The organism is Roseomonas aeriglobus (assembly GCA_016937575.1).
Lineage (GTDB): Bacteria > Pseudomonadota > Alphaproteobacteria > Sphingomonadales > Sphingomonadaceae > Sphingomonas > Sphingomonas aerigloba.
Map to the genome: position 1 here is coordinate 1 of JAFHKN010000002.1, position 905,603 is coordinate 905,603.

Below are 905,603 nucleotides of genomic sequence, written 5' to 3' on the forward strand. Positions count from 1 at the left end.
ACTTCGACCACCACCGTATTGCTACGGCCGTGGCTGAAGCTCTGCTTCACCTTGCCGGTCTCGACCGTGCGCTTCAGCCCCAAGGGTGCGCGCATTCCGAGTTTCGGCTTGTCGTTGTCGGTGTCGCTCATGCGCTCGCTCAAATTCCTGTGCTCGCCGAACCCGCGGTCGGGTCGGCCGTAATGTCGGGTGCCGATGGCCCTCGCGCGTCATCGGCGCAAGGTTCAGCGGCACGTTCGGGTCCGATAAAATGCAGCCAGCGGGTCAGCGCGTCGCGCACCCGCTTGGCCGCCTGGGCGTCCGTCAGGCCAGCATGTACCACGCGGCCCAATGCCACGGACAATGTGGTGCGTGTCACCGGCAAAACCAAGCCCTTGAGGGTCGAGCCTTCGCGATCCGACCCTACGCGCCACGCCTGTGCCAGCTTGGCCGCCCCATCGGGGCGCGCGTCGTGCGCGTGGAGCAGGAGGTGCAGCTGGCCGCTGTGCTGCGGTTTCGATGCGTTCGGCACCGATCAGCAGATGTCCTGCCTTTGCCTCCAGCCCCAGCCGGTCCAGCGCCGCGCGTTCGAGCTGGGTCGCGATTCGCGCCGGAAGATCGGTCGGGATCGACAGGGGCGCGCCCTTGAAGGCCCGCGCGCGCGAAAGCTTGCCATTGGCGATGGCCGTTTCCAGTTCGGCGCGCGTCACCCCGATCCACGCGCCACGGCCGGGGGCCTTGGCACGCACGTCGGGGGACGTCACCGTCGGGGGAAAGGGCATCAGCCCCTCGCGCGGCCCGGAGTCGCGCGAGAGGATGCAGGTGCGGTCGTTCATGCCGCACCTCCCAATCGTAATTCGTCGTTCCCGCGAAGGGGCGCTCCGCAAAGTAGCACTTGCGGAGACCGCGAGGGCGGGCATCAATTCTGGCAGACGTTGCGGCTCCTCGCCATTCAGCCAGAATTTACCCCCGCCTGCGCGGGGGCGACGACCTTTTGTGCTGGTCAGCCGACCCGTATCATTGCTCGGATTCCCGCATCAGCGTCCTCCTGAGCCGGCTCTTCGTCCGCGAACCAGTGGGCGCGGGCGGCCATGATGATCTCGTTACCCTGCTCTTCCGACAGACCGTACTGGCCAGAACGCCGCCCTTGTCGCCTTCGCGCTGCGGTGCCGGCTTGTCGGCATCGTTGCGGCGGCGCGGTTCCTGGCGCTTCTTCGCGATCAGTTCGTCGGTCGCCAGGTCGGCAAGGTCGTCGAGCGTCTTGATCCCCGCCTTGCCGAGCGTGACCAGCATCGCTTCGGTCAGATACGGCATCTCGGCCAGCGCGTCCTCGACGCCCAGGGCGCGGCGCTCTTCGCGCTGCGCGGTCTCGCGCCGCTCGAGCGCTTCGGCGGCGCGGCTCTGGAGCTCCTGCGCCAGATCCTCGTCGAAGCCCTCGATGCTCGCCAGTTCGTCGAGCTCGACATAAGCGACCTCTTCCAGCGCGCCGAAGCCTTCGGCGACGAGCAGCTGCGCCAGCGTCTCGTCGACGTCGAGCTCGTTCTGGAACATCTCGCTGTTGGCCACGAATTCCTGCTGCCGCTTCTCGCTCGAATCGGTCTCGGTCAGGATGTCGATCGCCTTGCCGGTCAGCTGGCTGGCCAGACGCACGTTCTGGCCGCGACGGCCGATGGCGAGGCTGAGCTGATCGTCGGGAACGACGACCTCGATGCGGTCCTCTTCCTCGTCGATGACGACGCGGGCGACGTTCGCCGGCTGCAGCGCGTTGACGACGAAGGTCGCGGTGTCGGGCGACCAGGGGATGATGTCGATCTTCTCACCCTGCATTTCCTGGACGACCGCCTGCACGCGGCTGCCCTTCATGCCGACGCAGGCGCCGACCGGATCGATGCCCGAATCATGGCTGATGACGCCGATCTTGGCGCGGCTGCCCGGGTCGCGCGCGGCGGCCTTGATCTCGATGATGCCGTCGTAGATTTCGGGCACTTCCTGCGCGAACAGCTTCTTCATGAAGTCCGGATGCGCGCGGCTGAGGAAGATCTGCGGCCCGCGGTTCTCACGGCGGACGTTCAGGATGATCGAACGGACGCGGTCGCCGACGCGGACCAGTTCGCGCGGGATCTGCTGGTCGCGGCGGATGACGCCTTCGGCGCGGCCCAGATCAACGACGATGTGACCGAATTCGACGCGCTTGGCGACGCCGATGATGATCTCGCCCTGGCGATCCTTGAATTCTTCATACTGGCGCTCGCGCTCGGCATCGCGGACCTTCTGGAAGATGATCTGCTTCGATGCCTGCGCCTGGATGCGGCCGAATTCGATCGGGGGCAGCGGATCGACGATGAAGTCGCCGACCTGGGCGTCCTTCTGCAACTTCTGCGCGCCCTTCAGGTCGACCTGCTTGAAATAGTCGTCGACCTGCTCGACCACCTCGACGACGCGCCACAGACGCAGATCGCCGGTGTTCGGATCGAGCTTTGCGCGGATGTCGTTTTCCGAGCCATAGCGGTTCTTGGCCGCGCGCTGGATCGCGTCCTCCATCGCCTCGATGACGATGGCCTTGTCGATCAGCTTTTCCTTCGCAACCGAATCGGCGATCGCGATCAGTTCGGCGCGGTTTGCGGTGATGCCGCCGGACGGGGACGAGGCCATTGCGCTTATTCCTCAGTTTCGATGATCTTGTCGGCGCCCTGCGTCGACAATGGTGCGGTTGCGGCGATCAGCTTGTCGGTGATGACGAGCTTCGCGTCGGAAATTTGGGCAAAGGGGACGGTCATCGGCTGATGGCCGCGGACGTCGACGGTGACGGTGTCGCCTTCGATGCCGGCGAGCGTGCCGTTCAGTTGCTTGCGCCCGTCGATCTTCTCCGCAAGCGTCACGCGCGCTTCATGCCCCGCCCAGTCGGCATAGTCCTTCAGGCGGGTCAGCGGACGGTCGATGCCGGGCGACGACACTTCCAGGCGATAGGCGTAATCGATCGGATCCTTGCCCGCTTCCTCCAGCGCGTCGAACACGTCGGAGATACGGCGCGACAGGTCGGCACAGTCGTCGATCGTCAGCTGACGCGTGTCGGGCCGTTCGGCCATGACCTGCAGCGTCGGGTCGGACTGGCCGCCGAACATCTTCACGCGCACGAGGTCCAGCCCCAAAGCCTTCGCTTCGGGTTCGATGAGCGCGGTCAGATGCGCGATGTCGGCCAAACGCCAGTCTCCAGATACGAACATGCAACCTCGCTGCCGGCCCCGGTGGGACCAGCCTCGGCATGTATGACGATGTCGAGAAGGCATGCGGGATATAGAGCGAAGCGGGCGTGCGCGCAAGCGGCGTGGACGATTAGCGCGGCTTTAACCCACTTTGTGCCAGGATCAGTCCATCCGTTGGAGAAGCGCATCATGTACGAAGGCAAGATCGTCGCCGAAGCCGCCGTTGCGATGCCGCGGGACGTACGCCGTACCCTGGGCCGGCCCGACCGCGACCAAGGCAGCGCGGCGCTCGGTCTGGCGGTGCTGGTGATCGGGCTCCCGTTGCTCGCGGTGCGCATGTTTGTCTGGGCGGTGATAACCGACCTGCGCAAGCTCGGCCGCCTGGCCGGCGTCATCGGTGCGGCCGTGCGCGACGCGCGGCGATAGCGTAACACGCGAAACCTCGATCCGACTTGGGCGTTGCCGTGGAACATTTTCCCGGGAACATCTTCATGCGTCTCACCGCCATCCTGCTTGCCACGACTCTCATCGCCTGCACCGAAACGACCCCCGGCAATGCGCAGAATGCCGCTGCGCCGACCCCGGCAGGGCAGGGTACCGCGACCGCGGGGCTTCCGTTCGCCGTTACCGAGGTCGCCGATCTGACCTCCCCCTGGGCGATGGCCTTTCTTCCCGACGGGCGATTGCTGGTGACCGAAAAGGCCGGCGAGATGCTGCTGCTGTCGGGCGACGGCAGGCAGAAGCGCACCATCGCGACGATCCCGGTCGACAGTGCCGGCCAGGGCGGATTGATGGACGTCGTTCTTGCGCCGGGCTTCGCGCGGAACCGGCAGGTCTATTTCAGCTATTCGACCGCCGGCGCCGGCGGCAAGGGCGTGGTACTGGCGCGCGGCGTGCTGTCGGGCGCAGCCGGAGCGGAACAGTTGACCGGTATCACCGAGTTGTTCCGCGCGACGCCGTTCGTCGAGGGTAATGGCCATTATTCCGGCCGCATCGCCTTTGCCCCCGATGGCCGGCACCTGTTCTTCACCAATGGCGAGCGGCAGAAGTTCACCCCTGCGCAAGACCCGAAGGCGACACTGGGCAAAGTGCTGCGGCTGACACTTGACGGAAAGCCCGCGGGCGATCCGGGCCTGACCGCCAAGGGCTTCCATCCGGCCGTCTGGTCCTATGGCCACCGCAATCTGCTGGGCATCGCGTTCGACCGCGCGGGCAATCTGTGGGAGCAGGAGATGGGGCCGGAGGGCGGCGACGAGGTCAATCTGATCCTGCCCGGCCGCAACTATGGCTATCCCAAGGTGTCGAACGGCCGCAACTATGGTGCTGCGACCGACGACATCCCCGATCACGCGCCCGGCGACGGGTTCGAAGCGCCCAAGGTCTGGTGGACACCCGTCATCTCGCCGGCCGGACTGCTCGTCTATACCGGTGCGATGTTCCCCGAGTGGCAGGGCGATCTCTTCATCGGCGGTCTGTCGTCGAAGGCGCTGATCCGGGTCGATGTGAACGGGACCTCCGCGACCAAGGGTGACCAGTGGCCAATGGGCACCCGCATCCGCGATGTCGATCAGGGGCCGGACGGTGCGATCTGGCTGTTGGAGGACGGGCAGCGTGGCAGCAACGGTCGCGTCATCAAGCTTACGAAGCGATGAAAAGCGGCAGGGCGTTCGGGCCCATCGGCCCTCCCGCGAAGGTGGGAGCACGCAGCCACGAGCAGCCGGCCCGACACACCTAGGCTCCCGCCTTGCGGGAACACGGCGGAGTGGAGACCAATTCAATCCGTTCGTGCTGAGCTTGTCGAACCACCGTTCTTCGTGCCGCCGGCGATGCGCGGGCGTAATGTGGAACAGGGACAGTGGTTCGACTTCGCTCGGCACCCAACGACGGAAGCGTAACGGTCATGGCCCCGCCGCGGCGAAGCCGCGTCGTCGGTCGTCGCTTAGGCGACGCCGGCCGTGGGTCGGGCCGTGACGCGGAATAGCTGCGCTATTCCGCTGCCCTCCCCTTGAATCCCTGTGCCACGACATACCATTCGCTCGACCCCTTCCGGCTGGCCGGGGGCTTGGCATGTTTCACGCTCGTAAAATTGCGCTTCATCTCGGCCACCAGCGCCGAATCCGCGCCGCCTGCGAACACCTTCGCAACGAAGGTGCCGCCCTTCTCCAGCACGTCGATCGCGAAGGCGACCGCGGTTTCGACCAGGGCCATGGTGCGCAATGCATCGGTCTGGGGATGGCCGACGGTGTTCGCCGCCATGTCGGAGATGACCAGGTCCGGCGCGCCGCCCAATGCCTCGATCAGCACGTCGGGCGCCTTGTCGTCCATGAAGTCCATCTGGAAGATGGTGACGCCGTCGATCGGGTCGACCGGCAACAGATCGATGCCGACGATCGCGGCCTTGGGGCAGTATTTGCGTACGACCTGCGCCCATCCACCCGGCGCGATGCCCAGGTCGACGACCCGCTTCGCCCCGCGCAGGATCGTGAATCGCTCGTCGAGTTCGGTCAGCTTGTACGCCGCGCGGCTGCGATAGCCTTCCGCCTTCGCGCGCTTCACGTACGGGTCGTTCAGCTGCCGCTCGAGCCAGCGGGTCGATTGGGCTGTCCGTCCGCGCGCGGTCTTGACGCGGGTCCGCCCGCCGCTGCCGCCCCGGCTCACTGGCGGGTCCCCATCAGGCGGCGCAGGATGCCTTCGCGAATGCCGCGGTCGGCGATGCCGAGTTGTTCGGCGGGCCAGATGTCCAGAATTTCCTCCAGGATGGCGCAGCCCGCGACGACCAGGTCGGCGCGTTCGGGGCCGATGCACGGCACCTTGGCGCGGCCGGCGACGTCCAGGCTGGCGATGTGTCGGCTGACGTCGCGCATCGCGCCCGCCGGCATGATGAGTCCGTCGACCGCCGAGCGGTCATAGCTGTCGAGGCCGAGGTGTACGCTGGCCAGCGTCGTCACCGTGCCCGATGTGCCCAGCAACCGCCGCCGCTCGACGTCGCGTGGCAGGCGCCCGGCGAACGGCGCGAAGCTGGCCCGCACCAGTGCGCGCATCGCGGCATAGCCGTCCTTCGCCGCGCTTTCGGTCAGCGACACCACCCCCCAGGGCGCGCTGTGCCAGTCGAGCACGGTCGGCACCGCGCTGCGCGTGTCGACCAGGACCAGCTCGGTCGACCCGCCGCCGATGTCGAAGACCAGCGCCGCCCCCTCGCCCGGCTCGATCAACGCGTGGCAGCCGAGCACCGCCAGCCGTGCCTCTTCCTCTGCCGAGATGATGTCCAGCATGATGCCCGTCTCGCGGTACGCACGCTGGATGAACTCCGGGCCGTTGGTAGCTCGGCGACACGCTTCGGTCGCGACCGAGCGGGCGAGCGCCACGTCGCGGCGCTTCAGCTTGTCGGCGCACACCCGCAAGGCAGCGATGGTCCGCTCGATCGCCTCGTCGCTCAGGCGACCGGTCGCAGCGAGGCCTTCGCCCAGCCGAACGATCCGGCTGAAGGCGTCGACGACCGCGAAGCCCTGGCCCTGCGGCCGGGCAATGAGCAGGCGACAATTGTTGGTGCCAAGATCCAGCGCGGCGTAATGCCGCGCCTGCGGCCAGCGGCCATGCGCTGGCGATCGTGGGGCCGGACGGGGCGCGTGGGCACGCGGTCCGTACGGCCCTCGGGCGGAAACATCCCCCACGGCCGTAACTTTCTTCTTATCGTTCTCGTCCGTCACGACCGCGAACCGGTCGTTCGGTGCTTGGATGCGAAGGTAACGGTTCATCGCACGATCGACAAGAGACGTCCGCATAAGTGGTTGACAGCCTCGACGACTTGCGACTAGAGGCCCGCCTCCCAATGGATCGTTGCCCGATCCTCTAATGGTAAGAGAGCGGACTCTGACTCCGTCAATCAAGGTTCGAATCCTTGTCGGGCATCCATCTTCGATTGCGGTATCAGGTAGCGATCGCGCCTAGATCCGGATGGCGCTTTTGACGCCCTTTCCTGATATCAGCGAGCATCCGAACCCTCGCCATTTCCTGAAGTGGCGGCATCCCGCGCTGGCCGGACAGCATGAAGCTGCGGCGCTTCCTTCGAGCTGGAAGCGTTCGGGATTGTTCGAATGTCCCTCGAGGAACCGACGGCTTGGCGCGGCGGCTCGGGCCGGCATTCCGGTCCGGTGACGTCATCTTGCCGCGGAGGCCGGGGGCGTCGAGCCCGCTAACCACCCACCATAGCTTCCGATACACGCGGCGAGGCCCAAATTGCACGCGATTAGGGCGGCTGCATACCGCCAGGAAATCGCGATCGGCCAGTCCCAGACAGAACTCGCCACGAGGGCCAGTAAATAGCCGCAGGCCACACCGAGAAACGAGCCCGCGATCGTGAGAATAAGGTTCTCGATGATGATCTGTCGCGCGACGTTATGGCGGAGCGCACCCATTGCCATCCGGATCGCGAATTCGCGCCGGCGAAGTTGGCAAGCGGCGATCGTCACGGCGCAATAGCAAATGACGCTGACGAGGATGACTATGGCCGTGATACTTGCAAGCAATCGCGCCACCATGTTCCGTTGACGTTCCTGATCACGGACGCTCGCCTCGGGATCGTCGAAGAGATAGGGCGAAAGCCGGGTCTGCGGCACACCGTGACGCTTTCGCAGAAGCGTGTCTGCGCTCGTTCGCGCGGCCGCCATGTCTTCGCCTTCCGGAAAGAAGAGCGTAAGCCAACTCACCGCTCGCCGCGGCTCCTCCTCCTGGCCAAAATATCGTTTGACGATCTGGAAGGGCAGGATCGCCGCGTCGACGAAACGACGCGCCGGACGTGTATCCGGATATCGCAACACGCCGATGATTTCGCAGCTCACGCCTGAAAGATGCAGCGTTCGACCCACGGTCGCGCCATCGCCGAGCTGATCTGCCGCGCCACTACCGAGCAGGCAGACGCGCGCATTCTCCTCCAGTTCGGTTTCGGTAAACCACCGGCCTGATGCAAGCGGCGTATCCAGTTCGGACCGATACTGACCGAGCACGCCATAGACCGGAATATTGGCGGCGCCGTTTTCGAAGCGGACTGCAGCTCGGCCCGTCGTCCAAGTCGCCGCTTCCGTCGCTCGCGGCATGGCTTGGCGAAGGAATGTCAGATCATCCAGACTCGGCGGGCCTACTCGTTCGTTCGTGATCTCGTTCGCACGAATCGTTAGCGTAAAGGCAGAGCGTCCGAAGCTCATCCGACGCAGGATGTCATCGAAGCCTCCGATGATCGCGGTGCAGAAGAAGACCGAGCTCACAGCACACATGACCGTGATCAATATCGTCCCACTCCGCCAGCGGGCGGAGCCGATGCCCCAAAGCGCCGACTGCAGCGTGATGTTCATTCATCCGCCTCGAGACGTCCCCGATGCATAGCGAGGCGACGCGACAACCGGCCCATGACAAGCGGGTCATGGGTGGAACACACGACCAAGGTTCCGCGGCTTGCGGATGCGGCCAGCGCGTCGATGACTGCGAGGCTGTTCGCCTCGTCTAGCGACGCCGTCGGCTCATCGCAGATGAGGATCGCTGGCTCCTTCAGAAGCGCACGCAGCAGTGCGATCCGCTGTCGCTCGCCACCCGACAGATTGTCGACCGGCCTGTCTGCGAAGCCATGCAGATGATACTCCGCGAGCTTCATGAAGGCCTTCTCCCGGGCTCGTTTGCCGGACCAGCCCATGTAGCGCAGCGGCAGCGTCAGATTGCCGATGACCGACATATTCGCCAGCAACCCTGCATCCTGGAAGAGAAAGCCGATCCGGTCCCGCCGTAGACGCGCGATGCGACGATCCAGCTTGCCGGGTGTCACGATTTCTTCGCCGATCCGCAGCGTACCGGCACTCGGCGCGTCGAGCAGACCGATCAGGTTGAGCAGGGTAGATTTCCCGCAGCCCGACGGCCCGATCACGCCGACGAACGAGCCTGCATGCAGATCGAAGTCGACACTATCCACCGCGGTCGTTTGGGTAGCGCCGGATCCGAACCGGCGACTGACGCCGCGCGCTTCGATAAGCGGGCTCATGTTTCTTTCGGAGGGACCCGGCGTGCCTCGCCCAGCACGACCGTCTCGCCGGGCCGCAGGCCGCTGATCGCGGCAAAGACATCCTCTCCCTGTTCACCTACCCGGATCAGCCGTCGAACGGGCTTTCCGCCCTCCAGCACGAAGATTCGCCGCAGCCCCTTCGAAAACAGAAAGCCGAATTCATATCCTTCCCCCATAGCGATCGCCAGTCGCCGTTCCTCGGCATCTTTCGCACTCTGCAGCGCCTTCGTCATCGAGGGCGTCATCAGCGGAATATAGTCAGGGGGGCGGAAATACAGTGCCTTCACCGGCACCTTCAGTACGTTGCGTGCATCGGCATTCACGAACTCGACATTGGCTGTCATACCGGGGCGAATGGTCGGGTTCGAACGCGTAAACGACAGCGAGATCGTATAGTAAATGAACCGACCCTCTTTGATCGGGCGGTTGCTGATGTAGGCGATGGTCGCAGGAAAAGTCTCGTTTGGAGCCGTATCGACGCTGAACCGTATGTTTTCCGCCTGCTGTGCCCGCGCAAGATCCTGTTCGGGGACCTTTACCTTGACCTGAAGCGCGTCGCCGCCGCCCGCCAGGTAGAACGCATCGGCGAGCGAGGGACCGACGATCTGACCCGGTACGATCGAAACATCCTCCACCGTGCAGGAACAGGGTGATCGAAGGATTTCCTGCTCAGCGACCCGGGTCCGCAGGCGGGATGTTCTCGACGTCAACGCCGCCAGCTTGCGCTCCGCACTGCGAACATTGAGTTGCTCGGACTCGAGATCCTTTGCTTCCGCAGCCAATCGCGCATTCGGAACGAACCCTTTTTCATGAAGCTGCTTGACGCCGGCAAAGGTCGCCGCAGCCTTCGCCTGCCGATTGTGGGCGATCTCAAGCGCAATGCGCGCCTGTTCGAGATCAATCGAAGCGTCGTTCGCAGCGTCGGATGGTTCACGCAGCGAAAGGCGCGCAAGCGGCTGTCCCTTTACGACGTGATCACCCAGTCGGGCGGAAACGGACACGACCTGCGCGTCGGCAAGAACCGGCACCATCATCTCGATGGGCTGGCGGACATCGCCGACGGCCTGGACGATGTCTCGTAAGTCGCCGCGCTGAACGTCGATCGTTTCATAGCGCTGCTGATCTTCACGGTCCGAACAGGACAGCAAGGTAAGAAGGATCAGCGGAAGCAACGGCCGGACGGGATTTCCAAACATCACGCCTCGTCTTTGTCCGTTCACCGTAGGATCTGATCGATAATCGTGGCGCCACCCACTCCATCTTGACGCAGCATGAGACCATGACGGATCGAGATGTAATATCGCAGATCCTGTATCGTGATGCTTTCCACCGCCGGTACTGATCTGACATCCCGGACCCTGACGGGACGGACCACCCGGAACACCTTCGCAGCTTCGGTAAGCTGGCCAGTCCTTATGTCAGCGCAACCCAGGAGCTTCACCCGCATCTGGCCATTGATGGTCCGCGGCGATCCGTTGATGTTCGAGTATTCATCAAAAGGTATGGACGTGATCTGCCCGACGGGGGCGTGCCATATACCATCCGCCGCCGCACCGTACCGCCATCGGCGATAGATAAAGTCCCCGGGTACCCCATCCTGCAATGACAGTATGCCGAATAAAGATCGCGAATAGTCGCCCTTTTGACCGAGCATAGCGCTGCCCGGTCGGATGAAATACTCCGACCTTGATACGGTAGTGGCGGAGGCGTTCTTCAGCTGTGTGGCAAATTTGCTCGATGATCCGTCCGAGAAGCGATAAATTACCGTCGCTCCGATGAAGGCTTTGGGGATGGCCCATTTTGCCACCGACTCCGAAGCATTGCACTGGCGGATTCGGGCAGACGACGATGCGGCCGTTGCTCCCCCTGCGGAAAGCGTAAAGGCAGTTGCTACGAGGGATAGTTTCAGCCGTATCAACGCATGTCGCCGGTTGTGCTGCGCTCGGTTGTCCAAATATGGTTGCAAGTTGGGGCAATCTCTTACGCGTTTAGTGGGCTATGCAGCAGCCACGAGCCTTACGATTGCCGGTGCGGCGCTTGAAGATAGGAGTATAACTTCCTTATGTTTTACCTTTTTTAGCCTGATCGTCGGGCGTCAATTATTTGAAATTGTCTGCTGAAAATATTACGCCGATTCTCTATTGATTATTTTGACGTAATGCAAATTAAATTTGTATCCAATTTTGCTCTTATGCAAATGTCATTAGTAGCATGCGATGAAGCCGATCACTCTGAAATATTAGAGCTAAATTCCTGATTAAAATGGTGCTTTGGGTACTGTTCGGCGTGTATGCCTTGTTCTCAAAGTCGGGAAGGACACCGTCCCCGACCGTAACGACGATCCGTCCCTTAGGCCGGGCGCGTCGATCTTTTTGTCGCGCCCGATCCCACGCCTGCGTCGAACACCGACACCGCCTGCTGGCGGAAGTTCCGATTGGCGATATGGGCGGGCCGGACTAAAGACGGCGCCATCGACGGCTTGAACGCGAAGCTGTCGCTTCGACCTGTCCTGGTTCGAACCGGATTGCAGTTCCGAGAGTCCGAAAAATTTTGCATTCGATGTGGCGGTCGACGTCACTTCGGTTGAGATCGGCGCCGGCTTGTGCGCAAAGTGCGGACGATGTCCGCTGACGATCCCCTGCGACTGACCGACCGGCAAATCGATTGCCTGCGCCTGGTCGGCCAGGGGCTGTCGTCGAAGGAGATCGCTGCCGAGCTCGGCATTTCCCACCACACCGTCGACCTGCATCTCAAGCGGGCGATCCGCACCCTTGGGGTCGCCACCCGGCGCGATGCGGCGCGCCGGTGGGATGCGATCGCGGCGCAGGAAGGGGGCGCCGGGTCGGTCGAGACGCGCGCGCTTGCACTGGAACCGGCGACCCTGCCCGAGGAGGCGGCGGAGGCGCCGGCTGCCGGGGATACCCAGCCATTGGATACCCAGCCGGCCGGGCTTGCCGAACCGGCCCCGATTGCAGCCATAATGACCCCAGCCGGACACGACCGCCGCCCCAGGCTGCGGCTCCCGTTCCTCCGGCAAGGGAGGCAGTATAATGATCTGGAACCTGCCGCCCGTCTGGGCTGGATCGCGGCGTTGTCGCTGGCGATGCTCCTGGCGGCGGCGAATTTCCTGAACGGGCTCCGGGCTCTTCACGACCTGGTCTTCTGACCTTTCCGAACAGTGCAAACCATCGACGCGGTCGCCAAGGGGTGGCCGCGAAGGAGATCCGTCATGCCTTCTCCCAAGACGATTGCGGCCGTCCGCATCGCCCGGTCGCTCCAGCCGGCCGAGCTCGCCGCCAACCAGGCCGCGCTCAAGGTCCTCGCCATGGGCACCGCCGTGCTGACCGCGCGCGCCGACGGCACCTTCCTTCCGCTCGAGGCGCAGCGCGCGGTCGACTATATCGGCGATGCGACCAGCAAGGTCTTCGCTGCGATGAAGGACATCAAGAGCGCGCATGGCGAACTGAAAGCCGCGGCGATCCGTCACGACGTGCTGGGCCAGGGCGACATCTTCGAGACGCCCGACGGCAAGGAAACCCACGGCGCCCTGCCGACGCTCGCCGCGGTCGCCTGATGACCGCATTGACAGTCGCTGCAGACAAAGGCTCGATCGTGCACGATGAACGTCCTCTTCTATCTGGCCCTGCTCGTCTCGTGTTCCCTCTACGCGGCGATACGGGGCGGGGTGCCGGAAAGGATCGGGGTGGCCGTGCTGCTCGGCGCGGTCGTCGCCTCGCAGCTGGTCCCGACCGCCGGGGCGCAGCGGTTCAAGGTGATCGAGACCGGCATCCTGGCGGTCGATGCCGCGATGCTGGCCTGCGTCCTGATCCTGTCGGTCTATGCGCAGCGATACTGGCCGATGTGGATGGCCGCTGTCCTGGTCAACACGGTCGTCACGCACCTCCTGATGTTGTCGCCGACGCTGCGGCCCTGGTCCTATTCGGTGGCGCTTGCCGCCTGGAGCTATCCCAATCCGATCATTCTGGCGGTGGGGGCCTGGCGGCACCGCGCACGGGTGCGGCGGTATGGCGAGGATCCGCCGTGGAACCGGGCGCTGTCGCCGGGAGGCTGACATGAACGCGGGGCGCCACCCCAATGTGTCGAGTGCGCAGGAAGCCCTCGGCACGATCGGCGAGATCGAGGAGATGCTGGCGAGCGCTCGGCAACGCCTGTTGCGATCCAGCTGTGCCCGCCACCCGGACCTGGCCGGCAAGCTCTATCGCCTGCGCCGCGCCCGCGACCAGATGTTCGGCGACGACGCCGATCTCTTCGGCGAACCCGCCTGGGACATATTGCTCGACCTGTACCAGGCCGAGCGCGAGGGGCGCATCCTGGCGGTGTCGAGCGTGTGCATCGGCGCCAATGCCGCGACCTCGACGGCGCTCCGACGCATGCGCGAGCTGGAGCAGCGCGGGCTGATCGAGCGGCGGCGCGACCCGCAGGACGGCCGCCGGTCGTTCGTGCGCGCCAGCGACAAGGCGATCGTGCTGCTCGACGCCTGGCTGGACCGCGCATCGGTCTTGCTCGACGCACGGTAGCGGGCGCAGAACGGGCGGCATGACCCCGACCGAGGCCGTGCTGACCCTGCTCGCCGCCCGCGCCGACGACGCGACGATCTGCCCCAGCGAAGCCGCCCGCGTGCTGGCGACGGCGAAGGGGCAGGCGGCGGATTGGCGGGCCGAGATGCCCGCGGTCCACGCCGCCGTCGATGCGCTGGTCGAGGGCGGCCGCGTCGCGCTGCGCTGGAAGGGGGCCGCGTCGCGGTTGCGCAGCGGGCCGTATCGGATCGGGCATCCGCACTGACGCGCACCCCGGCCGCAGCCGAAGTTGACGAAGTTGCCGCCAATGCGCGTTTTCTCGGACGATGCGCCGCCGGCGGGACGCCCGGGCGACACCGGCGCAACACCGGCGCGACACTGACGCGACACCGGTGCGAGACCGACGCGACACCCCTGCGCCAGCCCGGCGCCGGTCGGGCGACGATGCCGCGCCGGTGCCGCGCCCGTTCGTTCTCACCCGCGGGGCCCCGGCGCGCCGCCGGCGGTCGGGCGCTGCGGCGCAGGCGGACGCGCGAAGGGATCGGCCAGCCGCCGCGCATGCTCGGTGAGCACCGCGTCCCAGTGGCGGACGAAGGGCGTGCCGGCCAGCCGCGCGCGCAGGCGATGCGCACTCGACCGCGACATCCCCGCCGCCCGCGCGGCCTGCGACACGCAGCCGCTGTCGAGCAACGCGGTCAGAAAAATCCGCTGCCGCGCCGGCGTCCAGCGGGCGCGTTCGGGGCGGGGTGGGGCGGGCGGTGGCGCTACGGGCGCGGGCGGTGTCTGGTCCATCGACCAGCGTAGATCAGACAAATTCCAACATTTGAAGGGGGCAAACCGCCCGTGCCCCGGCGCCGTTGCGAGCCCTGGGGTTTCGTGGGGGTGGGGGCTTGCGCCGGCAACCCCTCCGACCAGCGCCGGAGAGCGATATGAGGCGGGTCGTCGGCTCGCGTGGGTTCAGCCTTCGGACAATCGCATCGCGACGTCGCACCGCGCATAGGTCGCGCCGTAGCGCGCGCGGATCTCGGCATCATGGACGAAGCCGGCGCGCTCATAGAGGTGGATCGCCGCCGCGCAGGCGCTGTTGGTGAGCAGATAGAGCATGGTGAGATCGGGCAGCGCCCGGGCCCGCGCGATCAACGCGTCGAGCAGGACCGCCCCGGCGCCCGAGCCGCGGACGTCGGCGCGCACGCCCATCTTGGTCAGCTCATACGCACCCCCGCCGGTCGGCATCAGTGCACCCGCGCCAATGACGCCGTGATCCGGATGCGCGACGAACAGGATGACCCCGCCCCGGTCGATGATCGCCTCGCGCGGGTGCGACAGCACATGCTCGTCATGCGGTTCGAGCGTGAACATGTCGGCGATCCACGCCGTGTTGATGTCGCGGAACGCGGGCGCGAGGGCGTCGGTATAGGGCAGGATGGTGAGCATGGGCGACGTCGTAGCGCGCTCGGCCTCGCCTGTCCCGCGCCGGCGTCAGCCCGCCGAAGCGCCGCCCGGCGCGGGGCCGATCAGGTCCCACAGATTGCCGTAGAGGTCCGCAAACACCGCGACGCGGCCATAGGGCTGGTCGACCGGCGGCCGGACCCACGTCACGCCCGCGGCGGTGAAACGGGCATGGTCGCGGTCGAAATCGTCGGTGGCAAGGAAGACGGCGACCCGCCCCTGTCTGATCCCCGACCCGCGCCGCCTGCTCGGGCGTCGCGGCACGGGCAAGCAGGATGGTGGTTGCGTGCGGGCCGGCGCCGGGCGGGCGGATGACGACCCAGCGTTTGTCCTGCTCGGGCTGTGCGCTGTCTTCGACGAGGTTGAAGCCGAGCTTGCCGACGTAGAAGGCGAGGGCTTCATCATAGTCGCGGACGACCAGGTTGATGTGGGCGAGGTGGGGCACGGCGCCCACATTGACGTTGGACAAGGAATTGTCCATATAAAGTGCATGCACGCCGTCAGCTATTCCGAAGCCCGCGAGAATCTGAAGTCGATGATCGACAAGGTCGTCGCCGACCGCGCCCCCCTCGCCATCACCCGCCAGCGCGGACAGGAGGGGGCAGTGCTGATTTCGGCGAGCGAATGGGCTTCGATTGAAGAGACGCTTTATCTGCTGCGCTCGCCAAAGAATGCAGAGCGATTGCTGGAGAGCATCCGCGAGCTTGAGGCGGGCGGCGGCGAGGAGCATGAGCTGATCCGCCCGTGAACGTCCGGTTCTCGTCGCGATCCTGGGCCGAATATCTCGACATGCAGTCTGACGCGAAGCTGTTCGCGAAGATCAATGCGTTGATCGAAGAATGCCGCAGGCATCCGTTCAAGGGCACGGGCAAGCCCGAACCGCTCGGCGGCAACCTGTCAGGCTGGTGGTCGCGCCGGATCAGCCACGAGCATCGGTTGGTGTACCGGGTGGCTGGCAGCGGAGTCGAGCAGGTGCTGCAGGTGGCGCAGTGCCGGTATCATTATTGATTCGAGCCTAGCCACGCATCATTGATGGTTAAGCGAATATCTGTATGGGCCCGTCACGAAGTTTGGAGTGACGACATGCTGGCAACCATAGGCTACGAGCGATCCACGCTTCCAGATTTTATCGCGACCTTGCGGTTGGCAGGTACAACCGTACTCGTCGACATTCGGGATCGTGCGCAGTCGCGCCGGCCAGGATTTTCCAAGACTAGCTTAAGCGAAGCCCTCTCGGAAGCAGGCATCTTGTATGTGCATCTTCGCCAGCTAGGTGATCCGGCAGAAGGACGGGCTGCCGCCCGCAGTGGCCAGAGGCAGTTGTTTCAGGAAATTTTTGGCGAGGTCATGAAGACGGACGCCGCAGCCGATGCGCTAGACAAAATTGAACAGTTGACACAGTCAAGTAGCGTATGTCTGATGTGTTTTGAGCGAGACCACCACGATTGTCATCGAAAGATCGTAGCGGAAGCTCTCGAAAATCGCCTTGGGATCAAAGCTAGGCACCTCGGCGTCAGTCTCGGAGCGGCTAATGGCGGCAGCAAACGACGAATGCTTCATTCTGATCAAGGCGCAGCCTCATCGCTCTAGCAAATATTTTGAGACTGTTTGTTGCGCCGGCGTGGGCCGGGATAGAAAATGGCGCAGACAGTATCCGGTGCCATTCCGAATTTTAGCTGAGGGGCAGAAATTTAAGCGATGGGATTGGATACAATATCAATTTACAAAATCCAAAGAAGATATCCGCCAAGAAAGTCAAAAGGTTATTCCCGAATCGCTCAAAGTTTCAGGTTCAGTGAAAAATACCGAGCGTGCAAGTTTTCTTCAGCCATTGATACGTGCATCGTTCGCAGATGCAGATGCCCATCGAGAGTCATTGACTCTGATCCGGCCCAGAAGCCTATTACTTGAAGCTCACCCAAAATCCTCATCCGAAATTGCAGATGAGGCAGTCAAACATGGAGAGTTGGCTAATCAGCTTTCCATGTTTGATGCGACAGCAAAGCCGCTTACTCCCTGCCCAATGCGCTTTGTTGCGAAGTGGCGCGATGAGGACGGAAAAGACCGTAAGCATGACTGCGACGATTGGGAAACCTCTGCCGCATTCATGCGGTTTGAGCGGGCCTATGGCCGGCAAGCAGCCATAGCCGCCCTCAAACGGAAGTACGAGGACGAATACATGGCTGCTGGCCTTGTTTTAGGTTTTAGCACCCACAAAAGAAGAAACGCCGAGTTTGGCACGCAGAATCAATGGCTGCTTGTAGGCATGATCCGTCTCGATGAAACGACGCAAACCTCAATGATCTTTTAATTTTGAGGTAGGTAGAGGTTTGATCCTCGGGCGGCATAGGACTCTGCCATTCCCCTCATCCCCGCCTCAGCCTCTTCCGCCGCAACGAAGGTCTCGACCGGCGCATTCTGCTTCGCCGCGAAGTCGCGGACCTCTTGGGTAATCTTCATCGAACAGAACTTCGGCCCGCACATCGAGCAGAAGTGCGCGGTCTTGGCGCCTTCTGCGGGCAACGTCTGGTCGTGGTATTGCTCGGCCGTCTCGGGATCGAGCGACAGGTTGAACTGGTCGCGCCAGCGGAATTCGAAGCGGGCGCAGCTCAGCGCGTCGTCGCGCAGCTTGGCGGCGGGGTGGCCCTTTGCCAGGTCGGCGGCGTGGGCGGCGAGCTTGTAGGTCACCACGCCGACCTTCACGTCGTCGCGGTCGGGCAGGCCCAGATGCTCCTTGGGCGTGACGTAGCAGAGCATCGCGGTGCCGTACCAACCGATCATCGCGGCGCCGATGCCGCTGGTGATATGGTCGTAGCCCGGCGCGATGTCGGTGGTGAGCGGCCCGAGCGTGTAGAAGGGCGCCTCGCCGCACGCTTCCAGCTGCTTGTCCATATTCTCCTTGATCTTGTGCATCGGCACGTGGCCGGGGCCCTCGATCATCACCTGGACGTCCTGCTCCCAGGCGCGCTTGGTCAGCTCGCCCAGCGTGTAGAGCTCGGCGAACTGCGCCTCATCGTTGGCGTCGGCGATGCTGCCGGGGCGCAGGCCGTCACCGAGCGAATAGGCGATGTCATACGCCTTCATGATCTCGGTGATCTCGTCGAAGCGCTCGTAAAGGAAGCTCTCCTTGTGGTGCGCGAGGCACCATTTCGCCATGATCGAGCCGCCGCGCGACACGATTCCGGTCACGCGCTTGGCGGTGAGCGGCACGTAGGGCAGGCGGACGCCGGCGTGGATGGTGAAATAATCGACGCCCTGTTCGGCCTGTTCGATCAGCGTGTCGCGGAATATCTCCCAGGTCAGTTCCTCGGCGATGCCGCCGACCTTTTCGAGCGCCTGATAGATGGGGACGGTGCCGATCGGCACCGGCGCGTTGCGGATGATCCATTCGCGCGTGTCGTGGATGTTGCGGCCGGTCGACAGGTCCATGACCGTGTCCGCGCCCCAGCGGATCGCCCAGACGAGCTTGTCGACTTCGGTCGCGACGTTGCTGGCGACCGCGCTGTTGCCGATGTTGGCGTTGATCTTGACCAGGAAGTTGCGGCCGATCGCCATCGGCTCGGTTTCGGGGTGGTTGATGTTGTTGGGGATGATCGCGCGGCCGCGGGCGACCTCGTCGCGGACGAATTCGGGCGTGACGTAGTCGGGGATGGCGGCGCCGAAGCTGTTGCCGTCGCGGACGTAGTCGCGGAGCATCTCGCGGCCGAGGTTCTCGCGGGTCGCGACATATTCCATCTCGGGCGTGATGATGCCGCGGCGGGCATAGTGCATCTGGCTGACGTTGGCGCCGGCCTTGGCGCGCAAGGGGCGGCGGACGGTATTGGGGAATTGCGGCACACCGCCCGAACGGTCGGGGCCGAGCTGGCCGTTGTCCTCGGGGCGGACCTCGCGGCCGTCATAGGCCTCGACATCGCCGCGGGCCATGATCCAGTCGCGGCGCAGTTGCGGGAGCCCTGCCATGATGTCGATGCGGGCATTCGGGTCGGAGTAGGGGCCCGAGGTGTCGTAGACGTTGAGCGGGGGCTCGCCGGACGAGGGCTCGAGGTCGATCGCGCGCATCGCGACGTTCAGCGGTCCGACGTGGATCTTGCGGCTGCCGCGGATCGGGCCGGTGGTCACCTTCAGTTCGGTGCGGGCGGGGACGTCTGCCATTGTCACTCTCCATCTTTCGGGAGAGGGGGCGGGGTCCGGTGGCGGGCGCCGCTTCCACTCCCTACGCCGGTATCAACCGGATCAGGTTCGGCGGGTCGATGGCTGCGGCCATCCTCTCAAGCGCAGGCGTAGCGCTCCCCCGGGGATGGCGAGGATTGTAGGCGGTTGTGGGGGGAGGTCTAGCGCCACGTCGTCAGACGGAGCCGGCGGTGCCGGCTCCGCTGGCCGACGTGGCGACTCCTGCGATTGCTTTGGCAATCGCAGGGCGCCCGCGACTAGAACGTATACGCCAATCCCAGCGCCGCCAGCCACTGGTTCCGGCTGCCCGCGATGCGCGTCACGGGCGAATCGCCGAAGTCGTTGAGCATCCGGCGATAGTTGATCCCGCCGACCGCCTTGAAACCCTTCAGCAGGTCGCCGGTCAGCGCGTAGGTGCCCAGCGCCCCCAGGCTGTAGTTCTTCCACCCGCCGCGCGCGTTGTAGGTCGGCAGGCCGCTCGCCAGCGTCTGCGCGGGGCTGACCGAGAAATAATAGCGGGCGTAGCCGGCCTCCGCCCGCTCGGCGCTCGCGAACACGCCGACCGCGGCCTTCAGGCTGAGCGGGGTGAGGTAGTTGATCGTCGGCTGGAGGATGCCCGCCTTGTGCGCACCCGCCACGTCCTTGCGGTAGCTGATCGACAGGCTAAGGCGGTCGTAGGGGCTGGTGACGACGCCGGTCTTGCCGATGCCGACATAGCCGCCGAGCTCAATTGCCGTGTCGAGTTCGCCCAGCGCGCGGACGCGGGGGTCTTCGATCGCCTTCAAGGAATTGCGGTTGAAGTTGACGACGCCCAGCGGCCCGGCCTGCACATCCCACGTCGGGCCGGGCCGGTTCGGAATCAGGTCGACCGACAGGCGATTGCCGGCGAGCAGGAAGGCAAAGCCCTTGTATTGGCCGATCGCGCCGGGGGCGGGGACGATGCGATAGTCGTCGGAGCCTTCGTAGTCGGGCAGCCAGGCCGCGCCCGCGCCGATCGTGATCGAATCGCCGCCGGTATCGATCGTCGGCGGGGCGGGGGGTTGCGACGCGTCCTGCGCCAGCGCGGGGGAGGCGACGGTAAGGCCGAGGAGAGCGAGCGGGGACAGGAACTTCACGGGCGGCAGCTTTCGAATTTGTTGCACGCGCGAAACGTCAGCCCCGCCGCCCGGTTCCTCGATCTAGAGCAAGTAGCGCATTCGGATGGCTTGCTGTGTCCCGTCTGCATCAAGCGTGAAGCGCGCCGCGCCGAACTTGGGCGGGCCAAAACCGATCGCGGGGTTGCGCGAAAAGCCGAAGCCCTCGCGCGGGATGCCCATCATCGTGTCGAGCTTCGCGTTCGAATTCTCATCATGGATGACCGCGACGGCATAGCCGCCGACCGGCAGCGCGTCGAAGCGGATCGCTTTCGCCGTCGCCGGCACCGACCGCCGCAGCGCGCGGGCATCGTCGATGCAATTCGGGAAGTTCGCCGGGTCCGACGTCAGGCAGAGCTGGATCAGCCCCTTGGCCGATCGCAGGTTGGCGACATCGACCTCAAGCGGGGCGACGGGCGTCGCCCCCGCCAGCAGCGTCCATGCCGCGGCGGCGACCGCCAGCCGGCCGGAAATCACCCACGCCTTGGTCCGTGCCACAGAGCCGGTCCCAGAAGCGGAAATAGAGTCCATAGTTACACCTGTACGCGTCGTGGTGCCGCTGATGATGGCTCGCGGTGATCAGCCACGCCCCCACACGCCCCCCCCACAGGAACCGCGGGAACATCTCCCAACCCATATGATTGGTCACCCCCATAACCGTCATGACGGCCAGGACCAATCCCAGCATCGCGATGTGGATGGGAATGACGAAGACCAGTAGCGGAATTACCACAGCCAGCGTCACCGCTTCGAAGGGGTGAAACGCCATCGCCGCCCATGCCGTCGGGGGGCGGCTGGCGTGATGGACGGCGTGGACGCGCCTGAACACGGCCGGCCGGTGCATCCAGCGATGCGTCCAGTAGAACCATGTGTCCTGCACGAAGAGATAGGCGAGCACCGATACCGGCAGCCACCATAAGGGGTAGGCGTGCCAATCGTCATAGATCCGCGTCCACCCGCGGTTCTGCCAGCCCCAGGCGACGATGCCGGCCGGCGCGCCATAGATGATGGCCGACGCCAGGCTCCAGCCGATCTCGCGCCGGATCTGCGCATCGAGCCCACGATAGTGGCCGGGATGCTTCACCCGCGTCGCCAGCGCAAAGCCGCCGCTGGCGATCAGGTAGCGAACGGCGACGATGACCGACATCGCAAGCGCGGACAGGATGATGGCGAGGGCGGCGGACATGTGCGCACGGCCATACAGGGTACGGGCGGGTTTGCGAAGGCGGGCCGGCGCGCGGGCAGGGCGCCTGGTCCTCGACAGCGTGTCGGGGGCATGTCACATTGCCTTGGATCAAAGGGGGCGGTGATGCGATATCTGATCGGTATCGTGGGAGCGGTGTGTCTGGCAGCGACCGCCGTCGCGGAGGGCGTGGATGACGCCAAGCTTTTCGACGCCTCCCGCAAGGCGGTCCTGGACGGGCGCTATCTCGATGCGACCACCATGCTGGAGCCGGCGGCGTTCGGACCGGGCGCATCGGACAGCGCGCCGCCGCGCCAGTTGTGGACGCAGTTCACGCCCTTCATGACCAACGAGCTCGATCCGACCGTGTTCGGATCGAAGACACCGCCGGCCGATCCGAAAGCGATGGCTGCGTTGGCACAAGCGACGCCGCACGACGCCATCGCCGAAATCGTTCGTCGGGCGAAGGACCGACAGATCGTCATCCTGAACGAGGCGCACTACAGTCCGCGCGATCGGGCGTTCGCTCTGCAGGTCGCCCGGGCGCTGCGCCCACTCGGCTTCTCCGTCCTTGCGGCGGAGACGCTACGGAATTTTGCTGCACCGGGTCTTGCCAGGACCGGTGCCGAACAGTTCGACGCCGACGGCATCGTGCGGCGATCCACCGGATTCTATTCCGCCGATCCGGTCTTCGCCAATTTCCTGCGGAGCGCCTACGCGCTAGGGTACCGAACCCTGTCGTACGAACAGCGCGCCGATCAGAGCACGCCCGAGGGCGGAGTGCCGGAACGCGAGGAGGCACAGGCGCAGAATCTGATGGCGTTCCTGCGCAGCGACCCCAAGGCGAAGATGCTGATCTACGTCGGGCACGGCCATCTGTCGAAGGCATCCGAAGACGCCGACAGCGCCATGATGGGCGAACGGCTGAAGCGCCTGTCCGGCATCGATCCACTGACGATCGACCAGGTGGCGCTTGCCGGATTGCGTCCGTCGCTCCGCGCCGAGCAGCTCGCGGCAAGCGCGCGGGCGGGCGATCGGCCAGTGATCTTCCTGACAGGCGCCGTCCCACTCCTGATTGGCGACCGGTACCCCGGATCGATCGACTTGCAGGTCGTTCATCCGCTGCGAAGCTATCGTCACGGGCGGCCGAGCTGGCTGGCGAGTCTGGGCGGCCGTCCGATCACAATCCCCGTCGATTTGCTACCGAAAGCGGGCAAGCGGCTGATCCAGGCGTTCGACGCGGCCGAGCCTGTCGATGCGGTGCCGCTGGACCAGGTGCTGGCGGAGGCGGGAAAGCCTGCGCCGATGCTGATGCTGCCCCCGGCACGCCGCGTCCGCTATACGGTACAAGATCCGGCGGTCGTGCCGTTGACGCCGTAGCAGCGGGCGCCGAGCCGGACGTCCGCTGCCACACGCCTGGTCAATTCCGCAGGCTGTCCGGTACGATCCCGCCGTTTTCGGCGAGCTTCGCCATCACCGCCTTGTGCAGCGCGATATTCTGTTCGGCGGTGCCGTCGTCGCCGGCGTGGACGCCCAGTTCCTGTGCCAGTTCCTTGCGCGCCGACAGGCTGGAATCGAGGTCGAGCAGCTTCAGCAGGTCGACGATCGACGTGCTGTAATTGCCGCCGCCGCCCTTCATTTCGGCCATTTCGCTCAGCACCGCGCCGACATCGACTTGCGCGGCGGGTGCGGGGGCGGGGGTCGGAGACGGGGCCGGCGCGGCGTTGGGTGCCGCGGTCGGCGCGGCGGGGGGCGGCGTTGGTGTCGTTGCGGCCGGTGCGGCTGGCTTGTGGCCGAAGATCTTGTCCCGGATGCTGCTGAAGATGCCCATTCCCGTCTCCGATGGTCGTGTGTTGATCCCAGGCAATGCGAAACGGCGGTCGTGGGTAAAGGGTCCGTGCGCCTGCGTGGCACAAAGGCCGCGGTGAGCGGTTTATGCGTTCGATTGCCGATGGTTACGGCGATGCACGGAGAGACGGCGATGACCAAGATGTTCCTGACCACCGCAGCGGCTGTCGCTGCGCTTTCACTCGGGGCCTGCGGGCGCAGCGACGATACGACGACGACCACGAACACGACGATGTCGGGCGACATGGCGACGTCGAATGCCACAACCGACATGGGCGCAGCGACCCCGGCCGCGAGCGCAGGCCAGACCTTTGCCAACACCGCCGCCGCCAGCGACGCCTTCGAGATCGAAAGTTCGCGCCTGGCCGAAAAGAACGCCGGATCGGCGGCAGTGAAGGCGTTCGCCGCCAAAATGATCGACGCCCATACCGAATCGACCGCCAAGCTGAAGGCGGCGGCGGCTTCGGCATCGCCGGCGATCACGCCCGATCCGACGCTGACCGCCGACCAGCAGGCGCAGCTTGCGGCGATGCGTAACGCGACCGGCGCGGCGTTCGATCGCCTGTATATCGACGCGCAAAAGGCGGCGCACACCGCGACGCTCGACACGCTGAAGAGCTATGCCGCATCGGGCGACGTGCCGAGCCTGAAGGCGTTCGCGGCCGAGCTGTCGCCGAAGGTCGCCGCGCATCTGAACATGGCGAATGGCCTGAAGGCCTGACGCGCGGCCCTGGCTGCTGGTCCCCACGGCGACCAGCAGCCAGCCGTCCCGGATTTATAATATATATTGTATTCCGTTCTTGAATTTGCTTAGAGCCACAGCATTCGCAAGGACCCGGTGAAATTCCGGGTGGCTATTCCGGCCGCTGAACCGCCGGACAATGACACGCACAGATCCTCCCTCGTGCCGTGACCCGGCGCGCTGTGCGCAGCTGTGGAACGCAATGCCCGTCGGTATCTCCCTCTATCGCGCTCGGGGCGGTGCCGACGGTGTCTCCGGTCTTTGGGGGGCGCTCGCCGACATCGGGCGGCGGTGGCGCGCGGCCGACTGGGTCGCCGTTCTGGCCCTAGCCTGGCTCATCCGCTCCACCACCTTGAACGGCGTGCCGTTTCAAGCGCCACCGCTGTGGATGACATGGTTCGACCAGAGCCGGTATTTCGCCTCTGCCACGGCGTTCGCCCACGGCAATCTGTCCGCTGAAGCCCATTGGTATCCCCTCGCCTATCCGTTGCTCGCGGCGCCGATCGCCTGGCTGTCGTCGACCAACCCGTTCATGCCGCTCGACCTGGTGCTGTATGTCGTGACCGGCGGTGCGGTTCGGCGTGTCGCCGCGCGTCTGGGAATCGGGACATGGCCGGCGGTGCTGTGTTTCGTGCTGACAACGCTGATCGACGCGTCGGTGGCGCGCGGCTGGGTCGATCCGTGGACGACGACGCTGTCCGCCGCCCTCATCTGGACGCTTGCCGACCGCGCGCTGCAGATCATCGACGCCTCCCCCGGGGGCGTGCCGCCAGGGCAGGCGGCGGTCTTCGGGACGGTGGCGGCGGCAATCCCGCTCGTGCGACCGGTTGATGCCATCGTCAGCCTGGCCTGCGTCGCGGTGGTGCTCATTGCCGTGATCCGGCAGCGGCGCCTGACCGCCGGCCTCGCCTGGGCCGTGATCGCGAGTGGTGCCGCGGTCGTCGCCAGCTATGCCCTGTTGCATCTTGCCATCTACGGCGCGCGGCCGACGCCCTATATGGTCGCGGCGGCGCGGACCGGGTTCATCTGGTCGGATATCGGCTGGAAGGCCTATGTCCTGCTGATCCACGCCCGACCGTGGTTCCCCGACACCCAGGCGCTGTTCGAACGGATGCCCTGGATCCTGGTCGGCGGCGCCGGGCTGATCGTCGCCGCGATCGACGGGACTGCAGCCGAGCGCCGCGCGATCGGTCTGCTCCTGCTTATGACGCTACCGGTCGGGGGCGTGATGCTGACCTATGCCGATCTTCAGCCACCGGGCCTCTGGCGGTTCGGCAACATCCATTATTTCAAATGGAGCCTCCCGCTGTTCGGCCTGGGCGTCGTGCTGGCGCTGCGGCAGGCTTGGGCGCCGGGGCGGCCGCGGTGGCGGGTGGTCGCGATGACCCTTGCCTGCCTGCTGCCGATGGGGCTTCGCGTCGTACCGCAGCCGGTGAGCGCGGCGACGCCGGCCCGGATGCTGACGTTCGCGGGCGACACCGGACGCGCCTGGGACGAAGCATATTTCGCGCCGGTCGTCCTCGACGACGCCGGCGGGGCGATGGCGAACATCAACGATTTTCATCAGGTCCCCGACGCGACCGGGCAGCGGATGATCGCCGTCAGTCGCCTGTTCCGAGGGGCGGCGCGCCGAAACGATCCCGGGGAGGCGATGTATCGCCAGCCGCAGGCGCCCGATGGACGCTTTGCCGGACGGTGGACGTTCGTGGGCCGATAGAGGAACGGCCACCGCCGTCGTCACACTTTCCTGCCTCAGATCAATCCGGCGCCACTTGGTACGGTCGCGTAAAGATCGCTATGCAACGCAGCCATGGAATGCGCGTTACCGATCTGCATCAGTCCGCCGGAGATGACATGCTTGAGCACGACCAATCCTTTTGCGTGTCGAGACGCGGCCTGATGGCCGGGACCGCCGCTACCGCTGCGCTGACCGCGGTGCCCACGGGCGACGCCGATGCCGCGGCACCTGCCGCCGAGCAGCCGGCGATGATGCCGTTGACGCTGGACGTGAACGGCAAGCGCCGGTCGCTGGACGTCGATACGCGCACGACCCTGCTCGACCTGCTGCGCGAGAGTCTGAAGCTGACCGGCACCAAGAAAGGCTGCGACCACGGCCAGTGCGGAGCGTGCACGGTGCTGGTCAATGGCGAACGGATCAACAGCTGCCTGTCGCTGGCCGTCCAGCATGCCGGCGACAAGGTCACGACGATCGAGGGGCTGGGGTCGCCCGACAAGCTCCACCCGATGCAGGCGGCCTTCATCAAGCATGACGGGTACCAGTGCGGCTATTGCACGCCGGGACAGATCTGTTCGGCGGTCGGCGTGCTCGACGAAATCAAGCGCGGCATCCCCAGCCATGTCGCCGGCGACATCGCGGCCAGGCCAGGTGTTACCGCCGACGAGATGCGCGAGCGGATGAGCGGCAATATCTGCCGTTGCGGGGCGTATTCGAACATCGCCGACGCGATGGCCGAGGTTGCGGGGAGCACGCGGGCATGAAGGCCTTTACCTATGAGCGCGCCCGAACCCCGGCGGAGGCGGCGGCAGCCGTCGCCGGCAAGCCGGGTGCGAAGTTCATCGCGGGCGGGACCAACCTGCTCGACCTGATGAAGTTGCAGATCGAGACGCCGACGCATCTGGTCGACGTGCAGGATCTGAAGCTGGACAGGATCGAGCGGGCCGGTGACGGCGTGCGGATCGGCGCGCTGGTGAGCAATACCGCGCTCGCCGCCGATGCGCGCATCCGCAAGGACTATGGTGTCCTCAGCCGCGCGATCGTTGCGGGTGCGAGCGGGCAGTTGCGCAACAAGGCGACGACGGCAGGCAATCTTCTCCAGCGGACGCGGTGCCCCTATTTCTACGACACCAACCAGGCGTGCAACAAGCGCAAGCCGGGGTCGGGCTGTGCGGCGATCGGCGGCTATTCGCGGCAGCTGGGCGTCATCGGCACGTCGGACCACTGCATCGCGACCTATCCGGGCGACATGGCGGTGGCGCTGCGCGTGCTCGACGCGAGCGTCGAGACGGTGAAGCCCGATGGCGCGACCCGCGCGATCCCCTTCGCCGACTTCCACCGGCTGTGGGGCGACACCCCGCATATCGAGACGGTGCTGGAGCCGGGCGAGCTGATCACCGCGGTGACCTTGCCCAAGCCGCTCGGTGGGACGCACATCTATCGCAAGGTCCGCGACCGGGCGTCCTATGCCTTTGCCCTCGTCAGCGTGGCGGCGGTGATTGGCAAGGACGGCAGCGGCCGCGCGGCGTTCGGCGGCGTCGCGCCCAAGCCGTGGCGGGTCGAGGCGGCGGAAGGCTCTATGCGCAGCGGCGCGAAGGCGGTCGCGGCACAGGTCTTCGCCGACGCGCGCCCGACCAAGGACAATGAATTCAAGGTGCCGCTCGCCGAACGGACATTGGCGGCAGCGATCGCGGAGGCGCGGGCATGAAGTTCAACGAGCCTGCGGGCCAGAACCCGATCGACAACGGCAAGGTCGTCGGGCGGCCGACGAACCGGATCGACGGGCCGCTCAAGACCACCGGCCGCGCGCCCTATGCCTATGAACGCCACGATGTCGTGCCGAACCAGGCGTATGGCTACATCATCGGCGCGGGCATCGCGAAGGGCAGGATCACCGCAATGGACGCGGCCGACGCACGCCGCGCGCCGGGCGTGCTGAAGGTCGTGCTCGCGACCGAACATCCCCCGCTCAAGACCGGCGCGATGAACACCGCGCGCCTGTTCGGCGGGCCGGAGATCGAGCATTACCATCAGGCGATCGGCATCGTCGTTGCCGAGACGTTCGAACAGGCCCGCGCCGCGGCGGCGCTGGTGCGGACAACGTACGACCGGGCGCCCGGCAAGTACGATCTGGCCGCCGAGGCCGAGGGCGCCGACTTCGTTCCCGGCGACGGGCCCGACAAGGCGCCGGTCAAGCGGGTCGGCGACTTTGCCAAGGCCTATGCCGACGCGCCGGTGAAGGTCGACGTCGCCTTCACCACCGCGGACGAAAGCCACGCGATGATGGAGCCGCATGCGACGATCGCGGCGTGGAACGGCGACAAGCTGACCGTGTGGACCGCCAACCAGATGATCGCCTGGGCGAAGCGCGAGCTGGCCAAGACGCTGGAGATCCCCGCCGCCAACGTCCGCGTCGATTCGCCCTATGTCGGTGGCGGTTTCGGCGGCAAGCTGTTCCCGCGCGCGGACCTGGTCCTCGCGGCGATCGGGGCGAAGGCGGCGGGGCGGCCGGTGAAGGTCGCGCTCACCCGGCCGATGATCGCCAACAACACCACGCACCGCCCGGCGACGATCCAGCGGCTGCGGCTGGCCGCGACGCGCGACGGCAAGCTGACCGCGATCGCGCACAACAGCACCAGTGGCAATCTGAAGGGCGGCGACCCCGAGACCGCGATCGCGCAGACCAAATTATTCTACGCCGCGCCCAACCGCGAGACGTTCATGAAGCTCGCGGTGCTCGACCTGCCCGAGGGCAATGCGATGCGCGCGCCGGGCGAGGCGCCGGGGCTGATGGCGCTGGAAGTCGCGATGGACGAGATGGCGGAAAAGCTGGGCATGGACCCGGTCGAGTTCCGTATCCTGAACGACACCCAGGTCGATCCGGAGAATCCGGACAGGAAATATTCTGACCGCAATTTCGTCCAGTGCCTGCGCACCGGTGCCGAGACGTTCGGCTGGTCGCGCCGCAACGCGCAGCCGGGGCAGGTGCGCGACGGCAAGTGGCTGGTCGGGATGGGCATGGCCGGCGGCTTCCGCAACAATTTGCTGATGAAGTCGGCGGCGCGGGTGAAGCTGGATGGCGGACGCGTCACGGTCGAAACCGACATGACCGACATCGGCACCGGCACCTATACGATCATCGCCCAGACGGCGGCCGAGATGATGGGCGTTCCGCTGGAGCAGGTGCGCGTCGTGCTGGGCGATTCGGACTTTCCCGCCTCGGCCGGCTCGGGCGGGCAATGGGGCGCGGCGAATTCGACCGCGGGCGTCTATGCCGCCTGCGTGAAGCTGCGCGAGGCGGTCGCGACCAAGCTGGGGCTCGATCCGGCGACCGCGACGTTCAGCGACGGCCGCGTCATCGCCGGCAACCGCAGCGTCGCGCTGTCGGACGCGGGCGCGCTGAGTGCCGAGGACGGCATCGAATATGGCGACATCGGCAAGCGCGTCGTTCAGTCGACCTTCGCCGGACATTTCGTCGAGGTCGGGGTGGACGCCTATACCGGCGAGATCCGCGTGCGGCGGATGCTGGCGGCGTGCGACGCCGGCCGCATCCTGAACCCCAAGTCGGCGCGCAGCCAGGTGATCGGGGGCATGACGATGGCGGTCGGCGCCGCGCTGATGGAGGAACTGGCGGTCGACAAACGCTTCGGCTTTTTCGTCAACCACGACCTCGCCGGTTACGAAGTGCCGGTCCATGCCGACATCCCGCACCAGGAAGTCATCTTCCTCGACACGCTCGACCCCTATTCGCCGATGAAGGCGAAGGGCGTCGGCGAGCTCGGCATCTGCGGCGTCGGCGCGGCGGTGGCGAATGCGGTGTACAATGCGACCGGCGTCCGCGTGCGGGACTATCCGATCACGCTCGACAAGCTGATCGACAAGCTGCCGGCGGTGGCGTGAACGCTGCGGACAGGAAGCACTCAATGTCGTCATCCCCGCGGAGGGGGCCCCACAAAGTATTACTTTGTGGGGTTCCCCGAAGGCGGGGATCAATAGTCGCTGAAAGCGGTGAGTCTCACTGCGTTCAGCCAGAATTGATCCCCGCCTTCGCGGGGATGACGGTTGAGAGCGCGGGGATGACGGCTGAGAGCGCGGGGATGACGGTGGAGGGGGCGGCGCCCATGAATCCTCCGCTTCCCCACCCCCACCGCATCGTCTAGGCCTTTCCCCGTGTCGGATATCATCACATGCGACGTCGCGATCGTCGGCGGCGGGCTTTCGGGCGGGTTGGTCGCCCTGGCGCTGGCGCGGAGCCATCCGGACGCGCGTGTCGTTCTGGTCGAGCGCGGCATGTCGCTGGGCGGCAATCACATCTGGTCGTTCTTCGGCCCCGATGTCGCGCATGGCGACCGCGATCTGGTGATACCCCTGATCGCCCATGTCTGGCAGGGCTATGACGTCGCCTTCCCCGCGCGGCGGCGCACGTTGCCGGTGAATTATTATTCGACGACCTCCGAGAAGCTCGACGCCGCCGTCCGTGCGGCGCTGCCGGCCGATCGCATCCTGACCGACCGCAAGGTGCTGGCGGTCAGCCCGAATGCGGTGGTGCTGGCCGACGGGACGCGGATCGAGGCGGGGGGCGTCATCGATTGCCGGGGGGCGGGCGACCTGTCGACGCTCGACGTCGGCTGGCAGAAGTTCATCGGTCGCGAATTCATTCTGAAGCGCCCGCACGGCTCGGTCCGTCCGGTGGTGATGGATTCGACCGTCGAGCAGATCGACGGCTATCGCTTCGTCTATACGCTGCCGTTCGCCGAAGACCGGATGTTCATCGAGGACACCTATTACAGCGACACGCCGAAGATCGATCGCGCCGCGCTGGCCGTCCGGATCGAAACCTATGCCCAGGCCAAGGGGTGGAAGCCGAAATCGGTGGTGCGTGAAGAGGGCGGGTCGCTGCCCGTCATCATCGGCGGCGACTTCGAACGCTATTGGGCGAGCAGCGGCAAGGGGATGGCCAAGGCGGGCATCCGCGCTGGCCTGTGCCACCCGACCACCGGCTATTCGCTGCCGGACGCGGTGCGCCTGGCGAGCAGGATCGCCGCGAGCCGCGACCTGTCGAGCGCCGCGCTCGCCACGTTGACCCATGACTATGCCCGCACCGCCTGGAAGCGGCGCGGCTTTTACCGGATGCTGGATGCCATGTTGTTTCGTGCTGCCGAACCGGGGGAGCGCTACCGCGTGCTCGAACGCTTCTATGGGCTGGATGGGAAATTGATCGCGCGTTTCTATTCCGCGCGCTCGACGCTCGCCGACAAGGCGCGGGTGCTCACCGGCAAGCCGCCGGTGCCGATCGGCCGCGCGGTTCGCGCGATCATGGGGAAGAGCGCATGAAGACTGCCGTCGTCATCGGCGCAGGCTTCGGTGGCCTGGCGCTGGCCATCCGTTTGCAGTCGGCGGGTGTTGCGACCACCATCGTCGAGGCGCGCGACCGGCCCGGCGGGCGGGCGTACGTCTGGGAAAAGGACGGCTTCACCTTCGACGCCGGCCCCACCGTCATCACCGCGCCCGACGTGCTGAAGGAGCTGTGGGCACTCAGCGGCCGCGACATGGCCGAGGACGTGACGCTGCTGCCTGTCAATCCCTTCTACCGGCTCAACTGGCCGGACGGGACGAATTTCGACTATACCAACGACGACAGCGTCCTGCGGGCCGAGATCGCCAAGCTCGATCCGGGCGATATCGAGGGCTATGCGAAGTTCCTCGAATATTCGGCCGGGGTGTACCGGGAGGGGTATGAGAAGCTCGGCCATGTCGCCTTCCTCGACTTCAAGTCGATGCTGACGGCGGCGCCGGCGCTTGCGAAATACCAGGCGTGGCGGTCGGTCTATTCGATGGTGTCGAGCTTCGTGAAGAACGAGAAGCTGCGCGAGGCGCTGAGCTTCCACACGTTGCTCGTCGGCGGCAATCCGATGACGACCAGCGCCATCTATGCGCTGATTCACAAGCTGGAGCGCGACGGCGGCGTGTGGTTCGCGCAAGGGGGGACCAACCGGCTGGTCGCAGGGATGGTGCGCCATTTCGAGCGGCTGGGCGGCACGGTACGCCTCAACGCACCGGTCGATACGATCGACACCTTGGGCGACCGCGCGACGGGCGTGACGCTGAAGAGCGGCGAGACGCTTCCCGCGGACATGGTCGCGTCGAACGGCGACCTGATGCACACCTACCGCGACCTGCTGCGCACCTCGCGCTCGGCCAAGCGGACCGCGGCGCGGCTGGAGCGCAAGCGCTTCTCGCCGTCGCTGTTCCTCGTCCATTTCGGCATCAAGGGGACGTGGCCGGGCATCCCGCACCACATGATCCTGTTCGGGCCGCGCTATAAGGGGCTGCTGACCGACATCTACGACACGGGCATGCTGAGCGAGGACTTCTCGCTGTACCTGCATCACCCGACCGTCACCGATCCGACGATGGCGCCCGAGGGCCATTCGACCTTCTACGCGCTGGCGCCGGTGCCGCACATGGGCAAGTTCGTCGGCGATTGGGACGCGCTGAAACCGGTCATGGAAAAACGCATCCTGGACGAGGTCGGCAAGCGGCTGATCCCCGATATCCACGACCGGATCGTGACCAAGTTCAGCTATGCGCCGACCGACTTCGGCCGCGATCTGTCGGCCCATCTGGGCAGCGCGTTCAGCCTGGAGCCGGTGCTGACGCAGAGTGCGTATTTCCGGGCGCATAATCGCGACGATGCGATCCCGAACCTGTACTTCGTCGGGGCGGGGACGCATCCGGGGGCGGGAATTCCCGGCGTCGTCGGGAGTGCTAAGGCTACCGCCAAGCTTATGCTGGAGGGGTAGGAAGAAGGGTTTTCTCAGAGAAGGCGCGACGGCGCGAAGATAAAAGGTTTTTTGCACGCAGAGGCGCGGAGGCGCAGAGATGTCGTGCTTGCCGCGATAGCGGCCCACATTGCCTTGGGGCTCAGGTTTCGTTGACGCGAAACGGTGGATGCGAGCGGAATTCCTCCGCGCCTCTGCGCCTCTGCGTGCAAACCTTCTTCTTCGCGCCTTCGCGCCTTCTCTGAACCACCCCTTCTTCTTCCCCGAAAACCAAGATACGAGCCCGCCCATGAAACGTCTCGCCATCTATTGCGGCTCGGCCACGCCGAGCGATTCCGTCTATGTCGACTCCGCCCGCGCCGTCGGCCGTGCGCTTGCCGAGCGGGGCATCGGCGTCGTCTATGGCGGCGGCAGGCTCGGGTTGATGGGGGCGGTCGCCGACGCGGCGCTCGACGCCGGGGGCGAAGTGATCGGCGTCATCCCGCAGGCGCTGGTCGATGCCGAGGTCGCGCATCGGGGCTGCACCGAACTCCACGTCGTCGACACCATGCACCAGCGCAAACAGGCGTTCACCGACCTGAGCGACGGCTTCGTCACGCTGCCCGGCGGGACGGGCACGATGGACGAACTGTGGGAAGCGATGAGCTGGGCGCAGATCGGCTATCACGCCAAACCGGTCGGACTGCTGAACGTCGCGGGTTTCTACGATGGCCTCATCACCTTCGTGAAGACGATGGGCGACGTCGGTTTCCTGCGTCCGCAGCATCAGGGGCTGCTGATCGTCGACGACACGCTCGGCGGGCTGCTCGAAAAGATGGCGGCCTTCACGCCGGCGACGACGGTCGGCCAGATCGGCGCGAAGGACCTGTGACGCCCGCATCCCGCGCGGAGCTCGTCGCCGCTGCGGGGGCGACGATCGCCCGGGGCTCGAAGAGCTTCGCGGCGGCGAGCAAGCTGTTCGATGCGCAGACCCGCGAACGCGCGTGGCTGCTCTATGCCTGGTGCCGCGCGTGCGACGACATCGCCGACGCGCAGGAGATGGGGCACGATCAGCAGAAGGTCACCGACCCGCACGCGCGGATCGCGCGGATCCGCAACTGCACCGCGATGGCGCTGGCGGGCAAGCCGACCGGCGACCCGGCGTTCGACGGGCTGGCGATCGTGGTCGCGGAAACCGGCATGCCGCGGCGGTTCATCGACGACCATATCGCAGGCTTTGCGCTCGATGCCGACGAATGGCGGCCGCGGTCGGAGAACGACTTGCTGCGCTACTGCTACCACGTTGCCGGCGTCGTCGGCTGTATGATGGCGGTGGTGATGGGGGTGTCGCCGGACGACGACGCGACGCTCGACCGCGCGTGCGACCTGGGCCTCGCCTTCCAGCTCGCCAATATTGCGCGCGATATCGAGGAGGATGACCGGTCGGGGCGGTGCTACCTGCCCGAGGAATGGCTGGTCGAAATGGACTTCCCGCCGGGGCAGCACATGAAGCCGCCGTTCCGCAAGCGACTGACCGTCCTCGCGCGGCGGCTGGCGGACATGGCGCAAGAGTTCGAGGACAGTGCGCGGTTCGGGACGCCGGCGCTCAGCTATCGCTCGGCATGGGCGGTGCTGGCCGCAGCCGACATCTACGGCGGCATCGCGCGCAAGGTCGCCGCGGCCGGGGACCATGCGTGGGACCACCGCGTGACGACGACGAAGGCGGAAAAGCTCGCCGCGATCGCGCGGGCGGGCGCGCAGGCAGCGGGCCGCGCGCGGCTCTATCCGCCGACGGCGCGCGACGCAGGGTTGTGGACGCGGCCTAAATCTTAAGTCCTCCCCTTCAGGGGAGGGGCTGTTATGAGGTCCGCCGCCCCAGTGCGTGCGCCACCAACCCGCCCAGGGCCGGCGCCAGGACCGTCGCGATCTGCATCCACAGCGGTGCCGGAATCTGCGTCGCGTTGTACACGCCGCCCAGCGCGATCAGCGCAGCGATGATCCACGCCGCGGCCGGCCAGCGCCCGATTCGCGCCGCGGTCCAGCCGCCGAGCGCCGCGCCGGCGAACCAGGCGAGCACGACCGCGAGAAGCGCGCCGGTCGGTGCCGCGGCAATATAGCTGGCCACGCCGTCCGGACTGCGCATGTCGAGCCCGACCTGTGGCGGATAGAGGCGGTGGCCGAGCATCTCGACGATCGCGACGGTGAGCATCGCGACGACCGCACCAACAAGGATTCCGATCAGCTTGCGCATTGTCCCCTCCTGTCAGGCGGGGACGCTACACCGGTTTGCGCCCGAAATCAGCCCCGGCGGCGATTGCCCGAATCCGCCATCATCAGACCGCGGCGCTCGCAGGCGGCCTGCACGACCGGGAAGGACAGGTCGGTACTGCGTTGAAGGGCATTCGCCATCGCCGCCTGGCACGCCGCCGCGGATTGATAGCGGACCGGCTCCAGCCGGACCTGCTGACAGGCTGCGCCGTCATCACCGCAGCCAAGGATCGCCATGACATAATAGAGCGGTTGCATCGCGCTATCCCCTTCATTGCAATCAACAAAATCAGTGCGAATCGGTTCCCGGCTAGCTGTTCGCGGACGCGTGCTTGGCGATCGGCCGTGCCGCGCCTATCTGAGCGGCCATGCCCCCCGTGACCTCCACTCCGGGCGCCGACCGCCCGCTGGTCGCGACGCTGCGCCGGTTCCTGCCCTATCTCTGGCCGCATGACGCACCGGCGCTGAAGGTGCGGATCGTCGGCGCGATGCTGCTCGTCGTCGCCTCCAAGCTGGTGCAGGTTTATGGCGCCCCGTTTGCCCTGCAGGGCGCGGTCGACCGGATGGCCAGCGGGGACCGGAGTCTGGCGACGCTCGTGGTGCTGCTGGTCGTCGGCTATGCGGCGGCACGGCTGGGAACGGTCGTCTTCGACAATCTGCGCAATACCGTGTTCGAACGCGTCGGACAGGACGCGACGCAACGGCTGGCCGCCGCGGTCTTTCGCCATCTTCACGATCTGTCGCTGAGCTTCCACCTCGAACGCCGCACGGGCGCCGTCACCAAGGTGGTCGAACGGGGGACGAAGAGCATCGACACGATGCTCTACTTCCTGCTGTTCAACATCGCGCCGACCGTGCTGGAACTGGGGCTGGTGCTCGGCATCTTCTGGACGCGGTTCGGGGTCGGGCTGGTCGCGGGCACCGTGGTGATGGTGGTGCTCTACATCGTCTTCACGCGGATCGTGACCGATTGGCGCGCGGCGCTCCGGCAACGGATGAACGACCTCGACACCGGCGCGGTCGCGCATGCGGTCGATTCGCTCCTGAATTTCGAGACGGTCAAATATTTCAACGCCGAGGAGCGCGAGGCGAAACGCTATTCGGCCGCGGTCGCGAGCTACGCCGACGCCGCGGTGAAATCGGAGAATTCGCTGGCGTGGCTGAACATCGGCCAGGCGGTCATCACCAATGCGATGCTGGCCGGCGGCATGGCGCTGGTCGCGGTCGGCTGGTCGCGCGGGCAGTTCACGCCGGGCGACGTGGTGCTGGTGTCGACGCTCCTGTCGCAGCTGTTCCGCCCGCTCGACCTGCTCGGCATGGTGTACCGCACGGTGCGCCAGGGCGTGATCGACATGGGCGCGATGTTCGACCTGATCGATACCGAGGCGACCGTGAAGGACGTCGCCGACGCACCGAAGCTGGCGATCGGCCGGGGCGCGGTGCGGTTCGAGGACGTGCGCTTCGGCTATGGCGACGGGCGCGAGATCCTGAAGGGTCTCGACCTCGATATCCCCGCCGGCGCCACGGTCGCGGTGGTGGGCCCATCGGGGGCGGGCAAGTCGACGCTGGCGCGGCTGCTCTATCGGTTCTGGGACGTGACCGGCGGGCGGATCACCATCGACGGGCAGGACATCGCCCGCGTGACGCAGACGAGCTTGCGCGCCGCGATCGGCATCGTGCCGCAGGACACGGTGCTGTTCAACGACACGATCGGCTACAACATCGGTTACGGCCGCGAAGGCGCGAGCGCGGACGATATTGAGCGCGCGGCGCGCGGGGCGGCGATCATGCCGTTCATCGACCGGCTGCCGGACGGGTTCGACACGCGGGTCGGCGAGCGCGGGCTGAAGCTGTCGGGCGGCGAGAAGCAGCGTGTCGCCATCGCCCGGACGCTGGTGAAGGATCCGCCGATCCTGATCCTCGACGAGGCGACCAGCGCGCTCGACAGCCGCACCGAAGCCGAGATCCTCGGCACGCTGGAGGCGATCGAGCAGGGCCGGACGACCATCGTCATCGCGCACCGCCTGTCGACGATCGTCCACGCCGACCGCATCGTCGTGCTGGACGGCGGGCGGGTCGCCGAACAGGGCACGCATGGCGAGTTGCTGGAGCTGGGCGGGCTGTACGCCGAGATGTGGGCCCGGCAACAGGCCGAGCGGCGGTCGGCGGAACAGGTCGTTTCCGACGCATAGTCGCGCCCCGTTCATATCCGTTTCGGAGTGAATATCAGCGACGCCACGAGGACGACGATCGACGCAGAGCGGCATTGCCGCCGAATCCGACCCGTTGCGTTTTGACGGACACACTCCCCTTCCGAACGAGAGTCTTCCGTTTTGGGAGGACCGTCGATGAAGGTGAATGTCAAACCACTGCAAGGACCGTGGACGAGCGGTTACGCTCTCGACAAGCATACGGTTTCCAGCCGATATCTGGGCGACGACGACAACGGCCGCCCGCAGTTCGAGACCGACCGCACCGAGGTCGGCGAAGCTGTCTTCAAGTTGAAATATCGCAGCGACTGGTCGCAGATCGATCCCTTGGCCGACGCGGCCCTCCAGCACGGCATTCCGAATGCGCGGCAGATCACGGCGGTCGTCGCGATGCCCGCCTCCACCGTCCGGGCGCGCCAACCGGTGACCGAACTGGCCGCCGCCATAGCACAGCGATTGAACGTGCCGGTGCTCGACGTTCTGAGCAAGGCCGCGACCGCGCAACTCAAGAACCTGTCGACGCGCGATGAAAAGGATGCTGTCCTGTCGGACGCATTCCGCGTCGGTGACGTTCCCGGCGGACCGCATCATGTGCTATTGGTCGATGACCTGTTCCATACCGGTGCGTCGATGGTCGCCGGCTGTCGCGCCCTGCTGACCAGTCCGGCCATCGACAAGGTCAGCATCGCGGCGATGACCTGGAGATAGAGGTGGAAACCGTATTCGTTGCCGGATCGATTGCGATCACACGTTTGGCGCCAGAGGTCGAACAGCGGATCGCCAATCTGCCGGGGCGAGGGCTTGCCGTTGTCGTGGGCGATGCGGACGGTGCGGACTCCGCAATCCAGGCCGTCCTGCACGCCAGCAACGCGCAGGAGGTGACGGTGTACTGCAGTGGCGATACCCCGCGAAACAATATCGGCAACTGGCCGGTGCATCCGGTCTATCCGTCTGCGGCACGGGGCACGCGCGCGTTCTTTACGGCGAAGGACGTGGAAATGGCGCAGATCGCCGACTATGGCCTCATGATCTGGGACGCGCGCAGTACGGGCACGCTGTCGAACGTGATCGAGCTTCTCGCACGCGGTCGGACAAGCAAGGTGTTCGTCAACAAGCTGAAGGCATTCGTGACGGTCAAGGACGTCGCATCACTGGATGCGCTCGTTGCAAACATGTCACCGACTGCGCGGAAAACAGCCGAAACCAAGATGCGGCTGAGCCAGCGGATCGATGCGCTTCGCCACGACCAGCTTGCCATGCCGATGTGACGGCGCCGGCGGCTCAGCCGCAGGTCAGGCGGATGACTTTCGCCGGCTTGTCGAAGACGATCGACGAACAGCCGCTGAGCGCCGCGCGGCCGAGGATGACCCGGTCGCGCCGGTGGTCGCGCTTGCCCTTGGCGGTCACGACGACCTCGTCCGGGTCGGGCACCGCGCCCGTCGCGGCGATGCCTTCGGCATTGCCGAAGTCCCCCGTCCGCGCGAGCAGGGCGTTCAGCGTGACCGGACCGACCGCGAAGGGCCGGGCGAGGCGGAGCGTGCGCACCGGGCGCTTCACGCCGAACGCGATCTCGGCTTCCGCCCGGTCGTCGTCGAGCGTACCGCCATAGCCCTTGGCCAGCGTCAGCGCGGCGCCTGCGGTGGCGATGGTCTTGTCCTGATGCAGGTTGAACCGGATCTGGAGCGGCTGGCCGTCGATCATCAGCACCGCGTTGCTCGCGCCCCAATTGCCGAACAGCCCGCCTTCGGCGTCCATCGGGATGGCCACCATACGCTCGCCGGGCTGCGCATCACGAAGCTGGAAGCGGACGACCGGGTCGGGCAGCCCGCCCGGGCCGACGACGCCGTCATAGCCGGTCACATAAGGCTTGGCGGTCCAGCCGATCCGGCGCTTCGACGGCGCGTCGCCCAGACCGATCCGCCCGACCGCGCTGCGCCCGGCGACCAGAACCGGCCCGACACGGTAGCCGATGCCGAACGGCCCTGCCTTCAGCCCGGCGCGTGCTGCGGCGTCTTCCGTCAGGATCGGCATCGCCGGGGCGCCGGGGTCGATCAATAACCGCACCTCCGCATCGTTCGCCGTGGTGACCAGCGCGGTGTCGGTGATGACGCGTTCCGCCGGGGCGGACGCCGCGATCGTCAGCGGCAGGGCGGTTGCGAACAGCAGAGTCATGTTCATCGGCGTACCTCGGTTGCGGGAGTTCAGGCGCAGCGCAGGCGAATCTGATGCGCCGGCTTGTCGAAGACGATACTGCTGCAGCGACCAAGCAGATCGGCACCGATCGACAGCGTATCGCGACGAACGTCGCGCTTCTTACCCTTTGCTGTCACGACGACCTCGTCGGGGTCGACGCGCGACGGCGGTGCCCCCGCCTCACGGATCGTCATGCCGTTGCCGTCATCGGAAACGCGCGCGCCCAGCGTACCGATCGCCAGGGACCCGAGCATCAGCGGGCGCGCAAGCGTCAGCGTGCGGACGGGGCGGGCGACGCCGAACGCGATGTCGGTCGATGCCGGATCGCCGGACAGAATACCGTCATAGGCCTTGGCCAGACGGGCGGCGGCGCCGGCGGTCGCCAGCGTGCGCGGGGCGTTGGGGGCAAAGCGGATATTCAGCGGTTGGCCGTCCAGATCGATCTCACCGGTCGCATAGCTCCAGCCGATGCCGAATATGGTCATCGGAAAACCCGGCTGGTCGTATCGGAGCGTGACCGTCCGGTCGTTGGCGTTCGGCGCGCGCAGGGCGACCGTTACGACCGTGTCGGGCAGTGCGGCGGGCCCGATCGTCCCGTCGGCGACCGCGCTGAACGGGCGCGATGCCCAGGCGACGCGGGTCTTTACCTCGCCCTGTCCGAAGTCGGCCCTGGCGACTGCCGTCGAACTTATGACCGTCACGGGACCGACGCCATAGCCGAAGCCGATCCCCAGGCGGCGCCCGATCCGCAGATGCGCGCGTTCGGCGGCCTCCGGCGTCACCAGTGCAATGCTGGGGGCGGCGGGATCCACGCGCAACCGCATCGCCACCCCATTGATCCGCAGCGAGACGATGTGGTCGCCGTCAACGACTCGCTCGACCGGCGGCGCAGCCCCGATCAGGACAGGAACGAGGAGCGTTGCGATGGCGTAACGGACCATGCCACGCGCGTTGCAGCAGGATCGTGGCGCGATTGCGGCCGGTTGCTCCCGTCCGCTTCGGACTTTCGAGGATCAGCGGCTATTCGGCGCAGGTCAGGCGAATTTCGCGGGCGCGCAGATCGACGACGATCGACGAGCAGCGCTTGAGTGCGTCGGTCCCGACCATCAGCCGCTCGAACGTATCGTCATGCTCGGCGCGCGCGACCACGTTGACCTCGTTCGGGTCGGCGGGCGCGTCAACCTCCTCGACCCGCTTGATCTGCCGGGCCGACCCCCAATCGGTAACGCGGACCTGCATCTCGTTGATCGTCACGGGTCCGATCGCCATCGGTGTGGCAAGGACCATGCGGCGAAGCAGCCGTTCACGACCGGACGCCGCTTCGGTCCGGACCGCTTCCCCGGCGTAGCGGCCCCCATAGGCCCCCGATATGCGCAACGCCGTGCGCGCGGTGACGGTGTTGCCCGGCTGCAGGAGGGTGAAGCCGACGCTGACATCACGGTCGCCGATTCGCACGGCGGTGGCGGCGGCACCGTTCCAGTCGGGCGACGATTCCCCACCGGGGTTGAGCGGCATCGCCACCGTCCGCTCGCCGCGCACCGACGACCGCAGCACGAACCGCGCCACATCGACGCCGATCAGGCCGGGCGCGATCACGCAGTCCGCGTCCTCGACATAGTGGTTGCCCAGCCAGTACACGGGCAACTGCTGCGTGCGTCCGGCGAGACGAAGCGTCACCGTGCCGTACGATCCATAGGCATCAGCCGGGTCGGTCAGGATCACAGTGCGGCCCTTGGCGATGATGCCGGCACGCACCGCGAAGTCCGGATTGCAGATCATGCGGGGGAGCCCCGACGGATCGACGCGGATGCGTCCCTCGACGCCGTTCACCCGCATGGCGAGCGTGCCGTCTGCGGGTATCGTCAGGGTGGTGCGATCATCGGCCGCGCCGGGCAACGTCGCCAGTACGGCGAGCAGTGGAACGATCCGCGATCCGAACTTCGTCATAGCTTGGTTCCTTACGATCCGTGTCGGCATTGTCCCGCCCCGGTGATCCCGACGTGCCGCGGCGAGGGGGGCAGCACGGCAAGGTCCGCGAATGCCACGCTGCCGCAGGATCGTGGCGCGATTGCGGCCGGTTGCCGCGCCGGTCGACGGTCCCTAAGTGCCCCTCGGTGACTGCCGCGCTCGACACACTCCATCGTATCTTCGGCTTCAACGACTTCCGCGGGGTGCAGGGGCGCGTCGTCGATCGCGTGCTGGCGGGCCAGTCGACCTTGGCGGTCATGCCGACCGGCGCGGGCAAGTCGCTGACATATCAGCTGCCGGCCGTCATGCTGGAGGGGACGTGCGTCGTCGTGTCACCGCTGATCGCGTTGATGCACGACCAGCTGCGCGCGGCGGAAGCCGTGGGCATCCGCGCGGCGACGCTGACATCCGTCGACCAGAACCGGGCGGAGACGCGCGGGCGGTTCCTGGATGGCGAGCTCGACCTGCTCTACATCGCCCCCGAACGAGCCTCGACCGGCGATTTCCGCGAACTGCTGGAGCGCGGGCGGGTGGCGCTGTTCGCGATCGACGAGGCGCATTGCGTCAGCGAATGGGGACACGACTTCCGCCCCGACTATCGGCTGCTGCGGCCGCTTCTCGACTGCCATCCGGATGTGCCGCGTCTTGCGCTCACCGCGACCGCCGACGCGCATACGCGCGCCGACATCCTCGACCAGCTCGGCATCCCGCAGGAGGGGCTGATCGTTGCCGGTTTCGACCGGCCGAACATCCGCTATGCCATTTCGCCGCGCGACAACACGACACGGCAGATCGCCGACCTGATCGCCGAGACGCCGGGGCCGGGCATCGTCTATGCCCAGACCCGCGCTGGGACCGAGAAGCTCGCCGAGGCGCTGAGCAAGACCGGGCGGCCGACCCGCGCCTATCACGCCGGACTCGACCCCGAGGTGCGCGCGCGCAACCAGGCCGATTTCGTCGCGTCCGAGGACATGGTGATCTGCGCAACGGTCGCGTTCGGTATGGGGATCGACAAGCCCGACGTGCGCTTCGTGGCGCATGCGGGCCTGCCGAAATCGATCGAGGCCTATTATCAGGAAACCGGCCGTGCCGGCCGCGACGGCGACCCGTCGGTCGCGCATCTGTTCTGGGGGGCGGAGGATTTCGCCAAGGCGCGGCAGCGGGTGGGCGAGGTCGAGCCGCAGCGCCAGGCGGGCGAGCGCCAGCGGCTGACGGCGCTTGCAGGACTCGTCGAGACGACCGGGTGCCGGCGCGCGGTGCTGCTCCGCCACTTCGGCGAACAGCCGGGCGATGCGTGCGGCAACTGCGACAATTGCCTGAACCCGCCGGTCGGCACCGAGGCGACCGAGATCGCGCGCAAGTTCCTCTCCGCGGTGTTCCGTACGGGGCAGATGTTCGGCGTCGGCTATGTCGAGGACATATTGCTTGGGCGCTCGAGCGAGCGGAGCCTGATGAACGGGCACGAAAATTTGAGCGTGTTCGGGATTGTCGCGGGGGAAGAGGCGGCGCTCATCCGTCCGGTCGCGCGCGCGCTGCAGGCCCGTGACGCGCTGCGCGCCAATCCGCATGGCGGCCTGGAGTTCGGTCCCGCGGCGCGCGCGATCCTGAAGGGCGAGGTCGACGTGACGCTCGTCCTGCCGCCCAAGCGCGAGCGGCGGCGCAAGGGCAAGGGCGGCGCGGCCGAGGCCAATCCGGTCGGCGATCCGCTGTTCGAGGCCCTGCGCGAACGCCGCCGCGCGCTCGCCAAGGAAGGCGGGGTGCCGCCCTATGTCATCTTCCATGATTCGGTGCTGCGCGAGATGGCGAGCGTGCGGCCGGGGACGCGCGATGCATTGTCGCGAATCTCGGGCGTTGGCGCGCGCAAGCTCGATGCGTATGGAGAAGCGTTCCTGTCGACTATCCGAGAGTTCGAATGATCCGCCAAATCGACGATCACATCAGCGTTGCCCCCCAGATCACCCCGGCCGAAGTCGATGCGATCGCCGCGGCGGGCTTTACCGAGATCGTCAACAATCGCCCCGATGACGAAGAGGGCGGCCAGCCCTCGGGCGCCGAGATCGCGGCGGCGGCACGCGAGGCGGGTATCGCCTATCGTGAGATCCCGGTCGGCCACGCCGGCTTCTCGAGCAACCAGGTCGAGGCGATGGCGCAGGCACTGACCGCGGCGGCCGGGCCGGTGCTCGCCTATTGCCGCTCGGGCACGCGATCGACGCATCTGTGGGCGCTGGCGCGCGCGCGGATGGGCGACGATCCGGGCACCTTGGTCGCGAAGGCGGCGGCGGCCGGCTATGATATCTCCGGCATCCGCGCGATGCTCGACACCCTCGTCGCAGAGGCGCGCTAGAGCCTGTCTATGCCTTCACCCAGCATAGACAGGCTCTAAGGTCATGACGCTGACGCAGCTCGGCGGATCGCTGGTCGCCGTGCTGCTGCTCGCGTGGATCGCGCGGTGGCTTCGGCTGGGCGAGAGCAAGATCACCGACGCGACGACCGCGGCCAAGTTTGCGCAGAACGCGCTGGCGGGGTTCCATGCCGGGCGGGCGGTGGTCGGCACCGATGGCGCCGCGGCGCTGGTCGCGGGTGATACGGGAATCGCGGTGGTGAAACGCCACGGCGCGAAGGTCGCGGTGCGGCGCCTGATTCCGCCGCTGCACCTGCGGGTGTCGGTCGAGGGCGTCACGGTCGAGACGGGCGAGCGATTGTTCGGGGCGGTGACGCTGTTCGGGGTGACCGAAATCGAGGTGCGCGCGCTGGAGGCCGAGGCCGGGCGGACTACGGTGGTGACGCTGCACTGAGGCTATTCCTCCCCTTGCAGGGGAGGATGTTCGTTGACTGACATTCGTGTTAATAAGCGGCCGTGCCCAACCTGCCCAACCCCGTGACGCTCGCGATTCCCGCCTTCGTTCTGCTGGTGCTGGCGGAGATGCTTGTCGCGCGGGTCCGCGATCGCACGCGCTACTGCCCCGACGACACCCGCACCTCGATGCTGCTGGGCCTGGGCAGCACGGTCGCGGGCGTGCTCTCCGCCGGCTTCGTCTTCGCGCTGGCGACGTGGGTGTGGCAGTTCCGACTGTTCGATATCGGCTATGCCTGGTGGGCGTTCGTCATCGCGTTCGTGCTCGATGACCTGGCCTATTACTGGTTCCACCGCACCGCGCACCGCGTCCGCTGGTTCTGGGCGAGCCATGTCGTCCATCATTCGAGCCAGCACTACAACCTGTCGACCGCGCTGCGGCAGACATGGACGGGGTTTGTCAGCCTGGCGTTCCTGTTCCGCCTGCCGCTATTCCTGATCGGCTTTCCGCCGGCGATGGTGTTCTTCGTCGCCGGGCTGAACCTCGTCTATCAGTTCTGGATCCACACCGAGGCGATCCAGCGGATGCCGAAATGGTTCGAGGCGGTGATGAATACCCCCAGCCATCACCGCGTCCATCACGCGACCAACCCGCGCTATCTCGACCGCAACTATGCCGGCGTGTTCATCGTGTGGGACAAGCTGTTCGGCACCTATACGCCGGAGGTCGACGCCGATCGCCCGCGCTATGGCATCGTGCGTGATCTCGGCAGCTTCAACCTGCTGTGGGCGGCGTTTCACGAATGGGTCGGGATCGCGAAGGACGTCTGGCATGCGCCGTGGGGGGCGAAGCTCGGTTATCTGCTGCGCGCGCCCGGGTGGAGCCATGACGGGAGTCGCGAGACGTCGGACACCATTCGCGCGAGGTGGGAGGCGTCTCAAACCCCCGACGCTCCCGCGCAGGCGGGAGCCCAGAGCCCGGAGCGACGTCCTTTATAACCCTGGGCTCCCGCCTTCGGGTCCCCACAAAGTATGACTTTGGGGGTGCCCCTTCGCGGGAGCACGGTAGTTTACTTGAGAAGCTTCGGCCCCTCGCGCCCCAGCACGTCGCGGATCTTGTTCGCGAACATCGCCAGAAACGGGGGCAGCTCGACCTTCAGATGGACCTTGTCCTCAAGCACGTCGACCGTCGCGGCGGCGCGCTGACCCATGGCGGCGACGTTGAACGTCAGTCGGTCGCCGTCCCAATGATGCTCGGTCACCTTGCCGCCGGGGATATACCCCTCCAGCTTGGCGATGCCGCCGGCGATGCGCGCCTTGGCAGCGTCACGGCCCAGGCTGTGGGCGATGTCGAGTTCGACGGGGTCGCTCATGGTCGGAGTCCTCGGGTCAGGCGGTGGCGAAGAGCATGGAGTCGTCGGCGAACGCCTTGAACTCCAGCGCGTTCCCGGAGGGATCGCGGAAGAACATCGTCGCCTGTTCGCCCGGCTGGCCCTGAAAACGGATGTGCGGTTCGATCCCGAACACCGTGCCGGCAGCGCGAAGGCGATCGGCGAGCGCCTGCCAGTCGGACATGGTCAGGACGATGCCGAAATGGGGGACGGGCACGTGGTGGCCGTCGACTTCGTTGGCGACCGCGACCGGTTTCGCCGCAGGGTCGAGGTGGGCGACAATCTGGTGACCGTAGAAGTCGAAATCGATCCACTGGTCGGACGACCGCCCCTCGGTGCAGCCCATCGTGTCGCCGTAAAAGGCACGCGCGGCGGCGAGGTCGTGGACGGGAAAAGCGAGGTGGAAGGGGCGTAGGGTCATGTCGGCGGTTTAGAAGAAGAAGGGGGTTCAGAGAAGGCGCGAAGGTGCGAAGAAGGGCTGATTCACGCGGAGGCGCGAAGGTGCGGCGTTACGTGGCCTGGGGCAACCGTCTCGCGTCCGCGAGACCTTCGTTCTTGAGGACGAGATAGAAACCCGCTGTCGCGGCAGGCGGGACACCTCCGTGTCTCCGCGTGCACATCAAACTTCTCGTCTTTGCGCCTTCTCTGAACCAATTCCTTCTTCCTCCCGACCCCGCTAGAGCCGACCGCAATGCGTTTCCTGATCCCGATCCTGCTCGGAGCCATTGCCGCCACCGGGTTCGCGCCGCTCGAGCTGGTGCCGCTCACCGTCGTCGCCATCGCGCTCTGGCTACGCGTCGTCCATGATGCGCCGACGCTGAAGCGCGCGATGCTGAGCGGGTGGCTGTTCGGCGTCGGCCATTTCACGGTCAACAACAACTGGATCCAGCACGCGTTCGATTACCAGGACAAGATGCCGCCGGTGCTGGGCTATGGCGCCGCGGTCGGCCTTGCGCTCTACCTCGCGGTCTATCCGATGATCACCGCAGGGCTGTTGTGGCGGCTGGCGTCGCCGCGCAGCCGGGGTGATACCGGCACGCCGCCGGGCGTCGCCTTTGCACTCGTCGCGGGCGCGGCGTGGATTGCCGGCGAGTGGCTTCGCTCGACCCTGTTCACCGGCTATGCCTGGGATCCGCTGGCGGTCGCCTGGGTCCCGGTCCAGCCGGTCGCCTGGGTAACGACGCTGATCGGCACCTATGCGCTGTCGGGGCTGACCGTCACCGCCGCTGCGCTGCTGCTGATGGTGCCGCGCAAGCCTTTGGCGCTGGTCCTCGCGAGCCTGGTCGTCCTCCTGCCCGTGCCGCTCGCCGCGCTCAGCTACCGCGATGCCCCCACGCCGCAGCCGCCGACCGCACCGCGGCTGCGCGTCGTCCAACCGAACATCGACCAGCAGATCCACATCTCCCGCGACGACTGGCGCGACGCCTCGGCGCGGCTGTCCGCGCTGTCGGGCAAGCCCGGCCCCGCGCCGCGACTGGTGCTGTGGCCCGAAGGGATCGTCCAGCCCTATCTGGAGGACGGCTATCCGTACGAATGGTATCTGAAGTTCGGATCGCCCTGGGTCGCGCGGCGCGGGATCGCGCGGCTGCTGGGGCCGAACGACCGCGCGCTGGTCGGCGGCACCGCGCTGTTCTTCGACGCGAACGGCGAGATTACCGAGGCGGGCAATTCGGTGTTCGCCGTGACGCCGACCGCGCGCCTCGCCGGACGATACGACAAGGCGCACCTCGTCCCCTATGGCGAGTATTTGCCGATGCGCCCGTTGCTCGAGCCGCTCGGCGCTGCCCGGCTGGTGGCAGGAGACATAGACTTCGCCGACGGACCGGGACCGCGGTCGATCGACGTGGGTGTGTTCGGCCCGATCGGGCTGCAGGTCTGTTACGAGATCATCTTTTCCGGCGAAGTGGTCGATCCGGCGAAGCGCCCGCGATTGATCTTCAACCCATCCAATGATTCCTGGTTTGGTAGCTGGGGGTCGCCGCAGTTCCTGGCTCAAGCCCGTATGCGGGCGATTGAGGAGGGCCTGCCCGTCGTGCGGTCGACGCCCAACGGCATCTCTGCGGTGATCGGCGCGGATGGCGCGGTCATCGGCACCGTGCCCCGGTTCGTGGCAGGGGCGATCGACGTGGCCGTCCCGCCCGCCCATGCACCCACGCTCTTCTCGCGCATCGGCAACTGGGCCGCGCTGGCGGTCGCGCTTCTGCTGCTGGCCGCGGCGCGCGTCCTGCGCCGCCGTTGACGCTCGGCCGGCGGCAGTCTAGGGCACATATAAGGAAAGCTTTATATCCCGGGCATGGCAACGGCCCTATGGCTTTCCCTCGGTTTCATTTCGAGGATTCCCATGCGTTCCAGCTATCTCTTCACGTCCGAATCGGTTTCGGAAGGCCATCCCGATAAGGTCGCCGACCAGATTTCCGACGCCATCGTCGACCTGTTCCTGTCCAAGGACCCCGAAGCCCGCATCGCCTGCGAGACGCTGACCACGACCCAGCTGGTCGTGCTGGCCGGCGAAATCCGCGGCAAGGGCATCATGGACGAAGCCGGCAATTGGGCCGAAGGCGTGCGCGAAGAGGTCGAAAAGACCGTCCGCGATACGGTAAAGCGCATCGGTTACGAGCAGGACGGCTTCCACTGGGAGACGCTGCGGTTCGAGAACAACCTGCACCCGCAGTCGGCGCACATCGCGCAGGGCGTGGACGCCAGCGGCAACAAGGACGAAGGCGCGGGCGATCAGGGCATCATGTTCGGCTATGCCGCCGACGACACGCCCGAACTGATGCCGGCGACGCTGCAATACAGCCACCAGATCCTCGAGCGCATGGCGGCCGACCGCCATTCGAAGACGGCCCCGTTCCTGGAGCCCGACGCCAAGAGCCAGGTGACGCTGCGCTACGAAGGCAGCCGCCCGGTCGCCTGCACCGCAATCGTCGTGTCGACCCAGCATGCCAAGGGCTATGACCAGGGCGAGCAGGAAGCCGAGCTCCACGCGTACGTGAAGTCGGTCGTCGCCGACATCATCCCGGCCGAGCTGCTGTCGGACGAAACCGTCTATCACATCAACCCGACCGGCAGCTTCGAAATCGGCGGGCCCGACGGCGACGCCGGGCTGACCGGCCGCAAGATCATCGTCGACACCTACGGCGGTGCCGCACCCCACGGCGGCGGTGCCTTCTCGGGCAAGGACCCGACGAAGGTCGACCGGTCGGCGGCGTACATCACCCGCTATCTCGCCAAGAACATCGTCGCCGCCGGGCTTGCCCAGCGCTGCACGATCCAGCTGGCCTATGCGATCGGCGTGTCGAAGCCGCTGTCGCTGTATGTCGACACCCACGGTACCGGCACGGTCGCCGACGACGCGATCGAAGCCGCGATCGGCAGAATCGAAAAGCTCGGCAACCTGACCCCGCGCGGCATCCGCACGCACCTGGGTCTCAACAAGCCGATCTATTCGAAGACCGCGGCTTATGGCCACTTCGGCCGCAAGGCGGAGGGCGATCTGTTCCCGTGGGAGCGGACCGACCTGGTCGACGATCTGAAGGCGGCGCTGGCGTAAGTAATCGCTCGACAGGTTAAGCTTTCTGCGGGAGGTTCGTCGCCATGACGAGCCTCCCGTTTCGTATCGGCGCCGCGGCGCTCCTCTGCACCGCTACCGCTGCGACGGCACAGGCGCCCGATCCGTCGGCCCGCCTGGCGGAGACATCCGCGCGCGGCGCGCTGATCGCTGCCTATGATCGCGCGGCGTGGATCGGCACCGACGACATGCTGAAGCGCCTGCCGGACGCCAAGGCGCGCGTCGGTGGGTGGATCGTCGATGGTCCGATCAGCGACGCGACGATCGTCTTCTACGACCGCAGCTCGACACCGCGTGCCCTATATGTCGCGCATATGGCCGGCGGAAAGCTCGTCGATCCGGTTGTGCCCGAGAGCGATGCGGCGGCGCTGTCACCCGAACGACGCGCGATGATCGCCGCGCGCACCGCCGCCAGTGCTGCACTGACGGCGGCGAAGATCGCGCCGTGCACGACCAGCTTCAATACCGTCGTCCTGCCGCCCGACACGCCGGGGGCGCCGATCCGCGTCTATTTCCTGTCGGCCCAGCCCGCCGCGGACAAGGTCGTGATCGGCGGCCATTACCGCGTCGACGTCGACGCGACGGGGCGTGCCGGTACGCCCTTTGCGTTCAGCAAGGGCTGCATGACGCAGGATCGCCCACCGAAAGACGCCAAGTCGGCGATGCTGTTCACGACGACGCTGACCGACACGATCCCGAACGAAGCCCATGTCTTCACCGCCTGGTCGTCCGGCCTGCCGCTGATCATCGGCGTGCCGGGGCCGGACAAGGCGATGACGATGTATGCCGCGACGCCCGGCCGGCCGCTGCGCCGGATCGAGCTGCCGGCGACCAAGGGAGATGCGAAGTGATCCGAACGATCTGCCTCGGCCTGCTCGCGGCGGCCGTCACCGTTCCGGCGACCGCGCAGGTCAAGCCGCGCGTGCTGCCGGTGTCGGCGGATGCGCCGTTCGTCCATGCGAACAGCGGCGCGACGCTGCCGGTGCGCCTGATCGATCTGCCGCGCACGCAGGTGCGCGAATTCGAAGGCCCCGAACTCGATGTCGTCGCGACCTACACCGACGATCGCAGCGAACTGACGGTCTATGTCTATCGCACTCTGTCGGGCGCGGTGCCGGTGTGGTTCGATCGCGCGACATCGGCGATCGAATCGCGCGACGGCTGGGGCACGCTGACGCCGGTCGCCGTCGCCCCGATCGCGGTCGCCCCGCCCGGGCGCAGCATCGCGAGCGGGCTGGCGCAGGGCTGGGGGATTACCGATGGCCCGTATCGCGGCACCGCGATCGCCATGGTGCCGCTGGGCGAATGGCTGGTGAAGCTGCGCTATTCGAGCAAGACCGCCGACGGGCCACAGGCGTTCGCGGCGGTTCGCGCGGCACTGGCGGCTCTCGCCTGGCCCGCGAGCGCGAAGGACGCCGCGCCGGCGGCACCCGTCGCGGCATGCCCGAAGGCGCTGCAATTCCAGGGGCAGGCGAAGGCGCTGGCCCCCGACCTGAACGCGACGATGATGGGGGCTTTGCTGGCCATGCCGGTCGAGACCGCGAAACGCGAGGGGCCAGCGCCGGTCTGGTGTCGGGACGCAGCACGGGTGCAGATGGGCGCTCTTTATCGACCCGATGCGCAGGACAATGGCTATCTGCTCGCCCTGTCCGATGCCGGTCGGGGGATCTGGGTCGGCCCGTCTCTCGATGGACTGTTCGACAATCGCAAGAAAACGGCTTGGAGCGTCGATTTCATCACGCCCGGCCGGACGATCATCTTTCCGCAGCAGGACCGCCTGCCGTCGCCGGAGCGGGTGATCGGCGTCGCGAGCGGCACGCCCGCCAGTGTCGTCACGACCTGGGGCCAGAAGCGCGACATCAGCATTACCCCGGACGCACTCAAATCGAAAAAATGATGCGCCGCGTCGCCGGATCGGCGGCGGTCAGGGTGACGGTCAGCGGATCGCCGGGTGCGATGCCGGTCGCATCGACGCGGGCGAGGATCGGCAGGTCGCAGAGCTGGATGCGCACGCCGCGGTCATCGACGTCGGTGGCGACGGCGGCGAAGGTTGCGCCCTCGCGGCCCTGGAGCATCACCGCTTCGGCCAGGTCGACGACGGCGCGGTCGATGCGACCGGCGCGGGCGTCGGCGATGGCCATGACCTTGGGCAGGCGGGCGAAGGCGTTTGTCGTCGCCGCGGGAACCGGCCGACCGTTGGCAATGGCCAGCGCTGCCGACAGGACATAGCGGTCGGCAAGCCGCCTAAGCGGGGCGGTGGCATGGGCGTAGCGGGCGGCGACCGCGGCGTGCCAGGGCGCGACGTCGGCACGATAGGCTTCGTAGCGCGCGCCGCCCCCGGCGCGGCGGATGGCGAGCATCATCGTCGCCTGCGCAGCATCGCGCGCGACCAGCGTTCGCTCGAAATCAGCCAGCGACATCGCCGCGGGCCAACCCAGCCCCAGCGCCGCCGCTTCGCGCCGCAGCCGGGCGACCGCGCCGTCGTCGGGGGCGTCCATCACCCGGAACAGCCCGGTCGCGTGGGCGTGGAGCAGGTCGGCGACGGCCATGTTGGTCGCCAGCGACAGCGCGGCATTGTCGCGCTCGCTCTCGAGCAGCGGACGAAACGCGAGCGTCAGCCGGCCATCGGCGCCGCGGGTGACTTCCTGATCGGGCGGATCGACCCGCGTCGCGCCGCGCGCGGCCTCGGCAGCGCGGATGCGACGCGCAATCTCGGCAAAGCCCGGCGGCAGGTCGGCAGGCGACACCGCGTCATAGGCGAGCTTCGCGCGGCTACGAATCAGCGCACGCTCGACACTCTCGATCTGCCCGCTGCCATCGGGCGCGATCCGCGTCGTCAGCACGATCGCCGGGCGCGGGCCGTCGGGCAGCAGGCTGGCGGCGCCCTCCGCCAGCACCGGCGGATAGAGCCCCGCCTTGCCATCGGGGAGGTAGAGCGTCTCGCCACGCTTCCACGCTTCGTGGTCGACCGCGTCGCCGTCGGCCACGAACCAGCCGATGTCGGCGATGGCATAATGGAGCAGCAGATCGCCGCCCGCCGCCTCGATCGCGAAGGCCTGGTCGAGATCGGTCGCGGTTGCGGGATCCAGCGTCACGAAGGGGATGGCGGTGCGATCGCGGTGGGCGTCGGGCGGGCGCCGCGCCGCCGTCTCGGCCGCTGCACGGACCTCGGGCGGGAAGCCTGCCGGGACGCTGAACTCCACTCGGATCGCGGCCAGTCCTTCGGCCAGGGCGGCATCGCGGTCGAGCAGTGCGCGGGTCATGCGGTGTCCGGCGTGGCCGCGCGCACGACCGCGTCGACCACCCATTCGCTCGCCAGCCCGATCGCCGCCCCCGCCAGCACATCCCCGGCATAATGTTTCGCGATCGGCAACTGGATACCGCCTGCCGCCGCCGCGGCGAGCGATAGCGAAGGCGTCCGTTCGGGCCAGACCCGCGCCGCCGCCCGCGCGACGGCCACGGCGCCCGCGGTATGGCCGGAGGGAAAGCTGCTGTAATGGTGCGAGCGGTCACCGCCGGGCTCCAGCTTGTACGCATGCCCCTTCTTGACCGAATGCGGACGCGTCCGGTCGATGCTGCGCTTGACCACTTCCTTCGCCGCGGTTGCGAGCAGGTGGCTGGCGAGCATCCGCGCGCCAGCCTCCACCACCGGCCGGCGGCGCAGGATCAGCCCGATCGCCAGCGTCGCGGCGCTGAGGGCGATCAGCGGCGGCTGGTCGGCGAGCTCGCCCACCTTTGCCGCCACCCGCATCGCCGGCGTGTCGTGCTTCGCCGCCGCCGTGTGCGTCACCTTGCGATCGGCCTTTTCCAGCCGCTTGGCCGCTTTCGTCACCTTGGTCATGACTGTCCAATCGCTCGAGGACGCCCGCGGTTGCGGTTCGCGCGTGCGGCCCCTATCGGCACGACCATGGTCGATCCCGCCACTCACCGCCAGCTTTATGGACGCCGCGCCGGGCACAAGCTACGCAGCGGCCAGGCCGCGCTCGTCGAGGAACTGCTGCCGCAGGTCGCGGTGCCCGAAAGCGGGCCGCTCGATGCCGCGGCGCTGTTCGGCGACGACCGCCCGCTCGAATTCGAGATCGGCTTCGGCGCGGGCGAGCATCTGGCAGGCCAGGCGGCGATGCGGCCCGGTCACGGATTCATCGGGTGCGAGCCGTTCCTGAACGGCGTCGTCGGCGCGCTCAATCACATCCGCGACGACCATCTCGACAACGTCCGCCTGCACATGGGCAATGCGATCGAAGTGCTCGACCGGCTGCCCGACGCGAGCCTGGAGCGGCTGTATCTGCTCCACCCCGATCCCTGGCCCAAGCCGCGCCACGCCAAGCGCCGGATGGTCAACGACGGCCCGCTCGACCTGATCGCGGCGAAGCTGAAACCCGGATGCGAGTTTCGCCTCGGCACCGACGACCCGACCTATTGCCGTCACGCGATGATGGTGATGAACCGCCGCCGCGACTTCGTCTGGCAGGCGAAGAACGCAGCCGACTTCCTGACCCGCCCCGCCGACTGGCCCGAGACGCGCTACGAACGCAAGGCGCGGCGGCAGGGGCATGAGGTGTGGTATTTCCGCTACGTCCGCGTCTGACCGCGCACGGTAACGGTCGGTGGCGAAGCGCAAGCGCCTGCTGATCGCGACGATGGCCGATGGCTATGTGAAGACCATCGGGCCGACGTCGGCGCCGTTCACGCATTACTGGCGGATCGTCGCGCATCTGGGTGGCGGGCGGACCGAGGTGTTCTGGGGTCATGCCAAGTCGCTACGCGAGGCGAATGCGAAGCGGGTGCCGCTGGCGGATGCCGCAAAGACGCGCGGGTGGGAGCGGTACGACTTCGAAGTGGTGGAAGTGGTGGAGGGGTAGCAAATCCTCCCCCAAGCCTGTCTGGGCGCGGTGGTGGACGGTTTGGAGCGGAGGTCGGGAGCCCTTTCCCGATCCGAAACACTGGCGCCCGCTGCGCCGCCGGTCGCGCCGAAGCCGCGCCCTCTGGCCCGCGCCTCCCGCGCCGATCGCTGGCCACGCGATGCGAAATAGCGCGGCTATTTCGTCTTCGCTGCGGCCATGGTGGGCGCTGACGGGCTCGAACCGCCGACCCTCTCGGTGTAAACGAGATGCTCTACCAACTGAGCTAAGCGCCCGCGCAGGCGCCTTGGCGCCGAGCACGGCCGGCGGGGAACGCCCCTCCGACGACGCGGCTTTGCCGTGTCGTGGCCGCGACTGCAAGCCCCTACGTCCTAAGCCGGCATCACTCCGGCCCGACGGATCGCGTCGAAATACGCCTCCATCCCGGCACGCGCCGTGTCCGACAGCGAGATGAACGCCCTGCGCCGATCCGCCGGATCGTCGTAGCGTTCGAACAGTCCGGCATCGACCATCGACCCGATCCAGCGCAGGGCCGTCGTCCCCGGCACCGCCGCGGCGATGCACAGGCTGGAGACGGACACGCGACGCCCCTCCAGCTCGGCAGCGAACAGGTCGAGCAGCATGTCCCAGGCGGGGTCGGCGAACAGCTCGGCGGCAAAGTGCGCCGCGCGCATCCGCCGGCCGCGGATGGTATCGCGGACCAGCCCGGCGTCGACCGCGGAACCGGCGGCGAAGCGCTCGCTGCGGAAACCGGGCGACGGATCGCGGACCTGACCGGCGAAACGCGGGCGGTCGCTTTCGCCGGCGAGGCGCGCGAGCGTGTCGGCAAAGCGCGCCACCTCGGCATTCAACTGACGCAGCCGGTCATCGGCGTCACGGCTGTTGTCATGCAGCCGCAGTGCCCGCACGCCGCGCACGGTGCCGAGCGCACCGGTACGGTCCGCCGCGGTCGGGTCGCACAGGTGGCGCACGTGGGGGCCGAACAGGACCGCGGTGACGGCGTCCATGTCGTCGCCGCAGCCGGTGCTGACCACCGCGTCGATCCCGCGTTCGCGCACCAGCGTGTCGATGGGGGCCAGCCAGTGTGCGGCGGCGGCCGGATCGATGCCGGTCGCCTCGATCATGACGACGTCGGGGCCGCTGCGGATCGCGAGTGCCGAGGCAGCCTGGGCGAGGGAAACGGTTCCGACCGTGCGATAGCCGACATGCGCGATCGCCTGCTGTGCCGACGCCAGATCGCCGGCGCGGTCACCGACGAGCAGGACGGTTGCCGCGGCGTCGTAGAGCAGGTCGGCAGTCGCGTCGGCGGTCATCAAGGCGTTTCCTCGTCCGTTCGCACCCGTTGATGGGGAAGCGAGACGGCCGGTTCGAGCCATGACGGCACCGGAACGGACTGATTCGGATCAGGTGGAAGCGAATGCCGGCGAAATGACTCCATTTCGGAGACATCGCGCGATTTTCGTGCGATTGCAGGCAGATACCATTCAGAATGGTTCCATTTGCCTGCCGCCGGACGACCGCCGCGTCGCTAATCGAGGCTTTTTACAATCTCTTCGACCATCTTCTTCGCATCGGCCAACAGCATCATCGTATTGTCCATGTAGAAGACGTCATTATCGACGCCAGCATAGCCGACCCCGCCCATGCTGCGCTTCACGAACAGCACCGTCTTGGCCTTTTCGACGTCGAGGACGGGCATGCCGTAGATGGGGGAGGTCTTGTCGGTCTTCGCCGCCGGATTGGTCACGTCGTTCGCGCCGATAACGAAGGCGACGTCGGTCTGCGCGAACTCGCTGTTGATGTCCTCCAGCTCGAACACTTCGTCATAGGGGACGTTCGCTTCGGCCAGCAGCACGTTCATATGCCCGGGCATGCGGCCGGCGACCGGGTGGATCGCATATTTCACGCGGACGCCGTGTTCCTTCAGCTTGTCGGCCATTTCGCGCAGCACATGCTGCGCCTGCGCGACGGCCATGCCGTAGCCGGGGACGATGATGACCTGTTCGGCCTGGCTCATCAGGAACGCGGCGTCCTCGGCCGACCCGCGCTTCCACGGGCGATCGGTCTTGGCAGCACCCGCGCCGCCACCGCCGCTCTCCGCGCCGAAGCCGCCGGCGATGACGCTGATGAAGCTGCGGTTCATCGCGCGGCACATGATGTAGCTGAGGATCGCGCCCGAGCTGCCGACCAGCGCGCCGGTGATGATCATCGCCGAATTGTGCAGTGTGAAGCCCATCGCGGCGGCCGCCCAGCCAGAATAGCTGTTCAGCATGCTGACCACGACCGGCATGTCCGCGCCACCGATCGGAATGATCAGCAGGAAGCCGATGACGAAGCTTAAGGCCGTGATCGTCCAGAACACCCACGGGCTCTGATCCTGCGTGAAATAGACGACCAGCAGCAGGATGGCGGCGAGCGTGCCGAGGTTGATCAGGTGGCGGCCCGGCAGCAGGATCGGCGCGCCGCCCATGTTGCCGTTCAGTTTGAGGAAGGCGATGACCGAGCCCGAAAAGGTGATCGCGCCGATTGCGACGCCCAGGCCCATCTCGATCCGGCTGACCGGCGCGATGTAGGCGAAGGGTTCGCCGATCATCGGAATGACCAGCTTGGCGATGCCGAACGCCATCGGATTGAGGAAGGCGGCGGCGGCGACGAGCACGGCGGCCAGCCCGACAAGGCTGTGGAAGGCGGCGACCAGCTGCGGCATGGCCGTCATCGCGATGCGGCGGGCGGTGACCAGGCCGATGACCGCACCGATGCCGATCGCGGCAAGGATTTGCGCGATGGTCAGCCAGTCCGGTCCGATGACATTGCTGCAAAAGCTTAGAGCAGGCGCGTCGGCACAGGAGTCGCTAATCGGTATGTGCGTAACGAGCGTCGTCACCACCGCGATCGTCATGCCGATCATGCCGAAGCGATTGCCGCGCTGGCTCGACGTCGGCGACGACAGGCCGCGCAGCGCGAGGATGAAGCACACCCCGGCGACAAGGTACGCGAGTGCGGCGAACGAACTGCCTGCGGTTACGTGTTCCATCATGTCCTCCCCGGCACGGGGAGGGGGACCGCGTGCCGCAGGCGCGTGTTGGAGGGGACTCGCCCCTCGCACTGCACGCGCCGGCGGCGCCCCATGCGGCACGCCCCCTCCACCATGCGTCGCATGGTCCCCCTCCCCGTACCGGGGAGGAACGTCACTTCGCGACCGGCGCCGGCCGGTCCTTTTTCTTGTACATCGCCAGCATGCGGCTGGTGACCGCGAAGCCGCCGAAGATGTTGATGCTGGCCAGCACGACGCCCAGCAGCCCCAGCCATTTCGACGACGCACTCCCCGCCGCTGCCGCTGCGATCAGCGCGCCGACGATGATGACCGAGGAAATCGCGTTGGTGACCGCCATCAGCGGCGTGTGCAGCGCCGGCGTCACCGACCAGACGACGTAATAGCCGACGAAACAGGCGAGGACGAAGATCGAGAGGATCGCGATGAAGTCCATGGTTATTCCCAATCCTGAAGGCGGGCGGTCGCTGTAGCTGTGATTCCGGTTACCGCAGCGTCGCAGTCGCGCAAGACGTCAGACGCGGCGATGCGCATTACGGCTAGTCCGCGCGCCCTGAACCAGTCATCTCGCGCGGAGTCGCGGTAGGGGCGATCCCCGAAGTCGTGAGCGACACCGTCGATCTCCACAACCAAGCGCGCGGCGTGACAGTAGAAGTCTGCGGTATAGGGGCCCGCGGGATGTTGCTTCCGGAACTTGAGGCCTGCAGGTCGCCCCTTGAGTGCCATCCAAAGCTTGATCTCCGGCGGCGACATCTGCTGACGTAGGACCTTCGATCGCGCCTGCGTATCGCCGCTTCCTTGGAGCATCTCACATCCTCCCCTGCAAGGGGAGGTGGCGGGCCGAAGGCCCGACGGAGGGGTGTCGCGCTATCGAGAGGGGTGACACCCCTCCGTCAGTGCTACGCACTGCCACCTCCCCTTGCAGGGGAGGATTGGTCATGACAGCAACCGTGGGTTCACGACCTGGCCGCCCTGGGTCAGCCGCACCGCGTCGCCGATCTCCGCGTCGAGTACCGGACGCCCCGCGTCCTTGTCCCAGAAGGCCGACAGGAAATTGAACAGGTTGCGGCTGAACAGCGCGCTGGCGTCTGCTGCCAGGCGGGAGGGGACATTGCGATGGCCGACGATCTTCACGCCGTGGCGCTCGACAACCTCTCCGGCGACCGCACCCTCGACATTGCCGCCGGCTTCGACCGCGAGGTCGACGATCACGCTGCCGGGGCGCATCGTCGCGATCTGCGCGTCGCTGATCAGGCGCGGGGCGGGGCGGCCGGGGATCAGCGCGGTCGTGATGACGATGTCCTGCTTGGCGATGTGCGACGACACCAGGTCCGCCTGCGCGGCCTTGTATTCGTCGGACATTTCGGTCGCGTAGCCGCCCGAGCCTTCGCCTTCGATACCGGCGACATTCTCGACGAAGATCGGCTTGGCGCCCAGGGACAGGATCTGTTCCTTCGTCGCCGACCGCACGTCGGTCGCCGACACCTGTGCGCCCAACCGCCGCGCGGTCGCGATCGCCTGCAAGCCGGCGACGCCGACCCCCATCACGAACACCTTGGCGGCGCTGACCGTGCCGGCGGCGGTCATCATCATCGGAAAGGCGCGGCCATATTCCGCGGCGGCGTCGAGCACCGCCTTGTAGCCGCTGAGGTTCGATTGCGAGGATAGGATATCCATCGACTGCGCACGCGTGATGCGCGGCATGAATTCCATCGCCAGCGCCTCGATCCCGAGCGCGGCATAGGCATCGACGCGCGGACGGTCACCAAACGGGTTCAACCCCGCTGCGAGCCAGGCGCCGGGTTTGATGCCGGCCAGGCTGGCGGGGTCGGGGCCGGCGACGCCGAGCACGATGTCGGCGTCGGCCAGCACCTCGGCGCGCGATCCGACGGTCGCACCGGCGGCGGCATAGGCATCGTCGGCGATCGACGCGTTCGCACCAGCACCGCTTTCGACCGCCATCGTGGCCCCCAGGCCGATGAATTTCTTCACCGTTTCCGGGGTCGCCGCGACGCGACGTTCACCCGATGCCGTTTCCGCCAAGACCGCGATCTTCATGCCCCCGCCCCCTGAATCGTCAGCCCGCGATCAACCAGACCACTCCTGCCGCGATGACGAAGCAGACGACCGTGCCCCACTTCAGGAAATTCATGACCCCGTTGTAGGTCGACACATGCGCCTTCATGTCGCTCTGTTCGGCCATATTCAGTCCCTCTTGATTGCGAATTTGAAACAACCTTAGCCACCCCCCGCCTGTCCCTCAAGTCCCGAGCGGGGACGAGACTTAAGCCCGTCTTTACCGGTCCACGGCTAAGGCCTTGCCCCGAACAGGGACGACGGGGACACGTTGCATGAACCGAAACGGCCAGCGCCTGCTGATGCTGATCGACGACGAACCCGCGCAGCGCCGGCTGATTGCGGCGATCGCGGGGCGCCGGGGCTGGCGCACGATCTTCGCCGGGGATGCCGAGGTCGCGGTGGCGCAGCTGGGTACGCCCGACGGCATGGCGCTCGACGCGATCCTCCTCGACAGCTGGTCGCCGCAGGCCGACACTGCGGCGTTGATCGGTGAGCTGCGGGCGCGACGCCCGGCGCTCCCCATCCTGATGCTGACCGCGAACAACTCGGTGGCCGCCGCCGTCGATGCGATGCGCGCGGGGGCGACCGATTTCCTGGTGAAGCCGCTGGGGCCCGAGCGGCTGCTCGCCGCGCTCGATGCCGCGATCGGTGGGGCGGCAGCGGGCGAGCTGCGACCGCTGACCGAGAAGCTGCCGGCGAGCCTCGCGTTCGAAGACATCGTCGGCGCCGCCCCGCAGTTCCGCGCCGCGCTCGCCATCGCCGCCAAGTCGGCGCGGGCGCGGGTGCCGGTGCTGATCGAGGGCGAAAGCGGCGTCGGCAAGGAAGTGGTCGCCGATGCGATCCACGCCGCCTCCCCACGGTCCAAAAAGCCGATGATCCGCGTCAATTGCGGCGCGATCCCCGCCAACCTCGTCGAAAGCGAACTGTTCGGGCACGAGAAGGGCGCCTTCACCGGCGCGTTCGAGCGCAAGATCGGGCGGTTCCAGGATGCCGATGGCGGCACCATCTTCCTCGACGAAATCGGCGAAATGCCGCTGGAGGCGCAGGTCAAGCTGCTGCGCGTGCTGCAATCGGGCGAGGTGCAGGCGATCGGCGCGCGTCACCCGCGTGAGGTCGACGTCCGCGTGGTCGCCGCGACCAACAAGACGCTGGCCGACGAAGTCGCCGCGGGCCGCTTCCGCGAAGACCTCTATTACCGCCTGAACGTGGTTCAGGTGACGATCCCGCCGTTGCGCGACCGCCCGGATGACATCGCCCCGCTCGCGCGCCATCTGCTGACCCGTATCGCGACCCAGCCGGGCTTGCGCCCGCTCGGTATCACCGACGACGCCTTGTCGCTGCTGATCCAGTACGACTGGCCGGGCAACGTCCGCCAGCTACAGAACGCGCTCTTCCGCGCCGCCGTGCTGTGCGACGGCGATGCGCTGACCAAGGCCGACTTCCCGCAGATCGCAACGCTGGCGGGGGCGCGGTCGATGCCGGGGACGGGCAATCTGACCGGCGCGAGCGGGGTCACGCTGTTCCGCGCCGACGGCAATCTGCGCGCGCTCGAGGAGATCGAAGCGGACGTGATCCGTCTGGCGATCGGGCATTATCGCGGGCGGATGACCGAGGTCGCGCGACGGTTGGGGATTGGGCGGTCGACCTTGTATCGTAAGCTGGGCGAGCTCGGGATTGACCAGTCGGCAGCGTGATCGTGCCTCAATTCGCGTGAGCAAATTGAAGACTCGGCACGCTCGGCCAGCGGAGCGGCGAAGCCGTTCCGTCTGACGAGTGTGGCGGCCCGCACTCGCCGCATCGCTCCCGGACCGAAGTGCGGTGCTTCGACAAGCTCGGCACGAACGGGGTAGGGTGTTCGGCATGACCGACTTCACCAACCGCACCTACCTCGTCACCGGCGCCGCTTCGGGGATCGGACTTGCCGCCGCGCAGCACCTCGCGGCGAACGGCGCCCAGCGCCTGATCCTCACCGATATCGCCGCGGATGCCCTGAATGTGGTCGACCTGCCCTGTACCGTCGATCGCCTGACCGGCGACGTCGCCGACGAATCCTTCTGGACCGCCGCCGCGCCGACCCTCGAGGGCCTCGACGGCGCGGTCATCAACGCCGGGGTTGCCGGCGCCGGCCCGATCGCGACGCTCGACTTCGCCGAGTGGCGGCGCATCCTGTCGGTCAATCTCGACGGCGCGTTCCTGACGCTGCGCGCCGCGATGCGCGCGATAGGCAAGCGCGGTGGGGCGATCGTCGCGGTGTCTTCCGCAGCCGGCATCAAGGCCGAACCGGGCATCGCCGCCTATGCCGCGTCGAAGGCCGCGCTGATCCACCTCGTCCGCGTGGCGGCGAAGGAAGGCGCCGGGTGCCGCATCCGCGTCAACGCCATCGCGCCCGCGGGCGTCGAGACACCGGTGTGGGATGCCGTGCCGATGTTCGCGGACCGTGCCGCCGAGATCGGCCGCGACGCTGCCTTTGCCGAAATGGCGGCGATGGCGACGCCGCTCGGCCGCTATGCGAAGCCGGCGGAAATCGCGGCGCAGATCGCGTTCCTGCTGTCCGACGCGGCAGCGCTCGTCACCGGCACGACGCTGGTCAGCGACGGCGGTTACACCCTATAGTCGGCGACACACAGGAGACGCCTGCCATGCTGCCCATGCTTACCCTGCTGCTCGCAATCGGTTTCGTCGGAATCGCGCTCTACCGCTTTTCCCCGTCCGCTCCGCCGCGACTGAAGAATGCGCAACTCGCCGCAGCCCTGGCAAGCGGCCTGCTCGGCATCGCGACGTTCAAGATGCTGGGGGATTCGCGCTGGCTGGTCGGCGGCATCCTGCTGTTCGGCGCCGGGGTGCCGGGGTTCCTGGCGGGCAATCGCAAGACACTCAGGACGGTCGCGCTGATTTGCGGGCTGTTGGGTCTGGCGCTCTACGGCATCGCGACGTCGCGGCCGATGATGCCGGTGGTGGTGGCGAACTAACCTATCCATCGCCATTCCCGCGAATGCGGGGATCGATAGTCACCGAAGACCGTGAGTCTCCGGACGTTCAGCGCCAGTTGATCCTCGCCTACGCGGGGCGACGATAGTCTTCTAATCGCGCCGGCTGGTCAGCCCGGCGTCCTTCAGTCCGCGCCAGACGCGGAGTGCCTGCACCGTTTCCGGCACGTCATGGACCCGCAGGATCTGCGCACCGCGATCGGCACCATGAAGCGCCAGCGTCACGCTGCCGCCCAGCCGTTCGGCGACCGGCGCCTCGTTCGACAGCGCCCCGATCAACCGCTTGCGGCTGGCGCCCAGCACGATGCCGCAACCGAGTCCGTGAAACATGGCGAGGCCGTTGAGCAGCGCAAGATTGTCGGCCAGAGACTTGGCGAAACCGATGCCCGGATCGATCAGGATGTTCGCGCGGTCCACGCCGCCCGCGACGACCGCCGCGATCCGCGCCTCCAGCCAGTCGTATACCTCGATCAGCACATCGTCGTAGGTCGGGCGGGCATGCGGCCCCGCGGACGGATCGGGCGTGTGCATCAGCACTACCGGGCAACCGGCCGCCGCGACGACGCCGAGTGCGCGGTCGTCCCAGGCGAGCGCGGCGACGTCGTTGACGATGCCGGCGCCCGCGGCCAGCGCGGCTTCCATGACGCCCGCCTTGCGCGTGTCGATCGACACCGCAGTGCCCGACGCAGCAAGCCGTTCGATGACGGGCCGGACGCGCGCGGTCTCGTCGCCCTCCCACACGGTCGCCGCGCCCGGCCGGGTCGATTCGCCGCCGACGTCGATGATCGCCGCCCCGGCCGCCGCCATGTCGAACCCGGCCCGCGCCGCGGCGTCGTCATCGGCGTTCGCGCCGCCATCGGAAAAGCTGTCGGGCGTGCGGTTGAGGATCCCCATCACCTGCGGCTGGTCGAGCCGGATCGTGCGGCCGGGCAGCATGATTGGTGCGCGCGGGGCGGAGATGGCGACCGCGAGGGTGCGGAGCCGCTCGGCCTGCGGGGGCGACACGTTGGCGATGACCGCGGGCAGGGCGGCGACGGGGACGCTTGCCTGCGCCACACGGGTCGTGCCGACGACGGCGATCAGTTCGTAGGCGGCGAACCACAGCAGCCCGCCGGCCAGCCGCGCGACCGTGCCGTCACGGCCGACGGGGGTGTCGACGAAGGCTTCGGGGCGGAGGTACAGCCGGGCGTCGGCGGGAATCGTTTGCGGATCAATCACTACACCCACCGTCCTTCAAGCCAAGGCATCGCGCCGCGGCAAAGCCGCGACGTCGGTCGGCACGCAGTGCCGCCGGCCGCAGCGCCGGCCGAGACGGCAAATCGGCTCAGCAATTCGCCTGCCGGCGCTACGGCTGTGTCGCCAACAAATACGTCTGCCGGATCGTATCGATCGGCTTGAGCGCACCGTCGTCCTCATGATGCCAGAAGGTCCAGCCGTTACACGCCGGCGCGCCCTGCAGCGTCGAGCCGAGCTTGTGGATCGACCCCGCCTGCCCGCAATCGCTCAGCAGCGAGCCATCGGCGCGGACGGTCGCGCGCCAGCGACGCTTGGTGTCGGTCAGCACCGCGCCGGGCACCAGATAGCCGGTTTCGATCAAAGTCCCGAACGCGACCTTCGGTGCGGCCTTGGGGCTCTGCATCGTGGTCAGCGCCGATTCGTCGAGCGGCAGCGCGGCGGCGATGCGTTCTTCGGCCGCCGCGATGTAGGAATCCTCGCGCTCGATGCCGATCCAGTGGCGTCCCAGCCGTTTGGCGACCGCGCCGGTCGTGCCGGTGCCGAAGAACGGGTCGAGAATGACGTCGCCCGGTTTCGAGCAAGCCAGCAGGATGCGATACAGCAGTGCTTCGGGCTTCTGGGTCGGGTGGACCTTCACCCCGTCCTTCTTCAACCGCTCCTGACCGCCGCAGATCGGAAATTCCCAATCCGAGCGCATCTGCAGCTCGTCGTTCAGCGTCTTCATGCTGCGATAGTTGAAGGTGTAGCGCGACTTCTCGCCCATCGACGCCCAGATCAGCGTTTCATGCGCGTTGGTGAAGCGGGTGCCCTTGAAGTTCGGCATCGGGTTGGCCTTGCGCCACACGATGTCGTTCAGAATCCAATAGCCGAGATCCTGGATCGCGGCCCCGACCTTGAAGATGTTGTGATAGCTGCCGATCACCCAGATCGCGCCATTGGGCTTCAGCACGCGGCGCGCCTCGGTCAGCCAGGCGCGGGTGAAGCGGTCGTAATGCCCCAGCGTCTCGAACTTGTCCCAGTCGTCGGTCACCGCATCGACATGGCTGCCGTCGGGGCGATTGAGGTCGCCGCCCAACTGCAGGTTGTACGGCGGATCGGCGAAGATCAGGTCGACCGATGCGGCCGGCAGGCGGCGCATCATCTCGATGCAGTCGCCCTTCAGGATCTGGTCGAGCGCGAGGTCGAGGGGGGCTTCATCCGCCAGCGCAGGCGCGCCAGACAGCTTTTCGATAACACCCATTTGAATCGGCCCCCCGGCGTTGTTGGACGCGCAATTCGTCGGAGCCGATGGACTCCGTCAAGCGAACATTGGTTAACGAAAAACGTCACCAACTCGTTAACGGAGCGGAACAAATTTGGACCCTGCCCGCATTTTGAGTCCTGTGGGCAAGTTATCCACAACCCCTAGTGGTGTAGCCCGAAAGACTCACCGGATATGGATAACGGCTGTTTTGCGACGAACCGTTGGCGGTGCGGACTCAGAGCGGCAATTCTGCCTGCGCGACGGGCGCGAACGACCGGCGGTGGAGCGGGCTGGGGCCGTGTTCGCGCAAGGCGGCGAGGTGGTGGCGGCAGCCATAGCCCTTGTTCGAATGCCAGTTGTACGCCGGGTAGGTTTCGGCCGCGGCGATCATGATCGCGTCGCGGGTCGTCTTGGCCAGGATCGACGCCGCGGCGATCGACAGGCTGATCGCATCACCGCCGACGATCGGAGTGCAGGGATAGCCCCAGCGCGGGGATCGGTTGCCGTCGACCAGCACATGGCCCGGCGCGACGCCGAGTGCTTCGACCGCCAGCGTCATCGCCTTCATCGTCGCCCAATAGATGTTGAGCGTGTCGATCTCCGCCGGCTCGACGATGCCGATGCCGACGTGTGCGCAATCGCGCAGGCGCAGCGCCAGGCGGTCGCGTTCCTTGGCCGACAGCTTCTTCGAATCGTCGATCCCGCGCGGCACGCCCTTGGCCGGCAGGATGACGGCAGCCGCCACGACCGGCCCGGCCAGCGGCCCGCGTCCGGCCTCGTCCACCCCGACGACGGGGGCAAGGCAGAGCTTTTCGTGTTTCAGGCCGGGCATCAGAACCCCTTGGCCGCCTGCTGCCCCATCGGGCCGTGACCTTGCCCCAGTCCGGGTGCGGCCTCCAGACTGGCGCGGACGAAGCGGATCGCGCGTTCGGTCGCCGTCGGGAGGGACAGACCGCCGCCAAGGCCGGTCGCGATGGCGCTGGCGAGTGTGCAGCCGGTGCCGTGCGTGTGCGGCGTGTGAATGCGCGGGTTGGACCAGCGCGCCACCTCGCCTTGCGCAGTGACGATGCGATCAACGACGTCCTCGCCATCGGCATGGCCGCCCTTGATGAGCAGGCTCGGACCATGCCCCAGCACGGCCGCCTCGCCACCCAGCGCGGCAAGCTCGGGCAGGTTCGGCGTAACCACGGTCGCGCGGCGCATCAGCCGTTCGAACGCGGCGATCGTCGCGTCGTCCGCCAGTACCGCACCCGAAGTTGCGATCATCACCGGATCGAACACGACCGGCGCGTCCAGCCCCTCTAGCACGTCAGCGACGACATGCGCGACGTCGGCCGACCCGATCATACCGATCTTCACCGCGTCCACGCCGATATCGTCGATGCACGACCGCATCTGCTGCACCACGAAGTCGGCCCGCACCGGCATCACGCCCTGGACGCCCAGCGTATTCTGCGCGGTGAGTGCGGTGATCGCGGTCATCGCGTGGCCGCCGAGCATCGTCACCGTCTTGATATCGGCCTGGATGCCGGCGCCGCCGCCCGAATCGGATCCGGCGACAATCAGGACGCGCGGCGTGGCGGTCATGCTTGGTAGCGCCGCTCGACCGACGCCGGATGGTCCTTCAGCGCCTTGCCGACCCGCGCGGGGCGATCGAGCAATTCGCCGCCGCAATTCGGGCAACGCTCGTCGAGCGCATCGGCGCATTCGGCACAGAAGGTACATTCGAACGAGCAGATGAAGGCACCCGCCTCGTCGGCGGGCAGATCGACGCCGCAGCGTTCGCAGTCGGGGCGCATGTCGAGCATGGCGGTCGCTCTATGCATTCTGCACGGCTGTGGAAAGCGGGCTTGCGTCGATAAGCGGTAGTAAACCAATCTCGATTAGGCTGCGCGGTTAAGGGGGCAAAGCATGATCAAGGTCGTCGTCGATCGATCGCACGCGATGGTAAGCCTGACCGCGGCCGGGTTCATTTCCGAAGCCGATGTCGCGGCGGCCGCCGTCGAATTGCATGCCGGAATTCGCTCGCTCGGCGACCGCGCGGGTCAGCATGTCACGCTATACGACCTGACCGGCGTCAATGTCGCGACGGGCGCGGTGCTCGAGGCGTTCAGCGTATTCTTCACCGATACCCGATACCGCTCGATCTGGGCGAAGCGGGTGGCGTTCGTGACGCGATCGTCGCTCGTCGCGCGCCAGATGAACCGGATGCGCGCCGAGCGACCCGACATGCAGGTGTTCGAGGATCGCGGGCGGGCGGTTGCCTGGTTGCTCGCGGCGGCGGATCGCGCGGCTTAACGGCGGGGCGCCACGCCCGTCGGACGGGGGCGCTTCGCGACCCCGCCGGCCCCGGCGAGTCCTGACTTTGCGATCGCAACGTCAGGCGTCAGGCCGCGGCTTTCACCGCCGCCACGATGCGATCGACCACCGTTTCGACCTGCCGGTGATCCTCACCCTCCGCCATCACGCGGATGAGGGGTTCGGTGCCCGACTTGCGGATCAGCAGGCGGCCCTTGCCGTCCAGTTCGGCTTCGGCGTCGGCGATGACCGCCTTGACCGTCTCGTTCTCCAGCGGCTGGGTGCCGGAGAAGCGGACGTTCTTCAGCAGTTGCGGGAGTGGTTCGAAGCGGCGGAGGACTTCGCTGGCCGGCGCGCCCGCACGAACGACTTCGGCCAGCACCTGCAGTGCGGCGACCAGGCCGTCGCCGGTCGTCGCATAGTCGCTGAGAATGATGTGGCCCGACTGTTCGCCGCCGACGTTGTAGCCCGACGCGCGCATCTTTTCGAGGACATAGCGGTCGCCCACCGCGGTCCGAACCAGCCCCAGACCCTGCGCGGCGAGATGGCGTTCGAGGCCGAGATTCGACATCACGGTGGCGACCAGGCCACCGCCCCGCAGCCGGCCCTGACGTGCCCAGCCGCCCGCGATCGTCGCCATCAGCTGGTCGCCGTCGACGATCTGGCCGGTTTCATCGACCACGATCAGCCGGTCGGCATCGCCGTCCAGCGCGATGCCGATATGCGCGCCCGAGGCGGCGACCGTTTCGCACAGCGTCAGCGGCGCGGTCGATCCGACCTGGTCGTTGATGTTGCGGCCGTTCGGCGTCACGCCGATCGCGATGACTTCGGCACCCAGTTCCCACAAGGCCGACGGGGCGACCTGATAGGCGGCGCCGTTCGCGCAATCGACGACGATCTTCAGCCCGTCGAGTGTCAGGTCGTGGGGAAAGGTCGTCTTGGCGAAGTGGATGTAGCGGCCCTTGGCATCGTCGACGCGGCGCGCGCGGCCGATGTCGGCGGCCGGGGCCAGGTCGACGCGACCGTCGATCCCGTCCTCGATCGCCGCTTCGTCGGCGTCCGACAGCTTGTACCCGTCCGGGCCGAACAGCTTGATGCCATTGTCGAAGAACGGGTTGTGGCTGGCCGACAGCATCACGCCCATGTCGGCGCGCATCGACGCGGTCAGCATCGCAACCGCCGGCGTCGGCATCGGCCCGAGCAGGACCACGTCCATGCCCACGCTGGTGAAGCCCGCGACCAGCGCGGATTCGAGCATATAGCCCGACAGACGGGTGTCCTTGCCGATGACGACGCGGTGGCGGTGGTCGCCGCGCAGGAAGTGTTTGCCCGCGGCCATGCCGACCTTCATCGCCATCTCGGCGGTCATCTTGTCGGCGTTGGTCAGGCCGCGGATGCCGTCGGTGCCGAAATATTTCCTTGCCATCGTGCCGTTTTCCGCAACCTTGTCGCCCGGTGAAGGGCCCGCCATAGCGCGAGGTCTTCGGAGAATCGAGCATGTCGCAAGCCACCCGTATCCTGATCTCGCTCGTCGGCGGCCTCGTGCTCGGCATCCTGCTGGCGCGCGTCGCGCCCTCGGTCGATGCGGTCGGGGTCGCCATCGCCGAACCGGTCGGAACGATCTGGCTCCACGGGTTGCAGATGACGATCGTGCCGCTGGTCGTCGGGTTGCTGGTGACCGGGATCGCAGCGACGGCGGAGGCCGCGAAGGCGAGCCGGCTGGCAACGCGCGCGCTGATCGTCTTCATCGCGCTGCTGTGGACGTCGTCGGCGCTGTCGGCGGCCATTTTCTTTGCACTGACCGGTCTGTTTCCGCTGGGGCCCGAGGCCGCGGCGGCGCTGAAGGGCGCGGTCGCCAGCGCAAGCGAAGTGGGTCAGGTGCCGCCCTTCAGCGAATTCCTGGTCGCGATGGTGCCGACCAACCCGCTGGCCGCGGCGGCCAATGATGCCTTCCTGCCGTTGATCGTGTTCACGGTCGCCTTCGCCTTTGCCGTCACGCGGCTGCCCGATGAACCGCGCAAGCTGCTGACCGGCGTGTTCCAGGCGGTGGCCGATGCGATGCTGATCGTCATCGGCTGGGTGCTGTGGCTGGCGCCGCTGGGTGTGTTCGCACTGGCGTTCGCGGTGGGGGCGAAGGCGGGGACGGCGGCGTTCGGGGCGCTGATCCATTATGTGCTGACGGTCACCGCCTGCGGGGCGGGCGTGACGCTGCTCGCCTTTCCGGTCGCGATCATCGGCGGGCGGCTGGGGCTGGGCAGCTATCTGCGCGCGATGACCCAGCCGGCGGCGGTTGCGGTGTCGACCCAGTCGTCGCTCGCCTCGCTGCCGGCGATGCTGCGTGCCAGCGAGAAGCTGGGGCTGCCCGTCGCGACCTCGGGTGTTGTCCTGCCGCTGGCGGTGGCGATCTTCCGCTTCACCGGACCCGCGATGAACCTGGCGGTCGCGCTGTACGTCGCGCACATCTTCGACGTGGAGCTGACCGCGGGGCAGATCGCGATCGGTATCGCCGCGGCGGCGGTCACGACGATGGGCGCCGTCAGCCTGCCCGGCACGATCAGCTTCGTCTCGTCGATCGCGCCGATCGCACTTGCGATGGGCCTGCCGATCGGGCCGCTGGCGCTGCTCGTCGCGGTCGAGACGTTCCCCGATATCATGCGGACGCTCGGCAATGTGATGATGGACGTCGCGGCGACCTCCGCGATCGGGCGGCGATCGGGCATGCCGAAGACCGAAGCCGACGCAATCCTGGCCGAGGCGCCGGAGTAATGCGGGTTCGCGCGGTTCGGGCGGATATAACCACCCTGGCGGTCGACGCGATCGTCAATGCGGCCAATTCCTCGCTGCTGGGCGGGGGCGGGGTGGATGGCGCGATCCATCGCAAGGCCGGACCGGAGTTGGTGGCCGAGACGCGGACGCTGGGCGGGTGCCAGCCGGGACAGGCGAAGCTGTCGCGCGGCTATCGGTTGCCCGCGGGGCATGTGATTCATACGGTCGGACCGGTGTGGAACGGCGGCGGTCGCGGCGAGGCGGAGGTGCTGGCGAACTGCTACCGAAGCTGCTTCGCCATCGCCGCGCGCGAAGGGTTCGCGACGCTCGCGTTTCCGGCGATCAGTACGGGCATCTACGGCTACCCGGCCGAACCGGCAGCGCAGATCGCGGTGCGCGAGACGCGGGCGGCGCTGGCGGCGAATGCGGGGCTGGACTGCGTGACGTTCGCGCTATTCTCAGACGACCAACTGGCGATCTACGCGGCGTTGCTGGGTTAGAGCCAATAAGCCGCTCCTCTTCAGGGGGGGGGGTGAGTGGGGCGGTGCCGCGTACGGATCGCTCGTGGAGAGGCCCCACCCCCGGCCCCTCCCCTGAAGGGGAGGGGAGACATGGGCGGGCGTCTTAAAAATTCAGCACGAACGGTTGGGGGAGGGCGCGAAGTCCCTACCGCGGTGCCACGGCCTCTTCATCCTCGTCCGGCGCACGTCGGTCCTCACGCCGCGGCGGGGGCGCATCCCGTCGCCGGTCGCTCGGCGCCACTGCGAAGCTGCCGTCGCGGCCTAACCGGACGTTGAGGCCCAGTCCTTCAATCTCCGCTGCCGGGGGCGCATCGTCGGTCGTGTACATCGGCTCGGTCGGATCCTCGAACCCCTCGATCAGGTTGCCCAGCGGATCCTCCACCTCCTCGACCACCGGTGGTGGCGGTGCGGAGACGCCCAACGCCTCGATCATGAAGTCGCGCCAGATGCGCGCGGGGATGCCACCGCCGTGCAGGCCGGCATTGGGCGTATTGTCGTCGTTGCCGACCCACACGCCCGCGACCAGCCCCTGGGCATAGCCGACGAACAGCGCGTCGCGGCTGTCCTGCGTCGTGCCGGTCTTGCCGAAGCCGGTGATGCTGAGCGCGGCCTGCGTGCCGGTGCCACTGGCGATCGATCGCGACAGCAGCTCGCGCATCCCCTCCAGCGTCTTCTCGTCGATCTGCGTGCGGCGTCCACGCCAGCGGTCGATGAAGCCGGGCTCTTCCTCCGCCGACAGACCACGCGCGCGCACCGGATATTCGCCCGCGGCGATCGCGGCATAGGCGCTCGTGAGCTCCAACAGCGACATCGACGAGGTGCCGAGCGCGATCGAGGCTTCGTTGGCGATCGGGCTGGTCACGCCCAGGTCGCGCGCAGCGCGGATCACGTTCGACACACCGACGTCCTTGGTCAGCCGCGCGGCAGCGACGTTCGACGACTTGGCGAAGGCACGCGCCAGGCTGATCTCGCCGGCATAGCGGCCGTCCGAATTCTTCGGGCTCCATTCGCCGATCGTGACCGGCTTGTCCTCGACGGTGCTCTCGGGCGTCATGCCGGAGCGGAGCGCTGCGAGATAGACGAACAGCTTGAAGGTGGACCCCGGCTGGCGCTTGGCCTGAACGGCGCGGTTGAACGGCGACTTCGCATAATCCTTGCCGCCGACCATCGCGACGACCGTGCCGTCGGGCCGCATCGCGACCAGCGCGGCCTGTGCCTCGCGCAGGCCTGCGCGCCGGATCGCGCGTTCGGCGGCGCGCTGCATCCGCTGGTCGAGCGTGGTGGTGACGGTCAGTTCGCTCGCGATCTCGCCCGCCCGGTCGCGCGCCTGCGGCAGCACCCAGTCGGCGAAATAGGTGCCGGAGGGCAGTTCCCTGGTCTTTTCGACGTTCAGCCGCGCCGGGCCGACGTCGGCAGCCTCGGCCTTGGTCAGGAATCCGCTTTCGACCATCGCCCCGACGACCAGCTTCTGCCGCGCGCGCGCGCCGCTGAGGTTGATGGTCGGCGCCAGCCGCGAGGGCGCCTTGACCAGGCCGGCAAGCAGCGCGGCCTGCGCCACGCTCAGTTGTTCGGGGCGTTTGCTGAAATAATGTTTCGCAGCCGCCGACAGGCCGTAGACGTTGTCGCCGAAATAGGCGTTCGACAGATAGCGGCTGAGGATCTCGTCCTTGGTCAGCCACGCCTCCAGCCAGAAACTGATCATCAGCTCGCGCGCCTTGCGGCCGAACGTGCGGTCGGACGACAGGAAGGCGTTCTTTGCCAACTGCTGCGTGATCGTCGATCCGCCTTCGCGCATGCCGCCGGCGCGCGCGTTGTTCCACATCGCCCGCGCAATGCCGCGGGGGGAGACGCCCCAATGCGAGTAGAAGCGCCTGTCCTCGATCGCCAGGAACGCCTGGGGAATGTGTTCGGGCAGCGTGCGGACGTCGACCGGGGCGCCGATCACCGCGCCGCGCCGCGCGATCGGCGTCTTGCCGTCATTGGCGAGCAAGGTGATGCTGGGCGGCGTCGGCGGCTTGAGCGACCGCGACAACGGCGCGGTTACCGCCAGCCAGATGATCGCGATGACCAGCAGTACGATGAACACGCCCGTCCCGCGGACGAACCAGCGGCCCCAGCGGATACGGCGCCTGGGTGGGGCGGGTGGCGGATCGAACCGCATGCCCTCGCCGGGGGGCGGCGTGGGCGGCGTGCTGCCCGTGGAAAGCTTCCCGGTGCGCGCGAAATTGGCGAAGGGGTCGTCGTCCGACGGCCCCATGCGACGGTCGGACGGATCGAACGGCGGACCCAGATTCATGGCGACTGTATTAACAACCTAACACGCGACTCGCAAGTCGCCGAATGCGTGGGGACGACCTCAGGCCTCCAGCTCGATGTCCCAATACAGCCAATCGCGCCATGTGTCGTGCAGGTAATTGGGTGGGAAGCTGCGGCCATGTTCCTGCAGCTGCCAGCTGGTCGGGCGGATCGGCTGGACGTGGAGCGGCATCTTCGCTTCGCTTGGCGTCCGGCCGCCCTTGCGCAGGTTGCACGGCGCACAGGCGGTCGCGACATTCTCCCAGGTCGTGCGGCCGCCTTGCGCGCGGGGGATGACGTGGTCGAAGGTCAGGTCATGGCCGGTGCCGCAATATTGGCAGGCGAAACGGTCGCGCAGGAACAGGTTGAAGCGGGTGAAGGCGGGAAACTGCGACGGCTTCACATATTGCTTGAGCGCGATGACCGACGGCAGCTTCAGCGCCGCGGTCGGGCTGCGCACCTCGCGTTCGTAATGCGACACGATGTCGACGCGGTCGAGGAAGACCGCCTTCACCGCGGTCTGCCATGGCCAGATCGACAGCGGATAATAGCTGAGCGGGGTATAGTCGGCGTTGAGCACCAGCGCCGGGCAACTGTCCGGGTGTCTGAGCAAATCGGGATGAAACATGCGTTCCCCTCGCGCGTCACTGACGGCGTCATCGGTGCCAGCGATGACAGGGGCATGACAGCATGGGCGGCAGTGTCGGGTCAAGCGCTGGCGTCGCGCGCGCGCTGCGCTATGACGACCGCCAAAGGAGAGATTTCCATGAAGACGATCGGAGTCATCGGGGCCGGACAAATGGGGGCGGGCATCGCGCAGGTGTCGGCGGCGGCAGGATACCGCGTGCTTTTGTCCGATGTCGATCTCGCGCGGGCCGACGGCGGCAAGGCGGGAATCGCCAAGCAGCTCGACCGGCTGGTGACGAAGGAAAAGATCACGCCGCAGGTCCGCGACACGACCCTCGGCAATATCGAACCGGTCGGCGACGTGGCCGCGATGGGCGACTGCGACCTGGTGATCGAGGCAGCGACCGAACGCGAGGAGATCAAGCGCAAGATCTTTGAGACCGTCGGCAAGGGCATGCGCGCCGACGCGATTCTCGCCAGCAATACCTCGTCGATCCCGATCACGCGTCTTGCGCAGGCCTCGCCCGATCCGGCGCGGTTCATGGGGGTGCATTTCTTCAACCCGGTGCCCGTCATGGGGCTGATCGAACTGATCCGGGGCCTGGCGACCAGCGACGCGACGGTGCAGGCGGTCGAGGCGTTCGGGCGCACCTTGGGCAAGGAGATCGTCCACGCCAACGACGCGCCGGGCTTCATCGTCAACCGCGTGCTGATGCCGATGCTGAACGAGGCGTGCTTTGCGCTCGGCGAAGGCGTGGCGACGATCCGCGACATCGATACCGCGATCACATTGGGGCTCAATCACCCGATGGGGCCGTTCACGCTTGCCGACTTCATCGGGCTCGACACCTGCCTCGAGATCACCCGCGTGCTGTTCGAAGGCACCGGCGACCCCAAGTTCCGCCCCGCACCGCTGTTGGTGAAATATGTCGAGGCGGGCTGGTATGGCCGCAAGACCGGTCGCGGCTTCTACGACTATGCGGGACCCGAGCCCGTGCCGACGCGTTGAGGGGCGCATGTCCCTCGACGACACCATCATCCAGACGCCCGATGGTCCGATGACCTATGGCGAATGGAAGAAGAAGAATCCGGTGCAGGTCCCGTCGCGCCGGACGAAGGGCAAGGACCTGCCGAACAAGGTGAAGATCCGGACGGACGAGTGACGCCCGTGGGCTTCGGCGAAGGCCGGAGCCTTGGCCGGTCGAAGGGCTCGCGCTCGCCAGCGCTCCGCCCTCCGCCGGCGCACGATCGATCGGGAGGTAAACGCTCCGTTACCCTGTCCCACCGCGGAACAGCCGGAAATCCGGCCTTTTCTTGACGCCTTCGAAAGACGATCTGTCGCATGACGATCGATCTGGCGACAAGGGATTCGAAAGGGATGGCGAGCACCGCGACATGGGTCAAGCGAGTCGGGCTGACGCTCGGCTGTTGCGCGAGTTTCCTTGGCGCGGCGCATGTCGCCGACCGGTTGTCGGCCGGCGAAGGTGCGCCGCAGCCGGTCGCGACTTCGGCGGCGCCCGCGCCGGTCGTCGCCGCAGCAGCGACCGCTCCCAAGCCCGCGATCCAGCCTGCCGCTGCGCCGGCACCGGTCGACCCGTCGGCCTATGTCGTGAAGAGCGTGCTGAGCGTGAACAAGCCGTTCGTTCACGGCGACTGGTACTGGGACGAAAGTGCAGCCCCGGCCGAGAAGGGTGGCAAGATCGTCGTCACCGTAGACCTGAAGGCGCAGGTGCTGTCGGTGTTCCGTGACGGTCACGAAATCGGCACCGCGGTGATGATCTATGGCGCCGATACCAAGCCGACGCCGCTCGGTGTGTTCCAGGTCAGCTTCCGCAAGGCGCAGCATGTGTCGAGCCTCTACGGCGCGCCGATGCCCTATACGCTGCGCCTGACCAACGACGGCGTCGCGATTCACGGCAGCGAAGCGATGCGCCCGGATGCCGCGACCCACGGCTGCGTCGGCGTGCCCATCGCGTTTGCCAGGAAGCTGTTCGGCGCGGTGGCACTGGGGGATACGGTGATCGTGACCAATGGCGAGATGCTGAGCCAGGGGCAGGCGATCAAGGCAGCGTAACTCCTGCGATGCTCCCGCGCAGGCGGGAGCCCAGGGTTGCGAAGGTCGCCGCTTATGGCTCTGGGCTCCCGCCTGCGCGGGAGCACGGGTGGTCAGTGGCTAGGCTCGAACGCCAGTTCCAGAGTCCCTCCGACCGGCACCGCGTCCCACGCCGCCGTCAGTTCCGCCATCCGCGCCCGGATCGCGTCGATCGTCGCGGCATCCACCGCCAGCGCCGGGCACTCGCGCGCGTCACACGTCACTGCATAGAGCGCGAGCATCTCCTCCGCCGGGGTCGCTCCGCCGGACCAGCCGTCGCCCTGGATCACCTCGACCAGTCGTTCGACGCCGTCACTCTCCGCCTCGGCGCCCATCGTGAAGTCCGCCGCCTCGCCGGCGGCGACCCGGCCCAGGAAACCGCGCGCGTCGAGGATGGTCTCGACCGCATAATGCACCATGTCGTGGGGCAGAATCCGCTGTTTGGGACAGTCGATCGTCTCGTCCGGACGGTCCGCCCGGAGAACCGTCAGCGTATCGTACTTGCCCGCACCCTTGGCGAAAACCAGCCTCACCCGATCAGCAGGCCCGCCAGCGCCGCCGACATCAGGTTGGAGAGGCTGCCGGCGACCAGCGCCTTGATTCCCAGTTGCGCGATCACCGGGCGCTGGTTGGGCGCCAGATTGCCGGTCACCGCCATCTGGATCGCGATCGACGAGAAATTGGCGAAGCCGCACAGCGAGAAGGTGACGATCGCCACGCTCGCCGGCGACAGCGTGCCCTGAATCTTGCTGAGTTCGATGAACGACACGAATTCGTTGAGGACGATCTTGGTACCGAACAGCCCGCCGGCGACACCGGCTTCGTTCCACGGTACGCCCAGGATGAACATCACCGGCTGGAAGACATAGCCAAGCAGCATCTGGAAGCTGAGCTCGGGATGCCCGAACCAGCTGCCGATGCCCGCCAGCAGGCCGTTGGCGAGCGCCACCAGCGCCACGAAGGCGAGCACCATCGCCCCGACGGCGACGGCCAGCTTCACGCCGGTCTGCGCGCCCTGTGCGGCGGCCATGATGATGTTGGCGGGCTTTTCCTCGTCATGGCTGGCTTCCGCAATCGGCTCGCTGCCCTCGATCTCGGGGGTGACGGCGCGGGTGTGCGGTTCGGTCAGCGCGACGGCTTCGTCCGCCGTGTCGCCCAGCGGCAACTCGCCCTGACGCGGCTCGACGTCCGGCATGATGATCTTCGACATCAGGATGCCGCCCGGCGCCGACATGAAGCTGGCGGCGAGCAGATAGGGCAGCAACTGTTCGCCGATCATGCTGGCGTACGCGCCCAGGATCGTGCCCGCGACGCCCGCCATGCCGACGGTCATCACGGTGAACAGCTGCGACGGCGTCAGGCTGGCGAGATAGGGCCGGATGACGAGCGGACTTTCCGACTGGCCGACGAAGATGTTCGCCGCCGACCCCAGCGATTCGACCTTGGTGATCCCCGTCACCAGCTGGATCGCGCCGCCCACCCATTTTATGATGAGCTGCATGACGCCGAGATAATAGAGGATCGAGATCAGCGAGGCGAAGAAGATGATGACCGGCAGCGCGGCGATCGCGAAGCTGTTCGCGCCCATCGTGGGCCCGGCAAGCGGCCCGAAGATGAAGTCGGTGCCCGCCTTCGCATAGCCCAGCAGATTGGCGACGCCGTGCGACATGCCGGCGATGACCGACTTGCCCCAGCTGGTCGCCAGCACCAGGACCGCAAAGCCCGCCTGAAGCGCGAACGCCGGCCCGACGACCCGCAGCCGAATCGCCCGGCGGTTGTTGGACAGCGCGAACGCGACCAACAGAATGACGAAAATACCGGCCAGGCCGATCAGATTATGCTGCACGTAAACGCCCACCCCTGGGAACACATAAGTGTCCAGCATGGCAGAGGTTTGCGCGGTGGGACAGGGGTTTGTGTGGGCGTGTCTCAATCCTCCCCGGCAAGGGGAGGTGGCCGGCGTAGCCGGTCGGAGGCGTGTCCCGCTATCCGGATGGGGTGACACCCCTCCGTCAGGCCTGGCGGCCTGCCACCTCCCCTTGCAGGGGAGGATTGGATTTTGGTCTGGGGCTTCCCTCACGAAAAATTTCGGCTAGCGTCCGCGCGATGGAAACGACCCCATCGCGCACCCTTCCGCTCTCGCTCTTCGTCTTCGCGCTGTTCTACGGCGGCATGGTCTGCATCGCGGGGGTGCTCGGCAACAAGCAGGTCGGCCTCGGGCCGCTGGCGGTCGAGGCGGGCATCTTCGCCTTCCTGCTGCTCGTCGTGACCTCCAGCGCGGTCGCCGAACTGCACGGTGCGACCTGGGCCAATCGTCTGGTGCGGATCGGCTTTCTGCCGCTGATCGTGTCGCTGCTCCTCTCGCTCCTCGTCTATGCACTTCCCGCGTCGGCCGAAATGCGCGCCGACCGGCCCGAGGCGCTGGCGGCGATCGAGGGTATCCTGTTTTCGACCTGGCGGATCTGGATCGGCGGGATCATCGCCTATGGCATCTCGCAGACGCTGAACGTGACGATCTTCGCTGCGCTGAAGGGGCGGGAAGGGTCGAAGCTGCTGTGGTTCCGCTCCGCCGTCGCCGGCGTGCTCAGCCAGATCGTCGATACGGTCGTGTTCGTCGCGATCGCCTTCTATGGCGAATTTCCGATCGGCGGGCTGCTGGTCGGCCAGATGCTGGCGAAGGTCGTGCTGTCGGCGCTGCTCGTCCCGCCGCTGATCTATGTCGCGGTGGCGCTCGGCCGGCGGCTCGACGGACAGGCGTGAAATCCGGGGTTGGGGAACCGCGGACGCGGCCCTAAAGGGCCACCATGACCGATCACGCCCCATCGCCCGCGATGCTCGCCAAGGCGGAAACGCTGACCGAGGCGTTGCCGTATCTGCAACGCTACACCGGCAAGACCTTCGTCGTGAAATACGGCGGCCATGCGATGGGCGACCCCGAACTCGCGCGCGATTTCGCCGAGGACGTGACGCTGCTGAAGATGGTCGGGATCAACGTCGTCGTCATCCATGGCGGCGGCCCGCAGATCGGCGCGATGCTGAAGCGCCTGGGCGTCGAATCGCGCTTCCACGATGGCCTGCGCATCACCGACAAGCCGACCGCCGAGATCGCGGAAATGGTGCTTGCGGGCTCGATCAACAAGGAAATCGTCGCCTGGATCGCGCAGGCCGGCGGCCGCGCGGTCGGCATCTCGGGCAAGGACGCGAACCTGGTCGTCGCCGAAAAGGTGACCGGGCGCGAAGCCGATCCGCTTCAGGGGATCGAGCGCCACGTCGATCTGGGTTTCGTCGGCGAGCCGGCTCGCGTCGACCCGACCATTCTGACCAGCCTGTCGGCGCAGGGGTTCATCCCCGTCGTCGCGCCCGTGGCGCTGGGGGCCGATGGCCATACCTATAATGTCAACGCCGATACGATGGCGGGCGCCATCGCCGCCGAACTGCGCGCCGCACGCTTCTTCCTGCTGACCGACGTTCCCGGCGTGCTCGACAAGAACAAGGAACTGCTGACCGACCTCGACCCCGCTGCTATCGCCGGGCTGCGCGCGGACGGTACGATCACCGGCGGCATGATCCCCAAGCTCGAGACCTGCGTCGCGGCGGTCGAGGGCGGGGTCGACGCCGCGGTCATCCTCGACGGGCGCATCCCGCATGGCATGTTGCTGGAGATCTTCACCGAACGTGGCGCGGGCACCTTGGTCCGGCGCTGATCGGTGCTATATTGACGTAAGACAGACTATTGGGAACGCCTACGTGACGACGATCCTCGAAATCCTGCAGATCCTGCTCAACCTGGTGTGGTGGGTCATCATCGTCCAGGCGATCCTGTCGTGGCTGATCGCGTTCAACGTCATCAACACGTCGAACGACCTGGTCCGCAACGTGTGGCAGGCGCTGGGCGTGATGACCGAGCCGCTGTACCGCCCGATCCGCCGCGTGCTGCCCGATTTCGGCGCGCTCGACCTGTCGCCCGTGGTGGTGCTGATCATCCTGGCGATCCTGGACGTCATCATCCGCAACCAGCTGATCGCCGCCTACACCGGCGCTTGAGCGACTTCGTCCTGGCCGTGCGGGTCACCCCGCGGTCCTCGCGCGCGAGCCTGGGGCCGGGGCGTGATGGCGCGCTTGCCGCACGCGTGACCGCGCCGCCGGTCGATGGCGAAGCGAACGACGCGGTGGTCGCGCTGGTGGCCAGGGCGTTCGGCGTGCCGAAGCGCGACGTGCGGATCGTCGGCGGCGAGACGTCCCGGGAAAAGCGCGTGGCGATCGCGGGGGATGCCAATGCGCTGGCGGCGATCGCGGCGCGGATTGCGAATCCCTAACGCGCGCCCTTCCAACGTCATCCCCGCGGAGGCGGGAATAAATTCTGGCTGACCGGCGTGAGTCTCATCCCGTTCAGTGACGATTGATCCCCGCCTTCGCGGGGATGACGATCGATAGGTCGGCCTCTGCGTGCGACGACTGGCGGATGCAGCAACGCCCCTCTATGAACGCCCGCATGACGGCACAGATCATCAATGGAAAGGCGGCCGCGGCCGCACTTAGGGCTCGCGTGGGCGAGGCGGCGGCGGCGTTCGAGGCGGCGAGCGGCCGCAAGGCGGGCCTGGCGGTAGTGCTGGTCGGCGAGGATCCGGCGTCGGCGGTCTACGTCCGCTCGAAAGGCAAGGCGACCGTCGCGGCCGGCATGGCGAGTTTCGAGCACAAGCTCGATGCCGACATTGCGGAGGCCGACCTGCTCGCGCTGGTCGATCGGCTGAATGCTGACCCGGCGGTCGATGGGATCCTGGTCCAGCTGCCGCTCCCCAAGCATATTCGCGAGAGCGTCGTCATCGAACGCATCGTGCCGGAAAAGGACGTCGACGGTTTCCACCCGGTCAACGCCGGCCGGCTCGCGACCGGTTTGGAGGGCTTCGTCCCCTGCACGCCGCTCGGCTGCCTGATGCTGCTGACGGACGAACTGGGCGATCTGACCGGCAAGGATGCGGTCGTGATCGGCCGGTCGAATATCGTCGGCAAGCCGATGGCGGCGCTGCTGACTCGTGCCAGCGCGACGGTGACGATCGCGCATTCGCGCACCCGGGACCTCGCCGGCCACGTCGGTCGCGCCGACATCGTCGTCGCGGCGGTCGGCATTCCCCATTTCGTGAAGGGCGAATGGCTGAAGCCCGGCGCGACCGTCATCGACGTCGGCATCAACCGCACCGAAAGCGGCCTGGTCGGCGACGTCGATTTCGCTTCGGCTGCCGAGGTGGCCTCTGCCATCACGCCGGTGCCGGGCGGGGTCGGGCCGATGACCATCGCCGTCCTGCTGCGCAACACTTTGGTCGCCGCCTATCGCAACGCGGGACATGCCTTCGACGAGACCAGCCTGTGATCCTGACGCTCTTGGCGATGCAGGTGAGCGCGATCGACGCCGAGCGTGCGTTCGCCGCCCGCGCCGCGAAGGGCGAGCAATGGGCCGCGTTCCGTGATACCGCGGCCGAGGATGCGATGATGTTCGCGCCGCACCCGATGGTCGCGCGCCGCTTCCTGGCCGATCGCCCCGAGCCCAAGCATCCGATCCAGTGGTTCGCGCGCGCCAGCTTCGTTTCGTGCGACGGCAAGACGGCGGTGAACACCGGGCCGTGGGCGGTACCGGCCGAGAAGGCCGCGGGCTATTTTACCACGATCTGGCGCCGCCAGGCCGACGGCGGCTGGAAATGGATCTATGACGGCGGCGAGGCGACGGGTCGGATCGAGCCGGCCGGCGATGCGCCGAAACAGCGCAAGGCGTCGTGCCGCGGTCGGGCGCGCGACGTGATGGGTGCCCCGCAGGAAGGTGCCGAGCAGCAATCCTCCGGCCGCTCCGCCGATTCGACGCTGCAATGGCGCTGGACCTACACGCCCCAGGGCGCGCGGGCGCTGGACGTATATCTGTGGAACGGTCGGCGGATGGAACGGGTGATCGCCAACCGTATCGCCCCCGCTGCCAAGGGGGCGAAGCGATGATCGAACTCTATATCTCCGCCCTGATCACCTTCTTCGTCGTCATCGATCCTCCGGGCTGCGCACCGATCTATGCTGGCCTCACCAGCGGCGCATCGCCGGCGCACGTCCGCGCGATGGCGGTGCGTGCGGTGGTGGTCGCGACGATCATCCTGCTCGTCTTCGCACTGTTCGGCGAAGCGCTGCTCCGGGCGCTTGGCATCGGGCTCGACGCGTTCCGCATCGCCGGCGGCATCATGCTGTTCGTGATCGCGATGGACATGGTCTTCGAACGCCGCACCCAGCGTCGCGAGGAACGCGCGGAAAAGCTGAAGGAGACGCCGGAAGTCGAAGACGTATCGATCTTCCCCATGGCGATGCCGATGATCGCCGGACCCGGCTCGATCGCGTCGGTCATGCTGATGATGTCGCGCACGGAGGGCCTCAGCGCCTCGCTCGTCGTGCTCGCTGCGATGCTGACCATCCTGGTTCTGACGCTGGCCGCCTTGCTCGCGGCGGGCCCGATCATGCGGGTGCTCGGCGCAAAGATCGAAGCGGTCATCACCCGCCTGCTCGGCGTGCTGCTGGCGGCACTCGCCGCACAATTCGTCATCAACGGGGTAAAGGCGAGCTTCTTCGCCGCCTGATCAAATACGCAGGCGCAGAAAAATGGCCGCACCGCCCGCGGGGGCGATGCGGCCTTGATCGAGAACACATGCGGGCGCCGCGCAACGCCCGCATGCTGACTGATCAGAAGTTGATGCCGGCCTGGAAACGGATCGACCGTCCGCCCTGGTAGCCGGTGACGTCGCGGTACAGCGGCGACGCCGTGCCCTCGTCATCGGTGCCATATTCGTTGAAGTTCAGGCGTGCCTTGAGGTTGAGCAGGTTGAACGCGCTGACGCGGAGGTAACCGGTCGCCTTGCCGATTTCCTGCGTGAGCTGGATGTCCAGATCGTTGCGGACCAGCCAGTCGCTCTGGAAGACCGAACCGCGCGGGATCAGCTTCGTCGGACGGGTGACCTTGGGGTTGGTGTTGATCGTTCCATCCGGATTGACCTGGCAGAACGAGCCCGCCGCGCCATAGCCGCCCGCCAGTTCGTCCACTGAGTCGGGCACGCGCCCGATGCAGCCGAACCGCCGCGGCGAGGTCAGCGATGTGTTGAGACCGACCGTGACATTCTTCAGCAGCTGATAGCTGCCATACAGTTTGAAGACGTGACGACGGTCGTTCGGCGAATAGCCGAACTGGCCCGCGGTCAGGCCGGGCTGGTCAAAGTCGGTGGTCAGGCCGGTGTCGGTCTGGCCGTTGTCGGTCTTCACGCCGCCTTCATAGTTGCCGATGACCTTGCCGTAGACCCAGGACGCATCCAGGCTCCACACACCGTCGAATTCGCGACGAACCTCGAGCGTTACCGACCGCGCCGTGCGGACCGCCTTCGGATAGCCAAGTTCGGCGGCAGAGAAGGTCACCGTGCGCCGGGTCGCTTCGCCGCCGATCGGGTCGGACAGCTGGACGGTTGCACCGCTGCCAGGATTGACCAGCACATATTGGTGGAAGCCACCCCAGATGCCGGCGCAGCCCGATATCCGCTGTGCAACGCAATAGTTACGGACGGCTGCGTCGATCGCAACGTCCTCCAGCACTTCGTTCAGCCGTGCCTCGGTATAGAAGGTGCGAAGGCGCCACAGGCCGATCTGCTTTTCGAAGCCGAGGATGTATTCGTCCACCGACTGGGGCTTCAGCGTGGTCGACACCTGCGACTCGGCCGGACGCGGAGACCCGTCGGAGAAGATGGTGCAGGCGCGCACGCCGCTTTCGCCCGGGCAGTTCGCCGCTGCTGCATAGACGATCGGCGTACCGATGATCGGCACGTTGTTCGCCTGCAGCCCGTTGAACGTCGTGTAACGGTCAAAGTAGAGTTCGCCACCCGTCAGGCGGACGTTCGTGTTCGAGGCAACCGGCATGAACAGGCGCCCGAAGCTGCCGAAGACCTTGTCGGTCTGATTGCCGAAAGGATCGAAGGTGACGCCGAGGCGCGGACCCCATTGGTTGCCCGACTTGTAGAAGGTGACATTGGCCGAATTGTTGTTGCTGAACCGATCGTTGCGAACGCCGATATTGACGTTCAACCGGCCCTCCATCAGCGACCAGCTATCCTGCAGATAATAGGCCTCGTTGAGCGATTCGAACCCGCCGACGATGCGATAGGTTCGTGTCCGCAGATAGTCCGTACCGATTGCGAGCCCGCGCGGATCGTTCGCCGCGGCGCGGATGATGCGATAGCCGACGCCACCGCCCGTCCCGATCGACGTCTGCGAAGAGAAGAGTTCTTCGCGGTCATAGCCGAAGCGGATGTGGTGCGAGCCGAGCAGGTTGAAGCGGATATCGACGTCGGCACGATATTGCGTACGCTTGTCGAGCGACTCACCGACGCCACCGCCCGGCGTGGTCAGCGAGATCGGCGAGTTGGCGATACGCGCATCGACGACCGACGGCAGGTTCGAGTTCTGCGGGTTGACCGAGAAGCTCGTGTTGCGGAACTCGACGCGGCCGTAAAGCGCCGAGACCGAGAGCCAGTCGGTGAAGGTGCCCGTGTACTTGCCCGCATAGATCTTGTTGCCGAACAGGAAGTCGGTGCCACCTGAATATGGACCGTCGATGTTACGGATATAGTCGTAGCGGGTGGCAAGCGAGTTGGTGTTGCCATAGGTGCGCGAATAGCTGCTGCCTTCGCTGCTGATGTACGTGCCCTCGAGCCGCTGGCCGTCGAACGGCAGCACGTCGATCTTGATGCCGTAGAACGGCGACGACCCCGAGCTGAACGTACGCGACGTGCCGAGATAGGTGTCGCTCTCGACCAGATACTGGCGCCCTGCACCGACGCTGTCCGTCCGGCGCGCATTGTACATGCCGTAGAAGAAGACGCGATCCTTGATGATCGGACCGCCGAGTTCGAACACCGCATCGGTCCGGCTGCTGCCGCTGAAGCGGTTGACCGAACCGCGGGTATCCGGGGCGTCCCACTTCAGTTCATCCGGCTCCCAGTTGAAGCGCACGGCACCGTGGAACTCGTTCGAGCCCGACTTGCTGGTCGCGTTGGTAAAGCCGCCGGTGCTGCGCCCGAATTCTGCGGCATAGCCACCCGTCTTGACTTCGATCGTCTGGTAGAAGTCGAACGGAATCGTTGCGGGCGCCAGATTGTTGCGGAAGTTGGTGATGTTGATGCCGTTCAGGAAATAGGCATTTTCCGACACCGAGCTGCCGCGGATGCTGCTGAGGCCACCGAAAGCGCCCGAACCTGCGCCGGCGCCCGGCGTCAGCTGGATGACCGCCTGCAGATCGCGAGCGACGGGAACGCGCTGCGCGACGTCCGCGACGTCGATGACCGCGCCGGTGGTCGTGCGATCGAAGTCGGCGCTGGCGATACGGCGGCCGCTGACGACGATCTCACCCGACCCGTCCGCACGTGCCAGCTGGTAACGGTTGGTCGACGAACCGGTCGCCAGACGGACGCCCTGCTCGGTGTATGTTTCAAAGCCCGGCGCCTCGACGGTGACGGTGTACAGTCCCGGCTGCAGCTGGACGATCGTGTATGTACCGTCGCGATTGGTCGTTGTCTCGCGCGTGAAGCCCTGCGCCTCCGACCGGACGGCGACCTTCGCCCCCGTGATGGGCTGTCCCTCGGCATCGACAACCGTACCGCTGGCGTCGATCGTGGTGAAGCTCTGCGCCGCCGCCGGCGTGGCCACCGCAGTCAGGCCAGCCAGTGAAATCGCGGTTCCGGCAAGCAAAAGTGTTGCAGACAGCCGAAAGGGTTTGCGGGCAAGCCGCACCGATGCATCAATCATGTAAGTCCCCTGTGTACCTTACAACCGCGCGCCGCATGCGCGCGGCTTTATCGCTCGACCACCATCCCCGCGGTGACCGAGAGATCTGATTTAAGTTAGCGATTAAAGAAAGGGTATACGATTTTGTCAACTGCCAGCCGTGACAAAAGGGCAACAGACGACAAAATTCCACGAAGACGTGCCCGGCGCGACGTCGCTTGACGCAGACGTCGAGTGCTCCTCACACTCGCGCGTACACGTGAAGTCACCTAGCTAAGGCCCCCATGCAGCTCGTCATCGTCGAATCCCCGGCCAAGGCCAAAACCATCGAGAAATATCTGGGCAAGGACTATCACGTCCTCGCGTCCTACGGGCACGTCCGCGATCTGCCGGCGAAGGACGGGTCGGTGAACCCGGACGAAGACTTCGCGATGGAGTGGGAAACCTACGCCGACAAATCGCGACAGCTCAAAGCGATCACCGACGAGGCGAAGAAGGCGGATCGTCTGATCCTGGCGACCGACCCTGATCGTGAGGGGGAGGCGATCAGCTGGCACGTGCGCGAGGTGCTGAAGAACCGCAAGGCGCTGCCCAAGGAGGTCGAGCGCGTCACGTTCAACGCAATTACCAAGCCCGCGATCCTGAAGGCGATGGAGCAGCCACGCGAGCTGGATACCGATCTGATAGACGCGTACCGCGCGCGCCGGGCGCTCGACTATCTGGTCGGCTTCACCCTGTCGCCGGTGCTGTGGCGCAAGCTGCCGGGCGCCAAGTCGGCGGGCCGCGTCCAATCGGTCGCACTGCGGCTGGTGGTCGAGCGCGAGCGGGAGATCGAAAGCTTCAAACCGCAGGAATATTGGTCGGTCGAGGCGACGTTCGAACAGGACGGCACGCCGTTCGTCGCGCGGCTGACGGGGTGGGAAGGCAAGAAGCTCGATCGCCTGTCGATCGGGGACGAGGGCACCGCCAATCGCGCCAAAGCGGCGGTCGAGGCGGGACGTTTCTCGGTCGCCCGCGTCGAGACCAAGCCCGCGACGCGCAACCCGCCGCCGCCCTTCACCACCTCGACGCTGCAGCAGGAGGCTGCGCGCAAGCTCGGCTTTTCGGCCAGCCACACGATGCGGATCGCGCAGGCGCTGTATGAGGACGGCGCGATCACTTATATGCGGACCGATGGCGTCCAGATGGACGGGTCGGCGATCGATGCGGCGCGCAAAGCCGTGATCGAGCGCTACGACGGCGGCTATGTCCCGGAAAAGCCGCGGCAATATCAGACGAAGGCGAAGAACGCGCAGGAAGCGCACGAGGCGATCCGACCGACCGATTTCTCGAAAGATCGCGCAGGCTCGGGCGACCATGGCCGGCTGTACGAACTGATCTGGAAGCGTGCGCTCGCCAGCCAGATGGCGGCGGCGCGGATGGAGCGGACCTCGATCGAGCTGGAGGACGGGACTGGCCAGTGCGTGCTGCGGGCGACCGGCCAGGTCGTGCTCTTCCCCGGCTATCTCGCACTGTACGAGGAAGGCCGCGACGATGATGGTGATGAAGACAGCCGCCGCCTGCCGCATCTGAAGTCGGGCGATGCGCCCGCGAAGACGGGCGTCAAAGCTGAGCAGCATTTCACCCAGCCCCCGCCGCGCTTCTCCGACGCATCGCTGATCAAGCGGCTGGAGGAACTCGGCATCGGGCGTCCGTCGACCTATGCGTCGATCATCGATGTGTTGAAGGACCGCGGCTACGTCCGGCTCGAGAAGAACCGCTTCTACGCCGAGGAATCGGGCCGGCTGCTGACCGCGTTCCTGGAGCGGTTCTTCGAGAAATACGTCAGCTATGATTTTACCGCGGGGCTCGAGGAAGAGCTGGACGACGTGTCGGGCGGCCGCGCCGAATGGCAGGCGGTGCTGGAAGCGTTCTGGCGCGACTTCAAGCCGCGCACGGATGAGGTCAAGGAACGCCAGCCGAGCGAAGTCACCGCCGCACTCGACGAGTTCCTGAGCGACTATCTGTTCCCGCCCAAGGACGACGGCAGCGACCCGCGTGCCTGCCCGAACTGCGGCGATGGGCGGTTGTCCTTGCGCGGTGGCCGGTTCGGGGCTTTCGTCGCCTGCTCCAACTATCCGGAGTGTAAATATACCCGGCGCTTCGCCCAGCCTGGCGGCGGTGCGGGCGAGGATACGGGCCCCGAGACGCTCGGCACCGATCCCGAGACTAACCTGCCGGTTGAGCGCAAGTCGGGACGGTTCGGCCCGTACATCCAGCTCGGCGAGGGCAAGGAGGCCAAGCGCGCGTCGATTCCGAAGGATATCGGGGAACTCGATCTCGATTGGGCCCTGAAGCTGCTGAGCCTGCCGCGGACGATCGGCGATCATCCGGAAACGGGTGCGCCGATCACGGCGTCGATCGGGCGCTATGGGCCGTACCTGGCGCACAATGGCAAATATGCGCGGTTGCAGTCGACCGCGGACGTGTTCGAGACGGGCATGAACGCCGCGGTCGTCAAGCTCGCCGAGGCGGCGGCAGGCGGCGGGCGTCCCGCACGCGGCGCGGCGCGCGAGCCCTTGAAGGTGCTGGGCAAGCATCCGCGCACCGAGGCCGAGATCAAGCTGATGGAGGGGCGTTATGGACCCTATGTCACGGACGGCGAGACGAATGCGACGCTGCCCAAGACGATCCAGCCCGACGAGCTGACGCTCGAGGAAGCCGCCCAGCTGATCGACGCGCGTGCGGCGGCGGCGCCGGCGAAGAAGGGCAGGAAGAAGGCGGCGCCGAAGAAGGCAGCGGCGGCCAAGAAGCCCGCAGCGAAGAAGGCGCCGGCGAAGAAGGCTGCGGCGAAGAAGACTGACTGATCTCTATTCGTCATCCCCGCGAAGGCGGGGATCAATTCTGGCTGGCCTTTCGAAAAACGCCGTGACGTCAGCCAGAATTCATTCCCGCCTTCGCGGGAATGACGGGGGTTAGGGTGGTGGGCTTTAAGGTCGCGCCGCGGCAGAGCCCGCGTCGTCGGTCGGGCTGGCGCCCGCCGGCCGGTCGGTATTGTCCGCGTTGCGGACCGGAGCCGCCGCTACGCCGCGTTCCTCAATCCCGACTGCAACCAAGCCCGCGCCGCCTTCTGCGCGACGATGATGTCGCGCGCGCTCATTTCGTCGGCGATTTCGGCGCGGCATTCCTGGGCGCGGGTGTTGCCGGCGATGGCGGCGAGGTTGAACCATTTATGCGCTTCGATAAGGTCGATATCGACACCCTGCGCGCCGGTCGAATAGGCGATGCCCAGGTCGAAATAGGCCTTCACATTGCCGCGTGCAGCGTCGCGCATCCGGCTTTCGATCAGGAAGGCGGCAGTCTTTTCACTGATAGCCATTGTCCAAACCCCTTTTTCATTAGGGGCAGGTTTGACGATCAAATGTAAGAGAATGGTTAACGCGATTAACCGTGTTCGTTCACCGCGATATTGTCGATCAGGCGGGTGCCGGCGATCTTCGCCGCGGCAAGCAGCCGGCGGGGGCGGCCGGGGACCGGCTCGGCAAGGGTTTCGGCATCGACCAACTCGACGTAATCGACGGTGAAGCCCGCCGCGCCCAGCGTATCGCGCGCGGTCGCCAGCGCCTCTGCCGGATCGATGCCATTGCCGATCGCGGTGGCTGCAACGCCCAGCGCGCGTGGCAGCGCCACCGCCTTCGCGCGATCCTCGGCGATGAGGTAGGCGTTGCGCGAGGATAGCGCCAGACCGTCGTCGTCGCGCTGTGTGGGCACGCCGCGGATGTCGATGTCGAAGTCGAGGTCGGCGACCATCCGGCGGATGACGGCGAGTTGCTGGAAGTCCTTTTCGCCAAACAGCGCGACGTCGGGGCGGACTTGGTTGAACAGCTTGGCGACGACGGTCGCGACGCCGTCGAAATGGCCGGGCCGCGCGGCGCCGTCCAGCCCATCGCTGACGCCGGAGACCGACACGTTGGTCGCAAAGCCGTCCGGATAGACCTCCTCGACCCCGGGCATCCAAAGCACGTCGACGCCTGCTTCGCTCACCATCCGCGCGTCGGCCAGTTCCTTGCGCGGATAGCGCGACAGATCCTCGTTCGCGCCGAACTGCTTGGGGTTGACGAAGATCGACACGACCACGCGGCGTGCCGCCAGTTTCGCTTCGGCGACCAGGGCCATATGCCCGGCATGGAGCGCGCCCATCGTGGGGACGAGCGCGATGTCCTCGCCGGCCTCGCGGAAGGCGGACAGCGCCGAACGGAGCTCGGCGAGGCGACGGATGGTTTGCACGGCGGTATGCCCTTCGGTAAAGCGGACCCGGGCTCTTACGGATCGCATCGCGACCGATCAACATGGGGATTGTCGCCGCCTTGGCAGACGCAACGAACAACCTGCACGTCATCGTTTTCGCTAACGAAAAGGGCGGGACGGGCAAGTCGACGACCGCGGTTCACGTCGCCATTGCGCTGGCGGCGCGGGGTGCGCGCGTCGCCGCGTTCGACCTCGACCACCGCCAGCGGACGATGGGACGCTATCTCGACAATCGTGCCGCGACGCAGAAGCGGACCGGGCGCGAACTGATCACGCCGGTCCATGCGACGCATGACGGGGTGAGCGACGACCTGTTCGGCGAAACGCTCGACCGGCTGAGCGTCGACGCCGATTTCCTCGTCATCGACACCCCCGGCCGCGACGACAAGTTCGCCCGGATCGCGGCGACCAACGCCGATACGCTCGTCACGCCGATGAACGACAGCTTCGTCGATTTCGACCTGATCGGCCATGTCGATCCCGACACGTTCAAGGTGACGCGCCCCAGCTTCTATTCCGAACTGATCTGGGAAGCGCGCAAGACCCGCGCGCGCGCCGATGGCGCGACGATCGACTGGGTCGTGCTGCGCAATCGCCTGCAGCATATCGAGGCGCGCAACATGCGCCGCGTGTCGGAAGCGATCGACCAGCTGTCGAAGCGCGTCGGGTTTCGCGTCATTCCGGGCCTATCGGAGCGCGTGATCTACCGCGAGCTGTTTCCATCGGGCCTGACGATGCTCGATTCGAAGGAATTCGGTGCGATGGGCCTAAGCCACGTCGCCGCGCGGCAGGAACTGCGCGAGATGATGTCGGGTCTGGCGCTGCCCGAACCGGCAATGCCCCTGTTCGAAGGGGCGGCCGCCTGATGGCGAAGATCCTGCTGGCGCTGGCGCTGATGGCGGCGGTGTGGTGGGTGCTGAAGCCCAAGGCGAAGACGCGACTGCCCGAGATCGATCGCGCGCGCGACATCCTGGGCCTGAGCGCCGATGCGAGCGCAGAGGACGTCCGTGCAGCGCATCGCCGGCTGCTGGCGGGCGTCCACCCCGATCGCGGAGGCTCGGCCGAACTCACCCGCCAGATCAACGATGCGCGCGACGTGCTGCTGCGGCGGCTGGGCGCATAACATTTCGCACGTGCAACCAAAACGTCACTCAAGCTTTGCATAGAACGACTTTCGCCCCCACCCCGTTCGTGCTGAGCTTGTCGAAGCACCGTTCTTCGTGCCTCGAGCGATCAGCGGGCGTATCGAAGAACGGCCCTTCGACAGGCTCAGGGCGAACGGGGTGGGGTCAATGCGTTTGATTGGAGGACCAATGACCCATCGTTTCGACCCCACGTCCCTTCGCGAATATGACATCCGTGGCATCGTCGGGAAGACACTGGGGGCCGACGACGCGCGCGCGATCGGGCGGGGTTTCGCGACCTTGGTGCGCCGCGCCGGTGGCACGCGCGTGGCGGTCGGCCGTGACGGCCGCGTCTCGTCGGAAATGCTGGAGGCGGCGCTGGTCGACGGGCTGACCGCGTCGGGCGTCGATGTCGTGCGTGTCGGCCTGGGCCCGACGCCGATGCTCTATTATGCCGAAGCGACGCTGGAGGTGGACGGCGGCATCCAGATTACCGGCAGCCATAACCCGGCCGATTACAACGGTTTCAAGATGGTGCTGCAGCACAAGCCGTTCTTCGGCGAACAGATCCAGCAACTCGGCACGATGGCGGCCGCGGGGGACTGGGACGAGGGCGAAGGTACGGTCTCAGACGCCGATATCGAGGACACCTATGTCGGCCGCCTTCTCGCGGGCTATTCCGGCGGCACATTCCGCATCGGTTGGGACGCGGGTAATGGCGCCGCCGGCCGCGTCATCGAGAAGCTCGTCCAGCAGCTTCCGGGTGAGCACCACACGCTGTTCACCGATATAGACGGCAATTTCCCGAACCATCATCCCGATCCTACCGAAGAAAAGAACCTTGCCGATCTGAAACGCCTTGTCGCCGAAAAGAACCTCGATTTCGGATTGGCTTTCGACGGCGACGGCGACCGGGTGGGCGCGATCGACGGTCAGGGCCGTGTCGTGTGGGGCGATCAGCTGCTGTCTATCCTGGCTGTGCCGGTGCTGCGCAAGGAGCCGGGTGCGACGATCATCGCCGACGTGAAGGCATCGCAGATGCTGTATGACCGCATCGCCGAACTGGGCGGCAAGCCGCTGATGTGGAAGACCGGCCACAGCCTGGTTAAGACCAAGATGAAGGAAACGAACGCGCCGCTGGCCGGTGAGATGTCGGGCCACATCTTCTTTGCGCAGGACTATTACGGCTTCGACGACGCGCAATATGCCGCGGTGCAGATCATCAATGCGGTGCATGTGACCGGCAAGTCGATGACCGAGTTGCGGAGCGACATGCCGGCGCTCGTCAACACGCCCGAAATGCGGTTCCAGGTCGATGAAGCCCGAAAGTTCGCGGTCGTCGAGGAAGTGCTCGACCGACTGGAGGCCGAAGGCGCTGACGTCAATCGCACCGACGGCGCGCGCGTCAACACCGCCGACGGCTGGTGGCTGCTGCGTGCATCGAACACGCAGGACGTGCTGGTCGCCCGCGCCGAGGCGAAGGACCAGGCCGGGCTCGACCGGCTGATGGCGATGATCGATGCGCAACTGGCGGCAAGCGGTCTCGAACGGGGCCCGCAGGCGGGGCATTGAAAAAGGAAGATTGATTCAGAGAAGGCGCGAAGGCGCTAAGAAGGCTTTTGTACGCAGCGGCGCGGAGGCGCAGAGATTATCGGCCTGCCGCGGCAGCGGCCCTTTATCGTCGAGCGCCGCGGGCCGAGAGTTTCGCTAACGCGAAACGGTGTGCCAGGCGAACATCCTCTGCGCTTCCCGCCTCCGCGTGCAAACCTATCTTCTTACTCTTCGCGCCTTTGCGCCGTCTCTGAACAGCCCTTCTTCCTTCTTGCCGCCAAAGCCCCCAAATAGGCCCGATGCGTCCAACCCCCAGCATCGTCCGCGTCATCGATCTCGAAACCACCGGCAACGCGCCGCCCGCCCACGCCGTGGTCGAGATCGGCTGGCAGGACGTGGCGCTCCAGCCTGACGGGCGGTGGGAGCTGGAGGGCGAGGGCGGCAGCGTGCTGGTCAATCCTGGCCGGCCGATCCCGCCCGTGACGATGGCGGTCCACCATATCCGGGACGAGGACGTTGCCGACGCACGCTACTGGCATGACGTCGCGCGGCCGATCCTCGACCCCTGGCCACGTCGCGTCGCGCTTGCGGCGCATCGGGCCAGCTTCGAGCAGCAGTTCTGCACCGCGGCGCTGACCCACGGCAATCAATGGATCTGCACCTGGAAATGCGCGCTCCGGCTGTGGCCTGACAGCCCCGGCTTCTCGAACCAGATGCTACGCTATTGGCGCAAGCCTGCGGGGCTGGAGCATGAGCGCGGCCTTCCCGCCCACCGGGCATTTCCCGATGCCTATGTCACCGCCTTCCACGTCCGCGACCAGCTCAATGAAGCGTCGGTCGCGCAGCTGGTCGAATGGACCGAAGCGCCGGGGCTGCTGCCGCGCGTCCGCTACGGCCCCGACCGTGGCAAGGAATGGCGCGAGATCGACAACGAAAGCCTGGCCGGCTTTCTTACCGATCGCGACGTTGATATCCGCTTCACCGCAGAGACCGAGCTCGCCCGCCGGCGGGGCGGGGGTGAGATCGGCCGGGCGTCGGCGCAGGAACTCCTGCTCTAATTTATTGCAACGTCGAGCGAATTCCGTAAGGCCGAATCGTGGCCTGGGGGGTATCCGCACAGATCCGCGACGATGATCGCGCGCTTCGCCGGCTGCTGCTGTGGGCGATGGGGCTGGGGTTCGCCGCGCTACTGGGCGCGGGCATCGCCGCCTGGTCGAGCACCGAACGCACGCAACGCTACGCCGCGCTGGTCGATCACAGCTATCAGGTGCGCGACGCCATAGGGCGGTTCCAGGTCACGCTCGAACAGTCGGAGACGGCGCGGCGCGGCTACCTGCTGACCGGCGCGGAGATATTCCGCGTGACCTACCGCGAAAACGCCGACCGGCTGGAGCGCGAACTGAGCGAGATCGAATCGCTGACGCTCGACAATTCCACCCAGACCGAAGCCGTCGCGCGTATCCGCCGCCTGCTCGAGCGGGTGCAGGAAAGCCGGGATCGGTCGATGCAGCTGGTCGGCACGGGCAGCCGGGCCTTTGCGGTCGAGTTGTTCGACAGCGACGGATCGGTCATCGGCGTGCGGGCGATCCGGGCGCGCCTGCGCGTGATGCTGGCCGCGGAAGAGTCGCTGCTCGACGTGCGCGGTGCGGACCAGCGGGCCAGCACGGCCGCGTTCCTGACCGCGCTGGGCGCGGCGGGGCTGCTGGTGATGCTGGTCGCCGGCGTTTCGTTCATCACCATTTTCCGCTTCACGCGCGACCTGGGGGCGTCTCGCGCGCGGTTGCAGGAACTGAACGACACGCTGGAGGATCAGGTGGCCGAACGCACGACCGATCTCGCCCGTGCCAATGAGGAGATCCAGCGCTTCGCCTATATCGTCAGTCACGACCTGCGCTCGCCGCTCGTCAACGTCATGGGCTTCACCGCCGAGCTGGAGGCGGGGCAGAAGGCGTTGGCGGAGATGGTCGATCGCGCCGACCGCGACGCGCCCGATGTCGTCACCGACGAAGCGCGGTTCGCCGCGCGAGAGGATCTGCCCGAGGCGATCGGCTTCATCCGCACCTCGACGCAGAAGATGGACCGGCTGATCAACGCCATCCTGAAACTGTCGCGCGAAGGCCGCCGCACGATCGCGCCCGAGCCGATCGACATGGCGGCACTCGTCTCCGGTATCCGTGACACGCTGCAGCACAGGCTCGACGAGGTGGGGGGAACGGTGGATGTCGCCGGCACCCTCCCGTCGATCGTCACCGACCGGCTGGCGATCGAGCAGGTGTTCGCCAACGTCATCGAGAATGCGGTAAAATACCGCCATCCGACCCGCCCGGTGCGCGTCACGGTGCGCGGGCGCCAGGTCGCCGGACGCGCGATGTTCGAGATTGCCGACAATGGGCGCGGGATCGACCCGCGCGATCATCAGCGCGTGTTCGACCTGTTTCGCCGCTCGGGCGCGCAGGATCAGCCGGGCGAAGGCATCGGCCTGGCCCATGTCCGCGCCTTGACCTACCGGCTGGGCGGGACCATCGATGTCGCGTCCGAGCTGGGAGAGGGCGCGACCTTCCGCATCAATCTTCCGCTCACCATCGAAACGTCAGGGCCGCTTGCATGAACGCGCATCAATCCGTCACCATCGTCATGATCGAGGACGATGAAGGCCATGCCCGGCTGATCGAGAAGAACATCCGCCGCGCCGGCATCAACAACGACATCCGCCATTTCACCGATGGCACCTCGGCGCTCGATTACATGTTCAACGACGCGGCCGGGCCTGCGCTGAATGGTCCGGCGCTGATCCTGCTCGATCTCAACCTGCCTGACATGAGCGGCACCGACATCCTGGCCAAGGTGAAGGCCGAAGGATCGGCGGTGAAGCGCACGCCGGTCGTGGTGCTGACGACCACCGACGACAAGGTCGAAATCCAGCGCTGCTACGATCTCGGCTGCAACGTCTACATCACCAAGCCGGTGAACTACGAGAATTTCGCAACGGCGATCCGCCAGCTGGGGCTGTTCCTGTCGGTGATCCAGGTTCCGGACCAGGCCGAATAGTGCCTCACGCTGGCGCCCGCATTCTCTATATCGACGACGACGCCGGCTTGTGCCGGCTCGCCGAACGCGCGCTGACGCGCCGCGGGATGCACGTCACCACCGCGAGCGGGGGCGAGGCGGGGCTGGCTCTGGCGTCGGAGCAGCGGTTCGATCTGGTCGCGGTCGACCATTACATGCCGGGGCTCGACGGGCTGGAGACGCTGAAGCGGCTGCGCCAGCTGGCCGAGCCTCCTGCGGTCGTCTACGTCTCGGGTTCCGAGGACGCGCGTGTCGCGGTCGCAGCGATGAAGGCGGGTGCGGCCGACTATGTCGTGAAGACGGTGGGCGAGGATTTCTTCGATCTGCTGACCTCGACCATCGCCAATGTCATGATCAAGCAGGCGCTCCAGCGCGGCAAGGATCTGGCAGAGGCGGAGCTGCGCGCATCGAACGCGCGGCTCGAGGCGCTGCTGAAGGAGGTCAATCACCGCGTCGCCAATTCGCTGCAGCTGGTGTCGGCGTTCGTCCACCTCCAGTCGAGCCAGATTCAGGACGAGGCCGCCCGCGCCGCGCTGCAGGACACACAGGCGCGCATAGCCGCGATCGGTGCGGTCCATCGCCGGCTCTACACCTCGAACGACGTCGAGGGTGTGGAGATGGACGAATATCTGCGCGCGCTGGTCGATGAACTTGGCCAGGCGTGGTCCGGCAGCCCGGATCACCGCATCCTGCTGACCAGCGACCCCATCCGTCTGCCGACCGACCGCGCGGTGTCGGTGGGGGTGATCGTCAACGAACTCGTCAGCAATGCGTGCAAATATGCGTATGGCGAAAGCTGCGGCGGGGAAATTCGCGTCGCGCTGCGGCGACAGGGCGACGACCGGTTCGAGTTGGCTGTCGAAGACGACGGGGTCGGCTTCGACGAAGGCGCGGCGCCGAAGGGCACGGGGCTGGGCACCAAGCTGGTGCGGACCATGGCGCAGAGCCTGCAATCCTCGGTCGTCTATACCCCGAATGACCCGCGCGGCCTGCGCGCAACATTGGTCGCTTCGCTCAACTGACGCTTGCCGCGGGCGAAGGCACGGCTAATCTCCTGTTCGAACAAGCGTCTGGGCACCCGCAGGTGCCATCATCTCCGTTCGCCCCGAGCCTGTCGAAGGGCCGTACTTCGTGTCGCGAGGTGTTCGCGGGCGTATCGCGGTACGGTGCTTCGACAAGCGCGGCGCGAACGGTGTGTGGTGAGGGCGCAAGCGATCAAGGGGAGAGCTATGATGGATCGGCGGGAATTTCTGGCCTCGACGGCAGCGGCGGGGGCGATCGGGCTGGCGCCGGCGAAGGCGTTGGCGGCCGAGGCCGCACCTGCGGCGGGATCGGGCGATGCGGCGCTCAATGCGCAGTTCACCCGTATCTTCATAGAAGCGGGACTGCGCTCGCCTGAACTCGCGACCTCGCTCGGTTTCGACAAGGGGTCGGGCGCGGCGTTGAAGCGCAAGCTGAACGATCGCAGCCCGGCGGCCAAAGCGGAGAATCTCGCGCGGACAAAGGCCGCGATCGCGACGGTCGAGGGGTTCGACCCGGCGACCCTGTCGAAGGGCGCGAAGCTCAACCGCGAGGTCGTGCTCTACCAGCTGCGCTCGCAGATCGTCGGACAGGAGCGATTCGGCGTCGATTCGCCGCAGCGCCCGTTCATCATCACCCAGCAGGGTGGCGCCTATTTCTCGATCCCCGATTTCCTGAATTCGTCGCATACCATTCAGACCGCGGACGATGCCGAAGCCTATCTCGATCGCACCCGCGCGTTCGCGACGGCGCTCGATCAGGACAGCGCCAACCAGGAGGCGCAGGCGGCGCGGGGCTATCTGGCGCCGGCTTTCTCGCTCGATCTCGCGCTCGGGCAGATGGCGGCGCTGCGCAAGCCGGCCCCGGCCGACAACACGCTGACCCAGTCGATCGTGCGCCGCACCAACGGCAAGATCCCGGGCGACTGGAGTGCGCGCTGTGCCGCGATCGTCGAGAAGGAGGTCTATCCTGCGCTGGACCGCCAGATCGCGCTAGTGACGAACCTCCGCAAGACTGCACGGACGTCGGCGGGCCTGTGGGACGTGCCGCAGGGCGCCGCCCTCTATGCCGCGGCACTCGAACAAGCGACGACGACCAAATTCACACCGGACGAGGTGCACACGCTCGGCCTGCAGCAGGTCGCCGAGATCAGCGCGCAGCTCGACACGATCCTGAAGAGCCAGGGCCTGACCCGCGGCACCGTCGGCGAGCGGCTGACCGCGCTCAACGCGCGCGGCGACCAACTTTATCTCGACACGCCGGCGAGCAAGAAGGAGCTGATCGACGGCCTGAACGCCGGCAACGCCGCGATGCAGGCGAAGCTGGCGCGGGCGTTCAATAATCCGCCCAACGCGCCGCTGATGATCCAGGCGGTGCCGGCCGAGATCCAGGACGGCGCGTCGAACGGCTATTACAGCCGTGCCGCGCTCGATGGCTCGCGTCCGGCGATCTACTGGATCAACCTCAAATCGGTCGGCGACTGGCCGAAGTATACGCTGCCGTCGCTGACCTATCACGAGGGCGTGCCCGGTCATCACCTGCAGATCACGATCGCGCAAGGGTCCGACCAGCCGCTGATCCGCAAGGTCGGCGGGTTCAGCGCGTATAGCGAGGGTTGGGCGCTCTATGCCGAACAGGTCGCCGACGAACTGGGCGGCTATGCGACGCCGCTGGAGAAGGCGGGCTACCTCCAGTCCTTCCTGTTCCGTGCCGCGCGGCTGGTGGTCGATACCGGCATCCACGCCAAGCGCTGGACCCGCGAACAGGCGACCGATTATCTGGTCAAGACGACCGGCTTCGCGCGGCCCCGGTCGCAGCGCGAGGTGGAGCGTTATTGCACGCAAGCCGGCCAGGCGTGCAGTTACAAGGTCGGCCACATCGCCTGGCTGCGCGCGCGAGACAATGCCCGCAAGATCCTGGGCGCAAAGTACGACGTGAAGACGTTCCACGAGGTGCTGCGCGATGGCGCCGTACCGCTGACGATTCTGGAGCGGCTGGTCGAGGAACGGGCGCGGGCGCTGGTGTGAAGGCAAAGCTCCCTCTCCCCTTCAGGGGAGAGGGCCGGGGAGAGGGGAAGGTGTTCCACTGGGTCCGAAGCTCGCGGCATTGCCCCTCTCGCAACCCTCTCCCCTGAAGGGGAGAGGGCTATCGCGCGTGGAACCCCAGACGCGAAACTGCTTTCTCCCGAGCAAAAGGGAGACCAACTCATGTTACGCCGCCTGACCCTCGCCACCGCCACTGCGGCGCTGGCCCTGTCCCCCATCGCCGCCAGTGCCCAGACGGCGCGCGCGATCACCCAGTCCGACCGGGCGCAGGGCGCGCAGGCGAACCCGGAACTCGTCGCGCAGTTCGGCGGGCGCTACGACGGCCCGCAGGCGGCCTTCGTCGAGCGGGTCGGCAAGCGTGTCGCGCTGCAGTCCGGCCTGTCGAATTCGCAGAACGACTTTACCGTCCAGCTGCTCAACTCGCCGGTCGAGAACGCCTTCGCGATCCCTGGCGGCTATGTCTACGTCACCCGCCAGCTGCTTGCCTTGATGAACAGCGAAGACGAGCTGGCGTTCGTCATGGGGCATGAGGTCGGCCACGTCGCCGCGCGGCATTCGGCGGGCCGGCAGAAGACCTCGACGATCGGCGGCGTCCTGGCGGGCATCGTCGGTGCTGTCGCCGGCAATTCGGGCGTCGGCCAGCTGATCGGTGCCGGCGCGCAGCAGGCAGCGGGGCTCTACACCCTGAAATATGGCCGCGACCAGGAATATCAGGCCGATACGCTCGGCATCCGCTACGTGGCGGGGGCCGGCTACGATCCCAATGCGGCGCCGTTGATCTTGGGTTCGCTGGGGGCGGAGACGGCGCTGGAAGCACGCGCGGCCGGGCGGAACGCCGCGGCGGTGCCGACATGGCTCAGCACCCACCCGTCGAATGCGGCGCGCGTCCAGCGCGCGCGGCAACTGGCGCAGCAGACAGCATCGACAAACATGCGCGCCGGTCAGGACACTGGCTTTCTGCGTATGCTCGACGGGATGGTCTATGACGACGACCCCGCGCAGGGCGTGATCGATGGCCAGACCTTCCGCCATCCGCAGCTGCGGTTCCGCTTCACCGCGCCGACCGGCTACACCATCGCCAATGCCGCCGACGCGGTGACCGTTGCCGGCCAGCGCGGACAGGCGCAGCTGTCCGCCGCCGGCCGCACGTCGCCTGCCGCCGCGGTCGTTCAGCGCTTCCAGGCGATCGGCGGACGGATCGACGCGTCGCAGGTGCGCGAGACCATGATCGGTGGCCGCGCGTCCGCCGTCGCGACGACCACGGCCGCCGCCAACAACCAGCGTGTCGATGCGACCGTCATCGCCACCACGCTGCCGTCGGGCACCTACACCTGGACGATCGTGACGCCGCAAGGCTCGGGGATCGGCCCGTTCGAGCCGCTGCTTGACAGTTTCGCGCCGCTCAGCGCGACGGAGGCCGGGCAGATCCGCGGCAAGCGCATCCGCATTCACACGGTACGCGCCGGCGACACGATCGACAGCCTGGCGCGGCAGATGGCCTATCCGACCCTGCAGCGGGACCGTTTCCTGACATTGAACGGCATCGCGGATGGGACGACGCTTCGCCCCGGCACGCTCGTGAAGCTGGTGGTGGCTGGATAGCGGCGCGCGAGCGCGCTAAGCGGGCCGGATGACTCGTCCGGCCCTTTCCGTCGTGATCCCCTGCTATAACGAGGAAGCCTGCCTCGAGCAGTTGCACGCCCGCGTGTCCGCGGCTGCGCGCGCGGCGGTGGGCGACGATCATGAGATCGTCCTCGTCAACGACGGCTCGCGCGATACCAGCTGGAGCGTGATGCAGCGCCTGTCCACGCTCGACCCGCGGCTGGTCGCGATCAACCTGTCGCGTAATCACGGCCACCAACTGGCGCTGACTGCGGGGCTCGACCTGTGCGCCGGCGAGCAGATCCTGGTGATTGATGCCGACTTGCAGGATCCGCCCGAACTGCTGACCGACATGCGGGCGGCAATGGTCGAGCAGCAGGCCGATGTCGTCTACGCCGTGCGGCGCAAGCGCGATGGCGAGACGTTCTTCAAGAAAGCGACCGCATCTGCCTTCTACCGGGTGCTCGATCGGGTGACCGACGTGCCGATCCCCCTCGACACCGGCGACTTCCGCCTGATGAGCCGGCGCGCGCTCGACGCATTTCTGTCGTTACCCGAACAGGCGCGCTTCATCCGTGGCATGGTCGCCTGGGTGGGGTTCCGCCAGGTCCCGTTCCTTTATGACCGGCACGAGCGACTGGCGGGCGAAAGCAAATATCCGCTCGGCAAGATGATCCGTTTCGCGCTCGACGCGGTGACGGGTTTCTCGACCGCGCCGCTGCGGTTTGCCAGCCACGTCGGCCTTGCGCTGACGGGGGCGACGGTGCTCCTGTTTCTGTACGTCATGGGCAGCTTCGTGCTCGGCCGCACGGTTCAGGGATGGACCTCGACAATGCTCGTCGTGCTGTTCCTAGGCTCGGTGCAGATGTTCGTGCTGGGGATGATCGGCGAATATCTCGGGCGGCTGTACGTCGAATCCAAGAAGCGACCGCTGTATCTGGTCGCGGACGTGGCGGGCCCGGTACAGGGCCGCGCGAGCCTGGGCTATCGCGCCGGCGAAGGCCCACGTCCGGTGCGACCGGAGCCGACCGAGGGTCTGATCGCCGCGACACCGCAGGACGAGGGCTGATCCCCTGGAGTCCCTGCCATCCGGGGAGGGGGCCGGGGGCGGGGATGTCTTACCTAGAATATCGTTCGCGGACAGGCCCCACCCCAACCCCTCCCCTGAAGGGGAGGGGCTTGTTACTTCGTCACCAACGTAATCAGCGACAGTCCCGGCGTCAGCGGTACGCGCCCGAGCAGGTGGCGCTCGACGCGGAAGATCGTTTCGAACAGCGCGTTCAGCGGCTTGGGCGGCGGGGAATCGTCGCTGTCGTCCTTGCCCGTCAGCTTGCCGGCGACGCGCGCCGCGACTGCGGCGGGAAACAGCAGCGAGTTGAACCAGCGTAGGCCGTTGTGCGTCAGGCCCGCGTCGCGGATCGCCTTGTCGAGCGTCGCCTTCGAATAGCGGCGCTTGTGATGGTTCACGACGTCGTGCGCGCTCCACATCCACTGGTGCGCAGGCACCGCGACCAGGATCTTGCCGCCGGGCTTCAGCGCTTCGGCCATCGCTTTGAGTGCCGCGACATCGTCGTCGATATGTTCGATGACGTCGAGCACTGCGACCATGTCGTAGCTGCCCCGCTCGACGCCCGAGAGTTCGGGGAGCGGCGCGGTGCCGACCGGCTTGCCCAGTCGCTGGCTGGCGATCTCGCGCGCCGCCTCGTCGATCTCGATCGCATCGACCTCACCGAAGCTAGCCAGCATCGGTAGGTTGTGGCCGGTGCCGCAACCGATCTCCAGGATGCGGGCGTCCTTGGGCAAGCCTGCGAAGCGCTCGACATAGTCCGACAGGATGTCGCGGCGGGCGCGATACCACCAATGGGTGGAATCGTGCGCGGCCATGCGGTCATAGACGATACGGTCCATTAGGGTCCAAACTCACTCAGGACGGGGATCGTGATCGCCCGCAGGAAGACGCTGACAAGGAGTGCAGCGCAGTCGTGTAGCGGCGCTACACGCAAGCAAGCGACGCCGTCCAGCGCCTTCCTGCGGGCGACCGCTTCGCGGCGGGCCGATTTTGACCCAGGGCGGCGTCGCGAGCCAAAGTCCCCTGGGGTCACGATGCATGAGCATCGCTCCGCTCCTCGCTTCTTGCCCTGAACCAAAATCGGCTCGGTCACGACCCCGTCCTGAGTGAGTTTGGACCCTTATCCGAAAACCCAATTGCGGTTGATCGCGAACATCGCGAGAGGCGTGACGAAGAGCAAAGGCAGGACCGGCGTCCAGTCGGGCAGACCGAAGGCGTTGACGCACAACCACGTCCAGAAGGCATTCATCGCATAGCTGATGAGGCTGGCGACGAAAAAGCGGAACGTCGTCTTGCCCGGATTGTCGCGGGTGCCGTGGCCGCGGAAGCTCCAGCGGCTGTGGAGCACATAGCCGACAGCGACGCACACCACATAGGCCGCCGCCATCGCCGCCTGCGGGTGGATAGGCGTCGTCAGCACGAGCCCGGTGTAGAGCCCCGCCCCGAGCAGCGTCACGCCGCCGCCGGTGATGGCGTAGCGGATCAACTGGCCGAGCATCCCGCTCGAATTCAGATGTTGGAGTGCGCGCGATACCAAAGAAATGCTCCTCAACCGTTCGGGCTGAGCTTGTCGAAGCCCTGCCCTTTCTTCTAACCGGCGTAAAGAAGAACGGCCCTTCGACGGGCTCAGGGCGAACGGATGTGGGTGGGCGTTTATCTCCCTCTCCGGCACGGGGGAAGCGAATTGATCGATAGCCGGCCGTCGCGCCTCGAAAGCCTGTTAGCCAGGCACTGGCGCGAGATCACGATCATCGCCTGGTTCGCGATCGCCGCCTATTGGCTGTGGGATCGCTGGGGCGCAGTCTATTGGCTGGCGCTCGGCGATACCGACGACAACATGCGACTGATGCAGGTGCGCGGGCTGCTGTCGGGGCAGGGCTGGTACGACCTGACCCAATATCGCCTGAACCCGCCCCGGGGGTTCAACATCCACTGGAGCCGTATCGTCGACCTGCCGATCGCGGCGCTGATCCTGATCTTCAAGCCGTTCGTCGGCACCGCCTGGGCGGAGCGGCTGGCGTGCGGCATCGCGCCGATCCTGCCCTTGAGCATCACGATGGTCGCGCTCGCCTTCACCGTCCGCCGGCTGATCGCGCCCACCGCCTATGCGCTGGCCTTCATCATCATGCTCGGCGGCATGTCGGCGATGCTGATGTTCATGCCGATGCGGATCGACCATCATAACTGGCAATTGACGATGCTGGCGCTGACCGTTGCGGGGCTGGCCGACGAGCGGCAGGCACGCGGCGGGGCGGTCGTCGGCCTGGCGACCGCGGTGTCGCTGTCGATCGGGCTGGAGATGTTGCCGTACGGCGCGATGGCCGGCGCCATTCTGACGTTGCGTTGGGTGTGGGACCGGGCCGAGGCACGGCGGCTGGCGACCTATGCGGTGACGCTGGGGGGCGGCAGTGCCCTGGGGTTCGCGCTGTTCGCGTCGCAGGCGAACCAGGCGATGCGCTGTGATGCGCTGACCCCAGTGTGGCTGTCGGTGCTGGTCGCCGCGGGGGCGCTGCTCTTCGCAGTGGCGCGGGTCAATCCGGTGCGGCGCGAGGTTCGCCTAGGTCTCGCTGTGCTGGCGGGCGCAATCATCGCGGTCGGCTTCGTCCATTTCTTCCCGCAATGCCTCGGCCGGCCCGAAGGCGTGTCGCCCGAGCTGCAGAAGACATGGCTGAACAACGTCAAGGAAGCCAAGCCGATCTACGGCCACCCCTTGCGCATCGCACTGCCGATCGCGGCGCTGCCGATAGCGGGTCTCATCGGTGCGCTGGTCGCGCTGTGGCGTGCACGAGGAACGGCGGCGTTCGCCCGGTGGCTGCCGGTCGCGCTGTTTACGACCTTCGCGGTGCTGATGCTGTTGTGGCAGGTCCGGGCGGGGCCGGCGGCGCAACTGCTGGCGGTGCCGGGCGCGACGGCACTTGCCTGGATCATCGTGCCCTGGTGCCTCGGTCACCGGCTGGTGGCGGTGCGCGTGCTCGGGTCGGTTGCGGCGTTCCTGATCATTTCGGGCCTTGCCGCAGGGCTCGCCCTGCGGTTCCTGCCGGCGGGGCAGGCGAGCAAGACCACGCAGATCGTCCAGCGCGCCAACGCCCGCTGCGCCTCGGTGCCCGCGCTTCAGGCACTCGACCGTTTCCCGACGACGGTCATGTTCACGCACGTCGACCTCGGGCCGCGCCTGATTGTGCTGACGCATCATTATGGCATCGCCGGGCCATATCACCGCAATGGCGACGCGATTCTCGACGTCCACCATGCCTTCACCGGTTCGCCGGAGAATTTCCGCGCGATCGCTCGGGCGCACGGCGCGCGGATGCTGCTGACCTGCCCGAACATGGCAGAAACGACGGTGTACCGCGCCAAGGCGAAGGACGGGTTCTACGGCCAGCTGGCAAAGGGCAATGTGCCGTCGTGGCTGGTGCCGGTGCCGTTGCCCAAGGGGTCGCCACTGCGGCTGTGGCGGATCGATTACGGGCGCTAGGGCCGACGGGAGGCGTTTAGCGATAGCTCACGCGGCCAGCTGCGTGGCGATCCAGCCGGCCGGCGAGTTCCAGTTCGAGCAGCACGGTCTGAACGCTTGCCGGTGCCAGGCCTGACAGGCGGATGAGTTCGTCCACCGCGACCGGCACCGGGCCGAGAAGGTCGCCGACACGCCGGCGATCGCTATCGGTCGCATCGTCGGGCGGCGGGCCGGCGAAGTCGCGGCGGGCGGTGCGGACGGCGCGGGGGTCGATCGGTCGGATCGCCTCCAATATGTCGTCAGCGGTCTGGATCAGCGTCGCGCCTTCGCGGATCAGCGCGTTGCACCCCTGCGCGCGCGGGTCGAGCGGGCTGCCGGGCACGGCCATGACCTCGCGTCCCGCCTCTGCCGCCAGCCGCGCAGTGATCAGGGAACCGGACTTGGGCGCGGCTTCCACCACTACCGTACCGAGCGCCAGGCCGGCGATGATCCGGTTGCGGCTGGGAAAGTTGCGGGCGCGCGGCTCCTCGCCCAGCGGCTGTTCGGCGACGAGCAGGCCACGGCTTGCCACCGCTTCCTGCAGCTCGCGGTTCTCCGGCGGGAAGGCGATGTCGATGCCGCTCGCGATGACGCCCACCGTGCCGCTGGCGAGGCTGGCGACATGGGCCTGGGTGTCGATCCCACGGGCGAGGCCCGAGACGACCGTCACTCCGCCCTCGCCCAGTGCCTGGGCAAGCATCCGGGCAAAGCGGCAGGCGGCGGCCGATGCGTTGCGCGCGCCGACCATCGCGACCGTCGTCCGCTGGGCCAGCGCAATGTCGCCACGCACGGTCAGGACGGGCGGTGCCGTCTCGATTTCAGCCAGCAGCGCGGGATAGTCGGCGTCGTCGACGAACAGATGTCGAGCGCCGAGGCGCGCAACCTCGGAAATCTCGCGTTCGACCAGGCGGATGTCGGCGACGGGGGGCGGGGTGCCGCCGCCGCGTCGGGCCAATGTCGGCAGCGCCTCCAGTGCAGCGGCGGCGGTGCCGAAGCGCGCAAGGAGTTGGGCATAGGTGACCGGGCCGATCCCGCGCGTGCGGATCAGCCGCAGGCGCGCGAGCGTCGCCGCGTCAGCCAATCGTCTTGCTGCCGCCGATGCGGGGTTCGGTGCCGGCGACCAGTCGTTCGATATTCTCGCGGTGCTTCCACACCACGATCAGCGCGAGTGCGAGCAGCAGCGGAACGAGGTCGAATCGGCCGAGTGCCGCGGCAGCGATCGGCGCACTGATCGCCGCGCTCATTCCCGCCACCGACGAGATGCGCAGACCGCCAAGCAGGCCGAGCCAGACGATCGCATAGACCAATCCCAGCGGCCAGTGCAGCGCTAACACGATCCCCATCAGCGTCGCGACGCCCTTGCCCCCCTTGAACCGCAGCCAGACCGGGTAGCAGTGGCCGATGAACGCCCCCGCCGCGGCAAGCTGGGTTTCGCCGGGGAACGCCCAGGCGACGATCGCAACCGCCAGCCAGCCCTTGAACCCGTCAAGCAACAAGGTGGCCGCCGCCAGACCTTTGCGGCCGGTCCGCAGCACATTGGTCGCGCCGATATTGCCCGATCCGATCTGGCGCAGGTCACCGGCACCGCCCAGGCGGGTCAGGATGACGCCGAACGGGATCGACCCAAGACAATAGCCGATCAGCAACGCCGCCGCCGGCGCGATCCACAGAATTTCTACGTCAGGCACTGTCATGACGATATCGGACGCTAGGGTCTGTGCTCGATCAGGATGGGGATCGTGATCGTCCGCGGGAAGGCGCTGGCGGAGAGTGCAGCGCAGCAGGTAGCGGCGCTACCTGCAAGCAAACGACGCCGACCAGCGCCTTCCTGAGGGCGACCGCGAAGCGGCGGGCCGATCTTGGCCCAGGGCTGCGGCCCTCGTCGGTCACGACGCATTAGCATCGCTCCGCTCCTCGCTTCTTGCGCTGAACCAAAATCGGCTCCGTCACGACCCGTCCCGATGGAGTACAGACCCTAGGCGGCCGTTGCAGGATGCGCAACGATGTTAACGTCATATTTTGCGCGAATTTTCTGTCAGAACAACTCGCTAGGATTTTCTGGGCACTCACCTTGCGATCACAGTTTCAAAAGATGCGTTAATCAAAAAACCGATGCGAGTAATAGAGAAATTGACGGACACCTTGTCTTCTGTACTTGACTTGTCCCCGAATTTCGCTTGCTACACGTTTCAAGCCAATATGGAGGTTTTTTCGCGATGGCGGACGAGAATGACATGTCGAACACGGTCGAGCTGGCTACCGAACTGACGATCGCCTGGTTGTCCAATCCCAACACCCGCGCGTCTGCCGAGGAAGTTCCCAGTTTCCTGCGCGCCATGCATGACGCCGTCGGTTCGCTGTCGGGCGGTGTCGAGGCCGAGCCGATGCCTGATACCGGCGCCACGCAGGCACCCGCGGTGTCGGTGCGCAAGTCGCTGGCATCGAAGGACTTCATCATTTCGATGATCGACGGCAAGCCATACAAGACGCTGCGTCGCCACCTGGCGCGCCATGGTCTGACCCCGGAACAGTATCGCGAACGTTTCGGCCTGAAGTCGGATTACCCGATGGTCAGCGAAAGCTATTCGAACGCTCGCCGCGAAATGGCGAAGAAGATCGGTCTTGGCCGCAAGCCCGGCATTACCCGCCCGGCCGGCGCGAAGAAGCCCGGCCGCAAGCCCGCCGAGGCCTGAGTTCGGCCGACCCGTTTGGGGTATCGAAAGGCCCTTCCCGGCGACGGGGAGGGCTTTTTTGTTTCCTTTCTGCCGGAACCCTTGATCTTCCCCTTGCAGGGAGGCGGCCAGCGAAGCTGGTCGGAGAGGTGTCAGGCTATGGGGAAAGGGTGATACCCTCCATCAGGCCTTCGGCCTGACACCTCCCCTTGCAGGGGAAGATCGACCTACAAATCGAACGTCACGCCCTGTGCCAGGGGCAGGGTTCGCCCGTAATTGATGGTGTTGGTCGCGCGCCGCATATACGCCCGCCAGGCGTCCGAACCGCTTTCCCGTCCGCCGCCGGTTTCCTTCTCGCCCCCGAATGCCCCGCCGATTTCCGCGCCCGATGTGCCGATGTTGACGTTGGCGATGCCGCAATCGGATGCTGCCAGAAATGCCTCCGCCTCGCGCAGGTCGTTGGTGAAGATCGCCGAAGACAGGCCCTGGGTCGCGGCATTGTTGAGCGTGATCGCTTCGCCCAGGTCGGAGACCTTCAGAACATACAGGATCGGCGCGAAGGTTTCGGAGAGGACGGGCCCCTCCTGCACCGGCATCTCGACCAGTGCGGGCGTGACATAGGTGCCGGCGCGTGCGATCCGCTCCCCGCCGGTCACGATGCCGCCCATGTCGTGCGCCGCCTGCAGGGCGGCCGCCATTGCGTACCAGGCTTCCTCGTCGATCAGCGGGCCGACCAGCACGCCGTCCTCGCGCGGGTCGCCGACGCGAACGCTGGCGTACGCCGCCTTCAACCGCGGCACGAACTGGTCGTAGACGCTCGCATCGACGAACAGGCGGCGCAGCGTCGTGCAGCGCTGGCCCGCCGTCCCCATCGCGGCGAAGGCGATGCCACGCAGTGCGAGGTCAAGGTCGGCGGAAGGGCGCAGGATCGCGGCATTGTTGCCGCCGAGTTCGAGGAGCGACCGCCCGAACCGCGCCGCGACGCGCTGCCCGACCGCGCGGCCCATCGCGGTCGATCCGGTCGCGGAAACCAGCGCCACGCGGGTGTCGTCGACCAGCGCTTGGCCCGTATCGCGGCCACCGATCGCCAAGCCCGAAAGGCCGGCGGGCGCGTCGTCGCCGAACCGCCGGCACGCCTCGACGAACAGCGCCTGCACGGCGAGCGCGCACAGCGGCGCCTTTTCGGACGGCTTCCACACCAGGCTGTTGCCGCACACCAGCGCGAGCGCCGCGTTCCAGGCCCAGACTGCCACAGGGAAGTTGAACGCCGTAACGATGCCGACCACGCCCAGCGGGTGCCACGTCTCCATCATCCGATGGTCGGGGCGTTCGGTGGCGATCGTCAGGCCGTGGAGCTGGCGGGAAAGACCGACCGCGAAATCGCAGATGTCGATCATCTCCTGGACTTCGCCCAAGCCTTCGGACGTGACCTTGCCGACTTCGATGGCGACGAGGGTGCCGAGATCGTCCTTATGCTCGCGCAATACTTCGCCCAGGCGCCGGACGAGTTCGCCGCGGCGCGGGGCGGGCACGCGCCGCCAGCGCTCGAACGCCGCCGCGGCATCGCCGATCACCGCGCCGACATCCGCACATTCGGCGACATGGCCAAGGCTCGCCCCGTCGATCGGCGACGTCGCCTCCAGCCCGCTACTCGATCGCCGTACCCCCAGCCGGTCGAGAAGGGGCGTTACGTCCTGGGCAGTCGTCATCGCGTCACAAGCTTTCGTTGATCGGGGCGGGCCATGGAAAGGAGGAAGGGCGTTTCGCGCTGGCGGGCGACGAAATCCCGCTTGGTGGTCATGCCGAGCCAGCGGACGCCGAGCAGCGCCTGCGCGATCGCGCCGCCCAGCGTGTCGCCGGGACCGAGCAGGATGATGTGGTCGGGTGCGAATTCCTTCACCGCGACCTGGATTGCGCGGGCGAAGTCGTACGCTTCGCGGATCTGGGCGGCAAAGGTGTAGCGCCACAGCGCCTCGGCCGGGCTCGCCCAGCGCTGCCAGATGCGCCCGGTACCGTCGATCAGCGGGACGTCCGGGTTGCCGAACCAGGCGGCAGGCAACTCGGCCATCGCGGCCGCGCTGCTGTCGGCCATCAATGCGGTGTGGAACGGGCCGTGGCCGGCAAGACGCGTGGCGGGGGCGGGACTGTCCGCGGCGAAGGCCTTAACCGCGCTCTCGTCGCCCGCCAGCACGATGGTACCGCCGAGGTCGATCGACATCTGCATGCCGGTCCGCTCGGCAAGCGCCATCACGGCGTCGCGTAGGCCGGGGATCGGCTGCCAGTCGTCATCGAGCGTCTGGAGAACGAGCTGCCCACCGGGCCCGTGACGGCCCGAATTGACACCCATCGCGTCGGCGATGCGGAAGCCCTGCTCCGGCGTGACCGCGCCGGCCGCGGCGAGTGCGGTGTACCAGCCCATCGAATTGCCGGTGACCGCGACGACCTCGACCTTGGCCGGGTCGATCGCGGCCATGTCGGCCATCGACGCGGCATAGATCAGCGGCGCGGCGTTCGGGCCGGCGAGGTGGGTGCCGGGGGAGAAGCGGTCGGCCTGGTCGAGCTCGGTCAGCGTCGGCTTGCCCGCGGCGCGGCGGATTGCGTCGTAGGGGAAGAGGTCTACGCCCGCGCGGGCGAGCGAGCCGAGTTCGGTCTTGCCGTAACTCCCGCGGCCCGGGGCGACGACGAGGGCGGTCGGGCGGGTCATAGCCCTCTCCCCGCCCGGGGAGAGGGTGGGAAGAGGGGCAGTGCGGCAGGTTCAGGTCTCGGTGAGACACCTTCCCCTCTCCCAACCCTCTCCCCAAACGGGGAGAGGGCTTTTATTGCCGCTTCCACGATTCCATCCCGGCTCGGCAACGTCAGCGTCGCGCCCTTGCCGAGCGGGATGAAGCTGTCCTCCGCCGCAATCCGGCTGACCTGCCGTCCGGGCGTGCGCTCCACGAAGAACGCCATCAGCGCCTCGCTCTGCGATCCGGTCACGCGACACTCGTCGACGATCAGCACCGGACGATCCCCGACCGTTGCCAGCAATGCCTCGTCCGCCAATGGCGCAAGCCAGCGCAGGTCGATCACCCGCGCGTCGACGCCCTCAGCGGCAAGGATCGGCTGCGCCTGCCGCGACAGGAACACGCCGTTCCCGTACGTGACGATGGCCAGGTCGGCGCCGTCGCCATACACCCCAACCTCGCCCAGCCGCACCGGCGGGACGTCGGCGTATGTGGCCGTCATCAGCCCGTCGCCCTCGGCGTGCAGATCGCGGGTCATGTAGAGTGCGATAGGCTCGACGAAGACGACCACGCGGCCCTCTTCGCGCGCCAGCCGCACGCATTCGCGAAGCATGGCAACCGCGTCCGCTCCATTCGACGGCACCGCCAGCACCACGCCCGGCACGTCGCGGAAGACGGCGAGCGAATTGTCGTTGTGGAAATGCCCGCCGAACCCTTTCTGATACGGCAGTCCGGCGATCCGCACGACCATCGGGTTGGTGTACTGGCCGTTGGAGAAGAAGCTGAGCGTCGCCGCCTCGCCGCGGATCTGGTCCTCGGCGTTGTGGACGTAGGCCAGGAACTGGATTTCCGGAATCGGGATCAACCCGTTGTGCGCCGCACCGATCGCCAGGCCCAGGATCGCCTGTTCATCGAGCAAAGTGTTGATGACCCGCGCCGACCCGAAGCGTTCGTGCAGCCGGGCGGTGCAATTATACACGCCGCCTTTCGGCCCGACGTCCTCGCCCGCGACGATAATCTCGGGATGCGCGAGCATGAGTTCGGCGAGCGTCCAGCTGATGAGGCGGGCCATATGCTGCGGCTTGTCGATCTGCCCGGCGTCGCGGGCGAACAGCGCGGTGCGGTCGTCCGCGGTTATCGCGCGCGCGGGGCGGGGCGCGACCCTGGGCGGTACGATGCTTGCCATCACGTCCCGCGACGTCGACAGTTTCGGCCGCGCGATCGCCAGTTCGGCGGCGCGAGCCAGGCGCGCTTCGGTCGCGTCGTATTGCGCGAGCAGTTCGGCGGCCGGCACCCCCATCTGCACCAGCAGAGCCGCGGTCTTCAGGAGCGGGTCGCGCGCTTCCTCTGCCTCGATCGCCGCCTTGGCGCGGTAGACCGACTGGATGTCGCTGCCGGCGTGTCCGTACAGGCGAACGGTCGCCATGTGCAGGAACACCGGGCGCCGCGTCCGGCGGGCATAGTCGATCGCCTTGCGTGCTGCTGCCCAAGCGTCACCCAGATCGGTGCCGTCGCACTGGATGTAGTGCAACCCGGCGCGATGCCGGAACTGCGTCTCGATCCATCCCGTCGGTGTGGCGGTCGAGATACCGATGCCATTGTCCTCGCACACGAAGACGATCGGCATCGGCGTGCCTTGATGCGCCGCCCAGCCGGCGGTGTTGAACGCGCCTTGTGCGGTCGAATGGTTGGCCGAGGCGTCGCCGAAGCTGGCGATGATGACCGCGTCGCTAGGCAGCGGGGTGTCGGTCAGGCCGATACGCCGCGCGATGCCAAGGCTGAACGCCGCGCCGACCGCCTTGGGCAGATGCGAGGCGATCGTACTGGTCTGCGGCGGGATGAAGAGCGGTTTGGAGCCAATGACCTTGTGTCGCCCGCCGGCGATCGGATCCTCGGCGCTCGCCGCGAAGCTCAGTAGCATGTCCCATTCAGGGGTCTGCCCTGCCAGCTGCTTCGACCGTTCGATATGGAAGGCTGCCGATCGATAGTGGAGGAACGCCATGTCGGTCAGCCGGCTGGCGCGCGCGACCGCGGCGTTGCCTTCGTGGCCCGAACTGCCGATCGTGTAGAAGCCTTCGCCGCGCGCCTGCAGCTTGCGCGACAGCCGGTCGAGCTGGCGGCTCGACACCTGGCTCTGGAAGATCTGCGCGACATCCTCGCGAGTCAGGCCCTCGGCCGGTGTCGCCTGCGGCAGATCGCCCGAGGTCAGGCGTGCGACGAACTTTGCATGAACGGCTTCGGCGGCATCGATCACGACGTCAGGCTCCCGCCATCTCCATGAGGACTGCCCATTCCTCCGGCTCGACCTTCGAGCAGGACAGGCGCGACTGTTTCAGCATCATCATGTTTTCCAGCCGCGGCTCAGCCTTGATCTCGGCAAGCGTAACGGGGCGGGGGAGCTGGCGGACGGGTTTCACCGCCACGCTCGCCCATTTGCCGTCGGGACCATCTTCGCGCCAGGCATGGGTGATCTCCATGACCCCGACCGCGGCCTTTTGCAGGTTGGAATGATAGAAGATCGCCTGGTCGCCCGGCTGCATCGCTTTCAGGTGGATGCGGGCCGTCGCGTTCCGCACGCCGTCCCATTCGGTGCTGCCGTCGCGCTCCAGATCCTGCCAGCTGTACGCGTCAGGCTCCGACCGCAGCAACCAATACGCCATCGAAACGAACCCTCTCTTAACCGCCGCTAAACGCCCCATTCGCGGGCCATTCAGTCGCTTAGCCGTAACAAACGCAACAAGCACGGTCGACTCGGCGTTTTACGAACAACGACCTTGCGAGTTTGAGGAGGTTGACCATGCGTACTCTGTTGAAGAAGGCGACCCTCGGCGCGGTTCTGGGCGCCACGGCGTTGACCGCGGCGGCCCCGGCCGACGCTCAGTGGCGCGGACGTTACTATCGCGACCGCGACAACACCGGCACCGCGATCGTCGCCGGCATCGCCGGTCTGGCGATCGGCGCAGCGCTGACGTCGCGCGACCGTTATGATCCGCGCTATCGCTACGATTATGATTTCTACGATCGCCGCGGGTTCTTCCCGAATAACGGTTATTACGCGCGCAATTACTACAACCGCTATCGCGGCTGGAACGATTGCTACACGCGCCGGGTGTTCGATCCGTATATCGGACGCACCGTTCGCGTCCGCTACTGCGACGGCTGGTAAGCCATAGGGCGGCGTCGGGACCGACCCGGCGCCGCTTTTCTTTTGCGCGGCTTTGAGGCAGGGGCTTCGCCCATGAGCGATACTCCTCCCGACACGCTGTCGAACAATCCGCGCAGCCCCCATTTCAACGAAGACGCGCTGCGCCGCGGCATCGGCATCCGCTTCAAGGGTGTCGAGCGCCGGGACGTCGAAGAATATTCGATTTCGGAGGGCTGGATCCGCGTCCAGCTTCAGAAGAAGGTCGATCGCTACGGCCAGCCGCTGACGATCAAGCTGACCGGCCCGGTCGAGGCCTGGTATGAGTCGCCGGCTGAGGGTGCCGAGGGCGAAGACGAGGCGTAAGCTGGTCCTTCCCGGAACGGGGAGGTGGCGCGCGTAGCGCGACGGAGGGGGGCTTTAGCATGGGCTGACCTTGCGGCCCGCCCCCTCCACCAAGCTGCGCTTGGTCCCCCTCCCCGTGCCGGGGAGGAGTTTACGCGGCCTCGCGGTCCAGTACCTCGCTGGCTTCCATCCACCGCGCTTCGGCCGCGTCGATCTTGTCGGTCAGCTCCGACCGCAACTTCATCAGGTCGGACATCGACAGCTTGGCGAGCTTGGGCTCTGCGGTCGAGGGATCGAACATCGCGCGATCGACCGCCGTGCGCTCCTTCTCCAGCTTCGCCATCTCGGCTTCCGCGTCCTTCGCCGCAGCGCGCGCCGCCTTTTCGGCTTCCTTCGCGGCGGCGATGGCGGCCTTGTCCTTCTTCTTCGGCTTGTCGGCCTTGGGCGTGTCGTCGCCCGCCAGGATCATCGCGATATAGTCGTCGAGACTCCCGTCGAATTCCTTCGCCGCGCCGTCGGCCACCAACACCAGCCGGTCGGCGGTCAGTTCGACCATATGGCGATCGTGGCTGACGAGGATGACTGCGCCCTTGTACCCGTTCAGCGCCTGAACCAGCGCTTCGCGCGCATCGACGTCCAGGTGGTTGGTCGGTTCGTCGAGGATGAGCAGGTGCGGCGCGTCGCGGGTGATGATCGCCAGCGCCAGACGCGCGCGTTCGCCGCCCGACAGCTTACCGACCTTCGTCGTCGCCTTGTCACCCGAAAAGCCGAACCGCCCCAGCTGCGCGCGCACCGCAGCCGGCGTCGCGCCCCTCATCGTGCGGGTCATATGTTCGAGCGGGGTATCGTCGGTGTCGAGTTCTTCGACCTGGTACTGGGTGAAATAGCCGACGTTCATCTTGCCCGACGCATTCATCGTGCCCGCCATGGGGCTGAGTTGCGCGGCGAGCAGGCGCGCAAGCGTGGTCTTGCCGTTGCCGTTGCGGCCCAGCAGCGCGATGCGATCGTCAGGGTCGATCCGCAGGTTGAGCCGCTTCAGGATGGGCGTGTCGTTGTACCCGACGTCGGCCAGATCGAGCGTGATGAGCGGCGGGCGCAGTTCGCTGGGGTCGGGAAAGTCGAAGGTCAGCGACGGATCGTTTGCCAGCTCGGCGATCGGCTGCATCTTGGCCAGCAGTTTGATGCGGCTCTGCGCCTGTTTCGCGGTCGACGCACGGGCGGAGTTGCGGGCGATATAGTCCTGCAGCTTGGCGCGCTGCGTCTCCTGGTTCGCCTTGGCTGCTGCCAGCTGCGCCATGCGTTCGGCACGCTGCTTCTCGAACGAGTCGTATCCGCCGGCGTACAGCGTCACCTTGCCGCCTTGCAGATGCAGGATATGGTCGACGACGTTGTTCAGGAAATCGCGCTCGTGGCTGACGACGACGATCGTCGCGCGATAGTCGCGCAGGAAATCCTCCAGCCACATCACCGCCTCGAGGTCGAGGTGGTTCGACGGTTCGTCGAGCAGCAGCAGGTCGGGCTGCGAGAACAGCAGGGCGGCGAGCGCCACGCGCATCTTCCACCCGCCAGAGAAGCTGTCGAGCGACCGGTTCTGCATCTCCTCGTCGAAGCCGAGGCCCAGCAGGATGCGGCTGGCCCGCGCCGGGGCGGTATAGGCGTCGATCGCGATCAGGCGTTCGTAGGCGTCGCCCAACGTATCGGGATCGACGTCGGTTTCGACCAGCGCCATCAGATGCGCGCGCTCGACGTCGGCTTCCAGCACCGTCTCGAACGGCGTCTTTTCGCCCGACGGCGCTTCCTGCGCGATATAGCCGATCTTGGCGCCCTTCGGCATGTCGGCCGAGCCTTCATCGGGCTCGAGCATCCCGGCGATCACGCGGACCATGGTCGACTTGCCCGCGCCGTTGCGACCGATCAACCCCACGCGGCTGCCCGGCGGCAAGGCGGCCGAGGCGCGATCGAGGATCGTGCGCCCGCCGAGGCGGACGGTGATGCCGTTCAGATTTAGCATGGCGCGCGGATACAGGGTGTCGCCTTGGGGGGCAACTGGCCAATCCCCCCCGGTAAGGGGAGGTAGCGCGCGGCACGCGCGTCGCGGGGGTGTCACCCTCTCGGTAGCGAGCGGCAGGTGGGATTGCCCCCAGCAATCCAAGAACGCGCGGGGCACGTTCGACCTGCCGCTCCCCTCCGTCAGGCCTGCGGCCTGCCACCTCCCCTTGCAGGCGAGGACTTCATTCCTTCAGCTTCCGCGGCCGCAGCTGCGTGCCCGCCCCGCCCGAGGTCATCGTCACCCCGACGAAGCCGCAGCCGTAGGTCATCAGCTGGCGCCCGCAGTGGTCGATCTTGTCTTCCAGCAACCGGCTGCGTTCGAGAAGGACCTGATCGCGCACCGGAATACTGACCAGAGGCACGCGATAGCGGCGATCCGCCTCACGGCGCCCGCAGACGGTGACCTCCTCGGTCGCCGCCGTCTTGCTGCACGGCACTTCCGCGCGCGTGGCGGCGCGATAGGCGCTGAGGTCATAGGGCTCGTCTGCGAGCAGGAGCAAGGCGATCAAGGGAATCGGCATCGGGCGCGCTCCGGCAGTGGTGCGCCATGATATCGCAGGGCGCTTTGCCTCGACAAGCCATCTGGCGCCGGGTAACGCGCCGCCAATTCCACGGCCCGGAACCGGCCGACCACGAGAGGGGATATGATGACCGACACCGCCAGCAAGGTCCTGGACCGCGTCCTGGTGCTCGAGATGGTGCGCGTGACCGAGGCTGCGGCGATCGCGGCGTCGAAGCTCATCGGGCGGGGGAACGAAAAGGAGGCCGACGCCGCCGCGGTCGAAGCGATGCGCGAGTCGCTGAACGGCCTCTACATGGACGGCACCGTCGTGATCGGTGAGGGCGAGCGCGACGAAGCGCCAATGCTCTATATCGGCGAGAAGGTGGGCTCGGCGATCGGCACGGGGCCGAAGATCGACATCGCGCTCGACCCGCTCGAAGGCACGACGATCACCGCCAAGGCCGGACCGAACGCGCTGGCGGTGCTGGCGATCGCCGAGGAAGGCGATCTGCTGAACGCTCCCGACGTCTATATGGAAAAGCTGGCGATCGGGCCGGGCTATCCCGAAGGCACGATCGACCTCAACAAGTCGCCGACCGAGAACGTGCACGCGATCGCGGCGGCCAAGGGCGTCGAGCCGCACGAGATCATCGCCTGCGTGCTCGATCGCCCGCGTCACGAAAAGCTGATCGCGGAATTGCGCGAGGTCGGTTGTGGGATCATGCTGATCCCCGACGGCGACGTCGCCGGCGTCATTGCGACGACCGATCCGGATACGACGATCGACGTCTACATGGGTTCGGGCGGCGCGCCGGAGGGCGTGCTGGCCTGCGCGGCGCTGCGCTGCGTCGGCGGACAGTTCAAGGGCCGCCTGCTGTTCCGCAACGATGCCGAACGCGCGCGCGCGGCCAAGTGGGGCGTGACCGACCTCGACAAGATCTACGACCTGACCGAGCTGGCCAAGGGCGACTGCATCTTCGCGGCGACCGGCGTGACGGATGGATCGTTGCTTGCGGGCGTGAAGCGCAAGGGCGCGAAGATGACGACCGAGAGCGTGGTGATGCGCGCATCCAGCGGCACGGTGCGCTGGGTGAAGGGCGAGCATCGGATTTGACGATCGTTCCTCCCCTGCAAGGGGAGGGGGACCGCCGCCGAAGGCGGTGGTGGAGGGGTGTCCCGCTCTACGGGTAGGGTGACACCCCTCCGTCAGGCCTTCGGCCTGCCACCTCCCCTTACAGGGGAGGATTAGTTTTTAAGTCGATACCCCGTCTTAAAGATCCAAGCGATCACGCCCAGGCACACGCCCAGGAACCCGGCCGTAAAGGCCAGACTCCACACGACATCGACATCGCCCTTGCCGAAGAAGCTCCAGCGGAACCCGCTGACGAGGTACACGACCGGATTGAACAGGCTGACCGTGCGCCACGGCTGCGGCAGCATGTCGATCGAGTAGAACGCGCCCCCGAGGAACGTCAGCGGCGTGATGAGCAGCGCGGGCACGAAGTTCAGCTGCTCGAACCCCTTCGCCCACACGCCGATGATGAAGCCGAACAGGCTGAACGCTACGCTGGTGAGCACCAGGAACGCGACCATCGCCAGCGGATGTTCGATGCGCAGGTCGACAAAGAACGACGCCGTCACCAGGATGATGAGGCCGAGCACGACCGACTTGGTCGCCGCGGCGCCGACATAACCGATCACCATCTCCATCGCCGAGATGGGCGCCGACAGCAGCTCGTAGATCGTGCCGGTGAATTTGGGGAAATAGATGCCGATCGACGCATTGCCGATGCTCTGCGTCAGCAGCGACAGCATGATGAGGCCGGGGACGATGAAGCTGCCATAACTGACCCCGCCGACCTCCTGCATCCGGCTGCCGATCGCACCGCCGAAGACGATGAAATACAGGCTGGTCGTGATGACCGGGGTGACCAGGCTTTGCCACAGCGTGCGCAGCGCGCGGGCCATTTCGAAGCGATAGATCGCCCAGATACCGTGCGTGTTCATGCGCATCCTCACGCCGCCTTCCTTGCGGTCAGGTCGACGAAGATATCCTCCAGGCTCGACTTCGACGTCTCGAGATCCTTGAACCCGATCTCCAGCTCGTTGAGCTTGCGCAGCAGCGACGGAATGCCTGTCCGCTCGGCCTGCGCATCGAACACATAGCGCAGCGTGTGGCCGTCGTTCTCCAGGCTCAGGTGCCATTCGGCCAGTTCGGGCGGGATCGCGTCCATCGGGTCCTGCAGTGCCAGGTCCATCTCGCGCTTGCCGAGCTTTTTCATCAACTCGGTCTTTTCCTCGACCAGCAACAGCTTGCCGCCGGTGATGACGCCGACGCGGTCGGCCATTTCCTCGGCTTCCTCGATGTAATGGGTCGTCAGGATGATGGTGACGCCGCGTTCGCGAAGCGAGCCGATCAGCTTCCACATGTCGCGGCGCAACGACACGTCGACACCCGCGGTAGGCTCGTCGAGGAACAGGATGTCGGGTTCGTGGCTGAGCGCCTTGGCGATCAGCACGCGGCGCTTCATGCCGCCGGACAGCTCCATGATCTTGGCATGGCGCTTCTCCCATAGCGACAGGTCGCGCAGCAGCTGTTCGAGATAGGCGTCGTGCGCGGATCGGCCGAACAGGCGCCGGCTGAACTTGACCGTCGCCAGCACCGTTTCGAACATGTCGACCGACAGCTCCTGCGGCACCAGCCCGATCATCATCCGCGCCGGCTTATAGTCGCGGATCGCGTCATGGCCGCCGACGGTGATCGTCCCCGCGGTCGGCGTGACGACACCGCAGATGGTGTTGATCAGCGTCGACTTGCCCGCGCCGTTCGGGCCGAGCAGCGCGAAGATCTCGCCCTTGCGAATGTCGAGCGTCACATCGTCGAGCGCATGATGGCCCGAGCCATAGGTCTTGCAGACGCCGCGAACGGCGAGGATGGTTTCCGGCATGGCTGGCCCCTTTGGCTGCTAAGCTAGGTTGGCCAAGGGCGTGCGACAAGGAAGAGAGTTGTTCAGAGAAGGCGCGAAGGCGCGAAGAAGACGACGATTGTTCACGCCGGGACGCGGAGGCGGGGAGATACGGTGCGCGCGGCGACGGGCTTTCATCGTCCTTAGCAGGCAGCGTGTGGCGCAGAGTGTGATGAAGGCTGCCGGCGCAGCTGGCGAGACACCTCTGCGTCTCCGCGTCTCCGCGTCTCCGCGTGAAAATATCTTCTTCTCTAGGCGTCCCTCCGACAAGCTCGGGACGGGCTTAGCGCCTTTTCTGAATCAACTCTTCTCGCGCGCCGCCTTCACCGCCGCGGCCAGCTGATCCTGCGGAACCGCGCCGGATACGATGCGGTCGCCGATCACCCAGGCGGGTGTACCGGTCATGCCCAACGCGCCGGCCGTGCGCAGATTCTTGTCCAGCTCGGCCGCCGTCTGCGGCGACGCGACCACGCGACGTGCCCGCGCGACATCCAGTCCGGCCTTCGCCGCTGCTGCCAGTACCGCCGCTTCGGTTGGGCGGCCCGCGGCGAACAGGGCGGTGTGGAAGGGCAGGTACTTGCCCTGTTCCGCCGCCGCCACGCCCCAGGCAGCGGCGGTGCGGCTGTCGGCGCTGAGGATCGGCAGTTCGCGATAGACGATGCGGACGCCCTTGTCGGCGGTCACCAACTGGTCGATCTCGGGCAGGCTCGCACGGCAGTAACCGCACGCATAGTCCATGTACGTCACGACGGTGACGTCGCCGTTCGGGTTGCCGCCGACCATGCCGGGGACGGGCGTGAAGATGGCGTCGCGGTTGGCGGCGACCAGCTTGCCCGTTTCGCGCTCCTGCAGCTTGGCCATCGCTTCAGGCAGGACTTCGGGATGCGCCAAGAGATACGCGCGAACGTCGCCGGGCGCCGGTTGCAGCCGTTGCAGGCCAAAGGCCGCGGCCCCCCCGAGCACGCCGGCGAGCAGCAGAAGGACGCCAAGCATCCAGGGGCGAATCGTCACCGGCGGCGGTTCCTCTTCTCGTCGTCCCACGCCGTCTGCGAGACGAGCAGGATGTCCTGCGCGCGGATCCAGTCGCTGCTGCCCTTGGGCAGCCCCGCCATCGCCGCACGCGCGGAGACGAGGGCGGTGCGCGTGTCGCCGGTCAGATTGGCGCGTTCGGCCGTGGCGAGCGCGGTGCGCGGCGTGTCCCCCTTGCGCTCGTACACGGTGCCGAGTTGGGTCCATGCCCAGGGGTTCTGCCCGTCGCGCTGAACGGCGGTGCGGAGCACCTTCTCCGCCTCGTCGAGATTCTTCGGATCCTCGGTCGCGATCAGCGCATGGCCGAAGGTCGTCGCGATCAGCGGCGAATGGCGCGACGCGGCGGTCGCCTCGCGCAGCGGACCGACCGCCCCCTTGGGATCGCCGCCCTCCATGATGATCTGACCCTGGAGCTCGAGAATATAGGGGTCGTGCGGCAGCGCCTTGACCAGCGCCGCGGTCTCGGTCGCGGCCTGCTCGGGATAGCCCGACAGGTGATAGGCATAGGCGCGCGCGTAATGCGCGGGCACCGACTGGTCGCTGACCGGATATTTGAGCAGGGTTTCCTTGGGATCGTTGACGTAGCCGCGCAGCTTCGCCTGCACGCGCTTGAACCGCGCCTCGATCCCCGCGTCGGACGGCGTGTTCCAGGTCGGCACGCCGCGGGTCACGGCGTCCAATGCCGCCATGCGTTCGCCCGACAGCGGGTGGGTGCGGTCGTAGCTGCCTTCGCTCTGCGTGATGCCGTAGCGAAATTCGAGGTTCTGAAGCTTCTTGAAGAAGCTCAGCATACCCTTGCCGGTGATGCCGGCGGTCGACAGGTACCGCGCGCCCGCGGCATCGGCGCTGGTTTCCTGGACGCGGGTGAAGGCGAGCAGCTTGCCGAGCGCGGCGCGCTGGCCCGCCGCGAGGATACCCGCACCCGCGTCGCCCGCACCTGCCGCCATGGCGGCGACGCCCAGCACCAGGCTGATGATCGAGATGCCCATCGCGCCGTTGTATCCACGGTCCTGGAGCGGAATGTGGCCGTTGGCGATGTGGCCGACTTCATGGGCGATGACGCCCTGGACCTCATTCGCGTTCGACGCCGCGTCGATCAGCCCGGAGTGGATGTAGACGATCTGCCCGCCCGCGACGAAGGCGTTGATCGAGCGATCGTTGATCACGACGACCTGGACGTTCTTCGGATCGAGCCCGGCCGCGGTGATGATGCCGTTCGACATGTCGGCGAACAGCGCCTCGGTCTCCGCGTCGCGCAGGATCGACTGGGCGGATGCGGGTTGCGCGAAGAGCAGCGCCGACGCGGCCAGCGCGGCGACGACGCGGCGGAGGGACTGGGTCAGAGGTCGCGCCATGATGCGGGCTCTTGCGCTCACGTGGCTGAATGGAGGGTGAAGCCAGGAACATCCTCCCCGGTACGGGCAGGTGGACCACCGCCCACGGCGGTGGTGGAGGGGGCGGGCCGCAAGCGATATGCTCGCGGCGCCCCCCTCCACCGGCGACGCCGGTCCCCCTCCCCGCGAGCGGGGAGGATCGGGTACGTGTCAGGCGCCAAACGTCCGCTGCCACCAACCGCGGCGGGGGGCTTCCTCGCTGCCGTTGCCGGTCGCGTCGGCGGGGCCGGCGGCGGCGTCGTCCAGCGGGACGGCGGCGTCGGCTTCGATCGTCGGCGCGGCGGTCACGGCGGGCAGGTCGCTCGTCGCCGTCTCGGCGCTGGCAGCCGGCGTAGCCTCGGCCTTCTTGCGCGAGGTGCGACGGCGCGGCTTCGGTGCGGCGTCAGCCTCGGCGTCGGACGCAGCCTCGACTGGGACCGCAGCAGCGGGCGCTTCGGCCTGCGGCTCGACAGTCTCGGTCTTCTTGCGACGCGCGCGCTTCGGCTTGGCCGGAGCCTCCTCGGCAGCGGGCGCTTCGACCGGAGTCTCGATCACAGCTGTCTCGACCGCTTCGGCCTCGACGGTCTCGATCTTCTTGCGACGCGAGCGCTTCGGCTTGGCCGGAGCTTCCTCGGCGACCGGCTCGGGGGCCGTCTCGACGACCGCTTCGGCCTCGGCTTCCGGCGCCGCGTCGACCGCGGGCTGTTCGCCGACGAACTCGGCGGCCTCGGCCCGATCACCATTCTCGCGGCGGCCGCCACGACGGCCGCGGCGGCGACGACGGCGTGGCTCGCCTTCGTCGGCGGTCGCGGCTTCGGTCGGCGTCTCGATCGCCTCGGCGCCAGCCTCGGCTTCGCCGTCGTCGGTGGCGTCGACCGTGACTTCGGTCTCGGCCTCGCCGTCCTCCCGGCCTTCCCCTTCCGTGTCGCGACCCCGACCGCGACGCCCTCGGCGGCGGCGGCGGCGACCGCGACCGCGGCCTTCACCCTCGTCGTCGCTGCGCTCAGGCCGCTCGCCACGCTCGCGGCGGGCGGGGCGTTCCTCGGCGTCCTCGGCGTCGGCCTCTTCGGCTTCCTCCTCGATCTCGTCCTCGTCGTCCTCTTCCGGCAGATCCTCGTCGAGGTCCTGCATCGGTGCGTCGAAGCGCGGGGCGTGGGCAGGCGGCGGCCCGCTCGCCTCGACCGACATGCGCGCGCCTTCGACTTCGCCATCCGACAGCACTTCGACGCGGACGCCATAGCGGTCCTCGATCTCGGCGAGTTCGGCGCGCTTGTTGTTGAGCAGGTAGAAGGCGGCTTCCTGGCTGGCGCGCAGCGTGATGTTGGCGCCGCGCCCGCGGGCAGCCTCGTCCTCGATCAGACGGAGTGCCGACAGGCCCGCCGACGATGCGGTACGGACCAGACCCGTGCCCTCGCAATGCGGACACTGGCGGGTCGAGGCCTCCAGCACGCCGGTGCGCAGGCGCTGGCGGCTCATTTCCATCAGGCCGAACGACGAAATGCGACCGACCTGGATGCGCGCGCGATCGTTCTTCAGCGCCTCCTTCATCGCCTTCTCGACCTTACGGACGTTCGATCCGTGGTCCATGTCGATGAAGTCGATGACGACCAGGCCCGCCATGTCGCGCAGGCGCAGCTGGCGCGCGATTTCCTGCGCGGCTTCCAGATTGGTCGCGGTCGCGGTCTGTTCGATGTTGTGCTCGCGGGTCGAGCGCCCGGAGTTGATGTCGATGCTGACCAGCGCCTCGGTCGGGTTGATGACCAGATAGCCGCCCGACTTCAGCTGGACGACCGGATGGTACATCGCGGCCAGCTGATCCTCGACATGCGCGCGCTGGAACAGCGGCACGGGGTCGCTGTAATGCTTCACCCGCCGTGCGTGGCTGGGCATCAGCAGCTTCATGAAGTCCTTCGCCTGGCGGTATCCGTCCTCGCCCTCGACGATCACTTCCTCGATGTCGCGGTTGTAGATGTCGCGGATCGCACGCTTGATCAGGTCGCTGTCGCCATAGACGAGCGCGGGCGCCGCCGACTGGAGCGTCGTTTCGCGGATGCCGTCCCACAGGCGGGCGAGATAGTCGAAGTCGCGCTTGATCTCGACTTTGGTGCGCTGGAGCCCGGCGGTGCGGACGATGCAGCCCATCGACGGCGGCAGCGCCAGGTCGGCCATGATCGACTTCAGCCGCTTGCGGTCGCTGGCATTGTTGATCTTGCGGGAAATGCCACCGCCGTGCGCGGTGTTCGGCATCAGCACGCAGTAGCGCCCGGCGAGGCTGAGGTAGGTGGTCAGCGCCGCGCCCTTGTTGCCGCGCTCTTCCTTCACGACCTGGACCAGCAGCACCTGGCGCCGGCGGATGACGTCCTGAATCTTGTAGCGGCGGCGCAGGTTCATGCGGCGCTCGCGCAGCTGGTCTACCGCGCTGTCGTCACCGCCGCGGCGCCCGCGACGACGCCGGCGCGACGAGGATTCGCCGCCGTTCTCGCCTTCGGACACTTCCTCCGAATCATCGTCGTGGTCCGAATCATGATCATGGTCGTGATCGGCGTCGTCGTCGGCATGCTCGACCTCGCCGCCCTCATCGCCGTGGAACTCATCCTCGGCTTCGGCGCGCAGCGCGGCTTCCTCGGCGGCGTGTTCCGCCTCCTCGCGTAGCAGCGCCTCGCGATCCTCCTTGGGGATCTGATAGTAATCGGGGTGGATTTCGCTGAACGCCAGGAAGCCGTGGCGATTGCCGCCGTAATCGACGAACGCCGCCTGTAGCGACGGTTCGACCCGAGTTACCTTGGCGAGATAGATATTACCCTTGAGCTGCTTGCGCTCGGCACTCTCGAAATCAAATTCCTCGATTCGATTCCCTTTGACGACGGCCACGCGGGTTTCCTCCCGGTGGCGTGCGTCGATCAGCATACGCATGGTCATTGTGAAGTCTCCGGGCGCGCGCTGCTCCGCAGCTGGGGCGCGGCGCGCGCATGTCTATGGTTCGCGGCCCGGGCGGAGCGCCCGGCTGCGGGGTGAAAGCGAAAATACGAAGTGCGTCTGCTGACATGGCCCACGCACCGGAGACTTGGTCCGGCGCGACCGCTGCGCCCACGCGAACCGCCGGGGCGGTGCAGTGGAGGCGGAGCGGGTTATGCCTCATTGTTCAGCGTCAACCTGGTTTCGCGCGCACGACCGGGCGGTCGCGGCGATCTGTTCTTATCGTCGGCAAGGACGATCGGGCGTTCCCAAATGGATGCCCTGCCTCCCGACATAGGTTGCGTAGCATCCATGGGCCACCCCGGCAACCGTCGCGCCGCCGCTAATCGTTGCGGGTACGACAGATTTGTGACGCGCCAGGTCGTTTCGCACCCGAAACCGGCAGGCCCTTGCCGTATTGCCGGCAAAAACATGCCGAACGGCAAATTTACCAGTTCGCTCAACCGCACCTTGTCATGCGCGGGACTAGGCAGAGACCACAGGGATCAAAGGGAAAACCCCCATGTCTTTTGGCTGGACCGCCGCCGTCGGTGCACGGCATAGGTCGTGTGTGCTTGCTTTCCTCGCCCTCCTGGCTGGGCTGTTCACCGGCGTGCCGAGCTGGGCGGGAACCGTGCGCGACATCCGTGTCGAGCGCGGCCGGATCGTCCTGACCTTCGACGAACGGGTCGCGGAGGCGTCGAGCTTCGTCCTGAACGAACCGCGGCGGATTGCGATCGACCTGAGCGGCGCGAGCCCGGGTGGCCGCGCGAGCGTTGGCGGACCGATCGCCGGTGTGCGCCAGGCCGCGCGGGAGGGCGGCGCTCGCGTAGTGCTCGACCTCGAGACGCCCGCGATCGTCACCGATGGAAGTTTCGGCGAGGACGGCCGCACCCTGACTCTCCAGCTGAAATCGGTCGATGACAGCCGCTTCGCCCGGGCCTCGGCCGAAGGGCGCAAGACCTTCCTCCCCGACGTCGCCCTGACGACGCCGGTCAAGGCGAATGGCTATAGCGTGACCATGCGGGTGCCGGCCGCGGGCAAGGCGTTGCCGCTGCCGCGCGTGATGGGGGCGGCCAACCGTCCGCTGGTCGTCGTCGATGCCGGACACGGCGGGCACGACCCGGGCGCGATCTCGCCCGACGGACGCCTGCAGGAAAAGGACCTGACGCTGAAGGTCGCCAAGGCGATCCGCGACGAATTGGTATCGTCGGGCCGCGCCCGCGTCGCGCTGACCCGCGACGACGACCGTTTCCTGGTCCTGCGCGAACGCTATGAAATCGCGCGGCGGATGGGCGCGGCGCTGTTCATCTCGATCCACTGCGACAGCGCCGGCAACCCCGAAGCGACCGGGGCGACCGTCTATACGTTGTCCGAAATCGCCTCCGACAAGGAAGCGGCGCGCCTCGCCGCCCGTGAAAACAAGGCCGACGTCCTGGCGGGCGTCGATCTGGGCGATGCCGGCGCCGACATTTCGCAGATCCTGATCGACCTGACCCAGCGCGAGACGATGAACACATCGGCAAGCTTCGCCCGTGTGCTCGGCCGCGAAGCGCGCCCGCTGATCCCGACCAAGGCGACATTCCACCGCATGGCGTCGCTGATGGTACTGAAGGCACCCGACGTGCCGTCGATCCTGTTCGAAACGGGCTATCTGTCCAACCAGAACGACGCCGACTTCCTCAATTCGCGCGAAGGCCGCGAAAAGGTCGCGCAGAGCGTGCGCCGCGCGGTCGAAGTCCATTTCGCCACGCGTATGGCGAGCCGGGGTGGCACGGACGTGGTCGCCGAGCAGTAGAAGAGATTTTTCAGAGAAGGCGCAAAGGCGCGAAGGATGGCTCGCTGGCGGCATCTGCGTGCCGCGTCAGCGGCCATCGCAATCCGTAAGGTCTCGCTGACGCGAGACGTTGGCCACGAGCGATACCTCTTCGCAGCTTCGTGCCTTTGCGCCTTCTCTGAACCCGTTCCTTTTCTTCGACTTCCCCCGCGCCGCGCGTGCGGCTAGAACCCCGCCCACAATGCCCGACACCAGTACGACCGACCCGCGCGCGGCGCGTCCGATCCGCGAGCCCGGCCGATTTCGGCAGCTGTGGGCGCGGCGCTGGGTCCGGATCCTCAGCTATCTTGGTGCGATCGGTCTGGCGGCGCTTGCCGGCCTGTGGTTCGCGGTGTCGCGCGACCTGCCGTCGGTCGAGAAATTGCGCGCGTACGAACCATCGCTGCCGACGAACGTGCGCGACCGGGACGGCCAGCCGCTGCAGAGCTATGCCCGCCTGCGCCGGGTCGAGCTGAGCTACGACGAATATCCGCCGCTGCTCGTCAAGGCCTTCCTGGCCGCCGAGGACCGCACCTTCTTCGAACATTCCGGTGTCGACTATCCCGGCATCGCGGCGGCCATCATCACCAATCTGAAGAGCGACAAACGCCCGATCGGCGCGTCGACCATCACCCAGCAGGTCGCCAAGAATCTGCTCGTCGGCAACGAGGTCAGCTATGTCCGCAAGGCGCGCGAGGCGCTGCTCGCCTATAAGATCGAAGCTGCGCTGACCAAGCAGCAGATCCTGGAGTTGTACCTCAACCAGATCGAACTCGGCCGCAACGCCGCAGGTGTGGCCGCGGCCGGCCATGCCTATTTCGACAAGGACCTGAACCAGCTGAGCCTGGCGCAGCTGGCCTATCTGGCGATCCTGCCGAAGGGGCCGTCGAACTATGGCCCCGAACGCCATTACGACCGCGCGATCGGCCGACGGAACTGGGTGCTCGGCGAAATGCTGCGCAACAATTTCATCACCCAGGCCCAGCATGACGCGGCGGTCGCGCAGCCGCTCGGCACCGTCCCTCGGCAAAACGCGCGGGTCGATCATAACGGCGGCTATTTCGTCGAAGCGGTGCGGCGCGAACTGCTCGATCGCTTCGGCGAGACGGACCAGGCCGGGCCATATAGCGTCTACGACGGCGGCCTGTGGGTGCGTACCTCCTTCGATCCGCGGTTGCAGGGCTATGCTCAGGACGCACTGCGCGCCGGGCTGTTGCGCTATGACGGCGGCCGCGGGTGGGCCGGGCCGCTCGAGCACAAGGACGTGACCGACGACAATTGGCGCGGCCAGCTGGTCGCGACCAACATCGGTCTCGACTATCTCGACTGGCAGGCGGCGATCGTCGTGACGAAGGGCGCGGAGAGTGCCGACATCGGCTTTGCCGACGGCAAGACCGGCATTCTGCCGCGCGGCAACGCACAGATGCCGGTGCGCGGGGTGGGCGGGACCGCGTTTGCCGCGCTGAAGGCGGGCGACATCATCGCCGTGGCACCGGCGGGCGGCGGCTGGGCGCTGCGCAGCGTACCCAAAGTGTCGGGTGCCTTCGTGGTCGAGGAACCGTCGTCGGGCCGCATCTTCGCGATGCAGGGCGGGTTCGACAGCCGCCTTGGCAGCTTCAACCGCGCGACGCAGGCGATGCGCCAGCCGGGATCGACCATCAAGCCGATCGTCTATTCGGCAGCCCTCGCCAGCGGCATGACCCCGGCGTCGATCATCGTCGATGGACCCTTCTGCGTCTATCAGGGCGCCCGGCTGGGCCAGAAATGCTTCCGCAACTTCGGCAACATGCGCGCGGCCGGCCCCAAGACGATGCGCTGGGGCATCGAACAGTCGCGCAACCTGATGACGGTACGCACCGCCGCGACCGTCGGCATGCCGCGCGTCGTCGATTATATCCAGCGGCTGGGCGTCTCTACAGCCAAGCTGCCGCCCTACCTGTCCTACGCGCTGGGCGCGGGCGAGACGACCGTCACGCGGATGACCAATGCCTATGCCATGCTGGTCAATCACGGCCGGCAGATGGAACCGACGCTGATTGATTATGTCCAGAACCGCCGCGGCGGGGTGATCTGGCCGTCGAACTGGCGTCCGTGCGATGGCTGCAACGCGCCCGACTGGGACGGCGGCGCCATGCCGCGCCCGCAGCGTCGCTGGCGCCAGGCGATCGATGCGATGACCGCCTATCAGATGGTTCACATCACCGAAGGCGTCATCCAGCGCGGCACCGCGACCGTGCTGCGCGACCTAGGGCGCCCGATCATGGGCAAAACCGGCACGACGACGGGGCCGACCGACGTCTGGTTCGTCGGCGGCACCCCGCAGATGGTCGGCGGGCTCTACATCGGATATGACACGCCGCGGAATTTGGGCGGCGCCGTGCAGGGCGGCACCTTCGCGGCGCCGATCTTCCGGGCGTTCGCGGAGAAAGCCTATGCCGGCCTGCCGGTCGTTCCCTTCCGCGCGCCGCCGGGCATTCGCATGGTCCGTATCGACCGGATGAGCGGCCGCCCGGTCTACGGTACTTTCCCGACCTCCGACGACCCGAAGGCGGGCGTCATCTGGGAAGCGTTCAAGCCGCAAAGCGAAGGGCGTCGCGCCCGTCGCACGACCGAGGACGAGGCCGAGGCCCCCAAGGCCCAGGCGTCTCGCGCGGCGGGACCGGCGGAGAAAGCGCGCGACAGCGATTTCTTGCAGCGTGAGGGCGGTATCTACTAGGGCGGGTGCCTATATCGGGCATTCCCCCGCGATTTTCTTTCGGAGTTTCTCGTTATGCGCGCCGAAGCGCAGGTTCACGTCGACACGATCAAGGACGCGCTGTCGCTGCTGCGCCGGTTTCTCAACTGGGACGTCGCGTTGCGCCGGCTCGACGAACTCAATGCGCGGGTCGAGGACCAGGCGCTGTGGAACGACCCCAAGGCCGCGCAGGAAGTCATGCGCGAACGCCGCCGGCTGGACGAGGCGATCACCGCGACCCGCGATATCGAGCAGGAGCTGAACGATACCGCCGAGCTGATCGAGATGGCCGAAGCCGAGGGCGACGAGGCGATGGCGGCCGAAGGGACCGAGGCGCTGGCGGCGCTGGCCAAGCGGGCGGAGGCCGACAAGGTCAAGGCGCTGCTGGCGGGCGAAGCCGACGCCAACGACACCTATATCGAAATCAACTCGGGCGCCGGCGGCACCGAGAGCCAGGACTGGGCCGAAATGCTCCAGCGCATGTACACGCGCTGGGCCGAGCGTCACGGCATGAAGGTCGAGCTGATCGACTATCATGCGGGCGAACAGGCGGGCATCAAGTCAGCGACGCTCCTGGTGAAGGGCGAGAACGCCTACGGCTATGCCAAGACCGAAAGCGGCGTGCACCGGCTGGTCCGGATCAGCCCGTATGATTCTTCGGCACGGCGTCACACCAGCTTCTCGTCGGTGTGGGTCTATCCGGTGATCGACGACAATATCGAAGTCGAGGTCAACGAAAGCGACTTGCGCATCGACACCTATCGCGCGTCCGGCGCCGGCGGGCAGCATATCAACACGACCGATTCGGCCGTTCGTATCACCCACTTGCCGACCGGCATCGTCGTCCAGTGTCAGAACCAGCGATCGCAGCACAAGAACAAGGCAGAGGCCTTCAACCAGCTGCGTGCGCGCTTGTACGAGCGCGAATTGGCCGAGCGTGAAGCCGCCGCCAACGCCCAGAACGCGACGAAGACCGACATCGGCTGGGGCCACCAGATCCGCTCCTACGTCCTCCAGCCCTATCAGCTGGTCAAAGACCTCCGCACCGGCGTGACCTCCACGGCGCCGAGCGACGTGCTCGACGGCGGACTCGACCCGTTCATGGCCGCCGCGCTGTCGCAGCGCGTGACCGGCGAGGCGGTCGAGGTGGAGGACGTCGATTGATCTCGCTCACCCGTGTTGGACGGACGGTGGGGGCAGCCCTGCTTCTCACCGCCTGCTCCGGCGCGCCGGTGACGCTCAACAAGACCGACGAACCGCGTTTCCCCGCCGCCGAGCGCCCGATCGCCAAGATCGTCAGCCCGCGCTGGTCGACCGAGGAGGCGCGCGATCGACTGCGCGAGGCGGACAAGGTCATGGACCTGGCTGGCATCGCGCCGGGCATGACGGTTGCCGACATCGGCGCGGGCGAGGGGTATTACACGATCCGCCTGGCGAGCCGCGTCGGTGCCAAGGGCCGGGTGCTTGCCGAGGATATCGTGCCGGCCGTTCGCGATGCGCTGGCCCAGCGTGTGACGCGCGAGCGGCTGGACAATGTCAGCGTCCGCCTGGGTGAGCCCGACGATCCCGAACTGCCCGAGAACAGCTTCGACCGCGTGCTGATGGTCCACATGTATCACGAGATCGAGGAGCCCTATAAGTTCCTGTGGCACCTGCGCCCGTCGCTCAAGAAGGACGGGGCCGTGGTCGTGGTCGACGCCAACCGATCGACCCAGAACCACGGCACGCCGCCGGCGCTCCTCGAATGCGAATTCGCGGCGGTGGGGTACAAGCGGATCGAGTTGCGCACGATGCCGTCAGCCGGCGGCTACATCGCGCTGTTCCGCCCCGAAGGTCCGCGACCCGCGCCCGAAGCGATCAAGCCGTGTCGGATCGCGGCGGGGGCCTCCACGCAATAACGATGTCGTCATCTCCGCCTTGGCGGGAACGACGGTGGAAGGGACTGTGTTAGACCACCCCCATCGCCCGCAAGCTCGTCATCGTGCTGTCGGTCACGATCAGATGATCGACCAGCCGCACGTCCACCAGCGCCAGGGCCTGTGCGAGCGATCGCGTGTGGTCCAGGTCGTGCCGGCTGGGCGCTGCGTCGCCGCCCGGGTGGTTGTGCGCGACGATCACCCCTGCCGCGCCGAACGCCAGCGCGTCCAGCGTCAGCGTGCGCGGTGGGACGGTGACCTGGTCGGCGTCCCCGGCGATGACCCGCAGCCCCAGCACGCGCCCGTCCGGGTCCAGATAGGCGACACCCGCGACTTCTCCAGGCGCACGCGCCAGCCCGGCGAACAGCGCGCGCGCCCGAGACAGGCGGTCGATGCGGAGCGGGCTGGCGTCCATCCGCCAGCCTGTGGCGCGCCCGCGACGGCGCGATCCAGCCGAACCCGCTCGACTTCGGCGCCGAAACGGGGGGAAATCTTTGCGGGCTTGGCGAGCGCGGGCGGCGGCAGTAACGGGCGACTATGACCGTCACGATCCGCACCGCCGACCTGATCGAGAGCGTCGCCGACGCCCTGCAGTTCATCAGCTACTATCACCCGATGGATTACATCCGCGCGCTAGGCGAAGCCTATACCGCGGAGCAATCGGCGGCGGCCAAGGACGCGATCGCGCAGATCCTGACCAACAGCCGCATGTGCGCGGAGGGGCATCGCCCGATCTGCCAGGACACCGGCATCGTCAACGTGTTCGTCGAATGGGGCATGGACTGCGTGCTCGACGACACCTCGCGCTCGCTGCAGGAGGTCGTCGACGAAGGCGTCCGCCGCGCCTACCTCCACCCGGAGAACAAGCTGCGCGCGTCGGTCCTCGCCGACCCGGCTTTCACGCGGCGCAATACGAAGGACAACACGCCTTGCGTCCTCCACGTCACGATGGTGCCGGGGTCGAAGGTGTCCGTCGACGTCGCGGCCAAGGGCGGCGGATCGGAAAACAAGTCCAAGTTCAAGATGATGAACCCCAGCGACTCGATCGTCGACTGGGTGCTGGAGATGCTGCCGCAGATGGGCGCCGGCTGGTGCCCGCCGGGGATGCTCGGCATCGGCATCGGCGGCACGGCGGAGCATTGCGTGCTGCTCGCCAAGCAGGCGCTGATGGAGCCGATCGACATGGGCCAGCTCAAAGCACGCGGGCCCCAGAACGATATCGAGGCGTTGCGCATCGAGATCTTCGACAAGGTCAATGCGCTGGGCATCGGTGCGCAGGGCTTGGGCGGCCTGTCGACCATCCTCGACGTCAAGATCAAGGACGCGCCGTGCCACGCCGCGGGCAAGCCGGTCGCGATGATCCCCAACTGCGCCGCGACCCGCCACGCGCACTTTACGCTCGATGGATCGGGGCCATCGTATCTCGAGGCGCCGAAGCTCGACGAATGGCCCGACGTCAACTGGACGCCCGACAAGGCCGCCAAGCGCGTCGATCTCGACACGCTGACGTCTGAAGACGTGCAGGGTTGGAAGCACGGCGACCGCCTGTTGCTGAACGGCAAGATGCTGACCGGCCGCGACGCCGCGCACAAGCGGATCGCCGACATGCTGGCGAAGGGCGAAGAGCTGCCCGTCAGCTTCAAGGGCCGCGTGATCTATTATGTCGGCCCGGTCGATCCGGTCGGCGAGGAAGTCGTCGGCCCGGCCGGTCCCACGACGGCGACCCGCATGGACAAGTTCATGCGCATGATGCTCGACCAGGGCCTGCTCGCCTGCGTCGGCAAGGCCGAACGCGGGCCTGCCGCTACGGAAGCGATCAAGGATCACAAGTCTGCCTATCTGATGGCGGTCGGCGGTGCGGCCTACCTCGTCGCCCGCGCGATCAAGGGCAGCAAGGTCGTCGGCTTCGAAGACCTGGGCATGGAGGCGATCTACGAATTCGAGGTCGCCGACTTCCCCGTGACGGTCGCGGTCGACAGCGATGGTGCCAATGTTCACACGCTGGCGCCGCTGGTGTGGCGGGAGAAGATCGCCAAGGAAGGGTTGCTGCAGCCGGCGTGAGTATATACGTCGTCAGTACCGCGGAGGAGATCCTATGTCCAAGGCCGCCGTATTTACGATGAAGCTGGAACCCGAGCTGCGAGACGAATTTATGGCGGCGGCGGAGGAATGTCATCGTCCCGCGTCTCAGGTCGTGCGCGAGTTGATGCGTGAGTTCGTGCAGCGTCAGCATGAGCGACGCGAGCACAGCGACCTGCTTCACCGCAAGGTTGCCGCGGCTCGAACGTCAGTCGCTGCCGGATCGGGCAGGTCGAACGATAGCGTCGAGGCTGATTTCGCCGCACGTCGTAGCGAGATTGATCAGTCCGCGTGAAGATCGTCTGGACGCCGCAGGCGGTCGCCGACCGCGATCCAGTGGCGGCGGTCAGGATGGACCAGCGATTTAGCGATGCGGTTGCCGGGCTGGCCGAGTTTCCCTTGCGCGGACACCCTGGTGAAGTGGCAGGGACGCGCGAACTCACGCCGCACCGCAGCTATCGGCTGGTGTACGAGGTCGTCGATGACACGGTGTGGATTCTGGTTCTGATCCACAGCGCCCGTCTCTGGCCGCCGCTGTCGGATATCGGCGCCGAATAGAGAAAGCGGGCCGCCCTTTCGGACGACCCGCCTCCCATTTACGCAAGATTACCGGGCCCGGCTGTTACGCCGCCGGGCCAAAGCGTCGTCCGCTTAGAAGTGGGTGACCACACCCAGCGTCGGACGGAAGCTGTGAGCGTTGCCGAAGGTCGACACTTCACCACGCAGACGGAAGCCCGAGTTGCCGGTGATGCCGCCGAGGCCAATGCTCTTCGGGCCGACTTCGAAACCGATGCCGTAGGTGATGTCGTCATAGTCGCGGTTGGTCGGGACGCGCTTGGCGAAGTTGACCCACTGATAGCCGACCTTGCCGTAGATGAGGCCCGAGTCACCCGCGCGCAGACCGAAGCGGCCGGCCGCACCATACTGCCAGTCGATATCGCCCGACACGCCCTTGGCGACGTTACCTTCGGCACCGACGAACACCGGGCCCAGCGGCACGTTGACGCCGACCAGACCTTCGACCAGGCTGCCGTTCAGCTTGTCGCGACGGGTGACGGGCGGGATACCCGCGCGGTTGCCTTCGCTGTCGAACTGTTCCCAGCCACCACGGATGCCGAAGTACGGCTCGATGCCGAAGGCGCGGGTGCCATCGGGGGCGGTGACCGTGTCGGTCGGGGCGGTGGACGCGTCCTGCGCGAACGCAGGCACAGCAAGGGTCGTGGCCGCAAGCGCGGCAGCGGTCAGGATCTTACGCATAGTAAACCTTCTTCGTTACAGTGTCGGACGAGGCGGGCCGATTGAGGCGTGCCGTGTCCGTCCAGGGACCTGCTGAATGCCGACACGCGCCGATTGTTGCGCCGCACCCTCAAAAAAGCGGCGGAAAACTAACATTGTTGCACTTCTGCCACGGTTTCTTGCTGGTCCATGAACGAAATCAGGCGGTCGTGTGGCGCCAACCTGTCCTGTTGATGCCGATTAAGGCAGGCCGTCTGGAACCGTCGGGCGACAGCAGCGATAAGCGGACATGATCCGATTCCTTCGCTTGTCCGGCGCAGTCCTGGTGTGGCTTGCGATCCTTGCGCTGCTGGCGGTGGTCATCGTTCCCCGGTTTCTCGACCGGCGCTATTACGAGGGGCCGGTGTCGGGGCATTTCGACGGACAACGGTTCTTCAACCCGGATGGTGAGGACACCGTCCGCCTGCCATCGGGCGGGGGACGCGGTGGTTTCCTCTGGCGGCAGGCGACCGGCAGCGACGGCCGGCCGGACTGGCCGACGCAGGTCGCCGTGACGCCCGCCACACCGGCGGCGCGCGTTGCGGGCGACGCGATGGTCGCGACCTGGGTCGGCCATGCGACGGTGCTGGTCCAGACCGCCGGGCTCAATATCCTGACCGATCCGGTGTGGAGCGAGCGCGCCGGTCCGTTCGGCTTCGGCCCAAAGCGCGTGGCGCCGCCGGGCATCGCTCTGGCTCACCTGCCGAAGATCGATCTGATCGTCGTCAGCCACAATCACTATGACCACCTCGATCTCGCGACGCTCAAGCGCCTCTGGGATCGTGACCGGCCGCTGATCGTCACCGGGCTGGGTAACGGAGCGCTGATGCGCTCGGCCGGCATCGGCGCGGTCGAACTCGACTGGCGCAACGCCGCCGTGCTGACCGACACCGGCGTCGAGATCGAGGGCAACGGGGTACCGCGCTGCGATCCGTTCGGCGCATGCCCGCGCGACCGGGCAACCGTGTTCGTCACGCGCAACCATCACTGGTCGAGCCGCTGGTTCACCGACCGCAACCGCGCGCTGTGGTCCAGCTTCGTCATCCGGACGGGCAGCGGCACCATCTTCTTCGCGGGCGACACCGGCTTCGGCGACGGGCGCTGGCCCGCGGAGGCGGCGAAATTCGGCACCCCGCGCCTCGCGATCCTCCCCATCGGCGCCTTCCGGTTCGAACCCGGCCAGATGGGCACGGGCAGCCATATCGGCCCGGTCGATGCGGTCGAGGTATACCGCCGGCTGGGCGCGCAGACCGCGATCCCCATCCACTGGGGCACGTTTCGCCTGAGCTACGAGGCGTATGACACGCCGCCGAAGCTGCTGGCCGCGGCGACGCGGTGCACCGGGCAACAGGGTTTTGCGCCGGTCGCGATCGGGGTGCCGTTCGTCGTTCCACCGCTGACCGATCGACGCGCCGCTCCGCCGCCGATGGACCGCGACGCTCTGCTCCGGTGCCTCGACACGCCTGCGGTACGTGCGCTGCGATGAGCGCCTATTACGTCACCGCGATCGACCGCATCGGCTGGGCGCTCGCCGTCGGGGGTGCGGCCGGCGGGGTGGTCGCCGGGGCCCTGGCAGGTCGAAGCGGCCCTAACGGGATCATGGGCGCTGCTGCGCTCGGCACGCTCGCCACTTGGGTCGTGCTGATCCTGGTCGCGGTGCCGATCTGGACGTGGTTCCACCACCGCAGCCGCCGGGACCCGGCGACGGCCGCATTGCTGGGCAGCGGACTGGGGCTGGTGCTCGGCCTCTTCACCGGGGCGCTGCTGGCGGCATTGGCTGCGACGATGTGTGGCGCGGTAATCGGTTGGCTGATGCAGCGCGTGGGCTATCGTCGGCTGTTCTGACGCGTTGCGCGTCCGCGCGTGATCCCCATATGTACCACCATGGTCATCCAGATCCGCAAGAGCCTCGACGAACCTGAAACCGATCAGAGCTTCGTGCCGCACCGCCCGGCGCGCCCGCTTAAGGCGGAGGGGGGCCGGCGGTTCGAGATCGTCAGCGAATATCAGCCCTCGGGCGACCAGCCGACCGCGATTGCAGAACTGGTGACGCAGGTCGAGGCTGGCGAGCGCGACCAGGTGCTGCTGGGTGTCACCGGCTCGGGCAAGACCTTCACCATGGCGCAGGTGATCGAACGCGTGCAGCGCCCCGCGCTGATCCTCGCGCCCAACAAGATCCTGGCCGCGCAGCTCTATGGCGAGATGAAGTCGTTCTTCCCGAACAACGCGGTCGAATATTTCGTCAGCTACTACGACTATTATCAGCCCGAGGCCTATGTGCCGCGGTCGGATACCTATATCGAAAAGGAAAGCTCGACCAACGAGGCGATCGACCGGATGCGCCACTCGGCGACGCGGTCGCTGCTGGAGCGTGACGACGTCATCATCGTCGCCTCGGTCAGCTGTCTCTACGGCATCGGTTCGGTCGAGACCTATTCGGCGATGATCTTCGACCTGAAGAAGGGCCAGAGCGTCGACCAGCGCGAAATCGTCCGCAAGCTGGTCGCGCTTCAGTACAAGCGCAACGACGCCGCGTTCCAGCGCGGCAACTTCCGCGTGCGGGGCGACAATCTCGAAATCTTCCCCTCGCACTATGAAGACAGTGCCTGGCGGATATCGTTCTTCGGCGACGACATCGAGGAGATCGTCGAGTTCGATCCGCTTACGGGCAAGAAGGTGGCGAGCCTCGACTATGTCCGCGTCTATGCGAACAGTCACTATGTGACGCCGGGACCGACGCTGAAGCAGGCGACCGAAGCGATCAAGTTCGAGCTGGCCGACCGGCTGCAGGAATTGATCGGCGAGGGCAAGCTGCTGGAGGCGCAGCGGCTGGAGCAGCGTACGAACTTCGATCTCGAGATGATCGCGGCGACCGGCAGTTGTGCGGGGATCGAGAACTACAGCCGTTTCCTGACCGGGCGTCTGCCCGGTGAGCCGCCGCCTACCCTGTTCGAGTATCTGCCCGAAAACGCGCTGCTGTTCGTCGACGAAAGCCATCAGACGATCGGGCAGATCAACGGCATGTCGCGTGGCGACCACCGGCGCAAGATCACGCTGGCCGAATATGGCTTTCGCCTGCCCTCGGCGATCGACAATCGCCCTCTACGCTTCAACGAATGGGACGCGATGCGTCCCCAGACCACCTATGTCTCGGCGACGCCGGGCGAGTGGGAGATGGAGCAGACCGGCGGCGTCTTTGCCGAACAGGTCATCCGCCCGACCGGCCTGATCGACCCGCCGGTCGAGATTCGCCCGGTCGAGGAACAGGTCCAGGACCTGATCCAGGAATGCAAGAAGACGACGCAGCTCGGGTACCGCACGCTCGTCACCACGCTGACCAAGCGGATGGCGGAGGATCTGACCGAATATATGCACGAAGCGGGACTGAAGGTCCGCTACATGCATTCGGACGTCGAGACGCTGGAGCGTATCGAGCTGATCCGCGACCTGCGCCTCGGCGTCTATGACGTCCTTATCGGCATCAACCTGCTGCGCGAGGGCCTCGACATTCCCGAATGCGGGCTGGTCGCGATCCTCGATGCGGACAAGGAGGGTTTCCTGCGCTCCGAAACGTCGCTGATCCAGACCATCGGCCGTGCCGCGCGTAACGTCGAGGGGCGGGTGATCCTCTATGCCGATCGCATGACCGGCAGCATGGAACGCGCGATCAACGAGACGAACCGCCGCCGCGAAAAGCAGATGGCGTATAATGCCGAACACGGCATCACGCCGGCGACCGTCAAGAAGAACATCGGCGACATCATCGCCCATGTCGCATCCAAGGATCAGGTCACCGTCGAGATCGACGAGGACCGCCCGCACATGGTCGGCCACAATCTGCGCGCGTACATCGAGGAACTCGAAAAGAAGATGCGCGATGCAGCGGCGAATCTGGAGTTCGAGGAGGCCGGTCGTCTTCGCGACGAAATTCGCAGCCTGGAACAGGAAGAGCTCGGCCTGCCGGTCTCCGAACACAAGGCGCCGGTGATGGGCCGGTCGAACGAAGGAAAGCCGGGGACACGCAAGACCCGGTATGGCAAACAGCAGAAGATGCGGATGGCTGGCGGCTCGCGGCGGGGGCGGTAGTTAAGCTCTGTGGTGGCCCGTGGTTGCCGAAATAATGGTTGAAGCGCGAGTCGGCGTGCTCTCAATAGGCGGCTCACATTTGGAGTGGGCACCGTGATCCTGACTTTCGCTGATCCGGAACGGAGCGGGTTTGGCTTCGGCAATGAAGCCGGAAGCTTCCATCCGACATTCAGCACACTGCTCGTCGTAAACTTCGGCAACTCGACGGTGCCGATCGCCTCGACGACATGCGCGTGCCGCCCGGCAACCGCTTGGAGGAGTTGAAGGGCGACCGCAAAGGGACATATAGTATCCGCATCAACGATCAGTGGCGGATCACCTTCCGCTGGTCAAACGGAGGCGCGGACGATGTCCGGATCGAGGATTATCATCGCTGAGGAGGATCGGTTGGACAATGTCCATCCGGGCGACATCTTGCGCGAGGATTTCCTGATTGGGAGAGAAATTCCTATCGCGGAAGTCGCCGAGAGTGCGCAGATCGATCCGGTCGTTCTGGCGGAGATCATCGCGAGCCGGCGTGACATCGATGCGTCGATCGATGCGCGGCTTACCCGATATTTCGGCATGTCGGACGGCTTTTTTCTGCGGCTGCAGAATAGCTATGACATGGAGGAGGTCGCTTACCGCGAGGCGGACGACCTTGCTAAGATCGTCCGCCGCGCCGCCTGACGCTCATCCCTCGCGAAGATCCTCCGTCCGCGTGCCGTAATAGCCCGCGACACGGTCCGCATAGGCCTGATCGAAGGTCGGGGCGTTGTTCGCCCAGCTCGGGCCGCCTTCCAGCAGGCGTTTGTCGACGGTGATCGTGTAGAGGTCATTGGCGACGTCGTAGATCAGCAGTTCGAACGGCACGGCGTAGAAGCTCTTGCCCATGCCGAGGAAACCGCCGAGGCTGAGGACCGCATGAGTCGTGCGGCCGGTGCCTTTGTGGATCATCAGCGCGTGAACGGTGCCGACGGTGTTGCCGTCGCGGCTCTGAACCTTCAGCGTGTGGGCGACGTTCGCCTGGACCAGCAGGATCGTTCCGGCGTCGAGTTCGGTGCTCATGTCTTTTAATCCTGATTCAGATTGCAAGCTGTCGGCATTGGGAACCGGCGGGGCGGGGCTCGGTTCCCCGAAGGCGGCGACCGGCCCGGCCGATCGGTGGTTGAGGCGGGCGGCACGCTGGTTCATGAGGCCCGATGTGATGCGTTCTATCTTCCTTGCCGGCCTGGCCGGGCTCGTCGTCCTGTCCGCCTGCGTGCCGAAAGCCGAAGCGCCGGCGCCAGCGCCGATACGGCCCGTGCCGATCCCCGTCCGCACTCCGACGCCGCCGCCTGCGCCCCCGCCGTCGAGCGACTGGCGGGACTGGGCGTTGAGCCCGGGCACATGGCGATACGCGGCGGACCCACGCGGCAGCCGGGCGACCTTCGGCAGCGGCGCGGGACCCGCGCTGATGCTGACCTGCGACCGCGGCGCCAATTCCGTGCGCCTGACACGCACCGGCGTGTCGGCGGGCACGGTGACCGTGCGGACCAGCACAACGGCGCGCACGCTGGCGGTCCAGCCGGTGGCGGGTGGGGTCGAGGCGGTACTGCCCGCGGCTGACTCGTTGCTCGACGCGATGGGCTTCAGTCGCGGTCGTTTCGTGGTGGAGGGCGGCGGTGCGCCTCTGGTCGTTCCGGCGTGGCCGGAGGTCCTGCGCGTCGTCGAGGATTGCCGCGGCTGAGGCCCTTTGCCGGGAAGCGCGAGATACTGACGCGCTTTCTTCGCATTACAAGTCTTGAAACCGGGGCCGACACGATTCACATTCCATCTGTGCCGAGCAACCGGCACGTTCGTGTTCAACAAGCGAAAGGAGGTGATCCGATGTCTCATGGTTCAGCAGTGGGGTCGGTTCAGTTCGTTCGGGAGACGCGCTTCTGACCTGACGCGCGGATCAGGCGCTTGTCGCCGATCCGTGAGGGCGCGCGGGGGGTATCCTCCCCCAATCAACGCCGTCCGCATCAGGCATCAGAGGCCCGCATGGTCTCCCGGGCTGGAGCTCTCCGGCCGCTGACCATGTCGGAGGTCGTCGGGGTGGTAGAAGCCACCTCGGCGGCCTCTTTCATTTTTGCGGGCGGCCGGCGATTTGCGAAAGCAAGTCGCGGACCCGCGGCGGCGGGCGGCGGTGCCGCGCAGCGGCTCCGGCCGACGGCATGGCGTAACGGTTGTCGCTCGATCCACGACGCCTCAGTCATCCCGGATCAGGCCGGAATGACGGTGATTTGGCTATGGCGGGCGCCGCAAAAAGCTGATGCGCGGGCTGCACTTTCCGCAGCAACGCCGAACCGCAAAACGCGGCGCTTCGACAAACGCAGCACGAACGGGTCAGGTCAGGCCGCTGCCCCCGACCTTACGCCGCTTGCGCCACCTCGGGCGCCAGCACCCACGCCAGTGCCGCGTCGCGCGTTTCGAAGAAGCGGACTTCCGGCCGTTCGACCAGCAGGCGCTTCGCCTGGATGCGGGGCAGCATGCTGCCGGTGACGATACCGATGCGGCGCGAGCGGACCGCAGGGGTGCGCATCATTGCTTCCAGCGCCTCGGCGACGTCCTGAGACTGCGTGCCGGCTTGGGTATAGTCGCAGACCGAAACCGGCGGCTTGCCGGTCTCATCGAGCACGCGCTTGGCCGCGGCGGCGATCGCCTGGGCAAAGGCGCTGACGTCGGCGAGCGTCCAGAAGCCGATGATCGCGGACTCGAACAATCCCACGTCCACCCGGACGTCGACCTTGAAACGTGCTGTGTCCATGCACAGGCGGTCTGCGCCGGAATGATTTACAGTCAGTTGCTTGCTACTAAATTTTGCGACGAACCGCGCGGTTTCGGGTCAAACCGCGACCGGAGCCGCGATGTGCGCATGCGGTTCATACCCCGTGACGAGGAAGTCGCCGATGGCATAGTCGAAGATCGTCTCCGGCCGGCGGGCGATCGTCAGACGCGGCTCGCCGCGGGGTTTGCGCGCCAGCTGTTCCTCGACCAGATGCGCGTGGTTCAGATACACATGCGCGTCGCCGCAGCTCCACACCAGCTCGCCCGGCTCCAGCGCGCATTGCTGTGCCAGCATGCGGATCAGAAGCGCGGCGGAAAAGGCGTTGAAGGCAAAGCCCAGCCCCAGGTCGCATGACCGCTGCCAGAGCATCCCCGACAATTTCCCGTCCGATACATGATATTGATAGGTCATGTGACACGGCGGCAGCGCCATGTCGTCGAGTTCGGCGACGTTCCAGCCGGTAAAGATATGCCGGCGCGACGTCGGGTTGGTCCTGAGCGACGTCACCAGGGCTGAGATCTGGTCGATCCCGCGCTCCGCTTTGCGGTACAGCCCGTCGCCGATCGCGTCGTAGACCGGCCAGTCCACCCACTGCTTGCCATAGACGGGCCCGAGTTCGCCCCAGCGTGCGGCGAAGTCGGCATCGGCCAGGATGCGCGCCTCGAACGCATCGCGATCCAGTCCTTCGCCGGTGGCGCGGTTGTAGGCGTCGAGCGGCCAGTCGGTCCAGATATGCACGCCCTGTTCGACCAAGGGGCGGATGTTGGTGCTTCCGCTCAGGAACCACAGCATCTCGCGCGTCGCCGTCTTCCACGCGACCCGCTTCGTCGTCAGCAGTGGCACCCGGTCGTCCGACAGGTCGAACCGCATCGTCGGTCCGAACAGCGATCGCGTGCCCACGCCGGTACGGTCGCGCCGCTCGTCGCCGCGCTCCCAGACGTCGCGCAGAAGGTCGAGATATTGCTGCTCGTAATGCATCCCGGTCATGCCGCGCCTTCTAAGGCGGCAGGGCAGTGACGACAATGCATCGGGAATTGGGAAGAAAACACTGAAAATGCGCAGAATGTATGTCGCGGAAAGGAAAACTTTAATGATCGCTTCGCTAAATCCGCGGCGTGCCGAACGTCATCCGATCCCTGCGAAATCTTGGCGGCACCCGACTGAGCGGCGCGCCTGCCGACCGAGCGGTCGACGAAGCGCTGGCACAGGGTGAGCAGGCGCAGTTGCTGGTCCGCGAGTTCGAGGAACAGGGCTCCGGCTGGTTCTGGCGAACCGACCGCGACGGCTTCGTCACCTATCTTTCGCGCAAGGTCGCCGATCAGCTTCAAGCGGCCGACGGCGGAATCGGCGCAACGCTGACCACGCTGTTCCAGATGGACAGCGACAGCCCGGAAACCGAACGCACCCTGGGTTTTCATCTGTCGTCGCGCACGTCCTTTGCGGAATATTCGGTGCGCGGGGTTGCCGGCAACACCGACCGCTGATGGTCGATTTCGGGCCGCCCGATCGTCGATGCCAACGGCAATTTCCAAGGGTTCGTCGGCTGGGGCAGCGACCTGACCGCCAAGCGCCGGTCGGAGGCGGAGATCACGCGCCTGGCGCTGTTCGACGGCCTGACCGGCCTGGCCAATCGCCAACGGATACGCCTGTCGCTCGACCAGACGCTGGCACAGCTTGCGACGACCTATCGCACCGCGGCGCTGATGCTGCTCGATCTCGACCGGTTCAAGGCGGTCAACGATACGCTCGGGCATCAGACCGGCGACGCGCTGCTGAAACAGGTCGCCCAACGACTGACGCGGGCGGTCGGCGACGCCGGGCTGGTCGGGCGTGTCGGCGGGGACGAATTCAAGGTGCTGGTGCCGACCGATGCCGATCGCGATCGGCTGGCGACGCTGGCCGACACGATCATCGCGTCGCTGTCGCAACCCTATTTTATCGGCGGGTCGTCGATTTCCATCGGCTGCTCGATCGGCATCGCGGTCGCCCCCGACGACGGCACGGATGGCGATTCGCTCGTCCGCAATGCCGACCTGGCGCTCTATTCGGCCAAGGGCGACGGACGCGGCATGCACCGCTTCTTCCGTGAGGAGATGCTGGACGAGGCGCGCAACCGCAAGCAGCTGGAAGACGACCTGCGCCAGGCGCTGGTCGGGGATCAGCTCCACCTTGTCTACCAGCCGATCGTCGCCACCGCCGACGAACGGATCACCGGCTATGAAACGCTGCTGCGGTGGAACCATCCGGTGCGCGGGGCCATCAGCCCGGCCGAGTTCGTGCCGATCGCCGAAGAATGCGGAATGATCGAGACGATCGGCACCTGGGTGCTGCGCCAGGCGTGCGCCGACGCGGCGCAATGGCCGGGTGACACGCGGGTTGCGGTCAACATTTCGCCCATTCAGTTCGCCAACCCGGCACTGCCGTCGATCGTCACGAGCGCGCTGGCCACCTCCGGCATCGCCGCTGCCCGGCTGGAGTTGGAGATCACCGAGAGCGTGTTCGTCAATGAAGGTGCGTCGACCGAGGCGATGTTCGCCAGCCTGAAACGGCTGGGGGTGCGGCTGGCGCTCGACGATTTCGGCACGGGCTATTCGTCGCTTGGCTATCTCCGCAAGGCGCCGTTCGACAAGATCAAGATCGACCGCAGCTTCGTCTACGGCGTCTCGGATACGACCAACCGCAACGCGGCGATCGTCCGTGCGATCGTGACGCTGGCCGACACGCTGGGGATGGAAACGACCGCCGAAGGGGTCGAGACGCAGGACGAAATCGGCCTGATCCGCGATCTGGGCTGCACGCACATCCAGGGATGGGTCTACGGCAAGGCCGTGCCTCAGGCCGATGTGCTGGCGCGCGCCGCGACCGGCGAAACGCGGATCGCACCCGTCGGACACCGCGTCAGCCGCGCGACCAGGACGAAGGTGCTGCGCTGGGCTAAGCTCGAGGTGGGCGGCAGCTGTGGCGACGTCCGCATCCGCAACTGGTCGTCGGGTGGCGCGCTGATCGACGGTATCGCCTTTCCCGCCGGGTCGGAGGGGTGTCCTGTCCGGCTGGATCTGGGCGACGGCCGCGTGGTCGCCGCGATCGTACGCTGGGCGCAGGAGGACCGCGCCGGGCTGGCGTTCGATCGGCCGATGCCGCTGGAGGCGCTCGCGCCGCGTTCGCAGCAGCGCGCGCCCGATCGATCCCGCACCGGCTGAACGACCGTCGTATCGCCATTGCCGTTTGGCGGCGTGCCGATTACCCCGACAGCCATCATGACCAGCGCGCTGCCGACCACCGAAACCGCTGCGGCGGAAGAGCTCGAACGCCTCGCCCGCGAGATCGCGCACCACAACCGCCTGTATCATACGCACGATGCGCCCGAGATCAGCGATGCGGCCTATGACGCGCTGATGCGCCGCAATGCCGCGATCGAGGCGGCCTTTCCGGCGCTGGTGCGCGACGACAGCCCCAGCCGGCTGGTGGGAGCCGCGCCTGCCGGGCATCTCGCAAAGGTCGCACATGCGCGACCGATGATGAGCCTCGACAATGGCTTCTCCGAGGACGACGTCCGCGACTTCGTCGGCCGCGTCCGCCGCTTTCTGAAACTTGCCGACGATGCCGCGGTCGCGCTGACCGCGGAGCCCAAGATTGACGGCCTGTCCTGTTCGCTGCGCTATGAGGGGCGCCGCCTGGTCCGCGCGCTGACCCGCGGCGACGGCGCGGTCGGGGAGGATGTGACGGCCAACGTCCTGACCATCCCCGAGAGCGACATTCCCCGTAGCTTGCCCAGCGACGCACCCGACGTTTTCGAGGTGCGCGGCGAAATCTATATGGAAAAGGGCGCCTTTGCCGCGCTCAATGCCCGGCTGGCGGCGGAAGCGGCGGAGACCGGCAAGGTCGCGCGCCAATTCGCCAACCCGCGCAATGCGGCGGCCGGATCGCTGCGGCAGAAGGACGCTGCCGTCACCGCCGGCCGGCCGCTGCGTTTCCTGATGCACGGCTGGGGCGAGGTTGGCGCCGTGCCGGGTGTGACCCAGGCCGAGGTGGTCGCGGTGCTGGCACGCTGGGGTTTCCCCGTTGCCGAGGATTTTCAGCGCTGCGACGACGTCGAGGCGGCCCTTGCCGTCTATCGCGCGATCGAAGCGCAGCGTGCGGACCTGCCGTTCGATATCGATGGCGTGGTCTACAAGGTCGATCGGCTCGATTGGCAGGAGCGGCTGGGCAGCATCGGTCGCGCCCCGCGCTGGGCGCTGGCGCATAAATTCCCCGCCGAACGTGCGCAGACGACGCTGGAACGGATCGACATTCAGGTCGGTCGCACCGGTAAGCTGACCCCGGTTGCGCGGCTGGAGCCGGTGACGGTCGGCGGCGTCGTCGTATCGAATGCGACGCTTCACAACGCAGACGAGATTGCGCGTTTGGGCGTGCGCGAGGGCGACCGCGTGGTCTTGCAGCGCGCAGGCGACGTCATCCCGCAGATCGTCGAGAATCTGAGCGCCGGCGAAGCGCGCGCAGCCTATGTCTTCCCGACCGAATGCCCGGCCTGCGGTTCGGCCGCGGTGCGCGAAGAGGGCGAGGTCGATGTGCGCTGCACGGGAGGGCTGGTGTGCCCCGCGCAGCGCGTCGAGCGGCTGCGCCACTTCGCCTCGCGCCATGCGCTCGATATCGAGGGGTTGGGCGCCACCCATATCGAGGCGTTCGTCGCCGATGGCCTGCTGACGCGGCCGGCCGACATCTTCCGCCTGACCCGCGACGACCTGCTGGCGCGCGAACGCTGGGCGGCCGTGTCGGCCGACAATCTGATCGCCGCGATCGACGCGAAGCGTCAACCGCCGCTCGACCGCTTCCTGTTCGCGCTGGGCATCCGGCACGTCGGCGAAATCACGGCGCGCGACCTCGCCCGGCGCTATCGCAGTTGGGACGCCCTGTCCGCCGCGATCGCCGCGGCCCGTACGCTGCGTGCCGAGACAGTGCCGACTCCAGCCGAACCGGAGCGCAAGTTTCATCAGCGTCGCGACAAGGCGGTGGTCGACGCGATCGGCGTCGCCGGCATCGGCCCCGAAGTCGCCAATGCGCTGCTCGATTTCTTTGACGAGCCGCATAATCGCGAAGCGCTCGACGATCTGTTCGCTGCCGGGGTCGCGCCGGCCGACGTCGTCCATGAAACCCGCGCATCGCAGGTCAGCGGTAAGACGGTCGTCTTTACCGGCACGCTGGAGACGATGAGCCGCGACGAGGCCAAGGCGCAGGCCGAATCGCTCGGCGCGCGGGTTGCGGGATCGGTGTCGGCCAAGACCGACCTCGTCGTCGCCGGCCCCGGTGCGGGATCGAAACTGAAGAAGGCCGCCGATCTCGGGGTCGCGGTGGTTAACGAGGACGGCTGGGCCGCGATCGTCGCCGATGCGCTAGCTGCTTCAAAGTGATGCCTTTTTGCAACGCAGCAAAGGTGAATCAAGGTCCGACTCGACGACTCGGGTAATCGTCATTTATTAGTCACAAATCGAAGGCAGGGCGCACCGCGAACGGCGCGGGTGCCGTGTCCGAGCGATGACGCTCAAAGGGGAATTTAATGCGCAATGTGTTGATCTGTGGCGTGGCTGCTGCCGCGCTGGTGGCGCCGCTGGCGGCGGCAGCTCAGGAAACCACGTCGTCGATCCGCGGCACGGTGACCGCGAACGGTGCGCCGGTCGCTGGTGCCCAGGTGACGATCACGAACGTGCCGTCGGGCACCACGTCGACCACGACGACTGGCAACGACGGGAGCTTTAACGCGACCGGCCTGCGCGTTGGCGGACCCTTCACCGTGTCGATCGCCAGCCCACAGGGCAACACGCAGGTCACCGAGATCTTCACTGTCGTCGGTCAGCCCTACAACCTGCCGATCGAGCTGGAGACGTCGGACGCCGGTACGGAGATCGTCGTTACCGCATCGTCGATCGCTGGCGCCGGCACCGTCGCTTCGGGGCCGCGCACGGTTCTGACGCAGGCCGACATCAGCAAGGTCGCCTCAGTCAATCGCGACGTCCGCGACCTCGCTCGCCGCGATCCGTTGGCGCAACTCGACCTGTCGAACAGCCGCGCGGTCAGCTTCGCCGGCGTTAACCCCCGCTTCAACCGCTTCACGATCAACGGCGTCCAGATCGGTGATAATTTCGGCCTGAACGCTGACGCCAATCCGACGGCGCGTGGCCCGATCCCGTTCGACGCAATTGGTCAGTTCTCGGTCTCGATCGCACCGTCGGACATCCGTCAGGGCAACTTCCAGGGCGGCGCGATCGACACGGTCGTTCTGTCGGGTACCAATGAGTTCCACGGCACCGGCTTCTACTCGCAGTCGACCGACGGCCTGCAGGGCAGCGTCATCGGTTCGAACCGGCAGGTAGTCCCCAAGTATAAGTCGGAAACCTATGGCGCGACGCTGCGTGGTCCGATCATCCGCGACAAGCTGTTCTTCATGGTTTCGGGCGAGCGGAACACCGATCCGCGTCCGGCCGCGGTGTCGCAGATCTCGCAGATCCCGGGGCTGACGCAGGGAGCGATCGATCAGGTCAAGTCGATTGCACAGAGCGTTTATAACTACGCCGCAGGCGACATCGTTCAGATCAATCAGAACAAGGACGAAAAGATCGTCGGTCGCGTCGATTGGAATATCGTCGATGGCCAGCGCCTGTCGCTCACCTATCTCAATGCTTATGAATCGGCGACCGTCCCACAGAATGTTTCGACCAGCCTGACGACGCCCGGCCTGGGCCTGTCTTCGAACGCTTATCAGCGCTCGGTGCTAGTCCGTTCGGGTATCGCGCAGCTGAATTCTGACTGGACGGATCGTCTTTCGACCGAGGCACGCTTCCTCTATCAGTCGAACGAGGTCACGCAGCGTTCGCTTGGTGTGCAGCCCTTCGCGCAGTTCCGCGTCTGCACCGATGCGACCAGCATCAATTCGGGCGACAATCGCATCAACAGCTGCGGCGTCGGCGTGCCGGTTATCGCCTTTGGCCCGGACGTCAGCCGTCAGGCGAACGAATTGTTCTTTGATACCTGGGGCGGCTCGATCCTGACGCGCTACACCGCCGGTGGTCACCAGGTCAGTTTGCTCGCCGAGTATAACCGTCGCCGCACCACGAACCTGTTCCTGCAGAATGCGACCGGTGCCTATTATTTCGATTCGATCGCGGATTTCCAGAATCGCAATGCGTCGCAGTTCTCTTATCAGAACGCGCTGTCGCTGAACGTCGCCGACTCGGCTGCCAACTTCGTCTATGATCAGTGGACGTTCGGCCTGCAGGACACTTGGAACGTCACGAGCAACTTCGATATCAACATTGGTGTTCGTTACGACCTGTTTGGCATGCGCTCGGAAGTGCCGCTGAATAATGCGTATCTGGCCCGTTACGGCTTTACCAACACGCAGACGTTCAAAGGTCTGGACAACTTCCAGCCGCGCTTCAGTTTCAACTGGCGCCCGGTCAAGGGCCTGCGCATCCGCGGTGGCGCGTCGATCTTCGGTGGCGGTGCTCCCGATATCTACCTGTCGAACAGCTTCTCGAACACGGGTGTCGTCACCAGTGCGATCACCAATCTGACCCGCGCGACGCCGATCGGCGGGGCGACGGCGACGTGCAGTTCGCCGTTCACCGGTGTCAATGCCGGCGTTTGCACGGCCGCCCTGAACAGCGTCAACGGCGCGACGATCCCGGCAGCCGTCAATGCCTACATCGCGACCAACACTGCCGGTCAGGCGCTCGCGCCGACGTCGTCGCTGGCGCAGAATTTCCGGCCGCCGTCGGTTGCGAAGTTCAATCTGACTGCCGAATACGACCTGTTCGGCGTCACCTTCGGCGCGGACTATCTGTACACCGACACGGTCCGTGGCACGAGCTTCACCGATCTGCGCTCGCGCGTCATCGGCACGCTGCCGGATGGTCGTCCGCGCTATAGCTTCGTGCCCACCCCGGGTTCGACGGCGACCGCCGACAACAACGGCGACTATCTGCTGTTCAACGACAACCGTGGTCGCAGCCACATCGCGGTCGCGCGCTTCAACAAGGACTTCGACTTCGGCCTGTCGCTCGCCGGCAGCTACGCTTGGCAGAACGTCAAGGACGTGAGCCCGGCAACGTCGTCGACGCCAGGTTCGCTGTACAACAACGCTGCCAAGGCGGATCCGAACTTCCAGGCCTATGGCCGCGCGAACGACGAGACGACGTGGCGCTACACCTATAGCGTCGGCTTCGATCGTGCCTTCTTCGGCGACTATCGCACGGTCGTGCAGCTGTTCGGCGAAACCCGCGCGGGCCGTCGCTACAGCTTCACCATGGCGGATACGGTGCAGAATCAGCGCCTGCCGGTGTTCGGCACGATCGGCAACAACAACGCCTTCCTGCTGTACGTCCCGACCGGGCCGAACGATGCAAAGGTCAGCTATGACAGCGCGGAAACCCAGGCGTCGCTTGAAACGCTGATCAACAACACCGCCCTGAAGAACTATCGCGGTCAGATCGCTGCGCGTAACATCGCTCGCAACCGTGCGTTTACCCGCATTGACCTGCACTTGGAGCAGGAAATTCCAACGTTCATCGGCAAGTCGCGGTTTACGATCTTCGGCGACATCGAAAACCTGCCGAACCTGCTAAACAGCAAGTGGGGCGGCCTGCGCCAGTTCGGCTTCCCGTACACCGCGGACGTCGTCCGAGTGTCGTGCTTGAGCGCCGCCACGCCGACGGGAACGACCCCGGGGACAGGTGTGGTCAACACGAACTCGACGCAGACCTGCGCGCAGTATCGCTACTCGTCGTTCCGTGACGCGAACGAGGTCGTACAGTTCAACAACTCGCTGTACCTGATCCGCCTGGGCGCACGCTTCACCTTCTAAGCGTCAACCCATCGCACGCCTTACAGGGCCGCCGCCCCCACACCGGGGACGGCGGCCCTTTTCTTTGCCTGATCTGCGACGAACCGTTACAGCGCTCGCCGTGCAGCAGCCGACGATCCTGTCCCGCCCCTTCTTCGAACAGAAAAGCCGCGCCTTCTGGATGCTCCAGGCCGCAGGCTGGTCGGGCTATCTGCTGCTGCGCGTGGTTGTGGCCGCATCGAACGGCGTGTCGGTGGAGGGTTATCCGCCGATCTTCATCGAGGCGATTGTCGGCTATTGCCTGACGCTGCTGCTCTCCACGCTCTACGGCTATTACCGCCGCCAGCCGCGCTGGCGTGCGATCGTCCTGACGGTCGCCACGCTGCTCATCGCGACGCTGGTCTATTCCGTCATCCAGGCATTCAACGTCAGCTTTCTGCGCCCGGGCCTCGCGCGCGGGGCAGATGCGGGGATCAGCTGGGCGCTGGTCATCGGGTCGAGCTTCATACCGTTCACTGTGCTGACGGGATGGACCTCGCTCTATTTCGGCATCAACTGGTATCTGATCGTCGAGGAGCAGGTCGACCGCATGCGCCTGCTGGAGACCGAGGCGTCGTCCGCCCAGCTCGCGATGCTGCGATATCAGCTCAATCCGCATTTCCTGTTCAACACACTCAATTCGATCTCCACACTGGTCCTGCTGAAGGAAACGCAGCGCGCCAATGCCATGCTCAGCCGCCTGTCGGCGTTCCTGCGCTACACGCTTGCCAACGAACCGACCGCGCACGTCACCGTGGTGCAGGAGGTCGAGACGCTGAAGCTCTATCTCGAGATCGAGAAGATGCGGTTCGAGAAGCGGCTGCGGACGAATTTCGAGATCGACCCGGCGGTCGAGCGCGCGCGCTTGCCGTCGCTGCTCCTGCAACCGCTGGTCGAAAATGCGATCAAATATGCCGTGACGCCGCAGGAGGAGGGGGCCGATATCTCGGTCCTCGCTCAACTCGCCGCTGAACGCGTTCGCATCACCGTGTCGGACACCGGCCCCGGGTTGAACGGCGGCAACAAGCGGCCGAGCCTGTCCACCGGGGTCGGGTTGGCGAACATCCGCGAGCGACTGGCGCAGGCCTATGGGCCCGACCACCGTTTCGAAATCCGCGCTCTTCCCGAGGGCGGCTTTTCTGTCGTGATCGAGATACCATATCAGCTGGAGGAACCGGCACGCGAGGCAGGCTGAGGACGACAACGGGGAACCGATCAGGGGGCACTGACGATTTTTCCGCATGACGAAAGACCACGACGCATGACCATCCGCACCATTCTCGTCGACGACGAGCCGCTGGCGATCCAGGGCCTGGAACTCCGCTTGCAGGAATTCGACGACGTCGAGATCATCGACAAATGCCAGAACGGGCGCGAGGCGATCAGCGCGATCAAGACGCACAAGCCCGACCTGGTCTTTCTCGACATCCAGATGCCGGGCTTCGATGGATTTTCGGTCATCCAGGGCTTGATGGAAGTCGAGCCGCCGCTGTTCGTCTTCGTGACCGCCTATAGCGACCATGCGCTGAAGGCGTTCGAGGCGCAGGCGGTCGATTACCTGATGAAGCCGGTCGACGAAGCGCGTCTGGCCGACACGCTCGACCGGGTCCGCCAGCGTCTCAGCGAAAAGCGCGGCGTCGAGGAGGTCGAGAAGCTGAAGGAAGTGCTGGCCGAAGTCGCCCCGGATTCGGTCGAGGCGATCGGCGACGGCGGCGGCGACCAGCCCGCGGCGAGCCGGTTCGAAAAGCTCATCAACATCAAGGATCGTGGCAAGATCTTCCGCGTCGACGTCGACACGATCGAGGTCGTCGAGGCCGCGGGCGATTACATGTGCATAAAGACCGGCGACAATACGCTGATCCTGCGCCAGACGATGAAGGACCTGGAAAAGCGCCTGGACCCGCGCCGCTTCCAGCGCGTCCACCGCTCGACGATCGTCAACCTGGACCTGGTGCGCCAGGTGAAGCCGCACACCAATGGCGAATGTTTCCTGGTGCTCGAATCGGGCGGTCAGGTGAAGGTGTCGCGCAGCTACCGCGACGTGGTGGCGCGCTTCGTTCACTAAAGCTCAAACGGCGGATCGGCAGGGGGGTATGGCATGATCGGATCGGTGATGGCGATGCTCCTGCTGATGCCCGCCCAGCAAACCGCCGCGGCGCCGCCTTCGGGCGACAGCTGGTCGATCCTCGTCGACCCTTGCTCCAGCACCTCCACCGAAGTCGTCGTCTGCGCGCCCGGCGCCCAATACCGCTTGCCCAATCCGGAAGACCGCGAGCGGACGCCGCGTCCGCGGCAGGCAACGGGCGATCCGCGTGCGGGTCTGGAAAATGCCGCCGAACCCTGTGCGATCCGTGGATGTCAGGTCGGCATCGACCTGCTGACCCCGGCGATCGCAGTCGCCTCTGCGGTCGTGCGCGAAGCTACGTTCGCCGCGCGCAAGACGCATCCGGGGAAGCGCGAAGCGATCAAGCTGGATTGAACGACGTCTACTTCAGGATGACCCGTCCGCCATGTTTTCCTAGCCGTGTCGCAGGGGGCACCGTCGGATTACCGGGATAGGACCGACCGTCGAACCTGAGCCGCGTGTCATAGCCTCGCGCAATTCCTCCACCTGCCACTCGAACTGACAAGTCGCGCCAACCGTGCGACACGCTGTTCAGGACCGAAATCGGCGTTCGCGCCACGGATAGGCGTGTGACGACGCGGTAGCTTCGCTTGCTCGGCGTCAGCACGTACAGATCGCATCCGCCGCTGCCGCACGTCGCCGGCGTTTCGGCGTAGACCAGGACTTCAGCCTGCCCGTCGCGATTGAGGTCGATCAGCGCTGCGCGATACTGCGCCAGATCCAGTCGGCGCGCGATGAAGGTCTTAGCTGTGGTGGGGATCGGCGTGGCAGCAGCGCTGGCGATGAGGATCAGTGGTGCGAGCATATCGTCTTTTCCTCACGCCGCTGCGATTACCCCAATATATGCATCCACATCGGCTCGCCGGCCAGGCTCTGCGAGCCGCGCAGCTTCTCCAGCGCCTGGGCGACGCAACGCTCCGGGCCCTCGTGCGTGACGATCGCGACCAGGACGTGGCCATCGGGGTTGGCGCCGCGCTGGATCAGGCTTTCGATCGAAACGCCGGCGTCGCGCATCGCGGCGGCGATTTCGGCGAGTACGCCGACCTTGTCGACCACGGCGAAGCGCAGATACGCGCGGCCGCGGCGTTCGCCGGTGTCGGCGGGGGCGGGCTTGGTGAGCGCCGAGGCGGGCATCGCGAAGGCGGAGCCGAACTCACCGCGGGCGATGTCGATCAGGTCGGCGACGACGGCCGATGCGGTCGGGCCGTCGCCTGCACCGCGGCCCTGGAAGAACAGGCGGCCGACGAAATTGCCGTCCGCGACGACCGCGTTGAGCGACCCTATGGTGTGCGCTAGCGGGTGATCGACCGGCACCAGATGCGGGTGGACCCGCTGGAACAGACCGTTCGCGTCGGCCTCCGCCACGCCGACCAGTCGGACGCGGTAGCCCAGTGCGGCGGCCTCGGCGATGTCGGCGGCGAGCACATGGCGGATGCCGGTCACGCTCACGTCGCCGAACGCCGGCTGGGTGCCGAAGGCGAGCGCGGCGAGGAGCGAGAGTTTATGTGCGGCGTCGACGCCGTCGATGTCGAAGCTGGGGTCGGCCTCGGCATAGCCGAGCGCCTGTGCTTCGCTCAGCACCTCGGCGAAGTCGCGGCCTTCCGCCTCCATTTTGCTCAGGATGAAGTTGCAGGTGCCGTTGAGGATGCCGGTTACACGCTCGATCGCATTGGCGGCGGCGCCCTCGCGCAGTCCCTTGATGACCGGGATGCCGCCGGCGACCGCGGCTTCGAACTTCAGCGCGGTGCCCTTGGCTTCGGCAGCGTCGGCGAGTTCGAGCCCGTGATGCGCCAGCATCGCCTTGTTGGCGGTCACGAAGGCCTTGCCCGCGGCCAAGGTCTTGCGGGCAAGGGTCAGGGCGGGTCCGTCCGATCCGCCGATCAGTTCGACGACGACGTCGGCGCCTTCGTAATCGGCCAGCGCAGTCGTGTCGTCGATCCAGTCGAAGCGCGAAAGATCGACGCCGCGGTCCTTCGTACGGTCGCGGGCCGAGACGGCGACGACCTGGATGGCGCGACCGGCGCGGCGTTCGATCAGGTCGCGGTTGGCGTCGAGCAGGCGAATGACGCCGCCGCCCACGGTTCCCAGCCCCGCCAGTGCGACTTTCAACGACTCCGCCATAAAATCCCCCATCAATCGACGGGGATCGCCTAGCGGTTGCGGAGACCCCGGCACAAGGCCGGGGTGCCATAGATTTACTTCTTGATGAGTCCGATCTCGACCAACCGCTCCATCAGATAGTCGTGGCTGCTGATCGGGGTCTCGTAGCGGTTGGGACGATCGGCGGTGATCGTGCCCGGCAGCGTCTCGATCATGAAATCAGGCGCGGGATGAAGGAAATAGGGCATCGAATAGCGCGAGAAGCCGCGGCGTTCGGGCGCCGGGTTGACGACGCGGTGGGTGGTCGACGGCAGGACGTGGTTGGTCAGCCGCTGGAGCATGTCGCCGACGTTCACGACCATCGCGCCCGCCGGCGGCTTGACCGGCAGCCAGGTGCCGTTCTTTTCGAGCAGTTCGAGACCCGCTTCCTCGGCGCCGAGCAGCAGGGTGATGAGGTTGATGTCCTCATGCGCACCGGCGCGGACTTCGGGCGCGTCGGCCGGGACGGGCGGATAGTGGAGCAGACGCAGGACCGAGTTGCCGTCCTCCACCGCATGTTCGAACCAGTCCTTGTCGAGGTTCAGGTGCAGTGCGATCGCCGACAGCAGGCGGAGACCCGCGTCGTCCAGCGCCTTGAACAGATCGAGGAACGTCTCGCGGAACCCTTCCGGCTTCTCCGGCCACAGGTTCGCCGGCATGTGGCTTTCGAACCGGTGCCCCTTCGCCAGTTCGCGACCGACGTGCCAGAATTCCTTGAGGTCGACATGGGTCGCGCCCTTGGCGATCTCGGTCTTGAACGGGGTATACCCGCGCGCACCGCCGCCGCCCTCGACGAAATAGCGGCGCTTTTCCTCTTCCGGCAGGTCGAAGAACGCCTTGGTCATCGCCCAGGCGCGTTCGACGACGTCGTCCGGCACGCCGTGGTTCGACACCATCGCAAAGCCGAACCGTTCGAACGATTCGCCAAGTGCGGTGGCGAAACCTTGGGGATCGGCGGCCTGTTCGCCCATGTCGAGCAGCGGAACCTGGGCCATCGGGGTGTCGAGCATTTCTTCGTGTCCTGAGAGATTTATGGCGGCGATATAGGGGATTGTGGCAGCCCTCACCACCACCAGCGTCATTCCCGCGGAGGCGGGAATAAATTGTGGCTGAACGAAGTGAGTCTCATCCCAGTCTGCCAAAATTTATCCCCGCCTTCGCGGGGATGACGATGTGGGCAATTTAGATCGCGTCCAGCGCCGCTGCGAAGTCCGCGATCAAATCGTCGGCATCCTCGACGCCGATCGAAATCCGGACCAGCGAATCGGTGATGCCCAGCGCGTCCTTGCGCTCCTGCGGCACCGACAGATGGGTCATGCCCGCCGGATGCGACGCCAGCGTCTCGGTGCCGCCGAGGCTGACCGCCAGCTTGGCGATCTTGAGGTTGTCGAGGAACGCGAACGCCTCCGCCTCGCCGCCCTTCAGGTACAGCGAGAAGGTCGAGCCTGCGCCGGTACAGTTGCGGCGGTAGATGTCGGCCTGTCGGGCGTCGCCGCCATCCTCCAGGAAGCCGAGATAGCCGACGCGGTCGACCTTCGGGTGATCGCGCAGGAAGGCGCAGACCTTCGCCGCATTCTCGCCCGCGCGGCTCATGCGCAGCTCCAGCGTCTCGAGGCTGCGCAACAGCATCCAGGCGGTATTGGGGTCGCAGATCGTGCCGATGGTGTTGCGCATCAGGCGGATGGTGTTGATGTGATCCTTCGACCCCAGCACGCCGCCGGCGACCAGATCGCTGTGACCACCGGCGTATTTCGTCAGCGAATAGACGACCAGGTCGGCGCCCTGCTTCATCGGCTGCGCCCAGAGCGGACCCAGGAAGGTGTTGTCGATCGCGATCGGCGGGCGGTTGTCGCCGGTGAAGATCGCGTCGCGCGCGGCGGCGACCGCCTCGACATCGACCAGCGCATTGGTCGGGTTGGCTGGGCTCTCGAGATAGATCAGCGCCACGTCGCCGCTCGCCTTGGCCTGTCCGAGGACCGCGTCGATCTCCTCACGGGTCGCCCCTGCCGGGAAGTCGAGCCACTTCACCCCGAACTTGCCGAGGATGCGGCCGATCAGCGTCTCGGTCGCGGCATAGAGCGGCCCGGAATGGACGATCGTGTCGCCGGGCTTCACCATCGCCAGGAACAGCGTGGCGATGGCCGACATGCCGCTCGAGAACGCCAGCGCGTCCTCCGCCTCTTCCCAGATCGCCAGGCGATCCTCGAGGATTTCCTGGTTCGGCCCGTTGAAGCGCGAATAGACAAGCCCCTCGGCGCCGCCGGGACGCTTGCCGGTCACGCCCTCGAAATGACGCTTGCCCGCCGCGGCGTTCGGGAAGACGAAGGTGGAAGTCAGGAAGATCGGGGGTTTCAGCGACCCTTCGCTGAGCATCGGGTCATAGCCATGGCCCATCATCATCGTGGCCGGTTTCAGCTTGCGGCCGCCGATGGTCTTGGGGCCGGGGTCGCCCTTGCCCTGCAGAGCGGGGACGCCGGTCACGTCGGCTTCGGTCTTGTCGGCCATATATACTCTCCACCGTCGTTCCCGCGAAGGCGGGAATCAATTCTGGCTGAACGCAATGAGACTCATGTCATCCAGCGACTATATATCCCCGCCTTCGCGAGGATGACGAAGGAAGCGATAGCTGATCGTATCAATCGTTACCAGTTAGCCCGATGATGCTGATCTGGCGGCCATAATCAGGCTCCGCCCGATGCGTGCTGCGACGATAGCTGAAGAAACGCGTCTCATCGGAATAGGTGTCGAGCCCCAGGCACTCGATCCGTCCGATGCCCGCCCGTGCCAGTCGATCTGCGACATAGGATTCAAGGTCGAAGTGACAGCGATCACCCGCACCGTCGCGGAAGAAGCGCTCGTTCTGCGCGTCTTCCGTCTCGAACCGGGCGCGGAAGGCCGCGTCGACCTCGTAGCTCGCCTGCGCGATGCACGGGCCGATAGCGGCGACGATCCGGTCGCGGTCGGCGCCAAGCGTTTCCATCGCCACGATCGTCGCGTCGGTCACCCCGCCAATCGCGCCCTTCCACCCGGCATGCGCTGCGCCGACGACGCCTGCGGTCCTATCGGCGAGCAGGACAGGCGCACAATCGGCGGTGAGGATGCCGAGCGCCAAGCCGGGGCGGTTGGTCGCCAGCGCATCGGCTCGCGGCCGGAGGGCATCGTCGTAGGGCTCGACAACCGCCACGCATTCGGCCGAGTGAATCTGGTACAGCGTCAGCAAGCGCGCGCCCGGCACCGTCGCCGCAATCGCGCGGCGCCGGTTCTCTTCCAGTTCGGGCGTCGTTTCCTGTCCGCGACGGCCCATGTCGAGTCCGGCCATGATGCCGGTCGACACGCCACCGCGGCGCCCGAGGAAGCCGTGTGCGACGCCTTCGAGGGCCGCCGCGCGGATGACCTCGACGGTCACAGCGCCAGCACCATCAGCCGGTCCTCGTCGATCTGGTCGCCGACCGGGAAGTCGTACCGGCCCACATCGACGAAGCCATACCGTGCGTAGAAGCGCTTGGCGCGGTGGTTGTCGACATAGACCGACAGCGCCAGCGTATCGGCGCCTTGCCCCCGCGCGGTCGTGATCGCCCAGTCGAGCAGCGCGGGGCCGACGCCGTCACCATGGTGGGTGCTCGCGACATAGAGCTGATAGAGCTCGACTGCATTGGCGTCATCGGCTTGCGGGAAGGGCAGGGCGTTGGGGCCGAGCTTCGCGAACCCGACGATCCGCCCGGTATCGGTCGCCAGGCGGATGGTGAAGGCCGGATCGTCGATCTGGCTCGGCAGGCCGTTCGGGCCGAACACCTGCTCCAGGAACGCCGCCAAGTTCTCGGGCGAATAGAGCGTGCCGAACGTCTCGGTGAAGCAAGTCCGCGCCATCGCGGCGAGTTCGGGTCCATCGCCCGGCACGGCGTTGCGATAGTCGATCATGGGAACCCTGCCGGTTTGGGCCAGCCGGGCGCCGTGACGGCGATCACGCCGAACAGGTCGCCCATCTCGCCTTCGTTGACCAGCCGATTGCGCGCGACGATGACGTCGGCGCCGCCCTTCACCGACAGCGTCGCGGCGCGGCCGTCGATCCCGAGTGCGCGCAGGAAGTCGCCCTGGCTGACCGGGCCGTGGACCTCGGCGCCCTCGGCGCGCGCGGCTTCGGCCAGCGTCGCGAAATCGACATGCGCGGTCAGGTCCGCTTCGCCCGGCGTGTCGAACGGGTTGGCAGGGGCGTGGCCCTTGACCGCCTGCAACGTCTCGCCGATCGCCGGGCCTTCATAGCCATAGTCGATGATCAGCGCTGCGCCGCCCTGTTGCACGACCCGCTGGGCGAGCGCGCGCATCGTCGCGACGCCGGCGGGCGAGGTTTCCAGGATCGATCCGCCGGCGGCATCGCGCAGGTGCTCGGGGATGATCGGATCGAACACGGTGTTGCCGACGACCGGCAGGAACAGCGTGTCCTGACAGGCGACCAGCCGCTCGCGCCAGCCATCGACGGTTTTTACCAGCTGGCGGATGGGCAGCGCGTCGAAGAATTCGTTGGCGACGGCGATCAGCGGGCGGTCGTCGGGCAGGCCGACGATATCCATGCACCATTCGGCTGCCGGCACGCGCTTGGCCTGTTCGGCACGCAGCACGGGGGATGTTTCGACGAACTGGACACCCGGTACGAACCCCGCCTTGTCCATCACCCGCAGCGCATCGGCGGCCAGCGTGCCCCGGCCGGGCCCGAACTCGACATAGTCCGCTGCAGGCCGCCCGGCGCGATCCCACAGGTCCGCGATCCAGGCGCCGATTAACTCGCCGAACATCTGGCTGATCTCGGGCGCGGTCGTGAAGTCGCCCCGCGTCCCCAGCGGGTCGCGCGTCGCGTAATAATGCGCATTCGCCGCGCCCATGAACTGCGACAGCGAAATGGCACCACCCAGCGTGATCGCGCGGGCGAGCCGTTCGGGCAGCAGCTCCTCTGCCGCATTCTCCGCGCGTGCGGCGGGATCGGGCGTCAGCGCGCTCACGCGATGCTCGGCCCGCCCGCGATCGGCTCGACGCGGGTGCGGCGCCCCTTGGCGGTCCACATCAGATAGAGGCCGATGGCGATCATCGGCAGGCACAGGATCTGGCCCATGTGGAGCACATTGGCGAAGAAGGTGCCTTCGAACTGGCGGTCGGGTTCGCGGAAGAATTCGATGAACAGCCGCGCGGTGCCGAAGAAGGCGAGGCCGAAGCCGGTCAGGAAGCCCGGCTTATACCGCGCATCCGTCCGCCAGAAGAGATACGCCATGATGAGGAAGGGGATCAGCCCTTCGCCGAACGCCTCGTACAGCTGGCTCGGGTGACGCGCCGGGTCGGCGCCGAATTCGACGGTGCGCGGAAAGATGATCGCCCAGGGCACGTCGCTCGGCTTGCCCCACAATTCGCCGTTCACGAAATTGGCGAGCCGCCCGAAGAACTGGCCGATCGACGCAACGCAGGCGACGTAATCGAGCACGCGCAGCACCTGCAATTTCTCGCGCCGACACACCCACCAGATCGCGGTCATCAGCCCGACGAGCCCGCCATGAAACGACATGCCGCCGTCCCACAGGCGCAGCACGCTGACCGGCTCCAGGATCATCTGCGGGGCATAGAACAGCACATAGCCGATGCGTCCCCCCAGGATGATGCCGAGCGTCGCATAGAAGGCGAGGTCGTCGACATGCCGCCGCCCCATCGGCGCGCCGGGCTGATCCACCAGCTTCAGCAGATACCACCAGCCGAGCAGGATGCCCGAGATATAGGCGAGCGAATACCATTTCAGCGTAAAGACACCGAGATCGAGCGCGACGGGGCTGAGCCCCAGGTCCTCGAACCGGAGATGGCCGGCGGCATTGGCGAGCATGGGCAGCAGCAAGGGCGCGGATTCCCGGAGAATTGTTGTTGATCGTCCTCTAGCGAGCGCGGGCGGCGGGCGATAGAGCGCGGTGGATGCCGGCACGCTCACCTTACTTACGCCGTGCTCCCGCGCAGGCGGGAGCCCAGGGTTACGAAGGTCATCGCGCGAGACTCTGGGCTCCCGCCTGCGCGGGAGCACGGTGGCATGCAGCTTAGCCGCCGCGCTCTCCTTGCCGGCGGGGTCGTCGTCGGCGTTGCGGTCGCGTGGCAGGTGTGGCCGCGCGCCGAACAGGCCGCCCTCCCCACCGCAGAGGGTGAAACCGCATTCGGCGGGTGGATCAAGATCGGCAAGGACGGCCATATCGTCGTCGCGGTACCGCAATGCGAGCACGGCCAGGGCGTCTATACCGCGCTCGCCCAGGTCGCCGCTGACGAGCTCGGCGCCGATTGGCGTACGGTCGGTGTCGAGGCGTCGCCGGAAAGCCCGCTATACGCCAATCCGCTGGGCGCGGCGGCAGTGCTGGGCACCGACGACGGCTGGTTCGCCGATGCCGCACCGATGCTGACCGGCGGCTCGACCTCGATCCGTCAGTTCGAACGCCCGGTGCGCGAGGCGGCCGCCGCAACGCGGACCTTGCTCTGCAAGGCAGCGGCGCGCGAATGGGGAATCGACTGGGAGGCGTGCCTGACCCGCGACGGCTTCGTCGTCGCAGGCGAGCGGCGCGCGCGATTCGGCGATCTCGCGATGGCGGCGGTGCAAGAGAGCCTGCCGAAGACGCCGCAACTGCGCGTCGGCGACGAAGGGCGGCTGACCGGCACGCCCGCACCGCGGCTCGATGCGCCGTCGAAGGTCGATGGCAGCGCGAACTTCGCCGGCGATATCCGCCTCCCGAACATGCTCTTCGCCAGCATCCGGCAGGGGCCGTTCGGCGACAGCCGGCTGGTCCGCTACGACACCGCGGCCGCGGATAAAGTTTCCGGCGTATCGCGGATCGTCGCGACCGATCGCTGGATCGCCGCGGTTGGAGACAATTGGTGGGCCGCGAACCAGGCGCTCGGCGCGCTTGCCCCGCGGTTCGAGACACCGGGTCCGCTCGCCGACGATCGCGGCATCACCGCTGCACTCGATGCAGCGCTGGCGGCCGAGGGGACGCAACTGGCGGGGACGGGCGATGTCGCCGCGGCCTTTGCCGGCGGAGGCTTGATCCGCGCCGACTACCGCGTCGCGGCCGGCGTCCCCGCGGCGATCGAGCCGGTGACGGCAACCGCCAGCTTCGAACATGGCAAGCTGGTCGTGTGGATGGCGAGCCAGGCCCCCGGCCTCGCCCGCGCTGCGGCTGCCCGCGCGCTGGGGATCGGGGAGGGGGGCGTCGTGCTTCACCCGATGATGGCCGGCGGATCGTTCGGTGCGGCGCTGGAAGTGACGGTCGCCGAACAGGTTGCGCATCTGGCGCGGGAACTGGGACGCCCCGTCCAGCTGACCTGGTCGCGCGCGGAGAGCCTGATGCACACGCCTGTCCGTGCGCCCGCGGTCGGACGGCTGACCGCACGGCTCGACGGGCGCGGGATGGTCGCGGGGTGGCAGGCGCAGATCGCGACACCGCCGGTCGGCCCGGCGCTCCGCGCGCGGCTTGCCGGGCGGACGGCACCCGGCGCGGTGGCCGATCCGCAAGCGGTCGACGGCGCATCGCCTGTGTATCGGCTGCCGGCCTGGGCGGTGTCGCACCACCCGGCTGCCATCGGCGTGCCGGTCGGCTACACCCGCGGTGGCGCGCATATCGCGTCGTGCTTCTTCACCGAAAGCTTCGTCGACGAACTCGCACGGCGGGCGGAAGCCGAGCCCCTGTCCTATCGGATCTCGATGCTGGGCGGGGCGCCCCGGCTGGCCCGGTGCCTGTCGACGGTCGCCACGCTCGGCGGGTGGCAGGGCGGCACGCCGGGCAGCGGGCAGGGGATCGCGTGCCACGCCGTGGCCGGGTCGTACATCGCGCTAATGGTCGAAGGTGGCCTGGGCGACGGCGGCGTGCCCCGGGTCGAACGCATGGTCGCTGCGGTCGATGTCGGGCGTGCGGTCAATCCCGACCTCGTCCGCCAGCAGATCGAAGGCGGGCTGATCTACGGCCTCGCCGCCGCGGTCGGCGCCTCGACCGGCTATTCGGGGGGACTGGCCGACGTCCGATCCTTCCGTGACCTCCAGCTGCCGCGGTTGACGTCGAGCCCCGACATTACCGTCGAACTGATCGACAGCCGTGCCGATCCGGGTGGCGCCAGTGAGCTTGCCGTACCCGTGGTTGCACCTGCGCTCGCCAACGCCATCTTCGCGGCCACCGGACGCCGTATCAGGACATTGCCGCTATGATGCCCACAGGCCACCCGCCGATCCCCGCGCCGAAGGTCGGCGTGCTGCTCATCAACCTCGGCACGCCCGACAGCGCCGATGCGCGCGCGGTGAAACGCTATCTGGGCGAATTCCTGTCCGACCGCCGCGTCGTGGAAATCCCGCAACTGCTGTGGCAGCCGATCCTGCGCGGCATCATCCTCAACACGCGCCCGAAGAAGTCGGCGCATGCCTATCAACAGGTCTGGACCGAGGCCGGGTCACCGCTCGCCGCGATCACCGCGCAGCAATCGGCGGCGTTGCAGGGGGCGTTCGGACCGGGCGTGATCGTCGATTGGGCGATGCGCTATGGCAACCCGTCGATCGCCGATCGGATTGCGGCGCTCAAGGCGCAGGGCTGCGAACGCATCCTGCTGGCACCCCTCTATCCGCAATATTGCGCGGCGACGACGGCGACCGCCAATGACAAGGCCTTTGCCGCGCTGGCTGCGATGCGCTGGCAGCCGGCGGTTCGGACGCTGCCGCCCTATTACGACGACCCGCTCTACATCGATACGCTGAAGCGATCGGTCGAGGATGGGTTGCTAGCGATCGATTTCGAACCCGATATAATCCTTGCCAGCTTTCACGGCATGCCGCAGCGGACGCTGGAGCTGGGCGACCCCTATCACTGCCACTGCCGCAAGACCGCGCGATTGCTAGGGGATGCGCTTGGGAGAGACCTTCGTGTGACGTTCCAGTCCCGCTTCGGCCGGGCGAAGTGGCTGGAGCCGGCGACCGATACGGTGCTGGAAGCGTTGCCGGGCGAGGGGAAGCGCAAGGTCGCGATCGTCGCACCGGGCTTTTCCGCGGACTGTCTGGAGACGCTGGAGGAACTGGCGATCCGTGGGCGCGAGAGCTTCGAAAGCGCCGGTGGCACGCACTTCGCCTATCTGCCCTGCCTGAATGCCAGCCAGATCGGCACCGAAATGTTGCGCAGCATTTTGTCGCGGGAGCTTGCCGGCTGGGTGCAGCTTCCCTAGCGTAAAGTCGAACTTGGATCAGGAGAGGACTGCATGGCACGCGTAGCGATCGTCACCGGGGGAACGCGCGGGATCGGTGAGGCCATCAGCCTTGCCTTGAAGGACATGGGCATGACCGTCGCGGCGAACTATGCCGGCAACGACGAACGCGCCCGCGAATTCACCGAGCGCACGGGCATCAAGGCGTACAAGTGGGACGTCGCCGACTATGACGCCTGCCAGGCCGGGTGCGCACAGGTCGCTGAGGAACTGGGCCCGGTCGACGTCGTCGTCAACAACGCCGGCATCACCCGCGACGGCACGATCCTGAAGCTGACCTATCAGGCGTGGAAGGAAGTGATCGACACCAACCTGGGCGGCTGCTTCAACATGGCGAAGGCAACCTTCCCCGGGATGCGCGAGCGTAAATGGGGTCGGATCGTCAACATCGGCTCGATCAACGGCCAGGCCGGCCAGTATGGCCAGGTCAACTATGCCGCGGCCAAGAGCGGCATCCACGGCTTCACCAAGGCCCTGGCCCAGGAAGGCGCGAAGGCCGGCGTGACGGTCAACGCGATCGCCCCGGGCTATATCGACACCGACATGGTCGCCGCGGTGCCGGCCGAAGTGCTGGAGAAGATCGTCGCCAAGATCCCGGTCGGGCGCCTTGGCCAAGCCAACGAGATCGCACGCGGCGTGGCGTTCCTTTGCTCGGAAGAGGGGGATTCGTGACCGGCTCGACGCTGTCGATTAATGGTGGGCAGCATATGTACTGACGGGCGCAGGCGCGACGCGTTCGCGCCGCTGCGCGGCGGCCAGAGCCGCCATGCAGCGCCCGGCACGGCCGGCGGGAGCGCCCCGCGCTCCCGTTCGACGACGCGGGATTCGCGCCCGCGTCGGGGCCGGTGAGTCGGAAGCCCGGCCACACAATCAGCGTTCCGGCGCAGTCCGGAGCCCCGCCAACCGCGGCGCTCCGCCCGCCAACGCTCCGGCCTTCGCCGGAGCGCATGCGCGGGTCCTTAGACCTCGGCCTTCAGCGGCCGCGCCAGCAGGCGCCCCACGATGTCCTTCACATCCGCCCCCGCCAGCAGATCGCATACCGCGGCAACCACCGGCATATCGACCCCGATCTCGAGTGCCGCCTCGTGCAACACCGGCGCGGTATGCGCGCCTTCCGCAACCGTCTGTCGGTTGGCGAGCAGCCCTTCCGCCGCGACTCCTTGTCCGAGCCCGACACCCAGCGAAAAATTCCGCGAGTTCGTCGACGAGCAGGTCAGCACCAGATCGCCCAACCCCGACAATCCGGCCAACGTCTCCGCCCGTGCGCCCTTGGCGAGCCCGAAGCGCGTCATCTCGGCGAACCCCCGCGCGATCAACGCCGCGCGGGCGTTGAGGCCAAGCCCCGCGCCCTCGACGACCCCGCAGGCGATGGCGAGCACATTCTTGACCGCGCCGCCGATCTCCGCGCCGGTCACGTCGCTGCTGGCGTAAGGTCGGAACGCGGGGCTTGCGAGACGGGCTGCGAGCGCGTCGCGCAGGCGCGCGTCCTCGCAGGCGAGCGTCACCGCGGTCGGCTGACCCGCGGCGACCTCGTGCGCGAAGGTCGGGCCGGACAGGACGGCGATCGGCGCGTCGGGGGCGGCTTCGCGCGCAACTTCACCGACCAGCATTCGCGTGCCCGCCTCGATCCCCTTCGCGCAGAGCACCAGTGGTGTCGCGCCGGTGCCGGCCGCCGACAGGACGGCGCGGACGTGCTGGGCGGGTGCGACGACCAGGATCGCATCGCTATCGCCCAGTTCGGCAAGGTTGCCGGTCGCATGGATCGATGCGCTTAGCGCCACGCCACGCAGGAAGCTGGTATTCTCATGCGTGTCGTTGATCGCCGTCACGACCGCCGCCTCGCGCGCCCAGAGCGTGACCGGCTCCCCGCCACGTGCCGCGACCTGCGCGAGCGCAGTGCCCCAGGCGCCGCCGCCGATGACGCCGATCTTCATGCCTTCACTCCTGCGCCGCGGACGGGCTCTGCGGTCGGGTCGAGCGGCCAGCGCGGCCGGGCCAGCGTATCGAGCGGGTCGGTCATCCCGGCGGCGAAGCGCTCGGCCCCCGCCCACGCGATCATCGCCGCATTGTCGGTGCACAGCCACAGAGGCGGCGCGACGAAGCGCAGGTCATGCGCATGCGCCAGCTGCTCCAGCGCCGCGCGCACCGCGCCATTGGCCGCGACCCCGCCGGCAACGACCAGCGCGGTTGCGCCCGACGCGCGCCCGATTGCGCGCCGTGTCCGGTCGACCAAGCAATCGACGACCGCCTGCTGGAACGACGCGGCGAGATCTTCGGACGAGGCCGTGCCGACCGCGCGCGCGACCGCAGCCTTCAGACCGGCGAAGGAGAAATGCGGCTCCTTCGTGCCGGTCAGCGGGCGGGGCAGGGCTACGGCGTGCGGGTCGCCATTCCTTGCCGCGTGTTCGACCGCCGGTCCGCCGGGAAAACCGAGACCGAGCAACTTCGCGGTCTTGTCGAACGCTTCGCCCGCGGCGTCGTCGATCGTCGTCGCCAGCCGGCGGTATGCACCGACGCCCTCGACCAGCAACAGCTGACAATGCCCGCCGGAGACGAGCAGGAGCAGATAGGGAAATTCGAGGGCGGGATCGGCCAGCCGCGGCGACAGCGCATGCCCCTCCAGGTGATTGATCGCGACCAGCGGCTTGCCTGCCGCATGCGCCAGCGCCTTGCCGGTGACCAGACCGACCATGACCCCACCGATCAATCCCGGCCCGGCGGTCGCGGCGACGGCGTCGATGTCGGACAGCGACACGTTCGCCTGTTGCAGGGCGCGGGTCACCAGCGGCCCGATCGTCTCGACGTGCGCGCGCGCAGCGATCTCCGGAACGACGCCGCCGTAAGGACGATGCGCCTCTTCCTGGCCCGCGAGCGCATGCGACAGCACCTGCCGGTCACCGGTGACGATAGCGGCTGCCGTCTCGTCGCAGCTCGATTCCAGGCCCAAAATCAACATCGTTACGGCCATACCCGTTCGCACCGAGCTTGTCGAAGTGCTGCCCTTTCTTCTAATCGGCAACGGAGAAGAAGGGCAGGCCTTCGACAAGCTCAGGCCGAACGGAGGTTTTGTGTCCAGCGTCATCCGTCTCGGTACCCGAGGATCGCCCCTAGCCCTCACCCAGGCGGGCCTCGTCCAGCGCGCGTTGGAGGCGGCCCATCCCGGGCTGCACGTCGAGATCGTCACCATCAAGACGACCGGCGACCGCGTTCAGGACCGTGCGTTGGCGGAGATCGGCGGCAAGGCGTTGTGGACCAAGGAACTCGACCGCGCGCTGCTGGCGGGTGAGATCGACTGCGCGGTGCATTCGATGAAGGATGTCGAGACCGTCCGTCCGATCGAGATCGTCATCGCCGCGATGCTGCCGCGCGCCGATGTGCGCGATCGGCTGGTCGGCGCCGATTCGTTCGAAGCCCTGCCGCCCGGCGCGCGGATCGGCACCAGCAGCCCGCGCCGCGCCGCACAGGTCCGCAGCCTGCGCGCCGACCTGCAACCGGTGCTCTTCCGCGGTAACGTCGATACCCGGCTGGCCAAGCTGGCCGCGGGGGAGGCGGATGCGACCTTGCTCGCCGCGGCGGGGCTCGAGCGGCTCGGACGAATGGACGTCGGGGTGCCGATCGCGATCGCCGAGATGCTTCCCGCGCCGGCCCAGGGTGCGGTCGGGATCGAATGCCGGGCCGACGACGAACGGACACAGTCGCGTCTCGCCAAGATCGATCATCCGAAGACCCGCGCCTGCGTGCTTGCCGAACGCACGCTGCTCGCGGCGCTGGTCGCCGATTGCCACTCGCCGGTCGCGGCGCTGGCGCAGATCGAGGGCGCCGTGCTGACGCTGTCGGCCACGCTCTACTCGCAGGACGGCGCGCATCACGTGTCCGCGCAGGAGAGCGGCGCGCCCGCCGACCCGGCGGTGTCGCGCGTGCTGGCCGAAAAGCTGCTGGACCTGGCACCCGAGCCCATTCGGGTCCTGTTCGCCGGATGACGCGGGCGCTGGCCGTGCTGCGGCCGGAGCCGGGCAACGGCGCGACCGCTGCGCGAATCGAAGCGCTCGGCCATGTCGCGCTCCGCCTGCCGCTGTTCGCGATCCGCCCGCTCGACTGGAACGCGCCAGACCCCGCCGATTTCGACAGCCTGGTATTGTCGAGCGCGAACGCGGTGCGCGCAGGCGGACCCGATCTGGCCCGCCTGTTGCCGCTTCCGGTCCACGCTGTCGGGCGGGCCACCGCACTGGCGGCGGAAGCGGCGGGCTTTACCGTAGCTGCGGTCGGGGAGGGCGGAGTCGACGCGCTCGATCCGCCGGGACGGGTTCTGCGTCTGGTCGGACGAGACCATCGCGCGTCTTCGGCTGCCCGGACCATCGTGGTCTACGCGAGCGAAGGCCTGACGCCCGATCTGTCCGCGCTGGTTGATGCGACCGCGCTGCTTCACTCGCCGCGGGCAGCCGCGCGGCTCGCCGATCGGGTCGCGGACAGAAGCCGTGTCGCCATCGCCGCCATCAGTGCCGCCGCCCTGGCCGCCGCCGGCCCCGGTTGGCGGATGACCGCCGTCGCCGATCGGCCGACCGATGCGGCGCTGATCGCCGCCGCGTTGACGCTCGCCGATTGACGCACCGCCGCCGGCGGCAGATAACGCGGGCAATGACCGGCGACCCCCTGTCCACCGCGCCCGAGCCGGCGCCGTTCGCCCCCACCGCCCCGCGTCGTCGTGGCCGCGGCACGCTGATCGTCGCGCTGTTTGCGTTCCTGATCGGGCTGGTGGCGATGTATTATCTGCTGCCCGCGCTCCAGCGCTGGACCGGCACCGGCACGTCGGTCGCGCCCGTCGCGGGTCAGCCGGCCGCGCAGCCCGTTGCCAACCAGGCGCCGGCGCGGCCGATCCCGGCCGATCCTGCAACGGTCGACGCGCTGACCGTGCGCACCGCGGCGCTCGACGCGCAACTGCGCGGGATCGAAGGACGGATGGCGGCTGCCGACACCGCCTCGCGCACGGCGGCCGAGCAGGCACGTCGCGCCGAGGGGCTCCTGATTGCCTTTGCCTCCCGCCGCGCGATCGATCGCGGTCTGCCGCTCGATTATCTCGAAGCCCAATTGCGCGCCCGCTTCGGCGCCGAACAGCCGCAGGCGGTGGCCACCGTCATCGGCGCGGTCGGCAGCCCGACGCTGGCCGACCTGCGCGAGGGCCTGACCAAGATTGCGCCGACACTGACGACGGGATCGCGTCACGACGGCTTCTTCACGACCGTCTGGCGGGAACTGTCGACACTCGTCATCCTGCGCCGTGAAAACACGCCGAGTTCGCGGCCCGACGATCGCTTGCAGCGGGCACGGCTGGTGCTCGACGGCGGTAATGTCGAAGCCGCCCTGGCCGAAGTCTCGCGGATGCCCGGCGCCACCAACGCATCGAACTGGATCGATGCGGCCAAGCGGTACATCGAGACGCGCCGCGCGCTCAACACGCTGGAGCGTGCCGCGATCGGTACGCCGGTGCCTGCACAGGCGGCGCCCGTCGCGGTTCCGGTGACCGCGCCTGAACCGGCGCCGACCGCGCCGGCGACCAATCCGGCCGGGACCCTACCCGGCGCCTGACATTTGAGAGGATACCGACATGGCTGAAATGGGCCGGTTCGACTGGAGCGATCCGTTCGCGCTTGACGCACAGCTGACCGACGAGGAGCGGATGGTGCGCGACGCGGCACGGGGGTACGCCCGCGAACAGCTGTTGCCGCGCGTGACGAAGGCCTTCCTCGACGAGAATTTCGACCGCGAGATCATGCGGGAGATGGGCGCGGCCGGGCTGCTCGGCCCGACGATCCCCGAAGAATATGGCGGCGCTGGCCTGGGCTATGTCGCCTACGGCTTGGTCGCGCGCGAGGTGGAGGCGATCGATTCGGGCTATCGCTCGGCGATGAGTGTGCAGTCGAGCCTCGTGATGCACCCGATCAACGCCTATGGCACCGAAGAGCAGAAGCGGAAATATCTGCCCGGTCTCGCCAGTGGCGAGCTGGTCGGCTGCTTCGGGCTGACCGAGCCGGATGCCGGCTCCGACCCCGGCGGCATGCGCACCCGCGCGGAAAAGACCGCGACCGGATACCGGCTGACCGGCTCGAAGATGTGGATCACCAACTCGCCGATCGCCGATGTGATGGTGGTCTGGGCGAAGAGCGATGCGCATGGCGGCGGGATCAAGGGCTTCGTGCTCGAACGCGGCATGGCCGGGCTGTCGACGCCGAAGATCGAAGGCAAGCTGTCCTTGCGCGCCTCGGTAACGGGTGAAATCGTGATGGACGGGGTCGAGGTCGGCGAGGATGCGCTGCTGCCCGAAGTGCAGGGGCTTAAGGGGCCGTTCGGCTGTCTCAACCGCGCGCGCTACGGCATCGCCTGGGGCACGATGGGCGCGGCGGAATTCTGTTTCGAGGCCGCACGGCAGTATACGCTCGACCGGCAGCAGTTCGGCCGGCCGCTAGCGGCGACACAGCTCGTGCAGCTGAAGCTTGCGAACATGGAAACCGAAATCGCGCTGGGCCTGCAGGCGGCGCTGCGTGCCGGGCGGATGTTCGACGAAGGTACGCTGGCGCCCGAAGCGATCAGCATCATCAAGCGCAACAATTGCGGCAAGGCACTCGATATCGCTCGCGTTGCGCGCGACATGCACGGCGGCAACGGAATTTCGGCCGAATTCCATGTCATTCGTCACGCGATCAATCTGGAAACGGTCAATACCTACGAAGGGACGCACGACGTCCATGGGCTGATCCTGGGCCGCGCGATCACGGGGATCGCGGCGTTCTGACACCCCGGGCTGCGGCGAAGGCCGGAGCTTCGGCCGCGTCAGGCCGCGGTCATCATTGCTCCGGCCTTCGCTTGGGTGCGAGGGGGATCAGGCCGCCAGCAACCGCGTGATATGGTCGAATACTGCCTGGTGCAGCGGCTGGTGGAATGCCGCGCCGATGAATTCGCCGCGCTGCCAGGCGACCTCCGCCTCCAGGCTCTGCAGGCCGGGCAGCGACAGCCAGATCATCGTGCCGGCACGCAAGGTGTGGACGCATTCGGCCTTGAAGCCGGTTTGCGACAGGTCGACGACATGCACCTTGTAGCGCGATCCGTTACGATCGCGGACCTTGGCCTCGACGCCGACGACCCGCCGCGCCGTGGCGCGCGTGTCGTCGTGGCTGGGCGGCAGGAACCCGTATTGGCACATCGTGCGACTATCGCATGCAGCGGTTGACGCTTCGCTAACGTCAGACCAGCGCATCCCACACCAATTTGACCCCGACCGCGATCATCAGCGCGTAGATCACGCGGTAGAAGCGTTCGGCTGGAACCCGCCGCACGAGCCACACGCCCGCGGCGGTCGACAGGATCGCGACCGGGAGCAGCAGGGCCGACGTCGTCAGGTTCGCGCGTGTGAACTGGCCCAGCGCGATATAGGCCGGAACCTTCACCCAATTGACCACCGCGAAGAAGATCGCGGTCGTGCCGACGAAGACGTCGCGGGGCAGGCGGCGGGGAACGACCCAAAGCTGGTAGGGCGGCTGACCCGCGTGCGCGATCTGGCTGGTGAAGCCCGACAGGACGCCGAAGATCGTGCCCACCCAGCCGGGCGAACCGGCGCCGGCGTCGGGCGGGCCGTGGCGTTCGATCCATAGCCGGTATGCGCCGAATACGATCGACACCGCGCCGACCAGACCCAGGACGGCGTCCGGCGATACGGAGGCTGCGAACAGATAGCCGAGCGCAATGCCGATGGCCGCCCCGGGGAGCATCCAGCCGAGGATATACCCGTCCCAATCGCGGCGGAAGGCCCAGACGCCGACGACATCCTGGACGATCAGGATCGGCAGCAGAATCGCGGCAGCGCGCACCGGCGACGTCGTCATCGCCACGATCGGGAGCGACAGCGCGCCCATGCCCGCGAACCCACCCTTGGCGAGACCGAGCATGGTCACCGCCAGCACCGCGACGACCCAGAAGGCGGCGCTTTCGATCAGCGCTCAGCGATCCGCGCAAGATGGCCGCCGATTCGCGCCAGCGCGACGACGGCTGCCGCGGCAATGGCCGCGAGCGCGATGACGGCATAGGTCAGTGCCTTCAGCCAGCGCGCGATCTCGGCATCGCGACTCGCGGCGGTGCGTTCGACGGTGGCGGTCACTGTCGCGGCGACGGACTCGAGCGACTCGGCGGTGGCGGAGGCGTCACGCGCCTCTGCGGGTGCCGGTGTGCGCTCGATCGACGGCACATCCTGCCCCGCCAGCTGCCCTGGAAAGGCCGCGCCGATCGGAGAATTGGACACGCTCGCCAGCGATCCGATCAACGCCAGCGTCGCGAGCGCCGCCAACACCAGCATCGCGGTCCGCGCAATCCAGTCGATGACCTTCATTCCGCAGCTTCTCGAACGCCGCGTGGTGCGCGGACGCCGGCGTTGGCACGGCGCTTGAGTTCCGCCTTCAGATCCTCGGGCTTGGGCGCCCATAGGAAGCCGAAGCTGACGGTGCCCCGCTTCGTCTCGACCGCATGATGCAGCCGGTGCGCCTGTACGATTCGTTTCATGTAGTTGGATTTCGGCAGATAGCGTGTCGGCAGGCGGCGGTGGACGATGATGTCGTGGAAGCCGAAGTAGATCGCACCGTAAGCGGCGATCCCTGCGCCGATCCATGCAAAGCCCGGCCACCAGCCGAGCTGGACTCCGCCCAGCAACAGCACGAACGACGGCACCGCGAAAATGACGGCGTACAGGTCGTTCAACTCCCAATTGCCTTCACGAGGTTCGTGGTGGCTCTTGTGCAGGAACCAGCCGGGGCCGTGCATCACCCAACGGTGCATGACATAGGCGAAGCCCTCCATGAACAGCACGGTGGTAAGAAACAGCAGGATGCCAAGCGGCAGGGACATTGGTCAAACTCGATATTGCGATGCGTTTTCAATAACGCGAAACCCTTCGTCAAATGCAGGGGTGGATTCACCCGCGCGCCTGTGCGAAAGGGCCGTGAATTTCACGTCCCTAGCATAAGGCGAGGCCGATCATGAACATCCATGAGTATCAGGCGAAGGAATTGCTGGCGAAGTTCGGCGTTCCCGTCCCCGCAGGCTTCGCCGCGCTGTCCGTCGAGGAAGCCGTCGAAGCGTCGAAGAAGCTGCCCGGACCGCTCTACGTCGTAAAGGCGCAGATCCATGCCGGCGGCCGCGGCAAGGGCAAGTTCAAGGAACTGCCGGCCGAGGCCAAGGGCGGCGTCCGCCTGGCCAAGACCGAGGACGAGGTTCGTCACGCCGCGACCGAAATGCTCGGCAACACGCTGGTCACGATCCAGACGGGTGAGGCGGGCAAGCAGGTCAACCGCCTGTACGTGACCGACGGCGTCGACATCGCGAAGGAATTCTACCTCGCGCTGCTCGTCAACCGCGCGACCGGCCGGGTTTCGATGGTCGCCTCGACCGAAGGTGGCATGGACATCGAAACCGTCGCGCATGATACGCCCGAGAAGATCCACTCGATCGATATCGACACCGCGACCGGCTTCATGCCGCACCACGGCCGTGCCGTCGCCGCCGCGCTCGACCTGACCGGCGACCTTGCCAAGCAGGCCGCCAACGTCGCATCGAAGCTGTACGACGCGTTCCTGGGCACCGACGCCGAGCAGATCGAAATCAACCCGCTGGCCGTCACCGACGATGGCAAGCTGATGGTGCTCGATGCCAAGGTCGGCTTCGACGGGAACGCCATGTTCCGGCACAAGGAGCTGATGGAGCTGCGTGACGAGACCGAGGAAGATCCGGCCGAGCTCGAAGCGTCGAAGTACGACCTCGCCTACATCAAGCTCGATGGCGACATCGGCTGCATGGTCAATGGCGCCGGTCTCGCCATGGCGACGATGGACATCATCAAGCTCAACGGCATGTTCCCGGCCAACTTCCTCGACGTCGGCGGCGGCGCGAACAAGGAAAAGGTCACCGCGGCGTTCAAGATCATCCTTCAGGATCCGAACGTTAAGGGCATTCTGGTCAACATCTTCGGCGGCATCATGCGCTGCGACATCATCGCCGACGGCATCGTCGCCGCGGCGAAGGAAGTGAACCTGTCGGTTCCGCTGGTCGTCCGCCTGGAGGGCACCAACGTCGAGAAGGGCAAGGAAATCCTGTCCAACTCGGGCCTCGCCATCGTTCCCGCCAACGACCTGGGCGATGCGGCGAAGAAGATCGTCGCCGAAGTGCAGAAGGTCGCCTGATCACGTCGCCCCGCACGGTAGCGGGGCAGTCGAGAAAAACGCGAAGGGCGGGGATGGCTGTGGCCGTTCCCGCCCTTCGTCGTTTCAGCGAGTCGTTGCAGCCGGAATCAGTTCCGCGAGCATATGACCATGGACATCTGAGGCGCCTGGCGCTTTATCCCCTGTGTTCGGCGGACGTCGGCCATTTGGCTGCCCGCTGGGGGTTGATACCGGCGACTTGATGTTTACGTAAACGTCAGGTAGCCGCGACGCGAAACGAGGAGAGTGGCGCAAATGAAGGTGCTGGTGCCGGTCAAGCGCGTGCTTGATTACAATGTGAAGCCCCGGGTGAAGGCCGACGGCAGCGGGGTCGACCTCGCCAACGTCAAGATGAGCATGAACCCGTTCGACGAAATCGCCGTCGAAGAGGCGATCCGCCTGAAGGAAAAGGGCGTGGCGACCGAAGTCGTCGCCGTCTCGATCGGCGAACCGAAGGCGCAGGAAACGCTGCGCACGGCGCTCGCGATGGGCGCCGACCGCGCGATCCTGATCACCTCGGACGAGAAGGTCGAGCCGCTGGGCGTGGCCAAATTGCTGAAGGCGATCTGCGACGAGGAACAGCCCAGTCTCGTGATCATGGGCAAGCAGGCGATCGACGACGACAATAACCAGACTGGCCAGATGCTCGCAGCATTGACCGGATGGGGCCAGGGCACCTTTGCCTCGAAGGTCGAAGTCGAGGGCGACAAGGTCGCGGTGACGCGTGAAGTCGATGGCGGTGCCGAAACGGACACGCTGACGCTGCCGGCGGTGGTCACCACCGACCTGCGCCTCAACGAGCCGCGCTATGCTTCGCTGCCGAACATCATGAAGGCCAAGTCGAAGCCTTTGGCGCAGAAGACGGCCGCCGATTATGGCGTCGATGTCGCGCCCCGGCTGACCACATTGAAGGTTGAGGAACCGGCCAAGCGTCAGGCGGGCGTGAAGGTCGCCGACGTCGATGAACTCGTGTCGAAGCTCAAGACGCTGGGAGTTGCCAAGTGAAGACGCTCGTTTGGGTCGAACATGACGGCCAGGCCGTCAAGGACGCCACGCTCGCCGCCGTCACCGCAGCCGCCAAGCTCGGTGAAGTCCACCTGCTGGTCGCCGGGCAAGGCATCGACGGGGTCGCTGCCGAAGCGGCCAAGATCGCCGGTGTCGGCAAGGTCCATGTCGCCGACGACGCGGCCTATGCACATGCGCTGGCCGAAAACGTCGCGCCGCTGGTCAAGTCGCTGATGGACAGCCACGACGCGTTCGTTGCTCCGGCCACCAGCAACGGCAAGAACATCGCGCCGCGCGTCGCCGCGCTGCTCGACGTCATGCAGGTCAGCGACATCCTGTCGGTCGAGGGGCCGGACACGTTCACGCGTCCGATCTACGCCGGCAACGCGATCGCGACCGTGCAGACCAAGGACGCCAAGCTGGTCCTGACCGTGCGCGGCACCGCGTTCGAAAAGGCCGCGGCCGAGGGCGGCTCGGCCGAGATCGAGGCGGTCGCCTCGACGGGTGACGCCGGTGTGTCGACCTTCTCGGGCAGCGAGATCGCGAAGCTGGAGCGCCCCGAGCTGACGAGCGCCAAGGTGATCGTGTCGGGTGGTCGCGCGCTGGGGTCGGGCGAGAAGTTCGTCGAGCTGATCGAGCCGCTGGCCGACAAGCTGGGCGCCGCGGTCGGTGCGAGCCGTGCGGCCGTGGACGCGGGCTATGTCCCGAACGACTATCAGGTCGGCCAGACCGGCAAGATCGTCGCGCCGGAGGTCTATATCGCAGTCGGCATCTCGGGCGCGATCCAGCATCTGGCGGGCATGAAGGATTCGAAGGTCATCGTCGCGATCAACAAGGACGAGGATGCGCCGATCTTCCAGGTGGCCGACGTCGGTTTGGTGGGCGACCTGTTCAAGGTCGTGCCGGAGCTGACCGAGAAACTCTGATCCCTTTCCTTACGTGACCGACGACGCGGGGGCTGCCCGGCGTCGTCGGTCTACGGACGCGCGATCAGTCCGGGATTACGACAATCACCGACAGCGCACCCGTGTTTCCCTTGAACGAAATGTCGTTGAAACCGAGGGCAAGGCCGGCCGTATTTTCGGGGATCGGGACGCGGATACCCTTGCCTACGATGAAGGGGCGCCCGACGACCACACCCTTGTCGTCGACGAATGCTGCGACCAGGGCGTGGCGGTACGACGGGTAGAGCAGCTTCGGCGCGTAGAAGCTCGGATAGCGCTTTTTCTTCACTTCCTTGTCATCGACCGCGTCATTTTCCAGCCCGATCGGGGGGACGTCGGCACGTCCCGGAATCGCGGTCGTTCCCGATGGAATGATGGCGATCACGCCGCCGCCGATATCGAAGGGGACGACGACCGGGGGTTTTGCGTCGCCGATGCCGTACGGCATCAGGTCGCTGTTCAGGTCGACCCGCCACGGCCCCGATGCGGCATCGACCTGAACCGTCACGTCACGGGCCGCTGCAGGCGTCGCGGCGATTAACGCCGCAGCAAGCATCAGCACATAATTATTCTTTCGCATCGCTCGACTCCACGGTCACTTTCGGATCGGCCATGCTGATCGTGACGGTCAGCGCGCCATCATTGTCGGAGAATTTGTCGTCGTTGATGCCGAGCGACAGCGCCGATGCCCCCTCCGGGATTTCGACGACCGCATTCGATCCGATCGCGAAGGGCTGTCCGACGATGACGCCGTCGGCATTGACGAAGCATCCGACCAATTGGTTGAGGTGGATCGGCCCATCTCTCTTGCTCATGTAATAGCTGGGGAACAGCGCCATCCCACGGTCTGTGATCCAGTCGGGGATGCCGTTCGGGCCGATGGCGTCACCGCCGCCGAAGGTGGTCGTCCGCCCCGTCGCCGAAATCGTCAGCTTCAATCCCGACAGCAGGCCGATCTGCCACACGACCGTCGGGGCGCGCGCATCCCCCAGGCCGAAGCCGAATTTCTTATTGACGCCCGTTTGCCAGGGGGCCGAGTGCGCGTCGACGACGACGGTGACTTCCTTTGCGGCAGCGGGCGCGGTGCTCGCCATCGCTGCGATGCCCAGGGCGATCAGGGCCCCCTTCATGCGCATCGTCCCTCTCCCCATCGCCCGCCCAGCAACTTCCGCGATCTTTTTTCAGATATCGTATACTTTCTTATCGGGATATGGGTTGTCAACAGGCGTAACGCACTCCGTTGTGCGACCCAGTCAGGGACGGCGGACGGTCACCAAAGAACGTCCCGGTCCGGCTGCATCGGCTCGGGCGCGGCGTCGCCGATCGCCTGGAGCAGGTCGATCTCGATCGTTCGGCACATCGCATCGAGTGGCAGGTCGTGGATCGAGTTTGCGAACGGATCGGCCAGGTCGTCGCCGATCTGCAGCACGGCCAGGAACATTAGCCCCGCCAGCGTCGATCCGATCGGCGTCGCCCAGCCGAGCGTCTCGACCAGACCCACCGGCAGGACGATGCAGAACAGACGCGTGAACAGATTGGGGAAGAAGCGATATTGATTGGGCAGCGGCGTGTTCTTGATCCGCTCCATCCCGCCTTGCGCGTTGGTGATGTCGGTCAGCGTCCGTTCCAAGGCGGAATGGAGGATGGTGTCGAGATGCCCTTCGCGCCGCGCCTTGGCGATGCGGCCGGCGGTGCCGTCGATGATGCCGTTGGCGATGTTCACGCGCCTGAACGGACCCGCTGCCTCTTCCGGCGACAGGAACCGCAGGACATCGGGCTTGGGGTCGATTCGGCGAAGCTGGCAGCGCAGCGCGTGAACATAAGCGATGTGCCGCAGCACGATCGTCCGCTTCAGATCCCATAACTTGCCTTCTGCGGCATAGGGCATGAAGGTCACCACTTCACGCGCCAGGCTGCGCGAGCAGTTGATCATCGATCCCCACAGGATCCGCCCCTCCCACCAGCGTTGGTAGGCGGAATTGTCGCGGAAACCGAGGAACAGCGCGAGCGCGGTGCCGAACAGCGTCAGAGGCAACGACGGCGCCTTCAGCGACGTCAGCATATAGGCGGCCGTCACCACCACGTCCCATACGAACAGGACAAGCAGCGGCTTCCACACTTCGGCGAGGATGCGGGTGTAGCGGGGCGTGGCAGTAACAATCATCGGGCACCGCGACGCATGACGTGAATCAAGGTTGCATCGCAGCGTGGAATTTTTGTCGCGCCGGCTGTAGGGCGCGTGTCGACATGACAGACGAACTCCGCACCGCCGCTTACGAATCCAAGGCCTGGCCCTATGAGGAGGCGCGCAAGCTGTTGAAGCGCTATACCGACGGCAAGCCCGGCGGCGCGCCGATCCTGTTCGAAACCGGCTATGGCCCCTCAGGGCTGCCGCATATCGGCACGTTCAACGAAGTGCTGCGCACGACGATGGTGCGCAACGCCTTTCACGCGCTCAGCGACCAGCCGACGCGGCTCGTCGCCTTCAGCGACGACATGGACGGGCTGCGCAAGGTGCCGGACAATGTGCCGAACAAGACGATGCTGGCGGAGCATATCGGCAAGCCGTTGAGCCGCATACCCGACCCGTTCGAGAAGTTCGACAGCTTTGCTGCGCACAATAACGCGATGCTGCGCCAGTTCCTCGACCGGTTCGGCTTCGAATATGAATTTGCCTCGTCGACCGACTATTACACGTCGGGCCGCTTCGACGATGCGTTGCGCGGGGTGTTGCGGCATTTCGACGCGATCCAGGGCGTGATGCTGCCGACCCTGCGCGAGGAACGTCGCGCTACCTACTCGCCGATCCTGCCGGTCAGCCCGACGACAGGAGTCGTGCTGCAAGTGCCGGTCGAGGTCGTCGACGTGGACGCCGGTACCATCGCCTTCACCGACGAGAGCGGCGAGCGGATCGTTCAGTCGGCTCTGGGCGGGCGCAGCAAGCTGCAGTGGAAGGTCGACTGGGCGATGCGCTGGGTCGCGCTAGGCGTCGATTTCGAGATGTACGGCAAGGACCTGATCGATTCGGGAATCCAGTCGTCGAAGATTGCGCGCATCCTGGGCGGCCGCCCGCCCGAAGGTTTCGTCTACGAGATGTTCCTCGACGAGAAGGGCGAAAAAATCTCGAAGTCGAAGGGCAACGGCCTCAGCCTCGAACAATGGCTGACCTATGGCCCAGACGAGAGCCTCGCCTTCTTCGCCTATCGCGAGCCGAAGAAGGCCAAGCAGTTGCACATGGGCGTCATCCCGCGGGCGGTTGACGAATATTGGCAGTTCCGCGCGAACTATCCGACCCAGGAACTGAAGCAGCAGCTGGGCAATCCGGTCCATCACATCCATGATGGCAAGTTGCCGGAGGGCGAACTGCCGGTGACGTTCGGCCTGCTCCTCAACCTGGTCGGGGTGATGGGCGATGCCTCGAAAGAACAGGTGTGGGGATATCTGGGGAATTACGTCCCCGATGCGACCCCGCAGAGCCACCCCGACCTCGACCGGCTGATCGGCTATGCGCTGGCCTATGCCCGCGATTTCGTCGCGCCGACCCTGGTCCGCCGAGCGCCCGAAGGCGTCGAGGTGGACGCACTGAAGCGGCTCGATGCCGAGCTGGCGGCTCTTCCCGACGATGCGCCGGCCGAGGATATCCAGAACATCGTCTACGAGATCGGTAAGACCGGTGGCTTCGTCGAGCTGCGCGACTGGTTCAAGGCGCTGTACGAGACTTTGCTCGGATCCAGCCAGGGGCCGCGGATGGGCAGTTTCATCAAGCTGTACGGCATCGCCAATTCGCGAAAGCTGATCGCGGACGCGTTGGCGAAGGCATAGAAGCGGCGGCGCGCTTGGCCTGCGCACGCCGCTAGGGCGTGCTGACGGGGGCCGCCCAGGCCAGCCGCGTCGGCCCGCTCGCCGCGCCTTGGGTCGCAACGACGCCGCCAGCGCTCAGCGCCGTGACGATGGCGGCCGACTGCGCGCCGGACACCTCGACCGCATCGCCCCGCCGACGCGCGGCCCACAGGATATCCGCGACGTCGGGGGTCGCATCGGCGAACTCCGGTGTCGGAAGCGGCAAGGCGGGCGGGATCAGGTGGACCTGCCAGTTCGGCGCTGCCGCTGCGGCGCGCGCCTCCAGTGCACGATAGGTGGCGATCGTCGCGCCCGACAGGGCGGCGGCGCGCGCGGAGGCGATCTGGCGGTCGGCGTCGATCAGGATGCTGTTGCGATCCACGCCGCCAGCGACCGACAGCGCATCGACGATCTTGCCGACCGCGGGATCTGTGGCCGGTTGCGGCACGCTGCGATTGGCCTTTTGCAGCTCTGCCGCCGCGGCATCGCCGACGCTGACGTGATATTGGATGATCGCGATCCGGGCCGGGCGGCCGATCAGCCGGCTGAGCTGCGCCGAGGCTTGGGCATCGGCGCGGGCGCGATAGGCGGGCGTCAGGACGGTCGCGTTGACCCGCACCGGCGTCTGGGCGAAGTCGATGTCGAGCTGGCTGATCCGTGCGGTGTCGGGGAAGGCATCACCGACCGCCGCCCGCGCCTGCCGCGTCGCGAGATTTTCCCACGCAATGCCGCGTAGCGAGAGCCCGAGGGGGATCGACAGACCCACGAACGTCGCGATGATCGCGACCGATTGCAGCAGGTTCTGGCGCGGCGACAGCGCGCTCGCGAACCCGTAGAGGCGCGCCATCACCGCGGCGGTCAGCGCGATCGCGACGAAGTTCGTGACGAACAGCAGCAATGCGCCGCCCAGGACGACCAGATTGCCGGTGGCCAGCCCGAAGCCGACCGTGGCCAGCGGCGGCATCAGCGCCGTCGCGATCGCAACGCCGACGATCGTTCCGGCCCGTCCCCGGATCGTCGCATAGGTGCCCGCCAGGGCCGAAAAGATCGCGACGAGCAGGTCGAACAGGTTCGGTCGCGTCCGTGCGGCGATTTCGGACGTGATGTTCTGCAGCGGCGACGCCAGCGCGATCAGGGCGCAGAACAGGACCGCGACGACCGATCCGGCGACGAGTGCGACGGCAGATCGCCGGATGTAGCGCGAATCGACCGTGGCCAGCGCGAAGCCCAGCCCGATGATCGGCCCCATCAGCGGCGATATCAGCATCGCCCCGATGACCACGGCCGGCGACGACAGCAACAGACCCAGTACCGCAATGCCGGCCGACATGGCGACCATGAACAGGTAGCGCCCGGTCCAGCCGGCATCGTCATGCACGCGGTCGAGGACCTCGACCCGGTCGACGGTGCCGATCACCCGGCTGTTCCACCAGCGCGTCACAACCCTGGCTTTCGAGAAATACGCCATGCGACCTCAATTCATCGGGTGTGCGCAATGCGCGCAAACCTCGTGATCCCGCGCGTTGAAGGCCCTGACGGCACTCTGGGTTCCGATCGTCGGGATATCGAATCTAGGCGGCGGCGCTTTTCGATGCGAGGACAGCGACATGCGACTGTTCTTCGATCCCCGCCAACGTGCCCATGCTCCCGCGCGTGAGTTTCACAATGGCGGCTGGACGCCCTATGCCGAGGTGCCGGGGCGCGTCGATGCGATCCTGTCCGCGATCGGACCGGCCGAGCGGCCGGCGGACGTGGGAGAGGCCCCGATCCTGCGCGTGCATGACGCAGGCTATGTCGCATTCCTGAAGACCGCGCACGATCGATGGGCAGCAGCGGGGCGGGACGGCGATGTCATCGCCTATGCCTGGCCCGTCGCGCGGCGTCGCGACGTGCGGCTCGACCGGATCGATGCACTGGCCGGGCGCTATACGATGGACGCGGTAACGCCGTTGACGGCGGAAACCTGGACCTCGGCTTATTGGAATGCGCAGACCGCTCTCGCCGCGACGCGGTCCGTGCTGGACGGCGGCAGGGCTTTCGCGCTGTGCCGCCCGCCGGGGCACCATGCGGGGGCGGATTATGCCGGCGGATATTGCCATCTGAATACAGCGGCGATCGCCGCCGAGGCCGCACGCGATGCCGGGTGCGCGCGGGTCGCGATCCTCGATATCGATTACCATCACGGCAATGGGACGCAGGATATCTTCTGGGACCGCGGCGATGTGTTCTACGCCTCGCTCCACGCCGATCCGGCGACGGATTTCCCGTTCTTCTGGGGCCATGCCGATGAAGCGGGCGAGGGGGCCGGTGCGGGCGCGACGCTGAACCTGCCGCTGCCGCAGAGGACGCGGCTGGAGGGCTTTCGTGCGGCACAGGCACAGGCGCTGGAAGCGATCGCGCGGTTCGCACCCGATTTGCTGGTGGTGAGCTTCGGCGCGGATACGTGGGAGGGCGATCCGATCAGCCGCTTCGCGCTGACGACCGCCGATTATGCGGTACTGGCGCGGGACATCGCGGCGTGCGGGTGGCCGACGGTGACGCTGATGGAGGGCGGATACGCGGTCGATGCGCTGGGCGCGAATGTGGCGAGTTTTCTAAGCGGATTTTGAAGAAGAGCAGACGTGATCTTGGTGCGCCCGCGGGCGCAAGGCGCGAAGCTGTTATGCCCGCGGCGCTCGATCGGGAGACCCAGAAGATATGTTCATGGGCTGCTTCGCAGCCACGAAGCTCATACCTCTTAGCGCCTTCGCGCCTTGTGCCCACAGGGCACCCAAATCCCTTCTTCTGCACCTTCTTGTTTGGCCGCCGCGGCAAAACCGTTGTCGGACGGACGTTGCCCGCCGGCCGGCCTTGCCCGAGTCCGCGGCCGGCATGGCCGTGGCCGCGCTGCGGCTTAATCCGGCTCCGTCGCGTCGATCGGCTTCATGTCCTTCATCGACGCCGCCACCGCGTCGGCCCGCTCGATCACCCGAAGGATGTTCCCCGACGTCAGGCCGGCGAGATCCGCATCGCTCCACCCGCGCCGCGCGAGTTCGGCCAGCACCAGAGGATAGCCGTCGACGCCCGTCATCCCCTCCGGACCCGTCCCGCCGATGCCGTCGTAGTCGCCCCCGAACCCGACGCTGCCCTTTCCCGCCACCTTGGCAACATGCTCGATATGGTCGGCGACGGTCGACGCATCGACGCGCGGCATCGGGTGGCTGCGGTCCCATTCGATCAGCGGCGCGGGCGATTTGGCGCCATAGGCGTCGGCGGGGACGCCGACCGACTTCGCATAGGCGCTGCGTTCGCGATCCCAGTCGGCCCAGGCCTTCGACAGGAAGGCCGGGTAGAAGTTGACCATCACCACGCCGCCGTTCGCGCCGATCCGCTGCAAGAGATCATCGGGAATGTTCCGCGGCCGGTCGGCCAGCGCCCGGGCGGAAGAGTGCGAGGCGATCACCGGCGCTTTCGTCACGTCGAGTGCCGCCGCCATCGTCGCGTCGGACACATGGCTGACGTCGACCAGCATGCCGATGCGGTTCATCTCCATCACGACCTTGCGCCCGAAGTCGCTGAGGCCATTGGCGCGCGGCGCATCGGTCGCACTGTCCGCCCAGTCCAGGCTCTTCCCATGGGTCAGCGTCATGTATCCCACGCCCAACTCGCGCATCTGGCGCAGCACCGACAGCCGCCCGTCGATCTGGTGCCCGCCCTCGATCCCGATCAGCGAAGCGACACGGCCCGCCCGCATCGCGGCGCGCACTTCGTCCGCGGTCTTCGCCATGCGGAAGGCCTGCGGGTTGGCGGCGACGAATCGGCGGGCGATGTCGATCTGCTCGATCGTCATCTCGACCGCACGTGGGCCGGTGGTGGCGGCCGGGATGTAGACCGACCAGAACTGGCCGCCGACGCCGCCCTTCTTCAGGCGCGGGATGTCGGTCTGGAGCGGAAAGGGCAGGGTGGCGGTGCTTCGCGTCAGATCGACCGATTCGACCTTCGCCTCGTGCCGCTCGCGGATCTCCCAGGGCAGGTCATTATGTCCGTCCAGCACCGGCGCCCGCTGGAGCACGCGCTGGACGCGGGCTTGGATGGCGGGATCTGTCGCTTGCGGCGCGGTGAGGAGGAGGGCGAGGAGGATCATGGGCGGCTCCGGCTGGTTTGACTTGGTGATAGCTCAGGCCCGAAGAAAAGAAGAAGGCTGTTTTGGGCGCCCGTGCCGGGCGCAGGGCGCGACGGCGCGAAGATGTCTCGCCTGATGCTCGCGATCGGGAGACAGTTCATGCACCGGTTCCAAGGGCTGCTACGCAGCCAATTACCCTGACCCCTTCGCGCCTTCGCGCCTTGTGCCCGCAGGGCACACCGAAAATTTCCCCTGTCTTCTCTTTCGGAACGTTTCCATTTCGTTCCGACCGCCGTAGACCGTCAAAATGCTCCCCCACCCCGCTCTCCACGCCAGCCACAGCGGCATCTGGGTTGCCGACGGCGACGGGTGCCGTGCGGTCGGGCGGGGGGAGGCGATCCGGATCGCGGCGGATACGCCGGTCATCCTGCTGGGTGCCTCGATCGCCGGTCAGCGGCTGGGCTATGCCGATTTGTCGGGACTGGACCTGCTGGAGTTGTTCGCCTTCGTCTACCCCGCGCGCTTCGCGGTGCCGACGCCAAAGGGGCTCGCTGCCGCGCTCGGGATGACCCCGCCGGCCAGCGACGATGGGGTCGCACCGTTTCTGCGCGACGCTGCCGCAACGATGCTCGCGACGCTGGCCGGCGACTGGCCCGAGCGCGAGGGAGCCTGGACCGCGGCGCAGTCCCTATTTCGCCTGCGCTGGCCCTGGGCGCCACACGTCACCGCGCGCCTTAGCAAGCCGCAGGGGGGCGAGCGCTGGCTGTTCTCGCGCCTGCCCGAATGGGAGGAGGGCCCGCCAAGGGCTGCGCCGCGCACGGTAACGCTCGACGACGGCGCGGTCGCCGATCGCCTGGCGCGGCTGACCGGCAATGCCGCCGAGCGTCGCGAGGGGCAGCGCCATTTCGCCGCGACCGCCGCCCAGGCCTTTGCCCCCCGCCGGATGCGCGACACGCCGAATCTGGTCCTGGCGGAGGCGGGGACGGGCATCGGCAAGACGCTCGGCTATCTCGCGCCTGCGTCGCTGTGGACCGAAGCGGCCGATGGCGCGGTGTGGGTGTCGACCTTCACCAAGGCGCTGCAGCGTCAGTTGGGGCACGAGACCACGCGCCTCTACCCCGACGCCGCCGAACGCCGTGCTCGCGTCGTGACGCGCAAGGGGCGCGAGAACTACCTGTGCTTGCTGAACCTGGAGGATGCGCTGCAGGGCGGGTTCCAGGGGCGGGCGGCGATCCTGGCGCAGCTCGTCGCGCGCTGGGCGGCGTATAGTGCGGATGGCGACATGGTCGGCGGAGACCTGCCCGGCTGGCTGCCGACCCTGTTCCGGCGCAACGGATCGACCGCCCTGACCGACCGGCGCGGCGAGTGCATCTACGCGGGCTGCCCGCATTATCGGAAATGCTTCATCGAACGCGCCGCGCGCGCGTCGGCCAATGCGAACATCGTCATCGCCAATCACGCACTGGTCATGGTCAACGCCGCGCGTGGACGCGAAACGGCGACGCGGCCGACGCGCTACGTGTTCGACGAAGGCCATCACCTGTTCGAAGCCGCCGATTCGATGTTCGCCGCGGCGCTCACCGGGGCCGAAGCGATCGAGATCCGCCGCTGGGTCACCGGCCCCGAAGGAACGTCTCGCGGTCGCCGCCGCGGGCTCGCCGCCCGGCTGAGCGACGTCGCCAGCTATGACGACGAAGGCGGCCGCGCCATCGCCGCTGCGGTCGAGGCGGCACGCGCGCTACCCTCCGACGGCTGGCTCGCGCGCCTGCAGGAGAATGCACCCTTCGGCCCGGTCGAGACGCTGCTGGGCGCGGTGCGCGGTCTGGTCTACGCGCGCGCCGCCAAGGACGACGATGCCGGCTATGCGCTGGAGACCGAACTGGCCGAACCCGACGCCGCGCTCGTCGATGCCGCCGGGCCCGCCGCTGCGGCGCTCGATGCGCTTGTCCGACCGCTGGTGACGCTCGGCCGGCGGCTGGAAGCGGTGCTGGCCGAAGCGCCCGACTGGATGGACGGCCCGGCCCGCGCGCGGATCGAAGGCGCGATCGCCTCGCTCGGCTGGCGGGCGGAAACGGTCGGTGCGTGGCTGGCACTCATCGCGCGGATCGGCGGGCCGGCGGACCCGGACTTCGTCGACTGGCTGGCGGTCGATCGGGCCGAGGGGCGCGAGTGGGACGTCGGGCTCCACCGTCATTGGCTCGACCCGTCGCGGCCCTTCGCGCAGACAGTGCTCAAACAGGCGCACGGTGCAGTCATCACGTCGGCGACGCTGCGCGCGGGCGGGGATTGGGACGTGGCCGATGCGCGCAGCGGCGCAGTGCATCTGGAAGGGGCGCCGATCCATTTCGAAGCGCAGAGCCCGTTCGACTATGCATCGCGCGCAGAAGTGCTGATCGTGACCGATGTGAAGCGCGGCGACCAGGCGGGCCTCGCCAATGCCTATGCGCGGCTGATCCTGGCGGCGGGCGGGGGCACGCTCGGCCTGTTCACCGCCATCCGACGCTTACGCGGCGTCCATACCCGCATCGCCGACCGGCTGGCACGCGAAGGGCTGCCGCTCGCGGCGCAGCATGTCGATCCCATCGACACGGGCACGTTGGTCGATATCTTCCGCGACGATCCGCGGGCGTCGTTGCTCGGCACCGACGCGTTGCGCGACGGCGTCGACGTGCCGGGTCAGTCGCTGCGCCTGGTCGTGATGGAAGGCGTCCCGTGGCCCAAGCCGACCGTACTCCACGCCGCGCGGAGGATGGCGGGCGGGGGCAGCGCCTATGACGACCGCATCGTTCGTGCACGGCTGGCGCAGGCCTTCGGTCGCCTCATTCGTCGGGCGGACGATTCGGGTGCGTTCGTCCTGCTGAGCGCTGCGATGCCGTCGCGCCTGCTGTCGGCCTTTCCGCCGGGAACGCCGGTACGACGGATCACGCTCGACGAAGCGATCGAACGGATCCGCGCCCTTCCTTCCGCCGCGCCGATCCGGCAGAAGGAGGGCGCATGAAGACGCTGACGCTGCTCCGCCACGCCAAGTCGGGATGGGACGATCCCGCCCTGCGCGATTTCGACCGGCCGCTGAACGCCAAGGGGCAGCGCGCCGCGCAAGTCGTCGGGCGGAATCTGAAGGCGCTGGACTTGTCGTTCGACCGGATCGTCGCCTCGCCCGCCGTCCGCGTCGTCGAAACGCTGGATCATGTCGGCCGCGGTTACGGCCGCGCGCTGACCCCGGATTGGGACAAGCGCCTGTACCTCGCGTCGGTCGCATCGCTGATCGACGTCATCCAGGAACAGGCCGACTCCGTCGACCGGTTGCTGCTCGTCGGGCATAACCCGGGTTTGGAGGAATTGGTGCTGACGCTGGTGCCGCTTGCCGGCGGCAATCCCGCGCGCGCCGATGTGGAAGAGAAATTTCCGACCGCGAGCATCGCGGAAATGACCTTCGCGATCGATCGCTGGGCGGATGCCGGGCCCGATGCCGCGACGCTGACCCGGTTCGTACGACCGCGCGATCTCGACCCCGCCCTCGGCCCCAGCGCCGACTGACGGCGCTTCAGGCCCGGTAGGCGCGGATGTCCGGTGTTCGGACGTCCCCGTCGCTCGGGACGGTCGGGAGGGAGGGGCATCGCTGCACGGATAGGCGGTGGCGTCTACCGGTGCCGCGCGCCCCTCAGCCGCGATCCTGCTTGTCGTCGTCCGCCAGCGCTGCGGCCAGCCCGTCGCGGATGTCGGTCAGCGCGGCCTTGCGCGACCCGCCGCGCTTGATGGGGGCTTCCTCCGCGAGGAGCTTCTGAACGCCGCGGATCGTGTACCCCTCGGTTTCCAGCAAAGTCTGGATGCGACGCACGAGCGCCACATCCTCGGGGCGATAATATCGGCGGTTTCCTGCGCGCTGCAGCGGACGGAGCTGTGGGAAACGCGTTTCCCAATAGCGCAGGATGTGTTGGGCGACGCCCGTCTCCCGCGACAGTTCACCAATCGTCCGAAATGCGGTCGCCGCCTTGTCCGGCGCGGCCATCGTGCGTCTCAGCAGGCGGCTACGATGCGGTCGCGCATCATCTGGCTCGCCCGGAACGTCAGCACGCGCCGCGGAGCGATCGGCACCTCGACGCCGGTCTTGGGGTTACGGCCGATCCGTTCGCCCTTGTCACGCAGCACGAAGCTGCCAAAACCGGAGATCTTGACGTTCTCGCCGTTGGCGAGAGCATCGCACATGTGGCCGAGGATCTGTTCCACGAATTGCGACGAGTCCGCGCGCGACAGGCCCACTTCATGGTGCAGCGCTTCCGCCAGGTCGGCCCGCGTGAGCGTCCGTACGTCCTGCATGACGTTCTCCTAGTTTTCCCACAGACTTAGCGGGCACCGTACCGTACCATGCCGGTCGTGGCCGCGCAAAAGCCCGAACACTGTCTACCCTAAAATTCTACAGTATACGATATGAAATCCAGCCATTTTGAGTAGTATCTTCTGGCGTCAATATCGTACGACCGCAGCCCCCCAGGTGAAACCTCCGCCCATCGCTTCCAACACGATCAGATCGCCCCGTTTGATGCGGCCGTCACGGACGGCGGTATCGAGTGCCAGCGGCACCGAGGCGGCCGAGGTATTGGCGTGCTGATCGACGGTGACCACGACTTTCTCGGGCGCCAGACCCAGCTTTTTCGCCGTCGCGTCGAGAATGCGCGCATTGGCCTGGTGGGGCACCACCCAATCGACATCCTGTGCCGTCAGGCCGGCGGTCGCGAGTGATTCGCCCATCACCGACGCCAGATTGACGACGGCATGGCGAAAGACTTCGCGCCCCTTCATGCGCAGCTTGCCGACCGTACCCGTGGTCGAGGGGCCACCATCGACATAGAGCAGCTGGTTGTGGCGCCCATCGGCATGCAATTTGGTCGACAGGATGCCGCGATCGGAACCCTCTTCTGCGCCGAGCACCATCGCGCCCGCGCCGTCGCCGAACAATACGCAGGTCGTGCGATCTTCCCAGTCGAGGATGCGGCTGAACGTCTCGGCCCCGATCACCAGCGCGTGGCGGTGCACGCCGGCGCGGATCATGCTGTCGGCGACCTGGACCGCGTAGAGGAACCCCGAGCAGACCGCCGCGACGTCGAACGCGACGCAGTCGTCGATCCCCAGCGCCGCCTGGACCTTCGTCGCGGTGGCGGGGAAGGTCTGGTCGGGCGTCGCGGTCGCCAGGACGATCAGGTCGATGTCCTGCGCAGTCAGCCCGGATGCGGCGATCGCCGCCTTGGCGGCATCGGTGCCCAGCGTCGCGGTCGTCTCGTCCGGCCCGGCGAGGTGACGAAACCGGATGCCGGTCCGCTCGACGATCCATTCGTCGCTGGTATCGACCTCTTGCGCGAGTTCGGCGTTGGAGACGCGTCGGGTGGGCAGTGCCGACCCGGTGCCGAGAATGACCGAGCGAAGGGTCATGCCGCCGCCTGCTCCTCGAAATGCGCCAGATCGTCCTTGATGCGGTTCAGCAGATCGTCGCGCACCATCTTCGCGGCGACGCCGATTGCATGCGCCACGCCCAGCTCGGTCGCGCCGCCATGGCTCTTCACCACCAGGCCGTTGAGCCCCAGGAAGACCGCCCCGTTGTGGTTGTTGGGGTCGAGGTGGTCGCGCAGCAGTTGCGTCGCCGGCTTCGAGATCAGGAAGCCGATCTTCGACCGCACCGAACTGCGGAAGGCGCGCTTCAGCAGATCGCCGACGAAGCGGGCGGTGCCTTCTGCGGTCTTGAGCGCGATGTTGCCCGAAAAGCCGTCACAGACGACGACATCGACATGTCCGCGCGAAATCCGGTCGCCTTCGATGAAGCCGGCGAAGGTCATCGGCAGATGCGTCGCCGCCTTCAACGCGGCGGCCGCCTCGCGGACCTCATCGGTGCCCTTCAACGCTTCGGTACCGATGTTCAGCAGGGCAACGCGCGGCGATTCGAGATCGAGCGTGGTGCGCGCCCAGGCCGCACCCATGACGGCGAACTGGACGAGGTTGCGCGCATCGCATTCGGTATTCGCGCCCAGGTCGAGCATCACCGTGTCGGTGTCGCCAAGGCTGGGGAGCATCGCCGCCAGCGCCGGGCGGTCGATGCCCGGCAGCATGCGCAGCGACAGCTTGGCCATCGCCATCAGCGCGCCGGTGTTGCCCGACGATACGGCAGCCGCGGCCCGACCCTGCTTCACCAGGTCGATTGCGACGCCCATCGATGTCGTTTTCGCCCGGCGAATCGCCTGGCTCGGCTTGTCGTCGCCCGAAATGACGTCGGGGGCGTGGACGATCTCCGACGCCGCGGTCAGGTTCGGATGCGCGGCGAGACCCTCGCGGATCTTCGCCTCGTCACCGACCAGCAGGAAGCGCATGCCGTCGAACCGGCGACGCGCGCGCGCGACGCCGGCGAGCATGACCGCAAGCCCCTCGTCGCCGCCCATCGCATCGACGGCGATCCGCGCATCGGGGGACATTACGGTGTTACCCTTTTGGTCAGGTGAAAGGGGCTCAGCCCTCGACCGAGACGACTTCGCGACCGTTATAGTGGCCGCAGGCGTTGCACAGGTTGTGCGGACGCTTCAGTTCGCCGCAGTTCGGGCATTCCTGGAACGCTTCGACCGACAGCGCATCGTGCGAGCGGCGCATGCCACGCCGCGACGGCGAGGTCTTTCTCTTGGGGACGGCCATGTCGGCAACCTTCTAAAATACGAATCTATGATCGGTCTCGGGACAAGCGCTACAGCGCCTGACCCGAAACGGGCAAGCGCAGGTTCTGCCCACGAAGCGAAGGCGCGCCTATAGCGATTTTGTGCGCTGTTGCAACCCGAAGCGCTTGTCGTCACGCTGGCCACTACACGACTGAGGGGACACATCATGCCGATCATCCTGCCTGCGACGCTCGCCGCCGCCGCTGCCTGTGCCGTACTTAGCGTCTGGATGGCGGTGCGAATCACCCAAATTCGCCGTGGGCGTAAGATTTTCGTCGGCGATGGCGGCGATCCCGCCCTGGTGGCGCGGATGCGGGCGCAGGCCAACTTCGTCGAATATGCGCCGTTCGTTCTGATCTTGCTTGGCCTGCTTGAGCTCGCCAGGGGGCCGAGCGTCTGGGCATGGGGCTATGGTCTCGTCTTCGTCGTCGGGCGCGTGTGCCATGTGTTCGGAATGGACGGCTGGAAGCTCGGCAGACAAATCGGCGCGCTGACGACACTCGCGATCCTGCTTCTGCTGGCCGGTGAATGCGTCTGGGTCGCCTTCTCGACGCCCTATGTGACCGCGCCCGCGATCGTCGACTTACCCCTGAAGGGGTGATCGGACCGAGGCGCGGCCTTACCGCCCCAGTACCGCATCCCCGACGAACGGATTGCTCGCCCGCTCGCGACCGAAGCTGCTGACCCCACCGTGGCCGGGCAGGAAGACAGTGTCGTCGCCCAGCGGCCACAGCTTCGTCACGATCGACGTGATCAGTGCCTGCGGGTCGCTCATCGGGAAGTCGGTGCGCCCGACCGATCCCTGGAAGATCACGTCGCCGACGATCGCCAGCTTCGACGCCGGATGGTGGAACACCACATGGCCCGGCGTGTGGCCGGGGCACAGATAGACGTCGAGCGTCAGGTCGCCGACCGTGACCTGGTTGCCGTCATCGAGCCAGCGGTTCGGCTCGAACACTTCCGCCGGCACGCCCCATTGCCGCGAATCGTCGTCCAGCCGCGCGATCCAGAACCGATCCGCCTCGTGCGGCCCTTCGATCGGCACGTCCAGGTCCCGCGCTAGTGCTGCGGCGCCGCCGCAATGGTCGAGGTGGCCGTGGGTGATCAGGATTTTTTCGACCGTCACGCCCGCCTGGGCGATCGCATCCTTGATTCGCGGCAGGTCGCCGCCCGGGTCGACCACCGCCGCGCGCTTGGTCGCGGTGCACCAGAACAACGTGCAATTCTGCTGCAGCGGCGTGACCGGGATGATCGTCGCTTTCAGGGGCGGACTGCTCACTTCGCCGGGCTCCCCAGCAGGTTGGTCTGCCAGAACTGCAACGTCGCATAGTTCTGATAGTCGCGGTTTTCCTTCTTGGCGTACCCATGGCCTTCGTCGGCGGCCAGGATGTGCCAGGCGGTGCCGCCGTTCGCGCGCACCGCCTTGACGATCTGGTCGGCTTCGCTCGCCGGCACGCGCGGGTCGTTGGCGCCCGTCACCACCATCAGCGGGATCTTGAGTTCGGCGACGCGCGTCATCGGCGAGATTTCGATCAGCTTGGCCTTCTGTTCCGGCACACGCTCGTCACCATATTCGACGCGGCGCAGGTCGCGGCGATAGCCTTGCGTGTTCTCCAGGAACGTCACGAAGTTCGAGATGGCGACGATGCAGTTCGCGCCCTTCAGCCGCGCGCCGTAGCGGATGGCGCTGGCATAGCACATGTACCCGCCATAGCTGCCGCCCTGCACCCCGACCTTGCTCGCGTCGATTGCACCGTCCTTCGCGAAATGATCGAGGAAGGCGCCGATGTCCTTCACCGAATCCTCGCGCTTGAACGGCCCGTTGTCGAGGCTGACGAAGCGCTTGCCGTAACCCGTCGACCCGCGGACGTTCGGATAGAACAGCGCGATGCCCAGCGTGTTGAGATAATAATTCGCCGCCCCGCGATAGCCCGGCGTCGACTGGCCTTCCGGACCGCCATGGATGTCGATGATCAGCGGTCGCTTGCCCGGAAATTTCGTCGGGTCGGGGCGGAAGAGGAAGCCCGATACGGATTCTCCATCGAAGCTCTTCACCGTCACCAGTTCGGCATCGACGTTCTGTTTCGGATCGAGCCCGCCGGTTTCGCTCGCGGTCCACTGCGTCACCTTCAGCGTCGCCGGGTCGACGACCATCGCGTCGCCCGACACCTTCGGCCCGCTGAAGCCGAAGGCGACCGCGCCCCAGGGCGCGATCTCCAGTCCGCCGGCGACGCCGGCGGGAAGCGGTACCGCACGGACCCGCCGCGTCTTGGTGTCGAGCAGTTTCAGCCGGCTGATGCCGGCTTCGTTGACGATATAGGCGATGAAGCTGCCATCCTTCGACAGCTTGAATTCCTCGACGTCCCACCTGGGCTCGGGCGCGACGGCGGTGAACACGCCGCCCTTCAGGATGCCCAGTCGCTGGAAGTCCGAACCCTCGTCGCTCAGCACCCACAAGGTACCGTCTGGCGCGACCTGCGCGCCGCCATAGGCGACCGGCTTGGCGAGGTCGCTGAGCGGGGTCAGTTTCCCGCTTGCGAGGTCCAAGTCGTACAGGTCGCTCTTCTGCACCGAGGTATAATTGCCGACGATCGCGTGGGTGTTGCCGGGCAGGAAGTCGACGAAACCCCAGCCGCCGCCCTTGACCGCAGCCACCATCCGCGCCGATCCGGGATTGCGCGGGTCCATGACGTACAAGTCGTTGTCCGCCCCGGTCCGCTTGGTCGAGGTATAGCCGATCAGTGTGCCATCGCTCGAAAAGGCGCCGAAGCCGTTGCGGCTCTTGCCGTCGGTCAGCAGCGACAGGCGCCCGTCCTTCAGCGTGTAGAGCTGGAAGAACTCACCGCCGCCGACGTCCTTCTGCACCACCATCACGTCGCCCGACGGCGAGAAGACCGCGCTGCTCGTCCGGTCCGTCTCGAACGTGATCTGTCGGCGGTCCATCATCGGGCCGGCGACGCGGTGCAGCTGGTTCACGTTGGCGAAGCGTGTCGTGATGATCAGCGACCGGTCGACCGGATCCCACGCGACCGGCGAGGCACCGCGGCTTTCGGCGTATGGGCGCAGCGCCTCGGCAAGGCTGACGGGCAGGGGGGGCACGCCGTCGGCGGTGATCGCTGCCGGCTTGGCGATCTGCGCCATGGCGGGGGACGCCAGCAGCGTGGCGGTCAGGGCGGTGGCGGCGAGCAGGCGCATCGGGTGGCGTCTCCGGTAAATTTGCAGGTCGCGAGCGTAGATGCGGATCGCGCGGGCGGCAACGGGCTTGCCCGACGCCGCCGCGCAGGCCATGCGTCCTGCGATGAGCGACACGCCCCCCGACCTGACCGCCGTCATGGCGTTCGACCCGATGATCGGGCTCGACGCGCTGGAGGAGCATCTGTCCGCGATGAAGGATCAGGCGACGGCGCTCGGCTATCCCTTCGACCGGCACGGCGTGCGCAACGAACTGCAGGCGGCGACCTTTCGCCTGCGGGAGGCCGCTCAGGTGCAGCTGCTGCTGTCACCAAGCGGCGCGATCGCCATCCTGGCGACGCCAAGGGCCTGATCCCGTTCAGGCCCTAACCGGTAACAAATGTTGCGATTGCGAAAAGAGCGTCCGCAGGAGTAAGGGGCGCGCACCGCCAATCACAATCGGACACGTTCCATGCAGCCCTCCGCCGCGCTCGGTCGCATCCAGCCTTCCGCCACGCTCGCCATGACGAGCCGTGTGTTCGAGCTGAAGCGCGCAGGGATCGACGTGATCGGCCTCGGCGCAGGCGAGCCCGATTTCGACACGCCGGACTTCGTGAAAGAGGCGGCGATCCAGGCGATCCGCGACGGCAAGACCAAATATACCAATGTCGACGGCACGCCCGAGCTGAAGGCGGCGATCGTCGCCAAGTTCGCGCGCGACAACAACCTGACCTACACGCCCGATCAGATCAGCGTGAACGTCGGCGGCAAGCACACGCTGTTCAACGCCTTCGTCGCGACGATCGATGCGGGCGACGAAGTGATCGTGCCGGCACCCTATTGGGTCAGTTACCCGGACGTCATCCAGTTCGCGGGCGGTACGCCGGTGTTCGTCGCGGCGGGCGCCGATCAAGGCTACAAGCTGCGCCCCGAACAGCTCGAAGCGGCGATCACGCCCAAGACCAAGTGGGTCGTGCTCAATTCGCCGTCGAACCCGACCGGCGCCGCATACAGCGAAGCCGAGCTGAAGGCGCTGGGCGAGGTGCTGGAACGCCATCCGCACGTGTGGGTGTTCGCCGACGATATGTACGAACACATCGTCTATGACGGCTTCCGCTTCCGCACGATCGCGGAGGTCTGCCCGAACCTGTACGAGCGAACGCTGACCGTGAACGGCTGCTCCAAGGCCTATGCGATGACCGGGTGGCGGATCGGCTTCGCCGCCGGTGCGCCGTGGCTGATCAAGGCGATGGCGAAGCTCCAGTCGCAGTCGACCAGCAACCCCTGTTCGATCGCCCAGGCCGCCGCGATGGCCGCACTGACCGGTCCGCAGGATTTCCTGAAGGAGCGGGCCGCCGCCTTCCAGACGCGCCGCGATCTGGTCGTCGACATGCTGAACCAGGCCGAGGGGATCGTCTGCCCGAAGCCCGAAGGCGCCTTCTACGTCTATCCCGACGTGTCGGGGACGATTGGCAAGACCACGCCCAAGGGCAAGAAGATCGAGACCGACGAGGATCTGATCGGCTATTTCCTCGACGACGCGCGTGTTGCCGCGGTCCATGGCGCGGCGTTCGGGCTCAGCCCGGCGATGCGCATCAGCTACGCCACCTCGGAGGCTGCGTTGACCGAGGCCTGCCGCCGTATCCAGGAGGCGTGCGCGGCGCTTCGCTGACACGCTCCATCGTTAACCTAACGCAAAGCTGAACGACCCTATCAGGGGCCGTTCAGGGCGTCTGGCGCAAGGGTCCTTGCGTCGGGGCGTGTCGCTACCGATCTGACGGTCCTCGTCAGCGGAAAAATTTCACTCGGCGCCATGAGGGACGGGCGTCGCCCAAGGATGTTCGTCATGTCGACCAAGACCAAGCCCAGTTTCCTCCGCCTGTTCCTTGGCGGCTTCGCGTTCGGCGCGGTGGCGATGGTGTCGGTCGCGGCGGTTCACGCCGACGAACAGGTTATCCCTTCGGCGCATGCGGCTACCGTGTCGCACCGATAAGGCATATTTTTCCGCTGCCAGGGGTCAAGACCCCCAGACGGATATGGTGGCATGAAAGCTTTTCTCCTTCCCATCATTGCGATCGCGGCCGGTGCCGCCGTTCTGGCAACCCCCGGCCAGGCCGAAAAGGCGGTGCGCATCCCCGCGCCGGCTCAGGATGTCACGGCCAAATCCGGGCTGCAGACGGCCGTCCTTGCCGGCGGATGCTTCTGGGGCATGGAAGCCGTATTCCAAGACGTGAAGGGGGTGCGCGACGTGACGTCGGGCTATGCCGGGGGCACGCGAGCGACGGCGAATTACGCCGATGTCTCGACCGAGCGCACCCGTCATGCCGAGGCGGTGAAGATCACCTACGACCCGCGCGTCGTCAGCTATGGTACGCTGCTGCGCGTCTATTTCTCGGTCGCGCACGATCCGACGCAGGTCGATGGTCAGTACCCCGATTCGGGCCCGAGCTATCGCTCCGCCATCTTCCCGCAGACGCCCGAGCAGCGCGCGGTTGCGGCGGCATATATCCGTCAGCTCGGCGGCATCAAGGCGTTCGGCAAGCCGATCGCGACCAAGATCGAGAGCGGGCAATTCTTCCCGGCCGAGGCCTATCATCAGGATTTCGCGCGAAAGAACCCGACGCATGGCTATATCGTGCGGTGGGACAAGCCCAAGGTCGCGGCGTTCAGAGCGGCGTTTCCGACGCTAGCGCGATAAGGTGTATGTCGGGGCGAACGGCGGGGGGAGCCGATAGGGCGTCCCCGCGTTGACCGGACACATTCCTGTTCGGAGGTCCGTTATGCTTGCACCTTTCCTCATGGGCCTTGTCGGCGGCCAGCGCGCGATGACGCCGCTTGCCGCGGTGTCGATTGCGGCGGCCCGCGGGGAACTTGCCGAGAATAATGGCGCGCCAAAGCTGCTCGCCAATCCGGTGGTCGCTGCGGGCACGCTGGCGTTGGCGATCGGCGAGATGGCCGGGGACAAGCAACCCACCGCGCCCGACCGGATCGTGCCCGTCGGGCTGATCGGCCGCTTCACCACGGCCGCCATCGCGGGGGCGGCGCTGTCGTCGCGAAAGGATCGCTGGCGGGGTGCCGCGGTGGGCGGCCTGACCGCGCTCGTGGCGTCCTTTCCCGGTTGGTACGCGCGGGCGATCGCGATCAATTACAAGGGCCAGACCAAGACCGGCTTCATCGAGGATGCGGCGGTCCTGGCCGGGGCGGCGGCGATCGTCCGAACCCGCCCCTGAGCGTCGATTATCGGCGCACGTCCTTCGCCACCGCGTCGAGCAGGCCGTTCACGAACCCCTTTTCCCGCCTGTCGTAGAAGGCATCGGCGACGTCGAGATATTCGCTGATCACCGCCGCGGTCGGCACGTCGTGGCGGGCGAGCAGTTCATAGGTGCCGGCGCGAAGGATGCCGCGCATCGGCTTGTCGAGCCGCTCCAGGCTCCAGCCGGTCGACAGCTTGCCCGCGATCAGCCGGTCGATCTCCTCGCGGCGCGCATCGACTCCGCTCACGATGTCGTCGAAGAAATCGGGATCGGCGTCGGCATATTCGACGTCCTCGATCACCGCGCCCAGCCGATGCTGGTGGAACTCGGTGAGCAACTGACGAAGTGGCGTGCCTTCCATGTCCTGCTGGTACAGCGCCTGCACCGCGCCGAGGCGGGCGGCCGCCCGCGCGGTCGATCGCGCGCGGGTCCGGGAGTTCGAATGATTGGTCATGACGGGCGGCTCCCTACGCGTCCTGCGTGCAAAGGTCCACGTCGCGTGCCGGACGCTCGCGAAACGGGGATAGGTTAGGCCTGCAAGCGCAACGCGACCGACTTCGCATGCGCCGGCAGCCCTTCGGCCTGCGCCAGCGCCACCGCCGCCGAGCCGATCGCCGCAAGCGACGTCGCATCGCATGCCAGGAAGCTGGTGCGCTTCATGAAATCGAGCACTGATAGTCCCGATGAGAACCGCGCCCGTCGCCCGGTCGGGAGCACATGATTCGGCCCCGCGACATAATCGCCGACCGCCTCGGGCGTGTGCCGGCCGAGGAAGACCGATCCGGCATGCCGCACGCGATCGAACAGGCTTTCGGCCACATCGGCGTCGCAGGCGATCTCGAGATGTTCGGGCGCCAACCGGTCGACCAGCGGCAGCGCCTCGTCGAGCGTGCCGACGACGATGATCGCCCCGTTCGCATCCCACGCCTGACGCGCGACGTCGCGGGTCGACAGCTCGCCGATCTGGCGATCGACCGCATCCGCCACCGCATCGGCGAACAGCGCGTCGTCGGTGAACAGGATCGACTGGCTGGTCGGGTCGTGCTCGCTCTGGCTGAGCAGGTCGGCCGCGATCCATTCGGGATCGTTCGCACCATCGGCGATCACGACGATTTCGCTTGGCCCCGCGACCATGTCGATGCCAACGACGCCGTACAGCTGGCGCTTGGCTTCCGCGACCCAGGCGTTGCCGGGGCCGGTGACGACATCGACCGGCTTGATGCGCTGTGTGCCATAGGCGAGCGCGGCGATCGCCTGCGCGCCACCGATCCGCCAGACCTCGTCCACCCCGGCCAGATGCGCGGCGGCCAGCACCAGCGGGTTGACCTGGCCCTTGGGCGTCGGCGTGACCATTACCAGCCGCTCGACGCCCGCCGCCTTGGCCGGCAGCGCGTTCATCAGCACCGAACTGGGATAGGCCGCGCGCCCTCCCGGAACATAGACCCCCGCCGCATCGACCGGACGCCACCGCGCACCCAGCCGCACGCCCGCGCCGTCGGTCTCGTCGCGGTCTGCCGGCACCTGCTTCGAATGATAGGTGGCGATCCGTTCGGCCGCGAGTTCGAGCGCCGCCCGCAACTCGGGTGCCAGCCCCTCGAACGCAGCGAGCAATTCAGCGCGTTCGATCCGCCAGCCCGTCTCGGCCAGGTCATGCCCGTCGAGGCGCTTGGTATAGGCGGCGACCGCAGCATCGCCTTCGTCGCGGACGGCGCGGACGATCGTCTGCACGTCGCGCGCGACATCGGCGTCGGCTTCGCGCCGGGCGTTGACCAGTGCGGCGAAATCGGCGTCGAAACGCGGGTCGGTGGTGGAGAGCCTCAGCATGTCAGAACGCGTCCACATCGGGGGCGGGCAGGGGCGCCGGTTGGGTTGGCGCGGTAACCTCCGCCGTGGTCTTGGGCTGCACCGCCCGGCGGAACGCATCGACCAGCGGCACGACTTCGGCACGGGTTTTGAACGCCGCGCGGTTGACGATCAGGCGGCTGGTGACCTCGGCGATCACTTCGACCTCGACCAGGCCGTTCTCCTTCAGCGTGCGCCCCGACGAGACCAGGTCGACGATCCGCGGCGCGAGGCCCAGCACCGGCGCCAGCTCCATCGCGCCATTGAGCTTCACGCATTCCGCGCCCACGTCGCGCCGCGCGAAATGGGTCTTGGTGACGTTGGGATATTTGGTCGCGATGCGCACATGGCTCCACCCGCGCGGATCGTCGCGCTCGGCCATCGCGGCGGGTTCGGCGACCGACAGACGGCAATGGCCGATGCCCAGGTCCACGGGGGCGTACAGCTCCGAATAGTCGAACTCCATCAGCACGTCCGATCCGACGATGCCCAGCTGCGCGGCGCCATGCGCGACGAAGGTCGCGACGTCGAACGCGCGGACGCGGATCAGGTCGATGTCGCTCCGGTTGGTCGAGAAGCGCAGCGCGCGGCTGTTCTCGTCGCGGAACGCAGGCTCGGGCTCGATCCCGGCGCGCGCGAGCAGCGGCAGCGCTTCTTCGAGAATGCGTCCCTTGGGGACGGCGATGACGATCGGATCGGCCATGATGGGCGGGCTTTACTCAGGGCGGGGAAGGGGCGCAATTGGCCCATGAGCAACGACGAACGCGTGAGGACGGCGTTTCGACGCCAGGCGGATTTCTGCGAGGTGATGGCCGCGCCGCTGACGGCGGCGGTCGCACGTGGGCTGGCCGACGCGCTGGACCGCACGACGGCGATAGGCCGTGCGGTGCTCGACTGGCCGGGTGACCCGATCGCCGACGCACTGCCGTTGCGGCTGGTGGGTGGTCTGCATGCACTGCACCGGGCGGGAATCGCCGTGGGGTTCGACGGCGATGCGGAACGCTTGCGCGCGGCGCTGGTCGAGCATGATGCGGCACTCCTGCCCTGGCTGAGCGGCCCGCCGCAGACCAATGAGCCCGGTCGTTCGGCGGCGCTGATGACGGGGCTGATCCATTTTGCCCAGCGCTTCGGCCCCCGCATTGAGCTGCTGGAACTCGGGTCGAGCGCCGGGCTCAACCTGCTGATCGACCGCTACCGTTTCAATCTGGGCGGCGTGCGGGTCGGACCCGAATCACCGATATCGTTGCAACCGGCATGGCGCGGTCCGCCGCCACCTAATGTGCCGGTCGAGATCGTTTCGGTGCGCGGTGTCGATGTCGCGCCGATCGACCTGACCGACCCGGCTGCGGCGACGCGTCTGGCCGCCTATGTCTGGATCGACGCGACCGAGCGTCAGGCGCGGCTGGACCGTGCCATCGCGATGGTGCGCGACCGCGGCGTGCGGCTCGATCGCTGCGACGCCGCCGATTGGCTGGAAGAGCGGCTGGCGGAGCCGCAGGCGGACGGCGTCGCCCGCGTCGTGCTGCATTCGGTCGTCTGGCAATATCTCGGGCCTGAGCGCCAGAGACGCATTCGCGATGCGATGCATGCGGCCGGCGCCCGTGCGACGGCAAAGCGCCCGTTCGGCTGGGTCATGCTCGAACCCAACCGCGACCTTGCCGCGCACGAAGTCCGCGTCCGCGGCTGGCCGGGCGATCGGGGGATGGAGATCGTCGCACATGCCCATGCGCACGGCGCCTGGATCGAAGGGTTCGCGGCTCCGCAGCCCGCGGGGGACTATGTGCTGAGTGGTGTCGCACCGGTTTGAGCGAGTGACAGCTATCGATCGTCATTCCCGCGAAGGCGGGAATTCATAGTCGCTGAACGATGAGGGTCCCTCCGCGTTCAGCCAGAATGGATTCCCGCCTTCGCGGGAATGACGGTGGTGGGGGCGGAGCCTAGATACCCCACGCCCGCATCGCCGCGATCACGGCTGGCGCATTTTCCCACGGCACGAAATGCCCGGCGTCGACCTTCGTGATCGTCAGGTCAGGAACCAGCGCGTCGAGGCCCTCAAGCTGCACCGGCCGCAGCGCCGTGTCGCGCAGGCCCCAGATGACGAGGGTCGGCTGCGTTACCGGCGGGAAGGGGGCGTCGAGAAAGGCGGGGCGCTCCGGCGTGTCGCCTGGCGCCGGCACGACGATCGCGCTGGCGCGATACCAGTTGAGCATCGCGGTCAGCGCGCCCGGCCCCGACCAGTCGTCGATGTAGCGTTGCCGCTCGGCATCCGACACCTTGGTCATATCGACGTGGGGCGCGAAGCTCTTGTCGAAGAAACCGTCGATACCGATGCTCTCGACATAGGCCTCGATACCGGGCGAGCGGAACGCGGTGATGTACTGGCTCGCCGCGCGCTGTTCGGCATCGTCGAACAGGCTGCGCTGGAAGACGAGCGGGTGCGGCGCGTTGACGATCACCAGCCGGGCGACGCGATCAGGCCGCCCGAGCGCCGCCATCCACGCGATAGCGCCGCCCCAATCGTGCCCGACCAGGGTAAAGCGGTCGATCGCAAAGTGATCGGCGAGCGCGATCAGGTCGCCAAGAATTTTATCGGCGCTGTAGTTGGCGACATCCTCGGGCTTGGAAGACCCGGCAAAGCCGCGCTGATCGGGCGCGATGACGAAATGGTCGCGGGCGAGGTCGGGGATGATCTCCCGCCAGGTTCGATGAGATTCGGGAAAGCCGTGGAGCAGGATAACGGGCGGGTTTGCCGGATCGCCTGCAACCGCCACCGCCAGCGTGACGCCGGTGGGGAGGGGGATGGAATGAAGATCGTCAGGCACGCGAACCTCTCCTTTCGTCATTGCCGCGAGCGGGAACCCCACAAAGCATCACCTTGCGAGGACCCCGACGGCGGGAAGCCATTCTGGCCGGATCCCGTGAGTCTCACATTCCTGAGCGACGCTCGATGCCTGCCGTCGCGGGCCCCGCCGATGGTTGATCAGGGGTAGCTCACCGTTTTCGGCACTTCCGGGATCGGAATGAATTCCTCCGCATCCCCCGGCACGATCGGAAACTCGCCCGCTTTCCATGCGCGCTTCGCTTCGTTGATCCGTTCGCGGCTGGACGACACGAAATTCCACCAGACATGCCGCGGCGTCATCGCCTCACCACCGCACAGCATGACACGCGCGCCACGCTCGCTGGTCAGCGTCGCTGCGACGCCGGGGCGCAGGACATAGAGGTTCGTCCGGTCGAGCGGCATGCCTTCGACGCGCGCATCGCCATCGCACAGATAGAGCGCGCGTTCGTCGGCATCCGCGTCGATCGGGATGGACCCGCCTGGCGCGAGCAGGATGTCGGCGTAGATCGTCCCGGCATAGGTCGTGGTCGGTGCGCGGTGGCCCCACAGCGACCCCATGATGACGCGGGCGGTCGCGCAGCCGTCCTCGACGACCGGCAGTTGCGCCTTGGTGATATGTTCGAACGCCGGGTCCATCTCCTCGACCGATTCGGGCAGCGCGATCCAGGTCTGGATACCCGATAGCTCGGGGCCCTTCGCGCGCTCGTCACCCGGCGAGCGTTCGGAATGGACGATGCCATGCCCCGCGGTCATCAGATTGACCGCACCCGGCTCGATTCGCGCCTTCGTCCCCAGTGAGTCGCGATGGTCGATCGCTCCGCCGAACAGATAGGTGACGGTCGCCAGATTGATGTGCGGGTGCGGCCGCACGTCGATGCCCGTCCCGGCATCGAGGATCGCCGGCCCCATCTGGTCGAAGAACAGGAACGGCCCCACCATCGTCCGCGACTTGGCCGGCAGCGTGCGGTGCACCTTGAAGCCCCCCAGGTCGTGGGTGACCGGCGTCAGGACGATGTCGAACAGATCTTCGTTGGTCATGCGGCATCTAGCTCCGGATAATGGCGGAAAATGCCGTTTTCGTTGAACGGCAGCCGGCGGTCGCTTTTCAGATAGGCGCGAATCCCCGGCAGGTCCCTAACCTGGCCATGAATGCGGACCAGGTTCGGATAATCGCTCTCGATCGTCGCCATCCGGCGCGGGAACATGTACCGCAGTCCCTCGATCAGCTGGAACAGCGACGTATCGAGATAGGTCCAGCGTCCGTCGATAACCCATTCGCCGCCATCCGCTGCGGCGGCATCGAAATGCGCCAGGAATTTCGGCATCCGCTCGTCGCGGAACTGCGCGGCCGCGCGGGCGGCCTCGGGCTTCTGGTCTTCGTAATAGGCCGACATCGCGACCGGATGATGGACGTTATGCACCTCGGCGACCATGTCGGCGATCGTCAGCTGCAACTGGTGTGTCCAATAGCGGTCGGCCAGACTCGTCGGCGCCAGCCCGTCGTGAGTCCCCAGCCACGCCAGGATCGTCGCGACCTGTGCGATCACATGGCCGCCGATCTCCAGATAGGGCGGCGCGAACGGTCCACGCGGCCCGCGTGACGCCATGTCCTGCATCAGCGCCTCTGCGCCCAGTTCCCGCGCGCAGTCGCGATAGTCGATACCGGCCGCTTCCAGCGCCAGCCGCACGAATTCGCCGCGTCCCTGGATGCCGGGCCAATACCACAGATTATACGCCATTCATGCGTCTCCCGGTGCTCGCGCACGGATGGCCAGCGCGTGGATGCGTTGGGCGAGCAGGTCGGCGAGAGCGTGATTGACCAACCGCTGGCGCGCGACGCGGTTCAATCCGGCGAAAGCCGCGCTTTCGATCTCGACCGAGAAATGGCTTTCGCCCGTCCCATCATCCCCCAAATGGCCGGCGTGGAGGTGGCTGTCGTTGGTCACGACGAGATGCGACGGGCTGAGCGATTGCGTCAGGCGGTCGGCGATGATGTCAGCGAGCGGGGCGGTAGCGGTGGTCGTCATGGTGCCTATATAGACCGTTTTTCGGAAGGGTTGGGAGTGGCCGACGACGAACCGCGGCGGGAACGGCCGAAAGCGCGGTTTCACGGACGAGTCGAAGCGAACGGCCGCCTGTGCGCCGAGCCCGGCTGCGACCAGCCCGGAGAGTTCCGCGCGCCGATCGGCATCGGCGCGAGCGCCGACGGGCCGGGCGCTTATCGCTGGCTGTGCCTCGACCATGTCCGCGCCTTCAATGCCGGGTATAATTTCTTCACCGGCATGAGCGCGGACGAAATCCACGCGGCGCAACGCCCCTATGCCGGCTGGGAGCGGGAAACGCGCGCCTTCGCCAGTTCGGGCGCCGACCGGCCACCGAAATGGTCCGACTTCCACGATCCGCTCGATGCGATCGGCGCGCGGTTCAAGGAAAAGATGGCGGAAGCGCGCGGCCGGGCCGACGGCAAGCCCTTGTCGGGCGACGATCGCCGCGCGTTGAAGGTGCTGGGTCTCGCCCCGGACGCCGACCGCCACGCGCTGCGAACCCGTTATTCCGAACTCGTCCGCAAGTTCCACCCTGACCGCAACGGCGGCGACCGCGCCCATGAAAGCGCGTTGCAAGCCGTGGTGGAGGCGTATCAGCACCTGCGCAGGGCGCCGGCGTTCGTGTAAGGTCGGCGCGGCGGCGTACCGGAAACGAAACGCCGCGATGCGAGTTGGCGGGGGATGACCACCGCCGCACGCCCGCTCGCCGCATCGTCCGCAGGGTCTGGAAACTGGATTGCGCCGATCGTTTTCGCGATCCTCCAGATCCTCACGCCCATCTTGCCGCTGTTCGGCATCGGGGCGCCGATCGGGTCGCAGTCGGATGCGGTGCGCACCCTGATCACGCCGGCCGGCTGGGCATTCTCGATTTGGGGAGCGCTCTACACCGGCTCGCTCGTCTTCGCCGTGTTCCAGGCTTTGCCGGCGCAGCGTCGCAATCACCTGCTCGACCAGGTTCGGCTGCCCGCGGCCGGCGCCTTTGCCGGCAACGCCGTATGGGCGCTTTACACGCAGCTGTTCGGGCTCAGTGCGATCTCGGTCGTGATCATCGCTTTCACGCTCGTCTGCCTGCTGACCGCCTATCGCCGCTTCGTCGCGTGGTCGCAGCCGTTCACCGCCGGCGAGCGCTGGTGCGCGGTGCTTCCGCTGACGGCGTTGGCAAGCTGGCTGACCGTCGCGACCACGGTCAACATCGCCGCATCCTTGCGCTTCCACGGCGTGGAGGGGGGCGCGGCGACGCCGGTCATCTCCGCGGCGGTACTGGTTATTGCCGGACTGATCGGCGCAGCGGCACTTTTCAGGGGGCGCGGCTGTCCGCCCTATGCGATCGTCTTTCTATGGGCGGTGTCGGCGATCTACGCAGCCGGCGGTCAGCAGGCGTCGGTGGTCGCGCTTGCCGCGCTGCTCGCGGCCGCGGTGATCGCCGCGGCCGCCACCATCGGCCTGCGACGCGGCGGTGCGCGCCACTGGTTCGGCTAGAGCGCGATGACATGGTTTTGCCCATCGTAACGAAGCCCACCGCAGGGCAATCACGACGGGTCAAACCGTGTCATCACGCTCTAGGCCATCAGAACGGCAGCCAGCGCGATTTCTCGCTGAAGCGCATGTAGCCAACGTTGGCGCCCAGTCGCCAACCGACGCCGAGCCGGATCGGGATCACGACCGTGTTACCGCGCCGCAGATAGGTCGCGGCGAAACCACCGACGAAGAACACGCGACCCTCGCCCGCCGGAAAACGGTGGAACAGGTCCTGCGTATCGTAGAGGTTGTAGACGAGCACGAACACCTTGCTCGCATCGCCGCCGACGTCGAAGCCGAGCGACGGTCCGGTCCAATACACCTGACGATTGCCCTCCACGCGGTGGGTCATCACCCCCGATCCGTAGCGCACGCCCACGACGAACGCGCCGCTCGCTTCGCGTCCGGCGATATATGCGTTGGGCTCGCCCTGATCCTTCAGTACCTTCTCGACCATACCGGCCAGCCCCTGCGCGCCCTTGCCGAATACGCCCTCGGCTGCGCTCAGCACGTCCTCGCGCTTGTAGGTACCGCTCGCCTCCGCGGCGCTGGTGCGATCGGCCATCGGGTCGGTCCCGTTGCTGCGCGTCGTGTCGCCGGCGGGGGCGGGGTCGGTCGATGGCGAGGGGACGTACGTGTCGACGGGGGGCGTGTAGGGCGGCGTCGTCGGTGCCGGCGTCGTGCGCGTCTGATTCGCGCGCGGGGCCAGATCGGCGTCGATTGCGCTGTTGGGATCGATCGTGCGCACCTGCGCCTGCGTCGTCATCGGGCCTGCCGCCAGCGCGACAAGCGCCACAAGATGCGCAAATTTCTGGACCCCGGTCATCGACAGCTACTCCCCCCTTGCCGGCGCCCTCTATCCGCCCGCCCGGATTGCCCGGCAATGAACGCTGCGACGAAGCGAATCGATTTCGCCGACGAAGCGAGTCGACAAGAGACGCGAAACCCCGGTTGATCCCCCCGCCGACCCTCGCTATAGCCCCGCATCCGCCGCATCCGGAGACGTGGGTGAGTGGCTGAAACCAACGCTTTGCTAAAGCGTCGTACGGGAAACTGTACCGAGGGTTCGAATCCCTCCGTCTCCGCCAGCGGTGTTTATAAGCCCCTCGAAAGAGGGGCTTTTTTTGTGACTTGCGCCCCGTAGACCAACATTCCGCCCAACTTCGTTGAACTAGGTGGACTTCGAGATTGCCAAGCGGCATCGTGTCAAACAACAGTGGGAACCAGCGACTTACCGCCGAGCAGTCTACTTTCGGGTGCCATGACAACCTTACGAATTGAGTCTCCGAAGCGTGACGCCTCCGCCAAGCGCGGTTGGAGCGGCTTCTTCCCGTATTATGCTGGTTTTCCAGATCGCTTCGCGAGTGAACTGATAGCCAGCGCAACTCTCGATCGTGAGGCGGTGGTATGGGACCCTTGGAATGGAAGTGGCACAACCACGTATGCCGCGTCATCGTTAGGTTTGAATGCAGTTGGCGGCGATATTAACGCTGTCATGCTGATCGTCGCGCGCGCCCGATTGCTACCCGTCAGCGAAGCGGACAGCCTCGTCCCTGTAGCAAGCCGGGTGATTGAGGCTGCGGCACGATCGAGGGTTAAGGCCAGACAGGACGATCCATTAGCCCTGTGGTTCGATGCGCCGACAACGGCGAGGTTGCGCGCACTTGATCACGCTATTCGGAGCCATTTGGTCAGTTCCGACACCGTGAGGCTCGCTCCCTCGAGTCTGCTGCAAAAAATGAGCGGCCTGGCTGCAAGCCTGTATGTCAGTCTTTTTCATCTATGCCGGTCGAAACTCTCCGAACTGCAATCCTCGAATCCGACTTGGTATAGACGCGAACTTGCCGGAAACTCCCGGATTTCGATTACTCGCGATGATCTAAATCGAACATTCCTTGCTCTTGTTACTTCTATGAAGGACGCTCTCGTAAGCGTACCTACGATGCAGTTTCAAGAGCGCGGACACGTTTCGTTGTATATGGGCGATACCGCAAATAGCCATCATACGGATCGGCTATTCGACTTTGTTTTAACTTCGCCGCCATATTGCACGCGGATCGACTATGCCGCCTCCACTAGAATAGAGTTGGCGATCGTTGGCCCCTGGCTTGCAATTGACGTAAACGATCTGAGCCGAGCGATGATCGGTACAACAAAAGTTCCGCGTGATGAGCCTTCTCCACGAAAAGCTTGGGGTTCAGAATGTATCGGCTTTCTCAAAAAGGTGAGAGACCATACATCTAAAGCATCCCGATCGTATTACTACAAAAATCATTTAGACTATTTCGATAAAATGGCCAAATCCATGGGATCGATTTCATCTCGACTAAAGAAAGATGCTGTTGCGGTTTTGATTGTACAAGATTCTTATTACAAGGATGTTCATAATCCTCTGCCGTTGATTATTACAGAAATGGCAGCCCAAGTAGGGCTTTCGCAGATTGATCAAAAAGACTTCAATTCTGTGCGCTCCATGAGTGGAATCAACTCAAGTTCCACGATTTATCGAGAGCACAAGAGGCCGGTCGAGTCTGTTATTGTCTTCAGAAAGGGCGATTAATATGGCCAGTGCCGTAGATATTATTGCTGCTATCGGCGCAAGCTTAAAGCAGGCTTCAACGCGGGCGTTAGATGTTTCGCTTAATGAAATTCTCGATATGGCAAGAGATGGAGAATTAGAAGTCTCTCCTGACTACCAGCGGCTTTTTCGCTGGACAGAGGGTCAACAATCTCGGTTTATCGAGTCATTATTGCTTGAAATGCCAGTTCCGCCAATATTCGTTATCGAGGAGGATGACGGCAGATACCAGTTGATTGACGGATTGCAACGAATCTCTTCTTATCTGCATCTTCGTGGTCAGCTTGAAGCCGCCCATCTTGATCCTCCAGTGCGTCTTGGCCAAAAGCTTGTGCTGAGTGATTGCGATATGGTGTTGGAACTAAACGGCCTTAGTTATGAGGATCTTCCAACATCGTTGCAGATTAGATTAAAGCGAGCCTTCATCAGGATGGAGGTAATACGGAAGGAAACCGATCCGCGTTTTAAGTATCATATGTTTAAGAGGCTTAACACGGGCGGTGAAATTTTGTCTGATCAACAAGTTCGTAATGCCTCGATCAGAATGCTAGATAATCACTTTCCCAACTTTTTGATCGATTTAAGCCAGATTGACTCGTTCAAAACATGCACTACGGCGTTAACACAAGAACGGAAGCTTACCGCCTTTGACCAAGAGTTAGTTCTTCGCTTCTTTGCTTTAAAAAATGTTCGAGAAAAATTTAAGCATGAGGTCTCGGAGTTTCTGACGGATTACATGGAAAGGGTCGCCGATCCGACGATCCTCGAGCCATTTGATTTCGCTGTCGAGAAGGCGCAGTTTGAAAAGACATTTGAGGTTCTCGCAGCCTCGCTTGGTGAATTTTCATTCTCCTTTGCGAATAAGCGAAAAGATGATCTTAGTTCTGGATTTAGTATATATCATTTTGAAGCTATTACGATTGGTCTGCAAGGCGTTATCGATAAACTTGATGCAAGTGATAAGAGCCAAATGGACCTTCTTAGGGACACACTCCGATCGATAAAGCTGGATGCGGAGTTCATGCGTATTACATCCGGTGGAGGCCGCAACTCCCCTGGCCCTCTGCGTGATCGTATTAGCTTTGCACAAGAGCGGCTCGAACATGCGTTCGGTTGACGATGTCTCGCGAGATATCGAACTTGATCGGCAATCGCGTGAAAGCGAAATACGATTACTAGAGCGATACCTTGCATCGGCGGAGCCGGAGGAGGAGCGCAAGGCATTGAGGCGCTGCATTATCGTCGTCAGCTATTCGCATTTCGAAGGGTTCTGTAAATTTGCTTTAACAGCTTATTTGGCCGCGATTAACTCATACAACATCGCATCAAGTGATGCTTCTATACCGTTGGTAGCGGCTTCAATGACGGATATATTTGAAGCGCTACGCAATGAATCGAAAAAACATACGATATTTAGGAAAGAACTCGCTAATGACGTTGATGTTCATCGTTTAGCCAGGCAACAGGCCTTCGTATCTTCTTACGAGAGCACGCTTGCCTCCAAAGTCGTGTCGATCTCGGAAAAGGTAGTCGATGCAAAGTCGAATTTGAATGCAATAGTTCTCAAGCGTAATCTGTATGCTGTTGGCCTTTCTTTAGATTTTGTCGAAGAGCATAGAGCCGTCATAGATAGTTTATTACATGTGAGAAACTCGATAGCGCATGGCGACACCTTAATGGATCCGAAACCAGAGCAAATGCTGAAATACCAAGAGTCTATGTCAACCATTATGTCTCGCGTGCAGCAGGAGGTTCTTCAGGCCCTGATCGGACGGCGTTACCTTCGTGCGGGATAGATCAAATGTCGGTATCGGATGCGGTTGATTTAGACGCGGCGCACCGCGCCAAGGCAGAACCAAGGCCGAGAGATTAAGATACAGAGACGGTAATGTGGTAGTTTCAGGATGCAGCGCAGTACCGCTTCACCGTAGCGGTCGACAACGCGAACCGCTGCGCCGTTACCGCTATGCTGGCTCCATTTTCGTTACGCCACCTACGAACTTCGGCAGCGTCAGCAGCAAACGGGCGCCCAAGGCTAACCTTGCCTCGATGCGTGCGCCCTGTAGCCGCCAAGGCAGCCCTAGCTGCGTCGCGCCCCGCGTCGCACCGCTCCTTAATCCTTGCGCGCTCTAAGTCTGCTAGCTGCGCAAGCACTGCTACAATTAATTCACCAACGCCCTTGCCGATTGGCCCCAACCCGAGAACGTCAACGGTCACGCCCTTCGATATCAGGAACCGGATGGTCGCCTGAATATCGAGCGCGTCACGCCCTAACCTGTCGATTGCACTAATGCAGACGGTGTCGCCTTCGCGGACGTATGCCAACAAGGCAGCGAAGCCCGGTCGATCAGCGGCAGGAATCGCGCCCGACACGCCTTCGTCGACGAATTCCTTGGCAAAGTCGCCGCCAAGGGCATTGCGCTGCGCTTCGACGCTTTGGGCATCGCCCGATACCCGCAGATAGCAAACCCTAGTCATCTTGAACCCTCCGACTCGCTCATAAGATAGGCGATCTTTGCGAGCCTAGCTTATAGAGTCAATCGGTATCTTATGAGCCGTCCACGACGGGCATCGTGGCTAGGACTTTTAGATACAAGTTGTGCGCCAGTGTGATCGAGGCGACGAACTGCCGGAAGGGAGCGCCTTACGTGTCCGCCGCCCCTTACCGATTATCAACAGCGCAGAATTATCGCAGCGCGCAGGGCGGGCATGCCGCTTCGCATTTTTGGCAAAGCAGCTTGGGGTATCGCGCCCCGCCATTCAGCGGGCGGAACGACGGCCTCCGCCTAAACGTGCGGAACGCTCTTTATCAATTCCGCCGGTTCAGCTCCCAACGCTCTTACGATATCCACGAACTCCACAACGTCCAGACGACGTTCACCGGTTTCATATCGTGATACGAACTGCTGGTGACGGCCCAGGAGGTCAGCGACGGCTTGCTGGCTTAACCCCCGTTCCGTCCGTGTTCTGATTAGAGAGGCAATAAGTACGCGATAGCGTTCATCACCAAACCCTTTGCCGCGCGCTGCATCCGCCATCATCCGATGGACTTCGCCGCCCTCCAGTCCTACACAAAAACCGTGTAAGACTCGCAGAAAGGGGAACGAGTGATGAAGGCCTACCTCGGAGCCATTGTACTGACGGCATTGACGCTACATCCGATGCAATGCGAGGCGCGAGCGCTTACCCCAGCGGAGCGAGCCGCAGTCGAGAAAGCGATCAAAGATCAATTAATTGATCCCGACTCTGCGCGATTCAAACATCCCGACGTGCCCTTCGCCCCGGGATTGGTTTCAGGCTTGTATTGTGGCTATGTAAATTCGAAAAACCGTTCGGGCGGTTACAACGGCGATGTTCAATTCATGGCTGCATTTACCAGGGTAACGATTAAACCAGTTCAGTATCGCGGTGATGTGATTGGAATTGCAGACATCGACCCAAATTCCGCTGAAAGCCAGTCGATATCTGAAATGTGCGCCGAAAAGGCGCCTCGCGCCTTGACGAACAGTGTAGTTAAGTAGTTTAAAGGCGAAGTCTAAACTGAAATATAGTCGCAGATTAATCTAGCTAATTTTCTGGAAAGAGAAATTTTGACAAGCCTCACATGTTGAAAGTCATGACGCTTTAATTTCTAAGCCTTCTTACCAACCGTTTCCAACCTGCTTCATCGCGGGGGAAACGGTTCGGGGCGTTCACCGGTTCGAACGTCGGACGAAGTTCAACGGGCCGACCGTTGCATTTGCTACAGCGAAGGTGAGTGCCGACCTGCCAGCTTAGCTGCGTTCCCCAGCCGTGGCAGAGATACCAACGGTTCGCCTTGCTTGCATCGATCACGCCACGATGACCGCATCGGCACGTCACTCGAAGATTGCCGCCGTGGCGGCTAACGTCGCCTAGTGTGTCGAGCCGCGTGTTTGCCGCCGACATTGTTTCAAAGCGAAAGGCTTAGCTGCCGGGGATCATAGTGGGGCTGGTCGCGGTTGAGTTCGTCGATGATGGATGCCGCCAGCGCCTTTGCCGCTTTCTCCCTTAATCGGGGATCAGCGACGACTATGCCCAGCCTTTGCCATGCGGGGGCGTGAAGAAGTGCGTTGGCAAGCGGATCAGGGGTTAGCGTTTCCATTTCCGCTATAGAACATATGCGGAACATGATTCGCTAGTCACTTGCGGCGAACCGTCCGTCGCTCAGCGGTAGGGCTCGCAAGCTATGCCGTCGTTATCACCGTCCATACCTTCGCGATAACCTGGCTGACCCCGATAGATCGGCGCAACGCCCGCCGCCCGTGCATCATCGCATCGAGCATAATAAACACTCCGTTCGCGGGCGGTAATCTGATCGGGGGTCATAGTAGCACTTTGCCAAACGTTGTGGCCCATCGGCGTAGCGAACATCGTGACGCCTGTCAGAATGACGATGCCGACGACAATTTGTAAACCTACGTGTGGCGGGGAGTCCGATGCGCGTTGCGCATAATCGCCGGTTCGATATCCGCCCCGTCTGTTGGCAGCACTCGCATGACGATTGTTCGGGTACCGCATGGCAGCAACGTACAGCTTGCATTGCTGCGAAATCGTCAAACGAAATCCCTAATGCCGGACGCACTGATGGCGCGATTTTGTTTTGCCCTGTTACCACCCCGCTACAGGTGATTAATTTTCCTAGGCAACCAACCTCAGAAGTCGAGGTTGCGACGTTCGCATTCCGCCGCAAGCGCATCCGCGACCGGGTCGCCTGGCTCACCGTCAGTGTCTAAATATGCTTCGCATATCTCTGCGTCAGGCACGGTCGCGAACAGGTCGGACACGGCCAGTGATATCTGTTCGGTCGGGTCCTCGTCTGATGCCTGCCGCTCAACCATTGTGCGAAGTTGCTTTAGCCAGCTTCGGGTATCGTTCATCGCCGGTACCTCGCTCTTTCGCAACCGTTGGTCAACTGGAACCCAACCTTCGTAAAGAGACAGCCAAGCGTTCTCATCACTCGAAGCACTGCCAGATATTGAGCGAAACGGGACCGTCCTTCGTCTGAACCGCCACACGACGGGGATGATCGGTCTGGGACCCGATGTTCGCGTGATTCTCGCTATTGAAGGTTCGGCCTGCGCTGAACCCGTAAATCCAAGCCATCCAAAGCGCAGCTTGATTATGTGGAAATGGACACTGCGCCGCGCGACCTGACGGATCGGTTCCCTTGCTAAAGCCCCCCCCCCTGAAAAGCTGTCTCAATCATTTGAAACACCATTCGGCGACACCATGCGTGCGTTGCCCTACCAGACCCCAAAAGTATATTCATTTGCGGGCAAGCGCGGAAGTACCACGTCGATTAACATTGCCCCGCCGCGCTAGCCAGAAGGCTAGAATGGCCATATCTGCCGTGTCACGCTCATTGAGGGGACAGGATAGTGCCAGAACCAATCGACTATCACGAACCGCGTCGCATCTGGGTCGATGACGGGCATGTATGCATCGAGGGATATGATGGGGTAGTGCTTCGAATGACGCCGGAAGTGGCGATTCTATTGGGTCGTCGACTGAGCGAGGCAGGCTCAGAGTCACTGATTAATCGAGTGATGGATAACTCGAACACGTCCGCAACGGTGAGAGGAATGCCGGACGATTCAGGCGATCCTCGCTAGCTTTTATCTGAGACACCCTGAGTCAGTTCGATCGCTGCGGTGAAAGGTAAGTTCACGGAATGTCCCGTCGACTGTTCAACTATCTCGATCCGACAGCCAAGACATAGGAAACCCGCCGCTGCCTCGGCAGCGAGCAACCCGCGCGCCTCTTCCCGCGCTGCGTTCAGTGCCGCGCATAGGTCGGGAAATTCCCTCCCTTCCTCATCGAGTGTGACCATGTCGCATTCGTGCAGGTGAAACAGAAAACGTGCCATCACCGTCATCCCTACATGGGGTCGGATCAACGCATGGACTTGTCTTCGGTCGCAATAATGCGATAAAACAATAGCTTACCTAGATTAACGCGCGTCGCTTCCATCGGACGCGCGGCCAAGATGGTTCTGCAATCTGCAAGACACTCAGGCAGTCAGCGTCGGACGAGGTCACTGCCCTTCCATCGCTGGTCGCCAGGTCGCGATTGCGTCATTGGCTGCCGGTCCAGTTGCTAAAGGCAACCCGTCGCCTCCCCGGCATGCTATTTTTAAGTGGCACAGAGAGTAGTATAGCGAAATTTGAACGTTATTGCAGGCTACCTCGTTTTCGCATCGAGCGAGCAGTTCGGGCGAAAATTAGCCTTTTAGGTATCAGCGCGACGGCATAGGTGCGCACCTTCAATAGATTTTCGTTCTTGCGGACCAAGGAGTGAGATAGCGGTCGTTCCACTGCCCGATCTTGGAAAGTTTGTCGGCTCGCAGCACTCGTAGATGCCCGAAGGCATAGTCGACCAACTCTTCCGTTCGTAAAATTTTTAGCATCCTGTTTGTATGTACGCCAGTTATGCCAACCGCATCGCCTAATTGCTCCTGAGTGATTGGAAGAGCGCAGACGCCGTCGACGTCAAGCCGTGCCGCTTTTGCCCGCGCGCTTAGCTCACAGAGCATGCGTGCGGTCGCCTGCAACGCGTCGCTCGATGAAAGCAGCCATTGCCGCAACATTGCCTCGTCTACGAGCTTCGCGCGCCAAAGAGCCAAAGCGAACTCGGGGACGTTGGAGCAGAGCGCTTCGATTTCGGCGATCGGAATAGCCGCGACCTCGCAGTTGGTGAGCGCGACAATCGCGTGGTCCATCGCGCTATGGGTAACAGCGTGGATTCCACAGAAGTCGCCGGGCAACATAAAACCAGTGATCCGCCGCGACCCGTCCGATCGAATGCCGTACCTCGCCGCCCAGCCCGACACGATCACATAGAAATAATCAGGCGCTTTCAGTTGCGAGATAAAATCGCGGTGCCGAGTAATGCTCGACACGCTGCTATTCAGCGCACGCACAGCGCGCTCTCCCTTGACGGTGAGATCGACCAGATTGTAAAGTTTCGTGATTAAGGAAGTGTGCGGCATAAAACGAACATATACGGGGCCGTAACAATCGACATTGATGTCGCTCAATCGTATCCGTGCTGGGTGTGTCGCGACTCAAGATCGGGTTGGGTTTCGGATGGTGAAGCGGGCACACATCGTTAGCGCGCTAACTATCGTAAGCGCAGGCGCTGCCTGTGCGCTTATCTCGACATTCATCGGCGAGCGGTCGGCAACGGCGGCATACTCCGACATTATGGGGTGTAGGGCTGGGTGCGTGGTCGTCGCGACGGGCTGGCCGCTGAAATTTGTCTTTGACTACCCAGATATGTCAGTCGGCAATCGAGCTGACATCTCGGAAATGTGGTTCGCCGCAGACCGGTTCGATTGGGCCCCGTTCGTGGCAAACGTCGCTTTTTGGAGCGGCGTTGTTTTTCTTTTGTCCATCGCCTTTAAGCGTGCCCTGTTAGGGGCCAAACGTGGATAGCGAGGTTAGGCTTGAACAAGATGTGCATAAAAGCGCAGCTGAGGGATGTGAGGCGTCGCGTGTCGGCGCTGCCGACATCTTGCCCGAGCGTTCCCGAAGCCCGGCTATCTGTCGACCTCGACACCCCTAGTTCGGCACTTTCAGCTGACCTGATATAGATGCGCTTCACTTGCCCTTCGCGCGGAGCCAGCCCCTCGACCTCTTCGAGGGCGGTGAGCAGGTTGTAAGCGTCGTAAACGGGACCAATCCCGGCGACCATGTCAGCGATATCCCACGCTTCTTCGAGTGTCACATCGAAAGATAAGATAACACGGTCTGCCATCCTCGATCCTTCCAGTGACCTAAATCAATTACGACAGTTGCAGTTCCTGCGACGGGAAGGAGCAGCCGCTCCCGAGGTCTGTCCAGCGAAGGCGCGCGGCTCTCCGGCCCCTGAAGACGATGCGACCCGCCGCGTCATGTCTCCACAGCTCTGCTCGGATCACGGCTCAAACCCGTCAGCAGGGTCATGCCACTGCGATGCGATTTGAGAGACAAACTTGGTGGCAGCGTCGGGCGAGACGCCCGCGTCGATCAACAGGCCTCGCATGGCTTGCTCAAAACGCAAGTCCATCGCCGCCTCGAAAGCGTCGCCGAGGCCCGCCTCAGCAAGTAAGCGCTTTACGTCCAGGACGCCGGGTGTCGTATCGTCACCGTCGCTCATTTGACGAGAAAGCTTCGTAGGATGGATGGGGTCGCCGGCCCTAAGAAAGTTGCTCCTTCGTGTCGCACCTTCTTAATCGGCGATTGTGGCGAAGGGCAGCCGTAGTCGGCGCGGCCCGCGGCAAATCCGTCAAACCAGGCCATTCTGTCTTCCAGATTTTCATGACTGAACGGACAGGCGTGCCCGGCACAGCGCGTTATACGGCCAGCCTTTTTTCCGATTTCAAATGCGATTGAATGCATACGTCCCCCGTCGCAGGAAATATGCTGGCCAGCGAGGGCCGGCACTAAAGTCGATCAACGTGCCAAAGCCGAGGAGAGTCTGTCCGAGGCCTCGGTCGGCGCGGCAGACTATTGCCCGGCAGCCCAACGTCCGCTTTTGGGGCGCTGTCTGCCAGTCAGATTTCCAAAACGACCCACTGTCGCCTGACATGGCGATCCTAACCCACCACAGCCTCGTACAGCGCGATTTGGAAGCTCTGGTAGGTGTAACGCAACTTTCACTCAAACGCGCCGTACGGGCTTTAATACGACCTAGTCACTAGCACCACCCAAATGGGCCTTCGCTGCCGCCCTTGCCGCCGCGACCGACTTAGTCGAACCGGACTTTCCGCCAGCTTTGCCGACCGCACCATAATCGCCGGCATCAGCCTTTTTTGGCGACTGACCCGGCTTACGCCCTAAGCCGATCTTTTTCGCCATAGCCCTGCGAGCTTCCAAGTATGACGGTGCCGCCATCGGATAACTGGCCTTTAGTCCGTACCGTTGACGATACTCGGCAGGGGTTAGGCCATTTGCCGTCAGATGCCGCTTCAGTGTCCTGTACTTTTTCCCATTGATCATGCTGACGATGAAATCCGGGTTGGCTAGCGACTTGCGCACCGACACTGCCGGTTCATAGGCCTTTTCGGTTTCCTCAACGGCTGGTGCCGACGGTGCGGATAAGTTCGCAACCGCCTTGTTCATCGACGAAAGGAACGCCTTCACGTCTTCCACCCCAGCCCGTGTCGAAGGGTTGGACAGCCAAGCGATGGTTAGTTCGGTTGCCAGATATGTATCGACTGCCTTTGTCATACGTAGCGCCTTTACCGTTTTCCGTCTCCCCCCCCCAATCCCCTTCGTACTAGACAAGTGTTACTAGTAGGGAGAGAAAAAAAGGGGGGGGGGAGGAGCAAGGAAAAACATGAAAAAAGGGAGAAAATATCTCTTTTAGAGAAAATCGAATTTGTCTTAAAATATGTCACTTAAAACAATTTATCAATCTATTCTAGGAATGATACCAACGACCTTTCGAAATTCGTCTTTAAAAACAGATATTGCCACATCTCTATTATTTTCAGTTACGATCAGTGAATCGTGAACCGGCAGGGCAACAACGTCAAATTCAACGTTCAACCGCTCGACAGCATTGATTACGGCTTCTGATTCAATAAATTGCAGATCGGCCCATGTTATTTTATATTTCTTACGATCGCGTAAGATCGGATATAGATCAAAACAAGCATCTCGGATGGTTTTGAAAGAATGGTCACGATCGATATGACAGCCATTTTTCTTAAAATATTTCTCTTTCATATCTGATGGCCATCGGGTTGGAACGCGCGATTCGGATAAGCAGAGATTAACACATTTTTTAATTATATCTCGCTCAAATCCAGGAATGTGATAAAGGTCAGTATTTGGATCAAATGCAATGCCATGGGTATGCAGAAATATGGTTAGGTGACTTGATGCAATATCTACTTCCACCGTCTTCGAGCCGTTAATTTTAATCTCGGGCCGAATGATGCCAGTATACCCTTCGTCGCGCTTGCGAGGCAACTGCTGATAACCACCCCGCTCCCAAAGCCGTGCACCCTTATTCCAATCAAACTCAGGATCATCGCCCAAATTAAAAAGGCGCTGAAACCCCACGAACGTCATTCCAGTGAATGTGGCGCGAGCCGTGTAAGCGGTTATCCGCTCAACCTGTGCAGCATATCGCGCAACCTTCGGGTGAAGGAAGTTGACGGTCATCGGATCGCCCTTCGGCATTCGATTCCCACGTCTCTTTTTCGCGGTATTTAATAAGACTGGCGACAGCGAAGGAAGCCGATTTGGCACGCGAACAAAATGCTTGTCGATCTCCCCGGCGCGCAGTCCATACCGCGTCATTTCTTCAATCAGCTCGACGGTGGGCCAAAACCGAGTAACTGTGCCCTGCCCAACACCTTCCTCGCGGTCGTAATTCCCTCCGGCCTTCGCTAGCAGGCCGGCGTCGACCATGCCGTGAAGGGCATTCTGTGCCGCGCGATATCCAACCCTGTAGCCGTTGAAGCTTTTTGTATTCATCGGACGAAAGAGCGGGGTGACAGGGACGGTCCCCGACGCCCGGAGGCAATCGTACAGAATTGCCCCGATCGCTAACCGCAATCCAGGCCTTTGCCTCTCCGAGGCTGCGCTGAAAAGATTTTTACTGATTAAATCAGCCAGCTGGGTAGCTTCAGCTGAAACAGCCTCTCCTTCGAACATCATTGCAAAAGAAGGTATTTTTCGGAGTTTCTTTTCCTGGATTCGATCAATTAGCCCAATAGAGTTGTCATTTTCATGCGAAAATAAGGCGGTAGTTATTCTTGCTAAGTTATTTTTCATATCATCCCTTCGCTGGAAGGGTTTAACAACTACGAACAATCGATCGGGTCAATTGCCAAATCACCCGAAAGGCGATGAAGCGTTATATTTCTACGACCAAGTGCTACGTCACAAGTAATAGAAAAGTTTATTTAAATTAAAATAACTTAATGAAAAGTGATGAATTCAACTTATTTTCACCAACCATTAGAAAGAGGTTGATTATCCATCCAATCATTAATTGCGCTTTCTCTCCAACCTACAGCCCTAGGCCCAAGCTGGATAGGCCGAGGAAAGCGGCCTTTATCCATCGCAGCATAGATAGCACTGCGGCTAAGGCCAACAACCTTTTCAACTTCCTTTCGGCGTAGGATGCGATCGATACTCATGCGTTCCTCCACTGTCTGAACAGCAGTTAGGAAGCGGAAAAATATCCGTCAATCGGCAAGATTTCTTATGAATACGAGAAAAGTTTCTTCATCTGCTTTAAAAAGATTTCCTGAGTTTTTTCAAAAAGAAAGCACGCAGGAACGACTCAAACTTTATTTTTCAACGGCCACATCCTTGCCATCGCTGCCACCCCTTTGGGTCAGAAATTTCGACCAATCCTCCATCAGCACCCGGCGCTTAGCGATTAGCGTCGTTCGGGCATACGCAGCTTCGGTCTTGTCGGGTAATTGATGGGCAAGGGCGTGTTCGATGACTTCCCTGGTATGGTTCGTCGTCTCACCAGCCCATTCCCTAAATGATGCTCGGAACCCGTGCGGGACGGCTGGGATATCCAATTCCCTCATTAGCTTTGACAGCGTGGAATCAGATAAGGCTTTTCCGGTCAGCGATGGAAAAACCAGATCGGTATCGTCCCGGCGCAGCGCCTTTGCCTGTTCAAGAAGGGCCAGCACCCCCTTACTTAGGGTCAGGACCCATTGATGTGGGAGGCGCGATCTGATTCAGGCTCCGTGAGGAGAGAGTGGATGAGCGACCTGTACTGGCTGACGGATGAGCAGATGGCGCGTCTGCAACCGTTCTTTCCCAAGAGCCATGGCAAGCCTCGGGTCGATGATCGGCGGGTGCTCAGCGGCATCATTTTCGTCAATCGCAACGGGCTACGCTGGTGTGATGCACCGAAGGACTATGGGCCGCACAAGACGCTCTACAATCGCTGGAAGCGGTGGAGCGAGAGGGGTATTTTCCTGCGAATGATGGAAGGTCTCGCGGCAGCGGAGGCCGTGCCGAAGACCGTCATGATCGACGCGACCTACCTGAAGGCACACCGCACGGCATCGAGTCTGCGGGTAAAAAAGGGGATCTCGGCCGTCTGATCGGCCGCACGAAAGGCGGCATGAACACCAAACTGCACGCCGTCAGCGATGCGGACGGGCGGCCCTTGAGCTTCTTCATGACCGCCGGGCAGGTCAGCGACTACACCGGCGCGGCAGCCTTGCTCGACGATCTGCCGAAAGCACAGTGGCTGCTTGGCGACCGTGGTTATGATGCCGATTGGTTCAGAGACGCCCTGGAAGCCAAAGGCATCCAGCCCTGCATCCCGGGCCGCAGATCGCGCAACGAGCCGGTCAGATACGACAAGCGCCGCTACCGGCGCCGCAGCCGCATCGAGATCATGTTCGGCCGTCTGAAGGATTGGCGCCGCGTCGCAACTCGCTACGACCGCTGCCCAACCGTCTTCTTCTCTGCCGTCGCCCTCGCGGCCACCGTCATCTTCTGGCTATGACCAATGAGTCCTGACCCTAGGAATGCCGTAAGTGACTGTTTCTTTTGACTATTTAAACAATAGGTTCCTGCATGTTCCAATGCGTTCAAGCCTATTCTGAAAACTTTTGTGTGCTGATATGTTGGGTGGGATTCGATATCAGGATGTTGGGCGGAAGGTTCGATGAGCGGTTACAAACCAGCCGGAAGGCATCAGGAACGAAAGTTGACGGCAGCAGCAGTTCGTAACCTTGGCCCTGGCCTTCATGGCGACGGCGGAAATCTCTATCTTCGTGTCGATCCATCCGGCGCTAGGCGTTGGATCGTTCGGCTAATGGTACAAGGCAAACGGTGCGACCATGGACTAGGTTCGGCAAGCCTTGTCAGCCTCGCAGAAGCCCGTGAAGCCGCCCTACAGCATCGAAAGATCGCGCGGGCAGGTGATAACCCCCTAGCGGAGAAGCGTCGCTCCCAGGGTGTTCCTACGTTCAAAAAAGCGGCGTTGCTGTTCCACGAACAGAATGAATCCAATTGGCGAAACGACAAGCATCGGAAACAGTGGCTGTCCACGATGGAGGCCTACGTGTTTCCGGCGATGGGTTCGAAATCGGTCGGCAAGATTGAAAGCGCGGATATCATCGCTGCGCTCGATCCAATCTGGGGTTCAAAACCCGAAACTGCCCGCCGCATCAAGCAGCGCATTGGTATCGTGCTGAAATGGGCAATTGCCCGCGGATACCGAACGGACAATCCAGCTGATGCGGTCCAACAAGGTATGGCAAGGCACGACCGTTCAAACGTCAAACGAATGAAATCCCTGCCATTCCGTGAGGTTAAGAATGCGGTCGACAAAGTGAAGGAAAGCAGTGCTTCTGACGCTACAAAACTCGCATTTGAATTGCTAATTCATACCGCATGTCGTTCGAATGAGGTCCGCAAAGCCGAATGGAAAGAGTTCGACCTAAGAAATCGGCTGTGGGAGATTCCAGGAATTCGGATGAAAGGTAAGAAAGACCACACTATTCCCCTAGGGTCAGGACTCATTGGTCATAGCCAGAAGATGACGGTGGCCGCGAGGGCGACGGCAGAGAAGAAGACGGTTGGGCAGCGGTCGTAGCGAGTTGCGACGCGGCGCCAATCCTTCAGACGGCCGAACATGATCTCGATGCGGCTGCGGCGCCGGTAGCGGCGCTTGTCGTATCTGACCGGCTCGTTGCGCGATCTGCGGCCCGGGATGCAGGGCTGGATGCCTTTGGCTTCCAGGGCGTCTCTGAACCAATCGGCATCATAACCACGGTCGCCAAGCAGCCACTGTGCTTTCGGCAGATCGTCGAGCAAGGCTGCCGCGCCGGTGTAGTCGCTGACCTGCCCGGCGGTCATGAAGAAGCTCAAGGGCCGCCCGTCCGCATCGCTGACGGCGTGCAGTTTGGTGTTCATGCCGCCTTTCGTGCGGCCGATCAGACGGCCGAGATCCCCTTTTTTACCCGCAGACTCGATGCCGTGCGGTGTGCCTTCAGGTAGGTCGCGTCGATCATGACGGTCTTCGGCACGGCCTCCGCTGCCGCGAGACCTTCCATCATTCGCAGGAAAATACCCCTCTCGCTCCACCGCTTCCAGCGATTGTAGAGCGTCTTGTGCGGCCCATAGTCCTTCGGTGCATCACACCAGCGTAGCCCGTTGCGATTGACGAAAATGATGCCGCTGAGCACCCGCCGATCATCGACCCGAGGCTTGCCATGGCTCTTGGGAAAGAACGGTTGCAGACGCGCCATCTGCTCATCCGTCAGCCAGTACAGGTCGCTCATCCACTCTCTCCTCACGGAGCCTGAATCAGATCGCGCCTCCCACATCAATGGGTCCTGACCCTAGGACCGCGCTGGAACAAGCGTAAGCGGCCTCCGTCTCCGCCACCGGCCGTCTTCGATTTCGCAGGAATGGGAGAGACGGCCGAAACCTGCGCAATTTTGCGGTCCAGTCGCACATTTGTCCATGTCGGATCGCAAGCTGCTTTCGGTCAGCATGAACCGCATCACCGGTGCTCGGGAGTGTACCCTTGATAGCCTGCGGCTGAATGATAGAGCATCAGAATGTCGTCATCGATCTCGATGCGACCGGTTTCAGCAGCATCGAGATCGACACGATTCTCCCCGATCCCGGTGACGAGGAGGTAGCTACCAAGCCGCTCGATGATGTTCCTGAAGTTGCAGCGATAGTGGTCAGCCGTCTGAGCGATCTTTAGCTGCTGGGTGAGCATAAATTGCTCTGCGGCTCAGCCGCTGAAGATCGCGGGCAAGGTAAACGGTCTTGCCGAGGTCAAGCACGGCAAGATCGCACAAGTCTCTGGCGAGATGTTCTCAGACGAGTTCGCCACGTTAATGCGGCGGCGACGACCCCAACTGGACGCCGGTCTTGTCGTACATCGCGAATAGGTCGACGAGATCGGCGCTGGCCTGGTTAAACCCCATCACCTCGACGTCATGTCCGTCGCGGCGCAGGCGAGCGACGATCTTGTCCAGCGCGCCTACGCCCGAGATGTCCCAGAAGTGCGCGTGGGTTACGTCGATCACGACACGCCTGGCCGCCCCCTCCCCCTGGAACGCGCGGGTGAAACGGTCGACCGAAGCGAAGAAGATCTCACCGGTGATGCGGTAGGTCGCCTGGGCGCCGTCGGCGGTTTCCTCGCGCTCGACCGAGAACATCCGCTGCACCTTGCCGGAGAAGAAGATGCCGGACAGCAGGACGCCGGCGAGTACGCCGAGCGACAGATCGCGTGTCGCCACGACCACCACGACCGTCGTCAGCATGACGACCGACGAGGTCGGCGGATGACGTCGCAGATTGGCGATCGAATTCCAGCTGAAGGTGCCGATCGGAACCATAATCATGACGGCGACGAGCGCCGGCATCGGCACACGCCCGACATAGGGGCCCAGCACCGTCAGCAGGAACAACAGGAACCCGCCGGCGACGAAGGTCGAGAGGCGGCCACGACCACCGGACGTGACGTTGATGACCGACTGGCCGATCATCGCGCAGCCACCCATGCCGCCGAACAACGCGGTGACTATGTTCGATCCGCCCTGACCGGCGCATTCGACTCGCTTATCAGACGCAATCGCCTTTCTCGGCCACGGGCCCCGGGCTCCTGGCGGGTCGTTATCCCCGGCGAACACATGTCCGACTCTCGGGAGCGTGCATCCGCATTCGAATAACCAGTTTTTGGGCGCGACCTATCGCTTGTCGCGCCCTACCACCGACCATCAAGGTCACGCCGTCGTTCCCGGGCCTCAGACTGCGTAGGTAAGATCGTGCAGCTGTGGCAAGCTGGTACGATACCCATCTCCTAGCCCGTAGAGCGTCGTCGGATCGAAATCGGAATATGCGTCGGACACGGCGAAGACGACTGTCTTCACATCCGATACACCGAGCAACGTGACCGAACTGCCCTGTGTGAACTGCAGCGTGACGTCCACCGCACCGTCCTTGTTCAGATCGCCGTAGGTCACCTTGGACAGCTGGACGCCGTCGAGTACGATCCGATCCTCCGCCACGTTGAAGTCGGTGATGATGTCCGCTCCATCCGCCTTGGCGAAGTGGAAGCGGTCGGCGCCCGCGCCGCCGGTCAGCGTATCACTGTCTTTGCCGCCGAACAGCACGTCGTCGCCAGCGCCGCCATCCAGAATGTCGTTGCCGCTGTCACCGTAGAGCACATCGCGCCCGTCAGCGCCGAACAGACGATCATCGCCGTTGCCGCCGACCAGCAGATCATGGCCAGCCAAGCCATACAGCGTGTCTGCACCGTTTCCGCCGATCAGGAAATCCTCGCCGCCCGTGCCGGTCAGCGTCCCCGCGCCATTGCCGCCCGCGATTTTCACGCCATCGGCGACGCCGGTCACGGTCACGTCGACCACGGCGGTGCTGGTTAGACCGCCGGCATCGACGATCGTGTAGGTGAAGCGATCGGTCGCCGTTGCGCCAGGCGCAAGCGCGTCGAAAGCGTCGTTGTCGGCAACGTAGCGCAGCGACCGCGTCGCCGCGTCGAAGACAACGGTACCCAGCGTTCCGGTCGTGCCGACCGACTGGATGATCGGCGCCGGTCCCGCGTCGGGATCACCATCGTTCCCGAGCAGGACTGCCCAAAGATTGGCGGATGTCGCATCCTCGACGACCGCGATCTTGTCCGCGACCGCGATCGGCGCCTCGTTAACGTTGCGGACCGCCACCGTGAAGTTTGCGGTGGTGGAGAGACCGCCGCTGTCTGTTGCCTTGCCGGTGATGGCGAAGCTGGCCGCCGCCTCGTGATCCAGTACGACGGTCGTCGTGACCACCCCGGTTTTCGCATCCACCACGAAGCGCCCGCCCGCATCGTCGGTCAGCGCATACGTCAACGTGTCGTTCGCAGTATCCTTCGCCGACAGCGTGCCGACGATCGTTCCCGCCGGCAGATTTTCCGCCACTGCCGCATTGCTGAGCGCAAGTGCGGACGGCGCCGCGCCAAGGAACAGCAGCGAGACCTGCGGATCGTGATCGGTCGGCCGGTTGCCGCCGAACTGCGAATTGAGATGGACGGAATCGTAGCGGGCGTTGAGCAGCAGCCCGCCGGTCACCAGGATGTTGTCGATCTGCTGCGCGTTACCTTCGAACATGTAGCTGTACCGTTCCTCGGCCGGCAGCAGCGTGTTCAGGTTGGTGAATACGCCGCCCTTCGTCGGGTCGGTCAGCAGCCGCTGCGCCTCCTCGAAATAGAAGCCGTTAAAATCGCCCAGGACGGCGATATTCAGCTTCGGATCGGTCGCGAGGTGCGCGTTGACATAGGCCTGCACCGCCGCCGCCTGCGCCGTGCGTTGCCCATCGCCTGCCGCGGCAGGCGGCTGGGTGCTGCCCCAGAGCGGATCGCTGCCGCCGCGCGAGGTGAAGTGGATGTCGATCGTGGTGATCGTCTGGCCGGCGAACTGGAATTGCGCGACCAGCGGCTTGCGGCTGTTCGCAAACGCATCGGCCGTGATCAGTTCGGCGCTGCCCGCGACATAGCTCACCCGGTCGAGATTGTAGAGGTATCCGTTACGGATGTTGCCGCCCGGTTCGCCGCCGGTCGATCCCGCCACCGTCGGCGCGATCTCGATATAGGCGTAACGAACGCCGGATTGCGCGTAAATCGCGTCGATCAGCCCCTGTGCGGTCACGGTGCCGCTCAGGTTGGCGCCGTTGCCGGCCCCGTCGGCGTCCTGGATTTCCTGCAGCGCCACGATATCGGGCGCGCGCAGGTTGTAGACGATGTCCGAGGCGAGGATATCGAACTTGCCGTCGCCGGGGTCGAGATTTTCGACATTGTAGGTCGCAAGGCTAAGGTAGTTCGCGTCGCCGCGGAGGGTCGTGACTTCCTTGGCGAGCGTGACGTCGCGGGTAATGGACACCGCTTCCGTGACAATCACCTCATACGCGCCGAACGCGTAATTGACGATGCCGGTGACGTTCGAAAGCCGGTCCCCGATCGTGTAGTTTGGTGCGAACCCGGCGAAGATGCCGCTGTCATCGTCGATCTGGATCTTCTCGGGGTTGTAGTCGACCGTGCCATCCGGATTGGGCGAAATGGTGATCCCGCCGCGATCGTTGATCCCGGTCGCGCCGACGCCGTGCGACACGACGACGTCGGTTTCGCCGAATGCGGTGGTGTTCGACACGGCCTGCGGCGTATCGAGCGTAACACGCATCCCTTCGAGCGATTCCCAGAAGTCGATGCCGTCGTGGGTCGGATCAAAGGTCTTCAGTCCGTCATCATCTATCACCTGGCTCGGCGGCAGCACGCCGTTGACGCCGATCAGGATGGCGGCCGGCAACGCGTTGCCCTGACTGAGGACGGTTACCTGTGGCGTGGTGATCTGGGTCAGGGTCAGGCTGCCCGCGCCGCCCAGGAATTCGCTCACGATACCGCGCACTGACGCTGCGTCGCCGACAGCGACGGCGGGCGTCGCGCCGGTGAACACGAAGATGCCGTCCGAGGTCGCGGCATTGCCGTCCCCGACCGCCGACTGGAGATAGAAGCCGTTTGTGTCGACCGCGGTGACGATGCCGGTGGTGATAACCGACTGGCCTTCATAGGCCGATCGATGGCCCTCGCCCTGGATCGCGCCGATCGACAGCGCGATCGGATCGTCGTTGACGATCGTTCCGACCGCAGATCCATCGACGATGCTGATCTTGCCGACGGGGTTTGACAAATCCAGCGACAGCGTCTCGTTGCTTTCGCCGATCAGGTCGCCGCGAACCGGGATCGTGACGGTCGCGCTGGACGCGCCGACGGCGAAGGTCAATGTGCCGCGCAGCAGGGCATTGGCGCCGAGATCGTCGGCCGTCGCGGTTCCGTTCAACGTCACCGCATAGTCAACACTGGCGCTCGATCCCAGCCCGCCCGCGCGGCGGACGACGAACGTCAGGTTGGTGATGCCGTCGTCGCCCTCCTTCACGCTGGCGTTGCCGACGCTGATCAGGCCGGTACCGGTGTCGGGGATGATCGTTTGGCCCGGGTTGAGCGAGCCGAAGCTGCTCGGTGCGCTTGCCTGCCACACGAAGTCGGCGGCACTGGCACCTGATCCCGAAACTTGGAGCGACTGACCGACCGGGTCGCTGCCACCTTCGGACACGCCGATGTCGACGCTGGTCATCCCCGCAGCCGGCGTCCCCGGAGCGGCGACGAACGTCCCCTCGTAGCTGAGCAGCTGCAAGACGGTGCCGTCGGGCGCGATCAGCGCCACGCCGTCCATGTCGCCGTTCTGCAGGCCGTTCGCCGGGAACGCGAACGCCAGCGCGCCATAACCCTGGCCCTCGTCGTCGATCACGCCCGAAAGCGCGACCGCCGTACCATAGGTTGGTGCGGCACCGGGCGTGTTGCTGCCGTTATAGAGGACCAGCTGGTAACCGGTCAGGTTGGTTCCTGCGACACCGGCGATCTCGATTGCCTCGCCACTGTCGGCGCCCGCATTGTCGTAATGGATCTCGTTGATGAAGACGTTCGCGGGTGGGGCCGGCGGCGGCGCATCGTCATTGGTGATCGTGCCCGTTGCGGTCGCATCACCCAGCGTCGCCCCACCCACCGGATCGCTCAGGCGGACGGTAAAGGTCTCGTTCGCTTCGAACGTCTGGTCACCGCGAATCGGCACCTTGATCTGCGCGGTGGTCTGACCATCTGCAAAGGAGACCGTTCCGGTCGCAGCATAGCCCGCGCCAAGGTCAGTCGCGTCAGCCGCGCCCGCGCCACTGCCGAGTATGATCGCGTAAGAGGCGGAGATCGCACCGTCGCTGCCGCCGCTTCGGCTGACGGTGAAGACCATGTCCCGCACGCCCGTCTGGCCTTCGGCCAGCGAGGCGTCGGCGATGTCGAGGACGCCCGGCTTCGGCGTCGGCGGCGTTACCGTACCCGCTGCGGCCTTGATCGAGAAATTGTCGATCGCCAGCCCGTCGTCCGCGCCTGATGCATCAGCGTCCTTCCAGCGAATCCAGAAGGTCTGCCCGTTCTGGATAAGGCTCGACAGCTGGACTGTCGCACTGATGGCGGTACGGTTGGCTGCTGCATTCCCATCGAGCGCGCCGACGGTTCCCGCTGTGACAGGCGATGAAAAATCGAGCGCATCGACGTCGATCCAGGTGCCTGTCGTCAGGCTGCTCGCGTCGAAACTGATCTGGAAGTCCAGCCGGTCCGCACGCCCTGCAGTGCCCAATCGCCACTGTTCACCCGTGTAAGCGATGTCGAGGGCTGCGACAGCAGCGCCGGTCGCGTTGGTGAACTGCGCGCCGAACATCGAGACGTTGGTACTGCTGAGAACCGCGCCGAGCGCACGATCGGAGCTGCCGCTCGAGCCGAAGCTGTAGACGTCCCCCGTGTTCGACGAACCGGTGCCGGCCGTATATTGGCCATTCGCCGCGGCGGCAGTTCCCGTCTCGACGACATACCACCCCGCGGGCAACGTTCCCGAACCGCCGCTGGCCACCAGCGTGTCGAACGTCTCGTTCGCCGTTCCGCCGTTCGTCAGTTCGATCGAACCGCTGCCCGCAATCCCCGTCATGCAATCTCCTCGCCGTCACAAATGCTTCGAATCAACAGCCGAGCCGAAGCTACTCAGATTCGGCGCTTTATGTGCCTTGTGTGACAGTCTTTAGAAAGCGCTCTCGTCGTGAACGATCGGACCGGGACGAGTTGTCCCGGTCGGCATCGTCATGATTGCATCAGGAAGGCCGTCGGAGAGCGGGGGGCGGGGGTCCCGCAGCCGGTACGTGTCGGTCTTCGCCGCGCATCCCTCTGGCGCCTGCGCGGCGAACCTCACTTCGGTATCGCGTCACCGGGATAGCGGTGGACGGGGTCGACCTCTGCGGGAGGATTGACCGGCGCAGGCCGCACGTCGCGCGGCTTGGGCTCCGGTTTGGGGGTGGGGGTCGGGGTGGCCATAGGCCGGCTCCTCGGTACGGGGGCGGAAACATCCTGCGTTCCGCTGCACCCGGCGGCGACGGGCAGGATCAGTGCAACGAACGTAAGCCGGCCACGATAGCGCAACGCCAATCTCCGAACGAAATTTTGCTCACCGGCACTACCCCTCAACGCCGGCGTGACCAAGCCCCGTAGACCAGCAAATCGCTGCGAACCTAACGATTCGGGCGTTGACGGATGTCGACCGGCGTGAAATATCTTCATTCCTCGAACTGAAGCAACGCTCTGAATTGTTTCAGGTAATCAGTCGAACAGCGGGCTTGGGAGGGGTCGCTGCAGTTGTGGCGGGCGTGTGCCCGTCGTCCGCGCCGGTCGCTGGACCGGGCACATGGCCCGGTGATCGGGGCTCAGGAAGATGTTGCCGTTTGCTCGGTGAGGCGCCGGCCCCGGTGCTGCGCCCGCTGGCGTGCGCGCGGTCGCGATCCATTCGAACGATATTGACGGGAGAGTATGTCGATGAACAGTGAGATCTACCAGGCCGAAGATCAGGTCCTGCATCAGGCGAATGCCGCTATCTGCGGGTGTCCGGCCTGCACCGGAATGGCCAATGAGCCGTCCGACGCCGTCGGCGCCTCGATCGACCCGCAGGCCGGTGGTACCCTGGGCGGCAAGCCGATCTGGTCAGCGGAGCAGGTCGCCGCGCACCTCAACCGCACGGGCGCCGCCTATGGCAGCAAGGCGACCGACGCGGTCCAGCAGGGTGACAGCGACGTCAAGACGATCACCTACGGCTTCTTCGCGACGCAGGCGGAACTGGCCAATAACGGATATGTCTATCAGTCGCCGGCCGACGGCAAACTCTACGGGCTCGCCGAATATTTCAACTTCGCCGCATTCACCGAGGCGCAGAAGTCCGCCGCGCGCGAAGCCATGACGTCGTGGGACGATATCGTTGCCGTCTCATTCATCGAAACGAACGTCAATGATGCGGACATCACGTTCGGCAATTTGGCGAATGCTCCGACGACCCAGGCCTATTCGCGCCTCCCGTTCGATCGCATTTTCGTAAACGACGAGGTTAATGCGCAGTCGAAGGAAATCGCGGGCGACGTCTGGATTTCGGCGAGCCAGGCGAGCAACTTTCGTCTGGACGAGGGTGGATACGGCCTGCAGACGCTGACCCACGAGGTCGGCCATTCGATCGGGCTGAGCCATCCCGGCGCCTACAATGCTGCCCCGGGCCTCTCGATCACCTACGGGGCAGACGCCGAATATGCGCAGGACACGCGCGCCTACACGATCATGTCCTATTTCGAGGGCAGTTCTCTGTCGGGCACGCGGCATTTCGACTTCCACATGTCGACGACGGCCTATGCCGGCGTTCCGCTGATCCACGACATCGCCGCCGCTCAGCGGATCTACGGTGCCGACATGACGACGCGGACCGGCGACACCGTTTATGGCTTCAACAGCAATGCCGGACGCGACGCCTTCGACTTCACGAAGACCCCGGCGCCGATCATGGCAATCTGGGATGCGGGCGGCAACGACACGATCGACGCGTCGGGTTATGCGACCAATCAGCTCATCGACCTGGCACCGGGATCGCTCAGCAATATCGGCGGCGTCACCTACGATACCGCACCGACGCTGGCCCAGGTTAACGCCAATCGCGCGTTGCAGGGCCTCCCGCCCGTCGCCCAGGCGACGTATGACGCCAACATGGCCGCGCTGAAGGCCAACCCGGTTGTCGGCACGCTGACGAACAACGTCGGCATAGCATATGGTGCCGTCATCGAAAACGCGATCGGCGGATCGGGCAATGACACGATCCTCGGCAACGGCGTCGACAACGTTCTGACCGGCAACGGCGGAAACGACGTACTGGGCGGCGGCGCAGGGGATGATACGCTGGATGGCGGCACCGGCGACGACACCATGCTGGGGGGCATCGGCAACGACATCTTCATCGTCGGCGAGGTCGGCGACGTCGTGATCGAAAGGGCAGGCGAAGGCATCGATACGGTCCGCAGCGCGATCAACTATACGTTGGGCGACAATGTCGAAAATCTCGTGCTCACGGGCTCGGCCCAGACCGGAACCGGTAACGCACTCGACAACCGCCTGTCGGGCAATGCGGGGTCCAACCGCCTCGACGGGGGGGCGGGCAACGATATCCTCGTCGGCGGCGACGGAATCGACTATCTGACGGGCGGCGCGGGCGCCGACATCTTCATCGCCGAGATGACATCGACGAAGACGGCCACCAAGGTCGGCCTGCTGTCGTTCGATGTCGTGCTCGACTTCGCCGCCGGCGACCGCATCGACCTGAGCGGCATCGACGCCAATGCCCTGATCGCCGGCGACCAGGCGTTCACCTTCGTCGGCAATGCCGCCGGCAAGGGGGCAGGCGAGCTGTCGATGCAGCGCTTTGGCAATATCAACGCTGCCGAGAATGCCTTGGGCATCGACCTCGACGGCGTCGACGGTAAAAGCCCCTTCGAAGGCCCGGTGACGGTGCTACTCGGCAATGTCGATGGCGGCGCTTATGACTTCGCCATGGTTCTGTTCGACACCAAGACGGTGACGGCCGGCGAGTTGATCCTTTAACGATCAGAATGTGGAGCGTCTCGACCGATCTCGGGACGCTCCACTATCCGCAGAACCGCCGCGTCCGCACGGCCGCCGACGATTGTGGTAACCGCCGTCTATTCCTGGCGACGTAGCCCCGCATCTGCCGGGCGCGGCAAGCTTTCTAATTTCACGAAGCTGCCGTTAGCGGTGATAAGCAAGCCAGGTTAGGCTCAGCTGCGCCACAAAAGGCAGATCGTTCACTTGCCTGAAGGGCGGCAACTTTTCCCTATGATCGAGATCAGCGGGCGCTGAAACCAGCGTGGCGATTGTGCGTAATCTGCCCGTCCCCAAAATCACTGCCCGGCGGACATCCTGCGCCGAAGCATCGCGCTCCCCTGCGCGATTCGATGACGCGCGTCGCGTGGAAAGGTGCGTCCGATATGCGGGTGATGAGTATTGCACTTGGCGGTTGCATCAAGGCGCCGCCCGTCGCGTTCGGCCTGACGGAGGATACCGGGGGGCACATAACCTATGCTCTGGGTGCGGCGCAGGCGCTGGCCGCTCGGCACGACGTATCGGCGGTGGAGATCGTTACGCGGCTGATCGACGATCCTGTGCTGGGTCCGGCCTATGCCCGGCAGTATGAACCGATCGGCGCGCGGGTGGCGATCCGGCGGATCGATACCGGGACGCGCGCCTATCTGTCGAAGGAGGCGAGTTGTGCGGACCGGCCAGCCTTCATCTCCGCGTTGCTCCGCTATCTCGAAACGGCGGAAGTGCGTCCGGATGTCATCCATGCCCACTTCTCCGATGCGGCCGAAGTGGCGATGGCGGTTCGCGCCCGGTTCGGTATTCCGTTCATCTACACCGCGCATTCGCTTGGTATCGACAAGGCAAACAGTTTCGGCGCCCACGGGCAGTCCCTCGACAGCCGCATCGCCCATGAGGGTCGCGCGATCGTCGAGGCGGACGCGATCATCGCCTCCTCGCGCGACGAGGCGGAGCGGCAGTTGATGCTCTACCCCGGCGCATCGCCCGCGCGGATCCACTGCGTGCCGCCGGGGGCGTCGCTGGACGGGGCTGGGCCGCCGGACATGGCTGCTGCAGCTGCGCTGGTCGCGCCGTTCCTTCGGGATCCGGCCAAGCCGATGCTGCTCGCCATCGCGCGGCCCGTGCGCAAGAAGAACCTTGCCGCTCTGGTTGACCTCTACGCTGCCGACGCGGACCTGCGCCAGCGGTGCAACCTCGTCATCGTTGCCGGTCTGCGCGACGGACCGGACAGCGGCGAAGACGAGCAGCGCGCGGTCATCGGCAGCCTGATCGATCGGCTCGACCGACATGATCTCTACGGATCGCTTGCCTTGCCGAAGCGACACGGGGCGGGCGACGTCGCCGGCCTGTACGCGCTGGCAAAGGCGACCGGTGGCGTATTCGTCAATCCCGCCCTGACCGAGCCCTACGGCCTGACCCTCACCGAAGCGGCGACGCATGGCCTGCCCGTGGTGGCGACGCTGCATGGCGGGCCGGCGGACATCGTCGCGCGGCTCGGGCACGGTGCGATCGCCGATCCCAATGATCCGATCCGCTTCGCCAATGCCATTCGTCGGTTGATCGATGATCGCGCCGCCTGGGACGCGGCGTCGCATAACGGCAGGACGCGCTCGCGGCAGCTCGGCTGGCCCGCCTATGCCGCGCGCTTCGTCGAGATTGCGCAGGGCATTATCGAGCGGGCGAAGCGTCCGGCGGCGATGGTGCGGCGGGCGGTGTTCGACGATGTCCTGCTCAGCGACATCGATAATACGTTGACCGGCTGCGCTGAGGGGGCGGCGGCATTGTGCGACCTGTTGCGCCGTCGGCCCGGTCTTGGCTTCGGCGTCGCCACCGGACGATCGCTCCAAGAGGCGCATCGTCTGCTGGCCGAATGGGCCTACCCCGAGCCGAACCTGCTGATCACGTCGGTCGGATCGGAAATCTATTGGCGCGACGGGCGTACGCTGAGCGCCGACACCGATTTCGCAGCATATATCGCCGAGGGGTGGCGACCGCGGCGGGTTGCGAGCGTCCTGGAAAGTCTGGCGGGTCTCACGCCACAACCACCGGTCGATCAGCGGCGGTTCAAGCTCAGCTATTTCACCGATAGCGAGGCGGTGGCTGCGACGGTCCGCGCGCGGTTGGCCGCGGCGGGTGTCGAGGCGCGGGTCGTCTACAGCCATGGCCGCCTGCTCGACGTGTTGCCGGCGCGGGCCGGCAAGGGGGCGGCGATGGTCTGGGCCGCGCGCCGGCTCGGCTTGCCGCTGTCCCGGATTCACGCCGCCGGCGATAGTGGCAACGACCTCGACATGCTCCAGGCGTGTCCCAACGCGATCGTCGTCGCCAACCATGAATCGGCACTGACGCCGCTGCGCGCCACCGGCCGCGCCTATTTCGCCACGGCGCCGCATGCCGCAGGCGTGCTGGAGGCCTTGGTTCATCGCTTCCAGGGGACTGCTGCATGACCGCGCCGATCGGCTATTTCGTCCATCATCAGGGACGCGGCCATGCCGAACGCGCGGCAGCGATCGCCGCCGCGTTGACGCCCTCCCGGCCGATCGCCTTCTTCACTGCACGACCGGACATCTTTCCCGCACTGCCGGCGCATGCAGAGGTGATCGCGATCCCGTCGCTGTTCGAACCGCCGGCGACGGCACCGCAGGGCTTCGCGCAGGATCGCACGCCCGACACGCTCCATTGTGCCCCGTTGGGGTGGCAAACGATCACACACGCCGTGGCGACGATCGCCGCCTGGTTCGACTCAGCGCGCCCCGGTCTGTTCGTGACCGACGTGTCCGCGGAACTCGCCCAGCTCGCCCGCATCGCGTCGGTCCCGCATGTCGCGGTATTGCAGCATGGCGACCGCGCCGACCCCGGCCACATGGCAGCCTATGAAAGTGCGGTAGGCATTCTCGCACCCTATGACGCCAGCCTGGAGCAGCCCGGCCGGCCGGCGTGGATGACGGCCAAAACCCATTATGCCCCCGGCGTCGGAATCGATGCCCGCACACCCGATCGCAGCGAGGCGCGGGCGGCGCTGGGCCTGCCCGCCGACGCCGAGATCGTCCTTGCGGTCGGTGGCGGCGGGGGGAGCGGGACGCCGGCAACCCCGCTCACGCTCGGGGCGCGGGCGGAGCCGGACAGCCTGTGGATCTCGATCGGCGAAGTTCAGCAGGAATGGCATGCGACGCCGCCCGACAACCTGCGTCACATGGGTTGGGTGGCGGATCCAGAGCAATGGATTGCAGCGGCGAACCGCGTCGTATCATCGGCGGGCAATACGACGGTCCACATGATCGCCGCGGCGGGCCGGCCATGGATCATCGTCCCCGAATGGCGGTATTTCGACGAGCAGCTATGGAAGGCGCGGATGCTGGGTACGGCCGGCGCCGCGATCATGCTCGATCACTGGCCGTCGCATGCGGGGGCCTGGCGCGACGCCTGGGCGGCGGCTTCGGCGTGCGACCTGTCGCACCAGCGTCGCTTGATCGATCCGGAGGCGGCCACGAACGCCGCCGCCTGGCTCGACCGTCTTGCCGGATGGCGGGATTCCGCGCCGACCGCCGACATGATCGTCGCGGAGCGGATCGCGTGACGCTGTCCGTCTGCACGCTTGGCGCTGGGCGGGACACGCATCTCGTCAACCTGGTTCACGGCCTCAATGGCCAGAGCCTGGCGCCAGCCGAACTGGTGATCGCCTTGATGCAGGACCGGCCGTACGACCTACCGGAAACACGCTTTCCGGTGCGGCAGATCCTGCTCGGCGGTGGCGGAATACCTTTGGCGGCAGCGCGCAACGTCGCGGCGGTGGCGGCGACGCGGCCCGAGATCGCATTCCTCGATATCGACTGTATTCCCGATCCGCAGCTGGTCGCCGACTATGCCACACTGCTCGCCGGGCAGGATGCGCTGCTGATGGGGGAGGTCCAATATCTGCCCGCCGGAGCGACCGATCATGGCATCGACTTCACCCGCTTCGCTGCTGTCGGCGAAACGCACTGCGACCGCGCCGGCCCGCCCGAAACCTCGTTGGGCGTGTGTACCGACTATCGCTGTTTCTGGTCGCTGAACTTCGCCATGCGCCGCGACCGGTTCCTGGCGCTAGGGGGCTTCGACGAACGCTATGTCGGCTATGGGGGCGAGGATACCGACTTCGGCCGCGTTGCCTTCACGGCGGGCGTGCCCTTCTTCTGGACGCGGGGCGCGCGCGCCTACCATCAGCACCATCCGCACCATATGCCGCCCGTCCATCACGTGGAGAGCGTCGTTGCCAACGCCCGCGCATTTCGCGACAAATGGGGCGAATGGACGATGCCGCACTGGCTCCGCTGCTTCGAACTGATGGGACTGATCGCGCGCGACGGCGACGATTACAGGATCTTGCGGGCACCTGACGAAGCGGACCTGGCTCTCACCCGCCAGCAGTCGCACATGCCCTATGCCAGTACGGCGCGGGTCATGGCGGTGCTGGAGCAGCGCGCAGCGGCGATGGCCGCAGCGTAGCTTTCCTCGTATCGAGCGACCATCGCCGGCGCGCCGAACATCGCTTCGGCGCGCGCGCGGCAGGTGCGCGGATCGATTGCCCCGACCGTCTGCATTGCCTTGGCCAGATCGTCGACCGACGTCGCCACCGCACCGCAATCCCCGATCACTTCGCGCAGCGCCCCGCGGTCGAGCGCGACCACGGGCGTGCCGCAAGCAAGCGCCTCGGCCGCGACCAGCCCGAACGGCTCGTCCCAGCACGGGGTACAGAGCAGCATGGCCGCCGTCCGCATCTGCGCCGCAAGCGCGGCGCCCGAGAGGTGGCCGAGATAACGGTGCGAGCCCGTGATCAACTGCGACACGTCCGAGAAATAATCCGCGCAATCGATCGGCCCGGCGACGTCCAGCCCGATCCCCGCCGCCGTCGCCGCCATCAGCGCCTCGCGCGTGCCCTTGGTCGGGGTAATCCGACCGCACCACAATGCCCGGTCGCCCTTGGTCAGCGAGAAGGCGAAACGATCGAGGTCGATTCCATTGTGAGCGACCGCGATCCGGTCATCGGTGGCGACATCGCTCCACAACGGCCGCTGGCTTTGCGACGTGACCGTCAGCTGCAGCCAGGGCGAACGATTGCGTGCGATCGCGTCGCGCAGCCGGGAGAAGGGCGGCACGTGGAGCGATGTCACCATCGGCACGCCGTCCCTGGCCGCCCAATCGTGGATCGGCGCCGAAAGGCTGTTGTTGTGGACGACATCGAAATGGCCCTCGCGGATCGCCGTCCACGCCTCGGCATAGGCGATGTCGAGCCAGTCGCTCAGTTCGGGGCGCATATGCCACAAGGCCCATGGCATCACCGCTTCATAGGCGCGGTGCGTGATCGGATGGAGCGGCAAGTCGGCGCCACTGTCACCGCTTGCAAAGAGCGTGACCTGGTGACCCGCCGCCTGCAACGCGCGCACGAGCAATGCGGCATGCGCCTCCATTCCACCCATGAACGGCTCGGCGATCGGATGCCGAAGATGAGCAACCACCGCCACGCGAAGCATCGCTGTCATAGTGCCCCCTAAAGCTGCCAACGCTACTAGCGTTTGCGCCCGGGATCCGTTCCACACGAAGGTTGTGTCGGGCGGGCTAACCCGTCCCAGCCATCGAACACACTGCTACGGCAGGCGGACCGTTCCTGCAGTCAGCGCGCTTATAGCCGCTTGAGCGTGCTGCCGGCGTCGTTCGCGTTTGAGCCGGCCAAGACCTCAATGCACATGGTGCGGGATTAGCGCCTGCGGCGTGGCAGTTCGACCGGCTGAAACTTGCCCAGACCGCAGCTCGCCCCGCCGGACAGGCCGGGGGCCTGCAGGACCGTGATGATATCGACGTCGCACAGCCGCGGCTGGGGCAGGGTGTAGGCGAAGCGGCGTTCGAAGCCGAGGCTGGGGCAGGACTGCGGCAGCGTGTTGCGATAGGTCCGGCCGCCCACGGTGAAGTCGATCACGCGGTCGCTGCGCACCTGGCTGCGCAGGCCGACGGTCGAGATGCACGACACCGGTTCGCCGACGGCGCGCGCGGGCGGGATGACATCGTCGCGGGCGAGCGCAGGGGCGGCGATCAGCAGGATGGCGGCGAAGGCGAGGCGGGTCATGGCGCGATGTCTCCGTCCGCCGCTGCGACGGTCTTCGGCGGCGGCGTCTTCGGTTTGAACGGACAAAGGTCGACAACGATGCATCGCCAGCATTCGGGCTTGCGCGCTTTACACGTATAGCGGCCGTGCAGGATCAGCCAATGGTGTGCGTGCAGGCGGAACGGCTGGGGCACGACCTTGTCGAGTTTCTGTTCGACCGCGACGACGTCCTTGCCGGGCGCGAGCCTGGTGCGGTTGCACACACGGAAGATGTGGGTGTCGACCGCAAAGGTTTCATGCCCGAAGGCGGTGTTGAGAACGACGTTCGCCGTCTTGCGCCCGACGCCCGGCAACGCCTCCAGCGCGGCGCGATCCTCGGGCACCACGCCGCCATGGTCGCGGACCAGAGCCTCGCTCAGCGCCAGGACGTTCTTCGCCTTGGTGTTGTTGAAGTTGATCGTACGGACATAGTCGCGGATCGTATCGAGCCCCAGCGCGACCATCTTGTCGGGCGTATCGGCGACCGCGAACAGGCTGCGCGTCGCCTTGTTCACCCCCGCATCGGTCATCTGCGCCGACAGCGCGACCGCGACCAGCAGGGTGAAGGGGTTCGTATATTCGAGCTCGGTCACCGGATGCGGGTCATGCTCCGCCAGCCGGTGGAAGAAGGTGACGACATCGGCCTTCTTCAAAGCCCGAGCACCTCCGCCATTCCGTACCGCCCGGGCGCCTGCTTCGCCAGCCACAGCGCCGCGCGCACTGCGCCGCGCGCGAAGATCGCGCGGCTGTCGGCGCGGTGGACCAGTTCGATCCGTTCGCCTTCGCTGGCCAGGATGACGCTATGGTCGCCGATCACCGATCCGCCGCGCAGCGACGCGAAGCCGATCGTGCCTTCACTGCGCGCGCCGGTAACGCCCGCGCGGTCATAAACGCTGGTATCTGCCAGCGTCGTGCCCCGGCCGTCGGCGGCCGCGGCGCCGAGCAGCAGCGCGGTGCCCGATGGCGCATCGACCTTGTGGCGGTGGTGCATCTCGACGATCTCGATATCCCAGTCGGCATCGAGCCGCGCCGCGGCCTCGCGCACCAGCTGTGCGAGCAGCGTCACGCCGAGCGAGGTATTGCCGGTCTGGAGCACCGCGATGTCCGTCGCGGCTTCGTCGATCAGCGCGTGGTGTGCGCTCGACAGGCCGGTCGTGCCGATGACGATCGGTGTCCGGGCGACGCGTGCGGCGGTCAGATGGGCGGCAAGGGCCGCGGGCGCGGAAAAGTCGACGAGCACGTCGGCTGCCTGTGCGATCGGTGCCGGATCGTCCTTCGCATCGGCGCCACCCGCATGGCGCGCGCCAAGTCCGGATAGTTCCTGGACGATGGCCTGCCCCATCCGTCCCATGCTGCCATAGATGCCGATCGCCGTCATGGCCCGCCTGTGACACATGGCGACCGCGCGGCCCAGCCCCTTGTTCGCGCCGCCCAATCCCACGCCCGAAAGTTTCGGCAATTACTCAAAATGGGCAATTTTAAGACGTGGCGGATGACGCAACCTGCTTTGGATCATATTGGACAGTCCAAAGCGCGATTGAATAATGCCTTATCTCGAAACGATCATACAAAATGATGATCTGCCGTTCCGGACGCTGACGCGGCTGTTGGCGGAGATGCAGACGACGATCAACGCCGCCGGTCTTCGACTGTTCGACGGCGACTTCGACCGTTTCGTAATCTTCGCCCTCGTCGTTCGAGAAGGGTTGGGAAATGCGGCGGGACCGCGGCCGATTTCAGCGCATTCGCTGTCGATCTCGCTCAATCGATCGTTCGAAACCGTACGGCGCCACGTCAACGCGTTGATCGACGCCGGCTACTGCCAGCGTGTGAAGGGCGGCGTGATCGCCGCGCCGGGTGTCGTCGAGCGGGAGGATGTCGGCGCGGTGCTGCGTCTGGCGAACGACGCCTTCGTTCGCTTCGTCGAGGATTTTCAGGGCGCTCGCGCCCCGCGAGACATGCCGGTCGCCCCGCCGTCCCGCGGCCCCGACCTGGCGATCGGCGTCTGCGGTGCGGTCGACATCATGCTCTCGACCGTAGAAAGCAACCGCGGTCACTATCGCGACTGGCTCGACCTGACGATCTTCTCGACCGTGCTGTGCGGCAATTCGCGGCGCTACGCCCGTGACGGCGAGGCGCTGGGCCTTCCGCTGAACGAGACGCACGCGCTGCGGCCGAGCGTGATCGCGCGCGTGCTGGGGTTGGCGGAGACGACCGTGCGCCGTCGTACGGCCCGGCTGACGCAGCCCGGCGGTCCTTTGACGCGGGTCCGGCGAGGGCTGCTGGTCTCGCGGGCGTGGCTGTCGACCATGGCGGCGGCGGAAACCACGGCGCGGACCCAGGAACATGTCCGGCGCGAGATCCGCAAGGCGGTGGCGCGCGGGTTCCCCATCCACGCGCCGGCTACCGCCTATATCGACGGCCGACCGCCGGCCGCTGAATTCGACTGAGTTCCGGCGTCCCGGCGCGAGTTATCCTCCGGCGCTGGCGATCTGCACCGTATTCTTGCCCCCGCGCTTTGCCCGGTAGAGCGCGGCATCCGCCGCGCCCAATGCCCGCCCGATATTTTCGGTGAACAGCGCGACGCCGGCGGAGAAGGTGACGCGGCCGATCGACGCGCCGGTTTCCTGGTTGACCAGCGACCGCGCGGCCAGCCGCTCGCGCGCCTCGTCGAGCAGCATCACCGCTTCGTGGACGCTGTGCCCTTCGATCAGCACGGCGAACTCCTCACCGCCGTAGCGCCCGACGCACGCCGCCGGTCCAAGCTCTTCGGCCAGGAAGTTACCGACGAATTTCAGCACGCGGTCGCCGGCCGGATGACCGTGAACGTCGTTCACGCGCTTGAAGTCGTCGATGTCGCACAGGGCCACCGCCAGGCGGCGCTGCGTGCCTTCCGTTTCCTCAAGCAATTCGGTCACCCGCCTCTCGAACCCGCGCCGGTTGGGCAGGCCGGTCAGATGGTCGCGCTCCGCGGCGTCGCGGGCGCGATCCAGGTCGCTGCGCAGCCGTTCGGTTTCACGCCGGGTCTGCTTCAGTTCCGTTTCGACCAGCCGCGTCGTCTCGACGACTTCGCGCGTCAGCCCCGCGATCCGCTCGAGCGTGCCGGCCGGGTCGGCCTCCAACTGGCCTTGGGCGACATCGAGGGCGTCGCCATAATCCCGCGCAGAGCTATGCGATCGGTCGGCTGCGCTCAGACACTCGGTCAGCCGCGCTTCCAGCTGGTCGGCAAGCGCCGCCAGCGCCTGCGGCACCGATTCGACGGGGCGAAGTTCGGCAACCAGGCCGGCGATGCCGTCGGCGGTCAGCGTACCGCCGTCCGCCAGCATGCGCGTGACGCCGCTGGCAATGCGCGGATCGTGGTTGGTCAGATATGCATGGGCGACCTCGAAGTGAAGCGGCAGCGGTGCCAGGCCATGCCTTTCGAGAAAATCGCCGATGTCGTCGAACAGCTTGCGTTCGACGCGGCGGCGCATGCCGCCTTCGTCGCTGGCGACGATCGGACGGTCGGGCGTCGGTGCGGAGCCGAACCAGCTCGCCAGGCGCGACAGCCGCGGCGGCGGCGATGCGGACAGGGCGGAAGCGGGCATCAATCCTCTCCACCGACGGCGGCAGGCACCGTCACGCGCGGGGCGCGGCGCTGCTGCGGCATGGCGGCATAGGGGCGCGCCGGACTATGCTGTGACGTCGGCACCTCGCCCGCCAGCACGGCCTTGCACACCGCTTCCCAGCCCTCTCCGAACCAATAGGGTGCCTTTTCGGCACGAATGATCCGGTCGTCGGCACTGGCGGTGACGATGTCTTCCTGCTCGACGAACCGCTGGGTCGGGATGTCGTAGAAGGCGCGCACGAGCGGCCGCGTCGGCTCGTCGAGATTGCCTTCCAGTACGATGCCCAGCCGATTGGACTGCAGGCGGACCAGGCCGCCGGTCGGCTGGATGCCGATGCTGGCGATGAAGGCGTCGAGCAGATCCTCGTCGAAATGGCCTTCCCACTGCAGCATGCGGGCGAGCGAATCGTTCGCCGACCATGCGCGCTTATAGGGTCGGTTGGAGGTGATCGCGTCGTAGACGTCGCAGATCGCGCCCATCCGGGCATGGAGGTTCAGCTGATCGGCGGTCAGGCCGAAGGGATAGCCCTTGCCATCGACGCGTTCGTGATGATGCAGGCATACGTCCAGTGCCATCGCCGACACCTCGGGGCTGTCGATCAATATGGCATGGCCCTTTTCGGGGTGGCTGCGCACGACGACCACCTCGTCGTCATCCAGCCGGCCCGGCTTTTCGAGCACGTCTTCCGGAATGGCCATCTTGCCGATGTCGTGGAGCAGGCCGGCCATGCCGATCGCGCGATGGTCTTCCTCGGGCAACCCGATGTGGCGGGCCAGGTTGATCATCAGTGCGCAGACGGCGACCGAGTGAAGATAGGTATATTCGTTCTTGTGCTTCAGGCGCGTGACCTTGATCATCGCCGAGGGATCGCGTGCGACGGAGGCGGCGATCTCGTCGACCAGAGGTTCGACCGCCTCGACCTTGATCGCCTGGCCCATCCGGGCCTCGCCGAACATCGCGGTGACGGCTTCCTTCGATTTCTGGACGGTTTCCTGTGCGCGGTCGATTTCAGTCACGCGGGCGGCGCTGCGGCGCCGGCGGCGGACGATCGGGGCCGGTTCGGTCTCGATCGCTGGTGCGATCGGCAGCACGGTGCGGTCGTCAAGAATGTCTTCCACCGGACCGGCCACGGGCAGCGGCGCGGGCCCCAGCCCCTTGGTGGTGTCGATCGTCACGCCCGAGATTCCCGCTGCGCGCAGCCGATCGATGTCGGACACGCTTTCCAGCAGGAAGCGCTTTTTCCAGAAAGGACTGCTCAGCCAGGACCCCTCGATCGACTCGATGAAGACCCCGGGACGCAGTCGTTCGATTTCGACGCGCATCAACATTGACGTAAGCGGGCCCCCACCATTTCTATCACTCGTGAAAACGGTTTACGGCCCAATCAGTGAACATAGATTTATATCGACCCCGCGTTTTGACCATTCTGGGTAACGTGGCCTTCGCGGCGTGCCTGGAGTAGGCGAGAGGCATGGACGACATTCGCAACATCGTCGTGCTGACCGGCGCAGGCATCTCGGCCGAGAGCGGGATCGCGACCTTCCGCGGTCCCGTCGGCCTGTGGGAGGGACACCGCGTCGAGGATGTGTGCACGCCCCAGGCATTGGCGCGCGACCCGGCGCTCGTTCATCGTTTCTACGACCTGCGCCGTGCCGCCCTGCACACGGTCCAGCCCAATGCGGCGCACCACGCGCTCGCCCGCCTGGACGCTGCGTGGACGGGCGAGCTGCTGATCGTGACGCAGAACGTCGACGACCTGCACGAACGCGCCGGGGCGACGCGGCTGGTGCACATGCACGGCGAGCTGCGATCGGCGTTATGCGCGCAGTGCGGGGCGCGCGCCCCCTGGCACGACGATCTGCCGCCGGGGACTGCGTGCCCCGCCTGTGCGGCACCCGCGCTGCGGCCCGACATCGTGTTCTTCGGCGAAATGCCCTACCATATGGACCGGATCGAGGCGGCGCTGGCGACATGCGATCTGTTCGTGTCGATCGGCACGTCGGGCGCGGTCTATCCGGCCGCAGGCTTCGTGCGGACGGCGCGGTGGCACGGGGCCCGGACGATCGAGCTCAATCTCGATCCGTCCGATGGCAGCATCCATTTCCACGAAAGCCGCATGGGCCCGGCAAGCGCGCGCGTACCCGAATGGGTCGACAGCCTGCTGGCCGATCTGTGACGCGGCTGTTCATCTTCGGGCTGGGCTATGCCGGGGGCTACGTCGCGACAGCGGTGGAGGCGCGGGGCGGGGCGGTAATGGCGACGGGGCGCGCCGGGGGAATCACCTTCGACGATGCCGACGCCGTGCGCGCCGGGTTGGCAGCGGCGACGCATGTGCTGTCGTCGGTGCCGCCCGACGACGGTGACCCTGTGCTCGATCGCTATGGCGACCTGCTGGTAGGCAAGTGGCTCGGCTATCTGTCCTCGACCGGAGTCTATGGCGACGCCGGCGGGGCATGGGTCGACGAAAGCGCGCCGATCCGCGGGCGGCGGGCCAATCGCAACGCCGCCGATGCGCGCTGGCTGGCGCTGGGCGCACGCGTCTTCCGCCTGCCGGGCATCTACGGCCCCGGCCGCTCGCCGATCGACCGCGTGCGCGCAGGCAAGGCGCACCGGACGGGAATGCCCGATCAGGTGTTCAGCCGCATCCATGTGGACGACCTGGCCCGCGGCGTCATCGCCGGCTTCGGCGCGCCGGCGGGGGCCTATAATCTGGCCGACGACGTGCCTGCGAACCAGGACGATGTCGTCACCTATGCCGCGCGGCTGATCGGGGTGCCGCCGCCACCGGTCGTGTCGCTCGACGCCCTCTCCCCGATGGCGCGCGCGTTCTATGCGGAGAACCGTCGGGTCGCGAATGGTAAGGCCCGGCGCGTTCTCGGCTGGCGACCGCGCCTCAGCGATTACCGGTTGGGCCTGCGTGCCGTCAGCGCGACGACCAGCCCGACCATCGCCAGCGCCGCACCGGCGGCGGCCAGCAGCGACCAACGATAGCCCTCGAACAGCGTCGACAGCAGCATTGCGATGACCGGCACCAGCACACCCGAATAGGCCGCCTTGGCCGGGCCGATCACGCGGATGACACCATAGTAGAGCGGAAAGGCGATCGCCGAGGCAGCGAGACCCAGATACAGCACGCCCGCCCAATAGATCGGCCGCGGATCGAGCACCGGCGCGCCGACCGTCGCATAGGCATAGGCGGCATCGAGCGCCGCCCCGATCAGCATCGATACCCCCAGCATCGACGCCATCGGATAGCGTTTCGCGGTCTGCGTGCCCTGGAGAATGTTTGCGCTCGACGCCGACAGTACGCCCGCCAGCGTGAAGCCGATGCCGGCGAACAGCTTCCCTCCGCCGCTCGGGTCGGCGCGCAATTCGTGGACGAACAGCAGCGCGACGCCGGCGATGGCGATGACCGAGCCGAGCAACAGCTGCCGCCCCAGGCGCTGGCCGAGGAAAATGCGTCCCAGCAGCGCGTTGGGCACCAGCATCAGCGCGAAGATCACCGCGACCAGTCCCGATGTGATGAAGCTTTCGGCGCGATAGACGAAGTTGAAATTCAGCACGAACTGCGCGGTGCCGAGCGCTGCGGCAAAGCCGAGCCCGCGCGCATCGAGCGGCAACGGATCGCGCCGCCACGCCGCCCAGGCGAGCATCGCGACGCCGGCGACGACGAAGCGATAGGTGACCGACCAGCTCGCCGGCACGACGCCCAGCTGCCCGGTGATGACGATCCACGTCGACCCCCAGATCGCGGTGACGATCGCGAAGGGGATAAGCACCGACAGGCGGGTCGATTGCGGACGGTCGGCAGCGGACATGCGCGTGCTTTAGCGCACATCCCCCGCGCGGCTAGTGCGTTTGCGCCCGCGGCGCGCTTTCGCCGTCGATACCGCGCGCCGCGCAATTCCGGGGTTCCGCCTCACAGCGAACAAGGTTAACAGCCTGTGACATGGACGCCACACCTCAACCGATGCCACTGGAGGGCCGTTTCGACGGGCCTGAGCATCTGTTCGTGTGCCGGGTTTATTTCGAGGACACCGACCTGTCGGGCGTCGTCTATCACGCCAACTACCTGCGCTACATGGAGCGGGCGCGTTCGGCGATGCTGCGTGCGGCCGGAATCGACCAGCGTGCAGCGCATGAGGGCGGGGAGGGCGTGTACGTCGTCCGCGACATCGCCCTTCGCTATCTCGCGCCGGCGCGTCTCGACGACACGCTGACCGTCGTGTCGCGCTTGATCCAGGTTCGCGCGGCATCGGTCGTCATTCATCAGAGAGTCATGCGAGACTTGGTCCAATTGACGGACGCAACGGTGGAGGCGGCTTTCGTCAGTCCCTCCGGCCGTCCGCGCCGCCAGCCGGCTGGGTGGACCGACATTTTCGAACGCCTGATCTGGCAGGGGGAATAGAACGGACATGGAGCTTATCGCCAACACCGACGCTGCGACGCTGTCGCCGGTCGCGCTGTTCCTGCAAGCCGACTGGGTCGTGAAGGCCGTGATGCTGGGGCTGCTGGCCGCCAGCATCTGGACCTGGGCGATCATCGTGATGTTCTGGCGCCGGCTGGGCTCGGTGCGCAAGGACACCAACCGGTTCGAGGACGCCTATCGCACCGCCGCTGATATCGACGCCTTTCACCGCGCCGAGCGGGAGAGCAGCCTGCCGATGGCGAAGGTCTTTGCTGCCGGTGTCGCCGAATGGCGCCGCTCGACATCGGGCAAGGTCATCGACCGTGACGGCACGCGCGAGCGGCTGGCCACCACGATGGGCGCGGCGACCGCGGCGGAGATCGACAAGCTCAGTGATCGTCTGAACGTGCTGGCGACGGTCGGGTCGGTGGCGCCGTTCGTCGGGCTGTTCGGCACGGTCTGGGGCATCATGCGCTCGTTCACCGCGATCGCCAGCCAGCAGAATTCCTCGCTCGCCGTCGTCGCCCCGGGTATCGCGGAGGCGCTGTTCGCGACCGCGATCGGTCTGTTCGCGGCGATCCCGGCGGTCATCGCGTACAATCGCTTTTCGCACGGCATCAACCGGATCGAGGCGCGGCTGAACCGGTTCGCCGACGGCTTCCACGCGACGCTCAGCCGCCAGCTGGATTCGGATCGGTGAGGGGGGCGCTGAAAATCCTCCCCGGCACGGGGAGGGGGACCAGCCACAGGCTGGTGGAGGGGGCCCTCCGCGAGCGAGCCCCGTGCGGCACCCCCCCTCCACCACTCGGCTGCGCCGAGCGGTCCCCCTCCCCGCGAGCGGGGAGGATCTGACGCATGGCCGTCAATCTCCCCTCGCAGCGCGGCAAGGGCCGGCGGGCGCCCATGGCGGACATCAATGTGACTCCGCTCGTCGACGTCATGCTGGTGCTGCTGATCATCTTCATGGTCACCGCACCGCTGCTCACCGCGGGCGTGCCGGTGAACCTGCCCGACAGCCGCGCCAAGCCGCTCGACCAGGAACAGAAGCCTGTCGACATGGCGATCGACGATCAGGGCCGCATCTTCATCGACAAGGATGAAGTGACGGGCACGCTCGACGATCGCCTGGCGCAGATCGCAGGCTCGGGCACGCCCGACAATCCGCCGCAGATCCTGCTGCGTGCCGACAAGGGGCTGGACTACGGCCGTGTGATGCGCGTGATGGGCGAACTCAATCGCGCCGGTCTCAACCGCGTCGCGCTAGTCACCAACGCGGGCGACCAGAACTGATGGAGCGGGCCGAGAAATACGGCCTGGGCGTTGCGGTCGCGGGGCACGTCGTCCTGTTCGGCCTGCTCTCGGTCGGGTTTCTCAGCACGCCCAATCCGGTGAAGCTGGAATCGAAGCCGATCGACATCTCGCTGGTCGACGAGGTCGCGCTGGAAAGCGCTGCGCCGGCAACGACCGAGGCGCCGGCCCCGGCCGAGGCGCCCGAGGTCGGCCCGGTCGAGGATACCGCACCCGCGCCGGCCGAATCGTTACCCGAGCCCGCGCCCGCGCCTCCGCCGCCGGCTCCGGTTCCGCCCCCGCCCAAACCGACGCCGCCGCAGCCCGCGCCCCCGAAGGCCGCACCGGCGCCGGCGCCCAAGCCCGCCCCGGTCAAGGCCCAGCCGAAGCCGACGCCGCCGAAGGCCGAACCCGCGAAGGCGAGCCCCAAGCCCGCGCCGGCCAAAGCGGCCCCCGCGCCCAGCCCGCCGACGAAGAGCGCGGCCAAGCCGGCGCGCCCGGGCCTGTCGCGGCCCGACGTCGCCCCCGAACGTCCCGGCAACGACGCCGCGTCGACGGCCGCGCGGCCGCGCGGGTCGATGCTTGGCGACGATTTCCGCAAGAGCCTGGCGCAGTCGACCGAACGGGGGACGTCGCCCACGCCGCGCGCGGCCAACGTCAGCGCGCAGGCGGTGGCCGGGCTGGGCGATGCCATTGCGCGGCAGGTCCAGCCCTGCGCCAACCGCATCCCCAATCCGGGGCCGGGGGCGAACCAGATCCGCACCAAGTTGCGTATCCGTATGAACCCGGACGGTTCGCTTGCGGCGCGGCCGACCGTGTCCGGCCAGACCGGCGTGAATGACGAAAATGGTCGCTACGCGCAGCGCGTCGGCGAACTCGCCAGCGCTGCGGTCATTCAGTGCGCGCCGTACAAGCTGCCCGCCGAACTGTATGAAGGCGGGTGGAAGGACATCATCATCAACTACCGGCTGCCGGGATGAGCATCATGCGTAACCTACTCTCCTTCATGCTTGCGGGCGCCATTGTCAGTGTCGCTGCCGCCGCCACACCCGCCGCCGCGCAGGTGGAGGTCGATGTCGAAGGCGGCATTTCCGCGCCGATGCCGATCGCCATTCCGCCGATGCCGACGCCCAACCCACAGTCGACCGCGGCCGGTTCGACCGATCAGCTCGGCCGACAGATGGCCGAAGTCGTCACCAACGACCTGCGCAACTCCGGGCTGTTCAAGCCCATCGGCCCCGAAAGCCTGCGCGCGGTCGGCTTCGACCAGGTCACCGCCCCCGACTTCCCCTACTGGGGCGGCACTGGCGCCCAGGCGCTGGTCCAGGGCTTCGTCCGCGCGAACGGCGACGGCACGCTGACGGTCGGCTGCTACCTCTACGACGTCTTCGCCAAGACCGAACTGACCCGCCAGGGCTTCGTTGTTTCGCCGGCCGACTGGCGTCGCGCGGCGCACAAATGCGCGGACACCGTCTACCAGCGCCTGTCGGGTGAGGGGCCGTATTTCGACAGCCGCATCGTCTATGTCTCGGAAACGGGTCCGAAGGGGCGCCGGACCAAGCGGCTTGCGATCATGGATCAGGACGGCGCCAACCACCGCTTCCTGACCAACGGCCAGTCGATCGTGCTGACGCCGCGGTTTGCGCCGAACCAGCAGTCGATCGTCTACATGAGCTATGACGAAAAGGTGCCGTCGATCTACGTGCTCGATCTGGGCTCGGGCCGTCCGCGCCGGGTGGTCAGCGGTGTGTCGACGACCTTCGCTCCGCGCTTCTCGCCCAACGGCCAGTGGATCCTGTTCTCGATGGCGCAGGGCGGCACGACCAACATCTACCGCGTGCCGTCCGGTGGCGGCAGCCCGCAGCGGCTGACCAATTCCGCCGGCATCGACACCGGCGGCAGCTATTCGCCCGATGGCTCCAAAATCGTCTTCGAGAGCGACCGCGGTGGATCGCAACAGCTCTACGTCATGAACGCCGACGGATCGAACCCGCAGCGGATCAGCTTCGGCGGTGGGCGCTACGCGACCCCGTCGTGGAGCCCCCGCGGCGACCTGATCGCCTTCACCAAGATGGAGGGGGGACGTTTCCGCATCGGCATCATGTCCCCGTCGGGCGGCGGCGAGAAGCTGCTGACCGAGGCGTGGGGCGACGAAGGCCCGAGCTGGTCGCCCAACGGCCGCGTGTTGACCTTCTTCCGCGCCGCGCAGGGGTCGGGGAAGGCGGACGTGTGGTCGGTCGACCTGACCGGCGTCAACGAACGCCGCATCCCGACGCCGCTCGATGGGAGCGATCCGTCCTGGGGGCCGTTGCGTCCCTGACGACACGTTCGACGTTTCCGAATTTCCGCCAAGACCGATCAACCTGAAGGAGAAACGATCATGGCAACCAAGCGGACCGCGCTGGTCCTGACCGCCGCCCTTGCCGTCGCCGTCGCCGGCTGTGCCAAGAAGAAGCCCCCCGTCCTGCCGCCGGCCCCGGTCGACAGCGGCCAGACGACCGACCCGAATGCGGGATCGGGGCCGGGCGGCAACGTCGACGGCGCGATCGTGCCTGGCAGCCAGGCCGACTTCCTGCGCTCGGTCAGCAGCAACACCGTGCTGTTCGGGCTCGACATGTTCGACATCGACGCCGAAGCGCGCGCCATTCTCGACACCCAGGCGCAGTGGCTGGCGCGCTATCCCAACGTGCGGATCACGATCGAGGGCCACTGCGACGAACGCGGTACGCGCGAATATAATCTGGCGCTGGGCGACCGTCGTGCGAATGCGGCGAAGAACTATCTGGCGGCGCGCGGCATCAATCCCGCGCGGATCAGCACGATCAGCTACGGCAAGGAACGGCCGGCCGCACTCGGCTCGGACGAGGCAAGCTATGCCCAGAACCGCCGTGCGGTAACCGTGACGGTGAGCTGACCGAAAAGCCCTCTCCCCTTGAGGGGAGTTGCAGGTAAACCGTCCCCGGACGGTTTAGGATCGTCCGGCGGACGATCCGACCTGAAACTGGTTGGGAGAGGGGCCGATCCGCGAGATCGGGTCTCGGTGAGACACCCCCCCCCTCCCAAACCCTCTCCCCGAGCGGGGAGAGGGAACAGCTTGACACCTCTGAATCCCGATATAAATGTGATATCACATTAAAGGGAGGCAGGGATGACCGATTCGTCACGTTCGAGCCGTATGCTCACCCACAGCAGCGAAACCGCCGCCAGGACCATGAGCGGCTATCCAGTGCTGCTGGTTATCCTCGCCACGTTCGGCATCGGGGTCTTTTTCGTGGCCCAGCTGGCGAACGACCGGCTTGCGCCCATCTTCGCGATCGTACCGGCGTTCCTTGCCGTCGTTACGGTGCTGCTGGCCTGCGGTTTCTACATGCTCCAGCCCAACCAAGCCGCGGCGATCACGCTGTTCGGTGCGTACAAGGGGACCGACCGGACCGAAGGGCTGCGCTGGGTGCTGCCGTGGCTGATGCGCCAAAAGGTGTCGGTCCGCGCCAACAACATCATTTCGGACAAGATCAAGGTCAACGACCTGCGCGGCAACCCGATCGAGATGGCGGCCCAGGTCGTGTGGCGCGTGACGGACACCGCGCAGGCGCTGTTCGACGTCGATGATTACAAGGCGTTCGTGAACGTTCAGATCGAAGCCGCGGTGCGCACCATCGGGTCGCGCTACCCCTATGACGATTTCGAGCATCAGGAAGTCACGCTGCGCGGCAATCACGATCAGATCGGCGCCGAGCTGCAGGCCGAACTGATCGCCCGCCTGCGCGTCGCCGGCATCACCGTCGACGAATGCGGCTTCACGCACCTGGCCTATGCGCAGGAGATCGCCGGCGCGATGCTGCGGCGCCAGCAGGCGCAGGCGGTGGTCGCCGCGCGCGTGACGCTGGTCGAGGGCGCGGTTGGCATGGTCGAGCTGGCGCTCGATCAACTGTCGTCGAAGGGCGTGGTCGAGCTGGACGACGAACGCCGCGCGACGATGGTCAGCAACCTGATGGTCGTGCTGTGCGGCGACCGCGATGCGCAGCCGGTCGTCAACACGGGCACGTTGTACCAGTAAGGCTTGCCACGTGGCCGCTCCCCCAAAGAAGGCGTTTCCGCTCCGCCTCGATCCCGCGCTCTACGCCGCGATCGAGCGGTCGGCGTCGGCCGACCTCAGGAGCGCGAACGCCCAGATCGAATGCCTGCTGCGCGAGGCGCTGGCGCGGCGCGGGGTGAAGCTGGACGCGCCGGTGCAGGCCAGGCGGGGCCGCCCGCCGAAGGAGGATTGAGATGCGATCGAATGCCTGCGTCAAATGCCAGGGGACGATGACCCGCGGCTTCCTGCTCCAGGAAACCGCCAGTCACACCAAGACCACCGCACAATGGGTCGAGGGCGAACCCGTCAAGAGCTTCTGGACCGGGTTGAAGCTCGGGGGGCGAGCCAAGCTGTCGGTCGAGACGTGGCGCTGCGGCCGGTGCGGCTTCCTCGAAAGCTACGCGCGATAGGAGTAAAGTGATGGGGTATCGGGAGCCGTTTGGGCGCGTCCGTCCGGGCTATTGGTTCAAGCCGCATGATTACGGTTCTGGGTGCGTGCCGGCGACGGCGGCAGGCTGGATCGCGTCGTCCCTGTATTTTCTGGCGGTCATCTTGGCGAGGCGGTTCATGCCCACCGAAGCGAGCGGGCTTATTCTCATAACCGGCATCACGATCGCCTTTCTGATATTGGTCGCTGCCAAGACTGACGGCGGGATACGCTGGCGATGGGGAGGGAAGTGAGATGATGCTGACGGCATTGCTATTGGCGGCCGCCGCGCCGCAGGGCGAACAGGTAACGGTGCCCGGACCGCAGGGGCCACTCGCCGGCACCCTGACGCTGGCGGAGGGCAAGGGGCCGGTCGTCGTCATCATCCCGGGCTCCGGCCCGACCGACCGCGACGGCAACAGCCCCCTGGGCATTACCGCCGGTTCCTATCGCCTGCTGGCCGATGCCCTGGCGGAAAAGGGCGTTTCGTCGGTTCGCATAGACAAGCGCGGCATGTTCGGCAGCCGCGCCGCGGTCGCCGATCCCAATGACGCGACGATGGCCGGTTATGCCGACGACGCGCGGGCCTGGGCAAAGCTTGCCGCTAAACGGACCGGCAACCGGTGCGCGTGGCTGGTGGGGCATAGCGAGGGCGGGGTCGTCGCGCTTCAGGCCGCGCAGTCGGCGGACGGCATCTGCGGCGTCGTGCTGATTGCGTCGCCTGGCCGTCCGCTCGGCGACGTGATGCGCGCGCAGTTCCGCGCGAACCCTGCGAACGCGCCGATCCTCGACGCCGCGCTCGGCATGCTCGATGCCGTCCAGCAAGGCCGGACGGTCGACCCAGCGACATTGCCGGCGCCGCTCGGGCAGATGTTCCCGACCGGCCCACAACGCTATCTGTCGGGCGTAATCGCGGTCGATCCGGCCAAGCTGGCGGCGACCGCGACGGTGCCGGTGACGATCGTTCAGGGCGATGCCGATTTGCAGGTGTCGGTCGTCGAGGATGCGAAGCGGATCGCAGCGGCGAACCCGCAGGCGACGCTGACAGTCGTGCCGGGGGTCAATCATGTGCTGAAGGCTGTCGGGACCGACCGACTGGCGAACCAACGGAGTTATGCGGATTCCTCGCTGCCGATCGCGGCGGAGGTGGTCGATGCCGTTGTGGGGGCTGTGACACCCGCCGGTGCGCCCCCGAAGTCGGGAGCCAAAAGCCGCGGGCGATCAGCGAAGTAACCCTGGGCTCCCGCCTGCGCGGGAGCGCGGCCAACCGACCGTCATCCCCGCGCAGGCGGGGATCAATTTTGGCTGGCCGCGGTGAGTCTGCCTGGGTTCAGCGACTGTTGATCCCCGCCTTCGCGGGGACGACGGACTTGCTACTTGGCGGACACAGCCGGTTGCGCGGCAAACGCTTCGTCCAGCAATCGCGCCAGCCGCAGCCCGCCCTTGATCACCTGTTGCCGCGCCGGTTCGACCAGCTTGGCGATCGTCGCGTCGTCGAGCTTTGACCGCGCGGGGACCGGGCCGCAGCCGTCGCCGCCCATCGCGGTCGCATAGGCGGCCTTCGCCACCTGCCAGCTGTCGCGGCTCCAGTCCTCGACGGTGCCGGCCTGGATCGCCGCCCGCTCGGCGGCCGGATAGGCCTTCACGACCGGCGGCGGGGTCGAGATCGCGCGCTCGGCCAGATAGCCGTCCCAGATCGAATGGAGGTTGAGGCGATCGGGACCGTACATTCCGTAATCCGCCTTCGCGCGATTGCCGCCGAGATCCCCGCGGTCGCCGGCGTGCAAGGGCTGATGCAGGTCGCCGACGAAATGGACCAGAAAGACGAGCGCCATCAGCTTCTCGCGGCTTGGCACCTTCGGGTCCTTCAGCAGCTTCACGTCGCGCTCGATCTGCGCCGACACGCAATTGCCGTCCTTGCACGCCGACTTCAGGTCGAACGGCTTGCAGACGTTCACGTTCTGATAGTGCCAGGAATAGGCATAGCTGAATCGCTCGCCCAGCGGCTTCACGCAGTCAGCCCACACGCTGGCCTGCTCGATCGTGCCGGCGGGGCAGGTTGGCGTCTCGAGCAACTTCTGCTGGCGCAGCAACGCCGCGACCTTGGCGCGAGTCGCCGGACTGACATTTGCCCATGCCACCGCCGCGACGGTTTCATGACCATATTCCCAATACGCCTGGGCGGGCATGGCGAAGAGCGCGGCGACGAGCGCGAGCAGCGCGGAAAGCTTGCGGATCATGGACTTGCGCCTAGCGCCTGACGCCGACCGGGGAAAGGGTGAACCCGGCGCGACCGTCCGCGTTGACCGCGCGATGCCCGACCTGCGACCCGTCCCGAACCGCCCCACCAACGATCAGCAGGCGCGGTTCGCCCTCGACATCGGCGACCAATCGCGGCTGTCGGTCGATGTCGCGGTCACGCCGGCCGGCCTGCTCGCGATCGGCGGGCTGGTGTCGATGATCCTTCTGTCGACCGCAGTCATCGTCGCGGTCGCGCGACACCGCTGACCTCTACGCCGTCGCGTTGTGCTCGACCGTCAGATAGGCGTCCGTCTGCGTCCTCGGCATATCAGCGATCTCACCGAACGACATTGATCCGTCGACGGGCTGCGCGATGCGATCGGTCATGCCGGGGGCGCTCGTTACTCCGCTGCCCGCTCGACCCCGGAGTGCCGCCCCGCGATCGCGAAGGCGACCGCACCCGCGGCCGCGGCCCATCCGAGCAGCGTCAGCGTCGCCTGCAAGCCGCCGGTGGCGCCGGCCAGCGCGAGGGAAAGCACCGGAGCGATGAATTGTCCGAGGAAAAAGGTCCCGGTCCACAGGCCGGTCCCGCGTCCTCGCGCGAACGGCGGCAGGACGCGAAGGACCCAGGCGAGCAGGGTCGGCAGCAGCACGCCGCCGCCGATCGAGGCGACGACGGCGAGGATGGCGGCGGGCCAGAAGGCCATGGAGGTGCCGACGCCGATGTAGCCGGCGGCCGTCAGCGCGAAGCCGATCGTCAGCAGCAGTTTGGGTGACGCGCTCGGCAGGCGGCGGAACAGCAGTGAACCGAGCACCACGCCCAGATTGGCCGCCGCGCCGACCGCGCCGATGACGGCCGGCGACGTCACGCCGACGGCTTCCAGCACGGCGCCGATCTGAAGCATCAGCGTATAGAACAGGAGGGCTGCGGCCAGCGTGATCGCCAGGATCGATCCGATCGCTCGCAAGGGGAAGGGCGGGTTGGAAGCTTGCCGGTGCGTCGTCGCCGACGGCTCGAACAGCAAGACGGCGGCGGCGATGCCGATGGGCAGCGCCAGCAGATAGAGCAGGAACGGCCCGCGCGAGCCAAAGGCTTCGCCCAGCACGCCGCCGACCGCGATCAGCGCGATCGCGCTCAGGCTGGTGACCGCGGTCTGGATGGCGACCCAGCGTTCGCGCCGCTCGCCCTCGAAATAATCGCCGACCATCGTCGTGGCGACCGTCATGATCGCAGCTTCGTTCAGACCGAGCAGGATGCGGGACGCCAGGATCAGCGGCAGCCGGTCGAGAGTCAGTGGCAACAGCCCGATCAGGCCGTAGAGGAACAGCGCGGCGACGAGGATGCGCTTGCGCCCGACGCGGTCCGCCAGCCATCCCGCGATCGGCGAGAACAAGGCAACGCACAGGGCCGGCACCGTCAGCATCATCGGCACCAGGATCGATGCACCCGGGGTTCCGGCAAATTCGCGGGCGAGCATCGGCAGGACCGGCACCAGCGACACGATCGCCATCACCGGCATGACGGCCGAAGCCATCAGGACCACCCCCTGCCGCGTCCCCGCCTGTCGGCCTGCGTTCATCGTCGTTCGGCCTTTCATAATGTCGTCAGCCCATCGCTCGTTCAGCGACGCGGTCGGTCAGAACCGGTCCAGATCGCGGGCGATGCGGACCGGTCCGGAATAGGTCTTGGCGATGATCGCGAGGTAATCCGCGGCCCGCGCCGGGTTGTCGGCACCGGCGGCGAAGTGGGTGATGGCGACCGCCTTCACGCCCGCGCGCTGGGCCAGCGCGGCCACGTCCTTCGGCGTCAGGTGGTGGGTCGTCAGATGTCGGATCAGTTGGGCCTGGGCGGCCGGCGGCATGTTGGGCGTGGTGCGGCGAACGACCTCGAGCGTGCCGTCGACATCGATCATCTCGCTGACCAGCAGGTCGGCGCCCTTGGCCAGCCGCTCGACGGCGGGGCTGGGCCCGGTATCACCGGTGTAGACGATCGATCGACCAGGCAGGTCGAACCGCAACGACAGCGACTTATACGCCCGGTCCTCGGCCGAACCCGGCGCGAAGTCGTAATGGGTGTTCTGCACCGACGTGACGGTCATGCCGTCGATCGTCGTCCGCGTGCCGTCGCCGAGCTCGACGACCCGGACGGTCGATGCCGGCGCCGCCCAGGATTGGCCCGGAATGCCATAGCCGGCGCGTGCCGCCGGTTCCATCGACGCGACGATGCCGTCGACCAGTGCCTTCGTTCCCGGCGGGCCGTAGACGGTCAGCACCGTCCGGACGTTGATCTGGTTGCGCAGACCCAGCAGCGCGGACAGCCCGCCGGTGTGGTCAACATGCAGATGGCTGAGAAACACCGCTCGCACCTGGGGCAGCAGCACGCCTGCCTTTGCCAGTTGCTGTACGGCGCCGTCGCCGCAATCCACCAGATAGGCGTCCGCCCCCCGCAGCAGCAGGTTCGCCGGCTGCGATCGCGTGCGGCTGGCGACGGGTCCGCCCATCGTGCCAAGAGTGATGAAGCTGTCCGCCTGCCCGGTCTGGGCCGTGGCCGGGGAGGATGCGAGCGCCAGCAGGGCAACGAGGGCGATGCGGATCATCGGGCCGGGTCCTGTCAGAAGCCGAAGCCGACGCGCACGCCGTAGGTGCGCGGCGGGCGCAGCGTGCCGACGGGGAAGTTCAGGATCGGCCGCGTTCCGGCCCGGGCCAGCACGGTCCGATCCTCGACGTTGTTGACGAAGCCGGTCAGGCTCCAACGGTTGCCCGGCCCGCGCAGCGTTGCATAGAGGTCCGACATCATGAAGCCGCCCTGGGCCTCCTCGGGACGATAGTTGGTGTTGAGGAAGCGCGACGTTTCCAGGTTGGTGCGTGCACCCAGCAGCAGCGACACATCGCCGCCCAGTTCCACCGTGCGTTCATAACCGATGTTCGCCGCCCATTCGGGCGAGTTGGCGGTCGGCTTGCCCGAACAGTCGATATCGAAGAACAGCGCGCCGTTGATCCCCGGATTGGCGGCGCGGGTGCCGGTCACGGCGCAGCCGGTCGGCACCGGGCTACCGGTCGGCGAGAAGTTCGCCGTGCGCAGCGTGTCGTATTTGCCGCGCAGATACTGGACGTTGACGAAGACCTGATCGAACCGGCTGGGGGCGAAGCGCAGGTCGAGTTCGACGCCGTACATGTGCGAGCGGCCGGCGTTCGTCGTCACCGACCCCTGGGCGAACACGCCGTTGCCGGTCGGCACGCCGCCGACGAACGTGATCTGCTGGTTGAGGTACTTCCAGTAGAACGCCTCGAGATTGACCTGCAGCTTGTTGTTCAGGAAACGGTTCTTGGTCCCGACCGTGTAGGCGGTCAGCTCTTCGGGCGCATAGGTGTTGTTCGGCGGGGAGGCGACGAAGAAGCCACCCGATTTGAACCCCGTCGCGACGTTGGCATAGACCAGCGAGGCCGGGCCGGCATCGAGTTCGACACCCGCTTTCCAGGTGAACTTCTCGAAGGTGAGCGCGCCGGTGATGGGCGTTCCCAGCGTCGGTTCGACGGGTCCGGGCAGCCCGCCCGACGCCGCCGCGGTCCGCTGGCTCTTGTCTTCCTTCGTATAGCGGCCACCGCCGATGAGCCGCAGGCTGTCGGTGACGGCGAGGGTCAGCTGGCCGAATGCCGCCAGGCTCTGCGTCTTGACGTTCGGCGTAAAGCGCGTCGTCGAGATCGTGCCTTGCCGGAAGAAATTGGTCGCTTCCTGCTGTTCGTTGAAGAAGAAGGTGCCGAGCACGTAGCGCAGCCGCCCGGTGTCGGGCGAGGTCAGCCGCACCTCCAGCGACATCTGGTCGGTGTCCTCCAGCAATTTGCCGAGGAAGCCGGGAACATAGGTTTCCAGATCGACCTTCGACTTGCGGTACGCCGGCAGCACGGTCAGCGTCGCAAATCCCATGTCGCCTTCGACCTGGGCACTGAGGCCGTAGAAGTGGTTGTTGAGATAGCCGCTGCTGTTGGCAACCGAGACGCAGCCGCTGCGAACGAAGCCGCCGAAGCCGCCGCAGAAGGGCGGCGCGAACTGGGTCGCGGCATAGCTGGAGATGACCGCGATCGCCCGCGGATCGGCAAGGCCGATGCGATCATCGAGCGCGGGAGCGGCGAAGGCTGGGCTCGACAGCAGGACAGCGCCGGCGCCCTTGCCACGCTGGTGATAATAATCGCCGACAAGGGTCATCGACCAGTCGGAGGACGGGCGGATCAACAGCGATGCGCGAGCCGCTTCGCCGCGCTCATCGTCATAGCCATCGGACAGATAGCCATCGCGGTCGACGAGCTGGCCGGCCACGCGCAATGCTACCGTCTGACCGATCGGCAGGTTGACCGCGGCAAAGGCCTTCTTGGCGTCGTAATTGCCGTATTCGAGCAGGCCTTCCGCACCGAAGTTGCCGAGTTCGGGCTTGCGCGGCAGGACGTTGATCGCGCCGCCGGTCGCGTTGCGGCCGTAGAGCGTGCCTTGCGGGCCCTTAACGACCTCCACCCGTTCCAGGTCATAGAAAACCCCGGCGGGCGCGGTCGGGCGTCCGACATAGACGCCGTTGTAATTGAACGCGATTGCGTTCTCCGAGAAGGAATTCTGCGATGCCGTCCCGACGCCGCGCAGGAAGAAGCTGGTCGTGCCACCCGTGGGCTGGACCACCAGCGAGGGGACGAGCTTGCTGAGGTTCGCGGTCTCGGTGATCCCGGCATTGGCGATCGCGTCGCCCGACACGGCCGTGACGGGAACGGCCACGCGCTGGAGGTTTTCCGATCGACGCTGGGCGGTAACGACGATTTCGGCCAACCCCTGTTGTTCGGTATCGGCCGGGTCCGCGATCTGACCCGTGGCGGCGGGGGCCTGAGGCGTATCCTGTGCGGCGGCGGCCACGGGCGCTGCCATGGCCAATGCGATCAACGAAACCATCATGCGATCACGCATCTTATCCTCCCCAATCGCCGACTGTGCCGGCCTATTCTTGCGAGGAGCAACATGACCCCGAGCATGCGATCAGCAAAATGAGTAATTTGTATAGGTAAGTATCGACCCTGTTGATCGATCGTCAGACGTCGGACGCGGTCGGTCCGTCGATACGGTGAGCCGGGGACGCGCCTTCCAGGGCGCGCTTCGCCGCCAGCAGTTCGTCGCCGATCAGTCGCCGCAACTCGTCGTCCAGCCGGATCGACGGGGCCGCGATGCCGATCGCCAGTTCGGGGCGCCCATTGCGGACGATCGCGACGCCCAGGCCCGAAATGCCGGGTGTGAATTCCTGCTCGGTCGTCGCGAGGCCAGTGCGGCGAATGTCGGCGATCTGACGCCGCAATGCAGGATCAGACAGCGTGTGCGGCGTGAATCGCGTACGCGCGGTTTCGGCGAAATACGCCGCGACCGCGGCATCGTCATGGCTCGCCAGCATCGCCTTGCCGGCGGCGACGGCATGCAGCGGGACGCGGGCGTCGACCTGCATCGCATAGCGCAGGCTCTGACCCGACGTTTCGGTCATCGCGACGACCATGTCCCAGTCCGCCGGCAGGAAGAGCGACGTCGTTTCGTCAAACCGGCGACGCAGCGCACGAATGATGGGGCGCGCACGATCCACCAACAGGTCGGGACCGCTGCGGGCAAGCCGGGTCAGCCCTTCGCCAGGCAGGAACAGCCGGCCTTCACGGTGCAGATAGCCGCGCTCGACCAGTGTCGCGAGCAGATAGGACAGGCTGCTCATCGGTATGGCGAGCGACGTCGCGATCTGTTGCGCCGGAAGGCCCTCCGGGTGCGCGACGACATGCTCGATCAGGTCGAGCGTCCGCACCGCGGACTTCACGCCCGATGATGCGCCGCTGTCGCGCGCGGCCGCCATCAGAAACTCAGATACCCACGGCGCTCGGCGAACAGCCAAGCGCCGTCGATGCGCACGAAGCGATCGTGGAAGCCGCCAAGCTTCGGTGCAGCGTCGGGCTGGAACAATGCCATCGCGGACTCCGCGACCGCCGTATCGGGCGACAGGACGTCGACGACGATATTGCTGCACAGGTGACGCGTCGCGCGTGCGGGCCGCGCGCGAAACGCGGCGAGGATCGCATCGCGCCCGACGATCCAGTCGTCCGGCGTCGTCGGTCGTGCCATCCGCCCCTCGGGTGCATAGAGCGCGGCGACGGTGTCCCAGTCGCCGGCGTCGTTCGCATTGGCGTATAGCGCAATCAGCTTGGCACAGGCCTGTTCGATCGTTGCACGCTCGTCGGCAGTCACATCCGGCCATCCGCCATATCGGCACCGTCCCTGAGCGCCCTCAGCTTCTTCCATGTCACGCCCGGATCGATCTTGCCATAGCCGGCAAAGGTGCCGAAGCCGCAATCGGTACTGGCGATCACCCGGTCCTTACCGACGATCGCGGCAAAGCGTTCGATGCGTTGCGCGATCAGTTCGGGATGCTCGACATAATTGGAGCAGGTGTCGATCAGCCCGGGCGCAAGCACTTTGTCGTCGGGCAGTGCCGCATCGCGCCACACGGTCCATTCATGCTCGTGACGAGGATTTGCGGCCTCGAACAGGATCGTCGCCGGACGGGCGGCGATCACCGTGTCGATCACGCGGTCGAGGGGGATGTCGTGATCGTGCGGGCCTTCGTAATTGCCCCAGCAGATGTGCATTCGCATCCGGTCGGCCGGAATGGTCGCGGTCGCCGCATTCAGTGCCTCGACGTTCGCGGTCGCCGTGCGGACGAATTCGGCATCGCTCTGGTCCTGGTATCCGGTATGGCGCGACATCGCGAGGTCGGGGCAGTCGAGCTGCAGGTCGAAGCCGGCCGCGACGATCGCTTCATATTCCGGCCGCATCGCGTCGACCAGGTCGGCCAGATAGGCTTCGTGACTGGGGTAATGGCGGTTGACCTGAAAGGCGGTGATCAGCCCCGGCGAGGCGGCGTTCATGAACGCACGTGCCGCGCCGCCGGCGCGATCGAGCGCGATGCGGAAGCGGCGGATATCGTCGTGAAGCGGCGCGAGCGTTTTCAGACGCACCGGGCCGAGACACGATGCGCGGGTGAAGTCCTGGCTTCCCATGATCGCCGACAGCTTGCGGGCGAGATCCGGGTGCGCAGCCAGATCGGCGGCGGGGCGGCGATCGATATGTCCGCCGAACCCCTCCAGCCGCTCGATCATATAGGTCGAATAGCCGACCTTGCCGAGTTCGCCGTCGCTGACGATCGACACGCCGGCCGCGACCTGCTGCGCGACCGCTTCGTCAACTGCGGCCTGCACCAGATGGTCGAATTCGGCGGCATCATACGGCTGACCCTTGTCGCGGGCGAGCAGCAGCGGAGTCAGCGCGTCGCCGCGCGGCAGGCTGTCGACGTGAGTCGTCTCGATCATGCACCGAGCTCGTCGGCGACCGGGCGAAGGACGATATGGCCGAGCGCGGTGTTGCTCGCCGGGACATGATAATGACGATGCAGTTCCTGCGTGCGCCGGCCGAGCGCGCCGCGCATCACCAGCCACATCACCATCTCGATCCCCTCGCTGCCCGTCTCGCGCAGATACTCGATGTGCGGAACGCGACGCAGCGCATCGGTCTCGCCCGACAGGCGGTCGAGGAAGGCGGTATCCCATTCGCGGTTGATCAGGCCGGCGCGCGGGCCCTGCAACTGATGGCTCATGCCGCCCGTGCCCCAGACCTGGACGTTCAGATCCTCCGGAAAGCTCTCGACCGCGCGGGCAATCGCCTCGCCCAGCGCCCAGCAGCGGTTGCCCGAGGGCGGGGGATAGGTGACGACGTTCACCGCCAGCGGGATGACCCGGACGGGCCAGCGTTCGACATCGCCGAACATCATCGTCAACGGCACGGTCAGGCCGTGGTCGACGGTCATCTCGTTGATGATCGTCATGTCGAACTCGTCGAGCACAAGGCTCTGCGCGATATGCCAGGCAAGGTCGGGATGGCCGATCACTTCGGGCACCGGGCGCGGACCAAAGCCTTCGTCGGCAGGCTGATAGCTATCACCACAACCGATCGCGAAGGTGGGGATGATCTTCATGTCGAACGCCGATGCATGATCGTTGTAGACCAGGATCACGACGTCGGGCTTCTCCACCTTCTCCCACTCGCGGGTCCAGTCGAATCCGGCAAAGGCGGGGGCGAAGATCGGTTCTGCGGTGCGCTTATGGTCGTGCGCGAAGCCGAGCACGGGGATGTGGCTGCATCCGATACCAGCGGTGATCCGGGCCATCAGCGTCCTTCCTTCGTGGAGCGCACGCCGACCGGCGAGCGTCCGCCGGCGAGCATCATCGCCTGATAATCATCCGAGGTCATGCCGGTCATCGTGCTGACGCCCTGCAGAAAGCTCAGCCCGTCACAGGCAATGACCTTGGCGAGGAAATAGATATTGCCGCCCATGTCGAGCAGGCGGTTGTAGTCGCGGTCGAGGACGCCCTGTTTCTGCGCCTCGGTCATCGGCCATGCATCGAGATAGGCGCGCTCGTCGGCCTTGAAGCGCGCGCGGTTCTCGGGCGTCATCAGGCTCATCGCAAACTGGTTCAGATGATAGCCGTCGCGCGCGCGGGCGGCGGTGAAGACGCGCGTGCCGGGAATGTCGTCGAATTCGGCAAGATAGCTCGCCACGTCGGAAACGGTCGGCATGCGCACGGGCCTTCGCGTCGGGGAAAAGGAGGGCGCGGGCAGCGAACCGCCCGCGCCCCTCGTCTGTTTACGCTGCCTTCGTGCGCCAGCCGTCGGCATAGCTGTCGCGCGCCACTTCCGAATATGGCACCGGCGCGACCGTCGCGCGGATTTCGGTCTGGACATGCGGCTCGACCGTGGGCTTCGCGGTGCCGCCGTCGGGCTCGCCCCAGAGCAATGTCACTTCGGTGCCCGGCGTCGCGAATTCCTCGTCGACCATCGCCAGCGCCAGGAAGCGGCCGGCGTTGACGGTGTAGCCGATCCAGGTCGACAGGCCGACCAGCTTCCCGTCCTTCAGTACCGAGTCATAGGGGTGCATCGCGTAGACGGCGCTCGGGAATTCGAGGAACTTGGCCTTGTCGCCGGTCTGGAGCATCGAGCTCATCACCCGGACGATATCTTCGTTGTCGAGCGCCAGCGTCACCTTGCGGCGGTGGGGCTGGTCCTTCATCCGCTCGAGCGCCTCGCGGCCGACGAAATCATGGTCGAACTTGACCATGATGCCGTAACCGAGATCCCAGGGCGTCAGGTAATAATCCTCGATGTTCTCGGATACGAAGCTGCCGCCGAGCGAGCACTTGCCCTCATAGCTGTTGGCGCTCTGCCAGTCGCGGAAGCCCTGCGAGCCTTCGCCGGTGTAGAGTGCGGGGAGCGGGGAGGGGATCCAGCCCGATTCCAGCGTATTCGACGAATAGGTGCGGCCACCGCACAGCTTCAGCCCGAAGTCCGCGCCGGCTTCGATCAGCGCATCGCGGACGGTGTCGTAATCCTGCCACGGGCCGAACAGCTCATAGCCCGGCTGACCGACCATGCCGTGGCGCAGCGCGCGTACCTCGACGCCGGCAATGGTGATCGGCGCCATGTGGAAGAACTTCAGATCCGGCGGTGTTTCGCCCATCGCCTTTTCCAGCACCTTCATCGCGTTCGGGCCCTGCAACTGGAAACGATAGTTGCGGCGATAGCCCTGCTGGTCGAGCGGGCGGGCGGCGGTGCGTTCGTCCCGCTCGACCGTCACGTCCCATTTGCCGGTCGATGCCCAATATTCGACCCATTCGATCGACGGCGCGCGACCGACCAGCTCGAACTTCTCCTCTTCGAGATAGAACAGGATGACGTCGCCGATGACATAGCCCTCGGGCGTGACCGGCGCGAACTGCTTGGCGCGGTTGGGGACGAAGCCCTTGAAGCTGTTGGGCGCAAGGTACGACAGCATATCGAACGCGCCCGGGCCGGTGACCAGCAGGTCGACCATGTGGAAGCTCTGGTTGAACAGCACCGCGGTTTCCGCCCACGACCGCTGCTCGTCGCGCCAGTTCGAATATTCGGCGGGCACGCCGGGATAGGCGTTGGGCCCGACCTGCTGATTGCGCAGGAAATCGACGATGTTGGGCTGTTCGTCGAGAACGGTTTGAAGCGTCTTGTCGGTCACGGAAGTTTCCTCTGCTGGAACGAGTGGAATGAGGACGGGTCGATGCGCGCGAGCCAGTCGGCGACGGCGCGGGTGAAGGCGTCGGGGGCCTCGGCGGGGGCCATGTGCCCGGCACCGGGAACGATCGACAGTGTCGCGTCTGCGATCCGCTCGGCAATCGCGCGCTGCTGAGCGGCGGGCGACCAACTGTCGTGTTCGGCACCGATGACCGCGACGGGGCAGGTCAGCGTCGGCAGCACGCTCTCCGCATCCGGCCGACCGAGCAGCGCGCGGATCTGGCGTTCGAAGACGTCGAGGCCGGCCTCGACCGCCATGGTGTGGAGCATCCGGTAGGCGGGGGCGTCATGCGGCGTGCCGGGAGCCATCATCGGCGGCAGCCAGTGATCGACCAGCGCGGCGGCGCCCTCGCGCCGGCCGAGGTCGAGCAGCGCATGGCGCGCGGCCGCTTCGCCGTCACGCACCGGATGAACGCCGCTGTTGGCGATCGCGATGCCCGCGATACGATCGGGGGCGCGGCGCCATATTTCCAGGGCGACCCGTCCGCCCATCGAATGGCCGAGCAGTGCGGCGTCGTCCGGCAGATGGGCGAGTGCATGATCGACCATCGCGCCGATGCTGTCGGCGTTGCCATAGAAGCCATCGATCACGATCGCATCGCACGCCGCGATCTGCGCGGCGAACAGGCGTCCGTCACACAGCAGTCCCGGCAGGATAACGAGTCGCGCCACTGACCTCTCCAATTCGCGTTTGTGAAGTTTCATCTATACGAAGCTTTGGCGCCGCGCTAGTGGCTTCTTACGACGTTGGGGAGAGCGAGATGTCGACGCCGATTCTGCACCCGAACTGGGCACGGCCTGCACGCAATATGGTGGACGGCTACTCGATCGAGATCACCGCGAAGGATGTCGCGTCGCTCGAGGCGGCGGCTCCTGCGATGCCTGCGGAAACACCGGTCGCGATTACCTTTTTGCCCGGCGAAGCGATGGACGCCCGCGTCGCCGCGGCGGTTCGCGTTCGCGACCTCGGGTTCGAACCGATGCCGCATTTCTCGGCCCGGCGGATCGCGTCGACCGATGATTTTGAACGCTATCTGGCCGCGGTGGTCGACCAGGCGTCGGTGCGGCGCTGTTTCGTGATCGCCGGCGACCCGACCGAGGCGGAGGGGCCCTATCACGACAGCAGCGCGCTGATCGGCAGCGGGGCGTTCGAGCGGGCCGGTATCCGCGCGATCGGGGTCGGCGGACATCCCGAGGGGCATCCGCACATGACACCCGAGCAGGGGTGGCAGGTCCTGCAATCGAAATGCGCCGATATCGCCGCGCGGGGCATGGCGCCGCTGATCGTCACGCAGTTCGCCTTCGATGCCGCCGCGGTGCTGCGATGGGTCGCGATCGCGCGTGAAAGGGGGATCGATGCGCCGATCCGGATCGGCGTGCCCGGGCCGGCGGGCATCAAGACTTTGGTTCGCTTCGCCGCGCGTTGCGGCGTCGGGGCGTCGACCTCGGTGCTCGCCAAATACGGCATTTCGATCGGGCAGCTGCTGGGTACCGCCGGGCCGGACAGGCTGATCGCCGCGCTGGAGGCCGGGCTGACGCCCGCACACGGCGCGCTACGCCTGCACTTCTACCCGTTCGGCGGGGTCGAAAAGACGGTCGGCTGGATCGCCGACTATGATCGCGCGCACTGACACGCCAAAGACGTCACGACATCGAAAGGGATCGTATCACCATGTCCGACATCGCCGTTCTGCGCCTGCAATGCCCGGACGCACTGGGTCTGGTTGCGCGCGTGTCCGGGTTTTTGAGCGAGCGTGACTGCAATATCGTCGATGCCCAGCAGTTCAACGATCCGGCGAACGCGCGGTTCTTCATGCGCGTCGCCTTTCGCCATGACGCCGATCTCGACGCATTGCGGACCGCCTTCGCTCCCATTGCCGAGGCGGCCGGCATGGACTGGACGCTGAAGGATGCCGCGCAGAACCGCCGCGTCGTGCTGATGGTGTCGCGCTGGGACCATTGTCTGGGCGACCTGCTCTACCGCATGGTTCTCGGCGAGCTGCCGATGGACGTCGTCGCGATCATTTCCAACCATCCGCGCGAACGGCTGCACACGTCGTTGATCGGCGATATCCCCTATCATTATCTGCCGACCACGCCGGCGACCAAGGCGGACCAGGAAGCCGCGGTGAAACAGGTCATCATCGATACGGGCGCAGAGCTGGTGGTCCTCGCGCGCTACATGCAAATCCTGTCCGACGATCTGGCGCGGTTCCTCTCGGGGCGCTGCATCAACATCCACCACAGCTTCCTGCCCGGGTTCAAGGGCGCCAAGCCCTATCATCAGGCGCACGAGCGCGGCGTGAAGATGATCGGCGCGACCGCGCACTACGTTACCGCGGATCTGGACGAGGGACCGATCATCCATCAGGACGTCGAATTCGCCAGCCACGCCGACACGCCCGATGATCTGGTGCGCAAGGGGCGCGACGTCGAGCGACGGGTGCTGGCGGAGGCGGTCAGGCTCCACCTCAATGACCGGGTTTTCCAGAATGACGCGCGGACGGTCGTCTTCCGCGATTGATATCATTCCTATTGATCCGCTGGCATCAAATAAACTCATTTTATCTATTCAATCCCGCACGATAGCTTCGACTGACATAACGAAGCTGGAGGGGTACGTGGACAGGTTGCGCGGGCATGGACGATCGAGCCGGGCGTGGGTGCGTCCATGAAGGCGCTCGATATCCTCGTTATCGGCGGCGGCATTGGCGGGCTGACCGCGGCGATCGCGCTGCGGCGCGACGGCCATGCGGTGACCGTCGTCGAGAAGGACCCGACCTGGTCGGTGTACGGCGTCGGCATCATCCAGCAGTCGAACGTCATCCGCGCGATGAGCGAGCTGGGGCTGATCGACAGTTATCTGGATGCCGCCTGCGGGTTCGATCATGTCGAGGTCTTCACGCCCGCCGGTGTGTGCGTCGCGCGGGTGCCGTCGCCCAATCTCGTTCCGGGGTATCCCGCGAACGTCGGCATCGCCCGGCCCGCACTGCACAAGGTGCTGGCCGACCGCGTGATCGCCGACGGCGTTCAGGTGAAGCTGGGTGTCACCGCGACGGCGATCGACGATCGCGGCGACCGCGTCCACGTCGCATTGTCGGATGGCAGTACGCGCGACGTCGACGTCGTGGTCGGTGCGGACGGCGTATATTCGCAGACCCGGCAGCAGCTGTTCCCCGACGCGCCGAAGCCCGACTACACCGGCCAGGCGGTGTGGCGCTACAACCTGCCCCGACCCGAGGGGCTCGATGCACTGCAGGCCTATAACGGGCCGATCGGCATCGGGCTGGTGCCGATGAGCGTCGAGCAGATGTACATGTTCGTCACCACGCCCGAGCCGGCAGGCACGCGGTATTCGCGCGAGGGGCTGGCCGCGGCGATGCGTGCCAAGCTGACCGCGGCGCCGGCGGCCGTGCAGGCGCTGGGGGCGCGCATCACCGACGACGACGGTGTCGTCTACCGCCCGCTGGAGACGTTGATCGTCGATGGCGACTGGCACAAGGGGCGGGTCGTCCTGCTGGGTGATGCGCTTCACGCGACGACCCCGCATCTGGGGCAGGGCGCAGGAATGGCGATCGAGGATTCGATCGTGCTGGCGCAAGAGATCGCCAAGGCCGACACCCCCGAGGCGGCGTTCACAGCCTATCGCGAGCGCCGCTACGACCGCTGCGCCTATATCGTGCGATCCAGCCTGGCGATCTGCCGCGGGCAGCTGGGGCTGTCCGAACCCGTCGATAACGCGGCCGCGACACGCGAGATGTTCGCGGTCGTCTCCCAACCGATCTGAGCCGAAGGACCTGTCGAATGAGCCGAGTAACTGACATCCGCTATGTCGGATATGCGATGCCCGACATGGAGGCCGAACGCGCCTTCTACGCCGACGTCTGGGGGCTGGAGCCGGTGCCGAGCGATAACGGCATGGCCTATTTCAAGGCGCAGGGGCACAGCGAACATCATGTCGTCCGCCTGCGTCAGGATGACGTGGCCCGCGTCGACGTCATCGCGCTGGCGACCACGACCCGCACCGATGTCGATGCGCTCCACGACCGCGTGATCGCGGCGGGCTGCAAGATCATCTTCGCGCCGCGTGACCTGACCTCGCCGGGCGGCGGTTACGGATTCCGCTTCTTTTCGCCCGACGGCCTGCCGTTCGAAGTGTCGAGCGACGTCGCCGAAGGCGCCAAGCGGACGATGGCCCGGTGGGATGCGGTGCCGCAGAAGATCAGCCACATCGTCCTCCACTCGCCCGACCACAAGGCGGCGGTTCAGTTCTTCGTCGACGTGCTGGGCTTCAAGCTGAGCGACTGGCTCGGCGATTTCATGGCGTTCCTGCGCTGCAACGAGGCGCATCACCGCATCGCTTTCTTGCCCGGGCCGCCCTGCCTCAATCACGTCGCCTACGACGTGCTGACCGTCGACGACATGATGCGCGGCATCAGCCGTTTGCGGAAGAAGGGCACCGACATCCTCTGGGGTCCGGGCCGCCATACCGCAGGCAACAACACGTTCAGCTACTTCACGACGCCGAACGGTTTTGCGGTCGAATATACGTCGGAGTTGGAGGACGTCGATTTCCACACGCATGAAGCACAGGTCCACGTTCCCGGACCACAGGTGATGGACCAGTGGGGCGTGGGCGTCGGCGGCCCGCAGACGATGCCGCACCCGAAGCCCGATCCGGCGCTGTTCCAGGCAGCGGAGGTCTGAGGCCGTGGCGCTCTTCGAATATTTTCCGAACTATATTTGGAACCTGTCGGTCGCGATGGCGATGGAGAGCGGCGCGCAGATCGGCGAGATCGTCGACATGTGCCAGCCGATCCGCGATGCGGCGGCGAACGGGGCCGACGCCGGCACGCCGCAGTTTATGGCGAAGTGGGTCGAAACGGCCGACAAACTGATCGCGCTGGCCGCCGAAGACGAGGCACGCGGTCGGGGATTTTCCGCGTCGGACAAGCTGGAGCGGGCCGCATTGTACCTGCTCGTCGCCGAACGCATGCAGGGGCATGGGCATCCCGGGCGCAAGGCGACCTATGCCAAGGCGCGCGAGACGTTCGATCGCTCGACGCGCCTAGGCCGCCTGCCGCGAGAGCGGATCGAAGTGCCGCTGGCCAAGGGCACGATGCCGGCGCTCTACACCCGCGCGCCAGGCGACGGGCCGAAGCCGGTCGTCGTCTATTGCAATGGCCTCGATAGCAGCAAGGAACTGCTCTACTGGTCGAAGCTGCCGCATGCGCTGGCGCGACGCGGCATTTCCACCCTGTGCGTCGACCAGCCGGGGTCGGGCGAGGCGCTGCGTCTGCAGGATCTGCCGGTCGATCCGCACAGCGAGACTTGGGCGTCGAAGGCTGTCGACTGGCTCGAGGCGCGCGACGACATCGATCCCAAGCGGATCGGCATGACCGGCATCTCGCTCGGCGGCCATTTCGCGCCGCGCGCGGTTGCCTATGAACCCCGCTTCGCGAGCGGCGCGGTGTGGGGCGCAAACCACAATTGGCGCGAGGTGCAGGACAAGCGGATGAAGCGCGAGGGCGAGAATCCGGTTCCGCATTACTGGGCGCACGTGATGTGGGCGTTCGGCGCGAGCGATATGGACGATTTCCTCAGCCGATCGACCGACATGAACCTGAACGGTCATATGGACCGAATCCGCGTGCCCTTCCTCGTCACCCATGGCGCAAACGATCGGCAGATCAGCGTCGATTATGCGCATGATCTGCACGACCAGCTGGTCAATGCGCCCCGCCGCGAGCTGAAGCTGTTCACCGCGCGGGAGGGCGGGGTGGAGCATGTCGGCGCCGACAACATGAGCTACGGCCGCGATTACATCGCCGACTGGTTTGCCGATACGCTGGGCGGACACGTTGCATGACCCGCCGGTTCCTCGACCTGTCGATCACCCTCGACCCGGAGGTCATCACCGACCCGCCGTTCATGCGCCCGTCGATCACCTATCAGACGCATGAGGAGACGGTCGCGGAGGTGCAGAATTTCTTCCCCGGTCTGACCGCGGAGCAGATGCCGGGCGGCCTCGGCTTCGCGGCGTCGGAGACGCTGACGCTGACCACGCATAACGGCACGCATCTCGATGCGCCGTGGCATTATCATCCGACGATGGACGGGGGCGAACGCGCGATCACGATCGACGAAGTGCCGCTCGACTGGTGTTTCCGTCCCGGCGTGAAGCTCGATTTCCGCCACCTGCCCGACGGCTATGTCGCGACCGCGGCGGATGTGGAAGCGGAACTGGCGCGGATCGGGTACGCGTTGCAACCGCTTGACATCGTGCTGGTCAATACCGCCGCCGGTGCGGCCCTCGGCAGCGCCGACTTTCTGGGGAAGGGGTGCGGGATGGGCTATGAAGCGACGATGTACCTGACCAGCCGCGGTGTCCGCGTGACCGGCACCGACGCCTGGAGCTGGGATGCGCCCTTCGCCGCGACGGCCAGGCGGGTGGCGGAGACGGGGGACACCTCGCTGATCTGGGAAGGGCACAAGGCCGGCCGCGACATCGGCTATTGCCACATGGAAAAACTGACCAATCTCGACCAGTTGCCGCCCTCAGGCTTCACCGTTTCGTGCTTCCCGGCAAAGGTGAAGCGCGGGTCGGCCGGCTGGACGCGCGCGGTCGCGATCTTCGAGGACTGACACAATGCGCCTTGCCACCCTGCGCGATGGAACGCCTGACGGGCGCCTCGTGATCGTGTCGCCCGATGGAACGCGCTGCGCACCCGCGCCGGTCGCGACGTTGCAGCAGTTGCTCGAGCAGTGGGATACGCAGGCCGCGGCCTGTGCGGCGGTTGGCGACTTTCCCGACGCGCTCGACCATCGAGAATTGGCGGCTCCACTGCCGCGCGCCTGGCAATGGCTCGACGGATCGGCGTTCGACAGCCATGGCGCGCTAATGGATCAGGTGTTCGGCATCTCGCCCGAACGCACCGGCCTGCCGTTGATGTACCAGGGCCTGTCCGATCGCTTCTACGGACCGTTCGACGATGTGCCCCTGCCGTCCGAGGAGTTGGGCATCGATTTCGAGGGCGAGTTCGGCGTGATCGTCGACGCCGTGCCGATGGGCACGCCGGCGTCGGCGGCGCTCGACCATGTCCGGCTGGTCGTCCAGATCAACGACTGGTCGCTGCGCACGCTCGCCGGACCCGAAATGAAGACCGGTTTCGGATGGGTGCAGGCAAAGCCCGCGTGCAGCATGGCGGGCGTCGCCGTCACCCCCGACGAACTGGGCGACGGCTGGCGCGACGGCCGCGTGTGCCTGGACCTGCTGGTCGACTGGAACGGCGCGCGGTTCGGTGCCCCCAATGGCGCGGCGATGGCGTTCGGCTTTCACGAACTGATCGCCCATGCCGCACGCACGCGGTCGCTGCCGGCGGGGACGATCATCGGGTCGGGCACCGTATCGAACGCCAATTTCCGCGAGGTCGGATCGACCTGCATCGCCGAGCGCCGCGGGATCGAGATCGTCGACGAAGGCGCCGCGCGCACGTCCTTCATGCGTTTTGGCGACACGGTGCGAATGGAGGCTCGCCGCGCCGACGGCAGCGCGCCGTTCGGGGCGATCGAGCAGCGGGTCGTCCAGAACTGATCCTCAGTCCGCGGTCGTTCCATCGGGTCCGTTGGCGATGGTGCCGAACGCGTCGACCAGCCAGGCGATGCCGGCATCGTTGGCGCGGCTGAGGTGGAACTGAACGACCTCGCGCAGCGGGGGCATGTCGAACGGAAGCGGGCGCATGACCAGGTCGAAGGCGTCGGCGAAGGTTCTGGCGAGCCGCTCCTGCAGGACTGCGACGCGCAATGTGCCGGGCAGCATCAGCGGGACCCCGGAGAAGGTCGACGTCGTCACCTCGACCCGCCGCCGCTCGCGATAGGGCAGCAGATGCCGTTCGGCGAACGACAGCTCGCGCCCGGATCCGATGCTGACCGCGACATGGCCTAGCGAGAGGAACGCGTCCAAATCCATCGGCCGGGCCATGGCCGGATTGCCGCGCCAGCCCACGACGACGTGGTTTTCGGCGATCAGCGCACGAAACGGGTGCGATGGTGACGCATATTGTTCGGGCGTGACGATACAGTCGATCTCGCCTGCTTCGAACTGTGCGATGCTCAGCGGCCCGGTCGGGCCGACGTCGATACTGATCCGCGGCGCCGTCGCCTGCAACTGGCGCAGCAACGGCGCGATCAGAACGGTCTGGACATAATCGGACGCGCTGATGCGGAATCGTCGCTGCGACGACGCCGGATCGAAGGTCGACGACGTATCGACCAACAGATCGGCATGCGCGAGCAGATCGCGCGCAATGGGCCATAGCGACTCGGCATAGGCGGTCGGAATCATCGACCGGCCGATCGGCACCAGTAACTCGTCGTTGAAATAGTCGCGCAGCCGGGCCAGCGCCGCGCTGACTGCGGGCTGGCTGAGTTTCAACCGTTCGGCGGCGCGCGACACGCTGCGTTCCTGAAGCAGGATGTCGAGTGCGACGACCAGGTTGAGGTCGAGTCCCTTGAATCGCATCCCGCGTCTTCGATCATCATCGCGATCGGTTCAACCTTTCGCGCGGTCGCATCACCCCGGATCGACGCCGTCGCAGCGTGCGTCGTGCGGGGCGCCCGGCGGGCTGACGAAATAGAGCGTCGTCGGCTCGGTCAACGTCCGCGGCGCCTGGTCGCGGTTCGGGGGGCGGCTGGCCCAGGCGATGGCGCTGCCGCCGCATGCTGCCGTATTCAGGACCATGCCCGACGGCGGCGACAGGTCGGGACGAAGCGTGTCGGCCAGGGTGCGGGCAGGGCGTTCGGCGATCGGCGCGAGGGTCGCGTCGTCGACGACCAGATCGATCGCGCGGCCGTCACGGATGACGCGGGTCACCAGCTGGCCGCTCGCGCCGGGTCGCGCACCGAAGACGATCAGCCGGCTGGCGAGCGATCCGCCCCCACCGAAATCCCAGCGAAAGCCGCGCCAGCGGCTCGCCTGCGCGATCCGCCAGCCGCGCGCCTCGCGCCGGGCCAGGAAGATTTGCGTCGATCCGTCGGCGACGAATTTATGATAGGTGATGATCGGCCGCCCGGCGCGGTCGAATCCGATCACGCTGTTGTTGTTGATCATTCCTGCGCGCACCGGAACGGGATCGACGATCTCGCTGCTGTCCAGGCGTAGCGGCAGGTCGAGCGGGCGGCCGTCCGATCGCTGCCAGTGCATGAGGTCGTCGCTGACGGCATAGCTCAGGTCGTGATTGGTCGCGGCATCGGGCGTGTCGCGCCAGACCCAGGCGAGGTGGAACCGCCCGTCCGGCCCGGTGACGGGGCCAACGAAATAGGCGTTCCGCCGACCCTCCCCATCGGCCAGCGGCGTCGCCAGCAGCGGTCGCCAGCGACGGGTCGCGAGGTCGTAGGCCACGTAGATCTCGTTGCCGTTGCCGCTGCCGCCGTCGCGATACTTCAGGATCAGTGTGCCGTCGTGGCTGCGCAGGAAGACCGGGTAGGTCATGCGCCTCTCGCGCGCGGGATCGACCAGGGTCGCGATCCGGGTCAGCGTGCGCGGATCGCCCGCGCGGGTCGTGCGGAAATAGACGAGCGGATCGTTGTGCAGATTGGCGACGACATGGATCTGGCCATCGGCATCGATCGCTGCGGCGACATAATTATGGCTGTCCCACCCGGTCCAGCTGTCGAGCCGGTGATAGGTCCAGCCGCCCGATCGCGCGCGCACGGCGACACTCAGCTGGCGGTTGGCGTCGTAATAGGCGACGACGGTCCGCTGGGTGTCGGCCGCGATCGCGAAACCGACGGCGTGCGACGACCAGACGCGGTCGATCGCCTCGATTGTCCGGGCGGCCGGCGCCTGGGCCGTGGCGGCCGGCCCCAGAGTGGCAAGCGCGATCAGGCCAGATCCTATGGCGCCCTTCACCCTGTTCTCCCTTTTTCGCCGGGCGGACCCGGGGCTCAATAACGAACCGGATCGGCGGAATCGACCATCGCCCGGTCGCAGCCGATCGGGCAGGCCAGCCACGGGACGATGCCGGTCGTGACCGTCCCACGTCGGGCTGAGTTCGGGCGTCCAGTCGCGCTGCAGCTGTCCGAGCGCCACGCGGCTCAGCACAGGTGCGGCCATACGGCGCAACAGGTCGAGCATATAGGCCCGGTCTGTCTTCCCGTCGGGTCGCGCACCCACAGAAGAACCGCGTGCGCCGCGATCCCGCTGTGTGGTAGCCAACGCCCGTTCCGCAAGCGTCCAGCCCGCACCCGGCGCCAGCCCGCCGAGGAGCCCGCGGCGGGCCATCGCGCGCATTATCAGCGGCCGCCCCTGGCATGCGACGGCGGCGGCGCAGCGCTGCTGACAGTCATTCCAGGGTACCTCTCGCGACCGGCGCTGCCCGCCAATTAATATGTCAGTCAATTGACCGGGTTCAACATATATTTATATGATGACCTCCGACGGGGCGGCCCTTTTGCGGCGGCGGAGCGGTCCTGTTGGGCCATCACGTGACCATCGCCGCAATCCGTTCGGGACTGGGGAACGCCATCATGATCCTGCGCATGCTCCGCCTTGCCATTGGCATCGCGCTTTCGGTTCCGGTCGCTGTCAGCGCGCAAACCCCGCGCCGCCCGATCGACGCCGCGGTGCAGTTGGCCGACTGGCAATTGGCCCGCATGCGCGATGCCGACCACGTCAGCCGCGCCACCGGCGAGACCCGCAAACCCCGGGCGTGGGAGCAGGCGGTGTTCTGGGTCGGCATGACGGCGCTCGCCGATGCCGGCGCTCCGCCGCGCATCCGCCAGGCGATCTTCGATCAGGGGCGGGCGAACCGCTGGCTGCCGGGCGACAAGCCCTATTTCGCCGACGATCATGCAATCACCCAGAGCTATCTCTGGGCGGCGCGGAACGGCGCGGGGCCGGCTGCGCGCGCGCCGACCGTGGCTGCGTTCGACCGGGTGGTGGATACGCCCGCGGTCACGACGCTGGCCTTCGTCGTGCCGCCATCGGGTTACAGCAATACCGAATGCCTGACGCGCTGGTGCTGGTGCGACGCGCTGTTCATGGCGCCCCCGGCGCTGGTCGAACTGTCGCGCCAGACCGGCAACCCGAAATATCGTACCTTTGCGCTCAAGGAGTTCTGGGCGACGACCGATTTCCTGTTCGATCCGGTCGAGAAACTCTATTACCGCGACAGCCGCTTTTTCGACCGTCGCGACGAACGACAGCGCAAGCAATTCTGGTCGCGCGGCAATGGGTGGGTGTTCGCTGGCATGGCGCGGATCATCCCGCAACTGGCGCCGCAGAGCGCCGACCGAATTCGGATGGAGCGGCTGTTCAGGGACATGGCCGCCAAGCTCGCCGCGCTGCAGAAGCCGGACGGCTATTGGGCACCCTCGTTGCTGGCACCCGAAGCCGCACCGCCTGAATCCAGCGGGACCGCCTTCTACACCTATGGCATCGCGTGGGGCGTGAACGCCGGGCTGTTGCCGCGCGCGACATATGCGCCGGTCGCGCGCCGCGGCTGGGCCGCGCTCGAACGCGCGATCCGGCCGGATGGCCGTCTGGGTTGGGTTCAGCAGGTCAGCGATCGGCCGGAACAGGTGCATCCCGACGATACCCAATATTACGGCGTCGGCGCCTATCTGTTGGCGGCGACCGCGATGCAGCGGCTCGACGCCCGGCACTGACAGCGGGCCGTCGCGCCTATCCCTTCAAGCATGACGAAAAAGGAAACGCACAGCATGCGCGCAATTGCTTTGGCCGGTGTGGCGATGACAGTGCTCGCCACCGCCGTGGGGGCGCAGGACGCTCTGCGCATCGCGCCGGTCCAGATCGATCTGAGCCGACCGGAATGGGAGAACCCTGCGGTCAACGCGATCAACCGGCTGCCGGCGCGGGCAACCGGCTTCCCCTTCGAAAGTCGCGACAAGGCGCTGGCCGGTCACCGCACCCAATCGTCGCGCTTCCTGTCGCTGAACGGCGATTGGAAATTCGCCTTCTCGCCCAACGCGATCGACCTGCCGAAGGGCTTCGAGCGTCCCGACTATGACGTATCGGGCTGGAAGAGCATCAAGGTGCCGGCGATGTGGCAGGCGCAAGGGTATGACCAGGCGCGCTACAACAACATCACCTATCCGTTCCCGATGGACCGGCCCTTCATCCCGCACGCGGCCAACCCGGTCGGCTCCTATCGCCGCGACGTCACGTTGCCGGCGAACTGGACGGGACAGGACGTCATCCTGCACATCGGTGCGGCAGGGGCGGCCTATTATGTCTGGGTCAACGGCGAGAAGGTGGGTTACGCCGAGGATTCGAAACTGCCGAGCGAGTTCGACGTCACTCGTTACGTGAAGCCGGGCCGCAACACCGTCGCAATTCAGGTGTATCGCTGGGCGGACGGCAGCTATCTGGAGGACCAGGATTTCTGGCGCGTCTCGGGAATCGAGCGCGAGGTCTATCTGATGGCGGCGCCGGCCATGCGGGTGCGCGATTTCTTCGTGCACGCCGGGCTGGACGACAGCTATCGAACCGGAAAGCTGGCCGTCGACGTCGCGGTCACGCCGGGGGCGGCGACCACCGCGCGCTATGTCCTGCGCGACGGCGATCGCACCGTGGCCGAGGGGCGTGCCGCGGTGCCGGCGGGCAAGGCCGAGCGCAGCGTCACGCTGACCGGTACGGTGCCCGGCGTGCGGCCATGGACCGCGGAAACGCCTAACCTCTACATGCTGCTGGTCGAGCTCTACGACGCGAAGGGGGTGATCCTGCAATCGACCTACAGCCGCATCGGCTTTCGCACCGTCGAGATGAAGAACGGCCTGGTGTCGGTCAACGGCCGCCCCATCACCATCCGCGGGGTCAACCGCCACGAACATGATCCCGAGACGTTCCACGTCGTCAGCCGCGAATCGATGGAACGAGATATCCGGCTGATGAAGCAGGCGAACGTCAACGCCATCCGGACGTCGCACTATCCCAACGATCCATATCTCTACGAACTCGCCGACCGCTACGGTCTGTACGTGATGGACGAGGCGAATATCGAGAGCCACGCGTACATGGACTATGCCAACCGCCGCCCCCGGCAGCGCGGTGAAATCCAGGTCGGGTTCGACCCGGCGTGGAAGACGGCGCATGTCGAGCGCGTCACCAACATGGTGGAGCGCGACAAGAACCATCCGTCGGTGATCTTCTGGTCGTCGGGGAACGAGGCCGGGATCGGCCCGTCCTTCGCCGCCGCGGCGAAAGCGGCCAAGACGCGCGATCCGGGACGCCTGATCAGCTACCTCGGCTGGGGGACGTGGGACGGCATTTCGGACCACCGCCCGAACTGGTACGCCGACATCTATGCGCCGATGTACGATCCGGCGGTCAAACTGTCGGACTATGCGAAGAACTGGAATTTCCAGCAGCCGCTGATCCAGTGCGAATATGCGCACATGATGGGCAATTCGGGCGGCAATCTGAAGGAATATTGGGACACCATCTACGCGCACCCCGACAAGTTGCAGGGCGGCTTCATCTGGGATTGGGTCGACCAATCGATGTACCGTTACACGAAGGACGGCACGCGTTACTGGGGGGACGGTGGCGAATATGGGCCGAACCCGGGCGGGGACATCGAGTTCGGTGACGGCGTGCTCCAGGCCGATCGGACACCCAATCCGGCCTTCTACGAAATGCGCAAGGTCTATGCCCCGGTGCAGTTCGATGGCTTCGATCCCGCCACCGGCCGGCTGACGGTGCGCAACCGGCACGATTTCGCGACGCTGGCCGGGTATGATTTCGACTGGGAGCTTCTGGAGGACGGCGTGCCGGTCGCGACGGGCACGCTTCCGGGCATGACGACGGGCGCGCGGTCGGCGGATACGATCACGCTACCCCTGTCCGGCGCACCGCGTCGTCCCGGTGCCGAATATTTCGTCACCATTCGCGCGCGCGCCAAGGCCGATGCAGTGCCGCTGGTTGCCGGGGGAACCGTGATCGGCTGGGAACAGTTCGCGCTGGAGCCGGCCACGATGCCCGCCCGCGTCGCATCCGGCGGAGCCGTGCGCGTGGCGCAATCCGACGACGCGATTACCCTGTCCGCGGGCGAGGCGGCGCTGGCGGTCGATCGGCGCACCGGGCTGATCGCGCGCTACACGGTCCAGGGGCGTGCGCTGGCGTCGGGCGGCGCACCGCATTTCTGGCGCGCGGTGACCGACAACGACCTGGGCGTAGGATCGGCGCGCCTGATCGCGCCGTGGAAGGCGATGAGCGAAACGCGCGCCGTCCGGTCGGTAACCAGCCGTGCGATCGACGGCGGCGGCGCGGAGATCCGGGTCGAATATGGGCTGGGCGACAATGCCGCGACCTTTACCACGACCTACACAATGGCCGGCGACGGATCGGTCGACGTGGCGGGCGCGCTGACGCCGATCAAGCCGGACCTGCCGCCACCGTTCCGGATCGGCCTGGCGTTCGACATGCCGACCGACATCACGACCGTCGAATGGTATGGCCGCGGCCCGCACGAAAGCTATGTCGATCGCAAGACATCCGCTCCGATCGGATTGTGGCGCGGGGCGATCGCGGCGCAGAATCACGATTACATCCGTCCGCAGGAAACCGGCAACAAGGTCGACGTGCGCTGGATGGAGTTGTCCGGCGCCGGGCGCGGCCTGCGCGTGCAGGGCGACCGCCCACTGATGATGAACGCGCTCGCCTTCCCCTACGAGGATCTAGACCGCAAGACACCGGGGACGTGGAAGTCGAGCGACGTGAAACCGCATGGGCACGTCACGTTGCTGGTCGACGCCGCGCAATGGGGTGTCGGGGGCGATACCCAGTGGAGCGATTTCGGCAAGCCGTTGCCCGCCTATCGCACCAAGGCGGAGGCGACGCGCGTGACGTTCCGGCTGGCACCGTTCGCAGGGGAGGGGACGAAGCCCGCGCGGGCCCGGCCAGCCCAGGCGACCGGGTCGCTGCGCGCCGAAATCGGGTCGTGACGCCGTGCCTGCGTCACGGCGCGCCGATCGTGAAGGCGTAGGTCAGCCGACGTACGGGGACCCGGTATTTCATGTGCGGGCGACCATCGATGTTCCAGCCGGTGTCGCCGCCGACGCCGGCTTGAGCGGCATCGACTAGCAGGGTGCCCTGTCCCGTCGGCGTACGGGGCGTCAGAGCCGCGGAATAGGGTAGCACATTGACCGACAAGGGCTGCACGCCGGTAATCCGTACTCCGGGCACGCCCGCACCGTTGAGGTCGATCCAGCGCACATCCTGTTTCGCGCCGCTCTCCTGAGGTCGGGCATACGCGTGGATCTGGTCGGCCAGCGCCCCCTGCCATACGGCGATCAGCGCGCCGCTCTTGCGATCCGCGTAGGTTTCCTGCGGGCCGCGACCGAACCAGCGGACGCGGTCGAGCGTGCCGGGGGCGGCAAAAGCGAGCCCGACGCGTAACGGATCGGGCAGGTCGTCGCGCACGGGATCGAACGCGACGTCGGCGCGCGCCGTACCGTCGGCGGCCATCGTCCACCGCGTGACCATGGTCACCGCCCCGACGCCCATGGTGTGGTGCACCACGATCGCATTGCCGTCGATCGCAACCCCGTCGGTGCGGCGCTGTTCGGAGAAGGTCTTCCACATCGCATGGCTTTTGGCCACGCCGGCGCCCATGTCGTTGTCGGTCAGCGCGCGCCAGAAATTGGGCGCTCCCCCGCTCAGCAGCGTCGTCCCCGCGCGCGCATAGCGCCGGACGAGCCCGGTGGCCGTGTCGATCTCCAGCACCGCGCCGCCTGCCGACAGGCGCAGCACGTCGCCGTCGCGGCGCGGCGCGATGGTTCCGGTGGGTGCCGACACCGCCCGCGGCGGCGACAGGGCGAATTGCGTCGCGCCGACGACGTGCCCGGCCGGAACCAGCGGGATCGCCCCGGCCCTGGCGCGGGCGCGCAGGACCAACGTGCGCTCGGCCGCGACATCCCTCTGCGGCGGGAGGGGCAGGTCGAGCGGGGCAGTCTCCCCCGGCGCGACCGCCGGCGTCGGTACCGCGCCCGACGCGACCGGCACACCGTCTTCCATCACCGCCCAGTCGAGCGTGAAGCGTGACAGATCGATATGGTCGTGTCGGTTGACGACGGCGTAGCCCGACGGCGTTCGGTCGAACGCGATCGGCGCCTGGACCGCCGCCAGTTCGTAATATTCCGGGTCGGGGGTGCGATCCGATCCGACCACGCCATCGCCGACCGGGCTGTCATCGCCGCCTTTGTTCTCGAAATCGGGACCCTGCGCCAGGAATTCGCGGCCGTCGGCGCCCTTCTTCAGGACGGTCTGGTCGACCCAATCCCAGACGAACCCGCCCTGCAGCTTGGGATAGCGGCGGAACACGTCCCAATAATCGCGGAAATTGCCCAGGCTGTTGCCCATCGCATGGGCATATTCGCTCATGATCAGCGGCTGTGGGAATTCGGGCCGTACCGCATAGTCGGCGATTTTGACGACATCGTCGTACATCGGCGCGAAGATATCAACATAGGCGTTCGTCGGATGCCGCCATCCGCTCATGCTGTAGCCGAGGAAACTGATCAGCCGCGTCGGGTCGCGCTGGCGCACCCAGGCCGCCGCCGCTTCGAAGCTGGTGCCGACGCCGGTTTCGTTGCCCAGCGACCAGAAGATGACCGACGGATGGTTCTTGTCGCGTTCGACCATGCGCTGCACGCGGTCGAGATGCGCGGCGCGCCATTCGGGCTTATAGCCCAGCAAATTGCCCTTCTCGTCGCCGGTCTGCTGCGCGACGCTCAGGTAGCCATGGCTTTCGATATTGGCCTCGTCCATGATGTACAGGCCATATTCGTCGGCAAGCTCGTACCAGCGCGGGTCGTTGGGATAATGCGATGTCCGCACGGCGTTGATGTTGGCGCGCTTCATCAATTCGATGTCGCGGCGCATCGTGGCTTCTGAGACGATGTGGAAGGTGCGCGGATCATGTTCATGGCGGTTGACGCCGCGGATCATGATGCGACGGCCGTTCACCCGCACTTCGCCGCACGTCACTTCGACGTTACGGAAGCCGATGCGGCGGCTGGTCGCCTCGATCAGCCGGCCGTCGGGAGCGATCAGCTCGACCAGCAGCGTGTAGAGATTGGGATCCTCCGCACTCCACGCACGCACCGCCGGCAGGACGGCATCGAGCCGCGCGCTGCTGCCAGCCACGGGCGCCTCGCGAGCCAAGAGCGTGGTGCGGCCGTCGAGGATGGTTGCCCGGACACGCGCGCCGGGGGCCGCATCCTGTGTCGCGACGGTCAGTGCCAGTTGCCCGTCGCGCCATGCGTTCTGCAATCCGGCGCGCACGTCCAGGTCGCGAATGCGGCTGCGCGGCGCAGCGTAAAGCGTCACGCTGCGTTCGATGCCGTTGACCCGCCAGAAATCCTGGTCCTCGAGATAACTGCCATCGGCGTAGCGATAGAGTTCGATCGCGATGCTGTTGCGCCCGGGCTTGGCCGCGGCGGTGATGTCGAACTCGGCCGGCAGCTTCGAATCCTCGGAATAGCCGATCCGCTGTCCGTTGACCCACAGGTAATAGGCCGCGCCCGCCGCGCCGATCGTCAGCATCAGGCGCCGGCCTGCGAAATGCGCCGGCACGGTGAAGTCGCGGCGGTACGATCCGACCTCGTTCAGACTATGGTCGATCCATGGCTGGTTGCGCGGAAAGGGGTAACCGCTGCCGACGAACACCGGCCCGCCATAGCCGTGCGCCTGCAACATGCCCGGCACGGTCATCGTCCCCCAGCCCGAGACGTCGTAATCGCTGCGATAGAAATCCTTCGGTCGCGTCTCCGGCGTCGGAGATAATTTGAAGCGCCATTCGCCGTCGAGCGACAGATGATAGCGTGAACGGCGAACGTCGCGCGACAGGGCGCCGGCGCGCGTCTCGAACCCGTCGAAGGTGGCGCGCATCGGCTCCGCCCCCTCCCGGATGACCTCCGGTCGCTCCCATTCGGCAGGCGACGTCGTCTGGGCCTGGGTGGATCCGGCCAGCATCAGCGCCAGCAAAGTCCGCATCGTCATGACATTCTCCACAAGCCGCCGCGCAGGGCAGGGGCCGGATCGCTATGATCTCAATCGAAGGCGCGTACGGGCGGCGACCGTCACGCGCCGGCCGCTACGGTGCCGCGCCCGGCCAGGCTGCGCGCGCGGCCATAGGCGAAGTACAGGACTACCCCGATCACGTTCCACGCCAGGAAGCGCACCAGCGTATGACCAGGCAGGCTCACCAGCAGGTATATGCAGCCGAGGATTGCCAGCGTGCCCACCAGATAGGGCGCGGGACAACGGAACACGCGGACCAGGTCGGGCGCCCGGCGGCGCAGGATCATCATGCACGCCGCCACCGCAATGAATGCCAGCAGCGTACCCGCATTGGCGAGCTCGGCGATCTCGTCCAGCCGGAAGAAGCCGGCGACCGCCGCGACGAAGATGCCGGTGACGATCGTGACCGTCGTCGGGCTGCCCGTGGTCTTCGACACCCGGCTGAGGCTGCGCGGCAGCAGGCCGTCGCGTGACATAACGAAGAAGATACGGCTCTGGCCGTACATCATCACCAGGATGACCGACGGCAACGCGATGAGCGCGGCCAAACCGATTGCCCAGGCGGCCAGCGGATGGTCCAGCGATCGCAGGACGAACGCCAGCGGTTCGGCCGACTTGCCGAGGTCGATGTAGCTGACCGCGCCGATCGCGGCGACCGCCACGCCCATATAGATGATCGTGCAGGCCGCCATTGATCCGACGATGCCGATCGTCAGGTCGCGGCGTGGGTTCTTCGCTTCTTCCGCCGAGGTCGCGACCGCGTCGAAACCGTAAAAGGCGAAGAACACGATCGCCGCCGCCGCCATCACACCGCGCGTCGCGCCATTCTGTTCGTGGCTGCCGAAGCCGTAGGGCATGAACGGTTCGAAATTGCCGCCGGAGAAGGCCGGCAATGCCAGCGCGACGAACAGCACCAGCGCGGTCATCTTGATGACGACGAGGATGATGTTGAACGTCGCACTCTCACGCGTGCCCGCCGCCAGCATGGCCGCAATCGCCAGAGCGACGATGACGGCCGGCAGGTTGATGATCCCGCCGCCGTGCGGGCCGGACAGAAGGGCTGCCGGCAGGTCGATGCCGGCGGCCTGGACCCACCCGACCAGATACGCCGACCAGCCGACCGCGACGGTCGAACAGGCGAGCGAATATTCGAGGATCAGGCTCCACCCCACGATCCAGGCAACGCTCTCGCCGATTACCGAATAGCTGTACGTATAGGCGCTGCCCGCAGTCGGGATCAGCGTTGCCATTTCGGCATAGGCCAGCGCGGCGCAGGCGCAGACCGCGCCGGCGATGGCGAAGGACAGGATGACCGCCGGTCCCGCGCGATCGGCGCCGACCCCGGTTAGCGTATAGATGCCGGTACCCACGATCGCTCCGATGCCGAGCGCGATCAGGTGCGGCCAGCTGAGCGTCTTGCGTAGCGCGCGGTCGGGGTCATGCCGCCCCGCAGTGTCGATCGGCTTCAGCGGCCCGAGCAATCCTTGTGTCACGTCCCATGTCCCCCCAGAGCATCAGGCCGTTGTCGGTAATTCGACGGCTTTCCCGTGCTGATCATTCGCTATGCGACGTTATCTGCAGGCAGCGACCACGCCGTCTCCGGCCGGTGACGCCGGCCGGGCAGCGGTCGGGGCGAGCACCTGCCATTCCTGTACCGCGACCGCGGCGTTGGTGCCGTTCGCCTGCGACGCGTCGAACGTCGCGCGCAGGCACCGGGTCGTCACCGGCTTGAACCGCGTGTCCTGATATTGCCCCGGGGTCGTGGCATAGCCCGACGGGTCGGCAACCGGTCGCCAGGCCTTCGCGGGATCGTCCCAATATTCGATCCGCCAGCTTTTCGGCGGCGCCACGCCGACGCCCGATCCCGCCGGCTGGTCCGCGAAGAAGAAGATGCGCGAGCCGTTGACCGTCACCGGCTTGGGCCAGCGATATTCGATCCAGCTCTGGGCCGGCATCTGACCGTTCCAATTCCCCCACATGTCGGGCGGCAGCGGGGCGGTCTTCACGACGCCGTTGTTCAACGCCTTGATCCAATATTGCAGCGGGACCGGCTCGTTGGAGGCAGCGACGGAGGCGGCGCTCGCGATGTTGCGCGTCGGGACCGGCGCAGGCCGCGGCGCGCGGGTCGGTGTCACCAGCTTGATCCGGGCCGGGCTGACGCTGTCATCCCATTCGACGCGGTCGAGCGCGACCGATCGGCGGAAATGCCCGCCCTCTGCGCCGTCGGCGGTGTGATAGGCCAGGTACCACTGGCCCTTGAACTCGACGATCCCCGAATGCGACGTGGTCGACGACACCGGCTTCAGGATCACGCCGCGATAGGTCCACGGTCCCATCGGCGACGATGCGGTGCTATAGGCGATGCACGCGTGATAGACCGCTGGCGTGCAGGCCGATGTCGGCCCGGCGTTGTTGGCGGCGTAGATCAGGTAATAGGTCCCCTTGCGCTTGGTCAGCCAGGGCGCCTCGAAGAAGCCGTCGACGCCGGTGATGCGCTTCTGTTCGCCCCGCGTCGTCACCATGTCGCGCTCGAGCTCGATCGCACGCATTTGGCCGAAAGTGCCCCAGTAGAGGTACACGCGGCCGTCATCATCGACCAGCACGGTCGGATCGATGTTCTGGATGTCGTTCGGCTGCGGCGTCAGCTGCGAGACGATCGGGCCGGAGGGATGCGCGTCCTTCCACGGACCGAGCGGCGAGTCCGCCACCGCGACGCCGATCGAGAACGGATCCTTGGCGGCGCTGTCGCGCTGATGGATCGGTGCGTAAAGGTAGAAGCGGCCGTCCGGACCTTTGACGATCTGGCTGCCATAGGCGCGACCCGGCGTGGCCCAGGCAAAGATCGTCTCCGGCCGCGCGATGTTGGGGTAATGCGTCCACCGGCCCTTCGCGGGATCCTTGGTCGACAGCAGCTGCCATTCGTTCATGATGAAGTCGTTGACGCCGTCCGGCGCCTCGTCCCGCCCCGCAAGGATCCACAGCGTGTCGCCGTCGACCAGCGGTGCCGGATCCGTCGAATAATAGCGGCCGTCCGACAGGATCGGATTGCCCTTGGCGATGATCGTCTCGGGCTTTTGCGCGGAGGCGGTGACCGACAGCGCAAAGAGGCTCGCCGCGAGGGTCAGGCCAAATCTCATCTCATTCCTCCGTGGGATAGGGGCCGCGACCGCCCTCGGCGATCAGGCGGTCGATGCGGCGATCGATTTCGGGCAGGGGCACCGACCCGAGCGCAAGGACCGCATCGTGAAAGGCGCGGATGTTGAACTTCGGACCAAGCGCCGTTTCAGCACGCGCACGGGCCTTCTGGATGGCGAGCTGTCCCATGTAATAGCTGAGCGCCTGGCCCGGCCACGCGATATAGCGATCGACCTCGGTCGTGATCTCGTGATCGGCGAGTGCGCTGTTGTCTCGCAGGTATTCCTGCGCCTGTTCGCGCGTCCAGCCCTGGCTGTGGAGGCCGGTGTCGACGACCAGCCGGGCCGCGCGCCATCCCTGGTAGCTGAGCATGCCGAACAGCTCATAGGGTGTCGCGTACATCCCCATGTCCTCGCCCAGCGCCTCCGAATAAAGCGCCCAGCCTTCGCCGTAAGCGGACAGATAGGCGTCGCGGCGGAACGCGGGCAGCGCAGTGTTCTCGGCAGCCAGCGGCATCTGCATCGCATGGCCCGGCGCACTTTCGTGCAGCGTCAGCGCGGGCAGCGAATAGAGCGGGCGGGCCGGCAGATTATAGGTGTTGACCAGATAGATGCCGGGCCCGCCGCGCCCGCCGGTATAGAAGGGGGCGAGGTCATCGGGCACCGGTCGAATGGCGAACCGACTGCGCGGCAGCCGCCCGAACCAGTTTGCTGCCTTTCCATCGAAGGTTTTGGCCAACCACGCGGCGCGGTTGAGCAAATCCTGCGGCGTCTTGGCGTAGAATTGCGGATCCGTGCGCAGGAAGGTCAGAAAGGCCGGCAGATCGCCCTTGAAACCGACTTGCGTCATGACGTCCTGCATCCGCGCGCGGATTTTGGCGACTTCGGCCAGGCCGATCGCATGGATCTGGTCAGGCGTCAGGTCGAGTGTCGTGAACTCGCGGATCTTCGACTGATAATAGGCGCGTCCGTCGGGGAGCGCATAGGCGGCGAGCGTGGTGCGCGCGCCTGGAATATATTCGTCGCGAAGGAAGCTGCGCAGCGCGACATGCGCCGGAACGACCGCGTCGCGGATCGCGGCTGCACCCTCGGCGCGCAACGCCGCCTGCGTCGCAGCCGGAATGGCCGCGGGCATCGTTGCAAAGGGCGTGTAGAACGGCGAGGCTTCGGGTGTCGACGCTTCCGCCACCTGCGCAACACCGATGTCGCGCCCCTTGAGCGTGATCGCTGGCGGCGTGAAGCCCCGCCGCAGCCCAGCCCGCATGTTGGCGGTCTGCTGCGCGAAATAGCGCGGTATATCGCGCATCATCGCGATGTAGTTGCGATAATCCGCTTCGGTCCGGAACGTGCCGCGGGACCAGTCGAGAACCTCGCCCCAGAAGCTGGTGTCCGAATTCAGCGGCTTTTCAAATTCGCGGTACCGTTGCTCGGCGAGCAGGGCGTCGATCTGGCCCTTGTACACGGCGTAATCGATCTGGGCGTCGGCGCTGAGTGTCGCAGGCTTGATCGTGGCGAGCTGGCGCGACACCGCGGTCCAGCGCGCCAGCCGCGCGGACTGGGCCGCCGGGCCGACGTTGGGCAGGCGCGCCGCGGCGGTCGCGGGGCGATCTTCCGATGGGGCCTGCTGCGCCAGCCGCCAGCTGTATTCCGCTTCATAGATCGATTTGAACCGCGCGTCGGCGGTCGTCGCCGTGGCGCGGTGCTGCGCGCTGGTCGGCGGCGCAATCGCCACCGCAGCGATGGCCGCCATCATGATCAAACCGCGTTGCTTCATTCGCTCCCGCCCCCGTCCAACGCCATGATGTCGGCATAGAGCGCTGCGGGTATGACGACCCCCTCGCGCAGGCTGACGTCGCGCGCGGCATAGCGCCGGTCCGACGGCAGTCGGGCACCCTGCGCGGTAATCGCGTCGAACATCGACTCCGCCCGGGCCAGATGCCGGTCGACGTCGCCGCCCAGAAACCCGGCTGGATCGATCGCGATGATCAGTTCGCCGCCGATCGGCGAGCCGCCGCGGCCGGCGTCCTTGGCGATCGATTCGGCCGACGTCATCTCGCCGATCAGCGGCCCGGCCATCAGCTCGACCATCGCCGCCAGCGCCGATCCCTTGTGCCCGCCGAACGTCCGCATCGCGCCGTCGAGCACCGCCGCGGCGTCGGTCGTCGCTCGCCCGTCGGCATCATAGCCCCAGTCATCGGGCACGGCTTTGCCGGCACGACGGTGCAGTTCGATCTCGCCGCGCGCGACAGCACTCGTCGCAAAGTCGAAGACGAACGGCGTCCGCCCCGGGCGGGGCCAGCCGAAGGCGATCGGGTTGGTGCCGAAAACGGGCTTCGTGCCGCCCGCGGGCGCGACCCAGGCATGGCTGGGCGTCATCGCCAGTGCGACCAGCCCGTCGCCTGCCAGCGCCTCCACCTCTGGCCACAGCGCCGCAAAGTGGACGACATTGGTGATGGCCAGCGCAGCGATGCCGTGGTGCCTGGCGCGTTTGACCAGCACCGGCCGGGCCAGGTCGAACGCCAACTGGGCGAAGCCACCCCGGCCGTCGACCCGGATGATGCCGGGCGTGGAATCTTCCAGCACGGGATCGCCATCGGGCGAAACCACGCCGGCGGCAATGCTGCGCGTGGCGACCAGCAGGCGGTAGACGCCATGGCTCGCACATCCGTCCCGTTCTCCGGCGACGATGGTCTCCGCTACCGCGTTGGCATGGGCCTCGGCCAGACCGGCGCGACGCAGCACCCGCCGTGCCAGCGTGCGTACGGCGTCGAGCGTCAGGCGCACGCCGTCCGGCGCGGCGCTCGTCATGCGGTCGGCGTGGTTGCGGCCGTGAACAGGCGCACCCCGAACACCGGGCCGGCGCTGCTGCGGTCGTGCGGCACGAAGCGGACGCGGACGCTGGACTTGCCCTTGGTCAGTGCCTCGGGCAGCGGATATTCGACGTCGATGAACTTGCCCGGCTTGTCGCCGTTCAGCCGTTGCGTCGCCACCTTCACATTGTCGACCAGGATGTCGAACGCACGACCACGTTCGTCGCCCCAATAGGTCGCCTGCAGGATCAGCGGACCCGGCTTCACCTTCATCGAGAATTCGAAATAGCCGCCCGATCGCGCGTCGCGCCCGTTGCGTCCGCGATAACTGGCGGGGAAGGAGATGTCGGAGGTCAGGTTATGATCGCGCTCGGGCTGCATCTCGCCCAGGAACATGACATCGACCGACCGCGCCGCGATATCCTTCATCCGCGCCTGTTCGGCGAGGAACGCAGCCTCCTCCGCCTTCCAGCCGGCGTCGGTGAAACGGCGGAAATAGGTCGCGCTGCGGCGGTTGTACTGGCGGTAGAAGGGTACGAAGTTGAGGTCGCCGGGGCGGACAACGCCCTTCGTGGCATAGATGGCGCGACCGGGATCGGTCGGCGTGAAGGCGGCCAGGACGTCGGCGCCGACGACCGCCGGATCGACCCCCTCCCACTTGTCTTCGGCCGAACCGAGGTCGCCTGCCAGCACCAGCGGCCCGCGCAGGAAGGCGATGACGTTGTCGTTGCCCGGCGTCGCCTCGGTCCGCAGTTCAAGCGGCAGAGTGATCGCGACCGTGTCGCCTGCCTTCCAGCGACGCGTGACGATGGCGTAGCCGCGCTCGACCACCGGCTGTACTGGTGCGCCGTTGACCGTCACTACGGCCTTGCCCGACGCCCAGCCGGGGACGCGCAGCGCGATCGGGAAGCGGCCCGGCTTGCCGAGCGCCGCCAGCGTCAATCGCGATTCGCCTTCGAACGGGTATTGGGTGTCGAGCGTGACCTTCGCCTTGCGCGCAGCCCAGGTCGCGTCGACCGGCACGTACAGATTGACGATCAGCGTGCCGTCGCCTTCCCAGAGGACGGAATCGCCGTGCTTGGCATGGCTTTCCATTCCCGACCCGACGCAGCACCAGAACGCGTCGTCGTCGACTGTCGAATAGCCGCGCGTCGTGCCGCTCATCATCGGCGTCATGTACGTGAAGCCGCCGGTCTTGGGATCCTGCGCCGACATGACGTGGTTCAGGTGCGCGCGCTCGTAATAGTCGAACAGCGCGCCGTCCGGCTGCCACGAATAGAGGTGCCGGGCGAGCTTCAGCATGTTGTAGGTGTTGCAATGCTCGCAGGTCGACTCGGTGATATGGTCGGCGACGGTGTCGGGCTTCGAGAAATACTCGCGGTCCGAATTGCCGCCGATGACGTAGCTGTGATGCTGCGTCACCGTGTCGAAGAAGAAGCGTGCGGCCTTCGCCGGCGCGGGCTTGCCGGTCACCTCGTGGATGCGCGCGAGGCCGATCAGCTTGGGCACCTGCGTGTTGGCATGGAAATTGGCCAGCTTGTCCTCGCCCGCGACGAGCGGATCGAGCACGCGGTTGTCGTAGATGCGCTCGGCGACCGTTAGCCAACGGCGGTCGCCGGTTCGCTGATACAGCTCGGCGAAGCTTTCGTTCAGTCCGCCATATTCGCAGCCGAGCAGCTTCTGCATCTGTTCGTCGTCGAGCGCGGCGAAGGTTTTTTCAAAATAGCCGCCCAAGCCGGTCAGGACGGCCAGCGCCTTCGGGTTGCCCCAGGCGCCGTGAACATCGAGCAGGCCGGCGAACAGCTTGTGGACGGTGTACAGCGGTGACCAGGATCCGTTGAGGTCGAACCCGCCCGACCGGATGTCGCCCTTCATGACTTCGGGGAAGATCTGCTCGCCGTCGACGATCGTCCCGTCCTTGAGCTTGCGTCCCAGCCCGCCGACATAGCCGTTGCCGCGCTTGGCCTGCGCCTCGGCCAGTTCGTCGACGATGTAATCGGCTCGCCGCCGCATTTCGGTGTCGCCGGTCTGCTGATAGGTAAGGACCAGCGCCGTCATATAGTGGCCCAGCGTGTGGCCAGAGATCGTGTCGCTTTCCCATCCGCCATAGATCGGCGCCTTGGGCTCTAGCCCGGCATATTTGCGGAAGTTGTGGAGCAGCCGGTCGGGCTGGAGCCGATGGAGATAGCTGCGGTTGACCTCGACCGCGGTCGCATAGTCGGACGGGCGTAGCCGGACGTCGGACAGCGGCAGCGGACGGGCCTTTGCGGGAAGGGTGGTCGACGATGCAGCCGCCGCGATCCGGGGTGCGCTGGCCAGCACCGCCATGGCGGCGGCGCCCTGCATCAAGCCACGACGGGTGCTGCTGATCATTCCACTCTCCTAATATCGTATACGATCATATCAGGCGAATGAGGCGCGTCAATCGTCGAAGTCGTACCGTTGACGAAGCAGAACGGTCCGCAAGCATTTGAACCGTGACAGGCGATGTGCACGAGGGGGCTGACCGGAGCGGCGCGGTTCCGACCCAACCATCGCACTTTTCGCTTGCGGGTGATATCGTATACGATCAATCTATGTCCCGGCGCCGTCGATCTGCGCAAGCTTTGTTCGAGCCGACGCCAGCGTTTCAATGCCGTGATCGTGAGGCCCCCATGTCCAGCTTTTCCGCCAACCGCCTGCTCGGCATCGCCTTGTCTTTCGGGGCGCTCACGGTCAGCGGTGCGGTCGCGACCGTCGGTTGGAGCCAGGAGCAGCCCAAGACGAAGCCCTCCTATCCGCCGATCCAGACCGTGCGGCACGACGTCGGTGCACTGCGGGTCGATCTGCGTCGCGATACCGGAACCGTCGCGCGCCTGTCCCCGGCGGGCGAAGCAAATTTCGATTTCACCCCCAGCGGGCGTGAGGCGGAGCGGCAGGGCGATGGCTACGTCCACCTGGGCGACATCAATATCCGTCTGCGCACGCCCGGCGGCGAGTGGCAGGATTTCGCATCGTCGCGTGCGCGGCGCCCGATCCGCGCCCTGCCGGTTGCGCGGGGCGAGTTCGCCGCTGCGGACATCACGGCGTCGCTCGGGAACATCCCACTGTCGGTGGAGCGCCGCTGGGCCAACGTCGGCAGTGCGCTGGTGATGCGCTTCACGCTCACGAACCGCGGCACGGCCCCGGTCGAGGTCGGCGGGCTGGGCATGCCGATGGTGTTCGACAACATTCTGATCGACCGCAATCTGGAGACGGCGCACACCCAGGCGAGCTTCGTCGATCCCTATATCGGCCGGGACGCCGGCTATCTGCAGGTGACCCGGCTGAACGGCAAGGGCTCGGCGCTGCTGGTCCTGCCAGAGAAGGGCACGCCGCTCGAGGCCTATCGCCCGATCCTGCAGGATAGCTGGGCGCCGAAAGGCGATGTCTTTACCGACAAGTCGCCGCGCGGGCAGGTGTCGGAGGGCTTCTACGACTGGACGGTCGCCAGCAAAGGCTTTGCCGAAAAGGAATGGAAGAACGCGGGCGAACAGTGGAACACGCCCACCAGCTTCACCTTGGCGCCCGGTGCCAGCCGGACGGTGGGGGTCCGTTTCGTCCAGTCGCCGTCTATCCGCAAGATCGAGGATACGCTGGCGGCGCAGGGCCGGCCGGTCGCGGTGGGCTTCCCCGGCTATGTCGTGCCGACCGACCAGCCGGCCAACCTGTTCTTGAAAAGCCCGCAGGCGGTGCGGTCGATCGACGTCTTCCCGGCGAATGCTCTGCAGGTCACTCCGGCCGGGTCGGTCAAGGACTGGCGGCGCTATACCGTCAGCGGCAGCAGCTTCGGCCGGGCGCGGGTGTCGATTACCTATGCCGACGGCAGCGTGCAGACGGTCAGCTATTTCGTGACACGCCCGCTCGACCAGACGATGGCCGCGCTCGGCCGTTTTTCGACGACGAAACAGTTCTTAGACGACCCCGCCGACCCGTTCAAGCGTGCGCCTGCGATCCTGACCTATGACCGCGACGCGGACAAAATCGTGACGCAGGAACCGCGCGTCTGGATCGCCGGCATGAGCGACGAGGGCGGCGGCGGCGCCTGGGTCGCAGCGATTATGAAGCAGCTCGACAACCCCGTGGCGGAGGAAGTCGCCAAGCTCGAGCGCGTGGTCAACGAAACCGTCGTCGGCAAGCTGCAGATCGCCGACGGCCCGCAGGCCGGTGCGGTCAGGAAAAGCCTGTTCTTCTACGAGCCCAAGGATTTCCCGGACTATTACGACCCCAAGACCAACTGGAAGTCGTGGACGTCATGGGATCGCAAGCATTCCGAGGACCTGGGCCGCGCATATAATTATCCGCACGTCGCGATCGGGCACTGGGTCCTCTATCGCCTTGCCCGTAATCACGTCGGGCTGGTCAAGACCCAGTCGTGGCGCTGGTATCTCGACCATGCGTATCAGACGGTCGTCGCGATGATGCGGGATGCGCCTTATTACACCCGCTTCGGCCTGATGGAGGGCGACGTGTTCGTCGACATCTTGAAGGATCTGAAGCGCGAAGGGATGACGGCCGAAGCAACCACCATGGAGGCGCTGATGAAAAGTCGCGCCGACCTGTGGAAGACCGAGGCCTATCCGTTCGGCAGCGAGATGCCGTGGGATTCGACCGGGCAGGCCGAGGTCTATGCGTGGATGCGCTATTTCGGTCACCAGCCGCAGGCTGATATGACACGCGAGGTCATCCTGGCCTATGATCCGACCGTCCCCAACTGGGGGTATAACGGCAACGCCCGACGCTATTGGGACTTCCTCTATGGGGGCAAGGTGCCGCGGATCGAGCGGCAGATCCACCATTACGGCTCCACGCTGAACGCGGTGCCGCTGTTCGACGCGTTCCGCCGGAATCCCGACGACCTTCACCTGCTGCGCGTCGCGTACGGCGGCATGATGGGCGGCATCACCAACATCGACGAAAACGGCTTTTCGTCGGCGGCCTTCCATTCCGCGCCCGACATGATGACCTGGGACAGCTATACCGGCGATTACGGGATGGGCTTCTACGGCCATGCGCTGACCGCAGCGACCTATGTGGTCAAGCACCCGACGTTCGGCTGGCTCGGCTTCGGCGGCCCGTTGAGCGAGAGCGCGGGCAGCGTGACCGTCACGCCGCGCGACGGTGCGCGAACCCGGCTGTTCGTCGCCCCCGCCGGCGCGTGGATCACGCTCGAGGCCGGACGGATCGCGTCGGCAACCTATACGCCGGCGACCGGCCGCATCGCGCTGACGCTCGACCCGGCGACCGTCACCACGCCTCAGGCGCGCGTGTCGGTCGAGCAGACCCGGTCCACGGGACGCCCCTATGCGATCGACACCGGTCGCGCCGAACGCGGTGCCCATGTGGTCCGCCTGGGTGCCACGCCGACGACGGTCGTGCTGACGCCGCGCTGAGGCGCGGGACAGCGTGGCCGACTGAGCCCTTTAGATCTGGATTCGAACGACATGATTTTCCCGCGATTCACGGACGCGAAACAGGGGCGGCGCGGGCAGGGGCGGGCGCTGCAGGCCGTGGCCGGTGCGGCGCTGCTCGCAAGCGTGGCGGCATGCACCCAACCGATCGCCCCGCCACCGCCTGCCATGGCGCTGGCGCCTTTCTACCGCCAGTATCTCGACGCCCGCGGCATTCCGGTCACCGGGTCGGACAAGGTGTCGCCAGACGCGCTGCGGCGCGCGCGCGACATCATAGTCGAAATGCTCGCCTATCGCCCGGACATTCGCGCGGCCCTGACCCAGCATCGCTATCGCGTCGCGATCATGGCCGAATCGGAAGGCACCACCGATCTGCCCGAACAGGCTGATTGGAAGAAGCCGACGCGCGAGGATCCTGTCCTGACCTATTGCGAGCGTAAGCTTTACGACGAGCGGATCGGACGGCTGACCGACCGCGAATATTGGAACGGCCGCGCGCGCGGGATGGGCGGCGAGCTGACCAGCGGGGCGGAGGAGAACATTCTCGCCAAGCCCCGGACGCGCTATTTCGGCGAGAACATTTTCGTCCACGAATTCTCGCACGCGATCATGAGCGGGATCGAGACGGCAGATCCCGAACTCTTCCGCCTGATCAACACCCGCTACGCCGAGGCGAAGGCCAAGGGGATGTGGAAGGGCGAATATGCCGAGACGACCGCGGCGGAATATTGGGCGGAAGGCACGCAATTCTGGTTCAATTCGAACCGTCTGGCGGTGATCGATGGCCGACGCATTCTGTCGCACGAGGATCTGAGGGCCTATGATCCGGCGCTGTATGATCTGCTCGCACGCGTCTATGGCCAGCGGCATCGTTTGCGCGCCGACGCCTTCTACAATCACCCTGCGCGCGTTCCGCCGGGCTTCGAGCCCAACGCACCGGGGCCGCCGAAATCGACCGCGGAGAAGTGCTGAACCGCCGCGTTTGATGGGCGCGAGCGAAGGGCTTCAATCCTCGACGATCGCACTGTGCTGGCGCGTGTCGCGCATGCGGGTATAGACAATCAGCGACACCGCGATCATCGCCGTCACATACCAGTAGAAGCCACGCTCCCACCCGGCGTTCTTGAAGCTGAGCGCGACATATTCGGCCGTCCCGCCGAACAGGGTATTGGCGAGGGCATAGGGCAGCGCGACGCCCAGCGCGCGAATGTGCGCGGGGAACAGCTCGGCCTTCACCACTGCGTTGATCGACGTATAGCCGGTGACGATGACGAGGCCGCCGAGCACCAGGAAGAATGCGGTCGTCGGATCGCGTGTCGTCTCCAGCGTCGCGAACAGCGGATAGGTGCACAGCACGCCCAGCACGCCGAACCCGATCAGCAGCGGCTTGCGCCCGATCCGGTCGCTCAGCGCGCCGGCGAGGGGCTGGAGCAGCATGAAGATGAACAGCGTGCCGCCGTTGATCCGCGCGGCGACTTCGCGGCTGAGCCCGGTCGTGTTGACCAGGAATTTCTGCATGTAGATCGAGTAGGCGTAGAAGGCGAGCGTGCCCCCCGCGGTCAGCAGCATCACCGTCATCGCTTCGCGCGGGTGGTGCTTGAATAACGCGAACATGCCGGATTTTGGCGCGTCGGTGGACTTGGCGTTCTTGAAGCTCTCGGTTTCGGCGAGGCCGCGGCGGATCCAGAACACGACGACCGCCAGGACGGCGCCGATGGCGAACGGGATGCGCCAGCCCCAGGCCTCCAACGCCGCCTCCGACATCGTGCTCTGAAGCAGCAGCAGCACGCCGATCGCGGTCAGCTGGCCGCCGATCAGCGTGACATATTGGAACGACGAGAAGAAACCGCGGCGGTCCTTGCCCGCCATTTCCGACAGATAGGTCGCGCTCGCCCCATATTCGCCACCGACCGACAGGCCCTGCATCAGTCGCGCGAGGACGAGTATCGCCGGTGCCAGCAGCCCGACCGACGGATATGTCGGCGCGACGGCGATCAGCAGCGATCCGGCACACATCAGCGTCACCGACAGGGCGAGACCACTCTTGCGCCCCTTGCGGTCGGCATAGATGCCCATGATCCACGCGCCCAGCGGGCGCATGAAGAACCCGACCGCGAACACCGCTGCCGCCCCGAGCAACTGGGCGGTCGGATTGTCCGAGGGAAAGAAGTGCGGCGCGAAATAGAGCGTGAACGCCGCATAGGCATACCAGTCATACCATTCGACCAGATTGCCGGTCGATCCGCCGACGATCGCCTTGAGACGATCGCGCGAGATCGGGGCGGATGGGGCGTCGGAAATGCTCATGCCTGGCTGCCGATCGTTTCTGAACGACCGGGGAATAGCCGCAAGCGCGCCGCCGCGGAATAGTGGGGGTCGGGACAACCGCCTCGCGGCTTGCGTTTCAGATGTGACTCGCAAGCACTCAGCGATGGCTAGCGCGCGGCCATGGGACTCGACGGGATGCGGACGGCCAAAGCGTGGCAAGCCCCTATAGCGCGGCGATCGCGCGGGCGAGCGGGGCGATCTCGGCTTTGGTCTGGTTCCAGGAGATGACAAGCCGCGCCTCGCCGACGCCCCAGTCGTAGAAATCGAAACCCAGCGCGCGGAGCGACGCCGCTTCTTCGGCCGTGACGCGCAAGAAGACCTCGTTCGCCTCGACCGGATAGACCAGCCGGTCGCCCGCCGCTTGCGCCAGCAACCGGGCGCCGGCGTTGGCGGCGCGGCCGTTCTCCAGCCACAGCCCCCCCTCCAGCATCGCCAGCAGCTGTGCCGCAAGGTAGCGCCCCTTCGAGAAGAGCAACCCCGCACGCTTGCGCCGGTAGAGGATCGGGGCGGCCAGTTCGGGGCGGAAGAACACCAGAGCCTCGGCCGACATGCCGCCGTTCTTCACGCATCCGAACGACAGCGCATCGACACCGGCGCGCCACGTCACGTCGGCGGGCGAACAGCCGAGATGCGCGATCGCATTGGCGAAGCGCGCGCCGTCCATGTGCAGGCCCCAGCCCTTCGCGCGGGCGAGATCGCCGATCGCGGCGACGTCGGCCGGCGTGTACGCCAGGCCATATTCGGTCGCATTGGTGATCGACACGGCATGGGGCTGGACCTGGTGGACGTCGGGGCGGATCGCATCGGTCACGCCAAGGATCGCCTCGGGGGTCAGCTTCGCGCCCGGACCGTCGGCCAGCAGCAGCTTGGCGCCATGGGTGTAAAATTCGGGCGCACCCGCCTCATCGACCTGGATATGCGCGTCGCGGTGGCAGACGATGCCGCCATGGGGCGGGCAAAGCGCGGTCAGCGCCAGACAATTTGCCGCGGTTCCGGTCGGCACCCACAGCACGCGCACCGGCGTTTCGAACAGGTCGCTGAACGCGCCGTCGAGCTGCTGCGACCAGCGATCGCCATCATAGGCGGTGTCGAGCACGTTGGCGGCGGCCATCGCGTCGAGGACGGCTGGGTGCACCGGGGCGGCATTGTCGGAAAAGAAGCGCATGGGCTTTGCCCAAGCGGGCGAGCGGTTGAAAATCAAGGGTTTTCAATACTCCCCTGCAAGGGGAAGTGGCGCGCGAAAGCGCGTCGGAGGGGTCTCGCCCCATCCGGATAGCTGGACACCCCTCCGTCATGCCTGCGGCCTGCCACCTCCCCTTGCAGGGGGGGCTTACGGGGCGTCACACGTAATGCGGCTCACGGTCGTTCGGCAGGTTTTCGTAATGGACAATCGCCGGTTCGGGCCCGAGCGGCACCGGCCGACTCTTTCGGAACGCCCATTCGCCGCGGTCGCAATCGCCTGCGCGGACATAGCCGTTGATGTACAGACGGCGCATATGCCGCTCGACGTTGCGGCCCGAGGCGTGGACCAGGAACGGGTTCCAGAAGGCGACATCGCCCGGCTCGAGCACCAGATCGATGACGTCGGCGGTGCCATAGCCGATCTTCGCCAGCGCCGCGTCGTCCATCGCGCGGCCTAGCACGTCGGCATCGACGTCGAGATCGACGTCGCCCAGCAGATGGCTGCCCGGAACGAAGCGCATGCAGCCCGAGGACGGCGTGTGCGGATCGATGGCGAGGCCCGTCTGGACATAGGAGGTCCCGAGGTTGCGATAGGCGTGATCGGGCTTGCGGAAGCGCGAGTCCTGATGCCACGCGAAGTCGCCGCTGCCGTTCGGCTCCTTCCAATGGACCTGGTTGATGATCTGCTTCACGTCGTGGCCGATCAGCGGCGCCAGGATCTGTGCGAACCGCGGGTCGAGCCGTACCGCGTTCATCACCGGCTGGTGGTACGAGGGCCATTGCGCCATCCGTACCTTGGGCGCGCCGTCGTTACCGGGCGCGACGTTGTAGAAAAGATTGCCGTGTCGCCAGCTCGCGCCGAGCGTCGTGCCCTCCCGCCAAAGCTGGTCGGTCGCGGTGGAGAGTTGCGCGATCTCGGCAGGGGTGAACACGCGGCGAACGACGACGAAGCCGTCGCGGGCGTAGGTTTCTGCAAACGATTCCCGGCTCATGGGAACGGTTACCTAGCAGGAAATCATGTCGAAGGCGTGACCGCTGGATTTCGGTTTTGTCATGTTGGCGGGGGGGGCAACACAGACCGCCAATAATTTGCGGCGCTGTCCTAGCCCGTCGCCCCCGCGAGGGCGGGAGATGAGGTCCCGCCTGCGCGGGAGCGACGGGATGGCGGCTCGCGCCGCGGCAAAGCCGCGTCGTCGGTCGACGCGGAGCGTCGCCGGCCGGCTGAGGCCATGCGCCGCAGGCGCATCGCGGCCGTCGCCGGGCTGACGCCGCTTGGCCTCAGCGCATCAACACCAATTCCTCCGCCATGCTCGGATGCAACGCCACCGTGTCGTCGAACGCCTGCTTGGTGAGGCCGGCCTTCACCGCTACCGCTGCCGCCTGCAAGATTTCCGGCGCATCCGGCCCGATCATGTGCAGCCCGACGACGCGGTCGGTCTCCGCGTCGCACACCATCTTGTACAGGCAGCGTTCGTTGCGGTTCGCCAGCACGTTCTTCATCGCGCGGAAGTCGCTCAGATAGACCTTGACCGCTCCGAGTTTGTTCTTGGCCTCCGCCTCGGTCAGACCGACCCCGGCCATCGGCGGGTGGCTGAACACCGCCGACGGGATGCAGTTGTAGTCGACCCGCGTCGGCTTTCCGCCATAGACGGTGTCGGCGAACGCCTGGCCTTCGCGGATCGCGACGGGAGTCAGCTGAACGCGATTGGTGACGTCGCCGACCGCGTAGATCGACGGGCAGGTCGACTGGCTGTCGGCATCGACCTTCACCGCGCCCTTCTCGTCGAGCTCGACGCCCGCCGTCTCCAGACCCAGTCCCTCGGTGTTCGGCACGCGGCCGGTGGCGAAGATGACGCAGTCGACGGTGACCGGCTCGTGCCCGGTCATCTCGACCTTCAGGCACCCGTCGTCCTGCTTCTCGATCCCGCGGAACTCGGCGTTGAAGCGGAATTCGATGCCCTTCATCATGCTGATCTGGAGCAGCCGGTCGCGGATCGATTCGTCATAGCCGCGCAGGATGACGTCGGTGCGGTTGATCAGGGTCACATGGCTGCCGAACTGGTGGAGCACGCCGGCGAATTCGTTGGCGATATAGCCGGCACCCGCGATCAGCACGCGCTTGGGGATCGCGTCCAGATGGAAGACCTCGTTCGAGGTGATGCCATGTTCGTGCCCCGGGCACGACGGCACCGCCGGCCGCGCGCCGACCGCGACCAGGATGCGCTCGGCGGTGATCTCGCGACCGCTGGCGAGCTTCACGCTGTTCGGGCCGGTCACGACGGCGCGTTCGTTGATGATGTCGACGCCGTGGCTTTGCAGCGTGTTCGTGTACGCCCCGTTGATCCGGTCGACTTCGGCCAGCACGTTTTCCTGCAGGCATTTCCAGTCGAAGTCGCAGTCGCTCGGCACCTTCCAGCCGAAGCGCTGCGCATCCTTCAGATCCTCGGCGAAATGCGCGCCGTAGACGAGCAGCTTCTTGGGCACACAGCCGCGGATCACGCAGGTGCCGCCGACCCGATACTCCTCCGCCACCGCGACCCGCGCGCCATGTGCCGCCGACACGCGCGCCGCACGGGTGCCCCCCGATCCGGCGCCGATGACGAAGAGGTCGTAGTCGTACTGGGGCATGATCGGTCCTTAGCCTGCCCCGAAACCGTTCGCCCTGAGCTTGTCGAAGGGCGCATCTCCACGAGCGTACGGCAGGTGGCGCGCCGCCCTTCGACAGGCTCAGGGCGAACGGAGGGGAGATATGATGGTGCCCATCTAGGACGCCCCGGCCTTGCGCGCCACCCGGCGATGGGCGACGCTGCCGCACAAAGGAGAGGTGCGATGCGCGATTTCGACATCGTCGTGTACGGCGCGACGGGTTTCACGGGACAGCTGGTCGCCGAATATCTTGGCAGCCGCGACCACGGCGTGACCTGGGCGATGGCAGGTCGGTCGCTGACCAAGCTGGAGGACGTGCGCGACGATCTGCGGCTCGACGTGCCGCTGATCACCGCCGATGCCAACGATCCTGCTTCGCTTAGGGCGATGTGCGATCGGGCGAAGGTCGTGCTGACGACGGTCGGGCCTTACCAGCTCTACGGCGAGCCCCTGGTTGCGGCGTGCGCCGCATCGGGCACGGCCTATGTCGATTTGTGCGGCGAGCCGGCGTGGATGCGGCACATGATCGACGCGCACGAAGCGCAGGCCAAGCTTACGGGCTCGCGGATCGTATTTAGCGGCGGGTTCGATTCGATCCCCTTCGATCTGGGCGTCTGGACACTCCAGCAGGCGGCGATCGACCGGTTCAGCCGGCCGTTCCCCCGCGTGAAGGGCCGCGTGATCGCTATGAAGGGCACTTTCTCCGGCGGCACGTTCGCCAGCGCCAGGGCGACGATGGCCGCGGCGGCGAAGGACCCGTCGATCTTCAAACTGATGATCGATCCCTTCGCGCTGACCCCGGGCTTTTCTGGCCCGGCGCAGCCCAAGGGACTGGTGCCCGAATATGACGAGGCGCTGGGCGCCTGGACCGCGCCGTTCGTGATGGCGGCGATCAATACGAAGAACGTCCACCGCACCAACGCGCTGCTGGGGCATCCGTACGGAACCGACTTCACCTATGACGAGATGATGGTCGCGCCGGGCTTGGGCGATATCGGCAAGGCCGCGGCGGAGGCGATCGCGAAGTTCAACCCGATCGGCGGTGACAAGGGACCGGCGCCGGGCGAGGGACCGTTACGCGAAGAGCGCGAGAACGGCCATTACGAAATCGCTTTTCTAGGACAGATGCCCTCGGGTGAACGGCTGCGCGTAACCGTCACCGGCGACCGCGATCCGGGCTATGGTTCGACGTCGAAGATGATCGCGGAAACGGCGATTTGCCTGGTCAAGGATGTGGCCGGCGACGGCGGCATCTGGACGCCGGGCGCGCTGATGGCCGAACCGCTGGTCGCGCGGTTGACGGCGAACGCGGGGCTGACGTTTGCGGTCGGCTGAATCGGACGTCGGGGTCACAAACGATATCGTCTGTGACCCCGGTTTCGACGCCCCCACAAAGTCTCCCTTCGTGGGGATCGATCAGAATGCCGCGGTGATGCCGACGACGGCGGTCGGGCCGACGATCGAGCCGCCGGTCGTCTTCGACAGGTTGGGCTGGAGATACAGCGATTCGCGTGCCGTGATGTCGGTGTCGACATAGGACACGTTGAGCGTCAGGTTCTTCCAGGTGATGTCCGCGCCCAGCGACCAGTCCCAATAGTTGCCGGTCGGTGCGACGCTGGTGCCATTGGGGCCCAGACCGGGGTTGCCGCTCGAATAGCCGATGTGGCCCTTCAGCGTGACCGGGCTGGTCGGGATCGCGACCGCGGCGTCACCGGCGAGGTAGAGGTTGTCCCACGCCTTGCCCGGGCCGGCGACAGGCGGCGTCAGCGAACGGGTGTAGAGGCCCAGCGCGTTCTGCTTCGGGGCGTAGAATACCGACGCGGTCAGCGTCGCCGGGCCGGTCGTGCCGCTGAGCTTGGCATAGGGTTCGAAGAAGTCGGTTTCGTCCGCGCCACCGGGATACATATACCAGGTGACGCCGACGTCGAGCGTGCCGTTGGCAAGCGGCGCCTTATAGCCTGCGATCACGTCGAGTTCGAGGTTTGCGCCGCCGAACGTGCCCCAGCCCGCGAGGTTCGAGCCCCAGGTGCCGACATAGAAACCACTTTCATGGGCGATGGTGATGCCGCCCTGGACGGCGACCTCCTTGTCCGACTGCGACACGCCGCGAAAGCGATAGTCGGAGACGACACCGACGCTGCCCGACACCGTGACCGGGGGCGGCGGATCCGTCACGTCCTGGGCGAACGCGGGGGTGGCAAGGACGCTGAACGCCAGCGCGAGCGGGGTAACCGGAAAACGCATCGTAAGACCTCCATGTTGGGTCGATGGTTTCCGCCTGCGTGCCGGGTGCGGGGCTGCTACGTGGCGCTCCCGCTTACCGGCGACTCGGATAAGGTGACGCATTGTGTTGCGCCGCACAACAAAAAAGCGTCGCAAGCCGTGCCTGCGACGCCCAATTGTTGCGCTGGCGCAACAGCTGCCGCTTACGAAACGGCGATAATGGCATCCACTTCCACCGCGACGCCCCGCGGCAGCGACGCCACGCCGACCGCCGCACGGGCGTGCTTGCCGGCATCGCCGAATAGCGCGACCATCAGGTCAGACGCACCGTTGGCGACCTGCGGCTGTTCGGTGAAGTCGGGCGTCGAATTGACGAATACGCCCAGCTTCACGATCCGCACCACGCGGTCGAGCCCGCCGAGTGCCGCCTTCGCTTGGGCGACCACCATCAGCGCACAGCGCTTGGCGGCTTCCTGGCCGTACGCCAGGTCGTGCTCGCCGTCACCGATGCGGCCGAGGATCAGCTGGCCGTTGGCGTCGAACGGGATCTGCCCCGACACGTGGAGCAGGCCGCCGGCTTCGACGGTCGGGACATAGGACGCGACCGGGGCAGCGGCCTCCGGCAGGGTCAGGCCGAGTTCTTCGAGCTTGCGGTCGACATGGGTTGTCATGCGGTTTCTCCGGTTAGGGTCTGTACTTGATCAGGACAGGGATCGTGATCGTTTGCAGGAAGGCGCTGGCAAGAAGGGCGGCGCAGCAGGTAGTGGCGCTACCTGCAAGCAAGCGACGCCGTCCAGCGCCTTCCTGCAAACGACGGCTCCGCCGCGGGCCGATGTTGACCCAGGGCGGCGTCGATCGTCGGTCACGATGCAAACGCATCGCTCCGCGCCTCACTTCTTGCCCTGACCGAAAATCGGCTCCGTCACGACCCCGTCCTGATCGAGTACAGACCCTAAGGCCGGGGCGGGGGCGCCCTCGGCAAAGCGGGTTGCGATCCAAGCGCGTGCGTCGTTCCAGTCGTCGATGCGAGCATGGGCGTGGGGCGCGCGGGGCACCGACGGGGCGAGCGATGGCTCCGACACCATGTGCAGCCGGTGCACGTGCGGCGCGTGCTTGGCCACGGATTCGTGGTGGACGGCCAGATCGTCGACGAACACGGTGACGCTCGGGGAATATTCCTCGATCAGCCGCGCGACCGGCGCACCCTTGCCGCCCTGATTGCATTCGACGCGGTGGGCGATGCCGTGTGTTTCCAGCTGAGCGATTCGCGCCTCGCGACAATGGTCGTGCAGATTGGTCAGCACGACGATGTCGGCGGTCTTGACAAGCTCAGCCAGCGCGTCGCGGGCGTGTGGGACGAGCGTCTGGCGGTCCATTTCGTGCGGGAAGAAGCCGTCGAGGTACGACCACATCTCGTCCCGGCCGAGCAGGGTGCCGTCGCGACGCGTCATGCTGGTGGCGAAATCGCCGCCGTTGGGCGTGAAGTCGATGTCGTGCGCCTCGTCCAGCCACACGCCGAAATGGCGGACCATATGCAGCAGCACTTCGTCGCAGTCGGTGATCAGCAGCGGCCTCATGCGCGCTCCAGCCGTTCGCGGATGCGGACGAGGTCGGTCGGCGTGCAATTCAGCGCGCCGGCGCAGGCGATCAGGTCGCTCTCGTGATTCTCGAGGAATTGCAGCACGGCGGCAAGGGTCGCGGGCGACCCCGCCGACGTGCGCAGCGCCTGCGGATCGAGCCCCGTCAGGTCGAGCAGCCGCGCCGCACGGCTCGGTTCCTCGAGCGTCCACACTAGCGCGCGGAGCGCCAGCGTATCGTCATTTGTCTCGTGCGACTGCATCGCCTAGATTCGCGCTCGTCTTTTGCGGAAAGGTCAGGGCGGGCGTGGCAAAAAGGGTGCTCGTTGTCGAGGACAACGAACTCAATCTGAAACTCTTCTGTGACCTGCTGCGCGCGCACGACTTCGTCACCGAACCGGTGCGCGACGGACGCGAGGCGGTGGCGCGGGCGAAGGCGTTCGAGCCCGACCTGGTCGTGATGGACATCCAGTTGCCCCATGTCAGCGGGCTGGAGCTGATCGGTCAGATGAAGCGCGATCCGCGGTTGCGCGCGATCCCGATTATGGCGGTCACCGCCTATGCCGGCCGAGATGACGAGGAGCGTATCCGCGCGGCGGGGGCGAATGCCTATGTGTCGAAGCCGATCTCGGTGATGCGATTCGTGCAGGAAGTGCGGGCATTGGTGCCCGCGGAGACGGCGCCTTCAAATCCTCCCCGGCACGGGGAGGGGGACCGCGTCGCGTAGCGGCGTGGTGGAGCGGGCTCTCCGCCTACGAATCATCTGCCGCACGCCCTCTCCACCACCGCTTCGCGGCGGTCCCCTCCCCGTGCCGGGGAGGATCATCGGGAAACGCAAAAAAGCCGTGGGGCGCTCGGGCCCTACGGCTTACAGAAACCCGGCGAACCGCCTGAGGCTCTGAACCCCCGCCTGCGCGGGGGGCTGCGCAAAGCTCGCCGCGGCGAGGTTTACTTGATCTTCGCTTCCTTGAACTCGACGTGCTTGCGCACGACCGGGTCGTACTTGCGGAACGAGAACTTCTCGGTCTGCGTGCGCGGGTTCTTCTTCGTGACGTAGAAGAAGCCCGTGTCCGCGGTGCTGACGAGCTTGATCTTGACGGTTGCCGGCTTGGCCATGACCCGAATCTCTAAATCTGTTCAAAAGAAAGAGGCGGCACGCACACGCGGCCGCCGTCAGGGGAGGGCGCATGGTCGATATGGCCGCGGGTGTCAAGCTTTTGCCGGGAAATCCCGCACGTCGATCCTCGTTGACGCCATCTTAACCATTCACGGCGCAGCGTGCGTGTCTGGATAAGAAGGTGCGTTCGATATGGCACTGCGGGGCGTGGATGCGATGACACTGGTGCGCGACGATCTGCTCGCGCGGGTCGATGCGATCGATCGGCGTGCGGATCGCCTGCGGCCGAACGAGCTCGCCCATGAGCTGGAGGCGATCCGCCGAATCGCGAATCGCCACGGCATCGGCCCGGCGATCACCGTCGTCCATGCGCTCGACAGCGCCCTGTCGCGCGGCGAACGCGGGCCGCTGGTTCATGGCTGGCTGGCCATCCTGCGCGATGCGGTCGGCTTTACCGGCGCGCCGGTGCACGCATCCGAAACCTATGCGGCGGCCTGCGCGGTTCGCCTGGCCCGCTGATCCGGTGACCTGAGTTTGGACGCATTGGTACCCGCGTTCGTCGGGGCGCTGCTGGCCGGCATCGGTGAGCGACCCGCGCGTCTGGCCGCCCTGTTGGGCGAACGGCGCGGCGTGTTCGCGGGGTTTGCGCTCGGACATGCTGCCGCCATCGCCATCGCGGTTGCCGGGGCCATCCTGATCGCACCGATGCTGTCGCCCAATGCCCGCAGCATCCTGCTGGCCATCGCCCTCATCCTCGCCGGGTTCGGCACGCTCTGGCAGCGCCGCGTCGAGCGACCCTCGGGGCCGGCCCCGATCGCGGCCGCCGCGGGAAGTTTCGTTGGGGGCGAAGGCACCGCCTTTCTCGCCTTTGCGCTCGCCGTCGGTGGGTCTCTGCCCGTACTCGCCGGATTGGGCGCCTTTGCCGGCGCGATGCTGCTCGTCGGCATTGCCGGCGGCATGGGGCAGGCGTGGCTGCGACTGCCGCTTCGCACGATCGGCCGGATTGCGGGGGCGCTGCTGCTTTTGACCGGCATCACTGTTGGTCTTGCCGGGCTGCGACTGATCTAGCGTTCCGATCACACAGCCGATCCAATTGCGCCCTTCCGGGGGGAGCGTTTCGCGCGCCAGGTCGTTACTGATACGAAACCGACGTTCACCTACCGGAGACTTTTCGTGGCCGATGCCAACCCCGCCCCGCTCGCGACCCCGACCGACCTCAATCGCAACGACACGCGCAGCGTTGCCGATGCGCTCAATTCGTCGCTCGCGGATTGCTACGCGCTGTATCTGAAGACCAAGAATTTTCACTGGCACGTCTCGGGCCCGCATTTCCGCGATTATCACCTGTTGCTCGACGATCAGGCGGCGCAGATCCTGGGCGTGACCGACGCGATCGCCGAGCGCGTGCGCAAGACCGGCAACCTGACCCTGCGCTCGATCGGCGACATCGCGCGCCGCCAGACGCTGAAGGACAATGACGCCGAGTTCGTGACCGCCGCCGACATGCTGGCCGAATTGCGCGAGGACAATCTGAAGCTCGTCGAATCCTTCCGCGTCGTGAAGGAAGCCGCCGAGGACGCGAAGGACAATGCGACCAGCGGAATCGTCGATGAATGGACCGACCAGGCCGAGGAGCGGGCGTGGTTCCTGTTCGAGGCCAGCCGCAAGGGGTGAGCCGCTTCGCCGGGCGCAGTCAGCGCTGCGCCCGGTTTGCCCCTGTCAGCGTCAGCAGCCAGATGTCGGGCGGCGCGTTCAGCCGCAGCGGCAGCACGCTGGTCCCGACGCCTGCCCCGATGATCGTCGCGCGCCCTCTTTCGCGAACGATTCCGCAGAGATAGCGCGCGCCATAGGCCGATGGGATTTCGAGCGGACCGTAGAGCGGCAGCACGATCTGCCCGCAGTGCGTGTGGCTGGTGACGACCAGCGGGGCGTCGGTGGGCAGATCGGGAACAACGTCGGGCCCATGGCTGACGACCAACCGCGGACCCGGCAGCGTTCGCGCCGACGCCATCGCTGCGTCGATGCGGTCATGCTTGGTATAGCGATCGTCGATCCCCACGACGGTCAGCACGCCAAAACGCTGAGCGCGATTGTCGAGAATGGTGACGCCCGCCGCAGCCAGTGCCGCGCGCACCGGGCCGACACCCGTCCAATGGTCGTGATTGCCCATCACTGCCACCGTGCCGACCCGCGGGGTCAGTTGCCGAAGTGGCGCCACCAGCAGCGGTGCACGGTCAGACGACAGGCCTTTGTCATGCCCCGCGATGAAATCGCCTGCCAGCACGACGACGTCTGGCCTCAGCGCGTTGATCTGTGCGACGATCCCGGTCAATCGCGCGTCATCCATCGCCAGGCTGCCGATATGGATGTCGCCGATCACCGCGACCGTCATCGGCGCGGTCGACGCTGGCCAGCCGGGCAGGTCGACTGTCGCGCGGCGCACGACCGGCGCTTGCCGCGCTTCGAAAAACATCCAGCCGAGCAGAACGATGCCGAACATTCCGGCGGCAACAGCAAGGCGGACCAGGACGCGCATCACCCTCGCTTAGATTGACCGATCCTGCGCCACCACCCCGTTCAAGCCGAGCCTGTCGAAACGCCGTTCTGCGATAAACACACAGGTCGCTTGCGGACCGAAGGACGGTGCCTCGGCAGGCTCAGCACGAACGGTAGAAGAAAGGACACGACGCCACCCGCGGAACCGGATGCGCTCGCCCATGTTAGCCCTTCATGCGCGCGTTTGCCGACCTGCTTGATTCGCTCATCTACACACGGTCGCGCAATGCGAAGCTGAAGCTGATCGGCGATTATCTGCGTGTCACGGCGGACCCCGATCGCGGCTGGGCGATGGCGGCGCTGACGGGGGAACTCGACCTGCCGGCGGTGAAGCCCGCCGTCATCCGCGCGATGGTCGACGAGCGGGTCGACCCGGTCCTGTTCCGCATGAGCCGGGACTTCGTCGGGGATTCGGCCGAGACGATCGCCTTGATGTGGCCCGAACCGCAAGGCGCCCCGCCGCTGCCGCCCGAGGCGCTGACGCTGTCCGCCGTCGTCGATCGGCTCGCATCGCTCAGCAAGTCGGACACGGCGGGCGTGCTCAGCGCCTATCTCGACACGATGGAGGCGGACGAGCGCTACGCCCTGCTGAAGCTGGCGACCGGGGCATTGCGCGTCGGTGTCTCCGCCCGCCTCGCCAAGACCGCGCTCGCCAATGCGTTCGGCGTCGATGTCGATGCGGTCGAGGAAGTATGGCACGGCCTGACGCCGCCCTACACCGCGCTGTTCGACTGGGTGGAGGGGCGCGGGGATCAGCCGACCGCGGCCGATGTGCCCGTCTTCCGCCCCTTCATGCTCGCCCACCCGCTCGAGGAGACGGTCGTCGATCTGGCCGATTATGCCGCCGAATGGAAATGGGACGGCATCCGCGTCCAACTGGTCCATGTCGCCGGCGAGACGCGGCTGTACAGCCGGGCGGGCGACGACATCACGCGCAGCTTTCCCGAAGTCGCGGCGGCGTTCCGCGCGGACGGCGTCCTCGACGGCGAACTGCTGGTCCGCGGCGATGCGCAAGGGGCGGGGCGCGACGATGCGACCGCCAGCTTCAACGCGCTGCAGCAGCGATTGGGGCGCAAACAGGTGTCGGCGAAGATGCTGGCCGACTATCCTGCGTTCGTCCGCCTCTACGACATCCTGTTCGACGGCGCCGAGGATCTGCGCCCGCTGGCGTGGACCGATCGGCGAGCGCGGCTGGAGGCATTCGCGCGGAAGTTGCCGGCGGAAAGCTTCGACGTTTCCTCGGTGATCGACGCCAGCGACTTCGCGCATCTGGGCGAAATTCGCGCGGGCAGCCGCGATGCCGCGATCGAGGGCGTGATGCTCAAGCGTCGCGACTCGCCGTACGTCAGCGGGCGCCGCGTGGGGCTGTGGTACAAATGGAAACGCGACCCGCTCGTTGCCGATTGCGTGATGATGTACGCGCAGCGCGGATCGGGGAAGCGGTCGTCCTTCTACTCCGACTATACCTTCGGCTGCTGGACCGAGAGCGGCGAGTTGTCGCCGGTCGGCAAGGCCTATTCGGGGTTCACGGACGAGGAGCTGAAATGGCTCGACCGGTTCGTCCGCAACAACACGGTCGCGCGGTTCGGGCCGGTGCGAGAGGTCGAGAAGACGCTGGTGCTCGAAGTCGCATTCGATTCGATCCACGCATCGAAACGGCACAAGTCCGGCGTCGCGATGCGTTTCCCCCGCATCAGCCGCATCCGTCGCGACAAACCGGCGGCGGAAGCCGATACGGTTGCCGCGCTCGAACGGCTGGTGACCTGAGCCGGGGTACGAATTTTTCGGGGTGGTTGGGGCAGGGCGGTCCGCTTAGGTCTGCCGCATGAGTACGCCGCCGACGGACGACTTTTGGGGGCTGACCGCGAGGGAAAAGCAGACGCTGCGGCTGATCGTGCGCGGACACGACGCCAAGTCGATCGCGCGCAGCCTCGACCTGTCGGTCCACACGATCAACGAACGGCTGCGCGACGCGCGCCGCAAGATGGCGGTGGCAAGCAGTCGTGAAGCCGCGCGGATGCTGTTCGAGGCGGAAGGTGCGATCCCCGAAAAACTGGGGGACGGACAAATCGGGGCAGACCCGGTCGCGATACCGGTCGATCACGCGGCAGGGCCGGCACGGCGCCGGCCTGCCCTTATCACCGGAGTGTTGCTCATGACCATCCTGTTCGGCCTCGCGGCGCTGATCGCCGCGCCCTCCGCCACGCAAGCGCCGGCATCGACGGAAGCCGTCAAGACCGACGTTGTGCAGGCGGCGCGAAGCTGGCTCGAACTGCTCGACCAGAGCAAATGGGAAGCAAGCTATCGCGGTACCGGCAGCGCGTTTCAAAAGCTCAATACGCTGAAGTTGTGGACCGACGTGTCCGAACGCGTGCGCACGCCGCTGGGTGCGGTCGTGTCGCGTACCCTGCTCAGCCAGGAAAACCTACCCGCTCCCCCCGACGGCTACGAAGTCGTCAAGTTCCGCACTCGTTTCGCCAATTCGGGCGAGGTGACCGAGACGGTGACGTTCGAACGTGAAGCGGGCGCGTGGCGGGTTGTTGGGGTCACGGTGGGGTAGCATCAGTCGTTCCCCGGCGAAGGCCGAGGTCCCGTTTCGACCTGTGGGGAAGTCCGCGAATCGGTTGCGGCTGGGCCCTGGCCTTCGCCGGGGCACCGGACGCAGTTGCAACTTCCCTCAACGATCACGTTGGTCCGAAGTTATTGTGCCGGCACCAGCTTTATTTCGAACAGCGTCGGCCATAGCTTTCCGGTGACGAACAGCCGCCGCGCCTTCGCATCCCAGGCGATGCCGTTGAGCACCGCATCCGGGTCCCTCGCGGCGACCTGACGCGACAGGGCGCCGGCGTCGATGATCTTGGTGACATGCCCATCCGCCGGATCGATCGCGACGATATAGTCGGTCTGCCAGACGTTCGCGAAAATCTCGCCGTCGACTGTCTCCAGTTCGTTCAACTGGTCGATCGGTTGCCCGCGAAGGGTGACGGTCACTCGGCGGCGCTCGGCGAGCGTGTCAGGGTCTAGGAAACGCAAGGTCGGCGTACCGTCCGACAGGACCAGCTGGTCTGCCAGACTCGCCAGTCCCCAGCCTTCGCCCGGATAGCGGCGGGTGCCCATCGGCTTCAGCGCCTTCGCATCCCAGCGATAGGCGATCCCGTCCTTCCACGTCAGGCTGACGAGCGTCGATCGATGCAGCGCCAGCCCCTCGCCGAACTGCGGCGTGGGGATCGACCGGCGGGCGAGCACCTTGCCGTCCTTCAGCGACACATGGCGCACCTCGGACCGGCCTTCCTTCCCGGTACTCTCGAACAGGCTGCCGTCGTGCCAGACGAGTCCCTGGGTGAAGGCGCGGGCGTCGTGGGGATAACGGCCGACGACCTCGACGGTGAATCGCGGGATCGGGGCAGGGGCGGGGGCGGCCTGCGGCTGCGATTGTGCGGGCACCGGCTGCGCCTGGGGTGGAGCAGCGCCGATCAGCAGGGCGGCGAGGACGAGCGAGGCGGCGCGGACGATCATGGACGGAATATAGAGCGGCGCGAATGAATGGGCCATTGGCGACGTGCTGGTCTCACACTCGCAATCCGCGCTCCCGCGCAGGCGGGAGCACGGCCGCACTTTGGCAACGTCAGTCGTGCCACAACGAAAACGGGCGGCGCCGCATCCGGCACCGCCCGTCTTTTCGATTTACCTGACGGCGAAGCTTACTGCTTCGGCTCCAGGTTCACCGCGGCATGCTTGCCGCGGCGATCGATCTCGAGTTCGAAGTCCAGCTTGTCGCCTTCGTTCAGCGTCGGCAGGCCCGCACGCTCGACCGCCGAGATGTGGACGAACGCGTCCGGCTGGCCGTCGTCGCGCTGAATGAAGCCGAAGCCCTTCATCGCGTTGAAGAACTTGACGGTGCCCGACGCACGCTCGCCGGTCAGCTGACGCTGCGGGCCGCCGCCGAAGCCACCACCGGCACCGCCGCGAGGGCCGGCGTCACGGTCACGCGGCGGGCCGCGGTCGGTGACGGGCATCGGCTCGCCGTCGATCTTCAGTTCGGTGGCCGAGATACGGCCGCCGCGATCGACGAGGGTGAAGCCGAGCGGCTGGCCTTCCGCCAGGCCGGTCAGGCCGGCCTGCTCGACCGCCGAGATGTGGACGAACACGTCTTCGCCGCCGTCATCACGGACGACGAAGCCAAAGCCCTTCTGCGCGTTGAAGAACTTCACCACGCCGGTGCCTTCGCCGATCACCTGCGGGGGCATGCCGCCGCCACGGCCGCCGCCGAAGCCGCCACCACCGCCGCCGCCGCGGAAACCACCGCCGCCGCCGCCGCCGAAGCCGCCACCGCTGCGACCGCCGCCGAAGCCGCCACGATCGCCACCGCCGAAGCCGCCGCCACCGAAGCCACCACGATCGCCGCCGAAGCCGCCACCGCCGAAGCCGCCGCCACCGAAGCCGCCGCCGTAGCTGTCGTCACCGCCGCCGAAGCTGTCCCGCTTGTCGCGGCCGCGTCCACCGCGATCGCCGCGGCCACCTTTATTGAAACTCATAACCCTATTCGTCTTCCCGGGCCGTCCGAATCGTCTCCCAACCGTTGCGCCGGACGACGGACGCAGGGTTACGGGCGCGACTAACGCGCACGTGTAAGAATCGCTCATAGACGAATTGTCAGGTCGCCGCGAACGAATTCGACGCAATTATGGCAAGTTTCGCAGCGATGATTGCCTATCTGTGGCGCTTTCGGCACAGATCGACCCATGGAGAACTTGTCTACCCTCATCGCCGACCCCGCCGCCTGGGCCGCGCTGGTCACTCTGATCGTGATGGAGGTGGTGCTCGGAATCGACAACCTCATCTTCATTTCGATCCTGTCGAACAAGCTGCCGGAGGGGCAGCGGCAGAAGGCGCGGCGAATCGGCATCGGGTTGGCGCTCGTCATGCGCCTCGCCCTGCTGTCGATGATCGCGTGGATCGTCGGGCTGACCGCGCCGGTGTTTGATCTGGGCTGGTCGGCGCGCGATGCGGAGGGCCATGTTCTCTACGACACCGCCTTTTCCTGGCGCGACCTGATCCTGATCGCGGGTGGCCTGTTCCTGATGTGGAAGGCGACGAAGGAAATCCACCACACGATCGATCATGAGGACACCGGCGAAACGTTGGACAAGGGCGGCAAGGTCGCGATCAGCTTCGGTTCGGCCATCGTCCAGATCCTGTTGCTCGACATGGTTTTTTCGATCGATTCGATCCTGACCGCGGTCGGCATGACCGAACATGTCGCGATCATGTATGTCGCGGTCATCGTCGCGGTCGTGACCATGCTGGTCGCCGCCGACCCGCTGGCGAACTTCATCAACCGCAACCCGACGGTCGTGATGCTGGCACTCGGCTTCCTGCTGATGATCGGCATGGTGCTGATTGCGGAGGGCTTCGGCGCGCACGTGCCCAAGGGGTATATCTATACCGCCATGGCCTTTTCGGCCGGGGTCGAGGTGCTCAACATCTTCGCGCGGCGGCGTCGCGCGAAGAGGGCGGCGGGCGCCGAGTAACGCGAAACGGCAAAGCCGCTTCGTCGGACGCGCTGAGTGGCGCGCCGGCCGCCGTGGCGAGTCCGCGTCGAACGATGTTCGACGTGGCCGCCCGCTTCGTTATTGAGCGTTCAGCCTCAGCCCCCTATGTGCCGCGCTATGGCCGTATATCTCCACGAAGAAGACATCCCCGCCGACCTGTTCGCGCCCGGCGCATCGATTGCGGTCGATACCGAGACGATGGGGCTGATCACGCCCCGCGACCGGCTGTGCGTCGTGCAACTGTCGGACGGTGGTCCGGACGAACATCTCGTGCGCTTTTCGGCGGGTAGCGATTATGCCGCGCCGAACCTGAAGGCCCTGCTGGCCGACCCGGCCCGGCTGAAGCTCTATCATTTCGGCCGTTTCGATATCGCCGCGATCCGCCATTATCTGGGCGTCGTGGCGGCGCCCGTCTATTGCACCAAGATCGCGTCGCGCCTGATCCGCACCTACACCGACCGTCACGGGCTGAAGGAGCTGGTTCGCGAGCTGCTGGGGCAGGAGCTGTCCAAGGCGCAGCAATCGTCCGACTGGGGCGCGCCGGACCTGAGCGACGCGCAGAAGGAATATGCCGCGTCCGACGTGCGCTACCTGCATGCGATGAAAGTGGAACTCGACAAGCGGCTCGAGCGGGAAGGGCGGATGCGACTTGCCCAGGCCTGTTTCGACTTCCTGCCGCATCGCGCGGAGCTCGACCTGGCCGGCTGGCCCGAGACCGATATCTTCGCTCATGCCTGATCGGCGCGCCTCGATCCGACCGGAGCGACGCGGCTGATGTCGCGCGCCGCCAACGCCGAGAGGACCGCCCGCCAACGCTGGGCGGTGCCGGGCAGCAGCCATGACAAGTTCGTGGCCCTGCTCCAGTTCGTGCTGCCGGTCGGCATCGGCGTGCTCGCGGCGTTCCTGGTCATGGCGCCGCTGTTCATGGGCGGCGACGTCAGCTTCGTGCTCGACAAGAACAAGGTCGATGTCGCGCAGGAACGCATGAAGCTGGAAGCGGCGCGGTATCGCGGCCAGGATGCGAAGGGCCAGGCCTTCACGCTCAATGCCGCGTCCGCGGTCCAGCGCAGCTCGGCCGAACCGATCGTCCAGCTCGACAAATTGTCCGCCGGGCTCGACATGCGCGAGGGGCCCGCGAAGATTACCGCGCCCAGCGGCCTGTACGACATGCGCAACGAACAGGTGAAGATCGACGGACCGATCGCTTTTTCTGCCGCCGACGGTTACCGCCTGGGCACGACCGGCGCGATGGTCGATCTCAAGACCCGCAAGATGCAGAGCGACGGTGCCGTGCAGGGCAGTACGCCGATGGGGACGTTCAGTGCCAACCGCTTGTCGGCCGATCTTGAAGGCCGCGTCGTCCGTCTTGAGGGAAATGCCCGCTTGCGGATCGTGCCCAAGAGCGCGAATAGGCGCTGATCTATGCGTGCCCGCTCTGCTTTTCTTGCCCTGGCCCTGCTCGCGACATCCGCGGCGGCACAGGTGCGTCACAATTCGAACGCGCCGATCGATTTCAACGCCGGCACGATCGAGTTGCAGGACCGCGCCAATCGCGCGATCCTGTCGGGCGGCGTCAACGTGAAGCAGGCGAACATGACGCTGGAAGCCCAGCGCATGACCGTCGCCTATACCGGCCGGATCACCGAAGGTTCGCCCCAGGTGTCGCGCCTCGATGCCTCGGGTGGCGTGACGGTCACGCGCCCGAACCAGCGCGCGAAGTCGCAATATGCTGTCTACGACCTCAACCGCCGCCTCATCACGATGCTGGGCGGCGTGACGCTGGTCGAGGGGGCGGGCAACACCGTCAGCGGCGGGCGGCTGACGATCGACCTCGATTCGGGTCGCGCAACGATCGACGGATCGTCGGTCGGCACGACCAAGGCGCCCGACGGCACCGTCATTCGTCAGGGCGGCCGCGTGACCGGCCGCTTCTCGGTGCCCGAGCGCACGCAGTAGGCGCCGCGGACGAGGCGGTTCGCCGCTTTTGCGCTTTTCTCCGTCGCGGCTTTCATGCAGGAATCCTGCCAAGTCCGGGCGTCGTAAACGTTCGGTAACCGTGTCGTGCGAGCAGGAGCATTGATGACCGACGCCGCTACCCTGTCCCCCGCACCGGTCGTGCCGGTCGAGACCGCCAGCGGCCTGTCGGTCGTGTCGATCGCCAAGGCGTATGACAAGCGGACCGTGCTGACCGACGTCTCGCTGACGGTCGGCCATGGCGAAGTCATTGGCCTGCTCGGCCCCAACGGCGCGGGCAAGACGACGTGCTTTTATTCGGTGATGGGTCTGGTGAAGCCCGATTCGGGCCGCATCATGCTGGATGGCGAGGACATCACCGGCCTGCCGATGTATCGCCGCGCGATCCTGGGTCTGGGCTATCTGCCGCAGGAAACCTCGATCTTCCGCGGGCTGTCGGTCGAAAAGAATATCCTCGCGGTCCTCGAACTCGCCGAGCCCGACAGGGCGGCGCGCCAGGCGAAGCTCGACAAGCTGCTCGACGAATTCGGCCTGACCCGCCTGCGCGATGCGCCGGCCATGGCGCTGTCGGGCGGCGAGCGGCGCCGCGCCGAGATCGCGCGCGCGCTTGCGGCCGAACCGACGATCATGCTGCTCGACGAACCGTTCGCGGGCATCGATCCCATTTCGATCAGCGACATCCGCGATCTGGTGAAGACGCTGAAGGGCCGCGGGATCGGGGTGCTGATCACCGATCACAATGTCCGCGAGACGCTCGACATCGTCGACCGCGCCTACATCATCTACGACGGCCGCGTGCTCTTCACCGGCAGCCCGCAGGCACTGGTGGCGGACGAGAATGTCCGGCGACTGTATCTGGGCGAGGGCTTCGAGCTCTGAGTCATGACACGGGCATCCCATAAATCCTCCCCGGCACGGGGAGGGGGACCAGCCGAAGGCTGGTGGAGGGGGGGCGCCACGGGCGTCGACTTCGCGGCCCGCCCCTTCCACCATTCGCTTTGCGAATGGTCCCCCTCCCCGCAGGCGGGGAGGATCTGATGAGCCTCGCGCCGCGCCTCGATCTCCGCCAGTCGCAATCGCTGGTGATGACGCCGCAGCTGCAGCAGGCCATCCGCCTGCTCGCGCTGTCGAATCTGGAGATCGAAGGCTTCATTGCCGAGGAGATCGAGAAGAACCCGCTGCTCGAAGCCGGATCGACCGATGCGGTCGACACGCCTGAACCCGTGATCGTCGAGCCGACCGAGGCCGGCGGCGGTGATGGCGAGGCGGCACTCGATATCGATACCGCGTCCGCGTTCGAGAATGATTCGCCCGGCGACCGCGACGGATCGATGGGCCTGGCGGGCACCGCCGGCGGCGCTGCGCCGGAGGATGGCCCGGACCTCGACGGCTTCGCCAATCCGGATGTCAGCCTGGCCGACCATCTGCTCGCACAGGCGGGTGCAGTCGTGTCAGGCGCCGACATGTTCATCGCCGCGCATCTGATCGACCAGATCGACGAGGCGGGCTATCTGACCGCGCCGCTGCTCGACATGGCCAACCGGCTGGGCGTGCCGCTGGCGCGGGTCGAGGCCGTGCTGGCGCAAATCCAGACGCTCGACCCGACCGGCGTCGGCGCGCGGTCGCTGGCCGAATGCATCGCGCTGCAGGCGAAGGAGGCCGATCGCTACGACCCGGCGATGGCGGCGCTGATCGACAATCTCGATCTGCTCGCCCGCGGGGAGCGCGCGCGCCTGAAACGCATTTGCGGGGTCGACGACGAAGACCTGGCCGACATGATTCGCGAGCTGCGCGACTACGACCCGAAGCCGGGTTGTCGTTATGGCGGCGAGAGCGCGCCCGCGGTCGTCCCCGACCTGTTCATCACCAAGACCGCGGCCGGCTGGCGGATCGAACTCAATTCGGCGACGCTGCCGCGCGTGCTGGTCAATCGCCGCTATCACGCCGAACTGTCGAACGTCGGCGGTGACAAGGCATCGAAGGCGTGGCTCAGCGACTGCCTCGCCAGCGCCAACTGGCTGGTGAAGGCGCTCGACCAGCGCCAGCGCACGATCATCAAAGTGGCGACCGAACTGGTGAAGCAGCAGGAAGCGTTCTTCCTGAAGGGCGTCGCGCATCTGCGTCCGCTGACGCTCGCGAAGGTCGCGGAAGCGATCGAGATGCACGAATCGACCGTCAGCCGCGTGACGAGCAACAAATATCTCAGCTGCGCGCGCGGCGTATTCGAACTGAAATATTTCTTCACGTCCGCGATCCAGTCGGCCGACGGAGGCGAAGCGGTGTCGGCCGAAGCCGTAAAGGCGGCGATCAAGGCATTGATCACAGCCGAGGATCCCAAGGCGATCCTGAGCGACGACACTTTGGTCGACATGCTGAAGGACAAGGGCTTCGACATCGCCCGCCGCACGGTCGCCAAATATCGCGAGGCGATGGGCATCGGCAGTTCGGTTCAGCGGCGCCGGCAGAAGGCGCTCGGCGCAGCCGCCTGACGTACGCTTTGCATACGAATGTGTGGGCGAAGCGAACCGCGGTTACGAATTCTTCAAATTCGGCGCGTTAGCGTACCGCCCCATGAACGCCAACTTTTCCATAGAGTTGCGTCGGGAGCGCAACCTTCTGGACGTCCGCATGGCGGGCTTTTTCACGTTGGATGACGTGGCTCGATATCGTGCCGCGATCACCGCTGCGAGCCGCGAACTGGGCGGTGATCCGGGACAGCAGATCATGATCTGCGACATTAGCGAGATGCGGATCCAGTCGCAGGAGGTCGTGGAGGCGTTCCGACAGAATATGGCCGATCCGCTCTATGCGCGGCGCCGCGTCGCGCTGGTCGCGTCCGCGACGCTTGCCCGGACTCAGGCTCAACGCGCCGTAGGGCGTCGCGAGGCGCGCATGTTCACCAGTCGCGCGGACGCCGAGGCATGGCTGTTCTCGGATGTGCGGGCGGCCGCCTAAGGGTGCATCCTCGATCGGGCGGGTGTGACGCAGCCGATCCCGCTTCTGATCGAGGTCCCTAGTCGTCCTCGTCCTCGAAGCCGACCAGGTCCAACGCGCGAGCCTTGATCTGGCGCATCGCGCACCAGTGAACCAATGCGTCCTCGCGGCCATGGGTAACCCAGACTTCGCGAGGGGAAAGTTCCTGGATCGTCGCGGTCAGTTCGTCCCAGTCGGCGTGATCGGACAGGATGATCGGCAGCTCGATATTCTTCTGCCGCGCGCGTTGGCGCACCGTCATCCAGCCGCTTGCCATCGCGCTGATCGGGTCGGGCAGGCGGCGCGACCACCGGTCGTTGAGTGCGGACGGCGGCGCGAGGACGACGCGGCCCATCAGCTCGGCCTTGGCGACACCCATCGCCGGCCGCAGGTCACCCAGATCGACGCCATTTTCGACATAGAGGTCGCACAGCCGTTGCAGCGCGCCATGGATGTAGATGGGGTCGTCGAACCCCATGACGCGCAGTTCGCGAATGACCCGCTGCGCCTTGCCCAGAGCATAGGCGCCGACGAGCACGCACCGGTCGGGGTTGGCGCGCAGCGTGGCAAGCAATTTGTCCATTTCGTCATGCGCTTCGGGGTGGCGAAAGACCGGCAAGCCGAAGGTTGCTTCAGTGACGAACACATCGCATTTGACCGGCTCGAACCGCGCGCAGGTCGGGTCCTCGCGGCGCTTGTAGTCGCCCGACACCACCACCCGTTCACCGCGGTGGTCGAGCACGATCTGCGCCGAACCGAGCAGATGGCCGGCGGGCACGAAGCTCACGTCGATCTCGCCAAGCTTCAGCGACTCGCCGTACGCGACCGGCCGCCCGGTCTGTGGTCCATAACGGACCTCCATGATCTGCAGCGTCTCGGGTGTCGCCCACACTTCGCCATGTCCGCCGCGTGCGTGATCGGCATGACCGTGCGTCACCAGCGCGCGCGGAACCGGAACCGACGGGTCGACCCATATGTCGGCTGCCGGCAGATAGATGCCCGTCGGGTGGGGCTGCACCCAATCGCCCAGTCTCGCCATGATGCAAGAAGCGCGCGAAGCGGCGTTCGCGTTCCAGTGGATCGATTGCCAAGTCCGCTTCGTTGACGCCGCCAGACCTGTTTTTGAGGAGCAAGGCCATGGATATCGGTGGCGGAATCTGGAGTATCCTGACGATCGTCGGCCCGCTGGTGCTGATCGCGGTGCTCGCGTGGGCTGTCATGACCAACCGCCGCTCGCGTAGCGCCGAGCAGCGCACCGAGGAGGCAACGCGGGCGAATTACGACCGACAGGAGCGTGCCGACAAGGCAAGCGAGTCGGCACGCTAAGCGATCCCGGCGCCGCCCTTCGCGATGGAAAGCGGAGCGTGTCGGGCGGCTGACCGCTTACAGCTTTCCAAACGCCGCTTCGAAGCCAGCGCGGTCGTCCTTCGCCAGATAGCCCGCTTGCTCGATCCAGCGGTCGCGCGTCATGCGGCCTTGGAAACTGCCGAGTTGGGCGTCGAGGGCTTCGGCCTCTGCGGGTGAAAGCGCGGCGATCTGGGCGTAGGTCGTGATGCCGAGATCGTTCAGCCGGGCCGCCAGTTTCGGTCCGACGCCCTTCAATCGGGTCAATTCGTCGCCGCCTGTCGCAGGCGCCGGGTCGGACGGCGGCGTTGCAAGGTCCGCGGCGATCGTCGCCGGCGCCGGATCGAACGGCGCGGCGGTCGCGACGACCGGCGTGTCGTCGCCGGCCAGCGGGGGCGGGGCGGGGGCGACTGGAAGGGGCGTCGGGGTCGGTTCCGGTTCCGGTTCCGATGCAGCGATGGGGACCGGCGTCGTTTCGGGCGCGGGCGGCGGCATCTCGTCGAGCGTTGCGACCGGGACGCTTGCGGGGGTGTCATCGCTGCGATCCTCGATCGCATCGTCGACCTTCTGGCGGCGGCGCTTCAGACGCGCGCCGTGCAGGATCACCATCACCGCCAGAACGATGCCGATCGCAATCAGCACCAGGTTGGTCGTCGTCAGCCAGCTCGCGTCGGTTCTCATCGTCGGCCCCTGTTGCCTTAAAGTCGGATATCCGTCGTCCTAACGCCGGTCAGCGTGTTTCGCCGCGTTCGCGCGCGACTTCGCGCCAGCCGATGTCGCTCCGGGCGAAACCGGTCGGGAAGTCGATTCGCTCGACCGCACGATAGGCAGCGGCCTGCGCCTCGGCGACGGTGGCAGCGCAGGCGGTGACTGCAAGCACGCGCCCGCCGGCGGCGACCAGTTCGCCGTCGCGTGCGGCGGTTCCGGCTTGGAACACGGTCGCTCCGCCAGCTTCCGCCGCGTCGATCCCGCGGATCGCGCCACCGGCGGCAGGCGTGCCCGGATAGCCGTTCGCCGCCATCACCACGGTCAACGCGATCTCGTCCCGCCATGTGGCCGTCGCCTGGTCGAGCGACCCCTTGTCGGTCGCGATCATCAGCTCCAGCAGATCGCTCTCGAGCCGCGGCATCAGCACTTCGCATTCCGGGTCGCCGAAGCGCGCGTTATATTCGATCAGCTTCGGCCCATCCGCCGTCAGCATCAGTCCGGCATAGAGCACGCCCTGGAACGGATGCCCGACCCGCGCCATCGCCTCCACGGTCGGCCGGACGATCTCGTCGATCGCTTGTCGCTCCAGCTCGGGCGTCAGCACGCGGGCAGGGGAATAGGCGCCCATGCCGCCGGTGTTCGGCCCCGTATCGCCGTCGCCGACGCGCTTGTGGTCCTGCGCAGAGCCGAAGGGGAGCAGATGCTTGCCGTCGGTCAGGACGAACAGGCTGGCCTCCTCGCCCTCCAGAAATTCCTCGATCACCGCTTCGGCGCCGTGGCCGTGGAACAGGTCGACCAAGGCCGCATCCGCCTGTTCCGCAGACACGGCGATCGTCACGCCCTTGCCCGCGGCCAGGCCGTCCGCCTTGATGACCACCGGCAGCCCGAATTCGGCGACCACCGCGCGCGCGCCGTCCAGCGCGCGGACGCGTTCGTAGCGCGCCGTCGGAATATTCTCGCGCGCGCACAGGTCCTTGGTGAAGCCCTTCGACCCTTCCAGCTGGGCCGCGACCTTGCCCGGGCCGAACACGCCGACGCCCATCGCGCGCAGATTGTCGGCGAGGCCCGCGACCAGCGGCGCTTCGGGCCCGATCACGACGAAGCCGATGTGCTTGGCACGACAGAAATCGACGATCGCCCGGTGGTCGGCCAGGCTCAGATCGACGCATTCGGCGTGGTTGGCTATTCCCGGATTGCCGGGCGCGGCGTAGAGCCGGGTCAGGCCGGACGACTGTGCGAGCTTCCAGGCGAGCGCATGCTCCCGGCCACCCGATCCCAACAGCAGGACATTCATGGCCGATCCCTTCCTCGACGACGCAGACACCGGCCGGCTGGTAGCCGAGCCAGCGCCGGGCAGCAACGCACCCGACATGTCGGTCAGCGAGCTTTCGGCACGGTTGAAGCGAACCGTGGAGGGCGCGTTCGGCCATGTCCGCATCCGCGGCGAGATTTCGGGCTGGAAGCGTGCGGGCTCGGGCCACTGCTATCTGGCGCTGAAGGACGATGCCGCGGTCATCGATGGTGTCATCTGGCGCGGCGCGGCGTCCGCCCTGCCGTTCCAGCCGGCCGACGGCGTCGAAGTGATCGCGACGGGCAAGCTCACCACCTATCCCGGCCGCTCCAAATACCAGATCGTCATCGAGCGGATGGAACTGGCCGGCGAAGGCGCGCTGATGGCGCTGCTCGAAAAGCTGAAGGCCAAGCTGGGCGCGGAGGGGCTGTTCGATCCGGCGCGTAAGAAGCCGTTACCCTTTCTGCCCAAGGTGATCGGCGTCGTCACGTCGCCCACCGGCGCGGTCATCCGCGACATTCTCCATCGGCTTGAGGATCGCTGCCCGACCCATGTCCTCGTCTGGCCGGTGAAGGTCCAGGGGGCGGGCTCGGCGGAGGAGGTCGCAGGCGCAGTTCGCGGGTTCGACGCGATCCAGCCCGGCGGTCCGGTTCCGCGACCCGATCTGGTCATCGTCGCCCGCGGCGGCGGCTCGATCGAGGATCTCTGGTCGTTCAACGAGGAAGTCGTCGTCCGCGCGGTCGCCGCCTGTTCGATCCCGATCATCTCGGCAGTCGGACACGAGACCGACACGTCGCTGTGCGACCACGCCGCCGACCTGCGTGCACCGACCCCGACGGCCGCGGCCGAGATCGCGGTGCCGGTGAAGGCGGATCTGGTCCACACGCTCAAGACGTACGGCCTGCGCACCGAACGCTGTGCGCGCCGCTATCACGAACGTGGGCATGAGCGGCTGGCGGCGCTGGTCCGCGTGCTGCCGAAGCGCGACGCGATCCTGGGGCCGCAGCGCCAGCGGCTCGACGACCTGGCCGGGCGGCTGGGCCTCACCCTCGAGCGGCGGCTGGTCACGGCGCGGCGCGAGCTCGATCGTGCGGCCGGGGCACTCAGGCCATCGGTCCTCGACGCGCGGCTGGCGCGGGCGCGCGACCGGGCGAGCGATCTTGGCCGTCTGCTCGAAAGCGTGAATCCGGAAAAGCCGCTGGAGCGTGGCTATGCCTGGGTCGCCGCGCGCCCGGCCGGCGAAGTCGTCGGGACCGCGGAGGCCGCGCGCGCGGCGGGCGCAATGACGCTCCACTTCCGCGATGGGACGGTCGACGTGCGGCTTGAGCGTGGCGGCGGCAAATCCCATACTTCTGTCACACCCGCGGCCGCCGCGCCGACGCAACCCGATCTGTTCTGATGAAGGCCGACCCCGAAATGCTGATGTCCAAGTCCGATCGCGCCGCGAAGCTCCATTATATGGCGAACGGCTTTCGCGTGCTGAGCACCGGCGACCATGTCGTCTGCGCGAAATCGGGCGCGCGCATTCCGATCGAGGAGCTGCGCTATTGGGACGTCGCCAGCCAGCAGCCATTCGCCAGCGCCGAAATCGCCAGCGAGGCGCTCGCGCCCCAATGACGCGCGCGCTGGCCGTAGGTCTCGCTCTCGCCCTTAGCCCTGCCGCGCTGGTCGCGCAGGTTCCGATGGCGGGGCCCTTCGCGCTCGATGCCGTGCCGACCCAGGGGGGTGTGGCCCGCGGGATCGCCCCGGCCGGCACCCGGACACTGACCCTGGGCCCGGTGGCGGTGCCGGTCGCGCCGGATGGCCGGTTCCTGATCGCCTTCGACCGGGACGCCGCGCCGGCGATGGACTTGCTCGCGACGCTGGCCGATGGCCGCACCGTCCGCCAGGTCCTGACCGTGGCGCCCCGCGCCTGGCGCATCGAACGGCTCGACACGCTTGCGCGCGGCACCCAGCCGACCGAGGCGTTCACCCGCCGCCGTGCGCCCGAACTCGCGCAGATCGCTGCCGCCCGGGCGGTCGACCGCCCCTCCGACGGTTGGCGGCAGCGCTTCGTCTGGCCGGCGACCGGCCGCATCTCCGGCCTGTTCGGCAGCCAGCGCATCTACAAGGGCGAACCCGGCGCCTATCACAGCGGCGTGGACGTAGCACGGCCCACCGGCACGCCGATCGTGGCTCCGGCCGATGGGGTCGTCGCCCTTGCCGCCGATGCCCCCTTCACCCTGGAGGGCAACCTGCTGATGCTCGACCACGGCGCCGGCCTGGTCAGCGCCTTCCTCCACCTCAGCCGCATCGACGTGAAGCCGGGCGAGCGGGTGCGCCAGGGTCAGGTCATCGGCGCAATCGGCGCCACCGGCCGCGCGACGGGCCCGCATCTCCATTGGGGTATGACGTGGCGGGGCAGCCGGATTGATCCGCTGCTCGTGGCGGGGGCGATGAGGAATGGCAGCTAAGCCCATTCCCCGGTTTTGGAATATTTTTGGCGTTCGATAGCTTGATATGTGACATATTGGCTACAACCCGGATAAATCCCGATGATTGAGATCGTGTTGATCTTTTTTACGGGCCGCAACTTCGATTACCCTTCTCGTTATCCGGACGTCCAAGCTTTGGTCGTTCAGGAAAGCACCCGGCCGAGGGACGTCGCGGCACAGCGACGATGGCCGCAACAAAAGAGGGGCTTACGAATGAGCAAATTTTCGACTTATCGCGCGTGCATGCTGCGCACGACCGCTGGGCTTCAGGCACTAGCGCTGTTGGGTGCGGGCCTGGCGTCAACGACGCTGCTTGCCAATCCGGCCGTAGCACAGGACTTTAACACCGGTGCGCTCGTCGGTAGCGCCCTCGATGCGAACGGTGCCCCGCTTGCCGGCGCTACGGTTACCGTCCGATCGACGGCACAGGGCTTCACACGCTCCGTGACCACCAACAGTAACGGCAGCTTCCGTGTCCAGGCGCTTCCGCCGGGCGCGTATGTCGTGACGATCACCAATGCCGCGGGCGAGCAGGTCGTTACCCAGACGGTCGGCGTCAATCCGGCCCAGAACACTGCCTACACGTTCCGTGCGACTGCCGCCGGCGCAGCCCCGGCGAGCGACGTCGCGGCCAATGATGGTGCGGGCGACATCGTCGTCACCGGGTCGGCCGAACGCGTGAACGACTTCGCCAGCAACACCGGCGGCCTGACCATCGGCGACGTCAGTCAGTTGCTCAACACGACCCCGATCGCGCGCAACCAGACCGCGTTGATCCTGCTGTCGCCGGGCACGGGCGCTGGCGATACCGCGTTCGGCAATCTGGCTTCGATCGGCGGCGCGACCGTCGCCGAGAATGCCTATTATGTGAACGGTCTTAACGTCACGAACTTCCGCAACTTCCTCGGCTCGAATAATCCGCCGATCGAATTCTATCAGTCGCTTGACGTCAAGCTGTTTGGCATTCCTGCCGAATTTGGCCGTGCGCTGGGTGGCTTCACGACTGCGATTACCAAGTCGGGTTCGAATCAGTTCAAGGCCGGCGCTCTCGTCGCCTTTGCTCCGGACGCACTGCGTGACGACTCGCCCGATACGTATGCGGCCTACAACCGCAACGACTATGCGCAGAACATCGAAGCAAATTTCTATCTGAGCGGCCCGATCATCAAGGATCGGCTGTTCTTCTACGCGCTGTACAATCCCAATTACAACAAGACGCAGGACAGCAGCATCAGCGCCGGCCAGCGTCTGACCACGCGCAACAGCTCACCGTTCTTCGGCGGCAAGCTGGACTTCATCATCGCCGATGGTCACCGCCTGGAAGGGACGTTCTTCCGCAACGCGCAAACCGTCGAAACGCAGTATGACCGGTTTAACGCTTCGGTGAATCCGAACGGCAGCGTGATCACGCCGGTCAGCAACCCGGCGTTTGGCGGGCCGCTCGCGATCAATGACGCGCTTGGGTCGGTGATCAGCAAGTTCGGTGGCAACAACTTCGTCGGCACCTACACCGGTCAGTTCACTAACTGGCTGACCCTGTCGGCGGCGTATGGTGAAAGCCATGACGATCAGCTCGCGATCGCATCGCCGCTTATTTCGTTGGTCAGCAGCACGCGAACCGGCATCACCACGACGGCACGCGGCATCAGTTCCGCCAACGCACGTGATACCGACGTCCGTAAATTCTATCGTGCGGATGCCGACATCTACGTCAACTTGCTTGGCACCCATCACTTCCGTGCGGGTTACGAGCGTGAAGACCTCAGCTCCACGACCGACACACGGTATGCGAGTGCGTATTCCTACCTTCTCACCGCAGGCTATGTCCGTCGCCGGTACTACGAGAACGTCGGTGCCTGGAGCAGCAAGAACGAGTCCTATTACATCCAAGACAGCTGGTCGCTGCTGAACGAGCGTCTGAACCTGCAGCTTGGTCTTCGCAACGACCGGTTTAACAACAACGCCCTGAGCGGTCAGACCTACTTCAAGTCGGGTGATCAGTGGGGCCCGCGTCTGGGTGCAGCATTCGACGTGTTCGGCGACAAGCGGACGACCGTCCGCGGCAGCTGGAGCCGGTATTTCTTCCCGGTCGCGACCAACACGAACATTCGCCTCGGCGGTGCCGAACTGTACTATGAGCAGCGTTTTGCGTACCCGACGGGTGTCAGTTCGGCGAATTTCAACCCGGCGGGCTTGGTCAACGGCCTGACGTTCGACGCGAACGGCAATATCCAGGGGCTGACAACGCCGATCACCGGAAGCACCAACCTCTGCCCGACGGTCGGCCCGGATCGCAACACGCGGACCTGCCGCTCGATTTTCTCCGACGGCATTCAGGGTCCGACCGACACGCTGGTATCGTCGACGTTGCAGCCTAGCTACACCGACGAATGGACGGTTGGTCTGCAGCAGCGTCTGGGCGATTGGAACTTCTCGCTGACGTACCTTAATCGTCGCCTTGGCCGTACGCTCGACGACGTGGCGATCGACGCTGCAGTGCTGAAGTACTGCGCTGCAAAGGGTATCCCGAACTGCGACTCGACGTTCAGCGGATTCCACCAGTACGTCCTCGCCAATCCCGGTTCGGACATCACCGTTCGTCTCGATGGCGATTGCACGGATGCTCGTCAGTGCGCCGTCGTGACTCTCCCGGCCGCCGACCTCGGTTATCCGAAGGCGACCCGCAACTACGACTCGGTGCAGTTCCAGTTCGAAAAGCCGTATCGTGACGGTTGGGGCGTGAGCGGTTCCTACGCCTACACGCGTCTGCGCGGTAACTATGAAGGCGCGGTCAAGTCCGACAACGGCCAGACCGACGCCGGCCTGACGCAGGACTTCGACCAGCCGGGTCTGCTCGACGGTGCGTATGGCGACAACCCGAACCAGCGCGTTCACTCGTTCAAGCTGTTCGGTACCTACCGACTGTTTGACGGGCTGCGCGTCGGTGCGAACATGCTGTTCGAAAGCCCGCGCAAGTTCTCCTGCTACGGCGTCCACCCGACGGACGTCTTCGCGGAGCAGTACGGCAACGCCAGCTACTTCTGTAAGCAGTCGCGCTTCTCGCCGACGGGTGCGAGCGTCTTGGTTCCGCGCGGCAGCGCGTTCCAGAGCGACTGGCGCAAGCAGATAGACCTTTCGGTTCAGTATGACATCGCCGATCTGCCGGGCAGCTTCTTCAGCATCGATGTGTTCAACGCGTTCAACTTCAAGTCGAAGCTCGACTATAACGAGTTCGGCGAAAACGCGGACGGTTCCATCAATCCGCGCTACTCCCAGCCGCTCAGCTACCAGCCGCCGCGCTACGTGCGCTTCACGCTCGGCCTACGGTTTGGCGAAGGCGCGAAGTAAGTCGATACGAAACCTCTTCAATACTCCGGGGGCGGCGCCGATGGCGTCGCCCCTTTTTTGTTGCGCCCAGGGTGAAGTTCGGGCGGACGATTGGTAACAGCGACCGAATGACCGATACGCCATCGCTGCTCGCCCGCTTGAAATCCGCCCTCGACCGCCAGGATCGCGCCGGGGTGAACGCCGCGTGTCGTGCCCTGATCACGGCAGGGGCGCGGCTTGGTGGCCAGTGGCGGACGATCATTCACCTTTTGCTGCACAACGGGGAACTGTCGTTGGCCCGCGCCGCGGCGAACATTCTGGTGCGCGAGTCGGGAAATAGTCCGCTCGCGCGCTTCGAGCAGGCCGCTACCTATGCGCGGACCGGCCGCCTCGACGAGGCGCGGGCGATTCTGGTTACCGTGCCGGAAACCGTGCCCGATCCGGTCGGGAACGCCTATATCCGCGGTACGCTGGCGACCAATCTGGGGCTGTTTGACGAAGCCCAGGATCACCTCCACCGCGCGGTTCGCCTGGCGCCGCATTCGGGACAGAGCTGGCTAGCGCTCGCAATGTCAGGCACGGTCGCCGGCGCTGATCGTGATGCGATGCTTGCGGTTCAGTCGCGCATGAGGACCGCCCCGCCAGTCGAGAAGGGCGCGTATTTTTATGGCCTTGGCAAAGCGCTGGACGAGGCGGGCGATCATGATGCCGCCTTCGCCGCTTTTGCCGAAGGGGCTGCCGCAGTCCGAACGGTTCGTCCTCTCGACGAGGCTGCGGAGCGCGCAGGCGTCTCCTCGGCACTGTCAGGGTGGTCTACGGAGGCGCTGTCCACGCTTCCTAGTCCCGCGAAGAACAGTGTCCGACCGATTTTCGTTACCGGCCTACCGCGGTCGGGGACGACCTTGGTGGAACAGATTCTCGTTAGTCACAGCGCGGTCGAAGACGGCGAAGAGCTCGGCCGGATGGCGTTGTTGGCCCGCGATATTGGCGGAGTCGATGTCGCTGCCGTCCGTCAGGCGATGTCGGCTGGGCGCGGCGACGCTGTGGTCGCGCTCTACGACCATCTGCTCGACGAGCGCTTCCCCGGGGAACGGCGAATCGTCGACAAAACGCTGCAGCTCAGTCGTTTCATGGGATTGGTCGCGACATTCTTCCCCGATGTCCCCGTCATCTGGTTGCGGCGCGACCCACTCGATACCGCATGGTCGATCTTTCGAACCTACTTCCTCGACAACCTTGCCTGGACCTTTGATCTTGCGGCGATCGGCCGGCAGATGGCGGCCGAGGATCGGCTGTTTGCCCACTGGTCGCGATTGCGCCCCGGACAGATCCTACCCGTCGATTATGCCGCTCTGGTCAGCGATCCCGCTTCGGTCATCCCGCGGATCGTCGCGCATTGTGGTCTTACCCTCGAGGATGGACAGCTCCGACCGCATGAGAGCCGGCGGGCCGTCACGACGGCGAGCGTGACGCAGGTGCGCCAGCCAATCAATACTCGCGCCGTCGGTGCGGCCACGCCATATCGCAAGCGTCTTCAGCCTTTTGTGGAGGCGTATGAGAGTGCGCGCGTTGCTGGCCAATAATCAGAAGACGCGACGAGCTTCGTGCCGGTGATATAGATCGTAGAAGGAAACATAGATTTATAATACGTTGACAACAGTGATAATTTTGTGACGGTATCCGGCGAAAAATAGGTGCGTTGCTACTGAAGTCTTGTCGCTGGCTTACACCCCCCGTTACTCCTGCGGAACGGCAGGGCGCGTCCAGCGCCCCGAACCGGCATTTCAAGCGAGGGATTACAGTGACCAGCAATCCAAACAGGAAGCGCATAGCGCTCAGCGGGGGAACCGCCCTTCGAGCGCTCGCGCTGCTCGGCGTGGGCGTATCGTCGGCCGCCGTCGTCGCGACGCCCGCGGCGGCGCAAGACTATACGACCGGTGCGCTCGTCGGCACGGTGCAGAGCGCCGACGGCGCCCGCGTCTCGGGCGGTAGCGTGGCCGTCCAGTCGACCACGCAGGGTTTCACCCGCAACGCCACGATCGGCACCGACGGCACGTTCCGTATCCCGGCGCTGCCGACCGGCAATTACACGGTGACGGTCACGACTCCGGGGAACGCCCCGGTCGAGAACCGCAACATCGTCATCACGCCTGGTCAGAATTCCAGCTACACCTTCACGGTTGGCGGTGCTGATGCCGCCGATAGCGGCACCGGCGATATCGTCGTCACCGCAAGCGCGGAGCGGACCAACGACTTCGGCAGCAACACCGGCGGCCTGACCATCGCCGACGTCAGCCAGCTGCTGAACACGACCCCGATCGCGCGGAACCAGACGGCGCTGATCCTGCTGTCGCCGGGCACCAGCCAGGGCGACACCGCGTTCGGCAACCTCGCCTCGATCGGCGGCGCGACCGTCGCCGAGAACGCCTATTATGTGAACGGCCTGAACGTCACCAACTTCCGAACCTTCGTCGGTTCGAACAACCCGCCGATCGAATTCTACCAGTCGATCGATATCAAGCTGTTCGGTCTGTCGGCCGAATTCGGTCGTGCGCTGGGCGGTTTCACCACCGCGGTGACCAAGTCGGGTTCGAACCAGTTCAAGGCCGGCGCGCTGATCGCCTATGCGCCCGACGCGCTGCGCGATTACTCGCCCAACACCTATGCGGCGTACAACCGCGCCGACGTGAACGAGGACATCGAAGCCAACTTCTACGTCAGCGGCCCGATCATCAAGGACCGGCTGTTCTTCTACGCTCTGTACAACCCGAACTATTCGAAGATCGGTGACAGCAGCATCACCGGCGGCAACCGCCTGACGACGCGCAACAGCTCGCCGTTCTTCGGCGGCAAGCTCGACTTCATCATCGCCGATGGTCACCGCCTGGAAGGCACGTACTTCCGCAACGCGCAGACCGCCGTCACCAATTATGACGTCTTCAACCCGACGACCTTCGCTTTGGGTGCGACGCAGGGGACGATCATTTCGAAGTCGGGCGGCGACAATTTCGTCGGCACCTACACCGGGCAGTTCACCAACTGGCTGACGCTGTCGGCGGCATATGGTGAAAGCCATGACAACCAGTCGGGCGTGCCGGCGCCGATCCAGTCGCTGGTGCAGAGCACCCGTACCGGCGTGACGACCACGGCGGCCGGTTTCTCGACAACCAACTACCGCGATGACGACGTGCGCAAGTTCTACCGCGCGGACGCCGACGTGTACGTCAGCCTGTTCGGCAACCACCACTTCCGTGCGGGTTACGAGCGCGAAGAGCTGAGCTCGTCGACCGACACGCGGTACGCTGGCGGCTATCGCTACAGCCTGGCCGGCTCGCTGATCCAGCGTTGGTATTACGAGAACGTCGGCACGTGGAAGAGCCTGAACGAGTCCTTCTACATCCAGGACAGCTGGTCGCTGCTCAACGACCGCCTGAACCTGCAGCTGGGCGTTCGCAACGACAAGTTCAGCAACGATGCGCTGGACGGCAACACCTACTTCAAGTCGGGTGATCAGTGGGGTCCGCGTCTGGGTGCAGCGTTCGACGTGTTCGGCGACAAGCGCACCACGGTTCGCGGGTCGTGGAGCCGCTACTTCCTGCCGGTCGCTAGCAACACCAACATCCGTCTGGGCGGTGCCGAGCTCTATTACCAGCAGCGCTTCCTGTATCCGACGGGCGTCAATCCTGCGGTGTTCAACTCGGCGGGCTTCGTCCAGGGCCTCCAGCTCGACGCCAACGGCAATATCCTGGGTCTGACCACCCCGGCCGCCGGCAGCTCGAATCCGTGCCCGACGGTGGGTCCGGATGCAGGCCGCAACACCTGCTATTCGATCACCAGCGACGGCATCCAGGGCCCGACCGACACGCTCGTGTCGTCGAGCCTGCAGCCCAGCTACACCGACGAATGGACGGTCGGCCTGCAGCACCGCATCGGCGACTGGGACCTGTCGCTGACGTACATCAACCGTCGCCTGGGCCGCACCCTGGACGACGTGGCGATCGACGCGGCGGTGCTGAAGTACTGCCAGGCGAACGGCATTCCGGGCTGCGCTGCGACCTTTACCGGTTTCCACCAGTATGTGCTGGCGAACCCGGGGTCGGACATCACGGTGCGTCTGGACGGCAACTGCGCGGTTTCGGCACGCCAGTGCGAAGTCGCGACCTTGTCGGCGGCCGACCTCGGCTATCCGGCGGCGATCCGCAATTACGACTCGATCCAGTTCCAGTTCAACAAGGCGTATCGCAACGGTTGGGGACTGGGCGGCTCGTATGCCTACACGCGTCTGCGCGGTAACTACGAAGGCGCGGTGAAGTCGGACAATGGTCAGGACGACGCCGGCCTGACTCAGGACTTCGACCAGCCGGGTCTGCTCGACGGCGCGTACGGGACGCTCGCCAACCAGCGTGCGCACTCGTTCAAGCTGTTCGGCACGGTGTCGCTGTTCGAGAATTTCCGTGTCGGCGCGAACATGCTCTTCGAATCGCCGCGCAGCTTCTCGTGCATTGGTTATCACCCGACGGACGAATTCGCGGCGGCCTATGACGCGGCGAGCTTCTATTGCCGTCAGCCGCGCTTCTCGAGCAACCCGTCGTTCCCGAACCAGAACATTCCGGGCAACCCGACCTCGTACCTCGTGCCGCGCGGCACGGCGTTCAAGTCGGACTGGCGCAAGCAGATCGACGTCAATGTCCAGTATGACATCGCGTCGCTGCCCGGCAGCTTCTTCAGCGTCGACGTATTCAACGTGTTCAACTTCAAGTCGAAGCTGGACTATCAGGAATTCGGCGATCTGACGGGTGGCGCGATCAACCAGCGTTACGGCGAAGTGATCGGCTATCAGGTGCCGCGCTACGTACGGTTCACCCTGGGCCTGCGCTTCGGCGAGGGTTCGAAGAACTAAGCGATCCTACGATCGGAACTTGGGGGGGGCGGCACCATCGGTGCCGCCCCCTTTTTGTGCGCTAATCAGGCGACGCTCAGCGCCAGCTTCCCATCCCCCTCGTCCACCCGCACGGTCGCGCCGTCCTTGACCTCGCCGCGCAGGATCAGGTCGGCGAGCGGGTCCTGCAGATACCGCTGGACCGCGCGCTTCAGGGGGCGTGCGCCGTACACCGGGTCATAGCCGACACGGCCCAGCCACGCCTTCGCGGCCTCCGACAGCTCGACCGTCACCTTGCGATCGGCCAGCAGCTTGCCGAGGCGTGCGACCTGGATGTCGACGATCGGCGCCATATGGTCGGCGGCCAGGCGGTGGAACAGGATGATCTCGTCCAGCCGGTTGAGGAATTCCGGGCGGAAGTGCGCGCGCACCACGTCCATTACCTGCGGCTCGACGCTCGCGACATCCTCGCCGTCGCCCAGGTTCGCCAGATACTGGCTGCCCAGGTTGCTGGTCAGGATGATCAGCGTGTTCGAGAAGTCGACCGTCCGCCCCTGGCCATCGGTCAGCCGCCCGTCGTCGAGCACCTGGAGCAGTACGTTGAACACGTCGCCATGCGCCTTCTCCACCTCGTCGAACAGCACGACCTGGTACGGCCGGCGCCGCACCGCTTCGGTCAGCACGCCGCCTTCCTCATAGCCGACATAGCCGGGGGGGGCGCCGATCAGGCGGGCGACCGCGTGCTTCTCCATGAACTCGCTCATGTCGATGCGCACCATGGCGGATGCGTCGTCGAACAGGAATTCGGCGAGCGCCTTGGTCAGCTCGGTCTTGCCGACGCCGGTGGGCCCCAGGAACAGGAAGCTGCCGAGCGGGCGGTTCGGGTCCTGAAGTCCGGCGCGCGAGCGGCGGACGGCGGTGGAGACAGCGCGCACCGCGTCGGACTGGCCGATCACGCGCTTGCCGATCACCTCTTCCATCTTCAGCAGCTTCTCGCGCTCGCCGGTCAGCATCCGTTCGACCGGAATGCCGGTCCAGCGACCGACGACGCCGGCGATGTCGTCGGCGGTGACCTCCTCGCGCAGCATCGCCGCACCGGTCTGGGCCTGCGCTTCGTCGAGCTGCTTCTGGAGGGCGGGGAGGGTGCCGTAGCTGAGCTCCGACATCTTCGCGAGGTCGCCCGACCGCTGCGCCTGTTCCAGCTCGAGCTTGGCGGCCTCCAGCTGCTCCTTGATCTTCGCTTCGCCGGCGATCTTGTCTTTTTCGCCCTGCCAGCGCGTCGTCAGCTCGGCCGACTGCTGCTCGAGGTTGGCGAGGTCGGACTCCAGCGTCGCCAGCCGGTCGCGCGATGCCTGGTCGCTCTCGCGGCGCAGCGCCTCGCGCTCGATCTTCAGCTGGATGATCCGTCGGTCGAGGTTCTCGATCTCTTCGGGCTTGGATTCGACTTCCATGCGGATGCGGCTCGCCGCCTCATCCATCAGGTCGATCGCCTTGTCGGGCAGGAAGCGGTCGGTGATGTAGCGGTTGCTGAGCGTCGCCGCGGCCACGATCGCGCCGTCGGTGATCCGCACGCCGTGGTGCAGCTCGTACTTCTCCTTCAGCCCGCGCAGGATGCTGATCGTGTCCTCGACGGTCGGTTCGTCGGCAAAGACCGGCTGGAACCGCCGCTGAAGCGCGGGGTCCTTCTCGACATATTTGCGATACTCATCGAGCGTCGTCGCACCGATGCAGTGCAACTCACCGCGAGCCAATGCCGGCTTCAGCAGATTCGACGCGTCCATCGCGCCGTCGGTCTTTCCGGCACCGACCAGCGTGTGCATCTCGTCGATGAACAGGATGATGTCGCCCTCGGCCGCCTTAACCTCGTCGAGCACGCCCTTCAGCCGTTCCTCGAACTCGCCGCGGTATTTCGCGCCCGCGATCAGCGCGCCCATGTCGAGCGCCATCAGCTTGCGGTCCTTGAGCGTATCCGGCACGTCGCCATTGGCGATCCGCAGCGCCAACCCTTCCGCAATCGCGGTCTTGCCGACACCGGGTTCGCCGATCAGCACGGGATTGTTCTTGGTGCGACGCGCCAGGATCTGCACCGTGCGGCGAATCTCCTCGTCGCGGCCGATGACGGGATCGAGCTTGCCGTCGCGTGCCGCCTGGGTGAGATCACGGGCGAACTTCTTCAGCGCGTCATAGCGGTCTTCGGCGCCCGCGGTATCGGCGGTGCGGCCGCCGCGCATCTGGTTGATCGCGGCGTTGAGCTTGTCGGCGCTCGCCCCCGCCGCCTGCAGCGCCTTGCCCGCCGCGGTGTTGAGGCTGAGCGCGAGTGCGACCAGCAGCCGCTCGACCGTGACATAGCTGTCGCCCGCTTTCTGCGCGATCTGCTCGGCCTGGTCGAGCACACGCACGGCGTCGTTGTTCAGGCCCGGCGTCTGTTGCGCGCCACTGCCCGACACCACCGGCACTTTGCTGAGCGCCAGGTCGGTTTCGGCGACCGCCTTCTTCGCATCACCACCCGCGGCCTGGATCAGCCCGGCAGCCATGCCCTGTTCGTCCTCCAGCAGCGCCTTCAACAGATGCTCCGGCGCGATCTGCTGGTGCGACATACGGATCGCGACGGTTTGCGCCGACTGCAGGAAACCTTTCGCGCGGTCGGTGAATTTCTCGAGGTTCATATAATCCCCTGTTCGTTACGCCGGCGAAGATGGTGTTGCTTTTGGGCAACACAAGGGGTCAGCGGGTGGGACGTTGCGCCTTGGGCTGATCCTTGGCGAACTGATCCCCGAACGGGCTGCCGACGTACCAGCGCGGCGCTTGCGGAGCGTCGGCCAGGTCGCGAGCGACCTCGTAGTTCACCGCGGCGAATTTGGCCGCCGACTCCCAATTGAAGGGAAGCGAGGGCTGGTCGGCGGGCGTGTGATAGGTGTTGGCCAGAAAGTCCTTGAAAATCTTCTCTCCGCCGTTTTTCACGCCGGTCGCCAGCATCACCGACGGCACGCCCTGCTTCACGAAGCTATAGTGGTCGGAGCGAACGAAGACATTCTCCTCCGGCATGAAGTCGGGCGACAGCGTCAGCCCGACCTTCGCCGCCGCGCGCGCCGCCGCTTCGCCGACGGTCGAATGTTCGGCCCCGAACGCGACGACGTCGTCCAGCGCGTAGAGCAGGACCGGCATGTCGAGATTGACGTCGGCGACCACCTTGGCGCCCGCAGGCACCGCCGGATGCCGCGCAAGATAGTCCGAACCGAGCAGCCCGTCCTCCTCGCTCGTCAGTGCGACGAACATCACGCTGCGCTTGGGTGGCTTGCCGCTGTTCATGAACGCGCGCGCCGCCTCCAGCATCGTCGCGACACCGGCGGCATTGTCCATCGCGCCGTTCATGATCTTGTCGGCGCCCTTGGCGTTCGGGTTGATGCCGTCGTGGTCGAGGTGCGCGGTCATCAGGACGTATTCGTTGGCGAGCGCAGGGTCGCGGCCGGGGATGACGCCGATGACGTTGGGGCTTTGCGACGTCGTCACTAGGTTGGATGCGGTGAAGCTGACCGCCGGCTTCAGCGCGCGCCCGCGGACCTTGCCGCCCGGCTTTTCGATCGTGGCGAAGACTTCGGCAGGGTCGTGCCGCTGCCCGCAAACAGCGCGTCGAGCGCGGCGCCGGTGACATAGCCGCTGGCCCGAATGCCCGGGGCGGCGAGGTTGGGCTGACCGTTCGGCTCGACCACACGCTGGCGCGGGGTGCCGATCGACGCCTTGGCGCGCGCCCAGGGATAGGTCTTCAGCATCTTGGGCGTCGGGATGGTCAGTACGCCGATCGCGCCCTTCGCTATCGCGACACGGGTGCGCTCGGCGCCGAGACTCGCAGCGAGTTCGCTCGGCAGGCCCTCCGGCATGCCCCCCAGCATGACCGCGAACTTGCCCTTGAGATCGAGCCCGCGATAGTCGGTATAGCCCTGCTTGGGCGCATCGAGGCCATAGCCGACGAACACCGCGCCGCCATCGACCTTCTGGTCAGGGAAGCGCCCGTCCGGCGCCATCGCGACGTCGCCGCCATTGTCGAACCGCGTGCCCCCGATGGTGATCGCTGCGGGCTTGGCCGGATCGATCCGCGCGGTCTGGAAGCGGACGGTCTGATACCAGCCCTCCGGCGTACCCGGCTTCAGACCCAGTGCATCGAACCGCGAGGCGACGTATCGCGCGGCGATGTCGTAGCCGCGCGTTCCCGCATCGCGGCCCTCGAGCAAGTCGTCGGCCAGAAACTCGACATGCGCCCGCATCGCCGCGGGCGAGATGGCCGGCGCGGTGTCCTGTGCCAGCACCGGCGTGGCGATGGTCGTGAGCAACAGCAGGGCGGTCAGATGGCGCAACGAAAATCCCCTCGATTTGAACCTATGTCGCGGATGATCGCGAAGAATCCGCCGGACGCAAGCAGCGTCCCACGAACTGCACGCCCCGCGCTTGCCGCGGCGCGCGCGTGAAAGCTAAACCGAGGTTATCACTCCCAACTGCGGATGCTCCCGATCCATGCGTAAATTCACTGCCCTGGCCGCCGTTTCACTCGTCGCGATTGCCACCCCGGCAATGGCGCAGGCACCCGCGAAGTCGTCGGCGTCGCTCCAGAATCTGGTGGCGCAGGTCAACATTCCGTACGAAACGTTCACGCTGCCCAACGGTCTGCGCGTCATCGTCCACACCGACCGCAAGGCGCCGGTCGTCGCCGTGTCGGTCTGGTACCACATCGGGTCGAAGGACGAGCCCAAGGGGAAGACCGGTTTCGCCCACCTGTTCGAACACATGATGTTCTACGGCTCGGAAAACGCGCCGGGCGGCTTCTTCGGGCGTCTGGAGGACATCGGCGCGACCGACTGGAACGGCACGACCTGGTTCGACCGCACCAATTATTTCCAGACCGTGCCGACCGGCGCGCTCGATCGCATCCTGTTCCTCGAAAGCGACCGCATGGGCCACCTGCTGGGCGCCGTCACCCAGGAAAAGCTCGATAACCAGCGCGGCGTCGTCCAGAACGAGAAACGCATGGGCGAGAACGAGCCGGGCGGCCTGGTCGAATATGCCGAACTCGCCGCGCTGCTGCCGGAGGGGCATCCGTATCGCCACTCGACGATCGGTTCGATGGCCGATCTTAACGCCGCCAGCCTGGAGGATGTGAAGAACTGGTTCCGCGACCATTACGGTCCGAACAACGCCGTGCTGGTGCTGGCCGGCGACATCGACCTCGCGACCGCCAAACGCAAGGTCGCGCAGTATTTCGGCGACATCAAGCGCGGGCCCGAAACGCCGCGCCCGGCGGTCACCATCCCGACGCTCGCTGCGCCGGTCGAGAAGGTGATGAAGGACCGCGTCGCCCAGGTCCGCCTGTCGCGCGAATGGACCGGCCCGGGCCTGACCGATCCGGAAAACCCGACGCTCGACCTGGGTCTCGACATTCTCGGCGGTCTCGGCAGCTCGCGCCTCTATGACGCGCTGGTCCGCAAGGAGAACCTCGCGGTCGGCGTCTCGGCGGGCCTCCAGAGCCACGAGAAGCTGGCGTTCGTCGAGATCAACGCGCGCGTCCGCCCGGGCGTCGATCCGGCGGTCGTCGCCCGCCGCATGGACGAGATCATCGCCGATTTCGTGAAGAACGGCCCGACCGAGGATGAAGTCCGTCGCGCCGCGACGACTGCCCTCGCCAGCCGCGTCAAGGGCCTGGAGCAGGTCGGCGGCTTCGGCGGCAAGGCCGTCGCGCTGGCCGAGGGTGCGGTCTACGCGAACGATCCGGGCGAATATAAGAAGGACCTGCAGGTCATTGCTGCGGCGACCCCGACCAATGTCGGTGCGGTCGTGCGCAAGTGGCTGAGCCGCCCCGTCTTCAAGCTGACGCTGGAGCCGGGCGAACGTTCGGCCGAGGACCAGGCGCTGGCCGGCAGTGACGTCGCCGCCAAGGAAGCGCCGGCGGTGCAGACGCCCGCATCGAGCACGCCGCCCGCCACGGCAACGCGCAAGGAGCCTGCGGTCGGTGACGTCACCGCGCTGCAGTTCCCCGCGATCGAGCGCACCACGCTGTCGAACGGTATGAAGGTCGTCTTCGCTCGCCGCACGACGGTACCGGTCGTGAACATCGCCGCCTCGTTCGACGCGGGCTCCGCGGCCGACGACCGCACCAAGCTGGGCGCCGGCACGTTGATGGCGTCGTTGCTCGATGAAGGCACGACGACCCGCACCGCGGCACAGATCGCCGAGGAAGAGGAGCGCCTAGGGGCGTCGATCAACGCGTCGAACGGCATGGACGCCTCGACCGTCAGCGTATCTGCCCTGAAAGCGAACCTTGCACCGTCGCTCGACCTGTTCGCCGATGTGCTGCGCAATCCGGCGTTCAAGCCGGCCGACGTCGAACGGCTGCGCGGAACCCAGCTGGCCCGCATCGCGGCGGAAAACACCCAGCCACAGGCGATCGCGTTCCGCACCCTGCCGCCGATCATCTATGGCCAGAACCACCCGTACGGCATTCCCTTCACCGGTTCGGGTACGCCTGCCGGCGTGAAGGCGACGACGCGCGACGACCTGGTTGCGTACCATGCGCGCTGGATCCGTCCGGACAACGGCACGATCTTCGTCGTCGGCGATACGACGCTGGCCGAGATCAAGCCGCTGCTCGAGGCGAAGCTTGGCTCCTGGAAGGCACCGGCGGCGCCCAAGGGCACCAAGAGCTTCGGCGCGCCGGCGGCAGCAGGGGCCGAACGCATCCTGCTGATCGACAAGCCGCAGAGCCCGCAGTCGATGATCATCGCGGGCCAGGTAACCCCGGTGAAGGGGACCGACGATCCGCTGGCGCTCAACACCGCCAACGACGTCTTCGGCGGCATGGCCAGCGCGCGCCTGATCACTGACCTGCGCGAAACCAAGGGCTGGGCCTATTACGCCGGGACATCGCTGCAGGGCGTCAAGGAGCGGATGCCGTTCTTCCTGATCGCACCGGTGCAGGCCGACAAGACCGGCGAGTCGATCAAGGCCGCGCGCGGCGACCTGACCGGCTGGCTGGGCGCGCAGGGCACGACGCCGCAGGAAGCGAACAACGCGATCGTCAATTCGGTCCGCTCGCTGCCGGGCAGCTTCGAAACCGGCGGCGCGCTGATGAGCGCGCTGATCCGCATGGAGCAGTACGGCCGTCCCGACGACTATTACGTCAAGCTGCCCGCCCGCTACCGCGCGCTGACTCCGGCCGCGCTCGACCAGGCCGCACGTGGCGCGATCGATCCGTCGAAGCTGACCTGGGTCGTCGTCGGCGACGCCGCCAAGGTGAAGCCGCAGCTTGACACGCTGGGCATCCCTGTCGAGGTGGTGCCAAGCGCTGCTCCGGCCCCTGCGACTCCCGCGGCGGTCCCGACGGCGGCGAAGTGAGGAGAGATCATGGCCAATATCGACGGTAGCTGGGATACGCTCGTGAAGTCGCCGATGGGCGACCAGAAGGCGACGCTGACGATCACCTCGTCGGGGGACACCTTCACCGGGCAATATTCGGGTGCGATGGGCACGACCGAGATCAAGAACGGCAAGGTGGATGGCGACAAACTGTCGTGGAGCCTCGACATCACCGTGCCGATGCCGATGACGCTGACCGCCGAAGCCACGGTCAGCGGTGACGACCTGAACGGTCAGGTGACCGCGGGCGCGTTCGGCAGCTTCCCGATGACGGGCAACCGCATCGGCTGATCGATCGGTTGAGTGACGAAAAGGGCGCGTCGCTTGCGGGCGGCGCGCCTTTTTTTTTGGAACGATACTTCCACTTCCGTTCGCGCTGAGCTTGTCTTTTGTTCGCCATCCGTGTGGCACGAAGAAAAGAACAAGGCTGTTCGGGCGCTCTGCGGGCGCGAGGCACGAAGGCGCGAAGAGGTCAGGCTATCGGCTGCGAAGCAGCCTTTCTCACGACCGTTCGCCGGGTCTTCCGATCGCGCGCGGCAGGCTGTGCCCGCTTAGCGCCTTCGCGCCTTGCGCCCGTAGGGCGCACCAAAATCACGGCTTCTTTTCTTCGCTTAAACCGTTGGTACCGCCGTCCGCTCGCGGTTCCGCTTGTCCGCAATGTACGCGTTCCCATCCGCGCCCTTGACGATGTCGAACAGCCCGACCGCCTCGAACAACTGTGGGAAGTTGCGCACGCCATAGTTGCGCGGATCGATCGGCGCCTGGCGTTTCACCCGGCTGCCGGCAGTCGAAAGCACCGCCCAGCCGTCATCCCGCTCCGCCGCCTCGACGCCCCCGCGCAGGGCGGTGACAAGCTTGGCGTCTTGCGCCAGCGGCGGGCGGCGTTCGGGCTCGGCCGGGGGGGCGGGTTCGGCTTGGGCCGGCTTGGCTGCGGCGGCCTTGGGGCGTTTTGCAGGGGCCGGGGCGGGAGCGTCAGGATCGACCAAGCTGTCGAGGTACAGGAACGTCGAGCAGGCGTTGACGAACGGCTCAGGCGTCTTGCGCTCGCCGAAGCCGAACACGTCCTGCCCGTTCGCCTTCAGCGCCATGATGAGCGGCGTGAAGTCCGCGTCACTCGACGCGATCGCAAAACCATCGAGCTTCTGCGTGTACAGCAATTCCATCGCATCGATGACGATCGCGATGTCGGTCGCGTTCTTACCCGACGAATAGCTGAACTGCTGGACGGGGCGGATGGCGAAGGCGTGAAGCTTGTCCTTCCAGCCCTTCAGGCTTTGGCTTGCCCAGTCGCCATAGGCGCGGCGGATGTTGGCGGTGCCGTATTTCGACAGCTCGGCGACGATCGCCCCGATCTTGGTGTGTGAGACATTGTCCGCATCGATCAGCAGCGCGATGTGCCGGCCGTTAGCGGGGGTGGACGGGTGGTCGGTGCTCATGCCGGCGACTGTGGGCGGGGGGCGGCGAGGATGCAACTCAGTCGTTTCGCCGCGATCGAGCTACGCGCACTCTCCCCTCCCTGGAAGGGAGGGGTTGGGGGTGGGTGCCGCCGAGGCACTCGGCGGCCGTCGCCAGGATATGAAAGACAGTGCCCTCCGGATTGGCGAGGACGTCGGAATTCCACAGGCGGATGATCCGCCACCCACGATTGGCGAGATACCGGGACCGGAGCTCGTCGGCGGCGATCATGGCGTGATGCTGGCTACCGTCGAACTCTACGCCGAGCTTTGCGGCACGGCAGGCGAGATCGATGATGAACGGCGCCACGACCAACTGTCGAGTGAAGGTGGGACGGTACTGCGAGATGCGCTGCCAGATGGCGCGTTCGGCCGGTGTAGGATTATTGCGCAGCTCGCGCGCTCGGCGGGTAAGTTCGGGATCGACACGATGCCGCATTTGGGGAGCGTAGAATGGCGCGCTGCGCACGCCAACCCACCCCCGGCCCCTCCCTTTCAGGGAGGGGAGTAGAAAGGATTACCGCTTCACTCGCGTGACATGTCCCATCTTGCGGCCCGGGCGTGCCTCGTGCTTGCCGTAGAGGTGCAGGTGGGCGTCATGCTCGGCCAGCACGTCCGGCCAACGCTGCCAGGCGTCGCCGATCAGGTTTTCCATTACGGCGCCGTGACCGACGACGTCGGTCGAGCCGAGCGGCAGGCCGCAGATCGCGCGGATATGATTCTCGAACTGGCTGGTGACCGCGCCTTCGATCGTCCAGTGCCCCGAATTGTGCACGCGCGGCGCCATTTCGTTGAACACCGGGCCGTCGGCGCCGACGAAGAATTCCAGCGTCAGGATGCCGACATGCTCCAGCGCAGCGGCGACGCGACCGGCAAGCGTCGCCGCCTCCGTCCACTGTGCAGCGACCTGCGGCGGTGCGGGGATGGTCGAGGTATCGAGGATGCCGTCGCGGTGCACGTTGAGCGGCGGGGCGTAGCTGACGATCGTCCCGTCGAGCCCGCGCGCCAGCACGATCGAGAATTCATGTTCGAACTCGACGAAGCCTTCGAGTACCGCCGGCGCCGCGCCGATCGCGTCCCAGGCTTCCTGCGCCTGATCGGGCGAGGTGATCCGCGCCTGGCCGCGGCCATCGTAGCCGAAGCGCGCGGTCTTGAGGATCGCCGGGCAGCCGATCGCCGCGATCGCGGCTTCCAGGTCGGCGAAGGACTTCACGTCGCGCCACGGGGCGGGGCGGCCGCCCAGGCCCTCGACGAAGCTCTTCTCGTTCACCCGGTCCTGCGCGGTGGCCAGGCTCATTGCCGGCGGGCGGACGGGGGCGATCGGCGACAGCGCGGCGATGGGGGCAAACGCGACGTTCTCGAACTCGTAGGTAACGACATCGACACTGCGCGCAAAGGCGGAGAGCGCACCGGCATCGTCGTAGCGGGCGCGGGTCATCAGCGGCGAGACGTCGTTCGCCGGCCCCGTCTCCGGCGCATAGATGTGCGTGCGATAGCCGAGCTGCGCGGCCGCGATCGCCAGCATGCGGCCGAGCTGGCCCGATCCGAGGATGCCGATCGTCGAACCGGGGGGAAGGGGAGCCGTCATACCTAGTCCTTCCGTTCGTCCCGAGCATGGAGCCGAGGGACAGGTGCCAGTGCCGCGACGTCGCTCGGCACGAACGGCAGTGGGTGTCAGTTACTCCGGCGTTTCCGCCACGGTGTCGGTCTGCCTGGTGCGCCACGCGATCAGGCGTGCTTCCAGCTCGGCATCGCTGCCGGCCAGGATCGCCGCCGCCAGCAGGCCAGCGTTGATCGCCCCGGCCTTGCCGATGGCCAGCGTTCCGACCGGGATGCCACCGGGCATCTGCGCGATGGAAAGCAGGCTGTCCATGCCCTTCAGCGCCTTTGATTCCACCGGTACGCCCAGCACCGGCAGGTGCGTCATCGCCGCCGCCATGCCCGGCAAGTGCGCCGCGCCACCTGCACCCGCGATGATGACCTTCAGCCCGCGGCCGGCGGCGCCGGTGGCATAGTCGTAGAGTCGGTCGGGCGTGCGGTGCGCCGAAACCACGCGGGTTTCGTGAGGAACGTCCAGCGTGTCGAGGATCTCGGCGGCATGGCGCATCGTCTCCCAATCGGAAGTCGATCCCATGATGATGCCAACGCGCGTCATGGCCCGGCCGCCTAGCGCAAGCCGCGCGTCAGACCAACCCCGATTAGCATGACTGGGAGCCAGGACGCGCGGATGGCGTTGGTCCGTCGATCTTTAAATCGTGTTCGAGGACGATCGATGTCGCACAGCCCGCCGGTGCCCGAAGCCAACCAATCGCCCTTCCCGCTGAAAGAGCCGAAGCACGATATTCCCGACCTGCCGCCGATCCTGCGGACGGCGAAGCCGGCGAGGGGGGAAAGGGCGCTGCCGGTGGGCACGATCGGGGCGGTCCTCGGGCTGGGCGCGGTCGCGATCGGCGGCGCGATCCTCGGCTTGCGGCTATGGGGGACGAAGCCAAAGCCGAAGGACCGGGGGCGGCGCAAGAAGCGCGGCTGAGGTCAGGGGAGCGCCCGCTCTCCCACGACGTTGCCCGTCGGCACGTATCGGCACACCAGATATTCGTCACGCGGGCCTGCCGCCATCGCGCAGCCGAACCGTTGCGTCCGCGCCCAGATGATCTGCGTATAATGCCCTGCGTCGCGATAGTCGCCGGTCGTGCTGAAATCGGGCGAGGGACGATTCACGAAGACGCGGCGCTCGTCGATCCAATGCTGCGCCATTTCGTCGTATCGATAGGCGCCGCGCGTTCCGGTCCACAGATTCTCGCCCTGGTTCGGGTTACCGCGCGGCTGCTTCGAATGCTCGAACCGCCCGGTGCGCGCCATCTCGCGGGCATAGGCGCCGGCGGCGTCGGCCAGGCCGGGGTCCCAGACCAACGGCGGCTGGCGCACGCTTGCCCGCGCGGCATTGTGCATCGTCGTCATCGCCTGTTGCAGCAGCGCGGCCCCGCGGGGTGCCGGGCCATCGAACGGCCGGCGTTCGACGACACGTTCGGGCGGCGCCTCGCCGGTACAGGCGCCGAGCAGCATCAGCGGGATCAGCCATGACTTTCGCATGGGATCGGCGCATAGCGCAGCCCGCATGAACGCTCCACATCCTCTGGCGCTCTACATCCACTGGCCCTTCTGCGTCAGCAAATGTCCCTATTGCGACTTCAACAGCCATGTCCGCGAGAGCGTCGATCAGGCCCGGTGGCGCGACGCGCTGCTCGCCGATCTGGCCCATGAGGCGGCGGTCCTCCCGGGGCGGCGGCTGGGGTCGATCTTTTTCGGTGGCGGCACGCCTTCGCTGATGCCGCCGGAGACGGTTGCGGCGCTGCTCGCGGCGGCAGAAAACGCGTGGGGTTTCACCGACGATATCGAGATCACGCTGGAGGCGAATCCGTCGTCGGTGGAGGCGGCACGCTTTGCCGATCTCGCGAAGGCCGGGGTCAATCGCGTGTCGCTGGGGCTTCAGGCGCTCGACGACGCCGCGCTCGCGTTCCTGGGTCGTGCTCATGACGTGCATGAGGGGCTGAGCGCGCTCGACATCGCGCAACGCGAGTTCGCGCGGGTCAGCTTCGACCTGATCTACGCCAGGCCCGGCCAATCCCTTGCCGCGTGGGAAGCGGAGCTGGCGCGCGCGCTTGGCTTCGGGACCGAACATCTGTCGCTCTACCAGCTGACGATCGAGCCCGGCACGCGCTTCGCGACGCTGGCGGCGAAGGGGGAACTGGCGATTCCCGAGGGCGATGCGGCGGCCGAACTCTTCGAGATGACGCAGGCGATGACGCGTGCGGCGGGCCTGCCGCGGTACGAAGTGTCGAACCACGCCCGGCCGGGCGCGGAGAGCCGCCATAACCTGACCTATTGGCGCTACCGCGATTACGCCGGCATCGGTCCGGGCGCGCATGGCCGACGGGGCGGTTATGCCACGGTGCGCCACAAGAAGCCCGAGAACTGGCTGAGCGCAGTCGATCGCAACGGGCATGGCATGCAGAGCGAGGACGCCCTTGATCCCGCCGACCGGGCATCGGAGGTGCTGGTGATGGGGCTCAGGATGCGGGAGGGCATCACGGTCGATCCGGCATGGGTCGATCTTGCTGCGGTCGACCGACTGGTCGGGCATGGGCTGCTGATACGCGACGGCGATCACATCGCGACGACCGAGGCGGGTATATTGCTGCTCGATTCGATCCTGCCGGCGATTGCGCGCGATTGACGGTCAGGATCGGAGCCTCCCCTGCAAGGGGAGGTGGCGCGCGGCACGCGCGTCGGAGGGGTGTCCCCCCTCTCGATAGCGCGACACCCCTCCGTCAGGCCTTTGGTCTGCCACCTCCTCTTGCAAGGGAGGACGTGGTCTACCGCCCCCCGAACCCGGCAGGCGCGGGCGATACCGTCTGCGTCGTCCCGCTCCGAATCTCCTGCACCTCCAGCGCGCGTTCGGCGACGCCGTCGCGGCCGAAGCGGAAGGCGCCGTCCAACCCTGCGAATCCATCGCGATCGGTCAGCCGGCTCTCGGGGAAGCGATCCCCCACCCGCCAGTCGCGCGCGATGCGCACGGTCAGCAGGACCGCGTCATACCCGAGACTCGATAGGCGATAGGGCGCCGTGCCGAAGCGCGCACGATATTTACCGGCGTACTGGCGATACAGCGTGTTCGACACGCTGGCGAACCACGCGCCGTTGAGCGCCGCATTGCCGCCGATGCCGGTATCGGCATTCCACAGTTCGGTTCCCAGAACCCGCGCGCTACCCGCCGAGCGCTTGAGCGCCGGAACGGCCAGGCTCGCCGTGCCGGCGCTATCGGCGATCAGCACCGCCTGGAACGGCGATGCGCGGGTGAGGCGACCGACCGCATTGGCGATCGATCCGGCCGAGCGATCATAGGTTTGCATGCCCGTCACGCGCCCACCCGCGCCCTCCACGGCGCGCAGGAAAGCGGTCGACGCGCGCTCGCCATAGGTCCCGGCCGGCACCAGCCCGGCGAAGTCGGTGATGCCCGTACCCCGTGCGTAATCAACCACGCGCTCGATCGATTGTGCCGGGGCATAGCCGAGCAGGTACGCGCCGTTGCCCGCCACCGACACGTCGTTGGAGAAGCTGAGCACCGGAACGCGGGCGGCGCGCGCGATGGGCGTGACGATGCGAACGTCCTCCGCCAGAAGCGGGCCCAGGATCAGCTGCGCGCCTTCGTCGATCGCGCGCTGGGCCGCGGCGGCCGCCCCGCCCGAGGTGTCGTAATTGGTGATCCGCACCTTCTCGTTGCGCGTGTCGAGCAGTGCGAGCTGGGTCGCATTGGCCAGGCTTCGCCCGACCGCGGCATTGGCGCCCGACAGCGGCACGAGCAGCGCGACACGGTGACGCGCGGCATCCTCGGGCAGGGCCGGGGTGACCGGGCGCGGGGTCGTCGGACGTGGCGCTGTCGTCGTGGGCGGCGGGGGTGGGGGCGGGCCGACGTCGCGGGGTACCACGGCGCAGGCGCTCAGCAGCGCGGCCCCCAACAGAACGACCGCCTGCTTCAGTTTGCGCAGTTGCGGTGTGCCTGCCACCTCCGCCATAGTGATTCCCCTCATGAACGCCGAACTATCCCCAGGTCTCTACATCGTCGCGACCCCGATCGGCAATCTCGGTGACCTGAGCCCGCGTGCGGCCCAAGTCCTTGCGAATGCTGATGTCATCGCCGTGGAGGACAGCCGCGTTACGGCCAAGCTGCTCCAGCATATCGGTGCCAAGCGAACGATGACGCCGTACCACGACCATAATGCGGAGGCCGTGCGGCCGGGGTTGGTCGCGCGGATGGGCGCAGACGTGGTGGCCCTGGTCAGCGATGCCGGCACGCCGCTGATTTCCGATCCCGGCTACAAATTGGTCCGCGACGCGCGCGCCGCTGGGCATCTCGTAGTGACGGTGCCGGGCCCCTGCGCGGCGATCGCGGCGCTGACGCTGGCGGGCCTGCCGACCGACCGGTTTCTGTTTCTGGGCTTCCTGCCGCCCAAGGCCGGCGCGCGCGCGACCGCCATCGCCGAAGTTGCGAGCGTGCGGGCGACCCTGATCCTCTATGAATCCGGGCCGCGGCTGGCAACGACGCTGGCTGCACTGTCCGACGGCCTCGGCGACCGCGAGGCCGGCGTCGCACGTGAGATCACCAAGCGGTTCGAGGAATGCGTGACAGGCACGCTGTCGGAGCTCGCCGCCCGCTACGCCGACGCGCCGCCCAAGGGTGAGATCGTGGTGATCGTCGCGCCGCCGGGCGAACCGGCACCGCCGAGTGAAGAGGACGCCGACACCGCACTGCGCGAGGCGCTGACGCGGTTGCCAGTATCGAAGGCGGCGGGGGAGGTGGCCAAGCGGTTGGGGCTCGACCGGCGCGAGCTCTACGCACGGGCAATGGAGTTGAGGGACAACCAAAGCCCCGCCCCTTCAGGGGAGGCGCTAGACCTTGGCTCGTGACCGCCAGGCCGCCGAAGCCGCCGGCCGCCGCGGCGAGCGGATCGCCGGCTGGTGGCTGCGGCTGAAGGGCTGGCGCATCCTCGACCGCCGTGTGCGCACGCCGGCGGGCGAAGTCGATCTGGTTGCCCGGCGCGGCAATCTCGTTGCCTTCGTCGAGGTAAAGACCCGGGCGACCGCGGCCGAGCTCGACTTCGCGATCGACCAGCGGCGGCTGTCGCGGGTGGCCGCCGCGGCCGAATATCTGATGCCGCGTTATGCCGGACCGCAGGACGACATTCGCGTCGACGTGCTGCTGCTCGCGAAGGGCGCGGTGCCGCGGCATATCGAGAATGCCTGGATCGGGTGACAATCGCGCGGCGGCGCCTTACCTGCTGAGGCATGACCCAGCCGCTCACCGTCGCCGTCCAGATGGACCCGCTCGAATCGATCAACATCGCGGGGGATTCGAGCTTCGCGCTGATGCTGTCGGCGCAGGCGCGCGGGCACCGATTGTTCCACTATGCCGCCGAGGACCTGAGCTATTCCGCTGGGCGCGTCTGGGCGAAGGCGCATCCGGTGACGGTCCAGCGTGTCGTCGGCGATCACTTCAGCTTCGGCGAGGCCGTCAACCTCGACCTCGGCGAGGAAGCCGATGTCGTGCTCATGCGTCAGGACCCACCGTTCGACCTGGGCTACATTACCGCTACCCACCTGCTCGAGCGGATTTCGGATCGCACGCTCGTCGTCAACGATCCCGCCAGCGTCCGCAACGCACCTGAGAAGATCTGGGTGCTCGATTATGCGCAATATATGCCGCCGACGCTCGTCACCCGCAGCCTGGACGAAGCCCGTGCGTTCCTGGCCGAACATGGTGAGATCGTCGTCAAACCGCTCCACGGCAACGGCGGCAAGGCGATCTTCAAGGTCGGGCGCGATGGTGCGAACCTGTCGTCGCTGATCGAGGTGTTCAACACCGCCTACCGCGAACCGCACATGATCCAGGCGTTCTTGCCCGGCGTCGCGCAGGGCGACAAGCGCATCGTGCTGGTCGACGGCGAAGTCGCAGGCGCGATCAACCGCATCCCGGGCGAGGGCGAAATCCGCTCCAACCTGGCGGTCGGCGGGTCGGCGGTAAAGACCGAACTGACCGAGCGGGAGCGGGAGATCTGCGCGGTGCTCGGGCCGGAACTGAAGCGTCGCGGGCTGATCTTCGTCGGTATCGACGTGATCGGTGGCGAGTGGTTGACGGAAATCAACGTGACCTCGCCTACCGGTATCGTTGCGATCGACCGGTTCAACGGTACCGATACGGGGGCGATGATCTGGGACGCGATCGAGGCGCGGGTGACTGCGCGCCGCGGCTGATACGAACCCTTTCGCGGTTTCCGAGAGTTACCCCGCCGCAATGACCGACTTTATCCTCGATGCGATCGCGTGGGGCGGGTACATCGGCATCTTCCTGCTGATGGCGCTCGAAAACGTCGTGCCGCCGGTTCCGTCCGAAGTCATCATGGGGCTGGGCGGCATGGCGGTCGCGCGCGGCGACATGAGCATCGTGCCGCTGATCCTGTGGGGCACGGCCGGCACGACTGCGGGCAATTATTTCTGGTACGCGATCGGGCGGCATTTCGGCTATCACGGACTGAAGCCGTTCGTCGACCGCTGGGGCCGCGTGCTGACGATCGAGTGGGAGGATGTCGAGAAGCTGCACGGCTTCTTTCGCAAACACGGCGGCAAGACCGTCTTCATCTTCCGATTCCTGCCGACGTTCCGCACGATGATCTCGCTGCCCGCCGGCATGGCGTGCATGCCGCATTGGCGCTTCGCATTGGCGACATTCCTGGGCAGCGCGATCTGGAATACGGTGCTGGCCGGCGCGGGCTATTACCTCGGTGCCAATTTCGACAAGCTCGACCATTATGTCGGCCCCGCCGCCATCGCGCTCAGCGTCGCGATCGTGATCGGCTACCTCTACCGCGTCGTCACCTGGAAGCCGCGTGCGGAACGGTGATCCGAAATTTCCTTCGTCATCCCCGCGGGGGCGAGGATAAATTCTGGCTGAGTGCCGTGAGACTTACAAACTTCGGCGGCTGTTGAGTTCCACCTCCGCGGGAGTGACAAATGTCGTGTTTTCACGCGCGCGGGTGCGCGTTCCGATACACGTCGAGCAGATGCGCGGCATCGACCGCGGTGTAGACCTGCGTCGAACTGAGGCTGGCGTGGCCGAGCAACTCCTGCAACGCGCGAAGATCGGCGCCGCGCCCCAGCAGGTGCGTCGCAAAGCTGTGCCGCAGCGCATGTGGCGTCGTGCGATCGCTAAGGCCAAGCCGTCCGCGCGCCCCCTGGACCGATCGGCGGATCACGCCGGCGGCCAGCGGCCCGCCCTTCGCCCCCCGGAACAGCGGCGTATCGCGGCCGATCGGCCAGGGCTGGAGGTCGGCGTAGCGCGCGACCGCGTCGGCCACCGCCGGCAGGATCGGCACGATCCGCGTCTTGTCGCGCTTGCCGGTGACGGTCAGCGTCTCAGCCATCGGCAGCGCCGCCCCAGTCAACGACAACGCCTCGCCGATGCGCAACCCCGCCCCGTAGAGCAGCAGTAGCAGCGCCCAGTCGCGTGCCGCGATCCAGGGCGCGCGCGCCTCGTCGGCGACCTCTTCGGCCAGCGCGATGACCTCGTCCGGCGCGATCGGGCGGGGAACGCCCTTCTTCACCCGTGGGCCCGTCAGCCGCGGTGCGTCGGCACCGGCCCAGGCGAGAAACCCCCGCACCGCCGACAGCTCGCGTGCGGCGGAGGTGTTCACGAGGCCTTCGCTCCGCCGCTGGGCCAGGAAGGCACGCAGGTCGCTCGCCGTGATGGTGTGAAGCGCATCGCGATCGACCTGTTCCCCACGATGGCGCTCCAGGAAGCGTATCAGCCGCTCCGCCGTCGCCTGATACGCCCGCACGGTGTGTGCCGAACGACGGCGGTCGCGCGTCAAATGCGCGGCCCAGGCGGCGGGGAGTGGTTGCATAGTGCGTCACTCTAAACCGGACGCACGATTGACGGAAACCCCACCCAAGTGCAGCTTCGGTCAATGATCGCAGCCCTGCTTCTTGCGCTTGCCCAGGTGGCCACCCCCGCCGCGCCCGCCCTCGCCGGCGACTGGATCGTCGACCTGACCGCCAAACCCGGCGACCCGCCGTACCGCCAACCAATGCGGCTGGAGCTGAAACCGGACGGGACCGTTGCCGGCAGCTTCTATGGCAGCGAGATTCAAGCTGGGCGGTGGAAGACGGATCGCGGGCGGACCTGCGTCAGTTTCCGCACGACCGATGGGGCGGGGCCGTATCACACGGCGGCGTGCCTGACGGGGGAGACGGTCACCGGGCAGACCTGGGCCGAGCACCGGAATTTTCTATTCAATTGGAATGCGGTGCGGGGGGTGTTGGGGTGAGACGGCGGGACTGACATGACCCTACCCACCCGTTCGCCCTAAGCTTGTCGAAGGGCCGTTCTTCGGGCTGCGCAAGTCGTTTGGGGCAGGAACCGCACGGGCCGACGCGGGAGTGAATCCCGCGTCGTCGGTCGGACTGCGTCCGCCGGCCGTCATCGGCGGTACGCCGCGGGCGCACCGCCGCCGTCCGCGTGCCGCACGACGCGGCTCAGCCGATGCTCTGCCCGCTTTTCGCCCAGTCGGCCATGAAGCCCTCGATCCCCTTGTCGGTCAGCGGATGCTTGACCAGTTGCCGGATCACCGCCGGAGGGGCGGTCATCACGTCGGCGCCGAGCTTCGCGCTTTCCAGCACATGGACAGGATGGCGAACGCTGGCGACTAGGATTTCGGTGTTGAAGTCGTAATTGTCATAGATCAGGCGGATGTCGCTGATCAGTTGCATGCCATCGAAACCGATATCGTCGTGCCGGCCGACGAAGGGCGAGATGAAGGTGGCACCCGCCTTTGCCGCCAGCAACGCCTGGTTGGCGGAAAAGCAGAGCGTGACGTTCACCATTGTGCCGTCGTCGGTCAGCGCCTTGCAGGTCTTGAGCCCGTCGATCGTCAGCGGCACCTTCACTGCGACATTGTCGGCGATCTTCCGCAGAATTTCCGCCTCGCGCATCATGCCGTCATGGTCGAGTGCGACGACTTCTGCCGACACCGGGCCCGGCGTGATCGTGCAGATTTCGCGTACGACCTCCAGGAAATCGCGACCGGATTTGTGAATCAGCGACGGGTTGGTGGTGACGCCATCGACCAGGCCCGATTCGGCCAGATCGCGGATGTCGTTGGTGTCGGCGGTGTCGACGAAGAACTTCATGAGTGGCTCGCTCTCTCGCGTGAGTATGCGGGCCTCTTAGGTGGTTCCGACGTTCGGCGGCACCCAGAAAATTAACGCCGCGCCGCGTAGCGCTAAGCGCATGAACTACGTCGAAAGTCCGTCCGTTGCCGAACATCGCGTCCGCGCCCTGGCCGCGCTCGACCTGATCGATGCGCCGCCGGATCGCGAGTTCGCGGCGCTCGCGGCGCTGGCGGCCGAGTTGCTGGCATGCCCGATGGGCGTGGTATCGATGATCGATGCGGAGCGCTTCCTGCCGCTCGCCACCTCCGGCATCGATGCCGCCTCGGCCCCCCGAGAGCATGTCTTCTGCAACCGGACCATCGCCTGCAGCGAATCGGTGACGATTGCCGACACCAGCGTGGACGGCGATTTCGCGACCAGCCCGCTTGTCATCGATGCGCCGAACATTCGCAGCTACGCCGGCATCGCCATATCGGCGCCCGATCCTGATGGCGGCCCACGCGTGCCGGTTGGAGCGGTCTGTGGATTGGACATTCGTCCGCGCGAGTTCACCATAGATCAGCGGGCCGTGCTCGGCCATCTGAAGGCCCTGGCGGAGGCGTTGTTCGACGCCCGCGCGCTGCGCGTACGCGCCGAACGGCAGTCCGAAGCGCTGCGCCGAAACGACCGCGTCTTTCGCCAGGCCGAGCGTATGGCGGAAATGGGCTGGTGGCGGCTCGAACTGGCAGACGAAACCCTGGTCTGGTCCGACGGCATCTACCGCATCTACGACATCGATCCGGGAACGCGGCCGCAGCTGGCGACGGCGCTGGACTATTTCCCCGAACACGCCCGCGCCACCGTCGCCGCAGCGCTGGCCTCGACGATGGAGACGGGGACTCCCGTCGACATCGAGGTCGATTTCGTCAGCGCGAAAGGGGTCCGCCGCCGCGTCCGGTCGATGGGCGAGCTGGAGTTGAGCGGTGGTCAGCCGGTTGCGATCGTCGGCGTGTTTCAGGACGTCACGGCGCGGCATGCGCTGGAGCAGGGGCTGCGACGATCGGCGAGCGTCGACGAACTCACCCGGATCGCCAATCGCGCCGCCTTCAACGCCGAACTCGAACGCTGGGCCGCGGCGGCCCGGTCAGAAGGGTCTCCCCTCGAACTCGCGTTGATCGACCTCGATCATTTCAAGCAGATCAACGACGCCCACGGCCATCTGATCGGCGACGAAGTCTTGCGGGCATTCGGCCGGCGGCTGCGGCGCGTCCACCCGACCGATGCCTTTGCCGCGCGGGTCGGCGGCGACGAATTCGCGTTGATCCTGCGCGGGGACGCTGCCGACCAGGCACCCGCGTTGATTGCAAATCTGCTCGTCGACCTGAAGATGCCGGTGCACACCGCCGCGGGCGTGATTCCAGTGTCGGGGACGATCGGCCATGCCCGCTTCGACCCGGCCGAACAGGGGCTGCACGCGTTCGTCCACCGCGCCGATACAGCGCTGTACCAGGCAAAGCGGACGCAGCGCGGCACCGCTCAGGCGTGGGGCCGGCTGCGTGACGCCGACCGCCGCGGCGCGATCAGAGCCGCCTGACGCCTTCTGCGCAGACCGCATCGATCGTCGGACAGCCGTTGACCGCCATCAGCAGGTCGGCCTCTGCCAGGATACAGCGCAGGACGTGGGCCGCGCCCTCGGCTCCGTCGAGCGCCAGGCCGTAAAGCCAGGGCCGACCGATGCCTACGGCCGTCGCGCCGAGCGCCAGCGCCTTCACGACGTCGCTGCCCGACCGGATGCCTGAGTCGAACAGCACGGGCGTGTCGCCCGCCGCCGTGACGACGTCCGCCAGCATGTCGATCGCCGCGATCCCACCGTTGGCCTGGCGCCCGCCGTGGTTCGAGCAGAAGATCGCATCCGCCCCGGCATCGACCGCGCGGCGCGCATCGTCGGGGTGGCAGATGCCCTTCAGGACGATCGGCAGGCTCGTTAGCGATCGCAGCCACGGCAGATCGGCCCAGGTCAGCACCTTGCCGAACGATTGTGCCCATAGCCCGATCGCCGCCGCCGGATTGTCCGCGGGCGGATGCCCCAGTCGCCGGAGGAAGACCGGATCGCTGAAATAGTTCTGGAGCACGGCGCCCTTCAGCTGCGGGAAATTGCCGGTGTTGAGGTCGCGTGGGCGCCAGCCGGTGACCCAGGTGTCGAGCGTCACGACGATCGCCTCATACCCCGCTGCCTCGGCGCGCGAGACCAGGCTGGCGGCAAGCTCGGGATCCTTGGGCGTGTAGAGCTGGAACCACGCCGGTGTGTTGCCGGTGGCGGCATGGACCGCCTCCAGCGGATCGTTCGACAAGGTCGAGGCCATCAGCGGCACGCCCGTCAGCGCGGATGCCCGGGCCGCCGCCAGATCGCCGTGTCCGTCGGGCGTCGCAATGCCGGCGACGCCGATCGGGCTCATGAAGATCGGGCTCGGCAGGCGGCGGCCGAAGAGTTCCACCGACAGGTCGCGGGTGGAGCCATCGACCATCATCCGCGGCACCATGCCGTAACGGTGAAAGGCGCGGGCGTTCTCGTCCTGCGTGAATTCGTCGCCGCACCCGCCCATCACATAGTCGCGGACGGACGGCGGCATCGCTTCCTTGGCGCGCACCTCAAGCGTCGCGAAATCGACCGGCAGCTTCGGGACAATCCCCTGCGTGCCAGCGAGATAGATGGCGTTCTGGAAATCGCCGTAATGGCCCATGATCCTCTCCATGGGCTGTTCCGCCCTTGGACTCAGTCTGCGTCGGGGGCGGGGCCGGTTTCAAGCACTTCGATGGCGTCGTTGCGACCGGCGAAGTCCGCCGTCTCGCCGGGCGCCAGTCCGATAAGGGCGCGGGCGAGGGGGGCGGAAAAGGCGATGCGATCCTGCGTTGCATCGGCTTCGTCGCCGCCAGTGATGTCGATCGTCCGCCGCTTGCCATCGAGCGTGAAGGTGACACGCGATCCGATCGCGACTTCCTCGTCGTCGGGGACCGGCACCTCTTCAGCGGTTGTCAGGCGGGTGCCCCAATAGCGATGATCGCGCTTCAGCGTCTTGAGCGCTTCTTCGTCATCGGTCGCGGCAATCTCGGCATCGAGCGCCGCCAGCCGTGCGCGAATCAGGCGCAGTCCGCGCGCGGTGACGAGGTTGGGGCCGGGAGCGATCGGGATCTCGAATTTGGGCTCGAGGTGCTCGTCGTCATTCTCACGTCGGAAGGCGACACTCATGATCATGTCCTAGAAATGGGCGGGCCCGCGGTCGTCGCCAGGGTCACGGGCCCGCGGAAACGTCAGGCTGCGGTCGTCTCGACCTTGGCATGACTACCGGCTTCACCGGCCTTGATCGAGCCGCCGAACAGCATCTTCACGCGGCCGCTGAGCGACAGGTCGGTTTCCCACAGTTCGGCGCTGTCGATGTCGAGGCGCACGAGGGTCAGGTTCGGATCGTCCTTGCCGCCTTCGAACCAGGCCTCGACCTGCTTGTTCCACAGCTTGTCGATCATCGCCGGATCCTTGTCCTGTGTGATCGTGCCCGACAGGCAGGCGAAGAAGTCATGCCCCTTCGACACGAACTGCGCCATCGCCGCGCCGCCCTTGGCCACGCGATTGTCCTTGCCGACGAAGAACCACAGCGTGTCGACCTGATCCTCGTCCAACTGCGCCGTCAACGGTTCGTGATGCTGCTTCTCATCCGTCAGGCCGACCATCAGGAAGGGACTGTCGGCCATCTTCTTCCACATGTCGCGCTTGATCTGGTCGTCGGTCTTCTCGGCCATCGTCTGCTCCTGTTCGAAAGGGATTTCGTAAGCGAAACGAGGGGGACGGGGGTTGGTTGCGGCGACCGGCCGTTCTGGCATCATGCCGGTGACGGCAATTCTGCCGTCAGATTGAAGGAGCAGACATGGCGATCGCAGAAATGTGCCTGATCCTGGGCACGCTCTTCGCCTTCGCAACCTTGGTCGTGAAGATCATCGAAGTGGCGCGTAACAGGTAGCACACGGGCGGGGCTCGGCCTGCCAGCCGGGCCCCAAACGATTTTGGGCTCCAACCGCTGCCACGGTTGGAGCCCAGATCGAAAGAGCAATGACTCTCGCAGAGCCCTTTACTTAGCCCAACCGGCCAAGATTTTCAACCTCACAGCACCTCGAACAGACCGGCGGCACCCATGCCGCCGCCGACGCACATCGTCACGACGACATACTTCGCACCGCGGCGCTTGCCCTCGATCAGCGCGTGGCCGGTGCAGCGGGCACCGGTCATGCCGTAGGGGTGACCGATCGAGATCGATCCGCCGTTGACGTTCAGCAGCTCGTTCGGGATGCCGAGCGTGTCGGCGCAGTAGAGCACCTGCACCGCGAACGCCTCGTTCAGTTCCCACAGGCCGATGTCGTCCATCTTCAGGTTGAAGCGTTCGAGCAGCTTGGGGATCGCATAGACCGGGCCGATGCCCATCTCGTCGGGCTTGGTCCCGGCGACCGCCATGCCGACATAGCGGCCGAGCGGCGTCAGCCCGCGCTTTGCCGCCAGCGACTCTTCCATCAGCACGCTGGCCGAGGCGCCGTCCGACAGCTGCGAGGCGTTGCCCGCGGTGACCGAGCCCTCGGGCAGCACCGGGTTCAGCGACTTCAGTCCCTCCAGCGTCGTATCGGCGCGGTTGCCCTCGTCCTTCGACAGCGTCACTTCCTTGGTCGAGACTTCCTTCGTCTCCTTGTTCACCACGTTCATCGTCGCGGTGACGGGGACGATCTCGTCATCGAACTTGCCGGCGGCCTGTGCAGCGGCGGTGCGCTGCTGCGACTGAAGGGCATATTCGTCGCAGCGATCGCGGTCGATGCCGTAGCGCTTGCCGACGATTTCGGCGGTCTGCAGCATCGGCATGTAGATGTCGGGCACCATCGCCAGCAGTTCGGGGTCCGGATTGACCCGCATCTGCGGGGTCTGGACGAGCGAGATGCTCTCCACGCCGCCGCCGATGGCGATGTCCATATTGTCGATCACGATCTCCTTGGCCGCGGTCGCGATCGCCATCAGGCCGCTCGCGCACTGGCGATCGAGCGACATGCCCGAGACGGTGTTCGGCAAGCCGGCACGCAGCAGCGCGTTGCGCGCGATGTTGCCGGCCTGGCTGCCCTGCTGCAGCGCCGAGCCGAACACGACGTCGTCGACTTCCGCGCCGTCGATCTTCGCGCGCTCGACCGCGGCCTTGATCGCGTGGCTGGCAAGCGTCGGCGACGGCAGGTTGTTGAACGCCCCGCGGTAGGCGCGGCCGATCGGCGTGCGGGCGGTGGAGACGATGACGGCGGAACGCATGGGCTTTATCCTCTCAAACGAAAATCTGGCTGATCCATTCGGCGATGAGCGCGGGCTTGTCCTGGCCTTCGATCTCGACCGAAAATTCGGATGTCTGTTGCCACTGTCCGGGTCGCTTTTCGACCAGTTCCAGCAACGTGAAATGGCCGCGAACGCGCGCACCGGAGCGGACCGGCGTCAGGAAGCGCACCTTGTTGCCGCCGTAGTTCACCCCCATCCGTACGCCCGCGATCTCGGGCGCAGCGGTCTTCGATGCCAGCAACGGCATCAGCGACAGCGTGAGGAAACCGTGCGCGATGGTGCCGCCGAACGGGGTTTGCGCGGCACGTTTGGGGTCGGTGTGGATGAACTGATGATCGCCGGTGGCGTCGGCAAACTTATCGATCATTACCTGTGTGACGTCGATCCATTCGGACACATCGGTCCTGCCCACCTGGCGGGCCCGTTCCTCGATGCTGATCGTCGTCACCGCGCCTCTCCTGACACGGCGTCTTCTACGCGGGGCAGGGGGCGCTCGGCAAGCCCCACCTTCAAAACAGGCGCTTTCCGCTACGGCGTGGGACCGAACCCAATATTCGAAGCTTTGCCCTCACCCGGCGAATCGAGCGTCACCGCCGACGGATAGGGCAACACCATCGTCCCGTCCGGTGCGGCGGTGAACGTGGTCTGGGTGGGATAGGCGAACTCCAGCCCTTCCCGGTTGAAGCGGTGCAGGATTTCGAGGCCGATGGCGTGCCGCGCGTCATAGGCCGCCTGGAAATCGGGTGCCGGACTGTCGAATTCGACTTCGAAGTCGAGGCTCGACGCGCCGAACCCGACGAAGCCGGCCCGGACGAACAGCAACTCGCGTTCCTCGATGATGCTCCGCAACAGATCGGGCACGCGCCGGCAATCCTCGGGCGAGGTCTGATAGATCAGGCCGATCGCGAAATTAATGCGGCGATGATCGCGAGCGGTGTTGTTCTGGATTTCCTTGTCGAGCAGCGTCTTGTTCGAAATGATCCGCTGTTCGCCCATGATCCCGCGGATCCGCGTGGATTTCAGCCCGATGCCTTCCACCGTGCCCGACGACTGGTCGTAGGAAATCGCGTCGCCGACGCGAAACGGTTTGTCGAAGATGATCGCAAGCGCTGCGAACAGGTCGGCGAAGATACCCTGCGCCGCCAAGCCGATCGCGATACCGCCGACCCCCAACCCGGCGACCAGACCGGTCACGTTCACCCCGAGGTTGTCGAGCACGACGATCAGCGCGATGGCAAACAGTGCGAAGGTGACGAGCAGGCGAATCAGGCCGAACGCACTGCCCAGGGTCGCGTGATCCTGGCCCGTCATGCGGTGTTCGATCCCGCCCAGGATCAGTTCGCGCGCCCAGATCGCGGCTTGGACGACGGTGGCGACGGTGAACAGGAAGGTGATGGTGTTGCCGACCGCCGGCGGCGTTGCGGCATAGCCCTGCACCAGGCGTGCCGCGACCATCACGATGAAGAAGTTGCTGGTCTTCGACACGGCGCGGCCGAAGACGACACCCCAGCCGCCGACCCAATTCGGCCGATCGCACAATTTGCGCCCCATGCGTCGCGCGAGCATCAGCAGCACGACGATCGCCGTGCCGATGCCCAGCGCGATGGCGATCTGCAGCCAGTTGGTCTGGACCCAGACGACGCCGTCGCTCCACAGGCTGCGGACGTGTGCTTGCGCGATGTCGCTGTTGAGGGCCGCCTTGTCGGCAGATTTCTCCACCGCCTTCGTCACATTGCTCATAGTCTACGCCGTAATTGTCAGGCCGCCAGCTTCAGCTCGCGTTTGGCCTTGGTGTCGCTGTCGAGCAGCGCGATCAAGCCGCGTTCGATCCGGCTGAGGTGTTGCGTCGCGCGCGGTAGCGGGCGGGCCCGCAACGCCGCCTGGTCACCGTCCTTTGCGATTTCCACCAGCAACGGGTGGACATAGGATTTGCGGGCGATGGCAGGCGTGTTGCCCAACGCCTCGGTCACCGGCTCCAGCATCGCCTTGATGCCGATGTCCTTGTCCGCAGTCACCAGCGCTTCGAACGCCAGGACGCTGGCGCCCCAGGTGCGAAAATGCTTGGCGGTGAATTCGGCGTCCATCGCCTCGCGGATATATTCGTTGACGTCGCTCGACGAGACGGGATGGGCCTCGCCCTCTTCGTCTAGCCACTGGAACAGGTGCTGACCGGGCAGGTCGTGACAGGTCTTCACGAACCGGCTCAGGGACCGGTCGGTGACGCTCATCACCTTTTCCTTGCCCGATTTGGCACGGAACTTCAGCTTGAGCTTCGATCCCTCGACCTTGGCGTGGCGGCAGCGCAGGGTGGTGGCGCCGAAGCTCTTGTTCGTCCGCGCATAGCCCTCGTTGCCCACACGGATGTGGCCCAGGTCGAGCAGGCGGACGACCGCCGCCACGGCGCGCTCGCGGCTGAGCTTGCGCAAGTTCAGATCGGCCTCGACGCGCATCCGCAGCTTGGGCAGTTTTTCGCCGAAGCGCGCGCAGCCCTCATATTTCGCCAGTTCCTGCTTGGCGCGGAAATCCAGGTGATAGCGATATTGCTTCCGACCCTTCTCGTCCCAGCCGATCGCCTGGATATGGCCATTGGGCTTGGGACAGAACCACGCGTCGCGGTACGCCGGCGGCAGGCCGATCGCATTCAGCCGGTCGATCTCGTCGCGGTCGGTGATGCGGTTGCCGTCGGCGTCGAAATACCCCCAGGCGCGACCGATCTTCTTGCGGGTGATGCCCGGCATGCTGTCATCGCAATAGACGATCCGGCCCACGGCGTTTCGTTCCTTCCTCGCAACGGCTCAAAGAATGCCCGGGCTATCGATCCGTTCCGGAACGGCCCGGTAGCCCACGGGTTAAGGGCCTGATTTTCATTAGGAGAACGCCCCATGCCCGATCTTTCGCAGACCAAGGTGCTGATCATCGCAACCGACGGTTTCGAGAACAGCGAACTGTTCAAGCCGCGCCAGGCGCTGCTCGACGCCGGGGCGGAGGTCACGCTCGCCAGCCTGAAGACCGATCCGATCCAGGGCGTGCAGAACGACAGCGAACCGGCGGATACGATCACGCCCGACCTGACGGTCGATGACGTCAACGTCGACGACTATGACGCGCTGCTGCTGCCCGGCGGCGTCGCCAATCCCGACAAGCTGCGCATGAACGAGCGCGCGGTCGAAATCGTCGGCGAGTTCATGGATGACCACAAGATCGTCGCGTCGATCTGCCACGGCCCCTGGCTGCTCGCCGAAGCCGATGTGATCGAGGGTAAGACGATGACGTCGTGGCCATCGATCCGCACCGACCTGGAAAATGCGGGCGCAGACGTGGTGGATCAGGAGGTCGTCGTCGACGGCAACCTGATCACCAGCCGTAACCCCGACGACATCCCGGCGTTCAACGACGCGCTGATCCAGGCGCTCGCGAAAGTCGACGCCTGACCTGTTCGGCCGGCCCGGCGACGTCCGGGCCGGCTTCACCTTGCGGCGCGGCGTGCCTAAGGTCGCTGCCATGAGTGTGACCCTGCGCCCCGCCGCACGCGACGACGTGCCGACCATCCTGCGGTTCGTCCGCGAACTCGCCGAATTCGAACGCGCCGCCGACAAGGTCGTCGCGACCGAAGACCTGTTGGCCGACGCGCTGTTTTCCGCCCAGCCCGCCGCCTATGCGATCATTGCCGAGATCGACGGTGTGCCGGCGGGCATGGCGCTGTACTTCTTCAACTTTTCGACCTGGACCGGCTGGCGCGGACTGTATCTGGAAGATCTTTACGTCACGCCCGAAGCGCGCGGGAAGGGCGTGGGCGCGGCGTTGCTCACCCACCTTGCCGGCATTGCGGTCGATCGGGGATGCACGCGGTTCGAATGGGCGGTGCTCGACTGGAACGAGAATGCGATAAACTTCTATCTGTCGAAGGGCGCGGTGCCGATGGACGAGTGGCGGACGTACCGCGTGTCGGGCGACGCGCTGCCGCGGCTGGCCGGGCGCGCCTGATGGAGCACCTGTAATGGCCTGGGCCTGGCTGATCCTGGGCGGATTGTTCGAGGTCGGGTTCACCACCTGCCTGCGGTACGCCGACGGGTTTCGCAATGTGCCCTGGACGATCGGTTTCCTCGTCAGCGTCACGCTGTCGATGGCGTTGCTCGAACTTGCCTCGCGGTCGATCCCGATGGGGACGGCCTATGCGGTGTGGACGGGCATTGGTGCGCTGGGGACGGTGGTCATCGGGATCGTCTGGTTCGGCGAAGCGGCCACGCCGGTGCGGCTGCTGCTGATCCTGGGCGCGGTCGCGTGCATCGCGGGTCTGAAACTGACGAGCGGCCACTGATGGCGATCGATGAGGGCCTGATCGACTGGATCGCGGAGTGCACGGCGCCGCTGGGCACGCTTAGCAAACGGGCGATGATGGGTGGAGCGACGCTGTACCTGGATGGACAGGTCTTCGCGATCCTGACCTCGGACGGCGTGCTTCGCTTCAAGGCCGATGCGGTGAGCGATCGTGTTTGGGACGCCGAGGGGGCGGATCGCTTCACCTTCACCTTCGACGATGGGCGGGTGAGTTCGATGAATTATCGCCGCGCTCCGGACGATGTATTCGACGATCCCGACGCGATGCTGCGCTGGGCGCGGTTGGGGCTGGAGGCGGGCCTGCGGGCGCCGAAGAAGGCGCGGAAGCCGAAGAAGGACTGAACTCCAAAAACCGTCATTCCGCGGAGGCGGGAATCCAAAATCGCTGAAGTCAGTGAGTCTCACGTCGTTCAGCCAGAATGGATTCTCGCCCCCGGGGTCCCCACAAAGTATGACTTTGCGGGGTGCCCCTTCGCGGGGATGACGAAATTTGGGGTCGGGAGTCTTGGCCCTCCTCCACCACCGCTTCGCGGCGGTCTCGCTCCCCGCGAGCGGGGAGGAGATTTGTTTTAACCCTGCGGCGTATCCACGCCGGTGGCGTCGACCGATGCCTTCGCAGCGTCCTTGTCGCTGTTGTACCGATCGATCGCTTCGATCGTGATGCGGCGGGCTTCGGCGGCGTCGCCCCATTTGCCGATCCGCACCCACTTCTCCTTTTCGAGATCCTTATAATGGGTGAAGAAATGCTCGATCTGCTGGAAGATGATCGAGGGCAGGTCCTGCCGTTCGCCGACGTCCGAATAGTAAGGGAAGGTCGTGTCGACCGGCACGCAGACGAGCTTTTCGTCGCCGCCGGCTTCGTCTTCCAGGTTCAGCACGCCGATGGGTCGCGCGCGCACGACACAGCCCGGGACGAAGGGCGAGCGGGCAATGACCAGGGCATCGAGCGGATCGCCGTCGGGCGACAGCGTGTGCGGGACGAAGCCGTAGTTCGCCGGATAACGCATCGGCGTGTGCAGGATGCGATCGACGAACAGTGCGCCGGACGCCTTGTCGAATTCGTACTTCACCGGTTCGCCGCCGACCGGCACTTCGATGATCACGTTCAGGCTGTTGGGCGGGTCATCGCCCACGGGGATCAGGTCGATCCGCATGTCTGTCTCTTCCCTGTTATGATCGCCCTCACCCTTCCGCGGCTTTGCCGCTCCCTCCCTCTCCCGATGAGAGAGGGAAGGGGCCCGCCGCCGTCAGGCGGTGGGAAGGGTGAGGGCGACGAATTATCGTGCCGCGATCAGGCGATCCAGGCCGGTTTCGCCCGTGCCCACCTTTTCGAGGCGCGGGTAGCGCAGCCCCTCGTGATAGTCGAGTGCGACTTCGCGGAACTTGCCGTCGTTCCTGACCAGCAGCTTGATCGGGTCCTTCGACGACTTGGCCGCGGTCACCGCCGCCTTCAGCTTCTCGGCCGAATAGGCATCGCCGTTCACCGCGACGATCGTGGTCGATACGTCCATGCCCGCATTGAACGCCGGTGAATCCCAGATCACCGATCGAACCGCGCCGTCGCTGGCCACCGTCATGCCCAGCGAAAAGGCGAAACTGGCCGACTTCGACGACTTCTCGCCCGACTTGGCGACCGCGTTCGGCGTGTCGGTATAGACGAGGCGGTACCCGTTCCGCGTGATACCCGCGGTCGTCGTCGCCGGGTTCACCTGATAGACGCGTTCCTTCAGGAAGGTCGCCCAGTCATAGGGCGTCACGTCGTTCAGCGTCCGGGCGACGTCGTCGAACGTATAGGTGAGCGTGCCCCAATCGCCGTCACGCATGCCGAAGAAGGCGCGGGCGAAATCGTCCATCGATTTGGCGCCGCCGGTCCGTTCGCGGATGATCGCATCCGCCTCCAGCCAGACGAGCGCGCCGCCGACGTAATAATCCTCGTTGCGCTGCCAGTTCAGCCAGCCCTTGGGCCGGCGCGACGAAATGATCGGATCATGGGTGGTGTCGACCAGCGGGCGCCACTGGCGGCCCTTGGTCAGATCCTGACCCGCGGCCCAGATGGCGAGGTTGTCGAGCACTTCGTCCTTGCTGAGCATGCCCGAGCGGCCGCCAAGGATCAGGCCCCAGAACTGCGTCTGGCCTTCGTAGACCCACAGCAGATTGTCGCGCATCGGCGTCTTGAAATCGGGCGTCCACAGGTCGGCGCCGCGGCGGAACTTGCCGTTCCAGCTATGGGTGAATTCGTGCGGCAACAGGTCGCGGTCGCCGACGGCATCCGCCCACGACTTGAAATAGCCCGGATCGACGCCGTTCTCCGAGGAGCGGTGATGCTCCAGGCCGATCCCGCCCATTTCATCGGTGATCGCCAGCAGAAACTCGTACTTGTCGTAATGCTGGGCGCCGAACAGCTTCACGGCCTGGTCGACCAGCGCCTTGTGCTTGTCGATCTGGTCGGGCTTGGCTTCGAGCTCGTCGGGTGAATCGGCAACGACGTTCAGCCCGACGCGCGGGCTCAGCTCCCAGCGCTTGAAATAGCGCCCGGCGAACACCGGCGAGTCGATCAGCGTCTCATAGTCGGTCTGCTGATAGGCATAGGTCGAGCCCGTCGCGCGGCTCGGCAGGCCCGAGGCGGCGGTCCAGCCGGCGGGGTACTTGACGGTCGCCTGGATCGGAATGCGGCGGGTGTAATAGCCGGCCGGGTACAGGCTGACCTGTTCGAACTGCAGGTTCAGCATATTGGGCGCGATCGAGATACGCCCCTGGTTGCCCGCGGTCGCGCCGAGGAACTGGAATTCGAGGTCGACCGCCTTCGCGCCCGAGGGCACATCGACGTGAAAGGCGTAGACGTCGACCGGATCGCGCGTCCACGGCAGCGTCTTGCCGTTCGCGGTGATCTTCAGCCCCGCCAGCTTCTCGATTTCGCCGCGGGCAGCATGTTTGCCGGGCAGCCAGGCGGGCATGAGCAACGTCAGCGGACCCGCCTGCGCGACGGGCACGCGCTGCTTCACGCGGTAGATGCCCTGGCCGATGTTGGTCGCATCGACATTGAGGTCGATGACGCCCGGATAGGCAATGTCGCGCGCTTCGGGGATGCGGGTCGTGAACGGCGCGGTCGCCGCCGGCTGGCTGTTGCGGACCTGCGCCGTGGCGGCAGTCGTGCTGAGGAAAAGCGCGGCGAGAGCGATCGTGCGGTTCATGGCAACCCTTTGGGAAGAGGGGAGGATGGCGGATGCGTAAGGGGGCGGGGGCAGGAGGTAAAGGGGCTGTTGCACAGGGGGTAGCCCTCTCCCCTTCAGGGGAGAGGGTTGGGAGAGGGGCAGGTGTCTCACCGAGACCTTCGCGTGCGGCTATGCCCCTCTCCCTGACCCTCTCCCCTGAAGGGGAGAGGGAGGCTGTTAACCAATACCCGCTACTCCGACGCCCATGTATCACGACCCCGCCCTCGCCAAGGCGATCGCCGACCCGCGCCCGGCGTCGGCGGTTTCGTCGGGCGTCGGGTTCGCCGGCCTAGCGGGGTTGCTCGGCTGGATCGCGTTGGCCGTGCACTACGGCATGGACGGACCGTTCGCCGCACTGACCGCGCTCGGCGCGTGTGCGGTGCCGATGATCGTCTGGTCGCTCGTCGTCGACAAGGTTCACCGCCGCGCTTCGACCGGGATCGGCTGGGCCAACCCCCGCCCGCTCAAGGACATGCTCGCCATCAGCCTGACCAAGCTCGCCGGGCTGTGGGCAACCTGGGCGATGATCGCGGCGGTCTATGCGACGTTCCGTTTCTACGGCGACGGGACGTTCGGGTTCGCCATTGCCTGCCTGACCTATGCCGCGCCGGTGCTGGTCGCCCTGTCGGTGCCGTGGGTGCTCTGGATGGATCGCTACCTGATCGACCCGCGCGACGGGGCGTGGGCGCTCGGCGCGTGGCTGCTCGACCTGAAGGACGCCGCCCCCGACCGCGAAATAATCTATGCGCATCTGCGGGCTTGGGGCGTGAAGGGGTTTTTCCTCGCCTTCATGCTCGGCGTCGTGCCGGGCGGGTTCGTCGAGTTCGTGCGCGCCGACCCGGCGGCCCTCGCGCGCGATCCGGTGGCGCTGGCCAAGTGGCTGATCACGCTGATGTTCGTCGTCGACGTGATGTTCGCGACCGTGGGCTATATGCTGACGTTCCGGGTGCTCGATGCGCATATCCGCAGCGCGCAACCATATGTGCAAGGCTGGGCGGCGGCGCTGATCTGCTATCCGCCGTTCATCCTGATGAGCGCGGGTGGGCCGCTCGATTACCATCCGGGCACCGCGGATTGGGTCTATTGGCTGCAGGGCCATCCGCTGCTGCTGGCGGCGATGGGCGCGGTGCTGGTCGCGCTGACCGCTGTCTACGCTTGGGCGACGATCGCGTTTGGCTTGCGCTTCTCCAACCTGACGCACCGCGGCATCCTGACCCATGGGCCTTATGCCTTCAGCCGGCATCCGGCGTATCTGTCCAAGAACATCTTCTGGTGGCTGTCGACGCTGCCGTTCCTGGTCACCACCGGTTCGCTTGGCGACGGCGTGCGCAATACGGCGATCATGGCCGTCGTCAGTGGCGTTTACTGGTGGCGCGCAAAGACCGAGGAGCGGCATCTGGGCGAAGACACGGCGTACGTTGCGTACAGCGACTGGATGATGCGGCGCGGGCTGGTGCCGCGAATGCTTGCCAAGCTCACCGGCCGTGATCCCGCGCAGGCGGGAGCCTAGAGCCGCACGGGCTAACCTCCGCAACGCTGGGCTCCCGCCTGCGCGGGAGCATGTCGGGTTCAGTCGTCCACCTTCGGTGCCGAATGCGCCTTCATGCTCAGTGTCATCTGCACCGTCAGTGCATGTTCCATCGTCGCGGGGGATGTGCCGCGGGCGAGGCGGTATTGGTTGAGGTAGCCGATGTCGGCGCTCACGCCCTTGGCGATCGGCAGCGCAAGACCGATGATGTTGCGCATCCGCTCATAGCCCTTGCGCTGTCCCCACACCGTCGAATTGGGCATGTAGAAGCTTTCGTGGCTGTAGAACACGGCCAGGCCCTTCGCGCGCCCGACAGGCAGATTGTAGCGCAGCAGCGGGCGGATGCGGATGCCGACGCCCGGCCGATCGTCGCGGAATCGTTCGTCGACGCGGAACCGTCCCGTGAAGCGGCCGAAGTTGACGACCACGTGCTGGCGAATGCGATCCTCGTCGGTGTCGCGCTGGCGGTTATGCCCGCCGACGCGGCGATAGCCGAAGCCGAGCTCGACATGATCGTCCAGCCGGTAGCCGAGCAACGTCCCGACCTCGGTCTGGTAAAGCCCGCCCTGCCGGTCGCTGATGCGCATGATCTGTTCGACGGTCAGGCGCACCTTCTTGCTGATCGGCACGACGCCGTTCAGCTGCCACCACGCCTGCGCGTCGTCGACCTGCTGCGCGCGCGCCGGAAAGGCGGCGGCGAGCAGGGGCGTGGCAATCAGGGCTCGCGCGCGGATCAGTAGCTATACTCGTCGTACACGCGGGCGACGTCACCGTTCCAATCCCCGTGGTAGCGATCGAGCAAGAGCTGCGCGGGCACCTTCCCCGACCGGACGATTTCGCGGAGCGGATCGAGGAAGCCCGCCTCGCTGTCGCCCGCGCCGTTCAACCGCGCGCGGGCCGACAGGCCGGCGGTGGCGATGTCGAGCACTTCGCCCGCGATGTCCTTCAGCGTGCCGCCACGGATCGGCGCGTCGAGCGCGAGCTTGGGCACCGACGACCGCAGCGTCTCGCGTTCCTCCATCGACCAGTCCCTGACCAGGTCCCACGCGGCATCGAGTGCGGCGTCGTCATACAGCAGCCCGACCCAGAGCGCCGGCAGCGCGCAGATGCGATCCCACGGGCCCCCGTCGGCACCGCGCATCTCGAGGAAGGTCTTCAGCCGCACTTCGGGGAAAGCGGTCGACAGATGGTCGTTCCAGTCGTCCATCGTCGGGCGCTCGCCGGGCAGGACCGACAGCTTGCCATCGAGGAAGTCGCGGAAGCTGAGGCCCGCGGCGTCGATATACGTCCCGTCGCGGTAGACGAAGTACATCGGCACATCGAGCGCGTATTCGGCGTAGCGTTCGTAGCCGAAGCCGTCCTCGAACACGAACGGCAGCATGCCGGTGCGGTGCGGGTCGGTGTCCGACCAGATATGGCTGCGGAAGCTGAGGAACCCGTTCGGCTTGCCTTCGGTGAAGGGCGAATTGGCGAACAACGCGGTGCCGAGCGGCTGGAGCGCCAGGCTGACGCGGAACTTCTTCGCCATGTCGGCTTCGGACGCATAATCCAGGTTCGTCTGGATCGTGCAGGTCCGCAGCATCATGTCGAGACCGAGCGAGCCCACGCGCGGCATGTGATTCAGCATGATGCCATAGCGGCCCTTGGGCATCCGCGGCAGGGCGTCGCGCGTCTTGTCGGGCCACATGCCGAGACCCAGGAAACCGATGCCGAGCTTCTCGCCGACCGCCTTCACCTGTTTCAGGTGGCGGCCGGTTTCGGCGCAGGTCTGGTGGAGGTTGTCGAGCGGCGCGCCCGACAGCTCGAACTGGCCCGCGGGCTCCAGGCTGACCGAGCCGTCCTCGCCGGTGAGGGCAATGACCTTGCCGCCCTCGTACACCGGTTTCCAGCCGAATTGTTCGAGCTCGGCGAGCAGGTCGCGGATGCCGCCGGGTTCGTCGTAGGACGGCGCGCGGTGGTCGTCGATCTTATAGACGAACTTCTCGTGCTCGGTCCCGATCCGCCACCGCTCCTTCGGCTTTTCGCCGCGGGCGAAGCTGGCATAGAGTTGTTCGACCGACTCGATGGTCGGTGCGTTGCTGTCCGAAACCGTCTTGGTCGTCATGCCGCGCCCTTACGCGCGGGCGTGGGGGAGCGCTAGTCCCGCTGCACTGCACCCGCTCGTCATCCCCGCGCCCACTATCGTCATCCCCGCGCCCACCATCGTCATCCCCGCGAAGGCGGGGATCAATAGTCGCTGAAGGACGTGAAGCTCACTGAGTTCAGCCAGACTATATCCCCGCCTTCGCGGGGATGCGAATGGGTGGGCGGGGCTGCTCCCCCCTGTAAGGGAAGGGCCGGGGGGTGGGTGCCTCTCCACGGGCGGCGCCGCCTGGGGCGGTCGACCCACCCCCAACCCCCTCCCTGTCCAGGGAGGGGGCTCGGACGGTCAGCCGCTATTCCGCAGCGCCGTCGCGATCGCGTTGATCGACAGCAGGATGCCTTCGCCGATCCGCGGATCGCTTTCGCCCGCACGGTGACGCTTCAACAATTCGATCTGCAACAGGTTGAGCGGCTCAATGTACGGCAGCCGCAACCGGATCGACGTCTCGAGATTCGGGTGCTTTTCGAGCAACCGCGTCTGCCGCGTCACGCCCAGCAGGCCGTCGTGCGTCGTCTGCCAAGCTGATCTGATCCGGGGGAACACGTCGTCGGCCAGTGCGCGGTCCTCGACCAGCGCGGCGTAGCGCGCTGCAATCCCCATGTCGGACTTTGCCAGCACCTGTTCGAGGTTGCCGAGCGTCGACTGGAACAGCGGCCAGCTCGCCGCCATTTCCCGCAGCAGTCCCTTGTCGCCGAACGCTTCGAGCGCCTGGCCGACGCCGTACCAGCCCGGCAGCATCACCCGCGCCTGCGCCCAGCTGAAGACCCAGGGGATCGCGCGCAGATCCTCGATCGCGTCCGATTTCTTGCGGCTGGCGGGGCGCGATCCGATCTTGAGGCCCGAAATTTCCGCGATCGGCGTCGCCTGGCGGAAATAGGTGCGGAAGCCCTCGGTACCGTAGACGAGATCGCGATAGGCCTTGAACGCGGTGTCGCTGAGTTCGTCCATCGCCGCTTCGAACCGCGCCTTGTCGGCGGGGGGCAGTTCGGCGGGAGCGAGGCTGGCGAGAAGCGTCGCGGAGGCCATCGCCTCCAGATTCGTCATCGCACTGGCGCGCGTGCCATATTTGGCGGCGATGATCTCGCCCTGTTCGGTGACGCGGATGTGGCCTTGGACGGTGCCGGCGGGCTGCGCCTGGATCGCTTGGAACGATGACCCGCCACCCCGCCCGACCGCGCCGCCGCGGCCGTGGAACAATTGCATGCGGATGCCCGCCTCCTCGAACACCGGGGCCAGCGCCGACGAGCCCTTAGACAGCTGCCAGGTCGAGGTCAGATAGCCGCCGTCCTTATTCGAATCGGAATAGCCGATCATGACTTCCTGCACGCCGCGTTCCGCAGCGATCGCCGCGACTTCGGGCAGCGCCAGCCACGCGCGCATGATCCCCGGCGCGCGTTCGAGATCGGCGACCGTCTCGAACAGCGGCACCGCCATGATGTGCGCCTGTGGCTGCTCGCCGGGGACGTACAGTCCCGCCTCCTTCAGCAGCAGATGGATTTCGAGCAGGTCGGACACCGACTGGCCCATCGACACGATATACTGGCGGATGCAGGCGCGACCATATTTCGCCTGCGCTTCGGCCGCCGCGTGGACGATCGCGAGTTCGGACGCCGTCTCGTCGGAATAGGTCGCATAGGGGCTGGTCAGCGGGCGTGGGCTAGCGAGCTCGGCGCGCAGCAAGGCGACGCGGGCGTCCTCGTCCAGACTTGCATAATCGTCGCATACGCCGCCCGCCTTCAGCAGTTCGGCGACGACGCGTTCATGGACGGCGCTGTTCTGGCGGAGGTCGAGCGTGGCGAGGTGGAAGCCGAACGTCTCGACGGCGCGGATCAGGCGCCCGAGCTTGCCGCCCGACGAGAGCGGGCCATGGTCCGTCCCCGACAGCCCATGCGCAATGGCGGCGAGGTCGGCGCGGAAGGCGGCCGGATCGGCATAGGGCTCGCCTTTGAGCGCGCCGGGTCGCGGCGCAGGCTTGCCGGTGAGCGCGAGATGCGTCGCGGCGAGGCGGGCGTAGATGCCCGACAGCGCGCGGCGATAGGGTTCGTCTTCGCGGCTCTTCGCCTCGTCGCCGCTCTGGATCGCCAGCGCCAGCACACCCTCGGCGACATCGCTATGCTCGGTCGAGATCGACAGTTCAGCGCCCAGCGCATGGACCTTGTCCAGATAATGGCCGAGCACCGCCTCCGCTGCGCGACCCAGGGCAAGGCGCAGCGAATCGGCGGTGACGAACGGGTTGCCGTCGCGGTCGCCGCCGATCCAGGTGCCCGGGCGCAGGAACGAGGGCACCCGCTCGCCCAGCGCCCGGTCCCAGCGCGCATAGAGTGCGGGGAGGGCGGGCAGGAAGACGTCGCGCAGGTAGCTGAGCGCGGTTTCCACCTCGTCGGCGACGTACAGCCGCTCGCGACGCAGGACGCGGGTCTGCCACAGCAGCGCGATCTGGCGCAGGATCGCGTCGTCGATACGGTCGCCGTCGGCCGTCTCGTCCAGCCCGCGGTCCTTCAGCGCCATCAGCTCGGCGATGGTGTTGCGATGGTCGATCATCGACTTGCGGCGGACTTCGGTCGGGTGCGCGGTCAGCACCGGCGCGATCAGCGCATCCGCCAATAGCGCGAGGATGGCGACACGATCGACGCCTTCCTTTGCGAGCCGGTCCAGCGCGTGGGCGACGTCGGCACCCTGTTCGGCTGCGACGCCCTGCCGGTCCTCGGCCAGATTGGCGAGCATCGAGAACAGCATGAAGCCGCGGGTGAAATCGAGCGTCTCATCGAGGCTCAGCCGCTCCAGCCCCGGGTCGATCGCGTCGGCGCCGGCCACGCCGCGCGCGCGATCGACGCTGGTCGCGCGAATATATTCGATGCGCTTGAACAGTGCCTCGCCACCATAGGCGCGGATCACGTCGCCCAAAAGTTTGCCGAGGAAGCGGACATCCGCATTATTCGCGATGGGGGGAAGGCTGGCCATCTTCCTTTGTTGCGCCGCAGCGGACACCGGGGTCAACCACGAAACGTTGACGCGGGTCCAAGCGTTGCTTACGTGTGTTGGATAGGTAATACAGGAGTGTGATCGATGCGGACCTTGCTGATCCTTGGCAGCGCGCTGCTGCTGGTTGGCTGCGGATCGAACGACGGCGCGAACGGCGACGAAGGCACCCAGATCTCGATCAAGGGCGGCGACGGCAATGGTTTCTCCGCGAACCTGGGCAAGGACGGCAAAGTCGCGGTCGACCTGCCGGGCTTCAAGGCGAACATCGACCTGCCCAAGGTGCAGCTGGATGCCGGCGACTTCACGTTGAATGGGGTGAAGCTGCCCGAGGGATCGAAGATCACGAACATGGACGTGTCGGGGAACAACGGAAACGGCGGGGTGAAGGTCAATTTCACGAGTCCCGTCGGCACGGCCGCGGTTCGCGACTGGTTCCAGGGACGCCTCGCCAGCGAAGGCTTCTCGCTGAAGGCGAATGGCAACGACCTGTCGGGCACGACCGAGGACGGGAAGGCGTTCCGCCTGACGACGAAGGACGTCGGCGGCGGCAAAAGCGAGAGCGTGATTACGGTGGGGGGGTGAGCTGATTCCTCCCCCAGCTTGTCTGGGGGAGGGGGACCGCGCCCGCAGGGCGTGGTGGAGGGGCATTCCCCTCGCTACCGATCGATTGGCATGCCCCTCCACCGGCTTCGCCGGTCCCCCTCCCCATTCTGGGGAGGATTTTAGTGCTTACCCATCCCCCAACCGCTCGATATCCGCGCCCACCGCGCTCAGTTTCTCCTCCAACCGCTCATAGCCGCGGTCGAGGTGGTAGACACGGCTGACCGACGTCTCGCCTTCCGCCGCGAGCCCCGCGATGATCAGGCTCATCGACGCGCGCAGGTCGGTCGCCATCACCGGCGCACCCGCCAGACGGTCGACGCCGCGGACCACCGCCGACCGGCCCGAAACCGAGATATCCGCCCCCATCCGCGCCAGTTCGGGCACATGCATGTAGCGGTTCTCGAAGATCGTCTCGGTCAGCATCGACGCGCCGTCGGCCTTGGTCAGCATCGCCATGAACTGCGCCTGCATGTCGGTCGCGAAGCCCGGGAAGGGGGCGGTCGACAGCGTCAGCGGGCGCAGCGTGCCCGGCGCGGTGATGCCGATCGCGCCCTTCTTCAGCTCGATGACGACGCCCGCATCGGCCAGCGCACTCAGCGTCGCGGCCATGTCGTTCGCATCCGCCCCGACCAGCTCGACCTGGCCGCCGGTAATGGCCGCGGCGCAGGCATAGCTGCCCGCCTCGATCCGGTCGGGCATCACGGCATAGGTCGCGCCGTGCAGCCGGTCGCGGCCCTCGATCGTCAGCGTCTCGGTCCCGATTCCGTCGATCGACGCGCCCATCGCGACCAGCAGGCGGCAGAGATCGACGATCTCGGGCTCGCGCGCGGCGTTCTCCAGCACGCTGGTGCCGCGCGCGGTCGCGGCGGCCATCAGCGCGTTCTCGGTCGCGCCGACCGACACCACGGGGAAGCGGAAGCGGCCGCCGGCCAGCCGTCCGCCGGGCGCGCGCGCGGTGACGTAGCCCGCCGACATCTCCAGCTCCGCCCCCAATGCCTCCAGTGCCTTCAGGTGCAGGTCGATCGGGCGATTGCCGATCGCGCAGCCGCCGGGCAGCGACACGCGCGCCTCGCCCTTGCGCGCCAGGATGGGGCCGAGCACCAGGATCGATGCGCGCATCTTGCGCACGATATCGTACGGCGCCTCCGACGAGGTCAGCTGGCCGGCGCGGATCGTCATCACCCGACCGAAATCCTCCGGTCGCGTCCCCTCGATCGCGGTCGAGGCGCCAAGTTGGTTGAGGAGGTGGCCGAAGCCGTCGACGTCGGCCAGCCGCGGCAGGTTCCGCAGCGTCAGCGGCTCGTCGGTCAGCAGCGCGCAGGGCATCAGGGTGAGCGCCGAATTCTTGGCGCCCGAAATGAGGATGCGGCCCTTCAGGGGGTTGCCGCCGCGAATGACGATACGATCCATGCTCGCGCTTCTATCGCACCGAAGTCCTCTGGCAAGCGTCGTGCGCGCCCGCCCGCCCGACGCTTGATCGACTTTAATGCGCTGAAGTCCCGGCGCTGCTTTGCAAGGTGACCAGGGGTAAAGGGGGCTTTTTCACGTGCCTGCGAGTTGTTTCGCCGAAGTATTGGCTGCGCAGGTTCGGCTGACGCCAGCGGAAATCGTCGCTCTGGGGCGGCTGGAGGAACGACCGCGCGAGCTGCGTCGCGGCGCGGTCCTGCAACGCGAAAACGAGCGCGGGACCGACCTGTACATCGTCCGTCGCGGCATGTTGATGAGCTATGTCCTGCTCGACGACGGCAGCCGGCAGATCCTGCGGTTTCATTTCCGCGGCGACATGATCGGCGTGCCGGGCATGATCTATGCGACGTCGCCGGAAACGATCGCGGCGCTGACGGACGCGGAGGTCTGCACCTTCGACCGCGCCGCGCTCAGCCGCCTGTTCGAGGAGCACCCCCGCATCGCCGCGCTGATCCTGGCGCTCAACCAGGTCGAGCGGGTCGCACTGACCGACCGGCTGGCGGCGCTGGGGCGGACGTCGGCGAAGGCGCGGGTGGCGGCGCTGGTGCTCGACATACGTAATCGGCTCCGCGCGGGCGATCCGGCCGTCGTCGACAGCTATCCGCTGGGACTGACGCAGGAAGAGATCGGCGATGCGACCGGCCTGACCGCGGTGCACGTCAATCGCATGCTGCGCCAGCTGGAAGAAGACGGGCTGATCGCCCGCGAGGGCGGTCGCATGACCATCCGCGACGAACGCGCGCTGGCACGGTCGGCGAATTACGTCGACCGCTATGCGGGGCTCGACCTGGGGTGGTTACCGCCGGCGCGGTGATACGATTTTAATCATCCCCCTAGCTTGTCTGGGGGAGGGGGACTGGCGAAGCCGGTGGAGGGGCATTCCAGCCCTACCGGGCGCATCGCAGGCCCCTCCACCAGCCTGACGGCTGGTCCCCCTCCCCGAGACAAGCTCGGGGGGGAATTGGCTCAGTCCAGATTCGGCCGTAGCAGTCGCGTCGCCTGCGCCACGTCGATCCCCTTGCGCGCGGCATAGTCGGCCAGCTGGTCCTCGCCGATTCGCGCGACGCCGAAATAGGCCGCCTCAGGGTGCCCGAAGTAGAAGCCGCTGACCGCCGCGGTCGGCAGCATCGCGAAGCTCTCGGTCAGGCTGGCGCCCGTTGCGTGATGCGCATCGAGCATGTCGAACAGCGTCACCTTCAGGCTGTGCTCGGGGCACGCCGGATAGCCCGGCGCCGGGCGGATGCCGCGATATTGCTCGCGGATCAGCGCCTCGTTGGTCAGTTGCTCCCCGGCCGCATAGCCCCACAGGTCGGTGCGGACATGAAGGTGCAGCCGTTCGGCGAAAGCTTCGGCCAGGCGGTCGGCCAGGGCTTTGAGCAAAATGTCCGAATAATCGTCGATCGCCGCCTTAAACCGCGCCAGGTGCGGCTCGATGCCGTGGATGCTGACCGCGAAGCCGCCGATCCAGTCGCCCTTTTCGTCGATGAAATCCGCCAGGCACATGTTCGGCCGACCCTCGCGCTTGGCGATCTGCTGGCGCAGGAAGGGCAGGCGGACGATGTCGGTGCCCTCGACCAGGTTCAGCATGTCGAAGCCGCGCAGTTCGTCGGCGTTGAAGTCGCCCTTCAGGTCGACGACGACGTCGTCCTCATAGCGCGCGCAGGGCCACAGCCCCGCAACGCCGCGCGCGGTCAGCCACTTCTCGGCAATGATCCTGTCGAGCATCGCCTGCGCGTCGGCATAGAGCGACTTGGCGCTCTCCCCGACGATCTCGTCTTCGAGGATCGCGGGGAAGGTGCCGGCGAGTTCCCAGGCGCGGAAGAACGGCGTCCAGTCGATATAGTCGCGCAGGTCGCTGAGGTCCCAGTCGCGGAAGACGTGGATGCCGGGCTTCACGGGGGCGGCGGGCTTCTGGCTGAAATCGGCCTTGAAGCCGTTGGCGCGCGCCTTTGCGAGCGGCAGCAGGTCGTTCTGTCCCTTGCCCTCGCGCGCGGCGCGGACGGCGGCGTAGTCGGCGTCGGTCTTCGCCACGAATTCGTCGCGGATCGTGTCGCTGACGAGGGTGGTCGCGACACCGACTGCGCGGCTAGCGTCGAGGACATGGACGACCGGGCCCTTGTACGCGGGCGCGATGCGCAGCGCGGTGTGGACCTTCGACGTCGTCGCACCACCGATCAGCAGCGGCATCGTCATGTCGGCGCGCTGCATTTCCTCGGCCACCGTTACCATCTCGTCCAGCGACGGCGTGATGAGCCCCGAGAGCCCGATCATGTCGGCGTCGTTCTCGTTCGCCGCCTCCAGGATCTTCGACCAGGGCACCATGACCCCCAGGTCGACGACTTCGAAGCCGTTGCACTGGAGCACGACGCCGACGATGTTCTTGCCGATGTCGTGGACGTCGCCCTTGACGGTGGCCATGATGACCTTGCCCTTGCCCTTGGCGCCGGGCTCCTTCGCCGCCTCGATGAAGGGCAGCAGGTGGGCGACCGCCTTCTTCATCACGCGCGCCGACTTCACGACCTGCGGCAGGAACATCTTGCCCGACCCGAACAGGTCGCCGACGACGTTCATGCCGTCCATCAGCGGGCCTTCGATCACTTCGATCGGGCGGTTCATCGCCTGCCGCATCTCTTCGGTATCCTCGACGACATGGGCGTCGATGCCCTTGACCAGCGCATATTCGAGCCGCTTGCGCACATCGAAGCTGCGCCACTCGGCGGCCTGCTTTTCGGCAACCGCATCGGTCCCGCGGAAGCGTTCGGCCAGCGCCACCAGCCGCTCGCCGGCGTCCGGGTCACGGTTGAGGATCACGTCCTCGCACGCGGTGCGTAAGGTCGGGTCGATCTGGTCGTAGATGTCGAGCTGGCCGGCGTTGACGATCGCCATGTCCATGCCCGCAGGGATGGCGTGGTACAGGAACACGCTGTGCATCGCGCGGCGCACGGGTTCGTTGCCGCGGAAGCTGAACGACAGGTTCGACAGACCGCCCGAGATATGGACGTGCGGGCAGCGCGCCTTGATCTCCCGCGTCGCCTCGATGAAGTCGACGCCGTAGTTGTTGTGTTCCTCGATGCCCGTCGCGACCGCGAAAACATTGGGGTCGAAGATGATGTCTTCGGGCGGGAAGCCGATGCCCATCAGCAGATTATAGGCGCGCTCGCAGATCTCGACCTTGCGCTCCTTGGTGTCGGCCTGGCCGACCTCGTCGAACGCCATCACGACGACCGCGGCGCCATAGTTCATGCATTTGCGGGCATGGTCCAGGAACTGGTCGACGCCTTCCTTCATGCTGATCGAATTGACGATCGGCTTGCCCGACACGCATTTGAGGCCGGCTTCGATCACGTCCCACTTCGATGAATCGATCATCACCGGCACTCGCGCGATGTCGGGTTCGGCGGCGATCAGCTTCAGGAAGGTCGTCATCGCGACGTGGGCGTCGAGCAGCCCCTCGTCCATGTTGACGTCGATCACCTGCGCGCCGTTCTCGACCTGCTGGCGCGCGACCTCGACGGCCTTGGTGTAGTCGCCGGCCATGATGAGCTTCTTGAACGCGGCCGAGCCGGTGACGTTCGTGCGCTCGCCGACGTTGACGAAGTTGGTGGAGGATTGGGTCGTCATCTTCGTTCTGCTCTTCGATCCTTCCCTGAAAGGGGAGGTGTCATCGCGTCAGCGATGACGGAGGGGTGTAACGCTATCGAGAGGGGGACACCCCTCCGTCTGGCCTTCGGCCAGCCACCTCCCCTTCCAGGGGAGGATAATATTCACGCCGCCATCGTGAACGGCTCGAGGCCCGCCAGCCGCGTCCGCACCTCCGGTACCGGCATCGCCCGCGGCGGCAGCCCCCGCACCGCATCCGCGATCGCCTCGATATGCGCCGGGGTCGACCCGCAGCAGCCGCCCAGGATGTTGACCTGCCCGCCGTCGGCCCATTCCTTGACCAGCCCCGCGGTCGTCTGCGGCGCTTCGTCATAGGCGCCGAGTTCGTTCGGCAGGCCGGCGTTGGGATAGACCATGATGAGCGTATCGGCCATTGCCGACAGCGTCTTCACATGCGGGCGCAGCTGCTCCGCGCCGAACGAGCAGTTGAGCCCGATCGTCAGCGGCTTGGCATGGCGCACCGCGTGCCAGAACGCCTCGACCGTGTGGCCGCTGAGGTTGCGGCCCGACAGGTCGGTCAGCGTCATCGACAGCATGATCGGCACGTCGCGGCCCAGCGCCTGGCCCGCCTCCAGCACCGCCATGATCCCGGCCTTGGCGTTCAGCGTGTCGAACACGGTTTCGATCAGGATGAAGTCGGCGCCGCCCTCGATCAGCGCGTCGACCTGCTCGCGATAGACGTCCTTCAGATAGTCGAAGTCGATCTCGCGATAGCCCGGGTCGTTGACGTCGGGGCTCAGCGACAGCGTCTTGTTGGTCGGCCCGATCGCGCCCGCCACGAAGCGCGGGCGGCCATCCTTCGCGGCGAATTCGTCGGCGATGGATCGGGCGAGCCTCGCGCTCTCGACGTTGATCTCGCGCACCAGATGCTCGGCGCCATAGTCGGCCTGGCTGATACGGTTGGCGCTGAACGTGTTCGTCTCGGCGATGTCGGCGCCTGCCTCGAAATAGGCGCGGTGGATCGCGCCCGGTACCTCGGGCTTGGTCAGCGCCAGAATGTCGTTGTTGCCCTTCTGGTCGTGGCCGAGCGCGAGGGTGCCGGCGTAATCGGCTTCGGAGAGTTTCCAGTTCTGGATTTCGGTGCCGAACGCACCGTCGATGACGAGGATACGCTGTGCGGCCTGTTCGAGCAGTTGCTGGCGGGGAGTCATGTCGTCTCTCTCGATCCTCCCCGGCACGGGGAGGGGGACCGCTCGCAGAGCGGTGGAGGGGGCTCTCCACAAAGTCTGTCGCTGGTGGAGAGCCCCCTCCACCAGCCTTCGGCTGGTCCCCCTCCCCGCGAGCGGGGAGGAGCCTGTGTCACGCCGCCTCGGCCCGCGCCACCGCCTGCGGCCGAAGCCCCAGCAGGTGACAGATCGCGTAGCTCAGCTCCGCCCGGTTGAGCGTGTAGAAATGGAACGCGCGCTCACCGCCCGCGTAGAGTTTGCGGCACAGCTCGGCGGCGACCGTGGCGGCGACCAGCTGGCGCGCGGCGGGGTGGTCGTCCAGCCCCTCGAACAGCCGCCCCATCCAGGCGGGCACGTCGGTGCCGCACATCGCCGACATCTTCTGAACCGCAGCGAAGCTCATGACCGGCATGATGCCGGGCACGATCTCCGCCGAGATGCCCGCGGCCGCGGCGGCATCGCGGAAACGAAAGAAGGTTTCGGGTTCGAAGAAGAATTGCGTGATCGCTCGCGTCGCGCCGGCATCGATCTTGCGCTTCAGATTGTCGATATCGGAAGCGGCATCGGCCGAATCCGGGTGGCATTCGGGGTAGGCGGCGACCGAAATCTCGAACGGGTGCAGCTTGCGCAGGCCCGCGACCAGCGCGGCCGCATTGGCATAGCCACCCTCGGGCGACTGGAACTTCGCGCCCGGCGTCGGCGGGTCGCCGCGCAACGCGACGATGTGCCGGACGCCTGCGTTCCAATAGGCGTTCGCGACCGCATCGATCTCGTCGCATGTCGCCTCGACGCAGGTCAGGTGCGCGGCGACCGGGATGGTCGTCTCGCGCGCGATACGGGCGACGGTGGTGTGGGTACGCTCGCGCGTCGTGCCGCCGGCACCATAGGTGACCGAGACGAACCGGGGGCCGAGGGGACTGAGCGTCTCGATCGACTCCCACAGGGTCGCATCCATCTTCTCGGTCTTGGGCGGAAAGAATTCGAAACTGACGGCGGCGTCGCCCGCCACGTCGGCGAACAGCGGCGCATCGAGTGCACGACGCGCTTCCTCCATCGCTCCCAGACTTGCCTTCACGCGGCCTTCACTCCTGTAGTCGCGGGCGCGACCTTGCGCGCCAGCCAAAGTTTGACGGTCAGTTCGCCGCCCAGCAGCGTCTCGATCCGCACCGGCGACAGGCCGGCTGCGGTGAACCAGCCGAGCATCTGTTCGTCGGAAAAGCCCAGGCGCACATGCGCGTCGCGGGTGCGCAGATCCTCGCGGTCGTGCGCGTCGAAATCGGCGATCAGCAGCCGGCCACCGCCGTCGAGCACGCGCGCGGCCTCCGCAATCGCCGCGCCCGGCGCTTCGGCGAAGTGCAGGACATGGTGCAGGATGGCCAGATCGCTGTCGCCGTCATCGAGCGGCAACGCATAGAGATCGGCCTGGCGCAGCTCGGCGTTCCCCTGCTCGGCCAGCTTGCCGCGGGCGAGCCGCAGCATTTCCGACGAACGGTCGATTCCCAGCGCCCGGCTGGCGCGCGGGGCGAACAATTCGAGCATGCGGCCCGTGCCCGTCCCGATATCGACGATCCGGCCGAGCGGGGCGGGGCCAAGCACGGCGTCGATCGCCGCCTCCACCTGTTCCTCGGCGATATGGAGCGAGCGGATCGCGTCCCATTCCCCGGCATGCTCCTCGAACCAGGTTGCCGCAGCGGCGGCGCGGTCGGCGCGGACGGCGGCCAGCCGCGCGCTGTCGGCGATCGCCCAGTGATCGGTCTCGTTCGCATTCCAGGCGTCGAGCGCCGCGAGAACCGGCGACACGCGGGCCGGCTCGCCCAGCGCGACGAACACCCAGCTGCCCTCCTTGCGCCGCTGCGTCAGCCCGGCATCGCCCAGGATCTTCACATGCCGGCTGACGCGCGGCTGGCTTTGCCCCAGCACCTGCGCCAGTTCGCCGACCGACAGCTCCATCGTGCGCACCAGCGACAGGATGCGCAGACGGGTCGCGTCGGCAAGCGCGCGGAAGATGTCGAGGGCAGCGGTCATCGCGCCGCATCATATAAAGAAATCTTTATATGCGGTCAATCGATCGCAGCGACGCACCCTTTTCGTTTCGCCTGCGTTGCGTAACGTCAGTTCAAACAGAAAGGGATGTCCTTGAGATGAAAAAGATCGTGCTTCCGCTGGTGCTCGCCGCCGGTCTGGGCTTGGGCGCATGCAGCGACCAGACGCAGCAGTCGATGGCCAACGACGTCGATAACGCGACCGCCGACGCCAATGCGACGATGCGCGAAGCGGGCGACGACGTCGAAGCCGCGACCGACGATGCGATGCGTTCGGCAGAGAATGGCGCCGATCGCGCCGGCGCCGCACTCGATCGCACCGGCGACCGGATCGCGAACGGTGCCGATCGTGCCGCCGACGCCACGGGCCGTGCGCTCGACGACGCGGCCGATGCGACCGGCAACGCCATGGTTCGCGCGGGCAACGCCATCCGCGACTAATGATGCGACGCCTGCGCCTCGTTCTCGCTCTGCCAGCCGTTCTGACGATGGTCGGCTGCGGTTCGGATCAGGTCGCCGACCCCGGCGGTCTGACGGCGAGCGAGGCGCAGGAGTTGAACGAGGCCGCGGCGATGCTCGACGCCAACGCGATCGACCTGAATCACGTGATCGAGCCGGGAAACCGCCAATGACTCCGCGCAAGCTTGGGAGCACCGAGCTGGAGATCGCCCCGCTGGTGCTGGGCGGCAATGTGTTCGGCTGGACGGCGGACGAGACGACCAGCTTTGCCGTGCTCGACGCGTTTGTCGATGCGGGCGGCACGATGATCGACACCGCCGACGTCTACTCGGCGTGGGTGCCGGGGCATCAGGGCGGCGAATCGGAAAGCGTGATCGGCCGCTGGCTGAAGCAATCGGGCAAGCGCGACCAGGTGCAGATCGCGACCAAGGTCGGGATGCTGCCGGGCGAGGGCGGAGAGAAGCTGGCACCGTCACACATCGCTGCGGCGGTCGAGGCATCGCTCGCGCGGCTTCAGACCGACCACATCGATCTCTATTATGCGCATCAGGATGATGAGTCCGTGCCCCAGGCCGATGTGCTGGAAGCCTTTGGCAAGCTGGTCGACGCCGGCAAGGTCCGCGTCGTGGGTGCCTCCAATTTCCACGCCGCGCGGTTGAAATCGGCCAACGACATCGCGCGTGACCACGGCCTACCGCATTATCACGTGCTGCAGCCCGAATATAATCTCGTCAGCCGGACCACGTTCGAGGGCGAGCTGGAGAATTACTGCATTACCCAGAACATCGCGGTGCTGCCCTATTACGGGCTCGCTTCGGGCTTCCTGACCGGTAAATACCGATCGGAGGCGGACCTGGGGAAGAGCGTCCGCGGCGGGCGGATGGGCGAGCTGCTGAACGGCAAGGGCGCCGACGTCCTCGCCGCGATGGACGCGGTCGCTGACGAAACGGGTGCGAGCCTCGCCCAGATCGCACTGGCGTGGCTGATGGCGCAGGAGGGCGTGACTGCGCCGATCGCGAGTGCGACGAGCGTCGAGCAGTTGCGTGAATTGACCGGTGCGTGGGACGTGGCGTTGTCGAAGGATCAGCTTGATCGTCTGACGGCGGCTGGGGCTTAGGTTCTAGAAGAAGTGATTTTTGTGCGCCCCTGCGGGGCGCAAGGCGCGAAGACGCGAAGATGTCTGGCCTGACGCGCGCGATCGGAAGACATCTCAAACGCGGCGTGAGAGAGCTGCTCCGCAGCCAAAAGTCTAAGCTCTTAGCGCCTTCGCGCTTTGCGCCCCGCAGGGGCGCCCGAACAATCTTTCTTTTTCCTGTCTTCCCCCGCCAGCCGGTATTCAGCCTCGTGCGTTTAACCCACCGCAATGGCCCGCTATGCCCCTCCGACGAAGGACCGCATCCCCGCCGCACTGGCGGCAGTGGCGATTCCGGGTGCGTTGCTCTGGGCGCTGATCAGCGGGCTCGGCGTGCGGTTCGACCCGGAGGCGAGCAATCCGCTCGACCTGTTCACGGTGCTGCCCGAAAAGCCGCCCCAGCCGACCCCGCCCAAGCCGAAGACGGTCGAACCAAAGCGCGCGCCCGACCTGCGTAAGGAAGCCGCCGCGTCGCCGCCCAATCTGCGCAGCCGCGCGACCGACATCGTCGCGCCCAAGGTCGAACTGCCAGTGCCTGTCCCCCCACCGCCCGTCGTCGTCGCGCCGGCGCCCTCGGTCGGCGTGCAGGCCTCGACCGGCTCCGCCCAGGTCGTCGGCCCGGGCACGGGTTCGGGTGGCGTGGGTGACGGTCTGGGCAGCGGCGACGGTGGGGACGGCGACGGCGGCGGGGGCGGCGGGCGCGAGGAGACGCCGCCGCGCTTCCGCAGCGGGCGGATCAGCGACGCCGACTTCCCTGATGCCTTGCGCGAAACGACCCGCGGCGGATCGGTCGGCGTGCGCTACACCGTCCGCACCGATGGCCGCGTGACGAATTGCCGAATCACACGGTCGAGCGGCGAGCGTCTGCTCGACCAGACCACCTGCCGGCTGATCGAACAACGCTTCCGCTATCGCCCTTCGCTCGACGGCTATGGCCGCCCGGTCCAGGCGGATATCGTCGAGAACCATGAGTGGATCAACGAGATGACCGAGGAGGACTTCCGCGAACCCCCGAGGGTCGAACGGCGCCGGCGGTGGTTTTGACCGACCGCCCAACCTTCGTCATTCCCGCGAAGGCGGGAATCAATTCTGGCTGACCTTGGTGAGTCTCACGACGACCAGCGACTATTGATCCCCGCCTTCGCGGGGATGACGACGGGTAGCAAGGGGCTTACTTCGCCCAATCCCCCGCCGCCGCCATCCATCCGGCGACCGCCGCCGCCGCCGCGGTATCCGCCCGCAAAATCCGCGGCCCCAGCGACACCCCGATCGCCCCCGGCACCGCGCGCACCGCGTCGCGCTCTTCGACGGTAAACCCGCCCTCCGGTCCGATCAGCACCGCCGCCGGCCCAGGCCGCGCGCGCATCGCCTCGAACGCCGGCTCACCGCCCGTCTCGTTCGCGAAATACAAGGTTCGCCCCGCGTCCAGCCGCGCAGCACCGCCGGCCGCCTAAGAAATTCTCGCTTTAGTTATTCATTGTCAGATATACAAGATAAGGTTAATTTATGCTACAACTTTTCTGAAGATTCTGAAACTCCTTAGGAGCTTAGGCCTTATGAGATTCCGGGATTTATTCAAATCGCAGATTGAAGATCCAAAATTTAAAAGGGCGGAAATTTCGGGCGCGGGTGAAGACTGTTTGATTGAAATATGGGATCCCGTCCAAACTGACGATGGTTGGGGGTGTCGATGCAGTTTTCGGGTGGGAGAAAAGCAAAAAGTGATGGTCATGCCCGGATCGGATGCGCTTTCTGCGCTGTTGCATGCGGTGCACTCAATATCAGACATTTCTGAACAAGAAATCGGTACAAAAAATCTTAAGAATATGAAAAAATTTCGGCTTCCGAAAATATTATTCGACCAACTTCCGTGACCCCCAATCCCCCGCCGCCGCCATCCACACGCTGACCGCCGCCGCCGCCGCGGTATCCGCGCGCAGGATTCTCGGCCCCAGCGACACGCCGACCGCCGCCGGCAGCGCCCGGATCGCGTCGCGCTCTTCGCTGGTGAAACCGCCCTCCGGCCCGATCAGCACGGCCGCCGGCCCGGGCCGCGCGCGCATGGCGTCGAACGCCGGTTCGCCCCCGGTTTCGTCGGCGAAATAGAGCGTCCGTCCCGCGTCCCAGTCGCGCAGCACCGCGGGCAGCTTCGCAAGCTCGGCCAGGTCGGGCACCGCGGTGCGCCCACACTGCTCGGCCGCCTCGATCATGTGCGCGCGCAGGCGGTCGAAGTTGACCCGGTCGACGACCGTCCGCCGCGTCTCCGCCAGCACCAGCCGCGCGACGCCCAGTTCGCACGCCTTTTCCGCCAGCCAGTCGATCCGCCCTTTCTTGAGCGGCGCGGCGACCAGCCACAGGTCAGGCACCACTTCGGGTTCGCGCAGCCGCTCACGCACGACGAGCGTCAGGTCGCGCTTGCCGACCGCGTCCGCGACCGCCAGCCACTCCCCGCTGACCCCGTCGAACAGCTTCACCGGATCGCCGACCTTCGTCCGCATCACGGTGCCCAGATAATGCGCCTGCCCCCCCTCGATTCGCAGCGTCGTTCCTTCGGACAGCGGCGTCTCGACGAACAGGCGCGGGGTCGATTGCGGTGGCCAGGCGGGGGTGGCGATCATGACCGTCAGATGCCGTGCACGGACGCTCAAGTCGAGGGCTGGCATCGCGCGGACGGCATGATAGCATGACGACATGCTGACGATCCTCGCTCTCGCCGCCGCTTCGGCCGTGCAGGCCGCCCCATCGGACCGCCCGACCTGGGCGACGCTGAGATATAGCGAAGCCCTGCGGAGGGGCGAGTTTGTCTACGGTTTCGGCAACTCATCGGAGCGGACACCGCAAGCGGCATGGGTTCGCCGCACACGCATCGTGGACGGCGTGCAGACAGTCGATTGGGCGGACGGGAAACGCTGTCCCGGCGTCGGGCGCGTGGTGCAGGCGCTTGCGGACCTTCCGCCGGTGAAACCGCGACTGCCGTTTGGCGAGAGCGACGGCGAGATCATAACCGATGGGATCGGCGTTACGCTTGATGTCGAATCCAGCTATGGGTCTTTCTATGGCACCCGACTGACGATCATCACGAACGTCGGCACGCCGCTCGCCGACTTTGCCGCCACGCTGCGCCGGGAACTCGAACCCTGCTGGAGCACAACCCCGCCCGCCTGACGATCACTTCTTGCCGGCGACGCGCGTCCACACCTGCTGCTTGCACCCCAGCCGCCCGAACAGGCAACCTTCCCCGACCAGCGTGTTGGCGCCCTGCAGCGTGATCGTGCCGGAGAAGCTGCGGTCGAGGTCGGGAACGTACACTTCACCCTCCCACACCCCGTCCGCCCCTTGTTCGAAATTGCGGAACAGCTGCGCACCGACCAGCCGGCCGCCGCGCTCGGCGACATCGGCCTTGGCCTTGGCATTCGCCCAGACGACCGTCCCGCACATCGCCCCGCGACCGCACGGTGCGGTACGGATGTGGACGCTGTTCGCGGCATTCCTCCAAACGCCTTGCCACTTCGGCGGCGGGGCGGAGGCGGCGGGCGCGGCGATCAGGGCGGCGGCGATAGCGGCAAGGGCGATACGCATGGGGCGGACTTTCCAAACGACAGACGTGCCGGCCTGTTTACCCGGCGCGCTTGAACAAGGCCTGTCCGACGCGAGAGTTCCGTATCGCCTGTTCGTCGCATCCGCTGAGCGCACGGTAGCGGCCGCCGGCCACCCGGTGGAGGAACAGGATTGTCCGCCGGTGCGATCGGATCGTGATGTCGCAGCTGTTATCCAGGACGACGCAGCCGCTCCGTTCGACACGGGTTTCCCGGCCGATCAGGGTCGGCGCAAAGCCCGTACGCCCTTTCAGGATGCGGTGCACCGTGATCGCCCGGTCCGCGGAGATCGCTTGTCCGAAGCCGAACAACCGCGGACTGCCGCAGGCGGTCCGGTGCCACCAGGACACGTCGCCGACGGTCGCGTCGACGATCAGGTCGGCCGCACCAAAGGCTCTCGCGCCCTGTGCATCGATGTCGGCCTGGGTCTGGCCGATCGCACACAGGCAGGCTTCGGCGGCCGGCGCAGCGATGCAGCCGATAGCGGCAATGATCGTGACGAACGGGCGCGACATGGTGTGAAGCTAACCGGAACCTGCACCGTGGCAAGCGGCGCCACGAACCATTTTCCTACATCGCCGCAATCTGCCACAGATCGGGCATGGCCTGTCATCCGACTCCCTTGTGGCACCGATCGATAGGCGCGCCACACGTCTCAACTTTCTCAACTTACGCGCGATGACCAGCGCCCAGATCGTCCCCGATACCGAACACCGCGGGCTGGTCGGTCGCCTCCCGCCGCGGTTGCGCGCCTATGCGCTGCTCGCCCGGTTCGACCGGCCGATCGGCTGGTGGTTGCTGTTCTGGCCCGGTGCCTGGGCGGTCCTGCTTGCCGGGGGCTTGCAGACGCGCTGGCCCCTGATCCTCTGGTTCCTGCTCGGCAGCATCGCGATGCGCGGGGCAGGGTGCGTCTATAACGATATCGTGGACCGCGATCTCGACCGACAGGTGGCCCGGACCGCCAGCCGGCCGGTGGCGAGCGGAGCGGTGTCGGTGAAGGCGGCATGGGTCTGGTTGGTGGCGCTCAGCCTCGTCGGGTTGGTCGTTCTGCTTCAACTGCACCTGCCCGCTGCGATCGTCGCGCTGGCCAGCCTTGCCCTTGTCGCCGCCTATCCCTTCATGAAGCGGATCACCTGGTGGCCGCAGGCGTGGCTGGGGATGGTGTTCAGCTGGGCGGCGCTGGTCGGCTGGGTCGAGGTGACCGGTACCTTGAGCCTGGCGGGCGCGCTGCTCTACGCCGGGTCGATCGCCTGGGTGATCGGCTACGACACCATCTATGCGCTGCAGGATATCGAGGACGATGCGATGGTCGGCGTCCGATCCTCGGCGCGGGCGATGGGCCCGCGGGTGCGGGGCGGAGTGGCGGGTTTCTACGCCGCCGCCATCGCGCTGTGGGCCGGTGCGGTGTGGGTCGTGCGGCCCGACCCGCTGGCTTTTGTCGCATTGATCCCGATCGCGGCGCATCTCGGTTGGCAGGTCGCGACCCTGAAGCCGGAGGATGGAACGAATGCGCTCGGCCGCTTTCGGTCGAACCGCAATGCCGGGCTGTTGATGGCACTGGCGTGCGCATCCGTCGGCACGGTGCTTTGACCTTGGCCGGCCGGCTCCCTACCTGCGCTTCATGTTGAGTTCGACCCAAGCCACCGACGTCGCCCACCGCATCGTCGAGCGTGCCCGCGCAGCCGGCGCCGACGCCGCGGATGCCGTCTTCGTCGCTGACGGATCGACCGCGGTCCAGGTGCGCGACGGCGTGTTGGAGGATGTCGGCCGGTCGGAAAGCGCCGAGCTGGGCCTGCGCCTGTTCGTCGGCAAGCGGTCGGCGAGCGTCTCGACCTCCGACCTGTCCGACGATGCGCTTTATACGTTGGTCGACCGCGCGGTCGCGATGGCGCGGCTGGCGCCCGAGGATCCCTGGGCCGGCCTGGCGCCCGCCGAACGGTTGATGAAGGGGACGGCGCCCGATCTCGATCTCGACGACGGCGGCGATCCGGCGCCCGACACGTTGAAGGCGCGCGCGCTGGCAGTCGAGGAGGCCGCACGCAGCGTCACCGGGGTCGGCAAGAGCGACGGCGCGAGTGCGTCCGCCTCGCGGGTCGTCATCGGGCTTGCCACCAGCCACGGCTTCGCCGGTGGGTACACGCTCAGCAGCTATGGCCAGTCGGCATCGATGCTCGCCGGGCCGACCGGCGCGATGGAGCGCGACTATGCCGCGCACAGCGCCCGCCACCAGAGCCTGCTCGAAACCCCCGAAGCGACCGGGCAATTGGCGGGCGAGCGCGCGGCGTCGCGGGTCGGGGCGGGGCGGATTGCCGGCGGCGCGATGCCGGTGGTGTTCGACCGGCGTCTGTCCGGCGGGTTGCTGGGCGCGTTGCTCGGTGCGATCGCGGGGCCGGCGATCGCGCGGCGCACGAGTTTCCTGCTCGACGCGATGGGCACCCGCATCTTTCCCGCCGGGATCACTATCGTCGATGACCCCCACCGGCCGCGGGGGCTTCGCTCGCGGCCGTTCGATGGCGAGGGCCTGCCGGTATCGCCGACCGACATCGTCCGCGACGGCATGCTCGAGACGTGGCTGCTCGACAGCGCATCAGCCCGGCAGTTGGGGCTGGAACCGACCGGCCACGCGACCCGCGGCGTCGGATCGGCGCCCGGCGTCGGGGCGACGAACCTCTACATGGCGGCCGGCCATGTGCCGCGCGACACGCTGATCGGGGAGATCGATCGCGGCGTGTTGGTGATCGAGACGATCGGCCACGGCATCAACGGCGTGACCGGCGACTATTCGATGGGCGCGGCGGGCTTCCTGATCGAAAACGGCGAAGTGACGCGTCCGGTCAGCGAATTCACCATCGCCGGCAACCTGAGGGACATGTTTGCTGCGGTCACGCCGGCGAGCGACCTTGAATTCCGTGGCAGCATCAATGCACCGACGCTGCGGATCGACGGCATGACGGTCGCCAGTGCCTGACCGGCTCGCCGCTATCGCTGCCGCCGCTCAGGAGGCGGGGGCGCTCGCCATGCGACGCTGGGACGAGGGGTTCGAGACCTGGGACAAGGCGCCCGGACACCCGGTTTGCGCCGTCGATCTGGAGGTCGACGCGCTGCTGAAGTCCCGGCTGGCGGCGATCGACCCGGATGCAGCCTGGCTGTCGGAGGAGACGGTCGACGATCCCGTGCGGCTCGGCAAGCGCCGGCTATGGGTCGTCGACCCGATCGACGGCACCCGCGACTATATCCGCCGCCGCATCGGCTGGTGCGTGTCGGTCGCGCTGGTCGAGGACGGTCGCCCGGTCGCCGCGGTGCTCGCCGCTCCGGCGCGCGACGAACTGTGGAGCGCGACCGCAGGCGGCGGTGCGACCCGCAACGGCACGGGCCTGCGCGTCGCTGAGCGGACCATACTCGCCGGCAGCCGTGCCCCGACCGACAGCCTGCCGCGCGAGGACCGCGACCTGGTCGCCGTCGCCAAGCCCAATTCGATCGCGCTGCGGATGGCGATGGTCGCCGCGGGCGAGGCCGACCTGCTCGCGACGCTACGCTGGGGCAACGAATGGGACATCGCCGCCGCCGTCCTGATCGCGCAGGAAGCCGGCGCGACGGTGACCGATGCGTTCGGCGGGCGGCTGGACTTCAACACCACGGGCGCGAAGGCGTTCGGCGTGCTGGCGACGGCGCCGGGCATCCACGCCGCCGCGGTCGAACGGCTGGCCGAGCGCGCGGCGAAGGCGGCGGGGTAGCGGGCGTCAAGGCGTGGGTGTCGGATCCTGCACGGCGTAGCGGATCGGCACGTTCGGCAGGTAGAGCTTGGGCGGTGCCTGTCCGGCGGTCACCAGCACCTGGTCGACCGGGATCGTATCCTCGCCCTCCGAAGCGATATACGCCTGGATCAGCCTACGACCTTTCGTCGGCAAATATTTGGTGGGTACCCGCGTCGCCGCCCATCACCCGCATCCACTCCGGGCGGCCATCGATCAATTGTAGCGGCGGATGGACGATCTGCAGGTCGTTGACGCTACGATATTCGCCAAGCACCAGCGGCGTCGCTCCATCGAACAACACGACGGGGCGGTTTTTTACCTTCGACCGGGTGAGCGCGTGCAGCGCGAGATTGCCCGATCCGCTGTCGTTCAGCATCGTCTGCTCAATCGTCAGCGGATCGATCCCCGTCATAGCCTTGACCCGGCTCGCCATCCAGCGCGTCTGGCCACCGTCACCGTCCGGCACCGGGGCTTCCATCGCGTGGTGGAAGCCGACGTAGAGAAACAGCTTCGACCTGGGATTCGCCTTCAGCATCCGGACGATCGCGTCCGCCTGATCCTGCTCGCGCTGCGCGATCCGCTCGGCCGGGCTGCCGGCGCGGTCGTGCCGGGTCGTCTCATAGGCGAATGGTCGATAACCAAGCGCGAGCGACTGGCGGACGAAGTCGGCGAACACCGGGTCACTCGTGTAATAGCCGGTCATCCGGCGCACGAAGCCGTCGTGTGCCATCCGCGCCCTGTCCGCCTGTGCCCGGTCCGGATCGGGGTCGTGGCTGAAAGTTTCGGCGCCCAGCAGATCATAACCCAGAGGGCGGAGCGCGCGGGCAACCTCCAGAGCGAAGGCGCGGTCGCGTGGGGACGCGTGATCCTCGTTCAGGATGACGATCCGGGTTGCCTTCGCCCGCTCGGCGATGGTCGCGATGGCGTCGCGCGGTGTTGCGGTGGCGATTCGGGCGACGCCGGGGTCGTCCTGGTCGACGGGGGACAAGCTGACGCCCGGTGGGGCAACCGCGGGGGCGGGGGTGTTGGTCAGCACGCCCTGCAGTTCCGCCCAGCGATCATAGGCCGATCCGGGTTTCGGCTTGCCCTGCGCGTCGAAGGCCAGGACGCGCAACAGCGCATCCGCCTCCATCAACCGGCCGCTCGCGCGGGCGTTCATGGCATCGAGCTCGCGCTTGTCGATCTGCTGCGCCCCGCTCGGCGCGGCCAGTGCGAAACAGGCTGCTGCCATCATCCACCGCGACATGTCTTTTCCCCATCGACCTCGTTGGGTCGATTCATCACCTCGCGAGGAGCAGGTGGTCAAGCGTACTGATGTGGATCAGCAGTATTGCGCGATTGTCCGCGCGAACGGGCTCACCCCTCCAGCCCATCCTCGCGGTAACGGATCTGCAAATACCGCTCGCGCGTCGACAGCCGGTCGAGGTCGCCCTGTGCCAGGCTCGCCGACATCTCGCCGATTTCTTCCTCGATCAGCTTCAAGCCGTCGGCCAGCTGCTGATCCGGCGTACGACCGTTGCGCGGCACGCGGCGTAGCGGTTCGGGGACGGCGGTGTACCCCTTGACCAATTCGGGCAGCTGCTCGCCGATCAACTTGCGCAGCTCGACCGCGACCGGTGCGCCGTCATCGAGCGCGGTCAGTTGGGGCCCCAGCGAATCGAGCCGGACGCCGATCGCGTCGACCAGCGTCTGGGCGGGCGCGGGCAGGGCAGGGCGCTGACGGTCGAGCCAGGCTTCGGTTTGCAGGGGCAGGGTGCGCAAAGGCGCGGACGGCAGCATTTCTGCCTTTACCTCGGGCGCGCCGGGAGCGAACGCCAGCACCACCGTCGCGGCGATCAATAGCGCCATTACCGCCAGCGCGCCGAACATGCCGAGCGGAATGAAGAAGCCGACGACCGTCGCCGCAACCAGGATCAACGCATCGACGATCGCGATCCGCGCGATCCGCTTGCCGATCTCGCTCTGTCGGGCCTTGCGCGACCGCACCGACGCGCCCCGCGAGTTGCTGCGCGTACGGTCGATCACTTCGGACGAGCGGGCGATTAGGTCGTCGACCTCGGACATACGCTCAGAGCGATTCGAGCTTGAACTGATCGGTCGCCGGGCCCGACAGCTTGGCCTGCGCCTGCCCCTCGGCGCGCGCGATATAGCCCTTCGACTTCTCGACTTCGTTCGACAGCGTGTTGACCGTCGTCTTCATGCTGTCGAGCGCCTTCAGCTTGAACACGTCGATCGCGTCCATCGTGTCGTAGATGTTCTGGAACGCGCGCTGCAGCGTCTCGATGGGGATGGTCGAGGCGGCGGCCTGTTCGTGGATCTGCGCGGTCTGCGACTTCAGCAGCTTACCCGTAGAATCGATGATGTTCGCGGTCGTGGTGTTGAGCGCGGTGATCTGTTCGAGCACCAGCTTCTGATTGGTCAGGGCCTGCGCGACAGTAACTGCGGTACGCAGTGCCGCGACCGTCGTCGTGCTGGCGCGATCGACGCCCTTCACCAGTTCGACATTGTTCTTCTTGACCAGATCGAGCGCGAGGTAGCCCTGCACGGTCACCGCCATTTGCGTCAGCAGGTCCTGCGTGCGCTGGCGGGTGTAGAACAGCGCCGTCTCGCGGATCGCCTTTGCCTTGGCGGGGTCGGTGTGATCGAGCTCGTTCGCCTTGTCCTCGAGCGCCTGGTCCATCGTCTTCGACAGATGGATCATCTGTTCCAGGCGCCCCATGGCGTTCCACAGATTCTGCCGCTCGACGTCGATCGCGGCATTGTCCATAAGCAGCTCGTCCTTGCCGCTCGCCAGGCTCTTCAGGATCGTCGAGATATGCGTCTGCGACGATTTATAGCCGTCGAAATAGTCGCGCATCTTGTTGCCGAACGGGATGATGCCGAACAGCTTCTTCGACGTCATCAGATTGCCCTGCTTGCCAGGATCGAGGTCCTCGATCGTCCGGCGCAGTGCGGCAAGATCGGCGCCGACGCCACTGTCCTTGTCCATCGCCTTGACGGGTCGGTCGAGGAAACGGTTCGACTGGCCGGCCGCCTCGCGGATTTCCTTCGCACCCATCGCGGTGATCGCATCGACGCGCTTGCCGAATTCGGGAGAATTGACGTCCTGCGCGACCAGGTCGGTGACGAAGCTGTCGACGCGCTCCTCCAGCTTCGACTTGGTGCCGGCATCGACCGGAACCAGCCCCGCGGCCTTTTCCGCCTGCACGGTCGGCACCGGATCGGGCGGGGTCAGCGTCAGCGTCGGTTCGGCAGTCTTGGTCTCGGTCGCAGTCGTCGCCATCATCATCTCCAACGGGGGCGGCCCGGTAGGGTCATTTCTGGCCCGACCCGCCGCCGCCTGCAACTGTGATATAAGAATAATACACGGAAGCGCCAATCCCTATCGGGCGGACCGGAGCGCCGTCGCCCACCAGACGAGTTCATCGACAACTCCCTTCAGCCGGCGCGAATCGGCCTCGTCGCCCAGGAAGCGCTCGCCGTCGCGCTTCTTGCCGGCGCCCTGGAGGTGCAGGGCGTTCGCCATCGGCGCCATGCCCAAGGCGATCGCGACACTCTGCAATTGTTCGACCGCGCGGGCGCCGCCCATGCCGCCGTGCGCGACGAAGGCGACCGGCTTGCGCGCCCATTCGCCGTAGACGTGGTCGAGGGCGTTCTTCAGCACCGGGCTGATGCCGTGATTATATTCGGGCGTCACGATCAGATAGGCATCGGCACGGCCGACGGTCGCCGCCCAGGCATGCTGATAATCGGCGACATAGGCGGCCGCGGGCGGCTTCGACACCGACAGCATCGGCAGGTCGACGTCCTTCAGGTCGATCAGCTCCGGCGCAAGATCCTCCCGCGCGGCGAGAACGTCCATCGTCCAGTCGGCGATCGGTTTCGACAGACGTCCTTCGCGGATGCTGCCGACGATGATGTGAACGCGGATCGGATCCATCGCAAATCTCCTTCGTCGAACATGGTCTAGTCGCAGTGCAGCAATTCGGCTATGGGCGCGCCTGCGAACGCCTGCGACTAACCGCGGCGCATCCCGGGATTTTCGATGAACCTCCGCAATATCGCCATCATCGCGCACGTCGATCATGGCAAGACGACGCTGGTCGACCAGCTGTTCCGCCAGTCGGGCACGTTCCGTGACAACCAGCGCGTCGAGGAACGCGCGATGGATTCGAACGACCTCGAGAAGGAGCGCGGGATCACCATTCTCGCCAAGCCGACCTCGATCGAGTGGGAAGGCACGCGGATCAACATCGTCGATACGCCGGGCCACGCCGACTTCGGCGGCGAGGTCGAGCGCATCCTGTCGATGGTCGATGGCGTCGTTCTGCTGGTCGATTCGTCGGAAGGCGCGATGCCGCAGACGAAGTTCGTGACCGGCAAGGCGCTGGCACTGGGCCTGCGCCCGATCGTCGTCGTCAACAAGGTCGATCGACCGGACGAGCGCATCCAGGAAGTGCTGGACGAAGTGTTCGATCTGTTCGTGACGCTGGATGCGACCGACGAACAGCTCGACTTCCCCGTCCTCTACGCCTCGGGCCGCAACGGTTACGCCAGCGAAGATCCCACGCGCCGCGAAGGCACGCTGGAGCCGCTGTTCCGCAAGATCGTCGACCATGTCCCGCCGCCGAACCTCGACCAGGAAGCGCCGTTCAGCTTCCTCGTCACGCTGCTCGACCGCGACAACTTTCTCGGCCGCGTGCTGACCGGTCGCGTCCAGTCCGGCGTCGTCAAGGTCAACCAGCCCATCCATGCGCTCGACATGGACGGCAAGGTGATCGAGACCGGCCGCGCTTCGAAGCTGATGAGCTTCCGCGGCCTCGACCGCGTACCGGTCGAGGAAGCGCGTGCGGGGGACATCATCTCGCTCGCGGGCTTGAGCGTCGCGACCGTGTCGAACACCATCGCCGATATCAGCGTGACCGAAGCGATCCAGGCGCAGCCGATCGATCCGCCGACGCTGTCGATGCGCTTCGCCGTCAACGATTCGCCGATGGCGGGCCGTGAGGGGTCGAAGGTCACCAGCCGCATGATCCGCGACCGCCTGGAGCGCGAAGCGGAATCGAACGTCGCAATCAAGGTTACCGAGAGCGCCGACAAGGACAGCTTCGAAGTCGCCGGCCGCGGCGAACTTCAGCTGGGCGTGCTGATCGAGACGATGCGCCGCGAGGGCTTCGAACTCGGCATCAGCCGCCCGCGCGTGCTGTTCCGTGAAGAAAACGGCGAGAAGATGGAGCCGTACGAGACGGTCGTCATCGACGTGGACGAGGAGTTCTCCGGGACCGTCGTCGACAAGATGAACCAGCGCAAGGGCGAGATGACCGACATGCGCCCGTCGGGTGGCGGCAAGACGCGCATCACCTTCTCGGCCCCGTCGCGTGGCCTGATCGGCTATCACGGCGAGTTCCTGTCCGACACGCGCGGCACCGGCATCATGAACCGGCTGTTCGAGAAGTACGGCCCGCACAAGGGCTCGATCGAAGGCCGCAAGAACGGCGTGCTGATCTCGAACGGTGCGGGCGAGGCGCAGTCCTATGCGCTGGGTCCGCTCGAAGATCGCGGCATCCTGTTCGTCGGCCACGGCGAGGCGCTGTACGAGGGCATGATCATCGGTGAGAACGCCAAGACGGAGGACCTGGAGGTCAACCCGATGAAGGCGAAGCAGCTCACGAACTTCCGCGCGTCGGGCGGCAAGGACGACGCCGTCCGCCTGACCCCGCCGAAGAAGATGACGCTGGAGCAGGCGATCGCCTACATCGACGACGATGAGATGGTCGAAGTGACGCCGACGAAGATCCGTCTGCGCAAGCGTCACCTGGATCCGCACGAGCGCAAGCGCGCGAGCCGCGCGAAGGCCGCCTGAGCGTAGTCGCAGCATAGCTGCGGCCGGCGCCATTCAGGCGGCCCGGCCGGCCTCGCTATTGCGAGGACCGACGACGCGGCTCTGCCGCGGCGGACAAATACCAATAAGCGGCCGGCCCAACAGCCGGCCGTTTTTGTTTCCACTCTCGACAATCGAAAGTGTCTCGACGCATCCTGCTGACTCTATCGGGGGGATGGGATGCCGAGCGGAGTGTTTGCCGTGCTGGCCGAGGTAGCCGCGACGCTGACGCTCGACGCGCGCGACACGGCCGTTGCCTGTCCGGCCCTCGCGACCGAAGACGTCGTAGTATGCGCCCGGCGCGACACGCCGACGACACGATTTCCGATGCGCTTGGAGGGCACCAGCGGTGTGCTGCTGATCGAGCCGGGCGGCCCGAGGAACCTGCGGTGCAACCTGGACTTCATTCTCCGTGCGAAGTTGAAGGGGCGTCGGCTCCACCGTTTCGGCTTCGTTGGATCTCAGGATGTCGTGGGTTCGGCAATCCTGGCTTCCGTTCAGGTCGCGGGAAGACGCGACACCGTGTCGGCTTCTTGGGCGGACGGGAGGTCGGTTCGAAGCGCGGACTGTTCGACCGGTCCTGCGATCCTGCGTTCGAAAGTCACGCGATTCCTGCTGGGACCTAAGCGAGCAAATTCGACGGAGCATGTGCTGCCCTTCAGCACCTTTCGCACAGACCGCGTGTATGCCGATGTTCCGATCGGCCGCGGAAAGATCGCTGCCCGGTTCGAACTAGACCATGACATCAACCTTCTGACGGCGCCTGCTGCGCGGCTGGCTGCGCCTGTCCTCGGCGGGTCGACCACGGGACCGGCGTATTTGACGATGGTACTTTGGGGCATACATCGGAGAGTACGCCTGTTTCAAACGCAGCGACCGCTGTTGCTCGGCGGCCATGCGCTCCGGGATCTCTATGTCCGCATCGAAGACTATGGGCAGGCGAACGGTTTGCGCGCAATTGATCCGAAGACCGCGGATAGCGGGGACATCGTGGCAAAGGCCAAGCACGTGAAAGACGATGGTCCACCGCTGCTTCGGGTCGGTCGTAGCGGACTCACCGGATGTGAATCAATCACGGTAGACGAGCGCCGACGCAAAGTTATTTTGGTCTGCTGACGCGTCACCCGCCGCTCGGCGCCACCCGCCAGATCGTGTTGGCGAGATCGTCGGCGATATACAGCGCGCGCCGCTGCGGGTCGAACGCCACGCCCACCGGCCGTCCGCGCGCCTTTTCGCCGGTGATGAAGCCGGTCGCGAAGTCCTGCGGCGGACCCGCCGGGCGGCCGTTCGCGAAGGGAATCCACGTCACCTTGTAGCCGGCCAGATCCTGACGGTTCCAACTGCCATGTTCGCCGACGAAGGCGCCGTTTGTGAAATTGCCGCCGAAACCGCCGTTCCGCGCAAAGGAGATGCCGAGCGCGGCGACGTGGCTGCCCAGCGCGTAGTCGGGACGCACCGTCCTTGCCACCGTGTCCGGCCGCTGCGGATGGACGCGCGGGTCGGCATTTTGGCCCCAATAGGCGTAGGGCCAGCCGTAGAAGGCGCCGGGGCGCACCTGGGTCAGGTAATCGGGCACGAGGCGCGGTCCGAGTTCGTCGCGTTCGTTGACGACCGCCCACAGCGCGCCGGTTTCGGGATTGATGTCGAGCGCGGTCGGATTGCGGATGCCGGTGACGAGCGTGCGGCGCGCGCCGGTCGCCGCGTCGATCTCCCAGATCACCGCGCGCTCCTCCTCGACCTCCATGCCGCGTTCGCCGACATTGCTGTTAGAGCCGATGCCGACATAGAGGCGTCGGCCGTCGGGGCTGACGGTCAGCGACTTGGTCCAGTGGTGATTGACCTCCGACGGCAGCTTCGTGATCCGCTCGCCGCGCGTCAGCCGGGTCGCGCCGTCCTGATAGGGAAAACGCAGCAGATCGCCCTGATTGGCGACGTAGACATAGCCGTTGGCGAACGCGAGGCCGTAGGGCGCGTCGAGGTCGCTGATGAACACCGTCCGCACGTCCGGCCGCCCGTCGCCGTTGGTGTCGCGCAACAGCGTCACGCGGTCGCCGCCCTTCACGCTGGTCGTGCCGAGACTCTTGATATAGCCCGCGATCACATCCTTCGGGCGCAGTTTCGGCGCGTGACCGCCGCGTCCTTCCGCCACCAGCAGGTCACCGTTGGGCAGCACCAGCATCTGGCGCGGGATGGCGAGGTCGGTGGCGATCGCGGTTGCGGTGAAGCCCGCCGGCACGGTCGGCACCGCATCGCCCCAGCCGATCGGCTTGGCGATCTTCATCGGCGGGACGAGCGTCTGGTCCTGCGCGGGCAGCTGTGGCTCGGCCCCGGTCTGGTTCAGATCCTTCGGCTGGCCGCCGCAAGCGGCGAGCGCGACGGGGAGGGCGAGGGCGACGAGCGTGCGTGGGGTCATCGGACCATCTCCCGATCGACGGTAGCGGAAAAGCCGATCCAGCCGGCGACGAGGATCAGTCCGGTCGACAACAGCGAGAGGATCAGCCCAGCGACGCCGACCGACGCCCAGGCGTCGCGGCTGTGCTGGAAAGCGTTGACGAGCCCCAATACCCACGCGACCGCCACACACGCGAAATACAGGCGCGCCGGCCCGCGGTTGCGCCGACGGATCAGCAACAGCAGCGACCAGAGCAGAACAGGCCCACCGAAGATCAGCGCGAAGGTGATCATCCAGGCGGCGAAGTTCGACCACTGCATCTCGGCCGAGTTGAGATAGGTGATGTCCGCCGCCAGCGCGCCGGTGAATAGCGCGATGGGAAAGGCGAGCAGGATCGCGTGGAGCGGGTGCAGGAGACCCGGACGGGACGTGGCGAACATCGGCGAACTCTCCGGTACCATCCAGGTCGGACGGCTCGGAGAAGGCAATGTGCGGGAAGGGGATTGGTTGCGTTTCGACCGCCGCCAACCACCAATCCCGTTCGTGCTGCGCTTGTCGAAGCGCCGTTCTCCGATACGCGCATATCGTTCGCGCAGTACGGTGCTTCTACAGGCTCAGCACGAAGGGGTAGGAGAAGCGAACGCGTGAGTGGCCTTTACTCGACGATGCGGTGCAGCGCGCAGACCTTGTTGCCGGCGGGGTCGCGCAGATAGGCGAGGTAGAGTTTGCCGAAGCCGCCGTCGCGGATGCCGGGTGCGTCCTCGATCGCGGTACCGCCGTTGGCGATGCCGGCGGCATGCCACGCGTCGGCTTGCTCGGGCGATGCGGCGGCGAAGCCGATCGTGCCGCCGTTGGCGTGACAGGCGGGCTGACCGTCGATCGGCTTGCCCAGCAGGAAGCTTGCGCCGCCGTGGGCGTAGAACACGCGGCCCTTTGGATCGACGCGGCCGGGCTTGGCTCCGAGCGCGCCGAGGGTCGCGTCGTAAAAGGCCTTCGACGCGTCGATGTCATTCGCGCCGAGCATGACGTGGGTGAACATTGATGGTCCTCTCCTGTTATAAACTTCGTCATTCCCGCGAGGGCGGGAATGGATTCTGGCTGACCTAGCGGTTCTTTTCGAGACGTCAGCCAGAATTGGCCCCCCGCCTTCGCGGGGGGTGACGGTTGGATTCGGCCGGCTGTCAGTACACCACCACCGACCGAATGCTTTCGCCCGCATGCATCAGGTCGAACCCCTTGTTGATCTCGTCCAGGCTCAGCACGTGCGTGATCATCGGGTCGATCGCAATTCGACCGTTCATGTACCAATCGACGATCTTCGGTACGTCGGTGCGCCCCTTCGCGCCACCGAAGGCGGTGCCGCGCCAGTTACGCCCCGTGACCAATTGGAACGGGCGCGTCGCGATTTCCTTGCCCGCCTCCGCCACACCGATGACGATGCTGGTACCCCAGCCGCGGTGACAGCATTCCAGTGCGGTGCGCATGACTTCGGTGTTGCCGGTGCAATCGAAAGTGTAGTCGGCGCCCCCATCGGTCAGCGCGGCAACCGCGGCGATCATGTCCTCGCGGCTCTTGCCCCGGGCGTCGATGAAGTCGGTCATGCCGAACTGGCGGCCCCAGCTTTCGCGTGTCGGATTCAGGTCGACGCCGACGATCCGGCCCGCCCCCACCATCCGCGCGCCCTGGATGACGTTGAGGCCGATGCCGCCCAGCCCGAAGACGACGACGGTGTCGCCTGCCTGCACCTTCGCGGTATTGGTCACCGCGCCGACGCCGGTGGTTACGCCGCAACCGATGTAGCAGCTCGTCTGGAACGGCGCGTCCTCGCGGATCCTGGCGACCGCGATTTCGGGCAGGACGGTGAAGTTCGAGAAGGTCGAGCAGCCCATATAGTGAAAGATCGGCTGGCCCTTGTAGCTGAAGCGCGTCGTGCCGTCTGGCATCAGCCCCTTGCCCTGGGTCGCGCGGATCGCGGTGCACAGGTTGGTCTTGCCGCTGAGGCACGACTTACACTGGCGGCATTCGGGGGTGTAGAGCGGAATGACGTGGTCGCCGGGCACCACACTTGTCACGCCCGCACCCACCTCGCGCACGATGCCGGCGCCTTCGTGGCCGAGAATGCTCGGGAAGATGCCTTCCGAATCCAGGCCGTCGAGCGTGTAAGCATCGGTATGGCAGATGCCGGTCGCCATGATCTCGACCAGCACTTCGCCGGCTTTGGGACCTTCGAGGTCGAGCTCGACGATCTCCAGGGGCTTTTTCGCTTCGAACGCGACGGCGGCGCGGGTCTTCATGGTCAGTCTCCGGTGGTTGCCGGACGGTTAGAGGAAGGGACGGGGCTTCGACAAGCTATGCGGGATCGGAGTAGGGGAGTGTATGGCCAATTCGATCACCTATCGCAGCTACCTGCGCCTGCCCGAACTGCTCGACCTGCAATCGCCCCTGAGCGACGCGCATGACGAACTGCTGTTCATCGCGATCCACCAGTCGAGCGAGATCTGGCTGAAGCTTTGCCTGCATGAACTGCGCGCTGCCCGCGACGCGCTGATCGCCGACGATCTGAACCCCGCGTTCAAGATGATGAGCCGCGTCGCGCGTATCCAGGCGCAGCTGATCCAGTCGTGGGAAGTGCTCGCGACGATGACGCCGGCGGATTACACCGCGATGCGCGGCAAGCTCGGCACGTCGAGCGGCTTCCAGTCGGACCAGTACCGCCACATCGAATTCCTGCTAGGCAACAAGAAGCCTGAGATGGTCGCGGTCCATGCCGGCGAGCCCGACGTCGCGGCGGCGCTCGCCGAGGAGCTTGGACGGCCAAGCCTGTACGACGAGGCGCTCCGGCTGCTGGCGCGGCGTGGGTTCGACGTGCCGGCCGACCGGCTGGAGCGCGACTGGACCCGACCCTATGTCGCTTCGCCTGCGGTCGAGAAGGCCTGGGCCGCGGTCTATGCCGATGCGAACACGCATTGGGACATGTACGAGCTGGCCGAGAAGCTGGTCGATCTGGAATATCACGTCCAGCTGTGGCGCTTCGGGCATCTGAAGACGGTGGAGCGGGTGATCGGGTTCAAGACCGGCACCGGCGGGACGGCGGGGGTAGGGTACCTCGCCAAGGTATTGGAACAGGGGTTTTTCCCCGAGCTGTTGAGCGTGCGCACGGCGCTCTGAACATACTCCACCACCGTCATCCCCGCGAAGGCGGGGATCAATAATCGCTGAACGTCGTGAGATTCGCGAAGGCCAGCCAGACTTTATCCCCGCCTTTGCGGGGATGACGGTTAGTGGGGGCGGGGGGTCACCCCGTGAACACGTTCCACAACAGCGTCACGTTCAGCGCGATCACCACCGCGCAGATCGCCCATGCCGCATATTTCAGCCAGCCGCGGTTGGCATGCGGGCCCATTCGCGACGCGTCCGACGTGAACTGCACCAGCGGTACCATGGCGAAGGGCAGTTGCAGACTGAGCACGACCTGGCTGAGTACCAGCAGCCGCGCCGTGCCGCTTTCGCCGTAGAGGCTGGCGACGATCGCCGCGGGCACGATCGCCAGCAGCCGCGTGATCATCCGCCGCAGCCACATCGGCAAACGGATGTTGAGGAAGCCCTCCATCACGATCTGCCCGGCAAGCGTCCCCGTCACGGTCGAGTTCTGACCCGACGCCAGCAGCGCGACGGCGAACAACGTGCTCGCGACGCCGACGCCGAGCATGGGGGAAAGGAGCTGATAGGCGTCCTGGATTTCCGCGACGTCGGTGCGGCCCGCCGAATGGAAGGTCGCCGCCGCGAGGATCAGGATCGACGCATTGATGAACAGCGCCAGAAACAGCGCGACCGACGAATCGATCGTCGCCATCTTCAGTGCCTCGCGCTTGCCTTCTGCCGAGCGGTCGAACGCGCGGGTCTGGACGATCGAGGAATGAAGATAGAGATTGTGCGGCATCACGGTCGCGCCGAGGATGCCGATCGCGACATAGAGCATCGCCGGGTTGGTGACGATCTCCGCGCGCGGGATCAGCCCGTCGAGGATACCGGCGATCGAGGGCTGGGCGAAGATCAGTTGCGCGGCGAAACACCCGGCGATGATCGCGAGGAGCGCGATGACGAACGCCTCCAGCTTGCGAAAGCCGAAACGCTGGAGCCCGAGGATCAGCAGCACGTCGACCGCGGTGATGACGATGCCGGTCACCAGGGGCAGCCCGAAGAGCAGGTTGAGCGCGATCGCCGTACCGATGACCTCGGCCAGGTCGCAGGCGATGATGGCTAGCTCGCACAGCGCCCACAGCGTCAGATTGACGGGACGCGAATAGCTGGCCCGGCAAGCCTGGGCGAGATCCAGACCGCCGACGATGCCGAGCTTTGCCGACAATGCCTGGAGCACCATCGCCATGATGTTGCTGAGCAGGATGACCGAAAGGAGCGTGTAGCCGAACGCCGACCCGCCGGCGATGTCGGTCGCCCAGTTGCCCGGGTCCATATAACCGACCGCAACCAGATAGCCCGGACCCATGAAGGCACCCAGCCGGCGCAGGAACGGCAAACCGAGCGCATGCGTCGGCACGGTGCGGTGCACCTCCGCCAGGCTGGGCGTTGGACCGTCGTTCATCTCGCTGGCGAGTGGCGGTGGCGCCATTCTGCCTGTCTCCCCCCGAACTTCGCCCGACGTGATAGGGGCGGCTTGCTCGATGAGCAAACCGCCCCTGTCATCGCGGGTTCCCTAAGCGGATCAGGCGCTTGCAGCGCTGGTCCGGAGCGTACCGTTGACGCCGTTGGGGAAGAAGCCGCCGCCGTTCACCGCAGCCGAGTTCAGATAGACCACGTTCAGCACCTGCCCCGGCGTGCGGGTGAAGGTGATACCGCTGCTATCGGTCGGTACGATGTTCGACGCGGTGACGCCGTTCGACGTCCGCGGGCTGATGCCCTGGTCGAGATCGGTCGCACCGTCGAGCCGGTCGCGTGCATCCGAAATCGCATCGGCGCTGGTGATCAGCGACGCGGTCGACAGCCCCTTGCGATAGAGCACGGTGCGGATCAGGCCAGCGTGATAGGATTCGGCCGCGTGGATGCCGGCCGCAGCTTCCACCACTGCGGGCGTCGTCAGGAACCGGATGCCGCCCTTGTAGGCGGTCGGCCCGACGTCCTCGAACAGATAGGCCGCAAGCAGGAAATTCTCGTCGCTGGCATACGGGTTGAAGCTCGCGCTCGCCCCGCTGATCAGCCCGGCAGCGCGCGCCGCCGCGGAGAAGGCGCCGGAGGCGTTGGCGCTGATGTCGATCGCCGGCATGGCGACCCGCGCGCTCGCACCCAGCGCAGTGCGCAGGAAGGCGACGTGCGCGATTTCGTCCCGCGCGATTTCCCGAGCGTAGGCCGCGACCAGCGGGTCGGTAAAGGTGACTCGCTGGCCACCGGTCACCGTCCCTTGCGTGCCGGTGCCCGTCAGCAGCCCGGCGTCGAGCCCGACGCCGAAGGCCGCGAAGCTGTAGAATTGCGCCTCGAGATATTCGAGGTTCAGCGCGAAGTTCAGAACGTCTGCCTCGCTCGGCGCCGCTGTGGTCGGCGTGGGCGTCGGGGTCGGCGAGGGGGCGGGGGCCGGCAGTCCCGGCGTCGTTTCTTCCTTACAGGCGGCAAGCAGGCTGGCGCCGGCGCCGACGGCGGCGATGCCACCGGCCGCACGCAGGAAGCTGCGACGTTCCTCGCGACGCTTTTCGCAGGCGGCGAGGAGGACGGATGCGTGGTTCTGTTCCATGACTCGGATCCTCCTCAGTTCGACGCGCTGGCGCGGATGGTGCCGTTGACGCCTGCGGGGAAGAACCCGCCGAGCGTGACCGACGCGCGGTTGAGATAGACGATGTTCAGCACCTGTGCCGGCGTACGGCTGAACGTGATGCCATTGCTGTCGGTCGGCACGATATTGGCGTTGCTGGCGCCGGTGGCGTCGGCGACGGGGCGCACGCCCTGGTCGAGGTCCGTCGTCCCATCCAGGCTGTCGCGCGCATTGGAGATCGCCTCCGTCGCGTCGATCAGCGAGGTCGCGGTCACGCCCTTGGCATAGAGCGTCGTGCGGACCATCGCCGAATGATAGGCCTCTGCGGCCAGGATGCCGGCTGCGGCCTCCAGGAACGTCTTGTTGTTGATCAGCGCGCTGGCCGCACCCTTGTAGGCGGTAACGCCGACGTCTTCGAAGATGAAGGCGCCCAGCAGGAAGCTGTTGTCGTCGGCATATGGGTTGAACGTCGCACCTGCGCCGATCAGCCCGGCAGCCCGCGCAGCGTTCGAAAAGGCGCTGGTGGGCGTCGCCGAAATGTCGATCGCCGGTTGCGCGACGGCCGAACTGCTGAGCGCGCCGCGCAGGAATTCCACGTGCGCCCGCTCGTCATCGGCAATTTCCCGCGCATAGGCGCGTACCGCGGGGTCGGTGAACGCTGCGGCGCCGGCATTGGTCGCGATGACCGCGCCCGGCGTTCCCGTGCCCCCCAGGATCGAGCTCGGCAGGCCGAAGCCGTAGGACGCGTAATAATAGAATTGCGCCTCGAGATATTCCAGATTGAGCGCGAAGTTCAGCACGTCGGCCTCGGACGGGGCCGTCTGCGCCTGGAGGGCGGTAAAGCCGCCGCCGACCGCGATCGCGGTTCCGCCGGCGAACATCGCCGCGCCGCCTACCGTCTTGAAGAAATCGCGGCGTTCCTCACGCCGCTTCGCCCGCGCCTCCAGCGCGTCGACTACGTTCACTGCTTCGGGCATCGGGTCTCTCCCTGGGGATATCTCGGTTCGATATCCCGTCGGGAACCGGCCGCGACGCCACGATGTTCCTGATTCTAAATTGATCGGTCCGATGCCGGACAATGTGCATCCAAAATGCCTTTTTCCAACGAATGTTAATCCGAGGACATAAGGTTGATGCGCGCCGCTGTGCTGAACTTGGAAATGCAGTCGCAATCGCAATCGCAGGTTTTGCGACATAATCGTTTGCTGGGATCGTTAGCCGGCGAAGATTTGGCGCGGTTGCGCCCACATCTGCGCGGCGTCGAACTGGCGGCGGGGCAATGCGTGTCGTCGCTGTCGAACGGCCATGCCGTCGCCTGCTTTCCGCTGTCGATGGTCGCGTCGATCGCGCAGGTCATGCCCGACGGCGCGCGCTTCGAGGTCGGGCTGGTCGGGTCCGAAGGCGTGCTCGGCTGGCCGTCGCTCCTGAGCTTCGTGCCTGAACCGCAGGCGGCGCAGGTCCAGCTGGGCGGCGGCAGCGCGCTGGCGATCCCGACCGACGCATTGATCGCGGCGTGCAATGCCAGTCCGACGCTGCATGGCACGCTGCTGCGCTTCATCGACAGCTTCACCGTGCAGATGAGCCATACGGTCGTCGCGAACCTGCGCGACGGGATCGAGCAGAGGCTGGCTCGCTGGCTGCTGATGCTCCACGACCGCATCGACGGCGATGCGATGGCGATCACTCATGGCGAACTGGCGTCGGCGCTCCATGTCCGCCGCGCGAGCATTACCGATGCGCTCCATGTGCTGGAAGGCGAGCGGATGCTGCGCTGCACCCGCGGACAAATCGTCATGCGCGACCGCGCCGGGCTGACCGCGGTCGCCGGCAATTGCTACGGTCCTGCCGAGACCCGGTACCGGGCGCTGGTCGGGGAGTTCGGAAAGGCGTAGCGTTTCGTGCTCCCGCGAAGGCGGGAGCCAGCGCTGACGGCGATATCGCCTGGAACCCGCGCGACTCCCGCCATTACGAGAGCGCGGCGGCTTACACCGTCATCAGCTTCGTTTTCGCCACGACATCGCCCGAGGGGGTCGCATGCGGGCGCGGCGATTGGGGCTCCATCGTCACCGCGATCGTCATCCCGTCCGACAGCAGTGCCCGGATGGCCGGGGCGGCGGTGTGGGCACTCGCGCCGTTCAGGCGGACGATGCCCAGCGAATGTGGCACCCCGTCACTGCCGATCGCCCAGAGTTCGGGGACGTGCGCGCCCTCCGGCATGTTGGTCGTCCGCACGCGCAATTCGCCGCTTACGGGGTCATATTGCGCGGTAAGCAGCGGGTTGCCGTCGGCATCGACCATCTGCGCCAGCATCGCTTGCGCCGGCGGGGCCGGGGCGGGGGCCGGCGCCGGGACCGGACGCAGGACGAGCAGCGCGGCAAGCCCCGCGGCGATCGCGCTCGACACCCAGGTCGCGGCACGCCAGCGGGCGAGCTTGGCGCGCAGGAGCGACGCGCCATCGACCAGCCGTTCGATGCCACCCCATGCGCCCGCCGGCGCCGCGACGGGTGCGATGCCGTCGAGCAGGGGCGCCATGCGCAGCCGCCACGCCTCGACCGCGTCGGCGAATGCGGGTTCCGCCACCGTTCGGCGCAGCGCTGCCGCGCGATCCTCGCCGGTCAGCAGGCCCAGGGCCAGTTCGGCGGCCTGCAGATCGGTATCGTCATCCAGCTCAGCCATCGTCGAGGCACCTCTTGAGCGCTTTCAGCGCGCGGCGGATCCGGCTCTTCATCGTGCCCAGCGGCACGGCCGCCTGCTGCGCCAGGTCGTCGTAACTATATCCGTCGAAGAATGCCGCCAGGATGAACCGCCGCGGATCGTCGTCGAGCGTGTCGAGGCAATCGGCAAGAGCTGCCTGCCCCGCCGCCGCGGTCACCGGGTCTGGTTCCGACCGCGCTTCCTCGCGCACGGCCGTCACGCGCGCATCGGCGCGGCCCGCGGTCCGCGCGCCGTCGATCGCGGTGCCGCGCGCGATCAGGCACAGCCAGGTGATCGCGCTGGCCCGCGTCGGATCGAAGCGGCCGGCGCGGCGCCACAGCTTGACGTAGGTCTCCTGCAACGCATCCTCGGCCGCCTCGCGGTCGGGCGAAAAGCGCAGGCAGACGGCGAACAGCTTGGCCGAGGTCGCGTCGTACACGCGGCGCAACGCGGAGCGATCGCCCGCGGCGACACGGGCGATCTCCTCGTTCAGCCGGGCGTTGGCCTCAGTGACCATCACCGTCGCCATGTCCCGTCGCCGCCGACGGTGTCGAGGAACCGGCGCGATTGCCCGCTTCCCACCAATAGGGCAGGCGCTTGGCGGTGCCGGTCACGACTTCGTTCATCGTCATCGCGTCGTACAGCCGGCCGCCCAGCATGACCTGCGCGATCTTGTCGGAATTACGGATGTCCTGGGTCGGATCGGCGGTCAGCACGACCAGATCGGCGAGCTTGCCGACCTCCAGGCTGCCGATATCCTTCGCCATGCCGAGCGACTGAGCGGGCGCGATGGTGCCTGCGCGAAGCGCCTCCAGCGGTGTCATGCCGCCGCGCACGAAGCTCCACAGCTCGAAATGCGATCCGATGCCGGCCTGTTGGCCATGCGCCCCGATCGACACCTTCACCCCGCGTTTGGCGAGCTTGTTGGCTTCACGCGCATTGTCGTCGTCGACGAAATCCTCCTCCGGCGCCTTGGTCACCCGAACCAGCTTCGCGGTCAGACGGTCAGGCGGCGAGTGACGCAGCAGCGGCTGTTTCCAGACATCGATCGCCTGGTCCCAATAGGGCTCGCCCGCCAGGCCGCCGTAGCTGACGACAAGCGTCGGCGTGTAGTTGGTCGTCGCCTGGCTGAAGAAGCTCAGTACGTCTTCGTAGAAGATGTCGAGCGGGATATTGTGCTCCAGCGTCGAATTGCCGTCGGCGATGATCGTCATGTCCATGCCGAACAACGACCCACCCTCGGCGACCACCAGCATATTCTCGCGGCGTGACGCTTCGACCACCTGCTGGCGCTGGTCGCGGCGCGGCTGGTTGTAGTTCTTGACCGAATGACCGCCCTGCGACTTCAGGCGGCGGACGTGGTTCAGCGCATCGTCCAGGCTGTCGATCTGCGCATAGATACCCGCGGCCTTCGCGCCGTAAACGATTTCGCCGGTCGAGAAGATGCGTGGGGCGAGCAGGGTGCCCGCCTGCTGGCGTTCGGAGGCGGTGAAGATCTCGCTCGCCTGGCTCGAGGGATCATGGATGGTCGTCGTGCCCATCGCGAGGTTCTGGATCGCGGACCAGTTCTGCTGTGGCACGACCTCGTCATCGCCCTGCGGACCATGGGCGTGCGCATCGACAAGGCCGGGGATGATCGTCTTGCCCGCGACATCGATGGTCTTCGCGCCCGCCGGGATCGGCGTCGAGGCGCGCGGGCCGATCGCGGCGATGCGATCGCCCGACACGACGATCACGCCGTCGTCGATGATCCCGCCGGCGTCGTTGGACATCGTCACGATCCGTGCGCCGGTCAGCGCATAGGTACCCGTCGGCTTGGCGGCGGTGACGGGCATAGACAGCGATACGCCGGTCGTCGGTGGCACGAATTTGGGCGATGCATCGTCGGCCGGCGCGGTGTTGAACAGCGCGGGCGTCGCGGCGGTGTAGAGCGTCGGGCCGAGCGACCAGTAGAGCTTCGATCCGTCGGTCGACCAATGGATATATTCTGCCCCCCCGGCGCTGGCACGCGTGACCGGCAGCGCCTTGGCATCCATGTCAGCCGGAGAATCCTGCACGCCCGGCATCAGCGGGGTGACGAAGGCGGCGTAATTCTGTCGGAAGGCGAGGTAATCGCCGGTCGGCGAGACGCTATAGTCCGTGGCGAGTTCGCCCGAGGCGTGGACGCGCTTCGCGTTGCCCGTCAGGTCGGTGGAGACAAGCTGCTGCTTGCCGGCCGAGCGACCGATCATGAACACGCGGTCGTTCTCGGCGCCGAATTGCGGCGCGGCCATGCCCTTGGCGATCCGCACCGGTGCGCCGCCGGTCGTCGCGACGCGGTACACACCGGGGTTCTCCGACCATTCGGGCGAGGTGACGCTGCCGCCTTCGCCCTTTTCGAATACGATGGTCTTGCCGTCGGGTGAGAATTTCGGCCGGGCGTAGTGGCCCGGCTGGGTGGTTACGTCGCGCGACGCGCCGCCGCTTGCGGCAACGGTACGGATGCGGCCCAAGCCGGCGTCGGTCCAGCCGACGAAGGCGATCGTCCGCCCGTCGCGCGACCAGGTCGGGAACAGCTCCAGGTCGGCGGCATTGCCGCTCGTCAGGCGCTTCGCAGTGCCGCCCGCCGTCGGCTTGGTCCATAATTTGCCCAAGGTCTCGAACACGACCGTCCGCCCATCGGGCGACACGGCGGCGAAGCGCGGCATCTTCGTTTCGAAGGTCGCGGGCGCGACCGGGATCTGCGGATGCGGCGCGGCGATGACGCCGCGGCTGTCGTTCACGCGGAACGGGATCACCGCGGCGCCCGTGCCGTCTGCGTTGATCCGGCGAATCTTGCCGCCCGCCCAGAACACCACCGACCTGCTATCGGGCGTCCACGCCATGTTCGGATAGACCCCGGTCACGGCCCAGGTTTCCTGCACGTCCTGATCGAGCGCGTCGTAGATCTTGCGCTCGGCGCCGGACTCCAGGTCCTTCACGTACAGCTTCGACCGGGTCCGCTCGCGGCGGACAAAAGCGATCTGTTTGCCGTCGGGCGAAGGCGTCGGCCGCACCGACCCACCGGCGCCCGACACTGCGGTCGAGACTTCGCCGGTCGCGATCTCATAGCGTTCGATATTGAACAGGTCGGTGTTCGAATTCTGGGCATATTCGAAGATCGGACCCGGCGTGATGTTGCGGGTGTAATAGATCGACTTGCCATCGGGGGCGTAGATCGGCTCGCCCAGTTCCTTCTGAAGCTGTTCGTTGGCGCGCTTGACCAGCTGCACGCCGCTGCCGCCCGATACGTGGTACAGCCACACTTCGCCGGTGCCGAGCGAGCGGCCCGTCGTGAAATGCTTCTTGGCGACGATATATTTGCCGTCCGGGCTCCAGGTCGGCTGGTTGGTCAGGCGGAAGGTTTCCTTCGTTACCTGGCGCTTGTCGCTGCCATCGAAGTTCATCACCCAGATATTGTCGCCACCGCCGCGGTCGGAGGTGAAGGCGATGCGTCGCCCGTCGGGCGAGAAGCGCGGGTGGACCTCCCACGCCAACCCTTCCGCGATCCGCGTCGGCGTTCCGCCCGTGATCGGCATGGTGTAGATGTCGCCTAGCAGCGTGAAGGCGATCGTGCGGCCGTCGGGTGACACGTCGATGTCCATCCAGCTGCCTTCGTCCACGGTGATCGGCACCTGGCGGATGGTTGCGCCGGGGGGATTGTTGACGTCCCACTTGGCAGGCTTGGCCGGCGCCGCCGGCTGGGCCGGCTGCGCTTGGGCGGTCACCGGCGTCGGCTGGGCCACGGGCAGGGGCGTCGGGGTCGGCAGCGGATCGCGCGCCTTGTCCTCGGGCGCCTTGGTCTGTTCGACCGGCTTGTTCTGTGGCGACGGCGCGACCTGCGCGGAAATCGCTCCGGCAGCGAACAGGGTGGCGAGAACGGTCGCGACGCTATGCTTCATTTGGATCAGCCCCTTTTTCGCGGCAGCTTAGGGGGCGTCTTGCGACATCGCAATCGGCGGGCGCGAGCCCGGGCGATCCCAACGGCCCGTTTCCGTGGACCGCGAAAAAAATCTGTCGCGCGCCGGGAGGATTTGCGCGCGCCGCGTCGTCATTGGTTTCGACGGAAAACGATTTGCAGGCTCATCGTCTGCCGCGGGCACGTCAAGAACCATCACGTCGGGAGGTGAGTGCCTTTTTGATAGCTTGCTATCGAAAATTACGCTACGCTTCCGACCCGGCCACAAGCAACGACCTGGACCATGACCGAGACCGACGACACCGCCGACACGCTGCCGCTCGAATTCATTCGCGAATGCATCCTGCTCGGCCGCCGCTGGCGCGCCCGCGTCGACGAACAGCTCAAGGACCATGGCCTGACAGCGGCGCGGCTGACCGTGCTCTACTGGGTCAACGAGCTCCCCGCCGGCACCAGTCAGCGCGAACTCGCCGACATCGTCGGTATCGAAGGGCCGACGCTGGTTCGTCAGCTTCACGCGCTGGAGGCGCAGGGGTTGCTCGAGCGCGTACCGATGACCAGCGATCGCCGCGCGAAGGGCATTCGTCTGACACCGGAAGGGTTGAAGAAACTGGAAGGGGTCACGCGCTATTCGCTCGAGATGAGCCGCGAATATTTTCCCAAGCTGGAACGCCGTCGCCTGCCGAGCGCGATCCGTCTGGCGAAGCAGGCGCGCGAAGCGATCCCCTGAGGGTGGGCGACGCCCCGTTCCCGGGGTGTCGGGGTGACCGTTAAAGTTCCGCAAAGCCCGCGCATCGCCAACACGGAACGCTGCGCTTCCCGTCAAGCGACGGTTACGGTTTCACTGTCCCCCAGTCTCTGCCGGGGCGCGGGTAAAGATGCTCGCCACTGCTCCGCACAAACCGGCATGGAAAGCCGGTCACCCGTGATCCACGTGTCCCAAACGTAGCCGCGGGACACGTGGCGCGGTCCGTGACCGGGCGCGTTGCGGACGAACGGATCGGCGCGTCGGCTTAGCGAACGCGCGGGCCGCCATAGGGAAGCGGGGGCGGCGGGCGCCGGTCGCGGCGGGGCATCTGCGCCTGATAGGCGTGACCGCAATGTTCCACGCAATAGGGGAAGCCGGGGTTCACCTTTTCGCCGCAGAAATGGAAGTCCGGCTCGCCCGGATGGCCGAGCGGCCATTTACAGATCCGGTCGTTCAGATCGAGCAGGCTCGTCTTGCCCGCAATCGCTTCGCTCGGCTTGGCCGGCACCAGACGGCGCGGCGGCGCGGGCGCGATGGGCGGGGCCTGCTCGCCGGGGTTCTGGCGTACGAAGCCGCCCGGTCCGACCGAGCGGAGAACCGGAACATCTGCGGCTGGGCGTGGCGTGGCGGGCGATGCGGCCGCAGCGAGCGGCAGATCGTCGTCCTCTTCCTCGTCCGTATCATCGTTCAGGTCGAACGGGGCCTCCGGCTCGGGCTCCGGCTCGGGCGTCGGCGCGGGTTTGGGCGCGGGCGGCGGCGGCGGCGCTACGGCAGCAACCGGTGCCGCCTTCGGTTCGGCCTTCGCCTTGACCTCGGCCGGGTCGTTCGGCTTCACCGGCGACGGGCGCGACTGAAGCCCCAGGCGGTGCGCCTTGCCGATAACGGCGTTGCGGCTGACGCCGCCCAGCGCTTCCGCGATCTGGCTGGCGGTCTGGCCGCCCTCCCACATCGTCTTCAGCGTCTCGATCCGCTCGTCGGTCCAGCTCATGCTATTACGTCCATACTCTGCTTGCGGGGGCGGCCCTGCTCGATTACGCGCCATGCGCGATGACCGACCAGCCTTCGTCCCTCGCCCAAAACGGGATGCCAGCCCCCGGCGTCCCGACGATTCGCAACGTCAATTGGGGCGGCTTGAAGACCCTCTATGTGAAGGAGGTGCGCCGTTTCTTCAAGGTGCAGCTCCAGACGATCTGGGCGCCGGCCATGTCGCAGCTGCTGCTGATGGTGGTTTTCACGACAGCCCTGGGTGGTCGCGGGTCGGTCCCGATCGGCGGCGCGAGCGTGCCGTTCGCCGCCTTCATCGCGCCGGGCCTGATCGTCATGGGCATGCTGAACAACGCCTTCGCCAATTCCAGCTTCTCGCTGCTGGTCGGCAAGATCCAGGGAACGATCGTCGATTATCTGATGCCGCCGCTGTCCACCGCGGAGCTGCTGGCGGCGCTGGTCGGGGGGGCTGTGACGCGGGCGTTCTGCGTCGGCTTCACCGTATGGCTGGCGATGCTGCTGTTCCTTGGCTCGGCCGCGATACCCGCCAACCCGCTGGTCGCGATCCTGTTCGGCCTGCTCGGCTCGGCCCTGCTCGCATTCCTGGGTGTGCTGACGTCGATCTGGGGCGAAAAGTTCGACCATGCCGCGGCGGTCACCAACTTCGTGATCGCGCCGCTGACGCTGTTGTCGGGCACCTTCTATTCGGTCGACCGCCTGGCCCCCGCCTTCCAGGCGGTGAGCCACGCCAATCCGTTCTTCTACGTCATCTCGGGCTTCCGCTACGGTTTTCTGGGCGTGAGCGATGGGTTTCTGTCGGTCTGGGCCGGGGCGGGGATCGTGCTTGCGCTCGACGTCGTGCTGGGCTTGGCGTGCTATATGCTGCTGAAGAGCGGTTGGAAGCTCAAGAACTAGATCTCATCGTTTGGGGGGGGCAGATGATTGGACGTGATGCGTCGCTGCAAACGCTTCAGCGGCATTTTCTGGCGACGAGCACGGTTTCGATGCCTATCGCCGGAACGCTCTATTGGTCGGTCGTTGCCGTGCTGAGCTTCATCCTGCCGCTCGGCCAGCTCGCCTATGTCGTGCTGTTCGGCAGCGGGATGATCTTTCCCCTGGCAACCTTGATCGATCGCGCGCGCGGACGGCGTATCACGGCGGCGGGAACCGCCAACCCCGTGATGGTCTTGTTCCTGCGATCGCTGGTCCTGATCGTCCTGATGTGGCCCCTCGTGATCTTCGCCGCCCGCGCGGCCCATGATCCGCTGGTCATCATTCTGGGCGGCGCGATCCTGATGGCGCTCGTCTGGATACCCTATGGATGGGCGGCGAACGATCCGGTCGGAATGGAGCATGCCATCGGACGATCGGTCGCCAGTTACGTCGCCTATGCGTTGGTGCCGGCACCCTGGACGGCCTCTGCGATCGCGGGCGTCGTGATCCTGGCCTATGCCTATTCGTTCGTCCGGATGCGCCGGCCGGACGCACGGGATCTGGCGCTGACGACGCCTGCGGCTGTTGGTTGACGGCTTTGGCCGACTCTCGATAAAAGCGCGCTCCGGCGGCCCAGCACGGGCCGCCGTTTTGCTTTTGAAGGAGTCGTACAGTGGCCATCACCCCCCTCATGCCCGTCTATCCCCGGTGCGGGGTACGGCCGGTGCGAGGCGAGGGCGTGTACCTGTACGGCGAGCGAGGGGAGCAGTATCTCGACTTCGCGGCCGGCATCGCGGTCAATGCGCTGGGCCACGGCCACCCGCATCTGACGAAGGCGATCGCGGAGCAGGCCGCGACGCTGATGCATGTGTCGAACCTGTACGGCAGCCCGCAGGGCGAGGCGCTGGCGCAGCGGATCGTCGACAACACCTTCGCCGACACGGTGTTCTTCACCAATTCGGGCGCCGAGGCGATCGAATGCGCGATCAAGACCGCGCGTCGTTACCACTTTGTCGGCGACCAGCCGCAGCGCACGAAGATCATCACCTTCCACAACGCCTTTCACGGGCGGACGATGGGGGCGATCTCGGCGACCAACCAGGACAAGATGCGCAACGGCTTCGAACCGCTGCTGCCGGGCTTTGCGTACGCGCCGTTCAACGATCTGGACGCGGCACTCGCGCTGATCGACGATCAGACCGCGGGCTTCATGGTCGAAACGGTGCAGGGCGAAGGCGGCATGACCGCGGGCACGCCGGAGTTCATCCAGGGCCTGCGCAAGGCCTGCGACGAGCATGGCCTGCTGCTGATCCTCGACGAAATCCAGTGCGGCTACGGCCGGACCGGCAAGTTCTTCGCGCATGAACATTACGGCATCACGCCCGATATCATGACGGTGGCGAAGGGCATCGGCGGCGGCTTCCCGCTCGGCGCGTGCCTGGCCACCGAGGAGGCCGCACGCGGCATGGTCATCGGCACGCACGGATCGACCTATGGCGGCAATCCGCTCGCCATGGCGGCGGGGCAGGCGATCCTCGACGTGATGCTGGAGCCGGGCTTCTTCGATCATGTCGCGGCGATGGGCGACCGCCTGCGCGCGGCGTTCGAGCAGCTGATCCCGAACCATGACGAGCTGTTCGAGGAAATCCGGGGCAAGGGCCTGATGCTCGGCATCAAGATGAAGGAGCCGGCGGTCGCCCGCGACTTCGTGGCGCACTTGCGCGACAATCACGGGCTGCTGACGGTCGCGGCGGGCGAGAACGTCTTTCGCGTCCTGCCGCCGCTGGTGATCGACGAAAGCCACATCGCGGAATGCGTCGAACGGCTGAGCGCCGGTGCGCGCAGCTTCGCGTTGCCGATGGATGATTGACGTGTCGTATTCCTCCCCGAGGCTGTCTCGGGGAGGGGGACTGCGACCGCAGGTCGTGGTGGAGGGGCAGGCTGGGATCTCGGAGGGGCGCGAATGCCCCTCCGCCATCGCTGACGCGATGGTCCCCCTCCCCGAGACAAGCTCGGGGAGGATTTGAAGATGCGCCATTTCCGTGACCTGTCCGATGCCGGCGCCGACGGCATCGCCGCGATCCTCGACGACGCGCTGGAGCGCAAGCGCGCCCGTGCCCACCTACCCAAGGGGGCGCCCGATGCCGACGCGCCGCTTGCCGGGCACACCCTGGCGATGGTGTTCGAGAAGTCCTCGACCCGCACCCGCGTTTCGTTCGACATGGCGATGCGCCAGCTGGGCGGATCGGCGCTGATCCTCGACAGCGGCACCAGCCAGTTGGGGCGCGGCGAAACGGTGGCCGACACCGCGCGCGTCCTGTCGGGCTTCTGCGACGCGATCATGGTCCGCACCGACGACCATGCGAAGCTCGACGAGATGGCCGAATATGCGAGCGTCCCGGTCATCAACGGCCTCACCGACGCCTCGCACCCCTGCCAGATCGTCGCCGACCTGCTGGCGGTGGTCGAGGAGGGGAAGTCGCTGCCCGGCCTCAAATGGGCGTGGCTGGGCGACGGCAACAACGTGCTGCACTCGATCATCGAGGCGGCGGGGCTGTTCAAGTTCAGCGTGATGGCCGGTTGCCCCGACGGTTATGACCCCGATCCGCGCTGGGCGGCGGCGGCGAACGCGGCGCTGGAGGGTACCAATGCGCGCGTCGACATCGACCGCGATCCGCACCGTGTGATCGCCGGGGCCGACGTCGTCGTCACCGACACCTGGATCTCGATGGGTCAGGCGCATGCCGAGGAAAAGCTGGCAGCGATGATGCCGTATCAGGTGACCGAGGCGCTGATGGCCGAGGCCGACCCCCAGGCAATCTTCCTCCACTGTCTGCCCGCGCACCGCGAGGAGGAAGTGGTGACGGCAGTGATCGACGGCCCGCAGTCGCGCATCTGGCGCGAGGCGGAAAACCGGCTGCATGCGCAGAAGTCGATCATCCGATGGTGTTTCGGGCAGATCGGGTGAGTTGAACGGATCGTTCGCGATCCCATCTTCACGGCTCGCCACACATACCGTTCGCCCTGAGCCTGTCGAAGGGCTGCCTTTTTCTTCGTGCCGCGGTCCAAGCGTTGCCGAAGAAGGACAGGGCTTCGACAAGCTCAGCCCGAACGGGTTAGGGAATTGCCATGACCGACCAGCCCAAACTTCCCGACGTCGACCGCGTGGTCGGTTTCACCATTCCCGGCCGCCATGCGCGCGGGCGGATCGTGCGGGTGGGGCCGGTGCTCGATACCATCCTGGCCGCGCATGCCTATCCGCCGCCGATCGAGGCGCTGCTGGCCGAGGCGCTGACGCTGACCGCCTTGCTCGGCAGCCTGCTGAAGGACGCCGCGGGCCAGCTGACGCTTCAGGCGCAGACGACCGGCGGCATCGTGTCGCTGCTGGTGTGCGATTATCGAAGCGGCGAGCTGCGCGGCTATGTTCAGTTCGACGCCGACCGGCTGGCCGAGATCGGTGGGAGCCCATCGCTCTTTGCGCTGTTCGGTACCGGGCATCTCGCCGTCACCTTCGACCAGGCGACGACCGGTGAGCGCTATCAGGGCATCGTGCCTCTCGACGGCAATTCGCTGGCCGAGGCAGCCGAGAGCTATTTCTTCCAGTCCGAGCAGATCCCGAGCCTGATCCGCTTGGGTACGCTGCACACCGCCGACGGCCAGTGCCGGGCGGGCGGGCTGTTTCTGCAGCATCTGCCGGAAGGCGAGGATGGCCGCGAGCGGTTGCACGTGCGGCTCGACCATCCCGAATGGGAGCATGTTGCGGCACTCGGCAACACGATGGGCGCGGACGAGCTGGCCGACGGAATGATTCCGTTGGAAACGCTTGTCTGGCGGCTGTTCAACGAGGAGGATGAGGTCCGCATCCTCGCGGCGACCGACCTGGTCAAGGGATGCCGCTGCGACGTGACCTATATTTCCGAGGTGCTCGCCAAGTTCGCGCCGGAGGATCGGGCGGAGATGGCTGACGAGAACGGCGTCATCTCGGTCGATTGTGCGTTCTGCGCGACGAAGTTTCCGGTCAAGCTGGACGATATTGCAGCGTGAGCAATTGACTCTGGGCAGGTGGCTCGCCAAGGCTCGTCCTCGTCGAGGGCCGGGCTAACCGGCTCGCGGTACGCGCGGGAGAGAACAGGTTTGCCTCTCAAATCGTAGCCGGCTCTGCCGGCGGTTCGATTTGAGAAACAAGCACGTCGCCGAAGGAGCAACCGCCCCGGAATCTCTCAGGCACCAGGGACCGCGCGTGGCCCGACACTCTGGAAAGCGCGTCCGGAAACGGGCGCCACCGAAGGGGTAAGCCGCGCGGCCACGCGCTGCGAAAGCTCTCAGGTTTCCGTGACAGAGGGGGCGATGGACCTGGCTGCGGCGTGTGGCGGGTTCGTCGTGACTCTTTTGCGCACGAGGCCCGTCCGATGAGCGAGACCGTAGTTACTCCGCCCGACTCCGCGCTCGATACCACCGAGCTTCCGCCCGAAACGCTGACCCTGCCGCTCGACGCCTGGCACCGTGCCAAGGGCGGCCGGATGGTCGAGTTCGCCGGCTATTGGATGCCCGTCCAGTACGAAGGCATCATGGCCGAGCATCTGTGGGTTCGGACAAGTGCCGGCCTGTTCGATGTCAGCCACATGGGGCAGTTGATGGTGTCGGGCGAGGGTGCGACCGCCGCACTCGAAGCGCTGATGCCGGGCGACTTCGCCGCGCTGAAGGATGGGCGCATCCGGTATTCGCTGTTGCTCGACGAGAATGGCGGAATCCTCGATGACCTGATGGTTACGCGACTGGGTCGGCAAGAATTCTACGTCGTCGTCAACGGCGCGACCAAGTGGGACGACATCGGCCATATGCGCGAGCATCTGGCCGACGACATCGTGCTCAACCACCTCGACGAACAGGCGCTGCTGGCGCTGCAGGGGCCGAAGGCGGTCGACGCGCTGGCGCGGGTCGTGGGCGGCGTCGAAGCGCTGGGCTTCATGCAGGGCGGGTCGTTCGACTGGCAGGGCGTGACGCTGGGCATCAGCCGTTCGGGCTACACGGGCGAGGACGGGTTCGAGATTTCGGTCCCCGGCACCCATGCCGTCGCGCTCGCCGATGCGCTGACCGCGCAGGAAGAGGTCAAGCCGATCGGGCTGGGCGCGCGCGACTCGCTCCGGCTGGAGGCGGGCCTGCCGCTCTACGGCCATGATCTCGATCCCGATACGACGCCGGTGATGGCCGACCTGGGCTTCGCGCTGTCGAAACGCCGCCGCGAGGAGGGCGGCTTCCCCGGCCACGCCCGCATCATGGCCGAGCGCGATGGCGCTGCTACAGCCAAGCGCGTCGGCCTGATCGTCGATGGCCGCCAGCCGGTCCGCGAAGGGGCGACTGTGGTCGACGCCGACGGTAACGACATCGGCAAGGTCACCTCGGGCGGCTTCGCGCCATCCGTCGGCGCGCCGATCGCCATGGCCTATGTTCCGCCGGTGCTCGCCGAAGCCGGCACCAAGATCACGCTTGTCCAGCGCGGCAAGCAGCACACGGCGACGGTCACGCCGATGCCGTTCGTCCCCCACCGTTATGTCCGCCAGGGAGCGTCCAAATGAGCCGGTATTTCACGCAAGACCATGAATGGATCGACGTCGACGGCCAGGTCGGCACGGTCGGCATCACCGACTATGCGCAAGGGCAGCTGGGCGACATCGTGTTCGTCGAAGTGCCCGACGAAGGGCGCCAGCTGGCCAAGGGCGACGACGCCGCGGTTGTCGAAAGCGTCAAGGCCGCGTCGGACGTCTACGCCCCCGTCGGCGGCACCGTGCTGGAGGGTAACCCCGCGCTCGCGGACCAGCCGGATCTGGTCAACACCGATCCGGAGGGCGAAGGCTGGTTCTTCAAGGTCACGCTGGCCGACGACGGCGAGCTCGAGGGCCTGATGGACGAAGACGCGTACAAGGCGTTCGTCGCAAAGCTTTGACCTAGGCAAAGCCCCTCCCCGTCGGGTCCCACGAAAGTAGTACTTTCGTGGGTGCCCTGCCAGGGCAGGGGTTGGGGTGGGGCCTGTCCGCAGGCACCGGTCTCCGTGAGACCTCCCACCCGTTGCCCCTCCCCTGAAGGGGAGGGGTTGGGAGTTGTAAATGCGCTACCTACCCCTGACTTCCGACGACCGGCAGGCGATGCTGGCCACGATCGGCGCCGAGACCATCGACGACCTCTTCGCCGACGTGCCCGAGGCCGCGCGCCTCAGCGGCCCGATCGAGGGGCTGCCGAACCATGCGAGCGAACTCGCGGTCGAGCGCCACATGGCGCGGCTCGCCAAGCAGAACACCGTCGCCGGCGATGTGCCCTTCTTCCTTGGGTGCGGTGCGTACCGCCACCACGTCCCGGCATCGGTCGACCATCTGATCCAGCGCGGCGAGTACCTGACCGCCTACACGCCCTATCAGCCGGAAATCGCGCAGGGCACGCTGCAGATGCTCTTCGAGTTCCAGACGCAGGTCGCGCGCCTGCTCGGGACCGACGTGGCGAACGCATCGATGTACGACGGATCGACCGCGTGTTGGGAAGCGGTGACGATGGCGCGCCGCGTCACGCGCAAGGCCAAGGCGATCCTGTCGGGCGGCCTGCATCCGCATTATGTCTCGGTCGCCAAGACCATGGCGAAGTACACCGGCGACGTGCTGGAAACTTCGCTGCCGACGCTGGGCGCGGACACCGACATCGATGCGCTGATTGCGGGCATCGACGACGATACCAGCTGCGTGGTCGTCCAGTATCCGGACATCCTCGGCCGTATCGCCGACCTGAAACCGCTGGCCGATGCGTGCCATGCCAAGAAGGCGTTGCTGATCGCGGTGGTGACCGAGCCGGTCGCGCTGGGCGCGATCAAGAGCCCGGGCGAAATGGACGCCGACATCGTCGTCGGCGAAGGGCAGTCGCTGGGCGTCGGCCTCCAGTTCGGCGGGCCGTTCGTCGGCCTGTTCGGCTGCAAGCAAAAATACGTCCGCCAGATGCCGGGGCGCCTGTGCGGCGAGACGGTCGATGCCGATGGGAAGCGCGGTTTCGTGCTGACCCTGTCGACCCGCGAACAGCATATCCGTCGCGAGAAGGCGACGTCGAACATCTGCACCAACTCCGGTCTGTGCGCGCTGGCGTTTTCGATCCACATGACGCTGCTGGGCGAAGCGGGGCTGCGTCGCCTGGCCGCGCTGAACCACGCCGGCGCGTGCCGGGCCGCGGATCGGCTGGCGAAGGTGCCGGGCGTCGAGCTGGTCACGCCGACTTTCTTCAACGAATTCACGCTGAAGCTGTCGAAGGAAGCGCGGCCGATCGTCCGTGCGCTGGCCGACCGCGGCATCCTGGCCGGCGTGTCGCTCGGCCGGCTGTATCCGGGGCAGGACGACCTCGCGAATGGCCTGGTCGTCGCGGTGACCGAAACGACGACCGCGGAAGACGTCGAAACCCTTGCAACCGCACTTCAGGAGGTGCTGGCATGAGCGCGATCAACCAGAGCGGCTGGCGTCCGGAGATGGGCGGCGGGAGCGGCGAGGGCGCGCCTGCGACCTTCACCGGCAATCGCGCGCTGATGCTGGAGGAGCCGACGATCTTCGAGATCGGATCGACCGACACCACCGGCGTCGACTTCGCTGACGGTGACGTGGCGGGGTCGCGCCTCGGCGACCTGACGCGCAAGAGCGCGATCGGCCTGCCCGGCCTGTCGGAGCCAGAGACGGTCCGCCACTATACGCGCCTCAGCCGGCAGAATTACGCGATCGATCTGGGCCTCTTCCCGCTCGGCTCGTGCACGATGAAGCACAACCCGCGGCTGAACGAACGTGTCGCGCGCATGCCGGGCTTCGCCGACGTCCACCCGCTGCAGCCGGTCGACACCGTGCAGGGCGCGCTGGGCGTCATCAACGAACTCGCGACGTGGCTGATCAAGCTGACCGGCATGCACGGCGTGGCGATGAGCCCGAAGGCCGGCGCGCACGGCGAACTGTGCGGCATCCTGTGCATCAAGGCCGCGCTCGAAGCGCGTGGCGAGGGGCATCGCAAGGTTATCCTGGTGCCCGAATCGGCGCACGGTACCAACCCCGCGACCGCGGCCTTCGCCGGTTTCGCGGTCGAGGACATTCCCGCCACCCCGGACGGCCGCGTCGACACCGCGGCGCTTAAAGGCCGCCTCGGACCGGATGTCGCCGCGGTAATGATCACCAACCCGAACACCTGCGGGTTGTTCGAGCGGGACCTGAAGGAGATCAGCGACGCCGTCCACGCCGCGGGCGGCTACGTCTATTGCGACGGCGCGAATTTCAACGCGATCGTCGGCCGGGTGCGTCCGGGCGACCTGGGCGTCGATGCGATGCACATCAACCTGCACAAGACCTTCTCGACCCCGCACGGCGGCGGCGGGCCGGGCTCGGGGCCGGTGGTGCTGTCGGAAGCGCTGTCGCCCTATGGCCCGCTGCCCTACACCGCGCGGACCGAGGATGGTTACGTCCACCTGATCGAGGAAGAGCGCGCCGAGGAATTCTCAGATGAGCATTTCGGCGGCAAGCTCGACAGCTTCGGCCGCATGGTCGCCTTCCACGGCCAGATGGGCATGTTCACCCGCGCGCTGACGTACATCCTCAGCCACGGGGCGGATGGTCTGAAGCAGGTCGCCGAGGACGCAGTGCTGAACGCCAACTACGTCCTGCGCTCGCTGGAGGGCACGCTGGATGCGCCGTTCGCGCAGAGCGGGCCGTGCATGCACGAAGCGATCTTCTCCGATGCCGGGCTGCCGCAGGGCTTCTCGACGCTCGACATCGCCAAGGGGCTGATCGACGAGGGCTATCACCCCATGACGGTCTACTTCCCGCTGGTCGTCCACGGCGCGATGCTGGTCGAGCCGACCGAGACCGAATCGAAGGCGGCGCTCGACCAGTTCATCGGCGCGCTGCGGTCGGTGGCGGAACGCGCCAAGGCGGGCGATGCGGCGCTGAAGAGCGCGCCGCACTTCGCGCCCCGGCGGCGGCTCGACGAGACGCTGGCGGCGCGCAAGCCGGTGCTGGTGTGGAAGGATGCGCCTGTCGCCGAGGCGGCGGAGTAACCGCCCGAACCCAACCCGTTCGTGTTGAGCTTGTCGAAGCCGTATTTCGAACCGCAAGGGGTCGCGGGCGTATCGCAGAACGGCCCTTCGGCCAGCGTCCCATTCAAAGTGATACTTTGATGGGTGCCCGCCAAGCTCAGGGCGAACGGGAGGGGGGTGACTACTTTCCTCGGACGGGTAAGGTCGGGCCATGCAACCCACCGGCCCGAACATCTGGATCAGCTACGGCATCACCGCGATCGCTATCGCCATCGTGCTGGCGATCCGGTGGAAGCGGATGAGCAAGGTCCGCCCCCTCAAGCTCGAACACCTCTGGATCTTCCCCGCGCTCTACGCGGCGCTCGCGACGTACATGTACGTCACGCATCCGCCGCAGGGCTGGGCCTGGGCGTTCTGCGTCGTGGCGCTGCTGCTGGGCGCGGCGCTGGGGTGGCAGCGCGGCAAGTTCATGCGGATCACAGTCGATCCGGCCACGCACACGCTCAACCAGTCGTCGAGCCCCGCCGCGATCCTGTTCATCGTCGCGTTGATCCTGGCGCGCAACGCTGGCCGCGCCGCACTGGCGAGCGGGACGGGCACCGCGATGCTCCACCTGAACGCGATCGCCGTCACCGATATGCTGATCGCGTTCGGGCTCGGCCTGTTCGCCGTCCAGCGGCTGGAAATGTACCTGCGTGGCCGCCGCCTGCTCGACGAGGCGCGGCGGCAGAGGAGCTGAACCCACTCGCGGCGATCACGATCCCTGTGCTGAATGCGTTCAGATCCTAGTCGCTGACGGCGGGCGCCGAGCGCGCGATGCCGCGGGCCAGCCGCTGCTCGCGCCAGACGATGTACAGCCCCGACGCGACGATCAGAGGCGCGCCGATCCAGGTCCACGCAGCGGGCAACACGCCGAACAGCGCCCAGCCGTACAGCGTCGCCCAGACGAGGCCGGAATAGTCCATCGGTACCACCACCGAAACGGGCGCGAGCGTGATCGCCGTCGTCATCGTCAACTGCCCGATCGCGCCGACCAGCCCGATGCACACCAGCATCGCCCAGGCGCCCGCATCATGCGTGCCGAGCGTCCAGAGGAAAGCCGGAAACAGCGGCACCATCGACAGCACCGCGAAATAGAAGACGATCGTGGCCGGCGGCTCGCTCGCGCCCATCCGACGGATCAGGATCGACACGGTGGCGCTGAGCGATGCGGCAAGCAGCCCGGTCGCCGCCCCCTGCCACGGAATATGCCCGCTGCCCGGCTGGGCCACGATCAGCACCCCGACGAAGCCGAGCACGACCGCGCTCCAGCGATGGATGCCGGTCTTCTCGCGCAGGAACAGCGCGCCCAGGATCGTTGCGAAGATCGGTACGGTGAATTGCAGCGTCGTCGCCTCTGCCAGCGGCAACAACAGCAACGTGCCGAACATGAAGGTCATGCTCGACAGCCCGACCGCACAGCGTACCGCATGCGCCGACAGCCGGCCGGTACGCAGCGACGCCAAACCCGGTCCCAGCGCAACCCAGGCGACGACCACCGGGATCGACCCCGCCTGACGAAAGAACAGCAATTCGACCAGCCCGGCCCCCGCGTTTCGGCGAGCTTGATCAGCGCCCCCATGGTCGCAAACGCCACGACGGACGCAAGGCGATAGCCGATGGCCGGCAGGATGCGGTCGGTGGCGGACATGGGGGGGCCTTACGCCAAGGCTGACGCTGTGGCGACCGCTGCAAGACTGCAAATCATCGAAACATCAGATCGGCCTCATGACGCGCGTCTCAGAGGGATTGAAACGGGGGCGGCTCCATGGAGATCCGCGATGCCTTCCACTCCCGATACGACCCATGTTCGCCGATGCCTGAGGTTCTTTGCCGGCGTGCTGGCCATCCCCTTAGTCGCCGGTTGCTTGAGCGTCTGGGCGTTCGCTTATCTTCTCCTTGGATTGTGGTTCATCGCGGTCAGCTACCTGATCCTGCTGGTGTTCGGTGGGGTCTTGTTCGGCGTGGACGGGTTTCGCGCAACCGCGGATCGTAAGGGAGGCGTCGAGCGCGTGTCCGTCGCGCTGATCGCGCCGGTGCTGACGGTCATGGTTGCGCTGTCGAGTTGGCCTGCATTTTCCGCCGGTGCGGATGTCGCGATGATGACGCGGGTGCTTGCCAACCGTGACCGCTACGCCGCCATCATCGCCGATGTGCAGCGCCGGCGGGCGACAAGCGACCCATCATGCTGCGCCCAATCGTTCGGTCAGATCATCGTGGTTGACGGCGGTACGCCGCTTCGCATCGCCTTTGCGCCTGATGGGCTCGGCGACAATTGGTCAGCCGCCGTCTACGACCCGACCGGCGCGCTTGCCCATACTAAAAGGGCTCGCAGTTTGAGGAAGGTCTTCGGCGGAGATCTCATCGGCTGCCGGCACCTGTTCGGTGATTATTATCGATGTACCTTCACCTGAGTTGGGGTGAGGCGTTTCGTCCAATTGCGGCGGGCAGGCACGGACCTATCTGCCATTCATGACCGACGAGCATCGCCACGACACCGTTCCGGCCAGCGCCGACGAACGCTTCCGCTGGATCCTGCGCTGCGGCTGGAAGGGACTGTGTCCGCGCTGCGCGCAGGGGCGGATGTTCCGGTCGTGGCTGCGCATCGTCGATCGCTGCGAGGTCTGCGACCTCGACTATCGCTTCGCCGCGCCCGACGATGGCCCGGCGTTCTTCTCGCTCTGCATCATCGCGCTGCCGCTGATCTTCCTGGTCGTGTGGATCGAGGTCGCGTTCGATCCGCCGGGGTGGGTGCACCTCGTCACGTCGCTGCCGGTGATGGTTGCGGGTACGCTGTTGCCGCTGCGACCGATCAAGGGTTGGCTGGTCGCCTCGCAATTCGTCAACCGCGCGCAGGAAGCGGGGACGCAAGGACTGTGGTCGAAGCTGCACGGCACGGAGCGCGGCGACTTCGATCAATAGGCATCAGTGCTTGCGGACGAACTCCGCGCGCAGGACCAGGCCCTTGATGCCCTCGTACCGGCAGTCGATTTCCTGCGCGTCGCCGGTCAGGCGGATCGATTTGATGACGGTGCCCTTGCGCAAAGTCTGGCCGGCACCCTTCACCTTCAGGTCCTTGATGGTGATGACGCTGTCCCCGTCGGCCAGCAGGTTGCCGGCCGAATCGCGAACCTCGACGCTGGCGGCGGCGGCAGCACGGGCGGCGGCTTCGGCGGCGGGCAGCCATTCGCCGCTCGCCTCATCGAACACATAGTCGTCGGACATGCGCGTGCCTTAGGCCCTGCGCCGGGTAAAGGCCAATGTCGAACCGCCATATTGGGGGGTATCGGCACGCCATAGTGACGCGCGGGCCCGGGCGCGCTATCGGCGCTTCCCATGATCAAGCACGCTCTTTCCGTCACCCGCGAGGCCGACTTCGCCGCCTGGTACCAGTCCGTCATTTCGGAGGCCGACCTGGCCGAGGAAAGCGGCGTCCGCGGGTGCATGGTCATCCGGCCATGGGGTTACGGTATCTGGGAGCGCATCCAGCGGCTGCTCGACGATCGCATCAAGGCGACGGGGCATGAGAACTGCTATTTCCCGCTGTTCATCCCACTCTCCTATTTCGAGAAGGAGGCCGAGCATGTCGACGGCTTTGCCAAGGAGATGGCGGTCGTCACGCATCATCGGCTTGTCAGTGACGGTAACGGCGGTCTGACCCCGGACCCCAGCGCCAAGCTGGAAGAGCCTCTGGTCGTGCGTCCGACGTCCGAAACGGTGATCGGCACCGCGTTCTCGCGCTGGGTCCAGTCGTGGCGTGACCTGCCGGTGCTGATCAACCAGTGGGCGAATGTCGTTCGCTGGGAAATGCGGACCCGCATGTTCCTGCGCACCGCGGAATTCCTGTGGCAGGAGGGGCATACTGCCCATGCGACCGCGGACGAGGCGCGCGAAGAGACGCTCAAGATGCTCGAAGTCTATCGCGAGTTCGCCGAAGGCTGCCTGGCGCTGCCGGTCGTCGCGGGCGAGAAGCCGGAGAACGAGCGCTTCCCCGGCGCGGTCGCGACCTACAGTATCGAAGCGATGATGCAGGACGGCAAGGCGTTGCAGGCGGGCACCAGCCACTTTTTGGGCACCAATTTCGCGCACGCCCAGAACATCCGCTTCCAGAATGCAGAGGGCGGCCTGGACTATGCCAACACGACCAGCTGGGGCGTGTCGACGCGGATGATCGGTGGGGTCATCATGACTCACGGCGACGACGACGGCCTGCGCGTGCCGCCGCGGATCGCGCCGTGGCAGGTCGTGATCGTACCGATGCTGCGCGACAATGACGAGGATGCGGCGATCGTCGACTATTGCAAGGCGCTGCAGGCCGATCTGGCGAAGCAGTCGGCGCTCGGCGAGCCGATCCGCGCGCTGCTCGACCTGAAACCGGCCAAGGCCGCGACCAAGCGCTGGGGCTGGGTGAAGAAGGGCGCGCCGATCGTCATCGAGGTCGGGGGGCGCGATGTCGCCGGTGGCAACGTGTCGGTCATCCGACGCACCGCGCTGTATCGCGAGGACGGCAAGCTCAATTCGGGCGTCGGGCCGCGCGATGCCTTCGTCGCCGATGCGGCTGCGATGCTGGAGTCGATTCAGAACGAGCTGTTCGCCGAGGCCGAAACCCGCATGAAGGCCGCGATCGCGCCGATCGACGACTGGGCTGATATCGAGCGCATGTTTGCCGAAACCGATGGTCGCCCGGGCTGGGCCGATGTCCGCTGGTCGAAGCCGACCGGCGAGGCTTTGAACACGGTCGTCGAGCGGTTGAAGACGTTGAAGCTGACCATCCGCAACGCGCCGCTGGGCCAGAGCGGCGCCGATACGGGGCCGTGCATCTTTACCGGCGAGCCCGGTGTGGAACGCGTGCTGATCGGGCGGTCCTACTGATGGCTGTCTGGCAGCGCCCCGTCGATCTCGCCCGGCTGACCGCACTCGGCGCGGCGACGATGCCGGGGCATGTCGGCATCGAGTTCACCGGCGTCGGCGAGGACAGCCTGACCGCGCGGATGCCGGTCGACCACCGCACGCACCAGCCGTTCGGGCGCCTTCACGGCGGCGCGTCGGTCGTGCTGGCGGAAACGGTGGCGTCGGTCGGCGCGTGGCTCGCTGCCCCCGACGGCAAGGTGGCGGTGGGTCTGGAGATCAACGCCAACCACATCCGCCCGGCGATGTCGGGCCATGTCCACGCGACGGCGACAGCGGAGGCGATCGGGCGGACGACGCAGGTGTGGACGATCCGCATTGTCGATGATGCCGGCAAGCTGGTCTGCCTGTCGCGGATCACGATGGCGGTGATCGAGGCGGGGTGAGGTTTCCTGCCCACAACCACCGTCACCCCCCGCGAAGGCGGGGGGCAATTGTGGCTGACGGCGCGGCGCCATCCGATAGGTCAGCCAAAATTTATTCCCGCCTCCGCGGGGATGACGGAAGAGAGTGATGGTTGACACCTATGACGCCATCGTCCTCGGCGGCGGCGCGGCTGGACTCTTCGCCGCCGCCACCGCCGGCCAGCGGGGCCGACGCGTGCTGGTCGTCGATCACGCGCCGCGGGTCGGACAGAAAATCCTGATCTCCGGCGGCGGGCGGTGCAATTTCACCAATATTCACACCGCCCCTGACCGCTACATCAGTGCCAACCCGCATTTCGCCAAGTCGGCGCTCGGGCGCTACACGCCGACGGACTTCATCGAACTGATCGACGCGTACGGCATTGCCTGGCACGAAAAGACGCTGGGCCAGCTGTTCTGCGACGGGTCGGCCGCGCAGATCGTCGCGATGCTGCTCGACGAATGTCTCAAGGGCGATGTGGCGATCGCGACCGGGCATCCGTTGCGCGACGTGGGGCACGCCGACGGTCGCTTCTCGGTGACCTTTGGCGATCGGACCGCCGCCGCCCCGGCGCTGGTGATCGCGACCGGCGGCCCGTCGATCCCGAAGCTCGGCGCGAGCGACATCGCTTATGTCCTGGCTCGCAGGTTCGGACTGAAAGTCGTCGAGCCCCGCCCGGGACTGGTGCCGCTGACGCTCGGCGGCGACGAGATGCTGTTCCGCGGTATCTCCGGCGTGTCGACCGACGTCGTCGCACGGGCGGGGAAGGCGGCGTTTCGTGAGGCGGCGCTATTCACCCATCGCGGGCTGTCGGGGCCGGCGATCCTGCAGGCGTCGTCCTATTGGCGGCCGGGGGAGGCGGTGGCGATTGACCTGTTGCCCGACCGGCCGGCGGGCTGGCTGCGCACCGCCAAGCGCGAGACGCCGCGGGTCGGTGTGAAGCGTGCCCTGGGCTTGCCTGAACGATTGGCCGAGGCGCTGACCGAAAGGTTGGCGCTTGCAGGCGAACTCGCCAATATTCCCGACCGGACTCTGGAAGCGGCGGAGCGGCAGCTGGCCGACTGGCGCTTTCATCCCAGGGGGACCGAGGGGTTCGCCAAGGCCGAGGTCACCGTCGGTGGCATCGCGACCGATGGCCTGTCGCAAAAGACGATGGCGGCGAAGGCGGTGCCCGGCCTGTACGCGATCGGCGAGGCGGTGGACGTGACCGGATGGCTCGGTGGGTATAATTTCCAATGGGCCTGGGCCAGCGGGCGGGCCTGTGGAGAGGCGATGTGAGACAGCACCTTACCGTCGTCATCCCCGCGAAGGCGGGGATAAATTCTGGCTGAACGCCGTGAGACTCACAAACATCAGCGACTATTGATCCCCGCCTCCGCGGGGATGACGACGGTCAATTCGAGCAGCGAGACGCCTTTTCCACCAACCCCGACACACCCTCGCGCCGCGCCAATTCCGCGCGCACATCGTCCAGCCCCAGCCCGGCGTGGTGCAGCAGCACGGTCAGGTGGAACATCAGGTCCGCCGCTTCGCCGACCAGCCCCCGACGATCGTCGGCAATCGCGGCGATGACCGTCTCGACCGCTTCCTCGCCGACTTTCTGCGCGATCTTGGCGCGGCCCTTGGCGGCGAGCGAGGCGACATAGCTGGTGCCGGGATCGGCGCGCAGGCGATCGGCGATCGTGGCTTCGAGCTGGGCGAAGGCGTCCATGCGCACCGCTTGGCGGGCGCTTGGGGCTGCGTCAATCCTTGCGGCGCGCCCGCTTGCGCATCGACCGGCGGGCGAGGATGACACCGGCCGCCGCCGCCACGGCGAGCGCCAGGTCCGACAGCGCGAAGCCGTTGCGCGTCACCGTGCCGCTGTGGGCCTGCGCGAAAAGGGTGTCGGGCGACACGAACGCCATCAGCGCCAGCGCCTGGCATGTGCGGATGATGGCGTTCATGTGGTTGCTGTCCGAAAGTCGCCCGACACCGCGTTCATTATGCGCACGAAATGAACGTCGTGTTAAGTGCGGACTGGAACCCCGGCGGCGGCCAGCGCGCGATGGGCGTCGGCGACGGTCGCTTCGCCGAAATGGAAGATCGATGCCGCAAGCACCGCGGACGCCTGCCCCTCGACGATGCCGGCGACCAGATGGTCGAGACTGCCGACTCCCCCGGATGCAACGACGGGCACGTCTACCTGGGTCGCGATGGTGCGAATGAGGTCGAGATCGTAGCCGTCTTTCGTTCCGTCGCGGTCCATCGACGTGACGAGCAGTTCGCCAGCGCCGAGCCGCGCGAGGTTCAGCGCATGCTCGACCGCGTCGATGCCGGTCGCGCGGCGCCCGCCGTGGGTGAAGACTTCCCAGGCGTCCCCGACCCGGCGCGCATCGACCGAAGCGACGACGCATTGGCTGCCCATCCGCTCGGCGATATCGGCGACGAGTTCGGGCCGGGCCACCGCGGCGGAATTGACCGCGATCTTGTCGGCACCGGCCAGCAGCAACGTGCGCGCATCCTCGACCGAGCGCACACCGCCGCCGACGGTCAGCGGCATGAAACAGACCTCGGCCGTGCGGCGGACGACATCGACGATCGTGTCGCGCCCCTCGTGGCTGGCGCCGATGTCGAGGAAGCAGAGTTCGTCGGCGCCGGCGGCGTCATAGGCGCGGGCCTGCTCCACCGGGTCCCCGGCGTCGCGCAGGTCGACGAAATTCACGCCCTTCACGACGCGACCGTTGGCGACGTCGAGGCAGGGAATGACGCGGGCGCGGACGGTCATGCTTTTAGCCCTCTCCCCTTCAGGGGAGAGGGGTGGGAGAGGGGCCTATCCGCCGGCGTTTCACTCGGTGAGACACCTTCCCCTCTCCCCGGCCCTCTCCCCTGAGGAGGAGAGGGAGAAGATGCCGCCACCGCAATCGCCTCGGCCAGATCCAGCCGCCCGTCGTACAGTGCCCGCCCGGTGATGACCCCTTCGATCCCCGGCTGGCCCTTTAGCGCATGAATGTCCTCGATCCCGGCAACCCCACCGCTGGCAATGACGGGGATCGCCACGTCGCGGGCGAGCGTCGTCGTCGCCTCGACGTTGCAGCCTTTCAGCAAGCCATCGCGGCCGATGTCGGTGAACAGCAGCGCGGCGACGCCGGCATCCTCGAACCGGCGGGCGAGGTCGGTGGCGGTGACGCTCGAAACGTCGGCCCAGCCCTCGGTCGCCACGAAGCCGTCGCGCGCATCGACCGCGACGACGATGCGGCCAGGCAGCGCGCGGGCGGCGTCCTTCACCAGCTGCGGATCGCGCAAGGCCGCGCTGCCGATAACGACGCGCGCGACGCCGATCTCCAGCCACGCGTCGATACTGTCGCGGGTGCGGATGCCGCCGCCCAGCTGGACCCGGCCGGGGAAGGCGGCAACGATGCTGCGAACCGCGTCGCCGTTGATCGAGCCGCCGGCGAAGGCGCCATCCAGATCGACGACGTGCAGATGATCGGCGCCGGCTGCGGCGAACGCGCGGGCCTGGGCGGCAGGATCATCGCCATAGATTGTCGCGCGATCCATATCGCCCTCGGCCAGGCGCACGACCTGCCCTTGCTTGAGGTCGATGGCGGGGAAGACGATCATGTAAGGGCTTTCGTGAAATTCCTCCTCGAGCTTGCTCGGGGAGGGGGACCGCCCGGCGAAGCCGGGTAGTGGAGAGGCTGGCGGAGTACGTCCCAAGCCCCTCCACCACCGACCTGCGGTCGGCGGTCCCCCTCCCCCAGACAAGCTGGGGGAGGATTTGAAGATGTCACGGCTTCCACGTCAGGAAGCGCTCGATCAGCGCCAGACCGTACGCCTGGCTCTTTTCCGGGTGAAACTGCACGCCGAGCAGATTGTCCCGCCCGATCGCCGCGGTGACGGTGCCGCCGTGCTCGGTCGTCGCCAGCACGCCTTCACCGGTGAATGCGAAGCTGTGGAGGAAATAGGCCTCGCCCGGCACGATCAGTGAATGCGGCGCGGTCGGGCGCACGTCGTTCCACCCCATGTGCGGCACGCGGACACCCGGCGACGGAGGCAGGGCGCGGACCTCGCCCGGGATCCAGCCCAGCCCCGCGTGCTCGCCCATTTCGTGCCCCGTGGTCGCCATCAGCTGCATGCCGACGCACACGCCAAGGAACGGCCGGGCGCGGGCGAACACCGCCTCTTCCAGCGCCGCCACCATGTCGGGGATCGCGCGCAGTCCGGCCGCACAGGCACCGAAGGCGCCGACGCCGGGCAGGACGACACGATCGGCCGTCCGCACGACATCCGCATCCGCCGTCACTGCGACATCGGTCGCGCCGGCGGCGATCAGCGCGTTGTGAACCGACTTCAGATTGCCGGCGCCATAGTCGATCAACGCAATGGTCACGAGAAGGCAGCAGCGATCGTGTCGGCGGCAAAGCTCGCGGCGATTTCCGTAACCGCAGCCGTAGCAACGCCCGAAGTAACGAACGGATCGGTCGCCGCCAGCGCTTCGACCTCCGCCCGATGCCCGCGGAACAGCAATACGCCGCCGGTCCGCGGCACTTGACGCCCGGCGAGCAGCAGCACACCCTCGTCCAGCGCTGATTGCAGCCAGGCGACATGCGCCTTCATTTGCGCGTCGACATCCTCGATCGGCGCGACATAAGTCAGCGTGACGATCGATACCGGGGCGGCGTCGAGCCGGGCCATCACAGCGTCCCCTTGGTCGACGGAATCGCGTCCGCCTTGCGCGGGTCGATCTCGGTCGCGGTGCGCAGCGCGCGGGCGAGCCCCTTGAACGCGGCTTCGGCGATGTGGTGGTTGTTCTCGCCGTACAGCGTATCGATGTGCAGCGTGAGCCCGGCGGTCTGCGCGAACGAGTGGAAGAAGTGCGCGAACATTTCGGTATCCATCTCGCCCAGCCGTTTCTGGGTGAAGGGCAGTCTGCCGACGAACCAGGGGCGGCCGGAAATGTCGAGGGCAACGCGGGTGAGCGTTTCGTCCATCGGCGACAGCGCATCGCCGTACCGCCGGATGCCGCGCTTGTCGCCCAGCGCCTGGGTGATCGCCTGGCCGAGGGCCAGCCCCGTATCCTCGACCGTATGGTGCTGGTCGATATGCAGGTCGCCGACCGTCTTTACGTCAATGTCGATCAGCGAATGGCGCGACAGCTGTTCGAGCATATGGTCGAAGAAGCCGACCCCGGTTTCGATGCGATAGCGGCCGGTGCCGTCCAGGCCGACGGTCACGTCGACGGACGTCTCACTGGTCTTGCGGGCAATGGTGGCGGTGCGCATGCCCGTGCCAATAGCGCGGCGGACGGGCCATGCAATCAATGAAGGATTGTCGATGCCCAAGCTTGACCGCCACGCCGATTGGGGCCAGCAAGGCGGGCATGACGACCGGTGTTGCCGATAGCCTGATTCCGTACGACGAGATCGTGCAGGAGGCGCTGCGCGCCGTCGTTGGCCGTGTGCTGAACAGCATCGCCGAATCGGGCGGCCTGCCCGGCGAGCATCACTTCTACATCACCTTCAAGACTCAGGCGGCCGGGGTCGACATCCCCAAGCGGCTGATCGAGCGCTTCCCGGACGAGATGACGATCGTCATCCAGCACCGCTTCTGGGACCTGAAGGTGACCGACAAGGGCTTCTCGGTCGGCTTGTCGTTCAACCAGGTGCCTTCGACTCTGGTCATCCCGTTCGCGGCGATTACCGGTTTCCACGACCCCGCCGTAAATTTCGAACTGCGCTTCCAGGCGAACGACGACGGTGACGTCGAGCCGCACGAGCCGGCGGATAACGACGAGCCGATCGCGAAGCCGGTCGAAGACGGCTCGAACGTGGTCGCGGTGGACTTCAAGCGTAAGAAGTAGGGAGCGAGGCGAGTAGCGGACGCTAATCGCCGGTCGCGAAAGCGACGCGAACCGCCGGCCGGCGCGGCCCAGCTGCGACCGACGTCATGGCGATCGAGAGCCCGCCGCCCCTCATCGACCGGAACAAGTCCGGCACGACGGAGTAGGGCCGGGTATGACCGACACCACGCCCACCCGCACCGAAACCGACTCGATCGGCCCCATCGACGTCCCCGCCAACGCCTATTGGGGCGCGCAGACCCAGCGATCGATCGAGAATTTTCCCTTTGCCCCAAGCGAGCGCATGCCGATCGGCATCGTCCATGCGCTGGCGCTGGTGAAGCAGGCCGCGGCGCGCGTGAACCGCGACGATTTGGGCGCGGAGAAGGCCGATGCGATCGACGCCGCCGCGGCCGAAGTCGTCGCGGGCAAGCTCGACGACCAGTTCCCGCTCGTCATCTGGCAGACGGGCAGCGGCACCCAGTCGAACATGAACGTCAACGAAGTGATCGCGGGCCGCGCGAACGAGGCGCTGACCGGCACGCGCGGTGGCAAGGTGCCGGTGCACCCGAACGACGACGTCAACCGCGGACAGTCGTCGAACGACAGTTTTCCGACGGCGCTCCACGTCGCGACTGCGCTGGCGATCCGCGACACGCTGACCCCCGCGGCCGAGCGCCTCACCCGCGCGCTACGCGAGAAGGCGCAAACGTGGGCGTCGCTGGTGAAGATCGGCCGCACTCATCTGCAGGATGCGACGCCGCTGACGCTGGGGCAGGAGTTTTCGGGTTACGTCGCGCAACTTGAGAACGCGCTGACTCGCATCACCAAGGCGTCGGAGCGCAACCTGTATCCGCTCGCGCAGGGCGGGACGGCGGTCGGCACCGGGCTCAACGCGCCCGACGGCTTCGGGCCGGCGATGGCCGCAGCACTCGCCGAGCTGACGGGAATTGCCTTTACCAGCGCCGAGAACAAGTTCGAGGCGCTGGCGTCGAATGATGGGCTGGTCGACGTATCGGGCACGCTGTCGGTTCTGGCCGTGGCACTCACAAAGATCGCCAACGACATCCGCCTGCTCGGCTCCGGTCCGCGCTCGGGCATCGGCGAACTCGTCCTGCCGGCCAACGAGCCGGGTAGCTCGATCATGCCGGGCAAGGTCAACCCGACCCAGTGCGAGATGCTGACGATGGTTGCCGCGCAGGTGATCGGCAACCATACCGCGGTCACGGTCGGCGGGCTGCAGGGGCATCTGGAACTCAACGTGTTCAAGCCGCTCATCGGCGCGGCGGTGCTGCGCTCGATCGACTTGCTCTCGGTCGGTATGGAAAGCTTTGCCGAGCGCTGCGTCGAGGGACTGGAGGCCGATGAGCGGCGCATCCGTGAGCTCGTTGACCGTTCGCTGATGCTGGTCACCGCGCTCGCGCCCGAGATCGGCTACGACAACGCCGCCAAGATCGCCAAGCACGCGCACGAGCATGGCCTGACGCTGAAGGAAGCGGGATTGAAACTCGGGCTCGTCGAGGAAGCGACGTTCGATCGGGTCGTGCGCCCGGACGCGATGATCTGACGGAACTTGTTTGCCGCAGCAGCGCTTCACCGCGACGAACGAGGAGGCAAATCCATGTTGAGCACAGCCCTCGGCGCCCTCATTGGCGGCGCCATCGATGGCGCGGACGGTGACGACTCGACGATTGACGGCGCGCTGGCCGGCGCAGCGACTGCGATCGTCGTGCGGACGCTGGTGCCGGTCGTGGTGACCTATGCGGTAGGCTGGGGCGTGCTCAAGGGCCTCGAAGTCGCGAAGGACGCCGTTTTCGGAAAAGGACAAAAGGCATGATCGGCAAGATTATCGGCGCGCTCGTCGGGCGCGAAATGGATCGTCGTGATGGTTCGGGTGGCGCCAAGGGCGCGCTGCTCGGCATGGCGGTGGCCGGCGGTCTGCGCCGCATGGGTCCGCTCGGCATGATCCTGGGCGGCGGCTACGTCGCGAAGAAGGCCTATGACCGCCACAAGGCGTCGAAGCGCGCGTACTAAACTCCCGACTGCCAGGCTTTGATCGCCTCGACCGGCGACACGAGCATCAGGACGTTGAGGACCAGGCCGTCGCGGATTGCCCAGAGCGTTACAGCCTCGAACGCGACCGCGACGGCGATTGTCACCCACACCGGCGCCCGCCGCGCAAACGCGAAGCCCAGCGCCATCCACGCCACGTCGGCGACCGAATTGACGATCGAATCGCCGGTGTAGCCGAGCGCAATGGTCGCCTCGCGGTAGCGATCGATGATGATCGGCGAATTTTCGAGTACCTCCCACGCCGCTTCGATGGCAACGGCCAAGATGAGGCGCTCGCCCGGTGGTCGGCGGCGCAACACCAGCCACCCGAGCGCGTAGAACAGGAAACCGTGGATAATGTGGCTGGGCGTGTACCAGTCGGCGATGTGCTGGCTGTTCCCCGCATCGAGCTTCGGATGCCACAGGTCGACGTATCCGCAGGTGCAGATGGCGTTGCGCCCGTTCGCCCACAGGATCGCCGCCATGCCCGCCAGGATCGCGAGGACGATCAGCCAGTGGCGCGGGCGGATGTCGGCAAGGGAAGGGCGGGGCACTTCGGCAGGGTAGATCGAGAAATGCGCAACTTTCAACATCCTCCCCTGAAAGGGGAGGTGGCCGGCGCAGCCGGTCGAAGGGGTGTCGCCCTCTCCGGACAGCGTGATACCCCTCCGTCAGCGCTGCGCGCTGCACCTCCCCTTGCAGGGGAGGATTTGATCCCTCTGCGTAGCCGCCCCCTCCAACCCCGGTTGACCCCGCCGCCCGCCCGCGTCAGTAGCGCGCGATGCCGACCCGTACCGAATCCGATCCGCACGGCTTCAAGCGCCGCGGCCTCATGTTCGTGCTTTCCTCGCCGTCCGGCGCGGGCAAATCGACCATCGCGGGCAAGCTGCTCGCTGCCGAGAAGGATCTGAAGGTCTCGGTCAGCTACACCACCCGCGCGATGCGCCCGGGCGAAGTCGACGGGAAGGACTATCACTTCGTCGACCTCGAACGCTTCCGCACGATGGTCGATGAACATGAGTTCCTGGAATGGGCCCATGTGTTCGACCACCGCTATGGCACGCCGAAGACCGACGTCTTCCATATGCTGGGCGAGGGGCAGGACATTCTGTTCGACATCGACTGGCAGGGCGCGCAGCAGTTGCACCAGCTGGCCGGCGGCGACGTCGTCCGCGTTTTCATCCTGCCGCCGTCGATGACCGAACTGCGCCAGCGGCTCGAGCGCCGCGCGACCGACAGCCAGGCGGTGATCGACGCCCGCATGTCGCGCGCCGCGAACGAAGTCAGTCACTGGGACGGCTATGACTATGTCCTGGTCAACGACGATGTCGAACAATGCTTCCAGCATGTCCGCACCATATTGGCGGCCGAGCGTTTGAAGCGGTCGCGCCAGACCGGGCTGATCGGCCTGATCCGGCACCTGACCAAGACCGTCTGACCTAAGCAAGGAATTCGCGATGCCCGGTGGCCTGGTTGCCCTGCTCGACGACATCGCGGCCCTCGCGAAACTGGCCGGGGCGTCGCTCGACGACGTTGCGGGCGCTGCGGGGCGGGCGGGTACGAAGGCGGCCGGCGTCGTCATCGACGATACCGCGGTCACCCCCCGATACGTCACCGGTCTCAGCCCCGACCGGGAACTTCCGATCATCGGCAAGATCGCACTGGGGTCGCTGCGCAACAAGCTGCTCTTCCTGCTCCCCGCCGCCCTGCTGCTCAGCGCCTTTGCGCCGTGGGCGATCACCCCGATCCTGATGGTCGGCGGCGCCTATCTCTGCTTCGAGGGCGCGGAAAAGGTGTGGGAGGCGTTGTCCGGGCAGCATCATGCCGAGGAAGTCGCGGACATCGTCGATCCGGTCGAGTTGGAAAAGCGCCAGGTTACCGGCGCGGTCCGGACCGACTTTATCCTGTCGGGCGAGATCATGGCGATCGCGCTGTCCGACCTGGAGGGCAAGCCGTTGCTGACGCAGGGTGTCGTGCTGGCGCTGGTCGGCATCGCGATCACGCTGGGCGTCTACGGTGCGGTCGCGATCATCGTGAAGATGGACGACGTCGGGCTGCGGCTGGCGCGATCGGGGTCGGGCGCCGCGCAGACGATCGGCCGCGGTCTGGTCGCGGCGATGCCGAAGCTGCTGAGCGCGCTGTCGATCATCGGCACCGCGGCGATGATCTGGGTCGGTGGCGGCATTATCGCGCACGGGCTGGAAGTGTTCGGAATGGGCGCGATCCCGCACGCGATCGAACATGTTGCTGAGGGGGCGGCGAATGCCGCTCCGGCGGCGCACGGCGTGGTTCACTGGGTCGTCGGCGCTTTCGGCGCGGCGATCGTCGGTGGGATCGTCGGCGGCGTGATCGTCGCGATCCACCACGCAGTCGCAAAGGCGCGCGGGAAGCATTGATGATACGGTGTTCCTGCGCCGGCGCAGGCGAAACGTCGGCGATCATGCGACGTCGGTGACCGCAGCGCCGGCCCGCGCCGGAGCACAGGATAAGCCGCGCGGGCCCCCTGCGTCGTCATCGCTATGCCTGGACCGCCCCCGGGGGGCATGGCGTCGCATTGAGGCGACAGCGGGAAGAAATTGGTCGGGGAAAGAGGATTCGAACCTCCGGCCCCTGCGTCCCGAACACAGTGCTCTACCAGGCTGAGCTATTCCCCGACCGGCGCCGGCGGGGGCGAACCCTTCGCTGGCGAGGCGCGGCCTATATCGGGGGTCGGCGGGGGTTTCAAGCGGTCATTTCATGATTCTCGACGGACCCCGATTGCCAGCTCTGGCAGGCCAGGCGCGAGGCGGCTAGGCTCAGGGTATGTCATCGCTCGAATGGGTCGCCGCGGCGCTCGGTCTGGTCTGCGTCGCGCTCGCCGTTCGGCGGAGCCTGTGGAATTACGCCTTCGGGGTCGCGTCGACAGCGCTGCTGGCGATCGTGGTGTTCGAGGCGCGGCTCTATAGCCAGACGTTGCTCCAGATTTTCTTCGTCGCGATCAACGCCTATGGTTTCGCCAACTGGCGGCGAGCCAAGGGGGACGGGGCCGATGTGCCGGTCGAACGGATGACTCCGCGCGAATTGGGTCGGTGGAGCGTCGGTATCGTGGTCGCGACGCTCGTCTGGGGCTGGGCGATGCACCTTCTGACCGACGCTGCCCAGCCGCTGCTCGATGCCGCCATCGCGATCGTCAGCGTGGCCGCTCAACTGCTCATGGCCCGCCGCCGGTTGGAAAACTGGCTCTTGTGGATCGCGGTCGACATCGCCTCGATCCCGCTGTTCCTGGGACAGGGACTGTCGGTCGTCGCCGGGCTCTACCTCGTCTATCTCGGGCTGGCGATCTGGGGCTTCGTCGACTGGCACCGCGCTACCCGGGGGGCAGGGCCGCTGGCGGCATGACGCGGACGATTTGTCTTCACGGGCCGGAAAGCACCGGCAAATCGACCATCGCGCCGCGGCTGGCCGCGCATCTCGGTGGAGAAGTGGTCGACGAATATGGTCGCACCTATGCCGAGGCGAACGGGATCGACTTCAACATGGCCGACCTGGTCGCCATCGCTAAGGGCCATCATGCCGAGACCACGGCGGCGATCGCGCGCGGGGTCGATCCGGTCATTCTCGACACGGACCCGCTGATGACCGCCGTGTGGGCCGACATGCTGTTTGGCTGGCGCGACGCGTGGTTCGATACGTGGCAGGGGACGGCCGACCTCTATCTGTTGTTCGACATCGACCTGCCCTGGGTCGAGGATGGGACGCGGATGTTCGGCACGACTGAGGCTAGGCAACGCTTCTTCGACCTGTCGAAAGCGGAGCTGGAGCGGCGCGGGGTGCGCTGGACGCTGGTAAGCGGCGCAGGCGAGGATCGCTGGCGCTCGGTCCTGGCGGGTCTCGGCGGCTTGTTCCCGGCCTGACAGAGGCTTACATCCAGATCATGGCGCATCATCACCACCATCATGAACATGCCGGCGACGCGCTGGCGCAGGCGGCCGAAGTCGCGCTGGTCAAGGCCGGCGAACAATGGACCGCGATGCGTGCGCAGGTCTTCGCGGCGCTGGCCGCATTCGACAAGCCGGCATCGGCCTATGACATCGCCGAGGCGGTGTCGAAGGCGGAAGGACGCCGGGTGGCGGCCAACAGCGTCTATCGCATCCTCGACCTGTTCGTCGGCGCGAATCTGGCGCGGCGGGTCGAAAGCGCCAACGCCTATGTCGCCAACGCGCACCCGGATTGCCTACACGACTGCATCTTCCTGGTGTGCGACGCCTGCGGCCAGACGACGCATATCGACGACGATCACATCACCGATACCGTGCGAGCAAAGGCCAAGGGCGCAGGGTTTGCACCGGTGCGGCCGGTGATCGAAGTCCGCGGGACGTGCGAGGGGTGCGCGGAAAAGGCGAACTAGGCCGTTGAAATCCTCCCCTGCAAGAGGAGGGGGACAGCCGGAAAGCGGTGATGGAGGGGTATCCCGCCATCAAGAGGGTGACACCCTTCGGTCAGGCCTCCGGCCTGCCACCTCCCCCTGCCGGGGAGGATTGTGCCTCACCCCCGCAACAAAGACACAAACCGCGCGCCCGCGTCGAAGTCCGCGCGGTGAGCGGCGGTTGCCTGTTCGGCGAGGTCGTCCTTGCCCCACATCTCTTCCTGCCAGTCCTCATCGATCCGCGCGGCGTTCCATACCGTGTCGGCGTCCATCGCGCCTTCGACCAGCGCCAGCGCAAGGATCAGCGAGCCGGTGACCGTCACCACAGGGTGCAGCCCGGCGAGCGTGAAGGCGTCGCGCACGGCCATCGCTTCGCCCAGCCGCTCCAGCGTTGCCGGCGGTTGGGCGCGGTGCATCACGCCGGCGGTCGTCTCGAAATGTACGTCATAGCGCGTGCGCGCCCAATCGAGCGCCGGGTCCCATGCCGCGCGTTGGCGCGCGACCAGCGGTTCGGGCTCTTCGGCGCGATAATAGAGCAGATCGCTCTCGCCATATCGCGCGAGGCCTGTGGCGAAGGCCGCGGTGTCCGGCGCGATCTTGTCGATGGCCGCGTTGGCCAGACCGGTCAGCGGCATCGCGCGCGGGTCGATCGTATCGGCGATACCCCGCCATTCGTCGGCAATCGCTTCTGCCAGCGCGGCGGTCGGCACGGCAAGCGGCGCACGTCCGGGTGTGCGGACGGGCTTGGCGTCGAGCGCGATGCCGTAGCGGTCGCCGTCTGGCACCACCGCGACGTCTGTCCAGAACCGCTTCACTTGCTGCGCCACCGATGCGCCAGCGCACGCGGGACGACAGCCATCATGTAAATCGCCGCGAGCACGATTCCGACGCCCAGTGCCTTGTCCGGCCAGTCGGTCGCGCGCGCGATCAGGATGAGGCCGAGCACCGCTCCAGCGACGGCGGCGAGGCGGGTCGCGACGATCACGAACCAGCGGTTACGGGCCTGGGTATCGGGTGTCATGCTGCCGAGATAGAGGCTCGGTCGACACAGGCAAGCATCGCCGCCGGCAGATCGTCGGCGTGATCGACGACCTGCGTCGCCCCCGCCGCCGTCAGCATGGCGGGCGCATGATATCCCCAGGCGACCCCCACCGCATGCGTCCCCGCCGCGCGGCCCATCGTCATGTCGTAGCTGGTGTCGCCGATCATCACCGTCTGCTCGGGCGCCGCACCGGCCTCCGCCATCGCCGCGAGCGCCATCGCCGGATGCGGTTTCGACGGGTGGCGGTCGGCGGTCTGGAGCGTGAGGAAGGCGGATGCCAGCCCGTGCGTGGCCAGGATGATCGACAGACCGCGGTCGGACTTGCCGGTCGCGACGCCCAGCGCCCAGCCGCTGTCTGCCAGCGTCGACAACGCCTCGGCGATGCCCGGATAGAGCGGTTCATGAACGAAATCGGGCGTCCCGCGCATCGCCACGAAGGCATCCTTGTAGGATTGCGCAAGGACATCGCAGAATTCGGCGTCGGCGTGCTGGTGGAGCACCGCCATCGCCTGCGGCAGGCTGAGCCCGACGATGCCGCGGATCGCCTCGCGCGTGGGCGGCGCCAGCCGGTGGCGGTCGAACGCGCGCTCGACCGCCAGGCAGATGTTGGCCGCCGAATCGACCAACGTCCCGTCGCAGTCGAACAGGGCAAGGCGGGTCATGCCAGGCTCCGCATCAGTTGTGCGATCCCGCGGCGGCCGGCGGCATCACTCGCGTCGGCGGCAGCCAGCCGAACCGCCTCGGGCTTGTTCTGCCCGAGCTTCAGCGTTCCGCGCCAGGCGGTCACCTCGAGCGTGAAGCCGGCGATGGCGTTCAGTAGCGCGTCGAATTTCCGCGGGTCCATCTTGTCGCGGGTCCAGGCGGGCTTGGGCAGGCGTGCCTCGTTCTCCGCCGAAAGTTGGTCGACCTGCGCGGTAAGCGCGTCGCGGTCCATGCGGCGGACGGTGCCTTCCAACTCGACCGCGGCATAGTTCCAGGTCGGCACCTGATCCGGGCCGAGCCCGTACCAGTCGGGGCTGATGTACCCGTCCGGGCCGAGCACGGTGAAAACCGCGGACGCGCCGTCAAGATGCCGCGTCAGGCCATTGCCGCGGGCGAGGTGCAGCCCGATCGTCGCGTCGTCGATCCACACCACCGGCGCCTGCGCGACCCGCGGTCCGTCGGGCGTGGCGGCGAACAGCTGCCCGAAGGCGATCTCACGCACGAACGCGCGCATCGCGTCGCGGTCTTCCCAGCGGAAGGAGGGGTTGGGGTGCATCGGGCGGGTTCTAGCGGTTCGGCTGAAGGAGAAGAAGGGTGGTTCAGAGAAGGCGCGAAGGCGCGAAGGGAAAAAGAAGTTCGTTCACGCGGAGGCGTGGAGACGCGGAGGGTCATTCCTGGCGGTAACCGTCTCGCGACAGCGAGACAGCAGTCCCCGCTCGACCCTGTTTCAGGCCGCTGGCGCGGCGAGCAGAGCGGCAAGCGAAACTCTTCGCGTCTCCACGCCTCTGCGTGAACGAAGCTCTTCTTCCCTTCGCGCCTTCTCTGAACAAACTTACGTCTTCGGTCCGGGACGCGACGGCGGGCGTCCGCGAGACACCGGCTTGCCGCCCGGCGCAGCCTTGCCCTTCGCCGGCCCCCGGCCGCGAGGCGCCGGCTTGGCCTTGTCGCCGCTGGTCGCCCGTGCTTCGCCGCGGCCGCGGCGCTCGCCCTTGCGGTCCTTGCGGATGGCTTTGGCGTGCGCCTTGGCTTTTTGCTTTTCCTCGGCGCGGGTGGGGGCGGGGCCTTCGTCGTCGAGCGGACGGTCGCCCATCGACAGGTCGAGGCCCAGCGTCGCCATGCTCTCGGCGAAATGCTCGGGCAGCTGCGCGGTCACGTCGATCCGCCCGCCGTCGGGATGATCGATCCGGATGCGTCGCGCATGGAGGTGCATCTTGCGGCTGATTCCGCCGGTCAGGAACGCATCCAGCCCGCCGTATTTGCCGTCGCCGACGATCGGGTGGCCGATCGCCGCCATGTGGACGCGCAATTGATGCGTACGGCCGGTCAGCGGCTGGAGCTCGACCCAGGCGGCGCGGTTGCCGACGCGGTCGATGACGCGGTACCGGCTGCGCGAGGGCTGGCCCTCATGCTCGCTGATATGCATCTTCTCGCCGCCGGTGCCGGGCTGCTTGGCGATCGGCAGGTCGATCAGGCCATCGCTGATGTCGGGCACGCCCGCGACCAGCGCCCAATAGACCTTGCGCGCGGTGCGGCCGGAAAAGCTCTTGGCGAAATAGGCCGCCGCGCGTGCCGATCGTGCGATCAGCAGTGCGCCTGAGGTATCCTTGTCGAGGCGGTGCACCAGCTTCGGCCGGCCTTCAGCATCGAACTGCAGCGCATCGAGCAGGCCGTCGACATGCTCGGTCGTCTTGGTTCCGCCCTGTGTCGCAAGACCGGGCGGCTTGTTGAGCACGATTGCTTGCGCGTCGCGATGGATGACCATGCTCTGCGCAAAGTCGATCTGGTCGTCGGTCAGCGGCGTGCGTTCCCGCTTCGGGCGGGCGGACTGGGCCGGGGGCGGCGCTTCGGCAGGGGGCACGCGCAGGATCTGGCCTGCCGACAGACGCGCCCCGGGCTCCGCACGGGCCCCGTCGACGCGCAGCTGCCCGGTGCGCGCCCAGCGCGACACGGTGTTGAAGCTGACGTCGGCCATGTGCCGTTTGAACCAGCGGTCGAGCCGGATGCCGTCGTCGTCGGCGCCGACCTTGAACTCGCGCACGTCGCTCATGCCACACTCCGTGCGATGGCCAGGCCGCCGAACAGCGCGGCGATCGAGCCGATGACCGAGGCCAGGACATAGCCACCCGCCAGGACAAGCGCGCCGCGTTCGATCATCAACGCGGCATCCAGGCTGAAGGCCGAAAAGGTGGTGAAGCCGCCAAGCACGCCGACGCCCAGCAACAGCCGCGCCTGCTCGCTGCCACCCTCGCGCGCCAGCAGGCCGACCAGCAAGCCCATCAGCAGGCCGCCGATCAGGTTTACACCCAGGGTGCCGAAGGGATAATCCGGCCCGAATGCGGTGAGCGTCCAGCGCCCGAACAGATGCCGCGCACCCGCTCCGACCGCACCGCCGGCCATCACGATAAAGAGGTTGCCCATGTCTGCGCGGTAGCGCGGACGCGCGCAAAGGTCACCTTTTTGATTCTAGCGCGTTCCGGTGATCACCAGCCGCACATCCGCTATCCCCGCCACGTCCCGGGCAAGCAGCGTCAGGGCGGTACCATCGCGCGCCCGGCGGGCGGCCAGGACGTGAAGGTCACCCGCGGCCTGGTGGGTAACGCTGAAACCGACGCGGATCAGACGCACATATTCGCTCGCGAGCAACGGTGCGACCGGCATGGCCACGCCATAGGCGATCGCGCGCAGATGACAGGCGGGACCATCGCTGCCGGCCGCTTCAATCACGCGGGCACTGGGTGGAAGCTGCAGGTCGGGCGGCAGCCGTGTGGCCCAGGCCGCGGAGTAGCGGAGCGCAGGGGCACAAGCGGTCGCGACGGGATCGCCCAGCCGCTCCGCCAGCGCGCCGAGCGTCAGCGCGCTACGCGAGACCGTGCAGGCGGGGCAGTCGCCGGGCGCCGGCGCGGGCAGGGGCGGGGCGTTCGCCACCGGGCCGGCGGGAACGACGTCGATCGGCGGAATCGGGGCGGACAACGGCAGGTCGGGCGGGCGAAGGACGTCCAGATTCGCCTGATGGCTGAGCTGCTGGTCGCTCATCAACGGGCCGGCGATCGCAATCGACAGCATCGGATCGAGCGGGCGGGCGGCGGCGGGCGGTGCAACACTGGCAGGCGATGCGTCTCCGCCACATCCGCCGAGCAATAGGGCGCTCAGGATCGCAAGGGTTGGAGCGGACGCGCGCATCGATCCCGCCCTACGCCAAGCCGCCTTAAGGAAGCGTTCGGCATCCTCGTGCCGCGACTGGTTGTTCGGTTTCGTTGGTGTATTATCTTGCAAATACACCAAGACCCACCCATATCAGGGCCATGCTGAACATCCTCTCGATCCTCACCGGCCTGGTGTCGCTGATCTTCGTGATCCCGGGCGTCATTCCTCTTCTGGGCTGGATCAACTGGCTCGCCATCCCGATCGCGGTCGTCGGCCTCGTCATCGGCATGTTGTCGAGCGGCAATACCGGCCGGAACCTCAACATCGTGATCCTGCTGATTGCGGTGATCCGCCTGTCGCTCGGCGGTGGCATCTTCTGACAAGCGAAAGGGCCCGGCGATCGCTCGCCGGGCCCTTCGTGGTACCCGTAGCGGGTCTTAGCGGCAGCGGACGTTGCCGCGCTCGATCTCGCGACCCAACACCGCGCCACCGCCGGCGCCCAGCAGCGTGCCCAGCAGGCCCGAGCCGCCGCGATCCAGCGCGTTGCCCAGGAAGCCACCCGCGACACCGCCGATGATCAGGCCGGTCGTGCCGTCGTTGCGGCGGCAGTAGTAACGATTGTCATAGCCGCGATAGATGCGGTCGTTCCGACCGAGGCGGCGGACCTGATAATTGCGGCCATCGCGGTAGTAGCGGTCGGCGTAATAGCGGTTCTGGCCACGCTCGAACCGGTTCCAGTCGTAGTTGCGATACTGGCGCCAGTCGCGGACGTCGCGTCGATAGTCCTGGCGGGCTTCGCGCACCTCGCGGTTGTAGTCGCGGCGCGCATCGCGGACATCGCGGCGTGAATCGGCGTTGCGAAGGTCACGCTGGTAATCGCGCTGCGCGTCACGAACCTCGCGGTTATAGTCGCGCGCGGCTTCGCGCGGGGACTGCTGGGCTGCGGCCGGCAGTGCGGTCAGGCCGGTCGCAGCAGCAGCAAGTGCCAGAATGGCGGTACGCATAACATCCTCCTACTCAGATGGAATGTCTGCACAACGCCGTCTAAATCACGGAAGTTGCGTGAACGAAAAACTACTTCCCGTTCACTTACATGACAGGTCGATCCGCTGTGTCAGAGGATAGGCGAACAGCAGATCGGCGTCGCCATCACTTACGATCGTCGCTTGGCCGGTGATTGTCAGGCACTCGCCGGCGGTGAAGGGGGTGTCGTCCGCAGTCCCCGATCCGGTGATCGGCACCAGCCAGCCGCTGACGCCGTCCGGCAGCGTCACGTCGCGTGTCCCTGCCGACCAGCGTTCCAGGACGAACTTCGGGCCTTCCACCAAAATCTCCCGGGTCTCGGATACGCGGCCGGGGGCCGGCTGCGGCACGAACGGCACGGCGTCGCTGACCGCGATGCCATCGTCCAGGTGGAGCTCCCGCGGGCGACCATAATCATACAGACGGTAGGTCGTCTCCGAATTCTGCTGAATCTCGATCACCGTCAGTCCGGCGCCGATCGCGTGGATCGTGCCCGAAGGCGAATAGAAGAAGTCGCCCGCCTTGACCGGCTTCCAGTCGACCAGCTGCTCGATCGACCCGTCGAGCGCGGCGGCGCGCAAGGTTTCGTCGTCGACGGGTTCGTGCGTGCCGATCGCGATCGTCGAATCGGGTTCGGCGGCCAGGATCAGCCAGCATTCGTCCTTGCCCCGCGGCAGGCCGCGGGCCTGGGCCTGTTCGTCGTCGGGATGGACCTGGATCGACAGCTTCTCCGACGTGAAGAGGTATTTCACCAGCAGGTCGGGCTCGCTGTCGCCGGGCGTCTGGAACCAGACCTCGCCGATCGGCTCCCCATCCTTGGCCGGATCGGCAAAGCCCGGCCACAGGTCGTGACGGCCCCAAGGCTTTTCGACGCGGTGGGTGGCGAGCTTCGTGACGGTCATTCCAGGGGCCTCGGGTCGTTATGTTGCGGATGCGAAACGCAGGCGGAGTAGGCAATTTCCCTGAGGATGGAAAAACATTTTGAGCGCGCGATGCGCTAAGCTAAACGCAGGCCCAGCCATGCGTATGTCCGTATCCCGCGCCGTCGCGCTTTCGACCCTCGTCCTCACCGCGCTTGCGACCTCGGCCTGCGCCGGGCGGGGCGGCGGCAGGGCCGATACTCCCTATGTCGCTCGCGACGTCAGCACGCTCTACACGGCGGCCAAGGATCGCCTCGATCGCGGCCAGTACAAGGAAGCCGCCGCGCTGTTCGACGAGGTCGAGCGCCAGCACCCCTATTCGATCTGGGCGCGCCGCGCGCAGGTGATGGGGGCCTTCTCTTATTATCTGGCCCAGGATTACACGCAGGCGATTCAGTCGTCGCAGCGTTTCCTGTCGGTCCATCCCGGCAATCGCGACGCGCCCTACGCCTATTACCTGATCGCGCTCAGCTATTATGAGCAGATCAGCGACGTGACGCGTGACCAGAAGATCACGCAGCAGGCGCTCGATGCGCTGGGCGAGCTCAGCCGTCGGTATCCCAACACCCGCTATGCCGCCGATGCGCGGCTGAAGATGGACCTGGTTCGCGATCACCTGGCGGGTAAGGAAATGGAGATCGGCCGTTTCTATGAACGCCGTGGCCAGTGGCTGGCGGCGTCGATGCGCTTCCGCTCGGTGGTCGACCAGTATCAGACGACGACCCATACGCCCGAAGCGCTGATGCGCCTGGTCGAGACCTATCTGGCGCTGGGCGTGCGCGAGGAGGCGAAGAAGTCGGCGGCGGTGCTCGGTGCCAACTATCCGGGCAGCGAGTGGTATCAGCGCGCCTATCAGCTGATGGAAAAGAACCCGGTCCTGCCGCCGCAACCCGCCAAGGACCCGGTGGGCGCGCTGAAGCCGGTCGGTGAGAAGACGCCGAAGAGCTGAGGCACAGTTCCGCCGCTCGTCCCGAGCTTGTCGAAGGACGGGCCTCGTAACACGGGCTTCGACAGCCCAGCACGAACGGTAAGGGAAAGCGGCCCGTGCCCAAAATCCGCGCCGACCAGCTGATCGTCGATCGCGGCCTGGCCGAAAGCCGGACGCGCGCGCAGGCGCTGGTGATGGCCGGGCTCGCCTTCGTCGGTGACCGCAAGATCGACAAGCCCGGGCAGATGATTGCGGCCGACGCCGCGATCGAGGTCAAGGGACGTGACCACCCCTGGGTGTCGCGCGGCGGCATCAAGCTGGCGCATGCGCTGGCGCATTTCGCGATCGACGTGACCGGGGCGGTGGCGATCGACGTGGGATCATCGACGGGTGGCTTCACCGACGTATTGCTGACCAATGGGGCCGCGCGTGTCTATGCCGTCGATTCGGGCACCAACCAGCTGGCGTGGAAGCTGCGCCAGGACACGCGGGTCGTCGTCCACGAACAGACCAGTGCGCGGGTCCTGACCGCAGCGCACATCCCCGAGCCGGTCGACCTGATCGTCTGCGATGCGAGCTTCATCGGACTGGCGAAGGTGCTCGAGGTGCCGCTCGGCTTCGCCAAGACGGGCGCGCGGCTGATCGCGCTCATCAAGCCGCAGTTCGAGGCAGGCCGGGACGAGGTCGGCAAGGGTGGTGTGGTCCGCGATCCGCACGTCCACGATCGCGTCTGTCGCGCCGTCGGCGACTGGCTGGAGGCTACCGGCTGGACCGTCGAGGGACTGACGACCAGTCCGATCACCGGACCGGAAGGCAATGTCGAGTTCCTGATCGCGGCACGCAATCGCACAGCGCGCGTTGTCGCCGATGCTGCGGTGCATTAAGGCCGCATCCGAAACGATCGAGGAACGGCTGTCGGTGAGCGAAATCGCGTCCAAGGGTCAGTTGCGTATGTCTTTCCTGCGGTGGGCCGTGGTCACGGTGCCGCTGATCCTGCTGCTGGGCTTCGCCTCGGGGCGCATGGTGCCGTCGGGCAGCGAGAACGCGTGGTACATGGCGCTCGCCAAGCCCGCGCTGACGCCGCCCGGCTGGGTGTTCCCGGTCGCCTGGACGACGCTCTATATCCTGCTGGGCCTGGCGGTGGCCATGATCGCCGATGCGCGCGGGGCCCGCGGGCGCGGCGTGGCGCTGTTGCTGTTTACGCTCCAGTTCGCCGGCAACCTCGCCTGGACGCCGCTTTTCTTCGGCGCGCACAAGGTGACGGCGGCGCTAATCCTGATCGTCGCGATCCTGGCGCTGACGATCGTCACGACCTTCGCTTTCGCGCGCATTCGCACTGTCGCGGCGTGGCTGCTCGTACCCTATATGGTCTGGCTCAGCTTTGCCGCGATGCTCACCTTCGGCATCCTGCGACTGAACCCGGATGCGGAAACCCTTGTGCCTGCGTCCTCCACCACCCAAATCCCGCTCTGAGGAGATTATTTCGACATGCAGAGCGACAACCGGATTTTCGACGACTTCGTGAAGGTCCTGAACGGCGCGGCCGGCACGATGGCGGGCATGGGCCGCGAAGCGGGGGAAAGCGCGCGCGAGCATCTGAAGTCGTGGATCAGCGGCATGGATTTCGTCGCGCGCGAGGAATTCGACGCGGTGAAGGCGATGGCCGCCGCGGCGCGCGACGAAAATGACGCGCTAAAGGCGCGGATCGACGCGCTGGAGGCCAAGCTGGCCGGGTCGACGACGCCGACGGCCTGACCTCGTATCCTTCCCGACCCGTCGCCCCTTCGCGGACGGCGACGGATCGGGAAAATCAGGCCGGACTTCTCCACAGCATTCCGACGCCCACGTGCTTGTGCGCTGCGGTGAAGATTGGCATTTTCGAACCCGATGACGATCGAAGATCTCGAAACCGACCGCGACGACGCAGCGCCGATCGACATGCTTGAGCGCTATTTTTCGGCGCACGGCTGGTCGTTCGAGCGCGATGATGACGAGATCGTCGCCAAGGTGAAGGGCAGCTGGACCGAATATGAGCTGCGCGCGATCTGGCGCGAGGACGATTCGGTTCTGCAGTTTCTTGCCTTTCCCGACGTCCGCGTCGCCGACCATGCGCGCGCGGCGATGTACGAGACGATCGGGCTGGTCAACGAACAGCTCTGGGTCGGCCATTTCGAACTCTGGTCGTCGAGCGGTATCCTGCTCTACCGCCACGCCGCGGTGATGGCGAGTGAAGACGGCGCGCAGCTCAGCCTCGACGGCGCCGAACTGCTGGTGGAAAGCGCGATCGACGAGTGCGAGCGCTTTTACCCCGTGTTCCAATTCGTCCTGTGGGGCGGCAAGTCGCCGAAGGACGCCATTGCCGCTGCGATGATCGAGACGCAGGGGGAGGCGTGAGCGCCGCGATCGCCGGCACGCTCTGGCTGGTCGGCGCCGGCAACATGGGCGGCGCGATGCTCGAGCGATGGCTGGCCGGGGGCGTGGTCACACCCGGGCAGCTGCTGGTAATCGATCCGGGTGCGAAGAACGTGCCGGCGGGCGTGCGTCGCGTCGACGCCGCGCCCACCGACGAGCGCCCCGACATCCTGCTGCTGGCGGTCAAGCCGCAGTTGCTCGACACCGTTGCGCCATCGCTGGCCGCGTGTCGGCCAAGCCTCCTGATCTCGATCCTCGCGGGCGTGGAAGCGGCGACGATCGCCGACCGCATCCCTGCAGACACGATCGTCCGCGCGATGCCCAACCTGCCGGTTTCGCTGGGGCAGGGCGTCGTCGCGCTCCACTCCGGCACATCCGACGCCGACGCGCGCGCCCTGGCAGAGGCGCTGATGGCGCCGCTCGGCCTCGTCGAATGGCTGGGCGACGAGGCGCTGTTCCATGCGGTCACCGCGCTGTCGGGGTCGGGCCCCGGCTTCGTCTATCGCTTCATCGCGGCGCTGGCCGAAGGCGGAGCGGCGCTCGGCCTGCCGGCTGACCAGGCCCGGCGTTTCGCCATCGCGACCGTGGAAGGCGCCGCAGCCCTTGCCCGCACGTCGAGTGACTCGCCCGACACGCTGGCCGACCGCGTCGCCAGCCCCGGCGGCACGACCCGCGCTGGCCTGGACGTTCTGGACGACGGCGACGCCCTGCGCACGCTGGCCGCTGCGACCCTGAGCGCTGCTGCCCGCCGCAGCGAAGAACTGGCCGCCGCCGCGCGCCAATAGCGCCTCGTTGGTCGCGAGCACGGTCGAGCGGCGGGTCCACACCGCTTCGACGGTGCGGGGGCACGCCAAAGCCGATAAACCCACGTCAACACGAATCCCGCGGAACGCGCCGCCGTCGCCGCCGGTTTTCCCTCCCGATAACCGACACACGGAGGACGGCATGGCGACGACGGAAGCCAATCGCGAGAAGACTTCGGACACCAACGGCAATTTGGGCAAGCTGGCCGGCGCCGCGACCGCGGGCGTGGCGCTGGGCGTGCTGGCGATGATCGCCCGCAAGGCGGCGGTGCAGGCGCCTACCTATATGGCGGGCGATTGGGACGAAGCGCTCGCCGCCGAGCATAAGGCGGTCCTGAAGCTGTTCGACGCGCTGGAGGCGACCGAGCCCGAGGCGACGACCAAGCGCACCATTTTGCTGACCCAGATGAAGCACGCGCTCGCCAAACACGCGCTGGAGGAAGAGAACACCATCTATCCCGCATTGCGCGAAGCGGGCGAAGTCGCCGGCGCCGACGAACTCAACGCGGAACACGGCTATGTGAAGCAATATCTCTATGAGCTGGAGAATATGCCGAACAATGGCGACGCGTTCCTGGACAAGGTCCGCAAGTTCCGCGCCGACATCGAAGACCATATGCGCGAGGAAGAGCAGGAGCTGTTCCCCAAGCTCAAGGCCAAGCTGTCGCCCGAACGCAACAAACAGCTGACGATGGCGATGAACAAGGAAGGCTTCAAACTGGCCTGACCCGCATTCTAACCTCCCCTGCAAGGGGAGGGGGACCGCCGCGAAGCGGTGGTGGAGGGGTGTCCCGCTATCGAGCAGGCGACGCCCCTCCGTCAGGCCTGCGGCCTGCCGCCTCCCCTTACAGGCGAGGACAGTTTGTCCATCCGGTCTACCGTCCGAGCCCCGCCACCCGCGGGCGCTCGGACGCTGGGATCAGCCCTTCCAGCACGGCCCAGAAGCCCCCGACCGCCGTCTGCCCGGCGCTGGAATAGGCCGCCGCCAGCCGCGCGCTCAACGCTCCGTAGAGCTGCCGCTCGAGTGCCGCCCCCGCCTCGGTCAGTTTCAGCAGCCGTTGCCGACGGTCGCGGTCGCCCGTTCGCGTTTCGACCAGCCCGCGCGCGGTCAATTCGGTCAGCACGCGATTGAGCGCCTGCTTGGTGATCGCCAGCAGTTGCAACAGCTTGCCCACCGCCAGGTCTGGCTTGCGGGCAATGAAATACAGCGCGCGGTGATGCGCCCGTCCCAGGCCCTGGTCGGCAAGGCCGCTGTCAATCGCGCGGGTCAAGTGGCTGTAGCCGAAATACAAAAGCTCGATTCCGCGCCGGATTTCAGGCTCGGTCAGGAACAGCGGTGAGGCGCGCGACGCGTCGGGAAGTGGGCCAGCCATGTTGACCTGTTCTGCCACCGCCGATACGTCCCCGGCAAGCGCCGATGCGGGCGCGACTGTCTGGAGATGCGTGCGCCATGACCGCCTTTGCGTTCGAACCCAACCCGACGCCGATGAGCGTCAACGAACGCAGTGGCCTGCTTGCCGACCCGGGTTTCGGTCGCATCTTCACCGACCACATGGCGACGATCCGCTATTCGACCGACAAGGGCTGGCACGACGCGAAGATCGTCGCGCGGGGTCCCTTGACGGTCGATCCGGCGACCGCGGTGCTGCACTATGCGCAGGAAATCTTCGAAGGGCTGAAGGCCTACGCCCTCGACGACGGCGGCATCGCGATGTTCCGGGCAGACGCCAACGCCCGCCGCTTCCAGGCATCCGCGCGCCGCATGGCGATGGCCGAGCTGCCGGAGGACCTGTTCGTCGAATCCTGCAAGCAACTGGTGCTGACCGATCGCGACTGGATCCCGAACGTGGACGGCGGCGCGCTGTACCTGCGCCCGTTCATGATCGCGTCCGAGGTCTTCCTGGGCGTGAAGCCGGCCGCCGAATATCTCTACTGCGTCCTCGCCTCCTCGGTCGGCGCCTATTGGAAGGGCGGCGCGCGTGCCGTGTCGCTGTGGGTCAGCCACGACTATACCCGCGCAGCCCCCGGCGGCACCGGTGAGGCGAAGTGCGGCGGCAATTACGCCACCAGCCTGGTCGCGCAACAGGACGCGATCGCCCGCGGCCATGATCAGGTCGTCTTCCTCGATGCGGTCGAACGCCGCTGGATCGAGGAACTGGGCGGCATGAACATCTTCTTCGTCATGGCCGACGGCAGCCTGGTCACGCCGCCGCTGGGGGGCACCATCCTGCCCGGCATCACCCGCGCCTCGCTGATCCAGCTCGCCCGCGACGAAGGCCTGACCGTCCGCGAAGAACCCTATGCCATCGACCAGTGGCGCGCCGACGCGCAGAGCGGCGCGCTGGCCGAAAGCTTCGCTTGCGGCACGGCAGCGGTCGTTACCCCGATCGGCCGCGTCGCGGGCCCGGGGTACGACTTCACCATCGGCAGCGGCGGCACCGGCCAGACGACCGCCCGCCTGCTCCAGCGCCTCAGCGACCTCCAGCGCGGCCGCGCCCCCGACCCGCACGGCTGGCTCCAGCGCATCGCGTGAAGCTTGGGCTTCCCAACCACGGCAGGCACGCTATAAGCCCGCCACTCTGCTGGGGCGTCGCCAAGCGGTAAGGCACCGGTTTTTGGTACCGGCATTCGTAGGTTCGAATCCTGCCGCCCCAGCCATTCGCAAATCCGCGTGCCGGTGGCGGCCCAAGGTTGCACCGGGCGCTGCGTTAGCCGTAACATAGTGTAACACCCTCGGCGGCAGTCTGCTGCCTTTCGGGTAGGTCATGCTACGACCGTGCGGCTGGCCAGCGCGCGCGCCCCAAGCACTTCCTCCTTAGACTGGAATAAGTCGCTGGGCCTTTGCGCATGGTGGCCTCGGTCGCCCCGCCCGTCAGCGGTCTGGGCCCGACCTGCCCTGCGCGACGTTGAGCGCGGCGGAGGTGTTGATGACTGAGGACGACGAACGCTGGATGCGCCGCGCGATCGCGATTGCGCGGTCCAAGGGATCGGACCCGGCGGACTCGCCGCTCGGGTCGGTGATCGTACTCGACGGCCGGGAGCTCGCTGGCGAGCCGAACCAGACCGAGGAGCTGCCCGACGCGACCGCCCATGCCGAAATGATGGCGATCCGCCGCGCGTGCGAGGGGATCGGCGAGATGGAACTGCGCGGCGCGACGCTCTATTCGACGCTGCAGCCGTGCGGCATGTGCACCATGGCCTCGATCTGGTCGAAGGTCGGCCGCGTGGTCTACGGCGCCGGGCGCGACGACGTGCACGAAATGTATTTCGAAACGCGCCACGTCGACACCCTCGCCTTCATCGCCGACGCGTATCGCGACGATATCGTGATCGAAGGCGGCTGCCTGCGCGAGGAATGCGCGAGCCTCTATTACCCACCCGATGCCGACCTGCCGCCGCAGGACCAGGCAAATCTGTGATCTTGGAGGTCAGCGCGTGATCGATATCAACACCGCATCCGCCGACGACATCGACGCTGTCCCGCAGCTCAAGGGGCATGGCTTCGAGATCGTTCGCTACCGATTCGAACGCGGCCGGTTCGAAGCCCTGCGCCAGCTCGAGGAGGTGCCGGGCCTCGCCGGCAAGGTCGATGGGTTGGAGACGGTCGTTCGCGTCGGTTGAGCGAGCGGCGAGGGGACCTTCGGCGATGTGGTAGCCGGGGCGCTCGACGCGGCCGCCGGCTACCGCACGCCTATCTTCACTCCTCCCCGCTGCCCGGCTCGGCCATCTGACGGTGCCGTTCGGCCAGCACCGCTTGCGGCACCACGCCGGCTGCCAGCACCTGGGCCTTGTTCTTCGCGCCGGAGACGATGTGGCCACGGCCGGATTTCAGGGCGGACCAGCCATCCTGGGCGACTTTGGCGGGGTCGGCTTTCTTGGGGTCGCTGCCGACATCGGTGTCGAGCATGTCGGCGCGGGCGAAGAATTCGGTGTCGGTGGGGCCCGGCATCAGCGTCGTCAGCGTGATGCCGTCTTCATCTTTCAGTTCGTTGCGAAGAGCTTCGGTGAAATTGTCGATGAAGGCCTTGGTTGCGTTGTACACCGCGTTGAAGCTGCCCGGAATGTAGCCGGCGATCGACCCGGTGACGAGCACCTGGCCTTGCCCCCGTCCGACCATGCCCGCCAGCACCTTCTGCAGCAGATAGACGGTGCCGGTGATGTTGGTGTCGATCGCATGCCGCCAGGTGTCGACCGACTGGTCGAGGAAGGCGCCGCCGGTGCCGATGCCGGCGTTGGCGCACAGCACGTCGATCGGCCGGTCGCCGACCGCCGCGAGCAACTGATCGACGCCCTGGATCGACGACAGGTCCGCCTCGACCGCCTCGACCTTGGTGCCGAACTGGGTCAGGTCACGTGCGGCGGCCTCGATCAGCGATTCGTTCGCGACGGTGATCAGGTCATAGCCGTCGCGTGCTGCGCAGGTGGCAAGTTCGAAGCCGATCCCCGTCGACGCTCCGGTAATGACGGCGAGCTTGTTGGCCATGGCTCAGATCTCCCGCATGTTGGCGAGCATGGTGATGTGCCCTTGCACCACAGGCACGATCTGCGCAGCGACGGCTCTCAGGGCAGGCGTTCGGCCATTCTGGGCGTACCCTTGGTGCAGGGTGAGGGCCGCGGCGTGCGCCTCGCGCTGGCCGGCGATGTAGGTGCGGGCGGCAGCGTCGCCGGTGGCGGAAGTGACGGCGGCAAGCTTCGCGCGCTGGTCCGCGGTCAACTGCGGCGGCGGAACCGTCAGCCCGGCCTGGGCAGCGGCGGCCTTCACCCGGGCGGTCGAGTCGGAATGATGTGCGATCATCATCCGGGCGAAATCCTGGACGGCGGCATTGCTGGTCTTGGCCATCACCGCCTTCGACGATTCGATTTCGAACATGTCGCTGGCGCCGGCCATGGCGAGATAGGTCGCGTCGTCGGCCGGGGCGGCCATGGCAGGGGACGAGGCCATCGCATCGCGATCGGCGGTGGCCGTGGCGGTCTGTCCGCAGGCGGCGAGCAGCGCCAGCGGGGCGATCGTCAGTAGAGTTTTCATGGCAAATCCTCCTGTCAGAAACCGCCCAAGCCGGGCTTCAGGACGACCTTGGTCACCTCGTCCTGATTGTTCTTGAACATGTCATACCCCTCCGGCGCCTGCTCGAGGTCGAGCCGGTGCGAGATGAGGAACGTGGTATCGATCTTATCCTCGAGCACCGCGGCGAGCAGCGCGGGCATGTAATGCTGGACATGGGTCTGGCCGGTTTTCAGGGTCAGCCCCTTCTCCATGAAGGCGCCCAGCGGAAATTTGTCGACGAAGCCGCCGTAGACCGCCGGCATCGACACGCGCCCGCCTTTGCGGCACGCCAGGATCGCCTGACGGATGGCATGGGTGCGATCGGTGCCCAGGAAGGTCGCCGCCTTCACATGGTCGACGATGTTGTCGACGAACATGCCATGCGCTTCCAGACCGACGGCGTCGATGACCGCATCCGGCCCGATTCCGCCGGTCAGCTGCATCAGCGCGTTGTAGATATCGACTTTCTCGAAATTCAGCACCTCCGCACCGAAGCGCTTGGCAAGGGCCAGCCGGCCGTCGCGGTGGTCGATCGCGATGACGCGTTCGGCACCCATCAGAAACGCGGACTGGACCGCGAACAGTCCGACCGGGCCGCAGCCCCAGACGGCGACCGTGTCGCCGGGTTCGATTTCGGCATATTCGGCCGCCTGCCAACCGGTCGGCAGGATGTCGGACAGGAACAGCACCTTGTCGTCGTCCACGCCGTCGGGGATGACGATCGGGCCGACGTCGCTGAAGGGAACGCGGACATATTCCGCCTGGCCGCCGGCATAGCCGCCGGTCATGTGGCTGTAGCCGAACAGGCCGCTCATCGGCTGGCCATATGCGGTCTGCGCAATGTCCTGGTTGTCGGCGGGTAGGCCGTTGTCGCAGGCCGAGAATTGCTGCTTCTTGCAGTGATAGCAGCCGCCGCACGAGATGGTGAAGGGCACCACCACGCGCTGGCCCTTCTTCAGCGTCGATCTGGCACCCACCTCGACGACTTCGCCCATGAATTCATGGCCCAGGATGTCGCCGGCCTGCATCGTCGGGATATAGCCGTCGTACAGGTGGAGATCCGATCCGCAGATCGCGGTCGAGGTGACGCGGATGATCGCGTCGCGCGGGTTGATGATTTCGGGATCGTCGACGGTATCGACGCGAACATCGTATTTTCCGTGCCAGGCGAGCGCGCGCATTACTGGTCTTCCTTCTGGTGCTGGGCGACCGTCATCGCAGCGGTGGCGACTTCGCCGGTTTCCATCAGTTGTTTGAACCGGCGCAGGTCGCGGCGCGCCTGGATCGCGGGTTCGCGCTGGAACAGCTTGGCGACGATCTTGCCGACCACGCCGGCGGGCGGATCATAGGCAAGCGTTGCGGTCACCACCGTGCCGCGGGCTCCGGCATCGGTGAATTCGACCGTGCCCGAATTGGCGACGTCGGCACCGGGTTCGGACTCCCAGCTGATCGCACGCCCCGGCTCCTCGGCGGTCACGACCGAATCCCATTCGACCGTACGACCGCCCGGCGCCTTCACGACCCAGTGCGATCGTTGTTGGTCGAGCACATCGACCCGCACGAGATTTTCCATGAACGTCGGCAGTTTCGCGAAATCACGGAAATAATCGTAAAGTTCGGCCGCCGGTCGGCCAATAGTGACTGCCGTCGCACTGACCGATCGATCGGTCGAAACATCTTTCCGCGTGGTCGGTGGAGCGTCCTGTACTTCATCGGTCATCATACGATCTCCCGATGAGCCAGAACGCCGACTTTGCGCCGGTTGATCCAAGAAAAGATTTATTTTGCTTTAGGTTAGTCGGTTTGTGCAACGCAGGGCAGGGTGACAGGCCCGGTGACGCCCGGGCGATTGTGGCGGGCGAATTCGCGGATCGCCCCGTCGAGGGGGCCCAGCGACCCGACATGGACGCTGACGAGGCCCGAGCGCGCCGGACGCGGTGCGCGGAACGACAGGGTCGCACTCGGCACCGCCTGGATGCCGCGGGGATCGCCGCCGCAGGCCAGCGCGATTTCGCGCGCAAAGTCCGCCCAACTGAGCGTCCGGTCACCGGCAAGGTGGCGGATGCCCGTCTCGCCATCGATCAACAGGTCGAGCATCGCGTCGGCGAGTGCCGGGACATAGCTGGGCGATACGAACAGATCGTCGGCGGCGGCGAACCGCTCCCCCCGTCGCAGCGCGGACAGGACATGAGCGGCGAAATTATGCGGATCATGCGGTGAGAAGAATGCGGCGGTGCGGATGATCAGCGGGCGGTAGGCGTGGGTCTGGCACGCCGCCTCCATCGCATGCTTGCTCGCGCCGTAGACGCCTGCCGGGTTGGGCACGTCGCGCTCGTCATAGGGTGCGGTCTTCGTGCCGTCGAAGACGAGGTCGCTCGAGACATGGACGCTCGGCACGGCGCGCGCGGCGCAGGCGCGTGCGAGGGCGGCGGCATTGACGTGGTTGGCCGCGAAACACGCGTCGCGGGCGTCCTCGGCGTCGTCGACGCGGACCCAGCCGGTGGCGTCGATCACCGCCCAGGGTGCGATGGTGTCGAGCCCGCGGGCAATGGCATCGGCATCGCTCAGATCGATCGCATCGCGCCCGGTCAGCCGGTGGGTGATGCCGCGTGCGGTACACGCCCGCGATAGCGCGCGGCCCAGCGTTCCGGTCGCCCCGCAGATCAGCAAGGGTCGGTGCGGCCACGCCGGATCGCGCCACGCTTCGGCGGCGGCGGGGCGGGGGGCGGCGGGGACGGTGAACCGATCGGGGCGCTGCCACCACCCGGCACCCTCGACCGGATCTCGCTGCTCGAGCGAAGCCCAGAGACGCGCAAGCCCGGTGGGACGCGGCGTGCCGATCGTGACGTCGAACGCACCGGGCTCATATCGTCCGGGCCGGGTCAACAACGTATCCCAGTCCTGCGAACCGAACACCGCCCAGGCGGTGACCGCCCGCACATCGACGCCCAGCGCCCGCGCCGCGATCGCGGCATCCCAGGCGGCGCGCGCCCAGCGCATCTGTTCCTCGCGCGTGCAGCCCAGATGGACTTCGGTCAGCGCCAACGGCGTGCGATAGCGTTGCCACGCATCCGTCAGTGCTGTCGCGAACGGCGGCGGCGCGGGGTCGAGCGCGCGGACCGCCGGCACGTCGGCATAGGCGCGCACGCCGTTGTCACCACGATCCTGAGCTGCGAACCGCTCGATGCGGTGATCGAGAAAACGGTCGCTCGTCGCATAGCAATGCAGACCGATGATGTCGGGCGGGCAGGGGGCCGCCGATAGCCGGGCCAGTGTCTCGCCCAGCCCCGCCGCGCACAGGCGATGCCACAGGGGATGGAGGGGGGTAACCTGTCCGAAGAGCAGGTCGAACCCCGCCCATCGCCGCTGGTTGTCGAAGGCGGCCTGATCGGCAAGCGGCGCGGTCGACCAGGTGCGGCCCATATCCTCGGTCTGGATCAGTCGTGCGTGCGGGATCACGTCACGGATCGCCGTCATCGCCTGCGCTACGCCGTCGATCTGGGTGACCAGCGCGCGCCAAAAGGCACCTTCGTCGCGCAGATGCGGATACCAATGGCCGTACAGCGCCGAAAATCGCGCGGTCGTTACCGGTTCGTTGACCGGCGTCCAGTCGGCGATCCAGGGATAGCGGGCAGCCGCCGCCCGCGCGAAATCGGCCAGACGCGGCGCGAAATCATCGGCGATAAGGCTGGTATCGTCGGGCCCGCTGCCGTGGTGGACAAGCCCCGCGATCGGCCGCAGGCCCAACGCGCGCATCCGCTCCAGCCGGCTGTCGCTCCACGCCCAATCGTAACCGCCGTCCGGCAGGGCCACGCGTTCCCACAGGATCGGGAAGCGCACCGCGGTGAACCCCAGGGCGGCCATATGGTCGAGGTCGTCGATCCGATCATGATGTCCGGTCGATCGCAGCTGGTCGACGCGCGAGTCGCCGATCCGCGCCACCGTCGCCTCCACACCGCACCATCGTTCAAGTTCCGCCATGCCACCGCCCATATCGTCCAGGTTCCGAACGATCGCGCACGCACAAGCGTTGCCGGAAATCCGACTAAAACACGTTTATGATCAATATCTTAGCGGAACTTCGGCGCTGCCCTGCTGTTCTCTTGCTTCGATACGTCAGCGAGGGAACCATTCGTGCAGATCACGTCCAGCGGCATCCGGAGCGCAGCCGACGCGCTATACACCACTTCCGAACGCGCGACTTTGATCTGCTTCAGTCATCTGCGATGGTCCTTCGTTTTCCAGAGACCGCAGCATCTGATGAGCGGGCTGGCCCAGCATCACGAGGTGCTGTTCTGGGAAGAACCGGTGCGCGTCCCCGGCTTGCCCGCGCCGCGGCTAGCGGAGACACGCGACGAAGCGTGCGGCGTGACGGTTCTCGTGCCCGAATTGCCCGAGGGCGTGGCGGATGAGGAGGCGGTACTCCGCACCTTGCTCGACGATGCGCTCGCCGGCCGGCACCTCGCGGTCAAATGGTATTACACGCCGATGATGCTCGGCTTTTCGCGCCACATCGCCGCCGAATGCACCGTCTACGACTGTATGGACGAACTGGCCAATTTCCAGAATCCGCCGGCCGGCCTGCTGGAGCGCGAAACCGAGCTGTTCGCGGCGGCCGACGTCGTCTTTACCGGCGGCAGCAGCCTGTACGAGGCGAAGCGCGGGCGACACCACAATGTCCACCTGTTCCCCTCCAGCATCGACACCGCGCATTTCGGCCAAGCGCGTCACGACATCGAAGAGCCTGAGGACCAGGCCGCGATCTCGGGTCCGATCCTCGGTTTCTCCGGCGTCGTCGACGAACGCATGGATCTGGGTCTGCTCGAAGCGCTCGCGACAGCCCGTCCCAACGTGTCGGTCGTCGTCATCGGCCCGGTGGTCAAGATCGACCCTGCGACGCTGCCGCAGGCGCCGAACCTCCACTATCTGGGGGGGCGGCCGTACCAGGATCTGCCGGCCTATATGTCGGGCTGGACCGCTGCGCTGATGCCGTTCGCGATGAACGAGGCGACCCGCTTCATCAGCCCGACGAAGACGCCTGAATATCTCGCCGCCGGCCTGCCCGTCGTTTCGACCCCGATCACCGATGTCGTCCGCCACTATGGCGCGCTGGCCGGCGTCCAGATCGCCGACACGCCCGAGGCTTTTGTCGACGCCTGCGACCGCGCCATTGCGCTACGCTCCAGCACTGCCTGGCGTGATGCGGCGGACAAGCAACTGTCGGAGAGCAGCTGGACCGCGACGGTCATCGCGATGAGCGCCCTCATCGCCGCCGCACGCGATCGACACGGCAGGGTGGAGGCGATCGTTTCCCCCGACGGCTGGCCGGCGACGCCACAACGCCATGACGTGATGATCGTCGGCGCGGGCTTTGCCGGCAGCGTCATGGCCGAGCGGCTGGCATCGGCCGGTCTGAAGGTTCTGGTCGTCGACCGACGCCCGCATATTGCCGGCAACGCCTACGACCGGCGCGATGCGGCGGGGCTGCTGATCCACCAGTACGGCCCACACATCTTCCACACCAATTCGGCCGACGTGTTCGCGTATCTGTCACGCTTCACGCAGTGGCGGCCGTACGAGCACCGCGTGCTCGCGCAGGTCGGCGACCAGCAGGTCCCGATGCCGATCAACCGCACCACGCTCAACATGCTCTACGATGCCGGCCTCGAGACCGAGGAGGATGTCGAGGCATTCCTGGCCGCGCGGGCCGAGCCGGTCGATCCGATCCGCACCAGCGCCGATGTGGTCGTCAGCCGGGTCGGCCGCGAACTCTACGAGACCTTCTTTCGCGGCTATACGCGCAAGCAATGGGGCCTCGACCCGAGCGAGCTCGACAAATCGGTCACCGCGCGTGTCCCGACGCGCGCCGACACCGACGACCGCTATTTCACCGATACCTATCAGGCGATGCCGGCGGATGGGTATACGCGGATGTTCGAACAGATGCTCGACCATCCGAACATCGAGCTGCTGCTCGGTGTCGATTACCGCCAGGTGCGCGATGCCTATCCGCACGACCATCTGGTCTTCACCGGCCCGATCGACGAATATTTCGAGCATCGCTACGGGAAGCTGCCCTATCGCTCGCTGCGGTTCGATCACTGCACGTTGCCCCGGCCGCAGTTTCAGCGGGTCGCAACCGTCAACTATCCCGACGAAGCAACACCTTATACCCGGATTACCGAATATAAGCATCTGACCGGCGATAGCGGGCCGGCGACCAGCGTGACCTATGAATATCCCTCGGCGGAAGGCGACCCCTATTATCCGATCCCGCGGGCGGAGAACCAGGCGCTCTACAAACGCTACGAAGCGTTGGCGATCGCGGAGGGCGATGTGACCTTCGTCGGGCGGCTGGCGACCTACCGCTATTACAATATGGACCAGGTCGTCGGACAGGCGCTGGCCACTGCCCGCCGCCTGATTCCGCGATTGACGGCGGGCACGGGGCCGGCGGTTGCAGAGAAACCGAAGATCCTGGCTGAGGTCGCGGCGTAAAAGCGATCGCGGTGCGGACGCTTTCGATCGGTCCTGAATATCCGGTCGTGTCGCGCACAGTCGAACGTCGGGTCAGCGCGATATGCCTTTTCCAGCCCTTTCCCTTCGGGGAAGGGGGTGGACGGGGTAGTGGTCTACGCCCCGCCCGCGAACCCGGCCTCAGAAACGCTTACCCGCTCGCTCACGGCAGCAGCAGCGATGCGTCGCCGTAGGAGTAGAAGCGATACTCGTTGGCGATCGCATGGGCGTAGGCCGCCTGCATCCGCTCCAGCCCCACCAGCGCCGAGACCAGCATGAACAGCGTCGATCGCGGCAGGTGGAAGTTGGTGACCAAGCCGTCGATGCCCTTGAAGCGATAGCCGGGAGTAATGAAAATCGATGTGTCGCCTTCGAAGGGGCGAATGATATCGTCTTCGCCCGCGGCACTTTCGATCAGGCGCAGGCTGGTGGTGCCGACCGCGATGACCCGACCGCCGGCGGCACGGACGGCGTTCAGCCGGTCGGCGGTCGCGGCGTCGATGCGGCCCCATTCGGCGTGCATTCTGTGATCGGCGGTGTCGTCGGCTTTGACCGGGAGAAAAGTGCCCGCGCCGACATGAAGCGTCAGCGTCGCGTGGCCGATGCCCGCGGCCTCGAGAGCCGCCACCAGGCCGGGCGTGAAGTGCAGCGCCGCGGTCGGCGCGGCGACCGCGCCAGGTTCGTTGGCGAACATCGTCTGATAATCGTCCGCGTCGCGTGCGTCGGTCGGGCGCTTGGCGGCGATATAGGGCGGCAGCGGCATCCGGCCGGCGCGCTCCAGCAGCAGTTCGACGGGTTCTTCCCCGGCGAAGTCGAGCGCGAAGCTGCCGTCGTCGCCGCGGTCCCCGGCGGTTGCCGTCACGCCCTGCCCGAAATCGATCGTGTCGCCGTCGCGCAGCCGCTTGGCGTTGCGGATGAACGCCCGCCAGCGACGCGGTCCCGCGCGCTTATGCAGCGTCGCGCCGATCTTGGCCTCGCCGCGAGTGCCTTCCAATTGAGCGGGGATGACGCGGGTGTCGTTGAAGACGAGCAGGTCGCCCGCGCGCAGGGATGCCGGCAGATCGGTGACGACGCGGTCGTGCGTACCGCCTGCGTCAAGCACCAGCAGTCGCGCTGAGTCCCGCGGCGACGCCGGGCGTAGCGCGATACGCTCGTTGGGCAGGTCGAAATCGAACAGGTCGACGTTCACATGTCACCCGTTCGGACTGAGGAGAGGCTGAGCATGGCGAAGGCTCGTATCGAAGCATCCGTCGATACGCCACTCCGACCCGCTCAGCGGCAACTTCGGGCGACCGTAAAAGGCGGGACTTACTTCGCCGCAGGCGTCTTGCGGCCCGGGCCCGGCGGCAGCGTTTCGGGCGCGACCATCACCGGCTCGGGCTTCGGTGCACTATACGCCGGGGGATTGTCGGCGGCGATATAGGCGTGGACGATCTTGGTCGGGTTCGCCGGCGGCTCACCGCGCTCGATCGCGTCGACATATTGCATGCCGTCGATCACGCGACCGAAAACCGTATATTTCTGGTCGAGCGACAGGCGGGGCGTGAAGACGATGAAGAACTGCGAGTTCGCGCTGTTCTCTGCCTTGTCCTTCTGCTCCTGCGTCGCCTGTTCGGGAGCGCCTTCGCGCGCGGCCGATACGGCCCCGCGGACGTGGGGCAGATAGTTGAACTCCTTGGGCAGGTCGGGCAGCTCCGAGCCGCCGGTACCGTCGCCCCTGGGATCGCCGCCCTGGGCCATGAAGCCCTCGATCACGCGGTGGAACTGGGTGTTGTCGTAGAATTTCTGGCGCGTCAGCGTCTTCACCCGCTCGACCATCTTAGGTGCGACGTCGGGGCGCAGCCAGATGGTGACGCGGCCGCCGTTCGACAGGTCGAGCAGCCACAGATTTTCCTTGTCAGTCGTCGCCGGCGGTGCGGCGCGACCCGGCACTTCGATCAGCTGCGCCGACGCCGGCAGGGCGAACAGCGCCGCGGCTGCGACGACAAGAACGGAAAACAGACGCATGCGTGTTAGAACCCCAAGCGGATACTCGTGCGCGCCCCATAGACGAGGTCGCGGCTGACGGCAAAATGAACGACGCTCGCGGCGAATTTATGTCCGCTGGTCGCCCTTCAGCCCGATCGCGCGGACGCGGGCATCGACTTCGGCCTTCACCGGCGCGGTGACGAACTTGGCGATATCGCCGCCGTACATCGCGATCTCCTTGACCAGCCGGCTGGCGATCGGCTGGAGCGAGACGTCGGCCATCAGGAAGACCGTCTCCACCCGCGCATTCAGCTGCTGGTTCATGCCGGCCATCTGATATTCGTATTCGAAGTCGGCGACGGCGCGCAGGCCCCGGACGATGATGTTCGCTTTCTCGCGCTCGGCGAAGTCCATCAGCAGCGAATCGAAGCCGACGACGGTGATGTCGCCCTCGACCCCCGCGACTTCGCGCCGAACCGTCTCCATCCGCTCCTCGACCGAAAACATCGGCGACTTGGACGGATTGGTCGTGACGCCGACGACCAGCCGGTCGACGAGCTTCGCGCCGCGGCGGATGATGTCCATGTGCCCGAGCGTGATCGGATCGAAGGTGCCGGGATAGACGCCGATGCGGGTGGTCACCGGTCGCGCTCCGTGATGTAGCGCGCGACTTCACGCAGCAGATCGGCTTCCGGGCCGAAACCGCGCAGATGCTCGACCGCCTGATCGACCAGCATCGCGGCCTGTTCGCGCGCGCGGTCGAGGCCGAGGAGGGTGAGAAAGGTTTCCTTCCCCGCCGCTTCGTCCTTGCGCAGCGCCTTGCCGGCCAGCGCCTCGTCGCCCTCGACGTCGAGAATGTCGTCGGCGATCTGAAAGGCAAGGCCGATGTCGCGCGCATAACCGCGCAGCGCGCGGCGGCCTTCGGCGGGCACGCGACCGAGGATCGCGCCGGCCTCCACCGCACAGGCGATCAGGGCGCCGGTCTTCATCGCCTGCAACCGGGTAACCGTCGCCAGGTCGAAGCTGGTCTTCTCCGCCTCCAGGTCCATCATCTGCCCGCCGGCCATGCCGCTGGGGCCCGACGAGGCGGCGAGGCAGCCGATCAGCTCGACGCGGACGAAGGGGTCGGGATGCGCTTCCGGCTCAGCCAGCCATTCGAAGGCGAGCGCGTGGAGGCAGTCGCCGGCCAGGATCGCCGTCGATTCGCCATAGACCTTGTGCACCGTCGGCTTGCCGCGGCGCATGTCGTCGTTGTCCATCGCCGGCAGGTCGTCGTGGATCAGCGAATAGACGTGGATCGCTTCGATCGCGGTGGCGACGCGTGCGGTCAGCGTACGATCGACGCCGAACAGGTCGGACGTGGCGAAGGTGAGGAGGGGACGCAACCGCTTGCCGCCACCGATCGCGGCATGGCGCATTGCGCGATACAGGTCGGCGCGCGGATCTTGCGGCACGGCGAGCAGCAGATCGAACTGACGATCGACCGCGGCAGCGACCTCGGTCAGCGCGTCCTTGAGCAGGGCAGACATCAGCCGGCCGCGAAGGGAGTGGTGCCGGTCGCGCGCCCCTCGGCATCGGTGCGGATCGCCTCGATCCGCGCCTGCGCCGCATCCAGCCGCGCGGCGCACTGGCGGCGCAGCGCATCGCCGCGTTCGTACAGCGTGATCGCCTCGTCCAGCGACGCCTCGCCGCTTTCCAGTCGCCCGACGATGCGTTCGAGCTCTTTCAGCGCGTCTTCGAACGACAGCGCGGCGATTGCGGAATCTTCAGCCATGCGATTTGCTATGGGGCAGGCTTGGGGGCTTATGCAACCGTGCGCCGCGGCGCTACGTTTGGATGGCGACGAAAGGCACCCCATCCCCATGTTCAAGAGCATCAATCCGGCAACAGGCGAGGTCTTCGCCGAGCATCCCGAACATTCGCCCCAAGAGGTCGAAGCGCGGATCGCCAGGGCGGCGGAGACGTACAAGCACTGGCGTACGACGTCGTATGACGAACGCACCGCACTGCTAAGCCGAATCGCCGACGCGTTCGATGGCGAGAAGCAGCGGCTGGCCGAAATGGCGACACGCGAGATGGGCAAGACGCTGAAGTCGGCCATCGCCGAGGTCGAGAAGTGCGTGAGCGGCTTCCGCTATTACGCCGAGCACGGCTCGGCGCTGCTGGCAGATACCGAGGTCGAGATGGCGAGCGGTCGCGCGGTGGCGCGCTGGCTGCCGATCGGGCCAGTGCTGGCGATCATGCCGTGGAATTTCCCCTACTGGCAGGTCGTCCGCTTCCTTGCGCCCGCGATCATGGCCGGGAACGTCGGACTGCTGAAGCACGCCTCGCTGACACAGGGCTGCGCGGCGCTGATCGAAGAGATGGTCGAGACGGCAGGCGCTCCTGACGGTTTGTTTCAGAACCTCGCCGTTCCGTCGTCGAAGGTCGAACCGGTCATCGCCGACCCGCGCATCGTCGCGGTGACGCTGACCGGCAGCGAAGGGGCGGGCATCAAGGTCGCCGAAGTGGCGGGGCGCGAGTTGAAGAAGGTCGTGCTCGAACTCGGCGGGTCGGACCCGTTTATCGTCATGCCCTCGGCCGACGTGCAGAAGGCTGCCGAAGTCGCGGTGACCGCGCGAACGCAGAATGCCGGCCAGTCGTGCATCTGCGCCAAGCGGATGATCGTCCATGCCGATGTGTACGACGCGTTCATGGCCGTTTTCGAAAAGGGCATGCGCGACCTGGCGATCGGCGATCCGATGGACGCGGGCAGCGCAATGGGTCCGCTGTCGAGCGAGGACGGCCGCGACACCGTGCTCGACCAAGTGGAGGAAGCGAAGCGCGAGGGCGCACGGGTGCTGGTTGGCGCCGACAAGATCGAGCGGCCCGGCGCATGGATGACTGCCGGCGTGCTCGTCGACGTGCCGCCTGAGGGCAAGTTCGCGAAGGAGGAGATTTTCGGTCCCGTCGCGATGGTGTTCAAGGCCGACGACATCGACGCGGCGATCACGCTCGCCAACGACGTGCCGTTCGGGCTCGGCTCCAGCGTCTGGACCAACGACGCGGCCGAACAGGAACGATTTGCGCGCGACATCGAAGCGGGCATGACCGCGGTGAACGCAATGCTGGCGTCGGTGCCCGAAGCGCCGTTCGGCGGCGTGAAGCGCTCCGGTCACGGGCGCGAGCTCGGGCCCTGGGGGCTGCACGAGTTCATGAACCTGAAGGCGGTGATGATGCCGAAAGCGGACAAGAGCGGGCCGGCGGGGGATTAGGCGAGGCGCGGGGATCGTGGTAAAAGGGGCCATGGCCGACCGCGATCCCGCTCTCAACCTCGGACAATTTACCGAACGCGCCGAAGCGTTTCTTGGGGATGGTTTCCACGAATCGGTGGAGGAGGTGCTGGACGACGCCCTGCAGTTGCTGGAGCAGCGGCGAGAGGCGTTCGAAGCCATGGTCCGAGAAAAGGTTGCGGAAGCGCTTGCCGACCCGCGGCCCGCCGTACCGATCGACGAAGCATTTGCTCGTATTCGCGCGAATATCGAGGCACGCCGCAGGGGATGAGTCATCGCCTCGTCCTGCTCTCGACAGCAGAGGCCGACATCCAGCAGATCGCAGACTGGGTCAGTGATCAGGCCGATCCGGCGACCGCGCTCCGCTACGTGGCGCGGCTACGCGCCTTCATCGATAAGTTGCAGCATTTCCCGCGTCGTGGACCCGTGCGCTCGATCATGTCGGTCGATGTGCGAACCGTGACGTTCGAGCGTCGGATCATAATTGCTTACCATGTCGATGCCAACGACGTGATCGTGATCAGAGTATTCTCTGGTCAGCGCGACCTATCCGGCCTGACCCTCTGACATCACCTCCGCCACCAGATCCTTGCGGCTGAGCTTTCCGATCATCGTCTTGGGCAGCGCCAAGCGAATCACCACGTCGTCGACCCGCTCGTGCTTGCCGAGCTGCGGGTTGAGCCATGCCATCAGCGTCGCCCCGTCGACCGGCTCTGCATCCTCCAGCAGCGTGACATACGCCCGCGGGACTTCGCCGCGGTAGGTGTCGGGCAGGCCGATGACCAGCGCCTCCTTGACCGCCGGGTGGTGGTACAGGATCGCCTCGATCTGGCTGGGGAAGACCTTGAAGCCGCCGACCGCGATCATGTCCTTCAGCCGGTCGACGATGCGGATGAAGCCGTCGTCGTCGATTTGGCCGACGTCGCCGGTGCGCAGCCAGCGGGTGCCGGTCGCGTCCGTCACGAACACTTCGCCATCCGCATCGGGGCGCTGCCAATAGCCCTTCATGATCTGCGGCCCCGCCACGACGATTTCGCCGGGTTCGCCAGGTGGGGGCGGGCGACTCGGGTCTTCCTTGTCGACCAGCGCGACGCGCGTGCCGGGGATCGGCTGGCCGATCGTGCCGGCCTTCTGCGGGCCGGCATAGGGGTTGCACGACACGACGCCCGACGTCTCCGACAGGCCATAGCCCTCGATGACGGTCGATCCGCTGTCGCCCTCGAACCGTGCCTTCAGTTCCGCCGACAAGGGCGCGCCGCCCGAAATACAGAATCTGAGGCACGAAAAGTCGGTTTGCCCGTGCTTCGGGTGATCGAGCAGAGCCTGGTACATCGTCGGCACACCGGGCATGGCGCTGGGGCGTGTGCGCGCAAGCGCATCGAGCACCTGCCCGGCCTCGAAGCGCGGAAGCATCACGATTTCCCCGCCCGTCACGACCGTCCGGTTCAATACACAGGTGTTGGCGAAGACGTGGAAGAAGGGCAGCACGCCCATCACCCGGTCGACTTCGCTGGGCTCGGGGTTCAGGTCCGCAACCTGCCGTGCGTTCGCCGACAGATTGGCATGGGTGAGCATCGCGCCCTTTGGCACGCCAGTGGTGCCGCCGGTGTACTGGATCAGCGCGATGTCGTTTTGCGGGTCGAGCGAGGGCGTCGTGCAGGCGCCATCGTTCGCGATCAATTGCGAGAAAGCGGAAATCCGCGGATCGTCCGGCCGGCTGGCGACTTCGCTGCGACGAAACAGGCGATAGAGCACCGACTTGGTCGGGGGCAGGGCGCCGGCAACCGACCCCACGACCAGCCGTTCCAGTGCGCTTTTCTCAAGCACCTTTACCGCAGTCGGCAGCAGCGCTGTGGCCGACAGGGTGAACAGCAACCGCGTACCCGAATCGGCGACCTGATGGGCGAGTTCGTCGACCGTATAGAGGGGGGAGAAATTGACGACCGTCGCACCCAGCTTGAGGATGCCGTAATAGGCCGCGACATAATGGGGCACGTTGGGCAGGAAGAGGCCGATGCGGTCGCCCGGACCATATCCCAACTTCGCCAGGCCGCAGGCGACGCGATTGGCCCCATCCAGCGTCTCTGCGTAGCTATATTTCCGCCCCAGGAAATCGAGGAGGGGCGCATCCGCTTGGCGCTTGGCGCTCGCCTCGAACAAAGCGATCATCGTCTCGGGCGGATAGGCACGGTCCCAGACGCCTGGGTGATGATAGGCGGTGCGCCAGATGCTCTCAGGATCGCTCATTGACACGAGTGTAAGTTACGCTCGCGTCCAGTGCAACTCAGTCCAGCAACATCAACGCAGCGCTGAGCGTGACGCGGCCGACGTCGGCCAGCGTCTCGATCCGGTCGGGCGCCAGTCCGGCCAAGTCGATCGTCGGAGCATCGATCTGGACATGCGCGCGTGGGCGCGGGTCGGTCGCCCCGCCAATGACGACTAGCAGGGCCAGAATGGCGATTTCGGCGCGTCGTTTCCACATGACACCATCCTACGCCTGCTGGCGTCATCGTTCAAGCGGCGACGGACAGGGCAGGCGCGATGCGCGCGCGGTCGCGTCCGGCGTTCTTCGCCTCGAACAGCGCCCGGTCGGCGATCCGGTACAGCGCTTTCCACTGGATGTCGTTTTCCAGCACGCCGGTGCAGCAGCCGATGCTGGCGGTGACGCGCAAATCGAACGGCATTCGCGCCGCCCGCAGGGCGTCGAGCAGCACCTCCGGTTCCAGCCGGCTCTCGGCCGGCACGACGATGCCGAATTCCTCGCCGCCCAGGCGCGCGACCAGTCCGTTGGGCGGTACCGCTGCGTGGAGGGTTCGGGCGAAGACGCGTAGCACGTCATCGCCCCCGTCATGGCCCAGCGTGTCGTTGATCAGCTTGAAATGATCGATGTCGATCAGCAGCAAAGTCACGCGGTCCGGCCGGCCGATCGCGCGGTCGAGGAAAGCGCGGCGATTGAGCAGCCCTGTCAGCGGATCCGTGTCCGCCAGCGCGCGCGCCTGAAGCTCGGCCGCCATCGCCGCATCGCGCTCCATGCTCAGCGCCTGGACGCGGTAGGCGATCGCCAGGCTGGAGATCATCGCTTCGAACGCCAGCGTCAGGATAGTCGAATTATCGAGCCAGAAATTGTCCGGCAGCAGGTGGAGTGCCGCAAGCAGGCGTAGCGCAGCGGACGTGATCGGCATCGCCCAGGCGATCGAGAAGATTGCGAGATAGCGGCTGCCGCGCTGCCATGCCCGCAGCAGCAGCGGGATGGTGACGGATAGGCCGCCCAGCATCAGCAACGCGGTCGCGCGGTCGGCCGCGCGGATCGACACATAGGAACCGACTGCATGCACGACGCCGCTCGTCACCAGCATGCCGATCGCGATGGTGACGCAGGGTTTCAGCCAGCCGGCGAAGACGCGTTCTTCGAAGAAGCTGCGGGCAAAGCCGATCGCGGCGGCTGCCGTAAACCCGAGCAGAAGCGCATTGCACCGCATGCGGTCGTTGTTGTCGATCGCCGGGATCAGCCAGGCGAGCAGTCCGGACGAACTCAACGCATAGCCGACCAGCATCGAGACCATTAGGCAATAGGAGAGCTGGAAGCGGAACCGCAGCGCCCACCAGAGCGCGAGATTGTAGATGAACAGCGCAACCGCGAGGCCCCCGAACGCCGCATAGATGGCGGCCATGGTCAGATTGGCCTGCCGACTGGCCTTCGCATCCGCCAGACGCATTCCAGTGACGATGCCGCGCAGGTTGGCCGATCCTTCGACCCGCCACAACAGCCGCACGGGCGGCGCGGGCCGCGGGGGTATGTCGAGTTCGACGATCGCACCCAGTTCGATATGCTGCGACAGCGTTGCACTGGTGGTCGCGATGGTCGCGATGTGACCGTCGGCGTACAGGATGCTCAGGCTGAGCGCGCGTTGCCACAGACTGTTCACCCGAACGGACAGCGGTGGCGGGACGGTGGATGTCGTCAGCGGTGCGGACAGCACCCAATAGTCGCCGGGCCCGAACGCCAATTGCGGTGTCCGACAGTCGAAGCGCCCTGGCGAACGGATCATCGCCGCCACCGTCTCGCCCGAGGACAGGCGTGCGATACACGCGTCGACCGGCGTGCCGGCGACACCTGCCTGGGCCCGCGCTGGACCTGCCGACCAGACACTCAGAAACGCCACCAACAGGCCAAAGAATCGAAGAAGGCCCGCTAAGGACATGATTCAAGGCCTAGCGACCGTAAGGCTAAGATCGGGTTAAGTACGGTCGGATGTGTCGGATCGGGGCAAACGCATCGCGGCCCCGCACCCAAAGACTGCGAGGCCGCGACGTCGATCAGCGGAGATCGGCGGTTACTTGGCCTTTTCCGCCGCCGCCTTCTTGCCGCCGCCTGCCTTTCCCGGCTTCTTGGGCGCTGCGGGTTCGATGGTGAACGACAGCGCGCCGTCCTTCATCTTGACCGTCACCTCGCCGCCATGGACCAGCTTGCCGAACAGCAGTTCTTCGGCCAGCGGCTGCTTGATCTTCTCCTGGATCAAGCGACCCATCGGCCGTGCGCCATAGAGCTTGTCATAGCCGCGCTCGGTCAGCCACGCCTTCGCTTCCTCGTCCAGGTTGATGTGGACGCCGCGGTCGGCCAGCTGGAGTTCGAGCTGCAGGATGAACTTCTCGACGACCCGGCTGACGACTTCCGGCGGCAGATAGCCGAACGGCACGATCGCATCGAGGCGGTTGCGGAATTCCGGGGTGAAGAGGTTCTTCACCGCTTCTTCCTGCACATCCTCTCGGCCGATGGTGCCGAAGCCCAGCGACTCCTTGGCCATGTCCGACGCACCGGCATTGGTGGTCAGGATGAGGATGGTGTTGCGGAAATCGACGGTCTTGCCGTGGTGATCAGTCAGCTTGCCGTTGTCCATCACCTGCAACAGGATGTTGAACAGATCCGGATGCGCCTTCTCGATCTCGTCGAGCAACAGCACCGAATGCGGATTCTGGTCGACCGCATCGGTCAGCAGCCCGCCCTGATCATAGCCGACATAGCCCGGAGGGGCACCGATCAGCCGGCTGACCGAATGGCGCTCCATATATTCGGACATGTCGAAGCGCTGGAGCGGAATGCCGAGGATATCCGCCAGACGCCGCGCGACTTCGGTCTTGCCGACGCCGGTGGGCCCTGAGAACAGATAGTTGCCGATCGGCTTGTCCGGGTCGCGCAACCCGGCGCGCGACAGCTTGATCGCCGACGACAGCACCTCGATCGCCTTGTCCTGGCCGAAGACGACGCGCTTCAGGTCGGTTTCCAGGCTCGCCAGCGCCTTGGTATCGTCGGTCGACACGGTCTTCGGCGGGATGCGCGCCATCGTCGCGATGACCTGTTCGATCTCCTTGGGGGTGATCGTCTTCTTCCGCTTCGACGGGGCGACCAGCATCTGCATCGCGCCGACTTCGTCGATCACGTCGATCGCCTTGTCGGGCAGCTTGCGGTCGTTGATGTAGCGCGCCGAGAGTTCGACCGCCGACTTGATCGCGTCCGGCGTGTACTTGACGCCATGATGCCCCTCGAACGCGGTGCGGAGACCGGCGAGAATCTTGATCGTGTCCTCGATCGTCGGCTCGTTCACGTCGATCTTCTGGAACCGGCGCAGCAGCGCGCGGTCCTTTTCGAAGTGGTTGCGGAATTCCTTGTAGGTGGTCGAGCCGATGCAGCGGATCGTGCCGCCGCTAAGCGCGGGCTTCAGCAGGTTCGACGCATCCATCGCGCCGCCACTCGTCGCGCCGGCACCGATGACGGTGTGGATCTCGTCGATGAACAGCACCGCGTGCGGCAGCTTCTCAAGCTCGGTGACGACCTGCTTCAGACGCTCTTCGAAATCGCCGCGATAGCGCGTGCCGGCCAGCAGCGCGCCCATGTCGAGCGAATAGATGACGGCCTCCTTCAGCACCTCGGGCACGTCGCCCTCGACGATCTTGCGCGCGAGACCCTCGGCGATGGCGGTCTTGCCGACGCCCGGATCGCCCACATACAGCGGGTTGTTCTTGCTGCGGCGGCACAGGATCTGGACGGTGCGGTCGACTTCGGGCCCGCGACCGATCAGCGGATCGATCTTGCCGGTCTTCGCCTTTTCGTTGAGGTCGACGGTAAACTGCTTGAGCGCGCTTTCGCTCTTGCCCTTGCCGTCGCCCTTCCCCGGCTTCTCTTCCTCGGCCCCCTTGGGCGGGGTCGCTTCGGTCGGCGCGGCGCCCTTGCCGACGCCGTGGCTGATGAAGCTGACCGCATCGAGACGGCTCATGTCCTGCTGCTGCAGGAAATAGACGGCGTAGCTCTCGCGCTCGCTGAACAGCGCGACAAGCACATTGGCGCCGGTCACCTCGTCACGGCCCGACGACTGGACGTGCAGGATCGCGCGCTGGATGACGCGGCTGAAACCGCTGGTCGGCGAGGGGTCGGTGGCCTGAGCGACCTTCAGCGCGTCGAGCTCGGTATCGAGATAATGCGCGACCGTGGTCTGCAGTTCGCCCAGGTCCACGCCGCACGACGCCATCACCTTCGACGCGTGCTCGTCGGCGATCAGCGCGAGCAGCAGATGCTCCAGCGTCGCATATTCGTGACGGCGCGACGAGGCGGCCTTCAGGGCCTCGTGCAGGGTGTTTTCCAGGGCGGAAGCGAAAGACGGCATGTACTTACTCCAGCGGGCCGCTTGGGAGGACGGGCGACCCGGTCCTCCGATATGTCGGAAGTCTTGGGGCCCGCATCAAGCGTGGCGACCGTCGCACCGGTTTCGTACAGCGCGACGAACCGGCGCTCGTGATCACGACTTGAATAGCGCGTCGGCGCTTGCCCGATGGTTAACGGCGCGTTCAATCCTGTGACGAACGCGGGAAATTTCCGCCTCCAACGCGGCGATCCGCGCCTGAAGCTCCTCGACCGACAGCGGGTCGAGGTCTTGGCGGGCAAGCTCTGCGACCAGATCGCGAGCGCGGCGGGGAAGATCGTCGGCTTCCATGGCAGCGGATCGTTGACCTGACCGGGCTGGGTGTCAATAAGCCTTCGACGAAACGGGGGACGGGCGGCATGACGATACCGGCGACGATGACGGCGATCGACCCGCAGGCACCGGGCGGGCCCGAGGTGCTGGTACCGGTCGAACGGCCGGTCCCACAGCCAGGCCCCGGCGACGTGCTGATCAAGGTCGCTGCCGCCGGTGTCAACCGGCCTGACGTGCTCCAGCGCAAGGGCGGCTATGCCCCGCCGCCGGGCACGACCAGCGTGCCCGGCCTGGAAATCGCGGGCGAGGTCGTCGCGGCCGGTGACGACGTGCCCCCGGAACTGATCGGCCAACCGCTCTGCGCGCTCGTTGCCGGTGGCGGCTATGCCGAATATTGCGTCGCGCCCGCCGGCCAATGCCTGCCGGTGCCCGCGGCGCTGACGATGGCGGAGGCGGCCGCCTTGCCCGAGACGCTGTTCACCGTCTGGACGAACCTGTTCGAGCGGGGCTTCGCCAGCGACGGCGACACGGTGCTGGTCCATGGCGGCACCAGCGGCATCGGTACGATGGCGATCGCGCTGTGCGGCCTGTTCGGCGTCGACATCATCGTCACGGCGGGCTCAGCCGAAAAGGTCGCCGCAGCCAAGGCGCTCGGCGCGACCCATGCGATCGATTACAAGGCCGAGGACTTCGTCGCGCGGGTGAAGGAGATCACCGGCGGCAAGGGCGTCCAGGTCGTGCTCGACATGGTCGGTGGCGACTATGTCCCCCGCAACCTGCAATGCCTGGCGGAGGACGGCCGCCACGTCTCGATCGCCGTCCAGGGCGGCCTGACCGCGACCATCCCCATCTTCGACATCATGCGCCGCCGCCTGACGCTGACGGGCTCCACGCTCCGGAACCGCGACGTCGCGTTCAAGAGCCTCGTCGCCGACGAACTGTCGCGCACCGTCTGGCCGCATGTCGAGGCGGGGCGGCTGAAGCCGGTGATGGACCGGAGCTTCCCGCTGGCACAGGCGGCCGAGGCGCATCGCCGGATGGAGGCGGGGGATCATGTGGGTAAGATCATCTTGACGATCTGACCTCCGATTACGGTCGTTCCTGCTCCGATTTCGCTAGGCGCAATTACGCCGGACCCGTAACCTCCCTCTCGAATCGGGGAGGCAGGGGTGCTCGACTTTCTGGGCGCGTCACAGAACGTGCTCTTTTCTGCGGCGATCGTTCTGATGCTGCTGATCGGACTGGTCCAGGCGATCGGGTTCGCCCCGGTCGATCACGGATTCGATGCCGATGTCGACAGCGACCTGCTCAGCTGGCTGGGTGTCGGACGCGTGCCGATGCTCGTGCTGCTGGTGCTGTATCTGGCGAGTTTCGGGCTGATCGGGCTGATCGGTCAGCAGCTGTCGCATGACTTGCTTGGTGGGGTGCAACCCCTGTGGATCGCCGCGCCCGCAGCCGCACTGCTGGCGTTGCCGCTGACGGCGCTGGCGGCGCGGATGGTCGGCGGCATCGTCCCCCAAGATCACACGACGGCGATTGCGATCGAGGATCTGATCGGTCGCGTCGCCACCATCCAGGTCGGCCGCGCGACCCCCGGCTCGCCCGCTCGCGCGCGCACCGTCGATCGGTTCGGTCAGGCGCACTATGTGATGGTCGAACCCGACAACGCCGACCAGGCCTTCGCGCAGGGAGAGAGCGTGCTGCTCGTCCGGCGCGAAGGCGACGTCTTCCGCGCTATTTCGCGCGGTGATCACCTGCTGCCGGGGCTCGACCCATGAACGACATCGCCATCCAGGGGAATTCGATGGTTCCGTATCTGATCTACGCCGGCATCGCGCTGGCGACGTTGCTCGTGCTCGGGCTGATCCTGGCGCGGCTCTATCGCCGTGCCTCGAAGGAAATCGGCTTCGTCCGCACCGGACTGGGCGGCGAGCGGGTGGTGATGAATGGCGGCGCGCTGGTGCTGCCGGTGTTTCACGAGACGATGCCGGTTAATATGAACACGGTCCGACTGGCGGTCGAGCGCAAGAACATGGACGCGCTGATCACGCTCGACCGCCTCCGGATCGACGTGAAGGCGGAGTTCTATGTCCGCGTGAAACCCGACGCGGGGTCGATCGCGACTGCCGCGCAGACGCTCGGTATGCGCACGATGAACCCCGACGCACTGAAGGAGCTGGTCGAGGGCAAGTTCGTCGACGCCCTTCGCTCGGTCGCGGCGGGCATGACGATGGCGCAGCTCCACGAACAGCGCAGCGACTTCGTCCAGAAGGTGCAGCAGGTGTCTTCGGTCGATCTCGCGATGAACGGGCTGGAGCTGGAAAGCGTGTCGCTGACCGGGCTCGACCAGACATCGATCGAGCATTTCAATGCCAACAACGCGTTCGACGCCGAGGGTCTGACGAAGCTGACCGAGCAGATCGAGCTGCGCAAGAAGGCCCGCAACGACATCGAGCAGGACACCCGCGTCCAGATCGAGACCAAGAACCTCGAGGCGCAGCGCCAGTCGTTCCTGATCAGCCGCGACACCGAATTCGCCCGGCTGGAGCAGGAGCGCGAGGTCGAGATGCGCCGGGCGGCACAGTCGGCGGAGGTCGCCCGCGAACAGTCGCTGCGTCAGCAGGAAGCCGATCAGGCGCGGATCGAGGCGAAGAAGCTGGTCGACAGCCAGCAGATCGAGGCGGATCGCGCGGTCAAGGAAGCGCAGATCGCGCAGACCCAGGCGCTCGAACTCGCGCGGCAGGAACAGCAGATCGCGGTCCAGAACAAGAGCCGCGAGGAAAGCCAGGCCAAGGCCGAGGCCGACAAGGCGCGGGCCGCGGCGGTCGTGGCGCAGGAACAGGTGACCACCGCGCGCGACGCCGAGGTCGCCGAACGCACGAAGCGTATCGAACTGATCGATGCCGCGCGCGAGGCGGAGCGGGCGGCGATCGGCCTGCGCGTCCAGGCCGAAGCCGAGAAACAGGCCGCGGCCGACCGTGCGGAAGCCGCACGTCTCCAGGCCGAGGGCGAAGCGGAGGCGGCGAAGCTGAAGGCGGAGGCGGACCGCGTCCGCTTCGAAGTCGAAGCGGCGGGCCAGCGCGCGGTGAACGAGGCGGCGAACCTGCTGTCGTCCGACCAGATGTCGCTCCAGACCAAGCTGGCCTTGCTCAAGGTGCTGCCCGAACTGGTCCGCGAGGCAGCGCGGCCGATGGAGGCGATCGATAGCATCAAGATCGTGCAGGTCGATGGCATTACGGGGCAGGGCGGTGCCGGCGGCACGGTCGACGCGGGCGAGGGCGGCGACCGCAATCTCGCGAGCTCGGCGGTCAATGCGGCGCTCCGCTACCGTGCCCAGGCCCCGGTCATCGACGGGCTGATGCGGGAACTCGGCTTCGACGGCGGCTCGCTCGACGCGCTGGTCGCCGGCGCGGCGGAAGCGGGCGGGGCATCGCCCCCCAAACCGGCCGCGTCGGCGCCGCGCAAGCCGACGCCGACGGCCCGATAGGACGCCGGGCAAAGGGGCGGCTGTGACGGCTGTGTGACGCCGCTCCCCTGAAACCGTAACATTGGCAAGGCATTGCACCCGCCCGACAGCCGAACGGGGCGGGGAGTGCCATGACGGATATCCTGAAGCTTGCCGATGTCGCCGACCTGGCCGACTTCGCCAATTCCCGGCCGGCCATCCCCGAACGTGTCGTCGAACGGCAGCGCTATCGGACGGTGTGGATTTCCGACGTTCATCTCGGCACGCGCGGCTGCAATGCCGAATTGCTGATCGACTTCCTCGACCATGTCGACAGCGACACCATGTATCTGGTCGGCGACATCATCGACGGCTGGCGGCTGAAGAAGAAATTCTACTGGCCCGATGCGCATAACGACATCGTCTGGCGCATCCTGAAGCGCGCCAAGCGCGGCACGCGGATCGTGTATATCCCGGGCAATCACGACGAGATGTTCCGGCAGTTTTCGGGCCTGCACTTCGGTGGCGTGACGATCAAGCGCCAGGCGATCCACGAAACTGCCGACGGCCGCCGTCTGCTGGTGCTGCACGGCGACGAATTCGACGCGATCATGTTGTCGCACCGCTGGCTCGCCTATCTGGGCGACGCCGCCTACCACTTCGCGATGTGGGCCAATCGCTGGGTCAACGCCTACCGCCGGCGGATGGGGCTGCCCTATTGGTCGCTGAGCAAACACGCCAAGCACCGCGTCAAGAAATCGGTCGAGTTTATCTCGAAGTTCGAGGAGATCGTCGCACACGAGGCGGGTCTGCGCGGTGTCGACGGCGTCATCGCCGGACACATTCATACCGCCGAAATCCGCGAGATCGACGGCATCGCCTATTACAACGACGGCGACTGGGTGGAGGGCTGCAACGCGCTGGTCGAGCATTTCGACGGGCGGATGGAGCTGCTCGACTGGGCCGAAGAAGTGGCCAGGCGCGAGGCAGGCCGCGTCGTGGCGATGGCGGCGTGAGGGGCGGTCTTATCGTGAATCCCCTCCCCTTCGCGGGAGGGGTTGGGGGTGGGGGATGTCTCACCGAGACTGTCGTCCGCGTCCCCCACCCCAACCCCTCCCCTGAAGAGGAGGGGCTCTAGATGCGCATAGCCATCGTCACCGACGCGTGGACGCCGCAGGTCAACGGCGTCGTCCGCACGCTGACCGCCGTTCGCGACCAGCTTGCGCGGATGGGGCATGACGTGCTGATCGTCTCGCCCGATCTTTTCGCATCGGTCCCATGCCCGACCTACCCCGAGATCCGGCTTGCCTTTGCGCGCCGCTCGACCGTCGGTGGCATGCTGGCCCAATTCGGCGCCGATGCGATCCACCTCGCGACCGAAGGGCCGCTGTGCCTTGCCGCCCGCGCCTGGTGCCTGGCGCGGGCACGGCCGTTCACCACCGCCTACCACACGCAATTCCCCGACTATGTGTCCGCGCGCACCGGCATCCCGGCGGAGTGGATCTGGCGGTACATTCGCTGGTTCCATGCGCCCGCTGCGGCGATCCTCGCGTCGACGCCGTCGATCCGCGAGACGCTGATCGCGCATCAATTGCCCCACGTCCGGCACTGGGGGCGGGGGGTCGACCTGACCGCCTTTCACCCGGACGCCGCGCCACACCCGGCGCTCGGCCATCTGCCGCGCCCGATCCAGCTCTACGTGGGACGCGTCGCGGTCGAAAAGAACGTCCGTGCCTTTCTGTCCAACGAGCATCCCGGGACGAAGATCGTCGTCGGCGACGGCCCCGCGCGCGCCGCGCTCGAGGCGGAGTTTCCCAGCGCGATCTTCATGGGCGCGCTGTTCGGCGCGGACCTGGCGGGCGCCTATGCCGCGGCCGACGTCATGGTGTTTCCCAGCCGCACCGACACCTTCGGGCTGGTGATGATCGAGGCGCTGGCCTGCGGTACGCCGGTCGCGGCCTATCCGGTCACCGGGCCGGTCGATGTATTGACCGCGGAGACCGGCGCGATGGCCGACGATCTCGAAGCCGCGATCGCCGATGCGCTGTTGCTCGACCGAGACGGTTGCGCCGCCTATGCCCGCACCTTCACCTGGGAGGCGAGCGCGCGCCAGTTCCTCGATGCGCTCGTTCCGATATCGCAGGCGCATGCCGCCTGATCCTGCCTTGCCTCGATAGGCAAGGTGCATTAGATCGGGCAGGTGCAAGGTGGCCGCTCCTTCGTTGGGGCGGCCCTTATCGTTTCTGGAGACTACGGCCGTGACCCAGCCGCTCATGCCCCATGCGACCGCCAGCTGGCTGGTCGACAATACCGCGCTCAGCTTCGAGCAGATCGCCGACTTCTGCGGCCTCCACATCCTGGAAGTGCAGGCGATCGCCGACGACACCGCCGCGACCAAGCTGACGGGCCGCGATCCGGTGCGCGCGCACGAGCTGACGATGGACGAGATCGAGAAGGGGCAGGCCGATCCCGACTACCGCCTGAAGATGCTGAAGGGTCCCGAGCAGGTCCGCCGCACCAAGGGGCCGCGCTATACGCCGGTCAGCAAGCGCCAGGACAAGCCCGACGGCATCGCGTGGATCATCAAGAACCACCCGGAAATCTCGGACGGCGCGATCGGCAAGCTGATCGGTACGACCCGCACGACGATCGCCGCGATCCGCGACCGCAGCCACTGGAACATCGCCAACATCGTGCCGAAGGACCCGGTGACCCTGGGCCTGACCAGCCAGCGCGAGCTTGACGCGCTGGTGACGAAGGCGGCGAAGGCGAGCGGCCAGGAAGCCCCGACCGACACGCGCCTCGAGGGCGACCGCGAGGCTCTGCTCAGCCAGCTGCGCGCCGAGCGTGAAGCCGCCTCGCGTGAGGCGGACGGCAGCGACGAAGGGTCGAGCGCGCCCGTCGAACACACCGCGGAGACGCTGTTCAAGCGCTAAGCGTGCCGTGATTAGCGCCAGCTAATCATGGACTCGCGCCGCGCGGGGGGCGGGGCGGCGCAGCCGTCCCGTCCGACGGCGTGGCGCGTCCTGAACCAAATCCTCCCCTGCAAGGGGAGGTGGCAGGCCGCAGGCCTGACGGAGGGGTATAACCCTCTCCGGATCGCGGGACACCCCTCCGACGCGCGTGCCGCGCGCCACCTCCCCTTGCAGGGGAGGATATTCCGGTTCGCTTCGTTTCGCACTACCCTCTCCCGCAACCCAGCCCCGACTCACGGGCTTGCGAAGGAGAGCTCCCGATGTGCGACGACCTGACCGAAGCCGATAACGAAGCCTATCTGTCGAACGGCGCCGTCAGCCGCCGTCACTTCGCTGCGATCGCCGGCGCCGCGGGCATCGTCGCGGTCCTGCCGCGTCCCGCCGATGCGCAGGCCACCCGCGGCAGGGACGTGTCGATCACCACCGCGGACGGCACCTGCGACGGCTATTGGGTCGCGCCGGCGAAGGGGAAGCATCCCGCCGTGCTGGTCTGGCCCGACATCTACGGCCTGCGTCCCGCGTTCCGCCAGATGGCCGATCGCCTCGCGAGTTCGGGTTACAGCGTGCTCGTCGTCAACCAGTTCTACCGGTCGACCAGAACGCCGTTCATCAAGCCCGGCGAGACGCTGGAGACGCCCGGCGTGCGCGAGAAGATCATGCCGTGGCGCGCGCTGCTCACGCCCGACGCGACGAAGCGCGACGCTGCCGCCTTCGTTGCGTGGATCGACAAGCAGCCGCAGACCGACACGAAGCGCGGGCTCGCGACCACCGGCTACTGCATGGGCGGACCGATGGTGCTCTACACCGCAGGCACGCAGGCCAAGCGCGTTCGTGCGGGCGCGAGCTTCCACGGCGGCGGCCTGGCGACCGACAAGCCCGACAGCCCGCATCTGCTCATCCCGCAGATGAAGGGCGGCTATCTGATCGCGGTCGCGCAGAACGACGATGCGCGCAATCCACAGGAGAAGGAAACGCTGCGCACGGCCTTCGCCGCCGCCAAGGTTCCGGCCGAGATCGAGGTCTATCCGGCGCAGCACGGTTGGTGTCCGCCCGACAGCAAGGTCTACGACGCGACGCAGGCGGAAAAGGCGTGGGCGCGCCAGCTCGCGCTGTTCAAGCAGACGCTGTGAGCGGGGCAGCGATGAGCGACCTCATTTTCTACACCAATCCCCAGTCGCGCGGCCGGATCGTCCGCTGGATGCTGGAGGAAACCGGCGCCGACTATGAGACGGTCATGCTCGACTATGCGGCCGGCATGAAGTCCGACGCGTACCGCGCGATCAATCCGATGGGAAAGGTGCCCGCCATCGTCCACCGCGGGCACGCCGTCACCGAATGCGCGGCGATCTGCGCCTATCTGGCGGATGCCTTTCCCGATGCCGGCCTGGCGCCCGTGCCGGCCGATCGCGCGGACTATTACCGCTGGATGTTCTTCGCCGCCGGCCCGTTGGAGGCGGCGGCGACCGAGCGGGCGCGCGGGATCGTCGTGACGCCCGAACAGTCGCGGATGGTCGGCTATGGCAGCTTCGACACGGTGATCGACACGCTGGAACAGGCGGTCGCCGCGCACGACTATATCGCCGGCGACCGCTTCACCGCGGCGGACGTCTATGTCGGCTCGCACATCCTGTGGGGATCGCAATTCGGCTGGCTGCCGAAACGCGACGCTTTCGCCGATTACATGGCGCGGCTGGCGAGCCGTCCGGCCTACATCCGCGGCGGGGAGAAGGACGATGCGCTGATGGCGCAGATGCAGGCGGCGGGTTAGGCGTCCTTGGGAATCAGGCTGTCGACCCCGCGCGCGGCGACGACCCAGCGGTAGAAGGCGTCGACGACATAGACCCGGATGACGTTGGGGTCGATCGTCACACGCTTGGCATCGCCGACGCATTCACGGGCTTCGATGATGATCGTCTGCGTCAGGCCGCGTTCGAGGTCTGTCCCCGGCGCCGACTTGACGAGACGCGTCGCCAGTTCGGGCTGTCGCCGCACGAGGCAGGAGGCGAATCGCAGTGCGCCCAGATCACCGGGCTGTCGCAGGCGGTTGCGTTCCTCTTCGCGGATGTTGAACCGCTCGCGGATCGCAATGTTTTCGGTTTGCGCGCGCGTCAGGGCCGCATCGGGCGCGTACTTCATCAATACCCTTTCCATGATGACGCCGCGATCGAGGGACGACGTGCCCAGATCGATCGGCGCGATGGGATAGGGCGAGGAAAAGGGACCAGCGACCGCGGCATAGCGCGCAGCTAGGTGCTCCGGAGGGTAGCAGCCTTCGCTCGCCGCGAGCAGCGATCCTTGGGCCGTGCGGGCATCCGCGCTGTTGGGCATACCGTCAACGATGCGGCGAAGCGTGCTCAGCCGGCTGATTTTCGTCGCGCAGCGCAAAAACATATCCGCCTTTTCGCGGGCGATGCGACCGCCGAGGACATTGCTCTGGTCCCATTCGATCTGAGTGGGCAGCTTCTCGCGGGGAATCCGCAGTGCGCTCACGATCACATCGTTCGGCGACGATGCGTCGGGCAAGGTCGTCGGAGTCGATTGCTGGGCCGCGACGGGCGCCATAGCCATCGTGGCGAGGCCCAAGAGATACGCGTACCGTAGCATCGGTCATCTCCCTTTTTGCAATCTGGATCAGTATACCGTTCTTCGGCGTCTTCCCAAGTCCCATCGCCGATTTACGACGCATGGCTACAGACGTTGTGGCTAGCCCCGCCGCACAAGCCTCGGTAGGACGGGTGAGCAGAGCAATCCGGGGGGGCATATGCTCAAGAAGATCGAACAAGCCTTTGAGGCGGTGCTGTTTGGCTCGCGCTGGTTGCTCGCGCCTTTTTACGTCGGGCTGGTGCTTGCGATCTGCATCCTGTTGGGCGTCTTCGTGCGCGAATTCCTGCATGCGACCGCGAGCATCTGGTCGATGAGCGTCGAATCGGCGATATTGGAGGTGCTGTCGCTGCTCGATCTCGCGCTGGCGGCGAATCTGATCCTGATCGTGATCCTGGCGGGATACGAAAATTTCGTCAGCAAGATCGACAATGTCGGGCATGAGGATCGCCCGAGCTGGATGGGCAGCGTCGGTTTCGCCGGTCTGAAGCTGAAGCTCTACGCCTCGATCGTGGCGATCTCGGGCATCCAGCTGCTCAAATATTTCATGGGGATCGGCGAGACGGTGGTCGACGAGACCAACCTGAAATGGCTGACGATCATCCATTTCACCTTCGTCATCACGACCGTGCTGTCGGCACTGACCGACTGGCTGTCGGCTCGGGCGAAGGGCAGCTCGGCATAAGGCTCGGGCGGCGGGGACAAACCCGCCGCCCGCCCTTGCTCAGCCGTAGCGGACGGCGATCCACAGCATCAGCGCGATCGGCACGGTGATGAGCGCGATCACTGCCAGCGTCGGCGCCACACCGGCGCGGAAATGGCTTTTATGCTCGGCCTGAATCGCCTCGATCGTCGCGGTATACGCCGGGTCGCCGCGGAGCATTCCGCGGTCGACGATCGGGCCGTGGGCCAGGAAGTCGATGAGCTCGTTCAGTTCGTCGGAGCTGAGGTCGGGATGCCGGTCGAGCAGTGCCGCCATGCGGTCGCGGGTGGTGGTGTCGATAGTGTCGTGCATGAGAATTGGTCCTGATGAGCGCGCGAACGCGCACGGCGCCGCCTGAAGGCGGCGCGGAAGGTCGTCGTCGACGAAACGGTGCCGCTCGCGTGCGAGCGGATCAGGACCGGCGCGGCGGGGCGCGTGCGGAATAAAGGTCGCCGGTTCGGCGAGGCAGGGCAGGGGCATCGGTCGCCACCCAGCCGGCCTGTGACGGTCGGACGAGAGCGGCGATCTGGAGCGTCAGTGGCGGCGGGAGTGGGGGCGCTGCACCATCGGGACCGGCCGCGGTGCGCGCGGCGCTCAGGCGGGCGGTCGGCTGGCCGAGCTTGGCCGCGTCCCGCAGGGCCGAAACGCCAGGCACGGCGCCCGTGACGTGGACGCTGGGTCCCGCTGGCGCGACCGGGACCGCCGCCGGCATGGCGTGCCACGCGAACAGCAGCGCCAGCACACCCGCGAAAAGGCGCTGCGAGGCCATCCGCCAAACGGGGCGCTCAGGAGTCGTGGCGGTCACGGTGAAGGCGCAACATAGGACGGACACGCGGAAAGCCCAAGCGTCATGCCCGTCAGGTGCCCTCACCGACGCGCGTAATCATGGGCCGGCGGCAGACACCTGCGTGATCTGCTGAAGCGATTGTCTTCGCAGAAGGGGGCGAGCGGCCGCTCAGCCCTTGCCGATCCCTGTCAGCTTCAACCCTGCCCGTGCCGCCTCTTCCGGCGGATAGATGTTGCGCAGGTCGACCAGCACCGGGTCGTTCATCGACTTGGCAATCCGACCCAGATCGAGCGCGCGGAACGCGGCCCATTCGGTCACGATCACCAGCGCATCGGCACCCTCTGCCGCGGCATAGGGCGATGCGGCGAACGCGACATCGCTCAGCAGCGGGCGCGCCTGTTCGACGCCTTCCGGGTCATACGCCTTCACCGTCGCACCTGCGTCCTGCAGTGCCTGGATCAGCGCCAGGCTGGGGGCGTCGCGCATGTCGTCGGTGTCGGGCTTGAACGTCAGGCCGAGCACGCCGACCGTCTTGCCGCGGGCTTCGCCGCCCATCGCCTTGATGACCTTGCGCCCCATCGCGCGCTTGCGGGCGTCGTTCACCTGCACGGTCGCCTCGACGATCCTGAGCGGCACGTCGTTGTCCGCCGCGGTCTGGAGCAGCGCCAGCGTGTCCTTGGGGAAGCACGACCCGCCATAGCCAGGCCCCGCGTTCAGGAACTTGCGCCCGATCCGGTTGTCCAGACCGATGCCGCGCGCGACCTCCTGCACATCGCCGCCCACGCTTTCGCACAGGTCGGCGATTTCGTTGATGAAGGTGATCTTGACCGCCAGGAAGGCGTTGGCCGCATATTTGATGATCTCGGCCGTCCGCCGCCCGGTGAAGACGATCGGGGCCGACTGGTTGAGCGACAGCGGGCGGTAGATCTCGCGCAGGACCTCGCGGCTTCGCTCGTCCTCGGCGCCAACGACGACGCGGTCGGGGCGCTTGAAGTCGCCGATCGCCGCACCCTCGCGCAGGAATTCGGGGTTGCTGGCAACCGTAATGCCCTTGTCCGGGGCGACCTCGGCGACGATCCGCTCGACCTCGTCGCCGGTGCCGACGGGCACGGTCGACTTGGTGACGATGACCGCGGGCTTGGTCAGCGCCGCGGCGACTTCGCGCACCGCGGCGAAGACATAGCTCAAATCCGCATGCCCGTCGCCGCGGCGGCTCGGCGTGCCGACCGCGATGAACACGGCGTCGGCATCCCTCACGCCTTCGGCCAAGTCAGTGGTGAAGGTGAGGCGCCCGGCACGGACGTTGGCCGATACCAGTTCGGCCAGACCGGGCTCGTAGATCGGCATGACGTTGTCATGCAGCGCGGCGATCTTCTTGGCGTCCTTGTCGACGCACACGACCTCGTGCCCGAAATCCGAGAAACAGGCCCCGGACACCAGCCCGACATACCCCGTTCCGATCATCGTGATGCGCAAGATACCGAACCCCTATCGTAGATCACGCCGCCCCTAGCGGCGATGGCCCGAACAGGAAAGGGCGTGCCGGTCCGGGGAGACAGGCACGCCCTTTGACGAGGATAGGCTAAGGGCCGGTTACAGCTTGATGCGCGCCCCGACAAGGATGGTGCGGCCGAAGTGGTTGTTCTCGTAATTCCGCTGGGCGTCGAGATCGGTGTAGCGATAGCGATATTCGTCGGTCAGGTTGACGCCTTCGACCGACACCTCGACCCAGTCGGTCAGCTTGTAGCGCACCGATGCATCGATGTTCAGCGTGTCGCCATAGCCTTCGAACACGTTACCGGTCGCCGAATTGGCATCGACCCAGCCCTTGCGGAACGCACCGCTGACGCGGGCCGAGAACTTCCTGTCTTCATAGTACAAGGTGCCGTTCACCGCGCGGCGCGACAGGCCGAACAAGGTGGTCGTGCGGTCGGCTTGAACGTTGGGGCCCAGGTTGCAGACGCCGGCGGTCGCCGTCGGCACGCAGGCATTCACGATCGGCCCGTTGACGCGGTAGGTCGCATCGGAATCGATCAGCGTCGCGTTCACGATGCCGCCGAAGTTGCGCAGCACGCCGGGCAGGAAGGTGAAGGGCAGCTGCAGCGACACCTCGACACCCTTCAACGAAGCGCCGGTGCCGTTGGTCACCGTGCTGATGTTCCATTCGCGCCCTTCGGGATTGATCGCGGCGGGCGACGATGGCGGAATGATCGAGGTTGGCAGGCCGGTCGACGCGAAGCTGCCGGTGCGGGTCACGCCGATCGGGAAGCTTTCGACGTCCTTCTTGAACAGCGCGACCGAGAAGATCGATTGCGGCGCGAAATACCATTCGGCCGCAAGGTCGAACGCGGTCGCGCGGAACGGCAGCAGGAAGGGGTTGCCGAAGCTGATGTTGTAATTGAACCCGTCGACCGACCCGCCGGGCGTGAGATTGGCCAGCGCCGGGCGCGTGATGACGCGGGCGATCGCGCCGCGCAGGATGATGTCGCGGTGCGGGAACAGCGCGATGTTCATCGACGGCAGCCAGTCGTCATAGCTGCGCGTGACCGTCACCGGCGTCCCGCTCGACAGGCCCGAGCTCGACTGGTCGGTGTGGACATAGCGTACGCCGCCGTTCGCGGCATAGCGCAGGCCGGCGAGTTCCCCCTTCACGTCGACCTGGAAGTAACCGCCCGTCACCTTTTCGACGACGCTGCGCGTGTTGCCGGCATCGACCGTCAGCGCGCGGCTGTAGAGTTTGGTGAAATCGGCCGACTTCTGCAGGTCGGGGATCAGGAACTGGGTGGTCGTGCCGCTCGGCTGCCCGGCTTTGCCCAGCGTGAACAGTTCGCCCAGATTGGCGGCGGGAAAACCGTAGATGGCGGTCGGGCCGAACAGGCTCGACGCCGAACAGGTCAGCGTGCCGAGCACGCGGTCGACGCCGCCATTGCCGCAGACGACCGTGTCGCGCGTGAAGGCGGTCGAATCGAACCCGAACCGGCGATAGACCGCGCCCGCCTTCAGCGTGAAGGCGTCGGGCACCACGTCCCATTCGGTGCGGAATTGTGCGGTCCGGAACCGGTTGGTGACGTTCGACGGGCGGTCGCGGATTTCGGCCAGCTGAAAATTGGCCGGATCCGTCACGCTCGTGCCGAACGTCAGCTTCGGGAATTGCATGTTCGAATAATCGAAGCTGTACCCCTGCGCGTCGCGATCGTCGAAGACGAAGGTCGTCTCGACCGGCACGTCGGCGTTCGACTTCGACACGCCGCCCAGGACCGTGAAGCGCAGTCGGTCGGTCACGTCCTGGTCCCAGCTGCCGCCGACCTGGTAGAATTCGGTCTTCGAGCGCTTCAGAAAATGTTCGGTGCGGACCCAGGCGTCGTTGAGCGTCGCCGAGATCATCGTCTTGTTCGCGTCATAGACCGGGTTGATCAGGTCGATCGAGCGTTCGTTGGAGCGCAGCAGCACTTCGCCCCACTTTTCCTCGCGGTCCTCCTTGAAGCGCGAATAGAGACCGTCGATCGACACCTTGGTCCGGTCGGACGGTGCCCATTGCACGCTGCCGGTGATGCCGAGGCGCTCGCGATCGTGGCCGACTTCGCCATAGCGCGGGATGCGCGGGTGGAAGCTCAGCGCCGCAGTGTCGCATGCCGCCGACGGGCGATACACGCCGCCGGCATTGGCCTGCGCCGCGGTGTTGGTCGCGCTCGCCTGGAAGCAGGGCGTGCCGTTGACCGAATCGAACCGCGCCTGGCTCCAGCGCACCGTGTTGTTGCCCAGTTCCAGCGTGTCGGTCTTCTGGTACGCCGCCGACACCGCGACGCCGAAGGTGCCCGACGGCGACTTCCAGCTCAGCAGCCCGGCGAGACGCGGTCCCCAGGTCTTGGCCAGGTCGTTGTATGAGCCGAGTGCCGAGGCGACGAAGGTCACGCCGCTCTTGCCGCCCAGCGGATTGCCGGTGTTGAGGTCGACGACGGCGCCCAGCGAGCCTTCGTCGAGCGACGCTTCCGCGGTCTTGTGGACGACGATGGAGTTGAACAGTTCGGACGCGAACACGTTGAAATCGAACGCTCGATCGCGATTGGAGGCAGCGCCGTCATGGCTGGTCGCGATGGTTTCCAGTCCGTTCACGCGGACGCGCGTGAATTGCGACCCGAGACCGCGCACGGTGATCGCGCGGCCTTCGCCGCCGTCGCGCTGGATCGAGATGCCCGGGACACGCTGGAGCGATTCGGCGAGGTTCTGGTCGGGGAACTTGGCGATGTCCTCGGCAACGATCGCATCGACCGCGCTAACCGACTGACGCTTCACGTCCAGCGCAGCGTCGAGCGAGGCACGAAAGCCGGTGACCACGATGTCTTCGGCTGCCGCATCGCTCTCCGGCGCGGGCGTCGTTGTGCCGGTGGTCTGCGCGTCCGTCGCCTGCGCGTATGCCGGGCTGGCGAGCGCGAGCGTCAGCGCAGCGGTCGAGACGGTGCCGAGTGTGCGAAACAGTGCCATTGTCATCCTCCCAGTATCGACCCGTCGATGACGGACCTCTTCTTCTGACACCGGTAGCGATATCTGCTGCCGCCGGTGTTCCCCGTGCCGATACGTTGCCGGCCTGACGGAGGAGGGAAGGGTGCGGCCCGAGGGCGCACGCGATTTACCAGTCCCTCTCCCGACGCCCGCGGTGTTCGCGATCCGTCGCCGGCCCTTGTCTTTTGTGGAAACCGGTGTCAATTCTCGTGTTTGAAGCCACGGCGGGAGCGTGTCAAGCTCGTCGGGCAGAGAGAGGGACTGGAATGCGCGTACCGATGATCCTTGGCCTAGCGACGACGATCACGCTGGCGATGGGCGGCCTGTCGACGGCGCCGGCGCAAGTGGCGGCGCCGACGGCGGCCACCGCGCCGCTTGCCTTCCCGGGGGCCGTCGGCCCCGCCGCCCGGACGCCGGGCGGCCGCGGGGGACGGATCATTCGCGTCACCAATCTCAACGCCGATGGCCCCGGCAGCTTCAAGGCGGCGCTTGATGCCAAGGGCCCGCGGATCATCGTGTTCGAGGTCGGCGGGGTGATCGACATGGGGCTGAAGAGCTGGACGATCACCGAGCCGTTCGTCACCATCGCCGGCCAGACCGCGCCGTCCCCCGGCATCACGCTCATCCGGGGCGGGATCGACGTGAAGGCGCACGACGTCATCCTGCGCCACATCCGCGTGCGCACCGGCGCCAGCGGCCAGGCCAAGCGCTCCGGCTGGGAAGCCGATGCCTTCTCCACCGTCGGCGCGTACAACGTGATCGTCGACCACTGCACGTTCAGCTGGGCGGTCGACGAGAATATGTCCGCCAGCGGCCCGCGCTTTACCGGAAAGACGGTAGAGGAGTGGCGCCGTGGCACCAGCCATAACATCACGTTCCAGTATAACGCCGCCTATGAAGGGCTCGCCGACAGTTCGCATCCCAAGGGCGAGCATTCGAAGGGGTCGCTGATCCACGACAATGCGACCGGCATTACCATCTGGCGCAACCTCTATGCGCATAACGTCGAGCGAAGCGCGCTGTTCAAGGGCGGCGCGCAGGGCGTGTTCGTCAACAACCTGATCTACGACGCCGGCAAGCGCGCGCTCCACTATAATCTGATGGCCCTGGAGTGGGAGGGGCATCCCTATGTCACCGGCGAGCTGAGCGCGGTCGGCAACGTCTATCGCGGTGGGCCGTCGACCGACGGGCGGGTGCCGTTCCTGATGCTTGGCGGCGACGGGGATCTACGCTACCACGCTCGCGACAATATCGCGGTCGACAAGTACGGCGAGCCGCTGCCGATGTTCGGCCGCTATGGTGAGACGCGCGCGAAGCTGATCGAGGTCGCCAAACCCGTCGTCTGGGTGCCGGGCCTGCCGGTGCTGAATGCGCGCGACGTCGAAACGCATGTGCTGGCCAATGCGGGTGCCCGGCCCTGGGACCGCGATGCGGACGACATTCGCGTCTTCTTCTTCGTCGCCGAGGGTCGCGGTGCGATCATCAACGACGAAACGGAGGTCAGCGCCTATCCCGCGTTCAAGCCGACGCGCGCGCCCTTCGTCGAGGCCGACTGGAACCTCGACACGATGGAGCCCAGGTCCGGCCGCTATCCAGGCCAGACCCGCGACGTGCCGCAGGAACATCTGTCGGTACGCGACGCTGCGATGCGAAAATGAACCCAAATCCTCCGATGTGAGGGGAGGTGGCGCGCATCAGCGCGACGGAGGGGTGTCCCCGCTATCCGGAAAGGGTGACACCCCTCCCATCAGGCCTGCGGCCTGCCACCTCCCCGTGCAGGGGAGGAAATGAAAACCGGAAGGCCGAACATCATGCTTCTCCTCGCCCTCCTCCTCCAGACGGCTCCGCCGATGATGGTCGTCGACGAAAAGGATGTGCGCACCCGCGAACCCGTGCCGCACGGCAACATCGGCATGAGCACCGCCTGGCGGATCACCGACGCGGTGCCGGGACGGAACTTCGAATTCCGGCGCCGTGCACTCGACAAGGGCGCTGCGATCGGCCTGCATGTCCTGTCCCATGACGAGGTCTATTACGTCTTGTCGGGGGAGGGCGAAGTGGAGAGCGACGGCACGAAACGTCGCCTCGGCCCGGGCATGACCGCCTATCTCTTCGAAGGTGCCAATGTCGGCATCCGCCAGACGGGCGCAAAGCCCTTGTCGCTGATCGTGGCCTATCCGCTGAAGTCACGCGTTCCGGTGAAGTGACCGACCCGCCCCGAACGCCCGATGACCGCTACATCGTCGTCGACGAAACGCTGTGGCGTGCGACCCGCCCCGATCTGGGCGAGGCGGAGCGCGAGACGCTGGTCAAGCAACTGATGGCCGCCCGCCGCGCAGTCGGACAGGCGAAGACCGACGCCGCGGTAAAGGCGGCCCGTGCGGAGGTGAAGGCGGCAAAGATCGCATTGGGGGAGCGCGGTCCGGCATGGTGGGACGACGGCACGCCCGATTACAATCGGCGTAAGGTGAAGGATACGCCCTACGCGGAATGGTGGTCGAAGCGGACGTAAAAGCGCTTTCCAGTGCTGCGGGAGCGGCTTAGCCTATGTTCATGACGCGATACCTCCGCCCGCTGGCCATCGTTCTGTCGACGCTTGCCTCCGTTCCGGCCCATGCCGAATGGCACGAGGCGAAAAGCGATCATTTCCGGATCTATGCCGATGCGCCGGAGGCATGGGTGCGACGCTATGCCGACCGGCTGGAACGGTTCGACGCGACGATGCGGATCGTCCGCAACGTGCCCAGCCAGCCCAGCGACCTTGCCAATCCGGTGACCGTCTATGTCGTGCCCGACGTCGATGCGATCCAGGCGCTCTATTCGCGCAAGGCCAACATGGTTGCCGGCTTCTACGTGCCGCGTATGGCCAGCGTTGCCTATGTTCCGCGCGAGAGCCGCGGTCGGGCCGGGAGCGGGGACGCAACGCTGTTTCACGAATATGCGCATCATATCATGTTTCGTGCGACGCGGATCGGCCTGCCGAAATGGTATGCGGAGGGGTTTGCCGAGGTCTTTTCCGCAGCCTTGATCGCCGATGACGGGCGGGTCGACGTCGGTCGTCAGGCAGGGCACCGCGCGCCGACACTGTTGAACGCCCAATCGCTTCCGATCGAAAAGCTGCTGAGCGGCGACGACAATGGCAATGGCGACCTGTTCTATGGTCGCGCCTGGCTGCTGACCCACATGCTGACCTTCGACAAGAGTCGTGCGGGGCAAGTCACCAAATATCTGACCCTGCTATCGGGCGGCACGCCCAACTTGGAGGCCGCGCAGCAGGCGTTCGGCGACTTGCGTGCGCTGGACCGCGCGATGGACAGCTATATGGCGCGGCCGCTCACCTACACCTCCTTCAACGCCGACCGCGTGAAGCCCGGGCCGATCGTCGTCCGGGCGCTGTCCGCGGGGGAGGCGGCGATGATGCCGATCCGGCTGCGATCGGATCGCGGGGTCAAAAAGGCCGAAGCGCCGGCGATTGTCGGCGATGCGCGGCAACTCGCAGGGCCGTTCGCCACCGATCCTGGCGCGCAGACCGCGCTGGCCGAAGCGGAATTCGACGCCGGTAACGACGCGCAGGCGGATGCCGCTGCCGACCGTGCGCTGGCGATCGATGCGAGCAATATCGACGCCCTGCTCTACAAGGGACATGTCGCACAGCGCCGTGCGGTCGATGCCAAGGCCACCGATGCCGCGACGTGGAAGGTGGTGCGCAGCTGGTACAGCAAGGCCGCGACCGCCCGCCCGGATGCGGCCGAGCCACTGGCCGCCTTTTACAGCACCTACGGAAAGCAGGGGATCGCGCCGACCGCGAATGCGTCTGCGGCACTGCTCAAGGCGTTTGAAAACGCGCCGCAGGACCCTAATCTGCGGTTCGCCGCCGCGCGCGAAATGCTGCGGTTGGGGCAAGTGTCACAAGCACGCCAGGCGCTGATTCCGCTGGCGTTCAACCCCCATGCCCAGGCGAAGACCAACTTTGCGCTGCAACTCGTAAAGATGATCGACGCCGGCGAGCCGGCAGAAAAGGTTGCGGCCGCTGTGCCCGCGAAGCCGGACGACGACGACGATACCGATTGAGCTGCGTCACGTCCCCGGCTGGATATAGGGCGCGCGGGCGAACAGTTCGCGTTGCCAGCCGCGGGGATCGTTCTGTACCTGGCTGGTCGCGTCGAAGATCATCGTCGCGCGGGTCTTTAGGTCATAGCGGGGCCAGCGCGCGTCGGGCACGCCGGTCTGTGCGAAAGCGACGAACCGGTCCTGCATCGCCTTGCTCGCCGCCCGCGCGTCCGCCCCGGTGCCGGTTTGCGACCCCGGCCGGTCGAGCGTGCCGAGCACCAGCGGGATGTCCATCGTGTGGAACGCGCCGCGGCGTGGGTCGGTGCGGCTGGCGAAATCGACCTGGTAGACCCAGGCGGGCACGCCTGCACGGGCGCGCGCCTCCGCCTCGATCACCTGGCCCGGCCAGCTGCGGCCGGCGGTCGTGGCGTCGTAGAACACGTCCATCGGCGTCATCCGCGGAAAACGCTCGCGATATTGCGCGACGATCCATTCGGGCGGAAGGTCGATGCGCAACTCGGGCGCCATGCGGTCGGGCAGCGTGTCCCAGCTGAGCCCGCGCAGCTTGGCGCTGTCCGGGTCGATGAAGGCCCCCGTCTCGCGCGCTGTATTGCCCAGGATCAGCGGGACGGCATTGCCAATCGGGTTGGCGTCAGGCCAGAAGGGGTGGCGGGTCAACCACCGCATGTCGAGCACCGGACCCATATAGACCCCGCCGCCCAGAATCGGGTCGGTCGCCGACAGCCCGTCGATCAGCCGTTCGACCGGCATCGTCAGCAAGGGCGACAGGTCGCTATCCTTCACCCCCAGCTTGCCAAGGTAGGCGCGCGCGCGGGCAGTGGCGTTCATCGGACCGGACGCGGTGACCTGCTGTCCGCTCATCGTCGCGGCGCGGTGGAACAGGCCCCGCGCGGCGGGGGTGCCCATCAGCGTGGCGATCTTCGCGCCGCCGCCCGACTGGCCGAACACCATCACCCGGTTCGGATCGCCGCCGAAGCTCGCGATATTGTCGCGCACCCACTGAAGCGCGAGGATCAGGTCGAGCTGCCCGGCATTGCCGCTGTCGGGGAACCGCGGGTCGAGCCGCGCGAGGTAGAGGTAACCGAGGGCGTTCAGCCGGTGGTTGACGGTCACGACCACCACATCGCCCTGCGCCGCCAAAGGCTGGCCGTCGTGCAGCGGATCGACCGCGCTGCCGTTCGAATAGGCGCCGCCATGAATGTAGACCATGACCGGCTTGCCCACTCTCGCATCGGGCTCGGCGGTCCAAATGTTGAGATAGAGACAATCCTCCGACGTCGGGGCGATCTTGCTCGACTGCGGACAGGACGGACCGAACGCGGTCGCGGGCGTTGTGCCGATGGGGAGGTAGGGCTTCGGCGCGCGGAAGCGCTCGGCAGTGCCGTAGCGGATGCCCTTGAACGCGTGGACGCCGCCTTCGATCGCGCCGGTCCAGCGACGGGGACGGCGCTGGGCGGCCAGCGGCGGGGTAGCCGCGAGCGCCAGGCCTGCGCCGACGAAAGTGCGTCGATCCATCATCCTCTCCCTTCCCAACGCTTATGGCGGCGGGCCCCTTCCCTTTCCCGGCGGGAGAGGGAGGGAGCGGCGCAGCCGCGGAAGGGTGGGGGCGACGCGATCATCGCCGAACGTCGAACCCACCCTCAAAGAACCCGTCGATATCGGCTTGTCGGAACAGGCTGAGATCACCCGGCAGCGAATGCTTGAGCGCGGTGAGCGCCAGACCCGTCCGCGCGACGTCCTCTAGCGCCAACCCCTGCCGCAAACCGTGCAGGATGCCGCTGGCGAAGGCATCGCCCGCACCGATCCGGTCGACGATCCCGGTAATCAGCGCTTCCTCGGTCTGCAGCCCGCGTTCGCGGGTGTCGACGCGGGCGGACACGCGGTTGCGGTCGGCGTCGTCGGCGTGCCGCGCGGTCGAGGCGATGAATTGCAGCTTGGGGAAATGCGCGAAGGCGGCCTCCGCTGCTTCACGACGCCGCTCCGGCCCGTCGCCGTGGAAGGTTTCGCCGAGCAGCAGCGAGACGTCGCGGTGGTTGCCGAACAGGACGTCGGCATGGGCGATCAGCTTGGTCAGCGTCTCGCGGGGCGAACTGTCCCATGCGTCCCACAGCCGCGCGCGGTAATTGCCGTCGAACGACACCGGCACGCCCAGTCGCGTTGCCGCCTGCGCCGCGGCGATCGCCGCCTCGGTGCCGTTCGGCCCCAGCGCCGGCGTGATGCCCGACAGGTGCAGCCGGTCGGCACCGGCTAGCAGCGTATCCCAGTCCCAGGCATCGGCGGGCGCGGTGGCGAAGGCCGAATGGGCGCGGTCGTACAACACGTCGGTCGGGCGGAAGCCGGCGCCGGTGGTCGCGAAGTAGAAACCCATCCGCCCGTCGCGACGCTGGATGTGGCGCGTATCGACGCCGAACCCGCGCAACGTCGTGATCGCGGCATCGCCCAGGCCGTTGGCGGGCAGGGCGCTGACGATGGCGGTGTCGTGGCCCAGGCGGGCGAGCTGGGTGACGACATTCGCTTCGGCGCCTGCGACCCACACGTCGAGTTTCGGCGTCTGAAGCAACAGCTCGCGCCCCGGCGGCGACATCCGCAGCATGATTTCGCCGAAGGCTACGAACCTGCCCATTGCCACCCCTCCATTGTCGTCATCCCCGCGGAGGCGGGGATCAATTCTGGCTGAAGTTCGTGAGTCTCAGGTCATTCAGCGGCGATTGATCCCTGCCTTCGCGGGGATGACGTTATAACCTTGTCAGCGCGCCAGCCAGCCGCCGTCGACCGCCAGAATATGTCCTTGGACGTAATCCGCCGCGCGGCTCGCCAGGAACACCGCCGCTCCGCCCAAGTCGCTCGGGTCACCCCAGCGGCCCGCCGGGATGCGGTCGACGATCGCCTTGTTACGGACCTCGTCCGCCTGCAGCGCGGCGGTGTTGTTCGTCGCGATATAGCCCGGCGCGATGGCGTTCACGTTGACGCCCCTGGTCGCCCATTCATTGGCCAGCAGCTTGGTAACGCCCGCGATGCCTGACTTGGACGCAGCGTAGCTCGGCACGCGGATGCCGCCCTGGAAGGTCAACATCGAGGCGATGTTGATGATCTTGCCGCCGCCATTCGCGATCATGTGCTTGCCCGCCGCCTGGCACAGGAAGAACACCGACTTCAGATTGGTGTCGACGACCGCGTCCCAATCCTCCTCGGTGAAGTCGACCGCGTCCGCGCGGCGGATGATGCCGGCGTTGTTGACCAGGATGTGGAGGCCGCCCAGCTTCTCGACCGTCTCGTCGACCACGCGCTGCACGGGCTCGATCGTCGACAGATCGGCCGACACGATCTCGGCCTTGCGGCCCATCGCGCGGACCTGTTCGACGGTATCGGTCGCGGCCGAGCGGCCGACGGCGGCGATGTCGGCGCCCGCGGCGGCGAGCGCCAGCGCGATCGCCTGGCCGATGCCGGTGTTCGCACCGGTGACGACCGCGACGCGGCCCGTAAGGTCGAAGGGATTCATGTCACTTCCTTGCGTCATCCCCGCGAAGGCGGGGATCCAGAGTCACGAGCGAGCCGCGTGGGGCCCTGGAACCCCGCCTTCGCGGGGATGGCGTATCGGCTTCGCCTCACGCCAGCTGGCAGATGTCCAGCACGTTCATGTCGGTGTAATCCTGGTTCTCACCGGCCATCGCCCAGATGAACGCATAGGCCTTGGTGCCGGCGCCCATATGGATCGACCACGGCGGCGAAATGATCGATTCCTCGTTCGCGACGACGATGTGCCGCGTCGCTTCGCCTTCGCCCATGAAGTGCATCACGCGGTCGGTGTCGACATTGTCGAGCTCGAAGTAGAAATAGATTTCGCTGCGGCGCTCGTGGATGTGCGGGGGCATCGTGTTCCACACGCTGCCCGGCTTCAGCACGGTCAGGCCCATCACCAGCTGCGCCGAATCGCACACGCCCGGGATGACCAGCTGATAGATGCTGCGCTCGTTCGATTCCTCCAGGCTGCCGCGGTCGAGCCGGTTGGCGTCGGCAATCGACAGCTTGCGGGTCTGGAACGCCTTATGCGCCGGGCACGACGCGAGGTAGAAGCGGGCGCCGTCGCCCGAAAACTGGACGTCCTTCGCGCCCATCGTGACGTACAGGCAATCCTTGTTGCCCAGCTCGAAGCTTTCGCCATCGACGGTCACGGTGCCGGTCGCCTGGCCGACGTTGACGATCGCCAGCTCGCGACGCTCGAGGAAGGGGTGGCCCTTGGCCGATGCCGGCTCTTCCTGGTCGGGCAGCTTGACCGACCCGGTCGCGACCGCGACGCCGCCGATCACGAAACGGTCGGCATGGGTATAGTTCAGCACGCATTCGCCGTCGCGGAACAGACCCTGGATCAGATAGCGGTCACGCAGTTCGTCGTTCGAGACGCACTCCATCATGTCGGGGTGGGTGGCGTAATAGGTGCGGTCGAACATGACGGGGCTCTCCGAAAAAGATCGCGGTTCTGGTAACCGGTGTCAGGGTGTAACTCAAGCGCCGCGCCGGCGATGCGGCGTGTGCGCAGATGATGCGATAGGCATCCATATGCTGGTATCGTGAAAATGCAACGACGGTGCGTCGATACGGATATGTCGGGTATTCGAAGGTTGAGAGATTGGCGTTCCCCGGCGAAGGCCGGCCCAGGTGCGAGCGGTCGCCGATTAGTTCAAACAGGTGGCAACGGGACCCCGGCCTTCGCCGGGGACGCCAGTGACATCATGCGCCGCTGGCCGAACCTTACCGCCGCGGCGCGCGACCGGCGAAGGTGACCAGGCTCTCCGCCCCGTCCGCGCCGACCGCGGCGACTCCGACGAAGTGATCGTCGACCGGCACCTCCTTCAACACCGTCGTCGTCGCGCCCGTCACCGTCCGCGCGTCCTGCCACGTCTGCGCGTCGTTGCGTCGCCACACGACCTTGTACGCCGTGGCACCCGGCACCGGCGCCCAGCTGACCGTCGTATCGCGCGACAGCGCACCGGCGATCGTCACGCCCATCGGCGCCGCCGGCGCGGCGGCGAGCTGGCCGAGCGCGGAGATGTTCACCGCAGCGACCTTCGCCAGATAGTCGAAGTCCATCGCTTCGGGCAGATCGCCGTACTCGCGGCCGTTTTCGGTGCGGACGTTCTGGTGCTGGCGATCCCAGTTCTCGCCGCCTGACGTGAATCGCACCGCCGGATAGCCGAGCGCCAGGAACGGTTCGTGATCCCCGCCACGACCGAAGCGGTCCGGGCGGCGGTCGACGAAGACGTCGAACTTGCCCGGCAGGGCGTCGGCGACCTTGTCTATGTATTTCGCGAGCGCGCGGCTGGGGCCGTCGTCCTCGCTGCCGTCCATCCGCCGCGTCATCTGGTCGACCAGGCTGTCGGCGGCGCGCACGCCTTCGGAGAAGACGCGGACGCGGTCGCCGGTCCTCACGCCGCCCTGGCTGATCGCATTGCCGACGATGTCGTTGTTCAGCATCGCGCTGACCTGCCACCCGCGCGCCTTGACCGTATCGGCGAGCAGCGTCGCGCCCCACAGGCCCTGTTCCTCGCCCGAGAACACGGCATAGATGATCGTCGCGGCGAACTTTTTCTTCGACAGGATGCGCGCCGCCTCCAGCACCACCGCCACGCCCGAGGCGTCGTCGTTGGCGCCCGGCGCGTCGGAGGTGAAGTCCATCACGTCGCTCGGCATCGAATCGATGTGCCCGCCGATGATGACGACGCGGTTCGGGTCGGTGCCTGGCTGGATCCCCAGCACATCCTCGATGATGACGCCATTCGGCGCGCGCGGGCCGGTGAAGCGCCGCGACAGCCGCTCGACCGTCAGGCAGCCGTTGCAGCCGGCGGCGATCTTTCGAAACTCGGCCGCGGCCCAATCGCGTGCCGCGCCGATCCCGCGCTTCGGATCGGTCGTCGACGACAGCGAATGCCGCGTCCCGAAACCGGCAAGCGTGCGCACCGTCGCCTCCAGCCGGCCGGGGGAGGGGCGGTCCTGCGCGACGGCAGGTAACGGAGCGAGAACGGCGGCGAGCGCGAGCATGTGACGGATCATGGGCCAGGGTTGTTGCCGAGTTTGCGTTGCGGCTCAAGGGGATGCGGCGAGCGGGGACGGCCGCGTCCTCTGTGCGCGCGCGACGGGGGGGGCGCGCGACGCCAGCGGGGCTCGCAGAGTCCGTGCCCAGCGACCATATCCCAATCCCCATCCCCAAGCGTTGGTCCAGGATGCCCCTGCCTACCGCCCTCGCCAAAGCCCTGAAGTCCCGCATCGTCGGCGAGGTTCGCGGCGCCATCAACGGCACGCCGGCGCCCCCGACGCCGATCAACCCACGAAACCTGCCCGGCTATTTCCCCGAAGGCAGCGTCATCCGTCGCGTCCATGGCGATCCGACCGCAATGCTGATCGGCGGAGTCACCGCCCTGCTACTCCAGATGCTTCATCCGAAGGTACTGGCGGGAGTGTGGGATCACTCCAACTTCCGCGCCGACATGCGGGGTCGCCTGCACCGGACCGCGCGGTTCATCGCCGTGACGACCTATGGCGCGCGCGAGGATGCCGATGCGATCGTCGCCCGGGTGAACCAGATCCACCGCGTGGTCGCAGGCACGCTGCCGGACGGTACGCCGTATCGCGCCGACGATCCGCACCTGCTCGCCTGGGTGCATGTCAGCGAAAGCCTTGCCTTTCTCGCCGCCTGGCAACGCTATGGTCGCACGCCACTGACCGCCGAGGAGCAGGACGTCTATTTCGCCGAATTCGCGGTGCTGGCCGAACGGCTCGGCACCGATCCCGTCCCGCGCAGCCGCGTAGAGGCCGAGGCGCTCGTGGCTGCCATGCGCCCCGAGCTGCGCGTCGATCACCGCACGCGCGAGGTTGCCCGTTTCGTGCTCGACCAACCCGCCCCCAGCCGCGCGGCGGCGCCGGTCCAGGCGCTGACCTTTCAGGCCGCGGTCGACCTGTTGCCGCCCTGGGCGCAAGCGATGCACGGCGTCGGCGTGGGGGCGAAGGCGCCGCTCATCCGCACCGGTGCGCGCACCGTGGCCGGTGCCGTGCGCTGGGCGTTCGGTTAGTCGATGGCGGATGTGCGCATGCCGTTTCCGCCGCCCTCGACTATTCTGTATCCGCAGTGGCGTAATGAGGATCGGGCACGACAGGTACTGCCGCCGTCCTGGTTGGGTCGGGGTCTTCGCACACCGGCGGCATCGACGCAGCTGACAGTCGGGCGTCACGCATTCATTGAAAAACGCGGGATCGGCGTTGCTTGCAAGCGGCTGATCTTGCGCGTCGCTACCTGACGCCAGGCTTCACTCCCGCGGCGCTGCGACGCTCGCGCGGCGGATCAGCGTCGACAGGAACAGCGAAGGTTCCTCCGCCTCGTCCTCGCCCTCGATCGTTCCGGCGAGCAACTTCGATGCGGCGGCGCGCGCCATCGGGATGATCGGCCAGCGCACCGTGGTCAGCGGCGGCCACATGTGCGTCGCGGTGGCGGTGTCGTCGAAGCCGACGATCGACAGGTCCTCCGGCACCGACAGGCCGCGTTGCCGGGCCGCCTGGACGACCCCTGCGGCCATTTCGTCGTTCGAACTGACGATCGCGGTCGGGCGCGGGCTGGCATCGAGCAGCCGGTCACCCGCGGCCACCCCGCTTTCGAAGCGATAGGTGCCTTCGACGATCAGGCTGCGCGGCACCTTCAGCCCCGCCTCCTCCATCGCCATTTCGAAGCCGGCGCGGCGCTCGGCGGCGGAGCGGAAGCCGTGCGGGCCCTGGACCAGTCCGATGCGGCGGTGCCCAGCCTCGATCAGGTGGCGCGTCGCGGCGGCCACCGCCTCGCGGTCGTTGGAGGCGACGGCGTGATCGTCGTCGTCCAGCTTGGCCGAACCCATCCGGACATAGCGCGCGCCCGCCTCCCGGCATACGCGGGCCAGCGCGTCGTTCTCGCTGATCGGCGGCAGCAGCATCACCCCGAACAGGCGCTGGCGCTCCAGAAAGCCGCGAATATCCTCCAGCATCGTCGGCGATCCGCGGTCGACGGGCCGCACGACCAGCGCGAAATCGGTGTCACGAATCGCTTCCAATATGCCTTGCTGCACGCCCAGCACCATCTGCGCATTGGGATTGTCGTGAATCAGGCCGATCAGGAAATTGCGCCGCAACGCCAGCGCGCGAGCCTGGGGGTTGGGGACGTAACCCAGTTCCTCGATGACCTTTTCGACCTTGGCCCGCGTCTCGTCGTTCAGCAGCGACGATCGGTTGATGACCCGGCTGACGGTCTTTTTGGAAACGCCCGCGATCCGCGCGACGTCGTTGATCGTGGCCTTGCCCTCGCTCTTCATAGCGCATGGTGTAGCGAGCCCGGGGACCGAGCGGAAGCGTTTCGGCCCTTGTCGTTGACACCGGTTTCCCTTAAGCCGGGTCAAAGCACGAAAGTTTTGGTGAGGGGGTTCGCTTGGCAGACACCGGTTTCAGCGCGGCCGAGGATATCGCGCGGGCGTTCGTCGGTGCGCGCCGCGAGGGGCGGGCGATGACTGTCTATCCCGGCCCGGCTCCCGAGACGCTTGGCCAAGCCTATGAAGTGCAGGACGCCGCTTTGCGCCAGGACGGCCGCACGGTCGGGGGGTGGAAGCTGGGCAAGATCAACCCGCCGCATTCGGATCGCCTGGGCGCGAACCGGCTCGCAGGGCCGATCTTCACCGACCAGATCGTGACCGCGACAGACGGCGCGTCGGTCGACATGCGCATCTTCCGCGACGGCTTCGGCGCGGCGGAGGCGGAATATCTGCTGCGTATCGGCACGGCGCCGGACCCCCGGAAGTCGGACTATACCATCGAAACCGCGCTGCCGCTGATCGATGCCGTCCATGCCGGGATCGAAGTTGCCTCCTCGCCCTATCCCGGCATCAACGCCGACGGGCCGCCGGTGACGGTATCCGATTACGGTAATAACAACGGGCTGGTGATCGGCGACGCGATCCAGGGCTGGCAGGACGGCGATGTCAACGCCTGGCGCGTCGAGCTGCTGATCAACGGCGACGTCATCGGCAGCGCGCGCGCCGCCGACATGCTCGACGGCCCGTTCGGCGCCGCCGCCTTCCTGTTCAACCTTGCTGCCCGCCGCGGTATCGCGCTGCAGGCCGGCCAGTGGATTTCCAGCGGCGCCGTCACCGGCGTGCATCCGGTCGAGATCGGCGATACCGTCGAGGCGAGGTTCGACGGGCGCTACCCCGTGCACTGCACGATCACCGGCTGAGATAGAACGGGCACAAGCCCGACGACGAGAGGGTTCATCAGATGGCAACCGACGCAAGCATTCCTCAGGCCGCGACGGAACGCGTCGGCCGCTATCGCTGGGTCATCGTCGCGATGTTGTTCGCGGCGACGGCGATTAACTATGTCGATCGCCAGATGATCGGCGTGCTGAAGCCCACGCTGAAGGGCGAGTTCGGCTGGAGCGAAAGCGACTTCGCCGCGATCGTCTTCTGGTTCCAGGTCGCCTATGCGATCGGCTACATCGGCTTCGGCAAGATCGTCGACGCGGTCGGTGCGCGTGCGGGCTATACGATCGCGATCATCATCTGGACGATCAGCCACATGGCGCACGGCCTGGCGACGTCGATCACGACCTTCGCCATGGCGCGTTTCGGTCTGGGCATCGGTGAATCGGGGAATTTTCCCGCCGGCATCAAGGCGGTGACCGACTGGTTCCCGCAGAAGGAACGCGCCTACGCGATTGGCCTGTTCAACGCGGGCGCCAACGTCGGCGCCATCATCACGCCGTTGCTCGTGCCGTGGCTGGTGCTGATGTTCGACTGGCGCGTCGCATTCTACGTCACGGGCATCTTCGGCATCGTCTGGCTGATCATATGGTGGGCGATCTATCGCCACCCGAGCGAACACCCGCGCGTGTCCACGCCCGAACTCGAATATATCCAGCAGGACCCGGTCGATCCGGTCACCCCGCTGACCTGGGGTCAGGTGCTGCGCGTCAAGGAAACCTGGGCGTTCGCGCTCGGCAAATTCTTCATCGACCCGATCTGGTGGTTCTTCCTTTTCTGGCTGCCAGGCTATCTGTTCGACCGGTACGACATGGATCTCAAGACCTTCGGCCTGCCGCTGGCGGCGATCTACCTGATCTCCGACGTCGGCTCGATCGCTGGAGGCTGGCTGTCGTCGAAGCTGATCGCGGCGGGCAAGACGCCCAATTTTGCGCGCAAGGTGACGATGGCGATCTGCGCGACCTGCGTGCTGCCGATCTTCTTCGCGCAGGAAATCTCCAGCGTCTGGGGCGCGGTGCTGGTCATCGGCCTGGCAACTGCGGCGCACCAGGCTTTCTCGGCCAATCTCTATGCCCTGCCGTCCGACATGTTCCCGCGCGGCGCCGTCGGGTCGGTCGTCGGCATCGGGGGCACCGTCGGCGCAATCGGCGGCATGGGGATGGCGCTGTTCACCGGCTATATCCTCGATGCGACGAACAACAATTACAGCGTGCTCTTTGCCATCGCCGGGAGTGCCTATTTCGTGGCGCTGGCGGCGGTGCATCTGCTGAGCCCGCGACTGGCACGAGTCGAGGTGCGCTGAGCGGACGAGCCCCCGGGTGTGCGGACACCCGGGGGCTCGTCACCGCGGGCGGCAGGTCCGGCAGGGGGGCGTTCGACTCCGACTGGGCTTGATAGCCTCGATCGTCAGTCCCGCCCGCGCGGGAATGGCGACGGTTGCGGCTCGGACATAACGCGCGTCGCCCTTGCCTGACCCCATCATGCCGCTATTGCCTGCAAGCGCCTGACCCGCAGGCGACAAGGGACTGCACTATGAAATGGGTCGCGGCGGAATATCACCGGTTCATCGAATGGATCGGCGACGGTACGGGCCTGCCCGACACCATCTTGCATATTCACGCGGGGATGGCCGTGTTGATGGTCGCGCGGCTGGTGACCCGACGGTCCTTTGGCAGCTTTGTCCCCTTTGCCGCCGTCGTTCTTGCCGAAGGGGCGAACGAGGTGCTCGACCGCATCAACTTCGGGTCTTGGCGCTGGGACGATACGCTCAGCGATATCGGCAATACGCTGTTCTGGCCGCTGGTCATCAGTCTGGGGGTTCGATTGCGCCCGTTGCTGCTACCCCCGGTAGAAGTCCCGATACCAGTCGACGAACCGGCCCAGGCCCTCGGCCAGCATGACGCGGGGACGATAGCCGGTGAGCGCGTGGAGCGCTGACACGTCGGCATAGGTCGCGGTGACGTCGCCTTTCTGCATCGGGCGCATGATCTTGTGCGCTGTGGCGCCCAGCGCGGACTCGAGCGTCTCGATCATTTCCATCAGCCCGACGGGATGGCTGTCCCCGATATTGAGGATGCGCGGACATTTGGGTTCGGGCGGATGGTCGAGCGCACCCAGGATGCCGTCGACGATGTCGTCGATGTAGGTGAAGTCGCGCGCCATCTTTCCCTCGCCGAACACCTCGATCGGTTGGCCCGCCAGGATCTTCTGGGTGAATCCGAAATACGCCATGTCGGGTCGGCCCCATGGCCCGTACACGGTGAAGAAGCGCAGCCCCGTCTGCGGAATCGCATACAGATGGGCGTAGGACGCACTCATCAGCTCGCAGGACCGTTTGGTCGCGGCATAGAGTGAAACGGGCGCATCGACCGCATCGGTCTCACAAAAGCCCTGACCATCCATCGGTCGGTCGCCATAAACCGAACTGGAGGACGCATAGACGAGGTGCGCGAACCCGGGGGCGTGGCGGGCTGCTTCCAACACCGACAAATGGCCGTGCAGATTGGCGTGGCTGTAGGCGAAGGGATTGTCGAGACTGTAGCGGACGCCGGCTTGCGCCGCGAGATGAACGATGCGGGTGATCCCGTGGCCAGTCACCAGCGTGGCGAGGGCAGGGGCGTCGGCGATATCCATCCGGTGCATCGCAAAGCCATCGCGGGCGACCAGGGTCGCCGCGCGTGCTTCCTTCAGCGCAGGGTCGTAGTAGGGCACGAACGAATCGACCCCGATGACCTGCTCGCCACGGTCGAGCAGTCGATGGGAGACGGCGTGGCCAACGAAGCCGGCGGCGCCGGTGACGAGGATTGGGGTGAGGGAAGGCATCGCTGCCTCTGGTAGCACAACGGCCTTATCAGTCGATTGACGCCGTCACGCCTTGAAAAAGCGGAAACTGCCTGCTAGTGGGCCGCCACTTGCCGGCGCGGACGCTGTTCGCGGCGCCGCTTATCTATCGATCCGGAGCTTTTGAGTTTTATGCAGATCATCGTTCGCGATAACAACGTCGACCAGGCCCTCCGCGCGCTCAAGAAGAAGTTGCAGCGCGAGGGCGTCTATCGCGAAATGAAGCTGCGTCGCCACTACGAGAAGCCGTCGGAAAAGCGCGCTCGCGAGCGTGCGGCCGCGGTGCGTCGCGCTCGCAAGCTGGAGCGCAAGCGCGTGGAGCGCGACGGCGCCAAGTAAGCCGTCGGCCGGGCGTGCGAGGCGGACGGCGAGTCCGCTTCGCAGCTCTCAACTTTCTCAACTTTCGCGGTCTGGCCGAGCGCCGGCCGCCTAGCAGCACTGGGCCCGCCATGTCGGTCACCGCCGTTCCGATCCCGCCGGTCAAGCGCCGCTACATCACCTTCCTGATCCTCGGCCTGCTTCTGGCAGTCGTCGGTGCGGCCGCGCTCGCCTGGCAGGCGCCCACCGATTTCCTGACCGCAAACGGGCGCAAGGCCGGGGTGGTCACCACCGCATCGGGCCTGCAGTACAAGGTGCTGAAGCCGGGGGCGGGCGCGAGGCCGACGGATACGGACGTCGCTCTGATCAGCTACATCGGCAAGCTGCCTGACGGCACGGTCTTCGATCAGAGCCAGCAGCCGACACCGATGCCGGTCGCTGGCGTCGTTCCGGGCTTCTCCGAAGTGCTGAAGCTGATGCCGAAGGGCGCGAAGTATCAGGTCTGGATCAAGCCTGAACTGGGCTATGGCGCGCCGCGCCCGGCCGGTGCCCCGCCGCTCGACGGCAAGGCCGCAGAACTCGCCAAGCAAGTGCTGGAGTTCGAAGTCGACCTGCTCGATTTCCTCCCCGAATCGGTCGTGCGGCAGATGCAGATGCAGCAGATGCAGCAAATGCAGGGTGGCGCCGGCGGCATTCCGGGCGGGGCGGCACCGGGCACCGCGCCGGCTCAGCCGGTCCGCTGAGCGACATTCCGCCTCCGTCCTCGGCGCCCGTCGCGGCGGCCGGGCCGACGACGCGGAAAGCGTTCTTCATGGGTGTATTCGTCGGCCTGATGATCGCCGCCTTCGTCGTCGTCGCGTTGTCGGCGTGGCGGAAGGGCGCAAAGCCGGCGATCGACCCCGCAGTGTCGGCGGCCTTCCTCGAAACGAATCGCGGTGTGCAGGGCGTCACCCAGACGGCGTCCGGCCTCCAATATAGTGTGCTGAAGGCCGGCAGCGGCGCCACGCCCACGCCGGGCGACCGGGTGCGAATCACCTATATCGGGCGCCTGACCGACGGAACGACCTTTGATCGCAGCGCAGCGCCCGTCGATTTCGGTGTCTCGGACGTTGTGCCCGGTTTCTCCGAAGCGCTGCAATTGATGCCCGTCGGGTCCCAATATCGTGTCTGGATCCCGCCGTCGCTTGGCTACGGTGTCCGCGGTGCCGGACCCGTTCCGCCCAATGCGGTCCTGGTGTTCGATATCGAATTGCTTGCGATCAATTGACTGGGTTCTGACGGATTGCGAACTTCGTCGCCGCCTGACGGTGAAAGGGAAGCGCCTTCTGGGCTGACGGCGCATGAAAGGCGCGTGAACGGCGATAGCAAATTGCTTGGCGCTTCGCTTCTCGATGCTGCCACTTGCTGAACACGTGTTTCGCGAGGCGTCGCCGTCGTCTCTCGACCGTCAGGACCAAAGCATCGCCCTTATTAGGGACCCTCGGGCGAAATTCGGCCTTCTTACCGAAGCCCGGTTTGCGATTTCATGCTGCAAAGCCTTGGGGGCAACCGAGGCCAGGCGCGACGCCGCGCTCACGGGTCGGCGCCAGGTCGTCATGTCCTAGGCAATTACGACGGCCCCGGCCCATTCTCAGCGCCAGCGACGTCAGATTGCGCAAGGCGACGCTTTAACGACGCATAAAAAAAAGGGCGGCTGGTTTCCCGACCACCCTCTTTTCGTCAAACTGTCGTCAGACCGACGCCGGATTAGCGGCTGTCCGGGGTCGAATCGCCAGCGCTTGCACCTGCCGCAACGCCCAGGCCTACCGCGGCCACAGCGACGATCAGGATGAGAACGCCAGCGCCAACCGCCTTCGACTTGCCTGCCGGGGTCGACACACGCGCCGAAGCGGGAACCGCCTTCGACAGCGAGAGCTTCGCAGCCGGGTTAGCCGTCGCTGCAGTCGCAGCAACCGGCATCACTGCCATCGACGCTGCCGCATACGCCAGCACTACCTTCGACAACCGCATAAACTACTCCCTTACGTGGTCTTATGTTCGCAATCTCGCGAGGCTATGTCACACACAGTTGTGCAGTGCAACCCCGAACCACCCAACACGCGACCTCATCATAGGTTGCATGCAAACGGCGAGGTCCGAAAAATAATCCGTTTTGTTCCCTGACCAACTTGGCGCACAGACAATTTGCGAATGCCAAAAGATGTTTACCTAAAGCTTAAGCGGTGCCTGTTTCGGGCGACGGTGGCGTCCTGCGCCTTTCTCACGCTGTCTGCCGCGGCGCCCGACACTCTCGATCGTGCAGCGATTCTGCGGACGTTGCTCGCGCAGGATGTCGCGGTGACCGAGATTGGCAGCCGTCAGCAGATCGCCGCCATCGGGCTGTGCCGGGATCGGGGCTGGGTCACAGGTATGACCCTGCAGGCACTGACCCAATTCGGTCGCGACTATCGCGATGACGCCCGCAGGCTGTTCGCGTTCGGCGATCGACCGATCGTTTTCGCGGTCGCGCCGGATGGTCCCGCGGCGCGAGCCGGTTTGATGACCGGCGATACGGTTTTGGCGATCGATGGCGTTCAGACCGGGAAGGTTGATCCCGCCGGTGCGGCAACCGTGGCGGACAGCGAACGCGCCGTTGACCTGCTCGATTCCACGATGCGCGATGGCCAGGCGACGCTCACGATCGAGCGGGCGGGTCAGCGCCTCACCCGAACGATCCACGGCGCGCCCGCGTGTCGTGCCCGCTTCGAGGTTCGCGCCGGCAGCGATACCAACGCGAGCGCGGATGCGACGCGGGTCCAGATCTCGAGCGACCTCATCGATCCGGATCGTGCCCGGCAAGATGTCGCGCCGGTGCTTGCGCATGAACTCGCGCATATCATCCTACGGCATCCCCAGACGCTCGCGCGTAACTTTCGGGGGCTGCTTCCCGGCTTCGGCAAGGGCGGGGCGGCGATCCGGGCGAGCGAGATCGCGGCCGATCGGTTGAGCCTCTATCTGCTAGACCGCGCCGGTTACAGCGCGGACGACGCGGTCGCCTTCTGGACCAAATTCCTGCGCGCGAATGATCCGGGCCTGCTGTCCGATCGAACCCATCCGGGGTGGAAGACCCGTGTCGCGGCCCTCCAGGCCGAACTGGCGCGCCTCAAGGCCCTTAAGGCCAGCGGCCAGCCGGTCGAACCGCCGGCGGACCTGCTCACGCCGTTGCGATGAACCAGCGGTCCTCGCCATCGAGGCCGATCGCGGTAAGCACGCCCGAGGCATAGGCGCCGGTGTCGATACCGATCCGGTTCGATCGTTCGTCGACCGACTCGGTGATCGTATGGCCGTGGACGATCATGCGCGGGTGCGAGTGCTTGTGATCGAGGAAGCCCGTGCGGATCCAGCGCAGATGCTCTGGCTTCTGTTGGTCCAGCGGCACGCCTGGGCGGATGCCCGCGTGGACGAAGGCATAGTCGCCGACCTCGATCACATCCTCGAGGTTGCGGACAAAGTCGATGTGGCGCTGCGGAATGTGCGCGCGCATCAGATCGACCATCTCGCCGAAATCGGCCCGCTCATAGTCTTCTTCGCGGACGCCGTAGCTCAGGATCGTTTCCCGCCCCCCGGCACGGGCGAAGATGCGCGCCGCCTCGCGGTCGCCGTCCAGCGTCAAAAGCATCAATTCTTCGTGATTGCCCGCCAGCACGCGGACGTCGGGGCCGGCCAATCCCATGATCCGCTCGACGACGCCCGCACTGTCGGGGCCACGGTCGATCAGGTCGCCCAGCGCGATGATCAGCCGGCGCTTCGGCGCGCGCGCGGCATGGTCGGCGTCGATACGCGCCAGCACATCGTCGAGCAGGTCGGCGCGACCGTGGATGTCGCCGATGGCATAGACGCGCAGGTCGTCCGGAACGCGCGGGCGTGGCGGGCTGATGCGGGATTTGCCGAACAGGGATCGAAACATGGAACGCGGGGCTACTCTACTGACGCGCGGCCTTGCCGAGCCCCCGCCTTGCGATCAAGTCCCGAATTTAAGCGGTACGACGGTCGGTGCCGGTTGATTGACAGGCTGATCGAGCCAGATGCCGCGTGTATCGTACACCTGCTTTGCAGCGCGCTCGACGAGCGGGATTGAGCGGAAGACGTCATGGTCGACCAGAACGATCAGCGTCTCGCAGGTTTCCAGAGCCGTATCGACGTCGATCAGGGTCGCGCCGCGCGCGTCCAGGCTGAGGGGCAATTCCGACGCGAACGGCTCGACGATCCGGATGCGGGCACCGAATTGCTCGGTCAATGCCGTGGCGACCTTCAATGCCGGGCTTTCGCGGAAGTCGTCGATGTTCGCCTTGAAGGCGAGGCCGAGTACCGCGACCGGGCCGTCGATTCGCGCGATCAGGTCGGCGGCGCGAGCGATGGTGACGTCGGTCTTGCCGTCGTTCACTTCGCGGGCAGTGCGGATCAGCGGCGTATTGTCCCGGTCAGCGGCGACCAGGAACCAGGGGTCAACCGCGATGCAATGCCCGCCGACACCCGGACCCGGCGACAAAATGTTGACGCGCGGATGGCGGTTGGCGAGCCGGATGACTTCCCAGACGTCGACGTCCATGCCTTGGGCGATGATCGAAAGTTCGTTGGCGAACGCGATGTTGACGTCGCGAAAGGCGTTTTCGGCGAGCTTGGTCATCTCCGCCGCGCGCGCGGTCGTCGTGACGCAGGCGCCGCGAACGAAGCGGCGGTAGAAGCCAAGCGCTTTGCGCGCACAGCGCGGCGTGATGCCGCCGATGACCCGGTCGTTATCGATCAGCTCGACCAGAATACGGCCCGGCAGCACGCGCTCGGGGCAATAGGCGATGGCGACATCGGCCTGTTCGGTTGCCTTGCCCGGCATTCTCAGGTCCGGGCGAAGCGCCGCGAGATGATCGCGCACCTGCTCGGTCGTGCCGACGGGGGAGGTCGATTCGAGGATGATGGTGTCGCCCGCCTTCAGTACGGCGGCGATGGTGGTGGCGGCACGCAAGACATAGCCGATATTGGGTTCGTGATCGTCCTTGAACGGCGTCGGCACCGCGATGACGAAGACGTCGGCCGGCGCGATCTCGGTCGAGGCGCGCAACGTTCCGCGGGCGACGACACCCGACACGAGCCCGTCCAAGTCGACTTCCTCGATATGCACGCGGCCCGAATTGACCGTATCGACGACCGAAGGCGTCACGTCGACGCCCAGCACTTGCGCGCCCGTTCGTGCGATCACCGCTGCCGTGGGAAGGCCGATGTAGCCGAGGCCGAGGACGGCAACCGTCAGTTCAGAGCCCGAAGTCATTCGCGACGATCCTCGCAATCCGTGCCGAGGCCTGACCGTCGCCGAACGGATTGTGGGCGCGGGCCATGGCCGAATAGGCATGGCTATCGTCGAGAAGGGTAAAGACTTCGGAAACAATGGTTTCGGCCGTCGCGCCGACCAACTTCGCGGTGCCGGCGGCGACACCCTCGGGGCGCTCGGTCGTGTCGCGCATGACCAGGACCGGTTTGCCGAGCGCCGGCGCCTCCTCCTGCACACCACCCGAGTCGCTCAGCGCAATGTGTGCCATCGACAGCGCGCGGATGAAGTGCGGATAATCCAGCGGGTCGATGCGCGCCACATTCGGCCGATCGCCCAGCATCGCGTCCATTACCGACACGACGTTCGGGTTGGGGTGAACCGGGAAGAGCACGGCGACATCGTCACGCTCGGCGATGCGACCGATGGCCTGGGCGATCTCCTCCATCCCGCCGCCGAAATTCTCACGGCGATGGGTGGTGACGAGCACGATCTTCTTGCCTGAAAAGCGCTCGGCGATGGGGTCGAGCCCGGCGGCAAGCGATGGATCGGCAGCGATTCGCGCCTGCGTCCAGAGCAGCGCGTCGATCACGCTGTTGCCGGTGACATGGACCGTCTCGGCCGCGATATTCTCCCGCCGCAGCGCGTCGGCGGCGGTCTGGGTCGGTGCGAAATGCTGGTCGGCAATCGGTGCGACGATGCGCCGGTTCACTTCTTCCGGCCATGGTGCCCAGATGTCGCCAGAGCGCAGACCGGCTTCGACATGAGCGACCGGAACCTTGCGATAATAGGCGGCGAGCGCACCGACCATGGCGGTTGCCGTGTCGCCCTGGACGAGCACCCGGTCGGGCCGTTCGGCATCCATCACGTCACCCAGGCTCGTCAACAGCCGCGCGGTCAGCCGATCGAGCGACTGCCCCGGCTCCATCAGATCGAGATCGATGTCGGGCGTGAGGCCGGCGATCTCCAGCACTTGGTCGAGCAACCCGCGGTGCTGTGCGGTCACACAGGTCCGCACCGCAATACCGGGCGTGTCGGCCAAGGCACGGACGACCGGAAACAGCTTGATCGCCTCCGGGCGGGTGCCGAAGATCACCAGGACTTTCTTCATGCCTGCGTCCCTACCGCTGCCAGCGTTAAACCGGTCCTAACCGCACGCGATTGCAGGGCGGCCAAGACGCGGTTACGAGAGCGTCATGACCTTCAAACCCGTCCGCAAGGCTGTCTTCCCGGTCGCCGGTCTCGGCACGCGCTTCCTGCCCGCCACCAAGGCGATGCCGAAGGAAATGCTGACCGTCGTCGACAAGCCGCTGATCCAATATGCGGTCGAGGAGGCACTGGAGGCAGGGATCGAGCAGATCATCTTCGTCACCGGCCGCGGCAAAGGGGCGCTCGAGGATCATTTCGACATTTCCTACGAGCTTGAGGCGACGATGCGCGAACGGGGCAAGAGCCTCGATCTGATTGCGGGCATCCGCCAGAAGCCGGGCTCGCCGGTGTACATCCGTCAGCAGGAGCCGCTGGGCCTTGGCCATGCGGTCTGGTGCGCCCGCGACATCGTCGGCGACGAGCCGTTCGCGGTGCTGCTGCCGGACGAACTGATGGTCGGCACGCCGGGATTCCTTCGCCAAATGGTGCAGGCGTACGAGCGGGTCGGGGGCAACATCATCGGCGCGCTGGAAGTCGATCCGCAGGAAACCAGCAAGTACGGCATCATCACGCCGGGGACGGTCGATGGCCCGCTGACCGAAGTGCTGGAAGTGATCGAGAAGCCGGCAGCAGGCACCGCCAAGTCGAACCTGATGACACCGGGCCGCTACATCCTGCAGCCCGAAGTCATGCGTATCCTCGACAACCCGCAGACCGGGGCGGGCGGCGAGATCCAGCTGACCGATGCGATGGCGCAGCTGATCGGGCGGCAGCCGTTCCACGGTTTCACCTTCGACGGCCAGCGCTACGACTGCGGCGACAAGGCGGGGTACATCCAGGCGAACCTTGCCCTGGCGCTGGCGCGCGAGGATATCGGGCCTGCGGTGCGGACGTTCGCCGAAGCGGCGCTGGGTCGATAGGTCAGTCGCGCCGGGCGAGGGCGTCTATCGCGCTTTTGCCATAGACGTGGCGGCCGCCCGCGGCGTCGGCGATGATCAGCAGCGCCTCGTCCTGCGTTTGACGATCGAGCGATCGCCACTGCATCAAGGCACGATCGATCGTCGTCTCCGGCAGCGGCTTGCTGTCCGGGGCGTAGGAGGTCACGAGTTGGGCAGTGGCGGTCGGCTGCATGGCAAGGCGTCCTTCCCGAAGCGCCGACCTTAATCCAACCGTCAGGCAAAGACCAGCCGGTCGTCACCCAGTGTCCCGAGCAGGCCGACCATTCCGCCGCCTTCAGCACCGTCGGGCAGCGGCACGCCGTGCACGTCGAGCGCGGTCTGGCACGCGATGACCTCCACGCCCAGTTCCCGCGCGGCATCGCAGAGCGGACCGGTGAACGGCAGCGTTACTGCCGCGTCGTGCAGATAGAGGCGCGCGCGGCCCCCCAGTGCCGCCTGGGCATTGGCGAGCGTCAGCGCGGCGTCAAAACGCGCCAAATCGGCACCGGCGACCACGATCGTCAGCGCGCGCATCGGCACCCGGCATCCTTTGGGACCGACATGGTGCGGAAGCGGAAGGCAAGCGCGTCGGCCAACAAGAGCTTGCCCGCCGGATCGTCGCCGAACGGGACGATCGCCCTGATCGCCTCGAGCGCGGCGAGACTTCCCATCACACCCGTCATAGCGCCCAACACGCCGGCCTCGGCACAGCTCGCCTCGGCACGCTCGGGATCGTCGCCGACAAGGCAGCGGTAGCAGGGTTTGCCCGCCTCCCATCCGCGATACAACGCCAATTGCCCCTCGAACTGGCCGACGGCCGCGGAGACGAGCGGAATACGTGCCGCCAGCGCGGCATCGGCAACCGCCAGCCGGGTCGCGAAATTATCGCATCCGTCCAGGATCACGCTTGCCCCAGCGATCAGCGCGGCGGCGTTGGCCGTATCGATCCGTTCGGTCACCCCCGTCACCGCCACGGCGGGATTGATCCGCGCCGCCGCCGCCGCCGCCGCCTCGACCTTCGCCCGGCCGACATCGTCGGTCGCAAAGATCGTCTGGCGTTGGAGGTTGGACAGGTCGACGCGATCATCGTCGATCAGCGTCAGTCGCCCGATGCCGGCCGCTGCGAGATACTGGATCGCCGGCGACCCGATCCCGCCCGCGCCGATCATGACGACATGTGCCTGACCAAGCCGGATCTGGCCCGCACCGCCGATCTCGCGCAGCACGATGTGGCGCGCGTAGCGCTCCAGCTCGGCGTCGCTCAGCGTCATTTGGTCCAGTCGAAGGTGATCGTGGTGCGATACCAGCCACTTGCCGGCAGCCGCACGTTGCTGCGCGCCAGGCTGGAGACGAGCCCGGCAGCGAATTGCTCGACCGTCGGGCAGTTGATCGCCCGTGGCACGACGAGTCGCGGCAGCCCGTCGCTGCGTAACAGGACGGCGACCTCGACGGCGACGCGGGTGCCCTCGACCGGGCAGCGCTCCGCCACGACGGTCCGCCCGACGAAGGCATCGAGCTCGGGCACGCGCTGCGGCGGCGCTCGCCACGGCAGCGGGGGGACCGCCGACCAGTCGGCGGGCGGAGCGGGCGCGGCTGGCGGCGCGGGCGGCGTGGCCGCCACCTGTGCCGTTGCAGCCACCAAGGCCAGAAAGACGCTCATCGGCCGGTCGATCCGAACCCGCCCTCGCCCCGCGCCGTTGCGTCGAGATCGTCGACCTCGTCCAGTTCGGCGCGCAGGACCGGCGCGGGCACCAGCTGCGCAATGCGGTCGCCACGGGCGATGGTGAAGGTCTCGGCCCCCAGATTGGCCAGGATCACCTTCACTTCGCCGCGATAGTCGCTGTCGATCGTGCCCGGCGTGTTCAGGCAGGTAACGCCGTGCTTCAGCGCGAGGCCGGAACGCGGGCGCACCTGCACCTCGAATCCGTCCGGGATGGCGATGGCAAAGCCGGTCGCGACCGCACGCCGCCCGCCCGCGCCGATCTCGACGGTTTCTGCCGACACCACGTCCATTCCGGCAGCCCCGGCCGTGGCATAGGCGGGGAGGGGCAGGCCTTCGCCGTTTGCCAGGCGCTTCAAGGCGATGCGGATCGCAGTCATGACGTGCTCAATACCCGACCCGAGGCGGTCTGTCGAAGCTGTGTGTTGAAGACGATGCTAACCGCAAAAGTTGCGATACCGCGGCCCATTCGTAAGCCTTCGTCACTTTTGTCACTTTTGCGGAAAAGAGCAGGCGTTCGGTCTTTCGCAGGAGCCATCCGGTCGGGTGAAGCAGATTGCGGCAATGTAGGAAAATGGTTTTTGGGCGGACGGCTCGGTAACCAGACCGGCTGCTTTGGTGGCGCGACGATCACGTTGACGGTCATGCGGAGCGACCTGAATCAGACGGTCTGTCCGGATACAGGGCTCTAAGCGTCATGATCCGGTCCGGGCGCTTCAGACGAACCTGGTCGGACGCCATATCGGCAGCCTTACCCTGCAACCCCGGTCATGATCAGCCCAGCGCCGCTGCTATCCGCTGCGCCAGCCGCCGCGCGACGGCGTCCTTGGCCAGCGGCTCCCAGTCCTCGACGCCATCGGCGGTGACCAGATGCACGGTGTTGGCGTCCCCGCCCATCACGCTGGATCCCGGTGGGCCCGACACATCGTTGGCGACGATCCAGTCGGCCCCCTTGCGCGCGCGCTTGGCCGTCGCATGGTCGACGACGCGTTCGGTCTCGGCCGCGAAGCCAACGACCAGGCGGGGGCGGTCGGGACTGTGCGCCAGCGTCGCCAGGATGTCGGGGTTGGTATGGAGCGCGAGCGGGGGCGCGCCTTCGCCCTTCTTCAGCTTCTGAGCCGCTGCCTCGACATACCAGTCCGCCACCGCCGCGACCATGACGGCGGCGTCCGCAGGAAGCGCGGCGGCGACCGCATCGGCCATCTCGCGCGCGGTTTCGACGTCCACCCGGTCGACGCCCCGGGGCGTCGGCAGCGTGACCGGGCCGGAGACGAGCGTTACACGGGCGCCGAGTTCGGCCAGCGCGCCGGCGATGGCATAGCCCTGCTTGCCCGAGGAGCGGTTGGCGATGTACCGGACCGGATCGATCGGCTCGTGCGTCGGTCCGGCGGTGACCAGCACGTGCCTGCCCGTAAGCGGCCCGGCGCCGGCGAAGTAGTGCTCGATTGCGGCCAGGATGGCGGCGGGTTCCGGCAGGCGGCCGGGGCCATACTCGCCGCACGCCATCGCGCCTTCGTCGGGGTCCATCACCGTTATGCCATCGGCACGCAGTTGCGCGACGTTGCGCTGCGTCGCGGCATGCTGCCACATCCGCACGTTCATCGCTGGCGCGGCGAGCACGGGCGTGTCCGTTGCCAGCAGCAGCGTCGTCGCCAGATCGTCGGCATGGCCGTGCGTCATGCGCGCGAGCAGATCGGCCGTCGCCGGCGCGACGACGATCAGGTCGGCCGCGCGGCTGAGCTGGATATGGCCCATCTCCGCCTCGTCCTTCAGGTCCCACAGGGTCGTATAGACCTGGTTTTCGGCGAGCGCCGCCAGCGTCATCGGCGTGACGAAATGCGCGCCGCCCTCCGTCAGTACGGGCGTTACCGCCATGCCGGCCTTACGGATCAGGCGGATGAGCTCGCAGGCCTTGTATGCGGCGATGCCGCCGCCGACGATCAGCAGGATGCGCTTCATTGGCTGACTCTCTGCACCCGGATGCGCCGCCTGTCGAGCAGCGTCGCGGCGAGGTCACGGACGGCGTCGGTGGCGAAGACCAGTCCGACCAGCAGGACGGGCGCAGGCATCAGCGCCCAGTAGAAGGTGTCGGCCCGCGCGAAGATCGCAATGGCGGCGGCATAGCCCGCGAACAACGCTGCGGCGCGGTTTGCCAGCGGATTACGCCACGCGGTCCAGCCGAACAGCGCCAGTGCGACGATGGGGGCGGCAATGGTCAGCGGCAGGGCGTCGAGCGCGGTCGAGGACGCAACGGCGCGGACGAAGAAGCCCGGACCCAGCAGTCCACTCCAGCCGGGGGATGCGGGATCGAGCGGGCCGACGACCTGCGTCACCGCCCAGGCGTGCGCCACAAGCGCGGCAAGCAGCGCGAGAAGCGACAGGCCCCAGCCGGCCGCCTCGCGCCGTGCGCCCTCGCGCCAGGCATAGGCGGCCATGACGAGGGGCAGCAGCGCGGCCGTTTCGCGTACCAGCATCGCGATCAGACCCAGCGCGACGCTAGGCACCCATCGCTCGGGCGTCCGCAGGGCGAGGGCCAGCGCGACGAACAATGCGGCCCAGACCTCATGAAAGGCGGCCAGATCGGCTTGGACGAAAGCCATCAGGCCGGCGGCGAGCAGGACCGTTAGCGACACGCGCGCAGAGGGGCGGCTCAGCGCCGGAATCACTCGCCGCCACCACGCGACCGCGACCGCGACGACGAGCAGCCCCAGCAGGATGCGCGGGACGACCGGCGGTAGCGCAGCCTGGACGACGGCATGGACCGGCAAGCGGAAGGTGATGAACGGTTTGAGCGGATAACCGCCGGCGCGAAGCGCGTCGGCGGTCAGCGTATAATAGTCGCCACCCCCGCGCAGACCGGCGATGACCGTCTCATACATACCAAGGTCGCTGGCGGTCGCGGTCTGGCCGGGCGTCGGATCGGTCGGGTCCGGGACGGCAAGGGCGGTCAGCGCCAGCGCAATGAGAAGGGCCAGCGCGGCCAGGACCCACCGGGCACGGGACCGGGGCAGTCCCGCGTAGCGGGTGGGGGCGGTGAGCCAAAGGGGTGCGCGCGGGCGAGGCATCGGCCTAGTTCGTCATCCGTGTCCCGCGCGCAAGCGAGGGGTGGGCAAACTTCCCTTGTTCCTCGGTGAAGGCCGGGGGCCAGGCTCGACCGGCCGCTGATCCATCGCAAGCTATTGCAACTGGACCCCGGCCTTCGCCGGGCAACGAGGAGTTTCGATGGTCCTTGCAGACGCGGTGCCGGGGCGAGCGGCTAGGATTGGAGGAGAATACATACGCCAGGCATTTTGGCCCCACGCTCCCGCCTGCACGGCAGCGCTGCGGGGACCTCACGCCACCCACAGCGTCGCTGCGACCGCCACGGCTGCCGACAGGATCGCGACCGCCGCGTAGCGCCAGCCGCCACCGACCCGCACGACCTGGATTTCGCGCAAAGGTGGAGCCGGCGGGGCGCCGCCGGGCGCGGGATAGCGTGCCTCGATATTGCGAATGAGGTCGGGCAGGCGCGCGAACGTCTTCAGGTCGGTGACGATGCGATCGGCGGCCCAGGCTTCCGGCCCCAGTTCGGTACGAATCCATTCGCGGATGAAGGGCCCCGAGACATCCCACATGTTGATGTCGGGATCGAGCCGGGTCGCGACGCCCTCGACCATCACCATCGTCTTCTGCAGCAGCAGCAGGTGGGGCTGGGTCTGCATGTCGAAATCGCGGGTGATCGCGAACAGCCCATCGAGCATCGCGCCGACCGACATATCCTTGACCGGCAGTCCGCGCATCGGCTCGCCCACCGCACGCAGCGCCGTCGCGAATTCCGCGACATTGTGATGCGGGGGCACATAGCCCGCCTCGAAATGGATTTCGGCGACACGCTTATAATCGCCGGTGATCAGGCCGTAGAGGATTTCGGCCAGCCACACCCGCGCGCGACGATCGATCCGGCCCATGATACCGAAGTCGATCGCGGCGATGCGATTGCCGGGCAGGGCGAACAGATTGCCCTGGTGCATGTCGGCATGGAAGAAGCCGTCCGAAATCGCTTGGCGCAGAAACGCGCGGACCAGCTTCGAGGCCAGCACCGGCACGTCATATCCGGCTGCGATCAGCCCGTCGCGGTTCGACAGCTTGATGCCATCGATCCATTCCAGCGTCAGTACCTTGCCGGTCGTGCGCTGCCAGTCGATCGCGGGGACGACGAAGTCGGGCTCGGCCTCCATCCCCTCGGCGAGTTCGGAGGCTGATGCGCCCTCGCGGCGCAGGTCGAGCTCGCGCGCGGTCCAGCGCTTGAACGTCTCGATCACCAGGCGCGGGCGCAGGCGGTTCGCCTCGCCACCCAGCCCTTCCAGCTGAGCGGCGGCCCATTCATAGGTGTCGATGGCGCGGGCGAAATTGTCCTCGACGCCCGGGCGCAGGACCTTGACGGCGACGCGTCTGCCCTCGGTCGTGATCGCACGGTGGACCTGCGCGATCGAGGCGGCGCCGATCGGCTCCTCCTCGAACTCGGCGAACATTGCGCTGATCGGGCGGCCGAAGCTGTTCTCGATCCGCGCGCGGATCTCGTCGAAGGGGACGGGGGGCAGCGAATCCTGCAGCCGCAGCAGGTCGTGCGCGGCGTCTTCACCGACCAGGTCGGGGCGGGTGGCGAGCGTCTGGCCGAGCTTGATCGCCGCCGGGCCGATCGCCTGGAAGGCTTCCGCGTACTGCGGCACCTTGGGCACGCGGGCGCCGAACCGCGCGATGCGGGCGAGGCGACGGACCGGGGCGGGGGTGTTCGGATCACGCTCGATCCCGCGCAAAGCCCCATGGCGCGCGAGCGTGCGGCCCCATTTCAGCAAGCGCCAGAGGTGGGTGACGGTGGAGGTCATGCCAATTCCCTCTCCCGGCGGGAGAGGTAGGGAGCGGCGGAGCCGCGGAAGGGTGAGGGCAGGGTAGAGCGGCGTCGACTGCCCTCACCCTCCCACTCGGCTGTGCCGAGCGGGCCCCTCCCTCTCCCGGTGGGAGAGGGGAGACGCGCAGCACCCATCAAATCTTCCAACCCGAATGGATCGCGACCAGCCCGCCCAAGAGCGGTTCGACCTTCGTCTGAACGAAGCCCGCCTCGCCGATCATCCGCTCGAACGTCGGCATGTTTGGGAAGCGCCGGATCGACTCGATGAGGTAGCGATAGCTGTCCTCGTCGTTCGCCAGCAGCTTGCCGAGTTTGGGCACCAGCTTGTGCGAATAGGCGTCATAGACGTCGCCGAACAACGGCCAGGTCGTCGTCGAGAATTCCAGGCAGAAGAACCGGCCGCCCCGGCGCAGAACGCGGTGCGCTTCACGCAAAGCCTTCGGGATGTCGGTCACGTTTCGGATGCCGAACGCGATCGTATAGGCATCGAAGAACCGATCCGGGAATTGCAGCGTCTCGGCATTCGCTTCGGTCCAGACCAGGCCGTCGATCCCGCGTTCTGCCGCGCGCTCCATGCCGACCTCGAGCATCGCGGGGTTGATATCGGCGACGGTCACGCTTGCGCCCGACTTCGCCAGGCGGAAGGCGATGTCGCCGGTGCCGCCCGCCATGTCGAGCAGCTGCTCGCCCGGCCGCGGCTTCACCCGAGCGACGAACCGGTCCTTCCACAGCCGGTGCATGCCGCCCGACATCGCATCGTTCATCAGGTCGTAGCGGCTCGCCACATTCCTGAACACGGCGCCAACGCGCTCAGTCTTCTCTTCCGGGGCGACGTCTTCATAGCCGAAGGACACGGTGTCAGTCATGCAGACGGCCCTAGCGAAGCCTTGTGGCCCCCGCAAACGCAACCTAGTTGTTTGCGGTGCCGGAACTTCCCGAAGTCGAAACCACCGTCCGCGGGCTGAGGCCTGTGCTCGATGGTCAGCGCCTATCGTCCGTCGTCACCCGGCGCGGCGATCTGCGGCGGCCGTTCCCGGCGGAGCTGGCGCAACGGATGACCGGGGCGACCGTCACGGGCCTCAGGCGCCGCGCGAAATACGGGCTGATCGACACCGACCGCGGCGACACCATGATATTCCACCTCGGCATGTCGGGGCGATGGCGGGTCGACCCGGACGAGCTGCTGACTCATGACCATCTGGTGATCGAAACCACTGCCGGGCGGCGGCTGGCGCTCAACGATGCGCGGCGATTCGGGTCGGTCGACCTGGTGCCGACCGCCGACGTCGCCGACTGGCCGGCGTTCCGCGCGCTCGGGCCGGAGCCCTTGGGAGCGGACTTCACCGCCACCCATCTCGACCGGGCGTTCGACGGGCGAATCGCGTCGATCAAGCAGTTGCTGCTCGACCAGCGCATCGTCGCGGGGCTCGGCAACATCTATGTCTGCGAGGCGCTGTACGAGGCGCGCATCCGCCCGTCGAAGCCGGCCGGGCAGGTGTCTCGCGCCAAGCTCGCGCGATTGGTCGAGGGCGTGCATCTGGTGCTGAACGCCGCGATCGAGGCGGGGGGATCGACGCTGCGTGATTATGCGCGGCCGGACGGGGAGCTCGGTTACTTCTCGAAGCAGTTCAAGGTGTATGGGCGCGAAGGGCTGCCGTGCGAATGCGGCGGGATCGTCGCGCGCTATGTCGAGGGCGGGCGGTCGACGTTTTGGTGTCCGAAGTGTCAGAAGTGAATGGCGCGCCTCTTTCGTCACCCCTGAGCAGGCGGGGATAATTCTGGCCGGCACCTGTGAGTCGCTTTATGTTCAGCGACTATTGATCCCCGCCTGCGCGGGAATGATGGACGTTGGCGATAGAGCCTTCCCGGTTGACCGAATCGTCACCGCTCGCTATGGGCGCCGCTTTCCCGGCTCGTGGAGGTTGTCCGCGCGCCTCCTAAACAGCAGGATTTGAACGTAATGGCGAATACGCCTCAGGCGAAGAAGCGCATCCGTCGCAACGAGCGTCGCGCGGAAATCAACGGCAACCGTCTCGGCCGTATCCGGACTTTCGTGAAGAAGCTCGAATCGGCGCTCGCCGCCGGCGACAAGGATGCCGCGACCGCCGCGATCGCGCAGGTTCAGCCGGAACTGGCCCGTGGCGTTGCCAAGGGCGTGCTCCACAAGAACACCGCGTCGCGCAAGTTCTCGCGCCTGACCAAGCGTCTCGCCGCCCTCGGCTGAGAACGCCCCGCAGCGCTCGATTCGGCGCTGTACCTAATCTGAATTATGGCCCCGTCGGGACGTCCCGGCGGGGCCATTTTCGTGTCCGCAATCGGGTCGCCGGAACGGGGGAAGAACACCGTCTGACACCGGTTTTGCGAATCCAGCTTTTACCGCGATTCGCGCGGCGCTCCGTCGATAAATTCTGGCCAAGTATTTGACGAACAACGATATTGTGATTTTTTCGACGCAAATCCGTGAGTCAATCCGCTTTATTTCAGTTTCTTGACGGACCACCGGCTTGATCGACTCGTTCTGTCGATCCACAACGTCCCTCCGGATGGCGACCGCCGACCGGCATTTGACAGTTTCGGGGCATTTTGGGTCAGAACCATCGTTCTGGCCCGGGGGACACTTGTCGTTTGAAAACAGGGGGCCCGCGCCGGTGCGCGGGGCTCGCGGGAAGGATTGCGCGCGTGGCGTTCGGACTGGCCAGGATTGCGGATACGGACGACGCCGTGGCGAAGGCCTGGGCGCGCGTGCGGACCAATCTGCGCCATTCGGCCGGCCAGCGGCTGTTCGACCAATGGCTCAAGCCCGCGACGCTGATCGACGGCAGCGATGCCGAGCAGATTCGTATCGGCCTGCCCAGTGCGTTCATGACGACGTGGGTGAAAAGCCACTACGCCGACCGCCTATTCTATGAATTCCGTGCTTTCCTGCCGTCGCTGCGGTCGGTGTCGATCGAGACGGTCAGCGAAACCAAGCCGGTGCGCGCGCTGACGGTCGAGACGCCGGCGCCAAGCCCGGAGCCGGCCCGCGCGCCGGCCAAGAAGAGCGAACGGTCGAGTTTCGACCCGCGCTTCACCTTCGACCGGTTCGTCGTCGATGCGTCGAATCGCGTGGCGTTCAACGCAGCGCGCGCCCTTGCCGAACCGGGCCGGCCGCGGTTCAGCCCGCTGTACCTCCATTCGGGCACGGGGCAGGGCAAGACGCATCTGATGCACGCGATCGGCCAGGCGTTCCTGGATGCATGCCCGGACGCGACCGCGCTCTACATGCCGGCGGAGCGGTTCATGTTCGAGTTCGTGCAGGCACTCCGCGCGCGGGACACGCACGCGTTCAAGGCGCGGCTGCGTGGCGTCGACCTGCTGATGATCGACGATCTGCAGTTCATCGCGGGCAAGGATTCGACGCAGGAAGAATTCTTCCACACGGTCAACGAGTTCATGGGTGCGGGCAAGCGGCTGGTGATCGCGGCCGATCGCAGCCCGATGACGCTAGACGGCATCGAGCCGCGGCTGCTGTCGCGTCTGGGGTCGGGCCTGGTCGCCGATATCAAGTCGCCCGAGCTGGAGCTGCGTCGCGCGATCCTGACCGCCAAGCTCGGCGACGCGCCCGACGCCGTGGTGCCGGGCGACGTGATGGAGCTGCTCGCCAGCCGCATCACTGGTAGTGTCCGCGAACTGGAAGGCGCGCTCAACCGCGTCGTCGCCTATGCCCAGCTGAACGGTGAGGCGATCACGCTCGACTTCGCGATCGGCGTGCTGGGCGATCAGCTGCGGGGCAGCCAGCGTCGCGTGACGATCGACGAGATCCAGAAGGCGGTCTCGACGCATTTCGACCTGAAGACGATCGACCTGCTGTCGGCGCGCCGTGCCGTCGCGGTCGCGCGGCCCCGCCAGATAGCCATGTATCTCGCCAAGCGTCTGACGACCCGGTCGCTCCCGGAAATCGGCCGCAAGTTCGGCAACCGCGACCATTCGACCGTGATCCATGCGGTGCGCCGGATCGAGGAACTGCGCGGCACGGATCGCGACGTCGATAGCGCGGTGAACGCGCTGCTTCGGCAGTTGGAGCGCTGACCCGCCTCCGAACTGCCGCCCGCTACGTCTGACGATTTCCCGGGAGGGACCGCCCGACGCCGACGCAGTTCAGGCGGCGCGGCGCGCCATCATCTCGGTTGCGCGCTCGGTCGCGAGGCGGGTGTCGCTCGCCAGCTTCTTCACTTCCGTCGCGACGACGGCGAAGCCACGTCCTGCGTTGCCCGCCCGCGCGGCCTCGATCGTGGCGTTTAGGGCGAGCAGATTCGTCTGCTGTGCGATCGCGCCGATCGTACGGACGATGGTATCGAGCTGAGCGAACGTGTCGTCGAGTGCGAGAGCGGTGCGCTTGGCGGCCGATATGTCGGTGGCGATCTTCAGAATGCGTTCGGGGCGACCGTCGGATCCGAAGACAGGATTATAGGTCGCCTGCAGCCAGATCTCGTTCCCCGCGGCATCAAGCCGACAATATTCGCCCTGGTCGAAATCGCCACGACCGAGCTTGCGCCAGAAATCGGCATAGGCGTCCGACGCGGCATAGTCCGCATGGCACAGGATACGGTGATGCCGACCGATCAACGCCGACCGAGTATAACCCGTAGCGGCGCAGAAGAGCGTGTTGGCTTCAAGAATGATGCCGGCGGGGGTGAATTCGACGACCGCCAAGGAGCGGTTGATCGCTGTCCAGCTCGCCGCGATACTGTCCAATGCCCAAGTCATTTTTCCCTCGCTTCGCCAGCGACTTACGAGGCGAAAGGCAAGGTCTGGTTAATTTAAGTCAGACAAGGACTTTGTACGGTTGCGCGCTTTTATCGGCGTCAGACAAGCAAACCAACGGCTTGCTGAGCCTTCTTTAGAGTCGGCTCGGCGATGGCCCGGGCCTTCTGGGCGCCCGAAGCCAGCGCCGACGCCACCGCAGGCTTGTCGTCGAGCAATTGCACCAGCCGATCGCGAATCGGCGCAAGCTTGGCGATCGCGAGATCGGCGAGCGCGGGCTTGAAGGCGCCGAAGCCCTGGCCGGCAAACTGGTCGAGGACGGTCTGGGGCGCCGTATCGGCCAAAGCGGCGTAGATGGTGACGAGGTTCTTCGCCTCGGCCCGTTCGGCCAGCGCATCGAAGCTGTCGGGCAACGGATCGGGGTCGGTCCGCGCCTTTTTGAACTTCTGGGCGATCAGGTCGTCCGAATCGATCAGGTTCACGCGGCTCATGTCGCTGGGGTCCGACTTGGACATTTTCGCAGCGCCGTCCCGCAAGCTCATGATCCGCGGTGCAGCCTTGGAAATGAGCGGTTCGGGCAGCGGGAAGAGCTCGACACCGAAGTCGGTGTTGAACTTCTCGGCGATGTCGCGGGTCAGCTCCAAGTGCTGCTTCTGGTCTTCGCCGACCGGCACGTGCGTCGCCTGGTACGCCAGGATGTCGGCGGCCTGGAGCACGGGATAGGTGAACAGCCCGACGGAAGCGCCGTCGCGGTTCTTGCCGGCCTTGTCCTTCCACTGCGTCATCCGGTTCAGCCAGCCCATGCGGGCGGTGCCCTGCAGGATCCAGCACAGCTCGCTATGCGCGGGCACGCGCGCCTGGTTGAACAGGATCGAGCGGTCGTCGATTCCGGCCGCCAGCAGCGTCGCCGCCATCTCCAGGGTCGTCGCGGTGCGCTCGGCCGGCGTGATGTTTCCGGTCAGCGAATGAAGGTCGGCCAGGAAGAACAGGCATTCCCCCCCCTGTTCAGTGACGGTGTCCTGCATCGCCACCCACTGCTTGATCGCGCCCAGATAGTTGCCGAGGTGCAGGTTGCCGGTGGTCTGGATGCCGGAGAGGATACGCATGATCAGTCCTTAGGGGCGGCGCTGGCGCGGCGCGCGGTCAGTTGCTTGAGGTCGGCCGGGCGATAGGCCCCGGTCGCGAAACAGGCCAGGGCGTAGATGACGCCGCCCGCGCCGACGAGCAGGGCGAGCCCGGCGAACCGCTGCCACAGGCTGCCGAGCAGCAGCGGGTCGAGCAGCCGCTGCCCAGCCCAGAGAGTCGCGCCCATCAGCACCGCCGCGACCAGCAGCCGCGGCACGCGGCGCTTCACCTGCGCATCGGCGATGAAATGCCCGCGCTTCGCCAGCGTGGCGTAGAGGAGCGCGAGATTGACGGTCGCCGAGATCGCGGTCGCGAGCGGCGGGCCGACATGTTTGATCAGCGGGATGAGCGCGAGGTTGAGGATCAGGTTCACGCCGACCGAAATCGTCGCGAACCGCACCGGCGTCCTGGTGTCCTCGCGCGCGTAGAAACCCGGCGTCAACACCTTGATGAGGACATAGGCGGGCAGGCCGGCGGAGAAAGCCGACAGCGCCCAGGCGCAGCGTCGGGTGTCCTCGGCAGTGAACTGGCCGTGTTGGAACAGCCCGCGGACGATCGGCTCTGCGGCGATCATCAGCGCGGCGGTAGCGGGCAGGGTCAGGAACAGCGCGAGTTCGATCCCGCGGTTCTGTGTCGCCATCGCTTCGGCCTCGCGGCCCGACGTCAGCAGGCGCGACACCGTCGGCAGCAGGATGGTGCCAAGACCGATGCCGATCAGCCCGAGCGGCAACTGGTTCAGCCGGTCGGCGTAATAGATGTAGGAAATCGACCCTTCGTCGAGCAGGTAACCGGCAAGGGCGGTCGAGACGAGCAGATTGATCTGCACCGCGCCCGCGCCCGCCGCAGCGGGCAGGATCAGTTTCAGCAGCGCGCGGACCTCGGGATCGAGCCGAGGCGGACGAAGCTTGAGCGAAATGCCGGCGCGATGGCAGGCCCAGGCCAGCCAGGCGAGTTGAAGGATGCCGCCGACCGGCACCGCAACCGCCTGAGCCTGTGCGGTCTGATAGGGGTCGCCGTGGAAGAACAGCAGCGCGGTCACCATCGCGATGTTCAGCAGGATCGGCGCGGCGGCGTTGACCCAGAATTTGTGCAGCGAATTCAGGATGCCGCCCAGCAGCGAGGCGAGGCTGATCAGCATCAGATAGGGGATGGTGATCCGCGAGAGCGTGACGGCGAAGTCGAACTGTTCGGGGCTCGGGGCCTGGCGGGTGAAGCCGCCCGACAGCGCCCAGGTGATCGGCCAAGCCGCCGCCAGCATGGCGACCGTGAACAGCACCAGGATCGCGAACAGTACCGCCAATGCGCGTTCGGCAAAGGCGAGGGCCATGCCCATCTCACCGCCGCCCTCGCTCACCTTGCGGTTGAACATCGGGATGAACGCAGCCGAAAACGCGCCCTCGGCAAAGAAGGCGCGGAACATGTTGGGCAGGCGAAACGCGACCAGGAAGGCGTCGGAGGCGAAGCTCGCACCTACATAGGTCGCCTGGAGCGAGTCGCGCACCAGCGCCAGCACGCGGCTGGCGAGCGTCAGGCTGCCGATCGAGCCCAGGGCGCGGACGAGGTTCATGGCAATATCAGCTCTCCCCCCGGTCGCTCGGCACGATCGGGGGGTAGGGCAGAAAGCTTACGCCTGACCCGCTGGCTCGCCGGTCGCCAGCTGCTCCTGCTGCGCCAGCTGCTGCAGATAGAGCTGACCGAAGTCGATCGGGTCGAGCATCAGCGGCGGGAAGCCGCCGTCGCGGACCGCATCGGCCACGACGCGGCGGGCGAAGGGGAACAGGATACGCGGCGCTTCGCCCAGCAGGAACGGCTGGACATGCTCGTCCGGAATGTTGCGCAGGCCGAACAGCCCGGCGTAGGTCAGGTCGACGACGAAGGCGACGGTGCCGTCGTCGGTTTCCGCCTTGGCGTCGATCTTCAGAATGACTTCGTGGACGTCCTCGCCGACCTGCGCCGCGCCGATGTTGAAGCCGATGTCGATCTTGGGCGCGCCGCCGGCCGACTGATAGATCGCCGGTGCGTTCGGATTCTCGAACGAGAAGTCCTTGATATACTGTGAAATAACGCCCGCGACGGGGGCGGTGTCGGCGCCATTGCTCATCGGTTCGCCGGCGGCGCTGAAATCTTCGGCCATGTGCTTTAATCCCTGTTAGGCAACGCACGCGCGCTTGAGGCGTTGGCAGGGCGCGTGTGCGAAAAAATCGTGGCCGCGCCTAGCAGGGCAAGGCGGCGGTTTCAACGCTGCCGCGGTCCTGGTTTGAACTGCGGCGCGGCGAGGACTATGTAAGGCGTTCAGTGTTCGGAGGTCCGGTGTTAGTTTACGTCATCCTGCTCGCGATGGTTGCGGCGTTTCTGGCGCTCCGTCTCTATTCCGTGCTCGGCAAGCGCACGGGGCATGAGCAGCAACCGCTGCCGCGGGCGGCCGAGGATCGCCCGGTCGCGCAGGCCGTGCCGCGCACGATCGACTTGACGCCGGAGGTGCGCGAAAGCGGCCCGCGCGCGGTGGAGACGGGGGCCGAAGGGGGTCTGCGTCAGATCGTTCAGGCGGATTCGACCTTTGACGTCGCGCAGTTCATTGAGGGCGCCAAGGGTGCCTATCGTATGGTGCTCGAGGCGTTCTGGAAGGGCGACCGCGAGACGCTCGCCTTCCTGGTCGAAGACAATGTCCGCGCCGAATTCGAAGGAGCGATCGACGCGCGCGAAGCCGCGGGCGAGACGTTGGAAAATCGCCTGGTGTCGATCGAACGCGCCGCCATCACCGATGCGTCGGTGACGGGCAAGGTCGCACGGATCACCGTGCGCTTCGATGCCGACATCGCCGCGGTGACGCGCGACAAGGACGGCGTCGTGATCGCCGGATCGATGACCGATGCGGTCGAGACGCACGACGAATGGACCTTCGTCCGCGATCTCAAGTCGGGCGATCCGAATTGGAAGCTGGCGGATACCGACGAGGCGTAAGTGCAGCCTTGGTAGCGAGAATTGCGCGTTGGAGCCCTTCGTGCTGAATTTCTCGAGCACCCATCACGTAATATTTTGATGGGGCCCTGGCCGGAGCACCCCTCTTCTAGCCGCGCGTGAATTGCGGGTGTATCGCGGTACGGTGCGTCGACACGCTCGGCACGAACGGCATCTGGGGTGGTAGCTGGTATCGACAGCGTCGCTTCGCCGCGTTTCCCAACCCCGCTTCAATCCTTTATGGCGGCCGGGCGGTGGTCCGGCCGTGTCGCATTTCAGGGGGTTACATGAAGCGTCTGATCGTCGCAGGATTTGCGGCAGGCCTGTTGTCCGCCTGTTCGAACGCGATCGTGCCGGCCGCGCCCCAGCCGATCGGTGCCCGCCCGGCCGCGCCGCGACCGCAGGCGAGCTACCCCGCACCGCGCGAATCGACCGTGCCGGTGCGCCAGCCGACGCCGTCCACGCCGATGGCACCGATGCCCGGACAGCCGGTGCCCGCCGGTGTCACCACCGCCGCTGCCGCCGGCCTGGTCGCGGGGCCGCCGGTCGCATCGCTGCCGGTGCCGGCCGACGATGCCGCGGCGGCGCTGTCCGCCTTCCGGACCTCCTGCAATGCACTGATCCGGCGCACCGACGTGTCGGGGCTGACCCGTGGCGCCGACTGGCAGCCAGCGTGCGACGCCGCGCGCCAGGCGTCGGATCGCGACGCGCTCGCCTTCTTCGCGCGCTGGTTCGAAGCCGTGCAGATCGCCGACGGCAAGGCGTTCGCCACCGGATATTATGAACCGGAGATCGCGGGGTCGCGTACCCGTGGCGGGCCGTATCAAACGCCGATCTATGCCAAGCCAAAGGACCTTGTCGAAGTCGATCTGGGCCAGTTCGCCGACGACCTGAAGGGCAAGCGCATTCGCGGTCGGGTCGATGGCCAGAAGTTCGTGCCGTATTACGACCGCACCCAGATCGAGGAAGGGGCGCTTGCCGGCCGCGGGTTGGAACTTGCCTATGCCGCCGATCCGGTCGAATTCTTCTTCCTGCAGATCCAGGGATCGGGCCGGTTGCGACTGCCCGACGGCGGGGTGATGCGGATCGGCTACGACAGCCAGAACGGGCGCGAATATACCGGCATCGGCGCACTGATGCGGCAGCGCGGGTTGCTGACGCCGGGGCAGGCGTCGATGCAGGGGCTGATGGGCTGGATCCGCAATAACGGCCAGGCCGGCGTCGACCTGATGCGCGAGAACAAGAGCTTCGTGTTCTTCCGCGAACTGACCGGGCCGGGACCGCTCGGTGCGATGGGCGTGCCGGTCGTCGGTGGCGCGAGCGTGGCGGCGGACCCCAAGTTCATTCCGCTGGGTGCCCCGGTCTTCCTGTCGATGGACCGCGCCGACGCCAATGGCCTGTGGATCGCGCAGGACACCGGCGGCGCGATCAAGGGTGCGAACCGCGTCGATACCTTCTGGGGCGCGGGCGATGCGGCGCGGGCCACCGCGGGGGGCATGGCCGCGCGGGGCACTGCCTTCCTGCTGCTGCCGACCGGCACGCTTGCGCGCCTGCAAGGGGGCATGCCGCGTGTCGAACCGGCGCCTCTCCCCTAGGTGTGATGGCATGGTTGTGACCCACCGTGACGGAGCCGATTTCGGCTTTTGGACAGGAGCTAGGACGGAGCGGGGCGCCGCCCCCGTGACTGGCGAGGGACGGCCGGAACACCGCGCCAAGCACCGTTTTGCGGAAGCCCCACACCAGCGGCCAGAACCGGCCCGCGCCAAGGCGGATGGCCCGAACCGTCCGCCGAAGGCCGGCGCACCGCCGGCACAGGCCGCCAGCTTGCGCTGCGCGTCGCTCGTCGCCGACGAACGGTCGAGGGCAATTACGCCGGGTCAACACCATGCCATTGCGCCCTGAAGAAGCTGCCCTCTGGCGCAAGGTCATGGCCAGCGTCCGGCCGCTTCCCGGGCGCGCGCCGTTAATGCTGAGTCCGCCGGTAACGTCTCCGGCCGCACCCCCGGCGATGACGCACCCGCAAAAGGTCCGCGCCCCTGCCGCGTCGCCTGTCGCCGCAGTCCGCAAGGCAGCGCCGAAGCCGATCGATGCCGCAACCCTCGACGCGTCGTGGGACCGTCGGCTGTCGCGCGGACTGGTGTCGCCGGACCGCTCGGTCGACCTCCACGGACTGGGCCTGCAGGGCGCCTATACCCTGCTGGACCAGACGCTGGACCGTGCCATCGCCGCCGGCGAGCGGGTCGTTCTGCTGGTGACCGGAAAGCCACCGCCGCGCGAGTCCGAGCGACCCCACGCCCGCGGGGCGATCCGCGCGGCGGTCGGCGACTGGCTGGCCGCGTCGCGCCACGGCGACCGGATCGCGGCGGTGCGCGGCGCGCACCCGCGGCACGGCGGGAATGGTGCAATCTACATCATTCTTCGGCGGTCGCGGTAAAGTTTCTTAACCTTCCTCGTTGATAGATGGAGCATTCGGAGGTGGCTGGTGCCCCCTCGCCGGGGGATCGTGCACATCTACGATGGCCAGTTCGTCGCTCCTGAACCGCGCGGTGTTTTTCGCGATCTGTGCCGGAGCGATGGCGTTCGTGCTGACGCTGATCGCGACGGGTCACGGCCTGTTCGAGCTGGTCGGCCTCCAGCATGCCGCGATCGCGGCAGCCATCTGCGCGCTGCTGTGCTGGGCCAGCGTCTATCGCAGCCTGCGGACGAGCGCCGGCGCGCTCGACGCCGCGATTACCCGCCTGGTCGCTGCCGCCAAGGGCGATCTGGAAAGCCCGGTGCCGGGTGCAGTCGTGATCCACGCGCCGCCACTGGCCGAAGCGATGACCGACCTGTTCCGCCAGCTTCACGTCCAGATCGACGGCGTCCAGCAGCTCGCGCTGTTCGATCCGGTTACTGGTCTGCCCAATCGCATCCATTTCCGCCGGACGGTCGAACGTCAGCTGACCGAGCTGCCGGTCGATGCGCATGCGGCGATGTTCTTCATCGATCTCGACCGGTTCAAGCGGGTCAACGACACGTTGGGCCATGCGATCGGCGACCATCTGCTCGCCATGGTCGCCAACCGCCTGCGTGCGGTGGTCGAGCGGTTCACTCCCGAAGGCGACGCGCTGCGACCGCTCATCGGCCGGTTGGCAGGCGACGAATTCACGATCTTCTTCCCTAGGCTGGCGCGGCCGGGTGATGCCGATCGCATCGCGCGCGGGGTGCTGTTCGCACTCAGCGAGTCGTTCGATCTCGCCAATCAGGACGTCGTTATCGGGGCCTCGATCGGCATCGCGCTGCGGCCCGAACATGGCGAGACGCTGACCGACCTGATGCGCGCTGCCGACACCGCCATGTACCACGCCAAGGGCACGGGGCGCGGGCGGGCCGAGCAATTTTCCGATCGACTGGCGCTGGAGCTGGCCGAACGAGCGCAGCTCGAAGCCGATCTGCGCGACGCGCTGGACCAGGAGCAGTTCGGCCTCGTCTTCCAGCCGCAAATCGGGCTCAGCGACCGCCGTGTCGTCGCGGCGGAGGCCCTGCTGCGCTGGCGCCACCCATCGGGTGAGGAACGACTGCCCGGCGCCTTCCTGCACCGTGCGGAGGAAAGCGGACTGATCGTCGAGATCGGCGAATGGGTGATCGCGTCGGTCGCCGCGACCATCCGGCGTTGGGGGGCGATCGGGGTCGATCACCGACTGGCAGTCAACGTCAGCCAGCGCGAACTCGATCACGCCCAATTCTTCCGTCGGCTGCGCGATGCGATGCTGTCCGCCGGCGCGCCCGCGTCGCTGCTGGAACTCGAAATCACCGAGACCATGGCAATGCATTGTTCGGAAGAAGTGATCGAGGCGATCGCGGCGCTTCGGGCGGACGGGGCAACGATCGCGATCGACGATTTCGGGACCGGCTATTCCAACCTCGGCCGCCTGCGCACCTTGCCGATCGACCGCATCAAGCTCGACCGCAGCGTCATCGCGACGGTGACTGAAAGCCAGGAGGCATTGGCGGTCGTCCAGTCGCTCGTCGGGCTGATCCACGGGCTGGGGCTGGAAGCGGTCGCGGAGGGTGTCGAGCGCGCCGATCAGGCCGAAGTGCTGCGCATCATCGGCTGTGACGTGATCCAGGGCTATGCGGTCGCCGAGCCGATGCCAGAGCGCGCGTTTCTGGCGTGGTCGCAGGGCGAAGGCGAGCGGTTGCGGCTACGGGCGTAACCTACGGCCCGCCTCCTACCACTGTCATTCCCGCGAAGGCGGGAATCAATTCTGGCTGACCGATGTGAGTCTCAAAAACTTCAGCGACTATTGATCCCCGCCTACGGGGGGATGACGTGAATGGGCTTAGGCTAGCGCCGCCCCCAGGAACCGGCGATACACGCGCTCCAGCGCGCGAAGGTCGTCGACCGCAACCGCCTCGTCCAGCTTGTGCATCGTCGCATTGAGCAGGCCGAATTCGACCGTCGGGCACAGCCGCGACAGGAAGCGCGCGTCGCTCGTTCCCCCGGTGGTCGACAGATCTGCCGTCACACCCAGCTCGTGGCGGATCGCGTCGGCGACGAGGGTCGAGAGCGCGCCCGGCTCGGTCAGGAACGCCTCGCCAGACACGATCGCCCGGCACGTCGCCCCGGGGGCGTGTTCGGCGACAAGTCCGGCAATGCGGTCCGCCAGGCTTTGGCCTGTGTGCAGGTCGTTGAACCGGATGCTGATCCGCGCCTGCGCCGCCGCAGGAATGACGTTGGTCGCGGGATTGCCGACAGTGATATCGGTGATCTCGATATTCGACGGCTGGAACCAGTCGGTACCCTCGTCGAGTACCACCGCATCGATCGCCGCCAGCGCGGCCACCAGCCGCGGGCAGGGATTGTCGGCCAGATGGGGATAGGCGACATGGCCCTGGCGGCCGGGCACCTCGATCCAGATGTTGACCGACCCGCGCCGCCCGATCTTGATCGTGTCGCCGAGGCGGTGGGCGGAGGTGGGCTCGCCGACCAGGCACAGGTCGGGGCGTAGGTCGCGCGCGGCCATCCGGTCGATCAGCGCGCGGGTACCGTGGACGGCGGGGCCTTCCTCGTCGCCGGTGATGATCAGGCTGACGGTACCGCGTTTCGGCAGATCGGTGCAGGCCGCGACGAAGGCTGCGACCGCGCCTTTCATGTCGACGGCGCCGCGACCGTAAAGCAGGTCGCCGCGAACCGCGCCGACGAAGGGATCGTCGGTCCAGCCGGGGCCGGGGGGCACCACGTCGACATGGCCGGCGAAGGCGATGTGCGGGCCATCACCGGCGCGGACGGCGAGCAGGTTCTCGACCGGCCCGTCCGGCGCCTCGCCGACGGTGAAGCGGTCGACGTCGAAGCCCAGAGGGACCAGCGCCGCCTCGAGCACGTCGAACACCGCGCCGCGCGCGGGGGTGACGCTTTCGCAGTCGATCAGTGCCTTTGCGAGGGTCAGGACATCGGACATCGCGCCCGCATGGCCCACGCCGAATGGTTAGTCCACCGTTCGTGCCGAGCCTGTCGACGCACAGGGGCGGAGCACGGTCGTCGGCATTCTCAGCTCGAACGGAGGAATGGCGTCATTCGGCCGCCTGCTCGAACTTCTCGATCACCCAATCCTCTTCCTGCGCGGCCGCAATCCAGTCCTGCATGAAGGGGTGCTGGAGCACCGCGTTCATATAGGCGGGCGCGAAGCGTGCGACGGGTAGCGAATAGGTGATGATACGGGTCACGACGGGCGCGAACATGATGTCGGCCGCGCCGAAGTCGCCGAACAGAAACTGGCCGTCGCCGCCGTAGCGCGCCCGGGCCTGTGCCCACAGCTCCATGATACGTTGCAGGTCGGCGAGCACGTCGTCGTCGGGGTGCTTGGGCTCATAGACCTGGCGGATGTTCATGCTGTGCTTGCGGCGCAGCGCGGCGAACCCCGAGTGCATCTCCGCGGCCATAGACCGCGCCATCGCGCGCGCCGCCGGGTCGGCCGGCCAGAATTTGTCACCGCCGCTCGCCTCGTTGAGATATTCGATGATGGCCAGGCTGTCCCACACCACGCAGTCGCCATCCCACAGGATCGGCACCTTGCCCGACGACGGCGCGAATTCGTCGCCCTGGCGGCGCTGTTCCCATTGCTGGTCGTACAGAGGCACGACCATTTCCTCGAACGGCAGCCCCGACTGCTTGCACGCGAGCCAGCCGCGCAGCGACCAGGACGAGTAGGCCTTGTTGCCGATGATGAGCTTGAGCATGCCCGCTGGGGTAGGGGCGACCTCCCGCGCTGTCCAGCCGGATGCGGTTCGTGGGTGCCAAGGCCGCCGCTCGCAGCAGCGGGGTTTCCTCGGCGGTGGCGCCCGGTACAGTCGCGCCATTCATGTCGCGGATAACCGGGGGAATTTCATGCGTCTCGCCCTACTGCCTCTCACGCTCCTGATGTCGACCAGCGCCATCGCGCAGACCGATACGGGCTATCACCGGGCGCCCGATGCGATCGCCAAGATCCTGGACGCAGCGCCGACCCCGGCGGTGTCGCTCAGCCCCGACCGCCGCACCATGGCGATCCTCGGTCGCGAGAATCTGCCGACCATCGCCAATCTGTCGCGGCCGATCCTGCGGCTGGCCGGCTACCGCATCGATCCGCGGACCAACGGCCCGGCGGAGGTCCGCAATCAGTGGCTGAACGCGCTGTCGTTCAAGGATGTCGATACGGGCCGCGAAGTGAAGGTCGCGCTTCCCGCCGGCACGCGCTTCACCAGTGCGGGCTGGTCGCCCGACGGGTCGAAGATGGCGATCGTCGTCGGGGAGGATGACGGCCTTGCGCTCTGGATCGTCGATCGTGCAGGCACGGCCAAGCCGGTCGCGCGCGGCGTCAACGCGACGTTCGGTGGCGCGGTCGAATGGATGCCGGACAGCAGCGCCCTGATCGTGCGCCAGGTCGTCGCAAACCGCGGCCCCGCGCCGACCGTGTCGACCACCCCGACCGGCCCGGTAATCCAGGAGAGCCTGGGCCGGCGTGCCGCCACGCGTACCTATCAGGACGTGCTGACCAACGCCGACGACGAAAAGCTGTTCGACTATTATTTCGCCGGTCAGCTCGTCCGCATCGATGCCGCGACCGGCGCGGCGACGCCGATCGGCCAGCCGGGCATGATCCGCAGCTTCAGCGTGTCGCCGGACGGCCGTTACCTGCTGACCCAGCGGCTGAAGCGGCCCTATTCCTATCTGCTCCCCTCGGGCTTCTTCCCGGTCGAGATCGCGGTGACGACGATCGACGGCCAGCCGGTGAAGACCTTGGTCGACCGTCCGCTTGCCGACGACCTGCCGGTCGACTTCGACGCGGTGGTGAAGGGGCCGCGCGAGCCCGAATGGCGCGCCGACGCGCCCTCGACGCTCGTCTGGGCCGAGGCGCTCGACGGCGGCGATCCGAAGGCAAAGGTGCCGCACCACGACAAGGTGATGATGCAGGCCGCCCCTTTCAGTGCGGAACCCGTCGAACTCGCCCGCACGGCCGCGCGCTACGGCGAGATCTACTGGGGTAACGACGATTTCGCGATGATCACCGATCGCGAATGGAAGACGCGCACCGAGCATCGCTTGGGCGTGACGCCCGGCCAGCCCGGCACCGCCCGGCTGCTGCTGACCCGCAACTATCAGGATCAGTATGGTGACCCCGGGTTGCCGATGCTGAAGCGCAATGCCGCGGGCAAATCGGTGATGCGCTTCACGCCGGACGCCAAGGCCGTCTTCGTCAGTGGCGAAGGCGCGACCAAGCCCGGCGCCTTCCCGTTCCTGGCGACGATGCCGGTCGACGGCAGCGCCCAGACCCGGCTGTGGACCGCGAAGCCGCCCTATTACGAAGGTGTCGTCACGCTACTCGACGACGCGGGCAAGCGCATCCTGACGCGACGGGAAAGCGCGGTGCTGGCGCCCAACTATGTCATCCGCACGGTGAAGGGCGGGGCGGCCAAGCAGGTCACCAACTTCGCCGATCCCGCGCCGTCGCTGGCCGGCGTGAAGCAGCAGACGATCACCTATACGCGTGCGGACGGTGTGCCGCTGTCGGGCACGCTCTACACGCCGGCCGGCTATGATGCGAAGCGCGACGGGCCGCTGCCGACATTGCTGTGGGCCTATCCGTCCGAGTTCACCGACGCCGCGGTCGCCGGGCAGACGGTCGACCAGGGCAATCGCTTCACGCGACCGCGCGGGATCAGCCATCTGTTCCTGCTGACCCAGGGCTATGCGATCCTCGACGATCCCGCGATGCCGATCATCGGCGCGAACGGCGCGGAGGCCAACGACACTTACATCAAGCAGCTGCGTGAAGATGCTGAAGCCGCGGTCGAGGCCGTGGTGAAGATGGGCGTCGGCGACCGTGACCGGATGGCGGTTGGCGGCCATAGCTACGGCGCGTTCATGACCGCCAATCTGCTCGCCCACACCGACCTGTTCCGCGCGGGCATCGCTCGGTCGGGCGCGTATAACCGCACGCTGACCCCGTTCGGCTTCCAGGCGGAGCAGCGCACCTATTGGCAGGCGACGCCGACCTATACCGAGATGAGCCCCTTCACCTACGCCAACAAGATCAAGGAGCCGATCCTGCTGATCCACGGCGCGGCGGACGACAATTCGGGGACGTTCCCGATCCAGTCGGATCGCATGTACGCGGCATTGAAGGGGAATGGCGCGACCGTCCGTTACGTCTCGTTGCCGAACGAGCCGCATGGGTATCGCGCGCTGGAGTCGACCAACGAGACGCTGTGGCAGATGACCGATTGGCTCGATCGGTACGTGAAGCCGAAGAAGGCGGCGGCTCCGGTGGCGGCCGCTCAGTAAGATGTAAGGGAGGGGGAACACCCACGCCCCCTCCCTCCTCATCCCCGCGAAGGCGGGGATCGCTAGTCGCTGAACGCGGTGAGTCTCACGAAGGCCAGCCAGAATTTATCCCTGCCTTCGCGGGGATGACGGCTAGTGAGACGAATCGAGCGTCTTCCCCAACGCCCCTTTGATCCACAACTCCCGCACCAGAACCACGACCAGCACCGTGATCGGCCCGCCGAGCAGCAGCCCGGTCGACCCCAGGATCGCGCCGATCGCGAACAGCGAGAACATCGTGACAGCCGGCGGGATCTTGACCGTGTGGCGCATGACCATCGGGTTCACGAGATTGCCGTCGATCTGTTGGACGATGAAATAGACCAGGATCACCTGCCAGATCGCATCGCCGCCCATCGTCAGCCCGACCAGCACGCCAGGTGCCGCCGCCATCAGCGGGCCGATGACGGGCACGAAGCCGAGCAGGGCGGCGATGACGGCGAGCGCGAGGGGGGAGGGGGCACCGACGATCACCAGTCCGGCGAAGATGCCGACCCCGACGAAGACCATCGAGACCAGCTGCCCGCGCAGCCAGGCACGCAGCGTCCCGCCGATTTCGCCCAGCACGTCGTCGGCGCGGTCTTCCCACCGCTGCGGCAGGACGAGGCGTATGCCCTTGCGGTACGTCCGCGGTTGGGTCGCGAGGAAGATGCCGCCGAGCAGCGCGAGCAGCAGCGCCGACAGCAGGTTCGCGACGAAGGTGACGATGCCCTGGAGGATCGAGAAGATGCTGCTGCCGCTGGGCGCCAGTTTTTCGGCGATGCCGTTCAGCCTCTGCTCGCCGACACGCTCGCTCAGGTCGTGCCAGCCGCCGGGGATCAGGCCGATCAGCTGATTGAGCTGATTGACCAGCTCGCGCCCGAACAACAGACTGATTCCGCCGATCAGCGCGACGATCAGCAATGCGCCGATCGCCAGCGCCAGACCGTGGGGCAGGTGCAAGACGTTCGTCAGCTTGCGCGCGACGCCGTCCAGAATGATCGCGACCAGCGTCGCGGAAAACAGCAACAGCAGGACGGGCTTGAGCGCCCAGACCGCAGCGAGCGCAACCAGGATCGCGATGACCGCGCTCGCGTGGCGCGCCACCCGCCGGGACGACATCCGCGGACGGGCAGGCGGCCGGCGGTCCATGTCAGCCGATCGCCTCGATCACCGCGGCGCGCAGGTCGGCGATGCCCATACCCTTTTCGCTCGACGTCTGGATGATGTCGGGGTGGGCGGCAGGGCGTTTGCGCACTTCATCGGCGGTCTTGGCAGTCACGTCGGTCAGCGCGGTCGCCTTGATCTTGTCGGCCTTGGTCAGCACCACGCGGTAGCTGACGGCGGCGGCGTCGAGCATGTCCATGATCTCGCGGTCGACCGGCTTGATGCCGTGGCGGCTGTCGATCAGCACCAGCGCACGTTTCAGCACCGTGCGCCCGCGCAGATAGTCGTTCACCAGAAACCGCCACTTCTTGACGAGGTCCTTGGGCGCCTCGGCAAAGCCATAGCCGGGCATGTCGACCAGCCGGAACTTCAGCGGTTCGCCGACGTCGAAGAAATTGAGCTCCTGCGTCCGCCCGGGCGTGTTCGACGTGCGGGCCAGCGCATTGCGGTTGGTCAGCGCGTTGATCAGCGACGATTTGCCGACGTTCGACCGGCCGGCGAACGCGACTTCCGGCGCGTCCATCGGCGGCAGATGCTGCAGCGCCGGGGCAGACTTCAGGAACGCGATCGGCCCGGCGAAGGTCTTGCGCGCCACCTCGACCAGTTCGGGATCGAACCCTTCGGCCGCCGGAGTGGGGACGTCGGTCACTTCGCGGCGGCCGTCTTCAGGCCCGGGTGGCGCGAATAAAGCCACTGCTGCTGCGCGATCGTCAGCAGGTTCGACGTGATCCAGTAGACCTGCAGGCCGACCGCGAACGGCGCCATGACGAACATCAGCACCCACGGCATCAGGCTGAAGACCTGCTTCTGGACGTCGTCCATCGGCTGCGGGTTCAGGCGGAACTGCGCCCACATCGAGACGCCGAGCAGGATCGGGATGACGCCGATCGCAATGAAGTGCGGGGGCGTGAAGTTCAGCAGGCCGAACAGGTTGACCGGGGTCAGCGGATCGGGCGCCGACAGATCCTTGATCCACAGCACGAACGGCTGGTGGCGCATTTCGATCGTCAGCATCAGCACCTTGTAGAGTGCGTAGAAGATCGGGATCTGAATGAGCGTCGGCAGGCAGCCGGCCAGGGGATTGACGCCCTCCTGCTTGTACAGGCCCATCATTTCCTGCTGCAGGCGCGGCTTGTCGTCCTTGTAGCGCTCCTGGAGCGCCTTAAGCTTCGGCTGCAGCGCGCGCATGCCGGCCATCGACGCGAACTGGCGCTGCGCGACCGGGAACATGATCAGGCGCACGGTCAGCGTCAGCAGGATGATCGCCAGGCCAAAGTTGCCGACCATGCGGAACAGCCAGTCGAGATATTTGAAGATCGGCTTTTCGATGACTTCGAACCAGCCCCAGTCGATCGCCTTACCGAAGTGCGGGATGCCCAGCGTATCTTCGTAGCGGTCGAGCAGGTTCACTTCCTTGGCGCCGGCGAAGAAGCGACCCGTGGTCACCATCGCCGCGCCCGGTGCGACCGTCTTCGGCGCGGCGGTATAGTCGGCCTGATAGGTCTGGTTGGCGCCGGCGCGGAACTGCGCGGTGACGTCCGCCCCTTGGTCGGGGATCGCCGCAGTCAGCCAATATTTGTCGACGAAGCCGAACCAACCGCCCTTCGACGTAAAGGTCGCCGGCGCCTTGTCGATGTCCTTGAAGTTGACGCTGTAATCGGCCGCGCCGTTGTGCGCCGACATCGGACCCGTATGGATCGTCCAGCTGTCCGGATCCTTCGACACGCCGACGCGCGTGACGTAGCTGTAGGGCGCGACGGAGATCGGCGCGCCGCCGGCGTTGGCGACCGTCTGGCGGACGGTGAACATGTAATTCTGGTCGACCGACAGCTCGATCGCGAAGCGCTGACCCGTAGCGTTGGCGGCGGTCAGCGTGACCGGGCGGTTCGGCGCGAGCAGCTGGCCCGAGGCCTGCCACACCGCGTCCGCCGCCGGGGGCGCGAAGCCCTCTGCGCCGCGCCAGCCGAAGCCGGCGAAATAGGCATCGGTCGTGCCGGCCGGCGACAGCAGGCGGATCGGCGGCGAGTTCTTCGCGATCGTCTCGTCGTATTTGGTCAGGATCAGGTCGTCGATCCGCGCGCCCTTCAGGTTGATCGACCCCTTCAGCGTCGGCGTTTCGATGCGCACGCGCGGGGTTTCTGCGAGCACGACGTTGCGGTCGCGGATCGCGGTCGGCGAATCGGCAGTCGGGTCGGCGCTCGGGTTCGGCAGCGGCTTTGTCTTACCGCCTTCGATCTTGGTGACCGGCGGGTTGGCCGCGGGAAAGAAGGTGCGCGTGATGACTGGCCAGCCGAACAGGATCAGCGCCGCCAGGACCGCGAACAGCACGAAATTCTTGTTGTCGTTGCTCAAGCGTCTTCCCCGAAAATCTCTTTAGGGCACCGGATCATGGCCATGACCGCCCCATGGATGACAGCGCGCGATCCGCTTCGCCGCCAGCCAGCTTCCTTTGGCCGCGCCATAGCGGCGAAGCGCCTCTATTGCATAGGCCGAACATGACGGGCTGTAGCGGCACGATGCCGGCAGCAGCAGCGAGGGGCCGAGCTGCCAGAGGCGGGCGATCGCCATGAGGAGGCGGGCCATCATGATGCCCGTCTTCCAGTCGTCATCCCCCCGCACGCGGGGGTCAATTCTGGCTGCACTTGGTGAGTCTCATCACCTTCAGCGACCATTGATTCCCGCCTTCGCCGGAATGACGGTTGCGAGGGGGAGGGCGAAGTCACCGCGGCGCCGCCTTGCGAATCGCCTTCACCAGATCTGCGCGCAGATCATCCCACGGCCGTTCGATCCCGGGACCGCCACGCCCGATCAGGATGTGGTCCGCACCGGCAACGCCCTCCGTCGCCAGTATCTCGCGCGCCAGTGCCCGGAACCGCCGCTTCATCCGATTGCGCACCACCGCGCGCGAATCGACCTTCTTGGAGACCGTGATCCCGATCCGCGGGCGGGGGTCGCCGTCGTTCCGCGGGTACACCAAAAGCACGAAGCCGGGCATCGCTGCCCGGCGTCCGCCGTTTGCCTTCAGATAATCCGCGCGGGCCGTGACCCGCGCGATGCCGTCGTGGCTCAGGCCGACAGCTTCTTGCGGCCGCGCGCGCGGCGAGCGCGAATCACGTTGCGACCACCGACCGTCGCCATCCGCGAGCGGAAGCCGTGACGGCGTGCACGCACCAGGTTGCTCGGCTGAAAGGTCCGCTTCATCGTTCATTCCCAATTCGTCAAAAGTCAAAAGGCCGCCACACGGGACGGCCACGTCGGCGGCTCCCATAGGCAAAGCCCCTGGATTAGTCAACGCTTGCTGCTGCCTGCTCGCGGAGGCGCCGGCGGCGTGCCGAGGCCCGCCTGAGCGCCCGATCCGCCAGCCGCCCGGTGCGCGGGAAGCGCCGCTTGCCGCGCGCGAACTGGTACTTCGCCCACCGCGAATTCTGCAACACCAGACCGGCACCCCCGGCGAAGGTGAAGATGCCCGCCGGCCCCGGCAACAGCGCGGCCAGCGGCGTCACCAGAATCAGCAGGACGCCCAGCGACAGGGCCGCAGTGCGCAACGCTGGATTTCGGGGACGACTCACCGGGCCGATGTGGCCCCCGCGTATTGACCTTGCAAGACACTTCCAGCGGACAATTGTTTCGCTATGGTTGCAACCTGGATCAGGGGAAGGGGGCTCAGGTGGTCGCGATCGTGTCGACCGTGGCGTATCTCGGGCTGGAGGCGCGGGGAGTCGAGGTGCAGTGCACTTTGGTCGCCGGACTGCCGGCCTTCGTCGTCGTCGGCCTGCCCGACAAGGCGGTGGCGGAAAGCCGCGAGCGCGTGCGGGGCGCGATCGCCGCGATGGGCCTGGCGCTGCCGCCCAAGCGGATCACGGTCAACCTGTCGCCCGCCGACCTGCCGAAGGAAGGATCGCATTTCGACCTGCCGATCGCGCTCGCGTTGCTGGCGGCGATGGGCGTCGTCGATGCCGAGACGCTGAGCGAGTATGTCATCGTCGGCGAACTCGGGCTCGACGGTCGCATCCAGGCCTCGCCCGGCGTGCTGCTCGCGGCGCTCCACGCCTCGGCGGAAGGAAAGGGCCTGGTCTGCCCCGCCGCGCAAGGGCCGGAGGCGGCGTGGGCCGGATCGGTCGAGGTCTTGGCCGCGCCCGACATGATCGGCCTGCTCAACCACCTCAAGGGCCTCCAGCTCCTTTCCCCGCCCCAGCCCGGCGAAGCGGCGGAGCCCGGCTTCGGCCCCGACCTGAAACAGGTGAAGGGCCAGGAAACCGCCAAGCGCGCGCTGGAGATCGCGGCGGCCGGCGGGCATAATCTGCTGATGGTCGGCCCGCCCGGATCGGGAAAGTCGCTGATGGCCGCCTGCCTGCCCGGCATCCTGCCGCCGCTCGACGCGGCCGAGGCGCTCGAAGTCTCGATGGTGCAGTCGGTCGCCGGGACGCTGAGCGGGGGGCGCCTGACCCGCGCGCGGCCATTCCGCAACCCGCATCATTCGGCGTCGATGGCGGCGCTGACCGGCGGTGGGCTGCGCGTGAAGCCGGGCGAGGTCAGCCTCGCACATCTCGGCGTCCTGTTCCTTGACGAACTGCCCGAATTCCAGCGCGCCGTGCTCGATTCGCTGCGCCAGCCGCTGGAAACCGGTACTGTCAGCGTGGCGCGGGCGAATGCGCACGTGACGTTCCCGGCGAACGTCCAGCTGGTCGCGGCGATGAACCCGTGCCGCTGCGGGCATCTGGGCGACCCCGCCCTCGCCTGCGCCCGTGCGCCGCGGTGTGCGGCGGACTATCAGGCGAAGGTCTCTGGCCCACTTCTCGACCGAATCGATTTGCATGTCGACGTCGCCGCGGTCAGTGCCGCCGACCTGGTCCTGCCGCCCCCGACCGAAGGTTCCGCCGAAGTCGCCGCTCGCGTTGCCGCCGCCCGCGCCGTCCAGTCCGTCCGCTATGCCGCCGACACCGCGCGCACCAATGCCGAGGCCGATGGCCCCGTTCTCGACGCGCATTCCACTCCCGACGACGCCGGCCGCGCGCTGCTGGCGCAAGCGGCCGAAGCGATGCGCCTGTCGGCTCGCAGCTATACCCGCGTGCTGCGGGTCGCTCGGACCATCGCGGATCTGGCGGGTGCGGAGCGCGTCGGGCGCATTCATGTGGCCGAGGCGCTCAGCTATCGACGGCAAGCGCCGCGCGCGTGAGCCTTATTCGCGGGTCGGCAGCCCCATCATCCACGGCTTGGGCCTGCCGGTGGGTTTGGGCGTGCCGTCGAGGCGCTGTGCGCTTTTGATCAGGATCGGCTTGAACAGCATCTGGCCCTTCATTGCGCCTTCGCCGCCGCCGGTCGGCAGTGCCAGGATACGCTTCACAACCTCCATGCCCGCTACGACCCGGCCGAAGGCGGGATAGCCTTCATATGTGCCGTTCGCATCCATGTTCGGGGCGGCGCCAACGGTGATGAAGAAATTGCCGCCCGCCGATCCGCCATAGGCCGGGCGGGCCATGCTGATCGTGGCGTCGATATGCCTGATGCCGGTCTGCGTGGTCTTTTCGAGCGGAAAGGTCGGCAGCATCCGCCGCGCGTCCTGGCGAATGCCCCCCTGGATGAACCCGGTCTTCGGATCGATCTTCTTGCGGGCCGATCGGTAGAAAACCGTCCCGTCGAACCGCCCGTCGTCGACATAGGCCAGGAAATTCGCCGTCGTCCGCGGCGCGCGGCGGGCATCCAGCGCCAGCACGATCGGCCCGGCCGAGGTGTTCAGTCTCACGCGGACATAGCCCGGCGTCGGCCGGTTGGTCGGCTCGGCGGCGCTCGCCGGCAGCGTGAGGGTGAGGGCAAGGAGCGAAAGGAGGATACGCATGGTCACGACACGGATATGGGAAGGGGGCCGCCGTCCGGCTATCCCGCCGCACGCATCGGCACAAGCGCTTGCCCCCGCCGCCGGCATCGTCTAGCGGATGCGCCTTCGCTGCCCCTGTGGCGAAATTGGTAGACGCGACCGACTCAAAATCGGTTGCCGCAAGGCATGCTGGTTCGAGTCCGGCCAGGGGCACCACTCCCGAGCAGAAGAGGGCACCGCTGGTGCGATCTGCTCGGGGTCACCGCCAACCGCCAACTCGAGGGGCTTGATCGGTCCCGTGATGGTTATGCGGTTGGGCGCGACCACGACCTTGGCGATAAACCGGCGGGCGTAGCCCTGCCGCAGCGTGTGATCCTCGGATCGCAGCTTGCCGAGGATGACTTCGCCGAGCCGCTCGATGGCTTCCGGCGTCACCCGACGGTCGGCTGCGGACAGCTGACGCTCGACCAGCAAGATCTCCTGCTCGAGATCGGCGCGGCGCGTCCGCTGTGCGGCGAGGCGTGCGGTGAAGTCTGCGTCGCGTGGCGACACGATTCCCTGTTCGATGAAATCGAACATGTTCTGTACCGCACCCTCGACCCGCGTCCGCTCGGTGCGAAGCGCCTTGAGGTGCGCCTGTCGTTCGCGAACGGCGGCGGAACTGTCGTCGAGTAGGTTGGCGAGGAGCGTCTGGAGCCGCTCGGGCCGCAGCAGCCGCTCGGCCATCGCGTCGATGACGATGGTCTCCAGCTTCTCGTCGCGGATGCTGGTCCCCTCGCACGCCGTCTCGCCGCGCCGCAGGCGACGCGAGCAACGGTAGTAGCGATAGCGTCCACCCTTGCCGGTCGCGATTGCCAGCGCATGGCCGCATTCGGGATGACCGCACTTGGCGATGCCGGCCAACATGGTCGGGCCGGAGACGATCCGCGCCGGGGTGATATGACTGGCGTTGCGGGCGATACCCGCCTGGACCTCGAGCCATTCGGCTTCGGGGATGATGACCGGGGCGGGAACTTCCTGCCATTCCTCCTCGGGCCGCTTGATGCCGTTGCGTGTATCGTTGACGCCGTAGAGATGCTTGCCACGGTAGGTAGAGCGAGTGAGCACGTCACGGACGTTGGACACGTGCCACTTGCGGCCTCGCAGGGTCGTGCCGCTCGAGTTCAGGTGGCAGACAATCTTCTTGTAGCCCATTGGTCCCTGGCCGATCCCGACCCGCTTCATGCGAAAGATCTGCTGGACCTGCAGCGCCTCGGACGGTTCGATCACTAGCCGCTTCTTGGCCTTGGGCCCGCGCATCTCGGCGATCTCGGTCGTATAGCCAAACGGCGGGATCGCGCCGTTCCAGAAGCCCGCTTCGGCGTTGCGCTTCATCGTATCGCGCGTGAACTTGGCGGTCTGACGCGACTGGTATTCGTCAAAGTTGGACAGCACCGAGCGCACCAGGTCGCCCTCGGCGTCCTGGCCGACCTCCTGAGTGATCGCGACGATGCGCACCCCGGCGCGCTTCAGCTTTCGACGGTAATGCTCGAGCAGATAGTGATCCCGAAAAAGGCGCGAGAAGCTGTAGACGCCAATCTCGGAGACCCCGCTGCCGGGCCGCAGCGCGTGTTCGAACAGTGCCTGCAGGCCAGGCCGGTTGTCGGTGGTGCCGGAGAGCCCGCCATCGCGGTAGATATCGACGAGCTCGACGCCGCGTTGCCTGTAGTGTGCGGTGAGCCGTTCCTCCTGATTGTCGAGGCTGATGCCGCCCTCGGCCTGCCGCTGGGTAGACACCCGAACATAGCCGAGCGCGCGTTCAATCCTTGTCTTTGCCATCGGCCGGGCCTTCGAAAATGTAGCGCAGGTCGTCCGCGCTAAGCAGCGTCAGAAGCCATTCTGACTCCGATCGCGCCAGCGCGAAAGAGTCCGGCAGCCGATCCGCGATAATACGGTCGCCCAGTGGGCGGGCGGCGGGAAAAGCGGCACCGATCTTCGCGCACGGATCGACTCCGGAATTAGCGGGATAAGCGTTGGTCCTGTCCATCGACCAGCATGTGCCGACGCAAAATCGCAGCGACGATGTAACCGCCAAGACGCCTGAGAGATGAAGGAGAGAATGATCCAGCTGGGGCTGGAGGGAAAAAGGAGACTGGAATGACCGCGATTATCATGCTGGCGCTGGCATTTGCCGCGTTCAAGATCGCCGAGTACGTGCTGATCCTGCTGGTCGATGGCCTCGCGACGGTGATTGCGGCCTGGTACTGCTGGCGCTCGGCGCGCCTGATGCGTGCGCTGCTCGCGACCCGCGCACCGTGCAACGCGATCGATTTCATGCCGGCCTGGAACGTGTCCCGCGCCAACCGGCGGCTGATGGCGCGGCACCTGCGGTTGTCGATCGCGATGACCGCGCACTTCAGCCTGTATCCACGCTCGAGTGCGCGTGCCTCTGCGATGATGCGTCGGTACGGTCAGGTGGTCGCCTGACCCCTGATGGCGAGGCTACTCGCTTCTGTTCGCTTGCGCGTCCTGCTCGGCGAGCGCCGCTTCGCGATCATCGCACAACGTTATCGCCTTCTGCTTAGAGAGCCACGACACATAACGCCGCGCAGAGCAGTGGCAGGCGAGTTGCTCCTCGTCGTGATACCAGCTGCCTGTCGGGCAGGTCGCGCAGGCGAGGATCGGCGCGGGCCGCGCGCTTTCGGGCAACGCCAGCAGGGTCGGGCTGGTGATCGGCGCACGGCGCCGCTTCACCGAGCCGAACGGAAACTTCATCGATTCGAATTCGGGCATTATAGCCTCCTTTCAACGTTGGGATGGTCGTGGCCGGGTCAGGCGTCGCCGAACCAGTCCTTGAGGAGATCGACGAAGGCGGCGTTGATCATTTTGACGTGATCGAGGCGGTAGGACGGATGCTGCTCGGTCATCGACTTGACCCGGATCGTGAACGCCCCGCGGTGGTCGGGGGTGATCGTCGCGATGACCTTGCCGTGACGGTTGCGGACCTCGACCGGCTTGATCTCATCCTTGCCGGCGGCCGCGGCGGTCAGCTTTCTGAACAACGGCGCAACGCCGAGAGTCTGGCCCGCCATCAGCGCGGCGCAGGCGAGTACGCGCTCGCGTTGCTCCTCATCCTCAAGCAACGGCGCGAGTTGGGCCCACTGGGTCATCGAGATGGCGCGCCGGTCGGCGACGAGACCGAGGATGGCGACAGGCGCCTTCTGCAAGGCGAGCCCGCGGTTGATCGCGGACTTGTCCTCGCCGACCGCCTCGGCCAGTCGCGTCTCGTTGGTCACCAGCTTGCCGTCGAGCATACGCGCCCAGGACGCCGATCTGTCCCACAGGCTGACCTCAAGCGCACCGCGATCCTCGCGATTGGCGATCTTGAGCGCCTGCTCCGCGGTTAGCGCGCCCTTCTCGTACACCCGTACGCGCAGCGGACTGCCCAGGATGTTGCATGCGTGTCGGCGTCGAGAGCCTGCGAGGATTTCGACGAGGCCGTTCGGTCCGCGCTCGCCGATCGCGTCATGCGCCTGACCGACCGCTTTCAGTTCGGCAACGAGCGGCGCGACGCTCTCGTCCGTGATGAGGTAATCGAATCGCGGGTTCTTGAGCGACACCATCGTCTGGTCGTGGCGCAGGAACTCGACGACGTAGTTGGTTTTCTGATTGCGCCTGGGCGGCGTCGAGCCGTCCAGCGGGAGTTCGTTCGTGCTCATGTAGGCGATCCCTCGATTGCTGATGAATCGAGCTTGCCGACGGGAAAACGCATCGACGATGTAACGCCTCGCTAGGCTGTTACGAAAGCGTGGCGCCATAGGGCGACCGCTTCACTCGTCGATGGATCCGATGACCACCATTGCGTTCGATTGGAAAAACGCCAAGGGCTCGCGACCGACGCCGCCGAGCACGTTCCCGCCGACAAGCTCCTGCACTCCGGCGGCGGACGGCTTCAGTTGAACAGAGTCGACTGATGAGGAGAAGCTGTTGGCTGGGCTGAGCTTCTAGCTCGGCCCATAGCTGAAATGGCACTGGAGATCGGGCTCGTCCTAACGCCCTACAGCCTCACTCACCAATCATTCGCGACCAAGATGAGGAAGGTGAGGGAGTGCATCCGCGGGCGCGGCCTCCGCATCGCCCTCTTTCCAGTCGGTCTCTTCCCAAATCCCTATCGCGATTTCCAACAGCCGATGACGGTGTGCTCTCCGGTGAGGCCTGCGACCACTACGAGCCGGGACGGGCGCAATTCGTGCCGCGCAGGCGCTGTTTCAGTGCATTGATGACTATCATGTGCCTGCGCTGCTCTGGGCTTGAGCGTTTGCAACTACGACCCGTCCAATAATCCTGCGGAACATCGTAATCATAGCAGAATGGCTTCCCACCGGGCGGCGGGTTGAACCAGCCATAGCCCATGCAAGTGTCGTCATCCGCAATGCACTCGCAGTCGAAATACAGCCTTGGAAACATCTCGACGAAGCGTTCGAATGCGTGGGCCGGAAAGTTCGTGTGGCTGTCGAAGGCGAACGAGTACATGCCGTGCTCGTGCGGCCCGAGTTCTCTGAAGTTCCAGATCGGATCGGCACTGACGTCGTTGAGATCGAAAGTCAGCGTACTGCCCGCGTGGTCGCCCTCGGTTGCGGGGATGACGAAGCGACGTTTGAACCGGTCGATGTCGGCTTGCGGTCCGTAGATGTCCACGCTGTTCCACATCTCATCGCACATGATGAACATGATAATTGCCTCCAAGGATAGATTTGCGGGTGCCTCGACCGGCCAGGCGCCGCAAAGGTGTTTCACGGTGCCACGAGCGCGCCGGGTCACCGAACATGGCCAAGGTCTGCGGTCACCGGCGACACGCCGGTGAACAGGTGGCATGCAACGACATCCTCGCGGCCCGTTACGATCGGTCCGGCGAACGGCGCCGATGACCAGCGACGCACACCGTCCAGCCAGCTTTTGAGCTTAGCTGCGCGACTTGTGTCATCATCAGCCGATGCTTGTCCCGGCATACCGCGTGCAATCCAGGCGAGCCGGTCGCGGTCGATCAGCGGCGCGAACCAGAGGATCGGCACGAACAGGTCCGATACCGGCGCCAACTGGGCGAGATTAGCGTACCCGCGTAGGATATCCTCGAGCAGATCGTCCTGCGGGGCGGGCTGCGGCTTTCTGGGATCGACCGGTCGCCAGCGTCGCATGTCATCGACAAGGTCGCGGAGGATTTGCCCGCGGTTGCCCGCATTGGTCGCCTCCTTACCGGCGGCTCTGGCGCCGCCTTGACCTTCATCATGCTCCTCGTAAGCCCCGTCGGTACGGCTCGCGCGTTCCCGCATTCTCGCGGCACGAGCATATTCGCCGTCATCGGAGGGCGGTGTCGCAATGTCTGTTATCGCATTGCGGACAGAACCGGCCGAACCCACACCGCCATCGAGCGTGAGCAGCATCGAGCGCACCAGTTCCTGGTGGATGCGATGCTTGCTGAATGCATCCCACGGCCCGTCGGCGTCGGCTCGGCGATCGCCGTTCTTGCGCGGCTTGCGCCCAAAATGGATCATCGCGCGGTGGATTACGAAATCGCCACGCTGAAAACTGGTCGGCCAGATCGCACGGACCATCGCGCCGAGGTGCCGAACGAGGGTCAGGCCCATATGCCGGATGAGATCGTCGTCGCGCGCCGTCACCTCGAACGCTGGCTGCGCCTGCTGGATGACGACGACCGCGTCGCGCGTGCGCTTCAGCTTGAACGTGGCCACGTCGTTGTAGCCGAGAAATCCGCCGCGCGTCGCCTCCAGCGACAGCCCGCCACCGAAATGCTGGCCGTAGAGCGCCGCCTTGACCATGACGTGGCTGGTGACCTGGGCGGCGAGTGCGGCGCCGGCGGCGTAGTTGCGCCCTGCGGCGAGGACTATGTGACGGGGGTTGGCGTAAACGCCGCTCACCGCTCGCACGGTCATGCGCCTCACCGTTCCTGGCCCTTGGTCGGTGTCAACCAGACGACGCTTCATGTCATTGCCGATGTCGACGCCGCGCGAGGACTCGTAAAGCGAGGCCAGTGCGCCGAGCGCACCGCCGGCGCAGCCCGGAAACGCGCCGTGCGGCGCCGCCAGCCACGGGAACAAGCGATATATGCGGTCAAGTTGGCGCGACATGGCCAGCGCGAAGATCAGGTCGCAGCGGATCCGCGCCAGCCCGCTCATACGCCGTTCGCGATCCGGCATCGCCAGCCGAAGCAGGGCGCGGCGGATGTGCGGGCGCCAACCGGTACGTTCGAGGCGGGCGCCGAGATTGGCGCAGGCCAGGCATTCGAGCTCACGCGATATCTGTTCGAGCTTCGACGCTGCACCACCGGCGTGATCGCGCGAAGCTTTGCCTTCCAGCATATGGCTAAGCCGCTGCCAGCGCTTACGGGGCGCATCGCTGGTAACCGAGAACACGCCTACCGCATCGAGGATTGTACGTGCCCACACGATCGCGCGGGAAAGCTTGTGCCGCATGACGTCCGGATCGCCGGCAGCTTCGGCGGCGCGCAGATGCCGAAGATAGTGGTGAAGCGCAGTAAGCAGAGCCTCGAGCGCCGCCTCGCACTCGCTTCGCACCTGTGTCTCGCTTTTCGCCGGTGTCGCCAATCGATCAACGATCGCGACCACGTCGATGAGCGCTCGGCCGACTGCCACGGCACCCGATGCAGTTACGAGGGGAACACCGGCGACAGAGCCGACATTCCATTCTACTGCCATCCACATTTTGCGCAGCGCGAAGGACCCTTGAAGATGCGCGGTGCTCAGCCGCGCATCATCTCCATTAACTCGAAGCCGGTCGAGCCAGGTCGCGACCGAGGCATCGGTCCAGGCTGCGCGCGCGAACAGCGCGCCGGGCGCCGACCACAGGCCGGAGCGGGCGCGTAATTCGCGCAAGATGTCGTCGCCGGATGCAGGCAGTGCGCGAAGGGTGACGCCGAGGCTCGCTGCCGCCGGGACCGCGCCAGGTTTCAACCACGGTGCAATGCACGATTGCCGTCCTCCGACGAACCCACCGCCAGGACGCCGATCGGGATCATCGATATAGTCGACATGGGGCAACAACGCGAACGGCACCCAGGCGCCGGGCGGCAGAACCGCGAACCGGCTGGGTGCGGCGCGACCCGTTGCGGTGATCAGCGCGGGTCGGACGGCGGCGCCGTTGGCGACCAGTCCGGCGATAACCATGCGATTGTCGGTATTGACGGCGGCGGGAGTCATGCCTCGCCCTCCGCATGGTATCGTTTCACGATCTCCCAACCGGCGAGGATGTTGGCGCGGCGGATGCATGCCTGCTCGAACGAGGCGATCATGTACTCGAGCTCCTCGACACGATTGATGTGGCGCACGATCTCGTCTTCGCGCCCGTCCAGTGCGCTCACCGTACCGCTCTCGAACCGGGCATAGATCGGCTTGAGCTTGGCGACGGTTGCCGTGAGCTCAGCGCGATAGGGCGCGATGTCGGTGACGATCGTCTCGCAACCGTTCTCGGTGATCGTGATCCGGGTCATCGCTGATCCTCCCGGAAGCGTGGGTTGGCTCCATTGTCGTCGAGCCAGGTGGCGGAGTGGCCGCGGGTGCGCTCGGCGGGCATCGCAACCCCCTTGAGCTCGGCGATCGTGCGCGCATGATGACCTTGCCGCGAGAGCGGCGGCTTCCAACGCCAGCGCCGATCGCCGTGGGCGCGCTGGTGCGCGGCGAAGCTTGCGCACTTCGCCCAATAGCGCTCGGCGGCATCGGCCTCGCTTGCCGCCTCGCCGGTCGCGGCGAGCTTGGCGCCGCCGGCGGCGATGACTGCAGGCATCAGATCGCCGAACGTGTCGGTGAAAGCGGTCGCGACCGTGGCGAACCGACCGCGCAGCTCGCAGGGCGTCAGCGTGTAGAGGCCGCGGTGCGCGGCGGCGTCGGCAACCATGAGCCCGTGTAGTTTGGCGGGTTGGCCGAGCCCGAGTTTCGGACGCTTGATCCAAAACGGATCGATGCCGCCGCCCTTGAGCAGGCCGTGCTCGTCCAGCCACGCGAGCCCCGCGATCTCGAGCAACGGGTCGCTTTCGCAGACCCGACGGAGCGCTGCGATCAGGCAATCGTCGTCGCCGTCATCGCGCGCATCGCCGAGCCGGGCGATGGCGTCGCCGTAGGGCAGACGGTAGAAGCCGGCGTGCGCGAGAATATGGGCAGCCCCCATATCGCGCAGCGCTGCCAACCCGCCGTGTCTGTAGGCGATGGTGTTTGGATGCTGGCCGAGGGCCGCTTGCTCCGCGTCTAGCAGGACAATCCGCGCAGGCGCATCGTTGCTATCCGCTGTAGCACGCTCGATCTCGTAGTTGATCGCCGAGATCAGCGCTTCGAAATCATCAGGAATGTCGTCGTTCGTCATACTTGCCTCCTGGGGCAAGCGTGGCGCGCGCAAATCGCATCGACGATGTAACCTCGGGATAAATGTGATCGGCTCGGCGATACCGTGCAACCGTGCCGTCGGCGCGCTATCGGTGATCGCGATGGACCGTCTGGGCGTAGTACGATGAGCGGAAGCAGCGAGTTCCCGCGCGCAATCGCCCAGGCGATGCTCGCAATGGTCGATCCCGCAGACGTCGCTTTGTCGGGCGATCGTGACCGGCTCGCCATCACCATCGCCGGCGCGACGATCACGTTCGGCGACGCCCAACCGCATGCATTCGAGCGACTGGCCTCGGCAATCGAAGCGCAGATTGCGTATCAGCGCGCTGGTGCGATGGTCGCTGCGGCGGGTGAAACCGGCACGCCGCTGTGGCTGGTCGCCGGATCCGATATGCTCGGCAAGTGGCTCGCGTGGTCGCGGGTCGATAAGCCGCTGGCCAAGGGTCTGAGCCTCACCGGCCGCGCTGACGCAGCGCCGGTCGTGGGCGATCTTGCGCGGCGCTCGCGGCGCGAGCTCGGCCAGATGTCGGCGAAGATCCGGGTGAGGAGCGGCCAGGCGGTCGCCGAGCGGATCGAGCTGTCGCACCACGTTCCCGCGATCGCCATACTGGGCGACCGTGCACTGATCCGCATCGCGCGCCACCATTTGCCTGAAATGATATTGTCCGCGCTGCTCAAAAACCCGACCAGTAACGATCGTTGGCGCGCGTCCGAGATCGTCGACCACCCGTTCTTCACGACGCATGACTTCATGGTCGCTCGTGTCGACAACGACCGTGATGAGGTGGTGGTCGAACTGGAAACGGCATGGGCGCCGCTGGCGCCGATTCCCGAGGCTGCCTGGGCGGCTGTTCCGCGCGGCGCCGACCCCGCATTCCCATGGCGCGCGACCGGTCGCGAGGTGGTGGACCTCTACGGGCTTGCCGGTCGCGGCGAGCGAGCGTTGCAGGAGAGGCTCTGACCACACGGCGAGATCATCGCGATGCTACGGGCGATCCGCGTTGACGATGGTGTTCCCGTCTACCGCGTAGATGCAGGTGTATTCGCCCTCGGTGTCGGCGTAGAAGCCGCGCAGCTGCTTGTACTGGATCACCGCGAGCGTGGCGGCGAGGCGGTTGAGGTCGCCGACTTGGATGTTGCTGCGGTACAGTTCGTCGTCATCGCCACCGGCGGTCGGCACGCGCTGGGCGATGTGCTGGCGCATCTCCGGCGTACTGGTCGTTACGCGAACCTGTCCCATCAGCTTGTCACCCGCGAGGCGCAGGCCAAGACCTGCGTCGATAAACGGCAGATCGCGGGCTTCCAGTTCGGGGATGATGAACGCCCTTGCCTCGACACTGTCGACGCAGACGAACACGAAATCGACGTCATTGAGCAGATGAACATTGTTGGGACCGAGGTGGGCGGCATGCGCAACGATACCGCGGTGCATCCGCCCGTAGACCTGCGCGTAATGCTCGACCTTGGGCAGCCCGGCGGCGATGTCGTCGAACGACATCGCGCCGGGCGCCCGCCACGCAGTGTGCTGCTCGACGATGTCGCCATCGATCAGCACGATCCGCTCGCACGGTGTCTTGCTGACGAGGTCAAGCGTCTCCGAGCCGGTGCCGCCAAGCCCGATGATCGCGATGGTGCCGCCGGCGAGCCGAGCGGACACCGCCGCGATCCCCGCCCGGGATGCGGCGGTGTCCTCGTAGACGAACGGACTCGCCGCGACCGGCGATGCCCCGTCCGCCGGGGCTGGTTCAGCTGGCATAGGTCGCGTCGGCGTTGACGATGAGACCATCAGCGATCTCGATGACGTCGCCCGGGGTCATGATGCCGCTCGGCCGCAGGCCCACGCCGCCGCGGAACGACACGGTGGCGGCGCTCGGCGCCGCAAGCGCCTGGTGGGGGAAGGCGAGCCGCAGAAGCTGCGCGAACGTCGCGGTGCGCCCGCGCAACTCATGCCACTGCCCGTTGATGCGGATCGACGTGCGGCCGGCCGGCGTCGCCTGCGCCGTGCACGAGCGCTCAGCCTCGCCAACCAGATAGAGGTGCGGGCGCGTACGCACCGATGGAATCGGGTCGTGCGTGGGCATGGTGGCCGTCCAGCCGCGCGCAACGGGCTGTGTAGCAAGCAGGGTCATCTGTCTTCTCCTTGTCAGTAGGGATCGTCGAAATCGGGGTCGGTCTCTTCGCCGCGCGCGGCCCAGCGAACCGCGTCGGTCATCTCGGCGTAGAGTTGCCGTGTGGTGGAGTGATAACCGCTGAGGCGCCGCGCGACGTGCGGCCAGTCGAGCGTCGGGTCGGCCTCATCGAGGTCCAGGTCATGGATCACCTCGAGCATGACCGACAGCACGGCGGTATTCTCCTTGCCGCGCGGTAGCTTCTCGAACACGACATGCGCGGCGAGCGCGCGCAGCGACGGCGGAACGCGCGTCAGGTCATCGCACTGGACGATCCATGTCACTTCGGCGAAATTGACATAGGTCTGCAGGCAATCCTCGCTCCACGCGCGCCCGGTTGCGGGATCGATCATCGCGACCAGCCCGGCGGCTACGTCGTCACTGACCTTATCGATGCCGATCACCGTCGCGATCGGGTTGGCGCAACGCCGGGCGGCCATCGCGACCGTGACCGGCGACGCCCACAGCGCCTCGGTTGTTCGGCCGGACGAGGCGATATTCGCGGCAATGACCGGATCCGTCAGATTTATGATGACGTGTGGCACGCCCGCGACAAGCGCCAGCCAGCGCGCGGCGTGCGTTCGCCCGGCACCCACGGGACCGGTCGCCAGCACCGGATTGCCGCGGAACCACGGCCGACCGGTCGCGATGAGCGTCTCGCAGTTGGCCCCAACCCACCGCAAGAACGCGGACTGATGCTCGTGCATGAATTCGAATGCGATTCCATCGGGACCGAGCCGGTCGCCGCCGTTCAGCGCGAAGGGTTCGCTCAGGCCCAGCGGCGCTGGGCAGTCGTCGAAGGCTTGACCGACGACCATCGCCGGACGCGCCGACATAAAGGGGGTCAGATCATTCATCAGTCACCTCGCCACATCCGCAGCGGCCGCATGCCACCGGCGCCGCGCCCTTCCTTTTTGATCCGCCGTTCGGTCTCGAACATCTCGTCGATGAGCATCCGGGTCAGCTTCTCCGAACCGTGCTTGGCGGCATGGTCGAGAAAGGCAGCGAACCGCGGCACTTGCCAGCGCAGCCAGTCGCACAGTCGGTCGCGTTCGCTGGCACGATCGTACTGCACCGACCATTCGGCATCGTGGCCGCTTCTGCGCTTAAGTTCGAGCCTGTAACCGCGCTTAGTGTCAGGCGCGTACAGGTTGATGACTTTGAAATCGCGCTGTCGTTGCGCCTCGGCCGCCGCTTGCTCGCGGCGCACCTCGCGCGCGTTTTTGACAAGTTTGTCGCAGGCGGCGGTGATTGCCGCCGGCCCGAAGATCATCGTCACACGCCCGTAGAACACGAGATCGAACGCGCCGGCGCTTACGCGTTCGAGCACAGCGTCGCGGTCGGCGAGATCGCCAAAGTGCCGCGTCCACAAGATGCGCGTTCCACCATGGTTCGCGACAAGGCGCATCATGTGCGGGTCGGTCGCGTGGGTCTCCACCGAAAACATGCCAGCCGCTGCGTGCACGATCGAAGCGGCAGTCGACATGGCACTTGGTTCGAAGGGCGTAGGCAGCAGCATGAACTGACCTATAGGTCCGTGTACGGAATATGTCAAATTGAGAGCTTGCCTCGCTGTCGTCGATCGAGTCATCGCTGTGCCGTGGCCGACCCGAACCCATCCGCCTTGAGCTTGTCGTACGGCGACGCGATCACCGTGCTGATGGACGCTTGCGGGTTGCCGGCGATCGCGCGAACCGCATTCGATGCGCGTGTCCGGCAGCTTCAGCGGCTTGGTGTGCCAAGGCGTGACGATCAGGCGTTGGGGCGGCTGCGCTACGGGATCGCTGAACTGGCTGCGCTCGCCACTGCTACGAAGCTGATGGATGCATTCATGGTACCGGCGCTGGCGGCGCGCTACGTGGTGGAGCGCTGGCAGGAATTGGCGCCATGCATGTTGGCGGGCGCTCGGGATGCGCTGCCTGCAAGCTATCTGGCACGGCGGTCGGTGGCGGCGGAAAGTTTTGCGTTCTTCGGGTCGAACGCCTTAGCAATGATGGGCAAGCGCCACCGCCATGACGAACGCTATGTCGAACCGCTCGGCACAGTTCGGATCGTTGATGAAAAGCGCGCTGCGGCGACTGCAGCAGCGTTAGGTGGCGCGGGGCTGATCCTCGACAGCTCGACCTACATGCCGGTCATCGTCCGTGAATGGAAAGATCGGTTGTCGGTGACAGATATAGAAATGGGGGTAGAGCTTGATCGGCTCAGATTTGCGCAGTGACGAGAACGACGAGCTAACCACATTCTACGAACGCCTGCTGAACGGCTAGCAGCGCCGGTTAATTGCCGAAGGCGAGCGCTGTTTCATCACTGCATTTTTTGGCGGCTGAGACCCAGATGCGGTCACCTACGGCTCGATCCGCGCTTCCTGAAACCGGACGTTTGTTCATCGGCTGGCGAAGAGTTCCACGGCATCCGCAGGCGCGAGCGGTCCGAAGAAGCGCGCTAGGTTGGTGTCACTGAGCTGCGCGATCGGCGCGCTGCGCGCGAAGATGTCGCCTTTATAGGCGGCCTCCTTCCCGCCACGCGGATCGATCTTCCCCGCTAGACAGTGAGCGCGGCCATCGCCTTGGCGCACGGCCCGCGTTAAGGTGATGAGAGCGCCCGCGAAAACACGAAGACGACGCGGCCGATCGAGGGGGGAGACATGTTTCTCAAGAAGGTAACAGGCATCCGGAACGTTGGCCGCTTCAAGGCGGCACGTGTCGCCGGTGGCATGTACGAGCGGTTCACGCTGATCTACGGCGGCAACGGCCGCGGAAAATCGACTTTGTGCGCGATCCTGCGCTCTCTCCAGACAAACGACCCAACCCCCGTCATGCGACGCCGGACGTTTCAGGCGACCAGCGATCCCGAGATCGGGCTGCTGCTCGACAGCGGGCAGGTGCGCTTCGCCAACGGCGCTTGGTCCGCCGCCAACCCCGACGTGCACATCTTCGACCATCAGTTCGTCGCCAAGAACGTCCACGGCGGTGACCAGATCGATGTCGAACACCGACGCAACTTCTACCGGATCGTGGTCGGCCCTGCGGGTGTGGCGCTCGCCGAGGAGGTTGACCGTCTCGATCAGCTGGCGACCGCAAAGCAAGGCGAGCTCGCGACGGCGAAAAAGGTGCTGGAGCAGCACCTACCGAGCGGTGTCCGGCTTGATCCCTTCCTCAAGATCGCTGCCGACCCAGCCAACGCCGGCAAGATCGCGGATGCGGAACGGCGGCTGAGAGCGGTCAACGACGCCGGCGCGATCGCATCCCGCAAGCTGCTCAGCCTTCCGCCGCTTCCGGTGCTGCCCGAGGGCTTCGTTGACCTCCTCGGCAAGACTGCCGAAGGCGTGGCGGCCGACGCTGCGGCGCAGGTCCACGCGCAACTCGCGCGGCACCATTTCGACGAGCATGGTGAGGCCTGGCTCAGCCAAGGCCTTGACCATGCGGCCGACGGCACGTGCCCGTTTTGCGAGGCGCCACTTGCTGGCAACGGCCTGATCGATGCCTATCGGGGGTTCTTCAGCAAAGCCTACGCCGACCATAGGAAGGCGGTTGCCGACATGAGCCGCGCCCTCAACCACGCGCTGTCCGGGACGGCGGCGTTGCGGGCCGAACAGGGCTTCACGACGGCCGCTGCCGACGCGGAATTCTGGCTCGACTATAGCGATCACGGTTACGCGCCGCCCGCCGCAGCGGAACGGATCGTCGCCGAGGTGGAAGCCTTGTTCGTTGCCGCAAAGGCGCTGTTGGCAGAGAAGAACAATGCGCTGCTGGAGACAGTGGAAACTTCCACCGCCTTCATCACCGCGGCCGCCAATTGGTCGGCGACGTCTGCCGAGCTCGCGAGCGCCTCTGCACGCATCGACGACGCCAACGGACTGATTCAGGCGGTGAAGAATGGCAGCGCGGCCGGTGACAAGGCCGACATCGAAGCAGAGCTGGCGGGGGCACGTGCCGTCGAGAAGCGGCATTCAGAGCCGGTCGTGACGCTCGCCGCGGAGTATCTCCAGCTCACCGCCGACAAGCAGACGCTGGTCGACGCGAAGGACGACAAGAAGAAAGCGCTGGACGCCTACGACGCCTCGATATTTGGCGCCTACGAAGCCGACATCAATTCATATCTGACGAGCTTCGGTGCTGGGTTCCGGCTTGCCGACTGTAAGAAGAGCTATGTCGGCAAGGCGCCGCAGTCCATCTTCTGCCTGCGGTTCGACAACAGCGACATTGACGTGACGAAGGCGAGCGCCGACGAGCCTGGGTTCGACACGACGATGAGCGCTGGCGACAAGAACACCTTCGCCTTCGCGTTCTTCCTGGCGCAGCTGAAGCGCGACGCGGACCTCACCCGCAAGCTCGTCATCTTCGACGATCCCTTCACCAGCCTCGACGATTTTCGCCGCGCGATGACGGCGAAGGAGATCGTCCGTAGCGGCGGCCGGGCCGCGCAGACGCTGGTGCTGAGTCACGACAAGTTCTTCCTGGACACGGTGCATGGTCTGATCCGCGACGCGCAATGCGTAACCATGCAGATTTCGAGCACGGTGACGGGATCGTCGATTGAGCCCTGGGACCTCGAGCGGGAGGTCAAGGAAGGATATCTGCTGGACCATATGCGGCTGCAGGAGTTTGCCGACGGCCGCTCCGGCGAGGCTCGCGAGATGCGAACGGTCATGCGGCCCTTGCTCGAACAGTATATCCGCTACCGCTTCCCCAACCAGATCCTCGAGGGCAAATGGCTGGGCGATATGCTCGCGATCATCCGCGCCGATCCGCAGCATCCGATGACGCCGCACTATGCCGAGCTCGACGACATAAACGCCTACACGGCGCCGTTCCATCACGATCCAAACGCGCCCTACGTCGAGGACGAGGTTCGCAGTTATGTCACCAGGACGGTGGCGATCGTCGGTGGCTGCTGACCAGTGACATCGCGCGATACTTGCTATCGGTATGGCCGGCGCGTTCCGACGCTCGAAGCTGGCCGCGATGACTAGCGATCGGGTCAGAAAGGACAGTCCCGGGCACAGTCTGCGGGCGGGATTCCTGATCCAGGCAGGCTGGCAGAACGCCAACCTGTTCGAGATGCGCGAGCATAGCCGCCACGCTTCGCTCGAAAAAGTCAGCGAGTGTGCGTGCGACCACGAGCAGTTTCACAAGTATGCGGCCCAAGGCTTTCTGTGAGCGGCGACGTGAGGGCGGCCGGCGCGCATGGCGCGTGGCGGCCGATCGCCGAGCTGCCGGTCGAGCTGAAGGACGGCCGTTACGTGCTGCTATGGGTGCGCGCCCGCCCGCTGGTCGCCTTCTGGGCAAACTACGAGAACGGCGGCGATTGGTCGACCGACGACGGGCTCCGCCCGATGCCTTCCATGTTCGCCGAGCTCGTGCATCCGCGCGGGTCTGGGCCGATCCACGACGCCTAGCAGGACGAATGATGCCGCCTTCTCCTCCCTTGTCGGCGAAGACCTTGACCGGCATCGATCATGATCGAGCCGATCGGAAAACGGACCCGACCCGGGTTCGTACGCCACGGGCGGCCGCGCACAGCGACTCGTCGGTCTCGCTATGACGCTCGACGGATTTCTCACGGTCCTCGCGCTCGCGGCGGCGATCTATGCCGTTCTGTCCCCCGTTCAGCGGCAGCGCGTGTCACTGACCTGGCGACCTCAGCTGTTGCTAGCCCTGCCCGTGCTGGTGCTGATCCTCGGGTTCGAGCTCTACGACTGGTCGCCCCCGGCGTGCCCGGTCGTGCTTGGCGATATCTGCTCCGTCTTAATCCTCGGCGGCGCGGAAACGGAAGTGGCGCGCAAGTTCGCCTTCCTGCTCGCCTTTGCGTGGCTGTTCGGGGCGGTGACCATTCAAGCTGTCGTCAAACCCACCCTGTCGAGCGTGCCGGCGTTCACGGAGGTCGCGACCGCGCTGATTGACGAGGAACAATATGGCGACGCGTTGAAGCTGGTGGAGCCGCAGATCGGCCTCCTGGCGCGCGCCAGCCGACGGAAGTGTTTCCGGCAAAGGATGCGCGATTGGCTCGAGGAGTTCGGGCCGACGCCGGAGCACTCGTTCCGGCGCTATCTGCGCCGGTCGGGCCCACGCCGCCACAGCGGCGAGAACTGGCCCGATTGGGCGGCAGTGCCGGTGCGGTGGCTGGCGCGCTTCGTTCCGGCCGGGCGCCGGGGCGAACGTGCCGCCGGTGACCTTTTTCAGCTGTTGATGAGCTCGCCTCAGCTGTTCGACTATATTGTGTCTCGCAGACCATACTTCGCACTCGGCTTGGTCCGCGAGCAGGTCTATGGCGGCGCTGACTTTCTCGAGCGTTTTCCTTGGCGAGCTGATGCGTCGGCCGGGCAGTGCTCTCTATCAAGAGGTCGCCACCAACGACCATTCCGACGGGTTGGTCGGCTACCATCTTCCTGCCCGCAATCGTATCCTCCACTTCCTGTTCGCCGATGCCAAGGTCGCTGAGGAGCTGTCGGCGTGGCAGGGCGTGGGCGACTATCTGAAGCGCCTGCTCAGCGGAGACGAGCGGCCCGATTATTGGGTTTGGCTCAATGGCCGGCCCGATTGGTTCGAGCGGGATCAGATGCGCGACCCGACCTACGTCGGCATGTTCTTCTTCGACATCATGGTCAGTTCGGCCGCCAAGCAAGGTGTCGGCTACCACATGTGGCTCTACTACTTCACCTCCTTCGGCGAGATGCTCGAGCGCGGCTACGATTCGAGCGCTGCCGGCATAGACCGGACTGCCGAGTTTCCGAGCCGCGCCGCCCGCCTGCTCTACGAGCTGGTGAGCCACCTGACTGCTTGGGTCGGCATGCTGCGGCACCTTCCCGAAGGTGCAGTGCACCGCGGAGTCCCCGACCGACCAGATTACCCGGCCACCATACCCTTCGCTGCGGCCCAGGCGCTGGGACGCGTGCTCGCGGTAGCGGTCATGTCGCAGAAGGTGGACGACGGGGTGATTCAAACGCTCCACGATGTCGCGATCCGGACGATCAAGGAATTGCACCCCGACGAGGGGGATCGGTCGGCTCTCCGCTCTTACTTGATTAACGCGCTGCTGAGCGGCGGTGGGCGAAAGAGCGACCCAGGCTACCTCACGCGGCTCGCAAAGCTTCTCGATCGGAATGACGACCTGATAGAGTATGAGATCCCCGACTATGTGGCGGCGCTCAACTCGCGGATCGAAGGGACGGATCGATGAAGGAGACGGAGATCAGGAGACAACCGTGGACGTGCCGGCGAGGGCTACCTACGACCGGGTGGCGTGATGAACTGGAAGCAGAGCGATGAGCCTCTACCTCAGCGAGCACGAACGGTCCGCACTTGCGTCGATCAACTCCAATACGCTGCGCGAGCTGGTTGACGAGGCGGTATGGACCACCCGCTCAAGCGCGCTCCGCGAGCTCCGACTTGCAAGCTGCGGTGTCTATGTCGCCGAGCGACTGCGGCGTTTCGAACGCGACCTCGACAGCTACGCCAAGGCAAAATCGGCGCAGAAGCGGAGCGATACGCGCGCGAGGGCGAGCAGCGCCGGGAGCGAACTCGTCCGCGCGCTCCGCGAGATGCAGGACCGAATGGCGACAGAGGACAAGGAGCTCGAGCGCTTCCGCATCGACGACCTGATTCCGCCGCCCCACCGCCTGCGTGAGCGGATCGAGGTACGGGTCGGCTTCCAATGGCGCGACACCGCCTCGGACTCATGGCGGTTCGGCAGCATCACATTCGCCCATGACGTCCAGCTGCGCCCCGATTATGAGAAGCCGGTGCCGAAGCGGAAGCCGAGCGCGGCGAAGCAGGATGAGGAGCGCCAGGACGAGCTCTACCGCCGCTGGGAGGATCTCCGGTCGCGGGCGCTCGGCGCGGTGCGGGAGTTTTTTCAAAAGGGCGGCGATGGCGCCGCGATCCCCGAGAGGTTCGAAGCGCAGCCCGGAATGCGAAGCCGCTTTCTCGACAATTTCAGCTGCGATTTCTGGCTCGATCGGGCCGCGGCATCCGGCGCGGCGGGCTAGGATCGCGCCTTGGCCAATATCGAGCTGCATTCCACCCACTCGACCCTCCGCGAGCGGATCGTCGAGCATGTGTTCGTCGGCGAGGCGCTTCGCGCGTTATGGCGGCGCGGCATCACCGACGTCGAGGTGCTGCGCTCCGAATTTGATGCCCACGGTTACGATCTGGTCATGCGGCGTGGGGCGGTGGACCGCCACATTCAGTTCAAGACCGGCGTGCGGGACAAGCCTGCGCCGGTATCGGTCGGTCGCGCGCTGGCCGAGAAGCCAAGTGGCTGCGTGATCTGGATCTGCGTGACGCTCGACCTCGCGATCGGCCCGTTCTGGTGGTTTGGCGGCGGGCCCGGCGAGCCCCTCCCCGATCTCCTGGGGTTCAGGAACCCGAAGCGCAACGGCCGAAACAAGGCCGGCGATCGGCCACCGCGCAGGAACCACAGCAAAGTGCCGACGCGTTACTTCAGCCGAGTGGACGGGATCGACGCCATCCTGGAGATCCTCTTCGGCCCGCTTCCGGTCGGGTCGGCACCAGCGGTGCCGGAGGATGCACGTGACGCCGCCTAGTTGCGATTAAGCCCCATCTCGCGGCTCTGGAGCTTATCCTTCCAGCGCGCTTCGAGCGCCATCAGCTCGGTGTCAGCTGCGGCCGAGCCGACCGTCTCCAGAACCGAGCCCCGGTAGTCGCTCGCCTCGCGGCTCTTGAGCGCGACGTTGCCGCCATGGCCAGTGACGAAATAGTCACGCCACCGCGCGAGGAAGCCACCGCCGCCCGACCCCAGCCCGACATATCGCTCACGCGTGCGCGGGCACGTCAGCAGATAGATGCCGCGGGTTGCGGCGAGGGCCGCCCGCCAGCCGGCCGGGATCGTCTCGATCTCGGCGCGGTTGAGGATGAGCGCGTCGAAGCCTGGGAGCTCATCCTCGCTGAAGCTGCGCCGCAGCTCGACGACCGGCTTGCCCGCGCGCGCGCCGTCGACCCGCTGCACCCATTGCCGGTAACCGCTGCCCCAGGCGATTCAGAGGCGGCCTACATAGTCCGCCAGCGCCGGCATGGGCGCGAGGCGATAGAGATTGCAGCTGCCGCCCGGCTCGGGCCGGCCGGTGATCGGATGCGGTCGTTCTTCGGGCAACGGTCCGACCAGCTCGGCGCTGTACATTCCCACGAACAGCGTCTCGGTGCTGCCAGGCAGGCCGACGAACGAGGCCCAAATTGGCGCGCGGAGGTCCGGCTTGTCGCCGAACGCCTGCGTTTCCTGATAGGCATCGAAGCGGGGGCGCTGCTCGCGCCACAGCGCGTAAAGCGATGGGAAGGCGGGGTAGCGTCCGTCCTTGTGGCGCAGCAGCCGCACGTCGCGGCGGGCAAGCCCGGCGCTGTCGAGGAGCGTGGTGAAGGTCAGCGGCGGCGCGGCGGTCACCGCTCGGCTCCATGGCGGTGCTCGCGGTCCAGCTCGGAGAAGTCCGTCAGCGCGTCGCACGCCATGCAATGGTACATCCAGCTCGCCTCCTGAAAGTGCATGCCGCACATGCAGCCGCAGAACGGGCAGCATTCCTCGAGTTCGAGATCGCCCCATTCCCAAACGCCAAGATATTCAGGGACCGCGTCTCGGTCGTAGCCGGTGATCTCGAAGGCATCGGTGTTCTTGGCGACATAGCCATCGACGCCGGCGCGCGACAACATCGGCAGCGCGTCCGCAGGCTCAATCGCGAACCACTCGCCGGAGAGCCTGCGGGTCGCGAAATGGGCGTGAAGCGCGCGCTCCAGCGCGTGATCATCCGCGGCGTTGATCCACCCCACTACTGCGAGCGCGACGGGGTTGCCGGTCTGGAGGTCGCGGCGGCGCTTCTCGATGTTCCGCGCCCGCCCGATCTTCGTGAAGACGCGGTCGTTCTCGACCTGCGAGATGAAGTAAACAGCCATCGATCAGAATCCGTGGCCTGCTCCTCCCAACACCTTCATAATGGCGTACTCTGCGCCGATGTCGAGCACGCCGCTGCCGTTGACAGTCGGGGACCCGCCCGTTCAGCTCGCGGGATGTCCGCTGCCCGCCTCCGCGAGATCGTCAATGTCGCCATTCCCCGGCTGTTCGAGCAGATCCGGGGTGGGCGCATCGTGTGCGAGAGCGAGGCAACGCTCCAGCTCCATCTCGGCCGCATCATCGCCACGGTCGGCGATCTTTATCTGGTGAGCGAGCGCGAGACCTTCTCGATCGAACTGGAAAAGCCGCTTCGGGGCGGTCGCGAAAAGCGCGGGCGGATCGACATCTGGTTTCAGCTGACCTTGACCGACGGCACGGTGACGCGCTGCGCGATTGAGCTCAAGTTTTTCAAGGAAGCGAACCGCCGCGAACCGAACAACCGCTACGACGTCTTCAAGGATATCGCGCGATTGGAACGGTGCAAGGATGTGGCCGACATCGCCTTCATGCTGGTCGGCACGGACCATCAGCATTATATCTCCCGTGCGAGCTACTCCAAGAACACGGCTGATTTCGATATCCGGCACGGGGCGAACTACCGGGCCGGAACGCGCCTCGAATATCGGACCAACGCCCCCTACGATGTGCCGATCACGCTCGCTCACGACTACGAATTCAGATGGGCGGAACTCCCGGACACGCATTACCACGGCAGGACACTTCACTTCCTGCTAGTCGAGGTGTCTCCGGATCAGGAGATCGAGCCGGCGACAGTCCCGACGCCCGCTCAATCATTCCAGTCGGCATAGCTCGATGCACATTGCCTCGTGCGGCGATTGCGGGAAGAACCAGGCTCATGAGCAAACTCAAGAGCGTCTATATCGTCGAGTCTTTGGACCCGAAGGACTTCTACGAACGCATGCTCGACGGCCACGCCGCCAACGAGATCCTGCGCATCCTGGGGACGAGGACCGAGTATCGTGTCGCCTTCACCCGCAAGCTCGCGCGCAGGGCGATCGCGGAAGCGGCGCGCGGCGACTACGAGGTCCTGCACTTCTCCTCGCATGGCAACAGCGAAGGGGTGTTCCTGACCGACGAAAGGTTTCTGACCTGGGCCGAGTTCGTGGAACTGATCCGGCCCGCGGCAGGCGCGGACAAGGCGCTGGTTATGGCGACCTGCGGTGGCGGCGATAAAGCGCTGACAAAGGCGCTGACTGCCGCCGGCGTCGTCTTCGGCTGGGTATTCGGGTCGACGGCGGACTCCGTCCACTTCTCGGATAGCTGCCTCGCCTGGTCGATCCTCTACAACCGCCTCTACGATTACGGTCTCAAGCGAGAAAAGCTCAAGATGACGCTCAAGGCGATCAACGCCGCCATCGTCGGCGACTTCGTCTATCGGCGATGGACCGGTAAGCGATATCGTCGCTTCCCCGCAAAGGCCTAGCACGTGCCGCTGTTCTCCCATCGGTTCACCCCCGCCTCCGCCTCCCCGCTCGGCACCTCGGTCGACCTGACGGTGCAGGAGGTCGAGGACGCGGGGCTGCGCGAGGTCCTGCAAACCCCCGGCGTGGCGCTCGGCAATTGGGGCCTGCTCAGCGCGCTGCTCCATCCCGGCAGCAGCCACTTCCTGTTCCACGCGCCGCTCGGCCAAGCCCGCGAGGTAAAAACCGCGGTCTCGGGCCTGTTCGGCCGCTTCATCGCCCGCGCCTACGCCACCCGCTACCTAGGATACTCCCACTTCGTGCACATCACCAAGCCGCCAATGATGCTGAGCGGCGCCATGAATGGCCTCCTGCGGCGTACGCCGCGGTTCCCGTCGGGCGACTTGCCCGACTGGGTGACGTGGGGTGCCGGCGCGGGTCTCGGCATCGTCGAGGCGAAAGGTTGCCATGACCAGGGCAGCCCCGCCGCCGCGCTGGAGCGCGCGCGAAAGCAGGCGCTGCGGGCGGAGATCACGGTCGGCGGCCGACCGGCGACGTTCAAGCGCTTCGCCATCGCCACACGCTGGGGATATGCGACGCCGACGCGCACCCAGCCGATGCTCTGGGTCCACGACCCCGTCGCCGAGGGCGGTGAAAGCCCGGAGGCTGCCGCAGCGCTCGCGCTCGGTGTTGCCCGCTACCACGCTGCGCGCCTGCTCGCGCCGCTCGGCTACCAAGAACTTGCCGATCAGCTGCTTGGCCTGGCGCGCGACCCGCTCCCCGCCAGCCGCAACCGTCGCCAGCGGCGCGGTCGCGAGGTTCTGGCCGAAGCGCCTGTGTTCGAGATGGACGACGTCGAGGGCGCGGCCGGCGAAGCGTTGCTCGGCGCAGTCGTGGTACGCGGATCGAAGCTGGCGCCGGCCGACCTGTCGCCATCCGACCGAGAAACGCTGGAGCGGCTCGACCTGAACCCGACTTTCGTCGGCATCGATCGCCAGGAGGTCAAGCGGCTGATCGAGGGCGAAACGACACTGCCCGCGCCACCTACCGACGCGCAGCGTGTTCTCGTAGGGGACGATGGCGCCGGCGGCCGCGTCGTTCGGCTCGGGAGAGACGGTGGGACTGTCCGGCTCGTCTGATCGCAACCCGGTGGCAGGGCACGACCGGACCTCTGCCGCTCCGGCACCGGTGACGCCGGGAGATTGAAGAGTGGCGGGGGTGTTCGGTTGGGATGGCGTTATGTTCGATGGCGGACCATCGACGTGGTGTAGACGCGGAGGAAAAGTGACGAGGCAGACCTTTCTCGAGCGCAACTTATGCGCGGCGGGATCATCGCAGTGATCGACGAAGGGGCCGCGCGGCTCGCGCTGTGCAACCTCATGCACCGGCTCGCTCGTCGCTACCACGAGGCGGCGCGGGCGATCACTACCGATCACCTGAAGCCGCTGTTCGAGCGCTGGAGCGAGGCGCGCGCATTGCTGGCCGCCGCAACCGGGCTCGAACCTGCCGAGGACGACGCGCTCGCGGCAGCCGAGACGGCGGACGTCGCGGCGCGAGTGGCTGCGGGACGCAACGCGCTGGTGGAGCTGATCCGGGCTGGTGAGGCGGAGCTTCGCGACACCGCCGAGGACGCACGCAGCGCCGGCATCGCGGCGGACCTGCTCTACCGGATCGACGCATCGCTGGCCGAGGTCAGCGACGACCTCTTCCGCGAACTCGGCACCCTGCGCGCCACCTGGGAGCCTGCGCCGGGGCGGTATGAGCGCTCCTTCGGGCTCGGTCGCATGACCACTGGTATCCCCGGACTGACCCAGCCGCAGTCGCGCATCTTCGACCTTTGGTACGCCACCAACCGGCGCGCGATCGTCCAGCAGGACAAGGTCGTCGGCTACGGCGCCGAGCGCGACGCGGAGACCCATCTTGGCCGCTGCGGCGTTATCATCCCTCAGGCGCACGAGATCGGCTCGACCGGCTCGCCGTGGTGGCGGCGGCTCTCGCGCGGTGACGATCGGCTGAGCATCGACAGCATCGATCCGGCAGAACCCGATGACTATTGGGCAAGCCTTGTCGATCGCGTCGGGGCCGAAGCCGGTCCGGGCGATGCCGTCGTGTTCCTGCACGGTTACAATGTCAGCTTCGATGGCGCCGCGCTCCGGGCCGCGCAGATCGGGGCCGATCTCGGCCTTACCGGTCCAATGGCGTTCTTCAGCTGGCCGTCGCGCGGCCGGATCCTGTCCTACGCGATCGACGAAGCTGCCATCGAGGCGAGCGAGGCGGCGATCACGCAGTTCCTCGTCGATGTCGCCACCAGGAGCACCGCCGCCCGGGTCCATCTCGTCGCCCACAGCATGGGCAATCGCGGGCTGCTGCGCGCGGTCAACCGCATCGCTGGGAAGGCCGCGGATCGAGCGGCAAAGCCCTTCGGTCAGATCATCCTCGCAGCTCCGGACGTCGACAGCGACCTGTTCCGCGATCTCGCCGGCGCCTACGGCGAGGTCGGCACGCGCACCACCTTGTACGTGTCCGCAGCGGACCTGGCGATTCGCTGCTCGCGCCTGTTCCACGGCGCCGCCCGCATCGGTTTCACGCCGCCGGTGGCGGTGATCGACGGGATCGACACGGTCAACGTGACCAACGTCGACCTGACGCTGCTTGGCCACGGCTATGTCGCGAGCTGTCGTCCGGTGCTCGGCGACATGCAGCAGCTGCTGGTCAACGACCTGCCGCCGCCCCAGCGCGCCTTTCTTAAAGAGATCGCCGGCGGCGGCACGCGGCACTGGGAGATCGCCGGCTGACACCCCATGTTGGCGGGCCGCCTTCTTCTTGATCGTCGATCATGCCCATTCGTTCGTCCATCCTGTTCCCGAACACCTCCGCTCGCGCGGCCTACTCGCCGCGCGAGATCATTGTCCACATCGAGGAGGAGTTCGATCCCGCGCGCGCCGACGAGGCCTATCGGCGCGACTGGTTTGAGGCGCACCTTCCCGTCCTCGTCCACGAGTTCCAGCACGGTCTCGACCATGTCGGCACGGTCGCCGGGCGCGAGCTGCTGACCTGCCTCTCGGACGCCCATTTCGGACTGGAGAGCAAGCTGGCTGGCGACAGCAGTCAGCTATGGCGGTTGGCGGCCCTTCGCGACGCCGAGCGGCGGTTCGACCGAGGCGCCTATTTCCACGAATATGACCCCGACTATCGCTGGCTGACGCCGCGGCTGCCGCGATGGCGCTGGGAATCGTCGGTCGGGCTGGCGTTCGATCACGCCGGGCGCTCCGACGCGGCTGAGCCCATCTACTTCCTGCGGTTCACCGACGTCGACCAGAACCGCTTCGTCTCACGCCAGCCGATCACGGCCGCGGCCCTGTTCGAGACCAGGGCGATGTTCGTCGAGCTGGAGCACGCGGCGCTGATCGCCTTCCGGGAGGCGCAGGGCGATGAGGAGCGTCTGAGCGCGTTCGGCCGCGATCAGGCCCGGACCTTCTACGATCCTTCGCTGACCCTCTATTCCGCGCCGGCCCATCTCGCCGCGAGCCGGTGCGGCGACGGCGATCCGCTGACGGCGTACCGCATCGCCGCGCATGCTGCCGGCGTCGTCCTCAACCTCGCGCCCGACCTCGATCTCGACGTAAGGATTCCGGACGTCTTGCGCGACGAGCGCGGTATGGAGCGCCTGCAGCAGCTTGTCGCCCGGCGAGACCCTGGCTTCCTGTTCGTCGTCCTGATCTCGGCCGCTCCGCGCTACGACGGCGACACCGATTGCTGGCTGCGCGATGCCTTGGCGGCGGCAAACTTCCCGCCACTGGACGCGATCTACGAGGCGGCGCTCGGGCACCTCGCCTATCCGAGCGTCCGCCACGGCACGCAGTTCGACATGATCTACTTCGAGGGTTGCGCCGCCGGCCACACCAACGCCGCGCGCACCCGGCCCACCCGCGGGCTCCTGGACGTTCCGACCATGAGCAGGCTGAACACCGTCGAGGGACCCTTTGCCCTGCCCAACTACTTCGCTGGCGACCGAGCGCTGGCGCCTCCGTGCGCCTCGATCCTTGAGGCCGATCGCCAGCGCGAGGCGGTGGAAGGTGCCGCGGTACTGAGCAGCCAAATGGCGGAGTTCCTGGCGGCGTGCCGTTAGCCGGCTGCCAGCGCCCGCGCGTGTGCTAGTCCGCGCCCGATGCGTTGCTCGCTGACCCGCGATGAGGTTGCCGCCCTGGTCCGGCGCGATGTCGGTCGGATCGGCGGAGGGGCCCTGAGAGCAATCCGCGCCGTGGTCGCGGAAGTCGCGGCGGCCGACGCCGGCGCCGACACGTCGAGCGAAAGCTCGCAGCTGCTGCGCTCGATCGCATTGAGGTTGTCGCCGCTGGTCGAGGAGACGGCCGCCACCCGATTGCAGGAAGTGCCGTTACTCGCGGCCGTCGGCGCCATGGCGTTGCGATACCGCCCGCCCTTGCCGCGCTCGACCCGGAGCAGCATGCGCTTGCTGTCGATGTCACGGACCTTGAGGGCGGCGACCTCGGCCGCGCGCAGTCCCGCACCATAGGCGACGGACAGCGCCGCCTGATGCTTGAGGCACGTGGTCGCGTCGAGCAGCCGCGCCACCTCGTCCCGGCTCAGCACCACCGGCAGCTTGCGCTCATGCCGCATCCGGACCAGCTTGCGCGCCAGGTCCGGCCGGTCGAGCGTCTGCGTGAAGGAGAACCGCAGCGCCGACACGATGGCGTTCATGGTCGGCGCCGGCACATCCAGTTCGCCTTGCTCGATCTGGAAGCGCCGGACGTCCTCCGCCGTTGCGGTGTCCGGTAAGCGCCCTAGGAACGTCGCGAACCGGCCGACATCGCGGATGTAGTTGCGTTGCGTCTCGCGGCCGAAGCGCCGTATCTCCATCTCGTCGATGAGACGCTGGCGTAGCGGGCTGACGGCAACAGGAATGAGGGTGGTCATGGCAGGACTCCTTCTGGTGGAGTCCCGATGCTCTGCCTGCCTCCTGCCGCGCTCAATCGGCGCGCAACGCTCGTTACATTACCTCAACCGTGCCCCGCACGCCCCTCCCGCGCAGCGGGTTCGTGCTTCCACCAGCGGCAGGCGTTCGAGCCCCCTGCCCTCACTGCTGAACGAACGGCAGCTTACCCCGGTGGGTCGCCCGAAACCGGCCAGGCCGCTCTCCACCCAATTTTGTCCGTCGGCTTCGATGCATGGGTAATCGGTTCCGGCATCTGCTCAAGGATATCAGCTGCCGGAACAGAAGCCTGACGTGAAAGCGACGGCCGGCTCCTTACATCGTCGGTAGGATTCGCCCGCGCCATGCTGGTTGCATGATTGCTCTGAAGCTCAGTTCCGTATCGGGAAACCGACAGACTCCCGCACTTAGTGTCGCAGGCCGAATTAGGCGGGGGAATGCTGTCCTCGATTGCCTTCCCACTGCGCGAGCGGTGGAAAAGGGGCCCATTGCCCGAGCGGGACCAGAGACACTTAACATCGAAAGCCTGTCGAGCGACTTCATCGGAGAGCGATTTTTGTTTTTGGGGCGGGGGGCGCAATAAATGAATTCGCCTTCGTCGAATTCGGGCGGCTCCGCCGGCCCTGTCCTACCCCCGCCCCCGCACGAGTTCTTCGTCGTCCGGCCGGACGGCAGTTGCACCCCTGCAACTGCAAAGACGCTGGGAGAGGTGCTTAAACAGCACCGCACCGAAGCCCGCAAACAAGCTAGGATCAAGCGCCACGAAAAGGCCGTTGAAATCCAGATGGCGAACGAGGATCGCGCCGCGGCACGGCGTCTGCTGCAAGAGCTGGCGGAGACGGAGCGTGACGCGATCCGCTGGGCGGCGCGACTACGGGTTCGGGTCAAACCAGAGCCGCCAAAGAGCCGCACATCGAGTGTGCTCAAACGGGTGACGATCACGCCGACGCGCATCAAGGGCCCATCATCGCTGCGCGCCGCATCATCATGGGTGACCGACGATTACGGCAGGCGCGGTGTTATCTGGCAACAAAGCTATCTCGGTCGCAAGTCGCCGAACTTCTACCGCGGTGCTGCGCGCGACAACTGGGAATATGAGGTTCGCGACGAGGCGGTGCTGCTCGATGCGGCCGGCGAGCCCGTCATCATCTCGAACATGGGCGAGGACTGGGTCGAGATCGGCGCAGCCTGGCAGGCGCTGGAGGATGCGAGCACGCGCAAGAACGCCAAGATCCAGATCCGCGCAATCGCACCGTTCGATGCCGACGCGAGTGAGGAGGAGACGATCGCCGCGCTCCGCCATTTCTCCAAGACCGTGCTCGAGCCGCTCAATCTGCCGTACTCGGCGGTGATCCACCGCGCGCCCGATGGCGGCGACGAGCGCAACCGCCATCCGCATATATCATTCTCACTGCGCCCGATGCGACGGGTCGAGGCCTATTGCTGGGAGGTGGCCGACGAGGTGCGCGGTGAGCTCGACGGTCGCGACGGCGTGCAGATGCTGCGTCACCTGTGGGCGCACGCGATGTCGGAAGCTGCCGAGCAGGCGCGCAGCAACCGTCGCTACACGGGCCTTGGCTACGGTGCGCGCGGCTTGCCGTTCGAGGCGGGCGAACATCTCGGCGAAGCTAGAAGCGCGATGGCTCGGCGCGGTGAGCTTGTCTGGGCGCATGAGCGCAACCGCATCAAGAGCGCGCGCAACGCCGCACGCCGCGCGATCCGCGACGCCGACCGGAAGATCGCTGCGCTGACCAAGGTCCGTGATGCCGCCGTAGCCAGCATGTCGGCGCGAAGCGAGGGCAGCATGCGCACGCGCATTGTGAGTTCTGCGCAGCCCCACATTTCATCGGCGCGGCTGAAGAATTCCAGCCGCAGGCAAGCTAATGTAGAGATGCTGACAGTGTCGAGCGTGTCGGCCAAGACGCCACCGCTCGTGGCATCGACCGTCGGGTCGGAGAGGGAGCCGGACCGCCGCGTTCCGCTTGTGGCGAGCCAGAAGCCGCGCGTTGGTCCGATGCCGATGAAGCTTGCGGCAGACGTGGAGCGCTTCCAGCGAATGCCACGGCGCTCGATCTGCTCGCTTCAGAATGAGGCGGTTCAACCGCTGGTCACATCACGCCAACCAGAGCCGCCGGCCCGCTTGATTCAATCGAAGCCGGCAGCTGCCCCGGCCGAGCTGAAAGTTGCGAGGGCGATCGGGGAGCGGTCACCGCCGCTGCTCGCCTCGCGTGTCGATGCCGGCTTGGTGCCGACGTTATCCGTGCGCGCGAAAGTCGCCGGGAAGCTCAAACCGCCGCTCGTGCCCTCGTCGCGGGCCTTACACACAGATCTCAATATCGCCGCCAAGATCGACGAACTGCTCCACGCGCTCTCCGCCGCGCGTGTCGAGCGCGACAATATGCGCGTCATGGTGCAGGATCGTGCGATTGCGGCCGACCGCTCGATCGCACAGCAGTCTGAAAATTCGCCCTCTGCGTCGATGGAACGAGCGCCGGTACCGCCAGCACGGCCGCGATCATCGCCGCCAGTCGGGGCCGTATCGATCGGCAGTCAGCGGCGGCGCTTCAGCCGAAGCTGGGCGTCAGACGATCGACATATCATACCGACGCGCGCGGAGCTGGAAACGCGCTACTGGCTGGAAGCGCATCCCCGGATGCCGTCCAAGGCGAACGGTACTCGTCCCCTCGATGCCGCCGATCGTCTTCAGCTCGACCGGATCCATACCCGCGACGTCTATGTGGCCGACTATGGTGGCGAGGCAGCCCTCACCATCGACGGTGCCAAAGCACACGCGATGGGCATATCCGATGAGTGGCTTGCTCGACCTGAAATCCAGCAGTCACTCGGCGACATTCGGGCCGAGCAGCAGAAGGTGGTGACGGCACTGCTGAGCGAGGTCGATCTTCGGCCGCTCGATTTCGCACGGCACGGCATTCGTGCTTGGCCGCGTGACCTGGACCCGGATCAACTCAAGCGTCTCGACCGTTGGGCGGCAGACGATGGTTTTCAGCGTGACACGTTTGGCATCGAGCAGCGCATCCAGGCCGCGCACAACGAGCGCGAGCGTCGAGCCCGGGAGGCCACAGCGAGGAATATCACTCCAGCCAAGCCCGCCGCGGCTATCCCGGATGGGTTTGGCGGTTGGAATAGCACGCCGGCGCCACCGTTCACTGGTGAGCACCCGACGGTTCGAATGATTGCCTTCGATCGCAAGACCGGCAAGCCCACCAACCAGTTGTTGATGCTGCTCGATCTGGCGGCGACGCATCCGCGCCGCATCGTCTTCGCCACCGACGGTAAGTTAACGGCGACACAAGGCGCCCCGGCGCTGATGCTGCCCTTGCTGCACGGATGGCGGCATGACCAGCGTGTCGCCGATCTGGTCGTCGCCACCGTTCGCGCCAGCCGTGAAGCAGGGCAGCCGGCATGGCCACCCGAGATGTTACCAGAGATGCGGGCCTACCATGCCCGTAGCTCGCAACATCCGGGTCGCGCACTGATCGATTGGAGCAGCGGACCCAGCCGGTAAGCCGGAGATGGCGAAAAGCATGAATCGCAGCGCCTCGCATTACCCCGCGAACCGACCCGTCTATGGTCGTCGCGGGAAAACCCGCACCGTGGCGCGGGTGGGTGCCGAAGCGCGCGGCGCCCGGCAGCAGAGGCCAGATCAGCAAGATGAAGAAGTGATCGGGAAGGGAAAGGGGAAAATTGGCGAACGCCTGCCGGCGCCGCCGACCCTGGAACTTTCCGATCCATGCGCGCGACGCTCGCGCGCATGTCCTTTATCCAAGGATCTGCATCATGCGATCGATCTATCCGCAGCGTCCAAGCGACGAACATGCGACCGAACATGTGGTCTGTTTCGACATCGAAACGGTGGTTGATGAGGAGCCAGCCGATGGGAGCTTCCCGCCATGGCCGCGCCATAAGCCAGTTGCAGCGTCGTTTCTCAGCGCCGACTGGCACCCTGACCATCGGTACGAGTTCAGGCTCGACACGCTTATCTGCGTACCCGGCGAGGAGGCCGGATTCTACGCCGGCGTTGACCGGCTGCTGCGAAAAGGAGTGACCAGCGTTTCGTTCAACGGGCGCGGGTTCGACCTGCCCGTGCTGCAAATCCAGGCGATGGCTGCGGGGCAGTTCGCTGTCGATGGTCTTAGCCACCACACCCACGCCCATCGCTATGGACCGCATCACTGCGATCTCGCGGATCAATTCTCCGGTTATGGCGGAACGCGCAGGGTCGGCTTGGCGGAAATCTGTGCGGCACTCGATATACCGGTGAAGACCAACACGCACGGATCGGATGTTGGCGAGCTTTGGCGCGCTGGCGATACAGGCGCGATCAAGCGGTACGTCGAGGAGGACGTCGTCGCGACCTACCTCGTCTGGCTGCATTGGGCGGCGTTCCGCGCTAGCGAGGAACACCGGATCGCCGAGCCGCTTGCCGACCTCTCCGCATGGCTTGAGTCCGTGTCTGAGCTCGAGCACCTGCACGGGTTCGCGACCTGCCGCCCCGCGCTCTGGGCTCGGCCGCGGGCTCTGCGCCAACGCACGAGCCGCGCGCTGATCGACGCCGAGCGGCGTGTGCGTCAGGCAGCCGACGAACGCGCGTTCGCCGGCGAACGACCCATCTTCTGACCGACCCCGCCGGTCGCTGACCGGCGCTCTCAACTCAACTGACGCACCTGACGCTGCCGACCGATGGTCGGCAGCGCGGTCGCGCACGTCTGAAGGACAAGCACCATGACCAATGACATCTGCCGTTTCGTCTCGCTCGCCATCACCACGGTCGATACTCCCGCCGCTACCGCAGGCACGACGCCCGCTATGACCCATGTGGCGGCGATCGGTATCTTGATCGCCGAGCGCGATGCCGAAGATCGATGGCAATTCTCGCTTCGGCACCACGCGGTCGGCGCGGGCGAAGGTGAAGCAACGCTGCTCGCCTGGGCCGCCCATGCGATGCCTGCCACCGGCATCGTGATCGGCTGGCAGCTCACCGAATCGATCGTCATGCCGCTGCTCGGAGCGGGCAGGGACGTCGAGCCCGAAATCGCTCGCTTGTTTCTGGATCGGCTCACCACGCTGGTCACTACGCCTAGTGTCGATCTGGCCATCGCGCACGGCGGTGCGGCCGCACCGGCCTTCGCGGATGTCGTCGCTAGATACGGCATCGACCTCGTGCCGATGTCAGATACCCAAATCGAGAGTGCTTGGGCGTTTGGAAACATCGATGTGCTGCGCGCCGACGTCGCGCAGCGCGCGACCGCTGCGTGGCGACTTTGGCTCGCGGAGTCGAACGGCGCGGGTGCCGCGGCGCTTGCCGCGTTCGAAACCTGGATCCGCCGCGCATAACTCAACCGGTTCGCAGCTTAGGATCACCAGACCCCGCGGCATCACGCGTCGCGGCGACAGCGGCCATCGTCGGCCGAACCAGCAAGAGAGGAAAAAACCTAATGACGACGCTCTACCACGTCCGCCCGTTCAACATCCGCTACCCCGTGCGCGAGCACGCCGGGCGGTACACGCCCGAATTGCTCAGGACCCACCGTACCGCGCGGGCCAGCTGGCTCTACGTCAATCGTTTGCACGGCATTGACGATTACGGTCCAACGCCGGACTGGTCGCTCCGGGACGATCTTGTCGCAAGCGGCCGATGCGGACCGCAGCGCGCCAACATTCCGGCGCTCGACGGGATCAGGCTCTGGACACAGGCAGACCAACACGCCGCACTGTATCGACCCGATGAACCGGTCTGCGCGCACGCGGTTGGCTCACTCCCGCTTCACGAGGGGAAGGACGGTTGGCGCAACCTGATCGAGGGGTTCTGCGAGGACCACATCGCCAGCCAGGGCATGATCGCCGATTGGGCGATCCACTACCGGCCGGAAGAGGACAGGGTCGCGGAAATCCTGCCCCATGTCCACCTGCTGATCACGACGAGGGTGTTCGATCCGGCGCACACGGATGTCGGACGCGTTCGGCAGACGTGGGTCCGCACCGACCGAGCGCGCAAAACGATGAGCGAGAAATGGTGGGCCCATACCGGGCTATTTCCAAAAAGTTACGCGCTGGCTGCATGACGTTTTAAGAGGGGCTGCGTTTTGCGCGGCCCCTCTCCACTTGCTCGGCTGCGACATGAATCAGAAGCGTTCGCTTCCAATTCTAGCGCCGACCCCGGCCTCATGAACTTTTACTAGAATTGTTTTGGCGCAGCCACATCGTGAACGAGCCTAATTGATGGCGAGATCGCAGCTATTTTGCGGTGAACTCGCTTGTTGTCGTGATCACGGTATCGCGCGCGCGCAAATGGTCGATCTCGGCCTGTCGCTTGGCGAGGTAGAAATCGCGCCGGGCGGCGTAAGGATCGGCCGACGCACGTATGGTCTGCAACTGCTCGTCGAACTCGGCGCGATGGTCCAAGATCGTGATGGTTCGGGCCGGTATCGTGTACGCCGGCGTCCTGAGCGGTTTGATGAATGACAGCGGCAGCGCAGCATGGTCAAAAATGTTGCCGACCAGGTCGCGCGCTGTGGTCGGGCCGATCAGCGGCAGGAAGAAGAACGGACCCGGCTTGATCCCGTAGAAGCCCATCGTGTTGGCGAAGCCGTTGCGGCGGCGCGGCAGCTTGAACGCCCCGCGCTTTGCCATGTCGAACAGCCCGGCGACGCCGATCGTCGTGTTGACTGCGAAGCGACCGACGGTCTCGGCAGCCTTGCCGGGCTTGCCTTGAAGCAGGAAGTTCACGGCCACGACCGGTTCGTGCAGATTGTAGCGAAAGTTGCGCAGGCCGCTGCGGATCGGGCTTGGCATCTTGTGCGCATAGGCCATCGCGACCGGTCCGAGCACTGCATCGTCGACCGCCTGCGCGGCGGCGAAAGTCTTCGCGTTGACCGCTTCCAGCGGATCGCCGCGTGCGGCGCTGCGTCGCGCCTGGACGACGATGTCGCTTTCGTCGTTCGTGGGATCGGGCGATGGGCTGGGCGGCGATGCGGGGGGAGATTGCTGCGGGAGATCCGCGACGGGCGCGGCCGGGGCTGGGGCGCCGGCGTTGATCTCCGGCACGGGCGGGATCGCCGGGGGCGCCGTCTGGAGCGCCAGCGCCAACGGTGCCGCCAGAATGAAGACGCTCATGCGTCGCCTCCGTTTCGCGGGGTCCGCACGGCATAGTCGGCAATATAGCCGATGTGGTCGGACAGCATCGCCCCGTCCGGCTCGCGGCCGAAGGGCACCCGGATCGCCGTCACGGCAATGCTCGTCCGGGTGCCCGACCGGAAGAACTGCCAGTCCTTCGCGCGCAGCATCGACAGTACGGCGTCGCGCTGCAGGCTGAGCCCGCGCGCCGCGGCGCCGCGGAGCGCGGATCCGGCGAAGCCCGTGCGCGCGACGACCGCCGCCAGCACCGCCCGGCGGGGCGCGGCGGCGCCGACGTTGAAGTCGCCGCCCGCGATCAGCGCGAGGTGCGGGTCGTGGACTGCACGAATGAACCGTCCGAGCGCCTCGGCCTGCAGCGCATAGGCGCGGTCGGCCCGCGCGTCCGAGACGCCGGAGGCGCCACGGCTGTTGAGATGGGTGTCGAGGACGTCAACCGCAGTCGCGCCGATTCGTACCCGCACCAACACCGCGCCCTTGTTGGCCAAGCAGTCGTACCCGGCGCAGGCGGCAGTCGGAAACGCCAGCCGGCGGACCGCGATGATCGGGAAGTCCGACGCGATCTGGAGCCCGCTGCCGGCCAGCCTGCCCTCGGTTTCGCCCTTCCACCACGTTCCGGAATCGCGCGGCGGTCCCGAAACCGCAGCCGTATCGACCCGCGGCCCGTCGACGACGTACCGATAGCCCGCCGAGGCCGCCATCGCCCGCGCCTGGTCGGTGAAGGCTTCCTGGAGCAGGACGATGTTCGGCGCATGCCCCTGCTGCCGCAACCGGCGCAGCCGGTCGCCGATCGCCTCGGCCGCCGCAACGCGCCCGATGGCGATGGGCCACGGCAGGCCCTTCACATTGTAGGTCAGCACCGACAGAGCGCCGTCGAACCGGACGGCGCTTGGGACCGTCGGCGGCATCGGCGGCGGCGCGGCGCCGCCCGTCGCGGCGAACGCCCCCGCGGCTATCATGGACTTGCGAAGGTCGATCACTGCCCGCTCCCTTGAGGCTCGAAACTGAGACGGCGCGGCGGCGGAGAACCGCAGGTCGATCGTGGCGGAATTGCGGCGATCAGTCCGGGCGGAACGTGAACAGCCCGTGCCGATAATTCAGAACGATGCGCGCCGGGGTGGGTCCCGCGCCGATCGCCACGCGGGCCGACGCGGCGGCGGGCTTGGCCCAGCGCAGCTTGGGGTTGCCGGTGAAGCCGATACCGTCGACCGACAGGCCGAACTTGCGGTCGGCATCGCGGTCATGGAGCAGGCTAACGGCGTAGGTGCCCGCGCGTGGCGCGCGGATGCACAGGTGGACCGGGCCGGTGGCGGGCACCGGCGCCTCGACCCGCGCGAATGCTTTCCCCGCGGCGACCAGCGCGTTATCGTCGGCCAGGAAATCGGCGTCGTTGTCGGGGTAGAGTTCGAGCTTGAGCAGCCCCTTGCGGTCGCGCAGCCCGGCGACTTCGACGACCAGCGACGGCCGCGTCTCGTTCGTCCGGCAAGCGCCCGCAGCCTTGCCGAGATCCGGCGACGACGTCAGCTGCGCGCTGGCCAGCAGCGTGGCGATGATCACCGCGCGCGATCCGGCGCTACGAGCGCGGCAGCCGCCAGCGTCACGCCGACGACCAGGTGCGCGGCGAGCATCAGGCTGGCCATCACCGCCATCGCCGCGGTGACGTCGGCATCGCGGCCGAGCAGCAGCAGGGTCAGGCCGGAGAACAGCACGTCCTTGTTCGGCAGCAGCGGCAGACGCGACAGCATCAGCCGCACCGTCGCCAGCGCCAGCCACCACGACAGCGCGATCCCCGGCAGCAGCAGCGACCACATCGTCGCGATCACTCCGATCGACAGCAGGATGCGGCCGACGTGGATGCCGAAGATCGTGCGCAGATGGCGGCGCTCGAGCGAGAACAATCGGCCGCGCAGGGCGAACACCGCCAGCGACGAGGCGACGATGACGAATACCGAGACCGTGAAGGTTCGCGCGACTGTGTCGCTGACGATATGGACGAGCAGCGGCGCGGTCGCCGCCATCATCACCAGCGTGGCGATGTTACCCGCGAGCGCGGAGAGCACCGCGACGTCCTTGATCGCGCCGAACGGCGATCCGGTCAGCCCGGCGTGGCGCCGCGCCCAGAGGTAGAACTGGGCCTCTCCCGAATAGCCGAGCAGCACTTCGTTCGCGACTTGCTTACGCAGTAGCGGCACAATGCCGAGCGGCGGCAGCGCCCACAGCTGGCGGAAGATCACCCATTCGGACGCGGGGCCGAGCAGATAGGCGGCGGCGAATACGATCCAGAAGGCGGGCGCGGCCGGCACCCGGTCGACGATTCGCGCGAGATCGAACCCGCCGATCGCGGTGCCGACCGCCGCCAGCATCGCCAGCGACAGGCCGGCACCGGCCCAGCGCGCAATACGCTCGCGCTGGGAATCCGACCGGAGCGGTTCGAGCGCGTCGCGCATCGCCGCCGTGACCGCGGAATTCGGTTGCTCGATGGTCTGAACGTTCAAGTCAGGGCTTTCTTGATCGTGGCAGGGCTGGGGATCGTCGATCGGGCATTTTCGCAGGCGGTGTCGAAAGCGGCGAGATACGCGCCCGCCGAGGCTTCGATGGTGAATCGCTGCGCCTGCGCGTGCGCTGCCGGGTCGATGCGGGTGCAGCGGCGCGCGGCGGCGATCGCGACGGCCAGCGCGTCGGCGTCGCGCGCGACGATCCGTCCCAGCCGGCCGTGGTCGAGCACCCCATCGACCCCGGGTCCGCAAGCGGTCGCGACGATCGGCAGGCCGCAGGCGAGCGCCTCGACCAGCACCGCCGGCACGCCCTCGTAGGCGGACGACAGCAGGTAGATGTCGTGCTCGGCTAGCCGCGCGGCGGCGTCGGCGACATGGCCGGCGAAGGTCACGCGGCCCGCGATGCCTAGGTCGGCAGCCAGCGCGCGCAGCCGCGCCTCCAGCGGGCCGCCGCCGTAGATGGTCAACCGGTCGGCGGGGGTCGACCCACCGGCGAATGCCGCCAGCATCAGCGGATAGTCCTTCTGCGCCGCCAGCCGGCCGATCGCGACGAAGCGGCGGCCCTCCTCCGGCGCGCGGACCGCACGCGGCGGACGTGGCGCAATCTGGGCCATCGAGATCGCCGGATCGGGCACGACGGCGTAGCGGACCGCGCCCACGCCCGCGCGGACGTCGGCAACCATCGCCTCCTCCATCACGATCCAACGGTCGATGATGCGTGCCTGCACCCGCAGCCACAGCCGCCAGGAAAGGCGCGCCGGGGCGGGCAGGTCGCGCCGAGCGACGTCGTTACTGATCTTGGCGACGACCGGCGGGCAGGCGCGGCCGAGCAGCAACTTCATAGCCACCGCGACAATCGTGTAGGTACTACCCGCACAGAACAGCACGTCGGGGCGGTGCCGGCGGATCGCCGCGGGCAGCGTGACGATCATCCACAATGTCTCCCACCACCCCGAACCGAACCGCGGCTGCCGCGGCACGTCGTAGGCCAAACCGCTCGCCAGCTCGGCGCGCAACGGTCCGTCCTCTCGGCCCATGAACAGCGGCGCCTCGACCCCCAGCGCCCGCCAGTGCGCGACCAGCCGCAGCGCGACACGCTCGACCCCGCCGGGCTCGAAGCTGTGGAGGAAGGTCAGGACGCGCATGGCGCGTCCTCGACCAGGTCGGCGTAGCGGCTGACCGCCCGCCCGCGGGCGAGGCGGCGCACGGTCGCCTCGATGCTGTGGAGGATCACACGTTCGGTCACGTCGCCCGGATGCACCCCGACCCGCATGATCCGCGGGGTCGGCAAGACCCGCGCGGCGGCGGCGACGGCGAGCGACGATGCCATCCGGCCGGGAGTGCGGCTGGCCCAGGTGATGACCGGCGAGCGCGCCAGCGTGCGGCCCGTCGCGGGCTCCCACACCCGCCAGTGATCCTCGGCAATCGGCATGCCGGTGTCGGCCAGCGCGGTCAGCGCGCCGGGGCCATAAAGCCACGCCGGGGCGACGAAGCCCGCAACCGGGCGCCCGATGACGTCTTCGATCAGCGCGCGTCCCTCGGCGATGCTGCGCGTCGCCTGCTCGACCGTCAGGCCCAGGAACTCGCCCTCGCCGGCGGTCATGTGTCTGGCCTTCATCCGGGTGAGCCACGCGCGGTGCTGGTGCCGGTCGCGGTGAAGCAGGCCGTGGAGAAACATCTCGACGCCCCCCTCCGCCCAGTGCCGCAGCCGAGCGGCGAAGCCCGATCCCGGCACGATCGGCGAATTTCCCCAGAAATTGGGAACGACCAGCATCGCCACCTGCGTCGCCCCTGCGGCGGCGATCAGCTCGCCGAGCTGGTCGACTTCGCTCTCGTGGCGTGGCGCCACGTCGTGGATCGCGACCAGCAGCCGGCGCGGATCGCGTTCGGTCGGCGCATTCTCGGCGAGCAGAGGGGGTGCGTGCGTCATGGCCGTAGGACGACGAGCCGCGTTGCAACCGCAGATGCGCTGCCGATTTTTCTTAGAAGGCCCGCGAGAGCGACACGCTCAGCGTCCGCGGCCGCGCCGGCGTATATTGCCGGGCATCGCGAACCGAGAACGGGTTTCCGAAGGCGAAGCTCGCCGCGCGGGTGTCGAGCAGGTTGTCGATATCGAGGCGCCCGACGAGCGGCCCTCGGGTCAGCGTCGCGCCCGCGCGCGCGATGGCGAATCCGCCGAGCCGGCGGTCAAGGCCGTCATCGAAGCTGAGCCGCGATGCGCCCTGAAGATTAATCGCGATGAACGGCAGCAGTCGGGTACCGCCCAGCCTGAACGCTCGGCTGAGCTCGATCCGCCCCGCGGCGTCGGGCACCACCGGCAGGCGGCGATCTTCCGGCAGGTCCGCGCCGTCGGGCGCACGGGTTAGCCGCGGGCGCTGCAGCGTCACGCCGGTCCGCAGTCGCCACGCGCCGCGCCACCAGTCGATCGCCAACTCGGCACCGACTATATCGGCGTCGCCAGCGTTGCGCGTGGCGATCAGGCCGTCGGGCAGCAAATAGTCCGACTGTACGTATTTCCAGATCGACCGGAACAGCCCGCCGTCGATCGCCAGCCGGCCGCGGTCGAGCGACAGCCGCATGCCGAGGTCGAAGCTGCGCATCTCGTCGGCATCGTAGCGGCCGCTCTCGGTGTTCGACGGATCGATCCCCCCGGGGCGGAACGCGGTCCCGAACCGGGCATAGACGACACGTCCGGACACGATCTCGTAGGACAGCGATGCGCTGGGGGTGATGCCGACGATCGCCTTCGTCGTTGCGGCAATGCCGCCCGCCTCCTCTTCTAGCTCGTCCTCGGTGGTCGTGCGGAACAGGCGTGCACCGAGCGACGCGCGCAGGCGGCGCGTCAGCGGCAACGCACCGTCGGCAAACGCGGCCGCCTCGGTCACGCGGCGGTGCAGACGGAAGATCGGCGCCGAGACGAGCGACACCGCCTGCAAGTCGCCCGACGCCTGCGTCGTCGCTGCAAGATAGGACGCGCCGACCAGCCACGAGAACGCGGTTCCGTCGCCCGAGGACAGGCGGACCTCCTGGTCGAACACGCGGTATGATCGGCGGTCGCGGTAGGCGCGCGCCGCGCCGGCGGGCCTGGTCGAGGCGTCGTAGATGTCGTTCTGATCCTGCCAGCTGTGCGCGGTCGCGATCGTCAGGATCGGCGTACCGATCGGGCCGGAGACGGTGCCGTGGACCAGCCGCAGCCGCGTGTCGCGCGGCTCGCGGATCGGCAGCGAACGTCCGATCTCCTCGCCGCGGCGGTCGACATACTGGCTGTCGCGCGTGGCGATCTGCTGCGCCGCGCCGCCCACGTCGACCGTCCAGCCCGCGGCGGGGGCGACGCGCAGTGCCGCGCGCGCGCCGAGCGTCTGCGACTGGTTGATGTTGCGCCGCCCGCCGGTGTCGTCGATCCAGCCGCCGTCGAGTGCCGCATAGCCGACCAGGCGGACCGCCGCGGCGTCGCTCGCGAGCGGCAGGTTAAGCACCCCCTCCGCCTCGCCGCCGGGCCCGCCGCCGCCGATCGCCGAGACGCCGAACCGCGCCGTGCCTTCGACCGCGCCGAGCACCGGGCGGTTGGTGACGATGCGGTACACCCCGCCCAGCGCGCCGGTGCCGTAAAGCGGGCCCTGCGGCCCCTTCAGAAGTTCAACCCGCGCGATGTCGACCAGCCGCAGCCCGGGCTCGGCGGCGTCGTAGGTGATGCGCGCGTCGTCGAGCTGGACGCTGACGGTCGACTGGCTGAAGCCGTTGAACGGGCTGTCGGCGACGCCGCGGATGAACGGCCGGTCGCGTCCCGGCCCCAGGCTGGTCAGCGTCAGCCCGTCGACCCGCGCGGCGACGTCGTGTGCGCTCCGCGCCGCGCCCGATGCGGCGGCATCGTCGGGGACGTAGATCGAAACCGGCGCAGCGACACCCGACAGCGCCTCCGACTGCTTGCGCGCGGTGACGACGATGTCGGGCGGAACGGTCGGGGGATCGGCGAGTTCGGCAGCGCGGCGGCGGACCAGGCGGAAGACGGTCGGTCCCACCTGAACCACGCGGACCGGGGCGCCGTCGACCAGTCGTTCCAGCGCGCGGCGGATCGGCATCCTGCCCGACACCCGGCGTGCGGCGATCCGCGGCAGGCCGGGGTCGGTCGCCACCGATGCGCCGGTCTGCGCCGACAGTGTCGCCAGCGCGTCGGACAGGTCGCCGGGGGGCAGGTTCACGCGGTATTCGGCATCCCGGGCGGCGGCGGGCAGTGCCGGCAGCGCGCTAGCGGCGAGCGCCGCTGGCCAGACGCGCCGCATCGCCTTCCTTCCTGAGCGTTAGGCCGGTCAATTGGGCCAGGCTGCCCGCCATCGCGTCGCGGCTGCCGACCGCGATGACGCCTGAGAAACGACGCGCAGCGACGTCGCGATCGACTGTCAGCGGGGCCCCGGTGAAGCGCGCGATGTCGCCGGCGACGAGCGCCAGCGGCGCGCCGTCGTACACCAATGGCCCGCGTCGCCACGCCGCGACCGCCGCCGGGCGGACGGTGCCGATCTGCCATTCGGCCGCGGCGGCGGACGCGGTCAGCGACTGACCGGCGGCCACGGTCGTCTCGCGCCCGCCGCCCGCCAGCGCGACCGCGACCTTGCCCTCGGACACCGCGACCCGCACTGCGTCGCCAGTCGACGAGACCTCGAACACCGTGCCGATGTCGCGCACCTCGTACGGTCCGGCGCGGACGATGGTGGGGTTGGCGGCGTTGTGGCGGATGGTGAAGACCGCGCGGCCCTGCAGCAGGATCGGATCGCTGCGCGCGGTGCTTACGCGTATCAGGCTGCCCGGATCGAGCGCGATCGACGACCCGTCGGCGAGCTGCACCGCGCGGCCCTCGCCCGCCGGGGCGCGGTGATCGGCGTAGCGCGGCCCCGCGTCGGGAGCCGGCGTTTGCCATGTGAAGACCGCCGCCGCCGCAACTGCGGCCGCCGCGGCCGAGCCCCAGCCGAGCCACCGGCGCGAAGACCGTGGCGCGACCTCGGCCGCCGGGGCCGTCAGGCTGCGCAGCAGGTCGCGCGACCGGTCGATCCGCGCGTCGAGCAGCGCCACTTCGTCATAGGCGGCGCGGTGGCGCGGGTCCGCCTCCAGCCAGGCGGTGAAGCCGTCCCAATCCATGTCCTCGCCGGCCTGCGCCGCGTGCCATTCCGCCGCTCTCTGTTCGATATCCTCGCTCATGCCCTGTTCGCGGACGCGTCGCCGCATCCTCCCTGTGTATCGCTGAGACGCCGCCGTTCCGCCAAACCTCAGCCCCTTAACGCGCGGCGAAGGTGGACCATCGCAAGCGCGATATGCTTTTCCACCCCGCTGCGGCTGATGCCGAGCCGTGCGGCGACCTCGGCGTGGGGCAGCCCGTCGAGCTTGTGGAGCCGGAAGGCGCGCCCCGCCGCCTCGGGCAGCGCGGCGATCGCCGACGCCAGCAGCGCGGTCTCCTCGCGCTCGATCAGCGTCGCCTCCGCGTCCTTGGCCGGGTCGGCCGGTTCGGGTCCGGGGATCGGCGCGCGCGCTCCCGCCGCCCAGTCGCTCTCGCGCGCCGCGCGGCGCTTCCTCGCGGTGACGCGGTCGAGCACCAGGTTCTGCGCGGCGCGATAGAGATATGCGCGCCCGTTTGCGACCGGCCCGATGTCGGCCGCCTGGATCCGGATCCACAGCTCCTGCAGCAGGTCCTCGGCCTCGGCGGCATCGCCGACGCGCGCGGTCAGGAAGCGCAGCAATTCGCCGCGCCGCTCGACATACACCTGCGCCAGCCCCCCGGGCGCTGCTTCGGCTGTCAGCCCTTCCACGTCGAAAGCTGTGCACGGCGCGCGCGCTGCCGACAAGGGTGGATCGCGGCTGCGGTTCGGCCGGCCCGCGGCGTCTCAGCAATGGTCGGAATCACGATGGAGCGGATTGCCGGTGAGGATCGTCGACGTCAGCGCATTCTACACCCCCCATGGCGGCGGCGTGAAAACCTATGTCGAGCGCAAGCTGATCACCGCCGCGGCGCGCGGACACGAGATGGTCGTCATCGTGCCGGGGGAGGCTGACGAGTCACGCGAAGTCGCGCCAGGTGCCATTCTTGCGTCCGTCGCATCGCCGACGCTGCCAATCGACCGCCGCTACCGCTATTTCGGGGACGAGGCGGCGCTGCACCGCGCTATCACCGCTTGGCGGCCCGACGTGCTGGAGGCGTCTTCGCCATGGTCGAGCGCTTCGATGGTCGCGCGCTGGCCAGGCAGCGCGCCGCGGTCGCTCGTCATGCATGCGGACCCGCTGTCGGCCTATGCCTATCGCTGGTTCGGGCGGGTCGCCTCGATCGCGACGATCGACCGGCGGTTCGACCGCTTCTGGCGGCATTTGCGGCGGTTGGACGCAGCATTCGACGCGGTCGTGTGCGCCAGCGCCGATCTGGCGAACCGGCTGGCAGCAGGTGGGCTGCGGAACACGGCGACGATCCCGATGGGGGTTGAGCCGGGCATGTTCTCGCCACGCCGGCGCGATGCGCGCGTTCGCGACGAGCTGCTCGCCCTCTGCGGGCTCGATCCCTCGGCGACATTGCTCGCCGGCGTCGGCCGCTACTCGCCCGAAAAGCGCTGGGACATGGTTATCGACGCGGCGGTCGCGGCGGGCGTGACGACACCCGTCGGGCTGGTGCTGATCGGCGACGGCCGCAGCCGGCGGTCGCTGGTCGTCCAAGCGTCGGGATCGCCGCACGTCGTTGTCGGCGACGCCATCCGCGACCGCGCTGCGCTGGCGACGCTGATGGCGAGCGTCGACGTGCTCGTCCACGGTTGCGAGGCCGAGACCTTCTGCATGGCGGCGGCGGAAGCGCGAGCCAGCGGCACGCCGGTGATCGTCCCCGATCGCGGTGGCGCGGCCGATCACGCCGACGATCCGTCGAGCCGTCGCTACGCCGCGGCCAAGGTCGATGCGCTTCGCGAGGCGATCGTCGGGCTCGCCGACGCGCCGCGCCCCCGCACCTCCTCCCTGCAGACACCTGTCCGAACCATCGACGCCCATTTCGCCGACCTGTTCGGATTATACGCCGGCTTCCATGTGCCGCTGCGCGAGGCGGCGTAAGCACACAAGTGCGGACGATCGATCGCTACCTGTCGGGCATGCTGCTGCGCGGCTATGCGACGGTTGTCGTCGCGATCGTCGTCATGCTGGCGCTGGAGAACTTGCCTCGGCTGTCGAAGGCGTTCGAGCATGTGTCCGCGCCGCTGCCCCTGCTCGGCGCATCGCTCCTGGCGCTGCTGCCCGAGTATCTTGCGATCGCCAATCCAGTCGCGATCTATCTGGCGACGGCGTGGACGATCCGCTCTCTGACGCTGCGCGGGGAGTGGCAGGTGCTCGCGGCGACCGGCATGCGGCCGGCGCGCGCGATGATGATGCCGGTTTTCGCTGCGACACTCGCGACCGGCCTCCAGCTCGCGGTCCGGGCGGACCTTCAGCCGCGCGGCGAGCGACGACTCGATTCGCTTTTGACCGCGGCTCGCGTCGGCGCCTTTGGCATCGACATCCCGCTGGGCCGCGTCGTCGCGGTCGCCGAGGACACCGACCTGCTGGTCGAACCCGGCGTCGATAGCGGATTTCGCGCGTTCATCCGGCACGGGGCCCAAACGATGACCGCCGAACGTGCCGAGATCTCGCGCGATGCCGACGGAGCGCTGGTCGTCCTGTTGACTCAGGGTCGCCTGGTCGTAAGCAATGAGGGGCAACTACGCGCGACGACGTTCGGCCGGCTTACGCTCAAAATCGATGATCGCACGGCCGCACCGCCCGCGGTTTCCCCGGCCGATCGCATGGACCGCCTGACGTTCACCGAGTTGTGGCCGCTGATTGCCCACGAAACGGCACGCGGCGGTCGCGCGCCCGCGACCTCGTCGCTGCTGGCGCGGGTTCAGAATGCGCTGTTCTGTTTGGCGCTGCCGTGGTTGGCGCTCGCCTTCGCGGTGCCGCCGCGCCGCAGCGCGGGCGGACCGGCGATCCTGCTCGGAGTTGTCCTGATCGTGGTGAACCTGCGGACGAGCGCGCTGGTGGAGCAGCTCTTCTCCGACATGCCCGTCGGCTCGGCCGCGGTGCACGTGGGGGCCTGGGTGCTCTGTGTCGTCGCGCTGATCCGCACCGTGTCGTCGCGCGAAGAGGGTGCCGTCGACCGCCTGATCGGCGACATCGGGGCTAAGCTGGCGGCGTTGCGGTCGCCGCGCTCGCGACGCTTGTCGCCGGTGCTCGCCTGACCCTCAGCGCAGCACGAACGGGATTTCGACGAGCCCGCGAACCCGCGCCGGCACCCCGCCGATCAGCGTCGGAGTCCAGCGCCAGCGGCGCACCGCCGACCGGGCGGCATCGTCCAGCCGGTCGGAGCCGCTAGAGCGGCGAACCGATATCTCCTCGACCCGGCCGTCGACGCTCAGGCGGACGTCTAGCAGCACCGTCCCCTGCTCGTGCGCGCGTCGCGACGCGATCGGATACCGCGGCGGCGGCGCAGAAACGATGTTCGCGGTCAGGTCGCGCGACACGTCGCCCGGCGGCGCGGGCGGTCGCGGCGGGGCGGGGTCGGGCGAGCGCGGCGCGACGACCGGCGGTGCGGGTGGCGGGGGAGTGTCCGGTGCTTTGTCGACGACGATCGGGGGCGGCGGTACGGGCACTGCCACGCGGGGTGTCGGGGCAACGACTTGCGGCGGCGGCGGTGGGGCGCTGATCGGCTCGAGCGGCGGCGGGGGCGGAGCCAGGCGTACGTCGAACGTCGCCAGCCGGGTCTGCGCCAGCTGACGGATCGCATCGGGTGGCGCGAGCATCAGCACCGCGAAACCGGACGCATGCAGGGCGGCGACCAGCACCAGTGCCCGCCAGCGAGGCCGAGCGGGAACATAGCGCTCGCGCGGCGCCGCTCCCGCCCCTTCGCCGTCCATCAGAACTGCGCGGTAAGCCCCGCCTTGAACGCCGTCGGCGAGCCCGGCGAGAGGTTGGTGTTGCTGTTCGCGTTCAGGAAATAGCGTTCGTTTAACACGTTCTCGAAATTGACCTGCGCCCGCAGGCTGTCGCTGATCCGGTAGAACAGCGCGGCGTCGAAGCGCGTGAAGGGATCGAGCCGAACCAGATTGTCGGTCGCGGCGAACCGCGCGCCCTGATGGATCACGCCGACGCCCAGCCCAAGGTCGCCGATGTCGTATCGGGTCCACAGCGACGCCGAATGCTTCGGCACGTTGGGCAGGCGCTTGCCCGCAGTCACGCTCGCCGAGATGGCTCGGGTAAACTCGGCGTCGATGTAGGTGTAGGCGCCCATCACGCTCCAATCGGGCGTGATGTTGCCCGCCGCGCCCAGCTCGAACCCGCGCGACCGCTGCGCGCCGCCCAGCGTGTTGCCGAGCGCGGCGTTGTTGGGATCTATGGGCACGATCACGTTGTCACGGTCGAGCTGGTAAAGCGCCGCGCTGACGTTGAGGTCGGACAGCACGTCCCACTTCACGCCGATCTCGTAGTTGTCGAACTTCTCCGGCGCCAGGCTGGCGGTGTTGACGTTAAGCCCGGCCAGCTGGTCGCCCGCGCGCGGCTGATAGGTCCGCGAGTAGGCGCCGTAGATCGACGCGGTCTCCGCGGGCTTCAGGATGAGGCCCAAACGCGGCGACCACAGAGTGTCGGTCGTCTCAAAGAACGCCGGCGTCGTCACCGGCGGGGTGCCGCTGGTGCGGAACGCAGCGCTGCGGCGGTCGTCGAGCTTCACGTTGAAATGGTCGTAGCGGATGCCGGCGATGACCTGCAGCCACGGGGTCAGCTCGATCTGGTCCTGCGCGTAGACGCCGACGACCTTGGCGACACTGTAGTTGTTGCCGCTCGACGCGATCTGGCGCCAGATGACGTCGGGACGGCGGATGTTCGGCGCGGTCACCGGAACGAAGATCGTCTGCACCCCCGTCGCCGACTGTGCGGTGGGGAAGAAGCCCTCGAAGCGGATGTTGTCGGTGGTCTGACGCCCGAGTTCGACGCCGGCGAGCAGCGTGTGATGGATGCTGCCGGTATCGACCTCGGCGTTCAGGTCGGTCTGGCTGAACAGGTTCTTGCGGCGCTGCGCGTTGTCGTAGGCCGAGATCTGGACGACGGTGCCCGGCGCGTAGGTACCGACGGGCAGGCCCGGCGCCTGGGTGGCGGTCGCGCTGTTGGTCAGCGCCGTCGCGTTGATCGTGCCTGGAAACACGTTGCGGTAGAACTTGTCATAGTCGGCGTAGCGCAGCTGGCTGCGGATCGACACGGCGTCACTGAAGCGGTGCTCGATCGCGCCGGTCACCGCGTCGGTGTTGGTGTTCGTCGGGCTGTTCTCGGGGTCACCGAACACGGTCCGGCGGCTGGTCTCGAACGGGCCGATCACTTGCGTCGCGGTGATGCCGCCCATCCGGGCCTGCGCCGGGATGCCGCGCTCAGCGGTGCGGTCGTCCTGGAAATGCTCGTAGCCGAGGCGGAAGGTCGTGTCAGTGCCGAGCTTCAGCGCCAGCGTAGGGTTGACGCCCCAGCGATCAAAGCGGCCGTCATCGCGAAAACTGCCCGCATTCTGGAACACGCCGGTGACGCGCACGGCCGCGGCATCGCTCAGCACCTGGTTCACGTCGCCTTGCAGGCGGACGTAGCTGAAGCTGCCGCCCTCGACCCGCGCCTCGCGGCCCGACGTCCAGTCGGCCTGCTTGGTGACGCGGTTGATGATGCCGCCTATCCCGCCGCGGCCGAAGATCATCGCGTTCGGACCCTTGAACACCTCGAGCCGGTCGATGTTGTAGAGGTCGCGGTAGGTCTGAACGTCGTCGCGGACGCCGTCGACGAAGAAGTCGCCGGTCGTCGAATTGCCGCGGAAAACCAGCGTCTCGCGGTTATTCTCGCCTTGCGCGGTGGTGACGCCGGGGATGTAGAGGATCGCCTCGCCGATGCCGTTCGCCGCGCGGTCTTCGATGTTGCGGACGGTTACGACACTCACCGACTGCGGCACGTCGACCAGCGGCGTGTCGGTCTTGGTCGCGGTGGTGCTCCGGCTCGCCTTGTAGCTAGTCTGCGCCTCGCTCTCGTCGATCGCGGTGTCGCTGACAGTCACCGAGCCGAGTACGCGTTCGTTCTGCTGATCCACGGTCTGCGCCGCTGCCGAAGGCGTAACGATTGCGGCCGAGATGGCGAGCAGGCTTGCCTGCATCACCCGAACAGAGAGTGGCATTGAAATCTCCAACGACGTAATTGCGAATGCTTCGCAAACGCGCTTCAGCTTTACGCGAACGATTCGCAACCCCGCTTGGTACTGGGTGATTGAATTGTATTTCGGCCGTATAGTTTTGGTAATCTAGCTGCTGGCCAGTTCGACGAAGACCGTGAAGCCCGGCCCGGAGCCAAGGCGTGCCGACCCGTGATGGGCAGCCGCAATCGCGTAAACCAATGCAAGGCCCAGCCCATGCCCATCGGTCGAACGGCTGCGTTCCGATCGGCTGAACCGCTGGAAAAGGCGGCCAGCGTCGGCCGGATCGACGCCGGGGCCATCGTCGCTAATCGTCAAGGTGACGCCGCTCGCGCTGTTCCGCAGCGCGACCTCGATCGTCGTCCCCGCAGGCGTATGCCGCAGCGCGTTGTCGAGCAGGTTGCTGGCAAGCTGGAGCAGCAGCCGCCGGTCGCCCGGGACGGCCACGTCGCGGTCGATCGACGCGAGCAGACGATGGCCGCTCACCTCGGCATCCGGCCGATAGGTTTCGACGAGCTCGGCGATCGCCTCACCGAGTGCCACGTCGCGAAAGTGGCGTCGAACACCCATTGTCTCGACCTCGGAAATCCGCAGCAGGGCGGCAAAGATCTCGAGCAGTTCGCCGGCCTGCGCCGATGCCGCCGCGATCGCTTCTCGGCAGCCGCCGTCGTCACGGGTGGCGAGCGCCTCGTCGAGCCGGTTGTTGAGGCGCGTGAGCGGCGTCCGCAGGTCGTGCGCGACGTCGCTCGACACCTGCCGCAAATTTTCCATCAGCGCGGCGATGCGATCGAGCATCTGGTTGAGCGTCGTCGAGACGCGGTCGAACTCGCTGCCCGACCCGTCGATCGGCATCCGGCGCGACAGGTCGCCGCCGATGATCGCCAGCGCGGTCGTGTCGATGCGCTTCAATCGGCTGCGGGTGACGGCGCCAACGGTCCAGGCGCTGGCTACGCCGAGCAGCAGGATGGCGCCGAACGCCAGCGAGAACAGCAGCGTCAGTTCGCGGTCGGTCTCGTACAGCAGATCGCGATCCGCCGCCACGACGAGCCGGCCCCCGCCGGGAATCGCGGTGGTCAGCGACTGCGCGACGCGCCCGTCCGAATGATGGAGGAACTCCTCGTACCCCAGCGTGGCGGGAACGACGGCGTCGAGGGACCCGGCCACACGCCGCCCGTTCGCGTCGACTAGGATGTAGCCGAGGTGATCATAGCCCGCGATCGGCTCGCGCCGCCGGATCGCGGCGGCGACCGCGGCCAGCCGGTCGGCGCCGGGTTCCGACAGCAGCGCACGGGTCTCGGTCGCGGTGCGATGGTCGAGTTGCTCCTCAAGCGCCTCGTGCGTGACCTCATAGGCGGCAGCGCTGATGACGAGCGTCGCCAGCGCGAACAATGCGCTGACCATCGCCGCCAGTCCCGATGTGGATCGCCACCAGCGGCGCATCAGCCGCCGCGGATCATGTAGCCCGCGCCGCGGATCGTCTCGATCGCGTCGCTGTCGAACCCGGCATTGAGCTTCGAGCGCAGCCGGCTCAGGTGCGTCTCGACGATGTTGGTCTTCGGATCGAAGTCGAAATCCCAGACGCGTTCGAGCAGCATCGTCCGCGTCATCACCCGGTGCGGGTTGCGCATCAGTTCGGCCAGCAGCGCGAACTCGCGCGGCTGCAGCGTGATGCGCTGCCCGGCCCGGGTCACCGCACGACGTTCCAGATCGAGCTCGATGTCGCCGACGACCAGGCGATTGGGTTCGACATGGGCGGCGGGGCGGCGACCCAGCGCGTTGATCCGCGCGGCGAGTTCGGAAAAGGCGAACGGCTTGACCAGATAATCGTCGGCACCGCCGTCGAGGCCGTCGACGCGGTCCTCGATGCTGCCCATCGCGGTCAGCATCAGGATCGGCGCGGTCGTTCCGCCGGCGCGCAGCATCCTGACCATCGCCAGCCCGTCGATGCCGGGTAGCATGCGATCGACCACGATCGCGTCGAAGTCCTCGCCGGTCGCCTGGAACATGCCGTCGCGCCCGTCGACCGCCGCGACTACGGTGTGCCCCGCCTCGCTCAAGCCGCGCACGATGAATTCGCGGGTCTCGGTGTCGTCCTCGACGATCAGGATCCTCATGGCACCACCCTAGCGCGGACCGGGGGCGGACTGCCAGCCACCGCCGAGCGCACGGAACAGCGCGACCTGGCCCTGCGCGACGAGCAGGTCGGACTGCGCCTTCTGCAGCGCCGCTGATGCCCGCGCACGCTCGGCGTCGATCCTGAGCAGCGGGGCGGCGTCACCCAGCCGGACGCGCGCGGCGGAGCGGCGGGCGTAGGCGTCGGCTTCGCGCACCGCGGCGGCCAGCGCGGCGCCGCGGCGGACTTCGGCGTCCTGCCCGGCGAGTGCGGTCTCGACCTCGCGCAGGGCGCGCAGCACCGCGACGTCCCACGACCCGAGCGCGGCGCGTTCGGTCGCGCGCGCCTGTTCGAGCCGGGTGCGCGCCGGCGCCTGGTTGGGGAACGCCCAGGACACGAACGGCGTCGCGGTGGCTACAAGGTTGCCGGTCAGCAGGCCTATCGCTCCCCCTAAGTTGACGCGCGGGTAGAGATCGGCGCGGGCGACGCCGATCCGCGCTGCGGCGGCAGCCAGGCGGCGCTCGGCCTCGCGGATGTCGGGGCGGCGCAGCAGCAGCGCGGTGCCGTCGCCGACCGGAAGCTGGCCCGAGATCTTCGGCACGGTCGTGCAGGTCAGGTTCCATGTGCGCGCCTCGGCCGGCGGGCGGCCCTGGAGTGTCGCAAGGCGGTAGAGCGCGTTGGCGCGCGCCGCCTCGAACGTCGGCAGCGTCGCGCGGGTGCTCTCCAGCACGTTGACGGCCTGCGACACTTCGAGCGGGGATACCTCGCCGGCGCGCAGCTGGTCGCGGACGGTTTCGGTCGCGCGTTCCTGCGCGGCGACGACGCTGCGGGCGACCGCGGCGGCCTGGTTGGCGCCGCACAGGTCAACATAGGCGAGTACGGTATCGGCGACCACCGCGACGCGCAGGCCATCGGCGGCTGCGGCACTTGCGTCCGCGTCGGCCGCGGCGGCGAGCGCGCCCGAGCGCAGCCGCCCGAACAGGTCGGCGTCCCAGCTGGCGGTCAGCGCGATGTCGTAGTCGGTGGCGGGGACGTTCGAACTGCTCGGCTGGCCGGCGGTGTTGTCGACCGTCAGCCCGCTTTCGATGTTGGTCGTCGGCAGCCGCGCCGCGCGTGCCTGGCGCAGTGCCGCGCGGGCGCCGTCGAGGTTGGCGAAGGCGACCCGCAGGTCGGCATTGGCGGCGAGGCTCGCCTGGACGAGGCCGTCGAGCACGGGATCGCGGTACAGCCGCCACCAATCATCGGGCACGGGTGCGATCGACGCGGTGGGCAAGCCGGCGAACGGTCCGGTCGCAGCCGGCGGGGCGGCCGTCGGCGGGGGCGGTGGAGCGGTCATGCACGCGCCGACAAGCAGCGCAGCGAGGGGGGCGAGGCGCTTCATGCCGGGACTCCCGCCAGCGGCGAATCGGGGGCCGGCTTCTCCCGCCCAAAGCGAGCGTAGAGCGCCGGCATCAGGAACAGGTTGAGGGCGGTCGACGAGACCAGGCCGCCCAGGATGACTATCGCCATCGGGTGCTCGATCTCGTGCCCCGGCGCGTTGCCGGCGACGATCAGCGGCAGCAGCGCAAGGCCGGCGCAGGCGGCGGTCATCAGGATCGGCACCAGCCGCTCCTCCGCCCCGCGCAGGATCAGGTGGGGGCCGAAATCCTCACCCTCGACCCGGCGGAGGTGGTCGTAGTGCGACAGCAGCATGATGCCGTTCCTCGCCGAAATGCCGATGACGGTTACGAAGCCGACGAGGGACCCGAGCGACAGCACGCCCCCGGTCAGCGCGACGCCGACCACCCCGCCGACCAGTGCGAACGGCAGGCTGGTCGCAACCAGCGCGGTGATCCGGGTCGAGCGGAACTCCAGCCACACGAGCAGCAGGATGCCGACGAGGCACATCAGCCCGATCGTCCATAATTTCTGGCGCGATTCCTTAAGCGCGGCATATTCGCCCAGCACCTGCGGGTGATAGCCGCTGGCGAACGGCACCTTGGCGACCGCCGCCTCGACCCCGCGCGCGACCGAGCCGAGGTCGGCGCCCGACACGTTCAGCGTCACGTCGATGCGGCGCTGGCCGTTCTCGCGTTTGATCTCGTTCGGCGCGGGAACGACGCGGATGTCGGCGACGTCGCGCAGCCGGACCGGGGCGCCGGCTGGGGACTGGATCATCATGTCGGCGATGGCGTGGCGATCGCCGCGGATCGCGGGCTCGCCCCATAGCGCGACGTCGAACGACTTCTGATCGCGGTAGATCTCGCCCAGCTTCTGCCCGGCGACGAGCGTCTGCGCCTGGCGACGGACCTCGCCCGGCGTGAGGCCAAAGGTGGCGAGGTCCGCCGCGCGCGGGCGGATCTGGATCTGCGGCACGAGCACCTGCTGCTCGACCTTCAGGTCGGCGACGCCCTGGATGCCGGCGACACTCGCCTTCACCCGCTCGGCGGCGGCGCGCAGCTCGACCTGGTCGGGGCCGAAGATGCGAACGACCACGGTGGCGCCAGCGCCCGACAGCACTTCCTTGATGCGTTCGCGCAGATACGTCAGCACGTCGCGGAACAGCCCCGGATAGCCCTCGATCACTTCCTTGATCTTCGCCACGCTGGCGTCGTAGTCGGCCGCCGGGTCAAGGCTGATCCACAGCTCGGTGAAGTTCGGACCCACTACCTCGTCGGCAGCTTCGGCGCGGCCGATGTGCGCGCCGAAGTTGCGGACGCCGGGGATGGCGCGGAGCTCCTTGGACACCTTGATCGTGATGCGGTCCATCGCCTCGATCGAGGTTCCGGGCTTCTCGACCCAGTGCATCAGGAAGTCGGTCTCGCGGAAATCGGGCAGGAACTGGTCCTTGAACGTCGAGTACCCCACGCCCGCGAGCAGTAGCCCCGCAGCGACGACGCCCATCGCCAACCCCGGCCGCGCGATCATCCGCGGCAGCGTGCCCGCGTAGCGGCGCTTGAGACCGGCGACGAGGCGGGTGTCGCGCTCCTCCTTCACCGGCGCATTCGGCAGCAGGAACAGGCACATTGCCGGGGTGACGATCAGTGCCACGAGCAGCGACATGCCGATCGCCAGCACATAGGCGGTGGCGAGCGGCTGGAAGAAAGTGCCCGCCACGCCGCCCAGGAAGAAGATCGGCAGGAACACCAGCATCACGATCAGCGACGCGAACACCACCGCCGACCGCACTTCGAGCGAGGCGGCGAGGACGACGTCGAACGCCGGCTTCGGATCGGCCGATTCGCGGTTCAGGCGCAGGCGGCGCGCGATGTTCTCGACGTCGATGATCGCGTCGTCGACCACTTCGCCGAGTGCGATGACGAGGCCAGCGATCACCATCGTGTTGATCGTCGCACCCGACCACAGCAGGACCAGCCCCGCGCCGAGCAGCGACAGCGGGATCGCGACGAGACTGATCGTCGCCTGCCGCCAGTCGCGGGTGAACACGAACAGCACCACCGCGACCAGCACACAGCCGATCGCCAGCGCGCGCGTCAGATTGTCGATCGACTTCTCGATGAAGGTGGCGGGGCGGAAGATCGTGGTGTCGATCTTCACGTCCTTCAGCCCGGGCTTGAGTTCGGCGATCGCCGCCTCGACGTCCTTGGTCAGCTGCAGCGTGTTGCCGGTCGGCTGCTTCTCGACGATCAGCATGATGCCGGGGCCGTCGTCGATGATCGCGTTGCCGATCGGCGCGGCGAAGCCTTCGGTGACGCGGGCGACGTCGCCGACGCGAACCGGGGCGTCGCCCGCAACCTTGACGACGGTGCGCGCCAGGTCGTCGGCGGACTGCACCGCGCTCGCCTGCTGCACGGCCAGCCGCTGCGTGGGGGTATCGACGAAGCCGCCGCCGCCGACCAGCACCGCGTCGCCGGTCGCGGTGCGCAGTTCGTTAAGGGTGACGCCCGCCGCGCGGAGCTTGTCGGGGTCGGCGAGCACCTGAATCTGGCGGTCGCGCTGGCCCCACACGGCGACGTTGGCGACGCCGGGGACCGCCATCAGCCGCGGCCGGATGGTCCAGCGGGTCAGCTCGCTCAGCTGCATCTGGTCGAGCTTCTTGGACGAGATGCCGATCTTCATCGCGCGGCTGGTCGACGACAGCGGCGGCAGCATGACCGGTGGTCGCGCCGCAGTGGGCAGTCGGCCCTGCACCTGGGTCACGCGCTCCTGCACCAGCTGGCGCGCGCGGATCACGTCGGTGCCGCGATCGAACAGGATCGTCACCGACGAGAGGCCGAGCACCGACTTCGAGCGCAGCGTGGCGAGGTCGGGGACGCCGTTGACCGCGGTCTCGATCGGCACGGTGATCAGGCTCTCGACCTCCTCGGTCGACAGTCCCGGCGCCTCGGTCTGGATCTCGACGATCGGCGGCGCGAATTCGGGAAACACGTCGAGCGGCACATCGGTCGACGCGCGCACGCCCAGCACGACGAGCAGCGCAGCGAGCGCGAGGACGAGGACGCGCTGGGTCAGCGCGGCGCGGACGATCCAGGTCAGCATCAGTGCGCGACGCCGAATTCGGTGCCGAACAGCTCGGGCGCGCCGTCGGTGACGACCGCGTCGCCGCGCGACAGCCCGCGCGCGACGATCGCGCGGCCGCCCGCGGTCGACGCGACGTCGATGCGGCGGCGCACGAAGGCGTTCGCGGCGGTGCGGACATACACCCACTCGCCACCGTAGATGTCGCTGACGATCGCCGCGACCGGCACCGAGATGCCCGCCTGTACGCCCCCGCTCAAGGGGAGGGCGACGGCGACGCGCTGGCCGACGCGGTAGGCGCCGTCGCGGTTGTCGATCGCGAAATACAGGTCGACCGTGCCCGCGGTGGCGTTGGCCGAAGGCGGCGCCTGCACCGGGCGCGCGGCGCGCGGCGTGCCCTCGACGCCGAGCGGACGGACCTCGACCCCGCGCCCGCGCTCGACTGCGGCGACGTCGGTGCCGGAAACGGACACGCGTACCCACAATGTCCGCTGGCTGCCGAGCGACGTGATCGACGGCCCGAGCAGCCGCCGTTGCGCCACCGCCGCATTGGTGGCCGCCTGCGCGGTGGCGAGCGCCGCCGCCGCCTCGTCGCGCGCCCGGACGCTGCCCGCCTCCTCGCGGATCAAAGCTTCGGCGCGCCCCAGCGCGATCCGCGCGAGCGATACCTGTGCACGTGCCCGCTCGACCTCACCGTCGGCGGCGACCTGCTGCGTGCCGAGCTGGGCGATGTTGCTGAGCGAGCTGGTCGGCACCCCGCCGGCGGCGTTGGGCACGACGATCTCGCCGCTGGTCTCGCGGCGTGCTGTCGCACTGCCCTCACCGACGCGAACGATCGCGATGCCAAGCCGCTGCTGCGCTTGTGGCGTGAGCGTGAGTTTCAGCAGATCGGTCTCATGCGCCACAACCTCGGTGTGAGCGGCCTTCTCCGCCGCCTTCGGCTTTTCGTCACCGCAGCCCGTGAGGAGGACGGATGTCAGGACGACAATGGAGGGAAGCGGCCGGAAGCGGCGGCGTATGCGCGGTCTGGTCATGTCCGGCCGCTAGCGCCCAGGCATCGCGCCGTGCTTTCCGGCGCTATACAAAATCCCAATCTGCCAGTCGCGGTGTTCCGTTTTCGACGATCGGCCATGTTTTGATGCGGGCGCGCATGCCGCATTTTTGTCGAACGAACGGGTTTCCGGTCCACGAGTTGTCCAGACCCCGGTCGATCGCCTATCGGTCGCGAGATGCCGGCGAATCCCCCGACGGGCCATGATACTGGGCGTCCGCGACCCGCTCCAACCACGTCACGGTCTTTCCGTCCTGCGCCTCGGCGATGGCGACGTGCGTCACGTCGCTGTCGCGGGTTGCACCATGCCAGTGCCGGACGCCCGGGGGGGAGTCCAGACCACGTCTCCGGCGCTCATGACCCGCACCGGTTGGCCTTCGGCCTGCACCCATCCGCGACCCGATGTTACGACCAGAAGCTGGCCGAGAGGATGGGTGTGCCAGTTGCTGCGCGCACTCCGGCCGAACGCAACGGTAGCGCCACCGAGGGCAGCGCCGCCGCTTCCCTTGAAGGCGGAAGCCACCGTTACGGAGCCGGTGAAGGTGTCCGCCGGCCCTGCCCGGGGATCCGTCCCGGGCCGGTGGATTTCCAATCGACCTGTCGGTGTCTCGTCCGTTATCGTCTCGCCAAATGCGCGTACGGCGGCCACGGCCTTGGGCCAGCCGGCGTAGAAGGCGAGGTGGGTCAAGGCTTCGGCGATTTGCGGCCGGGTCAGCCCATTTTCGATCCCGCGCCGCAGGTGGGCGGGCAATTGCGCCGCGTCGCCGGTCGCGGCGTACGCAATGATGGTAACTAGGCGACGGTCGCGCGGAGTCAGATCGCCCCGTTGCCACAAATCGTCCAGGAGCACGTCTTTCGTGAGTTGAGCGAGCTTCGGCGCGAATGGTCCGATCGTGGTGTCGACCGATCGCGCTTCCGCGGTAGCGGAGGACGAAACGGGTGACGGCGCCGGGGCGGGCGCCCGCAACGTCGCCATATCGACCTTCCGCTCCGCAAACGCAGGCTCGATCGCATCGAGTGCCGACACGGCGTTCGGCCACCCCGTGTAGAAGGCGAGGTGCGTGACCATGGCTGCGATCTCGCCAGGTTTCAGGCCGTTATCGAGCCCGCGTCGAAGATGATTGGGAAGCTGCGCCGCCTTGCCCGTGGCGATCAGGGCCGATAGCGTGACGAGACTGCGATCACGCGGGCTGAGATCGGGGCGGGCCCACACGTCGCCGAACAGTGTGTTGTCGGTGTAGTCGGCCAATCCAGGTGCGATCGCCTGCATGGTCTTTGGCACGACCGAGGGAAGGGCCCGCGGTGAAGCGCCCTACGCGAATACGGCAGTCGAAACGATGCAAGGGGTGACCGCGACTGCACTAGCTGGCTTCACCGATCACCGCCTATTCGGGCGTCGACCGGCTCGCCATCTCGAACGCACGTGGATTTCGTTTCCAGGGTCGCTGATTCAACATCGCGAGATAAGCGGCTCGCATGGCGATCAGGTTACCGGCGCGTCGTAGCATTGCCGGATTGACCGGTCGCGCAGGCCCCGCAGGGTCGTGGGGCGCTCGCCCGCGCCGGTCAGCGGCACGAACATGATGCCGCCAAGCGAGCAGCGGTCGAGCGTCCCGTCGGCGCGTTTCTTGACCACCAACAGCAGTTCCTGCGCGGTGCTCGGCCCGATGGGAATGATCATCCGCCCGCCGACCTTCAGCTGGTCGATCAGTGGCTGCGGGATTGTCGCGGCGCCAGCGGCGACGATGATCGCGTCGAACGGGGCCTTGTCGGGCCATCCGGCAAACCCATCCCCGGCGCGGACCGTGACGTTGCGGTAGCCCAGCCGGCGCAGGCGCGCCCCCGCCTGCTTCGCCAACGGCTCCACGATCTCGACCGACCATACCGACCGCGCGAGCGGCGACAGCACCGCGGCCTGATAGCCCGATCCGGTGCCGATATCGAGGACGTTGGCGTCCGCCGGCAGCCGCGCCGCCGCGGTCATCAGCGTGACGATATAGGGATCGGAGATGGTCTGGCCGTAACCGATCTCGAGCGGCGTCGTCAGATAGGCATAGGGCTTGGCGGCATCGGCGACGAATCTTTCGCGCGGGATGGTCGAGACGACATTCAGCACGCGTTCGAGCCCGTCGTCGTCCGCCTGTGGGCTGGCTTCGCGGATGCCGGCGCGGATCTTCTCGACCATCGTCCGACGCGCGTCGGCGTAGCGGTCGGCGGCTGCGACGACTGGGGTGGCGACGAGTGCGAGCGCGAGTATGATGTGTCGGACGCCAAACCAAGTCGGTTCGCCCTGAGCTTGTCGAAGGGCTGCCCTTCTTCGTGCCGCGCGGACCCTGCCCAGAAGAAGGAGCGGTGCTTCGACGGGTTCAGCACGGACGGGGAGGGGGTCAGGCCGGCGCATCGCGGCGCTCCTCCGCGGGCGATAGCCCGACGATCGCCGCCGGCAGGAACAGCAGCACCAGCGGCACCGCGGCGGTGAGGCCGAAGATGATCGCGGTCGCCAGCGGCTGCTGCAACCCGGCGCCGCGGCTGAGGCCCAGTGCGAGCGGGCTGAGCGTCAGGATAGCGATTAGCGCCGACATCAGAATCGGGCGCAGGCGCTTCGACGCCGCCTCGCGTAGCGCGGTCAGCGTCACCGGCGCGTCGCGGTCGATCTCGGCCAGGAAGAAGATCACCAGCTCGGTGACCATCCCCACCACCATCGTCAGCCCCATCAGCGCCGAGATGTCGAGCTCGATCCCCGTTACCCACAGTCCGCCGAGCACCGCCGCCGCAGACAGCAGCACGGTGGCGATCGCCGCCGCGGTCCAGGCGATGCGTTCGAACAGGAAGGTCAGTAGCAGCGCGGTCAGCAGCAGTGCCGCTGCGAACACCATCGACAGGTCGGCGAAACTCTGCTGCTGCTGTGCGTAGAGGCCGCCATAGTCGACGCGGATCGACGCCGGCAGGTTCAGACCCGAAACGGCGGCGCGGACGTCCTTCATCGTCGATCCCATGTCGCGCCCCTCCAGCCGCGCGGTGACGGCGATGAAGGGGGCGAGGTCTTCGCGCGTCAGCTGTTTCTGCCCCGCCGAGATCGAAACGGTCGCGATCTGGTTGACGCGGACGACATGGCCGTCGGGTGCGATGATCGGCAGGCGGCCGATGTCGTCGGCGCGCGAACGGAGCGCGGCGGGGGCGCGGACGCGGACCTGGACCAGCTGCTCGCCGATCCGCACCTGCGTCGCCTGCGCGCCGCCGACCAGCGCGCCGAGCTGGGCGGAGACGGCCGACGGATCGAGCCCCTGCTGCGCGGCGCGTGCGGGATCGACGCGGATGGCAATCGCGTCGCCGGCGACGCGCAGGCCGTCGACCACCTCGACGACGCCGGTCACCTTGCCGATCGCCTGGCCCACCCGCTTGGCCGACGCCTCGAGCTGCGCCGTATCGTCGCCGAAAAGCTTGACCTCGATCGGCTGCGGCACCGCGGTCAGGTCGCCGATCAGGTCCTCCATCAGCTGCGCGGTCTCGATCGTCAGGCCGGGGACCTTCTCCTCGACTTGGGCACGCACGTCGGCCATCACCGCATCGATGTTGCGGCGCGATCCCGCCTTCAGCCGGATGAAATAGTCGCCCTCGTCCGCCTCGGTCAGCCCGCCGCCGAGCTGGACGCCGGTCCGCCTGGAATAGCTCGCCACCTCGGGCGTCGCGGTGATGATCGTCTCGACCTGGCGCAGCAGCCGGTCGGTGTCGCTGAGCGCGGCGCCCGGCTTCGCCTGGTAATCGAGGATGAAGCCGCCCTCGTCCATCTTGGGCATGAAACCCGACGGCACGTGGCTCCACGCCAGCCAGCCGAGCAGCGCCATGGCGAGGCCGAGGACGATCGCGAACAGCCGCGGCCGGACGAGCGCGCGGTCGGCGACGCGGTCGTAGCCGCGGCCGATACGGTGCATGAAGCCCCCGGCGCGCTCCGCCGCCTCGGCATCCTTGTCGCGCAGCCAATAGGCCGAGACGAGCGGGATAACGAAGCGCGAGTAGATCAGCGACAGCCCGAGCGCGGCGACCATGGTCAGCGCCAGCGCCTTGAAGAAGCCGCCCGTCACCCCGCTGATGAAGGCGAGCGGCAGGAACACGACGATCGTCGCGGTGGTCGAGCCGACCAGCGGCGTGCCCATCTCGGCCGCCGCGGCCAGCACGCCGGCGACGCCGCGCGCGGTGCCCTCCTGCATCCGCCGCATGATGTGTTCGAGCATCACCACCGCGTCGTCGACGACCAGCCCGACCGCCGCGGCCATGCCGCCCAGCGTCATCATGTTGAAACTCATGCCGAGCGCGAACAGGATCAGGCAGGTGCCGGCGAGCACTGCGGGCAGCATCAACCCGGTGATGACCATCAGCCGCCCCGATCGCAGGAAGAGGAACAGCACGGCGCCTGCGAGCACAGCGCCGAGCAGGATCGCGTCGCGCACCGCGCCCGAGGCGCCGGTGATGAGCTCCGACTGGTCGTAGAAGGTCGTCACCTTGACGCTCGGCGGCAGGCCGAGCGACTTCAGCCGCGCGTCGACGTCGCGGACGATCTGCACGCTGTCGCCGCCCGGCGTCTGGCGGACGTTGACCAGCACCGCGTTGCGCCCATCGGAGGTGACGCGGGTATAGGCGGGCTGCGCGGCCGGGCTGACCGTGGCGATCTGGCCGAGCGTAACCAGGCCGGCGCCGGTCGTCGCGCCCGCCTTGATCGGCATCGCCTCCAGGTCGGCGATCGAGGCGATGCGGTTCTGCGTCAGCGCCAGGTAGAGCCGGTGGCGGTCCTCGATCCGGCCGATGCCCTGCACGTCGTTCCCTTTGCCCAGCGCGGTCGCGACGTCGGCGAGGCTGAGGCCCAGTGCCTGCGCGCGCGCCGGATCGACCTCGACCACGAACTCGCGCGGGGCGCCGCCGAGCACATCGACCCCGGCGACGCCCGCGACGGCGGTCAGCGCCGGCCGCACTTTCAGTTCGGCGAGCTGGCGTAGCGCCTGACTGTCGAGCGATGGCGACGTCAGCGCGATGCCGAGCGCGGGGAAGATCGTCGGGTCCGATCGCCGCACGTCGAAGCGCGTGCCCGCGGGCAAGTCGGGCAGCACCGTCGCCAGCGCGCCCTGCGCGGCGAGCGTCGCCGCCACCATGTCCTGCCCCCAGGGGAAGTTGAGCGACACCTCCGCGGTGCCGCGGCTGGTGGTCGCGCGGATGCGCTCGACGCCCGGGACGGCACGCAGCGCGATCTCGATCGGCCGCGTGATCTCGGCCGCCATCTGGTCGGCATCGCGGTCGCCCGCGTCGACCGAGACGACGACGCGCGGATAGTCGATATGCGGGAACAGCCCGACCGGCAGCCGCGTCGCCGCGACGACGCCGCCCAGCGTCAGCAGGATCACCGCGAGCATCAGCGCGCGGGCGTGAGCGGCGAGTCCGCGGGTCACTTGGTACGCACCTTCATGCCGTCTTCGACCGCGGTGCCGCCTTGCGTGACGACCAGCTCGCCGCCGCGAACGCCCTTCAGAATCGCGACGCGGTCGCCCTGGCTCGCCCCGACGGTCACGTCGCGGCGATGCGCGACGTGGCCGGTGATGACGTATACGTACGGCTGGCCGCCCTCGTCGAGCAGCGCGGCATAGGGGACGGTCGGCACGTCGCTGTTGGTGCTGACCGCGACGCTGCCGGTCAGCGTCTCGCCGACGCCGATCCCGACCGCGGCGGGAATACGGACATAGACCGCGGCCAATCGCGTCGTCGGATCGACCACCGGTGTGACCGTGTCGACCGGCACCGCGAACGCCGCGCGGCCCTTCGTGCCCTCGATCGTGACCGTAGAGCCGCGCTTGAGGGCGTGCGCCACCGCCGGATCGGCGCCGAACCGGCCACGCAGGTCGCCGGGGCGGGCGATCGTCGCGATGACCGCGCCGGCCGCGACGATGTCGCCGGGGTTGACCGGGATGGTCTCGACGAAGCCGGCCGACATGGCGCGCAGCGTCAGTGCGCCGGTACGCCCCCCCAGGCTGGCGCGGGTGGCGTCGGCGGCGGCGGCGGCGGCGCGCGCGGTCTCGACCTCGGCGTTGCCGACCAGCCCGTCGGCGCGCAGCCGCTGCGCGCGGGCGAGCGCGGCGTCGGCGGCGCGGGCGTCGCTCGACGCCTTGGCGAGATCAAGCCGGGTCGTCGCGCTGGGCGAGAGCTGCGCGATCACGTCGCCCGCCGCGACCTGCGTACCGACCGGCGCGACAATCCGCGCGACGACCGCCTCCGCCGGCGCCGAGAGCGTCGCCTTCGCGCCCGCGCCGCCCTCGGCGATGCCGTAAAGGGTGACGCTTTGCGCCAGCGCACCTTGCTGCGCGCGCGCCAGCTTGACCAGCGCGACCGGGGTCGGGGTGGCCTGATCGGCGGGGGCATTGCCCGAGCAGGCGGCGCACGCCAGCAGGGCGAGGAGGGGGAGGTGTTTCATCGGGGCCAGCCTTCCATCGGTGTGCCGGTCAGCAGTTCGAGCGCGATGGTCTGTTCGGACAGGTCCTGTTCGGCCTGCGCCAGCAACGCGCGCTTGTCGCGGACCGCCTGTTCGGCGGTCTCGGCGGTGGCTGGGGCGAGGTCGCCGCGGTTTGCCGCGCGGCGGCTGGCGGCGGCGAAACGCTCCAGCGCGGGCAGGTCGCGCAGTATGGCGTTGCGCTGGCGCCGCGCCACCGCGATGCCGCCAACCGCCGCAGCGATCTCGGCGCGGGTCTGGAATAACCGACCTTCGTACTCGGCCTTCAGCGCCTCGCGCGTGGCGTTCTCGACCGCAATGCCGCCGCGGTTGCGGTTCCACAGCGGCAATGTGAAGTCGATCGCCGGGCCGACCAGCGTATTGCCCGCCGAGTCGCGATTGGCGTTGATCGTCAGCCCCAGCGTCGGGAACTGGTTCAGTACCGCGAGCCGCGTCGCCGCCTCCTGCGCATCGTAGCCGGCGCGAAGCGCCTGCAAGTCCGCGCGCTGCTCGCGGGCGAGCGTGAACAGCGCCTCGGCGGCCGGCGGATTGGGCGGCAGCGGGGTGGGAGCGAGGACCAGCGGGTAAGAGGGCGGCAGGCCGATCAGCCGAGTGAGCTCGAACCGCGCGGCGGCCAGGTCGCGCTCGGTAACGCGCAGCCGATCCTGCGCGTCGAACGCGCCGACTCGCGCGGCCTGGACCTGATCGGCGGCCAGGTCGCCGCGCCCGGCCGCGCGCAGCGTGCGGTCGAGCAGCGACCGGGTCGCGTCGCGGCTGGCGGCGTTGTTGGCTACTGCGCGCTCGAGTTGCTGGATTCGTACCGCTTGTATTCTCGTCTGCCCCGCGACCTGCCATTCGGCCCAGGCGAGGTCGAGCCGCACCTGTTTCGCCTGCGCATCGGCCTGCGCCCGCCGCGCGCCGCGGGTGCGCAGCGCATTGATGTCGATCGCCAGCGCATTGGCGAGGTCGAGCAGCGGATCGGGTCCTGCGACCACCTTGCTCACGCCGGTGCTGAACGTCGGATCGGGCAACAGTCGCGCCGAGAATGCCTGTGCATCCGCCACACCGGCGCGCAGCCGCTGCGCCTTCAGGTCGGGATTGGCGATCACCGCGAGCACCGCGATCGCATTGGCGTCGAGCGGCCGGGTCAGGTCGATCGCGACCGGCTTCAGATATGGTTGATCGATCGCCGCGCCATCGCGCGCCAGGATCGCGGCGACCGGCGGGCTCAGCACAGCTTCGTCGACGGTAGCCAGCGGGCGCGGCGTGTAACTCGCGCACGCGGTAGTGGCGAGAGCGGCGAGCAGGGCGAGCCACTTCATCGTTCGAATTTCGGCAGCAGGATGGTTACTCCCAACCCAGGATGATTGTCGCCGATCCGCATCGTGCCGCCGTGCGCGGCGGCGATCGCCGACACCAGGTTCAGGCCGAGGCCATTGCCTGGAGTCGACCGGCTGTTGGTCAGCCGAACGAAGCGACGGGCGATGCGTTCGCGATCGGCTTCGGGAACACCTGGGCCGTCATCGACGACGCATAGCCGGATGTCTCTACCTTGGGAATCGGCGAGCAGGATAATGGCGGTGCCCTCGGGTGTATGCGCCTGTGCGTTGTCGAGCAGGTTGATCAGCGCCTGCGCGATCAACTCGCGATCGCCGTTCACCCACAAGGTCTCGTCCACGTAGCAATCGAGCGTCCGTCCGCCGTCGACGATGGCGGGTGCGTAGGTATCGCCGATGTCGCGCGCCAGGACGGCGACGTCGACCGGGGCGAACGACCGTTCCAGCCCCCGCCCCTCGACTTCCGAGATGCGCAGGATCGCCCCGAACAGCGTCAGCAGCGCGTCGCTTTGCCGAACCGCGTCCTCGAGCCGGGCGGGGTCCGCCGGGTGTGCGAGCGCGGATTCCAGCGATGTCCGTAGCCGGGTGAGCGGCGTGCGCAGATCGTGCGCCACGTCGCTCGACACTTGCTGCAGGTTTTCCATCAGCTGCGCGATCCGGTCGAGCATCGCGTTGAGCGATGCTGCCAGCGCGTCGAATTCGTCGCCGCGCGGTCCGACAGGCATGCGCCGGTCGAGATCGCCCGCCACGATCGCCTGCGCCGTACCGCTGATCCGCGCCAGCCGCTGCCGCAGATAGCCGCCGAGGATCAGCGCGCCGGCGATCCCGAGCAGCAGCACCGCGACGAACGCGACGCCGAACAGGATCAGGATCGTGCGGTCGATCCGTTCGAGCGGTTCCGAATCGACCGCCACTACCAGCGTCCGCTCGCCGGGTAGCAGGCGGGCGAGCGCGCGCGCCGGATCGGCGCCTTCCTCGGGATCGCGGAACAAGATGTCGCTCCACCCGAGCGCCGGTCGCGGCGTGTCCAGCTGTCCGGCGACCCGCCGGCCGCTGCGGTCGAACACGGCATAGGCATAGCTGCGGCCGACGCCGCCGGCTTCGCGCACGGCGATCGTCTCGGTCAGTTCCCGCCAGCCCTCGGTAGCGAACGCCCTCGAGAGTTCGGCGCTTTCCTCGGCGATGCCGGCGTCGCGCTGCCGTCTGAATTCGGAGTCGGCGGCCAGGTAGACCGCGACGCCCAGCGCGACGATCGCCAGCGCGAACGCCGCCGAATAGGCGAAGGCGATGCGGTACGCGGCGCTCGACCGCACGCCGGTCATGTCCCGTGCATCCGGTAGCCGACGCCACGCACCGTCTCGATCGGGTCGCGGTCGAATCCTTCGTTCAGCTTGGCGCGCATCCGGCTCAGGTGGCTCTCGACGATGTTGGTCTGCGGGTCGAAATGGAAGTTCCAGACGGATTCGAGGAACATCGTGCGTGTGACGACGCGGCCGGCGTTGCGCATCAGTTGCTCCAGCAGCGAAAATTCGCGCGGCTGCAGCCGGATCTCGCGCCCGCCGCGCCGCACCTCGCGCGTCAGCAGGTCGAGCGTCACGTCGCCGACCGCGAACCGCGTCGGCACGTCGCTGATCGGCGGCCGGCGTAGCAGCGCGGCGATGCGCGCCGCCAGCTCGGCGAACGCGAATGGCTTGACCAGATAGTCGTCCGCGCCCGCCTCCAGCCCCGCCACGCGGTCGGCGATGCCGCCCAGCGCGGTCAGCAGGATGACGGGCGTGTTGATGCCCGCCGCCCGCCACCGCCGCAGCACCTCGACGCCGTCGATGCCGGGCAGCATCCGATCGAGCACGATAACGTCGAACGGTTCGACGGCGCCGGCATGCAGTGCGTCATTGCCTTCGGACACGCGCGACACAGCGTGGCCGAGCTCGCTCAAGCCACGCTCGACGAACCCGGCCGTGCTGTCGTCATCTTCGGCGATCAGGATGCGCAACCGCTCGGTCCTCCAGCGGTCAATCGGCCTTGCCGAGCGGTTCGACGACGCTCTCGACGATCTTGCCGGTGTTCGCATCGACGCCGACTTCGTGGTTCTTGTTGCCCTGGCGGATATCGAAGGAATAGCGCCAGACGCCGTTTTCCTTTTCGTACTCGGCCTTAGTCACCTTGCCGGGCGCGGTCTTCAGCGCGATCGCGCGCGCCTGAGCGATCGTCAGCTTCGCCTTGGGTCCCGCGGCGGTGCCCGCGTGGGCGGTGCCGGCGACTGCAGCGGCGAGCGCTGCAAGGGCAAGAAATGCCTTCTTCATATCAATCATCCTCGTTTCGCCCGGAATAGGCGAGGCCCGTTTCTACCCGCGCCCACTTTGCGTGGATGTTGCGCCCGGTATCGCTTTTCCCAATGTTCCCGCGTGGCGAAGCGTCCGGCGTCCCCGCGCCGCCGCCATCAGCAGCGCGCAGGTGATCGCCCACGCCGCCCCGACGATCCAGCCCGCCAGCACGTCGGTCGGCCAGTGGACGCCCGCCACGACACGCGACGCGCCGATCAGTATCACCAGCAGCAGCGCGACGACGAGCAGGTACGCCCGCTGCGCCCGCCGCTCCGCCTCGCGCGCCAGCACGACCGCGATCGTCAGGAACACAACCGCCGAATTCATCGCATGCCCGCTCGGAAAGCTGGCCGAGTTGGTCGTGACCAAATGCTCGACGACGTCGGGCCGGCCGCGTTGGAAGAAGGCCTTGAGCGCGGTCGTCATCAGCCCGCCCAGACTGGTCGCGGCAACCAGGTAGAGGGCCGTGGTCCATCGTCTTCCGGCGGCGAAATAGCCCGACACCGCGGCGACGAGCACGATCAGCGTAACGTTGTTGCCGATCGCCGTTAGACCCAGCATGACCGCTGTCGGGCCTTTGCCGCCAAGAAACGATCCGCGCGCGGCGCGCAGCAGCGCCGCGTCGAACGCAGGAACCTCGCCCTCGCCGATCTCGGACCCGAGCTTGGCGATCACCAGCAGCGCGATACCGACCAGCAGGAAGCCCGCCAGCCCCAAAACCTCGGGCCTGCGGCGGGCGAGCGCGGCCAGCCGCCCGATCATGCCCGGCGGACGCCGGCGAGGGCTGGGGTCAGCTGGCTATTCATGACGGTCCTCTCTCGCTGCCCTGACCATCCTGGGTCGCCGGCGCGCCTTCGGCCAGCGCGGGCCCGCGAGATTGGGAAAATACAATGTTCGCGGGTCACGCTCCGAGCGCGCCGGCGGCGTGATCGCGATGCATGGCCAGCACATTCTCGACGCTCACATTCGAACCGTCGAAGCAGTAGACCAGCACCAGCCGCGCGTTGGCGGCGGCGAACCATCGGTGCGCTCCCGGCGACATCAGCCGGTCGCCCGGACGCGGCTCGGTGCGCCCCCGCAAGCCCATGATGGTGCGGTGGACGTCACGCTGATCGGTCTCCGACAGGCCGTCGAGCGCGGCGAGGACCGCGTCGTCGATGCGCAGCGACCGCAGATTCAGCCGCGCCGCCAACGCACGACTCTCCATACATAGGCGACGACGATCACGACGATGATGCCGGTCGAGATCGGCCCCACGTAGTCGTCGACGTCGGCATATCGGCTGCCGAGCAGCATGCCGGCTCCGGCCAGCACCGCGGTCCATCCCGCCGTCCCGATCGTCGACCAAATCAGGAAGCGGGGCCAGGGCATCTTGAGCAGGCCGGCCGGCACCGACACGATCGACCGGACGGTCGGCACCATGCGCCCCAGGCAGACGAACGCCGCGCCCCCCTTCTCGAACGCGCCCCGCCCGCGCTCGACGTCGTCCCAATCGATGGTCAGCCAGCGGCCTAAGCGGTCGATCAGGCCATGCAGCCGGTCGACCCCCAGTGCACGGGCGACGGCATACCAGGCGATGTTCCCTGCCATCGCGCCGACGGTACCCGCGGCCACGACCCCGACGATCGACAGCGATCCTTGGCCGGCCTGCATCCCCGCCAACGGCATGATGAGTTCCGACGGTATCGGTGGGAACACCGTCTCGGCGAGCATCAGCAGCGCGATGCCGGCATAGCCGAGACCGGACACCAGCTGTTCGATCCAGGACCCCACGGCTAATGCAACGCGCGCAGTGGCCGGGGTCGGAAGCGGCGTCCGAACAGATCAGAACGGCTAGACTTTGAACAGCTATCCACCTCGCAGCCGATAGCCGTCCGAGATTGGGAGATTATTTCCGCCGCTATACCGTAGCCGGCCGCGGCCTCGTTTGCTCGATCCGCTGCGTGCCTATCGATGCCGGTGGTCCGCAGGCCTAGCGTCAGAACTGCGCGCTCAGCAGAAGACCGCCGCTCCTCCCATCTCCCCACGGAAGCACACGGACGGTTGCGTCGCGCCTGGAAGTGATGAGGAAACCCGACGCTTCGCCGATCGCGGCTCCGGCGACGACGTCGTACCAATGATGCTTGCGCGCTTCGACGCGAGCGACGCCGACGAAGGCGGCGACGGCCTGTGCCGGTATCCCGACCTTCCAGCCGTATCGGTTGTGCAGCGTCGCGGCGGCAGCGAAGGCGGTGCTGGTATGACCGGAGGGAAAGCTCTTTCGGTTGCTGCCGTCGGGTCGGCGTTCCGGGAAACTTTCCTTCAGCGCCGCGGTGACCGCGAACGCCGCGCCGACGCTGCCGCCCGCTTGCAGCGCGCCGTGCCAATCGTGCTTCGCCGCCGGCACCCCAAGCGCGGCGACGATCAGCACGTTACGCGCGACCGTGCTGGCATCGTCCCATCCGCCGGTGTCGCGCGCCGCGGCAGGCTGCGCGACGACCGTGCCCAGCAACATTATTCCGGAAAGCCGGCCAAGCGTCCGCATCATCGCTCTCCATCGCCGATCCCGGCGTCCGCTGACACAGCTTCGCCGGGGAGGCCATCCGCACGGCGGGACATTGGGAAAACACAATCTTCGGCGATCGTCCACCGGTCCGGAACGAGCAGTGTGGTGGTGGCATTCCACCCTGCCGCGTGTTCCAGCTAGAGGCCTAGGCCTCGATGTTCCGCATCGATGGGCCGGCATAGGCCGGTCGCCGCATCGGTCCGGTCCGCGTCGATCGCGGCGTAGGTCCAGAATATCCGCGCTTCGTGAAGGGTCGACGGGTTGCTGAAACCATGCGGCAGGCCGGCGGGGATGAAACTCACGTCGCCGGCGCGCAGGTCGTGCTCGATCCCGTCGATCTCCGCCACGGCATCGCCCGAGATTACCAGGACGCTCTCGTCGCAGTTGTGCCAGTGGCGCGGCACGGCGGAACCCGGCGCCAGGATCGTCACGCCGTTCAGGAAGCCGGTCGACCCGGTGCCGCGGTCGACCAGCGGTACGGTGGAGATGCCGCCGCCGCGGTCATGGCGCGGCAGGTCGTCGGTGCGAAGAATGCGTGGAGCGGTCATGGCGCGAGCGCGGCGATGAGGGCAGCGGCAAACCCGCTGGTCGTGCCTGAACCCCCGACGTCCGGCGTGCGTGCCCCGGGATCGTCCAGCGCCCGATCGACGGCGCGCTCGATGCCGGCCGCCGCCTCGCACAACGCCGTCCGCTCGTCCCGCCGGCCGCGCCAGTCGAGCAGCATGGCGGCCGAAACGATCAGCGACGTGGGATTGGCGATGCCGCGGCCGGCGATGTCGGGCGCCGAGCCGTGCTGCGCCTGCGCGACGCAGATGCCGTCGCCGATGTTCAGCGACCCGCCGAGGCCAAGGCCGCCGGCCAGTTCGGATGCCTCGTCCGAAAGGATGTCGCCGAACATGTTGGTGGTGACGATCACATCGAAGCGCGCGGGGTCGCGGATCAGCAGCGCGGCGGCGGCGTCGACAATGACCTCGTCCAGCGTCACATCGGGAAAATCCGCCGCGACCGCGCTAACCTCGCGCAGGAACAAGCCATCGGTCATCTTGAGGACGTTGGCCTTATGCACTGCAGTCACCTTGCGCCGTCGTCCGCGCGCGATCTCGAACGCCGCCAGGGCGACGCGGCGGCAGGCGGCGCTGGTGATCTTGCGCACCGACAGCGCGGTGTCCGCGTCGGTCATAAATTCGGGGATGCCGGCGTGCATGTTACGGTCGGCGTAGAAGCCTTCGGTCGCCTCGCGGACGATCACCACGTCGATCGACCTGCCGAGCGGCGACAGACACGCGCGCGTGCGGCACGGGCGGATATTGGCCCCCAGCGCGAACTGCGTGCGGAGCCTGCCCGACGGGTTGATCCCGCCGCGCTCGGGCGGCGGGTAATCGTAATGCGACACCGGGCCGAGGATGACGCCGTCAACCTGCGGCACCCGCGCCAGCACCGCGTCGGGCAGGGTGGTGCCGCTCGACGCCAGGCTGGCCAGGCCGATCTCGGCGAGTTCGATATCGAGCCGCAGCCGCCAGCGCGCGTCGGCCGTCGCCAGCACGTCGAGCGTGGCGTCGGTAATTTCGGGCCCGATGCCGTCGCCGGGGAGAACTAGGAGCTTCACGGGCGCTCTTGTCCGGCGACGGCAGGGGGGAGGTCAAGGGGCGCGGGAGGTCAGAACCGCGCCTTCGCGCCGACGAAGAACGTGCGGCCGATGATGTCGTAGGTCGCTGAGTCGGTGGTCAGCGGCTGGCCACTGACGAACGGCGGTGCCTTGTCGCCGATGTTGTTCAGCCCGAACGAGAATTCGAAGCGGTCGTCGACCCGGAAGGCGGCGTTGGCGTCGAAGTAGCTGTAGCTCGGGACTCCGGGCGTCGTCGACGCCGGATTGGCGACGCGATCCTGATGGATCATCTTGTCGATGAAGCGCCAAGTACCGGTGATGCTGAACGGCCCCGAGCTGTAGCCGACTGAGGTGTTCGCCTTCCACGTCGGGTGCGAGATCTGCGGGCTGACGGACGAGTTGCCGATGCTGCCGGCATAGTCGAGCACCGGCGAGCCCGGCAGCGACGAGACCTTGAAGTCGAGCAGGTAGGTGACGACCGCGTTCAGCCGCAGCGATCCGGCATTCGGTGACATGCCCAGCGCGTCGAGGCCGAAGCCCCAGTCGAGCTGCGCATCGACGCCGGCGGTCTTGTAGGTCGCCAGATTCAGCGCGCCTTCACGGGCGAAAGAGATCGCCCCCGACGCCCGGTCGCGCGACACGATCTGCTGGCAGAACACGTTGGTCGGCGAGTAGGTCGGGTTGCTGACGCCGTCGCTGTTGAAGCAGCGCGGGATGATCGTCGTCAGCGTCAGCGTGCCGATCGCGTCCTTGATGCTGATGTTGTAGTAATCGACCGAGAAATTGAGCGTGCGGAACAGCGGGCTGGCAAAGCGCGGGGTGAGGACGCCGCCGATCGTGTAGCTGTTAGCGCGCTCCGGCGTCAGGTTGGGGTTCCCGCCCGACGATCCGAACGCGGTGTCGTTGACGTAGGTGAAGGTAGGGTAGATCGACGCCGGTACGCCCTGCGCGATGCACAAGGCCTGGACCTGCGCGGCGTTGGCGCCAGTACGGAACACGCTGCGGCTGTCGCACGGATCGCCCGCGCCCGGAGGCGCGCCGATCGCGTTGGCGCCGGTCAGCGTCGGTGCGAACAACTCGCCCAGGCTCGGCGCGCGGATCGCCTTCTGATAACCACCGCGCAGGAGTAGCGCGTCGAACGGCTTGTAGCTGACGTCGCCCTTGTACGCGCTGACCCCGCCGAAGCCGGTATAATCGGCATAGCGATAGCCCAGGTCGACCGTCAGGCTCTTGCCAAGGATCCAGTTGCGAAAGATCGGCACGGAGAGCTCGCCGAAGACTTCCTTGACGATCTGGCGACCGCCGGTGGGACTCGAATTGTCGAACGACGGGGTGTCGCCGCGGATGAGCGCGGCGTCGGGCTGGTAGCTGAAGCTGTTGTTCTTGTAGTCGGCGCCGATCGCGAAGCTCAGGTCGCCGCCGGGCAGCGCGAACAGCGGGCCGCTGACCGTCGCCTCAACGATCTTCTGGCTGGTGCGGTTGAAGTTGTTGTTGTTGCGCACAGCATATTCGCGGCATGCCGGACTGAGCGTCTGCACCCCGAACGGGTTGAAAGCGAAGCCGCGGCAGGTGCCCGACGGGCCGGTGTAGTTGGCGGTGCCGTCGACGATCGACTGGAAGGCGGCCTTGCTGACGTCGTTGAACTGGACGTTGATGAAGTTGGTGCGGCCGAGCGAGCCGTAGATGTCGAAGTTGAGCGCGGTGCCGGGCAGCTTGCCACGCGCGCCGAACACGCCTTGGTAGACGTCATATTCGAACGTCTGCGAGCGCGCGCCGGCGAAGGTCAGCAGCTTGGTGAGCGCCAGCGGCGCGGTCGACGGCACCGGCCGCGAGGCGAGCAACGCCTGCAACCCGGCGTTTCCGGTCACGAACGGGCTGTTCAGCGGAACGAAGAAATACTTGCCCGGCCCCGACGATCCCGGCGAGCTGCTGTCGCGGCCGCTGGAATGCATGAAGTTGAACATGCCGTAGACGGAGACGTCATCGGCGATCTCGAAATCGGCCTTGGCGAGCGCGTTGTACTTCTTGAGCGGCACTTGGACCGAAAAATAATTGCCGTTGGCGATCGCCACCTGTCGACAGTTCGCGGTGATCTGCAGGCCGAGCAGGCCTTGGCTCAATCCGCGGTAGTTCTGGACGCAGTTGGTGCCTGCGCTGGTGGTGAAGATCGTGCCGTCGGTGTTGACGCCGATCGCGCCGGTGTAGGCGCCGGTGCCGGTCAGCGGCGTCGTGCCGGGATAGCCGGCGAGCACCGCGTTGACCGCGGCGAAGGTCGGCTGCGAGCCGAACTGGCCCGCCTCAATGATTCCCTCGGGCGGACGCGCCAGCAGTCGGATGTTCTGAAAGAACGCGCGCTCGGCGCCGGTCACCGCGGCGCGGTCGGCGTATTCGAACGCGAGCATCGCATTGCCGCGCTTGTCGGCGAAATCGGCGCCGATCAGCGCGGTGACCTGATTGGTCGCGGCATCGCCCTGCGTCGTGCCGCCGTGGCGGCCGGTCAGCTCGACCCCGGTGAACTTCGAGCGCAGCTTGAAGTTGACCACGCCGGCGATCGCGTCCGAGCCGTAGGTCGCCGACGCGCCGCCGGTGATAACCTCGACGTTGCCGATCATCGAGGTCGGGATGGTGTTGAGATCGATCGAGCCGTTGGGGTTCGACGCGATCAGCCGGCGCCCCTCGAGCAACACGAGTGAACGGTTCGAGCCGAGGCCGCGAAGATCCGAATAGGATTGCCCGCCCGAGAAGCCGGTGCGCGCCTGGACGTCGCCGACCTGGCTCAGGCCCTGTGCCGCAGAGAACTGCGGCAGCTGGCCGATCGCGCGGTCGAGCGTCGGCTGGCCGGCCGAAGCGAGCGCCGACTGGTCGACGGTGACGATCGGGCTCGACGACTGATAGTCGCGCCGCGCGATACGCGAGCCCGTGACGATGATGTCCTGCGTCGCGGCCTCGTTGGCGGCCTGCGCCTCGTCGGGTGGCGGGGCCTCGGCGCCCAGTCCGACCGGAACCGCGCCGGTCTGGGGTGCGGTCTGCTGGGTCGGGGTCGGCGTGTCCTGCGAGAAGGCCGGGGCGGCGACGAGCAGCGCGGCCAGCGCGGCGGTGCCCAGCGTCAGGCGCGATGCGCCGCTCGCGAGCGCGCTCTTGTGATCGGAATGTCCCCGCATGGCCATTTCTGGTCCCCTCCACGTTTCTATTTCGCTGCCGGTCCTGATGGCCGACGATGCCGTTCTAAGCGGCTTTGCTGTCACCAACCTGTCACCGCATCGACCGCGCAGCGAGACGTGTCGCGAGCGCCGGACCGATCGCCATGACCATCAGGAACCGCACGACCTGCAGCGCCATGACGAACGGTGCGTCGGCCGCGCTGGTCGACGCGATCACCGCCACCGCGTCCATCCCGCCGGGGCTGGTGGCCAGATAGGCGGTCAGCGGATCGACGCCGGCGTAGCGCACCAGCAGCCACGCCATCGCAGCCCCGAACGCCAGCAGCGTCGCGCTGGCCAGCGCCAGCCGCGGCAGCGCGCGGGCGGAAGCCGACAGCGTCTCGCGCGTGAAGCCCAGCCCGATCCGCCAGCCGATGACGATATACGCCGGAATCATCAGCAGCCGCGACGGGCTGACCCGTGCGACGTCGAGCAGGTTGAGCAGCGCGCCGACCGCCATTGCGCCCATCAGCGCGCCCGCCGGCAGCCGCGACCAGCGTCCGACGAGCGCGCCTGCGCTGGCCACCGCGGCGGTCAGCGCCAATGCGGCGGGATCGATCGCGTGGCTCCACGTCGCGACCATCGGCGTGCGCGCGACGTGTCCGGTGAACGCCAGCGCGACGGCGGAGGCGAGTGCGGCGACCATCACAACGCGCAGATAGACCATCACCGCCACCAACCGCGCGTCGGCGCCCCACGCCTGCGCCATGATGACCATCGCGGTCGCGCCGCCGGGGCTCGACCCCCAAATCGCAACCGTGCCGGGCACCACCCGCCACTGCGCAAGCAGATAGCCAAGCAGCCCGCTTGCGGCGATCGTCGCGGCGGATACGCCCAGGAACAGCGCCCAGTCGCGCGCCAGCGTCGCGAAGATGCCGGGCGCGATGGCGTGCGCGATCAGGCAGCCGATCAGCGCCTGCGCCGCGGTCGACGCCGCGCCGGGCAGCTTCGCTTCCATCCCCCCGACGGCCGCGGCGATCGCAGCGAGCATCGGCGCGAGCAGCCAAGCGGCGGGCAGCCCGGCGAGGTCGAGCACCAGCGCCAGCAGCACCGACGCCGCACCAAGCAGCGCCCAACGCCGCATGGGCCTCACGGCGTAGAGTAGAAGGGGAAGACGCCGATAAGCAGCGATACCAAAGTGAACACCACGAAAGATCCCAGCGCCCATTTGAGCGTGAAGCGCTGATGCTCGCCAAGCTCGATCCCGACGAAGCCGACGAGCAGATAGGTCGAGGCAACGAGCGGGCTCAGCAGATGGATCTGCTGCCCCATCAGCGCGGCGCGGCCCATCTGCGCGGGCGTGATGCCGTATTGCGCACCGGCCTCCGCCAGGATCGGCAGCATCCCGAAATAGAAGGCGTCGTTCGAGATGAAGAAGGTGAACGGCGCGCTTAGGAGCGCGGTGATCGGTGCCAGATAGGGTCCGAGCGCGGGGGGAATGTTGTGCGTGACGGTCGCCGCCATCGCGTCGACCATGTGCGTGCCCGACAAAATGCCGGTGAAGATGCCGGCGGCGAAGATCAGTCCTGCTACCGCCAGGGCGTTGCCCGCGTGCGCCGTCAGCCGGTCGCGCTGGTCGGCAAGCGAGGGGAAGTTGATCGTCATCGCGACGGCGAAGGCGAGCATGAACAGCACGGCGAGCGGCAGCAATCCCAGCACCAGCGCGATCATCAGCGCGGCGGTGAGCAGAAAGTTGAACCAGATGAGTTTGGGCCGACGCGCCTCGACATGGGCGTCGGCGTCCTGCGTCAGGATCGTCGCGGCGCTGGCGTCCTCGTCGATCGCCTCCTCGGGCAGGCCGGCAAGCCGCGCGCGCTCGTGCAGGCCGAAGCGATAGGCGACGAACAGCACCCACAGCGCGGTCGCGACCATCGGAACGATCAGCGGCACGAACACCGTCGCCGCGTCGAGCTTCAGCACGCTCATCACCCGCGCGGTCGGCCCGCCCCACGGCAGCAGGTTCATCACCCCGCCGCTCATGATGACGACGCAGGCGAGCATCCGCACGTCCATCCGCAGGTGCCGGTAGAGCGGCAGCATCGCCGCGGTGGTGATCATGTAGGTCGTCGCGCCGTCGCCGTCGAGCGACACCGCCAGCGCCAGGATCGCCGTGCCCATCAGGATGCGCACCGGGTCGCCATGGACGACGCGGACGATCGCGCGGATCAGCGGATCAAACAGACCGACGTCGATCATCAGCCCGAAATAGAGGATCGCGAAGACCAGCATGACGCCGGTCGGGGCGAGTTCGCGCACCCCCGCCATCATCATGTCGCCGAGCCCTGCGGAGAAGCCCGCCAGCAACGCGAAGGCGGTCGGCACCAGAATTAGCGCGATGATCGCCGACAGCCGCTTCGTCATGATGAGAACCATGAACGTCGCGACCATCGCGAACGCGATCAGCGACAGCAGGTCGTAGTCGGGGGGCAGGGCGGCAGTCACCGGCGAAACGCTCGCGTGGCGCCGCAATCAGAAGCTCGGCCCATAACCCTCCCCATGCGCACCGACGTGTCCCGGCGCATTGATCGCTTCTGCCGAATCAACCTGTCACGATGCTGTCACGGGAGCCACGTCGAACGTCGCGACCGCGCGCAGCCCCCGGCCCGACGCGGGTGTTTCCAGCGCCAGCCCTGCGCCGACCGCCGTCGCCAGTGCCTCGGCGATCGACAGCCCCAGGCCGCTGCCGCGTGACGGATCGCGGTGCAGCCGAGTGAACCGGTCGAAGACGTTGCCGCGCTCCTCGGGCGGGATGCCGGGGCCGTCGTCCTCAATCGCCACCGCCAGCCGGTCGCCGGCAGCCTCCAGCGCCACACGGACGCTGCCACCGGGCGAATTGTGCTTGATCGCATTGTCGATCAGGTTGCCGATCAACTCGGCGGTGAGGGTCCGGTTGGTCAGGATCGCCGGCGCACCGGGTAGTCGTTCGAAGGTGAAGTCGATGCCCGCGCGCACCGCCGCCACGGCATGCTCGGCGGCGGCGGCGGCGGCGATCTCGTTGGCGTCGACCGCGGCGCGCTCGACCCGCGCGGGTTCGGCGCTGTCGGCACGCGCGAGGGCGAGCAGTTGCACGATCAGATGCTGCAGCCGGTCGCTCGCCTGGTCGATGTCGTCGATCGATTCGCGCGCCGCCGCGCTGCCCGGATCGGCGCGACGCAGCAACGCGATATGGGTACGCAGGATCGACAGCGGCGTGCGCATCTGATGCGATGCGTCAGCGGTGAAGCGGCGGATGCCGACGATCGCCGAATCGAGCCGGCCAAGCATCGCGTTGAACGCGCCGACCAAGTCGCGCAGCTCGCCCGGCACCTGATCAAGCGGCAGCGGCGCGAGGTCGGACGCCGCGCGTCGGTCCATCTCACCGCGCACGCGGTGCAGCGGCCTGAGTCCCCAGCGGATCGCCAGCGGCAGCAGCGCCAGTGTGGTGCCGATCAGTACCAGCTCGAGCACGATCAGCCCGGTCAGCAGCCGGTTGGCGATCCGCCGCCGCGCGTCGAGCGTCTCGGCGACCTGGACGATCACGACGCCATCGACCTGCGGCAGCCGCCTTGCCTCCGCCACAACCCGCACCGGACGCCCCAGATAGACGGTGTCGCCGAACGCGACGTCCGTGTCGCCCAGCCTCGCCGGCGCGACGTTCGGCAAGTCGTGATAGCCCGTCAGCACGCGGCCGCGGTGGCGCACGCTGTAGTAGACGTTGTCGCGGGCGGCGTCCTCGAGCATGCCGAAGATCGCGGGCGACAGGTTAAGCCCGATCGCACCGTCCTCGACCGTCAGCGAATCGACGATCGCGCGCGACGCTGCGCTGAGGATGCGGTCGTTGACGGCTTGGACCGACTGGTCGATCACCCATGCGCCGCCTACTCCTAGGATCAACGCCAGCGACAGAACCGGGATTACCATCCCGCGCAGCATCCGCGCGGCGATCGACCGAGCCTGCCGCGGCATTTGGGTCACTGCGCGTCCAGCACGTAGCCGAGCCCTCGGATCGTGCGAATGCGCGGGCCGTCGGGCTCGAGCTTGCGCCTGAGCCGCGCGACGTAGACCTCGATCGCGTTAGGCGCGACCGCTTCGTCGTACCCGAACACTTCCGACGTCAGCCGGTCCTTGTCGACGACCTTGCCGACCCGCGCTGCCAGCCGTTCGAGCACCGCCCATTCGCGCCGCCTTAGCTCGATGGCGCGGCCAGCGATCGCGGCCGCGCCGCGCGCGGTGTCGATCGTCAGCGTGCCGATCGTCAGGATCGGATCGGCGTCGCCGCGGGCGCGTCGCAGCAGCGCTCGGATGCGCGCCTCGAGCTCGCTCGGCTCGAACGGTTTGAGCATATAATCGTCGGCGCCCGAATCGAGGCCGGTAAGCCGGTCCTCAAGCGCATCGCGCGCAGTAAGGATCAGGACCGGCACCTTGTTTCCGCCCGCGCGCAGCCGGCGAAGCACGTCGAGTCCCGTCATTCCGGGCAAGCCCAGGTCGAGGGTCACCAACGCATACGGTTCGTCGGTCGCCATCGCCCACGCCACCTCGCCGTCCGAGGCGATGTCGACCGCGTGGCCCGACTCGCGCAGCGTCGCCGCCAGCCCCCTCGCGAGTGGTACGTCGTCCTCGACCAGCAGGATCCGCGCCACCCTTCCTCCTTTGCCCCCGCGTTGACTCGGCCCAGCTATACGGCGACTCTCTCTGATGGGCGATATCGCGTCGACAGGCGTCCGACGACCGAACCGGGAGGGTATGGCGCATGCTAGCGTGGAGAGGAGGACGATGGCTACTTCCTGTCGCCCTCGCCGTCGCCGCGCTGCTGGCGGTCGCGGCATGGCAACTCGTGGCGGCCCTGAGCCGCGATGATGTCGCTGCCGCGGCGGATCGCGAGGGTGTGGTCGAGATATGGTCGACGACAGATCTCGACCGGGTGAAGGACCTGCTCGCAGACTTCCGCCGCCTGCACCCCCGCATCAAGGTCGTCTATTCGGACGTGCATGGTAGCGACCTGCAGACTGACTTCCTCCGCGCCGCGCGTGGCGGCGGCGGTACCGCCGATCTGCTGTGGAGTTCCGCTATGGACCTGCAGATCAAGCTGGTGAACGACGGTCATGCGGCCACGTATCGCTCGCCCGAAGCGGCTAATTTACCCGATTGGGCGAAGTGGAAGGACCAAGCCTGGGGCATCACCGCCGAGCCGATAGTGATTGTCTACAACAAGCGGTTGATCGCGCGCGATCAGGTGCCGACGAGCCATATCGGCTTGCGCAAATTCCTGGAAAGCGGCCCGGCCGACGGGCGCCGGGCGGTCGCGACCTACGATATCAGCCGATCAGCCGTGGGGTATTTGTACCTTTCGCAGGACGAGCAGGCCTCGAGCGACGTGTGGCGGCTGGTCCGCGCGATGGGCCGCGACCGGCTCAAACTCTACACGTCTGCGGAGGACATCCTGCGTGACGTCTCGGCCGGCAGCGCGGCGATCGGCTACAACATCGTCGGTTCCTATGCGCTCGACGAAATGTCGAGGCACGCGGATCTCGGCGTCATCATGCCGCAGGACTATACGTTGGTGATGTCGCGGATCGCCATGATCCCGAACCGCGCGCGGCACCCGGCGGCGGCGCGGCTGTTTCTCGATTTCCTGCTTTCGAGAAGCGGACAGCGCCGGCTGGCTGAACACCACATTACGCCAGCGCGAAGCGACGTGATCATTCCCGCGCAGCTGCAGACGCCTGCGGTGCCGCTACGCGCGATCCGCGTCGGGCCGGCGCTGCTCGTAACGAACGACAGACTGACTCGCTCGCATTTCCTGGCGCTGTGGCGACAATCACTATCACCCAGCACGTTGTGACGCGCACCGGCAGTGACTGCCTATCCACAGCAGACTTGGTGTCGGCGGCTCTGTGCTCAGACATCAAAGCGATCGCAACCCTGCTAAATTTCAGCTGTATGAACAAAAATTTCCCAATGATTTGAGTGCCCATTTGGGTGGTGCACGGGGCACCATTTCCGGTCGAAACCGGGGCACACCATCGCTTGCGCGCCCCCGTGCCGCCCGCTAATCCCGCGCCATGGGCATCAACCTCAATCCCTTCACCTGGTGGAACGGCGCCACCATCGGCACCTGGTTCGGACTGCGCGGCAAGTCCGCGGTCGGCGAGGATGCGCTTGGCAACGTCTATTACGAGGGTGGGCGCGACACCGCGGGTAATCCGCGGCGCTGGGTGATCTATTCGGGATCGAACGATGCCAGCCGCATCTCGCCCGAATGGTTCGGGTGGTTGCACCACCAGATCGACGACGTGCCCGATCGCGCGCTGCCGCCGGCGAAGCCGTGGGTGAAGCCCGCAGTGCCAAACCTGACCGGCACGCCGCTTGCCTATCGCCCGGCCGGCGCGCTGGAGAAGGGCGGCAGGCGGGCGTCGGCGACCGGCGATTATGAGGCATGGACGCCCGACGCATGACGCGTGCGCGCTGGCTGGGCGTGAGCGCGATCGTGCTCGCGGGCGGCGCCGGCGCGTGGTTGGGCGGTGAAGGCCTGATCGCCGCCGTCCGGGGCACCGCGGCACCGACCGCCGCGACCGGGAGTGCGCCGACGCGCTCGGCCGCGCCCCAGCCCGCTGTCTCCGCTGCCCGGAGCCAGCCCAAGGCAAACCCGGTGCCCAAAGCGACCGCGGCCGGTGAAACCCCGATGGCCGAGCGTGTTGCGATCGTCGGCTTCCTCAACAAGCGCAACGGCCAGGCGCGCGACCTGGTGATGAAGCCGGGGCAGGCGTACCGCGTGGGCGGCGCGATCATCCGTCTGCGTGCGTGCGAACAGACGGCGCCGTGGGAAGAGGATCAGCTGACCGGCGCCTTCCTGCAACTCGATGTCGAGGGAACCGATCGGCGCTGGCGCCGCGCCTTTTCGGGGTGGGTGTTCAAGGAGCGCCCGGCGCTCAATGTCGTGCAGAGCCCGCTCTACGATGTCTGGCCCAAGAGCTGCACGATGCGGTTCCCGACCGCGGGGGCGGACACGGTGTCGCTGTCGGCGGGGGGTGCCCCTGCGAGCAGGGCATCGAACGCGCGGAAATCGCCATCGACCGACGGCACGCCGTCCAGCAACCCGCCGACCGACGTGCCAAGCGCCGAGCCCAGCAACACGTTGTAACCGGCGCGCGGCACCTCGATCGCGCCGAGCGAGGCGAGGTGCGGGGTCTGGAACTGGCAGTCCAGCAGGTCGAACCCGCCGCAGCGTAAGCGGGCAACCAGGGCGGCCAGCGCGACCTTCGACGCATCCCGCGCGCGGCTGACCATGCTTTCGCCAAAGAAGGCGCGGCCCAGCGCCAGGCCATATAGGCCGCCCGCCAGCCGGTCGCCGTCCCACACCTCGACCGAATGGGCGAAACCGCGGTGGTGGAGGGTAACGAAGACACGCTCGATCGCGCGATTTATCCAGGTTTCGGGCCGATCGTCGGCCGCTTCGGCGCACAGGGCGATAACCGCCTCGAACGCGGTGTCGGCGGTCACGCGGAACCGGTCGCATGCGATCGTCCGACGCAGGCGGCGGGACAGGTGGAAGCCATCCAGCGGCAGGACGGCGCGAAGCTTCGGCTCGACCCAATAGACGCCCTCGTCGTCGCGCGCGTCGGACATGGGGAACACGCCCATGGCATAGGCGCGCAACAGCAGGTCGGGATCGATGCTCTCGACCGGGCCGGTCGGACGCGTCATCGCCGTGCGATCCGCCGCACAGCAAAAAGGGACCGGCGGTCGCCCGCCGGCCCCTTCCGCAAATCCATCTCGATCAGCGTTACGCCTTGCAGGTCAGGGCCGGCTTGCCCGGAGCGGTGTACTTGATCGATTCCGGCGTCCCCTCGACGGTGTAACCGCCACCGACGAACGGCTGGCCGGCTTCCGGCGCCGTCAGCTGGGTCGGCGTGCCGGTCTTCTCGGTGCGCAGGTTGGCCAGCTTGCGGCCCTGGAAGAAGTCGACGTAGATCAGGCCGTTGCCCGGCTGGCAGCGGAAGGTGACTGCCTTTTCGATCGACGGCGGCAGCTCGACGGCAGCGGCGTTCTTCAGCTGCTCGGCCATCGGGTCGGCGGCGCGGGTGTCGACCACTTCCGGCTGCTTGTCGCCACAGGCGGTGAGGGTCAGCAGCGCGAGCGCCGCGGCGGAGGCGAGGATGCGATTGTTCATAACGAGTCGCGACTTCGCGCATGCAACATGGTGCGTCAAGGCGCGCGGGCGCCCTTTTTCGACCGTTCGCCGCATCTGCCGCTGGCCGCGGCGCCGTCATTCGTGGAACTCGTCCATGTCAGGAATACGCCCGAAGGCGATCTTGGTGCCGACGCGGTCGATCCGTCCGCCCGTCATCGGCCCGACCGATACGGCGTGACGACCGAATTTCTCGTTGATCCGGTCCATCGCCCGGCTGAGGCTGAGCGTGCGTGTACCGCGCGCCAGCGGGTCGTCGGGATCGAGCGCGCCGAACAGCGACCCTTGCTCGCCGTCGACCGCGGCGATTTCCGCCAGCGTCACCCCGATCATCCGCAGTCGAAACCCGCCTGGCCGCGTCCGCCCGACGTCGGCAAGCCGCGGGAAGATCGCGTCAAGCGCGCCGAGCACCGCGAAACTGTCCTGCGTGGCGGACAGCTTGATCGAGGTGCGCCAGTTGGACTTGTCGTCCTCGAACTTACCGTGAAGCACGAGCAGGCGCGCGACATAGCCCTTGCGACGCAACCGGCTGGCGCATTTGAGCGCCAGGCGCCGGGCGGTCAGCCGCGACGGCTCCAGCGCGCGCTTGGAGGGTGACAGAACGTGGCTGTGCCCGATCGTACGATTCTGCGTCGCCTTCTCGGGCAGGTCGACGCCGTGGAGCAGATACCACAAGCGGTCGCCGTTCACGCCGCCCCAGGCCGTTCCCGCGTCGCGCGGGCGACGCGCGCAGAGCTGGCGGATGTCGTTGATCCCGTCGCGCGCCAACCGCCGCTCCATCTTCGCGCCGATGCCCGAAATGTCGCGCAGCGGCGTGTCGTAGAGGCGCTGTGGCAGCTCATGCCCCTCCAGCACGACCAGGCCGTCGGGCTTCTGCATGTCGGACGCGAGCTTCGCCAGCAGGCGATTCGGCGCGATGCCGACCGACGACGTCAGACATTCCCCGATATTGGCGAGGATGCCCGCCTTGACCCGCCGTGCGAGCGCGACGGCGCTGTCGCGGTCGTTCTCGTTGTCGAGCAGGCGGCAGGCGACCTCGTCGATCGAGCACACCTTCGTCACGGGGATGTGACGCCAGATTTCCGCGACGATGGCGTCGTGGAACTCGACATAGCGTTCGTGGCGCGCCGGTGTGATCAACAGGTCGGGGCAGCGGCGCTTGGCTTCCCAGACGGGGGTGCCGGTCGAGATGCCGTAACGCTTCGCCTGGACCGACGCGGCGATGGCGACGGTCGTGTCACTGTCGACGGGCGCGACGATGACGGGTTTGCCGCGCAAGGCGGGATCGAGTTGCTGTTCGACGCTGGCGAAATAGCTGTTCAGGTCGAGGAACAGCCAGCGCAGTGGGCGCGGGGGCAGCGCCAGGACCGCGGGCTGAGGTGACGGGTCGGCGCAGCGAGTCGCGGGCGGCATGGGCAGAACATTAGCGGAACGTGGGCGGCTGGGGGAGTCGGTGTGTCGACCCTCTCGATCGTCATCCCCGCGAAGGCGGGGATAAATTCTGGCTGACCGCTGTGAGACCCATCACCATCAGCGACTATTGATCCCCGCCTTCGCGGGGATGACGTTAAACGGGCGGGGCGGGTGCCGACACAATAGAAAACGGGCCGGAAGGTCGCCCCTCCGGCCCGTTTTTCTATCTTCAGCGGCGGGAGCGAAGTGAATTCGCTCCCTCGTCGGTCGGGCTTTGCCCGCCGGCCGCGCGTTCGGTTGCGCTTGCGCGCACCGCGTCGGCGTTACGCCGACGCTACCTCCGCGACATCCACCTTCACGCCCGGGCCCATCGACGAGCTCAGCGCGACCTTGCGCAGATACTTGCCCTTGGCGCCCGACGGCTTGGCCTTCACCACCGCGTCTACCAGCGCGTCGAAGTTCGCGCGCAGGTCCTCTGCCGGGAAGCTCGCCTTGCCCAGGCCGGCGTGGATGATGCCCGCCTTTTCGACGCGATATTCGATCTGGCCGCCCTTGGCCGCCTTGACGGCTTCGGCGACGTTCATCGTGACGGTGCCCAGCTTCGGGTTCGGCATCAGGCCCTTCGGACCGAGAACCTTACCGAGACGACCGACGACGCCCATCATGTCCGGGGTCGCGATGCAGCGATCGAAGTCGATGGTGCCGCCCTGGACGGTTTCCATCAGGTCTTCGGCACCGACGACGTCGGCCCCTGCGGCGCGGGCTTCGTCAGCCTTCGCACCCTTGGCGAACACGCCGACGCGCACGGTCTTGCCGGTGCCCTTGGGCAGCGTGACGACGCCGCGGACCATCTGGTCGGCGTGGCGCGGATCGACGCCCAGGTTCAGCGCGACTTCGATCGTCTCGTCGAACTTGGCGGTGGCATTGGACTTCACGATGCCGATGGCTTCGTCGACGCCGTGGAGCTTCTCCGCGTCGACGGTCCAGGCCTTCTGCTTCTTGCTCAGCTTGGCCATGATCTTAGCCCTCCACCACTTCGAGGCCCATCGCGCGGGCCGAACCTTCGATGATCTTCGTCGCCGCTTCGATGTCGTTGGCGTTCAGATCCTTCATCTTGGCTTCCGCGATCTCAGCGAGCTGCGAGCGCTTGATCTTGCCGGCGACGACCTTGCCCGGCTCCTTCGAGCCCGACTTCAGGTTCAGCGCCTTCTTGATGAGGAAGGTGGCCGGCGGCGTCTTCGTTTCGAACGAGAACGAACGGTCGGCATAGACGGTGATGACGGTGGGCAGCGGCGAGCCCTTTTCCATGTCGCCCGTCGCGGCGTTGAACGCCTTGCAGAACTCCATGATGTTGACGCCGCGCTGACCCAGCGCCGGGCCGATCGGCGGCGACGGGTTGGCAGCGCCGGCGGGCACCTGCAGCTTGATATAGCCGGTAATCTTCTTGGCCATGATGGCCTCCTCACTCTTTTGCTGGGCACAGCGTTACGGCAGCGCCCGGTTCAAGTTTAGCGGTCGTGACGGGCATGGCCGAAGCCAGCGCCCTCCCGCAGATTTTCCATCGATACCGGTGGAAGCCGGCGCCGTTAGCGGAAAAACCCTATCGACGCAACGCCCCGGCGCCACCGCCCAGCGCGCCGCCGGGGCGGCCCTGGGGGCGGCTAAAGAACAGCTTACGGAACGACACCGCGACCGTGCGGCCGACGGGGTCGAGCAGGTCTGGCTGATAGTTCACGGGCACGCTGCCGTTCGCGTCGGTAACGCGCAGGCGGGTATCAAGCAAGTTGCGGACGTTCAGTTCGATCCGCGCACCGAGCAGCCACGGGTGATCGCGCACCGCCTTCATCGTCGGATTGAAGGTGACGAAGGATCGCATGCCGAGCGTGGTCAGCGGCGCTGCGCTGATGTCGATCGGCGCACGTGCGGTGCCGCCGTTCACGAAGGCGCAGGACTGCCAGTTCACGTCGAAACGCAATCCATAGCCATTCTTTGTGACGCCCCCGTTCGCCTGAACCTGGTGCCGAAAGGGACCTCGGATGTCAGTTGCATCGCCGTTCAGTCGATCGAGGTCGGGCACGCCCGGCGCGATCGTCACCGTGTCGCGGAACCGCCATGTGTGGAATGCGGAGAATTGGATACGGCCCTCGTTCCCGCCTGCGCCGCCGAATCCACCTCCACCAAAGCCGCGACCACCGCCGCCGCCGAAGCCACGTCCGCCGCCGCCCGGGGGCGGACCGGCCTCCTGGATGACGATCGTCGTCGCGCCGCTGGCAGGCGGTGTCGCCGCACTACCGCGCTGCTCCGGACCACGCGCGCCGACCCGTCCTTCGGGCGTTTGCGGCCGCTGCGGCTGCGCCTGTCCCCCCTGGCCGCCGCCTGAACGAGCACCGCCGAACCCGCCGAAGCCACCGCGCGCCGGCGCCGCCGGTCCAATCCGCCGCGAAAAGTTGAAGCCGTACCGCAGCTGTTGCTGATCCGACCGCACGAAGTTGACCGGACGATTGTCGACCCGAATCAACTGTCCGCTCGCGTCACGCAGGAAGCGGTCGGGAAAGGCGGCTTCCAGCGCGGCGGTCGGCGTCGACAGGTTCTGGATCGGGTTGAGCGTCCGTCGACGGGTATATTCGGCGTTGAAGTTCAGGTCGATCGACGAGAACGGTCGGGCGTTTAGCGTGATGTTCGTCGACCGATTTTCAGGCGAACGCAGCAACGGGTTGCCGCCGCTCAGCAAGGTCACGTCCACGCTGGTGCCGCGGACGAAGTCGAAAACGCGCGCGTTGGGCGTGACGACGATGGGATCGCCCGTCTGATTGATCGTAGGCGCGTTCTCGTCGCGGTTGACGCTCGCGAGGATGAACAGCTTACCTGGCAGCGGCGACCAGTTGAGACCGTAGCCATAGGTTGACAGCCAGCCGAAGTCCGACACCTGATTGAATTCATAGCTGGCGTTAAGCGACAGGTTGCCGATCGCCGACAGCACGCCACGTCCCCGGTTGGCGATCGGCACGTCAATCCGCGCCAAACCACGCCCTACGTTGCGACTCTGCTCCCCGGTCGCCGTGACGCCGCTGCGGACGCTTAGCGTCTCGTTGTCGTTGTGGCTGAAGCCGGAGGTGACGTTCAGGCGGGCGTCGCCAGCAGGCAGCGCCGCGATCGGACCGTTGACCTGATACTCGATGGTCGCCGTATTCGTCAGCGACCGCGCATAGTCGCGGCGATAGTCGCCAAGCAGGTCGGGCGAGAAGATCGCGAAAGGATTGAGCGTCGGGTCGTTCGCCGCGATGCGGCTGGAGATCGGCGACAGGTCGAAATTATTGTCGGTCAGCGTGCTGGAAAAGCGGCGATTGTAGCTGCCGTTCACCGACCAGCGCCACCGCCCAGCGTCACCGTTCAACGCGCCGTTGAATTCCAGATTGGTCGTCTCGCGATTCTGCTCGCGCGCGCCGCCCTCGGCCAGATAGCGGTTGATCACGACGGGACTGGCGAAGGGTGAATAGGGATTGCCGGCCGGGACCGTCAGGCTCGTCGTGGCGAGGCCCAGGGCGCTGTCGTTTTTCGTCCAGTCGAAACCGGTCGATGCGGACGCGGTGATCGTGTCGCTGATCGGCTGCGCATAGGACAGGCTCGATTCGATCTTTTGCGATGCGCCGCTTACGGTTCGGTAAGCGCCGAAATCGCTCGGGTTAACGGCGCCAAGGAAGGCGCTGAGCGCCGGGCGGCCGTTAATGGCATCAGGGACACCGGCGACCGTGACGGTGCGTCCGGCCAGCGCGCTCAATGCCGGATCGATCTGCGTCAGACCGCTGCCCGGCGTCAGATTGCCATTGATCGAATAGGGGCGGGTGGGCGTGGTTGTCGGCAGGATGTCGCGATCCGCTTCGTAGACCGGGGTCTGCGCGGTATAATTCAGCGACACGTTCACCCGTTTGTCGCGCATGATCCGCAGCAGGCTGACCTCGTCCTGAGTCGTATAGCGGTCGCCCTGCGTCGCACCGCCGCCCTGCACCTCGGCGGTCACCGCATTGAACCGGCGCCGCAAGACGAAATTGATGACGCGCTGCTCAGCGCGATAACCCAGCTGCTGTGCGGCCTCCGGCGGCAGGATGTCGACGCGCTCGATCGCTTCGGGCGGATAATTGCCGATCTCGCGGAAGCCGGAGATGCGGCGGCCGTTGAGCAGCACGACCGGCATACCGCCTTCGGTTCCGCGGCCGCTGCCCAGCTGCGGGGCGAGTTCGTTCAGCAGGTCGCTGAGCGAATTAACGCCGTAGGCGCGGACATCCGCCGGGCGCAGGACCTGTTCGGGTTGGATGTCGCCCGGAACGCTGCCGCGCTCTCGCTGGCCGACGACCGTCACTTCGGTGGCGATGTCGGCTTCGTCCTCGGGCTCGACCGGGGCAGCCGGAGGCGTCTGGGTCTGCGTCGGTGTCGGCGTTTCCTGCACTACGGTGGTGGTGGAAGCGTCCGACGGGGTTGCGGGCACGGCCGGTGCCTGCGGGGTCACCGGCGTCGGTGTCACCGCTGCAGTCTGCGCCAGTGCGGGGTGGGCTGCGGTCGCGAGCAGCAGGGCGGCGAGGGACGGTGTGTGGGCGCGCATCGGGTCTCGTCTGTCTGATCGTCGCCGCGCGGAACGGCGGCAGGGTCGCGAACGGCGCTAACGTTCATTTGTCGCAGAAAGTTGGCGGTGGCGCGAATTTTGTCTGATTTTTGTTGAAGCCGCCGTCGGAGCCAGCGCGCCAGGCGTCAGTTCAGAACCGTTTCGGTTTCGCTGGCACCGATCCAGAAGGCGGTCGACCCATTGCGGTCGGCCTCGGTGCGGAAACGGATGCCCCAGCCGCGGACCGTCTCGATCGGGTCGGCGGCGCCGAGATCGGCGAACTTCCGGCGGATGCGGTGGATCAGCACGTCGCGGCTGTCGGGACAGCTGCCCGCGTCAGCCAGCACCGCCGCGGTGACGTCCCAGCTCAGCCGGCTGCGGCGCATCAGCGTGGCCAACAGCGTCGCCTCGACCCGCGACAGAGTGATGCGTTCGCCGTTCCAGCGAAACTCGATCGGGTCGAGCGTCATGGTGACCGCGCCACGCTTCACCAGCGGACGCCGCGTCATGTCGGGCTGTAGGGCGGCAAAGGGGGCGTGATCGACGAACATGCTTATCTCGCTATCGATCGTCGGCATAACGCGCACGGTTCATGTCGCCAAGCGACCGTCATCGGCAATTAAATGCTCGGTGTATTATATAAGTGCAGCACCAACTGCACGATTGTACCCACGAACGGCACCTTTCCCGCTTGGCAGGGGATAAGCGTTGGCTCTAGCAAATCGGACGATGCCGACGACCGCACCCTTGCCATCTAGCGACCGCTTCATGCGGCGGGTGTCGGCCGTCACGATCCTGCTGTTCTGGCTCGCCCAGTTTTCGCTGCTGACCGTCCAGCGCTGGGTGTTCGGCGCGGCGGACGACGCGCGGTTCCATGCCACGCGACTGGTCGTGACCGGGGTCGGCATCGTGCTGTCGTTTGCGATCCTCGCCTTTCACATCGCCACGCGCGGGCGCCCGTTGTCGCGGCGCCTGCTGTTCGCGGTGTTCGCGGCGATCGCGGGATCGGCGATCCATGCCTTTGCCAATTTCTGGATCTTCCGGGCGACGATGCCGGCGGAGGTCGTGGGGAACGCCGGCCTGCTCTCGCACCTGCTCGCGATGCTGCAATGGTTCTCGACCTATGCCGCGATGTCGGGGCTGTTGCTGGCGATCGTCTATTCGGGCGAGGTGCGCGATTACGAACGCGGCGTGGCACGGTTGCAGCGCGAGGCGCACGAGGCGCATCTGCGCGCGCTGAGGTACCAGCTCAATCCGCATTTCATGTTCAACACGCTGAATTCCATCGCCTCGCTGATCGGCGCGGGCCGGGTCGAACATGCTGAGCATATGGTCGAGAATCTGTCGGACTTCCTGCGTGCCGGCCTGGCGCTCGACCCGCATGAGGACATTGCGCTGGCCGAGGAGATCGAGCTGCAATCGACCTATCTTGCGATCGAGGCGGTACGCTTTCCCAATCGGCTGGTGGTCGAAATCGACGTGCCCGATGACGTCCAGGACGCGCGGGTGCCCAGCCTGATCATCCAGCCGCTCGTCGAAAATGCCGTCCGCCATGCGGTGTCGATGTCGACGCGACCGGTGAAGCTGACCGTGACCGCCGCGCGCGAGGGCGATCGGTTGCGCCTGAGCGTCCGCGATTCGGGCGGCAATGCCGGCAACCGCCGCGCCCCGCCGGGCACCGGTGTCGGCCTGGCCAATGTCGCCGAACGATTGATGACCCGCTATGGCGAGGATTGCGGCTTCACCGCGGGCCCGCTGGCCGAAGGCGGCTTCCAGGTCAGCTTCGCCATTCCCTTCACCGAGTCCCATCGATGATCCGGTTCCTCATCTGCGACGACGAACCTCTGGCCGTCGAGCGGTTGCGCGATCTGGTCGGGCGGGTCGACGGGGCGGAGGTTGCCGGGACCGCGACCGATGGACGCACCGCGATCGCCGAGGTCGAGCGGCTGACGCCCGATGCACTGCTGCTCGATATCGAGATGCCCGCGCTCGACGGCTTCGACGTGGTCGAGGCGCTGGCGAAGGCGGGCGGGCCGACGCCGCTGATCGTGTTCGTCACGGCCTATCCCAATTTCGCGGCCCATGCGTTCGACACCGGTGCGATCGATTTCCTGACCAAGCCCGTACGGCTCGCCCGGCTCGACACTGCGGTCGATCGCGTGCGGCGCGCGATCGGGGATCGCGAGGCGGCGACGCGGCTGGCCGAGCTTGCTCGCCAGATCGATGCGTTGCGCGCCGAACAGGGCGGTGGCAGCGCCAACGGCAGCAGCCACTTGTGGGTGCAGCGGCGAGGCGAAAACCTGCGGCTCGACCTGGGACATGTCGATCGGGTGCAGTCGGAAGGCGAGTATGTTCGAATCTTCCAGGGCGATGCCAGCTATCTGCACCGCGAACCGATCAGCAGCCTGATCGAACGATTCGATCCCGCCCGCTTCGTGCGCATCCATCGTTCGCACATCGTCAATCGCGACCGCGTCGCGTCGATCCGCCGGCGCCCGGCGGGGGGCTATACCATCGTCACCGATCGCGGCGAGGAACTGCCGGTCGGACGGAACTATCGCACGGTGGTGCGCGATCTTGTCCAGGATTGATCGAAGTTTGACCCCATGAAGGAAAGGATGACACACCGATGATGCGCCCGATGTTCGCCGTCCTGCTGGCCCTGCCGCTCGCCGCCTGCGGGGGCGGGGATGCGCCCACCACCAACACCGCAACGCCCGCTGCGCAGGCGACCGAAAGCGAGTTCCAGGCCAAGGTTTCGGCGCTCGAGCCGGCCCAGCGCAACGGCGTCTTCATCCGCGCGATCCGCGATGCCGGGCTGAACTGCCAGGAGGTCACCGAATCGACCAAGGACAAGAAGCCGGGAATGTGGGGGGTGCGGTGCGGCGACGGCACCGGCTATGCCGTGCAGATCCAGGCCGACGGCACCGCGACCGTCTTCGCGCCCGGTGGCGCACGCTGACGGACCGACCTGGCATCCGATCGCCGCGCTCGCGGGTTGAGCGCGGCGAAAGGATGAGGACGATGAGCGAAACCGCCGAGCGCGACGACCCGAAACTGTGGGACCGCGTGAAGAAGAAGGTGACCGCCGGCACCAAGGGCGGGAAAGCGGGCGAATGGTCCGCGCGCAAGGCGCAGTTGGCGGTCGCCGAGTATAAGAAGGCCGGCGGCGGCTATGTCGGCCGCAGGGATGCTGACAACAGCCTGCACCAGTGGACCGAGGAAGGCTGGGGCACGAGGTCGGGCAAGCCGAGCGGCGAGACCGGCGAGCGCTATCTGCCCGCCGGAGCGCGCACGGCGCTGTCGAAGGCCGATTACGACCGCACGACCGCGAAGAAGCGCCGCGACACCGCGAAGGGCCGGCAATTTTCGGCGCAGCCCGCCGACGTCGCGACGAAGACCGCCGCCTACCGCGGCGGCGGCGGCCCGACCAAGGCCGAACTGCTGGCCGAGGCGCGCCGAAAGAACATTCGCGGGAGATCGACCATGACGAAGGCGGAACTGGCGACAGCGCTCGGCAAATAGACTGTGGCGCTCCCGATGGCGGATTGTTCACTCGCCTCGGTCGACTGTGCGGGCTTCGGCGCAGGCGGAGACCCGGCAGTCTTTGCTCTTCTGCGTACGCCGCTCCGAGCTGCGCCCGATAGGGTCCGCTTCAGACACATCGGATCGAGTTCGAACGTCACCCCCTGCAACAGAGGTGGCCGGCCGAAGGCCTGACGGAGGGGCGCGCCGGTAGCGACGGGCGATACCCGCTACCGGCGACGACATCCCTCGACGAACGTCGGACGATCCTGCGTTCCTCCGGGAGGAACGGACCGGGTTACAGCCCGACTACACCGCCATCGGTGCGGGTGATGACGATCGTCGCCGAGCGGGGCCGCGCGGTCGATGCGGCGGTCTGGTTCGCCGGCCAGTTGCTGGTCGGGGCCGTCGCGGTGCCGTTTTCACCCGGATGCTGGATGTTGACGAACAAGGTGCGGCCGTCGGGCGAGGTATCGACGCCCGTCACCGCGGCCTCGTTCGGACCAACCAGGAAACGCTTCAGCGTATTCGCGCTCAGCGTCGCGCCGATGCGCGTGGCCTGGGTGGTGCCGCCGGTGTTCGTGATCGTCTTGGCCGCGGCGGTGCCGCCGTCGCCGACCGCGCCGGTACCGAGCGCCACCAGCATCTGGTTGTTGGTCACGTCGCGATAGGCGGTATCGTCGGTCTGGATGAACATCAGCGGGGTACCGGTGCCAGCCGGGCTGCTCGGACGGGCGAAGCGCAAACCTTCCGGACCCGAGAAGTCGTTGGTCGCGGCGAGCCCCGAGATGTTGACGTTCGTCGCGTCGAGATCGGCACCCGCGGCGAATGCGTAGATATCCCAGGTGAAGGTCGTCGCATCGGGCAGGGTGCCCGTCTCGCGCAGGCGGACGATATGACCGTTGCGATTGCCGACCTGCGTGCTCGGCGCATCGACATAGGCACGCGGCGACGCCGGATTGGTGTTCGCCCCCGTCCGCGCGTCGTTGCCGTTCATCGCGATCAGCAACTCGCCGGTGGCCGCGCTGTTTGCGATCCACGACGCACGGTCGAGCGGAGTCGCCGCCAAAATGTCGCCCGCGATTCGCGCATGGGTCAGCACATCCGCCTGGTCGGTGAAAGCGAAGGTCGCGTTGGCCGCGTCGAGCCCGCCCGTACCGAACGTCAGGGGAACCCAGGTACCGGTGCCGTCCGCTGCAAACTTCGCGACATAAAGCGTTCCGGTGTCGAGATATTTGTCGCCGATCGCCATGCGGTCGGTTGCGGACGCATCCGCCACTGCAAAGACGGTGCTCGACACGAACTTGTAGAGATATTCGTTCTGCCCGGCGTCCGCCATGTAGACGGTCGGCTTGATTCCGGCGGAAACCAGGAACTGCTGTACGCCCGAGTGCGCGAAGCGGCCGAGCGCCGTGCGCTTCCGGACGGTGGCGGCCTTGTCATAGGGGTCCATCTCGACGACCCAGCCGAACTGGTTGGGCTCGTTGCGATAGTCGGCGGTGGCGCCGGCACCGGTCGCCTGGGCATCCCAGCGGGCATAGAGGCTGCCAGCGGCCGCTGCGGTTTCCCAGCCGTACAGGCCAGCCGACGCGGTCACGCCGTAGCGGTTGAGCGCATAGACCTGCTTGGCCGTGCGCCGCGCATTGTCGGCCGACGGGCGGCGGAAATAGCGAGCCCATTTCTCTTCGCTGGTCAGCGCGGTGCCCCAGCCGGTGGTGGTGAGGGCGGAATTGCCGATCGTTCCCCGACCCGCCGTGCCGTCGGCCGAGAACGCGGTCTGGAGCAGCGCGTTGCCGCGCACCGGGCCGTTGAAGACCACCGCCGACGACGGGGTGACGCGGCGGTTGTACGCGCTTGCGGTCACCGGGGCCCAGACGTTGCTGGCGTTCGCGGCGACTTCGACGACGCTCAGGCCATGAGCTTCGGTTTCCTTGACGACTTCGGCGGTCGGGCGGACGCCGCCCGGCGCGGTCGGGCCGTTCGGGTGGAGGTATGCCTGGGTGATGCCTTCATGGTTTGTCGCCAGCAGGCCGCGCGCGCTGTTCGACACGTCGATGCCGGTGCCGCTGGCGACCAGACCGAAATACAGGAAACCTGCACCGTTGTCGCCGAAACGGTTGGTGAAGTCGGTGTCCGCGCCGGTATTGCTGTACGCCGACACGCCGCTGGCGATCGGGTCGCCGGTCGCGATCAGCGTGGTGACGGTATAGCCTGCGGGGATCGTCACGCGGTCGTTGCGATTCTTGTCGACCGAGGTGAAGGTCAGCGTGTTGGCCGACGCGGTGATGTTGACGTCGATCGAACTGGCCTGGCCGGCGTTGTCGTTGGCGGTGAAGCGGATGATGATCGTGCTAGACGCCGCCCCGCCGGGTACGATGAAGCTGGTGGTCAGCCCGGTCGTCGCCGACAGGCTGACCGGCGGGCCACTGACCTGGTTGAAGGTGGTCGAGGCGACCGAACCGTTGTCGGTTGCCGTGCCGGTGATGGTCACCCGGGTGCCCGGTGCCGCGGTCGCCGGCGATGCGGTCGCAGTCACGGTCGGTACCGGATCGCTGCTGCCGCTCGACCCGCTGCCGCAAGCGGCGAGCAGCGAGCCGCCGACCATCACGGTCGCAGCGGTCGTCGCCGATCCGCGCAGCGCGTCGCGCCGGGAATAGCGCCGCGCGATCAGATCGCCGAGGGTCGGGGCGGTGCGGGTCGGATCGGTCATCGGAGGTCCTCGAACAAGCAATCGAAACGGGGCGGGTGTCACGCCAGGTCGCCGCTGCTTAGCGCGCGAACGACATTTTGCCACGCCTTTGTCGAACCGCTGCCCGAGGAATGCGGCGGTTTGCGGGCCGGCGCGCTACTCTGCACCGGCCCGCGTCCCCCTTCTACGCCGGGGTCAGAGCCCGACGATCCCGCCATCGGTGCGCTGGATGACGACCGTTGCCGAACGCGGGCGATTGCCCGGGGCGCTGCCCGACTGGCTGGCCGGCCAGTTGCTGGTGATGTTGGTCAGCGTGCCGTCCTCGCCCGGGTGCTGGATGTTGACGAACAGCGTGCGGCCATCGGGCGTCGAATCGACGCCGGTGATCTCGCACTGAACCGGGCCGACCAGGAAACGCTTCAGGCTTGTGCCCGGTGTCTTGCCGACGAAGGTCGTCGTCGTGGTGCTGGCCCCGGCTGCATTGAAATTCGTCACCGTCCGCGCCGCGCCGTCGCCGACCGTGCCGGGGATGGCCGCGAGCATCTGGTTGTTCGTCTGGTCGGTGAAGGCACCGTCGTCGGTCTGGATCCACAGTAGAGGATTGCCTTGGCCCGAGGCGTTCGAGGCGCGGCCGAACCACAGCCCGTCGGGCGAGGAGAAGTCGTTCGAGGCGTCGAGGTTCGACAGGTTGATGTTCTGCGCGTTCAGATCCGATCCGGCACCGAACGCGTAGATGTCCCAGCGGAAGGCGGTCGCTTCGGTCGTGTCACCGCTTTCGCGCAGGCGCAGGATGTGGCCATTGTGGTTGGCGTAGCTCAGGTTCGGCGCGTCCTGATACGACCGCGGGTTCGCCGGATCGGTGTTCGTGCTGGTACGACCCGAATTGTTGGTCAGCGTCAGGTACATCTCGCCCGTGACCGGATTGACCGCGGTCCATTCCGGCCGGTCCATCTTGGTTGCGCCGACGCTGTCCGCGGCCAGGCGGCAATGGGTCAGCACGTCGGCCTGGTCGGCGAAGGGGTAGAGCGTGTTCGACGCCGTCAGCCCGTTCTGGCCAAACACCAGCGGCAGCCACTGACCCGACCCGTCGGCGTTGAACTTCGCGACGTACAGCGTGCCGGTATCGAGATATTTGTCGCCGGTCGCGAGTCGGTCGGTCGCGCTGGCGTCGGCAGCGCTCCATGCCGTCGCCGATACGAATTTGTAGAGATATTCGTTGCGTGCGTCGTCGCCCATGTACCAGGCAGGTTTGCGACCCGCGACGAAGGCGCCCGGCCAGCAGCCTTCATGGTTCATGCGGCCGAGCGCGGTGCGCTTGCGCGGGGTCGCGGTCGGATCATAGGGATCGATGTCAAGTACCCAGCCGAACTGGTTCGGTTCGTTGCGGAAATCCGCGGTTGCCGAGGCCCCGGTCGCCTGTGCGTCCCAGCGACGGTAGAGCGTGTTCGCCGCATCCGACGGCGTGACCGTCGCCCAGCCGTAATTTCCCGATGACGAGGTGACGCCGTAGCGGGCAAGCGCCGTCACTTCCTTCGCGCTGCGCCGCGCATTGTCGGTGCCGGTCGGGCGGCGGAAATAGCCGGCCCAATTTTCCTCGCAGGTCAGCGACGTGCCCCAGGGCGTATAGCCGTTCGCACAATTGTTGATCGTCCCCCGGCCCGCGACGCCGGTCGGCGAATAGGCGGTGAACAACAGCGCGTTGCCGCGTGCCGGGCCCGAGAAGCTGGTCGGCGTGTTCGGCGTGATGCGGCGGTTGAGGCTGCCCGACTGGACATAGCTCCAGGCGCCGGACGACGCTTGCGTCACTTCGACGATGCTGACGCCGTGCGCCTCGATCTCCTTCAGCGCCTCGGCCTCGGGGCGCGCACCACCCGCCGACGTCGGGCCGGCGGGGTGGAGGTAGACCTGGACGATATTCTCGTGATTCATCACCAGCAGCCCGCGCGTGCTGCTGGCATCGTCGCGTCCTGCGCCGGTGGCGGTCAGGCCGAACCAGTGGAGCGCGTCATGCTGGTCGCCCGCACGGGTCGAAAAGCCCGTGTCGGTGCCGTCGTTCCGGTACGCCGCGGTCGCGCCCGAGATCGGGTCGCCGGTACGGTAGAGCACGCTGACGCTGTAGCCCGCGGGCACGGTCACGACGTCGTTCCTGTTCTTGGCGACCGCAGCGAAGCTGAGCGTGGCGGGCTGGATGTTGATCGTGGTGTCGGCGGTCGTCGTACCGCCCTTGTCGTCGGTCGCGCTGAAGCGGATGACGATCGGCGTCGTCGTCGTGACGCCCGGCGCGATGAAGCTGGTCGTGAGACCCGTCGTCGACGAGAGGGTAACGGCCGGGCCGCTGACCTGGGTGAAGCTGGTCGCAGCGATCGTGCCGTTGTCGGTGGCGGTCGCGGTCAGCGTGACGCGGCTGCCGCTCGAGGTCTGGCTGCTCTGGCCGACGCTGATCGTCGGGCGCGGATCGCTCGCGCCGATCTTGTCTTCGCCGCACGCCGCCAACGCCGCGCCGCCGAACACCGCCATCGCCGCCGCTGACGCACCGCCCCGCAGCGCATCGCGTCGCGAATAGCGCCGGTCGATCATGTCGCTGAGCGTCTCGCCACTGCTGCGGTTGGTGTCGACGTCGCCGTCGCTGTAGCCGAAATCGAACGAAGTCATGTGATTGTCCCCCGGGGTGTGCGTCAAATGCCCGCCGGCTTTGGCGGGTGTGGACGACACCGGCGTGACGGGGCGGGGACGATTCGGTTGCGATGGGGTTACGAGTTTGTGACGACCAGCCATCCGCCTCTTCGAGCGGGGAGAGGGCTTCAACAAGCGCCGTCATTCCGGTTAAAGCCCGGCCCATGCCCCCCGAGCGTACCACCCCCAGCCTGGCGCATCGCCTGCGTACCGCGGTGGCGGGCCTCGACACCGGGCACGACCGCCGCGCCGGGGTCGCGGTCGCCATTCTTCTCGCCCTGGCGCCGACGCTTACCTGGGCCGGCGCCCGCTGGACCGAAGCGCGTGTCCGTCAGGACACCGCCGCGATCGAGCGCACTGCACGCTCCCGCCTTGTGACGATCAGCGCCGTGGGCGCGGCGCGGCGCGAACTGGATGACGTGCTCGATACCCCCGGTATCGCCGCGACGCTCGACGGGGTGGCCGGGGCGCTGCCGGCAGGCGCGACGCTGACGCAGGCCGGCCGCACCGCCGATCGCCGTCTGGCGGTGGAAGTCATGGCGCCCGATCCCGATCGTCTCCGCGCCGCCTTGCGCCGCGCGCCCCAGACCGCGCGGCTTCGCGACACCGGCCAGCGCCGCGGCGACGGCGCGATGCTGGTCGCGCTGGAGGAGCCCAAGTGAAGCTGTCGCCGCTCGCATTCGGCACGGTCGGGGGGCTGTCCGCCGCTGCGCTGCTGGCGATCCCCGCTGCCGACGCGCTGCGCGACCTGCGGGCCGCCCGCACGCAGCGCGCGACGCTTGCGCAGATCGCCGCCGACCCCAGCCCGTCGCGGGCGATCGTCATCGATGGCGAGGCGACGGCGGCGCGCGACGCGGGCACCGCGGCCGATCGCCTCGCCGCCCGCGTGCGTGCTGCGGCAACCAAAGCCGGGCTGCTGGTCGAGACCGCCACACCCGCGCCGTCCATGGGACTTGCCCGTGTGCGCCTGACCGTGTCGGGCACCGAAGACGGCGTGATCGGGTTCGCCGACACCCTCGAACGCGCCCGGCCGCTCGCGCGGTTCGCGACGTGGCAGATGACGGCCAAGGGCCGGACCGTAACCTTGAGCGGCGAAGTGGTGAGCCCATGGCAATGATCCGTGCCGAACGAACCGCCGTCGCCGCTGCTGCGCTGGTCGCCATCGCGACGCCCGCGCTCTTGCTCGGCATCGGTCGCGAGCCGGTCCCTGTGGCGCCGGCTGCTCCCGCGCTTCTCGCTGCTCGCTCGCCCGTGGCCGGCACCATCGTCTACACGCGCGACCTATTCGGCGGCGGCGGGGAGGGGGGCTCGATCGAGGACGCACCGCTTCCGGAAGGCGCCCCCCAGCTTGCCGGCATCGTCGGCCGCATCGGCGCCGACGCCGTCGCGATGGTCCGCACCGCTGATGGGCGCACGCGAACAATCGGCGTGGGGGAGAGCGTCGACGGCTGGACGCTGGAGTCGCTGGCGATCGATGCGGGGTATTTCACCCGCGGGGGGCAGAAGGCTCGCGTGCCGTTGCCGGCGGGGGAGTGAAGTGAAGAGCCGCGATGTCATCGCTAGAATCGAAGCCGCGGGCTGGGTTCGCGTGCGGCAGGCCGGCAGCCATATTCAGTTCCGCCATCCCACGCGCCTCGGAACGGTCACGGTGCCCCATCCGAAATCCGATCTGGCGATCGGAACGCTCAAAAGCATCGAGCGCCAGAGCGGTGTAGCGTTGCGATGATCTTCAGCCGATCCGCCGCGCGGCAAGTTCGTGTCGTGCAGCGTCGGCGAGAAAGCCCGAACGATTCTTGGCAACGCGGTCGATCGCGGCAACCAGTCCTTCGTCGAGCGTGATGTTCAAACGCACCGATCGGCCCGGCCGCTCGGCACGCACCAGTATTCGGGCGACCTCGGTCACCTCCGGATCGACTGCGAGCGTATCGAGCGGTGTCGGATCGGCGATCGTGTCGCCATATTCGGCTGCGACGATCAAATGGCCGGCCAAGGCTTCCTCAGCGTTCATCGCCGCCTCCTGCACGGTGGCGCCTGCGGACACGCAGCCGGGGACGTCGGGAAAGAACACGCTGTAGCCATCGTCCGCGCGCTCGATGATGGCAGGATAAAGTACCATAGGCATGGTGTGTATTTATACACACCAACCCGCTGGTTCAAGTCGCCACGCCGTCAGACGAAGCCGGCTGCGCCGGCGCGGCAGCCCGCTTAGTAAATCCCGTCGATTTCCAGCGTCAGCCTAGGCCCCGGCGGGTTGAGCAGCAGGCTGCCCTTCTGTCGCAGCGCCGCTTCGTCGCCCCGCAGGCGGGCGTATTTCCCGTCCGTCGCGGTCTTTGCATCGGCTCCGTCGCGCAGGATCGTGGGCTTGAGGAAGATGAACAGCGTCCGCTTCGTCCGCCCCTCGCGGCGCGACTTGAACAGTTCGCCGACGACGGGGATGTCGCCCAGCACCGGCACCTGGCTCTTCGTCTGTTGGCGATCGTCGGTGATCAGGCCGCCCAGCACGATCGTCTGGCCGTTGTCCGCCAGCACAGTCGTGTTGATCGCGCGCCGGTTGGTTACCAGATTTTCGGCCGACGACAGCGCCGTGCTGACCAGCGATGACGCTTCGCCGGCGATCTCCAGCCGGATCGTATCGCCCGCGTTGATGCGGGGCAGCACGCGCAGTGTCAGGCCGACGTCCTTTCGCTCGACCGTCTGATAAGGGTTGGCGGTACCATTGCCGGTCAGGATCGAACCGGTCACGAACGGTACGTTCTGCGCCGCGACGAATTCGCCCAGCTTGTTGTCGAGCGTCGTCAGTTGCGGCGTCGACAGAAGGTTAGCCTTGGTCGATGTGCTAAGCGCACGGACCAGGATCGAGAAGTCGTTGCCGATTCCGACATTCGCCGACAGCCCCTCGCCAAGCAGCGCACCGGCCGGCAAACCCAGAACGCTGCCCAAAATGGTCCCCAGTGGCGTGATGTTCTGGCCGCTGAACGACGTGCCGCCGCCCTGCACTTGGGTTAGCGCCGCACCGGCCGCGCCGATCTGCACCGCCAGCGCCTCGGCATCCTCGCCGGTGATTTCGGCGATGGCCGCCTCGATCAGCACCTGCGGGCGGCGGACGTCCAAGTCGGGAATCAGCCGTTCGATGCTGGCGATGGCGGTAGGTGTCCCGCGGACGACGATCGCGTTGATGTCGGGGGCGGGCTGGACGGTCAGGTCGGGGGTCGCGAAGCCCTGTGAGGTCGCCGCGGTCTGCTGGCCGAGCTGGGCAGTGGAGACGCCGCCGCTGCTGACGCTGCTGCCGGCGATGTTGCCTGACGCGGTGCCCCCGGTCGCCGCGTTGCTGGCGATCAGCCCGCCCAGCGCACTCGTGGGATTGGTCGACCCAACGCTGGTCGTGCTGCGACTCGACAGGCTCCGTGCGACGGGATTAGTGACCGTCTGCTCCTGCCCCAGAATGCCCCGCAGCACGTCGGTGACGGCTTCGGCATCGGCATAGGCCAGGCGGAAGACGCGCGTCGTTGGCGCGGCGCCACCGGGCGCGTCGAGCGCTTGCGCCATCCGCCGCGCCTCCGCGACTGCCGCCGGCGTACCGCGCACGATGATCGAGTTCGACCGTGCGTCACCCGCCACGCGCGCGCCGCCTTCGCCCATCACGCTCTGAATCGACGCGGCGATATCGGCGGCATTGCCGTTCTTCAGCAGGATGGTGGTGAACGTCGACCCGCCGCCACCGTCCAGGCTGCGGGCCAGTCCTTCGATCCGGCGGACGTTGTCGGCGTAATCGGTCACGACGATCGCATTGGGCTGGGTCAGCGGTTCGACCGAGCCGAAATTGGCGACCAGCGGCCGGACGATCCGCGCCGCGTCGGCGCTCGGCACATTCGACAGGCGGATCATGCGGGTGATCAGTTCCTGCCCGCTCGCCCCGCGGCTCGGCACCCCGCCGTCACGCACCGCATTGGCCTGCGGTATGATCCGCCACGCGCGACCCGACCGCACCGCGGCATAGCCGTTGGCGCGCAGGACGGACTGGAACAGGTCCCACACGCCCGCCTGGCTCAGCGGCTCGGCGGAGGTGACCGTCACCGCGCCCTTGACCGCGGGATCCAGGATCAGCGTGCGGCCGGTCAGCCGGCTGATCTGTTCGGCGACGTCGGCGATCTCGACGCCGCGCATGTTGACGACGATGTCGCTGGGCGCCGGAGTCTGCTGCGCGCTAAGCGCAGTGCCGGCCAGGGCCAAAGCGAGCATCGACAGGCGGATGGGTCGGATCACGTACATATGTCCTAGCGCATCGGGACGGTCACGGTCACCGACCGGCCGTTCCGCAAGATCTGGATCTGGGCCGTCCCGCTCGCCTGCGCGCCCGCGATCGCCGCACGCGCGGCGTCGGGGGAGGTGAGGGGACTGCCGTTCAACTGCTGGATGACGTCGCCCTGCTGCAGCCCGGCCGGAGCGCCGGCACCGATGCGATAGCCGCCCTCGGTCGGCGTCGCGCCGAGCCGCTGGAGCATCGCTTCGGGCGTCGGGCTGGTCGGCGCGGGCGGGGCGGCGGCAGTGACGGCATTGCCCGCGGGTGCGGCCGGTGCGGCACCCGCAGCGGGGGTGGCGCCAGGCGTCGCGAAGGGGTCGGGGAAGGCGAGGAATTCGCTACGCCCGCCGTTGTTCAGAATGACGCGGTTGATTTGAATGGCGCTGATCGTCGCACCGCCGACGGCCTCGCCGACCTTGAAGGGTTTCATCGCGTCGCTGCCCGACTGGATATAGGCGATCGACAGCTCGGCGGGACGCGCGAAGACGATGCCCTTCAACGTCAGTTGCAGCGTCGTCGGCGTCGCACTGTCGGCATCCGCCCCGGCGCGGCCGAAGGGCGCCAGTGCGAGCGTGGGGCCAAGATCCGGCACCGGCGGCGCCGTGCGCATCGGCGGCACGGTGATCGCCCCGACATCGGCATGACCGCCCAGCCGCCATGTCAGGCCGGCGAGCGCGAAGGCGACCGACACGACCACCGCGCCGGTGAACACGTTCAGCACGATTCGCTGGCGATAGGGGGTAAGGTCGAACCGGCGGAGGATCATCGCCGCCCCTCTTGCGTCACCGGCTCGCCCGTGTCGAGGAATCCGTCGAGCGAGGCGGTCGGCGAGGTTTGGCCCTCCGCATAGACATCGACCCGGACGCGGGCGATCGCGGGGTCGGCGGTGGCCCGTTGCACCGTGCGGACCAGCCAGTTGGTGTCGAGCATCGTCACCCGTTCGGGCGCGGGAATGCCGGCGTTGAGTTCGGTCAGCCGATTCTCCGCCACCCACATCGCAGCCGAGCGCTGCTCCATCGCGCGGGTCGAATCGATATGCTGCTCGACCGCGCCGACCAGACCCACCGTCGCCACCGCCAGCACCGCAAGCGCGACCAGCGCCTCGATCAGCGAGAAGCCGTCGGTGTCGGTCCCCCCCAAATGCGTCACGTCGGCTGCGCTCCGGCGCGGGTGACGGTGGAGGTCAGTCCGTCGTAGCGCACGACCCAGGTCTGGTCACCGCTGACGAGCGTCGCGGTCAGCGGCTTCGACAGGCCATCGACGCCGAGCACCAGCGGAGGCGGCTGGTCGAGCGTCATCGCGACGCCACCGGGAAGGGCGTGGTAATCGAGTTTCGGCGTGCCCTTAGGGATGACACCGTCCGACGCGACTTTGGCAAAGCCATAGCCGCTGTCGTCGATCGTCAGCGCGACCATCCGGTCGCCCAGCATCGCGTCATCGCCCGCCGCCTCCAGCCGGGTGGCGAAGCGGCGGGCTTCCGATTCGACCGACGGCGCGCGGGTGGCCGACCCGATCGCCAACGCAATCCCGCCCGAGGCGATGCCGATGATCGCGAGGACGATCAGCATCTCGACCAGGGTCATGCCGGCGTCAGATCCTCCCCGGCACGGGGAGGGGGACCGCCCGCGAAGCGGGTGGTGGAGGGGGCGGGCGGCAACCGAGTTGCTCGCGGAGGTCCCCCTCCACCACGCTGCGCGTGGTCCCCCTCCCCGTGCCGGGGAGGATGCGGAGGCCACCCCTCCAATCACCGCCCGGCCACGATATCCGCATCGAGCCCTTCGCCGCCCTCGGCGCCGTCCTTGCCCAGGCTTTTCAGCGAAAATCCGCCCGGTGCCGGCGAGACATAGACATAATCCCGGCCCCAGGCGTCCTTGGGCGGCTGGCCGACATAGCCTTCGGGGTTCCAGTTGCTCGGGATCGGGGCGGTCGTCGGCTTTTCGGCCAGCGCCTTCAGCCCCTGCGCGGTCGACGGATAGTCGCCATTGTCCAGGCGATACATCTTCAGCGCCGCGCTGATCGTGCGCATGTCGGTGGTCGTGGTCGTCACGCGGGCCTGGTCGGGCCGGCTGAGGATGCCGGTGCTGACGATCATCCCGGCGATGACCGCAATGATGACCAGCACGACGATCATCTCGACCAGGGTCACGCCCTCATCGTTCGGGCGCTTGCGGCGGCGCGCCGCGGCTGCCACGGTGTCACGAAACTGTCGGAAAAGAGTGCGCATTCGCTCGCCCATGATTATCACGCGTGACACCCATGTTACAGTCGAAGCGGCCCCGCACGCCAGCCTCGACGCATCCGGCCCGGCGGGCGTCTGGACGCTGGCGGGCGAGGCGCTGGTCGCGTCGGATGCCGATGGGCCCGCTACCGTACTCGTGCCCAACGAAGCGGTTCGCCTTTTGGCGGTCGATCTGCCGCTGCCGACACGCGCCAGGCGGCTGGCTGCGCTGCCGTTCGCGGTCGAGGAACTGATCGCCGAGCCGATCGACAGCGTGCATCTGGCGCTGGGCATCGAACTCAGCCCCAAACGCTATCTCGTCGGCGTCGTCCGCCACGACCGGATGGCGGAATGGATCGCTCGGATAGAGGCGGAGGGCCTTGGTCACGCAGCGCTGGTCCCCGACGCGCTCGCGCTGCCCCAGCCGGCGGCGGGGGAATGGGCGGTCGAACTGGGCGCGACCCGCGCACTGGTCCGCGCTGGCGACGGCACCGGCTTTGCGATCCCCGCGGCCCTGCTGCGCACCGCTTGGGATGCCGCGGGCCAGCCGCGGACGATCGCGTACGGCACCGCACTGCCGGCCGACATGACCGACAGCACGGACGCACTGGCGCTCGATCCGCTCGCCCGGCGGCTGCTCGCCCCGGCGCTCGACCTGCGCCAGGGGATCTATGCCGTGCGCCGGACGGGGTCGGGGTTCTGGCGCAAACTCGCGACGGTCGCCGTGCTCGGCCTGCTCGCCCATGTCGTGATCGCCGCGCTGGACACGCTGGCACTGCGCAACATCGCCAATGCCCGCGTGGCCGAGACGCGCGAACTGGTCGCTACCAGAGCCCCCGGGACGGCGCTGCCGGAGGAGGGCCTGGCCGGCGCCGTCACCGACCTGTTGCCGCGACCTGGCGCCGGGGGCGGGGCCAACCCGTTCCTCGGTGCCGCCGCCCGCCTGTCGGCCGCGCTCACCCCGCTCGGCGCCGATTTGTCCGTCCGCACGATGCGGACCGAAGGCACGTCGCTGATCGTCGATCTCGACAGCACCGACCCCGGCTTCGCCGGCCGGGTCCGCACCACCCTGTCGAGCGGCGGAATTGACGCCGCGGTCGCGCCGATCGATGGCGGCGTGCGCATCACGAGCCCGCTGGCATGAAGCCTAAATCTTTTGTGGCGATCCGCATCGTCGAACACCCCACGATCGAGCGCATCCGCGTCTGGTGGGTCGGCCTGACCCCACGCGAACGCTTGCTGATCGGGACGCTGGGCGCGCTCCTCACCTTCGCGATCCTCGTGTTCGGCGTCGTCAAGCCGCTCCAGGCCAGCCGCGCCGAATCGCTGGCCGATATCCGCACCTACGAAACGCTGATGGCTCGCGTGAACGCCGCCCCCGCGCTTGGTCCCCAGGCGACCGGCCCCCAGCCGCGTACCGGCACCGCCGCGGAGATCGTGACGCAATCCGCCGCCAGCTTCGGGCTGCAAGTGCAGGTGGAGGCGACCCCGACCGGCGTCCGCGCGACCGTCGCCGACGCGCCGTACGACGCAGTGGTCAACTGGATGGCCGACATCGCCCGCACCTCGACACTCGCCGCCACCCGCGTCGACATCCAGAAACGCCCGACCCCGGCGCGCGTCTTCGCGCAGATCGAGTATCGCGGATGACCGACACGCTGATCGTCGATACGCTTAGCCCGCCGGCGCTGCTGCCCTACGGCTTCGCGCGCAAGGGCGGGGTGTTGCTGCGCGGCGGCGAATGCCTCCACCGCACCGACGCCGCCCTCGATGCGTTGCTGGAGGTTCAGCGGCTCCACCCCGCCGTCGTCTTCATCTCGGTCACCGACGAAGCCTTCGATGCAGCGCTGTCCGCCACCTACGGCCAGGGGGCGGCGCAGGCCGCCGAGTTCGAGATGGACGCGACCGACCTCGCGGCGTTGGCCGATTCGGTTGGTCCGGTCGACGATCTGCTCGATTCGAACGACGATTCGCCCGTCATCCGCCTGATCAATGCGATCCTGCTGGAGGCGGTGAAGGAGGGCGCGTCCGACGTCCATGTCGAGACGACCGAGAAGCGCCTGGTCGTCCGCTTCCGCATCGACGGCGTGCTGCGCGACGTCGTCGAACCGCAGCGGGCGCTGGCGCCGTTGCTGGTCAGCCGCATCAAGGTCATGGCGAAGCTCGACATCGCCGAAAAGCGCGTCCCGCAGGACGGCCGCGTGACGCTCAGGATCGGCGGCCACGACGTCGATGCGCGCGTGTCGACCATCCCGACCCAGCATGGCGAGCGTGTCGTGATGCGTCTGCTCGAGAAGGGCTCGCTGCGATTGGACCTCGCCGGCCTCGGCATGAGCGAGCGCGACGTCGACACCTTCCGCCGGCTGCTCGACCGGCCGCACGGCATGCTGCTGGTCACCGGGCCGACCGGCTCGGGCAAGACGACGACGCTGTACGCCGCGCTGTCCCGCCTCAACGACCGCAAGCGCAACGTGATGACGGTCGAGGACCCGATCGAATATGAACTCGCCGGCGTCGCCCAGACGCAGGTCAACCCACGCACCGACATGACCTTCGCGCGGGGGCTGCGGGCGATCCTTCGTCAGGACCCCGACGTCATCATGGTCGGCGAAATCCGCGACCAGGAAACTGCCGAAGTCGCGGTGCGGTCGGCGATGACCGGGCATTTCGTGCTGTCGACCCTGCACACCAACAGCGCGGTCGGGTCGGTCACGCGCCTGCTCGATATGGGCGTCGAGCGCTATCTGCTCGCCCCGATGCTGGTCGGCCTCGCGGCGCAGCGATTGGTGCGGCGGCTGTGCCCCGACTGCCGTTGGGAAGACACCGCAACCGAAGCCGATTCACGGCTGCTGGGCGGCGCGCTGAAGGTCGGCAAGCGTGTGTGGCGCGCCGGCGGCTGCGAAGCCTGCCACGGCGAGGGCTATCGCGGCCGCGCCGGCATCTATGAGGTCATCGCGGTCGACAGCCAGTTGCAGGCGTTGATCCACGATGGCGCATCGGAAGCGAAACTCGAAAAGCTCGCGAGAGCGAATAATCCGTCGCTGCTGGACGATGGCGTGGCCAAGGTGAAGGCCGGGGTGACGACCGTCGAGGAGGTCGCGCGCGTGACGCGGGACGAGGCATGACAATCCTCCCCTGCCAGGGGAGGGGGCATCGCGTAGCGATGACGGAGGGATGTCCCCGTCTCGATAGCGCGACACCCCTCCGTCAGGCCTGCGGCCGGCCACCTCCCCTTGCAGGGGAGGATTGAGAATGCCCGCCTATGCCTACCGCGCGGCGGATCGCTCCGGCGCCACCAAGAAAGGGGTCATCGAAGCCGCCTCCGCCCCCGCTGCCCGCGCGATGTTGCGCGAGCGCTCGCTGCTGCCCCTTGCGGTCGAGCCGGCGGGCGCCAAGCCGCAGACGGCCGGCAGCATCACGCTGCCCAGCCTCCGCCGCGGGGTCAGCGCGAAACAGCTCGCAACGCTCACGCGCCAGCTCGCGACGCTCATCGGGTCCGAAATCCCGGTCGAAGAAGCGCTGCGACTGGTCGCCCAGCAGTCCGAAGCGCGGCAGGTCAGCGCTCTCCTGCTCGACGTGCGCGGCAGCATCCTCGACGGGCGCAGCTTCGCCGCCGCGCTCGGCAACCACCCCAAGGCCTTCCCCGAATTCTATCGCGCCTCGGTTGCGGCCGGCGAGAATAGCGGGCGTCTGACCCATGTGCTCAATCACCTCGCCCAGTTCGTCGAAACGCGGCAAGCCAATGCGCAGAAGCTGCAACTGGCACTGATCTACCCCGCGCTGCTCGCGACCGTGTCGGTCGGCATCATCGTGCTGCTGATGATCTACATCGTCCCCGACATCGTCCGCGTGTTCGTATCGCGCGGCGCGGAGCTGCCGTTCCTGACGCGCGCGCTGATCGCGATTTCGGCGTTCCTGCAGAATTGGGGGCTGGCGCTGCTGCTTGCGTTGCTTGTCTTGGGGCTGATCGTCGGACGGTGGCTGCGCGTGCCGGCCAACCGGCTGAAGCTCGACCGCATGTTCGCCGAACGTCGCCCGTTCAAGCGCTTCAGCCGCCAGCATAATGCCGCACGCTTCGCCGGCAGTCTGGCGACCCTGGTCGAAAGCGCGGTGCCTTTGGTCGAGGCGCTGCAAGCCGCGGCTGCCGTTACGCCCAACCGCCACATCCGCGACCGCGCGCTGACCGTAGCCGCGCGCGTGCGGGAGGGGTTGAGCCTGCGTGCGGCGATGGCCGAGGCGGCGGTGTTCCCGTCGATGCTGACCGCGCTGGTCGCGAGCGGCGAAAGCTCGGGCAAGCTCGCCCCGGCACTGGGGCGGGCCTCGAGTGAACTCGACCGCGAACTCGACGCGCTGGCGGCGACGCTGGTTGCGCTGGTCGAGCCGATGGTGCTGCTGCTGATGGGCGGAATGGTGTTGATGATGGTGCTGGCGATCCTGCTGCCGATCATCAATCTGAACAATTTGGTGTCCATTTAAGCCCTCGCCCCTTTAGGGGAGAGGGGAAAGGGGCTCACCGAGACCGGCACTGGAGGATAGGCCCCTCTCCCAACCCTCTCCCCTGAAGGGGAGAGGGCTTATCAGATCTTCCCCCGGATACTCCCGCCCGGCGGCAGGCCGACGAATGGCAGCACCGCGGCGCCTTCGGGTGTCAGCTGAACGTCGACCGTGCCGTTGCCGCCCAGCGTCATCGTCAGCAGCGTGCGGCGCCGCTGGGTCGCCGGGGCCAGCGTGATCGTCGAGCGATCGCCGACGTGGTTCGCAGTCAGCACCAATGCCGGCACCGGCGTCGCCACGCCGCCTGCCTTCGGCCGGCAACTGCCGGGATCGGTCAGCAACTGCCCTTCGACCATCTGCCCCGATCCGCCCAGTTTCGCCCTGGGAAAATCGAGCTGCATCGTCATGTCGCACACGAACGGCAGGTCGGGCTGAATCGCCTGCAACAGCGTGCCGTCGGCCGACCCGGTCATCGCGTCGACGGTGGTCGACGACGGGCCGATCAGCGCGCGTCCGCCGAGGTTCGTCGCGGCGCCCTTCGCGCTCCAGTCCGCGGCAAAGGCCAGCGTGACCAGGCTCCGGAGTGGCGCCCAGCCCCATGACAGCACGCTGCCCCCGGCCAGCCCCACTTCGCCGTTCCACACGGTCCCCCCGACGCCCGTCCGCCACGCCCCGCGATCGACGATCGCGCTCGCGGGGATCGTCGCGACCATCGCGACGGCGTAAGCGGCTATCCCGAGCCCGGTGAAGCGGATAAGACGGCGGCGCGCGGCGTGGCGCGCGATATCGGAGGATACAGGTGAATCGTCGGGACGCTCTGAGGCTTCTGCGATCCGGCCTCGTCGTATCAGCGGCGTCATCGGCTCTTCCCCTCTGGGCCGCCAAGAAGGTGGACAAGCGACCCGTCGCGCTGCTGCTGCCAATGACCGGCGAGCGTCAGCAGCTGGGGCTTAGCATGCAGCGCGCGGCGATGCTTGCCGAAACCGACGCGAAACTGATGTTCGCGCTCGACACCGCCGGCACGGCGGGCGGCGCCAGCGCGGCGGCGACCCAGGCGATGAAACGCGGCGCGGCGATGATCCTGGGGCCGCTGACGTCGTGGGAAGCGACTGCGGCGGCGGGCGCGGTGGCCGGCAAGGTGCCGGTCATCGCCTTTACCAACAGTGCATCCGCGCAGGCGTCGGGTGCGTTCGTCTTCGGCCTGACGCCCGTCCAGACCACGACTGCGGTGTTGCGCTATGCCCGTTCGCGCGGCGTCAGGAGCGTTACCGTCGTCGGCGACGGCAGCCAGTGGAGCAATGCCGCGTCCGAAGCCGCAGTGAAGGCGCAGGGCGACCTGGGCCTCGATATCCGCGCGATCGCGGTAACGGCGGGCCAGCCCCTGCCGGCGGCGGGCGACGCACCCGACGCGGTGCTGATCCCCGGCAGCGGCGATGCGGTGCTGGCGGCGGCACGTGGGCTGAAGGACACGGGCGTGCAGTTGCTCGGCACGGTCCAGGCGCTCGACAATCGGCCATCGGCACTGGCGGCACTGGAAGGCGCATGGATCGCCGCGCCGGACCCGGCGGCGTTCGGCAGCTTTTCCGCAGAGTATGAGTCGCGGATCGGCGGCGCCCCCGGTGCCATCACCGCGCTGGCCTATGACGCCGCCAAGATTGCAAAGACGCTGCGCGCGGCGAATGCGCTCAGCCGCGAGGGGCTGTTGGCCGCGGACGGTTTCTCCTGCGTTACCGGCACCGTCCGCTTCCGCGCCGACGGCAGCTGCTCGCGCGACCTGGCGATCCTGCTGGCGGGCGCGGACGGGTATCGGAGCGTCGCAACCAGCCGGGGGGCGTGAGGGTGGCGGCTACCGCATCATCTTCACCCATGGGTGTTAGCGTTCCCCGGCGAAGGCCGGGGTCCAGTTGCAAACCGTGAATGCTTCCCGGCCAGCGACGGCGCCTGGGCCCCGGCCTTCGCCGGGGAACGGTTTCGGTTCCGGGAGCCGGTCGTCGCGTTGCGCTGACACCGGCAAAAGGTGCGGGGACGACGGCTTCACCCTGATCGAATTGATGATCTCCCTCCTGCTTTTCGCGCTGATCGCGGTGGCGGGGGTGGCGCTGGTCGACAGCGTGCTGGGCGTGCAGGGCCGTACCGAAGCTCGTCTCGATCGCCTGACCGCACTCCAGCGCGCGATGCTGGTCGTCACCGGCGACGTCGAACAGGTCGCGAGCGGGAATATCGAGGGCGGGGGGGCCGCTCTCTCGCTGCGTCGCGCCGCACCGGGTGTCGGCGGCCCGCCGATCACCATCCGCTACGCGCTCGACCGCGGCGTGCTGGTGCGCGATGCGGGCAACGGCGCGCAGGCATTGCTGCGCGATGTCGCGGGCGTCCGCTGGCGCTTTGCCGAGCAGGGCAATTGGCTCGAGCGCTGGCCGGCGGGCGACCCCAAGGCCTGGCCTGGCGCGATCGAGCTGGAAGTCACGCTGGCCGGCGCCCCCGCCGGCACCATCCGACGCGTCGTCGCGCTGCCGGTGCGGGCGAAGGACGTCAGCTGATGTCGCGGGACGATGATTCGGGGATGATCCTGGTCAACGTGCTGATGTTCGTCGCCATCGCAGCCGGGCTCGTCCTGCTGATGATCGAGCGCGAGGAACTGGCGCTCGACCGATCCCTGCGCGTTCGCGAAGCGGCGCGGGCGGCCGCGGTGGTGAAGGGCGGCGAGCTGTCGGCCATCGCCGCGCTCCGGCGCGACGCGATCGTCGCGCCGGAGGTCGACAATGTCGGCGAGCCATGGGCGACGTTGGCGGAAAATGGCGCAAAGATCGATGGCGGTACTTTCGACCTGGCGATTGCCGATGCGGAGGGGCGATTCAACGTCAACGCGCTGCGTTCGGGCAGTGCCGCGGCGGTCATCCTCTTCGAACAGATCGCCGCTGCCGCCGGCGTCGATCGCGACACGACGTTGAAGGCGGTCGAGGCGGTGCGCGCCTACGGCCCGTTCACCGACCTGCGCCCCCTGCGCTTCGCCGGCCTGTCGCCCGAATCCCTGACGAAGATCGAGGCGCTGGTGACCGCGCTGCCCGGCGACACCGCGATCAACCTCAACGCCGCGACGCCAGAGGTGCTTGCCCTCCTGTTCCGCGATCCCGCCATTGCCGACCGGCTGGTGCGAACGCGAGCGCGAAAGGGCTTTCTGACGCTGGAGGATCTGTCGGCGGAAAATGTGTCGCTGCCGCCGGGCGCGTCGTTTCGCTCCAACACCTTCTGGGTCCGCACGCGCGCGCGGATCGGCGATACGACGCAGCAGGGCGTGACCCTGATCCAGCGTTCCATCGACGAGCAGGGGGTACGGCGGACGGTGCCGGTCGAACGCTGGTCGGGCGCCGCGATCCCACCCGATGCGCCGGCCTTTGGTCAGGCGGGATAGTAACCGCTGAAACTATCGCGTAGATTGGCGCACTCATCTCCGTTCGTGCTGAGCTTGTCGAAGCATCGTTCTTTGTGCCGTGAGCCAAGCGGGGTTATCGCAGTACGGTGCTTCGACAGGCTCCGCACGAACGGTTAGAGGTCTGTCCCAAATCCCATGCCCGAACCCAGTCTGTCCGTCCGCGCCAATGTCGACCGCCCGATCAGCGTGGTCGAGCTGTTCACCATCGGCATCGGCCCATCGAGCTCGCACACCGTCGGCCCGATGCGCGCGGCCAAGGCGTTTGCCGAAAGCGTCGTCGACCGTGCCCCGGTCGCTATCACTGCGACGCTGCACGGCAGCCTCGCGCTGACCGGCCTTGGCCACGCCAGTGATACCGCGGTGCTGGTCGGCCTGTCGGGCTGGGCGCCCGAAGCGGTCGATCCCGACGCGATCGCGCCGATGGTCACGGCGATCCGCGAGGGGCGGACGCTCAAGCTTGCCTGTACGCATGACGTGCCGTTCGACCCGCAGACCGATCTGATCTTCGACCCCGGTTTCCTGCCCGCGCACCCCAACGGCATGACTTTCGTCGCGCGGTTCGCCGACGGCAGCGAGGAACAGCGTCGCTATTATTCGATCGGCGGTGGCGCGATCATCGCGGAAGGGGAGGAGGTTTCGCGCGCCAACGTCCAGCTGCCGCACCCCTTTTCGTCGGGCGCCGAGATGCTGGCGCTGGCGGCAGCCGAAGGCTGTTCGATCGCCGAGCTCGAGCGTGCCAACGAGGCCGCCTGGCGATCGGAATGCGAAACCGACGCGTTCCTCGACCGCGTGCGCGACGCGATGCTGACAAGCATCCGCCGCGGAGTCGCGACCGACGGCATTCTGCCCGGCGGGCTGAAGGTCCCGCGCCGCGCGAAGGCGCTCCACGACAAGCTTGCCGAGCGCGGGCCCCGTAGCGACCCATCGGCGGTGTTCGACTGGGTGAGCCTATGGGCGCTGGCAGTGAACGAGGAAAATGCCGGCGGTGGCCGCGTCGTGACGGCGCCGACCAATGGTGCTGCGGGCGTCATCCCGGCGGTCCTCAAATATTACGAGACGTTCGTCCACGGCGCGACGCGCAGTGGAAGCCGCGACCTGCTGCTGACGGCGTCGGCGATCGGCAGCCTGTACAAGAAGCGCGCGTCGATCTCCGCGGCGGAAATGGGCTGCCAGGGCGAGGTGGGTGTCGCCTGTTCGATGGCGGCGGCCGGGCTGGCGGCAGCGCTCGGGGGTACGCCCGCGCAGGTCGAGAATGCCGCCGAGATCGGCATGGAGCACAACCTCGGCCTCACCTGCGATCCGATCGGCGGCCTCGTCCAGATCCCCTGCATCGAACGCAACACGATGGGCGCGATCAAGGCGATCAACGCCGCCTATCTGGCGCTCCACGGCGATGGCAGCCATGTCGTCAGCCTGGATGCCGTCATCGAGACGATGCGCCAGACCGGCGAGGACATGCGGTCCAAATACAAGGAAACCAGCCAGGGCGGATTGGCGGTGAACGTCGTCGAATGTTGAGCGTTGAGCGGTCGCGGCCTTCAGCCGCGTAAGGGAGCTATCATGAGCGACGACCGTTCGGCCGCAGGCGCGGCCACCGAAAACATGCAAGCCGCCGGCGAGGCGATGAAGGCGACCGGCGAGCGGATGGCCGACAGCGGCGCCAGCGTCGGCGCCAAGATGCTCGACCAGGCGGAGGAAAACGTCCGCGAAGCCTTCGCTGCGATGCGCGCCGCCACGCAGGCGAAGGACCTGTCGGAAGTGATGAAGATCCAGGGCGACTATCTGCGGGACCAGGGCAGCCGCGCAATGGCGCAGGCGCGCGAGATCAGCGAGATGATCGTTCAGTTCGGGAAAGATACCACCGACGCGATGCGCGGTGGGATGAAGGGGTGACACCGTAACTCCTCCCCCAGCTCGTCTGGGGGAGGGGGACCGCGCCCGCAGGGCGTGGTGGAGGGGCATTCCACCCATCATGGGAGCGGGCTGCCCCTCCACCACCGCCTTCGGCGGCGGTCCCCCTCCCAGAGACAAGCTCGGGGAGGAATTTAGCGGTCAATGACTCTTCCCGCCTTTTTTCCCCAGCTCCGCCTGCGCGGCGCTGGATTTGCGCGGGTTGCTCTTGCCTTCCTTCGCGGCCTTCGCATTCGCCCGCTGGGCCGTCGCGCTGCCGTTACCCTTCTTGTCCGCCATCGGTCTTGCTCCTCTCGGAGAGGTAATAGCGATCGGTGGGCTTCAGTTCCGCGTCGAGTTCGTAAACGATCGGCTGGCCAGTCGGAATCTCGAGGCCGGTAATGTCGGCGTCCGAGATGTTCGACAGATGCTTCTCCAGCGCGCGCAGCGAATTGCCGTGGGCGGCGATCAGCACGCGCTTGCCGGCCTTCAGTTCGGGCGCGATCCGTTCGTTCCAATAGGGCAGGACGCGCGCGATAGTGTCCTTGAGACTTTCGGTCTGCGGGATCGGAATGCCCTTGTAGCGCTCTTCCTTCGACAGGTCATAAGCCGACCCTTCCGCAGGCAGGGGCGGGGGGATGTCGAAGCTGCGGCGCCAGATCTTCACCTGCTCGTCGCCGTGCAGCGCCGCGGTCTCCGCCTTGTCGAGGCCGGTCAGGCCGCCATAATGGCGCTCGTTCAGCTTCCATGATTTTTCGGTCGGCAGCCACAGCCGCCCCATCGCCTCAAGCGCCAGGTTCAGCGTCTTGATCGCGCGGGTCTGGAAGCTGGTGAAGGTCAGGTCGAAATCGAGCCCCGCCGCCTTCATCGCCTCGCCTGCCGCCCACGCCTCGCGCTCGCCCTGTTCGGTCAGGTCGACGTCCCACCAACCGGTGAAGCGGTTCTCCAGATTCCACGCCGACTGGCCGTGGCGGATGAGGACGAGCGTGGGCATGCGGGGCACTCCTTGGGGTGTAGATAAGTCCTCCCCCAGCTTGCTGGGGGAGGGGGACCGCCCGGCGAAGCCGGGTGGTGGAGGGGCGGCGCGGCACGCGCCGGGCGCCGCCAGCCCCTCCACCATCGCTACCGCGATGGTCCCCCTCCCCGAGACAAGCTCGGGGAGGAATTGAAACCGTCAGATCTCGTCGATCATGTCGGCCAGCGTTTCCAGGCACGCGACCGCCAGCATCTTCGACCGTTCGCCGTCCCAGCCATGCAGCGGATCGGCGTTCGCATCATGATCCTTGAACGGCATTTCCAGCGTCATGGCCACGGCTCCGAACCGCTCGGCCAGCTGGTTGGTCGACATGCTGAGATTCGCCTGGCCGGGAGCGGCCTTGTCATAGCCCTTGGCGGTCTGGAAATCGGGCGTCCGCGCTTCCAGCCGGCGGCCGAAGTCGGTGAACTTGGCGCCCAGCGCATCGGTCCAGGACGGAATACCTTCGAACCCGGCGATGAAATTGGCCGGGATCGCCTCGTCGCCATGAACGTCCATCGCGAAATCGACGCCGGTTTCGTCCATGGCGCCCAGCACGCACAGCACTTCCGGGCTCTTGTCCGCGCTCGGCGCATGCCATTCGCGGTTGAGGTTCACGCCCGCCGCATTGGTGCGCAGGTGGCCGCGGAACGAACCATCCGGGTTCATGTTCGGCACAAGGTGGAAGGTCGCCTTCTCGCGCAGCGCCTGCGCGACAGCGTTGTCGCCATCGGTCAGCATCTCGACCGCGCCTTCCATCCACCATTCGGCCATCGGTTCACCCGGGTGCTGCCGGGCGTAGAGCCACACCTGCTTCGGTCCCGTGCCCAGCGTCAGGCAGTCGATCGCACGGCCGTCCAGGCTTTGGCCGAGTTCGCGGTGCGTGACGCCGGGTGCGAGTGCGGCCTCCGCCACCAGCGCGTCATGACGATCGAGCGTATAGGGCTGGAAATAGGCGAACCAGGCGAGTTCGGTGTCGAAGTGATGCGTCCAGGTCAGCACGCCATCGGTGTAGCTGGTATCGTCGGCGACGACCCAGTCGAGCCGATCGGTCGACACGCGGGTCTGGTACCCCGGCCAGCCAAGCGGATAGGCCGACCCTTCGCAATTCTCGATTCGGAACGTCAGCGTCCGCCCCCGTGCGCCGGCGACGCGAAAGTGGAACCATTGATAGAAATCGGAAAGGTGATCGTTCGGGATTTCCAGGCGAACGACGTCGCCGTCGATCCCGACGACACGAATGGCGCCGCTGTCGAAAGCGGCCGAAACGGTGATGGTCATTTCACCGTGGTAGTAATTCCCGACTCTCCGGGGAACCCCCGAAACAGCGCATTCGCCATTCGACCTGCCGTTACGGCAGGCTGCTCGTCCGGGCCCGACAGGCTCGGCCGTTGGGCGCGACCTTCCCACACGATCGTCCCGTCGCTGCGCCGCTTGAGCTGGACCGCGAGTTCGGTCGAATAGGCCTGCAGCGTCTTGCTGCCGATCCCGGTGCTGACGCCGCCGCCCAGGCCGACGCCGCCACCGCGTCCACCGCCGAAGCTGCCGCCGCCGATGCCGATCGAGAAGCGCGGGGGCGTGCGGACCTCGCCCTGCGACACGCGGGTGAAGCCGACCGCGGCAAAATATTGCGACGGCGTGCCCGCCGGGGCGGGGGTGAAGCCCAGGCGCGCGAGTTCGGCTGCGACCGCATCGGCATACATCTGATATTCGGGGCTGACCTGCACCGCGCCGCTGATCGGCTCGACCGCAACGGTACCCGGCGCGATCGGCTGGCCGAGGTGATACCGCACGACGTCGGTCGGGCCGCTGCGGGGACCGGTCGTCGCACAGGCGGACACCGCGAGGACGACGGGGGCGAGAAGGGCGATTTTTTTCATCATGGTACGCTCACCAACAAGCCCGAAGGCGCGCCAAAGTTCCGTGCGAGGGCGGTGGCCAGTTTGCGCGCGACCGTCGCCGGGTCGCCGTCGCGCGTGCCGGTGACGCCATAGGTGACCGCGCGCCCCTCCCACACCGGAGCCGATTCGCCGCGTCGGGTGATGGTCAGTGTCATCGTCGTCTCTACCATCGTGCCGACATTCATCTTGCCGCCACCCAGCGCGATCGACACGCCGGCGCCGACACCGTTGACCCCGCCCGGCATGCCGATCGCCGGATTCTTCGCGCCCTTCGCCAGCGCCGAGCCCTTGGCATAGCGGGTGACGGCGTATCGCGCGACGTGCCGGGCATTCTGGGCCGACGGGATGACGGTGAAGCCGGCATCGATCAGCGCGCCCTCCACCGCCTCGGTCGTGGCGACGTCCATCGTCGCCGTGGCGCGATCCCGGGCCACCGCGGGGCGCACGACTCCGATCGTCCCGCCGGGCACGAAGGCGGTATCGGCCATGACGGCAGGCTGCGATGCGAGGAGGGCCGTGACGACCGCGCTGGCGAATGGCATAAGCTGTTTCGGCTTCCTGAAGTAGCGCGAGGACCCGGACGCCTGCGGGTACACCCGCTTCGTCCTTGACTTCGCCGACCCCCGCTTATAGGCGGGCGCCTCATTTTTCCGAAACCATCAAATTAAAGAAGCGGCCAGCACGCCATGAAGATCGTCAACTCGCTCAAGTCCCTCAAGGACCGTCACCGGGACAACCGCGTGATCCGTCGTCGCGGCCGTATCTACGTCATCAACAAGACGAATCGCCGCTTCAAGGCGCGTCAGGGCTAAGGCCGCGGGATTAGCGGCGCTAATCCCCGCAAAGCCGAAAGCCCGGCCGGCGGCGCCAAGAGCGCCGACCGACGACACCGAATTCGCTTCGGTGTCGGCTCCCGCCAGGAAGCATAAAGATGACCATGCCGCCGAACACCGTCATCTTCGACGTCGGCAAGGTCCTCTACGACTGGAACCCGCGGTTCCTGTACGAGCGTCTCATTCCCGAGGGTGAGGCGCTCGACGCGTTTCTGCGCGACGTGCTGACGATGGAATGGCATTTCCAGCACGACGCCGGTCGTCCGTTCGCCGAAACCTCGGTCGAACTCGTCGCCAGGTTCCCGCAACATGCCGACCTGATCGGCCATTGGGGCCCGCGCTTCCTCGAATCGATCGGCGCGCCGATCCCTGGCATGCACGAACTGGTCGCCGATCTCGATGCGGTCGGCGTGCCGCTCTACGCGATCACCAATTTCTCCGGTGAATTCTTCCCCGAACTGCGTGCGCGCGACGCCTTCCTGTTCGATCGCTTCCGCGACATCGTCGTGTCGGGCGACGAGAAACTGGTGAAGCCCGATCCCGCCATCTACCGCCTGGCGCTCGACCGCTTCGGGGTTACGGCGGAGCAGGCGGTGTTCGTCGACGACAATGCGGCGAACGTGGCAAGCGCGGCAAGGCTCGGCATCCACGCGATCCTGTTCGAGGACGAACCGAAGCTGCGTACCGAACTGCGCGGGCTGGGGTTTGGAATCTAAACAATCCTCCCTTTGAAGGGGAGGGGGCAGGCCGCAGGCCTGACGGAGGGGTGTCCCGCTTTCCGGATAGGGTGACACCCCTCCGTCGCGCGTGTCGCGCGCCACCTCCCCTTGCAGGGGAGGATTAGCTGTCACCTCAGTTCCTTCTCCATCCGCACCATCGGCACCGGCGCGATACCGTCCGCTTCCACCATCACCGCCTCGATCGCGCCATAGCCGCACGCCCGGTACAGCGGCTCGCCCGACAGCGTGGCCATCAACTCGACGCGGGTGAAGCCTGCCGCGCGCGCCGCGTCCTCGCAGGTCTGGAGCATCCGGCGCCCGATCCCGCGGCGGGCACGGTCGGGGTCGGTGTACATCGCGCGGACCTTCGCCGGCTCGGTCGCGGGGTCGAGCAGTCGCGCCTCCCGCGCGATCGCACTGGCGTCACCGCCGAACAGCGTCGCCCGGCGGCTCCACCCACCGCAGCCGATGATGGCACCGCTCTCCTCGATCACGAAATAGGTGCGGTCGGCGATCAGCTGCGTATCCAGCCCCATGAAATGCCGGCTCGCCGCCAGCTGTGCCGGCGTCAGGAAGGCGCGCTGCAGAGCGTCCGACGCGCGGGCCATCAGGTCGGCGATCGCGGGGATATCGGTTTCGGTGGCGAGGCGCGGCGTCATGTGCCGTTCCGTACCAGCAACGACGGTATCATTCGACACCGATCAATGGCTCGGATAAACGGGTCGAATGTCCGATACGCCTGATACCCCGTTGCTCGACACGGTGAACACGCCGGCCGACCTGCGAAAGCTCGCTCCCAAGCAGTTGAGACAGCTTGCCGATGAACTCCGTGCTGAGACGATTTCCGCCGTCGGCCAGACCGGCGGGCACCTCGGTTCCGGGCTCGGCGTGGTCGAGCTGACGGTCGCGATCCACTACGTCTTCAACACGCCCGACGACCGGCTGATCTGGGACGTCGGCCACCAATGCTATCCGCACAAGATCCTGACCGGCCGCCGCGACCGCATCCGCACGCTGCGCCAGGGCGGGGGGCTGAGCGGCTTCACCAAGCGCAGCGAAAGCGAATATGACCCGTTCGGCGCGGCACATTCGTCGACGTCGATTTCGGCGGCGCTGGGCTTCGCCATCGCCAACAAGCTGACCGATTCGCCGGGCAAGGCGATCGCCGTGATCGGCGACGGGTCGATGTCGGCGGGCATGGCGTACGAGGCGATGAACAATGCCGAGGCCGCGGGCAACCGGCTGGTCGTCATCCTGAACGACAACGACATGTCGATCGCACCGCCGGTGGGCGGGCTGTCGGCCTATCTCGCGCGGATGGTGTCGAGCAGCGAGTATCTCGGCCTGCGCAGCCTCGCCTCGAAGCTGACGTCGAAGCTGTCCAAGCGCGTGCACAAGACCGCGTCGAAGGTCGAGGAATATGCCCGCGGCATGGCGACCGGCGGCACGCTCTTCGAGGAACTCGGCTTCTATTATGTCGGGCCGATCGACGGCCATAACCTCGAACATCTGATTCCGGTGCTGGAGAATGTCCGCGACGCGAAGGAGGGTCCGGTCCTGATTCACGTCGTGACGCAGAAGGGCAAGGGCTATGCCCCGGCCGAGAATTCGGCGGACAAATATCACGGTGTCCAGAAGTTCGACGTGATCACCGGTGCGCAGGCGAAGGCGCCGCCGGGGCCGCCGGCCTACCAGAACGTCTTCGGCGACGCGCTGGTAAAGGAGGCTGCAAGCGACCCGCGCATCGTCGCGATCACCGCTGCCATGCCCTCGGGCACCGGCGTCGATCGCTTCGCCAAGGCCTATCCCGACCGCGCGTTCGACGTCGGCATCGCCGAACAACATGCGGTGACCTTCGCCGCGGGGCTCGCCGCGCAGGGCATGCGCCCGTTCTGCGCGATCTATTCGACCTTCCTGCAACGCGCCTACGACCAGGTCGTCCACGATGTCGCGATTCAGAACCTGCCGGTGCGCTTTGCGATCGACCGTGCGGGACTGGTCGGCGCGGACGGCGCGACCCACGCGGGCAGCTTCGATGTGACGTATCTGGCGACGCTGCCGAACTTCGTCGTGATGTCCCCGGCGGACGAGGCCGAGCTGGTCCATATGACGCATACCGCGGTGTTGCACGACACGGGGCCGATCGCGGTTCGCTATCCGCGCGGCAACGGCACCGGCGTCACCCTGCCCGAGGTGCCGCAGCGCCTCGAGATCGGCAAGGGTCGGGTAGTGCGCGAGGGCAAGACCGTCGCCATCCTGTCGCTCGGCACGCGTCTGGCCGAGGCGCTGAAGGCTGCCGATGCGCTGGAGGCCAAGGGCCTGTCGACGACGGTCGCCGACCTGCGCTTTGCGAAACCCCTCGACGAGGACCTGATCCGCCGCCTGCTGACGACCCACGAAGTCGCAGTCACGATCGAGGAAGCCGCGGTCGGCGGTCTTGGCGCCCACGTCCTGACCTACGCCAGCGACGCGGGGTTGATCGACGCGGGGCTCAAGCTGCGCACGATGCGCCTCCCCGACGTATTCCAGGATCAGGACAAGCCGGAGCTGCAGTATGACGAGGCCAGGCTCAACGCCGCGCACATCGTCGATACGGTGCTGAAGGCACTGCGACACAATAGCGAAGGCGTGGCGGAGGCGCGGGCTTAACGTCGTTTGACGGCGGCCTTGTACACGGCGTTGCGGTCGCGTTTGCCGACCGCGACGACGATTACCGTGATCGTGCCGTCGTCAACGCGGTAGACCAGCCTGTAACCGGCCGCGCGAAGCTTGATCTTGTAGCAGTCCGCCATGCCGGACAGGCGGGCGGCCGGGACGTGTGGGTCGTCCAGTCGCTCGGCCAGCTTCTTCTTAAACTGGGCGCGGACATTCGCACCCAGCTTCTCCCATTCCTTCAGCGCGCTCGGCAGGAAGGCGAGGTCATAGCGCATCAAGCGCGACCAGCACCGGCGTCTCGTCGGAGCGGTCGCGAACGATCGCCGCAAGTTCGGCATCCTCTAGGCGCTCGATCATTTCGGCCCAGGCTTCGGCAGGGACCAAATAGGCCGATGCCTTGTTGCGGTTCAGGATCGCCACCGGAAAACCGCCGGCCGCGGCGATGGCGGCCGACGGGTTTTTCTTGAAATCGCTGATGCTGATGCTGGCGCCAGCGAGGATAGGGTCGATCATGACAAGAGCCTTTCAATGACCCATAAATAGGTCATATCGAGGCGTCAGGCAATCAACCGCCCCTTCGCCCACAGGAGCATCAGGTCCGGCCACAGATGCGCGGGCAGTCCTGCCGTCCGGCGGCCCCAACCGAAGCCGTGCCCGCCCTTTTCGAACAGGTGCATCTCGACCGGCACCCCGGCGCCGCGCGCGGCGGCGTGCAGGGCGAGGCTGTTGGCGACCTTCACCGTCGCATCGTCCTCGGCATGGATGATGAACAGCGGCGGCGTGTCCTTCGTCACCTGGCGGTCGGGGGAGTGTTCGATGACCATCGTCTCGGTCGCGTCCGCGCCGATCAGCTTGGCGCGCGATCCGGCGTGGGCCAGGTCCTCCTCCATCGACACGACCGGATAGATCGGCGCGGCGATCGTCGGGCGGGCGCTCAGCTGGTCCGCGGCATCGACCGGGGCGTAGACCGCGCGGCCGAACCGCGTCGCCAGGTCCGCGCAAAGGTGTCCGCCTGCGGAAAAGCCCATCGCGCCCACCCGCGCCGGATCGACCCCGAAGCGCGCCGCATTCGCCCGGATCAGCCGCATCGCGCGTTGCGCGTCGGCTAACGGCGTGTTCGCCGGGTCGCGCCACCCCTCCGCCGGCAGGCGATAGGTCAGCACGAACACGGTGATCCCACGCGCGGTCAGCCAGCGCGCCTGCTCGCGGCCTTCGTTGTCGCTCGACAGCCGCGTATAGCCGCCACCCGGCATCACCAGCATGGCAGCACCGTTCGCCTGGGCGGGCCGATACACGTCCATCCGCGGCTGGCGCACCCCCCACACCGCGCGGTCGGGCCGGGCGGGGTCCTGACTCCGGTTCTCGACCACCTCGGCCAGCGCGGCGTTGGTCAGCCCCGGCCCATCGCGACTGGGCCACAGATAGATCGTCTCGGGCGCCGATATGGGTGGGAGGGTCTGCGCCACCACACCCGCAGGCACGGCAGAGAGGGAGGCGGCGAGCAGGGTGCGGCGATCGATCGTCATCGCCGCAACCTGCCACGGATCACGACGCGGGGCGAGCCTCCACCGGTGCCGCCAGCCGCTGCGCGAGCAACGCGCGCCCTTCGTTCGGCGAATGCGCAAGACCGATATCGTCGATCAGCTCGGCGAGCAGCGCCTGCCCCTCCGCCCAATCGCCCACGCCACTCGCCGCGTTGATATGCCCTGCGCTGCCGGCGTCGACCAGATGACTGCCCCAGCCGCTCGCCAGCGCCTGTGCGCGCTCGAACCGAATCCACGGATCGTCGCGACTGGCCACCACGATCGACGGGAAGGGCAGCGGCGTCGTCGGCGCCGGTGCAAAGCCCGCCAGCTCGGGCGGCCCGTCATGGCGATCGACATCGGCCGGGGCGACGAGCAGAGCGCCGGCGACCGGCCAGCCGTAAGGCTGTGGCGACAGCGTCGCCCACCAGGCGATCGCGAGACAGCCGAGCGAATGGCCGACCAGTACCACCGGCGCCTGTGCGGTCCGGATCGCCTGATCGAGTTTCGTCACCCAGCTGTTGCGATGTGGCTTGTCCCACAGGCCCAGGTCGGCGCGCACGGTGTCGTCGCGTGCCGCCTCCCACAGGCTTTGCCAGTGGCTGGGCCCGGAGCCACCAAGGCCCGGCACGGTCAGGATGGTCGGGGACTGGTCTCGAAATTGCACCATGATGTCCTCCTCGTTGCGGGGCGGGGACGGTCGTGCGGCACCGGGAGCTGATGGCGCTGCACGACCGACTCCTCCCGAACGCAGAACTAATTCCTATCGTTCCGATGGACAATAGGCCGTGCGCCAGGACGATGGGCGGGTGAGGCGGTTCGAAGGGCGCCTGTCGCGCTTTCGCGAGGGCGCTACACGGCGGGCGTACGTGCGCTTGTCGCGCCGCCCCGGCTGCGGTTCTGCCGAAGCTCCATCAAGGCCCGTCCATGCCCCGGTCTTGGCGGGGAACGGCGCGAAAGATCGATCGCACGATGTTGCGCCGCCAGCCGAACCCACCTTCCCCCCCGCCTCAAGCCGTGGCAAAGGGCGGAACATATGCTGACCGCGCTTTCCATTCGCGACGTCGTGCTGATCGAGGCGCTCGACCTCGATTTCGCGCCCGGGCTGGGCGTGCTCACCGGCGAGACGGGGGCGGGCAAGTCGATCCTGCTCGATTCGCTGGGGCTGGCGCTGGGTGCGCGGGCGGACAGCGGCCTCGTCCGCCATGGCGCGGCGCAGGCGAGCGTCGCCGCCAGCTTCGACCTGCCGGCCGACCATCATCTGACGTCCGTTCTCGCCCAGAACGGCCTGGATATGGAGCCGGGCGAGCCGCTCGTCATTCGCCGCGTGGTAAAAGCCGATGGCGGCAGCCGCGCGTTCGTCGGCGGCCAGCCGGTGTCGGCGGCGCTATTGCGCGAACTCGGCGCCTATCTCGTCGAAATCCATGGCCAGCACGACGACCGCGGGCTGCTGGCGCCGGCCGGCCACCGCGCCTTGCTCGACGCCTTCGGCCGGATCGATGCCGGGACCTGCGCGATCGCCCACCGCGCGTGGCGCGATGCCGAAGCCGTGCTGGCCGCGGCGCGCGCCGAAATCGAGGCGGCGGCGCGCGACCGCGAATGGCTGGAACACGCGGTCGCCGAACTGGAGGCGCTCGCGCCCGAACCAGGCGAGGAGGAAACGCTCGCCGACCGTCGTCGCGGCATGCAGCGCGCGGAAAAGATCGCCGACGACTTGCGCGCCGTGGAGGCGTTCCTGACCGACGGCGACGGTGGCCTGTCCAAGTTGCGCCAGGCGGCCCGCGTGCTCGAACGTATCGCGCCCGATCACGAGGCGCTGGCCGAAGCACTCGCCGCGGTCGATCGCGCCGTGATCGAGGGCGCGGTGGCCGAGGATAAACTGGTCGAGGCGGCGCGCGAACTCTCGTTCGACCCGCGCGCACAGGAAGAGGACGAATCCCGTCTGTTCGACCTGCGCGGTATGGCGCGCAAACACCGTGTCCAGCCCGACGACCTGGCGGCGCTGACTGCGGAGCTGCGCGGCCGGCTCGACCGACTGGAAAGCGGCGAGGCCGGGCTCGCCAGGCTCGAGGCCGATGTCGCGGGGACCGAAGCGGCCTATGCCGCCGCCGCCGAAGCCCTGTCGGTGGCGCGAAGCAGCGCTGCCGAACGGCTCGATACCGCGGTCGCGACGGAATTCGCGCCGCTGAAGCTCGATGCGGCGCGCTTCCGCACCCTCGTCGAGCCTTTGCCGCGCGACAGTTGGGGCGCGCACGGCCGCGACCGCGTCGAATTCCTGGTTGCGACCAACCCCGGCGCGCCGTTCGGCTCACTGATGAAGATCGCCAGCGGCGGCGAATTGTCGCGCTTCATCCTGGCGCTGAAGGTTGCTCTGGCCGAAGAAGGCGGCGCGGAAACGCTGATCTTCGACGAAATCGACCGTGGGGTCGGCGGCGCGGTGGCGAGCGCGATCGGCGACCGCCTGTCGCGGCTGGCGAAGGGCGCGCAACTGCTGGTCGTGACCCACAGCCCCCAGGTCGCGGCGCGCGGCGACCAGCATCTGCTGATCGCCAAGAGCCACGACGGCACCGTGACCCGCACCGGTGTGCGCGTGCTCGACGCCGACGACCGCCGCGAGGAAATCGCGCGGATGCTGTCGGGCGCGGAGATCACCGCGGAAGCGCGGGCGCAAGCCGAGCGGCTGATCGCGGCGTAGCGGTATCCCTGTTCAACCGTCATCCCCGCAAAGGCGGGGATCAATTGGCGCGGGTCGTAGTAAGTCTCACGAAGGTCAGCCGGAATGGATTCCCGCCTCCGCGGGAATGACGGAAGAGGGGGCGGGCGGTCCCCGCTCTCAATTCACCGTTCCCCGGCGAAGGCCGGGGTCCAGGTACGATGCGTTCGCGGCGGTGCTACGCTCTACCGGCGTGTAACTGGGCCCCGGCCTTCGCCGGGTACAGGCAAGCCTGTCTTCCCCCTGGGCTCCCGCGGAGGCGGGAGCCCAGGGCTGCGGGCAGCTCGCTTGCGGCTCTAGGCTCCCGCCTCCGCGGGAGCATGGCGATGCTTTGATCGACACGAAAGCCAACCACCTTGCCATCCCGCACCGCCCATGCTCCACCGCACGCGATGACCGACAGCTACCGTTTCGATGCTTGGCACCTTGATGCGACCGACCGGCGGCTGACACGCGACGGTAGCCCGGTCGACGTCAACGCCCGCTATCTCGATGCGCTGGTGCTGCTGGTCCGTGAGAACGGCCGGCTGGTGACGAAGGACCGGTTTCTGGAGGAGGTCTGGCGCGGGGTGCCCGTCACCGACGAGGCGCTGACCCAGTGCATCAAGACGCTGCGTCGGACGCTGGGCGACGACGCGAGCCGCCCGCGCTTCATCGAAACGGTCCCCAAGCACGGCTATCGCTTCGTCGCCGCCGTCGCCGCGCCGGACGTGGTGGTCGCCGAAATCGGCTCGCCTGCGTCCTCGATCACTGCCGACGCCATCGGCGAGCGCCGCCGCGACGCGCTGCTGCTCGGCGGTGCGGGGACGGTCGGCGCGGGAATGGCGGGGCTTATCGGCGGCCTGATCTACGGATTTGCCGGCGCCGCGCAGCCGGTGTCGGCGGGGCCGGGGGCGGCATCGGTGTTGATCGTGATGCTGTGCCTGACGATCCTCATCGCGCTGCTCGGCGGGGTCGGGGTCGCGTTCGGCATCGCGCTGGCAACGCGCGCCGGGGACGCGCGCTGGCGCATTCTGGGCGGCGCAGTTGGCGGCATGGTCGTCGGCGCGTTCGTGAAGCTGCTGGGGATCGACGCGATCACGTTGCTGTTCGGGCGTTCGCCGGGGAATGTCACCGGCGCGCTCGAGGGGCTGGCGCTGGGCGCCGCGGTGGGCCTCGCGGCGTGGCTCGCGACCCGTATGGCGCTCCGCCGGGCGATTCTGGCGGCGGGGGTGATCGGCGGGCTGGCGGGCGCTGCGATCGTGGCGTCGGGCGGACGGATGTTCGCCGGCAGCCTGATGCTGTTGTCGGACGCGTTTCCGGGGTCGCGGATGCGTTTCGACGCGCTCCTGTCGCTAGCCGGCGACCGGCTCGGCCTTGCCGTGACCGGCGCATTCGAGGGCGGCCTGTTCGCCGCCTGTCTGGTCGCCGCGATCACGCTCGCCGAACGGACGCTGGCGGCGACCCGGCGGGAGCGGGCGGTCAGAACTTCAGCTTGAACCGTGCCATCGCCGCCGGCGCGGTGCCCATCAGCGTGCTCTTCTGCTCGGCCGCCACATCCAGTTTTCCTCCAAGCACATCGACCTCGGGCTTCAGAGGCTTTTCCGCAAACTGGCCCGGCGATACCGGTGGTGGCGACTTCGGCCGCGTGGCGCACACGATCACTTCGGCCTGTACGGCGGCGAAATCGATATCCCTGCACTCGGTGCGGGTTTTGACATTCGCCAGGTCGAAGGGCTGAGGCGGCGGGGTGATCGTGAGCACGGGCGTCGTTGCCTGGGCAAGCAGCAGAGTCGCGATCATGACGGGGATGAAACGACCCGATTGTGGCGCAGGTGCGGCGTGCGCATGGGCGGATTGCAATGTTGGATTTTTCCTGCGCACCTTCGGCCCCGAGGCCGCTCGTCGGGGCCGAAGCTTGAAACGGGGAACTTCATCCAATGACGCGTCGCGGCCTTGTTGGGCAAAAACCCGCTCTTGGTGTGACCTTCGTGACCTTCGGCGCGCTGGCACTGGCCTTCGCGGTGCCCGCGGCTGCGGCGCCGACCGATGATCTGAAGGCGCTGCTGGCCGATCATTATGCCTGGACGCTCCGTGAAAGCCCGACCTTCGCGTCGTCGGTCGGCGTGCGCGATTATGATACCGAACTGGGCGACCCGTCGCTCGCCGCCGAGGACGCCCGTGCCGCCCAGGCGACGATTTTTCTCAGGCGGCTGGATGCGATCCCCGATACCGCGCTGACGACGTCCGATCGTACGAACAAGGCGATCCTGCGTCGGATGCTGACCGAACAAATCGAGGGCAATCGCTTCGGACAGCGGATGATCCTGTTCACCAGCTATTCCTCACCGTGGCAGGGCATGGCCGGGCTGGGCGAGCGACTGAACTTCCGGGGGAAGCAGGATTACGCCAATTATCTGACCCGCCTCGAGAAGCTGCCGGCGGTGAACGACATTTGGCTGGCGATCACCGAACAGGCGGTGACGGGCGGCTATGCCCAGCCCTGCGTCTCGATGGGCGGGGTCGAGGGCGCGATCCGCGGCGTCGTCACGACCGATCCGGCCGCCTCTCGCTTCTATACGCCGTTCGTCAAGGCCAAGCCGCGGGATGCCAGCGACACCGAATGGGTCGCGCTCCAGTCGCGCGCGAGGAGCGTGATCGGTGGCCGCGTGAACCCGGCCTATACGAAGGCTGCCGACTATATCCGCGACCGCTACATACCCGCCTGCGCGAAGGTCGCGAGTGTGGCAGCCCAGCCGGGCGGGCCGGCATATTATCGCTTTGCCGTGCGCCAGCAGACGACGACCGACCTGGACCCGGAGGCGATCCATCAGATCGGATTGAGCGAAGTCGCCCGCATCCGCGCCGCGATGGAAGGTGTCGCAAGATCGGCCGGCTTCGCAACCCGCGAGGCCTTCATCGCTGAACTTCGCACGAACCCCAAATTCTACGCCAAGACGTCCGAGGAACTGCTGGCCGCCGCCTCGCGCGTCGCCAAGGTCATCGATGGCAAGATGCCGACGCTGTTCTACCGCCTGCCGCGCCTGCCCTACGGCGTGCGCGCGATCCCGGCGGAAATCGCGGAAGGCACCACGACCGCCTATTACAGCCAGGGCAGCCCGCAGAACCGGATCGCGGGGACGTATTACGTCAACACGTCGAAGCTCGACCAGCGCCCGTTGTGGGAGCTACCCTCGCTGACCGCGCACGAAGCGGTGCCGGGGCATCACATGCAGATTGCGATGCAGCAGGAGCTCGACCTGCCGCCGCTGCGGACTCGGCTTGCCCATTTCACCGCCTTCACCGAGGGCTGGGGGCTGTATGCCGAGACTTTGGGCAACGAGATGGGCTTGTACGACACGCCCGAGAAGCAGATGGGGCGCTTGAGCTACGATATGTGGCGCGCCTGCCGGCTGGTCGTCGACACCGGCATTCATGCCAAGGGCTGGACGAAGGAACAGGCGGTTCGATTCATGCTCGATAACACCGCTTTGTCGGCGGCGAACATCGATGCGGAGGTCAACCGCTACATCGCCTGGCCGGGGCAGGCACTGGGCTACAAGCTGGGCGAGCTCAAGATCCTGGAGCTACGGCGTAAGGCGGAAGGGGCGCTGGGCGCAAAGTTCGATCTGGCCGCCTTCAACGACGCCGTACTGGAACAGGGCTCGGTCCCGCTCGACGTGCTCGACGCGCATATGACCGACTGGATTACCAGGCAGATGAACGCCGGATAACTGAACGAAGTCGTTAGCCTGCCATAGATTTGCGACACTTTTCCCGCGTTTGCGGCACGGTGTTGCGACAGCTGCGTTCCACATTCCTCTCATGCCCGAACAGGGTTGGTTTAAGAGGAGTGCGTATCATGAAGAAGCTCACACTGATGCTCGCCGGTCTCGGCATCGCCACCGCCACGGTCCCCGCCGTCGCGAGCGCGCAGGGCTATAACAACTGGCAGCCGATCAACGCGCGCGTCGCGAACCTCGATCGCCGCATCGACCAGGGCATTCGTAATGGATCGCTGACCCGTCGTGAAGCGGTACGCTTGCGTGGCGAGTTCCGCCAGGTCGTCCGCCTGGAGCAGCGCTACCGCCAGGGTGGCCTGTCGCAGTGGGAACGCCGCGACCTCGACCGCCGCTTCGACGCGCTGTCGCGCCAGGTCCGCTGGGAGCGCAACGATCGCCAGGATCGCCGCTACCGCTAAGGAAGCGCGGGGCCTCGCCGATAACGGCGGGGCCCTTCGCCGTCACTTCAGCGGCTTGCCCGAGTCCTTCCACTTATCCAGGATCTGGGACTCGTCGGCATAGCGCTCCTGCACCGCCCCGCTGGCGACATGCGGAGCCTGAACCTGTGCCACCGGCGTCGGCGCTGGCGTCGAGGATGCGCTCTGAGCGATCAGCGCCGCCGCTGCCGTTGCGATGGCGGGCGGGACGACGGTCGACGACGTGCTGGCCAGCACCAGCGGCGTCTCCGCCGGGACATGCGGGCCCGGCGTCGGTTCGCCGCCCAGATACGACTGGCGGAACGCGATCGGCGTGCCCCAATAGCCCTTCCACCGGTGGAACAGGTGGGCCCCGAACATGCCGGTCATCACCAGACTGCGGTTCCATGTCGGGGTGACGGCATAGGTATGGTAATGCGTCGCCAGCCCGACCGGCGCGAAGACATAGCCCGCAAGCGCCCGCGCCGCGACTCGCCGCGCGCGGTCCCAGGCGGAGCGCATCGGCGCCCGCGCCATCGCGCCATCGCAGGCGAAGCTGAATTGGCACCCCCGCCGCTCCGACCCCTGATAGACGACGCCGCACACGGTCGCGGGAAAGGTCGGATGGCGCACGCGGTTCAGGATGACCTGTGCGACCGCGGCCTGACCATTGTCGGGCTCGGTCGCGGCTTCGTAATAGATGGCAGTCGTCAGACACTGCAGGGCGCGCGCCTTGTCGAGTGTCGAACCGCGCAGCACGAAGGGCAGGGCCGGGCGGATCGAAGCATCGCCCTCGACCGTCGTGTCGGGCACCGGCGCGGCGGGCAAGGCGACGGTCCCCGTCGCGCCGGTGACCGGCAAGTCCTTCTGCTCCTCGGCATACAGCAGCGCGGCGCCGGGGAAATGATCTTGCGCATCGAATCCGACGGGGTGGGGCGACGGCATCGGGACAGTGTCGGGCTGCCCTTCGACCGTGCGCCCGGCATGCGCGGAAAATCCTGCACCGGCTAGCGAAACCGCCAGCGCAGCAAGCGCGCCGCGCCCCTGCGTCGAAAACCACCGTGCCATCACGGCGCTTCAGATAGCGTCGATCCGCCCGGATTTCGCCAGCGAATTTGGGCGTGTCCCGCGGTGAAACGCTACATGGTTAAGCTAAGAAACGGCCGTTCAGTCGTCCCGCTTGTCGCGGTTGGCGTAGAGCATCGCGGCAGCGACCGCGGCCGATCCGATGCCGACGCCCAGGCCGATCGCCTTCAGCGGCCAGTGCCCGTCCTTCGGCTTGACCTTCGCGATTGCCTTTTCGGTCCGCGCCTTGGCGTCCTTGGCTGCGGCGACGATCTCGTTGGTAGTGTCTTCGGCCACGCATACTCTCCCGGGAAACGTTATTTCTCGCCTCGATATGCAGCGCGAAAGCCATTGGCAAACGCCGCGAGCTCCTGCCGAGCGATCGCGGCGCGCAGGTCGGCCATCAACGCCTGGTAGAACCAAAGGTTGTGCTCGGTCATCAGCATCGCTCCCAGGATCTCCTGCGCGCGAACCAGATGGTGGATGTACGCCCGGCTCCACGTCCCGCACACCGGGCATTCGCATGCCGGGTCGAGCGGGCCGGTATCCTCGGCGAACTTCGCGTTGCGGATGTTGATTGGCCCGGTGCGCGTGAACGCCTGTCCAGTGCGGCCCGAGCGGGTGGGCAGGACGCAGTCGAACATGTCGATCCCGCGCTCGACCGCGCCGACGATGTCGTCGGGCTTGCCGACGCCCATCAGGTAGCGCGGCTTGTCGGCGGGCAGCTGGCCGGGCGCGAAGTCGAGACAGCCGAACATCGCCTCCTGCCCCTCGCCGACCGCGAGACCGCCGACCGCATAGCCGTCGAAACCGATATCGATCAGCGCGTCGGCCGACGCCTTCCGGAGCCCTTCGTCGAGCGCGCCCTGCTGGATGCCGAAGATCGCGTTATGGGCGGCGTGCTCTTCGGCGGCGAAGAAGGCGTCGCGGCTGCGGCGAGCCCAGCGCATCGACCGCTCCATTGCAGCGGCCTGGACCTCGCGGCTGCTGGTCGTCGGGACCAGCTCGTCGAACGCCATGGTGATGTTCGAGCCGAGCAGCCGCTGGATCTCGATCGAGCGTTCGGGGGACAGCATGTGGCGTGTGCCGTCGAGATGCGATTTGAACGCCACGCCCTCTTCGCTGCGCTTCGTCAGGTCGGCCAGGCTCATGACCTGATATCCGCCGCTGTCGGTGAGGATCGGCCGGTCCCACCCCATGAAGGCGTGCAATCCGCCCAGGCGCTGCATTCGCTCGGCGGTCGGGCGCAGCATCAGGTGATAGGTGTTGCCCAGAATGATGTCGGCGCCGGCCGCACGGACGTCGGCGGGCTTCACCGCCTTGACGGTGGCGGCGGTGCCCACCGGCATGAAGGCGGGCGTGCGGATCTCGCCGCGCACCATGCTGATGGCGCCGGTCCGCGCGCGACCGTCGGTCGCGGTGATAGTGAAGGTAAAACGGGACATGGGTGCCGTCCCTAGCGCGACGTCGCCGCTTGGCAACTAATGTGCGTGCACCGCGCAGCCGTCCTCGCCGATCTCGATCTGCACGGTTGCATGGCCGATCGCGAAATCGTGGTCGAGCCGGTGCTGCAGCTCGGTGAGGAACGCGTCGCCGGGGTGGCCGCCGGGCATGACGAGGTGCGCCGTCAGCGCGCTTTCGGTCGTCGACATCGGCCAGATGTGCAGGTCATGAACGCGCGCGACGCCGGGCAGGCCGCGCAGATACGCCAGCACCTTGGCCGGATCGATCCCCGGCGGCACCGCGAGCAGCGCCATTCCGAGCGAGTCGCGCAGCAGCCCCCAGCTGCTCCACAGGATGACCGCGACGATCACCAGACTGACCAGCGGATCGACCCACACCCAGCCGCTTGCCAAAATTACCAGCCCGGCGACCACGACGCCGGCCGACACCGCCGCATCGGCCGCCATGTGCAAATAGGCACCGCGAATGTTGATGTCGCCGTGCCGTCCGCGCGCGAAGAGCATGGCAGTGCCGAGGTTGATCGCGATTCCCGCCGCGGCGACCCAGACCATCGTCATGCCGTGGACCGGCGGCGGCGATCCCAGGCGCTGCACCGTTTCGAGCAGGATCGCGCCGACCGCCACCATCAGCAGCACCGCATTGGCGAGCGCGGCCAGGATCGACGAACTTTTCAGGCCATAGGTATAGCGTTCGGACGCAGGGCGCTTGGCGAGCGTTGCCGCGCCCCAGGCGATGAGCAGGCCCAGAACATCGGACAGATTGTGTCCGGCATCCGCCAGCAACGCCACCGAATCGGCCCAGATGCCGAACGCCGCCTCGACGACGACGAAGCCGAGGTTGAGCGCGGTGCCGATCGCAAAGGCGCGGCCGAAATCCGCTGGCGCGTGCGAATGGCTGTGCGCGTGCCCGTGTCCATGTTCGTGCCCATGTCCGTGATGGTGATGCCCGCCCATGGGGTGCGCTTAGCCGGTTTCGGGCAGGATATGCCAGCGATGGGACCCTGGCGCCTCAGCGTTCGGGCGGACGTCCGCCACTGCGCCGACCGCGCCGGTCACCATCGGGGCGGCCATAGGGACTGGTGCGAACGGTCAGCAGCTCGGCGCGGGTGACAGCGCCATCCTTATTCGCGTCGAATCGGACGAACAGCGCCTCGAACCGCGCGGCGAGTTCGTCGTAGGTCACCTTCTGGTCGCCGTTGCGATCGAGGTCGAATGGCGTCGGCACACCGTTGCGGTCGCCCAGCCATCGCTCCGCCCAATCCGAATACTGGATGTAACCGATCCCCGTATCGCCCTGCGCGCTCCACGGCGGATCGGCCGCGGTCGATTCGAGAATGGCCTGGCGCAGCTCCGACACCGTCGTGCGCCCGTCGTGATCGCGATCCGCGCCCGCAATGAACAGCGCGACCGGCTCTGCGACCACGGTCGCCGGGGCCGTGCGATAAGGATCGGGCCGGGGCGGGGCATCCTGCGCGCCAGCGAGCAACAGAAACGCGATAAGCATAGCGCGACACCTCAGACACCCGGGCGACACCACCCGGGCCTTTGTCTAATCGTGACGCGACGGCGTGAGAAGCGCTTGTGCGCGACCGTCCTTGCCAACGCAGCTGCGAAACGCGTTCGACGCGTCAGCTATCAGAAAGGGGGGAGGCTGGAGCGGGTGAGGGGAATCGAACCCCCGTCGTAAGCTTGGAAGGCTTCTGCTCTACCATTGAGCTACACCCGCTAGGCCGACAGGGCGCTTCGCACATCCGCAGCCGGCGGGTCAATGCGGAAAGGTGGGCGAAATCGCGACCGTCTTGCCTCGCAACGTTGAAAGCGACCTTGCCCCAAATTAGCCCAAAAAATCTGGATAGGGCTGCGGAAACGTCGCTGTGACGACGTCTTTACGAGAGTTAACCGGGATTTCGGGCGCGACGATGGGACCCCATCACGCCGGAAATCCGGTGGGGTCGAACTGAACATGCCGTCCGTACCGAAGCCTGAACGCCGATTGTTCCTTTCGGTTCACGACGTGGGGCCGCGATTTGAAACTCAGGTCGATCGCCTGCGCGACCTGCTCGGCGGGCACGCGCCGGAAGACCGTGTCGCGTTGCTGGTCGTGCCGAATCATTGGGGACAGGCGCCGCTGACCCGGGGGACGCCGTTTGCGACGAAGCTGCGCCGCTGGGCGGATGCCGGGGCGGAGCTGTTCGTCCACGGCTGGTTCCACCGCGACGACAGCGTCCACACTGGCCGCGCGGCGCAGCTGAAGGCGCGGCACATGACCGCGGGGGAGGGCGAGTTCCTGGGTCTGTCCTATAACGCGGCGCTCGGCCGCATGCGTGACGGCCGCCATCTGATCGAGGATATCGCCGGGCGGCCGGCGGCGGGCTTCATCGCCCCGGCCTGGCTGTATGGCGCTGGCGCCGACGCGGCGCTGGCCGATGCCGGTTTCCAGATCGCCGAGAACCACCGCCGGGTCTGGAATCCGGTGACCGGCCAGGTGCTGGCTCGCGATCCGGTGCTGACCTGGGCGAGCCGCAGCCGGGCACGCATCCTGTCCTCGCTCGCGGCCGCCCGCGTCCTGCCGCCGGTGCTCAATCGCCTGCCGACCGCGCGAATCGGCGTCCATCCCGGCGACACCAACGTGCCCGCGCTGATGCGCAGCATCGATCGCGCGGTCGGTCGGGTGCGCCGCACCCATGCGCCGGCGCGCTATGCCGACCTGCTGGCGGCCTGAGGACTCGCCGATGACCGAACTTGCCGCTCCTACCCCCATCGCCGCAGCCGCGCCGATCGCGCCTGCTGTCCTGGTCGATCCCGCCCCGCCGCTGAAGACGCGGTGGAACGGCTGGCTTGCCGCGCTCGGCCCTTTGCTGTCGCTCGGCGTGCTGGCGGCGGCCCTCTATCAGTTGCGCACGCTCGACATCGCGACCTTGTGGGCGATGATGCCGACCGGCGTGGGCTTCTGGCTGGCGTTCGCGCTCTGCTACGCGATCAGCCCGCTGTCGGAATGGGTGATCTTCCGCAAGCTGTGGACGCTACCGGCAAATGGCATCGTCCCGCTGTTCCGCAAGCTCGTCTGCAACGAACTGCTGCTCGGCTACCTGGGCGAGATGTATTTCTACAGCTGGGCGCGGCGCCATGCGCGAATCACGACCGCGCCGTTCGGGGCGATCAAGGACGTCTCGATCCTCAGCGCCATCGCCGGCAACGTCTTCACCCTGCTGCTCGTTATCATCGCGGCGCCGCTGTTCGCGCGGCTGAACGTCGGTATGGAAACCACGCACTTCGTGACGTCGGTTGTCGTCATCCTGGTGTCATCGCTGGTGATCTTCTTCTTCCGCGGCCGGCTGTTCAGCCTGCCCGGGCGCGATCTGGCGTTCGTCGCCGCGATCCATACGGTCCGCATCGTCGTCGCGATCGGCCTGTCGGCCTATCTGTGGCACGAGATCGTGCCGGCCGTGGCGCTCAGCTGGTGGCTGCTGCTCGGCACCATCCGCCAGATCCTGTCGCGTCTGCCGTTGATGCCGAACAAGGACGTCGTCTTCGCCGGCGTCGTCACGGTGCTGGTCGGCGCGCACGGGCCGATCGTCGATGCGATCGCGCTGGTCGCGGCGCTGTCGCTGGCGACGCATCTGATCGTCGGCGCGGTGCTGGGCGCGAGCGAAGTCGTCCGCGCGGTAGTGGACTGACGCGATGATCCGCATCGTCGACATCTGCGCCTTCTATACCCCCGCCGGCGGGGGTGTGCGCACCTATGTCGAACAGAAGCTGGCCGCGGCCCGGCCGGGTCGCGAGGAAGTCATCATCCTGGCCCCCGGCGAGCGCGATGCGACCGTCGCGCAAAGTGCAGCCGGACGCATCGTCACGATCGCGGCACCACGCTTCCCGCTCGACCGGCGTTACCGCTATTTCGCGGATGAGGCGGCGCTCCATCGGGCGCTCGATCGGCTGGCGCCCGACGTGGTCGAAGCATCGTCGCCCTGGTCTTCCGCGTCGATGGTCGCGCGCTGGCAGGGGCGTGCGCTGCGGTCGCTGGTGATGCACGCCGACCCGCTGTCGGCCTATGCCTATCGTTGGTTCGGCGGTGTCGCCCCGCGCGACGTTATCGATCGGGGGTTCGACTGGTTCTGGCGCCATCTGCGTCGGCTCGATGCCGACTTCGACATGGTCCTGAGCGCCAGCCACAGCCTGTCGCGCCGGCTGACCGCCGGCGGGCTGACCAAGGTGCGGACCAATCCGATGGGCGTGACGCCAGGTGTGTTTTCGCCGCAGCATCGCAACGCCGAGGTGCGCCGCCAGCTGCTCGCGAAATGCGGCTTGCCCGACGATGCGACGCTGCTGCTCGGGCTCGGCCGCCACGGGCCGGAGAAGCGCTGGCCGATGGTGATCGAGGCGGCGATCGCCGCCGGCAACAGCCATCCGGTGGGCTTGGTCATCTTCGGCGGCGGCCGCGACGAAGCGAAGGTCGCGCGTGCCGCGCGGTTCAGCCCGCACGTTTATCTCGCCGCGCCGGAACGGGACCGCACGCGGCTCGCCACCCTGCTTGCGAGCGGCGATGCGCTGGTTCACGGCTGTGAGTCCGAGACCTTCTGCATGGTCGCCGCCGAGGCGCAGGCGGCGGGCCTGCCGCTGATCCTGCCTGAGGAGGGCGGTGCCAGCGATCAGCTGCGAACGGCGTGCGATCAGGGCTATACAGCGCGGTCGGCGCGGTCGATGGCAGCGGCGATCGCGCGACGGATCGAGGCGGGCGACGCCGCCCTTCACGCCGCCGCCCGGCTGGCCGATCAAGCCCCGGCGATGGACACGCATTTCCGCCGCCTGTTCGACGATTATCGTGCGGCAATCACCCTTGGCGCCGACGCATCGTTGCGCGCAGCGGTAAATTTTTAACGCTTCCTAAGCCTGGCCACTGCGGATGGCGGCGTCTGGCATCGTCTATCTCCTGAAACGGGGGATATGGGGATGGGCTGGCCGCTGGTGCTTGTCGGCGTCGTGGGATGCGGACCTCTCGCGGTGCCGTGCGAGCCTCTGCCGCCGAAGCATCTCCCCCTGATCGAACGCCAGTTCGACTATGCTGCGACCATGCCGGCGGCGCTGCGCACCCGGACGACGGCGCTGAACACGCTGCAGCTTCAGGACCGTGTGACGATCCGGCGCAACCAGGCGGACGAACTCCACGTCAACGGCCCCGTAGACCTGACATTCAGTGCCGTGCGGATCGTCGGTGGTCCGGCGGGATCAGACAGTCTGTTGCGGTCCGACCGGTACACGATGCTGAGCCTGGGCGCTTCCGCCGCCATTGCGCTTGGCGCGCTTGAACTACGCGCGAATGTTGCCAACGCCTCGGTCCGGCGCAAGCGCGATATTCTTCCCACCGCCGAGCGGCGACTGTCGGCCGATATCACGTCCGCGGGGGTAGAGGCGTCGTACGACGGCGGGCTGGCGCTGGGCGTCGATTTCCTGCGAATCGGCACGTCGCGCGGACGCCGGCTGTTCGCCGGTCCGGACGTGATCAATGTCGGCGGAGTGACGGCTGGCCATGGTCTGCGACTGACGCTGGGCGACGATCAGGGAACGGAAGCCGGTCCGACGATGGGGTGGCGCGTGTCGCTGTCGTCGCTGCGTCGTCCGGTCGTCGATATGCGGACGGGCGCCGGCGAACAGGGCGACACCCAGGCCGAGGCGCGCTGGACGATCACCTTCCGCTGATTGCCGCTCGTCCGATCGGAAGATCGCTGTTCGCCGCAGCGCGCGGCGGCCATGCCGCGACGCGGTGGAACCCCAGCAGAACATAGGCCCAGCGCCGCACGCCGCGCGGACGACGGTCGCCCAGTGGTCGCGCGCGCCTGACCCTCACCACCCGTGCCGCCGCGCGCTCGACGAAGCCTTCGCCGAAGCGTCGCTCGAGCCAGAGGGTCGCAAGACCGAGCGCCAACCAACCTACGACATGCGCCGCCGCTGCCAGCGCGGCGTGCGCGGCGAAATGATCCTCGACGAAGGCCGCGGACTTCAGGTGCGCGACAATCAGGACGATGCCCAAACCGATGCCGATCGCACTCGACCGCCGCCGACCCGGGTGGCCGAGCGCGATACCGAAGAGCGGGATGATCAGACAGAACAGCGCCGAATCGATGCGCATCGCCAGGGCCGCCGTCGCCGCGGCGCGCGCGTCAGGCGCGCCGTCCCTAACGAGCGCCACCAGTCCGGCTGTGTCCCTGCGGTCGAGCGCCTGGCGAAAATCCTGGCCGACCATGCCGATCATCTCGGGCGAGCCGGAAAGGCGCAGGCTCGCGAACGACACGGTGCGCACCGGGCCGTCGGCAGGGCGCGTGACTGCCGTTCCGTCGCGCAGATCGATCGCGATCGTCCCGTCGCCGCTGCGCACGATCTTGGCGATTGGGGCGCTGAACACGGTATCGCTCTGCGTCACCATGACTTCGGCCAGAACCGGTCGGCGGCCCGGCGACCGGTCGACCCGCGTCACGAACAGCGTCGTATCGGGCGCGATGGCGACGGGTTCGCCGATCGGCAGCGGAATGCCGTGCGCGCCGGTGCGGATCGCGCCGTAAAGGGCATCGAGCGCGCGTTCGCCAGCGGGGCGGATCTCCATCCGCAATACCAGCTGCACGCCTCCGGCGATCGTCGCCACTACCAGTAGAGGAATCAACAGACGGCGACGCGACAGGCCGGCGCCGGCGAACACCTGCCATTCCCCATCCATTGCCAGCTTGCGAACGGTCAGGGCGACGCCCAGCAGCAAGGCGACCGGAATCGCGGCGCTCAGATGCTCGGGCACCAGCAACAGGCTCAGGCGTCCGAGCAGGGGTATCGCATTATTCGTCTGTTGCAGGTCGGTGGTCAGACGCTGGACATTCTCCAGCGACAGGATGGCGACGATCAACCCCGCGACCACCAGCATGCGTTCCGCGACCGCGCGCGCGAGCAAGCGACCTACGATGCCCGGCACCATCATCGGCGACCGCCCGGGGATGCCATCGCAATCGAAAACAACAGGCGCATGAGCGACGTCCGCGATTTATTCGTCTGTTCCGACATCATGACGCCGCCGACGTGCGCAACTCGCAGCGTTCGAGCAGGAAATTCAATGCAAGTCGCGACGGACGTAGACGAGCAGCGTGCGGCCCTCCCGCGGAAAGCGGCCGGCCGGGCGATAATCGCGGGCGATGGCGGCTGCGACCAGGGTTTGGCTGCGGACGTTCCACGGCGCGAGCGGATCGTCGAATGTGACGATCGCCGGCGGCCGGGTAGCGAGCACGCGCGCGACCTCCGCCGCCTCGTCGATGCCGACTGCCCCGCGCTCGGGCTCATAGGCCAGGGTGGAGGGAAAGGCGTAGGGGGTCGGCACGCAGGTCCGCGACAGCAGGTAAAGGGCCGAGTCGCCGGCGAAGACATAGGGGCAGCCGGCGTCGCGATGCGTGGCGAGGATGCCGGCGGCGCCATAGGCGGAGGCGCGCTCGTCGGTTTCGGTCACGATGTGGAAGATTGCGAGGATCACGGCTGCGCCGGCCATCGCCCACCGCGCAACGCCGCGTCGCCCCAGCGTCGGGGCGGCGAGCATGGCGGCGGGGACGAGCAGGGGCAGGGCGTAATGATCGAAGAAGGCGCCGATCATCGCGAAAGCGACGAGCGCAGCGGCGAGCCAGATCAGCGCCAGGCGCGTCGGCGTCGGCCCGGGCCGAGCGCGGGCCGTCGCGATCACGCAGCCGGCGAGCACCGACAGCTGCGCAGTGGTCCCCGCCAATCGCCCGACGATCTTCGCTGCCGGATAGCCGCGGCGCAGCGTCACGGACGTGAAATTGGCGAACCAGAATGCGTCGAAGACCGCTGGTCCCTTTGACCAGTACCAGGCGACGACGGCGAGCGTCGGCAGAGCGCCGAGCAGCATCCACAGCAACGCGGCGGTCGCGACGCCGATCGGTCGCGTGCCCGCGCGGTGAAGATACCAGAGGTGGGCGAGGCCGAAGACGGCGCCTTCGACGACCGGGGTATATTTCACCTGGATCGCCAGTCCCGCCAGCAGGCACGCCGCGGCACCGCTGGCAACGATCCCTCGGCGATCTCCCACCGCTGCCCGCCCGGGCAGGCCGAGAGTCAGAAGCCCGCCGGCGGCCATGAACAGGTTGTAGAAGACCGGCGACTGACCGCCGCGCCCGCTCAGGAACGACAGCCACACGATATAGACGATGCCGGCGGCCAGCGCGCCGAATGCGGATGCGCCCAACCGGCGCCCGCCAAGCGCGACCAGCCACGCGGTCAGCGCGGCGAAAAGGGTCGCGGTGACCTGATAGGCAATGATGCCGTCGCCGGGCAGCAATCGCATTCCGGCAAACAGCAGGAACAGGCCCGGCGGCTTGCGATCCCACAAATCGACATAGGGCACGGCGCCCCCCAGAAGCCGATCGCCGACGAGCAGATAATATTGCTCGTCGACATGGATGACCGGATTGCCAAAGTCATGTGCGCGCACGACGAACGCGATCGCCAGCAGCAGCGCCAGCGCGACGCCCGGGCGCCAGTTCGTCCGATCGATCCGTGATGGGAAACCCATGGCCATCCGTTAGTCGCGAGTTGGTTCCGCGTCATCTCAACTATTTTTGACGGATGGTGCGGATCGCCCTAACCGGAATCGTCTAATCACCAGCGGATGGCGGGAACGAGGTCGGCGGGGGTCCGTGGGGGGGCAGCCGAAGGATCGTCCGGGGCCGGCATTCGACGATCGATCCATCGCGCGGATGCTGAGGCCATGTATCTCGATATCGACCATCTTTCGTCGGCGCGCCGCGGTGCGACCGGACCGGCGATGGCGGCCGACTGGACGATCCTGCTGCCGTTCTTCAACGAACGCGATTATCTGGCAGCGACGATCGCCAGCCTGGCCGCGCAGACCGTCCGCTTTCGCCTGATCCTGATCGACAATGGATCGACCGACGGCAGCGCGCTGGTCGCGGAAGCCGCCGCGCTTGCGCATGGGCTCGACCACGTCGTGCTGATCGAACGTGTGCCGGGCAAGGTCGCGGCGTTGAAGGCGGGGCTCGCCTTCGCACGCACGCGCTGGACCGCGACCTGCGACGCCGACACGCTCTACCCGCCGACCTATCTGGCGGAGGCCGCGCGGCTGTTGTCCCGGCCCGGCTGCGTCGTAGCCGGCGCCTATTTCATCGCGCCCGGCGCCGGCGAAGTCGCCCGCGGCATCGAAGCGACGGCAATCACGCTGGCCGGCCGGTTGCTGCCGCGCCAGTGCCATGCTGGCGGCGCCGGACAGGCGTTCTGCACCGCCACTCTGCGCAGCGTCGGCGGCTTCGACCCCGAGCAGTGGAATTACGTGTTGGAGGATCATGAGGTGATCAACCGCACGATGGCGCGCGGATCGATGCTCTATTCGCGCGACTTCTGGTGTCGCCCATCGGCGCGGGACCGTGACCGCGAATCGATCCGGTGGACGTTCGTGGAGCGGCTGATGTATGTCCTCGCGGCGCCGTTTGCGGGCGACTGGTTCTTCCACGACTTCCTCGGGCCCCGTCTGCGGCAGCGCAAACTGGCCAGCCACCGCATCCGCGAGCGCCAGTTTCAGGTCGACGAAGGGCTTGGTTTTGCGACGCCTCATCCTGTGCTCTGACGATTTCGCCTTCTCGCGCGCGGTCAGCGAGACGATTGCCGGACTGGCACGCGACGGAAAGCTCAATGCGATCAGCTGCATGGCGGTGATGCCCGGCTGGGCGGAGGACAGTGCGCTGCTGCACGATCTGCCCGCGCATGTCGAAATCGGCCTGCACCTGACGCTGACCGAGGAACGGCCGCTGACTGCCATGCCAGGCTATGCGCCCGACGGCGTCCTGCCGACGATCAACGATGTGACGCAGCGCGCAGGGCGGGGCGATGTGCCGCTCGACGAAATCGCACGCGAGGTCACCGCACAGTTCGATGCGTTCATCGCCGCCATGGGCCGCCCACCGACCTTCGTCGACGGGCATCAGCACAGCCACGTCCTGCCCGGCATCCGCAAGATCGTCCTGGCGGAAACCGCCCGCCGTGCGCCCCAGGCCTGGCTGCGCGATTGTACCGACCGGCTGTCGGCAATGCTCGCGCGCCCGTTCTTCGGCAAGGCGATCGGCAGCGCCTATCACTCGCGCGGTTTCCGACGCGACGCGGCGAAGCTGGGACTGTCGACCAACGACAGTTTCGCCGGCCATTATGATTTCGCGCGCGATTATGGCGACATCCTGCCGCGCTTGTTGCGCAAGCCCGGTCGCCGTCACCTCGTGATGTGCCATCCCGGGGCAGGGGAGCGGCCCGGCGACACCATCGCCGCGGCCCGTCCGCGCGAAGCCGATGGCTTGCGTGCGACCGACATAACCGACATTGCTGGACGCGAAGGGCTGGCGTTTCCGGCCTGATCTCAAGGGTTCGGCGACAGCGTGGACGACGGCGGCCTGAAGGCCATCTTCCTGGAGCAGCAACCGATGCTGCGACGCCTGCTCGTCGCGCGGCTCGGCAATGCCGAGGACGCCGAGGATGCGTTGCAGGACATGTGGCTGCGGATCGACCAGCTGGCGCAACGCCCGATCGCCCAGCCCGCCGCCTTCCTCTACCGCGTCGCCGCCAACCTGGCGACCGACATGCGCATCGCCGCCGGGCGGCGTGCCGCACGCGATACGGCGTGGCTCGATGATCAGCCCGACGCAAATCAGATCCCGAATGCCGAGCGTGTGCTCGCCGCGCGCAGCGAATGGCAGGCGGTCGAAGCGGCGATAGCCGATATGCCCGACCGCATGGCGACCGCGCTCAGGATGTTCCGGATCGAGGATCAGTCGCAACGCGCGATCGCCGAACGATTGGGGATCAGCGTCAGCGGTGTCGAGAAGCTGCTGCAGCGGGCATACCGAAAACTTCACGATCACGTCGAACGCTGTGGTGAGGATCACGGCGAGCCACATCGTCTAGGCTAGGAAAGGGAAATCGACGCGTGACCGATGATGGCGCAGATCTGATGGACCGGGCGATTGCCTGGCACCTGCGCCTTGTCGACGCGGGTGTCGACGACTGGGCGGCGTTCGTCGACTGGCTGGAGGCGGACCCTGCCCATGCTGCTGCCTATGACCGGGTGGCGATGCGCGACCGCGTCGTGGCTGCAGAGCATTTCCCCCAGGCCGCATCACCGGCCGGGAACGACAATGATGCACCGCTGGCCGCGCCGCGGCACCGCTGGCGCTGGATCGCCGGTGGTTCGGCGATCGCCGCCGGCCTTGCCGCGGTCATGGTACCGCAGCTGCTGCCGCAAGCTACGGCGTACGAGGTCGCGACGGCAGCGGGGGAGCGTCGTGCACTGACCTTGCAGGACGGGACACGCGTCGAATTGAGCGGCGGGACGCGGCTGCGTCTCGACCCGGCGACGCCGCGGCTGGTGGCTCTGGAGCAGGGCGAGGCCCTTTTCACCGTCCGTCACGACGCCGCCCGACCCTTCGTGGTGACCGCCGCAGGCCGGACCGTGCAGGACGTCGGTACCGTGTTCAACGTTGCCAGCAGCGACGCGGCTCTGTCGGTCGAGGTCGCGGAGGGGTCGGTGGTCTACGAACCCGATGGCGCGGCGGTCATGCTGCACGCGGGCGACGGTGTGAGCGTCGATGCAAGCGCGAACACGGTACGCCGGACGAGGTTCGCGCCCGATACCGTCGGCGGCTGGCGTCACGGCGTGCTGACATTCAACGAACGCCCCCTGCGCGACGTCGCAGGCACGCTCAATCGTCTCTACGGCTTTCAGATCGAACTGTCGCCCGGCTTGTCCGGCCAGCCCTTTACCGGCATGGTCCGCTTTTCGGGAGCTGCCGATCGCGACGTACCGCATCTGGCGGAATTGATCGGGGCGACGTGGCGGCGTGACGAAGGGCGGTGGGTTCTGTCGGAAGGGACGACGCGGTAAGACCGCGGCGGCGCTGGCCGTCGTTGCCCTGACCCTGGCACTGACCCCGACGACGGTCGCGGCGCGCGAACGTCCAATATCGATCCCCGCCACGACGCTCGACGTCGCGCTGATGACATTGTCGCGCGATCTGGGCATCGACATCATCAGTACCGAACCCGGCCTGCGCCGGATCGCGACGCGCGGCGTGCGCGGCAGATTGTCTGCCCGCTCGGCACTTGACCGTCTGCTGGCGAATACGGGGTATCGCGCGGTCGCCGTGCACGCGGGCGCGTTTCGTATCGAGCGCGCGCCGGTGCGTCCGGTCGCTCTTCCACGCCGCATATCGCCGGCGCCGCCGCCGACGCCACTGCCGCCGGGCGACGTCGTCGTGACCGCCAGCAAGCGTGAAATCCCGCTGCTGCGCTATCCGGGCAGCGTGACCATCCTCGACGTCGATACGACGACGCCCGGGCGCCATGGCGGTACGCTGGCGGAGGCCTCGCGCGCGATCCCGATCCTGCAGAGCACGCAGCTCGGTCGGGGGCGCAACAAGCTGTTCATCCGCGGCATCGCCGACAGCAGCTTCAACGGTGCGACCCAGTCGCCGACCAGCATCTACCTCGACGACGTCCAGCTGAACTATTCGGGCAACGACCCGGGACTGCGTCTGTACGACATGCAGAGCGTCGAGGTGCTGGAGGGACCGCAGGGCACGCTCTACGGTTCGGGGGCGATCGGCGGCGTCATTCGGCTGACCTCGACCCCGGTCGACCTGCGCCGAAGCGCGGCGGCGATGGAGGGTGGGCTGACTGCGACGACCGGCGGTGCGCTCGGCGGGGACGTCGCGGTCATGCTCAACCAGCCGATCGTCGACGGCAGGCTGGGTGTCCGCGCGGTTGCCTATAGTGCGCGCAGCGGCGGCTATATCGACGATCTCCGGCGCGGGCTGACCGATGTGAACGTCGATACGACACGCGGCGGGCGGCTGAACCTCAGCCTGCGGACGGCGAACGATTGGCAGGTCGAAGCGAGTGGTGCCGCGCAGTGGATCGACAGCCGCGATGGTCAGTATGCGGAAGCAAACGCCGGGCCGCTCGCCCGTCGCTCGACCATCGCGCAGCCGTTCGACAACCAGCTCCTGTTCGGTCGCTTCACCACCTCCCGCAGCTGGGGCAGCGGATTGCACCTGCTGATCGCGACCGGTCTTGTCAGCTATCGTTCGGACGAGCAGTTCGACGCGACGCTATTGCCGACCACGCCGGTTATCTACCGATCGAACCATCGCAAGCGCCTGATCAGTCACGAAACGCGTCTGTCACGTTCGCTTCCGGGGGGGCATTCCTGGGTGCTCGGTCTGACTCTGGTCGACGACCGCGATGTGCTGGCGCGATCGGTGGCGACGCCGGGGGGCGAGCGGACGATCATCGGCGTGACGAATGTCACCAGGTCGGCATCGTTGTTCGGCGAGTCCACCGTGGCGGTTACCCCCAGTCTCGCAATCACCGTGGGCGCACGTGGGACGACCGGGCGCACCGATGGTTCGCCGTCCAACACCCCCACGAGCGGCAGCTTCGTGCGGGGGCGGTCGACCGGGCGTGTCGATCCGACCCTTGCGGCATCCTGGCAACTCGCATCGCGGCTTGCCGCGTTTGGTCGGTTCCAGACCGGCTATCGCACCGGCGGCCTGTCGGTAGCGCCCGGAATCGGCCGGGTGGCCGATTTCCGTTCGGACTCGATCACCGTCGGGGAGATGGGGCTGCGGCGGACCTCGACCGGGGCGACCGGCCTCGCGCTTTCGGCCAGCCTGTCACTTGCGCACTGGAGCAATATCCAGGCCGATCTGATCAGTCGTCGGGGCCAGCCCTACACCGACAATATCGGGGACGCGCGAATCACGGCGTACGAGGCATCCGCCGACTGGCGGCCGATCGCGGGCCTGCGCGCGCAGGGGGCGGTATTGATCACCGACAACCGCGTTTCGGGGCCGATCGCCGATCTCTCGGTTCGCAACAATCGCCGCCTGCCGGAAACGCCGCCCTTTGCCGCGCACGGGGCGCTCTCCTACGAATGGAGCGCCGGCGATGTTACGCCGCGTATCTCTGCCGGAGTTGATCACGTCGGCCGATCGGTGCTGGGAACGGGCGACCTCTACGACATCAGTCAGGGGCGGTTCACCGTCTTCGGCCTGGCCGGGACGATGCGGCGCGGACCGGTCGAGCTGTCGGTCGATATCGACAATCTCACTAATATCCGCGCCAACCGCTTCGCCTTCGGCAACCCGTTCTCCTTCGCCCTGCGCGAACAGACGACGCCGCTGCGTCCGCGCAATATCCGCGTCGGCGCCGCCTATCGCTGGTAACGGATCGCGTCGAAGTCGCTGGCCGCGTGACGCTCGCGCAGGAAGGTGCCGGGCTCGCCGGTCGCCTTCAGCACCACCCGGCCGCGCTGTACGGCATCCCGTGCCCCGACCCGCTCGTACCAGCGCCGAAGATTCGGATATTCGTCGAGCCCGAGGAAGGTTGCGGCGTTGTAGATGCCGTCGAACAGCCCGCCGTACCAGGGGAAGATCGCCATGTCGGCGATACTGTACGCGTCGCCGGCGATGTACGGCCGGTCCGCCAGGTGTGTGTCGAGCACATGCAGCTGGCGCTTCGCCTCCATCGCATAGCGGTCGATCGCATATTGGATCTTGAACGGCGCATAGGCATAGAAATGCCCGAACCCGCCGCCCAGGAACGGTGCCGAGCCCATCTGCCACATCAGCCAGTTCATGACCTCCGACCGGTCCCGCGTTTCGCTAGGCAGGAAGGCGCCGAACTTCTCGGCGAGATAGACGAGGATCGATCCGCTTTCGAACAGGCGGATCTCGGGATCGACCGAACGGTCAACCAGCGCCGGGATTTTCGAATTGGGGTTCACAGCAACGAAGCCGCTGCCGAACTGGTCGCCCGCGCCGATGTCGACCAGCCACGCGTCATATTCGGCGCCCGCGTGCCCCGCCGCCAGCAGCTCCTCGAGCAGGATGGTAACCTTCTGCCCATTGGGCGTGGCTAGCGAATAGAGCTGCAGCGGGTGCGTTCCGACCGGCAGCCTATGGTCGTGGGTCGCACCTGAGACCGGGCGGTTGATGTTGGCGAACTTGCCGCCGTTACCCGGCTCCCATGTCCAGACCTCGGGCGGGACATAGCCGGCGGGCTGGTTCTTCGCGCTGCTGTCGTCGTCGGCCATCGTTCGTCTCCGCTGTCGGTGGCCGCCATATCGGAACGATATCGCGTGGCTGCAACATCGTCGACGGCAGCCCGTCAGCGGGCGGGCATCAGACCCCGTCGGTGCGCCGGATCACCAGGCCGACCGCTGCGATCCGATCGACATTTTCATAGCCCGGCTGGTCCAGGTCCTCGCTGAAGATGTCCGGGTCGAGCTCGACATATTCGAGGTCGAAGCCGATTGCCGGCAACCGGTCGCGCAAACCCGTGAGCAGAACGTCGCGACCGTCGACGATCGACACACCCGTGTGGAGGATCAGCCGGCCGCCCGGATTGAGCATGGTGATAGCCTGCAACGCCCAGTCGAGCGACAGCTGCACACCGTACAGGCCGCCGCCATCACGATAGGTCCGGTGTCCCGCGTCGATCATGAACGGCGGGTGGGTCACGATCAGGTCGAACGCCGATCCGACCTGTCCGAGCTCCCGCGCTGCGATCAATTCGTGGCGAAGACCGGCATGGGCGGCGTTGATTCCGGCGAGAAACAGCGCTTTGGGATTGATATCGGCCAACGTCAGCAGCGGATCGCGCGTCAGCTGCGCTGCCGTGATTCCGCCGACACCGGCGCCTGCGCCGTAGTCGAGAATCGTTCGGGCGTCGCCCCGCAGCCGCGCCGCGATCCATAGTGCAAAGCGGTGACTGTCGGGTCCGAGAAAGACGGCATCCTGCGCCGTCGTGGGATAGGCGGAGTGTAGAAACAATCGTCCAGATACGCGCGAGGCGCGCAGCGTCGCCTTCAGGCGCCCATCCGCTTGCTCGTCGAGCGCCCCGGCCGCGTCGAGCGCTGCGTACAATGCGTCATCGATCAGATCGCGCTCGAACGGCAGGCTCCACCCCAGCACATCGCGAACCGAGTCCGCGGTCTGCCTGTGTGGGCGGCCGACCACCCGTGCATGAGTCGCGGGGGTGGCCGATGTGAAAGTATAACCGCGCGCATCGAGCAGCGACAACACGGCGGCCAGGGCGGGGCGACGGCGTTCGTCGAACCATAGCTCGGTTCTTGTGTGGCTCGCTGGCTCGACATTGTTCACCTGGGTTAACATATTGTTCTCAAAGGCTTTTGTGTCGATCATATATCGCCAAAGGTCGTCGCGGTTCCGTTCGGTTGACGTGGTTTAGCCATTTTGCGGAAAGCGGCTCCGGCTTCGGCCTACGTTCCAAAACGCTCGTCTTCCGGTGGAATTGCGCGGTTTTGGGGGAGTGCGCTTGTACGGGGACGACATATGTGCGTAATCCCGGTCATGCCTGATGATCGGTCGAGTGACGTTCCAGACCTGCCCCGTCCGCTGGCCGAATATCTTAAAGAGTCCCGCGTCGCGCTGGCTGTCGCCTCGGCGGAGGGCGACAATCCGCTGGTGTTCGTCAATCCCGCCTTTTCCAGACTGACGGGCTATACGCCGGCGGACGTCGTCGGCCGCAATTGCCGGCTGCTCCAGCGCGATGCACCGAATGTGGAGGCGCGCGCGCGCATCCATGAATTTCTGTCGCGCGAACGTCAGCCCAACGTCCGCACGCCGATCGTCAACTTCCGCAAGGACGGCACGCCGTTCGTCAATCTGCTCTACATGTCGCGGCTGACGAGTGCGGATCGCAAGGCCCGCTACATCTTCGCGTCGCAATTCGATATCAGCCGGTCGCAGCCGGACAAGCTCGCCGATTATGATGTCGACCTCGGCACGACGCTCGGCAGTCTGGAGCCGATCGCGGGCGATGCTGGGATCGTCGTCGAAGGAACGCTGCTCACCATCGCCAACAGCGCCGCGACGATCGCCCAGGCGAAGATGATGCTCGCCGAACTCGAAGCGGCCGCCGATGGCTGACGCCGACCTGGGGCAGGGCGCGCCCGTTCCCGTCGTTGGCATCGGCGCATCGGCCGGCGGGCTGGAAGCGTTGCGCGAGATGCTGGCGCCGGCCCGCGTGCCGACCGGGCTGGCGTTCGTCGTCGTCCAGCACCTCGACCCCAACCACGAAAGCATGCTGGCGCAGTTGCTCGACCGCAACACGACGCTGGAAGTGCTGCAGAGTGCCGGCGGTGAGCGGATCGCGCCCGACACCGTTTATATCATCCCGCCCGGCCGCGGCCTGGCCATTCGTCAGGGCGTGCTGGAGCTGACGGATTTCGCCCAGCCGCGCGGGCTCCGGCGACCGATCGACGATTTCTTCATCTCGCTTGCCGGCGACCAACAGTCGAATGCCGCGTGTGTCATTCTGTCGGGCACCGGCGCGGACGGCACGACGGGGCTGCGCGCGATCAAGGAGAACGGCGGCGTTTGCGTCGTCCAGCAACCCGAAAGCGCGCGCTACGACGGCATGCCGCTGTCTGCGGTCGGCACTGGGCTCATCGATTTCATCAAGCCGCCGCGTGACATCCTGCACTGCATCCAGGTCTTTTTCGATCGTCGTCGCGGTGGCGGGGCGACGGAGGCCGAAGCGGGCGTGGTTGCCGACCATGTCGACGAGATGTGCCGCGTGCTGCGGACCGCGATCGGCCATGATTTTTCGGGCTACAAGCGCTCCACGCTGGTGCGTCGAGTCGAACGGCGGATGCATGTGCTCGGCATTGCCACCGGTCAGGCGTATCTCAACCGCATCCGCAACGACGCCGATGAATGCGAGGCGCTGTTTCGCGACCTGCTGATCAACGTCACCCGTTTCTTCCGCGACCCGCCTGCTTTCGAGGCGCTGCGCACGACGGTGATCAAGCCGCTGCTCGAGGAGCGCGCCGCCGACGAGGACCTGCGCGTCTGGATCCCCGGCTGCTCGAGCGGCGAAGAAGCCTATACGATCGCGATGCTGTTCGCAGAGGCTGCGCGTGAATCGGGCGCGCCGCTTGCGGTGCAGATCTTTGCGACCGACATCGACGAACAGATGCTTCAGATCGCGCGCGAGGGGGTCTATCCCGCAGCCGCACTTGCCGACCTGCCGCCCGCAATGCGCGAGCGCTACACCGTGCCGCACGCCGATCGCTTCACCATCGCGGGGCCGATCCGCGACATGATCCGCTTTTCGAACCACAGCCTGGTCAAGGACCCGCCGTTTTCGCGGATCGACCTGGTGTCGTGTCGCAACCTGCTGATCTATTTCGACGATCGCCTGCAGCAGTCGGTGCTGCCACTGCTTCATTATGCGCTGAAGCCCGGCGGCTATCTGTTCCTGGGCCCATCGGAAAGCGTCGGGCGGTTCGAGCATCTGTTTATCGCCATCGATCAGCCAGCGCGGCTGTTCGAACGGGCGCCGGGTGCGCCGGCCTATCCGATAGACTTGCCCGGCAGCACCCGTCAGCGCATGCCAAGGCGTGAGCGGGAGGGGCGCGGCGACGGCTCCGCCATGGCGAACGAATCGGTAGCGATCCGCCGGATGGTCGAGCGCTATGCCCCGCCCAGCCTGATCGTCGACCAGGACGGCGGAATCATATCGGCCTATGGCAAGCTCGGCCGCTATTTCGAGTTTCCCGTCACGCGCACCGGTGGCAGCAGTGCCGTCAACCTCGCGCGCGCGGGGCTGCGTAACGTCATCGGCCCGTTGTTGCGTCAGGCGCGTGACGAGAAGCGCCGGGTCATCGCCCGCGATGTGGAGGTCGAAACCGACTTCGGTATTCAGCCCGTCGAGGTGATCTGCGATCCGCTGGGCGACGGCACGTTGCTGTTCGTCCTGCGCGATACCGGCCCGTTCCGCCCTTCGGACGAAGTCGAACTGGACGATCTGGCGGCCGGCGGCGACCATCTGGAGGCGCTGGAGGACGAGCTGCGGCTGACGCGCCACCGCCTGCGCTCGGCGATCGAGGAACTGGAGACGGCGAACGAGGAGCTGAAGAGCTCCAACGAAGAAATGATGTCGATGAACGAGGAGCTCCAGTCGACCAACGAGGAGCTGTCCACGGTCAACGACGAGCTGAAGAGCAAGGTCGACCAGCTGACCGTCGCCAATTCCGATCTGCGCAATTTCTACGAATCGACCGACCTTGCCGTCGTCGTGCTCGATTCCGACTTGAAGGTGCGCAGCTACACCGATGCCGCGACCCGGATCTTCCCGCTGAAGCCCGCCGATCGCGGTCGGCCGTTGACCGACGTGTCAAGCCGGCTGGTCGGGTCCGAGCATCTGGAGGATGCCCGCGCTGTCGCCGCCGGTGCGCCGCCGGCGCAACGACGCGTAGCGACCCTGGATGGCGAGCATGTCTATTCGATGCGCGTGTTGCCGTACCGCACGCAGACGGGCGACACGAGCGGTGCGACGCTGGTCCTGACCGACATCACCGATGCCCTGTCGATGGAACGGTTGCTGGCGTCCGAGCGCGAGCGGCTCGACCTGGCGATCAAGGCGGCCGGGATCGGCGTGTGGGAATATTGTCCGGATACGGGCGAAACGGTGCTCGATGGTGTCGAACAGCGGATGTTCGAGGTGTCCGAGGCCGATTCGACCGCAATCGCACCGTTGCTCGATCGCGTGGTCGACGAGGATCGGGCGGGCGTCGAGGCGGCCCTCCGCCGCGCGGTGCGGGAGGACGGCGACTACGAAGCCACCTTCCGCGTGGCCCGCGACGGTGGAGAGGTCCGGTGGATCAAGGGCTTCGGCCGCGTCATCGCCGGCAGCGTGCCGGCGCGGCTGGTCGGCGTGTCGATCGACGTGACGCCCGAATATACGCTTGCCCAGACGCGCGACCTGATGCTGCGCGAGATGAATCACCGGGTGAAGAACCTGTTCGCGGTCATTGCCGGCATGATCGTGCTGGCCGCGCGCAATCACGACGACGTTCAGGCGTTTTCGGCCGATGTCCGGGATCGCATCGCCTCGCTCGGCCGCGCGCATTCGCTGGCCTCCCCCGCGGGCCAGCCCGAGGCGATCGGGCTCTACGAGATCGTCGAGGCGACGCTCGCCCCCTATCGGGAGCACGCCGCGATCGACATCGACGGGCCCAACGTCGCGCTCGATCGCACCTGCCTGTCGCCGCTCGCGCTGATTTTTCACGAATGGGCGACGAACTCCGTCAAATATGGTGCGTTGGGCAGCGACGGGGCGTGCCGGCTGTCGGTCCGGTGGTGCGTCGGCGACGATGCGCTGACGCTTGCCTGGAGCGAGGAGCAAGGCTTGGTGGACGAGGGACGGACGGATGGACAGGGGTTCGGGACGGTGCTGGTCGATACCAGCGTCCGCCAGCTGCGCGGCACGATGACGCGAACGACCGATGACGGTGTCTACCGGCTTGAGATGACGTTGCCGAAGAGCATCCTCGCCGATGGCTGAAACGGTTTTGCTCGTTGAGGACGAGTTGCTGATCGCGCTCGACCTGCAGGCGACGATCGAGGATGCGGGCTTCGCGGTCGAGGGACCGTGCATGACCGTGGTCGAGGCGCAGGAAGCGATCGATCGCTGCGGCGATGTGCTCGTCGCGGCGCTGCTCGATGTCCGGCTGGCGGACGGCAATGTTTTTCCCGCCGCCGATCGGCTGTATGCGGATGGCGTGCCGATCATTTTCCATTCGGGCCACGCCGACACGACCGATTTGCGCGAACGCTATCCCACTGCGACGATCTGCCCGAAGCCGAGCGCGCCGGCGTCACTGGCGGCGGCGCTGCGGAACACTGCGTGGCGCGACGATGCCGGCGACGAAGCGATTCGCGCGACAGGGTAGAGAATGATCCTGCGCTCTGGCGTCGGCCGGAGCCGTCGCCATCGCAGGCTTTGGGCCGCCGATGCTCCGTCCTTCGGCGGCACAGGGTTTCGCGCCGTCTCCGTACGCACCGGAACTCACAGGCCCGTCCCGCGCTATCCCGCCCATGCAACAGGATGACGAGGATCAACCGGCGCGCCACCGCGCGGTACCGAGCGGGCGGGTCGCGCGGCTGGGGGCGTTCGGGCGGCTGGCGGGCGGTGTCGCCGGCGGCATGATCGCAGAAGGCGCGCGGCGGCTGGCGGCCGGAGAGCGGCCGAAAATGGGCGACCTCGTCCTGACGCCGGGCAATGCAAAGCGCGTGGCCGACCAGTTGTCGCATCTGCGCGGCGCGGCGATGAAGCTCGGCCAGATGATCTCGATGGACGCGGGCGACGTGCTGCCCGCCGAGCTCCAGTCGATTCTCGCGCGGCTGCGCAACCAGGCGTATCGCATGCCGCCCGCGCAGCTCGACCGCGTCCTGCGGCAGGAATGGGGTGCCGATTGGCGGCGGAAATTCCGCCATTTCGAGGCGTCGCCGATGGCCGCCGCGTCGATCGGCCAGGTCCATCGGGCAACCTTGCCCGACGGACGGGTGCTCGCGATCAAGGTGCAATATCCGGGTGTCGCCGAAAGCATCGACGCCGATGTCGACAACGTCGCGACGTTGCTGCGCGTTTCGGGCGTGCTGCCGTCATCGATCGACTTGAAACCGCTGCTGACCGAAGCGAAGCGCCAACTGGCCGAAGAAGCCGACTATGTCCGCGAGGGTGAGCAGATGCGGCTCTATGGTGAGCGGCTGGCGGGGGATCGACGCTATGTCGTCCCCACGCTCGAGCCGACGCTGACCACGCGGCGCGTGCTGGCGATGGACTTTGTGGAGGGGCGGCCGATCGAGGCGCTGGGCGATGCGCCGCAGGATGCCCGCGACCGGGCGATGACCGCGCTGGTCGTGCTCGTGCTGCGCGAATTGTTCAAATTCGGCGTGATGCAAACCGACCCGAACTTCGCCAATTACCGATGGCAGCCGGAAACGGATGCACTGGTCCTGCTCGATTTCGGCGCAACCCGCGATGTGCCGGCTGAGACGGCGGACGCCTATCGCCGGTTGATCCATGCCGGCCTGTCGCGCGACCGCGACGCGATCCGCGACATTGCGGTGGAGACGGGGTTCGTCGGCGCCGAGGCGGCGGCCGCGCATCGCCCGGCGCTCGACCGGATGATCGCGGCGATCGACGCAGCGCTCAATCGTGACGGCCCCTTCGACTTCGGCGACCGCGCCTTCGTGCCGGTGGTGCGCGAGGAAGCCAAGGCGATGATTGCCGACCGCGCGACCTGGCATGTCCCGGACGTCGAGACACTGTTCGTGCAGCGCAAGGTCAGCGGGACGGCATTGCTTGCGGCACGGTTGAAGGCACGAGTCGACGTGCGCGGGCTGGCGGCCGTGGCGGTTTCCAAATAGCCACCCACGCTCCCATTCCCCGGCGAAGGCCGCGGCCCAGGCTGGCAAACGTCTGAAGCGCGCGTCGCGCTAATCTCAAAATGCGCCGATGCTGGACCCCGGCCTGCGCCGGGGAACAGTCCTACGGAGCGATACGCTCGCCATCCCACGCGAAGATCCCCCCGCTGTCCGCGGGCGTCAGCCCGTCGAGCACTGCCAGCAACCGCTCCGCCGAATAGTCTGGCGTGAAGAGCTTCCCTTCCGCGACATTGCCCTGGAACGGCGCGCTCAGGCCGGTATCGACGGTCCCCGGATGCAGCGCGACGCACACCGCCTGCTTGCGGGCCCGGCCGATCTCGATCGCCGCACATTTTACGATCTGGTTCAGCGCAGCCTTTGCGGCGCGATAGCCGTACCAGCCGCCCAGCCGGTTGTCGGAAATGCTGCCGACCCGCGCCGACAGACAGGCGATCGTCGCGGGCGCGTCCTTTGCCAGTAGCGGCGTGAAATGGCGCAGGACCAGGGCGGGCCTGCCGTATTGACCTGATACTGCCGCAGCAGCCAGTCCATATCCAGCTCGCGCAGACTGCGCTCTGGCCAGTGATCGCCATCATGAAGCAGGCCAGTCGCAACGATGACCAGAGACAGCGGCCCGCCGATCCGCTCGGCCGCAGCGGCGATACTCGCCGGATCGCTCAGGTCGATCGTGCCCGCCGACCGCGACAGGGCGTGGACGGTGCCGTAGCGCCCCGATTGCTCCACGCGCCGCACCAGCGCGCCGCCGATCCCGCCGCTCGCCCCGATCACCACCGCGTCGCCCATCTGTTCTCCCTCACGGAACCGCGGGCGGCTTCCCGAGATTCGCTATCATGCATCAGGACGCTTCAGTCGCCCACCGGGTCCATTCCGCGTGACAACGCTCATCCCCGTGCTCGGCGACCAGCTGTCGCCCGGCGTAGCCAGCTTGCGCGACATCGACCCCGCCGGCGCCGTCGTGCTGATGATGGAGGTGTGGGACGAGGCGACCTATGTCCGTCACCACAAGAAGAAGATCGCGCTGATCTTCTCGGCGATGCGCCATTTCGCCGACGACCTGCGCGCCGCCGGCTGGACGGTCGACTATGTCACGCTCGATGCGCGCGGCAATACGCAGAGCTTCACCGGCGAAGTCGTCCGCGCCGCAAAGCGCCATAAGGCGACAGCGATCCGCGTCGTCGAAGGTGCCGAATATCGCGTTCGGCAGATGCAGGATGAATGGACCGACCGCACCGGACTGCCGGTCGATATTCTGATCGACGACCGCTTCGTCTGTCCGCTCAGCGACTTCTACACCTGGGCCCAAGGCCGGCGCGAGCATCGGATGGAATATTTCTACCGGGACATGCGCCGCCGCACCGGGCTGTTGATGGCCGCGGACGGCAAGCCCGAGGGCGGGCAGTGGAACTTCGACAAGGACAATCGCGCGACGCCGCCGCGCGGGCTCAACTACCCCGCCCCGCCGCGCTTTGCGCCCGATGCGATCACCAGGGAGGTGCTGGCGTTGGTAGCCGGGCGTTTCGCCGGCCACTTCGGCGACCTGGAGCCGTTCGGACTACCGGTGACGCGCAAACAGGCGCTCGAATCGCTCGAACATTTCATTGCGACCGCGCTGCACGACTTCGGGCAATATCAGGACGCGATGGTGGCGGGGCAGGACTATCTCTACCATTCCAGCCTGTCGCTGTGCCTGAACCTGGGGCTGCTCGATCCGGTCGAGGTCTGCAAGGCGGCGGAGGATGCCTATGCCCGCGGCGACGCGCCGATCAATTCGGTCGAGGGTTTCATCCGCCAGATTATCGGGTGGCGGGAGTATATCCGCGGCATGTATTGGTGGGACATGCCGAAGTTCGCGGAGCGCAATGCGCTGAACGCGACCCGGTCGCTGCCCGACTTCTACTGGACTGGCGAGACGGACATGCGGTGTCTCAGCGAAAGCGTCGGCCAGACGAAGCGCGAGGCCTATGCCCATCATATCCAGCGATTGATGGTGCTTGGCAATTTCGCCCTGATCGCCGGCGTCGATCCGGCGCAAGTGTCCGACTGGTTCCTGGTGGTCTATTTCGATGCGTACGAATGGGTCGAGCTGCCCAATGTCGTCGGCATGAGCCAGTTCGCCGACGGCGGCATGATCGCGTCCAAGCCCTATGCGTCGAGCGGCGCGTACATCGACCGCATGTCCGATTATTGCGGGAAATGCCGATATGATGTGAAGCAGAAGACCGGGCCGGATGCCTGCCCGTTCAATGCGCTTTATTGGCACTTCCTCGCGCGGCACGAAAAGCGTTTCGCAGCTAATATGCGGATGTCGAACATGTATGCGACGTGGCGGCGGATGTCGGAGGAGAAACGGGCGGAATATCTGGCGAGCGCGGAGGCGTTTCTCGCGACGCTGGAGCCAGCGGGGAAGGGATGGGCGCGGGCAGGGGACGCGGCCTGATTGTCTCTGCCGTCATCCGATAGCCCTCCATGTTCGTCATCCCCACGGAGGCGGGGATGACGAACATGGACCGATGTTGTTCAGCCGCGAGACACAGAAACCATGCTACCGGAGTTGCGTGGGGCGGATCATCCGAACATTTCTTGCAGCGCTGGCCCTCACCGCCGCTCTGCCGGCAGTCGCCCAGAGCATCCAGACCCCCGACGCCGCCATCGCTCAGGACGCCGCCGCCGTCGCCGAGCGCCTGGGCATCCCCACGGACCAGGCCGCCCGCCAGCTCCGCCTGCAGGAAGCCAGCGTCTCCGTCACCGACGCGATCGCTGCCGAATTCTCGAACCGCCTTGCCGGCATTGCGATCGATCACCGCCCGGCCTTCCGCATCCTCGTTCGTCTGACCGGCGAAGCACCTGTGCCCGACCGGACCGTCTCCATCGCCGGCACGGCGGTCCCCGTCCAGTTCATTCCGGGCTCGACCGTCGGCCTGACGGGCATGGTCCAGGCGATCACTGCGCATCAGGCAGCGATCCGTGCCAGCTTGCTCGCCCCGCCGGGACTGGGCGTCGATCAGCGCAGTGGCGAGCTGGTCGCGGTCGTCTCCACGCGCGACGTCGAACGTGAAGGTGCGCAAGGCTTGCGCGACCGCATTGCCACCCTGACCCGCGTACCCGTGCGGTTGCGCGTGCTTGACCAGCCGGCGCTTGACCTGGGCGGGATCGTCGGCGGTGCGCGGATGGTCGGCAGCAAGCCGGGCGACGCCCGCCGCTACGTCTGCACCGCTGGCTTCGCGGTGACCGACGGCGCGCGATACGCGCTCGCGACGGCAGCGCACTGCCCCGATGAGTTGGTCACGCGTGACACGAACGGAGCCGACGTCACGCTGCCGTTCCTGGGTCAATGGGGCTGGGGCAACCAGGACGTGCAGGTCAATCTCGCGCCCGGACCGCTCGCCCCGCTATTCTACGCCGACACCGCCAAGACCGTCGTGCGCCCCGTCGCCGCCGCCCGCGGTCGCGCCACGATGCGCGCCGGCGATATCCTCTGCCACCGCGGTGAGCGAACCGGCTACAGCTGCTCCCAGGTCGAATTGACCGACTTTGCGCCTGCGGGCGACCTGTGCGGCGGGGCATGCCTTCCGACCTGGACGACGGTGGCCGGCCCGGTGTGCAAGAGCGGCGACAGCGGCAGCCCTGTCTTTGTCGGCACCACCGCGGTCGGCATATTGAAAGGCGGCAGCTATCGCCGTGACGGCAGCTGTGGCTTCTACTTCTTCATGTCGACCGATTTTCTGCCGACGGGCTGGCAGTTGGTGACGGACCGATCAGTTTCTCTTTACAACTGAAATTGACCGTCCCATCTTCGCCGCCTGTTCAAGGAGGATGTGATGGCTTTCACCGGACGCGAGCTGCGATCGACGATCGATCAGGACGGTATTCTGACGTTGTCGCTGGAGACGGTGGAGGTCGGCGACCCGGCCGACGATGAAATCGTCGTCAAGGTAGAGGCGGCGCCGATCAACCCCAGCGATCTGGTCTTGTTGCTCGGACCAGCGGACGTCTCGACGCTCGAACAGGCGGGGGACAGGTTGCGTTTCAAGGTCGCGCAGAACCGCTTGGGCGGCGTGAAGGGGCGGCTCGGCCAGTCGCTTGCGGTCGGTAACGAAGGCGCCGGCACCGTCGTCGCTGCAGGCGCGGCGGCGAAGGCGCTGGAGGGCAAGCGTGTCGGCATGATCGGCGGCGCGATGTATGCCGACTACCGCAAACTCAAGGCGCGCGACGTCGTACCCCTGCCTGACGGCGCGTCCGCTGCCGAGGGTGCATCGATGTTCGTCAACCCGCTGACCGCGCTCGGCTTCGTCGAAACCGCGAAGATGGAGGGGCACAAGGCGATCGTCCACACCGCCGCCGCCTCGAATCTGGGCCAGATGCTTCAGAAAATCTGCCTCGCCGACGATATTCCGCTGGTGAACATCGTCCGCTCGGACGAGCAGGTCGCGATCCTGCGCGGAATCGGTGCCCGCCATGTGGTGAACAGCAAGGACGCCGATTTCCCCGCCCAGTTGCTCGCCGCCATCGAAGACACCGGCGCGACCATCGCCTTCGATGCGATCGGCGGCGGCACGCTCGGCAGCGATATCCTCCAGGCGATGGAGCGCGCCGCGGTCAAGCGGATGACCGACTATAATCGCTATGGCTCGCTCGAACCAAAACAGCTCTACATCTACGGTGCGCTCGATCTGTCGCCGACGACGCTCAACCGCCTGGCCTTCGGCTTCGCGTGGAGCGTGTCGGGCTGGCTGCTGACCCCGTTCCTGCAAGGGCGCGGCCGCGACGCTGCCCCGCGGATGCGCCAGCGTGTCGTCGATGAGCTCACCACGACCTTCGCGAGCACCTACACCCGCACCATCGGCCTGGCCGAAGCGCTCGATCCGACCATATTGCGCGCCTACGAACGCAAGGCGACGGGAGAGAAGTTTCTGATCGATCCGACGCGGGGGTAAGGGGGCGGCCGGGGACGCGCGCGAGCGCCTGCGGATCACCGCAAGCGCCCGACCGAAGCGGATGCATCCACCTGTCGTCGGTCGATACCGCAGACAGGTGGACGCGAAGGTTAGTCCGCGGCAATCCGGGCAGCGGCCTCGCGGTAGCTGTGCAACGGGCGGCCCAGCAGCGAGGTCAGCCGTTCGACGTCGCCGGCCTCCGGGATCATGCCGTCGCTCACATACCGCTCAGCCATCAGCCGCATCTCGTACGCGGTCCATTTGGGCATGAACGTTGCCATGTTGGCTTCGAACCCACTTGGGTCGTCGCCGCCATAGGCGATTGGGCGGCCGAGCACGTCGGACCAGATCGCTGCCACCGCCTCGCCGGTCAGCGTGTCTGGCCCGACGATATTGATCGTTTCGATCGGCAGTAGGGTCTCGGCGGTATCGCGGCGGATCAGTTCGATCGCGGCGACCTCGGCGATATCCCGCGCGTCGACCATCGCGACGCCCTTGTTGCCGATCGGCATCGGGTACACGCCGTGGTTGACGATCACGTCCTTCACCATGGCTTCGTTGTCGATGAAGTAGGTTGGTCGCAGGATGGTGGCGCTGAAGCCCATCTGCGTCAGCATCCGCTCGGCCCCATGTTTCACGGCGAAGTGGGGCACGTTCACGGCTCGGTCCGCGTCGAACACCGACAGATAGACTATGCGGTCGATCCCTGCCTCGCGCGCCAGGTTGAGCGTGACGATCGCCTGGGTGAATTCGTCGCCGGTGACCGCATTGAGCAGGAACAGCGTGCGGACGCCGGCGAGTGCCGATCGCATGGCATCGATGTCGAGCAACTCACCTTGCACAACGTCCACGCTGGCGGGGAAGGACGCCTTTGAAGGATCGCGGGTGAGCACGCGCACCGTGGCGTTGCGCTGGACGAGCTGGTCGACGACGTGGCGGCCGACACGGCCGGTGGCTCCGGTGACGAGAATGGTCATGGCATTTACTCCTTCGCTGGGTCTTGCTGACGAAGCGAAGATGCGTGATCCATAGCTGATCAAATAGACGCGCAATCTGGACGCACCGTCTCACTGGTGGAACGATATGAACCTGATCGCACTTGCGGATTTCACGCTGGTCGCCCGCCACGGCGGCTTCGGAAAGGCGGCGCGCGCGGCACGGCGGCCGAAGGCCACCTTGTCGCGCCGCGTGGCCGAATTGGAAGCGGCGCTCGACCTGCGGCTGTTCGAGCGGGGTCGACGCGACCTCAAATTGACGGAGGAGGGCCGTGCGCTCTTCGAACGCGCCGGCGCGTTGTTGAGCGAACTCGAAGAAACCGCGGCTGCCCTCGCGTCCGGGGGAGGGCGGGTGCGGGGACGGCTGCGGATCAGCGTGCCGCTCCTGTTCGGGCAGGTAGCGATGGGCCGGTTGGCCGCCGAGTTCGCGCGGCAACATCCTGAGGTACGTCTGGAGGTGACGACCGACGACCGGGCGGTGGACATGATCGAGGAGGGCTATGATCTCGTGGTTCGCGTCAATCCCGCGGCCGACGAAACGCTGATCGGACGCCCGTTTCTGCATGACCGTCTGGTAGTCGTTGCAGCCCCCGTCGTGCCGCGGCTGTCTGACGAGCCCGTTCCGGCCGTGGTCCGCGATGGCGATGTGGCCGAGGATTGGACGCTGAGCACATCCATCGGCCCAACGACTGTCAAGGTCACACCCGTCATGCGCATGTCATCGATGATCATGATCTGCGACGCGGTGCGCATCGGGGGCGGGGCGGCGCGCTTGCCGCTGTCGCTCGTCGGGGGTGACATTGCCGACGGGCGCCTCGCCTACTGGGGGGACGTCGCGGGCTCCGACATAACATTGTGGGCCCTCTATCCGAGCCGCAGGCTGCTCAACGCGAGAGTCGCGGCGTTTCTCGACTTTCTTCGTCGGTCGTTCCCCACCGGCGCACCGGAAGAACTGGCTGCCTATCTCAAAGCGTGACGACGGCCGCTCGCGGACGCTGGGGTTTCAGCGCCGAGCGGCGTATGCCGGACGAGCCGACATAGACTGCCGACCTTGCCTCTTGGGTCGTCGCGACCGGGAGCTTTCGCGAGATTCGCGGCCCGTTCCGATCGTCGGGAGATCGTCCAGGCACCCGAAGCTTTGAATGCCCCCGCAAACCGTTGGTGCTGGCGGCTTGGTCACTTCTCTCCAAGCAAGTTCGCGAGCGTTGCAGCCAGATCCGCACTGCGAAACGGTTTGGTAAGGCGAGGCAAGTCGTACGTGACGCCTTCGGCCTCCGCGTAGCCGGAAACCAACAGAATGGGCAGCGTCGGAATCCAGGATCGTGCCTCACGCGCGAGGTCGGCGCCGCTCATGCCTGCCATAAGATGATCCGTTACAAGAAGATCGGGTCGCGCTCCGGCTTTCATGAGCTCTAGTGCTTCCTCGGCCGAACCCGCCTCGACAACCTCGAAACCGAAATCGTGCAGCATGTGTGCCGTGCTCATCCGCACCAGCTCTTCGTCATCGACCAGCAGCGCGGTTCCCCGGACGGCCGGCGCCGCCCTGCGGTCGGGCAGCCGCTCGTTGCTGTCGATCGCGGCCGCGCTCATCGGCAACCACAAGGTGACCGTCGTGCCTTCGCCGGGCCGGCTTGCGATGTTCATGCCGCCGCCGAGCTGCGCGGCGAGGCCGTGGACCATCGACAAGCCGAGCCCGGTACCCTTGCCGATCCCCTTGGTCGAAAAGAACGGCTCCACTGCGCGCCTGAGCGTCGCCTCGTCCATACCGCTTCCGCTGTCGCTGACGCTCAGCCGCACATAATGGCCATGCGCGAGGCCGGACGCGTGTTGCGCACGGACACTTTCGCGCTCGGCGGAGATGGTCAGGTGGCCGCCGCGCGGCATCGCGTCGCGTGCGTTGACCGCCAGGTTGAGCAGCGCCATCTCGAGCTGGTTCGCGTCCGCCAACGCGGGGGGCAGGTCGGGGGCGAGTTCGACGCGCACTTCGATATTGGGGCCGACGGTGGAGCCGATCAGGCCGGCCATCTCGTCGACGAGCGTCGCGACGTCTACGGCAGTGGATTGCAGCGGCTGGCGACGCGCGAAGGCGAGCAGCCGCTGGACCAGCGTCTTCGCCCGCTCGGCGGATTGCAGCGCGCCGTCGATCAGCCGGCGCTCGCGCTCATTGCCGAGCCCCTTGCGCACCAGCATGTCGAGCGAGCCGATGATCGGCGTGAGCAGGTTGTTGAAGTCGTGTGCCACGCCGCCGGTGAGGCTGCCCATCGCCTCCATCTTCTGACTCTGGCGCAGCGCCTCCTGCGCGGCGTGCAACTCGGCTTCGCGTGCCTTTGCATGGCTGAGGTCGCGCCCGACCGCGATGAAGTTCACCCCATCCGGTTCGGGGGCGACGGTCCATTCGATCGGCTTCCAGTCGCCCCCCTTCGTCGCAATGCGGTTTTCAAAGCGCGTGGGCAGGCGCGTTTCCGCCATATTCTGGATCGCCGCCAGCGTCGGAGGCATATCCTCGGGGTGCATGAAGCTCGCATAGCCGCGGGAAAGCAGTTCGCGCTCGTCCCAGCCCAGCACCTGACTCCATGCCGGACTGACGGCCGACATCATGCCCTGATAATCGGCGCGGGCGAGCATGTCCTGCGACAGGTTCCACAGCCGGTCGCGTTCCGCTGAACGGGCGGCGACCTGCGCCGCCAGCGTCTCGTTCAGCTGGCGCAGCGCGGCCTCGGCGAGCTTGCGGTCGTGGATGTCGACCGACGCTCCGAACCACCGGACGATCTCTCCCGAAGGCGCGTCGCGATAGGGCTCGCCGCGCACCAGGAACCAGCGATACTCGCCGCTCGCAGCGCGAATCCGATGCTCGATCAGGAAGGTGGCGCCGGTGCGGCGCGCAGTGTCGAACGCCGCCATCGTCGCGGCGGCATCGTCGGGGTGGACGTGCTCCGCTGCAACGTCTGCCGCCGTCTCGGGATAATAGGCGCTGCCGGTGTAGTCGGACCAGTGCTTGTTGAAGAACTCGGTCCGGCCGTCCGCATCGGTGATCCAGACGATCTGCGGCACGGCATCCGCCATTAGCCGGAAGCGTGCCTCGCTGGCCCGCAGGGCCGTCTCGGCTTCCTTGCGATCGTGGATATCGATCGAGCTGCCCACCCAGGTGGTGATCGCGCCGGCCTCGTCGCGGATCGGCTCGGCGCGCGCGACATACCAGCGGTACGCCCCGTCGTGCCGACGATAGCGGACTTCCATCTCGTACGTCGTACCTGCCGCTCGCGCCGCCGCCCATTGCTCGGCCGTCGCGGCGACATCGTCGGGGTGCAGCGTGTCGACCCAGCCGTTCGGCAGCGCCTGCGCCGGCGTCTGACCGGTATAGGCGTACCAGCGCGCGTTGAAATGATTGAGTTCGCCATCGGGTGTGGCGAACCAGACAAAGGCGGGCAGCGCATCGGTGAGCTTGCGCAGGCTTGCCTCGCTCTCACGCTGCCGCTCCTCGACCTCGCGCCGGGCGTCGATGTCGATGACGGACCCGACATAGCCCAGATAGGTGCCGTCCTCGTCAAAACGCGGGCCGGCAGCATCGATCATCCAGCGATAACTGCCGTCGCTCCGGCGCAGGCGATATTCGATCCGGAAAGGTGCGCGCGCCGCGTTGGCGGTGCGGAAGACCTCTTCTGCGTCCGCCTGGTCGTCGGGGTGTGTCGCCGTGAGCCAGCCATAGCCTTCGGCTTCTTCCGGCGTCTGCCCGGTGAACTCGTACCAGCCGCGATTGAGGTAGGTGCAATAGCCGCTCGGATCGGTCACCCACATCATCACCGGCGCGTGGTCGGCCATGTTGCGGAACCGGGCTTCGCTTTCCCGCACCGCCCGCTCGGCCTGGATCCGGCCGGTCGTCTCGGTGCAGGCGCAGAACATGCCTGCCACCGCGCCGCGCTCGTCGTGTACCGGCGAATAGGAGAAGGTGAACCAGGTCTGCTCTTCGACCCCGTGACGGCGCATCAACAGGGGCAGGTCCTGGTGGTAGGTTGCCTCGCCGCGCATGGCCGCGTCGATCAGCGGAGAAATATCATCCCATATCTCCGACCATATGTCGCGAAAGCGCGCGCCGAGCGCTGCGGGGTGCTTCTTGCCCAAGATCTCGACGTAGGCATCGTTGTAGAGGAAGCCGAGTTCGGGGCCCCAGGCGACGAACATCGGAAACTTCGACGACAGCATGAGGCCAACGACAAGCCGCAATGGCGACGGCCAGAGCTGGGGCGGGCCGAGCGGCGACTGCGACCAGTCCTTGTCGCGCATCAGCTGCGCCACTGCGCCCTTTCCGTCGAGGAAGTGCAGGCCGGCTGTCATAGGTAAGGGCTTCATGCCATTGGCTTATATCCCTCGCTTGGTGTCGGAGCGAGCCGCAATATCGCGCTGGGCGGCGCGCCGTGCGGCACGGCTTGGCGGGTGAAGGTGGCGGACTCGGCAAGGGTGAGCGAATTCGATCCGAACGGGGCGAGCAGGTGACGGCAGCTCGGCGTTCGAGCGGCGCGCGAGAGCGGGACGCCGCGGCAACCGTCAGCGGCTATCGCGGCTATAACCTTGCGCCTTCCGGGGGTTACAGTTATATACCAAACGTTATGAAAATTGATGCTGCTCCGTGTGCCAAGGGTCGTCCGCGCGAATTTTGCACTGATCGTGCGCTCGCGGCGGCTTTGGGTGTCTTCTGGTCCAAGGGCTATGAAGGCGCGTCGATGGCCGATCTGACGGAAGCGATGGGGATTTCCAAGCCGAGCCTCTACGCCGCGTTCGGCAATAAGGAAGCGCTGTTTCACAAGGCTCTCGACCTCTATGAGGCCGAGAAGCTGCAGTATACGCGCGCGGCGCTGGAGCAGCCCACCGCGCGGGCCGTCGCGGAATATTTCATGCGCGGCGCGATCGATGCGCAGATGAGCAGCTGCGACCCGAAGGGGTGCCTGGGCGTCATCAGCGCGACCGCCTGCGGGGCGGAAGCGGCGTCGATCAAGGCGGATGTCATCAAGCGTCGCGAGTCGTCGCAGGCGGCGCTCGTCGCGCGGTTCGAACAAGCCAAGCGCGATGGCGACCTGCCCGATCATGTCGATATCGCCGGCCTGACGAGCTACCTTTACGCAATCCTTCAGGGCATGGCCGTCCAGGCGGGATCCGGCGCGACGCGCGAGGATCTCGAACGCGTGGTCGAGACCAGCCTGCTGATGTGGCCGGGCCGATAAAAAAATAAATTACCGGTCGGTACAGAAAGTCGTTGACGAAACGATCGGCCGTTAATATACCAGTCAGTATAGAAGAGGGCGCCGCGTTGGCGCTCCGGCTCTCGCAAGGATGCCGCTATGCTCGTACCTGATTGCACCGTGGTGCTCGCCCCGTAACCGGGCGGTCCGCGGACGCCGTACATCAACCGATTTTGCGGGACCGTCCCGCGCCGGGGCTTTGTGTCGCCGGCGTCCATGGTCTGCGCCTCACGCACCAGCGTCGTGCCCTCGCCATGGGTCGCGGCGAACGCCTCGTCGCGTCCGCCGGCTGCGTGTCGAACAGGAAGGGAGGACAGTTCATGGCCTATGTCGATTTCTCGGGTGATCCCGTGCTTGCCGCGCACGGCAGCCATGGGGGCGGCACCGCCGATCCCGTCACGACCGCACCCGCGGGTCTCTCCGCGCTCGAATGGTCGGTCGTGGCGCTCGCCCGACGCGATCGTCTCTCGTCGCTGAACACGCCAGGGCGGTTGTCGGTCGCGCTTGGCGCCGTCTTCGGCACGCGCCGCCGCAGCCCACATCTTGCCGATCCCCGGCTGGAGGCGCTGCGCCGCATGGCGGTACTCAGCTGGCATCGCGGGTTCGCCGTCCCTGCGCACGAGGTGAAGGCCTTCTTCCGCGCGGGCTTTTCGGGCGATCAGTATGAACTGATGCTCGCGAGCATCGGCGCCGCCCGGTCACGGATGGGAGCACGCGCATGAACATGATCACCAAGATCGAAGCGGCGCCCGATGGCGCCGAGGATGCGGGGGCTCGCCCGCGCGGACGCTGGCGACGCGCCGGCTGGCTGGCCCTGCCGGTCGTCGCCATCGCCGGGACGTGGGGCATCCTGCACCGCGAAGGGCCCGCGGTCGCGGCAATGGCGGCGCCGACCGTCGAGGTCGCACAACCCCTGTTGCGCGATGTCACCGAATGGGACGACTACGTCGGCCGGTTCGAGGCTTCGAAATCGGTCGAGGTCCGGCCGCGGGTGTCGGGCGCGATCACCGCGGTGCACTTCACCGACGGCGCCATCGTCCGCAAGGGACAATTGCTCTTCACCATCGATCCGCGGCCCTTTGCCGCGGGTCTGGCGGAGGCGCGCGCCAGCGTTGCCGGTGCGTCGAGCGATCTGGCCCTGGCTCGGGCGAACCTCGATCGCGCCAATCGTCTCGCCGCGGAAGACGCGGTGTCACGCAGCGATCTCGACCAGCTGACGGCCCGCGTTCGTGCGGCCCAGGCGGCACTGGTCGCCGCCCAGGCCCGCGTCCAGGCGCGCCGGCTCGACGTCGAATTCACCCAGGTCCGTGCGCCGATTTCGGGCCGCATTTCCGATCGCCGGATCGACGCGGGCAATCTGGTAACCGCAGGCGACACCAACGGCACGTTGCTGACCACGATCAACGCGCTCGACCCGATCTACTTCGCCTTCGACGCGTCCGAGGGCTTATTCCTGAAGTCCAAGCGGGCCGGTGCGGAGGGCGCGACCGTGGAGGTGCGGTTGCAGGACGAAGCGAGCTACGCCCGGACGGGACGGCTGGACTTTACCGACAACGGGCTCGATCCCCGGTCGGGCACCGTGCGTGGCCGTGCAGTGCTTGCCAATCCAGACCTGTTCCTGACGCCGGGGATGTTCGGCAACATGCGGCTGGCGAACGGCGGCAGCGTGAAGGCGCTGCTGGTGCCGGATGCTGCGATCCAGACCGACCAGGCACGTAAGACCGTGCTCACGGTGGCGCGGGACGGCACCGTCGCGGCGAAGCCGGTGACGCTGGGCCCCGTCGTCGATGGCCTGCGGATCGTCCGCACAGGCCTGGCGTCAAACGACCGCGTCGTCGTCAGCGGTACGCAGATGGCGATGCCGGGAACGAAGGTGACCGTGCGGCCCGGTCGGATCGCGGCGACGCGGGTCGCCGCGGCACCGCCATCCGCCCCGACCAGCGGCGAGGCGACCTTCGCCTCGAAATGATCCGTTCGCCCTGAGCCTGTCGAAGGGCCGTACCGCGATACGCCCGCCTAGCTCGCGGCACGAAGAACGGTGCTTCGGCCAGGGCCCCATCAAAACAGTGTCTTGATGGGTGCCCGCCACGCTCAGCACGAACGGAATTTGTAGCACTACCCCTCTCATCGTCGTCCCAATGGGGCGAGGAGGCCTGTCATGCGCCTGTCGCGCTTCTTCATCACGCGGCCGATCTTTGCCGCGGTCATCGCAGTCGTCATCACGATTGTCGGCGGTCTTGCCTATCTGGGCCTGCCCGTCTCGCAATATCCCAACATCGTGCCGCCGACGGTGACCGTCGCGGCCACCTACCCAGGTGCCTCGGCCGAAACGGTTGCAGAGACGGTGTCGGCGCCGATCGAGCAGGAAATCAACGGCGTCGATGGCATGATCTACCAGTCGTCGCAGTCGACCGGCGATGGCCGGGTGACGATCACCGTCACCTTCAAGCCGGGCACCGATCTCGATGCTGCGCAGGTGCTCGTGCAGAACCGTGTCGCGCTGGCGACGCCCCGCCTGCCGCAGGAAGTGCAGCGGCTGGGGGTGGTTACCAAGAAGACGACGCCAGACTTTCTGATGGTCGTCAATCTCGTGTCGCCCGACCGGTCGCTCGATACGCAATACCTCTCCAACTACGCACTGACTCAGGTGAAGGATCGCCTGGCGCGGATCGAAGGCGTCGGTGACGTTCAGCTGTTCGGTGCGCGCGACTATGCGATGCGTGTGTGGATCGACCCGGGCCGCGCCGCTGCGCTCGATCTGACAGCAGGCGACATCGTCCAGGCGTTGCGTGCCCAGAACGTCCAGGTCGCCGCCGGCACGCTCGGCCAGCCGCCGTATAACCAGGGCAACGCCTTTCAGCTCAACGTCGAGACGCAGGGCCGGCTGACCGAGCCGGCGCAGTTCGCCGATATCGTGGTCCGTACCGATGCCGACGGTCGCCAGGTTCGCGTGCGCGACGTCGCACGGGTCGAACTGGGCGCGGCCGACTATTCGACCAAGACCTATCTGTCGGGCGAGCCGACCGTGCTGCTCGGGGTCTTCCAGCGCCCGGGGTCAAACGCGCTCGCCGCCGCGGAAGCGATCACGGCTGAAATGGACGCCGCGCAGAAGACCTTTCCCAAGGGCCTCGAATATCGCGTCATCTACAACCCGACCGAATTCATCGCCCAGTCGATCGACGAGGTGATGAAGACCCTGCTCGAGGCGATCGTGCTGGTCGTCCTCGTCATCATCGTCTTCCTCCAGCGCTGGCGCGCGGCGATCATTCCGGTGGTGGCGATTCCGGTTTCGCTGATCGGTACGTTCGCCGTGCTGCTGATGGTCGGCTATTCGCTCAACACGCTGTCGCTGTTCGGGCTGGTGCTGGCGATCGGCATCGTCGTCGACGACGCGATCGTCGTGGTCGAAAATGTCGAGCGCAATCTCGCGCGCGGCATGACTCCGCTCCAGGCCGCCTTCACATCGATGGATGAAGTGGCGGGCGCGCTGGTCGCGATCGTCGCGGTGCTGTGCGCGGTGTTCGTGCCCACGCTGTTCATGAACGGCATATCCGGCGCCTTCTACCAGCAGTTCGCCGCAACGATCTCGACCGCGACGATCATCTCGCTGGTCGTCTCGTTGACGCTATCGCCGGCGCTCGCGGCGATCCTTTTGAAGGATCATGCCGAAGATCACGGCGACCGCGGGCTCGTCATGCGCCGCGTGCGCGCCGCGGGCGACTGGTTCAATCGCGGGTTCGAGTCGATGAGCGCGCGCTATAGCCGGCTGACCCACACGCTGGTCACGCGGCCGAAGCGGGTCATGGTCACCTATGCCGGGCTGATCGCGGCAACCGTCGGCATGCTGTGGACGACGCCGACCGGCTTCATCCCGCAGCAGGACCAGGGCTATTTCCTGACAGTGATCCAGCTGCCTGCCGGTGCCTCCGTCGAGCGGACCGATGCCGTCATGCGCAAGGTCGCGGCCCGCATCCTGCCGCTGGAAGGCGTGAAGGGGGCGGTGATGCTGGCCGGGTTTGACGGCCCGTCGCAGACGCTCGCGCCCAATGCGGCAGCCGCCTACATCCCGCTCAAGGACTTCAAGGATCGCAAGGGCATCCACGTCAGCCAGATCATGGCGGAAGCGCAGAAGGTGACCGCCGACATCACCGAAGCCCGGCTGATGATCGTCCCGCCGCCCGTCATCCAGGGTATCGGCGCGGCCGGCGGCTTTCGCATGATGGTGCAGGACCGCGGTGGCCACGGCTATCAGGCGCTGGGCAGCGAAGCCTATGCGCTGATCGCCAAGGCCAATCAGGCAAAGGGTCTGGCGGGTGCCTATACCTTCTTCGACACCGCGACCCCGCGGATCTTTGCCGACATCGACCGGGCCAAGGCCGACCTGCTCGGCGTGCCGCCCGAACGCGTGTTCGAAGCGCTGAACGTCTATCTCGGTTCCGCCTTCGTCAACGACTTCAATCTGCTCGGTCGCACCTATCGCGTGACCGCCCAGGCCGACGCCCCGTTCCGCAGCACGCAGGCCGATATCGCCAATCTGAAGACGCGCTCGAACACCGGCGGCATGGTGCCGATCGGGTCGGTCGCAACGTTCCAGGACAAGACCGGGCCGTATCGCGTCGTGCGCTACAACATGTTCCCGGCGGTCGAAGTCGACGGCAACACCGCCCCCGGTTTCTCGTCGGGCCAGTCGCTGGTGACGATGGAGAAGCTGGCGGCGGAGACGCTGCCGGCCGGCTACAGCACGGAGTGGACCGATATCGCCTTCCAGCAGCGGCTGGCGGGAAACACTGCCGCGGTCGTCTTCGCGCTCGCCGTCGTGTTCGTCTTCCTCGTGCTGGCGGCACAGTATGAAAGCCTGGTCCTGCCGCTGTCGATCATCATGATCGTGCCGATGTGCCTTCTCGCCGCGATGATCGGCGTGAATTTGCGCGGCATGGACAATAACGTCCTGACGCAGATCGGCCTGGTCGTGCTGATCGCGCTGGCTGCGAAGAACGCGATCCTGGTGGTCGAATTCGCGCGGCAGGCGGAGATGCAGGACGGTCTGTCGCCGGTGGAAGCCGCGGTTCGGGCGGCGGGCGACCGTCTGCGCCCGATCCTGATGACCAGCTTCGCTTTCGTACTGGGTGCGGTGCCGCTGCTGGTTGCCAGCGGGGCGGGCGCGGAACTGCGCCAGGCGCTGGGCACCGCAGTGTTCTTCGGCATGCTCGGCGTCACCGGCTTCGGTCTGATCTTCACCCCCACCTTCTACGTCGTCTGCCGCGCGATGGGCGATCGCCTGCGTCGCGGCCGTGCGGCACCGCCGGCGCAGCTGCAGCCGGCCGAATGAGGAGTCACCCCATGATCCGCATCATTCTCGCTTCCGCTTCGGCACTTGCACTCGCCGCCTGCGCCGTCGGCCCGGACTATCGACGCCCGGCGACCCCACAAGCTGCTGCAGGGGCCTTCGTCACGACTACCCCGGCCGTCACGGCGACCGCGACCGACAACGACAATTGGTGGCAGCTCTACCGGGACCCCGTGCTCGACGGGCTGATCGCGGACGCCCTGGCCGCCAACACCGACATCCGCGTGGCCGTCGCGCGGTTGGCGCGCGCGCGGGCGTCGTTGCGCGAGACGCGTGGCGATCGCCAGCCGCAGGCGAGTGCGGGCGCCAGCGCCACTTACGGCCGGCTGTCCGCCATCCAGCGTCCGCCGGGCGCCGCGCGCGAAGACTGGACGATCGATACCGGCCTGGACGTCGCGTATGAGGTCGATCTGTTCGGCCGGATCTCGCGCAACGTCGAGGCCGCGCGCGGCGACGTCGGTGCGGCGCAGGCCGATGTCGATGCGGTGCGGGTTGCGGTCGTGGCCGACACCACTCGCGCTTATGCCGATGCGGCATCGGCCGCCGAGCGGCTGGCGGTCGCGACCCGCATCGTCGCGTTGCTCGATCGGTCGCTGCGCGTAACCCAGGCGCGTGCGCGGGTCGGGCTGACGACCGGGCTCGACACGGCACGGATCGCCGCGCTCAGGAACCAGCGGCAGGCGGACGTCCCCGCCTTGGCCGCGCAGCGCCAGGCCGCGCTGTTGCGGCTGGCGACGCTGACCGGTCGCACCCCGTCGGAGCTGCCGCCGATCGCGGCCGCTCGCACCGCGACGCTACGGCTCGCCCAGCCGATCCCGGTCGGCGACGGTGCAGCGCTGCTCGCGCGGCGGCCCGACGTACGCGCCGCCGAGCGACGCCTGGCGGCCGCGACCGCGCGGATCGGTGTCGCCACCGCCGACCTCTACCCGCGGATCAGCTTGGGCGGCTCGATCGGCTCGACGGGCACGGGTCTGGGCAATGTGTTCGGCGCAGGCCCGCTCAACTGGTTGCTGGGCCCCCTCATCAGCTGGAACGTCAATCCAGCCAAGGCGCGCGCGCGCATCGCCGGTGCCGAGGCCGACGGTCAGGCCGCACTGGCGACCTTCGACGGCGTGGTCCTGACCGCACTCCAGGAAACCGAGGTCGCGCTCTCCAACTATGCCCGCGCTCTCGATCGCCGAACCGCGCTCCAAGCCGCGCGCGATCAGGCCGAGGTCGCCGCACGCATTACCCGCGCACAGCAGCGGGAGGGTCAGATCGACAGCCTCGCCCAACTGGATGCGGAAAGGACCTCGGCCGATGCCGAGGCTGCACTGGCTCTGGCCGACGCCCAGATCGCGCTCCAGCAGATCGACCTGTTCCGGGCCTTGGGCGGCGGGTGGAGCTGAGGCTTAATGGCCGGGCGGCGACGCCGCGGATCGAAACTGTCGGTTCAATGCGAACGGACCTCTCAAAGTTGTCGAGGGCAGGGGGGACCTCGCGGCTTGGCGTCGTCCCGCCAAGGCGGCCGACGCGGGCGTAGCGCTAAACCAGACTTTCAGCACCGTCAGCCGACGCTCGGTCTCGGGACGAGTCCCCGATAACGCAACGGCCGCGCGCGACGATCTACTCGCGACGATCACCGTTCCCTCGCGTGCTACAGGCTCTCTGGCTCAGCTGGCGATACGGAGTCAGCTGCCACCCGCCGCCGTCCAGGTGCTTCAGATCAATGACAATATTCTGAACCATGCTTTCCGCCGCGGATTGAGCGGGTGCCAGACGAGCGAGGCATCGGCGGTTGCGCCGCAAGCTCGTGATGGCTGCTGTAGCGTAGTAGGAGAGTGACCGTGAACAACAATGGTGAGAATAGCGCGTTTGGTTTCGACGATCCCAATCGTGGTCCCCTCGACCGGGCGGCGAACACCATTACCGGTGGAAGCGGTGGCGTATCGGGAGCGATGGGCGGCACCGACCCGTCACATCAGACCGGCGGCGGTGGCGTCGTCTCCGCAATCTTCGATAGCAATGCTGAGGCTGAGCGCGCAGTCTCCGAACTGCGCCAGCTTGGCGTGAATGACTCCAGTCTGTCCCTCATCGCCCAGTCGAAAGGGACGATGACGACCCGCGAGGGCGGCGGCGAGATAACCGATGAGGAGCATACGAACATCCTGCGCGGCATCCTTGGTGGCGGTGCCCTCGGCGCCGGACTGGGTGTGGCGGCGCTTGCGATCCCGGGTGTCGGGCCGCTCGCCGCGCTCGGCGCGATCGCTGCGTCGGCGGTTCCGGAGGCGGTTGCGATCGGCGCGGTCGCAGGTGCAGCGGCCGGCACGTTCAACGAGGCGTTGAAGAAGCACGGCGTCAGCGATGAAGACTCGGCATATTACGGCGACCGCCTCAAGGATGGTGGCGTGCTCGTCACGGTGGACGCGACCGGCATCGACCGTCAGCAAGCGCAGGATGTCCTTTATCGCAACGGCGGCCACTCGTCGTCGCATGCGCGCGGCGCGGTGATGTAAGGGTCCGGACCGAGCGGCGTCGGTCGCTCGGTCCGTTTCACGGATGTTCGTGGAGCGATTGGGAAAGACGCGTTGGCGTCTACCTGCGGCGGCTTTGACTGGCCGTTCGATCAGGTGATTGGAAAACTGTCTTCAGCGACCGACACTGGGGGAAGAGCTTTGCCGCTTCCGGGCGACCGAGCGCAGCAACCTGCCGTTCGTTCATGTCGCGGGCCAGAGGGGCGAACGCCCGCGCGTGGTGTGGAGCGTAACGGCCGCTTTCGGACCGTTACCGGCAGGAATTGAACCTCTTTACGATGGTCGACTGAAAGCCAAGCTTGCTTTCGGTTGAAATCAATCGATCCGCAGTCACCTCTAAATACTGTTAGATTGGTCACCTCGATAATGGCACGAGGTCTCAACGGCACGAGGCATCGCTGGCTTTCGAAGACGTTTCTATCCCACTTCTCCGGTAATCAGCGCGAACCGGCGTTGCAGCCGCGCGACGACGGATTGTTTGACCGGTTTTCCGTCGCGAAGCTTGTACCAGCTGTGCTGACTGATGTGGTAGGTGGCCATGACCCCCGCCTTCGTGACGGCGGGGATGTGGCGTCGGTATTTGGCGAACTCATCAGGCGAGATGGTCGCCATGGGAAGGTGACGGGGTTTGCGGCGGCGGCGTTCCATCGCATCAATCCTCGACGATCGCACTGTGCTGGCGCGTGTCGCGCATGCGGGTATAGACAATCAGCGACACCGCGATCATCGCCGTCACATACCAGTAGAAGCCACGCTCCCATCCGGCGTTCTTGAAGCTGAGCGCGACATATTCGGCCGTCCCGCCGAACAGGGTATTGGCGAGGGCATAGGGCAGCGCGACGCCCAGTGCGCGAATGTGCGCGGGGAACAGCTCGGCCTTCACCACCGCGTTGATCGACGTATAGCCGGTGACGATGACGAGGCCGCCGAGCACCAGGAAGAATGCGGTCGTCGGATCGCGTGTCGTCTCCAGCGTCGCGAACAGCGGATAGGTGCACAGCACGCCCAGCACGCCGAACCCGATCAGCAGCGGCTTGCGCCCGATCCGGTCGCTCAGCGCGCCGGCGAGGGGCTGGAGCAGCATGAAGATGAACAGCGTGCCGCCGTTGATCCGCGCGGCGACTTCGCGGCTGAGCCCGGTCGTGTTGACCAGGAATTTCTGCATGTAGATCGAGTAGGCGTAGAAGGCGAGCGTGCCGCCCGCGGTCAGCAGCATCACCGTCATCGCTTCGCGCGGGTGGTGCTTGAATAACGCGAACATGCCGGATTTTGGCGCGTCGGTGGACTTGGCGTTCTTGAAGCTCTCGGTTTCGGCGAGGCCGCGGCGGATCCAGAACACGACGACCGCCAGGACGGCGCCGATGGCGAACGGGATGCGCCAGCCCCAGGCCTCCAACGCCGCCTCCGACATCGTGCTCTGAAGCAGCAGCAGCACGCCGATCGCGGTCAGCTGGCCGCCGATCAGCGTGACATATTGGAACGACGAGAAGAAACCGCGGCGGTCCTTGCCCGCCATTTCCGACAGATAGGTCGCGCTCGCCCCATATTCGCCACCGACCGACAGGCCCTGCATCAGTCGCGCGAGGACGAGTATCGCCGGTGCCAGCAGCCCGACCGACGGATATGTCGGCGCGACGGCGATCAGCAGCGATCCGGCGCACATCAGCGTCACCGACAGGGCGAGACCACTCTTGCGCCCCTTGCGATCGGCATAGATGCCCATGATCCACGCGCCCAGCGGTCGCATGAAGAACCCGACCGCGAACACCGCCGCCGCCCCGAGCAACTGGGCGGTCGGATTGTCCGAGGGAAAGAAGTGCGGCGCGAAATAGAGCGTGAACGCCGCATAGGCATACCAGTCGTACCACTCGACCAGATTGCCGGTCGATCCGCCGATGATCGCCTTGAGACGGTCGCGCGAGATCGGGGCGGATGGGGCGTCGGGGGTACTCATAACGATTTGCCGATCGATCGTTGGGGAAAAGGACATCGCCGGTTCCTTCAGAACTTGAAGTTGGCCGCTGCGAAGTAGCTGGCGCCGTTGAAGCCGAACTGGGTCGCGAACCGGCTGTACGGCACGGTGCCGTCGTTGGTCAGACGCGGGTCGAAGACCTTGTCGGGGTAGACGTCGAACACGTTGTTCGCGCCGACCTGAAACTCGACCGCCTGTGACAGGCGATAGGCGATCGACACGTCGGTCACGACCTTCGGCGAGAAGGCCTGATCCTGTTCGGGCAGCTGCGGCGCCACCGTCGTGATCGAGCCGAAGCGTGTCGCGGCGATGCGGCCGAGCCACGGGCCGGTTTCGTAGGTCAGCGTGCCGATCAGCTTGCTGCGCGGCTGATTGACCTCGATACGTCCCCGTTCCTCCCGATTCAGCAGCGTCTCGCCAAAGCCTGACAGCTGTGCTGGCGTACGCACCGGGCCGCGGATGTCGGTCTTGTTCAGGTTCAGCGCCAGCGTCGCGGTCAGCTTGCCCGATCCGACGTCGAAGATGCTGTTCGCCACCGCGTCGAGACCCCGGGTGCGGGTGTCGATCGCATTCGTAAAGAACTGCGCTTCGGTGATATTGGTGCCGGCGAAAAACTGCGCCAGCGCCGGGATGGTGTTGCTGAAGCGACCGGAGATGACGATCCGGTCTTGGATGTCGATCTGATAAGCATCGACCGTCAGGTTGAGCGCGCGGCCCAGCGTCAGCGTGGCACCAGCCGAATAGCTCCATGACGTCTCTGGCTTCAGCGCCGGCACGCCCAGGCGGCGGGCGATATCTGAATCGTTGCGCACCGTGTTGACTTCGCGCTGCTGGTTGACGCCGTTCACCGTGATGAACTGGGTCGACACGGAACTGAAGAAGCTCTGATGCAGCGACGGCGCGCGGAAGCCGCGGTTGATACCGCCGCGCAGCGCCAGCGCCTCAGTCAGCTTGTAGCGGCCAACCAGCTTGCCCGACACGTTGCCGCCGAAATCGCTGTAATTTTCGTACCGGACCGCCGTGCTGACAAGCAGCCGGTCGGTGATATCGGATTCGAGATCAAGGTAGACGCCAAGCGCACGGCGCGTCTGGTTCACGACGTTGTCGGGGCGGAAGCCGCCGAAGACCTGGACGCCCGACGCCTTGACCTGCGCCGCCGGCGTGCCCGGCGGATTGTAGTCGAGGTAGGATTCGGGCTGGCCGGCACCGATGCCGTAGCGATCGAAGCGCAGTTCGACACCGCCGGCGACGTTGAAGGTGCGGGTGCCGAACAGCCCGTCGAACCCCTTCGATAGGTCGATGTTGTTGGTGAACTGCTGGAACTTCAGCTTGCCCGCGTAGAAGTGAGTCGGCGTGCGGTCGCCCATCGATGCGTTGATCGAATTGTCGACGTCGAAGCTGATCTCGTTCCCGCCGAATTTCGTGCTGATGTCGACGACCAGTTCGCCCTTCCCGCCGCGGCGAATGCCGCCGGCCACGGTATAGTCGTCGATGCCCGTCTCGATGAAGGGCAGATAGTTGTCGGGGAAGAGGTTGAGGTTGCTGGTGCGCGGATTGTTCGGATAGCGATAGAAGCCCGCCGCCCGGCCGTCGCGGTGCGTCCAGCCGCCGAACGCATAACCTTCCCAGTCGCCGATCGGGGCACCGGCGTTGAGGAAGCCCGAATAGCTCTTGGCCGCCGAATTGCCGACGATCATGTTGAACCGATCGAAGCCGCGCTGCTGGACGAGTGCATTGTCCTGCTGCTGGCGAGCCACTTCGGCCGCGGTCAGCGGCACCGAGAAGCTGTAACCAGGGAAGCGTGTCGCCGGCAGCGGTGCGAGATAGACCGTGTTGTTATATTCGCCCGAGCGATCGGTGTAGCCGCGGCTGATGAAGGCGAGCGTCGCGTTGAGGAAGCCGCCGTCGCCCAGCGCGAATCCGGCGTTCAGGCTCGACTGGAACAGCTCGCCGTCGCCTTGCTTGGTGATGCCGGCCTGGTTGCGCCATTCGAAGCCATGGTCGCGCCGCTTCAGGCCGATGTTGATGACGCCCGCGATCGCGTCCGAACCATATTGCGCGGCTGCACCGTCGCGCAGCACTTCGATCCGCTCGATCGCGGCGGCGGGAATGGCGTTCATGTCATAGCCGACCGACCCGCGACCGACCGTAGAGTTTACGTTGACCAGTGCGGTCGTGTGCTGGCGCTTGCCGTTCAACAGCAGCAGCGTCTGGTCCGGTCCCAGGCCACGCAGCGTGGCGGGATCGATATGGTCGGTGCCGTTGGCGATCGTCTGCTTGGCCGAATTGAACGACGGCGCGACGAAGTTGACCATCTGCGCCACTTCGACCTGGCCGGTTTCCGCCAGCTGGGCGGAATTGACGACATCGACCGGTGCGGCCGTGTCGACGCTGCTGCGCGCTTCCTGCGACCGCGACCCGGTCACGATGATTTCCGGAGCGGAGACCGCGTCCTGTGCGGGTTCAGCGGCCGGTACGGCTGCAGCCGGATCTTGCGCAGACGCGGGGGGCGGCGGCACCTGCTGCGCGAAGGCGCCAGTCGGTAGAAGCAATGCCGCAGCGGTGCAGAGATAGTGAAGGCGGGCTGGATGCCGGGTCCCCATGGTGTTCGTCCTCTCCTGACAGCCCGCGGTGTCCCGCGTGGCGTTATGGGAGGATGATCCACGTCAGCAGCTCGACCGACAAGGCGCGCAGGTGTTTCGCTCAAACTATTGCTTTAGTTGAACTATATCGGAAAGCCGCTTCAACAGGCAGGTGCAAGCGTCCGGAAATCCGGATGGCAAGTTGCGAAACGTCCGGTAGATCGGACTCATGGGGTGGATCGTTCGAGTCGGTGGTTGGCGCCTGGTCGTCGTGGCGATCGGCATCGGTGCCTTGGCGCTGGGCTTCGCGACACTGTTCGGGTCGACGTCGCGGCGCGATGCGATCGCGGCCGCGCGGCAGCAGGCCGAACGGCGCGCCGCGCTGGAGGCAGGCACGCTGATCGCCGATGTCGGCAAGTTTCGCGTCCTGCCCTATGTGCTGACCGAACTCCCCGACGTCCGCGGCACGCTGGTCGATCGCTCGCCGAGCGCGATCGCGCGGTTCGACCAGACGTTGCGCTCGCTGACCCAGCAGACGGGCGCCACCGTGTTCTACGCGATCGATCGTACCGGCATCGCCCGGTCTGCCTCCAATGCCGGCCAACGCGACAGCTTCGTCGGCTACGACTTCCGCTTCCGGCCCTATTTCGTCGACGCGATGCGACGCGGGCAGAGCGAAGTCCGCACCTCTGCTCGTCGTCGCCGTCGCGCTGATGGCGTCCAACCCTGCGCAAGCCGGAACGGTCGCCGTTCGCGTCATCGATGCGACCGGCCAGCCCGTTCCCGACGCCGTCGTGACCATTCATCCCGCTGCCGGCATTCCGGCCGGCCCCATCCGCTTTCCCTGGGCCAACACGATGGTTCAGAAGAACATCGCCTTCAATCCGGGGACGCTGATCGTCCCGGCTGGGGCGACGGTCGCCTTTCCGAACCAGGATAGGGTCCGGCATCACGTCTACAGCTTTTCGAAACCGGCGAAATTCGAACTGAAGCTGTTCGGCCAGGATCAGAGCCGCACCTACACGTTCACGACGCCGGGCACCGTCGCGCTCGGCTGCAACATCCACGACGCGATGTCGGGGTTCGTCCGAGTCGTAGATACGCCCTTTGCCAACAAGACCGCGGCCGCGGGCGACGCCCGGATTGCGAACGTGACCGGCGGCAGAGCGGTGCTGACGATCTGGCATCCGCGCCTGAAATCGAAGCAGAACGAGGCGACCTTCCCGCTCGACGTCCCCGCCAACGGGGACATCGCGAAGCGCATCACCGTAACGCTGCGCTGAACCGGTGGCGGGACGTCGCTTGTCGCTCGTGGCTCTCGCCGCGTTGATCCGCGGTTCGCTGTCGGCCAAGCTGACGCTGTTTTACAGCGCACTCTTCGCCGTCGCGGTGGCGTTGATCCTGATCGGCGCGCAGGCCGGGATCCGTCGTAGTGCCGAGCGTATGATCCGCAACGAGATGGCGGCGAGTGCGAAGGTCTTCGACCGCGTCACTGCGATGCGCTACGCTCAGCTCGGCGACGCGAGTACCGTGCTTGCCGCCGACTTCGGGTTTCGCAGCGCGGTCGCGACCGACGATGCGCCGACGATCGCCTCCGCCCTCGAGTCGCTACGCAACCGCCTGCGGCTGGACCAGGCGTTCTTCGTCGACGTCGATGGCGCGATCGTCGGCTATCGTGGCCGGATTTCGACTAGGGACGCGCGCGACCTGTTGATCGCGCTTGAGAACGACCGGACGCGGGGCGTGTTGCGGATCGGGTCGGCGCGCTTCAACGCCGCCGCATCGGCGGTGAAGGTGCCGGTTACCGTGGGCTGGGTCGTCTTCGGCAATGCGCTTGACGCCCGCGAGATGGCCCGGCTCGGCAGGCTTTCGTCGATCGATCTCGCCCCGCGGATCGTGCCGGCGGGGACATTGAGCGCCGTCCAACGCAGTGGCGCGGCGACCGAGCAGGACGTCGCCGGCAAGCGGGTGCTAATCCAGGCCTCCCCGATCGCCTCGTTCCGTAGCGACGAACCGCAGATGCTGTTGTTGCAGCACAGCGTCACCAAGACGCTGGCCGATTATCGCCCGATGCTGTGGTTGCTGCTCGGCTGCGGAATCGTCGGCATCGGCCTTGCGGGCGCGGGCAGTTTCCTGCTCGCCCGGCGCATCTCGCGACCGATCATCGCGCTGAAGGCGGCGGCGATACGGGCTGCGAAGGGCGACTACACCCAGGTCGCGGTGACGACCCAGGACGAGCTTGGCGCACTTGCTGTCAGCTTCAACCGGATGGTCGACGATATCGACGCGCGCGAGCGGCAGATCACCCATATGGCGCTGCACGACGGTCTCACCGGCCTCGCCAATCGGGTGTTGCTCCGCGAATATCTAACGACCGCGTTCGCGCGGGTCGGCAGCGGTCGGCGGCAGGCGCTGTTCTGTCTCGATCTCGATCAGTTCAAGGTCGTCAACGACACGCTTGGTCACCCGACCGGTGACGCCTTGCTGTGCGATGTCGCGCGGCGCCTGAGCGACTTCGCCGGCGACGGCTTCGTCGCTCGGCTGGGGGGGACGAGTTCGCGCTGGTCCTGTCTGAGGATCATCGGCCCTTCGATCGGCTCGCGCACGAGTTGACCCGTGTCGTCGCGGAGCCTTGCATCGTCAACGAGCATCGCATCGTACCGGGCACGAGCGTGGGCATTGCCATCCTCGGCGAGGACGGGCAGGATCCAGTCACACTGACGAAGAACGCCGATCTGGCGCTCTATCGCGCTAAGCACGATGGCCGAGGCGGCTATCGCTTCTTCGAGGCGGCGATGGATGCCGAGGCGCGCAAGCGTCGGCAGATGGAACTCGACCTGCACGACGCGATCGCCGAAGGGCAGCTGTCGTTGATGTTCCAGCCGTTGTTCGACTTGGCGCAGACGCGCGTGTCGGCATTCGAGGCGCTGCTGCGGTGGAATCATCCGACGCGCGGACTGGTGTCGCCGGTCGATTTCATCCCGCTTGCCGAGGACACCGGGCTGATCGTGCCGATCGGCGAATGGGTGATTCGCGAGGCTTGTCGCGTCGCCCGCACCTGGCCGGACGATATCCGCGTCGCCGTGAACGTATCGCCGGTCCAGTTCCGCAACCCCGGCCTGGCCGCGGTCATCCTACAGGCCCTTTCCGAAAGCGGACTGCCGCCGCAGCGCCTGGAACTGGAGATCACCGAGAGCCTGTTCATTGATAATCCGGAATCCACGCTCGCCTCGCTCCACAGCCTGCGTGCGCTGGGCGTCCGGGTCGCGCTCGACGACTTCGGTACGGGCTATTCCTCGCTCAGCTATCTGCGCGCCTTCCCGTTCGATAAGATCAAGATCGACCGCAGTTTCATTATCGACCTGTTGAACGGCGACGGCGCCACGGCGATCATCAAATCGATCACGACGCTGGCCGAAGCTTTAGGCATGGAAACTACGGCGGAGGGCGTCGAAAATTCGGACCAGCTCGACATCCTGCGCGAGCAAGGCTGCAGCCACATCCAGGGTTACTATTTCAGCAAGCCGATTTCCGAGGTCGAAGTGCAGCGCATGATTGGCACTCCTCCGAGCGCTTTTCGCCTGTCGGCGTGACGCGAGGCGAGTGCGTGCCGCCCTTGCAACCCTATTTGAATGAAATTCGATAGGAAAAGCGCTCGCGGTGCCGCGACCTGACTGCATGGGGAACTTGAGAGCAGACCCAACTACGCCGGCTTGCCAGAGTGGCTCGGGCAAAAGCCGTATGTCAGTAACGGAAGAGCCCTCCCATTCCCCAACGATGGCGTTGACGCCTCGACCCGCCGGCCGATTTGAGCGCGATCACCGCCGTCAAAACGTGACGATGACGCTGACCACGTCCGAATAACTGCCGGCGGGGGGTGTGCTGGTCGGGTCGATACGAGCGACATAGGGGAAGAGCTGCGTCGGGCTAGTCCCGCCGGTGCCCGCGAGCGTTCCGGGCAGCGGATTGGTTTCGTCCCAGATCGTCGCGCCATCGGCGCGATAGAGGTTGTATCGCAGACGATTGCCGGCGCCGTCGCTCATCGCACGCCACGGACGCGAAGCGCCGCTGGCGCCGCTCGAGAATGCGACCTTGAAGTTCGTACCTTGTGTGCAATCGACCGCGACGGCCTGTGAGACGGGCGCGAAACCGCGCGCGAATGGCGCGCTGCCGAACACCACCGGCGGCGCGAGGATGCGGCAATCGGCCGTGACGACCAGCGTCACCGTGATCGTCGAGGTGGCGGTACCGCTATACTCGAGGACGCAGATGCTCGCGCCCCCCAGGCCGACGCCGACCCCGGCGCAGATTTTCCACGACCAGGCGATCGTCACGGTGTCCGTATAGGTGCCGGCCGGCACGTTGGGCTTCTCCACCGTCGCCGCGTACATCGTCGGGACGAAGTTGGTCGGCGACAGGACCGTCGGCAGCGATAGCAGTGAAGTGTCGAGATAGTTGATCGTCGAGCCTTGGGTGAAGGCGACGTTGCCCGCGCTATCTGCCGAAAGGCGGTAGCCGATGCTGGCGCCGCCCGACGATCTCAGACGAAAGCCGTTGGCGCTGGTCGCCGTGGCGCGGGCATAATCGGTGCTCATCACCGTCAGCACGGTACCGGTGCAGCGCAGCGTCGCCGGCATCGCGGTGGGCGTAGCGGGGCCGGCGCGAAGGTCATAGGACGTCACGGCACCGAGATCGCCGGTGATCGCCGGCGCAACGCCGCACGCCGCCTGCGCGGGTTCGGCAGAGAGAAACGTCGATAGCGAGACGACGGCGGCGAGCCAGGCGATCAGACGCATCGAATGGTCCCCACATTGGCGAGAAGGTCGGCACGCGCCGAACGGCCGATGCGCGCGGTGCACCTGCCGCCGGGCAGGCGTACCGTCAGCACGGTGGCATCGCGGGGCTGCTCGATCAGGACGATGCCGTCATAGCCGATCGTCAGCGACTGACCGTCGTCCGTTGTCGCGATCGCCCCTGGCGGCAGCGGCACGCCGACGGCATCGACGAGATGTGCGGTGATGCTGCGTACCGCATGGACCGGCAGGCGGATCACCGCGCCCGTGCCCGGGCGCAACGCGGCGCGCGTCTCGACGTCACGCGCGATCATTCCGATTGGAAGTCCGACCGGCTCGATCGCGAAGCGCGCCGGATGATAGGCGGTGACCGAAGGCACGAACAGGTGGCCGCGGCGATCGGTCGTGCCCAGCCGCTGGTTTTCATAGCGGACGGGCACGTTCGGTGCACCGGTCGCCACCAGCGCGAAGGCATCGGGCAGGTGGTTGGTTGCAAACAGCCGTCCCGCCATCGCGACGACCGAGCCCTGGACCCCGCCCCACAGGCTGCGCGCCGCGCCTGCGGTCGCCGCTCCTGCCTCGAACTCGATCGCGCGCGCCCGCCACGTCGCGGTTCCCTGACCGATGACACGGCCCCGATCGTCAATGGCCGCGTCGACCGCGTAGCCCAGGCCGCCATCAGTCGGCACGGCATGGCCGATCGCGCCGCTGACGCGTGCACGCCCCGCGGGGGCGCGCGCGATCCCGGCGCTGGCGACGGTGGCGCCGGCGCCGAGCGGCATCACCAGCCGCAGCTGCATTCCACCACGCCGCCGGTCGACGTCATAGTCGAGCGCGGCGAACGCCGACGCGCGGCCCCACAGCGGTACAGACGCCGATGCCGAAGCCAGCCGCGTCAAACCCGTGACAGTGTCGCGGCTGCTGATGAAGCCGAGCCCGACGCTGCCGAAGCCGTGCAGGATGGTGCTCGCCGACACGCGGTCGCTGCGCCTGCCGACGGATGGCGTGATGTCGAACGCGCCGAGATCGGTGAAGGCGCGGCTGCGCACGACGTGCTCGGCGCCGATGGAGAAGGTCCGTCCATCGTACGTGTAGCCGGCGGTGAGCTGCGACCCGCGGCGCCCGCTCCGGTCGCTGATTGAGGCCGATGCGTGGACGGCACCGAGCAGTCCCATCCGCCAGGCCGCCCCGACCCCCGCACCGGCGAGCCCGCGTGTCCCTTCGACGTGCGCGGACAGCGTGACGGCCTGCGACAGGCCATGGCGCAGCGATGCGCTCACCGCCGGCCGGGCGTAGCTGAAACTGCGCAAACCGTAGTTTCTGCGAAGCAGCCCCACTTCGGCAGCGAAGTCGGTGAGGCCCGGACGCAGCAGCGTGGGTGCGACGTAGAAGGGGATCACGGTGGCGATCTGCCGACCGACCGCATCGGTGGTGACGATACGCGCTTCGCCGGCACCGTTGACGACCGGCACATTGTCCAGCACGAACCGGCCCGGCTCGACATTGGCGGTCGCCTGGCGAAAGCCATTGATAAAGAGGTCGACGCCGCTGGCCACCGCGGACTCACCGGCGAACCGCGGCAGCGGTACGGTGACGAGGTCCGGGCGGATCGCGAAGTTGCGCGCGATCTGAAGCCCGCCCATCCGCACCGCCGTCGTCCAGGGCAGCGTGCGCGTAATGAAGTCTCCGGCGGCGATCTCCGTCGCGCTGTCCTCCAGCACCCGGCGATAACTCGTGTCGTAGCGGAGCAGCCCGGCGCCACCGCCAAAGCCCGTGCGCAGCACGCCGGTCGAGGCAACCGTGCCGAAGTCGCCAAACAGTCGGACTTCGCCGAGCAGGGCGGCGGTGGTGACGCGGTCGTCGCGTCGGACGAACAGGTCGTAGTTGATGAGCGCGCCGGTATCGATGGTCGTCGCCATGCGCGTCGGCGCGTCGCCGCTGATGCGCCGCGTGGGCAGCAGCGCCGGCGGCACGTCGAGCAGCAGGCGTTGGCCCGGCGCATCATACACCGCGGTGAACCCCGGCGGGGCAGCAAGATCGATGGGCGCGTCGCCGGAGACGGCGATGCCGGCGGCGCGCAATGTGTCGGGCGCGATGAACAGCCGTTCGCCCGACTGCGACAGCTTGGCGAGCGTCACGTCGATCCGTCCGTTGACCACCAATTCGACGAACAATTCGGTGGGGCCCGCCGACGCGGCGGCGACCGGCGGCGTTGCGTCGCGCGCGTGCGCCGGGACGCTCGCGAGCATCGCCGCGCAGATCAGCCAAACGCGCATCGCAGCCGGCTCGTGCGATCGCTCAGGCGTCGGGGACCAGCGTCTGGTCGACGCCGTTGACCGCGACGCGGACCGTGCCGCCTGTGGCGGGCAACGGGAAGGCGATCGTCGCGCCGGCCAGTACGTAGCCCGCAAGGCCAGCCCGCACCATTGCCTGGTGCGAACCCGTCACGACGCGCAGATCGGTCAGTCGCGCGTGACGCGTGCCGGTGTTCGTGACGCGGAGCTCGCGGCCCTCCGGACCGGCCGACACCCGCACCGACAGGCGCGGTGTGCCGGTCTCCGCGGTGACATAGGTGAACAGCGGCACCGAATAGCGCATCTGTACCGCCAACTTCGCGACCGGCGCCGCCGTTCCTTCCGGCGGGGGCGGGGGAAGCTCGTCGATCAGCAGCCGGAACGTGCCCTCGGCGGCGGCGCCGGGCGTGCGGCGGATGATCCGGACGAGTTGGCGCTTGCCTGGCTCGACCCGTGCGATCGGCGGGCTGGCGACGATCACGTCCTGGGCCGACAATGTGTCGCTGCCGTCCGCCTGTGACCAGGCGAACGCGCGCACCTGCATCGTCACCGGCATGGTGCCCTTGTTCTCCAGCCACAGCGCCGTCGCCTGCTCGCCCGCCTTGATGACGGGATCGATCGGCCAGATGACGATTGCCGAGGCGGTCGCGGGCACCGTGTGAACAAGGGTGGCGAGCGACAGCGCAGCGCCCAAAGAGCGGAACATGATAAACTTCCCTCTGCGGATTACCAGGTGAGCGTGATTCGGACGGTATCGGTGTAGGTCCCGGCGGGCTGTGCCCCGGCGAGCGTCGCGACGGCCCGGATCGGCACCAGTCGCTGGCCGGAACCCGGCGCGAACGGCAGCGATACGGGGCTGGCCGCCCACTCGCTGCTGCTGCCGTCCGCGAACAGCTGGTACGCGATCGTGGCGGATCCGCCGGACTGGCGCAGACGGCGCGCACCGCCGGCGGCGTTGTCGCCGCCGTCGGCGGATAGCGTCGCTGTCACCCCGGGCGTGCATTCGACCGCGATCCCTGCGCCGCCAGCCGAGACCAAGCTCCCCTCCGCCCGCGCGCCGGCGGTTCCGGGCGTGGTCCCCATGTCGATGCGGCCCCAGCCCTGCGTCGCATCGGCATTGACGCTGCAGCCGTTGACGACGCTCGCGCTAACCGGAAACGACCGCGTCATCTCCGCATGCGCGGGCGCGCCGACCGGCAGGAGCGCCGCTCCGCCAAGGATCAGGCCGACACGCACCGGATCACCAGGTCAGCGTGACCTGGACGGTGTCGGCGTAGCTGCCCGCCGCCAGGAGCGTCCCGCCGCTCGTCACGCGGGCATAGATCGGCACGCTGATCGGCGTGGACCCTGCGGTCGCGAGCGCCAGTTGCTGGCCGATGCCGATCTCCGACGTGCGCTGCGCATCGCTGAACAGGCGGTAGGCGACGGTGCGACCGTTCGCGATCATGTGACGGCGACCGCTGGTATCGTTCGCTCCCGATCCGATCGTCAGGCTGGGCGTGACGCCCGGCGAACACTGGACCTGGAGCTGGCCGAGCGAGCCGACGAGTTCGCCGTCGACATTGCCGAAGATGCCGGGCTGATCGGGAAAGGCTATCGTGCCCATCTGGCCGGCATTGGCCTGAAGCGCGGTCGCGCCGTTTACGACGCAGGCGTTGGTGACGTTCAGCGTGACGCCGATCGTGCCGGTGGTGTTACCGGCGGCGGCGGGCGTCGCCGCAAACGCGCTTGCGGTACCCGCAGCGAGAGCGATGATGCGATAGTAAGAGCTGATGTTTGCCATGCGATGATCCCCCTCGTGCAAGTTCGAGGAGGTCGGGGTGCGGGACGACGGTAAACCAAATCTTGAAACGACCGGCCCAGCTTAAACGTCTTCGACCTAAGTCTAGCGTCGCAGTGCGATCGGCGTGGAACTTCTTTCCGCCGCGGCGATGTATCGACGGATAGTGCCAACCGCGAGCCGCGAAAGCCTACGCACGGTAACAGGTGCGGCGAGACCGGGCGGGACAACCAGCCACGCCTCGCTCAGCGCGGTGAAGCCCAGCGTTCCGGCCAGTCCGGCGAGCCGGTGGCTCGTGGTCTCGGTCGCAGCGTCAGGTGTTGTCAGAACGCTTTCGAGCGTATCGGCAAGACGGCTCAGCATCGGCAGGATCGCCGCGGCGCCGAACACGTCGAGAAGTCGCAGCGTCGCGTCGCTCAGGTCCTTCGGTTTCCAGCGTTCCGCCAGAATGGAGAAGGTTTCCAAGCCGCTTCCGACCGGAAGCACTTCGTCATCATCGAACACTTGGTCCCCGCCCACACGCACCTGTGGAGCACCCATGCGCCAAGCGGGCGATTCGACGGTTGAGGAGAGAAACAACAGTGATGGACAAGATGTATACGATACATCCTCGATCACCGCTTCCATCGACTTCACCCGCCAACCGGCTGCAGCGAATGCTTCGCGCAACGGAACTGTCCAGTTGACAGTGGGGGGCTGTGTTCCGGTGATCACTGCCGCCAGCGGATCAATCCTTAACATTTATTATGATGTCTATCCGTTGCTGGGTATCGACATTGCTAATGACACGCTGAAGAATAAGCGCAAGCTAGCGAACGATGTTGGGGATCGTGGCGGAAAGAACTGGCGGTCGCATTCTGATAGCCGACGATCACCCTCCGATACGCGAGGGATTAGCACTTGCCGCCCGCTCGGCGCTGGCGGGCGTGACGGTGCATACCGCAGGTTCGATCGCCGACACGCTGGCGACGATCGCGCGGGTACCGATCGATCGCATGGTGCTGTTGGACCTTATGCTGCCCGATGCACTCGGCTTTTCCGGGCTGATGACGATCCAGCACGAAGTGCCGCGCGTCCCCATCGTCATCATCTCTGCGCGCGAGGAACCGGCCGTCGTCGAGGCGGCGCGCGCACTGGGTGCTGCGGGTTTCCTCTTCAAGAGCCTGCCGCTCGACACGATCGCGCGGCATCTGCAGGAGGTGGAGGGGGGGAGCCGCGTTTTTCCGCCACCGCCGCCGCCCGCGGCCGGCGACCTGACGGCGTTGCGCCAGCGGATCGACGAACTCTCTCCCGCGCAGCGCACGGTATTGATCGCACTGGCCGACGGCCGCGCGAACAAGGCGATTGCCTATGATCTCAACGTGACAGAGGCGACGATCAAGGCGCACATGACCGCGATTTTCCGCAAGCTGGGCGTCACCAACCGCGCGCAGGCGCTGATCGCGGTTCAGCCGCTGTTCGGTGCGATCGATCCGCGTGTCGTATCGTGACGCCGCTGGATCGCCGCGCCGCTCTCATCGTCGGGCGGCCGTCCGCGCTGCGCTTCCTCTCCTTCGCGCTGATCGGCCCACTGCTGCTGATTGCGCTCCTGATCTGGCTGAATGCCGGGTATCGCAGCGCCGAGGCCTTGCGGGAGCGCGTAGCGGCGTCGTTCCAGCGCCGGCTTGAGCTCGTCGAACTGCTTTCGACCCTGAAGGATGCGGAGACGGCGCAGCGCGGATTTCTGCTGACGGGAGGCGACGCGGCCTTTCTTGGTCCCTACACCCCTGCGCGGCGGCGGGTTGCCGTGATGATGCGGGCCGCGCACGACGGCGCGAGGGGCGGATTTGGCGCGCCGCAGCTGTCGCGCATCGAAGCGCTGATCGCTGCAAAGTTCGTGGAAATGGATGCGACCATCGCCAGCCTGCGCAGCGGCGATCGGGACGAGGCGCTCCGCCGTGTGCGAACGGGCGCGGGCAAGCGCCTGATGGACGAGTTGCGCCGCGCCGTTGGTGCGCGGATCGCGCACGAGGATGCAGCGACACGCGCCGCGCGCGATCGGTTCGAGGCGCGCCGACGCAGCTCGCAGCTGCTCGCGATCGGCATCGGCGTGCTGACGCTCGTGCTCGTCACCGGGTGGCTCTTCGCGGGGTGGCGGCTTCGCCGCGCCCGCTACGACGCGAGCGTCGCCGCGTACGAGGCGGCAGAGCGCAACCAGACCGTGCTCGACAGCACCGTGGATGCGATGCTGATTCTCAATCCCAGCGGTTCGATCGAGGCGGTCAACCGCGCTGCCACCGAGTTGCTCGGCTACGATGCGAGCGCGCTTGAACGGCGCGACATCGCCGTCGTCATCGATCTGGCACCGGGGGAGGGCAGTTTCCACCAGCGCGTCGGGCTGGTCGACGGCCATTTGCGCCAGCGCTTCCTGCCCGATCGGGCAGCGCGGCATCGTGATGGCCACCTCGTTCCGGTCGATGTCGCGATGGGCGCGATGGTCGTGCCGAGCGGCGATCATCTCGTCGTGTCGCTGCGCGACATCTCGGAGCGCAAGCGGCTGGAGCAACTCAAAGACGACCTGATGTCCACCGTGAGTCACGAGCTCAGGACACCGCTCACATCGATCGTCGGATCGCTTGGGCTGTTACGCGCAGGATCGGCGGGCGCGCTGCCGGACGCCGCGGCCCGGCTCGTTGGCATTGCCGAGAACAATTCACGGCGCCTGATCCGCCTCATCAACGACATGCTCGACATCGATCGCATCGAGACCGGGACGCTGGAGATGGTGCGCGAACCGACCGACCTGCGCACCATCGTCGAGCGTGCGGCCCATGGCGGCGAAGGGATTGCGGCGGCGAAGGGCGTGCGGATCGTCGTCGCCACGCCCCCCGCGCCGGTGATCGTCGCGGGCGATGCCGACCGGCTGCTCCAGGTATTGACGAATCTGTTGTCGAACGCGGTCCGCTTCACTCCCGAGGGGCGGGCGGTGACGATCACGCTGGCCAGCGATGGCGAACGCGCAACCGTCACCGTCGATGACGAAGGCCCGGGCGTGCCCGCCGAATTTCGCAGCCGTATTTTTGGCCGGTTCGAGCGCGCGGCGGGTGAGAGTGGGCAGCTGGGCGGGGCGGGGCTCGGCCTCGCTATCTCGCGGGAAATCATCGCGCGTCACGACGGCCGGATCTGGTTCGAGGATGCTCCGGGCGGCGGCGCGCGCTTCGCGATCACGCTCGATGCGATGCGGCCCGCGCACATGATGGAGAGTGGATCGGCGCGCGTGCTGATCTGCGAGCAGGATGCCGAACTCGCCGGAAGGCTGATCGCGATGGCGGTGCGGGAGGGGTGCGCCTACGAACTCGCGACCAGTACGAGCGCCGCCCGTGCGGCGCTCGCGCGGTCGACATTCGACGCGCTGCTCATCGACCTGCATCTGCCCGAGGAGGGCGGGCTCGTCTTCGCACGCGCGGTGCGGGATGGCTCGTCATCGGCGCAGGCGTCGATCATCGTCGTTGCGGCGAACGCGTTCGATGACGGAGATGCATTGTCGCCCCTCGACGTGATCGACTGGATCGACAAGCCCGGCGACGCCGATCGACTGGGCGACGCGCTGCGCCGGGCGCTGGCGCGCGGCACGACCCGGCGGCCGACGGTGCTCCATCTCGACGATGACGAGGACCTGCTCCAGGTCGTCGCCGCTGGACTTGAGCCCGAAGTACAAATCCTGACGGCGACCAGCCTTGCCGCCGCGCGGGCGATCCTGGAAACGACATCCCCGGATGCCGCGATCCTCGACCTTCGTCTGGCCGAGGGGTCAGGCCTCGATCTCATCCCGTTCCTCGTCGACAGCGACGGGCTCGCTATTCCGACGATTATCTATTCGGCGCAGGACGTCTCGGCCGAGCTTGCCGACAAGGTCGATGCCGTCCTCGTCAAGGCGCGCGGGTCGATGCCCGACCTGAAGGCCACCCTGCGACGCGTCATCAACGCCCGCGCCTTTGAAGAGAAGTAGCAAGACGACGTGACACAAACCCTGCTGTACGTGGACGACGAGGAAGACATCCGCATCATCGTCGGACTGGCGCTGGAGCTCGACGGCTATTTTCGCCCGGTCCTGGCAGGCGGCGGCGGCGAGGCGCTGCGCATGGTCGCGGAAGGGCTGACACCGGATGTCGTCGTGCTCGACATGATGATGCCGGAAATGGACGGATTGACGCTGCTCGCCCGGTTGCGGCCGGTCTTGGGCGATGACGTTCCGATGCTGTTCATGACGGCGAAGGGGCGTCAGGCGGACGTCGAACTGTATCACCGCAGCGGTGCGAAAGGCGTACTGGTCAAGCCGTTCGATCCGGTGCGCCTCGGTGCGGATATCCGTGCACTCATAGCGGCCTGAGCCGCGGCGATCGCGCGAAAATTTGGACTTTGGTCTAGCCCCGCCGGTGCCGGGGAAGCGGAGCAATGTCTTGTTTACCCTACGATCCCACCGGTGACCGGTACGCCCGGGGGAACGCGGAATGCCAACCGATCTGAAGCAGGACCACAATCGAATCCGATCGCTGCTGTCGCAGCTCGAAGCGATGGTTGCGCATGATCACCCCCCACCCGTCGGGGACCTCGCCGACGTCCGGCGCGCGCTGTTCACGGAGCATCGCGAGCACGTCCAGCGTGAGGATGCGTTTGTCCAGACGCGTCTGGGCAAGAGCGCGCTGGCTCACGCGCGATGCTGTGTGATCGAGAGCATCGACCGCAAGATTGCCGATCAGATACGCCGATGGACCGGCGCAGAGGTTCATATCGGCTGGAATGCCTATCGCGCGGACACCACGCTGCTCGCCAAACAGTTGCGCACGCAGATGAACGACGAGGAAGCACTGATCCTCTCACTATTCTGACTTCAACCGCTGCTTCAAAAGCCAAGCGCCAGGACAGGAAAGATCGACCGATTCAGCAATCTGCGCCGATTCCTTGATCCGAACGCAGAGCTGGCGGCCACCTCATGAACCGACGGCACATTACGAAGCGCTACGATCGATGCCCTAGGAACGCCAGCATCAGCCTGGCATAAGCTGAACAAGCGGCCACGTAGGTAGCGGTTAGGTCGCCGCAAACGTCCTCCTTTGGGTCAAGCGATTAAGTCGTCCGTCACACGCGAAATGCGCTGATCAATGCGCGCAAAGCAGGAGTGACTCGCCGATCGGGGTAGTAGAGGCGGCAGCCTGGATAGCTCGGGCACCAGGTCGCAAGGACCTGAACAAGCCGTCCATCGGCAATCTCGTCTGCCACATCATGCTCCATCATATAGCCTAGTCCAGCTCCGGCGCGCACCGCCGCTCCCGCCAGGATTTCGTCGTTGACGATGAGCTGCCCGGGTACCCGCAGCCGCACGTCCCGACCGGCATCCTCGAACTCCCACGGAAGCAGGCCACCGCCGCCAAGCAGACGATAGTTGACGCAGACATGGCGATCGAGATCCGCCGGCGTCTCAGGCGGCGCGTGGCGCGCGAAGTACGCGGGGGTGCCGACCACGACCGTGCGTAGATCCGGACCGACCGGTACGGTCACCATGTCGCGCTCGACCGCCTCGCCGAGCCGGATGCCAGCGTCGAAGCCACCCGCCACCAGGTCGATCAGCCGGTCCTCGACGATGACCTCCACCGACACGTCGGGATGGTCGAGCAGAAAGCGTGGCAGTCGCGGCGCCAGGATGGTGCGCGCCGCATAGCCGAATGTCGTCAGCCGCACCGTGCCCGACGGTGCGCCGCGCCAGTCCGCGAGAGATGCCAAACCCTGCGTCACCTGTGCCAGTGCTGGGGTGAGCGAGCGCAGGAGCTGCTCGCCCGCGGCGGTCGGTGCCACCGAACGGGTCGTGCGGGCAAGGAGCCGGACGCCGAGCCGCTTCTCCAGTGCCTTCATTGCGTGGCTGAGGGCCGATGGTGAGAGGCCGAGTTCCGCGGCCGCCCGTGTGAAGCTGCGGTGCCTTGCGACGCTGGCAAATGTCGCAAGATCATCGAGGTCGCCGCGCCGCATTGATGCACCATGCTCATAAGCCTTTGCGGTTCGCAACGGCTAATCCCGCAATCTTTCATGTCTTACCTTCGCAGCGATACGAGGAGTGATGAGCCATGGACATGACCAATTACCGGACGCTTGGTCGCTCGGGGCTGGCGGTAAGCCCGCTGGCGCTGGGCACGATGACCTTTGGTGCCGGCCGCTGGGGGGCTGACGAGGCGGGATCGCGCGCGATCTTCGACGCCTATGCCGACATAGGCGGTAACTTCATCGACACGGCGGACGTCTACTCCGGCGGTGAAAGCGAGGCGATGGTCGGTCGCTTCCTGCGCGAGCGCGGCGGCCGTGACCGGATGGTCATTGCCACCAAGTCGGGCTTCCCGCGCGGCGAAGGCAATCCGCTTGCCGGCGGCAACTCGGCGCGCAACATCCGCGACGGCCTGGAGGGATCGCTCAGGCGGCTCGGCACAAGCCATATCGATATGTACTGGACGCACGTGTGGGATCGCACGACGCCGGTCGAGGAGGTGCTGCGCGCCCTGACAGATGCGGTGCGGCGGGGCGACATCCTCTACTACGGCTTCTCCAATGCGCCTGCCTGGTACGTCGCGCAGATCGCGACGCTGGCCCGCGCGCACGGGCTGCCCGAGCCGATCGGACTGCAGTACAGCTATTCGCTGATCGATCGCGGTGTGGAATTGGATCTGGCGCCCGCGGGTCGGGCGCTCGGTTTGGGACTGGTGGCGTGGAGCCCGCTTGCCTTCGGAATGCTCACGGGCAAGTACGGGCGAGAGAAGCTTGCCGCCTTCGGACCGGCTGGCAGCGTGCCGAACAAGGGCGGTGACCATATCGGCGGCAGCGATGGCCGTCTCAACGGCGATAACCCCTATGGGGGTATGCTGTTCACGGAGGCGAACTTCGGCATCGTGGACGAGCTACGCGCTGTGGCCGACCAATTGGGCCGACCCATGGCACAGGTGGCGCTTGCCTGGGTCGCGGGGAGGGCGGGCGTCTCATCGGTTCTGATGGGAGCGAGCCGGCTCGAGCAGGTGCAGGAAAACGCGGCGTCACTCGACATCGTGTTGACGCCAGATCAGCAGCAGCGGCTGGACGCGGTAGGAGCGCCACCGCGGCTCAATCCCTACTTCATCTTCGACCTGCCGCTCGAAAGCATCTTCGGCGTGAGCGCCGTGCAGGCCTGGAGGTAGCGCCAGCCGCCTTGTTGTCGACGGTCACGGCCCAATCGTCGTCTGGGATGTGGCAACGCCGACGGCGCTACGGCGCTCTGCCATAGCCGCAGCTCGGCTGACGTACCTGTCGGTCAGGAAGGATCGTTTGAGGCCGACAGCGGTAATTTGGTCGCTTACGACCATGAACGAGCGTCTGCTTCTGGGCACCGCCGCCACCCGCCGGAATGGCCTTCGTTCCGTCCAACGCGTCTCGGACTCGCGAGCAAAACCGACCCGCTTTTTCGCCGTTTCATCAGACCGGTTCGGGACCCCGAACCGGCCGTTCTAGCTATTCGCATCAGCCTCGTTCCCTACGTCCGCGGGCCGCTTTGGGCGAATGCAATTGGGACAGGTTTTAGGAGAACGGCTTGAGCGGGAGGCATCTGACGCGCGAGCCTGCCGATGCTGCCCCTCTGAACATCCGTTATTGGGGAAAGCTGGACCGCTTACGCCCCCTGCACTCGGGCGATCCGATCGTCAGGCGACAGGTCCGCGAACCGTTTGTCAAAATCAGCTGCGATATCGGCCAACGTTACGTCGGCAAGTCGTCGCAGCAACACCGTCTCCGCCTCGCGCATTGCAGTCTCCAGCGAACCGTTGACGGCCTGTTCCACCAGACAAGCAGGATCGGGATCAGCCGGACCGAGTGCAAAGATCCGGTTCTCACCAAGCGCGCGATGCACGTCGAGCATGGTGATGTCGTCGAGCTTGGCCGTCATCGACCAACCTCCACCATGTCCTTTGACCGAGCGCACGTAACCGGCATCGCGAAGACCCGCCATCGTTCGGCGGACCACGACTGGATTGGTGCCCAGCATGATCGCGGCAGCATCAGACGTCAGCGGGCCGTCCATGCGGCCCATATGGATCAGCAGATGCAGCATTCTGGAAAGGCGCGCGTCCAAATTCACGATCTCCAATACCGTACCATCGTGATATCATGTCACATTCAATGTTGCAAAAGACCAAGCTCCCGTTCATGTAACCCGGGAAGTTATGAGAAGGGCAAGCATGTACGACGTGATCGTGGTCGGCGGAAGTTTTGCGGGCATGTCGGCTGCGATGCAGCTGGCACGCGGGCGACAGAATGTGCTGGTGATCGATGCCGGAGCGCCGCGAAACCGCTTCGCAGACGAGGCGCATGGCTTTCTGGGACAGGATGGACGCGCGCCTGCGGCGATCATGGGTGATGCCCGTTGCCAGTTGCTGCGCTATCCGACCGTGGAGGTCATGTCCGGTGAGGCCGTGGGTGCGAGGGCACTCGGCGACGGTTTTGCAATCGAGCTGTCGGGCGGCGGCGAACACAGCGCCAAACGCCTGATCCTGGCGACGGGTGTTTCGGATCAGTTGCCGGCGATCCCCGGCATGAACGAACGCTGGGGAGAGACCGTGCTCCATTGTCCGTACTGTCATGGATATGAAGTGCGCGACCTGCCGCTCGGCGTGATCGCAGCGCATCCCATGTCGGCGCATCAGGCGATGCTCATCCCGGACTGGGGCCCGACGACGTACTTCACACAGGGGGAGTTCGAGCCGGAGGCGGCCGAGCTCGACGCGTTCGTCGCACGTGGCATCACCATCGAGCGCACGCCCGTGGTGGAGTTGCTGGGCGACGCGCCAGCGCTCGATGGTGTCCGCCTTGCCGATGGACGCTTCGTTCAGGTGGCTGCGGTCTTCACTGCGCCGCGAACGAGTCCAGCCACGCCGCTTGCTACGATGCTGGGGTGCGTACACGAGGATGGACCTACGGGGCCGTACGTGAAGGTCGATCAGTGGGGAGCTACCTCAGTCGCGGGCGTGTGGGCAGCAGGGGACGCGGCCACCCCGATGCACAATGCCACGCTTGCGTCCGCGGCGGGCGTGCTGGCGGGCATCGGCGCACATCAGGCTTCCGTTCGTGCTAGGGCAGGGTGAGCCGTTCAGCTGGCGGAGTGCGACATCGACCGACAGTACGGGCGATGATGGTCCGCCCGCATGCTCGACGATGCGGATGCGGTAATAGTCATACCGCATCCGCATGCGGTTAGAACGCGTGACGCATGCCGATCACGAAGTTGCGACCGCGGAGCGGCGATTGATCCTTCACGAACGAGGTGTGCACGAACGCCAGCTCGTTGAGCAGATTGCGGCCGCGAACGTACAGCTCGACCGCTTTGGCTTGGCCAAGATCGAAGCGGTAGGCGAGCGTCGCGTTGAGCATGTCGTACCCCGGCGTCCGCGTCTCGTAAGAGGCGACCTTGTCCTGATCGAACGTGTGGTAATATTCGAGCTCGGCGTTAAGCGATCCGGTCTCGTAGGTGTAGCGGCCGCCCAATCGCCCGGGTGAAATGCGCGGCAGATTGTCGTTGCTGTTCTTTATATTGGTGTCGACATAGTCGCCGAACACGGTCAGCCTCGCTGCCGGATGCACCTGATAGCTGACCTGTCCATCCAGCCCCCTGAATTCCACATCGGCAGCGTTGTAGGCCAGCATGTTGGCACGCACGCCGGTTTCGCTGTTGCTCTGGATGAGGCGCGCAAAGATGTAATCGCTGATATCCTGGTAGAATACGCCGACCTCGACCTGCAGAGGTCCGGCCGCCTTTCGCAAGGTAAGATTGACCGAGTTGGTCTTCTCCATCAGGTCTGGCGCGCTGGGTGCGAACTGAATCGGGAAATCCTCCCAGAGAAAGTCGGCCGGTGATTGGGTCAGCCCCAGCTCGTAGCTGTTGGTCGCCAGATTCACGCCGTTGGCGAAAAGCTCGCGCACGCTGGGCCCGCGCTCGGTATGCGCCAGCGCCAGCGATACGGCGTATCCGGCCTGCACGTTCCAGGTTGCGCCGAACGATGCCGAGAAGGGATTGTGCTTCAGGTCTGGATTGCCTTCAGGCCAATAGTCTCGCTGTTCTTGTTCGACCGCTTCGCGCCAGTTGGGGCCATAATAGCCGACGTAAAAGGCTTCGGCTTCCGGTGAGACGTTGGCGAAGAAGGGACCGGGGATGGGCGTGCGGATCGTGCGCCAGTCCTTGCGCGCGGCGATCTCGACATCGACATTGCCGAAGCTGCGCCGCTCGCTGAGAAAGACGCCGACGTTCTCCGTCCTGCGCTGAAGTGTGCCGGAAAAGCCGATGTCACTGGCCGGCGGCAAATGGATGGCATTGACGTCGAGGCCGCTGAAGGTAGCGTCGGTATATTGTGCGCCCAGCGTTCCGGTGAAGCCGAACAGCGGTCGATGGGTCAGTTCCACGCGGCCGTCCCACACCTCGTTCCTGAAGCGGGCGAACAGCGTGGGACCGTCAATCTCGTCGTGGTTATAGTCTGTATAGGAACCGCGCAGGCGAAAGTGCGCCAGACCGGGCAGAAGGTCGTCATAGTCCGCGCGCACATCGACCCGGTCGCTGCTTAGACGGATGAACGCGGTCAGCTCATCCGGCGTGGTGACGTTGTAACCGATGCTGCCGTGGGGACGGCAGTGGAAGTCGAGCCGATCGAAATAATAGTCCCCGTGGCACGCGCTGGCGGCGTGGCTATGCCCGGGCAGACCATATTCGTTCTCCACTCGCGTATAGGCGGCGCCCAGGTAGCCCTTGGTCGTGATCCATGAGCCACCGAATGCGTAGCTGGTGCTGTCGGCGAAGGAGTCCCGCAGTCTGCCGGTCCCGAACCGGTTCGGCACATCGTAATCCTCGGCGCGGCGCCGTGCGCCTTCGGCATGGATCGCGAATTGGCCGATCCCCGCCGTCACGCGGCCGATAACCGTCTTCTCGTCGTCACCGGTGCCGTAGCGTGCTTCGGTTCCGCCGGTCAGCCCGCCTTCGGGCACCGCCTTGGGCACTTTGCTGTCGATCAGGTTGATCGCGCCGTTGGTGGCGTTGCCGCCATAGCGAATCGCTGCCGGTCCGCGCTGGATCTCGATGGCATCGAGCAGCAGAGGATCGGTCGTGATCGCATGGTCCGGCGAGATCGACGACACGTCGAACAGATTTGCGCCATCGGTCAGTATCTCGATACGCGGCATCGTCTGACCGCGAATGACCGGCCGCGATGCGCCGCCCCCGAAATTGTCCAGGTGGACGCCAGGCAACCCTGCCAGCGTTTCGCCCAAGCCGCCTTGGCGGCGGTGCGCCAGTTCCGCGCCTTCCAGCACTTGTACCGGGACCGGCGTTTGAGCCACGTCCAGCGACCGCCCCGTTACGATGATGTCATTGGAGGCTGATGACTCGCGACGTTCGCTATCCGTTTTCTCGACCTCGACCTCGGCCTCGCCATCATGTCCGCGAGCCATTTCTGGCGTACCGACGACGAACGCCGCCGATGCCAGGAATGCCGCACCGCCCCGCTTGATCTGCTTTATGTACAATGCCTTAGCCTCCACCCGATCGGATAGGGCTTAATGAGATGTTACAACATTCCGTCAACCGGGAACGTCCTAACCTCATTTGGTGAGTCATAATTCCATCGGTTGCAGCGGGAACGCTGCCGTCAAACAGTCAGTTGACATAGTCGACTGCACAAACATATTAGCACGTGTTTATATGTTTGTGGGTGTATGACACAGGACGAAGGTATCCAGCTTGCGGAGCTGTTCCGCCTCCTCGGTGAGCCGAACCGGCTTCGCTTGGTCGTGGCCTGTCTCGACGGGCCGCGTTCGGTGGGCGAGCTGACCGAAGACGTCGGCGTCAGCCAAAGCCTCGTCTCGCAGCACCTCCGGCTGCTGCGTGCCGGGCGATTGCTCAAGCAGACGCGGGCGGGGCGCAATGTCTTTTACGAGCTGCCCGACTGCCACGTCCGTACCATGCTGACGAACATGATGGACCACGTGCTCGAACCCGAAGACCACTTACACGAGGAATAGAAGATGAGCGTCAATGTCGAGATGGTGAAGTGCGCCTGCACCGATTGCGTCTGTGTCGTCAGCACCAGCAACGGTGTCGAAGCCGAAGGTCGCATTTTCTGCGGTGAGAATTGTGCCAACCATCATCAGCAGTCGGCCGGCTGCGACCATGCCGGTTGTCCCTGCCACGGTTGATCTGCGGTAAAGCGACTTGGCGGGACCGGCGAAAGCCGGTCCCGATCCGCGTCAGATTTCGAGACGAAGCGACGCCCGCACCGTCCGGGGGGCGCCGGGATAGATCCACAAGGCGCTATACGAGCTGGCGGCATAGCGTTGATCGAGCAGATTGTCGGCCTCGAGACGGAAGCGAAGCCTCTCGACCAGCGGCGCTTCGATCGCCGCCTTTACCTTCACATATTCGGGCAGCACCACCGGATTGGCCGTGAGCGATCCCGCCCGGTCGCCGACATAGGCAACGCCCCCGCTCAATTGCCAGTCGCCACGGGCGGTCGGGATGCGATGGACCACCAGCAATGTGCCCGAATGCTCGGGCACGTTCAGCACGTCCGGCGTCGGAAACGCCGTGTCATCTGCCTTCGCATCGAGCCAGGCGTAATTGGCGACGATCTGCCAGCGGTTGCCGAGCCGCGCCGAGGCGTCCAGCTCGATCCCACGGCTGACGATGCTTCCAACGGGCGCGAGGAAGTTCGCATCGACCGGATCGGTCGTCAGAATGTCCTGCTTGCGGATGTCAAACCACGTAGCCGCCAGATCGACACCGGGCAGCTTGGCCGCGACCCCCACCTCGTAGCCGCGCCCCTTTTCCGGGCCGAAGCCCGCTCCATTGCGATCGGTGCCGGTGTTCAGCGAGAAGTTCTCACCCCAATTGGCATGCACCGCGATCACGTCGGTGAGGCGGTAACGCGCACCGGCGCGGAAGTTGATCGGCGCGTCGATGTTGCGGCCGATACCGCCGGTGTTGTTGTTGACGATCTTCTGCCGGTACGGATCGATCCGCGCACCTCCGACCAGCGTCAGCCGGTCGGTGACGTCCCACATGTCCTGCACGTAGAAGGTGCCCGCCCAGCGGCTCTCGTCGTTGTTGGTGAAGGGGCGCAGCGGCGCTGCGACCGATGATCCGTAAACCGGATTGTACAGGTCGATCGCATAGGGAGCGGCAGCCGAGGGGTTGATGCGCAACCAACGCTCGCCGTAAAAGAAACGATATCCCTTCACGCCTGCGCTGACCCGATGCCGGCCGATCTGTCCGGCGAGCTCCAGGCGGGCTGAGAGGTCATCGACGCTGAAGTCACGCGACCGGCGCTGTCGCCACAAGGCGCTCCCCACGATGCGTGACTGGTCGGCAGACAGGCCTTTGAGCGTTCCCGTCCGCCAGACCACGCCGCCGTTCAGCGTCCAGTTCCCGCCGAGGTCCGCCAGAGCGGTCACCTGGTGCTGGTCCTGTCGTGACCTGGTGATGCCGTTCGAAGGTTCGCCGTAGTAATTCGAACGCGGCAAGGCGTTGGCATCGCCGTTGATCGCAGGAATGCCACGATCGAAGGGCGTGTCATATTGGCTGAATTCACCGGTGTAGGTCAGGCGCAGCGCATCGCTCGGCTGCCAGGTCAGCGACGGCGAGACAACGCGTCGGCGCAGGGTGACGGTGTCGCGCCATCCATCGCTGTCCTCGCCGGCGACCACGATCCGGGCGGCCAGGGTCCGGGTCAATGGGCCGGTCGCGTCGAGTTCGATACGGCGCGTGTTGAACGAGCCATAACTGACCATCGCATTCGCATGCGGGGTGAAGCGTGGCACCTTAGTCACGATGTTGACCCGTCCGCCGGGATCAACATCTCCGAAGAGCGCGCCTGCCGGTCCCTTCAGCACTTCGACCCGTTCGGTCGTCGCCGGATCGCGCGGCGGGGCCATGCCGCGGTTGGCAAGGAAGCCGTTCAGATAATATTCCGCGCCTCCATCCGGAGTGCCGAGAAACCCACGAACGGCGAAATTGTCGATGACACCGCCACGGTTGTTCTGCTGGCTGAAACCGCTGACGAGTTCGAGGGCGTCGCTCAGCCGATACGTTCCTGCTGCATCCAGAACGTCGCGTTCGATCGATCGGCTCGACTGTGACATGCGCTCGGTGACGCGATCCGACGACAGCGCCCGATCGACGGTGTTGCGGGTGCCCAGAACGACGATCTCATCGCCGTCGTCCTTCTCGGCAGCCTCCTGTGCCGCCACGGCGAACGGCGCGAAACCAAGCGCAAGCGAGAGGGCAACTGCGGACGTACGCAGTCGCAAACGAAGGGGCGTGTAAGACATTGCTGCTCCGGGATGCAGCGCACGAACAGGCGCTGCGAATATTGGGTATGTTGCAACGTATCATAGAGCCGTTGTGCTGCAACGCAACAGCATCTGCGTATCTCTCTGATGGGTTCAGACGGACGGCATCGCCGGGCACGCCGGATGGGCTACACGCTGAGCTCTGAACATATCGAACTGAAAGCGCCGCGCGCCCGAACGTAGCTCGGCGACACGCTAGCGGTAACGTGCATCGACCAGCTTTCCGATCGCCGGGATACAGCACGGAACAGGCTGAAACAGCCAAGTGGCGGAGCGGGAGGCCGCTTACGCTTGTTCCTGCGCGTTCCCTGGACTGCCCTAACTGACTGTTTCTTTTGGTTATAATAACAATAGGTTCCTGCGCATTCCAATGCGTTCAAGCCTATTCTGAAAACTTTTGTGTGCTGATATGTGGGGTGCGAATCGATAGCAGAATGTTGGGCGGAAGGTTCGATGAGCGGTTACAAACCAGCCGGTAGGCATCAGGAACGCAAGCTGACGGCGGCAGCAGTTCGTAACCTTGGCCCTGGACTACATGGGGATGGCGGGAATCTCTATTTGCGTGTCGATCCATCCGGCGCCAGGCGATGGATCGTTCGGCTGACGGTACAGGGCAAACGGCGTGACCACGGATTAGGTTCGGCAAGCCTTGTAAGCCTAGCTGAGGCCCGCGAAGCTGCCCTACAACATCGAAAGATCGCGCGGGTAGGTGATGATCCCCTAGCGGAGAAGCGTCGCTCCCAGAGCGTTCCTTCGTTCAAAAAATCGGCATTGCTGTTCCACGAGCAGAACGAACCCCATTGGCGGAACGACAAACACCGGAAGCAGTGGTTGTCGACGATGGAAACCTACGTTTTTCCGACAATGGGTTCGAAGTCGGTGGGCAAAGTCGAAAGCGCCGACATCATCGCCGCGCTCGATCCAATTTGGGGTGCGAAACCTGAAACGGCCCGCCGCATCAAGCAGCGCATCGGTATCGTCCTGAAGTGGGCAATCGCCCGCGGATATCGAACCGATAATCCAGCCGACGCTGTTCAGCAGGGGCTACCTAAGCCGGATAAATTCAAAAAGAAGAATATGCCTGCCCTCCCGTATGGTGAGGTTTCGGATGCTATCGAGAAAATCACTGCATCGAAGGCTTCTGACGTTACAAAACTCACGTTTCAATTTCTTGTTCATACTGCTTGTCGGTCGGGTGAAGTGCGAAACGCGCAGTGGAAAGAATTTGATCTAGAAAATGCTCTTTGGGAAATTCCTGGTTCCAGAATGAAGGCAAAGAAGGCCCATACAGTGCCGCTTAGTGCCGCAGCGCTGGCTATCCTCACGCGGGCCAAGGAATGGCGCCAGCCAGATTGCGACCTGGTTTTTCCGAGTCTTTCTGGCAAACCGCTTTCGGATATGACTCTTTCGAAACTGATGAAGGAACGGAATATCCCTGCCGTTCCGCACGGGTTTCGAGCGACATTCCGGGAATGGGCTGGTGAGACGACGAACCATGCCAGGGAAGTCATCGAACACGCCCTTGCCCATCAATTACCCGACAAAACCGAAGCTGCGTATGCCCGAACGACGCTAATCGCTAAGCGCCGGGTGCTGATGGAGGATTGGTCGAAATTCCTGACCCAAAGGGGTGGCAGCGATGGCAAGGATGTGGCCGTTGAAAAATAAAGTTTGAGGCGCTCCTGCGTGCTTTCTTTTTGAAAAAACTCAGGAAATCTTTTTAAAGCAGATGAAGTAACTTTTCTCGTAATCATAAGAAATCGTGCTGATTGACGGATATTCTTTCGCTTCCTAACTGGTGTTCAGACAGTGGAGGAAAGCATGAGTATCGATCGCATCCTACGCCGGAAGGAAGTTGAAAAGGTTGTTGGCCTCAGTCGCAGTGCCATCTATGCTGCGATGGATAAAGGGCGCTTTCCTCGGCCTATCCAACTTGGGCCTAGGGCTGTAGGTTGGAGAGAAAGCGCAATTACTGATTGGATGGATAATCAACCTCTTTCTAATGGTTGGTGATAATAAGTTAAATTATCTTTGTTTCTAAGTTAACTTATTTTCATTTATGTAAACTTATTGTTTGGTCATAACAATGACAAGGCTGATTATAATTATCAGCCCCGTCGTTGCAGAGTGTTGAATTAGGTTGCTATCTAGGCGGGTGCTTAGGGGGCGCGCTGTAGCGCCAAATATCAAAAGCAGCAGGCCTGGACCAGGATTCCATCCTGCCCGTCCTTCAAAATGTAAGAGACACCGCCACCCCGGTAGTCCTCGACCTCACGCCTCGGCAAAAACCAGCGGGATCGTCGGCAACAGTCATCGACTATTTGCCTGAATTCCTCAATTGTAACATGCGGCGGTCGTTTCGCGCAAGCGTGAATATGCCACATGCCGCCGTAACTTCTTTCAAGTACGGTAATATTGGGGATGATGCGCTTTCTGCGACGAAGTTTGCGCTTACCATATAGGCGACGATTTACCTCATTCCAAAAGCCTTTCATGGCCCTTTCGTAGGCTAAATACGAACCAGGAATGAAGCTAGACATGTCGTTCTGGATGCCTTGCCTGACAGTCAAAACAATCCAGGTATTTGGATTAACTTTTTTTTCTAGTTCTTCGATATGTTTAGTTTTCATCAAATAATCATTTTTACATATACCGCTTGTTAGTCTTATTATCTTTTTCTGCGACGCGGCGAAAGTCGTAATACGTAAGCGAGACGTGGCCGTCCAGGCTATTTATTTTACGCTGCCCGCCTGGCGTATGGTGACGCTATCTTGTATACGGACAACCGCCGCGAATGTTTTGACGAACGCCTGTGGTCGGCTCGTGTTCGGCTTTGGAAAGGACATGCGACTAAATGGCGAACCTCAACCATATTGATCGCGCAACCGAACTAACCGTCGCCTGGTTGTCCAATCCTTCGACACGGGCTGGGATGGAAGACGTGAAGGCATTCCTTTCGTCGATGAACAGGGCGGTTGCAGATTTGTCGGTGCCATCGGCGCCAGCCGTCGAGGAAACCGAAAAGGCCTATGAACCGGCGGTGTCGGTGCGCAAGTCGCTAGCCAACGCGAATTTCATCGTCAGCATGATCGATGGGAAAACTACAGGACACTGAAGCGGCATCTGACGGCAAATGGCCTAACCCCTGCCGAGTATCGTCGGCGGTATGGCCTGAAGGCTGATTACCCGATGACAGCCCCCAGCTACTCCGACGCCCGCAAGGCGATGGCGAAGAAAATTGGCCTTGGGCGTAAGCCGGGTCAGTCACCGAAGAAGGCTGATGCCGGCGATAACGGTGCGGTCGGCAAAGCTAGCAGAAAGTCCGGTTCGACTAAGTCGGTTGCAGCCGCAAGGGCGGCAGCAAAGGCTCATTTGGGTGGTGCTAGTGAATAGGTCGTTTTAAGGCCCGTACAGCGTGCTTGAAGTGAAAGTGGGGCAACACCTACCAGAACGTCCAAATCGCGCTGTACGAGGCTGTCAAAGGCTAGAATCGCCATGTCAGATTGCAAGGGGCTGATTCTGTAAGCCGGACTGGCAGAAAACGCCCCAATTGCAGACATGCGGCCGACTAGCGATAAGGAAGCATGGACGTCTATGTCGAAGCGGCAACCGCCTTGTTCTCCCGTTTGGCTAAACAGCATGCGCTCAGCTACGAGGTAAACATCGATAGCCCGTTCGAAGCGCTGTGGACGTTCCCCAACCAAAGAAACCTCTTAATGCCCGTCACGCTCGGATCGCGGAGTGACGAATTGAGTTTCGGTGTGGCCGACTTCTGGTCGGATTTATTCCCCTTCGAAGAAGCGGCCCCTCTCCTTGAGCGGATTTTTGAGGCATGGATGAGGGGTGATGCGCGGGTCGTAAAAGTGCCCTTGGGGGGCCGAGCCCTTCAACTTCGAGATGGCGATAAATGGGTAACAACCTACCGCGCCAATTGCCTCCTTCCGGTTCCACGTAACCCCAAGCAAGTCATTGCAAACCTCGCGGTCCCAGCGGCCTCTGGATGACGTCTTCCGCCCAATGGCGGACATTACCCCTCGACGCGCAGAAGCTGACTGGGGAAGGCGGTCGCCAACGATAGCGCTTCCTCGACCGGAGCGCTCAGCCATCGGTCAAAATCCTCATCATGCAAAATGACGGGGATCGCCTTCGGATGGATCGCGCCAACCACATGCCCTTCAGCGGCGCCGGGTTCATCACCATAGCCGGTCGTCAGGAACGCAAATATGTCGCCGGCTTCGCTTGGTCGCCAAACCCCTGCGAACGTACCAATTGGTCGCGACGGAATCGAGAACCAGTAGGGTCGCTTCTTGCCCGTCGTCGGGTCTGGTTCGACGCTCCACTCTTGAAAGCTTGTAAACGGTACAAGGCATCGCCGTTCCGGGTTCGCCAATGCCGACCGCCAGAAGGGGGACGCGTAGTTGCGCACGTTCTGAACTGTAACCTTAGGATTGCGGGGATTGGGCCAACCCCATCGCATTTCTCTAAGCGCCCGCTGACCGTTCGTTGCGGTAACCACCGCGCCAGGCTTCGCTGGCGATACATAATCCTTGTCTGCGTCCGCTCCCCATCGATCGTCCGCACCGTAATAGGCGGCGATTTCAGATCGAGCGGTTTGAAGGCGGTACAGGTTGCACATGGTCCGTTCCTAACACCGATGCCCCTGCCAGTATCGATCCCAGCGGATCACAAGCCCTTTGGCAAGCATAGCGCAGGATAGGTCGCCTACTCGTTCAGATCGACACCATGCAGCGGTTCTAGCGCCCTTGCCGTTCCCTAGCGATACGCAACGTAATGGCCGATCGCGAACGATGACATGCCCGGTGCGGGTCGTTCCCTTTGCGCCTCCCAACAGCGATACCAAGCCATTCCTCGCGTCGATGCCGGATGCCTTTGGGCAGGGATGACCTCGGCGGCAAGAATTGTCGATTTCCCGTGCAGCTATGCCCGCCAGCCGAACACGCGGCCCTTCGGCACACCAGATAGGGCCATCACCATCCCAAACATGCGTAGGCGTACAAGTGAAGGCTAAACCAACGGCTACAACATCAGCGAAACTCATCCCGCATATCTACAGCGTGAGCAGATAAATTCGTTGATTTAATTGGTCATCGCGTAGCGGGTCGGTGCCTACGGTACCGACGCTAAGCGCGGCGTCAGTGCGTCCGGCATTAGGGATTTCGTTTGACGATTTCGCAGCAGTGCAAGTTGCACGTTGCTGCCATGTGGCACCCGAATAATCGTCATGCGAAGGCTATTTATAAACGCAGCGGGTACCAGAACGGTCGCCGTCGGGCAGCTGCGAACTCCCCGCCGTCCTTCGGCTTTCAGTTGGTAACCGCCTCTATAGGGGCAGCCGTAATCGTGTTTCTGGCCACACCTTCAATAAACATCATTTGGCGAAACGCGGTTAGTACGCCTGATCAGATCACCGTTCGCGAACGGGGCGTGTATTATGCTCGATGCGCCGATGTTCGTGCAGCGGGTGTAGCACCGATTTACAGGGGCCAGCCCGGTTACCGCGAAGGCTTGGACCGCGACAGCGACGGCATAGCGTGCGAGCCTTACCGCTGAGCGACGTTCCGTTCGCCGCAACCAACTAGCGAATCATGTTCCGCATATGTTCTATAGCGGAAATGGAAACGCTAACCCCCGATCCGCTCGCCAACGCACTTCTCCACGCCCCTGCATGGCAAAGGCTCGGCATAGTCGTCGCTGATCCCCGGTTGAGGGAAAAAGCGGCAAAAGCGCTGGCGGTATCCGTCATCGACGAACTCAACCGCGACCAGCCGTACCATGATCCCCGGCAGCTAAGCCTTTCGCTTTGAAAAATGTCGGCGGCAAACACGCGGCTCGACACACTAGGCGACGTTAGCAGCCACGGCGGCAATCTTCGAGTGACGTGCCGGTGCGGTCATCGTGGCGTAATCGACGCCAGCCTGACGAATAGGTGGTTCCTCTGCCATTGCTGGGGCACGCAGCTTCGCGGTGGGCAGGTCGCCGCCCATCTTCGCTGTAGCAAGTGTAATGGGCGTCCTATCGAACTTCGCCCGACCTTCGAACCGGTGAACGCACCGAACCGGTTTCCCCGTGATGAAGCCGGATGGAAACGGCTGGTTCGGCGATTGAGGGACTAATCGGCGTTCACCGTCATCGGTTGTGAGGATGCGTAAGAATGGCGTTCCTGACCGATCCCATCGGAATGATTAGGGTCGATATTGACCTGCTCCCCGGAAATCATGCCATTGATAAGTTAGCTCGTCAGATGGAGACGAGTGATGCGGCGAGGCCGATTTACCGAGGATCAGATCATTGGCGTGCTGCGCGAGCATGAGGCTGGCGTGAAGACCGCCGAGCTATGCCGGAAGCACGGGATCAGCGACGCGACGTTCTACAACTGGAAGGCGAAGTATGGCGGTATGACCGTGTCAGAGGCGGCGCGGTTGCGGACGCTGGAAGACGAGAACCGCCGGCTGAAGAAGCTGCTGGCGGAGTCGATGCTGGACGTGTCGGCGTTGAAGGATCTGCTGGGAAAAAACTGACCCGGTCTGTGGATCGCTACGCTGCGGTGGAGAAGCTGATGGCCGACCACGGCTTCTCCGAGCGTCGCGCCTGCAGGCTGATCGGGGTCAACCGGTCGGCGTGGCAATATGAGCCGCTTCGCGGAAGGGACGATGCTGTCCGCGCGCGGATGCGCGAGATCGCCAACGAGCGTCGTCGGTTCGGCTATCGCCGGCTGGCGATCCTGCTCAGGCGGGAGGGCAAGGGCATGAACCTGAAGAAGGTGTACCGGCTATACCGCGAGGAGCGGCTGACGGTGCGCAAGCGTGGCGGTCGCAAGCGAGCGCTGGGAACGCGGGCGCCGATGGCGATCCCGCAGGAACCCAACCACCGCTGGTCGCTCGACTTCGTGTCGGATGCATTGGCCTGCGGCCGGCGGTTCCGTATGCTGAACGTCATCGACGACTACAGCCGGGAGTGCCTGGCGTGCATTGTCGATACCTCGTTATCAGGCCGGCGCGTCGTCCGCGAGCTCGCCGCCATCGCCGAACGTCGCGGGCTGCCGTGCATGGTGGTCAGCGACAACGTCCTATGTCGGGAAGCAGCGGCGGGTTTTGGCCAGCAGATATCCATGCGCCGACAACCGTCGGCGCGGCATGCAATCTGAGCCAGATGGCTCCCACCGTCAACGGGATCGCTCCCTGCCATAGCAAACACAGGATCCAGCAGCGCCGAGGCGGCCGTGGTCCTCACCATCCTTAAAACGAGATACGCACCCAGGTGGAAGGCCCGAACATTATCTACAGGGTCGCTCGACGAGCGCCCTCACGGCACTTGCAGAGAGGGGTCCTTCCACCTGGCATCCGACCGTTCGAGGAACGGCCGGTACTCTGTCCCCGTCTTGATGACGGCGTGAGCCACGCGCGCCATCTTGGCGGTGAGCGCCGTCATCGCCTTGCGGCGACGGTCGGCATCGTCCGCGTGCCCGGCGACATATCGTCCGAGCTTGTCGCGGAAGCTGTTGTCGCGCTGACGCGCGGCGACCTGGGCAGCCATCCAGAAGGTCCGGCGCAGGCGCGCATTGCCGTACTTGGACAGCTTCGTGCGGCCACGGAACGTGCCTGACTGACACGTTGCGAGATCGAGACCGCAGAACTTCAGGAACTGACGATGATGGTTGAAGCGCCGCAGATCACCGGCCTCGGCCAGGATGGTCAGCGCGTTGATCGGACCGATGCCCGGAATGTTGCGCAGCAGCTGGTAGTCGACGTCATCGGCGAGCCGCGCATGGGCCAGCCGCTCGATCTCGTCTCGCTGGTGGATGAGGCTGCGGCCCTGCGCGATGACCATGCGGAACATGGTGATGGCGGCTGAGTTCTCCGGCACCGGCAGTGCCGTCGAGGCGGACGCCGTCTCGTAGATGTCGTTGATGAGGCGTGCCTTGGAGACCTTGCGGCCGATGAGCGGCCATGCCGCGGCCGAGAACGCCTCGCGGTCCAGCGCCGTGATGGTGGCCGGCGTCGGAAACCGCTCGATGAGCGCCAGGAACCAGTCGGACCGGCTGTTGCCTGCGAAGCGGGCGATCTCGGGGAAGTACAGCGGCAGGTAGTGGGTCAGGATCCGATGCCAGGTCTGCGTCTTCATCCTTGAGATCGTCTCGTGAGTCTTCGAGAGCTCCTGCAGGTCGTTGATTCCGGCCACCAGCGGGTCGACGTAGCGCTGCGTCGCACCGATCCGCAGCATGTGCAGGATGACCTGCGCGTCCTTGGAGTCGTTCTTGTCCCAGCCGTTGTGCAGCGCCTCGCGCGTTCTGGCGAGCGCGACCGACGAGATGAGGCGCAGCTCGAACCCTGCCGTCAGCAGCCGGTGCGCCAGCGTACGATGGTAATTACCCGTCGCCTCGAACCCGACGATGATAGGGCGCCCGATAGCAGCGAGTTGCTCGGCAAAGCCGTCATAGTCCTGCCTGGTCGCCATGACGGTCATCCGCCGGCGCCGGCCGCCTTCCGGTCGCTCGATGAGAACCTCCTGTCGGCTCTTGGACATGTCGATGGCTACCAGCACGGCGCCGGCAGGCGTAGAGGTGAGCTTGGTCATGGTCGGTCGGCCTCCAAAGTGTTGTCTCGACAACCTCACTTTAGATACCTGCTGACCGGCCATGGCTTGCCCTGATGAAGTCTGCGGCCGCTACGCGGCCTTGTCTTCATCAGGGCCATAGCGGCTCCCGAACCAGCGCTTCCCAATGTGCTACGGGACCGAGCTGACCAGTCACGCCGTCCTTGCCTGGTGCCAGGACACCGGGGTCGAGTGGCATTACATCGCGCCCGGCAAGCCGCAGCAGAACGGCTTTGTAGAGTCGTTCAATGGTCGCTTGCGCGACGAGTGCCTGAACGAGCACTTGTTCCCCTCGCTGGCTGCGGCGAGGCGGATCATCGCGGCATGGCGGGCGGACTACAACACCGTGCGTCCGCACAGCAGTCTTGGCGGGTTGGCACCCGCCGAGTTCACCAACCGCCCCCGCCAAGGGCATAAGGAAAACGAAGCTAACTTATCAGCGGCCTGAAAATGGGGAGCAGGTCAATATGCACGAATGCTTACCGACTGGCGCGCGTTTATAAGGGATTTCTCCTGAACTAAGCGCCGATAAAATCGGGCTTGTCTCGGACGGCAGTAATGCGGCCAAAATTGAAGGCAATTCGCAAGAATGCCAAAAACGTCCATATAAAAAGCATAAACCAAACAGCTATTACAAAATATGAGAGAGAATTTGGGTTGCTTGGCGTAGGCGTAGTTATTGCGAGTGGCAACGATATGAAAGTTAAAAGGAAACCGCCAAGATTAGCTCTCTTTACATATTTAAGGAAACGCCTCATCGTTGATGTATCTTTAATAGCCTCGACGAAGCCTTGCGATTTGCCAACAACAAAACCATAAACGCCGAAAGCAAAGCCAATTTGGATTGACGCCCAGCTTAAGACGGACGAATAAAGATTCGTCATGCTTAATGACTTAGAAGAAACTGCGGCGGCTATTTCGTTTCGAAATATTAAAAGCGCGATACCAGAAATTGCGCTGATTATTATAGGCCCAAACTGCTCGATAAAAAGCGACGCTTTATCGCTTACTGATGCGGAGTCAGACATGGGCATTCAGGGCTGCTTGAACGATTCGGCTGCGTTCGACATAGTTTTGCACGGGATCGTTCGAGGGGCGATTGATCGTATGCTTTACAGAAAGCAGGGCGTCTAACAAATTTACTTCTGCATTCTCGATACCGACACCGTTGTCTGGCGTGGCTTTGACACTTTTAATATTATCGTCGGCTCCTGCGCGTCGGACGAAACCCTCAATCATTCGCTTTGCGTCTTGGCCTAACGAACCATCCTCGTGACCCATGCCCAATTCCAAGGTGATGGTTGGCGCCCCGTAGTCGCGACTTAGGCTGCGCACGGACCTCGCAACAGATGCCATTGCCGGCTCTACATTCCGAAGGTCTTGAGGACTTGCAAGGCGAACCTTGGCTTTGCGGAGAGGGCGCGCTCTAAAATGCCGAAGCGCATTCGCGTCAGCTTTTGGCTCGAACGTAAAACGAGCATTTTGAACCAAAGCCATAATATATTCTATGAAGCGGCTTGGAGCGACGGTGCGAACATCATACTGTATCGCGAGAACATGATCTCGCTCACGATACTGAAAAGCGATTCCCTCCCCGATCGGCCCGGCAACATTGAGTTGGGTCGTTCCGTGTGGATGCACCTCGGAAGGGTGGTCGTCATCTCGAACGCGAGTGATTTCTCCAGTTAGCAGACCAGGGGTCGTAACGTACCGCTCCAACCTAACCCTTATACCTGCCGCCAGCTGTCGCTCCCTAAGACCAGGCGCTCCTCTAGCCTCAATCTCGTCCAATGCCTGACGAAGCGACAAACTTCGCCGGTCAGCCAAACCGACTTGATAGAAACGCACTGTCACAGTCTTCGGCATCTCGGTCCCCTATCACCTAAGGCGCAAGGTAGTTCCGTCGCGCTAGGACGAACAAGAGGATAGCCGGTCCAAAATGCATTCTAATATGTTGGTCGGATTGTGGGCTGGGGTATGTATTTCCCCAAGATCCTCTGTAAATACAACGCATTAGCACTGAAGTTGGCGGAGCGGGAGGGATTCGAACCCTCGATACGGTTTTGCCGTATACTCACTTTCCAGGCGAGCGCCTTCGACCACTCGGCCACCGCTCCGCATGCACTGGAGGCGTGCGGACTAGGGGGAAGTTTCGCCTTGCGCAAGCGGTTGCTCGCAGGCGCGCGGCGTGCCAGCGTGTCGGTTATGACGATCGCTCTCCTCGCCGCCGCCGCTCTGCTCCAGGCCGCGCCCGCCGCGGCGCCTGCGCCGAAGCCCTATGATGCCCTGCCCGAGGACTGGGTGGCGATCCCCGATGACGAGATGCTGGTCTTCACGCTCGCCAACGGCCGGCGGTTCGTCGTGCGACTGGCGCCGGCGCGCTACGTGCCGGTGCACACCGACAATATCCGTAAGCTCGCGCGGGCGACGTGGTGGGATGGTGAGAGCGTGTACCGCGTCCAGGAAAACTACGTCGCGCAGTGGGGCGACCCGACCGAGAAAAAGGCGCTGCCCACAGGCGTCGTCGCCAATCCGCCGGCCGAATATAGCTGGCCGACGTTCGATGCGGTGGCGACGCTCAGCAAGGGCGATCCCTATGCCACCAAGGCGGGATATAGCCGCGACGGCTGGCCGCTGGCGACCAACGGGCGCGAGGCGTGGATCCCGCATTGCTACGGCATGGTCGGCGTCGCGCGCGATCTGGCGCCCTCGACCGGGTCGGGCGGCGATCTGTACACCAATATCGGCCATTCGCCGCGACATCTGGACCGGAACATCGCGATCGTCGGCCGCGTGATCGACGGGATGGATGCGCTGTCGACTCTGCCGCGCGGCACCGGCGGCGGACTGGGCCTGTATGAGGATCCCAAGCAATATGCCGGCATCGTCTCCGCTCGCCTGGCGAGCGACCTGCCCGCCGCGGAGCGTCCGCGCTTCCAGTATCGCAAGACCGAAGGCCCGCGATTTGCCGCATGGATCAGGGCGCGCGAGAACCGCGAGCCGCCGTTCTTCACGGTGCCGGCGGGTGGAGCGGATATCTGCAATGCGCTGCCACCGGTGCGCAAGACGCCGTAGGTCGGGGTACTCGGGCATGATGACGGGAGGTTGACCCGTTCGGGGGGAACGCAGTCGACGCACCTTGTAGAAACTGCCCTTAGACTTCGCTCAAGGCGAGCGGTTGGAGGTGGGGTCACTTCCCGTCATCTCGCTCAAAAGGCGAATGCTGTCGGCCTACCGCCCCCTCCCTCCGGGGGAGGGGCATATGGATGAATCTTGCAAAGGCATTTTGCAGCCTGCTTCTGCGCCGCCGGAATCGAAGGGCCATCCCGCCACGCCGTCCGACGGGACGGCCACGCCGCCCCGTTGCCCGACGTGGCGTCTCCCAGCGTGCTCGCGCACGCTGGCTGCGCCCGTTTACCGCCCGATCCAGTCCGCGACTTGATCGGCGACCTGATTCGCGGCCTGGTTGATCGCCGGGCCCACCGTCGTCGCGTCGATGACCGACACCGGCACCCGCGCTTCGAAGCGGCGCTTTTCGACCGGCTTGCCGCTGTCGCGCTGGAGCAGGGCGTCGAAGGTGACGACTGCGCTCGATGTCGGGGCATCGATGCCGAAGCTGCGCAGGTCGCCGGCCAGGCTCGCGCCGGGTTCGCCCATCAGGCGGGTCGCGATGACGACGCGGCCGGTACGCGCGGTGACCGCGTCGGACATCAGTCGCGCGAACAGGCGGTTCGGCGGTTCGACCCATCGCGTGTCCTGGACATAGGCGACGGCGGTGTCGCTGGAGCGGACCGGCACGCGCAGCGTCGCGATTTCCTGCGGGATCGCCGGGGTCGCGATCGTGACCGTGCCCGACGCCGCGGTCTGGGTCTGGCCGACGGCGATCGGCTGCGCCGCCGTCAACGTCAGCAGCGAGGCCGGCGGCTTTTCGCCGAAGCTGAGGCAGCCGCCGAGCGAGAGTGCGAGCGCGAGTGCGCCGAGCGAGCGAGCTTTCATGGGCATTCTCACTTCTTGGGCTTGTAGTCGGGGAGCTTGGGCGAGCCGATCAGCGAGCCGGCGCCCTGCTGGTCGACCTTTTCGGCGACCGCGGAGAGCGAGGCCGCCATCACGCGCAGGTCGTGGACCAGCTGGTTCACCTCCGGCAAGGTGTTGCGGCTGAAGCCCTGCACGGCGGGCTTGGCGTCGGTGATGACCTCGTTGAGCGAATCCATGCTCTTCTGCGCAGAACCGATTGCCCTGTTCAGATTGGCCATTGCCGGCCGCACGTCGTTGGCGACGACGCCATTGGTCGTCTGGGCGAGGTCGCCGATTTGCTGGGCGGCATTGCCCGCCTGCTCGATCGCAACGCGGGTCTGGGCCAGGGTCGCGGCGATTTCGGGTCCGCGATCGGCCAGCGCATCGGTCAGGCGGTTGGTGTTTTCGAGAATGCCGGCGATCGAGGCCTGGTTGCGGTCGCTGAGAAGGCCGGTCAGCCGCTCGGTCAGCGTCGTCAGGCGCTCGAGCAGTTGCGGGGCGGAGCTGAGCAGTGCGCCCAGGCCACCCGCGCGTGGCGGAATCAGCGGCACGCCGAACGGGCAGACGCGCTGCGGGTTCACCTCCGGGCAGACGATCGGCGGAGCGCCGGGCTGGGCACCGTCGATCTGTACGGTGCTGGTGCCGGTAAAGCTGCCGACGACCGCTGCCGTCGCACCCTGCAACACCGGTGTTTCGGGGCGCACCGACACGCGGACGCGCACCAGCTGCGGGTCGGGCGGATACAGCGCGATGTCCTTGACCTGGCCAACGGGCACACCCGAATAATTGACCACCGATCCGCGGGCGAGGCCATCGACCGCCTGTTTGAACAGGATGTCATATTCCTTGTCCTCGGCGACACCCATCCGCGACAGCCAGACGGTGAAGAGCGCCAGCACCAGCAGCAGGATCAGCACGACGCCGCCGACGAGGACGTGGTTCGAACGGGTTTCCATCAGCCTGTCACCTGCTTGGGAGTCTGCGCTTGGGTTTGCTCCTCCGTCCGCTCGACAGCGGCGGTGGCGGCGCGGCCGCGCGGGCCGTTGAAATATTCCTGGATCCACGGGTGATCCAGCTCGAGCAGTTCGGGGATCGTGCCGACCGCGATGACACGCTTGTCGGCCAGTACCGCGACGCGGTCGCAGATGGCGTAGAGCGTGTCGAGATCATGCGTGATCAGGAATACGGTCAGCCCCATCGTCCGCTGGAGCGATTTGGTCAGTTCGTCGAAGGCCGCGGCGCCGATCGGATCGAGGCCCGCGGTGGGTTCGTCGAGGAACAGCAATTCGGGATCGAGCGCGAGCGCGCGGGCAAGACCGGCGCGCTTCTTCATGCCGCCCGACAGTTCGGACGGATATTTCGGCCCCGCCTCGGCAGGCAGGCCGGTCATCACGACCTTGTACCCCGCGATCTCGGCCATCAGCACGGGATCGAGGTTGGGATAGAATTCGCGCAGCGGAACCTGGATGTTCTCGCTGACCGTCAACGTCGAGAACAGCGCGCCGCCCTGGAACAGAACGCCCCAGCGCTTGCGGACCGCGATCGCGTTGCGGCCCTCTTCATCGGTATCCTTGCCGAACACGCCGACGGTGCCCGCGTCGGGCGTCTGCAGGCCGATGATCGAGCGCATCAGCACCGATTTGCCGGTGCCCGATCCGCCGACGACGCCCAGGATTTCACCCTTGCGGACGTCGAGGTCGAGATTTTCGTGCACGACCTGGTCGCCGAAGCTGTTCTTCAGCCCGCGAACGCGGATGATGGCGTCGCCCGAAAAGGTTGGATCGGTGCCCATCAGATCCACCCGACATAGGTAAAGAAGACCGCGAAGAACGCATCGAGCACGATGACCAGGAAGATCGCCTGGACGACCGCCGCGGTGGTGCGCGTGCCGACCTGTTCGGCGTCACCCTCCACCTGCATGCCCTGGAAACAGCCGGCAATGGCGATGATCGCGCCGAACACCGGCGCCTTGACCAGACCGACGTACAGATCGGTGATCGGAACGACCTCGCGCAGCCGCTGAATGAAGGTGACCGGCGGGATGTCGAGGCTGAGCCAGCAGAGCAGGCCACCGCCGATGATCGCGATCAGCGAGGAATAGAAACCCAGCAACGGCATCAGGCAGATCGCCGCCAGCGTTCGCGGCACGACGAGCGCCTCCATCGGCGAGACGCCGATTGTGCGCATCGCGTCGATTTCCTCGGTCAGCTTCATCGTGCCGAGCTGCGCGGCGAAGGCCGATCCCGAGCGGCCGGCGACCATGATCGCGGTCATCAGAACGCCGAGTTCCCGAAGGGTGATGCGGCCGATCAGGTTGATCGTGAACACCTCGGCCCCGAACTGGCGCAACTGCACCGCGCCCTGCTGGGCAATGACGATCCCGATCAGGAAGCTCATCAGGCCGATGATGGCAAGCGCGGAGACGCCCACGACCTCGAACCGCTGGACGACCGCATTGAACCGAAAGCGGCCGGGGTTGCGGATCAGTGCCCAGAAGGCGAGCACCGTCGCGCCGAAGAAGCCGAGCAGGCCGACCATCGTCTTGCCCGCGGTCGCCGTCGCCGCGCCGATCTCGCTCAACACGCGGAAGAAGGATGGCAGTGGCGTGGTCGGCGTCGAAATCGGCGCATCGGCCTTCTGCACCTGGTCGAGCAGATGCGCGCGGTCTTCGGACAATCCCTGAATGGGCACGCCGTTGCGGTCGGCGAAGCGATGGATCACCCACGCCCCGACCGTATCGATGCGGTCGATGCCCGACAGGTCGATCGCCCGGGCGCCATTGGTCGCGTCGAGTCGGTCGGGCAGGTCGCCGAGCGTTGCCAGCGACAGATCGCCCGAGAATTTCAGGGTGCCGCCGTCGTCGGTAAAGGTCGCTGGCTTGCTCATCCGCGTCCCTCTTTCCCGATTAGTTCTTCCACGGCAAGCCGGGGCGTGCGAACGTCGCGATGATGCGACAGCTTCTTGCCATCTATGACATGGACAAAACCATCACGCGGACGCCCACGTGGACGCCGTTCCTGGCGTTCGCGATGCGCCGCCGTGCGCGCTGGCGACTGGCCCTGCTGCCCTGGGCGGCGATCGCGGGCCTTGCCTATGTCGCCAAGGTCATCGATCGGGCCAGGTTGAAGCAGACCACGCAAAAATGGTTGCTGGGTGGCAGTATAGCGGCGGATCATGTCACGACGTTGACCTCCGCCTTTGCCGACCACGTCGTTGCGACCGGCGTACTCGACCAGGCGCGGGCGCGCATCGAGGCCGACCGTGCCGAGGGGTATCGACTGGTGATGGCGACCGCATCCTACGCCTTTTACGCCCGCGCGATCGCCGAGCGGCTGGGCTTCGACGACGTGATCGCGACCGAAAGCGAGCATGACCCGGCCGGCGCGCTGACGCCGCGAATTGCCGGGGAAAACGTCTACGGCGCCGCCAAGCTGCGCGCAGTCGAGGCGTGGATGGGAAAGACGGGCCTGCAGCGCGCCGACTGCCGGATCCGCTTCTATAGCGACCATGTCTCCGACGCGCCGGTTCTGGAGTGGTCGGACGAACCGTTCGCGGTGAATGCGCACGGCCCGCTGAAGGCGCTGGCCCGGGCAAAGGGTTGGCCGGTGCTCGACTGGCGGGGCTGAGCACCGGACGTCGCCACATCCGTTCGTGCTGAGCTTTTCGTAGCACCGTAGTTTGATACGCCCGCTGGCCGCTCGCGGTCCAAAGGGCGGTGCTTCGCGCTCAGTACGAACGGGGAGGGGGAGTCCGCTCACAACCACGCCCCCACGGTGTGGATCGTCACCCCGACGAGGCCTCCCACCAGCGTTCCGTTCACCCGGATATATTGCAGGTCCTTGCCCACGCTGTTCTCCAGCCGCGTCGTCAGCGTCTGCGTGTCCCAGCTGCGGATCGTATCGCTGACCAGCCGAACGATGCCGTCGCCATAGTCCGATGCCGCCCCCACCGCCGCGCGGCGGACGAAGCGGTTGATCGTGGCTGCCAGTTGCGGGTCGCTTTGCAGCGTCTCGCCCAGCTGGCGCAGCGCCTCGCCCAGCTGGCCGCTCATCATCGCGTCGGGGTCGCGGGTCACGCGCAGCATCGCCGTACGCGCCTGTTCCCAGATGCCCTGCCACCAGTCGGTCAGCGCGGGGTTGTCGAGCATGTCGTTCTTGAACGTCTCGACCTTGCGGCGCGCGCGGGAGTTGCGTTGCAGGTCCACCGCCAGCGTCGCCAGACCCTCCTCCGCCTTGGCGCGCAGCGGATGGTCCGGATCCTCGGCCATTTCCAGGATCAGCTTGTACAGCCCATCCAGGATGGCGTTGGCCAGCGTCTCGTCGAGCCCGGTCCAGCGCAGGATGCTGCCTGCCTTGGACGAGATCATGCCGCGCAGGATCTGCTCGTTCGCCTCGATCGTCTTGCCGGCCCAGCGCACCACTGCGTCGATCAGCGGCTGGTGGCGGTTCTGGACGATCGCGGCCTGGAGCGCTTTGCCTAGCATCGGCGACACTTCGATCCGCCGCAATTGTCCGGCGAGGGCGGAGCGAACCATGCCGCCCAACCGCTCCTGATCCAGCGACTCGAGGATATTGCCCGCCAGCCGCGAGGCGCCGCGCCGCAGCCGGCCGACACCGGCGTCGCTGGGGTTGGACAGCCAGCGCCCGACAGCGCCGGCGACGTCGATCCGCCCCATCCGTCGCGCGACGACGCGGGGGATCAGGAAATTCTGACGCAGGAAGGCGCCCAGCGTATCGGCGATCCGTTCCTTGTTGCGCGGTACGATGGCGGTGTGCGGGATCGGCAGGCCGAGCGGGTGGCGGAACAGCGCCGTGACCGCGAACCAGTCGGCCAGGCCGCCGACCATCGCCGCTTCGGCAAAGGCGCGGATATAGCCGACCGCGGGGTGCACGCCCTCGTTCACCCGCGCCAGGACATAGACGATCGCCATCGCGACCAGCAGGCCGGTCGCGACGATACGCATCCGCCGCAGGGCGGGGGGAGGGGCTCCCCCGATACCGAGGGCCGATGCGGCTAGTGCCATGGGCGAAACAATCCCCGAAACCGGGGATTGTTCAAGCCGTCTTCATCTTATTCCGCCGGCTGGGCGGCATCGCCGCCGCCACCATGGCCGAGTTTGCGCGGGCCCTGTCCCAGCTGGGGACGATCCGGGCCGTGCTGCTCGATCACCGGCTGGCCGTCGTCGCCGGGGCGATAGGTCAGCAGGCGCCGGCTGAGCTTTGGCCCGAGCCAGCGTTCCACGCCGACCGCCAGGCTGAACGACGCCGGCACGATGACGAGCGTCAGGATCGTCGACAGGATGAGGCCGCCGATCACTACGACGCTCATCGGCTGGCGGAACGACCCGTCACCCGACAGCGACAGCGCGGTCGGCACCATACCGGCGACCATCGCCACCGTGGTCATCACGATCGGCTGCGCGCGCTTGTGCCCGGCGTCCAGGATCGCGTCGATCGGATGGACGCCCTTTTCCATTTCCTCCAACGCAAAGTCGATCAGCAGGATCGAGTTCTTGGCCACGATGCCGAGCAGCATCAGGATGCCGATGTACACCGATAGCGATATCGGCATGCCGCAGATCCACAGCGCGATCAGGCCGCCCAGCGGCGCCAGCAACAGCGAGCCCATGTTGACGAACGGCGGCATCACGCGGCGATAGAGCAGCACCAGTACCGAGAAGACCAGGAAGATGCCCGCCAGCACGGCGCCGGTGAAGTTCTGGATCATCTCCGCCTGCTGCTTCGATTCGCCCAGCTTCAGTTCGCTGACGCCGATCGGCAGATTCTTCATCGCCGGCAGCGCCCGGATCTTCTTCATCGCCTCGCCGGAGACTTCGCCCGGCGCAAGATCGGCACCGATCGTCAGGCGGCGGACCTGGTTGGACCGTTCGATCTTGGTCGGGCCCGCGCCGAAGCCGATGTCGGCGACGACCTTCAGCGGCACCGATCCGCCTCCGGCGGTCGGGACCGGCAGGTCCTCGATCGTCGACAGTCGCTGGCGTGCCGACTGGTTCAGCGCGACCCGGATCGGGATCTGCCGATCCGACAGCGAGAAGCGGGCCGAATTCTGGTCGATGTCGCCCAGGGTCGCGATGCGGATCGCCGACGAGAGCGCCGCCGTCGTCACGCCCAGCTGCGCGGCGAGGTCGAGCTTGGGACGAATGACGATTTCCGGGCGCTGCAGGTCGCCGGTGATCAGCGGGCTGCGGACCGTCGGCAGCGTGCGCATCTGATCGACGATCGCGATCGCGGCCTGGTTCAGCTTGACGGGATCGTCGCCCCCCAGCGTGATGGTCAGGGCGCGGCCGGACCCGCCGCCCCAGCCGCCGGCACGGAACGACACCCGCGCATCGGGGATCTGGCTGAGCGTCGGGCCGATCGCGCGCTGGAACTCGTAGCTCTTGAGCTTGCGGTCCTTCCGCAACTGTGCGGTGACGCGACCCTGCCCGACGAAGGCGCGGGTATACACGCTTTCGACATCGGGCTGTGCGCGCAGCACGTCCGCCGTCTTCTGCACGATCGCTTCGGTCTGGAGCAGGGTCGATCCCGGGACCAGCTCGACGATCGCGGTGACCGAGTCGTTGTCTTCTTCGGGCAGGAAGGTGTTGGGCAGGACCATGAACATCAGCACGGTCGCGACCAGCGCGGCGATGCCGCCGACGACCGCCGACCAGCGATGCATCAACGTCCAGCGCAGCACGGCCATATAGCCGTCCATCAGCTTGCCTTCGCCGTGGCTGGCGTGCCCCTTGGCCTTCAGGAAATAGGCCGCGATCATCGGCGTCAGCAGACGAGCGACGGCAAGGCTCATGAGGACCGAGGCGACGACGGTCAGGCCGAAATTCTTGAAGAACTGACCGGATACGCCCGGCATCAGCCCCACGGGCAGGAACACCGCGACGATCGACATGGTGGTCGCCAGCACCGCGACGCCGATTTCGTCGGCCGCATCGATCGATGCCTGATAGGCCGACTTGCCCATGCGCATGTGCCGAACGATGTTTTCGATCTCCACGATCGCGTCGTCGACCAGCACGCCCGCCACCAGGCTGAGCGCCAGCAGCGTCATCTGGTTGAGGTCGAAGCCCAGCAGCTCCATGAACCAGAAGCTGGGGATCGCCGACAGCGGGATGGCGAGCGCCGAGATGACCGTCGCGCGCCAGTCGCGCAGGAACAGGAACACGACGAACACGGCGAGAACCGCGCCTTCCATCATCGCGTCGATCGCGACGTGATACTGTTTCTCGGCATATTGCGAGTAGTTGAACAGCAGGTGGAACTGCACTTGCGGATTGCGCTTCTGCAGCGCTTCCAGCTTTGCCTGCGCCTCCTTGAACACGGTCACGTCCGAGGCGCCCTTGGCACGCTGGAAGTCGAAGCTCAGGACCTGGCGGCCGTCGGCCGTCGATAGCGAGCGCTGTTCAGCGTAGAGGTCACGGACCTCGGCGATGTCCGCCAGCCGTACCGAGCGTCCGCCGACCGAAATCTGGGTCTGGCCCAGCTGAAACGCATCGCGCGCATTGCCGAGGACGCGAACCGACTGTTCGGATCCGGCGATTTCGGCACGGCCGCCGGCGGCGTTCAGGTTGATCTGGCGCAGCGCCTGATTGACCTGGCTCGCGGTCAGGCCCTGCGACTGAAGCTTGAGCGGATCGAGGATGACGCGAATTTCGCGGTTCACGCCGCCGTTGCGATCGACCGTCGCCATCCCCGGCACAGACAGAAGTTCGCGGGTGACGGTGTTGTCGATGTACCAGCTGAGTTGTTCGATCGTCATCGACGTGGTCGACGCGGTGAAGCTGGCGACATCGTTTCCGCTGGTGTTGATGCGGCCGATCTGCGGTTCGAGAATGCCATCGGGCAAATCGCCGCGGATCTGCTGGATGGCGTCGCGGATGTCGTTGACGGTGCGGTCGATCGGCGTGCCGAGATCGAGCTGGACGACGGTCTGCGACTGACCCTCGGTCACGGTCGAATTGATTTCGTCGATGCCCTGGAGCGAGCGCACCGCCGCCTCGACGCGCTGCGTCACCTGGCCTTCGAGCTCGCTGGGCGCCGCACCCGGCTGGCTGATCGCGATGAAAGCGACCGGGAAGTCGATGTCCGGCTGGTTGTTCACGTCCATCCGCATGAAGCTGACCAGCCCCATGATCGTCAGGAACAGGAACAGGACAATCGGCGGAACCGGGTTGCGGATCGACCAGGCCGAGATGTTGCGGAAACCCATCCGAGTCGCTCCTTACCGGGCCTTCGCCAGCTGTGGCTTGACCGTCTGGCCTTCGTTGAGGAAGGCGCCGGCCGACTGCACGATCCGTTCGCTGCCATCCAGGCCGCCGGCGATCGATACGCCCGCGTCGGATACTTCCCCGACCGTCACGTCACGGCGCCGCGCCTTGTTCGCGCCGTCGATGATGTACACGTAATTGCCCTTGCCGTCACTGAGCACGGCCGACTCCGGCAGCAATGGGGCTTGGACGCCGCCGACGTCGATGGCCGCACTGGCGAACCCGCCCGGGCGCAACGCCGAATCATAGCGAAGAGCGATGCGCGCGATCCCCTGGCGGCTCTGCGGATCGATAATGGGGGAGACCTGCCATACCTCGCCGACGAAGGCTTTCTGCGAGCCGACCGGCGTCACGCGACCGACCATGCCGGTACGAACCCGCGCCAGGTCGCTTTCGGCCAGCTGGGCGCGCATTTCCATCTGCCCGCCCATCGCGATGCGGAACAGCTGCCCGCTGCCGGAGCTGACGATCTGCCCGGGCTCGACGCCGCGGGTCAGGACCAGGCCTTCGGCAGGCGCACGAATGTCGAGCCGCTGATTGCGGGCCCGCGTCTCGGCAAGCTGCGCCTGTGCGACGCGGACGCGGGCGTTTGCCTGCGCCAGAGTCGCCTCACGACGCTGGACATCGGCCTTCGATACGAAACCGCGGTCGACCAGTTGCTTGGCCCGATCGAGTTCGGCCTGCGCCAGGTCAGCGTCGGCGCGCGCGACGTTGATGTTGGCAGCCTGGCTCTGTGCGGTCTGCGACTGGACCGAGCGGTCGATCGTCGCGAGCACTTGGCCGGTGCGGACCCAGCTTCCCGGCTCGACCAGAACACGCGTGACCATGCCGCCTTCGCCCGCGACGCCCACCGGCATTTCGCGACGCGCTGCGATGGTGCCGTTGCCGGTGACGGTGGTGGCAACCGCGGAGCGGCCGGGGACGACGACGGTCACCGTCGGAACGCCCTGGCCACCCTTCGGCGCCGCGGCGGCCTTGCCGGCCGGTGCGTCACCCCCGCGCAGGGCGTAGGCGGCCGCCAGCGCGATCAATATCGCCGCCACGACGATCGCGATGATCCACTTGCGCCGATTCGGCCGCGCGCGCTCGTCGGTCAGCGCGTACTGCGTGTCGTTCCCCTGCATCGAAGCTCTCGTCCGTTCCGTATCGTTTGAACCCGCCGCGCCCCCCGCGGCGTGGTGCTCAGCTGCTGTATTAGATAAATAAGTCACCAAGCTCAAGCGCGGAGAAAGCGGAGTCTTTGCCACGCACTACAAGCCGTTTCGTCACCGACCGCCCGTCTGGTGCAACGAAGTGGCGGGATTGCGGCGCGCTCTACCCGATTTCGGCGCCGCTGCCGATTGATCCACATCGTTCATCGCGCGTTGCCGCGCCGACATTAGTCATGCGCCGATCAACAGGAGAAAGGGTCGAAATGTACAAACTCGCCATCCTCGCCGCCGCCGTGGCAGCGCCGCTGCCGGCCGAGGCGCAGGTGCCGCCACAGCCCGTCGCCATGGTCGACGGGACGATCCTGGACGTGACCGCGGTCGGCAAGACCAGCATGACCCCCGACGTCGCGACGATCCGCGCCGGTGTGGTGACGCAGGCCGCGACTGCGGAAGCGGCGCTTGCCGACAATGCGCAGCGTGTGCAGCGCGTGCTGGCGGCGTTGAAATCGGCCAGGGTCGCCGACCGCGACATCCAGACCTCGACCATCTCGCTTCAGCCGCAATATCGCTACGGCGAGAACGTCCCGCCGGTCATCACCGGCTATCAGGCGTCGAACACCGTATCGGTGCGTTTCCGCGACGTCGCCCGCAGCGGTGCGATTCTGGACGCGCTGGTCAAGGTCGGCGCGAATCAGATCGACGGGCCGAACCTGTCGATCGACAAGCCCGAGGCGGCCGAGGATACCGCCCGCACCGACGCCATCGCCAAGGCTCGCGCCCGGGCGGAGGTCTATGCCCGTGCCGCCGGGCTGCGCGTCGATCGCATCCTGTCGATCACCGAAGGCGGTGGCGGCTACCAGCCGGTCGCGCCGATGCCGGTAATGGCGATGCGGGTGGAAAAGGCCGCCGACACCGCCATCGCGCCGGGCGAGCAGGATGTGACGGTGACGACGACCGTGCGGTTCTTGCTGAAATGAGGTTGGGCGGGGGCGCTGCTACGGGCGACGCTCCCGCCTCCCATTATAAGGTGCTCCGGCAAAGGCCGGAGTCTTGGCAATCGCAGCCTCCCGATCGCCACCTATCCGGCCTTCGCCGGAGCGAATCGATATCTCGCCGGTACGGGAAGGGGGGAGGTCGGTCGTAAGGACGATACGGCTTCGTTCTTGCAATGTTGGATTTGATTTGCTCGTCTACAGACCGGCCGAAAGCCCTGCTCCTTCACTCTGTTGAACTATGGCCACGCTGTCGCGCGTCAGCCCCGCCCGTTCGGGATGGGCAGGTTGGTCAGCCCCCGGCCCGACCTGAACGATGCGGGGCGTCTTTCAGCTGCGACTGGGTCGGGTAGAGCCCCGCCTCATGCGTGACGCTCGCGGAGGGGCCGCACCCGCGAAGGGGGGCAAAAGATGAACCTGGCGGCAAAAGTGACAAAAGTGACGAAGGCTGACGAATTCACTGCGGTATCGCAACTTTTGCCGAGCCATCCTGCAATTGCCAGACAAAGAAAAAGGGCCGCCCGGACGGGCGACCCCTTTAAATCCTCAGTATCGGGTCGAACGCTTAGCGCACCGAACCACGACGGACGAGGTTGACGATCGCGAGCAGCACGATTGCGCCGATCAGCGAATACAGGAAGCTCATCACGGTGATGCCGTTGTTGATGTTGGCACCGGTGACGAAGCCGGCGATGACGGCGCCGACAATACCGACGACGATGTTCAGGAAAATACCCTGCTGCGCATCGGTGCGCATGATGATGCTTGCGAGCCAACCGACCACGCCACCGACGACCAGCCAAATAATGATACCCATGACCAATCCCTCCGTTACATCCGGCCCTTTCCGGACTGTGTGACGGGAAAATGCGGCAGGCCGTGCTTTTGTTCCGGCGGCGTTTCTTTGTTTGTCAAACGGAAACGGCCCGCCTTCCGGGTGGAAGACGGGCCGTTCCTGCGGTTGATGCCAGGGGAAGTCGGCATCGGACCTGGGGGCAAGCGTCAGTATTTCTGCTGACGCTCGTAGAGCGAGCGATAGTGCTGGATGCGGGTCACGCGCAGCCCGGGCATGCCCGATCGGTCGATCGCCCGTTGCCAGCCGGCGAATTCTTCTGCGGTCAGGCCGTAGCGATCGCAAACCTCGTCGATGCTCAGCAGGCCGCCGTTGACCGCGGCGACGACCTCGGCCTTGCGCCGCACGACCCAGCGCGTGGTTTCGGGCGGGGGCAGCGTGTCCAGCGTCAGCGGTTCGCCGAGCGGGCCGATGACCTTCGCGGGCCGGATTTTCTGGTTCTCGATCATTCGTACCTCAAAACCGGAAAGCAGGCCCGTCGCCGGGTGCCGCCTCCCCATTCTTATCCCTGTGTAACGACCGTTAGCGGCCGAGCTTGAACATCCTCTCAAACGCCGCGGTAAATGGCGTCTTCATTCCTCTTTCCACCGCCTTAGCGCCTGTGCCGTCGTGGCACTGAAGCAACCGGCGACGGGCGCCAGCAGCGCGTCGACCGGCCCGGCGCGGTTCAGCGCGACCTGGACCCGTGCCGTCGGGCTGGCCGCCTGCCGGCTCGCCACGCCGACCAGCAGCACGGCGAGCTCCACGGGAAGCGCGCTGACCTGATGGCCATGAAACCGGGCGAAGCTGAGATCCAAGCGCTGTTCCGCATCCACGTGTCGGGGTGAGCGGCGTGTTTGGCGCAAGAAGGCTGAAGGCCGGGTAAACCGTGACGGATTTTGCGCTGGGCCGCGTGTCCCGCTAAGGGACGGCGATCATGTCCCTCGTATCGTTCGACCTTCCCGAGCCGCTGAAGGCGCGCCGCATCGTCGTTGCCATGTCCGGCGGCGTGGATTCCTCCGTCGTCGCCGCGCTCGCCGCGCGCTCGGGGGCGGAGACGATCGGCGTGACGCTGCAGCTCTACGATCACGGCGAGGCGGTCGGTCGCGCCGGGGCCTGCTGCGCGGGCCGCGACATCCGCGACGCGCGCAAGGTCTGCGACGATCTGGGCATCGCGCACTATGTCTTCGACCACGCCTCGTCCTTCCGCGAACAGGTGATCGAGGATTTCGCCGACGAATATCTCGCCGGCCGCACGCCGATCCCCTGCGTGAAGTGCAACATGGGTCCGAAATTCACCGACCTGTTCGCGCTCGCCCGCGATCTCGGCGCCGACTGTCTGGCGACCGGCCATTACGTCCGACGCGTGATGGGGCAGGGCGGGGCCGAGCTCCACCGCGCGCTCGATCCGGCACGCGACCAGAGCTATTTCCTGTTCGCGACCACGCAGGGCCAGCTCGACTATCTCCGCTTTCCGCTGGGCGGCCTGCCGAAAGCGCGGGTGCGCGAAATTGCCGCCGAAATGGGGCTGGGGGTCGCGGGCAAGCCCGACAGCCAGGACATCTGCTTCGTTCCGGAGGGCAATTACGCCGATGTCGTCCGCAAGGTGCGGCCGGGCGCGGATGACGTGGGCGAGATCGTCGACGAAGGCGGCCGCGTGCTCGGTCAGCATCGCGGAATCATCCACTATACGGTCGGCCAGCGTCGCGGGCTCGACATCGGCGGCGGGCATGACCCGCTCTATGTCGTGCGACTCGATGCGGCCAAGAAGCGCGTCGTGGTGGGGCCGAAAGCCGCGCTGGCGGTCGAAGCGGCGCGGCTGGCGAACATCAACTGGCTGGGCGGCGATTTCGCCGGCCCCCTGACGGCAAAGGTCCGCAGCCTCGCCAAGCCGGTCCCGGCGCGTCTGGAGGGCGATCGGCTTGTGTTCGATGCGCCGGAATTCGGCGTGGCTCCAGGGCAGGCGGCTGTGCTTTACGCCGGTGATCGGGTGCTCGGCGGCGGGTGGATCGCGCAGACGGAGCGGGCGCGGGTAGCTGCCTGATTAATTCCTCCCCGAGCTTGTCTCGGGGAGGGGGACCATCGCGCAAGCGATGGTGGAGGGGGTTGCGGCGTCGGGCGCGTGCCGCGCCGCCCCTCCACCGGCTTCGCCGGTCCCCCTCTCCCAGCAAGCTGGGGGAGGAATTTTCTAGAGCAAGAACGTCCCCTCGACTACCGTCACGCAGCCACCACGCAGGACCACCCGGTCACCGGCCAGCTCGCACCCGACATGCCCGCCGCGGGCGCTGGCCTGATAGGCGCCGAACCGGTCGCGCCCGAACTTCGCCGCCCAATAGGGCACCATCACCGCATGCGCCGAGCCGGTCACCGGATCCTCGGGTATGTCGAAGTAATCGGTGAACACGCGGCTGACGACGTCCGCCGTCTCGCCCTGCGCCGCCACGATGAGCACATAGGGACCGAGCGCCTTCACTGCCCGGCCGTCCGGCGCCGCGGCGCGGACGGCGGCTTCGTCCTTCACGACGACCAGGGCATAGCCCTTGTCGTGCCACAGCGTTTCGACCGCCTCGACGCCCAGCGCAGCGACGATCTCCGGCAGGTCCTTCGGCGACGGCGTCCAGGCGGGCAGGGCCATTGCATAGCCATCGCCGTCGCGCGCGACTTCCAGTACCCCGGCCTGGCGGGTCTGGAACCGCACGCGGTCGCGACTTCGGTCGCCGGACAAGACGAAATGCCCGCTCGCCAGCGTCGCGTGGCCACATAGCGCCACTTCCGCTGCCGGCGTGAACCAGCGCAGTTCGAAATCGGGCCCGTCGCCGCCATCGTCATCGCTGCCGGCTACGGCCACCAGAAAGGCGGTTTCGCTAAGGTTGTTTTCGCTCGCGATGCGCTGGAGCACCTCGTCCTCGAGCCAGTGCGTCAGCGGCATCACCGCGGCCGGATTGCCTTCGAAGGGCTTCGCGGCAAAGGCGTCGATCTGGGCGAAGGAAATTCTCATACGCGCTTCCCGAACCAATGGGGGGTGACGTCGGCCTCGACCAAGGGGTTGTCGGTATCGACATGGCCTTCGGGATCGAGGTGGATCAGGACTTCGACCTTGGGATAGGCGCGGCGCAGCGCGCGCTCGACACCCTCGACGATCTCGTGCGCCGACGCGACGGTCAGGTCGCGGCCGACCTCCATATGGAATTGCGCGAAATCATGGCTGCCCGAGCGGCGCGTGCGGAAGTCATGAATGCCGAGAAGACCCGGCTGTCGCGCAGCGACTTCGATGAAGGCCCGTCGTTCTTCCTCCGGCCATTCCTTGTCCATCAGCTGATCGATCGCGTTCGATGACGCCTGGAACGCGCCCCAACCGAGCCACAGCGCGATGGCGATGCCGAACACCGGGTCCGCCCCGGTCAAGCCGGCGAACTGCTCCAGCGCCAGCGCGGCAATGACCGCCAGGTTCAGCAGCACGTCCGACTGATAGTGGACGTTGTCGGCCATGATCGCGACCGACCCGGTCTGGCGGATGATGCGGCGCTGGTACCAGAGCAGCACTGCCGTCGCGGCGATCGCGATGAGGGACACGAGGATGCCGAATTCCGCATCCTCTCCCTGGGTCGGGTTGCTGAACCGTTCGATCGCGCGCCATGCGATGCCGATCGCCGATGCGGTGATCAACCCGACCTGGAACAGCGCGGCCAGCGCCTCCGCCTTGCCGTGACCGAAGCGGTGGTCGTGATCGGCGGGCTCTGCGGCCAGCTTCACACCGTACAGGGTGACGAGACTCGCCAGCAGGTCGAGCCCGGTATCCGCCAGCGAGCCGAGCATCGCGACGGAGCCCGTATGCCACGCGGCAAAACCCTTCAATGCCAGCAGGAACAGCGCCATCGCGACGCTGAACAGCGCCGCACGGATGGCGAGCGGAATGACGCGCCGGCGTTCGCTCTCGGTCACGGGAACAGCAGCCCTTCGCTCCAGCCGCTATCGGTGCGAGTGAAGAGGCGGCGGTGGTGGAGGCGGCCGGGGCGGTCCTCCCACAGCTCGATCACGTCGGGCGCGACGCGGTAGCCGCCCCAGTGCGGGGGGCGGGGAATGTCCTGGCCATCGAAGCGCTGCTCCATCGAGGCGTACCGCGCCTCGAAGGTCGAGCGATCGTCCAGGGGACGCGACTGATCACTTGCCCAGGCACCCAGCTGCGAAGCGCGGCCACGGCTGGCGAAATAGGCGTCCGATTCGGCGTCGGTCACGCGGGTCACGGGCCCTTCGACGCGGACCTGCCGGCGCAGCGATTTCCAGTGGAAGAGCAACGCGGCGTGCACGTTCTCCGCCAGCTCCCCCGCCTTGCGGCTTTCGCGGTTGGTGTAGAACACGAAGCCGCGATCGTCGTGGCCCTTCAGCAGGACCATGCGGACGGAAGGGCGCCCCTGCGCATCGGCGGTGGCGAGCGCCATCGCGTTCGGATCATTGGGTTCGCCTGCCTCGGCCTCACGCAGCCAGGTGTCGAAGATCGAGATGGGATCGTCGGCCATGGGGGGGCATGTAGCGCGTCGGGGCGGGATTCGCGACCCTTCAACGTCGCGCCGCGACGAACCCGCATCGTCGGTCGCTGCGGTGCACCGCCGGTCGTGCCGGTGCGATTCCTGAGATAGCTACTCTATCTCAGGCCGCACGCGTCACTCCACCCAGTCCAGCCCGATGTCGCGATACAGCCCGCGGTCTTCTTCCCACTTCGGGTTGACCTTGACGTGCAGGTACAGGTGCACCGGCACGCCCAGCAGTTCCTTCAGCTGCGCCCGCGCGCGCGCGCCGATCTCCTTGATCCGCGTGCCACCCTTGCCCAACACGATCGCGCGCTGGGTGTCGCGGGCGACCAGGATCTGCTGGTGGATCTCGACCGATCCGTCGTCACGCTCCGAGTAGCGCTCGGTTTCGACCGCACTGTCATAGGGCAGCTCGGCATGGAGCTGCAGATAGAGCTGCTCGCGCGTCACTTCGGCGGCGAGCATGCGATCGGTCACGTCCGCGACCTGATCGTCGGGGAAGTGCCACGGCCCCTCCGGCATCCGCGCTGCAAGCACGGATTTGAGATGCGCGACACCGTCACCGGTCATCGCGCTGACGAAGAACGTCTCCTCGAAATTCGCGAGTTCGTTCAGCCGCTGGGCGTGGATCAGCAGCTTGCCCTTGTCGGCCAGATCGACCTTGTTGAGGATCAGCAGCTTCGGCTCGGGCCGGTCCTTCAGCGACTCGACGATGTCGGTGACCTTGCTGCCGAGCCCGCCCTTGGCGTCGACGACCAGCGCGATGACGTCCGACCCATCGGTCCCGCCCCAGGCTGCCTGCACCATCGCGCGGTCCAACCGGCGCTTGGGTTCGAAAATGCCCGGCGTGTCGACCAGCAGCAATTGGGTGTCGCCCTCGATCGCGATGCCCATCAGTCGGGCCCGGGTGGTCTGCGCCTTCGGGCTGACGATCGCGACCTTCTGCCCGACGAGCGCGTTGACGAGCGTCGACTTACCCGCGTTGGGCGCGCCGACGACGGCGATCAGGCCGCAGGATTGATTGGTGTCGGTCACTCTACAAACTCACTTCTTCAATTCCGCCAGCAGAGCCTTTGCCGCCGCCGTCTCGGCCGCGTGCTTCGAGGTTCCCTCACCGGTCGCTTCCGCCAGCTTCCCGATCGATACCTTGATCGTGAACCGCGGCGCATGGTGCGGTCCCGACCGATCGACGATCGTATATTCCGGCGGGCGGCGGTTATGCGCCGCGGCCCATTCCTGGAGCGCGGACTTGGGATGTTGCGGCGCCTTGCCCTGTCCGTCGATTCGCCCTTCCCACAGACGACGCACAAAGGAACGCGCGGCTTCCGGCCCGAAGTCCAGGAACGCGGCGCCGATCAGCGCCTCCATCACGTCGCCCAAAATATTGTCGCTGGCCGCCGCGCCATCGTCACGCGCCTGCTTGCCGAGCTTCAGATGCGCCGGCACGCCGATTTCCCGCGCGATCTCCGCACACACCGGACCGGTCACCAGCGCGTTCAGTCGCTTCGACAACTGACCTTCCGGCTCCTTCGAGAAGCGGTCGAACAGCCATTCGGCAATCGTCAGGCCGAGCACGCGGTCGCCCAGAAATTCCAGCCGCTCGTAATTCTCCGCGGATTGGCTGCCGTGAGTCAGCGCGCGGACGAAGCGGGCACGGTCCTTGGGCGGTTGCCCGAAGACGCGCGTCAGCCAGGCGTCGAGATCCTCGCTCAGAAGCCTTCTCCGATCCGGTTCCAGCGCGCGGCCGAGAACCAGGTCCACGGCTTCACCCATGACGCATTGCCGTCGGTCGACCAGAAGGTGACGAGCGCCTTACCCTCCAGATTGACCATCGGGACCATGCCGATCGCGCCACCCTCGCTCGCGGGAAAGCGGCTGTCGGCCGATGCGTCGCGGTTGTCGCCCATCAGGAAGACATGGTCGGCGGGCACCGTATAGACCTGCGTATTGTCGGCCTCGGGGAAGTTGCCGCGGTCGAGGACGTTGTACGTCTTACCCCCGGGAAGCGTCTCGCGATATTGCATGTACCGACACACCGGCTGGCCGGCTGCGCTCGCCTGGAATTCGGCGGGGCATTCGGTGTCCGCCGGATAGTTGGGCGTCAGCGGCACGATGAAGTCGGCGACGCGCTGCTTCGGGACCGGCTTGCCGTTCAGGATCAGCTGGCCGGTCACCATCTGGATCGTGTCGCCCGGCAGGCCGATGACGCGCTTGATATAGTCGTCGCGGTCGCCCGGCGGCGCCTTGAACACGACAACGTCGCCGCGGTTCGGCGTCGAGGCAAAGATACGCCCTGGGATCAGGGGCAGCGACCAAGGGAAGCTGTGGCGCGAATAGCCATAGTTCCACTTGGTGATGAACAGATAGTCGCCGATCAACAGCCGCGGCAGCATCGACTGACTGGGGATGCTGAAGGGCGAGAAGAAGAAGCTGCGGAAGATGAACACCACGATCGCCAGCTTGACGAGAAAGCTGACGGTATCGCGCAGTTCGGACTTCGGCTTCGGCGCCGGGGGCGTGCTCGCGGGGGCGGTGGTCGGTTCGGCCATTGCGGCCTCCTGTGACCGAGCGCCTTGCGCGTCAAGCTTTGAGGGTTAGAGGAGCGTCGAACGAACGGGAGGTGCATATGGCGGATTGGTCCAAGGTCGAGGCGCTGAACCCGCCCAAACTCACGCAGTTGTTCGAACAGGACGCGGAGCGCGTCGCCAAATTCTCGGTCGACGTCGGCGGGCTCCATTTCGACTTTTCCAAGACGCACCTCGATGCCGAGGCCGTGGCTGCCTTTGAAGGACTGGCCAAGTCGGCGAACTTCGCCGCCAAGCGCGACGCGCTGTTCGCGGGCGAAAAGGTCAATACGTCGGAAGGGCGCGCCGTTACCCATACCGCGGAGCGTGGCGAAGGTTCGGACGAGGACGTGGCGCAGGCCGCCGCGCTCCACGCCCGGATGCGCGGGCTGATCGACGCGATCGAGGCCGAGGCGCTGGGCCCCATCCGCCACATCCTGCACATCGGCATCGGCGGATCGGCGCTGGGCCCCGACCTGCTGATCGACGCGCTGGGCCGCACGTCGGACCGCTATGACGTCGCGGTCGTGTCGAACATCGACGGCGTCGCGCTGGAGGAAGTGTTCGACGCGTTCGACCCGCACGCGACGCTGGTCGTCCTTGCGTCGAAGACCTTCACGACGACCGAGACGCTGACCAATGCGGAAAGTGCCATCGACTGGATGCAGGACGATGGCGTCGAGGACCCCTATGGTCGCGTGATCGCGCTGACCGCGGCGCCTGACAAGGCGATCCAATGGGGCATCGACGAAACGCGCATCCTGCCCTTCGCCGAATCGGTTGGCGGGCGCTATTCGCTGTGGTCGTCGATCGGTTTTCCGGCGGCGATGGCGCTCGGCTGGGACGCGTTCCAGGAACTGCTGGAAGGCGCGGCCGAAATGGACCGCCACTTCCGCCTGACCGCCGCGCACGAGAATGCGCCGATGCTCGCGGCCTTTGCCGACCTCTATTACGCGCAGGTTCGCAAGTGCCAGACGCGTGCGACCTTCGCCTATGACGAGCGGCTGCGGCTGCTGCCGAGCTACCTCCAGCAGCTGGAGATGGAGTCGAACGGCAAGGGCGTGACCGCCGACGGCGTACCACTTGACCGGCCGTCGTCGCCGATCGTGTGGGGTGGCGTGGGGACGGACGCGCAGCACGCCGTGTTCCAGCTGCTCCACCAGGGCACGAACCTGGTGCCCGTAGAATTCGTCGCGGTGATCGAGGCAGGCGATTCGCTAGCGGCCGAGCATCATGAAGCGTTGCTGCTCAACGCGTTTGCGCAAGGGGCCGCCCTGATGAAGGGCCGCGAGAACGCCGAAGACCCGCAGCGCGCTTATCCGGGCGACCGGCCGTCGTCGACGATCCTGATCGACCAGCTCGACGCCCGCGCACTGGGTGCGCTGATCGCCTTCTACGAACATCGTACCTTCGTCTCTGGGGCGTTGCTCGGGATCAATTCGTTCGACCAGTTCGGGGTCGAGCTGGGCAAGGAAATGGCCAAGGCCGCGGGCGAGAGCGGAGCGGGGTTCGATGCCTCGACGCAGGACCTGATCAAGCGGGCGTTCGGGGAGTAAAGCACCCTCATCCGTCATCGCCGCGGGGGCGGGGATTAATTCTGGCTGGCCTTCGTGAGACTCACGACGTTCAGCGACTATCGATCCCCGCCTACGCGGGGATGACGGATGAGAGGTTGGACCGCGCGGCGAGGTGCGGGCTTTGCAACCTCGCCCCCACCCCCTAAGCCGCACGCCATGACAAACATCCTCGTCACCGGATCGTCGCGCGGGATCGGCGCGGCGACGTCGCAAGCGCTTCGCGATGCTGGCGCCACCGTCGTCGGCCAGTCGACCGGGGGCGACTTCGCCGCCGACTTCGCCATCCCTTCTGCGCCACGCGACCTGTGGGATCGTGCGCTGGAGGCCTTGGGCGGCCGCATCGACGTGCTCGTCAACAATGCCGGCGTGTTCGAGGCAAACCCGCTGGACACCACGGACGAGGATTGGGTGTCGGGCTGGGAACGCACGATGCGGATCAACCTGACCGCCGCGGCCGAGCTCTGCCGCTTCGCCGTCCGGCATTGGCAGGAAACGGGGCAGGGCGGGCGGATCGTCAACGTCGCGAGCCGCGCGGCCTATCGCGGCGACAGCCCGGCGCATTGGCACTATGCCGCTTCCAAGTCCGGTATGGTTGCGATGACCAAGACGATCGCGCGCGCCTATGCCTCGGAAAATATCCTGGCCTTCGCGATCTGCCCCGGCTTCACCATGACCGGCATGGCCGAGGATTATCTGGAAAGCCGCGGTGGGGACAAATTGCTCGCCGACATTCCGCTCGGCCGTGTCGCGATGCCCGACGAGGTGGCGGAAATGGCGCGCTGGCTGGCACTCGATGCCCCGCCGTCGATGACCGGCGCGGTGCTCGACGTGAACGGAGCCTCCTATGTCCGCTGATGCGCCAGTTCCTGCCGAAGCAATCGACAGCTGGAAGACCAGCCTGCCGTGCACCCGCGCGGAGGCCGAGGCGATCGACGCCGCCGACGATCTGGCGATCGACGCCGTGCTGATGACGACCGAAGAGGTCGAGGACGACCGCGAGCGCTGGCGCCTCGATGCCTATAGCGAACACCGCCCCGACGACGCGATGATCGCCCAGTTGCGCGCGCTGGTGCCGAGTGCCGCCGCGGTCGATCCGGTGATCGAGCCGCTGACCGCGCAGGACTGGGTCGCGATGAGCCAGGAGGGGCTGGAGCCGATCGTCGAGGGGCGCTTCGTCGTCCACACCGCCGCGCATGACGTACCCGCCCCACACGGTGGCCGGGCGTTTCGGATCGATGCGGGGCGGGCGTTCGGTACCGGGCATCACGCGACGACCAGCGGGTGCCTGGCGATGCTCGACCGGCTGGACGGGCAGCGTTTCGCCAAGATCATCGATATCGGCACCGGCACCGGCCTGCTCGCCTTCGCGGCCACGCATCTGTGGCCCGACGCGCGGATCGTCGCGACCGATATCGATCCCGCCGCGATCGACGTGACGCGTGAGAATGCGGCGCTGAACGAGGTCGCTGGGCTGGAACTGATCGTCGCCGACGGGGCCTTGAGCGACGCGATCACGGCGGCGGCGCCCTACGACCTGCTGATCGCGAACATCATCGCCGGCCCTCTGGTGTCGATGGCGCCGGAGGTTGCCGCCATCGCCGCGCCGAATGCGACGATCGTGCTGGCCGGGCTGCTGGAGACGCAGCGCGCGGCGGTGGTCGCGGCGTTCGAAGCGTGCGGCTGTACGCTGGGCGAAGTCGACCGCCGCGGCGACTGGACGATCCTGCGGCTGACGGCGGGGGCGGAGCGCTATGTCCCGACGACGCCGCCCGACCCGAAGGGCCGGGATGGTTGGGCGCTGGATATTTGAGGACGAACTCTCCCCTGAAGGGGAGGGGAGATTTAGAAGCCGCCTCGACCAGCTCATCGACCAGTTCGCGGAGAACTAAGGATAAGGCGGCTCAATCCACCCGCGCGGCCGCCATTTCATAGGCGATCGCTTCCGACCGCGATGCCGCGCGCCTGTCCTTCAACACTGCAATCGACGCCCCTGGGGCACGCGCCCGCGCCGAAGCCGTTACCCGGTACGTCCACGGCGCTGCGGTGAATTCATAGGCTTCCTGGCCAGCCGGCGCCGCGATCGACCGGCCGCCGCGAACCTCGACCGTGGGGGTGCTCGACGTCCCCGCCTCGCCGCCCTCGGTCACGCGGCCGGGTTTGTCATAGTCGAAGCTGCGGTAGGTATAGCTGCCGTCCGCTTCTCGCGTGACGATCGCCGATCGTTTCGCGGTCACGACCAGCAATCGCGCCCGAGGCAGCCAGCGGCAGCGCGTCTCACGGCTGCCGATCCGTATGCTCGACAGGGTCGGCAGAGTCGTCGCCTCTGCCGTGCCGAGCATGCCCGGATTGATCGAACGCACGGCGCCGATCGCTTTGCCTTCGCTCACGATGTCGCGCCAGATCGAGCCGGCACCGGCGTCTTCATTTCCCAGCGCGATCGTCTGTGTCGTGACGCGCATGCCGGGCGTTTCGTAGGTCCACAATCCGGTCGCCGATACCGCTGCGACCTGCGATCCGTCCGCGCTGTCGCAGAGGTAGAGGATCGGCGTCCACCCGCCGGTCCCGGCCACGAAGGCAGCGGCCTTGTCCGCACGTGGCGACGGTGGCGCCACGTCGAGCGGTGTGGCGGCTGGCGAAGGAACGGTTGCAGTCGCCGGGGTCGGTTCCGCAACAGTGTCCGCCTGAAGCTCTGCGTCTGCCACTGCGTTCGCGGTTCTGGACGTCCCGCCACACCCGGTCAGGATCGTCGCCAGCGCCAGGCTCGCCAGCACTCTGATCGTCATGGGCTCACCTCGTCCGCCGGTTCAAACAGGCAACGTCGCGCCAGAAGCGGGAGTTCCGCGACCGGTTGTCGCTGCCGGCGGCACAGGATAACGCGGCTGCGATGACGGCCGGCGATGCCCCGATCCTGTTCCTCGATTCCGGTGTCGGCGGGCTGTCGGTGCTGGCGCCGACCCGCGAGCTGCTGCCGTCGGCGCCGGTCGTCTACGTCGCCGACAACGCCGGCTATCCCTATGGCACCAAGAGCGAGGGCGAGATCGCCGCGCGCGTGCCGGCGCTGCTCGGGCGCCTGTCCGAACGTTATCGCCCGCGACTGATCGTCATCGCCTGCAATACCGCCTCGACGATCGCGCTGGGCGCCGTTCGCGCCGCGCTCGACGTTCCGGTCGTCGGCACGGTCCCAGCCATCAAGCCGGCCGCCGAGGCGAGCAGGACGCGGGTCATCGGCGTGCTGGGGACGAAGGCGACCGTGCGGCAGCCCTATGTCGACGATCTCGCCGCCCGCTTCGCCGCCGACTGCACCGTATTGCGCCACGGGTCGGCAGATCTCGTCGCGCTGGCGGAGGCCAAGCTCGCCGGGGCAGCGCCCGACCTCGATGCTTACCGCGCGGTGATGGCCGGACTGATCGACCAGGCTGGCGGCGACCGCGTCGACGTCGTCGTCAACGCGTGCACGCATTTTCCGCTGGTGGTGGACGAACTGGCGAGCGTTTCACCGCCGCGGGTGCGCTTCGTCGACGGCGGACCCGGCATCGCGCGGCGAGTCGCCTATCTGACAGCGGGGCAGAATTGGCCGGCGGGGAACGCTACGGGCCGGGCTGTATTCACGCGAGCGGACGACGCCGCCCTGGCGCTCGGCCCCGCGCTTGCGCGCTTTGGCCTCACGCAGATCGAAGCGCTATAGCGCGATCGGCTGCGGCGCGAGCAGTGCTTCGTAGCGTTCGGCCATTTCGAGGTGAACTCGGCGGGCGACGCTATCGGTCGTGCGCTGGGCCGCGGCGCGCTCCTGCGCTGCGCGGTGCGAATAATAGTCTGTCTTGGGACGTTGCTCGGTCGTCATGGCGAGGCTCCAGTCTAGCAAACGAAAGCGTTCCAACTACCTCCGATCGTCGACATGCTGGGTGCGGAAGCCAACGATAACGCGAACATAGCATATACCGGAGGCATCGTTTTTGATCTCGCGCAATGGCCTCGGTCTAGCTGGAATCGATCACGCTGATCGTCGCATCGCCGCTGGCGGTCGGCGTCCTTTTTCGCTAGGGGCCGGACATGACCGGTGAGGGCACTTCCGCGCGCGCTGTCGATTACTCGCGCGTCTTCAGTCAGGCGATCGACCGCCTCCATGCCGAGGGGCGCTACCGCGTCTTCATCGACATCCTGCGCAACAAGGGGCATTTCCCCAACGCGCGCTGCTTTGCCGGGCATAATGGCCCGAAGCCGATCACCGTCTGGTGTTCGAACGATTACCTCGCGATGGGCCAGCATCCGAAGGTGATCGCGGCGATGGAAGAGGCGCTGCACGATGTCGGCGCCGGTTCGGGTGGCACCCGCAACATCGGCGGCAACACGCATTATCACGTCGACCTGGAAGCCGAACTCGCCGACCTGCATGGCAAGGAAGGCGCGCTGCTGTTCACGAGCGGATACGTCTCGAACGAAGCGACGCTGGCGACGTTGGCGAAGGTCCTGCCGGGCTGCATCATCTATTCCGACGAGCTCAATCACGCCTCGATGATCGCGGGCATCCGCAATTCGGGCTGCGAGAAGCGTGTGTGGCGGCACAACGACCTGGCCCACCTCGAGGAATTGCTGGCCGCCGACGACCCCTCCGTGCCGAAGCTGATCGCGTTCGAGAGCGTCTATTCGATGGACGGCGATGTCGCCCCGCTCCACGCGATCTGCGACCTGGCTGATAAGTATAACGCGCTGACCTACCTCGACGAAGTTCATGCGGTCGGTATGTATGGCGCGCGGGGCGGCGGTATCTCGGAGCGGGACGACGCAGCCAGCCGCATCACCGTGATCGAGGGGACGCTCGGCAAGGCGTTCGGCGTGATGGGCGGCTATATCGCGGCCGACCGCACGATCATCGACGTGATCCGCAGCTACGCGCCCGGCTTCATCTTCACCACCAGCCTGTCGCCGGTGCTGGTGGCGGGCGTGCTGGCGAGCGTGCGCCACCTGAAGAACTCGAGCGTCGAGCGCGACGGGCAACAGGCGGCGGCCGCCAAGCTGAAGTTGCTGTTCGAGGATGCCGGCCTGCCGGTGCTGCCGACGACGACGCATATCGTGCCGCTGATGGTCGGCGATCCGGTCAAGGCCAAGCGGATCAGCGATATCCTGCTCGCCGAATACGGCGTCTACGTTCAGCCGATCAACTACCCGACCGTGCCGCGTGGCACCGAACGCCTGCGCTTCACGCCGGGCCCGGCCCATGACGAGGCGATGATGGTCGAGCTGACGCAAGCGCTGGTCGAGATCTGGGGCCGGCTTGAGATGCGTCGAGCCGCCTGATCCTGGCCTGGCGGCTGCTGCGATCCGACATCGACAGGTCAAGAATGTAAGTAAATATTGCTGCCGCACGCATGATGCATCCCATTCGAAGTCCGGTCGTTCCTGCTGCGGAACGATGGACAGGATCGAGGAATGGAGCTGCTGACCGAAGCCTTTCTGGGCAAGCCGATCTGGATGTGGGTGGGCTTCCTGGGTGTGGTGATCGCGCTGCTCGTCTTCGACCTGGGCGTGTTGAACCGCAAGGATCACGAAATCGGCGTGAAGGAGAGCCTCAGGCTCTCCGCCTTCTACATCATCTTCGGCCTGCTCTTCGGCGGCGGTATCTGGTGGTGGATGGGGCAGGAGGCGGGTGTCGCCTATCTGACCGGCTTCGTTGTCGAAAAGACGCTGGCGATGGACAACATCTTCGTCATCGCGATGATCTTTTCGTACCTGGGCGTACCGCGCGAGTATCAGCACCGCGTGCTGTTCTGGGGCATCCTGGGCGTCATCGTGCTGCGCGCGATCATGATTGCGGCCGGCGCTGCGCTGGTCGAACGGTTCGAATGGGTACTCTACGTCTTCGCCGCCTTCCTGATCGTCACTGGCATCCGCCTGCTGTTGACCGTCGGAAAGCAAGCGTCGGTCGGCGACAACGTGGTGCTGAAGTTCGTGCAGCGACACTTGCCGGTCACCAACAGAATCGAGGGCGATCACTTCCTCGTCCGTGAGCCTGATCCGGTTACCGGCAAGATGAAGACGTGGCTGACCCCGCTTGCGGTCGCGTTGATCCTGATCGAAGCGGCGGACATCGTCTTTGCGGTCGATTCGGTGCCGGCGATCTTCACGATCACGACCGATCCCTACATCGTCTACACGTCCAATATCTTCGCCATTCTCGGCCTGCGCGCGCTCTATTTCGCGCTGGCAGCGGCGATCCATCGCTTCCACTATCTGAAATACGCGATGGCCGCGGTGCTGATCTTCATCGGGTCGAAGATTTTCGCAGCCGACGCGCTGGGCATCGCCAAAATCCCGCCGCTCATCTCGCTGTCGGTGACGCTGGGTATCCTGGGCGCCGGGATCCTGTGGTCGCTGTATTCGACGCGGGGTCAGCCGGACAAGGTCGCCGGCTGACCCTTATGTCGCCGCGTCAGGCGACAGCCGCCGCGACCGCGCGCGCCAGAGGACGGCGACGTCGTTGTACGTGCCGTTCTCGCCGCTGCCGGTCTTGTCGCCGACCCGCCAGCGGCGCGGCACACCGGCGCGCAGCCGGGTCGCGCCGGTCGTATTTGCGACCAGCCAGCCGGTCAGCTTCGCCCGTGCCGCCGGCGACAGGGTTTGCCCGAACAGCATCGCGCGCATCGTGCCGAGCATCGCGAGCGGCGTCGTCGTATCTCGCGCATCGCCGTGAATGGCGGTGTTGAGCTCAGGCTCGTGACGGTCCAGCCGAGTCGTCCGGTCGCCCAGTCGCGCGACGAAGGCGTTGAAGCCGTCGACCCCGCCGATCAGCGGCAGCAGTAGATTTGCGGCGGCATTGTCGCTGAGCGTCATCGTCGCCGCGCACAGCTGGTCGATGGTCATCGTGCCGCCCTTGTGCTTCTCGACTCCCGGCGAATTGCCGACCAGCGGACCCGCGGGATCGGTATGGTGCGGTCCAGCCGGAGCCGGCCGGCATCGACCGCCGCCAATACCGCGCCGCTCAAAGGAAATTTGAACGTGCTGCACATCGCGAAGCGTTCGTCGCCGCGGTGGTCGAACCGCGCGCCGGTGGCCAGATCGACTACGCCGACACCCAACCGCCCGCCCGATCGCCGCTCCGCCGCGCCGATCGCATCCGCCAGCGTCGGTCCACCGAACGCCGATGTCGGTAGGGCAAAGGCGAGCTTCGGCGCTACTGCGGCCGCCGCCATGCCCGTGCCGATCGTCGTCAGGAAAGTCCGTCGTTCCATGCCAGGCTCCAAAATTGATGCCGGCAAGGTGCGGGCTGGCGGCTTGGCGCACAATCGATCATATCTCGGCTGAGCCACTAGAAAAATTGGGGTGTCGGATGGATCGGGCGCAACTGCCGCTCAATGCCCTGCGCGCGTTCGAGTCCTCGGCGCGGCACCTGAGCTTTACGCGTGCCGGACTGGAATTATGCGTCGGTCAGGCAGCGGTCAGCCACCAGGTCAACCGGCTGGAGGCAGTGCTGGGCGTGCGTCTGTTCCGTCGCCTGCCGCGCGGATTGGCGCTGACCGACGAAGGCGCGGCGCTGGTTCCGGTGCTGGCCGATGGGTTCGACCGGATCACGGCGGTCCTGGAACGCTACCAGGGTGGTCGGATGCGTGAGCCGCTGGCGCTGAGCGTGGTCGGCACCTTTGCGACCGGATGGCTGCTGCCCCGCCTGCCGGACTTCGCGGCGGCGCATTCCTTTGTCGACGTGCGCCTGCGAACGAACAATAACCGCGTCGACCTGGCGGGCGAAGGGCTGGATTACGCGATCCGCTTCGGCGACGGTGCGTGGCACGGCGCCGAGGCCGATGCGCTGATGGCGGCGCCACTCACGCCGATGGCGGCGCCCCTGCTTGCCGAGCATCTGTCCGTGGCGGCGGATCTGGGGCGCCAGACCCTGCTGCGCTCCTACCGCGCCGACGAATGGCCGCGCTGGTTCGACGCGGCCGGCGCGGTTCCGCCACCGCTGACCGGGCCGATCTTCGATTCGTCGGTGACGATGGCCGCCGCGGCGATGGCGGGGGCAGGCGTCGCGCTGCTGCCCGCGGCGATGTTCGGCGACGCGCTCAACGCCGGCACCTTGATTGCACCATTCGATATCGCGATTGATACCGGCCGCTATTGGCTGACCCGCCTTAAGACCCGCGTGCCGACGCCGGCGATGACGGCATTTCGGGCGTGGTTGCTGGAAGCGGCCTGAGCGCATCGGGGCGGGGCGGGGAGGCGCGCAGGCCCGCCCTAATATTGAACGACAGGCTGTCCGATAAGCGCGCCGGCCAGAATCGTCACCGCGCCGAGCCCAAGGGACAGGGGAACCCTGAGTGCCATCCAGCCGGCTGGTGCCATGCCGCGGCGTACCAGCCAGCGGTCGACCGGCAGCGTCAGCATCAGCGCGACACCGATCGCGACGAGTGACCAGCCTGAGCCCTGCGATATCATGACGCCAGCGCCCAGCGCCATCGCAGCCAGGCTCGGGACGACGGCGATGGCGGCAAGCGCTGCCTGATGAGTCGGCGTTCGCATGGCGAAACCCCACCAGATTCCGCCGAGAAAACTTAGGATCAGCAGCGCATAGCCGACGCTGACGATCGCCGCGCCGGGTTCGCCCAAGGCAATAAGAATCGTGGCGGCGACAGCCGGCGCCAGTCCTGCGAAACCCAGCGCGCGGGCGACCCCGCCCACGCGCGGCTCAGTCACGGCAATATCCCTCGCCTGGCTTGACGGTCAGGCAGTCCTTCTTGCCCGCCAGCCACTTCAGGCCCGTCGCGTCGCCGTCGCTCGGGACGGCGGTTTCCGCGACACCATTGCGCATGAAGCGCAGACCCTCGGCCGTCACCGATCCGTCGAACGTGCCGGCCATGTCGTCGTCCAGGCCCCAGCGCATGTCCATCGTGACACCGCCGCCCCGCTTCGCCGCGACGGTCAGAATCATGCCCTCGACCCCGACCCAGCGGCCCAGATAGTCGCGCTCCAGCTTTGCCGTATCGGCCGGGTTGACCGCGGTATTGCCGACCGCCGCATTGGCCTCGGCGGCGGTCATCGCCTCTTCCTCGGTCGCAGCGCCTTCGGACGGCATCACTTCCTCGACCGTGTTCTCCGCCACTGCGCCGGATTGCGTCTCGTTTGCCGGCTGCGACGAACAGCCCGCGAGCAGCACGGACAGGGCGAGAGCGATCGGGGCGGCAGGCTTCATGTCGCGGGCTCCATTGATGCAGGGCAAGAACCCGGGCGACGTTCGGAGGGTTCCGCCGCCCGGGTTCCGACACCGATGCCTTACGGCATCAGCACGCTGTCGATGACGTGAACAACGCCGTTCGACTGCATGACGTTGGCGGTGGTAATCATCGCATGACCGCCCTTGGCATCCATGACGTGCCAGCCCTTGCCCGCTTTCATGAAGCGCAGTTCGCCGCCATTGACCGTCTTGAACGTTGCGGTGCCGCCATGCGCTGCGGCGGCTTTCGCAATATCGTTCGCGGTGATGCGGCCCGGCACCACGTGATAGGTGAGGATCGACGTCAGTTGCGCCTTGTTTTCGGGCTTCACCAGCGTGTCGACCGTGCCGGCCGGCAGCTTGGCGAAAGCGGCGTTGGTCGGCGCGAAGACGGTGAAGGGGCCAGGGCCCGACAGCGTGTCGACCAGGCCGGCGGCCTTTACCGCGGTCACCAGCGTGCTGAGGTTCGGCGCGGCAGACGCGTTCTCGACGATCGTCTTGTTCGCCGACATCGGCGCGCCGCCCACGGTCGGATTGCGAGCCATGTTCTGCGCCGCCAGCGGTGCCGCGGTCATCGCCAGCGCGGCACCGGCCATCAGGCCGCGCATCAGGGTCTTGGTCATCCTGTCACTCCTAGAAATGATTGATCTGCCCCTTGCTCGAAATCAAATACGTCGCGGATCGGGCAATGGATGCATCCGCGGCTGGCTTTCGTACGCTGGCGGCGTTAGGAGCCCGCGCGAGCCCACCGAAACCCTTCGCAAGGATTCGAAGTCGCTACCATGCGCATCGCCATCGCCGCGGATCATGCCGCGTTCGCCCTGAAGCAGACGTTGGCCGCCTGGCTGCGCGAGGGGGGGCATGACGTGCTCGACCTCGGTCCCGACAGCGACGCGCGGGTCGACTACCCCGACTTCGGCTACAAGATCGCCCGCGCGATCCGCGACGGCGATGCGGATCGCGGTGTCGCGCTGTGCGGGTCGGGCATCGGCATCTCGATCGCGGTCAATCGCGAGCCCGCCTGCCGCTGCGCGCTGGTGTCGGAGCCTCTGTCCGCCGCTCTTTCGCGCAAGCATAACGACGCGAATGTGATTGCGCTCGGCGCGCGGCTGGTCGGCGTCGAAATGGCGCAGGCCTGCATCGCCACTTTCCTGTCGACCGACTTCGAAGGCGACCGTCACGTCGGTCGTGTCGCCAAACTCACCAATCCCTCTCTCGCTGGAGACGCCGCATGAGCACGAACCCCGCCGCTGCCAATGATGTGCAGCCAGATGGTTTCTTCACCCGCAGCCTGGCCGAAGCTGACCCGGCGGTCTTCGCGGGCGTCCAGCACGAACTGACCCGCGAGCAGACTCAGATCGAGCTGATCGCGTCCGAGAACATCGTCTCTCAGGCGGTGCTTGAGGCTCAAGGGTCGGTGTTCACCAACAAATACGCCGAAGGCTATCCGGGCAAGCGCTATTACCAGGGCTGCCACCCGTCGGACGAAGTCGAGCAGTTGGCGATCGATCGCGCCAAGCAGCTGTTCGACTGCGGGTACGTCAACGTTCAGCCGCATTCGGGCGCGCAGGCGAACGGTGCGGTGATGCTCGCGCTCACCAAGCCGGGCGACACCATACTCGGCCTCAGCCTCGATGCCGGCGGCCATCTGACGCACGGCGCGCGCGCGGCGATGAGCGGCAAGTGGTTCAACGCCGTCCAGTACGGCGTGACGCCCGACACCCACCTGATCGACTATGACGCGGTCGAACGTCTCGCGATCGAGCACAAGCCGACCCTCATCATCACCGGCGGCTCGGCCTATCCGCGCCAGATCGACTTCGAACGCTTCCGCGCCATCGCCGACAAGGTGGGTGCGAAGCTGATGGTCGACATGGCGCACTTCGCGGGCATCGTCGCCGGCGGCCTCCACCCGTCGCCGCTGCCGTTCGCCGACGTCGTGACGACGACGACGCACAAGACGTTGCGCGGCCCCCGTGGCGGCATGGTGCTGACCAACGACGAAGCCATCGCCAAGAAGATCAATTCGGCGGTGTTCCCGGGGCTGCAGGGTGGCCCGCTGATGCACGTCATCGCCGCCAAGGCGGTTGCGTTCGGCGAAGCGCTGCAGCCCGAATACAAGGGCTATATCGCCGCGGTCGTGGAAAACGCGAAGGTGCTGGCGGCGACGCTCAAGGAACGCGGTGCGAACCTCGTTTCGGGTGGCACCGACACGCACCTCGCGCTCGTCGACCTCACACCGCTCGGCATCACCGGCAAGGACGCGGACGAAGCGCTCGAGCGCGCCGGCATCACCTGCAACAAGAACGGCATCCCCAACGATCCGCTGCCGCCGATGAAGACCAGCGGCATCCGCGTCGGATCGCCCGCCGGCACCACCCGCGGGTTCGGCACCGCCGAGTTCCGCGAGATCGGCAACATGGTCGCCGACGTCCTGGACGGTTTGAAGTCGGCCGGCGAAGCCGGGGACCCTAAGGTCGAGGCGGACGTTCAGGCTCGTGTGCGTGCCCTGTGCGCGCGGTTCCCGATCTATCAAGGATAAGCCCGACATGTCGCAGCTCGACGAAGTCCAGTCCAACATCAAGAACACGCCGGGCCTCGGCAAGAGCATGGCGAAATGGGGTGCGCTCGGCGCCGTGGTCGCGATCCCGGTGCCGTTCGTTGGTCCGATCATCGGCGCGCTCGCCGGCGCCGGCTATGCGTATATGAAGCGCAACAAGTAAGGTATTGAATGCGCTGTCCCTTTTGTGCCCATGAAAACAGCCAGGTAAAGGATAGCCGCCCCAGCGAAGACGGGGCGGCCATCCGCCGCCGCCGCCAGTGCGAGGCCTGCGGCGCACGCTTCACGACCTTCGAACGCATCCAGCTGCGCGACCTTACGGTCGTGAAGAGCGAAAATCGCCGCGAGCCGTTCGAACGCGACAAGCTGATTCGCTCGGTTTCGGTCGCGTGCCGCAAGCGGCCGATCGAGGGCAATCGGATCGAACAGCTGGTCAGCGGCATCCAGCGGCAGCTGGAGACGAGCGGGGAAGCGGAAGTGACCTCGACTCGCATCGGCGAGCTGGTGATGGACGGGCTGAAGGCGCTCGACTCGGTCGCCTACATTCGCTTCGCGAGCGTATATAAGGACTTCACCGAAGCCCGCGATTTCGAGGCGTTTGCCGGGAGCGTTGAGGAAGCGGGCCGGGGGTAGGGGCTTGTCGAGACGGCCTGCGCGGCGATAGGCGCCATTGTCATGACGCTTATTCCGCCGCCCGCCATCGTCCTCGTTCGCCCGCAACTGGGCGAGAACATTGGCAAAGCGGCCCGCGCCATGCTCAATTTCGAGCTGACCGACATGCGCCTCGTCGCCCCGCGCGACGGCTGGCCGAACCCGCAGGCCGGGCCGGCGGCGTCGGGCGCGGACGTCGTGCTCGCCAACGCCCGGGTCTTCGACACCGTCGCCGACGCGGTCGCGGACTGCGCCCACGTATATGCGACGACCGTCAGAAAGCGGGGCGTGACCAAGCCCGTCGTAACCCCGGAAGTCGCGGCGCGCGAAATCCACGCGGGCCCCGGCGCCTCGGCGATCCTGTTCGGGCCGGAGCGCTCGGGCCTCGAAACCGATGACGTTGCGCTCGCCCGCACGATCGTCACCGTGCCGATCAACCCGGAGTTCGGCAGCCTCAATCTCGCGCAGGCAGTGATTCTGGTGGCCTATGAATGGTCGAAGGGCGAAAGCCTGGAAAGTCCGCCCGCGGTCGATCTCGACCCGCCTGCCCCGCAGGAAGAATGGGAGGGCATGTTCGGCCAACTGGATGAAATGCTGGGCGCGTCCGGCTTCTACTTTCCGCCCGACCGCGTGCCCGCCACGCGTCGAACGCTCCGCAGTCTACTGACCAAGCCCGGCTGGTCGAGCCAGGAACTCCGGACGTTGCGCGGTGTATTGTCGGCGCTGGAGGGAAAGAAGCGCCCGCGCGAATAACCTCGGAACGCCGAAGATCGATCGCGATCCGTTCTTGCAATCCTGTCGAATTCTGGAATGATCCTCCTGATACAAGAGGATGGACGTGATGATTGCCGTCGTAATGTTGTTGCTCGCGTCTCCGGCCCAGGTGGCGGACAAGCCTGAAGCACCGAAGAAGGAAAAGATGATCTGCAAACGCGATCATCTTGGAACAGGATCTCGGCTGGGCCAGAGCCGGACGTGCAAGACCGCTTCGCAGTGGCAGATCTATAATCGGGACATCGATCCGAACAATCGGATGGTCGATTCGCTCGGGATGCGCGGCAGCGGAGTGGGGCCTAGCTCCATCGATTTGCCGCGCATGCCCTGAACCCGATACTGCCGCGTTCACACGGACTTGACCGCGCGGCTTGCGCCAGCTAGGCGCGCCGCTTCGCAATGGCCCCACACCCCGGTGAAGTGGTGGCCCGCGCCTGCCTTGGCAGGCTCGGCGGAGACCGGGACCAACGTCATAACGATTGCAAGGAATTTACGATGTCGAAGCGCGCCAGCGCCAAGTACAAGCTCGACCGCCGGATGGGCGAGAACATCTGGGGTCGCCCGAAGAGCCCGGTCAACAAGCGCGAATATGGCCCCGGCCAGCATGGTCAGCGCCGCAAGGGCAAGATGTCGGACTTCGGCATCCAGCTGCGCGCCAAGCAGAAGCTCAAGGGCTATTACGGCGACGTCACCGAAAAGCAGTTCCGCGCCTGCTATCAGGAAGCGGCCCGCATGAAGGGTGATACGGGTCAGAACCTGATCGGGCTGCTCGAGCAGCGGCTGGACATGATCGTCTATCGCGCGAAGTTCGCGCCGACGATCTTCGCGGCCCGCCAGCTGGTCAGCCATGGCCACATCCGCGTCAACGGCGTGAAGTGCAACGTCGCGTCGCGCCGCGTCTTCCCGGGCCAGGAAATCACCCTGGGTTCGAAGGCGCAGGAAATGGCGCTGGTGCTTGAAGCGCAGGGCCTCGCCGAGCGTGAAGTGCCGGAATATGTCGCGCAGGACGGCAATGCGAAGGTGACCTTCACGCGCGTGCCGACGCTCGACGAAGTGCCGTATCCGGTGAAGATGGAACCGAATCTGGTCGTCGAATTCTATTCGCGCTAAGCGAAGCATGACCGGGTGGGCGTGCCCACCTCGTCAAGAAAAGGGGCGGTCCCAGTCGGGATCGCCCCTTTTTCATTGGTGACGCGCCAGCGCAATCGCGACCTGCGCTATAGTTTCAGAGCCTTGCGCAGGAACGCATCCGACTGGCTCAGCAGCCGGGTGCGGGCGCTCGCATCGTCGAGATAATGATCCAGTCCGTCGAATTCGACATAATCGACCACCGCGTTCGCGTCGCGCAGCCGGTCCGCCATCAGACGCGACTGCGCATTGCCGACATTGGTGTCGCGCGTGCCGTGGAACATCAGGACCGGGGCCTTGATCGTTGCAGCATTGCGTGCGGGCGATCCTTCGCGAATATGCGCGCCCGTGCCGATAAAGGTATCGACCATCGCAAAGGACGTGTAGCCGCGGGCTTCCTCGCGTAGTCGGTCAAGGTCGGTCACCGGGGCGATCGCGACGATTGCCTTGAACAGGTTGGCATCGAGAGCGGCCGATTGCAGCGCGGCATATCCGCCGTAGGACCAGCCGATGATCGCCAGTTTCGCTGGATCGACACCTTGCGCGATCAGCCACTTCCCCCCGTCGTTGACGTCGCCGACGGCCGTTCGCCACGACTGGAATCCGTTCTTCTGGAACCAGGCGTCACCATAGCCGGACGATCCGCGGAAATTCGGCTGCAACACAGCGTAGCCGCGGTTTGCGTAGAATTGCGACAGCCAGTCGAATCCCCACTCGTCGCGCGCGCCCGGTCCGCCATGCGGCATCACGATCGCCGGCAAGCCGCGTGCGCTGGTCGCGCCGGGCGGAAGAGTAAGATAGCCCGGGATCGGCGTTCCATCCGCGGCCGGGTAGCGCACCGCCTGCACCGGGGAGAGCGTCAATTTGCCCAGGGGCGGACGAACCGCAGCGATTTCCTCCAGGCGCTTGGCTGATCTGTCATACAGATAGTAACGGCCGGGATCGACGTCGCTCCCGGAAAAGACGAGCAGCTTCGTGCCGTCTGCGGTTGAATCCACGACGTTCAACATGCTCCCTTTAAGCGAGCGGCCGAGCGTCGCGCGCATCGCTGCGACGGCCGAATCGAAGAGTTCCGCGGTGCGGCGGTCGGTGACGTAGCTGGCTCCGACCACGCGCTGATGCCGACCGAGCCGGATGAGGCCGTCGATATCAACCTGGTCGTGGGCAAGGACGAGGTCTTTGCGCAGAGACCCATCCAGCGCGACCTTGAAAAGCGCCTGGCGGCCGTTCTGCTTCTCGAACCCATAGACGACATTCAGGTCGCGATCGACGGCATAGGGGTTGAAGCCCGTCTGCGTCGTGACGTCGAACTCGCTCAGGCGGCTCCAGTCGCGGCTACCGGGTTTGCGATACTGATAAAGGATTTTCGCGCTGGCATAGCCCCCCACGTCGGGTCCGCGCAGGCCCATGATCCGGACGGTTCCGTATCCGTCGCTGAGATACTCGACCGCATCCTGACGAGGTTGTTCGACGATGCGCCGGTTCAGGGAGACAGTGTCGACCAGCTCGACACCCAGTCCGCGGCGAGTTTCGGCCAATCGCGTGCCGGTCGACATGTCCGGCACGAACTCGCGGGTGATCAGCGCACTGCCATTGGCGGCGTCGTTACCCCAATCGATCAGCGTGCCGCCATGCTGGCGCACGCCAAGCGCGCGGTCGCTGTCCGGCGTCGTCACCATTTTCAGGTCGGTGCCATCGGCATTCAGTGCGATCAGGCGATTGAACGAGAGATATTGGCCACCGACGTCTTGTCGAAACGCGAGCGAACAGATGAGCCGGGTCTGGCTGGACCAATCGCAGCGCGACAGCCGATCGGGATCGCCACTTGCGCGAGTCAGCGTTTTGGGCGGTCCGCCGGCAACCAAGTCGCCGACCATCAGCAGCGAACTTCGTCCCGGGCCGGCAACGATGAGGGCGACCTTACTACCGTCCGGCGACAGGCTGACGCTTTGCAGGTTCTCGCGTGCGCCGAATACAGCCGCCGCGTCGTCATCGGACAAGCGCGTACCTGATTGCGCGAGCGCAGTGGAGGTCATGAGCGCGATCGAGACGACACCAGCCGCCCATGTCCGTCGCCGGCCTTTCTTTGTCATTAAGTTACTCCGCTTACTTTCCGTTAGGATGCTAGCGGCCGGTTCCTGATCGGCCAATGCCTTGACTGAGCCAATTTGGTTCGATGCAACGCCCCGTGCCCAACGCGGATGGACTTTTGTCTGACAGTATACGTAAATCGCTGATCAGGTCGTGGCATCGACGAAATCAGGAGAGGAAGCGTGCGTCTATCGATCTTGGCCGCGACCGCGCTGGTCAGCGCGATGTCTATCGCCGCCTTTGCACGGACGTCACCAGCTCTCCGCGCACCGATTGCGGCGCCCATCACGGCGGCGACCCCGCCGATGGGATGGAATCCCTATAATGCCTTCGACCTCGCCTATTCCGAAGCGGACGTGATCGCCCAGGCCGAACTGATGGTGTCGCTGGGCCTGGCCGGTCTCGGCTATCGCTACGTCAATGTCGACGACGGCTGGTGGCTGCGACGCGACGACGGAACGATCGCGGTGCGGACGAGCATGTACCCCTCCGCCCGGATGCCCGATGGCCGGACCAGCCTGCGACCGTTCGTCGATCGGCTGCACAAAATGGGTCTGAAGGCCGGTATCTATACCGATATCGGTCGCAATGCCTGTTCGCAGCGCTGGCGCCCCGGCGCGCGCAACCTGCCCGAAGGAACGGTTCTGCAGCGAGAGATCGGCACATACGGCCATCATGGCGCCGACGCCGCGTTGCTGTTTTCTGACTGGGGGTTCGACTTCGTCAAAATCGATGCCTGTGGCGCCGCCGATTTCGGCCCGGAGGTCGAGGAGGTAAAGCGTGGCCAGTTCCGTGCCTTTCCCAAGCTGATCATCCGCGAACAGCCCGAGGTGTCAGACGCGAGAGCGCTTGCCCGCGAATATGCAAGCTTCGCGCAGGCTGCGAAGCGTGCAAGCCGGACGGGCGATCCGGTGATCTCGATCTGCGCGTGGGGGCAGGCCGACGTCAACGACTGGGGCCACCGCTATGGCCAGATGTGGCGCACCAGTTTCGACATCAACCCGACCTGGAAAGCGATGCTGTTCAATTTCGACAGCGCGGCGTCGCGCGCGCTGTTCGCCGGGCCGGGGCGCTGGAACGACCCCGACATGCTGGAAGTCGGAAACGGTGAATTCGACGACCGGCATCTGGTCGCGGCGCGAGCGCACATGAGCCTATGGGCGGTCATCGCTGCGCCGCTGATCCTGGGGAACGACCTGCGACGTGCATCGCCGGCCATGCTCGACGTCATCCGAAACCGCGCCGTCATCGCGATCAATCAGGATCCGGCGGGCAACCAGGGCGTCGTGATCAGCCGCGATGGGGATGCGCAGGTGCTGGCGAAGGCGCTCGCCGGTCGGGGGCGCAAGGCGGTCGCGCTGGTCAATCGTGGCGATGCGCCGCTGACCGTGTCGGCGACGCTGGCCGACATCGGGCTCGCCGCGGCGGGGCTTCGCGTGCGGGACGTATGGACCGGACGACCGGTTGCGACGGCCGGCGGCCGGCTGACCGCACGACTGGCGCCACGGGAGACGATGCTGCTATTGGTCGATGGGCGTCCGGCCGAGACGGGCGTCATGCGTCCGGCCGATATTCCAGCGCGGTTCGATGTCGCGGATGTCGGCTACAAGGCGCCGGATCGCTCACCGGAGCGGCAATGGGTACTCGCCCAGATCGGCTATCGCCCATACGGCGCGCCGCTGTTCTATGCCGGGCGACACGATCGCAACGGGCTGGGTGTGACGGCGGGCTCGTCGGTTCGGGTCCGGCTGAACCGTGAATTCTCGCGCGTGACGCTCGATCCGCGGGTGGAAAACGGAATGGGCCGCTATGCGATCCGGGGCGACGGGCGGCTGTTGGCGAGCGGCCAGGCGACGACCAGCGGTCGGCCGATCACCGTCACCGTCCGCGGTGTGCGCGAGATCGAACTTGTTGCACCGGCCGCCACGAAGGCACTGACCGAGTTCGCCTGGCACGACGTGCGGTTCGTCCGCTAGCTGGACCGTTGCCGCCGGCGCCATCGGGACTTAGGGTCCGGCAACATTTGCCGAGGACTTTATGATGCGCCTGCCTTTCGTCCTGACCGCCGCGCTGTCGTCGCTACTTGCGGCCTGTTCTTCAGGTAACGCCGAACAGGCGCGATCCGCATCCGGTGTCGTGCAGCCGCCGATCGAGACGATGAAGCGTGTCGTCGAGCAGTTGTCGTCGGACGCATTCGAAGGCCGCGCCCCCGGTACCGCGGGGGAGACGAAGACGCTCGATCTGCTCGTCGCCGAATTCTCGAAGCTTGGCCTGAAGCCGGGCAACAAAGGCAGCTGGTTCCAGGACGTGCCGATGGTCGAAATCACGGCGAAGAACGTGACGCCGCTGAGCTTCAACGGCGGCAAGGCGCCAGTGACCGCGACCTACGGCGCGCAGATGGTCGTCGGCACCTATCGCACCGATGGCGGGCGATCGATCATCAAGGATTCGCCGGTCGTCTTCGTCGGCTACGGCATCAATGCCCCGGAAAAGGGCTGGAACGACTATGCCGGGCTGGACGTGAAGGGGAAGACGGTTGTCATCCTCGTCAACGATCCGGACTATGAGACGCAAGGGCTCGGCGGTACCTTCAACGGCCGTGCGATGACCTATTACGGCCGCTGGACGTATAAATTCGAGGAAGCCGCACGCCAAGGCGCCGCCGCCGCCCTGATCGTCCACGACACCGTGCCAGCCGCCTATGGCTGGAACGTCGTCCAGTCGAGCTGGACCGGCGCGCAGCAGGTGGCGGAAGGGTCGCCCGGCAACCCGGATCAGTCGACCGCGATCGGCTGGATCTCGAACGACATCGGAAAGGCGCTGATGGCCTCGGCCGGACAGGACCTGGCGACACTGAGTGCCGCAGCGAAGAAGCCGGGCTTCAAGCCGGTGAACCTGGGCGTCACTGCGTCGGTCGCGTTCGACAACCAGACGCGCAAGCATATGTCGAAGAACGTCGTCGCGCTGTTGCCGGGCACTGCCCAGAAGGACGAATACGTCCTCTATACCGCGCATTGGGATCACCTCGGCCGCTGCGAAAAGGCGCCGGACGGCGACGATATCTGCAATGGCGCGGTCGACAATGCGACTGGCACCGCGGCGCTTGTTGCGCTGGCGGAGGCGAATGTGAAGGCCGGGCCGACCCCGCGCAGCCAGCTGTTCATCGCGCTGACCGCGGAAGAATCGGGCCTGCTCGGCGCGCAATATTATGCTGCGAATCCGGTCGTACCGCTTGCGCAGACGGTCGGCGGGGTCAACATGGACGCGCTGTCGATGGCCGGGCCGGCGAAGAACGTCGTGGTCATCGGCAAGGGCAAGTCGGACCTCGACACCTATCTCGATCGCGCGCTGGCTGCCGAAGGGCGCGTCGCAACGATCGAGCCGACGCCGGAGAAGGGCTTCTACTACCGCTCCGACCATTTCGCATTCGCGCGCAAGGGCGTGCCGATGCTGTATTTCGAAGGGGGCGACGATCTGGTCACCGGCGGACGCGCGGCGGGCGCGGCAGCGGCTAAGGATTACGAGGAGCATCGCTACCACGGGCCCAAGGACGAATATGATCCGAACTGGAATTGGGACGGCGTCGCCGGTGATTTGCGCCTCTATTACCGTGTCGGCCGTGAGCTTGCCGAGGGCAAGGACTGGCCGAACTGGGTGAAGGGTGACGAATTTCGCGCCATCCGCGACCGCTCGCGCGCGGGGCGGTGATCGCGGACAATGACAAGCGGCGAGCGGGTGGGTAAGGGGGCGACATGACGTTGCCACCTCCCCCCGAATGGGCACCGCACGACGCGGTCTGGATCGGTTTTCCCTCGCACGGCGAGCTCTGGCTCGATGATCTCGATCCCGCGCGCGAAGAAGTCGTGGCCTTTGCCCGGGCGGTGCATGCGGACGGGCGGGGCGAACGCGTATTGCTGGTCGCTGCGGACGATGAAGCTGCGGCGGCGGCGCGGCGACTTGCCCCGTTCGCGCAGGTCGTGGTCCAGCCGTTCGGTGATATCTGGCTGCGCGACACCGGCCCGATCCTGGGTGGCGACGGCGTGGCGCGGGATTTTCGCTTCAACGGCTGGGGCGGCAAGTACGACCTGGAGGGCGACGATACGATCGGTACGCGCCTGGCCGAGGCGCGCGGGCTGACGGTCGAGACTTGCGACTGGGTGCTCGAGGGTGGGGCGATCGACGGCGACGGCACCGGCCTCGTCGTCACGACCGAGCAGTGCTTGCTCAACCCCAACCGCAACGCCCGCATGTCGCAGCACGAGGTCGAGGCGCGGCTGGCTGCGGATCTGGGGCTGACTCGCGTGCTGTGGCTGGGTGACGGCTTGCTCAACGACCACACCGACGGCCATGTCGACAACCTCGCCCGTTTCGTCGGCGAGAACCGGCTGGCGATCCCCGAGGCCGCAGAGAACGATCCGAACTGGCGGATCTATCAGGACGCTGCGGCTCGCGCCGAGGCGTTCGGTGTCGAGGTCGTGCGTATTCCCTCACCGGGCCGGGTGCTCAACCACGACGAAGAGATCATTCCTGCCAGCTACATGAATTTCTATATCGGCAACGCCGCCGTCGTGGTGCCGCTGTACGGCCAGCCGAACGACGAGGCGGCCGTCGCCGCGATTCAGGCGTTGTTCCCGGGGCGCACGGCCGTCGGCTTCCGCGCCGACGCGATCCTGACCGGGGGCGGCAGCTTCCACTGCATCAGCCAGCAGTTGCCGAGCCGCTGAGGCACGCGTGTCCAAGGCCGATCGGCTTGAACGCCTCGACGAGCGCCGCGTCGAACTGGAGGGTGAATATCGCGAGATGCTGATCGCGGCCCTGCGTCGGACGGCGGCGGGGCAGTGGGGGCTGTTCGCGCATCAGAAGGACCGGCACCAGCAGAAGGCGATCGCGCCGGTGTTAGCGGAACTGGACGAGACGGCTGCAGAGATCGACGCGATACGCGCGCGTTTCGGCATGGAGCCCTTCGCCCTGCATCCCGAATTTCTCGCGGCGCGCGGACCGGTCGGTCCCAATGCGGTCGGCGAGCCCAAGCAGGCGGTTATCTGGCTGCGGAAACTGGGCGCGGACGCCGGGTAGGGACAACCCCGGCACGATCATCATGCCGGGGCTTCCGGAGGCGTTAGCGGCAGCGCACCTTGCCGCGGTCGATCTCGCGGCCGAGCAGCGCACCGCCGCCTCCGCCGACCAGCGTGCCGAGCAGACCCCCGCCGACAAGGTTGCCGAGCACCGCGCCACCGACGCCGCCGATGACCAGTCCGGTCGTGCCGTCGTTGCGACGGCAATAGGCGCGACCGTCACGCCCGCGGTAGATGCGATCGTTCCGGGTCAGCCGGCGCTCGCGATAGCGGCCCTCGCGGTAGGACCGCGATGCGTCCCAATCCTGACGATCGCCCTGCCAGCGATAATCGCGGTTCTGCGCCTGGGCCGGGGTCGGTGCGGCAAGCGGCACCGTGGCAATGGTCGCCGCAAGTGCGGCCAGCATGATCTTCATCGAGCGGGTCTCCTGGGGGGGGTAGGAAGCCGGCTCAACGCCCGGTGCGGCAGGTTGGTTCACACGCCTTTGCAGCCGGCCAGCGATCCCCTACATGGCGCGGCATGACCGAAATCACCGTCGCCGCGCTGCAGCTCGCCTTTTCGAACGATATCGATGCCAACATCGCGAATGTCTCCCGCCTGGTGCGGGAGGCCGCGGCGCGCGGCGCGCAGGTTATCCTGCCGCCCGAACTGTTCGAGGGTGAATATTTCTGCCGTATCGAGGACGAGGGCCTGTTCGCGACCGCCAAGCCGACCGCTGAGCACAAGGCGGTAATCGCGATGCAGGCGCTCGCGCAGGAACTGAAGGTCCATATTCCGACGAGCTTTTTCGAGCTGGACGGGCCGCATCACTATAATTCGCTGGCGATGATCGGCCCGGACGGGGCGGTGCAGGGCGTCTACCGCAAGAGCCACATCCCGGACGGTCCGGGCTATGAGGAGAAATTCTATTTCCGGCCCGGCAATACCGGCTTCAAGGTATGGGATGGCCCGGCCAAGCTCGGCGTCGGGATCTGCTGGGACCAATGGTATCCCGAAACCGCGCGTGCGCTGATGCTGATGGGCGCGGAGGTCCTGTTCTACCCGACCGCGATCGGCAGCGAGCCGCATGATACCTCGCTCGACACCGCGCGGTTGTGGCGCCGGGCGATGGTCGGGCACGCCGTGTCGAATGTCGTGCCGGTGGTCGCGGCGAACCGCGTCGGGGTGGAGCACGGCCAGACATTCTACGGCACAAGCTTCATTGCCGACGAACGCGGCGATATCCTGGCCGAACTGGACCGCGAGGAAGAGGGCGTCATCACCGCCAGCCTCGACCTCGACCGCGTCCGCCGCCACCGCGCCGCCTTCGGCTTCTTCCGCGATCGTCGCCCGGAACTTTATGGGCGGCTTGTGCAGGATATTTGATCGGCTAGGCTTGTCTTCGATCATGTCGGAGTGGCCTCATGCGGACCCTGGTGCTGACGATCGTTGCGCTTCTGCTCGCCGATCAGGCGACGGCCCAGCAGAGCGAAGTCCAACCGACGACGCCGCCTGATGTCGTCGTCAAGGGCGAACGCCCGCTGACGAAGGAAGAGCGCAAGATCGCTCCGAAAGGCTTTTCGGCGCCGGGGTACGACCCGGACAACACGATTACCTTTTACGAAGGCGCCCTCGGTGCGGCGCGGTGCGCGACGTCGGGTCCTTTGTTCGACGTGGCGGCGCTGCGGGCGGTCGTCGATGGCGAGTTCAATTCGAGCGCTCATGATCGGCAGATGAGCCTGCTGATCCGCAAGACCGCGACATGCGGCATGGGGTCGCAGACGGTCGCCTATCTGTCGGATCCGTTTCCGGCCTCCGAACGGGAGATGGGCATCATGTACCGCGGTGCCTTCATGCTTCGGGCGCTGCAGACATTCGCGCCCGATCTGGTCCTGACCCGCGAGCAGCTTGCCGATCCGGCGGTGCAGCAGCGCTTTCGCGACCGCGAGGCACCTCGCAACCGGCGGCGTATTGCGACGGACATTTCCTATCTGAAGGTCGCGACGTGCTTCGTCCAGCGAGACCCGGACTCCACGCGACGCATCGTGAATACCGCCGGCCGGTCGGAGCTGTATCGAATCAGCGTTCGCATGATCGATCGGCACCGAGAGTGTGTCGGCGGCGCGCCGCGCGTGTATATGGATTGGCTGCAGTTCCGATTGTATATCGCCGACGCGACCTACCGCTGGGCCTTGGCAGTCAGGAACGTGGGGTCGCTGATCCCGGCCGGCTGATACGCCGCTCAGCCGATCAGATAGGCGTAGGTCTGGAGCGCCAGAGTGGTCAGGCCGAGCACACCGGCGAGAATGAGGTCCGAACCGTAAGCGGCGGATTTGCGCATTGCAGGTCCCCTTGTTCTGTCGGGGGCGTCAACGTGAACTCACCGCTCAGCGTTCCGCTACTTGATTTCGCGCAATATATTGGCCCGGGCGAAGACGGCAGCGAACATGTCCGGCGTCAGGCGACCGGTGTTCTGGTTGTAGCGCGAGCAATGGTAGCTATCGATCAGGATACGGCCATCGGGCATGCGGTGTTCAGCGAGATGGCCGAAGCGGCATTTGGGGAGCTTGCCGCCCAGTGCCTTCACTGCCGACTGATGGGCGATCTGACCGAGTGCGACAACGATACGGACGTTGGGCAGCGCGTCGAGCTGCGCGTCCAGGAACGGGCGGCAGGTGCGGACCTCCTCCGGTGTCGGCTTGTTTTCCGGCGGCAGGCATTTGACGGCATTCAGGATGATCGCGCCGGTCAGCCGCAAGCCATCGTCGGGGCGGGCGTCATAGGTGCCCTCCGCCAGGCCATGCTCGCCCAGCGTGCCGAACAGCAGCGGCCCGGCGCCGTCTCCGGTGAAGGGGCGGCCGGTACGGTGAGCGCCATATTTGCCGGGCGCCAGTCCGACGATGGCGAGCCAGGCGTGCGGGTCGCCGAAGGCGGGGACGGGGGCGTTCCACCAGTCAGGATGTTCGGCGCGAACGGCGTCCCGCAGCGCGACGAGGCGGGGGCAGCGCGGGCAGTCGCGGGGTGGCTCGGTGGCGCTCAGCATGCGCCTCGGGTAGGCGGGGGCGATGGCGACGACAAGCTATGTGATCGCGCTCGGGTCCAACCGCGCCGGCCGGCACGGGCGGCCAGAGGCGGAAGTCCGCGCGGCGCTGCGCCTGATCGGTGGGCGGGCGGCGCCGGTGATGGCGAGTGCGCCGGTCGGGCCGTCGCTGCGGCGCTATGCCAATACCGTCGCCCTCATCGACAGCGACCTGGCGCCACCGGTGATGCTCGCCCGGCTGAAGCGACTCGAACAGGCGTTCGGGCGTCGGCGGGGGCAGCGTTGGGCGGCGCGGGTGATCGACCTCGACATCATACTCTGGTCGGGTGGCGTCTGGTCCGACCGCGCCCTGACCATCCCCCACCCGCGTTTCCGCGAGCGCGACTTCGTCCTCGGCCCGCTCGTGGCGATCGCCCCCGACTGGCGCGATCCCGTCAGCGGTTTGACGGTTCGGCAACTGCTTGCCCGGTTGACCGTTCGTCGTCCGGCCCCTAGTCGGGCCATCCGTGGTTGGGGTCCGTAGCTCAGTCGGTAGAGCAAGCGACTTTTAATCGAGAGGTCCCGGGTTCGAGCCCCGGCGGACCCACCACGGCCCTCCTCGACACGCGTCGGCACTTTAACACTGTCACTTTGGCAACTTAGTGACACGAGAGTGCCGAGCGCGGATGCAGCTGGTGATAACCAGCCGCAAGCGGCCGCGGTGCCAGCATGATGAGCTTCCGACAGCTAACCACAGGTCTCGGGCGCACCGCGCGAGCGCGCTCGCCTTCACACTCGTCGCCACGCGTGTAAGATCGCCGGTCAACGACGACGGAGCGGACATGACGATGCGGTGGTTGGGGCTGAACGCCTCCAAGGATTCGATCAGCGTCGTCGACGCCGAGATTCCAGCCAGCGGCCCGATCGTCATCCTGTCCGATGACACATGGAAGGTGCACAAGGGGGACCGCGCGACAGCCTACAGCGTCCTCCACCAGCAGTGCGCCGACTACGTCAAGGAGAACGGCATAGAGACCGTCGTGATCAAGGCGAGCGCTGTGACCGGCCAGGGCTCGGCGAAGCTGGGCCTGCTCACCAGCGCCGAGGTGAGGGGCGTCGTCATGGCTGCGGCAGGCGGCCTGTGCACCGTGAAACCCCTGTCCAAAGCAGCGGTCAGCAAGTCCTACGGCGAACGCAAGGTCGACGAATATTGCGCGGACGACGCGTTCTGGGCCGCGCAGACAACCGGACAGCCGCTCCGCAAGATGAGCCGTGAGACCGCCATGCTTCTGATCGCCGCCAGGAACGCATAGTGGCTGGCTTCATCTCCAATCTCACGATCGGTGCCAAGCTCGGCAACGGCCACTTCGGCGAGGTGTTCGAGGCCGTCGACCCCGCACACGGCAACGTCGCGGTGAAGATCATCAAGTTCGATCCTGCCGAATACACCCCCGCGACCTGGGACCAGTTCAAGCAGGACCTTTCAGAAGCCAAGAACCTGGCGAAGGCCGCGCATCGCAACGTCGTCCAGATCCACCACGTCGTCGAGGCGCCGGACGGGCAGAGCGTCGCAATCTGCATGGCATTCTGTCCCGGCGGCTCCTTCGAAAAGCCGTTCAAGGCCGGCCCGATGACGCTTGCCGCCGTCCGCAAAGCCGGCACCGAAGTGTCGCTCGGTCTCGGCGTCCTGCACTCGCGCGGAATGATCCACCGGGACATCAAGCCGGCCAACATCCTGATCGATCAGAAGGGCGTGGCGCAGCTCAGCGACTTCGGACTGGTCACCGACAACATCATTCTCGGCTACGCATCCGACAAGGGCTACTCCGACCACGTCGCCTACGAAGTGTGGCAGGGGAAGGGCACCAGCGTCAAAACGGACGTGTGGGCGCTGGGGATGACGCTCTACCGCCTGCTGCACGGAAAGGACTGGTATGACGCTTCGCCGAGTCCACGCTTCGTGATCGCCAACGGTGGCTTCGCCGATTCGCTGAAATGGCTGCCACATGTGCCGAAGGCTTGGCGTCGCCTGATCCGCAAGACGCTCAACGACGATCCGGCCAAGCGCCAGCAGAACGCGGCGGCGGTTCTCAAGGGACTCGCCACGCTGCCCGTAGCGCCCAGCTGGGAGTGCAGCGTCACCGACAAGCTGGTGAGATGGGAGCAGACCAAGGGAATCCGGCGGGTCATCGTCGAATGGAAGCGCCATTCCGCTCAGAAGCACGAGTGGACTGCATGGAGCGAGCCGACCGGCAAGGGCCGAACTATGACCCTCGGCGGTTCGTCAGGACAGATCTCCCGCAGCCAGGTGGTGCGAGAGCTGGAAACCTTCTTCGACGTCTAGCTAGGCCGGGATCGCCTCGGCAGCAGATAAGGTCCGACGAGATCGGCCGCGACGATCGGCCGGAGCCCGAAGTAGGACGCCGAAACGGCGCGACGCTCGTCGCTGCATCTCGGGCAGTAGGACTTGTCGGCCACGACCCCCGACGGGGGTCGCCAGAGCCGCCTGCAGTTGCGACAGCGCGGCTGGCTTATCGTGAGATCGGGCGACTTGCGACGCATGGCACCTCGCCTTCTATGGACCCAGCTGTGAACAAAACGTGAATCATTCCGGTGCAGCTGTCAAGCGCCGCTTCCGACGCGACCTTAGCGAGGCATCGAACACAGCATCTGGTCAGCTGGGCTCGTCCGCCGAGGGCAAGTCCGGACGGTTGCGGCGCGCCCAGTCCTTCCACGCCGCGAGCCCGTGCTGCGCCCCGCGCACGTCGCACCATTCCCCGCAGTAGACGCGCCAGAGCTGCTCGACGCGCGGGACGGGGATGCCGTTGATGCACTCGACACCGTGACGCGACCAGTCCCTCTTGCCCGAGCGCTTCGGGCGGCGGACGATCACCGTGCGATAGAGCTGGCATTCGCGATCGCCATCGCCCTCGACGGGATCGAGGATCTGGTGCCGCGTGCGTTCGGTGATCGCCTGGACGGCGAGCTCGAGCGCGTCGCGATCCGTCGCCGAGACATGATCGCGAGCCAGCCGCTCGATGTCGGCCAGGAAGGCGTCCCGGCCTACCACGACCGCGACGTAGCCGGCCGCGAGATCGGCGGCGAAGCGGATCAGCCACTTGGCGTAGCTGCGCGGCCCCAGCTTGGTCATGTCGCGCATTGCGAACCGGAAGCGACCCTCGACGTCGCGGTGGACGACCAGCGCGTCGTCGATCGCGGACAGCCGCTGACGGACGCCATGGGGCTCATACATCGGGAAGAGGATCAGCAGCTTCGCCGGGTGGACGTTCATCTCGATCTCCTTGATCTACCGCCCGACCCACTGGTCGAGCGGATGCTCGAACGGCGTGCCGCCGAGCACGCAGTCGTGCATGAAGGCGGTGCCGAGCGTGATTCCGACGAGGCGCTTCTGCCTGCTGATCGGCGTGGGCTTCGCGATCCTAAACAAGCGGCCGCCCACGGCGCCGATCACCGCGCCGCTCTCGCGAAGCGGATAGAACATCGGCCAGGACCCGTTCCTGACCCACAGCTGATACTCCGGATAATGCACGGTCGCGGTGGGCCGGTGCAGCACGACGTCGAACAGCAAGCGGTGGCCTGAGCGGAACGGATCGACGAACGTGGCGAGGACGTCGCAGCCGTGGCGGAGCGCCAGCGGGCGCAACGTGGCGACGTCGAGCGGCTCGACGTGGTCGCCGGCGGTCACGATCAACGGCTTGCCCACGATGCGGTATGCGTTCGGAACGCGAACCCCGCCGTAGATGCAGTCGGCCTCGCGATGGCCCAACATCGCCACCATCGCGCGCATCGCACGCTCGCGGGGCTGCACGCTGAGATGAGTGTCGGCGTCCCTTCCGGGGAATCCGTGCGTCATGCGTAGCGCTCCCGCCAGGTGATCCGCTCGACGAAGGGGCCCGTCTCCGTCCCGCCCGCGCCGCCCGAATAGACGTGCACCTCGAGCCACTCGCTCTCAGCGTCGCGTGCGCCGTTGGCGACCTCGCGCCACCAGCAGCGGCGTTCGCCGTCCCACCGGTAGCCGCGGGCCTTCAGCGCGTCCTTCGCGTCGAACGCCGCGCCGACCGCGCGGAAGCGCCAGCTCGGCGCGCGTGCGCTTTCCAGCATCTCGGCCAGAGCGGTGCGGCCAGTGGGCAGCTCGTGGCGAAGGAGCGCGATCAGCGCGTCGACGTCGTCGCCGGCGCGATGCGCGCCGTGGAAGCGATGGATCTGGACCAGCAGCCAGCCGAGCGACCGGCCGCCCTCGAAGCCGGCGGCGCGCCAGTCCACCTCCGCGCAGGAGCAGGCCCAGGCGAGGCCGGCCGCCTGCGGCAGGCGGCGCTCCAACACCTTGCGGTCGAAACCGGCGTTGTGCGCCACCACGAACTCCGCCGAGCGCAGCAGCTTCATGGCCGCCTCCTCGTCGAGAGCCTGGCCGGCGAGCTCCGCGTCCACCAGCCCGGTCAGCCGGGACACGTCGGGGTCAAGGGGGCGGCCGGGATCCTCCAGCCACGAATAGGGCTGGTCGATGGCGACGATGACGCCGTCCTCGTCGAAACGGAACCGCCGGACCGCAAGCTCGATGATGCGGTCGTCCGGGCCGAGACCAGTCGTCTCGGTATCGATGGCGATACCCACGCGCGTGGCTTCCAGCGAACCGGCACCCGTCTGGCCGGCCGGCAGCTTGAGCCGGCGCAGCAGCCTGAAGTCGTCGCTGCCCTCGATCACGCGCAGCACCGCCTCGGCGAGATCCTCGTCCCGCATGTGACCTCCGATGATGAAGTGCTTCGAGTGGCGCCCGGCCCGAGCGGCCGGGCGCGACGGCTCAGGCGAGGAAGCGCTGCTCGACGTTGACGTCGAGCCCCGCCGCCAGCGGCGAAGCGGGATCCGCCGCGACGAGCGCGAGCGTGTCGCACATCGCGGGGGAGACCAGCGCGGCCACCAGCGGATCGGCCGGATCGAAGCCGGCGACGATGCGCGCGTCGGCCGAGGCCGCGCCCATCCGGCAGTAGAGGCGGCCCGCGACCTCGGCCTCCTCGGTCGCGAGCGAGGCGTGGAACGCCTGGACGTTCTCGAACCCGTCGTGCGAGACGACCGTGGCCGTGAAGAGTCGCGGCTCGGGTTCCGCAACGCGGCCGAACGGAAGGATCTGGGCGCCGTAGCGCTCCGCGTCGACGGCAGCTTCATCGTCGTCGTCAGCCGCCAGCTCGTCGACCACGTCCGGGTCCGCGTCCAGCCCCAGCGAAAGCCCGTGGACCAGGATGCCGCGCAGGCAGGACTGGCGGGCGAGGCAGGCGTCGATCGCGCTGGCCCCCTCGAACAGCGCCCGCGGAGCGAGCAGCCAGCTCATCGGGTCGTGAGCCACGCCCTCGCGCTGGAACCTCGCGCCGGTCTCGGCCGCGACGAGCGCCAGGCGGACCAGACCGCGGCGGGTGGTCAGGACGGCAGCGTCGCCGGGGGCGTCATGGCCCAGCGGGTCTTCGTAGCGCACGGGCGGCATCGCCGCCTCGGCTGGCACATCGAACATCGTCATCATGTTCATGCGTCGTCTCCCTCCGCCGATCCCTTCATGCGCTCCCGCCGGCGGAAAGACGGGTGCAACACTGAAGTAGCTACAGGGTTTCCATTATTCAACCCTTCTAGATATATCGAATCGTTTTTCTGCTTATGCCGTTTCGAGTCAGCGGAAGGAAAGACGCCTTGCGGTCGCGTTCCCTTCGGTTATTCTGGAGGAATGGAAAAGATGAAGGCCATCACAGTCATGAGCGCCTTGGCCCAGCCCACCCGGCTGGCAGTGTTCTCGCTGCTCGCGCGCGCAGGGGTGGAGGGGATGACCGCCGGCGAGCTGGCTGAGCGGACCGGGACGCCCGCCAACACGATGAGCAGCCACCTGACCATCCTGTCGCAGGCCGGCCTCGCGACGTCGCGCCGGGCCGGTCGCAACATCTTCTACAGCGCAGTGCCGGAAGCGATCCGGCAGCTAACCGTCTTCCTGATCAAGGACTGCTGCGACGGCTGCGCCGCCGTGTGCGACAACCTCGAACACGACCTCAACGCCTGCCGCAGAGCCCGAAACACGGGGCCTGGGGTGGCCAAAGTCTGACGGTCCCGGTGATCGGCACCGACAGCTGAGAGCCCAGCGCATGCCACGTCGTCGAAGGCAGGCGGGCGCACGGGCAAACCAGTGATCTCCGCAGCGGTCCTCCCTGGGCGCTCGCACGCATGGGCGGCGATCCCGGGGGCACGGAGCGTCCGCCCGGCGACCTCGGCGATATTGGGCAGATCAGCATACTTTGCGCGCTGTTGATCATCCTCGCGACACTCGGGCTGCCTTTCCGGCGCGGTGACCATCGAGCAGCCCGCATTGCCGTAGAGGCCATTGTCACTCCTTCAGACCAGACCGGGCCGGTCACCACCCGTCGAGGCTTCGAAACGTGCGACCCGGTCAAAGCCCACGGGCGACACTCGCACGCGATCGAGGACGAGGTTCAACAAGCTGCAGCGAACAACCGTCCGCGCCATCTCCAGCAACCCGACGACGGGTAGATAAATGTTCCCTATTCGTTCTCTATTGACTATGGGCTTGTGGTCCTTGCCGAATTCGGCGATAGTCGATTCGCGCGGTCCGCTCCCCGAGGGAACGGCCGCGCGTTCGATTCAGGGGTGTGCGCAATGTCGTTGGAGATCGCCGAGAATCTGAGCCGCCGGCTCGGCCTCGCCCACGGCCTCCTGCTGGGCCTCGAACGCGACGTCCAGCAGCGCCACCACGCGCTGCTGGACGGCGTCGACGGCAGCTTCTCGCTATCCTCCGGGCCGATCGACGTAGAGCGCGTGCTCGACTGGACCTGGTCGTCGCAGCTTGCGACCCACGTGACCGTCGATGCCGACACGCTCACGGCCAGGCAAGTCGCCTCGGACGCAAGGCCGCTCATCTTCAAGCGCGACCAGGTCGACCGCCAGCCCGAAGGATTCCTCTCCGCCATCATCTCGAAGCGGGTCGAGCCGGCGATCGACGTCGTCCAGCACGTGGTCGGCTGCTTCCGCTCGCACCGCCACGTCGCAGCCGCCGCACACCTCACCAACACCGAGGCGCTCGAGACCTTCCTGCGCGTCATGGCGCAGGAGATCCGCGGTCCTTTAGGGGCGGACGCGATCCCCGACGGCATCGTCCCCGATGCGCAGGGACGCCTGCCCGGCGACCACGAACATCGCCTGCGCGAGGAGCTGCGCTTCAGCCGGCTCGCAGGTCGCCGCGCCGAGCTCGCGCTGACCATGCGCCATGCGGCGGGAATGGTCTTCCAGGAAGCGCATGCCGACCTCCTGACCGAGCCGCTGCAGCCGCAGCTGTTCGGCCTCGCGCCAGTGCCGGACCGCGCCAACCGCACCCAGCTCGGGGCATACTACACCCCGCCCGGTCTCGCGCGGAACCTCGCCGACCTCGCCATCGCCGACCACCTCCACAAGTCCCGGATCAAGATCGTCGATCCGGCATGCGGTTCCGGCATCTTCCTTTGCGAGGTCCTGCGTGCGCTCGAACGTCGGGGCTACCAAGGCGCAGTCGAGCTGATCGGCCTCGACGTCTCCGCAAGCGCGATCGCCATGGCGAGGTTCGCGCTCGACCATGGGGGGTTCGCCGACCGGCCCGGCGTTACCGCCACGGTCCGCGTCGCGGACTTCCTGCGCCTCGCCGACCGCCTGGACGCCGACATCGTCCTGATGAATCCGCCGTTCCTTGCGATGCCCGAGATGGACGCCGACGTTCGCGAACGGCTCCAGCAGATCCTCGGCGATGCCTTCCGCTACCGTCCCGACCTCTCCATGGCGTTCACCTCGCTAGCCCAGCACCACCTGCGCCCGGGCGGCACGTTAGCCACGCTGCTGCCGGCAGGGGCGCTGAGCCAGACCGGCGGCGTCAAGTGGCGGGATGGCCTTCTGCGCGGCAACGAGGTCGAGCTCATCGCGGTCCTCGGCGAGCACGGCCTGTTCCGCGACGCCATCGTCAACATCGCGGCGCTCGTCCTCCGCAAGAGCGAGCAGCCGGCCGAGTCCGCACCAACCATGCTGTGGGCCAGCCAGAAGCGCGGCGCGAGCAGCGCGGCACTGCGGCGACTGCGACGCTGGACGACTGGCAACCGCAACGCCGAGCGCACAATCGACTGGTCCATCTATCCCACCTCGCAGCGTATGCTCGCCGAGCGGGACGACTGGACGCCGCGCCCCTACAGCCTGGGCGAGCTGCCGGAACGGCTCGCCAGCACCCCCGGCATCGCCGCCGTCGAGGATCTCTTCCACGTCGAACTCGGCGTGCGCGCAGGCACGGTCGGCGCCACGCTGCAGATCGAGAGCGATGAATACGAGCGACTTCCGGCGAAGGAGCGCCGCCTGTTCCGGCCCGTCGCCGAGACTCGTTCGATCAGGAACGGCCGCATCCAGCCGATCACCTGGATCTTCTATCCCGACGAGCCGATGACCTCCACGCAGATTCAGCGCGCGGCTCCCACGTTCCACGCCCGGTACCTGGCGCAGCTGGGCGTGGCGGATGGCGATCGGATCGACCTCGACCGCGCGCGCCGCGAAACCAACCTCGCGCGTCGCCCTCGGCTGGTCGCTCGCGCCTTCATCGGACCCGACAGCTTCGCGGTCGACGGGGACGGATCCTTCGTCGTCGTGCAGGGCTATTCCTGGATTCCCAAGCAGCCGGTCGTCGGCGCACCGTTCGACACCGCCGAACTCCTGCAGGACTACGCGTTCCTGCTAAACTCGCGCCTGTTCTTCGCCCTCCTGCGCGAAAACGGCCGCATCGTCGGCGGCGGCCAGGTGGATGGCGCCAAGAACCAGGTCCGCCGCGTGCCGCTTCCCGATCTGGGCGCCATGTATCTCGAGACGCCCGAACTCCTCGATCAGGCACGTGAGCTGCGCCAGCTGGATCAGTCCGAACGGCCTTCCGCGCAGATGCTGGATGCCTTCACGGCCGCCGCCTACCGGACCAGCTTGGAAGAATGGTCGCTTCCATGAGCCGGCCGCTGGTGCGCGCCCAGCCGACGATCGAAAGCCGGCTGCGGAGACTCGAACAGAAGCTCAACGACGAGCTCGGCTTCCGAGACCAGCGGCTTCGCTTCATTAAGATCGCGACCAGGAACGGTCCCACCACATGGGTCCTGCGCAATCAGACGAACGAGGCGGCCGGCGTGACCCTGCCGCAGGGCAGCGCCGCGGAACTCGCTCCCGCTGCCGGCGACGACTCCATCCTCTACTTCGGCTACAACGAGCAATGGCAACCCGCGCGCGGGCGAGACCAGATCGAGTTCGCATCCAGCAACCTGCGCTTCGTGATCGCCGGCGTCGAAGCCATGCCCGACCTGCGCTTCCGTCTCGAATGGGCGGGCGCGAAGACGGAGGGCGGCGCCATCGGCTATCCCGGCCGAGGCGCGGCGCATCCGCACTGGCAGTTCGACGTCGACGCGGGCTGGCTGGACTCCTCGATACCAGCACCCGGCGCAGGCGAGCCGATCGAGATCGACCTGGAGCCCGAGGCGGAAGAGATTGATCTGGAAGACGGCGACGTGATCGCCGTCGCCGCACCCCAGCCGCGTATCGCAGCAACGCTAGCGGGGTTTCACCACCTGCACCTGCCCGCGCGCACTATGTGGCATGACCTGCTCTGCGTGATGCCCGACATGGCCGCTCCTCAGCAGCATACGCCGGGGTCGGAAGACGAGATCGACAGGTGGGTGATCTCGGCGCTTCGCTATCTCCGTTCCGAGTTCCAGGCCTATCTGTGATGCCGAGCGCGAGCGCCTCTCGCGCGAACCGCTCGGAAAGATTCGGGATATAGTTGGAATCGACGCGCGCAACGAACCAGACGCTGCCGGACGCCCGGGCTTGTGGAAGGCGAGGGCGTCGCCCGGCCGGGCGGCCGGCGGGGTGCAAGCCGCCGGCCAACCGGAGCGTCAGAACCAGGCCTGCACCGCCATCACCCATGACGAGACGGTGGAGACCGCGGGCTCCAGCGCCCCGAGGATCTCGTCCTGGTGTTCGACGGCGTATTTGAACATCAGCCCGCCAGCGGCCGCCAGCGGCCGCCACCGCGCCGCCGACCAATTTTCCAGGCGCATCGGCGGCCTGCTGCTTCACCCACGCCATGAACCGGCGGAAGCGGGTTTCGGCGCGTGCCAGCTTGTCGGCATCGGCGTCGTTCTCCCTGCCGGGCTTCGCCAGTTCGGACCGGACATCGTCGATGCTCTCCTGAACGGCGTTGAGGTCGATCTCGCCCTCGACGTCCTCCGGTGGACGGTTGTGGCCGATGCCCGCCACGCCGCCGTTATCGTCCTCGCGCAGCTTGAGCAGCGCCGACACATGACCCTCGATCCGGTCAAGCTGCTCGCCAAGGGCGGCCAGCCGATCCGCAAGCGGCTCGGGTGCCGGACCGCCGTCCAGTTCCAGACCGCCGTCCAGATCCATGTCCGGATCCTCATAGTCGTCGGGCTGGACGCGGCCATCGGACGGGGCCCAATCATATATGCCGTCCGACTGGATCTCGTCGACCGCCTCCTCGATCTCGCCCTGCTCGGCCTCCGGAAAGGTCGAGCTGATCTGATCCAGCGCGTCGTATGGCCCGCCCCAGATGTATTGATATCCGCCCTCGGCGCTCTCGTGCGGGGTATGCTCGGCCGGATCCTCGAAGTTGTCGCGGAACCACTCCACCATGGCCTCGACGCGCTCTTCGCGCTCGAGCCCGCCGAGCGACGGCGGGGCGGACGCGTCCTTCAGTTCCAGCCCCGAGCTCATCTGGGATCACCGCCCTTCGCGTCGTCGCCGAACGCCTCCAGGATGCGGCAGTCGCCCACGGTGCCGCCGGCGCAGTTCGAGATGATTGCGGAGAGCTCCCGTCGCAGACCGCGCAGGTCTGCGATCTTGCGATCGACGTCGGCCAGGTGCTTCGACGCGATCGCGTCGATCGTGTCGCACGATCGATCCCGCTGGCGCGCAAGGTCCAGCATCGCCCTGATCTCCTCGAGCGTGAATCCCAGGTCGCGCGTCTTCCGGATAAAGCGCAGCCTGTCGAGGTCGCCTGTCGAATATGACCGGTAGTTGCCACCGGTCCTGGCTGGCGGCGCGATCAGGCCCGCCCGCTCGTAATAGCGAATCGTCTCCACCTTCACGCCGGTAGCTGCCGCCAGTCGTCCGATCGTCAGGTCCGCCACGAAACTCCTTGAGTCTCTAGTTGCTACAGGGTCCATATACCCATCCACGTCGAGTCGCACGAGGTGGAAATGGCCTGGAGCAGCTGCGCGTCGGGGCATGCTGACCGTGGCCGCGATCGGCCTCGTCGTGAACCTCATCTCCATGCGGCTGCTCACCGCCGGCAAGGACGGCAGCTTCAACGTAAAGGGCGCCTATCTCGAGGTGTGGGCGGACATGATCGGCTCGGTCGGCGTCATCATCGGCGCGCTGGCGATTAAGTTCACCGGCTGGACGTGGATCGACCCGATCGTCGCCGTGGCGATCGGCTTGTGGGTGCTGCCGCGGACCTGGGTCCTGCTGCGCGACACGACGAACGTGCTGCTCGAGGGCGTGCCGTCGGGCCTGCGGCTGGTCGAGGTGCGGGCGGCGGTCTCGGCCGTCCCCGGCGTCGCGGGGCTCCACGACCTGCACGTCTAGTCGATGTCCAACGACGACGTCAGCTGCACCATGCACGTCACGCTGGCGCCGGGCGCGGATGCCGACACCGTCCGCAAGGCCGTCGCCGAGCTGATCGACGAGCGGTTCTGCATCGAGCACGCGACGATCCAGACCGAGGGACCGGGAGAGGCGTGCGGGGAGAGCGAGCACCTCCATAGCTGACGACGAGAACCCGCCGGCGGCGCGGCGGGCGCCGCGCCGGTGGACGGACGAGGACGACGCCGAACTCCGCGTCCGCCTCGAGGCGCGCCAGCAGACGGCGCAGATCGCCCGGGAGATGGGAAGGACGATCGACGGCCTGCGAGGCCGGGCGCAGGTGCTGGGGCTCACCCTCACGCCGTCGCAGCGGCCGTGGCGGTCGTATCCGCGGCGCAGGTGATCAGGGCTCGAAGGCGGTGATGATTGGGCAGGCCCCGGCGGAGCCGCCGGCACAGGCGTCTGCCAGCCGCGCCAGCGCCGCACGGGCGCCCTGGAGCTCCGCGATCCGGGCATCGAGCGCAGCCACCCGCGAGCGTGCCAACTCACGAGCCCGCGCCCTGTCATCGATCGCGTCCAGCTCGAGAAGCTCGCCGATCTCGTCCAATGTGAACCCGGCGCGCTGTGCCGAACGGATGAAGCGGAGGCGCCGGACGTCGGGCTCGCCATAGCTGCGGAACCCGCCGCCGCCCGGCCGTTCGGGCTCGCTCAGAAGACCGCGCCGCTGGTAGTATCGCACGGTCTCCACGCCCACTCCGCCGGCCTCCGCCAGCCTCGCGATCGTCATCCTCGACATCGGCTCTTGACTCCGGACCATACTACGGACCCCATATGGGCCGGGTGCCGTTGAACCGCAAACCAGGAGCGCACCCGTGTCGACCCGTCCCACTGCCGTCCTTCACCGCATGGTGATGCCTGAACACACCTGTCCCTACGGGCTCAAGGCGCTGGACCTGCTCCGGCGCAAGGGCTTCGAGGTCGAGGACCATCACCTCACCACCCGCGCCGAGACCGACGCCTTCAAGACCGAGCATGGCGTGAAGACGACGCCGCAGGTGTTCATCGGCGGCGAGCGCATCGGCGGATACGACGACCTGCGGCGGCACTTCGGGTTGCACGTCGCCGAACCCGGCGCCACCAGCTACCGTCCGGTCATCGCGCTCTTCGCCATGACCGCGCTGCTCGCGCTGGCAGCGAGCCATGCTGCCTTCGGCACGCCGGTCACGCTCCACGCGCTGCAATGGTTCGGCGGCTTCAGCATGGCCATCCTGGCTCTGCTCAAGCTGCAGGACGTCGAGAAGTTCTCGACGATGTTCCTCAACTACGACCTGCTCGCCAAGCGCTGGGTCCCCTACGGCTACGTCTATCCGTTCGCCGAGGGCCTGGCCGGCGTCCTCATGGTGGCCGGGGCACTGGACTGGCTCTCGATCCCGATCGCGCTGTTCATCGGCACGGTCGGTGCCGTCTCGGTCTTCAAGGCGGTCTACATCGACCGGCGCGAGCTGACGTGCGCATGCGTCGGCGGTTCGTCCAACGTGCCGCTCGGCTTCGTGTCGCTCACCGAGAACCTCGGCATGATCGCGATGGCAGTCTGGATGCTGACCGGCATGGGCGGAATGTAACGCCTGTGGGCGGTCGCAGCGCGGCCGCCCGCACCGTCAACCGGTCGCCGCGCCCGGCTCCAGCGTGCCCAGCCATGCGACGAGCGCCAGAATTGCGATCCCCAGCATGGCCTCGAACGCCAAGCTCAGACGCAACGCGCCCAGCTCACGTTGGGCCGCGCCCGACGGCGCGACCGAGCCAAGGGCAGGCGTCAGCCGGAAGCGGTTCAGCGATGCCAGCGCCACCATGGCGGCGAACGCGGCCAGCTTCGCCAGCAGCAGCTTGCCGTAGAGCGTGGAGAGCAGGCTGGGCAGGCCGTTCGGACCCACGATCAGCCAGCCGTTCACGACGCCAGTAAGGACGATGATCGCAACCGCCGCCATGCCCGTGCGCGAAAAGCCGTGAAGCGCGCGCCAGGACAGATCGAGATGTCCGGTGTCGATCCTCGCCGCCGGTCTGGCGACGAGCAGGAGGAGGCCCAGGAGCGACCCCATCCAGACGGCGGCCGCCAGCAGGTGCGCGATGTCCGCGCCAAGGTGCAGGATGCCGATCGCGCCCTCGCTCATCGCGCCGTGACCGCCCCAGGCCAGCGTGGCGACCGCAAGCGCGAAGGCGGCCGCCGATGCCGCAACGGGCGCTCGGGACGATTCTCCGCGGATGGTCGACGCCGATCCGACCGCCAGGATCAGCGCCACCATCCGGATCGTCCAGGCGGCGCCGTAGGGCGTCTCGTCCACGACCATCGTCAACGTCTCGCGGTCGATCTCCGTCAGGGTCGTGCCCGCCATGGCGGCCGTCATGACGAGCAGGCCGCCGGCGGAAAGGAAGAGACCAAGGCCGCCGCAGGCGACGACCAACGTGCGCAGCGGCATTTTCCTTGCGGTCCCTGTCGGCGCGGTCAGCGTGAAGGCTGCCAGGCCGCATGCGAGCATCAGGTCGACGTAGAGCGCGAACCGGACGGCGACGGCCGCCCAGTCCACCGTCAGGCGACCTTGAAGGCGTAGCTGCCCTTCACCCGGTGCGTGTCGGCCGACACCCCGTGCCAGTCGAGCCGGTAGGTGCCCTTGGGCAAAGGCTTGGCCAGCGTGATGACCATCGTCTTGCGGTCGGGGCTGACGCCGACCTTCGCGGGCATCTTCATCGGCGGGTGCGAGTCCATCCCGGGCATGCCCGTCATCACGATATCGGCACCAGACAGCTTCGGCAGCAGCGCCTCGGAAAACGTCACCTGGACCCGCGCCGTTGGCGCGACCGTGGCGTTCGGCGCGGGGTTGGCCGACACCAGCTTGGGGTGGGCCATGGCGGGTGCCGTGATCGCCAAGAGGGCGGCAGCGGCGGCTACGGCTTGGAAACGCATCTTCGACTCCATCGTGAAATCAGGGGGATCTTCGACCAATACGCGCGGCGCCGCTCGCCCCCTCGGGGCGGCGTCGCACTTCGCGACTGCGCCCATCGGCGAGGGCTGCTAGCAACCAGCCCGTATAAGACGGAATGGAGAACCAGATGGACCTCGATCTCGATGCCGCGCTCCGCCGGGTCGCCGACGACGAGCATCCCGGGCTGCGCTCGATCGAGGCGGCCGTGTTCAACCGCGTGCGGGCGAACCGGACGAGCGCGCGGACCGGCATCGGCGCCGTCGCGTTCGCCGCCGTCGGAGCGATCATGCTCGGGACCATGACCGCCGGCTCGGCGGCGTCGCCCGCGAGTGCCGCCCCCATCGATCCCTTCGGCGTGGCGAGCCCGCTCGCGCCGTCGACGCTGCTGCTCGCCGACCGATGACGCGCGGACGCTGGACCGCGCTGGTCGCCATCGTCGCCTTCCTCGCCGCGATCGGCGGCGTGTTCGTCGGCCGCGTGATCATCCCCGCGCGGCATGCGCAGACGTCCGAACTGCACGCCCTGCTGCACCACGACCTCAAGCTCGACGCCGATCAGGAAGCCAGGATCGAGCAGCTCGAGCGTGAATTCGCCAACAAGCGCCAATCGCTGGAATCCGAGCTGCGCGCCGACAACGCGCGGCTCGCCGCCGCCATCGAGGCCGAGCACGGGAACGGACCCAAGGTGGCCGCTGCCGTCGACGCGTCGCACCGCGCCATGGGCGAGCTGCAGAAGGCGACGCTAACGCACGTGTTCGCCATGCGCGAGGTGCTGCACCCCGAGCAGAGGGCGGCGTTCGACCGCGCGGTCACGAAGTCGCTGACCACCGGCGCCCGGTGAGGGCGGACCTGGCGGCACTCGCCGACGGCGACCTCGCCAGCCTGTCGGCGGGCGGCGACGACGACGCGTTCGCCGAGATCATGCGAAGGCACCGCCAGCGCGTCTACCGCCTCATCCTCGCCAACGTCGCCGATCCGGACGAGGCCCTCGACCTCGTGCAGGAGACGTTCGTGTCCGCTCATGGCGCGCTCCGCCGCTTCGACCCCGACCGTCCCATGTCGGCCTGGCTCGCGCGCATCGCGCTCAACAAGTGCCGCGACTGGGGGCGGCGCCGAGCCGTTCGGCGGCTGTTCGGTCTCGCCACTCCGCTCGACGAGGTCGCCGACCTGCACGCCGACGACCGCCCGCTCCCGGATGCCGAAGCGGCAGACCGGGCCGACCTTGCGCGCCTCTCCCGCGCCGTCGCACGGCTGCCAGCATCCCAGCGCGAGCCGCTGGTCCTGTGCGCGGTCGATGGTCTCAGCCAGGCCGAAGCGGCAACCCTGCTCTCGATCAGCGAAAAGGCGGTCGAGACCCGCATCAGGCGCGCCCGCGCCCGCCTCGCGGAAATGCTCGGCCGCTGATCGCAAACTGGCGAGGGGCGTGCCCCGCCGTTGCGTAACAAGCACAGACACTGTCCGCTCAACCGAGAACCGAAAGCCCTCATGAACGCCACCATCGACCGCCGACGCCTGCTGCGCGGCGCCACGCTCGCCGGCGGCGGGCTGGCGTTGTCCGCCTGGATGCCTGCCTGGGCGCAGTCGGCGTCCGCAGGAATCGTGAAGCCGCTTCCGACCGTGTCGGGAGAGGACATCACCCTGCGCATCGCGCACCAGATGATGACCATCGACGGCCGCGAGAGCCACGCGATCGGCATCAACGGCACGGTCCCTGCGCCGCTCATCCGGCTGCGCGAGGGCCAGAACGTGCGGCTGCACGTCGAGAACGCACTCGACGAGGACAGCTCCATCCACTGGCACGGGCTGATCCTGCCGTTCCACATGGACGGCGTTCCCGGCGTCAGCTTCCCGGGCATCAAGCCGCGATCGACGTTCACGTACGAGTTCCCGATCGTGCAGTCGGGCACCTACTGGTATCACAGCCATTCCGGCCTGCAGGAGCAGCTGGGCCACTACGGCCCGATCGTCATCGACCCCAAGGGCGAGGACCCGATCCGGTCGGATCGAGAGCATGTGATCGTGCTGTCCGACCACAGCCAGATGCACCCGCACATCATCTTCAAGAAGCTCAAGCAGCAGGGCGGCTACTTCAACTTCCAGAAGCAGACGCTGGCCGGGCTGCTCGCCGGCAAGGACCAGTCGGCGGAGGAGCGTCGCGAGTGGGGCGCCATGCGGATGGACCCGACCGACGTCGCCGACGTGACCGGAAGCACCTACACCTATCTCGTCAACGGCCATGGCCCGCGCGACAACTGGACTGGGCTCTTCCTGCCGGGCGAGCGCGTGCGGCTGCGGATCATCAACGCCTCGGCGATGACGACCTTCAACTTCCGCATCCCCGGCCTCAGGATGACCGTCGTCCAGGCCGACGGCCTGCCGGTTCGCCCCGTCGCGGTCGACGAGATGCAGATCGCGGTCGCGGAGACATACGACGTGATCGTCCAGCCCGCCGACGAGCGCGCCTACACGATCGTCGGCGAGAGCGTCGACCGGTCGGGCATGGCGCGCGCGACGCTCGCGCCGCGCGAGGGCATGGCCGCCGCCGTCCCGCCGCTCCGCCGCCGCCCGCTCGCCGACATGAAGGACATGGGCATGGGCGGCATGGACCACGGATCCGGCGGATCGATGGCCGGCATGAACCATTCCGCCATGGGCCACGCTACGCCGTCTCTCACGACGCCGGCATGTCCGCCCGAACACGCCGCCATGGGTCACTGCAAGCCGGCGGCCAGTGAAGCCGCCACCGGCGGCACCGCTCAACAGGGCGCAATGGACCACGGGTCGGGCGGCATGGACCATTCCATGCGCGACTTCTCGGTCGCTCCGGAGGTCAAGAAGACGCCGACCGTGCAGACCATTTCGCCGATGCCAGTCGACCGGATGGGCGAGCCGGGCCAGGGACTGGACGACGTCGGCCACAAGGTGCTGGTCTACACCGACCTGATGGCGGTCGACCGCAACCCCGACGTGCGCGCGCCGGACCGGTCGATGCGCATCCACCTCACCGGCAACATGGAACGCTACATGTGGGCGTTCGACGGCGAGAAGCTCAGCGAGGTCAGGAAGCCGATCCCGTTCCTCAAGGACGAGCGCGTGCGCATCACGCTGGTTAACGACACCATGATGGGCCACTCCATCCACCTGCACGGCCACTTCTTCGAGCTCGTCACGGGCCACGGCGAGTTCGCGCCGCGCAAGCACACGATCCAGGTCCAGCCGGGCGGCACGGCGACGTTCGACGTCACCACCGACGCCGTCGGCGACTGGGCGTTCCACTGCCACATGCTCTATCACATGCACGCCGGCATGATGCAGGTCGTCTCCGTCCGGCCGCGCGATGGAGACACGAAATGAGCCTCGTCCTCAGCGCCATCCTGCTGGCGTCGGCCGCCCAATGCACGCCCGAGCACGCGGCCATGGGCCACTGCAAGATGCCCGCCGCCGCCAAGCCGAAGTCGGCCAAGCCCAACCCGGCTGCTAGGCCGACGCCGGCGGCCAAGGTGCCCGCGCGCCCGGCAGAGCGTTCGGCACCGCCCTCACGCGCCACCGCGCCGGTCGATCCGTCGTGCCCGCCGGAGCACGCGGCGATGGGTCACTGCACGCCCAGGGCGTCGGCGCCGGCGGCGCGACAGGCTGCACCCCCCGCAGCTGCCGCGCCCGCCGCTGCGGCCGCGAGCGATCCGGACTGTCCGCCCGAGCACGCGGCCATGGGGCACTGCACGTCGAAGGCCGTCGCGCCTGCCGCCGCCCCGGCCGCGATGACCACCGGCGGCACCGCGCTGCCCGCCGGGAACGCACCCGCGCCCGCGGCGCCCGAGGCGACCTACGCCGACCGCGTCTGGGGCCGCGACGCGATGGCGCCTGCGCGCGCCACGCTGCGCAGCGAGCATGGCGGCATGTCGTTCTCGCAGCTGATGCTGAACCTCGCCGAGGTGCAGTTCCGCGACGGCCGCGACGGCTACAGGTGGGACGGCGAGTTCTGGTATGGCGGCGACATCAACCGACTGACCATCAAGAGCGAGGGCGAAGGCGCGTTCCGCGAGGACGCGGAGGGCGAGGTGCAGGCGCTCTACAGCCGCGCCGTCGGGCCCTACTTTAATCTGCAGGCCGGCGTCCGGCAGGACTTCCGTCGCGGCCCGGACCGGACCTACGCGACGGTCGGCTTCGAAGGCCTCGCGCCATACTGGTTCGACGTCGAAGGCGCGCTGTTCCTGTCGGATAGGGGCGATGTGCTCGGGCGCCTCGAAGGCTATTACGACCAGCGCATCACCCAGCGGCTCGTGCTGCAGCCGCGCGTCGAGCTCAACCTGTCGGCGCAGGACGTGCCGTCCAGCAACATCGGATCGGGCGTGACCGACGCCGAGGCCGGGCTGCGCCTGCGCTACGAGATCAGGCGCGAGTTCGCCCCCTATGTCGGCGTGTCCTGGGAGCGCAGGTTCGGCGACACCGCCCGATACAGCCGCGCGGCGGGCGAAGGCACCGGCGGCTTCAGCCTCGTCGCGGGGATCCGCGCCTGGTTCTGAGCGGAGTGGAGAGCGGGGCAACAGGGAGTGACACCATGAAGAACCCTTACGTGAACCTCGCGGTCCAGTCGCTCGTGGGCGGCATCATCATGTATTTCGTCATGTTCGTGATGATCAACCGCCTGTCGAGCTTCTTCAACAACCTGAACATGCTCTACATGGCGCTGATGATGGTCACGCCGATGGTCGTGCTGATGATCGTCGCCATGCCGCACATGTTCCCGTCGAAGCGGGCAAACGCCGCCCTGCTCGTCGGGTCGGCGGTGGTGTTCGTGGCGAGCTTCGCGCTCATACGCACCCAGACGACGATCGGCGACACGGCCTTCCTGCGCTCGATGATCCCGCACCACTCGGGCGCGATCCTGATGTGCCGCGAGGCGTCGCTGCGCGACCCCAAGCTGAAGTCGCTGTGCCAGGACATCATCCGCTCGCAGCAGCAGGAAATCGATCAGATGAAGGGCATGCTCGCGCGCCAGTGAGGCGCCCGACCACGAGGGGACGAATGCGAAGCACGAGGATGCGGCTGCACATCGGGGCGAGCTGGCTTCACCGCTGGCTGGCGCTCGTAATCGGCGTCCAGCTGCTGCTGTGGTTCACGAGCGGGCTCGTCATGAGCCTGCTGCCGATCGAGCGGGTGCGCGGCGAGCACCTGGTCGAGCGCGAGGACGGGGGCGTCCTGCCAGCGCAGGCCTACGCGCCGCTCGACCGCATCGCGGCGGGGACGCCGCTGCGGAGCGCGCGGCATCGCCTGCTGCTCGGCCGCCGGGTCGTGGAGATCGAGACCGCATCCGGCGAGCTGCGGCTTCACGACGCGGCAACGGGCGACCGACTGCCGGCGATCGATGCGACGACGGCGAGCCGCATCGCGTCGGCCGCATACAGGAGGCGGCCTGCGCCCGCCGTCGCGGTCGCCCGGGTCACCACCGGCAGCACCGAGTATAAGGGCCGACTGCCGGCGTGGCAGGCCGCATTCGCCGATGGCGAGGCGACGCGGATCTACATCGACGATGCCGGGCGCATCGCCGCCGTCCGCACCGGGACATGGCGGTTCTACGACTTCTTCTGGGCGCTTCACATCATGGACTGGAGCGAGCACGAGGACTTCAACACGCCATGGCTGAAGGCCTTCGCCGTCGGCGGGCTTCTGCTCGCGATCGCCGGGACGATCCTGCTCTATCTGCGCTGGCCGAGAAAAAGGCGTCGCAGGGCGGAGGGGTAGCCGGCGCTCCTGCGTATGGTGCGTGAGCGGGGCAACTGGAGAGTTCGTGTGAGAAAAGCAGTCCTGAGCGCCATCGCCCTCGCCGCCATCGCGGGCGGCACCGCCGTCGCGCAGCAGAGCGGCCATGCCGGCCACCATCCGGCGGGCGGAATGACGATGCAGGCGACGCCTGCCAATCCCTATCCGCCGGCCGAGATGCGGATGCACGAGAAGATGATGGCCGCCGTCGGCGCCGACGCGACGGAGACCTGGGTCCGGAAGATGATCGAGCACCATCGCGGCGGCATCGAGATGTCGCAGATGGTCATCCGGCAGACCCGCGACCAGAAGGTGCGGCAGATGGCGACCAAGACCGTCGCCATGCAGCAGAAGGAGGTCGCCGAGCTGAACGCCTGGTTGCGCGCGCACGGAAAGCGGGCGCAGTAGGCGGGCATCACGTCCCCCGCGATCCCGCGGGACCGGGGGGCGCAACCTTGGAGTCCGACATGAAGCTACCGCACCTGGTCTCCGCCGCGCTCGCATGCGCGATCCCCGTGGCCGCCATCGCGGCCGACCCCGTCCTCATGCACCGCGACCCGAGCTGCCCGTGCTGCGAGAAGTGGGTGCAGCAGGTGAAGGCGCAGTTCGGTCGGGCCGCGAAGGTCGTCGACGATGCCGCGCGTCCGGCATTCATGAAGGCGCGCGGCGTCCCGGCCGATCTCGCGTCCTGCCACACCGCGGTCGTCGACGGCATGACGTTCGAGGGGCATGTGCCCGTCGCCGACATGAAGCGCGCGCTCGCAACGCGCCCGAAGGGCGTCAGCGGCCTCGCGGTGGCGGGGATGCCGATGGGTTCCCCCGGCATGGAGATGCCAGGCGTGAAGGCGCAGCCCTACGTCGTGGTCGCATTCGGTCCCGGCGGGCGCCGCGTCTTCGCGCGGCACTGAGAAAGAGGAGCGCGCCGGGCGCGCTCCTCTCCGTCACGTCACTTCGCGGGCTTGCCCGACATGTCGTGGCCGGCATGGTCGCCGCCCTTTTTCATGTCATGGCAGCAGTCGGACTTCTTGCCGTCCTTCTCCTTGCAGCAGTCCGCGCCTTCCTTGCAGCAGGCCATGTCCTTGCAGCAGTCGGCAGCGGCCGCGGAAGCGGCGCCCGAGATGGTCAGCGCCAGCGCGGCGCCCATGATCTTCAACGTCTTCATATGTTCGGTTCCCTGATTGAGCTTGATCGTTCAGACGATCAGCCCGCGCGGAGGGGGCGGAGCCGGTCCACCCTCCAGACCGTCCAGCCCCTGCACCAGGGCCAGCGTCACGGTTCCAGGCGTTGCAGCAGGTGGAGACCCGATCGCTGCGGCCGCAGGGGCGGCCACGCAGCCCGTCGCACACGCCGTCCGCTCGCCATCATTCCGTTCCTTGTCCCCAGCTGGCGCGCCGTGCGGCGCCTCGTGGCAGCTGCTCGCGGCAGACACCTTCGCGTCTTCGACAAGCATCGCCGACGGGGAAAGCATCGAAGCGCACGCGGGCCCCGCGCGCGTCAGGACGAACGCGCCCAACAGCACCAGCATGGCGAACCTGATCATCCCGGCGCGGAGCATCAAACCGAAATACCGGACGCGCCTGGAGCTGGCAATCACATGCGGTCGATCGCGCGCGGCATCGTTCGAACCGCGCTGGCGCAGACGCCGCGCGGGCGGTGCCAGTAGGGACAAACAGATTGAACGTGTCGGACTGCGGTCCGCCTTCATCAACGGTGAGGTTGATGGAGGAAAGAGTGTTCAGCGACACGACCGGGAACCCCGCGTCGGAACCGGCGACGGACGAAGCCCGAGTGCTGGCGGAACTGCCGCCCACCAGCTGGCCAAGGACCCGCCAACGTTTCGCCGCCTTGGCGGATTACCTCCGGATCGCCTCTCCAACGGCCGAGGACGTTAGGCGTCACGCTTCCCGGCTCGGAGTCTCGCCGGTCACGTTCCAGCGCGTGATCGCCGCGCATCGCGCGCTGCAGACGGGCAGGGAGCCCAAGCGCTCGCGGCGGGGACTGCACCGATCGCTGCCCCCGGCAACGGCCGCCATCGTCGAGGACGTAATCGCTGAGCTGGGCCCCAACGCTACGGACGCAGCCGTCCACAGGGAAGCCGAGCGGCGCGCCATAGCCAAAGGCCTTCCGGTGGCGTCGCCGAATGCCATCCGCACCCGACGCGGTCGTGGCCCGCAGTCAGTCGACCTGCGCTCGCGTCTGCAGCTCGACTTCGACGCGATTCTCGACTGCTGCCCGCTAACCTTCGACGTCGTGGACGGGTCGGGCGAGCAGCGCCCGGCTGTGCTTGCGGCACTGATCGCCGGAGCCGATGGCGAGATCTGCGGCATTAGCCTGCATGCCGGCTTCCCCAGTGGCACAGAGCTGGTCGCGCTGGCACAGCGTGCGCGAACCCTCGCGCGCCTGCGCGACGTCGAAGCGCCGGTGCTCGTGGCCACCTGGACCGCCCGTAGAGAGCTGAACGGCCATCGCACGGCTCTTGTGGACGCGGGTTACGTGCTGGGAGACGCGTCGTCGGTGCGCCTGCGCGGGGGCAGCGCGATCACGCCAGTCTTGGGCCGGTCCGTCGGGCGCGCGCCGTTCGCCATGTTCCGCCGGCCCGACGGACCGAAGTCGGACGTGGTCCTGCCGATCGACCTAGCCAGGCGAGTGCTCGCCTATGGCGTCGACTGCCCGATCGACGGTGTCCCTGACGGGGTAGAGCCGGGCGCCATTGGCAAAGCCCATGGTGCGGACGAGGCGCTCGCCCACCTGCGCCGAAGCGTCGAGACGGTGCTCGCGGGCGTCGCCGGGGCCGACGCGACGGCGGCCCGCGAAGCTGCAGAGGCCCTCTGCGCCTCACTGGGCGCGTTCGTCACGGCGACCGTTGACGCGCGGCTGACGTCCGACCGGAGCGCGAGCGCCTAGACCGGAGGGCCGAGCTTCAAATCGGCCGGGCCCAGCAGCGGAGACATCAAGGAAACCATCTGCGCTAACAGCGGCTCGCTCAGATTGCCCACGGGTCGCGCGGCCCAGCCAACGCGATGGACAAGGTCGCCGTTCCAGCCGCGCACGAGACTGCGCACCGCGGCCGCTGCGACCTGAGGCCTGGCGAAGCCGTCTGCGGCATGCTTCGCGACCGGATCGACCGTCGCTCGTGGAAGGAGCTCAACCGAATGGATGTGGTCGCCGACGAACTTGATCAGTTCCGTGCCGCGGCGGAAGCGCCCGGTCGACGACACCGACACGGACACCGGCGGCCGCATGGCGGCCCCGATGTCAGCGACCCTCCGGACCGCTGCCGGGTCGACGTCGTCATCGACCACCCATGACAGCGAGGCGATCCGGTCGGCGACGCGCCAAGGCGATTCCAGTCCGCGCAGGATCTGCGCCGCAGTGCGCACCAGCAGTCCCATCCGTCCCACGCGAGCGCTCGTCGGAGCGTCGGCGGGCGCCGCGCCCAGGATGAGCCGGGTCTCCAGGTCGAGCATCACGTCCGCGACCAGATAACGGACCTCCCCGCCGTCAAACCGGGTGGTGATGTCCAGGGCGATCTGATCGATCAGGAGCGCGCGGCCGAGCACGGCGTCGGCGGGCGCCACGTATTCGCGGCGCAGCATCATCGCGCGGCGCCGGACAGCCGACACGCTCGGTGCCGGCCCGCCCGCCGCGGCGACCGCATCCATGATGTCCGACCAGCTGGCTCCAGGCCGCTCAGCCAGCAACGCGGCCAGCCGCGCTTCGGCTGCCGGTGGCAGCACGGCAACGTCCGACCGCTTCTTCCTTCCGGCCCCGGCCAACGGGGCGAGCGCCTCCACCGGCCCGACATCATCCACGCGGGCTGCAAGGCGGTAGAGACTGCGCGGCGTCAGGCCCAAGTCCTTCGCCACCGACGTCCCAGCACCATGATCCGCGCGATACCGAGCGATGCCGCGCAGCCGCGACTCGACAGTCCGCCGCTTGTCGACCGGCAGCGCCGCGAACATGCCCAGCTCACGCTCCACGGGGCCCTTCGCGAAGCGGGCCAGCAGCTCCTCGATCCCGGCAGTCTTCATGCCGACGCCTTACGGCGTCGCGCGAGGCAAAGCAAGACGTTCAGCTTTAATGTCGCATTTTCAGCTTGCGCGAACGACTGCCAAGCATATATTTCGGACGTCTCCAATAGCTGCATATCACTCCCCGCCCTTGGATCCGCCGCGAAATGAACATGACACGATACGTGAACGTCCTTTTGGGAGATGCGCTTCTCGGTTCGTTGTGCGGCCGCGGATGAACGCCGTATCGCCCATCCGCTTCGATCGGTTCGTTCCACTAGTCGGCTTCCATGCGGGCGCTCGGCACGCACTGGCCGACTGGACGCCATCGCGGCGGCCGCCCCGCCATCCGGGGCGTGAAGTCCCCCATGCCCATCGCCACGCCGAGCATCTCGATGGAGAACGCGACCCGGCGCGGTGGACGCTCATCAGCATCACTTCCGCCGCCGACGGCGGGCCAGTGCGCAACCCGATCAACTACAAGCGCCCCTACGGCACCAGCGTCACGTTCTACGAGAAGTGTCGCCGGCTGCAGGTCATGGAAGGACCGAACGAGCCCGCAGTCGCCGACCATCTCGAGCTGATGCCGCGCTACCTGGACTTCCAGTTCCACCCGCTCGCGCTGAAGTTCCGGCGGGCGGACGGCCGCATCATCACCAAGTATCCCGACGTAGCGGTCGAGAACGACCGCAACGAGGTCGCGATCGGCGAGATCAAGTCCAGCGGCGCGTGGTTCAACGCACCGGGCGTCAAGCGGCCGCTCGATCGCATCAGCCTCGCCCTCGAGACTGAGGGCCTGGGCCCACTGCTGCGCATCAAGGGCGAGCCACTTCGAAAGGATCGGGTTCTCCAAGCCCATATCGCCGCGATGGACGCCCGCCTGACCAGCTTCTCGGACGACGAGGCCGCGGCGGTCCGGGCGCTCTTCGCTTCGCATGGGCCGGTGATACGGCACGGCGCGCTGTGCGCTCTGCTGGGCGGCCGCATGTCGCATGCCGAAGACAAGCTCTACGCGATGCTGCTCCGCCGCGTGGTCTCGTTCGAGCTCGGCGACAAGCCCGCCGACGACACGCCCGTCGTCCTCCCCCGAACGGCCCGAGCCTTCGCCCTTCGCGACCTCCTGGGGCGCTTCGCGCCGGAGGCGATCTGATATGGGCTGCCCGATCAACATACCGCCTGGCACCGTCCACAAGCACAACGACACGCGCATAACGTTCGTCGAGAGCGTCGACGGCTTCGTTCTGCGCTGGGCCCTCGACGACAACACCGAATACTTCGTGGAGACCGCGGCCGGCGTCCGGGTTCGGCCGACGGTGGCATGGCTATTCGAGGAGTTCGAAGCCGGCCGGCTCAAGGTGTGCAGCGAGAGCGAGTCGACCATCAGCGAGTGGCGCGGCCGGTATCTCGGCCTCGACCGGGCGGCCGTGATGGCCCGTCAGCCAAAGGCCGTCGCCAAATACGACATCGCGCTGCGCGCCATCATCCTGGGTAAGAAGCGGACCGCGGGGCCGCTCCAGGAATGGGCCAAGACCCTCGGCATCTGGCCCGATCCGGACAACTTTCCCTCCGGTCGCTCGATCATGCGGCACATGGACACGCTCCAGGCCACCGACGAGAAGGTCGGCGGCCTATGCAACCGCAGCGGACGCGAAAAGGGTTCCTCGCCGCTGCCTCCGCTCGTGAACCGCCTCGTGCACCAAGCCGTCGCGCTCCACTGGAGCGTCGATGCCGTCAAGAAGATGGGTGCCGCGGCGCTAGTCACGGGAGCGTGGCACCGCCTGAAGGAGCAGGGCGTGCCCGGCCTGGGCATCGCCCCGCCGACGAAGACCACCATCGTGAACCGAATCAACCAGGCCGAGAACATGGATACGGTCGCAGCCAAGCATGGTCAGCACGAAGCCAACAGGATTTTCCTTGCTTCCGGCGAGAGCTTCCCGGCCCTGAAGCCGTTCGACCTGATCCTGATCGACGGCGCGGAGCTGGATCAGGTATCCCTCTTCTCGGACGAGGTGCAGATCCCCAGCGCCAAGCTGAAGCGCGTCAGCTGCATCGACTTCGCGAGCGGCTACGTGTTCCCCGGCTCGCTGTTCGCCGGCCCGTATCGTTCCGAAATGGGAATGCGGGCGCTGCTCGGCGTGCTCACCCCGCCGGTCCTCACGGACGAGCAGCGCGAGCAGAACCCGATGAAGGTAATGTTCTTCGGTCGGATCGGCCGCCTGCGGGGAGACAATGACAAGGCGATCCTTCCGCCATCGTCTCTCGGCAACCTCGCCAACGTCGTCACCCGCGTCGAGCTCGCTTCAGCCTACGGGGCCGACGAGAAGTCGCTCATTGAGAGCTACCAAGGATGGTGGAAGGGGCGAATGGACGGCCTTCCGGGGACCATCCTGTCGCCGCGCAGCCGAAAGCGCTCGATCCGACGCGACCCGATGGCCGAGGCGAGCATGACCCGAGCAGACTTCGTCCGGCACGACGAAGCGCTGCGTCTCGAATGGAATGCCACCGGCAGCAGTGCGCGCGGCGGCATGTCGCCTGACCAGATGATGCTCGAACACATCAGCAGTCAGGGCATCCGGCTCACCGACACCGCAGAGGTCCGCCGCAATGTGTCCCGCACCGTCCTGGGCGTGCTGACGACGGACGGCGTGACACACGACGGCATCCTATACCGCTGGAACCGCACCGGCATCACGAAACTGCTGTCGGAGAACTTGGCTGCGCAGTCGTTCGCCTCGCGACTAGACGGCACGGCGCGATGTGACGTGACCTGCCGCGCATTCGACTGGAACCTCGACGTCATCGAGGTCTTCGACGAGGCGAACAACGCGTTCGTGCAACTGTGGTCCACAGACCCCGACTACACGATGTTCCTTACCCGCTGGGAGCATCGATTTCACACGGACGCCATGGCTGCGGGGCTTCACGGTGGCCAGACCGCGCTCGACCGCGCGCTCGAGCGCGACAAGTCCGAGCGTAAGCAGCTCGCTGCCCTGAACGCCGGTCCCTATTCCGTTTCCAAGAAGGCGGCCGCCCTGCTCGAAACCGTAGAGATGCGCACCAAGGCCAAGGATCTGGCCGACGACCCCGATCTCACCGATTTCTCGGCGTTCATGATCCCGACGGACGTCGGCGGCCGAGACCGCGCCGACCTGCCGACCATCGGCCCCATGCCGCGCAGCGACGAGGACGTCGTTCCCAAGAGCGGTGGCAAGAAGCCGAAGGACGACTGGGACGGGTTCGAACCGAAGCCCCGCTCGAACCTCCAGATGCTCGAGCAGGACGCCGAGAATGACGAGGGCGGCATCGACTGGGACGACCTCTCCGACCACGACCCCTCAAGGGACCACTGACATGAACAACCCGAAGGATCCCTACGGCATCCAGCCCGAACCCGCCCGGGGTGACCGGCTCCCCGACTACAGCGATCGCGCGCGGGCCGAACGCGTGAAGCTCGTCGTGCCGTTCTTCAAGACGAACTACATCGAGCACCAGCCGCAGACGGACCGCATCGAGGAGCTGCTCGACTATATCGACTCGATGCAGCCGCTGCTGGGCCGCGCGATCGACGGGCGCCGGCTTTCCGAATACTACAGCGCGGGCAAGTCGCGCATGGTCGAACGCATGATCGAGGTGGCCGCGGAGCGCCGGGCCGCGAACGGCCTCCCGCCGAACCCATACCAGATCCTCTGGCTGGAACTCGACAAGACGACCTCGGTCGCGACCTTCTATCGGCAGGCCCTGAGGCTCATGGGCGACGACCATTGGGACGGGAAGGCGAAGCTCGACGAACTTGAGGACAGGATGGAACACTTCGCTCGCAGGCTGGGCGTCGAAGGGATGGTAGGCGACGAGGTCCAGCATCTTGGTCGCAAGACTACCGACGCCAAGCAGGTGACCGACCGCTTCAAGACGTTCCTCAACCGCGGCGTCCTGCCGCTCATTCTGGTGGGGGACGAGACCTCGGAAGCCTTCTTCGACGAAAACGAGAAGTTCGCGGCCAGGCTCGGCACGCCATTGACCCTGAAGCCCCTCGATGTGCGGCACAGCGGCCGGGACAAGCGGCTATTCCTCGAGTTCTGCGGAAAGCTGGACGCGTCGCTCGTCGCCGGTGGCATCACCGACGAGCTGAGCGGTCTCGACAAGAGGGGGCTGCGCACGCCGCTGGCGATCGTCAGCGGCGGCCATGTTGGCCGGGTTTGTCGTCTGGTGTGCGAGGCGGCCCAGCACGCCATCCGCCGCGGAGCTGGCGTGATCGAGGCGCACGACCTGAGCGTCGCCACGCGAAACTACGCCTTCCGGGTCAAGTTCATCCGCTACGATCCATTCTCGAAGCCGCACGCATGATGCCGCCGCTCGGCTCCAAGCGTCTGCGCTTCGGATACGACATTCACCCAGACGAGAGCCTGGTCGGAGCTTTCGGCGCCGCATGCCACGACCACCGCCTGCGCTGCGTCAGATCGGCGCTCACGGGGGGAGGGCTCGAACTCTCGCCGGCTGGTGGCATCCAGTTCGTCGCCGGCAACGACCTGAATCGGGTCGCGATCATCATGAGGATGGACGCGGACCTGGTCCGGGCCGCCGCCTACGTCCGCACCGGCCTTACGGTTTGGCTCGGCGACCTCGACCTTCCAAGCACGTTCATTGAACAGAGCCGCCGACGTATCGCCCCGCTATCGCTGTCGGATTGTGGACGCCATCAGGCTGCCTGGCTCAATATACTGCTTCCATACTGCCCCACGTCCCTGGAGCGGCTCGTCAGCGAATGCCCGACGTGCGGTCCGCTTGGCTGGCGGTTTTCCCGCGGTGTCGCGAACTGCGACCGCTGCGGGGAGCCGGTGCCTGCATCAGGCGATCCGCCGCTCAGACCCGAACTGGCGGAACGTTACCGCGACTTCGCGGATCTCGTCTCACAGAACGCCGCGCGCAACCGAGGGGTGGAACAGCGGCTGCCGGAGGCATTGCGGCCCTTCTCTCGCTCCGCCTTGGTGCGGCTGGCGCTTCGGGCGGGCGCCCTCCTATCGAGCGAAGTTGTGGGCCGCGGTTCGAAGTTGCGCGCGACAGACGATGCGGGACGGCGCGCCGATGTCGTCTGCACCGGAATGGGTGTGATCGCGGATTGGCCGAACTCCATCCAGCGCTACGCGGAGCAGCGGCTTGCCACGGCCGGTGCGGACCTCCGCCTCTACGAAAGGCTGCGCAGTGACTTGCGCTGGCTGGCCAACTCCTGGAGCCGCGAAACCAGCGACATCGTGGATCTCGCCTTTCCTAGTCTCGATGGCCGGGGATCCGGCGTGTTCGCCAGCCACGACCGGTATTATTCCGCGAACCAGGCAAGTTCGGTGCTCTGGTGTTCGTCCGTCCAGCTCAGGCAGCTTCGCGAGGCGGGCGCGATCCACTTCGAGCAGCTGCCTAGCGGGCAGCGGATTCGCGCCCGCTACCTGATGGAGGACGTCGACCAGCTTAGGGCGTTGCTGGACGCTTCCGTGACGCCGTCCGTAGCCGCGGCCGAGCTCGACCTCCCGATATATGCGATCGGGCAGCTAGTGGCGGACGGGAAGCTCATCGTTCATGATGAGGTCGGCCTGACCGTCCTGCGGGGCGGACCGCAGATCGATGCCGCCTCGCTGCGGACCCTCGTCGCTGATCTGCGAACTCGATCGGCGTCTACGTCGATCGCCAGCAGCGCGGTTCCATTGCGGCGCGCTGCTTCGCTGCATCCGGGCGAGAAGCCTTGGGCTGCGATCGTCGATGGCATGCTGGATGGATCCATTCCCTTCTGGATGTCGGAGGAGGATCGAGTCCGGGGCGCGCTTGTTGAACGCATGACCATTCTCGGACGTCGCTTGGAACGGAGCCTGCCGGACCCACTGCGCGTCGATTCACTCTCGATCGTCGACACCATGGAGATCTTGGGCGCGCACTTCGAAGAGACGATTGCCGCGCTTGCCGAGGCCGGCATCGTCGTGGAGAAGCGTGGAAAGGGTAACGGTGTAAGTCGTGCAGCGGTTCGCGACCTATGTCGACGCGTTGTGTTCACCGGGGAACTCGCCGCCCGGACGGGAGAAGTTCCTGCTCACACCTACTGGAACTTGCGGCGCGCCAATCTTCCTCGTGTCGGAAAGGCTTGGTCTCGCCCCGCATTGGTAGCGATCGGTCTCGCGACCGCAATCGGCTAAGTTGCCTGCTTCGCGCCTTCTCGATATTTCGCATCAGTGTGGCGCCGCGGATCAGTGACAAAGTTAAGTTGCCGGCGCGCGACATCATCGTGCTGCGGCGAAGGCTGGAGCCTTGGCCTTGGCGATCGAAGCCTGACGCCCGCCGGCGCTCCGGCCTTGGCCGGAGCACCGGAGAGATTACTCCGATGTTGCCCCGGCCGCCATCGGCTTGCGATAGTCGAGCGCCGGCTTGCGGTTGCCGAGCATCGCTTCGTACTTGAAGTCCGGCCCACGCGCTTTGAGCAGTTCCGCCTTCGCCGCCGCCAGCGTATCGGGCGAGCGGAAGAGTTCGGCCGCGGTCAGCGCCAGCGTCTTGGCCGCGACCACGCCGCCCTTCGCGCCGATCGACATGCCCGATGCAGCGACTGCCTGCCAGCTGTGCGCGGGGGTGCCGGGTACCCAGGTCGCGGTGGAAAGCCCGATCGTCGGCGATACCCAGCTGATGTCCGAAACGTCGGTCGACCCGCCGCCATCGCCGCCGCGGCCGAGTGGCAGGACCCGCGCCGCGGTGTCGAGCGGCCGCTTCACCTCCAGCGACTTCTGAAGTTCGGTGGCCCAGGCGGTTTCCTGCGCGGTATAGGCGACGCCGCCGACCGCGTTCAGGTTGCGGTCCATGACCTTCGCCAGCGTTTCGTTCGCCAGCATCGAATAGACGCCGCCGGTGATCTCGTTGGTGACGCTGGTTTCGGTCGCCAGCGCCGCCCCTTCGGAGGCCTTGACCACACGGCCCCACACCGACTTCACCAGCGCCGGATCGACGTCGCGGACGTAATAATAGCTCTCGGCGAAGTCGGGGACGACGTTGGGCGCTTCGCCGCCGTTGGTGATGACATAGTGGATGCGAATCGACGAGGGCACGTGCTCGCGCATCATGTTGACCGCGACGTTCATCACTTCGATGCCGTCGAGCGCGGAGCGACCGCGCTCGGGCGAGGCGGAGGCGTGGGCGGACAGGCCCTTGAAGCGGAACTTGCCCGAGATGTTGGCGCGGCTCGGGCCGACCGACACGATGTTCGCGCTGCCCGGATGCCAGTGGAGCGTGGCCGACACGTCGTCGAACAGGCCGGCGCGGACCATATACACCTTGCCCGATCCGCCTTCCTCGGCCGGGGTGCCGTAGACGCGCAGTTCCCCGGGCACCTTGTTGGCGATCATCCAGTCCTTGATCGCCATCGCCGCGGTGATGCTCGCCGCGCCGAACAGATTGTGCCCGCAGGCATGACCGGCGGCCTTGCCGGCGATCTGGTTGCGGGTCGGGTCGGTCGTCTGCGCGGTGCCGGGCAGAGCGTCATATTCGGCGAGGATGGCGATGACCGGGCCGGCGCCGTTCTTGAAGCTGGCGACGAAGGCGGTCGGAATGTCGGCAACGCCGGCCTTCACCGTGAAGCCGCTCTTCCTGAGTTCGGACTGGAGCAGGGCCGAGCTCTTCGTTTCCTGATAGCCGACTTCGGAAAAATCCCAGATCGTCTTGGCCGTGCTGGCGAGCGTCGCGGCGCGGCCATCGACCCCGGCGACGATCGCGCTGCGCTGCGCATCGGGCAGCGGGGCGGTCTGGGCGTGCACCGCGGCGGGCAGGATCAGGGCGGTGGCGAGCAGCAGGGTCTTCATCGGTGATCCTCGGCGGGCAAAAGTTGCGATAACGCGGTGCATTCGTCCTCAGTTGTCACTTTTGGTGTTGATTGAAGACGTTGAAGCAGTGAATTTCCAACATTGGAAGGGGCCTTTCATCCTCCCCTGGAAGGGGAGGTGGCAGGCCGCAGGCCTGACGGAGGGGTGTCCAGCTTTCCGGAGAGGGTTACACCCCTCCGTCGCGCTGGCGCGCGCCACCTCCCCTTTCAGGGGAGGATTGAGGTCACCTTACCCCCACCGCCGCGGCATCCGGGCGACGCGTATCCGCCGCGCCAAGGAAGCGGTCACCCTCCACCATGATCGACTGGGTGCTGCCCATCGTATTGGACGGTCGCACGGTGTGCCCCTTCGCCTCCAGCAACGGCACGATATCCGGCGAGAAGCCTTCCTCCAGCTCCAACGGCGCGTCGCCGCCGCCCTGGTTGATGCGCGGGCGTTCGGCGGCTTCGGCAACGTTCAAACCGTGATCGAGTACGTTCGACAGCATCTGCACCATCGTCGCGATGATATAGCCGCCGCCGGGCGTGCCGGTGACCAACCAGGGCTTGGCGTCCTTGAACACGATGATCGGCGTGATCGTCGACCCCACGCGCTTGCCCGGCACAGGCTTGGTTGCCGGGTTGGCCGAGCGGCCCCAGGCAAGGTTGCCGAGCGAATTGTTCAGCAGCACGCCCGTGCCCGGCGCGACCACATGCGCGCCATAGCTGGCCGATAGCGTGTAGGTGTTGCTGACCGCATTCCCCGCTGCGTCGGCGACCGAGAAGTGCGTCGTATCCTTGCTTTCGAACGGATAGGGATTGCCGTCCGCGACATCCTTTGCACCAAGCGACGTGTCGGGGCGGATCAGCTTCGCGCGTTCCTCGGCATAGCCCTTGCTCGCCAGGCCCTTGGTCGGCGAGCGCCAGTCGGGTCCGCCGCCGACCAGGCGACGATCGGCCGACACCAGCTTCATCGTTTCCGATAGCAGGTGGAGGTTGGCGACCGAGCCCCAGCGCTGTTCCTTGACCGCGAAGCGTTCGAGGATGTTCATCGCCTCGGCCACCGACACGCCCGAGGCGGTGGGGGGCATGTAGGCGATCTGTGACCCGCGGTAGCTCGACCAGATCGGCGCGGAGACGACCACCTTGTAATCGGCCAGATCCTGCGCATCGATCACGCCGCCGCCGGCCTTGATTCCCGCCGCCAGTTTCTCGGCGAAGGGACCGGTGTAGAAGGCGTCGCGACCGCCCGCGGCGATCAGCTTCAACGTCGCGGCGAGATCGGGCTGCTTCCACGTCTCTCCGGCGGTATAGGCCGTGCCGTCGGGCTTGAAGAACATGGCGAGGGCGGCAGGATCGTCCGACATCGCCTTCTTCTGCGCGGCGTTGGCGCTCGCCTCGTCATCGGACAAGGCGACACCATTTTCCGCCATCGCGATCGCGGGTGCGATCAGCGTGCCCCAGGGCAGCGCGCCGTACAGCTTGTGGGCGGCCCACAGCCCGGCGACCGTGCCGGGAATGGCGACGCCCTTCATCGAATAATTCTTGTCCGGATCGACCCGGCCGTTGGCACCCAGCAGCAGGTCGGGCGTCGTGTTGCGGCTGGCCTGACCGTAATAGTCGATCGCGATGGTCGAGGCGGGCTTGCCGTTCCTGGGGGCCATGTGGATCAGCATATAGCCGCCACCGCCGATATTGCCCGCGCGCGGCAGCGTGACGGCAAGCGCGAAGCCCATCGCCACCGCAGCGTCGACCGCGTTGCCGCCCTTGCGCAGAATGTCCGCGCCGACCCGCGACGCGATGGCGTTCTGGCTGACCACCATGCCGCCGCGACCGACGACCGGTTTGTGGATCTGGTCGTAGGCGACGATGTCCCCGCCGGTGCCCTGGCGCGGGGCGGGGGCGGGGCCTTCTTCCTGCGCGGAGAGGGGTTGGGCGACGAGCATGGCTGCCAACGCCACCAATGCCGTTCGCCCTGAGCCTTTCGAAAGGCTGCCCTTCTTCGTGCCGCGGGCGGGTGTGGCTCGGAAGAAAGACAGGGCTTCGACACGCTCAGCCCGAACGGATTTGGTGGCGTGGTACATGCTCAGAACCTCGACTGCAGGTTGACGTACCAGTAGCGCGCATAGGGCTGGTACAGCGCGCCCAGGAAGCCGTCGGTGCTGAGCGGCGGCTGTTTGTCGGTCAGGTTGCGCACGCCCATGCGGAAGCGGTGGCGGCCTTCGCCGTCGCGGCGGCTGCCGAAGCTGACCTGGCCGTAGAGGTTGAGCGTAGTCCGCCCGTCGACCTGCCACGGCACCCCGTTGATCGTCGCGCCGGTATCGTCGACGTCGCTGACGTAGCTGGTGAAGGTGCCGATCTGGAACGGCCCCTTCGACCAGGTCAGCGATCCCGTGACGCGCCATTCGGGCTTGCCGTTGACGCGGACCTGGTCGCCGCCGTCCGAAATGACGGTGTCCTTGTTGATCGTGCCGGCCGCGCGCGCGTCGATCAGCGTCTGGACGTCGGGCGAGGGGGTGAGGAAGTAGGTCTTCAGATATGCGGCATTCACATTAGCCGTAATCCGGCCGATGCCGAAGTCGCGGACGCGCCAGTTGAAGCCGAAGTCCCAGCCCGACACCGTCTGCGGCTGCAGATTGCGATACTGGTCGCGGACGAACAGCACGCGGCCGGCCGGCGCCAGGCCCGAACCCTGGAACAGCGCGACGTCGTCCGCGGTCGGATCGGCACGGATGACGTTCGGGTCGGTCTGGCCGCCGACGCGCAGCAGATAGTCGTTGATGAGCGCATTGCCCTCACCAAAGATGCCGACGATGTCGCGCTGCTTGATGCGCCAGTAATCGGCGGTCAGCGTGATGCGGCCGATCGCGCGATCGAGGAAGTGCGGCTGGAGCACGACGCCCGCCGTCACGTTGGTCGACTGTTCGGGTTTCAGGTCCGGGTTGCCGGCGCGCTGCGCGGTGGTGGCGAAGCTCTGGCCGCAGGCGCTCCAGGTGGCGATGACGCCGCGACGCAGCTGCGCCTCGCACCGGATCGGGTCGAGCCGCGTGTTCGAACGGGTGACCAGGCGCGCATTGACCTGTTCGAGGTTGGGCGCGCGGAAGCTTTCCGCGTACGACCCACGCAGGCGGAGGCCGTTGACGATGTCCCAGGCGCCGGCGATCTTAGGCTTCGCGACCGATCCGGCGTCCGAATAATGTTCGGCGCGGCCGGCGACCTGGAATTCCAGGCGCTCGACGAACGGGATGTTCATCGACGGCGACACGACCGGCACGGCCAGTTCGACATAGGCGCCGTACACGTTGCGACGGCCGCTGGTGTCGGGCGAGTTGCTGGTGCCGACCAGGTCGGACACGTTGACGAAGCCGGTCACGCTGTCGGTGAACTGGATCGTCCCGTCGACACGCGGATCACGGTCGTCGAGCTGCGTCTCGCGGCGCGCTTCCGCCCCGAACGCGATGCCCAGGTTGCCGCCGGGCAGGCGGATCAGATCGGCCTTCGACCCCTTGATGTCGGCCAGCGCCAGCGTCGCCTTGCTGCGGCGGGCGGTGGTGATGCGGATCGCATCGATTGCCGCGCGGTTCGACGGCGTCGCGTCGCGCAGGCTGGGATTGTTCACGTCGGCGCCGTTGAACGGGTTATAGGCGTCGGGCGTGTTGAGCGCGAGCTGCTGCTGCAACAGCGTCGCACTGATGCCGGTCGAACGGTCGGTGACCTGCGCCTCGGAATAGAGTGCCGCCGATTCCCAGTCGATGCCGAGCGCCTTGAACCGGACACCCAGCAGCCCGCGCCACTGGTCATTGTCGACGGTCACATAGTTCGGGCCGAAGTCCGAGAAATTGTAGCTGGTCAGCGTCACCGCCAGGCCGGCGGCGGGCGTGTTGAGCCCCGGAATGCGGTTCGCGCTGCCGGTCGGGCCGAACGGGTTGTAGTAGTTGCTGGCCGGGATCACGATCGGACCTGCGGCAAGCGTGCCGGGCGAGCTCTGGATGCTCTCGGTCGACGCCTTGTAATAGCCTGCCTCGCCGAACAGCTCGACGCCATCGGTCAGGTCGTAGTGGCCGTTCGCGAAGAAATTATAGCGTTCGACCTTCGGCAGGATCGTGCGGTTGTACGCCTGGGTCGCGTCGAAGCGGGTGTTGCGGTCGGCAGCGGCGGTGTTGTTGCCGTCGTCGATGCAGATCGCGGCGTTCGACGGGATGGCGGCAGAGCAGCCGCCGTTCGCGGTCGGTTGGATGTGGAACACGCCCGCGGTGCTGGTGACCAGCGCGCCGCTGGTTCCGGTGCCGACACGGACGGGCACGCCGCCGCGGGTGGTGAAGACGCCCCACGGGGTGATGGTCGAGCGGCCGTCGATCGCGGTCGAGCCTTCCAGCCCGGTGCCGACGAACAGCGGCTGCTTGTTGTCCGACGCGGTATAGTCCTGGTCCGCCGCGCGCAGCATCGTGCGGCTCTCGCGGCTGGCGTAGAGCGTGATGTTGCCGCGCCCGCCCAGGTTCGTGCCGGCGAGCACGTTCAGGCTCGTCTCCAGCAGGTTGGTGTCCTCGGCAAAGCCGATCTGCCCTTCGAACTGGACGCCCGAGTAATCGGACTGGAGCACGGTGTTCACCACGCCCGCGACCGCGTCCGACCCGTAGATGGCGGCGGCGCCGTCGCGCAGCACTTCCAGCCGCTCGATGCCGAAGCTCGGGATGGTGTTGCTGTTGACGGTCAGGACGGGAACCAGGTTCTCGTTCGCGCGGCTGGTTGGGTGGTTGACGACGCGGCGGCCGTTGATGAGGACCAGCGTGTTGCCGACGCCCAGGTTGCGCAGGTTGACCGAGCCGACGTCGCCGCGCGCGGCGTTCGAGCTGTTGGGCAGATAGCTGGCGTTGAACGTCACGTCGCCCAGTTGCGGGATCGCGCGGAGCAGGTCGTCGCCCGACGTCGCGCCGATCGCGGCGAGGTCGTCCTGGCTGACGACGGTGACCGGCAGCGCGGCGGTGACCGACGTGCCGCGGATCTGCGAGCCGACGACGACGATGTCGCCGCCCGGCGCCTGGCCCGACGCCAGCGCGTCCTCAACCTGTTCGGTGGTCGGCGTCGGCGTGGGCGGGGCCGGCGTTTCCTGCGCGGTCTGCGCCGCGACCGGCGCCGCCGCGATCAGTGCGCCGCATGCCGCGGACAGCAGCAACATATGCTTCATGATCAACCCCCCTGTGATCTCGTAATGGCCACCGCCCCCGCGGTGTCGTCGATTGCCGACGGTATAATCGCCTTCCTCGCGCCCGGAAGGCGATAGGTCCATAGTGGTTGTTACGCTTTCAAGACATTTCGAATGGCTGCGTGGCACCGTGGCAACAGTTTGTTGCGCGAAGTTGCAATGAAGTGTTTGAAATGCGTCGTGCGGCCCTCAGGCCCGTTGCGCGTCGCTCACCGCATCAGCCGCGCGCAGCGCCGCGAGCAGCTTCGTCAGATGCGCCGCGTTGCGAACTTCGACGTCGATCGCATTGGTGTGGAACGTCGTGTCGCGGTCGTCCATGCGCAGGCCCAGGATGTTGGCCTTGTGCGCGCCGATGACGGTCGCAACCGCGCCCAGGGCGCCGGGTTCGTTCTTCAGCGTGACGCTGATCCGCGCGATGCCGCCCTCCGCGGTGTCGCCCCACGCCAGATCGACCCAATCGCCGTCGTCGCCGATCTGCGGACAGGCGATCTCGTGGACGACGATGCCTTCGCCCTCGCGCCGGATACCGACGATACGGTCGCCCGGCACCGGCCGGCAGCATTCCGCGAGGTCGAAGGCGACGCCCGGCGTCAGGCCGGTGATGGTGATCGCGTGGCGCTGCGGCGGCGCCTTGTGCGCGTCCTCGCCGCCTGCCGAACCGGGCATCAGCGCCTCCATGACCTCGGCATCGGAGAGCTTGCGCAGCGCAATCGCCTCGAGCAGCGCGTCCATGTCGGTCAGTTTCAGCCGACGGATCGCCGCCTTGACGGCATCCGCCCCGACCGCGACGGGCAGGCGCTGGAGGATGTCGTCGTACAGCTTGCGGCCCAGCGCCAGCCGCTCGTCGCGCTCCTTGTGGCGCAGATGCCGACGGATCGCCGCACGCGCCTTACCGGTGATGGCGAAGGTCAGCCAGTTCGACTGCGGCATCTGGCCCTTCGATCGCAGGATCTGCACGCTGTCGCCGTTGGTGATTTCGGTGCGCAGCGGCACCACGCGGCCATTGATCTTGGCACCCACCGCCTGGTCGCCGAGATCGGTGTGGACGGCGTACGCGAAGTCGATCGGCGTCGCGCCCTTGGGCAGCTGGATCAGCTCGCCCTTCGGACTGAAGGCGAAGATGCGGTCGGCGTACATCGCCATCCGCGTGTGTTCGAGCAGTTCCTCCGGGCTTTCGGCGGCCTCGAGGATTTCGACCAGGTCGCGGACCCAGCTGACCTGCGTGTCCGGGCGCACCGCATCGGCCTTGTACGCCCAGTGCGCAGCGATGCCATATTCGGCCTGCGCGTGCATCGCATGGGTGCGGATCTGGATTTCGATGCGCGTATTTTCGCCGATGAACACCGATGTGTGGAGCGAGCGATAACCGTTGCGCTTGGGCGTCGAGATATAGTCCTTGAACCGCCCCGGCACCATCGGCCATTTGCGATGGATGACGCCCAGCGCGCGATAGCATTCCTCCTCGGTCGCGACGATCGCGCGGAAGGCCATGATGTCGCTGAGCTGTTCCAGGCTGACGTGGCGCTCCGACATCTTCTTCCAGATGGAATAGGGATGTTTCTGGCGCCCGCCGACCTCGGCCTCGATGCCGGCACGGGTCAGCAGCGAGTGAACGGTCTCGCCGATCTTCTCGATCCGGTGACCTTCGTCTTCCAGTGCGGTCAGGCGTTTGGTGATCGATTCATACGCCTCGGGTTCGAGCTGACGAAAGGCGAGCGTCTGCATCTCCTTCATGAACTCGTACATGCCGATCCGCTCCGCGAGCGGGGCGTAGATGTCCATCGTCTCCTTGGCGATGCGGCGGCGCTTCTCGGGCTTCGCGATGAAGTGCAGCGTGCGCATGTTGTGGAGGCGGTCGGCCAGCTTCACCAGCAGAACGCGGATGTCGTCGGACATCGCCAGCAGGAATTTGCGCAGGTTTTCGGCGGCGCGCTGGCTTTCGGTCTGCGCCTCGATCTTGCTGAGTTTCGTGACGCCGTCGACCAGCCGCGCGACATTGGCGCCGAACAGCCGCTCGATCTCTTCGGGCGTGGCGACCGTGTCCTCGACCGTGTCGTGGAGGATCGCGGTCGCGATCGTCTCGTCGTCGAGCCGAAGGTCCGTCAGGATACCCGCGACCTCGATCGGGTGGCTGAAATACGGGTCCCCGCTGGCGCGCTTCTGTGTCCCGTGCGCGTTGACGGAAAACACATAGGCGCGGTTCAGCATGGCCTCATCGGCCTGGGGGTCGTAGCTCAGGACCCGATCGACGAGTTCATATTGGCGCAGCACGACGCCAAGATGGGATAGCGTACTGCTGCATTGCAATGCTTTTGTGCCGCTGACCCGGATTAGCGGGCGCGGGCGTTGCACTTGGCGAGCGCATCCTCACCGAACGGCGTGCCGCCGGCCGAGAAGCTGCTGAGCGCGCCGACGCGCTGGACCACCAATTCGCACAGGACGGCGTCGCGTTCGCCGGCGCGCGGGGCGGTGCAGGTGCCGCCGGCGCATTTCCACATGGTCGAACGGGTGACGACGCTCGCCTTACCGAATTCGGCCTTCGGCGTGGCGCTGTAATAGCCGGCCTGGGCGATAGCGGGGGCGGCGCTGGTTACGGCGACGAGGGCGGCGGCGAGTGCGGCAACAGTCTTCATGGAAAATTCCCTGCTGAGCATGAGTTTCGATTCGCTACCTAAACGACCTTCGTGTAAGTTGCAATCGGAAACCTATGCTGCCGTGCAGCGGAAATTTGGTTCGAATTCGCCTAATTTTAGGCGTAGGGTGCGGAAATGGTGTCGAAAGTCCGAGAGCCACTGAGGGAATTGGCTGCGACGTGCAGCCTGCCCGCGGCGCTGGAAGCGATGGGGGAGCGCTGGGCGTTCCTGATCCTGCGCGCCGCGTTCAACGGCTATCATCATTTCGAGGAATTTCAGTCCGAGCTGGGGATTGCGCGCAACATCCTGGCCAATCGGCTGGCGCGGTTCGTCGACCACGGCATCCTCGAACGGCGGGCGATGGCCGACGATCGCCGCAAGATCGAATATCGCCTGACCGACAAGGGACACGCGCTGCTGCCGACGATGGTCGCGCTGCGCCAATGGGGCGAACGCTGGGAAACGGGCAAGCCGGCCGATCCGGTTCTGGTCGATGCGCGAGACGGTCAGCCGATCCGTCCGGTACGGGTGCTGAGCCAGGACGGGCGCGAGCTGGAGAAGGAGGACCTGAAATGGGTGCTTCGCGCCGATCTGGAAAGCGACATCGGCTGAACCCGGCCATTCGTTGGCGGGGCGGGGCAGGGCGCTCCTGTTCCCGTTCGCCCGGAGCCTGTTGGGCACCCACCAAAGTCTTACATTGATGGGACCCTGGCCGCAGGGCCGTTCGGCGATACGACCGTATGCCCTCTCGGCACGAAGAACGGTGCTTCGACACGCTCAGCCCGAACGGTGTGTTGGTGGTATTGCGCGCCCTACACCATCAACCGCACACCCACGATCGCCAGGACCACCGCCAGCACCGGCGCCAACGCGCGGTCGGATACGCGCGTCGCGATCAGGCTGCCGATGATGATGCCCGGCACCGACCCGATCAGCAGCGACGCCAGCAACATCACGTCGACCGATCCCAGCATCCAATGTCCGACCCCTGCGAGCAACGTCAGCGGTACGGCATGGGCGATGTCGGACCCGACCAGCCGATTGACCGGCAGGCCGGGATAGAGGAGCAGCAGCGCCGTCATTCCCAGCGCGCCGGCGCCGACCGACGTCAGCGACACCAGAACGCCCAGGATGGCGCCGACCACGATCGTCGCCCCGGCCACGCGATGCTCGCCCATCGGCGGGAAGCGGGCGATCCAGCGTGTGATCCGTCCGCGCAGGAGGGTGCCAACCGCCGACAGCAGCAACGTCACGCCCAGCAGGATGCTGACGACGTGACCGGTATCCGCCTGGCGGACGCCGGCGCGTTGCAGCAGGATCAGCGTGACGATCGTTGCCGGCAGGCTGCCGGTCGCCAGTCGTCGGACGACGCGCCAGTCGACCGTTCCGCGCCAGCCGTGCACCGCGGTGCCCACCGTCTTGGTCGCCGCGGCATAAAGCAGGTCGGTACCGACTGCGGTGACGGGATGAAAGCCGAAGGCCAGCACGAGCAGCGGCGTCATCAGCGATCCGCCGCCGACCCCGGTCAGGCCGACGATCATGCCCACAGCGACGCCGGCAAGCGAATACAGCGGGTCGATCGCGGTCATGAGCGGCAGGTATCGGACATGACGCAGGTGTGGCGAAGCGTCGGAGGAGGCGCCAGACAGTTTTTGTTTGCCGGGCGGCGAAGGCGGCGGGTTCGGCCGTTCACTGTCTACGAACTGCCCGAGCCCTGTCCGCCAAACCGCTCGTGCTCCGGCGCCAGCCAAAGCCTTGGCCGACGCAGACCCTTGGCGGCCATGGCTCCGGCTCGCGCCCGAGCCCATCGTTTCCTTCGGGCGAGGGTAACCTTGGGGGAAAAAAGGGCGCCGACCGCGCGATACCGCGGCCAGCGCCCCCGTCATGTCCGCCGCGCAAATGCGGCGGTGGGATCAATATTCGACCCGGACCGCCTTCAGCTTGTACGCACCCAGCTTGTCCTGCACACTGTCCTTGCCCGCCAGATGGCCGGCGCCGACCGCGACGAACACGGTGCCCGGCTGCTTCATGCGCTCGGAGATCCACGTCGCCCATCGAGCGTTGCGGTCATACAGGATGGTCTTCGCGACCTCGGGCGAATCCTTCATGCTTTCGTTCAGCGTTTCCGCCAGCTTGTCCGGGGCGCCGGCGGCCCAGTCGCTGACCATCGTTTCCATCGTCTGGCCGATCTTGGGCATCTCGTCGACGGTGCTGCTCAGGAAATCGCTCTGCGCCTTGGGCGACAGTGAATCGAAGAAGCCGATCTGCTGTTCCGCCGTCTCCAGCCCGCTGACGGTCTTGCCGGCGGACTTGGCAGCGGCGGTCAGCGTCTTTTCCGCGCCGCTGTTGGGATCGTAACCCGCCTTCATCAGCGGGATCAGGCTGAGGTTCACCGCGGCGAACCACGGCTTGTAATTGTCGAACGCGGTCGCCGGCAGGCCGAGGTCGGTCATCGCCTTCACATATTTGCCGCGCGTCGGTTCGGGCAGGCTGGCGGTCAGCGTCGTACCGGCGGGCTGCGTCGCCTTCGACATCACGATCTGCTGCATCGTCGCCGCATTGGGCTCGACCATTTCGAGCACCAGTTCCTTCGACCCGTCGAACGCAGTCTTCACCGCTTCGTCGAACCAGCTGAGGCCGGGCTTCAGCACGTGGACCGTGCCGAACAGATAGATCGTCGTGTCCTCGTCCTTCATCACCCACAGCGCAGGATCGGCGTCCTTGGCGGCGGGGGCGGGGGCCTGCTGCGCGCAGGCGGGCAGCGCCAGGAACAGGGCTACGGCGGAGAGCGAAGTTTTCATCAAGCGGTTCATGAACAGCGTCCTTCGTGTTGAAAAGGGAAAGTCGGGAAATTCAGCGATATTTGCGCCACAGCCACACGCCGCCGGTTGCGACCAGCACCAGGGCGTAAAGGGCGACCGGATCGACCGGGCGGACCAGATCGGCGCGGGCGAGCACCCACCAGACCGGGCCGCCGATGCTCAGCGCGTAGAAGCCGGCGACCGCGCCGTCGCGGTAGGCCTCGCGCTCATGTTCGTCGACGACGCGTTCCCAGCGCCAGGAGATGATCGGCATCACCACGCCCCACAGCAGCGCGAGAACGATCGCCAGCCACACCGGCAGCGGCCCGTTGAGCATCGCGTCGCTCAGATTATCACCCTTGCGATGCCCGCCGAGCGCCGTCAGCGCCAGCACCAGGCCGACCGCTCCGCCCAGCACGCCCGAAATCGCGAGCAACCGGTGGTTGGCGCGTTCCGATGCGCTCTTTTGTACCGTTCGCCGCTCAGTCATTGCCGTCACCATCGTCGAACACCTCCTCGATCTTCATGTCGAACAGGCGACCGATCTTGAACGCGAGCGGCAGGGACGGGTCATACTTCCCCGTCTCGATCGCGTTGACCGCCTGGCGTGACACGTCGAGCCGCACGGCCAGGTCGGCCTGGCTCCAGTCGCGTTCGGCGCGCAGCACCTTGAGGCGATTCTTCATCTCTACCTCCTGTTGCATGGCCCGTGATCTCCGTCACTCATTTTGTGTCACCGTCCCCTGACCCAATGTCAGGTTTCCATGACTAAATGACAGCGAGTCGCGACTGTGTCAACAAGACCTGACAAAATGTTTTGTGTTCTTGTCAGTTTGGAGTTCCGTGGCGTTTGCCTTGCTTGACCCTCCGGCGCCCGTGCGGCAGTGCGGCAAACGTGACTGACACCCAACCGCTCTCCTTCCAGCGCATGATCCTGACGCTGCACGACTATTGGTCGGCGCGGGGCTGCGTGATCCTGCAACCCTATGACATGCGCATGGGCGCGGGGACGTTTCACCCCGCGACGACGCTGAAGTCGCTGGGGCCCGATCCGTGGAAGGCGGCCTATGTCCAGCCGTGCCGCCGCCCGACCGATGGCCGCTACGGCGAGAACCCCAACCGGCTGCAGCATTATTACCAGTATCAGGTGATCCTGAAGCCGAGTCCGCCTGATCTGCAGGAGCTGTATCTGGGCAGCTTGGCGGCGATCGGCGTCGACATGGCGACCCATGACATCCGCTTCGTCGAGGATGATTGGGAATCACCGACGCTTGGGGCCTGGGGTCTGGGCTGGGAAGTCTGGTGCGACGGGATGGAAGTCACGCAGTTCACCTATTTCCAGCAGATGGGCGGCTTCGACTGTCTGCCGGTCGCGGGCGAGCTGACCTACGGGCTCGAGCGCCTGGCGATGTACATCCAGGACAAGGACAACGTCTACGACCTGGCGTTCAACGACGACGGCGTGACGTACGGCGACGTGTTCCTGGAAAACGAGCGCCAGATGTCGACCTGGAACTTCGAGGTCGCCGAGACCGACGCGCTGTTCGACCTGTTCCGCAAGGCGGCGGCCGAGTGCGAGAACGCGCTTGCGCGCGGCCTGCCGATCCCGGCGTACGAACAGGCGATCGAGGCGAGCCACATCTTCAACCTGCTGAACGCGCGCGGCGTGATCTCGGTCGCTGAGCGGCAGGCCTACATCGGCCGCGTGCGCGACTTGGCGAAGGGCAGCTGCGCGGCGTGGATGGACAAGAACGGGTGGACGGCGTGATGATCCGATTTGGCAATCCTCCCCTGCAAGGGGAGGTGGCGCGCGCCAGCGCGACGGAGGGGTGTAACCCTCTCCGGATAGCGCGACACCCCTCCGTCAGCCCTGCGGGCTGCCACCTCTCCTTGCAGGGGAGGATGAGCTGATGACCGATTTCCTTCTCGAACTCCGCTCGGAGGAAATCCCGGCGCGCATGCAGGGGCGTGCGCGCGAGGATCTGGCGAAGCTGTTCGAAGCTGAACTCGCGAAGGCGGATCAGTTTACCGGCCCGATAACGACCTATTCGACGCCGCGCCGGCTAGCGTTGATCGCGACAAACCTGCCTGACGCAACCGAAGCTCTGGACCTTGAAATCAAGGGGCCGCGAACTTCGGCACCTCCCGCGGCGCTCGATGGTTTTCTAAGAAAGAACGGCCTCACTCGCGATGACCTGATTGAAAGCGATGGGGTGTGGTTCGCAACGATTAAGCGTCCGGGGCGGCCGATGCAGGAAGTCTTGGCCGAAGCGATCCCGGCGATCGTCCGCGCCTTCCCTTGGCCCAAGTCGATGCGCTGGGGTGCGGCGTCGGCCTCGACCGAGTCCCTGCGCTGGGTCCGCCCGCTGCAAGGCATCGTCGCGCTGTTCGGCAGCGACGTGATCGACTGCGAGGTCGCCGGCATCCGCAGCGGCGCCGCGACCGTCGGCCACCGTTTCCACCATCCGGGCGCGATCACGATCGGCTCGGCGGCGGATTACCTCGAGAAGCTGCGTGCGTGCCACGTCATCGTCGACCAGGCCGAACGCGCCGGCATCATCGCGATGGGCGCGACGATGCTGACCGCCAACGCCGGGCTCACGCTGATCCGCGACGAAGGGCTGCTGGAGGAGAACGCCGGCCTCACCGAATGGCCGGTGCCGCTGCTCGGCCGGTTCGACCCCGAATTCCTGAGCGTGCCGCCCGAAGTCATCCAGCTGACCGCGCGCGTGAACCAGAAGTATTTCGTGTGTAACGACGCCGACGGCAAGCTCGCCAACGCCTTCGTCTGCGTCGCCAACATCGATGCGACCGACGGCGGCGAGAAAATCGTCGAGGGCAACCGCAAGGTCCTCGCCGCCCGCCTGAGCGACGCGCGCTTCTTCTACGAAACGGACCTCGAGACGAAGCTCGAAGAGCTGACGCCGAAGCTGGAAAAGATCGTCTTCCACGAGAAGCTGGGCACGGTCGCCGACAAGGTCGACCGCGTCGCTAAGCTGGCGCGGTGGCTGGTCGAAGAGGGGATCGTAAAGCCCTCTCCCCTTCAGGGGAGAGGGTTGGGAGAGGGGGACACTGTCTCACCGAGCCCGTCGCCCGCCGCACCGCCCCGCTCCCCGACCAGTTCCGGGTCAACATCGCCCCACGATGTTGAGGTTGTGCCGGGGGCACAACCGACCCGGAACTCCCCTGAAGGGGAGAGGGAGCAGTTGGCCGACCTCGCCGAACGCGCCGCCCGCCTCGCCAAGGCCGACCTCGTCACCGGCATTGTCGGCGAATTCCCCGAACTCCAGGGCCTGATGGGCGGCTATTACGCCGCCGCCCAGGGCGAAGACTCCCGCGTCGCCGCCGCGATCCGCGATCATTACAAGCCGGTCGGGCAGGGCGACGCCGTGCCGACCGATCCGGTGACGGTGGCTGTCGCGCTGGCGGACAAGCTGGACAGCCTGTGCGCATTTTTTGCAATCGGCGAGTTTCCGACTGGATCGAAGGACCCATTTGCTCTTCGGCGCGCGGCGCTTGGCGTAATTAGGTTGTTGATTTTCAATCGATATCGGGCTTCGTTCTCCAAGATTGTCGACACCTGGACGCTCGATTATCTGGCACGACGTGTAATAAATTTTGTCGGTGAAGATATAGCATTTCGAGAAATTCTTCGTGCTCGGGTTGACTCAGCTGCGCGTGATGAGTTGGCAAAGAAGTATGACGAATCTTCTGTCGACAGGCTTTTGACGGTCGCCGAGAATGAGCTTCAGGTGACTAGTAAGCTTGGTAGATACGTCGGCGAATTCTTCGCCGACCGCCTGAAGGTCCAGCAGCGCGAAGCTGGCGTCCGCCACGACCTGATCGACGCGGTGTTCGCATTGGGCGGCGAGGACGACCTCGTCCGCCTGCTCGCCCGCGTGCACGCGCTGCAAGCCTTCGTCACGTCCGAGAACGGCAGGAATCTGCTCGCCGGCTATAAGCGCGCCGCGAACATCCTGAAGAAGGAAACGTTCGAACAGGGCGAGAACAAGTCGCTTTCCTACACGCCCGAACCGGCCGAAGAGGCTCTGCGTACCGCGCTCGATTCGGCCGAGCCGCGGGCGAAGGCGGCCGTGGCGGCGGAGGATTTCGAAGGGGCGATGGCGGCACTGGCGAGCTTGCGCGCACCGATCGACGCGTTCTTCGAGAGCGTCACGGTGAACGATGCCGATCCGGACAAGCGCGCCGCCCGCCTGGGGCTGCTCGCCCGCATGCGCGATGCGGTGCATGCGGTGGCGGACTTCTCGAAAATCGAAGGTTGAGACAGCCGCGCGCACGTCTCAACTTTCTCAACTTTCGCCGCAAGAGCGAACACGGACACGGGGAACAGCAACGATGACGCAGTATGTGTACCGTTTCGGCGGCGGGGTGTCCGACGGCGGGAACGGCGATAAGAATCTGCTCGGCGGCAAGGGCGCGAACCTGGCCGAGATGGCGTCGATCGGCCTGCCGGTCCCCCCGGGCTTCACCATTGGTACGCCGATGTGCCAGGTCTATTATGACGAGGGCGGGACGTTCCCGGACTCGCTCAAGGCCGAGGTCGCCAACGGCATCGCGCACATCGAGAGCATCACCGGCAAGCGCTTCGGCGACGCGGCCGACCCGCTTCTCGTATCGGTCCGTTCGGGCGCCCGCGCCTCGATGCCCGGCATGATGGACACGGTCCTCAACCTCGGCCTCAACGACGCTACGGTGGAGGGCCTGGCCGCGGTCAGCGACGACGCGCGCTTCGCCTGGGACAGCTATCGCCGCTTCATCCAGATGTATTCGGACGTCGTCCTGGAGCTCGACCACAGCCGCTTCGAGGAAGCGCTGGAGATCGCCAAGGAAGACAACGGCTATTACCTCGACACCGACATGACCGCCGACGACTGGCGCAAGCTGGTCGCCGAATACAAGGCGCTGGTCGAGGAACTGTGGGGCAAGCCGTTCCCGCAGGATGTGCACGACCAGCTATGGGGTGCGATCGGCGCGGTGTTCGGGTCGTGGCAGTCGGAGCGGGCGAAGGTCTATCGCCGGCTGAACGACATTCCGGCATCGTGGGGCACCGCGGTCAACGTCCAGGCGATGGTCTTCGGCAACATGGGCGACACCTCGGCCACCGGCGTCGCCTTCACCCGCGACCCGTCGAAGGGCGACAACGCCTATTACGGCGAATTCCTGATCAACGCGCAGGGTGAAGACGTCGTGGCCGGCATCCGCACGCCGCAATATCTGACCAGGGCCGCACGCGAGGCCGCCGGCGCCAAGCCCGCCTCGATGGAAGAGGCGATGCCGGAGGTCTATGGTGAGCTAGCCAATGTCTTCGATCTGCTCGAGCGCCATTACCGCGACATGCAGGACATCGAATTCACGGTGCAGCAGGGCAAGCTCTGGATGCTCCAGACCCGCGCCGGCAAGCGGACTGCCAAGGCGGCGCTCAAGATCGCGGTCGACATGGCGACCGAAGGTCTGATTACCCGCGAGGAGGCGATTGCGCGGATCGATCCGGCGGCGCTCGACCAGCTGCTCCACCCGACGCTCGACCCGAAGGCGCCGCGCGACGTGCTGACCAAGGGTCTGCCGGCATCGCCCGGCGCGGCGTCGGGCAAGGTCGTCTTCACCGCCGATGCGGCGGAGGCTGCGGCGAAGGACGGGCAGGACGTCATCCTGGTCCGCGTCGAAACGTCGCCGGAAGACATTCACGGCATGCATGCGGCCAAGGGCATCCTGACAGCGCGCGGGGGCATGACCAGTCACGCGGCGGTCGTCGCTCGCGGCATGGGGCGTCCCTGCGTGTCGGGCGCGGGCGCGCTGTCGATCGGCAAGGGCGTGATGCGCGTGGGCGACCGTGAAGTGCGCGAAGGCGATGTGCTCACCATCGACGGCTCGACCGGCGAAGTGATGGCGGGCGCCGTCCCGACCGTGCAGCCCGAACTGTCGGGCGATTTCGGCACGCTGATGGAATGGGCCGACGGCATCCGCCGGATGAAGGTCCGCACCAACGCCGAAACCCCGCTCGACTGCCGCACCGCGCGCGATTTCGGCGCGGAAGGCATCGGTCTGTGCCGCACCGAGCATATGTTCTTCGAGGCGAGCCGCATCACTAGCGTCCGCCAGATGATCCTGGCGAACGACGAAGCCGGCCGCCGCGCCGCGCTCGACAAGCTGCTGCCCGAACAGCGTAGCGACTTCGTCGAGATCTTCGAGACGATGGCGGGCCTACCTTGCACGATCCGTCTGCTCGATCCCCCCTTGCACGAATTCCTGCCGCACGCCGATGCGGAGTTCGAGGATGTGGCGAAGGCGACCGGCCTCGATGTCGACACGCTGAAGCGCCGCGCGGCCGAGCTGCACGAATTCAATCCGATGCTCGGCCACCGCGGGTGTCGGCTGGGTGTGACGTACCCCGAAATCTACGAGATGCAGGCGCGCGCGATCTTCGAGGCGGCGGTCAGCCTGGACACCGCGCCGGTGCCAGAAATCATGATCCCGTTGGTCGCGACCAAGCGTGAGCTGGAGCTGATGAAGGCGGTCGTCGACACGGCCGCCGAAGCGGTGTTCGCGGAGACGGGCAAGCGCGTCGACTATCTGGTCGGCACGATGATCGAGCTGCCGCGCGCGGCGCTGCGTGCCGGTGAGATCGCCGAAGCCGGCGAGTTCTTCTCGTTCGGTACCAACGATCTGACGCAGACGACGCTGGGCGTCAGCCGCGACGACGCCGCGCGCTTCCTGACCGACTATGTCGAACAGGGCATCTACGCCAAGGACCCGTTCGTCAGCCTGGACGTCGAAGGCGTAGGCGAACTGGTGAAGCTCGCCGCGGACCGCGGCCGCGCGACGCGCGGAGACATCAAGCTCGGTATCTGCGGCGAACATGGCGGCGATCCGGCGTCGATCGCGTTCTGCGAGTCGGTCGGCCTCGATTACGTCAGCGCCTCCCCCTACCGCGTGCCGATCGCGCGGCTGGCGGCGGCGCAGGCCGCGCTTGCGGCGAAGTGACGCCGGCCGTTGCTTCGAGCGCGCTTGACGCGTTCGAAGCCGATCTGACCGCAGGGGGCGTCGTCACCCGCGTGCTGGAGGCGTGGGCTGGCGGACCGGTTCGCGCCGAGCGGATCGCGGCGACGGCGGAGGCATCGGCGGAGACGCGAGCGCGGCTGCGCGTCGGGGCGGACGCGGTGCTGGGCTTCCGGCGCGTGCGGTTGCTGTCCGAAGACGTGCTTCTGTCGGAGGCCGACAACTGGTTCGTACCGGAGCGGCTGACGGCGGAGATGCTCGCGACGCTGGACGCGACGGACACACCGTTCGGACGGGTCATCGCGCCGCTCGACCCGCGGCGGGAAACGCTGGCGTGCGAGCGGTTGTCGGGCGATCCGGTGTTGATGATCCGGGCGCTCGTTCTAGCGGGCGACGGAATACCGCTGGCCGAAGTCATTGAACGCTACGCTGCGGCCAATCTTCACCGCTAACGCTTGTCATCCCCGCGGAGGCGGGGATAAATTGATGGAGAGCGTGCGGGTCTGGGCCGTGAAGTCAGCCAGAATTGACCCCCGCCTTCGCGGGGGTGACGAATGGAGGGGGCAATCCGGCTCAGGCCGGCCCCACTAACCGTCAGACCCGATCCACCGGCCGCGCTTCGCTCTGCGGCACCACGCCCATCGTCGATGCCGTCACCGGCGATGCCCGCGCGATCCGGTCGCGGTCGGCTTCCGCTGCCTTGATCCGTGCCTCGGCGTCCTTGCGATACGCCGCATGCTCCGCCTCCACCGCACGCAGGCGGGCCTTGGCCTTACCACCCGACCGGGCAGCGAGGCCGAAGATGAAGCCGGCGAGCACGCAAAGTGCGAGGACCGCAAACTGGGTGGGCGTCGAGAAAAGCATGGCGTCGGACCTCCTGTTACGCAGGCTCAACGATGCTCCTCACGCCCGTGTTCCGCTATTTGCCGCTAAGCAGCGCGTCGTTGATGCTGCAGGCCGCGGGGCCCAGAATGACGATGAACAGGACGGGCAGGATGAACAGGATCAGCGGCACCGTCATGATCGCGGGCAGGCGGGCGGCCTTTTCCTCGGCGCGCATCATGCGTTCGTTGCGGAATTCGGCCGACAGCACGCGCAGCGCCGAGGCGAGCGGCGTGCCGTATTTCTCGGTCTGGATCATGGTCGTGACGACGCCCTTGATCGAATCGAGATCGGTGCGCATCGCCAGATTCTCGAATGCGGTGCGCCGGTCGGTCAGGAAGCCCAGCTCGATCGAGGTCAGCTGGAATTCGTCGCCCAGTTCCGGATAGGCGCGACCCAGTTCCTTCGCCACGCGGGCGAAGGCGGCGTCGACGGTCAAGCCGGCTTCGGCGCAAATGACGAGCAGGTCGAGCGCGTCGGGCAGGCCCTTGCGCACCGCCTGCTGCCGCTTGGTGATCTTGTTCTTGAGGTACAGGTCGGGCGCCTTGTACGACAGGATGAAGGTGCCGGCGACCAACGCATAGGCCTTCAGCGGCGACCAGTCGGCGAACGAATCCGTGCCGTAGACGTAGTACAACATCGGCAGGCCGAGCACGATCGGCATCGCCAAGCGACCGAAGATGACCGCGACGGCCCACTCCTTCGACCGTATGCCGGCCTGCAGCAGCTTGATCTGCGCGGCCTTTACCTGCGAATCCTGCAGCATCTTCATCGACCCCAGCAGGGCGCGGATGCGGTCGGTTGCCTCGTTCTTCTGAACGAGCTTCGCGCGGCGCTTGCTGGTCGATGCGGTAATGCCGGCCTTCAACTGTTCGCGGCGGTCGTTCAGCACCTTCACGCGCTTCGTCATCGGATCGCGTGAGGTAGTGACGGTGTAGATGGCGAACAGGACGGCGAAGGCGGCGACGCCCGACAGGATCGTCGCGACGAAGATCACGTCGATGCCGAGGAGAGTGGGGCCGGTGGCGGAAGCGGTCATGATAGCGATTCTCGCCCGTCAGATTTCGAAGTTGATCATCTGGCGCATGATGAACGCGCCGATCGACATCCACACCAGTCCCCCCAACCCGGTCATGATGAGACGCGGGTCGATGAAGAAATTCTGCATGTAGCTGCCGTTGATGAACCAGATCAGGCCGAACACGATGAAGGGCAGCGCGCCGATGATATAGGCCGACGCCTTGGATTCCGACGACATCGCCTTGATCTTCAGCTTCATCTGCCCGCGCTTGCGCAGCACGTCGGCCAGATTGGCAAGCGTTTCCGCCAGGTTGCCGCCGGTTTCGCGCTGAATGGCGATGGTGATGACGAAAAACTGGAACTCGGGCGTGCCCAGGCGATCCGAGGTTTCCTGGAGCGCTTGATCCATCGTCTTGCCGATCTTCATCTTGTCGGCGACCGAGCGGAATTCCTCGCCCACGGGCCCTTCGACCTCGACACCGACGACGCCCATCGTTTCGGTGATCGGCAGACCCGAACGCAGGCCGCGCACCAGCAACTCGATCGCGTCGGGAAATTTGGCGGTGAATTTCGCTACGCGGCGGCTGATGAGGATGCCCACGACCATGTGCGGCAATCCGACGCCGGCGAACAGGCCGACGAACAGCGCGAGCAACAGCGGCATGCCCAAGATGAGGAAGAGCAACGTGACACCGACGACCGCGCCGGCCGACGCCATGCCATATTGGCCGACCGTCCAGTCCCGGCCGGTCATCGCCAGCCGCTTCTGCAGCAGCTCGGGGTTGGGCAGCAGTCGGCCGAAGGTCGCGTCCATCTGGCTGGCGCGCGCGGTGTCGATCTTGCGGACCCGCGCTTCGACGGCACCGTCACCGCTCAGGGCCAGGTGTCTGTCACGGACCGCCAGGACGCGACGTGCCTGGGCGCGGGCGGGGGAGGGACCGGCGAACGCGAATGCGATCATCAGCACCACCACCAGCCCACCGGCGCAGATCATCATCAGCGATGCGGGTTCCACGACTAGCCTCGACCTTTCGTTACGCTTGGCGACCCGCGGACGGGCACCCGAACCTTATTTGGACTTCTTGGCCTTCAGCCTGGCGCCGAGCACGCCCAGCTTGCCGATGAGCGATTCGCCGCTTGCCTTCGCCTTGCCACCGGCGGTGGCCGAGGCATCGACGTCGGCATATTCCGCGATCTGTTCGGCCAGCTGCGTCAGGGGGGCGAAGGTCTTCTGCCCCTTGGCGGCTTCGGCCAGGGACTTGCCCAGCTTGGCGGCCTGCGCGGCGATCTTCGCATCGAACGGGATCACGAAGTCGACCTTGCGTTCGATCGACCCTTCGAAATCCTTGCGGCTGATCTCCAGCACCGCGGCCGGCTGGACGCGATTGGCGACCAGGATCACGCGGGTTGCCGGCGCGTTCGACTTGAACCAGGCAAGGATGCGGATGGTGTCGCGCGCCGCCGCCAGGGTGAAGTCGGTGACGACCACGGCGACCTGGATGTCGTTCAGCAGATGCGGGTGATTGACCAGCATCGACCGCGGCATGTCGACCACGGTATGCTCGAAGGCGCCGCGCATCTCTTCCTGCAACTGGTAGAAGGCGGCGCCGTCGGTGATGATCGGCGCGTTAATCGGCGCTTCCGCAGACAGCACGGCGAGACTGTCCGACGCCCGCACCATCGCGCGTTCGATGAACAGGCCGTCGATGCGGCTGGGGTTTTCGATCGCGTCGGTCAGGCCGCGGCCGGGCTCGAGGTCGAGCGAGAGCGCGCCCGTGCCGAAATGGACGTCGAGGTCGAGGAGCGCCGTCGTTCGCTTGGCGCTGCTGCTGAGCAGCCATGCGAGCGACGTCGCCATCGTCGATGCACCCACGCCACCACGCGCGCCGATGACGGCCGCCGCGCAGTGCGGACGCTCCACCGCCGCGGTGTCGGCCTGGCGCGGTGCGTTCAGCATCGCCTGCGCCTGCGTCAGGCTTTCGCGGATCTGGTCGGCGTGGAGCGGCTTGAGCAGATAATCCTGAATGCCGCTGGCGACGAGGTCGCGGTACAGCCGGACGTCGTTGACCTGGCCGGCCGCGATCACGATCGTGCCGGGTTCGCAGACTTCGGCCAGCGCGTTGATGTCGTTTAGCGGATCTCCGCTTTCCGACAGGTCGACGAACAGGATGTTGGGGCTTGCCGATACCGACAGGGTCTGGACCGCGTTGCGCAGCCCGCCCTTGTTCACCTTTTCGGTTTGCCAGCCCATTTCGCTGACGATCGGCTTGATCGCCTCCACGCTCGCCTCGTCGCACACGAAGGCGACGAAGGGGTCACGAGTCGCGGCGCGCGCGGGATTCCAGGGCGCGTTCATCAATTGCCTCCCTTGGCACTATCGGCCTTCAGGCCGCCTGCGCCGGTCGGCGTCGCCTTGCGATAGGTGTCGATCGCCTTGAAGTTGGACGCCGGATCGCTGGTCGGCGCACCGGGCTGGCCGCGGACCAGATCCTCCGGACGCGCGATCATCGACGCCAGGTTCGAATTGACCGAGCAACCGAAGTTGGACCCGGCATTGCCCTCATATTCGATGCCCGACACGCGGCTGTGATCGGGGCAGTTCGGCACCGACGCACGCATCCGCGTGACGACGACACGGGCCGTGCCCGGCGCGATCTGGCCGGCGGTGTAGGGCACGTCCTCCGACAACAGCAGGCCGTAACGCGCGGCGAGCGCGGCGACGGTGTCGCGCACCGACGCGTCGGCACCGGTGTTGGCATCGACCGCGACGCGGTCGCCGTAGCCCAGGCGCAACGACGACATCCAGCCGGCGAGCCGGTCGGTTTCCTCGCGGCTCAACCCGCCGCCGCTGGCCGCGACGTCGAAGGCATAGTCCGACCGCTGGACCACCGGCTGGTGGATCGATTCCACACCCGGATTGCGCGTTCCGCAGGCCGATAGCGCAACCGCCGCGGTCGCCACCAGCAGGATTCGAAGCTTGGCCGACATCCGATCCGTCTCCTTCACGCGCACACTCACTTGAAGCTGAAGCCCGGCATCGGCGCCGCGCCCTTTCTCGATTTGTCCTTGGTCGGCGCCATCGCCTTGACCGGTGTCGCGTCGGCACCGGGCGCGGGCGACGACGGCTGGACCGGGGCGGGGGTGACCGCGCCGGCGCTCGGCGGCGGCGCGCTGGGCACCGCCATCTGCGGCTTGGGCCGGGTCTCGCCCGACTTGCCCATCGCCAGCGTGCCCAGCATCAGCCGGTCGGCGTCGGTGGGCGCACGGTAGCCGTCGGTCGGCAGCACGATGTCGTTCGCGTTGACCGGCTTAACCAGATACGGGGTGATGATGATCACCAGCTCGGTCTCGTTGCGCTTGAAGCCGTTCGAGCGGAACAGCGCGCCCAGCACCGGCACGTCGCCGATGCCCGGCGTCTTGGTCAGCGCATTGTCATGGCTGTTCGACAACAGGCCGGCGATCATGAAGCTCTGGCCCGAGCCAAGCTCCACCGTCGTCTCGGTCCGCCGGGTGGTGAGCGCGGGGATATTGGTTCCATCGACCGTCACCGAACCTGCCGACGACAGCTGCGACACTTCCGGCCGGACGCGAATGGAGATGCGTCCATCGGCAAGCACCGTCGGCGTGTAGGTCAGGCTGACGCCATATTCCTTGAACTGGACGCTGCTGGCGCCCAGGCCGCTCTGCGTCACGACGGGCACTTCGCCGCCGACCAGAAAGCTGGCGGTTTCGCCCGACAGCGCCGTCAGGTTCGGGCTGGCGAGCGTCGTCACCTGGCCCGCGGTCTCACCCACGTCGATCGCGGCGAGGAGGTCCAGCCCGAACAGCTTGCTGGCAAGGCCGAACGTCGCCGCATCGGCGCCCTTCAGGATCTTGCTGGCCCCGGCCGGCGCTTCGGTGAAGCCGACCCCAAGCGGGCCGCCGGGGGTGAACGTCGACCCGGCCCGTCCCTGGGTGCCGCCGAACTTGAAGCCCGACGTCTGGTCGACGGTGGAGAAATTGACGCCCATGTTCTTGATGAAGCTGCGGCTGACCTCAGCGAACTTGACCTGCAGGTTCACCTGCAGCGGCGTCGCCGTCTTCAGGCGCGAGATTACCTTGGTCTGCTCGCCGACGAAGGCCTGGACCAGCCGTTCGGCCTCGGCCGCATCCTCCGGCGCGGCGATGACGCCGGTCAGCAGGACGAGGCCGTTCATCGGCGTCGCGGTGATCTGAGCATCCGGCAGCGCGAGGCGCAGCATCGAGCCGATCGAGTCGTAGTTGTTCCCGACGCGGACCGTGGTCGCATAGACGACGCGGCCCGACTTCGACGTGGCCGAAATCGTCGTTTCGCCGGCCGACTTGCCGAACACGTAGAGTTGGGTCGGCGAACGGACCTGGACGTCGGCGATCTTGTCGTCGGCGACGAAGATGTCGCTGATCGGTGCGGACAGGGTCACCAGCCGCCCGCGGCTGGTTGCCACTTGCAACACGTCACCGGCGCGCTCGGCGACCTGCGCCGACGTGGCGGCGGGCGTCGCGGTCAGCGCCGCGGCCGCAAGCGCTGTCGCCAGCGGCAGGCCGAGCGGCTTCAGAAACACACGCATCTCAGTTCTTCCCCCCAACCGGGACAATGGTGACGGCGTTGCCGCGCGAAACTCGGACGATGGGACCCTGGACGGCAGGTGCCGGGGCCCCCTGCGGAACCGCAACGGGGACGCCCGATGGAGCCATCGGCGACGATCCGCCATCGGCCTTGCCCGGCACGCTCGCCCGCTGGAACCGCGACACGTCGGCACCGGTCACGAAGCTGCCCTTGCTGTCGCTCGGACGTGCCGCGATGCGTGCCAGCATCGCCTTTTCGGCCTTGGGATCGGTGCCATCAGGCACGGTCACGTCGCCGCTGGCGATCGCTTCCTCCAACTCCCCGGCATTGTCGGCGATCGAGCGCAGCGACAACGACAGCGAACCGACGGTCTGTGCGACCGAAATCTTTTCCGCGATGGTCGGCGTCACTTCCAGCGTCACGGTCGAATAGGCGTTGACGACGGTCTTGCCCTGGTCGTCGGTCGATTTGTCGGTGCGTTGGTCGGTCGCCAGCACGCGCAGGTTGCGCAAGATGGTCTCGGTCGCCTTCAGCGGCGATCCGTCGCCGCCGCCGGGCACCGTCTGCGTCAGCAGCAGGTCGACGCGGTCGCCCGGAAAGACGAAGCCCGCGACCGACGACTGCGCCGACACCGGTACCGTGACGGCCCGCATGCCCGGCCCGAGTGCTGCGGCCAGGAAGCCGCGGTCACCCGGCTTCACCAGCGCACCCTGCGTGACCGGCTGTCCGGCGGGAATCGCGAAGCGGACGACGGTGCCGACGACGTTCTTCAGATCGGTGCCCTGCTTCAGGAAATAGGCGTTTTCGACCAGTTCCTTGGGCCAGGGCTGAAACTTCAGCGCCGATGCATCGATGATCGTGCCGACCGGCAGCGGCTTGGTCGCGACCAACACTTCGGGTCCGTCGATCACGACGGGCTGCGGCTGACCGGCCATGGCGACGGGTGCGCCAGCACCGGACATCAGGCTGCGGGCCATGAACGCGGTGATGCCGGCGACCAGCAAAGCGCCCACCAGCAGGATAATCTTGCGTCCGTCCATTTCGAGTCACGCGCCTTTCACGGTCGTGCGGTTTGATCCGCCGTTAATCATCAGCCGAATTGGTTAATTATCGGTTCGCGAATCGCGAGAAGTCCGGCGACGGCGATCGCCACGCCGTAGGGAACCTCGATCGCCCGCCCACTGCGTCGCACGCGGGCATCGATCATCATAACCAGGGTTAGGATACCGCCGGCGATCGACATGACGATCAGCATCGACAGGGTCGCCAACGGCGGCAGCCACAGGGCGAGCGCGCCGATCAGCTTCACGTCGCCGCCGCCCATCATGCCGAGGGCGAAGGCACCGACGAATACCGCGAACACGACCGCTGCGACGCCCAGCTGGATCGCCGCGCCGGGCCACAGGTCGAGTCCGAGCGACCACCACCACAGCGGTGCCAGCAGCGCGATCGCCGCATTCTTCCAGTTTGCGATCTCGCGGGTGCGCACGTCTTCGATCCCCGCCGAAAGCAGGAACAGGCCGAGCACGGCCAGCAGCGCCAGAGACAGATGATCCCCCATCGATCTCAGACATCTAGACGACCCGGCTTTCCAAAACGTAACCATCGGCAATGGCGGTTTTCTCAGACGCAAGCGGCCGGCGCCGCCGGCATCCCGACGGCGCGACGATCACGTGGTGGCGCGCCCCCGATGGCTGGTCGCTGCGCGTGTTCGACTGGCCGGCGCAGGATGGCGCCTGCCGCGGATCGATCCTCTTTCAGGGCGGTCGCGGTGATTTCATCGAGAAATATCTGGAAAGCTTCGCGCACTGGCAGGCGGATGGGTGGCGCGTCACGGCGTTCGACTGGCGCGGCCAAGGAGGGTCGGGGCGCACGACACCGGCAGCGCATGTCGGGCATATCGCCGATTTCGCCGAGTTCGTGGCGGATCTGCGCGCCTTCTGGGCCGATTGGTCGGCGACTGCTGTCGGACCGCGGATCGCCATGGGCCATTCGATGGGTGGCCATCTGGTGCTGCGGGCGCTGGCCGAAGGCGCGATCGATCCGGCCGCCGTCGTGCTGATCGCGCCGATGCTGGGGCTGAAGGCGCCGATCGCACCGCGGGTCGGGGAGGCGGTTGCCGCGCTTATGACAAGGCTCGGCGACCCGAGCCGTGCGGCGTGGAAGGGCAACGAGCGTCCGCATACGCTGAAGTCGCGCCAGTCGCTGCTGACTCATGACGATGCGCGTTACGCCGACGAGCTCTGGTGGCAGTCGCAGGACGCGACGCTGTTGACCGGGCCGCCCAGCTGGCGGTGGTTGGCTGAGGGCTTCGCCTCGACCCGGCGGCTCAATGCATCGGCGGCGTTGGCGGGCATCCGCACGCCGGTGCTGATGCTGGTCGCCGAAGCCGATGCTCTGGTCGACCCGAAGGCTGCGTTGGCGGTGGCGGCGACGCTACCCGATGCGCGTGTCGTCCGCTTCGGGGCGGAATCCGCGCACGAAATTCTGCGCGAGGTCGATTCGGTGCGGGCGCGCGCGCTCGCCGAGATTGACGCCTTCCTCGATGCGCGTGCAGGGGTGGGGGCATGACCAAGCGTTTCGACATCGCCATCATCGGCGGCGGCATCGCCGGCGCGTCCCTCGCCGCCGAAGTCGCCCCTCATGCCTCGGTCGTGATCCTCGAGGGCGAGGAGGCCGCAGGCTATCACTCGACCGGACGGTCGGCAGCATTCTGGTCAGAAACCTATGGCGGCCCCTATATCCAACCGCTCAGCAGCGCGTCGGGCGAGGCGATCGCGCCCTATCTGTCGCCGCTGGGGTCGATCCACATCGGTCGCGCGGACGAAGCGGCGAAGATCGATGCGTTTCTCGCGGAATTCGACGGCAGCGGCGTCGAGCTGACCCGAGTCGATCCGCACGAGCACGTGCCGGGCCTGCGCGACGACTGGACGCTGGGCATCCTGGAGCCGAGCTGCGCCTATATCGACGTCGGTGGTCTGCATGGCGAAGTGCTGGGGCGGTTCAAGCGCGCCGGCGGCGAGCTGTGGGTCAACGCCGCGTTCCAGACCGCGACGCGCGAGGGCAGCGACTGGCGGATCGAAACCGCCGCCGGGCCGGTGCTCGCGGGCATCCTGGTCGACGCAGCGGGCGCCTGGGCCGATCCGGTCGCTGCGCGCGTCGGCGCGAAGCCGCTCGGCATCCAGCCCTATCGTCGCACGCTCGTCCAGCTGCGCACCGACCCGGCGGTGCCCGACGACATGGTCCATGTCGCGCACATCGGATCGCAATTCTATTTCAAGCCCGAAGCCGGCGGAAAATTGTGGCTTTCGCCCAGCGACGAGACGCCGACCGACCCTTGCGATGCCGCGCCCGAGGAACTCGACGTCGCGATCGCGATCGACCGGCTGGAGCAGGCGGTCGACTGGCGGATTCAGGCGGTCGAGCGGAAATGGGCCGGCCTGCGCAGCTTCGCGCCGGACCGGATTCCGGTCTATGGTTTCGACCGCGAGGTTGAGGGTTTCTTCTGGTGCGCCGGGCAGGGCGGTTTCGGCATTCAGACCGCCCCGGCGGCGGCGCGGGTCGCGGCGGCGCTGCTGCTGGGCCATGCGCCGCACGCCTCGATCGCGACCCTCGATCTCGAGCGCTATTCGCCGCGGCGGTTCGGATAAGTCGCTCCACGGCGTCATCCCCGCGAAGGCGGGGATCGATAATTGCTGCGTTGCGGGCGTTTCACGACGCTCAGCCAGAATTCATCCCGGCCTTCGCGGGGATGGCGAGTTTGGCGGAGTGTGCGCCTCGCCGCTTGCCGGCCTTCACCGATCCGCTAAACCTCCCCGCAACGATTTGGGGGATGGAATGGCCGACGATATTGCAATCGGAACACAGCCGACGAGCAAGGACATCCGGCTCGTCATTTCCGCATCCTCGCTCGGCACCATCTTCGAATGGTATGATTTCTTCATCTGGGGGACGCTGACGACGTCGGGCATCCTCCAGCGCAGCTTTTTTCCGCAGGGCAACGAGTTGCTGGCGACGCTGCTGGCCTGGGGTACCTTCGCGGTCGGCTTCGCGTTCCGGCCGCTCGGGGCGGTGCTGTTCGGCTTCCTCGGCGACCGGCTGGGGCGGAAGTACACCTTCCTTGTCACCATCACGCTGATGGGCATCGCGACCGCGGGCATCGGGCTGGTGCCGACCTATGCCGCAATCGGGGTGTGGGCGCCGGCGCTGATCCTGCTGATGCGCGTGGGCCAGGGACTGGCGCTGGGCGGCGAATATGGCGGCGCGGCAATCTACGTCGCGGAGCACGCGAGTGCGAAGAAGCGCGGCTATTACACCAGCTTCATCCAGGCGAGCGTCGCCGGTGGTTTCATCCTCAGCCTCGCGGTCGTGCTGCTGGCCAAGGCATCGATGCCGGTCGATACCTGGACCGCCTGGGGCTGGCGCGTGCCGTTCCTCTTCTCGATCGCGCTTCTCGCGGTGTCGCTGTGGATGCGGCTGATGTTGAGCGAAAGCCCGGTGTTCAAGGCGATGAAGGCCGCGGGCAAGACCGCGCGCAACCCGTTCGTCGAAAGCTTCACCTATCCCGGCAACCCGCGTCGCCTGTTCGTCGCGTTGTTCGGCATCGCTGCGGGCCTGACCGTCATCTGGTACACTGCGCTGTTCAGCGTGCTGTCGTTCCTGCAGGGGCCGATGCGCGTCGCCGAGACGCCCGCGCAACTGCTGGTGGGGGCAGGCGCGCTGGGCGGCCTGGGCTTCTTCATCCTCTTCGGCAAGCTGAGCGACCGCGTTGGGCGCAAGCTGCCGATCGTCGTCGGCTATGCCCTCACGCTGATCGCGCTGTTCCCGCTGTTCTGGCTGATCGGCCATGCCGCAAACCCGGAGCTCGCCCGCGCCAGCGACCGCGCGCCGGTGATCGTCGCCGGCCCGCACTGCGCCTATGATCCTTTCGCCGCCAAGCAGAAGGACGCGTGCGGTCAGGTGCTCGACTATCTGTCGAAGAAGGGCGTCGGCTATACCAAGGTGCAGGCCGGGTCGGTCGCTGTGTCGATCGGCGGGATGCCGCAGACCGACGTCAGTCCGGCCGCGCTCGATGCCGCGCTCGAACGGGCGGGCTACAACCTCGACAAGGTGACGCCGTCGGGGCGTGAGATCGTGCTGATCCTGGTCGGCATCCTCGGCCTCGCCTTCCTGTCGGGCATGACCTATGGGCCAGTCGCCGCGGTGCTGAGCGAGATGTTCCCGGCGCGCATCCGCTATTCGTCGATGTCGATCCCCTATCATCTGGGCACCGGCTATTTCGGCGGCTTCCTGCCCTTCATCAGCCAGTATATCGTCGCGCGATCGGGGAACCCCTATGCGGGGCTGTGGTACACCTGGGGCGTCGTGGCACTGGCGCTGGTCGTGATGCTGTTCTTCATCAAGGAAAGCGACCTGATCAAGGACTGAGCGGGGCGGGGCGGTTGCGGCGGGGGGCGGTTGGGCCTAGCCGCGGGGCATGGACTGGACCGCCCCCAACCGCCTCCTGATCGATGGCGACGCAGTCGTCGCCAATTGGCGTACGCTTGCCCGAATGAGCGGCCGTGCCGCGTGTGGCGCAGCGGTCAAGGCCAACGGCTATGGCCTGGGCGCGCGCGATGTCGCCACCCGGCTGGTCGCCGCCGGCTGCCGCGACCTGTTCGTCGCGACTTGGGGCGAGGCGCGCGCGCTGGGCGATGTGGGACCGGCGACCGTCGGCGTCCTTCACGGGATCCGCGATGAGGATGCGACGCAAATCGGTCTGCCCGGCGTGCGGCCGGTCCTGAACACCGTGAATCAGGTTCGCCGCTGGCGGGCGATAGGCGGCGGCGCGTGCGACGTGATGGTCGACACGGGCATGAACCGGCTGGGTCTGTCGGTGCAGGATGTGGCGGACGGCGTGTTGGACGGCTTGGCGATCGAGACGTTGATGAGCCACCTCGCCTGCGCGGACGACGATCACCCCCTCAACGCGCGGCAACGGGCGGCGTTCGCCGGTCTGGCGGGGCAGACATCGGCCAGGCGCCTGAGCCTCGCCAACTCGGCCGGCATCGCGCTAGGACCGGAATATGCCTTCGATCTGACCCGCCCGGGCCTGGCGCTATACGGCGGCGTCCCGCGCGGCGAGCTGGCCGACTTGATCCGCCCGGTGGTGGGCATTGAGGCGCAGATCCTCCAGCGCCGCGCCGTCCGCGCCGGCGAGACGGTCGGCTACAACGCGACCTGGACCGCCCAACGGGATACCGCAGTCGCGATCGTCAACCTGGGCTATGCCGACGGCTATTGGCGCGGCTTCTCGGGCCGCGGCATGGCCCGCGGACCGGCAGGCGAGGCGCTGCCGGTGATTGGGCGAGTATCGATGGACCTGGTGGCGCTCGACCTGTCCGCCGCGCCGCGCTTGAGCGAAGGCGCGTGGGTCTCGCTCGATTATGCCTTGCCAGAGGCGTCCGGCGCGAGCGGGATGAGCCAGTACGAGCTTCTGACCGGGCTCGGTCACCGGTTCGAGCGGATCGTTCGATAGGCAAAAAAGGGGGCCGCCGGACGGCGACCCCCAAGGGTGATAGTATCGGACCGTGATCAGAAGTTCACGTTCGCGCCCGCGTAGAAGTAGCGACCGACCACGCCGTAGACGCCCGAAGCGGCACCCGTGCCGGTCAGACCGTAGGGCGGCAGCGTGTCCATGACGTTGTCGACGCCGAAGTAGAACCGGTAGTTCTTGTTCACGCGATAGCCGAACTGGACGTCGTGCGTGTCCTGCGCCGGATAGTCGCGGAACGGGAACGCGTCGGCATTGGTCGGGCCACGACCCTGGTGGGTACGCTGGACTTCCCAGGCGGCGATCGAGCCCTTGCCGACGTAGTTCAGGTCATAGCCTGCATCGAAGCCCTTATATGCCAGGTTCACGCTCATGCGACCGCGCCAGATCGGGTCACCGACCACGCCATGCGCGCGGGTCGACTGCTCCGGAGCCGTGATGAAGGTGAACGTTTCGCGGTTTTCGAGCCAGCTGATGATCGCACGGTAGCTGAAGCGCAGACCGTAATCGAACGTGTAGTTGTAGCGGATGTCCGCGTCGATGCCCGACGTCTTGAACTTCGCATAGTTGAACGGCTGCGAAATCACCGACGGGCCGATCAGCGGCAGGATCACCGGTGCGGCGATACCAGCCAGGTTACGTCCGGTCTGGCCATTGAACGTCGCATTCTCGAGCGGGTTGGTCGAGGTGCGGCGGAAAACGACCGCGCAGAACGGGTTGTTGATGCCGACCGGGTCGTCATAGCACTGGTTGATGACCGTCTGCGCCGCCAGGCTGGCGATGACGTTGGTCACCTTGATCCGGTAATAGTCGACCGTGACCGAGAAGCCCGGCAGGAAGCGCGGCTGGAACACGGCGCCTACGGTCAGGCTCTTGCTCTCTTCCGGATTCAGCAGCGGGTTGCCACCCGTCGCGAACTGCGGCGTGGTTGCGGCGTTGTTCACCCATGGGATGGTACGAACGATACCCTGGTCGTCAGTATAGGTGATCGTCGTCGGAACGCCTGCCGCGGCGCAGTTACGTGCCCGGTTCGGATTCGAAGTGATCGTGTTGCCCTGGTTGCAGGGGTCGGTCAGGGTGAAGAACGACTGTGCCGCCGTGGCGTACAGATCGCTCAGGTTCGGCGCGCGCACCGCCTTCGCGTAGCCGACGCGGAACCGAATATCCTCGACCGGGGCGAACGTCAGGCCGGCGTTCCAAGCCCAGACACCCTTAGGAAGGTTGCTGTACTTCGAGATACGAGCCGCACCCGTCGCCGTCAGTTCCTTGATGAACGTGTCGCGCAGGATAGGGACGCGAATTTCACCAAAGCCCTCGACCACGTCGACCGCGGGCGGGTTGAACGGTGCGAAGGCGTTCAGGAACGTGTTGCGCCCGGCAGTATTGAGCGCAGTCGCTGGCACCGGCTGCTGCGCGGTGAAGGCATCATATGCCTGGAACGCGTCCTCGCGACGGTATTCGCCGCCAAACGCGAAGCCTACGTTGCCGCCCGGCAGCGAGAACAGGCCGGACGAGTCGCCGCTGATCGAAGCGACCGCGTTGATCTGCTCCGCCCATTCGCGACGCGACGAGGTGTACAGGAAGTTATTTACGACTTCCGGCGCGTTCCGATACTGGCCGAACGGATTGAAGGGCAAACAGCCAGCCACGTCATTCGCAGTGTTGAACGTCGTGGTGCTGCCCGCCGCACGGTCGACGTTCACGGCGCAGGCGACGCGAACGCCACCGGCGGTCGTGATCGTCGGGCCAGTGTAGTCGGCCGGTGCAGCAACCGCACCCAGTGCCGCGTTGAACTTCGCGATGTCGACGTTGCCGCCGGTTTCGTAATAGGTCTTGGTCCGACCATAGTTGAACGCGATGTCGTAGCTGAGATTCGCGGTCGTGCTGATCTGGCCGTCGACACCAGCGACGAAGCGGTAGGTCTGACGCTTATGGTCTTCCGCGCGCGTACCGAGATCGTTGTTGAAGCGCAGCATCGAGAACTGGGTCGCGCCCGGTGCCAGGATCGTCCGCAGCGTGTTGACGTTGTCCGCCGTCAGGAACGGATTGGTCAGCTGGAACGTGTTGAACAGCGGCGAGCCGCTGAGGAAGCTGGGCTGCGTCGACGTCTGGTTGTTGGTGACGTTGACGTACTTGCCTTCGAAGTAGAAACGCGCCGCCGGCGAGAATTCATAGCTGGCGAGCAGGTTCGTCGAATAGCGCTGCAGACCAGGAAGCAGCATCGCGCCTTCGAGACCGGTTGCGCTCTGGCCGCCCAGGATGCCGCCACCGAACGCACGCAGGTCGATTTCCGGCGTGTTACGGACCAGCTGGCCGAAATCGTTGAAGACGTAGCCGTCAGCCGCTTCCACACCCGTCGTCGGCGAGAAGACGCCTGCGCAGACCGCAGCGCGGCGTGCAAGGAGCGCCGGCGTGACGTTCACGAGCGTCGGGCACGCCGTGGCGACGAAGCCGCCCAGCGAGATGTTGCTGAACTTCGAACCCGGGTACGAATTGAAGAACGTCGTGTCGGGGATGCCGTCGCCTTCAGGCGCTTCGTTCACCAAGGTCCCGTTGACGAGGCGCGAGGTTGCCTGGGTCGTATAGAACCCGGGCGCGCCGGTGTAGGCACCCGTCTGGTCGTTGCGGTCAGAGAACAGCACCGTCTCCGACTTCGCATATTCACCCGAGATCGCGATGTTGCCGCGGCCTTCGGCGAAGTTCTTGCCGGCCACGAACGTCGCCGTGTAGGCGCCGCGATCGCCGCGGTCCGAAACGCCGCCCTGGACGCGAGCTTCGAGGCCTTCGAAATCGCGCTTCAGCTTGAAGTTGACGACGCCCGCGATCGCGTCCGAACCGTAGACGGCCGAGGTGCCGCCGGTGATGACTTCGATGCTTTCGAGCAGTGCGGTCGGGATCGTGTTGACGTCGACGACATACTGACCCGGAACCGACGACACGTGACGGCGGCCGTTGACCAGCACCAGCGTGCGGTCGATGCCCAGGCCGCGCAGGTCGAGCAGGTTCAGACCCGCGGTGCCGATGGCGCGCGTCGAGTTCGCCTGGCTCCAGGTCGAACGCAGCGACGGCAGCTGGTTCATCGCGTCGCCGAGCGACAGGTTGCCGTCGTCGACCAGTTCGGCAGCGGTCAGCTGCGTGATCGGCACCGGCGAATCGAGCGCGGTCGCACCAGCGATGCGCGAACCCGTCACCAGAACGGTTTCACCTTCGGTCGATGCCTGGTCGACGCAGTCCGGGTCGTTCGGCGTGTTCGGCGGGCAGACGCCGTCGCGCGCCGTCGGGTTGCCAGCGACGCTGCTGTTGTCGGTCGGTGCCGTGGTCTGCGCGAATGCCGGACTCGCAAACGCCAGCGTGCTTGCGAGAGCCGTCGCTCCCATCAGGCGCGAGATATTCATGGATAAGCCCCTTTGGATAACGGATTTCCGTTAATCCTAGAGACAGGAAACCACCGCGCTTCCGCAACCTGATTTTTGCTAAGGGCGAAAAATTCCGCGTCTTTTGAGATAGCTGTTGCAACAATGTGACAGATTGTTGCGAAGCATTTCTGGGATCGGCCGGCTCGCCGGCCGCGCCGGTCCTATCTGCGTGCGTGCCGGAACGTCAGCCGCAACGAGCGGCAAAGACCGCCAGAATCCCCTCGTCGCGCCTGATGTCGACGGCGGAAGACAATGAGCTTCCCCGGGGCCGCGTCCCGCCAAACGCGAGAGAGGATCCGGGGAAATCTACAGAGCGGCGAACGCCTTCGTGTGCCTCAATCGCGCTCGACGCACATGGCGATGCCCATGCCGCCGCCGATGCAGAGCGTCGCCAGGCCCTTCTTCGCGTCGCGCTTGTTCATTTCGTAGATCAGCGTCGTCAGGACGCGCGCGCCCGACGCTCCGATCGGGTGACCGATGGCGATGGCGCCGCCGTTGACGTTCAGCTTGTCGTCGGTCCAGCCCATTTCCTTGCCGACGGCCAGCGCCTGTGCGGCGAAGGCTTCATTGGCTTCGATAAGGTCGAGGTCGGCGACGCTCCAGCCGGCCTTCTCCAGTGCCTTCTTGCTCGCCGGAACCGGGCCGATACCCATCACCGACGGGTCCACACCGGCTGACGCCCAGCTCTTGATGCGCGCGAGCGGGGTAATGCCGCGGGCCTTGGCTTCGTCGGCAGACATCACGACCAGCGCGGCGGCGCCGTCGTTGATGCCGCTGGCGTTGGCGGCGGTGACGGTACCGTCCTTCTTGAACGCCGGGCGCAGGCCCGCCACGCCGTCGACAGTGGCGCCCGCGCGAATATATTCGTCGTTCTCGACAAGGGTATCGCCCTTGCGACCCTTGATCGTCACCGGTGCGATCTCGTCCTTGAATCGGCCGGCCTCGCGCGCCTTCTCCGCAAGATTCTGCGAGCGGACGGCGAAGGCGTCCTGCTCGCCACGGGCGATCTGATATTGCTCGGCCAGATTCTCGGCGGTGATGCCCATGTGATAGCCGTTGAAGACGTCGGTCAGGCCGTCCTTGATCATCGTGTCGACCAGGCTCACGTCGCCCATCTTGGTGCCCGGGCGCAGCGACTGGGCGTGCGCCGACATCGACATCGATTCCTGCCCGCCGGCGACGACGATCTTGGCGTCACCATTGGCCACCGCCTGGAACGCGAGGGCGACCGCCCGCAGGCCCGAACCGCAGACCTGATTGACACCCCAGGCGGGCACTTCCTTCGGCACGCCGGCAGCCATCGATGCCTGGCGCGCGGGGTTCTGGCCCTGGCCGGCGGTGAGCACCTGGCCGAGGATGACCTCATCAACTTCTTCGCCCTTCACGCCGGCCTGTTCCAGCGCAGCCTCGATCGCGACGCGCCCGAGTTCGTGCGCCGGCGTTGCGGCAAAGGCACCCAGAAAGCTGCCCACGGGGGTGCGCTTGGCGGCGGCGATGACGATGTCGGTCATGGAAATCCTCTGCGTGGAAAATTCACCGCCTATCTAGCGACCGCGACCGTCTTTAGCCAGTCCAGCAGCGGCTCCCACAGCAGCGCGCGCGCCCGACTGCCGACGATCATCCCGACGTGGCCGGCGCCGACATCATGCCGGTCGCCGATCCCGACGCTGGTCGCGGCCGGCACGATGCGATCGGTGAGCGACACGAAGTCGGCGATGGGACACGACAGGGCGTCGGGATCTACCGTCTCTCCCGCGATCTGCCAGCAACCGGTGCCTGGCGCATCGGCGGCGAAGAAGCCTTCGAACATCTGGCGGCCGGCGGCGTAGGTCAGCGGCGCGCCCTGGTTCGCCCAATCCTCCAGCGCCACGAACCGCGCGAGCGTGGCGTCATCGGCGTCGGCAAGCGCTGCGTATTTGGCGATGGTACGTGCCGGGTCGAGCCGCCAGAACCCGGACTGGAGCACTTCCATCGGCACCAGCCCCAGCGCCGCACAGGTCGGACGCGCCGCATCCCACAGCGCGGCGATCTGTGCGCGGGCGGGGTCCGGAAAGCCGGAAAAGTGCCAGGGGGCGGCGATCAGCCCGACGGCGTGCGCGCGCGCTGCGCGGGCGGCGGCGAGCGCGATGGTGCCGCCCAGGCAATAACCGACGAGCACGGGCGGCATCTCCAATGTCGCGAGCATCGGCAGCAGCAGGCGTTCGACATGCGCTGTCACATCCTCGTCGCGCGCATCCGGGGTCGGCTCGCCCCAATCGACCAGCAGCGCGCGAACCCCCTCGCGCGCCAGCCAGCGCAGCAGCGACTGGCCCGGGGCGAGGTCGAGGACGAAGGGCGGGTTGATGAGCGAGGGGACGAAGACGACCGGGCGCCCGGCGCCGCCATAATCGCGCAACGACGCCCGACCGGCCGTCGCGACCGCAGGCATCGGGGCAGGGCGGGGACCGCGCGGGGCGCCTTGATAGCGCGCCAGACCCTTCAGCGCTGCGGCACGCCTGTCCCGATTTTGTGCAGTTTCGCTGCGCAGCATCGACAAGAACAGAGGGAAGGGCCGGGGCGCGTGTTGCGGTGCGGCATCGATCGGTGGTACGCCATCAGTCATCACAACCACATCCGCATCTGTGAGAGGGGCATCGTCCGCCATGAAGAAGACTGCCACGGGGACCGGGCCGGTCATCATCAAGAAATACGCGAACCGCCGCCTCTACAACACTGAATCGTCGTCCTACATCACGCTCGACCACCTGGCGGCGATGACCCGCGAAGGTCGCGACTTCAAGGTCGTCGACGCGAAGACCGAGGAAGACATCACGCATAATGTTCTGACCCAGATCATCATGGAAGAGGAAGCGCGCGGGCAGACGATGCTGCCGGTTCCGTTCCTGCGCCAGCTGATCGCGTTGTACGGCGACAGCATGCAGGCGATGGTGCCGGGCTATCTGGAAGCGTCGATGGACAGTTTCCGTCGCAACCAGGAACAGTTCAAGTCGGCGGTCGAGGGCGCGTTCGCTCACTCACCGTTCGCGGAGATCGCCAAGCGCAACATGGCGATGTTCGAGGCCGCGGCGCAGGCGTTCAAGCCGGGTGCGCAGGGCGGGGTGCCGGGAGCGGCGGCTCCCGCTCCGGCGCCGGCGACCGGTGCGGCGTCGAGCAAGGATGATGAGATTGCGGCGCTGAAGGCGGAACTTGCCAAGCTGCAGGACAAGGTCGCGAAGCTCTAGGCGTCGCCAGCCGAATTGGTTTGCCAATTCCGCGTCGCGGGCGACGCTTCGGCCGGCGGGCATGGCCGGCCGACGGGGCGGCTTTGCCGGGGCGCGCTCCAGACGTTCCAGATCCTCCCCCAGCTTGTCTGGGGGAGGGGGACCGGCGAAGCCGGTGGAGGGGCTTGCAAGCCGGTCGATGGCGAGGGGAACGCCCCTCCACCGGCTTCGCCGGTCCCCCTCCCCCAGACAAGCTGGGGGAGGAATTTCAGTCACCGCTTCGGCTTCACGAACTTCAGCGTCATCCGGTCGCTCTCGCCGATCGCGGCGTATTTCTCGCGATCGACGTCCTTCAGGCGGTAGGTCGGCGGCAGTGTCCAGACGCCCTCGGGCCAGTCGGCGGTGTCCTTGGGGTTGGCGTTGACTTCCGATTTCCCTGCCAGCTTGAACCCGGCCTTTTCGGCGAAGGCGACGACGCTCGACGTCTTCATATAGCCGCTCTTTTCCTCGGCCGCGGAGTCGCGGCCCTCGGGCAGGCGATGCTCGACGATACCGAGCGTCCCTCCGGGCTTCAGCATGCGGAACATCTCGGCGAACGCGGCCTGCGTCCGGTCGACGCCGGCAAAGCGCAGGTTGTGGACGTTGCGGAACGTCAGCACGACGTCGGCGCTGCCGGCAGGAACGGTCGGTTCGCCTGCGGCGGCCGGGAAGGCGGCGAGCTTGACCTTGCCGTACGCGGTCGGATTGGCGGCCTGCAGTTTCTTCACCCCGTCCAGCCCGCGCGCCATGTTGCCCGCGGCGTAATAGGTACCGCGTTGCGCGAGATAGGGCGCGAGGATCTCGGTGTACCAGCCGCCGCCGGGGATCAATTCGACGACGGTGTCGGTCGGCTTCACGCCGAAAAAGGTCAATGTCTCGGTCGGGTGGCGGTATTGGTCGCGGGCGACGTTCGCTGGCGTGCGGGTGGTTGCCGCGACCGCGCGGGCGATTTCGCTGCGCAGGCTGGCGGGCTGGCCGGTGGCAACGCTGGTCACCGCCAGCGCGACGGCCCCGAGGCCGAGGGTTGCGAGCATCGGACGCAAGACACATCTCCCTGTTCTGTTGGATGCGATTCTAGGGATGGGGCGGGGCGATGCAAGTGCGGTTATGGGGTGGCGTGGCGGCCTGTGCGGTTCTCGCGGTGGCAAGCGGCGTCGCATCGTGGCGGCGGGACCGGCGCGTCAATCTCGATCGGGTGAGCGCCATCGACTGGACGACGGTGCAGTTCGCGGCGCTGTTCGGCGGCGTCATGCTGGCCGCGCTCGCGATCAGCGGATAACGGCCAAATCGCGGCGCAGGAAGACGACCGTCCGGTAGCTCGACCGGGGGACGCTCAGAACCTGCCGATACTGGCTCGCGAGCACAGGCTGGAGCAGGGCGACGGTCGCCGGGTTCCAGATCGCCAGCTTGCGGGTCGATGCGACGATCAGCGGCGGGCGTGCGGCCAGGATGCGTCGCACCTCCGCGACCTCGTCGATTCCGGTCGCGCCCGCCTCGGTCGTGTAGGCGAGGAAGTTGGGAAAGGCATGGGCGGTCGGCACACAGCTGTGCGACAGGGTGTAGGTCGCGGTATCGCCGATGAAGACATAGGGGCAGCCACCGCGACGGTTCTTGGCCACGACCTCCGCTACTGCCCGCGCGCCGGCGACATCGGGGGCGATGAAGGCACGCTCCACGACGAGCAGCAGCAGACCGAGCATCAGCGTGCCGACCAGGATGCGCGGAATCCGCCCCAGCGCGATGCCGGCGATCATCGTCAGCGGCGGCAGTAGCGGCAGAGCGTAATGATCGAAGAAGGTACCGATCGCGACGAAGCCAATGACCGCCGCGCCGAGCCAGGCGAAAGCGAGCGCGCGCTCGCCGGTCAGACGCACCTTGCGCCGCCGCCACGCGATCGCCGCGCACAGCAGCAGCGGCGACAGCTGGGCGACAATCCCCAGCAGCCGCATGCCGATCTCCCCCAGGGGATAGCCGGGTCGGAGGAAGATCGACACGACGTTGGCGAACCACCACGCATCGAGCGCCGCTGGCCCCATCGCGCGGTAGGTCAGGACGGCCGCCGCGGTCGGCGCGAGACCGATCGCGAGCCAGAGGACGCTGGCCGCAAGCACCGCGACCCCCCCGCCGCGCGCGCGAACGAGCCAATAGACATGCGCGAGGCCAAGGAACGCCGCCTCGACCGCCGCGGTCGTCTTGATCTGAATGGCCAGGCCCGCGGCCAAGCACGCCAGCGCACCGCCTGCCGCGATCGCGCCGCGCCGCCGATGCTCGGCCAGATCGGGCAGGCGCAGCATGAGACGCGCGGCGACGGCGATGAAGAGGTTGTAGAAGACGGGTGCCTGCCCGCCACGCCCGCCGAGCAGCGGCAGCCAGATCAGGTAGGCGACTCCGGCGGCGAACGCACCGCTGCGGCTGGCGCCGAGCGCCCGGGCACCGCTGGCGACCACGCACGCCGTGAGCCCGGCGAACAGCGTGGCGATGAGCTGATAGCCGACGACGTCGTCACCCGGCAGCGCGGCTGCGCCTGCATAGAGCAGGAACAGCCCGACCGGCTTGCGATCCCAGAGATCGAGGTAGGGAACCGCTCCGTCGAGCATCCGCTGGCCGATCAGCAGATAATATTGCTCGTCGACATGGATGATCGGATTGCCGAAATCCGCCCCGCGCAGCCCGACGGCAATGACGAGCAGCAGCAGCGCCGCTGCCCATGGGGGAAGCGGACGCGCTTCGTTCATCAGTAGAAGGCCGCCAGCGTCAATGCGCGCTCCGCCCCGCCGTCGCATAGCCCCAACCGGACGGTGCGACCGGGCGTGCCGGCGGGCCATTGGCCGAGCTTGCTGGTGCGATAGTCGTCGGGCAGCTTCGCGCCATCGATCGCGCAGATCCGTTCGCCCGCGCGCCAACCGTCGGTGGCAGCCGGAGACCCGCGCATCACGTGCAGTACGCGCAACGCCTTGCCCTCATAGGACAGCAGGAGCCCGCTGGTCGATTTGAGCGGCATCCGGTCGGCGTCCTTGCCGGGGCTGAGGATCATGCGGCGCGCCTTCGGGTCGAGCAACACGCGGTACCGCTGGAGGAAGCCGTTACCGATGCGGCCCGCGGTGCCGGTCTGCATCGAATAGCCGCGCGGCGGTTCGATCCGCACCTCGACATTGCGCGCGGGCGCGGCCCCCAGCCGCACCTGGGGCAGGACGACCAGATCGGTTTCGATCGGTCCGGCCAGGCCCACCGCATAGGCCGACGTCAGCCCCACATCGGGCAACCGCGTCGTCGCCCAGGCTTCGCGCGACAGCGTCAGCGTCGATCCGTCGCCGGTATCGAGTAGCAGCGGACGCAGGCGCGCGGTGCCGACCGTCGCGTCGACCTGGAACGTGCCGGTCTGCGGCGCGGTCGAAAGCGCGACGCTGGTACCGCGAAACGGCATCCGGCCGCTGGGAAGCAGGCGGAAGCGGCGATTGTCGAAATCGATATCGAGCGCGTGCGCGGCGAGCAGGTCGGCGCCGACGACGACGTCGACCGCCTTCGTTGTGCCCGTCGCCAGCGCGGTCAGGTCGGCGACCCCGATCCGCCCGCCATGGCGTGACAGCCCGCCGAAGTCGATGCTCTCGACCGGCGCCCATGCGATGGGCAACGACCCGCCGATCGCGGCCGCGGCCTGGCCGCTGGCGGTCGGTCTCAACCCGATGCTGCCTGCAAACGCGCTTGCGGCCAGCGTGAAATTGACGCCCGTGTCGAGCACTGCGGTCGCCGAACGTCCATTGACCGCCATTCTGAACGCGATCTGGTTGCCCGGCGTCAGCTCGAACGGCACCCACCGCACCTCGGTATCGGCGGCGAGCGACGGTGCCGGGGACAAGGCGATGGGCGCGCTTGCCTTCGGCTGCCGCGCGGTGACGGGCAGGGCAAGGGAAACGGCAAGGACGACGAGCGGGAGGGCGCGCATGTGAGCCGGGCTGTTAGCGGGTTTGCGCGGCGAAACAATGGCGGCGTTGGGCCACCCATCGCTCGATTTGCAAATGGGGCACGGCAGGCATAGCCTGATCGAAGTTCAGGGGGAACGCCACATGATGAAGCTCAGCATTGCCGCAGCCTGTCTGCTCGCGGGCACCGCCGCCGTCACATCTGCAACCGCGCAAACTTCGGCCGCGCCGCCGGCCGCAACAAGCCGGCCCGCGCCCGACACGCCTATGCAGACGCCATCCGGCGCAACCTTCACCGGCCCCGGCGGCTGGACGTCGGCGACGAAGCCGTCACTCATCGAACTGATCGCGCCCGAGGGTGATTACCGGATCGCCATCGTCGATGTTCCCACCGCCGCCGACGCGGCCGCCGCGGTCGCGGCCGCTTGGAAGCTGTGGGCCCCGACACAGACGCGTCCGCCCAAACTCATTACCTCGCGCCCGGCGCGCAACGGGTGGGACGAACGTCAGGCCATCGATTACGAGGTGTCGCCCAACGAGAAGCGCGCGCTGTACGCCATCGCGCTGCGCAAGGGCACGACCTGGACCGTCGGCCTGATCGATGGGGCGGAAGCGACGGCCGAGAAGCGGCTGGCGGCCGTCGGGCTGGTGTCGCAGAGCCTGCGTCCGGCCGGCTATTCCCGGGAGAGCTTTGCCGGGAAGACCGCGCATCCGATGGACGCCGCCCGCATCGCGCAGCTGCGGTCATTCGTCGAAACAGCGATGAAGGATTTGGGCGTGCCCGGTGCGGCGATCGCCATCACGACATCCGAAAAGACGATCTACGCGACCGGGTTGGGCGTGCGATTGCTCGGCGATCCGACGCCCGTCGATGCCGATACCGAATTTGCGGTGGCGAGCAATACCAAGGGCATGGCGACGCTGCTGCTGGCGAAGCTGGTCGACGAAGGCAAGCTCGGCTGGGAGCAGCCGGTGACCCAGGTCTATCCGAGCTTCCGGCTGGGCAGTGCTGCAACGACGTCCAAGGTGCGGATGAAGCATCTGGTCTGCGCCTGCACCGGCCTGCCGCGCAAGGACCTGCAGGTCGTTCTCAATTCCGACCCGAAGACCGCGGGCAAGGACACGTTCGTGCAGCTGGCGGCGACGGAGCCGACCAGCGGCTTCGGCGAGGTGTTTCAATATAATAATCTGATGGCCTCCGCGGCGGGCTATGTCGGCGCGCATCTGGTGTACCCGGCGCTGCCGCTAGACGAGGCGCTCGACCGGGCGATGCGCGAAAAGGTGTGGGCTCCCCTCGGCATGACGCGCACGACGCTGGACTTCGCCAAGGCGACGCAAGGCAATTGGGCGCGACCGCATGCCGCCGACATCACCAACACGCCGGTGCCGGTCCTGGCAGAGGGGATGAAGCTCAATTACGCGTTCACGCGCTACGGCGCGGCGGGCGGCGCGTGGTCGACTGCCAATGACATGGCGCGCTACGCCCGATTCGAGCTGAATCGCGGACGGCTCGACGACGGCAAGCAATATGTCTCGGAAGAGAATCTGCTGCAGCGCCGGGTCGCCAATGTGCCGGTGGGCGAGGACCGCGTGTACGGGATGGGGATGCAGGTCGACCGCGACTATGGCGTCGACGTCGTTCATCACGGCGGCAGCCTGGCAGGCTACAAGACCGATTTCTTCGTGTTCCCCGATGCGAAGATCGGCGCGGTCATCCTGACCAACTCGGACAGCGGTCAGGCGATGCTGCGGCCGTTCATGCGCCGCGTGCTGGAGCTGCTGTACGACGGCAAGCCCGAGGCGGCGAGCGATGTCGCGTCGATCGCGAAACGCTGGGATGCGGAGATCGCGGCGGAACGCAAGCTGGTGTCGGTGACGCCGGATGCGGTCGCGGCGGCGGCGCTCGCGCCGCGCTACAGCAATCCCGAGCTCGGGCCGCTCACCGTCACCCGGCGCGGCGATACGGTGCGCTTCGACTTCCGATCAATCGGTACGCCGATGGGAACGAAGCGCAATGCCGACGGCACGATCAGCTTCATCGGGCTCGACCCGAACAACCTGTTCTTCCCAATGGTCGTGGGCATCAAGGATGGGAAGCGGACCCTGACCGTTCGCGACAGCCAGCACGAGTTCGTGTTCGTCGAAGGCTGAGGCCGTGCAGCCTGCCGCGATCCGGCCGCGGCAGGCGCCAGCCCCTTAGAGGCACGCCTCCAGATAGGCCTGGTCGAAGCCGAACTGCTTGGCCTTGTCGAGCGTGTAGGGGCGCAGGCCCATCGAGCGATATTCGCCGATGATCTTCCCGTCGGCGCTCTCGTCGAGATATTCGAACTTGAACAGCTCCTGGGTGACGATCACCGGGCCTTCCATGCCGATGACTTCGGTGATGTTGGTCACGCGGCGGCTGCCGTCGCGCAGGCGCTTCACCTGGACGATCATATCGACCGAATCGGCGATCTGGCGGCTGATGGCCTCCTTCGGGATCTTGATGTCGCCCATCATGACCATGTTCTCCATACGCCCGAGACACTCGCGCGGGGAGTTGGAGTGGAGCGTACACATCGACCCGTCGTGACCGGTGTTCATCGCGGCGAGCAGGTCGAAACACTCCGACCCACGAATTTCGCCCAGGATGATGCGATCCGGGCGCATACGCAGCGCGTTCTTGACGAGGTCGCGGATGGTGATCTCGCCCTGACCCTCCAGGTTCGGCGGGCGGGTTTCGAGCGGCAGCCAGTGCGGCTGCTGCAGGCGGAGTTCGGCCGCGTCCTCGATCGTCAGCACGCGCTCGCCCGGATCGATCATCTTCGAGAGCGCATTGAGCATCGTCGTCTTGCCCGAGCCGGTGCCGCCCGAGATGACGATGTTGAACCGGCAGGCGCCGGCGATCTTCAGCGCGGTCGCCATCTTCTGCGACATGCTGCCGAACCCGGCCATCATGTCGAGCGTGATCGGCTTGTCGGAGAACTTACGGATCGAGATCGCCGTGCCCTTGAGGCTGAGCGGCGGGACGATGACGTTGACGCGGCTGCCGTCCTTCAGGCGGGCGTCGGCCAGCGGGGTCGTCTGGTCGACGCGGCGGCCGACGGAGTTGCAGATGCGCTGCGCGATCTGGAACAGATGCTCCTCGTCGCGGAACTGGATGTTCGCCAGCTCCAGTTTGCCCTTGCGTTCGACGAAGGTCTGTTCGGGGCCGTTGACCATGATGTCGCTGACCGCGGGGTCGGCGATCAGCTCCTCGAGCGGGCCGAGGCCGAGCAGCTCGTCGACCAGCACCTTTTCCAGCGCGAACTGTTCGCGGCGGTTGAGCGTCAGCTTCAGTTCGGCGAGCACTTCGCCGATGATCGGGCGGAATTCCTCGGCCAGCTCGTCCTTGCTGAGCGTCGCGGCCGCTTCGGGGTCGACGCGTTCGAGCAGGCGGGGAAGGACCTGTTCCTTGATGCGGTGGATCGAGTTCTCGAATCCTTCGCCGCGATTGTTCGCCGCATCGCCGCTGGCGGCCACGCGTTCGGCCAGGCGCGACATCTGGTCGCCCCCGGCGGCACTGGCGGGCGCTGCCGCAAAGGTCGCGAGATCGGATTCGGGTGCGAGACCGGCCAACGGCGCGCTGGCGATCGGCGGGAATTGCTCGCCCCCTTCCGGCTCCACCGGGCGCGGCGGTCCGCTGCTCTGCATGGGCTTCGCCACGCCGAACGCCGGACGTACCCCCGGCCCCCCCGTCATACCGTTGCGTCGACCAAAAGCGCTCATCGAATTCCTCGCACGCACGCGGGGTGCATGTTGCCTCGGGTGAGAGAAGTAGAGCCGAAGGTTTTACAATTGCCTAACCATGGCCGGCGCGCGCGGCGGCTGCGTTGCGCGCACTTGGCACCGACCTGGCCGGCGGGGCTGCACGCCTGTCCGACGGCGCGGCTTTGCCGCGACGGGCCACTTTTCTCAAACGCGAGCCCATGTCATCCTTTTGAACGCAAACCGGGGGAGGCGAAAGCGATGCCCACACTGACACCCTTGTTCGTCGCACTGTTGGCCCAGGCCGCAGCCCAGCCCACGCCTCTCCCCAACTGGCTTGCGGGATGCTGGCAATCGGGCACGACAGCCGAGTGGACCGAGGAATGCTGGACCACCCCCCGCGCGAGGTCGTTGTTCGGCACAAATCGCGCCGGGTCGGGCGACACGCTGACGATGTGGGAGTCGATGCAAATCCTGCCGGACGCGCGGGGCCGGCCGGTGTTCTGGGCCTCGCCGCGCGGCGCGCCGCGGTCGGCGTTCCCAATGGTGTCGTCGACGGCGACGGAGATCGTCTTCGCCAATGCCGCGCACGATTATCCGCAGCGTATTCGCTATTGGCGGGAGGGGGCGGCGTTGAACGCCGAGATCTCGCTCATCGACGGCAGCAAGCCGATGCGATGGCGGTTCGTGCGGTCGGCGGATCGCTGAGCGACCCGCCGCGCGAGGTCAGGCGGTTACGCTTTCCGCCAACACGACCAGACCGACGCCGTTCACTTCTGCGAAACCGCCTTCGATGCGGATCGTCTCGGGCGTGCCGTTCTGGGTCTTGTAGATCGCCAGTTCGCCATCGCGGATGGTCGACATGAAGGGCGCGTGGCCTTCGAGCACGCCGAAGTCACCTTCGGTGCCCGGAACGACGACCATGTACACGTCCTCTGCGCGGACGAGCTTTTCAGGCGTGACGAGTTCGAAGTGGAGCATGTTCTAAACCTTGCTCCCTCTCCCCTTTTGGAGAGAGGGCTGGGGAGAGGGGAAGGGGTCTCACCGAGAGCATCGCTCGCGGATCGGCCCCTCTCCCAACCAGTTCAGGGTGAAAATCACCCCGTGATTTTCAGGTCATGCCGGGGGCATGACCGGCCCTGAACTCCCCTGAAGGGGAGGGGGTTTTTGCTTACGCCTCTTCGGCCAGCTTCTTGCCCTTGGCGACGGCTTCGTCGATGCCACCGACCATGTAGAAGGCGGCTTCCGGCAGGTGATCGTATTCGCCGTCGACAACGGCCTTGAACGACTTCACCGTGTCTTCGATCGACACGAACTTGCCGCTGATGCCGGTGAAGACTTCGGCGACGTGGAACGGCTGGCTGAGGAAGCGCTGGATCTTGCGCGCGCGGGCAACGGTCAGCTTATCCTCTTCCGACAGTTCATCCATGCCCAGGATGGCGATGATGTCCTGCAGCGACTTGTACTTCTGCAGGATCGACTGAACCGCACGCGCCGTGTCGTAATGCTCCTGGCCGACGACGGCCGGGCTCAGCGCGCGGCTGGTCGAATCGAGCGGGTCGACCGCCGGATAGATGCCGAGTTCCGAGATCGCGCGGTTGAGAACGGTCGTCGCGTCCAGGTGAGCGAACGAGGTCGCCGGTGCCGGGTCGGTAAGATCGTCCGCGGGAACGTAGATCGCCTGCACCGAGGTGATCGAACCCTTGTTGGTCGAGGTGATGCGCTCCTGCAGCGCGCCCATGTCGGTCGACAGGGTCGGCTGATAGCCCACCGCCGACGGAATACGGCCGAGCAGTGCCGACACTTCCGAACCCGCCTGGGTGAAGCGGAAGATGTTGTCGACGAAGAACAGCACGTCCTGGCCCTCGACGTCGCGGAAATACTCGGCGATCGTCAGGCCCGACAACGCGACGCGGGCACGCGCGCCCGGCGGCTCGTTCATCTGACCATAGACCAGCGCGACCTTCGAGCCTTCGCTGACCGCATTGCCGTCGGCGTCCTTGGCGATGACGCCCGCGTCGAGGAATTCGTGGTAGAGGTCGTTGCCCTCACGGGTCCGCTCGCCCACGCCCGCGAACACCGACGTGCCGCCGTGACCCTTGGCGATGTTGTTGATCAGTTCCTGGATGAGAACCGTCTTGCCGACGCCGGCGCCGCCGAACAGGCCGATCTTGCCACCCTTCGAATAGGGGGCGAGCAGGTCGATGACCTTGATGCCGGTGACCAGGATGCTGGTTTCGGTCGACTGGTCGACGAAGGCCGGAGCCTGGGCGTGGATCGGGGCGGTCTGTTCCGCACCGACCGGGCCGCGCTCGTCGATCGGCTCTCCGACGACGTTCAGGATGCGCCCCAGCGTCTTCGGGCCGACCGGCACGCGGATCTGCGAGCCGGTGTCGGTCACGGTCTGACCGCGGGTCAGGCCGTCCGTCGAGTCCATCGCGATCGTGCGGACGGTGTTCTCGCCCAGGTGCTGCGCGACTTCGAGGACCAGGCGGGTGCCGTTGTTGTCCGTCTCCAGCGCCGAGAGAATGGCGGGGAGGTTAGCGTCGAACTGCACGTCGACGACGGCGCCGATGACCTGCGAGATGCGGCCGACGTTGTTGGTGGTGCCCTGCGTCGGGCTGTCGATTGCGGCGGTGGCCATGTCTGTTTCCTTGCCCAAAGTCTCTTAATTCAGTTCGATCATCTGCGTGGCGGCAATGGCGCCATCACGATATTCTTCAGCCTTGATCACACCTCGCCAAGCGAAGGCAATGAAGTAGCGAGTTGCGCCCTTTTGCTCTGCCCACGTCCTGGTGCTGGCCTCGATTTCCGAATCGTCGAAATGACCATCGAGTGCCACAATGTCTCGGCGCTGCGGATCAACGAACGTCGGCAGAAAGTCGCCTTCGTTCGCGGCCATGTCGCGCGTTATCGAGACAAATTGGTCGAAGGTCAGACCGTCGTTCACAAAGCTTCTGCGCCGGAGATGATTTCCACCAGCTCGGTCGTGATCGCGGCCTGGCGGGTGCGGTTGTATTCGGTGGTGAGTCGCTTGATGAGGTCGCCCGCGTTGCGGGTCGCGTTGTCCATCGCGGTCATCTTGCTGCCCTGTTCCGACGCCGCATTTTCGCGCAGCGCGCGGAAGATCTGGATGGCGACGTTGCGTGGCAACAGGTCGGCGAGGATCGATTCCTCGTCGGGCTCGTATTCGACCACGGCCATGCCGGTGTCGGCCGCGACCGGTGCCGATGCCTCGATCTTCACCGGCAGGATCTGCTGCTCGGTCGGCTCCTGCGTCAGCACCGACTTGAAGGTTGCGTAGAACAGGTGCGCGACATCGAACTCGCCGGCTTCGAACCGGCGGATCAGGTCGTCGGCATAGCCCTTCGCATCCGCAAAGGTCAGCTTGCCGAGATCGCCGGGCTCGATGCCGTGGACCATCGACCCGCGATACAGGCGGTTCAGCACCGCGCGGCCCTTGCGACCGATGGTGTAGAACTTCACCGTCTTGCCCTGCGCGATCAGCTTGTCGGCTTCACGCCGCGCCAGGCGGGCGATGTTGGTGTTGAACGCGCCCGCCAGGCCGCGGTCGCTGGTCGCGACCACGAACAGGTGGACCTGGTCCTTGCCGGTGCCCGCGATCAGCGGCGACGCGCCTTCGTTCTTCGACGCGAGGCTCGCGACGACGCGTTCCAGCGTCTGCGCATAGGGACGACCGGCCTCCGCCGCTTCCTGCGCACGGCGCAGCTTCGCGGCGGCGACCATCTTCATCGCCTTGGTGATCTTCTGGGTCGACTTGACCGAGTTGATCCGGATCTTGAGGGCCTTGAGACTAGCCATCGTTCTCTTTCATGTGCTCCCGCGACGGCGGGAGCCCAGGGTAACCAAGCGAACCGCGTGCGGCTCTAGGCTCCCGCTTTCGCGGGAGCACCGGAGGCTTTACGCAAACGTCTTCGCGAACGCGTCGAGCGCAGCCTTCAGGCCGGCCTTTGCCTCGTCACCCAAGTCCTTGGTTTCGCGGATCTTGGTCAGTACGTCGGCGTGGTTCGCGCGCATGTCGGCGAGCATGGCGGCTTCGTAGCGCACCACGTCCTGCACCGGCACGCTGTCGAGATAGCCCTGCGTACCCGCGAAGATCGACACCGTCTGCTCTTCGAAGGGCAGCGGCGAGAACTGGGCCTGCTTCAGCAGCTCGGTCAGACGCGCACCGCGATTCAGCAGCTTCTGGGTCGACGCGTCGAGGTCCGAGCCGAACTGCGCGAACGCCGCCATTTCGCGGTACTGCGCCAGCTCCAGCTTGATCGAGCCCGACACCTTCTTCATCGCCTTGGTCTGCGCGGCCGAGCCGACGCGGCTGACCGACAGGCCGACGTTGATCGCGGGGCGGATACCGGCGTTGAACAGGTCGGTTTCGAGGAAGATCTGGCCGTCGGTGATCGAGATCACGTTCGTCGGAATATAGGCCGACACGTCGCCTGCCTGCGTCTCGATGATCGGCAGCGCGGTCAGCGAACCACCGCCGTTGGCGTCCGACATCTTCGCCGCACGCTCGAGCAGGCGGCTGTGAAGGTAGAACACGTCGCCCGGATAGGCTTCACGGCCCGGCGGGCGGCGCAGAAGCAGCGACATCTGGCGATAGGCGACGGCCTGCTTCGACAGATCGTCGAACACGATCAGCGCGTGCATACCGTTGTCACGGAAATACTCGCCCATCGCGGTGCCGGTGTAGGGCGCCAGGAACTGCATCGGCGCCGGTTCCGACGCGGTCGCGGCGACGACGATCGAATATTCCATCGCGCCGTTTTCTTCGAGCATGCGCACCAGCTGTGCGACGGTCGAGCGCTTCTGGCCGACCGCGACGTAGACGCAGTACAGCTTCTTCGATTCGTCCGAGCCCTGGTTGACGCTCTTCTGGTTGATGAAGGTGTCGATCGCGACGGCCGACTTGCCGGTCTGGCGGTCGCCGATGATCAGCTCGCGCTGGCCGCGGCCGACGGGGACCAGCGCGTCGATCGCCTTCAGGCCCGACTGCATCGGCTCCGACACGCCCTGACGCGGGATGATGCCCGGCGCCTTCACTTCGACGCGGCTGCGCTTTTCGGCGACGATCGGGCCCTTGCCGTCGATCGGGTTGCCGAGACCATCGACCACGCGGCCGAGCAGGCCCTTGCCGACCGGCACGTCGACGATCGTGCCGGTGCGCTTGACGGTGTCGCCTTCGCGGATTTCGGCGTCCGAGCCGAAGATCACGACGCCGACATTGTCGGCTTCCAGGTTGAGCGCCATGCCCTGCACGCCGTTGGCGAATTCGACCATCTCGCCCGCCTGGACGTTGTCGAGGCCATGGATGCGGGCGATGCCGTCACCGACGCTCAGCACCTGGCCGGTCTCGCTGACCGTGGCTTCGGTGCCGAAATTGGCGATCTGGTCCTTGATGACCTTCGAGATTTCTGCGGCGCGGATATCCATTGTCGTGCCTTAGCCTTTCATCGCGTGCGCGAGGGTGTTCAAACGGGTCTTGATCGAGCTGTCGATCATCTGGCTGCCGATCTTCACGACCAGTCCGCCCAGGAGCGAGGGGTCGACGCTCAGGTCGACGGAAACGTCGCGGCCGACGCGGGTGCGCAGGGCCTGCTTCAGGTCGGCGACCTGGCCATCGGTCAGCGGGTGGGCCGAGGTGACCTCCGCCGTCGTCTCACCGCGATGACGCGCGGCGAGCGCGCGATAGGCGCGGATGATCGCCGGCAGTTCGCGCAGACGGCGGTTCTCCGCCAGCACGCCCAGGAACTTGGTCGTCGTGGGGTCGAGGCCGAGCGTCGCGGCGACGGCGGCGATCGCCTTGCCGGCTGCCCCGCGGGCGATGATCGGGTTCGTCGTCAGCGCGGCAAAGTCGGCTGACTCGGCCAGCGCCTGCTTGACGGTGCCGAGGCTCGCCTCGACCGCATCGATCTGCTTGCCGCTTTCGGCGAGCTCGAACAGCGCAGTCGCGTAGCGCCCGCTGAGGCTTGCCTGAATACCGCCGGTGCTTTCCACGCGCGCGTCGTTCCTTACGTCGGACAGAATGTGATTGCCCCTGCACGAGAGAGGGCCGGCAAACGCGGCCCCATGTGTCGGGTCGCGGCGCGCCTAGCACCGGCATGCCTTTGGTGCAACCGGGAACCGGCATTTGGTTGACTAGGAAACCGCTTTTGCGCGATTAAGCGGGGGTGACCCAGATCAGTACCCTCGATTCCCATCTCGGCTTCTGGCTGCGGCAGGTCTCCAATCATGTATCGCATCGCTTTGCCGCGCGACTGGCGGAACAGGGCGTGACGCCGGCCGAATGGGTGCTGCTGCGGATGCTGCATGACGCGGGCGCGGTGCCGCCCAGCGCGCTTGCCGAGCGGCTTGGCTTTACCCGCGGCGCGATCACCAAGCTGGTCGACCGGTTGCGCGCCAAGCGCTTGGTCGTGCGCGCCGGGGCGGGCGGCGCCGACCGGCGGTATCAGACGATCGCGCTGACCGGGGCGGGCGCGGTGCTCGTCCCGAAGCTGGCGGCGATCGCCGATGCCAATGATGCGGAGACGTTCGGGCACCTGACCGCCGCAGAGCGCACCACGCTCGATCGGCTGCTGCGTGCACTGGTCGACCGCGCGCGAATCGGCGCGATTCCCGTGGAGTGACGGAGGTGAGAATGGACGTAGAGGCATTGGCGGCAGCCGAGCGCTGCACGGCGGGCTCGGATGCCGGCACGATGGCCTTCCCGGAAGTCATCGCTGCGATGATCGCAAGCGGTCTCGAGCGGTATCACGCCGATCTGGTGCGGGCCGAGAAGATTTGGTTTCTGCCCGATGGTCGTTCGCAGACGCTGACCTGCGACCCGCTGATTGTCCCTCCGGCCATGCCCTTCGACGCCGCTGGCGTGGCGGCAGCCGTGCGAGACGCGCAGGCGGGGGCGATCAATTACCACGGCTTTTGTGCGGCGATCGCTACGGCGGGGTGCGTCGGCTATCTCGTGTCCATCCCCGGACGCCGGGTCGTCTATTATGGGCGGACCGCCGAAACGCATGTCGAGCTGTTCCCGGATTGAGGTCACCCGGACCGTGCAGCCCCGATTAATCTGACGAATGGGATCAGGTCGTTGCGGCAGGGTAATGGACCGTGCCGTGTGGGAGGCGGACGATGCGGGGATGGGCGGCACTAGCAGCGATGATGATTTTGGCACCGGCGGCGCAGGCCGAAGAGGTCGATCTGGTCGGCACCTTCCCGGCGGGTAGCCCCGATGTCGCGATGCTGCGATCGATCGCAGTCGGCGGCTTTGCCGGGCGCGGCGGCGGCGACGTGTCGATGGCTCTCGAGCGGGCGCTGGCCAAGCCGGGAATCGACGGTCTCGTCCACTTCGTCGTGCGCAGCGATCCGAACGAGGCCGAGGGGGTCGTGACCGGCGGTGTGTCGACCGACGTCTGGTCCGAGGACTTCGTTCGCACGAACGAAAAGTGCGTCGAGCGCGACGAGCGCAAGAAATGCGTGCGCAAGGAGAAGATCCGCATCAACTGCGTCCGCCGCTTCGTCCGGATGACGGTGGAGGCGCGGGTGATCGACGATCGGGACCGGCGGATTCTGTGGGCCGGCGCGCCCGAGCGGACGACGCAGACCGAGTGGTGCGAGGGCGATGTCTCGCCCGAAAGCGTGGCGACCGTCGTCGAGCAGCTGTCCCGCGACATCGCGAGCGAGTTGCGTCGCATCTTCGCGCCGACCGTGCGGACCTATTCGGTCCGGTTTCGCGAGAAAACGAAGGGGCTTTCCCGCATCCAGACCGCGCAGTTCAAGGGGCTCGTGCGTCAGTCTCAACACGACCTGCCGCTTGCGTGCGAGGGCTGGTCGGGACTGGAGGGTGAGGCGCCGAATCATATCGCGACGGTGTTCGACTTGGGCGTCTGTGCGGAGGCGGCGGGCGATCTGGAGGGCGCGCTGGCCCGGTACGATCGGGCGTCGCAACTGCTCGGCCCGCATAATGAAGCGGAAGATGACGCACGCCGCGTCCGCGGGCTAATCGCGGCGCGGGAACTGGCGCGGCGGCGGGGCGCGTAAAGGGCTTTCCCTTGCGAGGTCGACCGGCCTAGCATCGGGCGTTTCTATGGGGGAGCTAGCATGACCGACATCGACCGCCGTGGCGTTCTCGCAGGTCTGGGCATGGCCGCCGGTATCGCCGCCGCACCTGCGGCTGCCGCCCAGGTCGTCCGGGCGAGAACCTCTCGCGATGCGCAGCTCGACGCGCTGTTGATGCGCCAATTCCGTGCCGGACTGTCGCGCGATCCGACGATGGCGACGAACCTTGGGCTCGATACCGGCGTGCGGGCGGAACTGCGGTCACGATTTCCGGACTGGTCGGTGCGGGGGCGCGCGGCGAGCCGGGCGCAGACCGATCGCGACCTCGCCGCACTGCGGGCGTTCGGTCGCGCCGGCCTCGGCGACGTCGCACAAGTGTCGTATGATAGTGCGATCTTTTCCCTGGAGGCGGATCAGCGCGTCGGCCGCTTCGCCTATCATAGTGGCGGCTTCGGGCACCGGCCAGGACCCTATGGCGTGACCCAGCTCGGCGGCTTCTACACCGGGGTCGCCAGCTTCCTCGATCAGCAGCATCCGGTGAAGACCCGCGCCGACGCCGACGCTTATCTGGCGCGGTTGGCGGAAGTGCCGCGACTGTTCGACGATGACACCGCCATCGTCCGGGCCAATGCCGCAATGGGCGTGGTGGCGCCGCGCTTCATACTCGACCAGGCGCTCGCGCAGTTGAAGCGGCTGCACGATGGGGATCCGGCGACGACGACGATGGTCGCGTCGATCGCGCGGCGTAGCGCGGCGATCGGCCTGACCGGCTATGGCGAGCGGGCACAGGCGCTGTTCGCAGGGCCGATCCGGGCGGCATTGGCGCGGCAGATGGCGGCGCTGTCCGAACTGCTGCCGCGGTCGGAGCAGGCCGCGGGCGTGGCGCGGCTACCGCAGGGCGAGGCCTATTATGCCGCGACGCTGCGCTATCACACGACCACGGGCATGTCGGCGGCGGATATCCATACGCTCGGTCGCGAGCGCGTGGCGGACCTGACCGCGCAGATCGACGCGCTGCTCAAGGCGCAAGGCTATACGAAGGGCACGTTGGTCGCGCGATTGAACGCGCTTGCCGCATCGCCGGGGCAGCGCTTCGCCAATACCGATGCGGGGCGGCAGGAGTTGCTCGCCTATCTCAACGGTCGACTCGACGCGATCAAGCCGCGGCTGCCGCGCATGTTCAGCCGGATGCCGACACTGCCGTACGAGATTCGCCGCGTGCCGCCCGAGATCGAGATCGGGGCGCCTGGCGGTTCGGCGCAGCGGGGCCTTGCCGACGGGTCGCGGCCGGGAATCTTCTTCATCAACCTGCGCGATACCGCCGAATGGCCGCGCTACACGTTGCCGACGCTGGCGTATCACGAAGGCGCGCCGGGGCATCTGTTCGAAGGGGCGCTGAGCCTGCAGAACGGCGCCCTGCCGATCTATCGCCAGGTCGGACAGGCGACCGCTTATTCGGAAGGCTGGGGGCTCTACGCCGAACAGGTCGCCGACGAACTCGGCATGTACGACGACGATCCGCTGGGCAAGATCGGGTATCTGGCGTCCTACGCCTTCCGCGCGTCGCGGTTGGTGATCGACACCGGCCTTCACGCGATGGGGTGGAGTCGCGAACAGGCTATTCGTTACATGGTCGAGAATTCGTCGCAGTCGGAAAGCGCGTCGCGGACGGAGGTCGACCGCTACATCGTCTATCCGGGACAGGCATGCGCATACATGGTCGGCCAGGTCGCGATCTCGCGCCTGCGCCGCGACGTGGAAGGTCGCCGCGGCTACGACATCAAGCGGTTCCACGATCTGGTGCTCGATACCGGCCGCGTGCCGCTCGCGGTGCTCGAGCGGCGGGTGCGGGGGGCGTTCCCGGCCTGACACTAAACGTCCGCCCTGAGCCTGTCGAAGGACAGTACCCCGACAGGCTCAGCACGAACGGAAGGTGGCGTTACCGCCCGCGGCCACCGCCGCTGCCGCCGCCGGCAGCGCTACGCTGGCCACCACCGCGATTGCCGCCGGGACGACCGCCGCCGGCGGGCTTCGCGGCGAACTTCTTCTTGCCCGGGAAGAAACGACGCGGTTCGCCGTCGCTCGATGCAACGCCCTGCGAGCGTCCGCCGCGACCGCCGCCCTGCTGGGCGCGGCCGTTGCGACCATTCTGTTCGTCGCGGCTCATCGGCACGGGCTTCCGCGACTTCACGATCGCTTCGGCTTCGGCCAGGAAATTGTCCGGCAGTGAGCGGACGGGCACCTTCTGGCGCGTCAACTTCTCGATGTCGCGCAGGTACGGCCGTTCGTCATCGGCGCAGAAGCTGATGGCGATGCCGTCGGCGCCCGCACGCGCGGTGCGGCCGATGCGGTGGACATACTGTTCCGGTACGTTCGGCAGCTCGAAGTTGAAGACGTGGCTGACGCCCGACACGTCGATGCCGCGCGCGGCGATGTCGGTGGCGACCAGGATCGGCACTTCGCCCGAACGGAACAGACCCAGCGCGCGCTCGCGCTGCGGTTGCGACTTGTTGCCGTGGATCGCGTTCGACGCGATGTCATTGGCGGCCAGCAGCTTCACGACGCGGTCGGCGCCGTGCTTGGTGCGGGTGAAGATCAGCGCGCGGTCGATCTTGAGGCTGCGCAGTGCCATCGTCAGCAGCGCCTGCTTCTCGGACTGGTTGACGAAGATCACCTGCTGCTCGACGCGCTCGGCGGTGGTCGAGACCGGGGTGACCTTCACCTCGACCGGGTCCTTGATGAACTGGTTCGACAGGTCGCGGATCGCAGCCGGCATGGTGGCCGAGAAGAACAGCGACTGACGCTGACGCGGCAGGATCTTCACGACCCGCTTCAGTGCATGGATGAAGCCCAGGTCCATCATCTGGTCGGCTTCGTCGAGCACGAAGATCTCGACCGCCGACAGGCTCAGATGGCCTTCGTCGATCAGGTCGAGCAGGCGGCCCGGCGTCGCGACCAGGATGTCGCAGCCCTTCGACAGGTCGATCTTGTTCTTGTGCACCGACGTGCCGCCGAAGACGGTGACGACGCTCAATTTCGCGAACTTCGAATAGCCGCGGGCATTGTCCGCGATCTGCGCGGCGAGTTCGCGGGTCGGCGCAAGCACCAGCATGCGGCACTGGCGCGGCAGGGCGCGCTTGCCGCTGGCGACCAGGTGGTCGATCGACGGCAGCGTGAACGCCGCGGTCTTGCCAGTGCCGGTCTGCGCGATGCCGAGCAGGTCGCGGCCCTGCAACAGCGCGGGGATCGCCTGCGCCTGGATCGGGGTGGGGGTTTCATAGCCCTTGGCGGCAAGGGCGTCGGTGACGGGCTTCGACAGCCCGAGTTCGGTGAATTTCATGTGGTCTGGACTCGGAATTGGAGTCGGCGCGCGGTCCACCCGAAACGGGGACGCGTGTGCGACGGGCCTTCAAAAAGGCGACCCGCGTGACAGGGGAAGCTTGGGTGAAGCGAAGTCCGGGCCGGGGAGGCAGATGCCGTCCGATCACGCAGCCATTGGAGGGCCTCGCTGATCGGCTAGCTATATTGTGCAGTGCGGAAAGTCAAGGTTCAGACAGGGACACCGTAAAACGCCGACGCTGCACCGGAAAACAGGCGGTCGAGGTCGACGGGCCCGACGAGATCGATCGTGGCCCGCACCCAGTCGCGATAGGCATCGCCGGTATCGACCAGCACCGGCCAGTCGCTGCCCCACATCAGCCGGTCGCCGAAGCTGGTGACGAGGTGCGACACGTAAGGGGCGAGGGCGGCAGCGGGTTGTTCCGGCGCCTGTTCGGTGCGCAGGCCCGACAGCTTGCACCAGACGTTGGGCAGCGTCGCGAGCGCAGCGATCCCGTCGCGCCATGGATCGAGCGTGCCGGTCGCGGCGTGAGGCTTGGCGGCGTGATCGATGACGATCGGAAGGTCAGGCCACCGCGTCGCGAAGGCATGGAGCACGCCCAGGTGGCGCGGCTGGATCAGCGCGTCGAAGCGCAGGCCGTGGACGATCATCGCCTCGATAGCGGGTTCGAGCGCGGGGGCCATGATCCAGTCGGTGTCCGCTATGCTCTGCAGCATCGGGCGCAGGCCCTTCAGCGCCGGCTGCGCGGCGAGCGACGCAATCCGCTGCGGCGCGCCGGGCGCAGCGAGGTCCGTCCAACCGACGACACCGCGGACCAGCGGGTCGTCGATCGCCAGCAGCCAGTCGGTATCGCGGTCGTCGGCCTGCGACTGGACCAATATGCCGCCGGCGACGTCGAGCCCCGCTGTCTCGAGGCGGAGATCGTCGGCGGTGAAATCGCGGTGGAGGCGGGGCAGGTCGGGCCCAGGCCAGCTCCGGCCCGGGCCGTCGATCCGCCAGAGGTGGAAATGCGCGTCGAGGATGCGCACCCGACTTAGCCTGCGTGGTCGACCAGGATCGACCGGTCGATCGCCTCGATCCGGTTCACGCCGGTCAGCGTCATCGCGACGATCATTTCCTTGCGGATCAGGTCGAGCAGCTTGGCGACGCCTGCCTCGCCCTCGGCGGCCAGCGCATAGACCCAGGCGCGCCCCAACAGCACGCCCTTCGCGCCCAGCGCCAGCATCCGAACGACGTCGAGGCCACTGCGCACGCCGCCGTCGACCAGCACGGTCAAATCGTCGCCCACCGCATCGGCGATCGCGGGAAGGGCGCGGGCGCTCGACAGCACGCCGTCCAGCTGGCGCCCGCCGTGGTTCGACACGACGATTCCGTCGGCACCGATCCGCGCGGCTTCGCGGGCGTCTTCGGGGTCGAGGATGCCCTTGATGATCAGCGGGCCGTCCCACAGCTCGCGAATCCAGTCGAGGTCGCGCCACTGGATCGTCGGGTCGAAGTTGGTGCCGAGCCAGCCCATATAGTCGTTCAGGCCGCTGTTCTTGCCCAGCACCGGCAGCAAATTGCCCAGCAGATGCGGGCGGCCGAACAGGCCCACGTCCCAAGCCCAGCGCGGATGGGTCATCGCCTGGAGGACACGGCGGATCGGGGCGTTCGGCCCCGACATGCCCGAATGCGCGTCACGATAGCGCGCACCCGGCACCGGCATGTCGACGGTGAACACCAGAGCCTCCGCCCCGCTTGCCTTCGCCCGTGCGATCAGGTCGCGCATGAAGGCGCGGTCGCGGATGACGTAGAGCTGGAACCAGAAGGGATCGGCGACCTGTGATACCTGTTCGATCGAGCAGATCGACACGGTCGATAGGCACGTCGGGATGCCCGCCTTCGCCGCCGCGCGCGCCGCCTGCATCTCGCCGCGCCGCGCGTACATGCCGCTGATGCCGACGGGGCCGAGCGCGACCGGCAACGCCATCTCGCGGCCGAACAATGTCGTCTTCAGGTCAATCGTCGCGACGTCGCGCAGCACGCGCTGACGCAGCGCGATGTCGGACAGGTCGTCGACGTTGCGCCGCAACGTCGCCTCGGCATAGGCGCCGCCGTCGGCATAATCGAACAGGAAACGCGGCAGGCGACGGCGCGCGGCTTCGCGGAAATCGCTGGCGGACGAGATGATCATTCCCGCCGCTTACTGAGGTCAGCCGCCGAATGCCAGCGTAGGCAATCCGCGACAGCCCGGGTCGACCTCGAACAGCGCCCCGGCGTGTTCTTCGTGCTCCATGCCGTCCGCGGCGGAGGTCACGAACATCCGGTCGAGGTCCGGCCCGGCGAACGCCATCCGCGTGATCTGCGATGCGGGCAGGGGGATGTAGCGCATCTCCTTGCCGTCCGGGTCGAAGCGCGTCACGCGCCCGCCGCCCCAGCGGGCGACCCACAGGCAGCCATCGGCGTCGAGCGTCATGCCGTCCGGGTGCCCGGTCGCATTGTCGATCGTAATGTGCACGCTCCGCGGCCCCAGCGACCCGTCGTCGTTGATGGCGAAGCGAAAGATCGTGTCGAGTGCGGTGTCGGTGTGGAACAGCCAGCGACCATCGGGCGAAATCGCCGGGCCATTGGCGATGGTATAGGGCGCATCGACCTTCACCCAGCTGCGATCGGCATTAAGCCGGTAGAAGGCACCGGTCGCGCCCTCGCACGACACCGGCATGGTCCCGGCCCAGATGCGGCCTAACGGATCGGCGGCGGCATCGTTCATACGGTTGTCGGGCAGGTCGGGTTCGGGATCGGCGATCCGCGCCACCTGCGCCGTCCCGCCGCCGTCCGGCAGAATCAGGTCGTGGAACCCGCTTTGCAGCCCGGCGATGAAGCCGTCGTCGTTCGCCCGTTCGATCAGCCAGCCCGTCCGCTCAGGGCTATCCCAGCGGGTGACGGATCCATCCGCCAGCGACAGCCGGCGGATGGCGAGGCCCAGGATATCGACCCAGTAGACGGCGTTGTCGCGCGCCGACCAGGTGACGCCTTCGCCCAGGATCGACCGGCCGCTGCCGGCGACGACGACGGCGTCGGTCATTCCGCAGGGCTTACGGTCTGGTCGGGCAGCGCATGGGTCGGCTTGGCGCCCCACACGGCGTAGAACAGGATGTAGAGCTCGCACACCACCGTCAGCAGGAACGAGGTCTGCAGGCCGTAGCGATCGGCCAGCCAACCCTGCACGACGACCAGCGCACCGCCGGCGATCGCCATGATCAGCAGGCCCGATCCTTCCTCGGTCAGCGGGCCGAGGCCGCGGATGCCGAGCGAGAAGATCGTCGGGAACATGATCGAATGGAACAGGCCGACCAGGATCAGCGACCACATCGCCGCCGGGCCCGTCAGGAAGGTCGCGCCGAGCATCACGACGAACGCGCCGATCGAGAAGGCGGCGAGCACCTTCTCCGCCGGGATCTTCTGCATCAGCAGCGAACCCACGAAGCGGCCGATCATCATCCCACCCCACAGCAGCGATAGATAGCGCGAGGCTTGCTCGTGCGTGATCGCGGCGATGTCAGGCTGCGATACGAAGTTGATGAACAGGTTGGCGACGCCGATTTCCGCGATCAGATAGATGAAGATCGCCGGGACCCCGAATACCAGGTTGCGGTGCTTCCACAGCGACAGCTGCGCCCGCTCCGCCTTCGACACGCGCTGGGTCGACTGGCCGATCGCGGGCAGCGGAAAACGGGCAATGACGACTGCCAGCACGACGAGCACGATCGCGACCAGGACATAGGGCAGGATCACCGACTGCGCGTCGGCCAGCCGTTCGGCCTGCGTCAGCACGCGGTCGGTGGTGGTCCCGCCGACCGACCGGCCGAGGATCAGATAGCCCGCGAAGAGCGGCGCCAGCGTCGTGCCGAGCGAATTGAACGCCTGCACGAGGTTGAGGCGCGACGATCCGGTCTCCGGCGGGCCGATGACGGTGACGTACGGGTTGGCCGCGACCTGGAGCAGCGTGATGCCGCTGGCGATGACGAACAGCATGACGAGCGTCACGCCGTACGACGGCAGGCTCGCCGCCAGCGTCATCCCGAGCGCGCCGACTGCCATCACGACCAGGCCGACGACCAGCGACTTCTGGTACCCGATCCGCTCGATCAGCTTGGCCGACGGGATCGACGCGACGAAATAGGCGATGAACCACACGCTCTCGATCAGCGTCGTCTGCGTGTAGTTCAGGTCGAACACGCTGCGCAGGTGCGGCAGCAGCGTGTTGTTGATGACGGTGATGAAGCCCCACATGAAGAAGAGGCTGGCCAGCAGCGTGAGTGCCGAGCGATAGCTCTGCCCCGCGCCGCCCCCTGTCGCGGCGGTCGTCGCCGATCCGCCCGGTGCCATTGCCATTCGTCATCCCTCCCAGCTTGCTATACGCTTATTTGTCTGAGTATATGCGGGTCGAGGCCGGGTCAAGCCGGTGAGAGGGGAGAGCGACGCATGCGGGCAATCTGGAGCATCCTGATGGTGACGGCGGCAATCGGTTCGGTGCCGGCGATGGCGGCGACGGCGAAGCGGACGAGCTTCGGCACGCTGAAGAATGGCACGGCGATCGAGGCGGTGACGCTGACCGGCGCGAACGGCGTCTCGGCGCGAATCATCACCTATGGCGCGACGTTGCAGGCGCTCAATGCTCCCGATCGCACCGGCAAGGTCGCCGACATCACCCTCGGTTACGATACGATCGCGGCCTATGAGGCGAAGACGAATTATTTCGGCGTGACGGTCGGGCGCTATGCCAACCGAATCGCCGGCGGTCGCTTCACGATCGATGGCAAGGCCTATCAGCTGCCCAAGAACAACGGCGAGAATTCTCTGCACGGCGGTGAAAAAGGGTTCGACCAGATGGTCTGGCGGATCACCGACATGAAGCAGTCGGGTCCGGTCGCAAGCGTCACGCTGGCGCTGACCAGCCCCGATGGCGACCAGGGCTATCCCGGCAAGCTCGACGTGACGGTGACCTATTCGCTCGACGACAAGGGCGCGCTGACGATCGATTTCGGTGCCGCCAGCGATCAGCCCACGATCGTCAACATGACGAATCACGCGATCTTCAACCTGGCGGGCGAAGGCGCCGGTCCGGGCATCTACGGCCACCGTCTGACGATCCCGGCCAAGCGCTATCTGCCCGTCGACGCCAATCTGATCCCGACCGGCGAGCTGAAGCCGGTCGCGGGCACCGTGTTCGACTTCACCCGCGGCCGCTCGCTCAGCGACGGCATCCGCGACGGCCGCGATCCGCAGATCGTCGCCGGTCGCGGCTGGGATCACAATTGGGTGCTCGACAAGGGGGCGACTGCAACGCCGCAGCTCGCCGCGCGCGCCGAGGATCCGGCATCGGGCCGCGTGCTCGAAGTGCTGACGACCGAGCCGGGCGTGCAATTCTATTCGGGCAACTTCCTCGACGGGACGCTCGTCGGCAAGCAGGGGCATGTCTATCGCATGGGCGACGGCCTCGCGCTCGAACCGCAGAAGTTCCCGGACACGCCCAACCAGCCGAAGTTCGGCTCGGCCCGTGTCGATCCGGGCAAACCCTATCACCACCGCATGATCTACCGCGTCTCCGTGGCGCGCTGAGGAAATATTTCATGACCGACGCCCCGAAGCTGCGCAGCCGCGCGTGGTTCGACAATCCCGACAACATCGACATGACCGCGCTCTATCTCGAGCGCTACCTGAACTACGGCCTCAGCCTGGAGGAATTGCAGTCGGGCAAGCCGATCATCGGCATCGCCCAGACCGGGAGCGACCTGTCGCCCTGCAACCGGCACCATCTGGTGCTGGCGGAGCGGGTGCGCGAGGGCATTCGGGAAGCCGGCGGCATTGCGATCGAATTTCCGGTCCATCCGATCCAGGAAACCGGCAAGCGTCCGACCGCGGGGCTCGACCGTAATCTGGCCTATCTTGGGCTGGTCGAGGCGCTGTACGGCTACCCCCTCGATGGTGTCGTCCTGACGATCGGGTGCGACAAGACGACCCCGGCGTGCCTGATGGCGGCGGCGACCGTGAACATCCCGGCGATCGCGCTGTCGGTGGGCCCGATGCTGAACGGCTGGCACAAGGGCGAGCGCACGGGCAGCGGCACGATCGTGTGGAAGGCGCGCCAGATGCTGGCCGCGGGCGAGATCGACGATGCGGAGTTCATCCGCCTGGTCGCATCGTCGGCGCCGTCGACCGGCTATTGCAACACGATGGGCACCGCGACGACGATGAATTCGCTCGCCGAGGCGCTCGGCATGTCGCTGCCCGGGTCCGCCGCAATCCCGGCGCCCTATCGCGATCGCCAGGAATCGGCGTGGCGTACGGGCAAGCGGATCGTCGAAATGGTCGCGGAGGATCTGAAGCCTTCCGACATCCTGACGCGCGACGCATTCCACAACGCGATCCGGGTCAATTCGGCGATCGGTGGATCGACGAACGCGCCGATCCACCTGGCCGCCATCGCCCGCCACATCGGCGTCGACCTGCCGGTGACGGATTGGGAAGAGCAGGGGCATAAGGTGCCGTTGCTGGTGAACCTGCAGCCGGCCGGCGAATATCTGGGTGAGGACTATTACCGCGCGGGCGGCGTCCCTGCGGTCGTCAACCAGCTGATGGAGCAGGGCCTGATCCATGAGCAGGCACTGACCGTCAACGGCCGCTCGATCGGCGACAACTGCCGCGGCGTGGCGATCGAGGATGAAAAGGTCATCCGGCCGTTCGACCAGCCGCTGAAGGAAGACGCCGGCTTCATCGTGCTGAAGGGCAATCTGTTCGACAGCGCCGTGATGAAGACCAGCGTGATCTCGGAGGAATTCCGCGCGCGCTATCTGTCGAATCCGGACTCGCCCAACGCGTTCGAAGGTCCGGCGGTCGTGTTCGACGGGCCCGAGGACTATCATCACCGCATCGACGACCCTGCGACCGGTATCACGCCCGAGACGTTGCTGTTCATGCGCGGCGCCGGCCCGATCGGCTACCCGGGCGCAGCGGAGGTCGTGAACATGCGACCGCCGGCGCATCTGATCACCGAGGGCGTCCATTCGCTGCCGTGCATCGGTGACGGTCGCCAGTCGGGGACTAGCGGGTCGCCCTCGATCCTGAATGCCAGCCCCGAGGCCGCGGCCATGGGTGGCCTGGCGCTGCTGCGCACCGGCGACCGCGTGCGGATCGACCTGAACACCGGCCAAGCCGACGTTCTGATCCCTGACGAGGAATTGGCCGAGCGTCGCCGCGCGTTGCAGGCAAACGGGGGCTATGCCTATCCGGCCTCGCAGACCCCGTGGCAGGAAATCCAGCGCGCCGTCGTCGGCCAGATGGGCAGCGGCGCGATCCTGGAAGGCGCGGAGAAGTATCAGCGGATCGCCCAGACCAAGGGCCTGCCGCGCGATAACCACTGATCTTTGAATTCCTCCCCTGCAAGGGGAGGGGGACCGCCGCGCAGCGGTGGTGGAGGGGTGTCCCGCTTTCCGGATAGGGTGACACCCCTCCGTCAGGCCTGCGGCCCGCCACCTCCCCTTGCAGGGGAGGACGGTCTTCCATGTTGCATCCCTGCCGCATAGCGCCGATGGGGCGGCCATGAGCGAACACGGCAAAGGCCTGTGGCTGGCGGTTGCCGCCTATATCCTGTGGGGCGGGCTGCCGCTGTTCTTCAAGCTGCTGCACGCGGTGCCACCGCTCCAGATCCTGGCGCACCGCGTTGTCTGGTCGCTCGGCCTACTTCTGCTCGCGATCGTGGTGCTGCGGCGGGGAAAGGCGATCCGCGCCGCCGCGCGCGGACGGACGCTGGTTTTGCTCGGCTGCAGCGCGGTGCTCATCGCGATCAATTGGCTGACCTATATCTGGTCGGTCAGCCACGCGCATGTGATCGAGGCGAGCCTTGGCTATTTCATCAATCCGCTGGTCAACGTCGCATTGGGCGTCGCGCTGCTGGGGGAGCGGGTCGGGCGGATGCAATGGGCCGCGATCGCGATCGCCGCGCTCGGCGTTCTCGTCATGGCGGTCGCGGGCGGCGGGTCGGTGTGGATCTCGCTCGTCCTCGCCTTCAGTTTTGGCTTCTACGGCTATGTCCGAAAGATCGCCGCCATCGATCCGCTCGGCGGGCTGACGGTCGAAACGCTGCTGCTCGTCGCCCCCGCGCTCGCCGTGCTGGGAATGGCGCAGGCCCATGGCACCGCGGCGTTCGGGCACGATCTGCGGCTCGACCTGATGCTGATCGCCGCCGGGGCGATCACCGCGGCGCCGTTGCTGCTGTATGCCGCGGCGGCCAAGCGGTTGAAATATACGACTCTGGGACTGCTTCAGTATATCGCGCCGACGCTGCAGCTCCTGCAGGCGATCCTGCTCTTCGGCGAGCCGCTGCGCGCCTATCATATCGCGGCGTTCGGGCTGATCTGGGCCGGCTGCGCGCTCTACGCGCTGGCGGGATGGCGGGCGGCGCAGACGACCTAATCGCGCTCCGGCACGCCCATATCGACCAGTGCGAGGTGCAGCAGCGCACCCATGGCAGCGTGGGCGGCGTCGGCATTTCCGTCCACGATCGCATCGCGTACGGCGACGTGGTCGGGCAGCGGATCGCGCGGTTGCGCGCGTTTGCGAAATTTGAACCGGGTCGTCCAGCGTACGGCCGCGCCGACCGTGCTGGCGAGTGCCGCCAGCGGCTCGTTACGCGCCGCGGCCAGGATCGCGCGGTGGAAGCGCTGGTCCGCGGCCTGGCCTTCGGCGATCGCAAGGCCGTGGCGCGCCATTTCGGCAAGTGCGGCGTCCATCTCGATGATGTCGGCCTCGGTTCGGCGTCGCGCGGCAAAGGCCGACGCGGCCGGTTCGATCACGGCCCGCAGTTCGAACAGATCGTGGACGAAATCGACATCGGGTTCGCCTTCGAACGCCCAGGCCAGGACGTCGGGATCGAGCAGGTTCCATCGCGCGCGCGCGGTGACACGGGTTCCTGCCTTGGGGCGGCTTTCGACCAGACCCTTGGCGGCCAGGATGCGGATCGCCTCGCGGTACGCAGTGCGCGAGATGCCCAGCGCCTCGCTCGTTTCGATCTCGCCGCCCAGGATGCTGCCGGGGGGGCGCCTCCCGCCGACGATCTCGATCCCAAGATCGCGAGCGATCGTCCCGTGAATGCGCGGCGCTGGCCCCCGATCCTCGTCCATATCTGTCCTGTCAGTCCTCGAACGCCTCGGTAGCGCGTCTGCGACCCGCTAGGAAGGCGTCTGCCACCAGTCGCAGTGGCGCGACGTCGACATCGCTCCGGCCGTCCGCGATCAATCTGGCGAAGCGGGCGTAGAGCGCGGGATATTCGCCCTCCGGCGGCAGGCTGCGTTCGTTGTCGTCGACGAACATGCGGTTGCCGCCCTCCGCCAGTCGCAGCAGGCCCGCGTCGGTTTCGACGACGATGTCCCAGGTTTGCGGCCCCGTCTGGCGCCAGTCGAACTCGGCCGCGATCGGCGCACCTTCGGCCGTGCGCATCGCAAGCGCCGCGGCGATCGGCGCTTCGCGGTTGTCCGGGAATTCCAATGTGGCCGATTCGAGCCGTACCGGACCACGCACGATCCGAGTCAGGATCGACAGTGCGTTGATGCCCGGGTCGAAGACGCCGAGGCCACCCGGTTCCCAGATCCATTGCTGGCCGGGGTGCCAGTGTCGCACGTCTTCTTTCCAGTCGATGCGGATTGTGCGGATCGCCTTGCCCGCCAGCCAGTCGCGAGCAGGCTCGACCGCGGCGGCGAAGCGCGAATGCCAGCTGGCGAACAGCGTGACGCCCGCATCGTCGGCAGCCCGCGCCAGATCGACGACCTCGGACAGCGTCGCGCCCGGCGGCTTTTCGAGGAACACGTGGCGTCCCGCGGCGATGGCCGCGCGGGCGGCGGCATGGCGAACCTGCGGCGGCTGGCAGAGCGCGACCGCCGGAATGTCCGGTTCTGCTGCCAGCAGCGCGTCGATGTCGTTATAGGCGGGCAGCCCTTCGGCATGGGCGTGGCGGCTGGCCGTGGCGGCCAGTTCGAACGTGTCGCTGTTCGCGATCGCAGGAACGTGCTGGTCGCGGGCGATCTTGCCAAATCCGACGATGGCGACCTTCACAGCGCGCGCACCGTGACGGTTTCGGCATCGGCGATGGCGAGCGGATTACGGACCGGCAGCGTGAACGGGGCGGCCTCCACCTCGAACACGTCACCGGCCTGTGGTGTCACACCGTCGCTGAACGACAGTGTCGCGGTGCCGTAGAAATGGACGTGGACGTCGCCCGGACGACGGAAACCGGCGTATTTGAAGTGGTGATGCTCTAAATTCGCCAGGCTGTGCGACATGTTCACCTCGCCGCTGACGAAGGGCTTTTCCCACAGCACCGCGCCGTCGCGGACGATGCGGCTGGTTCCGCGCACGTCTTGCGGCAGCTCGCCCAGCAGCAGTTCGGGGCCGAGCGCCGCGGCGCGGAGCTTCGAATGCGCCAGCCACAGATAATTGCCCCGTTCGGTGACGTGATCGGAAAACTCATTGCCCAGCGCATAGCCGAGCCGCACGGGCGCACCGTCCGCGCCGATCAGGTAGATGCCGGCGATTTCGGGCTCCTCGCCCCCGTCGAGCGCGAAGGCGGGACTGACCAGCGGCTCGTCGGGCGCGGCCAGGATCGCGCCATCGCCCTTGTAGAACCATTCGGGCTGCACGCCCGTCGCGCCTGCGGCAGGCTTCCCGCCCTCGACGCCCATCAGGAACATCTTCATCGAATCGGTGGGATCGGGGTTCTCCGCCGCTTTCTTGTGCATGGCATCGCGCCCCTCGGCCGAGCCGAGGTGGGTCAGGCCGGTGCCCGACACGAGAAGATGCGCGGCGTCGTCATGGTCGATCGGCGCCAGCAGGCGGACAGTTGCCAGATCGATCGCGTCGCCCAGCCGGTCACTGGCCAGCGTGGCGAGCGTCGTGCCTGCGGCGATGGCCTCCTGTGCCAGCGCGAGGGTCGTGGTCGCCCCGGTAATGCGGCGCGCACCGTCCGACGTGATTGCGGCCACGCCGCGCACGCCGTCATCAAACTGAACCAGGCTTGTTACCGCCACTTTCACGCTACTCCCCTCCCACGATACAGGATCATGTTAACCCGCATCGATTGAATAACTCAGACATTATGATAGGGCCGGCAAAACGGGCTGGCAAGTCCGATGGGGAGACGAAATGAGCGGTCAGTGGTTGGCGATCGACTGGGGGACGACCAATCGGCGCGTCTACCGGATCGATGAAGACGGCGCGGTTGGCGAAAGCGCGCGCGACGACCGCGGTATCCTTGCGGTTCCGGCTGGGAGCTATCCGGCGGAGGTTGCGGAAATCCGTGCGCGGTTCGGCGACCTGCCGATCCTGTGCGCCGGCATGGTCGGGTCGAACCGCGGCTGGACGGAACTGCCCTATGTCGCCTGTCCGGCCGGAGTCGACGCGGTGGCGCAAGCGGTGCGTTGGGTCGAGCCGGGCCGTACCGCAATCGTGCCAGGCGTCACGGTTTCCAACGGCCCGCGCCGCGACGTGATGCGGGGCGAGGAGGTGCAGCTGCTCGGCGCGATCGCCGCCGGCCTGGCGCCCGGCGACGCCGTGCTCTGCCAGCCGGGGACGCACTGCAAATGGGCGTGGATGGCGGACGGACAGATCGAGCGCTTCGTTACTGCCATGACCGGCGAGCTCTACGCGTTGCTCGGCAAACACAGCCTGCTCGCGGCGCAGATGACCGGCCATGCGACGCCGGGCGTCGATTTTCTGGCCGGCGTCGCCGATGGAGCCGACGGCGACTTGAGCGCCCGGCTGTTCGGCGTGCGTGCCGATGCGGTGACGGGGGAGGGCGCGATCGGCGACGCCGCATCCTATATCAGCGGCTTGCTGATCGGTGCCGACGTTCAGCAACGGCTGGGGGCGGGGGATCATGTTCATGTCCTCGCCGACGCGGCGCTCGGCGGCCTGTATGTCGCGGCGATCGAAGCGGCGGGCGGGCAGGCGACGCTGATCGACAGCCACGCGGCGTTCGTCGCCGGCATCACCAAAATCTGGAGCCTGATTCGATGACCGTGCCGAGTGATTTCGTCCAAGCCTTCGCCCGTTGCCCACTGGTCGCGATCCTGCGCGGCATAACGCCGGACGAGGTCGATGCGGTCGGCGATGTGCTGGTCGAGGCGGGGTTTTCGCTGATCGAAGTGCCACTCAACTCGCCCGATCCCCTGGTGTCGATCGAGCGAATGGCGAAGCGGCTGGACGGGCGCGCGTTGGTGGGCGCCGGCACCGTGCTGACGCCGGCACAGGTGACCGATGTGGCGGGTGCGGGCGGGCGGATCATCGTGTCGCCGAATACCGATCGGCACGTCATCGCCGCGACGGTCGAGCAGGGGCTCGCCTCGCTGCCCGGTTGCTTCACCCCGACCGATGCCTTCGCGGCGCTGAAGGCGGGTGCGCATGCGCTGAAATTCTTCCCGGCTGAGGTATTGGGGCCGGCTGGCGTCAAGGCGATCGGTGCGGTGTTGCCGAAGGATGTTCTGCGCCTGGCGGTCGGCGGGGTGACGCCGGCGACGCTGCCGGCCTGGCGTGCGGCGGGGATCGATGGCTTCGGGCTGGGGTCGGCGCTCTACAGCGTCGGCAAGTCGGCAGCCGACGTCGCCACCGCGGCCCGCGCCTTTGTGGCGGCGCTGGCGTGAGCCTGACCCGGCGCGTCACGATGGCGGGGGGCTTGAGCCTGATCGCCGGCTGCGCGCTGCCGCTGCGGGCACGCGAACAATTGCTCTATTGCGACGACTTTCGTGACGGCCTCCGCCAGTGGCTCGTCGAGGCGGAGAAGCCAGGGCGGATCAGTGCGACGGGCGGCGTGCTCGACGTCGCGGTGCCGGCGGGTGTGACGCTCTGGTTCCGGCCGGTGCTGGAGGGGCCGGTGGCGATCGACTTTAGCGTGACGCCGGTTTCCGAAGGCGGCGAATGGGACACGGTCAGCGACGTCAATTGCTTCTGGATGGCAACCGATTCCCGTGCGCCGGGCGGCGACGTGCTGGCGCGGGCGCGGAGCGGCGCGTTTGCGGACTATGACGAGTTGCGGACCTATTATGCCGGGATCGGCGGCAACCGGAACACGACGACGCGGTTCCGGCGCTATGTCGGTCAGCGTGAGAACCGGCCGTTGTTGCCGCAGCACGATCTGTCGGGGGCGGCGAACATGCTGGTGCCGAATCGCCCGATCCGTATCCGCCTGATCGCGAATGGGCGGCGGATCGCGCTGATCCGGGACGGCGCGGTGCTGTTCGCACTCGACGATCCGCAGCCATATACGCGCGGCCATTTCGGACTGCGGACGACATGGAGCCATCTGCGGGGGACCGACTTCCGGGTGTGGCGCTTGTGATCCAAAAATCCTCCCCTGCAAGGGGAGGTGGCGCGCGGCACGCGCGACGGAGGGGGGTCCCGTTCTCGATGGGGTGACACCCTTTCGTCAGGCCTGGGGCCTGCCACCTCCCCCCCGCAGGGGAGGATTCTATGGCTCTCGAATCACCGCCAGCTTCGCCATCCCCGACGGCTTGCCCGGCTCTGCGCGCACGATCAGCGACAGCGTGCGCTCGCCCGGGGCCGCCGGAATCGGAGCCGTCATCGGCGCCGGCGCCGGATCGCTTTTCTCAGCGACCTTCTTCCCATCCAGCCACAGCTCCGCGCTACCGCGAATTTCGGTGAAGACGATCCGCCCGCCCTTCGCCCGCACGCGGGCTTGCGGGGTGAAGCTTAGATAATACGCATTCCAGGGCCCCTCTGCGCTTGGCCCTTCCAGCCGACCGGGACGACCGACCGACAGCGCGAAGCGATCTTCGGTTGCGGGGGGCGGTGTGGGGCCGGGGCGCTCGGCCTGGAAGGGGAGGCGGCGCCAGACCGACAGCAGCATCTCGGGCCGCGTCACCGCGACCGACGCGCGGGGTTTCGCGGCGATACGGTCAAGCGTCAGCGTCGCGGGCTTCAAGCCCGGCGCGGTCGCGCGCAGCACGGTTCGGCCGCGGCCGGCATGGGCGCGGACGATGACCTGCGCCAGACCGTTGAACAGCTTCCGAGCGTCGCCCTTCTCGGGATCATGGTCGTTCGGATTGCCGTTGCCCAAACCGATGATCGCGCCGCCGTCGATCGCAAAGCGCGCCGGCAGGTTGGCTGTCGGAACGTGACGCCCCCGCGCGTCGATCGCGTCGACCGTCACCGGCTGCACGTCCTCGCCGTCGCCGACCATCGTGCGACGGTCGGGCGTCAGGCGCAGCGCGACCGTTGGGCCCGCCGTCTCTACGCCTGAGCGCGCGATTTCGCGGCCGTTGCGATAGGCGATCGCCTCCAGCCGACCGGGCGCGTAGGGCACCTGGAACTCGGGCATCTTCAACCGATCGACCGCCGCTTCGCCGACCTTGCGACCGTTCAGCGTCAGCACGACGCGGTCGGCATTGGTCAGCGCGACCACCCGGATCGGCTGCCCCTCCTTGCCCGGCCACGTCCAGTGCGGTTGCAGCGCCAGCACGGGCGCGTCGTCGACCCATTGCGCGCGGTGCTGATGGAAGGCGAGCTTGGGGAAGCCGCACAGGTCCATGATGCCGAACAGGCTGGATGTCGTCGGCCATTCGAACGGCGTCGGCTCGCCATGATAGTCGAACCCGGTCCACACGAACCCGCCGGCCAGAAACGGTCGCGTCGCGATCGCGCGCCAGCCGTCGCCATGCGTCGCGCCCCAGGGGGCGGCATTGTCGTCATAGCTCGACAGGATGTTGCGCGCCTTGTCGTCGGCCCATTCGCCGCGGATCTGGAAGGCGCTGGTGTCTTCCGAACTGGTCAGCGGTTTGTCGGGGAAGGCGGCGTGATATTTGTCGTATTGCGCGATCTGATAGTTGAAGCCGACGACGTCGACCGCCTTGCTGACGTTCGACGGCTCGAACATGCCGTTGTTCATCGCCGCGGTGACGGGGCGGCTGGTGTCGAGTGCCTTCACCGCCGCGGCCATGCGGCGGACCATCTCGTATCCCTGGACGGTGCCCTGCATCGGTTCTTCGTTGAACACCGACCACATGAAGACGCTGGGCCGATTGCGGTCGCGCCGCACCATCCAGGTCAGCTGCTTCATATAGTCTGGGCTGGGGTTGAACTGGCGGTTCTCGTCCATCACCAGCAGGCCGTGGCGGTCGCAGGCGTCGAGCAGCTCGGTCGGCGGCGCATTGTGCGACATGCGGATCGCGTTCGATCCCATCGCCTTGAGCCGCCGCACGCGCCAGTCCCACAGCGCATCGGGAATGGCGGTGCCGACACCGGCATGGTCCTGATGGTTGCAGGTGCCCTTGATCTTCAGCGGTCGGCCGTTGAGCTCGAAGCCCGTGCGGCTGTCGAAGCGGAACCAGCGGAAGCCGATCTTGATGCGGCGGGAGTCCAGCAGACGCTCGCCATCCAGAACGCGAACCTGAAGCGTGTAGAGATTGGGTGTGTCGGGCGACCAGAGCTCTACGTCGCCAACAGACATTTCGAAGCGAACAGCAGTCGGCTGAAGAGGAGCAACAGTCGCCGGCTTACCCCATCTCGGAGCATGCACGTCGTATGTTTTGCCGTCCGGGCGGATCAAAGCGGCGACGACATCTACCTGCTGTGCCGCTTCGCCGATGTTGGCGAGGTCAACGGTAACCGGCACGCTCCACGTTCCATCCGCCGCACGCACCGGATCGCAGTGCACCCCGTCGGTCACGATATGCACCGGCTCGCGCACCGCCAGCCAGACGTGGCGGTACATGCCCGCACCTTCGTACCACCAGCCTTCCATCTGGTCGGCATCGACGCGGATCGCGATGGTGTTCAGCTGGTCGCCGAAGCGGGCAAACGGCGTCAGATCGACGCGGATGCCGTTGTAGCCGCTCCAGTTGCGGTCGACGATCGTGCCGTTGATCCAGATCGTCGCATGGGTCGCGATCGCGCCGAAGTCGATCTCCAGGAACTTGCCCTGCAGCGCCGGGTCGAGGCGGATCGTGCGGCGATACCAGCCGATCCCGCGGCGGCGATAGCCTTGCGCGACGTTCGCCTGGGAATCGACCGGCGCCTCGATCGCCCAGTCGTGCGGCAGCTCGACTTCGCGCCAGTCGCTGTCGTCGAAACTGATCGCCGCAGCGCCGTGGGCCGCGCCGGCCTTGGCATTCTCGTAGCTTGGCTCATGCCCGGTGATGACCGGCATCGGGATGTCGCCGAGGTGGAACCGCCAGCCGCTGTCGAGTCGCAACCGGCCCGGCTCCTCCGGCTCATAGGGCGTGTCGAGCCCGTCGCGGGGCGGCGGCATCGGCAGGTCCCAGTCGCGCGTCGCCGCCGCGATGGCGATGCCGGGGGCGGGCAGGAGAGCCGCGACCGAGGTCGAGCCCAGGAACGCGCGCCGGTCCATCCTCAGCGCGTCCCGCTGGCGACGGGATTCTTCCCCCACAGCTGTTCGTAACGCCAGCCCGACAGATCCTCGACGATCGCCTGTGCCTCGGGCGAGGTCGGCGCGGTGCCGCCGGCGCGCAGATGGTCGATCTCCGCCATCAGCACGTCATGCGTGCGGGCATTCAGGCGAAAGCGCCAGGACGCGATCAGCCCGAGCAGCATCACGACCATCGGCCCCAGCACCAGCAGCCAGGTGATGGTGGCGATCGCCTGCGGGGTCTGGACCACCTGTTCGACCGGCGTGCCCTTGGGCGGCGAAATGTACCCGCCTGCATCGATGACCCAGCCGGTGAAGATGATCGCGATCGACTGGGCGAGCTTGCGCACCAGCGTCATCACGCCGGCGAATATGCCCTCGCGCCGCTGGCCCGTCACCGCCTCGTCCACGTCGGGCAGGTAGTTGTAGACCGACCAGGGCACGAAATTCAGCGTACCGCGCCCCAGACCCGCCAGGATGATTGGCACGAACAGCCAGAAGGCGAGCGTGGGACTGAAGGAGGCGAAGATGTTGCCGTCCATCGCGCGCAACTCGCCCACGAAGCCGGCCGGGCGCAGTAGGTAGAAGGCGAGGAACAGCGCCAGCCCCGCGATGAAGAAGCTGATCGCGATGCGGTACGCGACGACCGGGCCGGTGCGGATGACGATGCGGATCGCGATCAGCACCGAGATCAGCTGCGCGACATACATCGTCGTCAGCAGCTGCGAGATGATGAGGGTCGCCCCCATCATCACCGTCACGACGAAGATCGGGAAGGCGGTGTTGAAGATGTCCTGCGAGATATAGCCGCCCAGATAGATCGACAGATGCTGGCGGAACGCGCGGATGCGCAGCGTCGAGAACAGGTCGCGGAACATCTTGACCGGGATCATCAGCGCGGTCGTCGGATCGAACGGCCGGGGCTGAACCAGCTTCTCCGCCTCGGTGTAGGGCCGTTCCCAGGTGAAGATTACGACCAGCGTCACGACCAGGCTGAACAGCCCGCCGAAGATCGCCGCCATGATGAAGAAGGTGTCGGGCGAATCCGTGCCGCCCAGTTGGGCAATGATCAGCGTCGGCAGATAGGAGGCGAGGATCGCCGAGCTCTGCGCGACCAGCATCCGCGCGCCCGCGAACTTCGCCTTTTCGCGGTAATCGTTGGTCATCTCCGCGGCCAGCGTCTCCCACGGAATCAGGAACATCGTGTAGACGAATTCGAAGAAGATGAAGGTCAGCAGATAATAAGTGAAGCTGTGCCCGGCGATGAAGATCAGCGCAAAGCTGGGGAGCAGCGGAATGGTGATCAGCAGGAAGATCTTGCGCCGTCCGACCCTGCGCCCGATCCAGGTGTGGCGGAGGTTGTCGGAGACATAGCCGATCAACGGGCAGGTGATCGCCTCCAGCAGCCGCGGCAGGCCCAGGATCAGCCCGGCTTCGGCCGCCGACAGGTTGCAGAAGGTGGTGAAGAAATACAGCAGCCAGCCGGTGATGACCGCCTGTGCGCCGGCGCCGAGCATGTCGCCCGATCCCCAGCCCCAATAATTATACCAGCGCGGCTGGCGGCGCATGCCCACACCTATGCTCGAGCTATCGCCGGCCATTCGTCACCCTCCCCGAAAGGCTAAGCGCCTTTACTCCACATTGTGGACAGCTATCATGCCATGTGGAAACAGTGCAAGCGTAAGCAGGAGAGTAGGATGCGGTATCTGGCGGCCATTGCGGCAATCACC

General features: G+C 66.6%; 885 protein-coding genes, 9 tRNA genes, 13 pseudogenes and 2 riboswitches (1 of these 909 running past the window's edge). Of the genes and pseudogenes, 434 read left to right on the top strand and 473 right to left on the bottom strand.

Annotated elements, in window-relative coordinates:
- From JW805_00300 to rimP, 4 genes are all read right to left on the bottom strand, one after another.
- On the bottom strand, positions 1-131 hold a 131-nt coding region (locus tag JW805_00300), incomplete at its 3' end, for an IF-2-associated domain-containing protein (protein MBN2970455.1).
- Positions 132-224: 93 nt separating this feature from the next.
- Positions 225-815 carry a DUF448 domain-containing protein gene (locus tag JW805_00305; GenBank protein MBN2970456.1) on the bottom strand — a complete coding sequence of 197 codons (591 nt, stop codon included), beginning with the start codon at positions 813-815 and terminating at the stop codon, positions 225-227.
- A 181-nt stretch (positions 816-996) separates the two neighbouring features.
- Positions 997-2,631, bottom strand: a complete 1,635-nt coding sequence (gene nusA / locus JW805_00310) for a transcription termination/antitermination protein NusA (GenBank protein MBN2970457.1) — start codon at positions 2,629-2,631, stop codon at positions 997-999.
- A gap of 5 nt (positions 2,632-2,636) precedes the next feature.
- Positions 2,637-3,203 carry a ribosome maturation protein RimP gene (gene rimP, locus JW805_00315; GenBank protein MBN2970458.1) on the bottom strand — a complete coding sequence of 189 codons (567 nt, stop codon included), beginning with the start codon at positions 3,201-3,203 and terminating at the stop codon, positions 2,637-2,639.
- A gap of 168 nt (positions 3,204-3,371) precedes the next feature.
- On the opposite strand from rimP, the gene JW805_00320 reads away from it, so the two are divergent.
- Together JW805_00320 and JW805_00325 are read left to right on the top strand one after the other, a co-directional pair.
- Entirely contained in the window at positions 3,372-3,608 is a 237-nt protein-coding gene (locus JW805_00320) for a hypothetical protein (GenBank protein ID MBN2970459.1), read from the top strand.
- A gap of 65 nt (positions 3,609-3,673) precedes the next feature.
- Entirely contained in the window at positions 3,674-4,834 is a 1,161-nt protein-coding gene (locus JW805_00325) for a PQQ-dependent sugar dehydrogenase (protein ID MBN2970460.1), read from the top strand.
- A gap of 334 nt (positions 4,835-5,168) precedes the next feature.
- On the opposite strand, the gene JW805_00330 is transcribed toward JW805_00325, so the two are convergent.
- Positions 5,169-5,840 carry an RlmE family RNA methyltransferase gene (locus JW805_00330; GenBank protein MBN2970461.1) on the bottom strand — a complete coding sequence of 224 codons (672 nt, stop codon included), beginning with the start codon at positions 5,838-5,840 and terminating at the stop codon, positions 5,169-5,171.
- Positions 5,837-6,937 carry a Ppx/GppA family phosphatase gene (locus tag JW805_00335; GenBank protein ID MBN2970462.1) on the bottom strand — a complete coding sequence of 367 codons (1,101 nt, stop codon included), beginning with the start codon at positions 6,935-6,937 and terminating at the stop codon, positions 5,837-5,839. Before JW805_00335 ends, JW805_00330 begins: the two co-directional genes overlap by 4 nt.
- An 83-nt stretch (positions 6,938-7,020) precedes the next feature.
- On the opposite strand from JW805_00335, the gene JW805_00340 reads away from it, so the two are divergent.
- Positions 7,021-7,094, top strand: a tRNA-Gln gene (locus tag JW805_00340).
- A 245-nt stretch (positions 7,095-7,339) separates the two neighbouring features.
- Here JW805_00340 and JW805_00345 read toward each other — a convergent pair.
- Genes JW805_00345 through JW805_00360 form a run of 4 tightly spaced genes read right to left on the bottom strand, consistent with a single transcriptional unit; the run spans position 7,340 to position 11,035 of the window.
- Positions 7,340-8,530, bottom strand: a complete 1,191-nt coding sequence (locus JW805_00345; GenBank protein MBN2970463.1) for an ABC transporter permease — start codon at positions 8,528-8,530, stop codon at positions 7,340-7,342.
- Positions 8,527-9,207, bottom strand: a complete 681-nt coding sequence (locus tag JW805_00350) for an ABC transporter ATP-binding protein (protein MBN2970464.1) — start codon at positions 9,205-9,207, stop codon at positions 8,527-8,529. The genes JW805_00345 and JW805_00350 overlap by 4 nt, the downstream gene beginning before the upstream one ends.
- A complete protein-coding gene (locus tag JW805_00355) occupies positions 9,204-10,424 on the bottom strand; it encodes an efflux RND transporter periplasmic adaptor subunit (GenBank protein MBN2970465.1) in 1,221 nt (406 codons plus the stop codon). The genes JW805_00350 and JW805_00355 overlap by 4 nt, the downstream gene beginning before the upstream one ends.
- 20 nt (positions 10,425-10,444) lie before the next feature.
- Positions 10,445-11,035, bottom strand: a complete 591-nt coding sequence (locus tag JW805_00360; protein ID MBN2970466.1) for a hypothetical protein — start codon at positions 11,033-11,035, stop codon at positions 10,445-10,447.
- 813 nt (positions 11,036-11,848) lie between these two features.
- On the opposite strand from JW805_00360, the gene JW805_00365 reads away from it, so the two are divergent.
- The 5 genes from JW805_00365 (at position 11,849) to JW805_00385 (ending at position 14,031) form a co-directional block, all read left to right on the top strand.
- A complete protein-coding gene (locus tag JW805_00365; GenBank protein MBN2970467.1) occupies positions 11,849-12,394 on the top strand; it encodes a helix-turn-helix transcriptional regulator in 546 nt (181 codons plus the stop codon).
- A gap of 63 nt (positions 12,395-12,457) precedes the next feature.
- Positions 12,458-12,802 (top strand): hypothetical protein, encoded by a 345-nt coding sequence (locus JW805_00370; protein MBN2970468.1) that lies wholly within the window; start codon positions 12,458-12,460, stop codon positions 12,800-12,802.
- Between the two features lie 45 nt (positions 12,803-12,847).
- Positions 12,848-13,300, top strand: coding sequence for a hypothetical protein (locus tag JW805_00375; GenBank protein MBN2970469.1), 453 nt, complete (start codon positions 12,848-12,850; stop codon positions 13,298-13,300).
- A gap of 1 nt (position 13,301) precedes the next feature.
- Positions 13,302-13,766 carry a winged helix DNA-binding protein gene (locus JW805_00380; protein MBN2970470.1) on the top strand — a complete coding sequence of 155 codons (465 nt, stop codon included), beginning with the start codon at positions 13,302-13,304 and terminating at the stop codon, positions 13,764-13,766.
- Between the two features lie 19 nt (positions 13,767-13,785).
- On the top strand, positions 13,786-14,031 hold the full coding sequence (locus tag JW805_00385) for a DUF3253 domain-containing protein (protein ID MBN2970471.1): 246 nt from the start codon (positions 13,786-13,788) through the stop codon (positions 14,029-14,031).
- 209 nt (positions 14,032-14,240) lie between these two features.
- On the opposite strand, the gene JW805_00390 is transcribed toward JW805_00385, so the two are convergent.
- The 3 genes from JW805_00390 to JW805_00400 all read right to left on the bottom strand — a co-directional run bounded on the left by JW805_00390 (position 14,241) and on the right by JW805_00400 (position 15,696).
- Positions 14,241-14,558 carry a hypothetical protein gene (locus JW805_00390; GenBank protein ID MBN2970472.1) on the bottom strand — a complete coding sequence of 106 codons (318 nt, stop codon included), beginning with the start codon at positions 14,556-14,558 and terminating at the stop codon, positions 14,241-14,243.
- 165 nt (positions 14,559-14,723) lie between these two features.
- On the bottom strand, positions 14,724-15,125 hold the full coding sequence (locus JW805_00395; protein MBN2970473.1) for a GNAT family N-acetyltransferase: 402 nt from the start codon (positions 15,123-15,125) through the stop codon (positions 14,724-14,726).
- On the bottom strand, positions 15,103-15,696 hold the full coding sequence (locus JW805_00400; protein ID MBN2970474.1) for a VOC family protein: 594 nt from the start codon (positions 15,694-15,696) through the stop codon (positions 15,103-15,105). The genes JW805_00395 and JW805_00400 overlap by 23 nt, the downstream gene beginning before the upstream one ends.
- Positions 15,697-15,705: 9 nt before the next feature.
- Between JW805_00400 and JW805_00405 the strand changes: the two genes are divergently transcribed.
- The 4 genes from JW805_00405 to JW805_00420 all read left to right on the top strand — a co-directional run bounded on the left by JW805_00405 (position 15,706) and on the right by JW805_00420 (position 17,526).
- Complete coding sequence (locus JW805_00405) at positions 15,706-15,963, top strand: type II toxin-antitoxin system prevent-host-death family antitoxin (GenBank protein MBN2970475.1); 258 nt, start codon at positions 15,706-15,708, stop codon at positions 15,961-15,963.
- Positions 15,960-16,223: a Txe/YoeB family addiction module toxin gene (locus tag JW805_00410; GenBank protein MBN2970476.1), complete on the top strand. Its 264-nt coding sequence runs from the start codon at positions 15,960-15,962 to the stop codon at positions 16,221-16,223. Before JW805_00405 ends, JW805_00410 begins: the two co-directional genes overlap by 4 nt.
- 75 nt (positions 16,224-16,298) lie before the next feature.
- Positions 16,299-16,805 carry a DUF488 domain-containing protein gene (locus tag JW805_00415; GenBank protein ID MBN2970477.1) on the top strand — a complete coding sequence of 169 codons (507 nt, stop codon included), beginning with the start codon at positions 16,299-16,301 and terminating at the stop codon, positions 16,803-16,805.
- Positions 16,747-17,526, top strand: coding sequence for a hypothetical protein (locus JW805_00420; protein ID MBN2970478.1), 780 nt, complete (start codon positions 16,747-16,749; stop codon positions 17,524-17,526). The genes JW805_00415 and JW805_00420 overlap by 59 nt, the downstream gene beginning before the upstream one ends.
- Here JW805_00420 and thiC read toward each other — a convergent pair.
- The 4 genes from thiC to JW805_00440 form a co-directional block, all read right to left on the bottom strand.
- A complete protein-coding gene (gene thiC / locus JW805_00425; GenBank protein ID MBN2970479.1) occupies positions 17,523-19,367 on the bottom strand; it encodes a phosphomethylpyrimidine synthase ThiC in 1,845 nt (614 codons plus the stop codon). The genes JW805_00420 and thiC overlap by 4 nt on opposite strands.
- Positions 19,368-19,408: 41 nt before the next feature.
- A riboswitch (TPP riboswitch) is annotated at positions 19,409-19,519 on the bottom strand.
- 123 nt (positions 19,520-19,642) lie between these two features.
- Positions 19,643-20,500, bottom strand: a complete 858-nt coding sequence (locus JW805_00430; protein ID MBN2970480.1) for a MipA/OmpV family protein — start codon at positions 20,498-20,500, stop codon at positions 19,643-19,645.
- A gap of 63 nt (positions 20,501-20,563) precedes the next feature.
- Positions 20,564-20,995 carry a DUF2141 domain-containing protein gene (locus tag JW805_00435; GenBank protein ID MBN2970481.1) on the bottom strand — a complete coding sequence of 144 codons (432 nt, stop codon included), beginning with the start codon at positions 20,993-20,995 and terminating at the stop codon, positions 20,564-20,566.
- On the bottom strand, positions 20,919-21,704 hold the full coding sequence (locus tag JW805_00440; protein ID MBN2970482.1) for a sterol desaturase family protein: 786 nt from the start codon (positions 21,702-21,704) through the stop codon (positions 20,919-20,921). The genes JW805_00435 and JW805_00440 overlap by 77 nt, the downstream gene beginning before the upstream one ends.
- Positions 21,705-21,827: 123 nt before the next feature.
- Between JW805_00440 and JW805_00445 the strand changes: the two genes are divergently transcribed.
- Complete coding sequence (locus tag JW805_00445) at positions 21,828-23,081, top strand: hypothetical protein (GenBank protein MBN2970483.1); 1,254 nt, start codon at positions 21,828-21,830, stop codon at positions 23,079-23,081.
- A gap of 40 nt (positions 23,082-23,121) precedes the next feature.
- On the opposite strand, the gene JW805_00450 is transcribed toward JW805_00445, so the two are convergent.
- Positions 23,122-23,532, bottom strand: a complete 411-nt coding sequence (locus JW805_00450; GenBank protein ID MBN2970484.1) for a DUF3597 family protein — start codon at positions 23,530-23,532, stop codon at positions 23,122-23,124.
- Between the two features lie 150 nt (positions 23,533-23,682).
- Between JW805_00450 and JW805_00455 the strand changes: the two genes are divergently transcribed.
- The 9 genes from JW805_00455 (at position 23,683) to JW805_00495 (ending at position 34,620) form a co-directional block, all read left to right on the top strand.
- On the top strand, positions 23,683-24,270 hold the full coding sequence (locus JW805_00455; protein ID MBN2970485.1) for a DUF4142 domain-containing protein: 588 nt from the start codon (positions 23,683-23,685) through the stop codon (positions 24,268-24,270).
- 223 nt (positions 24,271-24,493) lie between these two features.
- Positions 24,494-26,008 (top strand): hypothetical protein, encoded by a 1,515-nt coding sequence (locus JW805_00460; GenBank protein MBN2970486.1) that lies wholly within the window; start codon positions 24,494-24,496, stop codon positions 26,006-26,008.
- A gap of 137 nt (positions 26,009-26,145) precedes the next feature.
- Positions 26,146-26,790: an aldehyde dehydrogenase iron-sulfur subunit gene (gene paoA, locus JW805_00465; GenBank protein ID MBN2970487.1), complete on the top strand. Its 645-nt coding sequence runs from the start codon at positions 26,146-26,148 to the stop codon at positions 26,788-26,790.
- A complete protein-coding gene (locus JW805_00470) occupies positions 26,787-27,734 on the top strand; it encodes a xanthine dehydrogenase family protein subunit M (GenBank protein MBN2970488.1) in 948 nt (315 codons plus the stop codon). Before paoA ends, JW805_00470 begins: the two co-directional genes overlap by 4 nt.
- Positions 27,731-29,926 carry a xanthine dehydrogenase family protein molybdopterin-binding subunit gene (locus JW805_00475; GenBank protein MBN2970489.1) on the top strand — a complete coding sequence of 732 codons (2,196 nt, stop codon included), beginning with the start codon at positions 27,731-27,733 and terminating at the stop codon, positions 29,924-29,926. Before JW805_00470 ends, JW805_00475 begins: the two co-directional genes overlap by 4 nt.
- 270 nt (positions 29,927-30,196) lie before the next feature.
- Positions 30,197-31,360 carry a lycopene beta-cyclase CrtY gene (gene crtY / locus JW805_00480; GenBank protein MBN2970490.1) on the top strand — a complete coding sequence of 388 codons (1,164 nt, stop codon included), beginning with the start codon at positions 30,197-30,199 and terminating at the stop codon, positions 31,358-31,360.
- Positions 31,357-32,829, top strand: coding sequence for a phytoene desaturase (locus JW805_00485; protein MBN2970491.1), 1,473 nt, complete (start codon positions 31,357-31,359; stop codon positions 32,827-32,829). Before crtY ends, JW805_00485 begins: the two co-directional genes overlap by 4 nt.
- Positions 32,830-33,097: 268 nt before the next feature.
- Positions 33,098-33,679 carry a TIGR00730 family Rossman fold protein gene (locus JW805_00490; GenBank protein MBN2970492.1) on the top strand — a complete coding sequence of 194 codons (582 nt, stop codon included), beginning with the start codon at positions 33,098-33,100 and terminating at the stop codon, positions 33,677-33,679.
- A complete protein-coding gene (locus JW805_00495; GenBank protein MBN2970493.1) occupies positions 33,676-34,620 on the top strand; it encodes a phytoene/squalene synthase family protein in 945 nt (314 codons plus the stop codon). Before JW805_00490 ends, JW805_00495 begins: the two co-directional genes overlap by 4 nt.
- A gap of 25 nt (positions 34,621-34,645) precedes the next feature.
- Here JW805_00495 and JW805_00500 read toward each other — a convergent pair whose 3' ends face one another.
- Together JW805_00500 and JW805_00505 are read right to left on the bottom strand one after the other, a co-directional pair.
- Positions 34,646-35,038: a hypothetical protein gene (locus JW805_00500; GenBank protein MBN2970494.1), complete on the bottom strand. Its 393-nt coding sequence runs from the start codon at positions 35,036-35,038 to the stop codon at positions 34,646-34,648.
- Positions 35,039-35,085: 47 nt separating this feature from the next.
- The gene (locus JW805_00505; protein ID MBN2970495.1) at positions 35,086-35,313 is read right to left on the bottom strand and encodes a hypothetical protein; all 228 of its coding nucleotides are present in this window, start codon (positions 35,311-35,313) and stop codon (positions 35,086-35,088) included.
- 110 nt (positions 35,314-35,423) lie between these two features.
- Between JW805_00505 and JW805_00510 the strand changes: the two genes are divergently transcribed.
- From JW805_00510 to JW805_00520, 3 genes are all read left to right on the top strand, one after another.
- Positions 35,424-37,247: an ABC transporter ATP-binding protein/permease gene (locus JW805_00510; GenBank protein MBN2970496.1), complete on the top strand. Its 1,824-nt coding sequence runs from the start codon at positions 35,424-35,426 to the stop codon at positions 37,245-37,247.
- 156 nt (positions 37,248-37,403) lie between these two features.
- Positions 37,404-37,973 (top strand): ComF family protein, encoded by a 570-nt coding sequence (locus JW805_00515; GenBank protein MBN2970497.1) that lies wholly within the window; start codon positions 37,404-37,406, stop codon positions 37,971-37,973.
- Between the two features lie 2 nt (positions 37,974-37,975).
- Positions 37,976-38,533, top strand: a complete 558-nt coding sequence (locus JW805_00520) for a hypothetical protein (GenBank protein MBN2970498.1) — start codon at positions 37,976-37,978, stop codon at positions 38,531-38,533.
- Between the two features lie 13 nt (positions 38,534-38,546).
- Here the strand turns inward: JW805_00520 and JW805_00525 are convergent, their stop codons facing one another.
- From JW805_00525 to JW805_00535, 3 genes are all read right to left on the bottom strand, one after another.
- Complete coding sequence (locus tag JW805_00525) at positions 38,547-39,443, bottom strand: hypothetical protein (protein ID MBN2970499.1); 897 nt, start codon at positions 39,441-39,443, stop codon at positions 38,547-38,549.
- A gap of 23 nt (positions 39,444-39,466) precedes the next feature.
- Positions 39,467-40,399: a hypothetical protein gene (locus tag JW805_00530; protein MBN2970500.1), complete on the bottom strand. Its 933-nt coding sequence runs from the start codon at positions 40,397-40,399 to the stop codon at positions 39,467-39,469.
- A gap of 79 nt (positions 40,400-40,478) precedes the next feature.
- A complete protein-coding gene (locus JW805_00535; protein MBN2970501.1) occupies positions 40,479-41,405 on the bottom strand; it encodes a hypothetical protein in 927 nt (308 codons plus the stop codon).
- A gap of 167 nt (positions 41,406-41,572) precedes the next feature.
- Here JW805_00535 and recQ point away from each other — a divergent pair, with 167 nt between their 5' ends.
- From recQ to JW805_00555, 4 genes are all read left to right on the top strand, one after another.
- Positions 41,573-43,342, top strand: a complete 1,770-nt coding sequence (gene recQ / locus JW805_00540) for a DNA helicase RecQ (GenBank protein MBN2970502.1) — start codon at positions 41,573-41,575, stop codon at positions 43,340-43,342.
- A complete protein-coding gene (locus JW805_00545) occupies positions 43,339-43,770 on the top strand; it encodes a TIGR01244 family phosphatase (GenBank protein MBN2970503.1) in 432 nt (143 codons plus the stop codon). The genes recQ and JW805_00545 overlap by 4 nt, the downstream gene beginning before the upstream one ends.
- A 43-nt stretch (positions 43,771-43,813) precedes the next feature.
- Entirely contained in the window at positions 43,814-44,221 is a 408-nt protein-coding gene (locus tag JW805_00550) for a hypothetical protein (GenBank protein MBN2970504.1), read from the top strand.
- 62 nt (positions 44,222-44,283) lie between these two features.
- The gene (locus JW805_00555) at positions 44,284-45,219 is read left to right on the top strand and encodes a sterol desaturase family protein (protein MBN2970505.1); all 936 of its coding nucleotides are present in this window, start codon (positions 44,284-44,286) and stop codon (positions 45,217-45,219) included.
- 71 nt (positions 45,220-45,290) lie between these two features.
- On the opposite strand, the gene JW805_00560 is transcribed toward JW805_00555, so the two are convergent.
- Both JW805_00560 and JW805_00565 read right to left on the bottom strand, forming a co-directional pair.
- Positions 45,291-45,593 (bottom strand): polyhydroxyalkanoic acid system family protein, encoded by a 303-nt coding sequence (locus JW805_00560; GenBank protein ID MBN2970506.1) that lies wholly within the window; start codon positions 45,591-45,593, stop codon positions 45,291-45,293.
- A 16-nt stretch (positions 45,594-45,609) separates the two neighbouring features.
- Positions 45,610-46,032, bottom strand: coding sequence for a VOC family protein (locus tag JW805_00565; GenBank protein ID MBN2970507.1), 423 nt, complete (start codon positions 46,030-46,032; stop codon positions 45,610-45,612).
- Positions 46,033-46,302: 270 nt separating this feature from the next.
- On the opposite strand from JW805_00565, the gene lnt reads away from it, so the two are divergent.
- The 4 genes from lnt to JW805_00585 all read left to right on the top strand — a co-directional run bounded on the left by lnt (position 46,303) and on the right by JW805_00585 (position 51,079).
- Positions 46,303-47,850, top strand: coding sequence for an apolipoprotein N-acyltransferase (gene lnt / locus JW805_00570; GenBank protein MBN2970508.1), 1,548 nt, complete (start codon positions 46,303-46,305; stop codon positions 47,848-47,850).
- A 102-nt stretch (positions 47,851-47,952) separates the two neighbouring features.
- The gene (locus JW805_00575) at positions 47,953-49,164 is read left to right on the top strand and encodes a methionine adenosyltransferase (protein MBN2970509.1); all 1,212 of its coding nucleotides are present in this window, start codon (positions 47,953-47,955) and stop codon (positions 49,162-49,164) included.
- Positions 49,165-49,208: 44 nt separating this feature from the next.
- Entirely contained in the window at positions 49,209-50,033 is an 825-nt protein-coding gene (locus JW805_00580; protein ID MBN2970510.1) for a hypothetical protein, read from the top strand.
- Positions 50,030-51,079 (top strand): hypothetical protein, encoded by a 1,050-nt coding sequence (locus JW805_00585; GenBank protein MBN2970511.1) that lies wholly within the window; start codon positions 50,030-50,032, stop codon positions 51,077-51,079. The genes JW805_00580 and JW805_00585 overlap by 4 nt, the downstream gene beginning before the upstream one ends.
- Here JW805_00585 and JW805_00590 read toward each other — a convergent pair.
- Together JW805_00590 and JW805_00595 are read right to left on the bottom strand one after the other, a co-directional pair.
- The gene (locus tag JW805_00590) at positions 51,063-52,445 is read right to left on the bottom strand and encodes an RNB domain-containing ribonuclease (protein MBN2970512.1); all 1,383 of its coding nucleotides are present in this window, start codon (positions 52,443-52,445) and stop codon (positions 51,063-51,065) included. The genes JW805_00585 and JW805_00590 overlap by 17 nt on opposite strands.
- The gene (locus JW805_00595; protein ID MBN2970513.1) at positions 52,442-53,023 is read right to left on the bottom strand and encodes a phosphatase PAP2 family protein; all 582 of its coding nucleotides are present in this window, start codon (positions 53,021-53,023) and stop codon (positions 52,442-52,444) included. Before JW805_00595 ends, JW805_00590 begins: the two co-directional genes overlap by 4 nt.
- Before the next feature lie 66 nt (positions 53,024-53,089).
- Here JW805_00595 and trmB point away from each other — a divergent pair, with 66 nt between their 5' ends.
- Complete coding sequence (gene trmB, locus JW805_00600) at positions 53,090-53,770, top strand: tRNA (guanosine(46)-N7)-methyltransferase TrmB (GenBank protein ID MBN2970514.1); 681 nt, start codon at positions 53,090-53,092, stop codon at positions 53,768-53,770.
- A gap of 19 nt (positions 53,771-53,789) precedes the next feature.
- Positions 53,790-54,044 carry a hypothetical protein gene (locus JW805_00605; GenBank protein ID MBN2970515.1) on the top strand — a complete coding sequence of 85 codons (255 nt, stop codon included), beginning with the start codon at positions 53,790-53,792 and terminating at the stop codon, positions 54,042-54,044.
- Between the two features lie 199 nt (positions 54,045-54,243).
- Here the strand turns inward: JW805_00605 and JW805_00610 are convergent.
- The 7 genes from JW805_00610 to JW805_00640 form a co-directional block, all read right to left on the bottom strand.
- A tRNA-Val gene (locus JW805_00610) sits at positions 54,244-54,319 on the bottom strand.
- A gap of 96 nt (positions 54,320-54,415) precedes the next feature.
- Positions 54,416-55,357 (bottom strand): winged helix-turn-helix transcriptional regulator, encoded by a 942-nt coding sequence (locus JW805_00615; protein MBN2970516.1) that lies wholly within the window; start codon positions 55,355-55,357, stop codon positions 54,416-54,418.
- Positions 55,358-55,572: 215 nt separating this feature from the next.
- Positions 55,573-57,078, bottom strand: a complete 1,506-nt coding sequence (locus tag JW805_00620; protein MBN2970517.1) for an NAD(P)(+) transhydrogenase (Re/Si-specific) subunit beta — start codon at positions 57,076-57,078, stop codon at positions 55,573-55,575.
- 154 nt (positions 57,079-57,232) lie between these two features.
- The gene (locus JW805_00625; GenBank protein ID MBN2970518.1) at positions 57,233-57,532 is read right to left on the bottom strand and encodes an NAD(P) transhydrogenase subunit alpha; all 300 of its coding nucleotides are present in this window, start codon (positions 57,530-57,532) and stop codon (positions 57,233-57,235) included.
- A 2-nt stretch (positions 57,533-57,534) separates the two neighbouring features.
- Entirely contained in the window at positions 57,535-57,903 is a 369-nt protein-coding gene (locus JW805_00630) for an endonuclease domain-containing protein (GenBank protein MBN2970519.1), read from the bottom strand.
- A gap of 129 nt (positions 57,904-58,032) precedes the next feature.
- Positions 58,033-59,154 (bottom strand): NAD(P) transhydrogenase subunit alpha, encoded by a 1,122-nt coding sequence (locus JW805_00635; GenBank protein MBN2970520.1) that lies wholly within the window; start codon positions 59,152-59,154, stop codon positions 58,033-58,035.
- Positions 59,155-59,173: 19 nt separating this feature from the next.
- Positions 59,174-59,299, bottom strand: a complete 126-nt coding sequence (locus JW805_00640) for an aa3-type cytochrome c oxidase subunit IV (GenBank protein ID MBN2970521.1) — start codon at positions 59,297-59,299, stop codon at positions 59,174-59,176.
- Positions 59,300-59,447: 148 nt separating this feature from the next.
- On the opposite strand from JW805_00640, the gene JW805_00645 reads away from it, so the two are divergent.
- The 3 genes from JW805_00645 (at position 59,448) to JW805_00655 (ending at position 62,144) form a co-directional block, all read left to right on the top strand.
- Positions 59,448-60,869 carry a sigma-54-dependent Fis family transcriptional regulator gene (locus JW805_00645; GenBank protein MBN2970522.1) on the top strand — a complete coding sequence of 474 codons (1,422 nt, stop codon included), beginning with the start codon at positions 59,448-59,450 and terminating at the stop codon, positions 60,867-60,869.
- Between the two features lie 166 nt (positions 60,870-61,035).
- Positions 61,036-61,788: an SDR family oxidoreductase gene (locus JW805_00650; GenBank protein MBN2970523.1), complete on the top strand. Its 753-nt coding sequence runs from the start codon at positions 61,036-61,038 to the stop codon at positions 61,786-61,788.
- Positions 61,789-61,814: 26 nt separating this feature from the next.
- Entirely contained in the window at positions 61,815-62,144 is a 330-nt protein-coding gene (locus tag JW805_00655; protein ID MBN2970524.1) for a hypothetical protein, read from the top strand.
- A 111-nt stretch (positions 62,145-62,255) separates the two neighbouring features.
- Here the strand turns inward: JW805_00655 and folP are convergent, their stop codons facing one another.
- The 5 genes from folP to JW805_00680 form a co-directional block, all read right to left on the bottom strand.
- Positions 62,256-63,380 carry a dihydropteroate synthase gene (folP, locus tag JW805_00660; protein ID MBN2970525.1) on the bottom strand — a complete coding sequence of 375 codons (1,125 nt, stop codon included), beginning with the start codon at positions 63,378-63,380 and terminating at the stop codon, positions 62,256-62,258.
- A gap of 127 nt (positions 63,381-63,507) precedes the next feature.
- Positions 63,508-64,638, bottom strand: a complete 1,131-nt coding sequence (locus JW805_00665; protein ID MBN2970526.1) for a site-specific DNA-methyltransferase — start codon at positions 64,636-64,638, stop codon at positions 63,508-63,510.
- Positions 64,639-64,876: 238 nt separating this feature from the next.
- A complete protein-coding gene (locus tag JW805_00670; GenBank protein MBN2970527.1) occupies positions 64,877-65,473 on the bottom strand; it encodes a ribonuclease HII in 597 nt (198 codons plus the stop codon).
- On the bottom strand, positions 65,473-66,228 hold the full coding sequence (thiD, locus tag JW805_00675) for a bifunctional hydroxymethylpyrimidine kinase/phosphomethylpyrimidine kinase (GenBank protein ID MBN2970528.1): 756 nt from the start codon (positions 66,226-66,228) through the stop codon (positions 65,473-65,475). Before thiD ends, JW805_00670 begins: the two co-directional genes overlap by 1 nt.
- Positions 66,225-66,449, bottom strand: a complete 225-nt coding sequence (locus JW805_00680) for a DUF1272 domain-containing protein (GenBank protein MBN2970529.1) — start codon at positions 66,447-66,449, stop codon at positions 66,225-66,227. The genes thiD and JW805_00680 overlap by 4 nt, the downstream gene beginning before the upstream one ends.
- Positions 66,450-66,552: 103 nt before the next feature.
- On the opposite strand from JW805_00680, the gene JW805_00685 reads away from it, so the two are divergent.
- A complete protein-coding gene (locus tag JW805_00685) occupies positions 66,553-66,939 on the top strand; it encodes a hypothetical protein (GenBank protein MBN2970530.1) in 387 nt (128 codons plus the stop codon).
- 88 nt (positions 66,940-67,027) lie between these two features.
- On the opposite strand, the gene JW805_00690 is transcribed toward JW805_00685, so the two are convergent.
- Positions 67,028-68,365 (bottom strand): phosphoglucosamine mutase, encoded by a 1,338-nt coding sequence (locus tag JW805_00690; GenBank protein MBN2970531.1) that lies wholly within the window; start codon positions 68,363-68,365, stop codon positions 67,028-67,030.
- Positions 68,366-68,436: 71 nt separating this feature from the next.
- Here JW805_00690 and JW805_00695 point away from each other — a divergent pair, with 71 nt between their 5' ends.
- Together JW805_00695 and JW805_00700 are read left to right on the top strand one after the other, a co-directional pair.
- A complete protein-coding gene (locus JW805_00695) occupies positions 68,437-69,705 on the top strand; it encodes a cation:dicarboxylase symporter family transporter (GenBank protein MBN2970532.1) in 1,269 nt (422 codons plus the stop codon).
- On the top strand, positions 69,705-70,205 hold the full coding sequence (locus JW805_00700; GenBank protein MBN2970533.1) for an O-acetyl-ADP-ribose deacetylase: 501 nt from the start codon (positions 69,705-69,707) through the stop codon (positions 70,203-70,205). The genes JW805_00695 and JW805_00700 overlap by 1 nt, the downstream gene beginning before the upstream one ends.
- A gap of 166 nt (positions 70,206-70,371) precedes the next feature.
- On the opposite strand, the gene JW805_00705 is transcribed toward JW805_00700, so the two are convergent.
- Positions 70,372-72,522, bottom strand: coding sequence for a penicillin-binding protein (locus JW805_00705; GenBank protein ID MBN2970534.1), 2,151 nt, complete (start codon positions 72,520-72,522; stop codon positions 70,372-70,374).
- A 60-nt stretch (positions 72,523-72,582) separates the two neighbouring features.
- Positions 72,583-73,149 carry an HNH endonuclease gene (locus JW805_00710; GenBank protein MBN2970535.1) on the bottom strand — a complete coding sequence of 189 codons (567 nt, stop codon included), beginning with the start codon at positions 73,147-73,149 and terminating at the stop codon, positions 72,583-72,585.
- Between the two features lie 111 nt (positions 73,150-73,260).
- On the opposite strand from JW805_00710, the gene JW805_00715 reads away from it, so the two are divergent.
- The 3 genes from JW805_00715 (at position 73,261) to JW805_00725 (ending at position 75,222) form a co-directional block, all read left to right on the top strand.
- Positions 73,261-74,157 carry a 3-hydroxybutyryl-CoA dehydrogenase gene (locus tag JW805_00715; protein ID MBN2970536.1) on the top strand — a complete coding sequence of 299 codons (897 nt, stop codon included), beginning with the start codon at positions 73,261-73,263 and terminating at the stop codon, positions 74,155-74,157.
- Between the two features lie 7 nt (positions 74,158-74,164).
- Positions 74,165-74,311: a hypothetical protein gene (locus JW805_00720; GenBank protein ID MBN2970537.1), complete on the top strand. Its 147-nt coding sequence runs from the start codon at positions 74,165-74,167 to the stop codon at positions 74,309-74,311.
- A 179-nt stretch (positions 74,312-74,490) separates the two neighbouring features.
- Positions 74,491-75,222: a L,D-transpeptidase family protein gene (locus tag JW805_00725; protein ID MBN2970538.1), complete on the top strand. Its 732-nt coding sequence runs from the start codon at positions 74,491-74,493 to the stop codon at positions 75,220-75,222.
- Positions 75,223-75,314: 92 nt separating this feature from the next.
- On the opposite strand, the gene JW805_00730 is transcribed toward JW805_00725, so the two are convergent.
- Entirely contained in the window at positions 75,315-75,773 is a 459-nt protein-coding gene (locus tag JW805_00730) for a hypothetical protein (protein MBN2970539.1), read from the bottom strand.
- Complete coding sequence (locus JW805_00735) at positions 75,770-77,125, bottom strand: NupC/NupG family nucleoside CNT transporter (GenBank protein MBN2970540.1); 1,356 nt, start codon at positions 77,123-77,125, stop codon at positions 75,770-75,772. Before JW805_00735 ends, JW805_00730 begins: the two co-directional genes overlap by 4 nt.
- A gap of 221 nt (positions 77,126-77,346) precedes the next feature.
- Between JW805_00735 and JW805_00740 the strand changes: the two genes are divergently transcribed.
- The 7 genes from JW805_00740 (at position 77,347) to JW805_00770 (ending at position 81,845) form a co-directional block, all read left to right on the top strand.
- A complete protein-coding gene (locus tag JW805_00740; GenBank protein ID MBN2970541.1) occupies positions 77,347-78,000 on the top strand; it encodes a queuosine precursor transporter in 654 nt (217 codons plus the stop codon).
- A gap of 44 nt (positions 78,001-78,044) precedes the next feature.
- On the top strand, positions 78,045-78,944 hold the full coding sequence (gene argB / locus JW805_00745; GenBank protein MBN2970542.1) for an acetylglutamate kinase: 900 nt from the start codon (positions 78,045-78,047) through the stop codon (positions 78,942-78,944).
- Positions 78,886-79,284, top strand: coding sequence for a YggT family protein (locus JW805_00750; protein ID MBN2970543.1), 399 nt, complete (start codon positions 78,886-78,888; stop codon positions 79,282-79,284). Before argB ends, JW805_00750 begins: the two co-directional genes overlap by 59 nt.
- Positions 79,281-79,556, top strand: a complete 276-nt coding sequence (locus JW805_00755; GenBank protein ID MBN2970544.1) for a DUF167 domain-containing protein — start codon at positions 79,281-79,283, stop codon at positions 79,554-79,556. The genes JW805_00750 and JW805_00755 overlap by 4 nt, the downstream gene beginning before the upstream one ends.
- A 176-nt stretch (positions 79,557-79,732) precedes the next feature.
- Positions 79,733-80,608, top strand: a complete 876-nt coding sequence (gene folD, locus JW805_00760) for a bifunctional methylenetetrahydrofolate dehydrogenase/methenyltetrahydrofolate cyclohydrolase FolD (GenBank protein MBN2970545.1) — start codon at positions 79,733-79,735, stop codon at positions 80,606-80,608.
- Positions 80,605-81,222 carry a hypothetical protein gene (locus JW805_00765; GenBank protein ID MBN2970546.1) on the top strand — a complete coding sequence of 206 codons (618 nt, stop codon included), beginning with the start codon at positions 80,605-80,607 and terminating at the stop codon, positions 81,220-81,222. Before folD ends, JW805_00765 begins: the two co-directional genes overlap by 4 nt.
- Positions 81,219-81,845, top strand: a complete 627-nt coding sequence (locus JW805_00770; GenBank protein ID MBN2970547.1) for an NAAT family transporter — start codon at positions 81,219-81,221, stop codon at positions 81,843-81,845. Before JW805_00765 ends, JW805_00770 begins: the two co-directional genes overlap by 4 nt.
- A gap of 103 nt (positions 81,846-81,948) precedes the next feature.
- Here JW805_00770 and JW805_00775 read toward each other — a convergent pair whose 3' ends face one another.
- Positions 81,949-85,050 (bottom strand): TonB-dependent receptor, encoded by a 3,102-nt coding sequence (locus tag JW805_00775; protein ID MBN2970548.1) that lies wholly within the window; start codon positions 85,048-85,050, stop codon positions 81,949-81,951.
- 263 nt (positions 85,051-85,313) lie between these two features.
- On the opposite strand from JW805_00775, the gene topA reads away from it, so the two are divergent.
- Positions 85,314-87,875, top strand: coding sequence for a type I DNA topoisomerase (gene topA, locus JW805_00780; protein MBN2970549.1), 2,562 nt, complete (start codon positions 85,314-85,316; stop codon positions 87,873-87,875).
- A 215-nt stretch (positions 87,876-88,090) separates the two neighbouring features.
- Here topA and JW805_00785 read toward each other — a convergent pair whose 3' ends face one another.
- Positions 88,091-88,387, bottom strand: coding sequence for a sel1 repeat family protein (locus JW805_00785; GenBank protein MBN2970550.1), 297 nt, complete (start codon positions 88,385-88,387; stop codon positions 88,091-88,093).
- 65 nt (positions 88,388-88,452) lie between these two features.
- Positions 88,453-89,343: a pantoate--beta-alanine ligase gene (locus JW805_00790; GenBank protein MBN2970551.1), complete on the bottom strand. Its 891-nt coding sequence runs from the start codon at positions 89,341-89,343 to the stop codon at positions 88,453-88,455.
- A 14-nt stretch (positions 89,344-89,357) separates the two neighbouring features.
- Between JW805_00790 and JW805_00795 the strand changes: the two genes are divergently transcribed.
- The 10 genes from JW805_00795 to JW805_00840 all read left to right on the top strand — a co-directional run bounded on the left by JW805_00795 (position 89,358) and on the right by JW805_00840 (position 100,793).
- Positions 89,358-90,182, top strand: coding sequence for an AAA family ATPase (locus JW805_00795; GenBank protein MBN2970552.1), 825 nt, complete (start codon positions 89,358-89,360; stop codon positions 90,180-90,182).
- Complete coding sequence (locus JW805_00800) at positions 90,182-90,439, top strand: DnaJ domain-containing protein (GenBank protein MBN2970553.1); 258 nt, start codon at positions 90,182-90,184, stop codon at positions 90,437-90,439. Before JW805_00795 ends, JW805_00800 begins: the two co-directional genes overlap by 1 nt.
- Before the next feature lie 190 nt (positions 90,440-90,629).
- Positions 90,630-92,012 carry a phosphomannomutase/phosphoglucomutase gene (locus JW805_00805; protein ID MBN2970554.1) on the top strand — a complete coding sequence of 461 codons (1,383 nt, stop codon included), beginning with the start codon at positions 90,630-90,632 and terminating at the stop codon, positions 92,010-92,012.
- Between the two features lie 278 nt (positions 92,013-92,290).
- The gene (locus JW805_00810) at positions 92,291-93,049 is read left to right on the top strand and encodes a 3'-5' exonuclease (protein MBN2970555.1); all 759 of its coding nucleotides are present in this window, start codon (positions 92,291-92,293) and stop codon (positions 93,047-93,049) included.
- Positions 93,050-93,087: 38 nt separating this feature from the next.
- Positions 93,088-94,599: a CHASE3 domain-containing protein gene (locus JW805_00815; protein MBN2970556.1), complete on the top strand. Its 1,512-nt coding sequence runs from the start codon at positions 93,088-93,090 to the stop codon at positions 94,597-94,599.
- Positions 94,596-95,039, top strand: a complete 444-nt coding sequence (locus JW805_00820) for a response regulator (protein MBN2970557.1) — start codon at positions 94,596-94,598, stop codon at positions 95,037-95,039. The genes JW805_00815 and JW805_00820 overlap by 4 nt, the downstream gene beginning before the upstream one ends.
- Positions 95,039-96,079 (top strand): response regulator, encoded by a 1,041-nt coding sequence (locus JW805_00825; protein MBN2970558.1) that lies wholly within the window; start codon positions 95,039-95,041, stop codon positions 96,077-96,079. The genes JW805_00820 and JW805_00825 overlap by 1 nt, the downstream gene beginning before the upstream one ends.
- 207 nt (positions 96,080-96,286) lie before the next feature.
- The gene (locus JW805_00830; protein ID MBN2970559.1) at positions 96,287-98,104 is read left to right on the top strand and encodes a DUF885 family protein; all 1,818 of its coding nucleotides are present in this window, start codon (positions 96,287-96,289) and stop codon (positions 98,102-98,104) included.
- A 180-nt stretch (positions 98,105-98,284) separates the two neighbouring features.
- Positions 98,285-99,724 (top strand): M48 family metalloprotease, encoded by a 1,440-nt coding sequence (locus JW805_00835; GenBank protein ID MBN2970560.1) that lies wholly within the window; start codon positions 98,285-98,287, stop codon positions 99,722-99,724.
- 28 nt (positions 99,725-99,752) lie between these two features.
- Entirely contained in the window at positions 99,753-100,793 is a 1,041-nt protein-coding gene (locus JW805_00840) for a glycosyltransferase family 2 protein (protein MBN2970561.1), read from the top strand.
- A 113-nt stretch (positions 100,794-100,906) separates the two neighbouring features.
- Here JW805_00840 and JW805_00845 read toward each other — a convergent pair whose 3' ends face one another.
- A complete protein-coding gene (locus JW805_00845) occupies positions 100,907-101,632 on the bottom strand; it encodes a class I SAM-dependent methyltransferase (protein ID MBN2970562.1) in 726 nt (241 codons plus the stop codon).
- A 281-nt stretch (positions 101,633-101,913) separates the two neighbouring features.
- The gene (locus JW805_00850) at positions 101,914-102,330 is read right to left on the bottom strand and encodes a GtrA family protein (protein ID MBN2970563.1); all 417 of its coding nucleotides are present in this window, start codon (positions 102,328-102,330) and stop codon (positions 101,914-101,916) included.
- A 147-nt stretch (positions 102,331-102,477) separates the two neighbouring features.
- Between JW805_00850 and JW805_00855 the strand changes: the two genes are divergently transcribed.
- Positions 102,478-104,268, top strand: coding sequence for a hypothetical protein (locus tag JW805_00855; protein ID MBN2970564.1), 1,791 nt, complete (start codon positions 102,478-102,480; stop codon positions 104,266-104,268).
- 16 nt (positions 104,269-104,284) lie between these two features.
- Here JW805_00855 and dprA read toward each other — a convergent pair whose 3' ends face one another.
- Complete coding sequence (gene dprA, locus JW805_00860) at positions 104,285-105,367, bottom strand: DNA-processing protein DprA (GenBank protein ID MBN2970565.1); 1,083 nt, start codon at positions 105,365-105,367, stop codon at positions 104,285-104,287.
- Positions 105,360-105,980 carry a glycerol-3-phosphate 1-O-acyltransferase PlsY gene (plsY, locus tag JW805_00865; protein MBN2970566.1) on the bottom strand — a complete coding sequence of 207 codons (621 nt, stop codon included), beginning with the start codon at positions 105,978-105,980 and terminating at the stop codon, positions 105,360-105,362. Before plsY ends, dprA begins: the two co-directional genes overlap by 8 nt.
- 522 nt (positions 105,981-106,502) lie before the next feature.
- On the opposite strand from plsY, the gene JW805_00870 reads away from it, so the two are divergent.
- Positions 106,503-106,979, top strand: coding sequence for a MucR family transcriptional regulator (locus JW805_00870; protein ID MBN2970567.1), 477 nt, complete (start codon positions 106,503-106,505; stop codon positions 106,977-106,979).
- Between the two features lie 206 nt (positions 106,980-107,185).
- On the opposite strand, the gene JW805_00875 is transcribed toward JW805_00870, so the two are convergent.
- Genes JW805_00875 through JW805_00890 form a run of 4 tightly spaced genes read right to left on the bottom strand, consistent with a single transcriptional unit; the run spans position 107,186 to position 112,341 of the window.
- The gene (locus JW805_00875; protein MBN2970568.1) at positions 107,186-108,667 is read right to left on the bottom strand and encodes an aldehyde dehydrogenase family protein; all 1,482 of its coding nucleotides are present in this window, start codon (positions 108,665-108,667) and stop codon (positions 107,186-107,188) included.
- Complete coding sequence (locus JW805_00880; GenBank protein MBN2970569.1) at positions 108,664-109,662, bottom strand: hypothetical protein; 999 nt, start codon at positions 109,660-109,662, stop codon at positions 108,664-108,666. Before JW805_00880 ends, JW805_00875 begins: the two co-directional genes overlap by 4 nt.
- A complete protein-coding gene (locus JW805_00885) occupies positions 109,659-111,935 on the bottom strand; it encodes a hypothetical protein (GenBank protein ID MBN2970570.1) in 2,277 nt (758 codons plus the stop codon). Before JW805_00885 ends, JW805_00880 begins: the two co-directional genes overlap by 4 nt.
- 4 nt (positions 111,936-111,939) lie before the next feature.
- On the bottom strand, positions 111,940-112,341 hold the full coding sequence (locus JW805_00890; GenBank protein ID MBN2970571.1) for an EVE domain-containing protein: 402 nt from the start codon (positions 112,339-112,341) through the stop codon (positions 111,940-111,942).
- Between the two features lie 137 nt (positions 112,342-112,478).
- Here JW805_00890 and JW805_00895 point away from each other — a divergent pair, with 137 nt between their 5' ends.
- Together JW805_00895 and JW805_00900 are read left to right on the top strand one after the other, a co-directional pair.
- Positions 112,479-112,847 (top strand): hypothetical protein, encoded by a 369-nt coding sequence (locus JW805_00895; GenBank protein ID MBN2970572.1) that lies wholly within the window; start codon positions 112,479-112,481, stop codon positions 112,845-112,847.
- 72 nt (positions 112,848-112,919) lie between these two features.
- Entirely contained in the window at positions 112,920-113,189 is a 270-nt protein-coding gene (locus JW805_00900) for a DUF3297 family protein (protein MBN2970573.1), read from the top strand.
- A 130-nt stretch (positions 113,190-113,319) separates the two neighbouring features.
- Here the strand turns inward: JW805_00900 and JW805_00905 are convergent, their stop codons facing one another.
- Together JW805_00905 and JW805_00910 are read right to left on the bottom strand one after the other, a co-directional pair.
- The gene (locus JW805_00905) at positions 113,320-115,179 is read right to left on the bottom strand and encodes an ABC-F family ATP-binding cassette domain-containing protein (GenBank protein MBN2970574.1); all 1,860 of its coding nucleotides are present in this window, start codon (positions 115,177-115,179) and stop codon (positions 113,320-113,322) included.
- A gap of 220 nt (positions 115,180-115,399) precedes the next feature.
- Positions 115,400-115,738 (bottom strand): hypothetical protein, encoded by a 339-nt coding sequence (locus JW805_00910; GenBank protein MBN2970575.1) that lies wholly within the window; start codon positions 115,736-115,738, stop codon positions 115,400-115,402.
- Positions 115,739-115,861: 123 nt separating this feature from the next.
- On the opposite strand from JW805_00910, the gene glpX reads away from it, so the two are divergent.
- On the top strand, positions 115,862-116,833 hold the full coding sequence (gene glpX / locus JW805_00915; protein MBN2970576.1) for a class II fructose-bisphosphatase: 972 nt from the start codon (positions 115,862-115,864) through the stop codon (positions 116,831-116,833).
- A gap of 131 nt (positions 116,834-116,964) precedes the next feature.
- Here the strand turns inward: glpX and JW805_00920 are convergent, their stop codons facing one another.
- The 5 genes from JW805_00920 to JW805_00940 form a co-directional block, all read right to left on the bottom strand.
- Positions 116,965-117,726: an ABC transporter permease gene (locus tag JW805_00920; protein MBN2970577.1), complete on the bottom strand. Its 762-nt coding sequence runs from the start codon at positions 117,724-117,726 to the stop codon at positions 116,965-116,967.
- An 8-nt stretch (positions 117,727-117,734) separates the two neighbouring features.
- The gene (locus tag JW805_00925) at positions 117,735-118,667 is read right to left on the bottom strand and encodes an ABC transporter ATP-binding protein (GenBank protein MBN2970578.1); all 933 of its coding nucleotides are present in this window, start codon (positions 118,665-118,667) and stop codon (positions 117,735-117,737) included.
- Positions 118,668-118,985: 318 nt separating this feature from the next.
- Entirely contained in the window at positions 118,986-119,696 is a 711-nt protein-coding gene (locus JW805_00930; protein MBN2970579.1) for a DsbA family protein, read from the bottom strand.
- Positions 119,693-121,069 (bottom strand): M48 family metalloprotease, encoded by a 1,377-nt coding sequence (locus tag JW805_00935; protein ID MBN2970580.1) that lies wholly within the window; start codon positions 121,067-121,069, stop codon positions 119,693-119,695. The genes JW805_00930 and JW805_00935 overlap by 4 nt, the downstream gene beginning before the upstream one ends.
- Positions 121,070-121,258: 189 nt before the next feature.
- Complete coding sequence (locus JW805_00940; GenBank protein MBN2970581.1) at positions 121,259-124,006, bottom strand: ribonuclease E/G; 2,748 nt, start codon at positions 124,004-124,006, stop codon at positions 121,259-121,261.
- Between the two features lie 607 nt (positions 124,007-124,613).
- Between JW805_00940 and JW805_00945 the strand changes: the two genes are divergently transcribed.
- From JW805_00945 to JW805_00960, 4 genes are all read left to right on the top strand, one after another.
- The gene (locus JW805_00945) at positions 124,614-125,840 is read left to right on the top strand and encodes an N-acetylmuramoyl-L-alanine amidase (GenBank protein MBN2970582.1); all 1,227 of its coding nucleotides are present in this window, start codon (positions 124,614-124,616) and stop codon (positions 125,838-125,840) included.
- A 220-nt stretch (positions 125,841-126,060) separates the two neighbouring features.
- Positions 126,061-128,574, top strand: coding sequence for a transglycosylase domain-containing protein (locus JW805_00950; GenBank protein ID MBN2970583.1), 2,514 nt, complete (start codon positions 126,061-126,063; stop codon positions 128,572-128,574).
- Between the two features lie 54 nt (positions 128,575-128,628).
- The gene (gene prfB, locus JW805_00955) at positions 128,629-129,756 is read left to right on the top strand and encodes a peptide chain release factor 2 (protein ID MBN2970584.1); all 1,128 of its coding nucleotides are present in this window, start codon (positions 128,629-128,631) and stop codon (positions 129,754-129,756) included.
- Positions 129,753-130,490, top strand: a complete 738-nt coding sequence (locus JW805_00960; GenBank protein ID MBN2970585.1) for a class I SAM-dependent methyltransferase — start codon at positions 129,753-129,755, stop codon at positions 130,488-130,490. Before prfB ends, JW805_00960 begins: the two co-directional genes overlap by 4 nt.
- 49 nt (positions 130,491-130,539) lie before the next feature.
- Here the strand turns inward: JW805_00960 and JW805_00965 are convergent, their stop codons facing one another.
- Entirely contained in the window at positions 130,540-130,923 is a 384-nt protein-coding gene (locus JW805_00965; GenBank protein MBN2970586.1) for a hypothetical protein, read from the bottom strand.
- Between the two features lie 122 nt (positions 130,924-131,045).
- Between JW805_00965 and JW805_00970 the strand changes: the two genes are divergently transcribed.
- The 3 genes from JW805_00970 to JW805_00980 are packed head-to-tail and all read left to right on the top strand — an operon-like array spanning position 131,046 to position 133,145.
- Positions 131,046-132,569, top strand: coding sequence for a fumarate hydratase (locus tag JW805_00970; GenBank protein ID MBN2970587.1), 1,524 nt, complete (start codon positions 131,046-131,048; stop codon positions 132,567-132,569).
- 34 nt (positions 132,570-132,603) lie between these two features.
- Positions 132,604-132,882, top strand: a complete 279-nt coding sequence (locus JW805_00975; protein MBN2970588.1) for an antitoxin of toxin-antitoxin stability system — start codon at positions 132,604-132,606, stop codon at positions 132,880-132,882.
- Positions 132,879-133,145 carry a type II toxin-antitoxin system RelE/ParE family toxin gene (locus JW805_00980; protein MBN2970589.1) on the top strand — a complete coding sequence of 89 codons (267 nt, stop codon included), beginning with the start codon at positions 132,879-132,881 and terminating at the stop codon, positions 133,143-133,145. The genes JW805_00975 and JW805_00980 overlap by 4 nt, the downstream gene beginning before the upstream one ends.
- Positions 133,146-133,238: 93 nt before the next feature.
- On the opposite strand, the gene JW805_00985 is transcribed toward JW805_00980, so the two are convergent.
- Positions 133,239-133,844 (bottom strand): hypothetical protein, encoded by a 606-nt coding sequence (locus tag JW805_00985; protein ID MBN2970590.1) that lies wholly within the window; start codon positions 133,842-133,844, stop codon positions 133,239-133,241.
- A 268-nt stretch (positions 133,845-134,112) separates the two neighbouring features.
- Here JW805_00985 and JW805_00990 point away from each other — a divergent pair, with 268 nt between their 5' ends.
- From JW805_00990 to JW805_01010, 5 genes are all read left to right on the top strand, one after another.
- Positions 134,113-135,348: an MBL fold metallo-hydrolase gene (locus JW805_00990; GenBank protein MBN2970591.1), complete on the top strand. Its 1,236-nt coding sequence runs from the start codon at positions 134,113-134,115 to the stop codon at positions 135,346-135,348.
- Entirely contained in the window at positions 135,345-135,707 is a 363-nt protein-coding gene (locus JW805_00995; GenBank protein ID MBN2970592.1) for a hypothetical protein, read from the top strand. The genes JW805_00990 and JW805_00995 overlap by 4 nt, the downstream gene beginning before the upstream one ends.
- 39 nt (positions 135,708-135,746) lie before the next feature.
- Positions 135,747-137,948 (top strand): excinuclease ABC subunit UvrB, encoded by a 2,202-nt coding sequence (gene uvrB / locus JW805_01000; protein ID MBN2970593.1) that lies wholly within the window; start codon positions 135,747-135,749, stop codon positions 137,946-137,948.
- 167 nt (positions 137,949-138,115) lie between these two features.
- Positions 138,116-138,325 carry a type II toxin-antitoxin system RelE/ParE family toxin gene (locus tag JW805_01005; protein ID MBN2970594.1) on the top strand — a complete coding sequence of 70 codons (210 nt, stop codon included), beginning with the start codon at positions 138,116-138,118 and terminating at the stop codon, positions 138,323-138,325.
- Positions 138,297-138,617, top strand: a complete 321-nt coding sequence (locus JW805_01010; protein MBN2970595.1) for a HigA family addiction module antidote protein — start codon at positions 138,297-138,299, stop codon at positions 138,615-138,617. Before JW805_01005 ends, JW805_01010 begins: the two co-directional genes overlap by 29 nt.
- 3 nt (positions 138,618-138,620) lie before the next feature.
- Here the strand turns inward: JW805_01010 and JW805_01015 are convergent, their stop codons facing one another.
- Positions 138,621-138,995, bottom strand: a complete 375-nt coding sequence (locus tag JW805_01015; protein ID MBN2970596.1) for a PRC-barrel domain-containing protein — start codon at positions 138,993-138,995, stop codon at positions 138,621-138,623.
- A gap of 139 nt (positions 138,996-139,134) precedes the next feature.
- On the opposite strand from JW805_01015, the gene JW805_01020 reads away from it, so the two are divergent.
- Positions 139,135-139,656, top strand: coding sequence for a hypothetical protein (locus tag JW805_01020; GenBank protein ID MBN2970597.1), 522 nt, complete (start codon positions 139,135-139,137; stop codon positions 139,654-139,656).
- Positions 139,657-140,322: 666 nt separating this feature from the next.
- Here JW805_01020 and JW805_01025 read toward each other — a convergent pair.
- Together JW805_01025 and thyA are read right to left on the bottom strand one after the other, a co-directional pair.
- The gene (locus tag JW805_01025) at positions 140,323-140,718 is read right to left on the bottom strand and encodes a hypothetical protein (protein MBN2970598.1); all 396 of its coding nucleotides are present in this window, start codon (positions 140,716-140,718) and stop codon (positions 140,323-140,325) included.
- 78 nt (positions 140,719-140,796) lie between these two features.
- The gene (gene thyA / locus JW805_01030) at positions 140,797-141,717 is read right to left on the bottom strand and encodes a thymidylate synthase (protein ID MBN2970599.1); all 921 of its coding nucleotides are present in this window, start codon (positions 141,715-141,717) and stop codon (positions 140,797-140,799) included.
- 137 nt (positions 141,718-141,854) lie between these two features.
- Between thyA and JW805_01035 the strand changes: the two genes are divergently transcribed.
- From JW805_01035 to JW805_01065, 7 genes are all read left to right on the top strand, one after another.
- Complete coding sequence (locus tag JW805_01035) at positions 141,855-142,223, top strand: hypothetical protein (GenBank protein ID MBN2970600.1); 369 nt, start codon at positions 141,855-141,857, stop codon at positions 142,221-142,223.
- A gap of 219 nt (positions 142,224-142,442) precedes the next feature.
- Positions 142,443-143,939, top strand: a complete 1,497-nt coding sequence (locus JW805_01040) for an EAL domain-containing protein (protein MBN2970601.1) — start codon at positions 142,443-142,445, stop codon at positions 143,937-143,939.
- 57 nt (positions 143,940-143,996) lie between these two features.
- A complete protein-coding gene (gene ligA, locus JW805_01045) occupies positions 143,997-146,147 on the top strand; it encodes an NAD-dependent DNA ligase LigA (GenBank protein ID MBN2970602.1) in 2,151 nt (716 codons plus the stop codon).
- Positions 146,148-146,293: 146 nt separating this feature from the next.
- Positions 146,294-149,596, top strand: coding sequence for a TonB-dependent receptor (locus JW805_01050; protein MBN2970603.1), 3,303 nt, complete (start codon positions 146,294-146,296; stop codon positions 149,594-149,596).
- A 100-nt stretch (positions 149,597-149,696) separates the two neighbouring features.
- Positions 149,697-150,809 carry a histidine kinase gene (locus JW805_01055; GenBank protein MBN2970604.1) on the top strand — a complete coding sequence of 371 codons (1,113 nt, stop codon included), beginning with the start codon at positions 149,697-149,699 and terminating at the stop codon, positions 150,807-150,809.
- Between the two features lie 66 nt (positions 150,810-150,875).
- Positions 150,876-151,679: a response regulator transcription factor gene (locus tag JW805_01060; GenBank protein MBN2970605.1), complete on the top strand. Its 804-nt coding sequence runs from the start codon at positions 150,876-150,878 to the stop codon at positions 151,677-151,679.
- A 33-nt stretch (positions 151,680-151,712) separates the two neighbouring features.
- Entirely contained in the window at positions 151,713-152,093 is a 381-nt protein-coding gene (locus tag JW805_01065) for a hypothetical protein (GenBank protein MBN2970606.1), read from the top strand.
- A gap of 7 nt (positions 152,094-152,100) precedes the next feature.
- Here JW805_01065 and JW805_01070 read toward each other — a convergent pair whose 3' ends face one another.
- The 8 genes from JW805_01070 to JW805_01105 form a co-directional block, all read right to left on the bottom strand.
- A complete protein-coding gene (locus JW805_01070; protein ID MBN2970607.1) occupies positions 152,101-152,544 on the bottom strand; it encodes a hypothetical protein in 444 nt (147 codons plus the stop codon).
- A gap of 26 nt (positions 152,545-152,570) precedes the next feature.
- The gene (locus tag JW805_01075; protein ID MBN2970608.1) at positions 152,571-153,860 is read right to left on the bottom strand and encodes a homoserine dehydrogenase; all 1,290 of its coding nucleotides are present in this window, start codon (positions 153,858-153,860) and stop codon (positions 152,571-152,573) included.
- Between the two features lie 74 nt (positions 153,861-153,934).
- Positions 153,935-154,888, bottom strand: a complete 954-nt coding sequence (locus JW805_01080) for an isopenicillin N synthase family oxygenase (GenBank protein ID MBN2970609.1) — start codon at positions 154,886-154,888, stop codon at positions 153,935-153,937.
- A 172-nt stretch (positions 154,889-155,060) separates the two neighbouring features.
- The gene (locus JW805_01085) at positions 155,061-156,383 is read right to left on the bottom strand and encodes a cystathionine gamma-synthase family protein (protein MBN2970610.1); all 1,323 of its coding nucleotides are present in this window, start codon (positions 156,381-156,383) and stop codon (positions 155,061-155,063) included.
- Between the two features lie 130 nt (positions 156,384-156,513).
- A complete protein-coding gene (gene pgeF / locus JW805_01090; GenBank protein MBN2970611.1) occupies positions 156,514-157,197 on the bottom strand; it encodes a peptidoglycan editing factor PgeF in 684 nt (227 codons plus the stop codon).
- An 83-nt stretch (positions 157,198-157,280) separates the two neighbouring features.
- Positions 157,281-157,796, bottom strand: a complete 516-nt coding sequence (locus JW805_01095; protein MBN2970612.1) for a GNAT family N-acetyltransferase — start codon at positions 157,794-157,796, stop codon at positions 157,281-157,283.
- The gene (locus JW805_01100) at positions 157,793-158,755 is read right to left on the bottom strand and encodes an SAM-dependent methyltransferase (GenBank protein MBN2970613.1); all 963 of its coding nucleotides are present in this window, start codon (positions 158,753-158,755) and stop codon (positions 157,793-157,795) included. The genes JW805_01095 and JW805_01100 overlap by 4 nt, the downstream gene beginning before the upstream one ends.
- A 113-nt stretch (positions 158,756-158,868) precedes the next feature.
- Positions 158,869-159,735 carry a prolipoprotein diacylglyceryl transferase gene (locus JW805_01105; GenBank protein MBN2970614.1) on the bottom strand — a complete coding sequence of 289 codons (867 nt, stop codon included), beginning with the start codon at positions 159,733-159,735 and terminating at the stop codon, positions 158,869-158,871.
- Positions 159,736-159,933: 198 nt separating this feature from the next.
- Here JW805_01105 and JW805_01110 point away from each other — a divergent pair, with 198 nt between their 5' ends.
- From JW805_01110 to phbB, 3 genes and pseudogenes are all read left to right on the top strand, one after another.
- On the top strand, positions 159,934-162,087 hold the full coding sequence (locus JW805_01110; protein MBN2970615.1) for a xanthine dehydrogenase family protein molybdopterin-binding subunit: 2,154 nt from the start codon (positions 159,934-159,936) through the stop codon (positions 162,085-162,087).
- Positions 162,084-163,088 (top strand): ferrochelatase, encoded by a 1,005-nt coding sequence (locus JW805_01115; GenBank protein MBN2970616.1) that lies wholly within the window; start codon positions 162,084-162,086, stop codon positions 163,086-163,088. The genes JW805_01110 and JW805_01115 overlap by 4 nt, the downstream gene beginning before the upstream one ends.
- Before the next feature lie 33 nt (positions 163,089-163,121).
- Positions 163,122-163,843 (top strand): annotated as a pseudogene (gene phbB / locus JW805_01120) (acetoacetyl-CoA reductase).
- 243 nt (positions 163,844-164,086) lie between these two features.
- Here phbB and JW805_01125 read toward each other — a convergent pair.
- Together JW805_01125 and tsaD are read right to left on the bottom strand one after the other, a co-directional pair.
- Complete coding sequence (locus tag JW805_01125) at positions 164,087-165,061, bottom strand: NAD(P)-dependent glycerol-3-phosphate dehydrogenase (protein MBN2970617.1); 975 nt, start codon at positions 165,059-165,061, stop codon at positions 164,087-164,089.
- On the bottom strand, positions 165,058-166,083 hold the full coding sequence (tsaD, locus tag JW805_01130) for a tRNA (adenosine(37)-N6)-threonylcarbamoyltransferase complex transferase subunit TsaD (GenBank protein MBN2970618.1): 1,026 nt from the start codon (positions 166,081-166,083) through the stop codon (positions 165,058-165,060). The genes JW805_01125 and tsaD overlap by 4 nt, the downstream gene beginning before the upstream one ends.
- Before the next feature lie 112 nt (positions 166,084-166,195).
- Between tsaD and hemC the strand changes: the two genes are divergently transcribed.
- From hemC to JW805_01150, 4 genes are read left to right on the top strand one after another with little or no spacing between them, the layout of a single operon-like run.
- On the top strand, positions 166,196-167,107 hold the full coding sequence (hemC, locus tag JW805_01135) for a hydroxymethylbilane synthase (protein MBN2970619.1): 912 nt from the start codon (positions 166,196-166,198) through the stop codon (positions 167,105-167,107).
- Positions 167,104-167,730 carry a uroporphyrinogen-III synthase gene (locus JW805_01140; protein ID MBN2970620.1) on the top strand — a complete coding sequence of 209 codons (627 nt, stop codon included), beginning with the start codon at positions 167,104-167,106 and terminating at the stop codon, positions 167,728-167,730. Before hemC ends, JW805_01140 begins: the two co-directional genes overlap by 4 nt.
- A gap of 32 nt (positions 167,731-167,762) precedes the next feature.
- Positions 167,763-168,710: a hypothetical protein gene (locus tag JW805_01145; GenBank protein MBN2970621.1), complete on the top strand. Its 948-nt coding sequence runs from the start codon at positions 167,763-167,765 to the stop codon at positions 168,708-168,710.
- A 28-nt stretch (positions 168,711-168,738) separates the two neighbouring features.
- Positions 168,739-169,914 carry an acyl-CoA dehydrogenase gene (locus JW805_01150; protein MBN2970622.1) on the top strand — a complete coding sequence of 392 codons (1,176 nt, stop codon included), beginning with the start codon at positions 168,739-168,741 and terminating at the stop codon, positions 169,912-169,914.
- Between the two features lie 87 nt (positions 169,915-170,001).
- On the opposite strand, the gene JW805_01155 is transcribed toward JW805_01150, so the two are convergent.
- From JW805_01155 to JW805_01170, 4 genes are read right to left on the bottom strand one after another with little or no spacing between them, the layout of a single operon-like run.
- On the bottom strand, positions 170,002-170,322 hold the full coding sequence (locus JW805_01155) for a PilZ domain-containing protein (protein ID MBN2970623.1): 321 nt from the start codon (positions 170,320-170,322) through the stop codon (positions 170,002-170,004).
- 40 nt (positions 170,323-170,362) lie between these two features.
- The gene (locus JW805_01160; GenBank protein MBN2970624.1) at positions 170,363-171,079 is read right to left on the bottom strand and encodes a sulfite exporter TauE/SafE family protein; all 717 of its coding nucleotides are present in this window, start codon (positions 171,077-171,079) and stop codon (positions 170,363-170,365) included.
- A 29-nt stretch (positions 171,080-171,108) separates the two neighbouring features.
- On the bottom strand, positions 171,109-171,501 hold the full coding sequence (locus JW805_01165; protein ID MBN2970625.1) for a hypothetical protein: 393 nt from the start codon (positions 171,499-171,501) through the stop codon (positions 171,109-171,111).
- Complete coding sequence (locus tag JW805_01170; GenBank protein ID MBN2970626.1) at positions 171,498-172,013, bottom strand: sterol desaturase family protein; 516 nt, start codon at positions 172,011-172,013, stop codon at positions 171,498-171,500. The genes JW805_01165 and JW805_01170 overlap by 4 nt, the downstream gene beginning before the upstream one ends.
- Before the next feature lie 131 nt (positions 172,014-172,144).
- Here JW805_01170 and sucC point away from each other — a divergent pair, with 131 nt between their 5' ends.
- From sucC to JW805_01185, 3 genes are all read left to right on the top strand, one after another.
- The gene (gene sucC / locus JW805_01175) at positions 172,145-173,344 is read left to right on the top strand and encodes an ADP-forming succinate--CoA ligase subunit beta (GenBank protein MBN2970627.1); all 1,200 of its coding nucleotides are present in this window, start codon (positions 172,145-172,147) and stop codon (positions 173,342-173,344) included.
- Between the two features lie 273 nt (positions 173,345-173,617).
- Positions 173,618-174,367 (top strand): electron transfer flavoprotein subunit beta/FixA family protein, encoded by a 750-nt coding sequence (locus tag JW805_01180; GenBank protein MBN2970628.1) that lies wholly within the window; start codon positions 173,618-173,620, stop codon positions 174,365-174,367.
- A complete protein-coding gene (locus JW805_01185) occupies positions 174,364-175,293 on the top strand; it encodes an FAD-binding protein (protein MBN2970629.1) in 930 nt (309 codons plus the stop codon). The genes JW805_01180 and JW805_01185 overlap by 4 nt, the downstream gene beginning before the upstream one ends.
- 64 nt (positions 175,294-175,357) lie before the next feature.
- Here the strand turns inward: JW805_01185 and JW805_01190 are convergent, their stop codons facing one another.
- From JW805_01190 to JW805_01200, 3 genes are all read right to left on the bottom strand, one after another.
- Positions 175,358-175,891, bottom strand: a complete 534-nt coding sequence (locus tag JW805_01190; GenBank protein ID MBN2970630.1) for a hypothetical protein — start codon at positions 175,889-175,891, stop codon at positions 175,358-175,360.
- Complete coding sequence (locus tag JW805_01195) at positions 175,878-176,447, bottom strand: hypothetical protein (GenBank protein MBN2970631.1); 570 nt, start codon at positions 176,445-176,447, stop codon at positions 175,878-175,880. Before JW805_01195 ends, JW805_01190 begins: the two co-directional genes overlap by 14 nt.
- Before the next feature lie 134 nt (positions 176,448-176,581).
- On the bottom strand, positions 176,582-177,475 hold the full coding sequence (locus JW805_01200) for a hypothetical protein (GenBank protein ID MBN2970632.1): 894 nt from the start codon (positions 177,473-177,475) through the stop codon (positions 176,582-176,584).
- Positions 177,476-177,558: 83 nt separating this feature from the next.
- Between JW805_01200 and JW805_01205 the strand changes: the two genes are divergently transcribed.
- Positions 177,559-179,133 (top strand): lysine--tRNA ligase, encoded by a 1,575-nt coding sequence (locus JW805_01205; protein MBN2970633.1) that lies wholly within the window; start codon positions 177,559-177,561, stop codon positions 179,131-179,133.
- A gap of 31 nt (positions 179,134-179,164) precedes the next feature.
- Here JW805_01205 and JW805_01210 read toward each other — a convergent pair whose 3' ends face one another.
- On the bottom strand, positions 179,165-180,619 hold the full coding sequence (locus JW805_01210; GenBank protein MBN2970634.1) for a DUF389 domain-containing protein: 1,455 nt from the start codon (positions 180,617-180,619) through the stop codon (positions 179,165-179,167).
- A gap of 139 nt (positions 180,620-180,758) precedes the next feature.
- Between JW805_01210 and JW805_01215 the strand changes: the two genes are divergently transcribed.
- Positions 180,759-181,760: a histone deacetylase family protein gene (locus JW805_01215; GenBank protein ID MBN2970635.1), complete on the top strand. Its 1,002-nt coding sequence runs from the start codon at positions 180,759-180,761 to the stop codon at positions 181,758-181,760.
- A 284-nt stretch (positions 181,761-182,044) separates the two neighbouring features.
- On the opposite strand, the gene JW805_01220 is transcribed toward JW805_01215, so the two are convergent.
- On the bottom strand, positions 182,045-183,274 hold the full coding sequence (locus tag JW805_01220) for a dipeptidase (GenBank protein MBN2970636.1): 1,230 nt from the start codon (positions 183,272-183,274) through the stop codon (positions 182,045-182,047).
- A 286-nt stretch (positions 183,275-183,560) separates the two neighbouring features.
- Between JW805_01220 and JW805_01225 the strand changes: the two genes are divergently transcribed.
- Positions 183,561-186,251, top strand: a complete 2,691-nt coding sequence (locus JW805_01225) for an ATP-dependent DNA helicase (GenBank protein ID MBN2970637.1) — start codon at positions 183,561-183,563, stop codon at positions 186,249-186,251.
- Positions 186,248-186,790, top strand: a complete 543-nt coding sequence (locus JW805_01230) for a histidine phosphatase family protein (protein ID MBN2970638.1) — start codon at positions 186,248-186,250, stop codon at positions 186,788-186,790. The genes JW805_01225 and JW805_01230 overlap by 4 nt, the downstream gene beginning before the upstream one ends.
- A gap of 124 nt (positions 186,791-186,914) precedes the next feature.
- Here the strand turns inward: JW805_01230 and JW805_01235 are convergent, their stop codons facing one another.
- The 5 genes from JW805_01235 to rpmF all read right to left on the bottom strand — a co-directional run bounded on the left by JW805_01235 (position 186,915) and on the right by rpmF (position 189,925).
- Entirely contained in the window at positions 186,915-187,262 is a 348-nt protein-coding gene (locus tag JW805_01235) for a MerR family transcriptional regulator (protein ID MBN2970639.1), read from the bottom strand.
- A gap of 8 nt (positions 187,263-187,270) precedes the next feature.
- A complete protein-coding gene (locus JW805_01240) occupies positions 187,271-187,570 on the bottom strand; it encodes an integration host factor subunit alpha (GenBank protein ID MBN2970640.1) in 300 nt (99 codons plus the stop codon).
- A 147-nt stretch (positions 187,571-187,717) separates the two neighbouring features.
- Positions 187,718-188,680: a ketoacyl-ACP synthase III gene (locus tag JW805_01245; GenBank protein ID MBN2970641.1), complete on the bottom strand. Its 963-nt coding sequence runs from the start codon at positions 188,678-188,680 to the stop codon at positions 187,718-187,720.
- A complete protein-coding gene (gene plsX, locus JW805_01250; protein MBN2970642.1) occupies positions 188,677-189,711 on the bottom strand; it encodes a phosphate acyltransferase PlsX in 1,035 nt (344 codons plus the stop codon). The genes JW805_01245 and plsX overlap by 4 nt, the downstream gene beginning before the upstream one ends.
- A 34-nt stretch (positions 189,712-189,745) precedes the next feature.
- A complete protein-coding gene (gene rpmF / locus JW805_01255) occupies positions 189,746-189,925 on the bottom strand; it encodes a 50S ribosomal protein L32 (protein MBN2970643.1) in 180 nt (59 codons plus the stop codon).
- 186 nt (positions 189,926-190,111) lie between these two features.
- Between rpmF and JW805_01260 the strand changes: the two genes are divergently transcribed.
- On the top strand, positions 190,112-190,546 hold the full coding sequence (locus tag JW805_01260; GenBank protein MBN2970644.1) for an MAPEG family protein: 435 nt from the start codon (positions 190,112-190,114) through the stop codon (positions 190,544-190,546).
- Positions 190,547-190,564: 18 nt separating this feature from the next.
- Here the strand turns inward: JW805_01260 and JW805_01265 are convergent, their stop codons facing one another.
- Entirely contained in the window at positions 190,565-191,209 is a 645-nt protein-coding gene (locus tag JW805_01265) for an MBL fold metallo-hydrolase (protein MBN2970645.1), read from the bottom strand.
- An 11-nt stretch (positions 191,210-191,220) separates the two neighbouring features.
- Positions 191,221-193,254, bottom strand: a complete 2,034-nt coding sequence (locus JW805_01270) for a S9 family peptidase (GenBank protein ID MBN2970646.1) — start codon at positions 193,252-193,254, stop codon at positions 191,221-191,223.
- Here JW805_01270 and JW805_01275 point away from each other — a divergent pair.
- The 5 genes from JW805_01275 to JW805_01295 all read left to right on the top strand — a co-directional run bounded on the left by JW805_01275 (position 193,244) and on the right by JW805_01295 (position 196,346).
- Positions 193,244-193,489: a hypothetical protein gene (locus JW805_01275; protein ID MBN2970647.1), complete on the top strand. Its 246-nt coding sequence runs from the start codon at positions 193,244-193,246 to the stop codon at positions 193,487-193,489. The two genes, JW805_01270 and JW805_01275, sit on opposite strands and share 11 nt — an antisense overlap.
- A gap of 99 nt (positions 193,490-193,588) precedes the next feature.
- Positions 193,589-194,788, top strand: a complete 1,200-nt coding sequence (locus JW805_01280) for a pyridoxal phosphate-dependent aminotransferase (protein MBN2970648.1) — start codon at positions 193,589-193,591, stop codon at positions 194,786-194,788.
- Between the two features lie 174 nt (positions 194,789-194,962).
- Positions 194,963-195,109 (top strand): hypothetical protein, encoded by a 147-nt coding sequence (locus tag JW805_01285; protein ID MBN2970649.1) that lies wholly within the window; start codon positions 194,963-194,965, stop codon positions 195,107-195,109.
- 51 nt (positions 195,110-195,160) lie between these two features.
- Positions 195,161-195,814, top strand: coding sequence for a peptide-methionine (S)-S-oxide reductase MsrA (msrA, locus tag JW805_01290; GenBank protein ID MBN2970650.1), 654 nt, complete (start codon positions 195,161-195,163; stop codon positions 195,812-195,814).
- Between the two features lie 82 nt (positions 195,815-195,896).
- Positions 195,897-196,346, top strand: a complete 450-nt coding sequence (locus tag JW805_01295; protein MBN2970651.1) for a DUF4126 family protein — start codon at positions 195,897-195,899, stop codon at positions 196,344-196,346.
- Between the two features lie 7 nt (positions 196,347-196,353).
- Here JW805_01295 and nusB read toward each other — a convergent pair whose 3' ends face one another.
- From nusB to JW805_01310, 3 genes are all read right to left on the bottom strand, one after another.
- A complete protein-coding gene (gene nusB / locus JW805_01300) occupies positions 196,354-196,824 on the bottom strand; it encodes a transcription antitermination factor NusB (GenBank protein MBN2970652.1) in 471 nt (156 codons plus the stop codon).
- Between the two features lie 74 nt (positions 196,825-196,898).
- Positions 196,899-198,194, bottom strand: a complete 1,296-nt coding sequence (gene hisD / locus JW805_01305; GenBank protein MBN2970653.1) for a histidinol dehydrogenase — start codon at positions 198,192-198,194, stop codon at positions 196,899-196,901.
- Position 198,195: 1 nt separating this feature from the next.
- A complete protein-coding gene (locus JW805_01310) occupies positions 198,196-198,915 on the bottom strand; it encodes an ATP phosphoribosyltransferase (GenBank protein MBN2970654.1) in 720 nt (239 codons plus the stop codon).
- A 45-nt stretch (positions 198,916-198,960) separates the two neighbouring features.
- Between JW805_01310 and JW805_01315 the strand changes: the two genes are divergently transcribed.
- Positions 198,961-200,019, top strand: a complete 1,059-nt coding sequence (locus JW805_01315; protein MBN2970655.1) for a DUF2332 domain-containing protein — start codon at positions 198,961-198,963, stop codon at positions 200,017-200,019.
- 130 nt (positions 200,020-200,149) lie between these two features.
- Here JW805_01315 and JW805_01320 read toward each other — a convergent pair whose 3' ends face one another.
- From JW805_01320 to JW805_01335, 4 genes are all read right to left on the bottom strand, one after another.
- Entirely contained in the window at positions 200,150-201,034 is an 885-nt protein-coding gene (locus tag JW805_01320) for an alpha/beta hydrolase (protein MBN2970656.1), read from the bottom strand.
- Between the two features lie 158 nt (positions 201,035-201,192).
- Positions 201,193-202,092 (bottom strand): pirin family protein, encoded by a 900-nt coding sequence (locus JW805_01325; GenBank protein MBN2970657.1) that lies wholly within the window; start codon positions 202,090-202,092, stop codon positions 201,193-201,195.
- Entirely contained in the window at positions 202,089-202,793 is a 705-nt protein-coding gene (locus tag JW805_01330) for a glutathione S-transferase (protein ID MBN2970658.1), read from the bottom strand. The genes JW805_01325 and JW805_01330 overlap by 4 nt, the downstream gene beginning before the upstream one ends.
- On the bottom strand, positions 202,794-203,081 hold the full coding sequence (locus JW805_01335) for a BolA family transcriptional regulator (GenBank protein ID MBN2970659.1): 288 nt from the start codon (positions 203,079-203,081) through the stop codon (positions 202,794-202,796). It abuts the gene before it with no gap.
- 36 nt (positions 203,082-203,117) lie between these two features.
- Between JW805_01335 and JW805_01340 the strand changes: the two genes are divergently transcribed.
- Positions 203,118-203,726 (top strand): J domain-containing protein, encoded by a 609-nt coding sequence (locus JW805_01340; protein ID MBN2970660.1) that lies wholly within the window; start codon positions 203,118-203,120, stop codon positions 203,724-203,726.
- A gap of 54 nt (positions 203,727-203,780) precedes the next feature.
- Positions 203,781-204,578 carry a hypothetical protein gene (locus JW805_01345; GenBank protein ID MBN2970661.1) on the top strand — a complete coding sequence of 266 codons (798 nt, stop codon included), beginning with the start codon at positions 203,781-203,783 and terminating at the stop codon, positions 204,576-204,578.
- Between the two features lie 88 nt (positions 204,579-204,666).
- On the opposite strand, the gene JW805_01350 is transcribed toward JW805_01345, so the two are convergent.
- Positions 204,667-205,443, bottom strand: coding sequence for a DUF1134 domain-containing protein (locus tag JW805_01350; GenBank protein MBN2970662.1), 777 nt, complete (start codon positions 205,441-205,443; stop codon positions 204,667-204,669).
- A 172-nt stretch (positions 205,444-205,615) separates the two neighbouring features.
- Between JW805_01350 and JW805_01355 the strand changes: the two genes are divergently transcribed.
- The 4 genes from JW805_01355 to JW805_01370 all read left to right on the top strand — a co-directional run bounded on the left by JW805_01355 (position 205,616) and on the right by JW805_01370 (position 208,991).
- Positions 205,616-205,705 (top strand) — tRNA-Ser (locus JW805_01355).
- 128 nt (positions 205,706-205,833) lie between these two features.
- Positions 205,834-207,177 carry a site-specific DNA-methyltransferase gene (locus tag JW805_01360; GenBank protein MBN2970663.1) on the top strand — a complete coding sequence of 448 codons (1,344 nt, stop codon included), beginning with the start codon at positions 205,834-205,836 and terminating at the stop codon, positions 207,175-207,177.
- Between the two features lies 1 nt (position 207,178).
- Positions 207,179-208,312, top strand: a complete 1,134-nt coding sequence (locus tag JW805_01365) for a DUF262 domain-containing protein (GenBank protein ID MBN2970664.1) — start codon at positions 207,179-207,181, stop codon at positions 208,310-208,312.
- Positions 208,299-208,991, top strand: a complete 693-nt coding sequence (locus JW805_01370; GenBank protein ID MBN2970665.1) for a hypothetical protein — start codon at positions 208,299-208,301, stop codon at positions 208,989-208,991. The genes JW805_01365 and JW805_01370 overlap by 14 nt, the downstream gene beginning before the upstream one ends.
- 103 nt (positions 208,992-209,094) lie before the next feature.
- Here JW805_01370 and JW805_01375 read toward each other — a convergent pair whose 3' ends face one another.
- Both JW805_01375 and JW805_01380 read right to left on the bottom strand, forming a co-directional pair.
- On the bottom strand, positions 209,095-209,673 hold the full coding sequence (locus tag JW805_01375) for a recombinase family protein (protein MBN2970666.1): 579 nt from the start codon (positions 209,671-209,673) through the stop codon (positions 209,095-209,097).
- Between the two features lie 308 nt (positions 209,674-209,981).
- Complete coding sequence (locus JW805_01380) at positions 209,982-210,236, bottom strand: helix-turn-helix transcriptional regulator (protein ID MBN2970667.1); 255 nt, start codon at positions 210,234-210,236, stop codon at positions 209,982-209,984.
- Between the two features lie 69 nt (positions 210,237-210,305).
- Between JW805_01380 and JW805_01385 the strand changes: the two genes are divergently transcribed.
- The gene (locus JW805_01385) at positions 210,306-210,716 is read left to right on the top strand and encodes a hypothetical protein (GenBank protein ID MBN2970668.1); all 411 of its coding nucleotides are present in this window, start codon (positions 210,306-210,308) and stop codon (positions 210,714-210,716) included.
- A gap of 664 nt (positions 210,717-211,380) precedes the next feature.
- Here JW805_01385 and JW805_01390 read toward each other — a convergent pair.
- The 10 genes from JW805_01390 to JW805_01435 all read right to left on the bottom strand — a co-directional run bounded on the left by JW805_01390 (position 211,381) and on the right by JW805_01435 (position 218,863).
- Positions 211,381-211,734: an excalibur calcium-binding domain-containing protein gene (locus JW805_01390; GenBank protein ID MBN2970669.1), complete on the bottom strand. Its 354-nt coding sequence runs from the start codon at positions 211,732-211,734 to the stop codon at positions 211,381-211,383.
- Between the two features lie 134 nt (positions 211,735-211,868).
- The gene (locus JW805_01395; GenBank protein MBN2970670.1) at positions 211,869-212,093 is read right to left on the bottom strand and encodes a hypothetical protein; all 225 of its coding nucleotides are present in this window, start codon (positions 212,091-212,093) and stop codon (positions 211,869-211,871) included.
- A gap of 731 nt (positions 212,094-212,824) precedes the next feature.
- Positions 212,825-213,082, bottom strand: a complete 258-nt coding sequence (locus JW805_01400) for a hypothetical protein (GenBank protein ID MBN2970671.1) — start codon at positions 213,080-213,082, stop codon at positions 212,825-212,827.
- A 396-nt stretch (positions 213,083-213,478) separates the two neighbouring features.
- A complete protein-coding gene (locus tag JW805_01405; protein ID MBN2970672.1) occupies positions 213,479-214,252 on the bottom strand; it encodes a Crp/Fnr family transcriptional regulator in 774 nt (257 codons plus the stop codon).
- Positions 214,253-214,614: 362 nt separating this feature from the next.
- Complete coding sequence (locus tag JW805_01410; GenBank protein ID MBN2970673.1) at positions 214,615-214,971, bottom strand: hypothetical protein; 357 nt, start codon at positions 214,969-214,971, stop codon at positions 214,615-214,617.
- A gap of 159 nt (positions 214,972-215,130) precedes the next feature.
- Complete coding sequence (locus JW805_01415; GenBank protein MBN2970674.1) at positions 215,131-215,352, bottom strand: hypothetical protein; 222 nt, start codon at positions 215,350-215,352, stop codon at positions 215,131-215,133.
- 533 nt (positions 215,353-215,885) lie between these two features.
- Positions 215,886-216,425 carry a MucR family transcriptional regulator gene (locus JW805_01420; GenBank protein MBN2970675.1) on the bottom strand — a complete coding sequence of 180 codons (540 nt, stop codon included), beginning with the start codon at positions 216,423-216,425 and terminating at the stop codon, positions 215,886-215,888.
- A gap of 183 nt (positions 216,426-216,608) precedes the next feature.
- The gene (locus tag JW805_01425; GenBank protein ID MBN2970676.1) at positions 216,609-217,982 is read right to left on the bottom strand and encodes a hypothetical protein; all 1,374 of its coding nucleotides are present in this window, start codon (positions 217,980-217,982) and stop codon (positions 216,609-216,611) included.
- Between the two features lie 176 nt (positions 217,983-218,158).
- Entirely contained in the window at positions 218,159-218,350 is a 192-nt protein-coding gene (locus JW805_01430) for an AlpA family transcriptional regulator (GenBank protein MBN2970677.1), read from the bottom strand.
- Positions 218,351-218,503: 153 nt separating this feature from the next.
- Positions 218,504-218,863, bottom strand: coding sequence for a hypothetical protein (locus JW805_01435; GenBank protein MBN2970678.1), 360 nt, complete (start codon positions 218,861-218,863; stop codon positions 218,504-218,506).
- A gap of 72 nt (positions 218,864-218,935) precedes the next feature.
- Between JW805_01435 and JW805_01440 the strand changes: the two genes are divergently transcribed.
- A protein-coding gene (locus JW805_01440) for an IS5 family transposase (protein ID MBN2970679.1) occupies positions 218,936-219,693 on the top strand; the annotation gives its coding sequence in 2 pieces (ribosomal slippage) (positions 218,936-219,257 and positions 219,257-219,693; 759 coding nt in all).
- Positions 219,694-219,855: 162 nt separating this feature from the next.
- Complete coding sequence (locus JW805_01445) at positions 219,856-220,788, top strand: integrase arm-type DNA-binding domain-containing protein (protein MBN2970680.1); 933 nt, start codon at positions 219,856-219,858, stop codon at positions 220,786-220,788.
- Here JW805_01445 and JW805_01450 read toward each other — a convergent pair.
- From JW805_01450 to JW805_01465, 4 genes and pseudogenes are all read right to left on the bottom strand, one after another.
- A protein-coding gene (locus JW805_01450; protein ID MBN2970681.1) for an IS5 family transposase occupies positions 220,719-221,476 on the bottom strand; the annotation gives its coding sequence in 2 pieces (ribosomal slippage) (positions 220,719-221,155 and positions 221,155-221,476; 759 coding nt in all). The two genes, JW805_01445 and JW805_01450, sit on opposite strands and share 70 nt — an antisense overlap.
- A 224-nt stretch (positions 221,477-221,700) precedes the next feature.
- Complete coding sequence (locus JW805_01455; protein MBN2970682.1) at positions 221,701-221,925, bottom strand: hypothetical protein; 225 nt, start codon at positions 221,923-221,925, stop codon at positions 221,701-221,703.
- A gap of 118 nt (positions 221,926-222,043) precedes the next feature.
- A pseudogene (locus tag JW805_01460) lies at positions 222,044-222,766 on the bottom strand (SulP family inorganic anion transporter).
- A 192-nt stretch (positions 222,767-222,958) separates the two neighbouring features.
- Positions 222,959-227,731, bottom strand: a complete 4,773-nt coding sequence (locus tag JW805_01465; GenBank protein ID MBN2970683.1) for a cadherin domain-containing protein — start codon at positions 227,729-227,731, stop codon at positions 222,959-222,961.
- An 875-nt stretch (positions 227,732-228,606) separates the two neighbouring features.
- Here JW805_01465 and JW805_01470 point away from each other — a divergent pair.
- From JW805_01470 to JW805_01485, 4 genes are all read left to right on the top strand, one after another.
- Positions 228,607-230,700, top strand: a complete 2,094-nt coding sequence (locus JW805_01470) for a M10 family metallopeptidase C-terminal domain-containing protein (GenBank protein MBN2970684.1) — start codon at positions 228,607-228,609, stop codon at positions 230,698-230,700.
- Positions 230,701-231,113: 413 nt separating this feature from the next.
- Entirely contained in the window at positions 231,114-233,159 is a 2,046-nt protein-coding gene (locus JW805_01475; protein MBN2970685.1) for an HAD-IIB family hydrolase, read from the top strand.
- Positions 233,156-234,289 carry a hypothetical protein gene (locus JW805_01480; protein ID MBN2970686.1) on the top strand — a complete coding sequence of 378 codons (1,134 nt, stop codon included), beginning with the start codon at positions 233,156-233,158 and terminating at the stop codon, positions 234,287-234,289. The genes JW805_01475 and JW805_01480 overlap by 4 nt, the downstream gene beginning before the upstream one ends.
- Positions 234,286-235,197 (top strand): glycosyltransferase family 2 protein, encoded by a 912-nt coding sequence (locus JW805_01485; protein ID MBN2970687.1) that lies wholly within the window; start codon positions 234,286-234,288, stop codon positions 235,195-235,197. Before JW805_01480 ends, JW805_01485 begins: the two co-directional genes overlap by 4 nt.
- Here JW805_01485 and JW805_01490 read toward each other — a convergent pair.
- The 4 genes from JW805_01490 to JW805_01505 all read right to left on the bottom strand — a co-directional run bounded on the left by JW805_01490 (position 235,131) and on the right by JW805_01505 (position 238,208).
- A complete protein-coding gene (locus JW805_01490; protein ID MBN2970688.1) occupies positions 235,131-236,231 on the bottom strand; it encodes a glycosyltransferase in 1,101 nt (366 codons plus the stop codon). The two genes, JW805_01485 and JW805_01490, sit on opposite strands and share 67 nt — an antisense overlap.
- 215 nt (positions 236,232-236,446) lie before the next feature.
- Positions 236,447-236,812: a hypothetical protein gene (locus JW805_01495; GenBank protein ID MBN2970689.1), complete on the bottom strand. Its 366-nt coding sequence runs from the start codon at positions 236,810-236,812 to the stop codon at positions 236,447-236,449.
- Entirely contained in the window at positions 236,809-237,483 is a 675-nt protein-coding gene (gene nth / locus JW805_01500; protein MBN2970690.1) for an endonuclease III, read from the bottom strand. Before nth ends, JW805_01495 begins: the two co-directional genes overlap by 4 nt.
- On the bottom strand, positions 237,480-238,208 hold the full coding sequence (locus tag JW805_01505; GenBank protein ID MBN2970691.1) for a 4-hydroxy-tetrahydrodipicolinate reductase: 729 nt from the start codon (positions 238,206-238,208) through the stop codon (positions 237,480-237,482). The genes nth and JW805_01505 overlap by 4 nt, the downstream gene beginning before the upstream one ends.
- A 166-nt stretch (positions 238,209-238,374) precedes the next feature.
- Between JW805_01505 and JW805_01510 the strand changes: the two genes are divergently transcribed.
- Positions 238,375-239,280 carry a hypothetical protein gene (locus JW805_01510; GenBank protein MBN2970692.1) on the top strand — a complete coding sequence of 302 codons (906 nt, stop codon included), beginning with the start codon at positions 238,375-238,377 and terminating at the stop codon, positions 239,278-239,280.
- A 21-nt stretch (positions 239,281-239,301) separates the two neighbouring features.
- On the opposite strand, the gene JW805_01515 is transcribed toward JW805_01510, so the two are convergent.
- The gene (locus JW805_01515; protein MBN2970693.1) at positions 239,302-240,417 is read right to left on the bottom strand and encodes a diguanylate cyclase; all 1,116 of its coding nucleotides are present in this window, start codon (positions 240,415-240,417) and stop codon (positions 239,302-239,304) included.
- Positions 240,417-241,760, bottom strand: a complete 1,344-nt coding sequence (locus JW805_01520; GenBank protein MBN2970694.1) for an HD-GYP domain-containing protein — start codon at positions 241,758-241,760, stop codon at positions 240,417-240,419. Before JW805_01520 ends, JW805_01515 begins: the two co-directional genes overlap by 1 nt.
- 149 nt (positions 241,761-241,909) lie before the next feature.
- Here JW805_01520 and JW805_01525 point away from each other — a divergent pair, with 149 nt between their 5' ends.
- Both JW805_01525 and JW805_01530 read left to right on the top strand, forming a co-directional pair.
- Entirely contained in the window at positions 241,910-242,614 is a 705-nt protein-coding gene (locus JW805_01525; GenBank protein MBN2970695.1) for an NAD-dependent deacylase, read from the top strand.
- A complete protein-coding gene (locus tag JW805_01530) occupies positions 242,611-243,429 on the top strand; it encodes an SDR family NAD(P)-dependent oxidoreductase (protein ID MBN2970696.1) in 819 nt (272 codons plus the stop codon). Before JW805_01525 ends, JW805_01530 begins: the two co-directional genes overlap by 4 nt.
- Here the strand turns inward: JW805_01530 and JW805_01535 are convergent.
- Entirely contained in the window at positions 243,339-244,256 is a 918-nt protein-coding gene (locus tag JW805_01535; GenBank protein MBN2970697.1) for an EamA family transporter, read from the bottom strand. The genes JW805_01530 and JW805_01535 overlap by 91 nt on opposite strands.
- Before the next feature lie 131 nt (positions 244,257-244,387).
- Between JW805_01535 and JW805_01540 the strand changes: the two genes are divergently transcribed.
- The 11 genes from JW805_01540 to JW805_01590 all read left to right on the top strand — a co-directional run bounded on the left by JW805_01540 (position 244,388) and on the right by JW805_01590 (position 251,868).
- Complete coding sequence (locus JW805_01540) at positions 244,388-244,846, top strand: YbgC/FadM family acyl-CoA thioesterase (GenBank protein MBN2970698.1); 459 nt, start codon at positions 244,388-244,390, stop codon at positions 244,844-244,846.
- Between the two features lie 7 nt (positions 244,847-244,853).
- The gene (gene tolQ, locus JW805_01545; GenBank protein ID MBN2970699.1) at positions 244,854-245,546 is read left to right on the top strand and encodes a protein TolQ; all 693 of its coding nucleotides are present in this window, start codon (positions 244,854-244,856) and stop codon (positions 245,544-245,546) included.
- Between the two features lie 155 nt (positions 245,547-245,701).
- Complete coding sequence (gene tolR / locus JW805_01550; GenBank protein ID MBN2970700.1) at positions 245,702-246,136, top strand: protein TolR; 435 nt, start codon at positions 245,702-245,704, stop codon at positions 246,134-246,136.
- Positions 246,136-247,113: a hypothetical protein gene (locus JW805_01555; protein MBN2970701.1), complete on the top strand. Its 978-nt coding sequence runs from the start codon at positions 246,136-246,138 to the stop codon at positions 247,111-247,113. The genes tolR and JW805_01555 overlap by 1 nt, the downstream gene beginning before the upstream one ends.
- Entirely contained in the window at positions 247,110-248,453 is a 1,344-nt protein-coding gene (gene tolB, locus JW805_01560; protein MBN2970702.1) for a Tol-Pal system protein TolB, read from the top strand. Before JW805_01555 ends, tolB begins: the two co-directional genes overlap by 4 nt.
- A 60-nt stretch (positions 248,454-248,513) precedes the next feature.
- A complete protein-coding gene (gene pal, locus JW805_01565) occupies positions 248,514-249,047 on the top strand; it encodes a peptidoglycan-associated lipoprotein Pal (protein ID MBN2970703.1) in 534 nt (177 codons plus the stop codon).
- 234 nt (positions 249,048-249,281) lie between these two features.
- Positions 249,282-250,190 (top strand): SPFH domain-containing protein, encoded by a 909-nt coding sequence (locus JW805_01570; GenBank protein ID MBN2970704.1) that lies wholly within the window; start codon positions 249,282-249,284, stop codon positions 250,188-250,190.
- 10 nt (positions 250,191-250,200) lie between these two features.
- Complete coding sequence (locus JW805_01575; protein MBN2970705.1) at positions 250,201-250,401, top strand: hypothetical protein; 201 nt, start codon at positions 250,201-250,203, stop codon at positions 250,399-250,401.
- Position 250,402: 1 nt separating this feature from the next.
- Positions 250,403-250,618: a hypothetical protein gene (locus JW805_01580; protein MBN2970706.1), complete on the top strand. Its 216-nt coding sequence runs from the start codon at positions 250,403-250,405 to the stop codon at positions 250,616-250,618.
- Between the two features lie 10 nt (positions 250,619-250,628).
- Positions 250,629-250,889 carry a hypothetical protein gene (locus tag JW805_01585; GenBank protein MBN2970707.1) on the top strand — a complete coding sequence of 87 codons (261 nt, stop codon included), beginning with the start codon at positions 250,629-250,631 and terminating at the stop codon, positions 250,887-250,889.
- Position 250,890: 1 nt separating this feature from the next.
- A complete protein-coding gene (locus tag JW805_01590; GenBank protein MBN2970708.1) occupies positions 250,891-251,868 on the top strand; it encodes an alpha/beta fold hydrolase in 978 nt (325 codons plus the stop codon).
- A 140-nt stretch (positions 251,869-252,008) separates the two neighbouring features.
- Here the strand turns inward: JW805_01590 and JW805_01595 are convergent, their stop codons facing one another.
- Positions 252,009-252,875, bottom strand: a complete 867-nt coding sequence (locus tag JW805_01595) for a S1/P1 nuclease (protein ID MBN2970709.1) — start codon at positions 252,873-252,875, stop codon at positions 252,009-252,011.
- Between JW805_01595 and JW805_01600 the strand changes: the two genes are divergently transcribed.
- Positions 252,874-253,143, top strand: a complete 270-nt coding sequence (locus tag JW805_01600) for a hypothetical protein (protein ID MBN2970710.1) — start codon at positions 252,874-252,876, stop codon at positions 253,141-253,143. The two genes, JW805_01595 and JW805_01600, sit on opposite strands and share 2 nt — an antisense overlap.
- Before the next feature lie 134 nt (positions 253,144-253,277).
- On the opposite strand, the gene JW805_01605 is transcribed toward JW805_01600, so the two are convergent.
- The 10 genes from JW805_01605 to JW805_01650 all read right to left on the bottom strand — a co-directional run bounded on the left by JW805_01605 (position 253,278) and on the right by JW805_01650 (position 263,707).
- On the bottom strand, positions 253,278-254,411 hold the full coding sequence (locus JW805_01605; GenBank protein ID MBN2970711.1) for an MFS transporter: 1,134 nt from the start codon (positions 254,409-254,411) through the stop codon (positions 253,278-253,280).
- A gap of 102 nt (positions 254,412-254,513) precedes the next feature.
- On the bottom strand, positions 254,514-255,473 hold the full coding sequence (locus JW805_01610) for an MBL fold metallo-hydrolase (GenBank protein ID MBN2970712.1): 960 nt from the start codon (positions 255,471-255,473) through the stop codon (positions 254,514-254,516).
- A 14-nt stretch (positions 255,474-255,487) separates the two neighbouring features.
- Entirely contained in the window at positions 255,488-257,821 is a 2,334-nt protein-coding gene (locus JW805_01615) for a TonB-dependent receptor (GenBank protein ID MBN2970713.1), read from the bottom strand.
- 121 nt (positions 257,822-257,942) lie between these two features.
- Positions 257,943-258,737, bottom strand: coding sequence for an IclR family transcriptional regulator (locus JW805_01620; GenBank protein MBN2970714.1), 795 nt, complete (start codon positions 258,735-258,737; stop codon positions 257,943-257,945).
- Positions 258,737-259,126: a nuclear transport factor 2 family protein gene (locus JW805_01625; GenBank protein MBN2970715.1), complete on the bottom strand. Its 390-nt coding sequence runs from the start codon at positions 259,124-259,126 to the stop codon at positions 258,737-258,739. Before JW805_01625 ends, JW805_01620 begins: the two co-directional genes overlap by 1 nt.
- A complete protein-coding gene (locus JW805_01630) occupies positions 259,123-260,247 on the bottom strand; it encodes a cobalamin-independent methionine synthase II family protein (protein ID MBN2970716.1) in 1,125 nt (374 codons plus the stop codon). The genes JW805_01625 and JW805_01630 overlap by 4 nt, the downstream gene beginning before the upstream one ends.
- Positions 260,244-261,101: a protocatechuate 3,4-dioxygenase gene (locus tag JW805_01635; GenBank protein ID MBN2970717.1), complete on the bottom strand. Its 858-nt coding sequence runs from the start codon at positions 261,099-261,101 to the stop codon at positions 260,244-260,246. The genes JW805_01630 and JW805_01635 overlap by 4 nt, the downstream gene beginning before the upstream one ends.
- Positions 261,101-261,511 (bottom strand): protocatechuate 4,5-dioxygenase subunit alpha, encoded by a 411-nt coding sequence (ligA, locus tag JW805_01640; protein MBN2970718.1) that lies wholly within the window; start codon positions 261,509-261,511, stop codon positions 261,101-261,103. Before ligA (JW805_01640) ends, JW805_01635 begins: the two co-directional genes overlap by 1 nt.
- 67 nt (positions 261,512-261,578) lie before the next feature.
- Entirely contained in the window at positions 261,579-262,979 is a 1,401-nt protein-coding gene (locus tag JW805_01645) for an aminomethyltransferase family protein (protein ID MBN2970719.1), read from the bottom strand.
- On the bottom strand, positions 262,976-263,707 hold the full coding sequence (locus tag JW805_01650; GenBank protein ID MBN2970720.1) for an alpha/beta fold hydrolase: 732 nt from the start codon (positions 263,705-263,707) through the stop codon (positions 262,976-262,978). The genes JW805_01645 and JW805_01650 overlap by 4 nt, the downstream gene beginning before the upstream one ends.
- A gap of 89 nt (positions 263,708-263,796) precedes the next feature.
- On the opposite strand from JW805_01650, the gene JW805_01655 reads away from it, so the two are divergent.
- From JW805_01655 to JW805_01685, 7 genes are all read left to right on the top strand, one after another.
- Entirely contained in the window at positions 263,797-264,666 is an 870-nt protein-coding gene (locus JW805_01655) for a methylenetetrahydrofolate reductase (GenBank protein ID MBN2970721.1), read from the top strand.
- 41 nt (positions 264,667-264,707) lie between these two features.
- Positions 264,708-265,559, top strand: a complete 852-nt coding sequence (gene purU / locus JW805_01660) for a formyltetrahydrofolate deformylase (GenBank protein MBN2970722.1) — start codon at positions 264,708-264,710, stop codon at positions 265,557-265,559.
- 147 nt (positions 265,560-265,706) lie between these two features.
- Complete coding sequence (locus tag JW805_01665; GenBank protein MBN2970723.1) at positions 265,707-266,822, top strand: FAD-dependent oxidoreductase; 1,116 nt, start codon at positions 265,707-265,709, stop codon at positions 266,820-266,822.
- A 17-nt stretch (positions 266,823-266,839) separates the two neighbouring features.
- Positions 266,840-267,742 carry a VOC family protein gene (locus JW805_01670; GenBank protein MBN2970724.1) on the top strand — a complete coding sequence of 301 codons (903 nt, stop codon included), beginning with the start codon at positions 266,840-266,842 and terminating at the stop codon, positions 267,740-267,742.
- Positions 267,743-267,797: 55 nt separating this feature from the next.
- Complete coding sequence (locus JW805_01675) at positions 267,798-268,904, top strand: alpha/beta fold hydrolase (GenBank protein ID MBN2970725.1); 1,107 nt, start codon at positions 267,798-267,800, stop codon at positions 268,902-268,904.
- Complete coding sequence (locus JW805_01680; protein ID MBN2970726.1) at positions 268,901-269,680, top strand: cyclase family protein; 780 nt, start codon at positions 268,901-268,903, stop codon at positions 269,678-269,680. Before JW805_01675 ends, JW805_01680 begins: the two co-directional genes overlap by 4 nt.
- 4 nt (positions 269,681-269,684) lie before the next feature.
- Positions 269,685-270,629, top strand: coding sequence for a fumarylacetoacetate hydrolase family protein (locus tag JW805_01685; protein MBN2970727.1), 945 nt, complete (start codon positions 269,685-269,687; stop codon positions 270,627-270,629).
- Between the two features lie 3 nt (positions 270,630-270,632).
- On the opposite strand, the gene JW805_01690 is transcribed toward JW805_01685, so the two are convergent.
- Both JW805_01690 and JW805_01695 read right to left on the bottom strand, forming a co-directional pair.
- Positions 270,633-271,556 carry a LysR family transcriptional regulator gene (locus JW805_01690; GenBank protein ID MBN2970728.1) on the bottom strand — a complete coding sequence of 308 codons (924 nt, stop codon included), beginning with the start codon at positions 271,554-271,556 and terminating at the stop codon, positions 270,633-270,635.
- A gap of 51 nt (positions 271,557-271,607) precedes the next feature.
- A complete protein-coding gene (locus JW805_01695; protein MBN2970729.1) occupies positions 271,608-273,326 on the bottom strand; it encodes a BNR repeat-containing protein in 1,719 nt (572 codons plus the stop codon).
- Between the two features lie 194 nt (positions 273,327-273,520).
- Between JW805_01695 and JW805_01700 the strand changes: the two genes are divergently transcribed.
- On the top strand, positions 273,521-274,702 hold the full coding sequence (locus tag JW805_01700; protein ID MBN2970730.1) for a glycoside hydrolase family 88 protein: 1,182 nt from the start codon (positions 273,521-273,523) through the stop codon (positions 274,700-274,702).
- A 54-nt stretch (positions 274,703-274,756) separates the two neighbouring features.
- Positions 274,757-277,999 carry a DUF4981 domain-containing protein gene (locus JW805_01705; protein MBN2970731.1) on the top strand — a complete coding sequence of 1,081 codons (3,243 nt, stop codon included), beginning with the start codon at positions 274,757-274,759 and terminating at the stop codon, positions 277,997-277,999.
- A gap of 13 nt (positions 278,000-278,012) precedes the next feature.
- Here JW805_01705 and JW805_01710 read toward each other — a convergent pair whose 3' ends face one another.
- The 6 genes from JW805_01710 to JW805_01735 form a co-directional block, all read right to left on the bottom strand.
- Entirely contained in the window at positions 278,013-281,057 is a 3,045-nt protein-coding gene (locus tag JW805_01710) for a DUF4981 domain-containing protein (protein ID MBN2970732.1), read from the bottom strand.
- 80 nt (positions 281,058-281,137) lie between these two features.
- On the bottom strand, positions 281,138-282,559 hold the full coding sequence (locus tag JW805_01715) for an amino acid permease (protein MBN2970733.1): 1,422 nt from the start codon (positions 282,557-282,559) through the stop codon (positions 281,138-281,140).
- A 90-nt stretch (positions 282,560-282,649) separates the two neighbouring features.
- A complete protein-coding gene (locus JW805_01720; protein MBN2970734.1) occupies positions 282,650-284,215 on the bottom strand; it encodes a family 43 glycosylhydrolase in 1,566 nt (521 codons plus the stop codon).
- A 1-nt stretch (position 284,216) separates the two neighbouring features.
- Entirely contained in the window at positions 284,217-285,962 is a 1,746-nt protein-coding gene (locus JW805_01725; protein ID MBN2970735.1) for a DUF885 family protein, read from the bottom strand.
- Between the two features lie 20 nt (positions 285,963-285,982).
- A complete protein-coding gene (locus tag JW805_01730; GenBank protein ID MBN2970736.1) occupies positions 285,983-287,020 on the bottom strand; it encodes an Ldh family oxidoreductase in 1,038 nt (345 codons plus the stop codon).
- The gene (locus JW805_01735; protein MBN2970737.1) at positions 287,017-289,395 is read right to left on the bottom strand and encodes a glycoside hydrolase family 127 protein; all 2,379 of its coding nucleotides are present in this window, start codon (positions 289,393-289,395) and stop codon (positions 287,017-287,019) included. Before JW805_01735 ends, JW805_01730 begins: the two co-directional genes overlap by 4 nt.
- A 281-nt stretch (positions 289,396-289,676) precedes the next feature.
- Here JW805_01735 and JW805_01740 point away from each other — a divergent pair, with 281 nt between their 5' ends.
- Both JW805_01740 and JW805_01745 read left to right on the top strand, forming a co-directional pair.
- Positions 289,677-292,433, top strand: a complete 2,757-nt coding sequence (locus JW805_01740) for a hypothetical protein (GenBank protein MBN2970738.1) — start codon at positions 289,677-289,679, stop codon at positions 292,431-292,433.
- Between the two features lie 51 nt (positions 292,434-292,484).
- Positions 292,485-293,423: a hypothetical protein gene (locus tag JW805_01745; protein MBN2970739.1), complete on the top strand. Its 939-nt coding sequence runs from the start codon at positions 292,485-292,487 to the stop codon at positions 293,421-293,423.
- 33 nt (positions 293,424-293,456) lie between these two features.
- On the opposite strand, the gene JW805_01750 is transcribed toward JW805_01745, so the two are convergent.
- The 4 genes from JW805_01750 to gorA form a co-directional block, all read right to left on the bottom strand.
- Positions 293,457-294,758, bottom strand: coding sequence for an MFS transporter (locus JW805_01750; protein MBN2970740.1), 1,302 nt, complete (start codon positions 294,756-294,758; stop codon positions 293,457-293,459).
- 184 nt (positions 294,759-294,942) lie between these two features.
- Positions 294,943-295,944, bottom strand: a complete 1,002-nt coding sequence (locus JW805_01755; protein MBN2970741.1) for a hypothetical protein — start codon at positions 295,942-295,944, stop codon at positions 294,943-294,945.
- Between the two features lie 175 nt (positions 295,945-296,119).
- Positions 296,120-296,953, bottom strand: coding sequence for a phytanoyl-CoA dioxygenase family protein (locus JW805_01760; protein MBN2970742.1), 834 nt, complete (start codon positions 296,951-296,953; stop codon positions 296,120-296,122).
- Between the two features lie 286 nt (positions 296,954-297,239).
- Positions 297,240-298,589, bottom strand: a complete 1,350-nt coding sequence (gene gorA, locus JW805_01765; GenBank protein MBN2970743.1) for a glutathione-disulfide reductase — start codon at positions 298,587-298,589, stop codon at positions 297,240-297,242.
- Between the two features lie 201 nt (positions 298,590-298,790).
- On the opposite strand from gorA, the gene JW805_01770 reads away from it, so the two are divergent.
- Positions 298,791-299,942, top strand: coding sequence for a saccharopine dehydrogenase NADP-binding domain-containing protein (locus JW805_01770; GenBank protein MBN2970744.1), 1,152 nt, complete (start codon positions 298,791-298,793; stop codon positions 299,940-299,942).
- An 81-nt stretch (positions 299,943-300,023) separates the two neighbouring features.
- On the opposite strand, the gene JW805_01775 is transcribed toward JW805_01770, so the two are convergent.
- From JW805_01775 to JW805_01790, 4 genes are all read right to left on the bottom strand, one after another.
- Positions 300,024-300,851, bottom strand: coding sequence for a hypothetical protein (locus JW805_01775; GenBank protein ID MBN2970745.1), 828 nt, complete (start codon positions 300,849-300,851; stop codon positions 300,024-300,026).
- A 182-nt stretch (positions 300,852-301,033) separates the two neighbouring features.
- The gene (locus JW805_01780; GenBank protein ID MBN2970746.1) at positions 301,034-301,501 is read right to left on the bottom strand and encodes a RidA family protein; all 468 of its coding nucleotides are present in this window, start codon (positions 301,499-301,501) and stop codon (positions 301,034-301,036) included.
- Positions 301,502-301,720: 219 nt separating this feature from the next.
- Positions 301,721-302,407 carry a hypothetical protein gene (locus JW805_01785; protein MBN2970747.1) on the bottom strand — a complete coding sequence of 229 codons (687 nt, stop codon included), beginning with the start codon at positions 302,405-302,407 and terminating at the stop codon, positions 301,721-301,723.
- On the bottom strand, positions 302,404-302,670 hold the full coding sequence (locus JW805_01790) for a DUF3572 domain-containing protein (protein ID MBN2970748.1): 267 nt from the start codon (positions 302,668-302,670) through the stop codon (positions 302,404-302,406). The genes JW805_01785 and JW805_01790 overlap by 4 nt, the downstream gene beginning before the upstream one ends.
- A gap of 44 nt (positions 302,671-302,714) precedes the next feature.
- Between JW805_01790 and JW805_01795 the strand changes: the two genes are divergently transcribed.
- On the top strand, positions 302,715-303,134 hold the full coding sequence (locus tag JW805_01795) for a response regulator (GenBank protein ID MBN2970749.1): 420 nt from the start codon (positions 302,715-302,717) through the stop codon (positions 303,132-303,134).
- A 221-nt stretch (positions 303,135-303,355) separates the two neighbouring features.
- Here JW805_01795 and rpmG read toward each other — a convergent pair whose 3' ends face one another.
- Positions 303,356-303,523: a 50S ribosomal protein L33 gene (rpmG, locus tag JW805_01800; protein ID MBN2970750.1), complete on the bottom strand. Its 168-nt coding sequence runs from the start codon at positions 303,521-303,523 to the stop codon at positions 303,356-303,358.
- 193 nt (positions 303,524-303,716) lie between these two features.
- Between rpmG and JW805_01805 the strand changes: the two genes are divergently transcribed.
- The 3 genes from JW805_01805 to JW805_01815 all read left to right on the top strand — a co-directional run bounded on the left by JW805_01805 (position 303,717) and on the right by JW805_01815 (position 305,198).
- Positions 303,717-304,043 carry a hypothetical protein gene (locus tag JW805_01805; protein ID MBN2970751.1) on the top strand — a complete coding sequence of 109 codons (327 nt, stop codon included), beginning with the start codon at positions 303,717-303,719 and terminating at the stop codon, positions 304,041-304,043.
- 15 nt (positions 304,044-304,058) lie between these two features.
- Positions 304,059-304,592, top strand: coding sequence for a hypothetical protein (locus JW805_01810; protein MBN2970752.1), 534 nt, complete (start codon positions 304,059-304,061; stop codon positions 304,590-304,592).
- Positions 304,593-304,697: 105 nt separating this feature from the next.
- Positions 304,698-305,198, top strand: coding sequence for a DNA starvation/stationary phase protection protein (locus tag JW805_01815; protein ID MBN2970753.1), 501 nt, complete (start codon positions 304,698-304,700; stop codon positions 305,196-305,198).
- A 19-nt stretch (positions 305,199-305,217) separates the two neighbouring features.
- On the opposite strand, the gene JW805_01820 is transcribed toward JW805_01815, so the two are convergent.
- Entirely contained in the window at positions 305,218-306,060 is an 843-nt protein-coding gene (locus JW805_01820) for a metallophosphoesterase (protein ID MBN2970754.1), read from the bottom strand.
- A gap of 194 nt (positions 306,061-306,254) precedes the next feature.
- Here JW805_01820 and JW805_01825 point away from each other — a divergent pair, with 194 nt between their 5' ends.
- Both JW805_01825 and JW805_01830 read left to right on the top strand, forming a co-directional pair.
- Positions 306,255-307,847 (top strand): cisplatin damage response ATP-dependent DNA ligase, encoded by a 1,593-nt coding sequence (locus tag JW805_01825; GenBank protein ID MBN2970755.1) that lies wholly within the window; start codon positions 306,255-306,257, stop codon positions 307,845-307,847.
- 58 nt (positions 307,848-307,905) lie between these two features.
- Positions 307,906-308,640: a DUF4019 domain-containing protein gene (locus JW805_01830; protein MBN2970756.1), complete on the top strand. Its 735-nt coding sequence runs from the start codon at positions 307,906-307,908 to the stop codon at positions 308,638-308,640.
- A gap of 140 nt (positions 308,641-308,780) precedes the next feature.
- On the opposite strand, the gene JW805_01835 is transcribed toward JW805_01830, so the two are convergent.
- The 3 genes and pseudogenes from JW805_01835 to JW805_01845 all read right to left on the bottom strand — a co-directional run bounded on the left by JW805_01835 (position 308,781) and on the right by JW805_01845 (position 310,327).
- The gene (locus JW805_01835; GenBank protein MBN2970757.1) at positions 308,781-309,632 is read right to left on the bottom strand and encodes a glutaminyl-peptide cyclotransferase; all 852 of its coding nucleotides are present in this window, start codon (positions 309,630-309,632) and stop codon (positions 308,781-308,783) included.
- A gap of 149 nt (positions 309,633-309,781) precedes the next feature.
- Positions 309,782-310,096 (bottom strand): cold-shock protein, encoded by a 315-nt coding sequence (locus JW805_01840; GenBank protein ID MBN2970758.1) that lies wholly within the window; start codon positions 310,094-310,096, stop codon positions 309,782-309,784.
- A 12-nt stretch (positions 310,097-310,108) separates the two neighbouring features.
- Positions 310,109-310,327, bottom strand: a pseudogene (locus JW805_01845) (cold-shock protein).
- A gap of 495 nt (positions 310,328-310,822) precedes the next feature.
- Here JW805_01845 and JW805_01850 point away from each other — a divergent pair.
- The 7 genes from JW805_01850 to JW805_01880 all read left to right on the top strand — a co-directional run bounded on the left by JW805_01850 (position 310,823) and on the right by JW805_01880 (position 316,561).
- A complete protein-coding gene (locus JW805_01850) occupies positions 310,823-311,611 on the top strand; it encodes a TerC family protein (protein MBN2970759.1) in 789 nt (262 codons plus the stop codon).
- Positions 311,612-311,749: 138 nt separating this feature from the next.
- Positions 311,750-312,370: a ribonuclease D gene (locus JW805_01855; GenBank protein MBN2970760.1), complete on the top strand. Its 621-nt coding sequence runs from the start codon at positions 311,750-311,752 to the stop codon at positions 312,368-312,370.
- 36 nt (positions 312,371-312,406) lie between these two features.
- Entirely contained in the window at positions 312,407-313,051 is a 645-nt protein-coding gene (lptC, locus tag JW805_01860) for an LPS export ABC transporter periplasmic protein LptC (GenBank protein ID MBN2970761.1), read from the top strand.
- A 3-nt stretch (positions 313,052-313,054) separates the two neighbouring features.
- Positions 313,055-313,588: a hypothetical protein gene (locus JW805_01865; GenBank protein ID MBN2970762.1), complete on the top strand. Its 534-nt coding sequence runs from the start codon at positions 313,055-313,057 to the stop codon at positions 313,586-313,588.
- A 123-nt stretch (positions 313,589-313,711) separates the two neighbouring features.
- Positions 313,712-314,485 carry an LPS export ABC transporter ATP-binding protein gene (lptB, locus tag JW805_01870; GenBank protein MBN2970763.1) on the top strand — a complete coding sequence of 258 codons (774 nt, stop codon included), beginning with the start codon at positions 313,712-313,714 and terminating at the stop codon, positions 314,483-314,485.
- A 158-nt stretch (positions 314,486-314,643) separates the two neighbouring features.
- Positions 314,644-316,095: an RNA polymerase factor sigma-54 gene (gene rpoN, locus JW805_01875; GenBank protein ID MBN2970764.1), complete on the top strand. Its 1,452-nt coding sequence runs from the start codon at positions 314,644-314,646 to the stop codon at positions 316,093-316,095.
- 82 nt (positions 316,096-316,177) lie between these two features.
- Positions 316,178-316,561, top strand: a complete 384-nt coding sequence (locus JW805_01880) for a hypothetical protein (protein ID MBN2970765.1) — start codon at positions 316,178-316,180, stop codon at positions 316,559-316,561.
- Between the two features lie 58 nt (positions 316,562-316,619).
- Here the strand turns inward: JW805_01880 and JW805_01885 are convergent, their stop codons facing one another.
- Positions 316,620-317,618: a ligase-associated DNA damage response exonuclease gene (locus tag JW805_01885; GenBank protein MBN2970766.1), complete on the bottom strand. Its 999-nt coding sequence runs from the start codon at positions 317,616-317,618 to the stop codon at positions 316,620-316,622.
- 98 nt (positions 317,619-317,716) lie between these two features.
- On the opposite strand from JW805_01885, the gene JW805_01890 reads away from it, so the two are divergent.
- Positions 317,717-317,905: a hypothetical protein gene (locus JW805_01890; protein MBN2970767.1), complete on the top strand. Its 189-nt coding sequence runs from the start codon at positions 317,717-317,719 to the stop codon at positions 317,903-317,905.
- Positions 317,906-317,962: 57 nt separating this feature from the next.
- Here JW805_01890 and JW805_01895 read toward each other — a convergent pair whose 3' ends face one another.
- Both JW805_01895 and purD read right to left on the bottom strand, forming a co-directional pair.
- Positions 317,963-318,604: a hypothetical protein gene (locus tag JW805_01895; protein MBN2970768.1), complete on the bottom strand. Its 642-nt coding sequence runs from the start codon at positions 318,602-318,604 to the stop codon at positions 317,963-317,965.
- Positions 318,605-318,653: 49 nt separating this feature from the next.
- Positions 318,654-319,925, bottom strand: a complete 1,272-nt coding sequence (gene purD, locus JW805_01900; protein MBN2970769.1) for a phosphoribosylamine--glycine ligase — start codon at positions 319,923-319,925, stop codon at positions 318,654-318,656.
- Between purD and JW805_01905 the strand changes: the two genes are divergently transcribed.
- The 6 genes from JW805_01905 to JW805_01930 all read left to right on the top strand — a co-directional run bounded on the left by JW805_01905 (position 319,924) and on the right by JW805_01930 (position 330,623).
- Positions 319,924-321,321: an exodeoxyribonuclease VII large subunit gene (locus JW805_01905; GenBank protein MBN2970770.1), complete on the top strand. Its 1,398-nt coding sequence runs from the start codon at positions 319,924-319,926 to the stop codon at positions 321,319-321,321. The genes purD and JW805_01905 overlap by 2 nt on opposite strands.
- A complete protein-coding gene (locus JW805_01910) occupies positions 321,321-321,539 on the top strand; it encodes a DUF2093 domain-containing protein (protein MBN2970771.1) in 219 nt (72 codons plus the stop codon). Before JW805_01905 ends, JW805_01910 begins: the two co-directional genes overlap by 1 nt.
- Entirely contained in the window at positions 321,536-322,375 is an 840-nt protein-coding gene (locus JW805_01915) for a peptidoglycan DD-metalloendopeptidase family protein (protein MBN2970772.1), read from the top strand. Before JW805_01910 ends, JW805_01915 begins: the two co-directional genes overlap by 4 nt.
- A gap of 234 nt (positions 322,376-322,609) precedes the next feature.
- A complete protein-coding gene (locus JW805_01920) occupies positions 322,610-325,744 on the top strand; it encodes a TonB-dependent receptor (protein MBN2970773.1) in 3,135 nt (1,044 codons plus the stop codon).
- A 107-nt stretch (positions 325,745-325,851) separates the two neighbouring features.
- Positions 325,852-327,306: a sulfotransferase gene (locus JW805_01925; GenBank protein MBN2970774.1), complete on the top strand. Its 1,455-nt coding sequence runs from the start codon at positions 325,852-325,854 to the stop codon at positions 327,304-327,306.
- Between the two features lie 218 nt (positions 327,307-327,524).
- Complete coding sequence (locus JW805_01930; GenBank protein ID MBN2970775.1) at positions 327,525-330,623, top strand: TonB-dependent receptor; 3,099 nt, start codon at positions 327,525-327,527, stop codon at positions 330,621-330,623.
- Between the two features lie 65 nt (positions 330,624-330,688).
- Here the strand turns inward: JW805_01930 and clpB are convergent, their stop codons facing one another.
- From clpB to JW805_01945, 3 genes are read right to left on the bottom strand one after another with little or no spacing between them, the layout of a single operon-like run.
- The gene (clpB, locus tag JW805_01935) at positions 330,689-333,268 is read right to left on the bottom strand and encodes an ATP-dependent chaperone ClpB (protein ID MBN2970776.1); all 2,580 of its coding nucleotides are present in this window, start codon (positions 333,266-333,268) and stop codon (positions 330,689-330,691) included.
- A gap of 58 nt (positions 333,269-333,326) precedes the next feature.
- On the bottom strand, positions 333,327-334,112 hold the full coding sequence (locus JW805_01940) for a M20/M25/M40 family metallo-hydrolase (protein MBN2970777.1): 786 nt from the start codon (positions 334,110-334,112) through the stop codon (positions 333,327-333,329).
- Positions 334,113-334,144: 32 nt separating this feature from the next.
- The gene (locus JW805_01945; protein MBN2970778.1) at positions 334,145-334,954 is read right to left on the bottom strand and encodes a hypothetical protein; all 810 of its coding nucleotides are present in this window, start codon (positions 334,952-334,954) and stop codon (positions 334,145-334,147) included.
- Between the two features lie 157 nt (positions 334,955-335,111).
- On the opposite strand from JW805_01945, the gene JW805_01950 reads away from it, so the two are divergent.
- Positions 335,112-337,982 (top strand): insulinase family protein, encoded by a 2,871-nt coding sequence (locus JW805_01950; GenBank protein ID MBN2970779.1) that lies wholly within the window; start codon positions 335,112-335,114, stop codon positions 337,980-337,982.
- 9 nt (positions 337,983-337,991) lie between these two features.
- Positions 337,992-338,294, top strand: a complete 303-nt coding sequence (locus tag JW805_01955; protein MBN2970780.1) for a hypothetical protein — start codon at positions 337,992-337,994, stop codon at positions 338,292-338,294.
- Between the two features lie 320 nt (positions 338,295-338,614).
- Here the strand turns inward: JW805_01955 and JW805_01960 are convergent, their stop codons facing one another.
- From JW805_01960 to purE, 4 genes are all read right to left on the bottom strand, one after another.
- The gene (locus JW805_01960) at positions 338,615-339,439 is read right to left on the bottom strand and encodes an NYN domain-containing protein (GenBank protein ID MBN2970781.1); all 825 of its coding nucleotides are present in this window, start codon (positions 339,437-339,439) and stop codon (positions 338,615-338,617) included.
- Between the two features lie 37 nt (positions 339,440-339,476).
- Positions 339,477-339,896: an endonuclease domain-containing protein gene (locus JW805_01965; protein ID MBN2970782.1), complete on the bottom strand. Its 420-nt coding sequence runs from the start codon at positions 339,894-339,896 to the stop codon at positions 339,477-339,479.
- Between the two features lie 78 nt (positions 339,897-339,974).
- Positions 339,975-341,045, bottom strand: coding sequence for a 5-(carboxyamino)imidazole ribonucleotide synthase (locus JW805_01970; protein ID MBN2970783.1), 1,071 nt, complete (start codon positions 341,043-341,045; stop codon positions 339,975-339,977).
- Between the two features lie 90 nt (positions 341,046-341,135).
- The gene (purE, locus tag JW805_01975; protein MBN2970784.1) at positions 341,136-341,612 is read right to left on the bottom strand and encodes a 5-(carboxyamino)imidazole ribonucleotide mutase; all 477 of its coding nucleotides are present in this window, start codon (positions 341,610-341,612) and stop codon (positions 341,136-341,138) included.
- Between the two features lie 117 nt (positions 341,613-341,729).
- Between purE and JW805_01980 the strand changes: the two genes are divergently transcribed.
- Positions 341,730-341,987: a hypothetical protein gene (locus tag JW805_01980; protein ID MBN2970785.1), complete on the top strand. Its 258-nt coding sequence runs from the start codon at positions 341,730-341,732 to the stop codon at positions 341,985-341,987.
- Positions 341,988-341,989: 2 nt separating this feature from the next.
- On the opposite strand, the gene JW805_01985 is transcribed toward JW805_01980, so the two are convergent.
- Positions 341,990-342,547 carry a hypothetical protein gene (locus tag JW805_01985; GenBank protein ID MBN2970786.1) on the bottom strand — a complete coding sequence of 186 codons (558 nt, stop codon included), beginning with the start codon at positions 342,545-342,547 and terminating at the stop codon, positions 341,990-341,992.
- Positions 342,548-342,572: 25 nt separating this feature from the next.
- On the opposite strand from JW805_01985, the gene JW805_01990 reads away from it, so the two are divergent.
- Entirely contained in the window at positions 342,573-343,691 is a 1,119-nt protein-coding gene (locus JW805_01990; GenBank protein MBN2970787.1) for a coproporphyrinogen III oxidase, read from the top strand.
- A 139-nt stretch (positions 343,692-343,830) separates the two neighbouring features.
- Here JW805_01990 and JW805_01995 read toward each other — a convergent pair whose 3' ends face one another.
- Positions 343,831-345,030, bottom strand: a complete 1,200-nt coding sequence (locus JW805_01995; GenBank protein ID MBN2970788.1) for a penicillin-binding protein activator — start codon at positions 345,028-345,030, stop codon at positions 343,831-343,833.
- A 13-nt stretch (positions 345,031-345,043) separates the two neighbouring features.
- Here JW805_01995 and rsmI point away from each other — a divergent pair, with 13 nt between their 5' ends.
- Genes rsmI through JW805_02015 form a run of 4 tightly spaced genes read left to right on the top strand, consistent with a single transcriptional unit; the run spans position 345,044 to position 347,912 of the window.
- The gene (gene rsmI / locus JW805_02000; GenBank protein ID MBN2970789.1) at positions 345,044-345,922 is read left to right on the top strand and encodes a 16S rRNA (cytidine(1402)-2'-O)-methyltransferase; all 879 of its coding nucleotides are present in this window, start codon (positions 345,044-345,046) and stop codon (positions 345,920-345,922) included.
- Positions 345,912-346,268: a YraN family protein gene (locus JW805_02005; GenBank protein ID MBN2970790.1), complete on the top strand. Its 357-nt coding sequence runs from the start codon at positions 345,912-345,914 to the stop codon at positions 346,266-346,268. The genes rsmI and JW805_02005 overlap by 11 nt, the downstream gene beginning before the upstream one ends.
- Before the next feature lie 32 nt (positions 346,269-346,300).
- Positions 346,301-347,266 carry a glutathione synthase gene (gene gshB / locus JW805_02010; protein ID MBN2970791.1) on the top strand — a complete coding sequence of 322 codons (966 nt, stop codon included), beginning with the start codon at positions 346,301-346,303 and terminating at the stop codon, positions 347,264-347,266.
- A 40-nt stretch (positions 347,267-347,306) separates the two neighbouring features.
- Positions 347,307-347,912: a DedA family protein gene (locus JW805_02015; GenBank protein MBN2970792.1), complete on the top strand. Its 606-nt coding sequence runs from the start codon at positions 347,307-347,309 to the stop codon at positions 347,910-347,912.
- Positions 347,913-348,033: 121 nt separating this feature from the next.
- Here JW805_02015 and JW805_02020 read toward each other — a convergent pair whose 3' ends face one another.
- A complete protein-coding gene (locus JW805_02020) occupies positions 348,034-348,912 on the bottom strand; it encodes a tyrosine-type recombinase/integrase (GenBank protein MBN2970793.1) in 879 nt (292 codons plus the stop codon).
- 63 nt (positions 348,913-348,975) lie between these two features.
- On the opposite strand from JW805_02020, the gene JW805_02025 reads away from it, so the two are divergent.
- Entirely contained in the window at positions 348,976-349,335 is a 360-nt protein-coding gene (locus JW805_02025; protein ID MBN2970794.1) for a hypothetical protein, read from the top strand.
- 208 nt (positions 349,336-349,543) lie between these two features.
- On the opposite strand, the gene fsa is transcribed toward JW805_02025, so the two are convergent.
- Positions 349,544-350,197, bottom strand: a complete 654-nt coding sequence (fsa, locus tag JW805_02030; protein ID MBN2970795.1) for a fructose-6-phosphate aldolase — start codon at positions 350,195-350,197, stop codon at positions 349,544-349,546.
- Between the two features lie 100 nt (positions 350,198-350,297).
- Here fsa and JW805_02035 point away from each other — a divergent pair, with 100 nt between their 5' ends.
- Positions 350,298-351,752 (top strand): sensor domain-containing diguanylate cyclase, encoded by a 1,455-nt coding sequence (locus tag JW805_02035; protein ID MBN2970796.1) that lies wholly within the window; start codon positions 350,298-350,300, stop codon positions 351,750-351,752.
- Here the strand turns inward: JW805_02035 and JW805_02040 are convergent.
- The 7 genes from JW805_02040 to JW805_02070 form a co-directional block, all read right to left on the bottom strand.
- On the bottom strand, positions 351,739-352,899 hold the full coding sequence (locus JW805_02040) for an alpha-hydroxy-acid oxidizing protein (GenBank protein MBN2970797.1): 1,161 nt from the start codon (positions 352,897-352,899) through the stop codon (positions 351,739-351,741). The two genes, JW805_02035 and JW805_02040, sit on opposite strands and share 14 nt — an antisense overlap.
- Positions 352,900-352,931: 32 nt before the next feature.
- On the bottom strand, positions 352,932-353,405 hold the full coding sequence (locus JW805_02045) for a GreA/GreB family elongation factor (GenBank protein ID MBN2970798.1): 474 nt from the start codon (positions 353,403-353,405) through the stop codon (positions 352,932-352,934).
- Positions 353,406-353,467: 62 nt separating this feature from the next.
- Positions 353,468-353,953, bottom strand: a complete 486-nt coding sequence (locus JW805_02050; protein MBN2970799.1) for a pyridoxamine 5'-phosphate oxidase family protein — start codon at positions 353,951-353,953, stop codon at positions 353,468-353,470.
- Positions 353,954-354,311: 358 nt separating this feature from the next.
- Positions 354,312-355,487, bottom strand: coding sequence for an acetyl-CoA C-acyltransferase (locus JW805_02055; GenBank protein ID MBN2970800.1), 1,176 nt, complete (start codon positions 355,485-355,487; stop codon positions 354,312-354,314).
- Positions 355,488-355,500: 13 nt separating this feature from the next.
- Positions 355,501-355,875 carry a MaoC family dehydratase gene (locus tag JW805_02060; GenBank protein ID MBN2970801.1) on the bottom strand — a complete coding sequence of 125 codons (375 nt, stop codon included), beginning with the start codon at positions 355,873-355,875 and terminating at the stop codon, positions 355,501-355,503.
- A gap of 161 nt (positions 355,876-356,036) precedes the next feature.
- A complete protein-coding gene (locus tag JW805_02065) occupies positions 356,037-357,248 on the bottom strand; it encodes a mechanosensitive ion channel (GenBank protein ID MBN2970802.1) in 1,212 nt (403 codons plus the stop codon).
- Between the two features lie 17 nt (positions 357,249-357,265).
- Entirely contained in the window at positions 357,266-358,246 is a 981-nt protein-coding gene (locus JW805_02070; GenBank protein ID MBN2970803.1) for a DNA topoisomerase IB, read from the bottom strand.
- Positions 358,247-358,390: 144 nt separating this feature from the next.
- Here JW805_02070 and JW805_02075 point away from each other — a divergent pair, with 144 nt between their 5' ends.
- The 4 genes from JW805_02075 to JW805_02090 all read left to right on the top strand — a co-directional run bounded on the left by JW805_02075 (position 358,391) and on the right by JW805_02090 (position 360,188).
- Positions 358,391-358,939: a type 1 glutamine amidotransferase gene (locus tag JW805_02075; GenBank protein MBN2970804.1), complete on the top strand. Its 549-nt coding sequence runs from the start codon at positions 358,391-358,393 to the stop codon at positions 358,937-358,939.
- Between the two features lie 70 nt (positions 358,940-359,009).
- The gene (locus tag JW805_02080; GenBank protein MBN2970805.1) at positions 359,010-359,492 is read left to right on the top strand and encodes a GNAT family N-acetyltransferase; all 483 of its coding nucleotides are present in this window, start codon (positions 359,010-359,012) and stop codon (positions 359,490-359,492) included.
- Between the two features lie 13 nt (positions 359,493-359,505).
- Positions 359,506-359,826, top strand: coding sequence for a multidrug efflux SMR transporter (locus tag JW805_02085; protein MBN2970806.1), 321 nt, complete (start codon positions 359,506-359,508; stop codon positions 359,824-359,826).
- Complete coding sequence (locus tag JW805_02090; GenBank protein ID MBN2970807.1) at positions 359,826-360,188, top strand: TfoX/Sxy family protein; 363 nt, start codon at positions 359,826-359,828, stop codon at positions 360,186-360,188. Before JW805_02085 ends, JW805_02090 begins: the two co-directional genes overlap by 1 nt.
- Before the next feature lie 227 nt (positions 360,189-360,415).
- Here JW805_02090 and ppa read toward each other — a convergent pair whose 3' ends face one another.
- The gene (gene ppa, locus JW805_02095; protein MBN2970808.1) at positions 360,416-361,000 is read right to left on the bottom strand and encodes an inorganic diphosphatase; all 585 of its coding nucleotides are present in this window, start codon (positions 360,998-361,000) and stop codon (positions 360,416-360,418) included.
- Between the two features lie 123 nt (positions 361,001-361,123).
- Positions 361,124-363,037 carry a M61 family metallopeptidase gene (locus JW805_02100; protein ID MBN2970809.1) on the bottom strand — a complete coding sequence of 638 codons (1,914 nt, stop codon included), beginning with the start codon at positions 363,035-363,037 and terminating at the stop codon, positions 361,124-361,126.
- 226 nt (positions 363,038-363,263) lie between these two features.
- Between JW805_02100 and JW805_02105 the strand changes: the two genes are divergently transcribed.
- Positions 363,264-364,568, top strand: coding sequence for a hypothetical protein (locus JW805_02105; GenBank protein MBN2970810.1), 1,305 nt, complete (start codon positions 363,264-363,266; stop codon positions 364,566-364,568).
- 59 nt (positions 364,569-364,627) lie between these two features.
- On the opposite strand, the gene JW805_02110 is transcribed toward JW805_02105, so the two are convergent.
- The 3 genes from JW805_02110 to ppc all read right to left on the bottom strand — a co-directional run bounded on the left by JW805_02110 (position 364,628) and on the right by ppc (position 369,690).
- Positions 364,628-365,215, bottom strand: a complete 588-nt coding sequence (locus JW805_02110) for a DUF2490 domain-containing protein (GenBank protein ID MBN2970811.1) — start codon at positions 365,213-365,215, stop codon at positions 364,628-364,630.
- A 104-nt stretch (positions 365,216-365,319) separates the two neighbouring features.
- On the bottom strand, positions 365,320-366,690 hold the full coding sequence (locus JW805_02115; GenBank protein ID MBN2970812.1) for a glutamate--cysteine ligase: 1,371 nt from the start codon (positions 366,688-366,690) through the stop codon (positions 365,320-365,322).
- A gap of 324 nt (positions 366,691-367,014) precedes the next feature.
- Positions 367,015-369,690: a phosphoenolpyruvate carboxylase gene (gene ppc / locus JW805_02120; GenBank protein MBN2970813.1), complete on the bottom strand. Its 2,676-nt coding sequence runs from the start codon at positions 369,688-369,690 to the stop codon at positions 367,015-367,017.
- Between the two features lie 105 nt (positions 369,691-369,795).
- Here ppc and JW805_02125 point away from each other — a divergent pair, with 105 nt between their 5' ends.
- On the top strand, positions 369,796-370,293 hold the full coding sequence (locus tag JW805_02125; protein ID MBN2970814.1) for a hypothetical protein: 498 nt from the start codon (positions 369,796-369,798) through the stop codon (positions 370,291-370,293).
- Between the two features lie 147 nt (positions 370,294-370,440).
- Here JW805_02125 and murA read toward each other — a convergent pair whose 3' ends face one another.
- Positions 370,441-371,724, bottom strand: coding sequence for a UDP-N-acetylglucosamine 1-carboxyvinyltransferase (gene murA, locus JW805_02130; GenBank protein MBN2970815.1), 1,284 nt, complete (start codon positions 371,722-371,724; stop codon positions 370,441-370,443).
- Positions 371,725-371,860: 136 nt separating this feature from the next.
- Here murA and JW805_02135 point away from each other — a divergent pair, with 136 nt between their 5' ends.
- Positions 371,861-372,595 (top strand): Crp/Fnr family transcriptional regulator, encoded by a 735-nt coding sequence (locus JW805_02135; protein MBN2970816.1) that lies wholly within the window; start codon positions 371,861-371,863, stop codon positions 372,593-372,595.
- Between the two features lie 152 nt (positions 372,596-372,747).
- On the opposite strand, the gene metH is transcribed toward JW805_02135, so the two are convergent.
- The 4 genes from metH to JW805_02155 all read right to left on the bottom strand — a co-directional run bounded on the left by metH (position 372,748) and on the right by JW805_02155 (position 378,632).
- Positions 372,748-375,402, bottom strand: coding sequence for a methionine synthase (metH, locus tag JW805_02140; protein ID MBN2970817.1), 2,655 nt, complete (start codon positions 375,400-375,402; stop codon positions 372,748-372,750).
- Between the two features lie 143 nt (positions 375,403-375,545).
- On the bottom strand, positions 375,546-376,592 hold the full coding sequence (locus JW805_02145; GenBank protein ID MBN2970818.1) for a homocysteine S-methyltransferase family protein: 1,047 nt from the start codon (positions 376,590-376,592) through the stop codon (positions 375,546-375,548).
- Positions 376,593-376,740: 148 nt separating this feature from the next.
- A complete protein-coding gene (gene metF / locus JW805_02150) occupies positions 376,741-377,661 on the bottom strand; it encodes a methylenetetrahydrofolate reductase [NAD(P)H] (protein ID MBN2970819.1) in 921 nt (306 codons plus the stop codon).
- 17 nt (positions 377,662-377,678) lie between these two features.
- Positions 377,679-378,632 (bottom strand): metalloregulator ArsR/SmtB family transcription factor, encoded by a 954-nt coding sequence (locus JW805_02155; GenBank protein ID MBN2970820.1) that lies wholly within the window; start codon positions 378,630-378,632, stop codon positions 377,679-377,681.
- A gap of 116 nt (positions 378,633-378,748) precedes the next feature.
- On the opposite strand from JW805_02155, the gene JW805_02160 reads away from it, so the two are divergent.
- The 4 genes from JW805_02160 (at position 378,749) to JW805_02175 (ending at position 381,284) form a co-directional block, all read left to right on the top strand.
- Positions 378,749-379,090 (top strand): hypothetical protein, encoded by a 342-nt coding sequence (locus tag JW805_02160; GenBank protein ID MBN2970821.1) that lies wholly within the window; start codon positions 378,749-378,751, stop codon positions 379,088-379,090.
- A gap of 2 nt (positions 379,091-379,092) precedes the next feature.
- Entirely contained in the window at positions 379,093-379,281 is a 189-nt protein-coding gene (locus JW805_02165) for a hypothetical protein (protein MBN2970822.1), read from the top strand.
- Entirely contained in the window at positions 379,278-380,225 is a 948-nt protein-coding gene (locus tag JW805_02170) for an aldo/keto reductase (GenBank protein ID MBN2970823.1), read from the top strand. The genes JW805_02165 and JW805_02170 overlap by 4 nt, the downstream gene beginning before the upstream one ends.
- Positions 380,226-380,471: 246 nt before the next feature.
- A complete protein-coding gene (locus tag JW805_02175) occupies positions 380,472-381,284 on the top strand; it encodes an energy transducer TonB (GenBank protein ID MBN2970824.1) in 813 nt (270 codons plus the stop codon).
- A gap of 127 nt (positions 381,285-381,411) precedes the next feature.
- Here JW805_02175 and JW805_02180 read toward each other — a convergent pair whose 3' ends face one another.
- Positions 381,412-381,606 (bottom strand): 16S rRNA (uracil(1498)-N(3))-methyltransferase, encoded by a 195-nt coding sequence (locus JW805_02180; protein MBN2970825.1) that lies wholly within the window; start codon positions 381,604-381,606, stop codon positions 381,412-381,414.
- Between the two features lie 190 nt (positions 381,607-381,796).
- Here JW805_02180 and JW805_02185 point away from each other — a divergent pair, with 190 nt between their 5' ends.
- Entirely contained in the window at positions 381,797-382,114 is a 318-nt protein-coding gene (locus JW805_02185) for a hypothetical protein (protein MBN2970826.1), read from the top strand.
- On the opposite strand, the gene JW805_02190 is transcribed toward JW805_02185, so the two are convergent.
- A complete protein-coding gene (locus JW805_02190) occupies positions 382,094-382,858 on the bottom strand; it encodes a 16S rRNA (uracil(1498)-N(3))-methyltransferase (GenBank protein ID MBN2970827.1) in 765 nt (254 codons plus the stop codon). The two genes, JW805_02185 and JW805_02190, sit on opposite strands and share 21 nt — an antisense overlap.
- Before the next feature lie 73 nt (positions 382,859-382,931).
- On the opposite strand from JW805_02190, the gene JW805_02195 reads away from it, so the two are divergent.
- Complete coding sequence (locus JW805_02195; protein ID MBN2970828.1) at positions 382,932-383,405, top strand: hypothetical protein; 474 nt, start codon at positions 382,932-382,934, stop codon at positions 383,403-383,405.
- A 3-nt stretch (positions 383,406-383,408) separates the two neighbouring features.
- Here JW805_02195 and JW805_02200 read toward each other — a convergent pair whose 3' ends face one another.
- Entirely contained in the window at positions 383,409-383,819 is a 411-nt protein-coding gene (locus JW805_02200; GenBank protein MBN2970829.1) for a DUF2147 domain-containing protein, read from the bottom strand.
- Between the two features lie 37 nt (positions 383,820-383,856).
- Entirely contained in the window at positions 383,857-384,351 is a 495-nt protein-coding gene (locus tag JW805_02205; protein ID MBN2970830.1) for a hypothetical protein, read from the bottom strand.
- A gap of 163 nt (positions 384,352-384,514) precedes the next feature.
- On the opposite strand from JW805_02205, the gene JW805_02210 reads away from it, so the two are divergent.
- From JW805_02210 to JW805_02220, 3 genes are read left to right on the top strand one after another with little or no spacing between them, the layout of a single operon-like run.
- On the top strand, positions 384,515-385,426 hold the full coding sequence (locus tag JW805_02210) for a 4-hydroxybenzoate octaprenyltransferase (protein ID MBN2970831.1): 912 nt from the start codon (positions 384,515-384,517) through the stop codon (positions 385,424-385,426).
- A 31-nt stretch (positions 385,427-385,457) separates the two neighbouring features.
- Positions 385,458-386,804, top strand: a complete 1,347-nt coding sequence (locus tag JW805_02215) for a TldD/PmbA family protein (GenBank protein ID MBN2970832.1) — start codon at positions 385,458-385,460, stop codon at positions 386,802-386,804.
- A complete protein-coding gene (locus JW805_02220; GenBank protein MBN2970833.1) occupies positions 386,797-387,570 on the top strand; it encodes a 3'(2'),5'-bisphosphate nucleotidase CysQ in 774 nt (257 codons plus the stop codon). The genes JW805_02215 and JW805_02220 overlap by 8 nt, the downstream gene beginning before the upstream one ends.
- 6 nt (positions 387,571-387,576) lie before the next feature.
- Here JW805_02220 and JW805_02225 read toward each other — a convergent pair whose 3' ends face one another.
- The 5 genes from JW805_02225 to JW805_02245 form a co-directional block, all read right to left on the bottom strand.
- On the bottom strand, positions 387,577-387,744 hold the full coding sequence (locus JW805_02225; GenBank protein MBN2970834.1) for a hypothetical protein: 168 nt from the start codon (positions 387,742-387,744) through the stop codon (positions 387,577-387,579).
- Entirely contained in the window at positions 387,725-388,837 is a 1,113-nt protein-coding gene (locus JW805_02230; GenBank protein MBN2970835.1) for a hypothetical protein, read from the bottom strand. Before JW805_02230 ends, JW805_02225 begins: the two co-directional genes overlap by 20 nt.
- A 110-nt stretch (positions 388,838-388,947) precedes the next feature.
- Positions 388,948-389,655 carry a hypothetical protein gene (locus JW805_02235; GenBank protein ID MBN2970836.1) on the bottom strand — a complete coding sequence of 236 codons (708 nt, stop codon included), beginning with the start codon at positions 389,653-389,655 and terminating at the stop codon, positions 388,948-388,950.
- Positions 389,656-389,659: 4 nt separating this feature from the next.
- Complete coding sequence (locus JW805_02240) at positions 389,660-390,874, bottom strand: toxic anion resistance protein (protein ID MBN2970837.1); 1,215 nt, start codon at positions 390,872-390,874, stop codon at positions 389,660-389,662.
- Positions 390,875-390,973: 99 nt separating this feature from the next.
- The gene (locus JW805_02245) at positions 390,974-391,531 is read right to left on the bottom strand and encodes an NAD(P)H-dependent oxidoreductase (GenBank protein MBN2970838.1); all 558 of its coding nucleotides are present in this window, start codon (positions 391,529-391,531) and stop codon (positions 390,974-390,976) included.
- 105 nt (positions 391,532-391,636) lie between these two features.
- Between JW805_02245 and typA the strand changes: the two genes are divergently transcribed.
- Positions 391,637-393,454, top strand: a complete 1,818-nt coding sequence (gene typA, locus JW805_02250; protein ID MBN2970839.1) for a translational GTPase TypA — start codon at positions 391,637-391,639, stop codon at positions 393,452-393,454.
- Between the two features lie 210 nt (positions 393,455-393,664).
- Positions 393,665-394,588, top strand: coding sequence for a hypothetical protein (locus tag JW805_02255; protein ID MBN2970840.1), 924 nt, complete (start codon positions 393,665-393,667; stop codon positions 394,586-394,588).
- Positions 394,589-394,592: 4 nt separating this feature from the next.
- Here the strand turns inward: JW805_02255 and JW805_02260 are convergent, their stop codons facing one another.
- The 4 genes from JW805_02260 to JW805_02275 form a co-directional block, all read right to left on the bottom strand.
- Positions 394,593-395,885 (bottom strand): sorbosone dehydrogenase family protein, encoded by a 1,293-nt coding sequence (locus tag JW805_02260; protein MBN2970841.1) that lies wholly within the window; start codon positions 395,883-395,885, stop codon positions 394,593-394,595.
- The gene (locus JW805_02265) at positions 395,882-396,304 is read right to left on the bottom strand and encodes a hypothetical protein (GenBank protein MBN2970842.1); all 423 of its coding nucleotides are present in this window, start codon (positions 396,302-396,304) and stop codon (positions 395,882-395,884) included. The genes JW805_02260 and JW805_02265 overlap by 4 nt, the downstream gene beginning before the upstream one ends.
- Positions 396,305-396,519: 215 nt before the next feature.
- Positions 396,520-396,903 carry a VOC family protein gene (locus JW805_02270; GenBank protein MBN2970843.1) on the bottom strand — a complete coding sequence of 128 codons (384 nt, stop codon included), beginning with the start codon at positions 396,901-396,903 and terminating at the stop codon, positions 396,520-396,522.
- Between the two features lie 142 nt (positions 396,904-397,045).
- Positions 397,046-398,158 (bottom strand): S-(hydroxymethyl)glutathione dehydrogenase/class III alcohol dehydrogenase, encoded by a 1,113-nt coding sequence (locus JW805_02275; protein ID MBN2970844.1) that lies wholly within the window; start codon positions 398,156-398,158, stop codon positions 397,046-397,048.
- A gap of 82 nt (positions 398,159-398,240) precedes the next feature.
- Between JW805_02275 and JW805_02280 the strand changes: the two genes are divergently transcribed.
- Positions 398,241-399,032: a tryptophan 2,3-dioxygenase gene (locus JW805_02280; protein ID MBN2970845.1), complete on the top strand. Its 792-nt coding sequence runs from the start codon at positions 398,241-398,243 to the stop codon at positions 399,030-399,032.
- 127 nt (positions 399,033-399,159) lie between these two features.
- Here JW805_02280 and JW805_02285 read toward each other — a convergent pair whose 3' ends face one another.
- From JW805_02285 to JW805_02295, 3 genes are all read right to left on the bottom strand, one after another.
- Entirely contained in the window at positions 399,160-400,467 is a 1,308-nt protein-coding gene (locus JW805_02285; protein ID MBN2970846.1) for an Nramp family divalent metal transporter, read from the bottom strand.
- A gap of 120 nt (positions 400,468-400,587) precedes the next feature.
- Positions 400,588-401,607 (bottom strand): ferritin-like domain-containing protein, encoded by a 1,020-nt coding sequence (locus tag JW805_02290; GenBank protein MBN2970847.1) that lies wholly within the window; start codon positions 401,605-401,607, stop codon positions 400,588-400,590.
- 14 nt (positions 401,608-401,621) lie between these two features.
- On the bottom strand, positions 401,622-402,602 hold the full coding sequence (locus JW805_02295; protein MBN2970848.1) for a ferritin-like domain-containing protein: 981 nt from the start codon (positions 402,600-402,602) through the stop codon (positions 401,622-401,624).
- 261 nt (positions 402,603-402,863) lie between these two features.
- Between JW805_02295 and JW805_02300 the strand changes: the two genes are divergently transcribed.
- A complete protein-coding gene (locus JW805_02300) occupies positions 402,864-403,517 on the top strand; it encodes a Crp/Fnr family transcriptional regulator (protein ID MBN2970849.1) in 654 nt (217 codons plus the stop codon).
- Positions 403,518-403,608: 91 nt separating this feature from the next.
- On the opposite strand, the gene JW805_02305 is transcribed toward JW805_02300, so the two are convergent.
- From JW805_02305 to JW805_02315, 3 genes are read right to left on the bottom strand one after another with little or no spacing between them, the layout of a single operon-like run.
- A complete protein-coding gene (locus JW805_02305; GenBank protein MBN2970850.1) occupies positions 403,609-404,301 on the bottom strand; it encodes an anti-sigma factor in 693 nt (230 codons plus the stop codon).
- Positions 404,294-404,848 carry a sigma-70 family RNA polymerase sigma factor gene (locus JW805_02310; protein MBN2970851.1) on the bottom strand — a complete coding sequence of 185 codons (555 nt, stop codon included), beginning with the start codon at positions 404,846-404,848 and terminating at the stop codon, positions 404,294-404,296. Before JW805_02310 ends, JW805_02305 begins: the two co-directional genes overlap by 8 nt.
- Positions 404,826-408,239: a PD40 domain-containing protein gene (locus JW805_02315; GenBank protein MBN2970852.1), complete on the bottom strand. Its 3,414-nt coding sequence runs from the start codon at positions 408,237-408,239 to the stop codon at positions 404,826-404,828. The genes JW805_02310 and JW805_02315 overlap by 23 nt, the downstream gene beginning before the upstream one ends.
- Before the next feature lie 300 nt (positions 408,240-408,539).
- Here JW805_02315 and JW805_02320 point away from each other — a divergent pair, with 300 nt between their 5' ends.
- The gene (locus tag JW805_02320; GenBank protein MBN2970853.1) at positions 408,540-408,986 is read left to right on the top strand and encodes a MarR family transcriptional regulator; all 447 of its coding nucleotides are present in this window, start codon (positions 408,540-408,542) and stop codon (positions 408,984-408,986) included.
- A 283-nt stretch (positions 408,987-409,269) separates the two neighbouring features.
- On the opposite strand, the gene JW805_02325 is transcribed toward JW805_02320, so the two are convergent.
- On the bottom strand, positions 409,270-409,992 hold the full coding sequence (locus tag JW805_02325; GenBank protein MBN2970854.1) for a hypothetical protein: 723 nt from the start codon (positions 409,990-409,992) through the stop codon (positions 409,270-409,272).
- Between the two features lie 95 nt (positions 409,993-410,087).
- Between JW805_02325 and JW805_02330 the strand changes: the two genes are divergently transcribed.
- From JW805_02330 to JW805_02375, 10 genes are all read left to right on the top strand, one after another.
- Positions 410,088-410,903 (top strand): ABC transporter permease, encoded by an 816-nt coding sequence (locus tag JW805_02330; GenBank protein ID MBN2970855.1) that lies wholly within the window; start codon positions 410,088-410,090, stop codon positions 410,901-410,903.
- 89 nt (positions 410,904-410,992) lie between these two features.
- On the top strand, positions 410,993-411,514 hold the full coding sequence (locus JW805_02335) for a hypothetical protein (GenBank protein ID MBN2970856.1): 522 nt from the start codon (positions 410,993-410,995) through the stop codon (positions 411,512-411,514).
- Positions 411,515-411,612: 98 nt separating this feature from the next.
- Positions 411,613-412,791 (top strand): aspartate aminotransferase family protein, encoded by a 1,179-nt coding sequence (locus tag JW805_02340; GenBank protein ID MBN2970857.1) that lies wholly within the window; start codon positions 411,613-411,615, stop codon positions 412,789-412,791.
- Between the two features lie 159 nt (positions 412,792-412,950).
- Positions 412,951-413,889, top strand: coding sequence for an ornithine carbamoyltransferase (argF, locus tag JW805_02345; protein MBN2970858.1), 939 nt, complete (start codon positions 412,951-412,953; stop codon positions 413,887-413,889).
- 161 nt (positions 413,890-414,050) lie between these two features.
- Positions 414,051-414,965, top strand: a complete 915-nt coding sequence (locus JW805_02350; protein ID MBN2970859.1) for an Hsp33 family molecular chaperone HslO — start codon at positions 414,051-414,053, stop codon at positions 414,963-414,965.
- A 65-nt stretch (positions 414,966-415,030) separates the two neighbouring features.
- Positions 415,031-415,168, top strand: a riboswitch (glycine riboswitch).
- 162 nt (positions 415,169-415,330) lie between these two features.
- Positions 415,331-416,497 carry a glycine cleavage system aminomethyltransferase GcvT gene (gcvT, locus tag JW805_02355; GenBank protein MBN2970860.1) on the top strand — a complete coding sequence of 389 codons (1,167 nt, stop codon included), beginning with the start codon at positions 415,331-415,333 and terminating at the stop codon, positions 416,495-416,497.
- Positions 416,494-416,865 (top strand): glycine cleavage system protein GcvH, encoded by a 372-nt coding sequence (gene gcvH, locus JW805_02360; protein MBN2970861.1) that lies wholly within the window; start codon positions 416,494-416,496, stop codon positions 416,863-416,865. The genes gcvT and gcvH overlap by 4 nt, the downstream gene beginning before the upstream one ends.
- A gap of 160 nt (positions 416,866-417,025) precedes the next feature.
- Positions 417,026-418,384 carry an aminomethyl-transferring glycine dehydrogenase subunit GcvPA gene (gene gcvPA / locus JW805_02365; GenBank protein ID MBN2970862.1) on the top strand — a complete coding sequence of 453 codons (1,359 nt, stop codon included), beginning with the start codon at positions 417,026-417,028 and terminating at the stop codon, positions 418,382-418,384.
- A gap of 32 nt (positions 418,385-418,416) precedes the next feature.
- The gene (gcvPB, locus tag JW805_02370) at positions 418,417-419,979 is read left to right on the top strand and encodes an aminomethyl-transferring glycine dehydrogenase subunit GcvPB (protein MBN2970863.1); all 1,563 of its coding nucleotides are present in this window, start codon (positions 418,417-418,419) and stop codon (positions 419,977-419,979) included.
- Between the two features lie 190 nt (positions 419,980-420,169).
- Positions 420,170-420,697 carry a DUF1453 family protein gene (locus JW805_02375; GenBank protein ID MBN2970864.1) on the top strand — a complete coding sequence of 176 codons (528 nt, stop codon included), beginning with the start codon at positions 420,170-420,172 and terminating at the stop codon, positions 420,695-420,697.
- Between the two features lie 46 nt (positions 420,698-420,743).
- Here the strand turns inward: JW805_02375 and JW805_02380 are convergent, their stop codons facing one another.
- The gene (locus JW805_02380; protein ID MBN2970865.1) at positions 420,744-421,529 is read right to left on the bottom strand and encodes a DMT family transporter; all 786 of its coding nucleotides are present in this window, start codon (positions 421,527-421,529) and stop codon (positions 420,744-420,746) included.
- 306 nt (positions 421,530-421,835) lie between these two features.
- Here JW805_02380 and JW805_02385 point away from each other — a divergent pair, with 306 nt between their 5' ends.
- Together JW805_02385 and JW805_02390 are read left to right on the top strand one after the other, a co-directional pair.
- Complete coding sequence (locus JW805_02385; GenBank protein ID MBN2970866.1) at positions 421,836-422,411, top strand: hypothetical protein; 576 nt, start codon at positions 421,836-421,838, stop codon at positions 422,409-422,411.
- 58 nt (positions 422,412-422,469) lie between these two features.
- A complete protein-coding gene (locus JW805_02390) occupies positions 422,470-422,919 on the top strand; it encodes a DUF983 domain-containing protein (GenBank protein ID MBN2970867.1) in 450 nt (149 codons plus the stop codon).
- A 3-nt stretch (positions 422,920-422,922) separates the two neighbouring features.
- Here JW805_02390 and JW805_02395 read toward each other — a convergent pair whose 3' ends face one another.
- On the bottom strand, positions 422,923-423,222 hold the full coding sequence (locus JW805_02395; protein ID MBN2970868.1) for an alkylphosphonate utilization protein: 300 nt from the start codon (positions 423,220-423,222) through the stop codon (positions 422,923-422,925).
- Between the two features lie 111 nt (positions 423,223-423,333).
- Here JW805_02395 and JW805_02400 point away from each other — a divergent pair, with 111 nt between their 5' ends.
- The 3 genes from JW805_02400 (at position 423,334) to JW805_02410 (ending at position 426,588) form a co-directional block, all read left to right on the top strand.
- On the top strand, positions 423,334-424,869 hold the full coding sequence (locus JW805_02400) for a proline--tRNA ligase (protein ID MBN2970869.1): 1,536 nt from the start codon (positions 423,334-423,336) through the stop codon (positions 424,867-424,869).
- On the top strand, positions 424,869-425,291 hold the full coding sequence (locus JW805_02405; GenBank protein ID MBN2970870.1) for a hotdog fold thioesterase: 423 nt from the start codon (positions 424,869-424,871) through the stop codon (positions 425,289-425,291). The genes JW805_02400 and JW805_02405 overlap by 1 nt, the downstream gene beginning before the upstream one ends.
- Before the next feature lie 127 nt (positions 425,292-425,418).
- Entirely contained in the window at positions 425,419-426,588 is a 1,170-nt protein-coding gene (locus JW805_02410) for an NAD(P)/FAD-dependent oxidoreductase (protein MBN2970871.1), read from the top strand.
- A 115-nt stretch (positions 426,589-426,703) separates the two neighbouring features.
- On the opposite strand, the gene JW805_02415 is transcribed toward JW805_02410, so the two are convergent.
- The 7 genes from JW805_02415 to hisB form a co-directional block, all read right to left on the bottom strand.
- Entirely contained in the window at positions 426,704-427,021 is a 318-nt protein-coding gene (locus JW805_02415) for a phosphoribosyl-ATP diphosphatase (GenBank protein ID MBN2970872.1), read from the bottom strand.
- A 31-nt stretch (positions 427,022-427,052) separates the two neighbouring features.
- A complete protein-coding gene (locus tag JW805_02420; GenBank protein ID MBN2970873.1) occupies positions 427,053-427,253 on the bottom strand; it encodes a hypothetical protein in 201 nt (66 codons plus the stop codon).
- Positions 427,254-427,315: 62 nt separating this feature from the next.
- The gene (gene hisF / locus JW805_02425; GenBank protein ID MBN2970874.1) at positions 427,316-428,074 is read right to left on the bottom strand and encodes an imidazole glycerol phosphate synthase subunit HisF; all 759 of its coding nucleotides are present in this window, start codon (positions 428,072-428,074) and stop codon (positions 427,316-427,318) included.
- Positions 428,071-428,910, bottom strand: a complete 840-nt coding sequence (gene hisA, locus JW805_02430; protein MBN2970875.1) for a 1-(5-phosphoribosyl)-5-[(5-phosphoribosylamino)methylideneamino]imidazole-4-carboxamide isomerase — start codon at positions 428,908-428,910, stop codon at positions 428,071-428,073. Before hisA ends, hisF begins: the two co-directional genes overlap by 4 nt.
- 166 nt (positions 428,911-429,076) lie before the next feature.
- Entirely contained in the window at positions 429,077-429,679 is a 603-nt protein-coding gene (hisH, locus tag JW805_02435; GenBank protein MBN2970876.1) for an imidazole glycerol phosphate synthase subunit HisH, read from the bottom strand.
- Positions 429,676-429,984, bottom strand: a complete 309-nt coding sequence (locus JW805_02440) for a hypothetical protein (protein MBN2970877.1) — start codon at positions 429,982-429,984, stop codon at positions 429,676-429,678. Before JW805_02440 ends, hisH begins: the two co-directional genes overlap by 4 nt.
- Positions 429,984-430,571, bottom strand: a complete 588-nt coding sequence (gene hisB, locus JW805_02445) for an imidazoleglycerol-phosphate dehydratase HisB (protein MBN2970878.1) — start codon at positions 430,569-430,571, stop codon at positions 429,984-429,986. Before hisB ends, JW805_02440 begins: the two co-directional genes overlap by 1 nt.
- Positions 430,572-430,669: 98 nt before the next feature.
- Between hisB and JW805_02450 the strand changes: the two genes are divergently transcribed.
- From JW805_02450 to JW805_02465, 4 genes are all read left to right on the top strand, one after another.
- Positions 430,670-431,149, top strand: a complete 480-nt coding sequence (locus JW805_02450; protein ID MBN2970879.1) for a hypothetical protein — start codon at positions 430,670-430,672, stop codon at positions 431,147-431,149.
- 154 nt (positions 431,150-431,303) lie between these two features.
- Positions 431,304-432,695, top strand: coding sequence for a class II fumarate hydratase (gene fumC, locus JW805_02455; protein MBN2970880.1), 1,392 nt, complete (start codon positions 431,304-431,306; stop codon positions 432,693-432,695).
- A gap of 54 nt (positions 432,696-432,749) precedes the next feature.
- The gene (locus JW805_02460; GenBank protein MBN2970881.1) at positions 432,750-432,965 is read left to right on the top strand and encodes a hypothetical protein; all 216 of its coding nucleotides are present in this window, start codon (positions 432,750-432,752) and stop codon (positions 432,963-432,965) included.
- Positions 432,962-433,162 carry a hypothetical protein gene (locus tag JW805_02465; GenBank protein ID MBN2970882.1) on the top strand — a complete coding sequence of 67 codons (201 nt, stop codon included), beginning with the start codon at positions 432,962-432,964 and terminating at the stop codon, positions 433,160-433,162. The genes JW805_02460 and JW805_02465 overlap by 4 nt, the downstream gene beginning before the upstream one ends.
- Here JW805_02465 and JW805_02470 read toward each other — a convergent pair.
- Positions 433,159-433,773 carry a DUF2585 domain-containing protein gene (locus JW805_02470; GenBank protein MBN2970883.1) on the bottom strand — a complete coding sequence of 205 codons (615 nt, stop codon included), beginning with the start codon at positions 433,771-433,773 and terminating at the stop codon, positions 433,159-433,161. The genes JW805_02465 and JW805_02470 overlap by 4 nt on opposite strands.
- Before the next feature lie 188 nt (positions 433,774-433,961).
- Here JW805_02470 and gmk point away from each other — a divergent pair, with 188 nt between their 5' ends.
- Together gmk and JW805_02480 are read left to right on the top strand one after the other, a co-directional pair.
- Positions 433,962-434,618, top strand: coding sequence for a guanylate kinase (gene gmk, locus JW805_02475; GenBank protein ID MBN2970884.1), 657 nt, complete (start codon positions 433,962-433,964; stop codon positions 434,616-434,618).
- 19 nt (positions 434,619-434,637) lie between these two features.
- Positions 434,638-435,576, top strand: coding sequence for a DUF808 domain-containing protein (locus tag JW805_02480; GenBank protein MBN2970885.1), 939 nt, complete (start codon positions 434,638-434,640; stop codon positions 435,574-435,576).
- Between the two features lie 181 nt (positions 435,577-435,757).
- Here JW805_02480 and JW805_02485 read toward each other — a convergent pair.
- Positions 435,758-435,834, bottom strand: a tRNA-Pro gene (locus tag JW805_02485).
- Between the two features lie 148 nt (positions 435,835-435,982).
- On the opposite strand from JW805_02485, the gene JW805_02490 reads away from it, so the two are divergent.
- From JW805_02490 to JW805_02500, 3 genes are read left to right on the top strand one after another with little or no spacing between them, the layout of a single operon-like run.
- Entirely contained in the window at positions 435,983-436,558 is a 576-nt protein-coding gene (locus JW805_02490; protein ID MBN2970886.1) for a nicotinamide mononucleotide transporter, read from the top strand.
- The gene (locus JW805_02495; GenBank protein ID MBN2970887.1) at positions 436,555-437,073 is read left to right on the top strand and encodes an ATP-binding protein; all 519 of its coding nucleotides are present in this window, start codon (positions 436,555-436,557) and stop codon (positions 437,071-437,073) included. The genes JW805_02490 and JW805_02495 overlap by 4 nt, the downstream gene beginning before the upstream one ends.
- A gap of 20 nt (positions 437,074-437,093) precedes the next feature.
- The gene (locus JW805_02500; GenBank protein ID MBN2970888.1) at positions 437,094-437,567 is read left to right on the top strand and encodes a transcriptional repressor; all 474 of its coding nucleotides are present in this window, start codon (positions 437,094-437,096) and stop codon (positions 437,565-437,567) included.
- A 137-nt stretch (positions 437,568-437,704) separates the two neighbouring features.
- On the opposite strand, the gene JW805_02505 is transcribed toward JW805_02500, so the two are convergent.
- From JW805_02505 to JW805_02535, 7 genes are all read right to left on the bottom strand, one after another.
- The gene (locus tag JW805_02505; GenBank protein ID MBN2970889.1) at positions 437,705-438,400 is read right to left on the bottom strand and encodes an ATPase; all 696 of its coding nucleotides are present in this window, start codon (positions 438,398-438,400) and stop codon (positions 437,705-437,707) included.
- A complete protein-coding gene (locus JW805_02510; GenBank protein ID MBN2970890.1) occupies positions 438,397-438,606 on the bottom strand; it encodes a hypothetical protein in 210 nt (69 codons plus the stop codon). The genes JW805_02505 and JW805_02510 overlap by 4 nt, the downstream gene beginning before the upstream one ends.
- Positions 438,603-439,289, bottom strand: coding sequence for an HAD-IA family hydrolase (locus JW805_02515; GenBank protein MBN2970891.1), 687 nt, complete (start codon positions 439,287-439,289; stop codon positions 438,603-438,605). The genes JW805_02510 and JW805_02515 overlap by 4 nt, the downstream gene beginning before the upstream one ends.
- On the bottom strand, positions 439,286-439,885 hold the full coding sequence (locus JW805_02520; protein ID MBN2970892.1) for an FMN-binding negative transcriptional regulator: 600 nt from the start codon (positions 439,883-439,885) through the stop codon (positions 439,286-439,288). Before JW805_02520 ends, JW805_02515 begins: the two co-directional genes overlap by 4 nt.
- A 276-nt stretch (positions 439,886-440,161) precedes the next feature.
- Positions 440,162-441,376 (bottom strand): RluA family pseudouridine synthase, encoded by a 1,215-nt coding sequence (locus tag JW805_02525; protein MBN2970893.1) that lies wholly within the window; start codon positions 441,374-441,376, stop codon positions 440,162-440,164.
- Positions 441,373-441,747 (bottom strand): fluoride efflux transporter CrcB, encoded by a 375-nt coding sequence (gene crcB, locus JW805_02530; GenBank protein ID MBN2970894.1) that lies wholly within the window; start codon positions 441,745-441,747, stop codon positions 441,373-441,375. Before crcB ends, JW805_02525 begins: the two co-directional genes overlap by 4 nt.
- Before the next feature lie 45 nt (positions 441,748-441,792).
- The gene (locus tag JW805_02535) at positions 441,793-442,509 is read right to left on the bottom strand and encodes a hypothetical protein (protein MBN2970895.1); all 717 of its coding nucleotides are present in this window, start codon (positions 442,507-442,509) and stop codon (positions 441,793-441,795) included.
- Positions 442,510-442,631: 122 nt separating this feature from the next.
- Here JW805_02535 and JW805_02540 point away from each other — a divergent pair, with 122 nt between their 5' ends.
- Positions 442,632-442,853 carry a hypothetical protein gene (locus JW805_02540; protein MBN2970896.1) on the top strand — a complete coding sequence of 74 codons (222 nt, stop codon included), beginning with the start codon at positions 442,632-442,634 and terminating at the stop codon, positions 442,851-442,853.
- Positions 442,854-442,910: 57 nt separating this feature from the next.
- On the opposite strand, the gene JW805_02545 is transcribed toward JW805_02540, so the two are convergent.
- Both JW805_02545 and JW805_02550 read right to left on the bottom strand, forming a co-directional pair.
- Positions 442,911-443,477, bottom strand: coding sequence for a glycine zipper 2TM domain-containing protein (locus JW805_02545; protein ID MBN2970897.1), 567 nt, complete (start codon positions 443,475-443,477; stop codon positions 442,911-442,913).
- Between the two features lie 81 nt (positions 443,478-443,558).
- Positions 443,559-444,398, bottom strand: coding sequence for a class I mannose-6-phosphate isomerase (locus tag JW805_02550; protein MBN2970898.1), 840 nt, complete (start codon positions 444,396-444,398; stop codon positions 443,559-443,561).
- A gap of 124 nt (positions 444,399-444,522) precedes the next feature.
- On the opposite strand from JW805_02550, the gene JW805_02555 reads away from it, so the two are divergent.
- From JW805_02555 to JW805_02585, 7 genes are all read left to right on the top strand, one after another.
- Positions 444,523-445,365 carry an outer membrane protein assembly factor BamD gene (locus JW805_02555; protein ID MBN2970899.1) on the top strand — a complete coding sequence of 281 codons (843 nt, stop codon included), beginning with the start codon at positions 444,523-444,525 and terminating at the stop codon, positions 445,363-445,365.
- A 95-nt stretch (positions 445,366-445,460) separates the two neighbouring features.
- Positions 445,461-446,228, top strand: a complete 768-nt coding sequence (locus tag JW805_02560) for a TlyA family RNA methyltransferase (protein MBN2970900.1) — start codon at positions 445,461-445,463, stop codon at positions 446,226-446,228.
- A gap of 34 nt (positions 446,229-446,262) precedes the next feature.
- Entirely contained in the window at positions 446,263-446,817 is a 555-nt protein-coding gene (locus tag JW805_02565) for a tryptophan-rich sensory protein (GenBank protein MBN2970901.1), read from the top strand.
- A 15-nt stretch (positions 446,818-446,832) separates the two neighbouring features.
- Complete coding sequence (locus JW805_02570; protein ID MBN2970902.1) at positions 446,833-447,099, top strand: accessory factor UbiK family protein; 267 nt, start codon at positions 446,833-446,835, stop codon at positions 447,097-447,099.
- A gap of 132 nt (positions 447,100-447,231) precedes the next feature.
- A complete protein-coding gene (locus JW805_02575; protein ID MBN2970903.1) occupies positions 447,232-447,738 on the top strand; it encodes a YbjN domain-containing protein in 507 nt (168 codons plus the stop codon).
- Positions 447,735-448,541: a pyrroline-5-carboxylate reductase gene (proC, locus tag JW805_02580; GenBank protein ID MBN2970904.1), complete on the top strand. Its 807-nt coding sequence runs from the start codon at positions 447,735-447,737 to the stop codon at positions 448,539-448,541. Before JW805_02575 ends, proC begins: the two co-directional genes overlap by 4 nt.
- A gap of 160 nt (positions 448,542-448,701) precedes the next feature.
- The gene (locus JW805_02585) at positions 448,702-449,286 is read left to right on the top strand and encodes a hemerythrin domain-containing protein (protein MBN2970905.1); all 585 of its coding nucleotides are present in this window, start codon (positions 448,702-448,704) and stop codon (positions 449,284-449,286) included.
- Between the two features lie 148 nt (positions 449,287-449,434).
- Here JW805_02585 and JW805_02590 read toward each other — a convergent pair whose 3' ends face one another.
- A complete protein-coding gene (locus JW805_02590; GenBank protein ID MBN2970906.1) occupies positions 449,435-449,932 on the bottom strand; it encodes a MarR family transcriptional regulator in 498 nt (165 codons plus the stop codon).
- A gap of 77 nt (positions 449,933-450,009) precedes the next feature.
- Here JW805_02590 and JW805_02595 point away from each other — a divergent pair, with 77 nt between their 5' ends.
- The 4 genes from JW805_02595 (at position 450,010) to JW805_02610 (ending at position 452,180) form a co-directional block, all read left to right on the top strand.
- Positions 450,010-451,092 carry a branched-chain amino acid aminotransferase gene (locus JW805_02595; GenBank protein MBN2970907.1) on the top strand — a complete coding sequence of 361 codons (1,083 nt, stop codon included), beginning with the start codon at positions 450,010-450,012 and terminating at the stop codon, positions 451,090-451,092.
- A 50-nt stretch (positions 451,093-451,142) separates the two neighbouring features.
- Positions 451,143-451,217, top strand: a tRNA-Gln gene (locus tag JW805_02600).
- A gap of 269 nt (positions 451,218-451,486) precedes the next feature.
- On the top strand, positions 451,487-451,978 hold the full coding sequence (locus JW805_02605) for a nucleoside deaminase (protein MBN2970908.1): 492 nt from the start codon (positions 451,487-451,489) through the stop codon (positions 451,976-451,978).
- A gap of 16 nt (positions 451,979-451,994) precedes the next feature.
- Positions 451,995-452,180, top strand: a complete 186-nt coding sequence (locus JW805_02610) for a helix-hairpin-helix domain-containing protein (protein ID MBN2970909.1) — start codon at positions 451,995-451,997, stop codon at positions 452,178-452,180.
- A gap of 76 nt (positions 452,181-452,256) precedes the next feature.
- On the opposite strand, the gene JW805_02615 is transcribed toward JW805_02610, so the two are convergent.
- The 5 genes from JW805_02615 to JW805_02635 all read right to left on the bottom strand — a co-directional run bounded on the left by JW805_02615 (position 452,257) and on the right by JW805_02635 (position 457,584).
- A complete protein-coding gene (locus JW805_02615; GenBank protein MBN2970910.1) occupies positions 452,257-453,042 on the bottom strand; it encodes an SDR family NAD(P)-dependent oxidoreductase in 786 nt (261 codons plus the stop codon).
- A 3-nt stretch (positions 453,043-453,045) separates the two neighbouring features.
- Complete coding sequence (locus JW805_02620; GenBank protein ID MBN2970911.1) at positions 453,046-453,585, bottom strand: DUF4142 domain-containing protein; 540 nt, start codon at positions 453,583-453,585, stop codon at positions 453,046-453,048.
- A 14-nt stretch (positions 453,586-453,599) separates the two neighbouring features.
- Entirely contained in the window at positions 453,600-454,784 is a 1,185-nt protein-coding gene (locus JW805_02625; GenBank protein MBN2970912.1) for a glutathione-dependent formaldehyde dehydrogenase, read from the bottom strand.
- Positions 454,784-455,323, bottom strand: a complete 540-nt coding sequence (locus JW805_02630; protein ID MBN2970913.1) for an SRPBCC family protein — start codon at positions 455,321-455,323, stop codon at positions 454,784-454,786. The genes JW805_02625 and JW805_02630 overlap by 1 nt, the downstream gene beginning before the upstream one ends.
- Before the next feature lie 74 nt (positions 455,324-455,397).
- Complete coding sequence (locus JW805_02635) at positions 455,398-457,584, bottom strand: sugar nucleotide-binding protein (GenBank protein MBN2970914.1); 2,187 nt, start codon at positions 457,582-457,584, stop codon at positions 455,398-455,400.
- Between the two features lie 279 nt (positions 457,585-457,863).
- Here JW805_02635 and glf point away from each other — a divergent pair, with 279 nt between their 5' ends.
- Positions 457,864-460,101, top strand: coding sequence for a UDP-galactopyranose mutase (gene glf / locus JW805_02640; GenBank protein MBN2970915.1), 2,238 nt, complete (start codon positions 457,864-457,866; stop codon positions 460,099-460,101).
- Positions 460,102-460,282: 181 nt separating this feature from the next.
- Here the strand turns inward: glf and queA are convergent, their stop codons facing one another.
- The 5 genes from queA to JW805_02665 form a co-directional block, all read right to left on the bottom strand.
- Complete coding sequence (gene queA / locus JW805_02645) at positions 460,283-461,308, bottom strand: tRNA preQ1(34) S-adenosylmethionine ribosyltransferase-isomerase QueA (GenBank protein ID MBN2970916.1); 1,026 nt, start codon at positions 461,306-461,308, stop codon at positions 460,283-460,285.
- Between the two features lie 119 nt (positions 461,309-461,427).
- Positions 461,428-462,126 (bottom strand): peptidylprolyl isomerase, encoded by a 699-nt coding sequence (locus tag JW805_02650; GenBank protein ID MBN2970917.1) that lies wholly within the window; start codon positions 462,124-462,126, stop codon positions 461,428-461,430.
- Positions 462,127-462,213: 87 nt separating this feature from the next.
- Positions 462,214-462,729, bottom strand: coding sequence for a pantetheine-phosphate adenylyltransferase (gene coaD, locus JW805_02655; protein ID MBN2970918.1), 516 nt, complete (start codon positions 462,727-462,729; stop codon positions 462,214-462,216).
- Positions 462,726-463,616, bottom strand: coding sequence for a polyprenyl synthetase family protein (locus JW805_02660; protein MBN2970919.1), 891 nt, complete (start codon positions 463,614-463,616; stop codon positions 462,726-462,728). The genes coaD and JW805_02660 overlap by 4 nt, the downstream gene beginning before the upstream one ends.
- Positions 463,616-463,861 (bottom strand): exodeoxyribonuclease VII small subunit, encoded by a 246-nt coding sequence (locus tag JW805_02665; protein ID MBN2970920.1) that lies wholly within the window; start codon positions 463,859-463,861, stop codon positions 463,616-463,618. Before JW805_02665 ends, JW805_02660 begins: the two co-directional genes overlap by 1 nt.
- Positions 463,862-463,949: 88 nt before the next feature.
- Here JW805_02665 and JW805_02670 point away from each other — a divergent pair, with 88 nt between their 5' ends.
- From JW805_02670 to JW805_02680, 3 genes are read left to right on the top strand one after another with little or no spacing between them, the layout of a single operon-like run.
- Positions 463,950-465,341 (top strand): NAD-dependent succinate-semialdehyde dehydrogenase, encoded by a 1,392-nt coding sequence (locus tag JW805_02670; GenBank protein MBN2970921.1) that lies wholly within the window; start codon positions 463,950-463,952, stop codon positions 465,339-465,341.
- 31 nt (positions 465,342-465,372) lie between these two features.
- Positions 465,373-465,630 carry a hypothetical protein gene (locus JW805_02675; protein MBN2970922.1) on the top strand — a complete coding sequence of 86 codons (258 nt, stop codon included), beginning with the start codon at positions 465,373-465,375 and terminating at the stop codon, positions 465,628-465,630.
- Complete coding sequence (locus tag JW805_02680) at positions 465,627-465,926, top strand: type II toxin-antitoxin system RelE/ParE family toxin (protein MBN2970923.1); 300 nt, start codon at positions 465,627-465,629, stop codon at positions 465,924-465,926. The genes JW805_02675 and JW805_02680 overlap by 4 nt, the downstream gene beginning before the upstream one ends.
- Here the strand turns inward: JW805_02680 and JW805_02685 are convergent.
- The 5 genes from JW805_02685 to JW805_02705 form a co-directional block, all read right to left on the bottom strand.
- Positions 465,906-467,606: an AMP-binding protein gene (locus JW805_02685; protein ID MBN2970924.1), complete on the bottom strand. Its 1,701-nt coding sequence runs from the start codon at positions 467,604-467,606 to the stop codon at positions 465,906-465,908. The genes JW805_02680 and JW805_02685 overlap by 21 nt on opposite strands.
- Before the next feature lie 37 nt (positions 467,607-467,643).
- Positions 467,644-467,841, bottom strand: coding sequence for a hypothetical protein (locus JW805_02690; protein MBN2970925.1), 198 nt, complete (start codon positions 467,839-467,841; stop codon positions 467,644-467,646).
- Between the two features lie 31 nt (positions 467,842-467,872).
- The gene (locus tag JW805_02695; protein MBN2970926.1) at positions 467,873-469,522 is read right to left on the bottom strand and encodes a diguanylate cyclase; all 1,650 of its coding nucleotides are present in this window, start codon (positions 469,520-469,522) and stop codon (positions 467,873-467,875) included.
- A 171-nt stretch (positions 469,523-469,693) separates the two neighbouring features.
- Positions 469,694-472,018, bottom strand: coding sequence for an ATP-dependent Clp protease ATP-binding subunit ClpA (clpA, locus tag JW805_02700; protein MBN2970927.1), 2,325 nt, complete (start codon positions 472,016-472,018; stop codon positions 469,694-469,696).
- 132 nt (positions 472,019-472,150) lie between these two features.
- A complete protein-coding gene (locus JW805_02705; protein MBN2970928.1) occupies positions 472,151-472,345 on the bottom strand; it encodes a DUF1192 domain-containing protein in 195 nt (64 codons plus the stop codon).
- A gap of 68 nt (positions 472,346-472,413) precedes the next feature.
- Here JW805_02705 and JW805_02710 point away from each other — a divergent pair, with 68 nt between their 5' ends.
- From JW805_02710 to JW805_02745, 8 genes are all read left to right on the top strand, one after another.
- Positions 472,414-473,409, top strand: a complete 996-nt coding sequence (locus JW805_02710) for an NAD(P)H-quinone oxidoreductase (GenBank protein MBN2970929.1) — start codon at positions 472,414-472,416, stop codon at positions 473,407-473,409.
- Positions 473,410-473,496: 87 nt separating this feature from the next.
- Entirely contained in the window at positions 473,497-474,105 is a 609-nt protein-coding gene (locus tag JW805_02715) for a YqiJ family protein (protein MBN2970930.1), read from the top strand.
- Entirely contained in the window at positions 474,102-475,814 is a 1,713-nt protein-coding gene (locus JW805_02720) for a hypothetical protein (protein MBN2970931.1), read from the top strand. Before JW805_02715 ends, JW805_02720 begins: the two co-directional genes overlap by 4 nt.
- 110 nt (positions 475,815-475,924) lie before the next feature.
- Positions 475,925-476,788, top strand: a complete 864-nt coding sequence (locus JW805_02725; protein MBN2970932.1) for a UDP-2,3-diacylglucosamine diphosphatase — start codon at positions 475,925-475,927, stop codon at positions 476,786-476,788.
- 122 nt (positions 476,789-476,910) lie between these two features.
- The gene (locus JW805_02730) at positions 476,911-477,930 is read left to right on the top strand and encodes a glycosyltransferase family 1 protein (protein MBN2970933.1); all 1,020 of its coding nucleotides are present in this window, start codon (positions 476,911-476,913) and stop codon (positions 477,928-477,930) included.
- 100 nt (positions 477,931-478,030) lie between these two features.
- Positions 478,031-478,708 (top strand): DUF1013 domain-containing protein, encoded by a 678-nt coding sequence (locus JW805_02735; protein ID MBN2970934.1) that lies wholly within the window; start codon positions 478,031-478,033, stop codon positions 478,706-478,708.
- Positions 478,709-479,007: 299 nt separating this feature from the next.
- Positions 479,008-479,877 carry a dienelactone hydrolase family protein gene (locus tag JW805_02740; GenBank protein ID MBN2970935.1) on the top strand — a complete coding sequence of 290 codons (870 nt, stop codon included), beginning with the start codon at positions 479,008-479,010 and terminating at the stop codon, positions 479,875-479,877.
- A gap of 11 nt (positions 479,878-479,888) precedes the next feature.
- Positions 479,889-480,515, top strand: coding sequence for a glutathione S-transferase family protein (locus JW805_02745; GenBank protein ID MBN2970936.1), 627 nt, complete (start codon positions 479,889-479,891; stop codon positions 480,513-480,515).
- On the opposite strand, the gene JW805_02750 is transcribed toward JW805_02745, so the two are convergent.
- Positions 480,512-481,351, bottom strand: a complete 840-nt coding sequence (locus JW805_02750; GenBank protein ID MBN2970937.1) for a hypothetical protein — start codon at positions 481,349-481,351, stop codon at positions 480,512-480,514. The two genes, JW805_02745 and JW805_02750, sit on opposite strands and share 4 nt — an antisense overlap.
- Positions 481,352-481,520: 169 nt before the next feature.
- Here JW805_02750 and JW805_02755 point away from each other — a divergent pair, with 169 nt between their 5' ends.
- Positions 481,521-482,033 carry a TIGR00645 family protein gene (locus tag JW805_02755; protein MBN2970938.1) on the top strand — a complete coding sequence of 171 codons (513 nt, stop codon included), beginning with the start codon at positions 481,521-481,523 and terminating at the stop codon, positions 482,031-482,033.
- A 39-nt stretch (positions 482,034-482,072) separates the two neighbouring features.
- On the opposite strand, the gene JW805_02760 is transcribed toward JW805_02755, so the two are convergent.
- The 4 genes from JW805_02760 to JW805_02775 all read right to left on the bottom strand — a co-directional run bounded on the left by JW805_02760 (position 482,073) and on the right by JW805_02775 (position 487,320).
- On the bottom strand, positions 482,073-482,363 hold the full coding sequence (locus JW805_02760) for a hypothetical protein (GenBank protein MBN2970939.1): 291 nt from the start codon (positions 482,361-482,363) through the stop codon (positions 482,073-482,075).
- Between the two features lie 100 nt (positions 482,364-482,463).
- Positions 482,464-482,856 carry a hypothetical protein gene (locus JW805_02765; GenBank protein ID MBN2970940.1) on the bottom strand — a complete coding sequence of 131 codons (393 nt, stop codon included), beginning with the start codon at positions 482,854-482,856 and terminating at the stop codon, positions 482,464-482,466.
- 150 nt (positions 482,857-483,006) lie between these two features.
- Positions 483,007-484,314 carry a UDP-glucose/GDP-mannose dehydrogenase family protein gene (locus JW805_02770; protein MBN2970941.1) on the bottom strand — a complete coding sequence of 436 codons (1,308 nt, stop codon included), beginning with the start codon at positions 484,312-484,314 and terminating at the stop codon, positions 483,007-483,009.
- A 117-nt stretch (positions 484,315-484,431) separates the two neighbouring features.
- Positions 484,432-487,320 carry a TonB-dependent receptor gene (locus JW805_02775; GenBank protein ID MBN2970942.1) on the bottom strand — a complete coding sequence of 963 codons (2,889 nt, stop codon included), beginning with the start codon at positions 487,318-487,320 and terminating at the stop codon, positions 484,432-484,434.
- Positions 487,321-487,604: 284 nt separating this feature from the next.
- Between JW805_02775 and JW805_02780 the strand changes: the two genes are divergently transcribed.
- From JW805_02780 to JW805_02795, 4 genes are all read left to right on the top strand, one after another.
- Positions 487,605-488,996 (top strand): hypothetical protein, encoded by a 1,392-nt coding sequence (locus tag JW805_02780; GenBank protein MBN2970943.1) that lies wholly within the window; start codon positions 487,605-487,607, stop codon positions 488,994-488,996.
- 153 nt (positions 488,997-489,149) lie between these two features.
- A complete protein-coding gene (locus JW805_02785) occupies positions 489,150-489,545 on the top strand; it encodes a cupin domain-containing protein (GenBank protein MBN2970944.1) in 396 nt (131 codons plus the stop codon).
- Positions 489,542-489,850 carry a hypothetical protein gene (locus tag JW805_02790; GenBank protein ID MBN2970945.1) on the top strand — a complete coding sequence of 103 codons (309 nt, stop codon included), beginning with the start codon at positions 489,542-489,544 and terminating at the stop codon, positions 489,848-489,850. Before JW805_02785 ends, JW805_02790 begins: the two co-directional genes overlap by 4 nt.
- A 41-nt stretch (positions 489,851-489,891) precedes the next feature.
- Positions 489,892-491,409 (top strand): hypothetical protein, encoded by a 1,518-nt coding sequence (locus JW805_02795; GenBank protein MBN2970946.1) that lies wholly within the window; start codon positions 489,892-489,894, stop codon positions 491,407-491,409.
- A 6-nt stretch (positions 491,410-491,415) separates the two neighbouring features.
- On the opposite strand, the gene JW805_02800 is transcribed toward JW805_02795, so the two are convergent.
- The 5 genes from JW805_02800 to JW805_02820 all read right to left on the bottom strand — a co-directional run bounded on the left by JW805_02800 (position 491,416) and on the right by JW805_02820 (position 497,445).
- Positions 491,416-492,927, bottom strand: a complete 1,512-nt coding sequence (locus JW805_02800) for a carboxylesterase/lipase family protein (GenBank protein ID MBN2970947.1) — start codon at positions 492,925-492,927, stop codon at positions 491,416-491,418.
- 97 nt (positions 492,928-493,024) lie between these two features.
- A complete protein-coding gene (locus tag JW805_02805) occupies positions 493,025-494,032 on the bottom strand; it encodes a sugar kinase (GenBank protein ID MBN2970948.1) in 1,008 nt (335 codons plus the stop codon).
- A gap of 123 nt (positions 494,033-494,155) precedes the next feature.
- Complete coding sequence (kduD, locus tag JW805_02810) at positions 494,156-494,926, bottom strand: 2-dehydro-3-deoxy-D-gluconate 5-dehydrogenase KduD (protein MBN2970949.1); 771 nt, start codon at positions 494,924-494,926, stop codon at positions 494,156-494,158.
- Positions 494,927-495,014: 88 nt separating this feature from the next.
- Positions 495,015-495,857 carry a 5-dehydro-4-deoxy-D-glucuronate isomerase gene (kduI, locus tag JW805_02815; protein MBN2970950.1) on the bottom strand — a complete coding sequence of 281 codons (843 nt, stop codon included), beginning with the start codon at positions 495,855-495,857 and terminating at the stop codon, positions 495,015-495,017.
- 301 nt (positions 495,858-496,158) lie between these two features.
- Positions 496,159-497,445, bottom strand: coding sequence for a M28 family metallopeptidase (locus tag JW805_02820; protein MBN2970951.1), 1,287 nt, complete (start codon positions 497,443-497,445; stop codon positions 496,159-496,161).
- 182 nt (positions 497,446-497,627) lie between these two features.
- Here JW805_02820 and JW805_02825 point away from each other — a divergent pair, with 182 nt between their 5' ends.
- The gene (locus JW805_02825) at positions 497,628-498,473 is read left to right on the top strand and encodes a DUF2236 domain-containing protein (protein MBN2970952.1); all 846 of its coding nucleotides are present in this window, start codon (positions 497,628-497,630) and stop codon (positions 498,471-498,473) included.
- 234 nt (positions 498,474-498,707) lie between these two features.
- On the opposite strand, the gene JW805_02830 is transcribed toward JW805_02825, so the two are convergent.
- Positions 498,708-499,736: a LacI family DNA-binding transcriptional regulator gene (locus tag JW805_02830; protein ID MBN2970953.1), complete on the bottom strand. Its 1,029-nt coding sequence runs from the start codon at positions 499,734-499,736 to the stop codon at positions 498,708-498,710.
- Positions 499,737-499,849: 113 nt separating this feature from the next.
- Between JW805_02830 and JW805_02835 the strand changes: the two genes are divergently transcribed.
- From JW805_02835 to JW805_02845, 3 genes are all read left to right on the top strand, one after another.
- Positions 499,850-500,650: a hypothetical protein gene (locus tag JW805_02835; GenBank protein ID MBN2970954.1), complete on the top strand. Its 801-nt coding sequence runs from the start codon at positions 499,850-499,852 to the stop codon at positions 500,648-500,650.
- A 41-nt stretch (positions 500,651-500,691) separates the two neighbouring features.
- Positions 500,692-501,978: an MFS transporter gene (locus JW805_02840; protein ID MBN2970955.1), complete on the top strand. Its 1,287-nt coding sequence runs from the start codon at positions 500,692-500,694 to the stop codon at positions 501,976-501,978.
- A 230-nt stretch (positions 501,979-502,208) separates the two neighbouring features.
- A complete protein-coding gene (locus JW805_02845; protein MBN2970956.1) occupies positions 502,209-502,613 on the top strand; it encodes a hypothetical protein in 405 nt (134 codons plus the stop codon).
- On the opposite strand, the gene JW805_02850 is transcribed toward JW805_02845, so the two are convergent.
- The gene (locus JW805_02850; GenBank protein MBN2970957.1) at positions 502,515-503,498 is read right to left on the bottom strand and encodes an NAD-dependent epimerase/dehydratase family protein; all 984 of its coding nucleotides are present in this window, start codon (positions 503,496-503,498) and stop codon (positions 502,515-502,517) included. The two genes, JW805_02845 and JW805_02850, sit on opposite strands and share 99 nt — an antisense overlap.
- 150 nt (positions 503,499-503,648) lie before the next feature.
- On the opposite strand from JW805_02850, the gene JW805_02855 reads away from it, so the two are divergent.
- From JW805_02855 to JW805_02865, 3 genes are all read left to right on the top strand, one after another.
- Positions 503,649-503,855 (top strand): 30S ribosomal protein S21, encoded by a 207-nt coding sequence (locus tag JW805_02855; protein ID MBN2970958.1) that lies wholly within the window; start codon positions 503,649-503,651, stop codon positions 503,853-503,855.
- A 110-nt stretch (positions 503,856-503,965) separates the two neighbouring features.
- On the top strand, positions 503,966-504,577 hold the full coding sequence (locus JW805_02860) for an FKBP-type peptidyl-prolyl cis-trans isomerase (protein MBN2970959.1): 612 nt from the start codon (positions 503,966-503,968) through the stop codon (positions 504,575-504,577).
- Between the two features lie 68 nt (positions 504,578-504,645).
- Positions 504,646-505,101, top strand: coding sequence for an FKBP-type peptidyl-prolyl cis-trans isomerase (locus JW805_02865; GenBank protein MBN2970960.1), 456 nt, complete (start codon positions 504,646-504,648; stop codon positions 505,099-505,101).
- A gap of 479 nt (positions 505,102-505,580) precedes the next feature.
- Here JW805_02865 and JW805_02870 read toward each other — a convergent pair whose 3' ends face one another.
- Entirely contained in the window at positions 505,581-505,844 is a 264-nt protein-coding gene (locus JW805_02870) for a hypothetical protein (GenBank protein ID MBN2970961.1), read from the bottom strand.
- A 180-nt stretch (positions 505,845-506,024) separates the two neighbouring features.
- Here JW805_02870 and JW805_02875 point away from each other — a divergent pair, with 180 nt between their 5' ends.
- Positions 506,025-507,044 carry a M48 family metalloprotease gene (locus tag JW805_02875; protein ID MBN2970962.1) on the top strand — a complete coding sequence of 340 codons (1,020 nt, stop codon included), beginning with the start codon at positions 506,025-506,027 and terminating at the stop codon, positions 507,042-507,044.
- Here the strand turns inward: JW805_02875 and JW805_02880 are convergent.
- Genes JW805_02880 through wecB form a run of 3 tightly spaced genes read right to left on the bottom strand, consistent with a single transcriptional unit; the run spans position 507,028 to position 510,244 of the window.
- The gene (locus tag JW805_02880) at positions 507,028-507,780 is read right to left on the bottom strand and encodes a serine/threonine protein phosphatase (protein MBN2970963.1); all 753 of its coding nucleotides are present in this window, start codon (positions 507,778-507,780) and stop codon (positions 507,028-507,030) included. The two genes, JW805_02875 and JW805_02880, sit on opposite strands and share 17 nt — an antisense overlap.
- A gap of 54 nt (positions 507,781-507,834) precedes the next feature.
- A complete protein-coding gene (gene wecC / locus JW805_02885; GenBank protein MBN2970964.1) occupies positions 507,835-509,136 on the bottom strand; it encodes a UDP-N-acetyl-D-mannosamine dehydrogenase in 1,302 nt (433 codons plus the stop codon).
- Positions 509,120-510,244: a UDP-N-acetylglucosamine 2-epimerase (non-hydrolyzing) gene (gene wecB, locus JW805_02890; GenBank protein MBN2970965.1), complete on the bottom strand. Its 1,125-nt coding sequence runs from the start codon at positions 510,242-510,244 to the stop codon at positions 509,120-509,122. The genes wecC and wecB overlap by 17 nt, the downstream gene beginning before the upstream one ends.
- An 85-nt stretch (positions 510,245-510,329) precedes the next feature.
- On the opposite strand from wecB, the gene galU reads away from it, so the two are divergent.
- A complete protein-coding gene (gene galU / locus JW805_02895) occupies positions 510,330-511,202 on the top strand; it encodes a UTP--glucose-1-phosphate uridylyltransferase GalU (GenBank protein MBN2970966.1) in 873 nt (290 codons plus the stop codon).
- A 1-nt stretch (position 511,203) separates the two neighbouring features.
- Here galU and JW805_02900 read toward each other — a convergent pair whose 3' ends face one another.
- The 9 genes from JW805_02900 to JW805_02940 form a co-directional block, all read right to left on the bottom strand.
- Positions 511,204-511,413: a hypothetical protein gene (locus JW805_02900; protein ID MBN2970967.1), complete on the bottom strand. Its 210-nt coding sequence runs from the start codon at positions 511,411-511,413 to the stop codon at positions 511,204-511,206.
- A gap of 41 nt (positions 511,414-511,454) precedes the next feature.
- Entirely contained in the window at positions 511,455-511,754 is a 300-nt protein-coding gene (locus JW805_02905) for a hypothetical protein (GenBank protein MBN2970968.1), read from the bottom strand.
- Complete coding sequence (gene moeB, locus JW805_02910; protein MBN2970969.1) at positions 511,742-512,491, bottom strand: molybdopterin-synthase adenylyltransferase MoeB; 750 nt, start codon at positions 512,489-512,491, stop codon at positions 511,742-511,744. The genes JW805_02905 and moeB overlap by 13 nt, the downstream gene beginning before the upstream one ends.
- Complete coding sequence (locus tag JW805_02915) at positions 512,488-512,880, bottom strand: hypothetical protein (protein MBN2970970.1); 393 nt, start codon at positions 512,878-512,880, stop codon at positions 512,488-512,490. The genes moeB and JW805_02915 overlap by 4 nt, the downstream gene beginning before the upstream one ends.
- On the bottom strand, positions 512,877-513,320 hold the full coding sequence (gene dut / locus JW805_02920; protein MBN2970971.1) for a dUTP diphosphatase: 444 nt from the start codon (positions 513,318-513,320) through the stop codon (positions 512,877-512,879). The genes JW805_02915 and dut overlap by 4 nt, the downstream gene beginning before the upstream one ends.
- A gap of 394 nt (positions 513,321-513,714) precedes the next feature.
- On the bottom strand, positions 513,715-514,899 hold the full coding sequence (gene coaBC, locus JW805_02925; GenBank protein ID MBN2970972.1) for a bifunctional phosphopantothenoylcysteine decarboxylase/phosphopantothenate--cysteine ligase CoaBC: 1,185 nt from the start codon (positions 514,897-514,899) through the stop codon (positions 513,715-513,717).
- Positions 514,896-516,005, bottom strand: coding sequence for a hypothetical protein (locus JW805_02930; protein MBN2970973.1), 1,110 nt, complete (start codon positions 516,003-516,005; stop codon positions 514,896-514,898). Before JW805_02930 ends, coaBC begins: the two co-directional genes overlap by 4 nt.
- Positions 516,006-516,272: 267 nt before the next feature.
- On the bottom strand, positions 516,273-517,805 hold the full coding sequence (gene ubiB / locus JW805_02935; GenBank protein MBN2970974.1) for a 2-polyprenylphenol 6-hydroxylase: 1,533 nt from the start codon (positions 517,803-517,805) through the stop codon (positions 516,273-516,275).
- A gap of 157 nt (positions 517,806-517,962) precedes the next feature.
- Positions 517,963-518,694 (bottom strand): class I SAM-dependent methyltransferase, encoded by a 732-nt coding sequence (locus tag JW805_02940; GenBank protein ID MBN2970975.1) that lies wholly within the window; start codon positions 518,692-518,694, stop codon positions 517,963-517,965.
- 56 nt (positions 518,695-518,750) lie between these two features.
- On the opposite strand from JW805_02940, the gene mutM reads away from it, so the two are divergent.
- The 3 genes from mutM to dnaA all read left to right on the top strand — a co-directional run bounded on the left by mutM (position 518,751) and on the right by dnaA (position 521,896).
- The gene (gene mutM / locus JW805_02945; protein ID MBN2970976.1) at positions 518,751-519,563 is read left to right on the top strand and encodes a bifunctional DNA-formamidopyrimidine glycosylase/DNA-(apurinic or apyrimidinic site) lyase; all 813 of its coding nucleotides are present in this window, start codon (positions 518,751-518,753) and stop codon (positions 519,561-519,563) included.
- Positions 519,564-519,788: 225 nt separating this feature from the next.
- Positions 519,789-520,052, top strand: a complete 264-nt coding sequence (gene rpsT, locus JW805_02950) for a 30S ribosomal protein S20 (protein MBN2970977.1) — start codon at positions 519,789-519,791, stop codon at positions 520,050-520,052.
- A 467-nt stretch (positions 520,053-520,519) separates the two neighbouring features.
- Positions 520,520-521,896, top strand: coding sequence for a chromosomal replication initiator protein DnaA (gene dnaA / locus JW805_02955; GenBank protein MBN2970978.1), 1,377 nt, complete (start codon positions 520,520-520,522; stop codon positions 521,894-521,896).
- Between the two features lie 69 nt (positions 521,897-521,965).
- Here the strand turns inward: dnaA and JW805_02960 are convergent, their stop codons facing one another.
- The 4 genes from JW805_02960 to secB form a co-directional block, all read right to left on the bottom strand.
- Positions 521,966-522,574: a PAS domain S-box protein gene (locus JW805_02960; GenBank protein ID MBN2970979.1), complete on the bottom strand. Its 609-nt coding sequence runs from the start codon at positions 522,572-522,574 to the stop codon at positions 521,966-521,968.
- A gap of 98 nt (positions 522,575-522,672) precedes the next feature.
- Positions 522,673-523,680 carry a tryptophan--tRNA ligase gene (gene trpS, locus JW805_02965; GenBank protein ID MBN2970980.1) on the bottom strand — a complete coding sequence of 336 codons (1,008 nt, stop codon included), beginning with the start codon at positions 523,678-523,680 and terminating at the stop codon, positions 522,673-522,675.
- Positions 523,680-525,263 (bottom strand): murein biosynthesis integral membrane protein MurJ, encoded by a 1,584-nt coding sequence (gene murJ, locus JW805_02970; protein MBN2970981.1) that lies wholly within the window; start codon positions 525,261-525,263, stop codon positions 523,680-523,682. The genes trpS and murJ overlap by 1 nt, the downstream gene beginning before the upstream one ends.
- Positions 525,264-525,320: 57 nt before the next feature.
- Complete coding sequence (gene secB, locus JW805_02975) at positions 525,321-525,830, bottom strand: protein-export chaperone SecB (GenBank protein ID MBN2970982.1); 510 nt, start codon at positions 525,828-525,830, stop codon at positions 525,321-525,323.
- Positions 525,831-526,006: 176 nt separating this feature from the next.
- Between secB and JW805_02980 the strand changes: the two genes are divergently transcribed.
- The 4 genes from JW805_02980 (at position 526,007) to JW805_02995 (ending at position 530,850) form a co-directional block, all read left to right on the top strand.
- On the top strand, positions 526,007-526,657 hold the full coding sequence (locus JW805_02980) for a Tim44 domain-containing protein (GenBank protein MBN2970983.1): 651 nt from the start codon (positions 526,007-526,009) through the stop codon (positions 526,655-526,657).
- A gap of 284 nt (positions 526,658-526,941) precedes the next feature.
- Positions 526,942-528,249 carry a murein transglycosylase A gene (locus tag JW805_02985; GenBank protein ID MBN2970984.1) on the top strand — a complete coding sequence of 436 codons (1,308 nt, stop codon included), beginning with the start codon at positions 526,942-526,944 and terminating at the stop codon, positions 528,247-528,249.
- 413 nt (positions 528,250-528,662) lie between these two features.
- Positions 528,663-529,088, top strand: a complete 426-nt coding sequence (locus tag JW805_02990) for a Smr/MutS family protein (GenBank protein MBN2970985.1) — start codon at positions 528,663-528,665, stop codon at positions 529,086-529,088.
- 82 nt (positions 529,089-529,170) lie between these two features.
- A complete protein-coding gene (locus JW805_02995; protein MBN2970986.1) occupies positions 529,171-530,850 on the top strand; it encodes an EAL domain-containing protein in 1,680 nt (559 codons plus the stop codon).
- A gap of 126 nt (positions 530,851-530,976) precedes the next feature.
- Here JW805_02995 and dapE read toward each other — a convergent pair whose 3' ends face one another.
- Together dapE and JW805_03005 are read right to left on the bottom strand one after the other, a co-directional pair.
- Positions 530,977-532,095: a succinyl-diaminopimelate desuccinylase gene (gene dapE / locus JW805_03000; protein MBN2970987.1), complete on the bottom strand. Its 1,119-nt coding sequence runs from the start codon at positions 532,093-532,095 to the stop codon at positions 530,977-530,979.
- A 112-nt stretch (positions 532,096-532,207) separates the two neighbouring features.
- Positions 532,208-532,873 (bottom strand): glutathione S-transferase family protein, encoded by a 666-nt coding sequence (locus JW805_03005; GenBank protein ID MBN2970988.1) that lies wholly within the window; start codon positions 532,871-532,873, stop codon positions 532,208-532,210.
- Positions 532,874-533,021: 148 nt separating this feature from the next.
- On the opposite strand from JW805_03005, the gene JW805_03010 reads away from it, so the two are divergent.
- A complete protein-coding gene (locus JW805_03010) occupies positions 533,022-535,457 on the top strand; it encodes a S9 family peptidase (protein ID MBN2970989.1) in 2,436 nt (811 codons plus the stop codon).
- A 132-nt stretch (positions 535,458-535,589) separates the two neighbouring features.
- Here the strand turns inward: JW805_03010 and JW805_03015 are convergent, their stop codons facing one another.
- The 6 genes from JW805_03015 to JW805_03040 form a co-directional block, all read right to left on the bottom strand.
- Entirely contained in the window at positions 535,590-536,627 is a 1,038-nt protein-coding gene (locus JW805_03015; GenBank protein MBN2970990.1) for an AI-2E family transporter, read from the bottom strand.
- 1 nt (position 536,628) lies between these two features.
- Positions 536,629-537,291 (bottom strand): YihA family ribosome biogenesis GTP-binding protein, encoded by a 663-nt coding sequence (locus tag JW805_03020; GenBank protein ID MBN2970991.1) that lies wholly within the window; start codon positions 537,289-537,291, stop codon positions 536,629-536,631.
- Complete coding sequence (yidC, locus tag JW805_03025; GenBank protein MBN2970992.1) at positions 537,288-538,994, bottom strand: membrane protein insertase YidC; 1,707 nt, start codon at positions 538,992-538,994, stop codon at positions 537,288-537,290. Before yidC ends, JW805_03020 begins: the two co-directional genes overlap by 4 nt.
- Before the next feature lie 21 nt (positions 538,995-539,015).
- Positions 539,016-539,228: a membrane protein insertion efficiency factor YidD gene (gene yidD / locus JW805_03030; protein ID MBN2970993.1), complete on the bottom strand. Its 213-nt coding sequence runs from the start codon at positions 539,226-539,228 to the stop codon at positions 539,016-539,018.
- Positions 539,229-539,708: 480 nt separating this feature from the next.
- Positions 539,709-539,843, bottom strand: coding sequence for a 50S ribosomal protein L34 (gene rpmH, locus JW805_03035; GenBank protein ID MBN2970994.1), 135 nt, complete (start codon positions 539,841-539,843; stop codon positions 539,709-539,711).
- Positions 539,844-539,926: 83 nt separating this feature from the next.
- Positions 539,927-540,187: a hypothetical protein gene (locus tag JW805_03040; protein MBN2970995.1), complete on the bottom strand. Its 261-nt coding sequence runs from the start codon at positions 540,185-540,187 to the stop codon at positions 539,927-539,929.
- 122 nt (positions 540,188-540,309) lie between these two features.
- Between JW805_03040 and JW805_03045 the strand changes: the two genes are divergently transcribed.
- Positions 540,310-541,818, top strand: coding sequence for a YifB family Mg chelatase-like AAA ATPase (locus JW805_03045; protein ID MBN2970996.1), 1,509 nt, complete (start codon positions 540,310-540,312; stop codon positions 541,816-541,818).
- 3 nt (positions 541,819-541,821) lie between these two features.
- On the opposite strand, the gene JW805_03050 is transcribed toward JW805_03045, so the two are convergent.
- Positions 541,822-542,478 (bottom strand): peptidylprolyl isomerase, encoded by a 657-nt coding sequence (locus tag JW805_03050; GenBank protein ID MBN2970997.1) that lies wholly within the window; start codon positions 542,476-542,478, stop codon positions 541,822-541,824.
- A gap of 110 nt (positions 542,479-542,588) precedes the next feature.
- On the opposite strand from JW805_03050, the gene JW805_03055 reads away from it, so the two are divergent.
- Together JW805_03055 and JW805_03060 are read left to right on the top strand one after the other, a co-directional pair.
- A tRNA-Leu gene (locus tag JW805_03055) sits at positions 542,589-542,673 on the top strand.
- Positions 542,644-543,132 (top strand): hypothetical protein, encoded by a 489-nt coding sequence (locus JW805_03060; GenBank protein MBN2970998.1) that lies wholly within the window; start codon positions 542,644-542,646, stop codon positions 543,130-543,132. Before JW805_03055 ends, JW805_03060 begins: the two co-directional genes overlap by 30 nt.
- A gap of 48 nt (positions 543,133-543,180) precedes the next feature.
- On the opposite strand, the pseudogene JW805_03065 reads toward JW805_03060, so the two are convergent.
- From JW805_03065 to JW805_03080, 4 genes and pseudogenes are all read right to left on the bottom strand, one after another.
- Positions 543,181-543,363 (bottom strand): annotated as a pseudogene (locus JW805_03065) (recombinase zinc beta ribbon domain-containing protein).
- 45 nt (positions 543,364-543,408) lie between these two features.
- Positions 543,409-543,831: pseudogene (locus JW805_03070) on the bottom strand (recombinase family protein).
- A pseudogene (locus tag JW805_03075) lies at positions 543,808-544,275 on the bottom strand (recombinase family protein). Before JW805_03075 ends, JW805_03070 begins: the two co-directional pseudogenes overlap by 24 nt.
- Positions 544,256-544,483 carry a hypothetical protein gene (locus JW805_03080; GenBank protein MBN2970999.1) on the bottom strand — a complete coding sequence of 76 codons (228 nt, stop codon included), beginning with the start codon at positions 544,481-544,483 and terminating at the stop codon, positions 544,256-544,258. The pseudogene JW805_03075 and the gene JW805_03080 overlap by 20 nt, the downstream one beginning before the upstream one ends.
- Positions 544,484-544,593: 110 nt before the next feature.
- On the opposite strand from JW805_03080, the gene JW805_03085 reads away from it, so the two are divergent.
- Complete coding sequence (locus JW805_03085) at positions 544,594-544,923, top strand: hypothetical protein (GenBank protein ID MBN2971000.1); 330 nt, start codon at positions 544,594-544,596, stop codon at positions 544,921-544,923.
- A 15-nt stretch (positions 544,924-544,938) separates the two neighbouring features.
- Here the strand turns inward: JW805_03085 and JW805_03090 are convergent, their stop codons facing one another.
- The 6 genes from JW805_03090 to JW805_03115 form a co-directional block, all read right to left on the bottom strand.
- Positions 544,939-545,229 (bottom strand): hypothetical protein, encoded by a 291-nt coding sequence (locus JW805_03090; GenBank protein ID MBN2971001.1) that lies wholly within the window; start codon positions 545,227-545,229, stop codon positions 544,939-544,941.
- 38 nt (positions 545,230-545,267) lie between these two features.
- Positions 545,268-546,155: a ParB N-terminal domain-containing protein gene (locus JW805_03095; protein MBN2971002.1), complete on the bottom strand. Its 888-nt coding sequence runs from the start codon at positions 546,153-546,155 to the stop codon at positions 545,268-545,270.
- 505 nt (positions 546,156-546,660) lie between these two features.
- Positions 546,661-547,167 (bottom strand): hypothetical protein, encoded by a 507-nt coding sequence (locus tag JW805_03100; protein MBN2971003.1) that lies wholly within the window; start codon positions 547,165-547,167, stop codon positions 546,661-546,663.
- Between the two features lie 86 nt (positions 547,168-547,253).
- Entirely contained in the window at positions 547,254-549,671 is a 2,418-nt protein-coding gene (locus JW805_03105; GenBank protein MBN2971004.1) for a hypothetical protein, read from the bottom strand.
- Positions 549,668-549,961, bottom strand: coding sequence for a hypothetical protein (locus JW805_03110; GenBank protein ID MBN2971005.1), 294 nt, complete (start codon positions 549,959-549,961; stop codon positions 549,668-549,670). The genes JW805_03105 and JW805_03110 overlap by 4 nt, the downstream gene beginning before the upstream one ends.
- Positions 549,958-550,917, bottom strand: coding sequence for a hypothetical protein (locus JW805_03115; GenBank protein MBN2971006.1), 960 nt, complete (start codon positions 550,915-550,917; stop codon positions 549,958-549,960). The genes JW805_03110 and JW805_03115 overlap by 4 nt, the downstream gene beginning before the upstream one ends.
- Before the next feature lie 54 nt (positions 550,918-550,971).
- Between JW805_03115 and JW805_03120 the strand changes: the two genes are divergently transcribed.
- A complete protein-coding gene (locus JW805_03120) occupies positions 550,972-551,808 on the top strand; it encodes a hypothetical protein (GenBank protein MBN2971007.1) in 837 nt (278 codons plus the stop codon).
- Positions 551,809-551,832: 24 nt separating this feature from the next.
- Here the strand turns inward: JW805_03120 and JW805_03125 are convergent, their stop codons facing one another.
- Genes JW805_03125 through JW805_03140 form a run of 4 tightly spaced genes read right to left on the bottom strand, consistent with a single transcriptional unit; the run spans position 551,833 to position 554,534 of the window.
- Positions 551,833-552,603, bottom strand: coding sequence for a ThiF family adenylyltransferase (locus tag JW805_03125; GenBank protein MBN2971008.1), 771 nt, complete (start codon positions 552,601-552,603; stop codon positions 551,833-551,835).
- Complete coding sequence (locus JW805_03130; GenBank protein MBN2971009.1) at positions 552,593-552,976, bottom strand: multiubiquitin domain-containing protein; 384 nt, start codon at positions 552,974-552,976, stop codon at positions 552,593-552,595. Before JW805_03130 ends, JW805_03125 begins: the two co-directional genes overlap by 11 nt.
- Positions 552,977-552,990: 14 nt before the next feature.
- The gene (locus tag JW805_03135; GenBank protein MBN2971010.1) at positions 552,991-553,872 is read right to left on the bottom strand and encodes a hypothetical protein; all 882 of its coding nucleotides are present in this window, start codon (positions 553,870-553,872) and stop codon (positions 552,991-552,993) included.
- Positions 553,872-554,534, bottom strand: a complete 663-nt coding sequence (locus JW805_03140) for a hypothetical protein (protein ID MBN2971011.1) — start codon at positions 554,532-554,534, stop codon at positions 553,872-553,874. Before JW805_03140 ends, JW805_03135 begins: the two co-directional genes overlap by 1 nt.
- An 81-nt stretch (positions 554,535-554,615) precedes the next feature.
- Between JW805_03140 and JW805_03145 the strand changes: the two genes are divergently transcribed.
- The 7 genes from JW805_03145 (at position 554,616) to JW805_03175 (ending at position 561,563) form a co-directional block, all read left to right on the top strand.
- Complete coding sequence (locus tag JW805_03145; protein ID MBN2971012.1) at positions 554,616-555,236, top strand: hypothetical protein; 621 nt, start codon at positions 554,616-554,618, stop codon at positions 555,234-555,236.
- Between the two features lie 426 nt (positions 555,237-555,662).
- Complete coding sequence (locus JW805_03150; GenBank protein MBN2971013.1) at positions 555,663-557,915, top strand: AAA family ATPase; 2,253 nt, start codon at positions 555,663-555,665, stop codon at positions 557,913-557,915.
- A gap of 31 nt (positions 557,916-557,946) precedes the next feature.
- Complete coding sequence (locus JW805_03155) at positions 557,947-558,177, top strand: hypothetical protein (GenBank protein ID MBN2971014.1); 231 nt, start codon at positions 557,947-557,949, stop codon at positions 558,175-558,177.
- Between the two features lie 8 nt (positions 558,178-558,185).
- Positions 558,186-558,416: a hypothetical protein gene (locus JW805_03160; protein MBN2971015.1), complete on the top strand. Its 231-nt coding sequence runs from the start codon at positions 558,186-558,188 to the stop codon at positions 558,414-558,416.
- An 869-nt stretch (positions 558,417-559,285) separates the two neighbouring features.
- A complete protein-coding gene (locus tag JW805_03165; GenBank protein ID MBN2971016.1) occupies positions 559,286-560,197 on the top strand; it encodes a hypothetical protein in 912 nt (303 codons plus the stop codon).
- 85 nt (positions 560,198-560,282) lie between these two features.
- On the top strand, positions 560,283-561,005 hold the full coding sequence (locus JW805_03170) for a hypothetical protein (GenBank protein ID MBN2971017.1): 723 nt from the start codon (positions 560,283-560,285) through the stop codon (positions 561,003-561,005).
- A 9-nt stretch (positions 561,006-561,014) separates the two neighbouring features.
- Positions 561,015-561,563 (top strand): hypothetical protein, encoded by a 549-nt coding sequence (locus JW805_03175; GenBank protein ID MBN2971018.1) that lies wholly within the window; start codon positions 561,015-561,017, stop codon positions 561,561-561,563.
- Here the strand turns inward: JW805_03175 and JW805_03180 are convergent.
- The 3 genes from JW805_03180 to JW805_03190 are packed head-to-tail and all read right to left on the bottom strand — an operon-like array spanning position 561,560 to position 562,917.
- Positions 561,560-561,985 (bottom strand): hypothetical protein, encoded by a 426-nt coding sequence (locus tag JW805_03180; GenBank protein MBN2971019.1) that lies wholly within the window; start codon positions 561,983-561,985, stop codon positions 561,560-561,562. The two genes, JW805_03175 and JW805_03180, sit on opposite strands and share 4 nt — an antisense overlap.
- 30 nt (positions 561,986-562,015) lie before the next feature.
- Positions 562,016-562,414 carry a hypothetical protein gene (locus tag JW805_03185; protein ID MBN2971020.1) on the bottom strand — a complete coding sequence of 133 codons (399 nt, stop codon included), beginning with the start codon at positions 562,412-562,414 and terminating at the stop codon, positions 562,016-562,018.
- The gene (locus JW805_03190) at positions 562,411-562,917 is read right to left on the bottom strand and encodes a GIY-YIG nuclease family protein (GenBank protein MBN2971021.1); all 507 of its coding nucleotides are present in this window, start codon (positions 562,915-562,917) and stop codon (positions 562,411-562,413) included. The genes JW805_03185 and JW805_03190 overlap by 4 nt, the downstream gene beginning before the upstream one ends.
- Positions 562,918-563,031: 114 nt before the next feature.
- On the opposite strand from JW805_03190, the gene JW805_03195 reads away from it, so the two are divergent.
- The 5 genes from JW805_03195 (at position 563,032) to JW805_03215 (ending at position 568,465) form a co-directional block, all read left to right on the top strand.
- Positions 563,032-563,724: a hypothetical protein gene (locus JW805_03195; protein MBN2971022.1), complete on the top strand. Its 693-nt coding sequence runs from the start codon at positions 563,032-563,034 to the stop codon at positions 563,722-563,724.
- Positions 563,725-563,771: 47 nt separating this feature from the next.
- Entirely contained in the window at positions 563,772-564,359 is a 588-nt protein-coding gene (locus JW805_03200) for a hypothetical protein (GenBank protein ID MBN2971023.1), read from the top strand.
- A 3-nt stretch (positions 564,360-564,362) separates the two neighbouring features.
- Positions 564,363-565,475, top strand: a complete 1,113-nt coding sequence (locus JW805_03205) for a hypothetical protein (protein MBN2971024.1) — start codon at positions 564,363-564,365, stop codon at positions 565,473-565,475.
- 198 nt (positions 565,476-565,673) lie between these two features.
- A complete protein-coding gene (locus JW805_03210) occupies positions 565,674-567,131 on the top strand; it encodes an alpha/beta hydrolase (GenBank protein ID MBN2971025.1) in 1,458 nt (485 codons plus the stop codon).
- Positions 567,132-567,172: 41 nt separating this feature from the next.
- Entirely contained in the window at positions 567,173-568,465 is a 1,293-nt protein-coding gene (locus tag JW805_03215) for a hypothetical protein (protein ID MBN2971026.1), read from the top strand.
- Positions 568,466-568,752: 287 nt separating this feature from the next.
- Here JW805_03215 and JW805_03220 read toward each other — a convergent pair.
- Positions 568,753-569,271 (bottom strand): annotated as a pseudogene (locus JW805_03220) (phage integrase N-terminal SAM-like domain-containing protein).
- A 599-nt stretch (positions 569,272-569,870) separates the two neighbouring features.
- Here JW805_03220 and JW805_03225 point away from each other — a divergent pair.
- From JW805_03225 to JW805_03240, 4 genes are all read left to right on the top strand, one after another.
- Positions 569,871-572,816 carry a MobA/MobL family protein gene (locus JW805_03225; protein ID MBN2971027.1) on the top strand — a complete coding sequence of 982 codons (2,946 nt, stop codon included), beginning with the start codon at positions 569,871-569,873 and terminating at the stop codon, positions 572,814-572,816.
- Positions 572,817-573,088: 272 nt separating this feature from the next.
- Positions 573,089-573,928: a hypothetical protein gene (locus JW805_03230; GenBank protein MBN2971028.1), complete on the top strand. Its 840-nt coding sequence runs from the start codon at positions 573,089-573,091 to the stop codon at positions 573,926-573,928.
- A gap of 105 nt (positions 573,929-574,033) precedes the next feature.
- Positions 574,034-574,645 (top strand): hypothetical protein, encoded by a 612-nt coding sequence (locus tag JW805_03235; GenBank protein ID MBN2971029.1) that lies wholly within the window; start codon positions 574,034-574,036, stop codon positions 574,643-574,645.
- Between the two features lie 101 nt (positions 574,646-574,746).
- Positions 574,747-575,373: a MobA/MobL family protein gene (locus JW805_03240; protein MBN2971030.1), complete on the top strand. Its 627-nt coding sequence runs from the start codon at positions 574,747-574,749 to the stop codon at positions 575,371-575,373.
- A gap of 172 nt (positions 575,374-575,545) precedes the next feature.
- On the opposite strand, the gene JW805_03245 is transcribed toward JW805_03240, so the two are convergent.
- The 9 genes from JW805_03245 to JW805_03285 form a co-directional block, all read right to left on the bottom strand.
- Complete coding sequence (locus JW805_03245; GenBank protein ID MBN2971031.1) at positions 575,546-576,424, bottom strand: VacJ family lipoprotein; 879 nt, start codon at positions 576,422-576,424, stop codon at positions 575,546-575,548.
- Entirely contained in the window at positions 576,421-577,422 is a 1,002-nt protein-coding gene (locus JW805_03250) for an endonuclease/exonuclease/phosphatase family protein (protein ID MBN2971032.1), read from the bottom strand. The genes JW805_03245 and JW805_03250 overlap by 4 nt, the downstream gene beginning before the upstream one ends.
- Before the next feature lie 79 nt (positions 577,423-577,501).
- On the bottom strand, positions 577,502-577,999 hold the full coding sequence (locus tag JW805_03255; GenBank protein MBN2971033.1) for a DUF2141 domain-containing protein: 498 nt from the start codon (positions 577,997-577,999) through the stop codon (positions 577,502-577,504).
- Positions 577,996-578,937: a hypothetical protein gene (locus JW805_03260; GenBank protein MBN2971034.1), complete on the bottom strand. Its 942-nt coding sequence runs from the start codon at positions 578,935-578,937 to the stop codon at positions 577,996-577,998. Before JW805_03260 ends, JW805_03255 begins: the two co-directional genes overlap by 4 nt.
- Positions 578,934-580,082 carry a glycosyltransferase gene (locus JW805_03265; GenBank protein ID MBN2971035.1) on the bottom strand — a complete coding sequence of 383 codons (1,149 nt, stop codon included), beginning with the start codon at positions 580,080-580,082 and terminating at the stop codon, positions 578,934-578,936. Before JW805_03265 ends, JW805_03260 begins: the two co-directional genes overlap by 4 nt.
- Positions 580,070-580,867, bottom strand: a complete 798-nt coding sequence (locus tag JW805_03270; protein MBN2971036.1) for a DUF2334 domain-containing protein — start codon at positions 580,865-580,867, stop codon at positions 580,070-580,072. The genes JW805_03265 and JW805_03270 overlap by 13 nt, the downstream gene beginning before the upstream one ends.
- 52 nt (positions 580,868-580,919) lie before the next feature.
- Positions 580,920-583,217 carry a TonB-dependent receptor gene (locus tag JW805_03275; GenBank protein MBN2971037.1) on the bottom strand — a complete coding sequence of 766 codons (2,298 nt, stop codon included), beginning with the start codon at positions 583,215-583,217 and terminating at the stop codon, positions 580,920-580,922.
- Complete coding sequence (locus JW805_03280) at positions 583,183-584,154, bottom strand: FecR domain-containing protein (GenBank protein ID MBN2971038.1); 972 nt, start codon at positions 584,152-584,154, stop codon at positions 583,183-583,185. The genes JW805_03275 and JW805_03280 overlap by 35 nt, the downstream gene beginning before the upstream one ends.
- Positions 584,155-584,195: 41 nt before the next feature.
- A complete protein-coding gene (locus JW805_03285; GenBank protein ID MBN2971039.1) occupies positions 584,196-584,732 on the bottom strand; it encodes an RNA polymerase sigma factor in 537 nt (178 codons plus the stop codon).
- A gap of 112 nt (positions 584,733-584,844) precedes the next feature.
- On the opposite strand from JW805_03285, the gene JW805_03290 reads away from it, so the two are divergent.
- Together JW805_03290 and JW805_03295 are read left to right on the top strand one after the other, a co-directional pair.
- Positions 584,845-586,008 (top strand): glycosyltransferase, encoded by a 1,164-nt coding sequence (locus JW805_03290; GenBank protein MBN2971040.1) that lies wholly within the window; start codon positions 584,845-584,847, stop codon positions 586,006-586,008.
- A gap of 8 nt (positions 586,009-586,016) precedes the next feature.
- Positions 586,017-587,168, top strand: a complete 1,152-nt coding sequence (locus JW805_03295; GenBank protein MBN2971041.1) for an LptF/LptG family permease — start codon at positions 586,017-586,019, stop codon at positions 587,166-587,168.
- A 3-nt stretch (positions 587,169-587,171) separates the two neighbouring features.
- On the opposite strand, the gene JW805_03300 is transcribed toward JW805_03295, so the two are convergent.
- The 27 genes and pseudogenes from JW805_03300 to JW805_03430 form a co-directional block, all read right to left on the bottom strand.
- The gene (locus tag JW805_03300; protein MBN2971042.1) at positions 587,172-587,843 is read right to left on the bottom strand and encodes an energy transducer TonB; all 672 of its coding nucleotides are present in this window, start codon (positions 587,841-587,843) and stop codon (positions 587,172-587,174) included.
- On the bottom strand, positions 587,843-590,125 hold the full coding sequence (locus tag JW805_03305; GenBank protein MBN2971043.1) for a TonB-dependent siderophore receptor: 2,283 nt from the start codon (positions 590,123-590,125) through the stop codon (positions 587,843-587,845). The genes JW805_03300 and JW805_03305 overlap by 1 nt, the downstream gene beginning before the upstream one ends.
- A 123-nt stretch (positions 590,126-590,248) precedes the next feature.
- Complete coding sequence (locus JW805_03310) at positions 590,249-591,580, bottom strand: hypothetical protein (GenBank protein ID MBN2971044.1); 1,332 nt, start codon at positions 591,578-591,580, stop codon at positions 590,249-590,251.
- The gene (locus tag JW805_03315; protein MBN2971045.1) at positions 591,580-592,254 is read right to left on the bottom strand and encodes a response regulator transcription factor; all 675 of its coding nucleotides are present in this window, start codon (positions 592,252-592,254) and stop codon (positions 591,580-591,582) included. The genes JW805_03310 and JW805_03315 overlap by 1 nt, the downstream gene beginning before the upstream one ends.
- 9 nt (positions 592,255-592,263) lie before the next feature.
- The gene (locus JW805_03320) at positions 592,264-593,634 is read right to left on the bottom strand and encodes a TolC family protein (protein ID MBN2971046.1); all 1,371 of its coding nucleotides are present in this window, start codon (positions 593,632-593,634) and stop codon (positions 592,264-592,266) included.
- Positions 593,631-596,732 (bottom strand): efflux RND transporter permease subunit, encoded by a 3,102-nt coding sequence (locus JW805_03325; GenBank protein ID MBN2971047.1) that lies wholly within the window; start codon positions 596,730-596,732, stop codon positions 593,631-593,633. Before JW805_03325 ends, JW805_03320 begins: the two co-directional genes overlap by 4 nt.
- Entirely contained in the window at positions 596,732-597,745 is a 1,014-nt protein-coding gene (locus tag JW805_03330) for a hypothetical protein (GenBank protein MBN2971048.1), read from the bottom strand. Before JW805_03330 ends, JW805_03325 begins: the two co-directional genes overlap by 1 nt.
- Positions 597,746-597,926: 181 nt before the next feature.
- Positions 597,927-598,354: pseudogene (locus JW805_03335) on the bottom strand (cupin domain-containing protein).
- 36 nt (positions 598,355-598,390) lie between these two features.
- A pseudogene (locus JW805_03340) lies at positions 598,391-598,831 on the bottom strand (carboxymuconolactone decarboxylase family protein).
- A 414-nt stretch (positions 598,832-599,245) separates the two neighbouring features.
- Entirely contained in the window at positions 599,246-600,163 is a 918-nt protein-coding gene (locus tag JW805_03345; protein MBN2971049.1) for a protein-L-isoaspartate(D-aspartate) O-methyltransferase, read from the bottom strand.
- Positions 600,150-603,200, bottom strand: a complete 3,051-nt coding sequence (locus JW805_03350; protein MBN2971050.1) for an efflux RND transporter permease subunit — start codon at positions 603,198-603,200, stop codon at positions 600,150-600,152. Before JW805_03350 ends, JW805_03345 begins: the two co-directional genes overlap by 14 nt.
- Positions 603,197-604,216 carry an efflux RND transporter periplasmic adaptor subunit gene (locus JW805_03355; protein ID MBN2971051.1) on the bottom strand — a complete coding sequence of 340 codons (1,020 nt, stop codon included), beginning with the start codon at positions 604,214-604,216 and terminating at the stop codon, positions 603,197-603,199. The genes JW805_03350 and JW805_03355 overlap by 4 nt, the downstream gene beginning before the upstream one ends.
- Entirely contained in the window at positions 604,213-605,553 is a 1,341-nt protein-coding gene (locus tag JW805_03360) for a TolC family protein (protein ID MBN2971052.1), read from the bottom strand. Before JW805_03360 ends, JW805_03355 begins: the two co-directional genes overlap by 4 nt.
- Positions 605,550-606,890, bottom strand: a complete 1,341-nt coding sequence (locus JW805_03365) for a HAMP domain-containing histidine kinase (GenBank protein MBN2971053.1) — start codon at positions 606,888-606,890, stop codon at positions 605,550-605,552. The genes JW805_03360 and JW805_03365 overlap by 4 nt, the downstream gene beginning before the upstream one ends.
- Positions 606,887-607,561, bottom strand: a complete 675-nt coding sequence (locus JW805_03370; protein MBN2971054.1) for a response regulator transcription factor — start codon at positions 607,559-607,561, stop codon at positions 606,887-606,889. The genes JW805_03365 and JW805_03370 overlap by 4 nt, the downstream gene beginning before the upstream one ends.
- A gap of 19 nt (positions 607,562-607,580) precedes the next feature.
- The gene (locus JW805_03375; protein MBN2971055.1) at positions 607,581-607,871 is read right to left on the bottom strand and encodes a PepSY domain-containing protein; all 291 of its coding nucleotides are present in this window, start codon (positions 607,869-607,871) and stop codon (positions 607,581-607,583) included.
- A gap of 42 nt (positions 607,872-607,913) precedes the next feature.
- On the bottom strand, positions 607,914-608,654 hold the full coding sequence (locus tag JW805_03380; protein MBN2971056.1) for a phosphatase PAP2 family protein: 741 nt from the start codon (positions 608,652-608,654) through the stop codon (positions 607,914-607,916).
- 139 nt (positions 608,655-608,793) lie between these two features.
- On the bottom strand, positions 608,794-609,084 hold the full coding sequence (locus JW805_03385; GenBank protein MBN2971057.1) for a hypothetical protein: 291 nt from the start codon (positions 609,082-609,084) through the stop codon (positions 608,794-608,796).
- On the bottom strand, positions 609,069-609,605 hold the full coding sequence (locus tag JW805_03390; GenBank protein ID MBN2971058.1) for a DedA family protein: 537 nt from the start codon (positions 609,603-609,605) through the stop codon (positions 609,069-609,071). Before JW805_03390 ends, JW805_03385 begins: the two co-directional genes overlap by 16 nt.
- A 265-nt stretch (positions 609,606-609,870) precedes the next feature.
- Positions 609,871-610,416, bottom strand: a complete 546-nt coding sequence (locus JW805_03395) for a phosphatase PAP2 family protein (protein ID MBN2971059.1) — start codon at positions 610,414-610,416, stop codon at positions 609,871-609,873.
- Positions 610,417-610,574: 158 nt separating this feature from the next.
- A complete protein-coding gene (locus JW805_03400; GenBank protein ID MBN2971060.1) occupies positions 610,575-610,985 on the bottom strand; it encodes a cupin domain-containing protein in 411 nt (136 codons plus the stop codon).
- Positions 610,982-612,043 carry an isocitrate/isopropylmalate dehydrogenase family protein gene (locus JW805_03405; protein ID MBN2971061.1) on the bottom strand — a complete coding sequence of 354 codons (1,062 nt, stop codon included), beginning with the start codon at positions 612,041-612,043 and terminating at the stop codon, positions 610,982-610,984. Before JW805_03405 ends, JW805_03400 begins: the two co-directional genes overlap by 4 nt.
- Positions 612,044-612,093: 50 nt before the next feature.
- On the bottom strand, positions 612,094-615,210 hold the full coding sequence (locus JW805_03410; protein MBN2971062.1) for a TonB-dependent receptor: 3,117 nt from the start codon (positions 615,208-615,210) through the stop codon (positions 612,094-612,096).
- An 85-nt stretch (positions 615,211-615,295) separates the two neighbouring features.
- Entirely contained in the window at positions 615,296-616,327 is a 1,032-nt protein-coding gene (locus tag JW805_03415) for an AbrB family transcriptional regulator (protein ID MBN2971063.1), read from the bottom strand.
- 5 nt (positions 616,328-616,332) lie between these two features.
- The gene (locus tag JW805_03420; GenBank protein ID MBN2971064.1) at positions 616,333-617,655 is read right to left on the bottom strand and encodes a CitMHS family transporter; all 1,323 of its coding nucleotides are present in this window, start codon (positions 617,653-617,655) and stop codon (positions 616,333-616,335) included.
- Positions 617,656-617,790: 135 nt separating this feature from the next.
- The gene (locus tag JW805_03425; GenBank protein MBN2971065.1) at positions 617,791-619,188 is read right to left on the bottom strand and encodes a sensor histidine kinase; all 1,398 of its coding nucleotides are present in this window, start codon (positions 619,186-619,188) and stop codon (positions 617,791-617,793) included.
- Positions 619,189-619,193: 5 nt separating this feature from the next.
- Positions 619,194-620,048: a response regulator transcription factor gene (locus tag JW805_03430; protein MBN2971066.1), complete on the bottom strand. Its 855-nt coding sequence runs from the start codon at positions 620,046-620,048 to the stop codon at positions 619,194-619,196.
- An 8-nt stretch (positions 620,049-620,056) separates the two neighbouring features.
- Here JW805_03430 and JW805_03435 point away from each other — a divergent pair, with 8 nt between their 5' ends.
- Positions 620,057-621,064, top strand: a complete 1,008-nt coding sequence (locus tag JW805_03435; GenBank protein MBN2971067.1) for an ABC transporter substrate-binding protein — start codon at positions 620,057-620,059, stop codon at positions 621,062-621,064.
- Positions 621,065-621,284: 220 nt separating this feature from the next.
- Positions 621,285-621,677, top strand: a complete 393-nt coding sequence (locus JW805_03440; GenBank protein ID MBN2971068.1) for an NADH:ubiquinone oxidoreductase subunit NDUFA12 — start codon at positions 621,285-621,287, stop codon at positions 621,675-621,677.
- A gap of 496 nt (positions 621,678-622,173) precedes the next feature.
- Here the strand turns inward: JW805_03440 and JW805_03445 are convergent, their stop codons facing one another.
- The 7 genes from JW805_03445 to JW805_03475 all read right to left on the bottom strand — a co-directional run bounded on the left by JW805_03445 (position 622,174) and on the right by JW805_03475 (position 629,998).
- Positions 622,174-622,926 (bottom strand): leucyl/phenylalanyl-tRNA--protein transferase, encoded by a 753-nt coding sequence (locus tag JW805_03445; protein ID MBN2971069.1) that lies wholly within the window; start codon positions 622,924-622,926, stop codon positions 622,174-622,176.
- A gap of 79 nt (positions 622,927-623,005) precedes the next feature.
- Positions 623,006-623,392, bottom strand: coding sequence for a hypothetical protein (locus JW805_03450; protein ID MBN2971070.1), 387 nt, complete (start codon positions 623,390-623,392; stop codon positions 623,006-623,008).
- 96 nt (positions 623,393-623,488) lie between these two features.
- Complete coding sequence (locus JW805_03455) at positions 623,489-624,823, bottom strand: hypothetical protein (protein MBN2971071.1); 1,335 nt, start codon at positions 624,821-624,823, stop codon at positions 623,489-623,491.
- Between the two features lie 323 nt (positions 624,824-625,146).
- Positions 625,147-625,839: a 50S ribosomal protein L1 gene (gene rplA / locus JW805_03460; GenBank protein ID MBN2971072.1), complete on the bottom strand. Its 693-nt coding sequence runs from the start codon at positions 625,837-625,839 to the stop codon at positions 625,147-625,149.
- Between the two features lie 4 nt (positions 625,840-625,843).
- Positions 625,844-626,275 (bottom strand): 50S ribosomal protein L11, encoded by a 432-nt coding sequence (rplK, locus tag JW805_03465; GenBank protein MBN2971073.1) that lies wholly within the window; start codon positions 626,273-626,275, stop codon positions 625,844-625,846.
- Between the two features lie 148 nt (positions 626,276-626,423).
- Positions 626,424-629,420, bottom strand: coding sequence for a hypothetical protein (locus tag JW805_03470; GenBank protein ID MBN2971074.1), 2,997 nt, complete (start codon positions 629,418-629,420; stop codon positions 626,424-626,426).
- 146 nt (positions 629,421-629,566) lie between these two features.
- Positions 629,567-629,998, bottom strand: a complete 432-nt coding sequence (locus JW805_03475; protein ID MBN2971075.1) for a winged helix-turn-helix transcriptional regulator — start codon at positions 629,996-629,998, stop codon at positions 629,567-629,569.
- Between the two features lie 151 nt (positions 629,999-630,149).
- Between JW805_03475 and JW805_03480 the strand changes: the two genes are divergently transcribed.
- The 4 genes from JW805_03480 to JW805_03495 all read left to right on the top strand — a co-directional run bounded on the left by JW805_03480 (position 630,150) and on the right by JW805_03495 (position 632,945).
- Positions 630,150-631,235 carry a histidine kinase gene (locus JW805_03480; GenBank protein ID MBN2971076.1) on the top strand — a complete coding sequence of 362 codons (1,086 nt, stop codon included), beginning with the start codon at positions 630,150-630,152 and terminating at the stop codon, positions 631,233-631,235.
- A complete protein-coding gene (locus JW805_03485) occupies positions 631,232-632,011 on the top strand; it encodes a response regulator transcription factor (protein ID MBN2971077.1) in 780 nt (259 codons plus the stop codon). Before JW805_03480 ends, JW805_03485 begins: the two co-directional genes overlap by 4 nt.
- Positions 632,012-632,049: 38 nt before the next feature.
- The gene (locus tag JW805_03490) at positions 632,050-632,382 is read left to right on the top strand and encodes a hypothetical protein (protein MBN2971078.1); all 333 of its coding nucleotides are present in this window, start codon (positions 632,050-632,052) and stop codon (positions 632,380-632,382) included.
- 62 nt (positions 632,383-632,444) lie between these two features.
- On the top strand, positions 632,445-632,945 hold the full coding sequence (locus tag JW805_03495; GenBank protein ID MBN2971079.1) for a hypothetical protein: 501 nt from the start codon (positions 632,445-632,447) through the stop codon (positions 632,943-632,945).
- A gap of 298 nt (positions 632,946-633,243) precedes the next feature.
- On the opposite strand, the gene JW805_03500 is transcribed toward JW805_03495, so the two are convergent.
- Together JW805_03500 and JW805_03505 are read right to left on the bottom strand one after the other, a co-directional pair.
- Entirely contained in the window at positions 633,244-635,655 is a 2,412-nt protein-coding gene (locus JW805_03500; GenBank protein ID MBN2971080.1) for a DUF839 domain-containing protein, read from the bottom strand.
- A 174-nt stretch (positions 635,656-635,829) separates the two neighbouring features.
- Positions 635,830-638,286, bottom strand: coding sequence for a PhoX family phosphatase (locus JW805_03505; GenBank protein MBN2971081.1), 2,457 nt, complete (start codon positions 638,284-638,286; stop codon positions 635,830-635,832).
- Positions 638,287-638,471: 185 nt separating this feature from the next.
- On the opposite strand from JW805_03505, the gene JW805_03510 reads away from it, so the two are divergent.
- From JW805_03510 to JW805_03525, 4 genes are read left to right on the top strand one after another with little or no spacing between them, the layout of a single operon-like run.
- Positions 638,472-638,969 carry a hypothetical protein gene (locus tag JW805_03510; GenBank protein MBN2971082.1) on the top strand — a complete coding sequence of 166 codons (498 nt, stop codon included), beginning with the start codon at positions 638,472-638,474 and terminating at the stop codon, positions 638,967-638,969.
- Positions 638,966-639,424, top strand: a complete 459-nt coding sequence (locus tag JW805_03515; protein MBN2971083.1) for a hypothetical protein — start codon at positions 638,966-638,968, stop codon at positions 639,422-639,424. Before JW805_03510 ends, JW805_03515 begins: the two co-directional genes overlap by 4 nt.
- On the top strand, positions 639,415-639,843 hold the full coding sequence (locus tag JW805_03520; protein ID MBN2971084.1) for a hypothetical protein: 429 nt from the start codon (positions 639,415-639,417) through the stop codon (positions 639,841-639,843). Before JW805_03515 ends, JW805_03520 begins: the two co-directional genes overlap by 10 nt.
- Before the next feature lies 1 nt (position 639,844).
- Positions 639,845-640,033 carry a type II toxin-antitoxin system HicA family toxin gene (locus JW805_03525; protein ID MBN2971085.1) on the top strand — a complete coding sequence of 63 codons (189 nt, stop codon included), beginning with the start codon at positions 639,845-639,847 and terminating at the stop codon, positions 640,031-640,033.
- 3 nt (positions 640,034-640,036) lie between these two features.
- On the opposite strand, the gene JW805_03530 is transcribed toward JW805_03525, so the two are convergent.
- From JW805_03530 to gspG, 6 genes are all read right to left on the bottom strand, one after another.
- Positions 640,037-640,423, bottom strand: coding sequence for a type II toxin-antitoxin system HicB family antitoxin (locus JW805_03530; GenBank protein ID MBN2971086.1), 387 nt, complete (start codon positions 640,421-640,423; stop codon positions 640,037-640,039).
- Between the two features lie 89 nt (positions 640,424-640,512).
- Positions 640,513-642,570, bottom strand: coding sequence for a type II secretion system secretin GspD (gspD, locus tag JW805_03535; protein MBN2971087.1), 2,058 nt, complete (start codon positions 642,568-642,570; stop codon positions 640,513-640,515).
- A gap of 11 nt (positions 642,571-642,581) precedes the next feature.
- Positions 642,582-643,373 carry a PDZ domain-containing protein gene (locus JW805_03540; protein ID MBN2971088.1) on the bottom strand — a complete coding sequence of 264 codons (792 nt, stop codon included), beginning with the start codon at positions 643,371-643,373 and terminating at the stop codon, positions 642,582-642,584.
- A complete protein-coding gene (gspI, locus tag JW805_03545; GenBank protein ID MBN2971089.1) occupies positions 643,370-643,756 on the bottom strand; it encodes a type II secretion system minor pseudopilin GspI in 387 nt (128 codons plus the stop codon). The genes JW805_03540 and gspI overlap by 4 nt, the downstream gene beginning before the upstream one ends.
- On the bottom strand, positions 643,753-644,190 hold the full coding sequence (locus JW805_03550; protein ID MBN2971090.1) for a prepilin-type N-terminal cleavage/methylation domain-containing protein: 438 nt from the start codon (positions 644,188-644,190) through the stop codon (positions 643,753-643,755). The genes gspI and JW805_03550 overlap by 4 nt, the downstream gene beginning before the upstream one ends.
- A 161-nt stretch (positions 644,191-644,351) precedes the next feature.
- A complete protein-coding gene (gene gspG, locus JW805_03555) occupies positions 644,352-644,831 on the bottom strand; it encodes a type II secretion system major pseudopilin GspG (GenBank protein MBN2971091.1) in 480 nt (159 codons plus the stop codon).
- 10 nt (positions 644,832-644,841) lie between these two features.
- Here gspG and JW805_03560 point away from each other — a divergent pair, with 10 nt between their 5' ends.
- From JW805_03560 to JW805_03575, 4 genes are all read left to right on the top strand, one after another.
- Positions 644,842-645,969, top strand: coding sequence for a hypothetical protein (locus JW805_03560; protein ID MBN2971092.1), 1,128 nt, complete (start codon positions 644,842-644,844; stop codon positions 645,967-645,969).
- Positions 645,966-646,475 carry a type II secretion system protein M gene (locus JW805_03565; GenBank protein ID MBN2971093.1) on the top strand — a complete coding sequence of 170 codons (510 nt, stop codon included), beginning with the start codon at positions 645,966-645,968 and terminating at the stop codon, positions 646,473-646,475. Before JW805_03560 ends, JW805_03565 begins: the two co-directional genes overlap by 4 nt.
- Positions 646,472-647,950 carry a type II secretion system ATPase GspE gene (gene gspE / locus JW805_03570; GenBank protein ID MBN2971094.1) on the top strand — a complete coding sequence of 493 codons (1,479 nt, stop codon included), beginning with the start codon at positions 646,472-646,474 and terminating at the stop codon, positions 647,948-647,950. Before JW805_03565 ends, gspE begins: the two co-directional genes overlap by 4 nt.
- A gap of 127 nt (positions 647,951-648,077) precedes the next feature.
- On the top strand, positions 648,078-649,301 hold the full coding sequence (locus tag JW805_03575; protein ID MBN2971095.1) for a type II secretion system F family protein: 1,224 nt from the start codon (positions 648,078-648,080) through the stop codon (positions 649,299-649,301).
- Between the two features lie 101 nt (positions 649,302-649,402).
- On the opposite strand, the gene JW805_03580 is transcribed toward JW805_03575, so the two are convergent.
- Positions 649,403-650,179: a hypothetical protein gene (locus tag JW805_03580; GenBank protein MBN2971096.1), complete on the bottom strand. Its 777-nt coding sequence runs from the start codon at positions 650,177-650,179 to the stop codon at positions 649,403-649,405.
- A 29-nt stretch (positions 650,180-650,208) separates the two neighbouring features.
- Here JW805_03580 and JW805_03585 point away from each other — a divergent pair, with 29 nt between their 5' ends.
- The 5 genes from JW805_03585 to JW805_03605 all read left to right on the top strand — a co-directional run bounded on the left by JW805_03585 (position 650,209) and on the right by JW805_03605 (position 654,642).
- A complete protein-coding gene (locus JW805_03585; GenBank protein ID MBN2971097.1) occupies positions 650,209-651,156 on the top strand; it encodes a penicillin-binding protein activator in 948 nt (315 codons plus the stop codon).
- A 214-nt stretch (positions 651,157-651,370) separates the two neighbouring features.
- Positions 651,371-651,856, top strand: coding sequence for a hypothetical protein (locus tag JW805_03590; GenBank protein ID MBN2971098.1), 486 nt, complete (start codon positions 651,371-651,373; stop codon positions 651,854-651,856).
- Complete coding sequence (locus JW805_03595; protein ID MBN2971099.1) at positions 651,856-652,728, top strand: general secretion pathway protein GspK; 873 nt, start codon at positions 651,856-651,858, stop codon at positions 652,726-652,728. Before JW805_03590 ends, JW805_03595 begins: the two co-directional genes overlap by 1 nt.
- 156 nt (positions 652,729-652,884) lie before the next feature.
- Positions 652,885-654,267 carry an L-serine ammonia-lyase gene (locus tag JW805_03600; GenBank protein ID MBN2971100.1) on the top strand — a complete coding sequence of 461 codons (1,383 nt, stop codon included), beginning with the start codon at positions 652,885-652,887 and terminating at the stop codon, positions 654,265-654,267.
- A gap of 42 nt (positions 654,268-654,309) precedes the next feature.
- Positions 654,310-654,642 (top strand): phasin family protein, encoded by a 333-nt coding sequence (locus JW805_03605; protein MBN2971101.1) that lies wholly within the window; start codon positions 654,310-654,312, stop codon positions 654,640-654,642.
- 159 nt (positions 654,643-654,801) lie between these two features.
- Here the strand turns inward: JW805_03605 and JW805_03610 are convergent, their stop codons facing one another.
- The 5 genes from JW805_03610 to JW805_03630 all read right to left on the bottom strand — a co-directional run bounded on the left by JW805_03610 (position 654,802) and on the right by JW805_03630 (position 658,097).
- Positions 654,802-654,939 (bottom strand): hypothetical protein, encoded by a 138-nt coding sequence (locus tag JW805_03610; GenBank protein ID MBN2971102.1) that lies wholly within the window; start codon positions 654,937-654,939, stop codon positions 654,802-654,804.
- The gene (gene gpmA / locus JW805_03615) at positions 654,920-655,633 is read right to left on the bottom strand and encodes a 2,3-diphosphoglycerate-dependent phosphoglycerate mutase (GenBank protein MBN2971103.1); all 714 of its coding nucleotides are present in this window, start codon (positions 655,631-655,633) and stop codon (positions 654,920-654,922) included. The genes JW805_03610 and gpmA overlap by 20 nt, the downstream gene beginning before the upstream one ends.
- Before the next feature lie 180 nt (positions 655,634-655,813).
- Positions 655,814-656,935, bottom strand: coding sequence for a hypothetical protein (locus tag JW805_03620; protein MBN2971104.1), 1,122 nt, complete (start codon positions 656,933-656,935; stop codon positions 655,814-655,816).
- Positions 656,932-657,537, bottom strand: coding sequence for a DUF4136 domain-containing protein (locus JW805_03625; GenBank protein MBN2971105.1), 606 nt, complete (start codon positions 657,535-657,537; stop codon positions 656,932-656,934). The genes JW805_03620 and JW805_03625 overlap by 4 nt, the downstream gene beginning before the upstream one ends.
- Positions 657,534-658,097 (bottom strand): hypothetical protein, encoded by a 564-nt coding sequence (locus tag JW805_03630; GenBank protein MBN2971106.1) that lies wholly within the window; start codon positions 658,095-658,097, stop codon positions 657,534-657,536. The genes JW805_03625 and JW805_03630 overlap by 4 nt, the downstream gene beginning before the upstream one ends.
- A 144-nt stretch (positions 658,098-658,241) precedes the next feature.
- On the opposite strand from JW805_03630, the gene ykgO reads away from it, so the two are divergent.
- Positions 658,242-658,367, top strand: coding sequence for a type B 50S ribosomal protein L36 (gene ykgO, locus JW805_03635; protein MBN2971107.1), 126 nt, complete (start codon positions 658,242-658,244; stop codon positions 658,365-658,367).
- 119 nt (positions 658,368-658,486) lie between these two features.
- Positions 658,487-659,104: an HAD family phosphatase gene (locus tag JW805_03640; GenBank protein MBN2971108.1), complete on the top strand. Its 618-nt coding sequence runs from the start codon at positions 658,487-658,489 to the stop codon at positions 659,102-659,104.
- A 131-nt stretch (positions 659,105-659,235) separates the two neighbouring features.
- Here the strand turns inward: JW805_03640 and JW805_03645 are convergent, their stop codons facing one another.
- Positions 659,236-659,766 (bottom strand): GNAT family N-acetyltransferase, encoded by a 531-nt coding sequence (locus tag JW805_03645; GenBank protein MBN2971109.1) that lies wholly within the window; start codon positions 659,764-659,766, stop codon positions 659,236-659,238.
- Positions 659,767-659,833: 67 nt separating this feature from the next.
- Here JW805_03645 and JW805_03650 point away from each other — a divergent pair, with 67 nt between their 5' ends.
- Complete coding sequence (locus tag JW805_03650) at positions 659,834-661,756, top strand: 1-deoxy-D-xylulose-5-phosphate synthase (GenBank protein MBN2971110.1); 1,923 nt, start codon at positions 659,834-659,836, stop codon at positions 661,754-661,756.
- Here JW805_03650 and JW805_03655 read toward each other — a convergent pair.
- Genes JW805_03655 through JW805_03670 form a run of 4 tightly spaced genes read right to left on the bottom strand, consistent with a single transcriptional unit; the run spans position 661,753 to position 663,955 of the window.
- The gene (locus JW805_03655) at positions 661,753-662,037 is read right to left on the bottom strand and encodes a type II toxin-antitoxin system RelE/ParE family toxin (GenBank protein MBN2971111.1); all 285 of its coding nucleotides are present in this window, start codon (positions 662,035-662,037) and stop codon (positions 661,753-661,755) included. The two genes, JW805_03650 and JW805_03655, sit on opposite strands and share 4 nt — an antisense overlap.
- Complete coding sequence (locus tag JW805_03660; protein MBN2971112.1) at positions 662,027-662,275, bottom strand: type II toxin-antitoxin system Phd/YefM family antitoxin; 249 nt, start codon at positions 662,273-662,275, stop codon at positions 662,027-662,029. Before JW805_03660 ends, JW805_03655 begins: the two co-directional genes overlap by 11 nt.
- A 44-nt stretch (positions 662,276-662,319) precedes the next feature.
- Positions 662,320-663,288 carry an alpha/beta hydrolase gene (locus JW805_03665; protein ID MBN2971113.1) on the bottom strand — a complete coding sequence of 323 codons (969 nt, stop codon included), beginning with the start codon at positions 663,286-663,288 and terminating at the stop codon, positions 662,320-662,322.
- A 19-nt stretch (positions 663,289-663,307) separates the two neighbouring features.
- Complete coding sequence (locus tag JW805_03670) at positions 663,308-663,955, bottom strand: alpha/beta hydrolase (GenBank protein MBN2971114.1); 648 nt, start codon at positions 663,953-663,955, stop codon at positions 663,308-663,310.
- A 366-nt stretch (positions 663,956-664,321) separates the two neighbouring features.
- On the opposite strand from JW805_03670, the gene recN reads away from it, so the two are divergent.
- Together recN and JW805_03680 are read left to right on the top strand one after the other, a co-directional pair.
- Positions 664,322-665,980, top strand: a complete 1,659-nt coding sequence (recN, locus tag JW805_03675; protein MBN2971115.1) for a DNA repair protein RecN — start codon at positions 664,322-664,324, stop codon at positions 665,978-665,980.
- A gap of 374 nt (positions 665,981-666,354) precedes the next feature.
- On the top strand, positions 666,355-667,476 hold the full coding sequence (locus tag JW805_03680; protein ID MBN2971116.1) for a transcriptional regulator: 1,122 nt from the start codon (positions 666,355-666,357) through the stop codon (positions 667,474-667,476).
- Here the strand turns inward: JW805_03680 and JW805_03685 are convergent.
- Complete coding sequence (locus JW805_03685) at positions 667,460-667,780, bottom strand: hypothetical protein (GenBank protein MBN2971117.1); 321 nt, start codon at positions 667,778-667,780, stop codon at positions 667,460-667,462. The two genes, JW805_03680 and JW805_03685, sit on opposite strands and share 17 nt — an antisense overlap.
- Before the next feature lie 179 nt (positions 667,781-667,959).
- On the opposite strand from JW805_03685, the gene JW805_03690 reads away from it, so the two are divergent.
- Both JW805_03690 and JW805_03695 read left to right on the top strand, forming a co-directional pair.
- A complete protein-coding gene (locus JW805_03690) occupies positions 667,960-669,711 on the top strand; it encodes a DUF885 domain-containing protein (GenBank protein ID MBN2971118.1) in 1,752 nt (583 codons plus the stop codon).
- Between the two features lie 128 nt (positions 669,712-669,839).
- The gene (locus JW805_03695) at positions 669,840-670,178 is read left to right on the top strand and encodes a hypothetical protein (protein ID MBN2971119.1); all 339 of its coding nucleotides are present in this window, start codon (positions 669,840-669,842) and stop codon (positions 670,176-670,178) included.
- A 42-nt stretch (positions 670,179-670,220) separates the two neighbouring features.
- Here the strand turns inward: JW805_03695 and JW805_03700 are convergent, their stop codons facing one another.
- From JW805_03700 to JW805_03725, 6 genes are all read right to left on the bottom strand, one after another.
- The gene (locus JW805_03700) at positions 670,221-671,243 is read right to left on the bottom strand and encodes a cell wall hydrolase (protein MBN2971120.1); all 1,023 of its coding nucleotides are present in this window, start codon (positions 671,241-671,243) and stop codon (positions 670,221-670,223) included.
- A 99-nt stretch (positions 671,244-671,342) separates the two neighbouring features.
- Positions 671,343-671,537 carry a hypothetical protein gene (locus JW805_03705; protein MBN2971121.1) on the bottom strand — a complete coding sequence of 65 codons (195 nt, stop codon included), beginning with the start codon at positions 671,535-671,537 and terminating at the stop codon, positions 671,343-671,345.
- 20 nt (positions 671,538-671,557) lie between these two features.
- A complete protein-coding gene (gene tgt / locus JW805_03710) occupies positions 671,558-672,685 on the bottom strand; it encodes a tRNA guanosine(34) transglycosylase Tgt (GenBank protein ID MBN2971122.1) in 1,128 nt (375 codons plus the stop codon).
- A 36-nt stretch (positions 672,686-672,721) separates the two neighbouring features.
- Entirely contained in the window at positions 672,722-673,657 is a 936-nt protein-coding gene (locus JW805_03715) for a cation transporter (protein MBN2971123.1), read from the bottom strand.
- 55 nt (positions 673,658-673,712) lie between these two features.
- Entirely contained in the window at positions 673,713-674,207 is a 495-nt protein-coding gene (locus JW805_03720; protein MBN2971124.1) for a hypothetical protein, read from the bottom strand.
- Between the two features lie 148 nt (positions 674,208-674,355).
- Positions 674,356-674,429, bottom strand: a tRNA-Gly gene (locus JW805_03725).
- Positions 674,430-674,666: 237 nt separating this feature from the next.
- On the opposite strand from JW805_03725, the gene JW805_03730 reads away from it, so the two are divergent.
- The 4 genes from JW805_03730 (at position 674,667) to JW805_03745 (ending at position 678,400) form a co-directional block, all read left to right on the top strand.
- On the top strand, positions 674,667-675,425 hold the full coding sequence (locus tag JW805_03730) for a DUF2334 domain-containing protein (protein MBN2971125.1): 759 nt from the start codon (positions 674,667-674,669) through the stop codon (positions 675,423-675,425).
- Positions 675,426-675,435: 10 nt separating this feature from the next.
- Positions 675,436-676,380 (top strand): hypothetical protein, encoded by a 945-nt coding sequence (locus tag JW805_03735; protein ID MBN2971126.1) that lies wholly within the window; start codon positions 675,436-675,438, stop codon positions 676,378-676,380.
- 4 nt (positions 676,381-676,384) lie between these two features.
- Positions 676,385-677,581 (top strand): glycosyltransferase, encoded by a 1,197-nt coding sequence (locus tag JW805_03740; GenBank protein ID MBN2971127.1) that lies wholly within the window; start codon positions 676,385-676,387, stop codon positions 677,579-677,581.
- A gap of 72 nt (positions 677,582-677,653) precedes the next feature.
- Positions 677,654-678,400: a hypothetical protein gene (locus JW805_03745; GenBank protein MBN2971128.1), complete on the top strand. Its 747-nt coding sequence runs from the start codon at positions 677,654-677,656 to the stop codon at positions 678,398-678,400.
- Here the strand turns inward: JW805_03745 and JW805_03750 are convergent.
- Both JW805_03750 and JW805_03755 read right to left on the bottom strand, forming a co-directional pair.
- Positions 678,387-679,664, bottom strand: coding sequence for an LptF/LptG family permease (locus JW805_03750; GenBank protein ID MBN2971129.1), 1,278 nt, complete (start codon positions 679,662-679,664; stop codon positions 678,387-678,389). The genes JW805_03745 and JW805_03750 overlap by 14 nt on opposite strands.
- Positions 679,665-679,793: 129 nt before the next feature.
- Positions 679,794-681,260, bottom strand: a complete 1,467-nt coding sequence (locus JW805_03755) for a hypothetical protein (protein MBN2971130.1) — start codon at positions 681,258-681,260, stop codon at positions 679,794-679,796.
- A 195-nt stretch (positions 681,261-681,455) separates the two neighbouring features.
- Between JW805_03755 and JW805_03760 the strand changes: the two genes are divergently transcribed.
- Genes JW805_03760 through JW805_03780 form a run of 5 tightly spaced genes read left to right on the top strand, consistent with a single transcriptional unit; the run spans position 681,456 to position 686,970 of the window.
- Positions 681,456-682,328, top strand: a complete 873-nt coding sequence (locus tag JW805_03760) for a glycosyltransferase family 2 protein (protein ID MBN2971131.1) — start codon at positions 681,456-681,458, stop codon at positions 682,326-682,328.
- Positions 682,303-683,106, top strand: a complete 804-nt coding sequence (locus tag JW805_03765) for a ChbG/HpnK family deacetylase (GenBank protein ID MBN2971132.1) — start codon at positions 682,303-682,305, stop codon at positions 683,104-683,106. The genes JW805_03760 and JW805_03765 overlap by 26 nt, the downstream gene beginning before the upstream one ends.
- 21 nt (positions 683,107-683,127) lie before the next feature.
- Entirely contained in the window at positions 683,128-683,658 is a 531-nt protein-coding gene (locus JW805_03770) for an RNA polymerase sigma factor (GenBank protein MBN2971133.1), read from the top strand.
- Positions 683,659-683,675: 17 nt separating this feature from the next.
- Positions 683,676-684,629 carry a FecR domain-containing protein gene (locus JW805_03775; GenBank protein MBN2971134.1) on the top strand — a complete coding sequence of 318 codons (954 nt, stop codon included), beginning with the start codon at positions 683,676-683,678 and terminating at the stop codon, positions 684,627-684,629.
- On the top strand, positions 684,586-686,970 hold the full coding sequence (locus JW805_03780) for a TonB-dependent receptor (protein MBN2971135.1): 2,385 nt from the start codon (positions 684,586-684,588) through the stop codon (positions 686,968-686,970). Before JW805_03775 ends, JW805_03780 begins: the two co-directional genes overlap by 44 nt.
- Here JW805_03780 and yghU read toward each other — a convergent pair.
- Positions 686,958-687,839, bottom strand: coding sequence for a glutathione-dependent disulfide-bond oxidoreductase (yghU, locus tag JW805_03785; GenBank protein MBN2971136.1), 882 nt, complete (start codon positions 687,837-687,839; stop codon positions 686,958-686,960). The two genes, JW805_03780 and yghU, sit on opposite strands and share 13 nt — an antisense overlap.
- 88 nt (positions 687,840-687,927) lie before the next feature.
- Positions 687,928-688,920: a methyltransferase gene (locus JW805_03790; GenBank protein MBN2971137.1), complete on the bottom strand. Its 993-nt coding sequence runs from the start codon at positions 688,918-688,920 to the stop codon at positions 687,928-687,930.
- A 198-nt stretch (positions 688,921-689,118) separates the two neighbouring features.
- On the opposite strand from JW805_03790, the gene JW805_03795 reads away from it, so the two are divergent.
- The 4 genes from JW805_03795 (at position 689,119) to JW805_03810 (ending at position 694,986) form a co-directional block, all read left to right on the top strand.
- The gene (locus JW805_03795) at positions 689,119-689,697 is read left to right on the top strand and encodes a PAS domain-containing protein (GenBank protein ID MBN2971138.1); all 579 of its coding nucleotides are present in this window, start codon (positions 689,119-689,121) and stop codon (positions 689,695-689,697) included.
- The gene (locus JW805_03800; protein ID MBN2971139.1) at positions 689,690-693,118 is read left to right on the top strand and encodes a PAS domain-containing protein; all 3,429 of its coding nucleotides are present in this window, start codon (positions 689,690-689,692) and stop codon (positions 693,116-693,118) included. The genes JW805_03795 and JW805_03800 overlap by 8 nt, the downstream gene beginning before the upstream one ends.
- Positions 693,111-693,506: a response regulator gene (locus JW805_03805; GenBank protein ID MBN2971140.1), complete on the top strand. Its 396-nt coding sequence runs from the start codon at positions 693,111-693,113 to the stop codon at positions 693,504-693,506. Before JW805_03800 ends, JW805_03805 begins: the two co-directional genes overlap by 8 nt.
- Positions 693,507-693,651: 145 nt before the next feature.
- A complete protein-coding gene (locus JW805_03810) occupies positions 693,652-694,986 on the top strand; it encodes an AarF/ABC1/UbiB kinase family protein (protein ID MBN2971141.1) in 1,335 nt (444 codons plus the stop codon).
- A 121-nt stretch (positions 694,987-695,107) separates the two neighbouring features.
- On the opposite strand, the pseudogene JW805_03815 reads toward JW805_03810, so the two are convergent.
- Positions 695,108-695,787, bottom strand: a pseudogene (locus JW805_03815) (SDR family NAD(P)-dependent oxidoreductase).
- Between the two features lie 88 nt (positions 695,788-695,875).
- Here JW805_03815 and JW805_03820 point away from each other — a divergent pair.
- The 3 genes from JW805_03820 to JW805_03830 all read left to right on the top strand — a co-directional run bounded on the left by JW805_03820 (position 695,876) and on the right by JW805_03830 (position 699,938).
- Positions 695,876-697,441 carry a cryptochrome/photolyase family protein gene (locus JW805_03820; protein MBN2971142.1) on the top strand — a complete coding sequence of 522 codons (1,566 nt, stop codon included), beginning with the start codon at positions 695,876-695,878 and terminating at the stop codon, positions 697,439-697,441.
- Positions 697,442-697,559: 118 nt separating this feature from the next.
- The gene (locus JW805_03825) at positions 697,560-698,780 is read left to right on the top strand and encodes a hypothetical protein (protein ID MBN2971143.1); all 1,221 of its coding nucleotides are present in this window, start codon (positions 697,560-697,562) and stop codon (positions 698,778-698,780) included.
- A gap of 42 nt (positions 698,781-698,822) precedes the next feature.
- Entirely contained in the window at positions 698,823-699,938 is a 1,116-nt protein-coding gene (locus tag JW805_03830; protein ID MBN2971144.1) for a hypothetical protein, read from the top strand.
- Between the two features lie 110 nt (positions 699,939-700,048).
- On the opposite strand, the gene JW805_03835 is transcribed toward JW805_03830, so the two are convergent.
- A complete protein-coding gene (locus JW805_03835) occupies positions 700,049-700,915 on the bottom strand; it encodes an NmrA family NAD(P)-binding protein (protein MBN2971145.1) in 867 nt (288 codons plus the stop codon).
- Positions 700,916-701,021: 106 nt separating this feature from the next.
- Between JW805_03835 and JW805_03840 the strand changes: the two genes are divergently transcribed.
- Positions 701,022-701,909, top strand: a complete 888-nt coding sequence (locus JW805_03840) for a LysR family transcriptional regulator (protein MBN2971146.1) — start codon at positions 701,022-701,024, stop codon at positions 701,907-701,909.
- Positions 701,910-702,109: 200 nt separating this feature from the next.
- Here the strand turns inward: JW805_03840 and JW805_03845 are convergent, their stop codons facing one another.
- Positions 702,110-705,265 carry a PAS domain S-box protein gene (locus tag JW805_03845; GenBank protein MBN2971147.1) on the bottom strand — a complete coding sequence of 1,052 codons (3,156 nt, stop codon included), beginning with the start codon at positions 705,263-705,265 and terminating at the stop codon, positions 702,110-702,112.
- A gap of 347 nt (positions 705,266-705,612) precedes the next feature.
- On the opposite strand from JW805_03845, the gene JW805_03850 reads away from it, so the two are divergent.
- The 6 genes from JW805_03850 (at position 705,613) to JW805_03875 (ending at position 714,009) form a co-directional block, all read left to right on the top strand.
- Entirely contained in the window at positions 705,613-706,149 is a 537-nt protein-coding gene (locus JW805_03850; protein MBN2971148.1) for a TetR/AcrR family transcriptional regulator, read from the top strand.
- Between the two features lie 338 nt (positions 706,150-706,487).
- Positions 706,488-706,889, top strand: a complete 402-nt coding sequence (locus tag JW805_03855; protein ID MBN2971149.1) for a hypothetical protein — start codon at positions 706,488-706,490, stop codon at positions 706,887-706,889.
- Positions 706,886-708,136: an efflux RND transporter periplasmic adaptor subunit gene (locus JW805_03860; protein MBN2971150.1), complete on the top strand. Its 1,251-nt coding sequence runs from the start codon at positions 706,886-706,888 to the stop codon at positions 708,134-708,136. The genes JW805_03855 and JW805_03860 overlap by 4 nt, the downstream gene beginning before the upstream one ends.
- Positions 708,137-708,325: 189 nt before the next feature.
- The gene (locus JW805_03865) at positions 708,326-711,496 is read left to right on the top strand and encodes an efflux RND transporter permease subunit (protein MBN2971151.1); all 3,171 of its coding nucleotides are present in this window, start codon (positions 708,326-708,328) and stop codon (positions 711,494-711,496) included.
- An 11-nt stretch (positions 711,497-711,507) separates the two neighbouring features.
- Positions 711,508-712,902: a TolC family protein gene (locus JW805_03870; GenBank protein MBN2971152.1), complete on the top strand. Its 1,395-nt coding sequence runs from the start codon at positions 711,508-711,510 to the stop codon at positions 712,900-712,902.
- Between the two features lie 438 nt (positions 712,903-713,340).
- Positions 713,341-714,009 carry a hypothetical protein gene (locus JW805_03875; protein MBN2971153.1) on the top strand — a complete coding sequence of 223 codons (669 nt, stop codon included), beginning with the start codon at positions 713,341-713,343 and terminating at the stop codon, positions 714,007-714,009.
- A 435-nt stretch (positions 714,010-714,444) separates the two neighbouring features.
- On the opposite strand, the gene JW805_03880 is transcribed toward JW805_03875, so the two are convergent.
- From JW805_03880 to JW805_03895, 4 genes are all read right to left on the bottom strand, one after another.
- The gene (locus JW805_03880; GenBank protein ID MBN2971154.1) at positions 714,445-714,675 is read right to left on the bottom strand and encodes a hypothetical protein; all 231 of its coding nucleotides are present in this window, start codon (positions 714,673-714,675) and stop codon (positions 714,445-714,447) included.
- A gap of 4 nt (positions 714,676-714,679) precedes the next feature.
- Positions 714,680-715,981, bottom strand: a complete 1,302-nt coding sequence (locus tag JW805_03885; protein ID MBN2971155.1) for an MFS transporter — start codon at positions 715,979-715,981, stop codon at positions 714,680-714,682.
- Positions 715,982-716,028: 47 nt separating this feature from the next.
- The gene (locus tag JW805_03890) at positions 716,029-718,425 is read right to left on the bottom strand and encodes a TonB-dependent receptor (protein MBN2971156.1); all 2,397 of its coding nucleotides are present in this window, start codon (positions 718,423-718,425) and stop codon (positions 716,029-716,031) included.
- A gap of 277 nt (positions 718,426-718,702) precedes the next feature.
- Positions 718,703-719,305, bottom strand: a complete 603-nt coding sequence (locus JW805_03895) for a hypothetical protein (GenBank protein ID MBN2971157.1) — start codon at positions 719,303-719,305, stop codon at positions 718,703-718,705.
- On the opposite strand from JW805_03895, the gene JW805_03900 reads away from it, so the two are divergent.
- From JW805_03900 to JW805_03915, 4 genes and pseudogenes are all read left to right on the top strand, one after another.
- Positions 719,295-719,864: a hypothetical protein gene (locus JW805_03900; GenBank protein ID MBN2971158.1), complete on the top strand. Its 570-nt coding sequence runs from the start codon at positions 719,295-719,297 to the stop codon at positions 719,862-719,864. The genes JW805_03895 and JW805_03900 overlap by 11 nt on opposite strands.
- A gap of 19 nt (positions 719,865-719,883) precedes the next feature.
- Positions 719,884-721,194, top strand: coding sequence for a diguanylate cyclase (locus JW805_03905; protein ID MBN2971159.1), 1,311 nt, complete (start codon positions 719,884-719,886; stop codon positions 721,192-721,194).
- Positions 721,143-721,349 (top strand): annotated as a pseudogene (locus JW805_03910) (diguanylate cyclase). The gene JW805_03905 and the pseudogene JW805_03910 overlap by 52 nt, the downstream one beginning before the upstream one ends.
- Before the next feature lie 27 nt (positions 721,350-721,376).
- Complete coding sequence (locus tag JW805_03915; protein ID MBN2971160.1) at positions 721,377-722,174, top strand: EAL domain-containing protein; 798 nt, start codon at positions 721,377-721,379, stop codon at positions 722,172-722,174.
- A gap of 234 nt (positions 722,175-722,408) precedes the next feature.
- Here the strand turns inward: JW805_03915 and JW805_03920 are convergent, their stop codons facing one another.
- The 6 genes from JW805_03920 to JW805_03945 all read right to left on the bottom strand — a co-directional run bounded on the left by JW805_03920 (position 722,409) and on the right by JW805_03945 (position 728,075).
- Entirely contained in the window at positions 722,409-723,377 is a 969-nt protein-coding gene (locus tag JW805_03920; protein MBN2971161.1) for a spore coat U domain-containing protein, read from the bottom strand.
- Positions 723,368-725,650 (bottom strand): fimbrial biogenesis outer membrane usher protein, encoded by a 2,283-nt coding sequence (locus JW805_03925; protein MBN2971162.1) that lies wholly within the window; start codon positions 725,648-725,650, stop codon positions 723,368-723,370. Before JW805_03925 ends, JW805_03920 begins: the two co-directional genes overlap by 10 nt.
- 22 nt (positions 725,651-725,672) lie before the next feature.
- Positions 725,673-726,374 (bottom strand): molecular chaperone, encoded by a 702-nt coding sequence (locus JW805_03930; GenBank protein ID MBN2971163.1) that lies wholly within the window; start codon positions 726,372-726,374, stop codon positions 725,673-725,675.
- A gap of 20 nt (positions 726,375-726,394) precedes the next feature.
- The gene (locus JW805_03935; protein MBN2971164.1) at positions 726,395-726,904 is read right to left on the bottom strand and encodes a spore coat protein U domain-containing protein; all 510 of its coding nucleotides are present in this window, start codon (positions 726,902-726,904) and stop codon (positions 726,395-726,397) included.
- A gap of 4 nt (positions 726,905-726,908) precedes the next feature.
- Positions 726,909-727,451, bottom strand: coding sequence for a spore coat protein U domain-containing protein (locus JW805_03940; GenBank protein ID MBN2971165.1), 543 nt, complete (start codon positions 727,449-727,451; stop codon positions 726,909-726,911).
- Positions 727,452-727,553: 102 nt separating this feature from the next.
- Positions 727,554-728,075 carry a hypothetical protein gene (locus JW805_03945; GenBank protein MBN2971166.1) on the bottom strand — a complete coding sequence of 174 codons (522 nt, stop codon included), beginning with the start codon at positions 728,073-728,075 and terminating at the stop codon, positions 727,554-727,556.
- A gap of 203 nt (positions 728,076-728,278) precedes the next feature.
- Between JW805_03945 and JW805_03950 the strand changes: the two genes are divergently transcribed.
- The 4 genes from JW805_03950 (at position 728,279) to JW805_03965 (ending at position 732,316) form a co-directional block, all read left to right on the top strand.
- Positions 728,279-728,938 carry a response regulator transcription factor gene (locus tag JW805_03950; protein ID MBN2971167.1) on the top strand — a complete coding sequence of 220 codons (660 nt, stop codon included), beginning with the start codon at positions 728,279-728,281 and terminating at the stop codon, positions 728,936-728,938.
- Positions 728,935-731,436 carry a CHASE3 domain-containing protein gene (locus JW805_03955; GenBank protein MBN2971168.1) on the top strand — a complete coding sequence of 834 codons (2,502 nt, stop codon included), beginning with the start codon at positions 728,935-728,937 and terminating at the stop codon, positions 731,434-731,436. The genes JW805_03950 and JW805_03955 overlap by 4 nt, the downstream gene beginning before the upstream one ends.
- 9 nt (positions 731,437-731,445) lie before the next feature.
- Entirely contained in the window at positions 731,446-731,817 is a 372-nt protein-coding gene (locus tag JW805_03960) for a response regulator (GenBank protein ID MBN2971169.1), read from the top strand.
- A 121-nt stretch (positions 731,818-731,938) separates the two neighbouring features.
- A complete protein-coding gene (locus tag JW805_03965; protein MBN2971170.1) occupies positions 731,939-732,316 on the top strand; it encodes a hemerythrin domain-containing protein in 378 nt (125 codons plus the stop codon).
- A gap of 250 nt (positions 732,317-732,566) precedes the next feature.
- Here JW805_03965 and JW805_03970 read toward each other — a convergent pair whose 3' ends face one another.
- Complete coding sequence (locus tag JW805_03970) at positions 732,567-733,451, bottom strand: LysR family transcriptional regulator (GenBank protein ID MBN2971171.1); 885 nt, start codon at positions 733,449-733,451, stop codon at positions 732,567-732,569.
- Between the two features lie 95 nt (positions 733,452-733,546).
- On the opposite strand from JW805_03970, the gene JW805_03975 reads away from it, so the two are divergent.
- The gene (locus tag JW805_03975) at positions 733,547-734,641 is read left to right on the top strand and encodes an aldo/keto reductase (protein MBN2971172.1); all 1,095 of its coding nucleotides are present in this window, start codon (positions 733,547-733,549) and stop codon (positions 734,639-734,641) included.
- 467 nt (positions 734,642-735,108) lie between these two features.
- Here the strand turns inward: JW805_03975 and JW805_03980 are convergent, their stop codons facing one another.
- Positions 735,109-735,573 carry an Rrf2 family transcriptional regulator gene (locus tag JW805_03980; GenBank protein ID MBN2971173.1) on the bottom strand — a complete coding sequence of 155 codons (465 nt, stop codon included), beginning with the start codon at positions 735,571-735,573 and terminating at the stop codon, positions 735,109-735,111.
- 100 nt (positions 735,574-735,673) lie between these two features.
- Here JW805_03980 and JW805_03985 point away from each other — a divergent pair, with 100 nt between their 5' ends.
- Positions 735,674-736,576: an NAD(P)/FAD-dependent oxidoreductase gene (locus JW805_03985; GenBank protein ID MBN2971174.1), complete on the top strand. Its 903-nt coding sequence runs from the start codon at positions 735,674-735,676 to the stop codon at positions 736,574-736,576.
- Between the two features lie 109 nt (positions 736,577-736,685).
- Here JW805_03985 and JW805_03990 read toward each other — a convergent pair whose 3' ends face one another.
- On the bottom strand, positions 736,686-739,001 hold the full coding sequence (locus JW805_03990; GenBank protein ID MBN2971175.1) for a TonB-dependent receptor: 2,316 nt from the start codon (positions 738,999-739,001) through the stop codon (positions 736,686-736,688).
- Between the two features lie 189 nt (positions 739,002-739,190).
- Here JW805_03990 and JW805_03995 point away from each other — a divergent pair, with 189 nt between their 5' ends.
- A complete protein-coding gene (locus tag JW805_03995; protein ID MBN2971176.1) occupies positions 739,191-739,496 on the top strand; it encodes a winged helix-turn-helix transcriptional regulator in 306 nt (101 codons plus the stop codon).
- Between the two features lie 3 nt (positions 739,497-739,499).
- Positions 739,500-739,670 (top strand): hypothetical protein, encoded by a 171-nt coding sequence (locus JW805_04000; GenBank protein ID MBN2971177.1) that lies wholly within the window; start codon positions 739,500-739,502, stop codon positions 739,668-739,670.
- A 51-nt stretch (positions 739,671-739,721) separates the two neighbouring features.
- On the opposite strand, the gene JW805_04005 is transcribed toward JW805_04000, so the two are convergent.
- The gene (locus JW805_04005) at positions 739,722-741,719 is read right to left on the bottom strand and encodes a TonB-dependent siderophore receptor (GenBank protein ID MBN2971178.1); all 1,998 of its coding nucleotides are present in this window, start codon (positions 741,717-741,719) and stop codon (positions 739,722-739,724) included.
- Positions 741,720-742,274: 555 nt separating this feature from the next.
- Here JW805_04005 and JW805_04010 point away from each other — a divergent pair.
- Both JW805_04010 and JW805_04015 read left to right on the top strand, forming a co-directional pair.
- Positions 742,275-743,489, top strand: a complete 1,215-nt coding sequence (locus JW805_04010; protein ID MBN2971179.1) for a tyrosine-type recombinase/integrase — start codon at positions 742,275-742,277, stop codon at positions 743,487-743,489.
- A 153-nt stretch (positions 743,490-743,642) separates the two neighbouring features.
- The gene (locus JW805_04015; GenBank protein MBN2971180.1) at positions 743,643-743,834 is read left to right on the top strand and encodes an AlpA family transcriptional regulator; all 192 of its coding nucleotides are present in this window, start codon (positions 743,643-743,645) and stop codon (positions 743,832-743,834) included.
- 173 nt (positions 743,835-744,007) lie between these two features.
- On the opposite strand, the gene JW805_04020 is transcribed toward JW805_04015, so the two are convergent.
- Positions 744,008-744,451, bottom strand: a complete 444-nt coding sequence (locus JW805_04020) for a hypothetical protein (protein MBN2971181.1) — start codon at positions 744,449-744,451, stop codon at positions 744,008-744,010.
- Between the two features lie 224 nt (positions 744,452-744,675).
- On the opposite strand from JW805_04020, the pseudogene JW805_04025 reads away from it, so the two are divergent.
- Both JW805_04025 and JW805_04030 read left to right on the top strand, forming a co-directional pair.
- Positions 744,676-745,214: pseudogene (locus JW805_04025) on the top strand (MucR family transcriptional regulator).
- A 191-nt stretch (positions 745,215-745,405) separates the two neighbouring features.
- Positions 745,406-745,825, top strand: a complete 420-nt coding sequence (locus JW805_04030) for a hypothetical protein (protein MBN2971182.1) — start codon at positions 745,406-745,408, stop codon at positions 745,823-745,825.
- A gap of 23 nt (positions 745,826-745,848) precedes the next feature.
- Here JW805_04030 and JW805_04035 read toward each other — a convergent pair whose 3' ends face one another.
- Complete coding sequence (locus JW805_04035; protein ID MBN2971183.1) at positions 745,849-746,457, bottom strand: SOS response-associated peptidase family protein; 609 nt, start codon at positions 746,455-746,457, stop codon at positions 745,849-745,851.
- Between the two features lie 584 nt (positions 746,458-747,041).
- On the opposite strand from JW805_04035, the gene JW805_04040 reads away from it, so the two are divergent.
- The 4 genes from JW805_04040 to JW805_04055 all read left to right on the top strand — a co-directional run bounded on the left by JW805_04040 (position 747,042) and on the right by JW805_04055 (position 748,986).
- The gene (locus JW805_04040; protein MBN2971184.1) at positions 747,042-747,392 is read left to right on the top strand and encodes an excalibur calcium-binding domain-containing protein; all 351 of its coding nucleotides are present in this window, start codon (positions 747,042-747,044) and stop codon (positions 747,390-747,392) included.
- 62 nt (positions 747,393-747,454) lie between these two features.
- Positions 747,455-747,646 carry a hypothetical protein gene (locus tag JW805_04045; protein MBN2971185.1) on the top strand — a complete coding sequence of 64 codons (192 nt, stop codon included), beginning with the start codon at positions 747,455-747,457 and terminating at the stop codon, positions 747,644-747,646.
- Positions 747,647-748,096: 450 nt separating this feature from the next.
- Positions 748,097-748,360, top strand: a complete 264-nt coding sequence (locus JW805_04050) for a transposase (protein ID MBN2971186.1) — start codon at positions 748,097-748,099, stop codon at positions 748,358-748,360.
- Positions 748,361-748,368: 8 nt separating this feature from the next.
- On the top strand, positions 748,369-748,986 hold the full coding sequence (locus JW805_04055; GenBank protein ID MBN2971187.1) for an IS3 family transposase: 618 nt from the start codon (positions 748,369-748,371) through the stop codon (positions 748,984-748,986).
- 158 nt (positions 748,987-749,144) lie between these two features.
- Here JW805_04055 and JW805_04060 read toward each other — a convergent pair whose 3' ends face one another.
- Entirely contained in the window at positions 749,145-750,416 is a 1,272-nt protein-coding gene (locus JW805_04060) for an IS110 family transposase (protein ID MBN2971188.1), read from the bottom strand.
- 154 nt (positions 750,417-750,570) lie between these two features.
- Between JW805_04060 and JW805_04065 the strand changes: the two are divergent.
- Positions 750,571-750,882 (top strand): annotated as a pseudogene (locus JW805_04065) (transposase).
- A gap of 70 nt (positions 750,883-750,952) precedes the next feature.
- On the opposite strand, the gene JW805_04070 reads toward JW805_04065, so the two are convergent.
- From JW805_04070 to JW805_04080, 3 genes are all read right to left on the bottom strand, one after another.
- Positions 750,953-751,468, bottom strand: coding sequence for a hypothetical protein (locus JW805_04070; protein MBN2971189.1), 516 nt, complete (start codon positions 751,466-751,468; stop codon positions 750,953-750,955).
- Positions 751,455-752,300, bottom strand: a complete 846-nt coding sequence (locus JW805_04075) for a hypothetical protein (protein MBN2971190.1) — start codon at positions 752,298-752,300, stop codon at positions 751,455-751,457. The genes JW805_04070 and JW805_04075 overlap by 14 nt, the downstream gene beginning before the upstream one ends.
- A 160-nt stretch (positions 752,301-752,460) precedes the next feature.
- Positions 752,461-752,551 (bottom strand) — tRNA-Ser (locus JW805_04080).
- 88 nt (positions 752,552-752,639) lie between these two features.
- Between JW805_04080 and JW805_04085 the strand changes: the two genes are divergently transcribed.
- Positions 752,640-753,509, top strand: coding sequence for a peptidylprolyl isomerase (locus JW805_04085; GenBank protein MBN2971191.1), 870 nt, complete (start codon positions 752,640-752,642; stop codon positions 753,507-753,509).
- A 339-nt stretch (positions 753,510-753,848) separates the two neighbouring features.
- On the opposite strand, the gene JW805_04090 is transcribed toward JW805_04085, so the two are convergent.
- The 4 genes from JW805_04090 to JW805_04105 are packed head-to-tail and all read right to left on the bottom strand — an operon-like array spanning position 753,849 to position 757,334.
- Positions 753,849-754,436 carry a membrane integrity-associated transporter subunit PqiC gene (locus tag JW805_04090; GenBank protein MBN2971192.1) on the bottom strand — a complete coding sequence of 196 codons (588 nt, stop codon included), beginning with the start codon at positions 754,434-754,436 and terminating at the stop codon, positions 753,849-753,851.
- 2 nt (positions 754,437-754,438) lie between these two features.
- Positions 754,439-755,404 carry an MCE family protein gene (locus tag JW805_04095; GenBank protein MBN2971193.1) on the bottom strand — a complete coding sequence of 322 codons (966 nt, stop codon included), beginning with the start codon at positions 755,402-755,404 and terminating at the stop codon, positions 754,439-754,441.
- Positions 755,404-756,240 (bottom strand): ABC transporter ATP-binding protein, encoded by an 837-nt coding sequence (locus JW805_04100; GenBank protein ID MBN2971194.1) that lies wholly within the window; start codon positions 756,238-756,240, stop codon positions 755,404-755,406. Before JW805_04100 ends, JW805_04095 begins: the two co-directional genes overlap by 1 nt.
- On the bottom strand, positions 756,240-757,334 hold the full coding sequence (locus JW805_04105) for an MlaE family lipid ABC transporter permease subunit (protein MBN2971195.1): 1,095 nt from the start codon (positions 757,332-757,334) through the stop codon (positions 756,240-756,242). The genes JW805_04100 and JW805_04105 overlap by 1 nt, the downstream gene beginning before the upstream one ends.
- A gap of 59 nt (positions 757,335-757,393) precedes the next feature.
- Between JW805_04105 and JW805_04110 the strand changes: the two genes are divergently transcribed.
- Positions 757,394-758,074: an HAD-IB family hydrolase gene (locus tag JW805_04110; protein MBN2971196.1), complete on the top strand. Its 681-nt coding sequence runs from the start codon at positions 757,394-757,396 to the stop codon at positions 758,072-758,074.
- A gap of 128 nt (positions 758,075-758,202) precedes the next feature.
- On the opposite strand, the gene JW805_04115 is transcribed toward JW805_04110, so the two are convergent.
- From JW805_04115 to JW805_04125, 3 genes are read right to left on the bottom strand one after another with little or no spacing between them, the layout of a single operon-like run.
- A complete protein-coding gene (locus JW805_04115) occupies positions 758,203-759,471 on the bottom strand; it encodes a DUF445 domain-containing protein (protein MBN2971197.1) in 1,269 nt (422 codons plus the stop codon).
- Positions 759,472-759,518: 47 nt separating this feature from the next.
- Positions 759,519-762,674: an efflux RND transporter permease subunit gene (locus tag JW805_04120; protein MBN2971198.1), complete on the bottom strand. Its 3,156-nt coding sequence runs from the start codon at positions 762,672-762,674 to the stop codon at positions 759,519-759,521.
- A gap of 12 nt (positions 762,675-762,686) precedes the next feature.
- Complete coding sequence (locus JW805_04125) at positions 762,687-763,856, bottom strand: efflux RND transporter periplasmic adaptor subunit (protein MBN2971199.1); 1,170 nt, start codon at positions 763,854-763,856, stop codon at positions 762,687-762,689.
- A gap of 290 nt (positions 763,857-764,146) precedes the next feature.
- On the opposite strand from JW805_04125, the gene JW805_04130 reads away from it, so the two are divergent.
- The gene (locus JW805_04130; protein MBN2971200.1) at positions 764,147-764,860 is read left to right on the top strand and encodes an SIMPL domain-containing protein; all 714 of its coding nucleotides are present in this window, start codon (positions 764,147-764,149) and stop codon (positions 764,858-764,860) included.
- A 580-nt stretch (positions 764,861-765,440) separates the two neighbouring features.
- On the opposite strand, the gene JW805_04135 is transcribed toward JW805_04130, so the two are convergent.
- The 3 genes from JW805_04135 to JW805_04145 all read right to left on the bottom strand — a co-directional run bounded on the left by JW805_04135 (position 765,441) and on the right by JW805_04145 (position 766,525).
- Positions 765,441-765,692 carry a GlsB/YeaQ/YmgE family stress response membrane protein gene (locus JW805_04135; GenBank protein ID MBN2971201.1) on the bottom strand — a complete coding sequence of 84 codons (252 nt, stop codon included), beginning with the start codon at positions 765,690-765,692 and terminating at the stop codon, positions 765,441-765,443.
- A 185-nt stretch (positions 765,693-765,877) separates the two neighbouring features.
- Positions 765,878-766,177, bottom strand: coding sequence for a DUF1153 domain-containing protein (locus tag JW805_04140; protein MBN2971202.1), 300 nt, complete (start codon positions 766,175-766,177; stop codon positions 765,878-765,880).
- 123 nt (positions 766,178-766,300) lie between these two features.
- A complete protein-coding gene (locus JW805_04145) occupies positions 766,301-766,525 on the bottom strand; it encodes a hypothetical protein (protein MBN2971203.1) in 225 nt (74 codons plus the stop codon).
- 119 nt (positions 766,526-766,644) lie between these two features.
- Between JW805_04145 and mnmA the strand changes: the two genes are divergently transcribed.
- The gene (gene mnmA, locus JW805_04150; GenBank protein MBN2971204.1) at positions 766,645-767,751 is read left to right on the top strand and encodes a tRNA 2-thiouridine(34) synthase MnmA; all 1,107 of its coding nucleotides are present in this window, start codon (positions 766,645-766,647) and stop codon (positions 767,749-767,751) included.
- 144 nt (positions 767,752-767,895) lie between these two features.
- Here mnmA and JW805_04155 read toward each other — a convergent pair whose 3' ends face one another.
- The 6 genes from JW805_04155 to lepB all read right to left on the bottom strand — a co-directional run bounded on the left by JW805_04155 (position 767,896) and on the right by lepB (position 772,785).
- The gene (locus JW805_04155; GenBank protein MBN2971205.1) at positions 767,896-768,705 is read right to left on the bottom strand and encodes a PhzF family phenazine biosynthesis protein; all 810 of its coding nucleotides are present in this window, start codon (positions 768,703-768,705) and stop codon (positions 767,896-767,898) included.
- A complete protein-coding gene (locus tag JW805_04160; protein MBN2971206.1) occupies positions 768,702-769,649 on the bottom strand; it encodes a cation diffusion facilitator family transporter in 948 nt (315 codons plus the stop codon). The genes JW805_04155 and JW805_04160 overlap by 4 nt, the downstream gene beginning before the upstream one ends.
- The gene (gene pdxH, locus JW805_04165) at positions 769,646-770,224 is read right to left on the bottom strand and encodes a pyridoxamine 5'-phosphate oxidase (GenBank protein MBN2971207.1); all 579 of its coding nucleotides are present in this window, start codon (positions 770,222-770,224) and stop codon (positions 769,646-769,648) included. Before pdxH ends, JW805_04160 begins: the two co-directional genes overlap by 4 nt.
- Positions 770,225-770,368: 144 nt before the next feature.
- Positions 770,369-771,271: a GTPase Era gene (era, locus tag JW805_04170; GenBank protein ID MBN2971208.1), complete on the bottom strand. Its 903-nt coding sequence runs from the start codon at positions 771,269-771,271 to the stop codon at positions 770,369-770,371.
- 9 nt (positions 771,272-771,280) lie between these two features.
- Positions 771,281-771,991: a ribonuclease III gene (rnc, locus tag JW805_04175; GenBank protein MBN2971209.1), complete on the bottom strand. Its 711-nt coding sequence runs from the start codon at positions 771,989-771,991 to the stop codon at positions 771,281-771,283.
- Positions 771,946-772,785 carry a signal peptidase I gene (gene lepB / locus JW805_04180; GenBank protein ID MBN2971210.1) on the bottom strand — a complete coding sequence of 280 codons (840 nt, stop codon included), beginning with the start codon at positions 772,783-772,785 and terminating at the stop codon, positions 771,946-771,948. Before lepB ends, rnc begins: the two co-directional genes overlap by 46 nt.
- Positions 772,786-772,862: 77 nt before the next feature.
- Between lepB and pgi the strand changes: the two genes are divergently transcribed.
- The 3 genes from pgi to JW805_04195 all read left to right on the top strand — a co-directional run bounded on the left by pgi (position 772,863) and on the right by JW805_04195 (position 776,187).
- Positions 772,863-774,356 (top strand): glucose-6-phosphate isomerase, encoded by a 1,494-nt coding sequence (pgi, locus tag JW805_04185; GenBank protein ID MBN2971211.1) that lies wholly within the window; start codon positions 772,863-772,865, stop codon positions 774,354-774,356.
- 177 nt (positions 774,357-774,533) lie between these two features.
- Complete coding sequence (locus JW805_04190) at positions 774,534-775,232, top strand: SDR family oxidoreductase (protein MBN2971212.1); 699 nt, start codon at positions 774,534-774,536, stop codon at positions 775,230-775,232.
- Complete coding sequence (locus JW805_04195) at positions 775,222-776,187, top strand: 50S ribosomal protein L11 methyltransferase (GenBank protein ID MBN2971213.1); 966 nt, start codon at positions 775,222-775,224, stop codon at positions 776,185-776,187. The genes JW805_04190 and JW805_04195 overlap by 11 nt, the downstream gene beginning before the upstream one ends.
- A gap of 91 nt (positions 776,188-776,278) precedes the next feature.
- Here the strand turns inward: JW805_04195 and JW805_04200 are convergent, their stop codons facing one another.
- Complete coding sequence (locus JW805_04200) at positions 776,279-777,160, bottom strand: hypothetical protein (protein ID MBN2971214.1); 882 nt, start codon at positions 777,158-777,160, stop codon at positions 776,279-776,281.
- Positions 777,161-777,261: 101 nt separating this feature from the next.
- On the opposite strand from JW805_04200, the gene JW805_04205 reads away from it, so the two are divergent.
- Positions 777,262-778,062, top strand: coding sequence for a glutamate racemase (locus JW805_04205; GenBank protein MBN2971215.1), 801 nt, complete (start codon positions 777,262-777,264; stop codon positions 778,060-778,062).
- Here the strand turns inward: JW805_04205 and JW805_04210 are convergent.
- On the bottom strand, positions 778,057-778,218 hold the full coding sequence (locus JW805_04210; GenBank protein MBN2971216.1) for a hypothetical protein: 162 nt from the start codon (positions 778,216-778,218) through the stop codon (positions 778,057-778,059). The genes JW805_04205 and JW805_04210 overlap by 6 nt on opposite strands.
- 209 nt (positions 778,219-778,427) lie before the next feature.
- Between JW805_04210 and hemA the strand changes: the two genes are divergently transcribed.
- The gene (gene hemA / locus JW805_04215) at positions 778,428-779,672 is read left to right on the top strand and encodes a 5-aminolevulinate synthase (protein MBN2971217.1); all 1,245 of its coding nucleotides are present in this window, start codon (positions 778,428-778,430) and stop codon (positions 779,670-779,672) included.
- A 132-nt stretch (positions 779,673-779,804) separates the two neighbouring features.
- Complete coding sequence (locus tag JW805_04220) at positions 779,805-780,788, top strand: TerC family protein (GenBank protein MBN2971218.1); 984 nt, start codon at positions 779,805-779,807, stop codon at positions 780,786-780,788.
- A gap of 3 nt (positions 780,789-780,791) precedes the next feature.
- Here JW805_04220 and JW805_04225 read toward each other — a convergent pair whose 3' ends face one another.
- Together JW805_04225 and JW805_04230 are read right to left on the bottom strand one after the other, a co-directional pair.
- Complete coding sequence (locus tag JW805_04225; protein MBN2971219.1) at positions 780,792-781,235, bottom strand: serine hydrolase; 444 nt, start codon at positions 781,233-781,235, stop codon at positions 780,792-780,794.
- Positions 781,232-781,603 (bottom strand): serine hydrolase, encoded by a 372-nt coding sequence (locus JW805_04230; protein ID MBN2971220.1) that lies wholly within the window; start codon positions 781,601-781,603, stop codon positions 781,232-781,234. Before JW805_04230 ends, JW805_04225 begins: the two co-directional genes overlap by 4 nt.
- Before the next feature lie 98 nt (positions 781,604-781,701).
- Between JW805_04230 and JW805_04235 the strand changes: the two genes are divergently transcribed.
- A complete protein-coding gene (locus JW805_04235; GenBank protein ID MBN2971221.1) occupies positions 781,702-782,565 on the top strand; it encodes a LysR family transcriptional regulator in 864 nt (287 codons plus the stop codon).
- Positions 782,566-782,603: 38 nt separating this feature from the next.
- Here JW805_04235 and JW805_04240 read toward each other — a convergent pair whose 3' ends face one another.
- The 3 genes from JW805_04240 to JW805_04250 form a co-directional block, all read right to left on the bottom strand.
- The gene (locus JW805_04240) at positions 782,604-783,062 is read right to left on the bottom strand and encodes a DUF3429 domain-containing protein (protein ID MBN2971222.1); all 459 of its coding nucleotides are present in this window, start codon (positions 783,060-783,062) and stop codon (positions 782,604-782,606) included.
- Entirely contained in the window at positions 783,055-783,558 is a 504-nt protein-coding gene (locus tag JW805_04245; GenBank protein ID MBN2971223.1) for a hypothetical protein, read from the bottom strand. The genes JW805_04240 and JW805_04245 overlap by 8 nt, the downstream gene beginning before the upstream one ends.
- An 80-nt stretch (positions 783,559-783,638) precedes the next feature.
- A complete protein-coding gene (locus tag JW805_04250) occupies positions 783,639-784,175 on the bottom strand; it encodes a fasciclin domain-containing protein (GenBank protein MBN2971224.1) in 537 nt (178 codons plus the stop codon).
- Between the two features lie 186 nt (positions 784,176-784,361).
- On the opposite strand from JW805_04250, the gene rpiB reads away from it, so the two are divergent.
- The 7 genes from rpiB to rpsD all read left to right on the top strand — a co-directional run bounded on the left by rpiB (position 784,362) and on the right by rpsD (position 788,674).
- Positions 784,362-784,814: a ribose 5-phosphate isomerase B gene (gene rpiB / locus JW805_04255; GenBank protein ID MBN2971225.1), complete on the top strand. Its 453-nt coding sequence runs from the start codon at positions 784,362-784,364 to the stop codon at positions 784,812-784,814.
- Complete coding sequence (locus tag JW805_04260; GenBank protein ID MBN2971226.1) at positions 784,811-786,121, top strand: serine hydroxymethyltransferase; 1,311 nt, start codon at positions 784,811-784,813, stop codon at positions 786,119-786,121. The genes rpiB and JW805_04260 overlap by 4 nt, the downstream gene beginning before the upstream one ends.
- Positions 786,122-786,128: 7 nt before the next feature.
- Complete coding sequence (locus JW805_04265; protein ID MBN2971227.1) at positions 786,129-786,302, top strand: hypothetical protein; 174 nt, start codon at positions 786,129-786,131, stop codon at positions 786,300-786,302.
- Between the two features lie 8 nt (positions 786,303-786,310).
- Positions 786,311-786,772, top strand: coding sequence for a transcriptional repressor NrdR (gene nrdR / locus JW805_04270; protein MBN2971228.1), 462 nt, complete (start codon positions 786,311-786,313; stop codon positions 786,770-786,772).
- A 42-nt stretch (positions 786,773-786,814) separates the two neighbouring features.
- Positions 786,815-787,543, top strand: coding sequence for an RNA methyltransferase (locus tag JW805_04275; protein ID MBN2971229.1), 729 nt, complete (start codon positions 786,815-786,817; stop codon positions 787,541-787,543).
- 85 nt (positions 787,544-787,628) lie between these two features.
- Entirely contained in the window at positions 787,629-787,895 is a 267-nt protein-coding gene (locus tag JW805_04280; protein MBN2971230.1) for a hypothetical protein, read from the top strand.
- Positions 787,896-788,059: 164 nt separating this feature from the next.
- A complete protein-coding gene (gene rpsD, locus JW805_04285; protein MBN2971231.1) occupies positions 788,060-788,674 on the top strand; it encodes a 30S ribosomal protein S4 in 615 nt (204 codons plus the stop codon).
- Between the two features lie 107 nt (positions 788,675-788,781).
- Here rpsD and JW805_04290 read toward each other — a convergent pair whose 3' ends face one another.
- Positions 788,782-790,785, bottom strand: coding sequence for an alpha/beta fold hydrolase (locus JW805_04290; protein ID MBN2971232.1), 2,004 nt, complete (start codon positions 790,783-790,785; stop codon positions 788,782-788,784).
- A gap of 180 nt (positions 790,786-790,965) precedes the next feature.
- Here JW805_04290 and JW805_04295 point away from each other — a divergent pair, with 180 nt between their 5' ends.
- The 4 genes from JW805_04295 (at position 790,966) to JW805_04310 (ending at position 795,859) form a co-directional block, all read left to right on the top strand.
- Positions 790,966-792,759, top strand: coding sequence for an NPCBM/NEW2 domain-containing protein (locus tag JW805_04295; protein ID MBN2971233.1), 1,794 nt, complete (start codon positions 790,966-790,968; stop codon positions 792,757-792,759).
- Positions 792,760-792,823: 64 nt separating this feature from the next.
- A complete protein-coding gene (locus tag JW805_04300; GenBank protein ID MBN2971234.1) occupies positions 792,824-794,491 on the top strand; it encodes a M28 family peptidase in 1,668 nt (555 codons plus the stop codon).
- Positions 794,492-794,535: 44 nt separating this feature from the next.
- Positions 794,536-795,507 (top strand): agmatine deiminase family protein, encoded by a 972-nt coding sequence (locus JW805_04305; protein MBN2971235.1) that lies wholly within the window; start codon positions 794,536-794,538, stop codon positions 795,505-795,507.
- 7 nt (positions 795,508-795,514) lie between these two features.
- Positions 795,515-795,859, top strand: a complete 345-nt coding sequence (locus JW805_04310) for a hypothetical protein (protein ID MBN2971236.1) — start codon at positions 795,515-795,517, stop codon at positions 795,857-795,859.
- Between the two features lie 43 nt (positions 795,860-795,902).
- Here JW805_04310 and JW805_04315 read toward each other — a convergent pair whose 3' ends face one another.
- Positions 795,903-796,274 carry a glycine zipper 2TM domain-containing protein gene (locus JW805_04315; protein MBN2971237.1) on the bottom strand — a complete coding sequence of 124 codons (372 nt, stop codon included), beginning with the start codon at positions 796,272-796,274 and terminating at the stop codon, positions 795,903-795,905.
- Positions 796,275-796,378: 104 nt separating this feature from the next.
- Here JW805_04315 and aguB point away from each other — a divergent pair, with 104 nt between their 5' ends.
- Together aguB and JW805_04325 are read left to right on the top strand one after the other, a co-directional pair.
- Positions 796,379-797,224 carry an N-carbamoylputrescine amidase gene (aguB, locus tag JW805_04320; GenBank protein MBN2971238.1) on the top strand — a complete coding sequence of 282 codons (846 nt, stop codon included), beginning with the start codon at positions 796,379-796,381 and terminating at the stop codon, positions 797,222-797,224.
- A gap of 38 nt (positions 797,225-797,262) precedes the next feature.
- Complete coding sequence (locus JW805_04325; protein MBN2971239.1) at positions 797,263-798,072, top strand: hypothetical protein; 810 nt, start codon at positions 797,263-797,265, stop codon at positions 798,070-798,072.
- 164 nt (positions 798,073-798,236) lie between these two features.
- Here JW805_04325 and JW805_04330 read toward each other — a convergent pair whose 3' ends face one another.
- Complete coding sequence (locus JW805_04330; GenBank protein MBN2971240.1) at positions 798,237-798,881, bottom strand: uracil-DNA glycosylase; 645 nt, start codon at positions 798,879-798,881, stop codon at positions 798,237-798,239.
- 22 nt (positions 798,882-798,903) lie between these two features.
- Here JW805_04330 and folK point away from each other — a divergent pair, with 22 nt between their 5' ends.
- The 4 genes from folK (at position 798,904) to JW805_04350 (ending at position 801,201) form a co-directional block, all read left to right on the top strand.
- Complete coding sequence (gene folK, locus JW805_04335; GenBank protein MBN2971241.1) at positions 798,904-799,401, top strand: 2-amino-4-hydroxy-6-hydroxymethyldihydropteridine diphosphokinase; 498 nt, start codon at positions 798,904-798,906, stop codon at positions 799,399-799,401.
- Positions 799,392-799,467: transfer RNA gene (locus tag JW805_04340), tRNA-Lys, on the top strand. The genes folK and JW805_04340 overlap by 10 nt, the downstream gene beginning before the upstream one ends.
- Positions 799,468-799,699: 232 nt before the next feature.
- Positions 799,700-800,170 carry a hypothetical protein gene (locus JW805_04345; GenBank protein MBN2971242.1) on the top strand — a complete coding sequence of 157 codons (471 nt, stop codon included), beginning with the start codon at positions 799,700-799,702 and terminating at the stop codon, positions 800,168-800,170.
- Positions 800,170-801,201, top strand: a complete 1,032-nt coding sequence (locus tag JW805_04350; GenBank protein ID MBN2971243.1) for a serine/threonine protein kinase — start codon at positions 800,170-800,172, stop codon at positions 801,199-801,201. Before JW805_04345 ends, JW805_04350 begins: the two co-directional genes overlap by 1 nt.
- 330 nt (positions 801,202-801,531) lie before the next feature.
- On the opposite strand, the gene JW805_04355 is transcribed toward JW805_04350, so the two are convergent.
- From JW805_04355 to JW805_04370, 4 genes are all read right to left on the bottom strand, one after another.
- Complete coding sequence (locus JW805_04355; protein MBN2971244.1) at positions 801,532-802,149, bottom strand: hypothetical protein; 618 nt, start codon at positions 802,147-802,149, stop codon at positions 801,532-801,534.
- A 15-nt stretch (positions 802,150-802,164) separates the two neighbouring features.
- Positions 802,165-802,665, bottom strand: coding sequence for a hypothetical protein (locus JW805_04360; protein MBN2971245.1), 501 nt, complete (start codon positions 802,663-802,665; stop codon positions 802,165-802,167).
- A gap of 62 nt (positions 802,666-802,727) precedes the next feature.
- Positions 802,728-803,615 carry a 3'-5' exonuclease gene (locus JW805_04365; protein ID MBN2971246.1) on the bottom strand — a complete coding sequence of 296 codons (888 nt, stop codon included), beginning with the start codon at positions 803,613-803,615 and terminating at the stop codon, positions 802,728-802,730.
- Positions 803,616-803,676: 61 nt separating this feature from the next.
- On the bottom strand, positions 803,677-804,393 hold the full coding sequence (locus JW805_04370; protein ID MBN2971247.1) for a hypothetical protein: 717 nt from the start codon (positions 804,391-804,393) through the stop codon (positions 803,677-803,679).
- 192 nt (positions 804,394-804,585) lie between these two features.
- Between JW805_04370 and JW805_04375 the strand changes: the two genes are divergently transcribed.
- The 3 genes from JW805_04375 (at position 804,586) to JW805_04385 (ending at position 807,866) form a co-directional block, all read left to right on the top strand.
- Positions 804,586-804,954 carry a helix-turn-helix transcriptional regulator gene (locus tag JW805_04375; GenBank protein MBN2971248.1) on the top strand — a complete coding sequence of 123 codons (369 nt, stop codon included), beginning with the start codon at positions 804,586-804,588 and terminating at the stop codon, positions 804,952-804,954.
- Positions 804,955-805,073: 119 nt separating this feature from the next.
- Complete coding sequence (locus tag JW805_04380; GenBank protein ID MBN2971249.1) at positions 805,074-805,397, top strand: hypothetical protein; 324 nt, start codon at positions 805,074-805,076, stop codon at positions 805,395-805,397.
- A 126-nt stretch (positions 805,398-805,523) separates the two neighbouring features.
- A complete protein-coding gene (locus tag JW805_04385) occupies positions 805,524-807,866 on the top strand; it encodes an N-6 DNA methylase (GenBank protein MBN2971250.1) in 2,343 nt (780 codons plus the stop codon).
- A gap of 627 nt (positions 807,867-808,493) precedes the next feature.
- On the opposite strand, the gene JW805_04390 is transcribed toward JW805_04385, so the two are convergent.
- Both JW805_04390 and JW805_04395 read right to left on the bottom strand, forming a co-directional pair.
- Positions 808,494-809,639: a hypothetical protein gene (locus JW805_04390; GenBank protein MBN2971251.1), complete on the bottom strand. Its 1,146-nt coding sequence runs from the start codon at positions 809,637-809,639 to the stop codon at positions 808,494-808,496.
- Complete coding sequence (locus JW805_04395; GenBank protein ID MBN2971252.1) at positions 809,636-810,091, bottom strand: helix-turn-helix domain-containing protein; 456 nt, start codon at positions 810,089-810,091, stop codon at positions 809,636-809,638. Before JW805_04395 ends, JW805_04390 begins: the two co-directional genes overlap by 4 nt.
- Positions 810,092-810,152: 61 nt before the next feature.
- Here JW805_04395 and JW805_04400 point away from each other — a divergent pair, with 61 nt between their 5' ends.
- Positions 810,153-810,512 (top strand): cation transporter, encoded by a 360-nt coding sequence (locus tag JW805_04400; protein MBN2971253.1) that lies wholly within the window; start codon positions 810,153-810,155, stop codon positions 810,510-810,512.
- 3 nt (positions 810,513-810,515) lie between these two features.
- Positions 810,516-810,695 carry a hypothetical protein gene (locus tag JW805_04405; GenBank protein ID MBN2971254.1) on the top strand — a complete coding sequence of 60 codons (180 nt, stop codon included), beginning with the start codon at positions 810,516-810,518 and terminating at the stop codon, positions 810,693-810,695.
- A 217-nt stretch (positions 810,696-810,912) separates the two neighbouring features.
- On the opposite strand, the gene JW805_04410 is transcribed toward JW805_04405, so the two are convergent.
- Positions 810,913-811,305, bottom strand: coding sequence for a MerR family DNA-binding protein (locus JW805_04410; GenBank protein MBN2971255.1), 393 nt, complete (start codon positions 811,303-811,305; stop codon positions 810,913-810,915).
- A 109-nt stretch (positions 811,306-811,414) separates the two neighbouring features.
- Between JW805_04410 and JW805_04415 the strand changes: the two genes are divergently transcribed.
- Positions 811,415-812,131 (top strand): glutaredoxin family protein, encoded by a 717-nt coding sequence (locus JW805_04415; GenBank protein MBN2971256.1) that lies wholly within the window; start codon positions 811,415-811,417, stop codon positions 812,129-812,131.
- Positions 812,132-812,167: 36 nt separating this feature from the next.
- Here JW805_04415 and copD read toward each other — a convergent pair whose 3' ends face one another.
- Positions 812,168-813,091, bottom strand: a complete 924-nt coding sequence (copD, locus tag JW805_04420; GenBank protein MBN2971257.1) for a copper homeostasis membrane protein CopD — start codon at positions 813,089-813,091, stop codon at positions 812,168-812,170.
- Positions 813,092-813,093: 2 nt separating this feature from the next.
- The gene (gene copC, locus JW805_04425) at positions 813,094-813,468 is read right to left on the bottom strand and encodes a copper homeostasis periplasmic binding protein CopC (GenBank protein MBN2971258.1); all 375 of its coding nucleotides are present in this window, start codon (positions 813,466-813,468) and stop codon (positions 813,094-813,096) included.
- A gap of 146 nt (positions 813,469-813,614) precedes the next feature.
- Between copC and JW805_04430 the strand changes: the two genes are divergently transcribed.
- The 9 genes from JW805_04430 to JW805_04470 all read left to right on the top strand — a co-directional run bounded on the left by JW805_04430 (position 813,615) and on the right by JW805_04470 (position 820,154).
- The gene (locus JW805_04430) at positions 813,615-813,890 is read left to right on the top strand and encodes a hypothetical protein (GenBank protein ID MBN2971259.1); all 276 of its coding nucleotides are present in this window, start codon (positions 813,615-813,617) and stop codon (positions 813,888-813,890) included.
- On the top strand, positions 813,887-814,327 hold the full coding sequence (locus JW805_04435; GenBank protein ID MBN2971260.1) for a periplasmic heavy metal sensor: 441 nt from the start codon (positions 813,887-813,889) through the stop codon (positions 814,325-814,327). Before JW805_04430 ends, JW805_04435 begins: the two co-directional genes overlap by 4 nt.
- The gene (locus tag JW805_04440; GenBank protein ID MBN2971261.1) at positions 814,324-814,890 is read left to right on the top strand and encodes an RNA polymerase sigma factor; all 567 of its coding nucleotides are present in this window, start codon (positions 814,324-814,326) and stop codon (positions 814,888-814,890) included. Before JW805_04435 ends, JW805_04440 begins: the two co-directional genes overlap by 4 nt.
- Positions 814,891-814,971: 81 nt before the next feature.
- Entirely contained in the window at positions 814,972-816,840 is a 1,869-nt protein-coding gene (locus tag JW805_04445) for a copper resistance system multicopper oxidase (GenBank protein ID MBN2971262.1), read from the top strand.
- Between the two features lie 500 nt (positions 816,841-817,340).
- Positions 817,341-818,009 (top strand): copper resistance protein B, encoded by a 669-nt coding sequence (locus JW805_04450; protein ID MBN2971263.1) that lies wholly within the window; start codon positions 817,341-817,343, stop codon positions 818,007-818,009.
- Positions 818,010-818,044: 35 nt separating this feature from the next.
- Positions 818,045-818,488 carry a DUF305 domain-containing protein gene (locus tag JW805_04455; GenBank protein ID MBN2971264.1) on the top strand — a complete coding sequence of 148 codons (444 nt, stop codon included), beginning with the start codon at positions 818,045-818,047 and terminating at the stop codon, positions 818,486-818,488.
- Positions 818,489-818,511: 23 nt separating this feature from the next.
- Entirely contained in the window at positions 818,512-819,228 is a 717-nt protein-coding gene (locus JW805_04460) for a PepSY domain-containing protein (GenBank protein MBN2971265.1), read from the top strand.
- Positions 819,229-819,276: 48 nt separating this feature from the next.
- Entirely contained in the window at positions 819,277-819,654 is a 378-nt protein-coding gene (locus tag JW805_04465; protein MBN2971266.1) for a DUF305 domain-containing protein, read from the top strand.
- Between the two features lie 59 nt (positions 819,655-819,713).
- Complete coding sequence (locus JW805_04470) at positions 819,714-820,154, top strand: DUF411 domain-containing protein (protein MBN2971267.1); 441 nt, start codon at positions 819,714-819,716, stop codon at positions 820,152-820,154.
- A 38-nt stretch (positions 820,155-820,192) separates the two neighbouring features.
- On the opposite strand, the gene JW805_04475 is transcribed toward JW805_04470, so the two are convergent.
- Positions 820,193-820,408 carry a hypothetical protein gene (locus tag JW805_04475; GenBank protein MBN2971268.1) on the bottom strand — a complete coding sequence of 72 codons (216 nt, stop codon included), beginning with the start codon at positions 820,406-820,408 and terminating at the stop codon, positions 820,193-820,195.
- 30 nt (positions 820,409-820,438) lie between these two features.
- Entirely contained in the window at positions 820,439-820,771 is a 333-nt protein-coding gene (locus tag JW805_04480; protein ID MBN2971269.1) for a hypothetical protein, read from the bottom strand.
- 206 nt (positions 820,772-820,977) lie between these two features.
- Here JW805_04480 and JW805_04485 point away from each other — a divergent pair, with 206 nt between their 5' ends.
- On the top strand, positions 820,978-822,150 hold the full coding sequence (locus tag JW805_04485; protein MBN2971270.1) for a hypothetical protein: 1,173 nt from the start codon (positions 820,978-820,980) through the stop codon (positions 822,148-822,150).
- Here JW805_04485 and JW805_04490 read toward each other — a convergent pair.
- Positions 822,147-823,277, bottom strand: a complete 1,131-nt coding sequence (locus tag JW805_04490; protein MBN2971271.1) for a hypothetical protein — start codon at positions 823,275-823,277, stop codon at positions 822,147-822,149. The two genes, JW805_04485 and JW805_04490, sit on opposite strands and share 4 nt — an antisense overlap.
- A gap of 214 nt (positions 823,278-823,491) precedes the next feature.
- Between JW805_04490 and JW805_04495 the strand changes: the two genes are divergently transcribed.
- Genes JW805_04495 through JW805_04510 form a run of 4 tightly spaced genes read left to right on the top strand, consistent with a single transcriptional unit; the run spans position 823,492 to position 829,432 of the window.
- Positions 823,492-824,406 (top strand): hypothetical protein, encoded by a 915-nt coding sequence (locus JW805_04495; protein MBN2971272.1) that lies wholly within the window; start codon positions 823,492-823,494, stop codon positions 824,404-824,406.
- 1 nt (position 824,407) lies between these two features.
- Positions 824,408-826,606 carry a hypothetical protein gene (locus JW805_04500; protein MBN2971273.1) on the top strand — a complete coding sequence of 733 codons (2,199 nt, stop codon included), beginning with the start codon at positions 824,408-824,410 and terminating at the stop codon, positions 826,604-826,606.
- A gap of 1 nt (position 826,607) precedes the next feature.
- Positions 826,608-827,600 carry a TniB family NTP-binding protein gene (locus tag JW805_04505; protein MBN2971274.1) on the top strand — a complete coding sequence of 331 codons (993 nt, stop codon included), beginning with the start codon at positions 826,608-826,610 and terminating at the stop codon, positions 827,598-827,600.
- On the top strand, positions 827,597-829,432 hold the full coding sequence (locus JW805_04510; protein ID MBN2971275.1) for a hypothetical protein: 1,836 nt from the start codon (positions 827,597-827,599) through the stop codon (positions 829,430-829,432). The genes JW805_04505 and JW805_04510 overlap by 4 nt, the downstream gene beginning before the upstream one ends.
- Positions 829,433-829,609: 177 nt before the next feature.
- Here JW805_04510 and JW805_04515 read toward each other — a convergent pair whose 3' ends face one another.
- The 5 genes from JW805_04515 to JW805_04535 form a co-directional block, all read right to left on the bottom strand.
- Entirely contained in the window at positions 829,610-831,079 is a 1,470-nt protein-coding gene (locus JW805_04515; protein ID MBN2971276.1) for an amidohydrolase, read from the bottom strand.
- A 244-nt stretch (positions 831,080-831,323) separates the two neighbouring features.
- Positions 831,324-833,039, bottom strand: a complete 1,716-nt coding sequence (ggt, locus tag JW805_04520; protein ID MBN2971277.1) for a gamma-glutamyltransferase — start codon at positions 833,037-833,039, stop codon at positions 831,324-831,326.
- 125 nt (positions 833,040-833,164) lie between these two features.
- On the bottom strand, positions 833,165-836,263 hold the full coding sequence (locus tag JW805_04525; GenBank protein ID MBN2971278.1) for a TonB-dependent receptor: 3,099 nt from the start codon (positions 836,261-836,263) through the stop codon (positions 833,165-833,167).
- Between the two features lie 207 nt (positions 836,264-836,470).
- Complete coding sequence (locus JW805_04530) at positions 836,471-838,552, bottom strand: bifunctional (p)ppGpp synthetase/guanosine-3',5'-bis(diphosphate) 3'-pyrophosphohydrolase (protein ID MBN2971279.1); 2,082 nt, start codon at positions 838,550-838,552, stop codon at positions 836,471-836,473.
- Positions 838,553-838,611: 59 nt separating this feature from the next.
- Entirely contained in the window at positions 838,612-838,914 is a 303-nt protein-coding gene (locus tag JW805_04535) for a hypothetical protein (GenBank protein MBN2971280.1), read from the bottom strand.
- Between the two features lie 135 nt (positions 838,915-839,049).
- Here JW805_04535 and JW805_04540 point away from each other — a divergent pair, with 135 nt between their 5' ends.
- On the top strand, positions 839,050-839,526 hold the full coding sequence (locus JW805_04540) for a helix-turn-helix transcriptional regulator (protein ID MBN2971281.1): 477 nt from the start codon (positions 839,050-839,052) through the stop codon (positions 839,524-839,526).
- Between the two features lie 200 nt (positions 839,527-839,726).
- Here JW805_04540 and JW805_04545 read toward each other — a convergent pair whose 3' ends face one another.
- From JW805_04545 to JW805_04560, 4 genes are all read right to left on the bottom strand, one after another.
- A complete protein-coding gene (locus JW805_04545) occupies positions 839,727-840,503 on the bottom strand; it encodes a sulfite exporter TauE/SafE family protein (GenBank protein ID MBN2971282.1) in 777 nt (258 codons plus the stop codon).
- 324 nt (positions 840,504-840,827) lie between these two features.
- A complete protein-coding gene (locus tag JW805_04550; protein MBN2971283.1) occupies positions 840,828-841,715 on the bottom strand; it encodes a TraB/GumN family protein in 888 nt (295 codons plus the stop codon).
- Positions 841,716-841,767: 52 nt separating this feature from the next.
- Positions 841,768-842,205 (bottom strand): hypothetical protein, encoded by a 438-nt coding sequence (locus JW805_04555; GenBank protein MBN2971284.1) that lies wholly within the window; start codon positions 842,203-842,205, stop codon positions 841,768-841,770.
- Complete coding sequence (locus JW805_04560) at positions 842,198-842,401, bottom strand: helix-turn-helix transcriptional regulator (protein ID MBN2971285.1); 204 nt, start codon at positions 842,399-842,401, stop codon at positions 842,198-842,200. The genes JW805_04555 and JW805_04560 overlap by 8 nt, the downstream gene beginning before the upstream one ends.
- A gap of 242 nt (positions 842,402-842,643) precedes the next feature.
- Here JW805_04560 and JW805_04565 point away from each other — a divergent pair, with 242 nt between their 5' ends.
- The 4 genes from JW805_04565 to JW805_04580 all read left to right on the top strand — a co-directional run bounded on the left by JW805_04565 (position 842,644) and on the right by JW805_04580 (position 849,184).
- A complete protein-coding gene (locus tag JW805_04565; protein ID MBN2971286.1) occupies positions 842,644-843,483 on the top strand; it encodes a glycine--tRNA ligase subunit alpha in 840 nt (279 codons plus the stop codon).
- A 142-nt stretch (positions 843,484-843,625) separates the two neighbouring features.
- Positions 843,626-845,998, top strand: coding sequence for a glycine--tRNA ligase subunit beta (locus JW805_04570; protein ID MBN2971287.1), 2,373 nt, complete (start codon positions 843,626-843,628; stop codon positions 845,996-845,998).
- 73 nt (positions 845,999-846,071) lie between these two features.
- Complete coding sequence (locus JW805_04575; protein ID MBN2971288.1) at positions 846,072-848,717, top strand: pyruvate, phosphate dikinase; 2,646 nt, start codon at positions 846,072-846,074, stop codon at positions 848,715-848,717.
- Positions 848,714-849,184 carry a hypothetical protein gene (locus JW805_04580; protein MBN2971289.1) on the top strand — a complete coding sequence of 157 codons (471 nt, stop codon included), beginning with the start codon at positions 848,714-848,716 and terminating at the stop codon, positions 849,182-849,184. The genes JW805_04575 and JW805_04580 overlap by 4 nt, the downstream gene beginning before the upstream one ends.
- A gap of 142 nt (positions 849,185-849,326) precedes the next feature.
- On the opposite strand, the gene JW805_04585 is transcribed toward JW805_04580, so the two are convergent.
- Genes JW805_04585 through JW805_04620 form a run of 8 tightly spaced genes read right to left on the bottom strand, consistent with a single transcriptional unit; the run spans position 849,327 to position 856,780 of the window.
- Complete coding sequence (locus tag JW805_04585; protein MBN2971290.1) at positions 849,327-849,596, bottom strand: hypothetical protein; 270 nt, start codon at positions 849,594-849,596, stop codon at positions 849,327-849,329.
- Between the two features lie 55 nt (positions 849,597-849,651).
- Positions 849,652-850,653: a type II secretion system F family protein gene (locus tag JW805_04590; GenBank protein ID MBN2971291.1), complete on the bottom strand. Its 1,002-nt coding sequence runs from the start codon at positions 850,651-850,653 to the stop codon at positions 849,652-849,654.
- 18 nt (positions 850,654-850,671) lie between these two features.
- Positions 850,672-851,649: a type II secretion system F family protein gene (locus JW805_04595; protein ID MBN2971292.1), complete on the bottom strand. Its 978-nt coding sequence runs from the start codon at positions 851,647-851,649 to the stop codon at positions 850,672-850,674.
- A 54-nt stretch (positions 851,650-851,703) separates the two neighbouring features.
- Positions 851,704-852,990 (bottom strand): hypothetical protein, encoded by a 1,287-nt coding sequence (locus tag JW805_04600; protein ID MBN2971293.1) that lies wholly within the window; start codon positions 852,988-852,990, stop codon positions 851,704-851,706.
- Positions 852,990-853,622 carry a CpaD family pilus assembly protein gene (locus tag JW805_04605; protein MBN2971294.1) on the bottom strand — a complete coding sequence of 211 codons (633 nt, stop codon included), beginning with the start codon at positions 853,620-853,622 and terminating at the stop codon, positions 852,990-852,992. Before JW805_04605 ends, JW805_04600 begins: the two co-directional genes overlap by 1 nt.
- 26 nt (positions 853,623-853,648) lie before the next feature.
- Positions 853,649-855,220, bottom strand: a complete 1,572-nt coding sequence (locus JW805_04610; protein MBN2971295.1) for a pilus assembly protein N-terminal domain-containing protein — start codon at positions 855,218-855,220, stop codon at positions 853,649-853,651.
- A gap of 1 nt (position 855,221) precedes the next feature.
- Entirely contained in the window at positions 855,222-856,259 is a 1,038-nt protein-coding gene (gene cpaB / locus JW805_04615) for a Flp pilus assembly protein CpaB (GenBank protein MBN2971296.1), read from the bottom strand.
- Positions 856,260-856,309: 50 nt separating this feature from the next.
- Complete coding sequence (locus tag JW805_04620; GenBank protein ID MBN2971297.1) at positions 856,310-856,780, bottom strand: prepilin peptidase; 471 nt, start codon at positions 856,778-856,780, stop codon at positions 856,310-856,312.
- Between the two features lie 50 nt (positions 856,781-856,830).
- Between JW805_04620 and JW805_04625 the strand changes: the two genes are divergently transcribed.
- The 4 genes from JW805_04625 to alr all read left to right on the top strand — a co-directional run bounded on the left by JW805_04625 (position 856,831) and on the right by alr (position 861,736).
- Positions 856,831-857,790: an alpha/beta hydrolase gene (locus JW805_04625; protein ID MBN2971298.1), complete on the top strand. Its 960-nt coding sequence runs from the start codon at positions 856,831-856,833 to the stop codon at positions 857,788-857,790.
- Entirely contained in the window at positions 857,787-858,869 is a 1,083-nt protein-coding gene (locus JW805_04630; GenBank protein MBN2971299.1) for an FAD-binding oxidoreductase, read from the top strand. The genes JW805_04625 and JW805_04630 overlap by 4 nt, the downstream gene beginning before the upstream one ends.
- Before the next feature lie 187 nt (positions 858,870-859,056).
- Positions 859,057-860,646 carry an MFS transporter gene (locus tag JW805_04635; GenBank protein ID MBN2971300.1) on the top strand — a complete coding sequence of 530 codons (1,590 nt, stop codon included), beginning with the start codon at positions 859,057-859,059 and terminating at the stop codon, positions 860,644-860,646.
- Between the two features lie 49 nt (positions 860,647-860,695).
- Positions 860,696-861,736, top strand: coding sequence for an alanine racemase (gene alr / locus JW805_04640; GenBank protein ID MBN2971301.1), 1,041 nt, complete (start codon positions 860,696-860,698; stop codon positions 861,734-861,736).
- Positions 861,737-861,792: 56 nt separating this feature from the next.
- Here alr and JW805_04645 read toward each other — a convergent pair whose 3' ends face one another.
- The 3 genes from JW805_04645 to JW805_04655 form a co-directional block, all read right to left on the bottom strand.
- A complete protein-coding gene (locus JW805_04645) occupies positions 861,793-865,146 on the bottom strand; it encodes a TonB-dependent receptor (protein ID MBN2971302.1) in 3,354 nt (1,117 codons plus the stop codon).
- A gap of 356 nt (positions 865,147-865,502) precedes the next feature.
- Complete coding sequence (locus JW805_04650) at positions 865,503-866,678, bottom strand: acetyl-CoA C-acetyltransferase (protein ID MBN2971303.1); 1,176 nt, start codon at positions 866,676-866,678, stop codon at positions 865,503-865,505.
- 29 nt (positions 866,679-866,707) lie between these two features.
- Positions 866,708-867,769 carry an alpha/beta hydrolase gene (locus tag JW805_04655; GenBank protein ID MBN2971304.1) on the bottom strand — a complete coding sequence of 354 codons (1,062 nt, stop codon included), beginning with the start codon at positions 867,767-867,769 and terminating at the stop codon, positions 866,708-866,710.
- A gap of 40 nt (positions 867,770-867,809) precedes the next feature.
- Here JW805_04655 and phaR point away from each other — a divergent pair, with 40 nt between their 5' ends.
- Positions 867,810-868,388: a polyhydroxyalkanoate synthesis repressor PhaR gene (gene phaR, locus JW805_04660; GenBank protein MBN2971305.1), complete on the top strand. Its 579-nt coding sequence runs from the start codon at positions 867,810-867,812 to the stop codon at positions 868,386-868,388.
- 251 nt (positions 868,389-868,639) lie between these two features.
- On the opposite strand, the gene JW805_04665 is transcribed toward phaR, so the two are convergent.
- Positions 868,640-869,440, bottom strand: a complete 801-nt coding sequence (locus JW805_04665) for a class I SAM-dependent methyltransferase (GenBank protein MBN2971306.1) — start codon at positions 869,438-869,440, stop codon at positions 868,640-868,642.
- A 59-nt stretch (positions 869,441-869,499) separates the two neighbouring features.
- Between JW805_04665 and JW805_04670 the strand changes: the two genes are divergently transcribed.
- Positions 869,500-869,685: a hypothetical protein gene (locus tag JW805_04670; protein MBN2971307.1), complete on the top strand. Its 186-nt coding sequence runs from the start codon at positions 869,500-869,502 to the stop codon at positions 869,683-869,685.
- On the opposite strand, the gene JW805_04675 is transcribed toward JW805_04670, so the two are convergent.
- Together JW805_04675 and JW805_04680 are read right to left on the bottom strand one after the other, a co-directional pair.
- Positions 869,675-871,141 carry a hypothetical protein gene (locus JW805_04675; protein ID MBN2971308.1) on the bottom strand — a complete coding sequence of 489 codons (1,467 nt, stop codon included), beginning with the start codon at positions 871,139-871,141 and terminating at the stop codon, positions 869,675-869,677. The two genes, JW805_04670 and JW805_04675, sit on opposite strands and share 11 nt — an antisense overlap.
- The gene (locus JW805_04680) at positions 871,141-872,349 is read right to left on the bottom strand and encodes an aspartyl protease family protein (protein MBN2971309.1); all 1,209 of its coding nucleotides are present in this window, start codon (positions 872,347-872,349) and stop codon (positions 871,141-871,143) included. The genes JW805_04675 and JW805_04680 overlap by 1 nt, the downstream gene beginning before the upstream one ends.
- Positions 872,350-872,470: 121 nt before the next feature.
- Between JW805_04680 and JW805_04685 the strand changes: the two genes are divergently transcribed.
- Positions 872,471-874,477, top strand: a complete 2,007-nt coding sequence (locus tag JW805_04685; GenBank protein ID MBN2971310.1) for a beta-lactamase family protein — start codon at positions 872,471-872,473, stop codon at positions 874,475-874,477.
- Between the two features lie 45 nt (positions 874,478-874,522).
- Here the strand turns inward: JW805_04685 and JW805_04690 are convergent, their stop codons facing one another.
- A complete protein-coding gene (locus JW805_04690) occupies positions 874,523-875,848 on the bottom strand; it encodes a CpaF family protein (GenBank protein ID MBN2971311.1) in 1,326 nt (441 codons plus the stop codon).
- A 465-nt stretch (positions 875,849-876,313) separates the two neighbouring features.
- Here JW805_04690 and JW805_04695 point away from each other — a divergent pair, with 465 nt between their 5' ends.
- Positions 876,314-876,760 (top strand): hypothetical protein, encoded by a 447-nt coding sequence (locus tag JW805_04695; GenBank protein ID MBN2971312.1) that lies wholly within the window; start codon positions 876,314-876,316, stop codon positions 876,758-876,760.
- A gap of 18 nt (positions 876,761-876,778) precedes the next feature.
- On the opposite strand, the gene JW805_04700 is transcribed toward JW805_04695, so the two are convergent.
- The 6 genes from JW805_04700 to JW805_04725 all read right to left on the bottom strand — a co-directional run bounded on the left by JW805_04700 (position 876,779) and on the right by JW805_04725 (position 882,067).
- The gene (locus tag JW805_04700) at positions 876,779-877,033 is read right to left on the bottom strand and encodes an ATP synthase F1 subunit epsilon (protein ID MBN2971313.1); all 255 of its coding nucleotides are present in this window, start codon (positions 877,031-877,033) and stop codon (positions 876,779-876,781) included.
- A gap of 190 nt (positions 877,034-877,223) precedes the next feature.
- Positions 877,224-878,696, bottom strand: a complete 1,473-nt coding sequence (atpD, locus tag JW805_04705) for a F0F1 ATP synthase subunit beta (GenBank protein MBN2971314.1) — start codon at positions 878,694-878,696, stop codon at positions 877,224-877,226.
- 24 nt (positions 878,697-878,720) lie between these two features.
- Positions 878,721-879,002, bottom strand: coding sequence for a hypothetical protein (locus tag JW805_04710; protein ID MBN2971315.1), 282 nt, complete (start codon positions 879,000-879,002; stop codon positions 878,721-878,723).
- Complete coding sequence (locus JW805_04715; protein ID MBN2971316.1) at positions 878,999-879,874, bottom strand: F0F1 ATP synthase subunit gamma; 876 nt, start codon at positions 879,872-879,874, stop codon at positions 878,999-879,001. Before JW805_04715 ends, JW805_04710 begins: the two co-directional genes overlap by 4 nt.
- A 99-nt stretch (positions 879,875-879,973) precedes the next feature.
- Positions 879,974-881,503, bottom strand: a complete 1,530-nt coding sequence (locus JW805_04720) for a F0F1 ATP synthase subunit alpha (protein ID MBN2971317.1) — start codon at positions 881,501-881,503, stop codon at positions 879,974-879,976.
- Positions 881,504-881,512: 9 nt separating this feature from the next.
- Entirely contained in the window at positions 881,513-882,067 is a 555-nt protein-coding gene (locus JW805_04725; GenBank protein MBN2971318.1) for a F0F1 ATP synthase subunit delta, read from the bottom strand.
- Positions 882,068-882,240: 173 nt separating this feature from the next.
- On the opposite strand from JW805_04725, the gene JW805_04730 reads away from it, so the two are divergent.
- The 4 genes from JW805_04730 to JW805_04745 all read left to right on the top strand — a co-directional run bounded on the left by JW805_04730 (position 882,241) and on the right by JW805_04745 (position 885,991).
- Entirely contained in the window at positions 882,241-882,696 is a 456-nt protein-coding gene (locus tag JW805_04730) for a MarR family transcriptional regulator (protein MBN2971319.1), read from the top strand.
- A gap of 11 nt (positions 882,697-882,707) precedes the next feature.
- Positions 882,708-883,103, top strand: a complete 396-nt coding sequence (locus JW805_04735) for a DUF1398 family protein (GenBank protein MBN2971320.1) — start codon at positions 882,708-882,710, stop codon at positions 883,101-883,103.
- Between the two features lie 92 nt (positions 883,104-883,195).
- A complete protein-coding gene (locus tag JW805_04740) occupies positions 883,196-884,104 on the top strand; it encodes a hypothetical protein (protein MBN2971321.1) in 909 nt (302 codons plus the stop codon).
- A gap of 60 nt (positions 884,105-884,164) precedes the next feature.
- Positions 884,165-885,991 (top strand): DUF885 family protein, encoded by a 1,827-nt coding sequence (locus JW805_04745; protein ID MBN2971322.1) that lies wholly within the window; start codon positions 884,165-884,167, stop codon positions 885,989-885,991.
- A gap of 70 nt (positions 885,992-886,061) precedes the next feature.
- On the opposite strand, the gene JW805_04750 is transcribed toward JW805_04745, so the two are convergent.
- The 5 genes from JW805_04750 to JW805_04770 all read right to left on the bottom strand — a co-directional run bounded on the left by JW805_04750 (position 886,062) and on the right by JW805_04770 (position 891,836).
- Positions 886,062-887,462: a DEAD/DEAH box helicase gene (locus tag JW805_04750; protein ID MBN2971323.1), complete on the bottom strand. Its 1,401-nt coding sequence runs from the start codon at positions 887,460-887,462 to the stop codon at positions 886,062-886,064.
- 209 nt (positions 887,463-887,671) lie between these two features.
- Positions 887,672-888,490, bottom strand: coding sequence for an amidohydrolase family protein (locus JW805_04755; protein ID MBN2971324.1), 819 nt, complete (start codon positions 888,488-888,490; stop codon positions 887,672-887,674).
- Between the two features lie 5 nt (positions 888,491-888,495).
- A complete protein-coding gene (gene lldD / locus JW805_04760) occupies positions 888,496-889,635 on the bottom strand; it encodes an FMN-dependent L-lactate dehydrogenase LldD (GenBank protein ID MBN2971325.1) in 1,140 nt (379 codons plus the stop codon).
- Between the two features lie 18 nt (positions 889,636-889,653).
- Positions 889,654-890,526, bottom strand: a complete 873-nt coding sequence (locus JW805_04765; GenBank protein MBN2971326.1) for an SMP-30/gluconolactonase/LRE family protein — start codon at positions 890,524-890,526, stop codon at positions 889,654-889,656.
- A complete protein-coding gene (locus JW805_04770; GenBank protein ID MBN2971327.1) occupies positions 890,523-891,836 on the bottom strand; it encodes a sugar MFS transporter in 1,314 nt (437 codons plus the stop codon). Before JW805_04770 ends, JW805_04765 begins: the two co-directional genes overlap by 4 nt.
- 90 nt (positions 891,837-891,926) lie before the next feature.
- On the opposite strand from JW805_04770, the gene JW805_04775 reads away from it, so the two are divergent.
- From JW805_04775 to rarD, 3 genes are all read left to right on the top strand, one after another.
- Complete coding sequence (locus JW805_04775; protein MBN2971328.1) at positions 891,927-893,063, top strand: galactose mutarotase; 1,137 nt, start codon at positions 891,927-891,929, stop codon at positions 893,061-893,063.
- An 11-nt stretch (positions 893,064-893,074) separates the two neighbouring features.
- Positions 893,075-894,865, top strand: coding sequence for a dihydroxy-acid dehydratase family protein (locus JW805_04780; protein ID MBN2971329.1), 1,791 nt, complete (start codon positions 893,075-893,077; stop codon positions 894,863-894,865).
- Positions 894,866-895,043: 178 nt separating this feature from the next.
- Entirely contained in the window at positions 895,044-895,916 is an 873-nt protein-coding gene (rarD, locus tag JW805_04785) for an EamA family transporter RarD (GenBank protein ID MBN2971330.1), read from the top strand.
- Here rarD and JW805_04790 read toward each other — a convergent pair.
- The 3 genes from JW805_04790 to JW805_04800 are packed head-to-tail and all read right to left on the bottom strand — an operon-like array spanning position 895,913 to position 898,507.
- Positions 895,913-896,623, bottom strand: a complete 711-nt coding sequence (locus JW805_04790; protein MBN2971331.1) for a FadR family transcriptional regulator — start codon at positions 896,621-896,623, stop codon at positions 895,913-895,915. The genes rarD and JW805_04790 overlap by 4 nt on opposite strands.
- A gap of 10 nt (positions 896,624-896,633) precedes the next feature.
- On the bottom strand, positions 896,634-897,551 hold the full coding sequence (locus JW805_04795; GenBank protein ID MBN2971332.1) for a Gfo/Idh/MocA family oxidoreductase: 918 nt from the start codon (positions 897,549-897,551) through the stop codon (positions 896,634-896,636).
- Positions 897,548-898,507 (bottom strand): FAH family protein, encoded by a 960-nt coding sequence (locus tag JW805_04800; protein MBN2971333.1) that lies wholly within the window; start codon positions 898,505-898,507, stop codon positions 897,548-897,550. Before JW805_04800 ends, JW805_04795 begins: the two co-directional genes overlap by 4 nt.
- A gap of 130 nt (positions 898,508-898,637) precedes the next feature.
- Here JW805_04800 and JW805_04805 point away from each other — a divergent pair, with 130 nt between their 5' ends.
- From JW805_04805 to JW805_04815, 3 genes are read left to right on the top strand one after another with little or no spacing between them, the layout of a single operon-like run.
- Positions 898,638-899,510: a 2-dehydro-3-deoxygalactonokinase gene (locus JW805_04805; GenBank protein ID MBN2971334.1), complete on the top strand. Its 873-nt coding sequence runs from the start codon at positions 898,638-898,640 to the stop codon at positions 899,508-899,510.
- Positions 899,507-900,133: a 2-dehydro-3-deoxy-6-phosphogalactonate aldolase gene (locus JW805_04810; GenBank protein ID MBN2971335.1), complete on the top strand. Its 627-nt coding sequence runs from the start codon at positions 899,507-899,509 to the stop codon at positions 900,131-900,133. The genes JW805_04805 and JW805_04810 overlap by 4 nt, the downstream gene beginning before the upstream one ends.
- Positions 900,130-900,828 carry a hypothetical protein gene (locus JW805_04815; protein ID MBN2971336.1) on the top strand — a complete coding sequence of 233 codons (699 nt, stop codon included), beginning with the start codon at positions 900,130-900,132 and terminating at the stop codon, positions 900,826-900,828. Before JW805_04810 ends, JW805_04815 begins: the two co-directional genes overlap by 4 nt.
- Positions 900,829-900,957: 129 nt before the next feature.
- Here the strand turns inward: JW805_04815 and JW805_04820 are convergent, their stop codons facing one another.
- Both JW805_04820 and JW805_04825 read right to left on the bottom strand, forming a co-directional pair.
- A complete protein-coding gene (locus tag JW805_04820) occupies positions 900,958-903,855 on the bottom strand; it encodes a DUF4982 domain-containing protein (protein ID MBN2971337.1) in 2,898 nt (965 codons plus the stop codon).
- A gap of 2 nt (positions 903,856-903,857) precedes the next feature.
- On the bottom strand, positions 903,858-905,441 hold the full coding sequence (locus JW805_04825; GenBank protein ID MBN2971338.1) for an MFS transporter: 1,584 nt from the start codon (positions 905,439-905,441) through the stop codon (positions 903,858-903,860).
- A 129-nt stretch (positions 905,442-905,570) separates the two neighbouring features.
- Here JW805_04825 and JW805_04830 point away from each other — a divergent pair, with 129 nt between their 5' ends.
- Positions 905,571-905,603 carry the 5' portion of an oligogalacturonate lyase gene (locus JW805_04830; GenBank protein ID MBN2971339.1) on the top strand. Its footprint extends 1,272 nt past the window's final position, so the window shows 33 of its 1,305 coding nt (coding positions 1-33); its start codon is at positions 905,571-905,573; its stop codon lies beyond the right edge, outside the window.

Excerpts from the sequence above, each read along its gene's own strand:
- JW805_00305 (MBN2970456.1), bottom strand. The coding sequence starts at position 815 with ATGAACGACCGCACCTGCATCCTCTCGCGCGACTCCGGGCCGCGCGAG.
- nusA (MBN2970457.1), bottom strand. The coding sequence starts at position 2,631 with ATGGCCTCGTCCCCGTCCGGCGGCATCACCGCAAACCGCGCCGAACTG.
- rimP (MBN2970458.1), bottom strand. The coding sequence starts at position 3,203 with ATGTTCGTATCTGGAGACTGGCGTTTGGCCGACATCGCGCATCTGACC.
- JW805_00320 (MBN2970459.1), top strand. The coding sequence starts at position 3,372 with ATGTACGAAGGCAAGATCGTCGCCGAAGCCGCCGTTGCGATGCCGCGG.
- JW805_00325 (MBN2970460.1), top strand. The coding sequence starts at position 3,674 with ATGCGTCTCACCGCCATCCTGCTTGCCACGACTCTCATCGCCTGCACC.
- JW805_00335 (MBN2970462.1), bottom strand. The coding sequence starts at position 6,937 with ATGAACCGTTACCTTCGCATCCAAGCACCGAACGACCGGTTCGCGGTC.
- JW805_00345 (MBN2970463.1), bottom strand. The coding sequence starts at position 8,530 with ATGAACATCACGCTGCAGTCGGCGCTTTGGGGCATCGGCTCCGCCCGC.
- JW805_00350 (MBN2970464.1), bottom strand. The coding sequence starts at position 9,207 with ATGAGCCCGCTTATCGAAGCGCGCGGCGTCAGTCGCCGGTTCGGATCC.
- JW805_00355 (MBN2970465.1), bottom strand. The coding sequence starts at position 10,424 with ATGTTTGGAAATCCCGTCCGGCCGTTGCTTCCGCTGATCCTTCTTACC.
- JW805_00365 (MBN2970467.1), top strand. The coding sequence starts at position 11,849 with ATGTCCGCTGACGATCCCCTGCGACTGACCGACCGGCAAATCGATTGC.
- JW805_00370 (MBN2970468.1), top strand. The coding sequence starts at position 12,458 with ATGCCTTCTCCCAAGACGATTGCGGCCGTCCGCATCGCCCGGTCGCTC.
- JW805_00375 (MBN2970469.1), top strand. The coding sequence starts at position 12,848 with ATGAACGTCCTCTTCTATCTGGCCCTGCTCGTCTCGTGTTCCCTCTAC.
- JW805_00380 (MBN2970470.1), top strand. The coding sequence starts at position 13,302 with ATGAACGCGGGGCGCCACCCCAATGTGTCGAGTGCGCAGGAAGCCCTC.
- JW805_00385 (MBN2970471.1), top strand. The coding sequence starts at position 13,786 with ATGACCCCGACCGAGGCCGTGCTGACCCTGCTCGCCGCCCGCGCCGAC.
- JW805_00390 (MBN2970472.1), bottom strand. The coding sequence starts at position 14,558 with ATGGACCAGACACCGCCCGCGCCCGTAGCGCCACCGCCCGCCCCACCC.
- JW805_00395 (MBN2970473.1), bottom strand. The coding sequence starts at position 15,125 with ATGTTCACGCTCGAACCGCATGACGAGCATGTGCTGTCGCACCCGCGC.
- JW805_00400 (MBN2970474.1), bottom strand. The coding sequence starts at position 15,696 with ATGGACAATTCCTTGTCCAACGTCAATGTGGGCGCCGTGCCCCACCTC.
- JW805_00405 (MBN2970475.1), top strand. The coding sequence starts at position 15,706 with ATGCACGCCGTCAGCTATTCCGAAGCCCGCGAGAATCTGAAGTCGATG.
- JW805_00415 (MBN2970477.1), top strand. The coding sequence starts at position 16,299 with ATGCTGGCAACCATAGGCTACGAGCGATCCACGCTTCCAGATTTTATC.
- JW805_00420 (MBN2970478.1), top strand. The coding sequence starts at position 16,747 with ATGGCGGCAGCAAACGACGAATGCTTCATTCTGATCAAGGCGCAGCCT.
- thiC (MBN2970479.1), bottom strand. The coding sequence starts at position 19,367 with ATGGCAGACGTCCCCGCCCGCACCGAACTGAAGGTGACCACCGGCCCG.
- JW805_00440 (MBN2970482.1), bottom strand. The coding sequence starts at position 21,704 with ATGTCCGCCGCCCTCGCCATCATCCTGTCCGCGCTTGCGATGTCGGTC.
- JW805_00445 (MBN2970483.1), top strand. The coding sequence starts at position 21,828 with ATGCGATATCTGATCGGTATCGTGGGAGCGGTGTGTCTGGCAGCGACC.
- JW805_00450 (MBN2970484.1), bottom strand. The coding sequence starts at position 23,532 with ATGGGCATCTTCAGCAGCATCCGGGACAAGATCTTCGGCCACAAGCCA.
- JW805_00455 (MBN2970485.1), top strand. The coding sequence starts at position 23,683 with ATGACCAAGATGTTCCTGACCACCGCAGCGGCTGTCGCTGCGCTTTCA.
- JW805_00460 (MBN2970486.1), top strand. The coding sequence starts at position 24,494 with ATGCCCGTCGGTATCTCCCTCTATCGCGCTCGGGGCGGTGCCGACGGT.
- paoA (MBN2970487.1), top strand. The coding sequence starts at position 26,146 with ATGCTTGAGCACGACCAATCCTTTTGCGTGTCGAGACGCGGCCTGATG.
- JW805_00470 (MBN2970488.1), top strand. The coding sequence starts at position 26,787 with ATGAAGGCCTTTACCTATGAGCGCGCCCGAACCCCGGCGGAGGCGGCG.
- JW805_00475 (MBN2970489.1), top strand. The coding sequence starts at position 27,731 with ATGAAGTTCAACGAGCCTGCGGGCCAGAACCCGATCGACAACGGCAAG.
- JW805_00485 (MBN2970491.1), top strand. The coding sequence starts at position 31,357 with ATGAAGACTGCCGTCGTCATCGGCGCAGGCTTCGGTGGCCTGGCGCTG.
- JW805_00490 (MBN2970492.1), top strand. The coding sequence starts at position 33,098 with ATGAAACGTCTCGCCATCTATTGCGGCTCGGCCACGCCGAGCGATTCC.
- JW805_00500 (MBN2970494.1), bottom strand. The coding sequence starts at position 35,038 with ATGCGCAAGCTGATCGGAATCCTTGTTGGTGCGGTCGTCGCGATGCTC.
- JW805_00505 (MBN2970495.1), bottom strand. The coding sequence starts at position 35,313 with ATGCAACCGCTCTATTATGTCATGGCGATCCTTGGCTGCGGTGATGAC.
- JW805_00510 (MBN2970496.1), top strand. The coding sequence starts at position 35,424 with ATGCCCCCCGTGACCTCCACTCCGGGCGCCGACCGCCCGCTGGTCGCG.
- JW805_00515 (MBN2970497.1), top strand. The coding sequence starts at position 37,404 with ATGAAGGTGAATGTCAAACCACTGCAAGGACCGTGGACGAGCGGTTAC.
- JW805_00525 (MBN2970499.1), bottom strand. The coding sequence starts at position 39,443 with ATGAACATGACTCTGCTGTTCGCAACCGCCCTGCCGCTGACGATCGCG.
- JW805_00530 (MBN2970500.1), bottom strand. The coding sequence starts at position 40,399 with ATGGTCCGTTACGCCATCGCAACGCTCCTCGTTCCTGTCCTGATCGGG.
- JW805_00535 (MBN2970501.1), bottom strand. The coding sequence starts at position 41,405 with ATGACGAAGTTCGGATCGCGGATCGTTCCACTGCTCGCCGTACTGGCG.
- JW805_00545 (MBN2970503.1), top strand. The coding sequence starts at position 43,339 with ATGATCCGCCAAATCGACGATCACATCAGCGTTGCCCCCCAGATCACC.
- JW805_00550 (MBN2970504.1), top strand. The coding sequence starts at position 43,814 with ATGACGCTGACGCAGCTCGGCGGATCGCTGGTCGCCGTGCTGCTGCTC.
- JW805_00560 (MBN2970506.1), bottom strand. The coding sequence starts at position 45,593 with ATGAGCGACCCCGTCGAACTCGACATCGCCCACAGCCTGGGCCGTGAC.
- JW805_00565 (MBN2970507.1), bottom strand. The coding sequence starts at position 46,032 with ATGACCCTACGCCCCTTCCACCTCGCTTTTCCCGTCCACGACCTCGCC.
- lnt (MBN2970508.1), top strand. The coding sequence starts at position 46,303 with ATGCGTTTCCTGATCCCGATCCTGCTCGGAGCCATTGCCGCCACCGGG.
- JW805_00575 (MBN2970509.1), top strand. The coding sequence starts at position 47,953 with ATGCGTTCCAGCTATCTCTTCACGTCCGAATCGGTTTCGGAAGGCCAT.
- JW805_00580 (MBN2970510.1), top strand. The coding sequence starts at position 49,209 with ATGACGAGCCTCCCGTTTCGTATCGGCGCCGCGGCGCTCCTCTGCACC.
- JW805_00590 (MBN2970512.1), bottom strand. The coding sequence starts at position 52,445 with ATGACCCGCGCACTGCTCGACCGCGATGCCGCCCTGGCCGAAGGACTG.
- JW805_00595 (MBN2970513.1), bottom strand. The coding sequence starts at position 53,023 with ATGACCAAGGTGACGAAAGCGGCCAAGCGGCTGGAAAAGGCCGATCGC.
- trmB (MBN2970514.1), top strand. The coding sequence starts at position 53,090 with ATGGTCGATCCCGCCACTCACCGCCAGCTTTATGGACGCCGCGCCGGG.
- JW805_00615 (MBN2970516.1), bottom strand. The coding sequence starts at position 55,357 with ATGACCGCCGACGCGACTGCCGACCTGCTCTACGACGCCGCGGCAACC.
- JW805_00620 (MBN2970517.1), bottom strand. The coding sequence starts at position 57,078 with ATGGAACACGTAACCGCAGGCAGTTCGTTCGCCGCACTCGCGTACCTT.
- JW805_00625 (MBN2970518.1), bottom strand. The coding sequence starts at position 57,532 with ATGGACTTCATCGCGATCCTCTCGATCTTCGTCCTCGCCTGTTTCGTC.
- JW805_00630 (MBN2970519.1), bottom strand. The coding sequence starts at position 57,903 with ATGCTCCAAGGAAGCGGCGATACGCAGGCGCGATCGAAGGTCCTACGT.
- JW805_00635 (MBN2970520.1), bottom strand. The coding sequence starts at position 59,154 with ATGAAGATCGCGGTCTTGGCGGAAACGGCATCGGGTGAACGTCGCGTC.
- JW805_00640 (MBN2970521.1), bottom strand. The coding sequence starts at position 59,299 with ATGGCCGAACAGAGCGACATGAAGGCGCATGTGTCGACCTACAACGGG.
- JW805_00645 (MBN2970522.1), top strand. The coding sequence starts at position 59,448 with ATGAACCGAAACGGCCAGCGCCTGCTGATGCTGATCGACGACGAACCC.
- JW805_00650 (MBN2970523.1), top strand. The coding sequence starts at position 61,036 with ATGACCGACTTCACCAACCGCACCTACCTCGTCACCGGCGCCGCTTCG.
- JW805_00655 (MBN2970524.1), top strand. The coding sequence starts at position 61,815 with ATGCTGCCCATGCTTACCCTGCTGCTCGCAATCGGTTTCGTCGGAATC.
- JW805_00665 (MBN2970526.1), bottom strand. The coding sequence starts at position 64,638 with ATGGGTGTTATCGAAAAGCTGTCTGGCGCGCCTGCGCTGGCGGATGAA.
- JW805_00670 (MBN2970527.1), bottom strand. The coding sequence starts at position 65,473 with ATGCCCGGCCTGAAACACGAAAAGCTCTGCCTTGCCCCCGTCGTCGGG.
- thiD (MBN2970528.1), bottom strand. The coding sequence starts at position 66,228 with ATGACCGCCACGCCGCGCGTCCTGATTGTCGCCGGATCCGATTCGGGC.
- JW805_00680 (MBN2970529.1), bottom strand. The coding sequence starts at position 66,449 with ATGCTCGACATGCGCCCCGACTGCGAACGCTGCGGCGTCGATCTGCCC.
- JW805_00685 (MBN2970530.1), top strand. The coding sequence starts at position 66,553 with ATGATCAAGGTCGTCGTCGATCGATCGCACGCGATGGTAAGCCTGACC.
- JW805_00690 (MBN2970531.1), bottom strand. The coding sequence starts at position 68,365 with ATGGCAAGGAAATATTTCGGCACCGACGGCATCCGCGGCCTGACCAAC.
- JW805_00695 (MBN2970532.1), top strand. The coding sequence starts at position 68,437 with ATGTCGCAAGCCACCCGTATCCTGATCTCGCTCGTCGGCGGCCTCGTG.
- JW805_00700 (MBN2970533.1), top strand. The coding sequence starts at position 69,705 with ATGCGGGTTCGCGCGGTTCGGGCGGATATAACCACCCTGGCGGTCGAC.
- JW805_00705 (MBN2970534.1), bottom strand. The coding sequence starts at position 72,522 with ATGAATCTGGGTCCGCCGTTCGATCCGTCCGACCGTCGCATGGGGCCG.
- JW805_00710 (MBN2970535.1), bottom strand. The coding sequence starts at position 73,149 with ATGTTTCATCCCGATTTGCTCAGACACCCGGACAGTTGCCCGGCGCTG.
- JW805_00715 (MBN2970536.1), top strand. The coding sequence starts at position 73,261 with ATGACGACCGCCAAAGGAGAGATTTCCATGAAGACGATCGGAGTCATC.
- JW805_00720 (MBN2970537.1), top strand. The coding sequence starts at position 74,165 with ATGTCCCTCGACGACACCATCATCCAGACGCCCGATGGTCCGATGACC.
- JW805_00725 (MBN2970538.1), top strand. The coding sequence starts at position 74,491 with ATGACGATCGATCTGGCGACAAGGGATTCGAAAGGGATGGCGAGCACC.
- JW805_00735 (MBN2970540.1), bottom strand. The coding sequence starts at position 77,125 with ATGCTGGACACTTATGTGTTCCCAGGGGTGGGCGTTTACGTGCAGCAT.
- JW805_00740 (MBN2970541.1), top strand. The coding sequence starts at position 77,347 with ATGGAAACGACCCCATCGCGCACCCTTCCGCTCTCGCTCTTCGTCTTC.
- argB (MBN2970542.1), top strand. The coding sequence starts at position 78,045 with ATGACCGATCACGCCCCATCGCCCGCGATGCTCGCCAAGGCGGAAACG.
- JW805_00750 (MBN2970543.1), top strand. The coding sequence starts at position 78,886 with ATGGCATGTTGCTGGAGATCTTCACCGAACGTGGCGCGGGCACCTTGG.
- folD (MBN2970545.1), top strand. The coding sequence starts at position 79,733 with ATGACGGCACAGATCATCAATGGAAAGGCGGCCGCGGCCGCACTTAGG.
- JW805_00770 (MBN2970547.1), top strand. The coding sequence starts at position 81,219 with ATGATCGAACTCTATATCTCCGCCCTGATCACCTTCTTCGTCGTCATC.
- JW805_00775 (MBN2970548.1), bottom strand. The coding sequence starts at position 85,050 with ATGATTGATGCATCGGTGCGGCTTGCCCGCAAACCCTTTCGGCTGTCT.
- topA (MBN2970549.1), top strand. The coding sequence starts at position 85,314 with ATGCAGCTCGTCATCGTCGAATCCCCGGCCAAGGCCAAAACCATCGAG.
- JW805_00785 (MBN2970550.1), bottom strand. The coding sequence starts at position 88,387 with ATGGCTATCAGTGAAAAGACTGCCGCCTTCCTGATCGAAAGCCGGATG.
- JW805_00790 (MBN2970551.1), bottom strand. The coding sequence starts at position 89,343 with ATGCGATCCGTAAGAGCCCGGGTCCGCTTTACCGAAGGGCATACCGCC.
- JW805_00795 (MBN2970552.1), top strand. The coding sequence starts at position 89,358 with ATGGGGATTGTCGCCGCCTTGGCAGACGCAACGAACAACCTGCACGTC.
- JW805_00800 (MBN2970553.1), top strand. The coding sequence starts at position 90,182 with ATGGCGAAGATCCTGCTGGCGCTGGCGCTGATGGCGGCGGTGTGGTGG.
- JW805_00805 (MBN2970554.1), top strand. The coding sequence starts at position 90,630 with ATGACCCATCGTTTCGACCCCACGTCCCTTCGCGAATATGACATCCGT.
- JW805_00810 (MBN2970555.1), top strand. The coding sequence starts at position 92,291 with ATGCGTCCAACCCCCAGCATCGTCCGCGTCATCGATCTCGAAACCACC.
- JW805_00820 (MBN2970557.1), top strand. The coding sequence starts at position 94,596 with ATGAACGCGCATCAATCCGTCACCATCGTCATGATCGAGGACGATGAA.
- JW805_00830 (MBN2970559.1), top strand. The coding sequence starts at position 96,287 with ATGATGGATCGGCGGGAATTTCTGGCCTCGACGGCAGCGGCGGGGGCG.
- JW805_00835 (MBN2970560.1), top strand. The coding sequence starts at position 98,285 with ATGTTACGCCGCCTGACCCTCGCCACCGCCACTGCGGCGCTGGCCCTG.
- JW805_00840 (MBN2970561.1), top strand. The coding sequence starts at position 99,753 with ATGACTCGTCCGGCCCTTTCCGTCGTGATCCCCTGCTATAACGAGGAA.
- JW805_00845 (MBN2970562.1), bottom strand. The coding sequence starts at position 101,632 with ATGGACCGTATCGTCTATGACCGCATGGCCGCGCACGATTCCACCCAT.
- plsY (MBN2970566.1), bottom strand. The coding sequence starts at position 105,980 with ATGACAGTGCCTGACGTAGAAATTCTGTGGATCGCGCCGGCGGCGGCG.
- JW805_00870 (MBN2970567.1), top strand. The coding sequence starts at position 106,503 with ATGGCGGACGAGAATGACATGTCGAACACGGTCGAGCTGGCTACCGAA.
- JW805_00875 (MBN2970568.1), bottom strand. The coding sequence starts at position 108,667 with ATGACGACTGCCCAGGACGTAACGCCCCTTCTCGACCGGCTGGGGGTA.
- JW805_00880 (MBN2970569.1), bottom strand. The coding sequence starts at position 109,662 with ATGACCCGCCCGACCGCCCTCGTCGTCGCCCCGGGCCGCGGGAGTTAC.
- JW805_00890 (MBN2970571.1), bottom strand. The coding sequence starts at position 112,341 with ATGGCGTATTGGTTGCTGCGGTCGGAGCCTGACGCGTACAGCTGGCAG.
- JW805_00895 (MBN2970572.1), top strand. The coding sequence starts at position 112,479 with ATGCGTACTCTGTTGAAGAAGGCGACCCTCGGCGCGGTTCTGGGCGCC.
- JW805_00900 (MBN2970573.1), top strand. The coding sequence starts at position 112,920 with ATGAGCGATACTCCTCCCGACACGCTGTCGAACAATCCGCGCAGCCCC.
- JW805_00905 (MBN2970574.1), bottom strand. The coding sequence starts at position 115,179 with ATGCTAAATCTGAACGGCATCACCGTCCGCCTCGGCGGGCGCACGATC.
- JW805_00910 (MBN2970575.1), bottom strand. The coding sequence starts at position 115,738 with ATGCCGATTCCCTTGATCGCCTTGCTCCTGCTCGCAGACGAGCCCTAT.
- glpX (MBN2970576.1), top strand. The coding sequence starts at position 115,862 with ATGATGACCGACACCGCCAGCAAGGTCCTGGACCGCGTCCTGGTGCTC.
- JW805_00920 (MBN2970577.1), bottom strand. The coding sequence starts at position 117,726 with ATGAACACGCACGGTATCTGGGCGATCTATCGCTTCGAAATGGCCCGC.
- JW805_00925 (MBN2970578.1), bottom strand. The coding sequence starts at position 118,667 with ATGCCGGAAACCATCCTCGCCGTTCGCGGCGTCTGCAAGACCTATGGC.
- JW805_00935 (MBN2970580.1), bottom strand. The coding sequence starts at position 121,069 with ATGGCGCGACCTCTGACCCAGTCCCTCCGCCGCGTCGTCGCCGCGCTG.
- JW805_00940 (MBN2970581.1), bottom strand. The coding sequence starts at position 124,006 with ATGACCATGCGTATGCTGATCGACGCACGCCACCGGGAGGAAACCCGC.
- JW805_00950 (MBN2970583.1), top strand. The coding sequence starts at position 126,061 with ATGCCCGACACCAGTACGACCGACCCGCGCGCGGCGCGTCCGATCCGC.
- prfB (MBN2970584.1), top strand. The coding sequence starts at position 128,629 with ATGCGCGCCGAAGCGCAGGTTCACGTCGACACGATCAAGGACGCGCTG.
- JW805_00965 (MBN2970586.1), bottom strand. The coding sequence starts at position 130,923 with ATGGACGCCAGCCCGCTCCGCATCGACCGCCTGTCTCGGGCGCGCGCG.
- JW805_00970 (MBN2970587.1), top strand. The coding sequence starts at position 131,046 with ATGACCGTCACGATCCGCACCGCCGACCTGATCGAGAGCGTCGCCGAC.
- JW805_00975 (MBN2970588.1), top strand. The coding sequence starts at position 132,604 with ATGTCCAAGGCCGCCGTATTTACGATGAAGCTGGAACCCGAGCTGCGA.
- JW805_00985 (MBN2970590.1), bottom strand. The coding sequence starts at position 133,844 with ATGCGTAAGATCCTGACCGCTGCCGCGCTTGCGGCCACGACCCTTGCT.
- JW805_00990 (MBN2970591.1), top strand. The coding sequence starts at position 134,113 with ATGATCCGATTCCTTCGCTTGTCCGGCGCAGTCCTGGTGTGGCTTGCG.
- JW805_00995 (MBN2970592.1), top strand. The coding sequence starts at position 135,345 with ATGAGCGCCTATTACGTCACCGCGATCGACCGCATCGGCTGGGCGCTC.
- uvrB (MBN2970593.1), top strand. The coding sequence starts at position 135,747 with ATGGTCATCCAGATCCGCAAGAGCCTCGACGAACCTGAAACCGATCAG.
- JW805_01010 (MBN2970595.1), top strand. The coding sequence starts at position 138,297 with ATGTCCGGATCGAGGATTATCATCGCTGAGGAGGATCGGTTGGACAAT.
- JW805_01015 (MBN2970596.1), bottom strand. The coding sequence starts at position 138,995 with ATGAGCACCGAACTCGACGCCGGAACGATCCTGCTGGTCCAGGCGAAC.
- JW805_01020 (MBN2970597.1), top strand. The coding sequence starts at position 139,135 with ATGCGTTCTATCTTCCTTGCCGGCCTGGCCGGGCTCGTCGTCCTGTCC.
- JW805_01025 (MBN2970598.1), bottom strand. The coding sequence starts at position 140,718 with ATGGACACAGCACGTTTCAAGGTCGACGTCCGGGTGGACGTGGGATTG.
- thyA (MBN2970599.1), bottom strand. The coding sequence starts at position 141,717 with ATGCATTACGAGCAGCAATATCTCGACCTTCTGCGCGACGTCTGGGAG.
- JW805_01040 (MBN2970601.1), top strand. The coding sequence starts at position 142,443 with ATGCTGCTCGATCTCGACCGGTTCAAGGCGGTCAACGATACGCTCGGG.
- ligA (MBN2970602.1), top strand. The coding sequence starts at position 143,997 with ATGACCAGCGCGCTGCCGACCACCGAAACCGCTGCGGCGGAAGAGCTC.
- JW805_01050 (MBN2970603.1), top strand. The coding sequence starts at position 146,294 with ATGCGCAATGTGTTGATCTGTGGCGTGGCTGCTGCCGCGCTGGTGGCG.
- JW805_01060 (MBN2970605.1), top strand. The coding sequence starts at position 150,876 with ATGACCATCCGCACCATTCTCGTCGACGACGAGCCGCTGGCGATCCAG.
- JW805_01065 (MBN2970606.1), top strand. The coding sequence starts at position 151,713 with ATGATCGGATCGGTGATGGCGATGCTCCTGCTGATGCCCGCCCAGCAA.
- JW805_01070 (MBN2970607.1), bottom strand. The coding sequence starts at position 152,544 with ATGCTCGCACCACTGATCCTCATCGCCAGCGCTGCTGCCACGCCGATC.
- JW805_01075 (MBN2970608.1), bottom strand. The coding sequence starts at position 153,860 with ATGGCGGAGTCGTTGAAAGTCGCACTGGCGGGGCTGGGAACCGTGGGC.
- JW805_01080 (MBN2970609.1), bottom strand. The coding sequence starts at position 154,888 with ATGCTCGACACCCCGATGGCCCAGGTTCCGCTGCTCGACATGGGCGAA.
- JW805_01085 (MBN2970610.1), bottom strand. The coding sequence starts at position 156,383 with ATGGCCGACAAGACCGAAGCCGACGTGACCGGCGTCCCCGCTCTGCAG.
- pgeF (MBN2970611.1), bottom strand. The coding sequence starts at position 157,197 with ATGGCCGGACTCGACATGGGCCGTCGCGGACAGGAAACGACGCCCGAA.
- JW805_01095 (MBN2970612.1), bottom strand. The coding sequence starts at position 157,796 with ATGATCGACTATCGCAACGCCGTGCCGGGCGATGGACCCGAACTCGCC.
- JW805_01100 (MBN2970613.1), bottom strand. The coding sequence starts at position 158,755 with ATGGGCGCGGCGAATGCGCATTATTACGCGACGCGCGACCCGCTGGGG.
- JW805_01105 (MBN2970614.1), bottom strand. The coding sequence starts at position 159,735 with ATGCTCGCCAATGCCGCCGGCCATCTCCGGTTCGAGGACCTGGGGCTC.
- JW805_01110 (MBN2970615.1), top strand. The coding sequence starts at position 159,934 with ATGCAGCTTAGCCGCCGCGCTCTCCTTGCCGGCGGGGTCGTCGTCGGC.
- JW805_01115 (MBN2970616.1), top strand. The coding sequence starts at position 162,084 with ATGATGCCCACAGGCCACCCGCCGATCCCCGCGCCGAAGGTCGGCGTG.
- JW805_01125 (MBN2970617.1), bottom strand. The coding sequence starts at position 165,061 with ATGAAGATCGGCGTCATCGGCGGCGGCGCCTGGGGCACTGCGCTCGCG.
- tsaD (MBN2970618.1), bottom strand. The coding sequence starts at position 166,083 with ATGTTGATTTTGGGCCTGGAATCGAGCTGCGACGAGACGGCAGCCGCT.
- JW805_01140 (MBN2970620.1), top strand. The coding sequence starts at position 167,104 with ATGACGCGGGCGCTGGCCGTGCTGCGGCCGGAGCCGGGCAACGGCGCG.
- JW805_01145 (MBN2970621.1), top strand. The coding sequence starts at position 167,763 with ATGACCGGCGACCCCCTGTCCACCGCGCCCGAGCCGGCGCCGTTCGCC.
- JW805_01150 (MBN2970622.1), top strand. The coding sequence starts at position 168,739 with ATGGGCCGGTTCGACTGGAGCGATCCGTTCGCGCTTGACGCACAGCTG.
- JW805_01155 (MBN2970623.1), bottom strand. The coding sequence starts at position 170,322 with ATGTGCCAATACGGGTTCCTGCCGCCCAGCCACGACGACACGCGCGCC.
- JW805_01165 (MBN2970625.1), bottom strand. The coding sequence starts at position 171,501 with ATGAAGGTCATCGACTGGATTGCGCGGACCGCGATGCTGGTGTTGGCG.
- JW805_01170 (MBN2970626.1), bottom strand. The coding sequence starts at position 172,013 with ATGTCCCTGCCGCTTGGCATCCTGCTGTTTCTTACCACCGTGCTGTTC.
- sucC (MBN2970627.1), top strand. The coding sequence starts at position 172,145 with ATGAACATCCATGAGTATCAGGCGAAGGAATTGCTGGCGAAGTTCGGC.
- JW805_01180 (MBN2970628.1), top strand. The coding sequence starts at position 173,618 with ATGAAGGTGCTGGTGCCGGTCAAGCGCGTGCTTGATTACAATGTGAAG.
- JW805_01190 (MBN2970630.1), bottom strand. The coding sequence starts at position 175,891 with ATGCGAAAGAATAATTATGTGCTGATGCTTGCTGCGGCGTTAATCGCC.
- JW805_01195 (MBN2970631.1), bottom strand. The coding sequence starts at position 176,447 with ATGCGCATGAAGGGGGCCCTGATCGCCCTGGGCATCGCAGCGATGGCG.
- JW805_01200 (MBN2970632.1), bottom strand. The coding sequence starts at position 177,475 with ATGATTGTTACTGCCACGCCCCGCTACACCCGCATCCTCGCCGAAGTG.
- JW805_01205 (MBN2970633.1), top strand. The coding sequence starts at position 177,559 with ATGACAGACGAACTCCGCACCGCCGCTTACGAATCCAAGGCCTGGCCC.
- JW805_01210 (MBN2970634.1), bottom strand. The coding sequence starts at position 180,619 with ATGGCGTATTTCTCGAAAGCCAGGGTTGTGACGCGCTGGTGGAACAGC.
- JW805_01215 (MBN2970635.1), top strand. The coding sequence starts at position 180,759 with ATGCGACTGTTCTTCGATCCCCGCCAACGTGCCCATGCTCCCGCGCGT.
- JW805_01220 (MBN2970636.1), bottom strand. The coding sequence starts at position 183,274 with ATGATCCTCCTCGCCCTCCTCCTCACCGCGCCGCAAGCGACAGATCCC.
- JW805_01225 (MBN2970637.1), top strand. The coding sequence starts at position 183,561 with ATGCTCCCCCACCCCGCTCTCCACGCCAGCCACAGCGGCATCTGGGTT.
- JW805_01230 (MBN2970638.1), top strand. The coding sequence starts at position 186,248 with ATGAAGACGCTGACGCTGCTCCGCCACGCCAAGTCGGGATGGGACGAT.
- JW805_01235 (MBN2970639.1), bottom strand. The coding sequence starts at position 187,262 with ATGGCCGCGCCGGACAAGGCGGCGACCGCATTTCGGACGATTGGTGAA.
- JW805_01240 (MBN2970640.1), bottom strand. The coding sequence starts at position 187,570 with ATGCAGGACGTACGGACGCTCACGCGGGCCGACCTGGCGGAAGCGCTG.
- JW805_01245 (MBN2970641.1), bottom strand. The coding sequence starts at position 188,680 with ATGACCCTTCGCTCGGTCATTCTCGGCACCGGGTCGGCACTGCCCACC.
- plsX (MBN2970642.1), bottom strand. The coding sequence starts at position 189,711 with ATGTCCCCCGATGCGCGGATCGCCGTCGATGCGATGGGCGGCGACGAG.
- rpmF (MBN2970643.1), bottom strand. The coding sequence starts at position 189,925 with ATGGCCGTCCCCAAGAGAAAGACCTCGCCGTCGCGGCGTGGCATGCGC.
- JW805_01260 (MBN2970644.1), top strand. The coding sequence starts at position 190,112 with ATGCCGATCATCCTGCCTGCGACGCTCGCCGCCGCCGCTGCCTGTGCC.
- JW805_01275 (MBN2970647.1), top strand. The coding sequence starts at position 193,244 with ATGAGCGACACGCCCCCCGACCTGACCGCCGTCATGGCGTTCGACCCG.
- JW805_01280 (MBN2970648.1), top strand. The coding sequence starts at position 193,589 with ATGCAGCCCTCCGCCGCGCTCGGTCGCATCCAGCCTTCCGCCACGCTC.
- JW805_01285 (MBN2970649.1), top strand. The coding sequence starts at position 194,963 with ATGTCGACCAAGACCAAGCCCAGTTTCCTCCGCCTGTTCCTTGGCGGC.
- msrA (MBN2970650.1), top strand. The coding sequence starts at position 195,161 with ATGAAAGCTTTTCTCCTTCCCATCATTGCGATCGCGGCCGGTGCCGCC.
- JW805_01295 (MBN2970651.1), top strand. The coding sequence starts at position 195,897 with ATGCTTGCACCTTTCCTCATGGGCCTTGTCGGCGGCCAGCGCGCGATG.
- nusB (MBN2970652.1), bottom strand. The coding sequence starts at position 196,824 with ATGACCAATCATTCGAACTCCCGGACCCGCGCGCGATCGACCGCGCGG.
- hisD (MBN2970653.1), bottom strand. The coding sequence starts at position 198,194 with ATGCTGAGGCTCTCCACCACCGACCCGCGTTTCGACGCCGATTTCGCC.
- JW805_01310 (MBN2970654.1), bottom strand. The coding sequence starts at position 198,915 with ATGGCCGATCCGATCGTCATCGCCGTCCCCAAGGGACGCATTCTCGAA.
- JW805_01315 (MBN2970655.1), top strand. The coding sequence starts at position 198,961 with ATGAGCAACGACGAACGCGTGAGGACGGCGTTTCGACGCCAGGCGGAT.
- JW805_01325 (MBN2970657.1), bottom strand. The coding sequence starts at position 202,092 with ATGACCAACGAAGATCTGTTCGACATCGTCCTGACGCCGGTCACCCAC.
- JW805_01330 (MBN2970658.1), bottom strand. The coding sequence starts at position 202,793 with ATGGCGTATAATCTGTGGTATTGGCCCGGCATCCAGGGACGCGGCGAA.
- JW805_01335 (MBN2970659.1), bottom strand. The coding sequence starts at position 203,081 with ATGACGACCACCGCTACCGCCCCGCTCGCTGACATCATCGCCGACCGC.
- JW805_01345 (MBN2970661.1), top strand. The coding sequence starts at position 203,781 with ATGACCACCGCCGCACGCCCGCTCGCCGCATCGTCCGCAGGGTCTGGA.
- JW805_01350 (MBN2970662.1), bottom strand. The coding sequence starts at position 205,443 with ATGACCGGGGTCCAGAAATTTGCGCATCTTGTGGCGCTTGTCGCGCTG.
- JW805_01365 (MBN2970664.1), top strand. The coding sequence starts at position 207,179 with ATGGCCAGTGCCGTAGATATTATTGCTGCTATCGGCGCAAGCTTAAAG.
- JW805_01370 (MBN2970665.1), top strand. The coding sequence starts at position 208,299 with ATGCGTTCGGTTGACGATGTCTCGCGAGATATCGAACTTGATCGGCAA.
- JW805_01375 (MBN2970666.1), bottom strand. The coding sequence starts at position 209,673 with ATGACTAGGGTTTGCTATCTGCGGGTATCGGGCGATGCCCAAAGCGTC.
- JW805_01380 (MBN2970667.1), bottom strand. The coding sequence starts at position 210,236 with ATGATGGCGGATGCAGCGCGCGGCAAAGGGTTTGGTGATGAACGCTAT.
- JW805_01385 (MBN2970668.1), top strand. The coding sequence starts at position 210,306 with ATGAAGGCCTACCTCGGAGCCATTGTACTGACGGCATTGACGCTACAT.
- JW805_01390 (MBN2970669.1), bottom strand. The coding sequence starts at position 211,734 with ATGCGGTACCCGAACAATCGTCATGCGAGTGCTGCCAACAGACGGGGC.
- JW805_01395 (MBN2970670.1), bottom strand. The coding sequence starts at position 212,093 with ATGAACGATACCCGAAGCTGGCTAAAGCAACTTCGCACAATGGTTGAG.
- JW805_01400 (MBN2970671.1), bottom strand. The coding sequence starts at position 213,082 with ATGGCACGTTTTCTGTTTCACCTGCACGAATGCGACATGGTCACACTC.
- JW805_01410 (MBN2970673.1), bottom strand. The coding sequence starts at position 214,971 with ATGGCAGACCGTGTTATCTTATCTTTCGATGTGACACTCGAAGAAGCG.
- JW805_01415 (MBN2970674.1), bottom strand. The coding sequence starts at position 215,352 with ATGAGCGACGGTGACGATACGACACCCGGCGTCCTGGACGTAAAGCGC.
- JW805_01420 (MBN2970675.1), bottom strand. The coding sequence starts at position 216,425 with ATGACAAAGGCAGTCGATACATATCTGGCAACCGAACTAACCATCGCT.
- JW805_01425 (MBN2970676.1), bottom strand. The coding sequence starts at position 217,982 with ATGAAAAATAACTTAGCAAGAATAACTACCGCCTTATTTTCGCATGAA.
- JW805_01430 (MBN2970677.1), bottom strand. The coding sequence starts at position 218,350 with ATGAGTATCGATCGCATCCTACGCCGAAAGGAAGTTGAAAAGGTTGTT.
- JW805_01445 (MBN2970680.1), top strand. The coding sequence starts at position 219,856 with ATGAGCGGTTACAAACCAGCCGGAAGGCATCAGGAACGAAAGTTGACG.
- JW805_01455 (MBN2970682.1), bottom strand. The coding sequence starts at position 221,925 with ATGCTCACCCAGCAGCTAAAGATCGCTCAGACGGCTGACCACTATCGC.
- JW805_01465 (MBN2970683.1), bottom strand. The coding sequence starts at position 227,731 with ATGACGGGGATTGCGGGCAGCGGTTCGATCGAACTGACGAACGGCGGA.
- JW805_01470 (MBN2970684.1), top strand. The coding sequence starts at position 228,607 with ATGAACAGTGAGATCTACCAGGCCGAAGATCAGGTCCTGCATCAGGCG.
- JW805_01475 (MBN2970685.1), top strand. The coding sequence starts at position 231,114 with ATGAGTATTGCACTTGGCGGTTGCATCAAGGCGCCGCCCGTCGCGTTC.
- JW805_01480 (MBN2970686.1), top strand. The coding sequence starts at position 233,156 with ATGACCGCGCCGATCGGCTATTTCGTCCATCATCAGGGACGCGGCCAT.
- JW805_01490 (MBN2970688.1), bottom strand. The coding sequence starts at position 236,231 with ATGACAGCGATGCTTCGCGTGGCGGTGGTTGCTCATCTTCGGCATCCG.
- JW805_01495 (MBN2970689.1), bottom strand. The coding sequence starts at position 236,812 with ATGACCCGCCTCGCCTTCGCCGCCATCCTGCTGATCGCCGCCCCTGCG.
- JW805_01505 (MBN2970691.1), bottom strand. The coding sequence starts at position 238,208 with ATGACGGCGATCGGCATCTATGGCAGCATGGGACGGATGGGGCAGGCC.
- JW805_01510 (MBN2970692.1), top strand. The coding sequence starts at position 238,375 with ATGCCTTATCTCGAAACGATCATACAAAATGATGATCTGCCGTTCCGG.
- JW805_01515 (MBN2970693.1), bottom strand. The coding sequence starts at position 240,417 with ATGCCCGCTTCCGCCCTGTCCGCATCGCCGCCGCCGCGGCTGTCGCGC.
- JW805_01520 (MBN2970694.1), bottom strand. The coding sequence starts at position 241,760 with ATGCGCGTCGAAATCGAACGACTGCGTCCCGGGGTCTTCATCGAGTCG.
- JW805_01525 (MBN2970695.1), top strand. The coding sequence starts at position 241,910 with ATGGACGACATTCGCAACATCGTCGTGCTGACCGGCGCAGGCATCTCG.
- JW805_01535 (MBN2970697.1), bottom strand. The coding sequence starts at position 244,256 with ATGTCCGCTGCCGACCGTCCGCAATCGACCCGCCTGTCGGTGCTTATC.
- JW805_01540 (MBN2970698.1), top strand. The coding sequence starts at position 244,388 with ATGGACGCCACACCTCAACCGATGCCACTGGAGGGCCGTTTCGACGGG.
- tolQ (MBN2970699.1), top strand. The coding sequence starts at position 244,854 with ATGGAGCTTATCGCCAACACCGACGCTGCGACGCTGTCGCCGGTCGCG.
- tolR (MBN2970700.1), top strand. The coding sequence starts at position 245,702 with ATGGCCGTCAATCTCCCCTCGCAGCGCGGCAAGGGCCGGCGGGCGCCC.
- JW805_01555 (MBN2970701.1), top strand. The coding sequence starts at position 246,136 with ATGGAGCGGGCCGAGAAATACGGCCTGGGCGTTGCGGTCGCGGGGCAC.
- tolB (MBN2970702.1), top strand. The coding sequence starts at position 247,110 with ATGAGCATCATGCGTAACCTACTCTCCTTCATGCTTGCGGGCGCCATT.
- pal (MBN2970703.1), top strand. The coding sequence starts at position 248,514 with ATGGCAACCAAGCGGACCGCGCTGGTCCTGACCGCCGCCCTTGCCGTC.
- JW805_01570 (MBN2970704.1), top strand. The coding sequence starts at position 249,282 with ATGACCGATTCGTCACGTTCGAGCCGTATGCTCACCCACAGCAGCGAA.
- JW805_01580 (MBN2970706.1), top strand. The coding sequence starts at position 250,403 with ATGCGATCGAATGCCTGCGTCAAATGCCAGGGGACGATGACCCGCGGC.
- JW805_01585 (MBN2970707.1), top strand. The coding sequence starts at position 250,629 with ATGGGGTATCGGGAGCCGTTTGGGCGCGTCCGTCCGGGCTATTGGTTC.
- JW805_01590 (MBN2970708.1), top strand. The coding sequence starts at position 250,891 with ATGATGCTGACGGCATTGCTATTGGCGGCCGCCGCGCCGCAGGGCGAA.
- JW805_01600 (MBN2970710.1), top strand. The coding sequence starts at position 252,874 with ATGGACTTGCGCCTAGCGCCTGACGCCGACCGGGGAAAGGGTGAACCC.
- JW805_01595 (MBN2970709.1), bottom strand. The coding sequence starts at position 252,875 with ATGATCCGCAAGCTTTCCGCGCTGCTCGCGCTCGTCGCCGCGCTCTTC.
- JW805_01605 (MBN2970711.1), bottom strand. The coding sequence starts at position 254,411 with ATGGCTTCGGCCGTCATGCCGGTGATGGCGATCGTGTCGCTGGTGCCG.
- JW805_01610 (MBN2970712.1), bottom strand. The coding sequence starts at position 255,473 with ATGATCCGCATCGCCCTCGTTGCCCTGCTGGCGCTCGCATCCTCCCCG.
- JW805_01615 (MBN2970713.1), bottom strand. The coding sequence starts at position 257,821 with ATGCGTGATCGCATGATGGTTTCGTTGATCGCATTGGCCATGGCAGCG.
- JW805_01620 (MBN2970714.1), bottom strand. The coding sequence starts at position 258,737 with ATGGCGGCCGCGCGCGACAGCGGCGCATCATCGGGCGTGAAGTCCGCG.
- JW805_01630 (MBN2970716.1), bottom strand. The coding sequence starts at position 260,247 with ATGATCGAGACGACTCACGTCGACAGCCTGCCGCGCGGCGACGCGCTG.
- JW805_01635 (MBN2970717.1), bottom strand. The coding sequence starts at position 261,101 with ATGGCCCGGATCACCGCTGGTATCGGATGCAGCCACATCCCCGTGCTC.
- ligA (MBN2970718.1), bottom strand. The coding sequence starts at position 261,511 with ATGCCGACCGTTTCCGACGTGGCGAGCTATCTTGCCGAATTCGACGAC.
- JW805_01655 (MBN2970721.1), top strand. The coding sequence starts at position 263,797 with ATGTCGACGCCGATTCTGCACCCGAACTGGGCACGGCCTGCACGCAAT.
- purU (MBN2970722.1), top strand. The coding sequence starts at position 264,708 with ATGTCCGACATCGCCGTTCTGCGCCTGCAATGCCCGGACGCACTGGGT.
- JW805_01665 (MBN2970723.1), top strand. The coding sequence starts at position 265,707 with ATGAAGGCGCTCGATATCCTCGTTATCGGCGGCGGCATTGGCGGGCTG.
- JW805_01670 (MBN2970724.1), top strand. The coding sequence starts at position 266,840 with ATGAGCCGAGTAACTGACATCCGCTATGTCGGATATGCGATGCCCGAC.
- JW805_01675 (MBN2970725.1), top strand. The coding sequence starts at position 267,798 with ATGGCGATGGAGAGCGGCGCGCAGATCGGCGAGATCGTCGACATGTGC.
- JW805_01680 (MBN2970726.1), top strand. The coding sequence starts at position 268,901 with ATGACCCGCCGGTTCCTCGACCTGTCGATCACCCTCGACCCGGAGGTC.
- JW805_01685 (MBN2970727.1), top strand. The coding sequence starts at position 269,685 with ATGCGCCTTGCCACCCTGCGCGATGGAACGCCTGACGGGCGCCTCGTG.
- JW805_01690 (MBN2970728.1), bottom strand. The coding sequence starts at position 271,556 with ATGCGATTCAAGGGACTCGACCTCAACCTGGTCGTCGCACTCGACATC.
- JW805_01695 (MBN2970729.1), bottom strand. The coding sequence starts at position 273,326 with ATGCGCGCGATGGCCCGCCGCGGGCTCCTCGGCGGGCTGGCGCCGGGT.
- JW805_01705 (MBN2970731.1), top strand. The coding sequence starts at position 274,757 with ATGCGCGCAATTGCTTTGGCCGGTGTGGCGATGACAGTGCTCGCCACC.
- JW805_01710 (MBN2970732.1), bottom strand. The coding sequence starts at position 281,057 with ATGACGATGCGGACTTTGCTGGCGCTGATGCTGGCCGGATCCACCCAG.
- JW805_01720 (MBN2970734.1), bottom strand. The coding sequence starts at position 284,215 with ATGAGATTTGGCCTGACCCTCGCGGCGAGCCTCTTTGCGCTGTCGGTC.
- JW805_01725 (MBN2970735.1), bottom strand. The coding sequence starts at position 285,962 with ATGGCGGCCATCGCTGCGGTGGCGATTGCGCCGCCGACCAGCGCGCAG.
- JW805_01730 (MBN2970736.1), bottom strand. The coding sequence starts at position 287,020 with ATGACGAGCGCCGCGCCGGACGGCGTGCGCCTGACGCTCGACGCCGTA.
- JW805_01735 (MBN2970737.1), bottom strand. The coding sequence starts at position 289,395 with ATGATCAGCAGCACCCGTCGTGGCTTGATGCAGGGCGCCGCCGCCATG.
- JW805_01740 (MBN2970738.1), top strand. The coding sequence starts at position 289,677 with ATGTCCAGCTTTTCCGCCAACCGCCTGCTCGGCATCGCCTTGTCTTTC.
- JW805_01745 (MBN2970739.1), top strand. The coding sequence starts at position 292,485 with ATGATTTTCCCGCGATTCACGGACGCGAAACAGGGGCGGCGCGGGCAG.
- JW805_01750 (MBN2970740.1), bottom strand. The coding sequence starts at position 294,758 with ATGAGCATTTCCGACGCCCCATCCGCCCCGATCTCGCGCGATCGTCTC.
- JW805_01755 (MBN2970741.1), bottom strand. The coding sequence starts at position 295,944 with ATGCGCTTCTTTTCCGACAATGCCGCCCCGGTGCACCCAGCCGTCCTC.
- JW805_01760 (MBN2970742.1), bottom strand. The coding sequence starts at position 296,953 with ATGAGCCGGGAATCGTTTGCAGAAACCTACGCCCGCGACGGCTTCGTC.
- gorA (MBN2970743.1), bottom strand. The coding sequence starts at position 298,589 with ATGCCCCAGTACGACTACGACCTCTTCGTCATCGGCGCCGGATCGGGG.
- JW805_01770 (MBN2970744.1), top strand. The coding sequence starts at position 298,791 with ATGCGCGATTTCGACATCGTCGTGTACGGCGCGACGGGTTTCACGGGA.
- JW805_01775 (MBN2970745.1), bottom strand. The coding sequence starts at position 300,851 with ATGCGTTTTCCGGTTACCCCGCTCGCGCTGGCGTTCAGCGTCCTTGCC.
- JW805_01780 (MBN2970746.1), bottom strand. The coding sequence starts at position 301,501 with ATGACAACCCATGTCGACCGCAAGCTCGAAGAACTCGGCCTGACCCTG.
- JW805_01785 (MBN2970747.1), bottom strand. The coding sequence starts at position 302,407 with ATGAGGCCGCTGCTGATCACCGACTGCGACGAAGTGCTGCTGCATATG.
- JW805_01790 (MBN2970748.1), bottom strand. The coding sequence starts at position 302,670 with ATGCAGTCGCACGAGACAAATGACGATACGCTGGCGCTCCGCGCGCTA.
- rpmG (MBN2970750.1), bottom strand. The coding sequence starts at position 303,523 with ATGGCCAAGCCGGCAACCGTCAAGATCAAGCTCGTCAGCACCGCGGAC.
- JW805_01805 (MBN2970751.1), top strand. The coding sequence starts at position 303,717 with ATGGCACTGCGGGGCGTGGATGCGATGACACTGGTGCGCGACGATCTG.
- JW805_01820 (MBN2970754.1), bottom strand. The coding sequence starts at position 306,060 with ATGCGCGTCCTGGTCCGCCTTGCTGTTGCCGCCGGAATGTTCGGCATC.
- JW805_01825 (MBN2970755.1), top strand. The coding sequence starts at position 306,255 with ATGCGCGCGTTTGCCGACCTGCTTGATTCGCTCATCTACACACGGTCG.
- JW805_01830 (MBN2970756.1), top strand. The coding sequence starts at position 307,906 with ATGAGTACGCCGCCGACGGACGACTTTTGGGGGCTGACCGCGAGGGAA.
- JW805_01835 (MBN2970757.1), bottom strand. The coding sequence starts at position 309,632 with ATGGCCCATTCATTCGCGCCGCTCTATATTCCGTCCATGATCGTCCGC.
- JW805_01840 (MBN2970758.1), bottom strand. The coding sequence starts at position 310,096 with ATGCCCGTCACCGACCGCGGCCCGCCGCGTGACCGTGACGCCGGCCCT.
- JW805_01850 (MBN2970759.1), top strand. The coding sequence starts at position 310,823 with ATGGAGAACTTGTCTACCCTCATCGCCGACCCCGCCGCCTGGGCCGCG.
- JW805_01855 (MBN2970760.1), top strand. The coding sequence starts at position 311,750 with ATGGCCGTATATCTCCACGAAGAAGACATCCCCGCCGACCTGTTCGCG.
- lptC (MBN2970761.1), top strand. The coding sequence starts at position 312,407 with ATGTCGCGCGCCGCCAACGCCGAGAGGACCGCCCGCCAACGCTGGGCG.
- JW805_01865 (MBN2970762.1), top strand. The coding sequence starts at position 313,055 with ATGCGTGCCCGCTCTGCTTTTCTTGCCCTGGCCCTGCTCGCGACATCC.
- lptB (MBN2970763.1), top strand. The coding sequence starts at position 313,712 with ATGACCGACGCCGCTACCCTGTCCCCCGCACCGGTCGTGCCGGTCGAG.
- rpoN (MBN2970764.1), top strand. The coding sequence starts at position 314,644 with ATGAGCCTCGCGCCGCGCCTCGATCTCCGCCAGTCGCAATCGCTGGTG.
- JW805_01880 (MBN2970765.1), top strand. The coding sequence starts at position 316,178 with ATGAACGCCAACTTTTCCATAGAGTTGCGTCGGGAGCGCAACCTTCTG.
- JW805_01885 (MBN2970766.1), bottom strand. The coding sequence starts at position 317,618 with ATGGCGAGACTGGGCGATTGGGTGCAGCCCCACCCGACGGGCATCTAT.
- JW805_01890 (MBN2970767.1), top strand. The coding sequence starts at position 317,717 with ATGGATATCGGTGGCGGAATCTGGAGTATCCTGACGATCGTCGGCCCG.
- JW805_01895 (MBN2970768.1), bottom strand. The coding sequence starts at position 318,604 with ATGAGAACCGACGCGAGCTGGCTGACGACGACCAACCTGGTGCTGATT.
- JW805_01905 (MBN2970770.1), top strand. The coding sequence starts at position 319,924 with ATGGCCGATCCCTTCCTCGACGACGCAGACACCGGCCGGCTGGTAGCC.
- purD (MBN2970769.1), bottom strand. The coding sequence starts at position 319,925 with ATGAATGTCCTGCTGTTGGGATCGGGTGGCCGGGAGCATGCGCTCGCC.
- JW805_01910 (MBN2970771.1), top strand. The coding sequence starts at position 321,321 with ATGAAGGCCGACCCCGAAATGCTGATGTCCAAGTCCGATCGCGCCGCG.
- JW805_01915 (MBN2970772.1), top strand. The coding sequence starts at position 321,536 with ATGACGCGCGCGCTGGCCGTAGGTCTCGCTCTCGCCCTTAGCCCTGCC.
- JW805_01920 (MBN2970773.1), top strand. The coding sequence starts at position 322,610 with ATGAGCAAATTTTCGACTTATCGCGCGTGCATGCTGCGCACGACCGCT.
- JW805_01925 (MBN2970774.1), top strand. The coding sequence starts at position 325,852 with ATGACCGATACGCCATCGCTGCTCGCCCGCTTGAAATCCGCCCTCGAC.
- clpB (MBN2970776.1), bottom strand. The coding sequence starts at position 333,268 with ATGAACCTCGAGAAATTCACCGACCGCGCGAAAGGTTTCCTGCAGTCG.
- JW805_01950 (MBN2970779.1), top strand. The coding sequence starts at position 335,112 with ATGCGTAAATTCACTGCCCTGGCCGCCGTTTCACTCGTCGCGATTGCC.
- JW805_01955 (MBN2970780.1), top strand. The coding sequence starts at position 337,992 with ATGGCCAATATCGACGGTAGCTGGGATACGCTCGTGAAGTCGCCGATG.
- JW805_01960 (MBN2970781.1), bottom strand. The coding sequence starts at position 339,439 with ATGAGCACCGACCACCCGTCCACCCCCGCTAACGGCCGGCACATCGCG.
- JW805_01965 (MBN2970782.1), bottom strand. The coding sequence starts at position 339,896 with ATGCGGCATCGTGTCGATCCCGAACTTACCCGCCGAGCGCGCGAGCTG.
- JW805_01970 (MBN2970783.1), bottom strand. The coding sequence starts at position 341,045 with ATGACGGCTCCCCTTCCCCCCGGTTCGACGATCGGCATCCTCGGATCG.
- purE (MBN2970784.1), bottom strand. The coding sequence starts at position 341,612 with ATGACGCGCGTTGGCATCATCATGGGATCGACTTCCGATTGGGAGACG.
- JW805_01980 (MBN2970785.1), top strand. The coding sequence starts at position 341,730 with ATGTCGCACAGCCCGCCGGTGCCCGAAGCCAACCAATCGCCCTTCCCG.
- JW805_01985 (MBN2970786.1), bottom strand. The coding sequence starts at position 342,547 with ATGCGAAAGTCATGGCTGATCCCGCTGATGCTGCTCGGCGCCTGTACC.
- JW805_01990 (MBN2970787.1), top strand. The coding sequence starts at position 342,573 with ATGAACGCTCCACATCCTCTGGCGCTCTACATCCACTGGCCCTTCTGC.
- JW805_01995 (MBN2970788.1), bottom strand. The coding sequence starts at position 345,030 with ATGGCGGAGGTGGCAGGCACACCGCAACTGCGCAAACTGAAGCAGGCG.
- rsmI (MBN2970789.1), top strand. The coding sequence starts at position 345,044 with ATGAACGCCGAACTATCCCCAGGTCTCTACATCGTCGCGACCCCGATC.
- gshB (MBN2970791.1), top strand. The coding sequence starts at position 346,301 with ATGACCCAGCCGCTCACCGTCGCCGTCCAGATGGACCCGCTCGAATCG.
- JW805_02015 (MBN2970792.1), top strand. The coding sequence starts at position 347,307 with ATGACCGACTTTATCCTCGATGCGATCGCGTGGGGCGGGTACATCGGC.
- JW805_02020 (MBN2970793.1), bottom strand. The coding sequence starts at position 348,912 with ATGCAACCACTCCCCGCCGCCTGGGCCGCGCATTTGACGCGCGACCGC.
- JW805_02025 (MBN2970794.1), top strand. The coding sequence starts at position 348,976 with ATGATCGCAGCCCTGCTTCTTGCGCTTGCCCAGGTGGCCACCCCCGCC.
- fsa (MBN2970795.1), bottom strand. The coding sequence starts at position 350,197 with ATGAAGTTCTTCGTCGACACCGCCGACACCAACGACATCCGCGATCTG.
- JW805_02035 (MBN2970796.1), top strand. The coding sequence starts at position 350,298 with ATGAACTACGTCGAAAGTCCGTCCGTTGCCGAACATCGCGTCCGCGCC.
- JW805_02040 (MBN2970797.1), bottom strand. The coding sequence starts at position 352,899 with ATGGGCCATTACGGCGATTTCCAGAACGCCATCTATCTCGCTGGCACG.
- JW805_02045 (MBN2970798.1), bottom strand. The coding sequence starts at position 353,405 with ATGAGTGTCGCCTTCCGACGTGAGAATGACGACGAGCACCTCGAGCCC.
- JW805_02050 (MBN2970799.1), bottom strand. The coding sequence starts at position 353,953 with ATGGCCGAGAAGACCGACGACCAGATCAAGCGCGACATGTGGAAGAAG.
- JW805_02055 (MBN2970800.1), bottom strand. The coding sequence starts at position 355,487 with ATGCGTTCCGCCGTCATCGTCTCCACCGCCCGCACGCCGATCGGCCGC.
- JW805_02060 (MBN2970801.1), bottom strand. The coding sequence starts at position 355,875 with ATGATCGATAAGTTTGCCGACGCCACCGGCGATCATCAGTTCATCCAC.
- JW805_02065 (MBN2970802.1), bottom strand. The coding sequence starts at position 357,248 with ATGAGCAATGTGACGAAGGCGGTGGAGAAATCTGCCGACAAGGCGGCC.
- JW805_02070 (MBN2970803.1), bottom strand. The coding sequence starts at position 358,246 with ATGCCGGGCATCACCCGCAAGAAGATCGGTCGCGCCTGGGGGTATTTC.
- JW805_02075 (MBN2970804.1), top strand. The coding sequence starts at position 358,391 with ATGCCCGATCTTTCGCAGACCAAGGTGCTGATCATCGCAACCGACGGT.
- JW805_02080 (MBN2970805.1), top strand. The coding sequence starts at position 359,010 with ATGAGTGTGACCCTGCGCCCCGCCGCACGCGACGACGTGCCGACCATC.
- JW805_02085 (MBN2970806.1), top strand. The coding sequence starts at position 359,506 with ATGGCCTGGGCCTGGCTGATCCTGGGCGGATTGTTCGAGGTCGGGTTC.
- JW805_02090 (MBN2970807.1), top strand. The coding sequence starts at position 359,826 with ATGGCGATCGATGAGGGCCTGATCGACTGGATCGCGGAGTGCACGGCG.
- ppa (MBN2970808.1), bottom strand. The coding sequence starts at position 361,000 with ATGCGGATCGACCTGATCCCCGTGGGCGATGACCCGCCCAACAGCCTG.
- JW805_02100 (MBN2970809.1), bottom strand. The coding sequence starts at position 363,037 with ATGAACCGCACGATCGCTCTCGCCGCGCTTTTCCTCAGCACGACTGCC.
- JW805_02105 (MBN2970810.1), top strand. The coding sequence starts at position 363,264 with ATGTATCACGACCCCGCCCTCGCCAAGGCGATCGCCGACCCGCGCCCG.
- JW805_02115 (MBN2970812.1), bottom strand. The coding sequence starts at position 366,690 with ATGACGACCAAGACGGTTTCGGACAGCAACGCACCGACCATCGAGTCG.
- ppc (MBN2970813.1), bottom strand. The coding sequence starts at position 369,690 with ATGGCCAGCCTTCCCCCCATCGCGAATAATGCGGATGTCCGCTTCCTC.
- JW805_02125 (MBN2970814.1), top strand. The coding sequence starts at position 369,796 with ATGCGGACCTTGCTGATCCTTGGCAGCGCGCTGCTGCTGGTTGGCTGC.
- murA (MBN2970815.1), bottom strand. The coding sequence starts at position 371,724 with ATGGATCGTATCGTCATTCGCGGCGGCAACCCCCTGAAGGGCCGCATC.
- metH (MBN2970817.1), bottom strand. The coding sequence starts at position 375,402 with ATGACGACCCAATCCTCCACCAACTTCGTCAACGTCGGCGAGCGCACG.
- JW805_02145 (MBN2970818.1), bottom strand. The coding sequence starts at position 376,592 with ATGACTCCCCGCCAGCAACTGCTCGAACAGGCCGCACAGCGTATCCTC.
- metF (MBN2970819.1), bottom strand. The coding sequence starts at position 377,661 with ATGGAGGAAGCGCGTCGTGCACTCGATGCGCCGCTGTTCGCCGACGTG.
- JW805_02155 (MBN2970820.1), bottom strand. The coding sequence starts at position 378,632 with ATGACCGCTGCCCTCGACATCTTCCGCGCGCTTGCCGACGCGACCCGT.
- JW805_02160 (MBN2970821.1), top strand. The coding sequence starts at position 378,749 with ATGAAAAAGATCGTGCTTCCGCTGGTGCTCGCCGCCGGTCTGGGCTTG.
- JW805_02165 (MBN2970822.1), top strand. The coding sequence starts at position 379,093 with ATGCGACGCCTGCGCCTCGTTCTCGCTCTGCCAGCCGTTCTGACGATG.
- JW805_02170 (MBN2970823.1), top strand. The coding sequence starts at position 379,278 with ATGACTCCGCGCAAGCTTGGGAGCACCGAGCTGGAGATCGCCCCGCTG.
- JW805_02175 (MBN2970824.1), top strand. The coding sequence starts at position 380,472 with ATGGCCCGCTATGCCCCTCCGACGAAGGACCGCATCCCCGCCGCACTG.
- JW805_02180 (MBN2970825.1), bottom strand. The coding sequence starts at position 381,606 with ATGCGCGCGCGGCCTGGGCCGGCGGCGGTGCTGATCGGACCGGAGGGC.
- JW805_02185 (MBN2970826.1), top strand. The coding sequence starts at position 381,797 with ATGAGATTCCGGGATTTATTCAAATCGCAGATTGAAGATCCAAAATTT.
- JW805_02190 (MBN2970827.1), bottom strand. The coding sequence starts at position 382,858 with ATGATCGCCACCCCCGCCTGGCCACCGCAATCGACCCCGCGCCTGTTC.
- JW805_02195 (MBN2970828.1), top strand. The coding sequence starts at position 382,932 with ATGCTGACGATCCTCGCTCTCGCCGCCGCTTCGGCCGTGCAGGCCGCC.
- JW805_02200 (MBN2970829.1), bottom strand. The coding sequence starts at position 383,819 with ATGCGTATCGCCCTTGCCGCTATCGCCGCCGCCCTGATCGCCGCGCCC.
- JW805_02205 (MBN2970830.1), bottom strand. The coding sequence starts at position 384,351 with ATGTCGCGCCCGTTCGTCACGATCATTGCCGCTATCGGCTGCATCGCT.
- JW805_02210 (MBN2970831.1), top strand. The coding sequence starts at position 384,515 with ATGACCAGCGCCCAGATCGTCCCCGATACCGAACACCGCGGGCTGGTC.
- JW805_02215 (MBN2970832.1), top strand. The coding sequence starts at position 385,458 with ATGTTGAGTTCGACCCAAGCCACCGACGTCGCCCACCGCATCGTCGAG.
- JW805_02230 (MBN2970835.1), bottom strand. The coding sequence starts at position 388,837 with ATGTCGCGGTGGATGATGGCAGCAGCCTGTTTCGCACTGGCCGCGCCG.
- JW805_02235 (MBN2970836.1), bottom strand. The coding sequence starts at position 389,655 with ATGTCCGAGGTCGACGACCTAATCGCCCGCTCGTCCGAAGTGATCGAC.
- JW805_02240 (MBN2970837.1), bottom strand. The coding sequence starts at position 390,874 with ATGGCGACGACTGCGACCGAGACCAAGACTGCCGAACCGACGCTGACG.
- JW805_02245 (MBN2970838.1), bottom strand. The coding sequence starts at position 391,531 with ATGGATCCGATCCGCGTTCACATCATCGTCGGCAGCATCCGCGAAGGA.
- typA (MBN2970839.1), top strand. The coding sequence starts at position 391,637 with ATGAACCTCCGCAATATCGCCATCATCGCGCACGTCGATCATGGCAAG.
- JW805_02260 (MBN2970841.1), bottom strand. The coding sequence starts at position 395,885 with ATGACCCCACGCACGCTCGTCGCCCTCGCCCTCCCCGTCGCGCTCGCC.
- JW805_02265 (MBN2970842.1), bottom strand. The coding sequence starts at position 396,304 with ATGTTCGCCACGTCCCGTCCGGGTCTCCTGCACCCGCTCCACGCGATC.
- JW805_02270 (MBN2970843.1), bottom strand. The coding sequence starts at position 396,903 with ATGTTCACCCACGTCATGCTCGGCGCGAATGACATCGACGCGTCGAAG.
- JW805_02275 (MBN2970844.1), bottom strand. The coding sequence starts at position 398,158 with ATGAAGACCCGCGCCGCCGTCGCGTTCGAAGCGAAAAAGCCCCTGGAG.
- JW805_02280 (MBN2970845.1), top strand. The coding sequence starts at position 398,241 with ATGGCCAATTCGATCACCTATCGCAGCTACCTGCGCCTGCCCGAACTG.
- JW805_02285 (MBN2970846.1), bottom strand. The coding sequence starts at position 400,467 with ATGAACGACGGTCCAACGCCCAGCCTGGCGGAGGTGCACCGCACCGTG.
- JW805_02290 (MBN2970847.1), bottom strand. The coding sequence starts at position 401,607 with ATGGAACAGAACCACGCATCCGTCCTCCTCGCCGCCTGCGAAAAGCGT.
- JW805_02295 (MBN2970848.1), bottom strand. The coding sequence starts at position 402,602 with ATGCCCGAAGCAGTGAACGTAGTCGACGCGCTGGAGGCGCGGGCGAAG.
- JW805_02305 (MBN2970850.1), bottom strand. The coding sequence starts at position 404,301 with ATGGCTGAGCTGGATGACGATACCGATCTGCAGGCCGCCGAACTGGCC.
- JW805_02310 (MBN2970851.1), bottom strand. The coding sequence starts at position 404,848 with ATGGCGACGGTGATGGTCACTGAGGCCAACGCCCGGCTGAACGAGGAG.
- JW805_02315 (MBN2970852.1), bottom strand. The coding sequence starts at position 408,239 with ATGAAGCATAGCGTCGCGACCGTTCTCGCCACCCTGTTCGCTGCCGGA.
- JW805_02320 (MBN2970853.1), top strand. The coding sequence starts at position 408,540 with ATGACCGAGACCGACGACACCGCCGACACGCTGCCGCTCGAATTCATT.
- JW805_02325 (MBN2970854.1), bottom strand. The coding sequence starts at position 409,992 with ATGAGCTGGACCGACGAGCGGATCGAGACGCTGAAGACGATGTGGGAG.
- JW805_02330 (MBN2970855.1), top strand. The coding sequence starts at position 410,088 with ATGCCAGCCCCCGGCGTCCCGACGATTCGCAACGTCAATTGGGGCGGC.
- JW805_02335 (MBN2970856.1), top strand. The coding sequence starts at position 410,993 with ATGCCTATCGCCGGAACGCTCTATTGGTCGGTCGTTGCCGTGCTGAGC.
- JW805_02340 (MBN2970857.1), top strand. The coding sequence starts at position 411,613 with ATGCCCGTCTATCCCCGGTGCGGGGTACGGCCGGTGCGAGGCGAGGGC.
- argF (MBN2970858.1), top strand. The coding sequence starts at position 412,951 with ATGCGCCATTTCCGTGACCTGTCCGATGCCGGCGCCGACGGCATCGCC.
- JW805_02350 (MBN2970859.1), top strand. The coding sequence starts at position 414,051 with ATGACCGACCAGCCCAAACTTCCCGACGTCGACCGCGTGGTCGGTTTC.
- gcvT (MBN2970860.1), top strand. The coding sequence starts at position 415,331 with ATGAGCGAGACCGTAGTTACTCCGCCCGACTCCGCGCTCGATACCACC.
- gcvH (MBN2970861.1), top strand. The coding sequence starts at position 416,494 with ATGAGCCGGTATTTCACGCAAGACCATGAATGGATCGACGTCGACGGC.
- gcvPA (MBN2970862.1), top strand. The coding sequence starts at position 417,026 with ATGCGCTACCTACCCCTGACTTCCGACGACCGGCAGGCGATGCTGGCC.
- gcvPB (MBN2970863.1), top strand. The coding sequence starts at position 418,417 with ATGGGCGGCGGGAGCGGCGAGGGCGCGCCTGCGACCTTCACCGGCAAT.
- JW805_02375 (MBN2970864.1), top strand. The coding sequence starts at position 420,170 with ATGCAACCCACCGGCCCGAACATCTGGATCAGCTACGGCATCACCGCG.
- JW805_02390 (MBN2970867.1), top strand. The coding sequence starts at position 422,470 with ATGACCGACGAGCATCGCCACGACACCGTTCCGGCCAGCGCCGACGAA.
- JW805_02395 (MBN2970868.1), bottom strand. The coding sequence starts at position 423,222 with ATGTCCGACGACTATGTGTTCGATGAGGCGAGCGGCGAATGGCTGCCC.
- JW805_02400 (MBN2970869.1), top strand. The coding sequence starts at position 423,334 with ATGATCAAGCACGCTCTTTCCGTCACCCGCGAGGCCGACTTCGCCGCC.
- JW805_02405 (MBN2970870.1), top strand. The coding sequence starts at position 424,869 with ATGGCTGTCTGGCAGCGCCCCGTCGATCTCGCCCGGCTGACCGCACTC.
- JW805_02410 (MBN2970871.1), top strand. The coding sequence starts at position 425,419 with ATGGTTGACACCTATGACGCCATCGTCCTCGGCGGCGGCGCGGCTGGA.
- JW805_02415 (MBN2970872.1), bottom strand. The coding sequence starts at position 427,021 with ATGGACGCCTTCGCCCAGCTCGAAGCCACGATCGCCGATCGCCTGCGC.
- JW805_02420 (MBN2970873.1), bottom strand. The coding sequence starts at position 427,253 with ATGAACGCCATCATCCGCACATGCCAGGCGCTGGCGCTGATGGCGTTC.
- hisF (MBN2970874.1), bottom strand. The coding sequence starts at position 428,074 with ATGACCGTCCGCGCCCGCGTCATTCCCTGCCTCGACGTCGCCAACGGT.
- hisA (MBN2970875.1), bottom strand. The coding sequence starts at position 428,910 with ATGATCGTCTTCCCCGCCATCGACCTCAAGCAAGGGCAGGTCGTGCGC.
- JW805_02440 (MBN2970877.1), bottom strand. The coding sequence starts at position 429,984 with ATGGCCCGGCTCGACGCCGCCCCGGTATCGATCGTCACGCTGACTTAT.
- hisB (MBN2970878.1), bottom strand. The coding sequence starts at position 430,571 with ATGCGCACCGCCACCATTGCCCGCAAGACCAGTGAGACGTCCGTCGAC.
- JW805_02450 (MBN2970879.1), top strand. The coding sequence starts at position 430,670 with ATGACGACCGGTGTTGCCGATAGCCTGATTCCGTACGACGAGATCGTG.
- fumC (MBN2970880.1), top strand. The coding sequence starts at position 431,304 with ATGACCGACACCACGCCCACCCGCACCGAAACCGACTCGATCGGCCCC.
- JW805_02460 (MBN2970881.1), top strand. The coding sequence starts at position 432,750 with ATGTTGAGCACAGCCCTCGGCGCCCTCATTGGCGGCGCCATCGATGGC.
- JW805_02465 (MBN2970882.1), top strand. The coding sequence starts at position 432,962 with ATGATCGGCAAGATTATCGGCGCGCTCGTCGGGCGCGAAATGGATCGT.
- JW805_02470 (MBN2970883.1), bottom strand. The coding sequence starts at position 433,773 with ATGTTGAAAGTTGCGCATTTCTCGATCTACCCTGCCGAAGTGCCCCGC.
- gmk (MBN2970884.1), top strand. The coding sequence starts at position 433,962 with ATGCCGACCCGTACCGAATCCGATCCGCACGGCTTCAAGCGCCGCGGC.
- JW805_02480 (MBN2970885.1), top strand. The coding sequence starts at position 434,638 with ATGCCCGGTGGCCTGGTTGCCCTGCTCGACGACATCGCGGCCCTCGCG.
- JW805_02490 (MBN2970886.1), top strand. The coding sequence starts at position 435,983 with ATGTCATCGCTCGAATGGGTCGCCGCGGCGCTCGGTCTGGTCTGCGTC.
- JW805_02495 (MBN2970887.1), top strand. The coding sequence starts at position 436,555 with ATGACGCGGACGATTTGTCTTCACGGGCCGGAAAGCACCGGCAAATCG.
- JW805_02500 (MBN2970888.1), top strand. The coding sequence starts at position 437,094 with ATGGCGCATCATCACCACCATCATGAACATGCCGGCGACGCGCTGGCG.
- JW805_02510 (MBN2970890.1), bottom strand. The coding sequence starts at position 438,606 with ATGACACCCGATACCCAGGCCCGTAACCGCTGGTTCGTGATCGTCGCG.
- JW805_02515 (MBN2970891.1), bottom strand. The coding sequence starts at position 439,289 with ATGACCCGCCTTGCCCTGTTCGACTGCGACGGGACGTTGGTCGATTCG.
- JW805_02520 (MBN2970892.1), bottom strand. The coding sequence starts at position 439,885 with ATGCACCCCAACCCCTCCTTCCGCTGGGAAGACCGCGACGCGATGCGC.
- JW805_02525 (MBN2970893.1), bottom strand. The coding sequence starts at position 441,376 with ATGAGCGACGTGCGCGAGTTCAAGGTCGGCGCCGACGACGACGGCATC.
- crcB (MBN2970894.1), bottom strand. The coding sequence starts at position 441,747 with ATGGGCAACCTCTTTATCGTGATGGCCGGCGGTGCGGTCGGAGCGGGT.
- JW805_02535 (MBN2970895.1), bottom strand. The coding sequence starts at position 442,509 with ATGCGCGCGTCCGCTCCAACCCTTGCGATCCTGAGCGCCCTATTGCTC.
- JW805_02540 (MBN2970896.1), top strand. The coding sequence starts at position 442,632 with ATGCTGAACATCCTCTCGATCCTCACCGGCCTGGTGTCGCTGATCTTC.
- JW805_02545 (MBN2970897.1), bottom strand. The coding sequence starts at position 443,477 with ATGCGTACCGCCATTCTGGCACTTGCTGCTGCTGCGACCGGCCTGACC.
- JW805_02550 (MBN2970898.1), bottom strand. The coding sequence starts at position 444,398 with ATGACCGTCACGAAGCTCGCCACCCACCGCGTCGAAAAGCCTTGGGGC.
- JW805_02555 (MBN2970899.1), top strand. The coding sequence starts at position 444,523 with ATGTCCGTATCCCGCGCCGTCGCGCTTTCGACCCTCGTCCTCACCGCG.
- JW805_02570 (MBN2970902.1), top strand. The coding sequence starts at position 446,833 with ATGCAGAGCGACAACCGGATTTTCGACGACTTCGTGAAGGTCCTGAAC.
- JW805_02575 (MBN2970903.1), top strand. The coding sequence starts at position 447,232 with ATGACGATCGAAGATCTCGAAACCGACCGCGACGACGCAGCGCCGATC.
- JW805_02585 (MBN2970905.1), top strand. The coding sequence starts at position 448,702 with ATGGCGACGACGGAAGCCAATCGCGAGAAGACTTCGGACACCAACGGC.
- JW805_02590 (MBN2970906.1), bottom strand. The coding sequence starts at position 449,932 with ATGGCTGGCCCACTTCCCGACGCGTCGCGCGCCTCACCGCTGTTCCTG.
- JW805_02595 (MBN2970907.1), top strand. The coding sequence starts at position 450,010 with ATGACCGCCTTTGCGTTCGAACCCAACCCGACGCCGATGAGCGTCAAC.
- JW805_02605 (MBN2970908.1), top strand. The coding sequence starts at position 451,487 with ATGACTGAGGACGACGAACGCTGGATGCGCCGCGCGATCGCGATTGCG.
- JW805_02615 (MBN2970910.1), bottom strand. The coding sequence starts at position 453,042 with ATGGCCAACAAGCTCGCCGTCATTACCGGAGCGTCGACGGGGATCGGC.
- JW805_02620 (MBN2970911.1), bottom strand. The coding sequence starts at position 453,585 with ATGAAAACTCTACTGACGATCGCCCCGCTGGCGCTGCTCGCCGCCTGC.
- JW805_02625 (MBN2970912.1), bottom strand. The coding sequence starts at position 454,784 with ATGCGCGCGCTCGCCTGGCACGGAAAATACGATGTTCGCGTCGATACC.
- JW805_02630 (MBN2970913.1), bottom strand. The coding sequence starts at position 455,323 with ATGACCGATGAAGTACAGGACGCTCCACCGACCACGCGGAAAGATGTT.
- JW805_02635 (MBN2970914.1), bottom strand. The coding sequence starts at position 457,584 with ATGGCGGAACTTGAACGATGGTGCGGTGTGGAGGCGACGGTGGCGCGG.
- glf (MBN2970915.1), top strand. The coding sequence starts at position 457,864 with ATGAGCGGGCTGGCCCAGCATCACGAGGTGCTGTTCTGGGAAGAACCG.
- JW805_02650 (MBN2970917.1), bottom strand. The coding sequence starts at position 462,126 with ATGCGTCTGTTTTCCGTTCTTGTCGTCGCAGCCGCGGCGCTGTTCGCC.
- JW805_02660 (MBN2970919.1), bottom strand. The coding sequence starts at position 463,616 with ATGTCTGCCCTGCTCAAGGACGCGCTGACCGAGGTCGCTGCCGCGGTC.
- JW805_02665 (MBN2970920.1), bottom strand. The coding sequence starts at position 463,861 with ATGGCTGAAGATTCCGCAATCGCCGCGCTGTCGTTCGAAGACGCGCTG.
- JW805_02670 (MBN2970921.1), top strand. The coding sequence starts at position 463,950 with ATGTTCAAGAGCATCAATCCGGCAACAGGCGAGGTCTTCGCCGAGCAT.
- JW805_02675 (MBN2970922.1), top strand. The coding sequence starts at position 465,373 with ATGGCCGACCGCGATCCCGCTCTCAACCTCGGACAATTTACCGAACGC.
- JW805_02680 (MBN2970923.1), top strand. The coding sequence starts at position 465,627 with ATGAGTCATCGCCTCGTCCTGCTCTCGACAGCAGAGGCCGACATCCAG.
- JW805_02685 (MBN2970924.1), bottom strand. The coding sequence starts at position 467,606 with ATGAGCGATCCTGAGAGCATCTGGCGCACCGCCTATCATCACCCAGGC.
- JW805_02690 (MBN2970925.1), bottom strand. The coding sequence starts at position 467,841 with ATGTGGAAACGACGCGCCGAAATCGCCATTCTGGCCCTGCTAGTCGTC.
- clpA (MBN2970927.1), bottom strand. The coding sequence starts at position 472,018 with ATGCCGTCTTTCGCTTCCGCCCTGGAAAACACCCTGCACGAGGCCCTG.
- JW805_02705 (MBN2970928.1), bottom strand. The coding sequence starts at position 472,345 with ATGGAAGCCGACGATCTTCCCCGCCGCGCTCGCGATCTGGTCGCAGAG.
- JW805_02710 (MBN2970929.1), top strand. The coding sequence starts at position 472,414 with ATGACGATACCGGCGACGATGACGGCGATCGACCCGCAGGCACCGGGC.
- JW805_02720 (MBN2970931.1), top strand. The coding sequence starts at position 474,102 with ATGAACGACATCGCCATCCAGGGGAATTCGATGGTTCCGTATCTGATC.
- JW805_02725 (MBN2970932.1), top strand. The coding sequence starts at position 475,925 with ATGACGGATATCCTGAAGCTTGCCGATGTCGCCGACCTGGCCGACTTC.
- JW805_02730 (MBN2970933.1), top strand. The coding sequence starts at position 476,911 with ATGCGCATAGCCATCGTCACCGACGCGTGGACGCCGCAGGTCAACGGC.
- JW805_02740 (MBN2970935.1), top strand. The coding sequence starts at position 479,008 with ATGTGCGACGACCTGACCGAAGCCGATAACGAAGCCTATCTGTCGAAC.
- JW805_02745 (MBN2970936.1), top strand. The coding sequence starts at position 479,889 with ATGAGCGACCTCATTTTCTACACCAATCCCCAGTCGCGCGGCCGGATC.
- JW805_02750 (MBN2970937.1), bottom strand. The coding sequence starts at position 481,351 with ATGCTACGGTACGCGTATCTCTTGGGCCTCGCCACGATGGCTATGGCG.
- JW805_02760 (MBN2970939.1), bottom strand. The coding sequence starts at position 482,363 with ATGCACGACACTATCGACACCACCACCCGCGACCGCATGGCGGCACTG.
- JW805_02775 (MBN2970942.1), bottom strand. The coding sequence starts at position 487,320 with ATGGCACTGTTTCGCACACTCGGCACCGTCTCGACCGCTGCGCTGACG.
- JW805_02780 (MBN2970943.1), top strand. The coding sequence starts at position 487,605 with ATGCGCGTACCGATGATCCTTGGCCTAGCGACGACGATCACGCTGGCG.
- JW805_02785 (MBN2970944.1), top strand. The coding sequence starts at position 489,150 with ATGCTTCTCCTCGCCCTCCTCCTCCAGACGGCTCCGCCGATGATGGTC.
- JW805_02795 (MBN2970946.1), top strand. The coding sequence starts at position 489,892 with ATGACGCGATACCTCCGCCCGCTGGCCATCGTTCTGTCGACGCTTGCC.
- JW805_02800 (MBN2970947.1), bottom strand. The coding sequence starts at position 492,927 with ATGATGGATCGACGCACTTTCGTCGGCGCAGGCCTGGCGCTCGCGGCT.
- JW805_02805 (MBN2970948.1), bottom strand. The coding sequence starts at position 494,032 with ATGGGCAGGTTCGTAGCCTTCGGCGAAATCATGCTGCGGATGTCGCCG.
- kduD (MBN2970949.1), bottom strand. The coding sequence starts at position 494,926 with ATGACGCAAGGAAGTGACATGAATCCCTTCGACCTTACGGGCCGCGTC.
- kduI (MBN2970950.1), bottom strand. The coding sequence starts at position 495,857 with ATGTTCGACCGCACCTATTACGCCACCCACCCCGACATGATGGAGTGC.
- JW805_02820 (MBN2970951.1), bottom strand. The coding sequence starts at position 497,445 with ATGCTCGCGCTCGCCGCCGTTCTCGCTCCGTTACCTGCCGTCGCGCAG.
- JW805_02825 (MBN2970952.1), top strand. The coding sequence starts at position 497,628 with ATGCCCCTGCCTACCGCCCTCGCCAAAGCCCTGAAGTCCCGCATCGTC.
- JW805_02830 (MBN2970953.1), bottom strand. The coding sequence starts at position 499,736 with ATGAAGAGCGAGGGCAAGGCCACGATCAACGACGTCGCGCGGATCGCG.
- JW805_02840 (MBN2970955.1), top strand. The coding sequence starts at position 500,692 with ATGGCAACCGACGCAAGCATTCCTCAGGCCGCGACGGAACGCGTCGGC.
- JW805_02845 (MBN2970956.1), top strand. The coding sequence starts at position 502,209 with ATGAAATGGGTCGCGGCGGAATATCACCGGTTCATCGAATGGATCGGC.
- JW805_02850 (MBN2970957.1), bottom strand. The coding sequence starts at position 503,498 with ATGCCTTCCCTCACCCCAATCCTCGTCACCGGCGCCGCCGGCTTCGTT.
- JW805_02855 (MBN2970958.1), top strand. The coding sequence starts at position 503,649 with ATGCAGATCATCGTTCGCGATAACAACGTCGACCAGGCCCTCCGCGCG.
- JW805_02860 (MBN2970959.1), top strand. The coding sequence starts at position 503,966 with ATGTCGGTCACCGCCGTTCCGATCCCGCCGGTCAAGCGCCGCTACATC.
- JW805_02865 (MBN2970960.1), top strand. The coding sequence starts at position 504,646 with ATGGGTGTATTCGTCGGCCTGATGATCGCCGCCTTCGTCGTCGTCGCG.
- JW805_02870 (MBN2970961.1), bottom strand. The coding sequence starts at position 505,844 with ATGCGGTTGTCGAAGGTAGTGCTGGCGTATGCGGCAGCGTCGATGGCA.
- JW805_02875 (MBN2970962.1), top strand. The coding sequence starts at position 506,025 with ATGCCAAAAGATGTTTACCTAAAGCTTAAGCGGTGCCTGTTTCGGGCG.
- JW805_02880 (MBN2970963.1), bottom strand. The coding sequence starts at position 507,780 with ATGTTTCGATCCCTGTTCGGCAAATCCCGCATCAGCCCGCCACGCCCG.
- wecC (MBN2970964.1), bottom strand. The coding sequence starts at position 509,136 with ATGACTTCGGGCTCTGAACTGACGGTTGCCGTCCTCGGCCTCGGCTAC.
- wecB (MBN2970965.1), bottom strand. The coding sequence starts at position 510,244 with ATGAAGAAAGTCCTGGTGATCTTCGGCACCCGCCCGGAGGCGATCAAG.
- galU (MBN2970966.1), top strand. The coding sequence starts at position 510,330 with ATGACCTTCAAACCCGTCCGCAAGGCTGTCTTCCCGGTCGCCGGTCTC.
- JW805_02900 (MBN2970967.1), bottom strand. The coding sequence starts at position 511,413 with ATGCAGCCGACCGCCACTGCCCAACTCGTGACCTCCTACGCCCCGGAC.
- JW805_02905 (MBN2970968.1), bottom strand. The coding sequence starts at position 511,754 with ATGCGCGCGCTGACGATCGTGGTCGCCGGTGCCGATTTGGCGCGTTTT.
- moeB (MBN2970969.1), bottom strand. The coding sequence starts at position 512,491 with ATGACGCTGAGCGACGCCGAGCTGGAGCGCTACGCGCGCCACATCGTG.
- JW805_02915 (MBN2970970.1), bottom strand. The coding sequence starts at position 512,880 with ATGAGCGTCTTTCTGGCCTTGGTGGCTGCAACGGCACAGGTGGCGGCC.
- dut (MBN2970971.1), bottom strand. The coding sequence starts at position 513,320 with ATGACTGCGATCCGCATCGCCTTGAAGCGCCTGGCAAACGGCGAAGGC.
- coaBC (MBN2970972.1), bottom strand. The coding sequence starts at position 514,899 with ATGAAGCGCATCCTGCTGATCGTCGGCGGCGGCATCGCCGCATACAAG.
- JW805_02930 (MBN2970973.1), bottom strand. The coding sequence starts at position 516,005 with ATGCCTCGCCCGCGCGCACCCCTTTGGCTCACCGCCCCCACCCGCTAC.
- ubiB (MBN2970974.1), bottom strand. The coding sequence starts at position 517,805 with ATGACCTCCACCGTCACCCACCTCTGGCGCTTGCTGAAATGGGGCCGC.
- JW805_02940 (MBN2970975.1), bottom strand. The coding sequence starts at position 518,694 with ATGACTGACACCGTGTCCTTCGGCTATGAAGACGTCGCCCCGGAAGAG.
- rpsT (MBN2970977.1), top strand. The coding sequence starts at position 519,789 with ATGGCGAATACGCCTCAGGCGAAGAAGCGCATCCGTCGCAACGAGCGT.
- JW805_02960 (MBN2970979.1), bottom strand. The coding sequence starts at position 522,574 with ATGACTTGGGCATTGGACAGTATCGCGGCGAGCTGGACAGCGATCAAC.
- murJ (MBN2970981.1), bottom strand. The coding sequence starts at position 525,263 with ATGAACCTCGTCCGCGCCCTGGGCTCGATCGGCAGCCTGACGCTCGCC.
- secB (MBN2970982.1), bottom strand. The coding sequence starts at position 525,830 with ATGGCCGAAGATTTCAGCGCCGCCGGCGAACCGATGAGCAATGGCGCC.
- JW805_02985 (MBN2970984.1), top strand. The coding sequence starts at position 526,942 with ATGAAGCGTCTGATCGTCGCAGGATTTGCGGCAGGCCTGTTGTCCGCC.
- JW805_02990 (MBN2970985.1), top strand. The coding sequence starts at position 528,663 with ATGACGCACCCGCAAAAGGTCCGCGCCCCTGCCGCGTCGCCTGTCGCC.
- JW805_02995 (MBN2970986.1), top strand. The coding sequence starts at position 529,171 with ATGGCCAGTTCGTCGCTCCTGAACCGCGCGGTGTTTTTCGCGATCTGT.
- dapE (MBN2970987.1), bottom strand. The coding sequence starts at position 532,095 with ATGTCCGATGTCCTGACCCTCGCAAAGGCACTGATCGACTGCGAAAGC.
- JW805_03005 (MBN2970988.1), bottom strand. The coding sequence starts at position 532,873 with ATGCTCAAGCTCATCATCGGCAACAAGGCCTACTCGTCCTGGTCGCTG.
- JW805_03010 (MBN2970989.1), top strand. The coding sequence starts at position 533,022 with ATGCGTCTCGCCCTACTGCCTCTCACGCTCCTGATGTCGACCAGCGCC.
- JW805_03015 (MBN2970990.1), bottom strand. The coding sequence starts at position 536,627 with ATGGACCGCCGGCCGCCTGCCCGTCCGCGGATGTCGTCCCGGCGGGTG.
- yidD (MBN2970993.1), bottom strand. The coding sequence starts at position 539,228 with ATGATGGCCCGCCTCCTCATGGCGATCGCCCGCCTCTGGCAGCTCGGC.
- rpmH (MBN2970994.1), bottom strand. The coding sequence starts at position 539,843 with ATGAAGCGGACCTTTCAGCCGAGCAACCTGGTGCGTGCACGCCGTCAC.
- JW805_03050 (MBN2970997.1), bottom strand. The coding sequence starts at position 542,478 with ATGCGTATCCTCCTTTCGCTCCTTGCCCTCACCCTCACGCTGCCGGCG.
- JW805_03060 (MBN2970998.1), top strand. The coding sequence starts at position 542,644 with ATGCTGGTTCGAGTCCGGCCAGGGGCACCACTCCCGAGCAGAAGAGGG.
- JW805_03080 (MBN2970999.1), bottom strand. The coding sequence starts at position 544,483 with ATGGACAGGACCAACGCTTATCCCGCTAATTCCGGAGTCGATCCGTGC.
- JW805_03085 (MBN2971000.1), top strand. The coding sequence starts at position 544,594 with ATGACCGCGATTATCATGCTGGCGCTGGCATTTGCCGCGTTCAAGATC.
- JW805_03090 (MBN2971001.1), bottom strand. The coding sequence starts at position 545,229 with ATGCCCGAATTCGAATCGATGAAGTTTCCGTTCGGCTCGGTGAAGCGG.
- JW805_03095 (MBN2971002.1), bottom strand. The coding sequence starts at position 546,155 with ATGAGCACGAACGAACTCCCGCTGGACGGCTCGACGCCGCCCAGGCGC.
- JW805_03100 (MBN2971003.1), bottom strand. The coding sequence starts at position 547,167 with ATGTTCATCATGTGCGATGAGATGTGGAACAGCGTGGACATCTACGGA.
- JW805_03105 (MBN2971004.1), bottom strand. The coding sequence starts at position 549,671 with ATGACTCCCGCCGCCGTCAATACCGACAATCGCATGGTTATCGCCGGA.
- JW805_03110 (MBN2971005.1), bottom strand. The coding sequence starts at position 549,961 with ATGACCCGGATCACGATCACCGAGAACGGTTGCGAGACGATCGTCACC.
- JW805_03120 (MBN2971007.1), top strand. The coding sequence starts at position 550,972 with ATGAGCGGAAGCAGCGAGTTCCCGCGCGCAATCGCCCAGGCGATGCTC.
- JW805_03125 (MBN2971008.1), bottom strand. The coding sequence starts at position 552,603 with ATGCCAGCTGAACCAGCCCCGGCGGACGGGGCATCGCCGGTCGCGGCG.
- JW805_03130 (MBN2971009.1), bottom strand. The coding sequence starts at position 552,976 with ATGACCCTGCTTGCTACACAGCCCGTTGCGCGCGGCTGGACGGCCACC.
- JW805_03135 (MBN2971010.1), bottom strand. The coding sequence starts at position 553,872 with ATGAATGATCTGACCCCCTTTATGTCGGCGCGTCCGGCGATGGTCGTC.
- JW805_03140 (MBN2971011.1), bottom strand. The coding sequence starts at position 554,534 with ATGCTGCTGCCTACGCCCTTCGAACCAAGTGCCATGTCGACTGCCGCT.
- JW805_03150 (MBN2971013.1), top strand. The coding sequence starts at position 555,663 with ATGTTTCTCAAGAAGGTAACAGGCATCCGGAACGTTGGCCGCTTCAAG.
- JW805_03155 (MBN2971014.1), top strand. The coding sequence starts at position 557,947 with ATGGCCGGCGCGTTCCGACGCTCGAAGCTGGCCGCGATGACTAGCGAT.
- JW805_03165 (MBN2971016.1), top strand. The coding sequence starts at position 559,286 with ATGGCGGCGCTGACTTTCTCGAGCGTTTTCCTTGGCGAGCTGATGCGT.
- JW805_03170 (MBN2971017.1), top strand. The coding sequence starts at position 560,283 with ATGAGCCTCTACCTCAGCGAGCACGAACGGTCCGCACTTGCGTCGATC.
- JW805_03190 (MBN2971021.1), bottom strand. The coding sequence starts at position 562,917 with ATGGCTGTTTACTTCATCTCGCAGGTCGAGAACGACCGCGTCTTCACG.
- JW805_03195 (MBN2971022.1), top strand. The coding sequence starts at position 563,032 with ATGTCCGCTGCCCGCCTCCGCGAGATCGTCAATGTCGCCATTCCCCGG.
- JW805_03200 (MBN2971023.1), top strand. The coding sequence starts at position 563,772 with ATGAGCAAACTCAAGAGCGTCTATATCGTCGAGTCTTTGGACCCGAAG.
- JW805_03215 (MBN2971026.1), top strand. The coding sequence starts at position 567,173 with ATGCCCATTCGTTCGTCCATCCTGTTCCCGAACACCTCCGCTCGCGCG.
- JW805_03225 (MBN2971027.1), top strand. The coding sequence starts at position 569,871 with ATGAATTCGCCTTCGTCGAATTCGGGCGGCTCCGCCGGCCCTGTCCTA.
- JW805_03230 (MBN2971028.1), top strand. The coding sequence starts at position 573,089 with ATGCGATCGATCTATCCGCAGCGTCCAAGCGACGAACATGCGACCGAA.
- JW805_03235 (MBN2971029.1), top strand. The coding sequence starts at position 574,034 with ATGACCAATGACATCTGCCGTTTCGTCTCGCTCGCCATCACCACGGTC.
- JW805_03240 (MBN2971030.1), top strand. The coding sequence starts at position 574,747 with ATGACGACGCTCTACCACGTCCGCCCGTTCAACATCCGCTACCCCGTG.
- JW805_03245 (MBN2971031.1), bottom strand. The coding sequence starts at position 576,424 with ATGAGCGTCTTCATTCTGGCGGCACCGTTGGCGCTGGCGCTCCAGACG.
- JW805_03265 (MBN2971035.1), bottom strand. The coding sequence starts at position 580,082 with ATGCGCGTCCTGACCTTCCTCCACAGCTTCGAGCCCGGCGGGGTCGAG.
- JW805_03270 (MBN2971036.1), bottom strand. The coding sequence starts at position 580,867 with ATGACGCACGCACCCCCTCTGCTCGCCGAGAATGCGCCGACCGAACGC.
- JW805_03275 (MBN2971037.1), bottom strand. The coding sequence starts at position 583,217 with ATGCGGCGCGTCTGGCCAGCGGCGCTCGCCGCTAGCGCGCTGCCGGCA.
- JW805_03280 (MBN2971038.1), bottom strand. The coding sequence starts at position 584,154 with ATGCGGCGACGCGTCCGCGAACAGGGCATGAGCGAGGATATCGAACAG.
- JW805_03300 (MBN2971042.1), bottom strand. The coding sequence starts at position 587,843 with ATGGACGGCGAAGGGGCGGGAGCGGCGCCGCGCGAGCGCTATGTTCCC.
- JW805_03305 (MBN2971043.1), bottom strand. The coding sequence starts at position 590,125 with ATGCCACTCTCTGTTCGGGTGATGCAGGCAAGCCTGCTCGCCATCTCG.
- JW805_03310 (MBN2971044.1), bottom strand. The coding sequence starts at position 591,580 with ATGCGCCGCTGGTGGCGATCCACATCGGGACTGGCGGCGATGGTCAGC.
- JW805_03315 (MBN2971045.1), bottom strand. The coding sequence starts at position 592,254 with ATGAGGATCCTGATCGTCGAGGACGACACCGAGACCCGCGAATTCATC.
- JW805_03320 (MBN2971046.1), bottom strand. The coding sequence starts at position 593,634 with ATGAAGCGCCTCGCCCCCCTCGCTGCGCTGCTTGTCGGCGCGTGCATG.
- JW805_03325 (MBN2971047.1), bottom strand. The coding sequence starts at position 596,732 with ATGCTGACCTGGATCGTCCGCGCCGCGCTGACCCAGCGCGTCCTCGTC.
- JW805_03330 (MBN2971048.1), bottom strand. The coding sequence starts at position 597,745 with ATGACCAGACCGCGCATACGCCGCCGCTTCCGGCCGCTTCCCTCCATT.
- JW805_03345 (MBN2971049.1), bottom strand. The coding sequence starts at position 600,163 with ATGCGCCGGCCTGACCCCCTCCCCGTCCGTGCTGAACCCGTCGAAGCA.
- JW805_03355 (MBN2971051.1), bottom strand. The coding sequence starts at position 604,216 with ATGAAACACCTCCCCCTCCTCGCCCTGCTGGCGTGCGCCGCCTGCTCG.
- JW805_03360 (MBN2971052.1), bottom strand. The coding sequence starts at position 605,553 with ATGAAGTGGCTCGCCCTGCTCGCCGCTCTCGCCACTACCGCGTGCGCG.
- JW805_03365 (MBN2971053.1), bottom strand. The coding sequence starts at position 606,890 with ATGACCGGCGTGCGGTCGAGCGCCGCGTACCGCATCGCCTTCGCCTAT.
- JW805_03375 (MBN2971055.1), bottom strand. The coding sequence starts at position 607,871 with ATGAAGAAGGCATTTCTTGCCCTTGCAGCGCTCGCCGCTGCAGTCGCC.
- JW805_03380 (MBN2971056.1), bottom strand. The coding sequence starts at position 608,654 with ATGATCGGGCGGCTGGCCGCGCTCGCCCGCCGCAGGCCCGAGGTTTTG.
- JW805_03390 (MBN2971058.1), bottom strand. The coding sequence starts at position 609,605 with ATGCTCGCCGAGACGGTGTTCCCACCGATACCGTCGGAACTCATCATG.
- JW805_03395 (MBN2971059.1), bottom strand. The coding sequence starts at position 610,416 with ATGCGGACGCTTGGCCGGCTTTCCGGAATAATGTTGCTGGGCACGGTC.
- JW805_03400 (MBN2971060.1), bottom strand. The coding sequence starts at position 610,985 with ATGACCGCTCCACGCATTCTTCGCACCGACGACCTGCCGCGCCATGAC.
- JW805_03410 (MBN2971062.1), bottom strand. The coding sequence starts at position 615,210 with ATGGCCATGCGGGGACATTCCGATCACAAGAGCGCGCTCGCGAGCGGC.
- JW805_03415 (MBN2971063.1), bottom strand. The coding sequence starts at position 616,327 with ATGCGGCGTTGGGCGCTGCTTGGTGCGGCGTCGGTGCTGCTGGCGCTG.
- JW805_03425 (MBN2971065.1), bottom strand. The coding sequence starts at position 619,188 with ATGCCGCGGCAGGCTCGGTCGATCGCCGCGCGGATGCTGCGCGGGATG.
- JW805_03430 (MBN2971066.1), bottom strand. The coding sequence starts at position 620,048 with ATGCCGCGACCGCCAGCAGCGCGGCGACGGCGAGGGCGACAGGAAGTA.
- JW805_03440 (MBN2971068.1), top strand. The coding sequence starts at position 621,285 with ATGGGCATCAACCTCAATCCCTTCACCTGGTGGAACGGCGCCACCATC.
- JW805_03445 (MBN2971069.1), bottom strand. The coding sequence starts at position 622,926 with ATGACGCGTCCGACCGGCCCGGTCGAGAGCATCGATCCCGACCTGCTG.
- JW805_03450 (MBN2971070.1), bottom strand. The coding sequence starts at position 623,392 with ATGAACAATCGCATCCTCGCCTCCGCCGCGGCGCTCGCGCTGCTGACC.
- JW805_03455 (MBN2971071.1), bottom strand. The coding sequence starts at position 624,823 with ATGCCGCCCGCGACTCGCTGCGCCGACCCGTCACCTCAGCCCGCGGTC.
- rplA (MBN2971072.1), bottom strand. The coding sequence starts at position 625,839 with ATGGCCAAGCTGAGCAAGAAGCAGAAGGCCTGGACCGTCGACGCGGAG.
- rplK (MBN2971073.1), bottom strand. The coding sequence starts at position 626,275 with ATGGCCAAGAAGATTACCGGCTATATCAAGCTGCAGGTGCCCGCCGGC.
- JW805_03470 (MBN2971074.1), bottom strand. The coding sequence starts at position 629,420 with ATGCGCGCCCACACACCGTCCCTCGCCGCCCTGCTGCTCGCGACCGCA.
- JW805_03475 (MBN2971075.1), bottom strand. The coding sequence starts at position 629,998 with ATGCCGACGATCGATAGCGAGATAAGCATGTTCGTCGATCACGCCCCC.
- JW805_03480 (MBN2971076.1), top strand. The coding sequence starts at position 630,150 with ATGCCGACGACCGCACCCTTGCCATCTAGCGACCGCTTCATGCGGCGG.
- JW805_03485 (MBN2971077.1), top strand. The coding sequence starts at position 631,232 with ATGATCCGGTTCCTCATCTGCGACGACGAACCTCTGGCCGTCGAGCGG.
- JW805_03490 (MBN2971078.1), top strand. The coding sequence starts at position 632,050 with ATGATGCGCCCGATGTTCGCCGTCCTGCTGGCCCTGCCGCTCGCCGCC.
- JW805_03495 (MBN2971079.1), top strand. The coding sequence starts at position 632,445 with ATGAGCGAAACCGCCGAGCGCGACGACCCGAAACTGTGGGACCGCGTG.
- JW805_03500 (MBN2971080.1), bottom strand. The coding sequence starts at position 635,655 with ATGACCGATCCGACCCGCACCGCCCCGACCCTCGGCGATCTGATCGCG.
- JW805_03505 (MBN2971081.1), bottom strand. The coding sequence starts at position 638,286 with ATGACTTCGTTCGATTTCGGCTACAGCGACGGCGACGTCGACACCAAC.
- JW805_03510 (MBN2971082.1), top strand. The coding sequence starts at position 638,472 with ATGCCCCCCGAGCGTACCACCCCCAGCCTGGCGCATCGCCTGCGTACC.
- JW805_03520 (MBN2971084.1), top strand. The coding sequence starts at position 639,415 with ATGGCAATGATCCGTGCCGAACGAACCGCCGTCGCCGCTGCTGCGCTG.
- JW805_03530 (MBN2971086.1), bottom strand. The coding sequence starts at position 640,423 with ATGGTACTTTATCCTGCCATCATCGAGCGCGCGGACGATGGCTACAGC.
- JW805_03540 (MBN2971088.1), bottom strand. The coding sequence starts at position 643,373 with ATGATCCTCCGCCGGTTCGACCTTACCCCCTATCGCCAGCGAATCGTG.
- JW805_03550 (MBN2971090.1), bottom strand. The coding sequence starts at position 644,190 with ATGACCCTGGTCGAGATGCTGATCGTCCTCGCGATCATCGGCATCGCC.
- gspG (MBN2971091.1), bottom strand. The coding sequence starts at position 644,831 with ATGCGCACTCTTTTCCGACAGTTTCGTGACACCGTGGCAGCCGCGGCG.
- JW805_03560 (MBN2971092.1), top strand. The coding sequence starts at position 644,842 with ATGATTATCACGCGTGACACCCATGTTACAGTCGAAGCGGCCCCGCAC.
- JW805_03565 (MBN2971093.1), top strand. The coding sequence starts at position 645,966 with ATGAAGCCTAAATCTTTTGTGGCGATCCGCATCGTCGAACACCCCACG.
- gspE (MBN2971094.1), top strand. The coding sequence starts at position 646,472 with ATGACCGACACGCTGATCGTCGATACGCTTAGCCCGCCGGCGCTGCTG.
- JW805_03575 (MBN2971095.1), top strand. The coding sequence starts at position 648,078 with ATGCCCGCCTATGCCTACCGCGCGGCGGATCGCTCCGGCGCCACCAAG.
- JW805_03580 (MBN2971096.1), bottom strand. The coding sequence starts at position 650,179 with ATGACGCCGCTGATACGACGAGGCCGGATCGCAGAAGCCTCAGAGCGT.
- JW805_03590 (MBN2971098.1), top strand. The coding sequence starts at position 651,371 with ATGATCTCCCTCCTGCTTTTCGCGCTGATCGCGGTGGCGGGGGTGGCG.
- JW805_03595 (MBN2971099.1), top strand. The coding sequence starts at position 651,856 with ATGTCGCGGGACGATGATTCGGGGATGATCCTGGTCAACGTGCTGATG.
- JW805_03600 (MBN2971100.1), top strand. The coding sequence starts at position 652,885 with ATGCCCGAACCCAGTCTGTCCGTCCGCGCCAATGTCGACCGCCCGATC.
- JW805_03605 (MBN2971101.1), top strand. The coding sequence starts at position 654,310 with ATGAGCGACGACCGTTCGGCCGCAGGCGCGGCCACCGAAAACATGCAA.
- JW805_03610 (MBN2971102.1), bottom strand. The coding sequence starts at position 654,939 with ATGGCGGACAAGAAGGGTAACGGCAGCGCGACGGCCCAGCGGGCGAAT.
- gpmA (MBN2971103.1), bottom strand. The coding sequence starts at position 655,633 with ATGCCCACGCTCGTCCTCATCCGCCACGGCCAGTCGGCGTGGAATCTG.
- JW805_03620 (MBN2971104.1), bottom strand. The coding sequence starts at position 656,935 with ATGACCATCACCGTTTCGGCCGCTTTCGACAGCGGCGCCATTCGTGTC.
- JW805_03625 (MBN2971105.1), bottom strand. The coding sequence starts at position 657,537 with ATGATGAAAAAAATCGCCCTTCTCGCCCCCGTCGTCCTCGCGGTGTCC.
- JW805_03630 (MBN2971106.1), bottom strand. The coding sequence starts at position 658,097 with ATGCCATTCGCCAGCGCGGTCGTCACGGCCCTCCTCGCATCGCAGCCT.
- ykgO (MBN2971107.1), top strand. The coding sequence starts at position 658,242 with ATGAAGATCGTCAACTCGCTCAAGTCCCTCAAGGACCGTCACCGGGAC.
- JW805_03640 (MBN2971108.1), top strand. The coding sequence starts at position 658,487 with ATGACCATGCCGCCGAACACCGTCATCTTCGACGTCGGCAAGGTCCTC.
- JW805_03645 (MBN2971109.1), bottom strand. The coding sequence starts at position 659,766 with ATGACGCCGCGCCTCGCCACCGAAACCGATATCCCCGCGATCGCCGAC.
- JW805_03650 (MBN2971110.1), top strand. The coding sequence starts at position 659,834 with ATGTCCGATACGCCTGATACCCCGTTGCTCGACACGGTGAACACGCCG.
- JW805_03655 (MBN2971111.1), bottom strand. The coding sequence starts at position 662,037 with ATGCGCTATGACCTCGCCTTCCTGCCGAGCGCGCTGAAGGAATGGGAG.
- JW805_03660 (MBN2971112.1), bottom strand. The coding sequence starts at position 662,275 with ATGATCGACCCTATCCTCGCTGGCGCCAGCATCAGCATCAGCGATTTC.
- JW805_03665 (MBN2971113.1), bottom strand. The coding sequence starts at position 663,288 with ATGACGATCGATCGCCGCACCCTGCTCGCCGCCTCCCTCTCTGCCGTG.
- JW805_03670 (MBN2971114.1), bottom strand. The coding sequence starts at position 663,955 with ATGGTGCAATTTCGAGACCAGTCCCCGACCATCCTGACCGTGCCGGGC.
- recN (MBN2971115.1), top strand. The coding sequence starts at position 664,322 with ATGCTGACCGCGCTTTCCATTCGCGACGTCGTGCTGATCGAGGCGCTC.
- JW805_03685 (MBN2971117.1), bottom strand. The coding sequence starts at position 667,780 with ATGATCGCGACTCTGCTGCTTGCCCAGGCAACGACGCCCGTGCTCACG.
- JW805_03695 (MBN2971119.1), top strand. The coding sequence starts at position 669,840 with ATGAAGAAGCTCACACTGATGCTCGCCGGTCTCGGCATCGCCACCGCC.
- JW805_03700 (MBN2971120.1), bottom strand. The coding sequence starts at position 671,243 with ATGGCACGGTGGTTTTCGACGCAGGGGCGCGGCGCGCTTGCTGCGCTG.
- tgt (MBN2971122.1), bottom strand. The coding sequence starts at position 672,685 with ATGTCCCGTTTTACCTTCACTATCACCGCGACCGACGGTCGCGCGCGG.
- JW805_03715 (MBN2971123.1), bottom strand. The coding sequence starts at position 673,657 with ATGGGCGGGCATCACCATCACGGACATGGGCACGAACATGGACACGGG.
- JW805_03720 (MBN2971124.1), bottom strand. The coding sequence starts at position 674,207 with ATGCTTATCGCGTTTCTGTTGCTCGCTGGCGCGCAGGATGCCCCGCCC.
- JW805_03730 (MBN2971125.1), top strand. The coding sequence starts at position 674,667 with ATGCCGTCCGTACCGAAGCCTGAACGCCGATTGTTCCTTTCGGTTCAC.
- JW805_03735 (MBN2971126.1), top strand. The coding sequence starts at position 675,436 with ATGACCGAACTTGCCGCTCCTACCCCCATCGCCGCAGCCGCGCCGATC.
- JW805_03740 (MBN2971127.1), top strand. The coding sequence starts at position 676,385 with ATGATCCGCATCGTCGACATCTGCGCCTTCTATACCCCCGCCGGCGGG.
- JW805_03745 (MBN2971128.1), top strand. The coding sequence starts at position 677,654 with ATGGGCTGGCCGCTGGTGCTTGTCGGCGTCGTGGGATGCGGACCTCTC.
- JW805_03750 (MBN2971129.1), bottom strand. The coding sequence starts at position 679,664 with ATGATGGTGCCGGGCATCGTAGGTCGCTTGCTCGCGCGCGCGGTCGCG.
- JW805_03755 (MBN2971130.1), bottom strand. The coding sequence starts at position 681,260 with ATGGGTTTCCCATCACGGATCGATCGGACGAACTGGCGCCCGGGCGTC.
- JW805_03760 (MBN2971131.1), top strand. The coding sequence starts at position 681,456 with ATGTATCTCGATATCGACCATCTTTCGTCGGCGCGCCGCGGTGCGACC.
- yghU (MBN2971136.1), bottom strand. The coding sequence starts at position 687,839 with ATGGCCGACGACGACAGCAGCGCGAAGAACCAGCCCGCCGGCTATGTC.
- JW805_03790 (MBN2971137.1), bottom strand. The coding sequence starts at position 688,920 with ATGTTAACCCAGGTGAACAATGTCGAGCCAGCGAGCCACACAAGAACC.
- JW805_03795 (MBN2971138.1), top strand. The coding sequence starts at position 689,119 with ATGCCTGATGATCGGTCGAGTGACGTTCCAGACCTGCCCCGTCCGCTG.
- JW805_03800 (MBN2971139.1), top strand. The coding sequence starts at position 689,690 with ATGGCTGACGCCGACCTGGGGCAGGGCGCGCCCGTTCCCGTCGTTGGC.
- JW805_03805 (MBN2971140.1), top strand. The coding sequence starts at position 693,111 with ATGGCTGAAACGGTTTTGCTCGTTGAGGACGAGTTGCTGATCGCGCTC.
- JW805_03810 (MBN2971141.1), top strand. The coding sequence starts at position 693,652 with ATGCAACAGGATGACGAGGATCAACCGGCGCGCCACCGCGCGGTACCG.
- JW805_03830 (MBN2971144.1), top strand. The coding sequence starts at position 698,823 with ATGGCTTTCACCGGACGCGAGCTGCGATCGACGATCGATCAGGACGGT.
- JW805_03835 (MBN2971145.1), bottom strand. The coding sequence starts at position 700,915 with ATGACCATTCTCGTCACCGGAGCCACCGGCCGTGTCGGCCGCCACGTC.
- JW805_03840 (MBN2971146.1), top strand. The coding sequence starts at position 701,022 with ATGAACCTGATCGCACTTGCGGATTTCACGCTGGTCGCCCGCCACGGC.
- JW805_03845 (MBN2971147.1), bottom strand. The coding sequence starts at position 705,265 with ATGACAGCCGGCCTGCACTTCCTCGACGGAAAGGGCGCAGTGGCGCAG.
- JW805_03855 (MBN2971149.1), top strand. The coding sequence starts at position 706,488 with ATGGCCTATGTCGATTTCTCGGGTGATCCCGTGCTTGCCGCGCACGGC.
- JW805_03860 (MBN2971150.1), top strand. The coding sequence starts at position 706,886 with ATGAACATGATCACCAAGATCGAAGCGGCGCCCGATGGCGCCGAGGAT.
- JW805_03865 (MBN2971151.1), top strand. The coding sequence starts at position 708,326 with ATGCGCCTGTCGCGCTTCTTCATCACGCGGCCGATCTTTGCCGCGGTC.
- JW805_03870 (MBN2971152.1), top strand. The coding sequence starts at position 711,508 with ATGATCCGCATCATTCTCGCTTCCGCTTCGGCACTTGCACTCGCCGCC.
- JW805_03880 (MBN2971154.1), bottom strand. The coding sequence starts at position 714,675 with ATGGAACGCCGCCGCCGCAAACCCCGTCACCTTCCCATGGCGACCATC.
- JW805_03885 (MBN2971155.1), bottom strand. The coding sequence starts at position 715,981 with ATGAGTACCCCCGACGCCCCATCCGCCCCGATCTCGCGCGACCGTCTC.
- JW805_03900 (MBN2971158.1), top strand. The coding sequence starts at position 719,295 with ATGGCGTCCAACCCTGCGCAAGCCGGAACGGTCGCCGTTCGCGTCATC.
- JW805_03915 (MBN2971160.1), top strand. The coding sequence starts at position 721,377 with ATGGATGCCGAGGCGCGCAAGCGTCGGCAGATGGAACTCGACCTGCAC.
- JW805_03920 (MBN2971161.1), bottom strand. The coding sequence starts at position 723,377 with ATGCGTCTGATCGCCTGGCTCGCCGCCGTCGTCTCGCTATCGACGTTT.
- JW805_03925 (MBN2971162.1), bottom strand. The coding sequence starts at position 725,650 with ATGCGCGTTTGGCTGATCTGCGCGGCGATGCTCGCGAGCGTCCCGGCG.
- JW805_03930 (MBN2971163.1), bottom strand. The coding sequence starts at position 726,374 with ATGTTCCGCTCTTTGGGCGCTGCGCTGTCGCTCGCCACCCTTGTTCAC.
- JW805_03940 (MBN2971165.1), bottom strand. The coding sequence starts at position 727,451 with ATGGCAAACATCAGCTCTTACTATCGCATCATCGCTCTCGCTGCGGGT.
- JW805_03945 (MBN2971166.1), bottom strand. The coding sequence starts at position 728,075 with ATGGAAGCGGTGATCGAGGATGTATCGTATACATCTTGTCCATCACTG.
- JW805_03965 (MBN2971170.1), top strand. The coding sequence starts at position 731,939 with ATGCCAACCGATCTGAAGCAGGACCACAATCGAATCCGATCGCTGCTG.
- JW805_03970 (MBN2971171.1), bottom strand. The coding sequence starts at position 733,451 with ATGCGGCGCGGCGACCTCGATGATCTTGCGACATTTGCCAGCGTCGCA.
- JW805_03975 (MBN2971172.1), top strand. The coding sequence starts at position 733,547 with ATGGACATGACCAATTACCGGACGCTTGGTCGCTCGGGGCTGGCGGTA.
- JW805_03985 (MBN2971174.1), top strand. The coding sequence starts at position 735,674 with ATGTACGACGTGATCGTGGTCGGCGGAAGTTTTGCGGGCATGTCGGCT.
- JW805_03995 (MBN2971176.1), top strand. The coding sequence starts at position 739,191 with ATGACACAGGACGAAGGTATCCAGCTTGCGGAGCTGTTCCGCCTCCTC.
- JW805_04000 (MBN2971177.1), top strand. The coding sequence starts at position 739,500 with ATGAGCGTCAATGTCGAGATGGTGAAGTGCGCCTGCACCGATTGCGTC.
- JW805_04010 (MBN2971179.1), top strand. The coding sequence starts at position 742,275 with ATGAGCGGTTACAAACCAGCCGGTAGGCATCAGGAACGCAAGCTGACG.
- JW805_04015 (MBN2971180.1), top strand. The coding sequence starts at position 743,643 with ATGAGTATCGATCGCATCCTACGCCGGAAGGAAGTTGAAAAGGTTGTT.
- JW805_04020 (MBN2971181.1), bottom strand. The coding sequence starts at position 744,451 with ATGAAAACTAAACATATCGAAGAACTAGAAAAAAAAGTTAATCCAAAT.
- JW805_04030 (MBN2971182.1), top strand. The coding sequence starts at position 745,406 with ATGGACGTCTATGTCGAAGCGGCAACCGCCTTGTTCTCCCGTTTGGCT.
- JW805_04035 (MBN2971183.1), bottom strand. The coding sequence starts at position 746,457 with ATGTGCAACCTGTACCGCCTTCAAACCGCTCGATCTGAAATCGCCGCC.
- JW805_04040 (MBN2971184.1), top strand. The coding sequence starts at position 747,042 with ATGTGGCACCCGAATAATCGTCATGCGAAGGCTATTTATAAACGCAGC.
- JW805_04045 (MBN2971185.1), top strand. The coding sequence starts at position 747,455 with ATGGAAACGCTAACCCCCGATCCGCTCGCCAACGCACTTCTCCACGCC.
- JW805_04050 (MBN2971186.1), top strand. The coding sequence starts at position 748,097 with ATGCGGCGAGGCCGATTTACCGAGGATCAGATCATTGGCGTGCTGCGC.
- JW805_04060 (MBN2971188.1), bottom strand. The coding sequence starts at position 750,416 with ATGACCAAGCTCACCTCTACGCCTGCCGGCGCCGTGCTGGTAGCCATC.
- JW805_04070 (MBN2971189.1), bottom strand. The coding sequence starts at position 751,468 with ATGCCCATGTCTGACTCCGCATCAGTAAGCGATAAAGCGTCGCTTTTT.
- JW805_04075 (MBN2971190.1), bottom strand. The coding sequence starts at position 752,300 with ATGCCGAAGACTGTGACAGTGCGTTTCTATCAAGTCGGTTTGGCTGAC.
- JW805_04085 (MBN2971191.1), top strand. The coding sequence starts at position 752,640 with ATGACGATCGCTCTCCTCGCCGCCGCCGCTCTGCTCCAGGCCGCGCCC.
- JW805_04090 (MBN2971192.1), bottom strand. The coding sequence starts at position 754,436 with ATGCCCATGAAAGCTCGCTCGCTCGGCGCACTCGCGCTCGCACTCTCG.
- JW805_04095 (MBN2971193.1), bottom strand. The coding sequence starts at position 755,404 with ATGGAAACCCGTTCGAACCACGTCCTCGTCGGCGGCGTCGTGCTGATC.
- JW805_04100 (MBN2971194.1), bottom strand. The coding sequence starts at position 756,240 with ATGGGCACCGATCCAACCTTTTCGGGCGACGCCATCATCCGCGTTCGC.
- JW805_04105 (MBN2971195.1), bottom strand. The coding sequence starts at position 757,334 with ATGAGCAAGCCAGCGACCTTTACCGACGACGGCGGCACCCTGAAATTC.
- JW805_04110 (MBN2971196.1), top strand. The coding sequence starts at position 757,394 with ATGATGCGACAGCTTCTTGCCATCTATGACATGGACAAAACCATCACG.
- JW805_04115 (MBN2971197.1), bottom strand. The coding sequence starts at position 759,471 with ATGGCACTAGCCGCATCGGCCCTCGGTATCGGGGGAGCCCCTCCCCCC.
- JW805_04120 (MBN2971198.1), bottom strand. The coding sequence starts at position 762,674 with ATGGGTTTCCGCAACATCTCGGCCTGGTCGATCCGCAACCCGGTTCCG.
- JW805_04125 (MBN2971199.1), bottom strand. The coding sequence starts at position 763,856 with ATGCAGGGGAACGACACGCAGTACGCGCTGACCGACGAGCGCGCGCGG.
- JW805_04130 (MBN2971200.1), top strand. The coding sequence starts at position 764,147 with ATGTACAAACTCGCCATCCTCGCCGCCGCCGTGGCAGCGCCGCTGCCG.
- JW805_04135 (MBN2971201.1), bottom strand. The coding sequence starts at position 765,692 with ATGGGTATCATTATTTGGCTGGTCGTCGGTGGCGTGGTCGGTTGGCTC.
- JW805_04140 (MBN2971202.1), bottom strand. The coding sequence starts at position 766,177 with ATGATCGAGAACCAGAAAATCCGGCCCGCGAAGGTCATCGGCCCGCTC.
- mnmA (MBN2971204.1), top strand. The coding sequence starts at position 766,645 with ATGTCCCTCGTATCGTTCGACCTTCCCGAGCCGCTGAAGGCGCGCCGC.
- JW805_04155 (MBN2971205.1), bottom strand. The coding sequence starts at position 768,705 with ATGAGAATTTCCTTCGCCCAGATCGACGCCTTTGCCGCGAAGCCCTTC.
- pdxH (MBN2971207.1), bottom strand. The coding sequence starts at position 770,224 with ATGGCCGACGATCCCATCTCGATCTTCGACACCTGGCTGCGTGAGGCC.
- lepB (MBN2971210.1), bottom strand. The coding sequence starts at position 772,785 with ATGGCCGAACCGACCACCGCCCCCGCGAGCACGCCCCCGGCGCCGAAG.
- pgi (MBN2971211.1), top strand. The coding sequence starts at position 772,863 with ATGGCGGATTGGTCCAAGGTCGAGGCGCTGAACCCGCCCAAACTCACG.
- JW805_04190 (MBN2971212.1), top strand. The coding sequence starts at position 774,534 with ATGACAAACATCCTCGTCACCGGATCGTCGCGCGGGATCGGCGCGGCG.
- JW805_04195 (MBN2971213.1), top strand. The coding sequence starts at position 775,222 with ATGTCCGCTGATGCGCCAGTTCCTGCCGAAGCAATCGACAGCTGGAAG.
- JW805_04200 (MBN2971214.1), bottom strand. The coding sequence starts at position 777,160 with ATGACGATCAGAGTGCTGGCGAGCCTGGCGCTGGCGACGATCCTGACC.
- JW805_04205 (MBN2971215.1), top strand. The coding sequence starts at position 777,262 with ATGACGGCCGGCGATGCCCCGATCCTGTTCCTCGATTCCGGTGTCGGC.
- JW805_04210 (MBN2971216.1), bottom strand. The coding sequence starts at position 778,218 with ATGACGACCGAGCAACGTCCCAAGACAGACTATTATTCGCACCGCGCA.
- hemA (MBN2971217.1), top strand. The coding sequence starts at position 778,428 with ATGACCGGTGAGGGCACTTCCGCGCGCGCTGTCGATTACTCGCGCGTC.
- JW805_04220 (MBN2971218.1), top strand. The coding sequence starts at position 779,805 with ATGGAGCTGCTGACCGAAGCCTTTCTGGGCAAGCCGATCTGGATGTGG.
- JW805_04225 (MBN2971219.1), bottom strand. The coding sequence starts at position 781,235 with ATGACCATCGACCAGCTGTGCGCGGCGACGATGACGCTCAGCGACAAT.
- JW805_04230 (MBN2971220.1), bottom strand. The coding sequence starts at position 781,603 with ATGGAACGACGGACTTTCCTGACGACGATCGGCACGGGCATGGCGGCG.
- JW805_04235 (MBN2971221.1), top strand. The coding sequence starts at position 781,702 with ATGGATCGGGCGCAACTGCCGCTCAATGCCCTGCGCGCGTTCGAGTCC.
- JW805_04245 (MBN2971223.1), bottom strand. The coding sequence starts at position 783,558 with ATGAAGCCTGCCGCCCCGATCGCTCTCGCCCTGTCCGTGCTGCTCGCG.
- JW805_04250 (MBN2971224.1), bottom strand. The coding sequence starts at position 784,175 with ATGGCCGGTGCCGCGCTGGCGATGACCGCGGCACCGCTGGCGGCGCAG.
- rpiB (MBN2971225.1), top strand. The coding sequence starts at position 784,362 with ATGCGCATCGCCATCGCCGCGGATCATGCCGCGTTCGCCCTGAAGCAG.
- JW805_04260 (MBN2971226.1), top strand. The coding sequence starts at position 784,811 with ATGAGCACGAACCCCGCCGCTGCCAATGATGTGCAGCCAGATGGTTTC.
- JW805_04265 (MBN2971227.1), top strand. The coding sequence starts at position 786,129 with ATGTCGCAGCTCGACGAAGTCCAGTCCAACATCAAGAACACGCCGGGC.
- nrdR (MBN2971228.1), top strand. The coding sequence starts at position 786,311 with ATGCGCTGTCCCTTTTGTGCCCATGAAAACAGCCAGGTAAAGGATAGC.
- JW805_04275 (MBN2971229.1), top strand. The coding sequence starts at position 786,815 with ATGACGCTTATTCCGCCGCCCGCCATCGTCCTCGTTCGCCCGCAACTG.
- rpsD (MBN2971231.1), top strand. The coding sequence starts at position 788,060 with ATGTCGAAGCGCGCCAGCGCCAAGTACAAGCTCGACCGCCGGATGGGC.
- JW805_04290 (MBN2971232.1), bottom strand. The coding sequence starts at position 790,785 with ATGACAAAGAAAGGCCGGCGACGGACATGGGCGGCTGGTGTCGTCTCG.
- JW805_04300 (MBN2971234.1), top strand. The coding sequence starts at position 792,824 with ATGCGCCTGCCTTTCGTCCTGACCGCCGCGCTGTCGTCGCTACTTGCG.
- JW805_04305 (MBN2971235.1), top strand. The coding sequence starts at position 794,536 with ATGACGTTGCCACCTCCCCCCGAATGGGCACCGCACGACGCGGTCTGG.
- JW805_04315 (MBN2971237.1), bottom strand. The coding sequence starts at position 796,274 with ATGAAGATCATGCTGGCCGCACTTGCGGCGACCATTGCCACGGTGCCG.
- aguB (MBN2971238.1), top strand. The coding sequence starts at position 796,379 with ATGACCGAAATCACCGTCGCCGCGCTGCAGCTCGCCTTTTCGAACGAT.
- JW805_04325 (MBN2971239.1), top strand. The coding sequence starts at position 797,263 with ATGCGGACCCTGGTGCTGACGATCGTTGCGCTTCTGCTCGCCGATCAG.
- JW805_04330 (MBN2971240.1), bottom strand. The coding sequence starts at position 798,881 with ATGCTGAGCGCCACCGAGCCACCCCGCGACTGCCCGCGCTGCCCCCGC.
- folK (MBN2971241.1), top strand. The coding sequence starts at position 798,904 with ATGGCGACGACAAGCTATGTGATCGCGCTCGGGTCCAACCGCGCCGGC.
- JW805_04345 (MBN2971242.1), top strand. The coding sequence starts at position 799,700 with ATGACGATGCGGTGGTTGGGGCTGAACGCCTCCAAGGATTCGATCAGC.
- JW805_04355 (MBN2971244.1), bottom strand. The coding sequence starts at position 802,149 with ATGAACGTCCACCCGGCGAAGCTGCTGATCCTCTTCCCGATGTATGAG.
- JW805_04360 (MBN2971245.1), bottom strand. The coding sequence starts at position 802,665 with ATGCGCGCGATGGTGGCGATGTTGGGCCATCGCGAGGCCGACTGCATC.
- JW805_04365 (MBN2971246.1), bottom strand. The coding sequence starts at position 803,615 with ATGCGGGACGAGGATCTCGCCGAGGCGGTGCTGCGCGTGATCGAGGGC.
- JW805_04370 (MBN2971247.1), bottom strand. The coding sequence starts at position 804,393 with ATGAACATGATGACGATGTTCGATGTGCCAGCCGAGGCGGCGATGCCG.
- JW805_04375 (MBN2971248.1), top strand. The coding sequence starts at position 804,586 with ATGGAAAAGATGAAGGCCATCACAGTCATGAGCGCCTTGGCCCAGCCC.
- JW805_04380 (MBN2971249.1), top strand. The coding sequence starts at position 805,074 with ATGGGCGGCGATCCCGGGGGCACGGAGCGTCCGCCCGGCGACCTCGGC.
- JW805_04385 (MBN2971250.1), top strand. The coding sequence starts at position 805,524 with ATGTCGTTGGAGATCGCCGAGAATCTGAGCCGCCGGCTCGGCCTCGCC.
- JW805_04390 (MBN2971251.1), bottom strand. The coding sequence starts at position 809,639 with ATGAGCTCGGGGCTGGAACTGAAGGACGCGTCCGCCCCGCCGTCGCTC.
- JW805_04395 (MBN2971252.1), bottom strand. The coding sequence starts at position 810,091 with ATGGACCCTGTAGCAACTAGAGACTCAAGGAGTTTCGTGGCGGACCTG.
- JW805_04400 (MBN2971253.1), top strand. The coding sequence starts at position 810,153 with ATGCTGACCGTGGCCGCGATCGGCCTCGTCGTGAACCTCATCTCCATG.
- JW805_04405 (MBN2971254.1), top strand. The coding sequence starts at position 810,516 with ATGTCCAACGACGACGTCAGCTGCACCATGCACGTCACGCTGGCGCCG.
- JW805_04410 (MBN2971255.1), bottom strand. The coding sequence starts at position 811,305 with ATGTCGAGGATGACGATCGCGAGGCTGGCGGAGGCCGGCGGAGTGGGC.
- JW805_04415 (MBN2971256.1), top strand. The coding sequence starts at position 811,415 with ATGGTGATGCCTGAACACACCTGTCCCTACGGGCTCAAGGCGCTGGAC.
- copC (MBN2971258.1), bottom strand. The coding sequence starts at position 813,468 with ATGCGTTTCCAAGCCGTAGCCGCCGCTGCCGCCCTCTTGGCGATCACG.
- JW805_04430 (MBN2971259.1), top strand. The coding sequence starts at position 813,615 with ATGGACCTCGATCTCGATGCCGCGCTCCGCCGGGTCGCCGACGACGAG.
- JW805_04435 (MBN2971260.1), top strand. The coding sequence starts at position 813,887 with ATGACGCGCGGACGCTGGACCGCGCTGGTCGCCATCGTCGCCTTCCTC.
- JW805_04445 (MBN2971262.1), top strand. The coding sequence starts at position 814,972 with ATGAACGCCACCATCGACCGCCGACGCCTGCTGCGCGGCGCCACGCTC.
- JW805_04450 (MBN2971263.1), top strand. The coding sequence starts at position 817,341 with ATGGCGCCTGCGCGCGCCACGCTGCGCAGCGAGCATGGCGGCATGTCG.
- JW805_04455 (MBN2971264.1), top strand. The coding sequence starts at position 818,045 with ATGAAGAACCCTTACGTGAACCTCGCGGTCCAGTCGCTCGTGGGCGGC.
- JW805_04460 (MBN2971265.1), top strand. The coding sequence starts at position 818,512 with ATGCGAAGCACGAGGATGCGGCTGCACATCGGGGCGAGCTGGCTTCAC.
- JW805_04470 (MBN2971267.1), top strand. The coding sequence starts at position 819,714 with ATGAAGCTACCGCACCTGGTCTCCGCCGCGCTCGCATGCGCGATCCCC.
- JW805_04475 (MBN2971268.1), bottom strand. The coding sequence starts at position 820,408 with ATGAAGACGTTGAAGATCATGGGCGCCGCGCTGGCGCTGACCATCTCG.
- JW805_04480 (MBN2971269.1), bottom strand. The coding sequence starts at position 820,771 with ATGCTGGTGCTGTTGGGCGCGTTCGTCCTGACGCGCGCGGGGCCCGCG.
- JW805_04490 (MBN2971271.1), bottom strand. The coding sequence starts at position 823,277 with ATGAAGACTGCCGGGATCGAGGAGCTGCTGGCCCGCTTCGCGAAGGGC.
- JW805_04495 (MBN2971272.1), top strand. The coding sequence starts at position 823,492 with ATGAACGCCGTATCGCCCATCCGCTTCGATCGGTTCGTTCCACTAGTC.
- JW805_04500 (MBN2971273.1), top strand. The coding sequence starts at position 824,408 with ATGGGCTGCCCGATCAACATACCGCCTGGCACCGTCCACAAGCACAAC.
- JW805_04505 (MBN2971274.1), top strand. The coding sequence starts at position 826,608 with ATGAACAACCCGAAGGATCCCTACGGCATCCAGCCCGAACCCGCCCGG.
- JW805_04510 (MBN2971275.1), top strand. The coding sequence starts at position 827,597 with ATGATGCCGCCGCTCGGCTCCAAGCGTCTGCGCTTCGGATACGACATT.
- JW805_04515 (MBN2971276.1), bottom strand. The coding sequence starts at position 831,079 with ATGAAGACCCTGCTGCTCGCCACCGCCCTGATCCTGCCCGCCGCGGTG.
- JW805_04525 (MBN2971278.1), bottom strand. The coding sequence starts at position 836,263 with ATGAAGCATATGTTGCTGCTGTCCGCGGCATGCGGCGCACTGATCGCG.
- JW805_04535 (MBN2971280.1), bottom strand. The coding sequence starts at position 838,914 with ATGAAGACTGTTGCCGCACTCGCCGCCGCCCTCGTCGCCGTAACCAGC.
- JW805_04540 (MBN2971281.1), top strand. The coding sequence starts at position 839,050 with ATGGTGTCGAAAGTCCGAGAGCCACTGAGGGAATTGGCTGCGACGTGC.
- JW805_04545 (MBN2971282.1), bottom strand. The coding sequence starts at position 840,503 with ATGACCGCGATCGACCCGCTGTATTCGCTTGCCGGCGTCGCTGTGGGC.
- JW805_04550 (MBN2971283.1), bottom strand. The coding sequence starts at position 841,715 with ATGAAAACTTCGCTCTCCGCCGTAGCCCTGTTCCTGGCGCTGCCCGCC.
- JW805_04555 (MBN2971284.1), bottom strand. The coding sequence starts at position 842,205 with ATGACTGAGCGGCGAACGGTACAAAAGAGCGCATCGGAACGCGCCAAC.
- JW805_04560 (MBN2971285.1), bottom strand. The coding sequence starts at position 842,401 with ATGAAGAATCGCCTCAAGGTGCTGCGCGCCGAACGCGACTGGAGCCAG.
- JW805_04565 (MBN2971286.1), top strand. The coding sequence starts at position 842,644 with ATGATCCTGACGCTGCACGACTATTGGTCGGCGCGGGGCTGCGTGATC.
- JW805_04570 (MBN2971287.1), top strand. The coding sequence starts at position 843,626 with ATGACCGATTTCCTTCTCGAACTCCGCTCGGAGGAAATCCCGGCGCGC.
- JW805_04575 (MBN2971288.1), top strand. The coding sequence starts at position 846,072 with ATGACGCAGTATGTGTACCGTTTCGGCGGCGGGGTGTCCGACGGCGGG.
- JW805_04585 (MBN2971290.1), bottom strand. The coding sequence starts at position 849,596 with ATGCTTTTCTCGACGCCCACCCAGTTTGCGGTCCTCGCACTTTGCGTG.
- JW805_04590 (MBN2971291.1), bottom strand. The coding sequence starts at position 850,653 with ATGACCGCTTCCGCCACCGGCCCCACTCTCCTCGGCATCGACGTGATC.
- JW805_04600 (MBN2971293.1), bottom strand. The coding sequence starts at position 852,990 with ATGAACGCGCCCTGGAATCCCGCGCGCGCCGCGACTCGTGACCCCTTC.
- JW805_04605 (MBN2971294.1), bottom strand. The coding sequence starts at position 853,622 with ATGTCGGCCAAGCTTCGAATCCTGCTGGTGGCGACCGCGGCGGTTGCG.
- JW805_04610 (MBN2971295.1), bottom strand. The coding sequence starts at position 855,220 with ATGCGTGTGTTTCTGAAGCCGCTCGGCCTGCCGCTGGCGACAGCGCTT.
- cpaB (MBN2971296.1), bottom strand. The coding sequence starts at position 856,259 with ATGGACGGACGCAAGATTATCCTGCTGGTGGGCGCTTTGCTGGTCGCC.
- JW805_04620 (MBN2971297.1), bottom strand. The coding sequence starts at position 856,780 with ATGGGGGATCATCTGTCTCTGGCGCTGCTGGCCGTGCTCGGCCTGTTC.
- JW805_04625 (MBN2971298.1), top strand. The coding sequence starts at position 856,831 with ATGGCGGTTTTCTCAGACGCAAGCGGCCGGCGCCGCCGGCATCCCGAC.
- JW805_04630 (MBN2971299.1), top strand. The coding sequence starts at position 857,787 with ATGACCAAGCGTTTCGACATCGCCATCATCGGCGGCGGCATCGCCGGC.
- JW805_04635 (MBN2971300.1), top strand. The coding sequence starts at position 859,057 with ATGGCCGACGATATTGCAATCGGAACACAGCCGACGAGCAAGGACATC.
- alr (MBN2971301.1), top strand. The coding sequence starts at position 860,696 with ATGGACTGGACCGCCCCCAACCGCCTCCTGATCGATGGCGACGCAGTC.
- JW805_04645 (MBN2971302.1), bottom strand. The coding sequence starts at position 865,146 with ATGAATATCTCGCGCCTGATGGGAGCGACGGCTCTCGCAAGCACGCTG.
- JW805_04650 (MBN2971303.1), bottom strand. The coding sequence starts at position 866,678 with ATGACCGACATCGTCATCGCCGCCGCCAAGCGCACCCCCGTGGGCAGC.
- JW805_04655 (MBN2971304.1), bottom strand. The coding sequence starts at position 867,769 with ATGACTGATGGCGTACCACCGATCGATGCCGCACCGCAACACGCGCCC.
- phaR (MBN2971305.1), top strand. The coding sequence starts at position 867,810 with ATGAAGAAGACTGCCACGGGGACCGGGCCGGTCATCATCAAGAAATAC.
- JW805_04665 (MBN2971306.1), bottom strand. The coding sequence starts at position 869,440 with ATGCTCGCAACCCTCGGCCTCGGGGCCGTCGCGCTGGCGGTGACCAGC.
- JW805_04670 (MBN2971307.1), top strand. The coding sequence starts at position 869,500 with ATGCAAGTGCGGTTATGGGGTGGCGTGGCGGCCTGTGCGGTTCTCGCG.
- JW805_04675 (MBN2971308.1), bottom strand. The coding sequence starts at position 871,141 with ATGAACGAAGCGCGTCCGCTTCCCCCATGGGCAGCGGCGCTGCTGCTG.
- JW805_04680 (MBN2971309.1), bottom strand. The coding sequence starts at position 872,349 with ATGCGCGCCCTCCCGCTCGTCGTCCTTGCCGTTTCCCTTGCCCTGCCC.
- JW805_04685 (MBN2971310.1), top strand. The coding sequence starts at position 872,471 with ATGATGAAGCTCAGCATTGCCGCAGCCTGTCTGCTCGCGGGCACCGCC.
- JW805_04690 (MBN2971311.1), bottom strand. The coding sequence starts at position 875,848 with ATGTCGCGCCTGGCCGAACGCGTGGCCGCCAGCGGCGATGCGGCGAAC.
- JW805_04695 (MBN2971312.1), top strand. The coding sequence starts at position 876,314 with ATGCCCACACTGACACCCTTGTTCGTCGCACTGTTGGCCCAGGCCGCA.
- JW805_04700 (MBN2971313.1), bottom strand. The coding sequence starts at position 877,033 with ATGCTCCACTTCGAACTCGTCACGCCTGAAAAGCTCGTCCGCGCAGAG.
- atpD (MBN2971314.1), bottom strand. The coding sequence starts at position 878,696 with ATGGCCACCGCCGCAATCGACAGCCCGACGCAGGGCACCACCAACAAC.
- JW805_04715 (MBN2971316.1), bottom strand. The coding sequence starts at position 879,874 with ATGGCTAGTCTCAAGGCCCTCAAGATCCGGATCAACTCGGTCAAGTCG.
- JW805_04720 (MBN2971317.1), bottom strand. The coding sequence starts at position 881,503 with ATGGATATCCGCGCCGCAGAAATCTCGAAGGTCATCAAGGACCAGATC.
- JW805_04735 (MBN2971320.1), top strand. The coding sequence starts at position 882,708 with ATGGACGTAGAGGCATTGGCGGCAGCCGAGCGCTGCACGGCGGGCTCG.
- JW805_04740 (MBN2971321.1), top strand. The coding sequence starts at position 883,196 with ATGCGGGGATGGGCGGCACTAGCAGCGATGATGATTTTGGCACCGGCG.
- JW805_04745 (MBN2971322.1), top strand. The coding sequence starts at position 884,165 with ATGACCGACATCGACCGCCGTGGCGTTCTCGCAGGTCTGGGCATGGCC.
- JW805_04750 (MBN2971323.1), bottom strand. The coding sequence starts at position 887,462 with ATGAAATTCACCGAACTCGGGCTGTCGAAGCCCGTCACCGACGCCCTT.
- lldD (MBN2971325.1), bottom strand. The coding sequence starts at position 889,635 with ATGATCATCTCGTCCGCCAGCGATTTCCGCGAAGCCGCGCGCCGTCGC.
- JW805_04765 (MBN2971326.1), bottom strand. The coding sequence starts at position 890,526 with ATGACCGACGCCGTCGTCGTCGCCGGCAGCGGCCGGTCGATCCTGGGC.
- JW805_04770 (MBN2971327.1), bottom strand. The coding sequence starts at position 891,836 with ATGGCAATGGCACCGGGCGGATCGGCGACGACCGCCGCGACAGGGGGC.
- JW805_04775 (MBN2971328.1), top strand. The coding sequence starts at position 891,927 with ATGCGGGCAATCTGGAGCATCCTGATGGTGACGGCGGCAATCGGTTCG.
- JW805_04780 (MBN2971329.1), top strand. The coding sequence starts at position 893,075 with ATGACCGACGCCCCGAAGCTGCGCAGCCGCGCGTGGTTCGACAATCCC.
- rarD (MBN2971330.1), top strand. The coding sequence starts at position 895,044 with ATGAGCGAACACGGCAAAGGCCTGTGGCTGGCGGTTGCCGCCTATATC.
- JW805_04790 (MBN2971331.1), bottom strand. The coding sequence starts at position 896,623 with ATGGACGAGGATCGGGGGCCAGCGCCGCGCATTCACGGGACGATCGCT.
- JW805_04805 (MBN2971334.1), top strand. The coding sequence starts at position 898,638 with ATGAGCGGTCAGTGGTTGGCGATCGACTGGGGGACGACCAATCGGCGC.
- JW805_04810 (MBN2971335.1), top strand. The coding sequence starts at position 899,507 with ATGACCGTGCCGAGTGATTTCGTCCAAGCCTTCGCCCGTTGCCCACTG.
- JW805_04820 (MBN2971337.1), bottom strand. The coding sequence starts at position 903,855 with ATGGACCGGCGCGCGTTCCTGGGCTCGACCTCGGTCGCGGCTCTCCTG.
- JW805_04825 (MBN2971338.1), bottom strand. The coding sequence starts at position 905,441 with ATGCGCCGCCAGCCGCGCTGGTATAATTATTGGGGCTGGGGATCGGGC.